Below are 922,746 nucleotides of genomic sequence, written 5' to 3'. Positions count from 1 at the left end.
GTTCGACGCACCAAAAATCATCACGCGCCAGAAAAACCTGAATATGTATGTGAGAACCGCTACAAAAACCAGTAGTACACCGAATAACACAAGCGTATTCGATGTTAAAGTCTCCGTCGTAATTCTGTCGATCACCCGGCCGATAACCTGCGGCGGCACGAGCTCCATCAGTGCGACAAGAACAAGCATGAACAATCCTATAATGTAACTCTTCTTTTCGAGCTTAAAAAACCACCCCAAATTTTTAAATACCCGCATCCGTACACTCCCCTTATTTCTACACCTCTATTTCACTTTGAATTTTACCATATATTTCGGAAATTGAAATAAATCTTAAGTCTGATAATAGAAGATGATGGCTGGGATTTGTATGATGCGGTTTCATATGTATCCAGGGTGATTGGGGTTTGTATGACGCGGTTTCATGTGTATCCCAGACTATTGGAGTTGATATGACAGAACTTCATATGTACCTCAGATGATTAGGGTTTGCATGACAGAACTTCATGTGTACCCCAGATGATTAGGGTTTGCATGACAGAACTTCATGTGAATCCCAGATGATTAGGGTTGATATGACAGAACTTCATGTGTACCCCAGACGATTAGGGTTTGCATGACAGAACTTCATATGTATCCCAGCTCTTTCGGGTTGGCATGAGAGGCTATCATGTGTATTCCAAACCATAAAACTATCGTAAACACAAAAAAACCGCAGAAAATTCTGCGGCTGTAACACATTTAATATGAAAGATTTGTACCTGGACCGACTGGTATACCAAGCAGCATCCAGATTACAAACATAATTATCCAGGTGATTAAGAAAATTACCGAATAAGGCAGCATCAATGAAATAACTGTCCCGATACCATTTTCTTTGCCGTATCGTTGTGCGAACGCCACGACCAGCGGGAAGAACGGCATAAGCGGTGAAATAATATTCGTCGATGAATCACCGATTCTGTATGCCACTTGCGTTACCTCAGGTGCAATACCGAGCTGCATGAACATTGGCACGAAAATCGGCGCCATAATTGCCCATTTAGCCGAATCCGCAGCAATCGCGAGGTTTATCAGTGTTGTAATCAGTATAAATACTACAAGCACCGGTATACTGCCAATATTTAAATTCTCCAGCAGACCCGCACCGTTAACAGCAATAATCGTTCCCAGATTCGAATAGTTAAACAAGGCAACGAACTGTGCTGCAAAGAATATCAGCACGATAAAGCCCGCCATTGTTTCTAAAGAGGAGTCCATCAATTTTACAGCATCTTTATCGTTTTTAATTGTTTTATTCACAGCACCGTAAACAAGACCCGGCACGAGGAAAATCAGCATCATTATAAATATGATACTCGAAATAAACGGTGAACCGACAATTCCTCCATCTTCACCCCGTAAAGGGGAACCGGGGAAAGCCACAAGGCATAATATCCCAATTATTGTAAGGACAGCTGCTATATTTGCCCAGTTCAGAGCACGTTTTTCCTGTTTGTTTAACTTTTTGTTTTCACTGATTTCTTCATTATCGAAATCGAATTTTTTAAGGCGCGGTTCAACAATCTTGTCGGTAATGAAAGTACCTAAAATTACGATAAGGAAAGTTGAGACAAACATGAAGAACCAGTTATCCGTTGCCTGCACGATGTAAGACGCATCGAGAATACCGGCCGCTTCAGTTGTAATACCGGAAAGGAGCGGATCATTCGTACCGATTAAAAGGTTAGCAGAATATCCTCCTGCGACACCGGCGAAAGCTGCTGCGAGACCCGCCAGCGGATGGCGGCGGAAACCGAGAAATATAATCGCACCGAGCGGCACGAGCACTACATAGCCGACACTGGCTGCAACGTTTGACATTACACCCATAAACACCACAATCGGTGTCACAAATTTACGCGGTGCTTTCGTCACAACATTTGTCATGAGCGCACTGATATAACCGCTTTTCTCCGCGACACCAACACCGATCATTGCGACCAGTACAGGACCAAGTGCAACGAAAGTCGTAAAGTTTTCAACAACACTTGTAAACATATAGCGTATGCCGTCGCCGGTGAGCAGACTGACTGCGTGAACTGTTAACTCTTCACGTTCTCCTGACTCAGGATTTATTCCGACATAGCTGACATTAACTCCAAGTAAATATAAAACATGAGAAATAATAATAACCAGCAAGGTAAAAATTAAAAATATCGTGACCGGATGCGGTAATTTATTACCACTCATTTCAATCCAGTCGAGAACTGAACGTTTCTCTTTCAAACTTTTATTCATAGTAAACTCCTCTAAATAATAATCGCTGTTTATTATACTACGTCATGTTACTTTTTACTAGTAAGTAATTTTATGTGTCCAGTTTATATTGAGACGGCGCGTCATTGTCAGTTTCACAGTGGCGCACTGGGCTCTCTACCGAGTCATTGTCAGTTCCACAGTGGCGCGCTGGGGCCTCTACTGTGCCATTGTCGCTTTCACAGTGGCGCGCTGGAACCTCTACCGTGCCATTGTCAATTCCACAGTGGCGCACTAACCCTTTCGCAGCCACAAAAACACCCGGACAGAATTTCTATTCCATCCGGGCGCTCTTATATTTTACTCTTCTGTGCTGAAGCTGGCATTTTCAAGTCTGATATTCCCTACAGGATCAAGACCGATATTGTTTACACTGCCGGTATTCACTCCGAGCAGGAAGCTCGTGTGGTTCAGATAAACTGCCGGTGAATCGTCAATCAGGAGCTGCTGTACTTCACTGTATGCTTCCTGACGTCCGTCTTCATCCGGATTTGTGCGTCCTTCATCCAGTAATGCATCGACTTCTTCATTCTTATAGAATGAACGGTTGCCCGGTGCACCAAAATTATTTGAGTGGAAGAGTGCGTACAATCCGTAATCTGCATCTGCTGTTACTGTAGTCCAACCGAGGATAAACATATCGTGTTCTCCGTTAGCTGTCTGATCGAGGAAAGCGCCCCACTCTGACTGCTGAACTTCCACAGTAATCCCGATTTCATTTAAGGCATTTTGAATATAAACTGCCGAGTCCACAATAGCAGGATCGTCATTTACCCATAATGTTGTAGTGAAACCGTCCGGCTGTGATGATTCACTTAAAAGTTCCTCTGCACGTTCAATATCAACTTCAATGCTTTCTAGGTTTTCATCGTAACCCCAGACATCCGGAGCTAACGGACTTTCAGCTGCGATACCGTAACCGTCATACACACCGCTGATAATTTCATCACGGTCAACTGCATGGGCAATTGCCTGACGAACTAAAGGATCATCAAATGGTTCTTTCTCCATATTAAATCCTAAGTAGTTCATACGTACTGATTCGCTTTCGATTAATTCAGTTGCATCACCGTTTTGAATACGCTCTGCACTAGCTGTATCAATTTCATTCGCGATATCAATACCTCCGGTATCGAGTTCAGCTAAACGCGCCTGTGTTTCCGGTATAACTCTAAAAATAACTTCGTCAAATTCGCGCTCTCCATTTTGGAAATCTTCAAATCTGCTTAAAGTCACTGAATCTCCCGGCGAACGGTCTGCCAGCTGCAGGTGGTTCGTACCATCTGTTTCAGCACCGGTAACAGTACCGATATGTTCACTGATTTCATCAGCTACAGTCTGGAACTCATCACCGCCAGCTTCACGCAGCTCGTAGTATTCTTCTAAACTGACATCACTGCCGGCCGCGTCCAAGGCAGCCTGATAGTCTTTATCGATTAAATCCTTACTCATAATTCCCCCTGCGTTATGTGACAAATGCGCAGGTAATGGAGCAAAGGCATATTCTGTATGTAAGTTCACCTCGTAGTCTCCAACGACTTCTACTTCTTCAATCATTTCGTAAAGGAATGCAACCTGGGAGGCAACAGCCGGGTCATTAACACGGTCAATTGTTGCTTTCACATCTTCAGCAGTAAACTCCTGCCCGCTGTGGAAAGTTGTTCCTTCACGCAATTTAAAATTCCAAACTGAATCTTCCGTCGCTTCCCATTCCGTCGCAAGTCCAGGAGTCAATTCGAGCGCTTCATCCTGAAAAATTAAAGACTCGTAAATGTTACGTCTGATCTGTGCACTAGCCGAGTCATTCGAACCGTGCGGGTCAACTGTAACCATATCTTCAGACATACCGATGTTAATCGTTCCGCCTGATGTTTCTTCTGTACTTCCTTCTCCCTCTGCAGCTTCATCTACATTTTCATCGCTTGAACATGCAGCTAAGACCAATGCTACAGTAAGTAAAAGGAGATACTTAAATCCTCTTTTTACCATTTTTGTTAACCCCCAAAATATTTTGATAATTTGAATTATATAGAAAATATATAATTTTGCAATATAATACTTAGAATTCGTATAAAAATTAAAAAATTAAGATATTACTGCATAAAAATACCTCTTAACTGACAAAAGCAGCCAAGAGGTATTACCATATTATTTAAATCTCACCGTATCCAAATGCACTCTTCCTGTCGGATCAATTTCAACTTCACTTAATGAACTTTCATTATATCCAACTGCAAACTGGACGTGGAACAGATATGATGATGGTGATTCTTCAACTAGAATTTCTTCGATATCAGTATAAATCTGCTGACGTGCTTCGTCATCAACTTCCGCGCGTCCTGCATCTAATAACTCATCGACTTCGGGGTTGTCATAGAACACACGGTTTCCTGCCGCACCCTGGTTTTTAGAGTGGAACAATGCATAGAGACCATAGTCTGCATCACCTGTTACCGTCGTCCATCCAAGGATAAACATTTCATGGTTGCCGTTCGCAAGTGTTTCTAAATACGCACCCCACTCGAACTGCTCAATCTCTACATTAATGTTAAGTTCAGCAAGTTCATTTTGAATATAGACAGCTGTATCGATAATCTGCTGGTCATCGTTAACCCAGATTGTTGTATCGAATCCGTCTGCCATATCAGTTTCTGCTAACAGTTCTTTTGCTTTTTCAATATTGTATTCCTGTCCTTCAAGGTCTTCAGAATATCCCCAGACACCCGGAGCCAACGGACCTTTGGCAGGAATACCCATGTCATCGTACACACCTGCTACAATTTCTTCGCGGTCAATGGCATATGAAATTGCCTGACGCACCTTGATGTCATCGAATGGTTCTTTATTTATGTTAAATCCTAAATATGACATACGAACTGAATCTTTAACTGTTAAAGCAGTATCCGCACCATTTTCAATACGTTCAATGCTGGAAGAGTCAACATCTGTTGCGATTTGTACACCGCCTGTTTCGAGCTCTGCCATACGTGCACCGCTTTCAGGAATTACTTTGAATGTTACATTTTCAAAGTAACGGTCTCCGCCCTGAAAGTCTTCAAATTTCTCCAGTTCTACTGTATCTCCCGCACTCCGTGAAACATATTTCAGATGGTTTGTTCCATTAGGCTCAGACCCGATTACCGTACCCACGTGTTCTGAAATTTGCTCCTTAACGGAATCGTATTCTTCCCCGCCTGAGTCACGTGCTTCATAATATTCTTCCAGTGTCATATCAACACCTGCTGCATCCAAAGCTGCCTGATAATCACTGTCAATCAGTTCCTTAGGCATAATGCCTGCTGTACTGTGAGCCAGGTGACTTGCCAGCGGCGCAAAAGGTATTGAAGTATGTATATTAATTTCATAATCATTTACAACTTCGATTTCTTCAATCATTTCAAACAAAAAAAGTACTGGTGAAGCTAACGCTTCGTCCCTAACTCTGTCAAAAGTTGCGACTACATCTTCTGCAGTAAAATCTTCACCGTTGTGGAAAGTTGTACCTTCACGGAGTTTAAAGTTCCATGTTGTTTCGTCAACTTGTTCATATTCTGTAGCGAGCCCCGGCTGTAACTCCATGTTTACATCCTGATCTAATAATCTCTCATAAATATTTGTTCTTACCTGACTTGAAGCAGAGTCATTTGAACCATGCAAGTCCAGCGACACTACATCCGCCATCGTCCCAATTGTTAAATCCCCTGTGTTTTCACTTTCAGCTGCGTCATCCCCAGCCGCTTCTTCTTCGACGTTTTCATCGCTCGAACAAGCCGCCATAACAGTTAAGAAAGCGATTACAAAAAATGCTAAAAAATTCTTGTGTTTCATTCTATTTACCCCCTTTGCGTGATAAATTTATTATATCCATGCCGATAACAAAATTGCAATATTTTTCTAAAAATTAAATAAATATAAAAAACACGCATTTTTACAATGCGTGTTTTCATAAGTCTTTACTTCTTTTTGTCTTTTTTAGCTTGTTCTGATGATTTATTCATCATACTCAGCATTTGATTAATTTTCTTCTGAGAAGGTTTCTGACCCATCTGCATCATCATAATTCTGAGCATGTCTTCATTAATAGGAGGGTTTTTCTCCAAGTAATCCATCATGTATTTTCTAGAGATCCAAAATCCTAATGCGAAACCACCAATGAGGGCTACGATTACGATCAATATCCATATCCAAGTCGCCAAAAATGCTCACCTCTTTTCCGTGTAAACCACTATTTAGTTTACCTTAACGGACATCTAAATTCAATGCTTATTTACTGCGGATAATATTTGCCAGGTTTTCTACGGTAAAGCCGTAGCGTTCAACGACTTCCCCGCCCGGTGCACTTGCTCCGAATGTATCAATTGTTAACAGTTTGCCTTTTATGCCGACAAATCTGTGCCAGCCGAGGCTCGCAGCCATTTCAACTGCTGTTCGGTTTTCAATATCAGTATTTAGCACTGATTCAATGTATTCTTCATCCTGGTTTAAGAATGCCTGGACGTTTGGAATTGAGGCAACTTTAATATTAACGCCTTCTGCTGCCAGTTTTTCTGCAGTTTCAACTGCGAGTGAGACTTCACTTCCTGTTGCAAAGACAATTGCATCGTCTCCGCCGTCATAAGCGAGGTAGCCGCCGCGGCGCACGCCTTCTTCGACTTTTTCTTTATCGATGTCCAAAACAGTGAGATCCTGACGTGTCAGTACTAGAGCTGTCGGTGTGTCTTCAGACTCCAGTGCAACTTTCCAGGCTGCGCGCGTTTCGTTGCCGTCTGCCGGACGGATAACATTCAGATTTGGAATGGCACGTAGACCCGCGAGCTGTTCAACCGGTTCATGTGTCGGCCCGTCTTCGCCGACTGCGATAGAGTCGTGAGTGAAGACGTATGTTACCGGCAATTTCATCAGTGCGCTTAAGCGTACTGCAGGCTTCAGATAGTCACTGAAAACAAAGAATGTTCCTGCATAAGGATAAACACCGCCGTGTGCAGCCATACCGTTAATTGCCGCTGCCATCGCAAATTCTCTTACACCGAACCATATATTGCGACCCGCATAATTGTCTTTCGAGTAGTCACTCGCTTCTTTTACATTTGTTTTGTTACTTCCTGCAAGGTCAGCTGCCCCGCCGAAGAAAGTCGGAATTGATTTTGATAATTCCTGAATCATATCTCCCGAGTTGCCGCGCGTTGCTTTTTTCGTTCCCGCTTCATAAACAGGAAGTTCTGAAGCATAGTTTTCAGGCAGTTCGCGTTTAACCGCAGCTGTGAAATCATTGTATTTTTCTTCATCCGCAGCTTTAAATGATTCAACTACTTTGTTCCACGCAGCTTCTTCAGCTTCCCCGCGTGCAGTTAAAGTTTCATTGAAGCGCGTGTAAACTGACTCGTCCACATCGAATGTTTTCAGGTGGTCAAGTCCGTATGCTTCATAAGCTCCCTGGCGTTCAGCATCGCCGAGCGGCGCGCCGTGAGCATCCGACTTGCCTGATTTGGTCGGTGCGCCAAAACCGATAACCGTTTTCACTTCGATCAGCGTCGGTTTATCGCTTTGTTTAGCGTCGGTGATTGCTTTATCGATTGCCTCTAAATCGTTGCCGTCTTCTACGCGCAGATAGTTCCAGTTATAAGCTTTAAAACGTCCCGCAACATCTTCTGAGAAGCTCTTGTCAAGATCGCCGTCGAGTGAAATATCATTTGAATCGTATAGTACAATCAGCTTGTTCAGCCCGAGGTGGCCTGCAAGTGATGCCGCTTCGTGCGAAATCCCTTCCATCAGGTCGCCGTCTGAAGCAAGCACATAAGTATAGTGGTCAACCACTTTATGGTCGTCTGTATTAAATACAGAATTCAGGTGTGTTTCCGCCATTGCCATACCGACACTCATAGCGAATCCCTGCCCAAGCGGACCTGTAGTAATTTCTACACCGTCCGTATGTTTAAACTCAGGGTGTCCTGGTGTTTTGGATTCGTACTGTCTGAATTCCTTTAAGTCATCCATTTCAAGAATGCCTGAAAGATGAAGCAGGCTGTAAATTAACATTGAGCCGTGGCCTGCGCTCAGCACGAAACGGTCTCTGTTAAACCAGTCGACATTTTTCGGGTTAAAATTTAAATGTTTTTGCCACAGTACATACGCCATCGGCGCAGCACCCATCGGCAGACCCGGGTGGCCTGAATTTGCTTTTTCAATTGCATCAATACTTAAAGAACGAATTGTATTGACCGCTAATAAGTCAGTCTTATCAAATGACATTTACTTTCGACTCCTTTAATTCTCTTCATTATTATTTTTATCTTTGTTGCGTAATGCCTTAACTTTGTCAGGGGTAACATCTTTACCTTCCGAATCAATCACTTTAGTGTTTTTAATCTGTTTCTTAAAAGAACTTCTAAAGTTGGATAAATATTCTTCTCTCAGACCGGTCAGCTCTTTAAGTTCCGCTTCAGATATTTTATCTTCACGCTTTAACTTTGCCAGCTGGTTGAGACGCTGTAATTTTTGATCGTCTAACATGAGCTCCACCCTTTCCAATATAATTTACCATAAAAAAGGTGCGGAAACCAAATGGTCCCGCACTTTAATAGATAATATATACACTAATTACTTAATTTCTGCTGGAAACGTCATAATTAACCCGTTCCGTCAGTGTCCCGCTGCTGATAAAACCGTTTGCCGGCCGTTTTTCTTCAGCTGTTTTATCTTCCGCCTCTTCAGGTTCATCAATTGACGAAGCCGATACTGTACCGTTCGCTTCTTGTTCGATTGTTTGATCATCTGCATTTTCTGAAAATGCAGTATTTTCATGAGAATGTACGTTCTCCGCATAATCAGGTTCAACCATATTAAAACTATATAAAAGCCCGAAGCTTAGCATTACCGCGAATAATCCTGTGAGCGTCTTGAAATCTTTCATTGTCATTAATATTCACTCCTAAGAACAAATGTTTGTAATAACAATATAACAGAACACCTGTTCGCAGTCAATATAAATACGAACAAATGTTTGTAAGTGATTACACTATATGATAAAATTTAATTAATATAAGGCTGGAGGTAAAATTATGAAAGATTTAACAGACAGACAAAAAGATATTTTTCAATATATAAAACGCAGCGTAAATGATAAAGGCTATCCGCCGAGTGTCCGCGAAATCGGCAATGCCGTCGGACTCCAGTCGAGTTCAACGGTTCACGGCCATCTGGCAAAACTTGAAACTAAAGGCTATATTAAACGCGACCCGACAAAACCCCGCGCCATCGAAATCGTTCAGGCATCCGATGACAATGCTTCACCGGTCATTCATGTGCCGGTGCTCGGTAAAGTTACAGCAGGTCTGCCTATTACAGCCGTAGAAAACGTCGAAGAGTACTTCCCTCTGCCCGAACACTTTACGGCAAATCATAACAGTGAAATTTTCCTCTTGAATGTCGCCGGCGACAGTATGATCGATGCCGGTATACACGACGGCGACCGGGTCATCGTGCGCAAACAGAACATCGCGTACAACGGTGAAATTATCGTCGCCATGACAGAAGACGACGAAGCAACTGTTAAACGCTTCTATAAAGAAAAAGGCTACTACCGCCTGCAGCCGGAAAACACTTCGATGGAACCAATCTACCTCGATAACGTTATCGTCCTCGGTAAAGTTGTCGGTCTGTTCAGAGAATTTGTTTAATATAATATTAATTTTGACCGTCCTGGACTTTGTTCGGGGCGTTTTTTTGTGCTGGGCGGGAGGCGCTTGCGTATGCATGAGAGTGTGTCATGTATATGTATCGTGATTTGCGTATGCATGAGAGTACGTCATGTATATGTATTTTGAATTTCGTATACATGAGAGTGTGTCATGACTATGTATCGTGGAATGCATATACATGAGCTGCCGTCATGACTATGTATCGTGATTTGCATATGCATGAGCTGTCGTCATGACTACGTATCGTGGAATGCGTATGCATGAGCTGCCGTCATGACTACGTATCGTGGAATGCGTATGCATGAGCTGCCGTCATGACTATGTATCGTGGAATGCGTATACATGACGGAGTAACTAACGACACCTTCACTTTTTTCATCACCAAAAATTAAATCGTCCCATTGTGATTCTCTCAACCCGTTAACAAACAAAAACACCCGGATTCATCGAATCCGGGTGCACGCCACACTCATTATTTCTGTATATAATTTTCCGTATAATACGGTATATTGTCACTGTTATACTCGATGCCGACACCGAGATGGTTAAAGTTATCATTCAGTACATTCACCCGGTGTGACGGAGAGTTCAGTAAACTGTGATGGGCGAATATCGGCGATGTGTGGCCGGTCGCAATATTTTCCCCTGCCAGTCTAAATTCAACCGAGCCGTTTATCAGTCTGTCTTTAAGTGTACGGCCATCGGGTGAGTCGTGATCAAAGTAATTATTTTCTGCCATATCACTGCTGTGCCCGTAGGCGACTTGATCTGCAGAAGAGTCCCGTTCCAGCAGAGAATAACCATACTCAGCACGTGTTGCATTCACTAAATTAAAATGCATTTCCTCGTTATCTTCCCTCGCAGGATGATTATAAAGATCGTTAATTTCAATTACTTCATCTTTATTTATAATCAGCATGCCGTTCGCTTTATAGTTTTCATGTATATCGTAAAAGAAATATGCATAATAGTTTCCGGCATCGAAGACATCATATTCTTCATGGTCAACTTTCAGCCGCTTCCACTGTTTACGGATATAATCGACCGGTTCGCCGTATACTTCGCGCAGCTTATCCCGGTTCATTCCTTCAATACTCATCTTTCCGAATGACACATCGCCCGAATTAGTGTAGCCGCCGGTCACAATGCCGTCGCGGACGAGCACCATGTGAAAGGCTCCCGGCTGATTCATAATAACAAAGTCGCCTTCGTATTCGGAATGGATGACCGAAGCATTGTCCGTTTCAAACGAGGAACCCAGCGAATAATCGATGTTCGTCTCCTGAGTTCCGTGAACCTGTTCAATTTTTGCCGTATCGTAATTCGGAATGACATTCTGTTCCAGCCAGTAATTAAAATAATCTTCGGTCAGACCTTCCTCGAAATCGTAGGATTGTATGGCCGGTAAGATAAAGAACAAGGCTGCATATAATATTAATAACGCTGCGATCCGCCGTGCCATATTACTCCTCCATTAAATGCTGACGTATAAATTATCAATCAATCTTGCTTTTTCAAATTGCACTGCAATAAATATAATAACATCCTGATCGATGTTTTCAAGCGGCTCCAGTCCGCGCGCTGTGTAAATCGCGAGGTCATCGACAGTGCCGCTTGTCTTTTGTTCGATATGCAGCCTGATAAACGACATCACTTTATCCGTATTTACAGTGCCGTTTTTAATTTGTTCGGCCGCGTTTAATAAGGCAGCATATACTTCCGATGCTTCCTTGTATTCATTTCCGCTTAAATTGACATTGCGAGAACTTTTCGCAAGGCCGCTTTCTTCGCGTTTTGTCGGCACCCCGATAATTTCAACCGGCACATTAAAATCCCGGACATAGCGTTCAATAACCATCAGCTGCTGGCGGTCTTTTTCACCGAACACCGCAATCTCCGGTCTGATAATATTAAACAGTTTGCTGACCACTGTGACTACACCTTCGAAGTGGCCCGGACGCTTTACCCCGTCCAGTATATCCGCCATCGTTTTAATGCCGAGCGTGAATTCCATACCCTCCGGATACATTTCATCATCTTCCGGATGGAAAACAAAATCCACACCGTGCTCCCGGCAGATGTTTAAATCACGCTCTAAGTCGCGCGGATAAGTATCATAATCTTCCTCCGGCCCGAATTGCAGCGGATTGACAAAAATACTGACTGCAACAAGGTCAGCGTGCTGCTTCGCTGCTTCGATCAGCGCTGCATGGCCTTCATGCAGATAACCCATAGTCGGTACAAGCGCAATTTTTTTACCGCTCTCTCTGCCTAAAAGTCTTCTGACTTCTTTAATGCTTCCGGTATGCTGCATTTATTCGTACACCCGTTTCTTATAAGTTGTTTCCTCTGTCGGGAACATTCTGCTCTTCACTTCGTTCCGGTAGTTTGTGAGCCCCTCAACGGCAACTGAATTTATATCCGCATACGGTTTAACAAATTTCGGCAGACGGTCGCTGCCGTACTGCAGAAGATCGTGATAAACGAGCACCTGGCCGTCGGTATGAATGCCCGCTCCTATGCCGATAGTCGGAATATTGACTGATTCCGTTACCTTTTTAGCAAGGTCCATCGGAATTGCTTCCAGCACCATCATCGATGCGCCGGCTGCTTCAAGTGCTTTCGCATCCTGAAGAAGCTGTTCAGCCTGTTCCGCGTCTCCCGCCTGCATTTTAAAGCCTGTAATACCGAAGTGCTGCGGTGTTAATCCTAAATGCCCGCAAACCGGCACACCCGCTTTCACCAGGCCTTCGATAACATCGAATGAATCGGCACCTTCCATTTTGATCATATTCGCATCGCTGCTCTGATACAATCTGATGCCGTTTTTAATACCTTCATTTACATCTGTATGATGAGAGCCGAAAGGCATATCAACGACGATAAAGGTATCCCCTGCACCGCGTCTTGCCGCCTTCGCGTGGTGAATCATATCGGCGAGTGTCACCTGTACCGGTGATTCGTAGCCCAGTACGACCATTCCAAGTGAATCTCCCACTAAAATGACGTCCACATCCGCCTGTTCTGCAAGTTTTGCAGAAGGATAATCATATGCTGTTACCATCACTATTCTGTCATTGTTTTTCATGCTGATTAAATCTGCTGTCGACTTCATAGTTTCCCTACTTTCTTAAAATTAGATATAATTATTTTACCACAAATACAAGAAAAAAACGGAGTGACATATATGAAAATAGGTATTATCGGTGCGGGTGCAGTCGGCAGTATTATCGCCCGCGAATTTTCTAAACTGCCCGCGGATAAAGTACAGCTTACATTAATGGCCCGGACACCGAGGGACGGCTTTACTATCCTCGAAGACGAGGTAAAAACATATCATGAAATACAGGTTCACGATGTAAATAAAATATCGGAACAATTTGATGTGGTCTTTATCGCGACAAAGACACCGGCACTTAAAATGCTGAAAGATACAGTTGATAATATTACCCACAAAAATTCGGAAATTATCTATGCACTGAACGGCATGGGCTACGATTCAGTCTTCGAAGGCGGGATTCCGTCCGTTGTTTACATCAGCGGCCAGCAGCATAACGATTACATCGAACACTTCGTGAATCAAAAGATTATACTGCCTGAAACAGACTATACTTATAGCGATGAACTGATCGCGATGATTAATGTTCGTCAACAGGTTAATTTCGAACTCTTGAAAAGTTCCGATTTTCACAAAATACGCTATGAGAAGCTGCTGATAAATGTCGGTATTAACTCGGTGACCGCACTCAGCAAAAATACCTCAAAAATATTCGAAGATGATAAAATGGTTCAGCTGACCCGCCAGCTGCTCGAAGAAGCGATAACCGTTGTAAACAAATACAATACTGACGGTGTGCAGATTGGTGATGACTTTACCGACGCTGCTATGGATATGTATTACAGCTATCCCCGTGATATGGGCACGAGTATGTATTATGACGTTATGGCTAACCGCACTACGGAATTTGAACACATCCAGCAGTTTATCTATAACATGAAAGAAGACGGTGACCTGCACACACCCGTGCTCGACATGGTCGTCACCCTCTTCGCCGGCTATGAAAAACAGTAAACTAAAAAGGAGAAATCACCATCCGGTGATTTCTCCTTTTCTTATTTCACTTTTTTCTTTGGCCTGAAGTAAAAGAGCCAAGCTAAGAATGCTAGAGCTAAAATAACAAGGATTGCGTAAACAATATTCGAATACACATCCATAACTCCTGCAATATCTTCCCAGTTCTCTCCGACTGAAGCACCGAGATTGACCAGCACCGTATTCCAGATGAGTGTCCCCGCTGCGGTCAGCAGTAAAAACTTCGGCATCTTCATTTTACTCATTCCCGCAGGAATCGAAATCAGACTTCTGATCAAGGGAATAAATCTGCAGAAAAATACAGTCCAGGGACCGTACTTATCAAACCAGGCATACGACTTGTCTACATCCGCTGTCGTCAGGCGCAGCCATTTGCCGTATTTTAAGATTATCCGCTTCATCCGTTCAAGCCCGAGGATACCGCCGATGTAATACAGCACGACCGCCCCGCCGACGGAGCCTGCCGTCGAAGCAGCAATCACACCGGTTACTGACATATTAGATGCTGCAGTCATAAAACCGCCAAATGTTAAAATAACTTCCGAAGGTATCGGTGGAAAAATATTTTCCACTGCAATCAGGATTATAATTGCGGCGTAGCCAAACTGATTAATAACTTCTTCTAAAAAATTCTGCATTCTTTTCTCTGTCCCCGAAATAATTTATTTTTATGTTCCGCAGTATGTTTTAAAGTTCGGGTCAGCATCATCTTCCCCCGGTGCATCGGTATATTTCCCGCCCAGTTTATCGTTAAACGGTTTCGATACAGCTTTCAGCAGCTGTTTTAATTCGCCGTAATGACCTTCTACTGCGAGGTCCAATGATTTTTGAACCAGATGATTCCGCGGAATAAAACTCGGATTCGCCGCATTCATCGCGATATCAATTTCTTCTTTTTTTGCACTCTGAGCTTTCTTTCTCGCCTGATACTGTTCAAACCAGTTAATAAAGTCACTATCGTTAAACATCGGCAGTTTATCGTAATTCGTCAGATAAAGGTCCCGGAAGGTGCGTGTGTAATCCGCTTCATATTTAAACATAAAGCCAAGCAGATCATCGACCAGCTGCACATCATACTGCTCTTCATAATCAAGGTCCAGTATTCCGAGCTTGTCGCCCATCAGTGAAATATACTTTCTATTATAATACTGAGGATACTTATCGAGCACTGTCTGGGCGGCCTGCACCGCTTCTTCTTCGGAGCTCTTAAACAGCGGACACAGCGCTTCTCCGAGCTTGCCTAAATCCCACTGCCCGATTGGCGGCTGATTTTTGTACCGGTAGCGTCCGCCGGTATCAATTGAACTGAAAAACTTATCCGGATTATACACATCCATAAAGGCACAGGGACCATAATCAAGCGTTTCGCCTGAAATTGAAATGTTATCCGTGTTCATCACCCCATGAATAAAACCGACAGCCTGCCACTGTGCAATCAGTTCTGCCTGCTTACGCACGACATGGTCGTAAAATAAGAGATATTTTTTATCTTCTTCAAGCGCGGACAGGTACGGATAATGACGTTCGATCGCAAAATCCGCAAGTGCCTTTAAGTCATCTTTTGACTGGCGCACGGCATATTCAAAAGTGCCGACTCTGATATGAGAACTCGCGATGCGGGTCAGAATGCCGCTCGGAGTTACTTTTTGCCGGGTCAGCATTTCCCCAGTATCAACAACAGCCAGTGCTCGAGTTGTTGCAATACCAATATTCGCCATATATTCGCTGATGATATACTCCCGCAGCATCGAATCAATCGGCGCCCGGCCGTCACCCTGACGCGAATACTTCGTTGCGCCGGACCCTTTTAAGACAACATCGTATTTTTCGCTATCTGTGTTATGCTCACCTAAGAGAACGTTCCGGCCATCGCCGAGCATGTTGAGTGTTCCGAACTGATGTCCCATGTAGGCTTGTGCAATCGGTTCTGCTGATTCCGGCAGACGGTTGCCGCTGAAAAACTCAGCATCGTCTTCAAGTGCATGCTCATCCAGTTCAAGCAGTCTTGCCAGGTGGTTATTAAAAAGAACAACTTTCGGCGCTTCAGATTCTTCCGGTTCATAAGGCGACCAGAAGGTACGCGGCAGCGATTTATAGTCGTGTGTAAAATTAAAGCCTTTATACATTTAAAATTCTCCTCTCAAAACAAACGATCAAACTTAATCTCTAGTACCTGAGTATACTATACGCAGGAAATCTTGCATAACGGAATACTCCGTTTGATACAACAGGAAATTTTTTGTTATGTTTTTATAAAAAAGGGTATAATCAGTAGCATACAGAAATAGGAGTTGGAATCATGGCAAATGGTAAAAGTCGCGCTTCCTGGAAATATGCCTTTGCATATACCGGTATCGTTGTCGGTGCCGGCTTTGCAACAGGACAGGAAGTGCTTCAGTTTTTCGCAAGTTATGGACTTATCAGTTTTATCGGAGTTATTTTAACGGGACTCGCAGTAATGTTTATTGGACGCCAGGCGGCAAAACTCGGATACTCGACACACGCTGAATCTCACGTTCTGCCGCTGAATACCTTGTTCGGGAAAAAACTCGGACTCGTCGTTGATATTATCCTCGCCTTCTTCTTATACGGTCTCGCTATCGTGATGATCGCAGGAAGCGGCGCAACTTTCAACGAAGGTTTTGGCATTCATCCGCAAGTCGGAGCAATCATTCTGATTATACTTGCTTTTATTACATTATTAATGGATTTTGATAAAATAGTATCCATAATCGGCGTCATTACCCCGGTGCTCGTCATTGCAATGTTTTTTATTGCAGGGTATAACATATTGAATCCGATGGTCCCGCTGTCGGAAGTAAATCAGTATAACGATGTATCACGAACACCGACTGGTTTCTGGTGGTTTGACGCTATTACTTATGCCGGCTTTACGCTGGCAACAGCTTTCAGCTTTTTATCAATAATGGGATCTGAATCCGCCCGCCAATCTATCGTCAGACGCGGTGCGGTTTACGGCGGACTCTTAATCACGCTGTTAATGCTTCTGATAAACTTCGGGGTGCTGTCAATCATACCGAATGCTTACGACGTGGCCCTACCTACGATGCAGATGGCAGTAAATGTGTCACCATGGCTCGGTACCGCCTACTCGGTAATTATTATATTATTAATTTATAATTCTATCGTCGGCTTTTTATTTCCTTTCCTCGCGCGTTTTACAAAACCCGGGACAGGCAAATACAAAATGCTGCTGGCCGCCTCGCTGATTATCGGCTACTTCGGCACTTACGTCGGTTTCGTCGAGCTCGTTAATATTATTTACCCGCTGTTTGGTTATGTCGGTATGACTATCGGAGTAATGCTGACTATTCGCTGGGTATTTTTAAAACTTAAGGCACGAAAGCTGGCTGAAAAATTGTCGGATAATGAAGATGAATAAGATGATTAATCCTGTGACTGCCTCCCGGCAGCTGCAGGATTTTTTTATATCTTTTTCGCTTATAATGTTTATCTTTTTTCTAATAGTTTATATAAGTTATGTAAACAACATACAGGAGATGAAATTATGTCACAAGGTAAAAACCGTGCTTCATGGCGAATGGGCTTTGCCTATGCCGGAATCATCGTCGGAGCCGGATTCTCAACAGGACAGGAAGTACTGCAGTTTTTTGCCAGTCACGGACTGGTCAGTATTTTAGGAATTATACTGGCGGCGCTGATTCTAATGTTCGTCGGCAGACAGGCGGCAAAACTCGGCTTCAGGCTGAACGCCGAATCACATGAAACGCCGCTCAGAGTACTTTTCGGTGCAAAGCTCGGTCTCGTTATAGACTATGTTTTAATATTTTTTCTATACGGTATCGCAGTTGTAATGATTGCGGGAAGCGGAGCAACTTTTAATCAGGCATTCGGAATACATCCGCAGCTCGGCGTGCTGATTCTTATACTATTAACATTCGGCACACTGCTGCTCGACTTCGATAAAATCGTCAATATCATAGGCGGAATTACACCGCTCTTAATTATCGCAGTAGTCATTATTACCGGTTACAACATACTAAATCCATACGTTCCCTACTCTGAGGTCAATAACTATGTGGAACCGTCACGTACCCCAAGTTCACTCTGGTGGTTCGATGCAATTACTTATGCGGGACTTGCGCTCGCGACAGCGTTCAGCTTTTTATCGATTATGGGATCTGAAGCTCAGAGACACGCTATTGCCCGCCGCGGTGCAATATACGGCGGACTGATTATTATGCTGTTAATGCTGCTCGTCAATGTCGGCGTGCTGTCAATAATGCCGACAGCAAACGAAGTGCCGCTGCCGGCCATGGAAATGGCGGACAATATGGCACCGTGGCTCGGGGCGGTCTATTCAATCATTATTATTCTGCTGATTTACAATTCAGTAGTCGGATTAATGTATCCATTCCTGACCCGCTTCACCACACCATACTCCGGGAAATATAAAATCATGATGATTGTCTCGCTCGTTGCCGCCTTCATCATAGCCAATGTCGGTTTCGTCGCACTCGTCAACATCGTCTACCCGATTCTCGGCTATATTGGCCTCGCAATCTCTCTCGCGCTGTTCATCCGCTGGATTATGAACAAAAACACGAAGAAAAAACTGCTTTAGATGATGTGAAAGAAGATAAACCCCCATCCGCCTTGTGTGGATGGGGTGTTTGTGTTGGGTGGGTGTGGTGGTTCGTGTTCTTGGTTGCCTATGTGAAAGCTACATGGGAATTCAAACGCTGTTGGTTGCCCATGTCAAAGTCACATGGGAATTCAAACGCTGCTGGTTGCCTATGTGAAATCTACATGGGAATTCAAACGCTGTTGGTTGCCCATGTCAAAACTACATGGGAATCCAAACGCTGTTGGTTGCCCATGTCAAAGTCACATGGGAATCCAAAGGCCGCTCGTTGCCCATGTGAAAACTATATGGGAATCCAAACGCTGTTAGTTGCCCATGTCAAAACTACATGGGAATCCAAAGGCCGCTCGTTGCCCATATCAAACTCACATGGGAATCCAACAATCAGCTCAGCCCTTCAAATGGTCTTTATATTTAAAGTACAGCTCCGCTTTCGACATGGCCTCTTCAAAATTTCGATACTTAAAAGTATATGTCGTTTTCTTTCCTTTTCTATCCACGTAACAATGCTTTAATAAAATTCTGTATACAACTTTAAATGTTAGACTGTGTCCAATAAAGTTCATAAAGGAAACTCTTGTCATTGGTTTTCCATAAAAAAGATACTTATAATCACTTAGCGCACGTAATAGAAGTGTTTCGTTAGTCATTTTACTTTGACATTCTGTACAAGTGAAATGAAAACGTGTTTTTAACAAGTTATAACTGCTACACTGTTCGCAATACACTCCCTTCCTCAGCCGCGTCTCATCAACATCACTTTTAAAATAAGGATTTTCTGCGATTTGTTCACTCAAAAGCCGGACTATGAATTGGGATTTATTACCGATTTTCCCGCCCCGGAACTGCCTGAAATATCTTCTTAAATCGGAACGCACAACAATTTTACTCCAAATAGAATTGTCGTCAGTATGAAGATAAAAATCATCACTCGGGAAAATCAGGTTACCGCTGACCCGAAAGCTGCTGTTAGCAGTATTCCTCAAGCCGATCAGTTTTCCGACGGCACGGTTTAGCTGAGCGACCGGATCTTCTGTTATCCTCCGGCCGGCACGGTACCAGTCACCGCCTTCCACCTTGTAATCTCCGTGTAGTTTTTTATCTCGTTTACAACGATTCCTTCATCATCAATGACGAGCGCATCATACTGGGTAACTGATTCTCCGATTTTAAGATAAAGGTCCCGGTAAACTAAGACATCGTCGTGGCCGACATCATTAAAAATCTCATCGTATAAACACTCTCCCTCAAAACCTTTCAACGCTGCAGCATGTCTTCTGTTTTCGTGTTTCGTTAATTCGGTCCTTTTTTCGAGCGCATCGTAAAATAATAAATCATGGGATTTAAGTCTCGGGTTCAAGAACATTTATCCGCCTCCAATATAAATTTGCTTATTTCAGTTATACAGCAAAATGCTCCACAAAAATCATAAAAGCCAAACAACTTACAAAAATTGCAAAACTGTATCAATACCATCACTGAAATATAATTACAGAAATTACCACTAAATTATATATTACTTATTACACATTTACGGTTATTTTAAAAGCCCAACTGTGTTAGTATGTTCACTTGTGTTACTAATTTAGGAGGAGATTTTTGTGCAAGCACAAAAAGATGCAATTAAATTTGCTTTTGCCTACACGGGAATTGTTGTAGGTGCGGGGTTCTCTACCGGTCAGGAAGTTTTACAGTTCTTTACCAGTTTTGGCCTCTGGAGTTTTGCAGGTGTAGCGGTTGCTGCAATCTGTGTATTATTTATGAGCAGGCAGACTGCCAAGCTTGGATACAGATACGATGTAGTTTCTCATGAAGTACCATTACATAAATTGTTTGGGAAAACTGCAGGTACATTGGTCGATTATATCTTTGCTTTTTTTATGTATGGGATTGCAATTATAATGATTGCGGGAAGCGGTTCAGCTTTTGAAGAAAGTTTCGGTCTCGAACCTTGGATTGGTTCCATCGTGCTGTTATTTTTAGTGTTCTTCACACTGCTTTTGGATTTCGACAAAATTGTTACTGTACTTGGTGCAGTGACACCGTTTTTAATTATTGCAGTATTAATCATTTCACTGGTTAATATTTTCAATCCGGAAGTCGTCCTCAGCGAGGTGAACCAGGCTGCAGATATCAGCCGTACACCGACAGGTCTCTGGTGGTTCGATGCAATCACCTACTCAGGCGTCGTTATCGGTGTCGCTTTCAGCTTTCTGTCCATTATGGGAGCTGATGCTGATAAACAATTTACCGCACGGCGAGGCGCAGTCTACGGCGGAATAATATTTCTTATTATGCTGTTTCTGCTCAATGCCGGAATGCTTGCAGTACTGGATGAGGCAAACCGCGTAGCACTGCCGACACTTGTTATGGCAAATGCCATTCATCCGGTCTTCGGGACTATATTCTCGATTATTATTATTTTACTGATTTACAACACTGTCGTCGGTCTGCTGTATGCATTTTTAGCGCGTTTTACAAAACCTTATTCCAAAAAATATAAAATCTGGCTGGTTACATCTCTTGTTATCGGCTACATTTTAACGTTTATCGGCTTTGTAGATCTCGTTAATTTCTTCTATCCGATTTTCGGCTATGCAGGTGTACTCATCGGTATCGGCCTTCTGGTCAGATGGATAATGAATAAAAATACGACCAAAAAATTATTATAAGACAGCACAAAAAAGCGGTGAAGACTCAGTCTTCACCGCTTTTTGCATACCTTATAATTTAATTCTTGTACCCGCTTTACCTTCAAGTGCAAGTACTGCTTCATCTAATGAACAGATGATGCCTTCTTTGCCTTCGTGTTTAGCGAATGCGATTGCCGCTTCGATTTTAGGAAGCATAGAACCTGCCGGGAATTGTCCGTCAGCAACGTGTTTTTCAGCTTCTTCAACAGTAATCTCTTCAAGCTTCTGCTCGTTTTCTTTACCGAAGTTAATATAAACGTTAGGAACGTCTGTCAGCATCATGAATACGTCAGCTTCAGTCTGTTCCGCAAGTTTTAAGCCTGAACGGTCTTTATCGATTACAGCTTCAACGCCGTGGATTTGACCTTTGTCGTCGCGGTAAATAGGAATACCGCCGCCGCCTGATGATACAACGAGTGATGTTTCAATCAGTGTTTTGATTTCTTCAACACCGTGGATGACTTTTGGTTCAGGAGAAGGTACAACACGTCTGAATCCGCGGCCTGCATCTTCAGCCATCTGATAGCCTTTTTCTTCAGTCATTTTTTTAGCTTCTTCTTCTGTGAAGAATACGCCGACAGGTTTAGTCGGATTGTCGAAAGCTTTGTCGTCTTTGTCGACTTCTACCATTGTAAGCAGTGTAACAACGTTTGTTTTGTCGTCGCCTTCAGCCAGTCTGTTTTTAAGGGCAGATTCCATCATGTAGCCGATCATCCCTTGAGATTCAGCATTGTTGACAAAAATCGGCATTGCTGGAATTTCTTCTTTCGCCGCTTCGTTTTGAGCGATGATGTTGCCGACCTGCGGACCGTTACCGTGTGTAACGACGATTTTGTGGCCTGCTTCTGAAATTTCAACCATGCGGTTTGCCGCATTAACTACGTTCTGGTACTGGTTTTCAAATGTTGCTTCCTGTTTAGGCTGTAAAATTGCGTTTCCTCCTAAAGCTAATACTACTTTTTTACCCATTCTTTCATCTCCTATTTAGTGTCATATAAATACCGTACAGCGTGTCGCGCCCTGAACTTGAGCCAAGCTCAAGCAGTTCATCGACACTTTCCTGTGACGGCTCATTGCCAATTGCTGTAATACGTGTACTGAATATTCCTTTTAACGCCAGTTTAATAAAGTTTTCGCTGACAATTGTCGTTACCGTCTGACTAATATACTGATCCAGTTCAAAGAGATGCCTCTCGGCGATAAACGGCTGGAGCTTATCGACATACAGAATACCTGTAATAATATCGTCGCCTGACGGCGTCAGCCCGATGCCCCGTCCCGCTAAATATGCAAGCGGAAAGTCCGCACTGTCATCAGCAAGATTATCGATAATCGACGAAAGCTTTTCGGGATTGAAATCGCCCTCGGCATAATCCGTGAAGTCATAGTTATCGACGACTTTTTTAATTGTACTGATATCAGCCTGTTCTGTCACTTCTTTATAAGCATACAGTTCGGCCTTATTTACCATCAGCATAAAATCATTATGATTCACGCCATTCTTCGTCAGTCTGACGGTGTCATTGATTTTAAGTGTCTCTTTGATGTGATGAATGGTGTATTGATCTATCGTAATTCCAAATGGAAAATAACCATTTTTATTTGTTCCGATAAAGATTAACTCATTCTTGTCATTAACAATATTAAAGCCATTATTAAAAATACTGTGCACATGCATTGCTTTGTTTGTTTTTAACAAGGAAAGTGCGATCTCTCCGATCGCACTTGACTCATATATCATTTATGCATTAAACCCGAGTTTTTCAGCATAAGCTGTAATTGCTTTTTCGAAACATTCGATTGGCGGGTTAACTGTACCTGCACCAATCTGACCAAATCCTGCAACTTTGTGTGCAATACCTGTGTTAATTACCGGAAGGATTCCAGATTCAACTACTTTACGTGCATCGATTCCTGTTGGTGCACCTTTAAAGTCCCAAGTCGGGATAATGAAGTTAGGGTTTTCCTGTTCTGTAATTTCAGCCATGTTATTGCTTGTTTCAAGTGCATCGTTGAAACCGCCTGAACCGACAAAGCGGGTAACAGCAGGTGCTGCGATCATCGCCATACCGCCGACACCGATTGTTTCAGTAATAGCAGAGTCACCGATATCCGTGTTTGCATCTTCAGCAGAGTAACCTGTGAAGTACAGACCTTGAGGTGTGTTTACAGGAGCTGTGAACCACTCGTCACCCATACCTGCGATACGGATACCGAAGTTTTCACCGTTACGGCACATTGCTGTAACAATTGTACCATGTTCAATTGTACGTGCAGCATCAGTCATTGCTTTACCTGTTGCCATTGCCACGTTTAAGAAGAACTGGTCAGTGTCAGCAAGGAACTGCATAACTTCTTCGCGTTTTTCTAATTCAACATCTTCAAGGCTTGTAATTGCAGGAGCAACTTCTTTAAGGAAAGCCAGTGAAGCTGCGATATTTCTCTGGTGGAATTCGTCACCCATAGCGATCGCTTTAGCAACTAAAACGTTGACGTTTAAACCTTCATCCATTGTTTTAAGCGCTTTTGATAATACCGGGCCAAGTACATCTTTCATCCAGTGAAGACGTGTAAGAACCTGGTCGCTGTAAGAACCGAAACGGAGAACCGCACCGATACCTTCGTTTAAAGTACAGTAAGCTTCGTTGCCGTGTTCTTTGTTAACAACAACTACAACAGGCATGTTCATTGAAGTAATACCACCCATTGGCCCTACTGCATTTACGTGGTGACAAGGGATGAAAGTGATTTTGCCGTTTTCCAGCAATTCACGTGCACCCTGCTCGTCGTCTGCCCATCCTTCAAAAAGAATAGCACCGACACATGAACCCTGCATAGGGTCAGTCATGTTTTCATATTTAATCGGAGGACCGGCATGTAATAATACATGCTCAGTCAGTTCCGGAATTACAGTGTGTGCAGGTACAACATCTGTTAAGAAAGGCGCTGAGCCAATCATTTTCTGTACGACTGCTTTGTTTGCTTCATCTATAGTTTGGTAAGCCATTATACATTCTCTCCTTCATAATTGTTTAAGAATTGAAGTACTTTCATAAGCTTCTCATCGCCGCCGGCAACTGGACGCCAGTTGAACTGAACAACTTCAGCTCCGCTGTTTTCTACTGCTTCAGTGAAGCTCTTCAGACCGATGTTGATTACGCTCGGTTTGTTAGAAATCAGACTCATCATTTTATCGTCTACAGACAGATCTTCAGTACCTTTGTCGAATGCTTTGATTTCAAGTTCAGGCTGAACCACTTTACCGCCGATTAATTCGATCGCTGTACGGACCATCTGATCGTTAGTGTCACAGATTACCGCACCTGCTTCTTCTAAAATCTGACGCTGTTTGTCATAGCCCTGTGCATCTTTGTCAGTACCGACTACAGTTGCAAGAACGACTAATGAACGCTCTTCTGAAGCTGCTTTGTCAGTAATGCGTTTAATTGTCGGAGCAAGTTCAGAAGCCATGTCGGCATGTGAACCGTAACCGATAACGTTGTCGAGCATAATAACTGCAGTATCTTCACTGTCAGCAGATGTTTCCAATTTTTCAATACGTTTTTCAGGGTCGATCATCGGGTGAGGCTTACCTTGTGTGTACATGTCATCACCGAGGTCGATAACTTCGTGTGATGCAGATTTATAAGTGAAACCTTCATCTTTAATTTCTTCTTCACCAAGTGAATGTTTGATCATCATCGCTGCTTCACTTGCAAGCGTACCGCCTGAGTAGTAAGCTTTGATGCCTTTTTGGTTTTCGTCGAAGTCCGCTTTAATGTTGTCGAGAGCTGAAGGTGTGAAGTTAACTTTCTCACCATTTGACAGCTGAACTGATGCAACTGCAGCTTCTTCAAGAGTGTAAGCGTGATAAATTTCTTCTTCCTGGTATTCAGGTTTGTTACCAAGGAATAAAGCAACGACTGGTTTGTCAATGCTGCGCAGTAAGCTTTCTACTTTTTCCTGTACTTCTTTAGCCGGCGGCTTAGAAATTACAGTAATGACCTTAACTTTAGGATCCTGGTTTAACGCTTTAATGCTGTCGAGCATAGTTACAGCGCCAACTTCTGTAGATAAGTCGCGTCCGCCTGTACCGATAGCGTTCGTTACACCTTTGCCCATACGGTCGATAATAGTAGTAACTTCCTGAATTCCTGTACCTGATGCACCTACGACACCGATGTCGCCTTCAGCAACTGTGTTTGTAAATGCCAACGGCACGCTGTGGATAATTCCTGTCCCGCAGTCAGGACCCATTACTAATAATCCTTTATCGTGTGCAAGTTCTTTCAGACGAACTTCGTCTTCTTTTGCCACGTTGTCACTGAACATGAATACGTGCAATCCGTTATGAAGTGCGTTTTCAGCTTCCATAGCAGCGTATGTGCCGGGAATTGAAATCATTGCAAGGTTCGGATTGTTTGCAAGTTCAAGCGCGCGTTTCCAGTTGTGAGCTTCACTGCTCTTAGCAGACTCGTCAGAACCGCCTCCGCCTGCAAGTTCAGTATCAACTGCTTCGTTCACTTCATCAACTTTTGATTCGTCTTCAGTATCGATTACGATAGCGATATCGTTGGCACTTGCTGTTTCAAGTTCCGGAGTACCGAGTCCTGCACCTTTAAAAATGTCTTTGTTAGCAGGCGTTCCCATCATAACTGATGCTTTGTTCACGCCGTCCATAGCGCTTAATTTCTGGCTTAAAAGCATTAATACGATAGAATCCTGATACGTATTTTCTTTAATAATTGTATATAACATCATGTACCTCCATTAATATTTATTCTGCAAATCTGTTTTTGCCGTGGTAGCGATCAAAATGAATATCGTCACTCACGAGGTAGTCATAAATTTCATCGACAATTTCTATGCCTTCTTCATCGTACTTATCCGCACGCATCTTGCCGCGTTCTCCCGGATAATTGACTTCTGTAAATCCTGGTGCCGGTGTCTGTTCTTTCAGTTCGTCAAGCATAGTCGACAGCTGACGCTTAAACTGATCAACATCCGTAAAGTAAGCCGGATTAATCACGATATGAAGCTGGCCAAGCTGTCTGCCTGCCGTTAAGTCTTTGTACATGCTCGATACATGCACTCCGTGCGGCAGACCTAAGAGACTGCCTGAAAGGATATCGACCATCATCATGAGGCCGTAGCCTTTCGGTCCTGCTACAGGAACGAGGGCGTGAACGTCTCTTGAGTTTGTCGTCGGTTCACCTTTATCGTTAACAGCCCAAGTATCCGGAATATCATTGCCTTTAGAACGGGCGTCGAGCACTTTACCCCAGGCCTGCACTGTCGTTGCCATGTCGAACGTAATAATACGCTCGTCATTGGTCGGTGCACTGAAGGCGATTGGATTCGTACCGAAGTACGGCTCTGTGCCGCCGAATGGCACAACCATCGGATCGGACTGGCAGACAGAAATTGCCACCATGTCCTCTTTTGCCGCCTGCTCAACGAAGTAGCCGAGAGCGCCGGAGTGGGAAATATTCGTCATGCCGACGACAGCTACACCATTATCCCGTGCGATTTCAATAGCGCGCTCCATACCCTGTTTTGCAACTTGATGGCCTGGGCCGTTGTCACCATCTAATATAGCTGTTGACGGGCCGGTCTTTTCAAATTTATATTCCGGGTCGTTGGTAATACCGCCTTTGGCAATACGTTCTGCATAATATTCGACGCGCACTGCACCGTGGGAATGAATGCCGCGGTGATCAGCAAATGTTAAAACATCACTAATATCAGCCGCCGCATCTTCTTTTAAGCCTGCTTTTTGAAGTTTATCTTTCATTAAGTTGAATAATTCTTCTTTTGATACGCGCATTTACAAAACCTCACCTTTTAATATGGTGTATCCGATTTTAAATACTCCATGATGTCTTCCGGAATCGGAATACCTGATTTTTCGTATTCAGCTTTCGTCGCTTCCATTAATTCACCCGGATAGTATACCTGGTCAAATCCTGTTGCCGGTTTGTTGCCGTGAAGTTCGTCAACCATCGTATCCATTTTTTCTTCCATCGCTTCTCTTGAACTGAAGAAGTCTGGATTGATTACGAGGTGGAACTGTCCTAAACGGCGGTACTCGCTCAAGTCTTTGTACATGCTTGTAACGTGTTTGCCGTGGTTTAATCCGAGCAGGCTTCCCGCTAGAATGTCAACGATCATCATCAGGCCGTAACCTTTAGGACCTGCTACAGGAAGCAGTGCATTTACTGCATACGGGTCAGTCGTCGGGTTGCCGTCTTTATCGACAGCCCACGTGTCAGGAATATCTTTGTTTTTACTGCGTGCATCGAGAATTTTACCCCAGGCTTGCACTGTCGTTGCCATGTCAAAAACGATTGGTGAATCATTTTTGCGCGGCGCAGCGAAAGCGATCGGGTTCGTACCGAAGTATGGTTCAGAACCGCCGAAAGGTACAACCATCGGGTCTGATTGGCACACTGATAAAGCTACCATACCCTGTTCAGCTGCCTTCTGCACGAAATAGCCGATAGCGCCCGAGTGACTCATTTCGCTGACGCCAACTGCACCGATACCGGATTCTTTAGCGAGGTTAATCGCTTCTTCCATCGCTTCATATGCAACGTAGTGGCCGACAGCGTTATCGCCGTGGTAGACACCAGTTGACGGTCCGGTTTTCTCAAACTTAAGTTCCGGATCGTTATTGAAGCCGCCTTTTGCACAGCGTTCAGAATAATACTGCATGCGCACTGAACCGTGGGAATGAATGCCGCGTTCATCGGCCCAGACGAGGACGTCTGCGGCACGATCAGCGTAAGCTTCCGGCATACCATTCAGCATCAGTTTTTCTTTAAATAACCGGCGAAGTTCAGATGAATTCGAAATTACCAGTTGTTCTGACATATCGTTGCCTCCTGAATAGTTTAATTAGATTTCAACGTCTCTGTTGGCATCTTTAGAGTAAATATATGAGAATGACTCATCGAGACCAACTGCATAAGTTGCCTGCAGCGCGTATGCACCCATAAAGATGTAGTCGCCTTTATCAACAGGCATCCAGTTGTTATCAAGATTGTACATTCCGCGTCCGCTTAACACATAAGCGCCGTGTTCCTGTACGTGAGTTTCGATATAACCGTGTGAAGCACCCGGTTTAAATGACAGAATGTGGAAGTTCATGTCGTAAGCAATATCTGCAGGAAGAAGGTCTTGTACAAGCACTTCGTCCATTCCTTCGTAAGCTTTAGCCTGAATGTCATTTACATTGCCTGTAACGATTTCAGGTTTGCCGACACCTTTAGCTTCCTGGTAACGTTTTTTGTAAAGGAAAAGACGGCTGTCTTCACCGTTATTATTGTTAACAAAAGTCAGTTCAAGGTGAGGTGGAACGTAAACATATCCGCCTTCTGATAATTCGTAAGTTTCACCGTCAACTGTTGCAGTAACGTTTCCGTATACTACATACATGAAAGTCTGTACGCCGTCTCCGCCGAAACCTTGAGTGTTTCCGCCCTGGTTTTTAACAGTAACTAAATAGTCGACGAAGCGTGCGCCCATGCGCGGTGAACCGAGGATTGACATGTCGCAGTCGTCAAATCCAGGTACGACGTTATTTACAAGTCCGTCCGGAGTAAGTACCGCGAACTCATCCTTTTTAACAATTGAACGTGTTTCAAGTAATCCTTCTCTGTATCCCTGCTGATGGTTTAAGTAACCCATTATTATATCTCCCTTTCTTAGTATCCGAATATTTTATAAAAATCTTTAACCGCTGATTAATACGCTAATTTGTAAAGAGTTTCTGCCAGTACTTCAATACCATTAACGAGGTCGTCAATATCAGTTTCTTCTTCCACGTTATGCGAGATGCCTCCGATTGAAGGAACAAAAAGCATTCCTGTCGGCATATAGCCTGCGAAGATCTGTGCATCATGACCGGCGCCTGAAGGCATTACTTTGTAAGAATCTCCAACTACTTTTTCAGCTGATTCTTCAATCATTTTGACGATTGACTCATCCATCAGTCCTGGAGACTGTTCCATCCACAGGTTGATATCTGCAGTCATGCCGTATTTATCAGCAACTTCATTAATTGTCGATTCTACAGTTTTCGCAAATGCATTCAGTTCTTCTTCATCGATATGACGCGTATCCACGGAGAATTCAACTTCACCAGGAACAACGTTTACGACACCAGGAACCGGTTTAACACTGCCGAAAGTCACAACGAGCGGGTCGCCGATTTCACGTGCTTTTTGAACTAAAGTCTGTGCGATTTCAGTGAATGCCACAACCGCATCTTTACGGTAGCCCATCGGAGTTGTACCTGCGTGGTTAGCTTCACCTTTTAAGTTAATTGTGTAGCGTTTTTGACCGACGATACCGGTAACTACACCAATTTGTTTTTCTTCTTTTTCTAAGATTTGGCCCTGCTCGATGTGAACTTCAATGAAAGCTTTAATATCATCGCGGACTTTATCGTCTGTTCTGAAATCAAATCCTGAGTCTCTCATTGCATCGACGAATTTAATACCTTCGTCATCTGTAATGTCTTTAACATCGTCGTTATTCTGCAGGTTGAAGAAGTTTTTAACACCCCAGAAAGTATAAGGGAAGCGTGACCCTTCTTCTTCAGCAATCGACAGCACTTCGAGCGTGCGTTTCGGCTGACCGTATTTTTCTTTCAGGTAAAGTGTAGCAATCAAAGCACTTAAAATACCGAATTGACCGTCAAGGTGGCCCCCTTCAACGACTGTATCAATGTGCGAACCGCTCATGATTGTTTCATCCGGGAATTCACTTCCGATTAAACGGCCTGAAACGTTACCGATTGCATCGCTGGAAACTTCCAAACCATTCTCTTTGAAGATATCCTGCAGTGCACCGACTGCCTGACGCCATTCTTCAGAATATAGTAAACGTGTGATTCCGCGCGGATCCAAGCCGCCGTAACTTGTAAACTGTTTGTCCAGTTTTAGAAAGGTTTCACGAATATCCATTATTTTATCCACTCCACTCATATTATTTCACTTATAATTATAGATTTAATTGCCTCCTCGGGCATTGACAGTTCCAACAATCATTATTTTTCAAATTATTCACTTTAGACAAATACACAAAAATTCATTAGTCTGTATAATAGTACAAGTAAATAAAGGAGGCTTAAACCTATGACAGCAGTAACTATAAAAGAAACTGACACTTACACTCTTTCTGGCAATCTGTATGAAAGCACCGCACAGAATGAATCGGACGTGCTCGGCACTTTGATTTATTTACACGGCGGCGGACTTGTATTCGGAGAAAGAACGGACCTCCCTTCAGAATATACAGCAGTACTCAGACAAAAATTCCATGTGCTGACTGCCGATTACAGATTAGCGCCGGAATCTGATATCGACGATATCTTTACCGACTTACATCACATATATCACTTCGCGGCATCTTTGAAACACGGTAATGTATATATTATGGGAAGATCGGCAGGCGGTTACTTAAGTTTAATCACGGCGCGGGACTTCGACATCGCCGGTGTGATAGACTTTTACGGCTATTTTAACTTTACCCACAGCGACTTTAATTACCTCCCGCACGACCAAAAACATTTATCAAATATGCTCACAGAAGAACTGGCAGCGAATAATATACGGGATTATGCGACTGTGAAAGAACCGCCTGATCCGAGATACCTGCTTTATTTATACTACCGGCATTTGGGAAATTGGGCCGAAACGCTCGGCATCGATACCGAATCCAATAAATACCGTCTGACCAATGATGATCTCGCAGCACTGCCTCCGGTCTTTATCGCACACGCAAAAGGCGATCCGGACGTCCCGGTGTTTTTCAGCAGAAAACTTGCGAAAACTGCGGCGATCAGTGAATTTGTTGAAGTCGATACGGTGACACACAATTTCGACCAGGAAGTATCTGAAGCCAATATTAAAATATACGAACGCGCAGTTCAGTTTATGGCTGAGCAGGTTTAAAGTGAAACACCGGCAGATTGAGTGCCGGTGTTTTTCTTTTGGGCGATGGGTGGTTGGTGTTGGTGTTCTATGGACGTTGTTGATTCCACAAAGTACTTGCAGATTGTTCTAAGGACGTTGTCGATTTAACAAAGTACTTGCAGGTTGCTCTATGAACGTTGTTGATTTCACAAAGTACTTGCAGGTTGTTCCATGGACGTTGTTGATTTGATAAAGTACACGCAAGTCGCTCTATGGACGTTGTCGATTTGACAAGATACACGCAGCAAGTTGTCTTTCTTTTCGCATTGGTTTACCATGTCAATCTCACATGGGGATCCAAAGCACGTTAAGTTACCTTGTCAATCTCACATGGGAATCCAAAACACTTTAAGTTACCTTGTCAATCTCACATGGGAATCCAAACCGCTTTAAGTTACCTTGTCAATTCCACATGGGAAGCCAACACACTTTAAATTCCCATGTTAATTCCACATGGGAATCCAAACCCCTTTAAGTTACCACGTCAATTCCACATGGGAATCCAACGCGCTTTAACTTACCACGTCAATTCCACATGGGCATCCAACGCGCTTTAACTTACCACGTCAATTCCACATGGGCATCCAACGCGCTTTAACTTACCACGTCAAACTTACACAGGCATCCACCCCACCATCAAACTCCGCCGCCCCACCAAAAAGCACCCCGCAATCAAAAATTGCGCGGTGCTTCCTTTAATTTATTTATAAAATTTACCGATTTTAACGTCGCTTACGCCATTCTCAAGTGAATAGATTTCTTCACCGCGTAAAATTGTACCGGCAACTTGTGCGCCGATTTCGCGTCCGATGTAAGGACTGATTTTATTGCGGTATTCTAATTCTTCTCTTTCAACTGTGTAAGGTGAATCGCCTTTTATCAGCACGAAGTCAGCATCGTATCCCACTTCGATACGGCCTTTTCCTTCAAGTTCAAAGCGTGCAGCCACGTTCGTGGCAATAATGTCAGAGAACTGAACGAGTGACATGCCGCGTTTTTGGACTGCTTCATCAAACAGCATATCCACGTTGTTCTGGATTCCTGAGATTCCGCCCCACGCTTTAAATGCATCGTCAGTGTCTTTCAGATCAGGTGTACATGGTGAGTGGTCACTTGTAACGAACATCACTTTGCCGTCAAATACGCGTTCCCACATTCCTTCTAAACGTGATTTTTCACGGATGGGCGGCGAGCATTTCACTACCGGTCCGATATCATCGAGTTCTTCTTTATAGAAGTATAAGTAGTGAGTACATGTTTCGCATGTAATATCTACACCGTCGTTTGCTGCTTCATTGATTAAATCAATACCTTCAGCACATGCTACGTGCACAATATGCACACGGCATCCTGTTTCACGTGCGAATAAAATGATTTTTTGAATCGGTTCGATTTCAGTAAATACAGGGCGTGAGTCCACATAAGCTGCTAGTGATTTTTCACCGCGTTCCTGGGCAAGCTGGCCGAGTTTATCTGTGATTGGTCCGTTTTCAGCGTGGATTGACAGGATTTTACCTGTTTTTGCAATTTGACGCATTCCTTCATATAAAGAGTAATCGTCGACGTTCATAAAGTCGCCTTCAATTGCGCGGTCGCCTGCTGTTGCAACGAACGCTTTATAAGCCACAACGCCGTTTTCATCAAGCTCCTGAATTCCGCCTTCAAGATTAAACGGCACTAAGCCGCCGTAGCTGTAAACATCTACAGATAATTTATCTTCGCCGGCTGCAAATTTCTTGTTAATCGACTCTTCGTCAACGGTTGCCGGAATTTGGTTTAAAGGCATTTCGATAAATGACGTCACTCCGCCTTTTGCTGATGCGCGTGTACCTGTATCGTACCCTTCCCAGTGATCGCGGATACTGCCGCCCGGTTCACTGATATGTACGTGAGCATCGATCATACCCGGTGATACGATTAAACCTTCTGCATCTGTAACGCGGGCTTCGCCTGCATCAATATCTGTACCGATAGCAGCAATCTTGCCGTCTTTCACACCGATATCCACATTCTTTTCTCCACCCGGTAAAATAACCAGTCCGTTTTTTATAACTAAATCAAAAGCCATTTATATTCCTCCTGACCATTTCTGTAAAAACGTAAAACGCAAAAGTATTACTCAGCTGTCTGTATACTTTACCCTTAGAAAAGCCTTCAAAACGCACAGCCGGTTAATTATATTTACGTTTTAATTATTATTAGTGTACTATTATATGAAGAAATAAATATAGTTAAAATATTACGTCTGAATATTAAATTTGTGCATTTTGTACAAATTATTATATACGGCATTTTAGGTGATGAACAATTGGTATCTATTAAAGAAATTTTATCCTTGGAACGTTTCAGCAATTTCAAATTAATAAATAAAAATGCGGACCTGTCCCGCGAAGTGACCAGTGTCGATATTACGGAAACACCGGATGTAAAAGATTATACATCCCAGAATACGCTCCTTTTAACGACAGCCATGAATTTTAAGGGCAACCAGCAGTCGCTTATTAACTTTATCAGTGAGCTCGACAGCGTACCCGTCGCGGCACTCGGCATTAAATTATCGCGTTTCCTTCACACGATTGACAAAGAAGTGATTGAACACGCCGACAAGCTCGGCTTCCCGCTGATAGAAATTCCGGAAAACTGGAAGCTCGGCCAGGCGACTCACAGCATTTCCACTTATATTTCAAAAGATGAAACAGAAAAATTATATTACGCGCTGGAAGTGCAGCAGCGCATGAATTCCATGCTGATTAAAGAATTCAGCGTCGAACGCATGCTGAATCAGCTGAGCCAGTTTTTACGCCTGCCCCTTGTGCTGATTAATCCATTTTATAAAGTGGAAGTAACGAGCAACGATTTTAAAAATGACCAGAAGCTTCTGAAGGAAAACCTGAGATATTTCAATAACGTGTATCTGCCTGATAAAGACAGCGTAAACGTCGATTTCAACAGCAGGATTGCAGTATTCGAAGTTCCGGCTTTCAGCTATTTCCCTTATTATTTAATCGTGTCGAACCTTGAAACTATCAGTTATCCTTTCAGCCATCTCGCCATAGAACAGGCGATTAACTCGCTGTCGTTCGCGATTTATAAAGATTCAAGAATACGCGCGACCGAGCAGGAAGATGTCAATCTGCTTTTCAGCTCGCTGATTAATACAACTGAAGGCTCCCCTATTAGTCTCGAGAGCAATCCGGAGTTTTTCGAACGCTATCATTTGAAGGATTCTTCGTATTATAAGGTGATTATTTGCGGGATTGATCCCGGCAGCGATATTGAGAATTCGGAGTATGTAAATGAACGCTATCAGCTGACCTTCGAATGGCTGCAGAGCGTCCTCGTAACCCTCGACCCGAACATCAGTATTTTCGGTTTTGGCGATTCAAATAAATTCGCTATTCTGCTGCAGGACAAGCATGAATATTACGAAGCTTACTGCCGTCATCTGCAGCAGGAGTACAAGAAGTTCTTTAAAGAGTCACTATCTTTTGGCATAGGCAATGAAGTTTCGGATTTCACTCAAATCCACTCGTCTTTCGTCGAAGCGCTGGAAACATTCGACCTCTGCAAAGATGAAGGAAAGCGCGAGTTTCTTGAAATTTATCGTCCGCGGAATTTTGAAGAACTTCTGCAGCTTCTGCCGCAGGATAAAGTCCGTCCGTTTGTGCTCAGCACTCTCGGCGAGCTTGCTTTTCCGTCGAATACAAAAGATAAGGAATTAAAGAAAACCCTGCAGATTTATATGGATAATCAGTGTGATATTACGAAAACATCCAATGAAATTTTCGTGCATAGAAATACTGTCAAATACCGCATTAATAAGTGCGAAGAAATGCTCAGGGTAAATGTAACTGATCCTGTGCATTCTCTCAATATCCGCCTTGCCTTATTCATTTCTAAGCACATCCAGAATAATTAATTAATTGTAGGGAATCAATAATTACAGCAGCACTCATTGTTCAATGTGAACAATGAGTGTTTGTGTTTTAAAGCGTATAATATGGGTAGTTAAAAATTATAGGAGGCGTACTTAATGAATGAATTAGAAAAGAACGGCTCCCAGTACTATAAAAAAATAATAGTTGCTTTAGTACTTGGTTGGGTCGCAATCTGGATTTACAGAACGATTTTAACGCCGATTTACCCTCAGATTCAGAGCTCTTTAGGCGATGTATCTAACGCAGAAATCGGTCTAATCGCTTCTGTATATTTCTTTGCTTATACAGGAATGCAAATTCCCGCGGGCGTATTGGTTGATAAATTTGGTCAGAAAGCAGTCTTAATTCCAGCATTTATCGGTTTTGCGATCGGTGCTGTTGTACTCGGTACAGCAGGTTCACTGCCACAAGTATACATCGGGTCTTTAATCTCGGGTATTGCTACAGGTAGTTACTACGGATCAGCATACAGCTTATCAGCTAAACACGTGCCAAAAGACAAGAAAACTTTTGCCAACGCAATCATTAATAGTGGTTCTGCAGTCGGTATGGTTATCGGTCTTATAGGTTCTTCAGTGCTGGTCGGCGGTTTAAACGTTGAATGGAACTGGATGCTTTACGGAACAGCCTTGATCATCTTAGGTGTTACATTCGTATTCTATGTGAATATTAAGAGTGATAAAAAATCACCTAAAGTTGAAAACGAAGAAAACGCTGACGCAACTTCAGCAGATATCGTTACAGATTCAGCGGATGATGTCTCATTATTCTCTGGTAAACACATTACAATATACTTTACGTATTTCGCAGTATGTTACGGTTACTACATGATTGTAACTTGGTTGCCATCATTCCTCGTAGCTGAAAAAGGATTCGCACAATCGGATGTAGGTTATGTATCAGCTTTAGTTGCTGTTGCAGGTATTCCGGGTGCACTGATTTTCGCACGTTTGATCGACAGAAGACAGCAGGACCGTTTGAAATATATTCTTATGCTCCTTCTCGTTGCAGCAGTTATGATCGGACTTACAGTTTACTCACCTTCACCATGGATTCTTTACATCGCACTTATCCTTTACGGACTAATGGGTAAACTTGCAATCGACCCTGTGTTAATCACTTACGTCTCAGATTCTGTTCCGGAACAAAAAACAGCCAAAGCTCTTGGCCTGTTCAACTTCTTCGGTATGGCATCATCAGTCGTGGCACCTTGGCTGACAGGTTATATCGGTGACGTAACCGGTTCCCAAGTACTTGCTTTCTATATCGGTTCAATCTTACTGATTGCCGCAGCAGTATTCTTCTTCTTTGTAATCTACCTTAGAAGCGGAAAAGAATCACACGCATAATGATATTTATAAAAGCAGCGAAGAAATCTATTACGGTAGATGGCTTCGCTGCTTTTTTGTCTTGAATTTTATATTAGCTCACTGACGAAAATGAGTCCCCAGCCTTTTTGCAGGGGACTCATTTATTTTATTTATTAAACTGTTAGAACGGGAATACATGCAGGTCGATACCGTAAACGACCGGCACCCACAGATAAACCACAACGATAATGATAACTGAAGCAATGACATTCAGCCAGAACCCTGTTTTAACCATTTCTGCGATACTTACCTTATTTGTTCCAAAGACAATCGCATTCGGCGGTGTTCCGACAGGCAACATGAAAGCACAGTTTGCAGCCATTGCTGCCGGAATCATTAAAGCAAGCGGATGAACATCAAGAGCAATCGCAAGTCCTGCAAGTACAGGTAAAATCATCGTTGCTGTTGCTGTATTTGATGTGAACTCTGTTAAGAACAGTATTAAAATTGCCACGATAGCAATCATCAGAATCAACGGCATGCCGCCTACACCTGCGAGCATTTCACCAATCCAGGCATCTACGCCTGTAGCCACGATTGCTCCTGCGAGAGCAAGCCCGCCTCCGAACAGAAGCAGTACGCCCCAAGGCAAGTCTTTTGCGACACCCCAGTCGAGAACACGCCCGTTTTGTTTCTTCGATGGAATCAAGAACAGAAGCACAGCAGCGAACATCGCAATGGATCCGTCACCGAGCATTTCTGTAAACGCGAACTGATCGAAGAAGAAGCCGCGCATAATCCATAAAGCTGCTGCCAGAATGAATATTACCAGCACCCATACTTCTTCTCTTGTCATTCTGCCAAGCTTGTCGAGCTCATCTGTAATAATCTTACGTCCGCCCGGCAGTTCTTTCATGCTGTGTTTAAAGGCGAAGTAATTCATATAAGCCCAAGCAATCGCGAGCATTACGATGACTACAGGTATACCGACGAGCATCCACTGGGCAAAGTTTAATTCAACATCAAAGATCTGTCTCATTTGCCCTGCCAGTATAATCAATGGCGGTGTTCCGATTAAAGTACCGAGTCCGCCGATTGTACCAGCATAACCGATGCCGAGAACGAGTGCTTTTTCAAATAATTTAACATCGCCCCCGAGTTCCGGTGTCGATAAAGAATGCGCTTCTTTAATAATTGCAAGACCGATTGGAATCATAATCATAACCGCTGCCGTGTTCGATACGAACATTGACAAGAGCGCAGTTGAAATCATGAACCCTAATAAAATTGTCGCTGTCGTTGTACCGATTGCTTTGATAATCGATAAAGCGATACGGGTATGTAAGTTCCATTTTTCCATAGCTACGGCGAGTAAGAAACCGCCTAAGAATAAGAATACTATGTCATCTCCGTAAAAACTTGCTGTTTCCTGATTGGACATTACTCCGCCCATCGGGAAGAGAAACAGAGGCAGCAGTGATGTGGCAGGAATCGGAATCGCCTCCGTCACCCACCATGTTGCTATCCACAGTGCTGCGGCGACAACGAAAATACCCGAGCTGTCCAGCGAATCGGATTTTAAAAACAGCAGAGCCAAAACAAAAAGCAGCGGCCCTAAAATCAAACCGATTAATTGAGCTTTACTATATGCTTTCCTGTGCTCTTCAGGCGAAGGCGCACCGGTAGCTGCATTCCTTAAATCTTTAGTACTAAAAAACTTGAGTAATGACTTTGTCCTTTTGGATTCACTCCAAAGGTTATCATAACTTTTTTGGACAACTCCTCTATCCTTGGAATCGCTCACAAAAATCCCCCCTAAAATAAACATGATATGAATTTATCATAAATATTCAGATAAATCTATATAAATTTAATGTTAACTGATAACTTTATCTTATTAATAGAATCATGTAAGCGCTTATAGTAAGAATTGAGCGAATAATTCATTTCCTTATATAAAAACTCCCCGAAGCTCATACGAGCTCCGGGGAGTACCTTACTAAATAATATTAATTTACTTTCTCTACATGCTCTACTCTTTTATAACCTGATTCATCCAGCAGGAATACCGCAATAATACCGACTACAAGTAGGGCGCCCGCAAGGTAGAAGCCCATATCTAAGTTTCCTGTAACGTCTGTAATGAAACCGGTAATGTACGGTGCTAAAATTGATGCCGACATTCCGATAAAGTTATAAATACCGAATGATGTTGCAAGACCGACACGCGGCGCGTTATTGGCAACAACGGCAATCAGTACAGGGTTTGTACTTAACTTACCAGCGATACCGTAAACGATGAGTGATACATAGAGTACCCACATCTGATCGAAGAGTACGATAGATATTGTCGATAAGAAAGCCAGCGGAACCATTACCAATAGTACTGGACGCTGTTTGCCTAATTTGTCTGACAGCCAGCCGAAGAACAGCATACCAGGAATTGATGCCCATGGTACTAATGATGACACGAAAGCAACGCTTGAGCCGCTGATGCCGCGTGCTGTTTCAAGGTAGTACGGCAGCCAGGTCAGAATTACGAAGAAACCGTAGATTGAACAGAATATAGTGATAAAAGCCAGTATAAGGTTTCTGTTTTTGAACAGTTCCGATACTTTCAGTTTCGCTGGCGCACCGCTTTCGCTCGTTGGCGCCTGATAACCCGGCGGGTGCTCCTTCACCATAATCCACATAATAATACCGATAACAATTACGATAACACCCATAATCCAGAACGGTGTGCGCCATGACATGTCCATTTCCTGAACGGTAATACTGGAAATCCAGTACCCGGCTGACATACCGATAGCCATACCACTGTTAATAATGGCACTGCCGAGTGTCAGGCGTTTTTGCGGAATCGCTTCAGATGATAATCCGTACTGCGGTCCGTAGAATACACCCTGGAAAGTACCAGTCAGGAACCACATCATCAGGAACATGTAGAATGTAACCATCTGTCCTGAAACAATTGCAAGAATACCAAAGCCGATAAAGGCAGGGATAATCATTTTTTTTCTTCCGAATTTATCTCCGAGGTAGCCTGAAGGAATCTGTGTTACAGTATATCCTAAGAAGAACAGACTGCTCAGAAGGCCGAGCTGGGTTGCGTTAATGGCAAATTCAGACTGAATATTGGTCATAATTGGATTTAAAATTGTACGCGTTGCATAAATCGCAATCCATCCGAGTGTGAAAACGGCGACAATTTTTATCCAGTAGCTGTTGGAAAGTTTTTTGTTTTCCATGGTTAATCTCCTTTTATAATAGTTTTATATTATGATCACTTTATATTTTACAGCACCGCTCCCAATATTACTTTATCTATAGTAGATAAAATTTTCATCGTTATTGTGCAAAACATCACAAAAAAACTGTTGTAAAAATAAGTTTTATAAAATATTTGTATAATTGCGTTAATAATTATATTATTAACAGTACAAAAAAATAAAAAGACGAAGGATGATGCGCATAATGGCAAGTTTACAAATAAACAAAAGACTAATCATGACACCTGGACCCGTTGCGGTGGATCCGAGAGTATCCCAGGCTATGAGCAATTCCATTCTTGGACAATTCGATCCGGAATTCACGGGCATAATGAATGAAACTATGGAACTAATCCGGAAATCCTTTAAAACTGAAAATAAATGGTCATTTCCAATAGACGGCACGAGCCGTGCCGGCATCGAGGCTGTAATTGCCAGTATTGTTGAACCGGGCGACAAAGTGCTGGTTCCGATAATCGGCCGTTTCGGCTACCTGGTTACTGAACTTGTTGAACGGGCCGGCGGTGTCGTTCACACAATCGAAGCGCCGATGGGAGAAGTAATCCCTGAGGATGATATTATTGAAAAAATGGATGAAGTAAAACCTAAAGTACTAGCAGTTATTCACGGAGAAACCTCCTCCGGCCGCCTGCAGCCGATTGAGAAAATTGGTCATGCAGCAAAAGAACGCGGCGTCTTTACTGTAGTTGATGCAGTAGCGACTTATATGGGACAGGATATCCCGGTTGATGAATGGGCTCTCGACGCTGTAATCGGCGGTGCACAGAAATGTCTGTCTGTGCCGTCGGGAATTACTCCGATTACCTTTAATGAACGTTTCAGCGATGAGATCAATAAGCGGAAACGCGTAGAGAAAGGTATCCGTACAGAGAGCGACGAATCGACATCTCATTTTATTACGAGCAATTACCTGGATTTAACTCAGCTGCAGGACTACTGGGGCGAACGCCGCTTAAACCACCATACAGAAGCCACAGTGAACGTTTACGGGCTGTATGAGGGACTGAAGCTTGCAACAGCTGAAGGTGTGGAAGCACGCGCCCGCCGTCACAGCTATCACCACAAAGCGATGAAAGAAGGAGTCAAAGCACTCGGTCTTGAGCTGTTCGGTGATGAAGAACATGAGATGCAGATGGTCGTCTGCGTTAAAATACCGGAAGGAATTAATGATGCGGAATTCCGTGCTGAGTTGCTATCACGCTTCGGTATTGAAATTGCCGGCACCTTCGGTGCGGCTGCAGGTAAAATCTGGCGCATCGGAAGTATGGGATACGTTGCTGAAAAACAGAATCTACTGAACTTCATTACTACATTCGGTGTGTTTTTACAGTCGAAAGGCGCAGACAATATTGACCCTGCCGCTGGACTAAAAGCGATGACAGACTTTTACGATAACAATTCACTATAATTTAAAAATCCGGCTATTAACAGCCGGATATTTTTATGAGGTTAATGAAAACAATATAAAAAGGGCCTGGAATTTAATGAATTCCAGGCCTGAATTTTACTTATTCTGTTTCTTCTTCGTCTTTTCTTTTTCTTCTTTTAAAGAGGAGCAATGAACCTAAAGCAAGGAAGAACGAACCAAATATCCTTGTTGTATTAGAATTTGCTTCACCTGTATCAGGCAGTTTTTCTGCTGTACTATCATCCTGAGCATTCATACCCGTACCGGTGATTTGCTGTTTCTCGCCTACGATTACAGAACTTCTGATAGAAGTAGCTCCATCAGCATCAACCGCAACGGCAGTAATGATATCACCTGCGTGGAGTTGTACTTTATCAGGAAGATAAACCATCCAATCCCCTTGATCATTTACAGTAGTTTGTAAATTCTCGCCGCTCGGCAGGGTCACGATAATCGTTTCACCAGGATCTCCATGACCGGTAACCGCATGATTATCAGTACCGACAGGATTAACTGCTGGAGAATCGATATGATTATCGTCCTGATTAATAATTGTACCTGCATCGGAATCATTGTCCTCTGACTCTGGATAGTAATTGCTGTCTTTTGGATCCGTACCCGCTGCTATCTCCTGTTCATCGGTGAAACCGTCATTATCGTCGTCTGGATCCGTCACATCCGGGTCCCCATCGCCGTCAGTGTCTCTTTGCACAGAGATTACTACAGTTTCAGTCGTAGTGTTGCCGGAGTTATCTGTTACAGTAATAACAATTTCGATATCGTGTATTTCTTCATTACGATCCCAATCAATTATTGGTGTACCGGTAATTTCGTTTGTGTCTGGATGGAAGACTATACCATCTGGTAACTCTGACACGTCAACTGTTACAGGCTCATCCGCTTCAATCACGATTGGAGTGATTGGAGTGCCTTCGACAATTGTCTGGTCCTCGATTGGTGTAATCAGTGGATTAGTCACGTCCGGCTGATTAGTTGGATCTTTCGGATCTGTCCCTGCCGCAATTTCTTCTTCATCAGTGAAACCATCATTATCATCGTCTGGATCCGTCACATCCGGATCACCGTCGCCGTCAATATCTCTTTGGACAGAGACCACTACAGTTTCAGTCGAAGTATTGCCAGATTCGTCTGTTACAGTAATGACAATTTCGATATCGCGTACTTCTTCATTACCTTCCCAATCAATTATTGGTGTACCGGTAATTTCATTTGTGTCCGGGTTGAAAACAAGACCTTCTGGTAAATCTGGCACATCGATTGTTACAGCCTCATCCACCTCAATCACGATTGATGCGATTGGGTTCCCTTCGACAATTGTCTGATTATCGATTGGAGTGATGACTGGTGCTGTGCCATCTGGATAATCAGACGGGTCTTTCGGATTCGTACCCGCTGTGATTTCTTCTTCATCTGTGAAGCCGTCGTTATCATCGTCTGGGTCAGTCACATCCGGGTTACCATCGCCATCTGTGTCTCTTTGGACAGAGATTATTACTGTTTCAGTCGATGTGTTACCAGAGTCATCTGTTGCAGTAACAGTAACTTCGAAGTCTCTAGTTTCTTCATCGCCTTCCCACTCAATTACTGGTGTACCGGTAATTGAGTTTGTATCTGGGTTAAACGTTACACCTTCAGGTAAACCTTCCACAGTAATTGTTGACGGTTCATCCACCTCAATCACGATAGGCGATATTGAATTCCCTTCGACAATTGTCTGGTCATCGATTGGAGTAATGCCTGGATTAGTCACATCCGGCTGATCAGTTGGATCTTTTGGATCTATCCCTGCTGCGATTTCTTCTTCATCAGGGAAGCCGTCGTTATCATCATCAGAGTCAATCACGTCTGGATCACCATCGCCATCAGTATCTCTTTGGACAGAGATTACTACAGTTTCAGTCGAGGTATTGCCGGATTCGTCTGTTACAGTAATGACAATTTCGATATCGCGTATTTCCTCATTACCATCCCAATCAACTACAGGTGTCCCTGTAATTTCGTTTGTATCTGGATTAAAGACTACACCATTTGGTAATTCTGACACATCGATTGTCACAGGCTCATCTACTTCAATCACAATTGGTGCGATAGGATTGCCTTCGACAACTGTCTGGTCATCGATTGGTGTAATACTAGGATTAACGTTATCTGGATAATCAGTTGGATCTTTCGGATCTGTACCCGCTGCGATTTCTTCTTCATCAGGGAAGCCGTCGTTATCATCATCAGAGTCAATCACGTCTGGGTCTCCGTCGCCGTCTGTGTCTCTTTGTACAGTGATAATTACTGTTTCAGTTGATGTGTTGTCAGATTCATCTGTTGCAGTAATCGTAACTTCGAAGTCTCTAATTTCTTCATCACCGTTCCATTCAACGACAGGCGTACCTGTAATTTCGTTTGTGTCTCGGTTAAATGTTATACCTTCAGGTAAACCATCCACAGTAATTGTTGAGGGTTCATCCACTTCAATCAAAATTGGTGTGATTGGATCTCTTTCAATAACTGACTGGTCATCGATTGGTGTAATACCAGGATTAACGGTATCTGGATAATCAGTTGGATCTTTCGGATCTGTGCCCGCTGCGATTTCTTCTTCATCAGTAAAGCCATCGTTATCGTCGTCTGGGTCCGTCACATCCGGATTACCGTCGCCGTCAGTATCTCTTTGGACGGTGATAATGACTGTTTCAGTTGATGAGTTACCTGATTCATCTGTCGCTTTAATGACAATTTCAAAATCTTTAGCTTCTTCATTTTCATCCCAATCAACTACAGGTGTCCCTGTAATTTCGTTTGTGTCTGGGTTAAAGACAAGACCTTCTGGTAATTCTGACACGTCGATTGTTACTGGCTCATCCACGTCAATCACGATTGGCACGATTGGATTGCCTTCGATAATTGTCTGGTCGTCAATTGGAGTGATGACTGGATTAGTCACATCTGGATAATCTGTCGGGTCTTTTGGATCCGTACCCGCTGTGATTTCCTCTTCATCTGTGAAGCCGTCATTATCGTCGTCTGAATCCGTCACATCTGGATCCCCGTCGCCGTCTGTATCTCTTTGGACAGAGATTACTACAGTTTCAGTCGACTCATTTCCTGATTCATCTGTCGCTTTAATGACAATTTCAAAGTCTTTAACTTCTTCATTGCCATCCCATTCAACGACAGGTGTACCTGTTATTTCATTAGTATCAGGATTGAAGACTACACCTTCAGGTAAATCTTCCACAGTAATTGTTGACAGTTCATCCACCTCAACTAAAATTGGCGTGATTGGATTACCTTCGATAATTGTCTGGTCGTCAATTGGAGTGATGACTGGATTAGTCACATCTGGATAATCTGTCGGGTCTTTTGGATCCGTACCCGCTGTGATTTCCTCTTCATCTGTGAAGCCGTCATTATCGTCGTCTGAATCCGTCACATCTGGATCCCCGTCGCCGTCTGTATCTCTTTGGACAGAGATTACTACAGTTTCAGTCGAGGTATTGCCGGATTCGTCTGTTACAGTAATGACAATTTCGATATCGCGTATTTCCTCATTACCATCCCAATCAACTACAGGTGTCCCTGTAATTTCGTTTGTATCTGGATTAAAGACTACACCATTTGGTAATTCTGACACATCGATTGTTACAGGTTCATCCACTTCAATAACGATTGGAGTGACCGGAGTGCCTTCGACAATTGTCTGATCATCAATTGGTGTAATGCCTGGATTAGTCACGTCCGGCTGATCAGTTGGATCTTTCGGATCTGTACCCGCTGCGATTTCCTCTTCATCAGTAAAGCCGTCGTTATCATCATCGGAGTCAATCACATCAGGTTCCCCGTCGCCATCAGTATCTCTTTGAACTGTTACTTTAATTTGCTGCTCTGCCCCATTTCCAGTACTATCTTCCGCTGTTATTACAACTGTAAATTCTGCACTTTCCTGTGCTGGCAGCCATTCTATAACATTCGGTTCAATTGTTCCTTCAATATTACCTGTTTCTGAATTATAAGTTAATCCGTCAGGTAAACCTGTAACAACAGGCACAATTGATTCATTTGAGTTATCTGTAACAGTTACAGGCTGTGGCGTAATTGCTTGTCCTTCTGTACCCTCTATATCGGCAGATTCTATTGCCGGACCAATATTATCCGGTAAAATTGTCACAGGCACATCCAAAGTATCTGTTGATCCGTCAGGGTATGTGACTGTTACTGAGACAGAATAATCTCCAGCAACTTGACCATCAGGCAGATTATCTAAGTCGTTCACGCTTACTGTATAGTTTTCGTCTTCATTATAGTTCGGTACTGTAACCTGGTTCAAAATCTCATTTTCAGTGACACTTTGTCCAAATTCTTTAACAATTTGATTTGATTCAGCTTCATATACATCAGTATCTTTAACAATGTCACCGGTTATTACTCCGGAGAGAGTAAATCTGGTGTTATTAGCCATGACTTGTTTTGATGTAAGCGTCCTGCCGTCCTCAGAAACTTGTGAAGGTACCGGGACATTGAATTCCAGCTAAAATCCAGTATTTTCCTCCATTTTATCGGCAGTGATTATTAACTGATTATCTACAATAGAAACATTATAGCCTTCAGGTAAAACTGATGTGGCATATCCCATTGATGCACCGAAGTCACCCATATGATACCTGCCGTTAGGGTTGTCGGAGGAAGTTCTTAAGGCCCATTTAATGTCAGATAAAGACCAATCTGCATCATTAACACCTTCAGGACCCAGATCCGGAGTGAATGTCGCTACAAAGCTTTTGATATCATTTTTTACAGCAATCGGTATTCTGTAAGATAATCTCGATCCTTCGGGATTTGTAAAGTGCTGAATCATAAAGTTTCCAGGTGTTGACACGAGATGGTTTCCTGAGTAATCCGTCTCCCTCGCAGCTAAAGTAGCTTCAGCATTGTAATTGATTTTATCAGCAGTTGATTTGTCACCATTTACCAGTTCCGGGATTGGATCATACGTAAATGTTACAGTATCAGTATTAAAATTATAACTTCTTACATAGTCATCCATTTTAGGCAATCTCGAAACATCAGCTGCTGCAGACAGATTTTCAGGGCCATTTAAGCTTGCTTCAAATGTATAATCAATCAAGTTCTTATCTGTACCAATTTGTTCAACTTTTACATTGGTAATCGCCTCACCTGCAGGAACGATAATTGTAGTACCACGTTCACCTTCTGTATTCACAGGTGTAAGGTGAACCGTCTGGGACGGCCCGTTAATAAATTCAACAGTAACATCCTGTGTAATGATATCCTCTTCTGTAGGATTATCCTCTGTAATATCCGGAATACCGTCATTGTCATAATCATAAAAATCTAAATAGGAAGTTGCAAAAGATCCTTCCAGCGGCCGAGTAGCTGCACCATTGTCAGTTCTGCTTGATAATACACGGCCAGAGTCTAAATAATCTTCTTCCATCCATGAATAGAAATCCAGTCTTGCATCATCTGTCTTTTCGTTAAGGTCAGCAGCGATCTTTTCAAGTGTTACTCCATCCTTCAGGCCATAAGACAAAGTAAAGCTTCTGGATTGTCCTAAAGTGCCAAAAAATACATTGCGATCTAGGTTCCCTCTAACTGCATCAAAATGTGCAATATTGTCTGCGTTGTTTATCAATGACAAGGAAGGTACTCTGCTTGTATCTACAAGTCCATTTTCATCAATGGATACATTAACAACCCTGTTTTCAGAGATTTTATTACCATCGTTATCAGAAACAAACAATTGAATATTATTTGTATCGATATAGGGTAATAATCCCTGAGGGATTTGTTCTTTGATGTAAACAACCCAGTCATAATTAGTCTGTAAAAAGTTTTCATCCGGTTTAAAAGTATGGACAGAACGAATTGCATTATCAGCTTCATTATAAGTCATAGTATTTCTGACTTTACCTGCAGTGAAGTTTGTCTTAATACTGTTTTCTGAATCTGTTTTCACAGTTGTTCTGATAAATGAATTATCTATACTTTCCTGGGCAACCTCTCCTGTATTTGTCGTCCAAGTGTGGAGAACATATACCGGATGATCATCATCAAATCCGAGCGACTGCATTGTCTGGCCGTCCCGTAAAGTGATTATGACAGGATGGTTAGTAACCGAACCAATTGATCCAGATTTGACAGAACTTGGTGAAACTGCAGTACTCCAGTTTGACTGCTCTGGATTTGCTGTCATCGTAACACCGCTTAAAGTGATACTTTCAATATTGTTATAGAAATCAGGCTGTGAAAAGGATAAATTCACTCTTCCTCCGTTTCTAAAGTCACCTGCTAACGCCAACCACTTAGTCAGCTGTAAGTCAATTTGATTTGAATCACTATGGACATTTGTGACCTGGTTTAAACCTGCATATCTTAATCCTGTATCTTCATCAACAACTGATGCGTCATATTTTAAATCTCTGAGCAGGTAGGCATATTTTGAATCAGCGGGGAATGTGTAGCCGCTGTCAGTTTCGATGCTTGTTGCCATGAGTGTCGTCATCGGAATATCATACAGTGCACTTAAAGTGCGCAGTTGTTTTTTATTGACATACATTGTTTCTTCAGAAGTTAAAATATCTTCTTCTTTAGCTTTTACCTCGTACATGTTATTTGATTCAGACGCGGTCTTCAGAAGTAAATAAGTTAATTCTTCAGCTGTAATCTCATCGAGCTGGACATTTAAATCTTTTAATAATTCTGATGGATTATCAATTTCAAATTCTTCTTCAAGTGTTTTAGACACACTATCTTCTAACTCTTTTAAATTACTGCTCTCATCAAAGCTCGCTGCAATCTTTGCTTCGAATTTAGCAGGCTCACTGACGATTTTTGAAACAGCTTTACTATTTGCAACACTTTGTTTTTCAGGTTCACCTTGCACTGCTGTTTCTGATTTCGAGTCTGTTACTTCCGCCTTCTCTTGGTTTACTTCTTTAGACTTCTCTTGAGCTGGCTCCTCTGCTTCAGCTTGAGGTACTTCTTCCGGTTCTTCTTCAACCGTTTCTTCTTCTTTCTTCTCTGCTTTGGAGTCTGTTTCTTCAGGCTTCTCCTGAATTATTTCTTCGCATTCTTCTTGAGTTGGTTCCTCTGCTTCAGCTTGTGGCGCTTCTTCGGGTACTTCTTCAACCGTTTCTTCGGCTGTTTTCTCCGCTTCAGTTTGTGCTGCTTCTTCCGCTTCACCCTGCGCTGCCTGCATATTTTCGTTTTGTGCTGATGCTGCTATAGAGTATACTGTTGCAGAGTCTGCTGCCATTTCGATTTGAATTTTATAAGAGGATTTAACATCGTTTGTTAAATTCACAAGCTGATCTATCGTTTGTTTTGCATTGATTTTATCATTTGCAAGTTCAGCCTCTTCGATTTCAATCGTGCTGTCGTCTTCGATTGGAGTTTCTTCTGCTGGTTCAACCGCTTCTTCTGTCATAGTTTCACTTGTCTCGGCAGGCGGTTCTTCATCAGGTTCAGTTTCTACCTCTGTTTCATCCAGTGTTTCTGCTGCTTCTTCGGAAACTGCTGCTTCCTCGTCCACAACTTCATCTTCAGCTGTTTCTACTTCTGCCGCTTCACTTAATTCACTGACACCAAAAAATAAAAAAGACCCAATCATAACTGCTGCCGCGCCGGCTTTTAATTTACGTATTGAGTACTTGTTCACTTTATTATTAAGGTATTGCTCATTACGGTTTTTCTTGTATTTCAATTTTTGTTCCCCCTATAGTTTTCCGTAAGTGATAAAGTTGAAAGGCTTTATACATTTACTGTAAAACTAGAATATCAATTTATAAAGCGCCGCTTCAATTCACTTTAGCGTCAATAAATGTTTATACTTGACAAAACGGGGTACATTTTATAATGCATTTGGAGGCAAGATTATGAGACGATTATTATCAAAAATTGAAAATAGAAAATTATATATGATTGAGCTGCTTTATCAAAAAAATGATTATATGCCCATTGAAGATCTGGCGGCCGAGCTCCAAACTTCGGTCCGAAATTTAAAAGAGGATATCGCTGAGATGGATAATTTGTCCGATATTCTTACCATTACGCTGCTGCAGGATAAAGTGAAAATGGAATTTCACCAGAATACCGGAGTTGAGTCTGTCACGCAGCATTTGATTAATCACAATTTCTCCTATAAATTACTGGAAGAAATGTTTTTTAATGAAACACTGCATTTGGAAGAACTTGCTGAATCTATGTATGTCAGTACGTCGACTATTTACCGGCAGTTCCGAAAGATCGAAGATGTTTTAAAAGAAAATTTTACTGTGGAATTGAAGACAAACCCGTGCAGAGTGTCGGGTAATGAAGAGGATATCCGTGCCTTTTACGTCACGTTTTTCTCTGAGAAATACAGTGTTTTTGACTGGCCTTTTGAAGATATCGTCAGCGAAAAACTGATGGATGATTTAGTCGAATCTCTTATTGATCTGATCGGAATCGACGTTGATTTCTCCTTCTTAAGGTATGTAAAATATGTTGGTATAATTGGACTCTTGCGCTATAAAAATAATTATTTCTTAAACGAAGATGTTGAAACCGGAAAGTATGAAATTATAGATGAAGCTGCACGGACATTTGATTTGACCGCGCTTGAAGATGCATTAGATATTAAAATTACCGAAGAAACATTATCTGAAACATTCGCAGTATTTTTACAGGCAAATGTGCCTTTTACCAATGAGGATTTTATCAAAAAAGCGAACCAAAGCCCGGTTATTACCCATTCATACTTCAGGTTGCTGGAGATGATAAATGCACTGTCTAAAAAATATGAATTGCCAATCCCCAACCGCGACGACATGATTATGGGTGTGCATAACACTTTATTTTTAGGCAGAAGCGAGCTGTATACGAACTTCATTTTAAATGATAAAAAGAGAAAATTCGTACAGGCTGCGAAAGAACTTTATCCTGATTTTTATAATGATATGTATCATTATATGACTGATTACATTGTCGATATTTATGAAAGAAACGATAAAATCTTGCTCAACCATATGATTTATACCTTCATGACACACTGGGATGATTTATTTGTTTCTCTGAAAGCCCAGCAGAAGAAAGCTTCTGTACTGCTTGTCAGCAGTAATGATATAAAACACGCCACGATGATGAGATCCGTCATCGATTTTGAGTTTTCCGAACAGCTTGAAATTACGATTGGAACCGACCTTAAAGTGATTAAGGAAGCGCTTAGCAATAATAATTACGACCTTATCATCAGCAATTTCCCGATTGAGGATAACTCTCACTCGCGAATTATTTGTGTAGAAAACATTCCAACCAGAGCTAACATGCTCACTATTATGGAGAATTTGATGTCAGTTTCTGATGAGTGAGGATGATGTCTGTCATTTTTTGTAGCCTTTCACCAGAAAAATGAAAAAAATGGATTGTTATTGTCTACAAAATAAAGCCGGATACACATGAGATTCTGTCATTGAAACCCTAAAGGATTCGGACACACATGAAATCCTGTCATCCAATCCCTGAAGAGTCCGGATACACATGAAATCCTGTCATGGAAACCCTAAAGGATCCAGATACACATGAGATTCTGTCATGCAAGCCCTATAGGGTCCGGATACACATGAGATTCTGTCATTGAAACCCTAAAGGATCCGGACACACATGAAATCCTGTCATGGAAACCCTAAAGGGCCCGAATACACATGAAATCCTGTCATGCAAACCCTGAAGAGTCCGGATACACATGAGATTCTGTCATGCAAACCCTAAAGATTCCGGATACACATGAGATCCTGTCATACAAATCCTAGAGGGACGGAGCCTGCATTAACACTCGAGAAACCGTCCTTCATCTACTTCAGCACAAAAAAAGGCCTGGAAATCTTAAAATCAAGATTCCCAGGCCTTTTTACTTTTTTATATACTCCGCACTTCTAAAGAAGTTACCAGACTTAAATTAACATAAACTTCTCCGCCGCTCCGATTCGGAAGTTTCACAAACTGATTATCTTCAAAAGTACCATCGATTAATCCAAGCAATTCATTTACCGCTTCTGTCTTGTTTACTTCCATCGTCGATCCGCCGATATAATGAATCGTAATAATTTGTTTCATTTCCTTCACCTCTTTGTAAACTATACCCGTATTTTATAACTTTAAAAATGTTAAAATTGAGCGTATTAAGGAGTGATATTATGTCACAGGGTGAACGTAATTTACAGGAAATGCACGGCACAGAACGCCGTGCGGATGCTTTTTACAACAATCAGATGATTGACTATTTAAATACGGAAATGCAGGAGTTTGTGAAAGCCCAGCAGTTTTTGTTCATGGCGACAAGCGATGCCGGCGGCAACTGTGATTCGACCTTTAAAGCTGGTGAACCGGGTTTCGTTTATATTATAGACGATAAACGTCTCATGTACCCCGAATACCGGGGCAACGGCGTCATGGCATCGCTTGGAAATATTACCGAGAATCCGCATATCGGCCTTTTGTTTATCGATTTCTTTGAAGACCTGATCGGCCTGCACGTTAACGGTGCAGCTGAAATTATTGAAAACGATGAACTACATACAATTATTCCGGATGAAGACGCCAGGACGGCTCTTTTTGAGCAGCACGAAAACCGGACAGAACGCTGGGTTGTGACGACAGTGCATGAAGCTTACATCCACTGTTCAAAACATATTCCTAAGCTCGTCGATACGAAAAATCTAACTGACTGGGGAACCGACGATACTAAGAAAAAAGGCGGCGACTATTTTAAAGTGAAACAAAGTAAAAAAGAGCGGGAATAATTACTATTGATTATGCAGTACATCTGCTGCAGTCTGTTTCATCTTCTCAACATAGGACTCACCAAGTTCGTTTTCAATAATTTCAAATGCCTCTTTAGACATAAACGGCCGGTATTCTGCATGGTGCGCATCACTTGCCACAAGTTGAATCAGGCCTTTTCGTATCAGTTCAAGTGAGTTCTCCTGCAGACCGCTGCCGAATTCTCCGCATACGGAAGCTGCAGTAACCTGGGCCAGCGCTCCCTCTTCAATTAAGCGCGCTAAAATTTGCTCATTTTTAACGAGCGGACGGCAGCGTTCGGGATGAGCAATAATTGGAGTAAGACCGAGCTCCCGAAGGGCTGTAAAAACTTCATCCACATCTTCGCGCAGTTCCGTAAAGGAAAACTCGATAAGAATATATTTGCTGCCGGCCAGTGTCAGTGCCTCTCCGGTTCGGAGCTCATCAATCAAATCATCATTGATTCGGATTTCCTGACCCGGGTGCACTTTGATGGGAAGCTGGTGTTTATCGATAATATTTTGTACTCCAGTAAGTTTTTCTCGTACAATATCTGCAGGTGTATTATACGCACCGCTGTGATGATGCGGCGTACAGATAATATCTGTAATGCCTTCGTCCACCGCCTGTTTGAGTAAATCCAGAGTTTCTTCTTCAGACTTCGGACCATCGTCTACGTTGATTAATAAGTGATTATGAATATCTATCATTAAATCTCTCCATTCACTGTAGTCATCTTTATTATACCGCGGATTAGTGTTTAGATAAAAATATCCGTTTTGATTTAAAAAATCTCTTACAAATCTATATCATTCTTTAACAGGATTTGATTTTCACTTAATTATTCAACACATCTCTGCAGATCCTTCTTTAGGCTTCTTCCTGCCTGAAACAGAAGGCGCAGACATTCATGAATCAATACCTCCAAAAGAAGAAGAGACTGTGATTGTTAAAAACTTCCCAAACAGCTTACTTAGTACTGATCTCGAAAGTAAATTAAGAGACAAAGGTGTCACAAAAATAATTGTCATCGGCATGACGACACATATGTGTATCGATGCGACAGCCAGAACTGCGGTAGATTTAAGATTTGAAACGACAGTAATTGAAGATGCGTGTGCTACACTTGACCTGTTTTATAAAGGACATGATGTGCCGGCAGAACAGGTTCACTACTCACTCATTGCAGCTTTAAATGGTATTTATGCAGAAAACACATCATCAGAAGATTTTTTGAAATAAGGTAATATATTTAAAGACAGTCCGAAAATACTCGGGATGGCTTTTTTGTACACGGATAAGCTGGAAATTTTCCCCTTCCATTTAACTTCTATTTACTGTTTAATAATTAAATAGATAAAAAAAGCCCCCTTTAAAGGGAGCTCTTGTTTTAAAGATGTTAATTATAAATCGCTGAAACTTGTAATTTTCAATTCAAGTGTCTCCGGGTCATATTCAATATTATAGCGTGTAGAGTAAGTCACGGGATCATCAATATCATCATGCATTCTGCGTGTTTCCGCATCAATTACAATCGAGTTGCCGTCTTTGCTGTAGTTGCTGAACGATACCCGCTGTATATCCATATTTCCAAATGAATCGCTGTCAAGGTTGCCTTCCAGAATATCCAGGATATCGGAACCTTCAGCAATATATGGTTCAACCTCACCGATATCATCAAACATGTACATAAACTCCAGAGCATTTAAGTAATCTCTGACCAGATTTTCAGCATTTGATTCCATATCTTCTTCAAACGATTCCCGGTTTTCTTCAATCTGTTCCTGTTCAGATACTTTATCCCGCTGGTCATACATTGCTTCTTCGTCAAATTTCACTTCAAGCGTATAGTAAGGAATAGATTCGTCATAATCGGAAAACAGTTCGTCACTATCTTCATTTATATTAAGCGTTACGCTGTCCATGTTAAAAGTTTCACCGCCGTATTCGACTGTTCCTTCTATTACGTATTCCTCATTATATTTAAATGGACCGATTTGCGGATATGAATCGAGTTCTTCATCTTCTGCGAACGGTTCGCCGTTCAAAGTCAATGAAATATCTTCGCTGCTGATATCCAAACCGTAGAAAGAAAGTGCAGGTACAATCAGTTCTACGTTATAAAGATCTGCATTCAAAATACCTTCTACTCTATCATAGGACTCTGCAAAATTTACTTGAACTGATGCGTTATATTCTTCTGATTCATTAATAATTCCGGCACCTTCAAAATTATATTTACCCGGAATCAGTTCGTTAAACTTACTGTCGCTAGTATCCCACGATACAGTTTCCCCATTAAATTCGTAGTTAAAAGTATCCAGCCCGCCGCTTTCTTCAACATATACATTGGATTTCGGGATACTAAACTGATAATCATCGAAGAATAAATATTTAGAGTCGTTTTGTTCAATCGACAGCAGCGTATGTAGCCCGTCATGAATGTCATTGCCGGACACACCGTCACTGAGATACGTCTTTTGTTCATTAACCATATCCTGATATTGAGACATGCCGATTTCACTGTCTACATAAGCAAAGTAAGCCAGTGCTTCTTCTTCTGATATATCGGTGTTGACTGCGTTTTGAAATGACTCTGTGTCTTCACTTGTTACAGCGTCACTGATATCATCGAGTGCAGCGTCCGGAGATGCCATATTTTCAAGTACTTTATAAATTATAAACAGAGCAATAATCACTGCTGCTGCAATGCTGATAATCGTAATTAACTTTTTCTTTTTCTTCGGATTCATAGGTTCGCGCGCAGCATCATCTGAAGCTGTCTGTGACGTAACATAAGCCGGCTGCTCTTTCTTATCAACGTCTTGTGCGGCTACAGGAGTACCGCAGTGAGTGCACACTTTAGCGTTATCGCGAATTTCATGTCCGCAATTCTTACAAAATTTCATTGGCTCCTCCTAATTTAAAACATAAATAAATCTTCCATATAATACAGAGATTGTGCAATTGCAATACGGACTAAAATATAATAAATAATTGCATTAATAATAAAATAAATAATTAGTGAGTAATAACTGTCAAACTTCACATTATGATTCTGTGCGTACTTCAAGAAGATATAAATCGGTGCTGTAATAAATAACAGTGATCCAACTACCCAGAAAAGCATACCGATTTCCACCAGTGTAATTGCTGAAAAGGCAATTGCCACTACAAACAGGCCGAGTACAATCGTTGTCGAAACAGAAAGGTCATGCAGAATCTGCTGCCAGCTCTTCGCATTTTTCAACAATAAAACATTCATGAGCATGGTGACCCCGTAATATATCGCAATTAATACTGCCAGCACGAAGAAAATTCTAAACAGTACAGAGAATGGCACTGACGTGTAAGGACCTGCCAGCGACCGCCCCATAATAAAGAAGAGCAGACTGACAATTACTGCTGCCATACCAACCGTCCCAGATGTAACAGATGGAGCGTAAATTTTGTCAGCTCCTATCATTCTTCCCGGTCTTAAAAAAGAATTTTTAATAAAAGATAAAACCGTTTTAAAATATGTATTGCTGTTAGGTACTGAAGTACCTGCTTGTGCCTGCTGATTTGTATCAGACACCATCTTAATATGACCGTTGTCAGGCTCGTTGTCTGTGATTTTTGAAACATCTGTTCCGCACTCTCCGCAGAAACGGTCACCTTCAAAAATCTGCATTTTACAATTTGGACATTGCATAAATTTTCCTCCTTTTCCTTATTTACATTAATTATAACAATCATTGCTTTTATAACAATAACTTATCAGAAAATTTATTCTTATAAACCAGATAAAAAGAACATACATTTAACTATTTTCGCCAATATTATACAGGTAGTTCTTTAAAGAATATATAAAGTTCATATATTGAGATTAATTTATATACATGAGATGGTATTATGTTTAGAAGTATTATAGCTTCAAATCACAAGAAATTTCATCTTGCCCCTGTCAGACAACAGAGTGAGTGCGGTAAATGATATTCCAACAAACAAAGATATTAATTTGATTAATCATCAAAATAAAAGAAATATGATTGAGCGATAATTAAAAAGCAGAGGTGTAAACGTTAATGAGTTTACACCTCTGCTTTTATTAATTTAGGATTATCCTGAGATTTTTCTATTCAGTCGACTTGCCGAACTTTCTGCGTTCCGCTTCAAGTTCCAGTTCGTCCACTTCGTCATCCAGATATGTTTCATCAGGAAGATTTTCTATCGGTTCATTGAACGACACAGGACCGTCCAGAATTTCTTCTTCCACTGCTACGTTCTCTATTCTGTCTTCGACATCTTCGGCTTGTTCTCCGCCGTAAGTATAAGCCCCGCAATTCGGACAAATAGCGGTTTCTTCGGCGAGTTTCGCACCGCAATTTTGACATGCATCCATAATGTAAACCTCTTTTCAGTTTATATTCTCTCAGACGAATACCCTTATCAAAGATATCTAGTCATTTCAGAGTAAGAAAAAAACTTCCCGGCATTACCGGGAAGTATCATTCAGTCTTCATCCGCACGGCCGAAATCACTGCGTTCTTTTTTCTGCTGTTTATTTAACTCGTCTTCAGGATAATTCTCTTCCGGCATATCTTCCATCTTATTATCTTTGCCGGGACCGTTTAAGAACTCCTCTTCAGGTGCTCTTTCCTGAATCAGACCGTTGGTATCTGTGAAATTCTCATCTTCGCGGATGAACTCTCCGCATGTTGGACAGACTCTTGTGCCTTCCAGTACTTCTTCACCGCAATTTTGACATGTCACCATCGGGATCACTCACTTTCAGTAAAGTATTTTCTAATAGATAAATACCCAATTAGATGTATATTAGTCATTTATTAATCAATCAAAATAAAAAAACCGTCCCTAATACAAATTAAGAACGGTGCAAATTTAAAATTACACCAGCTGATCTTTAAACATATCATCGTAAAATGACAGTGTGAATACCGAGTAGAATGATACCAGCGGTGACTGAATTAAATTGTTTTTCCATGCTGTTTCAAAGGCATTATCGATGTTGTAGTCTAATACCGTCGTATAGAAGACATCATCGTAAATCTTGCTGAGCACATGGTTGTTGCTTGCCTGCAGCTGATTGATGACAACTTTAAGTGTCTCGTTCATATCGCCTGTGTTCTGCTCCACAAGACGCAGCAGCGGTTCGAGTTCTTTCGTCAGCTGAATCAGCTGAGCGCGGATTTCCTGGTTCTTGTCTTCAAGTTCCTTAGGAAAATCTAAAGGATAAAAGTCCTGATCAGTTTTTTCCAGAGTAAATCTTTCAAGTACTTCAAATTCTGAAGGATACTGCACTTTCTTATCTTCGCTCAGGACGCCATGAGTACTTTGCATGAGCGATAACCTGATTAAATCGATTCTGACGAAAGCGCGGCAAAGTTTCACTACAGATAAGTGATTGAAACCTTCTTCTTTGAATTGAGCTAAAATATCATCCAGTTTTTTGGACTGTGCTTCAATCATCTCCGGCAGACGGGTCATTCTGTATGTAAAGTTTCTATAGTCTGTCTGATTCAATAATTCTTCTTTAGTTTCTTTATAGCTTTTCATGTAATCCCCTATTCTTTATGTCATTATTAACAGTTTAACATACAGGGGATTAAAATTTGATGCTCCTGCTGATTTTATTACTGATATCTTAAGCGGGATACTCTTCTGTATCTGCTCTTATTATAAAGCAGTTTGTCTTTAGTAAAGAATTTATAATTACGCAGCAGATATAATACTAACTTCACCGCTTCAGATGAATATTCGAGCAGTGTCGTTTGATGATTAACACCTATAAATTTTAAGTTCCTGTTCCCGTTAAACACCTTGTTAAAGATTATTCTGGTACGGAAAATATGGTACTGGCTCGTAACAATGATGACATGACTGTAATCTAACCTGGATAGTATCTGCTGAATTTCTACTGCGTTGTTGTAGGTGGTCGTTGAGAAGTATTCTGTGAGGATATGACGTTCGTCTATATAGTCGTAGCTGGAGTTTAAAAGATCTTTCGTACCGCGGAGTTCGTTGCCATCATTAAATGACGTAATCAATATATGGGCTTTGTCGCAATCAAATTTCTGGTAGAGATCTGCGACTGCTTTAAAGCGGCGGTAATCGCCGTCAAGGTAGACAATTAGTGTTTTATTTTCATAAGACATAACAGTACTCACCTCATCTGTATTCTTACCTGCAGTGTAACAGCCCAGTATGTAGATACAGTTTTACCGAAGTAAAATTAGTGTAAATAAAAACCGTGAGATATCCTCTCACGGCTTGCTGTTATTCTGCAGTTGTTAAATTAATAGAATCTTCATTGTACTGATTGAAACTCACCATAATACGGTCCGCTTCTTCTACAGTATCGAGTGTCATTGGCGGCTCTCCGCTGTATTGAATCGTTTCAATGAAATCTTCTCCGTTAAAATAAGATACGTAGCTTGAACGGTTAATTTCATAAGTATTAAATGGATCATAGTCAATATAATCAGTAGTCATCATTTCTTCATTTTCAACAGCTTCACCATTGTAGCCCATCCAGCTGCCTTCAGTGAGCGATCCCATATCCATCAGATTATCATCTGAACCGCCACTGCACGCTGATAAGAGCATAATTCCCACTAGTAAACTCATAAAAGACAATTTGGTTTTCATTGATGTTCCCCTTTTCTGTTTAAAGTAAGTAACAGTTAAATAATAGCATAATATTGCTGCCTGTCTAACTGTTAACCAAAGAGATTATATAAGCCGAAGCGGTAGCCCCATGTTTTTATAAACTCTCCAATCCAATGGGAAAAGGCATCTTCTCTGTCGAGTCCTTTTTTTCCTTCAAGATTTGAAGCGGAGATATAGTTAAAGATCTTGTCATTATCATTGAGCCGTTCGAATGCTAGTTTTGCCCGTTTAAGATGGTAATCACTTGTAACAATCATTGCGGACTCAAAATTATTATCGTCCATAATCTCTATAGTTCTCTCTGCATTTGAATACGTGCTGGTAGATTCAGTATCAACGATCACATCTTTCTCTTCAACACCGTAATGGCGAACGATAGATGTAAGCTCTTCGGCATTATATCTGTCGCCTGCTGGGGTAATCAGCACTTTAGAGGCATAGCCTGACTGATATAAATCAGCAGCCTTCTCTACACGGCCCTGATCCCCGCCGCCGAGAATTACAATCACATCGCTGTCTTCAGGTGAATCCGCTTCTCCAGGTATAAAGCTTTCTATTAAAATTGCTATAAATATAAGAGCAAGAATAACAAGTAAAGGAATTGCAATTTTAATATTCATGAGTGCCTCCGCATTTGATATTATTCAATTTCAACGAGCTGCATGCCGTTTCTATTACTTTTATTGAAGCTGAGTATTACACCATCAGCCTCTTCAACTATGCTAAGCATATCAGGAGTATTTTCATAGAGCTCTGTTTTAATAAACTCTTCACCATTGAAGTAAGATACATAAGTATCACGGCTGACTTCATAGTCTTTTTCTGGATTATACGGAATGAACTGCGACTGCATCATTGCCTTGTTGTTTTCTGAAATACCTTTATAATTAACCCAGCGGTCTTCTACGAGATTGACTTTGTTGATAAGGTTAGAGCTCGTTGCCTGGGTAGTAGAAACATTATCACAGGCAGATAGAAGTAACAGAAAAGAACAAAGACACAAGAAGAAAATGGTTTTGAAGTAATACATGAGAGCCCTCCACAAATTGATTCATTAAAATCATACTATTTTAAAGGTAATTGAAGCAATTAATATCAAATATAAGTGCCCAATAAAAAAATAAGCCAGGTCTTAGACCTGACTTAAATATCTTCAAAATCTACAATTGTTAAGGTTAGTGTTTCCGGATCATAATCTAAAGTATATACTGTTGAGAAACTAGTTGGTTCATTTAAGGCGCCATATTCTCTTTTTGAATTAGCAGTTAAAGTAATTACATTACCATCTTTACTATAATTGCTAGTACTTACAGAGTATATGTACATGCCATCGAATGTACCGCTTGCGATATTATTAGATAAGGAGTTGTATACGCCTGACCCTTCTTCAATGTAATCTTCTACTTCGTTTATATCTTCAAACAAATACATCGCTTCAAGAGAATATATATAATTTTCAACAAACATTTTAGCGTTGTCTTCTAAATTTTCTTCAAAATCCTCTCGTGCGCTTTCTTTCATTTCCTTGTTCATTTGTTCATCTGCAACTTCTCTAATTTCATCTTCATCGTGCTCTAATTCTAAAGATACGACAGGTTCCACTAAGCCATTTGAAGTATATTCTAATATAATATCTTCTTGTTCAGGATTAACAACCTGTGCCCCATCAGTCAATTGTTTTCCGCTCGCACTAACTATAGTTTCTATACTAACTTCTTCACCGATTTTAAATGGACCTATAGTTACTTCATACTGGCTGAAATCAGCCGAAGTATCTTCACCGTTTACTTTGATAGCAATGTCATCAAAATCAATATCTATGCTGGAATATGATATATTTTCAGTTAAATTAATCTTAAAGTATCCGGGATTGAAGCTAGCTAATGTATCATTAGTTAAGTCCACATTGATTACTCCATTATACTCGTCTTCTCCAATTTTAGAGACACCTTCAAAATTATAGATACCAGGAATTACATCAACAATCTTATCTGTTGTTCCATTCCATCTCCGCTCTTTGCCATTATAGTCATAAGTGAATTCATCGATATTAAAATCTTCATAACTGAAAACTGATACTTTCGGGATTTTAATATCATAATTTTTAAATAAGATATATTGCTTACCGTTTTCTTCAACAGTTAAAAGTGTATTCATACCGTCGTTCACTTCATCATATACCATGTTGTCTGTTTCCATGAGTGAAGAAAGATCTTCGCTCATAGTATCTTTTCCTTCCGATTCATTAATATATGCAAAGTACGCTTCAGCATCTGTTTCGCTAATCTCATTATCAATATTCTCAACTAAGAGAACGGCATTCTCTTCTTCAATTGCCTGGCTAATGTTCTCTATTTGTTTTTCAGGTGACAGCATTTGACTAATAACTACCAGTGCAATTATAACAATTAGTATTAAAATTGCTGCCACAATGATAATTGATTTATTCTTCTTAGACATTCCGTTATTCTTAACAGTTCTTTTACCTTCTAAATTATGCTCACAGTTAGGACAAACAGTGACACCTTCTCTAAGCTCGTAACCACAGTTGCTGCAATATTTCATTTACCTTCTCCTTTAAGTTCTTAAAAATTAAATGCAGTTGTAAAAATCTGATTAATCCAATAGTTGTAAATTAAGTGAGTCACAATACCGACGAGTATGATGTGTATCAATAAAACATAGAATGAATCTATTTTCTCTTCTGTTTTAACGTGCTTTTTGTATATATAATATGTTCCGACACTTAAAGAAAGAAGTGCGAAAATGTTAAATGTTAATGGAATATAAGATACGCTTAATATAGAAAAAACTGATGATATTATAAAAAACACTAATGAAATAACAGATAAGCTCACATAACTTTTAATCATAATACTTAAATCTACTGGTTTACTCGATGCAATATAAAATAATATAATCATCGCAATTAAATATGCAGCCAATATGCCTGCATAGATGAAAATGGCTCTTAAAAATATACTTAGACTAGTTCCAAAATTTTGGTAGAATCCTTCGTAGTATACAAAGGAAAGAAAGGCTAGGATTAAAAGTAATATTCCAATGGACGTTATGATGGTGTATGTATTAAACAGTTTTGGCGTCTCGATTACTTGAGACGGCGATTTTGCGAGTGTTTTTATGTATGTTGCAATATTTAGATCAGTTTTAGATTGTGAGTTCTCCACTTCAACTAAACATTGTCCACAATGACCGCAAAACTTGTCTCCTTCAAATATTTCTGCCTTACAATTTGGGCACTGCATAGAATCACCTGATTTCTTATTCAATACTATTATTATCAGGATTTTCCAATCATTTTACAATATGGGAAATATTTATTTTCAGTTTAAATACGACCTTTTTATACTTATATTTATTATTTACATATTTTTTAGTTTTCTAAGCGAGTATTTACGATGCAGTGCTCTACACTTTTATTTTGATCTATGTATTAATTTTAAAGTGATAATGATTTTCTAAGATAATATTAGATATACAAAATCACAGATGTAATATATTATTAGTATTTGATATAAATCAAATACTAATAATATATATAGAAGGGATTTCTTATGAATAATAATGATTTAAAATATTTATTAACTCATATTAACCTAGACAAAAAAAACATTTATAATAGCAAAATTAAAGCTGGAACAAATGGAACCTATATTGATTTTTTAAAAAATAATAATATAAACTATAAAATTAATGAGATAGACTCAAAAGTTAAGAGTATTACGATAATGACCTTGGATAATCAAATGATTGATATTATTGCAAACCCACTCTACCCCAATAACAATGAGTATGGAATTTCAATTATGAAAGATAAATTTAAAACAGAAGAACATTTAAAAGAATATAAAATGAATACAACAGATTCAAAAATCTATCAATATAACGATTATGAAACAGCAAAAAAAGATTTTTTTAAAAATAATCCTAATCGGAAAGCTGTTATTAAGCCACTAAATGGCAGTTTGAGCCGTGGTGTGTATGTTAATGTTTCTAAAGAAAGATTTGAGCAAAATTGGAGATTCAGTCTACAAGAAAGGAACAATAATTTAAAAGCCAAAGCGATAGTTCAGGAATATTTAGAAGGCTTCGAAGTACGGGCAACTATATTACAGGGAAGATTAGTATCAATAATAGCTAGAATTCCTGCATACGTTATAGGAGATGGAACGAGTACTATAAAGCGTTTAATTAAGCTCAAGAATATAGAAAGAAAAAGATGCAATTATTTAAGAAAACACTTAATCAACATAACAGATAAACATACTGAATTTTTACATTCCCAAGGCAAGACTTTAAAGTATATTCCAGATACAGGAGAGTCTGTTTTATTAAACTCTGTATCTAACGTTGTGAATGGAGGAGAAGTTATAAACATAACTAACTTAATCTCAGAAGAAATAAAAGAATTCGCTTTAAATGTGCTGGCGACCTTTCCAGGTATGTATTCTGGAGGTTTAGATATTATGATTAAGTCGTTTAATGACCCTAATCCACATATTCTTGAAGTAAATAATTTTCCGGTTATCACACTTACTAAATACCCAACTTATGGAGCTCCTTGTGAGCCTGAAAAAATAATGATAGAATCTTTAATTTCTCAGTATCAATTCACGAATAAAGTTTCATCTCCTTATAATATTGAGAACCAAGAATTATATATAAAGGATTTTATAAATTTTTCTAAACGTAAAGTAAGTATAAATAATAAACGTTTAAATTAGTAATACCATAATAGTAACTCCCCTAGTTTATACGACTCTATAATAAATACGGTTGATGACTCAAACGTCATTAATCGTATTTTTCTGTAAAAAGGTATAAAAATAGCGCAAATGTTCTTTATAATGAAGTCACCACAACCCATAGAAAAGGAACATTTACGCCTATGAAGCATTTTATACTATCTTTACTCCAAATAAAAGAAAATAATATTGATTTTACGAATACAACAGTAGAAGAAGTCAGTCACAAAGGCATGAAGTCTTTGTTTATTACAGCTAAACTCACGTATCATCCGACGCATTGTCCCGATTGCGGATGCATTAATGCCGGTTTCAGTATTGTTAAAAATGGAACGTGTGTGTCTAGAATCACTCTGCCACACATCTCTGGACTACCCGCGTTCTTAAAGCTGTCTAAGCAGCGCTACTTGTGTAAAGACTGCGGACACAGCTTTACAGCAGAAACATCCATCGTCGAAAAGCATTGTCATATCTCAACGCGGACCCATCAATGGATTGCCCATCAATGTGATCAGCGACTCACTGAAAAGTACATCTCAGAAATGGCCAGTGTATCCACGACGACGGTGCGTCGGGTGATTGAACACACAGCCCGTGCCATTCGTCAGCGTCCGACGCACGCATTACCTGAACATTTATGTTTTGATGAATTTAAAAGTGTAAAACCTGTGGATACCGCGATGAGCTTTATATTCTGTGATGCCGTGAGTCATCGGGTCATTGATATCGTTGAAGATCGTCAGCAATATGCCTTAACGCAGTATTTCTGACGCTATGATCGCGCTGTTCGATATCAGGTCAAAACCATTACAATTGATATGTACGCGCCTTACATCAATGTCATCAAAGTGTGTTTCCCGAATGCCAAAATTATCATTGATAAGTTCCATCTGGTGCAAGCGTTAAATCGTGAACTGAATCAAACTCGGATCCAAGTCATGAATCAACACCGTCATCAAGATCGCCCACTCTACAATAAGTTTAAACGATACTGGAAACTCCTATTAAAACAGCCGAACCATTTAACCCGGACTGAATATAAAAAATTCCGGCTGTTTTCAGAATGGAAATCAACATACGGTATTGTTCAGTACCTACTCAGTGGGGATGAGACATTAGATGCCAATTATCATTACGCTCATGCGCTGTCTGATGCATTAAGACAGGGCCATATGCACCGATTTAAAGAATTGATTGATACATCATCAACAGTTCCCTTGTCGTCTGGAATGAGAAGAGTACTCCGCACATTCAAAAAATATTATCCGCATATTGAACATACATTACACTATCCGAAACTGACCAATGGCCCATTAGAAGGCATTAATAACAGTATTAAGACATTAAAACGGGTGGCTTTTTGGCTATCGAAACTTTGCGCATTTTAGAGATCGTATATTATTGATGACACGACTGTATCAACCAAAACCAAAAGCGCCTAACTCGCTTATCGCAGGTTAGGCGCTCAGATTTAATTGTTCATCAACCCTACTTGATGTAGAGCCGTTTATACAAGGGGAGTTACTATTATGTCCGTTGAAGATTTATTTGTCTAATATAGTTATTTAAGTTAAATTCCAAAGTGTTATCATTGAGTTTTACCGCGTTAATTTTTGACTTATTATCATCAAATAAAGAAGTAATAAATGTAGATTCTAAATTATTTTTTCTAAATTCAATTTGATGAGTATTCAATAATACATTAAACTTCTCAGAGTAAAAACCTCTATTTTCATCTTCAATTGTATAGTATTTATTTAAAGTACGTTTTGTATGCTCCTGTAATCTGAGCAGTTTTCCATTTTTAGTTTTCAGTATAAACTCGTTTTCTCCCTCAGCTGATACTTCAATATCTGGGTGCAAATTATAGTTTTGACCCATAAACTGACGTTCATTTGAGCTATATCTATCTATTACTAGAAAACCATATTCTTCAAAGTATATAATATCTCTGAAAATTTTAATATTTTCAAATAAGTGATTTATACCTGCAAGATGAATATATTCATCGTTCTCATAAACAAAGTTAATTCTCATTTTTTCAATATCATAAACTACATCGGTTAAACTGTATTTCTCGTGCATCTTATAAATAGTAGAATGGCCTTGTGGAGAACTGATAAATGTTCTTTTAGGATTTCTTCTATCATAGGTATACTTTCCAGAATCAATCAATATATCTTCGCCTTCGTAGTAATAATTAATTGATAAGTCATCATGGTGCTTGTGTGATGTAAGTAAATAGCCTGACTTAAAAGAGAACCATGTCGATTTGCTCAAATCTTTAATATTCTTGGTATTTATAATTGCTAAACCTGCTTGATAATCTATAAAATTTTCGTAATTTTTTTCAAAACTAGCTATATTTAAACCGGTATCACCTATAAGGGGATATGACAAATCAGGTTTAACTATCTTACGATTATTAAGAAAACTTTTTTCAATAATTTTTCTACAGGTAGCATCGAATTCTAAGTCCATCATATCAATCAGTCTTATAAAACGACTTGAAAGATTTTGTGTTAACCTGTGATATTCTGGAGAGTTTTCTAAATTATAACTTTTACTTGAGAATAATTTATAAATTATTCTCTCCATACGAAGTGTTGCTTTTTCTTGAAACACTCTAGCTGTATCTTTATCAGTAATAAAATTACTTAAAAATAGTAGTGCTTCGTCACTCATCATACCGTGATTATTTTCAGAATAATGTTCTTTCATCGCTAAAAATTCACAATGTTTTTTTATAGTTTTTTCAAATATACTATTCTCTAATTTAAATTTTTCAGGTACATTAGTTTGGAAATAAACTATATTTTTCATCCTACTCGCCGCACTATGATCTTTCCAAGCAGAATTCTTAGTATCAAAAGATTGATTATCTTCGCTATTTAACCATTCTACAATAACTTCTTTTGCTTTTTCTATATACTTATCTTCATTTTTCACTAAATAGCTATTAGTTAAATACCTAACCATATGCAGACAATGTAAATAAACTTGATAAGTCGCTCTTGCATGGTTATGTTTATAATTCCAGTTAATATTATCATTAAATTTCACTGAATCAAATTTACCAAAAAATACAAATTCATTTTCTAATGCTTTCTCTGAGTTTTTACTATGTGATATTTGTTTATTAAAGCCATTATGTTGATTCAATTTATTTAATTTCTTTTCAGATAACGAAAACATCTAATCACCTATTTATTTATTTTATAAATCTATATTATAGCTCTTATCATTGCACGTGAAGCTTAACACTTTATTTTCAAAACTAATGTTCTTTATTTTAATGTTTTTTTCAGCAATATGAGTAACAAAGGTTGAAGATTTATTTATCTGTTCAAAAACCACCCTCTTATTTTTGCTGTAATCTGCGAATTTATACGAAACAAATCCATCTTTTATTTTACTAGTTATTTTTCTATTATTTATTTTTAATGTTTCTAAAATATATGAACTTTTATTTATTTTAATCTCATATTGTTCATCAGAAGATTTTATAATTTTTGCTTGAGGGTTGATATTAAAGTTCTGATTAATAATTTCTGTGTTATTTGCTACTACTCTATCAATAACTATAACTACAGGTTCATTAGTTATGATTAATGTTCTATTAATAACTACATTTTCATATAGTTTATTTATTCCAGTAATAATTCTGTAATTTGTTGTTGAATAGTATTTAGTAATTCTTAAGCTATTAGTATCTATAAATGGGTTACTTAATTTATAGTTTTTACCTTTGATAGATATAGTTGTATGTGCTTCAGGTGAAATTAAATATTCTCTAATAGGATCCTTAATATCGTATGAATATTTTCCTGGATCTATAAATAAATCATGTCCATTTAAATAATAAGTTAAGGAAAGATCATCTAAGTGTTTGTGCGTTTTACTTTGATAACCACATTTAAAAGTTAAATAAGTACTATCGATTAAATTACCTTTTGATTTTCTTTGCAATATTGCTAATCCTGCATCATAGTCAACTATATTAGAAAATCTTTTCACTATATTTTTTTCTTTTATTTGCCCAGTATCACCAAGCATTGGATATTCCATATTTGGTTTAATGACATACGCTTTAAAATCTTCAGCCATTTTATATAAATTTTTAAAATGAGAATCTAACTTCGTACCTGTTGTTTTTAATGTACTCATTATTTTCTTGTAAATAATAACCACCATTCGATGATATTCTGGTGAATTCTCTAGATGGATACCTCTTCTTGAAAAATCTCTATACATTGACAAGCGCACTCTGTATAATGCTTTATCTTTATACACTTTACTAAGTTCAATATCTTCAATATAATCAGCTGCTTTTAGTAAAGCATTATCCATCATTAAGCCATGATTATTCATTTTATAGTTTTTTTCATCGCTTAAAAACTTACAATGATCCATTATTATTGAGTCGAATATATTTTTTTTTAATTTATAAAAAGGCGCATGTTCCTGAAAATAAATTATATTGATTATTCTACTTGCAGCAGGGTGCTCTGCCCAAGCATAATTCTCATTATTTAACCTATTCTTTTTATTCCAATCCATTATTATATTTCTAGTTTTTTTCATTAAATACTTATCTTTATTATATCCTGCTAATTCAGTAAATACTTTTATGAAATTTAATGAATGTAGATAGGTTTGGTATGTATTCTGATTATTCGAATGTCTATAGTCCCAATCTATACCATTTTTAACATCAATAGGTTTAAAGCCACTTTTAATAATTAAAGAACCATTATTATAGCTATCTACTTGTCTGGTCAAAGTTTTTAATTTCTCTTCATTTACTCTCATTTATTAACCCTCATAATACATTAGTTTTAAGTTTTTATATTATTCAGTTCTTGCAAAAAGATATTTAATCTTAAAAGTTCTATCTAAATTATTTGGTACTTTAACTGCTAACTTATAATTATCGGCATCTGATGGTATGGTAACCACCCCTTGAAGATTACGATTTAATTTAGATACAGTTGTCTTAAACCATATAGTTTCAATTTTAACATCTGCATTAAAGAAAATTATACAATATCTGAAATTTATTGATTTCTCACTTTCTATGAACATATTAAAAGAAATTTTATGTCTGTTGTATATATCAGCTATTTCTTTTTTACTACCTTTAGTTATGTTTTCACTAAAGGTAGTTATATATCTATTTTTATTTATAATATTGTTAACTGAGACGGTATACTCACTGTTCTGAGATGATAAAGTCAATCCCTTATTTATACTGGTAATCTCTGGCATTAAATCATATGTTTCTGGAACAATATTTACTGTATTAATCATTGTTTTAGGGATTTTCAGATTTAAATCATCAGCTATAATAGCTTTCCCTTCTATATAGTTAATATATGAAAATAATGACAATGCTGCCCACATGAATTTCAAATGTTTATTTGTGATTCCTTTTTCAAAAGTGCTTTTAAGTTCTTCATAATCTATTACTTGATATATTACATGGTTTGAATCTGAGAGTAATATCTCTTTAAATTTATTACGAACTATCTCATTTTCTTTAAGTGTCAAGTTTCTCCAATTATAATTCGACATCTTAGTTTTTGGATACAGTGGAACTCTAGTTAACCAGTTAAAGTAATTCTCTGGTTTAATTGGTTGATCCTTTTCAAACCCCCATCTACTAGCAACCAATGGTAATTTTGAAATTTCTTCATTAAGTTTATTAGTTAGTGTGTACTGAATGAAGCCGTTATCCAAATGGCTCTTTTCTATTTTCATAATATTTTTTGAAAAATGATTATCGTAAAAAGGAGAATAAATATCGCTTGAATAAGATTTTGCTAATCTAGTTCCACTGGTCCACCGTCCATTTCTATAAAATAAAGCATGTTTATACTGTGCATTTTGAAAATCACTTGTCACTAAATTCTTTAAGAACTTTTTATATTCCTTAGAAACTCCATCTATTAATAAATTATCAAGAGGTAAAAACCTTTTAATCATCTCAGCTTCAGGATTAGAAGGATTTACATTATTTAAATTGCTGTATCCACCTTTCATTGTTAAAGCTCCGACTCCCGTAACCCCTATATTCCCTTTATAATTTGGTTGATAAGTGATATTTTCGTAACCATATATTTGTCCAGAAGTTGCTATCATAGCACTTAAAGCTTTTTTTTCTAAATTTATAGTTAAGCCTTTTGAATCTATAATTTTTGGTTCTGTAATTTTATGTTTAAGTCCCAATTTTTCTGAAATTACTGTCCCAAGTTGAACATCTGGATTATCAAGAAACCCTCTTGTAATTGTATTTACTTTATAACCAGCTTCCATCAGACCTAGTAAAGCAAGTCTGCTATCTTTACCACCAGTAATTCCAATATTTATTTTGCTATGGATTGGAATTACTTTAAAAGCATCTATGTAATCCTGTTTTAACATATTATTAAACTCACTATTTGGTTTAATCGAAGAAATTGCTTCTATAGAATTATCGATACTAAGTATTTTTGTACCTTTATTATTTATAATTAACTCACTATTAGGAGGTACAACTTTTACCCCTTTAAATAATGTATTTTCATCAGCAAAATAGCCGTTCATTAGAAATGACACACTATTTTTAATTTCAATTTCAGCTTTCATGGTTTCAGAATTTGAAAGAGCACTGACTATAAGAGGATCAGTGCCTACTATAATTTGATTTTTTGTTTCTCTATAAAAAATATTATCTATTCTAAAAATATGAGTAAAGAATCTCATTTCATTCTTTCTAAAATCAGCAAGAGCCAGTGCAAAAGCTCCCTTTAATTTACTTACATATTCTCGTAATTCTTCATTCTCAAGTTCGGATAATTCTGTGATTATCTTATTTGGATTATCCACAAATTGTCCAATAAGAGATATACATTTTGATTTTCCACTATTTTCAAACGAGAATTTCTGTTCATTATTATATAAATAGCATTTTAATTTTTCATGTTCTATGAAGTTAAAATTATGTTCCGTTTGTTTAAGTTTATTAATATATTTTTTTGTTTTATTAAAATCATGGTTAATATCTTTTTTTTGAAAAATATATAAAAAGCCTCTCATCACTAAAGTACCTCACAAATTTTTATTACTTATATTTTACCACAACTTTGTCACTTAATTAATTTATCTACAAATAGACCTGTTATATTATGTATGAAAATTAGAATTAAAAGATGACATAGTCAAAAAAAATATATATAGTAATAGAATATATGAGAAAAGGATGAAAAATATGAAGAAAGTTTTGTTTGATCCATTCGATGAATACAACATTAATGAGAAATCTAGACTTATTATAAGAGACAAAGTGAATAACATATATACGTTAAAAAAAGTAATTGAAAAAAAAGGAAAATATAATCTTGATATATCTAAATATTCACCTTATTGGAATTTTAGATATAAATATCAAGTCCGCGGTCTTGATAACAAAACTGGCGAAGAAAGATGGGTAGATCAAAGTAAGTATAAAGTGTTATATCCAGAACAAATTAATGAGAACGGAATGAAATACTTATTATTTGAAGAACCTAAAAGTGATAAACTACTAGTCATTTTCCAAGCCATAAATAAAAACCCTTCATACAATTATGTAGGTACTTTATCAGAATTTCCGGTAAATAAATTATTTATTAAAGATGATTATGGAAAAGATAAAGCTACTAAAAGTTCATACTATGTAGGTAACAATAAAAATACTTACATTTCTGAAATGACTCAAAAGTTGATAATAAAAGTTGCAAATGACTTATCAATAGATAAATCTAATACTATTTTCATAGGGTCTAGTAAAGGTGGATTCGGAGCATTATATCATGGCTTCCTTTTCGGTGCAGGTTACATAATTGCTGGAGGTCCTACTGTATTATTAGGACAGCAACTGAGCCGTTTCAAAGAAAGGAATTCTATACCTACAAGTATTTTTAAAAATATTATAGGTGAAATAACAAATGAGAACATTGATTGGGCAGACAATTTGATGAAGAACGCCATTCATAACTCTAAACAGCCTCATCCTATTATAAAAATTCATGTTGGTCTTTGGGATACATTCTATAAAAATCATGTAATTCCTTTTATGGAGATAGCTAATCAATCTGGTATCAATGATATCGAATTAAATATTAGACCCTATAGAAATCATGCAGAATTGGCATCTCATTTCCCACAATTTTTAATTTATAATCTAAATAATATTATAAATAAAGCAAAGTGATTTACCATTTATTTTTACCAAGTATATATTTGCTCATAGAATATGTCCTTAATATTTCGGCTGCACTTTGGCATGCTACACCTCTGTGTAGATTAACTTAGTCATCTAAAGTAAGGCTATAGTTTATGATGATCTACTTAAAACACTGCTATAACACTACAGAAAACGCTATTTACTTGATCACATAAATAGCGTTTATAATTATATTTTGGATTAACATATAATATTGACAATATTAAATAAGAATTCACCCTTTAAAATGAATTTAAAGAGTTTTGAAAATTCATATCTTAATATACTTTTTTATTTTCAACCCTGATTAATTTCTCACAACATCATATCAAAAATTTCAATAGTCCACTTTTGTTACTACTCTTTAAAGAAAACTAAATTCATTAAACAATCATAAAACATTCTTATATTTCTTTTCTATAAAACTCGATATACTGTCTCGTCTTTTAAACATGAGCGTTTAAAAAAGATCTCTTTTTAAAAGTAAATTCAAAGAATGAATTGCTTGTTCCTTATCCAAGGGTGTATGGCCTTTTTCTTTATCAAAATAATTCAAGAAAAATACTTTTTCAATTTCAAGTTCTTTTTCTTTCATGGATTTTACAAAAGGATTAACATGAAATTTTAAATCATGATGTGAAAATTGATTCTGGATATAATAAATCTTTGGAACATAGTTATAATATTGAAATGCAGTTACTAAATTAACTCTCTCTCTGAAATTTTCATATGCATTTTCCACGGTCCCGTAACTTAACTCTAGTAAAGGTATGGAATGACCTTCGTGATAACTTTTAACATCTGTTTGTGGATTATTTACTATTGAAAAACTATTTGTATGCATTGTTGACATTAATATCGACATAAACCCACCTGCTGAGGAACCGTAATAACAAACTTTATTACTTTTTATTTCCATTTTACAGGAGATTTTCTTAATAATTTCACTATATACTCTTAATACAAATTCATTAGTATTACCTTGTCCCCAACCCAAGTTGAGATTTGTACCATGAATAGTAGCATCATCTATATATATCAAGCTACCTTCTATATCTCTAGCCCATTTACTTCTCATGAATATAGGAGGAGACTTTTTTTCATAGTTTACTGCACCATTAGAAAGTACAACAAGATTATCATGTTGTTTCTTATAATATATAAGCAAATTATATTCAAAATTTTCTGTTCTATAAATTAGATGACTAGCGACACCGGTTTCAAAAGTCAGGCTATCAATATCATTTAAGTTTTCAATAATATATTCCATATAATCTCCTTAAATATTAATAATATATGTATTACTAGATATACTTACATTTAAAATGCAGTTTTCTTTATCTAGATTTAAGATAGGTGAATGTTTTTCACTGTGAATACTAAAAAGTTTAAAAACCCTTTGATTTTCTTCAATATCTTCAGTGTTTTTAAGTTGCGTTGTTTCTATTACTTCATTAAATACTACACTGTTTATTGCTTTATATGGTTTGGTGTTCTTATCACCAACTACTTTAGTAAAGCTGTCACCATCATGTTGTGTTAATACTAGAGACACGTTTCCACTAACTAGTTTATATGAGCTGTCATTCATTTTTATCGGTTCTACTTTGTGGTGTAAATTAAAGTTATGTAATACACTAATCTTTTCAAATGCAATTACTTCATCCAGAATAATGGTTACTTGTTCTGGTTTTATAAAAATAATTGTTCTAGATATATCTCCTTCACTATAACTACTATTTCTACCTTTTATTAAGATATATTTTTCATTCTCAAAATGATGCTCAGTGTAAACATGCTTATTTAATCTGTTTTCATCAGAAATTTCATAATTCTCGTTGTTAATAAAAACACCACTATGACCTTTATATGATTTTACATAATTTCGATAAGGATGTTTAGAATAACTATACTTCCCTGGATCCACTAAAAAGTCTTTTCCTTTATAAAATAAGTTAAAACTTAAATCATCAAAATGTTTATGAGTTATTGATGAATACCCACTTATAAAAGTAAGGAAATACTCGTTATCTTCTTTTTGAATTATTGATAATCCCGCTGCGTAATCGACAAAATTTCGATACTCTTTATTCACTTTCACTGAACCGTGCCCTGAATCACCTATTGAGGGTATAATTTTATTTGGTTTGGTAAATACATTCTTGAGCCTAGTAGCTTGATTAAGATACGACACAATTGTTCTACCATAGGTTTTGCCTGAACGTGAAAGGTATTTTTGTAGCTCAATATACATATTAGTTACCATATTATGATACTCAGGAGAGTTTTCTAAATGTAACCCTGTATAACTATAACTATGCCAAAATGTATCTATCGACCGATAATATCCTATATTAAAAATCTCAGTGTTATTTAAAATATTGCCGAGAATCATTAATGATCTGTCCATCATTAAACCGTGATTGTTTCTTCGATAATTTGTACTGTCTGCTAAAAACTTGCTATGATATTTTAAAATATTAATAAATAATTTTTCATCAACTTTAAGTTTGTTTTGTGCAAGATAAAGATAAAATATGATTACTTGTATTCTTTGGGCTGTAGGATGATCATACCAAACCATGTTACTCCCATCATTATTTGTACTGAATTCTATCCAGCTATCTATATATTCTTTTGCTTTATTTAAGTAATTGATATCTTCTGTAGTTTCAAACATGACTAATAACTCATTTACAAAACGAAGGGAGTGTATATAAAGTTGATAACTATCCCCATATTTATCACTTAGCGTGTCCCAGTCTTCTTGGCTCTCCATTTTGAATGATGAAAAATTAGGAAAAGGAATAATTATGCCTTCTAACGCTTTTTCTACAATTTCGTTAGTGAACCTTGTTTTTTTTGTAAGTCTTATTATATCTTCCTGTTTTATAGTTAAGGAATCGGAAGTATTCTTATTGTCTTTTAGGTATTTATTGAAAGAGTTTACCATGTACAACACTCCTTTATTGATATTTAATTTAGAACACTATATTTGTACATTTAATTTTATCATATTTTGAAATCTAGAACTCTTATAAGTGAACTTTGATATTCTGTATTGGCTTTGTTCTTTTTAACTAAAGATGAGTAATCTTGATACCATAATACATTTAGTCAAAGTTATAAAGCCTGGAAATAATATTTCCAGGCTTTATATTTAATTAATTAACTTTATATTAAATACTTCATTTAATATTCTATTAAATTCTTCGTCACTGTAATCATATGAAGTTATATACATATCTAAAATCTCTCTCAATACCGTTATAACGTATTTGTATTCATTTTCAGGCACCGAACTTAATCTCTTATAATACCAATTAACAAAGTAATATGGAAATCTTTGATTGACATATATGTCATATAAATCATGTTTTCTCAAAAACGGTACTCTTTCTTTCTCTAAAACTAAATATTTATCAAAAAATGATTTTTTGATTGTTGTAGTAACTGAACCATCAACTGCTGCATAATAAATATGAATTACATATGGTATTGCTTTAAATTTATTAGTATGCAAAATCAATTCTTGGAAAAACATTGTATCTTGTCCTGCAGCACCTTCAATCATCTTTAGATTATTATCCTGTAATATATTAGACTTAACAATTAATGCTTGGATACTATGTGCCCTTAGGTTAGCTTGAATTAAAAAACCTTTAGGGTTATGAACAATATTCTCACCTTCATTATTTGTAACAACATAATAATGATAGTTTAAAACGGATTTTTTAGAGTTATCTTCTTTTATTACATTTCCCAGAACCAAGTCTAAATTTTCATTAGCCAGAAGTTCATCAAGTAAATATTTATAACCATCCCCACTAGCTTCATTATCAGGATCAAGGAAAGTCAAATACTTGGTCCGTACCATCTCAATACCTTTATTACGTGGTCTAGATGCACTACCTGAACCTTTTGAAAATCTATGATAAATTATATCAGGATTTCTTCTCCTTATCCTTTCAATAATCTGTAAGGTTTTTTGATCTGTACTGCCATCATCTATCATAATTATTTCCATTTTATTGAAAATTGATGATTTCTTTAAACTTCTAAAGCATTTATCTTCGAGGTATCTTCCATTATTATGGATGGGTATAATAACAGATAATATTTTTTCTTTTTCTATACTCTTAATTTTTTCTGTTTCGTTTACGACCTCGGTAAGAGGTATTTCAAAAATATTTTTGACATTTGAGTAGTTTTGTGTATCAATAAGAGATAGATACCTATTAAATTGAATTGTCTTTTTAAAATTATATTTTTTATTATTAGTCATCTCTACTACATCTGCATTGGTATATGCAAAACCAGATAACATATTACGAAGATAGTTCTCCTCGTATATATATTGTTCACTGAAATATGTTACAAAGTCATAACCTTTGATAGTCTCATCGTTGATTTTATTTTGAAGAATAAAGTGTTTACATGGATAAAATTGTTGATTAAAAGATAATCTAGTTTTTTCATTTTCACCTATAACTAAAATCTTTGGTTCAGCTAATACTTTTTCATATTTTTCTTTTTCCAAAATTTTATAAATTCTATGGAAAGCTGTATGATTCAACATAACTTCGCTTATACTTTTTCCTATAATCTCTAATTTCTCTTTCTCGTTCGTCGCATCTAACGTTCTTAATACGTCTTCTTGATTGTGGACCATTGAAATGTAAGGAAACTCATTATTGACTCCCATACTATAATTACTTATAATCAAATTCCCCATTGCTTGTAACTCATAAATTCTATTTGCAAACATTGTACTAGAGTACTTTACAGAGTTTAAATTTATGCCCCAGGAAGTTGCTTTATGTAATTTCATTAAATTCTCATGATCTATTGTTCGTGATATATATGGCGCTAAATAATATGGAAATTGATAGTCATATAACTGCCTAGTATAATTCCTATCTATAATATTCAAATTTTTACTAGATTCATTTACGCCGTCAAATATTTGTTTAGTTTCCTGATTTCTTATTGGGTATTTTTTCATCCAACTACCAGCAAAAATTACTTGATTATGATTATAAAACTTAGTAAGATCTTTACCAATTGGATTATGATACTTCGGATTAATACTAAATTGTAGATAATCTACATTTTTATTACCTGTGTCTTTAATATATGTTTCAATCATTTCTTTAGCTGAAGTGTAAATATACTTACAATGTTCTGCAATTGATACAAATCGTTCATAGTTAACAGGGTCTTCTTTTGAATAGAAAACTGTTGGAACTCCAATATTATTATATTTATCAAGCAAATCATTTAATATTTTACGTTTACTGCCTTTAGGGTTTGCAAGATATTGCCAAGATTCGTCAATTCCACGCCAACTTGAAACTACAATAACTAAATCATAATCTTCATTAACTTCTATATTTTCATTATAAGATATATAGTCAACATCTGCACTATCTTTCAAAGCATAGTACATGAACTCATCACAAATAATTCCTATTTTTATATCGAAAGGCTTATATAATTTACTTCCGGAATCTGCTGTAGAAAAATCGTTAATAATCTTATAGATATTTTTTGAAGTGTCAAATACTTCATCAATTTTATAATACTCTTCAGTATCGGCTTTAATACTATTTACATGATACTCATTTATTAAATCTTTTTTATTAAACTCATTATGTTCTTGAATATCTCCGATATTAATATTTAAATCATTGGAACTAGCCCAAAATGTTTTATTTCCAAATCGAAATCCTATCCGACTCTCTCCACATATGTCGAAATATTCACTTGCTGTGAAAGTTTTATTATAATGGTTAAAAGTGGTCGGATACTGTAAGTTAGGTTGACCATATATTTGCGATATATCGTTTTTAAATGTAAACTTTACTGGTTTAATATTACCGTAATCTAAAGACTCTGCATTTATAACACCCACAAAATCCTGCTTATAAAATAAGGCATAATAAATATCATTATTAATTAATGTTATATATCGTTTTGTATAAAGTTTTGACATACTTAGTTCTTCTATAGCAATAAGTATATCTGGATTTTGTTTTTTAATTGTCAATTTTTGCGGAATGGTATTCAGTACTTTCAAACTATCATTTGCTCTAATCCAGCCTACTGATTCTTTACTTTCAATGGATTTTATTTTTAGGAACTTTATTTCTTCCTGATATTTAACTTCTTGTATCAAATATATCTTTTTTGCGTCAAGTTCATATAATTTTATATTAAAATTTTCATCAAAAACTAATGTTTCATCAGATTTCAATATAGAATATGTCTTTATAGACTGATTATCATCGAAATTCTTAATAATTATTACTCCCTCCTTACATAAAAGTTTATTACTTAATTACTTTCACTTTTAGTGTTGAAGCTTTTTGCCAACTTAGTGAATCATAATCTTGAGTATATTTAATTTCAACATTTAATTTTCCATCCAGATAAAAATATCTTCCACCATAGAAATCAAAAATATTAAAATTTTCACCATTGACTGTTACAATAATTCTTTTGGCATTATTTTCATTCTTATAAAACCCTTCAATATAAACTAGCCCTTCTTGATCACTTTTATATTCTAATTTATATAATATACCTTTTTTCACTTTTTGTTTCGCTGGGTATATTACTATCTCATCCTTCTTCAATTTTCCATCGAGATTCTGAGAAACAGAGAAATTTGAAAGTTTAACATTAACTAAAAACTTTTGATTGTTAGATGAAATACTATTTCCTTTTAATTCTAAGTTTTCTTGTTTTAAATCTAAATTAACCTCTCTTAAAGTATTTCCATTTGTAAAATTATAAAAGTTTAGAGATGGTTTAAATGTATTTATTATAAATAAGTTAGACTTAAATTCGTCTCGTTTACTTAAATTCATGACTACATTTAATATTTCTCTAACATTCAAGGGTTCATATATTAAAAAGTAATGACTATAATCATTATTTGAAACACGATAATTATCTATTAGATTTAATTCAAAGTTGAACTTTTTTTCATCTTCAGATTTAATGGCATATACTGTCTCTAATAATGAGTTTTCTAAATCATTATTTTTTTTTGAATATATTGCATTATAATTACTCAAATTATTACGTGATAGAAAATTAATGCCGTTATCTAAAGGATATTCGTCTTCACCTTCCTGAATTTCAAAATAATTCATTGTAAATTCTTTTGAGAAGATTTCTCCAAACTTTGTATTAAAACCTTTGCTATCAATTTTCTTCACCAATATATTCTTATGTACCAAAGTTGGTGACAGAATTGCAAATAATGCTTTATGATAATTGTCAGCTTGGAAGATTACATTTAAACTTTTATCCTCAAAGTACTTGTATTGATTCTTAAGTAATGTTATAAGTTCATTTTCTAACATTGTAGTTGATAATTCATCGTAGTCTTTAAACGTAAAAAATCTGGATACATTATAGGTTACCAAATCTAAGTTATAATTTGGATTTAGTATTACATACCCTTTTTTTTCTTCTAATTTATTACATACTACTCTATTCTCTTTCGAAAAATATACAGGGGTTATTGAAGATGCATCTGTATACAATTTAAGTTTCTCATTTTCGGAATATAATATTATAAAATGACCATTTAAATATGTGAGATCTTTTTCTATTTGATTATTCTCGAGTAAGTATTCTAAAGTGCCTCGTATAGACAGATTAGGCTTTTTAACATTAAAACAATACCCATAACAAATAATCATTCTTTTATTATTACTATAAGTATTCAAATAATCTTCATTATTATAGTTTAATATTGTTTCTTTATTTATTTGATAATTATACTTATATTCATTATCTTTTTCATCTGATATTTTGAAGTTATAAGACATTTTTTCACCTCGTAAGTTTATTTATAAATATATTCAATAATTTAAAATACAAGTGAAAATAAATTATTTCCACTTGTATTTTTCTAATCTATTTCTTTAATCGTAATTTTGCCTGCTTTTTGCCATGAAGTAGCATCATAATTTCTTTCATAGTACATCTTTATTATTAATTCTGAACTCATTTTAATAAATTTACCATTCAGAAATTCATCAATATTAAATACCTCATTATTTAATTCCACTTTTATTCGATGAGCATTCTTAGGATTATTAAAATAAGATTCTACTAGCACCATTCCAGGCCTTTCTTTCTTATATGTTACTTCGTAAACATCTTCTTTACTTATCGTCTGAGATGCCGGGTAAAATGTGACTCCGTTTTCAAGGATTTTACCATCAAGATTATCAGATACGCTTATTCCCTTTTCTTCGGCTTCGCTTAAGAATTCTTGATTAACTACAACTTTTTTAAGCTCTTCAGACATTTTCAAATTTTGTTTCTTCAGCCTGGTGTATTTTTGCATTAAAGTTTCACCACTTGAAAAATCATAAAAATCTATAGCCGGATGCAGTATCTTAACAACTCTTGTGAGCGGATCAAAATTAGATGCATCACTAAAACGGTAAATAATCTCCTGTATTGCCATCACATTAAATGGATCATAGATTAGCTGCGGCTTTAGTTCATTTCTGTAATTCAGTTTATTAAGCAGATTATACTCAATACCTGAACGTGCTTTTAAGAACTCGCTGTCCAAATTATATAAATTATTAAATTCATCCAGTTCATCTTCAGGTAATTCGTTATTCTTCATATAAAATTTGTAGTCCATTAAATGAGTATTAGCTAAATAGGTGGTTGAAGGTTGCTCATTTTCCGCTAAAAGCTCCATTTTATATTCACGTGCTATCCAGTTTCCAATCTTAAGCGTAGTATCATCATTCTCCCTTAAATTGAGTCTCTGATTTATCAACACTGGACGAAGAATAGATATTATCGCTTTGTTCATCTTATTTCTTCTGAAATTCAGTGTTAAATCTTTACCTAAGAAATATTTATACTGATTACTTACCAAATCAAGAATCGTTCTTTCTATCCGTTCATCAGACAGCTTATTAACAGCCATATCTATCCGTGAAAGAGTAAAGTTCTGAAGGTTCAGGATTGATACACCGTTTAAAGTTGGTAATTCACCTGTGTCATCAACTGTTACCAGTTCTTTTACTGCATCGAAATATACAGGTGTAATGCTCACAGCATCTGTAATTAACTTCCAGCTACCATCTAAATTAAACAGCAGTATAAAATGCCCGTTTAAATATTTAATATTCTCCAGAATATTACTCTGATTATTAAGGAGTGTATTTAATGTAGCCGTAATATCAGTTTCCGGATTTCTCACATCAAAACAGTAGCCGTAACTGATGATTGTACCGTCATTTTTACTAACACTGTTAAAGATATCTTCGTGATTATAGCTGATCACTAAATCGTCACTCAATTTATAGTTATAACTGTAATCATCATTTACTCCATGTGATATTTCAAAACTATTTAACATCACAAACCTCCGTTTTGATTATTATATATTGCTGATTTGAATACGTCCCGCCTGCTGCCAGGATGCTTTGTCAAAAACATTATTGTAATCTATTCTTATCATTAATTCCTGAAAAGGTTCAAGTGTCACATCATAGCCTTCGTATAAATCTACGATATCAATACTCTTAAAAGTTTTATTATCAAGTTTCATTATTTTAACATTGATATACTTTCTTCCGCTTTCTTTATTAAAAAGACTCTTTAGATGCAATTTTTTTGGTTCATGCGTATTATTCTTCGCTTTAAACACATATTGATTTTGCGGACCAACAATCTCTGAATCCGGCTTAATCGTTAATATATTATCTTCATTTCTTTCCAATTGCAGATTGTTCAATTCATAAACTTTCAAACCATTAATATATTTATTGTTCAACCCAATTTTATCATAATCGACATTAATTGTTTTTTCGTTTACTCCTATAAATAAAAGTGCAGGCCAATATTGCTTTATCAGCGTTTTATAAAGAACTTTATCTTTACGTTCCTGAATAGAAGGAGATTGCAGAAGATCAATTATTCTCCGGGTATTTACAAAAATGAAATCCAAAAGTTCCGGGTCTGTTTCCTGCGTCACATTGCTGTGCCAGTTCCCCATACGGCTTTCCAGGTGGAAGATTTCGAAGTAATGCCTGCCCTTACCCACACCTTCGTTATGAAGATTACGTTTATAGTAATTGTTAACTATTTTATTGTAATCCGGAAGTTTAACCGCTTCTTTTGAAACACCATGTATAAAATCAGACATCTCTTCATACGTTTCAGGGTTATGGTTTTTCTTTAAAGGGAAATCCGATTTCCCCATTCCGTATACTGTAGATTTAATATGCAAAGCCTTATTAAATTTTCTTTCGTTACGGAAATAGTCGATTAAAGAGAATGAATGTGCAGTCTGCAGATTTTGCAGTGCATTTTCTCTTTCCCCTCCCTGTAAATTATAATCCGCTAGATCCACCATCGTATGGTTCACATTTAAGTTCGTACCAATAGTTTTAGTGACATACATATCAATATCGTAAATTTCCTGTGCACGTTCACTTAAACGAGCCAGATTCGGATGCAGATATGTAATGTACTCTACTTTTTCGCTGAAAGAATTTGTCAATGCCATGGACACACGTGAGTCATATCCTCCAGTTAGTGTCAGGATAATTTCTTTGTTTAAATTTTTAAGCCACTTAATCATTTCATTAAAATATATTTCTAATTCTTTAATAACAAAATCTATACCCTTAGGCACAAGTTCATTATGCGGATAATATCTTTCAAATTCCCATGTGTTTAAATCTAGTTTTAAACTGGGATTGAACTTAAAGATTCCTTCATATCTTGTAAAATCGAACGAACCTTTTAGTTCTTCTCTTAACAGTTTAACTTCTATATTATTCTGTTTCAGCACTTCTTCAATCAAAATATCATGTGATGCAATCACTTTCTGATTTTCTGCATAGTTAATCGGCAGCAGAGCACTCGCATCAGTATAGACTGTTACGCTGCCTTCTTTATTAACGATAAGCACATAACGGCCGTTAATATAATCCAATTCTCTTTCAATATCTTCAGATAATGATAAGGATTTTAGAATTTCTGTGTCTGCTAAGTCACCATTACGAATATCCAGCATATAACCTAGTGCAATCAGCTGAGTGTTATGCTCTTCAAAGAGCGTAATATCCATGTCATTGCTGTAATGTAAATCATACTCGCCGATAGTACATTTCAAACTCTTTGTAATTTTGTCCCCCTGCAAGGATTGATGCAGTAATACATATGAATATGATGTTTCAATATTATTAACTAACATGCTGTTCCCCCTACAAAACGATGTTTCTCTTAGAAGATCTTATCTGAGCAACATTATTTTCTGTATTCTAAAATTCTTTCTTCAACAAGTGCATAATCATCGCCGATATATTCTCTGTAAAGATTGAATATTTCAAGCAATTTGTCTGCTGCTTCTGGCTGCTTAGACTGTTCTACTCTTTCCAGCCTCGGAAGATACCAGTTCATTAAGTAATATTCAAAACGATCTTCTAAATACTCGTTAATTAAATCATTTTCAGTTAAGAAGTTTATACGGTATTTTTCCAGTTTCAAGTATTTCTCAAAGAAAGACAAACCGATTGTATTCGTTACAGAATCAGCGACAGCTCCGTAATACATATGAATCACTTCATCAATGGCTTTTACTTTATTAGAATGAAGCAGCAATTCCTGATAGTAAATCGTATCCTGGCCAATAGCACCTTCCACCATTTTAATATTATTATCATCAATAATATTTTTACGTACAATCATCGCCTGGATACTCTGTGCTTTTAGGAACGAGCGTTTCAGGAAGCCTTTTGTATCATCAATCAGATTGCTCTTATAGTTGTAATGCTGAACAGTTTTATAATAGTTGAAAATGCTCTTTTCATTCTGGTCTTCTTTGACCATATTGCCGACTACCATATCGAGACTATCATCCGCTTCAATCTCTTCTAAAAGCCTGCTGAAGCCGTCTCCTGTCGCTTCATTATCCGGATCAAGGAAAGTGACCAATTCTGTTGAGGCAAGTTCTACACCCTTATTACGCGGCGTTGAGGCACTGCCTGATGCATTTTCAAATTCGTAATAAACAATGTCCGGATTCCGTCTGATTAATCGGTTTACTATATTGACTGTTTCTTCATCAGTTGAACCATCATTTATAAAAATAATTTCCATATCATCGTATACTGACTGTCGTTTTAAACTGCGCAGACATTTGTTCTCAAGGTATCTGCCGTTATTATGAATCGGTACAACAACACTCAGTTTATGCTGTCTGCTGCTCTTAGCCGGAAGGTCATCATGCAGAACAACTTCAGTATCATCAATATTCAAACCGGATAAGATTTTTTCTTTTACAGTGTCTATCCTAGCATCCGGTAAAATATTTAAATCAAACATTGTTAAAGCGATATCTGAGAAGTTATCGGTGTAGTTGTATTTCTCTTTAGTCATATCTTTTGTGACAAAATCAACGTCTGCATACTTAAATCCGCTGACCAGCTCTTCTATATAATTTTCTTCATAGTAATATTTTTCATTGTCGAAATAAGTCACAAAACGATACGGTGATAATCCGATATCGTCCAGTTCATCCTTATTAATGAAATCTATATTTTTGTAAGATTGAGCTTTAACCATCTGATCTGCTTGTTTATCTTCAGATTTCAGCACAACCAGTACCCTGGCCTTATCTACATTCAATTCATGTCCAAGTATCCCGTACATATATTGAATTCTATGATATGTCGTCTCATAATTCATCGTCTGGCGGATACCCGCAGAAGATATTTCTCTTATCGCTCTATCAGAAGTATGAGTTAAAAACTGTGGTACATCTGTTTTATAATTATAAATAAAGACATGAGGGAATTTACTGTTCACTCCGACTGAGAAGTTTGACAGCAGGATATTACCGAACGCCTGAAGCTCATACACTCTGTTTGCAAACATTGTATTTGAATATTTAACCGAGTTCACGTTAATCGCATTACGGTAGATTTTATGTGTTTTCATCAGTAAATCATGCGGTAAAGGATATGAAAGATACTTCATATATTTAGGCGGGAAATGATACCTTTTATTTTCCAGCTTTAAGTTGCGGTCAATAATCGTTAAATCTTTTCCTGACTTGATTACGCCGTCAAATGCCATTGCGGATTCCTGATTTCTTATTGGATATTTTACCATCCAGCTGCCGGCAAATATTACATCATCTTTATATTCTTTAAATTCAGGTGCATTTATACCGATTGGATTATGTTTATGCGGGTTGATTCCAAACTCCAGCTTATACACTCTGTCATGACCGACCGCTTCAACATAGCGGGGAATAATTTCTTCTGCTGAAGTAAAGACATAATCACATTTTTTCGCAATTTCTATAAACTGGTCATAGTTAACAGGATCCTCTTTTGAATAGAATAAAGCTGGTATATTTCTATCCTGCAGTTCTTGAATTAATTCATACAGATGGTGACGTTCTTCCGATTTGTCTTTAGAAACATTCTGCCAGCTGCCGTCAATGCCTTTCCAGGTTGTTGCAACGATAACAAAATCAAAATCTATATTAATATTGTCTTTGTCGTAGTTGATATAATGCAGGTTTACAACATCCTTATAGGCTTCATATAAAAATTCATCACAAATAATACCTACGTTTAAATCTATTTTCTTAAATACACGGGAACCGTTTGATTCTGTAACAAAGTCAGACAGTTCTTCTACTTTATCAACCAGTTCCGGTTTCCCTTGTTCGTTGAATAATTTATAGTATTCTTCCAGAGACAAATCATGGTATTGTGTCGACGTCGAGACATCTTTATTAAAAAGGTCTCCGTATGTATCAACATCATGAAATTTAGCCAGCTGGTATAGACCTAATAAGTAGTTATCTGAAATACTTACGTGAGGTAATACTGATTCGTTATTATTTACTGTCAATACAATCCACCTACTTTCTCATCTGCCAATATTTCGTCTGAAGTTTACCGAAGAATGATTGTTTAAGATTTTTATATCGGTTCTCAATATTTTTACGTTTTTCTTTTTCAGCTGCCAGTTCTTCCTGCAGCAATTCAATATCTTTATCAACAATTAAGTTGTTTACTTCTTCAGTATTCGAAGGTTCAATTTCAATAACCGTGTCTCTGAACTGGCTTTTCAGACGTTCAACCAGAGCTTTTGTCATTTTACGCTCTTCTGAAACGTTCTGAATCAAATCGTATACGACTGTTTCATCAAATGTGTATTGAGGTTCATATTCCGGAAGACTTTCCTTGTCATATTTCAGCTCGCTCATATCTGTCCAGTAATTCCCCATACCCGTTTTAACTTTAGCCAGATTTATATCTCTGAACATATGCACAATAGTAATCGGATATATTTTAGCTTCATCAACACGCACTTCAGATGTCAGGTTATTAAATTCATATAATTTAAAGTCATCGGTATAGCCTGTTACATTAATTTTTGCTCTTTCAGAGCGCACCAGCGTATCCGAAGAGAACCAGCCTTGAAGGCGATGTTTTTTAAACAGCGCCTCATATTCAATCCCGTCTTTAATCATAATAAATCTGGAATCAAGCATCTGGTCTTTTAACAGACTTAAGTTATTTTTAGCTACAACGAAGATTTGTTTATCCTGTTCCTGCATGAACTTATCAAGATCAAGTCTTACATGTTCACGCGGCTTTGAGTAAACAACAATAGATGTTTTTAATTCAGCCCAGCCAAGTTCATTACCCTCATACTCCAAATAGTAGTAATCTTTCTTATCCACTTTTCTGTGAGCCAGGACACGCATTATCTGTTTCTGATAATCTTTCAGCTCTCCAAGTTTTTTCATTGACTGTACTGACTGCAGTAAAGGTTTGTTCCCCTTTTCATAAATCCATACGTAATGACTGACATCAAATTCTTTAACATGTCTCAAAAATTTATCTAATTTATGTTCCATTTCTCTACCCCGCATTTATGTATTATTAAATTATAAAAAAAGAAAACTGCAGACAGGTCAGCTATTAACTTTGTCTACAGTTTTTATATTTATATTTATACTAGAATTTTTGAATATTACCGTAGTTGTAGTATTGCACTTCAGAGAAGTTATTCGGTACTACATTCTTCGTATCAAAGATCACTTTGTCTTTCATTGTTTCAAAATCGTTATCTGTTAAGATCTTGAATTCGCTGTGGTCGCTTAATACTAATACTAATGAAGAATCAGTCACTGCAGACTTCATGTCCTTCTCAACAAAGTCCATTTTCACGTGCGGATCGTAAGTATTTACTTCCAGTCCTTCTTCTTTACGAAGCAGTTCGTAAATATCAAACGCTGGTGATTCACGGATATCATCCACATCACCTTTATATGTTAAACCAAAGACAGTTACTTTGTTGCCGTTCAGTTTAGACAGCATTTTTTTAGTAATACTCACCACATATTCAGGCATAGACACGTTGATTGATCTTGATAACTGAATTAACGGAGATTCTTCCGGCGCTTCAGCAATAATGAAGTAAGGGTCTACAGCCAGGCAGTGTCCGCCGACACCAGGTCCCGGTGTGTGCAGGTTAACACGCGGATGCTTGTTAGCCATTTCAATTACTTCATGAACATTAATATCCAGACGGTTACAAATCATAGCAAGTTCGTTCGCTAATGCAATGTTCACGTCACGATAAGTATTCTCCATCAATTTAGACATTTCCGCTGTCTTAGCGTTTGTCTCAATCATTTCACCTTGTACAAATGTACCGTACACTTTCTTACCTGCCTCAACACACTGAGGGGTCATACCACCGACAATACGGTTGTTGTACACAAGTTCTTCCATAATCTGGCCAGGCAATACACGTTCCGGACAGTGGACTAAGAAAATGTCTTCCCCGATTTTAAAGCCCTGTTCTTCAAGGTAAGGCGCAACGTGGTCGTCCATCGTACGCGGTGCTATTGTTGATTCTACGATAACAGTATCACCTTTTTTAAGTAATGGAACAATCGATTTAACGCCGCTCATTACAATAGAGATATCTGCTGATTTGTGTTCATCATTATTGTTTGGTGTAGGAACCGCAATAATATATGCATCTGCTTCTTCTGCAGTTGTAGACGCTCTGAATTTGCCTGTTTCAAGTACTTCCTCCAGCGCTTCCTGCAATCCAGGTTCTTCGATGTGAATGGTTCCTCCATTCAGCATATCTACTGCTTCCTGTTTAATATCGACACCCAGTACATCAACTCCGTGTTTTGCAAACATAATTGATGTCGGCAATCCGATATAACCTAATCCTATTGTTGTTAGTTTCACTCTGAAAACACCCTACCTTTTCTTAAATAAATTAATCTGCTTTTCTTAGTATACCAAAACTTTTTACATTAAAAAGGTTAATTTTTTGTAAATAGTGATTTAATTCCTGTCTGTCGTTCTTTTTAGCACTTATAACGGTCACTGCACTGTCAGCCAGTTCTAAAAAAGCACCGTAATTTTCACACTCTTCAAAAGGCGGGCCAATAAGGAAAATATGGTCATAGTAGCTTTTCAGCGGACTTAATTTTGAGAGTACATTGTAGTCGTTAAACTTAGCCATCAATTCTTCTTCATCCATTTCTTCAACATGAATGATATCCAGTTTCTCAAAGGCTGAATGGTTGATTGCTTCACTTAAAAACATCGAATTTCTTAAAGTTGTAAACAAATTCGGTTTTGCTTTTGAATGAATATATTCTTCAACTGCCTGAGTGCTTCTGCTGTCTAGATTAACGACCAGCACCTTATCTTTTAATTCCGTCAGTATATAAGCAATATGCATCGCAGCATCAGTCACTGCCATTCTCTTATTTACAGAAGAGAATATTGTTTTGTTGTTAGGATTGTCGTGATTTTCATTTCTTATTGCCATAGCTGTATCATACAGCTTGTTAATCATATCTTCGTCAAAGTTATTGAATCTGTCTTCCGTTTCGCTCATAGTCTCACTCCTAGAAAGTACCAAGGGTTCTTTCACCAAGATAGTGCTCGATATCTTCTTCAGTACTTATATTTCTATTACTAAGCGCTGTCACAATACCGATGCCGGCACCGATTAACAGCGACAGTAAAATGATAATTATTTTTAAAGCGTCGTTTTGTGTCTCATAGACATTCGGAGCAGTGCTGTCAGTTGTTACAACACCTTCTTCAGCCAGTATATCCATAGCCTGGGCTTGAATGGAATTGTAATTAATTCCCGCTTCAGTCGTAATTGTCAGATGTAAAATGTCAGATCCCGACTGGCCGTCTGCAGCGGCTACAAGAATATTATCCGATGCCTTATTCACAGTTTCGTTAAACTGAATATTTAAATTTGCAATCGTATTTGGTTCGAGTCCGCTTTCTAAGGTATAATATTCTTCGTACGTTGTACTGGACGGTGGTATGAAGAAATTAACAGCTGTACCCACTACTCCGAGTGCCAATGTCCATATGATAATATTAAGTAAATTTTTCTTTAAAAAATACATACGCCGTCTCCTTCTCAGTGATTCATCTTATATTATACTATTAAGGCGGCGAAATAGAAAACATTCTACGAAAAATACCAAGGAGCATTTTTATGAAAATCGATATTATCGGCAGCCAGTTTGCCGGCCGTTTAACAGAATTCAGAAGTTTCCCATATGATGTAAATAATTTCGTGACGGGCCAAAGTTTCCTGTCACTCTTATCCAAGCCTTACCCGGTTGCAATGAAAGATCTCAACACATCGGACATCGTTGAAATCTCAACTGCGCACAGAGACTTAAACAAGGCGAATTTAAACAAGCTGCAGGAATCCCGGGCTGAAGTTTTAATGATTGATCTATTGAGCGAGATGAATACGCTTGTAAAATATAACGGGTCTTATTTCAACAGACAATCCTTCGAGTTGCTCGACGAGACAGTGGATTATGAAGAAGTCCGTAAAATTGAACAGTTCAAAGCGCTGAAACAGCATTTAAATAAAATTCTTGAACTGACATCCTTTTATAAACAGGTCATCTTAATAGACGTGCTTCCGAACAATGAACACGATGATTTTATTGCCGGCATCTATGAGCTCCTGTACAACAGCATTGACAATAAGCTTGTTCTGAGCGCTGATAATAAAGGCGTACCTGATGTGCTGGATGCTCCTATTGAAATATACGAAGGACTTGTCCAGCAGCTCAGAAAATTCAATTCTGACAACTACGAAAACCAGTTGCTCTTCGACGAAAAACTGGAAGATAACATTCTCTCTGTCTATATGAACTATATTGAACCGAGATACTATGTATACGAACTTTACAAAGACGGAAAACCATATAAGAAATCTCACCGTACAGATTCAAGATACTGTCAGTTTATACTGGATGAGCCGGGAAAATACCGTATTCGAGTGACTGCTGAAAGTGACAAAGCAAAACCGAGATTTTCTGAAACCTATGTCTATAAACCATTGACTGCCGGCAAAGAGAGTCCGGACGCTGAATATATAGAAATGCCTGACAGGAAAAACGAATGGATGCTGCAGGTTTTACTAAATAACATGAAAGTGAGAGGTCTTATCGGCAATCCTTATAAATATCCGGAAGGATATAATGGTATCGATGTATACCAGAGAGAAGAAATAAGGTCACCATATATACAAAAAGAGGATTTAACTGAAGTTTCCCTGGCCCTCCTTGAAAATATGTCTCCGGAGGATTTAAAAGATTTTGTTAATGAACACAAAACGCTTATCAACGAGGCTTCACCTGCCATGCAGAATTATATAAACTTTCTTCAACAGTAAAAAAGAGCTGCACTTTGTGCGGCTCTTTTTAGCTTGCTTTAATATCCAGCTTTTCATAAACTTTGACAAGTTTCTTAAGCAAAACTTTCCAGTCCCGGTTTTCAACAACCCACTCTCGGGCTGATTCTCCGATTGCTTCATTATTTAAGACGCTGATGACTGCTTCTTCAAATGCTTCCTGGTTATCCGCTTTAAAGTAAACCCCGTTGACCTGGTCAATCACCATTTCCTTCAGTGCATTGACGTCACTCACAATGACCCGCTTACCCATGGCCATAGCTTCATAAGTTTTAATCGGTGTCACGAGCTGGCAGACCAGTTTGTCCTGGCGCGGAAACGGCGCAATGTCAATGACAGAGTAGTAATCCTTCACCGTTTCAAAAGGCACCTTACCTGTAAAGATAATATCATCGCTTAAATTCTGCTCCAACACTTTCCTCTGAAGGGCGGCGCGGTGCTGTCCGTCACCGACTACAAGAAGCTTGAACCTCTCCGTAAATTCGTTACTGTTGTTCAGTGCTTCTACAGTATCAATAATTAATTCAAGTCCCTCGTAGTTCGTAATAGAACCTACAAAACCGAGTACTGTACTATCTTCAAGCTGGTAACGCTCAATAAGATCTTCGGATTTCTTCAAGGGTGATAATACTTCACTGTCTACTCCGTTAGGCAGCACAGTAATTTTTTCTGCAGCAATTCCTTTTAATATTAAATACTCTCTTAAACTTTCACTGATTACAATGACCTCGTCAGCATACTGGCAGCATAGTATTTCATAGTGTTCCTGCATATTAAAACGATCGGAATTAAAGAATTCAGGCACTTTCGACGTCTGGGTATGATGCCACAGACCGCGTACCTCATAAATCGTTTTAATATTCATCTGGTTGCCGAGACGGATAGCAGGCATGGCGTTTTGGAAGTTCGATGCCGCATGTATTGCTGCCGGCTTTTCTTCCATAACTATTTTATATAACTCATCTTTATAAACGTTGAAATACTTCCTTAAAGGCGTACGGTTTGTTAAATACTTATCCGAGCGGTCGATATAGTAAGTACGGTAATCCCCTTCATCAAGACCGGGTTTAGTGTAATTCTCATGTTCCGGCGACCATCCCAGTCTCGATGTAGCTACAGGCCGGTAGCCATAATCTTTCACTCTCGATACTATTTCATTCGTGCGGATAGTATAACCGTTAATTGCAGGCATGGCTTTATTCAGTACAAACAGCACTGTTTCACCGTCATCCTGATAAGGGCTGGCATCAGGCAGAGCTTTCGGCTGCCATTCGCTGTGAAACAGTTCATGCTCCTGCTCCGCCATCAGGAATTCTCCCGGGTACACTCTCGATGCAAACTGCTTTCTCATCTCCTGAAGTATTTTATATCTCTCGTCAATGTTCCCCATGACATGGTGAGAACGGATGAGTGAACGCAGGACGTCTGCATTATTCGGTTTAATCTCATAACCTTTACGGGCATGATAGAGCGAAGAACCGTACATTTTAAGATTGAACAGGTACATCGATAAGTTAATATGTATTTTTAGCTGCTTATCTAAGGTGCTGGAAATTATCAGTGCATCCAGCTTCTCTTTTTGACCTGCTGCAGCATAGTATCTCGCTAAAATGTAAGTATGGTTCTGCTTTCTGCCGGCACTCTTTTCAAGATAAGTAAAAATATAAAAAGGCAGTTCATAACGTTTGTTAACACGCTGCAGCTGGTTAATCACCGCGTTATATATTCTCGTTCTCTCACGGGCATTAAAGTTATGGTGAACGAATTTATCTGTTAAAGAACGAGTCTCTTCATCTATAAATAAAGTCGCGCTGTGAAAGACGTTCTGCAGCCGCTTATCGGAATTAAACATCTTTCTGCTGAGCGAATCATTAAAGTTTAAATGACGGTCAAGAACAAGTCTTCTGATGCTCATAATGTGCTGGGCATTTAAAGTAACTTCCGGCAGCAGTTTCATGATTTTATTCATCAGCATTTTAGTGCCTTTGTCGAAATGATAATAATTCAGGAGATTCTGCAGCCGGTCTGATTTCTTATCATTGGAACTTAAATTGAAGTCCAGCGTATCCACAGCAATCGGGTCTATGTATTTAAAAAGATTTTCATTGCTGTTGATGTGATCTACAAATAAGTCATTCAGCTCATCCAGATTTTTCTCTTTAGTAAAGTAGTTGTTAATCACGAGAACATAACCAAGATTCCGCATATTCTCATCTGTCTGGTCAATTTTCTCTTTAATTTCTGAAAAAGGCGCATTCGGGTCTATATCATCTAAGACAGTTGTCCGGTACTGAGACCATGAATATTTATAATATAAATCATCTTTCTCATGGTGATACAGCTCTTCAAGCTGCATCTTATTTTTGCCTGTCTGGCTGATCATCTTTTCAATTGTTTCATAATAGTTTTCTTTTATTAAATTCCTGACAAGCACTATCTGCTGCTCTTCTGTCAGTTCACCGAGAACATCGTATCCGGAATCAGTAATATTTACTACATCTTCATATCTTTTAAGATTGTAGTACAGCTTTGTTTTAAAAGGAATGAGCGCCTTATTCCGGTCGTTCGCCACCATTTCAAGAGACCCTTTGTAATTCTTTTCATGACGTAAAATCAGTGCTTTTAAATATGCTTCATAGTCATTCTGAAGTCGCATATGGTCTATTAAATCCATCAGCGTTAAATGCTCCGATTTACGGAGAAAATAACTGAGACCGGGCTCAGCTTTTCCGACTTTTTTAGTCAGGCTCAGCTTCAGAATATGTCTTGAGACGACAGGCATATTATATTTTAATGTTACGTATGAAATAATTCCTTGCAGGTATCTCATGGGCAATTCTCCTAATGTCTAATCTAAAATGAACTAATTCTCCATATTACATACATTCCTACTAATTTACCATACTATTTATAAACTGAATATCTGAAAAACGATACCGAACATCATAAACAGAAACAAGAGCGTACCGATAGCGACACTGTTCATATTTATTTTTTCTTTCGGCAGATCTAAATGCTGGCTCGCCTTCATCTGTTCGCCGACCATTTTATCTTTGTATTCTATCTGCTCATCTTTGGTCAGGTTTTTATACTGGTTAACAAACTCGGCATAGCTTTTAACCACATCTTTCATCTCACCGAACTGTTTCATTTCGCCGTACTGCACCCAGACTGCTTTATTACAGAACTGTCTGATTTGTCCGGTTGCATGGGAGACGAAGAAAATCGTCTTGCCCTGCTCCTGGAAGTCGCGCATGCGGTCGATACATTTATTGGCGAAAGTTTCATCTCCGACCGATAATGCTTCATCGACAATTAAAATATCGGGATCGGTATGAATCGCAATGGCAAAACCCAGTCTCGACTTCATACCACTCGAATAGTTTTTAATCGGCTGCTTAATGAATTCACCAAGTTCGCTGAATTTTAAAATATCATCGTAGCGGTCTGCAATCTGCTTTTCACTTAAGCCGTGCATGAGACACTTGATACGGATATTTTCTTCGCCCGTCAGTTCCTGATTCAGCCCCGCACTGATTGCAATTAAGGAAGTACGTCCGTTAATATGGATTTTGCCTTTGGACGGGACTGTCGCTTCAGCGATTAAATCTGACAGAGTGGTTTTACCAGAACCGTTTAACCCCAATATACCCACAGAATCCCCTGCATTAACTTCAAAATCGATATCTCTTAAGGCATAAAAGGGTTTTGCTTTATATAATTTACCGAAGGTCAGCAGTGATAATACTTTTGCAATCCGGTTTCTATTAATATCATATATTTTAGAGACGTTCTCTACTTTAACTTTATACATAATTATCCACCTTTATAGGTAATCCACCAGTCTGTCTTTATAGCGGTAATGCACCTGTACTCCTATAAAGAACAGGAAGAGCGTAATCGACCAAAAGAAGATGTGGTCGGAAACATCACCGTAAAAAGCCGGACCGTCAAATATCAGAGCATATCTGAAAGTCATTAAGAGATAAGCCAGCGGGTTAAACGCCATAATCGTTTCCATTAACGGCGGACGTCCCGCGGGTTCCCAAAAGATTGGTGTAATGAAGAAAAACATTCTCATGACGTTAGCCTGAATATTTTTAAAGTCTCTGATGAGTATATTAACTGACGACATGATTAAGCCGATGCTGTATGTAAAAATAATGGTCGCAAACATAAAGTAAAACCAGACCAGATAATGCAGCGGTTCCGAGTAGCCGTTCACGATACTGATGACGAGAACGATAACAGACATAATCATAAAAGTAATAACATTATTCGCCATCGACATAGATAACAGCACACTCGACGGAAACTTCATTTTAGTCACGAGTCCGATCTGGCTGCTGATTGCATTCGATGCTGCGTTTATACAGCCCGAGATAAAGCTGAAGGCAAAAATACCCGTTATCAGGTAAACCAGGAAGGGTACGTTCTGCACATCTCCCCGGTCTCCCCTTAGGCCGAGTCCGAAAATCACATAGAAGACTCCGACCTGAGCTGCCGGCATCAATATCGCCCACAGTATGCCAAGATAGTGGTTTGCATACTGCGCTTTAATATTATAGAGACTTAATTTCCAGATTAAATGAAGGTTCTCAAAGTTTTCTTTTAACAAAGCAAGGACGTTTTTCATTATGTAAGCTCCAATTTATAATTTCGAAATTAATTATACGCTTAAATTAAATAAGTGTCACTATACAATAGCGACACTTATTCTTTATAGCTCTATCATATTCTTCTCAGAGAGTTCAGTCAAAGACATTTCGAGCGCATATTTTACGTGTTCGATATGCAGCCCGCCCTGGGCATACACTGTGTATGGGGCTCTGATTGGTCCGTCTGCCGACAGTTCAAGAGACGCGCCCTGCACAAAGGTTCCTGCAGCCATAATAACAGGATTCTGATAGCCCGGGATTAAATCCGGTATCGGCATGAAGCGCGCATTTACCGGACTTGCTTTTTGAATCATCTGAGTGAATGTTATCATTTCTTCTTCATTATTAAACGATACACTCTGAATTAAGTCCGTACGCTCTTCTGTATATCTCGGTGAGGGTTTCATATTTAACTTTTCAAAAACATAGCTCATTAACAGCGCACCGTTAATAGATTCCATGACCGTATGCGGCGCCATAAAGAAGCCCTGGTACATATCAGTCAGTGCATTCAGGCTCGCGCCCATTTCCTTGCCAACGCCCGGCACTGTTAAACGGTAGCTTACGCGCTCGACAAGTTTTTCTTTGCCTGCAACGTAACCGCCCATCTTCGCAATACCGCCGCCCGGGTTTTTAATGAGCGAGCCTGCCATAATATCCGCACCCGCTTCCAGCGGTTCTCTCGTTTCGGCGAACTCACCGTAGCAGTTATCTACGAATACGATAATATTCGGGTGTTTTTCTTTTATCGTTTGTATAACAGCTTCTATTTCACCGACGTTCATCGATTTACGGTGTGAGTAGCCTCTAGAACGCTGAATGCCGATCATTTTTGTTTTTTCTGTAATTGATGACAGTATGCTTTTTGTATCGAACTGATCATCTTTTAAATCAACTGTATTAAATTCAACACCCATTTCTTTCAGGCTGCCGATATCATCTTCTGTCGTGCCGATTACTTTCTCAAGTGTATCGTATGGTGTTCCCGTAATATATAACAGCTCATCGCCGTGCTTCAAAAGGCTCAGCAGGACCAGGCTGATCGCATGCGTTCCTGATATAATCTGTGTTCTAACTAGAGCATCTTCCGCCTTAAACACATCTCTGTAGATTTCTTCCAGCTTATCCCGCCCGACATCGTCATAACCGTAGCCGGTCGTGCCGCTGAAGTCACTTTCTGTGACAGAGTGATTTGTAAAGGCCGCCATCACTTTTTTAAAGTTCTGGTAGGCAATATCCTTATTCTTTTTATAATACGGCTGCAATGCCTCTTCTGCTTGTTCTATGATGCTGCAAATCTTTTTTTCATTATTCACGTTCGTCATCCTTCTCTACTATACGTTCTGCAAAATTGCCCTCGGGTTCAAAACCGCTGACTTTAACTTTTTCTTCATAAAGCTTAAGTTCTTTAACGATTGTCTGTCTTTTTAATCTGTAAATCTTATCCTGTCTTGCCAGCGGAATTTCCGCATCATAGGCATCGAAATACTTCGTCATAAAGTTCTCGACATCCATTAATATATCCTGAGCCGGCATATTCATATTCACAAACTGATGCGGGTTTGCCGGCAGCAGTCTTTTCTCATCATTTAAATCTGTTTTATTAAACAGGATCAGCTGCGGAATATCTTTCATATTTAAGGAATCGATTAAATCCAGCACCGTATCGTACTGGCTCACAAGGTCTGGAACATTATTATCGATCACATGAATAATGAAATCACTGTCCGCCGCTTCTTCGAGCGTCGACTTAAAACTTTCTATTAAAGTCGTCGGCAGTTTTTGGATAAAACCGACCGTATCCGAAATAATGCACTGAAAACCTGACGGGAGAACCATTTCCCGGGTCAGCGGATCCAGGGTCGCGAACAGCTTGTCTTCCTGCAGCGTTTCCGCATTCGTCAGCTTATTGAACAGTGTCGACTTGCCCGCGTTCGTATAGCCGATCAGCGACACTTTCGTCACTTGATTCGAACGCCGCTTGTCGCGGTATCTTAAACGGTGTTCTTCAATGACAGCGAGCTGCCTTTTAATATCACGGATTCTTGTATTAATATGACGGCGGTCTGTTTCAAGCTTAGTTTCCCCCGGTCCTCTCGTACCAATTCCGGCACCGAGCCTCGACAGGTTGATGCCCTGGCCTTTTAAGCGCGGCACCAGATATTCAAGCTGGGCCAGTTCCACCTGCAGCTTGCCTGCTTTTGACTGAGCTCTTAAGCTGAAAATATCGAGAATGACCTGCGTCCTGTCGATCACACTCGTATCCAGTATATTTTCTATAGTGCGGTTCTGGCTCGCCAGAATCTCATCGTTAACGATAGCATAATCAATATCTTCATACTGCATTTTGACTTCTTCCAGAAAGCCGCTTCCCACATAACTCTTTCTGTCTATCGATGTGCGGTTCTGAATATGCGTGCCGATAATCTCTATGCCGATGGACTCACTCAGCTCTTTAAGCTCGCGCACTTCCGACTCCACGTCTTTATTTTGTACAGTGTTCGTCGCAAGGATTATTCCAGTATGTGTCATATTCATGACAAACACCTCCGATTTTTTCGTTTAATATTACAATATCATGTTTTAATCATATTAATAAGGCTATATTGTAGTATCAACTGTTGTATATAGAAAGTAAAGAAAGGAGGATCATAAGTGAAGGCAACTTTTTATGACCTCTCAGCGCAGGATGCAGACGGGAATCATATTGACATGAAGGATTTGGAAGGTAAAGTCGTTCTGATTGTCAATACAGCAAGTGAATGCGGTTTTAACAAACAGCTCGATGAGCTCGAAAAATTATACCGGAAATACCATGATATCGGTTTAGAGATTCTGGCATTTCCTTCAAATAACTTTATGAATCAGGAACCGTGCTCAGCAACAGAAGCACGCGACCTTTACGGCAGAGAACACGGTGTTTCTTATACTGTAATGGAGAAAACCGATGTTAAGGGAGAAAATATTCATCCGTTGTTTAAATACTTAACCGAAGAGAAATCCGGCTTAATCACCAATTCGATTAAGTGGAATTTCACTAAATTTCTGGTTACCAGAGAAGGCAAAGTAGTTAAACGCTATCCCCCTCAAAAACCGCCGCACGACATCGAAGATGACGTTGAAAAATATTTAGCTGGATAAAGCGGAAAACAGCCGGACTTTTGTCCGGCTGTTTTTTTACGCACGTATAAATGTACTGATTGCATGCTTATATATAATTTGAACTTTACCTTCTGAATCAAGTTCGACTACATACTTGTCGAAGCCGGTGATTTTCCCCTGCAGCTGGAAACCGTTCATTAAAAATACGGTAATTTCCTGCCCCGATTCTTTGTACTCCCCTAAAAACGAATCCTGCAAATTCATTTAATTCTCCCCTTTTGTTTGTAAGAATTGATATATATCTTTAATGATTATATCTGTATCTGTCTGCGCGATATCGTACCAGTGCACATCAAGCTGGTTGCGGAAAAAAGTCAGCTGCCGCTTCGCATACTGCCGTGAATGAGCCTGAATGCGCTCCCTTACTTCAGCGAGTGATGCTTCCCCTTTAAAATACGGCAAAAACTCCTTGTAGCCGATTGCCTGTCCCGCTGTCTCAGACAGCTTCTGTTTTTGCAATCCGCTCACTTCTTCCGTGAGACCGGTATTGAACATTGCCTCTACCCGTCTGTTAATACGGTCGTATATCACACTTCTGTCTGCTGTGAGACCTATTAAGAATGTATCATATTTCGGCTTTTGTGTATACGCTTTCTTTTCTTTACCACCAAGCTTTTCTTTCACCAGCCTGCGGATAATCCTCTTCCGGTTATTCGGATGAATGCCGCTTTTAGGCACCAGTTTTTCAAGCTCTGAAAACAGTTCTTCACTTGAAAAGTCCTCATATTCTTCAGTCAGCCGGTCAATATCTTCACGGCTTTCTTCATTAAACTGGTAGCCCTCAATCAGTGCTTTAATATAATGCCCGGTGCCGCCGACCAGCATTGGCAGTTTCCCGCGCCCTTCAATATCTGAAACAAGGCGCTCCACCTGACTTTGGAAGTCGGAAACAGAAAATGTTTCATTGGGGTTCAAAATATCAATCATATGATGCGGAACACCGTCCATTTCATCCTCGGTGATTTTACCGGTGCCGATATCCATGCCTCTGTATACCTGCATGGAGTCGCCGCTGATAATTTCAGCCTTAAATTTTTTAGCGACAGCTATGGATAAGGCGGTCTTTCCGATAGCTGTCGGTCCGACTAAGATAAGCAACTTACTTTTCGACATATGTTTCCACCCATTTGACAATATTAGAATAAACCGCGCCTCTGTTTTCTTCAAACAGCACTTCGTGCCGCCCGTTTGGCACGAGCTCCATTTTCACGTTATTAAAATGGCGCTGCAGCCGCCAATTTAGAAGTTCATAATCTCTGCCGAAATGCGAAAATGGATCATCCATGCCGCCGATTAATAAGTAAGGGATGTCCCTGTATTTTTTAAGACACTTTGAAGAATCAACGTAGCGGATGTTTTTCAGTATTTCAGCAAGTGCTCTTACGCTCATCTTCTGGCCGGCATGCGGGTCGGTGTTATAGGCATGGATGTTGTCGTCATCCGCCGACAGCCAGCGGTTTTTAACAGTACCCTTAAAGTTGCCGTCGTAGCCGAGAAACGATAATTTGTTAATCAGTCTCGATTTCGTGCCGGGGATTAACTTAGAGAGTCCCTGCATCAAGACGTGAGACAGCGTATCAGAAAAACGGACCTTGCTGCCGGTGCCGACAATGACACCCGCATCGTAAAGGTCTTCTTCGAGCAGTCTTCTGAGCAGAATGGAGCCCATCGAATGTCCGAGTCCAATATGAGGAAGGTCCTCGGGCATAGCCTTCTTGACGATCTTCGCATCTTCGAGCAGGTCTTCAAAAGAAGAGAAGTGGCCGAGATTGCTTAACTTCTCATCGCTGCCGTGCCCTCTGTGGTTATGAATAACACAGTGAATATCATTTAAGACGAGATACATCAGAAACTCCTTATAGCGTCCTTTATGATCGGCCATGCCGTGCAGGATTTGAATGCTCGCCTTCGGCTTTTTTGGCGCATAATGCGTCACTGAAATACTCCTGTCTTTATTTTTCATCGTACGGTTAATAATCTTCAATTTAAGCCCCCCTACTTCATAATCCGGTTAAACAGCCGTTCTATTTCATACGTTGTCATATGAATAATCACCGGCCGGCCGTGCGGGCAGGTGTACGGCGAAGCACATTTTCCGAGCTCCTCGAGCAGTGCTGCCATCTGGTTTTTATCGAGGTAATGATTCGCTTTAATCGACTGCTTGCAGCTCATCATAATGGACATTTCTTCCCGGTACTTATTCACATCGAAACGGTCCGTTTCTGTAATAAATTCAATTAAGTCATTGATATCCTCTTCCGGATTTTTTGCTTTAATCCAGGATGGATAACGGGATACCGTGTACTGTTTAACGCCGCTTTTTTCAATATCGAAACCGAGTGACTGCAGTTCGGTAAGCTTCTCATCGATAGTAATCACATCGTCAAAGCTGAATTCGAAAGTGTAAGGAATTAAGAGCGGAATGCCGTCGTCTTCCTTAATAATATTCGCGTAAATATATTCGTATTTAATGCGCTCCTGAGCAGCGTGCTGATCCATGAGATACATGCCTGTTTCGTTCTGCATAATAATATAAGTGCCGTGCAGCTGGCCGATAATTTCTAAATAAGGCAGTTTTTCTTTTTGCGGCAGCGGCTCCTTGTTAACGTAGGCAGGCGCATCTTTTGGTGCTGACTTTTTCGGTGCTGCCGGCGCCTCCTGGAAGGGATTCGTGTAAGCTGGTTTTTGCTGAGTATGCCCTTGTTCCGGCCGCTCTTTAAACGTTTCCGGTGCTTGACGGACGGGCGGTGTGTAGCTGTCAATATGCTCCCTGATCTGTTCATGGCGCGCTGTAAAATCAATAGCTGTCTGTTCAGGCTTTTCATTTTTCGGCATTTTATGTTCCACTTCCGGAATCAGTTCCGTTTCCATCAAGGCTTCTTTAACCGCTCTTTCGGTCAGTTTTAACAGTTCTGCTTCCTTCGACAGTTTCACTTCCACTTTCGACGGGTGAACGTTGACATCGATCAGCTTCGGATCCATAGTGACATTTAAAAAGGCGAGCGGATACTTATCTTTCGGCTGCAGCGTATGATAGGCGTTAATAATACTCTGAGACAGTTTAAAATGACGGACATGCCTGTGATTAATACTTAAATTAATATAATTGCGGTTGCTTCTTGTCACTTCGGGTCTCACGATATACCCTTCGATTTTATAGTCCGGACTTTCCGCTTGAACTTCGAGCGTGTTGCTCGAAACCTGGATGCCGTACAGAATGTTGATGACTTCTTTCAGATTGCCGTTGCCGGTCGTTTTAAAGCGGTCCTTTCCTTCAAAAACCAGCCGGAAGCTGACATTCGGATAATTTAAAGCCATCCGCTGCATAATATCGATAATTTTACCCGCTTCAGTGCGCAGATTTTTAATATATTTTAAGCGGGCTGGTGTATTGAAGAATAAGTCTTCAATTTCAATAATCGTCCCGCGGCGTTCGTGCCAGACGGTATCTTCATCATACTTCCCGCCGGCGTAAACAATTTTAAAAGGCGTTGAGTCCTCCCGCATGCTCTCCAAAGTCACTTTGGCGACTGCACCGATACTGGCGAGGGCTTCCCCCCGGAAGCCGAGCGAACGGATTTCAAACAGCTCGTAAGCCGTATCGATTTTACTCGTCGCATGTCTTTCAAATAACAGCATGCGGTCCTCATAATCGATGCCGCGGCCGTTGTCGACCACCTTAATCGACTCCATGCCGCTGTTTTTGATAAAGACTTCGATGACCGTAGAATGGGCGTCGAGCGAATTTTCAACAATTTCCTTGACGATGGAACTCGGACGCTCGACCACCTCGCCTGCGGCGATTTTATTTTGTATATGAGCGGGCAGTACGTGTATCTGTCCCATTTTCTATTCCTCCCCGCGTGCCTGATTGTATAGCTTGTGCAGTGTGTTCAGCGCCTCCATCGGCGTCATATTATTTAAATCAAGCGATGTTAATTCGGTTAAGAGATTTGCTTCGTCTTTAGATACTGTTTCACTGTCGTCGAGCGGCAGCTCCAGCTGGAAGATATCATTTTGTGCCTTCTGAGGCGTTTCCTGTTTTCTGTTTTCAAATGAAGTCAAATAGTCAGCTGCAAGTTCCGTCACCCGGTCCGGCAGTTCTGCCAATTTCGCCACGTGAATACCGTAGCTTTTTTCTACCGCTCCCGGTTTCACCTTGTGCAGGAAGACGAGTTTGCCGTCGTATTCCGTCGCTTTAACGTGGACGTTCCGGAGTCCCGGCAGCGTGTCTTCCAGATTCGTCAGTTCATGGTAGTGAGTCGAAAACAGCGTCTTCGCTCCAATTTCATCGTGTATATAAACGAGCATAGCCTGGGCGAGCGCCATGCCGTCATAAGTGCTCGTGCCGCGGCCGATTTCATCGAATATAAGCAGCGAGTCTTTCGTCGCGTGCTGGAGCGCGGTATTAGCTTCCATCATTTCAATCATAAAGGTCGATTTGCCGCTCGATAAGTCGTCGCTTGCCCCGATACGCGTATAAATCGCATCGAATATCGGCAGCTCAGCGCTTGCCGCAGGCACCCTCATACCAATCTGGGCCATAATAATAATGAGTGCCACCTGGCGCATATAGGTCGACTTACCGGACATATTCGGACCGGTAATCAGATAAATAAAACTGTCATCGCTCATCGTGAGATCGTTCGGCACATAAGTATTTTCATTCAGCATGCGCTCAACAATCGGATGCCGCGCGTCTTTTAAGCTGATGGATTTGTCTTCTGTAAATTCCGGTGTGGTCAGATGGAAATCGTTTGACACCAGGGCGAATGATATCAGCGTATCGAGTGTCGAGATTTGCTCAGCCGTCTGCTGCAGGCGGGTAATGTAAGCCATCATATCCGTTCTGAGTTCAGTGAACATATCGAATTCGAGCTTAATACTGTCGTCCTCTGCTGTTAAAATCTGACTTTCCATTTCCTTCAGTTCAGGCGTGATAAAACGCTCGGCATTGGTGAGCGTCTGCTTGCGGTTGTACTCAAATTTCTCCGCATCGAAGTTTACCGCCTGACCCTTGGAAATTTCGAGGTAGTAGCCGAATACTTTGTTAAAGCCGATTTTTAAGTTTTTAATGCCCGTTCGTTCTTTTTCCGTCTCGAGGTAATTGTTCAGCCAGGTGCGTGCATTGTTACTGATATCACGGAGTTTATCGAGTTCTTCATTGACACCGTCTTTAAAGATTTTTCCTTCGCGGACGGTTTTCGGCGGCGTGTCGGTAAGAACTACTAGGCGTTCATATGCATCTTCCAGGCTGTCGAAGTTTTGGAATGTTTTGTTGTCTGTCAGTTTTAGTGATTCAAGCACTGCTTTTAAGTCCGGCAGTCCATGTAGTGAATCGCGCAGCTGAACGAGATCTTTCACGTCGACGTTGTTAAAAGCAAGACGGCCGACCAGCCGTTCGATATCGTATACGTGATTTAAAATACCGGACAGCTGTTCGCGTTCGGTAAAGTTGTCGATTAGAGTCGTCACGATATTCTGGCGGTTGACTATCTCCTGTTTTGAGACGAGCGGCCGCTCGATCAGTTTTCTGAGCTGGCGTTTCCCCATCGGTGTTTCCGTCCGGTTTAAGTACCAGAACAGCGACCCTTTTACTTTTTTAGTCTGAATGTTTTCTAAGAGTTCCAGGTTCGAAATCGCCGCATAGTTCAGTTTCATAAATGTATTAATCCGGTGTTTTTCCACCGTTTTTAAATGTTTCAGTTCTTGCATATTCTGTTTACGGATGTAGTTCAGGAGCAGGTTAATCGCCTGATGTTCATCGACATCCGCTTCATAGTCGTAATCAGCCGGTTCATCCGCTTCAAATACTGTGTAGAGCGGCGGATCGTTATAAATCCGGTGGATCAGCTGCTCGCTTTCTTTGTTTGTGACGAGCTCCCTTGCACCGAGTGTTTCTATTTCGCTTTTCAGCTCCGTTTTGTCATCGGTGCTGAAAGCAAATATTTCACCTGTTGAAATATCGGCGTAGCTGACTTCTGTTTTATCATTTTTTTCACAGAGTGCCAGAATAAAGTTGCTTGCACCGTCGTCCATACCGAAGTCATCGATTAAGGTTCCCGGTGTAATCACCCGGACCACTTCTCTTTTGACCATGCCTTTAACCGCTCTCGGATCTTCCATCTGCTCGCAGATCGCCACTTTAAAGCCGTTTTCGATCAGCTTTGCGATATAGTTTCGCGCAGAATGGTACGGCACGCCGCACATCGGTATCGGATCCTTGCTTTTATCGCGTGAAGTTAATGTAATTTCGAGCACTTTTGCAGCCGTGACTGCATCGTCGTAAAACAGCTCGTAAAAGTCTCCCAGTCTGAATAAAAGCAAGCTGTCCGGATGATTATCTTTAATTGAAAAATACTGTTTCATCATCGGTGTTGGTTCCCGCATCTTAACACTTCCTAAATTAATCTTGTCGTATTATTATAACATGCACGAACGCTTATATCCGCAGTAAGACCCCGTGTTTTTCCAATTGTTTTAAGATGATGTAGGACGTAATGGCGCCGATTAGACTCGATACTAAGAAAGCTGCTGCGACCACTGTGAAAATTTGTGCATCGAGTTCAAGGATGATAATCAGCGGGTAAAGGCTGAGCGCACCGATGACGCCGGTGCCGATGATTTCGCCGAGGGCCGCAAGCGACAGCTTTTTAGAGTATTTGTAGAGCAGCCAGGCTAAGAGCGCGCCGATCATGCTGCCGGGATAAGCGAAGACGGTGCCCGTGCCGAATAGAATTCTGATCGTCGACGAGATAAAAGCCTGGACGATAACCCAGGGGCCGGTGAGTACCGCACCGAGTACGTTGATCAGGTGCTGCATGGGCGCCGCGCGGATAATGCCGATTGGAATAGTGACTAGCGTACTTAAAATAACGTTTAAAGCGACAAAAGCTGCGGTGAATGTCATGTTTTTAGTTAATTTGTTGATGGTGGTGCCTCCTATTTGAATTATTGGTGATGGAATGTGTGGCTTGATGCGTTGGCGTGACGGAAGCTCATGTATACGAAAGACACGATGCGTTGGCGTGACGGAAGCTCATGTATACGAAAGACACGATGCGTTGGCGTGACGGAAGCTCATGTATACGAAAGACGCGATGCGTTGGCGTGACGGAAGCTCATGTATACGAAAGACGCGATGCGTTGACATGACGGACGCTCATGTATACGAAAGGCGCGGTGCGTTGGCGTGACGGGCGCTCATGTATACGAAAGGCGCGATGCGTTGACATGACGGGCGCTCATGTATACGAAAGGCGCGATGCGTTGGCGTGACGGACGCTCATGTATACGAAAGACGCGGTGCGTTGGCGTGACGGGCGCTCATGTATACGCAAGACTCAATACCCCAACATACAAAAATGGCGCTGAAACACTCTATTATTCAGAGATTTCAACGCCATTCAATATGTAGATGATGCTTATTTAAACTGGTTCGGGTCGCGGTTTGGTCTGTTGCGGACTGCAGCGCCGGTTTCGCCCTGCATGAGGTCGCCGCCTGTTTGTTCGATAATTTCGCTTGTGACTGTTGAGCTGATTGCATGCGAGACCATCTGCAGCAGTTCATTAACGCCTGCCTGTGATTCTTTGAACTGGTCAACGAGCGGCATTTCGTCTAATTCTTCTTCGATTTTAGCCAGTTTTTCTTCCGTCATTTTGTAGGCGCGTTCTTTGCCGTAGTTTTGGAAGTTTACAGCTTGCTGCTGCAGGCTTTTCAGACTGGCCATCTTTTCGCGGATTTCCTGATTTTCATGAATCTTAGCTTCCGCTTTCTGGAAGAATTCAACCTGTTCTGTTTCCGCCATCATTTTACCGAGCTTTTTTGCTTCTTCTATTATTTCATCCTTAGTATACATTCGAAGTTCCACCTTTTAGTTGATATATACCATTCATTATATATGAAAGCCTTCATTTATTAAATGTAAATCTCCTGATTCGTTTGTCAAAGTACAAAAATGCACACTCCGGCCCTGGAGTGTGCATAACGAATCTATGCCACTTCCCTACGCTGGCATAATCCAGATCAGGTAGTAAGAGTGTTTCTCAGCCCGTAAGGGCACCTCCAGTGGTGTGCGGTATTTAATTGCTTCCATCATAACTGAACAAAAAGTGTTTGTAAACATAGATGAGCCGCACAGCTCGCCTGTTTACTGATTCACCATGTCATAGTACTTGCCTTCCAAAGCAAGCAGCTCTTCTTCCGTTCCCGCTTCAAGCAGTTCGCCCTGCTCTAAAACGAAGATCCGGTCGACGGCTTTTATCGTGTTGAGACGGTGGGCGATAATAATGCTCGTCCGCCCTTTCATCAGCCGCTCCAGCGATTCCTGGATTTTCAGTTCTGTAATCGTGTCGATGCTGGACGTTGCTTCATCGAGCAGCAGGATGGCAGGGTCTGTAATGAGCGCCCGCGCGATGGAGATCAGCTGCTTTTGGCCCTGCGAGATAAAGCCCTCATCTAAATCGAGCACCGTGTCGTAACCCTGCTCGAGCGTCATAATAAAGTCATGGGCATTGGCGACTTTCGCCGCTTCAATCACTTCATCGTCTGTCGCATTCATCCGGCCGTAGCGTATATTTTCACGGATGGTGGCTTCAAACAGGTACGGGTCCTGCAGCACGAAGGCCGTCTGTGAACGAATGTTAGTACGGGAGTAATCTTTAATATCCTCCCTGTCGACTAAGATACTGCCTAAATCCGTTTCGTAAAAGCGGGCTAACAGCTGCATAACCGTCGTCTTACCGGCACCTGTCGCACCGATTAAAGCAACGGATTCGCCGGAGGCGACTTCAAATGACAGATTTCTGATTGTCGGCACCTGCTGCTCCTTGCTGTAGGAGAAAGTCACGTCTTTAAACTCAATGTGTCCCTGCAGTGTTTTATCAGTAATTTTACCTTCGTCAGCTTCCGCCGGCGTATCGAGTATCTGGAAAACACGTTCTGCACCTGCAATCGCCGACAGCACCTGGTTCAGCTGGTTGGACAGGTCAGCGAGCGGACGGGTAAACTGGCGGGCGTATTCTGCAAAGACAACAATTGTTCCGACTGTGACAATACCGTTGGTCGTCAGCGCGAGAATCCCGCCAGCACCCGCGACAATGGTAAACGAAATGTTATTCAGCATATTCATGATTTTAGGAATAAAACCGGAATACAGATTCGCCCAGAAGGTCACTTCTCTTAAATTTTTAGCGCGCATTTCAAAGTTCCTGACCGCCCGTTCTTCCTGGGAGAATACTTTAACAATTTCCTGGCCGGAGACAATTTCTTCAATGTAGCCGTTCAGTTCGCCGGTGCGCCGCTGGCGCATTTTATACAGCGGGCCGGTGCGGTTCGTTATAAATCTGACACTGACAATTAAAATCGGGATAATCAGCGCTGTTAAAAAAGTCAGGAGCGGACTTAAGTACAGCATGACTGAAAAGGTGCCGAGCAGCGTAACGATACTCGTCGTAAACTGGATAAAGGACGAGTTCATCGTCTGTGACAGCGTTTCAATGTCGTTGGTCATCCGGCTCATTAATTCACCATGCTGGCGTTTATCGTAAAAAGTCACCGGCAGCTCCTGCATATGTTCAAACAGATGATGACGCAAATTGTAAATCGTCCGCTGCGACAAGCCGACCATCAGGTAAGCCTGGATAAAGGTCGTCGCCGACAAGAGAACGTACGAGGCTAAGAGTATCATCAGCACTCTGAAGAGCCCGTCGAATTCCCGCGGTATAAAGTAATAATCGACGATGCGGCCGACGAGAAACGGTCCGACGATGCTGAGCAGACTCGTTACAACAACGAGTGAAATGATAAAGTACAATCGTTTTCTCTCGCCGCGCATAAATTGCCAGATTCGCTTTAAGGTCTGGCCCATGTTGTCCGCCTTATTTTTGTTCGATCGTTTGTTCTTGCCGATATCCTCTTTTGTAATAAGCCGTTCATGCCCGAAGGGGCGTGCAAAAAAGTTAGTCATCGAGATGCCCCCCTTTTTTCTGCGATTCGTAAATTTCCCTGTACAGGGCTGAAGTTTTGAGCAGCTCTTCATGGCTGCCGAGGGCGGAAATTTCACCGTCATCTAGGAGCAGCACCCGGTCCGCCTGTTCGGCAGTGGATATTTTTTGCGTAATGACGATGCGGGTCACATTTTCGCCTGCGAGCGCATCCCACAAATTATTCTCCGTCCGCACGTCAAGCGCTGATGTCGAATCATCCAATATTAGAATCGACGGTTTTCTGACAAGGGCGCGAGCGATTGACAAACGCTGCTTCTGGCCGCCTGACAGCGTAACCCCCATCTGGCCGACCGGTGTTTCATAAGTCTCATCAAAATTCATAATATTATCGTGAATCTGCGCTTTTTCAGATGACATAAAGACATCATCTTCTTCAGCACGCAGATTCCCCCAGAGCAGATTATCGTAAATACTGCCGGTAAAGAGCACTGCGCGCTGCGGCACGTAGCCGATCGTCTGCCGGAGGTCAGCAGTATTCCAGTCGAGTACATTTTTACCATTGACGGTCACGACACCATCAGTCGGATCATACATATTCGGGATGAGGCTGATCAGAGAACTTTTACCTGAACCGGTCCCGCCCATAATGACAAAGTTTTCATTATCATGTATTTCAAATGAAACATTTTTCAGCACGTAACGGCTGGTGTGCGGATATTTAAAGGATACCTTGTCGAATTTAACGGTTCCTTCGCTGTCTGCCGCTTCGTAGGTGTTTTTATCCTCCACAACTACCGGAGCATGCAGGATTTCACTGATGCGATCACTGCTCGCCTTGGCACGTGAAGTTGCAATAATTAGAAAGGCAAACATTGAAAATCCGCCCTGCATGCGTAGTGCATAGTTAATAACCGCAACGATTTCCCCGACCGCAACCTCGTTTGTCTTGAGGAGGTCGGAAGCGACCCAGAGCACGAGGAGCAGGCTGCCGTTCATAATTAAAAGCAGCACCGGCAAAATAGATTCCATCAGCCGGAGAGCAAATATCGTGTCGTTTCGCAATTTCGCTGCGACTTTGGCAAATTTGCCGGTTTCGTATTCGCCTGTGTCGTTGGCTTTTATCAATCTGACCGCTTCTAAATTCTGCTGGATAAAACGATTAATTCTGTCGAGCCAATGCTGGACGCGGAGGAAGACCTGTGCCCCTTTTCTCGCTGTGAAAAACAGAAAGATAACAAGTATCGGCGTCAGCATTGATAAATACAGGCCGAGCGTCGGATTGACGAGGAAGGACATGACGAGCGAACCGATTACGAGCAGCGGCGCGCGGAGCAGGATGCGGAGACTCATAAAGAGCAGCATCTCCGTCTGCAGCACGTCCTGGGTCATTCTTGTAATCAGACTGGATGTTGAAAAACGCGATAAGGTGGCAAGCGTAAAATTCTGTACCCGCTTAAAGATTGCGAGCCGCAGATCGTAGCCGAACATATTTGTTAAATGGCTGGTAAAATATGTATTAAATATACCTGCAAACAGTGCGATCAGCGACACTGCGAACATAATCAGCAGGTAGAATATAACATTGTCGACGCTGTTAATCATAATTCCGTTGTCGATGACCTGCTGAATAAACAGCGGCTGGATCAGTTCGACGATGAGCTCAATAAACATGAAAAATAAAGCAATAACAATCATCCATTTGTACTTCATGGCATAACGGTAAACTGTAATCATTGTAAAACCATCCTTTGTTTCTGTGACGTAAGTGCCTGAGTGTGACAAATCTCTTTTGATTATATTCTTTCGAAATCCGAATTAATTATATTATGCCACAAAAGTGACATAATTTTCACTAAACTTGAACCGGATTTGAGATTTTTATTGCAGGAAGGAAAAAACGGGCGCATTTTTCGTTGGATGCGCCCGTCTCTTGTTCTTACTCTTCAATTTTAAAGTTTTTAATTGTTTTCTTGTCAGTATCGATAATTACACCGCTGATTACGCCCTTGCCCTCGTCCGGCACAACGTGGCGTTCAGGCAGATTCGTTATAAATCTGCGGATAACTTCATCTTTTCTGATGCCTAATATGCCTTCTTTAAAACCGGTCATGCCGACGTCAGTGATGTAAACTGTGCCGTTCGGGAGACGCGCGGCGTCATTCGTCTGAACATGCGTGTGCGTGCCGACTACCGCGTTGACCCGGCCATCCAGGTGGTAGCCCATGGCGATGGACTCGCTCGTCGTTTCACTGTGGAAATCCACGAAGGCCGCATCGTATGTGTTTTCTTCGAGAATTTTATCGATTACCGTGAATGGATTTTCAATCGGCTCGAGGAAACTCCGCGCCTGCAGGTTCACGATTAATAATTTCTTTCCGTTAATATTAACGACGCGGCTGCCGTCGCCCGGTGTGCCCTCCGGGAAATTCGCGGGGCGGACCATTTTAACACCCGAGTTTAATAGATCGTACACATCGCGCTTAGCGAAGGCATGGTTGCCAAGCGTGATAAAATCCGCGCCGCCGTTTAAAATTTCCTTATAAGTACTTTCCGTTATCCCTTTGCCGTGGGCCGCATTCTCTCCATTTACAATCGTAAAATGTGCGTTATGCTCTTTTTTCAGACCCGGCAAATAATTTTTTATCATGCGCCGGCCAATTTTTCCGACTACATCTCCAATGAATAAAATCCTCATCAAATCACCCTATCTATTGTGTTAATTATACATTATTTTGGAGGTGTTGGGTGTGGATTTTTCGCTCATGGCTACGTATTCTTCATTGCGTGGGCGTGACACGGTCTCATGTATACGTATCTCACGATGCGTAGGCGTGACACGGTCTCATGTCTACGTATTTCATGATGCGTAGGCATGACACGGTCTCATGTATACGTATCAACCGTTGCGTAGGCATGACATGATCTCATGTATACGTATCTCACGATGCGTAGGCGTGACACGGTCTCATGTATACGTATTTTACGATGCGTAGGCGTGACACGGTCTCATGTATACGTATTTCACGTTGCGTAGGCGTGACACGGTCTCATGTATACGGTTGTCCATTTGCATAGACATGAGAGGCTTTCATGCCTACGGAACATTCTACTCAACCGGAAAAACCTCTAAATTTACACATCTTTTCAATTATTAATGAACTTTATCTTTATATCGTTGCCTTTTTCTTATTTCACTAAGCGCTGTTACAGAATCATAAAATTTAAAAATGTGTGTAGAAGCTTTTCCCTTACTATCTTGATTACAATATTTCCTTAAAAATTTTGATACAGTCGTTGTATGCACCTGATAATCGATTAAGTGTAAAAGCGATTGCTTTGTAATCGGTTGATTTGAAAATAAATACTTATGATCACTGATCGCTCTGACTATATGTGTTTCGTAACTCTCAACTGATCCGCAGCTGTTACAAATGAATTGAAATTGCCCTTTATTTAAATCAAATTGTTTACAAGAACCGCAATACAGACCGCGTTTCAATTTAGTAATATCAGCATGTTCAACAAAATATGAATTCTTTGCCACTGTATCTCTTATGAGAAGTACAATTTTTTTCGCGTTTTCATTTAATCGTTCAGCCTTATATTCTCTAAAATAGTTCCTTAAATAATTTATCATTATCGTTTGATTCTCTATATTTTTATCTTCGGCAGAAAATCTGAAATCATCATTCATAAAAATAACTTTTCCATCCACCTGAAAACTAATTGGAGTATCATTACTCAGCTTGATTAATTTACTTTCTGCACGGCTAAGCTGAACATAGGGATTATTTTCCATATGACTGGCATTTTTATACCATTTATTTCCCTTGTATTCATAATCACCGGATAAGTTTTTAATTTCATTCACTGACACGCCATTATTAGTAACGATAATACTGTCGTACTGAGTCAGTACTTTTCCTATTTTAAGATAAACATCTCTCAATACATAAACATTCTCGTGACCAATTTCATTGAAAATTTTATCATACAGTTTTTCGCCCGCAAATCCTTTTTCCAGATTAAACATTTTAGTTTGTTCATCTTTGTTAAGTTTTTTACGAATTTCAAGTGCTTGATAATGCATAAGTTCTGCTGGCACCATTCTTTTATTTAGAAACATAATCCTTCCTCCTTAAAAAGTACCCTCTACTCTATATATAGGGAGAAACGACGGTTTCCTTTTAAAAAAGTTACTTGAATACAAAAATAGCAAAACTGGTTTACTTTTTACACTAACTCTTATACTTTTACCTTTTAATGTATGTTACATTTCTGTAACTTATATACATATTGTTACTATATTTTGTTATATTTGAGTTTTACAGTATCAGTTGATTGGTATGCTAGTAAATTAAATTTATAGATTAATTTATAGATTTTCAGCGCTTTTTTTGTTGGGTTATAGGAGCTCACGTATACGTATTTCTACTTGCGTCGGCATGACAGGGTCTCATGTATACGAAAGACTCGATGCGTTGGTGTGACGGGCGCTCATGTATACGAAAGACGTGGTGCGTCGGTGTGACGGGCGCTCATGTATACGAAAGACGTGGTGCGTCGGCATGACAGGGTCTCATGTATACGAAAGGCTCGATGCGTTGGCATGAGGGTAGCTCATGTATACGAAAGGCTCGATGCGTTGGCATGACAGGGTCTCATGTATACGAAAAACGCGATGCGTTGGCATGAAGGTAGCTCATGTATACGAAAGACGCGGTGCGTTGACATGAAGGAAGCTCATATATACGATTAACGATAATCCTCCCACAAAACCAGCAGAAAATAAAAAGACCAGAGACTTTCGTCTCTGATCTTTTTATTTTGCGTATTCTATGGCCCTCATCTCGCGGACAACTGTCACTTTTATGTGTCCTGGATATTGCAGTTCGTCTTCTACACGTTTTTTAATGTCTCTTGCAAGACGGTGTGCTTTTAAGTCGTCGATATCTTCAGGGCTTACCATGACGCGGATTTCGCGTCCGGCCTGAATTGCAAATGTTTTTTCTACGCCGTCGTAGCTTTCTGCAATTTCTTCGAGTCTCTCCAGCCGTTTAACGTAATTTTCTAAAGTTTCACGGCGCGCGCCTGGGCGCGCTGCGGAGAGTGCGTCTGCTGCTGCTACGAGAATTGAAATGACACTTGTCGGTTCTACATCACCGTGGTGTGACTGAATCGCATTGATTACCGTATCCTGTTCTTTGTAACGGGTTGCGAGTTCGACTCCGATTTCTACATGGGAGCCTTCAATTTCGTGGTCGATTGCTTTGCCGATGTCATGCAGCAGTCCTGCACGGCGGGCTAAAGCGACATTTTCGCCGAGTTCGCTCGCAAGTATTCCTGCGAGGTAACCGACTTCAATCGAGTGCTTAAGCACATTTTGTCCGTAGCTCATGCGGTATTTCATCTTGCCCAAGTGTTTTGCAAGTTCGGGGTGCAGATTGTGAATATCGAGTTCAAACGCTGCAGCTTCACCTGCGTCACGGATTTCAGTTTCCATGTTACGCCGGGCTTTATCCACCATTTCTTCAATGCGTCCAGGGTGGATGCGGCCGTCCTGCACGAGTGCTTCGAGTGCACTTTTGGCAATTTGGCGTCTGATTGGATCAAAACCGGACAGAATTACTGCTTCGGGTGTGTCGTCGATAATAAGATCGACACCTGTCAGCGTTTCAAGCGTTCTGATGTTTCGTCCTTCACGGCCGATAATGCGGCCTTTCATTTCATCGTTCGGTAATGTGACTACTGATACCGTAGACTCACTGGTGTATTCGGCTGCGTAACGCTGCGCTGTAAGTGCGAGCAGTTCACGCGCTTCTTTGTCTACTTCCCGATTTGCTTTTTCTTTCTTTTCTTTAACCATTACAGCCATATCATGTGACAGTTCGTGTTCTACCTGAGAGAACATTTCCTGACGTGCTTCGTCGCGCGTCAATCCGGAGATGCGGGATAATTCTGTTTCTTGCTGACTTATTTTTTCATTAATCTCATTATCCTTGGCATCAACCATTTGCTGTTTTTCTTCAATTTTAGCTTCTTTGTTTTCCAGCATGTCATCTTTCTTATCGAGTGATTCACTCTTCTTGTCAAGCGATGTTTCACGCTGCAATAATCTGTTTTCAAACGCTTTCAAGTCGTTGCGCTGAGTATTCATTTCGCTGTCAAAAGCTTCTTTCAGATTTTGGTTTTCTTCTTTCGCTTCGAGCAGCTTTTCTTTCTTCAGGTTTTCGGATTCCTTTTTAGCTTCGTTTATAATATGCTCAGCTGAAGTCCTTGCCTGACGCTGCTTGTTAGTCAATATATTATTGACAATAAAATATCCGATAACAACACCCAGAATAATACCGATTAGGATAAAGAGAATGTCTATTAAGTCCACAATAAACACCTCCCTAACTAAGGTTCTAAAGTGTGTTAAATATAATATGAGTTTTAATTAAAATATTATATAATTCAATTCTAAATATAATCATAAAGAAAATCAAGCACGAGTATTTATAATACCGGCGCTTGATTCAAAGAACTCAACGTTAATCAGAGTTTAAATATTATTTTAGTTCGTCCTCGTCAAATAAACCTGCATCTTCTTCAGATTCTTTGCCTGTTTCCTCTTCAGGAACATCTTCGCCGAAGCCGAGTGCAGAACGTAATTTGCGTTCGATTTCCGCAAACAGTTCCGGATTTTCTTTCAGTGTCTTCTTGGCATTTTCTTTACCCTGGCCAAGTCGTTCGCCGTTGTAAGAATACCAGGCACCGCTTTTTTCAACGATGTCCTCTTCAACGCTTAAGTCGATAACTTCACCTGTGTGTGAAATACCTTCACCGTACATAATATCCACTTCCGCCACTTTAAACGGCGGAGCGACTTTGTTTTTAACTACTTTAATTTTCGTGCGGTTACCGACGATGTCCTGGCCGATTTTTAAGCTTTCTGCACGGCGGACTTCAAGGCGGACCGAACTGTAGAATTTAAGCGCACGTCCGCCGGTTGTCGTTTCGGGGTTACCGAACATAACTCCGATTTTTTCGCGGACCTGGTTAATGAATATTGCTGTCGTGTTACTCTTCGAAATGGCACCGGACAGTTTTCTTAGAGCCTGTGACATTAGACGCGCCTGCAGACCCATATGAGAGTCTCCCATTTCGCCTTCGATTTCAGCTCTCGGTGTAAGTGCTGCAACGGAGTCGACGACGACCATGTCTACTGCACCGCTTCGTACGAATGCTTCTGTAATTTCAAGTCCCTGTTCACCGGTGTCCGGCTGTGAAATATATAAGTTATCAATATCTACACCAAGTTTTGTTGCGTACTCCGGATCAAGTGCGTGTTCTGCGTCGATAAAGGCAGCAATGCCGCCGTTTCTCTGTACTTCTGCAATGGCGTGCAGGGCTACAGTCGTTTTACCTGATGATTCCGGTCCGTACACTTCTATAATACGGCCCTGCGGATATCCGCCGACACCGAGTGCTCTATCTAATGTGACTGATCCCGAAGAAGTTGTTTTAACTTTGCGTCCCGCATCGTCTCCAAGCTTCATAACGGCACCTTTACCAAATGACTTTTCCATGTTTTTAATAACAGTATCTATCGCTTTATGTCTCTCGTCCATAATGTACCTCCAGTCGTAATCTCATTTATTATTATATCATGCACAAATTAAAAAAGCGAATATATGTTCGCTTCTGAAAACAGAAATTAAATAATTGCGGACAGTATTTCTATATCCGTAAACAATCATTATAAAACAAAGAAAACTGCAGTGAGATCACCGCAGTTTTTCTTATTTCTTATCCGCTTTAAAGACGTCGCGGCCTTTGTAGAAGTATTCTATTGCAGACAGTATCGTAAAGAATACCGCGATATACATAAACCAGTGACCCGGCGAGAACGGAACATATGCAGTGAAAATATCACCGAATAAGAGAAAGACGAGCGCCAGCATCTGGAAAACTGTTTTAATTTTCCCGAGCTGCCCTGCTGCAGAGACGAACCCCTGCTCTATCTGCAGAAGGCGGAGTCCCGTTACAGCGAATTCTCTCGCTATAATTACGACAGCAATCCAGCTCGAAATCGTATGCCATTCAACGAGCACAATCAAGCCTGTAGTCACGAGAAGTTTATCGGCTAATGGATCTAAGAACTTGCCCATGTTCGTAATCATATTCCACTTCCGCGCAAGATAGCCGTCTAAGAAATCGGTCAAGGCAGCCAGCACAAATATCACCGCTGCGATAAACTGTTCGATCAGAATGACTTCCCCGCCGAGAAAGGTCATTGTGCCGAAGCCGAAATCAAGGAGTGCAAAGATTAAAAAGACCGGAATTAAAACGACTCTGAAAACGGTCAGCCAGTTAGGTATGTTCATTATTGTCACTCCCTTGTGATGTTAAATTGATAATACACCGTCACCGTGTCACCGCGCTGCGAGTTATCGACACTGGTGCCGTTTAAAGAAATATCGAATGAAGTTGAATTGCCGAGCGCGAGATTGACAACTGCTGCTTCAGGATCAATGTCAAAAGTGCCGCCGTCCGACTCCTCGTACAGATAGTTATTGTCAAGGTCGTCCGTTAAGCTGACCCAGGAGGATTCATTACCCGACAGTTCGAGTGTCAATTCCTCAGGGGCTGTGACGTTATAAACCAGCGTATTGCCTTCGCGGTTCACAAAGTTCACTGACGTCTCCGGTTCTTCTGCCGCTTCCTCTTCTGCTTCTTCAGCCGGCTCTTCTGACTCTTCTTCCGCCGGACTTTCTTCAGGTGCTTCCTCTTCTTCTTCCTTGTCAGCGGTGAGGTCAGTCACTTCATTCTCTGTTTCATATATTCTTTTCGTCTCGAAAATATCACCTTGGGAGCCGATCTGCAGGAGCACCAGCCAGACGGCAAAGAGCACGAGAATCATCGTAATAAAACCAAACAGCACCTTTTTTAAGTACTGTAAATCCTGATTGGATTTCTGATTGCGCTTCTGATTATCAGTTCTAGTGTCCGGGATTTCATCCTGGAAACGCTCGAGCAGCTGTTCAGCATCCAGGTTCAGGAAATCCGCGTATTTCCGAATCAGAAAACGCGTATGTTTTGGTTCCGGCAAGAGCGTCAGGTCACCCGCTTCAATAATTTGAAGCACGCTCCGTTTAATACCGGAACCGCGCTCCATTTCTTTTAAGGTGATGCCTGATTTTTCACGTTTATTTTGTAAATATGTCCCAAGTTTCATAGTTTGTTAGCTCCAATTAGAAAAAGTCCATATTGTCACTTTCGAACCAGTGACGTTTCTTATGTTTTTCATAAGTGATTTCCTGATCTTCGTGTTCTCGGATTTCGATAATATAATCAAAGTCTTCCTGCTTTAATTTAAAGAATGGATCATCGATCAGCAGGTCCGGATGTTCCACTACTGTTGTACCGTCGTAGTTAAGTACCTGGTTCACGAGACGCTTATGATCCGTATTTGTCGATTTCGATGTTACCGCACCGTCTATAATGTAAACATTGCCTTTATCGAATTCCTGTTTGTGGAGACTCGTGCGCTCGGTCTGTTTTAACATGGTCGATGATAAAAACAGCCATTTGTCGCCGGCCGATACACTGCCGGCAACGACCGACTCTGTCTTCCCGACCCGCGGCATGCCGCGTACACCGATTAAAAAAGTTTCATCGATATCGAACAGAATAGCAAGGAAGTCTACAACGACACTGATTTCAGCACGTGTAAACCTGAAAATATTTTTGTTTTCCTCCGCCCGCTTTATAAATCTGCCGTGACGGAGCGTCAGCCGGTCCGTAATGGTCGGCGTCCGCATTTTGCCGACTTCAATTTCATCGACATGTCGACAGATCCATTTAAAACGTTCCAGCTTCCACAAATTATCGGTACGGAGCAGCAGGGCGCGCTGCGAGACTTCAACACCGTTAATCGTTTTAATGCTGAGACCGATATTTCCCATCAGACTCAAAATATCACCGAGGAGCCCCGGACGGTCATCGAGGTTTTTATATTCCAAATAAACTTCTTCGTCGCGTTCCGGATAAAAATTAGGTTTCTCAGTATTCACGTATACCATCCCCCGTTAATTTTCAAAACTTCTCCAGTAATGCTTCGCGCATTATCTGACAGCAAGTATTCCGCCGCCGAAGCGACCTCCCGTGGTTCGATTAAACGCCCTTGCGGAAGGTCTTCCAGCATCATTGCGATGTCTTCTTCAGACAGCTTTAAGGTCATTTTACCACGGACGACACCGGGTGCTACAGCATTAACTGTAATATTCGACGGCGCGAGTTCCTTGGCGAGCGATTTGACCAGTGTTTCCTGGGCCCCTTTAAAGGTGCTGTAGATGCTTTCCATGCTCGCACCGTAAGTGCCCCAGACACTTGAGATTACGATAATGCTCGCACGACGGCTTTGTCTCAGCTTCGGCAGCAGCACCTTGATAAAAGTAATCAGTGCCCTCACGCTGACGTTGTACTGGCCGTCGACCTGTTCTAAAGTCGTATCCTGTATTAATTCAAACAGCGCTTCACCCGGTGTAAAAATCAGTGTGTCGACTGTTTCCACACCGCTGAAGCAGCCTGCAAGTTCATTTTCTGAAAAAGGCTGTGACAAATCGAGATAGTGGTGCGTACTGTCAAATTCCGGTGTGTTTTTGTGTGAGAATGTAATAATTTTATCATTTTTTAAACACTCATGAATACATTTTCCGATATCACCCGTTGCACCGACTAAAACGACATTATTCATAAGCTTTCACAATCACTTCGACCATGTTTTTCGTGTCGATTGAACTGTTAAAGTAGTTTTTAATATCTTCCAGTGTAATACTGTCAATTACTTTCGGCACGTTATATAAATCATAGCCGTCGAAATAATATTTCGTAAACTGGTTGGCAATATACTCAGGGGAGTTTAGGCTCGTTAAGTAATCTCCCATGAGCTCGCGTTTCTGGCTCTGAAGACGTTTTTCAGAAAAGAAGTCAGTCGTTTTAACTTCGTCGATAATACGCACGATTTCCGCCGTAAACGTTTCATAATCATCCGTTTCAGCTGCCATCAGCGTATGCCTCACCATTTCTTCTTCCTGATAGGCGAAGTTAAATGAATCATCGACGATGCCTCGTTCAAGAAGATCTTCGTAATACGGCGACTGTTCACCGAAGACCATATCGAGTGCAAAGAGCATCGCTGCATCCCGGCGCTCCCGGACCGCATTGTCACTGTCATCCGGCAGTGTTTTAAAGCCGAGCATCACTTTAGGTGTCGATACCGCAAGCTCCATTACTTTCTCTTTAGTTTTAACCGCGTAAGGCTCTTTCGGTATAAAACGTTCGATATCCGACGGCTCGAAGTCCGGCCGTGAATTCTGATGCGCTTCTATATACGCGAAAGTTTCTTCTATATTAAAGTCGCCCGCTAAAATCATTACCATATTATCCGGCGCATAGAACGTCTTATGGCATAAGTACAGATGCTCCGTCGTAATTTCCGAAATCGACTCAAGCGTCCCCGCAATGTCGATAGCGACCGGTGAATTTTCGTACATAGCGTTCAGCGTTTCGTGGTAGAGGCGGTAGCCTGGATTATCCTGGTACATTTTAATTTCTTCATTGATAATGCCGATTTCCTTCTCTACTTTTTCAGGAGTAAAGTACGGTATTTCCACCATATCCATTAAAAGCTGGAGATTTTCAAAGAAGTTTTCCGTCGTGCTGAACAGGTAGCTCGTTCTGTCAATCGATGTAAAGGCGTTCGCACTCGCACCCATTTCAGAAAACTTGTTGAAGACGTCGCCCGCTTTTTTATCGAACATTTTATGCTCTAAAAAGTGCGCAATGCCGTCCGGCACATTGTGGACTTCGCCGTGAGCTTTAAAGTGATTGTCCACAGAACCGTACTTTGCCGTGTAGGTGGCAAATTTTTTATTGTAGCCTTTTTTATCGATGATAAATACCTCAAGGCCGTTATCCATCACCTGTTTATGAACGACTTCATCCAGGTGGTCATAGCGGACTGTTGTATATTTATTGGTCATTGTCTATACCGCCTTTCAGCGTAAATACTGTATCGAGTTTAATTTTTTCTGCGATTCCGATGACATCCTCTTTCGTAATCGCTTCAAGCTGTTCAGTCCAGCTCTTCACCAGTGCTGTTACAGACTGTTCTTTTAAGAGCGTGTTGTAGTTTAAGGAAATTAAACCGCGCGGCTTGTCCATCGATTCCTTTCGGCTGGACAGCATATTCCGTTTAATTTCTTCGACAAAGGATGCTTCAAAGTCACCGTCGGTGACACGCTTAAGTTCTCGCTTCACTGCATCTTCAAACACTTGAATATTGCCATTGTCCACACCCGCCAGCACAAACAAGTAGCCGTTTTTTACATCGACCTGTGAATGAATCGAATATGCCAGGCTCATTTTTTCGCGGATATTCGTAAAGAGAAGAGATGCCGCACTGCCGCCGAACAGCTGATTAAAGACATTCAGCGCCATGACATCTCCGGGCTCTGAATACTGCACACGGAAACCGAGGTTCACTTTCGCCTGCTCAATCCGCTCATGTGCTGTTTTATATTTCACTTCGGGAACACCCCGTACCGTATAGCCTTTATACGGATACATTTTCGTCTCCTCATGACTGTGCAGGCGTGATAGGTAATCAAATACCTTATCTTCTACCTTGCCCGCAACGAGGATAGACATATCATCCTCTGTCATCATGCTCCTGTGGGCGTCCTTCACATCGTCAAGAGTTAAACGCTCTAAATCGTCTAAATCACCGAACGATAAGTGTTTATAATCTTCTGTTTCAAACATCGTTTCGAGCAGCATTTCAAAGGCGCGCTGCGAATGATTATCGCGCATGCTCTTCAGGCGGTTCGTCATCAGGCGCTTTTCACGCTCAAAAAATGCTTCATCCGAGTCATCGTAATTAAACGGCGTATGCAATACGTCTTTTAAGAGTTCTGTAATATCATTCAGCATGTCGATATCTTCCATAATGAATTTATCATTGACGAATTCAATTGAGAATTTAACGATATGATCGCTGCCTTTTTTGACAACATTCGATGTTAAATGCGCACCGTAATGTTCTGCCAGATATTCAAGCAGCACTGCATTTGACGTAAATTTTTCTGTCTGTTTAATCATCATGCGGCTGAGCAGACTGCGTACAGTCACACTGCCGCCCGTGAGCGGCGTTCTGAAATAGACGCTCACGACGACTGTTTTAAATTTTTCTGTATATATTTTTACAATTGGCACATTATTAATGACTCTTTTGTCTACACCCTGCATTAAAAAAACTCCTAACTAATCTTCATGGTTTTCAATCAGGACACTGCGCGGCTTGGAGCCGCTCGCGGGTCCGATCACCCCGTTCGCTTCCAAATCATCGACGAGACGCGCTGCACGGTTGTAGCCGACTCTGAACTGGCGCTGCAGAAGACTTGCCGACGCGCGCTGTTCTTCGATTACAAACCATTTTGCATCCGGATAAAGTTCATCTTCCGATTCAACCGGCGCACTTACTGTCTCCTTCTGATTCATTATAACTGATTTCTCATAATTTGCTTTCATCTGATCTGTAATAAACTTCACGATATCCGTCACTTCATCATCATCGAGGAAAGCACCCTGGACGCGGATCGGCTTCGAACGGCCGGACGGCAGGAACAGCATGTCCCCGCGTCCGAGCAGTTTTTCTGCACCCATCGAATCAATAATTGTCCGTGAGTCCGTCTGAGAACTTACACTGAAGGCAATTCTCGACGGAATATTCGCTTTAATAATACCCGTAATAACATCGACAGACGGACGCTGGGTGGCGATAATTAAATGAATACCCGCTGCCCGCGCCATCTGTGCAATACGCGTAATCGACGCTTCCACATCCTTTGAAGCCACCATCATTAAGTCCGCGAGCTCATCGACGATAACGACGATGTAAGGCAGTTTCTGCACTTTCTCAGGATCCTCCGCCTGGCGTTCCAGATACTGGTTGTAAGCTTCGATATTTCTCGTATGCGATGCACTGAAGAGGTCGTATCTTCTTTCCATTTCACTTACGATGCGGTTTAAGGCATCACTTGCTTTCTGCGGATTCGTAACCACCGGCGCTAACAGATGCGGAATACCGTTATAGACGTTCAGCTCAACCATTTTCGGGTCGATCATCATCATTTTAACTTCGTGCGGTTTCGCATTTAAGAGAATGCTGACGATAATGCCGTTAATACATACCGACTTACCGCTTCCTGTTGATCCTGCGACGAGCAGGTGAGGCATCTTATTGAGTTCAGCCATTATCGGCGCACCGGAAATATCTTTACCGAGTGCGACTTCAAGCGGATTGTCCGATGACTTCCGTTTAATCACTTCGCGCAGCGTAACCATGCTGACAACTGAATTCGGCACTTCGATGCCGACTGCTGATTTGCCCGGTATCGGCGCTTCAATGCGGATATCTTTTGCAGCTAAACTGAGCGCAATATCGTTTTGAAGATTGATGATTTTAGATACTTTCACTCCGACGTCAGGCTGAATTTCAAACTGCGTTACAGCAGGACCGATGCGGATTTTAGACACTTTCGCATTGACATTAAAGTTCTTGAGCGTTTCTTCCAGAATACGCCCCTGCTGGATGACTTCCTTGTTGCTAACTTTCTCGCCCGGTTCTGCATCGTTGAGCAGGTCAATCGACGGCAGCTTGTACTCGATAAGCTGCTTGAGTTCTTTATCATCGAACTCTTCGAATTCACTGTCAGCTGCCTCGCCTTCAGGAATATCAACTGCACCATCATCATCCGGCGTGTCGTATTCAAGTTCTTTTTTCTCAGCAACTTCTTTTTCTATCTCAAGCGCGTGATCTTTTGCGGTCGTATCTTCAGGCGCCTCTATATCTTTATATTCTTCCATCAGAATTTCCGAATCGTAGACTTCCGGTTCAACATATTCGTCGGCTTCTTCTAAGAGTGAATCTGTTTCAGGCTCATCTTTCTTACTGAAGCGCGCCTTCCGTTTTTTGTCGGTACGCTTTTCAAGCGGGCTGTCTTCGGCCGGCGTTTCAATAATCGGTTCTGATTTTGCTTTTGGTTTTGATGCCGGTTTCTTTTTGACTTCTTTTTCTTTCTTCGGACGGTTCTGGAACCATTCAGCCAGTCTTTCAAACAGGCTGACGATTCCAGCGCCGATGGCAGTCAGTCCCCGGATAACAAAATTAAAGTCATTCCGGAGCGACTCCTCAATGCTCTTGTGACGGACGATAATAATACTCATATAAATGAAGATTAAGCCGATTAAGAGCGTCCCGAAGAAGCTGATGCTAGTCGCTGAAAAATTGAATAAGGTCTGGCCGATAATACCGCCGCCGGTAAAGTCAAAACCCGGCTCTCTCGTCATGACGAGCATATCGTTAAAACTGAAATAATTGTCTGTTCTCGGACGGTCCGATAAATACAAGATCGAGTGCAGCAGGAACAAGAGGCCAAACTGCATCATTAAATAGCCGAGCATGCGTTTTGTAAACGGGAATTTTAAATGTGTCGCCAAATAGAAACTCGCGAGCAATAACACGAGGTATGTAAAGTAGCGGCTTGTGCCAAAAAGAAAATTAAACACTGCATCGGTATATTCCCCGACGAGGCCCAGCTGGAATACTGTAATGATAAGTAAAATAATAATGATTAAAGCAAAACTCGCATAATACGTTTTCTTATCATTGTTTTTCTTTTTCGCAGTGCGCTTTCGTTTAGTCGCCATCTTTTACCACCTTCATTTTCACTTTTTAATTATAACAACGGAGATATAAGGTTATCCTAATATCTCCGCCGGTTTACACTCTATTATATTTCAGAAATGATTGGAATAATCATCGGACGACGCTTCGTTTCATCGTATAGGAATTTGCCAAGGTCATCTCTGATATTTTGTTTTAAGACACTCCATTCAATTTTGCCCGCACTGATATTGTCTTCGACAATACCTCTGACGTGCTCGGATGCTTCTTTTATCAGCGCTTCCGATTCTTTCACGTAGACGAATCCGCGGGATTGAATTTCAGGTCCTGCCGTAATTGATCTCGTCTCACGGTTAATAGTAACAACCGCGATAAAGATCCCGTCTTCAGAGAGCAGTCTGCGGTCCCGCAGCACAATGTTGCCGACATCGCCGACACCGCTGCCGTCAATCAGGACGTTGCCTGCTTCGACTTTTTCGGTACTGAACATCTTCTCGCCGTCATACTGAACAACGTCCCCTTTTTCAAGCAGGAAAATATTTTCTGCCTTCACACCTGTTTCAGATGCGAGACGCGCGTGCGCAATCTGGCTTTTAAATTCACCCTGAACAGGAATAAAGTATTCCGGTTTAAAGATATTCAGCATCATTTTAAGCTCTTCTGCAAGTCCGTGGCCTGAAGCGTGAATATTTTTCGACGGTGTGTTGATTACAGCACCGGCCTTAACGAGTTCGTTAAGCGTCGTGTACAGGACAACTTCCATGTTCGATGAAGGCGTCGTTAAAATATACACTTCGTCGCCTTCTTTAATATTTGTTACTTCGTGCTGGCCGCGCGACATTTTGCCGAGCGCTTCGATCGGTTCACCCTGTGAACCTGTAGCGATAATAACAACTTCATTGTCCGGGTAGTCTTTAATTTCATGACTCGGCAGAAGCAGACCGTCCGGAATATCGAAATATCCGAGCTTTCTCGCTACTTTAAATGATGATTCAAGCGTGCGTCCGAGGAACGACACTTTGCGGTTTACTTTCGCAGCATTGGTCAGCACCTGCTGGATGCGTACGAAGTTCGACGCGTAGCATGATACGATAATGCGGTTTTTAGACTTCTGGAAGGCGTCTAAAATGTGGTCTTCGATTAAATTCTCCGCCACGTTGTAGCCCGGTTTCTCAGCTTCTGTCGAATCGCTGATCAGCGCGAGCGTTTTATTCTTCTCGGCGAGTGAATACATCTTCGCCATATTGTAGTCGTAGTTGCCTTTTAAGCTCTGGTCGAATTTAAATTCTCCGGTGTAGACGACTGCACCGTAAGGTGTATTCATGCTGATGCCGTATGAATCCGGGATACTGTGGGATGTTTCGAAAAACTCCACGTTCGTATCGCCGAACTTCATAACAGATTCATTGTTGATTGCATAAAACTTAACTTTCTTTTTAACGTTCTTCTCTTTCAGACGTTCTTTAATTAAAGCAAGGGTTAAACGGGAGCCGTAAACAGGTACGTTTAATTCTTGAATAATGTAAGGAATTGCACCGATTGAGTCTTCATGTCCGTGTGTAACAAAAATCGCTTTCAGGCGATCTTTGTTCTCGAGAACGTATGAAATATCGGGTATGACAATGTCGATACCCAGCATTTCATCTTCCGGGAACATTAGACCTGCATCGAGAATAAACATATCGTCGTCAACTTCAACGACATACATGTTTTTTGCAATCTCGCCAACGCCGCCGAGAGGAACGATTTTCACATGTGCTTTTTTACTTTCTTTCTTCACATTGATGTCCTCCTTTGTTAATATCCGGCAGTTATTTTAGTCTTCTTTTTTCTCTTTGTCTGTTTCCAGTAATTCTTTGCGCGATGCGTTAACGCGTCCCTGGTTATCGATATTCGTTACTTTAACGAGGATTTTATCGCCTATTTTAACGACATCTTCAACCTTGTTGACACGTGTATTGTCGAGCTGGGAAATATGCACGAGTGCATCCTTGCCCGGGAAAAGCTGAACAAAGGCGCCGAATTTCTCGATGCGGCGCACTTCGCCGTTATAAATTTCGCCGACAACCGCTTCACGTGTAATATCTTCGATAATTTTACGCGCTTCTTTAATTGCTTCCTGGTCGCTCGAACCGATGTAGACAGTACCATCCTGTTCGATATCCAGTTTAACACCTGTCGCGTCGATAATTTCATTAATTTTCTTACCGCCCGGTCCAATAACGTCGCGGATTTTAGCAGGTTTAATATGCATAACTTCAACTTTCGGCGCGTGTGCTGATAGTTCAGTGCGCGGCGCGTTGATTGTTGCAAGCATATTATCTAAAATGTGCAGGCGGCCGATGCGTGCCTGCTCAAGCGCTTCCTGTAAAATCGCTTCATCTAAACCGTCGATTTTAATATCCATCTGAATCGCAGTAATTCCTTTCGGAGTTCCCGCAACTTTAAAGTCCATATCTCCAAGTGCATCTTCCATGCCCTGAATATCAGACAGAATTGTGTAATTTTCATCTTTCTTAACAAGACCCATAGCAATGCCCGCTACCGGTGCTTTAATCGGCACACCTGCATCCATTAAGGCTAATGTCGAACCGCAGATCGATGCCTGTGAAGAAGAACCGTTCGATTCAAGTACTTCAGACACGACGCGAATCGTGTACGGGAAGTCCGTTTCATTCGGGATAACCTGCAACAGCGCACGTTCCCCGAGTGCTCCGTGACCGATTTCGCGGCGGCCCGGTCCGCGGATTGGACCTGTTTCGCCGACAGAGAAATTCGGGAAGTTATAGTGGTGCATATAGCGTTTGTTGTCTTCTGTGCCGAGACCGTCGATAATCTGGTGCTCGCCGAGCCCGCCGAGTGTTGCAACAGACAGCGCCTGAGTCTGTCCGCGTGTAAATAAAGCTGAACCGTGCGTGCGCGGAAGCAGTCCCACCTGTGAATTTAAGGGGCGGATTTCTGCCGGTTCACGGCCGTCAGGACGGATTTTATCGTCTGTGATTAGACGGCGGACTTCAGCTTTAACAAGGTCGTCGAAAATAGTCGATGCATCTGCTGCGAGTGCGTCGTAATCTTCAGCGTCTTCGTCGAGACCGGCGATAATACCCTGCTTAACTGAAGAAATATTTTCTTCGCGTGTCTGCTTGTCGTTCTCCTGAATTTTAGCATACAGGTCCATGCTTTCAGCCTGAGCTGTAATCTGTGCGCGGAAGTCCTCGTCGATCTGCTCAATTTCACCTTCGCGTTTAACAGGTTTAATTTCAGCAAGTGCATCGTTCTGGAACTGGACAAGCTCCTTAATGTTTTCGTGACCGAAAAGAATCGCTTTTAACATAATATCTTCAGGAATTTCCTGTGCCGCTGCTTCCACCATGTTTACTGCGTCGTAAGTCCCCGCAACCTGGAGTTCAAGTTCCGATTTCTCCTGCTGCTCCACTGTCGGATTGATGATAAACTCCCCGTCGATTAAGCCGACAGTAACACCCGCAATCGGGCCGTCAAAAGGAATATCCGAGACGCTAAGCGCCATTGAAGATCCGAGCATTGCTGCCATTTGCGGAGATGCATCATTATCTACAGAAAGCACTATAGACATTACCTGTACGTCGTGACGGTAGCCGTCCGGGAACAGGGGACGAATCGGTCTGTCGATTAAACGGCTCGTAAGCGTCGCATCTTCACTCGGACGCCCTTCACGCTTGTTGAAGCCGCCGGGAATTTTCCCCGCTGCGTACATTTTCTCCTCGTAAGCTACTGTTAACGGGAAAAAACCGATATTTTTCGGTTCTTTCGATCCTGTCGCTGTAGAGAGCACTACTGTATCGCCGTAACGTACAAGTACAGAACCGCTCGCCTGCTTAGCCATCTCTCCGTACTCTATAATAAGCGGGCGGCCGCCCCACTCAGTTTCAAACACTTGTTTAGTCTGTTCATTCATAATTTGTTTTCTCTCCTTAGCTTTGGCACTTATAATTATCATATCATTTTTGCTGTGAAATATATATATAAAAAGGTGTCGGGTTTTAGAGCGCTGGCGGGGGTTGCGTGACTATGTGAGGTGCTCATTGTCACTATGGCGGCGCTGCGCGACTATGAAATCTGCTCATTGTCACCAGGACGGCGCTGCGCGACTATGAAATCTGCTCATTGTCACTTTGACGCCGCTGCGTGACTATGAATTCCGCTCATTGTCACTCGGACGGCGCTGCGTGACTATGAAATCCGCTCATTGTCACTAGGACGGCGCTACGTGACTATGAATTCCGCTCATTGTCACTATGACGGCACTACGTGACTATGAATTCCGCTCATTGTCACTAGGACGGCGCTGCGCGACTATGAAATCCCCTCATTGTCACCAAGACGGCACTGCGTGACTATGAATTCCGCTCATTATTGTCACTCAGCACTATAGTCTCGCTGCTCTTTTATCTTGTTGCCAGGCTTATCCTTATACCTCTGTACTTTCTTCGTTTCTTTCAAGGCTGCATTGACATCATAATATCTGAACTCATACGATGTCTGCCTTCCTTTTTTAATTACATCACAATGCCTCTGAAGTGAACGAAGTACTGTCCTACCATGCAGCTGATAATCTATTAGTCTCAGCAGCGACCGTTTCGTCATCGGCTGATTATAAAACAGGAACTTATGGTCGCTCATAGCGCGAAGCAGATGCGTTTCGTTACTTTCTATTGTACCGCACTCAGCGCAAGTTAACTGGAAACGCCCCTTTTCTAGATTAAAACTTCCGCATTCCCCGCAATAAATTCCCATTCGGATTTGACCGGCATCTAGGCTCCCGTTAAAATATGGATTTTCTGTTATATGTGCACGAATTAATGATACAAGTTTATCCGCCTTCTCGGTATTACAGCTCTCTTTAAACTCACGAAAGTATTTCTTCAGATCCATACGGATGACGACATTCTTCCAAATTGAGTTATCCTCTGAATACAGTCTGAAGTCATCATTTGGGAATATCACCTTACCCGTTATCTCAACAGTGACATTATAATTTCTGCAGATGCGGTATAATTTCCCGACTGCCCGGTCGACTTGTGAAAATGGATTATCGGGAATTACTTCATTATTCCTCGAAAATCTGCCGTTTTTATAATAGTATTCTCCCCGGTAATTTTTAATTTCATTGACAACAACAGCATCTCCCGCAATAACCAGACTGTCATACTGAGCTCCCGTTTTTCCTGCAGCAAGATAAACATCTCTAAAAATATAAAGATTGCTGTGTCCTATTTCATCAAAAATTTTATCGTATAAGCATTCGCCCTCATAACCGCTTCTATATATTTTAAGCTGACGGTCTTCGGCAGCATTCAAATGACGTCTCTTCTGCAAAGCTCTATAATGTAAAAGTTCCGCCGGTATTTTTCTGCTGTTTAAAAACATTTAACCTCTCCTTTTTAAGAATACTCCTCACTATAAATATAGATGAAATTTCGGAGTTTCCTACCAATATCCGAGGTAAATGCAAAAATTGAAAAACTGCGCATCATAATCAGCAAAAAACAAAAAAATCCGCTCCTCTACAGAGGGGCGGATCGAAAGTTTATAGATTAACGGCGTAGTCCAAGTTTAGCGATTAAGTCGCGGTATCTTACTACGTCTTTGTTGCGCAGGTAAGTCAGCAGGTGCTTGCGGCGTCCTACCATTTTAAGAAGACCGCGTCTTGAGTGGTGGTCTTTCTTGTGCGTGCGCAGGTGATCGTTTAATGTGTTGATTTCTTCTGTTAATACAGCGATTTGAACTTCTGGTGACCCAGTGTCAGTTTCGTGTACGCGGTATTCTTCGATTAATTCTGTTTTTCTTTCTTGTGAAATTGCCATTATAATTTCCTCCTAATAATTTATATACACCAATATCCGAGCATGCGTCGGAGTTTCAACAATGCCAAGATACGGTACTCGTAATATTATATACTTTTTTAAGCTTCATATCAAGTATTCATTTACAAGATAAAAACCGGTCCTCTTGAAAACGTCAGCCTACAGGTCTCGGAGCAGCTCGCGCGCAATCTTCGCATCGGAATCGATTGCCGCGATCAGCGGTTCGATGCCGTCGAATTTTTCTTCATCGCGGACGAAGTAATGCCAGTGAACCGTTACGTTTTCTCCGTAAATATCGCGGGCGAAGTCGAAGATGTAAACTTCCGTCGTAAGGCGCGCGTTGTCGTGGAAGGTCGGTTTAACTCCCACGCTCGCAACTCCTTTATAGAGCGTGTCGTCGTTTTCAATCGTCATCGTCACAGCATATGAACCTTTTGCCGGCATGAAATAGCGGTAGTTGGGTTCGATGTTTGCAGTCGGGAAGCCGATTGTCCGGCCGCGCTTCTCACCCTGGACTACAATGCCCTCGATATCGTAAGCGCGGCCTAAAGCTGCGTTGGCCTTATCGAGTTCGTGGTTATCTAGATATTCGCGGATGCGGGTCGTCGATACTTTACTGTCCAGCATTTCATGCTTGCCGACTTCTGTCGTATTGAACTCTTCATACAGTTTTAAGTCTGCGACTGTACCGCTGCCTTTTTTGCCGTATGTATAATCGAATCCTGCAATGACTTCTTTGATGTTGCTGCTGATAATGTATTCCTTGACGAAATAATCTTTATCGAGTCCTGCAAAAGCACTGGAAAAGTTAATCACAAATACATAGTCTATGTCGAGTTCTTCCAGTTTCTTCATTTTAATGTCAAACGGCGTCAGGTAGGTTGTACGCTGTTTTTTAGGGTCGAGCACGACAGAAGGATGCGGGTCGAAGGTCATGACCGCTTTCTTTAAACCGCGTTCTGCTGCGATTTCCTTCATCGTATTGATGACATCGAGATGTCCTAAATGGAGGCCGTCAAAAAAGCCCAGGGCTGCTGCTGACGGCTCTATGTTTGAAAGTGCTTCATCGTTTGGATAGTGCAATTTAATTATTTCCATAAGTCCCCCATAAGTTATTAAACATTTTAAATGGTTTTAACTGATCAGGTTTTTCGGGATGTGTTTTGTAAATTCCGAGCGGCATCTCACCGCGGGTAAATAAAATAGTATCGAGGTCAGTTAAACCCAGCATTGTTAATATATCACTTTTTACTACTTTTTGCCCGTGTGTGATTTGAAATAATAAATCTTCATCTTGAATGTCGTATCTCAATATATCATCCAGCATATCGATGATGGGAATCGGCTCTGCTTTTACCGTGCCGTCTCTTAAATCGCCGAGCGCAATGGCCTGGTCGATTGAAAATCCGCAGGAGCCTGTCCGGCGGAGATAGGACATATGTGCAGGATAGCCGAGCGCGCGGCCGATATCGACTGCGAGCGTGCGGATATAAGTGCCTTTTGAGCAGGTGACATCAATGTCAAAAGATATTGTCCCTTCCTCATAGCTGAGGTCTGAAGTGAGTTCCAGATTTTTAATCTGCACTATCCGCGAGGGGCGTTCCACTTCAATGCCTTCATGCGCGTACCAGTACAATTTCCGGCCGTTGACCCGAACGGAACTGTACAGCGGCACAGTCTGGCTGTAGTCGCCTTTAAACTGTTCTATGACAGCGAGGACATCTTTTTTATTTACGCTGCCTTCAGGAACTGTTTCAGTTTCAAGTGTCTTCCCTGTCGCATCTTCTGTATCTGTTGTGCGTCCGAGTGTGACAGTCGCGCTGTAGCGTTTGTCGCGTTCCTGGAGAATTTCAGTCAGCTTGGTCGCATCTCCGATAACGATCGGGAGCACCCCTGTCACCGACGGATCGAGCGTGCCTGTGTGGCCGACTTTTTTAGTCCCGAGCACGCGGCGCATTTTATAAATGACATCGTGCGAAGTCATGCCGGCGGGTTTATCGACTGGAATCACGCCGTGAATATTATTGTTTGCCATTATCTTCACCTGCTTATTTTATGTAGAAGAAGAAAAAGCCGCACCCGGCTCCCGGCGGGGAAAACGAGTGCGGCTTATCTTGTTATATTACTTATCATCGCGTTCTTTGATGTCGCTCAGGAGCGATTCAATCTTTTGTCCGTAATCGATGGAAGTGTCGTATTTAAACTTCACTTCCGGTGCTTTACGGAGACGGATGTTAGTCGCAACAGCTTTTCTGAAGAGGCCGTTGAACTTATCGAGCGTTTCCTGCACGAATTCTCTGTTGTTGTTCAGCGACGTATAATAAGCGGTCGCTGTTTCATTTTCTTTTGTGACCTCGACTTCGGTAATAGTTACCATGCCGATGTCCGGTTCTTTCTCTGTTACTGTTGTACGGATTTCTTCGCTAAGCACTTTTTTAATTTCTTCTGCTATGCGTTCATTTCTCGTTGACATAATTATTTCCTCTCAATCTCTACCATAATGAATGGCTCTATTTGGTCGCCCTCTTTGATATCGTTGAAGTTCTTAATTGTCAGTCCACATTCGTAACCTGTAGTGACTTCTTTTGCATCGTCTTTGAAACGTTTCAGCGTATCGAGTTCGCCTTCGAACACGACAATACCGTCGCGGATTACGCGCACACCGCTGTCACGTGTAATCTTGCCGTCTGTAACGTAAGCTCCCGCAATCGTGCCGACTTTCGATACTTTAAAGATTTCACGCACTTCGACATTACCGATAACTTTCTCTTCGTATTCAGGGTCAAGCATACCCTTCATAGCCGATTCGATTTCTTCGATAACTTTGTAAATAATGCGGTGGAGTCTCATATCGATCTGGTTTTGCTCAGCTGCGCGTTTCGCATTGACATCCGGACGGACGTTAAAGCCGATAATAATCGCGCTTGAAGCGTTTGCGAGCGTAACGTCTGATTCGTTAATTGCACCGACACCTGTATGGATGATGCGGACATTAACTCCTTCGACGTCGATCTTCATCAGTGAAGCAGCAAGGGCCTCAACCGAACCTTGTGCGTCACCTTTGATGATGATGTTGAGATCTTTCATCTCGCCTTCTTTCATCTGTTCGAACAAGTTATCGAGCGATACTTTCTGGTTAACTTCTCTGTCGCGCATAATCTTATCTTCGTGACGTGCTTCACCGATGGAACGCGCTTTTTTATCGTCTTCGAAGACTACGAAACGGTCGCCTGCTTCAGGCACATCGTTGATACCTGTAATTTCAACCGGTACCGACGGGCCTGCAGATTTAATGCGCTGGCCAGTGTCTGAAACCATGGCGCGGACTTTACCGAAAGTCGAGCCGACTACGATAGAGTCTCCGACGTTAAGCGTTCCGTGCTGGACGAGCAGGCTCGCTGCAGGTCCGCGTGATTTGTCGAGTTCTGCGTCGATTACCGTACCGATCGCAGCCATCTTGCTCGTCGTCTTAAGTTCAGCCATTTCACCGACTAAAGTAATCATTTCAAGCAGTTCATCGATACCCTCGCCTGTCAGTGCAGACAGCGGAACGAAAATTGTATCCCCGCCCCATGCTTCAGGATAAAGACCGTACTCACCGAGTTCAGTCATAACGCGGTCTGCGTTCGCTGTCGGTTTGTCAGTTTTGTTGACCGCGACGATAATCGGCACTTCTGCCGCTTTCGCGTGGTTAATCGCTTCGATTGTCTGAGGCATTACTCCGTCGTCTGCTGCAACGACAAGAATAGTAATGTCCGTCACCTGTGCTCCTCTTGCACGCATAGTTGTGAAAGCTGCGTGTCCGGGAGTATCTAAGAAAGTGATTTTTTTGCCGCCGTGTTCAATCTGGTAAGCGCCGACATGCTGAGTAATACCGCCCGCCTCACCTGCAGTCACTTTCGTGTTGCGGATCGAATCTAAGAGCGTAGTTTTACCGTGGTCAACGTGCCCCATAATTGTGACGACACTCGGACGTTCTTCATCGAGGTTTTCTTCTTCAAGGTCGAAGAAGTTCGTGAGATCCGTATCGTCTACAAATACCTCAAGCTCAGAAGTAAAACCGTAGTTTTCTGCTACGACTTCAACCGAATCCTGGTCGAGCGACTGGTTAATGTTCGTCACGATACCGAGCATAAATAAGTCTTTAACGATAACTGAAGAATCTACGCCGATTTTCTCAGCCAGTTCACCGACTGTAATTCCCTCTTCGTAAGTGAAATGCTTGTTTTCAGGTTCAGCCTTTTTCGGCTCCTCTTTTTTGGCTTCCTGGTTTTTAGGAGCTTTGTTTTTCGAATTTTTCTGGTTTTGCTTATTTTTTTGATTTTGCTTGTTATTATTTTTCTGCTGGTTCTGTTTGCTGTTTTGTTTAGCAGTAGGTTTACTACCGGTCGGTTTTTGAGCTGCACCTTTAGCATTCTTGTTAAACTCGGCATCGAGAACTTTCAGCACATCGTCTTCCAGTGAAGACATATGGCTTTTAACCTCGACATTTTTCGATTCCAGAAAATCGATAATTTCCTTGCTTGTTAAACCTTTTTCTTTGGCGTATTCATGAATTCTTATTTTACTCATTGAACCAATCCCTTCTATAGGAGCTCTTTTATCTTTCTGGCGAATCCCTTGTCGGTAATTGCCAGTACGACCCTGTTATATGTGCCGGTCGCCTGAGACAGCTCTTCGTTTGTGTACTTGTCAATGACAGTGACATCGTAGCTTGCACATTTGTCTTTAATTCTCTTTGCAGTACTTTTACCCGCATTTGCAGCCAGCAACACAACTTTTGTTCTGCCGCTTTTTATAGCTTCAAGGGTTTTCTCTTCACCGGTAACAGTTTTTCCTGCGCCGGTGGCGAGGCCGATATAATTTAAAATTTTATCGTTCATCGTTTTGGAATATCCTCTCTGTAAATAAGACGGATAATTTCATCGTAGACCGGGTCCAGTGTTTCGGTCGTTTTGCCGAGTACTTTTTCAAGCACTTTTTTACCGCGGGCATTATTGACCTGGTCGAGATCTTTCACGACGTAGCTGCCGCGGCCGTTTTTCTTGCCGGTTGCGTCTGCAGCAACTTCGCCTTCCTTGTTTACAACGACGCGGATTAAATCTGCTTTAGGATGCATTTCATTCGTCAGGATGCATTTGCGCATCGGAATTTTCCGTGCCATATTTTCACCTCTAGTCGTTACTGATGCCCTCATTCAGAGCATCTGATTCGCTTTTAATATCGATCTTCCAGCCAGTGAGTTTTGCAGCAAGACGTGCGTTTTGTCCTTTTTTACCAATTGCCAGAGACAGCTGATGGTCGGGAACGACTACGACTGTAGACTTGTTCTCTTCATCGACGTTTACACTGACAACCTGTGACGGGCTGAGTGCGTTTTTGACGAATACTTTCGGATCTTCATCCCAGAGGACGATATCGATTTTTTCACCGTTCAGCTCATCGACGATGGCTTCCACACGTGCCCCTCTTGCACCGACACATGAGCCGACAGCGTCGACATCTGTATTTTTAGCGTAGACGCTGATTTTAGAACGTTCGCCCGCTTCACGCGCCACACTCATTACTTCAACTGTGCCGTCAAAAATTTCCGGCACTTCTTCTTCAAATAAACGTTTCAAGAGATTCGGGTGCGTTCTCGAGACGAAAATCTGCGGTCCTTTAGTCGTCTGCTCAACCTTGTTGACATACACTTTAATGCGCTCGTTCGGAATATAAGATTCGTTCGGCATACGTTCCGATTCAGCAAGCACCGCGTCTGTTTTGCCGAGCTGGATATACACGAAACGGTGGTCGACACGGTCGATTAAACCTGTCAGCACTTCGTCTTCTTTGTTGATAAATTCATCGTATAAAATGCCGCGTTCAGCATCGCGGATACGCTGCATTACTGCTTGTTTTGCAGCCTGTGCACCGACGCGGTTAAAGTCCTGAGGTGTTACATCCTCATCAAACGGATCACCGATTTCATAGGCAGGATTATAGTTCTGCGCTGTTAAGAGATCGATTTCTGCAGTCGGATCCTCCACTTCTGCAACAACATCTTTACGCGAAATTACATGGTAGGCACCTGTCTCCATATTTAAATCGATTGAAACGTTTTTGTGGTCTGTATAGTTTTTCTTATATGCAGTAATCAGTGCTGCTTCAATTGCGTCAGTCAGCACTTCCATAGGAATATTTTTTTCTTTATGAATAAATTCAACTGCATTAATTAGTTCCTGATTCACTCAATTTTCCTCCATTCTAGAATAAGACGGCTTTTCTTATTGTTGCAATTTTGTCCCGTTCAATTGTAATTGTTTTTGTTCGTGTTTTTACTTTGTAATCAATCGTTACAGAGTTTTCATCGTAAGCGGTCAGTACACCTGTCCATTCTTTTTCACCGGCGATCTGCTGATACGTTTTAACGTAAATACCTTTGTTCAGCGTAAGCTCGAGATCTTCCTCATCTTTAATCGGACGTTCTGCTCCGGGAGATGACACATCTAAATAATACGCGCCCCCGATAATATCCCATTCGTCAAGCTGCGCACTGATTATTTCCGAGAACGCTGCACAATCATCGAGTGAAATACCGCCTTTTTTATCCAGGAAAATTCTAAGGAAAAAGTCAGGTCCTTCTTTAACGTAGTTAACTTCAACCAGTTTTAAATCGTTGTCTTTTGCAATTGGCTCGACATGAGTAAATACTTTCTGTTCGGTTGCATTCATGTCAAAGTCCCCCTTTCAAAACTAAGAGAAGAACGGGGCGAACCCGCTCTTCTCCTGCAGACTGAGTATTTTTAATCACTAATATTATACCATAAGCAATTACACCGTGCAAGAAGACTAGATGTCAAAGATTGACAGCTGGGCTTTGTCCGGCAGATGATCGAGACTCCCGAGTTCGGTCAGGTAATCGATCAGTTTCTGTGAGACGCCGGCTTTTTTATTTAAATCTTCTTTAGAGATAAAACCCTCGTCCTCGCGTGTTTCCACTATTCTTCTTGCAACTGAAGCACCGAGGCCCGGCACCGCTATAAACGGCGGAATCAGCGTATCGCCTTCAATAATAAAGTCGAAGGCGTCCGACTTGTCGACGCTGACAGGCTGCATTTTAAATCCGCGCTGCGCCATTTCATTGACCAGTTCCAGCACGACGAGTGTATCTTTTTCTTTTTTCGACAACTCCTGGAAGTTTTGGTTCAGTTCATTGACGCGGTGGCGGATAGTATCTTTATCTTTGACCATCGTCAGAAGATCAAAGTCCGTTGCCCGTACTGTAAAGTAGCTCGCATAGTAAAAGAGCGGGTGATGCACTTTAAAGTAGGCAATTCTGACCGAGTTCAGCACGTAGGCTGCGGCGTGAGCTTTAGGGAACATGTATTTAATTTTTTTGCACGATTCAATGTACCATTTCTCAACACCGTTATCTTTCATCGCCTGCTCGTGCTCTTCAGTCAGACCTTTCCCTTTACGAACTTTTTCCATAATGTTAAACGCAAGACTCGGTTCCAGCCCTTTGTACATCAGGGTTACCATAATGTCATCCCGGCAGCCGATAACGTTTGACAGGTCGCACGTCCCTTTCCGGATTAAATCCTGGGCGTTGCCGAGCCAGACATCCGTTCCGTGGGACAGTCCTGAAATCTGAACGAGTTCACTGAAGGTCGATGGTTTCGTATCTTCCAGCATCTGGCGGACAAAGCCCGTTCCGAATTCCGGAATGCCGAGCGTTCCCGTTTTACATAAAATCTGATCCGGTGTTACACCGAGAGATTCAGGGCCGCTGAACAATTTCATCGTTTCCTTGTCGTCGGTCGGCACTGTAGTCGGATCGATGCCGGATAAATCCTGCAGCATGCGGATCATCGTCGGGTCATCGTGTCCGAGTATATCGAGTTTTAATAAGTTGTTATCGATTGAGTGGAAGTCAAAGTGCGTCGTCTTCCATTCGGCTTCGACATCATCAGCCGGATACTGAATCGGAGTAAAGTCGTATATATCCATGTTGTCCGGCACAACGATAATACCGCCCGGGTGCTGGCCCGTCGTCCGTTTAACGCCGGAACAGCCGAGTACGAGGCGGTCGATCTCAGCCCCCCGCTTATGCAGTCCGTTATCGTTGAGATAACCTTTAACGTAACCGAAGGCCGTTTTTTCTGCGACCGTGCCGATAGTCCCTGCGCGGTAAACGTAGTCCACCCCAAACAAATCTTTCGTATAGTTATGCGCTTTAGGCTGATAGACACCGCTGAAGTTTAAGTCGATATCAGGCACCTTATCCCCTTTAAATCCGAGGAAGGTTTCAAAGGGAATATCCTGACCTTCTTTAATTAAATCAACATCGCACTTACTGCATTTTTTATCGGGCAAGTCATAACCGCTCGATACCGAACCGTCGGTAAAGAACTCCGACTCTTTACACTCGGGACAGACATAATGAGGCGGCAGCGGATTGACTTCGGTAATTTCAGTCATCGTTGCGACTAAACTCGACCCGACGGAACCCCGTGAACCTACCAGATAGCCGTCATCAAGCGAGCGCTTAACGAGCTTGTGCGAAATCAGGTAAATAACCGCAAAGCCGTTGCCGATAATACTCTCGAGCTCTTTTTCAAGGCGGTCCACTACAATTTGCGGCACCTCTTCGCCATACAGTGCTTTTGCGTTGTCGTAGCTCATCTGTCTGATTTCTTCTTCCGCACCGTCAATTTTCGGCGGATACAGATCTTTCTTAATCACTTCAACTTTGTCGATCATGTTCGCTATTTTCTGCGTATTCTCGACGACGATTTCAAAGGCAGTATCTTCATCGAGAAAATCAAACAGTTCGAGCATTTCTTCTGTAGAACGGAAATGCGCTTCCGGTAAATTACCGCGGGACAGTGGGTTACCCGGATTCGATTTCACTAAAATGTCCCGGGACAGTTTATCGGACTCTTCAAGGTAATGGACATTGCCGGTTGCAACGACCGGTTTACCCAGCTCCTTGCCGAGCTTAATAATATTTTCAATAATTTCTTCAAGGGTCGCCTCATCGCGTACCACTTCCCGGTCTAAAAGACGCTGGTAAAGGGGTTTTGGAAATACTTCGAGATAATCGTAAAAGTGCGCTTTATTTCTCGCTTCTTCATAGGATTTCTGCATCATGGCTGTAAAAACTTCACCGTTGTCGCAGGCGCTGCCGATTAAGAGTCCTTCGCGGTGTTCTTCCAGCACCTGGCGTTTAATTCGTGCAGACCGGTAAAAGTGATCGGTCAGCGACAGGCTGACAATTTTAAATAAGTTTTTTAAGCCCGTATTGTTCTGAACCAGTATAGAGACATGTGTCGGCATAGCCCGCTTATACGAATCGCTGTTTGACAGACTCGAATTTATATCTTTGTGGTTCGTAATCCCGTAATCAGCTTTCAGCTGCGCCATCATTTTAATGAAAATATAAGCGGTGGCTTCCGCATCGTAAATCGCTCTGTGATGCTGAGTTAAATCAACGTTGTACTGCTTCGCCAGAATATTCAGGCCGTGTTTTTTCATCTTGGTATTAATTGTGCGCGACAGCTCGAGCGTATCGATAACACCGTTCGTCGATTTGCCGAAACCTTCTTTTTCATATGCTTCATCGATAAAGCCCATGTCAAAGCTCGCATTGTGCGCAACGAATATAGCATCGCCGACCCACTCTTTAAAGTCTGTAATAACAGAACTGATGTCCGGTGCGCCGACCAGCATATCATCGGTAATCCCGGTTAGTTCTTTAATCAGTTCCGACAGCTTTTCTCCGGGGTTGCTGAAACGTTCAAATTTATCGATGACTTCGCCGTTTTTCACTTTAACTCCGGCAAGCTCGATGATTGAATCATACTTTGATGACAGTCCCGTCGTCTCCACGTCAAAGACCACAAATTCGTGATCTTCAAGAGAGTAATCCTGGGGCTTGTAAGCAATTGGGGCGCCGTCGTCGACCAGCATGCCCTCCATGCCGAAAATCATCTTAAAGTCATCGTCGCCGCTCGTTGCGTTAAAGGCATCCGGAAAGGCCTGTACGTTGTTGTGGTCCGTTACCGCAAGGGCTGAATGACCGTACTGTTTCGCACGTTTAATATATTCTGTAATACTCGTCATGCCGTCCATCTGGCTCATCGTTGAGTGCAGGTGAAGCTCCACGCGTTTTTTATCGGCATTATCACGCTTCGGTTTCTTATTAACCGCCGTTAAATTTCGGATATTTAAGACCATATCTTTCGTAAATTCATCGTATTCCACCCGGCCTTCGATAATGACCCAGTCGCCTTCTTCCAGCACTTCGAAAACTTCGTCATCATTTTTACCGTGACGGGAAAACATTTTTGCCATAATCGAATCCGTGTAGTCGGTTAATTTCAGCTGCAGGATTTTACGCCCGCTCCGGAGATCGCGTACTTCTTTTGAAAAAATATGCCCTTCAATTTTGACACTGTATTCTTCATCAAAAATATTTTCTAAAGGACGCACACCGTCAAAGGTTTGCGGTTTGCCGATTTGTTTTGGCACATTGCCTTTGCGCTCAGTCTCCTCCGCCTGTTTTTCCCTGTCGGAAATAAACTGGGTAATGAGTGCCTCCCGTTCATCGCTGATTCTATTTTCAAGCGCTTCTGACAGCGATGACTGCAGATCATCGTCAATCGTTACTTCAAGTCCGTTTAAATGAATGCCGAAATACTTATATGCATTCAGCAGGTTGCCGTTGATATGCCTGTTGAAATGCGACTGTTCAATTGAATTCTTAACCGCGATATAAAGCACACCGTTATCGAGTTTTTTAGCTGTTCTTTCCAGCTGGTGCTTTATATTGTCATTGATAGAAAGACTGTGTACTGCGAGCGGGAAATAGTCTGTTACGAGCTGTTCATCGAACTCTGCAGCCGACATGATCAGTTCCGTTTTTGCAATGTCTTTAAATGCTTTATTTATGTTAGCACTCATCATTTGGTACAGCGCGCTCGGTATAATGCGCGATGTTGTCAGATGAAACTGCCAGATCCGTGCATCATCATCGACAACGACACGCGACAGCTCAGCGTCTTCCAAATAATTATTCTGAGTGATATTTGCCTGTTCAAGTAAAATCTTTAATTTATCGTGGCTTTCCAATTAGAAAACACTCCCAGTTAAAAATTCCACATCCTGCGCCTGTCTTCCTAGAAAAACGCGTAAATCTAAGATTTACGCGTAGTCATTGTCTGCAAGATATGATGTTAAGTCTGTAATCCGCACTTCTGTAGATTCTTCGTCAAGACGGCCTTTCACTTCGACTATGCCGTCTTTCGCGCCGCGTCCGACGACGATTCTTACAGGCAGGCCAATCAGTTCCGAATCGGCAAATTTAACGCCTGCGCGCTCGTTGCGGTCATCGTACAGCACACGGTGGTTTTTCGATAAAATATCGTAAATTTCCGCAGCCGTGCCGGTAATCGTTTCATCCTTCGTATTCGCTGTAATAAGGTGAATATCAAAAGGTGTGACTGATTTCGGCCAGTAGATACCTTTGTCATCGTTATGGCTTTCGACGATTGCCGAAAGCACGCGTGAAATCCCGATACCGTAACAGCCCATTAAGACCGGTTTTGCACGGCCGTTCTGGTCGAGTACGTTGAAATCCATAGCTTCGGAATATTTAGTGCCGAGTTTAAATACCTGACCGACTTCAATACCGCGCATGAATTTAGCCGGACCTGAACCGTCAGCAACCGTTTCACCTTCGTTAATAAATCTGAAGTCACCCGTACCGGCTGCTTCGAAGTCGCGTTCATGGTTCACATTTAATAAGTGATAACCCGTTTCATTGGCCCCGACCGGATAATTTCTCATCGCTTCGACCTGGTAATCAAGATAGACGGGAATTGGTGAACCGACAGGACCGAGAGAACCCGGTGCTGCATTCAATTCTGCCGTAATTTCTTCATCCGCTGCCATATCGATCATTTCAGTATTAAAGTAAGCTTTCACTTTAACATCGTTCAGCTCCTGGTCCCCGCGGATAACAATCATTTTCAGACCGTCTTCCGTTTTAACAACCATCGTTTTAGTCGTTAAAGTTAAATCGGTATCGAGGAAATCGGCAAGTTCTTTTACAGTGCCGATATCAGGTGTCGCGATTTTTTCAGTTTCAAGCATTTCTTCAGTACTGCGCTCTTCTGGCGGTGTACATTCTGCTTTTTCAATATTTGCAGCATAGCTGCTTTCATCTGTGTAAACGATAGTATCTTCACCGATATCTGCAAGCGCCATAAATTCATGTGTGTGGCTGCCTCCGATAGAGCCGCCGTCCGCCTCGACTGCTCTGTAATTTAAGTCGAGACGCGTAAAGATGCGGCTGTAGGCATCGTACATGTCTCTGTACGTTTTATCCAGCGATTCTTCATCGATATGGAAAGAGTATGCATCTTTCATTATAAATTCACGTCCGCGGAGCAGGCCGAATCTCGGTCTTAATTCATCGCGGAATTTCGTTTGGATCTGGAATAAGGTAAGCGGCAGCTTTTTATAGCTTTTCAGTTCATCGCGGACGAGCGAAGTAATTACTTCTTCGTGTGTCGGCCCGAGAGCAAACTCCCTGTCATGACGGTCGCGGATTCTCATAAGCTCTTTGCCGTATGCGTCCCATCTGCCCGATTCTTCCCATAATTCGCGGGGGTGCAGCACCGGCAGGTGCACTTCGGCACCGCCGATATTCATCATTTCCTCACGCACAATATCCTGAATATTGTTCAGCACCAGCTGCGTGATCGGCAAATATGCATATATACCGCGTGCGAGCTGTTTAATCATACCTGACTTCAGCATCAGGCGGTGGCTTAAACTTTCGGCTTCTGTTGGTGTTTCCCTAAGTGTAGGGATAAACATTTGTGATTGCCTCATATTGTTTCACTCCTATAAGAAAAATGTTTTAATGTCGTTCCAGGTGACGAGCACCATAATGACTAAGACGAATAATACGCCGATTAACTGTATGTTCAATTCCACTTTGCGGTTCAGCGGACGTCTGAAAATTCCTTCGTAGAGCACGAATAAAATTCTTCCGCCGTCGAGTGCCGGAATCGGCAGTAAGTTCATTATACCTAAATTCACACTGAGCAGCGCAGTAAAGTTCATCAGCACTAAAATGCCCTGTGATGCGACTGTTTCTGTTACTTTATAAATGCCGACCGGGCCGTTCAGCATATCAAAACTGAAGGTGCCGGCAAAAATCGTGCCGATCATATTGACGACGAGTTCAAAGATGAGTGACATGCTGGACACAGTTTCTTCGATTCCCCACCATACAGGAGCAATCACGCCGTCTTCAAAGTCTCTGCCGACACCGATGATAAGACGTTCCTGTACAGTCCCGTCAGGTAATTCCGTCGATTCAACCGTCGGTTCGAGCGTTGCCGTTCGCGATTCTTCTCCGGATTCAATCATCAGTTCCTGAGGATTGCCTTCGCCTTCCTGAATCAGCTGGGTCATATGACTCCAGCTGTCGACTTCTGTACCGTCGATGGAACGGATGCGGTCGCCTTCTTCCAGATTAATTTCCGCTGCAGGCGTATCTTCCATGACCGTTCCGACAATCGGCTCATCAACCGGTTTCCCCTGGATGTAAAACAGGATAGTAAATAAAACAAAAGCGAGCAGGAAATTAAAAAGCGGTCCGGCAAACAGCGTTAAGAAACGCTGCCAGACACTCTTACTTTCAAATCTGCCGGACAAGGGTGCGATACGTTCGAGCTCCGAGTTTTCAACGAAGTAGCATTCATCGCTGAAATAATAAGTCGCTTCACTGTTGTCATTCAGTTTTAATCCGGTTACGTACATCCGTTCAGAGATGTCGCTGTCGACGACTTCAATCTCTTCGACATGCTGGAAATTGTGTTTATCATCTAGCAGGATGTGTGTAATTTCATCGTTCTGGTTTAATTTAATATTGATGCGCATACCGGCATTCAGCGGATTAACTTCCATATCTTTTGAAGCCATCCTTACGTAGCCGCCGATTGGCAACAGACGCACCGTGTACTGCGTATCATTGTATTTATATGAAAAGATTTTCGGTCCCATACCGATGGCAAACTCCGGACACATAATTCCTGCACGTTTTGCAAAGAACATATGGCCGAATTCATGCACGGTAACAAGCACACCGAAAACGACTATAAATGCTAAAATTCCTGTCACTTACTTCACCTCATATTTGATTTATAGCGCGCGTCAAGGCTCAGTATCGTTTCAAGGTCGGGATTTTGAATATTCTCGTGCTGCATCATACGGGCTTCAACGATTTCTTCAATTTCCAAAAACTTAATTCTGCCCTGTAAAAATTCTCCGACTGCGTATTCATTCGCAGCGTTCATTACCGTCGGCAGTGTACCGCCTGCTTCGAGCGCATCATAAGCGAATTTTAACATTTTAAAGCGGTCAAAATCCATTGGTTTGAAGTTAAGCTGTGATAATTCACTGAGAGACAACGGATTATCTTTACGAATTCTCTCCGGATGCGTAAAGGCGTACTGGATAGCCGTTCTCATATCGGAGTTGCCGAGCTGCGCCATAATACTGTTATCGATAAATTCCACCATCGAATGAATGATGCTTTCCTTATGCAGCAATGTTTTAATCTCTGAAATTTCGACGTCGAATAAATGTTTTGCTTCGATAACTTCAAAACCTTTATTCATCATGGTGGCAGAATCGATTGTAATCTTCTGTCCCATCGACCAGTTCGGGTGATTTAAGGCATCTTTTAAAGTGACGCTGCCGAGCTCATCGCGCGAAAGATCTCTGAAGGAACCGCCGCTTGCCGTAATAATCAAGCTGCTGATTTCCTTTTCATTTTCGCCTTTTAAACATTGAAACAGAGCCGAGTGCTCTGAATCGACAGGAATAATCTGCACGTTCTTTTCACGTGCACGTTCCATCACAAGATCGCCAGCTGCAACTAGGGTTTCTTTGTTTGCAAGAGCAATATCAGTTCCTGCATCGATAGCAGCAAGTGTCGGCCTTAAGCCCACACTTCCAAGTATTGCTGTTAAGAGCAGGTCGCTGTTAAATTCAGCAACTGCAAGAAGACCTTCTTCCCCGGAAGTAAATTCTATATGCGGATATTTACTTTGCAGTTCTTTAAGAGCGTCTCTGTCCTGCACCGATACTAAGGGCGGACGAAAGTCTGTTAAAATTTCATTCAGCTTAGCTAAATTGCGGCCGGCAGAAATTGCACCGAGTTTAAAATGTTCCGGATTTTTTTTAATGATGTCCAGTGCCTGGGTCCCGATAGAACCTGTAACACCGAGTATAGAAATGGTTTTTATCATAGTATTCACCTGTTATTATGAAATAATCGGTAAGATGTTCATCAGGGGCAGTACGAAGATGAAACTGTCAAAGCGGTCTAGTATACCGCCGTGTCCCGGTAAAAATGTGCCTGAGTCTTTGACGTCAAAGTGACGTTTCAAAGCGGATTCCACGAGGTCTCCCATCTGCCCGAAGATGCTGAGAACAATAGTAAACGGAATTAAGAGCCACAGCGAACCTTCCATCAGGCCTGTGAAGACGAAAACCACCGGTATAAGCACCGATACGAGGGTGCCGCCGAGCGACCCTTCTATCGTCTTGTTCGGACTGATCTGCGGCCACAATTTTCTTCTGCCGAATGCTTTTCCGAACAGATAAGCTCCCGTATCCGTCAGCCAGACGATGAGGAGTGCATATAAAATATAAATCAGGCCGGATTCCCGCGTCTCAAAAAAGTACATGAAGCCGATGCCGATATAAGCAACTGCAAGGACGCAGAAACCCATATCAACAAAGGTAAATCTGTTTTTTGACACTACTGTCGTCGACAGCATAATAAGTGCCAGCGCCACGATAATTTCCAGCTGGAAATCAGCGATTGCCGGTGAAAAGGATTCCTGCGGAATTAATACCATGCAGAGAGCAATTAAAGATAAAATACCCGGCAGTGAAACGATGTGAATCCGGTTCATCTTTAAAATTTCGTAAAGCCCCGTAATCGCCATGAGGTAGACTAAAATTAACAGCGGCCATGAGCCGATTATTACAATCGGCAAAAATAACAGCAGTGCAATGACTGCAGTTATCGTTCTAGTCTTCATCTATTACATCCTCCTCATTTAAGCCTCCAAAACGCCGGTCTCTCTTTTGATACTGAAGTATCAGATCATCCATTTCTTCAGTTGAGAATTCCGGCCACAGCGTATGTGAAAAGAACAGTTCGCTGTAGGAGGCCTGCCATAATAAGAAATTACTCAGCCGGTATTCGCCTGAAGTTCTAATAATCATTTCAGGGTCCGGCATATCTTTAGTCATTAAATAATCATCGAAAGTCTTACTGTCGAGAGCATCAGCATCAAGTGTGCCTGAGAGAACATCACTCATCATTTCTTTTACTGCCCCGATCAGTTCGTCGCGCCCGCCGTAGTTCAGAGCAAAGACGAGTGTGAGTCCGGTGTTGTCCGCTGTTTTATCAATTGCGGTCTGGACTGCTTTACGCGTGTGCTTCGGCAGTGCCTCGAAATCTCCAATTGTTTTCACAACCACATTTTTCTCAATCAGTTCCGGTAAAAACGTGCTGAGAAAATCGGTCGGAAGCTTTAGCAGATAGTTCACTTCGCTCTTTGGACGGGACCAGTTTTCTGTTGAAAACGCATAGAGCGTTAAATACTTAAGTTTTATATCTGCAGCATGTCTCACGATACGTTTTACATTCTGCATTCCTTCGTAATGACCTTTTATACGGGGCATACTGCGCAATTTCGCATATCTGCCGTTGCCATCCATAATAATCGCAATATGTTCCGGTAGTGGTCTCTCAGTCAGAGATTTATCTTTAGTCGCTTTAAACATGACGATCCTCCGTGCCAAATATGTATCTGTAATAAATTTTAATATACTTCTTCAATTATTTTATTTTAACATAGTTATATAATAAAAAAACAGGTAAGTCCCCTTACCTGTTTCTAAGATTAAACTTCGAGAATATCTTTTTCTTTAGCGTCGCACATTGCATCAACTTCTGCGATGTACTTATCTGTCAGTTTCTGAACGTCGTCCGTCATGTTTCTCAGTTCGTCTTCTGAAATATCTCCGGACTTTTCTGATGCTTTCAATTCGTCATTTGAATCACGGCGCACGTTGCGGATTGCGACTTTAGCAGTTTCGCCTTCTTTGCGTGCATCTTTAACGAATTCCTTCCGGCGTTCTTCAGTCAGCTGAGGAACGGTAATACGAATCAGGGTGCCGTCACTTGTCGGATTGACCCCGAGGTCCGCTTTTTGAATTGCTTTCAAAACATCGTCAACAGAGCTTTTATCATAAGGCTGAACAACCAGCATACGCGCTTCAGGCACGCTGATGCTTGCCAGCTGATTCAGCGGTGTCGGTGCACCGTAATAGTCAACATGAACACGGTCCAGCATACTTGAGTTTGCAGCTCCTGTACGGATTGAAGCGAGTTCACGGCTCAGGCTGTCGATTGATTTCTTCATTTTGTCTTCAGTTGTTTTCAAAACGGATTCACTCATATTAATATCTTCTCCTATTGCTTTGTAATAGTCGTACCGATAGTTTCTCCGGAAACGGCACGCTTAATATTACCTTCTTCTGTAATTGAAAATACCACAAGCGGGATGTCATTGTCCATACAGAACGATGATGCTGTAGCATCCATTACCTGCAGATTTTCCTGCAGCATTTCAATATAAGTCAGCTTTTCATACTTAACAGCTGACGAATCGTGTTTCGGATCTGCAGAATAAACACCGTCTACGTTATTTTTGCCCATCAGAATAACATCTGCTTCAATTTCCGCCGCGCGGAGTGCTGCTGTTGTATCTGTTGAGAAGTACGGGTTGCCGATACCTGCTGCAAAGATAACAATACGCCCTTTTTCAAGGTGGCGGATCGCACGTCTTCTTATATAAGGTTCAGCGACCTGTTTCATTTCAATTGATGTCAGCACTCTCGTTTCATGACCGAGCTGCTCTAAACTGTCCTGCAGTGCCAGTGAGTTCATAACTGTTGCAAGCATTCCCATGTAATCTGCAGTGCCGCGGTCCATTCCGAGGTCGCTGCCGATCTTGCCGCGCCAGATATTGCCGCCGCCGACGATAATCGCCATTTCAACGCCTAATTTTTGCGCTTCCGAAACTTGGGAAGCAATATTTTTAATGACAACGGGATTAATTCCGAAACCATCGTCGCCAGCAAGTGCTTCTCCGCTGAGCTTTAACACGATGCGTGTAAATTTAGAAGATTCAGCCATGTTTTTCAATCCTTTTCCTTCGAATTTATTACTTAGAAAAAAAGACACCGAAGTGTCTTTTTAAGCAATTTATTTTTTAACTTGTCCTAATACTTCGTCAGCAAAGTTTTCTTCGCGTTTTTCAATACCTTCACCAAGTTCGTAACGGACGAAAGTGCGGATTGATGCATTTTTAGACTCTAAGTACTGCTGTACTGTCTGATCAGAGTCTTTAACAAACGGCTGATCCACGATGCAGATTTCTTCTAAATACTTGCGGATTCTTCCTTCAACCATCTTGTCGACGATTTTTTCAGGTTTACCTTCATTTAATGCCTGCTGACGCAGAACATCGCGCTCGTGATCAAGTTCAGCCTGATCTACTTCGTCGCGTGAAACGTATTTAGGGTTTAATGCTGCAGCGTGCATAGCAACATCTTTCGCAACTGTTTCGTCAGTAGTACCTTCTACAACTGTTAATACGCCGATGCGTCCGCCCATGTGCATGTACTGGCCGAAAGCGTCATTGTCAGTTTTGGTTTCAACTGCAAAACGTCTGATGTTTAATTTCTCTCCGATAGTTGCAACTGCGTTGTTCATAATTGAAGTTACAGTTTCACCATCAAGTTCAGAGCTGTATAAAGCTTCTACATCTGCAGGTTTAGTTGCAAGGATGTGTGAAGCGATTCTTTTAACAAGTGTCTGGAATGCTTCGTTACGTGCAACGAAGTCTGTTTCAGAGTTGATTTCAACGATTACCGCTTCGTTTCCTTCAGAAGTGATGTAAACAGCACCTTCTGCAGCGATACGGTCAGCTTTTTTAGCTGCTTTTGCAATACCGTTTTCACGGAGGTAATCGACTGCTTTGTCGATGTCTCCATCAGTTTCGATAAGCGCTTTTTTACAGTCCATCATGCCTGCGCCTGTTTTTTCACGTAGTTCTTTAACTAATTTTGCTGAAATAGCCATTGTTCAGTCCTCCATATAATTGTTGTAAAAAAGGTGATAAGTATTACGCTTATCACCTGAATTCTCAATTAATTATTGCGCGTTTTCTTCTGTAGTTTCAGCTGAAGCATCTTCTTCTTTTAAGTCGATATTTTGTTCTGCTGCTACTTCTTCGTCTGAAATACCGCGCTGACCTTCTAAAACAGCATCCGCCATTTTGCTTGTCATCAGTCTGACTGCGCGGATAGCGTCGTCGTTAGCCGGGATTACGTAGTCGATTTCGTCAGGGTCACAGTTAGTGTCGACCATTGCTACGATAGGAATTCCTAATTTTTTAGCTTCTGCAATCGCGTTGCGCTCTTTACGAGGGTCAACGATGAAAATAGCGCTAGGCATTTTCTTCATGTCGCGGATACCGCCTAAGAATTTGTTTAAGCGTGCGTATTCTTTACGCAGTTCAACAACTTCTTTTTTAGGAAGAACGTCGAAAGTTCCGTCAGCTTCCATTTTTTCAATTTCAGAAATTCTCTTGATGCGTTTGTTAATCGTCTGGTAGTTAGTTAAGATACCGCCTAACCAGCGCTGGTTAACGTAAAGCTGTCCAGCACGTTCCGCTTCTTCTTTGATAGCGTCCTGAGCTTGTTTTTTAGTACCGACAAACAGAACCTGTCCGCCTTCTTCAGAGATTGACTTAACGAAGTCGTAAGCCTCTGCAACTTTTTTAACTGTTTTTTGCAGGTCGATAATGTAGATGCCGTTACGTTCCGTGAAGATGTATTTGCTCATCTTAGGGTTCCAGCGGCGTGTCTGGTGTCCGAAATGCACACCTGCTTCAAGCAATTGTTTCATAGTAATTACTGCCATGATTTGTTTCCTCCTAATTGGTTTATACCTCCAGCATCGTGCTGAATAACCACCTGTAAACAGGCACCGGTTAATCCCTTACTCTGCTGTGCGTATTTGGTCTTTTGACCGATTAATACTATATCATATATATTCCTTCTCTGCAAGTTTAGCTTTCTTTGCGGAGCTCCGGAAGGAAGTCTTCTTTTTTAACTTTGATAAACGTTCCTTTCATACCGAGTGAACGGGATTCGATTACGCCTGCACTTTCAAGTTTACGGAGTGCGTTAACGATAACCGAACGCGTAATGCCGACACGGTCTGCGACTTTAGAAGCAACGAGCAGTCCTTCATCTGCATCAAGCTCATCAAAAATGTGTTCGATTGCTTCGCGCTCTGAATACGACAGAGAACGGATTGCCATGGCAATGCTCGCTTTATCGCGTGCTTTCTGTTCAACTTCTTCATTTTTCTCGCGGAGGATTTCCATGCCGACCACTGTACCAGCATATTCTGCAAGAACGAGATCGTCTTCTGAGAATTTATTTTCTCTCCGTCCAAGAACCAGTGTGCCTAAACGGTTGCCTCCGCCGTAAATCGGCACGATGCATGTTTCTGAATCCTGGTAAGGATCTTCAGCCGGGAAGATTGTTAAGTCATCTTCAAAAGCGATGTTTTCGCGGGTTTCTGTAATACGCATAATCTGGTTAACGTAATAGTCCGGGAATTGTCTGTTATCCAGCATATCGACGATGCGTTCGTTTTCGATTGTCTGAACAACACCGATACCGAGCAGTTTACCTCTCTTTGATACGATAAAAGTATTACACTCCAGAATACGACTTAATTTATCCGCTACTTCTTCGAAGTCTACTTTAATGTTTGAACTTCCTTGAATTAAATTGTTAATCTCACGTGTTTTCTGTAATAAACTTGGCATGGTTATTTCACTCCTGTTAAATTATAAAATAAATTCGCTTAAATCTTTGTCTGTAGAAATATGGTCCAGTTTTGAATCGACATACTGCTTCGTAATTTCAACGTGCGCGCCCTGCATATTGCTCGCTTCGAACAAGAGTTCCTCAAGCAGCGTTTCTAAAATCGTATGCAGTCTCCGCGCACCGATATCGTCTGTCTCGGAGTTTACTTTGTAGGCAATTTCAGCAAGCGCCTGGACCGCTTCATCCGTAAATGATACGGATACGTCTTCTGTCTTAAGCAGCGCTTCGTACTGTTCGAGCAGGGAGTTCTTCGGTTCTTTTAAGATACGTTCGAAATCGTCCGCCGTTAATTTGTTCAGCTCGACGCGGAGCGGGAAACGCCCCTGCAGCTCAGGTATTAAATCACTTGGTTTCGCCACGTGGAAGGCGCCCGCCCCGATGAATAAAATATAGTCTGTTTTTATCGAACCGTATTTAGTCTGCACCGTTGACCCTTCGACAATCGGTAAAATATCGCGCTGCACGCCTTCTCTCGACACGTCTCCCGAGTTCTGGCTGCTCTTCGCTATCTTATCAATTTCGTCGATAAAAATAATACCTGTTGTTTCCGCGAGCTCTATCGCTTCGTCGTTTACATTATCGATATCAATCAGCTTTTCAGCCTCTTCATCGATTAAGTACTGACGGGCTTTTTTAACCGTCATCGTCCGCTTGTGTTTTTTCTTCGGCATTAAGTTCTGCAGCATGTCGCCCATGCCGTTGTTATCCATGCCCGGCATCATCATGCCGAGCTGGTTCGAACTTTCCGCAACTTCAATCGTTACTTTCTCGTCCTCGAGTTTGCCCGCGAGCAGCTGGCTTTTAATATCGCGGCGTTTCAGGCGGACAGAGTCATCGACTTCTTCAATTTCTTCTTCCTCGCCCTGCTGGTTCATAAACATTTCAAACGGATTTGAGCCCGTCTGTTTCTGTTTTTTACGTCCCGGAGCGAGCAGGCCTGTCAGACGTTCGTTAGCCAGGTTTTCCGCATCTTCAGCAACTTCTTTTTTCTTCGCTTCTTTGACCATGCGGACGGCGCTGTCAACGAGATCCCGGACCATCGACTCAACGTCGCGGCCGACATAGCCGACTTCCGTGTACTTCGTCGCTTCGACTTTCGTATACGGACTGCCTGTAATTTTCGCTATGCGTCTCGCAATCTCTGTTTTACCGACACCAGTCGGCCCGATCATCAGAATATTTTTCGGAATAACTTCCTCTTTTAATTCATCGTCGAGCAGCATTCTTCTGTAACGGTTGCGCATAGCAATCGCAACTTTCCGCTTCGCTTCATTCTGTCCAATAATACTTTCGTCGAGACGTGCTGTAATTTCTCTTGGAGAAAGATTAGTGTTTGGCATTTATCTCACGCTTCCTTAATCGATTGTTTCTACTATTATATTGTCGTTTGTAAATACGCAAATTTCGCTTGCCAGTTTAAGACTGTCATAAGCAATCGTTTCGGCACTTAAATCAGCACCGTATTTTTTCATGGCGCGTCCTGCTGCGAGGGCATAGTTGCCGCCGGAGCCGATTGCGAGAATGCCGTCATCCGGTTCGATGACTTCACCGGTGCCGGAAACGAGCAGCAAATCATTTTTATCCATTACAATCAGCATGGCTTCCAGCTGCCGGAGCATTTTATCACCCCGCCACTCCTTAGCCAGTTCAACTGCAGCACGCTGCAGATTGCCGTTGTACTCGTGCAGATTTGCTTCAAATTTCTCAAACAGTGTAAAAGCATCTGCCACACTGCCCGCAAAACCTGCTACAACCTGGTCGTTAAAGAGCCGGCGGACTTTTTTAGCTGTATGTTTCATCACAACCTGATTGCCGAGTGTTACCTGGCCGTCGCCTGCAATCGCCATTTTGTCATTATGTCTGATCGCGAATATCGTCGTCATTCATGTCACCTCTTCTTATTACTCGGGTGTGCATTTAAATAAGTCTTTTTAAGCTGTTCTGTCGTCACATGCGTATACCGCTGTGTCGTCGATAAAGACTCGTGGCCGAGCAAATCCTGCACCGCCCGTAAATCTGCTCCGTTGTTCAGTAAATGCGTTGCAAATGTATGCCTGAAAGTATGCGGGTGAATGTCTAAATGAAGTGCGCTCCGCTTGACCGTCATATCGATAATATGCCGGAGTCCGCGGACTGTGAGCGGTCCCCCTCTATGGTTTACCCACATTGCATCATTCTTAAGTATATCTTCGCTGTATATTTCCGCATAGTTTCGAAGCGCCGCCGCTGCGCGGTCATGAAACGGGACGACCCGCCATTTGCGTCCTTTGCCGAGTACCCGGACAATCTGCACAGTGAAATCAATATCCTGCAGCCGGAGGCCGATCATTTCGCCCGCCCGCATACCTGTCGCATAGAGCAGCTCCAGTATTGCGAGATCCCGTTCGTACATTTTATGATTCTCATCCAGGCTGCCAAACAGCGCTTCGATTTCGTTCGGATACATGAAATCCGGAAGTACAGCTTCCTTCTTCGGAAAAGGCAGTGCCGTAAACGGATTTATATCGACGCATTCCCTGTCAGCCAAATAATTATAGTAGCTTCGGAGCGTCGATATTTTCCTCGATACCGTTGATTTTTTTAAATTGCGTTCATACAGCATTGCCAGATAGTTTCTTGCATCCATATATTTAAACGATGGAACCGATAAACTTTCTCTCTTTAAAAAAGTTATGAACTCATGAATATCATGATCATAACTTTTTATAGAATGATCTGAAAAATTACGCTGATACTTGAGCATACGCAGGAAATCATTAACGTAAATTTCAACCACCTCATTCTTTGTCTGAATTTTATCATAATTTAAATTATTTATCCAAGCAATACAATAGTCACCTGTCCATAAATAAACAACATTAGCTATTTTAAACCATTTTTAAAGAAATTGCACTTAATTGTACAAATATTTATAATTCTGTCGAAATGGAAGACAATAAAGGCGCTTACATTAGCGCCAACAGCAAAAAACCGCCCACGCGGGCGGTTCACTCTTAGCTTGCGTCTTCTGTGTAATCGCAGTTCGTACATTTAACCTGCGCTTTTTTGCCTTTCTTCGTTTCGACCAGATAGTGTTCGCATTTCGGGCAGTCGCGTCCGATAGGACGGTCCCATGAGACGAAGTCACATTCAGGGTAGCGTTCGCAGCCGTAGAAGATTCTGTTTCTCTTCGATTTGCGTTCGACAACTTCCCCTTCTTTACAAGTCGGGCATTTAACGCCGATTTCCTTAACGATTGCTTTGGTGTTGCGGCAGTCAGGGAAATTCGAGCATGCCATGAATTTGCCGTAGCGACCCATTTTATAAACCATCGGAGATCCGCATTTCTCACAGTCTTCTCCGACCGGTTCATCTTTAATTTCAATTTTTTCCATCTCTTCTTCCGCGCGTTCCACCTGCGGACTGAATCCTTTGTAGAACTCATCGATCACTTCGCGCCATTCTTTATCGCCTTCAGCGACCGAGTCGAGACTTTCCTCCATATTGCGTGTAAACGCAATATCGATAATGTCCGGGAAATATTCCACGACCTGCTCGTTTACAATTTCACCGATTTCTGTCGGGATAAAACGCTTCTGGTCCATGCGGACATAGTTGCGTTTTTGAATCGTATCGATTGTCGGTGCGTATGTTGACGGACGTCCGATTCCCGATTCTTCAAGCGTTTTAACGAGACGCGCTTCGGTAAATCTCGGCGGCGGCTGCGTAAAGTGCTGGGCCGGCTCAATTTTTTCAGATGTCACTGTCTCGCCTTCGTTCATTTCGGGAAGTTTGCTGTTTAAATCATCTTCTTCGTCATCCGAACCTTCAATATAAATTTGCATAAACCCTTTAAATTTAATCGTCTGGCCCGTGCTTCTAAAGAGCACGCCGTTGTTACTTAAATCAATTTTAACAGTATCCAGTATTGCCGGTGCCATCTGGCTCGCTATAAAGCGATCCCAGATCAGTTTATACAGACGGTGCTGGTCGCGGCTTAAGTACTGTTTCATATTATCCGGTGTGCGGTTTGCCGATGTCGGGCGTACTGCTTCGTGTGCATCCTGGGCTGCCGCTTTGTTCGATGATTTCTGTGTTCCGGTAAATTCTTTGCCGTAGGCTGATTCAATTAAATCGTAAGCTTCATCTTTGGCAGTATTCGAAATACGCGTCGAGTCCGTTCTCATATAAGTAATCAGACCGACCGTACCTTCTTTTTTAATATCGATACCTTCATAGAGCTGCTGGGCAAGCATCATCGTTTTACGCGCTTTAAAATTCAGTTTGCGCGCCGCTTCCTGCTGGAGAGAAGATGTTGTAAACGGCTGTGCCGGATAGCGTTTCTTCTCTTTTTTCTCTACGGAATCGATGTGGAAGTCGTTGCCTTTCAGCTGATTTAATACTTTATCGACATCGTCTTTAGTTTTTAGTTTGGTCTTCTGCTTGTCTTTCTCAAGCTTATTGAATTTACCTGTAAATTTCGAACGCCCTGTTTTAAATGTTCCTTCGATAGACCAGTATTCTTCCGGAACGAATTTACGGATTTCATTTTCACGGTCGATAATCAGCTTCAGTGCCACTGACTGCACACGTCCCGCCGATAGTCCTTTTTTCACTTTCTTCCATAATACAGGCGAAATATTGTAACCTACCAGACGGTCGAGTATGCGACGGGCCTGCTGGGCATCTACCAGCTGCATATCGATTTCTGCTGGTGTTTTAAAACTTTCCTTCACCGCGTCCTTTGTAATTTCATTGAAAACTACGCGGTAATAATCATTGTCCGGTCCGAGCGCATGGCTTAAATGCCAGGCAATTGCTTCCCCTTCCCTATCGGGGTCACTTGCGAGAAATACTTTTTTCGCTTTTTTTGCTTCTTTTTTCAATTCTTTCAATAACGGGCCTTTACCCCGTATCGTAATATATTTAGGTTCGTAATTATTTTCTGTATCAATTCCAGTCTGACTGCGCGGAAGATCTCTCACGTGTCCCATGGAAGCAATTACTTTATATCGTTTACCGAGGTACTTTTCAATCGTCTTTGCTTTCGCAGGTGATTCTACGATAACTAAATTGTCTGCCACTCTGCTGCCTCCTAATTTACTTTTAATCTATACAAGTCCAAATGATACACAGTTAAATTTTACTTTGTCAATAAAAATCGATTTATTATAATATTCAGCGTTCCGGAATTCAGACGAAATCACTCTGTATATCCTCTGCTTCCGTGACGATAGTTGCACCTTCTTTCAGGCGCAAGTTGGTGCCTTTAGACAGCGCTGAAGTAATGCTTCCCGGCAGGCAGTAAGCGTTCCGGTTCTCATCGAGCGCCATTTCGAGCGTAATAAGACTGCCGCTTTTTTCTTCCGCTTCAGTCACCAGCACACCGCGGGCGCACCCGGCAATAATTCTGTTTCTGGCCACAAACTGCCATTTTTGAATTGGAGTATCCGGCGGATATTCGCTGATGGTCAGATGGTTTTTCTCCATTTCAGTGCGGATGCCCGCCGTCGTTTTCGGATAATGCGTATTATGACCGAAGGCGAGCACACCGATTGTCTTTATGTTATGTGAAAGTGCTGTCCGGTGGGCCGCTTCATCTGCCCCGTAGGCAAGTCCTGATATAATAGCAATGTTTTTTAAAGACGGCAAGAGGAGCTCGAGAGATTTTCTGGTATAGGCGGTCGCCTTTCTGCTCCCGACGACCCCGAGCATCTCTTCCTTTAAAAGAGCAGCATTCCCCCGGTAATATAATATGTAGGGAAAATCATAAATTTCTTTCAGCAATGCCGGATAAAGCCCGTGCTCATGCGTAAGATAGCCGATGTTATCCCTGTCGAGACGAGCTATAATTTTCTTTCTGTCGAGCGACCCTGCATAGTTAATTTTCTTTTTTAATTCAGGCGAAATCCAGCTCTTATTTAAGAGTGTCAAATATTCTTTAGCAGTGACCCCTGCAAAACTCAGCAATAGTAAATCCATAAACATCCCCCTGTTATTCCGATACTTATATTATAGATGTTTCTCAGGAATTTCAGATATCATTTTGCCGACAAAACCTTCCAGAAAAAGACAAAAAAAGACGATAATCCATGCGGATTACCGTCTGATTCACTCACTTAGCTGAGTTATATTTCATTTATTTTACAGTCAGGCATTTTTCGTAAAGCCCGTCTTCTTTTTTGATGCGCTCGATAAGCGTTTCACCAATTTCAGAAGGTGTTGCAGCTGTTTCAATTCCGCATTCGTTCATAATACGGATTTTTTCATCAGCTGTCCCTTTACCGCCTGAAATAATCGCACCGGCATGGCCCATGCGTTTCCCTGGAGGTGCAGTCTGTCCGCCGATGAAGCCGACAACAGGTTTAGTCATGTTATCGCGAACCCACTCTGCCGCTTCTTCTTCAGCAGTACCGCCGATTTCCCCAATCATTACTACAGCGTAAGTTTCAGGATCTTCGTTGAATTCTTTTAATACATCGATAAAGTTCGTTCCGTTAACAGGGTCTCCGCCGATACCGACAGCAGATGTCTGGCCGACACCTTCCTGTGTTAACTGGTGAACTGCTTCATAAGTTAACGTCCCTGAGCGTGATACAACACCGACGTGTCCTTTTTTGTGGATATAGCCGGGCATAATACCGATCTTAGTTTCATCGGCAGTAATAACACCCGGACAGTTCGGTCCGATAAGACGCGTGTTTTTATCTTCTAAATAACGTACAACTTTAACCATGTCGAGTACCGGGATGTGCTCGGTAATACAAATTACGAGGTCAAGCTCAGCATCTGCAGCTTCCATGATTGAGTCCGCTGCGAATGGAGCCGGCACGTAAACTACCGATACAGTTGCGCCAGTTTCTTTTTTAGCTTCTTCTACAGTGTTGAATACAGGAACGCCTTCAACATCTTGTCCGCCTTTACCAGGTGTCACACCAGCAACAATCTGAGTACCGTACTCAAGCATCTGCTTCGTGTGGAATAGTGCTGTTGAACCGGTAATACCCTGTACAATTACTTTAGTATTTTTATCTACAAATACAGCCACAATATATTCCTCCGTTATTATTTATTTTCGTTTACAGCAGCGATGATCTTCTGAGCACCTTCAGCCATTGTGCCTGCCGGTGTGATTGCAAGACCTGAATCTGCAAGAATTTGTTTACCTTCTTTAACGTTTGTACCTTCCAAACGCACTACAAGAGGTATTTCAAGACCGACATTATTGACAGCCTCAACGACACCTTCAGCGATAACGTCACACTTCATAATGCCGCCGAAAATGTTTACAAAGATTCCTTCTACTGCTTTATCGCTTAAAATAAGTTTGAACGCTTCAGTAACTTTCTCAGCAGTCGCGCCGCCCCCTACGTCGAGGAAGTTGGCAGGTTTTCCGCCGAAGTGGTTAATCGTATCCATCGTTGCCATAGCAAGTCCGGCACCGTTAACCATACAGCCGATGTTACCTTCTAAGGCGATGTATGCTAAATCGTGTTTTGAAGCTTCGATTTCTTTTTCATCTTCTTCATCGAAGTCGCGTAATTCAACGATATCTTTGTTTCTGTATAAAGCGTTCGCATCGAAGTTAACTTTCGCGTCAAGCGCAATAACTTCGCCGTCGCCTGTCGTAACAAGCGGGTTGATTTCCATAATTGCTGCATCTTTTTCGATAAACACATCGTATAAAGAAAGCATTAATTTAGCTGCTTTGTTTACTGATGCTGTTGGAATATTAATATTGAAAGCAAGTCTCTTAGCCTGGAAAGGCAGAAGACCTACTGCAGGGTCAATCACTTCTTTAAAAATCTTTTCAGGAGTTGCTTCTGCCACTTCTTCGATTTCAGTTCCGCCTTCTTCAGAACCCATTAATGTTACGCGGTTCGTCGCGCGGTCAATTACGAAACCTAAGTAGTATTCGCTGTCGATATCGCAGCCTTCTTCAATCAGAAGACGTTTGATTTCAGTCCCGTCCGGACCGTTCTGATGAGTAACTAAGACTTTGCCTAACAGTTCTTCGGCATATTCTTTAACCTCATCGACAGATTTTGCTATCTTAACGCCGCCTGCTTTACCACGGCCACCTGCGTGGATTTGAGCTTTGACAACGTAGACATCTGAATCAAGTGTTTTTGCAACTTCAACTGCTTCTTCTGGTGTAAGAGCAACGTCACCTTTAGGTACGTTTACACCCATTGAGCGAAAAATTTCTTTTCCTTGATACTCATGGATATTCATGATTTTCCTCCTAAGACTTTTTAATAAAGCTTACATACTCAATTATAGGAAACCCATCGTTGAATGTAAACGTGTAACTGGTAACTAATGAAACAAATTATTGTTATTTTAAGAAAGTTTGAAAAATAAATCACAAGTTGCAGAAAATATGATTCGAAACCGTAAGAATATACTTTTTTGCTATTAAAAGTTTGTGAATTTTCATACTTAAATTTGTCCGCTGGTCATACTTTTTACCGGTTCAAAAGTTTTTCTGTGGATAGGTGTTGCCCCGTATTTATGCAAAGCTTCAAGATGCGCTTTTGTGCCGTAGCCCTTATGCTTCAAAAAGCCGTAATCCGGATATTCATCCTCGTATTCTGCCATCATTAAGTCACGAGTTGTCTTTGCGATTATCGAAGCGGCTGCAATTGAATTGGAGACCGCATCACCTTTTATAAGCGAGGTCTGCGGAATATTATTGCCGAGCGTCATCGCATCGATCAGTAAATGATCAGGCGTCCGCGGAAGATTATCAATCGCGCGCTGCATGGCAATTTTCGTCGCCTCATAAATATTGTGCTTATCGATTTCCGCCGCTGTCGCAATGCCGATACCGTACTCAGCGTGCTCCATAATTTCTTCGCGCAGAGCAAGCCTCTTTGACTCAGGTACTTTTTTAGAGTCATCGAGGCCGATTATTTTATAATCATCCGGCAGAATCACAGCCGCAGCTACCACGTCGCCCGCAAGCGGTCCGCGCCCTGCTTCATCGACACCCGCGAGACTGGCAGCGGGATGCTCGTTTTCATGGCGCATCATCGTGTCGTAATGCTCCAGGAGCGCCCTTTCTTTTTGGAGGAGGCGCGCCCTTCTGTTAAGCGCGCTCTGTACACCTTTTCGTTCGTCTTCGTGAAAAGGCGAGGCAGTTAAATCTGCCAGGGTTTTTATCTTGTCAATTTCGAGTTTAATATCGCTTATCTTCATATAATCATTCCGCACTCTCTGCGAGGTCGAAGGTAAAACGCCCGATTTTAGCATCGCGTGTATCGTAGATAACTCTTTCTGTCACGCGCTCGTAGTCGATTTCATTGCCGCTCATTTTAAAGCCGCGCGACTGGCCGATTGCATCAAAAATTTCCACGATTTCGGTGTTTTCATCGATGTTAATATTGTAAAACTGTTTGAGCGCATCAAGGTGATGCTCCTGCATGAATTTAAGGGCAAAGATCGCAATGTCGTCGAGGTTCACGACGTTATCCTTAATTGCACCCGTCAGCGACAGTTTCTGTCCGATTGACTCGTCTTCGAATTTCGGCCAAAGCACACCCGGAGTGTCGAGCAGTTCCATCTTAGTTCCCGCCTTAATCCACTGCTGCGCTTTCGTCACGCCCGGCGTGTTGCCGGTTTTCGCCACTTTTCGTTTTGCTATATTATTAATAATCGTGGATTTGCCAACGTTCGGAATTCCGACAATCATTGCTCTGATCGCACGCGGATTAATGCCTTTACGCTCCATGCGTTCAAAGATTTCTTTCGTCGCTTCAACGACTGTGTTTTCAATTTTCTTCAACACGTTCGGCTCCTTACCGTTCAGCGCTATAGGATAAACTCCTTCAGCCTTCAGGCGGTTAATCCAGCGATCCGTTTCCTTGTTATTCGCCATATCTTTCTTATTCAGTACAACCACTCTCGGCTTATCACCGATGACGTGATCGAGCATCGGATTTTTGGAAGCATAGGGAATGCGCGCGTCCAGTATTTCTATAACGACGTCCACCTTCTTCAAACTCTCTTCAATCTGGCGGCGCGCCTTCGCCATATGCCCCGGGAACCAGTTAATTGACATCTTCGGTTGCCCCTTTCTGTATTGTTATTTTTAAAATTTGATTTTCTTGTGTTTTGTTTATTCCTCTTGTATTTTATCATGATTTTGGGCGGGATGTGAGGAGGATTGGGTTTTGTCAGACACTGTCAAAGCCACGGTGTCCGACAAATCCTGTTATCGGACACTATCAAAGCCACGGTGTCCGACAAATCCCGTTATCGGACACTGTCAAATCTACGGTGTCCGACAAATACTGTTATCGGACACTGTCAAAACTGCGGTGTCCGACAAATACTGTTATCGGACACTGTCAAAACTGCGGTGTCCGACAAATACTGTTATCGGACATTGTCAAATCTACGGTGTCCGACAAATCCTGTTATCGGACACTGTCAAAACCGCGGTGTCCGACAAATCCCGTTATCGGACATTGTCAAATCCACGGTGTCCGACAAATCCCGTTATCGGACATTGTCAAATCCACGGTGTCTGACAAATCCCGTTATCGGACACTGTCAAAACTGCGGTGTACGACAAATCCCGTTATCGGACACTGTCAAATCTACGGTGTCCGACAAATCCCGTTATCGGACACTGTCAAAGCCACGGTGTCCGACAAATCCCGTTATCGGACACTGTCAAAGCCACGGTGTCCGACAAATCCAATAAATATCTTATCAGTTAAGATAATCTTTATATTTACGGGTATTCTGCTCTTTTTTCATCGCTTCAGTAAAATCATAGTACTTAAATATATAATTACTTGATTTATATCTGCCTGCAGCATCACAGTACTTATTCAAAATTCTCTGGAGGGTGCGCACGTTAACAGCTCCCCCCGTAAACCCCATCATCCTCCGGCTGGTCATCTCCAAATCTCCAAATAAATATTTAAAATCGCTGATAGCTCTCACTAGATGAGTTTCGTTACTTTCCCGGGAGCCGCAGCTGAGGCATAGATGATGAAAACTTTGTTTTTCCAGCTTAAAGCTCCCGCACCCGCCGCAGTATAGTCCGTGCCTGACCATATCGAATTCGACGCGGAGTTTAAAATAAGGATTTGGCACGATGTGACGCTCAATCACATCTGCAAGTTCTGAAGCAGAAGCACCGCTGTATTCATTTTCAAAGCTTCGGAAATAACTACGCATGGCATAGCGCAGCACAAAGTGCTGAAAGAGAGCTTCCTCCCCTCCGGAAACCCTGAATTCTTCATGAGGAAAAACCAGTTTTCCGGACACTTCAAAATCAAAAGATACGGCTCGTTTCAACCTCACAAGCTTTCCAACAGCGCGCCTGAGCTGACTCAGCGCGTCGTCCGGGAGAGCGTAATCCCCTCTGTACCAGGTTGTCCCTTCCACCCGGTAATCGCCTGAAAAATTTTTAATTTCGTTAACGGTAATACCGGACTCACTAACGATTAAAGTGTCGTACTGGGTGACAGATCCTTCAATCTGTAAATATAAATCACGGAAAACATATAAATTACTGTGCCCCGCCTCGTCAAACAGTAAATCATAGGCGCGCTCGCCGGCAGCGCCGCGCCGAAGTCTCCATAAATGTTCCTCAGATTTTTTATCGAGTCCTCGCCGCCTTGACAAAGCCTGATAGTACAGCAGTTCTTCCGGATCCTTCCGTTCAGTCAAAAACATTTGCACCGCCTCCACAAAGTAAATTTGCTACTTCATTTATACAACGGCCCGGCAGCATAATACAACATTTATTAACTTTAGTTAACATTAAAATTAATCAAAAAAATACCCAGACCAAAACTGGTCCGGGTATGATAAAGTGCCTTATCGGATTTCTCTGATGCGGGCAGCTTTACCGCGCAGGTTGCGCAGGTAGTAAAGTTTAGCACGGCGTACGCGTCCACGGCGGACAACGTCGATTTTTTCGATTTTAGGCGTGTGTACAGGGAATGTACGTTCAACACCAACACCGTAAGAAATTTTACGTACAGTGAAAGTTTCTGAAATTCCGCCTCCACGGCGTTTAATTACAACACCTTCGAAAAGCTGGATTCTTTCGCGGTCTCCCTCTACGATACGAACGTGAACTTTAACTGTGTCTCCTGCTTTGAATTCAGGAAGATCAGTTTTTAACTGGTCTTTAACGATAGAATTTAATAATTCCTGTGACATGATATATCTTCTCCTTCTTCCAATTATCTTGCCCGAGTTGCTTTGGCAGCGGATGATTGTGATATTTACGTGTATTTACACTCGTATAATATTACCATACAAATTGTGGCCATTCAATAAATTTTAAAATAAAACTGAACTTTATCCGTCCAAGAGATCCGGACGGCGTTCTTTTGTGCGTTTCAGACTTTCTTCGTGCCGCCATTCTTCAATCAGCTTGTGATTTCCGGACAAGAGCACATCCGGCACTTTCATGCCGCGGTATTCTCTCGGGCGGGTGTAATGCGGATGTTCAAGCATACCCGTCGAGAATGAATCTTCCTGATGGCTTGCTTCATTGCTCAGCACATCCGGAATCAGACGGACAATTGCATCAGTCATTGTCATCGATGCGAGCTCGCCGCCTGTTAAAACATAATCACCGATGGATACTTCATCGGTAACGAGCGAACGGATCCGCTCATCATAACCTTCATAGTGGCCGTTGATAAAGACAATGTTGTCTTCTTCAGCCAGCTCTTCAGCGAGTTTCTGGTCAAACGGCCTGCCCTGCGGGCACATTAAAATAACGCGCTTGTTATCGCCGATATCCAGACTGTCCATAGCGTTGAAGACAGGTTCCGGTTTTAAAACCATGCCTGCTCCGCCGCCATATGGATAATCATCGACTTTGTTATGTTTATCGTTTGAAAAATCACGGAAGTTAACCATATGATAATCGACGATGCCTTTGTCTTTGGCGCGTTTTAAAATAGATGCTCCGAGGACACCTTCGTACATGTCCGGAAACAATGTTAAATAATATATATTCATTAATCCAACAATCCTTCGAGTGGTGTAATTTCAACAAGCCCGCGGTCGAGATCGACCGTTTTAACGACCTGTTCGATATACGGAATTAAATATTCGCGCTCGCCTTCTATAACCCAGACGTCGTTTGCGCCGGTGAACATCACTTCAGAAATTTTACCGAGCTCGGTATTATCATCGAGATTAATAACCGTCAGGCCGACGATGTCACGAACGTGATACTCGTTCTCTTCAAGCTTGAGATCTTCTTCGTTTTCTTCGATAAAAACATCTTTGCCTTTTAAGTCGAGAATGTCGTTCATGTTCGACACCCCTTCAAACTTCAGCAGATGGAAGTTCTTATGCGTGCGGTAGCTTGCAATCGTCAGTACTTTACCGCCGATTTCCACCGTTTTCCCCGCTTGAAAACGTTCATCCAGAAAGTCGGAGTCGCTCAATATTTTAACTTCGCCGCGCACACCGTGGAAATTTACCAGTTTACCAATTTTAATTCGCAAGATGAACACCTCTTATAAAGAATAAAAAGACACACTGTTAAAGTGTGTCTTAATGCAAATCAACAAACACTTTCTTTGACGCGTCTCTGTCAGCGTTTGAAACAACGATGCGGAGCGCTTTAATAAAACGGCCGCCGCGGCCGATTATTCGCCCGACATCTGATTCGTGCACGCTTATTTTATACGAAACTTTATGCGGCGTCTCGTCACGATTAATAACGAGTTCTTCCGGATAATCCAGCATCGGTTCAAGAATTGTTTGAAGTAATTTGTCCATCGGAATTATTTCCCGAATTTAGCATTGTGGAACTGTTCCATGATGCCTTTGTCACTGAAGATGTTACGTACAGTGTCGCTTGGTTTAGCACCATTCTGCAACCACTCTAACGCTTTTTCGCTGTCTAGGACAACGTTATCTTCAGATTTAGAAACCGGGTTATATGAACCGATTTGTTCGATGATTCTACCATCTCTCGGGCTGCGTGCATCTGCAACTACGATACGGTAGTAAGGATTTCTTTTAGAACCCATACGAGTTAATCTAATTTTTACTGCCATGTGTGAAAACTCCTCTCTCTACTTCTTTTCGACTTACTTATCATAACAAACAAAAATACACATGTAAAGAGTTTTTTCTTTACATGTGTATTTTACTTTTAAAATGGCAGACCCATGCCGCCGAACGGGTTTCGGCCTTTCTTTTTGCCGCTCGTCATCTGTTTCATCATTTTCTTCATGTCGTTAAACTGTTTTAAGAGACGGTTGATTTCCTGCAGTGAACGACCGGAACCTTTAGCAATACGCTTTTTGCGGCTGGCGTTCAGTTTTTCAGGATTCTCGCGCTCATCGAGCGTCATCGAACGGATAATCGCCTGGACATGATCGATTTCCTTGCCTGAGAACTGCATTTTATCGAGTCCTTTAATTTTGTTTGCACCCGGCATCATTTTTAAGAGATCGTCCAGCGGTCCTAAGGTTTTCACCTGGTCCATCTGGCTCAAAAAGTCATCGAGTGTAAAACTCGAGTCCTTCAGTTTTTTCTCAAGCGCCTTCTGCTCATCTTCATTAACGTTGTCCTGTGCTTTTTCAATAATGGACAATACATCGCCCATGCCGAGTATGCGGGAGGCCATGCGTTCCGGGTGGAAGGCTTCGAGCCCGTCCATCTTCTCGGACACCCCGACAAACTTAATCGGTTTCTCAGTAACGGAGCGGATAGACAGTGCTGCTCCGCCCCGCGTATCGCCGTCGAGCTTCGTCAGCGTCACGCCCGTAATATCGAGCAGCTCGTTAAAACTTTCTGCGACGTTTACCGCGTCCTGTCCCGTCATCGCATCGACGACGAGCATAATTTCATCCGGCTTCGACAGTTCTTTAACATTTTTCAGCTCATTCATCAGTGCTTCATCGATGTGCAGACGGCCTGCCGTATCGATAATCACCGTATCGAGATGTTCTTCTTTCGCGTGCTGCAGCGCTTTTTCTGTAATTTCCTCCGGCTTGACCTGATCGCCGAGAGCGAAGACAGGAATATCGATTTGTTTTCCGACCGTCTCCAGCTGATCAATCGCTGCCGGACGGTAAATATCCCCCGCTACTAAGAGCGGGCGCTTATTGTGTTTTTTACGCAGGTGCAAAGCAAGCTTCCCTGCTGTTGTCGTTTTACCCGCACCCTGCAGGCCGACCATCATAATAACTGTCGGCGGTTTCTGCGCGAGATTAATTTTCTGATTTTCTCCGCCCATGAGCGATGTTAACTCTTCCTGAACGATTTTAATGACCTGCTGGCCGGGTGTTAAGCTCTGCATAACAGCCGAGCCGAGCGCGCGTTCTTTAACATCGTTCACGAACTGCTTCACGACTTTAAAGTTAACGTCCGCTTCAAGCAGTGCGAGGCGCACTTCGCGCATCATTAATTTAACGTCGGACTCCGTTACTTTACCTTTCCCTTTAATGCGGTCCATCGTGGACTGCAGACGTTCTCCAAGACCTTCAAAAGCCATAGTGCCGTCCTCCTTAATCCAATTTCTCTAATCTTTCGATTATTTTTCTGACGTCCTCGCTGATATTATCGCCGAGCTTATTTTTCAGCTCCGCGTACAGTTCGAGACGTTTATTAAAATTTTTATACATACCGAGTGTGGCCTCGTATTGTTCCAGCATATCGCGTGAGCGCTTAAGGTTATCATAGACAGCCTGCCGTGTCACGTTCATCTCTTCTGCGATTTCACTGAACTGAAAATCTTCCAGATAATACAGTTCAATATATTTCTGCTGTTTGTCAGTTAACAGAGACTGATAAAAATCATACAGATAATTCATCCGCATCGTGCGTTCTAAATCATTCGTCATCTTTATCTTCCTCTAATTTTTCTTCGAGTGTTTCCGACTCCTGAATCATATCAGCAAATAAGCCGTATACATAGTTTTCCGCATCGAACGGCTGCAGATCATCGAGCTGCTCGCCGAGTCCGACAAATTTAACCGGGATGCCGAGTTCGTTTTTAATAGCCAGCACAATACCGCCTTTAGCAGTACCGTCCAGTTTGGATAAAATAATGCCTGATACATCAGTGACTTCTTTAAAGGCTTTCGCCTGGCTGAGTGCGTTCTGCCCGGTTGTTGCGTCGAGCACGAGCAGTACTTCATGAGGCGCTTCAGGCACGACCTTCTGAATGACCTTTTTAATTTTAGACAGTTCGTTCATCAGATTGCCTTTATTTTGCAGACGGCCTGCTGTGTCACAGAATAAAATATCCGCCCCGCGTTTTTTTGCTGCGCTGACTGCATCGAACATTACTGCAGCGGGATCCGAACCTTCCGCCTGTTTAATGACATCGACCCCGACGCGGTCGCCCCAGACCTGGAGCTGGTTAATTGCACCGGCGCGGAAAGTATCTCCCGCAGCGAGCATAACCTTTTTGCCTTCCTGCGTATACTTGTGTGCGAGCTTGCCGATTGATGTCGTTTTGCCGACACCATTAACACCGACCATTAAGACGACAGTCAGCCCGTCTTCATTAATATTCATTTCATCCGAAACATCGCCGTTCTGCTCGTAAATTTCAACCATTTTTTCAACGATGGTTTCCCTGAGTTCAGATGTTTCCGTAATATTTTTAAGCTGGGCTTCGCGGCGCAGCTCTTCGGTTAATTCCATTACTGTATTAAAGCCGACATCGGCTGAAATCAGCACTTCTTCCAGTGCTTCGAAGAAATCTTCATCTACCGTACGGTAGCGTGCCATCAGCGCGTTGATATCCTGCTGGAATTTGTCGCGGCTCTTTTTAAGACCGACTTCAAATTTATAGCTGAGCTGTTCCTGCTCCCATTCTTCAAACTCATCGAGCGAAATCAGGCCGTCATCGAGCTTATCCGTCTGTACTTCAAGCGATGCAGGTTCTTGTTCCTGTTTTTTCTTCTTGCGTTTAAAACGGTCAAAAATCCCCATTAAATTCCTTCCTTTCCTGCCGGTTCTGGTTCTTCATAATTTTTTAAATCCACGCTGATCAATTTCGTGACACCTTGTTCCTGCATAGTGACACCGAACAGCCGGTCCGCTTCTTCCATCGTACCCTTACGGTGAGTAATAACGATAAACTGCGTATCAGCTGACAGCTTTTTCAAATATTTTGCATATCTCGTGACATTCGCTTCGTCGAGTGCCGCTTCAACTTCATCGAGAATAATAAACGGACTCACTTTCACCCGGAGTACACTGAACAGAAGACTGATTGCGGTCAGTGCACGTTCGCCGCCTGACAGAAGCGACAGCGATGACAGTTTTTTACCCGGCGGTTCGGCAAATATTTCTATGCCGGAATCCAGATAATTCCCTTCTTCAAGAAGGCGCAGTTCCGCCCGGCCTCCGCCGAACATATCGGTAAATACTTCCTGGAAGTAATCGTTCACCTGATAGAATGTTTCTTTGAAACGCGCTGCTACTGCTTCATCCATTTCACTGATGACGTCGAGGAGGGTCTGGCGTGCTTCGATTAAGTCATCTTCCTGCTCTTTTAAGAACGTATAACGCTCATTAACAAGCCCGAACTCTTCAATGGCACCGATATTAACGGGGCCGAGTTCTTCAATACTCTTCTTGTTCAATGTAATTTTCTGACGTTTTGCTTCAATGTTTTCGAAACTCTCAAATTGCCCGAGAGCAAGTTCATAAGTCATTTTATAATTGTCGCTTAAGTATGTCATTTTATTTTCAATTTGTGTATCTAAACCTTCGCGGGCAGCGGAATCAGTTCTCAGCTGTTCCTGGCTGCTGTCGGCGGATTTTCGCAGTTCACTTTCAGCTGCGGTTTTCTTCTCGTGCTCTTCTTTAATTGCCGCGAGTTTGCCGGTAATCGTTCCGAACCTCGTGTTCAGTTCGTCGAGGGCAGCTGATAACTGCACTTTGCTGTCTTTCAGTTCAGCGATGTTCATCGTCGAAAGATCATCGTTGATCATCTCCGCTTCGCTTTTCGTGTTATCAATATTATGCTTTAAGTTATCGATGTTATCACGGAGACGTTCAAGTGCCGCCTCGGTAAAACGGATTTCGCCGTCTATTGATATTTTATCATTATTCAGCTGCTGCAGTTCACTTTGAAGCTGTGAAATTTGAGTTTCTTTCTCGCTCTTCGACCGGCTCATCATATCGATGCGCGTATTAATATCACCCATCTGCTGAGTATAAATTTCAATTTTCCCATCGTAGTCGCCCGTCCCGGTGTCCGGAGAGAGGCTAGCTACTTCACTCTTAAGTTCAGCCGCAGCAGCAGTTTTATTCGAGAGTTTAAAATCAAGCTGTGTGACTTCAGACTGGAGCGCGTCATGGTTTTCACCAAGTTTTGTGCCCGCTTCCTCGAGCTGCTTCAGTTCTACAGTCGCCCCGGCAATCTGATTTGCTGTCTTGTCGACTGCCTCTTTCAGCACTGCTGTCTGTGTTGTATACTCTTTAATTTTTTCTGTAATTCCTGCAATTTCCTTCTTCGTTTCCATAATGGAGCCTTTACGGTTTTTTGAACCGCCGCTCATTGCCCCGCCCGGCATAATCGTTTCACCGTCCATCGTAATGATGCGGACACGCTGGCCGGTTGCTCTTGCCATGGCAGAAGCATCGCTCAAATCCTTAACGACAACTGTCGTATTTAAGAGATGCAGGAGCACTTTCCGGTATTCGCGTTTAATATCTGCAACTTCCGATAAAACCTGGTAATCGATATTTGACGCTTCAAGAGATTTTTCAACATCGACTGAAAGATAACGTTCACGAATTGTATCCAACGGCAGGAAAGTCGCAAAACCAAAGTTTTTCTGCTTTAAAAAGGCAATTGCAGTACGCGCGTTATGTTCGACATCCATAACGATATTCTGACTGGCCTGGCCGAGTGCTGTATCGAGAGCCGTCATATATTCAGACGGTGCCGATATCAGTTCGCCGACGGCGCCGATAACACCGGGAATGCTGTCTTTGTTTTTGAGTACAGCCCGGACGCCGGGATAATATCCCTGATAGTTCTCCGACATATTTTTCAGCATATCGAGTTTCGACTGCTGGTTCTGAATAAAGTTTTCAGCCCGGCTGTAATCACTTTTAGCCTTGTCGTACTGCTCGTTCAGATCATTCAGTCTGAGACGGGTATCTTTATAATCCGTGCGCGTAGCGGTTAACTCACCCTCCGCTTCAGCCAGCATCTGTTTTTTCTCATCAAGAATACTCTTTAATTCCTCAGCTTCAGCATCGAGCGCTTCCAGACGTTCCTTTTTATACTGGATACTGTCAGCTATTTTTGACTGTTCATCGCGGCTCCGGCGTTTATCGTTTTCGAGGGTGGTTTTCTTAACCATCAGCTCGTAATATTCATCTTTCAGCTTTTCAATATCGCTGTCATCTGTCGACTCTACGACAGCGAGCTCGCGTTTTTTGTCTTTGACGGCTTTTATCAATTCAGCCTGCCTGGATGTTAACTCAGCCTGCTTCTTTTCTTCTTGTGACAGCTCTTTTGTTAAGCCATTTAAATCTTCTTCGTAATTTTTAAGACGGGTATTCAAATCCTGCTTCAGCGTTTCTTTGTTCGTTTCACGTTCGGCATAGAGTGCGATACGCCCTTCGATTTTTTCGAGTTCCCGCGTCGTCTGAAGAAGTTCCTGATTTAAGCTGCGCTCTTCCTGCTGCAGTCTTTCCCGCTCTTCTTCAAGGGAGTTAAGCTCGGTAAGCACTTCTTTCAGCGTAGTGCGGGCATGTTCTAAGCCTGACTCCTCTTTTTGAATCCTTGCGGTAATTTCATCGAGTTCTGTAAGAAGCAGTTTCGTATCGTAGACATTGACCTCGATATCGCTTTGTGTCATTTCTTCTTTCAGCGCAAGGTACTCTTCTGCGATGGCACTTTCTTTTTCCAGACGGTGTACCCGGGAACTGATTTCTTCGATAATATCGTGAACACGCGACAGGTTCTGCTTCGTGTCGTCGAGACGTTTTTCCGACTCGTGCTTGCGGTTTTTATACTTCATTACACCCGCAGCTTCCTCGATAATCTTCCGGCGCTCAAGCGGTTTCGCCTTTAAAATTTCATCGACCTGCCCCTGGCTGATAATATTATATGCATTCTTTCCGAGACCGGAGTCTAAAAACAGCTCTGTAATATCTTTCAGTTTAGCTTTTTCACTGTTGATAAAATACTCGCTGTCCCCGCTTCGGTACAGTTTTCTTGAAATAACCACTTCATTGCTTGAACCGAGTACATGGTCGTCATTGTTTAAAATCAGACTGACCGAGGCGCTGTTCATCGGCGTCCGGCTGTCCGTGCCGTCAAAAATAATATCTTCCATTTTCGAACCGCGCATCACGCGGGCCGACTGTTCACCGAGTACCCATCTGATTGCATCGGTGATATTGCTTTTGCCGCTCCCGTTCGGACCGACGACAGCAGTGACCCCGCTGTCAAACTTTATATTGACCTTATCTGCAAATGATTTAAAACCATGTGCATCGATTTGCCTTAAAAATACCATATGTCCCTACACCTCTTGGCCAAGTGCCCTAAGTGCACTTTTAGCTGCTTGTTGTTCTGATTCTTTTTTCGATAAACCGGCACCCGTGCCGTGCACTTCGCCGCCAATTGATACTTCTGTTTCAAAGCGGCGGTGATGGCTCGGGCCTGTCGAGCTCACGAGTTCATAAGTGACACTCAGTGAGAATGCCTGATGCGAATATTCCTGCAGCATCGTTTTATAGTCGATAATTGCATTGTAATCTTCAGACGAAATATGCGGAAAAACGAAGTCGCTTAAAAATTTCCATACCCCGCCTTGTCCCTGATCTAAATACAGGGCGCCAAGAAAGGCTTCAAAAGCATCACTGACGATTGAGGGCCGGCTTCTGCCGCCGGTTTTTTCCTCGCCGCGTCCGAGCAGAATTAAGTCCGGCATATCGAGTTTCGAGGCAAATACTACAAGTGAAGGTTCACACACGATATTCGCACGAAGTTTTGTCAGCCTGCCTTCAGGCAGCTCTTCGTATTTGTTAAAAATATGATCTGATACCATCAATTCTAGTACTGCATCGCCGAGAAATTCGAGCCGCTCATTGTTATATCTTTTATCAAGCCCGAGATCGTTAATATAGGAACTGTGCATGAAGGCCTGCTGATAAAGACCGGGTCTGTCCGCTTTAATATTAATTTTATCCGCGAATTTCTTAAACATTACATTAAATTTATCCAGTTTATCTTGTGCTGATGAGTCCGTTTTAACTTTGTCCAGCACGATTTCGAAATCCATATATCCACCTCTTTTATTTTACTATTTCCTGTATTTATTCACAAAGAAAAATCCACTTCATCATAAGTGGATTTTTCAAGTGTTTTATTGTTCTTTTTCTATTTTATCAATGAAATCCAGTGCGTCGCCTACTGTGTTGATTTTTTCAGCTTCCTCATCCGGAATTTCCATATCAAACTCATCTTCAAGTTCCATCACCAATTCAGCGATATCAAGTGAGTCTGCACCAAGGTCATCTTTAAAAGATGCTTCTCTTGTTACTTTTTCTTCATCGATGCCGAGTTTGTCAACGATGATGTCTTTAATTTTGTCAATATTAGCCATTGTTTCTTCACCTCCCTTAAATAATAGCACAGCTTTTAACCCATGTACATACCGCCGTTGACGTGTATAATCTGGCCTGTAATATACGATGCTTTATCACTTGCAAGGAAACTGACTGCGTTCGCAATATCCTTCGTTTCTCCGAAGTGCTTCAGCGGAATCTGCTGCAGCATGCCCTCTTTAATATCATCTCCGAGCACATCTGTCATGTCGCTCTTAATGAATCCCGGCGCGACACCATTGACAGTAATGTTTTTCGAGGCCAGTTCGCGTGCCACTGATTTTGTCATACCGTCGATTGCCGCTTTCGTCGCCACATAGTTCGTCTGCCCGGCATTGCCGAGCGAACCGACGATGCTTGAAATATTAATGATGCGTCCCGACTTCTGGCGGATCATCGGCCGCGATACGCTCTTAATAACGTTAAAGGCACCTTTAATATTCACGTCGACAACATCGTCAAACTCACTCTCTTTCATGCGCATTAACAGATTGTCGCGTGTAATTCCCGCGTTATTGACAACGATATCGATGGAACCGTACGTATCGGTAATATGTTTAATCATCGCTTTCACGTCATCGGCATTCTGCACGTGGCACTGATAGCTCTCAGCAGTGCCGCCGTTTGACTTAATCTCTTCGACGACCGCATCCGCTTTATCTTTTGAACCTGAATAGTTCACGATAACCGTATGCCCTTCCGCTCCGAGTGTCAGGGCAATTTCGCGGCCGATACCGCGCGAAGCGCCTGTGACCAATGCTGTTTTACTCATTTAAAAACACCTCTGCCTGTTCGAATGTATCGATATTTGAAGTAGCTATTTCTTTCGTAATTTTGCGTACCAGTCCCGACTGGACTTTCTTCGGCCCGACTTCAATTGCTTCAGTCACACCGAGTTCTGCTGCTGTTTCCACGCATTCCACAAAACGCACCGGGTGCGTAATCTGTTCAACGAACTGATGTTTAATCACGCCGGCTTCAGTTTCAGCCTTGGCGCTGACATTTTGGATGACCGGAATTTCTGCATCTTGAAAAGTAATCTGTTCAGTAAATTCTTTAAACTGAAGACGGGCAGGCTCCATTAAGTGAGAGTGGAAAGCACCCGATACTTTTAATGGAATAATCCGGCGTGCGCCACGTTCTTTCGCCAGTTCCTTAAAGCGGTCAACCGCTTCTTTATCTCCTGATACAACCACCTGATCCGGTGCGTTAATGTTGGCAGGCACAACTTTTGTCTTACCGTCTGACGCACTGATGCATGCTTCTTCAAGATCTTTAAAGCCCATGCCGATTACAGCCGCCATAGCGCCTGAGTCCGCCCGGCTCATTAATTCACCACGCGTTGTGACAAGTCTCACACCGTCTTTTAAAGTTACAACACCAGCATGAACAAGCGCCGGCAGTTCGCCGAGCGAGTGGCCGAGCAGATAGTCGCCTTTTAAGCCAGTCGCAGCAAGTACTGCCAGACTGTGGGCAAATAAGGCAGGCTGCGTGTATTTAGTATCATTTAATCTTGCGTCATCTTCAGAGAACATTATTTCTTTTAAGTCAAAATCAACATATGAAAAAATTTCGTCGAGTACAGCGCGGGCTTTATCGTTTTGTTCATATAAATCTTTTGCCATCCCGCCGTACTGGGCACCCTGCCCCGGAAAAATAATTAATCTACTCATCATTTTCACCTATTAATTCTTTTATTTTGTCAATCGTACCTGAGTCTGCCATGATTTTCGCCTGTTTTACCGCATTGACGATGGCAGTTGCATCTGAAGAACCGTGAGCCTTAATTACATTACCCTGCAGCCCCATGAGCGGCGCACCGCCGAATTGTCTGTAATCAAGCATGTTTTTAAGTTCCTGGAAATCATTTTTCAAAGCGAGAGCCGCAAGTTTATTTACCGGATTTTTCAGCATGATTTTCTTCACTTCGCCGAGCAGGCTTGAAGATGTGCCTTCAATTGTCTTTAAGACAACATTACCGGTAAAACCGTCGGTCACCGCAATATCTATATCACCTGATAAAATATCGCGCGTTTCAAAGAAGCCTGCAAAATTCAGTCCGCTGTTTTTTAAAAGCTGATAGGTTTCTTTTGTCAGTTCAGTCCCTTTAATCTCTTCACTGCCGTTGTTAATCAAACCGATTGAAGGATTTTTGCGGCCTTCAATATTTTCCATATACACGCTTGCCATTTGTGCAAACTGCAGCAGATGGTTCGGTTTGTTTTCCGAATTAGCACCCATATCCAGCATCAGCATGCCTTTGTCAGAAGTTGTCGGCAGCATCGTTGTAATCGCAGGGCGTTCAATCCCTTTAATACGCTTCACACCGAACAGACCCGCACTCATAATTGCACCTGTGTTGCCTGCTGACACAACCGCATCCGCTTCACCGTCGGCTACAGCTTTCACTGCTCTCACCAGGGAACTGTCTTTTTTTCTTCTGACAGATTTTACCGGGTCATCTTCCGATTCGATTTTTTCTGTCACTTCAATGAAAGTTATCCGCGGGTGGTTCCCGCTGTAGCTGCCCGGCATACCAAACGCCAGAATCTCTACATCATCAAAAGTATCTGCTGCCTGCAGAACACCTTCTTCTATCGCTTTTGGGGCATTGTCTCCGCCCATTAAATCTACAGCAATTCTAGCCATCGTCTATTCACCTTCATTTTTATAATACATCTCAAATTTTCCTGTAAAAATTACTTTGCCATCGACTTTTGATTCCACTTCGATGTGCGCTTTATTATTGTCCATAGTCGTTACTTTCGCTTTTGCGACAACTTTATCGTTTAATTTCGCCGGACGCTTAAAATCCACCGCCGCATGCTGTGTCAGCGCGAGCGGCTCATCGATTAAAGCAACGCAGAGCGAATTCGCCTGTGCGAACAGAAAATGACCCCGTGCAATTTGATTCTTTTCAAACACGTGACTTTCCTCAACGATAAAAAGCGACAGCGCGCTCTTATTCAGTTCAATATCGATAATTTCCCCGACTACTTCCTGAATTGACAGTGAGCGGATTTTATCAACACCCTCACGCGCCACATTTTTAATGCGTGCACGCAGCTCAGGAATGTTCAGTTCCAGTCGGTCCAGACGTATCGTTTGAATCGATACACCGAAAATATTCGCCAGCTGCTCATCCGTCAAAAACGGATCATCGGAAATATGAGACTCCAAACTCGATTGACGCTCCTGTTTTTTTAGCTTCACCATTCTGATTCCTCTTTTAGTAGTTGGTATTAATATCTATATATAACACTAGACTCAGTATATAAAACCTGGCTCATGATTTCAATTATTTTAAGAAAGTATTTTAAATTTGAGGAGCGTGTTCGGTGTTTGTCGGACACTGTGAATTTGACGGTGTCCGATAAAAGGATTTGTCAGACACTGTGAGTTTGACGGTGTCCGATAAAAGGATTTGTCAGACACTGTAAGTTTGACGGTGTCCGATAAAAGGATTTGTCAGACACTGTGAGTTTGACGGTGTCCGATAAAGAGATTTGTCAGACACTGTGAATTTGACGGTGTCCGATAAAGAGATTTGTCAGACACTGTGAATTTGACGGTGTCCGATAAAAGGATTTGTCAGACACTGTGAGTTCGACGTTGTCCGATAAAAGGATTTGTCAGACACTGTGCCTCCTTTTCATACAAAAAAGCATCCGAATCCATACGATAAAGGACTCAGATGCTGTTAAGTTTACATAACTTCCATCAAAAATCAAAACAATCAGCGCAATTCTCATCACTCAACCAATTCAGCCTTAACAATCAGCCGCTTCTCAAACAGCAGCGTTTCCGGGTTATACTCCTCACATGTAATGAGGGTGAGTTCTTGCGGATCACCTTCAGTCTGGTCGAGGACGCCGACTTCCGACGGTGCGACTTCGAACATCTCGGTTATTTTATAGACGCGGGTTTCATCGCGTGTGATGAAGTTTATCGTATCGCCGACTGAAGCACGGTCGATATAGTTGAAACGGATACCTGCACCTTCGACACGGTGGCCGGCAATCGGGATGTTCTGCATATCAAGGTGATCGCTTTCTTCCAGAAAGCTCACGCCGTTCCGCAATTTCTCTTCTGTTAGCGGCCCTTTGTAGACGGGTTCGAGAATATCTGCACTCTCAATTTCAAGCACCCCTGCCATATCATCACCGATATTAATACCTGCAGCTTCCTGTTCTGCACCGGTGACGAACGTTTCAAGCGGGTTCAGTTTTACATCATCGTCACCGTCCTGATACGCGGTAATCAGCCGGTCGTTGACCTGGTCTGTAAAATATTCACGGATATCCTGCCAGAAAAACAGCATAACAGCTGCGATAATCATTAAAATACCGACAGTTCTGATTAATATTCTCAAAAGTTTCCCTCCACTCGCCGCAATTTTTTATAAATTATTGTTTTCATACACCTGAACCGCTTCGTCTCTCGCCACTTCAAGAATTCTGTAGTCTTCTGTAATATCCGCAACTTTAAATTGCGGCAAACCGCTCTGGCGGACACCGAAGTAATCCCCAGGGCCCCGCATTTCAAGGTCGCGCTCGCTTAAGACAAAGCCGTCAGAAGTGCTCGTCATAATATCCATGCGCTGCTTGGCGTTTTCCGTTGCCGGGTCGCTGACTAAGATACAGTAGCTCTTCTTGCTGCTTCTGCCGACCCGGCCGCGCAGCTGGTGCAGCGTGGACAGACCGAATCGCTCGGCGTTAAAAATAACAATCGCTGTCGCGTTCGGCACGTTGATGCCGACTTCGATAACCGTCGTCGATACGAGCAGCGGTTTCTCCAGCGTTTCAAACGAGCGCATCGCTGCATTTTTCTCTTCAGCTTTCATTCTGCCGTGCACCAGCACCACATCATCCGGGCTGAAATACTCTTCAAAAATCTCATATATTTCATAGACGTTTTTTAAATCGAGCGTTTCCGACTCTTCGATTAAAGGTGCCACGATATAGGCGCTGTGCCCTTTATCGATTTCCGATTTCACGAAACTGAGCACGTAATCGATCTCCTTGAAGCGGCGCCATTCCGTTTCAATCGGAATGCGGCCTTTCGGCATTTCGCGTATAACTGACACGTCCATATCGCCGTAGGATGTAATCGATAAAGTTCTCGGAATCGGTGTCGCCGTCATATAAAGCACGTTTTTGCGGTAAGCCTTATTATTCAGCTTTTCGCGCTGGTTCACACCGAAGCGGTGCTGTTCATCGATAATGATAAACGACAGGCTGCTGAAGATTACATCGTCTTCAATCAGCGAATGCGTGCCGACGAGAAGATCGATTTCACCCGCTGCGAGCCGGGCGAGTATATCGCGTTTCTCGGCCGGCTTTGTCGTACCTGTTAATTTAGCAATCGTCAGTTCCTCGCCGTAAGTGTCTTTAAAACTCTCGTAATGCTGGTTCGCCAGCACTTCCGTCGGCACCATAACAGCACTTTGTTCACCGATGGTCTTAACCGCGTAAACGCAAATCCCTGCCACAATCGTTTTACCGCTACCCACATCTCCCTGCAGAAGGCGGTGCATTGAAATATTCTGCTTAAAATCGCGGCATATATCATTGACGCTTTTCTTCTGGTCACCTGTCAGTTCAAAAGGCAGCGTATCGATAAAAGTTTTAAGTTCATCAATCTTATAATCGACGACAAAACGGTCGCTCCTGACTCGTTCTTTCTGACGGCGTTCCATAATTTTAAGCTGGTAATGGTACAGCTCATAAAATTTTATCGTTCGTCTTGCAGCAGCAACCGTTTCATGACTGTCCGGAAAGTGGAGCGCATACAGCGCATCCCGTACCGGCATCAGTTTGTACTTAGCTCTGAGCGCTTCCGGCAGGTCGACGTTGAAGTTTGCCATATCAAAGGCGGAGCGGACGATTTTCTGGAATGTTTTCGACTGCATTACACCGCCGAGCGGATATTTTACCTGGTAGCCGCCGCCTGCTTCAAAGATTAATTTCGTTCCGTTAATTTCAAGCTTGTTACGGTTGAACTTGCCGTAGAGCCGGGCAAATTCACCGTTAATAATCTTACTTTTTAAATAAGGCTGGTTAAAAAATGTGATTTTTACATAAATGCCGTCGACATCCATAAAAAATGTCAGACGGCTTTTGCCCCTGCGGAAAAAGGCGACCTGCGGTTCTGTTTTTACAGTGCCTTCAATCGTAATATTCGCCCCGTCCGGTGCTTCATTTAAATTGACGACGCTGTGGTCTATGTAGCCCGCCGGCAGGTGAAAAAGCACATCATTCATGCCCGCAATACCAAGACCGAACAGTTTCTCTGCCACCTTGTCGCCGACGCCTTTTAATTCTTTAATACTTCTGTCCGGGCTCTGTACGACATGAATGCCGCTCATTATTTCGCACCGAAAAGTTCAGCTTTTAAGCGTTCTCCCGTCGGAGTCGCAGCCAGTCCGCCGCGCCCTGTTTCACGCAGTGCCGACGGCATGGTTAAGCCGATCTTGTACATCGCTTCGATAACTTCGTCTGGCGGAATGCGCGATTCAATTCCTGCGAGCGCCATATCCGCTGCTGTCAGCGCATTCGTTGCGCCTGCTGCATTCCGTTTAACACACGGCACTTCAACAAGGCCGGCAACAGGGTCGCACACTAAACCGAGCATATTTTTCATGGCGATCGCAAATGCGTGCGCGCTCATATCCGGCGTGCCGCCTGCGAGTTCAACGAGGGCGGCTGCTGCCATAGCGCTCGCACTGCCGACTTCCGCCTGGCAGCCGCCCGCAGCACCTGAAATACTTGCGTTATTTGCAACCACAAAGCCGAAAGCGCCCGAAGTAAACAGAAAACGGATTTTCTGTTCTTCTGTAATCGACGGATCTTTTTTAACCATGGCAAATAAAACACCCGGCACGACACCCGCTGATCCTGCTGTCGGTGTCGCACAGATTTTGCCCATCGCTGCGTTCACTTCATTGGTGCTGACTGCATTCGCAATCGCAAGCAGATTAAGTTCACCGCTTAAGCCCTTGCCGGAATCGATATATTTCTGCATCTTCACAGCGTCCATACCGGTCAGGCCGGTTGTTGAATGAACACCTTCAAGGCCTTCAGCTACAGCACCTTCCATCGTCGTTAAATTAGTTTTCATTAAATTATATATATCGAGGTAGCTGTGCCCTGTCGCTTCCATTTCCTGCCTGATCATAACTTCGGACAAGGAAATCTCTTCTGACAGCGCACGTTCCACAAGCTGATTTATACTGTTAAACATAAGTTAGCCTCCCGTCATTTCAATTACGCGGTCAACGCCTTTAACCGCTCTTATTTCTTCTAAAGCTTCGGGTGAAATTGTATCGTCAAGTTCGACAGTCATCAAAGCGACCTGCCCCTTTTCTTTTCGGGAGACGCTCATCTGGGAAATATTCAGCTGTTCATCGCCGAGTTTCGTCGTGACGCGTGCAATCGTCCCGAATTCATCTTTATGGAAGACCAGCAGCGCATGATAGTTGCCGGAAATATTAATATTATAGCCGTTAATACTCACGAGCTCTATCTTCCCGCCGCCGATCGACACTCCTTCGATAACGAGTTCTTCTTCGTCTTTATAAAGCTGCAGCACCGCTGTATTCGGGTGAGAGCGTTCTTCCTGCATTTCGATAAAATTATACGTTAAGTTGTTGTTTTCAGCTTCTTGTTTAGCATTGATAATTCTTTCGTCGTCGGTATCATAGCCGAGAATGCCCCCGAGCAGCGCAACATCTGTTGCATGGCCCTGGTAAGTATCCCGGAAGGAGCCGTACAGGTAGATATCCACCTTATCCGGCTGGCCGCCGAATAAGTTTCTTGCGAGCAGCCCGATGCGCGCGGCACCTGCTGTATGCGATGATGACGGCCCGACCATCACAGGTCCGATTATATCAAAAACGCTTTTAAACTTCATAGTTTCCCCTCCTAAAGTGCAAAAAGCCACATCGGAATAACCGATGCGGCTGATATTGTTATTCCACAGATATTAAATAGCTGTAGACTGGCTGTGCACCATTATGAATTTCAAATTCAACATCTTCATGCGTGCCTTCAATATCTTCAATTACTGCTTCCACTTCTTCTTCAGTACCGCCTTCGCCGATCAGTATCGTAATGATTTCTGTATCTTCATCAATCATCTTGCTGATAAGCGTGTTAAGCGTGTCTACTCTAGAATCGCTGGCAGTAATAATCTTACCTTCGGCAATACCCATATGCTGATCTTTCTTAATGTCCACACCATCTATTTTAGTGTCGCGGACCGAGTAAGTCACCTGTCCTGTCTGAACATGTTCGAGCGATTCGCTCATCGCTTTCTTGTTATCTTCAAGCGATGCTTCCGGATTAAAGCTGAGCATGCTCGCAAGGCCCTCCGGTATTGATGTGGAAGCAACTACGGCTGCCGGAATCTCAAGTACTTCCGCCGCCTGTTCAGCTGCCATGATTATATTTTTATTGTTCGGAAGAATAATGACCTGTTTGACATCTTCGCCTTTAATTACGTTAACTATATCCTCAGTTGCCGGATTCATCGTCTGGCCGCCGTTAATGACGTGCGTCACGCCGATGCTTTTGAACAGTTCGTTAATTCCTTCACCTGAAGAAACCGTAATAATCGCTGTGTCGTAAGCCTGCTTCTCAGCAGCATGATTAGTATCTCCGTGAACAGTTCTGAATTGTTCACGCATGTTTTCAACTTTCATCTTGATGAGCTCACCGTAAGTCGCAGCATAAGTGAATGCCTCGCCCGGTGTTTCCGTGTGGACGTGTACTTTAACGATTTCATCATCGTTTATAACGAGCAGCGAGTCGCCGAATCCGCTCATTTCATTACGGAATTCATCTTCCCTGAACTCGCGTTTTCCGTCTTCAAAACGCACCATGAATTCAGTACAGTAGCCGAATTCAATATCGTCGACGCTCATAAAGTCGTTAAAGTCGTTCTCGTGGTCATGCTCATCGATTGCAGGTGAATCGGTTTCGGCAGCATCTTCGGCAATTTCTTCGCCTGTCAGTGCACTTAAGAACCCTTCATATACATAAACGAGACCCTGGCCGCCTGAATCGACAACGCCGACTTCTTTCAGTACAGGGAGAAGATCCGGTGTGCGTTTAAGCGAAGCTTTTGCTTCTTCAAGCGTTGCGGTCATGACATCGATTACCGACGCATTGCTTTCATTAAATTCTTCCGCTTTTTTCCCTGCATCTTTTGCCACAGTTAAAATTGTACCTTCTACAGGTTTCATTACTGCTTTATAAGCAGTATTCACACCCTGTTTTAAGGCTTCGATAAATTCATCTGCTCTGATTTCATCTTTTGTTTCAATCGCTTTAGAGAATCCTCTAAATAATTGCGAGAGAATAACGCCCGAGTTTCCGCGTGCCCCCATCAGGAGCCCTTTGGAGAAATGTTTCCCCACGTTTCCGATATGCGTGTCATCAAGCGGTTCAACTTCAGCTGCGCCTGAAGACATCGAAAGATTCATATTTGTGCCCGTATCACCGTCAGGAACGGGGAAAACGTTTAATGAATCCACATAATCAGCATTTTTCTTCAGATTACGCGCCCCGCTCAAAATCATCCGGCGGAACATCAAGCCATCTATCTTATCCATTGTATTGTAAATCCTCCCCGACTATTCGTCTCCGCCGATAATGCGTACACTTTGTACGTGTATATTTACAGCTTCAATACTTAATCCTAATGTTTTTTCAAGTTTATATTTTACAGTTGTCTGTACGTTAGCTGCCACTTCTGAAATTTTCACGCCGTAGCCGACAATAATATACAGTTCAATCGCCAATCTGTCTTCGTTATGTTCGACAATTACACCGCGTGAATAATTTTCTTTACCGAGCAGTTCCGCAAATCCGTCACGGACCTGATTTTTAGAAGCCATACCGACTACGCCATATGATTCGACAACGGTACTGCCGGCAATATTTGCTATTACGTCTGTAGAAATTTCAATTTTACCTAAGTCATTTTCAATTTCCAGAGCCATTTATTTCGCCTCCCAATACATCATTTAATTATAAGCAAATTCCCTCGGGAAATACAAGTGTTATTATAGTGTTTTCCAGGTCTCAATATTTACTTTTCCGAATGTTTGTTATCGATAATATTATATCATACCGCATTTTCTATAAACACATATATGTGAACACTGCAAAAAATTACCCGTACCGAAGCTTCGTTGAAAACCTCGTTACGGGTAAAATTTTATCGTCTTTACTGCTATTCTTCTTCTGCTTCTTCAGGCTGCGCCTGAGGCAGATCAATCATGACACCCTCGCCGCCGATAGAAATCGGCTGGGCACCGCTCCATTTTTCAATCATCTGCTGCATCAGTACTTCTTCGCTCAGCGATTCCTGAACGATTCTGTTAGCCTCCGCTTCCCCTTCAGCTTCAATGCGCTTCCGTTCAGCTTCTTCTGTCGCAATCAGTTTATCCGTCTTCTTACGCTCAAGTTCCTGGGTTGCTTTAACGCGGTCATCTATCGCTTTTTGAGTTTCAGCATCAGGCTGGGGTGCGCTGAGCATAATATCCTCAATAATAATTCCGTCTTTTTCAAGATCTTCTTTAGCAATTTCAATCGTCTCGAGTTTAATATCTCCGATACGCTCACCGAACGCTTCGATTACCGTATATTCAGACACCGTCTGGCGGAGAGCATCGTTGATCCGCGTTTTAATATAGCCTTCTTCCAGATCTTCAATTGTAATATTGCCGAATTTCTTATACACTGCCGATGCTTTTTCGCTGTCGACGTGGTAATTCAGTGCCACCGGCATATTGATTGTCTTGCCGTCAATCGTTGCGACTGCAAGCGATTCGTAGTTTTTATTCTGAGTACGAACCGGATATTCAATCACGCGTTCTGTCGGATAAACGAGATGCCATCCCTGACCAAGTACTTCATCCTGCACTCCGCCGTTAATGCTGTATATAACCCCGACGTGCCCATTTTCAACTTTCGAAACCATTAAAATCAGTCCGACAATCAGACCGGCAAGGACTATTGCCCCTACTCCTATCGCTGCATACATTTTTTTCATTTTCTGTGCTCCATTTCCGTAATAAGATGTTCAAGTTCTTTAATTTCTTCTTCAATCATTTTTGCTTCCACTGTATGGCCGTACTTTTTCAGATGCGCATCATATGTAATATTTTTGCGTTTAATTTCATGCTTCAGCTTTTTTATCTCATCATATTCATCGTACTTATGTCCGAGCGTTCTGAGCTCATGCCGGAATATATAAGCCAGCGCAATAATTAAAATAGCGAGCATTATTCCTGCAAACAGCAGTAATTTAAACATGTACCGTTCCTCCTCCCGGCATTTTCACTTGAAAAATGAATTTATCTTCTGCATCTTAATTTCCCGCGTTGTTATCGTACCACGTACAACCTGTGCGTAAATGGTTTTTTGAAATTATTATTGAAAAATTTCTTGATATATAAAGCGGTGAAAGGATTTTGCTGCTCTTGCAAAATTCATTTTTAAACATTCAAAAACAATCGATTTTGTGCGAAATATATAGACAATAAACGCGAATTAATGTATCATATTGGAGTATGCATAAAGAAGAGATGAACATGATTATGTAAATTAAATTAAAGGAGTGGGATAAATGGTGAAAGAATGTTATGTAACAGGACGCAGATCAAGATCTGGTAACAACCGTTCTCACGCGCTTAACTCAAGCAAAAGAACTTTCGGTGCTAACTTGCAAAAAGTTAGAATCATGGTTGACGGCAGACCTAAAAAAGTTTGGGTTTCTGCTCGCGCGCTAAAATCAGGTAAAGTTGAACGTGTCTAATACTTCAATTTAAAAACTGGTATCACTTAAATAAGTGGTACCAGTTTTTTTATGGTTTTAAGGAAGGGTTGATATGATGGCAGCTCATATGTATCCGCGGATGCTGGGATTGGCATGAGCGGGTTTCATGTGTATCCGCGGACGCTGGGGTTTGTATGACAGAATTTCATGTGTATCCGCAGACGCTGGGATTGGTATGACAGAGTTTCATATGTATCCGCAGACGCTGGGGTTTGTATGACAGAGTTTCGTATGTATCCCAGCTCAACAGGGTTGATATCCCTCACCTCTCTCCTCTACACACAGCAAACCCCTCCTGAAATTAAAATTTCAGGAGGGGTTTATTTTAAAAGAAGGACAGCAGCCAGACGATAAACATGCCGATGAATATCGCGGGTATCATGTTGCCGACACGCATGTGCGTGACGTTAAGCATGTTCAGTCCGATAGCAAGGAGGATGACTCCGCCGGTCGCACTGACCTGGTCGACCATCGTGCCGAGTACGTCTGCCGGTATAAAGTTTGCAATCTGCCGGGCGCTGATAATTATCGCAGCGATGTAAAAGAAGGTCGGAATACTGGACAGGATAACACCTCGTCCGTAAGCCGTTGTCATCACGAGCGCGATAAAGAAATCCATCGTCGCTTTCGTGTACAGTACATCGTTGCTGCCCTGCAGCCCGGCATCGAGACCGCCGACAATCCCCATCGCCCCGACGATAAAGATCAGCATTCCGGAAATCAAACCTTGAGAAATGTTACCGCCGTGCTTATCGCCGAGCCGGACTTCCATTAAGTGGCCGAAACGGTTGAGCAGTTCTTCGAGTTTGACTACTTCCCCGATAACCACCCCGATGATGAGTGATATAAGCGTCGTCAAAATATCAGTGGCCCCGACGACCATCTGTATTCCCATCGTAATAATAAATAATCCCTGTATTTTCATAATTGCATCTTTGATATGTTCGGGAATAAAAGTAAATATCATTCCGAGCGCGCCGCCGATAATAATCGCCAGCGAGTTGGCGAGAGCACCTGCAAATATCATTCAATCACCTCTAGTCTGCTGATTTAATCATTAATATATCTTTATCCGTCTTAACGGTTACAGTGTTTTCTTTAAATTCATTGCTGACAGTTAAAGTTCTGCCGATACTTACGTATGTATCCTGAATATCATATTTGAAACCTTCGAGAGTAAGCAGCGTCTTATCGTACAGCGGAATAAGAGAAACGTATCTTTTATCATTATCAGCCTCAATTGTATGAACGCCCTGAGGCAGCAGCCGGATATCGTTCGTCTCATTAAGAAGACGAATATCGAGTTTCCGGAGATCCTCGTGCGCAAGCAGCTGAATGTTCATGAGCTCGTGGTCTTTTCTGCCGCCGAGCGCACCGTATACATCTATCGCTGTATAACCGAGTTCCGCCAGCGACAAGAGCGCAAGCTCACTGTCCGTAAAATTTTTAGCGCTCGGCACAATATCGAGTTCAAGACTCTCTTTAAATAAGCTTAAATCTTCGGCTGTGACACTGTCGAAGTCGCCGTATGCCCGATCTATTTTAATTCCCGCTTCAAAGAGCCCTTTCACACCGGCATCGACACCCGCCCAAGGCGCATCGTGTTCAGCGGTAAACGGAATATTGCGGAGCAGCACGTTAATGCGTTTCATAGCATCATTCCTTTAAGGCACTAATTGCGGCAGCTTTATCGTCTGCTTTAAATAAATAAGAACCGCTGACGAGTAAATTCGCACCGTGCGCCTTAACAATTTCGGCAGTTTCGCCGTTAATGCCGCCGTCGACTTCTATATCAAATTTATTAGTTAAAGTTTCACGGATGGATACGAGCTCATCCAGTTTTTCAACACACGAATCGATAAAGCCCTGGCCGCCGAAGCCCGGATTCACCGTCATAATTAAAACAAAATCAACGTCCGAAAGCAGATGGCGCACCGCTTCGACAGAAGTTTGAGGATTGAGTGCGATGCCTGCTTTCATGCCTTTACTTTGAATCAGCTGGACCGCACGGTGGGCATGCGGTGTCGCTTCAATATGAAATGACAGCATGTCGACACCCATATTTTTAAAGTCATCGACAAACTGTGTCGGATCGTATGTCATTAAATGAACATCAAGAGGAATCGATGCTTCTTTCGCAATCGCTTCGCATACAGGAATACCATAGGAAATGTTCGGTACAAACTGGCCGTCCATTATATCAAGATGAAAAATATCTGCCCCTGCCGCTTCCATTTCTTTAATATCCGCACCGAGTTTTAAAAAATCGCCTGCGAGTAATGACGGTAATACTTTAACCATGTCTAATACCTCTCTTTTCTGTTATCAATTTCATTATAAATTTTTACATAGCTGTCGTATCGCGACTGCGCGAGCTCGCCCGATTCAACAGCCGCTTTAACGCCGCATTTCGGCTCGTTAATATGCAGGCACTCTCTGAATTTGCAGTTGTACTGATTAAAATCGATAAAACAGAATTTGATATTGTATTTATCGATATTTAAAAAGTCTATCGTTGCAAAGCCGGGAGTATCCGCTATAAAACCGCCGTCGATACTGATCAGTTCAACGTGGCGCGTCGTATGTTTACCGCGGTTTAACGCATTTGAGATTTCGTCTGTTTTTAAATCCAGATGCGGCAGCAGCGTATTTAACAGCGTCGATTTTCCTGCGCCCGACTGGCCTGCGAGTACGCTCAGCTTCCCATCAAAAACATCCTTTAAATCTTCGTTAATATGGTCTTTATCGGTAAAATATACTTCGTACATCGGTGTATACACTCTTTTTATTTCTTCGATAAGCGTATCATTGTCGTTCAGATCATTTTTCGTCACGATCAGCACCGGATTTATATCATTCGCTTCGCTGTAGGCAATAAAACGATCAAGCAGGTAAAAACTGAAATCCGGAGATTTTAAGCTCGCCGTTAAAAGCAGCTGGTCAATATTTGCGACCGGCGGTCTGTTAAGCGAATTTTTACGAGGCAGAATCGCTGTAATATAGCCTTCGTCAACATTTTCTATCTGGAATTCAACATAGTCTCCGACAAGCGGGCTTTCCGCTGTTTTTCTGAAACGGCCGCGTGCACGTGTTTCGTACACCTTCTTATTCGATTCTACATAATAAAAGCCGCTCAGCGCTTTAATAATTTTTCCTGTCTGCATATAACACCTCAGAATTATTTAAATACTATTTTATTATAACAACAAATTAACTGTGATAATATTGAATTTGTATAATAGAACTGGGAGGATACAAAAATGGATATAAATATTTCACAAATCGATACCGTTCAGCGAGATGACAACAGCGTCATTATCGATGTCAGGGAAACTGATGAACTTGAATTATCAGGATTTTTACCTGGTGCAGTGCACTATCCGATGAGCACATTTGATGTCGATGAAACTTCGCTCGATAAAGATAAAAGCTACTACATTGTCTGTAAATCAGGCGGACGCTCAAAACGCGTACAGGATTATATGACATCCCGAGGCTACGACGCGCACAACGTCGAAGGTGGCATGAGCGAGTATACAGGACCGCGAAACTATATGCACTAATTAACAATAAACGCGCAGCTCATAGTTTTGAGCTGCGCGTTCTTTATATACTTTTTTATTTTCTGTCTACTACTTCGTGAACGTTCTTAATGATAAATCCGCTCTTAACGTATCCCGGGATACTGTTAAGGTCGACTGTCAGATCCTGTTCCGGCACATCGTAAGTTACTTTTTCAGCGAAGTATTTCATCGTTTCTTCCATAATGATTACTGTGATCCACTCACCGGCACAACGGTGATTAGTCCAGTAGTCTCCGCCGCCCTGAGGAATAAGGTCGAACGGCGAGCCGTCCCAGTCTTCAAATCTTTCCGGACGGAATTCATTCGGGTCATCCCATAATGTTTCATCATGCATGGTGCCGTAGACGTCCAATGCGAGACCATGGCCTGCAGGAATTGTTACACCCTGGAAGTCGATATCTACTTTAGCTTTACCAGGCAGGAATGGTACGAACGGGTAGTAGCGGCGGACTTCCTGTGAAAACTTATATGCATAGTCCGGTTCACTCTTAATTTTTTCACGCGTAATCGGATTTTCATGCATAGCAAGCAGACCGAAAGATACAAATCTGTTGATTGCAATTAATGGACGGAATGTGTTCATTAAGTCGATTGCACAATTTCGTGAGTCCATCGGGTTACCGAGGTAATCTTCCCAGTGCGCGAATTCGTAAAGCGCCGTGCCTTCCGGCGGGTGAATATTGCCTTTACGCGTTTCGATAATCTGCTCTTCAAGCCAGTCTTCTACGCGTCGGCGGGCGTTTTTAGATTCTTTATATCCTTTAAATACGCCTCCGAGCCCTTTAAATGAATCGATCATGATATCCATATCAGTTGCGATTCTTTCGATTTCTTCCGGAGGTGCCTGCACTCCAGCCCAGCGTGTACCGACTTTAGTCAGAAGAACGATAGATTCGCGGTAAATATTTACCTCGTCCATACTTTCCATACGCTGAGTGTTTGCACGCCATAAAGTACGCGTTAATTCACGCACGTAGTTCAAGTTTCCTTCAGTCATTAAACTCATAAATAATGCTTTTCTGTCGATATGCTTTTTACCATCGATCGTATGGATTGCACCTTTACCGAAAAGCGTATTAACAATACGTTTTGGCAGCATACCCTCGCGCTGCACGATATCGTTGTTATAGAACATTTCCGCGCCTTCTTTACCTGTAACGACAGCGAACGGCTTTCCGCCTAATGCTTTCGTTTCAAATACTGTAGTATTTAAGCGGTTTCGCTGGTTTGTCGTGTAAAGATATCCCTGTTTCATTACTTTCAAAGTATTATCCAGGCCTTTATCCCTCTTAAGTGATGCCATAATTTCATTCCTCCAATTCGAATGTACTTCACCATTATATATAAACAGTAAAGCCAATGCCAATAATTACTGGTTATTCACAGTTTCGCTTATAACCTCTTCTCCGTCAACCTCAACACGGTACTCTCCGGATTCTCCTTCAGTCAGGATAAGCGAAATCGTATGGTTGGTATCCTCGGTAATTTCAAGCGTTTCCGAGACTTCCTTAATATCGCTGTCCTTATCTCCGATAAAGATTTCCGCTTCGACGGGCTCCGCTTCAGAATCTTCTTTATCTTCGTCTTCGTCGCTGTCACTGCTGTTTTCTTCCGCTTCAGGATAAGGGATGTTCAGCGAAATCTGATAAGTCGTTTCATCGGGAGGCTCTTCTCCGAGCGAGACAATGACGTTAATCTGAGAGCCCGGAAGGAAATCTCCGTAACTCGGATCCTGCGAGACTATCGCCCCTTCCGGCACTTCGCTGCTGTACACTTCTGTCGTCACGTTAACGATAAAGCCCCGGCTTTCCAGCTCTTCTCTTGCAGCTTCCAGGGAAGTCCCGACGTAGTTCGTAATCGGCACCGGTTCGACACCATCCGATACTGTAAATCTGACCGGTGTGCCGTCAGGATAAAGTTCTTCGCCTTCAGGCACCGACTGGTCGAGAATTGTACCCGGCGGTTCATCGCTGTACTCGTTCTCCGCACCGACATTAGTAAAGCCCGCCGCTTCAAGTTCTTCTGCCGCGTCTTCATACATTTCGCCGACATAGTTTTCCATCGTATACGGTTCTTCTCCGAGGGAGACAAGCATATCAACCGTCCCGCCGCGTTCGACTTCTGTTCCGGATACCGGCGTCGTTTCAATGATCATGCCTTCTTCAAAATTATCATCGTACGTTTCTGAAATATTGCCGGCTTCAAGATCTTCTGACATCAGGTACTCCTCTGCCTCTTCAACTGTCATATTCTGCAGGTTTTCGAGGCTGACTGTCGGCGACTGTCTCGGCCACAGCAGGTAGATGACTGCTGCAGCTGCAGCGAGCAGAAATAACAGGATAAACAGAACCCACGGCCATTTACGGCGCTTTTTCGGCGGCTCCTTGTCAGCTTCCTGCTCTCCTTTAGACTCATGCACAGGCAGCGGGGCCGCCTGGTTTTTTTCTTCGGCCGCCGGTGTTTTCTCCACGGGCGCCGCTGTAATCATCGTTTTTTCCTGTTCTTCCTTCTTAACCGGAGTGTAAGGATCCGTAATATCTTGATAGTAGACGAGTGCCGACAGTACATCATCTGCATGCCTGTATCTGTTAACCGGTTCTTTTTCGGTACACTTCATAATGATATTTTTTAAGCCGACCGGAATATCCCGGTAGTCGGAAATATCCGGAAAAGGCTCCGAGATATGTTTTAAAGCTACTGATACGGCAGTTTCAGCTTCGTAAGGCAGACGCCCGGTCAAGAGTTCAAACAGCATAATACCAAATGAATATATATCGGTGCGTTCGTCTGTATTTTGTCCCTTTGCCTGTTCGGGAGAAATATACTGGACAGAACCGATGACCTGATTCGTTTCAGTCATGCGCGTTTCGCTCAGTGCTTTAGCAATACCGAAATCGGTAATTTTTACTCTGCCGTCTTTATCCAGCAAAATATTCTGAGGTTTGATATCCCGGTGAATAATTCCCCGGTCATGAGCATGTTCGATGCCGCGGAGCGTCATCATGGCAATGCTGATAACCTCGTCTATTTCAAGCGGGCTGTTTTTTAAAATATATTCTTTTAAGTTGGGTCCGTGAACAACTTCAGTGACGAGTATGTGATACTCATCTGTTTCATCCACATCGAGGACGCTGACAATGTTCGGATGAGACAACTGGATTGTACTTTCAACTTCCCGCTGGAAGCGGCGCACCGATTTTTCCTTATCCAGCGGATCTGCCTTAATCATCTTCACGACTACTTCACGGTTTAAAATAATATCTGTCGCCAGATAGACGGAACTCATGCCGCCGCCTAAGTATTTCGCAATCTTGTAACGTTCGGATACTACTTTACCGATCACTCTTCCCCACCTGCTTTCAGGTCGGCTAAAACAACACTGATATTATCCCGTGACTTATTATGTTCTGCAGTTTTTGTCAGCTGCTCCGCTTTTTGCTGAAGTGTCATTTTCCTGCTGTACATCATATGATGAATTTCGTCCGGTCGTACAGTATCCGTCAGACCATCCGTAGCCAGTACGACATAATCATACTGCCTGCCGCGGAGACGAAACACATCAGCCTGAATAATTTTTTCAGTACCCATCGCTTTCGTTATTAAATTCCGGCGCGGGTGTGTCAGCGCTTCTTCTTCGGTAATTTCCCCGCTCGACACAAGCACGTTTACAAAAGTATGATCTTCGGTGACCTGTTCAATTTTACGGTTATTCATTACATAAGCACGGGAATCACCGACATTTAATACGAGAATCGAGGACTCGATAACTGCTACGAGCACGAGCGTTGTACCCATGCCTCTGTATTCGGAATTTTCTTCCTGATAATCGTATAATTCATGATTCGTTCTCATGACAAGATCGCGCAGAAAGCGTTCTGCTTCATCTATATTAAACAGGTTATTATTTTCCCAGGCGGTCTTTATTTTATCGTAAACGAACTTGCTTGCCACTTCACCGTACTGGTGACCGCCCATGCCGTCAGCAATAAGGAGCAGCGGCTGGCGGGTGCGGTTATAAAAATGCCCTGTTAAGTCTTCATTGATATCTCTGTAATTACCGCAAATACTTTTCTCTGTTACTTTCAAGATTAAGCCTCCTATCCGTCACTTGCTGTCAGATTTTTTAAATCTTGCAATGAAAAAGCCGTCGGTTTGATGTTCATACGGAAGGATCTGTCTGTATGGTCCCGTAAAGTTAAAGGCCGGAATATTAAAATCATCGAATTCAATATCTTCATGACGCTTTTTAAATGTATATGCAACATTTTCATTTTCCAGCTGATGAATCGTGCAGGTCGAGTAAATTAAGACGCCGCCCGGTTTTAAATATTTTTTAACATTATCTAAAATTTCAAGCTGTAATTCAACTAATTCGTTAATGCTTTCTTCATTTCGTTCGTATTTAATTTCAGGTTTTCTTTTCACTACCCCGAGGCCCGAACACGGGGCATCGACGATAATCCGGTCAAACTGCTGTCCGTAATCATGGCGCGCTGCATCTGCAACAAAGGCATCGTAATTCGCATGCTTTAAGCGTGATGCTTCATTATCAATCAGTGTAATTTTATGTTCGTGTACATCACCGAGCGAGACAAAACCGTCTTCCATTGATTCAAGCGCATGCAGCCCCTTGCCGCCCGGCGCGCTGCAGGCATCGAGAATATTGTCATCGTCATCCGGTTCCAGTGCCAGATTGACAAACATCGATGAAACGTCCTGAATCGCAAAAAAACCGTCCTTATAACTGCGGCTGTGTGTAATATTCTGCCCGTTAAACTCAATCGCATCCGGATGCAGGCTTGATTCTCTGACATCGTATCCTTCTGTCTTCAGCATTTCTATTAAGTTATCTCTGCCGACGAGTTTTTTATTGACTCTGAGATACATCTGGGGCTTTTCATTAAGCGATGAAAGCATACGCTCTGTTTCTTCGAGGCTGTAATGTTTAAACCAGTGTTTAACCAGCCATTTCGGCATGCTGTATTTTAAAGACAGGCGCGCTGCATCATTTTGAATATCATCGATAACAGGTTTTTCGCCGCGCAAATAGCCGCGGAGGATTCCGTTAATCTGTTTTCCTGCCTGCAGTCCGCCGCGTTCTTTGGCAATTTCCACCGCTTCATTAATGACCGCAAAGTCCGGCACGCGGTCGAGATATTCCAGCTGATAAACAGACAAGAGCAGCAGATACCGCTGCCAGCGGCGCAGTTTCGTTTTAATAAATGGTCTGATGTAGTACTCCAAAGTCAATTTGTGCTGCAGTGTGCCGTAGAGAATTTCTGTCAGCAGCCCCTTATCTTCGGGCTTCAGTTCTTCAAATCTTAAGGCATCGTTCAGCACGATATTGCTGTATGCTTTGTTGTCGATGACTTCTTCATATAATTCAAGTGCCAGTGCTCTCACTGTCATATATCTTCACCCAGTTTCCTGCCGATTAAATCACTGTTATTGTTAATAAAATCAAGCGCCTTATTTTTCTTCTTGCCGGCGAGCTGAACTTCCGTAATATTCACGAGTTCATCGGCGGCTGCAACCAGAAAACCTGAGTCGCTTTTACCGGTAATCGTGCCCGGTTCTTTATCCGTCCGCTGATTCGTCAGCTCCGCTGAAAATAATTTGAGGCGTTGGTCACCGAGCATTGTATGTCCTACCGGCCACGGTGCGAGACCGCGGATATGATTAAAGACTTCGCGTGCTGGTTTATTAAAACTGATAACTTCATCGCTTTTTAAAATATTCGGGCTGAAGGTCGCATCAAGGTCATTTTGAGGTGTGCGCTCGTTCGTTTCATCGAGAATTGCAGGCAATGTATCCATGAGGAGCGAAGCGCCGACTCTGCTCAGTTTGTCGAACATAGTTCCCGTGTTGTCGGAGTCTTCGATTTTAATGCTCCTCGAGGCAATAATATCCCCCGCATCGAGTTTTTTCGCCATATACATAAGCGTCACACCTGTTTCATCGTCCCCGTTAATGACCGCACGGTGAATCGGTGCGCCGCCGCGGTGTTTCGGCAGCAGTGAGGCGTGGACGTTCAGCGCACCGAGCACCGGTATATTTAAAATATTTTCAGGGAGCAGCTGGCCGAAAGCTGCTGTAATAATCAGGTCGGGCTGAAGGTCTGAAACAATGCTGAACGCTTCTTCGCTCTTCATCGTTTCAGGCTGATACAGTTCGATGCCGAGCAATTTTGCCGCAAGTGCGACCGGCGGATCCGTCATTACTTTTTTTCGTCCGACGGGTCTTGCCGGCTGAGAAATTACCAGGTCGACGCCGTATTCTTTATGAAGTTCTTTTAGTATCGGTACAGAAAAATCCGGCGTACCCATAAAGATAATTTTAGTCATATTAAATCTCCTACATAATATATTGTGGATCGACATCAATTTTTAAAGACAATCCTGTCTTTTTATAAATTTGTGTATATTTTTCATCGAGCGCATCGAGAACTGCTTTAAGTTCCGGTTCGCGTTTATATTTCAACAGAATCTGGAATCTGTTTTTGTTTTTAATTCTTTCAATCGGACTCGGTGACGGGCCGATAATAATACAGCTTTCACTGACATTTTCAACCAGTGTTTTGTGAATATCCGTCGTCGCCTGAAGACAATCCTGAATACGTTCCGCTGAAATAGTAAACAGAATGTGGAAATAGTAAGGCGAATAACGTGCAAATTTACGAAATTGCATTTCTTTTTCATAAAAGCCGCGGTAGTCATTATCCATCGCAAGCGTAATCGCGTAGTGCTCCGGGTTATAAGTCTGGAATATCACTTCGCCCGGCAGCTCGTGCCGGCCGGTGCGTCCTGCCACCTGAGTCAGAAGCTGAAAGGTCCGTTCATTCGCCCGGAAGTCAGGGAGGTTTAACATGGTGTCTGCATTCAGCACGCCGACCAGGGTCACGTTCGGATAGTCGAGTCCTTTGGCAATCATCTGCGTGCCGAGAAGTATCGGCACTTTGTCCGCTTCAAAGCGGTTAAGCAGCTGCTCATGAGCGCCTTTACGCTGAGTCGTGTCAACATCCATCCTGATAATATCAACATTAAAGGTGTCTCGTAAAATTTCTTCAACTTTTTGAGTACCCGTTCCTCTGAAGGTGACATCATTGGAACCGCAGTCTGCACATTTACGCGTAACCTGCTCTTCATAGCTGCAGTAGTGGCAGAGCAGACTGCTGTTGTTTTTATGATATGTGAGTGAAATATCACAGTTCGGACAATTCGGCACATGGCCGCAATTCTGGCAGATCTGGAAGTTCGCAAACCCTCTCCGGTTTAACAGCAGCACGGTCTGCTCGCCTTTTTCTATCCTGTCCTGTATAGCCGCTTCAAGCTTCCTCGATAAAATTCCCGAGTTGCCGTCTTTGTGTTCGTCGCTCATATCGACAATCTCTGCTCTTGGCATAGGCTGCATACCCGGCCGGTGCGTCAGTTCAAAACGTTTATAGACGCCCTTTGAACTCCGTGCGTAGGATTCAAGTGAAGGGGTGGCAGAACCGAGGACGACGGGGCAATTATGAAATGCCGCACGCAGTTTCGCCACTTCCGCTGCATGGTACATCGGCCGTTCCGACTGTTTGTACGTCGTTTCATGTTCTTCATCGATAATAATGATGCCGATATTTTTAAAGGGTGCAAATACAGATGAACGTGCTCCGACTGAGACGCGGGCACGGCCGCTTTGAATTTTACGCCATTCATCGTATTTTTCACCGTGCGACAAAGCCGAGTGAAGCACGGCAACATCATCGCCGAAACGCGCTTTAAATCTGTTGACCATTTGCGGGGTCAGTGCGATTTCTGGCACCAGCATAATAGCATCCCGGTGGTTATCAAGCGCCGTCTGAATAAGCTGCAGATACACTTCTGTTTTTCCGCTGCCTGTAATGCCGTGCAAAAGGAAGGTCTCATTATTCTGATCGTTAAGCGCCGCATTAATACTGTTAAAGGCAGCTGCCTGTTCGCTGGTCAATTTCTTTTCATAATCAGCTTCAAATACCGCTGATTCATACGGATCGCGTTCAACAACCATATCGAGTTTTTCAACATAGCCTTTTTTCTCGAGTTCGCGGACGACTGCTTCTGAGTAGCCCTGCGCCTTCAGCTCTCTAAGCAGGACCGGCTCCTTGTAATCCTCAATGATCTGCAGTGCTTCGAACTGTTTCGGTGCGCGTTCAAGCGGTGCTTTATTTAAAAATAAGGAGCGCACTCCTTTTTGAACTTTTTTCTTTGTATGCTGTTTAATCTGAATATCTTCATAAATCTCGCCTGTTTCAATATAAGGCATGAGTTCTGCAAGATCCCTTGCCGGCAGACTCTTCGTTTCGAGTTCGCCGTTCACCGAATAGCTGTCATAAATAAATTTCGCCTCTCCTGAAGCTGTATCATCAAGCAGCAGCACTTTTTTTGATTTTGTTTTCAAAGCGACCGGCAGAATGGTTTCGATAACAGAAATATACGGTTCGATATAATAATTTGCCAGCTGTTTTGAAAGTTCGATCAGTTCATCCGTCAAAACAGGCTCGAGGTCCATGACCTTAACGATTTCTTTAACTTTGTCCGCCGGCACATCGCTGTCCTCGTGAATGCTCATCACGTAAGCCTGCACATGTCTCGGGCCGAACGGAACGAAGACACGGTGTCCCGGCTTAATAACATCCGTGAGGCGGTCCGGTATTTTATAGTCGAAGAGCCGGTTGACATCCTTCGAGTTCACTCCGACGATTACTGCTGCAAACATCAGTGCATCACCTTGTCAAGAACGGCATCTGTGATCTTTTCGGCAAGTGCGGTTTTGGGCATTTTAGCGAGCGGCACTCTGCTGCCGTCTTTAAAAATAATGGTCACTTCGTTATCATCGCTGTTCATGCCGATTGACGTATCCGACACATCATTCATAATAATCGCATCCGCATTCTTTGTTTTGAGCTTCGATTCTGCATAAGCTCCGACATTTTCCGTCTCCGCTGCAAAGCCGACAACATACATATCTTCACTGTTATGACCGGCATATTTTAAAATGTCCTGTGTTTCCGTCAATTCGATAACCGGCGCTTTGTCCGCTTGTTTTTTAATTTTCTGGCTGCTTTTATCTTTAACTGTAAAGTCCGAGACCGCTGCAGTAAAGATGCCGATATCTGCAGTCAAATGTGCTTTAACCGCTTCAAACATTTCTGCCGTCGATTCCACATCGATGCGTGTCACACCCGCTGGAGCCGGCAGGTTTGTCGGTCCGCTGACGAGGATTACTTCAGCGCCGCGGCGTTTAAAGCTGTCTGCTATACTGTAGCCCATTTTCCCGCTTGAAAAATTGGACAGGTAACGGATCGGGTCAAGACGCTCCCTCGTCGGCCCCGCTGTAACGAGCACACGTTTACCTTCCAGCTCGCGGCTTTCGTTCAGCATGTCATTAATTTTCTCCATAACATCCGGCACTGACGCAAGGCGTCCTTTTGCATTGTAGCCGCAGGCGAGAAAACCTGTTTCCGAGTCGATAAACTCCACACCCTGGCTTCGGAGCCTGTCGATGTTTTCCTGGACAGACGGCTGGTGCAGCATATGAACGTTCATGGCAGGCGCCATTAAGACGGGTTTCGTATTGGCTGCGAGAACATTTAACAACATATTATCGTAGATGCCGTTCGCAAATTTGCCGATGGTGTTGGCTGTGACCGGCACTACTGCGATAAGGTCTGCCCACTCCCCGATATTAATATGTGCAATATGACTTGGGTTTTCTTCTAAAAAAGTATTAGTATAAACGTGATTTCTGCTGATGGCCTGAAAAGCGAGCGGCGTCACGAACTCGAGCGTGTTATCTGTCAAAACAACGCGGACTTCATGGCCGGACTGAATGAGTTTGCTCGTTAAATCAATTGCTTTATAACTTGCAATGCCTCCTGTAACTCCGAGGACAATATTTGCCAAATTAATCACCTCTTTAAAAAAAGCTGACAATTTCTTGTCAGCATCATTATATCTCTTTTATTTTTGTACAGTAACTTTGCCGGCTGCAATCTCTTCAAGAGAATAACCGACATTTGTTTTTGATCTGTATGAATCAAGGAGTGCATCTTCCGGATGTTCCTGTAATTGTCTTGCACGTTTTGCCGCCATCGTAACTACCAGATACTTTGAATCGACATGCTTTTTAAGTTCATGACCAGCTGGGTATAACATTAATTATTTGCCTCCAGTAAAAGTTTTCTTAACTTGTTTTCTACGCGGGAACGCTCGAGATGACTCGCTTCAACGATGCACTGTATTTTCTGGCGCGCCGTATCGACATCATCATTGATTACAACATAGTCGTATAAGTTCATCAGGCTGAGTTCGCGTCTCGCTTCTTTAATACGGTGATCAATCACTTCTTGTGAATCCGTACCGCGGCCGATTAGACGCTCTTCCAGCTGTGCCAGTGTCGGCGGAGCCAGAAAGATAAATAAAGCATCCGGGAATTTTTCCCTGACCTGTTTCGCACCTTCGACTTCAATTTCGAGAAAGACATCGTGTCCATCTGCAATTGTATCTTTAACGTAATCTACCGGCGTGCCATAGTAATTTCCTACGTATTCAGCGTACTCGATGAATTTATCCTGTTCAATCAGCGTTTTAAATTCTTCGTGCGACTTGAAAAAGTAATCTATGCCATCACGTTCGCCTTCTCGTTTCTGTCTTGTTGTCATAGAAATTGAATATTTAAAATTCGTCTCTGGGTGATCGAAAACAGCTTTGCGAACAGTGCCTTTTCCGACTCCCGAAGGTCCAGAGAGAACGATGAGCAATCCTTTATCAGATACCATAGAATGTAACCTTTCTAATTTTGATTACTTCTTAATGTACCATAGATTGCACAAAATTTCATCATTAAAGCGGACATTAAATCCGCATTCATGATAAAATAATATGTAATCATTTTGAGGAGGATACGCCATGGCTTTTGACGGAAATTTTACACACGCCCTCACAGAAGAGCTGCAATTTTTAGTGCGCGGTAAAATAAATAAAATTCAGCAGATGGATAATTCATCTCTCCTGTTTAAAATGCGCGCAGAGGGAAAAAATCATCAGCTGCTCATAAGCAGCCATCCGATGTACGCCCGCTTTCATCTGACGGAGCAGAAATATGAATTCCCTTTTGATCCGCCGATGTTTTCCCGTATTTTAAGAAAACATATCGAAGGCGGTTTTATTACGGAAATTAAGCAGCTTGGCAACGACCGCCAGGTGCATATTCATATACGTGCCATTAACGATATCGGTGATGATATTGAACGGATACTGATACTCGAAATTATGGGGCGGCATTCAAATATTATTTTAACAGATGAAAACTATAAAATTATCGACGGCATTAAACATCTGACGCCGAATAACAACGTAAGGACGATTATGCCGGGCTTCACCTATGAAGGGCCGCCGACAGGCAGAAAATTAAATCCGAGAACTGAAGAGCTGAACGATCTGCCGAAGTTTATCGATTTTAATGCAGGCAAGCTGAAGCGGCAGATCTTAGCAAATATTGAAGGTTTCAGCCCGGTCTTTATCGATGAAGTGGAATCCCGCGTTAAATATTTCAAATCCGATAATATCGTCCCGGCAATTAAAGAGACACTGGTGAAGGCTCGTAATATTCAGCCGGTATATTACGATTTGAAGAAGCCGGTCTTTTACTTTACGCCGCTCGAACATCTGGGTGAGCCGGATAAGGTCTACGGCACTCTCAGTGAACTGCTCGATGAATATTATCACCGCCGATACCAGATCAGCGCCATCCGCCAGAAATCGTCGGATTATTTACAGGTCATTGAACGGGAACACGATAAGACCGTACGGAAAATTGCCAATCTTGAAGCGGATTTACAGGAAGCCGCCGAAAAAGATAAGTATCAGAAATACGGCGAACTGATTACTGCGTATATGCACAGCATAAAGAATTACCAGGAGTCGGCTGTCGTGATGGATTACTATACAAATGAAGAAATAAAAATTCCGCTCGATAAACAGCTCTCACCCGCTGAGAACGCCCAGCGCTACTACAATATGTACAACAAATTGAAAAACCGTGAAAAAGTTGCGGAAGAACAGCTGCGCCTTGCTCATATGGATGTGGAATACTTCAGCAACCTGCTGCATCAGATGGAAAATATTACGACAGAAGATGAAGTCGAAGAAGTGCGTCAGGAATTAATTGAAGAGAAAATTATTAAAGAGCGGAAACGCGGCAAGAAGAAAAAGAAAGTAAATAAAATTCAGCTGCACGAATTTGAAACATCGAACGGTCTGCCGGTTTTTGTCGGCAAGAACAACAAGCAGAATGATTATTTAACCAACCGGAAAGCACAGAACAATCATCTGTGGTTCCACACGAAAGACATCCCGGGATCCCACGTGGTCATTGCACACAATGCTTCCGATATATCCGAAGACGATATTTTAGAAGCGGCTATGCTCGCGGCTTTCCACTCGAAAGCCGGCCAGTCAGCAGGGGTGCCCGTCGACTATACCGAAATCAAACACGTTAAAAATATTCCGGGCACAAAACCCGGTTTCGTCACCTACAGCGAGCAGGCGACCGTACTGGTCGACCCCGATCCTGAAAAAGTTAAACAAATGAAGAAAGAATAATAAGTGGAAACCCGGCAAATCGCAATGATTTGCCGGGTTTCTCCATATCTTATAAGCCGTCGCGGAATGTACGCACTGCCTGAGCACCTGCTGTATCCAGCACCCCGCGTTCTTCTGCCACACCGAGCAGCGTGTCCAGATCGCACAGTACTGTACAGGCGCATCCGGCTTCTGCGAATTTCTGTGACGCACCTTCAATACCGTAGGAAAATATCGCAGCGACACCTAATACTTCGGCGCCGTCTGCCCGGAGTACTTCTACAGCGTTCAGACTGGAGCCTCCTGTTGAAATTAAATCTTCAATCACGATAACGCGTTTGCCTGCAACTGCAGCGCCCTCTATCTGGCGCGCCGTGCCGTGAGCTTTCTTGCTGCCGCGGACGTAGGCCGACGGTTTGCCGAGACGGTCGGCTATCAGCGTCGCATGCGGAATTCCGGCAGTTGCTGTGCCCGTGATAATATCAGTTTCGCCAAATTTACCCAGTTCTTCAATCAGCAGCTGAATTACCTTGCGGTGTGCTTCAACATCTCCGAGTATTTGTCTGTTATCGCAGTAAATTGGAGATTTTATCCCGCTCGCCCAGGTAAATGGTTCTGACGGCGACAGTTTTACCGCATCGATATCGAGCAGTGTATGCGCAACTGATGAATACATATTATTCTCCCTCCCATAATCGTTTAATTTCGCGATATGCCAAAAGAGGCTGGTCACTTTGTGTAATCGGACGGCCGACAACGATGTAATCGGAACCGAGCATTTTCGCTTTTTCCGGCGTGACTACACGGACCTGATCATCGCTGTTGTTTTCCGAAAATCTTATACCCGGTGTTACCGTTAAGAAATCTGGAGAAATTTCATTGTGAATCATCCGGCTCTCAAGCGGTGATGACACCACTCCGTCGAGTCCCGCTTTATAAGCAAGTTTTGCATAGTGAAGCACGCTGTCGGTTAAGGACAGATGAGTCTTTTGTTCCTGCTGCATCGTTTGTTCATCCTTACTCGTCAGCTGTGTTACCGCGATAATTTTACCCGCTGCATTTTCTTTTCTAAACGCCGCTGCCGCCCGCTGCATCATATCAAAACCGCCTGCTGCATGCACATTAACCATATCCACATTGAGTTTACCGAGCACCGACATCGTGCGTTCCACTGTCGTCGGGATATCATGTAATTTTAAGTCCAGAAAAACATCGTGGCCGTATGCTTTAATTACATCTATAATTGCCGGTCCGCTCTGCATATATAACTCCATGCCAATTTTAACGTACAGTTTTTCATCGAAGCCGGCTAAAAATGTTTTCGCCTCTTCGTATGTACTGAAATCTAAAGCAATAATCGGTTTCGCTGCCATCTTAAAACTCCTCCTAATGTGTTAAAGAAAAGCACGTCCTTTTATATCGTGAATGTGCACTAACTTTTCTTCTGTTACTTTTCTTTCAAGCCCCTCAATCAGTTCCTTGCAAATATAAGGGTTCGTAAAGTTCATCGTGCCGACTGCCACTGCATCTGCTCCAACGCTGATAAAGTCCAGTACATCATCGACAGATGCAATGCCGCCCATGCCGATAATCGGAATATCCGGCAAGGCCTGCCTGACCTGATACACCATATTCAAAGCAACAGGTTTAATTGCCGGTCCGCTGAGTCCCCCCGTCGTGTTCGAGAGAATCGGACGGCCGTAATTATCGAGCCGCATACCGACCAGCGTGTTAATCATTGTGAGGCCGTCTGCTTCTCCCGAGACACTTTTTGCCATCTTAACTATGTTCGTCACATTCGGTGACAGTTTGACGTACACCGGTTTCGCACTTGCTTCTTTAACTGCCGCTGTCAGGCGCTTGGCTGTTCCAGGATCAGTGCCGAACTGAATACCGCCCGCTTTAACATTCGGACATGAAATATTTAATTCGAGCGCGCTGACGTTCGGTGCTCTGGATATTTTTCTCGCCACTTCAACATAATCTTCAATTTTAGTTCCAGCGACATTGGCAATAACCGGCACATCAAACTGCTCAAGGAATTTAAGTTCATTAGCGATAATGTGATCAACTCCCGGATTCTCGAGTCCGATAGCATTCAGCATGCCGCTCGATGTTTCAGCAACCCGCGGTGTTTTGTTGCCCATTCTCGTTTCTTCAGTCGCAGCTTTAATCATAATTGCACCGAGTTCAGACAAATCATACAGCTGTGAAAATTCTCTGCCAAAACTGAAACATCCCGATGCCGGCATGACCGGATTTTTTAAATCCAGGCCGGGCAGGGAAATGTGTAATTTGTCTGTCACAGTACAACCGCTCCTTTTTCAAATACGGGACCATCCGTACAAATTTTAAGATGACCGCCTGCTTTAGTTTCGCAGACGCAGGCATAACACACTCCAAAACCGCAGCCCATGCGTTCTTCCAAGGAAATAAAACCGTCCATCGGCATGGTCTCATCTAAAACCTTCAGCATTACTTTCGGACCGCATGCGTAAAATTGATTGAAATCAGTGCCGAGTTTTTGAATAACATCTGTAACAAAGCCTGCTGAACCGTATGTGCCGTCAGCTGTCGCAATATATGTCTCACCGAGATTTTTAAACTCTGCTTCGTAAAAGACATCTTTTTTGCTGTTAAAGCCGAGCACATGTGTCGTTTTCACACCGCGTTCCTTCAGCTGTTTTGACAGCTCATACAGGGGCGGCACACCGATGCCCCCGCCGACAATTAGTACGTGGCTGCCGCCTGCCGCTGCAGTGATATCGTAACCGTTGCCGAGCGGCATCAGGAGATCCAGAGTTTCTCCTTCATTAATTTCCGCAAGCTTTCTTGTCCCCGCTCCCTCTGCTCTGAAGACAATCGTAATTTCATTATTGTCATAATCAATATTGGAAATCGAAATTGGACGGCGCAATACATGTTCAGTCGACTTCGATACTCTCACATGAACAAACTGTCCCGGACGGAGCGTATATTTATGAAGCTCCGTTTTCAATACCAGTTCAAAAATATTATCGGCAATTTCTGATTTTTTTATTGCGGTTGCAAGTTGCAGCATGTCAGCACCCCTGTTTACTTATTGTTGTACACAATTTTTCCGTCAGCAATTGTCATAACGATATCGCTTGTCAGCCTATCACCGTGAAACGGTGTATTCTTTGCTTTCGATAAAAACTCATTTTTGTCGAGTGTATATTCGCGGTTTAAGTCTATCAGCGTTAAATCAGCAGCCTTGCCTGTTTTTATAGTTCCGCTGTCGAGCTTAAATACTTCACTCGGCTTAACCGTCATCCAGTCGATAACCTGCTGCAGGGTGAATACGCCCGTTTTAACAAGCTTGGTATACACCAGCTGGAAGGCATTTTCAATGCCGACAATACCAAACGGTGCCGTTTCAATGCCCGTTGCCTTTTCATCTTCATGATGCGGAGCATGGTCTGTCGCGATAAAGTCGAGCGTCCCGTCAAGAAGCCCTTCAATGAGCGCTGCCCTGTCATCCGAGCCGCGGAGCGGCGGATTCATTTTAAAGTTCGGGTCTTTTTCTTTTATATCATTTTCATCCAGCACTAAGTGATGCGGTGTCACTTCTGCTGTTACTTTAATTCCCGCGCGTTTCGCGTCCCGGATTACTCTGACGCTTTCTTTCGTCGAGACGTGGCAGACATGGTAATGACAGTCCGCCGCTTCAGCGAGCAGCACGTCACGTGCGATCTGCGTCGATTCCGTAATCGCAGGAATTCCTTTAATACCAAGTTTTTCACTCGTCTTCCCTTCGTGAATTGCTCCGCCGTATATCAGCGTATTTTCTTCTGTGTGAGCAACGATTGCCATATCCAGCTTTGATGCTGCCTGCATGGCACGGTACATCATGTCCGCGCTCTGTACACCGACACCGTCGTCTGTAAAAGCGAAGGCGCCCTCAGCTTGTAAGCTCTTAAAGTCCACGAGCTCCTCGCCTTTCAATCCTGTCGTAATCGACACGTAGGGCAGCACTTTTATGACCGCATCTTCTTTAATTCTCCGCTTTAAATCGCGGAGTATTTCAGGTGTATCGATAATCGGATCCGTATTCGGCATTGGACAGATTGTTGTAAATCCGCCGCGGGCAGCAGCTTTTGTTCCTGACTCAATTGTTTCTTTATGTTCGAATCCAGGTTCTCTCAGGTGGACATGAACATCGACGAGGCCCGGAGTCAAAAGCAGGCCCGTACAATCGATAACTTCTCCCTCTGAAGTAAGATTCTCGCCGATTTCAGCAATTTTACCGTCTTGAATGTAAACGTCTGATATTTTTTCTTTATTATTGAGTAACAGCGTAGCGTTTTTCAAAAGCATGCTTGTTGCCCCCTTCTCCGTCAAGTACTGATTCTAAGATACTCATGCGCATAAATACGCCGTTTGTCATCTGTTCAAAAATAACACTTTTTTCGCCTTCAACAACTTCATCTGTAATTTCAACATTGCGGTTAATCGGTGCCGGATGCATAATCAGGGCGTGCCGCTTCATGTTATTCATGCGCGCTTTGTTCATGCCGTATAGTGCATTATATTCTTCTTTCGGCATTTCTGAGTATGATTCATGACGTTCGTGCTGAACGCGGAGCAGCATAATAACGTCGCAGATCTCCACCGCTTCGTCAATACTGATATGCGGTATGCCGAGCGTATTATCCTGCAGTTCACGTGGACCTGAAAAGTATACTTCAGCACCCATCTTCGTCAGTGCCTGTGCATTGCTCTTTGCCACACGTGAATGTTTAATATCTCCGACAATTGCTATTTTAAGTCCGCAAATCTGACCTAAATTTTCATAAATTGTCATCATATCGAGCAGGGATTGTGTCGGGTGCGACCCGCTGCCGTCGCCGCCGTTAATAATTGGAATATTAAGATCTTTGAGGTTTTCGTAATACTTATTATCCGGATGCCTGACGACAAGGGCATCTGCACCGATTGCCTGGAGTGTTTTGCATGTGTCGTAAAGCGACTCTCCTTTAGAGACCGAACTCGTCGATACATCGAAAGGCAGTCTTTCAATGTTAAGATTTTTCTCCGCCATCTCAAAGCTCAGTTTGGTCCGCGTCGAGTTTTCATAAAACAGGTTAACAACTGTTTTATCGTTCAGCTTCATTACCGGCCTGCCGTATTTAATATCGATTGCTCTCGTAATTAAAGCTTCGATTTCCTCAGGCGTAACATGTTCCATAGATAATAAGTTTTTCATTCAGTCCGTCTCCCTCTTTGGTAAAATTAGATTTAGAATAATTCCTGCTACTGCAGCGAGTGCCATTCCTTCAAGATTGAATGGAATATTGCCTATCGTGAAGTCTAAATGTGCTTTACCGATTCCGATGACTAAAATCACAGATGCGATAACCAGATTGCGTTTGTTATCAAAATCAACTTTTGCGTCGACCAGCATCCGGAGGCCGCTTGATGCGATAATACCAAACAGCAGAATCGACACACCGCCCATAACCGGTGACGGGATGCTCTGGACGACAGCCGTAAATTTACCGACAAAGCCGAGTATGACTGCAAGTACTGCCGCTCCGCCGATGACCCAGACACTGAAAATTCTCGTGATGGCAAGAACACCGATGTTTTCACCGTAAGTCGTTGTCGGCGGGCCGCCGATTGTGCTTGCGAACATCGTCGCTACACCGTCACCGATAATCGAGCGGTGAAGCCCCGGTTTTTTAAAGAAGTTGCGGCCGACAATTTTGTTAATAACCATCTGGTGGCCGATATGCTCGGAAATTGTCACGAAAACGATTGGCAGCATGACCATGAAGAGGCCAATGTTCATTGCCGGAATGTAATCCTGATATGGGATATACAAGTCCGGCAGGACAAACCAGCCCGTGCTCTTAATCAGCTCGAGATCTACAATGCCGAACATTAAAGCTGAGATGTACCCTCCGATAATTCCGATTAAGATAGGAATTAACCCGAGTACACCTTTTAAGAAGATTGAAGCAAGTATCGTTATCGCGAGTGTAATCAGTGCAACTGTAATGTAGGTCATGCTGTAGCCTTCCTGGTTGCCGGAATCTGTATACATAGCCATATCCACTGCTACCGGTGCGAGGCCGAGGCCGATAACCGTAATGACCGGCCCGACGACTATCGGCGGGAGGAGTGCGATAATCCATCCTGTGCCGGCAAGCCGGATGGCGAGACCGATTACAACGTACAGCACCCCGCTGAAGAACAGCGCTGTTAAAACTTCCCCAAGCGAGTTCGCACCGAGGGCGATCGTAATCGGAAGTATGAAAGCAAAGCTTGAACCGAGGTAAGCCGGAATCTGGCCCTTTGTAATCAGGATATACAGCAGGGTTCCGATACCGCTTGCAATCAAAGCTGCACTTACCGGCAGTCCTGTCAGAAAGGGCACCAGCACAGTCGCGCCGAACATTGCAAACAAGTGCTGTGAGCTTAAGAGCAGCCCTTGAAAAAATTTCGGTCTGTCATGTACATCGAGTTCAGGTTCCACACTGCGTTTAAAAATTTCATCTTCAAACTTTGCCATCTGCCAATCCCCTTTTTATTTAAAATATAGTAACGCTTGTTTCCCCATCAATCTCTTCTACTTTCACCGATACTTTTTCTGTTTTCGATGTCGGAATATTTTTCCCGATGTAATCTGGTCTGATTGGCAGTTCCCGGTGACCTCTGTCGACGAGTATTGCGAGTGATATAGTCGTCGGCCTCGCCGTGTTGAGTATTGCGTCGATGGCTGCTCTGATAGTCCGTCCTGTTTCCAGCACATCATCGACAATTACAACGCTCTTATTCGTAAAGTCACTATCGACGGCTACTGCATTATCCGCTTTGACATCTTCCGGGCGGTCATCTCTATAGCCGCTGATATCTATAGTCCCGGCCGGAAGTTTAACACCTTCTATTTCCTCTATTCGTTCCTGGATGCGGAGTGCGAGATGCTCTCCGCGCGTTTTGATGCCGAGCAGCACGATATTATCACTGCCTTTATGTTTTTCCAAAATTTCGTGTGACATACGTGTCACAGCCCGTTTAATTTGTGCACTGTCCATAATTGTTTTTGCTGTCATTGCTAATTCCTCCATTTTTTTGCATAAAAAAATACTCATGCCAGAAGACATGAGTATATAGTTATTCTATATTTTGCGCACAGCTTAGTATATAAGCCGCCCATTCCGGCCCGGCTTATTTTTTCATATGCACAATTCACGTCTTCTCAGCCTCACTGGACTAAAATTTAAAGACTTCGTATTTAATTGATTGAAATTATCATACCAACCGCTTTATTTTAAGTCAAGCAGTTATTTATTTTTCTGATAGACGCATTTCATCGAGTACATCGGTGAAATATTTTGGAAGTTCTTTTTTAAACTCCATCCGTTCCCCTGTTTTCGGGTGAGTAAACCCGAGTACACCTGCATGCAGCAGCTGCCCGCCGACATCCAGAGTTTTCCTCGGTCCATATTTCGGATCCCCAGCAAGCGGGTAGCCGATATATTTCATGTGAACTCTAATCTGGTGTGTCCGGCCTGTTTCGAGAATGCATTCGACCAGCGTAAAATTATCGAAACGCTCAAGCACGTTAAAGTGTGTAACCGCATCTTTACCTTCATCGACAACAGCCATATCCTGGCGTTCTTTCGGGTTGCGGCCGATAGGCGCCTCGATTGTGCCGAGGTTATGCGGAATGACACCATGCACAAGCGCCGTGTATTTTCTAGTTACTGATTTTTCAACAAGCTGTTCGACTAAATGGCGGTGCGCCACATCGTTTTTCGCGACCATCAAAAGGCCTGAAGTATCTTTATCGATACGGTGCACGATGCCCGGACGCAGCTCTCCGTTAATACCGGACAGGTTATCAAGCTGGTCCATCAGGCCGTTAACGAGTGTGCCTGACGCATGCCCAGCTGCGGGATGTACAACCATGCCGCGGTCCTTGTTGACAACAGCAACATCGTCATCTTCATAGACGATATCGAGATTTAAGTTTTCAGGCACAATATCCGCTTCAACATTTTCACGTTCAAGCAGTTCGATTCTGTCGTCCTTTTTTACTTTATAATTCGGTTTTACCGTTTTGCCGTTCACTGTAATATGCCCCGACTTTACGCGATTTTGTATGTCTGTACGGGATGTATTTTCGACAACGCCTGCAAGGACCGTATCCAGTCTTTCGCCTGCATGTTCTTCAGTTATAATTAAATTCATTTTTCTTCTTTACCTCTTCCCGTTATAAATACTTCGATTAACAATAGAATCACGCCGATTGTAAGGGCACTGTCCGCCACATTAAAAATAGGGAAATCATAAGTGATAAGCAGTACATCAAAAAAATCCACAACTTCCTGAAATAACAGACGGTCGATAAAGTTGCCAAGCGCGCCAGCCATCAAGAGTGTTATTCCAACTTGCATCAAGAGATTATTCTTCGCTTCCGTTTTGTAAAAGTAGAATAAAAATACAAGGACTACAAGGGTAATGATGTAGAAGAACGCCATGCGTCCTTCAAACATTCCCCAGGCAGCGCCGCTGTTGCGGTGGGATGTAATTTTAAAATACTCCCCGAGCACGGGAATGGATTCTCCGAGCTCCATCCGTGACGCCACCAGAAACTTGGTCAGCTGATCGATTGCCAGAATAATTATGCCGACGAGTGCCATTGGTAATATTCTGTATTGTTTCATCGCTTACTGTGCATCCACAACTTCGCGGCAGCGCGGGCAAATATCGTCTTCCCCGTTTACCAGCGCGTCAGCTGTCGAATAGTTCCAGCAGCGCTCGCAGCGTTCGCCGTCAGCGTGTTCAACTTTTACTGTAACAACATCGTATTCTGTACCGTCAGCAATTTCATCAGCCACTTCAACCTGCGACACGATAAAGAACTGCTCAAGATTGCCGCGGATATCATCCAGATTAAAGTCTGCAGGCTGTGTCAGTGTCACTTTTGCATCGAGTGATTTACCGATGACTTTTTCATTGCGGGCAGTTTCAAGCGCTTTGTAGACGTCATCGCGGACCATCATGAATTTCTGCCATTTCTGAATGAGTTCACCATCTGTTTCTTCTCTTTCAGGATAATGCTCAAGGTGAACACTTTCTTTATCAGTGTGCGGTGTATGCTCATAAATTTCTTCAGCAGTGTGAACTAAAACAGGCGCAAGAATCAGATTTAATTCTTTCAGAATTTTATAAAGTACTGTTTGCAGACTGCGTCTGATCGGTGCATCTTCTTTTTCGATATAAAGTATATCCTTGCCGTAATCGAGATAGAAGTTCGACAGGTCAACGTTGATAAAGTTCTGTACAGTCTGGTACATCGTTACATAATCGTAGCGTTCGTATGCATCCAGCATAAAGGTTTTCAGTTCGTTAAAACGGTTGTACATATATTTATCGACTTCATATAAGTCTTCGTATGCTACGTTATTTTCGGCCGGGTTAAAGTCGTTGACGTTACCGAGCAGGAATCTGAATGTGTTGCGGATTTTGCGGTACACTTCGGAAACTTGTTTTAAGATATCGTCAGATACACGAACATCCTCCTCGAAGTCAGATGACATTACCCAAAGACGGATAATATCAGCACCCATCTGCTGCATTACTTTCGTCGGCAGAATAACATTGCCGAGAGATTTCGACATCTTCTTGCCCTGGCCGTCCATTACAAATCCGTGTGACAGCAGCTCTTTATACGGCGAGTGGCCTTTTGTTGCGACACTTGTAATCAGTGATGAGTTGAACCATCCGCGGTACTGGTCGGAACCTTCAAAGTAAAGATCTGCAGGATAAGTCAGATAATCTCTGTAATCCAGCACTCCCCGGTGTGTTGAACCTGAGTCGAACCAGACGTCCATAATATCTGTCTCTTTTGTAAACTCTCCGTTAGGTGCACTTTCATGAGTGTAACCTTCCGGTAATAAGTCTTTCGCATCCCACTCAAACCAAATGTTTGAACCGTGTTTTTCAAACAGTGACGCTACATGTTCAAGTACATCAGCGTCGATAATTTCTTCGCCGTTTTCTCCGTAGAAGAATGGTAATGGCACACCCCATACGCGCTGGCGTGAAATAACCCAATCTCCGCGGTTTTTAATCATGTTGTACATGCGTTTACGGTTCCATTCCACCTGGAATTTTGTATCCATCAAGGCGTTTAGAATATCTTTGCGGACACCTTCAATTGAAGCAAACCACTGTGGTGTGGCACGGAAGATTACAGGTTTCTTCGTCCGCCAGTCATGCGGATACGAGTGAGTGTAGAATGACAGTTTTAATAATGCGCCCGCTTCTTTCAGATCTTCAGAGATCACTTTGTTTGCATCATCGTAAAACAGGCCGGCATATTTGCCTGCTTCTTCAGTGAAGACACCTTTATCATCGACAGGGCTTAGTACATCCAGACCATACTGCTGACCAACTTTAAAGTCATCGTCCCCGTGACCCGGAGCTGTATGAACAACACCGGTACCCGCTTCAGTTGTAACGTGGTCGCCTAAGACGACTAAACTTTCACGGTCGAATAACGGATGCTCAGCTGTAATATATTCAAGTTCCGAACCTTTAAATTCTTTCGTACGGGTAATTTTATCTTTGTCGAATTCCACTTCGTCAGCGAAGGTATCAAGCAGGTCTTCCGCCACGATAAATTCTTCGCCTTCATAGCTGAACTGAACGTAATTTAAATTTTTATGAACAGCGAGTGCCAGGTTCGACGGAATTGTCCACGGTGTTGTTGTCCAGATGACAAATTTAACACCTGAATCTACAACATCTTTGCCGTCTTTTACTTTAAATGACACGTAAATGGATGGGGACTTTTTATCCTGGTATTCCAGTTCCGCTTCAGCAAGTGAAGATTCACTCGTCGGAGACCAGTAAATCGGTTTTTTACCTTTGTAGATTAACCCTTTTGCGACCATGTCTTTTAAGACGCGCACCTGTGATGCCTCAAATTCAGGCTTGTAAGTTAAATAAGGATTATCCCATTCACCATCGATACCCATGCGTTTAAAGCCGTCGCGCTGAATGTCAATCTGCGAGTTGGCAAATTCGATACATTTATTTCTGAATTCTTCAATAGACATTGATTTGCGGTCGACACCTTTATTGGTCAGCGCCTGCTCAATAGGGAGACCGTGAGTATCCCAGCCGGGAACGTAAGGCGTGTAATAGCCCTGCATCTGCTTGTTGCGGTTAATAATATCTTTAATGATTTTATTCAGCGCGTGTCCCATGTGCAGATTGCCGTTGGCATACGGAGGTCCGTCGTGGAGTACATAAGGTGTGTTGCCTTTGTTTAATTCCAGTTTTTTCTTGTAAAGATCGATATCTTCCCAGTGCTGCTGCATTTTTGGTTCTTTGTTAACTAAGCCGCCGCGCATTTTAAATGCTGTTTTCGGCATTAACAGAGTGTCTTTATAGTCCATAATGATTCTCCTTTTTAATAATAAAAAGACCCTAAGCATGTTAAGGGGCGAATGACCGCGGTACCACCCTTCTTGACTGCTTAGAGTCCACTTCGTTTACTTATATTTTATAAATCATTAGTGATTTCAAATCGTCCATTCCCGCCGGGGCTCGCACCATCCCCCGGTCGCTGCATTCAAATGAAAGTTTGCATGTCTAATAATACATCTTAATTATGCTAAATATCTTACAATCCGTCAATGTAAATTTGCTATTTTTCGGATTCTCCGCCGTCAAACTCCAGCAATCTTTCCCAGTCTTCTGTCTCCAGAAGATCCAGCTGCGCCTGCACCAGCATTTTATAGCGCGCCCTGAAAATTTTTGCCTGGCGTTTTAAATCTTCATTATGCTGCAGCATATGATTTTCACGTTCTCTCGCCCGGCTCACAATCTGCTCGCCTTCTGTTTCAGCTTTCTGGATAATGCTGTCGCTGTAATTTTGTGCGCGCTGTTTAATATCATCGCCCGCTTTCGCAGCACTTAGAATAGCTTCCTGTATAGAAGACTCTACACTTTTGAAGCTGTTTAAGTTTTCTTCGCGTTCGTTAAGCATTTCTTCCAGCTGGGCAATACGCGCATCTTTTTTATCCAGTTCGTCTGCAACTTCTGTTAAATGCTGTCTGACTGCCTGTTCATCAAGTCCGCGGTAGACTGTCGAAAACTTTTTCTTAGTTATTTCTTCTCTTTTCAATCCGTTCACCTCAATTATCAGTTACTATCATGACTTCGAGCCGGTACTTTCCTTTTTTCGTTTGTGCGATCTGCTCCGTTACGGTAAAACGGCCAAATCCTCGAACTGAGATAATATCTCCAGTTTCTATTATAAACGAAGGTTCATCGACTATCGAATGATTCACTTTAACCTTTTCTTTTTCAACTCGTTCTTTAGACTTTGCTCTTCCCTCTTTTAAGACGAGCGAAACGATAGAATCGAGCCGGTATGAGGAACTGAGGACGGTGACAGGCTTCATGGTTACAGCAGCATCGATAAATTCACTGTGAGGTATTTCAGTTAATTTAAGCGGTGCATTTTTAATTTTTGTGAGTTCTGTTTTAAAGAGCTCTTTAAAAGGGCAAGCTACTGCGAATTGTATTTTTTCACCGTTCACTATATCGCCGATAACCGAACGATCGACTCCGATGCTCATAATCGCGCCCAGCAGATTGCGGTGGGACAAGGTCACAAATTTATCGGGATAGGATACTTCAAACACAGTAATTTCAAAATCGTCAGGAGAGTAGTCGAAGTATTCCGGCAGCAGTATGGCCCGTAAACGTTCGCGTTCAGCCTTGTTACCGCCCCCGTAGTAATGAACTGTAATATCCGGATACTGCCCGCTTAAACTTTCAATCATTTTTTGTTCCCGCGGATTTAAGAAATCGGTCAGCACAGCGTAAAAATTATTTGAAGCCTGCTCAAATTTACTATTCAACAATGTCAGCATCTCCCGTTCTTCGGGTCTGAAATGCTGGTAGACACCTTTCATAAAAATCACACCTTAATAAATAATGGAGATATTGGCTGAACCAATATCTCCGTTTATGCAGCCCATGTTATAAGGACTCTGAATATTTCGTGCATACCTCTGCCGAATAAATTTAATATAATAATTAAAATTATCGGTGATAAATCCAATACTCCGCCAAGCGGAGGAATCATACGTCTGAAAGGTTCCAGCAGCGGCTCGTAAACTCTTCCTAAAAAGTTTCCGAAAGATGACTCACGCAGTGCCGGGAACCATGAGGATAGTATATAAATAATTAATCCCCATGTAAAAATCGGCCAGACGAAGTTAAAAAACTGCCAGATATACAGTAATATTGTGACAAGTAATGAATTATCCAAACTAACTCTCCTTACATTTCATCGAAAAACTCTTCTTTATCGGAGATTTCACCTTCAACACCAAAACTGTTTGGCGTGCAGAGAAAAATATCCGCACCGACTTTTTGTATATCGCCTTCTAAAGCATAAACTGTTCCGCTTAAAAAGTCCACGATGCGCTTTTTTGGAACCGAATCAATTTTATTCAGATTGACAAGTGCTGCACGGTTGCTTTTCAGCTCATCGGCAATATCCTGTGTTTCTGCAAATACTCTCGGTTCAAATAAACATACTTTTGTATTCTGATCATTTACAGGCATTGTACGATTCTCCCTGCTTTGTGGTTGGTTAACTTTCTTTTGTTCCTGCTGTTTGTTCTGCACTTTTGTTTTTGCCGCGGGTTTTTGTCCCCCTTGTTTCGAACCAATCAGTTTCTTGCTGCTCTGTGCTGCTTTTTTAGGTGCCGCCTCTTTTTGACGGCTATTCGGTTGTTTACTCGTATTAAGATTTGTGACTTTCGCTGGTGTTTTCGCCTGTTCTGCCTTCTTATCATTCACAGGGACTTCTTCTTCAACGACAAATAAATCTTTTATAAACTTAGTAATAGCCATTTTTTTCACCTAGCTCCCCATAATTTTACTCCCGATTCGTATGTATGTTGCACCATTTCTAACTGCAATCGGATAATCATTGCTCATACCCATGCTGAGTTCTTTTACTTCAGGATAATTTTCTGCGATATTTTCACGCAGCTTCTTTAATCCTTTAAATGTGTTTTCAATAATTGAAATATCTTCAGTGTTCGGCGCCATAGTCATTAAACCGATGACTTTAACATATTTGTAAGCTTTAAGTTTCTCAATAAAACCTTCAACTTCTTCCGGTTTCAAACCATGTTTTGAAGTTTCATCAGAAATATTTACCTGTATAAAACAGTTTACAACATGCATGCCTGCCTGTTCAATTTTTTTCGCTACGCTTTCGCGTTCCAGCGAATGAAGATAATGAAGATCACCGATGACTTCTTTAACTTTTCTCGACTGCATTGTGCCGATAAAATGCACTTCAGCATCTGCCGGCAGCGCTGTGCGCTTTTCGATAAACCCTTCAATGCGGTTTTCACCGAAATGTCTGACACCAGCTTCATATGCTTTAAGTGTTTCTTCAACAGTATGATATTTAGTGACGGCGATAATGTTAACATCTTCGCCGACTTCGTTTTTTATCTGTTCGTAGTTTTCCTTAATCATTATTACGCCTCCCGATAAAAGCCAGTGCCCGGCCGGTTTGGCCTTCTTCCAGCCGGAAGGAGAAGAATTCATCCGCTTCAGTTCCGAGACCGGTCACGCTTATATTTTCTTCATCAATTCCGGCAGCTCTTGCCTGATGTCTATTTGCATCTTTTAAATTGAGCTGCCAGCCGGATTTAGTCTGTTCATAAGAACTTTCCGGCAATGGTTTCAACGCATCGATTACCTTATCGTCCACTTCGTAGTACTTCTGGTTAATACCGACACCGATAATTACCCTCAGGTCTTTTTTACTGCCTCTGTAGCAGTCAATCAGCTTCGCCGTAATTTTTTTTGCAGTGCCTCTCCAGCCTGCATGCGCAAGTCCCAAAAAGCTATCTGATACGCTGTAAACGTATACAGGAATACAGTCGGCATAATTCATTGTTAAAAGTACACCGGTGTCATAAGTATATAAACCGTCTACATCATAGAGACTGTCGCCGAGTTCCTCAGCATTTGTACCTCTGTCTCTTTTCGTCACTTCTTTAATATTGCCGCCGTGTTTTTGTATCGGCAGTACCCATGAACTTACAGGAAAATCGATTTCTTCAGCAAGTTTCTTCTGATGGCTATGGACATTTTTGACTTTGTCACCGATATAGAGCGCCATATTAAAGCTGTTTTTCGGATAAGAACTCTGTCCGCCGTGCCTCATCGTGTAGCCGAAAGTCAGCTCATCTGAATTATCTCCGACGAAATATTTATGCGTTTTAAAGCAATTATTATTCAAATTATCTCCCGCCTATAAAATAAAGGAGATATTGGGTCGCCAATATCTCCGATATATACAATGCACAAAATTTATCTTCTGCGTCTTTCTCTTCTCGAACTGTTTCCTTTAAGGAAAGTCGGAACATCAGGCTCTTCCTGTGGACGGGCATCAAATCTGTCCGGCTCACGGGAGAACCCTTCATCTTCGGCAATATCTCTTGAGTTATATGCCGGCGGCTGATTAAAATTGCTGCCTCCGCCGCGTGAATTATTCTGTTCAGGCTGCTCAGAAGGTCTGTCAGCAGAACGCTGAAGTGTTTTCTCATTGAATCCTGTAGCAATTACAGTAATTACAATTTCATCTTCAAGTTCAGGATTGATAACAGTACCGAAAATCATATTAACATCTTCGTCCGCTGCATCCTGAACGATGTCTGCTGCTTCCTGCGCTTCAAAGAGCGACAGCGATTCTCCGCCTGTAATATTCATCAGAACACCCTGTGCTCCAACGATTGACGTTTCCAAGAGCGGGCTTGAAATTGCTTTTTTAGCTGCTTCAACTGCGCGGTTTTCGCCAGCTGAAATCCCGATACCCATTAAGGCAGAACCCTGGTTCTGCATAATAGTCTTAACGTCTGCGAAGTCAAGGTTTACTTCACCGCTTACAGCGATAAGGTCAGAGATACCCTGAACACCTTGGCGCAGAACGTTATCAGCTTCTTTAAATGCTTCCATCATCGGTGTAGATTTATCTACGATATCTAATAAGCGATCATTTGGGATAATAATCAGAGTATCGACAGCTGCCTTCATCTGTTCAACACCAGCAGCAGCTTGTGTTTGTCTCTTTCTTCCTTCAAAACCGAACGGGCGCGTTACAACACCTACAGTGAGTGCTCCCATTTCTTTAGCGATTTTGGCAACGACCGGTGCTGCGCCAGTACCTGTTCCGCCGCCCATACCCGCTGTAACGAACACCATGTCCGCACCCTGGATAGCGTCTTCGATTTGTTCGCGTGATTCTTCGGCAGCTTTTTTACCGATATCGGGATTTGCCCCGGCACCTAAACCGCGTGTTAATTTTTCACCAATTTGGATTCTTGACTCGGCTTTTGATAAATTTAAAGCCTGCCCATCAGTGTTAATAGCAATGAATTCAACGTTGGACATGCCGTCCTCAATCATACGGTTAACAGCATTATTACCGCCGCCGCCAACACCGATAACTTTTAACGTCGCCATGTGATTGAAACCTTGTTCAAATTCTAACATTAATCTTTCCTCCCAAATGTACTTCTACTCAAATAAATTTTTAAATACTTTTTTAATTTTACTGCCTAAATCGCCTTGCTCTTTCGGTTCTTTATCGGAACGTTCAGAACGGTTATCGGCGTCATCATAAGTGTAATCTTCGTATTCTTCATCGGCAGCATCATCTTCAGCCTGTGATTCTTCACCGCCGTCTTCATCAGGATAGTTATAATCATCTTCGTATGAAACTTCATCATGATCCTCATCCCGATTGACCTGAAGCTCATTCTCTTCTTTACGTTTTGCAAACAGTCCCGTAAAGAAGTTTGCAGGCTGTGCTTCCTGTTCATCGTTCACTGTATTGTGTGAGTATGTTTCTGGATAGTCATCATAATTATCAATTGTAACATATTCCAGTAACTCATCAAACATTATTCCGCTTGATAACACGGAGATTGCACTTGTGAATTCAGGTTTTCTTGCACCCATCTGATTCGGTATATGAACTCTGACTTTTTCTGCAACCAGATCCTGCATCAATTCTTTAACACCGCGGATATTTGCTGTTCCGCCGGTCAGCACAAAGCCGCCCTGCACATTATTTACACCGTTTGCTGCAAGGTCTTCAAAAACGCCCATAAAGGCATCTTCAACCACAAGCTCAATAACATCTGCGAGGTCTTTTGAAGTTACTTCAGCAGGTTCTCTCGAGTCATTCTGCTGCAGCATCATTTTCTCATCATCGCTTGCGAGATCGAAAAATGCATGGCCGTACTGTTCTTTCGCCTGATCCGCTTCATCGTAAGTCGTATTAAATTCATCGACTAAATCTAGGGTAATATCGCGGCCAGCAAGCCCTATGCTGTTCGCATATTTTAAAGAACCGCGTTCATAGTAAGCGAACTGCGTTAAGTCGAGGCCAATATCGATAACAACGGCGCCGAGTTCAACTTCAGCGTCTGTCAGCACATGCTGATAATTTACCGCATCTGAATACACATCTAAAATAGTTAAGCCTGCCGCTTCAACACATTTAACAATATTAACAAGCAGTGTACGATTTGCAGATACGACACCTGCTTTAACTGCCAGACTTTCTTCTGCGATCATTTCTTTTGGATCATTTACTTCATGCAGACCGTCCACTATAAAAGATACCGGATAAACGCTGACTACTTCCTGCTGGGTTGCAGGAACATTCATACGCACATTTTCCAGCAGCTCTTCAATATGTTCACCGGTAATTTCTGTCGCTTCCCCGCCGAAACGGATAATATCTTCTGTAAAGTGAATATGAGTATCCGCGATTGGAATTTTCACAAATACTTCTTCAATATCTACACCTGAAGCAATTTTTGCTTTTTTAATTGTATCTGTAATTGCATTTTTAGCCTGATCAAAATCGTTGATCATCCCTTTAGAAACCCCATCAGTGAAGGTTTGACCGGTACCAATAACATTCACACCGTTGTGAAATTTTTCTCCGACCACTACTTTGACACTAGACGAGCCGATATCAAGGGCAACATAATAATGTTCCTTCACCTTATTGCCTCCTACACAGCCATTTTCATAATACTATTTCTAGTTTACATTATACTCAGATTAATGTGAACTATTTCAAAAAATTTGTTTAACTTTATCTCTCTTTATTCTTCGGCGGCATTGTCGATTTCGCCAAGTGCCGACCTTACACCGTCCAGAGCTTCATTGATATCTTCAATATAACCCACCTGGGATGGTTCATTATAAATATTGTCTTTAATTTCACGTGCATCTGCGCTGTCGTACGGAAGGTAGCTGGTGCCGACTTCCATATCAATTATCCCGCCGGTTTCGTCACCGATTTCCTGACGGATACCGATGTAATAATTCATTTTTTCGCTGAAAGTTTCATAATCAGCAACTATTTCCTGGCCGTCATTCATAAAGACGTGAATGCGGCGCATCGAATTATCTGTCGGGCGGAAATAGATTTCCGATATACTTTCCAGTATATCCACTTCAATTTCATTCAGCGCTGCAACAAGCGCATCGAATTCCTCGCCTTCAAAATTATAGATAATCGGTGCATTGCGGGGAGCCGACGGATAACCGCGCTGGATTCTACTGTTTTCAAGTACAGGAAAATAAAGATCTTCACTATTAATGTAAGCAATAGCTTTATATTCATTAACATTAACTGTAACATTATTCGGCCAGTCCCGCTCTACAGATACTTCCTCAATTACCGGGAGCAATTCAACATTGTCCTCAGCTTTGCCGGCAGAAATACTGAACATCTTATCCCCTGTACTAAAACCGATACGCTCTTCAAGTTCCGTTTCAGTAACCAGACTGTTTCCTTCAAAGTTAATTTCCTTGACGTCACTCGCACTGGAAAAGACATACCACAGCAGAACGCCGAGCAGCAGCACTAAAAAGATAACGATGCCGATATACAGATGAACCCGTTTAAATTTAAATTTCTCTCTAGGTTTTTTCGTCTTCTGGCCTTTACTCTTTTTCTTTTTGGTACTGCTGTCTGCTGATTTTTTACCGCCGCTTTTTTTATTTCCGGCAGATTTCACGTTTTGTTTTCTGTTCTTTCCGGGCGTTTTTTTATTTTTAACAGCGGTGCTTTTTTCTTCAAAATCCTTATAGTGTTCTATTTTTAAAGATAGTTCATCATCTTCAGTCTCTGCTTTTTTCGAAACTTTTTTACTGGCCGGCGGCTTTTCAAAATTGCTTTCAGTTTTCTCTTTCTCAGGTTTTTTTGCAGTATAGCCGACATAGTCAGTATCCTGACGCTTTTTTTTCAATTTTTCTTTAATGTTATTGATATTATTATCATCTTCTTTACTCATCGGCTATACCTCCTGTTCTCTTTAGCTGAGTTTTGCGAATCCTTCTTTAAAATGGTCTCCGCGCCGCTCGTAATCTTTATATTGATCCCAGCTCGCGCACGCTGGAGAAAATAACACTGTATCTCCCGGTTCTGCATAATACCGGGTAAGCTCTACGCCTGTGTACGGATTTTCAGTCAGCTCTGCAGGAATATTCAATTTCTCTGCAAGTGCTTCGAATTTCGGCGCTGTCTCTCCAAAAGTAACAATCCGCTTAACATGTCCTGCATACTGCATCAGTTCATCAAGCGACTGTCCCCGGTCGAGGCCGCCTGCAAGCCAGATAACCGGCGTATCAAAACTTTTCAGGGCAAATGATGTTGCCAGATTATTCGTCGCTTTTGAATCGTTGTAATATATCACATCATCGATTGCACCGAGACGTTCGAGTCTGTGGGAAATACCGCTGAATGTAGCAAGCGTCTTCTTAATTGCATCCTTATTTACACCGTGCGCGGCTGCGGCAAGGAGTGTCGCAAGTATGTTCTCGATGTTATGCTCACCTTTAAGTACGGCATCCTGAACTTGCATTACCACTTCACCATGTACGATTAAATTTCCATCTGCTGCATAGGCATCAGCTTCTGACTCCGTATCAAAGTACTGAACGCGGCATTTAATATCCCGGTTTTCCAGCAGATGCGCCTGTTTTTTATTAAAGATTAATAAATCATCAGCCGTCATATTTTTAAATATTTCCAGTTTGGCATGAACATATTCTTCAACTGTACCGTGATAATCCAAATGCGCTTCGTAAATATTTGTAATGACTGCAATATCCGGTCTAAATTCCTCAATGCCCATCAGCTGGAATGAAGATAATTCCATCAGCAAGGTGTCATCTCTTGTTGCTTCCATTGCAGCAGCTGAAGCAGGATAGCCGATATTACCGCATAAGATAGGGCTGCTGCCGCCATGTTCCAGCATTTCCCCGAGCAGATGCGTACATGTTGTTTTGCCGTTCGTGCCGGTCAGTGCATATATCGGCGCTTCACTCAGATGATGCGCAATCTCAACGTCTGTAACAATCGGTATTTTTCTTTCTGCTGCTTCTTTTAAAAAAGGAATGCTGTACGGAATCCCCGGGTTCTTAACGATTAAATCTGCATCGTTTAAAAGATTAACCGGATGGTGTCCGTCGACAATCTCAACACCCCATGCTTTGTATTTCTGTTCCGCTTCTTCATCTGAAAAAACTTCATTAGTCGTCAGTGTCACATTCGCACCTAAACTGACCAGTGCATTTACAGCACTTTTTCCGCTTCTTCCATATCCGAGTACGATGATATTTTTATTTTCGTAGCCGCTGAATGGTTTCATTCTACATCACTCCCAATAGTACACCGGCTATGCCTGCCAGCAGTCCAACCGACCAGAAGACAATAACAATTTTCCATTCATTCCATCCTGACAGTTCAAAATGATGATGAATCGGCGTCATTTTAAAGATTCTTCTGCCAGTCGTTTTATACGATGCAACCTGCATCATAACGCTTGCTGTTTCAATAACAAAGACGATTCCAATAATGAGCAGCAGGAGACTGCTGTTTAAGAGCAGTGACACTGTCGCAATAATACCGCCGAGTGCAAGTGATCCTGTATCGCCCATAAACAGTTTGGCAGGGTATTTATTAAATATTAAAAATCCAATCAGCGAACCGGTTAAAATAAACAGAAACAGTGCAACTTCCATTTCCCCTGTTAACAGGCTGATTACAAGAAATGAACCAAATGCGATAATTGACGTTCCTGTCGACAAGCCGTCAAGGCCGTCCGTTAAATTCACTGCGTTAGAAAATCCGACGAGCCAAAAAACAATCCAGACGACAAAAAATATGCCGAGCGGGATAAACAAATCGGTTCCCGGAATCTGAATGCCGGCATCGATATCCGGAATCCAGTTCCTCATTATAATAAAGATTATGACCGCAACTAAAATTTGTGCAAGAAACTTCTGTTTTGATGACAAGCCTGCGTTATCCTTTTTAACGACGATAATATAATCATCGATAAATCCGATTAATGCAAAACCTAGTGTGACAATAATCAGCACCAGCAGCTTATAAATATCATCGGCAAAAAACAGACCGATAATCGACAGTACAATCGTTACAGAAATAAAAGACAAACCGCCCATCGTCGGGGTTCCTGTTTTAATTAAATGGCTTTCAGGACCTTCCTGCCTGATAGTCTGCCCAAATTTCATGCGCTTCAGTAAAGGTATTAAAATTGGTACCAGTATTGCAGTCAGCACAAGTGCGGCTGCGAAAAATATATAGTTCATAGCTCCTCCTAGTCGTTCGGGTCATTTGACGATAAAGTGATTTCGACAGCAGTATCTTCTGTTACTGCCGTGCCCGCATTCTGTGACTGGCCATTTACGTAGCCTTCGCCTTCGACTGTTATATTAATACCTATAAAGTCAGCGAGCATCAGTGCTTCCCGTTTCGAAAGCCCTTTGAAGTCCGGCAGGGTCGGCTCGCCGTCTGTTTTCACAAACAGGGAATCGTAAGGCAGCAAAGTGTCATCCTGAGGGAAATGATCGGTAATCTCTGTACCGTTCCCGACTATTTTTACATCAATTGTATCATTTAATTCATCAGTTAAAGCATCTATTTCCTGTCCTCTGTAATCTCCGATTTCTATGACATCGTGATCGCCGGATACATCCGCTTCAGAAACTTCAAGATATTTCAGCGTACGTTCCATCAGGGGATTAAAGCCCCTGGCAACGCCGTTATCCCATGTTTCACTTTTGTTTTCACTGGCAAGTTTTATACCGTAATAGACAATCACTTCCGGATCGTCTTTTGGAGCATAGCCTAAAAACGAAGTGAAAAACTGATATTCTCCGTCCATGTAGCCGCCCGTCTCCGGATCATAGATCTGAGCAGTACCCGATTTTCCGGTAACTTCATATTCATCGGATTTATATTGCGGATTATGGTCCAGCGAACCGTCGATCAGCGTATTCATTTCTGCTACAGTTTTTTCTGCTGCCTCCGGAGATATAACCTGTCTGACAGTTTCTTCCTTGCCGTCGTAGACAACTTCGCCGGCATCATCGGTAATCTCATCAACGACGTAAGGTTTCTTCATCTCCCCTTCGTTCAATAGCGCAGTCATTCCCTGAATCAGCTGAATCGGCGTTACTGTAGACGTTTGCCCGAAAGAGGTGGTTTTCTGCTGAAGTTCATCACCCCAGGCAATCTGCCCGGTTGTTTCTGTTGGAAATTCAGAACCGGTCGACTGACCGAATCCGAATTTTTCATAGTAGTCGAGCATCTTGTCGGACCCGACTTTATCCTGCAGGATCATCATCAGAACGTTTGATGAATACTGCATTCCTTCGTTATAGGTAATGTCGCCCCAGCCTTCGGTTTCCCAGTCGTAAATTGTTGAATCCATTACATCCATCGATCCCGAAGTGTAAACTGCATCCGGATCGTAAACTCCTTCTTCGATAGCGGCCGCTAGTCCAAACACTTTAAATGTGGAGCCCGGTTCAAATGAATATTCATAAAGCATATTCAGCCAGCTGTTGCCGAAACCTTCCCGCGTTTCAGGATTGAAGGACGGGCGCTGGCCGCTCGCGAGAATCTCTCCTGTATTTGCATCTGCAACGACCGCAATTAATTCTTCCGGTTCAAAGTGGTCTTCCATATCGTTTAAAGTATCTTCCAGATAGAGTTGAATATTCGAATCGATAGTCAGCTTCACATCATGACCGTCTACCGGAGGTTTGACATTATCTGAATTCGGCACGATATAGCCCCATACGTCCTGAGAATAATCAACGCTGCCCGGCTCCCCTTTAAGGAGGTCGTTATAAATACGTTCAAAACCAAGCTGGCCGTCCAGGGCGCCGATGTCATCATTTAATTCTGCAAAGCCGATTAAATGAGAGGCAAACTGGCCATTCGGATAAAAGCGTCTCGTTTCTGGCACAAAAGAGATTCCTGTCGCTTCGGATTCCTCGAGGAATTTCTTATCATTATAGGAAATATTCCGGCCGGCCTGTCCTAGCTCCATCTGAAACTGGCCTTTTTTAATATTCTCTTCGATTTCTTTTTGTATGTCTTCTTTCTTCATGTCGACAACTTCAGCGAGCAGAGCAGCTGTTTCTTCCGGGTTGCTCACGTGATTCGGATAATTCTCATCGGTAATTATCGCAATCCGGTATGCCTCCATATCTGCTGCAAGTATATTGCCTTCACGGTCGACGATTTCACCGCGTTCCGGTTCATTTACCGCACTGACAGCATATTTATCCTGTCCTCTCGCGATTAAATCTTCGTCGTCTATCGTTTGAAATACCATCAATTTAATAAATTGACCGATAATCAAAAGAAAAAGCACTCCTATACCGAAATATATCAGGAGTGCGCCGATTGTTAGCTTGCTATTTTTAAGACTGATCTTCCGTCTAATCTTCCCCATACTTTTCTACAACCTTTACATTGCTATTATTCAGATCCAGGCCCAGTTCCTGAGCTTTTTCATATATGCGATCGTAAGAAGCAAGGTAAGTGACCTCAGTATTCAACTCACTGATTTCACCGTTTTTAACTGCGATTGTCTGTTCAATTGATGACTTCTCATTCTGGTAATTATAGGCTTCCATTTTTAAAGATAATACATATATGGAAACTGCAGCAATCAGAACAGCAAGTGTTATGTAAATAGCCATTTCCGTACGTTTAATCCCGACAATCTTTCCTTTTTTCCGGGTTTTCGGCTGACTGTCAGGTTTTCTGTATACTTTTTTTGCAGGATTTACCTCAGTATATCTTTCTACTACCATGTCAACACTTCCTATACTTGTTTCTCAGCAATTCGAAGTTTCGCACTGCGCGCACGCGGGTTGGCTTCAAGATCGTCACCTTCAGCGATAATCGGTTTACGGTTAACTCTTTTTAAGACAGGTTCATATCCCTCGGGAATAATAGGCATGTTCTTTGGCAGCTCCGGTCCTTTTTCGTACTCTACAAACATTTGTTTGCAGATTCTGTCTTCTAAAGAATGGAAGGTAATTACCGATACACGCCCGTCTTTGTTCAAAAGATCAATCGCCTGTTCCAGTGAACGTTCGAAGACACCGAGTTCATCGTTGACTGCAATGCGCAGCGCCTGGAAAATACGCTTTGCAGGATGCCCGCCTGTTCTTCTGAACTTCTGAGGTATTTGTGATTTAATAATTTCCGCGAGTTCCGTCGTCGTTTCAATTGGTTCTATTTCTCTTAAACGCTCGATTTCTCTGGCAATTTTTTTCGAGAACTTTTCTTCTCCGTACCTGAAAAAAATACTGACCAGAGCTTCGTATGGATATTCATTAACAATCTCATAAGCATCAAGCAGCTGTGTCTGATCCATTCTCATGTCAAGTCTCGCTGTTTTGGAGTGACTGAATCCCCGCTCTGTTACATCGAGCTGCGGACTTGAAACACCGAGGTCGTAAAGAATACCATCGACACCCGTCACACCCTGTTCGTTAAGTGCTTCTGTTATATTTTCAAAATTTGTATGAATTAAAGTTATATTGCTGCTGTTTTTAAATTTTTTCCGGGCATTATTTATCGCTGTCATATCCTGATCAAACGCGTATACATGTCCCGAGTCAAGCTGTGACAATAAATATGAAGTATGTCCGCCGCCGCCGAGTGTTGCATCGACGTATATGCCGTCCGGTTTAATATTTAAGCCGTCGACTGTTTCTTTTAGTAAAACTGAAGTGTGGTTGAACAATTTGTCACATCCTAAAGGTCAAAATCAATTAAATCTTCTGCTATATCTTCAAAGTTATCTTCAGATTCAGTGTAAAAATCTTCCCATGCTGCCGAATCCCAGATTTCGATTCTGCTCGAGACACCGATGACTGTACAATCTTTTGTCAGTCCGGCATATTCACGCAGATTTTGCGGAATATTGATACGTCCCTGCTTATCGATTTCCACGGCTGCTGCGCCCGAGAAAAATAATCTCGTAAATTTACGCGCATCTTTTTTCGTCAGCGGCAGCGTTTTGAGTTTTTCTTCAATGCGGCTCCATTCTTCCTCTGTATACGCAAATAAACAGCGGTCGAGCCCGCGGGTAATAACGAATTGTCCATCGAGTAATTCTCTGAATTTACTCGGCATAATAATACGGCCTTTCGTATCCAAATTATGTTTATATTCACCCATGAACATATTCTCACCCCGCATATATTTAATTTACCACATCTCCCCACTTTCCTCCACAAATTATAAAAAAGATTGCCGATTATTTTATCAAATAAAAAAAACGATTTCTTCAAATGAAGAAATCGCATGGTATACAGCATGATTAACTTTTTATAATCGTCAATTTATCTGTGTAGCTGAGTGGGGAATAATCCCAATTACAGGCCGGATACTGCCACGGATGATACAGTCTTTCCTGCAGCGCCCCATTCGGCATCAGTTTTTCGCTCAATTCATCCAGATTATTCAGCTCTGTTCTTAAACTGCGTTTGATATCAACTGAATAACGCTTCTTTAAATACTCGAGTTCATTCAGATGGCGCTTTTTGTTGCCGTCGATTATCCCGCTTGTAAAATATTCATCCGCGTATTCGTAAAGCGGTTTAAATGACTCTTCGAGAGAAGATTTAACACGTTCGATCTCGTCAAGCACCTGATCGTTGGTATGCGTTTTAATAAGCGTTTCTTTACGCGCCTGAATCTGGTCTGTGATGCTGCTGTCCAGTGTCAGTTCATACCTTTCGAGCAGCTTACTGATTCTGTCATCGACATGTATGAACTCCATCCGCTTCAGCACTATCGGCATATCAGTTTCCATCACACCGAATACTTTATGCAGCTCTCCCCAGTAAGCTACTTCAGCACCGCCGCCTAGGAATACCGCTGTATTAAACAGCATTTCCTGCATCAGGGGTCTCGTCACTACATTATTGGAAAACTCTATTGGGGATTGTTCTATACGTTTCAGTATTTCATCTTTGTTTAGTTTCTCATCTCCGAGCACATAGGCATTTTCTTCTTCAGTTTCAGTAATCAGCGTTCTTGCCGATGCTGCATTAGCAAACAGATGAACATTTGTCTCAGTCTGAATAACCGGTGCTTTATTTACAGTGCGTATAAATTCTTCCTGTCCTTCTTTAAATGCTGCATCGATTGCTTTATGCTGCTTAAACATATTTTGCATTATCGGCACTTCGAGTTCTCGTACGGCTTCAAGATGAGAATTGAAAATTACAAGACCATCGTTTTTAAATGTTTCGTGGACCAGGCTGTGGAACAGCTCCGTCCACGACGTACATCGTTCTATCGATGCTGTCACTTGTTTTTTTAATTCTGCTGCATAGCTGGAGTCACCAATGTATCGAAGGATTTTATCCAGCGCTTCAGCCATCGCTTTTTTATCGTAATTATAAAAACCAATGCTCATAGGCACAGTCAAATTCGGCTTGTAATTTACTTTAACTCGTCTGCGGTGGTATGTGTCATACAGATGTGTGTGGTTCACTTCCTCGTAATCGTGATCCTCACCCGCAACCCAAAAAACGGGAACTGCATCATAACCGTGCTTCTCTTTCAGTTCTTTTACTACGACTAAAATTGATACTATTTTATGAATGATATACGAAGGACTCATAAAAAGTCCCGCCTGCTGGCCGGCAATAACTACCTTATGCCCTTTTTTAAGCAGTTCAATATTGTGCTGCTGCGCCTTTGACAGCCCGTACTGCGACATATCGGTTTCGATAATGCTGCCGAGTTCTGCAGTATGGCTGTGCACCGGGCGCTGAAGCACTTCTTTGATACTTTCTTCATCATAGGACAGACCGCCGTAAAATTGCTTGTTGTCAGTTATATTATGTAGGTTTTCAGAAAAATCAATAGTCTCAAAATGCATAAATCGTTCTCCTCAATTAATCGTTATTCAAAGTATAAAAGTTATTTATCTATAAAACAATTGAACGGCTTCGCAATTATGAATATACTGTATTAAAAGGAGCGTTGCCAAATGTCAAAAGTAAAAAACTTAGCTATTAACTACAAAACAGCAGAGGAATTTAAAAAATTCCGCGAATACGGTTCTCAGGAACTTCACATGATTGATGAACTCGAAGCCAATGTAATCGATGCGAATATCGATTCACCTTTCTACGGTATTTACCAGGGCGATGATCTGGCTGCACGCATGTGCCTGTATCGCCGCGAAGATGCAGATCATCCGATCGACAACGAAACCGCTGATTATTTAGTTATCTGGAAACTTGAAGTGCTAGAAAGATATCAGGGCAGAGGGTTCGGCAGTGAGCTGATTGAATACGCTAAATCATTTAACCTGCCGATTAAAGCCATCAGCCGTTTCCAGAACTCCCGCGACTTTTTTGAAAAACACGGATTTGGCGCACACGAATACGATATTGAACGTGATCTGGCGGACGAATCACTGATGTGGTATCCAAAATAAGATTTAAGTTATGAGCCGGGACGGATTTTGTCCCGGCTTTTTATTTATCTTGTGTCAGAGGATTCCCGGAAGTTCTAAAACCCTTGAAATCCCGTATCAAGTATTTAAAAGTATACTTTACATGCACAAAAAAGCCTGAAGATCTTAGAAAATAAGATTTTCAGGCTTTTTCTTTAATAAGACGATTAGTTAGCTACGACTTCTTCGCCTTTGTAGCTTCCGCATTCTTTACATACACGGTGAGCTAATTTAGTTTCACCGCAGTTAGAGCATTCTACCATTCCTGGTAGTGATAGTCTCATGTGTGAACGACGTTTATTTTTGCGTGTTTTTGATGTTCTTCTTTTAGGTACTGCCATTATTTTTCCTCCTCATCGCTTAGCTTTAAAGCTTCTAGTTTTTGTAATCTCGGATCCACAGCCGGTTTCTGGCTGCTGGCTTCCGATTCATCCATTACTGTCCAACCACTTGCTCCTGATGACCCGGGTAGTTCGTCACTCTCTGTATAAACTGTCGGTAAGTTGACGATTAACAGCTCTCTGACTACCGGCTCCAAATCCAGCGTATGAATCAGCGGATGCAGGTTGTCATCATCTATTTCTTCGTCTTCTTCAAGTGTTTCATCAAACACTTCGACAGATTGTATTTCGAGAGGCAGACTAACAGTATCACCGCTTCGGCTGTCGATCATCTTAACAACCGCCGATATATGCAAGTCAACATCTACTCGATGATGTCCGAAAATCATATCACCGTAGACTCTGGTATCTTCTACAGCGAGTATATCCGCACGATCATACAATGTGTCTAACTGAACAGTTTCATTAAAAGTGAATTTCTCGCTGGCAGACTTTCTTAGTTGTGAAAGCGACCATTTCATATAATTCCACCTCTTATGAGCACAACAGATATTGTACAGTTATAAAGAAAAAGTGTCAAGTTTTTTTCTTAACAAATAACTTCAATCTGTCTAATATTTTGATACACTTAGTATAACATTTATCGGGGGTTTATGTATGAAAATTTTAGCATTAATTACGGAGTACAACCCATTTCATAACGGGCATATTTATCATATTGAGCAAGCAAAAGAACTCACGAAGCCTGATGTAACTGTTGCGATTATGTCAGGAAACTTTACCCAGCGCGGCGAAATCGCAATTACAGATAAGTTTACGCGGACTGAGGCCGCGCTTGAACATGTGGATCTCGTCGCTGAATTGCCGCTGTTAAACGCGGTGAGCTCTGCCGATGATTTTGCCCGGGGCGGCGTGCACATTGCTGAGAAACTTGGCGCGACCGACCTCGTCTTTGGCAGCGAGTCGGGCAGCATCGATTCATTAATCAGCGCTGCCCGTGAATCCAAACTGCTCGAAGATTCACCCGAGTTCCACAAACTGCTGAAACAGGGGTACAGCTACCCGCGCGCAGTAAGCGCGCTTGCTCATAATACCTTTCTTTCGTCACCGAACGATACGCTCGGCATCGCTTATATTAACGCACTTAACGATTTAAAGTCGTCTATAAGACCGGACACGATAAAACGAATCGGGAACAAATACAGCGACGCAGCCTTATCCAGCACCGAATTTTCCAGCGCAACGAGTCTTCGTGCCGCACTTTTCAGCGGCAATAATGAAAAGGCGGGAAATTTTATGCCTGAAAGTCTTATCGACAAAATGACAGAAGGTCATCTCGCTTCTAATGAAGACTTTTTCCTGACCTTAAAAACACTTATTTTAACCCGTTCACCGGAAGATCTTAAAAAGATATATATGATGACCGAGGGGCTCGAATACCGGCTGAAGGATAAAATAAAGAAAGCCGACAGCTATGCTGAATTTTTATCAGCCGTTAAAACAAAACGCTACACATGGACAAGACTCAGCAGGCTGATGATTTCCATCCTCTTGAATATTACTGATGAAGTGATGAAGCAGTACAAGCTGACCGATAGCGTCCGCATCCTCGGCATGACTAAAAATGGACAGCAGTATTTAAAATCACTCGGTCCTGCAGAAATTATTACGAACGTCAATAAAAAAAACCGCAGCCTAGTGTCACATGAAGTAACGGCTACGGAAGTGTATAACACATTTACCGGATGCCGGAAAAATGATTTCAATACACCGGTAATTATTGTTCCTTAAATTTTTCTTTTAAAGCATCTTCAATGAGCGGCGGGACGATATCTTCAATCTTGCCGCCGTATTTCGCAACTTCTTTAACGATCGATGATGAAATAAATGAATAGTTGTTGTTAGTCATTATATACATCGTTTCAATCTGACTGTCGAGCTTTCTGTTCATACTCGTCAGCTGCATTTCGTATTCGAAGTCGCTGACCGCACGTAAGCCCCTGATAATGGCATCCGCTTCGACCTGCTGGCAGAAGTCAATCAGCAGTCCGTCAAACTGCACTACTTCAACATTGTCCAGATGCTTCGTCACTCCTGAAATCAGCTCGATGCGTTCTTCAGGTGAGAATAATCCCTTTTTTGAAGAATTTCTTAAAACAGAAACGTATACCTTGTCAAAAATTTTACAGGCACGCTCTATAATATCCAGATGCCCGTAGGTAATCGGGTCAAAACTCCCCGGTACTACCGCTATTTTATTCTTAGTCAAAATGCTCCCCTACTTTCTCTCTTTGCTAAGCAGCCATATTTTAATCGAACCATAGTCATTTTCTTTTGTGATTTCAAATCCCGGATGGGCAAAAGTTTCATTTTTGCCCGCCTCCGCGACAATTCTGCCGTCTTCTTTCAAAAGCTTATATTCTAATATCAGCTCGAGACTTTTATCGATTAGTTTCTTATTATAAGGCGGATCTAGAAAGATTAAATCAAATGATTTGTCCCGTTTCGCCATCGCTTTTAAGGCTCTGCGGTAATCATTGCGGAAGATTTCCACCGGTTCATCAAGGTCACGCGTATTCTCTTTAATAATTTTAATAGCATCTCCTGCACCGTCGATAATCATCGCTTTGTCAGCTCCCCGGCTCAGCGCTTCGATTGCAAGCCCGCCTGTGCCGCCAAAAAGGTCCAGCACGCTCCCCTCTATATCTCCAAGCATACTGAAGACACTTTCGCGCACTTTGTCGCTTGTAGGCCGTGTATCATTTGATTTTAAAGTATGCAGTTTCTTTGCTTTATATTTCCCGCTGATAATTCTCATAAGTATTGCCCTTTCATTTGGCTCTCTGGTCATATATTATATTGATAGGAGCTGATTATATGCAAAAATTCATCACGATGGGTGAAGGTTACCACGAAATATTTGAATTGCAGGCACTGATTGACTATAATCACGAACGTGTTCAGCATGCAATATTTCTCAACAACGACAAAACACCTGCGACATTTCTCTTGGTTATGAAACCTGTTGAACAAAACCTGCAGGCGATATACACTATCTACAACGGCATCGTCTATAATGACGGCCAGGGTAAAAAGTATCAGCTGATAAAGTCATGGTGTGAGGAGAAAAACTTGAGCATCGTCGAGTTTTCAACAAAATCACCGGAAGAGTTTTATGAACGCGAACAGTTCTACCAGTATCTAACCGGAATTTTAAGATTAAATCATCTGATTCTGCCAATGACTTAATTAAATAAGACGGTAATCTTCTTTTTCTTTATCTTCAGTATGATATTCGCGTTTGATATTCGGATATTCACTCAAAACGATATCGGTAACAAACTTCAGTTTGCCGAGGTCTCTGAGCGTCTTATCCAAATCGGCTTCATCGATATACAAAAGGACATATTTCTTAGATTTATTCACATAAATTAAATGTCCGTGCCGTTTCAATTGTCGAATGAATTTATTTTGTTTAAAATAAACATATATACCAAGTCGGTTAACTAACATTGACTGACCACCTATCTAAATCTTTAGAATCATAATAACATATATCTTATATGTTTTTTAAATGAATATCTCATGGAGGTTTCCAACATGGCAAATTGTTTTAAAAGAATGGTAACAGCAGTCGGTGTTGCTACCGGTCTGACACTCGGCCTATGGGCAGGTACAAAGTTAATGAAAGAAACGAAAGTGCGCGATATCAAACCATACTTCAAACAGCGTTCACCGTACATTTTCGCACACCGCGGCGGTATGGGACTTGCACCTGAACACACACGCATCGCGTTTGACAAAGCATCGGAATTCGATGTGGAAGGATTCGAAATTGATATCCGTCTGACAAAAGATGAAGAAATTGTCGTTTTTCACGATGCCTATGTAGACAGAACATCAAACGGTGCAGGGAAAGTCAGCAATTTAACACTCGATGACTTAAAAGACCTTGATTTCGGTTATCACTTTACCGATGTCGAAGGCAATCACCCCTACCGCGGACACGACAAAGCAAAAATTGTTACTCTGCGCGAATTGATTGAAGAATATCCGGGCAAACTAATCAATATCGATATTAAAGATGACCCCGACACATATTCAGGCAGTCTTATTCCAAGCCTGCTCTACCGTTTAATTACCGAGCTCGGCGCTGAAGACCGCGTACTCGTAACAAGTTTCCACGATTCACAGATTAAGCAGTTTAATCTGTATGCAGAAGATACTGTTGCGCTCGGCGCGGGTGTCGATCAGGTCAGCCGTGCGTACTTCCTGCACCGCGCAGGATTCGGTCATATGTATGAACCGGCGGCGGACACCTTCCAGATTCCGACAGAATACAACGGTATTCGTTTAGATACAAGACGTTTTATCGAGTACTTAACGAGCCTGAACATTGCAGTAGGATACTGGAACATTAACAAGATGGATAAAATGGATGAACTCATCCAAAAAGGTGCGCATACTATCGTAACCGACTATCCGGACATCAGCTATCACCTGTTAAAAAACAGATACTAATGATGCAAAAGACCTGCAGAAATGCGGGTCTTTTTTTGTGGGCGGATGGAGGTGCTGGGGCTGGGGTTGGGATGACCGGAGATCATATGTATCCGGATGCTCTGGGGTTGGCGTGACAGAAGTTCATATGTATCTGGAATCCCTGGGGTTTGAATGACAGGAGATCATATGTATCCGGAGTCTGTGGGGTTGGCATGACTGGAATTCATATGTATCCGGAGTCCCTGGGGTTTGAATGACAGGAGATCATGTGTATCCGCAGTCTCTGGGGTTTGAATGACAGGAGATCATGTGTATCCGCAGTCCCTGGGATTGGCATGACAAAGTATCATATGTATCCGGATGCTCTGGGGTTTGCATGACAAAGTATCAAGTATATCCGCAGCAGCTGGGATTGGCATGAACGGAGCTCATGCTAACTCCAACCTCGCAATCCTACTCTCTCCAATAAAAAAACACAGTTCTCAAGAGGAACCGTGTTTTGAAGTTAAATTTATATTAGCCTGCGCAGCCGCAGCTTCCGCCTGTTGCACAGCCGCTGTTTGAACTGTTTGAGAAAAATGGATTACTGCTGACGATATTTGCATGGGGACTGACTGACTGCCCTATAATAAAGAGTATTTCATCCAGCAGCGACTGCAGCTGAAATTCCGCTCTCCGGTACTCCATTATAATCGGATGCATGTCCAAGGCTTTTTTATACTGGTTGATCTCTTTTCGTTTCGTGCTGAAATCAGGGTGATATTTACCAAAACGTTCAACGTCGATAAAGTTCTCTTTTAAACGCGCAAAGTGTTTAATCATGCCTCTGACTTCATCATCTGTATCCAAGAGTGCTTTATAATTACAGTAGTTTTTATATTCTTCTGTCTCAGTAACCATATCGTTTAGAGAGTCTAGTGAATCCAAAATTTCAAAATCCATAATTGCTGTCATATAATCACCTCTCCTTAACCATTTTATCATATAGACACATTTGTTACTATATGATAAATACCATTTGCAACCTGTATTGTAATAGATTAAAATTAGGGTAATGGATAAATGATAGGGGGCAAAATGATGGTTTTTGAAAACTCAGGTATTGAAAATGTAGTCATTCCACAAGGCTCACTGCAGGAAATTATGAACCACAATGGTTGTGTTCTTGGCGGCAGTTGGGATTACGAGCGTATGACTTTCGATTATAAATACGAAATTCCTGAAGGTATTTATTACTTACGTTTTCCTGGATATGCAGTAGACGGTGATGTCGGTGCAAATAATGCAACATTACAGTTAATGGATCCTTATATGGGGAAACATTACTACCCGACTGGTATCGAATACGGCAGCGATGAAGTATTCCCTGAACGCATCGTTGAACATGCGATCAGCAAAATCAGAACAATCAGTAAAGAACTGACTGCAGTTGCGGGCGTTTAATTTACAGCAGCTGCTACATAATAAAACCTCTTACAGTAATCTGTAAGAGGTTTTTATTAATCCTAATGGAATATTGCATCCCACAGACCGGTCGTTTCTCCGCCCGGATATAAAATATAAAGTATGATATAGACCATGATACCTGTCACTGCAGTGAAGAACCAGATTGTCGCTGCTGTCATACCGAATTTTCTGTGCTGGCGCAGTTTGTTTTTCTTGCCGGTGAACACTTGGATTCCTCCGAAAATCCCTCCCGTAGTAGCCAGAATAATATGGCTGACAAGAAAAATTACATAGTAAATTTCAAGCGATTCAGGTCCGCCAAATTGAGTGTTTCCAAGGAATACAGTTTTCGATATATAAATAACGAAAAATGTTAACGCCGACCATGCAGCGAGTGTCATGAATTTCTCATGCTTCAGCACGTGCCCTTTTTTAATATGATAAACTCCAATACCCATAAATATCGCGCTCAGTACGATAAATGATGTACTGAGTGTGGGCAGGATAAAATATATGTCCAAAATTTTTCCTCCTATGCTCTAAACCGGTTGTCCATTTCTTTTTGCGCCTGTGCTTTTGCCAGGGCACGTTCTGTAATCTGATTTGCATCTCTGCGTTCTTCATTGAACCATTTAAAGAATATGTGAGCGAGCATTACTCCGAAAAATACTTCCTGAAGTACTTTCATTATAATACCGCCTGTCTGCTGGTCATTCAAAGGCGTTGAATTTGTAAAGTATTCCGGTCCGGAAATCATCCCTGCTCCGGAAATACTGTCAAGAATACCTGAAGGTACGCATAACTCCATCGCACTTAACCACGCTTCACCTTCTGTAAAAGTAGCATAAATTGGTGTGCTTGAGAAAATAATCAGTGCACATGCCGGAGTAACAAAAGCTCCGATTCCGAAAATATAAAGCAGTTTAAACAATCCGCCCATATGCTCTTCTTCAGGTTCAACTTTGTTGAACATCGGGTAAAACGCCATTAAAGCTGTCAGGAACATTACTGCGAGTACTAATGTATGAAGAGTTGCACTCATTTTTAAGTTATCCATAACGACGGGTAAATGATAAATTGAAAATGCAGCGATAAGCAGCATCAGTGAGATTAAAGGTTTTTTCGCACCTAATCTCAGCACCGGACCGATTACCGGCAATGAAACGATATATTTCTGCAGATAAGCCGGCACGCTAAAATACATCAGCGGTGCAATTAAGAATAATACAAAAGCCATCTGCACCATGTGGAATGTAAATAATATATGACTTAATAAGTCGACTGGCGAGCCGTACATTGCATACAGTAAAATCATATTGACTGCAAAGAGTGCCCCTTCTCGACTCGTCAGCGGTCGTCCACCTTCAAATTCCTTATACCATCTCGTGGTAACAAGAAAGAAGACTGCCGTAACAAGAATAACGAAAGCCATAAAAAAGGGACTCCAGTTGGCCATAAAACCGAAAATTTTAATTGAAGTTATATTTCCCATACCTACCACCTTAAATTTAACCTTATTATCTCTAGTATAAATTTATTATTATCATAACTCAAGACGATAAAAACACACAAAGTGACAAACTATTGACCAAAAAAAAGATGACCTCAGAACGAGATCATCTCTTTTTGTATTAGATCGGCTGCCCGATCCATACGATATAAATGAATGTTACACAGAAAGCAATTGCGAAATACATTCCTACAATCATAAACAGTTTAGCAAAATCATGCCCTTTATCTTTCATGTGCATGAAGTAGTAGAACTGCAGTACAACTTGAATGAATGCGAACAGCATTACGCTTCCCATGATGAACGTTGGATCAAATTCCAGTGCAACCATACCGAATGCTATGAATGTTAAAAAAATCATAAATGAAAATCCTGTAAGCTGCAGGCGCATTTCTTTTGTACGCTGGCGTCGAAGATTTCTCAGCTGAGTTTCTGTCATTGGTTTCTCTTGTAAATCAGCCATTTATATCACTCCTAACAAGTAAACGATTGTGAAGATGAATACCCACACAACGTCGATGAAGTGCCAGTACAGCGCTGCTGTATTCACTTTAGCTGCTGTATATACTGATAAACCGCGCGTTGCGTTACGGATAATCAGACCTGTAATCCAGATCAGACCGATAATTACGTGGAAACCGTGAGTACCGATCAGAATATAGAATGCACTACCGAAGGCGCTGGATCTGAAAGTATGTCCAAGGTGAACATATTCATAGAACTCGTAAATTTCAAGTGCTAAGAATCCTGCACCAAGAAGTACTGTAATAGCTAGCCATAACTGCATTTTACTGAAGTTATTATTACGCATGTGATACACCGCGTATACACTCGTCAGGGACGATGTAAGTAATAACATCGTCATGACAAATGCAAGTTCAAGGTGGAACAAATCAGCTGCAAGCATATGATCCGAACTTGGCACGCTGTCTTTCAATGCCATGTAAGTTGCGAATAATGATGCGAATAATACTGTCTCTCCTGCTAAGAAAGTCCAGAAACCGACGAATTTATTTCTACCTTCGTGTGTTGCTGTCTCCGGGTGCTCAGGCCACTGTTCGTTAGGGACATTATATTTCATTTCAGCCATTACTTAGCACCCCTTTCCTCTTCTTCAAGATCTCTTAATATTTCTTCTTTCGTTACATAGTAGCCAAGGTCATCTTTAAATGAACGTGTAATCATTGAGATAAATGTAATTGCAAGTCCGATTACAAGTAACCAGAATGCCCATGGTTTTACTGGTAAATCTGCTACTGCATCGATTGCCCATTCTTTACCTGAAGCAAAGTACAGAGCACCGAATGAAGCGATGAACAGACCAAGTGACATTACAAACGGAATGATTGAGTTGTTCGGCATATGGAAATCTTCAACCGATTCCGCCGGAAGCATTTTTCCGTTACCTTCTTTTTTCTCAATCCAGAATGCATCAAGTCCGCGTACTAAAGGAATCTGTGCATAGTTGTAATACGGTACTGGAAGCGGTATTGACCACTCAAGTGTACGTCCGTCGCCCCAAGGGTCGCGGCCCACTTTTTGATTTTTAGCAACTGTCATGATGATGTTAATCACTAAAACAATAACCGCTGCTGCCATCAAGAGAGCACCGATGGTTGATATTAAGTTTGCTGCATTATAGCCCTGTCCGTCGAGGTAAGTGAATACCCGGCGCGGCATTCCCCATAGTCCTAAGAAGTGCTGGATCAGGAATGTCAGGTGGAAACCTACAAAGAACAGCCAGAATTCTACTTTACCAAGTTTATCACTCAGCATCGTGCCGAATATTACCGGCCAGTAGTAGTGAAGTCCTGCAAGTAAGGCGAACACTACCCCGCCGACGATTACATAGTGGAAGTGGGCTACGATAAAGTATGAGTCATGGTACTGGTAGTCAGCTGGAGCAACTGCCTGCATAATTCCTGTTACCCCACCCATAACGAATGAAGGAATAAATGCAAGTGCGTACATCATAGGTGTTGTAAACTCTATGCTTCCGCCCCAGATTGTAAAGATCCAGTTAAATATTTTAATACCTGTCGGTACTGCGATTGCCATTGTTGCCAAGGCGAAAATTGCGTTGGCTGTCGGCCCGAGACCAACTGTAAACATGTGGTGTGCCCATACCATGAATCCGAAGAAACCGATAAGCACTGTTGCGAATACCATTGCTGAATAACCAAATAAGCGTTTACGAGCAAATGTTGCGAATATTTCAGAGAATATCCCGAACGCCGGAAGGATTAGAATGTAAACTTCCGGGTGACCGAAGATCCAGAATAAGTGTTCCCAGATAATCGTGTTACCTCCAGCTTCTACAAGGAAGAAGTTGGAACCGAACATACGGTCAAAGATTAACAGGAAAAGACCTACTGTTAACGGCGGGAATGCAAAGACGATCAGAACACCTGCAACAAGTGCAGTCCATGTAAAGAGCGGCATTCTCATATATGTCATACCTGGTGCTCTCATCGTAATAATAGTTGTTACAAAGTTGATTCCTGTCATCAATGTTCCTGCTCCGGTAATTTGCAGACCCAATGCATAGAAATCAATACCGTGGCCAGGTGATGCAATTGACAGTGATGCGTAGCTTGTCCAGCCCGCATCCGGTGCTCCGCCCATGAACCATGATAAGTTAAGGAAGATACCACCCAGGATAAACAACCAGACACCCAGTGCGTTCATGAATGGGAAAGCCATGTCACGTGCACCAATTTGAAGTGGTACTATAACGTTCATAAACGCGAATAATAGCGGCATCGCTGCTAAGAATATCATTGTTGTACCGTGCATCGTAATAACTTCGTTAAACAGACCTGCTGAAAGGAAGTCGTTGTTCGGCACTGCCAGCTGAAGACGAATAAGCATTGCTTCTATACCGCCCATTGCGAAGAATAATCCCCCAGCAATCAAGTACAGAATACCAATTTTCTTATGGTCAACGGTTGTCATGTATTCCCAAATCGTTGCACCAAAACCACGTTTTTTTGCTGTTGCTTCGGACATTGCTAGTTACCCCCCTCTTCTGACTCTTCATCGGCAGCAGGTTCTCTTAATTGCGACACATCGCCGGAACCTTCTTCAACCTTAAGCTCCATTAAGTAAGATGCTACTGCTTCTATTTCTTCGTCAGTTAATTCGTAAGTGCCTGCCATTTTGTTATCCGGTTTAAATGACTCAGGATCTTTAATCCATGCTTCAAGATTTTCCTGGTCATGTTCTAAATAACCTGCGATTAACTCACGGTCACCGAAGTTCGTTAAGTTAGGACCCATAGCTCCCGGACTTGTCGGTGTAGCTGCGTGACAGCCCATACATGAGTTATTGAAAATCTCCTCACCGCGCTGTGCATCTTCAGACGAAGCCTGTACAGGTTCTTCGACTGCTTTCATATCTGCAAGCCACTGATCGTACTCTTCTTCAGGCAAGGCTTTTACTTTAAAGTCCATCAATGCGTGCGATGGTCCGCAAAGCTCAGCACATTTACCGTAGAATAAACGGTCTGCATCCTGGGCTTTATCGTCGTCAAAGACTAAATAGAAACTGTTGATACCATCGATGTTGGTATCCATTTTACCTCCGGCTGCCGGCACCCAGAATGAGTGTTTAACATCCGCACCCTGCAGGTTGAAGTAAACTTTTTGGTCAGTAGGAACTACGAGTTCCTGAGCTGTAACAACTTCTTCGTTTGGATATTCAAATTCCCACCAGTACTGGTATGCTCTGACGTTAATTACTGTTTCTTCGGCGTTTACATTGCCGTCAGCATCTGTCATAGCTTCAGTATCTGCCTGTTTAAATACAAAATATACTGTTGGAATTGCTAATACAATAAGCAGAAGAATTGGAATCGATGTCCAGATAACTTCAAGCGTGTGGTTACCTGCAACTTCTTTCGGTTCGAAATCCTCACCTTTTTTACTTCTGCGGCTCTTCGTTACTGCGATTGTGAACAAGACAACAACTACTGCGATAACAAGCAGCATAATGATGATTGATAAAATCATTAAATTGAACTGTTCGCGTCCGACTTCCCCTGCAGGTCTTAAGGTACTTAATTCATTCGTACCGCAACCGGCAAGGAAAAGAGTAAGAGCAGAAACTAATAATAATGCCTTACCTTTAAGAAAACTTAAATTCATTGTTAGACCCCTCTTTCATTCATTTACTTTTTAAATATTCACAAGTAAGCCGGCTACGATAATCATGACGAAAAATATCACGACGTAGTTGAGTGAAAAGACAAATATTCGCCCGGCATAGCGATTATAGTCCGTAATCCGTTTGAACTGATTAACACTTAAATAAAACCAGACCACATTAAGTGCGGCTGTCAATGCAACAAACCACGTACCAAGTTCAAACATCATAAGTGGTGTGAACAAAAGAAGTGACACCCAAAAAATAATCGAGTTTCTAGTGCGAACATTCCCTTTCACAGAAGGCAGCATTGGAATACCCGCCTCTTTGTATTCATCGCTCCGTCTTATAGCCAGTGCATAGAAGTGAGGCATTTGCCATAAGAACATTACGAGGAACATCGACCACGCTAATATATGTAGATTGGGTTCAAAAACTGCCCAGCCAATTAGCGGAGGCATTGCTCCGGGGATTGCCCCTATAATTGTGTTTGAGACAAGATGTCGTTTGGCAAAAATGGAATATACAACTGCGTAACCGAATGCTGCGGTTAACCCTAGAACTCCGACAGTCGTATTGATTAAAAACAGCATTGCGAGGCCAAATCCCAGCATCGTAAATCCGATTGCAAGAATTTCTTTGCCTGAAAATGTTCCATCAATACTCGGTCTTGCCTGTTTCGATTTCATCAGCCGGTCAATATCTCTGTCATAGAAATTGTTAAGGGCACAAACGCCTCCGATGACTAGTGTAGTACCTAGGAGCATCAACAGCATGACAGGAATCGCTTCGAAAAACGAAATGCTATAATACATAACAGCAAGAAAGCCCGCTGCAAACGCAGGTATTAAGTTCGCTTTAATTATGCCATCCTTGATGAGTGTTTTAACTGCTTTCAGTTTTTTACTGCGTGCCGTTTGATGTACCTCTTGCTGGTATACATCACTGTGCATCTATACGCCCCCTTTCATAAACAAACACATTTATCTTTAATAATAGATTATCCCGGTCACATTTTCTATACATATTTGAAATAAAAATGTTACTTTTTGCATTGTTCATGAATTATTCATCAATATGCCTCATTATGATACGGAATCTGTTTTATACTCAGATGAGTATGGTATGAATCTCTACACTAGTTAATTTTACCATAGTTTTATAAATTGTTAAGAGCTATTCAAAACTTTGCACATTGCAAAGAACGGTATTCTAATATATATTTATTATTTGTATAGCGAACAGAAACGCGATTATTAGAGGTGTTCTATTTGTACAGAAATTTAAAAATTGTAGCGATTATTACGACACTGATTATGGTCTTTGTCCAGATCGGCGGCGCACTTGTTACAAAAACCGGTTCCGAAGACGGCTGCGGAGAGACCTGGCCGCTTTGTCACGGGCAGCTCATTCCAAAAGACTGGCCGCTCGATACAATTATCGAGCTCGCACACCGCGGAGTTTCAGGTGTTGCTATTATCTTCCTATTAATACTGGGATACATGGCCTGGAAACAGATTGGACATGTCCGGGAAGCTAAATTCCTTATTTACCTGTCACTGAGCTTTATACTGATCCAGTCATTGATTGGTGCAGCAGCTGTAATCGGCATCTGGGAAGGCGACTTCGTCCTCGCAGCTCATTTTGGTATTTCATTAATTTGCTTCGCTGCAGTATTTCTTTTAACACTGCTTATTTTTGAAGTCTCACACGGACAGCATGAACGTAAAATTTATGTCAGTCCATTTTTAAGATATAACACGATACTGATAACAATTTACATATATATTGTTATTTACAGCGGAGCATTAGTCAGACACACTGACTCTTCGCTTGCATGTACTGAATGGCCGCACTGTATGCCGGGCGAAATAATGCCTGAGAACTTTTATCAGTCGGTCCAGATGGGACACAGATTTTTAGTCGGCATACTCGCAATATGGATGCTGCTTATACTCATCCATGTACTGCGTAAATACAGTGATTCTCCGCTTATTAAAAAATGCTGGATTACTGCATTTGTACTGCTGATTCTGCAGGTGATTACAGGCATGCTGTCTGTATTTACAATGGTAAATATTTTCATTGCACTATTCCACGCACTGTTTATTACTCTCTTGTTCGGAGTGCTCTGCTACTTCATTATGCTGTTATCGAGAAATAAAGATTAAAAATAATAAGCAGATTTAAATTCCGCCAGCCATTACGGCTGGTGGGATTTTTTTATTCTGTGACATATACACGCTGCATTTCGGGTATTCATATTATTAATACTTATATTTGATGAAAGGAGAGGCTGTGCATTGAAAGATATATTTGCATTACTTAAACAAGGCAGTATGGCCTCGCTTACTGCAGCTGTTGTAAATTTTATTCTGGCAGGTCTGAAAGGTCTTGCATTTCTATTCACGGCCAATGTTGCCATGTTCGCCGAGATGATGCACTCTTTCGGAGACGGCGTGAACCAGCTTTTTGTTTTTACCGGTTCAAGCCTTTCAAAAAAAGCACCGACTAAAAGGTTTCCATTCGGCTTTGGTAGACTGGTGAACCTCGTCTGTCTGTTTGCGATAATTATCGTAGCGATACTCTCTTACGAAACTGTAAAGGAAGGCATACATCATATAATCGAACCTCTCCCTGCACAGACCGAAACCACTCTGCTGCTAGTAAATATTGGCGTTCTCGCAATCTCAATGATGCTGGAAGGAAGTGTTCTTTATAAAGCCGGCAAAGAATTGCTGCAGCAGGCGGGTCAGCCGTTTGACGGTCTTAAACCGCTGACTTTAAGCTACAAGCATATCAACAGTGCAAAACCTGCAACTAAACTTGTATTTTTAGAAGATACTGTAGCAACTGCCGGAGCCTTCCTCGCAATTATCGCTATACTAATCGGACGGTTTACAGGACTTCTGCAGGCGGAAGGAATTGCATCGGTCTTAATCGGTCTCATGATGTTCTACATCGTCTACAGAGTATTTATGGAAAATGCAGCGGGTGTGCTCGGAGAAAGCGACCCTCATATGGAACAGCGCATTTCACAAATCGTTCTGAAAAACGATGAAGTTAAAGATATTCAAAAACTCATCGTGCTGAAAGAAGGAGATGCTCTGCACGTGGAAGTCATCGCTGAGATCGCTCCCGATCTGACCGTTGCCTACACGAATGAACTCCGCGATGACATTGAGGCGCTGATAATGAAGCAAAGTCATGTTACCGACGTGAATATGGAATTCGAAGTCGACGACGGCAAGAGATCCTGGCCGGTGACTCAAAATCAAATGGACAGGAAATCACAAAAGAAATAAGAATATAAATTAACAAACCCTCCGGACTTAAGACCGGAGGGTTTACTGTCAGTATTTATTTTTCAGTTCAATTTCTTTCTGTTTAACGTGTTTCGCTGCAATGGTGAGCAGTCCAACCGCAATCGATACACTGAGGAAGGATGATCCCCCGTAGCTTAGGAATGGCAGCGGCACTCCCGTCAGCGGAATAATTTTTGAGATTCCGCCGACATTTATAAATACCTGGACCGTAATATACATGGCCACCCCGATACATATAATCCTGTAAAACGTGTCGGTCGACCGGTGGGCGTACATCAATGCTTTGACGATAATAATCAAATACAATATTACGACAAGCAGTACACCCACGAGCCCGAGTTCTTCAGCGATAACTGCCATGATAAAGTCTGTATGCGGTTCAGGCAGATAACCGAGTTTAATTATACCATTGCCGATACCTGTACCAAACAGCCCGCCGTGTGAAATCGCAATAAGCGAGTTCGTCAGCTGGTAACCTGTTCCCATCGGATCATTAAACGGATGGAAAAATGTTTCAATACGGTGCATCTGATACGGCGACAGCACTGAGCCGTTAACCAGATAAAGTATCCCGGCGATGACACCGAGTGTCGCCGTGCCGAGTGCCATTGCCCAGCCTATGACTTTAAGCGGGATGCGGATATATAAAAACATACTGAGAATAATCGCAGCAGTAACCATCCAGGTACCGAAGTCATTAATCATAACCATACCGGAGATAACCAGTATGAATACAAGCGGAATAATACTTGTCAATTCGTCGCTGTCGATACGTTTTTCACGTTTCGAGTATATGTAAGCCAGATACAAAATTGCTGTGACTTTAAAAAATTCGGAAGATTGCAGGCCGAATCCGCCGATTCTGATCCAGTTACGCTGCCCGTTGATTTCCGTACCGAAAAACATTGTAATTAAAAGCAGCAGTACAATTCCCGCCAGCATAATGAGCTGGACACCCTTCATTTTAAAAAAGTTTCCGCTCATAAAATACGTCATAAAAAAGACGATGCTAAAACCAAGCAAAATAAACATCAGGTGTCTAATGTAATAGTATTCAGAGTTGCCCTCGTTCATCTGCGCGGGCACCATACTCGCACTGTAAACCATAACAAGTCCAATGAGTGACAGTGCAACATATGCGATTAGTATTAAAAAATCCACGTATTTGGAATACGACTTAACATAGTTGAAGAAATTTCTTATAAATTGCACGGCTGTTCCCTCATTTAAAAAAGTCTAAAGAAATATTCTTTAGACTTGATTCTTTTCTTTTTCCATATATGCTTCGTGTACTTTGGATACTTCAACTTCAAGGTGATCCAGAATATCACGGCCGTCTTGTGCATCAACTAAACCAAGTCTTACTGCAAAATTTATTTCTTTCGATAAGCCGAACATTTGTGTATCCAGCACTTCTTCAAACACAGGGCACTGGGGCATCGTTAAATTTTCCATTTGAACTTCGATTAGCTGGAGAATTCTGTCAGCGTCTTTATCCAATTGATTATAAGCAAGTTTGCTCAGTTGTTTTTCAGCAGACACGCGGTTCCCCCCTCATTTACTCTTCATAAAATTTTATCCTAACAATCGTAAAAAAGCAAGCAACATCCGAAGATGCAATAGTAAATGTTTACTACTCCATTGTATAATTTTATCGTAAACTTTGCTATAATTTCTAAGCAAAGGGAGCGATATTAATGATAATTCAACTTACTGGAAATGTACGGTACCAGATTACTCTTGATCCTTCGACCTGGATATTCGATGACCGTAAAATCAAATTAGAAGATTTACTGGCACAAAAGGAAGACGGAGAAGAGATTACATTCAATGACGAAACCGAATGGAACCGTCAAATTATTGAAGGAGAAACAAAGCCGCCCACGCTTAAATCTGAAAAGAAACATAAAAAAAGAGAACTGCTCGAAAGTTCTTTCGTTATCGGTTTAGCACCTTTTCTAGAATATGCAGAAGCTTATGAAGATGAAGATGCGAAGATTGTGTTTGTACATAACGACGGTGAAACAGAACTTCAATACAAAGACCGCGAAACATTCTATGCCCATTTTTCTAATAATGGCAAACGCCTGCACGAAGATGGTTTATTTGATTTGCTGGTTGTCGGCGACGACGGCGTTGAACAGGATCGTCTCGTTTATGTTACCAAAATAGAATTTAAATAAAAAAATCCGCGAACTTTAATGTAGTGAACCCAAAAAGTTGAACTTTTTGATTAAGCTATTTTATTAAAGGTATGTTTCCTGTAATTTACAGGAGACATGCCTTTTAATTTTGTTTTAATTCTATCATTATTATAGAAATCAATATATTGATGAATCGCAGATTCAAGCTCTGCATATGTTATGAACTGTTGTCCATAAAACATTTCCTGTTTAAGCAGCCCAAAGAAGTTCTCCATTGGAGAATTATCTAAGCAGTTTCCTTTTCGAGACATACTTTGAAATGTTTTATTTCTTTTAAGATGTCTCACCCATTTTTTATGCTGGTAGTGCCAACCCTGATCCGAATGGACGGTCATTCGATAGTCTAATTCTGGTCTTTGTTCAATCAATTCCTCTAAAGGTTTTACAGCGATATCGAGCGTCGGTGCCGGACTGATTCTGTAAGACAGTATTTCTCCACTGAAAACATCCATAAACGGTGACAAGTAAAGTTTTTCTCCTGATGCTGAAATATTGAATTGAGTCACGTCGGTCAACACTTTTTGATACGGGCGATCGGTTTTAAATCGGCGAGACAGTTTGTTTTTAGCAATTTTACCGACTGTTCCTTTATAGGATTTATATTGACGATTTCTATGTTTAAACTTTACGCAAAGCAATTGATACTGCCGCATCAAGCGTAGTACTTTCTTGTGATTTACAATGATACCTCTTTTTTTCAACGCCAAGCAGACCCGACGATAACCGTATCTGCGGTGACTTTCAGTCACAATATCCTTGATGGCTTGGACGAGCTCAGTATCTTTATTATTTTCTTCAGGTAAACGGTCATTCCAATACTTAAATACACTTTTAGCGATTTGCGCGGCCTCAAGTAACTCTTTAAGCATATAGAGACCTGTTTCCCTTAACTCTATTATCGCTCTGACTATTTCTTTGTTCGTTTGTCTCGAGCTAAGGATTGTAACTTTTTTTCTAGTGCAATGGCCACCTCAAGTTTACGATTTTCTACTCTTAAACGTTCCAGCTCTTCACGTTCGGTTTCATTCAAAGTCTCTGATTTATTTCGTTTCTGTTTAGATGGCTTCTTCTTCATCGATTTAGAGGGCCTGCCTTTCGGTTTAGTTTCTAGACCCAGAATACCATACTGATTATATTTGCTCTGCCACTGCGCAATGAGGGAAAGATTCGGTATATCAAAAATTTCAGCCGTTTCTCGATAGGATAACTGATGTTCTAAACGGTGTTGTAGTACTGTTAACTTAAACGATTTAGAATAAGCTGATCTCGTCATCCCAGCGGTCAACCCTTGAACACCATTATTTTTAAACTGATAGAGCCATGTCCTGATTAAACTGCGATTGATATTATATTTGGCTTCTAATATTCTGAAGCCATCGTCACCAGTTAAATACTCATTAATTACTTTCATTTTTAATTCTATTGAATATCTTTTAGACATAGAAAAGCACCCCTAAAGTTGAATTTGGAGTTCAACTTTAGGGGTGCACATCATAAGTTCGCGGATTTTCTATTTAACCGGCGGGCCTTTCGGCTGTGCAATGTTGCCTTCTTTTCTTTCCTTATGCAGTCTGTATCTGTAGCCTGCGAGTATGATTGCAATAACAATTAAACATTCAGCCACGGGATAAAACGCACCGAAAAAGGTCAGAAATATTACACCGAAAAACATCAGTATATAAATAACAACTGTTTGCCACAGCTTAACTTTGCGGGCAAATCCCAATTGATATACGATAGCACACAAGACAAAAATTGTAATGAATAAATACCACATACCGGTTTCAGGATTGGAATCCAGACCATATAGTCTCCCGAAAAAAGTGAGCCGTTCCGTCAGACCTGCACCACTTTCGGCGTTCAGGAGAATGAGAGGATTAAACAACTGCCTCACTCCACTTCGCTTTTATTACTTACTTTTTTTATACGCTTTTTCACGTGCATTTTTCTCTAAAATTTTCTTGCGCATGCGAACTGTTTCCGGAGTAATCTCCACAAGTTCGTCTTCGTTAATATACTCAAGTGCTTCTTCCAGAGTCAGTGATCTCGGTTTTTTCATTGTAGTTGTCTGCTCTTTAGTTGCTGAACGAATATTGTTGGCAGCTTTCACTTTAGTAATATTAACGGCAAGGTCATTTTCGCGTGAGTTCTCTCCGACAATCATACCTTCGTATACTTCAGTACCAGGTTCCATAAAGTTCGTTCCGCGTCCTTCAAGTGCAAGAATTGAGTACGTGCTCGCAGCACCTTTATCAATTGAAACAAGAACTCCGTTTCTTCTGCCTCCGATGCGTCCTTTAACCAGTGGGCGGTACTCTTCAAAAGTATGGTTAATAATACCGTAGCCGCGTGTCATCGACATGAATTCTGTACGGTAGCCGATAAGTCCGCGCGCAGGAATCAGGAATGTCAGACGGGTCTGTCCATTGCCTGTTGTGACCATGTCGAGCATCTCACCTTTACGTGTACCCATTGATTCGATAATACTGCCAGTATTTTCTTCGTGTACGTCAATTTGTACACGTTCGAACGGTTCACATTGAACACCGTCAATTTCACGGATGATAACTTCCGGTTTTGATACCTGAAGTTCAAATCCTTCGCGTCTTAAGTTTTCAATAAGGATCGATAAGTGAAGCTCACCGCGTCCTGAAACTCTCCAGGCATCCGGCTGGTCTGTCGGGTCTACACGCAGTGATACATCTGTTTCTAATTGAAGATTCAAACGCTCTTCAATTTTTCTTGCCGTAACGTGCTTGCCTTCGCGTCCCGCAAACGGCGAGTTGTTAACAGCAAACGTCATCTGCAATGTCGGTTCGTCAACATGAAGAACCGGCAGTGCTTCCTGAGCATCTGTAGGCGTAATCGTTTCACCGACGTTAATATCCTCCATACCGCTGATTGCGATAAGGTCTCCCGCTTTCGCACTTTCAATTTCCACCCGGTTAAGACCGAGGAAACCGAAAATTTTCGATACTCTGAAGTTTTTAATTGTTCCGTCGATTTTAATTAATGAAACTGTCTCACCAACGTTAATCGTTCCGCGGAAAACGCGTCCGATTCCGATACGTCCAACGTAATCGTTGTAATCCAGTAATGATACCTGGAATTGAAGCGGCTCGTCGCTGTTGTCTACCGGTGCAGGAACATAGTCTACGATAGTTTCGTAAATGGATTGCATGTTTTCCTCCTGCTCACCTGGTTCGCGGCTTGCTGTACCGTTCATTGCAGATGCATAGACAACAGGGAATTCAAGCTGTTCGTCGTTGGCATCAAGTTCGATAAAGAGTTCAAGCACATCGTCCACTACTTCTTCAGGGCGCGCACTCGGTTTATCAATTTTATTAACTACTACTACCGGTTTTAAGTTTTGCTCCAAAGCTTTTTTAAGAACAAAACGCGTCTGAGGCATCGTACCTTCATATGCATCGACAACGAGAATTACCCCGTCAACCATTTTCATAATACGTTCTACTTCTCCGCCGAAGTCAGCGTGGCCCGGTGTATCTAAAATATTTATACGCGTATCTTTGTAATCAATCGCTGTATTTTTCGCCAGTATTGTGATTCCGCGTTCACGTTCAATATCATTCGAGTCCATGGCACGTTCTTCAACGTGTTCATTTTCACGGAAAATACCAGACTGTTTTAAAAGCTGGTCTACTAATGTCGTTTTACCATGGTCTACGTGTGCAATAATTGCTATGTTTCTAATGTTTTCTCTCAGGTTCATCAAGAGGATTTTCCCTTCGTATATAGAATATCTTTATAACCGTAACAGTATACCACATTTTTTACCAATCTGAACATTCAAGGATATTATTTTTATGATATAATTCGAAATAAGACAAATGACTTTTAGGGGAATACTTATGGAAAAGAAAAAATCAAAGGCTGTATTTTTAATACTTGCTGTCTTGGCAGTTTCAATGATGATTGCATTTTCGATTTTCATTGCCGAAGAAATGATCATACTTGCAGTATTGTCGGTTATAGTGTTTATCGCCATTTTCGGCACTGGTTTCACATTGAAGAAAAAGTATCGTGAAAATGGCTGGCTCTAACTTCAGTTTTGCTTTAACTGCTTATTTATTATAACAGATTTCCTTATTTGTATTGGAATAATAGGGAAATCTGTTGTATTTTTTTAGCATTTTTTAAATTATCGTTTTTTGACGGCAAATTAAGACCGGTCAATAATGAATTTATCATTCATTAAAGGAGCTTTGCTGTGAGACAAAAAAATGAAAAGTTAAAAGTTTACGAGTTTCTGTATAACCGGTTGCCTTTTAGCGATGACGAAACTGAAGAATACGAAGCAATGCAGCGGATGGATCTTTTGGAAGAACATTTTGATTTATATTTGCGTCAAATCAATACAGTAAATATGGAGCTGTTCTGGCACTGCGAAATAACCGTAGGCACTGACCATGAACTGATTAATGTGCTGATTGCAACGGAATATTGCTATTACCTTTTCATTCTGCACAACTACGCCGGCGAACATTTTATTAATCCATTTAATATTTTAATCGACAGCAATTACGAAGCTGTCTACGATTTAAACCGGACTGCGAAAGTTTACGAAAAATTTAAGGAAACACTTGTTGATGAAGGTCATTTCCAGCGCCCGATTATTATTAAACACGTCGTAATGAACGAAACTTTCAAACTCGCTAAACGGCCGTCCGATCAATTTCTATCCCTTAAAAATCTGCCTTATTATTTAAAAGCGATTGAACACAGTGCTGTTATCAGAAAAAAGCAGCCGCGCCCGGAATTGAAAAGTTAAAAGCCCGTACGGCAGTTTCGAGCGCAGCTGCAAATGATTTCTCGTACGGATTCAAATGCACCGGCTGTCTGGAGTTCAGCCTTGAACTCCTCAGCAGCAAATTAATAATGTGTGAGTCCTGTCATGCTATCCATAATATCGAAAAGATGTTTACCGATTATTTTGATATGCTGAACCTTCTTAATATTTCACAGCCGTATACTAAAAAACAGATTAAGCAACATATCAATGTCCCGCTCAGCAATTACGCTTTGTTAAAATATGTCGGTAAAATTTTTACGAAAACATCAAAACATTCCCAACTGTACTATTACGAACCATGAATTTTCTCATGATATTCGTAAAGTCTTTTATCGCCGGTAAAATATTCAAGTATTTCTGAATGGATTTTGGGATTGCCGCTGATTACACTCGATGAGCTTAAGAGCGGCAGCTCTCTTCCATACAAATCGGACGTTTTAAACCCGAGCTCTCCGGTAATAATTACACCGGCTGTATAATCCCACGGATACAGCCTTAAAAACAGCAGGGCAGAAATCTGTCCTTTTGCAAGCATCGCAAATTCCAAAGCAGCAGACCCGTACGATCTTACACTGCGTGACTCAGCCATAATTTTAAAAAACGGACTGCGGGTTTCTTCGCCGAGTACTCTTTTCGGGTTAATGGCGATGAGAGATTGATTTAAAGGTATATTCTCTGCCGGCAGCAGCGCCTGTTCATTTAAATACGCACCATTTTTATATTTAGCGTGATACAAGTCCCGTTTCATACAATCGTAGATTAAACCGCAATATGGTTCCCCGTCGATAAACACCCCGATGGATATTGCAAAATTTTCTCCCTGGTGCACAAAATTTAAAGTCCCGTCAATGGGGTCGACAATCCAGATGACGCCTTTTGTATCTTGTATATTTTGTCCATGTCCCTCTTCACCGATAATAAGATGGTCCGGAAAACGTTCCAGAATTTTAGTATATAAAAACTGTTCTGTCTCTCTGTCGACATCTGTTACGAGATCATTTGGATTCGATTTACTGTCGATCTGAAATTCCTTGGTCATGCGCATTTCGATAAATTTACCAGCTTCAACGATTAATTCTTTGCCAAAGTTATATATGTCCATGAATCCACCTCAATCATTTGATTGCTAACCAACTTTATTTTATCATAAGAGAGACCTTTTGAAAGGAGCTCAACCTTAATGAAGTATACATTTACACAAACGGACTTTGATGTTTTCAATATTGACAGCCTGGAAAATAGAATGGCAGCCCTGATTGAAAATACACGGCCGAAACTCGAATATCTCGGAGAACACTTCAGTGCCTACTTAACTGAAATGACCGGAGACGAGACATACGCTCATGTAGCAAAACACGCACGGCGGACGACAAACCCTCCCGATGATACATGGGTGGCCTTCAGTACGAACCCCCGCGGCTACAAAATGATGCCCCACTTCCAGATTGGTTTATATAACAGCCATGCTTTTTGCATGTACGGTATTATATATGAATCAAAAGATAAAAAGCGGCTGGCAGAGAACTGGCTGAATAATATAGAGAAATTTGATAATCTGCCGGAAGACTATCAAATTTCACTCGACCATATGAAACCTGCGAAAACTCCGCTTAAGGAGCTATCTGATGATGAACTTGAAAAAGGTCTTATCAGACTGCGTGATGTTAAAAAAGGTGAATTTTTAGTCGGCAAGGTTTATAAGCCAGGCGATAAAGAACTCAGTTCTGATGAAGCTTTTATTAAAGACCTTGAACAGGTTATGGAAAACCTCGCTCAGTTCTATCATCAGGACTAGCCTCCTGATAAATTAACGCAAAACCCAGATGGGTTTTGCGTTTTTTTGTTTGGTTTTTAACGAGTCCTGATCACGGTGGCGCGCGAGCGTCTCTTTTGTGCCATCGTGGATTTTCGGTGGCGCGCAAACCCTTCTTTTGTGCCACCGTGAGTTTTCGGTGGCGCGCAAACCCCTCTTTTGCGCCGCCGTGAGTTTTCGGTGGCGCACAAACCCTTCTTTTGTGCCACCGTGGAACTGATATGCTTACTCATGCGTTCAAAAATATAAAGAACATCAAAATAACCCGTCCGTCAAATCCACAAAGGAAAATGACCGACGGGTTGTTAGTTTACAGCACAGTTATTTGTTCTCTCGTTATTGTTTTATGATTTTCCTGCAGGGCAAGTGCCTGTATTTCTCCCATTTTGCTGAGATCCAGGTTGCCTCCGCTAACGATAACCCCTGTGTGCTCGGAGTCAATTTTGTCATTAAATGCTAAGAGTGCTGCGAGTGCTGTAGCACCGGCACCTTCTACTAGTGATTTTGTACGTTCAAGCAGGTAGACCATTGCATAAGCAATCTGACTTTCCGATACGCAGTATATTTCATCAACATACTGACGGACGGCCTGCTGTGTTAATTCACCGGGCTGTTTGACTGCAATGCCTTCTGCAATTGTGCTGCAGCTATTAAGCACTACATGGTCGTCTTTTGTGTAATATGATTTAAACATCGATGGTGCGTTTGCCGCCTGCACACCGATTATTTTAATAGATGGTTTAATCATCTTCGCCGCTACTGCAATGCCGCTTATCAAACCGCCTCCGCCTATCGGTACAATTATCGTATCGAGCTCGGGTATCTCTTCCAGCATTTCTATACCAATTGAACCCTGGCCTGCCATAATATCGTAATCATCAAAAGGATGGACATACGTTGCACCTGTCAGCTTTTTATGTTCCAGAGAAGCTGTAAATGCTTCCTGAAAACTCGCTCCGACAAGTTTAACTGCTGCACCATATCCTTTTGTTGCTTCGACTTTCGCTGAAGGAGTACCTTCCGGCATAAAGATAGTCGCAGTAGCATTTAATTTTTTCGCAGCAAGGGCTACGCCCTGGGCATGGTTGCCTGCAGATGCAGTCACTACTCCTGCTTCAAGCTGTGCCGGAGTTAATTTCGACAGTTTATACGATGCACCCCGATATTTAAACGCTCCGGTTTTCTGATGATTTTCCAATTTCATATAAACATTTTTACCGGTTTTTTCATTTGTTGTCTGTGATGTTATCACTGGTGTTTTGTGCACATTTCCCCGCAAATATTCCATAGCATCTCTGACTAAATCACTGTTTAACGAATTCCCAAAGAACCACGCTCCTCAAAAGCTGTTATTTTTTCTTCATTTAATAAAGTTAATGCAATGTCATCCCAGCCGTTAATTAATTTTTCTTTATGATAGGCAGGGATTTCAAACTTCAATGTCTTGCCGCTGCTGTCTGTAATTTCTTGTTTTTCTAAATCAACCGAGATATTAAAATCTCCATTTCTTGCCTGCTCCTGCCATTCAGCTACTTGCGTTTCCGGCATTTTAATTAAAATAATGCCGTTTTTAAATGCATTTGAGTAGAATATATCCGCAAAGCCCGGAGCAATAATAACTTTATAACCATAGTCCAAAAGAGCCCACGGCGCGTGTTCCCGTGATGAGCCGCAGCCGAAGTTGTCACCGGCGACCAGCACTGAAGCACCATCGAATTTTGCATCGTCCATATCAAAATCTTCACGCTTCGTACCGTCGTCATTAAAACGCCAGTTATAAAAGACAAATTGCCCAAAACCAGTACGTTCGATCCGTTTCAGAAACTGTTTGGGGATAATCTGGTCCGTGTCAACGTTCGAGCGGTTCAGCGGATATACTTTCCCTTCATGCTTTGAAATTGCCTCCATAATTATCCTCCTATGCAGTTACTCTGCTCTGATATTTTCTGACATCGACAAAGCGGCCGTTAATTGCCGCTGCTGCTGCCATTTCAGGACTGACAAGATGCGTTCTTGCCCCGTTACCCTGACGGCCTTCAAAGTTGCGGTTTGATGTTGATGCACAACGTCCGCCAGGCGGTACTGTGTCTTCATTCATGCCAAGACAGGCACTGCATCCTGCGTTGCGCCATTCGAAACCTGCATCGATGAAAACTTTATCGATGCCAAGCGCTTCCGCTTCCTGCTTGACAAGGAATGAACCCGGTACAACGATAGCTTTAACGCCATCCTTAACACGGTTGCCTTCTATAATATCTGCAGCACGCTGCAAGTCCAGAACACGGGAGTTAGTGCATGAACCAATAAATACATGATCAATTTCAATATCTGTAATCGGCATGCCCTCTTCAAGACCCATGTATTCAAGTGCGCGTTTCGTCGAGTCTTCATCTTTCGATTCGGAAACTACCGGTGTCGCTGCACTGATTGGCACAACCATGCTTGGATTTGTTCCCCAGGATACTTGAGGTTCTATCTCCGAAGCATTAATTTCAAGCGTTGCATCGTATTCTGCACCTTCATCAGTACTCAGGCTCAGCCACTCTTCGGCAAGTTTCTTATATTCTTCTTCATCTCTCGGCACATAACGGCGCCCGCGAAGGAATTCAACTGTCGTTTCATCCGGTGAAATCAGACCGGCGCGCGCTCCGCCTTCAATTGACATATTGCATACGGTCATGCGGCCTTCCATCGTTAAGTCACGAATCGCCTGTCCAGTGTACTCAACGACATGTCCTGTCCCGAAATCAACACCGAATTTCGCTATAATAGCTAAAATTAAATCCTTGGCAGTCACTCCGACACTTAAGTTTCCGTTAACTTTGACGTTCATCGTTTTCGGTTTTGACTGCGTTAAAGTCTGAGTTGCAAATACGTGTTCCACTTCACTCGTACCGATACCAAAAGCAAGTGCTCCAAATGCGCCGTGAGTCGATGTATGAGAATCACCGCAGACAATTGTCTTGCCCGGCTGGGTCAAGCCCAGCTGCGGTCCGATGATGTGGACAATACCCTGATCAGGGTGATACATATCGGCAAGTTTAATACCAAATTCTTCACAGTTTTTCTTTAGCGCATCCATTTGTTTCTGAGCAATCGCATCCTGAGCATCTTCCCTGTTTTTCGTCGGAACGTTGTGATCCATCGTGGCAAACGTTAAATCCGGACGGCGGACTTTTCGATTATTTAAGCGTAATCCTTCAAAAGCTTGAGGCGAAGTCACTTCATGGATTAAGTGCTGATCGATATAGAGTAAATCCGGTTTGCCTTCTTCTTCATGAACGACATGCCGTTCCCAGATTTTTTCGATTATAGTTTTTTTCTGAGCCATGTTAATCTTCTCCTTTAACTTTTTTATAGATTACTAATAATTTTTTCCGTCATTTCCGTCGTGGATATCGTTTCAGCTCCATCAATTTTCAAATCTGGAGTTTTGAAGCCTTGTTTCAGCACTGTATTCACAGCTCTTTCTATCGCTGCTGATTCTTCGTGCAGACCGAACGAATACTTAAACATCATACCGACAGATAACATCATACCGATTGGATTGGCTTTATTTTCTCCCGCAATATCAGGTGCTGAACCGTGAATCGGTTCGAACAGTCCGAGTCCGTTTTCACTTAAACTCGCTGAAGGCAGAACACCAAGAGATCCTGTTATTACAGAGGCTTCATCACTTAAAATATCTCCAAATAAGTTCTCAGTTACGATGACATCAAAGTAAGATGGATTCGTAATCAGCTTCATCGCTGCAGCATCGACAAGTTCGTGCTCAACTGTAACTTCCGGATATTCTTTTCCGACTGTATTGACAATTTCACGCCACATCCGGCTGGATTCAAGCACGTTTGCTTTATCAACCGATGTTAAATGTTTTCTTCTTGTCATCGCTGTATCAAATGCAGTGCGAACGATACGTTCAATTTCATCATGCGTATAAGTCAATGAATCAATTACACTTTGTCCGCCGTCCCGGCGTTCACTTGGTTCCCCGAAATACAGTCCGCCCGTCAGTTCTCTGACAATCATCAAATCGCTGCCGTGAACAATTTCTTGTTTCAGCGGTGATGCTGCTTCGAGTGAATCAAATATTGTTACCGGACGCAGGTTTGCAAATAAGTTGAAATGTTTGCGGATTTTTAACAGTCCCTGCTCAGGACGTATACTGCTGTCAGCCCATTTTGGACCGCCGACAGCACCAAGCAGAATTGCGTCAGCCGCTTCACATGCTTCTATCGTTTCATCAGGCAGAGGATTATTATATTTATCAATCGCAATGCCCCCGATATCTTTAGCTTCTGTCGTAAACTCGTGCTGATATTTTTCTCCTGCAGCTTTCAGCAGTGCTTGTGCCGAATTCATTATTTCCGGACCGATACCATCGCCGGCCAAGGTGATTATATGTTTTTTCATTGCCGATTATCTCCTTTATGCATTTACACTTTCTGCAGGTGCTGCCGCCTGTTCACTCATCAAATAGCGGTTTACTGCATTGATATATGCATTTGCCGATGCTGCGAGTACGTCCTGAGCTGTGCCGCGTCCTGAAAACTGCTGATTATTAATCTTAATCTGCACACGGGATTCTGCCAGTGCGTCTTTCCCTCCGCCTACTGAGCTGAGCTGGTAGTCGAGTAAGTTAGTTTTTTCTCTGAGAATTTCCTGGATTGCCTTATACAGTGCTTCAACACTGCCGGAACCAGTAACTTCGTGCGATACATGTTCTCCGACCGGAGTGACAACATCGATATGTGCTTTCGTCTGTCCGTCCTGCTCATAATTCACTTCGAAATTATCCAACACGTAGCGTTCAATATTAGATGCGTCTGTCTTGATTTCCATAATAATCGAATAGATATCATCATCAGTCACTTCTTTTTTATGATCCGTCAGTTCCTTAAAGCTGCTAAATGCTGCAGACAATTCCTCTTCTGTCAGCTCGACCTTAAATGATTTCACTTTATCTTTAAATGCATGGCGTCCTGAATGTTTGCCGAGGAACAGCGTATTTGCTGTATCCGCGGAAACCCCGACCAGGGCCGGTGAAATAATTTCATAAGTTTCCGAGTTTTTCAGCATGCCGTCCTGATGAATTCCTGCTTCATGTGCATAAGCATTCCGTCCAATAATTGCTTTGTTCGGCTGAACTGTCATACCGGTCAGTTTGGCAACAATATCACTTGAACGTTTAATCTCCTGTAAATTTAAGTTTGTTGTATACGGATAAAAGTCTCCGCGGATGTGCAGTGCCACTGCAATTTCTTCGAGCGCTGCGTTGCCGGCGCGTTCACCGATACCGTTAATGGAACATTCTATTTGTGTCGCTCCATTTTCAATACCTGCTACCGAGTTTGCTACTGCCATACCAAGATCATTGTGACAATGCGTAGAGAGAATAGCTTTATCTATATTCGGAACATTCTCAGATACATATTTAAACATTTCACCGTATTCTTTCGGCGTCGTATAGCCAACTGTATCAGGCAGATTGATAATTGTTGCTCCAGCATCGATCACCGCTTCAATAATTTCAGCAAGGAAAGGCAGTTCTGTACGTGATGCATCTTCTGCTGACCACTCTACTTCATTAAACATGCTCTTCGAGTAGGTGACCATCTCTACAGATGTATCGATGACTTTCTGTTTATCCATCTTCAGTTTGAATTCTCTGTGAATCGGGCTCGTAGCAAGAAATATATGAATTCTTGGATTCGGTGTATTTTTTAAAGCTTCGTACGCACGATCAATATCGTGTTTTTTCGTTCTAGCCAGTGCAGTTACAGTTGAGTCTTTAATCGTATCTGCGATCAGCTTCACTGCCTGGAAGTCGCCTTCTGAAGAGGCGGGAAAGCCCGCTTCTATAACGTCAACACCGAGGCGTTCGAGCTGCTTTGCAATCTCCAGTTTTTCCTGCTTATTTAAATTGACTCCCGGTGACTGCTCACCGTCTCTCAGCGTGGTATCAAAAATTTTAATATCGGTTATATCAGTCATATTGACCTTCCTCTCTTCAGTATTATTTATCTAATCGGATTTTGAACAAACGGCATTAAGTCTCTCAGTTCCTGGCCGACCGCCGTAATCGGATGTTTATATTCGCTGTTATTAATTGCATTGTACTGCGGGCGTCCCGCCTGGTTTTCTAAGATCCATCCTTTGGCGAACTGGCCGTTTTGAATCTCTGTCAGCACTTCTCCCATACGTGCTTTCGTTTCTTCATTAATAACACGCGGTCCGCTGACAAAGTCTCCCCACTGAGCTGTATCGGAAATTGAGTAGCGCATATTTTCCATACCGCCTTCGTACATTAAGTCCACGATAAGTTTTAATTCGTGAAGACATTCAAAATATGCAACTTCCGGCTGGTAACCCGCGTCTGTTAAAGTTTCAAAGCCTGCTTTAACTAATGAAGTCAATCCGCCGCACAGTACCGCCTGTTCCCCGAATAAGTCTGTTTCTGTTTCTTCCTGGAACGAAGTCTCAAGTACTCCCGCACGTGCAGCTCCAATTCCCTGTGCATATGCTTTTGCAACATCCGATGCGTTGCCTGATACGTCCTGGAATACTCCGAATAAAGCAGGTACACCCGCTTCTTCCTGATAAGTACGGCGTACTAAGTGTCCCGGCCCTTTAGGAGCTACTAAAAATACGTCAACATTTTCCGGCGGTACAATCTGATTAAAGTGAACATTGAAGCCGTGCGCGAAAGCTAAGGCACTGTTCTCTTTTAAGTTATCTTTAATTTCTGCTTCGTATACTTTCGGCTGGCCTTCATCCGGCAAGAGGACCATCGTTACGTCAGCATCTTTAACTGCTTCTCCGACAGTTCTTACATCAAAGCCGTCTTCTTTTGCTTTATCGAATGATTTACCTTCGCGGAGACCGACGATTACGTTATAGCCTGAGTCTCTTAAGTTTTGTGCGTGTGCATGCCCCTGTGAACCGTAGCCGACAATCGCTACTGTTTTTCCTTGTAAACTTCCTGTGTTGATATCTTTATCGTAATAAACTTTAGCCATAATTTAATTTCTCCCTTTTTATATATAATATTTTTTTAAACGCTGAATGATTTTAGTTCCTGGATACCTTTTTGCTGTCCGCGCCGGAAGGCTGTAACACCCGTGCGGGATAAATCCTTCAGTCCGTATGGTGTCAGCAGTTCAATTAGCGCATCCACCTTATCCGGCTTGCCTGTTACTTCTATAATGAGTGAGTTTCTTGAAACATCGAGCACACGTGCTCTGAACGGTTCGATAATACTCTGGATTTCGCCTCTCGATGTATTGTTTGCTCCGACTTTTATAAGAGCAAGCTCTCTCGAGACGATTTTAGAATCGGTTATATCATCGACTTTCAATATATCGATTTGTTTGTGCAGCTGTTTAGTCAGCTGTTCCGAGCTTTTATCGTTCGCAATATCGACAACAATTGTCATTTTCGATATGCCCGGCGTTTCAGAAGCACCAACTGTAATGCTTTCGATATTAAAACCGCGTTTGGCAAGCATTCCGGTTACTCTGTTCAGCACCCCGCTTGAGTTTTGCACTGTCAATGTAATTACTCGCTGCATGGTCTCACCCCTATCATTTCGTGATTTCCTTTACCTGCCGGCACCATAGGATAAACCAGATCAAGTTTGACAACTCTTGCATCGATCAATACCGGTTCATCCGACTGAAGAGCCTCTTTAAGTTCTCCTGATACTTCCTCTTCCTGTGTATATCTGTATGACTTCACACCGAAGCTTTCACCGAGCTTTACAAAGTCGGGATTAGTATGCATCAGCGATTCTGAATAGCGTTCGTCGTAGAATTTCTCCTGCCACTGTCTTACCATGCCGAGTGCTTCATTATTGACGATTACTACTTTTACCGGCAGGTTGTATTGTTTCAGCGTGGCCAGCTCCTGCATTGTCATTTGGAAGCCGCCGTCACCGACAACAGCAACAACTGTTTTATCAGGGAAAGCCAGCTGAGCACCGATTGCCGCAGGAAGTCCAAAGCCCATAGTGCCGAGCCCGCCGGATGTGACGAAGTGATTCGGCTGGTTAAATTTGTAGAACTGAGCACTCCACATCTGATGCTGGCCGACGTCTGTCGTCACTATCGCTTTGCCGCCGGTCGCTTCATATACCTGTTCGATAAACCACTGCGGTGAAATCAATTCATCACTGTGTTCATACCAGAGCGGATTCTGTTCTTTGTCTGTCTGGGTTTTATGTCTCCAGCTGTCGATTGGTTTCATCTCGCACTGGCCTGCATTTAACAGTTCGAGCGCTTCTTTTGCATCGGCAACTACCGGTATTTGAGTTTCGACGTTTTTGCCAATCTCAGCCGGGTCGATGTCGATATGAGCTACTCTTGCACGCGGTGCAAAGTCAGCAATTTTGCCAGTCAGTCTGTCATCAAAACGGGCACCGATGTTAATCAGTAAGTCAGCATCGTGAATCGCCATATTCGCTGCATACGTTCCATGCATTCCAGCCATGCCGAGGAAATTTTCATCGTCTGCATTAAATGTTCCAAGACCAAGCAGAGTTGATACTACAGGCAGATTATACTTTTTAATAAAGGTCCGCAATTCTTCCGACGCTTTCGCAAACTGAACACCGGCCCCTGTTAAAACAACCGGACGTTCCGACTTTTGCAAAGCTTCAAGCAAACGGCTGATCTGCAGCGGATTCGGTTTTGTTGTCGGCTGATAGCCCGGCAGGCGGAGCGCATCATCTGACGCTTCTTCCACAACTGCTTCCGAGATATTTTTTGGAATATCCACTACAACTGGTCCCGGTCTTCCTGTAGATGCAATATGGAAAGCTTCTTTAACAATACGCTTTAAATCTTTAACATCTGTTACCTGATAGTTATGCTTTGTAATCGGAGTAGTTAAACCGATGATATCCGCTTCCTGGAAAGCGTCTGTTCCGATAACTTTCGTCGATACCTGACCCGTAAATGCAACTATCGGCAGTGAATCCATCATTGCGTCAGTTATACCTGTAATTAAATTCGTTGCACCCGGTCCGCTTGTTGCAATTACGACTCCCGGCTTGCTGCTTACTCTGGCATATCCTTCCGCTGCATGGATCAGGCCTTGTTCATGTCTACAAAGAATGTGTTTGAATGAACTCTCATGACGGTAGAGCGCATCGTAAATGGGAAGTACTGCACCGCCCGGATAACCGAAGACAGTATCAACTTCATGTTCCGCTAATGCTTCTACTAATAAGTCAGCACCTGTTTTTATATTCGCAATAACTTCCTGTGAGTGTTCAACTTCAACCTTCATAATTTTTCCTCCTTATAGCATAAACTTAAAATAAAAAAGCTCATTTCTCTCAAAGATCATTTTTCTAATGATCAATGGGGAGAAAAGAGCTTTCCACGGTACCACCCAAATTCGCGTACACCTTCAGGTGCACACCTCTGCAACTGGCATAACCAGTTAAAATGAATAACGAGTTTTAACCCGTCCCTGCCTACTTCTTTTCAGCCGGGCACTCAGGGATGAGATTCTTTACTGCTGCATTCTGAGTTCGCACCAATCACTCAGTCTCTGAAAATGTTATGCAGTAACGAAGTTCCCTTCAACGCTTTAAGTTTCAATATTTGAATTGTTTGATTATTTAATTTTCTTAATGAATGTATAATACCCCGTATATAAAGCAAAAGCAACAGCAAAAAGCTAATTATTTTAAATTATCTAACATTTCTGATAATGTAATCGTTTACAATGCCGACGTGTCCACTTTCCTGAAAATCAATATTTTTGTTTACTTATTACACGAATACATCTTAAATACAGATAACGCTAAAAATACAAAAATCCGCACGTCAGCTTTCCGAAGAAGTTTGACGTACGGATTTCACTTTATTTTATTTAATTATCAGTTTCTCCCCGGCAGGTCGTCCCGGTTAAAGAAGTCTGTAATCGCACCTTTTGATGAAGAAGATACGATATGCGCGTATTTTCCGAGCACACCTTTACTGTGGAGTGGCGGCAGCACTAAATCTTTGCGGCGTTCTGCCAGGACTTCATCTGAAACGTTAAACGACAATTCTTTTGTATCCTGATCAATCGTTACAATATCTCCTGTCTGAACTAAAGCAACATTTCCTCCGTCCTGTGCTTCCGGAGCAATATGCCCGACGACAAGACCGTGGGTGCCTCCGCTGAAACGGCCGTCCGTTAAGAGTGCGACATCTTCGCCGAGCCCTTTTCCGACGATTAAACTTGATAACGACAGCATTTCCGGCATACCCGGCCCGCCTTTAGGACCAACATAGCGCACGATGACAACATCACCTTTAACAATATCGTTTGTCATAACAGCTTCAATAGCTTCCTGCTCTGTATCGAACACTTTAGCTTCGCCGACGTGACGGCGGACTTTAACGCCGGACACTTTTGCTACAGCGCCTTCCGGTGCCAGGTTTCCTTTAAGAACGATTAAAGGTCCGTCGGCACGCTTCGGATTTTCAAGCGGTAAAATGACATCCTGTCCCGGTGTTAAGTGTTCAACTTCTGCCAGGTTTTCAGCAATCGTTTTTCCTGTTACAGTCAGGCAGTCTCCGTGAATATATCCTTTTTCATAAAGATATTTCATTACACCCTGCACTCCGCCGACATTAAACAGATCCTGGAATACATATTTACCGGAAGGCTTCAAATCAGCCAAATGCGGTACTTTTTCCTGGAAATCATTAAAGTCTTCAATCGTCAGCTCAACTTCAGCTGCATGAGCGATTGCCAGCAGGTGTAAAATCGCGTTAGTCGAACCGCCGAGTGCAAGTACGACAGTAATTGCATTTTCAAAAGCTTCTCTCGTTAAAATGTCTCTCGGATAAATTTCTTTTTCGAGCAGGTTGAGTACAGCTTTACCGGCTTCATAAACATCCTGTTCTTTTTCTTTTGTCACTGCAGGATTTGATGCAGAGCCTGGCAGGCTGAGCCCCATAGCTTCTATGGCAGCGGCCATCGTGTTTGCCGTATACATACCGCCGCAGGCACCCGGCCCCGGACAGCCTGCACATTCTACTCTCTTAAGTTCTGCGTCGTCGATATCTCCATTGTTCCACTTACCGACACCTTCGAATACAGAAACAAGGTCGATATCCTGGCCATTATGACGGCCCGGTGCAATCGTTCCGCCGTATACAAAAACTGCAGGAATATTAGTATTCGCTATAGCAATCGCACAGCCGGGCATATTTTTATCGCACCCGCCGATAGCTACGAAAGAATCGAAGTTCTGACCTTGAACCATCGTTTCTATGGAATCTGCAATAATGTCCCGTGACGGCAAGGAAAAACGCATGCCCGGTGTTCCCATTGCGATACCGTCTGCGACAGTAATCGTATTAAACTGAACAGGCACACCGCCCGCTTCTGACACCCCTTCTTTAGCAAACTGAGCAAGATCGTTTAAGTGAACATTACACGGTGTCGTCTCTGCCCAGTTACTCACGACGCCAATTTGAGGTTTTTTGAAACTTTCATCGGTAAAACCGACCGCTCTCAGCATTGCTCTGTTTGGTGCTTTTAATCCGATATCATCATATACATGTGAACGGATTCTGATATCTTTTTTCTCTGTCATAATTGTTCCCGCCTTTTTTAAACTTCTGATTGGTTTACCTCTTTAAGCTTTTCTCGAGCCATGCCTTCCTTTTTATCTGCCTGTTTCTTTTTGCCAATTCTGTTCAGCCAGTTTGCTGCAAGTGAACCGGAAATATTATGCCAGACACTGAACAGTGCTCCCGGTACAGCAGCAACTGGTGAAAAGTGAGTTGCAGCAAGCGTTGCGGCAAGACCTGAATTTTGCATGCCGACTTCAATCGACAGCGTTTTTGTGTCTCTGAGATCGAAACGCAGTACTTTCCCGAGCAGAAAACCAACTAAATAACCGAGCAGGTTATGGAGTATTACAACTGCAAAAATAAGCAGTCCGGATGTAATAATATTTTCAACATTATTTGATACTACTGCGGTAATTACACCGATAATTCCTAGCACTGAAATTAATGGAAGAATGCCGACAGCTTTATCAACTTTAGTTCCGAGCAGGTATTGAACCGCTACTCCAAGTGCTATTGGTATCAGCACTATTTGGATTATCGATATAAACATTGCCGAGAATGATACCGGCAGCCAGGCACTGGCAAGAAACAATGTCAGCGCCGGAGTTATAACTGGTGCAAGAAGTGTTGTTACCGATGTTGCAGTAACTGATAATGCCATGTTGCCTTTTGCAAGGAAAGTCATCACATTACTGGATGTTCCACCGGGCGAGCAGCCGACAAGAATAACGCCGATTGCAATTTCAGCAGGCAGCTGAAATAAATAAACGAGCCCTAATGCGATTAAAGGCATGATGGTATATTGTGCAACTACAAGAGTAATGACTTCTTTCGGAGCTGTAATTACTTGTTTGAAATCTTTGAACTTTAAAGTCAAACCCATGCCGAACATAATAATACCGAGCAGCAGATTTATGTATGGTGAAATCCATGTAAAACCCCCGGGTAAGGCAAAAGCTAGAGCTGCAAATAAAATGACCCAGACAGCAAAAGTGTTTCCTATAAAATTACTAAACCTGATTAATGCATTCACATATAAGACCCCCTATACTTAATTTTTAATAGTATAAGAGGTATCATAACAGAAATATACGGTTATTAGAATATGAATATTTGATTATTTATTAAATTCAGATAACTTAAGATATGGATAAATCTCTGTACCATTGACTTCATAGCATTGTTATCGTTTACAAAATCTATAATAATTTTGTGTAAATTTCTCCATATTAAAAATCCGAAAGAATCAATAACTCTTCCGGATTGAAATATTGTCTTATTTTCGATTTCTGCGATCAACGTTGTTTCTTCTTGTACGAGCAGGATCTTCCCGGTCAATTTCGTTTAGTTCTTCAGTATCTACTCCGCTTTGCCGATTATATTCGCGGTCAGTAACCGGCTGGTCGATATTTTTTGAATCGATATTATTGTCGACCATAGACGAGTCATCTTCATCGATACGGCTGAATTTACGCGTGCTCTCAATATCTTCCCCGCGCACCTTGCTTTCCTGATTATAACCGTACTCCGTGTCTCTGTTCTGGTGAATTTTAACATCTTCATCAGGCGGAGTCTGAACGCGGTGCTGATTTGCTCTATTTTCTTCTTCAGGAAGATATTCATTGCGGTTATTGTAACCGTTACGTTCTTCACGCGGGTATGCATCTCTAGGGTCCTCGTTTTTCACAACTAAATCTTTACGTGCAAACAGCAGAATTGCTGCGATGACGAAGAACAGCGATGAGATTAAAGTAAATACTAATGGAGCTGCAAGAATCGCAGCAAGCAGCAGTAAAATACCTGCTAAAATTCTACGGCGCATATTTAACAGACCAAGTATCGCAATGATTAATGGCAATGCAAGATAAAGTGCTACCATCCAAGAACTGCTCAGCGCAGAAATTGTCATATCGATAACAGCCTGCGGATCAACTCCCTGAGTATTCATACCCTGCACCTGAGATTCCATCTGGCTGGTAATCTGGTCAATTTGATTCGGGTCATTCATAGTAACTAATGAGAAAAACAAGATTCCTGCAGTAAATGCCAGCAGTATAAGCCAGCCCAGCCAGCCGAATGTTCTTTCAGCAATGCGGCTGACAGGTTTTACAGTTTGAGTGTATTCCTTTGCCATAATAAGCCTCCTAATTTGTCTTTAGTAGTTAATACCCACCGTCAGCATAACTTAATCAAGCGATACTTTAAATTGTTAATAAAACCTCTAGAGCATTAAATTTATTAACTGCAGAGACCTTCAAGTCATTTTACGGCTTAATGATATCGGACGGTTCTGCATCTTTAAGCTGTTTAATTAGAAGGTAAGGTACTTTGCCGCTGACTTTTTCATATTCTTTGAAAAGTTTTTTCTCCTCGGATTTTGACGGTACTATCTCCTTAAAGTCCTTATAAGCTTCTTCAAATTTACCAGCCAGCACGCCTTCTTCATAACCGATTTCAACTGCCTGATAAAAAGACATGACATAGAGCACTTCCTCGGTGCTCCAGTCATAATCAAGCGGATATGAGTATTCATTATTCATTAATTTCAGCCTCCAAAGCAAATAAAGGCCAGAGTGTTTTACCCTGACCTTTAAAGTTTATAAAATTACATTGAGTGAATCGGACGTCCTAAAGCAACTTCTGCCGCTTCCATCGGAATTTCACCTAACGTCGGATGCGCATGAATTGTCAATGCGATATCCTCAAGTGTCATACCTGTTTCAACTGCAAGTCCAAGTTCAGAAATAATATCTGAAGCACCGTTACCTGCGACCTGAGCACCGATGACCAGTCCATCTTCTTTACGTGCGACGACTTTAACGAAACCGTCTGTCTTGTTAAGTCCGAGTGCGCGGCCATTCGCCTGGAACGGGAATTTGCCGGTAACAACTTCGATATTTTTATCCTTGGCTTGTGATTCATTGTAGCCTACTGTAGCAAGTTCAGGCTCAGTGAAGCAGACTGCAGGCATAGCGATATAATCAACTTCTGATTTTTCGCCGGCGATTGCTTCTGCTGCAACTTTACCTTCGTAGCTTGCTTTGTGAGCTAATGGAAGACCGTCAACGATATCACCGATAGCATAGATATTAGAAATACTTGAGCGCGATTGTTTGTCAACCTCGATTAAACCGCGGTCAGACATTTTAATTCCTAATTCTTCAAGTCCGAGCTCATCAGTATTTGGTCTGCGGCCAACAGTAACCAGTACGTAGTCCGCTTCAATTTCATGAGTTTCGTCTTTTGCTTCGTAAGTTACTTTAACGCCATTTTCTGTCTCTTCGGCAGATTTAGCCATCGCTTTAGTAACAATCGTCGCATTTTTAGATTTAAGATTTTTCTTAACCAGCTGAGTCATCTGTTTTTCAAAACCGCCTAATATATCAGGTGTTCCTTCAAGAATCGTCACTTCAGTACCGAAGTTGGCATAAGCTGAACCAAGTTCAGTTCCGATATAGCCTCCGCCGATTACGATAAGTTTTTTTGGCGCTTCTTCAAGTGCCAAGGCACCTGTAGAATCTAAAATACGGCCGCCGAATTTAAATCCTGGAATTTCGATTGGGCGTGATCCTGTTGCGATGATTGCGTTTTTGAACTCATAAGTCTGAGACTGCTTATCATCCATCACTTTTAATTTGTTGCCCTCTGCAAAGTAAGCCTCGCCTTTAACGACATCGACTTTGTTACCTTTTAAGAGCATGTCAACACCGCCGACAAGTTTGTTTACTACGCTTTCTTTAAACTCCTGAACTTTAGAGAAGTCTAATTTAACACCTTCTGTAATAACACCCATATCTTCGGAATTTTGAGCTTCCTGGTAACGGTGCGCTGATGAAATCATTGCTTTTGACGGAATACATCCTACATTTAAACATACACCGCCGACATTTCCTTTTTCTACCAGAGTTACCTTCTGTCCAAGCTGCGCTGCACGGATTGCAGCGACATAACCGCCGGGACCTGCACCAATTACAATTGTATCTGTTTCAATAGGAAAATCTCCAACTACCATTTTACTACCCCTCCATTAATAATAAATCCGGATTATTAAGCAGACGCTTAATGTGATTTAAAGCATTTTGAGCTGTTGCGCCATCGATTTGTCTATGGTCGTAACTTAGTGATAGTGCGAGAACACGTGCCGCGACAATCTCTCCGTCTCTTACGACAGGCTGTTCTTCAATACGGCCAATTCCTAAAATAGCAACTTCAGGCTGATTGATAACCGGTGTAAACCACTTGCCGCCTGCAGATCCCAGATTGGAAATTGTTACAGAACCGCCTTTCATTTCATCAGATGAAAGCTTGCCGTCACGTGCTTTTGTAGCCAATTCGTTAATTTCATCAGAAATTTCGAACATTGAAAGTTTATCTGCATCTTTTACAACAGGCACTACTAAACCTTTTTCAGTATCTGCCGCAATACCTACATTATAATAATGTTTCTGAATGACTTCAAATGTTTCATTATCAATTGAAGTGTTTAATTCAGGGTATTTCTTAAGTGCTGATACAAGCGCTTTAACAACATAAGGAAGGAAGGTTAATTTAACACCCTGCTCAGCTGCGATTTCTTTGAACTTCTTACGGTGAGCCCACAAGGCATCAACTTCAACTTCATCGATGTGTGTAACGTGAGGTGATGTGTGCTTAGAGTTAACCATTGCTTTCGCAATCGCTTTTCTCATACCGCTCATCTTCTCGCGAGTTTCCAGTTCGCCTGTCTGCTGTTTAAGAGGAGCTTTTTGTGTTCCTTCACTTGAAGCAGAAGTTTCCTCTTTAGTTTCTTCAGCCTGTTCTGACTCAGCTGCTTCAGTACCGAAGTTTTCGATGTCTTCTTTTAGAATACGGCCGTTTTTACCAGTGCCTGTAACTTCTTTAATATCCACATCGTTTTCACGTGCAAATTTACGGACAGACGGCATCGCAATAACTATTTTATCGCTGTCTGATTTATCTTTATCCGGCTGTTTTTCTTCTTTGTTCGGAGATTCTTCAGCTTTGTCTGATGAACCTGAATCTTCACTGCCGTCGTCGATTGTTACAATTGTCGTTCCGACTGTAGTAACTTCGCCTTCTTCGACATGAATTTTAGACACAGTCCCATCTACAGGAGATGGAATTTCTACGACTGCTTTATCGTTTTGAATTTCAACCAATACATCATCTTCATTAATCTTATCGCCTTCGGCAATTAGCCATTTAGCAATTTCCCCTTCGTGAATTCCTTCACCGATGTCCGGGAGTTTAAATTCAAATGCCATAATTATTCCTCCTATTATTAGACTCTAGAAATCCAGCACTTCTTTTGCACGTTCAATGATATCATCTTTGTTCGGCAGCCAGACACTTTCAGCCTGCGTGAACGGATAAACCGTATCAGGTGCAGTCACGCGTTTAATCGGTGCTTCAAGATGAAGAATCGCACGCTCCGATAATTCAGAAACTACGTTTGCTGCAACACCAGCCTGACGCTGCGCTTCCTGGATAACTACTGCTCTGTTAGTTTTCTTAACAGAATCGATTAAAGTGTCGTAGTCTACAGGTGAAACAGTACGAAGGTCGATAACTTCTGCACTCACGTCTTCTTTGGCCAGTTCTTCAGCAGCTTTCATCGCTTCCTGTACCATAGCGCCGTAGGCGATTAAAGTAATGTCTGTACCTTCCTGTTTAATGCTTGCTTTGCCGATTTCCACTTCGTAGTCCTCTTCAGGTACATCTTCACGGAAAGAACGGTATAACTTCATGTGCTCAAGGAAAATAACAGGATCATTGGAACGGATCGCTGAAATTAACAGTCCTTTAGCATCTATCGGGTTTGACGGAATTACTACGCGTAAACCTGGAGTTTGAGCCATTAAGCCCTCCAGAGAGTCTGCGTGAAGTTCCGGTGTGTTAACACCGCCGCCGAATGGCGCGCGGATAACGATTGGTGTTTGCTTGCTCGCTCCGGAACGCACTCTGTGGCGAGCTATCTGTCCCGCAATTCCATCCATTGCTTCGAACAGGAAGCCGAAAAACTGAATTTCAATTACCGGACGGTAGTCTTCTAAAGTTAAGCCTAAACCTAATGACACCAGACCGCTCTCTGCAAGCGGCGTATCGAATACACGGTCTACGCCGAATTCTTCCTGCAAACCTTCTGTTGCACGGAAAACCCCGCCGTTGACACCGATGTCCTCACCGAAAACGAGAACATTCTCATCATTTTTTAGTTCTGTAGCCATAGCATTAGTAATAGCTTGAATCATCGTCATTTGTGCCATAATTATTTAGACTCCTTCCCTTTATAGTACTCATACTGTTCTTCTAAGTTAGACGGCTTCACATCGTACATGAGGTCCATCAGCTCAGTTACAGATTGTTTTTCTGTTGCATCTGCTTCTTTTATTGCCGCTTTTACATCTTCTTTAGCCTGTTCAATTACTTCATCTTCTTTTTCTTTAGACCATAATTTCTTACCTTCTAAATAAGTACGGAAACGTACAATCGGGTCTTTCTTCTCCCAGTCGCTGTCTTCGTCTGAAGTTCTGTAACGCGTCGGATCGTCTCCCGCCATCGTGTGCGGTCCAAAACGGTAGCACAGTGCTTCAATCAGCGTAGGGCCTTCTCCCGCAACTGCACGGTCGCGTGCTTCTTTTGTCGCCTGATAAACTGCGAGCGGGTCCATGCCGTCAACAAGAACACCCGGGATGCCTGCTGCTACAGCTTTTTGAGCCAGTGTTGCAGCTTTACTCTGCAATTCTCTCGGTGTTGAAATTGCGTAATTATTGTTTTGAATAACGAAGATTGCCGGTGCATTGTAAGCTCCTGCGAAGTTGATTCCTTCATAGAAATCCCCTTGTGAAGTTCCGCCGTCACCTGTATAGGTAATTGCTACATTTTCTTTGCCGCGTTTTTTAAGACCGAGTGCTACACCTGCGTTCTGCACATACTGCGCACCGATGATAATCTGCGGGCTGAGTGCATTAACACCTTCCGGGAACTGATTCCCTTTATAATGACCGCGTGAGAATAAGAACGCTTTAGTCAGCGGCAGGCCATGCCAGATTAACTGAGGTACGTCACGGTAGCCCGGGAGTACATAATCCCCTTCAGATAATGCGTAGTGACTTGCAATCTGCGATGCTTCCTGACCGGCTGTCGGAGCATAGAAACCTAGACGCCCCTGACGGTTTAATGCCGTAGAACGCTCATCTAAAACTCTAGTCCAAACCATTCTCGTCATTAACTCAACGAGTTCATCATCGGATAATTTCGGATCCATGTCTTTATTGACGATTTCGCCTTTTTCATTCAAAATCTGAAGCATTTCAAATTTTGCTTCTATTTCTGAAAGAACATCAACTGGATTCAATTTCTTATTTGCTGCCATGTATGTTCACAATCCCTTCTAGATTTGTTTGTAATTAATTTCATTTTATCACACTACTGTTCTAACAGTAAATAAAATAGAGGTGTAACAGATTAGTACAGAGTTGATATGTCAGCGTTTTCATTAATGATACAGTTAAATCTGTTCTAGTAACACCTTGGATTTTTAGTTATTTTCAAGAATTTGTTCTATTTCGCTTTTTAACTGATTTATTTTTTCTGTTTCAGAGGCAAAACGTTCGGATGCTTCGTTAATCGGTTCGCTGTATTCGGCGATTTTGTTTAAGTGTTCATCCACCTCATCCTGTGCAATATCTTCATTTCCTAAATATTCGAACAACGCATCTTCTGCCTGCAGGGCTTCTGTATATGTATCAGTCATCGTTTTATGTGCGTCAAACCGCTCATTCATTGCTGTTACAAGAGAATCTGCTTCTTTTTTATATTCTTCATTCGAAATATCTTCCGCTGCTTCACGTGCATCTTCAAATGCTTCATCTGAATCCGCAATCAGCCCGCGTTCTTCCTCCAGCAATTCAAGACGCTCTGCAGTATTAGTCTGAAGCTCTTCGCTGATGCTGTTAATCTCTTTAATATCAGCATTGTTCAATTCTTCCTGCATCGATGCCTTTGAACCTTCCAGTTCATTATACTGTTCGTTCAGTTCGCCCAGTCCTTTTTCTTCAGTCAGACTGCCGGTAAACGCATCGTAAAAATCATTCAGTTCGGATTCCGCATTGCTGCAGGCAGATAAAAACAAGGCTGCTCCGCCCAGTAATACAATAAATTTCTTCACTTCGATATGTACCCCCATGTTAATTTAGTTTTTTTATCAGTATTTACAATACCATTTTAACGCAAATATATTGTATAATAAACCGAGTGTTTGAAACGAAGGAGGTTTTATCATGCTGACTATGGAAAATATTGTGCGCGATGGTCATCCGATGCTGCGTAAAAAAGTAAGCGAAGTGGCAGAAATCGATGCACAGACAATAGCAGAATTAAAAAGTATGAGAGAGTATCTGATTAACTCACAGAATCCTGAAGTGAGTGAAAAATACTCCCTCCGGGCGGGTGTCGGACTTGCCGCACCTCAAATTGGTCTCGATAAGCGCATGCTTGCGATATATGTTGCAGATGAAGAAGGCAATCCGGAATACGACTACATGCTGATTAATCCTAAAGTAATCAGTCACTCGGTTAATGAAACTTATTTACCGGCCGGCGAAGGCTGCCTGAGTGTCGATGAAGAAATAGAAGGCATCGTGCAACGTAAAAAACGCATCCGCGTCAGTGCTGTAACAATCGATGGAGAGAAAATCGATATTAAGGCAAAAGGCTTTTTAGCAGTTGTCCTGCAGCACGAGCTCGATCATCTGGACGGCGTAATGTTTTACGACCATATTGATAAGAAGGCGCCTTTTGAGCCGACCGGCAATGCCGAACCGCTCGAATAGGACCAATATAAAAGACGGGGATTGTGTTAAACACAGTCCCCGTCTTTTTAAGTTTAAATAAATTCATCTTTTCTGATATTATATTGAATATTTTTTTCACGCAGTTTCTGAAGCAGCATATTCATTTCTTCTTCGTTAATAAAAACCGGATCTTCTCCGTGGGGCATGTACACATCAGTATCCGTCTGACTGCTGTAGTCAGCATATACATAGTTCATCACGACCTGATTCCCCCGGACATTGAACTCGATGCCGGTAAATATTTTATCACTTCGCATCTTCTCATTTTTAACTGTCGACATAATCCTTTCTATCTTCACAGTTTTCCCTCCCTTGTTACTATTATAAAGTCTTTGCAAGTACCGGGTCTATATTGTAAAATGAGAATAAGTATATAAGGGTGTGATAGTATGCTGAGAAGGTTACGTGAGAAACTTAAGAAAAAGTTGAAAAGCATCCTGGGCAGAAAAGGTTTATTGCGCAATGAATATATGAAGGGTAAATAGCGCCCTAAATAATGTGCTTAAAAAATTTAGGCACATATTTTTATTTTTAACATTTATTTTAATAATGATAAATAACTAACAAAGGAGTCATAAATTATGGCAGTATTTAAAGTATTTTTCCAAGAAGATATGGACACGCGTATCATTAGAGAAGACACACAGATTCGCTATGTCGAGGCAGAAACAGAAGAAGAGGTTCGCAACTATTTGAAAACGAACCAGAACAACATCGAATTTATCCAGGCACTTAGTCCCGCGCATCTGGAATACGAACAAAACAATAACGAAGATTTTAAAGTAGAGACTATCGCGTAATGACGCTTGAATCAAATGAAGTAGGTGTATTTGCTCTTGGGGGACTGGGAGAAATCGGGAAAAACACATACTGTATCGAATATAAAGATGAAATTATTATTATCGATGCAGGGGTCAAGTTTCCAACAGATGATGAACTTGGCGTTGATTATGTAATACCTGATTACACTTACTTAAAAGAAAACGAAGATAAAATCAGTGCACTGATTGTAACACACGGCCACGAAGATCACATCGGCGGTATTCCTTTCTTATTAAGACAAATTTCAGTACCTATCTACTCAGGTCCGCTTGCCTTGGGGTTAATTCGCAACAAACTTGAGGAACACCATCTTCTCAGCCAGACTGAATTAATTCCTATCGATGAGGACAGCGTTCTGAAATTTAAGCATATGGATATTGAGTTTTACTTAACGACTCACTCTATCCCGGAAGCCTACGGCGTAATCGTACGGACACCGGAAGGCAATATTGTTCATACAGGTGATTTCAAATTTGACTTCACTCCGGTCGGCGAACCGGCAAACCTTGCCAAAATGGCGAAACTTGGTGAAGAAGGTGTTCTTGCCCTTCTGTCAGACTCAACAAACGCCACTGTTCCAAACTTCACTATCAGTGAAAAAGCAGTCGGCCAGAACGTTGAAGATATATTCCGTAAATGTACAGGCCGTATTATATTCGCTACTTTTGCATCGAATATTTACCGCGTGCAGCAGGCAATTGAAGCTGCGGTGAAATTCGACCGCAAAATTTGTATTTTTGGCCGCAGCATGGAAAACAACATTAAAATCGGCCAGGAGCTCGGCTATATTACAGCTCCGCCTGAGACATTTATAGAACCTAAAATGATTAACAAAATAGAAAAACATAAAGTGATGATTTTATGTACAGGTTCACAGGGAGAGCCGATGGCAGCACTGTCGCGTATTGCCAACGGTACACACAGACAAATCAGCATCATTCCTGATGACACTGTAGTTTTCAGTTCATCGCCGATTCCGGGTAACACTTTGAGCGTTAACAAAACAATCAACGCGCTTTATAAAGCAGGCGCTGATGTTATCCACGGCAAACTGTCCAATATTCACACATCAGGACATGGTTCGCAGGAAGAACAGAAATTAATGCTCCGTCTGATGCAGCCTAAGTATTTTATGCCGATTCACGGTGAATACCGTATGCTCGACCTGCATAAGAAACTGGCAATTTCAACAGGTGTCAAAGAAGAGAATATTTTTGTTTTTGAAATCGGCGACGTTCTTGCCCTGACGAAAGACAGTGCGCGTTTCTCACACCGCGTCACTGCCGGCACAGTATTCGTTGACGGCAACGGTATCGGAGATATCGGCAATATCGTTCTCCGGGACCGTAAATCATTATCGGAAGAAGGCCTCGCAATCGTCGTGCTGACAATTGATTTTGAAACAGGCGAACTGTTAAGCGGTCCGGATATTATCTCCCGCGGTTTCGTTTATATGAGAGAATCATATGGTCTAATCCGCAGTGCAGAGAAGAAAATCCGCGATGAAGTCAAAACGCTGCTCGATTCAAAAGAAAATGTTGAGTGGTATAATGTTAAACAGCTGATTATTGAAGAATTAAGCGGTTTCCTTTATAACAAAACGAAGCGGCGTCCAATGATTCTTCCGATTATCATGAGAGTTAACGACGATAAATAAAATAATATGACTTAAGCATCGATGTCCCGATTAGTTGGGATTTCGGTGTTTTTTTATTTTCTGTAACTCCTCTACACCTCCTTTTTGTCTTTAATTTAATCTATAATGAGAGAAGAATGTATTATTAAGGAGGAATTTTAATGGCACACCATAAACTTTCAAAGGATAATCTTTTTTATGCAATGAGCAAAGAGAACGAGCCGAAGTTAACAGTTAAGCTAGGAGATACTGTCGATATTGAAACACATGACTGCTTTACAGGGCAAATCACTTCCGAGGAAGGTTCTTTCGGCGGACTTGACTGGGAAAGAATTAATCCTGCAACAGGACCGGTTTACGTAGATGGCGTTAAATCGGGAGATGTTTTAAAGATAACGATTAACAGTATTGATATTTCCGATACTGGAGTTATGGTGACCGGCCCCGGTATGGGTGTGATGGGAGATACTCTGAAAGAAACGCTCGTCCGTATTTACGATGTTGATACTAAAAATAATACAGTCAATTTTAACGGCTTGCCGCTTCCAGTTAATAAGATGATCGGTGTAATCGGTGTAGCTCCGCCTGATGAAGCGGTGAATAACGGCACGCCTGATACCCATGGCGGCAATATGGATTGCCTGAAAATAACAGAAGGCATCACTCTGTACCTGCCTGTCTATCATGACGGTGCGCTGTTTGGTCTCGGTGATGTACATGCTGCGATGGCTGACGGCGAAGTCAGTGTATCAGGACTTGAAGTCAGCGCGAGTGTTAATGTAACATTTGAAAAAGCAAAGAATTTACCAACTGAACATCCAGTAATTATTAATGATGAAGGTATTTATCTGAATGTTTCCGATGAAAGTCTCGATACCGCTGTTGATACTTCAGTTCATAAAATGGCTGAGCTGCTTCAGCCGAAAACTGATTTGAGCATGGAGGAATTTACGATGCTGATGAGTCTTGGCGGCCAAACACAAATTAATCAGGTCGTTGACCCTAAAAAAACAGCACGGTACTTCATGCCGCAATATATTCTCGATCATTACGGAATTGAATTTAATTAATATGTTTTGAGTGACACTGTCATTTTTACACTGTCACTCAGCACTAATTATTACTCTCCATAATAAAAACAGCGCCTCCCTTCTCCGGGAGGCGCTGTTGACGTTTCCTGTATTGTATCTATTTAAGCCGCTCCATAACTTTCTCGAAATGATTCAGCTCCTGATCACTGCCTATAAGAATCAGTATATCGCCTCCAAGGATGCTGATCTGAGAATCCGGACTCACGATAATGTCATTATCTCTGTTAATAGCAATAATACTGATACCGAATTTTTCTCGGATATTTAAATCGCTTATACGCTTGTTCTCCAGTTTTGCGTTCGCACTGTATTCAATAATCGAGTGGTTGGTCGATACTTCAAGGTACTCGACGACAGAGGAGGATACGAGTCTGTGAGCGATCCTACGCCCCATATCCCGTTCAGGATGGACGACTATATCTGCGCCGATTTTTTCAAGTACCCTGCCATGATAGGAATTCTGAGCTTTAGTTGTTACTTTTTTAACTCCGAGATCTTTTAAAATCAATGTCGATAAAATACTCGCCTGGATATTATCTCCGATAGCAACGATGACATTATCATAATTATCAATACCGATGCTTTTCAGCATTGCCTCGTCTGTTGAATCTCCGATAATACCTTCAGAGTAATAATCCTGATATTCATTGACTCGTGCTTCGTCCGTATCAATAACGAGGACATCCACATTCATTTCACTCAGTTCCATGACGATGCTTCCGCCAAATCTTCCCAGTCCGATGACTGCAATTTCTTTTTTCATAGTATCAACCTATCCTGTATATTACTAGTATTTTTTCTTCCCCTTCACATAATCCTTATCAAATAAGAACAGTCTTACCAGCAAGAATAATGATGGAATTAATAATAGTAAACCTAATACGAAGACGACTGTCAATGCAAATGCCATATTTTCGTTAACGACAGCATCATTAATGTTTATATACGGATAAAGAATGTACGGCAGCTTGCTGATTCCGTAGCCGTAAAAGGCAAATCCGTACTGAAGCATTATCATAATAAAAGCTGTACCGTAGTTGCGGCGCTGCCAGATTAAGAAGACCGCAATCAGCATTGCAAGAAGACTCAGCCCAAATAAATACCAGTAATTCTGAGCACTCATAAAGTGTTCATAGTTATGCTGTCTTAGTCCTAAAAACGTAAACTGGGTAATAACGAGCGTCGGCAAGGCCCAGATTAAAAACCAGGTTCTCGTTAATTCACTTGCTTTCTTATCTTCAGCTTTTGCAGCATAGAACGTTAGAAAACCGCTCGAAATATAAAGCACTGAAATAATTGCGAGAAAGACAACCGACCAGCCGTAAGTGCTGAAAATTAAATTTTCAAAGTTTAAATCGATGCCCTTGGCGGTTTCTTCTATATAACCGCCTTCTGAAATGACAAGTGCAATCGACAGCGCCGCCGGTATAAGAAGTCCTGTTACACCGTACAAGGCTGACCATGACAGCTTGCTTTCCCGGTTGTATGAGTTAAACGCGTAATACGAGCCGCGTATCGACAGCAGTATCAGAGCAATCGACCCCGGAATTAACAAGGTCGTACCTAAATAATATGCTGTATCCGGATAAAACCCGACAATTCCGACGAAGAAAAAGACGAAGAAGACGTTTGTTGTCTCCCATACCGGACTTAAATATCGTGAAATAATCGGACTGATGATATTATCATCACCTGTCAATTTTGAATAAAAGTTAAAAAATCCGGCACCGAAGTCAATCGATGCGATGATGACATAGAGATATAAAAAGGTCCAAAGTACAGTTACACCGATAATCTCATAATCTAGGCTCATGGCAATTGACCTCCTTCACCTTTCAATATAATGCCGGTTTCTCCATACCAGTTTAATTTATCTTCTTCAGCTGATTTGCCTTTAAACATTCTGAGCAGCACATATATACATGTCGCTCCGAGCACCATGTACAGGAGTGCAAAAGCTATCAGCGTAATACCTAAACCGTCTGCCTGTGTCACCGCTTCAGACACTCTCATATAGCCTCTGACAATCCATGGCTGCCGTCCCATTTCTGCTAAGAACCAGCCTGCTTCTATTGCCAGAAAACTGAGTGGACCGGCGAGGGCGTACATATAGAGCAGTGCCGGATGGTGCTCGTGTATTTTTGTCCACCGCTTAGTAAATTTAACGATAAAGTACACAGCAGCGATACCGAGTCCGTACATTCCGAAGAATACCATTAAGTCAAAGAAGTAATGGATAATCAGCGGCGGATGTTCATCTTCCGGTATATCATTCAACCCTGTCACTTCAGTATCGAATGAATTTCCTGCGAGGAAGCTGAGTACCCATGGAATACGCAGTTCATATTTAACCTCCTGCGTCTCCTCATCTAAAATACCAAACAGTACTAAATCTGCATTTTCTTCTGTTTCAAAGTGCCATTCAAAAGCTGCAAGTTTTTCAGGCTGGTGTTCATGCAGGAACTTCGCCGTTAAATCTCCTGCAAGCAGTGTCAGACCGGCCATAATTACTCCAATTGACATCATCACTTTTAAGCCTTTTTTGTGATATGTTTTATCTTCTTTATGTGATGATCTGAGCAGTTTCACTGCGCTGATTGTCGCCATAAGGAAAGCAATCGTCATATATGCCGTAACGACAACGTGGAATACTCTGACCCATGACGAAGGATTGAACATTGCGGCAATCGGATCGATATTTAAAAGTTCTCCGCCTTCAAAGTCAAATCCTGCCGGTGTATTCATAAATGAGTTCACCGTCGTAATAAAAACCGCCGACAAAGTCGAACCGATAACAATCGGTATATTTAACAGCCAGTGATACCAGGGATTTTTAAAACGATCCCATGTATATAAAAATATTCCGAGGAATATTGCTTCAAAGAAAAACGCAAAGGTCTCCATAAACAGCGGCAATGCTATAATTTGACCGCCGAGTCTCATAAAGTCCGGCCATATCAATGACAGCTGCAGTCCGATTATGGTTCCGGTTACCACACCTACTGCAACGGTGACCGTATAACCTTTTGCGATACGCCGTGCCATCGTTAAGTACTGCGCATCTTTCTTCCTCAGCCCTAAAAATTCAAGAACCATAAACACTATTGGAACACCGACCCCGATAGTGGCGAAAATTATATGAAAGCCTAAAGTCATACCGGTTAAAACGCGTCCAATTAATACCTCATCCATTTGTAATCACCCCATATTCATACCTATTATTATAACTGTTTTACCGCTTTCTATTAAATACTTAGGTTTAAAATTTAGTGACATATTTGTGAATTAATTAACATACTTTGATTTATAAAATTTAAACTGCGCGATTATGGGGTATTTTTACTCTGCTGTGGAAGTATAAGCCGATAATTACCATCACGAGTAGGCTCGTTATCGCAATACGCGATGCTGCGGTGCCGAAATCGCTCAATACCAGAGTGATTGTACCGTAAATAAACGGTCCGGCGATGGCGCTCATTTTCGCACTGAACGCAAATAAACCGAAGAACTGTCCTTCTTTGCCTTCCGGTGACAGCTCGATAATAATAGTTCTTGAAACTACCCAGACAGATCCCATCGCTATACCGAATAAACTGGCGGCAATCCAAAATGTCCACATCGGAAGCGGCAGTGCCGCAATAATAATAGCAGCAGCAAGAAGCAGTCCAATGATGCTGAATGTAGGTTTGGAGCCATATTTTTGATTGATAAACCCAAAGACCAGAGCTCCCGCAATACTGAATAAGGTTGCGACCATAAAAACGATTAAAAAAGCACTTGCTTCAAAGCCGACGACAGTTGTTGCATACGGCTGCATCATTGCGATTGCTGTTGCAAGAGCATCATTAATAAAAAAGTAAGCAATCATAAAAAAGAAAATCGAAGGATATTTTTTGGCCTCTTTAAAAGTATAATAAATATCTTTATATCCTTTTAAAAATGGCTGCTTCATTTTTATCTTCTGCACAGGGTCTTTATTAATGAAGAATAAGGGTAGTGCAAAAAGCAGAAATAAAATACCGCTCAGCCAGAAGGCATTATGAATACTGCTGTCTCCAACGATAATTAAAACGGAGAATATACCGAATAAAGTGCCTAAATATCCGAGAGCCACCCCGAATCCGGAAATCAGCGGCACTTCTTTTTTACTGCCGAGCGATGACAGCATGCCGTCGTAAAATACATTACCTGAACTGTAAGTAAATTTAGCAAATACAAACAGTAGTATCGTTAAAAACAAACCGTTCGGAATACCGAATACAGTGCCGGTATTCATACCGCCGAAAAGCCCCATGAGTACAGACGCTCCGACTGTCAGCAGTGTAAATATAATAATATATTTTTTACGTTTCCCTGATCTGTCCATCAATACTCCGAATAAAGGAGAAAATAAAATAAGAAACAGAGCGCTGGCAGCATTGGCATAGGCAATTACTGTTGATGATATTTGCTCAAGCCGCGCATCTGTTCCGATTATTTCGGTTATATACTGAGGGAAAAACAAGGTAACTATATTGGCAGAGAAAATCGTATTGGCAAAATCGAATAAGGCCCATGCAAGGATAGGCAGTGATAAAAATAAGACGGCCGGTCTGCGGCTTTGTCGCTGCATATATTAACTTCCCTTCACTTTTTGTAAAAAAAGACATGTAGAATCCTTCTACATGTCCAGTGTACTATACAATATTTAAGATTAAGTTAAGTTTAAATGTTCTTCAATTAAATACAGAACGTCTTCTGCACTGTCGCACGACAGTACACTTTCACTCAGCTGTTCCATATCAGTTTTTTTAATTTCAGAAATATATTCACGGATTCCGAGAATTTTTTTCGGGCTGACTGACAGTTCATCAATACCGAATCCTGTCAGGAGCGCGATAGATTTATGATCGCATGCCATTTCACCGCATATGCCCACCCATTTATTATTATTCCGGCCGCTGTCGATGACTTTTTTAATTAGTCCGAGCACGCTCGGATGATAAGTCTGATATAAATCACTCACTTGTTCATTCAAACGGTCTGCAGCCATCGTATACTGAATTAAATCATTTGATCCGATGCTGAAAAAGTCAACATGCTTCGCAAGCTGATCACTGATCATTGCAGCAGAAGGTGTTTCCACCATAATACCTGCTGCAATTTCATTCAGCTCTTTGCCGATTTCAGCTTCATATTTTTCTTTTTCTTCTATCAGCAGCGCTTTTGCTCTATTAAACTCGTCGATTGTAGTGACCATCGGAAACATTACTTTCAAATTCCCATGTTCGCTTGCACGTACGAGGGCGCGCAGCTGTGTTTTAAAAATTTCTTCATTTTTTAACAGAAAACGGATGGACCGTTCACCTAAGAATGGATTGCTTTCTTTAGGCAGATTTAAATAAGACAATTCTTTATCTCCGCCAATATCAAGTGTCCGAATAATTACCGGCTTATCATCCATATCCGAAAGTACAGCCTTATACGCTTCGAACTGCTCTTCTTCAGACGGCAGATTCATTCTGTTCATATAAAGAAATTCCGTACGGTAAAGACCGATGCCCTCTGCATCGTTGCTGCTGACATCGTTAAGATCTTCCGGTCCTTTAATATTCGCATACAAGCTGATATTAATACCATCGAGCGTTTTTGTTTCTTTACCGATAAAATCTTTTAATTTTTCTTCCCGTTCTTCCTGTGCTTTCAGCTTTTCACTGTATGCCGCCATTTCGACTTCTGTCGGCGAAAGTACAATATCTCCGGTGAAACCGTCGATAATAATATCATCTCCGTGAGTCACTTTGGATAAAATATCCGCTACACCCGAAATCGCCGGAATATTCAAGCTGCGGGCAATAATAGCCGAGTGGCTGGTCATTCCGCCTGTTGCTGTAATAATTCCTTTAATATACTTACTGTCTAATTGTGCTGAAGCAGATGGTGTTAATTCATCTGCAACGACTACTACAGGTTCGTCCACGTGCGTTAAATCTGTCAGCTGCACACCTTGTATATTTGCTACTAAACGCATACAAATATCTCTAACATCCAGTGCCCGTGCTTTCATATACTCCGAATCGAGTGATTCGAATTTCGTAATATACACTTCACCGGCCAGCTGAATCGCTTTTTCAGCATTGTTAAAGTTATTGATGCTGTTAATAATCTGCTCATTAAAACCCGGGTCATCCAGCATCATAATATGCGCATCGAAAATTGCGGCGCTGTCCTCATCGAGGTGTTCACCGACATTTTCCCGAAGTTTGCGCAGCTGGATATGAGCTTCCTGAATACTTTCCTTGTATGCTGATATTTCTTCTTCAATCTGACCAGCATCGATTTCTCTGCCCGAGGCTTCGATATCTGCTCTTTTTGAAATAAATATGCTTCCAAAGCCGATTCCTTCACTCAATTTTAAACCTGTAATAATTTCTGGCATTATTCAGTCAGTCCTTCGCTAGATAAAGTTTCGGAAATTGCTTCAATTGCTTCTTCCTCGTCTTTGCCGTCCGCGTAAATGGTTACTTCTGCGCCTTTGCCTACTCCTAATGACATTACACCCATAATTGATTTTAAGTTAACTTTTTTACTGTTATACTCGAGTTCGATATCCGACTCGAATTTTGTTGCTGTCTGCACCAGGATTGTTGCCGGGCGTGCATGAATACCCGTTTCGTCTATAATTAGAAATGACTTTGTTTCCATTATGTTTTCTCCTTTAAGTGTGGATTTCTCAATGATTACACTTATTTTACACCACTTTTAGGATTCATGCACAGAACTGTCTATATTTTTAGATTTTAAATACTCTACGCATTTATCAATGTGGTCATAGCCAAGTTTCTTCATCAGAAAATAACTGATTAGCGCTGTCGATCCTTGGGTTACCAGGGGAACTACTCCAAAGCTCCCTTCTGCTTTTTTGTTTTTCTTGCCTATCTTATTCACTGCGTAACCGATAGTTTTCCGTGCGACAAATTCTCCGCCGGCACTGGAAATCATTACGGCAGCTCTCGTTTTCATATCGTCGGTATATTTTGATACTTCATCATGCGTGATACCGAATATCTCTTCAATGTCGTCTGTAATCTCATTCATTAATTTCATATCTGTTCCGATATCGAGAAGCGGTATCGGCAGAGCCGCCGCTAAAGCAGATTTCCCTGCTTTTGATTTAACCAGCTCATGGGCTTCTTTCTCCCGCTCTTCAATTTGTGTATTTGTTAGTGGTCCGGTCATAGTTAAATACTCCTTTATTTATAAAGTTATACTATATGCTATACCCGTTTTTTAATTTTTTGAACTTAAAATGATGCTCTGACTGATAAAAACTTGTGGATAATGCTTGCAGCCATAGCACTTGTCTGATCGTTAATATCGAGCGGCGGCGATACTTCCGACACATCAAAACTTTTAAGGTTTGGAAGAGTTGCGAATCTGCTTATCAGTCTATGAATTTCCAAAGGAGTATAACCGTTCGGACTCGGCGCACTCACGCCCGGAGCTGCCGCCTGCTGGATTGAATCCATACATAAGGTCATCAGCACAGCGTCGTATTTTTTCAGCTGTTCTGCTACTTTATCACTGGCGTCGGTTTCCCTTACTTCATCAATTGTATAATACTCGACGCCGAATTTATCAGCTGTATCGTACAAGGTTTTTGTATTGCCCTGCGGCTGCAGACCGAGACAGTAGTAATCCGCTTCATGATCTTCAGATAAAATCTGATGGAACATTGTCCCCGATGACGGCCTTTCGTCACGGAGATCCAGATGAGCATCAAAGTTTAAGATTGCAATCTTACCCCTGAACGCTTGTCTTGCACCTAAATAATGTCCATAAAATGTTTCATGTCCTCCCCCGATAATAATCGGAAAACTGTCATTTTTATAAATCTCATACACAGCATCACCGAGACTCTGCTGTGACTGCTCCAAATTTTCTGTACCGATAATTGTCCCGAAATCGTATAAATCATTCATGAATGCATAGGAGCTCATTTTTTCACGGACTTTAAACGGTCCTTCTGCTGCACCGACCGTGCCTTTATTGCGGTTTACACCTTCATCTGAACTGAAGCCTGCAAGGACCGGTACGCCGGATTCTCCATTATAGTCTTTAATAAGCTGATGGATTCTTTCCGGAACAGCTGCGTCATCTGTCCGGCCGTTATAGTTATATTTTTCTATCCGGTTCATTTTTATCTTCCCCTTTAAATTCCTTAAATATGCTGATGAGTAAAAGCGGTGTCAGAAGCAATACAAGTAATACATTGAACGGTAAAATAAACAGTGACAGCTCAACATCTTTAAAAAGTGTGATGTAAAGACTGACGGTAACATTCAGCCAAAGGATGAAAATGACAATCATCTGTCTGTGATAATATTTTTTTCTTAACAGATTCATAATCGTAAATACTAAATATAAAATTGCGAGCACCAGGGTAATAAATAAATTAACCCATTCGTAAATTGTCTGCATTTGGTTCAGTCTGAAATAGCCTTCAACGAATACGCCGTTGCGGTTATTAAATTCTAAAAAGACGAATATCAGCACTATAATCCCAAAGAGTATTTCTAAATAGTTGACTTTAAACCAGGAAGGCAGATCCGTTTCAAAGAATTCTTTCAGCTTATCCAGAATCTTGTTGCGGAAATCATACAGCTTCTGTGAAAAGCCTAAATATTTGTCAGGAGCAAAGTTTTTTTTGCTGCTTTTCTTTTTATTCAAACGCGACAATTTTTCAGGTTGCCCATCCCCCGGCTTTTTCAGCAGGTTGTTCGCTTTCAGCAGGAAAACTCCAACCCACAGTGCCATGAACGATGATATCCAGACAAGTGCAAAAAACAAGTTAATCGACAGCACATCTGTCGGCGATATTGTTGACTCTATATTTGAATAAACTGCATTCTGTGTAAAGAAATATGCAATTCCGTAAAACAGCAGAATAATCATATAATGTTCTTTGCGGTGGTCGGGATTTAAATATTCATTAAATACACTGAACAGTAAATGTATAATAAAAGCAACTAGAAACAGCAGCGCAAACAAACCGTAAACCTGCGTCATTAATATGGTTGTCACGACGAACAGCACCAGCGATAAACCGATAAAGAAAAAGGTCAGCGGCACGTCGTATTTTGTCGTTGTGTTAATCCATGAGCCAACTTTAAACATAAACAAACCAAATAAAATAATCAGTATGCCAGCAATAATCGGAAATCCTCCAATCATCATGGACAGCATATTCGATACCTCGACGAAAAAGGCATTAATTAAATCAAAAATTGTTTCGATTGTATCTTCTTCGACAGGTACTTCTTCATTTTTAATCTGACCGGTGTTAAACAAAATAAAAAGACCTAATACTATAAAAAATACACCGAGTATAAAACTTATAATGACTTCACTGCGATTTCTGAACTTACTTATCATCTTGTCACCTCAATCGTATTTATTATATAAAATCCAAGTATAAAAATCATTCTCCAGCATAGTGATGTTTAAATTTAATTTTTCCGGTTATATAGCTTATAACAGATAATAATTATAATATTGATATCAGCTAAAAAATTTCGAACAATATACTTAGATTTTTACGCACATAATCACGCATGATAAGGAATAATTATATCATTTAATTGTTCTATACTCATGCAAAAGAGGTCAGCTTCCAGCCGACCTCTTTTTTTATTTTGATATTAGTGCGCGGTGACCGATATCAGTCCTGTAAAAAATTTCTTTTTTATCAAATTGTATCTTTTCGACACTCGCGTAAGCAGCTTTCAGAGCTTCTTCAATTGTGCTGCCGGTTCCGGTAACGAGCATAACCCGTCCGCCGGAAGAAATGTAGTCGCCCTCTTCAGTCTGGGCCAAGCCGCTGATAAAACTCCGGTCCATTATTTCATCGGTGAATGCAATTCCGATTCCCCGTTTGTATTCATAAGGGTAACCTTCTGTTGCGAGCATTACTCCGACTGTATAACCGTCTTTCCAATTGATTGTGAAAGGTTTTTTTTGCTGCACTTTTTCCAGAATGCATGCAAAATCACTGTCTATCATAGAAAGCAGCACCTGCGCTTCCGGATCGCCGAATCTCGCATTGTATTCAAGTACTTTAACACCGTCATCAGTAAGCATAGCACCGAGATACAGTACTCCAAAATAGCTGAGACCTTCTTTCACCATTGCTGCCGCTGTAGGTTTTATTATTTTTTCGATTGCTTCCTGCCTGACCGTTTCGCTGATGTGGGTAACAGGCGCATAAGCGCCCATACCGCCGGTATTAGGTCCTTCGCCTTTGCCAAAGGCGCTCTTATGATCCTGAGCAATGATTTCAAATGTGTGTGTATAATCCTCATTAACCATAACCATTAAAGAGAATTCCTCACCTTGTAAATATTCTTCAATCAGCAGCGGTTCCATCACATCATCTTCATCTGAGAGTACCGCAAGTTCCGCCAGCGCTTTTAAGCCGTCTTCCTGGTTCTCTATAATAACAACGCCTTTGCCTTCTGACAAACCGTCTTTTTTTATAACATAGGGCGGTACTGCCGCTTCTATATATTTTTCTGCTTCATTATAACTTTTAAATACTTTGAAATCCGCGGTAGGAATATTATATTTTTTAAGCAGATTTTTTGTAAAAGATTTACTTGTTTCCATACGGGCTTCTTTTTTACGCGGTCCGAAAACAGTCAGTCCGTATTCATCAATTAAAAAATCTGCCAGCCCGAGTGATAGTGGCCCGGCATCCCCTATGACGACCCAATCCACTTGTTTTTCAATACAAATTCCCGCAATCGCATCAAAGTCATCTTCATTGACGCGGTACATTACTTCACATATTTCCCGCATACCTGCATTTCCCGGTATTGCGTAAATATTATTAACACTTTTTGAATTTGCCAACATCTTGACAATGGCATGCTCTCTGCCGCCTTTGCCAATCACTGCAACGTTCATAATTATTCCCCTTTCATAATGTCACACTTATGTAATATGAACTTAACATTAGTATAACTTAAATAGGTAAACACTACTAATTTCTTGGGACGGATATCATATTATATCTATAGCTTTTTCTTATGATTTTCGAGATAATGAAATAGACAAACTTTTAGGGAGGAATTTTTAATGACTGCAGAATTATTAAACGGCCGGGAAATCGCTAAAGATTACCGTGCTGGATTACAAAGCGAAGTTGAAAAATTAAAATCACAGGGGATTGTACCAAACCTTACAGTAGTAATTGTAGGCAACGACGGCGCTTCTTTAAGCTATGTACGTTCTAAAAACAAAGCTGCTGAAAAAATCGGAATGGAATCTTCTATCGTGCGTCTCGATGAAGATACTTCAGAAGAAGATGTACTCGCTGAAGTTGAAAGACTGAATAACGATGATAAAGTAAACGGTATTCTTGTACAGGTTCCGCTGCCTGCTCAGGTAGACGAAAATAAAGTGCTGGAAGCAATTGCTCCGCATAAAGATGTCGACGGTTTCAGTCCGATTAATATCGGCCGCCTTTATACCGGCCAGCGCACTTTCGTACCTTGTACACCGCTTGGTATTATGGAGCTGTTAAAGCACACAGGTTCGCTTGAAGGTAAAACTGTAGCTGTTGTCGGACGTTCTCATATTGTAGGACAGCCGGTCGCTAAATTATTAACTAACGAAAATGCGACAGTAACACTGATGCACTCACGCACTAAAGATATGGTTTCCAATCTTAAAAACTACGATGTTGTCGTAAGTGCAGTTGGTAAACCGGGGCTGATCAAAGGTTCCGACTTAAAAGAAGGCGCAATCGTAATCGACGTAGGTAATACGGTAGTCGATGAGAAACTAGTCGGAGATGTTGATTTCGACAGTGCTAAAGAAGTAGCAAGCTACATTACTCCTGTACCTGGCGGAGTCGGTCCATTAACAATCACAATGGTATTGAATAACACGCTGCTGGCTGCTAAATGGCACAACGAAAAATAATATTTATAAGCAAATCCGTATATTTTACCCCTGGGAGTAAAATATACGGATTTTCTAATTTACCAAACTTTCTTCCCTGCAGCTCTCACGATTTTATCCTCTTAAAATAATGTAAACGAGATAAACTAAATATAAAGCAGCAAGCACTCCGCCTCCAAGGCGTGACAGCCTGCCTTTCCATAAAGCCAGAATCAGCAGAATAACAGATATGGCAATGAGTATCCATGCGTCTGCAAACAGCGAATCACTGACACTTAATGGACTGATTACCGCGGATATGCCGAGTACAAATAATATATTAAAAATATTACTGCCTATGAGATTGCCAAGGGCCATCCCAGCCTCGCCTTTTCTGGCAGCAGAAATAGATGTCGTCAGCTCCGGCAGCGATGTACCGATTGCCACTATCGTCAGTCCGACAAGTGCCTGGCTCATACCGAGAGAAAGTGCAATCGTTGACGCACTGTCAACGACCAGGTTACCGCCGAATATAATACCTGCGAGCCCGATTACAAAAAGGGCGATATTTTTAAACCAGCTTGAATCATTTCCCGATTTTTTTGCTTCATCATCTAAAGTTGCTTCTTTAGTCCGGCGGGCTTTTACAAATATATAATATAAAAATAAAACAATACCCACTAAAAGCAGCACACCGTCAAATCGTCCGATTTCGCTGGATTCAGCGGACAGCAAAAAGCGGTCTGACATAAAAATAATCAGCAGCACCGCTGCAGCCAGTGAAAATGGAATTTCACGTGTTTGTGTTTCCCGTTCGATAATCATTGGAGAAATCAGCGCTGTCACTCCGAGCATCAGAGAGATGTTGATGATATTGCTTCCCAGAACATTCCCGATGACCATATCACCGTTGTCTTCCAGGGCCGCAATAATACTGACGACTGCTTCCGGAGCACTCGTGCCGAGAGAAACAATTGTCAGACCCACAATGAGCGGGGACACATGTAATTTCCCCGCTATTGCCGACGCACCGTCAACAAAATATCCCGCCCCTTTAATCAGTAATACGAAGCCTGCTATTAATAATATGTAAGTCAAATCTCTTCTCTCCCTATCCGAACTATTCTTGGTCGTTCTGTCTGCAATATGCTAAAATTAAAAAAAGTACTGTAAATTCAGAGGTGTAATAAATGAATGTAAATACGCTAGTAAAATTTATGATTGGTGCACTGCCGATTGCTCCGGTTATCAGTGATTTTATAGATACAAATGTCGAAGAAACTGAGAACAATACAGATCAGGCTTACGAAAACTATGATGGCCCCACAATGGAAGATGAGATTCTCGCCCATTCCGGCAGTATACCTGCAATAAAAGGTGTCGGCAATATTAACGTTCAAACTGGCGATACTTTTGACCCTCTGAGCGGTGTATACGCAGTTGACAGCGAGGACGGAAATATTACCAGCAGTATAAACGTGACAAACAACTCCGTAAATACTGAAAGTCCCGGTACATATAGTGTAACTTACCGCGTAGAAAATTCACGCGGCGGCTATTATGAGCATGTCCGCCAGGTTACAGTTTCCGCTTCTGAGAGTGACTCTGTACCGCAGATTCCTCCGACTGAAGAACAGCTTGGTAAATCCTCTTCAGACAAGAGCTCAGATTCTTCTTCCGGTATTGGAAATTCTGTATCTTTCAGCGGCACTGAAGACTTAACTATAAACACCGGCGAATCATTTAATCCAAAAGACGGTGTTCGGGTTCTCGACGTCGATGGCACAGATATCAGCAATCAGCTGTATATTTCAGGAGAAGTTGATAATGAAACTCCCGGTGAATATACTATAGCTTATGCTGTATTCGACAGTTTCGGCGATCCTTCTGCAGTCGCACGTACGGTCACAGTAGAATAATAATTAAATAACAGGCTGCAGCGGAATTCCGCTGCAGCCTTTACTTTTAACCTAATTGTCTTTTAATTTCAGCGTTAAACTGATCTAAATCATCAGGTGTCCGGCTCGTAGCAAGATTGCCGCAAACCGCAAGCGGGCTGTCTTCCCAATTCGCTCCCGCATTAATCAAATCATTTTTAACATTTTTAACACTTGTAATTTTTCTGTCTTTTAATAAATCAGTATCTACCAGAAGCTGAGGCCCATGGCAAATTGCAAATACCGGTTTGTCTTCTTCCAGGAAATGTTTGGCGAACTTGCCAAATCGGTCTTCCTTGTCACCCCGTAAACCATCAGGTGAAAATCCGCCTGGAATTAACAGCGCATCATAATCAGACGGCGTTGCTTCTCCGATAGACTTATCCGCTTCAAATTTTCCGCCTTTTTTACCTTCTACAGTTGAACCGTCCGGAGAAATGAGCACCGTTTCATGCCCTGCTTCCTCAATAACTTCTTTAGGGCTAGTATATTCGATATCTTCGACTAAATCCGTCATGATAACAGCTACTTTTTTGGCCATAAATTAATTCCTCCTGTAAATATGATTCTACTCATTAATCTTCCCGCTTCACTGCATCTTAAACATAAAAAAAACACTGATAATCAGTGTTTTTTAATTATTTAACTGTGATCAGCTTTTCATTTTTAAGCACGAGTTCCGCATTAACTTCTTTAGCTTCATTTAAGTAGCGGTTGCTGTTTGCAATATGAATATCCATCAGGGCCTGATGAGACTCTTCGCCGCTGCCGAGCATCGATTTAAATTCGATGACAGCGAGTGACCGGTTCGATATCGCAAGGAGCAGATCGTCCTTTATCTCCTGAACACGGAGGCGCTCATTTTCAGGCAAATTATCAGGAATTGAAAGATTCTGGACTTCTTCCTGAAGACCCACATAGCTTTCATTTAAATTCGTAATTTCATCAGCTGCATATTCCACTTCCAGCTCATCAAACTGATACGCATTATAAAGCGGAATAAAGTTATCATCCCATATATTAAATATGTCGTCATGAGTTTCGTTAATTTGCCGGAGAAGTAATTCAAACTCTGCGCTGTCTGACTGTTTAGAATCATTTATATTGTTTTTCAGTAAATTTTCAGTATCGTATCTGCTGTTATCAGCTGTACTGTTCGATGAATTATTTGCAGTATCTCCCGATGCCGTTATAACCAAGTTACTTGCAGTGAAATGTGTTTTAGCAACTGGCGATAAATCTTCCGCTTTAGAAAATTTATCGTTTTGATTACATCCGAATAGAAATAATACAAATATTGATAATAATATTTGTCTCAAGTTAGGACCTCACATACAATGACTTTTCATTTCGTTCATTAAGTATTGTAACACAGTTGTAATCTCGTTGAAATATAATATTCCATTTCCTCAAGTCAGCTAATACCAGACAAAGTAAATAATAAAACATGCGATAAACATCGTTATCAGAGCAAGCGGTGCACCGACCTTTATATAATCACTAAATTTGTAACCGCCGGGTCCGTAAACAATTAAGTTAGTCTGATAGCCGATCGGCGTCATAAAACTTGCTGATGCGGCAATTGCTACAGTAATTATCAAACCCATATATTCAATATTCATCGCATCTGCAACTTCAAGTGCTATCGGAAACATCAGTACTGCTGCTGCGCTGTTTGTAATGACTTCAGTAAAACAATTCGTGACGAGATAAACAATGAAAAGCACACCGAGTATCCCGAACGGCGTTGCAAGTGCTGTCAGCCCGCCTGCTATATATTGTGCTAATCCCGATTCCGTCATTGCAGCACCGACGGCAAAGGCGCTCGAAATCAGCAGGATAACATCAAATTGTACAAATTTCTTCACTTCATTCGGTGAAATAAATTTAAAACCAATCAGGAGCACAACAAGAATCATCATAGCTTCAAGCATTGTGAACCAGCCCAAGGTCACTACAAGAATCATAGAAACCAGAGCGATTAAGCTGACCCAGCCTTTTCTCATATCCTGATTGAGATTTTCAGGCGGAGCAACATCATTTACCACGTAAAAATCTCCGGAATATTTGTGCATATTAATAAAATTATTATCCGCAAGGAGGAGCAGTGTATCCCCTGTTTTTAAAACGATATCCCCCACCCTGCTTTTAATACGCTGATTATTTCGGTGAATCGCAATAACACCGGCGTCGTAGCGCGTTTTAAAGTTCGCCTCTTTAAGCGTTTTATTTAACAGCGATGAGTTATGCGAGACAACTGTTTCAATCAGATGACTGTCTTTATTAACGACATCATCAAGCGTAAGTTCTGTACCTGTTTTAATAGTGACACCTTTAAATTTTTGGATTTTCCCTATAGTATTCAGAGAACCGGAAAAAATGATATGGTCGCCGGCAAGCACTTTAGTCTCGCCTGTGACAGGATAGACTCTGCTGTTATTTCTTATAATTTCAATCACATAGATTCCATCCAGAACATCCCGGCCGAGCTTGGTAACAGTCTCTCCTTCGTGTTCAAATTTATCTTCTATTATGGCTTCTGCAAGAAATTCTTTTGTTTCCTGGCTAATCTGCTCCTTAGCTCCAAGATGTTCCGGCAGCAGTTTATAGCCTAATGTCAGCAAGTAAATTAAGCCCGCTGCGGTAATCGGCACACCTACTGCAGCTAAAGTAAAGAATGAGAAACCCTCGAGCCCCGCACCAACCAGCAGTCCGTGTACAACCAGAGTCGTCGACGTCCCTATCATGGTAATCGTTCCGCCTAAAATCGTCATATAAGATAAAGGAATCAGGAATTTAGATGGACTGTAGCCGTTATCGACAGCCCAATCTCTAATTATCGGTGTTAAGGCAACGACTATCGGAGTATTATTAAGAAAACCCGAAGAGAGACCGACCGGCAGCATTACTTTAATCATACTCTTTTTCACATTGGCAGCTTTGCCGAGCAGCCTGTAAACGACAAGTTCTATTATGCCGTGTTTTTGAATTGCACCGGCCACGATAAACAAGAGCAGTACAGTCAGCATCCCTTCGTTTGAAAAGCCGCTTAAAGCCTGCTCGCTGCTAATCACGCCGGTAATCAGAAAAATAACCAGAACTAAAAATATTAAGAAATCCGCACGGATTACTTCAAATGATAAGCCTATTAACATTAATACAATGACAAGTCCGACAAATATCATTTCTCCGGTCATTTGATCTCCCCCGCTTCATGATGTGTTGAAACTTAAAAATATCTTACCATAAAAGAGAGGCCGGACATAAATACTTTAGCGTATGCCGTCCCTGTTTGATCTCGGCTTGGACTTTGAGAATCCAAGCCACTTCATAATTGTTTTAATTACCGGGACGTGCAGCAGCATGAACTCCAGTACTTTTAAATCCCGTCTCATTCTGTGAGGTTCTTTAATTAAGCGGTAAAGCCATTCCAGCTGCAGCTTAATCCATATAGCCGGAGCCCGTTTGAGCTGTCCGCTCAGCACATCGAAACTGCCGCCGACACCGATAAATATACCTTTATCGAATTTCTCCAAATAATGGTGTATCCAGCCTTCCTGCCGCTTCGCGCCAAGCGCAACAAAGATAATATCAGGTTTCGTTCCAGCAATGTAATCAGCAATATCGTCATCATATCTATTAAAATAGCCATTCTTCCTGCCCGCTATAATCAGGCCGGGATAATCTTTTTTAACAATTTCAGCCACTTTAATATTCACTTCTTCACTGGCACCTAAAAAGAATACGCGTTTTTTATTAATATCTGCATATTTCAGCAGATCGTACATCAGGTCAACACCAGTTACCCGTTCTTTTAGCGGATTGCCGATTAATTTCGATGCATTGACTACACCGATTCCGTCAGCAAGCACGTAGTCAGCACTTTTAACTATCGTTTTAAAGTCCGGATCATCCCGGGTTGCAATAACAACTTCCGGGTTTGCAGTGACGATAAAACATTTTTTCTGCTGTTCAATAGACGGATAGACGATATGTTTTAAAAATGAGTATCTGGATATATTGATAAAATCGATATCCATCAATTTAACAGTATTATATTTTACTGTCACAGTGACCCTTCCTTTCTTATGTCATCTTAATAATTTCTTTACTTTGGAATGTTACACTACAAGTATTAAAGTTTAATTAAAATTGGAGTGAATTTTATGGTTATTGTGTTTGCCCACCGCGGTGCTGAGTCCATCGCCCCGGAAAACACGGAAGCCGCATTTAGAACAGCAGTCGAACACGGTGCACGTGCAATCGAACTGGATGTTCAGCTGACGAAAGACGAAGTGCCGGTCGTCGTGCATGACTATAAGCTGAAGCGCTATAATAAGGATGCGAAACTCGCTGTTAACCAGTATACTTTTGACGAGCTTCAGGCTATAGATGTCGGTAAATATTTTAATGCTGAATTCGCCGGTGCCAAAATTCCGTCTTTACAAAAAATCCTTCAGTCTATGCCTGAAGATATTCTCCTTAATATTGAAGTTAAAAATTCTCCTGTCCCCCATGCCGGGATAGAAAAACAGGTCGCAGACCTTGCGAATCAATATTATAATCTCGAAAATATTATCGTTTCATCATTTGACCATACAGCTCTTCTGCGGATTGCCGAATGCAATCCGGATATTAAGCTTGGTTTTTTGATGCATTACCCGATGATTAATGCCGGAAAATATGTAAACATGACCGGTCTTAATGCTGTCAGTGTGCATCCTAATAAAAAAATTACCGATGCCGCTTTTATTGAAGAATGCCACAAGTACAATTTAAAAGTGTACCCGTATACTGTAAAAACCCAAAAAGAAGCCGACAGACTGATAGAAATCGGCGCCGATGGATTTTTTACATCGCTGGAAACGTTATATGAAATAAATTAAGAGGTGCAGAGCACCTCTTAAACATCTTCATTATCATTAAGTTCTTCAGTATCCCTCACAACATTGTTGCTGTGTATCCATACCGGTTTATTTTCTCCTTCAATAACGCCTCTATACCAGATATTGTTGCCAACCAGAATGGTTTCGTCTGCATTAAAGGACAGGCCGCCATGATTTTCCAGTGATTCATGAATATACTGACGTTTTCCGCCCCACGGTTCACTTGATGCATAACCGCGCCCTTTTAAATAAAATGTTTTTTTGTCATTGTCCACCAATGTATGCACATGCGAAGATGTTTCAATTCCTCTGATCCAGCCTATAACACCTTCTTCACCACTTGGTTTTGTACTCAGCAGGTAATAGTTCTCAAACTGGTATGTCGCTTCTCTTTTAACGTAATATACTTTGTTCTTCAAATGCTGGGCATCTGTTTTACCTTCTTCTTCATTCGGAGAGCTGTATATATATGTCGTATATGCTTTTAAATGCGCCAGTCTGCTGACCGGACGGAGTGAATAAGTGTGAGATGTCTCGAGTTCTTCATCATCATCCAGGACCATCAAATCCCCAAGCTTTTTATATTTGTTTTCAGCCGGGTCTTTCGACATTATCTTCGCCCTGTATGAGTCTCTTTCATCCTTCTGCATATTCTGCCATTTCAAAAGAAATGCTTCGTACAGCGGCAGTACATCTTTCACTTCGCCAAACGCTTTAACACGGCCGAATTCAAGCCACAGAATTTTATCGCAGAAGGTTTTCATCTGCCCGATGGAGTGGCTGACGAAAATCATCGTCTTCCCCTGGTCTTTAAATTCGAGCATTTTCTTCAGGCTTTTGTCTGCAAAAGCTCTGTCGCCGACCGACAGTGCTTCATCAATAATTAAAATATCTGGGTCGACTTTAACGCTGATAGCAAAGCCGAGCCTTGACTTCATCCCGCTCGAGTAGGACTTCACCGGCTGATCGATAAAGTTTTCAAGTTCTGCAAATTCAATGATTTCGGGCTCTAGTTCTTTGATTTCATCTTTGGAAAAACCGAGCATTAAACATTTTAGTTCAATATTATCGCGGCCTGTTAAATCATCATTCAGGCCTGCTGCGACTGCGATAAGCGCAGGCTGTCCGTTAACCTGGACTTCGCCGCTCGTTTCAGGAACGATGCCTGCAATAATATTCGACAGCGTTGATTTACCTGAGCCGTTAATACCGATAAATCCGACTACATCGCCTTTATCCGCTTCAAAGTTTACACCGTTCAGCGCAAAAAAATCATCTCCGTGCCCTTTCGGACTGATCAGATCAAGCATGCGCTCTTTTTGATTTTCGTACAGTTTATATTTTTTCACGACATTTTTAGTAATAATAGCTTTTGTCATTTTCAAACCCCATTATAAGTAATCGATAAAATTACGTCTGAATTTAATGTGCAGCACCGAGCCGATAAACAGCATCACGAGCATGAGGCCCCAGAAATATAAAGAATATTTCCATTCGGTAACGAGAAACCATTCTGTACCGAAAAATGCAGCGCGGTATCCTTCAATTAAATATACCAGCGGATTTAATTGCATAATTACTACGAGCTTCGGGAAGTCCGAGAGCATCGACAGCGGCCACAGCACACCCGATAAATACAGCAGCATGCGGAGCAGTGAATTAAGTACCAGATGCACATCGCGGATCAGTGTTGACAGCGTCGATGTAATCAGCGCAAATGAATATACCAGCACGTAGGTTGCAAAAATAAAATAAGGAATTTGTATAAAGTACACGCTGACGTAATAACCCGCAAACTGAAACACAATAAAAGCAATGGTAAGCATGATTAAATGCGTATAAAACTTGGAAAATATCGGAATATTAGGTATTACACTTAAAGGAAAATTCATTTTTGACAACATCTTAAGCCGCGTATATATCGATTTGGATGCTTCTATACTGGCCTGATAAAAGAAAGTCCAAACGACAAATCCTATAAACAGCCAGAAGAAGAAAGGCACTTCCATGCCGTCTATTTCAATCGGCGCTCGTGAGCGCAGCGTGCCAAATACAAACCAGTAGATAAGAATACTGATGAGCGGTGTCAGAACTTCCCAGACTATTCCGAGATAGTTATTCTGATTCTTACTTTTTATATCGTATATCGACAAACGCCTTACCAAATAAAAATGGGCTATCTGTTCCTGTAAAACTTTCCACATGGATTTCATAAGTTACTCACAACCTCAAATTTTCATCAATGATGAATTATACAATTTTACTTCCTAAATAACAAATAACTTCATCGGCCACCCGTTGTGATGCTTTGCCATCTTCAAGTGCACCGAATCTGCTGCGGAATTCTTCAGTATTATATATTTCGTTAAAGTTTTCAGTTTCCATCTTTTTAATTGCCTGCAGAAGTTCATCTGTCGTAGTGACAAGCGGACCGGGCGCTTTTCTTTCAAAGTCAAAATAAAATCCCCGGAGCTTGTCGCGGTAATTCTCAATATCATAAACATAAAAAATCATCGGACGTTCCAGGTTCGCATAATCGAAAAATACCGATGAGTAATCTGTAATCAGCATATCCGAAACAACATACAAATCTCTGATTTCTTCGTAATTTGAATAATCATAAATAAAGTCTTCATATCCACTTATATCGAGGTTCTCGCTTACCAGATAATGCAGTCTTAATATAATAATGTATTCATCAGACAAACTTTCATACATCTGTTTCATATCGAATTCAAGGTTGAATTTATATCTTCCTTTCGCGTGGTATGAATCATCGCGCCAAGTCGGAGCATACAAAATTATTTTTTTATCTTCCGGCAGATTCAAATCTTTTTTCAGATTATTAATGGCTTCCTCATCGCTGTTCGTAAAAAGAAAATCATTTCTCGGGTAACCTGTTTCCAGCATTTCCCCGTCAAATTGAAATGCTCTTTTAAATATTTCACTCGAATACTCATTCGGCGAAATTAGAAAATCCCATTTTGCCGATTCCCGGGTAAAGTTTTTTTTATAATTCTCAGTATCAGTACCGGGCATATGTACTTCATCCATATCTACAGCAAGCTTTTTCAAAGGTGTCCCGTGCCAGGTCTGTAAATACGTCGTGCCTTTCGGCTTTGGAATCCAGAGAGGCATTCTGCTGTTTGAAATCCACAATGCTGCCTTATTCATATAAATCATCCAGCTGAACGAGAATCTTTTAATATAAGGCACATCATGGCGTTCAAACACTTCAGTGTACCGCTTGTCCACACTCCATAAAAACCTGTATTCTGGATAATGAATCGACATGTATTCATATAATGCCCGGGGATTGTCACTGAATTGTTTTCCGAGAAAGCTTTCGAAAATAATCAGCGAATGATCTTTGTTAAAAGATTTTCCGCATAACCAGAATAATATTTTATATAATTTTAAGGCCAGTCTTTTAATTTGTTTCATATCCACCACACCTGCAAAGTTTTCTTAATTATCTTATGCTATAATTCATAATACTACAAAACACTATAATAATGCTTTAACGGAGGCAAATTAACATGAAAAAAGTAATCACTTACGGTACATTCGATCTGTTGCATACGGGTCATATAAATATATTGAGACGCGCCAAGGCGCTCGGAGATTATTTAATCGTTGCAGTATCAACCGATGAATTCAATATGCTCAAACATAAAGAGGCTTATCATTCATTCGAAGAAAGAAAACAAATACTGGAAGCTATCAGATATGTCGATGAAGTTATCGGTGAAGATACATGGGACCAGAAGAGCCGTGACGTACAAAAATATAATATCGATACTTTTGTTATGGGCAGCGACTGGGAAGGCGAATTTGATTTTCTGAAAGAATATTGCGAAGTTGTCTATCTGCCGAGAACAAGCGGCATATCAACTACAAAAATTAAAGATGAGCTGAAAAACAATAATGGCTAAAGAAGCGGTCATCCAATTTTTTCTGCTTCTATTCGGGATTGTTTTTAAATTATTTAATCTGCTGCCTCTCCGAGATAAAACGGTGATGCTTGCGTCCTTCGGTGACAATATCGAATATGTCATCGGGGAAGTTAAAAATCAGACCTCATCGGAAATTTTTATCTTAAAGGAATCCCGCTGCAAAAAAAAATTTGAGGCTGTCAGCCAAAAAAACATTACAGATTTTACTCCCGGGAGTCTCTTTTCTTTTATCCGGGGAATATATCATCTGGCAACAGCCCGGTATGTTTTTGTCGATAACTATCACGTCGTGCTCGCTGCTTGTAATTTCCGCCCGTCAGTAAAATGCACGCAAGTCTGGCATGCTAACGGAGCTGTAAAGTATTTCGGATTCAGAGACAAAACAATTAAAAACCGGCCGGACAGCGCGCACAAACGTTTTAAAAAAGTATACAGCCGCTTTCACCATATAACGGTAAGTTCTGATGAAATGGCGTATATTTTCAAAGAAGCGTTCGGTGCTGATGACAGCCGGATACTCAAAACCGGTGTGCCGAGAACCGATTTCTTTTACAATATGGATAAAATTGAGGCCGAAGCCGAAAAAATCCGCAGTGCCCTGCCTATACTTAAAGACAAAAAAGCGCTGCTCTATGCTCCTACATTCCGTGATAATCAGTTTGATACAGATAAAATCCAACTGGATATCGATCTGATGAGAAAAAAGCTTGACGGAGAATATCATCTTTTGTTAAAACTTCATCCGGCAGTAAAGCTTTCAGGTTTTAATAATAGCGAATTCGTAACGGATGTTTCCGGAAAATACGAGATAAATTCACTGCTCGCAGCTGCGGATGTGCTCATTACAGATTATTCCTCGATACCTTTTGAATTTTCAATTTTAAACAAGCCGATGATATTTTTTCCATACGACTTAAAGGAATATGAAGAATCCCGCGGTATCTGGTTCAACTATGAAACCTATATGCCGGGACCGGTTGCTTATCAAACTGCAGATATTATTACAGCCCTCGAGGAAAACGATTTTGACTTAGAGAAAATCGCAAGTTTTAACAAGCAGTGGAACAAATACTCCAGTGGCCAGGCGAGCGAAAAATTGATAGAATATATATACAGTATGTAAAAGCAGCCGTCCGGACTTCCGGACGGCTGCTTTTAATAATTTATTCTTTCTTTTATTTTTTCTTTTACGCTGTTATATATCCGTTCTGAATTATGATGATCCTGATATTTAAATATACCTGAAATATCAGGCTGTTCCGATTTAAAGTTGAGCTTAATCTGACTTTCAATCAAATCGATTAAATCATCTTCAGTCCGTGCAATATCTCCGATGAATGTTTGGAATAACGGCCGGAGTTTTCCCTGTCTGAAAAACTTTCTGACATCAAAATGATAGTAGATGACCGGCTTATTCATCAGGGTAAAGTCAAAGCTGACACTGGAATAATCCGTAATTAACAGCGAGTGGTCAATCAGGAGCTCCTGTACTGTTCTCGTGCCGAGCTGGATAAATTTAATATTGCTGCTCGGATTCAATATTTCATCGTTAAAATACATCTGCGCTCTGTAATGCGGGTAAAAGTTCAGCTGCACATCATTATCTTCCAGTATTTTAATCAGACGCTCGTTATGAATCAGTCCGTTATAATTATGGAAGTACTGGCTCGTGAGAAACGCTTCATCTGTATTTATCCAGTCCCGCCATGTCGGCATAAGCAGGATGTCTTTAGTTTTATTACCCCGGGGAAGCGAGTCGAAGCGTGCGAGTCCGGTGACCGCAACGTCTTCCTCGTCATAACCGAGCTTTCTCATGACAACATCATATTTTTCAGGATCACTGCTGACGATAAATAAGTCGAAAGGCAGATCATAATACTTTTTATGATACTCTACTCTTTTACGGCCGAGTACACCATGCTGCAGAAATACTCTTACTGTATCCTCATAGTTGAAAAAGCCTCTCGCAGGTTTGTAAGGCAGCAAATTTTCAAGGTCGTGCGTGCCGAGCAGAACACCTGCTTTAAGTGCAACTTCAAAATGTTTATCTGAACCGAAAGGCAGTACATGCGGATCCGATTTTATCTTTTCATAATCGAGAGCACTGCTTTCAATTGCATAATAAGCATTGACATCGGTATTTTCTTTTAAATACTTATAGAAAGCGTAGCCGTTGTCCTGGGCAGTATCGTAACGTTCTCCGACCAGCCATGTATTATAATCTTTCTCCGCAGCATTATCAGGAATTGCTATTTCAGTCGGGATAGTAAACGTTTCTATTTTCAGATTATCAAACGGAGTCGTCGTGATTAAATGATAATGGACATTCCCTTCACCGCTTTTTTCCGAATGGCTGCCGTAATAATTATCTTTTTTATAGTCGGAAAATTTATATTTTATTTTTTCTTTCCGTACTGTTTCCCCTTCTTCGCTGATCATTGCAATAAACACGTCTATTATAGTTTTATCTTTGCTCTTAATTGATTTTAAATCCAGCTTGGTTAAATCAATGTTAAAATCTTCGTCAATCGGTAAATGGACAGCCTCTTTACTGTAGCGGTCTTCAAAAATCATATAAGTACTGCAGCCAGAAAAATTTTCGCGCCCTTTTATAAAGCCTTCGAGATTAAAACCTTCAATTAGGGTCACCTGTCTCCGAATGCGGGGCCGGGTTACTTTAAAACCGAGCGCGGTGTCTTTTCTTTTATAGAACCACATCTTAATATTTTCGTGCTGGTAGTTAATAGCGAGACGTTCGCCGAAACCTAATTCTTTCAGGTAACTCACATTTGGCTGAAGTGTAAGCGGTTCGTCACCAATAGTAATCAGTTTAAACTTCTTACGTGAAAAACTGTCGACCAGGGTACCCAATGGAATTTCCACTTCAAACTCGCCCGGAAGGCTGTTTTTTACCTCGAACACTGTTTCTTCCTCTGAAACAGTATCTGATACAACAAAATTTTTAATTTCGATATTTTCACTGTAGGCCATTCTCATCATTACATTGTCTTCGATGACTTCTGCTTTGACAGCGGTCATCTCAATTTCATGATTTTCAATATAGGCATATAATTCACGACTTTCGTTTAAAAACTTCAGATTATGCTCCTGAGTGATTAAATTCATTTCATTGATGCTCAGTTTCACCGGTGTCATTTCGAAACCTTTAACAACATAAACTGCCGCTCTGCCCATCGTTATATTCTTGAAATCATTAGTCTTTAGTACTGTACCAGTCCTTGTACTATCAAGCGCGATGATTTTATTAGGATATAACAATGCCAAACCGTATCCGTTTAAATTAAAAATATCATAGAAAGAAAATTTTAAACATTCATATGAAGTTTGGATTTCATCAGCACACATATATGTTTCATTGAATGTATATTCTGAAAATAAACGTTCCAGTTGCAGTACTCCATTTGCTGAAATATTATAATAATTTCCATCTTTTACGAAAGAAGTTTTTTCCTGTATATTTTCTTGTTGTTCGATAATCATATGCTTTTCTTCAACTGTGATATTAATTGAAGAATTACTTTCTAGTTGTGATAATATGTCAGGTGTTAACTTGATAGATAGAATATTTTTTTCCAAAGCAAAATCAAGGACTTCAGTATGTTCACTGCTTATTAAGATTACGTTTATTTTTTCTTTTAAGTTGATATGATAAAACCTTTTCAAAATTAAATTTATAGAGAAGTAAGTTTCATATTCTGTCACATCACGTAAATATACTTTACGAGTTAAAATTCTCATACTACGAGGGATCATTTTAATTAGTTTATTCCTTATTTCATTCATTTTTAATACCCCTAAGAATTATAAATATGTTTCTTTTATAATATACTAATTTTAAATCAAAATCGATTGTTATAATATAAAAAGAGCTTAAGCAATTCGAGCATTACTTAAACTCTTCTTTAATTAGAAAATTTTCCAATTTCTCTATATTATTTTCCCATAAAAAATGGGAGTCAAGTAAGTTTCTCGAGTTATTCCGCATATTACTCTCTAGCATTTTATCCTCTTTAATTCTTTTAATTGCCTCTGTGAGATCTTCAGCCGTAGCTTTCTCTTTAGCGTAGCCTACATCATATGAGTTAATTAAATCACTTGTATAGCCCCCGAGATTTGTGACAACGGGAACTCCTGAAGCAATACCATCAATCACTTTGCCTGGCAGGACATTTAAAAAGATTTCGCTGTCTTTTAATATAGACAGCTGAATATTAGAATTTCTTATTTCAATTAAACATTCTTCTCTGGTTTTTTCTTCTTCGAAAGTTACATACTTAAAGTCCTTATATTCAATATACGATTGGAATAAGTGAGCATTCATTCCATAGCCTATTATTTTAAAATTAATTTTATTTTCTTCAAGTTTATGAGCCATTTCCTGCAGTTTTTCATAACTTTGAGCAAAGCCTATATTCCCTGTGTAAATCACTCTGAAATCATCAGGTGCTTGTTCAAATTCCACTTCGCTTTCAGTAAAAGCATTAGGTAAAAACAAGACGGATTTATTTTTTGTCATTTTCTTTATATAATTTCTAAATCCCTCGTTGTTAATGACGATTTTATCCGACTGCTTGTACAGCATCTTTTCCATGAATTTCAGCACAGGATAAAATAAATTTATGTTCATCTTTTCTACATCTCGTACACTATCCGGCCAAAGATCACGCACTTCTAAAATTCTTTTAACATCTTTGTCTCTCTTTTGAAAGAAAGCGGCCCAGGGGATAAAAATATTAGGTGTTGTGACGTAAATTGTATCGTACAGGTGCTGGTATTTCTTAACATATACCCGTACTTTATAGGCAAGTTCAAAATAATACATTAAACGGAAAGCCATAGATTTACTCTGCTTGTCCGTTCTCATTTTGAGTCGCATTATATCTTTTGAATGATTTATTTGTTCATTGCTCCAGTATTTGTCCTCATCATACATCTTTGCATTAGGATACGACGGAGGTGTGGTTAGTACCTCGACATCGTGACTTTTGGATAATTGAATATACAAATTCTTTAATCTATTTGCCCCGGAACCTATTTCCGGATAAAAATTTTGTGTGATCAGTAATATTTTCATAAGTCACCTTAACTTACTTTCTTATATAGTACAATTTAAAATACTTATTAATTATATCAAAGTTGCCATGGCAATGAAAATTAAAATTCTGTATATAATTCTTTCAATACTTTTTTTTCATTTTCCCAATTATACTTATATTTTGCTGACTCAGTATTCTTCCTTAAACTTAGTCTCAGCTGGTCATCATTAAGCAGCTTGTTTAACACACTTGTCAATTCTTCAGTATTACCTTCTTCGACCGTTAAGCCGACGTTTTCATTCTCAATAACCTGTTTTATTTCCGGCAGTTTTGAGCCTATTACCGGTACATGTGCCATAATATATTCGAACAGCTTATTAGATGACGCCGAATAATGATTGAAATTGGTGTTTTCTAAAAATTGAATGCCTATGTCTGCGGCTTTTGTATACTTCCTTAAATCCCTATAAGGAACACGCTCTATAAAAATAACTTTATTTTCGAGTCCGAGTTCCTCATGGTAAGCAAGTAAGTTTTGTCTTTCTTTACCATCGCCAATCATAAACAGAACTGCATTTTCTACATTTGAAAAAGCCTCCAGCAATTTAAACAGCCCTCTGCCTTCCTGCATACCACCCTGATACAGTACAATTTTTGTATTCCTAGAAATATTATATGTTTCTCTCAAAGGAAAAGCGGTAACTTCTTCAATATTATACAGTTCAGAGTAGTTATGAATAGGCGTCGGACGTTTGCTATATAAATCATTATGGTAATCTGCCCGTGTATCATTCTCTACAATCACTTTATCAACAAATTTAAGCAGAAACTTTTCTAATCTGTATATTTTTTCAAAGCTGTAATGGGTTCGGCTTGTCTGTACTTCATGAGAGTCATATATTAATTTCTTTCTTTTCAAACGAATTTTTGCGCTCACTATTCCCTGAATTAAGGTATTTAAGTCATGCGCATGGTACACATCTGTATTATATTTCCGGCCAAGCATTATCATTTTAAACATTAACAGCATATTTGGTATATGCTTGGTAATAACAGACGATTTAATCTTGTCTGTTATCTTTTCAGGAAATTCTAATTTTAAAGGCCTGTTAACAAATATACCTTCCCTGATTTTCTCACTGGAAGGAAGATGCATTTCAGAGAGTTCTTTCTTAGCAATTATCGTTACTGTATAATCCAAATCAGCTAATGCAGAAGCCTCTCTCAGTACCCTGGCATCATTCACAAAATTATTCCACACGAACATCGTTACCTTTTTCATTTGCAACCCTCTGTATTTTAATATATTGTTTTAAATTATGTCTTATTAACATTATAATAGAAGTTAATGCATTTTAAAATCTAAACTAGAAATGGGTCTATGACATTGATGAAGAAAATAATATGGACAATCGTTATTGTCCTGGTGCTGATTTTAATTGGTGCCGGAATTTATATCTACAGTCTTTATAACACTTTTGATGAAGGAGTCAGCAGCTCCTACGAACCGACTGACAAAGAAAGATCGGACTTAAGAAAAGAAGATGCTACAGTGGAAGATAGCTTTACAGTTTTAATTCTCGGTACTGATGAGAACGAATCACGTGCCGAAAAAGAAAATTTAGACGGCGATGATTTCCGCACCGACAGCATGATACTTGCAACCTTTGATAAGAACAATGATGATGTAAAATTGGTTAATATCCCAAGAGACACAATAGCCTACCTTAAAACTGAAGAATACTTTGATAAGATTAATCACGCTCATATGTACGGTGGTCCTTCAGCCTCCATGGATGCTGTCGAGAGACTATTAAATGTTCCTGTAGATTATTATGTTCGTATTAATATGGCAGGCGTAGTGGATATTGTAGATTCTGTAGGCGGAGTCGAATTCGATGTGCCTTTTGATATGAATGAGCCGAATCAGGATGACAACGGCCGAATCGAACTCTCTGAAGGCGTTCAGGAGCTGAGCGGTGCAGAAGCGCTTGCTGTCGTCAGAAGCAGACGGGTCGATTCAGATTTAGGACGCGGGAACAGACAGATGGAACTCGTGGAAGCTGTACTCAACAAAGTTAAATCATCCGGCGGTTTAAGTAAAATTGATGATTTAATTAAAGTTGTTGCGGATAATACTAGACATAACTTTACAACTAAAGATATCCGTCAGCTTGCTTCATATTACGCTTTTAACGATATCTCTTTCGATTCCACCCAGCTGCGCGGTACAGATTACTGGCAGCAAGGAAACGGAGCTTACTTCTACAGAGCAGATGATGAGCATTTATTTGTTCTTTCAAATACGATACGCTCTATACTGGAAATGGAACCTTCTGAACCGTTCGATTTACTGCAGCTGAGATTAGGCGATTATCTTGTACCTTATGAATATATGGATGATTATATGCTCACTGAACACCAGCCTGAAGTAATTCCCTACTTCGCCGAAGAAGGTTATGAAAGTTCTTACGGTGACGGCTTTGAAACTGAGGAATTTGATTACGAAGAATCTGATGTCGAAGGCGAAGACGATTTAGAAGATACAACAGAAGGTGACTTCAATCAGGGTAATCAGGCTCCTCAGGATGAAGGCACTGAAGAACCGGCACAAGGAGAAAATTATAATAATGAAGGTTATTATGATGACGGCACAAACAATCAGAATGATAGCTACTATGATGATGGTACAGAAACAGAAGATGAATACTACGAGGGCAGCAATAGCAATTCACTGAATAATGGTTATTATTATTAATTAAGTGGAGGTGGCTGTTTTGAGAAAATCATATGACAAAGTGACAAATATCCATGAAATGATGGATAATCTGGAAGAACTGATTAAAAATAATAATCAGCCAAAAATTGAAAATGAATACTTTTATATGAATCACGAACACAAAGAATTATATTTATCCCTGAGAAGTTATTTTTCGGAATCACAGAACAACCCTTCTGTTGATGCAGCCTGTTATATCACTGCGATTCCTGAAATATATGAAGTTGTAAATATTTTTGATTATATTTCCCCGCTGGACTGGATTCAAAAAGACGGCAGGTTATCAGATGAATTTAAAAAGCTAAAGCCGCATATCCAGTACATTGCACTGGCAGCAGCAGAAGCGAGCAATATTAAATTTAACACCCGTCCCGCCCTATCACTCGGTATGGATTACTGGAATATTGAACAGCTTAAAGTATTTTGGCAGTATACGATTATACGAAGAAAAAATGCGATGTAGGTGATGAAATGGAACTTAAAATAACTGATGATCCAAAGTATTACAACCAATGTCTGGAAATTAGAAAAGAAGTTTTTGTTGAAGAACAAAACGTGCCGCTGGAATTAGAAGTCGATGAGTATGAAAAAGAATCTGTGAATATTCTTCTTACTCTTGATGACCGCCCAATCGGTACAGTCAGATACCGTGATATGGGTGACGGTCTAATCAAAGTAGAACGCATGGCTGTAAGAAAAATAGCAAGAGGTCTGCATCTCGGTCAGACACTCATGAACTTCGTTCACATTCATGCAGAAGAAAATGGCTATACACGAGCCAAACTCGGCGCGCAGGTACATGCACTTAACTTTTATGAAAAGCTCGGTTACCATGTTTCATCTGATGAATTTGATGATGCAGGTATTCCTCATAAATATATGGAGAAAGAATTATAAAAAAATTGAGTCCTGATATCAGGACTCAATTTTTTTACTGTTATTAATTAATTCAAAGAGAGTTTTTTCTATTTCTTCAATATGCCCCAATTCACTGCCGAATACGTTATTGTTATTATCTTTAACAATTTCACTTAGCACACTGCCTTCTTCATACAGTGACCATATATCTGTACCAGAAGATATATAATCACTGTACTTTGATGCTAAATAAGGATTCTTTTTCATATACTCTTTTGTATTCGCATCACTTAAAATTAAACAGTCAAATTCTTTTGAAGCATTAAGAAATTCAAAATATTTTAGGTATGTACTAACTTGGACGATTTCAGAAACACCCTGAGTAATAACCTGACTTCTTACTTTCGAAGTATCGTTTGTAAATATATAAAGTTTGGCATTAATTTTATTCTCTTTTATTTTTTTGGCAATATTTATAATATCTGATGCGCTTCTTGTTTCATAAAAATTCCCAAAATAACCAATGTTATATTCTTTCTGATCCAGTGATACGTAGTGTTTATCGATATCATAATAATATTTATCCAATGAAGGATGCTGAGAAATAATTGATTTTTTATAAACCATATTTTTAAATTCATTATTAAAACGTTCCAGCATGACTTCCTGCTGATTAATATTAGTGAAGATAATCTTATCTGCAAAAATAAAAGGAAGTACTTCACACATGTTAAATAAATTAGCATTAATGTATTCTTCGAAATTTTTAGGCACTTTTTTCTTCAGTTTTTTAACTTCTTTAACCGTAAAATAACCTGCTTTACGTTCCTGATTTTTAATATCATACAAGATAGGATCCGAAAACTCTGCAACCCACATTAGATTGCTATTATCCTGTTTAAATTCAAATGCTGCCATATGTGATCCCGGCCAAAGCGCACGACTGTAAATTTTATCGTACTTATAAAGTTCCACACGTTTTTTTACCTTATCCACAAATGACTGAATATAGTTAGCATTTGAAAAAGATGAAGCAGTATTAATCATGTATTTAGTATCAATATATGGGTTAGCAATGACTTCAAGAGATGGATCCATCCCTCTGACATCCGTCATATCGTTAAAAACAACATCCACTGGCTGCTTCCCTTGATTAATACGTTTTGCCATCACTACGCCACTTGTATCGACAAAAGGAGGGAAACAATAGCTGATATATAAAGTTTTTGCCAAATCTTTATTGACCTGCTGATAGGGATAAAACTCATCCTGTTTGAATTTAATTAAGTCTGTCACTCTGCCGTAATCATCCATATTTAAATCCAAATATTTGTTTATAAACAATGCCTGTGAACGCATTCTGTCTATAATTAAATTCCTTACATCAAGATCATCTTCATATTTCAGTAAATCCTGCAAGGCGTCAATAACGTTAATTCTGTCCATCACATTAAATTGAAATGATATTTTAGCACGAGACAGGGTTCCCTGGCCTTTATATCTGTAGTAAACAGCTGCTTGCTGATTTATTTTGATAATCGGTTTATATTCTGTTATAAGCGCTGCATAGAGTACCACGTCTTCTCCATTATTAAGTTCTTCATTAAACTGTGTGTTCAGTAAAAAACTAGTAGGTACTATTTTGGCACCGTTTAAGGATAGATTCTTTCCTACATCAAAATAGCTGTTCGGATATTGAGTAAGTCTGAGCAGTTCTTTATTAATCACATTATTTCCATGATCATCCCTGGTTTCTACAATTTCATGCAGCTGGTTTAATAATATAGTATAAGGCTCTGCTTCTGACAGTGAATTTGATAAATAATCAGCAGATAATGTATCATCTACATCCAGAAAAGTTATATAAGAATATTGTGCATTGTTAATCCCCATATTGCGGGCAATCCCAACACCCTGATTCGAATATAAAGTCCTATGATTAAAAGTTATTTGCATCTTCTCAACCAAAGACTCGCTCTTGTTATATTCACCATTAAAAACAAATATCACTTCAAAATATTTATTGTCGAGAGTCTGCTTTTTTAAAGAATCAATAAGGCTTTCGATAAATTTTTCTCCCCGATGAACAGGTATAATTACACTTATTCCATACTCTAAATTACTGACAGGAAAAAAGTTGGTTTCCTCTTGAACTTTTTCATCCGAAAGTATTGAGTTTTTAATTGTATTTATTTCTTTTAATCGCTCTCTAATTTTTAAATTAGACATACTCATACACTACTTTCTGACAAACTTTTTCATCTTCAAACCTACTTTAATAGGAAGAAAACTTTGATATTTTTTTATCTGCCTGTTTAATCTGTCGTTCTCATTTTTCAAAACTGATATTTGCCTGTCTATATTTTTAAGTTCATTTAAGGCTCTTTCTTCTTTCTCCAAAGATTCCAAAGCTATTTCTTTTAATTCTTCATAAGTTAATTTATTCATTTTATAAGCACCTTATAGATATTGTATTGCCTGCAAATATCCCATCACAACTATAATAACTGAAAAAATCATTAAAAGCATACTATTCCATATTCCAAATTTCGTTTCATTTTTATCCGGCAGATATGTTGTAGTTCTCTGTCCCTCAATCATAGCTTTTTTATAACGTTTTTGAATGTGTTTCTCTTTTATATTATAACCTCTTACAAAACGTGCATACAGCCCTACTACCGGGATACAGTCTCCATATTCCCGCAGTTCGCCAAAGTGAATCCAAGCCGCTTTATTGCACATCTGCTGAATTTGGGGAATAGAATGACTGACAAAGAATATAGTTTTACCTTGTTCTCTGAATTCCTTCATCTTCGCGATACATTTACTCGCAAATGTATCATCCCCGACAGATAAGGCTTCGTCCACTATCAGTACATCAGGGTCTGTGTGAACAGCGATAGCAAAACCAAGCCTCGACATCATACCGCTTGAATAAGATTTAATCGGCTGATTAAGAAATTCTTCAAGTTCACTGAAAGCCACAATATCATCATAACGTTCCTCAATTTCTTTTTCGCTTAATCCGTGCATCAGACATTTCATATGAATGTTTTCTTCACCGGTCAATTCCATATTCAAACCTGCTGAAATAGCAATCAGTGATGGCTTGCCATCTACATATATTTCTCCTGAAGATGGTACAGTTACTCCGCCGAGCAGATTCGAAAGAGTGGACTTGCCCGAACCGTTTAATCCTACAATACCAACAGAATCCCCTGGTTCCACTTCAAAAGAAACATTTTTTAGAGCATGGTAGTATTCCTGTTCTTTATTCATAAAAGGAAATAATATTTTCCATAACTTTTTTTTATTACTGGTTGTATTAAAAACTTTTGAAACATTATCAACTTTAACTTTATAAGTCATTTTCCCACTTCCAAGTCAGTGTTAATTTAAACATTTAATATTAGCCGCATTGTATACCGGTTTATCAATATGCTCTGAAATTTCCTTCATGGTTTCACCATATTTATAATAATCACGCTGCTGGACAGTATATATATTATCTTCTTCAGTTAAATCCAATACACTGCCTTTTTCTGTAAACGCCCAGATTTTACTTGTACTTCCCCTGTAGTCGCTCAATTTAGAAGGTACGTATGGATTATATGGTTTAATACCAACAGTCTCAGCGTCAAATATAAGTAATATATCCATTAAATTAGTCAAGTTCAAAAACTCAAAATAAGGCGCGTACTGGTTCATTTCAATATACTCTTTAAAATCACTCTGTTTATAAAATCTCAGCGTTTTTTTATTAAGATTAGTGAACACATGTATTTTAAAGTTATTTATATTTGCCTCATACAGCTGTTTGGCTACTAATTCAATCTGTCTGAATCCCCGTGTATCATAAAAATTCCCGAAGTAAGCAATATTTATTTCTTCTTGGTTAATTTTGTAGAATGTTTTTACGATATTGTACATATCTTCTGGTAAGGTCGGGTGCTGGCTGATAACTGCTTTACCAGTTACTAAAGTCTTAATTCTATCATCGAATCTTTCCAGCATGTAGTTCATCTGATAGTGATTTGTGAATATGAGTTCATCTGCATACAAAAATGGGATTACTTCACACACGTTAAATGAATTGTCGTTAATCAAATGACTGTACTCTTCTCCTGTATACTCTTTAAGCATCTCAATATACTCATCATCTTCTATTGGTGCATACCTTATATTCGAAGAAACATCTGTATACAGAGGATCTGAAAACTCCGCTACCCATTTAATATCCGGGTTTTCTTTTTTAATTTCAAATGCTGCAAAATGAGAATGCGGAAACATTACACGTGAATAAATTTCATCGTATTTATCTTCATAAAGTTTGTACTTATGAAAAACACCCTGCATATACTCTTCAATACTCGCCCAGCTGCTGAAAGCTTGCGGGCCGGTCAGTACGATTTGAGAATCAAGCAGATGTGACATAATATTAAGCAGTTTATTATCTTTTTTTCTAATACGGCTCATGTCATTCGAAATAACATCAACAATATCTCCTGTTTCAAATATTCGCTTTGCCATCACGTTGCCGCTTGTGTCATTGAACGGCGGGAAACAATATGCTAAAACCAGTTTACGTGCATCGCCTTTGTTCAAAGCAGAATAATAGATATTTTCAATACCAATAGATTTCATTTCTTCAATAAGTTTTTCTTTGCTGATATTCCCTTTATCGATATAATTTTTAAGATTCGCTGTAAATATTTTATTAAAATACTGCAGCACTTCTGATACTTTTTCGTCATAACGTTTCGAAATTTTATTATCGATATACTTAACACATTTTATTGCTTCATTACAACTTTCCGGTATACCTCGTTCCAGTTCACCATGCACACATATTGCGTCTGTTTTCTCAATTTCTCCATTTAAATTAATAATTGCCATTAAATTTGACATCCAGATATTAAAACGAAATGAAAAATTATCTGTAAAACTGTGATGAAAAATTAAATGCGAAGGAATAATACAGTTGGTTTCTCTGATTAATTTTTCAATTGTCGGAGAATCAAAATTATACTTGTCTATATGATTATCTGATAAAAAGTTTTTATAAATTTTTGCATCTAAAGAATCGTTTCCATCTATGTCGGTAAGATAAATTTTGTCTTCACTAAAATCCAGTTCGTCATGATGGAACTTAACCGTTAAGTTCTCATCAATGATGATGACATGTGAATATTTTATATAAACTTTTGCGTCTTCAACAGTACCGTACACCACAGTAGTATTATCATCAGAAGTCTTCTTCAGCTCATCGTATGCGTATAAGTTATCCGTTACAAGTACAAAATTCATATTATTCAAGCTTTTTTCAGCCGGACTGTGTTCTGCTTTTGCAGCATGTTCTGAAATATACTTTATAACAGTCAGGCCCGCCGGATGTAACTCTGATAATGAAGATATTACACTGTTTATATACTGAGAGTTTGCATCTGCTGTATTGATTCTATTAACTACCTTCATTAATATCCTCTTTTCTTATTCCAGTATGCAACTTGCATTTTACCAAGTTTTGAACTGCGCAGCTGTTCCAGCCTGTTTAGAGACTGTTTATACTTTTCCATTAAATCTAAATATCTTGTTTCAAGATCATCATCGTCAGCTCTTCCGCCTGTAAACTGCAGCTGCTGATTTTCTCTTTGGAGATTGCTGATTACCTCATTCTTTTTGTCGTGCTCTCTCAGTAGACTTTCAACGATTTCCAGCTCATAGGTCTTATTTTTTTGCTTAACATTAATATTCAGCATTCTGTACTTTTCTATCAAATCAATATTCCGGTCACCTGTCGTCAGATGATAAAGATTATTTTTAAAATCTATATTCTGAATATTGTCAGCAGTTTTAAGAAGGCTCTCATTAATCTGCATATCATTGAGAATAAAAGTAGCTTCTTCGCCGTTCTCGGGAAAGTCATTGATTATTTCCCATACACTCGCAACATCGACTTTTGTTAAATCGATTTGTTTAGCCATATCATAACTGCCGAGACGCGCAAATGCGTTCTGGATTCCTTCGTTCTTTTGAATAACAAGTGTGACTGACCGGCCATTATTTTTTTCATCCAGTTCCATAAAAAATTTATTCATCATTAAGCACCCGTTTAAAATTTACAGTTGTTTTTTCGAATACTCTCGAGTTATCTTTCAGACTTTCTTTTGCATATGCTGTAATTGAATATCTTCCGTCAGGAATTTCAAATGAAAATGTATTCGATTTTTGATACCCGGTCTTAACAGTATCCATTTTTCCCTTGCGATCGATAAGATCAATTGCATATTCCATTTTTTCTCCAGTAGCATCAATGATTACATCAAGCGTATTTGTTTTCGTTATATAAACTTCATTTAATTTCAATTTTGGGGACGCGTTGTTTACCAATTCACTGGTTTCTCGCATTATAGCTTCGATATGATCTTCCAAATCATGATACGCTTTTTCCCAATCAACCCCAGCCATTAGTAATCACCTCAATTTCCTTACTTATAACAATATCGAGACCGGCTTGTTGTTTTATACTTTCAGCTGCGTTCTCGCTCATTTTTTTAAATTTGCGTGCATGCTTATATAAAAATTCTATATGTTCTACCATTTCATTTACATTATCTCTTGATGCAAGCATTCCTGTTTCTTTATGGGTTATAAATTCCGGAATCCCGCCAATATTGTTTGTAACCGGCACTAGGCCACTGCTCATAGCCTCACCAAGCGAAACACCCTGAGAATCATGACGGGAAGGACCCAGATAAATGCCATGATTTTTATGAATTTCAGGAATGTCATTTTGTTTAACAAATCCTTTATGTAAATTCACATTGTCAAATTGTTTCAGAGGATTGGTAAGAACATTAAATAATTTCCCGTCACCGTATATATTAAATTCAAGCTTGTGGAAATATTTTTTCCTACTTAATTGTTTGATGACATCAACAGTTATATCATTTGCATAGTTTTTAGCCGTGAATGGTCGTATAGTACAAATTTTTAATCTGTCATCGGCAGATTTTTTATGATATTGAAACAGTTCATCATCGATAATATTATGAATGATGTGATAATTATCCGGAACCACACCGACATAAGGATCTACGTACAATTCTTTGAATCTGCGCGAAACGTAAATAAATTTAATATTTAAGTCCTTGCGTGTCATAATATCCTGCAGAAATTCTTTTTGCGGCTGAAAAACTGTATCCTTTCTTTCCAGGGCATTATCGAGCTGACTGATATTTTCCAAAAAATTATAGTACCTTCTGTGCCACGCCTCAGCTTCAAAACCGTGGAGCCAAACAACTATGTTGGGCCGCTCCTGTTCCCCTAGCTGATTGATACCGTAAAACATTTTTTTGTTGATAAAGTGAAACAGCACTGTAGAGTAATCATTTTCCTTAAGAAACGATGCAATCTGATACTCATCCATGTATTTAATGTGTACACCATCGTAATATTTATCTTTCAATACTTTTGTTGTAATAACAACAATATCAACCTCAAGGCCTTTTTGCTGATAAGCTTTTACTCTTCTGTGCAAAAAACTGTTCGCATAAAGGTTTTCCAGTGTTGGATATGCATTACATATCATTAAATACTTATGCATTGTTTTACCACCCTTATAGATAATCAATTAATTTGTAACGGAATTTAATATGCAGATAACTCCCGATAAGCAGAAAGACAATTGTAATTGCCCAGAAATATATGTGCTGCTCCATTGTTCCATAAAATAAACCATCACCGTATATCAGTGCATTACGGAAGTTCTGTACCAGATAAGCGAAAGGATTCAAATCGGATATCATCTGAAGTAATCCGCCGCGTTCTCCAGGCTGCCAAAATATTGGCGTCATGAAAAAGCCCATGCGTATAACATTCTGCAGGACATTTCTAAAATCCCGTACGAGTATGATAAGTGTACTCATTATTAAATTTATCGCAAAAATTAATGCAAACGCAGCAATAATAAAATAAATAAGCATTAAAAAATACAACGGATTTACAAATCCGTTAAATAATGAAATAAGCATTATAATCATTGTCATAAATGACAGGTTTATTAAACTGTTGGTAAATGAAATTGACAGCAGTACACTGGATGGAAACCTCATTTTCGTCACCAGACCCAGCTGTGCATAAATAGCGTTCGACCCGATATTAATAGCCTGCGAAATAAACAGCCACGGGAATAGTCCTGAAATAAGATAAACAATAAATGGAATCTCAGAATCTGGTGCTGTTGCACCTCTCAGACCCAAACCAAAAATTAAATAATAAATTGCCGCCTGCATCAGAGGCTGCAGAATGTTCCAGAATAGGCCCAGATAATGATTGGAGTATTCACTTTTAACATTGTAGATTGACAGCTTCCATATTAAATGAAAGTTTTGAAATTGCTCTTTAAATAGAGTTATAACGTGATTCATGATATTCCCTCTTATATGTTCACTTTTTAAATATAAATTTGTATCTCATTTATTATAATAGTAATTCATACTGGTGTCATTTAAAAACCAATAATAAAAGAAAAGAGCAGACTCGTGTCTGCTCTTTGATTAACATATTACTTTAAGCCTAAAAATAAAATTCTAGTAGGTTTTGTCAAACTGAATAAGTAACCGATAATGACTGGTATGATTACACCAAGAACTGTAAATTCAAACGGAGTTACGTTGTACTCAAGTACCGTTCTGAAAAATATATTTACCGGCAAATGGAGATACATTATTACTATTGAATACTTTCCTATAACCTTTAACATTTCTTTAATTGGAAACTTAGCAATAAGATTGCTGATATATATTACTGGCATAAAAAACAGTAAAGGAATAATCATATCCAAAATAAAATGGTTGTAAGAACTCATTTTTAAATTCAGATAAAAATCCATATAACCATTTATGTTTACCAGTATAGCCAGCGAAGCAAGCACTGCTGAAACTGCAGCCACAGTGAATGAATCGTGATACTTTCTAATTATCTCCCTGCTGTAATGCCCCAGTGAATAATAAAATACTGCAATCATTACTACATTGGCATTCCAGGGCCAGTCAAATGAAATAATTATCTCACTATGCCCGGCAACAAATAATGCTGCAACCACTAGAATCTGAATCCATTTATAAAAATTGCTGATTATACCAAGCAGAAGCTGTGTGAGCAGAAGCACAGTTATAAACCAGAAGACACCATATGGTCCCTGCAGTCTGCTTCCTCCGTACAAAAGATTGTACAGGTGATCCGGCAGCATTTCTAAATGCTGTATATTAAATAGTGCAAAAATAGCAATACCATATATAAAATAAGGCAGTATCATCCTAAAAGATTTATTCCCAGCCCATCCTGCGAAGTTTTTAAATAGTACAGGTTTAAATAAAATACCTGATAAAAAGAAAAACAGCGGCATTCTGAACCAGCCTAAATATATATCTAAAAATGCGTGACCGGCGTGACCAAGAACTACCAGTATAATACTGATTGCTTTGGCAATGTCCAGCCACTCTATTCTTTTTTTCTCCACGATATCACCATCTGATACTTTATAAGTTTAATGCCTCTGCAACATCTCTCTGCAGCAGCGGTTTAAAAGTTTTACTGAATGTTTCTGTCATGTGATCATGATCAAAGTAACCAATAACATTTCCTACAACCGGATCACAGTACTCCTCACCGCAGAAGTAGTCACTGTAATCAGCATAGAAAACGTTATCCGGTTTATTTTCCAAGCGTTCCCATGCTGAGGGAGTGTTATAAACATCAGCTTTTACAATTTTACACTCTGTGCCGTTCTCACCATGCTGAGCTATACACTCAGGTACTGAACCTTTAAAATAAGGTGTATCTCTCAGTGCCAGAACATCTATATTTACTTCATCCAGCTTGTTAAATTGTTCAATAAATCCTGCCGGTACATCATACAGACTTGAATAAGCAATGTCTGCCAGAGTAATAACTAAATCGACATCTTCATTTACAATTTCATCGATAACATTCCGGTTCCACTCAATACATTGCTCAGTGTAGTTTTCCGTATCAGTTGTAAACCGGCAGCCTGCCTTCGTTATATTAATCAGACGCATGTTTTCTTCTTCTGCAATATCCTGCATAGGAGAAATCCAATGTGTAGACTTAGAACCACCTACTACAGCCACAGTGTAATCATAACTTTTTGTTTTCCCGTAATCGCAAACCTCAACAGCCGATGACTGGGGGCTGACCTGACACTCGTACGCTTCTGTTTTATCTTCCAATATAGTCGCCAGCGATGGAACAGGTTCTTTTTTCTCAAAATTTTCAGAGTCGTATGACGCTGCATTTACCATTACACCAGGATAGTCTTCATTATTTACACTGAGTGAAGAAGCCTGGCTGATCGTATAGTAATACCAGCTGCCGAGACCGATAATGAGGATTGAAGCTAAACCGATTATTGGTCTGAATCCTCTAATACTGAAATTATTTTTATTTATATAATTAATAATTGGTTTCTCAACTGTATTAGTAGTGATATAACTTAGTAATATCGAAATTACTATAATGATAATACCATGCAGCAGTGACACTGAAGATGTATCGAATATTTCATAGTAAAATATAAGTATCGGCCAGTGCCATAAATAGATTCCATAACTTAAACTGCCTAAAAACTTCAGCGGACGAGTGCTCAGAAGTTTTTCAACTCCGAACCTGCTGGGATTTTGACCGGCAAGCAGTATCAGCACAGCAGCACTTATAGGAATCAGCGCTATCAGTCCAGGGAATGTCCCCTGAACATCCAGTAATATTCCTGTAAGCAGTAGAACTGCGAGGCCAATCCACCCCAGTATAAAACTCACATACCTGTGAATGTTCAAATTAAAAATATAAATCATTAGTAATCCACCGACAGCAAATTCAAATACCCTTGCTCCCGTGTCAAAATATGCCCATGGCTGATTCATAGATGTTATATAAATGGAATAAATTAATGATATTGTGAATAAAATTAATAACACAGCTGTGAATACTTTCTTCAAACTGATGTTTAATTTTTTACTAATTAAAATTGCCAGTGATACAATCACAAACCAGATAACATAAAATTGTCCCTGGATGGACATCGCCCAAAAATGCTGCACCGGGCTCTGAGGGTTATTCTGATCGAGATAATCTGTTCCGGTTATTGCCAGCTGCCAGTTTTCAAAATACAAAAGTGATGCAGCTATCTCTTTAATTGTCGCCGTAAACCTTATATCCGGCAAAATAAAAAAACTGCCTATCGTAATGAATATCATTACTGTTAAAGCGCTCGGCAGTAATCTTCTAAGTAAACCCAGTATGAATTTACCAAACTTTATGTAACCGTTGCGTGCATATCCTGACAGTAACGATGTCGTGATTAAAAATCCTGAGACTACAAAAAATACATCTACTCCGCCGGAAACCCGCATCATCCAAATATGATAGACAGCTACGAGAAGCGCTGCTATTGCTCTCAGTCCCTCTATCTCTGGACGGTATTGCCTTTTTATTTCCATATGCTAATTTACCTCTTTCAAATATCATAAAAATTAAATCAGTACATAATTTTAGCATATTTAATATTGCTTGTCCCTAAGACTGTACTATCCGCGCAAGCTGCTCTACCTCTACAAACCCGATGGAGTTTTTCTCATTCAGCTGTACATATGACGGCAGTTTTCCTTCAGCTTCCAGAGGTTTTTTGCTCACCTGGAATTTACCGATAATGACCATTACTCTGTGGACAAGTGTTGACAGTTCATCTACGATATCCTGGTTAAGTTTTGATACTTCCAGATGAATGATCGGATTTTTACGTTCTTTAGACGGAAACATTATTGTCCGGATCCATTTCAGTTCACTAGTTGTCAGTTCTTTTTTGGTTTTTAATTCCAGTATCAGGAAAGGAAATCTGTCCTCATCTTTAAAAGCATTGTCATACTGCAGTTTAAAGTGATACAGTTCAAAGCCGTGTTCTTCATACCTGATTAAATACTGATGTTTTTCCTGCTGCACAAAAAACACAGTGCCGTATTCTACATTAGAGCCCTGCTCAAGTTCCTTGAATTTATCGACGACATTTACAAGCTGCGAGTAATCGAGCAGCACCTGTCCTGCCTTATGTCCGTCTTCAGACTTTTTCTGTGTGACTGTAATCTCCACTTTATCTGATGACAGCACCGCTTTCTCCTTGCCGTGAAACAGGGTGGATGTTTTTAACCGGTGAAATTCCCCGTATGTATACCCATTGGTTTTTATAGCAGGTAAATATGAATTGAATATCAGATCTTCCTGCACCAGCTTTCCAAGCAGCAGATCGACCGTTGATTCAGCTGGCACATCTATTTTAGTAATTGAAATACCGCTCTCATAATCTCTCACTTTAACTTTTAATTTCAAGTTGCTCTCTCCTTCTCCAACTGAACAAATGATTTTAATATATCCACTCGCAAGGCGACCAGTTCAGCATCTTCATACATTGATTGTACTTTAACATCACGCAGTTGAGAACTGTTTGACGGAATTTTTTCCGTGATAAATTTCATAAAAGTAATTGCATAATCTTCTTTAACATTCGTCGCCTGATATGGAACGTAAAAATCTGTCACATTATTATTGTAAAATCCTTCGAGCTGAAACTGGCTTTTATGAGAGTTTTCGAGCCAGGATTCATCATACTGGGACCAGAATCTGTCTGCATGCTTATCAATAATAGTATCTTCTTTGGCATAGGAAATATCCGTACTGTCACAGGCCTCGTCAAAGTCATCTATCGGCAGGGAGTAGATATGCCCGAATTCATGAATCAGGTTGCGGTACTGAGTCGCTTTATGGAGATTGTCCCGCACATCTATGGCAAACACAGTTCCGTCTCTCGTTATTGATACATAGGCGGCTGTATTACCCTCACCATCTGAGAATAAACGGTATTCATTAATGTCCTCTAAATAACGATGGGGAAATACAGCTTGAAAAGTATTCCATATTGACATAAATGTTTCTTCATCACCTAAAGGGAGCGAATTTTCAACTTCTTTATCGGCGATTTTGAAATCTTTTATTTGGTAATCAATATAGGTTGTCCGTGTCCGGTTTTCAAAAAATATATGCGGTTCATCCTGCAGATCGACATACTCTTTCAGTTCTGAAAGATAACGGTCACCGAGCTCTGTACATGTTTCGACAGTGTCACAGTCATCATGCTCTACTTCAAGTGACCAGTCGACTTCCGCTTCAAACGACACTCTGTCACTGCTGATAAACTCCAGCAGCTTGAACCCTCCTGTAAAAAGCAGCACCAATACAGCAGCTATCAGCAGCAGCTGGATTACTGTTCTGCCCGACCGCTGTGCAGCTGTTTCAGGTATATCCCGGTTTTTTGCAGGGGTACTGCTGATGATTCCCCGGCTAACGAGTGTTTCTTTTATTTCATTAATATGAGCGTGGTAATTCGGAAGACCGGTATTTTCCAGCATAACGATATTTTTATCATCTACAGATCGGGGGAGGTATTCTCCGCATGTAAACACCAGTATCTGAAGACCGTTTCTTCGCGCATAGTTCAGTATATATCTAAAATCCCGTTCTCCGATATCGGTCGTCAAAATCATCGTATCGATGGACTTTAAATATTTTGCTTTCTGATTAAACGTATCGTAAATATTTGAATTCACTGTAAATCCTTCGTCACCGGTCATACCGTACGGTGCCGATACAGACTGCGCACTTCTGTGGCTGACCCCGGCATTTCTGAGTGAATCTTTTAAGGTTGCTGTCAGCTCTGTTTCCTCCGAACTGAAATTCGTGTGAAGATACACATCCTCGTATGTATGCCGTGCTGCGAGAGCGGATATTAAATGGCCTCCGGTAAGATGAGATTCTTTATTTTTATAAATACCGCCGGCTATAAGAATCGCCAATTTATCCCTCCCTGTCTTTAAAATACTTCCTCACTGCATTCTGATGTTTAACCGTTCTGTCCAGTATAAATAAAGTTTTCTCATACTGTTTCTTTGAAAAACTGTAATCATAATCGGTTTCCACTTCCCGGCCGTCTATAAATGTAATGACCAGTTTATTGTTCACCTTTTTAAAATCTATCAATTGGCGCAAATTCACAAAAAACGGATTCTTGTATTTGCAGCTGTGCAGCGGAAAAAGTACAAACTGATATTTCTCATCGATAATAATCGGCTGAAGCCTGTGTATATTATGTATCAGTTTAACATTTTGCCGCTTCACCTTAATACTGCTTGAATAAAAGTAAACCAGCGTATCATCAATCCATTTTTCAGCAGTCTTCTCACAGTATATTACACCATCAGTATGAACAGCACGGCATAAGTACTCAGGATGCACTACCGGCTCTATATAAAGCACCTGCGGAGTCAGCTCAGGGACAGTCAGCATATTCTCACCCCATCATCAATTTGATTAAACATACTTATTATAACCTTAAGTTAACTTATTTAATATAAATATAACTATTGTTAACAAAAAATATATCATAAGTTGTGTTAAGTGCACTTTTTTTGTTATTACTGTGTTTTATCGCCCGTTTAATTTTCCTTATATTAAGTACATCCGGAAAATCTTATGAATCGATTCATTTAAGGACAACTTAAATGGCAGCAGACAAAAAAATTATTTCTTATGAACCGATGATTCACAGCATTATACAGCAGCTGAATATTTTATATGATAAAGACGAATATATGCAGGTTGGCCGCATCGCTGTTTTTGAAGCTGTTAATAAATTCGACAGCAGCAAAACATCATGCAGCGAATCACAATTTGTTTATACACTCATCAGGCAGCGTCTGATTGATGAAATAAGGAAAGTTTCGCGCTATCAGGAACGGCAGTCACCGGCAGAAGATAATATTATCGAAATACAGGCGGCAGATGATTCTTATAAGCTCGAAAATACAGCTCAAAAAGTATTAAATGAACGGGAATACCGATGGTTTACGCTTACTTTATCAGGCTATTCTTTAAAGGAAACTGCTGAACTTCTTAAGGTCAGTGTCTCCACTGCCAAAAACATCAGGAAAAGTGCGCGGGATAAACTGCAGAAAAGCTTTCTGCTATGAGTACTAACGCTTGTAATTTCCTGTGTTTATAGTATAATGTCAGTCATTATCGCTATTGTAGTGGAGGAATTTACATGGATGCAAAGAAGAAGGAAAAAGAAGAATTAGATGTTAAAGTAGGCAACATTGTTGAATTCGACGATCTGATTGGTAAAGTGGAAAAAATTAATGATAACTCTGTTATCGTTGATATTACTATTAATGATCACTTTGACGAACATGAAATGTTTGAAAAAACTGTAGTTAATCATAAAAGGTACAAAATTATTGATGACTCTACAGATTAATATTTAAAACAGGCAAATGGTTTTGGCCATTTGCTTTTTTTATACCTTTTATTGACAACAGCAGTGCATTAAATATATATTTACATTAACATTGAAAAATCTTCCAAAGTGGGTTATTAACTATGAAAAAAATTCTATGGACCATCTTTATTATTTTAGGTGTCGTGCTCCTCGCTGCAGTCATCTATATTCTTTATCTTTTTAATGCTTTTAACAGCGGGATATCAGATTCCTACGAAGAAATTGATCGGGACCGTTCAGAACTTCGTGTCGATGATGTTGATGCATCAAATGACAACTTCACAGTTCTTATTCTCGGTATAGATGCCGATGCTGAAAGAACTCAGGATGGTCAGATTAACGCAGACCACTTCCGTTCGGATACTATGATTTTAGCAACATTCGACCGTGAAAATGACGACGTTAAAATGGTCAGCATTCCGCGTGATACGCTTGCCTATATCGATTCGATGAATTATTTCGATAAGATTAACCACGCCCACGCATTTAACGGACCTTCCGGGGCAATGGATGCAGTTGAATCATTACTGAACGTGCCGGTCGACCATTTCGTCCGCGTTGATATGAACGCAGTTGTAGAAATAGTCGATGCAATCGGCGGTGTTGAATTCGATGTACCTTATGAAATGAACGGACTCCAGCCGGGTCTTCAGCAACTGAGCGGTGAAGAAGCACTTGCAGTAATCCGCAACAGAAGCATCGATTCTGATTTAGGACGCGGTGTCCGTCAGATGGATCTGATCGAAGCTGTATTTAAACAGGCTCAGTCCTTCAGTACATTATCCCAAGTTGATGACTTGATTAAAATCTTCACAAGCAATACAAGTCATAACTTTGAGACAAGTAATATCCGCTCGCTCGCATCATATTACTTATTTAACGATGTAGCATTTGAAAATTCACAGCTGCAGGGTACAGGATTTACAAGCGAATCCAATGGTGTTTACTATGCATGGCCGGACGAGGAACATCTTTTCGCACTGTCCAACACGATTCGCGATATTCTTGGACTCGACCCTTCAACAGCCAATGATTTAATCAGCATCAGACTTGGAGAACAAATCCAGCCGGTAACAGAAGTCAGCACGGATTTACTTGAGAACTATACACTCGACAATCCGCCTGCTTACACTGAAAACGGTGCACAAAATCAGTACGGTGACGGATTTGGAGTAGAATAAATTGAAAGCCATCTGCGGCTGCAGATGGCTTTTTATATTGCTGGCTGAATTTGAAGGGATGGGGGATGGGGGATGGGTGATAGGAGATTGGGATGGGTGATAGGAGATTGGGATAGATATGAGGCCTGCTCATGCCTATGCAAGTTTCATTGCGTATACATGAGACCCGCTCATGCCTATGCAAGTTTCGATACGTATACATGACACCCGCTCATGCCTATGCAAGTTTCGATACGTATACATGAGACCCGCTCATGCCTATGCAAGTTTCGATGCGTATACATGACACCCACTCACGCCTACACAAGTCTCGATGCATATACATGACACCCCATCACGCCAAACCCGCCAGCTTCATGCACCCCCCCCCAACAAAAAAGGAGCCACAGACAACTGTCTGATATGCTCCTCTTTTATCCAGAAAATTATAAATACCTGTAAACAAGGTCCAAATATTCAATATCTTCCGCAACTTTGGAAAATTCTTTGTCTCTGATTGCCATACTATGTCCCAGATATTCAAAAGTGTTAACTCTTGTTTTAAATCTGATGTCAAGCTCCATTATTCGTCCATTATGGATATGGTGATACAGCGGCACCTTTTCGCCGTGCACGCGTGTTGTATTGAAAACGGGTGTCTGTTTATCATAATTTCCTTCATAGGATGAACCGGTAATTACGATGCCTACGCCTTCCAGACTGTTTTTCAAATTTTCTATACAGACCGAATCGTCGGTGAAATCCGATACAAAAACGATAACATAATCCGGCTCCTCCTGACTGTGCAGATAACGCAGCCATTTTTTAAAGGATGCTTCTAAGTTCACCGATGAAATCTGTTCAGTTTTATCTTCTGCCGGACCGCCGTATCCGCCGATGACTGCGAGCTTCATTCTGTTCATATTAAATATTCTGTACGGCTGGCCGTAAAATGGCTCGGCTGTAAATTTTTGAACGATGTTTGTGCTGATCCATGGGAAATACGATGTCCTCATCGCCTTGCCTGTAGCCCCAATATTTTTCAGATCACTCACATTGAGTGTCGCAAATTTATAATGCAGATGATTCATACTCATAATATACGGATTTTGAGGCCCTCGTGTATTTACAGCATTGCCAATGGCACCCCCGAGGTCGCAAAATATCGGCCGTTCATATTCTTTCATGCTCATACTGTTGACCGCACTGGAAATTTTACCGAAGGTCACGCCTTCTTTTTTACCCAGACACCCGTTCATATGCTGTGTAATATACAGCTTGACATTAAAAAATTCAGATACCATTTCTTTCACTCCCTGCTGATTCTAGCCTACCATCAGGCGTTCTTCAGAGTATTTATAAGTCAGTTCCCGCTGTCTGCCGGCGATTGACAAGAGGAACGATACAAATCCAATTCTGCCGATAAACATAAAAATCATTATTACTGCTTTACTTAATCCTGATAACTGCTCGGTTATCCCTGTAGATGTTCCAGTTGTACCGAAGGCAGAAGTTACTTCAAAGATAATCTGGGTCAGCGTAAATTGATGGCCATCCGCAATTAAGACGGTAAGAATTCCTGCGAAAACAAGAGCAACTGCAAGTGTAAAAACAGCAAAAGCCCGTTCAATATCTTTCTTCGCTATCCTTCTCTGGAATATATTGATATGCTGCCGTCCTCTTGAAAACGATATGAGGAAGAGTATCAATATAGCAAAGGTTGTCGTCCGTATTCCTCCGCCCGCACTGGATGGCGATGCTCCTATAAACATGAGCACGCTCATAATCAGCTGCGTAGTCTCAGTAAGCTGTTCCACAGCAACAGTTGTTATTCCCCCGCTTCTTGTACTTGCTGATAAAAACATGCTTGTCATTACAGACGACAGAATATTTTTATCTTCAAAATATTTTGCAGCTTCAAGCAGATAAATTAAAATTGTCCCGGCAAGAAGCAGTACCCCGTAGGTAGATGCTGTCACTTTCGTAAATAATGAAAAACGAAAGCCCGGAGAATGTTTACTGAAGAAATGCTTCAACTCTATTAAAACCGGATAGCCGATTGCCCCAAGTATAATCTGGCACATTACTGGTATTTCAATGAATAAATTTCCTTCCAGATGTGTTAAAGAATTACTGTACAAATCAAGTCCGCCATTTGTTGTTGCTGAGACCGATAAAAAGGTCCCGTGTAAAAATGCGTAAGCCAAATCGCCCGACTGCATATAGAAATATGATATATAAATAAGGGCGCCGGCAACTTCAACCGCGATAAGCAGCGTTATAATATCAAGCACGAGTTTTACTGCACCGGACATTTTATATTGTGCATTGTCTGTAATAATCTGCCTGCGTTCTTTAACACCGATACGCCGCCCGAGCAAAATCCACAGCAATGTTCCGACCGCCATAATCCCGATGCCTCCGAGATTCATTAAAAACATCAGCAGTATATATCCTGGTATATTAAATGTTTCCACTATTGTAACTGTACTTAAACCGGTAACGGATATCGAAGATGCTGCAACGAACAAAGTATCGATAAATGAAATTCCGTCAGTCCGGTAAAAAACCGGAAGACTGAGCAGTAAAGTTGCTGCTGCCAAGGCCAAAAAATAATACAGCAGTATGGCTCTTTGCGGACTTAAGTTCGTAAACCGCCGGCGTAATTTTTTCAAAAAGACTATCCCCAATCCGTAAATCACATAATAAAATAATATAGACACATTATACAATAAAATAACCATTTCTGATTAAAAAAACGGAATCCCTGTATCAGGATTCCGTTAAAATTTATTTTACTATTCCAGTACTACCGTTGCCGACTGCTGTTCGCCGTCGCGGTAAAAGTCAATTGTCATTTCTTCACCTGATGATTTTGCATAATAGAGATGCTGTCGCAATTCAACCATATTGTTAATCGGCTCTCCATCCAGGTGAGTAATCACATCAAGTTCCTGAAGCCCCGCCTCTGCAGCAGGAGAATTTTCCTGCACGCCGCTGATGATTACGCCGCCTTTAACACCTTCAGGAAGCTGCAGCTGATCGTAAACAGAAGATGAGGCCACATTTAAAAGATCCTGCAGTGTAATACCAAGGAATGGTCTTGTAACTTCTCCGTTTTCCTCCAGCTGGGAAGCAACTTGTTCCACTTCATCTACCGGAATTGCAAAACCAATTCCTTCGACTGAAGCAATGCCGACCTTCATCGAGTTAATACCGATTAAACGTCCATTAGCATCGATTAGAGCTCCGCCGGAGTTGCCCGGGTTGATTGCTGCATCTGTCTGAATAACGCTCGCTTCCCAGTCGTTTGAGCCGTCTCCGTCCAAGTCAACGGGAACGGAGCGGTCGAGGCCTGAAATAATACCCTGCGACACTGAACCTGAGAATATTTCACCGAGCGGCGAGCCGATTGCGATGGCCGGTTCACCAACCAGTAAATCGCTGCTGTCGCCGAATTCAATCGTAGTCTCCACAACGTCAGATGGAATACTGAGCACTGCGAGATCTGTCCATATATCCGAACCGACGAGTTCTGCATCTACCGAATCGCCGCTTTCCAGATTTATTTTAATTTCTTCAGCACCGTCGACCACATGATGGTTCGTTATAACGTACGCAGTGTCGCCTTCAGTTTTATAAATTACACCTGAACCGCTGCCTGCTTCTTCAGCTTCTTCAGAAGTAGAATTAATACCCGGTATAATTGACTGGATACGCTGCATGTTAATAACCGACACAACTGCCGGCTTCGCTTTTTGTACTGCAGCTGTCGTATCTGTAATTACCTTATCAGTGTTTTCTTCTTCAAGCTGCTGCTTCACTTCCGATAAGTCCTGATTCGAATCTACTTCAGAAGCGGTTTCTTCACCGGCTGATTCTTCTGTTTCTCCGTTATCATCTGTACCGGTAAATAAAAGGTAGGCCCCGAGGACGAGAAGCGCACCGATAATTCCTGCAAGAAGCGGCAGTAAAAATGATTTAAAACCGCCTCCGCCAGAATTTCGAGGTGGCTCTTCTGTACTCCGGAAGTTTGAAGTGCTTTCCTCTTCTTCAGGTGGAGAATTTATCTCGCTGCCGGTATTATGATCCGTACCGAATTCTCTTTCTTCTTCACGTGATCTAGTAAATTCAAATTGATTTTCAGCGTCTTCTGCTGACTGATTCTTATCCGTGAAGTTTCGTGCTGTCCGTCTGTATTTTTCTCTGTCAATCGGACGTTTTCTTTCATCGCTCATAATAATCACTCCCTGTTATTACTTTACAAGTAATTATAAGGCCTTTTGAAATTTCTTGCCAATTATAACCGTCAGGATTTCGCTGCTGTTTTGCCGCTGTCTTTTTTACTGCCGCCAAACCAGCCGAGAAGTACGATGATAATCATCACGGCCCAGAAGATAATTTTCCAAGTCGTTGAGTGCGGGAATTCTGCCGGAATAATACCAATTGCTTCATGAGCCAATGTCAGCACTGTCAGTTTAACCCCGACCCAGCCGACGATAACAAACGCCGCTACTTCCAGTGACGGGCGTTTTGCCAGCAGCTCAACAAAGTAATTTGCAAAGAATCTCATAATGATAACCCCGACAAGTCCGCCGACAAGCATTACAGTATACTGTCCTGCGTTAACTCCAAAAAAGTCTCCGCCGACTGCAGGCAAGGCAAGTGCAATTGCTGCAGCAGCTAAAATAGAGTCTACCGCAAAGGCTATGTCCGCGAGCTCCACTTTAAAAACAGTCATCCAGAATCCGGATTGTTTTTTGTCCTTCTGTTCCTCGATTAAATCATCAGCAGTTTTGTCCTTATGCTTTTTGATAGCGATTAAGTGTGATATTGATACGTAGAATAAATACAAGGCACCTAATGCCTGAACCCACCACCACTGCACGAGCCAGACGAGTAATAATATCGCAATAACCCGGAAGACAAATGCACCGAGCAGTCCGTAAAATAATGCTTTCTTTCTTCGTACAGGATCTAAATGACGCACCATGACTGCCAGTACAACAGCGTTGTCCGCCGCAAGTAAACCTTCCAGCCCAATTAACACAATGAGGACCCATGCATATTCCAATAATACAGCTGTATCCATCTTTATTTCCTCCTTTTCATATTAAACACAAAAAGAGACCAAAACAGCCAGTCCGCGCATATTTTTGCACAGCACTGTCTGTTAAGGTCTCACGATACAATAATATATATTGCTCGGTGCACCGGGATTTCTCCGTAATGACGATGCACCGATAGTTTCCTATTCGTTACTCCCCTTAAAATACAGGTTCATTATATATGTTTTTTAATTCTTATTAAATATATGATAGTCAATGTAAAAAGTAAAGTGAAATTTACTTTACAGCAGACTGTATAATTTGATTTCCGGATATTTATCCGAGAACCAGCGCATCGCAAATTCATTCTCAAACAGGAAAACCTGCTGATCAAAACGGTCGTATACTAAATTCGCCCGCGGCGAGTTCATTGAATCTTTAATATCTTCTTCATTTTCTACCCAGCGCGCGATTTTTCTGCCGACGGGTTCCATAACGATATCCGTATTGTATTCATTTTTCATACGGTGTTCGAACACTTCAAACTGAAGCTGGCCGACCGCGCCTAAAATTGGCTGGTTCGTATGCATCGATTTGTAATACTGAATTGCACCTTCCTGCACGAGCTGTTCGATACCTTTGTAGAAATGCTTCTGTTTCATTACATTTTTAGCAGAAACTTTCATAAACATTTCTGGTGTAAACTGCGGCAGGTCGATGAAATCACGCTGTTTTCCACTGTAAAGAGTATCGCCGATCTGATAATTTCCTGTATCGTATAAGCCGATAATATCGCCGGCATACGCTTCGTTAATAGTTTCTTTGTCGTCAGCCATAAACATCGTCGCCCGTGTAATCTTCGATTTCTTTTTAGTGCGGGCAAGTACCGCATCCATACCCCGGGTAAATTTCCCCGAAACGATTCTCATAAATGCCAGACGGTCGCGGTGCTTAGGATCCATATTGGCCTGGATTTTGAAGATAAACCCGGAAAATTCTTCATCTGTCGGGCTGACTTCTGTACCGTCTGTCGTCTCGCGTCCGGTCGGCTCTGGAGCAAAGTCAACGTATGTGTCGAGAAATTCTTCAATACCAAAAGTTGATAAAGCTGAACCGAAGAATACCGGTGTCAGGTCACCCTTCGAAATTTTTTCTTTATCGAACTCGTCTCCCGCTTCTTCCACGAGCATAAATTCATCTATCGCATCTCTATAGGCAGCATCTTCTGTTATTTTATGCGGTTCAGTCAGCTGGTAATCATCGTCGAGCGTTAATGTTTCTTCTTCTCTGAACGGATTAATCGTGCGCTCTCGGCGGTTAATTATTCCGAAAAAGCTCTGCCCCATGCCGATTGGCCATGTCATCGGGTAGGTTTCAATCTCAAGCGTCGATTCAATTTCTTCAAGCAGTTCAAACGGTTCTTTACCGACCCGGTCCAATTTATTAATAAAGGTAAAAATCGGAATACCGCGCATTTTACAAACTTTGAACAGTTTCAGCGTCTGAGGCTCGATTCCCTTGGCAGCATCGATTACCATGACCGCGGAATCCACCGCCATTAAAGTGCGGTAAGTGTCTTCTGAGAAATCTTCGTGTCCGGGCGTATCCAGAATGTTTATCTTGTAGCCGTCAAAATCAAATTGCATTACTGAACTTGTTACACTGATTCCGCGTTCCTGCTCTACTTTCATCCAGTCACTCGTTGCAAATTTGCCGGTTTTCTTACCTTTAACAGTTCCCGCTTCGCGGATTGCACCGCCGAATAACAGCAGTTTTTCTGTCAGAGTTGTTTTTCCGGCATCCGGATGGGAAATAATCGCAAACGTCTTGCGTTTCTGTATTTCATCTTTTATATCCATTATTTTCTCCTAGCTCAGTTCTTATTACTGATAATATTGCTTCACTGGCCTCTTCACTTTCATCTTCATCGAGCACTGTGAAAAGATGTATAATCAGTTCTTCAGCCATCTCTTCTTCTGTGAGGTCCGAGCTCACCTGCATACTGAAGCTGAGTTCCGGTATGCTGATAATATATGTTTCTTTATACTCTCCGATATAAGTTTCACAGGCCGTCCCGTTAAATTTTACTGTCGCTGTCAACATATTCTTCACTCCGGTATTTTCGGTAAGCGGCATCCAGCGCAATTAAATCATCTCTGTGCGGTACTTTTACATAGTTTTCCATAATTTGATACGGTTCGCGCCCTTTACACGCGAGGATAATTGTATCCCCCGGTTCAGCCTTGTTCACTGCGTGAATAATTCCTTCTTCCCGGTCTGTATACGATACATAATTATCGTGGGCTGCACCTTCTTCAAGCAGTTTTACAAGCATGTTCGGATCGTCGTTCGCAGGATTGTCAGGCGTAAAGACTGCATAATCAGCCAGCGTCGCTATTTCGCCCATTTCAGCTCCTTTTGAAGAATCACGCTCTCCCGTCATGCCAATTAAGCAGATTAATCTGCCTTTAACGAAGGGTTTTACAGTGTTAATTACTTTTCTTAGGGCATCAGGCGTGTGGGCAAAGTCTATTATAATGTTAATCGGCAAGGTCGGATCGAGAACTTCCAATCTGCCGTCTACAGCTTTCATCTCAGGGACTGCAGATAAAATATGTTCAATATCGTAGCCCTGCAGCCATTCGCTGATAACTGCACACATTAAGTTCTGAATATTGTATTCCCCGACAAAAGGAGAGTTTACTTCAAAACTGCCCTCCGGCGTATTCAAGGTAAAATTAAAACCTTCAAGACTGCCTTTTATATCAGATGGATAAAAATCAGCCGTGCTGTCCATACCGTAAGATATTGTTTCAAACGGTGTCATATCTTTGTACACAAGAGACCATTCATCATCATTATTCAACACGACGTATTTATGTTTTTTAACATCCTGGCCAAGCTGGGAAAACAGCAGACCTTTAATATGCCCGTATTCCTCCATACTGTTATGAAAATCAAGATGATCCTGCGTTAAGTTGGTAAAAATGGCAATATCAAAGTCGATACCGAAAGTCCGCCCGAGTTTCAGCCCGTGAGATGATACTTCCATTGTAAATACTTCAGTATCATTTTCATGCGCTTCTTTAATACGTTTGTGCAAGCGTGTCGTTTCCGGCGTAGTATTGGCTGATACCATATGCACATCGTTAATCATAAAACCATTCGTTCCGAGATACGCACTTTTTTCGCCGAGTGCCATACTCAGATTGTGAATCATCGTTGAAACTGTCGTTTTTCCGTTCGTTCCAGTCACGCCGATCATGGTCTGGGATTCATGAGGAAAATCATAAATATATTCGGCAAAAAGAGCCGCAGTTTTCGATGGATCTTTTACTACCATAAGACCGACATCAGAAGGCAAGTCTACATAGCGGTCAGCTATAATAAAGCGGCATCCGCGTTTAATGACGTCTTCTACAAAGTTAAGGCCGTCGGTCTGTTGTCCTTTTATTGCTGCGAACACAGCTTCCTCGTGCGTTTCCCGGGAATCCGCTGTAATATCCCTGACAGTTTCCGGGAAATTTCCGTACGTGGTTTTTATCTTCAAAAGAGATAGAAGCATCGTTGATTTCATCTCAGTTACCACCTTTCAACTTAAGTAATTATACATGAAAATACCCTTCTAAAGATAGAGATATGTTGCTTTTCATTAAAAATGAGCGGACATGGCAATTTTGCCGTGTCCGCTCGTTTTAAAAATTATTTTATTTCCGTTCTTTTTTTTCTGCTTTCTCTTGCGCTTTTTGTTCTTTTTCCGCTTTAGCTCTTTCCTTCCGTTCTCTCCGTTTAATCAGAATAATACTCAGTTCGTATAAAAGAATCATCGGAATAAGTGTAACCATGTGCGTAAACACATCCGGCGGTGCAATAAGCGCTGTGATGACAAGTAAAATAAAATATGCGTACTTCCGCATCGTCGTCATCACTTCAACAGTCAGCAGTTCGATATGATGCAGGAATAATGCGACGACCGGGAGCTGAAAGACCAGCCCAAACGGAATCGTCGTTATTAACAGAAACGACATGTATTCATCTGCAGTGACCAGCACATTAAAATTCTGCTCTCCCATTTCAATCAGGAAGAAGTAGCTGAGCGGGTGCACAACAAAATATCCAAATGCCAGACCTGTTATAAAAAGCAGCAGCATGACCGGCAGCGACCCTTTCAGGAACTGTGTTTCTTTATCCACAAGTCCCGGTCTCATAAACTGCCACAGGAACCAGCATATAAACGGGATGGAAAACCCGATACTGATCGCGCCTGATGTTCTTAAATAGAAACGGATAACTTCAAACGGTCCGAGAACAACGATTTCCGCCCCTTTTGAAACGACCGGAAACCACCATCCGACAGTGGAGAAAATAATCAGGAACCATACTGTTATTACAACCGCAGACTTAATCAGGACAGATCTTAAATCCTCCAGGTGATCAGTCAGCGGGGCATATGGATCTTCTTTAGTTACTTTCTTCCGTTTAGCTACCGTTTCCGGTTCATTATTTACATGTTTGTTATCAGGATTCCGACTTCCATTTTGCTTCGGCTCCATTTTACATCACCTTATTCTTCTTCTAGGCGTCCGCCATCTTCAGCATATTTAATAATACCATCTGCACAGCGGTATGCAAGCGCTCCGACAGTCGCCGTCGGGTTATAACCGCTGTTGTGCTGGAAGTTTCCTGCACCGACGACGAACAAGTTATCGCGGTCCCAGTGCTGCAGGTAATTATTGACTACACTTGTTTCAGGATCAGAGCCCATCGTCGTACCGCCTGTATTATGTGTTGACTGGTAAGGAACGATATTATAATCAGTCAGCTCCGCCGCCAGGTCAACCTGGCTTGCGCCCATTTCTTCTAAAATTTCACCTGAACGTTCAGCAAGGTATTTCTGTCTCGCTCTGTCCTGATCAGTAAAATTATATGTGAGACAGACAAGGGGCACACCATAAACATCTGTATATTCTTCATCCATACTTAAGTAGTTTTCTCTGTGCGGACTTGTTGCCCCCTGCCCCGATACAGAAAGTACGCGGGTGTAGTTCGTAATTGACTCTTCTTTAAACTCTTCCCCCCATGAAGGTGTACCGCTCGGTACAGGGTTCGACAGAATCGGTCTTGCCCCGGTTTGAGTAATAGATATATTACCGCCGTGCAGGAAGTCAAGATCTTCGTGATCAAAGTTATCACCGTTGTAATCATCGAGTGCCATCCCAAGTGCTCCGGCTCCCATAAAGGTGTTAAACTGATCATCAAAGAATCCTGTTGCACCGCCGAAAATCTGGTAGCAGTAATTGCGGCCTAAAGTGCCTTTGCCTGTTTTCGGATCGTACTGTTCTCCGATATCTGAAACAGCCAGCAGCTTGTAGTTATTAAAGACGTAGCTTGTCAGCGCCACGACATCAGCAGGCTGAATGAATTCTTCACCTGTTATCGTATCAACAAATTTAACACCTGATACTTTAGAATCATCATCTTCATCAGTAATTACTTCCACCACATTAGCCTCTGTGCGCAGAGTAAAGTTATCACTTTTCTGAGCCGTTTTAATTACAGTAACTTCAGGCGTTGCTTTAGCGTCGTACTCACAGGCGAAACGTTCACAAAATGCACAGTACTGACATGCATTGATTTGTTCGCCGTCAGGATTTTCATATTGCTGGCTCAGGTTTGCGGATGGCATCATATGAGGATGAAGCTCCATATTCGTCGCAGCTTCTTCAAACATGCGGAGCATGCGTGATTTTAACATAGGCGGTGTCGGGTACGATTCTGAACGCTTTCCGCCAAGCGGATTCTCTTCACCGGAAATTCCGGCTGTTTTTTCAAACGTATTGAAATAAGGCTCCAGTTCATCGTAAGTAATACCCCAGTCTTCAAACTGATAGCCGTCATCCTCCTGCAGTTTCTTTTTACCGTAACGTTCTTCCGTCATCGATTTAATCTCGAAATCATACGGCAGGAATCTCCAAGTCTGGCCATTCCAGTGTGTACCGGCTCCACCTAAGTTTTCACCTAGAAGGAAAGACCCCTGCTGACGCATCGGCAGCGCTTTTTCATCTTTATTATTTCTGAAGGTTAATGTTTCTTTAGAAGTGTCCTGCATTAACTCGTAACGCACTGCGTACTTCAACTCATCATGCACATGTTGATAATCTTCGGTACCGCGTTTTCTGCCGCGCTCAAGACCCATAACGGTTAAGCCCGCTTTAGTTGCTTCGGCTGCGATAATACCGCCGGTCCAGCCTACTCCTACTGTTACTACATCTACTTTATCTAATGTTGTTGCCATAATTTTCCCCCTAAAATAAACTCAAAATTTATTGCCTGATTTCTGGTAATTGAATAATCAAATACAGACTCCAAAAAACTTCACTGGAGTCTGTATTTGATAGACAGCTAGATTAATGAGTCATACCAAATACCGGTTCAGGCTCTAATTCATGGAACTCGTCATCTTCAATGTATTGAATGTATGACATCTGGTGACCTGGGAATTTTTTCATTTTCCAGCCGGCCATATCGCGGTTGCCGCGGTAAACCGGGTCTGCATATGCACCTTCGAGTGTCGCTGAACGTAGCATTGTAAAGAAGTAGCTTGATGTTGCAGTGTGCGCTGGCACACCTAAGTCAACTTCTCCAGCTTCAAAATCAGTCAGAATATCATCCATCTGTCCGTCTTCTAAATCTGCAAAGTTGGCATCGTGGCGATCATTCGCTTCTTCGTTCAATTTTTTAATGCCGAGCATGAAATAATCCCGGCGATTTAAATTAGACTGATAACCTTGTGTCGGCAGCGGTTCGGCAAACGGTCCCTGCATATATTCTTTAGAGTTAAAGCCGTATTGGCCTGTAAGCTGACCATCAAGATAAAACGCACAGCCGAGTTCAATCGCTCCCGGTCCTGATTCTGTTTCCGGGAAAATGCGTTCCATCGCTGCAGATACTGTATTAAAATCAGTATCGTTTGCAAAGAATACACGGGAATTGTCTGTTAATCCTCCGGTTTTGTTATCTGTTTCAGTTCCTTCTGAAGCTGTGTCTTCAGTTGTTGAAGTTTCTTCAGATGAGGATCCATCCAGATTGAAGCCGACAAGCCCACCGAGTAAAGAACCTCCAATGATTCCGCCTGTTGCTACACCTGTAGTCTTTAAGAAGTCGCGTCTTGAAAACTGTTTTTCTTCTGGTGTTTTCGCCATTTTTAATTCCCCCTAATTAAATCTTATTTATCATACATTATAAACATATTATTTATAATAGAAATGATTAACTTACTTTTTACATCTTTTTTTAATCCACTCTGCTCAGTGGATACTCTATTATACTCCGATTTAACAATCTTAATTTTTATTAATATATTAATAAAAATAATGCAGCAGACCATTCCAAGAGTGGTACAATATGATTAAAGCTCTGGCTGCTCTCATATTTCATTATTCAGCATGTGAAATGCGTTTGCGGCTTCATCTGCAGTCTGAGTATTTACACTGCAGGATTTTTAACAGGTGTGCCGTCAGACTTATTGACCACCCTTGTAAAGTATAATATGATTAATTATATATTAAATTTGACAATTTTAACATAGGTGGTGGAAATTTTATGTCATTCTTTAACTTGCTTACCTGGAATAACAGTCATATGGATTTGCGTTACGTCGAAGATGATCTGCATGGCAAGGTAAATATTACCAATGTGTATAATGATGACCGTTACGTAAACATGGAGAAAGTTAATCAGAAATATGATGCAGAATTGCAAAACGCACAGCGCAGCATCAATTCCAACAGAATCATTATGCTGGTTCTTTTTACTCTTGCAGTATTCCTTCCTGCTGTGCTTTTAAGTGTAGTTCAAAGTAATCTCCTCTTAATCGGCGGTATTATCGTTTACGCTATTATTGCTTACTTCTTAATGGAAGCAGTGAACCAGGTTCAGATTAACAGAGTCCTTTATGATATAACCAACGACAAAGAAATCCATACGCAGCCTTAATCAGGTGCGCATGGATTTTTTTATTCTTTTCCTTTTGATGTATTCAGCCTGCTGAGTTTTCCATATAGCTTTGTTTCTTTAAATACCGTCCCCGGAATCTTTTTCCCGCACGCGATAAATACTGTTTTCCCCTGCTGCCTGCATCTAAGCCACCAGTATCCGTCATTATCATAGAGCTTATTAAAACTAAATTTCGAGTTTTTACCTGTAAAACCAATTCTCGAACCGGCCAGAGATGGAAAATCCCGGATATTAATTATTTGATCTGCAGTAAAATCCCCGCTCCACAGCCAAGCTGCATTATACCTGCGTTTATCGACATTTAGAGCAAGCGGATTAATACCCGTACAAACAAAATTCCGTTCCCTGCTTATATAGCCGTATTTTTGAAATTGAATATGGAGATGGCTGCCCATCTGGACATTCTGATAATTTGTATTGCTCTGATAGCCGATAATATCCCCCTGCTTTACGTGCTGGCCGGGGCTAATAGAAAGCGGCCGTGCAAGATGACCGTAGATTACCTGAATACCAAGATTCTTATTCGCAAGCACTACAGTACCGCCAAAGTTTCCAAAACCTGCTGTTCCAGGAGCAGCAATACCGTCAAAAACTGCCGGAACCGGTGCTCTGTCATATTTCACAAGATCATATGCTCTGTGGTAGCCTCCGCAGTAATTATCATAGTTATAGCCGTTCACCGTATAATTTCTCAATCCCCATATTCCGCTTTTGTACTTCGCCGGATCTGATGTAACCTTAAAACCATGATTAATTAAATACTCAATTGGATTCATCTTTCTCCCCCTTTTACCTTCTGACCTTTATATCGGCTGAAGACAGTAAAAAGGGCAATTTATTCTGCCGGCAGAAAGAAACCCGGGCAGCCAAAAGGACCATCCGGGTGTGTTTACTAAAAATTTAATTTGTTTTTGATATGTCTGTCAGCATGGTATCTTTCAGATTTGTACGGTACCTCCAGATATTCTGGATAATCGTTTTAATTACTGCATAGGTTGGTATAGCTACCAGAATACCGATAAAACCGGCGATATTTCCTGCAGCAAGCACGATAGTAATTACAGTCAAGGGATGCAGTGCAAGAGACTGCCCCATTACATTTGGAGTAATGAGGTTACTTTCAATCTGCTGGGCAATCAGTGTAATAACCGATACCCAGATAAACATAATCGGATCTTGAATCAGTGCAAGCAGTCCAGCAGGAATAAATGCTACCCACGGACCGACGAAAGGCACTATATTCATAAACAAAGCAAAGATTGCAAGCAGCAATGCATAATCCAGGCCGATAATTGTATAGCCGATGTATAAGATAATACACAGTATGAATGATACCAGCATCTGTCCCTGAATAAATGAACGCAGAGTGCGGTCGATATCGTATAATAATTCGATTAAAAACTGTTTAAAAGTTCCGCTGAACGGTGAAGTCATCGCTGGAATGAACTTATGGTGATCTTTCAGCATAAAGAAGAAAAAGAACGGTCCGAGCACCAGGGTTAAAAGGACACTCACTGTGCTTGTCACTATCGTAATTGCATTAGAAACAAAGCCGCTTAGCATATTCGTTCCCATATCGAGTGCATCCTCAGTTACCGACTGCAGATCGATATCAAATGGCAGACGTTCCCGCTGGCTCAGCAGATAATTTGCAATGTTCTGCACTTCACTTTGCAGTATAGGCAGTCTGGAGACTAAATTCTGTACCTGTTCTGTTACCATCGGTGCTACTGTCAGCGTAATAACCGCAATAACTATTAAGATAATTATAAAAATTGCAAGAATACTTACGAGTCTGTGCGCCTTGCGTTTTTCTAAAAAGCGCTGAATCGGTTCGGTTATGTAGTATAGCAGCCCGCCTATTAATACCGGGAAAAATATTGTCATTATTATCGTAATAAACGGATCAAAGATAATCTGAACCTGCATGACGAGCAGAATAATGACGAAAGTAATAATAAGTGCTATACCGCTTTGAAACCAAAGTTTATTAGTCATAAAGTGGCACCTCTGAAGTCTTTTAGTTTGTTCATATTGTATCATTCCTGCTTATAATTTCATACTATATAACAGGCAGATTCGGAAATACATGTTATCCCTAAGGACAAATTGGTAATATACAATATAAGGAGGCGTTACTTTGGATAAAACACCAGGAAAAGTACATACCACATCCCTCAGCTCGGAGGTTTGCGGTGAAACATTCGAAATACAATATTACCTGCCTAAATCGTATTCCGATCTTTATAAGTACAACGTTATTATAACTTTCGATTCGCAGGATTTCTTTAAATACGGGCAAATTGAACGATTAATTGAAAAGATGGAAGCAGATGGTGAGCTGGAACGGACAATCATTGTCGGTATTCCCTATCCTTCAGTTGAATGGCGCAATCATTACTTCAGTCCGAACGGAGAGCATCATGAAAAGTTTGTTACTTTTGTTGGCCGCGAACTCAACAGTTTTATAGACAAGCAGTTTAAAACTTTAAAAATGGCAAACAGCCGCCTGCTTATGGGCGAAAGTCTTGCCGGCAGTTTCGCTCTGTCGGTTGCATTGACCTATCCGAACACTTTCAGCCAGGCGCTTGCTTTCAGCCCTTTCATCGACGAGCAGTTTATTAAGCGCTTTAAAAACAGCATGAGTCTGATTAATTTAAATATTTACCATACAATCGGCCTCGAAGAAGAAGATTTTACAACTATTATGGGCGCGCAGGCAGATTTTCTGACACCTAACCGCAAGTTGAATGAGATACTTGAAAACGAACCGCTTGAATACACATACCGCGAACTGGAAGGCGGACATATTTGGAAAACATGGAAACCGGAACTTAAAAATGTTCTTAGCCATTTTTTCGGATAGAAAACGTATACATTTTTTTTCGTAAAATGATATACTTGAAACAAATCGTTTAGGGAGGCATTTTAAAATGAAATTTGGAATAGCATTATTTCCATCTAAAAAACTTCAGGATACTGTGAACCAATATCGTAAGCGTTATGATGCTAGATATTCATATATCGCACCGCATATTACAGTAAAAGAAGCTTTTGAAGCGGATGAGAATGAAAAACCTCAGATTGCAGAATTTATCAAAAACGTAGCATCACAACATCAGCCTACAGAAATTGAAATTAAAAAGGTTTCAAGTTTTGCTCCAAAGAAACAAGTTGTTTATTTTAAAGTTGAGCCCAATGAAACATTAAGTTCAATTCACGAAGCGTTTAACAAAGGCGACTTTTACGGTGAAGCTTCACATCCGTTTGTACCGCATTTCACCCTCGCCCAGGAGGAAACAGCTCAGAAATTTGAAGATACACTCAGTCATTTGCAAATGATTGGAATCGAGCATTCAGAAACTCTGGATAAAATCAGTTTGTGCGTGCAGCTGGAAAACGGTATCTGGCATGTTACAGAAACCTTTAAATTAGGACAATAAAAAAACTCCCGAAAGGGAGTTTTTTTATGCCATAATATGATAACCGCTGTCCACGTGAAGAACTTCTCCTGTAATACCGCTTGACAGGTCGCTCAAAAGGAAGGCAACTGTGTTTCCTACTTCAAGCTGGTCAACGTTGCGTTTTAACGGCGCACGATCTGCAATTTCTTTAAGAATTGATTTGAATTCGCCGACAGCTGATGAACTCAGCGTACGGATTGGTCCTGCGGATACTGCGTTCACGCGGATGCCCTGTTCTCCAAGATCATATGCCAGGTAGCGTACACTTGCGTCAAGCGCTGCTTTTGCTACACCCATAACGTTGTAGTTAGGCATTGCGCGTTCGCCGCCAAGGTAAGTCATCGTGACGATGCTGCCGTTCTCATTCATGATTTCTTTAGCATATTTTGAAACAATCGTTAAGGAGTAAGCACTGATATCGAGTGCCATTTTGAACCCGTCACGTGAAGTTTCGCTGAAACCGCCTGTCAGTTCGTTTTTATCTGCAAATGCGATTGCGTGAAGAACACCGTCGATGCCGTTTGTTTTTTCGCCGATTTCTTTAAATGCTTTAGATACATCTTCGTCACTTGTTACGTCGCATTCAACGATAATATCGTGCTCGCCTTCAAGTTCAACAAGCAGCTTGTCCAGTTCCTTGCGGAAACGTTCGCCTAGAATAGTAAATACGAGTTTCGCACCCATTTTATCCAGAGCACGTGCTGCACCCCAGGCGATACTTCTTTTATTAGCTACACCCATAATTACATATGTTTTACCTGATAAATCCATTCAGAAATCCTCCTAATTCATCCCTAGTATTAGTACCTACTACTAATCTACATTTTATTAAGCCCCATTGCAAGAAATATCATAATAAGCTCGACATAAATACATTTGCGAGCGCAAAATAAATCAGCAGGCTGATGATATCATTTGCTGTAGTAATAAACGGACCGCTGGCAATAGCGGGGTCGATGCCAGCTTTATTCATTAATAAAGGTATAACAGTGCCGATAATAGTTGCAACTGACATCGATGCAAGCAAGCTGCCGCTGACAATAATACCGAGCACCGGCTCCCGGTACATCACTATAATAATAAGAAATATAACAATTCCGCAGACGAGACCCGTAATAAATCCGGAACCGAGTTCACGTCCTGCAAGCTTTATCTTGCTGGACTCTTTGATTTCGCCTGTCGATATACCGCGGATAGCCACAGCAAGCGATTGGGTTCCTGTGTTCCCTGCCATCCCGCTGATTACCGGAATAAATGCGCTGAGAAGCACAACCCGTGCCAGAGTATCTTCAAAAAATGACAGCATCCATGCCGTAATCATTCCCATAAAAGTCAATCCTATAAGCCATGGCAAACGTTTCTTTGCTGTTTCCACCGCCGTATCGGAAGTACTTTCGTTATCGCTCATACCGGCAAGTCTTGAATAGTCTTCCCCGGCCTCTTCATGAATAACATCCATAATATCGTCGGCTGTAATAATACCGACTAAATGATCCTGAAAATCGACAACAGGCACTGCAAGAAAATCGTAATCGCGGACAATTTGGGCGACTTCCTCCTGATCATCCGATACCCTTACCGACACGACTCGCTCGGTCATGACATCTCCGATGTATTCATCGTCATCTGCAACGATCAGTTCTCTCAGCGAAATAATGCCTGCAAGATGATTATCCGGATCGGTAACGAAGAGGTAGTAAATCATTTCCGATTCCGGCGCCACTTCTTTTAAATAGCGCATAGCTTCACGCACTGTCATAAGACTGTTAATGCTGACAACTTCCGTCGTCATGATACCGCCGGCAGTATCTTCCTCGTAGTTCATAAGACTGCGGATTTCCACTGCATCTTCTTTATCCATCAGCGGTAAATAAGTTGTCATTTTTTCGCGTGAGATTTCATTTAAAATATCCACTGCGTTATCGTACTGCATCGCCCCGATAATATGGGCTGCATAACGTGCATCTATTTTATCCAGCAGTTCTTCATATTCATCCGCTTCAAGTTCAAGCAAATCGAAGAAGTCTGATACTTCTTCCGGGCTTAAAAACTTGTACAGAGTATTTTTCTCTTCATCGGTGAGCGCCTGGTAAATTTCACCCTGTTCATAATTGTGCAGGTCCATAAATATTTCTCTGAAACCATCCAGGTTCTCTTCATTTAAATACTTAATAAGGCTCTGTTTTACTTCTTCAAAATCTATTTCTCTGTTGTCTCTTGACATATCCATACCCACTCTCAACAAAAACTTTTATGAAATGAACGAATCGTGCACTCTTTGCCAGAACGGGAATGGCCTGAATCGTGCAAAGCGGATCTTCTCTTCAGCTACGGAAAACTGAATAGACTTTACACCTTTGTGCACCAGGTTCACATGATCAATCGTCATCTGATATTCTTCACTGTTAACCGGTCTGACGTTGACAAAATGATGCTTCGGCAAGACAAGCGGCGAACCGACCGTCCGGAAGACACGGTTATTTATCGATGCAATTTCAGTCATCTGCACTGCTTCGATGGACGGGTGTATAATAGCACCGCCGAGCGCCTTATTATATGCTGTGGAACCCGAAGGCGTTGAAATACACAAACCATCCCCTCTGAATCTTTCAAAGTGGCGGTTTCTGATATCCACATCCATAACCAGTGTCGATCCGTTGGTCATACGGAGCGTCGCTTCATTTAAGGCGAGGTACTTCGTTTCCATGCCGACTTTATCATAATGAATCATCACTTCGACAAGCGGATACTCAACGATTTCAAAGTCATCATTTTTCAATGCCATAATCAGGCGTTCAACTTCATCTTGTCCCCAGTCGGCGTAAAAACCGAGATGTCCTGTATGCACTCCGACAAATGATACTTCACCGACGATATGCTGATAGCGGTGAAACGCCTGAAGCAGCGTACCGTCGCCTCCAACAGAAACGACAATTTCCGGCGACTTTTCATCCAGCACCATATCCATCTCAAGCATATAGTTCATCATTTTGTCAGTTAGCGCGTTCGATTTTGTATCCCCTTTTGAAACTATAGCAAATCTCATATCATCACCTGATTTCATTTATATATTACGTTTTTTGGAAAAGTATTTCTGCGCTTCCTGAACTTCTTCTCTTATCTCCGACATTTCTTTGTCGAGCAGATAAGCCGCTTCAGCTGCATTCTGCAGACGGTCTTTAATTTCCGGCGGATATTCTCCCGAATATTTATAATTCAGAGTATGTTCAATTGTCGCCCAAAAATTCATGGCGAGCGTACGGATTTGAATTTCAGCGAGAATATTAATTCTGCCGTTCACGCTCTCGACCGGATACTCGATAATAATATGATACGAGCGGTAGCCGCTTTCCTTTGTATTCTCGATATAATCGCGTTCTTCAATTACCTTCATATCTCCCCGTGATCTGATATGATCTGTAATTACATTAATATCATCAACGAACTGGCACATAATCCGGATACCCGCTATATCATACATCTGCGCACGCAGATTATCATAAGGGATATTTCTCGTACTCGCCTTTTCTATTATACTCTGGACCGGCTTCACTCTTGATGTTACAAACTCCACCGGTGAGGACTGGCTCGTAATCTGATAATCTTTGCGGATACCTTTCAGCTTAATTTTAAGCTCTTCCACCGCCTGTCTGTACGGTGCTAAAAATATACTCCACTCTTCCAATTAAATTCATCCTCCAGACTCCACTGTAAAGGCCATTATTTTTTACTTCTGACGTAATTTATTCTACCATAACCCGTGAATTCTTATATATATAATCTGTTTGCTTTACAGGTTTTAAAAATTTAAGGATAATAACTGTGAGGAGTGAGGATGATGTTCGAAAAAGAAATCGAGTTTAAAAACCTGCTGACGGAAAGTGAATACGGTAAAATCAGGAACGATCATTTCTCCGGCGGACAGCCGCTGCATTTAACAAACTACTACATAGATAATAATGAACTGCAGCTGATTAACAATCTATTAATGCTGAGAATACGGGTCGAAGGCGGCAAGCAGCTCATGACGGTAAAAATCCCGGATGAACGCCATGTCGTTTACGAGTATTCCGGTGTTACGGATATCGATCTCACCGAAGGTGCTGCCATCGATGAAAGCAGCATCCCGGAAAACATACGCGGACAGCTTAAACAACGCAATATCCGGATGGACAGTCTGGCCATTCAGGGAACCTTAGTGACCGAACGGTTCGAAAAACCTTTAAACCTCGGTCTGCTCGTGCTCGACAGGAGCACCTACCTCGGGACGACTGACTTTGAACTTGAATTTGAAGCGCCTGACGTCAGTACCGGACAGGCAGAATTTACGCAAATTCTTAATAATTATGGTATTGTACGACGAGACGAAATTGTTAAAAGCGCACGTTTTTATAATGCACTTAAACACAAGAAGGGGGTAAACTGATGCCTTTAGCATATAATGAAATCGGCGAGGAAAAGCTTTATAAAATGATAGATATTTTTTATGAATATGTAAAAAATGACGACCGTATTAACCATCTTTTCCCCGACGATTTAACAGAAACTGCCTATAAGCAGAAACTCTTTCAAACACAATTTCTCGGCGGACCGAATTTGTACAACGAAAAGTACGGACATCCGATGCTCCGGGCAAGGCATATCCCTTTTAAAGTGACACCCGCTGCAAGCGAAGCCTGGCTTGAGAATATGAACCGGGCGATTCTTGACGTCGGTATAGATGAAGAATTGCGTGAGTATTTGATGGCACGTTATACCCTTACTGCAAAGCATATGGTAAACAGTGAGGATTAACAGCCGTCAACAAAAATATAGAGGTGAAATACGTGAGCAAAAATAATAGTGAAGACTTGCTGTTATTGGAGCAGTCAGATCATACAGTCGAAATTTTTTATTTCTTTGATCCATTTTCAAATGACTGTATAGCTATGGAGCCCGTAATAAATAAATTGCTGATTGAATACCGCGGACATATTACTATTAAAAAAATATTGGCGCCGTCGCTGTCTGTGCTGACTAAATGTCAGGCGCAGTCTACATCCAGTGTCGATAATATAGCACTCGCCTACAAAGCGGCGGAAATCCAGGGACAGTCCAAAGCTCGAGCTTTTATCAGATATATTTTTAACAGGATTAATCCGCTGAATACAATCTGCACGAAAGAAATGATTGATGACAGCGCAAGACTTGCCGGCATCGATTTAAATTCATTCCACGAAGATTTGAACTCTCCGACACTCGATGCGATGCTGAAATACGATTTGTCAGTGTTCAGGGAGATGGATATCGAAAGCCTGCCCGCCATGGTTTTCTTCTCAGGTGATGTAAAATCGGAAGGGGTTAAAGTTGAAGGTTTTTATCCATATCATATATACACTTATATTATTAACGAGCTGATCGGTATCGAAGTGGAGAAAAGACAGCTTCCAAGTATCATTGACTATATCAGAGCCCATGAACTCGTCAGTTTTGATGAATTAAAAACTATCTTTGAGTGGCGTGCCGGTTTATTATTAAACGAACTGAAAAAACTGCGGCTTCAGCGCTTAATTGATGAAGTCAATTTAAACAATCAGTCTTTCTATCAGCTTAAACAGCCGGCAGTTCCGCTGCAGGCAAAACATTAATAACGAAAAATACCAGGTCCGAAACAAAAGATATAAAAGGTTATAATATTAGATGATTTCACTTTAAAAGCCGTACGTTAGACTTCTAGGGGAATAGCATCTGCGTGAGACTACAGACTCACGCGATGCCCCAGAAAAGCTAACGTACGGCTTATTTATGCTGTAAACATTTATGTCCGAGCCCAGTGTTTTTTAATATGTATTAAAAAAGCCAATAAAAAAAGTAGCACATCTTCTATAATGTGCTACTCAAACAAAGGGGATGGGAGAAATTTTTCACTGTTAACAAAGGGGTATGTTTCAGTGATAAAATTTTCATGAGTTAAATATAGCACGGTAACAAGCTCTAAGCAACACTTTGAACAGTTTTTCACATTATTGTCATAATGTAAACGAATTCACAAACTTAATTCTCTAAATCAGTAAGCAATTCTTCAAATTTTGTTAATTGTGCTTCAAAAACTTCCAGTGCATTTTCAACCGGTTTGCTCGTCGTCATGTCGACTCCAGCATTTTTTAATATTTCAATCGGGTAGTTCGATGATCCTTTTTTAAGGAATTCCTCGATATAGCGCTGTGCAGTCTCTTCCCCTTCTTCCAGCACCTGTTTTGACAGACTTGCTGCAGCTGCGTAGCCTGTTGCATATTGATAAACGTAATAGTTCATATAGAAGTGAGGAATTCTTGCCCACTCCACGCTGATTGCTTCGTCGTAGTCGACTGCATCACCGAAATATTTTTTATTCAGATCTCCGTAAACTTCGCTGAGCTTGCCTGCTGTCAGCGGCTCTCCCGCTTCTTTAAGCACATGAATTGCATGCTCAAACTCCGCAAACATCGTCTGACGGAACACGGTGCCTCTGAAACCTTCCAGCTGTTCGTTCAATAAGTACAGCTGCTGTTTTTTATCATCGAGCGTATTAAACATGTAATCAGCAAGCAGCGCTTCGTTAAAAGTACTTGCGACTTCTGCAACAAAGATAGAATAGCCGCTCGTATTTGCCGGCTGGTTTTTGCGCGAATAATAACTGTGCACAGAATGTCCGAATTCATGCGCCAGCGTGAACAGGTTATTGACATTATCCTGCCAGTTCATAAGGATAAACGGATTTGTCCCGTAAGTGCCTGATGAGTATGCACCTGTACGTTTTCCTTTGTTCTCATATACGTCTACCCAGCGGTTCTCTAAGCCTTCTTTAACGATGCTGACATATTCTTCACCTAAAGGCTGGAGAGCATTTACAAGCCATTCTTTGGCATTTTCATAAGTCATATCAAAGTCTGTATCTTCAACGAGCGGTACGTACATATCATACATTTTCAATTCATCGACTTTTAAAAACTTCTTGCGCAGTTCTGTATAACGGTGTAAAAGATGAAGATTATCGTTCACTGTGTTTACCAGGTTGTCATACACAGATTCAGGAATATGGTTATTTGACAGCGCCTGATGACGGCTTGATTTATACCCTCTGACATCCGCACTGAAAGCATGAGTATTTACAACTCCGGCAAGTGTCTGGCTGAGTGTGTTTTTAAATTGATTATATTCACCGTACAGGTTGTTATAAGCAGACTCGCGCAGCGTCCTGTCGGAAGATTTAAGCAGTTCAACATAGTTCCCCTGAGTAAGTTCATGCTCTTTTCCTTCCTTGTCAACAGCAGGTTTAAAAGTAATATCTGCATTATTAAACATACCGTACACTTGAGATGGTGTATGCATCACTTCACCGGCACGGGCAAGGAGCTGTTCTTCTTTATCGCTTAAAATATACGGTCGCTGCTTATTTAATTTCTCAAGATCAAATTTAAATTCCGCGAGCCGTTCATGATTCGCATATTCTTTTAAAGTTTCTTCAGGAATTTCCATAATTGCCGGCACGAGGAAACTCCAGGCTGTCGAGTATTTAACTGCAAGTGATCTTGCCCGGCTTTCGAGTGCGCTGTAAGTATCATTTGACGTATCCTGGTCGTGTTTTAAATGAGCATAGACAAATAATTGCCCGAGTTCTGTATCGAGTGATCTTTCGAGCTCCAGAGCATCTGCGAGTTTTTCTGCAGAATCGAAACCATCTTTGAATTGATCGTTATCAGCGATTTTGCTCTCGAGTGCTTTATACGCTTTTTCAAAATCTTCGTCACTTTTAAAGATCGTCGTTAAATCCCACGTATTTTCAAGCTGCTGTTCTTCTCTAGTAATTAAATTCCCCATGAATAAAAACCTCCGTTTATTAGTAACACAATTTTCTCAATAATTTATTCTTTATTCAAGCAATATCTTTCGAAATCCGAAAAACTTTTAAATAGAAAGCAAGCAGCTTCTTAATGATTGTGTTTTTATCAGGAATATCAGAGAGTGTTCTCAATTTAATAAAGTTAGAAAACTTTTCGCGGTCAAAAGTACTGTTCGTTAAATGGTAATAAATATATAACTTCCACTCAATTGGCGAATTTAAAATATATCTTTCATCAAAACCGGTAAAATAAAGAAAATCAGGCAGCGTGCCTGCAGTCAGACCCAGCTGATACATATAAGTCAGTGTCGGATTCAAGACTGATTTCCCGGATTTCTCACGCCGGATTAAACGCTTCACCGCTGCTTCTGACAGCCTGTATGTTTCTGCCCAGCTTTCCTTAGTTTGAAATGTTAATAAATCATCCAGGACCACCTGTTCTTTTTTAAATGTGAAACGGTTTAAGCCGGCAGTATGCCCGATGTGCCAGGCAGTAATAATAAGTTTTTCGGTATCCACTGTATAGATAGTATCTTCGGACATGGCGGACAGCTGAAAATGACTTAAGGAGACGAGCACACCTTCCTGTTTTATTTCTTTTTCGTCCAGCAGCCAGATTACTCTGATACCGAGCTTACGATAGCCTGAGGTGCGCGATAAAATTAATTCCGGACTGATTCTTGACAGCTGAATTTCAAGAGCCAGGCTGTGTTCAATTAAAATATCCGGAATCTGTTCAATACTTTCAAGATAATATTCCATCGCTGTATCGTAACGCTTCTTCAATTTAAGGTATAAATCGTGTTTCAGCTTTAAATGGAGCAGCGATTCCCTTTTGTATAAATATCTGCTGCATTGTAAAATATGATGGTGAGAAAAGTGCGGAACCTTTACGCTGCCTGCTTTTAAAATAACAGGTGTGTCACAGACCGGACAGAAATACAGTTCATTTTTTACTGCATTTAAAGCCATAACCTGCAAGCCGTTTTCATCATTTGCCATAAACATAAAAAAACCTCCTTTTCCTATATATAGGGAAAAAGGAGGTTTTATTTTTTTTTCGTACAAGTTAATTAATTTTCTTGAAAATATCTTCTAACCTGCGCCCGAACGTTGTTACTCATTATAATTTTTCCATATTCATCCAGTAAGGCACTGGCAATCGAAGTCGGCTCACTGTATTCCAGCAGCTTTGATTCAATACCTTCCATACTGTCAAAATGTGTTCTGTAGTCAAAGAAGACCTGGTAGTAGTATTTACCATCCAGTACATACAGTAAATCTTCATACAGCGTTTCATCCACTTCAACTTCATGAGTATATTTTATAAGATTTTCAAAATCACTAAAGTGAACCATCAGGGGTTCATTAATGACTGGAACATCAAATTTATTATTGTTGTCAGTTTTCCGTTCGTCGATGGCTTTATCGATAAATGATTCGATTTCCCGGTTTTCAATATTCATGGCATAAGGCTCCATGCCATACGGATCATGTTCATTCTGGGACTTAGACACAACGACTTCGATACCTTTGTCGAACGCATGCACTTGAATCCATAATGGGCCATCCATAGCAAAATCATCTGTTTGCTCGTTGTTTACTTCATCCATAATCGTCCAGAAAAATTCTTCGCCGCGCTGACGGTTCATCCATAAATCTTCTTTGTTAAAACCGCGGCTTTCAATATCGCTGTATGTTAAGAAGAATTTAATGGTTGAGTCGTTCACTCTTTCAATTCTCATCCTGCTCACTCCCTTACCATCATTTCTGCCTATTATACTAAGGATTATAATATAATACCAAATTTTAGATTTGTCTGCTTATTATATGTTAAAACGCCCGCAGATAGCAAATCATCTGCAGGCGTATTGAACTTCATACATATATCAAGTTAATCATCGTACAAATATTTCTTATAATTCTGCCAGGCGTTTAGCTTCGATTAGATGCAAGGTTCTAATACTGCGTGGTAAAAAGCGTCTGATTTCATCTTCGTTGTAGCCCACTTGTAAACGTTTGTCATCCATAATAATTGGACGTCTCAATAAACCGGGGTTTTCCATAATTAAAGTATACAGCTCATTCATAGGAAGGCTTTCGATATCAACATTTAATTTTTGGAAAGTTTTAGAGCGAGTCGAGATAATTTCTTCTGTCCCGTACTCTGTCATTCTTAAAATAGATTTAACTTCGTCTAAAGTTAATGGTTCAGAAAATACATTGCGTTCCGTATAAGGAATATCGTTTTCCTGCAACCATGCTTTTGCCTTACGACATGACGTACAACTTGGAGAAGTAAATAGTACTACCATGTAACTCACACTCCAATTTTTTTATTTCTAACAAGAATCCATACCCGTTTAAAGTTATCTTTAAACATCTCACCAGTATGTAACCCTGACTCCTGTTGACAATTCTTATTATAGGTACTAAACATTAAAATAAAATGAGAATATTGTAATAATCTTAAAAATTATTAATTAAGCTGCTGTTAAAAAGCAATACTTACTGCCTGATTCTATTATAACATCAAACTTGGTCAAAGTATAGATGTTTTCCACATTAATACTGCCTCCTCCAGTTTTTTCATATAAATGAATGCTAATTTGCCCACTTGATTGCACATCTGCAAAAAGAGTATTAATATTAAGAGACTAACTAAAACTATGTAGGTGACATTAATGAAAACATTATTCTCAGGCGTTCAGCCAAGCGGTATTCCGACTATAGGGAACTATATTGGCGCTTATAAACAATTCGTTGAATTACAGGACGAATACGATTCATACTTCTGCATCGTGGACCAGCATGCTATCACTGTGCCCCAGGACCGGCTAAAGCTCCGTGAAAACTCACGCGCGCTCGCAGCAATTTATCTTGCAAGCGGCTTAAATCCCGATAAGATTTCTCTCTTTATACAAAGTGAAGTCTCAGCTCATGCCAAAGCAGCATGGATGCTGCAGTGTACTTCATATATCGGAGAGCTTGAACGTATGACACAGTTTAAAGATAAAGCACGAAAGCAAAATCAGCGGGACGGCATCTCTGTTGGACTCCTGACTTATCCTGCTTTAATGGCCGGCGATATTTTACTTTATAACGCTGACGTAGTACCAGTCGGTGACGATCAGACTCAGCACATTGAATTTACCCGCAATATTGCCGAGCGTTTTAACACTAAATATAATGACATCTTCACACTGCCTGAAATTAAACTGCCGGCAGTCGGCGGACGTATTATGAGCCTGAACGAGCCTGTTAAGAAAATGAGTAAGAGTGATGATAATCAAAAATCATTTATAACCTTACTGGACGATCCGAATCAGGCGGCGAAGAAAATCCGTTCTGCCGTTACCGATTCTGATACCGAAATTAAATTCGATAAGGAAAACAAACCTGGTATTTCGAACTTGCTCACTATTTACAGTTCATTAACCGATAAAACAATCGGACAGCTGACTGAAGAATATAAAGACTCCAGCTACGGAGACTTTAAGAAGGACCTCGGGGAAGTCGTGAAAGAATTCCTTATCGATTTCCAGGAAAAATACAACTATTACCTCAACAGTGAAGAACTGGATGAGATTCTTGATGCCGGCCGCGATAAAGCAGCGCGGAAAGCAGATAAGATGGTAGAAAAAATGGAACGCGCAATGGGCTTAGGCAGAAAGCGCAGAAAATAATCAGTAATCCGGACAGAATTTTTGATTCTGCCCGGATTTTTTGTGTTTTTGGGTAAATGAAAAGGGGATCGAGATCTCATTGCGGAGCAAACACACTTTCTCGGGAATGACAGGAGCTCATTGCGGGGCAAACGGAAAAATTCCGTACAAACACAAAAAAAGCACGTTCCACCCAAGGCAGAACGTGCTTCAATATATAATTTTATTCTTCGTATTTTTTAAATACCAGAGACGCATTGTGCCCGCCGAAACCTAAACTGTTAGATACAGCATATTTAAGGTCAGCTTTTTCAACACCGTTCGGCACGTAGTTAAGATCGCACTCCGGCGCCTGGTTTATTAAATTAATAGTCGGGTGAACTTTGCCTTCACGCAGACTGTAAGCAGTAATGATCGCTTCCATACCGCCTGCTCCGCCGAGCATGTGGCCCGTCATCGATTTAGTCGAGTTGACGAACAAGTTATCCGCATGTTCTTTAAAGACAGAACGGATTGCTAGCGTTTCAAATTCATCGTTGTAAGGTGTACTCGTACCATGCGCGTTGATGTACTGCACTTCTTCAGGTCTAATGCCTGCATCTTTCAACGCTTCAGCCATTGCACGTGCGCCGCCTTCTCCATTTGGCGCCGGTGCTGTAATGTGATGTGCATCTCCCGTAGAGCCGTAGCCTACAATTTCAGCATATATTTGTGCACCGCGTGCTTTTGCATGCTCGAGTTCTTCGATAACAACAATCCCGGCACCTTCAGCTATTACGAAACCGTCCCGGTCTTTTGAGAAGGGACGCGACGCATATTCAGGATCGTTCGAGTTCGATAATGCTCTGTTCGCCTGGAATCCTGCAACACCCATGTTTGTAATTGGCGCTTCAGTACCGCCCGTAATCATTACATCTGCCTGGCCGCGTTCAATAATTTTAAACGCGTCACCGATAGAGTTTGTACCGGTTGCACATGCTGTGACCGTCGCACCGTTCGGGCCTTTTGCCCCTTCACGGATTGACACCTGGCCGCTCGCCATATCCGGGATCATCATCGGAACGAAGAAAGGACTGACACGTCTCGGTCCTTTAGTCGTCAGCGCGATAAAACCATCTTCCAGTGACTGAATGCCGCCGATTCCGGAACCGATCCATACTCCGACACGTTCAGCATTGCTGTCGTTAATTTCAAGCCCTGAATCCTTTACCGCTTCGTCTGCCGCAATAACAGCAAATTGTGTAAATTTATCCATTCTGCGCGCTTCTTTTCTATCGATAAAATCTTCTATATTTAAGTTTTTTACTTCTCCGCCGATATGAACATTAAATTGTTCGGTATCGATATTAGTAATTTCTGCAATTCCATTCTTACCCGCCAATGCGTTCTGCCATGTTTCCTTTGCTGTATTACCAATTGGTGTTACTGCCCCTGCACCGGTAATTACAACTCGCCTTCTAGTCATTAAGAGTCCTCCTTTTTAGTACCCCAAGTTAAACAAACTGCGCCCCATGTTAAACCGCCGCCAAATCCGACGAGAACAATATTGTCTCCCGGTTTGATGCGGTTTCTTTTCACTTCATAATCTATGCTGAGCGGAATCGATGCTGCTGAAGTGTTCCCGTATTTATTGACAGTCACACTCATTTTATCATAAGGCAGCCCCATACGTTCTCTTGCCGCATTCATAATTCTAATATTAGCCTGATGAGGAATCAGCATATCAATATCTTCTTTTGCAAGTCCTGCTTTTTCAGTGACTGCAACGCTCGACTCTCCCATTTGACGGACTGCAAATTTAAATACTTCCCGGCCGTTCATACGGATATATCCTTTTTCTTTATCTCCATATAAATACTTGCCGCCTGATCCTTTGCTCCCGAGTTCGAAAGATTTAATGCCGAAACCTTCTTCAACTTCACCAACGACTACAGCACCTGCACCGTCTCCGAATAATACCGCGGTCGAGCGGTCTTCAAAGTCAGTTATTTTTGTCAGCTTATCAACGCCGACCACTAAAATATTTTTGTAGTTGCCGGATTTAACGAACATTTCAGCTGTTGAGAGTCCATATATAAAACCTGAACATGCAGCGAGCTGATCCATCGATGCAACATTATTGAGTCCCAGACGGTCCTGAATCATAGTTGCAACTGTCGGGAATTTATAATCTCCGGTAGAAGTGGCAACGATTACAAAATCGATATCTTCTTTTGCCACGCCCGAGTTCTCTATCGCCTCTTCAGCTGCATAAAAAGCCATTTCACTTGTTTCCATATCTTCCGCGAAACGCCGTTCTTCTATACCTGTCATTTCTCTAATCCATTCATCAGAAGTATCGAGAATTTTTTCAAAGTCAAAATTCGTAAATACTTTTTCTGGTGCATATGAACCAATGCCGAGAATTCCTACATTTGTCATGCTTCTCACACCTTATAGTCTCATTATATTACTAGGTACTAATTTATCATAATTCAGTCCGTCTTTCAATTAAAAACAAACTGATAAATAAGAAGAAACCTGAGACAATTTGTCCCAGGTTTCCTCTTATTCATTAATGGTTATTCTGCGTCTTCAACACCAACGCGGTACCATAACAGGTCTTCGTTCCACTCGTAATCTTCAGAGTAGTTGATTACTCTTTCGTTTACAGGTGTAACAAATGCACGGTAAAGTGTCGGAATTACAGGAATATCTTCAGCCATCAGTTCTGCCCACTGGTTGTATACATCTTTTCTGTATTCAGTGTCAAGAGCTTCTGCTGAGTTACCATCTTCCAGCAATGCAGTACTTTCATCTGATTCATAGCGAGTGTAGTTAAATGGAGCATCCGGACCGTAAAGACCTGAAGGGTCTACGTCAGAACCTACACTCCAGGCACCCTGATAAATATCGATTTCCGGATCATCGTTTTCAACCATGTCGTAGAATGAGTTAAACTCGATTAAACGGCCGTTAGTTAATTCAACATTTAAACCGACATCTCTCCAAGACTGGATGTAGTAGTTTGCTAATGGTTCCGCAGTATCTCCACCTGACATTGAAGCAAAGTTAATCGTTAACGGTTCTCCTTCAGGTGTTTCTCTCATGCCATCTCCATCAGTATCTTCGTATCCAGCTTCGTCAAGAATGCGGTTTGCTTCTTCAGGATCGTAGGCAGGAACTTCTACTTCTTCATGCCAGTTAGCATGGTAAGGAGTAATTAGTGAAGTTGCTTTCCAGCGAAGTCCGTTGTAGAAACGTTCGCCGATTGCGTCATTGTCAATTGCATGCCACATTGCACGGCGTAATTCAACGTCGCCCATTTTCATTTCTTCGGGTTTATAATCTACACGATTTTCATCAGCATTCCATGAGCCGAGTTTAAATCCGATGTAAGTATAAGCACCTTCAATATTTGCCAGCCATTCAACACCTTCAATGTCTGCAACATCCGGATACTGGTCTGTCGGGAAACTGATAGCATAATCTATCTCTCCTGACTCAACTGCACTTGCAACTGACGATGGTGCAATGACACGTACCGTTACTTCTGCAGCTCCTGGTTCACCGCGCCAATAATCTTCAAACTTAGACATAGAAATCGACTCACCTGAAACCATTGAGTCCACTTTGTATGGTCCAATACCAATTGGGTTTTCACGAGTTTCAGGTGCTGCTGCCATATCAGCTACTTCTATACCGTCATAATGATGTTCAGGGAAAGCATATGGCCAGAAACCACCGGCTGTTAATGACGGCGCAAGTTCACTGTATGTAAATACAGCAGTTTGATCATCCACTACTTCAATACCTGAAATAGAATCAGCATCGCCGCTTCTATATTCTTCGTACCCTTCGATTAGCGTAAAGCCGTCTGTTGAACCGCGTACCCCGTCGTAATCAGGATGTCCGATAACTTCATATGAAGCAACATAGTCCTGAATCGTTAACGGCTCCCCATCGTGCCAATTCACGTCATCACGCACTGTAAACGTTACAGTGTTATTTTCTTCATCGAGTTCGTAAGTCATCGCACCCTCATTTGTATACTGGAAATCAGCATCCATTGACAGTAATGATTCATCGAATAACTCAAGCATTTCTGCATCTGGTGCACCATTGTAGAATGCCCAGTTCAGAGTGCCCTCAAAAGGCGTATCTGATGAATATCCTACTTTAATAGTTCCTTCCCCTGAAGGCTCCCCTGTATTAGATACTGTTTTTGGAAAATCTTCATAGTTGTATACTTCTCCTGAAGCAGTATCCCCTTCTTCTGCAGAATCATCTGATGATTCTTCATCTCCTGATTCTTCCGTTGAAGCGTCATCCGTAGATGTATCTTCTTCTGAAGAATCTCCCCCGCATGCTGCCAGCGCTAAAACAAGAGCCAGCGTCATAAGGAAGCAAAACCTCGACCAAGAAATTTTAGTCATTTTATTTCCTCCTTTGTTTTTACTGCTTGATATATATACAAAGTTCAGATCTCCGAACTTTAGTATCTGAATTGAAATTCTTCCATAAAATGTTTGTAAAGTTTTCTTAATATTCATAATAGCATAGTTATGCAGCATTACAATAATTTTTTTGAAAATTAAGTCTTCTGTTTATGCATTGCGCTGACGGGCGTCTCCTGCACGTCTGAATGCTTCTCCGATGTTTCTGACACACAGCATTAAGATTAAAATCAGGATTGCAGCAGGTGCCCAAATCCACCATCTGTTCTGCAGAGTCTGCGTTTGAATTGCATAAGCCATGAGTGTCCCGAGTGAAGGTGTGCTCTCCGGGAAACCAAAGCCGATAAATGACAAGCCTGATTCAATTCCGATATTTGCAGCCAGTGACAGCGTTGCGTTAACGATAATCAGACCGACCATGTTTGGCATCAGCTGGGTAAATATAATTTTAATATTAGAACTTCCAAGAGTCCGGGAAGCATTAATATAATCGAGCTCTTTCTCCTGCATCGCAATTGAACGAATCAGCCGCGCTGTACCTGTCCACAAGAAGGCAGCCATAATTAATGAGAATGTCCAGATATCATACGATGGAACGATTGTTACGAATACAACAACGATCATCAGGAATGGCAGAACCATGAAAAAGTCAACAACACGCATCATCGCGTTATCGATATGTCCGCCAAAGTAGCCCGATACAACACCGTAAACTATACCGAAGCCGACACTTATAGCAGTGACCAGGAAACCGATAGCAAGTGAATTCCTCGTTCCAATAATCAGCTGGCCGAAGATATCGCGGCCGCCGTAGTCCGTTCCCAATCTGAATTCATCATTAGGTGGCTGGTTGATTGCGAATAAATCCACTTTAACAATCGCCGCCTGGTTCAGGAACATCGTTAAGCCGAATACATATGATGTAATAACGACTAGAATTATAAGAGAGAACAGCGCGAGTTTATCGCTGATTAATTCTTCAAATATAATTTTCCAGCCGGGCTTAGAGCGCGGCAGATTTTTCATATCCAGCGCGCCATGGCCCACTGCCCCATGCGGTAAATCCGCTTTAACGCTCATATCCATTTCTTTTCGCTCACTGCTGTCTTTATCATCCAGTGAGAATGCATCCCCTTTTTCAGGCGGGGTGTATTCTTTGTTTGCCGGTTCTTCACTGTACTTATAAGTTTCTGTTTCATTTTCTTTCAGTCTGTTTTTGTCTTCTCTTTTATTAGCCAAATTCACCCCTCCTTACTTAATGCGGATACGCGGATCCACTATACTTAAAATAATATCTGACAGCAGCGTTCCTATAATCGCAAGCATTCCGTACATTAGAATAAGTACGTTCGCCACTGAAAAGTCGCGGATTGAAATTGATTCAAGGAATAAGCGGCCCATGCCTGGATAGCCGTAAATCGTTTCGATAAACAGCGACCCGCCTAATAATGCCGTAATTTCATAACCGAAGAAAGCAGCAATCGGTAAAATTGAGTTTCTAAAAATATGTTTCGTATAAACTTTTCCTTCTGTTACACCTTTAGCACGTGCTAAAGTTATGAAGTCTTTCTGTTTTGTTTCGATAATACCGCTCCTTAAATACTGAACGGTGCCGACCAGCCCGATTAAAGCTATAGCAAAACTCGGCAATATAAGATGCTGGATTTTACTCAGCACATACTCGAAGGTGCCCGGCTGTATGCCCGCTCCAACCGAACCGCCTGTAGGAAACCAGCCAAGTGTATAGCCGAACAGCAGCAGCATTACTAAACCAAAAATAAATGTCGGTGTTGCGAAACCTAAGTATGTGTATCCTGTAATCAGACTGTCGAGCGGCGAGTCGTTCCATCGTCCTGAAATAAGGCCTAATGGAATACCGATTAAGTAAATTAATACTGCTGAGAATAATGACAGCCATATGGTATTCAGCATTCTGTCACCGATAACGTCAAGTACCGGCTGCTGTTTAAAGAACGAGTGCCCGAAATCTCCCTGCAGCATCGCAGCTATCCAGTCTCTGTACTGAATATACCAGGGATTGTTTAGTCCCATCTGTTCACGCAGACGTTCGATTTGTTCAATCGGCACTGTAGGGTCAATCAGACCGCTTAAGGCATCCCCCGGCATTAAAGAACCCAGGAAGAATACCAGAATACTTAGTAAAATAATTTGCGGAAACGATATAATTAACCGTCTAATAGTAAATTTTAACATTCAGCCTTTCACCCCTTTGCCGGCAGTGCAGCTTTGTGCGTTGCTGAAATATTAATCAGCGGCAATGCTCTGCCATCCTCATCTAAATATTCGTGAAAATGCTGGTCGTATTCTTCTTTTACCGACTGGCGAATATGCAGATTTTCATCGATTTTATCAACGTTCGTATCCGGAATCGCAGCGATCAGACGTTTCGTATAAAGGTGCTGAGGATTGCTGAAAATATCCTCTGCGGTGCCTTCCTCGACGAGGCGTCCCTGATACATAATACCGATATGCTGACACATGTGCCGGACAACCCCTAAGTCGTGCGCGATAAACAGCATTGTCAAGTCCAGCTCTTCTTGAATATCCTGCATAAAGTTTAATACCTGCGCCTGGACCGACACGTCGAGTGCAGATACAGGCTCATCGGCAATAATCAATTTCGGGTTCAGTGCGATTGCCCGTGCTACACCGATTCTCTGCCGCTGTCCGCCTGAAAATTCGTGCGGATATTTATAAAGCGAGCCCGGCGGCAGCCCTACTTTTTGGAGCAGATCCAAAACTTCTGCAATCAGTTCATCTTTAGTACGTTTGTGATAATTTCTAATCGGCTCACTCACGATATCAAATACACGCTTACGTACATTTAAAGAAGAGTACGGATCCTGGAAAATCATCTGGATTTCTTTGCTGTTTTCCACTGACTTCCCGCTTCCGCTGATTGCTTTGCCATCGAAAAGAATCTCCCCTTCCGTTATATGATTCAAGCCGATGACTGCTTTGCCTGTTGTTGTTTTCCCTGATCCCGACTCTCCAACGAGACCGTATGTAGTGCCCTGCGGAATATTGAGTGAGACTCCGTCAACAGCTTTAACGTGGTCTTTAACTGTATTGAAAAAACCGCCTTTTATCGGGTAGTACACTTTTAAATTATTTATTTCGAGCAGGTTATTCATTCCTTCACCTCTTCTGCGCCATTTTCCATTTGCTCCTGTTCTACTTGAAGTCCGATATCAGGGTCCGATTTTAAATAGAAGTCTTTATAGCACGTGCAGCGTACATAATGCTCCGGGCTGATTTCCCTAAGTTCTGGATTATGTTCATGGGCTTCAGCCGGAATCCACGGAATCCGTGGCGCAAAACGGCATGAGTCTCTATCCATTTTATTCAGTGCAGGCACGACCCCTTCAATAACATGAAGTCTGCTTCCCATCTGCTCTTCATGCGGCAGTGAGTTTAGCAGAGAACGCGTATACGGATGTTTAGGATATTTAAATAATTCTTTAACCGGTGCGATTTCCACAATCTGGCCGGCATACATTACAGCTACCCGATCTGCCATTTCCGCCACAACACCGAGATCATGCGTAATCAGCAGTACTCCCGAGTTAAGATCTTCCTGCAGTTCTCTGATTAAGTCGAGAATCTGCGCCTGAATTGTTACATCCAGCGCCGTCGTCGGTTCATCTGCAATCAAGAGCCGCGGTCTGTTCGCAATTGCAATTGCGATTACAACACGCTGGCGCATTCCTCCTGAAAGTTCATGAGGGAATGCTTCCCCGACACGTTCCGGATTTGGAATGCCTACTCTCGACAATAACTCTATTGCATAGCTTTCTCTTTCACTTTTAGCTTTCGTCTTATGTATTTTTAAAGTCTCCATAATCTGAAGCTTTATTTTCATTAACGGGTTCAGTGCAGTCATGGGATCCTGGAAGATCATGGCCATCTCTCCGCCGCGTATAGTGTTCATCTTTTTCTCATTAATTTTAAGAAGGTCTTTACCTTCAAAATCCACCTGGCCTTCAATACGTGCATTCCTGTGAAGCTTCATTAATGAAAATGCCGTTGCACTTTTCCCCGATCCGGACTCCCCGACAAGTGCCACTACTTCATTCGGCTGAATATCCAGTGACACACCGTCCACAGCGGGGTAATATGTCCCGTCTATTTTAAAGGATGTCGTCAAATTTTTAACGCTCAGAAGCTCTTCTCCCACTTAAATCACCTTAACTTTCCCTTTGTTAAAAATAAGTCTCAATTTTTCAAATTATGTAAATTCTCGTGTTTGTTTTTCTATTGTATAAAGACACTGTCAAAAAGGCAATAATAATTATCTAAAAATTATAAAATTTCTGCATGTAATTTATTAATATACATCTATGCATAATCGTTTGCACCTTTATTCTATGAGACCGCTTTCAATAATGCAAGCGTTTTCAGCAATTATTTTTTCCCTACTATACTTTATGAATTTTTTCATGTAAAATGAATGTATAAAATACGTTAAATCGGAGGCTTCTCACTGATGAGATATCTCGTTACATTTTTATGGGCATTCATGCTCACTCAGATGGTCAACTTTATACTTAACAGTCTTGCAGGCGGCGGCCCGTTAAACTTCTGGATTGGTGTTGTTTTAGCGGTACTTATTACATTGACAATCTTTGTCCTTGACGGATTGAATAAAATGTCAGCTGATCCTAATGCCGGCGACGAACACTAAACTGGATTTCATATGAAATCCGGTTTTTTTATTTGTATTTTTTAACTTTACTGTAAAACGGGTATAATTATTTTATAATCACTTTTACCTTTTTTGGGGGTATTTTAATATGAAAAAATTTATCATGTCGATCGACCAGGGCACAACGAGTACGAGAGCTGTACTTATCGACCGGGAAGGAAATATTGCCGCTTCAAATCAGCGGGAGTTCACACAGCACTTTCCGCGTTCCGGCTGGGTGGAGCATAATGCAAACGAAATATGGAGTTCTGTCTTGTCTGTAGTTGCCGGAGTCATGATAGAAAATAACATCACACCGGCTGATATCGATTCAATCGGTATTACAAATCAGAGGGAAACCGCAGTAGTCTGGGATAAAAATACCGGTCTTCCAATTTATAATGCTATCGTCTGGCAATCCAGACAGACCGCCGATATTTGTTTTGATTTGAAAGAACAGGGATATGAAGCGCTTTTCCGGGAAAAGACAGGACTTGTAATTGACCCTTATTTTTCAGGCACTAAAATTAAATGGATTCTCGACAACGTTGAGGGTGCCATGGAAAAAGCAGAAAACGGCGACCTTTTATTCGGTACGGTAGACAGCTGGATTATATGGAAATTCACTGAAGGTGCTGAACACGTTACAGATTATACAAACGCGAGTCGGACACTTCTATATAATATATACGAGCTAAAATGGGATGAAGAACTTTTATCTATCTTAAATATTCCGAAGAAGATGCTGCCGGAAGTAAAATCTTCAAGCGAAATATACGGCTACACGACAAAGTCCCACTTCTTCGGTTACAACATTCCCATTGCAGGTATCGCGGGCGATCAGCAGGCAGCCTTATTCGGCCAGACGTGCTTTAATGAAGGCGATGCGAAAAATACTTACGGAACCGGCTGTTTTCTGCTTCTGAATACAGGTGAAGAACCGACATCCAGCAACAATGGCTTGTTAACGACGATTGCTGTCGGCATCAACGGCAAGGTGAATTATGCACTGGAAGGATCTATTTTTGTTGCGGGCAGCGCGATTCAGTGGCTGCGTGACAACCTCGAATTTTTCAGCGACTCAAAAGTAAGCGAACAATATGCTAGGCAAGTAGATTCGTCTGAAGGTGTATACGTCGTGCCCGCCTTTACCGGACTCGGTGCGCCATACTGGGACTCGGAAGCGCGGGGTACCATGTTCGGTCTGAGCCGGGGGACAACTAAAGCGCATATCAGCCGGGCAACACTTGAAGCTGTCGCCTATCAGACAAAAGATGTTCTCGATGCGATGCAGCTCGATGCCGGTATAGAAATCGACAGGCTGCGAGTGGACGGCGGCGCTTCAGCTAATAACTTCCTTATGCAGTTTCAGTCTGATATGCTGCAGACCAAGGTTGAGCGTCCCGCAATTTTGGAATCGACTGCGCTCGGAGCTGGTTATCTCGCAGGCCTTGCCACAGGTTTCTTTCTGTCACAAGAAGCTCTGCAGGAACTCAGTAAAACCGATTCAACATTCAATCCGCTGATGGATAACAATAAACGGGATACACTCTACCGCGGCTGGCAAAGTGCAGTCCGCGCGACTCAGATGTTTAAGACAGATGAATAATCCGAATTTAAAAACAGGAGGAGAATTATGTTAAACGCACTTACACGTAAACATCAGCTTGATCACATGTCGAAATTTGAATACGATTTACTTATAATCGGCGGCGGAATTACGGGAGCCGGAATTGCACTCGATGCATCGATGCGCGGACTGAATGTCGCCCTGGTAGAGATGCAGGATTTCTCAGAAGGTACGAGCAGCAGAAGCACGAAATTAATTCACGGCGGACTCCGGTATTTAAAACAAATGCAGGTTAATGTTGTCAGGGAAACTGGCCGTGAACGAGCCATTGTTTATGAAAACGGTCCGCATGTCACAACACCCGAATGGATGCTGCTGCCTTTTCATAAAGGCGGTACATTCGGCGAGTTTACAACGAGCCTCGGACTGAAAGTCTACGATTCTCTTGCCCAGGTCGATAAAAACGAACGCCGCAACATGCTCACAAAACAAGAAGTTATCGAACGGGTTCCTAATATTAAAAGTGACGGACTCCGCGGCGGCGGTCACTACGTGGAATATAAAACTGATGACGCGAGACTCACTGTTGAAGTAATGAAGAAAGCCGCTTCCTACGGTGCAGATGCAGTCAACTACGTGAAAGCAGACGGATTTTTATATGATAACGGTACGGTTACAGGAATTAAAGCCAAAGATGTTCTGAGAAACGACACTTATGAAATTAAAAGTAAAGCAGTCGTTAATGCAACCGGCCCCTGGGTCGATGAAGTCCGCGCGAATGACCAGGCGGGCCGGCAGACTAAAAAGCATTTAGTTCACACTAAAGGTGTTCACATCGTCTTTAAACAAGAGGATTTCCCGTTAACCCAGGCTGTTTATTTTGATACAAAAGATGACGGCCGTATGATTTTTGCTATTCCGCGGGCCGGCAAAACCTACGTCGGTACAACAGATACATTTTACGGTGAAAATAAAGCCAGGCCGAAAGCTGAGACTGAAGATAAAGCTTATTTGGTCGACGCGATTAATTTTATGTTTCCAACCTTAAATATAGATATATCGATGATCGAATCCTCGTGGGCCGGTATTCGTCCGCTTATCCAATCCGGCAGTAAAAATGCTTCGGATATCTCACGCAAAGATGAAATCTGGCACAGTACAAGCGGGCTCATTACAATCGCAGGCGGCAAACTTACCGGCTACCGCCATATGGCTGAGGAAATCGTGGATGAGGTTGCAGAGTATTTGAAAAAACATCATAAAATGAACGTTAAAAAAGTTTCAACTAAAAATGAACCAGTTTCCGGAGGCGATGTCGGCGGCAGTGTCGGCTATCAGAACTACGTTGACAACATAAGCCGTAAAGCGCCGAGTTACGGTCTTACACTCGATGAAGGTCATATGCTCGCCATGAAATACGGCAGCAATGTCGAAGCAGTTTATCAATATGCAGGCATTACAAACGATAATCACGAAAAATACAGTCTGCCGAAACCCTTATATGCGGAAGTAATTTACGGTATACTTCATGAAATGGTAATCAAGCCGGCTGACTTTTTCGTACGCCGTTCAGGCAAACTTTATTTTGAAATCGAGGATGTCGTAAAATACCGCAGCGGTGTTGAACAGCTCCTGCAGGATACCTTAAGCTATGATGACGAAACCCGCAATCAATTCTCCCGGGAACTCGATGAAGCGATTGAAGATACCAGAAAATAATAGATTATACTGCCTTTAGGCCGGCCGGGTGCGAATCTGCACCCGGTTTTTTTCTTTTGGGGAAGGGTTGGCGATAGTTCGGGTTGGGGGGTTGAGGTCCTTATGAAACCCGATTATGCCGATCCCAGCGCCGGCGGATACACATGATACCCGTTCATGCCAACCCCAGTGCCCGCGGATACGCATGACAACCAATCATACAAACCCCAGTGCCCGCGGATACGCATGACAACCAATCATACAAACCCCAGCGCCCGCGGATACACATGACACCCGATCATACAAACCCCAGTGCCGGCGGATACATATGACAACCAATCATACAAACTCCAGTGCCGGCGGATACTTATGAAACCAGTTCGCGCCAATCCTCTCCTTACAAATCACCAAAATAATTATGAATGAATAATTTTATCTTTATATCTCTGCGTACTTCTTATCACGGATAACTGTTGATTAAAATTACTGTATTTCAAAGTATAATATGTAGAATTCCCTTTTTTAACACTGCAGCAATGTTTTTTCAAAGCACAAAATACAGTATTTTTATTAATTTTATAATCAATCAATTGCAGCAATGACAATCTCGTCATTGGATGACTAGGAAACAAGTATTTATAATCAAACATCGCTCGCACTAAATGGGTTTCATAGCTTTCTATGCTCCCGCAATCAGAGCATTTAAACTGAAATTTACCTTTAAGTAAATTAAAACTTGAGCAATGTCCGCAATATATCCCGTGTTTAAGTTCAGAAATATTAATAAAGTCAGCAGTGTCGGGCTTTGAGGTAATGGAATTCTTTATCAGCTGGACAATGTTTTTGGCATTATTTCCTATCGTCTCGTTTCGAAAACTCCTGAGGTAATTTTTCAGCTGAGTCCTCATCACTGCCTGATTATGCATTTTTTCATTGTCAGATGTAAAATTAAAATCATCATTCGGAAAAATAACTTTACTATCTGTATAAAAATCCAGAGAACTTTTATTTCCTAGACTCACTATTTTATTTTTCGCCCGGTTAAGCTGGATAAAAGGATCACTTTCCATCTGTCTGTTATTTTTATGCCAGCTGTTATTATCATACCTGTAATCTCCGGTGAGGTTTTTCACTTCGTTAACCACAATTCTGCTATCCATAACTATAATACTGTCGTACTGTGTTACCGAATTATTTATATGCAGGTAAAGATCTCTATGAATATATAAATTGTTATGCCCTATAAAATCAAATATTTCATCGTATAAACATTCTCCTTCAAATCCTTTTTCCAAATTAGACAACTGATATTTTTCATTGTTCGTCAGTTCTTTACGTTTGGAAAGTGCAATGTAATAAAGTAACTCGATTGGTTTTTCACGACTATTTAAAAACATTATTATTCCTCCTATAAAAAAAGTCCTCTTACCCTATATATAGGCGAGAACCCTGTTTTTCTTTTAAAAAAGTTACTTAAACACAAAAATAGCAAAACTGGTTTACTTTTTACACAAACAAGGTTATTTTTGTAATTAAATGTATGTACATATTTTGTATAAACTATATATTTAGTCGTTAGAACGAGGTATATTTAAATTTTGAGGTCATATAAATAGGTTTAGATTATTTTTTTAAATTTGGATTGATATGAAATTTGGTCATGCCAATCCAAAAGGTTCCGGATACATATGAAACCCAATCATACAAACCCCAGCACCGGCGGATACACATGACAACCGTTCATACAAACCCCAGTGCCGACGGATACACATGACAACCGTTCATACAAACCCCAGCGCCCGCGGATACACATGACAGCCATTCATACCAATCCCAGCGTCCGCGGATACACATGACACCCAATCATGCCAATCCCAGCGCCCGCGGATACTTATGAAACCAATTCATGCCAATCCCAGCGCCCGCGGATACATATGATACCCAATCATGCCGACCCGCCCTAGCAATCAGCGCCATCCACCCCCAAAAACAACAAAAAACCTCCTGAAATCAAAGTTTCAGGAGGTTTTCATCTTACTTACTCAATATCGAATACTAATTCATCGTTTATATAGTCTGCTTTAATATGCAGTCCTTCTGTCATATCGGCTGCAATGAGTTTTCTTGCGAGCGGTGTTTCGATATGTTTTTGAATAAACCGTTTCAGCGGACGTGCGCCAAACTGCGGTTCATAGGCGCTTTTAGCTACCCAATTTTTAACGCTTTCAGTTACTTCTAGAGACATGTGCTGTGCAGCAAGCCGTCTGTTTAAGTCTGCAATTAGACGGTCGACAATTGCGCCCATATTTTTCTGAGTTAGTGGACTGAACATAACAATGTCATCCATCCGGTTTATAATTTCAGGTTTAAAGTACTGATGCACTTCACTCATGACGATATCTTTCGTTTCATCGCTCAGTTCACCGTCGACAACTACTGTATCGAGCAGGTGCTGTGACCCGATATTCGATGTCATGATAATGATTGTGTTTTTAAAGTTGACGCTGCGGCCTTTGGAGTCAGTCAGACGGCCTTCATCAAGGAGCTGAAGCAGAATATTAAATACATCGGAGTGCGCTTTTTCCACTTCGTCCAGCAGAATAACTGAATACGGCTGGCGGCGGATTGCTTCTGTTAATTGACCGCCTTCTTCGTGGCCGACATATCCCGGCGGTGCCCCGATCAGTCTTGAAACCGAATGTTTCTCCATATACTCACTCATATCAATACGGATCATATGTTTTTCCGAGTCGAACATCGTTGCAGCGAGTGCTTTCGCAAGTTCCGTTTTCCCGACACCTGTCGGTCCTAAGAACAGGAAACTCCCGATTGGTCTGTCCGGATCTTTAATACCCGCACGAGCTCTGATAACAGCATCGGCAACGAGATCAACCGCTTCGTCCTGGCCGACCACACGCTCGTGAAGTATATCCGATAATTTAAGCAGCTTATCTTTTTCTGTTTCGACGAGTTTCGTTACCGGGATACCTGTCCACTGGCTGACGATAAATCCGATTTCCTCTTCGGTTACGACTTCTCTGATAATACGATCTTCATCGACTGAATTTTCCATTTCTGTTTCGTATTCAGCGAGTTCTTTTTCAAGCTGCGGCAGTTTGCCGTGGCGGAGTTCCGCTGCACGTTCCAGCTCATAGTTATTCTCCGCTTCTTCCAGTTCCTGACGTACTTTATCGACTTCGGCACGTTTGTCATTCACTCTGCCGATTTGTTCTTTTTCTTTCTCTACTTTGTTCTGCAGTGTTGCCTGTTCTTCTTTAATATCGCTGAGTTCTGTCTGCAGTTCTGCCAGACGATTGGCTGATACTGTATCTTTCTCGCCTTTTAAAGCTTGCTCTTCAATTTCAAGCTGCATCACGCGGCGATTAATCTGATCCAGTTCAGTCGGATTAGAGCCCATTTCTGTACGGATTGTCGCACTGGCCTGGTCCATGAGATCGATTGCTTTATCCGGTAAAAAACGGTCGGTAATATAACGGTCTGATAATTCTGCCGCCGCAACAAGCGCACGGTCGGTAATTCTTACACCGTGGTGCACTTCATAACGTTCTTTCAGTCCGCGGAGAATTGAAATCGTATCTTCGACGTCCGGTTCAGGCACCTGAACTTTCTGGAAACGTCTTTCAAGTGCAGAATCTTTTTCAATATACTCCCGGTATTCATTAATCGTTGTCGCACCGATACAGTGCAGCTCGCCTCTTGCGAGCATCGGTTTCAGCATATTTCCGGCATCCATCGCCCCGTCCGTTTTACCGGCACCGACGAGCATGTGTATTTCATCGATAAAGAGAATAATCCTGCCGTCGGATTCTTTAACTTCTTTTAATACTGCTTTTAACCTTTCTTCAAATTCACCGCGGTATTTCGCCCCCGCTACAAGTGATGTTAAATCGAGTTCAAATACTGTTTTGTCGAGAAGGCTTTCGGGCACATCTTTACGCACTATGCGCTGAGCAAGTCCTTCGACGATTGCTGTTTTACCAACACCCGGCTCCCCGATTAAAACCGGATTATTCTTGCGTTTACGGCTCAGTATCCGAATCGTATCGCGGATTTCCTCATCCCGGCCGATTACCGGGTCTACATTGCCGTTTCTCACCTCTTCGACAAGGTCGCGCCCGTATTTTTCAAGTACTTCATATTGGTTTTCCGGATTTTGTGTTGTCACATGATTTCCCCCTCTGATTTTCTTAATGATTTCTGTAATAATGTCCGCTTTATTTCCAACTGCTTCTTTTAATATATTATCTTCTTCAAGAGCTGCTAAAAGCAGGTGCTCCTGGGAGATAAACGAATCTTCCATGGCAGTCATCTGTTTTTCCGCACTGCTGTACAGCCGAGAAAAACCGCTAGACATATAGACACCGTATTCAACGCTGTCTCCGGTTACTGCATTATAAGTTTTTAATTTCCTGTCGTATTCTTTAATAATATCTGCTGTATTAATGTTTGCACGTTCCAGTATATCTGCACTCATGCTTTCATCTGCTGTCAGCATAGCTTTTAATACTGCTTCCAGTTCAATGGACTGCAGCTTAAGCTCAACTGAATACTGCTGTGCACGTTCGATAACGTTTTGTACTTTTAAAGTCATTTTATTAATATCCAATTTACTTCACCTCAGCTAAGTAAAATTAAGGTCATAAATGTTTGACCTTTTTTGACCATAACTTAATTATACTCTTTTTCTTCTTTAAATCAAGTAATTAATAGCAATATTGTCGAATTTATCATATATTTATTGATGGATATTTAAGGAGGAATTTTAAAGTTGGATATTATCACTACTATTAAATATGTATTTCTTGGTCTTCTCCAGGGGCTTACTGAACCGATTCCTGTGTCATCAAGCGGACACTTGGTCATTGCACGTGAACTGTTCGGCATTGAAGCTTCGGGCCTGTCGTTTGAAATATTTTTAAATACAGCTTCGCTGATTGCAATACTCGTTGTTTACCGAAAAGATATTATCAGTATTCTTCAAAATTTATGGAGATTTGTTTTTAAGGGTGCAAGAGATAACGACGCAGTGACCGATTTTAAATATACAATTTGTCTTATTATTGCTACGATTCCGGTCGGCGTTGCGGGTCTGTTATTAAAAGATGTAATCGGCGACAATATTTCTGTTGGTTTCGTCGGCGTTATGCTGTTATTTACCGGTCTTGCGCTCTGGTTTATTAAAAATAAACGCGGAGAAAAACGCGACGGTGACATCACTGTTAAAGACTCAATTATCGTGGGTCTCTCACAATGTATTGCTTTGACACCCGGGATCAGCCGCAGCGGAGCGACCCTTGTCGGTTCTATTGCAGTCGGCTTAAGTCAGAAGAATGCACTGCGTTTTGTATTCCTTTTATATATTCCAGTTTCTCTCGGTACAGCTTTGCTTTCTGTCGGTGACATAGTAAACGATCCGAATATGAATACTTTATGGCTTGCCTATCTGCTCGCCTTTATCGTAACGGTTATCGCAACATACTTTGCAGTTAAGTGGCTGCAGAATGTTATGGAAAACGGCAATTTGATTTATTTTGCTTATTATTGTTTTGTACTCGGCGCATTTTCAATCCTGTATCAGTTAATATGGGCATAAAAAAGACCGCGAAGAATATCTTCGCGGTCTTTCCTTTTGTAAATAGATTTAGCTGACGCCAAGTGCGATTTTTGCATAGCGTGTCATTTTGTCCTTATCCCATGGCGGGTTCCAGACGATTGCTATCTGCACATCTTTGACTTCAGGCAGTTCGAGCAGCGAGTGTTCTACCTGTCCCATAATTTGCGGTCCCATCGGGCAGCCCATTGAAGTTAAAGTCATTTCCACACCTGCGTTACCTTCGTCATCAAGGTTTACACCATAAACTAAACCAAGGTTCACTATATCTATACCAAGTTCGGGGTCAATAACATTCTCTAACGCACCGTACATGCTTTCTTCCATTGCTTTATCCAAACTTATCACTCCTTACTGTAGTGTATGTACCATAACTATAACAAAAATTATACATTCAATAAATATAAATGCTATTATTAAGAAGAAACATTTTAATTAAACACATACAAAAGGGAGATTTATATGGACAAGCATTTAATCTGTTTAGATTTAGACGGCACTTTGCTGACGGATGAAAAGACAATTACTCCGTTCACAAAAGAAGTGCTTACAACACTTAAGCAACAAGGGCACGAACTGATGATCTCTACCGGGCGTCCCTACCGGGCAAGTGTTCCATACTATAAAGAATTAAAAATGACGACTCCTGTCGTTAACTTTAACGGTGCATTTGTTCACCATCCGACCGATTTCAATTTCAAGATAAAACATGAAACTCTCGATCTTGATGTTACTAAAGAAATTGCAAAAAAAGTACCGGAACTCAATATAAAAAATATTGTTGCCGAAGTTAAGGATAATATATATATACACTATCACGACAGCGTACTGTTTGATGCTTTTAAAATGGGCGATCCTAAAATCAGCGTCGGCAATTTATACGAAACTGTAAATGAAGATGTCACAAGTATTCTCGTACAGGCTGAAGAATCTGAAATGCCTCACATACGGCAAACGCTTGATGAACTGTTTGCGGAAGTTATCGAACAGCGCCGCTGGGGTGCACCTTATCCGGTCCTTGAAATCATTAAAAAAGGTATCAATAAAGCTGTCGGTGTCGACTACGCCAGAGAGTTTTTAAATATTCCGGCGAACCGCACTATCGCTTTCGGTGATGAGGATAACGATACTGAAATGCTTCAGTATGTTGAGCACGGTGTTGCTATGAAGAATGCCATCGACGACATCAAAGGAATTGCAAACTACGTTACTGAAACAAACAACAACAATGACGGCATTGGTCATTTCCTGAATGACTTTTTTGACCTGCGCCTGAAATCTTAAGGGGGAAATAGTTATGAAACTTATAATCGACAGCTGTTCAGATCTGTCTCTCAGTAAAGCACAGGAACTTGATGCTGATGTTTTACCTTTAACGATACAGATTGAAGATAAAAGCTACCTCGATCAGCTTGAAATTACGAGTGAGGAAGTGATTCAGGCTATCAAAGACGGCAAGCGTCCGATGACCAGCCAGCCGAATCCGGATGCATTTGAAAAACTTTTCAAAAAATATACTGACCAGGGTGAAAGTGTTATTTACATCGGGTTTTCAAGCAATCTGTCAGGAACATTCCAAAGTGCTGTAATCGGCCGTGATCTAGTGCTTGAAGAAACACCTGACGCCGATATTACAGTTATCGACACGCAGTCTGCGAGCTACGGTGCAGGACTGATTGTCGAGCGGACAGCCGAATATATTGCCGAGGGAGATGACAAGGAAACGATTATCTCGAAAGTGAAGTCGGACCTTGAATATATCAGACATCTGTTTACAGTTAACGATTTGAACTATTTAGCTGAAGGCGGCCGTTTATCTAAAGGCTCAGCCTTTCTCGGCGGACTGTTAAACATTAAACCGCTGCTTCATATTGAAGAAGGGAAGCTGGTCCCTCTCGAAAAACACAGAGGTATTAAAAAAGTATTCAAACGCATGGTCGAACTTGCAAATGAAGAAGGTGCTTCCGGCCATGGACATATCGTTCATGCTGATGCAGAGAAATCTGCAAATGATTTAAAAAAGCAACTGCTTGAAAAGACCGGTCTTCAAACAATTGATATTTCCAGTATTGGACCGACAATCAGTTCACATACAGGCGACGGCACCATCGCCCTTTTCTATTTTAAAGACGGTAAATAATATGACTAGAGTTATAGTAGTTGGAGGTGTAGCAGGCGGTGCCACTGCTGCATCTCAACTCCGCCGTTTAAATCCCGATATAGAAATCGTTATTTACGAACGCTACCGGGACATCAGTTACGGTTCCTGCGGCATGCCGTATTATATCGGCGGCGATGTTGAAAAATGGGACAGCCTTACGAATATGACACCTGAGAAATTTAGAGATAGAAATATTTTTGTGAAGACGGAACACGAAATCACTGCTGTAAATTCTAAAGAAAATACAGTTACTGTATACGATAAAAACAGCGATACAGAGTTTACCGATTCGTATGATTACCTAATTTTATCTCCTGGAGGCTCACCGAAAAAACTACCTGCAGTAAAAGATGCAGCACAGACATTTTCACTGCATAAACTGGCAGATCTGGATTATATCGTGAAGTTTATAAAAGAGAATAATATTAAAGAAGCTGTCCTTGTCGGTTCAGGATATATTGGACTCGAAGTTACCGAGAACTTAACGAAGCGGGGCATTAAGGTCACAATGCTTCAGCACGATGAACAGATTTATAAAAATATCGAAGCGGATATGAACGGAGTACTTTATGAAGCCATGACCGAACAAGGCGTCACGCTGAAACTGAATACGGAAATTGACTATGTTGATGGCGGTAAAGCAGTATTATCAAAAGGTGAAACAATCGATGCACCGCTCATTATTACAGGTGTCGGCATCACACCGAACACAAAGTTTTTAAACAGCTCGAACATTACTTTAAAAGACGGTCTTATTCCTATTAATAAAAACGGACAGACGAATATCGATAATATATATGCGCTCGGCGATGCTGTGATGACTCACTTCCAGCATGTACCTGAGATGAATATCCAGTCCGCCCTGGCCTGGCCTGCTCACAGACTGGCCCATATTATTGCAAACCAGCTTGCCGGAGACCGTTCAATTACACACGAAGGCCTGCTCGGCACAAACATTGTGAAGTTTTTCGATTACAATATTGCGACTTTCGGTTTATCGGAAAAAGATGTCGCTGAAATTCCTCACTTTACAGTCGATCAGAAACAGAAAAATAAATCCGGCTATATGAAGGATGCCTCACCGATTCATATACGAGTCTACGTCTCTAAAGGCAGCGGACTTATACTAAGAGCTGCAGTCGTCGGGACAGAGGGTGTTGATAAACGTATCGATGTCTTATCGGCCCATACCCGTCTCGGCGGCACGGTATACGACTTAATTAATATCGAAATCGGATATTCACCGCCTTTCTCCAGTCCGAAAGATGTAATTAATATGATCGGTTATAAAGCGATTGAAAAAGCTGAAGACTTATAAATATTAAAAGCCGCATTCCGTTGAAGGAGTGCGGCTTTATTGTTATTTATTTTTCTCTGTCTTTCATTCTTTTTGCTTTATTTTTTCTGCTGCGGCTCGCTGCCACCCAGACAAAGACTGCAAATATACCAAAGATTAAAACTGCTGCGTATAAGTATCCATTGTTAAAGCCTGCTTCTTCAATTATCGAATACAGTTCTGTTTCTTCTCTGTCGAGCACAGTGATATATTCTCCATCATGCGGGCGAATCATATCTCCAATGAGCATACCGCTCAGTACTTTCCCTTCTTCTTCAGCTGTCTGCTCCATCGTATTACTTTTTGTTTCAGCTGTATTATTTACATTCAGTATGTAGTCCACATCAGCTGTATAATATTTAACCAGATACTGCCCGTCTTCGTTTAATATCGTCTCAGTTTCTGATTCCGGAGCCAGCATAATTTCGTGATTCCTGTAAACTACAGCGATATTCTCAAGATACTCAATAACTTCCTTATCGCTTCTGAAATCCATTTGCGGATGCACTTCCGGATAGCTGCTGCCGTTAAAGGCAACTTCTGTGCCGTATGTCATCGCACTCGGTCCGCGGTAGGCGTATAAATAGTTCGCCAGCTGTTGTATTCTCGTACCCGGAAACATATTTTGTTCTGCAGCACTGTGCGTGAATCTTTCTGAGAACCAGTGGTCTGCCATAATCAGCTGTTCATCTTCCGGAAATTCGGGAATTTCCTGATCAATGCCGCCGTATGTCTGTGCGAGATCAGCTCTGAATCCTTCTCTCGCTATAGTGTCAAACCCTTCAGCGGTTATTTCTTCAGTCGATAAAATCCCGTAAGTATCAATATTTTCAGGTAAAAATTCTTCAGCATTCAATCCATCCTGATTCACAAACATGCTGATACCGTCAACATCGTAAGTATCTGTAAATTCCTGAACCATTGCACGGTATGTTTCCTGGTTGCCGGCATCATTCAGGTCGATAATCTCCCGCCCAATATCTTCATAATATTCTTCCTGGATAGTATTAAATGCGGGAGTTTCCAGTGCTGTATAATCGTCTGTTGCAACAGCCGGCATATCGACAATGACTTTTAATTCAAGTTCATGAGCTTCGGCAAGCAGGTTTTCAAAATCTTCCGGACTGCCGTAGGCTTCAGAAATAGAGGCGTAATCTGTAACATCGTAGCCGAGATAATCATCTTCGGCACGTTCTGCCACCGGCGACAGCATAATTGTATTAAAGCCCATATCCTTAATATACTCGAGATACGGAACGATGCCGTCAAAATCCCCGCCGAACGGATAATAAGGATCTCCGTCTTCTGTTACGCCAACGTCATTTGACGTATTATTATTTAAAAAGCGGTCGACAGTAATCATATAAATTCTGTCATATGTATTCTCTTCGGCTGATACTGTATGACTGCTCATAAACAGCACTGCCAAAATCATGCTCACAAGCGCTAGTATTCTCTTCATAATTTTATCCTACCTTTTATTCGTATAGTAATCAGTATACTAAATTTCAGTTCTTTAAGACTCCGTTTCACTAATTGTTCATAAATTTTATTTTAACACAGAACATATAAAATACCGGCCCGTTAAAATTTAACAGGCCGGCATTAAGATTATTCATTTGTTTTAGAAGCTCAGCATACCTAGAGGCAGCATTGCACCCATAATAACTGTCGCAATAATAAGTACAAGACAAACAATTAAAAGCCCGGTCGCTTTTCTGGAGTTTTTCTTCAGTCTTACAATTGCCATTTCCATAAATCCAACTGAAAGAATACCAAGCAGCGCTTTAATACCATACTGCATGTGCGAACCTGCATTGCTGATGCCTTCCATATTACCGACGTAAACCATAATCCCGCTGAATAATACAAGCAGATAGAACACTCTCAGCACCATGTGCAGAATAAATGCCGGTTTGTTTTCAGCAGTATTATTCTTTTTGTACATAGCGTAAACAGCTATAAATAATATAAATGAAACAATAATAGCTGTCAGGTGTAAATGTAACATCGTCTGATTCCCCCTCTACATTAATGTTTCCTGTAGTAGTATATCATGGAATGTTTACTCAATGTGTGTCGTTAATGTTCCAATTCCATCAATTGAAACACGTACTGTATCTCCTGCTTTTAAGAAGCCTGTCGGATCCATGCCCGCCCCGACTCCTGCAGGGGTACCTGATGCAATAACATCTCCCGGCTGCAGTGTCACATATTTCGACAATTCTGCAACGAGTTCATCAATCTTTCTTACCATTAATGAAGTGCTGCCGTCCTGACGGATTTCATCGTTCACTTTAGTAACGATTGTCGTGTCCTGCGGGTTTGGAATTTCATCTTTAGTAACGATATAAGGTCCCATTGGAGTCGCCAGACTTTTCGATAAGAATGCCTGTTTGTGTGATTTCTGCAATTCCCTCGCTGAAATATCATTGACAATCGTGTAGCCGTAAATATAATCATAAGCCATCGAGCTGTCTATGTTTTTTGCTTCTTTCCCGATAACGATACCGAGTTCCCCTTCATAATCCAGCTCTTCTGTTACATCGCTGTAAGAAGATATTGTATCCTCATCACCGACGAGACTTGAGTTTGCTTTTGTGAATACATACAATTCAACTTCGCTCTTCATCTCTTCAGTGTGCGCTTTAAAGTTGCGGCCAAAACCGATTGTGTTATTCGGCGGTTTAACCGGCGCCATAATATTAATATCTTCAAACGGTGCCTTGTACTTATTTGCATTATCAGATGCTTCTGCACTTTCAACAAGCTTTCTGACAAGTTCCTGAAAATCCAATGTGTGGTACTCAGTAATACCTTCGAGCAATGTTCTCGGATAATCTTTAACATCACTGAAATCCTGGAATAAGAGCGGAATAATCCATGCACTGTCTTCACGTTTTACTTTGACACCATAATAATTCTTGTCTTCATATTCAAAAGTTAAAAATTTCATTGGACAATCTCCTTTGTTTTCTTTCATACAGTATAACAAATATTATTTAATTATTCCCGCTTCATTTTCTTATTTGTCTGAAAAGTCTGTTCTAGCGCCTGAATATTATAGGCAGCCATCAGATTTGCAAAGATAATAAGTAAGATATAGATTGCTGAAACGATGAAAAGCAGCATTTGGATTGAAATCTGTCCGTACATCGCCATACCAAAACCATAAAATACGAACATCATCAGAATATTGAATAATATATAGGAAGTTAATCCGTATTTACCCAGATTGTAAAACAGCTTAAACACCGGTTTTGGAACAGCGTCAGCAATATAGACAAGTATCATAAAATAACCGATTGCTGTAACAGGTCCGCCGAAGCCTTCACCAAGGGTTTCTCCTGTAATTGTACCGAGAGAAAGCACCTGCAGAAGCTTTACAGCGATACCGCCGGCGAGGAGCACCATAATGATGCCGCCGCTTATATACGGACTGTCTTTAATGAAGCCCGTAAAATTTAATTCTTTTAAGGCAATGCCGAGAAGCACTGACGGCAGAATTACAAAAACTGCGTTAAATATTCCGTCTGTGCCGATTCCTGTCAGTATATCAATATTCATATTGACCATTGCCAGATAATCCGTGCTCCTGTAGGTACTGATAAATTCATTCACCTGCTGAATACCTGAATACATGTGCTGAATATTGGAGTTCAGTCCTGTAATAATTTCAAGCACAACATTAAACATTAAATGCAGCGCAAATAGTATAAGCGATGCGGCAAGTGTTATAATCCAGTGGCGTCCCACAAATATTAAACCGATAAATGCCATTAGGATTACAAAAGGCAGCTGGTCAAAACCAAAGATCAGGACAGCATTCAGACTCAGGAGTACAAACGCAATGACAAGTACCTTAACCAGATGTTTTTTTCCTGTATAGCCGTACTGGCTGAGAAGATAGCCGATTATAATACTGATAAGCGGTATAACAGAACCGCCAGTAATAATATCGACGATATTAAAAACGTTCAGATCCCCGCCGAAGAAATATTCGAACGGATTGATTTCATTAAGCGGCATCATAAAATACTGCCCGCTGTGTATAAATAGTAAGAACAGCGACACTCCGCCGATAAAATATATGTTTCTATTTGAATTATTCAACTGGAATCGCCCCATAATCAAAAAAGTAAAGCACGGCTGTTACCGGCTTGTTAAGTGATGCCATTGCTGATTTCTTGTAAATATCCATCTGCGTACTGTATCTTTCACGAAGATCTTCATTTGTTAAATTCGTTCCTTTAACACGGTCTGTCTTGTAATCGATAATAATGTAATGATCTTCATATTCTAAAAGACAATCTATAATACCTTGAACAATCTGTTCGGGATGCTCCGCATAGCCGATTGCTTCCTGGCTCATTATAAAAGGCAGCTCCGTATAAATCCCCTCTTGTTCATTCAAAAGATCATTCATCATCTTATCATTGAAGAACCGCGCTGCATTTTCCTTCATCTTTTTAATATGCATCGTACTGAGAAGTTCATAATTTTCACTGTAGTTATCGATGAGCGTATCAATATAGGCGGTTTTTGCACTGTCCTTCATGACGCTGAGCGTCTGCCACTGGTGTATAATATGCATCATCATTTCGTGCATAATCGTCCCGAAAACCGGCGCTTCCAGCGAATTCTGAAGAAAATTCGGCTCGCGCAGATTTACTTCGCTTGTATGGCTGATAAACTCCGCGCCATCCGGAATCGTTTCATTTCTGCGTTTAATGGAAGTGACCGATTCCTTAGTTGTTACTTCGGTATCATCAGTATCGGGATAAGTATAAAATAACCGTTCCCGTACTTCCGGGATAATATCTGCTTTAAGCGCATCGATATCTTCGAGATCTGCGTATTCCGTCCGCTCATTTTCTTCCCCGGCCCGAAATTCTGTTTCCTTAACTTCAATATATGGAACCTGTGCCTGCATAACGACAGGCGCTAAAAAGTCCATGGCCGATTTCAGCTCCGCGCGTCTTTCAAAAGAAGGTTTTTCCATACTGCTGAAGTCATACTTATATTCCGCTTCACCTTTAAACATCAGCGGCAGATACAATTTCTCCTCCGCTCTTGTCAGCGCAACGTAAATCAGCCTTAATTCCTCACTCAGCTGCTCGATATTCAGGAAATCATTAGCAGCGAAGCCGTGAATACTGTCGTAATGGTAGTTCAGTTCATCATTAAAATTGTTAAAAACAATTCCAAGTTTCGGATGAACATAAACACGTGTCACTTTAGTGAGCGTATAGTTCTGTTTCAAATCGGCATAAATAACATGTTTAAACTCGAGCCCCTTCGAGCTGTGAATGGTCATCACACGTACCGCATCATCTGTATTCTCAAGTGAACCTTCTTCACCAAAATCCTTACCTTCGGAAATTAAGAAATCAATGTAGCTGATAAACTGATATAAGCTTGTATTATTCATCGATTGAAATTCCAGTGCTCTGTCAATCAGTCCATTCAGGTTAGCCCGTCTTGCTGAACCGCCGGCCAGACCGCTGAAAAATTCAAGTATATTCAGCTCAAAAAATATTTCCGAAATGAGTTCCGGCACACTTAAATATTTGGCATGAAGTTTAAGTTCACTAAACGTACTGATGAATTCTTCAGTTTTCCTTAATATATTTTCGTCACCGCTGTATTCAGTCAGAGCCTCGTATAAATATTTTTCTTCGGAAGAAATGCGGATTTGAGCAATTTCCTCCTCGCTGAAACCGAACATCGGCAGCCGCATCACACCTGCCAGATGATCATCCTGCAGCGGGTTGTCTATAAGTGATAAGATGCTCCGCATCGTTAAAATTTCAAACGTTTCAAAATATCCTTTATTAACGTCGATGCTGACAGGAATATCCGCCTTCTGGAATTCATGGCGCATGACGTCAGGCGCTAAGCGGTTTCTGTTTAAAATGACGATATCCTGATAAGCCGCGCCCCTTTTATACAGATCCTGCACGAGTTTAACAATCTGTTTAATTTCAAGCTCATCCGCTTCCCCGGATTTTAAACTCTTATCGTATATAACCGGCAGCACCTCAACAGGCGATTCGGGTTCTGCTGCCTCGATACCTTTAATCAGTTTTTCTTCATCCGTGTAATCAATTTCTCCGAGATCTTTATCCATAATATTTTCAAATATTAGATTTGTGGCATCGAGGATTTCTGCGCGTGAACGGAAGTTTCTGTTCAGCTGAATGAGTGTACCGCTGCCATCTTTATTAAAACGTTCGCTTTTGTCGATAAATAAATCCGGGGCAGCCTGTCTGAAACGGTAAATAGACTGTTTAACGTCACCGACCATAAACAGATTGCCATTCTCTTCTCCTCCGGACTTTAAGAGCTGGATAATCGCTTCCTGCACCCGGTTAATATCCTGGTATTCATCAATCATAATTTCTTTGAACTGCTCTTTGTAGCGGTTCGCAATTTCTCTGTCATCCGCAGTTAAAATATCAAGCGCATAATGTTCATAGTCGTTGAAATCCATCTCCCCTGCCGACTGCTTATCTTTCTTGTACTCGCTAATTACGTCCATGGCAATGCTGATCAGCTGATTATTCATGCCGTTCAGCGGACTGAGTTCCGCTCTCACATCTAAAAGCGTGTACTGCTTCAGCTTGCCGAGTTCCTGATACAAAGCGTTTGCAGGCTTATTATAGCGTTCATTTAAATCATTGCCGAAAGCTGCAGCACCTTTAATAAATGCATTTGTGCCTGTGACAAGTTTTGCCGGCGGAAGTTTAAAGTACCCTTCACGGCTGAAAGACTCGAGTGCCTGCAGCACATACTTGTGCATCACAGCCAGTTTTTCGTAGGCATCATCAACCGCTTTCTCTTTTAAGTCCTCATCGCGTTCGGCATTATCATACTCCGCTTTAAGCGTATAAAGATCCTCATCCAATTTCTTTAATTTACGGCCGATAACTGCTCTATAGCTGTCCAGAATCTCCGTCAGTTTATCCTCTGATATATACTGGTCAAACATGCTTCTTAGAAAAAGATCGGGCTCCTTCGTGGCGACTGCAACATGATAAAGGTCTGAGACAAGTTTATGAAGAGCAGCGTTATCCTTATTGCTCGTCACAAACTGATCAAGCTTTAAAAAGTCCTCATCAGCATTAACGTAAAATTGCTCCAGCACATTCGTAATTACTCTCTGCAGACGGATTTCCGACTCGACCTGGCCGAGTGTACGCATATCAGGCGGCAGTCCGATTGCATTATAATGCGTCTGGATTAAGTACAGACAGAAACTGTGCAAGGTCGATATATGCGCATCGTTCAGTTTAATAATCTCTTCGTTTAAGCGCGGATCAGGCGTTTCATTATAAGTCTCGCGGAGCGCCCGTTCGATTTTATCCTTCATATCTTTTGCGCTCTTATTAGTAAACGTTGAAACGAACACTTCATCTATAGAATAATTACCTTCGATAATATTCTGTTTAATCCGTTCAACGAGCACTGCTGTTTTCCCCGATCCCGCAGCTGCGGATACTAAGACATCCGAGCCTTTCGTCTCGATCGCTTTAGTTTGAGCTTCGGTAAATTTAACCATCGTGAACCTCGCTTTCAAATGCTTCGATATCCTCGTCCGTAATACGGTTCGTCCGGTAATCTTCCGCATTGATTAATTTATCTATATGGCAGGCCGCTTTAAAATCACAAAACTGGCACGGCAGGCCGCCGTTTGTATCGATCGGGTTCGCAAGCGTGTGCCCATCGTAGATTTCATCTGTCGCAGTTTTAAACTTCTCCATCACGTAAAGAGAATAATGTTTGAACATTTCTTCCGACAGCACCCGTTTTTTAGAATGACTGTTAAAAGTACCGTCTTTTTTCTCCTGCAACGGGAAGTATTCATTAATATTTTCAGTCTCTTCAATTAAATTTTCAAGCCCTTTGTTGCCGTCAATATTCGATACAGTGCTGTCTGCAACGAACAGACCTTTCGGTTTCAAAGCACTCTGGCGTTCTTTGTGTGCTTCATCTGCATCTTCTGCTTTAACTTTCGGTTCGTTAACATGGTAAAAGAGCATCGAGTTCGGGAAAATCTCACCGCCGAGCAGCTCTTCTGCTCGCTCCATCAGCACGTACATATACGTAATAATCTGCAGTTCGACGCCGTTCAGCACATCCGCCTTTCTTAAATCCCGGGCGCTCGATTTATAATCGATAATATTGACATACACTCTGCCGTCTTTTTTATACGTATCCACCCGGTCTATTTTACCGCGCAGAATAATTTTCTTACCATTTGGACTGGTGAGAATCAGCTCGCCCAGTTCATCTGATTTTTTGCCGAATACCGCTTCGATCAGCGTCATTTTATAATTGCCGAGCTTTTCAATATCTTTCATAAAGAGCAGGGTGGTCGTAATCGCCTGCACTGCTTTTTCCTTCAGCGATAAATAGTATTCCGAGCGTTCAAATATGCCGTAACTGATCGTTCTGAGTACCGTATCCACCGCATTTTTTACCGTACTTTTAATAATGTCATCATCGTGCTGCAGCGTCATCCCGAGATCCGCCGCAACTTTTTCCAGTGCATTATGGTAAAGGTTACCGATTTCAAGCGGTCTTACCGTATGATTCTGTCTGACATTGAGCTTCAGGCCGTAATTTGAGAAATGCTGGAAATTACAATTGAAATATGACTGAAAGCGCGACACACTGGCTTTCATTTCTGAGCCGTACAGCGCTTCTGCGGTCGCGCTGTTAATTTTTCGCGCTTTATTATCATAAGTCAGGTTTCTGGTCAGACGGTTAATTACCGCCTGTCTGTCTCCCGATTTAAGCAGCTGATAGACAGAGATAAAGTGTCTGTACTGCGGCACACTGCTTAAATCATGAAGATATTCTTTGCCCGTTGACATCAGCTGGCGGAGCTTAAAATGTTCCAGCGCTTCCATGCTGCGCAAGCTTGAAATCAGCCGGATTGAGTTTTCCACGTCGTAATGCGCCGTTTTCCGGTAAGTAAAGTTCAAGACCCGTTCATCCTCAGCCGGCAGAAATTCTGCAACAAACGGGCTGATTTTAGTCGCTTCTTTGTTTTGCAGGGTCGATGACCAGCTGATAAACAGTCCTTCTGTCGGACGTGTGACACCGAGATAAAAGACAAAGCGTTCATCCTGTGCAAGTGTTCTTGCACTTGGTGACAGCGTAATGCCTCTCGTTCCGAGAACGAGTTTTTCTTCATCTGTCACTATCGTCGTGCTGCGGGATTCCTGGGGCATTACATTATAGTTCATGCCTATTATAAAAATATATTTTTTATTTTCCACTTTAGCAAGGTCGAGCAAACCGACAATTACCTGGTCTATCGTTGCAGGTCTCGTATTAAATGTGGCAGTTTTCAAGCCGTCTATAAACGTTTCATAAAACAGGGAGAACTCGGTTTCCTTATCTTTGAAAACTGTATAACTGTCGTCCAGCAGACGGATGAATAAATTATAAGACTGCTCAGTTTCGTTTCTCAGACGGACGTCGGTTTCTTCGAGCTCATGTATTTCATCTTCCAGTTTAGCTAATATACCGTTATCCACGATAAAGCTGTAAATTGACGTAATATAATCTTTTACCTTTGTCCCCTCATCCAGAGACTTGAAAAATTCCCTGAGCCGGCTGATTTGTTTATTTTTATAATCGATCATTTCGCTCAGAGATTCAGAATTATCAATCCGGTCAATCATGCCTTCTGCATCCAGACGGTATTCAATCTGAAAGCGTTCATCGTCGAACAGTTCAGTACCCGTCAGACCGCGCTCGATAATAATATTTTCGAGATGGGCAAGCAGTTTATCGTCGTCTCCGCTGTTTAAATAGCCGGTTTTCAGGACATTCAGGAATGACGAACTCTGAAAACGGCTTTTATAACATTCAAGCAGGGCAATAATAAGCTGGATAAAAGGGTTGCAGTGCATATAATGATCGGCATCCATATGATAGGAAATGTCAAATCTCTTAAATGTTGTTTTTATATATTCCTCATAAGCCGAATCCCGGTAAAGAATACCGATATCGGAATATTTAGCGTCTCTTTCCCGGACCAGCGTTTCAATATTTCTTGCGGTTTCAATGACTTCCTCCTGCACAGAAGGTGCCTCAGTAATAGTAATACCATCGAAGTTTGTCATTTTTTTACCGGTTGTAATATATTTCTCAAGCTGGGTCAGGCCGGTGCGTTTTGCTCTCAGAAATTCGTCATCGAAATGCCGGAATTCTACATAATGCTCACCGAACAGTTCCTGCAGCCGCGTTACCACCGCTTCAGTTTTTCTGAACAGGAGAACATCCCTTACCGCCTGCTCACTGTCATCTGATTTACGGTGCGTTAAAAGCAGGTTAATCTGAGCCACTTTTTTTTCAAGCGCATAGATTAAAGCAAATTCGCTTTCAGTAAAGTTATGAAAGCCGTCGATATATATCGTCGCCTTATTTAAGGTGCGTATATTGTCTGTCCGGCTGATATCATCGATAAAATTCTGAATCATATTTAAATCTTCTATATTATATTCCGCAATCTGTTCACTCCATCTGGAATATATTTTATTTAAATCTTCATATTTTTCCGTCGTTCTGCCTCTCTCAAACTGCAGGTTATTTAAATCTTCAGGATTAACGTTGTAAGCTCTGAATTCTGTAATCTGCTCCAGTACTTTTTCTGAAAATTTTATATAGCCGCCGGATGTCTGATAGTAATTTAAAAATTCTTTCATATCGTTCATCAGCTTATGCATGAACATAACATGGCCCGCCTCGGACAGAGATTCTTTTTCGGGCTGTCCGAGTTCGTTGTAAACATGCCACATCAGACGCGTAAAACTGAAGACGCTTGTCCGCATACTGCCGGTAACTAGACCATCTTCCGGCTGGGTAATCAGCTGCTCATAGCTCAGCGTGTTCTGCGTCGGCGTAACGATATATATATTCGAACCGAGCGGTGAATCTTTCGTCAGTTCTTTTATTTCATTAAACATACTGCTTGTTTTACCGGTACCGCTCGTACCGGTCCATATGGTAATCCCCATACATTATGCCTCCCCGCTTGAATAAAGGAGATATTAGATTCTCTAATATCTCCTTTTGATAATATTTATAATTAAAAATCAATAGCAATCTCATTCAGAGGCCAGAATCTCAGCTGTACTTCACCGATAATTGCATCCTCTGTAATTAAACCGAAGTCTCTTGAATCACGGCTTATCGGACGGTTATCCCCGAGTACAAGATAATGCCCTTCAGGAATGGTGTCTCCTTCAACGCCGAGATCACTGAGAGTAAAGTTATCCATATACGACTCACCCTGATGCACCACGTAATCTTCCTGCAGCGGTTCGCCGTTTAAATAAACTGTTCTGTCAATCATCTCAACAGTGTCGCCGGGTACGCCCATAACACGTTTAACATAAGCCGAATCTTCCCCTGAGTTGAAGACGATAACATCGTCCTGTTCGATATCTGTTAGATCATATATAAATTTGTTAACGACGACTCTGTCGCCGTCTTCCAGCGTCGGATCCATACTGAGCCCGTCGACTGAAAATGAAACGAAGAGAAATATTCTGATTACAGCAATTACAGCGATTGCGATTATTATAGCAACTGCCCATTCGCGGATTTCTTTTGCCAATTACGACACCTCTTATTTTTTCATTTTTCTTTCCAGGTACTTCTGATACCATTTGGACAGAAGATAAAGTACTGCTAAAAATACCAATGAGAGTATAAGTTTTACCGGTGAGTCAAAAAACGAAGTTATGTCATAACCGACGAGTGTCATCGATAATATCATAATAAATTTCGACGCTAATAATATATATAAGTATACATGTCTTCTGATATTAGATAAAGCTGTGATAACGTTCACGACCGATGATGGTGTAAACGGCAGCGACAGCAGAATAAATAAAAATGTAAATCCCCGCTCATCGATGAATTTAAGCATGCGGTTAAGTTTTTCATGTTTTTCTATATATTTCTGAGCCGGCTTTCTGAACAAGCTGCGGACTGACAGAAACACTAAGTAACTGCCGGCAACACTCGCAGTATAACTGACAAGAAAACCGATAATAACACCGTAGGAGTTAATATTTAAAATAACGATGACTACCAGCGGCAAAAACGGCAGAAAAGACTCGATAAATACGAGCAGAAAACCGATGATAAAACCCAGGTCTTCAAATTTTTGAAATAACGTTTCTATTCCCTGTTCAGTCGTTAAAAGATCAATTAATTCATTCAAGTGTTTTCCCTCACTGTAAAAATACTAAAAGACTATATTCGTAATATAGTCTTTTAGTATAGAATATCAAATTATTTTCACTTATTATAACACGATTAATGACGATTTATCGTTATTTAGCATGACCCGCATGTTTTTTCGGAATCAGATTTTTAATTTTTTCTTCTTCGCAGCGGTGAAACATTTCCACAATTTCTGATCCGACGATCACTCCGTCGCAATGTTCACCGAGCGCTTCGGCAGCCTCTGCAGAAGTAATGCCGAAACCTGCACAGACAGGCACCCCGGCTTTACTTTTAATGCGTTTCAGATTTTCAAACACTTCTCCGCTGTAGCCGGCTCTTTTGCCGGTCACTCCGTTAACTGTTACCGCATATATAAAACCTTCAGCTTTGTCTAGAATATGTTCGAGCCTCTCGTCTGACGTCGTTAAGGTCGCGAGACGGATAATTGCAATGTCGGCAGCGTCAAGTTCATTTTTGAGCTCCGGCTCTTCCTCGAGAGGAACATCTGGCACGATTACTCCGCTGACACCGGATGCTTCTGCATCTTTTGTGAACTCCCGGAGGCCATAATGAAATACTGGATTATAATAAGTCATCAGCACATACGGCACCTTGATATCATCTTTAATTTCGCGAAGCTTTTTGAGAATCTGACGGAGGCTGACGTTTTCTTCCAAAGCACGGATGCCCGCCTTTTGAATAACAGGACCGTCTGCTGCCGGATCACTGAAAGGAATGCCGATTTCAATCAGATCCACCCCTGCGTCTACCAGCGTTTTAATCTTGTACGGAAGTGTATCGAGGCCGCCGTCTCCTGCCATAATATATGCAATAAACGCTTTATCATCCGTTTCCTTCAGCTTCGCAAACATTTCTTCTATACGCTTTTTAGTCATTTTTTCCCGCCTCCAGTTCTGCTTTAACCATTTCAACATCCTTATCGCCTCTGCCTGACAGTGATACGACAATAATCTCATCTTCAGGAAGCTCAGGCGCAATTTTCATTACATAGGCAAGCGCATGAGAACTTTCAAGCGCCGGAATGATACCTTCGGTTCTCGATAATTCCTGGAACGCTTTCAGCGCTTCTTTATCAGAAGCGTATTCATAACTCGCACGTTTCGTATCGAACAGGAAACTGTGCTCCGGCCCAATGCCGGGATAATCAAGTCCCGCAGAAATTGAGTGCGTCCCCTGCAGCTGGCCGTTGTCATCCTGCAGCATATGCATTTTTGCACCGTGGGCAATACCTACAGAACCACGGTTGATTGCAGCTGCGACTTTATCGCTGTCAATACCGTTGCCTGCTGCCTCGACGCCGATTAATTCAACATCTTTATCTTCAATAAAATTATAAAACATTCCCATCGCATTGCTGCCGCCGCCGATACAAGCAACGACTTTATCCGGCAGACGCCCTTCTTTGTCTAATATTTGAGCTTTTGCTTCTTTTGAAATAATACTCTGGAAGTCACGCACTATTTGAGGAAAGGGATGCGGACCGAGCACCGAGCCGATAACATAATGCGTATCTTCCATATGCTGCACCCAGTATCTCATCGCTTCGTTCACCGCATCCTTAAGCGTCGCTGTTCCCTGGTCGACTGTAATCACTTCTGCACCGAGCAGTTCCATTCTGAATACATTCAGTTCCTGGCGTGCAGCATCTTTTGCACCCATGAATACTTTACACTCCAGCCCGAGCAGGGCTGCGATTGTTGCGGTTGCAACACCGTGCTGGCCTGCGCCTGTTTCTGCGATGACCTTCGTTTTACCCATATATTTAGTCAGGAGTCCCTGGCCGATTGCATTGTTAATTTTATGTGCACCGGTGTGGTTTAAATCTTCGCGTTTTAAATATATTTTCGCACCGCCAAGTTTTTCGGTCAGCCGTTCTGCATAATAAAGCGGATTCTCCCGGCCGACGTATTCTTTCATCAGGTAATCAAATTCACGCTTAAATTCGGGATCTTCCTGTGCATTTTTATATGCTTCTTTTAATTCTTCTAAAGTAGCAATTAACGATTCTGCCACGTAAGTGCCGCCGAACTCGCCAAACTTGCCGTCTGTGCCGGGATATTTATATGTTTCTATCATTATATTTCACCTCTGATAATTTTTATAAAATCTGCAATTTTTTTTGAATCTTTGACACCGTCTGTTTCAACTCCGCTGGAGACGTCGATTAAAGCAGGTGCTACCGCAGCTGCAGCCTTGCCGACGTTGCCGGGATTTAAACCGCCTGCGAGAGCGAGTCTTGATTTATCAATCTCACTAAGCGGCAGTTCGGACCAGTTAAAGGCAACACCGCTGCCGCCGTAGTACTTTTCTCTAGGGCTGTCGATCAGTATATATTCCGCAGGGAAATCGAAGCGTTCTTTGTATGATAATTTTGAGTTTGAAGGAAAGGCTTTGATAGCACGGCTTTGATACTGTCCGACAAAATCTTTATCCTCATCTCCGTGAAATTGTATATAATCGAGTCCCGCATCGTTTAAAGCCGCCTCAACTTCCGCTTTTGAAGGATTAACGAAAACACCGACCGTTTTAATACCTGTTCCTTCCAGACTGTCTGTAATTTCTTTAACTGTATCAAGACTGATCCGGCGTTTGCTCGGTGCCAGCACCATGCCGATAAAGTCCGGTCTTTCCTTAGCAACAAGTTGGGCTTCTTCGACTGTTTTGATACCGCAGATTTTAACTTTCATATACTTTACCCGCTTTCAGTTCCCTAATTTTTTCTTCGATGCTCGCTGCACGCATTAATGATTCCCCCACCAGCATGCCCGATGCGCCTGCAAGCTTCATGCGCTCTGCATCTTCTCCAGTATGAATGCCGCTTTCGGCGATGAAATGAATATCATTTGTACCGTATTTCCGGAGCAGATTCTCTGTATTGCCAATATCGACAGTAAACGTTTTTAAGTCTCTGTTGTTGATACCGATAATTTCAGGTGAAATTTTGAGTGCACGTTTCAATTCCTCTTCGTCGTGCACTTCAACGATAACGTTTAAATCAAGTGAACTCGCGTAATTGTAAAGTTCAGACAGAGCATCATCATCGAGGATGGTCACGATTAACAGAATAATATCCGCACCGTGGTTATAAGCCCGGCTAATCTGCCTTTTATCGATAATAAAATCCTTGTTCAGCACCGGGACATCGACTGTTTGGGCAATGGTTTCCAAGTCATCAAAGCTTCCTTTAAAAAACCGGTTTTCTGTCAAAACACTGACGGCATCTGCACCGCCTCTGACGTATGATTCCGCCTGTGTGAGAGGGTCCATGACCGCATTGATATCGCCTTGTGAAGGAGAGGCGCGTTTTACTTCACTGATTAGAGCGATGCCGTTATCCCGGTTAAAGCCCGCCGTAAAGTCCCTCGGTTTTTCTCTTGTAATCAAATCGACTTCATCCGGATATCTGAGCAGCTCTTCTTTTTTTACTTTCACAATGTCATCAAGTATCGTCATTTGCCTGCCTCCTCATTGTTTTTAATTACTTCCTGAAGCTTAGCGTATGCTCTGCCGGATTCCACTGCTTCTCTTGCTGCCTGAATACCCTTGCTGACAGATTTTGCTTTGTCAGCCACAAAGAGTCCGATACCTGCGTTTAACAGTACCGTTTCCAGCTGTGCGCGGGTCGCTGTGCCCTGCAGCACTGCCTCCAGAATTTCCTTATTCTCCCGGCCGTCCCCGCCTGCAATATCGCTTTTGTCGCACAGTGTTAAGCCGTAGTCCGTCGGATCAATCACAACTTCTTCTATTTCCCCGCCTCGTAAAAATACGAGGTGATTATCACCGAGCAAAGTCGCTTCATCCATATGCCCCGCACCGTTCAATACAACGGCATTTTCACGTCCGAGACGCTTCAGCACCTGTGTGATCGTAAGCAGTTTTTCACGATCGTATATGCCTAAAAACTGATAATCAAGATTCAGCGGGCTGATGCACGGTCCGATAAAATTAAATACTGTCGGACGTTTCAGTGTCTGTCTGACTCTCATAATTTGTCCCATCTTCGGATGTACATGCGGTGCGCTTAAAAATGTAATATTTGATTCGTTAAGTTCGTGTGCCACTCTTTTAGCATCAAAGTTTAAATTCACACCAAGCGACTGCAGTACATCTGAACTTCCAGTCTTGCTTGTCACACTCTTGTTGCCGTGTTTCGCAATTGTTACACCGCAGCTTGCGAGGACAAAAGCAGAGGTCGTCGATATATTGAAACTCTGCGAGTGGTCTCCGCCCGTGCCGCAGTTATCCATGATTTTATCGTTTACGTTTGGAATATCTTTCGCATAAGACTTCAGCACTTCGGCAATCGCTGTAATTTCATCCACTGTTTCACCTTTATCACTTAGAGCGACGATAAAATCCCGCAGCTCGTCATCTGTTACTCCACCATCTAGAACTTCAGTAAAAAATTCGTACATTTCTTTATATGTTAAATCTTTTCCATTTTCCACTTTCGCTATCGCTGCTTCAGTTACCGTCGTAATATTTAATGTCATAATATATTCCTCCTTAAAATTAAAAATCCTCCATGACATATTGTCATGGAGGACGATGTTAACCGCGGTACCACCTCTGTTGAAGCTTTCGCTTCACTCTAATGTATAACGGCATTACCCGGGCAGAATTTAAAACTGGAACCCAATTCACTGCAGAACACGCTGCCGGTTCCCACCAAATCCGGCTCTCTGTGAAACGTAAAACTGCTGCTACTATATCCATCTGCTGATATTAAATTAACATAAAAAAATTCCCGTACTTAATATAAAAATATTAAGGACGGGAATCCGCGGTGCCACCTGTATTGACCGGTTAAAACCGGTCCGCTCATGAAAAATTATATTTAATTAATTGTTTATAAAGAAGTCCATTCACATATATGAAATACCGGTTCACAGCGCCACCGGCTCTCTTTGAAATCAATATATGGTACTACTCTTCTTTCGAATTGATTTTAATACTAACAAGATAAAAATATAAATGCAAGCGGTAAATTCAATTTGTCTGAAAATTAAGTCTTAATAAATACGCGGAAAGCTTTATATCACAACGTTTACCGGGTGTAACAAATCTTTTAAATTCTTTTGTATTTGGGACTGAGTTAAAACAGGTCTGCAATGAAAACAGCTCATTGGTGAGGTAAGCTTCTATCTCCAATAAAAAAGACAAAACCTATAAAAAGGTTTTGTCTTTAAAATAATTTTTTTACGCCCATCCGCGGTAGCGTGAAGCTTCTGCGGTGCGTTTAAGACCTACGATAAATGCTGCGAGTCTCATATCGATTTGGCGGTTGTCGTGCAGGTCATAGATTTCGTTAAATGCAGCAACGAGTTTTTCTTCCATTTTCTCGTTTACTTCATCTTCACTCCAGTAATAACCCTGGTTGTTTTGTACCCATTCGAAATAAGATACTGTTACTCCGCCTGCTGATGCAAGTACGTCCGGTACAATCAGAACGTCTCTTTCAGTCAGGATGCGTGTCGCTTCAGTAGTAGTCGGTCCGTTAGCTGCTTCACACAGAATCTGCGCTTTAATATTCGGAGCATTTTCCTCAGTAATCTGATTTTCAATTGCTGCCGGAATAATAACGTCGCAGTCTAATGAGAATAATTCATCGTTTGATAACACATTGTCAAACAGATTTGTCACCATGCCAAAACTGTCGCGGCGTTCTAATAGATAGTCAATATCCAGACCTTCGGGATCGTGAAGTGCACCGTTAGCATCTGAAATACCTACGATTTTCGCACCTTTGTCGAAAAGGAATTTAGACAGGAAACTTCCTGCGTTACCGAATCCCTGAATGACAATACGAATATCTTCTATCTTCATATCGCGTTTCTTAAGTGCTTCTTCAAGACAGATTACAACACCGAGTGCTGTCGCTCTGTCGCGGCCTTCCGAACCGCCGAGCACCAATGGTTTACCGGTAATAAAACCAGGTGAGTTGAACTGGTCAATTGCGCTGTATTCATCCATCATCCACGCCATAATCTGCGAGTTTGTGAATACGTCAGGTGCAGGAATATCTTTAGTCGGTCCAACGATTTGAGATATCGCACGAACGTAGCCGCGTGATAATCTTTCAACTTCATCCATGCTCATTTCACGCGGGTCACAGATAATCCCGCCTTTCCCTCCGCCGTAAGGCAGATTAACAATACCTGCTTTTAGTGTCATCCACATAGATAATGCTACAACTTCATCTTCTGAAACGCTCGGGTGGAAACGCACTCCGCCCTTGGTAGGACCCACTGCATCGTTATGCTGTGCACGGAAGCCTGTAAATACTTTAACTGACCCGTCATCCATTTTTACTGGAATACGCACTTTTAATGAACGCAATGGCTCTTTAATCAACTGATACATATCATCATTATAACCAAGCTTATCCAGCGCCTCTTTGATGATTCGCTGGGTAGATTCAACTAAACTAATTTCTTCTGACATTTTATCCGCCTCTTTTTGTAACTGTTTTCAATTAATATTGTATCATAAAGAAATTTTTTAGAAAGTATCTTTGTTAAAAACTTTTTTAACTCTATCAAGGGCCCAGTCGAGCTCATCTTTAGTTACGATAAGCGGCGGTGCAAACCTTACTACGGTGCCGTGAGTTTCTTTGCAGAGGACGCCTTCATCTTTCAGCTGCTCGCAGAATCCGCGCGCACCTTTATTCAGTTCGAGGCCGATAAACAGCCCTTTGCCGCGTATATCTACAATAGCTTCGTGTTCTATTTTTTTCAATTCACTAAGCAGATACTCTCCAAGCTCCAGGGAACGTTCTGAAAGTTTTTCATCTATAATAACGTCGAGTGCTGCTTCCGATACTCGAGCGGCCATCGGATTACCGCCAAAAGTTGATCCGTGTGATCCTTCACTCAGCACTCCGAGCACTTCGTCGTCACCAAGCACAACAGACACGGGGAATACTCCGCCGCCGAGTGCTTTTCCTAAAATATACATATCCGGAACAACTTCATCCCAGTCTGTCGCAAACATTTTTCCAGACCTGCCGAGTCCTGCCTGAATTTCATCAGAGATAAACAGTACATTATTGCGGTCACAAATTTCCCTGACTTCTTTCAGGTAGCCTGCCGGCGGAATATTGACACCCGCTTCCCCCTGAATCGGTTCTAAAATCACGGCTGCTGTATTATCATTAATCGCATCTTCCAGCGCTTCCGCATCACCGTAATTAACAATTTGGAATCCGTCCCCAAGCGGTCCAAACCCTCTCCGGTATTCCGGCTCTGATGACATCGACATAGGAATCATCGTTCTGCCGTGGAAGTTATTTTTCATCGCGATAACTTCAGCCTGATTATCAGGTACTCCTTTAACTTCATATGCCCAGCGTCTGGCAGCTTTAATTGCCGACTCGACAGCTTCAGCCCCTGTATTCATCGGCAGAACCCGGGCTTTCCCTGATATTTCACTGAGCTTTTCGAACCAGTCTCCAAGGCAATCGACATGGAATGATCTCGACGTCAGTGTTACTTTATCCGCCTGATCTTTCAGCGCCTGAATAATTTTCGGATGACGGTGTCCTTGGTTTACAGCAGAATATGCGCTCAGCATATCCATATACTTATTGCCTTCCGGATCTTTCACCCACACGCCTTCCGCTTCTGAAATTACAATCGGCAGCGGTTTGTATATATTCGTATCATACCGTTCTGTCTGTTTGATGATTTCTTCACTTTTCATTTCATTCTCCCCCTTTTTATGTTTTAAAAAACTATTTAAATATACATTATTAAATATGTATTCATATCCATCATGCCCGTAATCAACTTTATTTTCAAGAATTTTATTAGAGTGCTTTACAAAGGGATTTATCATATTTGAAAACGTATACAAATAAGCGGTGTTTTATACTTTCGAGACTACATTTTCATTGGAATCTATGAATTCTATATGAATATAAATTCATCCAAGAAAAAACAAAAAACCTGTGAAATTCACAGGTTCTGCTACTGGTATTAATCTTTCATACGTTCTTTTGCCTCTTCTATCCAGACAGGCATTCTTTCTGCCAGAGTCTGGAAACCGTATTTTTCAGTATCTTTGATCTTCTCTAATACAGAACGCTTATCTCTTTTCTTCTCTTCGTTCTTGAAGTATTCATTTTCTTTCAATGATAAGCTGATTTTACCGTTTTCATCAATGCTGACAATTTTAGCCTTTACTATTTGGCCTTTGGATAAATATTGATTCACATCGTGAACGTAATCGTTCATCACTTCGGAAATATGGATCAGACCATCACGATTATCAGGAGTTTTGACAAAAGCACCGTACGACTGAATACCAGTAATTTTAACCTTGACGAACTGGCCGATCCGGTATTTTTTTGCCATGTTATCCCTACTTATTTACTTCTTTGTTAAATCCAACACCATTTTAACATAAATGAATGAAGTAGCCAAAAAAATCACACAGCAAAACACACATGCCGGGCTGGCATATGTGCGCGTATTTTTCATATAAGTTATGTAAATCTGCAGGACTCTAAGGTCGCACACAGAAATAATAGATTGTTTATATTAATTGAATCACTATTTCCGTGTGGAGTCATCCTTATGCTCATGTTCGAGTCTTTCGAGAACTTTTTCTTCGAAATCTCTCATCTTCTCTTCTTCGTTGCGCGAATATTTTTTAATAAGTTTATACACGATAAACGCAAGTAATATAAAAAGAAGTAACATGATAAGCGCTGGAATATATTCCGTTTTATCTTCCGGGAAATAAAGGAATGGCATCATCTTTAAATCACTCACCTTTACACAGATAAGTATATCAGAGTGTTTTATGATTTAAATAATATAATAATGACTAATTTGTGATACTTTTTAAGAAAAAAGTGCACAGTCTTCATTATTGCCAGACTGTGCACTTTCATTTATATATTATTCTGTTACTTCAATTGTTTCGATAATTACATCTTCAACAGGCTTATCCTGTCTTCCCGTCTTAACATCGGCAATCTTTTCAATAATATCCATGCCCTCGATAACCTGGCCGAATACAGTGTGTCTCTGATCGAGCCAAGGCGTACCGCCGTGTTTTTTATAACTTTCAATAATTTCAGCCGGGTAGCCCGCGCCTTCAAGCTGCGATACCATATCTGATGGTACATCTTTCAGCTGAACGATAAAGAACTGTGAACCATTAGTATTCGGTCCTGCGTTTGCCATAGACAAGGCGCCGTAAAGGTTGAATGCATCTGTTGAAAATTCATCTTCAAAAGCCTGGCCCCAGATACTTTCTCCGCCCATGCCTGTGCCTGTCGGATCTCCGCCCTGAATCATGAAATCCTTAATGACTCTGTGGAAAATTAAACCATCATAATATTTATTTTTCGCATGTGTAACAAAGTTTTCTACAGTTTTAGGTGCGACATTATTTAAAAGCTTAACTGTTACGTCACCCATATTGGTCTTGATTACCGCTTTTGTTTCGCCTTCTAAAAGCTCAGTTGTTAATTGTGAATATGCCATAAATTTGGCCTCCTGAAAAATTTTATTAATTTCATATAAGCACCAGTAATATTGAAATTAAAACTTAAACATTTTAATTCTCATACCACTTGCTACCATATATACAGTATACGAGAATAGTCGAAAATTTCAAACCCTAAGCGTTTATTTACAATTAATATTAATGTATAATGGTTAAATATAATAACGTTAGAGGAGGATACACTTTGACATTGATACATTTAGCAATATTTTTACCTGTTATTGCTGCGGTCGCTATCGCAATAATATACAGGTATGTTAAAGATGTACATCTCGGTTGGTTTGTTTTGCCTATTCCGACTGTGATAGTCGCATACTTATTTAGCTTGATACCCTCTATTGCCAATAATCAAGTTTTCCATCATACATTAAATTTAATGCCCCGTATCGGGTTGAATTTTGACGTTTACATAGATGGTCTCGGCTTACTATTTGCAATACTGATTTCTGGTATTGGCGCACTGGTAGTTTTATATTCTATCAGTTACCTATCCAAAGAAGAAGAACTTGGCAATTTTTATGTCTATCTGCTTATTTTTATGACTGCTATGCTCGGCGTAGTTTTAAGCGATAATATTCTAATGCTGTATTTCTTCTGGGAACTGACATCAATTTCCAGTTTCCTCTTAATCGCTTTCTGGTTTACTAAAGAGAAATCGATATACGGTGCACAAAAATCAATGCTGATTACTTTCTTTGGCGGATTTATGATGCTCGGCGGATTTATCATTTTGTACATTATTACAGACACCTTCAGCATCAGAGAAATAATCGCCAATGTTGATTTAATTATGGCAAGTCCGCTCACTCCAATCGCGGTAGTCTTAGTGCTGCTCGGAGCATTTACGAAGTCTGCACAGTTTCCCTTTTACATCTGGCTGCCGGATGCTATGGAAGCTCCTACACCGGTCAGTGCGTATCTGCACTCCGCTACAATGGTTAAAGCAGGACTTTACCTCGTTGCCAGGTTCACACCAGTTTTCGCTTTCAGCGAATTATGGGTATGGCTGATTCTGGTTGTCGGTCTGGTTACACTGCTCTGGGCTTCATTTAACGCGGTGAAGCAGGATGATTTAAAAGGTATACTTGCATTCTCCACCGTATCCCAGCTCGGTATGATTATGAGTCTTCTCGGTGTCGGCGCTCTTGCAGTTGCTACAGGCGCGGATGAACAGATTTTCACAGTTGCAGTAGTTGCGGCAGTGTTTCATATTATTAACCACGCAACATTTAAAGGCGCCTTGTTCATGGTTGCAGGTATTCTTGACCACGAAACAGGAACGCGCAGCATGCGTAAACTCGGCGGTCTCATGACGCTCATGCCGATTACGTTTACTATGACCCTTATTACAGCCTTATCGATGGCAGGTATTCCTCCATTTAACGGTTTCCTGTCGAAAGAGTTATTTTTAGAAGCAATGTTTGAAATAAGCAATGCAAATTTCAGTGCTTTAGCTGACTGGAGTGTACTGTTCCCGATTCTTGCAATCGCCGGCAGTATATTTACATTCATCTATTCAATTAAATTAATTCATGGCATCTTCTTTGGTGAACGTACTCACGAGACACCAAAAGAACCGCATGAAGCACCGAAACTGTTGCTTGCATCACCGATAATTTTATCAGCACTCGTTGTTATTTTCGGTCTGTTCCCAAATATTCTGTCAGGTACCATTATCGATCCTGCAGCAATGAGTATATTGGGTACAGAAACGGCTTTAAATACTGAAATTTCACACTGGCATGGCTGGAATAATCCTGCCCTCTGGGCCACAGTTGCTATAGTCGTTATCGGTACAGCACTTTATATATTCAGAAACAGCTGGATGTTTATCTACGAGTACCATAAAGAACAATTTACCCTGAATCATTTATACGACCAGGGTCTCATCTACAGCCAGCTTGGTTCTGCTAAAGCAGAAGAAAACGTAATGACTGGCTTCCTGAGAGATTACATGGTTTATATTTTCGGATTCTTTGTTATTTTCGGCATAGTTACAACTTTCTACACAGGACTGCCGATTACATTCGGTGATTTCGCTGATGTTGGTATTCAGGATATGGCTCTTGTACTGATTATCCTCGTCTCGCTTGCAATAATAATGATGACCCGCTCACGCATGGTTTCCATAATTATGCTCGGAGCTATTGGATTTTCAGTAGCCTTGTTTTTTGCATTCTTCAGGGCACCGGACCTTGCTTTGACTCAGCTTGCTATAGAAACAGTAACAACTACTTTATTCCTTGTATGTTTCTATCATCTGCCGAAGAAATCAAAACACGAAGAAAGTATCAAATTTAAATTTACGAACTTCATAGTATCTGTCGGTGTCGGCGCAATCGTTATACTTTTCGGACTCGCGGCATATTCAAACAGGCTGTTCGATTCCATCAGTCAGTATCATATCGATCATGTCTACGATCTCGCAGCCGGGGGAAATATGGTTAACGTTATACTCGTTGACTTCCGTGGCTATGATACGCTGTTTGAAACACTTGTATTCGGTATCGCAGGTATCGGTATTTACGCACTGATGAAAGCTAAAGTATCAAGAAAGGATGATGAAAATGAAGAGCACGCTTAAAAGAGCCGGTTACAGTAAAGTACAGCGCCAGATGAATGATGTGTTTATCCAGTTCACTTCTAAAGTGATTTTTCTCATCATCCTGCTGTTCTCGGTAAACTTATTTTTGGCAGGGCACTACACACCAGGCGGCGGGTTTGTCGGCGGTCTGCTTGCTGCCTCCGCCATTATACTTCTGCTTATGGCTTATGATTATGAAACAGTTAAGAAAATGATTCCGGTGAACTTTCATTTAATGATAAGTCTCGGACTGGCACTGGCAATTGTAGTGCCGACCTTGCTGTTTTTCTTCGGTGTACCCTTCTTCACCCACCAGCACACCTATGTTACTATGCCGGTATTTGGTGAAGTTGCCCTGCACACAGCCGTAATTTTTGATGTTGGTGTCTTCCTTACTGTTGCGGGCACATCGCTCCTGATTGTCACATTGGTTGGGGGGACAGAGAAATAATGGAACTCGTCACTATTATTTTATCGGGCATCTTAATCGCCAGTGCGACTTATTTAATTCTCTCAAAGAGTGTTCTCAGAATTATCATCGGTGTATCTATTTTGTCACATGGTGTACATTTGATGATTCTGACAATGGGACAGCTAAAACGCGGCAACGTACCGGTTCTGGATGATACCGTAAGTTCTTATTCAGACCCTCTGCCCCAGGCCTTGATTCTGACAGCGATTGTTATTTCATTCGCGTTGACTGCTTACAGCCTTGTACTGCTGCTCAGAAATTATAAAGAACTCGGCACAGATAACACTGAAGATATGAAAGGAGTTCCACATGACGACTAACATATTACCCATGCTCCCTATCATTCTTCCGTTTATAGCCGGCGTCATCATGCTGTTTATCGGAAAGCGTCCGATACCTCACCGTATGGTGTCGGCTGTCACCGGACTCATGATGGTTGGTATTGCAGCATTTAATATCTATTATGTATACAAGAACGGAGCGATGGTAACATTCATCAGTAACTGGTCGGCACCATTCGGCATCAGTGTCGTTTATGATATGGTTGCCGCGCTGCTCGTCTTTACAACATCGCTCGTAATGTTTTTCGTTGTTATCTACTCATTCCAGTCCATCGGATATGAGAGAGAAAGATATTACTATTATCCTATGGTCATGTTTATGATTACCGGGATAAACGGTGCTTTTACAACAGGAGACATTTTTAATATGTTCGTATTTTTCGAAGTATTCCTTCTTGCCTCCTATGTTTTAATTACTCTCGGAAGCCGGAAAATCCAGCTTCAGGAAGGTTTTAAATATCTCGTTGTAAACATCGTGTCATCAAACTTCTTTCTTGTAGGACTTGCCTACCTGTATTCAGTTACAGGTTCGTTAAATATGGCTGATATTCATATTAAACTATCCAATTACGATGGCAGCCTCGCTATTATGACACTTGTTGCAGTTGTCTTTATATTCGTTTTTGCTACAAAAGCCGGACTGTTCCCGCTTTATTTCTGGATGCCGGGTTCTTACAGTGCTCCGCCGATGCCGGTCATTGCACTGTTTGGCGCTCTGCTGACTAAAGTAGGAGTTTACGCGATTGCAAGAACATTTTCACTGTTCTTTACCAGCGATACAGCTTATACCCATCAGGTGCTGCTGCTGCTTGCGCTCCTCACTATTGTCGCCGGCTGTATAGGAGCACTAGCATATACTGATATGAAAAAAGTTATTATTTATAACATTATGATTGCAATCGGAGTCATTATCGTCGGTTTCTCAATGATGGATTACGCCGGAACTATCGGCGGCATGTATTATTTAATCCACGATATGATCATTAAAGCAGCGCTGTTCCTGCTCATCGGTTTTATAATTTACCGTACAGGGAAGAACGATGCTGCAGATCTCGGCGGACTTATAAAACAGCATCCTGTCGTCGGCTGGACATTCTTTATCGCCGGCCTGTCCCTGGCAGGGGTACCGCCGTTTCCTGGATTCTTCGGTAAACTGTATATCGTAGAATCTGCTTTTAACAACGGCCATACTTTCTCAGCAATAATCGTGCTGCTGTCGAGTTTGATTGTTTTATACAGTATTATGAAAGTATTCATTAAAGTATTCTGGGGAGAACCGTCAGAGCCGATTGAACTGAAAGATATTAAATCGGATAAATTGCTGTTCTCAGCTATTGGTCTCGTTATCGTTTCAACTGTCTTTGGGCTTTCAGCTGACTTTTTATTCCCGGCCTTTGAAATGGCGGCTGAAGCATTCTACAATCCGTCATCGTATTCTAACTATTTGATGGGGGTGGAATAATTGTCATTTCAACTCTTAATTAATATTGTTCTGGCATTTTTATGGGTGTTTATGAATGCCGAGTTCACTATAGGAACATTTGTTACTGGTTATATTATCGGTCTGGTTGCTGTTTACATTCTCCGCAACTTCCTGCCGGGTCGTTTTTACTTAAAACGACTGTACTGGATGATTCGTCTCTTCTTTATTTTTATTATCGAATTGATAAAAGCAAATCTTGAAGTGGTACGTATTGTAGTGTCTCCTAAAATTGATATTCATCCGGGGTTCTATGCTTACCCGAATGACTTGGAAGAAGAATGGGAAGTTGCACTGCTGTCAACCTTAATTACACTGACACCTGGTACAGTAGTTGTAGCGATTTCAGAAGATTACTCAATTATTTACATTCACGGTCTGGATATGGAAGATGCAGATGCGGAAATTGAAAACATTAAAACTTCTTTTGAAAATGTTATCAAAGAGGTGGCTAAACCATGACAAACTTTATCAATATAGTTGTAATCATTAGTATTATTATCTTCGCATTTGCAATGCTCGGCATGATATACAGAGTTATAAAGGGGCCGACCCTGCATGACAGAATAATTACACTCGATGCATTTGGTGTCACGCTGATGGGAATGATCGGTCTCGTATCTATGGCGCTTGATACATCATACCTGCTGGTAGTTATTATGCTCATCGGTATGATTGGATTTATCGCAACAATCGGCTTCGCCAAATTCCTCGAGAAAGGTGTGATTATTGAAAATGACAGAGATAATAATAGTTAGTCTTATCGCACTTTTCTTACTCGCCGGCGCCTTCTTCACACTTGTTGCTGCAATTGGTGTTATCCGTCTGCCGGATACATACACTAGACTGCATGCAGCATCGAAGAGCTCGACACTTGGAGTCGGTATGACTTTAATCGGAGTATTTATATACTTTGCATACTATCAAGCAGAAGTTGATACACAACTGCTGCTGGCAGTTCTTTTCATTTTCATTTCAGCACCTGTCGGTGCACACCTTATCGCGAGAAGTGCCTTCCACTCCGATGTTGAACCGTATCAGCTGACAATTCTTAATGAATTGAAACGTGATGAAACGGGATCTGAAGTAGAAACGGAAGAAACAGCAAGATTAAAAATCGAACGCAGTAAAAACAAAGAATTAGACGACTAATATATTTATGACCGGGACGGAAATTTTACTGCCCCGGTCTTTTTTTGTTTTATTTATACTGTGCGGCGTGTTAACGCCGGATACATCTGAGATCCGATCATGCCAACCCGGACGCCGCCGGATACTCATGAAACCCGATCATGCCAACCCCAGCGCCGGCGGGTACATATGAGACCAGATCATGCCAACCCCAGCGCCGGCGGACACATATGAGATCCAATCATGCCAACCCCAGCGCCGCTGGATACACATGAAACCCCATCATGCCAACCCCGCACACTAAATGCCACACAAAAAAAGGAACCCGAAACCGGATCCCTCTTCATCTCTATTTATTCTATCTCTTTTTTCTTATCGCGACAGTGCATCTGCTGAGTGCGATCAGTTCATCCTGTTCATCCGTCACTTCAATTTCCCATACCTGTGATGTTGAACCGCCGTGCTTAAGCAGCGCTGTAGCTGTCAGTATACCTTCACGCTTTGCTTTCAAATGGTTTGCATTGATCTCCATGCCAAAAGCAATTTCATCTTCGGCAATCATTTTAAAGGCGCCTAAGCTTGCGGCTGTCTCCGCCAGAACAACATTCACTCCGCCGTGCACGTAGCCGAATGGCTGCAGTACTTTTTCTGTAATCGGCATTTCGACTGCGCATTTTCCTATTTCATCGACCGTCAAAGATATACCGAGTGTTTTAAGGAGCCCCTTATTCATACAGTGTACCTGATTCTATTAAATCGATAATAGTACGGATCATTACTCCCGTAGAGCCTTTTTTAGCAAACGGAGTGGCAGCTGATGTATTGCTCGTTCCTGCAATATCAAAATGAACCCATGGTGTATCTTCTGTAAACTGATTAATAAATGCAGCCGCAAAAGATGCGCCGCCCGGTTTAAAGTCCGCATTTATTAAGTCGGCAATATCCGATTTTTTAACTCTGTCATCTTCAAGTTCCGATATCGGCAGATGCCAGATATCTTCTCCTGTCACTTTGCTGCTGATTAAAAGGTTGTTGATAAACTTCCTGCCCTGATTTGTAAATACGCCGGTGCGGTCTTCGCCAATTGCTTGTATAACCGCGCCTGTCAGCGTCGCAAAGTCCATCATAACTTTCGGCTCATAAGTCGTGGAAGCATAATATACTGCATCTGCCAGCACAAGTCTGCCTTCGGCATCTGTATTTGATACTTCAACAGTTTTACCTGACAGTGACTGATATACATCATCGGGACGCATGCCATTGCCGTCCACCATATTTTCAGCAAGCGCCAGCACTGCAACAACATGAACAGGCAATTCCAGTTTCGACACTGCATCCATCATACCTGCGACGTTCGCTGCTCCGCTCATATCGTATTTCATAGACCGCATGCCTGTGCGTGTTTTAAGAGAATAACCGCCGGAGTCATACGTAATCCCTTTGCCTATTAATGCAATCGGTGCATCATTGGCTGCATCTGGATGTTTATATTCTATCGTCACGAGACGCGGTTTTCTGACAGATGCTTTACCAACTGCTGCCAGGAGTCCGAATCCTTCCTGCACCAGCGTATCAAAATCTTTTACTTCACCTTTGATGTACGGACGATCTTTGAAATTGATTGCGAGCTGATCGGCAAAGCTTTCCGGATACAAATGATTCGGCGGCATTGTTGCATAATCTCTTGCAAGGGCTATACTGCTGCCGAGTGCTGCTCCGTGGTTAAAACTTTCTTTTACGTCTGCTTTTGTAACTAAAGTAACATCTAATTCATCGTAAAACTGCGTGTTCCCCGATGTATCGTAACCTGTCAGTCCGTGATTGCTCACAGCGGACATAATTCCCACTGCATCTGCTGTTTCTTCTGCTTCAAATGCAAAAGTATCTAAAATAAACTGACCTTTATTTTCTTTCTCGAGAGCCATATACTGGAATAACTTACCGACAGCCTTTTGTATTTTCAAGGCAGTTAATTCCCCGCTGTCACCTAATCCGACAGCAATTACTTTACGGTAGCGGCGCTGGATTGTAACACCTGTCGTCGTAACTTTACCGTATTCTTGGGACAATACACCGGCTGCAATAATTTCTTCTGTTAAACCATTTAATAATGTATCCAGTTCATCAAAATTCTTTAAATCTTTTATATTCTCAGGTAAACCGATAACAAGTGCCGAATCATCTGCAATGTATTTTTCTTCAAATTTGATATTCAAAATTCGTTCCCCCCTAAAACATTTGATAACCTGCTTTTCTTAAGTAGCGTATTGTCATACCCGCTAAAATAATTCCGATAAATCCGCTGCCTAAAATAACAATATCATAAATTGAAATTCCAACGATGTTCTCCCATAAAATACCGAATGATTCACCAGGACTTGCTATGTAATCAAATAATGAAACTCTTCCGATAATCCATAAAACAATCACCGGATAAACGAACGCCATAATCCATGTCATTTTTAAAATCATGTTCAAAATAAAACTGATTCCATAAAATAAAACAAAATACAGCAGCACAGAAATAAACAGCTGAACAATATTCATTGCCATAATTGTTTCCTCCAAAAAAATAAAAGCATGGGCATTATATATACCCATGCATAATGCTGAATTTTAAAATTACAGGAATTTACCTTTTGTTACACCTAATACTGCGCCACCGATTTTCAGAACTGCACGCGTATCGATGACTTTCTTCATAAATGCTGCTGGCTTACCTTTAATTTCACGGCCGAGAACTACACCGATTCCATCTTTTGTGCCAAGTGAACATACAGTTCCCTTGTCGTCATAGGAAAACGGCTCCATTTTCTCGCCATTTAGCTTAAGCTTGATGTTTTTAGCAGTGTGTTCCCCTAACTGCATTGCAATTTGAGCAGTTGTCGGATATGGACGTGCGTTTTCTCCTGTTCCGTTCATCACAGCTGCCACGTCACCGATAGCAAAGATGTTCGGATAGCCATCAACCGTTAAATCATCTTTAACGACAATGCGTCCGCGTTTAACGCCTTCAAATGATTCTTCCATCAGACGTGAACCGCGTACACCCGCTGTCCATACTACGCTTGAAGCCTCAAGCTGTTTTTCTTCATCGTTCACTTTAACAACAAATCCGTTTTCATTAGCAGCAACAATAGCTGTTCCAAGCATGAATTCTACACCGCGTGATTCAAGGAAGTTAACTGCATGTTGAGTTAACTCTTCAGAGAACATAGGCAGCATTGTCGGCATTGCTTCTACACAAGTGATTTTAACTTGATTATAGTCGATACCGTGCACTTTGCAGAGCTCAGGAAGTGTTTCAACAAGTTCACCGAGGAATTCCACCCCTGTAAAACCTGCTCCGCCGACAAGAATTGATAAATCTTTTGGATCTTTAGAGGTTTTGTAATTGATAAAGTTCTGTTCGATTTCTTCACGTGTTCTTACGGCAGTTTCCGGGCTGACGATTGTCGTTGCAAATTCGTCCATCCCTTTAATGCCGAATGACTCACTTTCAAAACCTAATGCCACTACAAGCGTATCGAAGCTGAATTCGCCCTGAGTTGTTTCAACAACTTGTGCGTCGCGGTCAATTTTAGTTACTTCAGCCGGGATAAAACGGACTCTCATGTTATCCACAACTTTGGCAATCGGATAGACGCCTTCTTCCCAGTTCATTGAACCTGCTGCTGTTTCATGCAGCCATGTAGCTTCATAATGGTATTCATTTTTGTTGATTAAAGTAATGTCCGCTTCCTGTACTCCGATAATTTTCTGCAGTTTACTAACTGCGGATAAGCCTGCATAACCGGCACCAAGTACCAGGACCTTTTTTCTTTCATAGCTCATAATTTATTTCCCTTCCTGCGAATGTAATTTATATATAATTATAGACTGTTATTTCAGTTTCTATACCAAGTATTATATTAGCACTATATGGTAATATTTCAAGCGTTTTCACTAATTTTAACAGTCTCCCGGCGCACCCGCATTTTCCTTGGTTCTAAATGATGAACCGCAGCCGCAGGACAGACTTGCATTCGGATTTTCAATCGTAAAACCGCCGCCGATTAACGACTGTTTAAAATCAATTACAGTACCGTCAACGACAGGGAGGTCGAACTTATCAACGAGCATTTTAACACCGTGGAATTCAAAAACTTCATCCCGTTCCGCTGCTTCATGCTCGGCTGCCATACCGTATGTTAATCCTGTACAGCCTCCGCCCTGAACTTTAAAACGCAGGAAGCCTTCTGCCATGTCATTCGCTTCCAGCATATCTTTTACTTCGTACGCTGCACTTTCTGTCAGTGTTACTGATGACATAAAAATCACTCCTGTTCTTAATACTTTGTTACAAAATTCTCAATATCATAATTATACTACACGAAAAACGTTAGCACCAACGATGAGTTCACTCATCTAATGCCTGATTATTTTTGTCGATTCGTTTATAAGTTTTCTCAAGCAGCTGCTCGCTGTTTTTAGCAGCCACGATTTCCCCGTCTACGAGAACAAAATAACTTTTGCTGCACAAACCGCAATTATTTGTGCATTCATAATCGACGACATCGATTGCCGGATTTTTATCCAGCTGAGCATACACATCGTGAGTCCCTTTTTGCATATTAGCGTTGCAAAACTCTACAATTGTATACATTGGTCATTCTCCTCACTCTGAAAAATAAAAAAACTAGAGACGGCCCGTCTCTAGTTGCGATTTAAAATACCTGCTCGATTTCAACAAATCCCGGTACTTCTTCAAGAAGTGCACGTTCGATACCGGCTTTAAGAGTAATCGTTGAACTTGGGCATGTTCCGCATGCTCCGAGAAGTCTGAGCTTCACAATACCGTCTTCAACATCTACGAGTTCAACGTCTCCGCCATCACGCAGAAGGAACGGACGTAATTTATTTAATACTTCCTCAACTTGTTCGTACATTGTATCCTGACTGACTGCCATAATTAGTTCACTCCAATCAATTTATGAGCATTACTTCGTATACAGTACATTATAATAGAAAGACACTTAAAAATCCATCATTTGAAAGTCCTATTCTTATGCGAGAACAAGCCCTCTTCCTGTTAAAGCTTTTGCAAACATAACAGTCAGCACTGCAAGAATAATGTCCTTAATTAAAAACGGCACAACAGCAGCCATCAGTATTTGAGTTAAGGACATCGGAGTTCCAATTACAGCACTCATAATAAACGAGAAGTACAATACGCCGCATATAAATATCGCACTCATGCCGAGCAGCGTAAAAGCAATCATTCTTTTAATTTCTTCACTTCCGCCCATGGCAGTAATTACAACGCCCGGTATGAATCCGAGCACGAATCCGAAGGACGGAGAGACGAGAGAACCAAGCCCGCCCGAGCCTGCAAACACCGGGATGCCGATCAGGCCGATTCCGATATAAGCCATAATGGAAATCAAACCCAATTTTTTTCCGAGCAGCATACCGGCCAGCAGCACCATCGGCACCTGCAGTGTAAATGGCACCGGTCCAAGCGGTATTCTAATCTGTGCACCAATTGCAATCAGCGCGGTAAATAAAGCAGCAAAAACAAGGTGTTTAGTTTTCATATCTTTTCTCCTGTTATTTGGTTTAGTTATATAATAACAGGAAAGAACCTTCATGTTAACCATAAAAATATAAAGGTTAACATGAAGGTTCATAAGTTTACAGCTTCCAGTCGTTAAGCGTATTAATCGTATACGCGGGCGTCACTCTTTTACTCATCACTTCTTCTTTTGAATGAACTCCTGTGCCAACGTGAATTGTATCGATACCGCCGTTAATCCCAGTCATAATATCAGTATCGTAATTATCGCCGATCATCGCCACTTCCTCTTTAAGCATGCCGAGACGCGCTAAAGCCCCGCTCAAAATATAGCTGTTCGGTTTCCCGGTGATAACCGGATTTACTCCCGTTACTTCGCTGACCAGTTTAACGAAGGATCCGTTCCCCGGAGAGAAACCGTAAGATGTTTTAATTTTTATATCGGGATTTGTTGCGAGAAACTGCGCTCCGTTTTGAATCAGCCGGCAGGCGGTAAGAATTTTATCGAAGGTAATAGATGTGTCGAGCCCCATTACAACAGCATCCGGTGCATAATCATTAAAAACAGCAGTTCCATCATGCGTCAGTGTATTTTTAAAACTTTCCGTGCCGATTATATATACAGACGGTATGTCAAAGGCCTCCTCCAGATAAACTTTCATAGCGTCAGCTGAAGTATATATATGGTTTTTTGCCGTCGTAAACCCCATACCCTCAAATTTTTTCAGAATTTCAGACGGCTGTCTTGTCGCGTTATTCGTCAGAAATAAATAGGGTATACCTGCCTTATTTAAACGATCGATAAAGTTCACGGCTCCCTCAATAACTTTATCACCATTAAACATTGTACCATCGAGATCTATTAAGTACCCTTTATACATCTGTATCACTGCTGAAAGCTGTGACTGCTTGCGGGTCGTTTTTATAAAAGTGCTCAATACTCGCCTTAAAGTTTTTATAGGCGCTGATATTCTCTTTGAAATCTGCGCGCATTGCGGCATGATCTACCGACTGGTAATTTCTCGTCAGCTCTTTTCTCCACTTCAGTGTATTCTTAAACTTCTCAGCATCTTCAGGTCCTATAACTTTTTCCTGAGCCAGAATATCAAGCACATCCTGATAGTTCCCAGGATCTCTTAATATAAATGCATCGATAATCATATTGCCGACGTCAACTGTCGCTTCGATCAGCATATGACATGCTCTCTCAAGTGCCAATTTGTTATCAGTATCAATCGTTTCTGCCAGACCTTCAATGTAGTCGAGACGTTTGTTTAAAAGCTTTTTATCCACAAAATACATTTCTACACCTCATCATAATTATTCTCTCTTATCATATCATACAAAAAAGAAGCCGGGTTTTACGACCCGGCCTCTTCCTTAATTTCTTCACCAGACTCTTCAGCCTGTTCTTTTAGTTCCTGTTTTGAAACTTTTCTTAATATAAAATAAGCACAGCCGAAGTTGCAGTATTCATTCAAGTACTCTTCGATGGCATTGACACGTTTGTCCGGTTCCACTTTACGTTTTGAATTTTTATAAAAACCGGCAAGTCTTAATTTTTCATAACCGACATCACCGACAATATAATCGTACTTATTCAATAGCTCGCTGTATTTTTCGATAAAAACTTCTTCATCAAATGCATCGCGGTAATTCTCCACGAGTTCAAAGTTCATATGATCAATAGTAATCATAGACGCACACCCTTTAATCAAACTGATACATTTATGATATCACAGTTTTTACCATTATGCGTTTTGTTTAGCTACCGGGCGGTAGATAAATTTAGCAATAATATAAACTGCAAGCAGTCCAATTATAACGCTCAGCAAACCAAAGTATACGTTAGCTGTATATCCGAGCACAACAAAGCCGAGCAGTCCGATTAAAGCTGAAGTTAAAGCATACGGCAACTGCGTCATAACGTGGACAATGTGATCGCTGCCGGAACCGGTAGAAGACAGAATTGTCGAATCGGAAATCGGTGAACAGTGGTCTCCAAATACACCGCCTGCAAGTACAGCTGCGATTGACGGGAGGAGTAATTCCGTTGCACCAAGTGCAATAATAATTTCTCCAGCAACAGGAATCAGTATGCCGTAAGAACCCCAACTTGTACCTGTAGCAAGTGCCATAAAGCAAGCAACAATAAATACTACTGCCGGCAGCAGCGCTACTGGAAGGCTTGAGTTTTCCACCATTGAACCAAGAACGCCGCCGGTGCCGAGTTCACTGATTAACCCGCCGATCATCCAGGCAAAAGTCAGTATAAGCATGGCCGGAAACATCGCTAAAAATCCTGTTTTAATACCGAGCCAGACATGTCTCTTGCTGAATTCATTATCATTTCTCGTATGTCTGAAGTAATAGAACAGTGCCAGCACGAGACCGATAATGCCTCCTGTAAGCAGTGAATGTGTCACGAGGGTACTTTCCAGCACAGGCATCAGACTCCAGGTCCCTGCTTCCATCGCACCGGTCACATACATCGCTCCGATTACTCCGACAGCAAGTCCTGCAATCGGAATAATTAAGGCGCTGGCACCTGCACCATCATGCACAGGCAGGTCTTCATCCTGTTCTGCAAATTCAGGCACTTTATCACGTAATATTCCTTCGTTAATCGCCAGGTTCTCCTGTTTCCTCATCGGACCGATATCCAGTTTAAAAGAAATAACGATAAACATCATAACAAGTGCCGAGATAACATAAAAGTTCATTGGAATCATATACATAAAACTCTGAAAGGGTGATATATGTGTCATTCCAGCGCCGATTAATACCGGTGCTGTCATTCCCATAATACCTGCACCCCAGCTCGATACCGGTGACATAACGGCTACCGGTGATGCTGTCGTATCGACGAAATAAGCAAGTTTTGCCCGCGAAATATTATATTTATCAGTAATCGGCTTAGCAACCTGTCCGACAATTAAAGCACTGAAGTAATCATCGATAAACACTATAATTCCAAGCACTGCAGTCATAAAACCTGCACCGCGGCGCGTTTTAACTTTTGTCAGCGCCCAATTCGTAAACGCTCGCGCGCCACCTGACATATTCATAAATGCTGTCATAATTCCGAGCAGTGTTAAAAATATTAATATGTAGGCATTCCATGTGTTCAGTCCGCCGTCTTCAATAAATATGCCGAGAAACGAATCGAACAGCAATTTAAAAAATTCTCCAAAGTGCCCATTCGCAATAACGAAGGCTGATGTAATAATTCCCGCACCGAGACTGATGCCTACTCTTCTCGTTATTACTACGAGTATGAGTGTAATTAATGGCGGGATCAGCGGCATATATTCCCAATTTAAAAATGACTCCATTTTTCTTCCTCCTAAATTTTTTCAATAAAAAAAATCATAAATACGCTGACAGTGCACGCATTTATGATTTATCTATTAAATGTAGCGCATCATGTAACTGACAGTGTCCAGCCTGTTAAACTGAACCCCAGAACAAATACCTGCCGGTATCATCCTTCGGCTCTTGTCCCTTTTAAGTATCCTTAAACGCATGCCTGCTGAAATACTTTACTGTTGAAAAGAGCAACCTCTACTTTATTTATTTGATTACTTAACATTATAGCATATCCCGGCTTTAAAAGACTATAAACATTCTATATAATTTTTTACGAGATCGCGCAGCAGGTCCGGCATAATATACTCTTTTTTCGAATATCTGAACTGCGGGAAAATCCTGCCGAAAGTGTACATATCAAGCGTTCCAAGCTTATATTTTTTCTTCTCATCGATGAGTTCGTTATCGATATAATACTCGCGTTCCGATTGGATATACTGGATATTATGCGTTACAAAACAGCCGAAAATGTCTCCTCTGAAGCCGAGACCGCGCACGATTTCATCTTTATACTCCTGACGGTTCGCCTGGGTAAATATTTCTTTCATCTCGCGTCCAGTCAACTCTATTTGTACAGCATTAATGGCGTGCGGCAGCACTTTATGCAAGTCATATTCAGTCAGTGCTCCCCCTTCAAACGGACTCGCAATAAGTCCCGTATGAATGAGCCCTGCATCACTGGCCGTAAAATTTTTAAGTATATACGCAAGGAGCGAGCTGAAGCGTCCAGCCGAATAAAGTCGCCGGTCTATCGGCAGTGCCGCTTCTTTAATGACTTTATTTTTTAATTTGGCTTTGCCTATATCATAATAATCGTTTTCGACCTGGGATAAGATATCTGATTCAATCAGCGCAGCTTTTTTCGCGGTAAGCCTGCCATTTTCAAAAGTGAGAGTGACTTCCCCGATATATTCACCGTATCTGCCGGCTGCTGCAAGCAGCACACCATTAACGCGCTCTCCTTTTTCAAAATGGTGATGCGTATGGGATGATAAAATTAAATCAATTTCAGGAAATCTATTAGCCAGAGTCTCGTCGTCATACATACCGAGATGGCTCATCATAACAATAACGTCCACCTTTGGTTCGAGTTCCCTTAAATATTTTTCTATCCAGTCAAAAGCATCTGCCACTTCCCAATCCAGTGCCAGATAAAATGGAGTAAACTCAACTGTTGCTGCAATGAATCCGATTTTTATCCCGCCGGTTTCCTTTATAGTATACGGTTTAAAATAAGGCTGTTTACTTCCTACTTCACGCAGATTGGCACAGATGACATCGAACTCTGCATCATCGTATAAATGCTTCAGCTGCTCTTTGGTCAGCGTGATTCCTTCATTATTCCCGAGTGTCGCTACGTCGCACGTTGCATTATTCAACAATTCGATATTGCCCTTTCCGAGCGTCGCTTCTGTATAAGGATGTGAACGGTCAACATGGTCGCCGATATCGACATAAAACATATTATTTCTGTACTGTCGTCTTTTATTTTTTATGAAGCTCGTAAACTTCATATAATTATGTAATGCACTGTGTATATCATTAGTATGATAAATTTTCACTTCCATACGAGCACTCCTTAAAGAATTGTTTGTAAAATCAAGTATGCACCGAGTATAAACAGGACGGTCCGGAGCAGTACTACTAAACCGTCCGAATTGAACCGCTGATTAATTTTAACTCCGGCAGTCGCTCCGATGATAGCAGCAGGCACGAGCATCAGTATATACGTATAAACGACGTTATTCTGGAGCACGTGGCCGAAGGCCGATGATACACCTGAGAAAAATACCATCATCATGCTCGTGCCGATGGCAATTGTCGGCGGCATTCTGAAAACCATCAGCATGAGCGGGGTCATCAGAACCCCGCCTCCTATACCGAACAGACCCGTTATAAATCCGACGAAAAAAGTTATCGTAATTGCAAGATAAGGCGGAAATCCGTAATGGTAAATGTTACCCATATTATCACGGTGCGGTTTTAAGTACTTAGGATTCTGGAATACTTTCATCGGTTTAATTTTCTTTCTGACAACGAGAAGTATACTGATAAAAATTAGAAATATACCGAAATACAGATTAAAGCTGTCCACTGTAAATAAACTGCTGGCATAAGATCCCGCGAGCGCCCCCGGCATCAGTCCAATCAGAAATAAAATGCCGTTCTCTCTGTCCACCTGCTTATTGCGCGCATATGAAATCATCGCACTCATGCCCGTGAATATCAGCAGCATACTCGATGTCCCGACAGCAGTCTGGGGTGTTATTGCCGGCAGCAGGCCGAGCTCAAGACCAAAAAACATCAGGGCCGGAACAACAATAACACCCCCGCCGATACCGACGAGCGAGCCCAGTATTGAAGAAAGCAGACCTATCAGTATAAGAACGATAAATTCCATGACTCCAGCCCCTTAGAATAATTTCAGCTGCTTCGGTGCAAGCCCGCTGTACTCTATACCCAGCATGCTGATCAGCTGTTTTGCGTTGCCGGCCGCATGCCCTCCTGAGTTATTATTAAAAACGATATAAATATCCTTTGTTTTATGCTGCAGTATATTAACCTGTTTTTGTAACCACTCCAGTTCCTGTCTGTTATAATCATATAAATAACGGACCTCCCGCCACTCTTCCGAAGTGCGGTTCTGCTGCGTCCAGCCGTGAACATTGCGGCCGTGCAGACGGATAAAGGCAGTATCATCTGTGATGCGGTTAACAAAAGGAACTGAACCGATTCCTGCCTGCGGCTCATCGCATATACTGTGAATTACTTCGCTGTCGTGCAGAAATTCCAGTGTATCTTCCTTATATTCATCACTGAACCATGTCTGGTTGCGGAACTCCACTGCGACTTTAAAAGGTTTCAGCAGGTCCGCCGCAAATTTTACATAACGGATATTTTTGCTGCTGCAGTCAAACCATGGCGGAAACTGAAGCAGAACAAATGCGAGTTTGTTTCTGTGAAACATAGGCATCAGCATTTCCCTGTACGCGGCAAAGACATCTTTAATAGAATCATAGTGATCTCTGTAATCGCTGTGCCCCGTCATAAATTGGTGGGCTTTTACTGCGAATTTGAAGGTTTCCGGTGTCTGGTCGCACCATTTTTCTATCGTTGACTGCCGCTGTACTGCGTAGTATGTTGAATCAAGCTCAACGATTGGAAAATGTGAAGCATATGTAATTAACTTATCTTTTTTATTTGAAAGTTCGGTGTACAGCGAATCGTGGTCGCCCCACCCTGTCAGTCCTATATAAATCATTAAATCACCTTACTTCATTTTAGCACATTTACATTGGAGGATATTAGTCATGGAGATTATTCAGTTTGAAAATGTCAGCCATCAGGAAATACTCCGTAATATATCGGGTTTTTTCAGAGAAAATAAAATTACGACTTTTATCGGCCCGAGCGGTGCAGGCAAGACTACCTGTCTGAAACATATTAACGGTTTACTCTCTCCTGATTCCGGCAGTGTATTCTACCGCGGTGAAGATATTAAAAATATAGATATTACCGGTCTCAGAAAAAGAGCCGGCATGGCATTTCAAAGCGCACCGATGTTCGCAGGCACCGTATACGATAATTTAAATCTGCCGCTTCAAATATTTAATGACAAGCTGAGTCAGGAACGTGCGGCAAATCTTCTCAGCATGGTAGAACTTAGTGAAGATTTTTTATACCGTAAAATAAACACCTTATCCGGAGGAGAGAAAAGCCGTATTTCATTAGCCCGGACCTTTGTCTCCCGTCCGGAAGTACTGCTGCTTGATGAAATTACATCAAACCTTGATTACACACTCGTCAGAGAGATTGAACGGCTCGTAATGAAGCTGCAGCAGGAACACGGACTGACTGTTATTTGGGTAACACATGACCTTGCCCAGGCTGAACGCGTCAGTGATGATATCTGGTTCTTAAACAGGGGCGAACTGCTGCTCCAGGGGCCGATAGAAAGTTTATATAAGACAAATAATACTTTTATACAGCAATTTTTAAAGGGGGAACGGTGATGGGTTTTCAGGAACTTCTCCTGTCCGGCGTCTTTGTTATCATCCCTCTCGCTATTGCAGTCGTACTGAAACTGGGGCTTACGAAAGATATCGTCATAGCTTCAGTACGTTCAATTGTTCAGCTGCTCATTGTCGGTCTGATACTCACCTTCGTCTTTGACAGTGACAGCAGTATTTATATGATATTAATGATTCTCGTGATGATTGGTGCCGCCAGTCAGAATGTAATTAAAAAAGGCACGCTTATTCCCGGCATAAAATGGATTATTATTTTAACGCTGACAGCTGTCGAAGCTGTTTCAATGAGCATTATGCTGCTGTTCGGTATTCTCGATTTTGAACCCGAACAGATTATTCCAATCAGCGGCATGATTATCGGTAACTGCATGGTGCTGTCGTTATTGTTCGTCAGTAAGTTTACCGATGAACTTGAGAACAGTGAAGAAATGATAGAGCTTATTTTATCCTTCGGCGGCCAGCCGAAAGACGCGGTTTCCCGCAGTTTAAAATCAGCGATTCAAACGAGTATGATACCGACGATAGAATCACAGAAAACAATCGGGCTCGTACAGCTGCCGGGTATGATGAGCGGACTGATTATTGGGGGCGCTCCGCCGATGGAAGCCGTCATATATCAACTGCTCATATTATTTTTAATACTTACTAACGCAACTGCAGCTTCTGTAATGGTCGGGTTTTTATCTTATCCGAAATTGTTTAACAGCCGGATGCAGTATTTGGGTTTGAAAAATGAATAAAAGGCGGGACTGCTATGAGAAATTCTCTGCATGTTAAAGGTTTAATTTTTGTTATTATCGGCGCCTCGCTGTGGGGAATCGGAGGCACGGCATCCGATTATATATTTACCACGACACCGGTCGATGTCAACTGGTACGTCACAGCAAGACTGACAGTCAGCGGTCTTATCTTATTATCTATATACACTTTATTTTTCCGCCGGAAACATCGGACTGTATGGAATAAACACACGGTGCTGATGTTTGCCGTTTATTCTATCTTCGGCATGACGATGGTTCAGTATACATTTATGGCGGCAATCGGCTTCGGCAACGCTGCGGTTGCAACTGTTCTGCAGTGCACCGGTCCAATTTATATCATTCTGTACGCGGTAATGAAAAAATACAGGCCGTGGACAAAAACCGAAGCACTTATAATTATCTCGATACTGGCGGGTGTTATTTTAATTGCCACAAACGGCAATTTGACGAACCTCGCTGTATCACCAGCTGCACTACTTTTCGGACTTGCATCAGGGATCGCTCTAGCTTATTATACCCTTCATGCACCGGTGCTGCTGCAGGTGATTCATCCCCTGCAGCTCGTCGGCGGCTCGATGCTCGCTGGCGGTATTATTATGAACTTCATTCATCCGATATGGGTATTTGATTTCTCATTTGACTGGTCGGCAATGCAGATCATTATACTGGTTCTGTCCATACTGCTCGGGACAACACTCGCCTTCTATTTGTATATCACGAGTATGAAATACATCAGTTCAACGGAAGCGGGAATATTAGGACTCCTTGAGCCTGTATCCGCAGTACTGACATCCGTAGTGCTGTTAAATGTCGGGCTTGGCGTATATCAGACAGCGGGTATTATTCTTATTCTTGGAGTAGGCGTGTTTATCAGTACGAGAAAAAAGGAAACACAGGAAACTTCGTAATTATACGGTTTTTCTGCACATAAAAACTCCTCGAAAAGATTTTATTTTCGAGGAGTTTTAATCTTATTTTACAGTTAACGTTTCTTTTAAATCTTTTTCTACAGCATCCCACAATTCTGGTGATGTCTTGAACTTTTCTTTCATTTCTGTGATTGCAGATTTAAATGCTGCATCGTATTCTTCCGTGCCTTTTTCCGGCATATCTTTCATAATATCCTTTTGAATAACTGTCGTCATCGGTGCACGCGGGCCCCATACTGCTGCTTCTTTTTCTTCTTTGTTAATCGCAATGACTTTTGGAATTACTTTATTGCCATTAGTTAAGTAACCGTTCATCAGTTCTTCATTATCGTCACGCAGTGCCACTTTCACATCAATGTCAGCTTCTTCTGCGAGCTTAAACAGAATGGGAAGGTTAAGCATGCAGTGACCGCACCATGGTTCAGCGATAACGAGCAGTTTCATCTCACTATTCTTGAAGTTCTCAAATTCATTATCTTTCGTTATTTCATGTTCGTTATAAATTTTATCGAACCCGTCTTTTAAATCTGTGAGCTTTTCACGATACTCATCCGGTGTTAAAGCATTGTCATAAAATACCTGTAAATTATCCATTTATCTCCCTGCCTTTATAAGTTGTTATTCTTATTATAAGACTTGAAAGTTAAATGATACAAATATTAATGCACGCGCTTATATTTCTGGACATCTTCTTCTTTTAAATTGAGGAAGAGATTGACGCCGAAGAGAATAATTGCGGCGAGGAACATCGGTCCGCCGATAAATGTAAAAATATGTGCAACGCCGGGATTAACCTGTACGAAAAATGTACTGAAGAGAAATAAAGGAACGCCGATATGATACAGCCAAAATGTCGCTGTTCCGAGACCGTTTTCTGCCAAATGAGGGTAGATTGATAACACTGTACCGATGCCGAGTGTTGACAGCCATCCGACTACGTTAACATGCGCGTGTCCCGCAGCCCAGTTAAGCTGAATCGTATACGACATAAACAGTCCCACTGAAATACCAATCACAAGATAAAGCACCGACAATTTAATCCACGTATGACCCATTTAATACGCCTCCCATTTTTTGTATATAATTACAGGTTAGCACTAAATATAAATGTGTCAATTTAATGTCAAAATAATCAGTCTTAAGTATTATAAAAAAGATGGACAGCAGACGCTGCCCATTCATGTTTTACTGTAAGTTAATCAGCGTTGCAATCACCAGTGCAATTGCCGCTATGATTAACCATATAATAATTAATTTCCAGACGAATTTAACCCATTTTATATAGGGAATACCTGCGACAGCAAGAACGCCCATCAGTGAAGCCGAGGTCGGTATAATACTGTTAGTTATAGCATCTCCATATTGATAGGCGAGTACAGCCACCTGTCTTGAAATTCCCTGGAGATCGGAAATAGGTACCATAATCGGCATCGTCGTCATCGCCTGACCGGAACCCGACGGAATAAAGAAGTTAATAATTACCTGGACCCCGAGCATACCGATTGCCGTCAGTGCAGTCGGTACATTATCAAGCACCGCACTCAGACTGTAAATAATTGTATCAATAATCAATCCCGATTCCAGCACGACAAGTATCGCTCTTGCAAAGCCGACAATAATCGCTCCGTAAACAACAATTTTCATACCGTCAATAAATGCATCAAATACAGTATTCAATTTCAGACCGCCGACAAAACCGATAATGATGCCGACGATAAAGAAATTCGCTGCCAGTTCCGTTAAGAACCATCCATGAACAAAAATACCGTAAACGTTTATCGCGATCGTCAGGGCAAATAAAACTATAATGACGATGTGCCGTTTTCTAAGTTCGGTCAAGACAAGCGCATCTTCCGTGAAATTGAGCTGGCCTGTTTGGCTTTCTTCATAAACCAGACTGCTTTTTGGATCTTTCTTAACTTTTTTAGCATAAGACATAACAAATAAAATGCCTATCAGCAACACTACAAAATAAACTGCCAGTCTGAAACCCCATCCTGAGAATATCGGCAGTTCTGCAATTCCGTGAGCAATACCGACTGTGAAGGGGTTAAACATCCCGCCGATAAAGCCCGCAGCCGCACCGAGTGTTACCATGGCTGTTCCGACCAGAGCATCGTAGCCGAGCGCAACTGACAGCATAATACCGATCGGCACGAAGATAATTGCCTCTTCCGACATTCCTGTAGTAAAACCAAGTATAGAAAAAACCGTCATAATTACCGGAATTACTAGCAGTTCATTTTTTTGAACATTGTTCATCACTTTTTGAATAATTGCTTCCAGTGCGCCGGTTTTACGAATTACTCCGAATGCACCTCCGATAAGGAATATGTAGAAAATAATATCTGCTGCTTCATTTAACCCTGTCGGAATAGCCATAATCAGATCCATAAACGATACAGGATTTTGTTCAACAGAATGGAAACTGCCTCCGATTACTTCAACTCTGTCCTCCACTTCCACGCGGTCGTACTCACCGGCTGGAATTATGTAGCTGAGTGCTGCTCCTAAAATAACGATGAACAGGAGTATCGCATATGTATGCGGAAACTTCTGACTAATGTCTTTTGAACTTTTCCCTTTTGTCTTTGTATCTTCTCCCATGTAATCACCCCTGAAATTATACTTTATCAATTACCCTGTAAAATGAGATATACACCTTTTATTTGAATTTTTTTAATAATACATTAAATAGCAGTAAAACACAAAAAACCGCCGCAAATTAATGCGGCGGTTTAAATATAGATATTTTATTAACCGATTGAACCTTCCATCTCGAAGGAAATTAAGCGGTTCATTTCTACTGCATATTCCATTGGCAGTTCTTTTGTAAACGGTTCGATGAAGCCCATTACGATCATTTCTGTCGCTTCCTCTTCACCAAGTCCGCGGCTCATCAGATAGAATAACTGCTCTTCTGACACTTTCGAAACTTTCGCTTCGTGCTCAAGAGAGATGTTATCATTTAAAATTTCGTTGTACGGAATAGTATCCGAAGTGGATTCATTATCCATAATCAGCGTATCACACTCGATGTTTGAACGTGCACCGTGTGCTTTACGCCCGAAGTGAACCTGACCGCGGTAAGAAACTTTACCGCCGCCTTTAGCGATTGATTTGGAAACAATTGTAGAAGATGTGTTTGGCGCAAGATGAATCATTTTCGCACCAGCATCCTGTAATTGTCCTTTACCTGCTAAAGCGATAGATAATGTCATACCGCGTGAACCTTCACCTTTAAGGAAGATAGACGGGTATTTCATTGTAATCTTAGAACCGATGTTGCCGTCAACCCATTCCATAGTTCCGTTTTCATCAACGAAAGTACGTTTTGTAACCAGGTTGTATACGTTGTTTGCCCAGTTCTGGATTGTCGTGTAACGGCAGTATGCATCGCGTTTAACAATGATTTCAACTACTGCAGAGTGCAGTGAGTTTGTCGTATAAGTCGGTGCTGTACAACCTTCTACATAATGAACACTTGAGCCTTCATCACAGATGATTAAAGTACGCTCAAACTGACCCATGTTTTCAGAGTTGATACGGAAGTATGCCTGCAATGGTGTATCAAGCTTAACTCCCGGCGGGCAGTAGATAAATGATCCGCCCGACCATACAGCCGAGTTTAATGCTGAGAATTTATTATCAGAAAACGGAACAACTGTACCGAAATATTCTTTGAATAATTCTTCGTTCTCTTTTAACGCAGAGTCAGTATCTTTAAAGATAACACCTTTATCTTCAAGATCTTTCTCCATGTTGTGATAAACAACTTCAGATTCATACTGAGCAGAAACCCCTGCTAAGTACTTCTGTTCAGCTTCAGGAATACCTAATTTGTCAAACGTACGTTTAATTTCTTCAGGTACTTCATCCCATGAACGTTCAGTCTGTTCAGACGGTTTTACGTAATACGTAATTTCATCGAAATCAAGTTCCGATAAATCTCCGCCCCATAAAGGCATTGGTCTGTCATAGAAGTGCTGCAGAGACTTAAGACGGTAGTCCAGCATCCACTGCGGCTCTTCTTTCATTTTAGATATTTCACGGACGATTTCTTCAGTTAATCCTCTGTCAGAACGGAAAATAGAAACGTCCTTATCGTGGAAACCATATTTGTAATCGCCAATATCCGGTGCTTGCTTAACCATATATGATCGCTCCTCAATACTAATTTTTATCGGATTCTTTAAATCCTTTTTCCAGTGCTTTCCAAGTGAGTGTTGCACATTTAATGCGTGCAGGGAATTGACTTACTCCCTGCAGCGCTTCAATATCGCCCATATCGTCAGTAATATGGTAGTCCTCACCAAGCATCATATTCGAAAACTCAGCAGCCATTTCTAACGCTTTGTCTGCAGGCTGATTCATGATAGCTTCTGTCATCATAGATGCGCTGGACATGGAAATTGAGCAGCCTTCCCCTTGGAACTTAACATCTTTAATGATGCCCTCTTCAACGTTCAATGTGAGCTGAATCTCATCACCGCAAGTCGGGTTATTCATTTCAACTGTCATCGAACCATCTTCAATTACACCCTTATTCCGGGGATTTTTGTAGTGGTCCATAATAACTGAGCGATACAGCTGATTCAGGTTGTTAAAATTCATACGAGAAAAACTCCTTCGTTTTTTCCAGACTTTCAATAAATTGGTCGATTTCTTCAATCGTGTTGTATATATAAAAACTTGCTCTTGCTGTCGACGATGCCTTGCACCATTTCATCAGCGGCTGAGCGCAGTGATGACCGGCGCGAACAGCAATTCCTTCTGAGTCCAGCGCAGTTGCGAGGTCGTGAGGGTGTACGCCTTTAAGATTGAAAGTAATGAGTCCTGCACGGTTGTCCTTGCCGGGACCATATATTTCAATTCCTTCGATTGCAGACATTTTGTCATAAGCATAGCGAACAAGCTCTTTCTCATGCTGATAAATATTATCGAGGCCGAGTTCGGTAATATAATCGATTGCTGCATTCAAACCGACAGCTTCGGCAATCATCGGCGTTCCCGCTTCAAACTTCACAGGAAGATCCGTCCATGTCGATTCGGTTTTATAAACATAATCGATCATATCTCCACCGTATTCAATCGGCTCCATTTTATCAAGCAACTCAGCTTTGCCGTATAAAATACCGATACCTGTCGGTCCGAGCATTTTGTGTCCGCTGAATGCGTAGAAGTCGACGTCCAAGTCCTGCACGTCAACTGCCATATGAGGTACAGCCTGTGCACCATCAACAGAAATATACGCATTGTGAGCATGGGCTATTTCAGCAATCGACTTAATATCATTAATCGTGCCGAGCACATTTGATACATGTGTAATCGCAACGATTTTTGTTTTGTCGCTCATCGCTTTTTTCACGCTGTCAAGCGCTATCGTTCCGTCTTCTTCCAGGGGAATAAAGACAAGTTTCGCACCTTTTCGCTTGGCAAGCTGCTGCCAGGGTACGATGTTAGCGTGGTGTTCCATTTCGTTAACGACGATTTCATCGCCTTCTTCAATAACCAAATCGCCGAAGCTGCGGGCAACCAAATTAATTGCCGCCGTAGTTCCGCGCGTATAAACGATTTCTTCAAAGCGTTTTGCATTGATAAAACTGCGTACTTTCATACGTGCTTTTTCATACGCATCTGTCGCCTTCGTTCCGAGTGTATGCACACCGCGGTGAACGTTTGAGTTATACTCTCTGTAATAATCGTTCATAGCCTCGATTACTTTTAATGGTGTCTGACTCGTTGCTGATGTATCTAGATATATGAGGTCTTTTCCGTTTACCTGTTCACCAAGTATCGGGAAATCCTGACGGATTTTTTGTATATCCATTCGTCAGAGCCCTCCCTTCCTTAAGATAGTACCTTAAGCTCGATAATCTCTTTGAGTTGTTTTCTGACAGATTCGATAGGCAATGCTTTAACTACCGGATCTAAGAAACCATGAATTACAAGGCGTTCTGCTTCTTTCTTCGCGATACCGCGGCTCATCAGGTAGAAGAGCTGCAGATCATCAACACGGCCGACTGAAGCTGCGTGTCCTGCTGTAACGTCATCTTCGTCAATAAGAAGAATCGGGTTAGCATCACCGCGCGCTTTTTCACTCAGCATGAGAATACGTGATTCCTGCTGTGCGTCAGCTCTTGTAGCACCGTGCTTAATATAGCCGATACCATTAAAGATACTAGTAGCGCTGTCTTTCATAACACCGTGCTTAAGAATGTGAGCGTTTGAATCTTTACCGTAGTGAATAATCTGCGTAGTGAAGTTCGCTTTCGTTTCACCGCGGCCTACAGTTACGATCTTAAGATCTGATTCAGAACGGGCTCCGTTCAGATAAGTTGTGTTGTCGTAAATGATATTTGAATCGTTCATCAGCCCTAAAGCCCAGTCGATATTTGCATCATCTGCTGCAACACCGCGTCTGTTCACATAACCAGTCATTTCTTTCGGCAGGAAATCTACAGAGCCGTAAGTGATTTTAGAGTTATTTAACGCGATAACTTCTGAGACGATATTAATTTTTTCAGTTGACGATTCAAGGTTGGTAAAGTAGTTCTCAACGTAAGTTACTTCAGAACCTTCATCTGCGACAATCAGCACGTGGTTGAATAATGAAGCATCTTTGTCGTCGTGGAGTACTACCATCTGAATCGGGTCTTCAATGTGGACGTCTTTAGGCACATAAATGAAAATACCGCCGTTTAATAATGCAGCGTGATATGCCGTCAGTTTGTTCTCATCAATTTTAACGCCTTCAGTCATAAAGTACTTCTCAAGAAGTTCAGGATGATTGTTTGCTGCGTCGATAATGTTTTCAGCAATAACACCTTTTGCTTTCAGCTTTTCATCTAAACGAAGGTAAGCTGGTGTGTTGTTGTGCTGTACATATATATTTTTACTGTTATCCAGGTCAATTAATCCTTTAACAGCTTCCGGCAGTTCGTCAAGAGAGTTGTAAGTACTGCTCTCAACAACTGGTGAAGTTACGTTAAAGAAATCCCATTTGTCTACCTTAGTCTTGTCAGGTTTAATCATGTCAAGACTATCAAATTGTTCTACTGCTTTTTTTCTTTTACCGAGCAGGAACTCAGATTCGCCTCTGTTATTTGCAGCGGCAATAATCTCTTCCTTGTTCAGTTCGAATGCATTTAATTCAGTAGCCATAGTGATCCTCCCGTCTTATTTGTCTTCAGTGACAGTTTCGTCGTCAATGCCAAGTTCTTCTTTAATCCAGTCATAACCTTCAGACTCAAGGCGTTCAGCAAGTTCTTTTCCGCCTGATTTAACTACTTTACCTCTCATCATTACGTGAACAACGTCAGGTGTAATGTAGTTAAGTAAACGCTGGTAGTGAGTGATGATTAAAGAACCGAATTCCTGGCCGCGAAGCTTGTTGATACCTTCAGATACAACTCTGAGAGCATCAATGTCAAGACCGGAGTCAATCTCATCTAAAATACCGAATTTAGGCTCGAGCATCATTAACTGAAGAATTTCGTTACGTTTCTTCTCTCCGCCTGAGAATCCTTCGTTAAGGTAACGTGTAGCCATATCCGGATCCATTTCAAGATATTCCATGTTTTTATCTAATTTCTTAATGAACTGCATTAAGTTAATCTCGTCGCCTTCTTCACGCTGTGCATTAATTGCAGAACGAAGGAAGTCAGAGTTAGTTACACCAGAGATCTCTGATGGATACTGCATACCGAGGAATAAACCAGCTTGAGCACGCTCGTCTACTTCCATTTCAAGAATGTTTTCACCGTCAAGAAGAACTTCACCTCCTGTAACGTCATAACTCGGGTGACCCATGATAGCTTGTGCAAGTGTAGACTTACCAGTACCATTTGGTCCCATTACAGCGTGGATTTCACCCTGCTTAAGTGTTAAATCAACACCCTTTAATATTTCTTTACCGTCTATTTCAACGTGTAGATTCTTAATTTCTAAAACAGATGCCATGTCTAATCCTCCAATTGAAATTTAAGATTTTCTAATACTTCTATAGTTTATAATAATTCTAATCTATAGTCAAAGTACCAGACTCCTTGCAACACCTATATATTATACCCCAAAAAGCGCGCAGTTTAAAGGGTTCAGCTTCTTAATATGCGTCTTGTCACCAAAAAAATAAAAACACTTCTAAATGACTATTCTATCATTTAGAAGTATTTTATCTACTTTTGTCTATTTGAAAATGTCGATTGTAAACGGCGGTTTATAGACTTCTCCATTAACAGATTTAACGATTCCGATAATCGCAAATACGTAAAATGCAATCGTTACTACGGGACCGAGTACAAGTCCAATCAGAATGATTGATGTCAGCCATGCAGCAAACATGTAAATCGTATACGATAAACCGAAATTTGCAACGTGACGGAGTGCATCAGACGTAAGCGGATCATCATCTTTTTTCAGAGCCCAGATTATAAGCGGTCCAACTACTGCTGTAAAAAGTGATACGATATAGGAAACTAAAACCAGTGTACTGTCAAAACCGGTTCTCGGTGAATTATCAAAGTCATTCATATTAGTTCCTCCCGTCTATCTTCAAGTTAAAATACACTTTAATTTTACCATTACTCTATTATCTGTGCAATTTATCAGACAAAAAACCAGACAGCTTCTGCTGTCTGGCAAAGGGGTTTTACTTTATAAAATCAATCGTAAACGGCGCTTTGTAAATCTCACCGTCCGATGATTTAACAATCCCGATAATAATAAATATATAAAATGCCACGGTAATAATCGGTGTCAGTATATAACCGATGAGTATTATCGCCGTTAAGCCCGCAATAATTAAATAAATTGTATAGGAAATACCGAAGTTCACTAAATTTCGCAAGGCAACTTCCGTTGCAGGATCATCATCTTTTTTAATTACCCAGACAATTAACGGACCGATAACGGCGGTAAAAAACATTAACACATAGGTGATAATAACCAGTGTTTTGTCAAAACCGTTATGGACTATATTACTGTAGGACCGTTCATTATTTTCCATTAAAACTCTCCTCCTCCGGTTAATTTTATTTATACCCTGTACTATGACTGCAGAAACATCTTTTCGTTCACATAATTTATCTATTCCCGCATTTCGCGAATAAGTCTGTACTGATATAATATACTGTATTGATTATAACACTTGTGAGGGAATTTTTTTGAATACACATAATACTTCAACACGCAGTCCGTCAAAATTTATAAATTTGCTGATCGATATAAAATACTTATTAAAAGGCAAGGTCCTCGCTGCCAATGTACTGCCCGTATTTACAGCTTACTGGCTCGCTCTGTACTTTAACGGCGAAAACTTTACGGACCGCTGGCTGCTTTTTATTTTAACCATGGCCGGCAGCACCCTCGTTATTTCCGGTGCACTGATGTTCAATAACTGGTTTGAATACGATCTCGATAAAAAAATGGACCGTACTCAGCAGCGGCCGACCGTTACCGGCTCATTTTCTTTAAAAGGTGTACTGATTGCCGCGATTGCAGCGACAGTAATCGGACTGGCTCTCATGCTGATGACAACAATCGAAGCAGCAGTCTATTCATTTTTAGGCTGGTTCTTCTACGTCGTCCTGTATACATTCTGGTCAAAACGCCGATACACAATTAATACGATAATAGGCAGCATCTCCGGTGCATTTACACCGCTGATCGGCTGGGCTGTAATTGCTCCCGCCGCTCATGTTGTCCCGATTGCCTTATTCTACATATTAATTATATGGCAAATTCCGCATACGCTGGCTATCGCTGTTAAACGCCTTGCTGACTATACAAGAGCCGGCGTGCCGATGCTTCCGGTCGTTATCGGAGTCGATGCGACAATCAGACAAAACCTGTATTACGTTATCGCCCTCGTGCCTGTGCCGTTTATCCTGCTTGGAACGTTCGGCTGGATATTCTTTACCGTCTCGCTGATTCTGACTTTAGGATGGCTTTTCCTGTCTGTGAAAGGATTGCAGACTGATAATAAAGAGCGCTGGGCCAATATTAATTTAAAATATTCACTGATATATCTAATCATCTTATTTATGCTGATGATTGTGCTGACGATATAAAACAAGCCTGAAATGAATGATTGAGACTGGTCATTTCAGGCTTGTTTTTTAAGTCATTTTGGATAGACAGTTCTTTTCGTCAAAATCAAAAAAGCACTCACAGAGGAGTGCTTTTAAAGCATCGTTACTATTCAGCTGGAATAATAGTGCCGTCGTATTCTTCTTCAATGAACTGAACCATTTCTTCCGACTGCAGCACTTCGATTAATCTTTGCAGTTCCGGACGTTCTTCATCGCCTGTTCTTACGGCAATAAGGTTAGCGTAAGGTGAATCCCCTTCTTCTACAGCGATTGAATCTTCCACCGGGCTTAAGCCCCCGTCAATCGCGAAGTTAGCGTTGATAATTACTGCCGGCGCCTCGTTATTTTCATACATACTTACCAGCAGCTCAGGTGCTGTATTGTTATCGAACTCAAAATTGTGAGGATTTTCTGTTATATCATCAAATGTCGCATCCTGGATTTCGATGCCTTCTTCGATTTCAACCAGACCTGCATTTACGAAGAATGACAGGAAACGTCCTTCTTCAGCAGGGTTATTCGACACTAAAATTGTCGACCCGTCAGGAATATCTTCCAGTGAATCATAATCGTTTGAATATACTGCCATTGGCTCGATATGTACGTTGCCGATGCTTGTTAAATCATAACCGTGCGATTCAGTTTCACCATCTAAGTAAGGTGTGTGCTGGAAGAAATTAGCGTCCACTTCTTCATCAGCAAGCAATCTGTTAGGCGTAGTGTAATCGTTAACGATTTCCACGTTAACTGTGATATCTTCTTCAGCTAAAATATCAGCTGCTCTTTCTAAAATTTCAGCGTGCGGTGCAGGTGATGCCGCAACTGAGATTTCAGCCGGCTCTCCTTCATTACTTTCTTCTGAGTCCGAACCGTTACCGCATGCTACTAAAACTAATACGAGTGCAAACAGAGTGACAATATCAAAAATCTTCTTCATGTAATAGCCTCTTTTCATTATAGTTTTTATTGTTAGATCAGCGTTTATCGACTGCTTTTGACAGAGTATCTCCAATAATCTGGATGATAAAAACGATGATCAGAATTACTACAGTTGCAACGAGTGTGACATCCGGCTGGTTTCTTGTGAAGCCGACCATATAGGCGAGGTTACCAAGACCTCCCGCACCGATTACTCCGGCTATTGCAGTAGAGCCGACAAGCATAATTGATGTCACCGTGATACCGGAAATCAGAGCAGGCAGCGATTCCGGAATTAGCACTTTCCAAATGATAGTCCACGTGTTCGCTCCCGTCGATTCAGCCGCTTCAATAACACCCTTGTCGATTTCCTTCAGACCGATTTCAACGAGACGGGCAAAGAAGGGCGCTGCGCCGATAATCAGTGCAGGAAGTGCACCATTTGAACCCATTACCGTTCCCATAATTGCTTTTGTGAACGGCATAATTAAAATAATTAAAATGATGAACGGTATTGCTCTGAACAGGTTAACAATAAATGATGTTGCGCCATAAACCGGTTTTGACACACCGTTATGACTTTTATTTGATAAGAATAAAATAATACCGAGTATCAGCCCGATCAGGAAGGCCAGTGCAGTTGCTATCACGGTCATATAAATTGTTTCGTAAGTCGCTTCTAAAACTGCATCCCATTTCACGTTTTCGAAGGCGAACATTTCTTTAAATGCTGTCAGAAATTCATTCATTTACTTTCAACCTCCAGCGTGACATCGTGTTTTTTAAACTCTGCAGTAATTTGTTCAAGTGTTTCCTGATTAATATCGAGGGCGATATAAAGATGCCCGTATGACTCCTGATTCGTCTGCTTAATATTTCCTGACAGGATATTTACATCAAGACCGTAATTCCGGATAACTTGTGAGACAATCGGCGATTTTGTACGGGTGCCGACAAATGTCAGCTTGACGATAGTTGAAGTCGGGAAGGCTTCTTTTATTTCCTCCATCGCTACTGCGTGGTCGTCATCCGAAATATCATCCTTAACGAAACGTTTCGTTACATTTGACTGAGGATTCTGGAACAGTTCGATAACCGGCCCGACTTCCACTACTTTACCGTTTTCCATGACAGCTGCACGGTCGCATATTTTTCTGATAACATGCATTTCGTGCGTAATCAGCACGATGGTCAAGTTCATCTTTTTCGTAATATCGACGAGCAGGTCAAGCACCTCATCTGTCGTTTCAGGATCCAGAGCACTGGTCGCTTCATCGCACAGCAGAACCTGCGGTTCATTCGACAGCGCTCTCGCAATGCCGACGCGCTGTTTCTGGCCGCCGGACAGCTCACTCGGATAGTTGTTTTCGCGGCCTTCCAGACCAACCAGCCTTATCAGTTCCGAAACACGCAGCTGCCGTTCTTTTTTAGGTACACCTGCGATTTCCAGCGGAAAGCTGATATTTTCAGCGACTGTTCGTGACCAGAGCAGGTTAAAATGCTGAAATATCATCGATACTTTTTGACGTTTTTGCCGCAGTTCTTTCATCGTCATGCCGCTGATTTCATCACCGGTTACTGTAACAGTCCCTTCCGTCGGCTGCTCCAGTCCATTCAAGAGACGAATCAGCGTGGATTTGCCGGCGCCCGAGTAGCCGATAACTCCAAAAATTTCACCTTTCTTCACATTCAGACCGACATTATCTACTGCCGTTATATTTTGATTTTTAGTTTTAAATATTTTAGTCACATTACTAATATCTATCATTATATATAAATCCCTTCCCTTTCCAGGAGAACAATTAAAAAAACCTACTCCAAAAATGAGTAGGCTTTTAAACGTTCATTACGCCTCTCATCTGAGGATATTAATCCAGTGATTTGGCACCTTGTCACGATGACGGTTGCCGTGGCTTCTAAGGGCACATCCCTCCACCACTCTTGATAAGAGTTAATATTTGATTGAAATTCATATTATCAGACTATTCTTTATTAGTCAATCAGAAATTCTTCCAGAACTTCGTTTAAATAAGTAACAGATTGAAATGCGTAGACTTCCCTGACAAGTTTGCCGTTTTTAAACAGCAGCAGTGCTGGCGCAGAACGAATCTGATATTTATCTATCAGTGTTTTATAAAAATTTAAGTTGATGCGTTCATAGCTGATTTCTCTTGCAGAAGCAGCGACGCTGAGCATCGTTTCTGAGATATCGCATGTTTTGCACATCGTTGCATAGCCGAAAATAATATAATACTCTCTATCCTGTATATTCTTTAATATATTTTCCGTTGAAATTGTTTCCTTCACGATAAAACTTACCTTTCATTATTAGGCTCGTATCTACATAAAAACCGTGTCTGAGCAAGAGGTTTGCAAGGTAGTCATGCGGACAGCGTCCGACTTCCCCGAATTTGGGATCTATATAAATATGAGTACTTTCACTAAGATGTTTTTTAAACCATTTACGAATTTTTCTTCCTTCCTTATCCGCATCGGATAAAATGAATATTTGAGAATCGCCAAGCTGATCAATAATCTCATCCAGTTTTGAAATACCCATCGTACCGAAGGTGCAAATTATCTGTACAGGTTCCACCAGCACTTCTTCCAATCTGCGCTTATCCGTTTTTCCCTCAACAATGAGTACTTTATCAGAAAGATTCATCCGTATCACCCTTAGTTAAATTTTTAATATAAATTCACTTTAAGCAATAAATATAGGTTTTAAAAAAACTCCGGACAAAAGTCCAGAGCTAAGTTATTATTTCTCGATTACTGCCTGGTAACCAGCAGCATCAAGAAGGTTATCTAATTCGCTTTCATCTGAAAGTTCAACTTTCAGCATCCAAGCACCTTCGTATGGATTTTCGTTAACAAGTTCCGGACTGTCCTCAAGCTCTTCGTTAACAGCAACTATAGAACCGGAAACCGGTGCATATAATTCAGAAACAGTTTTCACTGATTCCACGCTGCCGAAAGAATCACCTGTAGAGATGTCGTCGCCTTCTTCTGGAAGTTCGACAAATACGATATCTCCAAGTTCAGACTGTGCAAAGTCAGTAATACCGATTGTTACAGTATTTCCTTCAACTTTAATCCACTCATGATCTTCGCTGTACTTTAAATCTTGTGGTAATGACACGCTAAAACCTCCCTTTTAACTTATCATACTTATTGTTGCACAATTGCCATACTTTAGGCAAGTGAATTAATTCAATAATGCATTTTTATAAGTTTCTTCTTTAAAACCTAATAACACATCATCATCAAGTACAACCATCGGCCGCTTAATCAGCATGCCGTCACTTGCGAGCAGTTCCAGTTTCTCTTCTTCACTCAAATCATGAAGACGTTCTTTTAATCCGAGCTCTTTAAATTTAGTGCCCCGCTTGTTAAAAAAGTCATCAATTGAATGCGACGATTTGTCGAGGATACCTTTCAGCGTATCTTTAGCCGGTACATGCTTAACCATGTCAATTTCAGTAAACTCCAGATTATTATCTGCTAAAAACTTTTTGCCCTTGCGGCAAGTCGTGCATTTAGGGTATTCGTAAAATGTAATCATAGTTATCCTCCCGAATAAGAAATTATTCTTACACTTATAATACCCCAGATAAAGTAAATTAGACATATGCAAAAACGAAAAAAGTCCGAAACCTCAGGGGAAGGTTTCGGACAAAGGGGCTGGGGAGAAGAGTTAAGTTTTCATATCTTCTGGTTCCCATTTTATCAGCTGGTTATTATTCTTTCGTTAACCTGCTGTAAAGATTGCTTAATATTTTTATCTGGTAAATATTTCACGCAATTGTGTTACATGAATCTGTCCCGGAGCCGCATCCCTTGATACAAAGCCGTAGGTTAGTGCCGAAGCCGCTTCTCCCTCTGCCGTACGCGTGTCTTTTCCGAGTTCTCCCATAGAGATTCCAATTATTCTGTCTCCGTACTTTTGTTTAGCACTTTTCACAACTTCAGTGACTTTGTCCACATCCTTCTTTTCATGAGGGAAGTAAGCAACTTTGTACAAATCTCCGCCGAGCGTGTGCATTTTATTAATAATCGATAAAATCTCCCCGCTAGGCGGTGTACGCTTAAAATCGTGATGACTCATCAGGCATTTCACATTATTGGCACGCGCAGTTTTGCAGACAGATGCTGTAATTTTATCGCCGGATTGAACTTCGATATCGATATAGTCAATATCCATTGTCTGACAGACAGCGTTTAAGAGCGCTTCGTACTCAACTGTTGTTTTTGAACCGCTGCCGCCCTCTTTCGCCGTGCGGTATGTATAAATAATTTCTTTGTTCAGCGGTTTAAAATAATCTATAATATATCTGACTTTTTTGCCGTGATCCTCCCGGTTCAACGCATCGAAAACATCTCCGCGTATCTCCACGATATCAAAAGCGTCTATATTCTCTTTCGCTTTTTGAATTTCTTCTTTAATTTCGTCATCATTATGACCTGATAAAGTGACGACAATCTTCGTTGTATTCATAAGTTTTCCCCTTTGTGCGTTCTGAATGCGATTGATAGCTATTTCAATCTAATGGTATCATAAAACCATTATAGTATCCCGGGGGTTAAAGTAAATGAAAAAAATTAAACTGCTGACTTTGCTGGCATTCACAGCCATGCTGTTTGCGGCATGCAATGATAATACTGATAAAGAAAATACCGGCACAGCTGAATCTTCAGAGGCTGCATCTCTGGAAGAGGATAAAGATCTTTTTGACAGCGAAGAGGAAAATGAAATTGAAATCGATGAAGTTGATGAAGATGCAGTCGAATCAGCAAAATCAGAGAGCGATAATTATCAGCTGGGCGAGCCCGTTGAAATCGACGGCATTACAGTAACAATTAATGATGCCTTTATGACAGACGAGCGCAACGATACGAATATTATCGATGTCAGCGGCGTGCTCGTTCTCGACATTACATATGAAAACGGCACAGACCAGACATTCCCGGCAGGGCGAGATATTACACTTGAAGCGGACGGTGAACTCGCACACAGCTACGAACTCGACAGCATCTTCCCTGCCGACCTTGCTCCAGGTGAAAGTATAACCGGCCAAATGTCCTACGGCTTAGTATCCGCACCTGAAAATATGGTTGCTGTATTTGAACCCTTGATGAATTCAGAAGGTAAGACTGCGGTTTTTGATATAGTTGTTGAATAATTTTAGGTTTTGCTGGGTGGTGGTGGTTGGGGTGGCGTGTGCCACCGTGGATTCTCCGTGGCGCGGGATTGGGTGGCGCGTGCCACCGTGGATTCTCCGTGGCGCGGGAATGAGCGGCGTGTGCCGCCGTGGATTCTCGATGGCGCGGGAGCGGACGGCGTGTGCCACCGTGGATAAATTCATCTCTCTTTGACTGACTAAACTCACTACCAGGTCAATGAACAACATAAGATTCCTAAAATCACTATAAAAACTCCAGCATCATCTTTACACCAATAAAAAAGAGCCCGCACGGGGCTCTGGTTTTTATCTTCTATAAATTATTACACTACTTCTACTGATAAATCCACGTCGATGTTGCCGCGTGTTGCTTTAGAGTAAGGGCAGAAATCGTGTGCCTGCTCTAAATATTTTTCAGCGTCTTCCTGAGACATGTTTTTAACTTTAGCTTTAATATCTACACCAAGTTTAACGCCTTCGCCATCTTCTTCAAGGCGTACTGTTAAAGTAACTTCCGGCTCTGCATCACGAACGCCGCCTTTTTTAATCATTAAATCAAAGGCACCGTTAAAGCAGGAAGCATATCCCGCAGCGAATAACTGTTCAGGGTTAACACCCTCGCCATCCTGATCCGGCGGAATTACCGGTGAATCAATCGCTTTGTCTTCTGTTGCCACGTGACCTTTGCGGCCGCCTGTGTTTACTGCACTGACTTCATATTTAACTGCCATTATAACTGCCTCCTAATATTTTAATAACAATTCAATCTTACTAATGTGAACTTATATCCAAGCATAACATTTATTCACAAAAATGAAGCCGCAATAAATACAGCCTCATCTCCGTTCTTATTTATTTTTTAAATTTTTCCGATACTTTGTCTGACGCTTTGTCGATAGAGTCATGAGCTTTGTCCGATGCTTTATCTACATACTCTTTCGCTTTACCGGCATTCTTCTCGTTCTTGCCTTCTTTTTCTTTATCTTTGTCTCCGGTAGCGTTGCCGATTGTTTCTTTTGCATTACCTTTTAATTGTTCTAATTTGCTGTCTTTTTCTGCCATTTAAAAACACTCCTTAATTAATTAAATAGTATTTTTGTACAGTTAATGTATTCCCGCTCAAGTAAATGCTAAACATTTATACAAAAAAATACCCAATCCTTTTTCCAGGAGTGGGTATTCAATATGGAGACGGCGGGAGTTGAACCCGCGTCCAGAGACCTCGCAGCATTTCTTTCTACGTGTGTAGTTCATTATTAAGTTTCACATGGATGATGGCAATGAACGAACCTCATTCCATGCTAGTCCGATTAATCTCTTCCTTTTAGTCTTCCGACCGCAGACTAAAGGGCGTATCCTATTATAGTTGAATCATCGTCACGGGCCATAGGCAAGCTCATGGGATGATGCAGAGCGCTCTTAGGCAGCTACTGCGAAATTGTTTTGTTTGCCAGTTATTATAAACTGAGTATCGTTGATGACGAAGCCGAAACCTCCGACACGCTTAAAATGCCCGAATAGCCCCTGTCGAATCCGGAACGTCCCCGGATTATATAATATAACGGCTGATTTGCCGAGCACTTATTATTATAACACGATAAAAACCCGTTGACAAATTAACGGAACTGCTCCTTCATTGCACGGTCAATTTCGCGTTTCATCTGTTTCTTCTTCAGGTCCTGGCGTTTATCGTATTTCTTCTTACCTGTCGCGATGCCTAAAAGCACTTTGCACATGCCGTTTTTAATATACAGTTTGAGCGGGATAATCGCGTTCCCCGGCTCCTGCATATGCCCTCTAAGTTTATTAATTTCTTTACGGTGCAGGAGCAGCTTGCGCGTACGAAGAGGCTCGTGGTTAAAACGGTTCCCCTCTTCATACGGCGCAATGTGCATATTATAGACATACATTTCATTCTTATAGACCCGCGCATACGAGTCTTTTAAGTTCGCCGACCCGCGGCGTATTGACTTAATTTCAGTGCCCCTAAGCACAAGCCCCGCTTCAATCGTGTCATCGATAGAATAATCGTGACCCGCTTTGCGGTTTTGTGCCAGCGGCCTCGTTTTCTGGTTGCTTTTACTCATAAGCCTCTACTTCTTTCCTTTGCCTTTTTTCGCCACTGATTTATAGAAAGGTTTTTTCTTGCCACCTTTTGAGAAGCTTCCTTTCTTTTCACGTGAGCGTGTCTTTTCTTTTTTATTTTCTGGCTTGCCTTTAATTTCCACCGGCGTCTTTCTTCTTTCCGGACGTTTTTTATTAGGCATACCGACTACTTTAAAGTCGATTAAGCGCTCTTCGAGATTAACGCCGAGCACTTCGATTTCAATCTTGTCGCCGATACGGAACATAGTGCCCGTGCGTTCGCCGAGCATAGCCATAGCGCGTTCGTTAAAGTTGTAATGGTCATCAGTCATATTGCTGACGTGCACCAGGCCTTCAATCGTGTTCGGCAGTTCAACAAACATACCGAAATTCATAACACCTGATACTACACCTTCGAATGTTTCGCCGACATGTTTCATCATGAATTCCGCTTTCTTCAGATCATCCGTGTCGCGCTCTGCATCCTGGGCGCGCCGCTCTCTTTCGGAAGTATGCTTCGCAATCTCAGGCAGCTCGCTCTTGTTGCGGCGGATAGTCTTCGCATCGGTCTTTCCTTTAAAGAGATACTCGCGTATCAAACGGTGAACGATTAAGTCAGGGTAACGGCGGATCGGTGACGTAAAGTGAGTGTAGAACTCCGTCGCCAGTCCAAAGTGGCCGAGCGATTCAGGTGAATATTTCGCCTGCTGCATCGAGCGCAACATCAGCGTGGAAATCACCATTTCTTCCGGACGGTCTTTGACTTCTTCAATAATTTCCTGCAAAGCATGCGGGTGAATCTGATTACCTTTACCTTTAACAACGACACCAAAACCTGTCAGGAAGTCGAAGAATTTACTCAGCTTCTCTTCTTTCGGTTCTTCGTGAATACGGTACATAAACGGCACGTCCATCCAGTGGAAGTGCTCTGCGACTGCTTCGTTTGCCGCCAGCATGAATTCCTCAATCATTTTTTCGCCCGTTCCACGGTTTCTAAGAACGATATCTTCCGGTGTGCCGTCTTCACCGACAACAACAGCCGCTTCGGCGAAATCAAAATCAATTGCCCCGCGTTTTTCGCGTTTCGCACGCAATCTTGCAGCAAGTTCCTCAGCATCGAGAAGAGGCTGATAAACTTCTTTGAACTCATTAATGACGCTCTCATCTTTATCTTCCAGCATTAAGTTTACGTTGCCGTAAGTCATACGGTAGTCCGAGTTAATAACACTTTCGAAAATTTCGTGGTCCACGGCTTTACCGCCTGGTGTAAATTCCATGCGGCAGCTCAGTGTCAGCCGGTCGACATTTGGATTCAGCGAACAGATACCGTTCGATAAACGGTGCGGTATCATCGGAATCACACGGTCAACAAGATAAACACTCGTCCCTCTGTGATATGCTTCTTTATCGATTGCAGAGTTCTCTGTTACATAGTGGCTGACGTCGGCAATGCTGACCGTCAGTTCAAAGTTGCCGCTATCCAGTTTTTTCACGCTGACAGCATCGTCCAGATCTTTTGCATCGGCGCCGTCAATCGTAATTGTGAACTCGTCGCGAAGATCGACTCTCTCCTTCGTGTCATCCTGCTCGATTTCATCAGGCACTGCTTCCGCCTGCTCAAGCACTTCATCAGGGAACTCGATGTCGATGCCATGCTGGTAAATAATTGACAGAATATCGACACCAGGATCATTTTTATGACCTAAAATCTGGATTACATGACCTTCTGGATTGCCCTGGTCAGGATTATCCGGGAATTTAGTTATTTCAACGAGCACTTTGTGGCCGTCAATAGCCCCTAAGTTGTTATCCCTCGGAATAAAGATATCCGTTTTGAATGTTTTCGAGTCAGGTACAACGAAGCCGTAATTAACATTTGCACTGTACTCCCCGACTAATTTTGTTACACCGCGCTCGATAATACTAATTACGTGACCTTCTGTCTTGTCGCCCCGCGTACTGGTCTCGACTTCTACCAGCACAGTGTCACCGTCAAGCGCACCGTTTACAGCGTTCGGCGGAATAAAAATATCTTCGATATCTTCTTCTTCCGGACGCAGAAATCCAAAACCGCGTTTGTGCATCGATAATGTACCTTTTACTCTGTTGGAGTCAGGTACCTTCATATATTTGTCTTTTTTCGTGCGGTATAATTTACCGGATTCTTCAAGAGAGACTAAAGTTTTCACCATATCTTTGAATTCATCCGAGTCATCCGCTCCAAAAGATTCTTTAAAATCATCTATTGTCATCGGTTTGTAGTCATCTTTACTTACAATGGCTAATATTTCTTCTTTAAAGTCTCTCATTGTAATCCTCCATATCTGTTATTAATACTGCAGTTCGTGCTGTTCAATAAAATTGTATATATCTTCAAATAATTCTTCCTTGCTCTCATCTATAGTCAGTACGTGGCCGCCTTTATCGTACCATTTAATTTCTTTTTCATCAGTCCCGGCACCATTGTAAATCACCTTGGCGCTGTCCGGATCAATCACCTTGTCATGAGTTGCCTGAGCGACAAAAAGCGGGACATTAACATCTTCTAAATTCCCTTTTACCAGATTTATAAACGTGCTGATATCATCAAAAGTTCCAGTCATCTCCAGATTTTTTGTTTCTTTTTCTATCTGCTCCGGCGTTTTATTTTCAAACATCTTCAAATATTTTTCTGCATACGCGATAAACTGCCCGTACAGTGTTTCCGGGTCCTTCATGTACATTGGGCTGCAAATTGTCCCGACACCTGTCACATCGCGTTCAGCTGCAAGGCGCAGCGCGATTACCCCGCCAATCGATACACCGGCGACAAAAATATTGCTGCAGCCTTCACTCCGCAAAAAATCGTAAGCTTCGACTGCCTGCTTATACCAGACAAAGGGAGAAGACTGCGTAATTTTCTCCGGATGCTCCGCATGGCCTTCGTAGTTTATCGAGTAGGAAGTGAGACCTTTTTTCTGCAGATAGCGGCCGAGCTGTCTTACATCGGATGTGTTCCCCGTAAAACCATGCAGCAGCAGAACCGCCCTGTCTCCGCTCGCTTCTTTAAAGTAAAATTTTTCAGGTAATTTAATATTCATGAGGTCACCTCAAAATAGTGTTACTTTTATTGTACGCTAAATGTCCGGGATACTAAAGAATCATCGTTCCAAACATAAAAAAAGAGCCAAAATCCGGGATTAATCGGATTCGGCTCACCTTTTAACGTATTAACCTAAGTATGTCAGTAACAGCATAATCATAAAGAACAGAATTGCTAAAATTACAGTTGCTCTATGTAAAATTAAGTCCATACCGCGCGCTTTCTGCTTGCCGAACATCTGCTCGGCACCGCCGCCGATTGCTCCCGACAGACCGGCACTTTTTCCGGATTGTAGTAACACTACAGCGATAAGCGATATACACACGATGATTAACAGAACGATGAGTAGTGTCTGCATGAAGATACCCCTCCGATTTATATTAACAGTATAAATAGTACCAAAAATTTACTGTATGTGCAATGTAAACGAAGGTTTTGTAATGTAGTTGTTACATTGGAGACAGCGTTCTATTTGTTGAAATCTGTAAATGTTCTGCTGCATTTTTTAAATTTTTGCTGTTTGGAGATAATTTACTTTATCTTTATGTTATAGATATGCGTACAATCCCTTTAAAACTTAAACAATTGCAGATTCTGTCACGTCGAACGTTACTCGGTTCAACCGAAGAAAAAGAAAAGGAGAAGTTGACCCGCGGCTGGCACGGCGAGCTCGGATTCGATAAACTGCTCGATACTGCCGTGCGGGGCAAGGAAATTTATCACTTGAAAGATTATCGTTTTAAAATTGATTCCGGTACCGAAACATTAAAAGTAGCCAGCGGCATGAGTGAAGTGCAGATCGATAACGTGCTGATTGCTGGCGACCATGTTTATACTTTCGAGGTTAAAAATTTTGGTTTCGATTTGATATACGATTCAAAAATCTGGTTCTTCGAAAGCGGGCGCGAATATAAGGACTTGAGTATGCAGGTGAACCGCCAGCGCACTTCGCTTGAGCATCTGATTCGTAATGGCGGTTTTAATTACGATATTACTTCACACCTCGTGTTTGTGAACCCTTCACAGACAATCTATAACATGCCTAATTTGGAAAATCTGCTTGTGCCCAGTAATACGCCCCGGCGGCTCGCTAAAATTTGTCAGTCCAATCGTTATGACCATGGCAATATTGCTGACTACCTCAACAGCCGCCGGCTCCTGAAATCAATGTACGATCTCCTGGCGAATGTTGAATTTGGCGAGCTCCGCACCGGCGTGTTTTGTTATCAGTGCGATTCGGTTGCGGAGCTCGTGCGTGTTAATTCATACAAGTACTGTTGTCATTCATGCACTAAAGAGTTTACTACTTTCGAAATAGTATCGATACTAATTGATGAATTAAAAACTATCAATGAAGCGTGGGAAATATCTCCTGCAAGAATTTCTGCTTTTAGCGGAGGTGCTGTCAGCAGTTCCACAGTTCGCAGATATAAACGCGACCGTCGACTCTTATTTTGATAAATACTCAACATACAAAAATTGCGTTTCTGTGATAAATTCCTCTTTTTATTAATCCTCTATACACTTTCGTTAGTGGATGTGCAAGGTCAACGTTTTTTGGCAACCCTTGCTCATCCACGCTCCAATTATGTGCAAGGTCAACGTTTTTTGGCAACCCTTGCTCATCCACGCTCCAATTATGTGCAAGGTCAACGTTTTTTGGCACACCTTGCTCATCCACGCTCCATTTATGTGCAAGGTCAGAGTTTTTTGGCACACCTTGCTCATCCACGCACCATTTATGAGCAAGGTCAGCATTTTTTGGCGCACCTTGCTCATCCACGCTCCAATTATGTGCAAGGTCAGCGTTTTTTGGCGCACCTTGCTCATCCACGCTCCAATTATGTGCAAGGTCAGTGTTTTTTGGCGCACTTTGCTCATCCACGCTCCAATTATGTGCAAGGTCAGCGTTTTTTGGCACACCTTGCTCATCCACATCGTCAATTAACCCCTCTCAAAATAACAAAAACCCCTCTCGAGAGGGGTTTTCATCAAATTATTTATTCAAATTATAAAATGATGCGAGGCCTTTGTAAGTGCCTGTCTCATATAATTCATCTTCAATGCGAAGGAGCTGATTGTATTTAGCAACGCGGTCCGTGCGTGACGGTGCGCCAGTTTTAATCTGTCCGGCATTTGTCGCAACAGCAATATCGGCAATTGTCGTGTCTTCTGTTTCACCTGAACGGTGTGAGATGACTGCTGTGTAGCCTGCGCGCTGGGCAACTTCGATCGCTTCGAAAGTTTCTGTCAGCGTACCAATCTGATTTACTTTAACTAAGATTGAGTTTGCAACGCCTTGTTCAATCCCCTGGACTAATTTTTCAGTGTTCGTTACAAACAGGTCATCACCGACAAGCTGGACTTTATCGCCGATTTTGTCTGTAAGAAGTTTCGTGCCTGACCAGTCATTTTCATCCAGACCGTCTTCTATTGAGATGATTGGATACTTCTCAACCATGTCGCCGTACCAGTTAACAAGTTCTTCCGACGAATAAGTTTTACCTTCGCCTTTCAGCTCGTAGTTGCCCGTATCTTTATTGAAGAATTCGCTTGAAGCCGCGTCCATCGCAAGGACGATATCTGAACCGAGTTCATAGCCGGCAGCTGCTACCGCTTCGCCGATTACTTCCAGTGCTTCTTCGTTTGATTTCAGGTTTGGAGCAAATCCGCCTTCGTCACCGACTGCAGTGCTGTAGCCTTTTGCTGATAAAACTTTCGCAAGCTGGTGGAAAATTTCTGTCCCCACGCGGAGCGCCTCTTTAAAAGTAGGTGCGCCTACAGGCATAATCATAAATTCCTGAATGTCGATACTGTTGTCTGCATGCTCACCGCCGTTAATAATATTCATCATCGGCACTGGCAGCTGCACCGCATTAAATCCGCCTAAGTATTTATATAAAGGCTGGCCGAGAAGATCCGCCGCTGCTTTCGCTACGGCAATCGATACACCTAAAATAGCATTAGCGCCTAATTTTTCTTTGTTTTTTGTCCCGTCTAACTGAATAAGCATTTTATCGATTGAGACCTGCTCTAGCACAGTGAATTCTCCATCGATTAATTCGGGTGCAATTACAGCATTAACATTTTCTACTGCCTGTTCTACACCTTTGCCTAAGAAGCGTGATGAATCACCATCACGAAGTTCTACCGCTTCGTGTTCTCCTGTAGAAGCGCCTGAAGGAACCAGTGCCCGGCCGAAAGCGCCGCTTTCTGTCAGCACTTCAACTTCAATCGTCGGGTTTCCTCGAGAGTCTAAAACTTCACGTGCATATACATCTGTAATTAATGGCATGTCATCCTACTCCTTTATTAGTTAAGTTCGAATTTATTATAACGTATTTTTAATTAAAAGGCTCTTACCTGTCATATCTTCAGGCTGATTAAGATTCATTAAATCAAGCATAGTCGGTGCTAAGTCTGATAAACGCCCGCCTTCACGCAGCAGGACCGATTTGTCTGTTACAATCACCGGCACCGGATTGACCGTATGCGCCGTCATCGGTTCTCCTGCAGGTGTCACGACCTCATCGGCGTTCCCGTGGTCTGCAGTAATTACCGCGGTCCCGTCCAAGCTAATAATTTTATCGACTACTTTACCGAGACATTCGTCGACCGCTTCCAGCGCTTTGACCGTCGGTTCAAGCATGCCGCTGTGACCGACCATGTCCGGGTTCGCAAAGTTTAAAATCACCATATCCAGCGGTTCGTCGAGAGCGCGGAGCAGCTGATCCGTCACTTCATAAGCACTCATTTCCGGCTGCAGGTCATATGTCGCCACCTTCGGTGAATTGACTAAAATACGCGATTCACCTTTGAATTCCTCGTGGCGTCCGCCGTTCATAAAGTATGTCACATGCGGATATTTTTCTGTTTCCGCAATGCGCAGCTGGGTTTTCCCTGCGGCCGCTGCAACCTCACCAAGCGTATTAACCAGGTCCACTTTATCGAAAACAACATCTGCCTGTACCGCTTCGCTGTATTTTGTAAATGTAACGAACTTCAGATTATCAATTGTTCCGCCGCGGTCAAAGCCCTTAAATTCCGGCGCAGTGAATGCTTCCGACAACTGGGCTGCGCGGTCCGGTCTGAAGTTAATAAATATAACGGCATCGTCTTCACCGATAGTGTGCGCTTTATTAACGACAAACGGTTCGACGAATTCATCAAACACCTCGGCAGAATAACTTTCCTCTACTCCGAGAGACGCAGTCGGGAAAACCTTGCCTTTCCCGTGCACGAGTGCATCATACGCTAGCTGTTCCCGTTCCCAGCGCTGGTCGCGGTCCATCGCATAGTAGCGCCCGCTGATTGTTGAAAACTGGCCGATGCCGATTTCTTTGAACTGCCGCTCTGTTTCTTCTATGTAAGTCAAGGCCGAAGCTTTACTCACGTCGCGCCCGTCTAAAAATCCGTGGACGAATACATCGGTAAGGCCGTTGATTTTTGCCATTTTCAGCACTTCAAACAAGTGTCCGTAATGCGAGTGCACGCCGCCATCGCTTAAAAGTCCCATAATATGCAGTTTGCTGTTATGACTTTTGGCATGTTTCAGTGCACTTAAAAGCACTTCATTTTCATGAAAATCGCCATCTTTAATCGCTTTATTAATACGTGTTAAGCTCTGATACACAACGCGCCCTGCACCGATATTTAAATGCCCGACTTCGGAGTTTCCCATCTGTCCTTCGGGTAAGCCCACATCGAGACCGCATGCGCTTAAACTTGCGTGCGGGAACTCATCTTTATATCTGTTAAAATTCGGCATATCTGCATGTGCAATCGCGTTGCCGAAAGTCTCATCGCGTTCTGCAAAACCGTCAAGAATAATTAAAGCAGCAGGTTTAGTCATTGGGCTGCTCCAGCAATCAGCGCTATATAATCTTCAGCCTTCAGTGAAGCACCGCCGACTAAGGCGCCGTCCACATCACTTTTTGACATCAGCTCTTCGATTGTTGCAGGTTTAACAGAACCGCCGTACAAAATACGCACGCGGTCTGCTGTGTTCTCATCATAAAGTTTTTCAACTTCGCTTCTGATTGAACGGCACATCGCATCAGCATCGTCGCTCGTTGCACTTTTTCCAGTGCCGATCGCCCAAATCGGTTCATAAGCGATAACGAGCCCGCCTGCTGATTCAGGTGAAATCCCTTCAAGCGCTGCTGTCACCTGTCCTGCAACTTTTGCTGTATACTCTCCGCTCTCGCGCTCTTCTTCAGTCTCACCGACACAGATAATCGGTGTCATACCCGCTTCAAGTACAGCACGCGACTTTTTGTTTACGTCGCTGTCAGTTTCTCCGAACAGCTCGCGGCGTTCGGAATGTCCTGTAATAACGTAGTGCACCCCAAGTTCACGAAGCATAGGCGCGGAGATTTCCCCTGTAAAAGCACCGCTTTTTTCATAGTACACATTTTGTGCACCGATTTTAATATCCGTCTCTTTAAATTTCCCGGCGAGTACCGGCAGGTCGATAAAGGGCGCACAAATCGCCGCTTCAACACCTTCTTTAAGATTGTTTTTTAACAGTTCATCGGCAAAAGCTCCTGCTTCCTGAACTGTCATATTCATTTTCCAATTACCCGCAATTAATGGTGTCCGCATATGACTTACTCCTCCTCAGCATTATCAATTGCCTTCAGTCCCGGCAATTCCTTACCTTCTAAATACTCTAACGATGCGCCGCCGCCGGTTGAAATATGGCTGAATTTATCAGCAAATCCAAGAACCTGCGCAGCACTGGCCGAATCGCCGCCGCCGATAATAGTAACCGCATCTTCAAGATTCGCAATCGCCTGGCAGACACCGACTGTCCCCGCTGCAAAATTGGACATTTCAAAAACGCCCATCGGTCCATTCCAGACAACTGTTTTCGCATCTTTGAGTGTTTTCTCGTATAATTTAACCGTTTCCCCGCCGATATCAAGAGCCATCATATCCTTCGGAATTTCTTCGACCGGTACAGTGCGGTGTTCCGCTTCATTTGAAAATTCTGAAGCTGCAACAACATCGACAGGCAGCACTAATTTCCCGTCCGCTTTTTTCAGCAGCTCTTCAGCAATTTTAATATTATCTTCTTCAATTAATGATTTTCCGATTGAATGTCCCTGTGCTTTCAGGAATGTATTTGCCATCCCGCCGCCGATAAGAATTTTATCAGCCTTATTCAGCAGGTTATCAATTACGTTAATTTTGTCGGATACCTTCGCTCCGCCGAGGATGGCCACGAACGGTGATTTCGGCTGATCGACTGCACCGCCGAGAAATTCGATTTCCTTCTGCATTAGAAATCCGGATACAGTGGGCAGATGCTCGCTGATTCCGACGTTTGACGCATGCTCGCGGTGAGCTGTGCCAAATGCATCATTGACGAAGATATCGCCGAGCGATGCCCAATACTTGCCGAGCACCGGATCGTTTTTACTTTCTTTTGAGCCGTGCTGATCTTCATAGCGTGTATTTTGAACGAGGAGAATCTCTCCATTCTTCATTCCGGCAATACCTTCTTCCAAATCCTTGCCGCGTGTTTTATCGCTGAACAGCACTTCTTTACCTATCAGGTCGCTTAAGTAGTCAGCAACCGGAGCAAGAGAATATTCACGTTTGTCCTCTTTAGTTTTAATTCGTCCAAGGTGCGAAAATAAAATTACTTTTCCGCCCTTAGCCAAAACGTAAGAAATTGTTTTTACAGCAGCTTTAATACGGGTATCATCCGTAATCTGTCCATTTTTCATCGGTACATTAAAATCTGCCCGTATTAATACCTTTTTGCCTTTTAATTCAACATCTTCCAGAGTCTTCTTCATGGATGCGCCTCCAAATTTATATTCATTTTAATTATACATATGTCGCTCGCTTATTAAAACATTAAAAATATTTTAAGAGCAGCTGCATTAAAAAAGCGGCAGACATTTTAAGTCCGCCGCTTCCCGGTTATCATTATTTATAATTATCTTTTACGTAATCATATATAGTTACAAAATCTAAAACGCCTTCTTGAATCACTTTGCCTCCGTCGCTTAAAACGGGTATGCGCACCATGTATTCTTCCTGCAGTTTGTCATCGCTATCGATATTCACTTCGGTCAGTTTCACTACGTTATCTCTCAGTTCAGACAATGCCAGTCTGAGCTGCAGTTTTCCTTCATTACACAAATGACAATTATCTCGTGTGTAATAAGTAAGATTAAGCATTGGTTAAGCCTCTTTCTTCCGCATATTTTTAATTTCACGTTTCAGCGTCTGGATTAATGAATCTATCATCTCGGTTGAAATTATCCCCATAGCAATTGCCAGCGACACGAGAGCTACTTGAAAACCGTAGGCAAGCGCCATATCGTAATTCTGCAGCACTACGCTGCGCATGGCATTGTAAGCTACACCGCCGGGCACGAGGGGAATAATTCCGCATGTAATAAATATAATTACCGGCGCCCTTAATTTACGGGAACTCGCAATCGACAGGGCAGTCAGCATAATCGCTCCTAAAAAAGATGCGATGGCCGGCTGTATTTCATACTGGGTTGCGGTAAAGTATACGAGCCAGCCGAAAGCTCCACTTAAACCGCCGGCGAATATCGTCCTGCTTGGAGCATTGAAAAGTATTCCGAATCCTGCAGAGGCAAAGAAACTAAGTATAAATTGAACTGCATATAACATTGTTCCCCTCCTAGACTGCCATGAAGACGAGGCCGACTCCGGCACCGATCGCAATCGCTGTAAGCGATGCCTCCGCGCCTTTCATCGTGCCTGCCATCAAGTGTCCGCGTATCATTTCCCGTATCGCATTGGTAATGAGCACTCCAGGAACGAGCGGCATGACTGCGGCGATAATAATCGTCTCGAGTTCTGTTCCCGGACCGTAGTCTACATACAGTACAGAAATCACAGCGATAAAAAACGCTGCGAAAAATTCGTTGAAAAATTTAATTTTAGTATAGCGCTGAATACTTTCTGTAATCAATACACCCGCCATGCCGCCAGCAGCTGCGACCGGTATATCGCCCGCCACGCCGCCAAACAGAAGCAGGAACATAATAGCGACCATTCCGCCGGTGAAAACAATCAGCCAGAAAGGAAACATTTTCGTTTCATGGATATTTTCTATACTGTCAATCGCATCTCTTATGGGCAATCCTTTAGTAATACGCCTAGATAAGTCATTAATATTTACGACTTTTTGTAAATTGTTTGCGCGCTCATCGATTCTGATTGTCTGGGACAAAGCGTAATCATTCATCGACAAAATAATTACTGTTGTTGTGACAAAGACCTGAACATTACCGATACCGTAGTTGCCTGCCATGCGGATCATCGTATCTTCGATACGATACGTCTCCGCACCGCTTTCCAGCAGGATTTTCCCGCTGTTTAAACAGACATAGAAGACTTTGCGGACAAAGTCTTCATCTAAACTGTCATCAGGTTTGTCGACTGTTTCAAGTTCTTCGACCGACAACTGTCCCACCTCTTTTTTAGCACCCCCGAGAAGAATTGAACTCCCATCTTAAGAACCGGAATCTTACGTGTTATCCATTACACCACGGGGGTAGAATAATAAAAATTAAGCACATTTCATTATAGCAAGGAAACCGTCAGGAATAAAGACTAATTATTGACGAATTGCATAATTAAATAATATGATAAAGTGGTTATCAGATGAAGCTCTTTCTTTTGACCTTATTTGACTAATGTGTTATAAATATAATATAAAATAAATTAGTTCACCAAAACAGGAGGCAATATTATGAATTTAATACCTACGGTTATTGAACAGACAAATCGTGGCGAACGTGCTTACGATATTTATTCAAGACTTTTAAAAGATAGAATCATTATGATCGGAAGTGCAATCGATGATAACGTTGCAAACTCGGTAGTCAGCCAGCTGTTATTCCTGCAGGCACAAGACTCGGAAAAAGATATTTACCTTTATATTAACTCACCGGGCGGCAGCGTTACTGCCGGCATGGCAATCTACGACACAATCCAGCACATTAAGCCGGATGTACAGACAATCAGTCTCGGACTTGCAGCATCGATGGGCTCATTCCTGTTAACAGCAGGTGCTAAAGGAAAACGCCACGCGCTTCCGAACGCAGAAATTATGATTCACCAGCCGCTCGGCGGAGCTCAGGGCCAGGCTACTGAAATTGAGATTGCTGCGAAACACATTTTAAAAACTCGCGAGAAATTAAACAAGATCTTAGCAGAGCGCACTGGACAGCCGCTTGAAAAAATCGAAAAAGATACTGACCGCGATAATTTCATGACAGCAGAACAAGCTAAAGAATACGGTTTAATCGACCACGTCATGGAACCTGAAAAATAAAATAGTCTATTACAGGGAGTTTAAGTCACATACGTGACTTAAACTCCCTTTTCAATTAAAATGAAAGAAACACATGTATTGGGAGGTCGAAGCATTTGAACATTCTCATCACAGGCGGCACTGGTTTTATCGGTACAAAACTGACACAGGCATTCCGGAAAGACCGCCATCACGTTTACATTTTAACGCGCAGGGAACAAACGAGCGAACACCCTTATATACATTATATTAAATACGATGACAGTAATTTTAACAATTTGGATTGGACTGACGAGCTTCCCGATAGTTTTGATTTGATCTATAATCTTGCAGGGGCTTCTCTGAATGAAAAATGGACGGAAGACTATAAAGACTTAATCTTATCGAGCAGGCTGAACATGACCGGTATGCTTTTCCTCTGGCTTCAAAAGTCGGGTATTAAGCCACTTGCCTTTATAAATGCGAGTGCTGTCGGCTACTATCCTACAAGTGAAATTGTGGAGTACGATGAATTTGATCAGCTGTCGTCGACGAACTTTTTATCGGATGTCGTCAATCAGTGGGAAGCAGCCGCAGCGAATATCGAATCCCTCGGGATTCGTGTTGTGTTTTCCCGCTTCGGCCTGGTGCTTGATAAAGACAACGGTGCCCTTCCTGCCATGGAAAAGCTGTATAAAGCAAATATCGGCGGTGATATCGGAAGCGGCAAACAATGGTATTCCTGGGTTCATATCGATGATGTCGTTAATGCGCTCCTCTTTATCGGTGTCAATCAGAACATCAGAGGTCCGGTTAATATAACCGCCCCTGTGCAGGTCAGACAGCGCGAGTTTTCTAAAGTATTAAGTGCCGTGCTCGGCAAAGCGAACTTTTTTAAAACGCCGGCTTATTTAATTGATAAAGTCCTTGGCGAACGTGCCCTTCTTGTAACGGAAGGCCAGAAAGTTCATCCCCGTGTACTGATGAACAATGACTTTAAATATTTATATCCAACTCTCGAACAGGCGATGGAGAATATATACAGCGGATAAAAAGATCATATATTGTAAATGCCGGCTTCACAGCCGCTTTCAAAGACAAAAGAGGCATCCGAATACTTTCGGATGCCTCTTTTTGCTTAAAATACCAGTTCTTCTCCGCTCCGCAGTTTATCTGCAATTTCGTCGAGCTTTCTGAGCCGGTGATTGATGCCTGATTTCGAAATCGTACCGGTAGATACGGCTTCGCCGATTTCTTTTAATGTCATGTCCTGATGTTCGACGCGAATGCGCGCCACTTCTCTTAAGCGCTCCGGCAGTTCATCGATGCCGATTTCCGCATCGATAAATTTAATATTTTCCACCTGGCGCATTGCTGCGTTTATCGTTTTGTTTAAGTTCGCAGTTTCGCAGTTTACGAGCCGGTTAACCGAGTTCCTCATGTCTCTGACGATACGTATATCCTCAAATTTTAACAGCGCCTGGTAGCCTCCGATTAAACTCAGAAACTCCGCAATTTTTTCAGCTTCTTTCAAATAAATAATATAGCCGCGTTTCCGGTCGATATATTTAGCATTTAATTCATAGCGGTTCATAAGCTTCGTCACTGCTTCTGCATGTTCTTCATACAGCGAAGCAATCTCAAGATGATAGGCTGATGTTTCCGGATTATTTACCGAACCGCCGGCAAGGAAAGCACCTCTTAAATAACTGCGTCTGCAGCATTCTTTTTCTGTAATTTCATCCGTAATCGTATTTGTCAGCACACCGCCTGAAAAAATCTTCAAATCCTCCAGTACCTCTTTAGATTCTTTTTTAATGCGGCAGATGTAAACGTTGTTCTTTTTAAGCTTCATCTTTTTTCTGACAAGCAGATCAATTTCTATCTTATATACATTTTTAATTAACGAAAAGATACGGCGCGCAATCGCAGCATTTTCAGTCTGAACATTGATAACCCATTGTCCGTCAAAATAACTGACTGCGCCGTTCATTTTAATCAGCGCGGACAGTTCGCTCTTCATGCAGCACTCATCCACTTCGATTCTCGTTAATTCATTTTTCATTTCGGAAGCAAATGACATGCTACCACTTTCCTTTCAAAATCTTCCCTAATACTTCAATGTATCTGATTCATCAATTACAATGTCGTATATAATTTCAGCGAGCTTTTCATTATTATGGCGGACAACCCGCTCTTCATCAACGATAATCAAGTCATCATCTGTAATGATTTTTACACCGTGCTCTTCCAGTTTATCCCGCTCGCTTTTAATAATCTGGACCCCTCTGTTTTTATACGTTTCCGCCATTTCTTCATAGACGTCCCGTTCATTTAAAATAACGTAGTCAATCTCCCGCGATTTCAAATGTTTTTCAATTGCCGAGAGATGATCAAATGCGGACATGCCCATCGTTTCACCCGGCTGCTCGAGCAGATTTGAAACATATACTTTAATGCCGTCCGATGCTGAAACAGCTTCTCTTATCCCTTTTGGCAGCAGGTTCGGAATAATGCTCGTATACAGCGAGCCCGGACCGAGCACGATAATATCCGCTTCCAGTATTGCTTCAACAGCAGCTGGTGTCGCATCGATATTCGTCGGTATTAAATACATTTCTTTAATCTCTTTTTTCACTTTCGGAATATAGCTCTCACCGATAATAATTGAATCATCAGCCATTCTTGCAGCGAGTTTCGGACTGACATTCGTCGATGGAATCACGGTTCCTTTAACGTTCAGTATTTTCGACAGCTCGCTGACGGCAGTTGCGAAATCGCCGCTGATATCATACATGGCAGCGAGCATTAAATTGCCGAGGGAATGACCTGATATTTCATCTTTTTTAAAACGGTAAGTGAACAGATGCTCGAGTTTCGTTTCGACTTCGCTTAAAGCTGACATAACGTTTCGGATATCTCCAGGCGCAGGCATATCGATCTGATCGCGGATAATTCCGGTTGACCCACCATCATCTGCCACCGATACGATAGCAGAAATATCCACAGGATATTTTTTTAAGCCGCGCGATAAAACAGCGAGACCTGTACCTCCGCCGATTATGGCGATTTTAATCTTGTTCATGGACTTTGCCTTCAATCATCGCATCGCGGTGGGTCGTGTTAATCGAAAATGCGAACTTCTCCAGCAGATCTTTTGCAAGGCGCTCGGACAGAGCAACAGAACGATGCTGTCCGCCTGTACACCCGATAGCAATCGTCAGCTGGGATTTACCTTCTTTTATATATTGAGGAATTAAATATTTAATCATATCATACAGTTTTTCGTAAAACGTATCGGTATCCTGCCATTTCATTACATAATCATAAACTTCTTTGTCGAGTCCGGTTAACGGGCGGTACTCGGGAATATAGAATGGATTCGGCAGAAAACGGACATCGAACATCAAGTCCGCATCGATGGGAATGCCGTGCTTAAATCCGAAGCTCAGCACGTTAACGGCAAAAAACTGCTCGCGGCCTCCGCTGTATAAAGTGAAAATACGGTCTCTCAGCTCTTTCGGAGAAAGTTCCGTCGTATCTATAATGACGGATGCCCGTCCTTTTAAATCATCCAGCAGTTCACGTTCTTTCTTAATTGCTTCAAGCAGCGACATGCCTTCGTTTAACGGGTGGGAACGGCGTGTCTCCTTATAGCGGCTGACGAGTCTTTCATTATCCGTGTCGAGAAAGACGATGCGCAGCATAATACTTTCATTATTAAGAACCGTTTCCAGTTTTTGGATTAAATCATCAAAAAATTCTTTCCCTCGCAGATCGATGCCGAGTGCGACTTTGTTCATCTTGCCGTCGGTGGACTCCATTAATTCTACGACTTTTGGAATAAGGATCGGGGGCAGATTGTCGATGCAGAAATAACCTGTGTCTTCAATCGCTTCCAGTGCCACAGATTTTCCTGAACCGCTCATCCCTGTAATTATGATTAAATTTTTCATAAAGCACACCCTCAAATTTACTTAATTTCACTCTTGCCGTTCATTTATATTATAACGGATAACGTTACGAAAAAACCCCCTTCCGGGGGAATTTCTTCTATTAATTACTCACTGTCTTCCAGTTTTTCAAGGTAGCCCTGGGCATTTTGTGCTGCAAGACTGCCGTCGCCTGTCGCTGTAACAATCTGACGCAATGATTTCTCTCTGACATCGCCTGCTGCAAAGATGCCTGGAATTTCTGTTTCCATTTCTTCGTTTGTGACGATGTAGCCTTCTTCATTTAAAATGCCTAAATCTTTAAACGGTGCTGTCAGCGGCAGCATTCCGATATAGATAAATACACCGTCTGCGTTGAAGTCATACGTTTCACCTGTGTTTTTATTTTTCAGCGTTACTGATTCCACACGGCTGTCGCCATTAATTGACTGCAGTTCTGTATCCCAGATAAAGTCGATTTTTTCATTTTTAAAGGCGCGGTCCTGTAAAATCTTCTGAGCACGCAGCTCATCGCGGCGGTGAACAATTGTCACTTTACTCGCATATTTCGTCAGGAATACCCCTTCCTCAACAGCCGAGTCTCCTCCGCCGATAACGACAAGTTCGCGCTCTTTAAAGAAGGCGCCGTCACATACTGCACAGTAGCTGACACCGCGTCCGCGAAGCAGATCTTCGCCCGGTACGCCTATAGTTTTATACTCTGCGCCTGTTGCAACAATAACGCTTTTTGTGTGAATGTCTTCAGACGAAGTTTTCAGTATTTTAATGTCTCCGTCGAGCTCAACACTTTTAATATCGCCGTACTTGTATTCTGCACCGAACTTCTGCGAGTGTTCGAACATCTTAGAAGACAATTCCGGTCCTGTAATCATGCTGAAGCCGGGGAAGTTTTCAACTTCTTCCGTGTTCGCCATCTGTCCGCCAGGCACACCGCGTTCAAGCATGACTGTTTTCAGTTCTGCACGCGATGCATAGACTGCCGCCGTCATGCCGGCAGGTCCCGCGCCGATTATTACTACATCATAAATCGTTTTCTCTTCCATAATCGTTCTCCTTTAAGAAATTGCTACATACAATTATATAGGCTTTTGACCCGTAAATCATTATATCTGCTTTATTCTGTCTATCGCTTTATTCAGCCTGTAAACTGTCGTATTAAACATTTCAGCCAGCCCTTTTTTAGTCAGCTTCCGGCCAGCCGGGTACAAATACAGCGCTGCTGCCGTATGACTTTCAATGTCGTCAAATTCCTTATGCTTTTCATACAGATCGTGAAAAACATTAATCCACATCAGGAGTGTTTCTTCATCTCTGAAAGACTGATCGTAAAGTAATTCGAGCCCAATATGCATCCGCCCGAGGCGGACCAGCTTCAGCCCCTGGAATAAAAAGGTCACATAGAGCTTTTCATAATCATCAAGTTCCTCAATATGATCCCATATCGATAAACCGATTATCGCTTCCCGGGGTTCGACTTTACTGATTAAATACAAGGCGAGCAAACGTTTGTGCTGATCTTCGTCGTGCAGATACATGCTTTCCAGTTCGAGTATTTCTTCAGCCGCTTCTTCTTTTTTCCATGGACTGAACTGCTCATCAACTGGATGGAAGTTCTGCATGCGCGTCCAGTACATTTCAGATTCTTCATGTTTGCCGAGATGATAACTCGAAAAACTCAGCGCATGGAGCAGCTGGAAATTAATTATTTTCTGCTTCTTGTAAAGCGGGAACAATAGTTTATATGAGTGCTCATATTTCTGCAGGAAATTCAGCACGAGCCCGACTTTAAAACGCGCATCATCATCGAGCGGTTCGACGACCTCCAGTTTTTTTAAATAGGCGTCGTATTTATCAAGCCGCTCCGTATGATAGTGCAGCAGGGTCATATGGCTGAGTGCATGCATATCTGTCTGATCATCTTCCAGCAGCTGCTCAAGCAGCGTCTCAGCTTCTTCAAACTTATTTAAAAACAAATAGGCCATCGCTTTTAAGTTTCTGAATTCGCGCTCTCCTTGAATTTCCACAGGCAGCGAATCAAGATAAGTAAGCGACTCGCCTACTTTGGCATTCATAAATAAATGCTGGAAAATCTGCTGGCCGATAAACCGCTCAGCCTCTTTTTCAAGTTCTTCCTCATCGTCGATTTCAACATCGAACATTTCTTCAAGCGTATCACCGTAACCTGTTTCCGGCCGGTAAGTCGAATATTGCACGCCGTATAAAAATGCTTTATTCGCGTCGTGCTTAATAATATTAATCTGACTTAATATATAAAAATACTCCGTATCGAAATCGTCTTTCACGAACGCTTCGATAATTAAATGTTCAGCCTCGTTGCCGAACCCGTTCTCAGCCATGACATAAACATATTCCGATAAATAATCTATATTATCCGGGTTTTTATCGTGTGCTTTTTTTAACAGCCGGAGTGCTTCTTTTTTATTATTCTGCTGTCTTTTCTTAATACCCTGCCTGTAGTAATGCTCTCCGTTTTGATCGAGAGAGATTACTTTTTTGTCCGTCATTCTGATCTCTCCCTTATTATCATCGGATTGCCGTAGACGAGTGCATTATCGGGAATATCTTTTGAGACCACCGTGCCCGCGCCGACTTTTACACCGCTGCCGATTTTAACACCCGGCAATACTGTTGCATTCGCACCGATCATCGTATTTTCACCGATTTCGACTTTGCCGATTCTGTATTCATCCGTTAAATATTCGTGTGTCAGTATCGTCGCATTATAGCCGATTATTGAATTCTGTCCGATTGTAATTAACTCCGGAAACATTAAATCAGGCATTGCTTTATATGCAAATGACACGTGTCTGCCGAGCTCCATCTTCAGGCCGCTCTGGTACAGCTTATGTTTCAGTTTAGTCGACGGCATAAAGCGTCCCGCTTCTATAACGATAAAGTTTTTAGCCACTTTAACTAAGGAAACGGTGCGGTACAAATGCCACAGCGGATTAATTTTAAAGCCCGTATGCCGGGTTAATTTCCTCATGCTACTTCTTCCTTTTTTTCTTCTTATTGACTGCAGTTGATTTCTTTATATGTCTTGGTTTATCTTTAGCTGCATAATTGCCGTAGACGCTGCCGTATTTCGGCAAATCGTATTTTTGCTGCCGGTAAATCATTATCACCAATGCACCGATAATCGTTATTACCGAAATCACCTGGGCTGTTCTCAGCATATCGCCAATCATTAAACTGTCGGTACGCATGCCTTCGATAAAGAACCTGCCGACTGAATAGTATATCAAATAAATGAGTACTGTGTGGCCGAGCGGTAATTTTGGACGTATTAATAATAATATAATTACACCGATAATACTCCATACTGATTCATATAAAAATGTTGGATGATAATAAGTGCCATCGATATTCATATGATTAATTATAAATTCCGGGATCATTAAATTCTCAAGGAATTCTCTTGTAACAGGTCCGCCGTGAGCTTCCTGATTAATAAAGTTGCCCCAGCGGCCGATGGCCTGACCAAGCAGTATACTCGGAGCCGCAATATCCGCTACCTGGAAAAAGCTGTAGCCTTTTACCCTCGTATAAATCAGGCCGGCAAGGAAGCCGCCGATCAGACCGCCGTGAATAGCCATGCCGCCTTCCCATACTTTTATAATATCCAATGGGTTAAAGAAGTAATAATCCAGATTAAAGAAGACATAGTAAAGACGCGCACCGATGAGTGAAAAGATAATGATATACATCATTAAATCCATAAATAAATCTTCGGGCAAACCTTTTTTTATCGTTTCCCTGTTTGCCAGATAATATCCAAGTATCATTCCGGTTAATATAATAATACCGTACCAGTGAATGGACAGCGGTCCGAGAGATATTGCCACCGGATCGATGGCAGAGTTCAAAATCATCATAAGCTGCCTCCGTTATTTTTGATTTTTTCGTTCAGACGGTCGTTAAATTCCACTGCTGCATTATGCCCCATCTGATTCAGACGGTGGTTCATAGCAGCGACTTCGATAATGCCTGCAAGACTTCGCCCCGGACGGATCGGAATGACCTTTTTTGTCACTTCGGAATTTAAAATGCTGATCTTTTTATCTTCGAGTCCGAGACGGTCATATGTATTATTATCCGTCCAGTTTTCAAGGTGTACATTCAGCATAATACGTTTTTCGGTGAGAATGCACCCGGCTCCGAACAGAGTCATCACATTGATAATGCCGAGTCCGCGTATTTCAAGCAGATGCTGAATCAGTTCAGGTGCGGAACCCATCAGCACATTTTTTGTCACTTCTTTAATTTCAACGTTATCATCCGCCACCAGCCGGTGGCCATTTTTAACGAGTTCAAGCGCCGTCTCACTTTTACCGATTCCACTTTCTCCCGTAATCAGAACACCTATGCCGTAGACGTCGACCAGGACACCGTGCATATTCGTTTCCGGCGCCAGCTCTTTCTCAAGATACGTTGTAATCCGGCTCGTAAAGTTTGTCGTATTATCTTCCGTAATCAAGAGCACTGTGTTTGTCTGGTTGCACGCTTCGATTAATTCAAGCGGCGGCTGCTGGCTGCGGGTGACGATAATACACGGTGTTTCTTTTCTACACAGCCGCTTCGCACGGTCTTCACGTTCTGACTCTGAAAGCACACGTTCAAAAAATGAGATTTCCGTCATGCCGAGTATCTGTACTCTGTCAGACGAGTAATGGGAAAAATATCCTGCAATTTCCAATCCGGGCCGCGACAAGTCAAAACTTAAAATTTCGTTATCAAGCCCCTTATTGCCGCCCCATATTTTTAAGTTGTATTCTTCGACTAAATCTTTTACCAGCAGCATCGCTGCACCTCCATCCGGCCTGCTTCTTTTCTATCATTTACCGTTACCTGTATTATAGCAAAAAACGGGCTGGCATTTGCCAGCCCTTTACTTGTTATTATTTTTTAACTGCGGTGCAGGGTTACACTGCCGACTTTCGTGCCCACTTCCAGAAACATTCCAGCTTCGTCTGTATTATTCACCAGCATCAGCTCTTTAAAGCCGATGTCCTGCTGTTTCATATAACGTGCATCGAGTTCAGGCGGATAATTAATCTGTCCGAGTACTGTAGATAGACGGCCCTCAAGCTCCCTGCCGCTGGGTACACTGATATTAATGCTGCCCATATTTGAATTAATAGTGGCTTCTTCAGTTTCTTTCTTAAGCGCGATATTAACCGAACCGTTTGAGGAAATATCGATAGTTTTCGCATCCAGATTGTCCGTTAAAATAGTACCGAGCATAGAGACGATCTCGATGCCTTTGTACTGTCCTTCGGATACTTTAATATTTCCTCTCGACGTGCGGAGGAAAGCATTTTTAGCTTGCACCTGTGCAAGTTCAATATCACCATTCAGGAGATCGACAGTTAAATCAGTGAATGATTTATCAGCGATTTTAACATTCCCGTTTGATGTCGATAAAATAATACGTTTCAGTGTTTCTTCAGTTACTTCAATCACGACGTTGACACGCGCAGACTTAACATCTGACACGATAACAAGTTCATCATTTTTGACTTCGCATATTATATCTTGGAAGTAATTTTTTTTCGTATCGAGTTTCCGGTAAAACGGTGTCACTTCGAATTTCACAACATTTGTACGCTCAGCTGGAACCAGCTCTACATTGCCGTTGGCAATATCAACTGAAATACTGTTAAACGGCGTTTCAACTGTTTCGATAAGCCGGTTTTTAGGACCTTGTGAAAACACAGAATCAAAAGATGAACCGACCGAATCAAATGCTTTCTCCAAACCGTCAAACAGCTGTTTTGTCTGGCGCCCGCTGCCGAGCTTACTTTTAACATTCGTATACGTATCGTTTACCTTGTCTTTGTTAACGTACTTATTAAACTCATCGACAAACTGGCCGACATAGTCGCCGAACAGGCCGCCTGATTCCGTATTGCGGGATGATTCACGATCCGCCTGCTGATCCGTTTCTTTATTTTCCGGTGCTGACTTCGCGTTTAAAGCCGACATCAGTTCGATTGCTTCTTCCGAAGTTATCTTGCCTTCTTCAAGCATTTTTAAAATGCGTTCTTTACTTTCCACTGATATTACCTCCTAATGGTTTCTGTTTAACCACTTCTTAAGATGATGTCCCGTGTGGCTGTTTTCATTGGCAATTACATCTTCTACTGTACCACTGACGACGATGTTTCCGCCACCCTCGCCGCCTTCCGGCCCGAGATCAATTATATGATCTGCAACCTTGATGACATCGAGATTATGTTCGATAATGACCACGGTATCCCCCTGGTCAACGAGACGCTGAATGACGCCGATTAAGTTTTTAATATCTTCCGAATGCAGGCCGGTTGTCGGTTCATCAAGTATATAAAGCGTTTTGCCGTTAGAACGTCTGTGCAGCTCGCTCGCAAGTTTAACACGCTGCGCTTCCCCGCCTGACAAGGTTGTTGCCGGCTGGCCGAGACGCACATAACCGAGTCCCACATCGACGAGTGTTTTGATTTTACGTTTAATTTTAGGCAGATTTTCAAAGAAATAGTATCCTTCTTCTACTGTCATTTTTAACACATCTGCTATGCTTTTGTCTTTATATTTTACTTCCAGAGTCTCTCTATTGTAACGTTTTCCGTGACATACCTCACACGGCACAAAAACATCCGGAAGAAAATGCATTTCTATACGCAGTATGCCGTCGCCTCTGCACGCCTCACAGCGGCCGCCTTTAACGTTGAAGCTGAAGCGCCCTTTCTGGTAGCCCCGGACTTTCGCTTCATTAGTCTGAGCAAAGACATCTCTTATATCATCAAAAACACCTGTATACGTTGCAGGGTTACTGCGCGGTGTCCGGCCGATCGGCGACTGATCGATATCGATAATTTTATCGATATGCTCAATACCTTCGACTTTGTCATGCTCACCCGGTACTTCTTTCGTTTTATACAGCTGATGATGAAGACTCTTATACAGAATTTCATTAATCAGTGTACTCTTGCCCGAACCTGAAACACCTGTAACGAGATTCAGCACACCAAGAGGAATATTAACATCGATATTTTTCAGATTGTTTTCACGTGCGCCTTTAATCTTGAACACTTTTTTCTTATCCGGTTTACGGTAGTTTTCCGGCAGGGCAATTTCTCTCTTACCGCTTAAATACTGTCCCGTTAAGGAATTATCGTCCGCCATTACTTCCTTCGGCGTACCGTAAGACACCACTTCTCCGCCGTGTTCTCCTGCGCCCGGTCCGATATCGATTAAGTAATCACTCGCAAGCATTGTATCTTCATCGTGTTCAACAACTATCAGAGTGTTGCCGAGTTCTCTCATATCTTTCAGCGTATTGATTAAACGCTCATTGTCGCGCTGGTGCAGTCCGATTGACGGCTCATCCAGAATATAGAGCACACCGCTGAGGCGCGAACCGATTTGTGTTGCCAGACGGATCCGCTGCGCTTCTCCCCCGGACAGCGTACCGCTTTTTCTGTTTAATGTTAAATAATCGAGACCGACGTTTCTTAAAAATGACAGTCTGCTGTCTATTTCTTTTAAAATCGGCTCAGCAATCTCTTCGTTCTGAGCGGATAAAGAGATATGATCGAAAAAGTCGATGCTATCCTTAACTGAACGCTCAACAACCTGTCCGATATGCGCACCATCCACTTTAACCGCAAGTGCTTCATCGTTTAGACGGTAGCCGTCGCAGCGTTTGCATTCGATTTCCCTCATATACTGGCTCATAACATTTCTCGTATATTCAGAAGGACTTTCGTTATAGCGTCTTTCGATATTTTTCAGGACACCTTCAAATGCCATTTTCCGTTCGCGGACTACTCCATTATCCTGAGCAAATTTAAATTTAATTTCATCGCTGCCGCCGTTAAGAATAATATCTTTTTCTTTTTTACTTAAATCTTTAAACGGCACAGTCATGTCGATGCCGTAATACTCGCCTGCCTGAGTTAACAGCTGCGTGTAATATGTTGAACTGATCGGCTGCCATGTAGTAATTGCACCATCATTAAGTGAAAGATTAACATCCGGCACAACGAGTGATTCATCGACAGACATCTTCATGCCAAGGCCGTCACACTCTACACAAGCGCCGTACGGTGCATTAAAAGAAAACAGCCGCGGTTCAAGTTCAGAAATCGTAAAGCCGCATTCCGGACATGAAAAGTTTTCCGAGAAGTGCAGATCTTCCCCATCTATAACGTTAATCGTTACATTGCCGCCGGACTTCTGAAGGGCAACCTGCAGCGAGTCAGATAAACGGGATTCAATTCCTTCCCTGACTGCGAGCCGGTCTATAACAACGTCGATATCGTGTTTTTTATTTTTACTCAGTTCCGGCACTTCTTCAATGTCATACATTTCACCATCGACAATGACACGTGCATAGCCTTCTTTGCTTAAATCAGTAATTAATTTTTTATGCTGGCCTTTTTTGCCGCGCATTACCGGTGCGAACACCTGAATACGGGTCCGTTCTGGCAGCTGCATAATAATATCTGTCATTTCTTCAATAGTCTGGGATGAAATTTCGATGCCGTGAATTGGACAGTACGGCGTTCCTGCACGTGCATACAAAAGGCGCAGATAGTCGTATATTTCCGTAATCGTTGATACTGTCGACCGCGGGTTGTTGCTCGTCGTCTTCTGGTCGATCGATATTGCCGGCGACAGTCCTTCAATCGTATCGACATCCGGTTTCGACATCTGTCCTAAAAACTGACGCGCGTATGAACTGAGCGACTCGACATAACGCCGCTGGCCTTCGGCATATACAGTATCGAAAGCAAGCGACGATTTACCCGAACCGGATAAGCCCGTCATCACGACGAGCTGGTCTCTTGGAATATCTAAATCTATTCCTTTTAAGTTATTCTCTCTCGCACCTCTAATGCTGATGAATGGATTTTTCATGTAACTCACCCTTCTGCCTGAATCTCAAATATTGCATCTCTTAATTCAGAAGCTGTTTCAAAGTCTAAGTCTTTTGCAGCTTCCTTCATTTCTTTTTCCAGTTTCTCAAGCAATTTTTCGCGTTCTGATTTTGTCAGTTTCTTCGTAGCAGATTTTTTCTTCGTCTTATCATCTTCTTTAATATCTATATGAGCACTGATGACGTCGCGGATTTCTTTATTAATCGTCGTCGGTGTAATGTTGTGTTTTTCATTAAACTCAATTTGTGTTTCGCGGCGTCTCGCCGTTTCATCGAGTGCATACTGCATCGAATCCGTAATTTTATCTGCGTACATAATAACGTGCCCGTTGCTGTTTCTCGCCGCACGTCCGATTGTCTGAATCAGCGAGCGTTCGGAACGGAGGAAACCTTCCTTATCTGCATCGAGAATCGTAACGAGCGATACTTCCGGAATATCCAGACCTTCACGGAGCAGGTTAATCCCGACCAGCACATCATAAGTACCGATACGGAGTTCACGGAGTATCTCAATACGCTCCAGCGTTTTAATTTCAGAATGCAGATATTGTACTTTAATACCCGCTTCTTTTAAATATGTCGTTAAGTCTTCTGACATTTTCTTCGTCAGCGTAGTAATCAGCACGCGTTCATTTTTCTCTATTCTCCCGTGAATTTCTTCCATCAAGTCATCGATCTGATGTTCGGATGGTCTGACATCAATCGTCGGATCAAGCAGACCTGTCGGACGGATAATCTGTTCGACCATCTTTTTCGTATGTTCGATTTCATAAGGTCCCGGTGTAGCCGAGACATAAAGCAGCTGTTCTGCTTTCTCCTCGAACTCTGAAAACATCAGCGGTCTGTTGTCGAGCGCGCTCGGCAATCTGAAACCGTGGTCAACAAGCACCTGTTTACGTGCTTTGTCTCCGTTATACATTCCCCTGATTTGCGGTACTGTAACATGGGATTCATCAATCATAATAAGAAAATCTTTAAAGTAATCGATAAGGGTATACGGTGTTGATCCGAGTTCCCGGAGCGTTAAATGAACTGAATAGTTCTCGATGCCGGAACAAAAGCCCATCTCACGCATCATTTCGAGATCGTAATTAGTCCGCTGCTCTAAACGCTGCGCTTCGAGCAGCTTATCTTCGGCGCGGAATTTTTTCAACTGTTCTTCCAGCTCTTTTTCTATGCGTTCAATCGCGACTTTCATTTTTTCATCGCGCGTAACGAAGTGGGATGCCGGGAAAATAGCAAAGTGCTCGCGTTCTGCATAGACTTCGCCTGTTAAATAGTCTATTTCACGGATTCTGTCAATCTCATCACCAAAAAACTCAACTCGTATACACTGTTCATCACGTGATGCCGGAAATACTTCTACTATATCTCCGCGCACTCTGAACGTTCCGCGTTTAAAGTCGATATCGTTGCGGGCATACTGAATGTCTACAAGTTTACGTAAAAACTGGTTGCGGTCGAGTTCCATTCCCGTCCGGATGCTGACAACGAGATCGCGGTATTCTTCAGGATTACCGAGCCCGTAAATACAGCTGACTGAAGAAATAACAATAACGTCATCTCCTTCAAAGAGGGAACTTGTTGCGGAGTGGCGCAGTTTATCGATTTCGTCGTTGATCGATGCATCTTTTTCGATAAACGTATCCGTGCTCGGCACGTATGCTTCAGGCTGGAAATAGTCATAGTAACTGACGAAATATTCCACTCTGTTATTCGGGAAAAATTCTTTAAATTCACTGTATAATTGTCCTGCCAGTGTTTTGTTATGTGCAATAATCAAAGTCGGCTTGCCGATTCTCTGAATGACCTGGCTCATCGTATATGTTTTACCGGTACCTGTCGCACCAAGCAGTGTCTGGTGTCTTTGTCCGGAATTGATTTGCTCTACTAATTCTTCAATTGCTTGAGGCTGGTCACCAGCCGGCTCAAATTTAGAAACTAACTCAAAATCTGCCATTGTTTCGCCTCCACTTATTAATCTATACTATTTTAACAAAAATAGAGCAGAAATAACAAACATTTGTTCGGTCATTTCTACTCTTCATCTTCTCTATTAAAATTATCCAGCTCAAAAATCTCTACTATTATATACCCTACAAAAATCGATGCAGAATCTATGTAAATTACCCACTCGCTGGGGTAAAAACCTCTGTAAATCGATGTACCAAATAAAATAAAAGTCAGCATCACTGCAACATATTTATTACGCGTAAGACGCGTAAACACTACAACAGTCGTTGCCGGGACGACCATTGCCATCATGTACCAGTACAAATCCATCATACTACTCCCGGTTCAGAATGGCATTCGTTATTTCAAACAGCTCATCTTTCGGAATAAAACGTTCCGACAGCATTTCTGTTAAAATATTTTCCAGAAAATCCTGGACGCATAGTAAATGATCAAAACGTTTAATCGTCGCTAGCGACTCTTCATAGATTTCGAAAAATAGAGGTTCGGGATTGCGCTTTTGAATTTCACCAAAAGATTCGTAAAGCAGATCAATTTTATCTGCAACAGAAAGAATCTGGCCTTCCAGCGTACTGTCCTTGCCCTCTTTCAGCCGGTCTTTGTATATCTGCTGATATTCCGGCGGAAATTCGGTTTCTATAAACTTCTCAGTCATCGTTTCTTCAACTTCCAGAAAGAGTGTGTTCAGCTCAAGTGATGCATACTTGACAGGCGTTTTAATATCTCCTGTAAAAATTTCCGGATAATCGTGATTCAGTGCCTTCTCATATAAAGAACGCCAATCAACCTCATTGCCCTTATGCTCTTCAACCGTTCCGAGATATTGGGCAATCTTTGTCACTTTAAATGAATGCGCAGCAACGTTGTGCTCCTGGTATTTAAACTTGCCGGGACATCTGACAAGCTTCTCCAAATCGTTTAAACTTTTAAAATATTGATGTATTCCCATTTATTGACGCTCCTTTACATAGTTAATGTAATTCGTAATCAATTCCGGTCCTATTTCTCCAATATACGCACGTACTACTTCACCGTTCGAATCGATAAAGAATGTAGTCGGCATTAGGCTGATTTTAAATTCTTTTGTCATATCCGCCTCATCAGCCAGTTCGAAGACAGGGTACTGAACATCGTAAGTTTTCAAAAATTCATCGCGGTTTTTAACACTGTCATCGATATTGATACCGACGACTTGAACATCGCTGTCTGCCGTATCTTGTGCATACTCATTTAGCTCAGGTGTTTCCCTTTTACACGGTTCGCACCAGGAAGCGAAAAAGTTTACAACAGTCACTTCATTATCCTGAATAATATCTCTGAGCGGCTCCTCAGTATTGATTACAGCCTCTGACTCCGTGCCGAGCAAATTCAAACCGACCGCATGATGATTGTCGCGCCCTTCAGAATCCTGCAGCGTCTGCAGGCTCCTTTCTCTCATCTGATCGTCGGATACATTAATCACAGCACCAATACTAATACCGATGAGCAGAAAGAACGCGATAAAAACAACCGCAATAATAATTTTTTTCCCCGTCATCCAATCCACTTTCCCTCTCATATCATTTTAATCATTTTAACATACAGTACTGATAAAGTACCGTCTGGAGAGGTTAAGAAAATGTGAAGAATGAAGATGTACTGTACCCTATATTTTGTGATTATCAGCCTGCCTGTCCTTCTGCCACTGCTTCCTCATTGCAGTTACTTTATCATCCAGCTTTTTAATCTGCTTGAATGTGAGCAAGTTAAGAATCCAGAGAATAATCAGAGAAGTCAGTGCAACAGATGTACTGTTGTCCTGTGAAATAATTTTCATTGAAGATAGATGCTCCCTTCTTAATAGTTCAATCTTGCTATTTCTTATAATTATTGAGTTTGTCGGACACTGTCAATTTCACGGTGTCCGATATTTTGATTTGTCGGACACTGTCGGTTTCACGGTGTCTGATATTTTGATTTGTCGGACACTGTCAGTTTCACGGTGTCTGATATTTCGATTTGTCGGACACTATCAGTTTCACGGTGTCCGATATTTTGATTTGTCGGACACTGTCGGTTTCACGGTGTCTGATATTTTGCTTTCCCTTCTATATAGTATTAAATAACCTATTTTTAAAAATTTATTCAAGTATAAAAATAGCGGGAAGCAAATCTATTTAAAATAGATCTGTTTCCCGCTGACTTTATTAATGTATATTAGTTAATGAAGTTATGGCTTGAAACTTGAGAAGCACTGATAGTTCTCGTATTTTTATCGCCAAGTCCGCCGCCGAACTGCATTTCTGATACTAAAATTGACCCGTCACCATTTACACGTTCAACAATTGCAACATGTCCTTGGCCGTATGAACCATTAGTATAAGCTGGAGCTTGCATAATAGCACCTACTGAAGGCGAGTTGCTTACAGAGTAACCTGCTGCTTGTGCATTAGACGCCCAATTCGTAGCATCTCCCCAACCGTTTCCAACTGATAAGCCCATGGAAGAACGTTTTTCAAATACGTACCATGCACATGAACCCCACTCGTAGTAGTTCTCGCCGTTGCTTGCGCTTGAAGCTGGAGTTGCTGCTGCAGGTTGTTCCTGAGCTTCAGCTTCTTCCGCTGCTGCCTGTTCTGCAGCTCGTTCAGCCGCTTCTTCTTCAGCTGCTTGTACTTCCGCGATTCTTTGAGCTTCAGCCTCTTCAGCTTCTTTTGCCGCCTGAGCTTCTGCTGCTGCTTGTGCTTCAGCCTCTTCAGCTTCTTTTGCTGCTTGAGCCTCAGCTGCTGCTTGTGCTTCAGCCTCTTCAGCTTCTTCAGCTTCTTTTGCTGCTTGAGCCTCAGCTGCTGCTTGTGCTTCAGCCTCTTCAGCTTCTTTTGCTGCTTGAGCCTCAGCTGCTGCTTGTGCTTCAGCCTCTTCAGCTTCTTTTGCCGCTTGAGCCTCAGCTGCTGCTTGTGCTTCTGCCTCTTCAGCTTCTTTTGCTGCTTGAGCCTCAGCTGCTGCTTGTGCTTCAGCTTCTTCTGCTGCCTGAGCTTCTTCTGCCGCTTGTGCTTCTGCCTCTTCTGCCGCTTGTGCTTCTGCATCTTCAGCTTCTTTTGCCGCTTGAGCGTCAGCTGCCGCTTGTGCTTCTTCTACCTCTTCAGCTTCTTTTGCTGCTTGAGCCTCAGCTGCCGCTTGTGCTTCAGCCTCTTCTGCTGCCTGAGCTTCTTCTGCCGCTTGTGCTTCTGCCTCTTCAGCTTCTTTTGCTGCTTGTGCTTCAGCCTCTTCGGCTGCTAATTCTTCCTCAGTTGGTTCTTCTACCTCAACTGCAGGTGCAGCTTCTTGAACTTCTTCTACTGCAGGCTCTTCTTCGACCTCAACTGCAGGCTCTTCTTCGACCTCAACTGCAGGTGCAGCTTCTTGAACTTCTTCTACAGCTGACTCTTCTTCTACCTCAACTGCCGGTTCAACTTCCTGAACTTCTTCTACAGCTGGTTCCTCTTCTACCTCAACTGCAGGTGCAGCTTCTTGAACTTCTTCTACAGCTGGTTCTTCTTCTACCTCAACTGCAGGTGCAGCTTCCTGAACTTCTTCTACAGCTGGTTCTTCTTCTACCTCAACTGCCGGTTCAACTTCTTGAACTTCTTCTACAGCAGGTGCTTCTTCAACTTCTGCTGCTGGTTCAGCAGCTGCTGATCCGTCAATTGAAAGTTCCTGACCAACAAAAATAAGATCTGAAGATAAGCTGTTCCATTTCATGATTTCATTGTAATCTAATGAGAATTCCGCTCCAATTTGCCAAAGCGTATCTCCTGGTTTAACTATGTATGTTGATTCATTACTAGCAGGAGCAGGTGCTTTTTCAGCTTCCTCTGGATTAACTGTCAGTACATCTCCCGGGAAAATAATATCACTTGAAAGTTCGTTATCAGCTTTTAAGTCTGCAACTGATGTACCAACTTCATTAGCTATTCCCCATAAAGTATCTCCACTGGATATAGTGTACTCGTCTGCTGAAACCGCTGTTGCCGCTACACCTGTGATTGCTGTCAAAGTTGCTACAGATACTACTGTTTTTTTCATAAAGTGAATTTCCTCCTACTAGATAATTAGTTTAAGTTTTATATAAGTTTTTTGTCTGATGTTTCCGCTCACATCTATCTATTACGACACGATTTAAACTATAGCATAAGAAAAATCGAAATTGTGCTTTGTAATATACTTGTAATATAAAAGAAATTTCTTAGAAATCTGAAGGTCTGAATTTTACAATACCAATATTTTTTCTATCTGCTTTTAAACGATGAACCTTGAAATCATCAATAGTAACTTAATTTACCCGATTATTAATGTACTGTAATATATACTTTCACATCCTTCGAAAATAAAAAAACACGGACATATCTATCATGTCCGTGTGCCAATCTTAAATTATTGCTGTTCCGACAGCCATGCCGCCAGCGCATCCAGTTCTTTTGAATCTTCGACGAGGCCGCCCGGCATGACATCTGTACCTTCAACAATCACAGTACGGATTTCATCTTCACTCAGTCTCGCACCGACTTCCTGAAGGTTCGGCCCGGATGCTCCTTCCAGATCCGCTCCGTGACAGCTGAAGCACGATGCGCTGCGGTAAATTGCTTTGCCGTCATCCACAGCTGCCTGTTCGTCGCCTGTTTCTTCACTTCCGCCGCATGCGCCGAGTAAAAGAACAATACTAAAGCCTGCAGTCAGCAGTATTCTTTTCATTTATTACAGACCTCCAATTATTTTACATACTCCAGCGCAGATAAGCGTGAATAAATGGCGAAAGGTCGCCGTCCATTACTTTATCGGTATTACCGACTTCGTAATTTGTTCTGTGATCTTTAACCATGGAGTACGGGTGAAAAACATAACTTCTGATTTGGCTTCCCCAGCCGATTTCTTTCTGTTCGCCTTTAATATTATCAATTTCCGCACGCTGCTCTTCCAGCTTCCGCTGATACAGTTTTGCTTTCAGCATCTGCATTGCCTGCTCGCGGTTTTTAATTTGCGAACGTTCATTTTGACAGGTTACCACCACACCAGTCGGCAGGTGCGTAATACGTACAGCCGAGTCTGTCGTATTAACGTGCTGTCCGCCGGCACCGCTTGAGCGGTAGGTATCAATTTTAATTTCATCAGTATTAATTTCTATATTAATATCCGTATTTTTAAACTGCGGTGTGACTTCGCACGACACAAACGACGTGTGGCGGCGTCCCGATGAATCGAACGGCGATATTCTTACCAGACGGTGCACACCTTTTTCGGCTTTCAGCAATCCGTATGCATTAGGCCCTTTAATCGATAAAGACACGCTCTTCACACCCGCTTCGTCTCCGCCCTGGTAATCCAAAGTTTCGACTTTAAAGCCTTCGGATTCACTGTAGCGCTGATACATTCTTAAAAGCATTTCAGCCCAGTCCTGAGATTCGGTGCCGCCGGCACCCGGATGCAGCTCGAGCAGCGCATCCAGAGAATCGTGTTCACCGCTTAAAAGCAGGTTTAATTCATATTCTTCAATGGCTGCTGATGTCTCTTTAACTGATTCTTCAAGCAGTTCCACCAGTTCTTCATCGTATTCTTCGCGCAGCAGTTCATGGGATGTTTCAATATCGTCCAGGGAGCTGCTGAGAGAATTAAAGCCGTCGACAATTTTTTTCAGATAGTTATTGTCTGCGATAACTTCTGCTGCCTTATCGCTGTCGTTCCAAAAATCCGGATCCAGCATAAGCTCTTCATTTTCCTGTATTTGAGTCTCTTTTTCTTCTAAGTCAAAGAGACCCCCTAAAGTCATTTAATTTCTCTCTTTTTTCCTGTAAAAAGTTTTTTACTTCACTTAATTCCATATTGTATCCCCTAACTTATTGTCCGTGACAGTTTTTGTATTTTTTGCCCGAGCCGCATGGACACGGGTCATTTCTGCCGACTTTAACCTGGCGTTTGACCGGCTGCTTTTTCGCTTTCGGTTTTCCGTCGCCTGTATGCATTTGTTTTTTGTCAACGACCTGCTCGCGCTTCATTTCCTCATCCGTACGGACAGTTGTTTTCAGCACATATTTCGCAGTGTCATCTTCAATATTAACAAGCATGTTTTCAAACATCTGAATACCTTCGTTCTGATATTCCCGGAGCGGGTTTATCTGACCGTATGAACGGAGGTGAATTCCTGTTCTCAGCTGATCCATGCTGTCGATGTGTTCTACCCATTTCTGGTCCATCGTGCGGAGCATCATCATGCGTTCAAATAACCGCATTTTCTCTGTACCGAGCGTTTCTTCTTTCTCGTCAAGATGAGTTTTCACTCTGTCCATAACAAGGCTGAAGATTTCATCCGGACCTTTGCCGCGGATATCATCAATGCTGATTGCATCTTCAGGAAGATACATCTCCGTGAGCGTTTTAACGTATTGTTCATAATCGATATCTTCTTCATTGTCGAGGTCGTAAAACTCTGCAGTACGCTGCACAGACCGTTCAATCATATCGTTTAACAGTCCGGAAACATCATCATGGTCGATAATTTCATCGCGTTCGCCGTAAATAATTTCACGCTGTTTACGGAGTACCTCATCGTATTCAAGCAGTCGCTTACGCGCATCGAAGTTATTGCCTTCCACCCGTTTTTGTGAAGATTCCACACCGCGGGAAATCATTTTGCTCGTCAGTTCCTCTTCGCTCATGCCCATGCGCTCCATCATGCTTTGAATTCTCTCGGAACCGAAGCGGCGCATTAAATCATCTTCAAGCGACAGGTAGAATGTACTTTCCCCAACATCACCCTGACGTCCGGAACGCCCGCGGAGCTGGTCATCGATGCGTCGTGATTCGTGACGCTCCGTCCCGATTACCGCCAGGCCTCCAAGTTCTTTTACGCCGTCGCCAAGTTTAATATCCGTCCCGCGCCCAGCCATGTTTGTCGCAATCGTTACTGCGCCTTTTTTACCGGCTTCTTTAATAATTTCCGCTTCACGTCCGTGGTTTTTCGCATTCAGAACGTTATGACGAATACCGTGTTTTTTCAGCAGATTTGAAATCAGTTCACTCGTTTCAACAGCAACAGTACCGATTAGAATCGGCTGTCCTTTGCGGTGACGTTCGATAACATCATCCACGACCGCACGCAGTTTAATTTCTTCAGCCGCGTAAATTTTATCCGTGTTGTCGATTCTAGCCACCGGCTGGTTCGTCGGGATTTGTGTCACGCGCATATTATAAATGTTCATGAACTCTTCTTCTTCGGTCTTCGCCGTCCCTGTCATACCTGACAGTTTGTGGAACAGCCGGAAGAAGTTCTGGAAGGTAATCGATGCCATCGTGCGCGATTCATTTTGAATATCCACACCCTCTTTTGCTTCGATTGCCTGGTGCAGACCATCAGAGAAACGGCGGCCTTTCATCGTGCGTCCCGTAAACTGATCGACGATCAGAATACCTTCATCTTCAACGACATAGTCTACATCGCGTTCCATTGAATAGTTCGCTTTTAGCGCCTGATTGATATGATGCAGCAGACTGACATGCTGAACATCATACAGATTATCGATCTTAAACCATTTCTCCGCCTTTTCCATGCCGGATTCGTTCAGCTGTATATTTCTCGTTTTAATATCGTAAGTGTAGTCTTCTTCCTCTTTCAGCATTCTCGTAAACTGATGAGCTTGTAAATAATACGTTTCCCGTTCTTTTGCTTTACCTGAAATAATTAAAGGCGTCCGCGCTTCATCAATTAAGATTGAGTCAACCTCATCAATGACGGTAAAATTTAAACCGCGGAGTACACGGTCCTGCTTATAAGTCACCATGTTATCCCGTAAATAATCGAAGCCGAGCTCGTTATTTGTTGTATACGTAATATCTGCCGCAAATGCTTCGCGCTTTTCAGTGCTGTTTTTAGCATTCAGGTTTAAGCCGACTGTCAGTCCAAGGTAGTTATACAGCACTTCAAGTTCAGCCATTTGTATTTCAGATAAATACTCGTTGACCGTAATAACATGCACGCCGCGTCCTGTCAGCGCATTTAAATACACCGGCATCGTCGCTGTTAAGGTTTTACCTTCCCCGGTTTTCATCTCTGCAATATCGCCTTTATGAAGCGCGATACCGCCCATCACCTGAACTTCGAACGGTTCCATGCCGAGCGTACGCTTGGCCGCTTCTCTTACTATCGCAAATGCTTCCGGCAGTATGTCGTCCAGTATTTTTTCTTCCTGTTTTCTATCACCCTCAGCGGCCTTCAGCTTTTCCTGAAATTCCGCTGTTTTATTTTTAATATCATCATCGCTTAATTTTTCTGTTTCCGGTGCCAGTTCAAGCACCTTTTGTGCCTGTTTACGCAACGTTTTTAACTCTCTTTTGTTGCCGTCGAACAATTTATCCAAAACACCCATGGATTTTCTCTCCCTCATGAAAAATTACCTGTTTATACATCATTACATTTTACCACCATTATAGAGGAAAATAAAATATGTAACATCAAAAAACCCCGAAGGCGGGTAAACCGCCGTCAGGGTTTTAAGCAATTTGACATTAATTTGTTTCGATTAAGCCGTATTTGCCGTCTTTACGACGGTAAACAATACTGGTACCATCAGTTTCTCTATCATTAAAGACAAAGAAATCGTGACCGAGCATATTCATCTGCAGAACTGCTTCTTCAGAATCCATCGGTTTTAAAGTGAATTCTTTAGAACGGAAAATTGCAATCTCGTCACTATTCTCATTGTCTTCTTGTGCGCCGTTTTCGAACGCTGATGCATTGAAGAAATCGGCCTCAGGGTTTTTCTCTCTGAATTTGCGGTTGATCTTAGTTTTATGCTTGCGGATTTGTCTTTCCAGCTTGTCAATTACTAAATCGACAGCAGCATAAAGATCATCGTGTCCTTCCTCAGCACGCAGCGTTAAATCTTTCATAGGAATCGTAATTTCAACCTTGCCCCGTTTGTTATTACGTACCTTGATGTTTACGTGTGCATGAGTGTTTGGTACATCGTTGAAGTAACGTTCAAGCTTACCGACTTTTTCCTCGATGTGATCGCGGATTGCGTCTGTTACTTCAATGTTTTCGCCTCTGATTTCAACTCTAATCATGATGAGCCCTCCTTATAAGTACCTTGTTTCTTATCTTCATTATATCAAATGTGCTGAGTTTTTGAAAACGTAAACACATCAATATTCTGAAAATTTAAATCTTTGATGACATCAGCCGCCTGATGCACTGTAATGCCAGTCGTATAAATGTCATCGGCTATAAGTACACTCTTACCCGATAAGTTCATATCTTTAACATTTTCCAGTAAATAAAATGGATTTGTGCTGCTCAGCCGTTCATGTTTTGAAAGTTCCGACTGTCTTTTCACCTTGCCTGTGCCGAGCATATTCGTATAAGTCACACCAGCTGCTCTCATAACAGCTGACGTCTGGTTATAAGTCCGCTCTTTCAGCCGGGCACTCGACACAGGTATCGGCACGACATAATCGTAACATTTAAAATTAAATGAAATAAGCAGAGCCAGCACTTCACTGAGTGCATAATCTTTCACAAATTTATAACGGTGCATCAGCATTTTAATCTCTTCATTATAATCTGTCGCCGTATATATTTTATTCACAGCGGGATAAAGATCTATGAGAACGTGACAGTCCGCGCAGATATCCGCTTTTTTTCTTACAAGCTGATGGCATCGGCCGCACCTTTCTCCCGGGTATTTAAAATTCAGGGCAGCACGGCATGTTAAACATAAGGGTTCATTTTTTGTAAACAGCGTAATCAGTGTCATTTCTTCTGTAATAACGTCATGGCAGTATAGACATCTCAAAGTGCCGTCCTCCCTTTGTTAAATTGACTGATGGCGGCAAGAGTGCCTCGGATACCCGAAGTATTAAAATCCGTTATAAGAGAAATATTTCCTGTCGGATCTTTTGGTTTACGTCCGACGCGCCCGCATATCTGGATTAAACTTGCACTGTCGAACCGGTGCGCGTCGACCACGATTACATCCAGATATAAAAACGTTACTCCGCGTTCTAAAATAGTAGTCGTCAAGAGTATGTCAAGTTCCCCGTCGCGCATCAGCTGCACTTTTTCATACCGTCCAGCATCTCTGCTGTAGACCGATTCTAAACGGCTGTATTTCTTTTTCAGAAGCTCAGCAGCTGTTTTCATCATAGTAATATCCGGAAAAAAGACCAGTACTTTTCTGTCTTCTTTAATAATATTATCGAGCAGTTCTGTAAGCTTCGGCGGGATCCGCTTCTTCTTTATATACTTACTGGAGTTCTGCCAGATAACTTTCGGCACAGCTAAATCGTAACCGTGATAGCGGCGTGCGATTGTAACAACATTGTCTTTTCCAACAAGCAATTTCATTTCCGCTGTCGGCGTTGCTGTCATCAGAATAATCGATGCATCTTCCGCTGCCGCCCGTTTGACTGTTTCCATTAAAAGCGGTTCTTCCGGCAGCGGAAAGGCGTCGACTTCGTCGATAATAATCACATCGTAATGATCGATGCAGTTAAACAGCTGGTGCACGGTACAGACGGTAAACATATGAGAGAATACTGATTTGACGCCGCTGTACATTAAATCAATGCGCACTCCTTTAAAGGCATCGGCGAGTCTTAAATAAACTTCCTTAACAACATCGATTCTCGGCGATACGAAAGCCACATTCAAACCGCTGTTCCGTGCATATTTTATCCCTTCAAATGTTATTTCAGTTTTCCCTGCGCCGGTCACTGCGTACAAAAGAAGATTGTGATTATTTTTAATTGCATCAAGCAGTCTCGTACTCGCCGCCTGCTGTATATCATTCAGTTCAAAATCGAGAGCGTAGTCAATATTATCCCGCTGCCTGACAGTCTCATATCCGTACAGCGGATTAAGAGAGTCCGACCGTCCGAGTGCTATACAGTGAAGACAGTAAGTAATATCTGTCTCATCATATGAAGAGTAATACGTATAAAACAAATCTTTATCCCGGTTGCCGCAGCGGAAACATCTGTTATCTTTTACTCCAGCTTTGAACATAAGGTTCGGAGCGCCGTGTTTTAAAATCATAATATTCCCCCAAGAAAAAAACCGCAGCCTGAATAAGCTGCGGTTTAAAATATATTATTATAAGCCTGTAACATCTACTTTATACGTGGTGAAGCCGATGCCGAGCGCACCTTCCCCTAAATGCGTGCCGACCACCGGACCAAATTCCTGCATGACAAATTTAACTTGCGGAAACTTCTCTTCCAGTTCCTGTTTGTAGCGCATACCGAGTTCCTCTGCATTGGCATGAATTAAACACGCTGTCAGCTCTTTGCCTTCGTGCTTGTCAAATTCAGCCTGCAGCATTTCTTCAATTTTCAGCATCGCTTTTTTCTGTGTTCTTATTTTCTCGATAGCGACAATTTTACCGTTCTGAAATTCAAGGATCGGTTTAATCTTTAATAGTCCGCCGATAAAGGCCTGGGCATTCGATAAGCGGCCGCCCTTCTGCAGATTTGTCAGTGTATCGACTAGGAAGAAGGCATTCATGCTGTGTTTCTCTTTCATGTCATTAACATCAGCCAGCACTTCTTGAAGCGGCTTTGAAGCAAGATTCTGCGCCGCATAGAGAGCTAAAAAACCTAGCGGTGCAGCTGCAATTTCAGAGTCAACGACGTGTACGTTAATACCGTCGACACTTGCAGCTGCTGCCCGTGCACTCTGGCATGTGCCGCTGATTTCAGCAGACAGATGGAAGCTGATAACGTCGGTGTAGCCGTCCCGGTACAGCGACTCCAAAAGTAAAATATAATCCCCGATTGACGGCTGGCTCGTTGTCGGCAGTTCTTCCAGTGCAGCCATTTCGGCATAATACCATTTATTATCTATTTCGTTTTCTTTAAAAGTCTTATCCCCTACCACTACATTTAAGGGAATTGTAAATATATTATGTTCGGCTAAAATTTCCTCTGATAAATAACTTGTCGAATCTACGACCACCGCAACTTTCATATGCGTCTCCTCCAATTCATCTCGTAACTATTCTACTACATATCGGACATATGATAAACTGTTATGGAGGTGTTTTTATGGAACAAAAATACATGAATTACAAAAGTGCGGAAACTGAAATCGTTATTAAAAAGTCCCGGTTTTTATCGTTTATAAAACGGACTGAATCTGAAGAAGAAGCGAAAGCTTTTATAGCGGAAATAAAGAAAGAACATAAAACAGCTACACATAACTGCAGTGCTTACATCATCGGTAAAAGCGCCCTGATTCAAAAAGCGGATGATGACGGTGAGCCTCAGGGTACAGCCGGGGTGCCGATTCTCGAAGTGCTGAAAAAAGAAGAGCTTTACAATGCGGCTGTGGTCGTCACCCGCTACTTCGGCGGAATTAAGCTCGGTGCCGGCGGTTTAATACGCGCGTATTCAAAAGGCGCATCGAGCGCGGTCAAGGAAGCAGGAAAAGTTGTGGAAGTTCCGGTTGTGCCGCTCACTGTGACCCTTGATTATACTTTTACGAGCAAGTTCGAACATTATCTCGAAACGGCGGAAGCAGCAATCGTTTCGCAGAACTACACGGATAAGGTGAGCTATGTGCTGCACGTCAAAGAAAAAGGTGTCGACGCAATCGTCAACACCTTAAAAGAAATTACCAGCAACAGTTTCGATTATGAAGAAGGCGACATTATCATCGCTGAAGAAACAGTCTGATTATGGAATTTTATTAAATACTTTCTGGAAAAAGTTCAGTACCGGACGGCGATTTGAGCCAATCAGATTGGTCGCCTCAACTACTATATTCATCGTAAACAAGAGCAGAATGCCGATAATTACCGCGCCCGGCACAGTTGCGAGGTACATGATTACCCCGCCGATAGCGAACAAGAGCGCAATAAAGTAAATCAGCACGACGGTCTCCCTGTGAGAGAAACCGAGCTGCTGCACTCTGTGGTGCAGGTGATTTTTATCTGCCCGCATAACAGACACACCTTCTCTGTACCGCCGGACTGCCGCAAAGAAAATATCCATAAACGGCACCCCGAGTATAATAATCGGGAAGAACAGCGAAATAAATGTAATATTTTTAAAGCCGATAATCGACAGCACACCGATAATGTAGCCGAGCATCATCGCCCCGTTATCACCGAGAAAAGTTTTTGCCGGATGAAAGTTGTACGGCAGAAATCCGAGACAGGCACCGAGCAGAATAACACAAAGCATCATGACGAAGATGTTCTGCTGGAAAATAGTTATTACAGCGATACTTGCCAGCGCAATAATAACAACGCCTGTTGCCAGACCGTCGAGCCCGTCGATCAGATTAATCGCGTTTATAATTGCGGCAAGCCAAATAACAGTGACCAGTATTGAAAAGACACCGAAGTTAATTTCAAAGCCGAAAGGCGTAATCGTATCGATAACAATACCATATGAAATCGGTACTGCGATGGCGACGAGCTGGCCGAGGAATTTAATGAACGGCTTCAAATCATACTTGTCATCAATTACCCCGATCAGGCAGATTACTACTGCACCGATAATAATCGGTTTATATTCAGTTTCGACAGGCTGAGCAAACAGCGTTACGATTGTAAAGCTCAGCAGAATCGCCACACCGCCGAGATAAGGCATCGGCACTTTATGCACTTTGCGGTAGTTCGGATAATCTACAAACCCGAAACGCTTCGCAATGTATATAAAAAGCGGCACTATTAATAAAGATATCGCGAACGATATACATAAAATAAATAAAGTATACATATTCTCACCCGTATTTTTAATCCAATTAAATATACCATATTCGGTATAAAAAGTTCCCTTTTTAAAGAATCTGATGATAATTTTCCTAAATGAATAAATCATTGTATAATGAGGGTATAAATTCATCCGGTCAGGAGGCGTGCTATGTTCATCGATTTTTTATTAAATATCGCTTTAATTATAAGCGGTATATACCTCTTTTACCGTATTCAGTTTTTCGAAGAAAAAAAGATTGTGGAAACAGGTTTGTTTCAGTCGCTTTTAATGACAACATTATCAATTTTGTCGCTGCTCGTGCCGATCAGCACTTCAGAGGGTGAATTTGCGCTGTTTTTTATCCCGCTGTTAATTCTCGCAGCGTATAATACATTTTACTACGGCCTGATGTCGGCTGCTGTCGTATATTTTTTCTATCATTTCATTTTTGACCACAGCATTTCAGCTTATATCGTGTTTATTGTGCTCTATATGCTGTTTTTGATGATCGTGCCTTTTATCCGTAAAATAACGCACGCGAATTTAGTTGTGACAAACATTATCTTCACATCTTTATATATCATTATTCTAAATCAATTCTTCTACAATATATCATTAATGACAGGTATAATACTACTCGTTGTAACATCGCTGATTATATTTGTTGCGCATATGATGTATGAAGATATTAACGCGATATACAGATTGAACAAACGCATCGATGATGATGAGTTTATCGACCATCTGACACAGCTCGGAAATGTGAAATCGCTCGATAAATTAGTCGACGAACACTTTGAAAATGACGATACGCTGAGCCTGCTCCTGATTGATATCGACAGTTTTAAATCGTATAACGACAAGCACAGTTATGATTCCGGCGATAAGATTATCAGCCAGATGGCGTCGCTGTTAAAAAATTACGTGCCGACAGGCGGTCATCTGTTTAGAAACAGCGGCGAGGAGTTCGCTATGGTCATTCCCAATCTGTCCTTCGATAAAACAGTCCGTCTCGGCGAAGCGATTCGCAACAGTGTTGAATATTCCAAGTTCCACGTAAATGAAATCGACACGGTTAACGCGACAGTTTCAATCGGCGTCGGCTATAAAGATACTGCCGGAGCGACCAAGCGCGATCTGTTAAAAGAAGCAGAAGGCGCCTTGTTCGAAGCGAAAAAACTGGGACAAAACAGAGTAATGTTTGCCCCAATCGGATAATAAAAAAACGAGCTCCGGCTCGTTTTTTTAATCTTCCACACTCGACAGAGTGCTCAATGTTATTTTGCTGTGCGAATCATGCCACTTTACTTTTCCTCCGGAGAAATAAAATGCCTGCGGTGATTCGTGTTTTATTTCGTAAGTTTCAGAGATATAGTCAGATAAATCCCGGTGGTCCTGAACGATTAAATAATAGCCGTCCATGTCTCTTTCATAATGGAATTTTTGAAATTCTTCAAAAGCCGACGCAGATATCGGGCAAGTATTGCTGTGTTTTAAAAAATAAAATTCATTTTTATTTTTAATTAGATTTTGAAATGCATCTATATTGGTTATTTTAGTTAACATTTCATCACACCTTTCATTAACTTTATATAATTTATCACTTATTTTAAAATATAGCAAATCGGTTTCTCGACATATGATATAATGCAACTGTACTGGAGGGTTACTTATGACTAAAAAATTAAAGCGCTGGACTTTCCTGGATTCGCTGAACGCGATTCTGTTTATCGTTGTTGTACTGTTCTTTTTAGACTTTGAAAACAACAATTTAATGTCCTGGATACTGCTTGCAGTATTTCTGTTCTGGCTTGTTACTGTAGTGCTCCGAAATGTAATGATTTCAAAAATCGAAAAAGATCCGCAGCATCCTTTACATAATCTGCAGACTGGTAAAGAGACAGGCGAAAACGTAAAAAAATGAGACTCCTAGCGGGCCTCATTTTTTTTATTTTCAAGTTCTTCCTGGAATTGGCTGTCGAGCGTCGCTGCTGTTTCTACGAGCGGCAGCACATTTTGCAATGACACTTCCTGCAGGTTTTCAACCGAAACCATAACATTTTTGCGTTCTTCAAAATACGTCCGGTAGTTATAATACATTTCGAGTGAAATCGTGCGGGCCCGGGTTGCCTTGCCGGTAGAGATATTCAGCGCATTCAGCGCTTCGATGTGATCGTCCAGCATAGGCAGCAGAATATCGTTTGCATACTGCTCTTTTTCTTCCGCGCTCTTTTCATTATGGAAAGCTGTGGAGTGCTTATCCAGTTCTTCGCTGTTCTCATTCAGCACTTCAATCAGCTTGTTCATCTCTTCAATTTCTTCGGCACTGTCTGCTGATTCGATAATATTATCGCGTTCTTCCTGATGCGTAATAAAAGACTGGCTGAGAGAGACCAGCTGTGAATTGGAATCAATCGATAAAGCATACGAATTTAAAAATGAAGACATCTGAGATGTAAAATCCTGCTTCACGCTGATGCTCTCCCTCAAAATGCCATGCAGTTCTTCGAGCTCGCTGTTTGGCACTTCGACACTGTCAAGCTCTTCGGTGAGGCTGTCTGCAAGCGGCACGAGTATTTCATCGACTTCAGTTTTTAAATTCTGCAGATATTCTATATCCACTTCTTCATCGCCATAGTACATTGCCTGAAGTTTATCTAAGTTCATATTATTAATGGTCTCATTAAATTCATTATTCAGTCCTGTAAGCTTGTCTGTACTTTCTTCATAAGTATGTAAATCAGCTTCCAGATTATTCCCGCATGCCGAAAGCATTACTGCAAGCAGCAGGATCAGCGGATAGAAGGTCAGCGATTTGCCATTCATATAAGAACCTCGCTTTATGAAAAATTTTCTTTCTTTTAATACGCTACATTATAACATATATTATGTTAGTTTAAATTTATCCTTATTTAAACTATAATATATATTAATTATGCTTTGAGAGGAAAATTAATGTGAATAACACGCAGCTTGACCAGGAGCTTAAAAAACTATTAACGTCATCGGTAATTAAAATTGATGAACCATTATATAAATATACTTATACTGAAACAGGCGGAGCCGCGGATGTGTATGTTGAAGCGGGAACTGTTGAAGATACAGCCGCTGTTATCGCTTTCGCCAATAAGAATAATATCCCCGTAACCTATCTCGGCAACGGTTCGAATATTATTATTCGCGACGGCGGCATACGCGGCATCGTCGTCAGCCTTTTAAAACTGAACGATATTCGAGTGGAAGGCCGCACGCTCGTCGCTGAAAGCGGCGCAGCGATTATCGATGCATCGAGACTTGCACTGCAGCATGAACTCTCGGGGCTTGAATTCGCCTGCGGCATTCCAGGATCAGTCGGCGGCGCTGTTTATATGAATGCGGGCGCTTACGGCGGCGAGGTGAAAGACTGTCTGACTCAGGTGACTGCCATTAATGAAAGCGGCGATTTCGTAAAGCTGACACTCGAGGAACTTGAACTCGGCTACCGGACTAGCCGCGTTCAGACAGAACATCTCGTTGTCGTTTCAGCAGAGTTCGAACTCTCTGAAGAAAAAAATTACGATGAAATTAAAGCCGTTATGGACGATCTGACGGAAAAACGCGAATCAAAACAGCCGCTTGAATATCCATCATGCGGCAGCGTGTTTCAACGCCCGCCCGGCAATTTTGCAGGCAAGCTGATTCAGGATGCGGGCTTGCAGGGCTACCGCATCGGCGGCGTCGAAGTATCAAAAAAACACGCCGGATTTATGGTTAACGTCGACGGCGGTACAGCGGGAGACTACGAAGCATTAATCGAACATGTACAAAACACAATCCAGGATCAATTCGGTGTTGTGCTTCACCGCGAAGTACGCATTATCGGAGATAATCTGGAAAAATAAATTATCGGTATGCTGAAGGCCGGCGAATATTGAATTCGCCGGCCTTTTTGTTGGGATTTTATCATTTTTTGACACTGCCGAGTCACTGTCACTTCCACAATGACGCGGCAGAGACGTTACTGTGCCATTGTCACTTCCACAATGACCCGGCAGAACTTACAATGACACTTATAGCCAGATAAACACACACGCCGCTCCTTCTCCTTAATAAAAAAGCCGAAAACCCGCGGGTTTTCGGCTTCATATCATATTAAATTATTATTCTGCTGTTGCTCCGTCTACTGCTTCATTAATCTCTTGAACTTGAGCTAATGCTGTTAAGTAACCGCCTGCGTTTAAGTACCAGTTTTGAGGGTTTAATTCGTAAACGTTGTCGTTTTCAATTGCCTCAACGCCTGAAGTTACTTCATTCACTAGTACGTCTGTTGATGTTGCTTCGCCTTCAGATACTGCTGCACCGCGGTCCATTAATAAAATCAGAGCCGGGTTTGTTTCAGCAATAAACTCATAGCTGATTTCATTACCATGACTGTCTGTTGTTTCTTCCGACTCTTCCTGTTCACCAGCTGAAGTGAATCCGAAGTCATTGTAAAGGAAGTCATAACGTCCGCCGACACCGTGGAATGATAAGTTACCGCCGTTAGTTTGAACGAAAAGCATCGGCAAGTCTGCTGCTGCAACTTTTTCGTTAACTTCAGCAAGCTGTGCATCCAGGTCATCTACAAGTTCTTGTGCTTTATCTTCTACGTCGTACATTTCACCGATAAACATCGTCATTTCTTTAACGTCTTCGAAGTAGTTTGAGTTGTCTGCTGCAACGTGAATAATTTCCGCGTTTGGTGCCGCTTTTTCAAGTTCGCCTACTACGTTAGAGTTTGACTGGCGTCCGTGAATCATAATGATTTCCGGGTCAAGAGCAGCTAATGCTTCATAGTCCGGCTCTTTCAGTCCGCCAAGGTTTACGTATTCTTCGTCTGATTCATATACATCTGAAATAGTGTTTCCAAGTGAAGCATTGTTTTCACCTTTTGGAAGTCCCATAATGTTTTCTTCAAGGTCAAGTGCTGCGAACGTTGAAGCAACCCCAAGGTCAAAAATGACAACTTTGTCAGAGTTCTTTGGAAGTTCTACAGTTTCGTCAATTTGCGTTCCTTGTCCTTCTTCACCGCGTTCGCCGGTTCCGATTTCGAATTGGTTTTCATAAGCAATTGTGTCAGCAGATTCTTCTTCTGAAGACTCGTCCTCAGCAGTCTCTTCTCCCGCTGATTCTTCTGTTGATGTTTCCTCTGATGCATTGTCTTCTGTTGTTGATTCTTCTTCTGAACCGCCGCTGCACGCCGCAAGTACCAGGATTACTGCCATAGTAAGCATTAAGTATAATTTCTTAAATTTCATATCTCTCTATTCTCCTCTTAATATGTTTTTTAGCCCCCACTAAAAAAATACTGCGCTACTTACTGAACACATTCGAATGCCGGAACCTCACCTCCTTTAATGCCGGCAGTTTAAGCGTTGCCGATTAAGTAGTTTGCTGCGAGTTCTGTTGAATCTCCTTCGATAACACCATCGAAGTAGAAACAAATTCTGTGTCCGCAAATTGATTCTATATTTATTTCCATTTCATAGATGCCTTCAAGAACTTCTTTCGTAATTACTTCGTTCGCTGTACCGCTGACTGCGATTTTACCGTCTTTCAAGGCAACGATATTATCCGAGTAGCATGAGGCAAAGTTAATATCGTGAATAACGATTATTATCGTTTTGTTTTTGTCGCGGCACAATCTGCGTAAAATCTGCATAATCTGTACCGAATGTTTCATATCCAGATTATTCAGAGGTTCATCTAGGAAGATATATTCCGTATCCTGTGCAATAGTCATTGCGATATACGCACGCTGGCGCTGACCGCCTGACAGTTCATCTATATAGCGTTCTTCAAATTCCTTCAGTCCCATATAGCTGATTGCTTCATCGATGATTTCTTCATCCTGATCAGTCAGTCTGCCTTTTGAATACGGGAAACGCCCGAAAGAAATTAATTCTCTCACTGTAATTTTCAGTTCGAGATGATTCGCCTGTTTTAAAATCGTGATTTTCTTTGCGAGTTCACCATGCGGCTGGGTAAAAATATTATCGCCTTCAAGCAAAACTTCTCCGCTATTTTTATCGAGTAAACGTGTGATCATTGAAATGACTGTACTTTTACCGGCGCCGTTTGGTCCGATAAGTGAAGTAATCTTACCTTTCTCTATATCAATTGAGACGTCATCTACGACAGTTTTACTGCCGTATTTCTTAGTGATTCCCTTGACACTAATCATGTACGATTCCTCCTAAGCATTAAGTAAATGAAATAAATTCCACCTACTAAATTAATAATAACACTTAATTCAATGTTATTCCCGAATACGAACTGAACGACCATCTGACCGATAACCAGCGTAATAATGCTGACCAGTGCTGTGCCGACTATCAGATAGGAATGCCTGAATGTTTTTAAAAGCTCGTGCGCCAGGTTGACAACGAGCAGCCCGAGAAACATTATCGGTCCGACGAGCGCTGTCGATACCGACACAAGTATCGCTACAATAATTAAAAGAGCCGATACTTTACGGTCGTAATTAATCCCGAGGTTTAAAGCATGGTCACGGCCTAGGGACAGGACGTCCAGCGCATGAAAGTCTTTAAAGACGAAGATCAGCATAACGATAACGATAATTCCAGTAATTCCGAGCAGTGATTCATCGATTGCGTTAAATGAACCGAACAGGGTTCCCTGCAGGATTGAGAAATCTTCCGGACTGATTAAAATCTGCATGAAAGTCGATAAATTCCCGAAGAAGGTACCGAGTATAATACCGATTAAGAGCAGCAGGAAGATGTTATTTTTCGTTACTTTAAACAGAAATTTAAAAACGAATAGTGTAAACAGTACGAGTATGCCCATACTTAAAAAGTAGTTGTACTGAGAGTTTAACAAGAGCGGCGAGCTCACGCCCGCTAAAAATACAATAGCTGTCTGAATGAAGGTATAAACCGAATCCAGCCCCATAATTGACGGTGTTAAAATTCTGTTTTTAACAATCGTCTGGAAAATCACTGTTGAAACGGCGATTGCCACCGCTACAATAATAATAGCAAGTATCCGCTTCAGCCTCGACGGCAGCTGATAAAAATAAATATCCGGATTCAATCCGTAAAACGTATAAAATGCGAGCAGGCCGACTGATAACAAGGCCAGCAGCAGAATTACTTTAGTGTTCTTATGCATGCTTAACCCTCCTGAAGATGAGGATTAAGAATATTGCACTGCCGATTGTCGCAATCATCAGACCGACTGAAATTTCATACGGCGCAATAATAACACGGCCGAGAATATCGCAGATCATGACGAAGATTGCACCGGTCACTGCTGTAATAGTGAGCGTGCCCTTCAGATGATCTCCCCGGAATATCGACACGATATTCGGAACGATCAATCCGAGGAACGGAAGCATACCGACTGAAACAACAACAATCGCCGTCATTGCAGCAGTTAAAAACAGCCCGATGTTAACGATAAGCTTATAGTTCATTCCGAGGTTCGTCGAAAAATCTTCTCCCATACCTGCCACTGTAAACTGGGCAGCGTACAGAAAGACGACGATAAAGAGCGGAATACTGATGTAGAGTATTTCATATTTTCCTGATATCAGCGTAGAGAAACTGCCGTGCATCCAGCCGGAAATAGCCTGAAGCATGTCCGCCCGGAGCGCAAGAAATGTAGAGACACTCGCGACAACACCGCCGAGCATCATCCCGATAAGCGGAACAAATATAACGTCTTTAAATTTAATGCGGGTAATGATGCTCATGAACAGCATCGTTCCAAGCAGTGCCAGTGCAACCGCAAAAAACAATCTGCCCATCATGCTGATCGCCGGGAAAAATATTAACCCGAGTAAAATACCAAGCTGTGCCCATTCTGTCGTTCCTGCTGTCGTTGGAGATACAAACTTATTGCGTGTCAGCTGCTGCATCACGAGCCCGCATACTGCGAGTGATGCACCCGCAATGATGATTGACACGGTCCGCGGCATGCGGCTATGTATAAGTATAGACATCTGGTTATCAGATAAACTGAAGATGTCCGATATATGAATTTGGCTGACTCCGACAAACATAGAGATTATTGATAAAACGATCAGTAGGAAAATTAAAATATCTATTCTAAACAACTTTTGTATCATGGCTTCCCACCTTAATTGAAAATGATTATCATTGATAACCATACATGCATTATACACCGGCCTATTTTACAATTCAAACTCTTTCTGCATAAGAATTGCTTATTATAAAAATAAGCCGCCCGGGAGGCGGCTTAACTCTTTAAAATTTAACTGATAATAATAGTTTCCCCGGTTGGTATATCTTTATCGTGATCTAAAATTGCTTTAATTTTTTTAATTGCTTTGTGATTCGCACGTTCTTCTTCTGTTGTTTTATATGTCGGGCGGTAGCTGAGTGCATAGACGTCAACATCCTCGCGGCGCAGCTCTACCGATGTAGAATGCGTCAGCGCTTCAATCGCCCCTGTGACCGTGTAATATAAGTTGCGTTCGAAAACTTCTTCAAATGCCGGCTCTATCACGTTAATAATTTTAGCGTCATTTTCCACTTTTAATAAGGGACGAAGGGTCCGGATTCCAAGGTACGTTCCCCACACATGTTCGTACATCACATCGCTGAATTCATTAAAACTGACGTTGTACACCGTTTTATCATCGGTAAAAATTGAGTGTACTAAAATAATACCGTTCAGCGATTCGTAGTTTTCTTCAATTTCATCTACGATATCCAGCCAGTCAATTTCCTTGGACTGTTCCAGCAGTACAATTTTGTGCTGGCCCGGTGTATCCTCAAGCGAAGCGTACACTTCTTCCAATTCACTATACTCTAATCCCGCCAGTATAATATTCGCATTATGCTGAGCCAATTCCAGCGCAGTTTCTCTGCCGAGCGAAGTCGCTGCACCTGACACGATATAAGTTTTACTTGTTAAATCCATAATATCCTCCTAGAATTGCCCGTAGTATTATTACTATAATAATACACTATTACTCAACAGTCACGGATTCTTCAGGCATCGTGTGGAGCTGGTAAGCATCGACGTGTGCGATAACACTGTATTCGCCCGGTTCGTCAAACGTATACTCAAGCACGTACTCACCGTTCTCACTGTGATCCACTTCAATCATTTCCAGAGATTCTTCACCCGATAAAATTTCAAACATCACCTGGTCAGCATCTGTCACATCTTCTTCATTTGAAGTAACGTGAGCAGTAAATTCAGCGGCTTCTCCTGATTGAATGCTTTCCGGAGTCTGCAAATCAACTTCAAGTGATCTGATCTCGTCGCTTGAAGGGTTGTCATGGTCCATGTCGCCATGATCGTGTTCTTCTTCTCCCGAGCAGGCTGCAAGCGTTAATCCTGCAAGCAGCATAACTGATAAAACACCTGATTTAATTTTCATATATGTATCCCCATTTCTATAATTCTCTCACATCTTATCATACATTACTTGATGATAACTTTAAATTCCATATCATGACATTTTTATGACCAGGCTGGGGTGGGCTGTGTAAATTCTTTCTCGCTTTTTTGGCGCTGGGATACACATGAGAGACTTTCATGCCAACGCATCGAGTCTTGTGTATACATGAACGCCCGTCAGGCCAACGTATCGAGCCTTGCGTATACATGAATCCCCGTCAGGCCAACGCATCGAGCCTTGCGTATACATGAGCGCCTGTCATGCCAACCCAGTTGAGACTCTCCAAACAAACAGCCGGCTGTGGATAAAACAAAAAACGCTCCCCTTGTAAGTTAAGAGGAGCGTCTTAATCTATTAATCGTTAAAGATAAAGTCTTCATCACGGAGCGGTTCTACATTCAAAGCGAGAACGTAGCCGTCGCCTTTAACACTGAAGAAGTCGTGGTTTTTCGTCGTCGTATCGAGAGCGTTCTCGATAATCGGGTTGAATCCTTTTTCTTCAAAGTAAGGATCGAAGCCTAAGTTCGCAAGCGATTTGTTCGCATTGTACTGAAGATAATTCAATACATCGTCAGTCAGACCGAGTTTGTCATACAGACTCTTAGTATAAATTACTTCGTTCTCATAAAGTTCATCGAGTAATTTGTACATTTCTTTGTCCGCACGTTCCTGCTCTTCAGCAGTAAGCTCGCCTTTCATTTCCTGAGCGTCAAGTCCTGTGAAGACACCGTGAATCGATTCGTCGAGCAGAATCTTACGGATAATTTCACCGCTCGTCGTCATACGGCCGTTCCCCGCTAAGTATAGCGGGTAGTAGAATCCTGAATAGAACAGGAACGACTCAAGGAAGACCGATGATACACGCGCCATGTACCTGTCGTAGGCTGACGGGTTTTTATCGAGTAATTTATAGTAGTTTGTAACAATTTTGTCCGCTTTATATTTTAACTGTTCATTATTCATTACCCAGTTATCGAGCAGGTCGTCTGTCTCTTTAGTCGGCAGCAGCGTCGTAAAGATATGAGAATATGATTTCGCGTGAACCTGCTCCATCATACCCATAAATGAATATACTGCTTTTTTGCGCAGATCCGGAGTATGCAGCATAATCAACGGCATGCCGTCATCTGCCTGGTGTGTATCCAGTCCTGTTAAACCTGCCAGCACCTTTTTAAAAGTATCTTTTTCATCTTCGGACAAGCCTGCCCATGATGCTAAATCTTTCGACACTTTAAACTCTGTCTCGACCCACATCTGTGAGATATTTTGGCGCCAGAAGACATTCGTCATGTCATCTTCTTTATTCCAGTTAACTGCAATCATTGTTTAGTCTCCTTTATACTGCACAGCTCGTACATTCTTCGACACTGAGTAATTTATTTCTCGTGTAATACAGTGATTTCAATCCTTTGTGATGTGCATAGATATAATATTTCGCAAGCTCTCTCGTAGAGATATCCGAGTTTACGTAAAGAATCGTGCTGATTCCCTGGTCAATATGCTGCTGAATTGTTGCAATCATATCGATTAGTTTCATCTGGTCTGTATTGAACGCACTCTTGTAGTACCACATTGTCTCTTTAGACAGGAATGGCATCGGGTAGAATGTTTCAGAGTTGCCGTAAGTTCTGCGTTCGATCATATCGACAATCGGCATTACCGAACTCGTTGCATTTTGCACGTAAGAGATACTTTGTGTCGGTGCAATAGCAAGACGGTAAGCATGATAAAGACCGTTTTCTTCAACTTTCTGCCCAAGCTCCGCCCAGTCTTCTTTAGTCGGAATATGGATGTGTTCGAATAATTCTGCAACCTTATCCGACTCAGGTGTAATATCTTCTTTAATATAACGCTCGAAGTATTTTCCTGTCGCGTAGTCTGAACGTTCGAAGTCTTTAAATGTGACGCCGCGTTCTTTTGCGATTTCCATAGATTTTTCAATCGAGTGGAAGTTCAGCATCATAAAGAAGATGTTTGCAAAGTCTCTTGCTTCAGATGATTCGTACGCAATTTTATTTTTAGCGAGATAGCCGTGAAGGTTCATTGCACCAAGACCTACAGAGTGCAGTTCATCGTTTGCTTTCTTAACGCCCGGTGCGTTTGCGATCGATGTATCGTCACTTACCAGTGTCAGTGCCTCGATACCTTCATGCACAGTTTCTTTCACCTTGCCGGAATCCATTACGTTCGCAATGTTCATGGAACCAAGGTTACATGAAATATCGCGTTTGATAACGTCTTCTGTGCCGTAGTCGTTAATTTCAGATGTTTCCTGCAGCTGGAAGATTTCAGTACATAAGTTACTGATTTTAATCTGTCCGATATCGCCGAGAGGATGCACTTTGTTCGCATTGTCTTTGAACATTAAGTACGGGTAGCCCGACTGCAGCTGCGTTTGAGCAATCGTGTTTAACATGTCACGCGCATCATACTCGCGTTTTTTAACGTTGTCATTCGCAACAAGCTGGTCGTACATTTCGTCCATGTCCATATCGTCAAGAGCCATACCATATTCGCGTTCCACAGTGTGCGGAGCGAACAGGCTGAACGGTTTGTTGTCGCGTGCCAGTTCAAAGAACTTCGACGGTACAACAAGCCCTGTTGAAATTGTCGACAGACGGATGTCTTCATCCGCGTTTACTTTCTTAGTGTCGAGGAACTCAGGAAGGTCATAGTGGAAGATGTTTAAGTAAACAGCTCCCGCACCCGGACGCTGACCGAGCTGGTCTGCGTAGCTGAATCCGCCTTCCAGTGATTTCGCTACAGGCAGAACTCCTTTAGCTACACCTTCGATACCTTTAATTGCTTCGCCGCGTGCGCGCAGTTTTGATAAGTTAATCGCAACACCGCCGCCGATTTTACTTAATTGTTTGGCAGTTGAGTCGATATAGTTAATCGAGTTCAGTGAATCATCAACTTCGAGCAGGAAACATGATACCATTTCACCGCGACGTGCACGGCCTGCGTTTAAGAAGGTCGGAGTTGCCGGCTGATAACGCTGTTCCATCATCGATGTGATAAAACGCTTGGCAGTTTCAATATTGCCTTTTGCAAGGTACAGACTGACAATCACAACGTGCTGTCTGTAATCTTCCAGGTACTGTTTTTTATCGTTCGTTTTTAAAGTGTAATCTTTAAAGAACTTGCTCGCTGCCATGTAGCTTTTGAATTTGAACTCAATAGCATCTGCATGATCGATAATATCCTGAAGAGCCGTTTCGCTGTACTCTTTGAATAAATCGTAATAGAAATCGTTGTCCACGAGGTAATGCAGCCTTTCTAATTCCGAGTCAAAATGGATAGTCTTCGCTTCGACTTCCTCCATGAATACCTCAAGTGCCTCAAGGTCTTTCTCCAGTTTGTAAAACCCTGTTTCGTCGCGCTGCGTGACTTCGTTATTCAGTTCAACGTGGTTGTAAGTTTTTTCATCTAATACTTTCATGCAATTCCCCTGCCCTTTCTAATTCAACTATAAATTGTGCGCGCTCCTCCGGTGTGCCGTGAAGTTCAAACTTCATCAGGAGCGGTACGCTGTAATCGCTGCTTATATACTCGCCCGCCCTGGCAAAGTTCTGACCCCAGTTCCGGTTGCCGCTAGATGCGACTGCGACTAGATTATAAGAGTTTACTTTTAAAAATTCCTTAACAGTATCAGGCACAGCTCCGAAACCGTATGTCGGTGTAACTAAAATATAAGACTGATCGATTTTATCTCTGACATTGGCGGCTGTTATTTGATATAATTCATAGGTGTCCGGAATGTCCATACTATTTAAGAAACGACGGATATTACCTGTCATTGAATAATAAGCAATAATCACTTTGTCATCTCCTTTCGAGCATAACACAAACAGAACGTATGTTCTATGCGATGTTTGTTTCCATTACTCGCTTTTTACTTGCTTTCTATGCTGATACCACTACATATTGTGGTCGAAACATTTTACAGACACAATATATGTGCTTGAACATGTTCTATAATCTCATATTAAACTGCCATTAGCAATGTAAAAAACTGCCTTCTCTAAAAATTTCACGCTAAATAAATGGAGATAAAACGCCGGAAGTCACGGTGGATAAGTGATGGCAAGAATGAATTTTTTTCATAAAAAATATAACGAAATTTTTATCCTTTTTATTTGTTGAAATTCCTGAAATTATCGTACAAAACAAGTTGGAGTGTTGTTAATGAATAATGTTGTAAAAGGTATCATCGCACTGATTATTTCTTCTCTCGGATTTAGTCTGATGTCCCTTTTTGTAAAATATTCCGGAGATCTGCCTACAGTGCAAAAAACTTTCTTCAGAAATTTCATCTCGATGCTGATCGCGCTCGCGCTCGTTCTCTACTACAGAGAGAGCCTGTTCGGAAAACGGGAAAACCAGGGCTGGCTGCTGCTGCGTTCCGCGCTCGGCCTGGTCGGTGTGCTGTTAAATTTCTTCACTATCGACCGGATGGTTCTGAGCGATGCAGATATCTTAAATAAACTCAGTCCGTTCTTCACTATAATACTTTGCGCCATATTTTTAAAAGAATACATACGGAGATTCCAGCTGATTTCAATCATCATCGCGCTGGTCGGGGCAATCTTTATTATTAAACCGTCATTCTCGAGCGATACAATGTTTGCGCTCATCGGGGTGCTCGGCGCAATATTCGCAGCCGGAGCTTATACGGTGCTCCGGATTTTAGGCAGCCGGGAAAAGTTCTATACAGTAGTATTTTACTTTTCATTCTTCTCGACTGTCGCTCTCCTGCCGTTCTTTATCTACCAGTTTGAACCGATGACGATGAACCAGTTCTGGATGCTTATTCTGTCAGGAGTTTTCGCAGCTGTCGGCCAGTTTGGCCTGACGATTGCATACAGCTTCGCACCGGCGAAAGAGATATCTATCTTCTTCTATTCAACGATACTGTTTACTGCACTGTTCAGTATTATCGTCTTTAATGAAGTACCGGATATGCTGTCAATTCTCGGCTATATTATTATTTTCGCGGCAAGCTACTATATGTATATGAAAAACCGTCCCAAAAAACTAAAGGTCACCGGCAAGAAAAACAGAGCATCTTGATTGGAATAATTAGTGAAGTCCCCGGTTCAATATGAGCCGGGGGCTTTTTGTGCGGGCGTCGTCGTTAGGGCCAACGACGACGTTCAAAACGGTCTGGATGTCGTCGCTCAAATGAACCACGACGTTCAACGCCGTCTATACGTCTTCGCCGGAAAAACGACGACGTTCAAAGCGGTCTGGATGTTGTCGTTCAAATGAACCACGACGTTCAACGTCATCTATACGTCTTCGCCAGAAAAACCACGACGTTCAAGTTCTATTAAACTGAATACAGCCGGCAATTCACCGGTCCATCCTCAAATAAAAATGCCGGGACCTAATGTCCCGGCTTAGAAAGCCCCTTCATCTATATGCTTTTCTTGCCGCCGTGCTGCTGGATTTCTTCCAAAAAGTACGGGCAGTAGTGTTTCAACTTGTAGTTGCCGACACCCTGAATATGCATCATATCCTGTTTAGTCTGCGGCATTTTTTTCGCGAATTCTTTCAGTATCTGATCGGTAAATATCGCATCTTCATCCAGCTTATACTTATCTGCGAGCCCTTTACGGGTATCGAGCAGTTTATCGTATAAAATTTCGTTTGGCGATGAGTCCGTCGAAACGTCGACTCTTTCGTTGTAATGTTTCCGGTACGGCACTGTGTACAGTTTCACTTTACGGTCGAGAATATCAAAGCTCTTTTCAACGAGATACATTTTATGGCCGGCATAATGTACATAACCGCGCATGATAAGCTCCCCGACAAGATGGTTTACCTCGCTCGTGCGGTATGAGTCCAGTACACCGAAGCTTTCTTGCGAATCGAGACCCCGCGCCATGATATTATCTGCACTTTCGCCGCGGAGAACCTGAATCACGAGTTCTTTCGACAGCTGGCCGTCGGCATCCCGAATCAGCTCCAGTATAAGACGGGCTTCTGTCGTCATCGGTTCGGTGCGTTCATCCGACAGACAGCTCGAACACTGGCCGCACGCTTCAACGTATTCGTTGCGGTTAAAGTATTTAACGATAAAACTGCTCAGGCATTTACTCGTTTTATTATACTGCAGCATGAGGTCCAGTTTTTCACGCATATGATCTTTATACTGGTCAGAAGCAGTCGCCCGGTCGATAAAGAACTGCTGCAAATTCACATCGCGCTGCGTCGACAGCAGTATACAGTCACTCGGGAGCCCGTCGCGTCCTGCACGTCCGATTTCCTGGTAGTAGCTCTCAAGGTCGCCCGGTAAGTTAAAGTGAATAATGTAGCGGATATCCGGCTTATCAATCCCCATACCAAAAGCGTTCGTCGCGATAACAATTTTCACTTCATCGGACACGAATTTCTGCTGGTTGTCATTTCTTTCTTTTTTGCCGAGTCCGCCGTGGTAAATTACATTTTCAATTTTATTATCACTCAAATAAGTCGACAGCTTTTCGACTTCAGCCCGTGTTGATACGTAAATAATACCCGATTTCCCGGGTCTTTCCTGTATATAAGATAAAATAAACTGTTCGCGCTGATAAGTGCCGTTTACCGACAGTTTTAAGTTCTCACGTTTTACACTTGTCTTAAAGACCGCATTGTTTTTAATATTGAGCAGTTCCTGAATGTTTTCTTCAACTTCTTCAGTTGCTGTCGCTGTTACCGCAATAATCTGCACGTCAGGCAGCAGTAACTTTAGCTCAGGGATAATACTCTGATAGCTTGGTCTGAAGTCATGTCCCCATTTTGAGATACAGTGAGCCTCATCAAAGGCAACAAACGGTATTTCTGCATGGCGGACAGCTGTTTTAAACGCTTCATTATTAAAACGCTCCGGCGCGACATATAAAAACTGCAGTTCTCCGCGCACGAGGCGGCCCATGACATCATTTAAATCCCGCTTTGACATCGTGGAGTTAATACATTCGGCGCTGATGCCGCGGCGTTTCAGCGAATCCACCTGATCCTGCATTAAAGAGATCAGCGGTGAAATAACAAGCGTCGTGCCTTCGAACATCAGACCCGGAATCTGATAGCACAACGATTTCCCCGACCCTGTCGGTAAAATGCCGAGCGCATTGCGTCCTGCTAAAATGTTTTCGATAATTTCCTGCTGGCCGTATCTGAATTTTTCATACCCAAAATATTTTTTTAAGATGGCTTCCATAAAATATCATTCCTACATTTATGTATGTCGTTCTTATATAATTTATCTGCTATATTATACATTATTTTGCTTAAAGTTTGTTGCATTTTGCGTTAATAATTCTAGTAAAAAAATCTCCTGCTGCATTCCACCGGAAAGTGACTGCATTAACAGGAGATTTTAAATAAATATTTTTTTACATTTTCTCTTTGACGAGTTCTTTGGAGATTTTATAATCGATAGCTTTAAAGAGACTGTTCACCCATAAGTAATGTCCATAAGCTTCCGCGTGCGCGTCGCTTGCATCGATTGCTTTAAATTTAATTTTAGAACCGCGGCGTTTTTGCCCGAGTTTGTGCATATGATAGCTTGGAATCGTTCCGATATGCGTTAATTCGGTCTCTGCGCTAAAATCATTCAGCGCAATCGTCGGCAGATTGTTTTCCAGATACACTCCGCCGAGCACTCCCGGATTGACACAGTCAGTGCCCGCAAAGTCAATTTCCTGGCCTTCGACCGACAGCTGAATACGGTTTTCTTCTTTGGTTACCGTGTATTCGCGTTCTTCGAGTTTCTCGTATACTTCATCCGGCACATCCGGACGCTTGACGATATGATAAGTATCGGATAAATAAACTTCGACAAGAGAATAGACGCCGATACCCCAGCTGACTTTCCGCTTGTTGCTCATCATATGGAAAATCTCATCATGCAGTGCTGTATAGTTGCGGCGCATAATGATTTCGTCTCCCGATTTCAGCACATTTGATTTCTCAACAGCAATACCGCCGGCAATCGCAAGATACAGTCTATTGCCGCGTGTCGATTCCTGAAATGATAAAACGTCACCGCGGTCCACGTGGTAAATACGGTTCGGCTGAATGTCATCTTCGCTGACTCTGCCGTTAAAATCCCCGCCTGAATAAGCGATAATCGTCGGTTCGGTAAACTGAATGACCGCAGGCTGCCCCGACATTTCAAGCGTCGGTTCATGGACGTCATTGCCGACCAGCTTATTTGCCAGCATCGGCGACAAACTATCAACCGCTCCGTTGTATTCATTATTTTTCTGGTCGTTATCAGTATGTTTGTCAACGGTCTGCAGAATCGTTAACAGGCCGCCTTCCTGTATAATTAAGCTCATCTTATTTACCTCCGCTTACACTGTCAAGCACAGGTTCTACTATGGAAATGATATAGGATGCCGGTTCAATTGTATTTTCATTTTCCATTACTACAACCGGATCATAGTAAAAACTGACTGTGTTTTTTGTAAATGTCACTTCCCCGATGTAGGGGTTGTCGATGCGCAGTCCATTCTTGTCGTACTGCGCTTTAATATTTTTAATTACTGATGCATCTTCCTGATAGGTAATTATTTTATCTCCGTTTGCAAAAATCATGAGTCCACTCCTCTTATCGGTAAAAGAATTCCAGTTCGCCGGCAACGTATTCCGTAAAGCTGCCCATAGCGATGCCAAAAACAATGATTGCCAGAATGACACCGGCGAAACCGATTGTGATTCCGACGATCTTAACGTCATTTCTAAATAGGTACGTGACGATAAAGTGCGTCAGTACAACGATTGCAACAATAAGTAATATTAAAATTAATGTAAACATAAGCCACCTCATTCCGCGAGTGTGATTGCCACCCATTCCCGCGCACTGTTTATCATGAATAAGTCAATTTTCCCTGAATCGTACTTATGACAGAGAGTATTCATCGGTATGTTCTGTTCCGTAATTACACCTTCATCAATTAAAGACTGTCTCATCACACCCGGAAGGATGCCCGCGGAGACCGGAGGCGTGTAATACTCTCCAGCTTCTTTAACCACTATACTGCCGATATTAAACTCAGTAATATCTAAGTTATCATTATAATATAAAATGACTTCAGAATCATTTGTTTTCCCGCTGTACTGATGTCTGACCGTCGTTTTATGCGCGATAAAATCCGGCGCGCCCTGAATCGGCGCTGCAGCGAACACTGCTGTCAGCGGCTCGCTGTCAGGGGCGAGAGGCTCGTGGCTGATTTTTAACTGCCCTGCCGCAGAAAGTACTGCCCGGAGTTTAAATGTTCCTCGATCCAGTTTATTTTCTTCTATATAAGCTGCGGTTGCTGCCTTAAAATCAGGCTGTTCAAAATTAAAATGCCTGACACTGCTCTTAAGACGGGCAGCGTGATAATCCAGCCGCTTAACAGTTCCATCTTCAAGCCGCATCGTTTCGATGAGCTCGTACTGTCCCTGCTTCAGAAATGATGTTTTATGCAGTATTTCCTCGAATTCAGAAGAAGCCTTTGAATCGTAGGTAATGCCGCCGCCCGCACCGTATATATAACGGTCTCCGGTAATCGTCAGCGTGCGGATTGGCACGTTGAAGACGCATGAGTTATCCGGATACAGAAGGCCGAGCGCGCCGCAGTAAAAACCGCGCGGTGTCTTCTCTAAGCTCTCAATCAGGCGCATCGTCATCTGTTTCGGCGCGCCGGTGATCGATCCGCAAGGGAACAGCGCATCAAAGGTATCATTTAACGTGATGTCACCCCTGACATCAGCTTCCACCGTTGAAATCATCTGGTAGACTGTCTGATACCTTTCAATCGTAAATAATTCTGCCGCTCTGACCGAATCAGGCTTCGCGATTTTAGATATATCGTTTCTTAAGAGATCCACAATCATAACGTTCTCCGCCTGATCTTTTTTGGAATGTCTTAAAAATTCATAGCTTTTTTTATCTTCTGCCGGATCTTCAAACCTCGGTGCGGTACCTTTCATAGGCTTCGTTAAAATTTTGCGGCCGGCATCCATTTTAAAAAACAGTTCCGGCGACAGGCTGACGATTTTTTTATCATTATAATCGAGATACATCGCATAGTCGCCGTTGTTTTGACTGCTTAATTTTAAAAACAGCTGGTGGCTGTCGCCGGTAAAATCTCCGTACAGACGTGTCGTATAGTTCACCTGATACGTATGACCGTCGAGGATGTAATTCCTGACTTCTTCTATATTATTTTCAATTTCCTCCCGCGTTTCACTGAGACGGGGTGCGCTCATCTGATAACTTTCAGGTTTCCTGCCGTTTAAAAATTCAGCGTACGACACTGTTTTATCGTAAATGCCGATAAAGTACTCGTCTTTTTCATAAGTGACGGCGATGACCGCGTAGTAACCGTCTTTCTGGTACTGCTCCGCTTTATTTAAAGCAGTTTCAAACGGGGTGCTGTTCGTTATGACTGTCACTGGATTTATAAAATACAGGTTTTCAACCGTGCCGTTTTTCTTAAATTTTGTATGTGCTCTCATGACTTTCCTCCACTGCAATTCGTATAAAGTTATTGAGCTGCGCTCTGCCGTGTTCTGACAAGACCGCTTCTGGATGGTACTGGACGCCGAAAATCGGATAGCGTTTGTGCTGAATGGCCATATTAATACCATCTTCAGTGCGGCCGGTAATGTTAAAATCGCTAAGTTCCCCCGAACATGCTAACGAATGATAGCGGCAGCCGGCAAGAGGTGACGGGAGGTCTTTGTACAATCCTTCTTTGTTGTGATATACATCGGAAACATGGCCGTGGACCGGCCGTTCACCGCGTGACACTTCCCCGCCGAACATATGCCACAGCATCTGATGACCGAGACAAATGCCTAAGACAGGCAGCTCTCTGTAATATTTTTCGATAAATTGAAGAACTTCCGGACGGTCTTCAGGATGTGACGGTCCCGGAGAAATAATCAGCCCGATAATATTGAAGTCATCTATTAATTTATCGTTCAGCTGGTCAGGTGTAACTACTTTAATACCCGCCTTGTATGGATTGTTCTCAATGTAATGAACGAGATTATATGTAAATGAATCGTAATTGTCTATCATTAATAAATTCACTGGTCTTCTCCCTGCATGTAATTTATTTAATAATATCATATACAATTCAATTTCAATAACACAATAGGTACAGAGGAGGATGAAAACCGGACGCCTATCATGTAGACTTGAGAGTAAAGAAATAAATATCGTGATTTAGTCAGAAGGGTGATCTATGTCTAAGGGGAAGTCCAGAATCTGGACGAAAGATTTTATTATTATTGTTATAGCGAACTTTTTTATTTTTACATCATTTCAAATGACACTCCCGACACTGCCGCTGTACGTTCAGGAAATCGGTTCAAATGAAACCTGGGTCGGCATCATCGTCGGAATCTTCACTTTCTCAGCACTCTTAATCCGTCCGTTCGGCGGCAAGCTTTTGGATACGACAGGCCGGGCGCCTGTATTTTTAATCGGGCTCGCTATACTCGTCCTGTCGTTGTACTCACTTGCAATCAGTACAACTATATTAATTCTTGTCATCGTGCGGATTGTTCAGGGTGTCGGCTGGGGACTGTCGAATACCGCATCCGGCACTATCGCATCTGACCTGGTGCCGAAAGACCGCCGGGGTGAAGGTCTCGGATTTTTCGGACTGAGCGGTAATCTCGCGCTCGCTATCGGTCCCGCGCTCGGGCTGTTCTTAGTGGACCACATCGAGTTTTCAACACTGTTCATTATTTGCGGCTCGCTCACGCTGATTGCTTTAGTCCTCGCCTTAAATGTGCGCTACGTGAAGCCGGAACCGCTGACGGATTCCGAAATCCAGGAAGATGCCGATACTGCTGAGCGTTTTAATTTCATTGAGAAAAGAGCACTTCCTGCATCCGCACTTTTATTTTTCATTACTTTTACATTCGGGGGCATCGCAACCTTTCTCCCTGCCTATACTTTCCAGCAGGGCTTTCAGTCCCATTATATTCAAATCTATTTCGTACTCTATGCCCTGGCACTCGTTACGACGCGCTTCTTTGCAGGGCGCATCTACGACCGTCGCGGCTTGCCAATCGTCTTTATACCGGGAATCATTTTAATCATTTCAGGACTCACACTGCTCGCCATCCTGAACAGTCCTGTGTATCTGTTTGCCGGCGCGATTCTTTACGGGCTCGGTTTCGGGACAGTTCAGCCAGCTCTGCAGGCCTCTGCCATAAATTCCACACCGATTCGAAAACGCGGTATGGCGAATGCCACTTACTTTTCCGCCTTTGATTTAGGTGTCGGACTCGGTGCTATTACATTCGGGCTCGTTGCGCAATATGCAGACTACAGTTCGATATACTGGATCAGTGCGGGAAGCGGCGTACTGTCCCTGTTACTGTTCTTTATCTTAAAAAGCACCCGGAGAATTATATAAAAATTGGGTCCGGAATGTTTACGTCCTCCTGAAACAGGCAATGTATTCTAGTAGAACATCGCATTTATAAATTTTAGGAGGTAATAAGAATGGGTTGGTTATGGACAATAATAGTAGGCGGAATATTAGGCTGGTTAGCAGGTCTGATTGTAAGTAAAGATATCCCATTTGGTATTATCGGTAATATTTTAGCGGGTATCATCGGTGCTTCAATCGGTAACGCACTCGGCTTAGACATTGGACCTACCATTGGCGGCATGAGCGTAATCGGTACACTCGTCGGAGCAATTATTTTAATTCTTGTTGTATCATTCATATTTGGAATGTTTAAAGGCAACAAAAGAGCATAAGTAAATAATTTAAACTGAAGCGGAATCCTAAGCAGGGATTCCGTTTTTTGTTGCGGTTTTGTCGAGGGTCGGGCTTTTTCATTTCATTATGAGCAAGGTTGCCCGCAAAAACATGAGCTTGCTCATTTTACTCACCATTATGAGCAAGGTCGCCACTAAAAACATGAGCCTGCTCATTCTTCATCCTATTATGAGCAAGGTCGCTCGCTAAAACATGAGCTTGCTCATTTTGACCGCCATTATGAGCAAGGTTGCCCGCAAAAACACGAGCCTGCTCATTTTCCACTCCATTATGAGCAAGATCGCCATCAAAAGCATGAGCTTGCTCATTTCCTCAACCCTGCATCACCTCCGCACCCTCAAACCGTCTACTTCTCCCCATTTTTGCTATAATTGAAATGTATCTTATCATTCATTATCAGTAAGGAGTTTTACACATGAAGAAGTTTATCAACGCAACGATTTATGGTGATCCGGATTCAACTGAAATTCTAGTTGAAGATAAGCAGTTTAAAGCGGTCGGCAGCAATCTCGGAGATGCTGATGAAGTTATCGATCTCGAGGGTAAGCTTGTGCTCCCGCCTTATGTTGACCCCCATCTTCACCTGGATTATATTTTCTCAGGTCTCGGAGAAGGTAACGCCAACGTGTCCGGCACTTTATTTGAAGGAATTCAGCGCTGGAGCGATAACAAAAAGGATTTAACTGAAGATAAAGTACGCGAGAGTGCCTTGAAAGGCATTCAAAAAGAAGTGAGCCACGGTGTACAGTATATTCGTACACATGTCGATGTGACGGATCCAAACTTAACCGGCATGAAAGCTCTGCTTAAATTGCGTGAAGAGTTAAAAGATATCGTGACGCTGCAATTAGTCGCTTTCCCGCAGGAAGGCTTCTTCAGATATAAAGGCGCAGCGGACTTGGTCAGAAAAGCACTTGAAATGGGTGCCGATGTTGTCGGCGGCATTCCTCATTTTGAAATTTCATACGAGCACGGTGTAGAGTCTTTAAAACAGATTGTGGATCTTGCGCTCGAGTTCGATGTCATGATTGATATTCACTGTGACGAAAATGATGATCCGAACAGCCGCTTCTTAGAAGTGCTGAACGCCCTCGTGATGGAAAAAGATTACGGCAAGAAAACAACAGCGAGCCACACGACGAGTTTCGGTGCGGCTGAAGCAAGTTACGCAAACAAGATGATGGGCTTATTTAAAGAGTCCAAAATTAACTTTATTTCCTGCCCGACAGAGAACGCACACCTGCAGGGGCGCGGAGATGTTTATCCGAAACGGCGCGGTTTAACCCGCGTTAAAGAACTGCTTGAGAACGGCAATAACGTTGCTTTTGCCCAGGACTCTATTGCGGATTACTGGTATCCGCTCGGCAACGGCAATATGATGAACATTCTCGATAACGGCATTCATCTGGCACATTACACGCATATCGATGAGATCAAGCAGGCCCTCAACCTTATTACGACGAATGGCGCGAAGGTGATGAACATAGGAGATTACGGCATCAAGGCAGGCAATTCAGCGAACTTTATTGTGCTGGACGCAGCCGATGCTTACGAAGCAGTACGCGAGCGTGCAGAAGTCCTCGCTTCGGTTAAAAACGGCGACTACTTATTCAAACGGGAAGTCCGCAAAAATGAAATCGAAGTCGATTTTCTAAGCAAATAAAATAAACGCTGTATGGAGTCAAGCTCCATACAGCGTTTTTTACTTTATGCTCCCCAAACTTCGTCGGAGATTTCTTTTACCAGCTGAAGTTTTGCCCACTGCTCTTCTTCAGTCAGATTATTACCTTCTTCAGTTGAAGCAAATCCGCATTGCGGGCTGAGACATAATCTGTCCTTATCGATGTACTTCGCCGCTTCTTCGATGCGCGCCTTAATATCTTCTTTATCTTCAAGTTCAGGCACTTTCGATGAAATCAGCCCAAGTACAACTTGTTTGTCGCCGCTCACTTTGCTAAGCGATTCAAAGCCGCCGGCACGTTCTGTATCAAACTCGAGATAATAGCCTGCAACATTTTCTTTGCCGAAGAGCTCATCTGACACTTTGTCGTATGCACCTGATGATGCCCAGGTTGAACGGTAGTTGCCGCGGCAGACGTGTGTTGTAATTGTCAGTCCTTCAGGCTTTCCTTCAATCGCGCTGTTATTCAGTTCAACGTATTGTTCGCTAAGTGATTCAATCGTCAGATCGTCGGTTCTGTCTTTCCAGAAATTCTCATCGACAATCATGCCCCATGTGCAGTCATCCAGCTGCAGATTCGTACAGCCCGCTTCGTGCAGCTCTTTAATGAAGGTGCGGTAAGCCGCTGCAATATCCTGAAGCAGCTCTCCTTCATCCGGATAAATTTCTTCTGTCGCCGCTTTAATTTCCGGACGTGTCAGCTCTCTTAAAAACTGTGCAGGTGCCGGAATCGTCTGGCGTGCAATAACGTCTCCATCTGCAAACTGATTAACAAATTTAAAATGTTCGATAAACGGATGATTCTCTCCGCTGATTTTTCCTGTCAGGCGTGCTGTTTCAGCTCTCGTTTCGACAGCAACAAAGTTATAGCCATTCTCAACATCAGATTTTTCAACGCCGTTAAGTCCCCAGAAGAAATCGAGATGCCACCACGAACGGCGGAATTCTCCATCTGTAATTGCCTGTAAGCCGATATCTTTCTGTTTTTGAACTAATTCTTTAATCGCTTCGTTTTCAACTGAAGTCAGTTCATCCTGTGAAATGCTGCCATTTTTAAAATCCTCGCGTGCTGCTTTTAATTTAGCGGGACGTAAAAAACTCCCGACGTTATCAAATTTAAAAGGTGCTGTTTTTACTGCTACTGGTGACATAGCTGACCACTCCTTCATTTCTTTAATATAATTGTATAGTAGCACGGGTTCGCTGCAATAGCATTAACGTTTAAATTCATGGTCGGCTATAACTTTTAACTATATCCTTACACATATATACGTTTAAACTCTTCAACGACAATTTTTTCGTCCTCGTTAAATTCGAGACCCATTTCAGGATACAGCCAGCCAAAGAAATCAAGGTGTGCCTGTCTCCAATACGATAAAGACCGATCGCCTTCGCCTTCTTTATAAGCGATTTCTTCGCCAGCATCTTTAAAAACGATTGTATACATTTTCGTACATTCGATAATACATTTCGGAGTATCATCTGCACCAAGTACGATACTTAATTCTCCAGCTTTAGGGAGACTCTCATTCTCTAACTCGTACTCTTTTAAGCTGCTGCATGTTAAAGTTTTCTTTCCTGAAATGACGAGTTCTGCAAGTTCATCCGGATCGGCTCCGAACTGCCATGCTGTGTAACTCTTCTCTTTGTATTTCGGATATTCATTAATAAATTCTTTCCAGTATTGTTGTGTTGGCATTTTCATCCTCCATTGTCAGTAAATGTCTTTTCTATGCCCTACATCAATCGTAAGCACAACAAGCTCATCATCATTAATTGAAACAATCACACGATATTTGCCTATTCTATACCTCCAGTAATCTCTAAGGTTTCCTTTAAGCGCCTTACCAAACTGTCTTGGTTCAGGAGAATTTTCTATATTTTTTTCTAGCCACTTAATAATTATTTTTCTATCGTTGGCATCAAGTTTTTTCAGCGTTTTTAAAACTTTTTTATTGAATAATAATTTATACTTCATCTAATAACCAAATTCTTTTTTAACGTCTTCAAGACTGATTACTTCCTCGTTATCTTCAGACCATTCTTTATATGCTTTATCCGCTGAATTCACATCATATATGTCTTCCAGTTCTTCAATAGTGTAATTTTTAACAACTTCAGTAATACTTTTACCAAGAAAGTTTGCCATGTACCTTAAGAATTCATTTTCCTCTTCAGTTACTCTAATAGTAATAGTTGGCATTGAGTTACCTCCTCTTAAATATATTTCTAAAATTATTGTATTACATTTGTAAGACGACAGCAATTATTATCCTATCTGCATTTCATACATTCTGCTGTAAGTTTGACCTAACTCTATTAATTCCTGATGATTGCCCTGCTCTTTAATTTCACCGTTTTCTAAGAGTATAATTTGGTCTGCATGCTGTATTGTCGACAGCCTGTGCGCAATGATAAAGGTCGTACGGTCTTTTGATACAACACTCATTGCATACTGGATCAGCTGCTCTGTTTCCGAATCGATATTACTCGTCGCCTCATCCAGCACGAGCACTTTTGGATTAAAGGCGAGTGCCCGGGCAAATGAGATCAGCTGTCTTTCACCTAAAGAAAGCGTCGCGCCCCGCTCTGTGAGCTCGGAATGAACACCGTCAGGAAGACGCGTCATAAGCGCCCCCGCCCCGACATCTTCAAGGGCTTTAATTACTTCCTCTTCCGATATATTTTCATTGTTCAGCCTTACGTTATAGAGCAGTGTTCCGCTGTATATAAACGGATCCTGCAGCACGATCGACATAAACTGTCTTAAACTTTGTTTATCGATTTGCTTCGTATCGGACTCATCGAAGTAAATCGCACCTTCACTCGGGTCGTAAAACCGCATTAAAAGATTAATAATCGAACTTTTACCCGAGCCGGTATGACCGACCAGAGCCACCGTTTCACCTTCGGCCGCATCGATATTAATATTTTTTAAGACATCTCTTTTGCCGTCATATGAAAAATTCACGTTGCGAAATGAAATCTTGCCGTTGAACTCCTGCAGCAGCTGACCTTCTTTCTTTTCAGGCTCACTCTCCAGCATTTCAAAGACTTTATTTGCCGCTACACGCGCCTGCTCAAAAATACTCAACTGACCGATAATATTAAACAGCGGATTAAAGAAGCGGGTAATGTAGTCGACAAGCAGGTACATCAGACCGACCGTCAGCGCCCCGGTGTCTCCGAGAAAAGTGCTTGCAAAAATATATACGAGTATGGCGAAAACCAGCGAACGGATAGAGTTTGCCAGATTTTCTCCAGACAGGCTTTCCAGTTTGACGAGTCCGCTCGCACTGTCGTAATACTCATCGTTAATTTTTTCGAACTCGCTTCTGACCTGTTCTTCACGGTTAAAAACTTGAATAATCGGCATGCCGTTAATCGATTCATTTATCATCGCGTTCATATCGCTGTTTCTTTCCCGTTTAATATGATTATTCTCATTGGAATATTTCTTATAGAGCACACTCCAGATAATAATGACCGGAATGAACAGAAGCATGACAACACCTGTCCAGAAGTGGACATAAAAGACAATCGCCGTAATACTGAAGATAGTTAAAATGCTCACCATAAACATCGGAATGACCGAAGCAAACAGCTGCAGTATCGATTCTGTATCATTTGTAATTCTCGCAACAACTTTACCTGCCGGCAGATTATCAAAATACCGTATCGGCAGCTGCTGAACGTGTTTAAACACATCGAGCCGCATTTTTTGAACAGCTCTTGTTCCGGCAGAAATTAAGACAATCTGAGCATAGTAGCTCGCAACCGCATGCATCATTTTTATCGTTAAAAATAAGGCAACTAAATATAAAATCGGGCGTATTAAAATGTTCCCTTCACCGAGTTTAATATGGTTATCGATAATTGCCGCTGCAATCAGCGGGCCGGCGAGTTCAAAGCCGACCATGCAAATCATTAAAAGTATGCCGCCTGTGAACATTCCTTTGTACTGCTTAATATAAGGCAGCAGCTTTAGCATTTCCTTCATTCCGGCTCACCTCCTTTAAGAAAATAATCATTCTGTTTTGAATACCAGCCGCTCACCTGAGACAGCTCTCTGTGGGTACCTGATTCAACAATTCTGCCGTCTTCCAGTACGATAATTTTATCGGCATGATGCACTGCTGATAAACGGTGCGTAATAATAATTGTCGTTTTGTCTTCACGGGTGTTTTTAATATGGCCGATAATTCTCTGTTCAGTTCGTGCATCGACAGCACTTAAGGCATCATCAAGTATGAGAATATCCGGTTTTCTGATCAGGCTCCTCGCAATTGAGATGCGCTGCTTCTGGCCGCCGCTTAACGACACCCCTTTTTCCCCGACGAGCGTATCGAGACCTTCCGGCATGCGCTTCAGATCTTCATCAAAAGCACTCAAACGGATCGCTTCCATCATTTCCTCTTCGGTTGCATCCGGTTTACCGAACATAATGTTCTCTCTGACAGTGCGCGAAAACAGAATGTTTTCCTGAGAAACATAGCCGAGCTTGTCTCGCAATTTTTTGCGGTCGAGCTGTGAAATATTCACACCGTCGATAATTAAATCTCCGGTGCCTTCCGGATATATTTTTAACAGCTGCTTGATAAAGGTCGACTTGCCGCTGCCGGTCTTGCCGACTACGCCGAGTGTCTCGCCTTTGTTCAGCTCGAGTGTAATGTTCTCAAGGCTGTTGCGGGTTCCTGTCGGATATTTAAAAGTTACTTCGTTAAAGTTGAAGTTTGTATCATGCACTGTATCCCTGCCGCTGTCTTCCAAATCATCAGTTTCGTCGAGTACATTTTGAATACGGTCGTAAGATGCATTGCCGCGCTCCATAATATTAAATAGCATACCGAGAGCAAACATCGGCCAAATCAGCATGTTTAAGTAAACGTTAAATGTAATGAGTTCGCCGACAGTAATCACACCGTTATTGACGAGCACTGCACCGTAGCTGAACGATATCGCAATACTTGTTGATACGACGATAATCGTCAGCGGCTGAAAGAAGGCGTCGAGTTTTTCCACTTTCATAAATCTCTTCAAGTAGTTCTCAGTCAAGTTATGGAATCTTTTGTTTTCAGCATCTTCCTGCACATAACTGCGGGTCAGCCTGACCCCTTCAACCACTTCCAGGACCGCGTCATTCATAACGCCGAAAGCTTCCTGGGAAGATTTATGACGCTTGTTGATCATCTTACCGAGACGGGACTCAATAATTGCAAGCAGAGGCAGCGGCAGCAGCGCAAAAAATGTCAGCTGCCAGCTGATCGTAATGCCCATAACCAAGACAATTGTCAGTAAAAAGGTCGTTGAGTCGAGCAGTGTAATAATCCCGAATCCTGTTGCCATGTTCACTGTTCGAAGATCGTTCGTTGCTTTTGCCATTAAATCACCGGTTTTGCTTTTTTCATAAAAACTCGGCGACAGCAGCAGAAATTTACGCATCAGACGGCTGCGTAAGATAGATTCGATTTTAATTGCCCCTTCAAAGAGCAGGTAGCCCCACCAGTAACTGACAATATAAGCTCCAACAATTACCGCTGCAAAAATCAGAAGAATATTGCGCGTCATTCCCTTGGTCAGTTCACCGTTATTGATTAAATCGATAGTCCGGCCGATCAGCTGCGGCGGAATGATATCGAGGACGTTCGCAATTAGTAAAAATAAGACAATCAATGCATAACGTTTTTTGTTCGAGAGAATATACCAGCTGATTTTCCTGATGTAATTAAGCATAATTCATTTTACCCCCAAATTTCCCTTTGAATTATTTCGCTGTGATGGTGTTTATCCTCTCAGAAAAAGCGCAAAAAAAGCGCGCACTATTAATGTGCACGCTTAAAAATTGCATAAAAATAGAGAGGACATGCCTCTCCATTTTCAAATATATCTTATTTTAGAATAATTTATAATTGTGAAAGTAGAGAGGTATGGATATTTGTTTGTGAAATTGCAGTTTTTTGAGTTTGCTGTAATAATTTCATAACGCCTTACCTCCTGTTCATATTTTTGTCACAAAACAAGCATAAATTATCTTTTTACAATTTGCAAGCAGAATTTTCGAATAATTTAAGAATTATAAAGTAAAGGCAATCTTGCCCATCATGCCGGCATTTTCAAGATGATTAAATGCCTCTTTATAATCTTCGAGTTTAAATGTCTTATCCATTACCGGTTTAATGTTGTGTTTTTCGATAAAACCAAGCATCTCCTGAAGTTCTTCTGCACTCGCCATCGTTGAGCCGAGCAAATTGAACTGGCCGTAGAAAAACTTGCGGAGATCAAAGTCGACAGTGTCTCCTGCAGACGCACCGAAAGCGACTAAAGTTCCGCCCCGCTTCAGCTGGTCCAGGGACTGATTAAAAGTTGCCGCACCGACACTTTCAATAACGAGATCGACCTTCTCACCGCCGAGCTGCTCACCCCAGTCCGCTTCAGAATCAAGCGCTTTATCAGCACCGAGTTTCAGCGCTTCTTGACGTTTTTCTTCTGAACGCGAAGTAACATAGACTGTGGCCCCGGCAGCCTTAGCAAACTGCAGAAGATAAGTTCCTGCCCCGCCTGTTGCACCGGGAATCAGGACCGTTTGCCGAGCTTCAAGCTGCCCTCTCGTAAACATCGCGCGGTAGGCGGTCATCGCAGATAAAGCGAGCACCCCGGCTTCTTCCCAGTTTAAATGTTCAGGCTTCGCTACAGCATTTTCTCGAGGTATGGTGATGTACTCTGCGAAAGTGCCGTTGAACGGAAAACCGGTAATTTCAAAACCTTCCGGCGGCACCGCGCTATTTTCTCTCCAGCCGAGCGAAGGATTGATGATGACTTCGTCACCCGGCTTAACGTTGGTCACATTCGCGCCGACAGAATCGACAATCCCTGCACCGTCAGAACCGAGCACAAGCGGTGGGTCATTTTCATCGTGCCTGTTCGGGATAAATAAGTCTCTGTGATTCAAACCTGCTGTTTTTAATTTAACGATGACCTCATCGTCACCCATTTTATCCTGTTCCACTTCACCGAATTTAATACCTTCAAGACTCTGTACACCTTCATGATATACAGCTTTCATAAAAATAACCTCCTCGTAAAATTTACTTTGTCGGTTTAACAGTTACGCCGCCAGCTTCACTTGACAGTGTCCAGTTCGCGGACAGAATATTCTCTAAATCTTTCTGCTGGTTTTCATCGAGTTCAAGTCCTGAAATGACAAATTCATCGACCTGGTAATCTTCATCAGCAAATTTGCCGAACTTCATTTTAATTAAGTTTTTAAGACCATTGAAAGTAAGGAACTTCACTTTGTAGCCGTCGTTTACAATAGCCTCAAAGTCAGCATTTTTGCTCAGCTTCACTAAAGCATCAAAATCCATATTCTCTTTAACTGCCTTGAATTCCTCAAGATCATTTGCTTTAATATTTTCAATAATTTTATCGTTGCTTATGCCATTTCCTCTCAAAGTTTCAATCGCATAAGCTTCCATTAACGTAATCGATTCCATCTGTGTGCCTCCTAAAATAATGTTACCGCTATTGTATCATTTAGAGGGTTTTATGAAACGGTAAATAGCTTGGGATAAGTATTCGTTTGCGAACGTATGCGAGTGCTTCATCGGGACGATAATGGGTATGCATCCATTAAAGGGAAATTTTTAATCTTGTAAAAGAAGGAGAAAGATAAAATGGATAGTCATTACACAAACATTAATGGTATTAAACTGCATTACGTCACAGGCGGCATTGAAAATGGTCCTGTCTGCCTGCTGCTGCATGGTTTCCCCGAAAGCTGGATTACGTGGCGAAATGTAATCCCCCATCTTGAAGAACATTATAAAATTGTTGCCGTAGATCTCAGGGGTTACGGAGATTCAGACAAACCTGAAGGCATTAAAAATTATACAAATAAACTTATGGCGAGTGATATCGCAGGAATATTAGCTGAGTTGAAGCTTACCAGTGCTTATGTCGTCGGTCATGACCGCGGTGCAAGAGTTGCACGAAGAATGGTCTATGATTATCCGGAATTAATTAATCGTCTTGCTCTGATCGAAATTATGCCGATGGAATATGTGTATTCTTTATCTGCTGAAGAAGCTGCGAAAAAATATTGGCATTGGGTATTTCAAGTTGTGCCCGACCTTCCGGAAACTCTAATTTCAGGCAAGGAAGAAGAGTATTTAAAATTCCTGCTCAGCCGCGGTGATGGTTTATTCGAACGCTTAAATTCAGATGGCTCGTGGGAGGAGTATCTCTCACACTGGAAAAAGCCGAGAGCAGTGAAAGCAGCGTTAAGTGATTACAGAGCATCGTATAAATTTGATCTGCCGGACTATCAGGAAATGGTTGAATCAGAAGATAAATTAAACATCGACACGCTGCTGCTTTGGGCAGAAAACGGAAATTTATCGGGGTTGCATGTTGAAGAAATATGGAAGCAGTCGATTAATAATGTGACAGGATATGAACTTAAGAACTGCGGCCACTATCTGCTCGAAGAAATTGGCGAAGAAGTTGCAAAATACATTCTCGAGTTTGATAAATAGCAAAACGGACTTGTTAATATTCACACCAAAATGACTTCTGGGAGGGTTTCAGATGATATTTAAAAGCTACATAGATTTCTGGAAACGCACTTTTGATTTCAGCGGAAGATCGACCCGTTCTGACTTCTGGGTACCTTTTCTGATTCATATTTTTATCTTTCTTTTTGTTTTTTACTTTAGTGCAGTTATACAAATTCCGCTTGCAAGATATGTGTTACTGCTGACCATGGTGCCTTCTTTTACGGTCACAGCAAGGCGACTGCATGATACAAACCGGACAATGCTGTTCGCGGTTCTGTTTCCAATCAGTGCGGTTGCTGCACCTTACGGTTTAGTTGCCGGTTTTATCGGAATTTTTGCCTGGCACGGTACTGACGGCGATACAACTGTTGGCATCGTATTAGTCATCAGTATTTTATGTTTCGTTTTTGGAACGATTATTTTCATTTACTGTTTAATTCTGTTCGTCCTGCCCGGTGATAAAGAACCAAATAAATACGGTTCGGACGGCATGTTTAACATCTAATTAAAATAAATAAACTCACAAAGATATCGGTCTAATCCCTATTTGTCGCGGATTTTCATGTGCGAATCCAGCACATAATTCTTTAGTTTTCTGAAAATTGTGATAAGATTAATCTAAAAGACACTACTATTTTAAGAAGGGAGAAGAAAACAATGCCGAAAGTTTCGTCGTCGAGATTATTGTTCTTTACAATGCTAATCTTTGTATTGGCGTTGGCAGCATGCGGCAATGATGATAGTACTTCAGAAGAAGCAACGACGGATGAATCAGAGACTGCAACAGAAGAATCAGCTGACGACCCGGAAACCGCAACGGAAGAATCAACCGATGAATCGGAAACTTCAACGGAAGAAAGTGCTGAAACTGAACCAAAAGTAACTGAGTTTGAACCAGCATTTCCAGAACAAACCAGAGCGCCTAAAGTAGAGACTGAAGCGGAATTGAATGTGGAAGTTGTTGCTGAGGGTCTTGATGTGTCCTGGGGTATGGAAGAGTTTGATACGAACCGCTTGCTTGTTACGCAAAGGGACTCCGCAGAACTTCTTATTTTAAACCTTGAAGATGGTTCTGTTTCAGATCCAATCGAAGGCACACCGGAAGTAAATAACGAAGATCAGGGTGGTTTACTTGATGTAACCGTCGCACCTGATTTCGACGAATCAAGGCTAGTGTTTATGACGTTTTCCGAAGATAAGGACGATGGTACTTTAACTGCTGTCGGTAAGGGTATGTTATCAGAAGATGAGACCTCACTTGAAGATTTTGAAGTTATCTTCGAGGCAGAACCAGCCTATGACGGCACCTTACACTATGGCGGACGTATTATTTTTGATGAAGATGGCAACTTGTTCTTAACAACTGGTGAGCGCTCAGACGATCCAATTCGTGAACGTGCACAGGACTTAGATGCTTATTTAGGTAAAGTCATTCACATTACGCAGGACGGAGAACCAGTAGATTCGAATCCATTTATCGAAGATGAAGACGCACTGGATGGTATATACAGCTACGGTCACCGGAATATTCAAGGTGTGGATTTCAACCCAGAAACAGGAGATTTGTGGATTGTTGAATTCGGTCCACAGGCCGGGGATGAATTGAATATTATTGAACCGGGTTCTAACTATGGATGGCCGACTGTGTCTTACGGTATCGAGTACAGCGGTGAATTAATCAATGACGGTATTTCAGAACACGAAGCGCAGGGCTTTGTTGAACCAGTATATTACTGGGATCCAACGAGTGCACCAAGCGGTATGTCATTCTATGATAACGACGCCATTCCTGAATGGGAGAACAACTTGTTTATCGGCGGTCTGGCACCGAACTATATTGTACGTGTCGTCATTGAAGATGACATGGTTGTTGGAGAAGAACGTCTGTTAACTGATGAAGGACAACGTTTCCGCGATATTCTTGTAACTGAGGATGGCGCGCTGGTTGCAGCTACTGATGGCGGTATGATTTATAAGGTTACCGCAGCAGGTGAATAATTAAGTATTCAAAAACACCGGAGCAAATCCCCATTTGCTCCGGTTTCTTTATTGCTTAGTATTTAAAATCCTCTGCAGTAACCTCTTCCCCTGCAGCCAGCATTATTGCGAGTTTCAACCTCGCTTTTTTACTGTCGTAAGAACCGCCGTTCACTGCACCGTCTTTTTCAAATTGTGAAATACCGCCTGAAAAGTCATAAGCCACCTTTACATCGCCTTCATTGGAGGCGGAAGTAATAACAACCTTAATTCCCGCATCGACCGCTCTTTTTACCCCGGCAGCAACGAGGTCATTTGCATGGCCTCTACCCATTGTTTCAATAACAAGACCTTTGACTTTATGGTCAATTGCACAATCGATAAATTTCGCATCTGTACCTAAAGCACATTTAATAATATCGACTTCAGGTAATTCTCCTTGAACTTTATATGTCCTGTCGTGTGCCGGATACTGATAAATTTTTACATCATGGCCATCCACCGTGCCGAGGTATCCTGTGCCTCCGCCGCCAAAACCGTCAACGTTCATCGCGTTCACTTTTTTTACAAATCTCGGCATAAATACTTTTGAATTAAATAGGACGCTGACACCGATTTTTGCCGCTCCTTCATCTGCTGCCAGTGTAATAGCATCCTGCAGATTGGCATAAGCATCGGTACCAATCAGTTCCGGTCCGCGCTGTGACCCTGTGACGACGACTGCTTTTCCTGCTGGTATAACCTGACTTAGGAAATAAGACGTTTCTTCAAGCGTGTCAGTGCCGTGCGTAAGTACGATGCCATCCACATCGTCGTCATTGACCGCTTCCAGCACCGCGTTTTTTATCGTTATCAGGTTGTCAAAAGTAATGGCACTGCTTGAGACTTTAATAATCTCCTCTACGCTGATGCGGATATCGTCGTGCAAATCCAATTTCCCCGCCAGTTCCTCTCCTGTTATCAAGCCGGTTTGCTGGAGTCCTGTAACAGGATCCCGTTTGCTGGCAATCGTTCCCCCTGTTGTCAGCAGTTTAATATGTGGCATAATCATTCCCCTTTTTATGTAAACTTAAAATCATTTACAGTATAACAATGACCATACAGTCTCTCTAATAAAAGTATTTCATCAAGTCTTTTTTCAAAAAATAAGGCATCTCCAAATCTATTGAAGACGCCTGTTACTTAAATTTAATTAGCTTTCTCTGCTTTCAAATCTTTCGCAATACCGATTCCCGTATATCCTAAAATAATGGCAAAGATAAATCCAACGTAGCATAGTACAGCCCATGGTGCGTAACTCAAGGTCGGGATTCCAAGCGTTCCTGCCATAAATACTCCTGCAGATGACCAGGGGATTAAAGGAACGATAACTGTTCCTGAATCTTCCAATGTTCTTGACAGATTTTTCGCAGCAAGATTTTTCATTTTATAAGTATCTTTGAACATTTCTCCTGGAACGATGATGGAAAGATACGAATTGCCTGTTACTAACGCCATCGTTAAACACGATAATACTGTTGTCAAAATTAAATCTCCCGTACGTTTAACGAATTTAAGCAGATATTCTATAATGACTTCCAGAGCACCTGATTTTGTCATAATTCCTGCAAATGCAAAGGCTGAGAAGGCGATTAAAATCACACTTGTCATTGACTGCATCCCGCCTTGATGTACTAAATCCAGCACTTCCGGTATAACAGAAGATGCTTCGAATCCGTTTTTGTTAACCATGCTGACATCAAAGCCGGTCACTGTTGAAGCAAACACATCTTTTAAAGTAAACCCTTGTATAATCATTCCTAAAACTGCTGCAAGTATTGAGGAAAAGATAATAACAGGCAGCGTAGGATATTTCCTCAATGCTCCGAATAATATAAGAGCAGGCGGCAATAATAACAGTATATTCCAGCTGAACATAGTATTTAAAGTTGTCAGCATAGTAGTCATCGTTTCTGGCGCTGTAACTTCTTTGTCAGCAATACTTAATCCTGCGATTAAATAAATAACCATCGATACAATAGCTGCCGGAACCGTCGTCCACATCATATGTTTAATGTGTTCATACAATTCACTTCCAGCAGCAATCGGCGCAAGATTTGTTGTGTCGGATAAAGGAGATAATTTATCTCCAAAATATGCACCTGCAACTATCGCGCCGGCAGTAGCCGGAAGATTGGCTTCGAGGCCTGTCGCAATTCCCATCAAAGCGACACCAACTGTTCCGACTGACCCCCATGATGTTCCCGTGACTATAGATATAATGGCAGAAACGACAAAGGCAATTAAAACTATGAATGTTGGATTAATCAGTTCTAGCCCATAGTATATTAACATTGGAATAGTGCCGGATATCATCCAGGTACCAATTAAGATCCCGATGGATATGAGGATTAGAATGGCGGGCATGGCCAGGCTCACTTTTTCCTGTATTCCTTTCATCATATCTTCCCATGAAAATCCAAGACGAAGAGCAATAAATCCTGCATATACGGAAGAAAGTATAAGCAGCGGTTCAGGGTTTAATCCGAATACTCCAAAACCGATTGCCAGTAGCAGCAGCATTACAGCAATAGGTGAAAATGCTTCAAATAAATTTGGTTTTCTTTTCATATATGTGCGCTCCCCCTTATTCAAAAGTCCCTTTTACGAGTAAATTTCCGTTCTCAATCATATGCTTTCCTTTCGCAAATACATGTTCAATTTCAAAGGTATCTTTCGACAGCACTAATAAGTCAGCGTCACTTCCTACTTGAATCACGCCTTTGCCTTCGAGTTTCAGGGCTTCTGCAGTATTAGCTGTCACTAATCTTAGAGATTCTTCCAAAGATAATTCTCCCGCTTTAATCGTTTCAATAACCTGATTAAATAGGGTGCGCGTACTGGCAACTCCGAAGCCAATCAGTTTTCCTTCTTCATTAAATTTAGGCAGACTGCCGTTGCCATCCGAAGATATAGTCAGCTTACTTAAATCCCCCTGATTTTTTTTATAATAGGAAATCCATTCGTAAGTCGTATCATCAGCGGTAATATCAACAAAGGATCCCCTTGCTGCCAGTTTGATAGCATCATCAAATAATTCCCTGCTTCTAGTTATATGAGTCACATGGAGATTCGATGCTGGCAGTTCGTATTCATCCAGCAGCTGGTGAAGTATTGATAAATAACCTTTGCCGGGCCCTGTATGGAAGTGGGTAATTCCCGCCTTGCCGCTTAACATACCGCCCACTCTGGTTTGACCGACAATTTTTGCAAGTTCATGCACACTTGGCTGGCCGGATCTCGAATCAGATATTGCAATTTCAGCAGTGCCGATTACTTTGTCGATTAAAATTGCGTCATCTTTTACATTGTCAGTAAAAGTCGGTGTCGGCACATCATAATTACCGGTATAAATATATGTAGAAATCCCTTCGATTTCTAAACCCCGGGCTTTAGCAAGAAGAGAAGTTAAATGCCGCGTAGTCCCGTCTGTTCCGATCAGCCCGGCCGCTGAAGTAATACCCGACTGAATTAAATCACTGATTTGAATTTCCGGTGTGCGGGTCGCAAATCCGCCCTCACCTCCGCCTCCAAGGAAATGTACATGAGGATCGATAAAACCCGGTGTGACAAGAGCACCTTCGGCGTCTATGATTTCATAATCAATCCCGAGGCTGGATACTGCTTCTTCATCGACATCTCCAATTTTTGAAATTTTACCGTTAATCACTAAGACTGACTGCTTGCCGATAAAGTCCGGAGCATAAAGCTCTGCATTTTTAATTAAAGTAATCACAAAACCATCCTTTTTAGTATGAATAATTAGAAAATTTTAAAAACATAGTCCTATACTAAATCTGTAATTGTATATAGTCAACAAAATGTAAAAAGTTCCTGTTTGGTGAAAACCAACAGGAACTTCTTTGATCACTTTTCTTTTATTATTCATCCGTAATGCTCTTCTGCAAGCTTATCCAGTTTCACTTTTTCAAGCAGTGTCAGCGGAACTAAAAATGTCACAGTCACAACACCCGGATTTCTTCCGATATCAATTGACCCGGTAATCGTTGCCCGGTTCATTACTTCTGTAATTTCTATTCCTAAAAATCTGGCTGCTCTGTCCAGTCCGTTCATCGTCGCTTCGTTCAGCGCAGCACCGGTTCCGACAAATGACAGCGGATATGATGTTTCCAGTTTCTCAATATTCCATTCAGCAGCAAGCTGTTTGGCTTTTTTAATTTCTGCTTCTGTAAATGGTTTTGCAACAGGCGGCAGGTCTTCCTCTATCGGCAGGAGTATCGGACCATCGATGTTTAAATCTTTAATGACTTTTACATTCAAATCCACAATCCCGGCAACGTCTGTCGTATGGCCTGCAATCTCACCATTCCCCTGCATGGCGTGCATATCACCAAGATACACGCCGCCGCCCGGAATCTTAACCGGGCACAGAATGATTGCCCCTTCCCTGACTCTGTTTATATCCATATGACCATCAGTTCTGTCTTCAAGTTCCTCAGCCGTTTTTGCATACTCGTGCGGGGCGTCTATTAAAAACTGCCCAAAGTCACCGGCATTATGAGAATCCGGAAATGCACTTTTAGGCACTGTGCCGAGCTGGCCGAGAAACGGAATAACTCTAGCCACTGCTCCCACGATATCGTGCGGGGCGAATGTCACAACCGGATTCTGAATTGAGTTTTCCGGCGTATTCATATATTCTTTAGCATCTTTTGCGATACGTTCGGCCGCTTCTTTATCCAGCGTAATACCGAGGGATTTATCATCATTAAAAGCCATCGTATAAGCGTTCGTAAATGTAAACGGAGTGACATCTTCACCGCATTCCGCGCACCTGATTGCACCCTGTCCGATACCTTTAACGACAGTTTTAGGGTTCTTCGCACCGCAATTCGGACAGATGCCTGCAACGAATGGATCCCCGTTAAACCGGCCTTCCATCGGCATATCGTGCCCTGATGCTGTCGCAGCTGATGTCACTCTGATTGAGTTAATCTTAATTGCAATCGCATCGCCCGCTTCTGCACCTTCAACGTATACAGGTTTCGTCACTTCATGACCGCCCTTCAGCTCGGGAGTAATCATCGGGCCCCAGCAGCCCGGTGCGGTGTTTGCGACAATATTACCATTATTCTTTACGCGGAATGACATTTCTTCGTTTGGATCCAAAGTACCGTTAGTGAACTGATCGACGTAAACAGTTTGTTTAAAATCTTGATTCTTCATGTCATCATCTCCTTATTATTTATTATACTGATTTACAGTTAATTATCTAATTATTCTGTTTTTAATATACGGTCTTCACTAAACAAAAAAGGACTTTGGCGAATTGCCAAAGTCCGGCCTCTTACATTTTTAATAAGAAGCACTTAGTTTTAACTGTTTATGCATCCGTGACAGCATCAGAGTAAATATTAAAGCGATGACCGCAATAACAAAGATAATCGTCATGACTGTCGATACTCCGTATATATCTGCGATTTTACCTAAAACCGGTGCAAAGACTCCGCCGGCACTGACCGATAAACCGAGAGTGACACCTGATGCCAGACCGACTCTGTTCGGCAGATACTGCTGCCCCAGCACAACGAGTGAACTGTACGGCATAAAAATTAGAAATCCTGCTGCGATTATCATCAGTGCCGAGAGTGCGAACGATTCTGTAACAGAGAGGATGAATAAGACCGGTACAACTGCTATAAAGCTGTAGCGGATTACTTTTAAGTAACCTAAACTGTCTGCGATTCTGCCTCCAAAGAGTGTACCCGCTGATGTCGAGATCAGGAAGATACTTAAGAGTATATTCCCCGATTCATTGGACTGGAGAATAATCGTAATCCAGAACAGCGGAATAAAAGTGTTCAAACTTATAAAGACAATGGACCGCATAATCAGCACAACGCTTAAGAGCGAGAATGGTTTCCACTGGTCTTTCGGAAGTTCCTGAGCTGTTGCTGCAGAAGAAACGGGTGCTTTTTGCCCCGCCGGTTCACTGGTGACTTTCCAAATAATCAAACTCATAATCAGCGACGGGATAATTAAAATTATCAAACCCTGCAAGTCCCACAGCATGAGCGTGACAGTAGCGACAATTGGTCCGAGGGCAAAGCCCAGAGTACCGCCTAAAGAAAATATACTCATATCCGATGCTTTGTTTTTCCCTGCATTCAAAGTCACGGTCTTTGCGGCTTCCGGGTGAAACAGTGCTGTTCCAAGCCCGCTGACCATAATGGCAGCAAAAATTGCCCAGTAGCTATCTAAAAAGCCAATAACCGCGAGCCCTGAGCTGCCGAGGATTAATCCTAAAGGCACCATCCATTTTTTAGATATAATATCTGAATATATACCGATAAAAGGCTGAGAGACTGATGAGACGATATTTGCTGCAAATATGAGGGCTGCTGCCGCTGTATATGTAAAGTCATAAGCAAAAATTAAAAAAGGCAGCAGGGCCGGCAGAATGCCTGAGTTCATATCACAAAATAAGTGACCTGCTGCCATAGAGTATGTTTTTCTATTGGCTGATTTAAACACTGTATCCCCTTCGTTTCTTCTTTATTTTTGGTATTTCTCCAGATGCCTGAGCGTTTTTTCATACTCCTGTTTTTGACATACAGACAGATTACCTTCTTCCAGCCTGTCTTTAGCTGCTTGTATATTTCTCTCGAGCTTTTCCTGATTGAGACTATCTATATACTCTTTTTCTTTTCTCCCGGCCAGTCTGGAAATTATTCCGCCTAAAACATTTATATTTTTCTGCTTCATAAAACCACCCCGCTTATATTATATCAGTCCGATATCTCCCTTATCGATGTTTGCAGTCAGCACATCGATAAAATTCTGAGCTGCTTTAGACAGACGATGATCCTTCAGCCAGATTAAACCAATATCACCTGATAGCTGTTCAGAATCTGCAATTTTGTGAATATGCACCGGATATTCCTTGTAAAGATGAAGGAGAGATTCCGGCACAATCGAAACACCAAAATCAGTGGAAACAAGCTCCATCATCAGCTTTAAATCAGAAAACTCCGCAATAATTTCCGGCTGTATTTTAGCTTTGGAGAATGCTTCATGGATTGAATAATACACACCCAGTCCTTCGATACTAGGCAGGACGAGCGGATAGCGGCTCACTTCCTCGAGTGTCGCATCTCCTGTAAACAGTTTTTTCTCTTTGGAAGTGATAACGTAAAACGGTTCGCTGTGCAGATGCTGCAGTGTAAATTCATCTATTTCAAGCGGCAGACGGACGATTGCCATTTCTATTTCCCGCTGCTTCAAAAGATAGCAGAGCAGAGACGATTCATTCTGCTGTATTTTATATTTTATTTTTGGATACATGCTTCTGTACTGATGAAATACCTCATTTAAATTGCCTAAGGAAAAAGTATTAATACCGACTGCAAGCCTGCCGTCTATTCCTCCTCCAACATCCGCAACTTCATTTTTAGCCTCTTCCATCATCTGTGTAATTTGAAGTGCGTATTTATATAAAGTTTTACCCGCTTCAGTCAGCTCTAAAAATTTGCCGCTCCGTTCAAACAGTTGTTCACCGAGCGATGCTTCCATATTTTTCAGCTGCTGGCTGAGCGGCGGCTGCGACATATAAAGCTTCTTCGCTGCTGCTGATATCTGTTTCTCTTCTGCGATAACGATAAAATACCGTAATTGCCGAATGTCCATAAATTCACCTCAAGTATATGAAAAAAGTTATTTTAAGTAATTTAATTAATATTTTATGTATATCATGTCTAATGGTATCATAAGTATTACTATATGAATAATATGAAATTCGGGAGGATAAGAATTGGGTAAAATTTATAATAAAAATACTTTTCTGCTGCTTTTTGTCATTGCTGCCATTTCACTAAACCTCCGTCTCGGCATTACATCAGTCGGTCCTCTAATGGATACGATTCGCACTTCCTTGTCACTGTCCAATGCACAAGCCAGTCTTCTTACTACTGTTCCCGTTCTTTGTATGGGAATTTTTGCGTCACTAGCCACTGTACTGAATAAAAAATACGGTTCTAAATTTACTTTGATACTTATGCTGGCAGTGCTCGGTGTTGCTACTGCGGTCCGCGGATTTCTGCCGGGCTTCTCAACACTCTTAATTACTGCCTTTTTAATCGGTCTTGCTGTTGCAGTACTCGGGCCGACAATGTCTGCCGTTATTAAGAAATATTTCCCGGGGCACGCGGCGATTGCAATCGGTATTTCAACCTTCTTTATGAGTATGGGATCTGCGGCCAGTGCAGCTCTTACAGGCATTTTCTTTGAAGTTTCAGACTCCTACATGTTTGCCCTCGCGATTTGGGCAGTGTTTGGTTTATTCGGAGTACTGGTTGTTGCCTTTGTCTTAAAAACAGGTGCCAACAGCAAACTGCCTAAACAAAATGTTGCTGAAGTGAAATACAACTTTCCTTCTCCTTGGAAACAGTTTACACCGTATCTGTTTATGCTGTTTTACGCACTGCAGGCGGCTCTCTATTTCTCAACGATTACATGGCTTGTTCCGATGTCAGTGGAAAACGGTATGACGATGATTCAGGGCGGTATGCTCTTAAGTGCAGTGATGTCTGTACAGGTTATCTTCAACCTGCTGCTGCCGATAATGATGGAGAAATATCCGGCACGCAGAAACTGGATTTACTTCATTCTCGTATCAGGAACTATCGCAACCCTCTTGTTCTGGACCGGAGACCACACCTTGATGTGGATCGGCGCCTTTATGATGGGTATTCCGCTTGGCGGATTGTACTCTGCAGCACTGATGCTGCCGCTCGATGAAACTGTAACAGCAGACGGAGCTAACTCATGGACGGCTATGATGCAGACCGGGGGCTGTATTCTCGGCGGCCTGTTCCCGTTTGTAATCGGCTTTATATACGATGGAACACAGAACCATAATTATACGATGTCAATACTGCTGGCAATCTATGCCTCTGCCTTTATCCTGATTACAATCATCGGCAATAAAAAAGAGAAAAATTATGATGACTATATAGTAAAACCTTCTGACAATTAAGTCAGAAGGTTTTTTTAGTTACTGCATTTTTACTTTTCTTACGGGCATCCAAATTTCACTGTAGGCGTAATCTTCTCTTTCAGCATCCATAATTGTAAATGAAAAACCTGGTGCTTCAACTAATTCATAATTTGATGAGGGCAGCCATTCTGAATACGTGCGGGCCGTCGTCTGCTGCATTGTTTCCGGGAATGGACCTTCATTGGGAAATACTGCCCAAGTGTGTCCATCTACACTAACCGTATCGAGCACTGGACTGATATTCTCTTTAGTCGTCAGCACACCAATCATGTGCGTTAAACTCCCCTCGTCTTTCAAAAATTTCTCATCTGCATCATACGATGCATTAATAATCTGCTCAGGCTCAAGGTTCTGCAGTCTGTGCATTTCTTCTCTCTCTTCTGCAGTAATACTTTTAGCAAGTTCCATAATCTCATTGTTAACCCCTTCAAACTGCATCGGTACTCTTCTGCTCACTCCGGCAATCGTAAATGCAGGCATTTCTTTTATACGTACTTCCATATTTTCTCCTCCTCTGACATCGATATAAAATGAAAGTTTAGGGTAGGTTAGGTGAATCTTTGTCTTCTTAATTTCAGACGGCAAATAGCCGCTCCATGTTTTGAAAGCTCTGGTGAAGCCGTCCACTGATTGATAGCCGTATTTAAAAGCAGTATCTGTAACACTGCAGCCATTCACCAAATCCTGATTTGCCACAGCTAATTTCCTGTTTTTAATATATTCACTGAGCGGTATGCCGCTGATATACTGAAACACTTTTCTGAAGTGATAGTCAGATTCCCCTGTATATGCTGCGACATCTTCTAATTTAATATCATTGGCAAGGTTATCTTCAATAAAATTAATAACATCATTTAAAGTTTTAATCATCATTTCCACCGTCCTTTCAAATTACATACTACAGAGTTGCCAAAAAATTCTCTCGATATTTTCATAGTGAATTATATCGGTCAGCATTATATGATTATTAATTTTTATATAAGTGTGTTTATATTTATTGTAAGGGTATTGAGTTATTACTTAAACTTACAGCAGAGGGTGATTAAATGAGCGAAAATATAATGGTAATTACAGGACCAACATCAGGCATCGGGAGAGCGACTGCCTTGGAATTAGCTGATCAATTCGACCGAATCGTTCTTCTTGTCCGTAATTTAAATAAAGGAGAAGTATTAAAACAGGAAATAGAAACAAAATCACCTGTTCAGATAGATGTAATTCACTGCGATTTGAGTGAGCTGTCATCAATAGAAGCTGCAGCAAATAAAATGAAAGAAAAGTACGATTCAATAGATTGTTTAATTTTAAATGCGGGCGTAGTTTCTTTAACGAAGCAGGAAACGAAAGATGGTTTTGAAATGATGATGGGGACAAATTATATCGGTCATTTTTATTTGACACACCTGCTGCTGCCGCTTGTCCTTGACAGCGAAACAAAACAGATTGTTGTCGTTTCATCGAATGGATATAAATTCGCACCGCTAAAGGCACCCTACTTTAAACGAAGAAAATTTAACCCCGTGACGAACTACGGCCAGTCGAAACTGGGCACTTTGTATCTGATGCAGACCCTGTACGACTCGTATCATGAAGAGGGGTTAAAAACGACAGCTGTACACCCAGGAGCAGTGTCGACTAACTTAGGGAAAACACCGAAAAATGAACGATTCGGCAACCTGGTCTATAAAGTACTGACACCGTTTTTCCTTACTGCGGAAGAAGGTAGTTTTTCGACAGTAATGGCTGTGAAATTCCCTGAAAAATACAATGGTAAATATATGCATAATGGTAAAATTCTTAAAGTACAAAAACACGGGAATGATATAGATGCAAGAACATCTCTTATGACAGCGACATTAGATGTGCTGAACCTGACTCACCTTTAAAATACAGGAGAAGGTACAGATCAAGACACCTGTACCTTCTCCATGCTGTTAAATGTTTTTACTTATCTTCCTTCTTGCTTTTTGGTTTCATATAAATTGCCGATAGCAGGTCACTCCCAAAGCCGCTAAGAATTGAATAACCTATAATCTACATCATACTTTCACGTGCCGGCACTATATCCATAAGAAAGTAGATAAATAAACAGTAGACAATAAATAATTTCATTATCTCTGGTGTCTTATATAGTGTTTCAAGAATTTTTTTTCATATACGTTCTTCTCACTCCCTAACAAACCTATATCATTTCTTTAATTTTAAATTGATGACGTAATTCGACAGTCCGTAAACCCTCTAATTTTTATATCAAATTTAAAATAAATAAAAAACGACACAAAAATCTTCTGTTTAAGAAATCTGTATCATTTTTTAGCCTTATTTATTCTTTAATTAAATATCCATCTGAACACTTGCATAATTAAACGTGGTATATAGAATATTATCTCGAATAGTCCGAATGCTGTATCAGCCTTACTCATAGGCTCTGCAATCTGTCTTTTATTCTTAGATCGTAACTTGGCGGGATCAATGTATTCAGGATCTTTTGATTGATTCATATCCTATCCTCGCTCCTTAACATATTCATTTCGTTTTCTTTAATTTTAAGTTGTCTGACTTTCTCTTCATCTGCCATGTCAGAGACTAAAACATCAAAACTGGTATCGTAAATTTCTTTCGCTTTCAACTTCACTTCATTAGAGTTCGTATCTGCCGTAATTTCATATTGTATATTCTGTATCTGGTTGAATAAATTATTTGCTCTGACTTGTGCGCTTAACTCAGATTCGTTCACTTTAGCTTCAATCAATGCTTGTCTGACTGCATACTTGATAACAAAATAAAATACGAAAGCTGCAAATAATATTACGATAAATGTACCCACTATGAACTACTCCTTAGATGAATTATTTTCTATTACGAATTTATATGAATTGAAGAAAAAGGAGATGATTATAAATACAACAAATATTATGGTGACTGCTATACCGCTAACCTTTAAAAAATCTGATGGATAAGGAGAGCTTTCAGTATATATATTCAGTCTGTTGCTCACTATAAAAAATAGCAATGATAGGACAAAAACTATATTCAGAATTTGACTTATCACTGTTTCTTTAACTAGTACTAAGTCACCGTCTTTGACTTCAATCCGGTCGGTGCGATCCAGCGGTTGATAGTAAGTCAGAGTACCAGATTCTTCGGGTATATCCATAATTCTTGTATGAAAACCGCCGACAGAACCGATTATTTCAGAGTTGAATTTTATACTGATAGGTAGCAGCCAGCCGAGAAACCAGGTTCTCCTCTTAACAGTAATTTCCATTCCTCAATCTCCTTTCAGCATTTGAGACAAACGTATCATGTCTCTGCAATGAATTCCGTTCTCAAAAATATCTTCATCATAGTTTCTTACAAAAAAGTCTTTATCAATATCTGATATTCTAAAGCCGCATTTTTGATATAAGGCAAGCTGGCCAATGCTTGAATTACCGGTGCCTACTTCAATCTTTTTGTAACCCATGTCTGCAGATTTTTGGATCGCATCTTTAACAAGGGCTTTGCCTATTCTACTACCCTGGTACTGTTCATCAACTGCGATATTTATGAGTTCGATAGTGTCATCACTCGTTTCAAGCAGCACGTACACACCGGCTGTGTGATTTTCAATTTCTGCTGTATAACATTGTCCTCTATCCAAATATTCTTTCACAAGTTGCTCGGATGGGTCAGCTGTCAGCAGTAATTCCATCGGCGGCTGTTGATTTCCCTTCAGTAAATTCGTTTCCATGCTTTATCCCCTTTAAAGCATTATTTCGTAATATCCGCTTCGGATGCTTTCTTTGCTTTAACCGCTCTGTAAGTAACCGTGAAGAGTATTGCCAGTAAGTTCAAACTGAACATCGCAATGTAGTATGTGCTTGAATTGCCTTCCAGAATGTAAGTGCCGTAACGTAACGTGTTGAGCGTGAGCAGTACATATAAAATAATAACCGTCCCATTATTCATAACCCTTATCCCCTTCGTTATTACACTCTTCTCTATTTATGTATTTATACTTATCTTATCACATTTTATATATGGTAAACTCCTAATATCACACGTGTCAGGGGGATATACTTATGAAGATAATATTGATATTTGGCCCGCAGGCTGTCGGCAAGATGACTATAGGCGAAAAGGTCGGTACAGCGTTTAATCTGCCGCTCTTGCATAATCATGTGACACTCGATGCGATTTGGCCGTATATTGGCTGGAATAAGGATACGTTCAGATTGTCAGACCAAATCCGGATGGGAATTTTTGAACATATTGCCGAAGATGACTCGCATCCAGGGATAATCTTTACCTTTGTCTGGCCCTTTGATATGCAGGAGGATTGGGATTATATAAACACACTTAAGAAAATCTTTAATAAGGAATCTCACGATATTTATTTTGTGGAACTCGCAGCTGATCTTGAAGAGCGGATCAGAAGAAATACGACCGAGTATAGATTGGAGAAGAAACCTTCTAAAAGAAATGTTGAGTTTTCCCATGCTGAGTTGACGAAGTCGGCTGAAAAGCACAGACTGAATTCATATGATAATGAAATTCAGGAAGATAAATATCTCAAGCTGGATGTGACTCACTTAACCGTTGAAGAGTCGAGTCAGAAGATAATTGAGTGGGTAAATGAAAATTAAGCTAAGCTAGGAGTTTTAAAATGGAAGATAAAGTGATGAAATTATTAAGTTTTATCATAGGTATTTTCTTCTTTATGTTTTACATATTTATTATTGATATAGTAATCACCTCGCATAAAGGGAGCTTTTTAGAATTTCCCTATATTCTACTGAGTATTTACTTTTTCATCTCAATTTTCACCTTCCCTTTGGTGAGCATAGAAGCGAGTGAAAAAACACATAATAAGAATTTTTTAATTAGAAATTATGCCTTAATCGGAGTTGTTACCGATGTAATTCCCTTCTTAGGACCATATATTACTGTAACACCGGCCATCATTGATGCCCTGTTCCAGAATCCATTAACGGTGGTGTATGTAGCAATTATTATGCTTTACGCGCAGCAAATTGACGGTAACTTAATTACGCCTAATGTTATGGGTAATGCACTCAGCGTGCACCCGCTGACAGTTATTACTTTAATATTGGCTGCAGGTAACATCTCAGGCATATATCCCTTAGCCCACCATCTGAAGGCACCTGTGAACCAAGAATGAATAACAGCTTAAATGACAATCACCCACGCTCGATATCAAGCGTGGGTGATTGTCATTTCTCCTTCTCTCCTGAGAACTGGCAGAGCGGTGTCATTAAAAAATACAAGCGCTTTTTTTAAAGTGTCCTTGACACGGGTTTCACTTTAGTGCTCATGATACTTCTTTTATTTTTTAATGAGAGAAACTACCTCCAATAATTTAATATCAGGGAACAAAAGTTTTTATACTCTATTCTGGTTTAAATATAACCTTGATGTTGTTATCCTTCTTCTCATCAAATACTTTGTAAGCTTCGTCTGCCTCTTCAAGCGGGAAAGTATGTGTAATAATTTCTGTAGGATCAAATACTTCATCTTTAATCATCTCGTAAAGTTTAGGCATTAAATGAATAACAGGGGCTTGTCCACTTGTTATTTTAATATCACGGTTAAATATTAAATCTAGAGGGAAATTATCAGCAGGTGATCCATAGATACCAGTAAGCTGTATTGTCCCAAACTTTCTTACTGATTCAGTAGCGGTAAGTATAGGACTTATTGTTCCACGTTGTTGAGAATTCTCAGATAGCTCCCGTTCTGGACTCGATTGCTGTCCATCCATTCCTACACAATCAATAACAACATCTGCGCCGCCTCGAGTTTTTTCTTTAAGAAGTTTACCTATTTCTTGTTCTTCATCAAAGTTATACACTTCAGCACCATTGTACTTTTTGGCGTGATTGAGACGATGCTGTACATTGTCAATCGCAATCACTCTCTCTGCACCTTTTTGTTTCGCAAACTTCTGCGCCATTAAACCGATAGGGCCACAACCTAATACAATGACTGTATCTCCCGGTTTAACGCCTGAGTGTTCTACACTCCAGTAAGCAGTAGGTACAACGTCTGATAAGAATAAAACTTGCTCGTCTTTTAGATTGTTATCAGGAACCTTAAATGAGGAAAAGTCAGCATGAGGTACTCTTAAGTATTCTGCCTGTCCTCCCCAGTGATTACCATGAAGGTTACCAAAACCGAACAGGCCACCATTATCTAACTTCCAGTTCGCTGGTGTTTCATTAGAATTGTCACACTGAGATTCCATGTCGTTATTGCAGTAGAAACAGTCCCCACACCCAATATTAAAAGGTATTACCACACGATCCCCTTTCTTTAGTTTTTTTACATCTTTTCCTACCTCTTCAACAATACCCATCGGTTCATGTCCAATGACAAAACCAGGTTCCATGAATAAGTCACCTTGATGATATAAATGTAAATCTGAACCACAAATCCCAGATGCTGTTATCTTTATAATTGCATCAGTTGATTCAATAATCTTAGCGTCTTCAACTTCTTCCATCTTCATCTTCTGATGTCCTTGATAAGTGACTGCTTTCATGTAATAACACTCCATTCTAAATATTATTTAGATACATACTAAAAATATACCTCTTTCCACGTCTTATAAACATAAGTCTATTATAGAATCAATCATCTTAGTATGAGAATACATACTCATGCTCTTCATAAGAATATCTTCATTTGTTTTAATAAGGACTATTTTATATAAAATTAAAGAGGATACTATTATAAAATGGAGCCTATAAATTAGACACTGATCAAAAAGACTTTATTTAATATGAGGCCAAACGAACTTACTTTAAGTTTCTAATCCCCATAATAATTCCCCCGGAATTTATATTAGCTTCTACAATATCTCATACTTTTTCTCAACTTCTTCAAACATCCTCATCATTTCTTCTGCTTCTATAATATGATTTGCAATTTCCGAGTGTTTAAAACTTTTTCCATATACGAAAACTGTGTTGATATCCAGTATATTTTCGAACTGTTCAATAGGATTTCCATTAAGAAGCAGATAACTGTCATCTTCTCCGGTAATTGCTTTCGCTTCTACTGTTGCTTTTTTCAGTATGTCAAAAGCATCTAAGTTAAAAGATTTAAATTCATTCAGTTCTTCTATCATGCTTAAGCCAGGATATACCCATGTGCCGGCAGGTGCATCAGTACCGATATATACTTCCCCGCCAATTTCTAAGTACTTTGCAGTAATAGCTTTAACTTGTTCATACTCCCACTTCTGCCTTCTTCTAAAATCGTCATTAAGCTGAGCATCAATCGCATTAAATTGATCATTTACAGTAAATACTTTGTCTTCATCCAGCAGTTTCATTTGTTTCGACTTTTCAAGCTCTGACGGATTAAAAGGCCGCCCTTCTGCCAGATGTCTGTACAGTGATAAAGTCGGTACAATTTTTACATCTTTTTCTTTTAAGTGAGTCAACACTGCTGTTAATCTCTGCTCATCCACTTCAATTTGGCTGATACGCTCAAATTCTTCCGTGGGAATTTGAGTATTATAACCAGGGTAAAGACTGTGAACAATACTCGATGCATGTTCAAGCCACTTTACTCCGTAAGCTGCGGCTTTCAGGGAATCAATAGATTTTGTATGTAGCAGGTCAGCAGCAACTTCCAAATTCAATTCACTGCTCTTTTTAACGATTGCCTCTAAAACATTTTCCTGAATATTACCGTATACTTTGATGAATTTAGCGCCTTGTTTATGCAGTTCTTCAACACCAGCTAGCGCGGTATCGATATTATTCGTAGAAATATTTCCATACGATGAAGGTCCCCATAACCCCGGTTCACCGTCTATAAAACGATAAGTCGCATATACTTTAGGAGATACACCATCAATCATATTGAGCAGTTCATAATTGCCGCCTGTGTTTCTCACTGTTGTAACCCCGCTGTATAAATAATGCTTTGCACTGGCCGGTGTAATATGCGTATGCATATCTGCCAGGCCCGGCATCAGAAATTTACCTCTGCCATTAATTTCAATCTTATCTTCTGAATGAATACTGATATCTTTCATTTCAATTATTTTGTCTTCAAGATTAATCCAATTTACATTTTTGATTTCTATCAAGCCGACTCACTCCCCTAAGTTTCGCTCAAGTTGCTTTAAACTATACCTATTCTATCAACTCCAGCCTGTTACCAAATAGGTCTGACGTGAAGAACCTATTAGCATTTTCCAACTCATTATCTTCAATCACATCTATCCCCTTTTTTGAAGCTGAGATTTTAAATTACGAAACTGTGCTTTCTAAAAACTTCTTAAATTTATCTTCCTCTTCAATATCCGGCATATGATTACTGTATTCAAAAGTTGCTAATGTTGCATTAGGCATTAAATCTGCTGCTTCTTTACTGAAAACATATGGACATTGTGCATCATGACGGCTGCAGTATATGTATGCACGCACGTCACTTTGTTTAAGTTCATTCCTGACATCATATTCTTTTAATTCTTCTGTAAAGTAGTCTATTTTAAACATTAACGTTCTGCCGCTGTTTTTTCTTTTCAGCATATCGTAATATGCATCTTTCCTGTAGAGTGACATCATTATCCATTCTTTAGCCAACTCATTTCTTTCTACACTTGTCGCTTCCGGCGAACGCATTTCTGTAAATATATCTTTCATACGCTGGTTATTCGGATTTTTTGTGCAGTATATACTATCTGGATGATTCATATATTCACCTGAAGCACATAAGCCGCCTGCTATTATTTTAGTTAATGACTTCGGATACATAAGAGCATATTTCAAAGCTAAAAACCCGCCGGTGGAATGACCAGCAAAGGCCCATTTCTCTATATCAAGCGCTTTTCTTACCGCTTCCAGATCATGAATCGCATCATCCATACTGTAGGTATAGTCTTCAGTTTGGTCATCAGATTGCCCCGCACCCCGCAAGTTAATCACATATACTTTATAATGCTCACTTAACTGCTGAGACATAATATCTCCGTTTGAATTATATTCGCTGTACAAATGAGTATATGCTAACGGCTCCCCTTGACCGTAAGTAAACACTTCGAAAATGCCTCTCGCTGATTCCACTAATTTAGTTTCAAACATAATCAATTTCCCCTTTTACAGTTGTAATAATAGTATGAGAATCAATAAAATGAGCTCTATTCCTATAAGCCCCTTAAGGAAGGAACTCGCAGGTGATCTTTTAACATTGTTATTGTGTGGATTGAATAATGACGAATTACCTACAAATAAAAGAACTATCGTGAAAAATATTATCGGTAATAAAATTTGTATATAATCTAAATCAATTGCTGTAAACAATATACCTCCTCCTCTTTTATTTGAAATTCTCTGTTAAATTAAACTTATAAATCAGTTCACCTTCGGGGTCATATTCACCTGTAAAGTTAAATCCCAGATTTTCATACAACTTACGAGCAACATCATTATTTTCAACGAAACTCAGATAAACTGTATTCACATTATATTTTTCTGTAATAATCTTGATTAACTCTTTCATAGCAAGCTTTCCGAAACCTTTCCCCTGATATTTCTCATCTATAATAATTCTGTCTATCCACGTATCAGAGTTTTTACCGAAAGCACCGTACATGGCAAAACCGACTATTTTATCATAATCATAAATGGCAACAGGACACCATTGTTTATAGATTGCCGCTTCTTCCAGACACTCATCCACCATTTCGATGAAAGACCTCTGATGCTCTTTTACACTGATTCTTCTCACTTCATTTATATTACTCGCATCTATTTCTTTAATTTGAATACAGGCCACAATTACACCTCTTTCGCCACAGAGTATGTTTTCTTACCGGGCAATTCCAGACAATTGAGCTGCCCACCATAGGTAGCTGCTCCATCAATACCGATAATATTATTTTCTCCAAAATAAATATCATGATTCTTTTCCTGCCGGATGACTGACGTTGGTGTATGACCAAAAATCACAGTCTTATCCCCTGAGTATTTTTCATAAAATAATTCTCTAATCCATACGAAAGTATGCGGATCAGTTTTCTGAACAGGTGTATCCGGCCTGACGCCCGCATGGACAAAAATATAATCCTTTGTTTCATAGTAATAATCCATCTCTCTTATAAGAGAGATATGTTTCTCAAATTCAGCTCCAGCTGACAGAGTTACACTCTCTATAGATGAATCATAACTTTGCAACGTGGCAAGCGCACCGTTCTTTTCCCAGCGTTCCAGGGCTTCAGGTACTCCGTCCATAGCATTCAGCATCATCTCGTCATGATTACCTCTCAAGACAATGGCACCATTTCTCTTTAATTCACTCACTCTATTTAATACCCCTTTAGAGTTTGGGCCTCTGTCAACGTAATCTCCTAAGAGGATTAACTGATCCTCGTCTTCATCGTAGTTCACCTTTTCCAGCAAACTGTCAAAAAGTTTTAACTCTCCATGAATATCACTAATAGCCAGTATTCTTTTCATGAGCAGTCCCCCAAATAAAATTTTCTATAATCCCGATGTATTTAAGTTCTTTTATCGATTATTTCTTTAACAAATGCTTCTTTATAATTTGTGTATTCCCTTATCCCCTCAGAGTTACTTCTTAGAAACGTCTCTTTAATATTTAAATACCGATGACGTGCATATTCATTATTATTTAAATAATCCCTGAAAAATATAAGATTCTTCCACAATGGCTTCTGATACTCAACCAGGTGGATATAGTGAGTTTTTACCTGATAGGAATCATCTTCAAATTTTGCGAAGACAATCTCTCCAGGCCGTTCTACTTTCAGTCTTAAAAATCCTGCTTTCCTAAAAGACTGCAGCAGCGGCTTATCAACTGCCTCCAGATTATCCACTCCAACCAGCAGATCGATAATCGGTTTGGCCTGCATATCTTTTATTGCCGTACTTCCAATATGTTCAATACGATTTTCTTCAAGTCCCGTGCTCTCCATCAAATCTTTTTTAACCCTTTCAAACTCCGACTTCCAATCGCTGTTGTAATCAACAATTCTTACTTCATTACGTCCCAGCCCTAACTTCATCAAATGCATTCCCTTCGATTAATTTTGATAAGTTTTCCACTCTCTTATTAACCAGTATATAAATCTAAGGGCATTCTTTATAGTCTTAAAATTCAAAAAATACTTTGCTATAATGGATGTAAGGAAAATCGGTGATACGTTTTAAACGTACTCGGGAAAAGGAGTAGATTTTTTGAGAAGCATTACAGAACTATTTGACGACTGGGCAGGGACTTATGATGAAGAAATTGATGACATCGGCGGTCCTTTAACCGGTTATCGCCACAGCATTAAAAAAGCATATAAGAATTACCCTGAAGCAGCTGAGAATGTTTTAGATATTGGCATCGGTACAGGAAATTTCATTGCTGAATATATTAAAGACGCCAAAAATGTTTACGGGGTTGATATCTCGCCGAAAATGCTTGAAGAGACTAAAAAGAAGTTTCCTTCAATCAAAGTGGAAACAGGAGATTTTAATAATATTCCACTTGAAAGTGATTATTTTGACTTAATCACATCGAGCTTCAGCTTCCATGAAGTGCCTTTATCGAAAAGAGAAGATGCTTTCAAAGAAGTCAGCAGATTATTAAAACAAGGCGGCACCTTGAATTTGTTAGATATTGGATTTAATAATAAAAGCGATATGGAGGAAGCGAAAGAAAAATACAGAGAAGAATGGGATGACTCAGAACAATACCCTTTCGAGTATGAACTCCGCCAGTACGCTGAAGATGCAGGATTAACAGTTGATAAAATAGATTATCCATCTGGATTGCATATCAACTTAATTGCTAGTAAGGGCTAGGGATTTGATGAACCTAAACAGATTGACACTGTTTAGGTTTTTGTCTTGATGGGAAGAATTATTGCGAAGCTGTTTTCTTTAAAAACTACAGTCGAATTTATAAATTTTTATTATTTTAAAAAGGAAGATTTTGAATATGAATATAGTTTTCAGATTCTTTTTAGTGGGATTAGCTGGTTTTATAAGTTCCATTATAGTAACTAATATCAATATCTTTAGCAGCTTTGAAAATTCAAATTTGTATGATGCTACCCTAGTAGGAATCTTAACGATGATATCTGCATACTTTATTCTCAAAGGTATGTATGATGAAAAATGATAATTATATAAAAAGTCCTCCAATCTTAAATAACAGGTTGGAGGATTCTTTATTCAAGGATGAGTTTGTAAACAATAATCATTGTTCTACTCCCCCACTAATACATTTTAAAATAAGAAAAATATTTAGTTGTATTAAGTATTACTGTTCAGTCTGTTGTGCTTTAGTATGATTAAGAAATATTAGTTGTGCTTTATTACCCCTTGGATCAATCATTTTTTTATGAGAGCAGATGATTACTATTAAACTAAAACTTTTAAGAATCCTACTTATACTCGGAATAATACTTGTAGTTTCTTTAAGTATTTTAAACCGTGGAGATATGGCTATTCTCTCTATTTTTTGGGTTTTCATTCTGATGAGTGTCGGTGTACTAATGGAAAAAGAGCGTAAGAAACAGCAAAAGTCTGATCTGGGAAGTAAAAGGGGATAATTAAGTTGATTAACAATGAATACGAAAAGTTACTAGCCGAAATAGAAAAATTAAAATTCCATAATACAAATTTGCTGACGCTCATTGGTACATTACATGATGAACAGATGCAGCAGCCTACTATTCATGAGACTATAGTAATGTTAGATTTGTCTAAAAACGACTTAAGAGAATTTACCGAGCTTGTTCAGAATTATAATGGCAATAATTATAAGCTGGAACAGGATGCTTTAAACATCAATCCAGTGTTCAGAAAAAATAACATCATATCTATTTTAAAAGCTTTTATAACCTCAGAAATGCTGGTTGATAAAAGTAAAGAAATACTTAAATCGTATAGTTAATTAGTAAGGAGTATTTTTCATGAGTTTCAGTAACATCTTCTTCAAAGTTTTATCATTTATAATCGGCTTGGTTGTTTTTGGATTTTACATTTATGTCATAAACCATTTTACAAATGGAGATGTACTTGAGTTTCCGTATCTTATACTGACAATTTATTTTTCTTTTTGCGTAATCCTGTTTCCTTTTATAGCACTCACGGAAAATAAAGTAATGGAGAAAATGAGGTATTTACCCAGCAAAACTATGTATATAGTAATGTTTGTGATTGCTCCGGTTATCTTTTTCAAAACTCGTAAAAATACGGATTCAACTGAATCTTAAAAAGATAAATATAAAAAGAAGTAAGATTGGTCACTATGTTGAATATGGAGAAAATAAGAAAGATATTGGCAGTTACATTTTTAGTGTGGCTTGTTGCAGCTGTTGTGATAGTAGTTTCATTTGATTTATATGATAGTCTATTTCCATTTATAATTTTCACTATAATGTTCCAATCTGGTATTATCGCACTATATATGAACGAAAAGTTTTTAAAATAAAACTCTAAAGGAGTTTTCAAAATGAAAAAATTACTGCTTTCTGTATCTGTTTTAAATCTAATCTATGTATTCATATCGATGGTTTCAGATGAGCTGAACAATATTTTTCTGGTTCCATTTGGATTTCCTTTATTAACCACTGCGGTTTTGTTTATTTTAAGTGTCGTTTCTTTCATATTTGATGAAAATGGTACAGATAGAAGAACATTAAGTATCCTAAGTACAATTATTAACTTACTCCCGATATTATTTGTTGCTTCAATGTTTATATTTTTATAAAAACAAATAAGAAGTACGGACACCAGATTGATACTGGTGACCGTACCTTTTTTATAATTCTGTTATTAAATATCCTCTGCGTACTCTTCTTTATCGTGATTCAATGCAACAAATCCTGCATTAAGGTAAGTTGCATAGGCTGTCCAAACTACATACGGTACCAATAACAAGCCTGCGAATTTATTCGTCTTGTAAAACGCAACAGTTGTCAGTAAGACACTCGCAAATAAGGCATAGCTTTCAATTAATGCTGTTCCTCTCAATTTAAATCGGAAGTACAGGATGCTCCATAAGTAATTCAGACCGAGCTGCGAGTTATACAAATAAGCATTTTTAGAAGAGTCTTTTCGTGATGACTTAGTGATCGTACGGGCAATTCCCATCGTTGTATAAAGAATTGGCCATACAATACCAAATGCTTCTTTCGGCGGTGAAAACGCAGGCTGTTTAAAGTCCTGATAATCCTTTTTTGCATTTTTTGTCGACAACAAACCTACAATACTGCCGCCTATAACCGGTAAAGCAATATCAGTAATACGTTCCAGCTTGTTCATTAAAAATCCTCCTTTAACCATTAGTCATATATACCCTTAATTAGAAATATGACACGGTTAAGAAATTTTCTTAGAGGAAAAAATTTGAGCAAAATAAATTTGTATAATCTAGCCCACATTACCGTCATTTATAAATTAAATAACATTCTGAAACATTTAACAGGATTAAAGATGCTTGCACATGGAAGTAATGAGATAATAAAGTCAGATGAAAAATAATTACCAGTCTTTAAAATTATTGAACGAGGAGGATTTAAGTGGAGATTCGTGATTTAACTAATCAGCAGGTCGATATAATTATCGAAGAACTTAAAAATATGCTGTCTCACTTTGATATAAACACGTTGAATACCCCGTTCGGGAAAATAAAGTCGAGAAATATGCTTGTAAGTGATATAAACAATATTAACTTTAAACTCAGCATACATCGTGGAAACAGAGAGCCTGAACGTTTTTCCTTAGATTTGAGATTTAACGATACTCATGATTGTTTAGTACGTTTAGACGTTAAGGGAGGTGCGCATACAAACCCAGATGGTACTGTAGCACCTAATAGTCATTTACATATATATAATAATATTTATAATCCAAAAGACAGCTTTGCACATCCAATAGATTTAAAATACTTTCCTAATATTAGTAATCTTTATTATGCCGCTGATTCTTTTTTAGATTATACTAATGTAAAGCGCATCTAAAGAGGAGGGATTTTGATGTTATCAGCTAAGGAATTGAAAAGTGAATATATTAATTGGTACAAACAACATCTCAAATTTGAATCTTTAAACGATAATTTAATTAGAATCGACAGTCCATTTAAAGACAATACACTAGGGGATATCGTTTTATACGCCGAAAAAAATCCAAATGATTCCAACATCACTTTGACAGACGACGGATATACTATGTACCACTTAGAACTTGCCGGAGTAGACATTAAACGGTCCAAAAAGAGACAGTTCATTTTTAAGAAGAATTTAGAATCTTATGGTGTGAATTTCAACGAAAAAACTGAAGAGTTATATATCAAATCTCCAGTTGAAAAATTCAGCGAAAGTAAACATAGATTGTTACAGTGTTTATTATTTGTCAACGATATGTATATTTTATCTAAATCAAACGTAAAAAATATATTTACTGAAGATGTCAGTGAAATATTTGATGAACATGGCATCATTTACACTCAGGATATAATAATAAATGGTCATTCGGGAATGAGTCATAAATTTGAATTTTTAGTACCGGGTAAAAAGAACTCAAAAGAAAAATTTGTGAAAACTGTCTCTACTCCTAATAATCCTTTAAATGCAAAAGCATTTGTTACTGATGTGAACCAGGCAAAAGCAGTAAAAAGAGAGAAACCGAATGAATTCTTCATTATTTTAGATGACAGAAAAAAAACTGTTAATACGGAAGTAAATAATTTATTGGTTGAATCAGATATAATACCGATCAACTTCACAGAACTACCGCAAAAAATCGAACTAATAAAAAATTGACCACCCGTATGAGTACACGTACGACAGGTGGTCAATTTTTTTATATTATTGAATAATGCTTCAAGTTATTTAAATCAAATATTACTACTTAGTATTTCGTCCTAACACTAATAACATTCTAACTGTTTTAAGAATATGACCGTCAAAATCATCATCGTATTCCTTAACTGCTTTAAATCCTTTTGCTTCATAGAATGTTTTTCCAATTCTGTTCTCTTTTTCAACATCAAGGTGAATTTCTTTGACATTATCTAGCTTTTCAATGCCTGCGTTTAACAGAGCAGATCCAATCCCCTCTCCCTGATATTCAGGATACAGATATATCGCACTCAACTCTACCTGTCCCTGTTCATTAACTTGTGTAAAGTTAGCAAATCCTGTAATCGTGTTATCCGCTTCAGCTACCAGTATTAATGAATGCTTCAAACGTCTTTCCATCATCTCATCACTGTATGCACCATTTAAAAAATTCTCCTGTATCTCAACCGGAATAATTCCTTCATAAGTCGCATTCCAGCTTATCTTCGCAACATCCTGCACTTGTTTTATATCTTCTTTTAACATTTCACGTATTTTGTAATTCATGACTAGAACCCCTTTTCATTCCTTCTGCTCCAAAAAAAGATATGCACATTTTATTTTGACAAATAATCAAATGCCGATAAAGTGTGGATTTTTGCTAAATCTATTAATTCTTCTACTTCAATATACTCATCAGGTCCTCCAAGGTTATATGCGTTCAGACCGCAGTTAACAGCAGGAACATCTTTAGAAATCCTGTAATGTCTCGCATCTGAAGCACCAACGCGTACTGTATTCACAGGTTCCTCACCGGTTATATACTTAACATTCTCAGCAGTATAAGCAAATATCTCATGGTTAATATCTGACCAGTTAGGTTCGTACTGTCGGAAAATATGATAAGACAGTCCTTCTATAGAATCCACTATCTCTTTAATTTTTCGATTTACTTCTTCGACTTCTACTCCAACCGGAAGTCTAATATCACCTTGTGCAGAGGCTTTTTCGGGTATCAAATTTGGAGATACACCGCCTTCGATTAAACCGAAGTTTACTGTAACTTGCTGTAAGACCTCAGTTTCCCCTTCTCCGGAATATCTCTCAGATTCTTCACTTGATGCTTCTATAGCATTTGTGGCTTCCTCTGGAGCATGCGCTTTTAATGATTTCAGTTCTTTGTTTAACCGATCAATGCCTTCTACTAATCGATCAATTGCATTTTCTCCTTTATGAACATGAGCACCATGAGAGGCTTTTCCAGTTGCCTCAAGTTCAATCCACATCAAACCTTTCTCTCCAAAGCGTAAAACTTTCGCAGTACCTACATCTCCGCTGATCATAGCATCTCCTGCAGCATGCGGAACGGTGTCTAAGAGATATTTTGTCCCTTTAACACCCATGGTTTCTTCATCACCGGCCAGTGTAAGTACAAGTTCTCCAGACCAGCTGTCCCTCATTTCACCCATTATCATAAAAGTGAGAAGGTAGCTGGCAATCCCGCCTTTCATGTCGGAGACACCTCTCCCATAAATACGTCCGTTTTTCTCATGTCCTGAAAATGGACTCTCTGTCCAAAGCGATTCATCTCCCACAGGATATGTATCGATATGTCCGTTAAAAATCAGACGTTTTCCAGGAGAATTCCCCTTAACTCTGGCAACGAGATTAGTAATCGGCTCTTCCATTGTGTGAAATGAAACCTCAACGTCATCGATTTTCTCAAGAAATCCTGCAATCTCCGCAGCTATTTCACGTGTATCTGATTTCGGAGATTCACTTGGAATCTGTACCAGACGCGAACATAAATCTACTAACAAATTTTTATTTTTACTTACTTTCTCGATTAAGTTCTGCTTGATATCTTTATTTATAATATTATTCGACATGATAAATGCCTCGTTTCTATTTTATATCGTTTTGTCTAAGTCAGTCGATTTATTACCCGATATATATATTGAGCCAACCGGCGGAATAACCATTAGAATCAATAAAGATAAAGCCGGCGCCAATCCAAGAAAAGCCGAGCCAATCGTCAATATAATGACCGGTACCAGTATTAATATAAGAGCCAGCATTGCATATACACTGCGTTTGTTTTTAAAACTATATGCAAATAAAATAATTCCGCCAACTACAAGCAGCAGATATAAAACGTTAATGAAAATCAGAAGTATCATCCTTTTATTTGTTGTGATTATATTTTAATTTTATTAATTAAACACATTTATTATGTCCCTCGTGATTACAAATACCAGCGAACCGACTCCGCCTAAAACAAACGACAACAGCGTCAGTTTTAAGAATGACATAGATTTAAATTTGCCCTCTATTTGGTTCATTATATTTTCCTTCATCAAATTCACCTGTATCTTTTTAAAATTAATTAATTGTTTTTAATCGAACATAATCGTCTATATACATATATAAAGCCTACTATACTGAGGTGTTAATATCCGTACAAAAAGTTTTAGTCCAAAAACGATTGGTAGAATTGCTTTCTTTATTTATCTGATTATTTTATTAGCCATGTTTGAAAGTGCTGATATTTCAATATTACTCACCTTAATTATGTCTTTCATCTTTGCGCTCTTTTTATCATGGATTCATTTTATAATAATTTCCGAACCGAAGAGTTATGACAAAGATGAATGAAGTTTTTAAGTCAATGGACATGTTATCATTCTATGCTGATTCCACTCTCTATTATATTATTTTCATCGAATATTTTGACCGGCGGCGCTACTATATGATCTCCCGCTTCATAAATCAAAGGTATATCGTTTACTAATTTGAATTTTATATACGAGATTGGATTCTCTTCAAGCATTGTTGTTTCAATTCCTGTAAATGAATCTACTTCATCATAGACAAAATGATTTCCTTGCAGCGTATTACAATGAGTACATATATTTGAAAAATATGATTTTTTAATTGTTCTCGAAAATCTTATTTCACATTTAGTACTTTCACTTAAGTATTTTCTAACTTCCTCCGTAACATCATTACTACTTATAGGTATAATTACTGTATCAAAACCAGTATATTCCTCAATATCATCGGTTTCCCCTGTAATATCAATAATGTCTTTGCTTCTTACAGCAAAACCGTACACTGGAGTTTCATTCTTACATTTCCAGCATTCTCTATCCATAACTGCTATATAAACGTTATTCGTCGCTACCAACTCGCCTTCAATCCACTTAGAAAAACGATAATAATATTTTTTATTCGTTGCATACCATTTTTTCTTTTCAGGGTCCCATCGAGCATACTTGCTCTTCGCTTCATCTTTCTCTAAAAAAGGTACATTTAGGTATAACATCTTTTAACTACGCCTCCAATTTATCAATTTGTTTCTACCGTCTTTTTGTTTCTCTTTCTATTTCTGTCGTTCATCGTCCCCACTATATATTCATATACTATTGTTCCTAATATCATTCACAGGTATTGCCTGGTATTTATATATTTTCATAGTACATAACGTTAAAATCCCAATAGCTAATAACATAAACAATATATTCAACGGCCAGTAATATTTCATATTCATGAGCTTTTTTTCCCTTAGTACGCCGCTATATGTCCATCTGCTCTATTTTCCGTGCCGCCGTACAATATGCCTGTTTCCGGATCTCTCCAGATAATCTGCCCTCTGCCAAATGAGCCCGAGTCCAGTTTCATTTCTATATTATGTCCTCGTTTAACCAGGTCTTCTGCGATTTGATGCGGGAAGTTCTTTTCCACCCATACTGTCTTATCTTTGGTCCACTGCCAACGCGGTGCATCCAGTGCTGTCTGTGGGTTATGGTTAAAGTCAATTGTATTCATCGCCACCTGCACATGTCCCTGGGGCTGCATGAATCCGCCCATGACGCCGAACGGTCCAAGGGCGTCTTTTCCTTTAGTAATAAAACCCGGGATAATCGTATGATACGAACGTTTATCAGGTCCCAATGCATTAGGTGATTCCGGATCCAGATTAAAATCGCAGCCTCTGTTCTGCAGTCCGATTCCGGTACCAGGTACAACGAGTCCTGAACCGAATCCCATATAGTTGCTTTGTATAAACGACACCATATTCCCCTCTTCATCTGCCGTAGACAAATATACCGTGCCGCTCGCTTTCGGTTCACCCGCTTCAGGCTGTCCTGCTTGATCGGTGATTAATTTCAGACGCTCTTTAGCATACGCTTCATCCAGCATATCTTCAGCTGTAACATCTTTCATATACGCCTGATCGGCAATGTATTTCTCCCCGTCTGCGAATGCCAGCTTCATGGCTTCAATCTGCTTATGATATGTATCTGCCGATTCCTTATCTTCAATATCCATATGTTTCAATATATTTAAGGCTGATAAAGCGATAATCCCCTGCGTGTTCGGCGGGATTTCCCAGACATCATATCCCCTGTAATTAACTGATATTGGATCCACCCATTCAGGTTTGTATGCTGCTAAATCTTCTTTTGTTATGTAACCATCATACGCTCTAGAAAATTCATCGATTTTCCGGGCAATATTTCCGGTATAAAAAGACCCGCATTCAGTTTCAGCAAGTTCTCTTAATGTATCCACCATGTCCTGTGACTTCCAGATTTCACCGACTCTTGGTGCCCGGCCGTTTGGTGTGAATGTTTCAAACCAGTGGTCGAATTCTTTACCTTCAAAAGCTTCTTTAAATCTCACAGCCGCTCTCTCCCAGAACTTCGCTAAGACCGGTGAAATCGGATAACCCTCTTCTGCATACTGAATCGCCGGCTGCATTAAATCTTTAAAAGGCAGTTTGCCGAAACGTCTGGAAAGCTCCGTCCATGCACCAGGCTGGCCAGGCACAGTAACAGGCGTGAAGCCGTATTTTGGAATCTCATTGTAGCCAGCAGCGCGGACTTTATCGATTGAAATGGACTCGGGTGATTTTCCGCTGCCATTCAAACCGTAGAGCGTATCCTTCACCCAGACGAGCGCAAAAGCATCGCCGCCGATACCGTTAGTCGTCGGTTCAACGACCGTGAGTGCTGCAGCAGTCGCAATCGCAGCATCGATGGCATTGCCGCCGTTCTGCATAATCGTAAGCCCGGCCTGAGCAGCTAAAGGCTGCGACGTGGCAACCATCCCCTTTTTAGCAACGACAGGATTGCGCTGTGAATGATAAGGATTGTAGAGCGTGTCGAAATTTTTCATTAAAATATCCCCTTTGTTTGTAGTGAACCCAAAAAGTTCAACTTTTTGGGTTCACTACAAATACAGGGGATTCTTTTGTACAAGTCGCAACGGACGGCGGGTTTTTAAATGAACCGGTCTCAATGGAAGAAATCACACTCACGCCTTCAGAGCGGGCCGAAATAATCATTGATTTTTCTAAAGTCGATGGTAATGAAAATATAGCGTTAATGAATGAAGATGGTGCCACGCTCTTACCTTTTGAAATCACAGATCAAACAGGTAAGAACATGGATATACCTGATGAAATGAATGACTTTTCAGTTACGGAAGAAGAAAAGAACCTGCCAGTGACAAAAGAAATTGAACTTTTCGGCATGATGGATCAGGTAACGATAAACGGAAAAAAATTTGATCCTGAAAGAATTGATTTTACGCAGGAACAAGGTGTTACAGAAGTATGGGAAATCTATAATAAACCTGACATGATGGGCGGCATGATTCATCCGTTCCACATCCATGGTGCTCAGTTTAAGATCCTTTCCAGGAATGGAGAAGCACCACCTGAGAACGAAAGAGGCTGGAAAGATAGTTTTTCCGTTGCCCCGGATGAGACTGTAAAAATTGCCATTCAGTTTAAAAATAAAGGCATATATATGTTCCACTGTCACATACTTGAACATGAGGACAATGGGATGATGGGACAGGTTAAAGTAGAGTAAGCTCCAAAGCTTCAATCTAATAACAAAAAAGGAACTATTTCTTGATTTTTTCTAGACGAATTACAATATTGAGTAAGTTGGAGAAGGACAATCATCATTAAAATTATGTGCAGTTTCTATGGAGTTTTACCATATCGGTTTATATGCGAAATGGATGGGAATTCAATTAATGTAAGTGCATTCAATTCTATAGGAGGGATTTATAATGGCTCATGAACAACATCAACAACTGATTCAGACGTTACATGAATGTATGGAAGCCTGTAACCACTGTTACGATGCCTGTCTGAGGGAAGAAGACGTAAAAATGATGGCGGAGTGTATCCGATTGGATCGTGAATGTGCAGATATCTGTGCATTTTTAGAACAGGCTCTGACAAGAAATTCACCATTTTCTTCTGATCTGGCGGCAGTATGTGCCAAGGTCTGCGAAGCATGCGGCAACGAGTGTCAAAAACATGACCACGATCACTGCCAGAAATGTGCAGATGCGTGCTTCAAATGTGCAGAGGCTTGTAAAGAAATCGCCTAAGCACAACACTTAGAAAGAAGTGGTATGTCGGAACTTATTCTGGACATACCACTTCTTTTATTTCCGGTTAAGATTGTACCCAGCATTTTAACGAAAATATACATTAAGGTGTATTTGCATTATTAATTAAGAGCGCCCTTGATTTTGACAATACTTATAAGAGACGCCTTAGTTTAGACAAGGTTATAAAAAACAGTTGAGTTCGCTTAGAACCATCGTTGCAAGGAGGAGTAAACCGAATTCCCTTCAAAACAGTCATTAATGTATCTGTTAATTCATATAATAAAAAGAGCTTATCCATGCAGATTATCCATTTGAGATAGATAATCCAGTAAAGATAAGCTCTTTAATATCATCTGTTTTTATTCAACAGGTGACAATTCACTTTCTGTCACCCATTTATGATTTTCTACTTTTTCTCCAGTTGTTGTTGTGAAGTCAAGCATATATACAGTAGTGTCTTCAGCAGATTCTATCACAGCGGTTGCACCATCCATGCCTTTCATGTGATCCGCATCCAAGGTCACTTCAGTGCCGGGCTCCAGTGGTGCTTCTCCTGGACCTTCCAATTCTTCATGGATGACCCATTTATGATTCTCCACTGGGTCTCCACCAGTTGTAGGGTAATAAGTGACACTATAAGCAACAGTATCAAATGCGCCTGCAATTGTTGCTTCAGCGCCATACATACCTGGCATATGATCGGCTTTGATAATGGCTTGGCTACCCACTTCATAAGTTGGATCTTCTGCTTCCTCCAGACCGTCAGGGACTACACCAGTGCTGGACATCTGTTCAGCAAAAATGGATTGAATCGTTTCTTTCACTTCTAAAATACTGGTGCGTATATCATTAATTTCTGCTTCAGTCTCTTCAATGGATGCATCCTGGTTTTCCATTTTTTTGGTCACAGCATCCAAATGGTTGTCAGCGGCGTTTAAGCGATTCAGCAGAGATTCCAGCTTGTCCAGATACTCTTTATAGAGCTGTACTTCATCAACTGTTATAGGAGGGCCTTCGATAGATCCTTCGATTGCCTCCAGCTCAGATTGGATAGAGTCCGTTTTCTTCTCAACCTTATCCAGTCTCTTTTCAACCTTTGCTTCCCCCTGTGCTTGTCCATTGGCTTGGGGAGCTGCGTTGATGGAATCTGCCGAAACTTGTCCTGCTGAGAAACTGATTCCAGTAACGGTTGCGAGTGTGACGACTATTTTTGTAAATCTGTTATTCATTTTACATTCCTCCCTGGTATTTTTTCTAAGAGATATTTACCTTAAATGATACAAGCAATCCAATGCCTTCTAATCATTTTAAATTTCTATTGATTCACCTTCCTGAAAAAGCATCACCCCCTTTTGTAACTGTGATACTCTTCCCTTTTAGAAGAACACGCATGGCTCGAGATTAAAAATGCTTTAATGCGCATGCCCTTCTTCCCCATCATTACGGTGTTTAAGAAATACATACTCCCCTATGAAGATGATGATAATGAAAATGATGGAGACGACAACAATCAGCCAGTCATTCATCAGTTTGACCCACATAAAAGCTGCCAGTACAATTCCATCAAGTATGAATGCGGTCATGACAATGACTGGATTTGCATCCACCTTATCCCTCAGATGTTTAAATACACCCCAATGCACAATCATATCCATCACAAGATACAATATGGCCCCGACTGAGGCGATACGACTGAGGTCGAAAATGACGGCCAGTACCATCGCAAGTACAATTGTGTATACCAGCGTATGCTTTTGAATCCGTCCTGGCATGCCAAAGTGCTTATGTGGAATCAGCTTCATATCTGTCAGCATGGCAAGCATGCGTGACACCGCAAAGACACTGGCAATAATACCGGATACTGTTGCGATGATCGCAATGCCGACGGTAAACCATACAGCGTAGTTTCCAAATGCTGGCCTTGCGGCTTCTGCAAGCGAGTAGTCTCTGGCTGCAATGATTTCGTTTAACGGCAGATTGCTGGATACCGCCCATGCAACCAACAGATACACAAAAAGACTGATGGAAATGGATGCGACAATCGCCCGGCCGATATTCTTATGGGGTTTAACGATTTCAGAGCCACTGTTAGTGATCGTCGTAAACCCTTTGAACGATAGGATGGTGAGTGCCACAGCTGCAATCATGCTGGTAATAGTTGCGTCTTCCGTACTTCCACTGCCCTCTGCGGGTGTAATGGAAAAACCGGCGACCCATAACCCGCCCATCGCAAAGACGACAAGTCCAATTATTTTAAGCAGGGACACAATCGAAGTAAACGTCTGAATGAAACTGTTGCCAGAAATATTAACCAGGAATGCAAAGAGCAAAAGACCAACAGCGAGCACAGGCACCAAGTAGCTGGTTGCATCCATATTGAAAATCTGCAACGTATAGGTACCGAAAGTACGGGCCACGAGACTCTGGTTGATGACCATGGATACGGCCATCAGCATCGCTGCAGAAGCAGTGACGGTACCCTGACCATACGCTTTTGCCAAAAACATGCCGATACCCCCTGCTGAAGGATATTCATTGCTCATCTTGACATAGGAATACGCACTGAATCCAGTTACAATCCCTCCGACGACAAACATGATCGGGAACCACATGCCGGCAAGTGCGGCAACCTGACCCAGCAATGCAAATATTCCGGCACTGATCATAACCCCTGTCCCAAGACCGATCGCACCAGTCAGAGATAAGCTGTCTTTTTTATATTCGCTCATTAGAATCACCTCAGAAATAATAGTCTCTAAAACATATGCCTATGGTTTGTGCAGTTAGTGTGCAGTTTTTAAAATATTTCAAATTAATTTTAGCAATGTGCTCAAAATCTACATTTTTAAGCAATCGATAATATGAGAAAGCTACTTTCTAATCCACTTGTAGCCCACGCCCCACACCGTGTGAAAGTAATCATCGATAGGAAAGCCGACTTCCCGAATTTTTTCCCGCATATTTCTAACATGGGAATCCACAGTACGTCCTTCCGTTTCAGAATGCATGCCCCACACTAAATCAATCAATTGATTTCTAGAAAATACCCTTCCTGGATTTTTCATGAGTAATCCAATGATTGCAAATTCTTTTGGTGTTAATTTTACAAGCTGTTTTTTATAGGATAGTTCAAATTGATCTTCGTCCCATAACAGTCTTTCGACTTCAATCCGGTTGACAGGTCTTGTTCTTCTTAGTAATGCATCCATTCTTGCAACCAATTCTTCTTCATTAAAAGGTTTTGTTATATAGTCATCTGCACCCAGCTTGAGTCCTTTTACAATATCTTCTTTCTGCTCACGTGCAGTCACCATGATAATAGGTACATCTGAGTATTGCCGTATTTCTCTGCATACTTCCCATCCATTCATTTCAGGCATCATGATATCCAGTAGAATAAGATCAAACTTCTCTTCTTTAACAAACTTAAGCCCTGCTTTTGCACCTACTGCTTTTCGACAAAAATAAGGGTAAGGTTTCAAGTATAATGTCAACAGTTCGAGCATTCTCTCTTCATCATCGATTAACAGCACTTTATTCATTTACATTCTCCTTCTTTAAAGATATGACGAAAACAGTCCCCTTGCCGAGTGTACTTTCTACTCCAATCTCGCCACCATGCAACTCCACAATTTCTTTAGCGATTGTCAGCCCGAGACCAGACCCTCCGCTTACCCGGGATCTAGACTTTTCAGAACGATACAGTCGATCGAATATAAAGGGTATATCTTCTTCTGGGATTCCTTCTCCTGTATCTGAAATAGTTGTTAAAATTTCATTTTTATTTTGAATAACTTCCATTGTGATATGACCTTTCTCGGGAGTATACTTTATTGCATTATCTAATATATTCAATATAACTTGTTGAATTCTTTCGGGATCTGCCATAACAACCAAGTTGTCCGGACAATGAAAGAAAAGCTCTATCTTTTTTTCATTGAGCGCTGGACGGATTCGTGCTAAAACCGTCTCAATCAAAGCGCTAAATACTACCCTCTCTTTTGTGATGGCAAATTCATTATGATCGATTTTAGCTAATTCAAACAGATTTTTTATCAGGTCTGCTAAATGCTCTGTTTCTTCCTGAATGATTTTAATGTATCTATTCCTGTCCGTCGTGGATATTTCTTTTCTGCTAATAATATCCGTATACCCTTTCATATAGGTTAAAGGTGTTCGTAGCTCATGCGATATACTCCCTAAAAATTCATTTCTCTCGTTTTTTAAACGTTCCAGATCTTGCGACAGCAAAGTAATCGAAGTCGCCAAATCTCCAAGCTCATCTTTTCGATGTGTATACAATTCCACGTTATGATTGCCTCTACCTAATTGTTCTGTCGCTTTTTTCATCCTCAATACCGGTTGGGTAATAACTCTGGAAAGAATAAACACCGTTATAACAGTCAGAAGTAAAGTCAATAGACCCACAAGCCAAAACTTATGGCTGAGATGATCAATAATCCGTTCGATGCTATCACTTTCAGCAAACATAAAAACATGCCCGCTATGAGTTTCGTTAAAAGTTAGGGGGCTGTCTGTAGAGACATATTTTTCTTCTGACCAATTTGATTTCAGGATAACTCCTTCTTGTGGTATTTCACCATAATCAGTATGTTCAATAACAGTTATCATTTCTGGTTCAACCGGATCAGAATTGGTGATTATCTCTCCATTCTCATCTGTTATCACCACAATAAAATCTGATTCTGACTCCATAATCGCAACATGTTCCAATGTCGTGGTTGTATAGTTTTCTTCCAATACGTCTCTGTGTGTATTCCCCCGGGCCAATAAATCCCCCATCACTTCCTCCACACGATCAGCGACCAGATTTGTATATAGGATATAGAATAATATGATTTCAATAATAAGAATCACCAGAAAAAACAAAAGTCCGATTTTTAAAGCTAATTTATTGAACATAAAAGCCTCCTCAGTTTTCTGCAACAGCATAAATCGTAATAGATCATCTTATCATTTTGTTCATTAGTCATATTATATAGAAAAGTAGTATTTTTATTATGAATAATTCAGCTTATTTTACTTTGCCCACAACTAAAATTTTCTTCCACTGTTCTTATGAGCCGTCATTAGACACATAACTATTTCTGCTTATAGTCTAGATTGCTAACTCATCTTCGTTCTGTGGATTGATTGCAACATACAAAATACCATCATCTTTCATCTCCACTATCTTTCGATAAAAATAATCTAGCAGAGGTAGCAGCTGCAACGAAGTTTTAGTCTGAAAAATGTATGACTAAGTATAACACCTGACCGTCAAAACTTTTTAAATTTAAAGGGTAACTCGAAGTTACATGAGTGATTTTACCGCATCCCGCTAAAAATATAGATGATAATATTATAGTATTAATTATTAATTTTCTTGGTATCATGATTCGCTACTCTCTTTATACATTTTATTATTTAAATATCGATTTTTCGTGCAGATTTGAAGGAAGCGCTGAGATATCATCCACGGTTAATAAACCTTTAAATTGAAATCCAATATGTCGAGTCGGTAATATTATTCTTGATTAAATACATTTATTTTTCATTGAATCTGCACGTAAACTGCAAATATTATGGGTAGAGTTTTCAGTAGAACTAATAAAATGGAGGGCATATACATGGTAAAAAATAAAATATTATTAGGGTTTCTTTCGATATTCACTGTATCTTTACTGGCTGCGTGTGGTAACGGGGAGACTCAGCCTAATGAAAATGAAGAAAGTCAAAGCACTGAAACAGAGTCTAGCTCCGAAGAAGAGATGGACATGGAATCAGATTCCGGCGGTCATATGGAACATTCAGCCGATGAGATGTCCAGTTCGGGTGAAGTGCCTGAAGATTTGAAAGAAGCAGAAAATCCAACTTATGAAGTCGGAAGTCGGACAATTATTGAAGCAGAGCACATGCAAGGTATGGATGGTGCTGAAGCAACAATTTCCGGTGCTTTTGACACGACTGTCTATACTGTCTCATACACACCTACGAATGGTGGAGATCCTGTCGAAGATCATAAATGGGTCATCCATGAAGAATTGGAAGAGCCTGGAGAGGCACCCCTTGAACCAGGTGATGAAACTGTAATGAACGCCTCACACATGGAGGGCATGGAAGGTGCAACAGCCACGATTGACTCAGCTGAAGAAACGACTGTCTATATGGTAGATTTTGTTACAACAGATACTGAAGAAGAAGTGCAGAATCATAAGTGGGTTACAGAAAGTGAACTGGCACCTGTGGAATAAATTAGTGAATAGTAATATAGGATAAAAGCATGGATTCCTGATTACAAAGAAAAAATCCGGCAAATCTTGAATTAAGATTTGCCGGATTTTTTATCTTGGTCTCTTTCTACAATTATTATATAGAATCAATATGACATAAAAAGATGATACTCTAAATTCTTAAAATCTTTTGTCATTAACTAGCTGCAGCATGAACACGCAGAACCATCTTCTTTATCAATATCCTCTTTAATCTCGTAGCCGGTATTTTGAATAGCACCTTTGATGTCTGCCAAATTAATTGTACTGTCATTAAATGTTACATCTACTTTACCTTCAGGAATTTGAGCTTTGACTGATTCAACGCCATTTAATTGACTGACACTTCCCTCAACTTTATTAACGCAAGCCCCACATGACATTCCTTCTACATTAAGTGTTACTTTTGACATATAAATTTCTCCTTAAAATTTTATTATATTATTTTATACGAAAGTTTTAATATACCCATGGTAGGTATTTTACCCTTTTTCATTTTTTATTTAACAAATCAATTATCTGTCTTAATTTATTAATTTTGTCTACTGCTGATTAACAGTTACATTGACCTGGAACACAATTACATGGCACTACGTCAACTGCATCCTCTTTTTTCATCTCTAACACTTTTTCCAACTCTTCTATATCTATATAGCTTAATGTTGATTTTGAAATTAAATCTGCAATAATTTTTCCAATGTCTTTATTACATATATTATCGAAAGTTTGTTCAAGTGTACTTTTGAGAAAGTCACTTTCTTTTAAATTAGTTGAATAAATGTATTTGTTGCCGTCCTTTTCTGTGTTTAATACGCCTTTATCAACAAGTCTCCCAATAAGTGTTTTGGTCGTGGCCGGTTTCCAATTCTTTTTATTTTCTATAATATCTCTAATATCTTTACTCGTAGTTTTGTTTTGTGCCCAAACGACCCGCATCACTTCCCATTCGGAATCTGTGATATTTGAATCAATTGCTTTGGTCATATTTTCACCTCTAATTTTTTCAAGTATTTTTAAGATGTCTTTCATATTTCATACAGTAAAGAATTAAAATACCGACTATCCTTAAGTAAGGATTTGTCGGCATTTATTTTATTCTACTTCAAATCTATGAAGTAACTGCGCATTGATTGCAACGATGATTGTACTGAGACTCATCAAAATCGCACCTACAGCCGGACTGAGTATTATCCCCCAAGGCGCCAGTACTCCTGCTGCCAATGGGAGAGCAATCACGTTATATCCGGTTGCCCAAATCAGATTCTGTACCAGTTTATTATATGTTTTTTTAGATAGGCTGAATATTGCAAGAATATCTTTCGGATTACTGTCAACGAGAACGATGTCTGCACTATCCATCGCGATATCTGTGCCTGCACCCACTGCGATACCAACATCTGCTTTAGTCAATGCCGGTGCGTCATTGATTCCGTCACCTGTCATTGCAACAACCAAACCACGTTCTTGGATTTCTGTCACTTTATCTGCTTTCTCATTGGGCATTACTTCAGCATAGACTTCATCAATCCCAATTTGTTCTGCGACATAATTTGCGACTTTTTGGTTATCTCCGGTCAACATTATAGCTTTAATATTTCTCTTATGCAGCTGTTCTATTGTCTGCTTAGAACTTTCCTTAATCTTATCTGCCAGTGCAATGGCACCTGCTAATTCTTCGTTTACCAAAAGAAAAACTACCGTCTTACCTTGTTCTGACCATTTATTAAAGTTCTTATCGTCAAAATCTATTTTTTGTTTACGTACATATCCCGGACTCACTACTTTGACTTGTTTATCATCAATCGTCCCTTCAATTCCTACACCAGTAATTGAATTGAAATTTGACATTTCAAGCAATTCAAGTTCTTTTAACTTGGCTTCATTGAGTATACCTCTCGCAATAGGGTGTTCCGAGTCATTTTCTATTGTTGCTGCATAACTTAAAAGGATATTTTCGTCAATATTATTGAAAGTCTGTATATCTGTAACACCAAATTTACCCTCAGTCAAAGTACCCGTCTTATCGAAGATCACAGCGTTAATTTTACGAGCCTTTTCAAACTGTGGACGTTTTCGAATTAACAAACCGTGCTTTGCAGCAAGTGATGTAGATACTGAAATAACCAACGGTGCTGCCAGACCTAAAGCATGAGGACAAGCAATAACCAAAACTGTTACCAATCTCATGATAGCAGTATCTATAGTTGCTCCAATACTTATCCAAACGATAAATGTGATAATACCGGCAGCTAAAGCGATATAGAATAACCATTTAGCTGCTTTATTAGTTACATCCTGAGTTTTCGATTTAGTACGTTGTGATTCTCTAACCATATCTATAACTTGTGTCAGATAAGATTCATTCATCAGTTTCTCTACTTCAATAGTGAGAGAACCTTCTCTGTTTATTGAACCTCCAATGACCTCGTCATCAACGGATTTTCCAACTGGAACAGATTCACCCGTTAACATTGATTCATCAACTTGCGACTTTCCTTTAACGATTTTACCATCCAGCGGCATTTTTTCTCCGGGTTTTACTAATAGTAAATCACCCGCTTTAATATCATCAATCTGAACTTCTTCTGTTTCACCATTTTCAGTGATACGGTTTGCCGTATCAGGCATTAATGATGCGAGGGATTCCAGAGCCTTGGAAGCATTGTTAATAGCTCGCATTTCAATCCAATGTCCCAGAAGCATGATTAATACAAGAGTTGCCAGCTCCCAGAAAATTTCTTCCCCATTGAATCCAAAAACAACTGCCATACTATAGAAGTAAGCGACAGAAATCGCCATTGCTATTAATGTCATCATGCCTGGTTCTTTGTTTTTCAATTCATCGTAAGCGCCCTTAATGAATGGCCAACCCCCGTAGAAATAAACGAACGTGGCCAACGCTGCCACAATATAACTATCTCCAGTAAATTGCCAATCCACACCTATGAAATTTTGAATCATCGGAGATAGAAGTACAATTGGAATTGTGAATATCAGGATAATGAAGAATTTATTACGAAAATCTGTCACCATATGCGCATGATGATCGTGTCCGCTATGATTATGGGATTCGTGGCTCTCCTCATGGTTATGATGATTTTCTTCATGCTCAGCATGATTATGATTACCTTCTTTATTCATTTTTTCCCCTCCTACATTATAATAAGACTACAACTGTAATCGATTTATTAACTTAAGTTTACGTCTGTAATCGTTATTTGTCAAGCTGTTAATTTACTAAGTTTATTATAAAAAATATATGTGCAGAAACTATCCACTACATGTATTTAAAAACTAAGTAAAAATATATTAACTGCTACTCTGAGATTTAACATTGAATTAAAAATGCAGATTCCACGACACTAAATAGCATTGGGTAATCTGCATTTAATAATATTATTTAAGCTGTAAATCTGTCAGACAGGTGCTGTCATTCTCAAAAGTTGAAAAATTAGATTCAACTTTTTTTCCATCATAATTAATTTCTAAAGAGTAATTTTTATCTCTTGGCAGCCAAAAATCCAAGAAACCATTCTCAAGGGTAGTCAACTTCTCATCAACGTGAACTTCTCCATCTTCATCTGTAATTTTTACATCCATCTCTTCATTCATCAGCTCTCCCTGACAACCTGTTAAGCTATGAAATTCACAAGGATGTGTATATGAGATGTATGGTGCAATAGATACAAAAAATTCATCGTCTGGCAAAGTATAGACATTCTCATCTCCACTATCTTTAACAATAAGTGTTTTATCATTTATAGATGCTGATTCTACAATATTACTAGCGCTTAATTCCGAAACCATTTCTTTAATATTTGATTCGTTCGATGCTGAGTCATCACTACAACCTGTTAAAATAAAGATTACGCCCATCAAAACTGGCATTAAATATTTTTTCATCCAGATTCCTCCTTGATATTTAATTTTAACAATAATTTTTAAAAAAATTTTATAATAATATATCATTTCTATGAAAGTTATATAAACAAGTCATTTAATGTATTCATAATTAGAAGCCTTGAAAATCTCCAAAGTACGGCTGCAGCCAAATGATAATCTGAGTCAATCCATCAAAATACAGAAGTACACCCATTAATATCATGATGACCCCACCAACTTTCATAATCGTATTCGAGTATTTCAGCATCCAGCGTGTACGAGATACGAAAAAGCTCAATATAAAGAATGGAATTGCAAAGCCCAGACAGTAAATAACCATTAACATTAAAGCATCGTTTGGTGCACTGGCACTCATTGCGAAAATAGCTCCGATAATCGGTCCATTGCACGGCGTCCATCCGGCACCAAAAGCCATACCTATTAAAGTTGAACCTAAAAATCCTGACGGTCTGTTTTTAAATTTTAATTTCCTCTCTTTCATCAAGAAATTAAAATTAAGCACGCCGGTAATGATAAGCCCGAAGAAAATAATCAAGATTGAACCCAGTTGTCTGATCAGATTCGCATGTTCAATCAATATTCCGCCTAAAAAGGACGTGCCAAACCCCAGGGCTATATAGAATAAGCTGAATCCCACAAGAAAGAAAAGTGTGTGGAATATTGCGCGTGCATTGAATTTTTGATTTTCTACTTCATTATAACTCATTCCTGTTATGTAAGAGATAAAAGCAGGAAATACTGGAAGTACACAAGGTGAGACAAAACTTAAGAATCCAGCTCCAAATGCAAGTAAGAAAGTCATTTCACTACCCAAAATAACACTCCATTCATATTGAGATTTTACGATAATTCGAACGAACTCCTAATATATTTTCTCAGAATTTTTTATATTCTGTTAATAATAAACTATATCTAATCCAATTATGCATATGAATGAAGTCCTGCAACAATTAAGTTTATTGCAATTAAGTTAAACAGTATCAGTATAAACCCGATTACTGCCAACCATGCAGATTTCTCTCCTTCATATCCTCTGTTCAATCTTAGATGCAGGAAAATAGTATAAAACATAAATGTGATAAATGCCCAGGTTTCCTTCGGGTCCCAACCCCAAAACCTGCTCCATGCAATTTGTGCCCAAATCGCTGCGAAAAATATACCACCAAGTGCAAACAACGGAAAACCTATAATTACTGAACGATAACCTATCTCATCCATTAAGTTTAAATCTGCTTTATTTGCAAGTGGTTTGATAATTGCTGACAATCTCCTTCTGAGTATCAGACGAAGGATCCCGTAGATTATCACTCCCAGCATGACAGACCATATTACCGTGTTCAATGATTGAGATTGAATGACTGGCGGTAAATTAATTCCTGAATGGAAATGGTCCGCAGGTTCATATTCATTATTACCTAAGTGTTCCACTGCAATTGCACCTTCAAAATTAATCAAACTTGGCAAATGATAGTCTGCAACTATCGTCTGTCCTCGCTGATCTGTATACATGAATTCATCACTGTAATCAACTGCACCTTTCATGATGAGTGTCGTCGCGATGTAGACCAAAACAATCACCAAACCTGCCATAATCACTTCAAGCATACGCGCCCGCCATGATTTTTCATCATGAGGAATTGCTTTCAGCAGGTAAATCAGTCCTGCCACTGCACTCATGGATAAAATACCGTAAGAAATCGTCACTGTAATGACGTGGATTGCCAACCAGTTACTCTGTAGCGCCGGAATCAGGGGATTAACATCTGTCGAAAACATGCTGCCATAGGCAATGAGAATTAACGCTAACGGAATGACGAATAATCCTAAAATTTTTGTTTTGTAGTAATGATATGTAATTAAGTAACCTAAAATTAACATTATTGAAAAAGTTGCAATGAACTCATACATATTCGAGACAGGTGCATGTCCGGTTGCTGTCCACCTTAATAAGAAATAAGTAATTTCCATAATAAAAGCCACTATAATCATTATAATAGAAATAAATTCTGCGGTTTTCTTATTAGACTTAACACTTAACGCAAGTGGTATAAGAGAAATCAATAAAGTAAAAAAGGCAGCAGTAATCAGCCAGTTACTAATCGATAATAGTGTGGATTCCATATTAATTCCTCCTCATCTCTGTTTATATTTCATTATTATTTTAGCTATCTCTATCTAAAATCTCATCGTATCCGGATTCTCTCAATACAGGATTTATATCTTTCTTTAGTCCAAAATAATTTTTGTTTGTATGCGCACTGATACTGAATCCATCATCAGTATTAACCCATATTCGTCTATGATTAATGTATGAACCAATAAATAGTCCCACTAAAAATATCACAAATCCTGTTGCTATCAATGGCATTGTCAGGTCTTTTTTTAGGGTCAAAACAGTAGCCCAGTGATTTTCATTTTCAACAAATTTTACATTATACTTGTTATTCTCTGTGATATCGGTTGAGTTCATAATTTGAATTAAACTGAGTTCACTAGATTCACTATCGAAAATTTCAAATACAAAAGCAGGGTTTGTAGCTACAGGTGTTTCGGAGATAAGTGCTCCATTCTCATCTATTTCAAGAAAATCTGGAGCATACGCTCTAATATTGACATTCACACCATCTACAACTTCATAATTTTGATGCGGATTATCCAATTCTATTGTGAAAGGTTCCCCAACAGGTTTATCATCATTGTCTTCAAGCTGAAATGTCATGGACTTCATCTGAGAATTATCATAACTTGCCTGATAAATTTCAAATAGATCAAAGCGGTATGGATGATTCACCTGTACACTGTAATCCTCTACCTTCTGTAAATCAGGTGCAGAACCCACTACATCCATATTTTCATTCTCATAAAAGCTAAAATCCGTCTGATAGTTGCTGACGACAGTCTCATTTATATTCTTTAGTGTATTATCATAGACCGTCCCGGATTCTTCATCGTATATATCTATGGTAAATTTATTGTTCTTCACATAATATTTACCATTTGTTTCAGGTACTTGAACCGTTTCACCTTCAGTAATGTAGATCAATTCATCTACATACATACCAGGAAAAAATCTCAACATACTACCAAATAATAGAAGAATTAAACCAAAATGATTTATGTAAGGGCCCCATCTGGATAGTTTTCCTTTTTCAAATAGATAGTGATTGTCGTCTTCTTTTACTTTATAACCTTTTTTCTTTAAGCCCTCGACGACATCTGCAGTATTACGGGAACTTCCCTGATGTAAATTCAAGCGTTGTCTCTTATAAAAAGACGGGTGTTTTTTAGCCCGCTGATTTTTTAAAGACTTGAACAACGGTATACCCCTGTCGATACTTGCTGCGATGAGCGAAAGTGCAAGCAAACCAATTAGTATGATGAACCACCAGGAAGAATATAAATTATGAAATCCCAGTTCAATATAAATTTTTCCTAAAGTACCGTAATTCTCTGTATAGTATTGTTGTGGATTGGCCCCCACTGGTATAAAATACTCCTGAGGAAAAATCGTTCCTATAGACGAAGCAATAGTGATGATTGCTATGATCGTTACTCCGACTTTTATTGAAGTAAAGAAAATCCAAATTTTATCAAAAATACTTTTAGAACGGGTTTTCGAACGAATTGCACTGCCATCATAGCGCATCAAATCTTTTATTTTATTTTTATCGTAATCATTATTTATCATTTTCCCGCACGACTGGCATAATTGTGTCCCCGGGGGATTGACATAATTGCAGGATTCACATGTTATCTTTCTAGATTCCATTAAAGCTCACCCTATTCAGAAGTAGATTGTTCCACAAAGCTGTAAATATCGTCTACAGTTAACTGATATTCTTTCTTATCCACGACAATACCGTTTTTATTGATTGCTATTGTCGTCGGCAGTGGTCCGACTTGATAAGCTTTAGTCACATCTCTGTTTCGATCCAATGCGATTGGAAAATCAAGTTTTTCATCTAAGCTGGATAAGAACTGATTAATCTGCTGCTCATCCTCCGAAACATTTATTGCAATGATTTCATAATCATCATGTCCCTCATTATAAATTCGGTTCATATCAGGCATTTCTTCACGACACGGTTTACACCAAGTCCCCCAGAAATTCAAAATAACACCTTTTTCTGAATTGATATCCGATAATTGTATTGAATCACCATTTAACGTCTCCAATTGAAAATCAATTGATTCATCGCCTACTTGTAAGGCTTTTGTATCAGAAGTTAAGTTGAACCATAAGGTCACACCTAACAAAATAATGACACTCAGTATAATACTGATTCTTAGAATCTTCCTTGTTTTTTTCTTCATACTCTTACACCTCCAGTAGCAATTACTTTCATCTTGCACCTCATACATAGTTAATTTTGAAAGATAATTTTCAAACAAACTTACTATTCTATTAGAATAAGAAATCATTCGTACACTAGTCTTATTACCAATTTTAGCTATTAAAAAATTCCCCTCTAATTATTTAGCTTAAATCAAATTTTTAAAGAAACTGTGCATTTTATTAGTATTTAATGTGACATTTCAAATTATGAATAAATTTAAATTCAACACTAAAATAAGCCAGATAAATTTGCTTATGAAAATCGGATGTTTTGAGTAGATCCTAAATAGACAACACTAGAGTGTCTCTTTCACCGATGAATTGCATATATTTTAAATACTATTTTGCACATACTACTTTAGAACCCAGCTTGTCTTCTTACGAAGACAAGCTGGGTTCTTTAATTATAATGCAAATTATCATCTGAATTAGTGCAGAATAATTACGAAAGTGACAGAAGGGGTAACCGGATGTGAATCGGTGATTAAAGTTTAGCAGACCTTTGTCTTAAATCTGGGTGTGACTTTTGACTTTATTTTGCACTTATTTAAGTGATATTTTGCACTAAAATTAAGCCGATATCTCACATTAAAAGAGAGATATCGGCTTATAAAATTTTCTATTAAAATAGGAATGAGAACAGAGCGTTGAATGTGCCATTTTCAAATAGGATATAAATTCCTAATGCTATAAAGACGATTGGAACGATCCAACGTTCATATTTTTCGATTTTATCTGAAACAAAATTCAAGGAAGCCAATCGATAGCTGATTAGACATAGAACACCAACCATGATCATGAAAACAATGACGGCAATAATGATTTCCATCATATTTAAAGTCGTAAAGTACGGTATATAGATAGCGAAATCATCCGCACTGGAAGCCAGTACAATGAAAGTGACCGTTATGAATAATTGATTGAATCTGCCTGAAGAGAAAAGGGAGAGAATGTTGCCTTCATCTTCGTCTTCTTCACCTTGAATCCATATTTTTATACCCAGGTAAAGCGGCAGCAGTCCAAGCAGTCCGATTATCCATTGTTGGGGAACTAGATTAGCAACGCCCAATGACACCAGAAGACTCGCGAGTATAATAATGACTGTCCCAATATATTGTCCAATCCAGATATGTTTTATTTGATTACTCTTTTTGATTTGCGAAAACAGAAGAATCAATATGACGAGATAGTCGATTCCTGTCGCTACATAGATGGCAGCAGCTGTAAATGCCGTTATAATCATTTTTCCAACTCCAATATTTCGACATCAGTACTTTTATTTATCTGGGAAGAACCCAAGCTTAATTCATCTTCCTTCACACGCATAAGCCTCAAACCATTCAAGGCCACCACTAAAGTGGCACCCATGTCCGAGAGAATCGCAATCCATAGTGTCAGCCATCCTGGGATGACCAACAATAGAGCAATCAGTTTGATTCCAATGGCAAAAGCGATATTCGCTTTGATGATGTTCAATGTTTTACGGCTAAGTTTGATGGTAAAGGGCAGTTTCCTCAGGTCATCGCCCATTAAAGCGACATCCGCTGTTTCAAGAGCGGTATCTGTACCGGCGCCACCCATAGCGATACCAACGGTGGAAGCTGCCAGCGCCGGGGCGTCATTGACCCCATCGCCGACCATGCCTACATGACGATAATCAGTTTTTAGTTGCTTGATTACGTCTAGTTTATCCTGCGGGAGTAATTCAGATTGAATATCTGTGACACCGACATGTGAACCAATCGCACGGGCAGTACTATGATTATCCCCCGTAAGCATGACTGTTTTTTCGATGCCTGCCTGATGCAGCTTCTGGATTACCGCTTTACTTGATTCGCGGACTTCATCCGCGACTGCAATGATTGCCTGAACTGTATTTTTCGTTCCTGCAACCATAACGGTCTTACCTTGTTCTTGAAGTGTTTTGACATCACTTTTAATTGAATCATTGAAATTAGCTGCCTCTATCTCTTCAAATAATGCCGGGCTGCCAACGTAATACATTTCATTATTGATTTTGCCCCGTATCCCTTTGCCTGTAATGGAAGAAAAGTCTTCGACAAAAATATCAGAATAAGGAAGGTTATAACTGTCTGCCTTCTTTATAATCGCGGATGCCAATGGATGCTGGGAACGATCTTCCAATGCTGTGATGACTGCCAGCATTTCCTTTTCATCAATTGCATTGTCGATTAAACGATAATCAGTTACAACCGGGACGCCTTTTGTGAGTGTGCCGGTCTTATCAAATGCAATGGCCTTTAATCCACCCATTTCTTCGAGGTAGACCCCGCCTTTTACAAGGACTCCCTTCTTGGCAGCATTTCCGATTGCCGAAACAATCGCTATCGGCGTGGAAATTACCAATGCACATGGACAACCTACAACGAGAACCGCTAACCCTTGATACACCCAAGTGGACCAGCTCGCACCGAAAAATAACGGGGGTACAATCGCAACCAGCACTGCGACACCCATAATGGCAGGCGTATAATATTTTGCAAATTTATCAACGAATGCCTGGGCAGGAGCACGCTCACCTTGTGCTTCTTCCACCAGATGAATGATTTTGGCAATGGTCGTATCTTCAACCAATTTAGTGATTTTAACTTCCAGTAAGCCTTCTTCGTTCAGTGTCCCTGCAAATACTTCATCATCGATCGATTTTTCAACCGGCACTGATTCACCTGTGATTGCTGCCTGGTTGATTGCAGAGTAGCCATTGACAATTACGCCGTCCATAGCAATTTTCTGTCCAGGCTTAACAATCATGATATCGCCCACAGCAATATCATTGACGTGCACTGTCATTTCCTGTCCGTTGCGTCTGACAAGTGCCTCTTTAGGAGCAATATCCATCAATGAACTGATGGATTGCCTTGCTCGATCCATCGAGAAACGCTCCAACGCTTCGCTGATGGCAAACAAGATGACAACAATGGCGACCTCGGCCCATTCTCCGATGATGACACCGCCAATCACTGCGACTGTCATCAGGGTTCGCATATCAAATTCAAACCGGACTAAATTCTGGAGACCCGTTTTCAGCATTGAAGCCCCTCCGACAATCATGGAAGTGATGAACAGCAGTGGTGTAAGAATATTGTCATCACCATTCACCAACATTGAAATGAAGCCAAAAGCGATAAACAGTAGCGAATAGAGCAGAGTGCTGTGCTTTTTATAAAATGGAATGGTTACTTCCTTTTCTTTTTTGTCTTGTCCACTTTCTTCCCGGGATTTCTCAGGCACCACTTTGAGGTTTTCAAACGCCCCTGCTTCTTCCAGTTCCTCAACCGTTGCAGAACCATATACAGAAATTTTTGATGCGCCAAAATTCACCTTCGCATCTTGAACTTCAGGTAGTTTCTTCACATTATTCTCAAATTTCCCTGCACAGTTCGCACAGGAAAACCCCTGAACACGGTAAACTTTTTTTTCTTTATTTACTTCTGGTTGCGTTTGACGCATAGACTTTTCAGGCACCACTTTGAGGTTTTCAAATGCCCCTGCTTCTTCCAGTTCCTCAACCGTTGCAGAACCATATACAGAAATTTTTGATGCGCCAAAATTCACCTTCGCATCTTGAACTTCAGGTAGTTTCTTCACATTGCGCTCAAATTTCCCTGCACAGTTCGCACAGGAAAACCCCTGAACACGGTAAACTTTTTTTTCTTCTTCAGTCAGCTCTGCAATCCCTTCAGACATTGGTTATCACTTCTTTCCTATGTATTAATGCAATCGTCATGATTTCTTTAATATGCTGATCTTCCAGTGAATAGAACGCGAGTTTCCCTTCTTTCCTGAATGTAACGATGCCTTCTTTGTAGAGCGTGCGTAAATGATGAGATGCATTTGCTACAGTCACACCGAGTATATTTGCGATATCACAGACGCATAATTCCTCTTCCTTGCATAAGGAATAGGTGATTTTTGCCCTATTCACATCGGCAATAGCCTTAAGCATCTGTGATATACCGGCAATATCTACAGTTTGTAAATTCTCTTGCATCCGGTTAACCTTTTCTTCGTCATAACAAAAAACTTCACATGTTTCTTTCTTATTCATACATACACCTCATCATTCAAATATTTGTTTGAATATAGCATAACATCTTGTTTTTCTTTATTCAAGCAGACGTTTGAATAATAATGAATTTGTATAAGTTTTTCTCGACATAGAAAGAATTTTCTGAAATAAAGCTGAAAGAAATTACGATATCGTAAGTGAACTTTATTGTGATAAATAATTTATTCGTTCTTAAAAGCACACTTTCACGAAGGCTTAGAAAACAACTAAAAACAATCAAAAATAAAGTTCATAAATATCTCAAAACACTTTACGAACGTTCGTTGTTTTAACTACACTTTTACGAACGCTTTTGAGGTATAATTTGAGAAAAGAAACGATTTACCAGGTGAATTATGGAGTATCGTAAATTTGGTTACATTCGTGTCAGCATCACAGATCAAAGTGAAGGGCGTCAATTGGAATCCATGAAAAAAATGGGCGTCATAGAACGTGATATCTATCTAGACAAGCAAAGTGGAAAGAATTTTGAACGAGCGAATTATCAGCTGCTTAAACGAGTTATTCGTAAAGGTGATATTTTATATATCCATTCGCTTGATCGGTTTGGTCGGAATACAGAAGAAATTCTTCAAGAATGGAATGATCTTACGAAAAATATTGAGGCTGACATTATGTATTGGATATGCCGCTACTCGATACGACGCAGTATAAAGATAGTATGGGAACATTTATTGCAGATTTAGTTTTGCAGATTCTCTCCTGGATGGCTGAAGAGGAACGAGAACGCATCCGGAAACGGCAGCGCGAAGGAATTGACTTGGCCTTACGTAATGGTATTTAGTTTGGTAGGCCGCCCGTTTCTATTTCAGGGATACCGCCAACATTTCGGAAATTTTGTACGTTAAGGGAATTTCAACCTAAAAAAGTCGAATTCCTGTACGCTAAGGAACCGACTTTTTTAGATTGGCTTTCTCAATTATAGCCACCGGATAGTTTGAGTGTATTTTCTTCACATAGTTAAGCTACTATAAATAAGAGCTTACCCTGCACAACAAGATAATTTTGATACATCTTTATCAAATGTAAGTGCAGCTAATTTTAATCCTTCTGCCATTGTTAAATATGGTGCAAGGATTTCTTTTAAATCATCTACGGTTAAACCAAACTTAACGGCTAAAGTCGCTGCATAAATCACTTCACCTGCATTTTCAGATACAACATGAACCCCTAACATTTTCAATGTTTTCGAATCAGCAATAAGCTTAAAAACACCTGTTGTTTCATGATTTACTATCGCTCTTGGAACAGCATCTAAAGGCAATACGGAGGTTTTGACCTCATAGCCTTTTTCTTTTGCTTGTTCTTCTGTTAAGCCTACTGTTGCTACCCCTGGATTTGTAAATGTCACGCCGGGAACCACTGATAAATCTAGTTTTTTATTTAATCCACCGATTGCATTATCGGCAACAATTCCACCTTCATATGCTGCTAGATAGACAAATTGAGGCCCTAATGTAACATCTCCTGCCGCATAAATCTTTTCATTACTTGTTCTAGCATAATCATTTATCAGTATTTCTTTTCGTTTTCCGACTTTAACCCCAGCTGCATTTAAATTCAACGTATCCGTATTTGGTTTTCTTCCTGTTGCAACAAGCAGCTGCTCTGATTCAATCACTTTTTTCTTGCCATCTACTGTAACATGAACCTTCTTTATCTCTCCAGATTGTTCTACACGCTCAAAAGTTGCCCCTTTTACAAGGTTTATTCCTTGTTCAATTAAAGCTTTTTCTACTACTTCAGAAATCTCTGGGTCATACTCTTTTAACAGTCGCTCACTTCTTTGCATAAGCGTTACTTCTGAACCTAAGTTATGAAACAATTGGCCAAGCTCCATTCCGATATATCCTGAACCGATCACCGTTAATCGTTTAGGTACCTTTTTTATTTCAAGGAGCGTTGTACTTGTTAAATACTCCACTTCTTCAAGTCCTGAAATCGGCGGGAGAGAAGGAGATGCACCCGTTGCAATTAAAAAGCGTTTTGCGGAAAGTTTCTCCCCATTGACTTCAACCGTCTGTTCATCAGTAAATTTTGCTTCACCTACAATTAAGTCAATTCCATATTCATCAATTAGATCCACATATTTTTGATTGCGAAGCTCACTCACTAATTCATCTTTTTGCTTGATTAAGGGTGCTAATTCCACTTCTCCAGCAGATGTTTGTAATCCCGTAAATGGATTTACTTTTGCTAAATGATTAATTTCTCCAGCCCTAAGAAGTGTTTTTGATGGAACACAGCCAATGTTTACACATGTTCCGCCAACGGTTCCACGCTCAATCATGGCTACTTTTGCCCCGTATTCAATCGCTTTGATCGCAGCTGAAAAAGCCGAACCACCGGAACCAATGATAAGTAAGTCATAATCGCCTTCATTACCTAACACCACATTTTCTTGTGATGATATTTCTTCTATTTCTCCAGGTTGATATTTCGCCTCATCAATAGCCTTTTTTGCACTTTCAATCCCAATATCATCGGGTAATTCAAATAATACTTCACCGTGACGAAAACTAGCTTCTACATTCTTGGCACCAATATTTTCAAGTGCAACTGCTACATGTTCTTCACAACCCATACAAGTCATGCCACTAACTTTCATACTGATTTTCTTAGTCATTTTTTAACACTCCTTTTAATTATCGAAATATGCCACCCGGACCAATCCCCCAATAATAAGAAATATAAATTCCTGAAATTAAAATAACAATGGAGGAAATAAATTGGATCATTGCCATATTTTTAGAAAGTAATTGTTGGACATATCTTTTTGAAATCAAAGAAACAATGGTTATGGAAGTAACGACAACACCCATACCGATTGAGTACACAATAAATTTAAGTATAACCATCAATAACGAATTATCTTGCATAGATTCAGTGAGTACAAATAAAAAGGCTGGCAACGTACAACTTAATGATGTGATTCCATAAGCAATACCATAGAAATAAACTGATCGTTTACCCTGTTTAATATTAACTCTTAAAGGTAGAGAAACTTTTTTTCCAAGCAACATCCCTAGTCCCAAAAGAAAGATAAGTACGCCCATTAGAAATGACCAAATTGGAAAAACATTGATTAAAGCTCTACCTAATAACGATAATAGAAAACCGGCTATCACAAAAATAGTTAGAAATCCCAACGTCATAGACAATCCTAACCATAGCCCCTTTGAGATTGTCCTTATTAAGGAACGCCTTGTTTCAACCTCTCCTTCACCAATTAAATAACTAATATATGAAGGCAACATAACAATCCCGCAAGGATTAAACGCAGCAACTATTCCTGCTGAAAAAATAAATATAAAGGGAAACGTCATGAACTACTCACTCCAATACGTGTTAGTTCCTTTTGTAAATCATCGAAGGAAGGGTTAACCGCGTGATATATAACTTCTTGATTGCTATCTATTAAAAAAACTTCTTCCAATTGTTTTACTTTATACTTTTTAGTGAGTTCATATTCTTTATCGATTAAATGTGTCCATTCTCCACCATATTGACGTTGGAAATCCTTTAAATCTTGTTCTGTATCTTGTAGGGGATCCATATCAACAGTTATAAGTTGAACATTGTTCCCATATTTATTATGAATCTGTTTAAATACCTTTTCCCCTGCTACACAAGTCGGACACCAAGATGCCATGAAATAAATGAGTGTTGGCTTCTCGGAACTTATTGGTTGTGTTTTTTCATTGTTTATCGTGTTGGTTCCATTGGATATTCCACATGCTGAGAGGCTTACAATAATGAGAGCTGATAATAAAATCTTTTAAAGAACAATATTGATTTCAAATCACTCCCCCCCTTTTTCTTCTGTTTCACTGAATTTAGAATGGCAACAATCCGACTGACATGTATTACGACTACCTCTTCTTTTTACCAACATAATCAGTCCGACAATTAACAAAACAGCACCAAATATCCAAACTTGTTTTCCTATTAAGAAAGCACCCATAGAACTCAATCCAATTGCAATTAAAATGATTGGTAAAGCGCAACATAGAACCAACAATGCTGGTATTCCTAAAAACAATAATTTATCATTATCCTTTACATTTTTTCGCTTTTGTACAGTCAATTTACATCACCTGCTAAAAAGTTGATTTTAACCCTCAAACATTTTCTCAATAATAGGGCAAGAATATAAATATTCTTCATTCGGACAACATTCTTTTAAATCATTCAACATATTCTCAACACGCATTAAATCTCTAATTTGTTGTTGTACTTCATCAACTTTTTGAGAAACGAACTCATACATATCCGAACACCGCACATCATCCTTATCTACAACACCAAGCAACTTGTGGATTTCACTTAAAGAAAAACCAAGCTCTTGCATCCGTTTAATAAACCATACACGCTTAACATCATCATCTGAATATATCCGATAACCAGCTTTCGTTCGGGAAGGTTCTTGTAATAAATTTTTTTGTTCGTAATATCTAATCGTCTCTTTATTTACCCCACATTTTTCTGCAAATGCAGTAATACGATAACTCACATAGTTCACCTCTAAATAATAATAAACCGCGTACCATAGTACGCGGTCAAGTATAATACATTTTTCTTCTTCAAGTGTCTTGCTTGTACTTTAAGGGAGCCTATCAACTCCACTTGGTTATTATTGTGATCTACTCAAACATTATAGTCAAATGACCATTTGATTGTATTTGTTATTCCTTTAAATAGTGACATAAATGAACCCGTCGGGAAAATAAGCTTTGTAAATCTGCATTTTCCTGATAGGATTACAGCTAACGAGGCCGGTTCCTTTCAATGAAGAGGGAAATTTTTTATAATAACTATTGACCCTGTACCATGATACAGGGTGCATAATATAAATGAGGAGGGAATGAAATGAAAGGTTTGACTAGAGTCTAAATAGACAAAAAAACTACGGTAGATCCTGATTGTGACTTTGTACTGATTTTAAGATTAAGCTTGCACAATATAATACAAATATATATCACATTTAATAATAAATATACTTGATACGAGAATGATTATAAGAGCTTCAAGTGAGTAATATCTTGTCTAAGTATTTTAACTGCTCTTAAAATCGTCCTATTAAAATAGATAAATCATATATATCGTGTAAAATTGAAGATTTTAAAAATATCTCGAATATGCCCAATATTCGAGATATTTCTATGTCATTAACTATCTAGTAAGTACAAATGAAAATACCATAAATTTTATTGTTAGATAAAGCTGAAAGAAGAACAATTAAATTAAAAAAGTGTGCAGTTTCTGTGGAGTTTATCAATATCGGTTTATATGAAAAATAAATGGGAATTTAATCTGTGTAAGGGATTTAAAATTCATAGGAGGAATTTATAAATGGCTCATGAACAACATCAACAACTGATTCAAACATTACACGAATGTCTTGAAGCATGTAACCATTGCTATGATGCCTGTTTGAAAGAAGAAGATGTAAAAATGATGACAGAATGTATCCGTCTCGACCGTGAATGTGCAGATATTTGTGCATTTTTAGAACAATCTCTAACAAGAAATTCACCATTTTCTTCTGATTTGGCAGCAGTATGTGCCAAGGTATGTGAAGCATGCGGAAATGAATGTAAAAAACATGAACATGACCATTGTCAAAAATGTGCAGAGGCATGTTTCAAGTGTGCAGAAGCTTGTAAAGAAATTGCTTAAACAAGAATCAATTATAAAAGAAGTGACACACTTTAAATTTATCAGTGTGCCACTTCTTTAATTTTATTTATATATAAGAAGATACGACAAATATTAAAAGAACCAGTCAGCATTGATTCATCGATTTGCGATTTCCCTTTAACAATCTTTCCATCCAACGGGATCTTTTCTCCCGGTTTCACCAGGAGCAGATCCCCTGCCTGGATATGATCAACCTGCACTTCTTCCGTCTCACCATTCTCAGTAATACGGTTTGCTGTATTCGGCATTAGGGATGCAAGTGACTCCAGGGCTTTGGATGCATTATTGATGGATCGCATTTCAATCCAATGGCCCATAAGCATAATCAGTACCAGGGTTGCCAGTTCCCAGAAAAAAGCTACTCTCCATTAAACCCGAATACGACAGCCATACTGTAGAAGAATGCAATGGAGATGGCCATGGCAATCAGTGTCATCATCCCAGGCTCTCTATTTTTCAATTCATCGAAAGCACCTTTAAGGAAAGGCCAGCCAACATAGAAATAAACGAATGTGGACAGGGCGACTAGAATATAGATATCCCCTGTAAAGCTCCAATCGACTCCCATGAAATCCTGGATCATCGGAGACAGGAGCAGGATGGGAATGGTGAATATTAGAACAACAAAAAACTTATTCCGGAAGTCCGTCACCATATATCCGTGATGGTCATGTGCACCGTCCCCATGGTTATCGTGATCATGTTCCTCATGAGACCCATTATGACTTTTGTGGTCATGATGGATATTCTCTTCCTGACTATGATGATTGCGATTTTCCTCCTGGTCAGAATGTGGCTCTTTTTTGTGATGATCCATTCTATCATTCCCTAGTGTTATATCTTACCCCTGCGGGGTATGATAGACAACTAAATGATTCCAAATATTGAATATAAAAAATCTCCAAACACCTTGAAAGTGTTCAGAGATTCAAACAGTAATACTACTTCAGTTGCAAGTCTGTCAAACAAGTACTATCCCCTTCAAAAGTGGAAAAAGTATACTCAGTATATTTATTTTGATAACTAATTTCTATGGTATATTGTTTATCTCTGGGTAACCAGAAATCCATAAAACCATTTTCAAGCGTTGTCACTGTTTCGTCAAAATGGGCCTTACCTTGTTCATCTGTAATCCTTACATCCATCTCTTCATCTACCATCTCACTCTGACATCCAGTCAGACTATGGAATTCACATGGATGCGTATATGTAAGATAAGGCGCTACCGATATAAAAAACTCATCTTCGGGAAGATTATAGATATCTTCCTCTACCCCGTCCTGAACAACAAGGGTTTCATCATTTATTGTTGCCGATTCTACGATATTACTGTCACTCAGCTGTGATACGAATTCTTTAATATTTGTTTCATTTGATGCTGAATCATTGCCACACCCGGCTAGAATCATTGTTAAACACAGTAAAGCTGGCATTAAATATCTTTTCATTTAGATACCTCCCATTGTTTAATTATATCAAACGTATTCAAGTACGTTTTTTGAAATTATAACAATTATATGTATGGAAAAATAAAAGTGCAGAGCTTTGCAACGTAAACATGCAGGGTCCTGCACTGATTTAATTGGTGCAGATAATAAAAAAAACTTGCCAGTCACCCCAAGTCCCTCTACCGTTATTGGTGTCGAATCAATAACACAGTGGAGGTTGGAAGGATGCTAGCAATGTCCGATATTAATTGTATCAAATACTTAAGAAACACTAAAAGACTATCCATATCAGAAATACAGAAAACGCTGGGCATCAACTGGCGTACAGCTAAGAAATATGCGGATGAGGATCAATTACCTGAACCAAAACGCAACAGAAAAACTGGAATGATGTATGAAAAAAAATGAGGAGAGATTATCGTATTGCGGGTGTTACTTGACCAGTTCCATATAATTCCTCCTGCTCGATAATATTTTCTATTATTGTTTTTCGTAAAAAAGCTGAGATACCCTAAGTAGGATCTCAGCTTTATATTACTTCCCTATAAACAAGAAAACATTACTAATATTTATGCTTTATTAACGCTCTCTTCTTTTAAATCTTTTGCAATACCTATTCCTGTATATCCTAATATAATTGCAAATATAAATCCAACGTAACAAAGTACCGCCCATGGAGCGTAACTCAGAGTTGGTATTCCCAATGTACCTGCCATGAATACACCAGCTGACGACCACGGAACTAGAGGTACAATTACAGTCCCGGAATCTTCAAGTGTACGTGATAAGTTTTTTGCTGCGAGACCTTTTAATTTATATGTGTCTTTGTACATCTCCCCGGGCACGATAATAGACAAATAAGAGTTACCAGTCACCAATGCCATCGTTAAACAAGATAAGACTGTTGTTAAAATTAAATCTCCTGTATTTTTAACAAACTTCAGTAGGTACTCAATAATCACTTCTAAAGCTCCCGATTTTGTCATTATACCGGCAAATGCAAAAGCAGAAAATGCTATAAGGATGACACTAGTCATTGATTGCATACCACCTTGATGGACTAAATCTAATACCTCTGGTATAACCATGGCAGCATCAAATCCACTTTTATTAACCATGCTTACATCAAAACCGGTAACCGCAGAAGCGAAGGCATCCTTTAAAGTAAACCCTTGTATAAAGATTCCTAAAATAGCAGCTATTATTGAAGAGAAAATAATAACCGGTAATGTTGGGTATTTTTTAATCGCTCCCAATAAAATAATTATCGGAGGAAATAATAAAAGTAAATTCCAATCAAACATAGTACTTAGTGTTGTCAACATTGTAGTCATCGTTTCAGGTGTTGCAACTTCATTATTCGAAACACTTAAACCCGCAATCAGATATATAATCATTGATACAATAGCTGCCGGTACAGTAGTCCACAACATATGTTTAATATGTTCATAGAGTTCACTTCCGGCAGCTATAGGCGCCAGGTTTGTAGTATCAGATAATGGAGATAATTTATCACCAAAATATGCACCGGCAACTATAGCACCAGCGGTGGCTGGGAGGTTAGCTTCCAGTCCGGTAGCAATACCCATTAATGCTACTCCGACAGTCCCAACGGATCCCCACGAAGTACCTGTAACGATTGAAATAATTGCTGATACTACAAAAGCAATAAGAACAATAAATGTTGGATTAATCAATTCTAAACCATAATATATTAACATTGGAATAGTACCGGATATCACCCAGGTCCCAATTAAAATACCTATTGATATTAAAATTAATATTGCCGGCATTGCTAGACTTACTTTCTCCTGAATCCCTTCCATCATGTCAGACCATGAAAACCCAAGACGAAGTGCAATAAAGCCAGCATAAACTGATGATAATATAAGTAACGGTTCAGGGTTTAACCCGAAGACCCCAAAACCAATTGCTAATAATAACAGCATTACTACAATTGGTGAAAATGCTTCAAATAAATTAGGTTTTCTTGTCATAATATTTAGTCTCCTTTGTTTTCCCCTGTGTTATTCAAACGTTCCTTTAACTATTATCTCTCCTTCTTCAATCATATGTGTACCTTTGGCAAATACATGACGGATATCAAAAGTATCTTTGGATAATAGTAATAAATCGGCATCTTTACCTGAAGCAATTGATCCTTTATTTTCCAGCTTTAGCGCAGTTGCAGTGTTAACTGTAACAAGTTTCAATACTTCTTCAAACGTCAATTTTTCATCCTTAATCGTCTCGATAACCTGTTCAAATAATGTCCGGGTACTCGCAACTCCAAGACCCATCAATTCACCTCTCGCATTAAATCGAGGTAAGCTACCATTACCATCTGAGGATAATGTAAGCTTGTTTAAATCACCTTTGTGTTCTTTGTAATATGCAACCCACTTATACGTTGAGTCATCTGCTGTAATATCTACAAAAGAACCGCGTGATGCCAATTTGATTGCATCATTAAAAAGTTCTTTACTTCTTGTTATGTGAGTCACATGCAGATTTGATGCCGGCAATTCATATTCATCTAACAACTGATGCAAAATAGATAAATAAGCTTTCCCAGGTCCTGTATGAAAATGAGTAATTCCTGCTTTTCCGCTCAGCATCCCCCCAACTCTTGTTTGTCCTACAATTTTTGCAAGTTCATGGACACTTGGCTGTCCTGATCGAGAATCGGATATCGCAATTTCTGCTGTTCCAATAACTTTATCTATTAAAATGGCATCATCTTTTACATTACCTGTTATGGTCGGTGTAGGAACATCGTAATTTCCTGTATAAATATATGTAGATACGCCTTCAATCTCCAGCCCTCGCGCTTTAGCTAGTAAAGACGTAAGATGTCGTGTCGTTCCATCTGTGCCAATCAGTCCTGCTACAGTAGTAATCCCTGATTTTAATAAGTCACTTAATTGTATTTCCGGTGTACGGGTTGCAAACCCGCCTTCACCACCACCTCCCAGTAAGTGAACATGAGGATCTATAAATCCTGGTGTAACTATTGTTCCTACAGCATCAATCACATTAAATTCCACACCAAATTGTTCCAAAACACCCTCATTAAACTCGCCAACTTTTGCTATTTTATTATTTAATAATAAAATAGACTGCTCTCCTAAATACTTCGGTGAATATACCTCAGCATTTTTGATTAATGTAATCATTAAAACATCCTCTCATAAATTATTAGAAAATTGCAAATATGCTTTTATATTACCGTAACATTTAGATATAGTCAATTACATAATAAAAACTCCCCTTAAGTTGGACCTAAATCTAACTTAAGAGGAACATATCATGTTGGGACGTCCCATGTAGCATAAGAACTTAAATGTTTGTTCAAAGATTCTAAAGCAGTTCTTCTACGAACTTTAAGCTGTTCTCTTACATTTTCAAGATGCTGATCATATAATTCACTGGATAACCACTCCGTTGCAAAGCTCTGCATTTTTATTTTCCATACACACTAATTACTATTAATAACCATCTTAACTTCAAAAAAATATTCTTTTTAATGCATGAAAAAGATCGTGCTGAAAATCAGCACGATCCTTTACTAGTTAACTGCAACACGAGCACCCGGATCCTTCTTCTTCAATAGGCTCCTCTTTAACCTCGTATCCTATATTTTTAATAGCACCTTTAATCTCTCCTAAATCAATCGTACTTTCATTAAAAACTACATTTACTTTGCCTTCAGAAAGTTGGACTTTGACTGATTCAAGGCTATTTAATTTACCACATTTCCTTCTAGGGGTAGGATAATTACCAACTATACTGAAAAAATTTATTGATTTTCTTCATTTAATTTTTTAACATACTCACTATTTCATTTTTATTATTCTCAAAACCAATAAAATATTTGACCAGCTTTTTTTGCCGAATAATCTTTTTTATAAAAATCAAACATTGCAACAATTCGATTGCCAGGTATCTCCTTTAAATCTTCCTCTAAGCTAAGATTTTTGCTTACATCTTGATCAGCATAGTGGATTCTATTAGAATTTAAATATTTTTTCGCATCCTCGCAGTCTGGACATGTGAGTCTAGTGTATAATTCGAGCTCAAATTTATCTTCCACTTTAATTTCTTCTTCCTATTAAACAGCAGACAGTTTAAATCGTTTCAAGCGTAAAGCATTTGATAATACTGAAACAGAGCTTAAGGCCATTGCAGCTCCAGCAACCATTGGGTTTAACAATAGTCCACCAAGGTGATAGAAAATACCCATGGCAAACGGAATACCCAATACGTTATATCCAAATGCCCAAAATAAGTTTTGTTTGATATTTCGGATAGTAGACTTACTTACAAACTAGTTATTTATAATTATCCTGTAAATTTAGTCTACGCTAAACTATCTGATTAATTAAATTCATTCAAAGACACCCCTGCATAAAACCAATTTGTAGAATAAGGAAGTATTAAGAAACTCCTCTTCTCAAAAACGTATGTTTTTGAGACGTTTATAAACTTATAGCTTTTACGCTTAAATACTAGGATTTATAGTCTCTAAAGATTGCTCAAAATCTAAGTGTCATATCCCTACATTTATGATATATAGTAACAACTTTAACTGTATATTATAAGCAGATCCTAAATAGACAACACTAGAGTGTCTCCTTCACCGATGAATTGCATATATTTTAAATACTATTTTGCACATACTACTTTAGAACCCAGCTTGTCTTCTTACGAAGACAAGCTGGGTTCTTTAATTATAATGCAAATTATCGTCTGAATTAGTGCAGAATAATTACGAAAGTGACAATTGCCTTTTTAGTGTATGATATACTCCCCTTAAAGTAGTTTAGTGTTTTAAGTACTTACTTTAGGGAAGCATATCAGATGAGGAAGTCCGTGGGTTTTTATTGTTAGAACAAAATTAATAGGAGGCATATAAATGACTATCGATTACGAAAATAGAAAAGATAAACTGTTCAACCAGCTGGGGGATGAAACAATCGACCTGGTATTGATCACCGATCCATCAAACATTTATTACATGACTGGTTTTTATGCACACCCACATGAACGATACATGTCCCTGATTATCGACAGAGAAAATAAAGAAACGTTCTTATTCCTGCCGGCGCTCGACAGAGAAATTGCTGCAGCCACAGCAAAAGTAGACAATATAATTCCGATTTCAGATGAGGAAGATCCATTTTCAATTATCAAGAACAATATTAAAAACGTTGTTGGAACTATAGGTATTGAAATGAACGTCGTCACTGTTTCTCATCAGAATGGGCTATTGGCCTCCTTCCCAAGTGTGGATTTCATCAATATTCAACCACACATTAATAAACTTCGAACGATTAAAAGCCGTGAAGAAATTAATGGATTAAAAGAAGCTGTTAATATTATTGAGAAGGTCTTGGATGAAGGGCTTAAAACGATAAAAGAAGGAATGACAGAAGCAGAGCTGGTTGCAGAATTTGAATACCTGATGAAAAAATTCGGTGCCGCAGGACCCTCGTTTTCGACCATGGTACTTGCCGGTGAAAAAGCAGCGCTGCCTCACGGTTCGCCGGGTGATAAAAAACTGCAGAACGGCGATTTCCTGCTTATTGATTTTGGCGTCATCACCAGGGACAGATATTGTTCTGATATTACGAGAACATTCATTATCGGAGAAGCTACTGATAAGCAAAAAGAAATTTACGATATAGTCAAAGCTTCTACCCAAGCAGGCGTGGATGCAGTAAAAGCAGGTGTTCCTTTAAAGGAATTTGATATCGCCGCAAGAAATGTCATTGAAAAAAGCGGCTATGGGGATTACTTCAATAACCGTGTCGGACATGGTCTCGGTATAGAAGTACATGAAGCCCCTTCTATCCATCATCTGAATGAAGATCCAGCTGAAAAGGGGATGCTGTTTACGATTGAGCCCGGAATTTATATACCGGGATATGGCGGAGTCAGGATTGAAGAAGAAGTCTATATCGATGAGAACGGAGAAGCCGAGGTACTGACAAATTATCCGAGAGATTTAAAAATTATAGAAATTTGACGTACTAAAATTAATACGCTCCTTTCAAGACTTACTTAAAAGTGAAATCTTGGAAGGAGCGTATATTCTTTAATTTTTATCCTTTAATTTTATGCTTACATAAGATACAGTTCCGGATACTATTAGAGATTGGACAGCCCTAATAACAAATATAATCACATACTCAGTTATATAACCCGTAAGATATCTAATAAATTTGAAAGTGTAGCATACCAATTCCATCCTTTAACATCTTCTCATTTTTGGTTTCTAATGAAAAAGAAATCTACAATAATTGCTGGATATATTACTGACATTACTAGTAAAAATTCAGTAAAGTAATTGAGTGCTCTTCCTACTGTTAGAATAACACCCAGAAGCGAACCAGTAAGAGTTAAAGTTTCTCTTACTCTATTTTAAACATATTCGAAGCCGTGAACCCAATTGAATAGATAGCTACTATTTGATTAATCCATAAAGCTATCCATAAGATGAAGAATCTCCAAGATGGAATTCCTAAGTCTTTCATAACAGCGACTATATTCGTTCTTCCCATACTTACAGACATTAATGCGCCCGTTGCAAAGAATAATAGACTTATAATAACAATGCTAAGGGAATTAATGCTTGGTCTTTTATTTTAGGTTTTGAATACCTGGTGTAATCAGATGCAATTCGCTATTGAGTGACATTTTCACCAATCACAAGGCTGATTGGACCAAAAAAGTTATAGAGGGTTTCGACTATATTTCCCAGTCACTGTTGGAAAATCAATTAAGAGCGGTTGAAGAGAATATGATTTATCTTTCCCAAAAACAAGATCATTATTTGACGACCTATCAGTGATGTCACTGGCGCTGTGATTCTCTTAAAAGTCGGTGGCTTTAACCGTTCTGAGCGTCCTAAGCAACTGGTCGCCCCTGTACACCAATCGAGTGATTTCACCAGCTCACGAATCCGAATATCGAAACCAAGCTCCCCGTATCTCAGACTGGGCATTTTCCAAGTCGCCTTTGTGCCGAGTAATAGAAATCCTACTTGTCGGAGCATTACAAAAAATTCAGAACAAGAGGCAAAACTCATGTCACAGCTGTCGGTGCATTCACTCGCAAGCTCACACATATCATCTTTGCGATAACGAGAGTTCAAAACCACATGTCCCATCTGCCATTGGATGAATAATATCAGCATGCTCACTTTTCCTTGATAAAAAATTAAAAGTGTCAGGCTTATTTGTCATGCTCAATTTTTTACTTCAATTTTTTTTCAATATCTACTCAATAAATCTTGCCGTTTTATAGCCGGTCTTATATTTAAGCCAGTATCATGAGAATTGCGTAAAGGTTGTGCAACTTTTGATAATTATAGCTCTTTTTAGAAAGCTTCTTCAGACTCTCCATCAATCGTTCATTTTACGCTGTATCATTGGTGCAATTAGTAGAATAATGACTCCGAAGATAAGAGATATGACGCCGATTGTTCCAAAATAGATGACTTCTGTTTCTGGTCTGAACAAACGAACAATTTGAGCATTAATCCCTTGTCCGGCTGCATTCGCTAGGAACCAGAGACTCATTGTTTGTGATGCAAATGCAGCTGGTGCAAGTTTTGTTGTTGCTGATAACCCAATTGGTGAGATGAATAACTCCCCTAAAGAGACGAGCAGGAAACTAAAGACGAGCCATAATGGACTTGCCAGCATTTCTGTTCCCCCAATTAAACCTGGAAGCATCATCACTAAGAATGAGAATCCAGCTAAGAATAATCCGATGGAGAACTTTCTCATAGTGGATGGTTGATTATTTCTTAATTTAAGCCACATCCATGCAAATATTGGAGCAAAGATAACAATAAATAGAGCACCTAATGATTGGAACCAAGATGATTGCAAATTAAACCCGGAAAATTGTAAATTCGTACGCTGGTCCGCAAATTGCGCTAAGATAATTGAACCTTGTTCCAAAATCCCGAAAAAGACAACAGCCGCTATAAACAAAGGAATATAAGCAATCAAATTAGATTTTTCTTTTTTATTTGTTTTTGGACTACGATACATGACCGTAAAGTAGATGATCGGGATGATAATTGCCAATGTACTTACCAGAATAGTAAATCCGCCAATTGTTAATGATCCTGTAGTAATCACAATGCCGCCAATGATCAAGATTGCAGTAATGCTGATACCCAGAATCCTATAGCTTCTTTTTTTCTCTTTTGGTGTTAAAGGATTCGGTGCAGTATCCCCGATGCTTCCCATAAATTTGCGCTTTGTGAGGACGTAAGTGACTAAGCCAATTAACATACCAACCGCAGCTACACTGAAGCCAAGGTGAAAATTATATTGCTGGCCAAGTGTGCCGACAATTAATGGAGCTGATAATGCTCCCAAGTTAATTCCTGTATAGAAAATATTAAATCCGGAATCTCTGAGATAATCCTCTTTTGAATATAAATCCCCTACCACAGCGGAGACAGTAGGCTTTAATAACCCTGTACCTGTAACAATCAATGCAAGGGAGACAAATAATGTTGTCAATCCATACACTGGAATTGCTAAGACAGTATGACCAAGCATGATCAGTGTCCCACCATAAAAGATTGTTTTACTTGGACCCAGAATCCTATCTGCAATCCAACCGCCTAAAATACCAGACATGTAAATAAGGGAGCCGTAAATTGCCATGATTGATGTGGCAGTTGCTATATCAAGACCAAGACCACCATCAGAAATCTCATAGTACATATAGAATAATAGAATTGCTCGCATCCCATAATAAGAAAATCTTTCCCAGAATTCAGTAAAGAATAAGGTGAAAAGCCCTCTTGGATGCCCGACAAATTTCTTGTTTGCAGTTTTATTCATTTTGAGTCCTCCTCGTATATTTAAAGATAGTTAGTTTTTAATAACGATAATTGTTATATAGTTCTTTATGTATAAGGATTATGAATCTGATAGAGGTCGCCGTATCCCTCCTGGAAGTCAGATCGTCGCTGCAAAGACTGACCTTTATAGAATAATTTACATGAGCTGAATGATACTCTATTATCGAATATAGAATGAAGTTGAATATCCATAAAGGTTAGAGGAGCGCTCCATCTGATTAATTTCTTTAGGCGGTGTTAATATGTTTTATCTAGATATCGATACTGGTAAACGCCTTCACAAAGTGGGTCTCGTTTAGGTTTCAGGTGACCCGGTTGGTAAAACTTTGGGGTTTACAAACATAAAATTAGGGAGTGAGCAACTTCTGAAATTTATTAAACGACACCAGTTAACACCATATGATGTCGCTGTTAGCATGGAAGCCACTGACCATTATTGGTTGTCGGTATTCTCATTTCTAAAGCATCACAGGATATAATTCTTAAGTTAACAATCTCCACTTGTCTTTAGGTTTCTATTAATAATCATGCTGACATCAAAACTTGTTCCATCCATGTCGACTTAAATCAACTTTTTATGTTTATATTGTTCACCGAGGTTTTAACCTCTCATTGTTCTACCTATAGGACCAGATAAGTGTGTTTGTAGTGGTTTATCTTTAGCATTTCCTAGCAGTCATTACTCCACAATTAGATTGAATTATATATAGATCTCTCTCCCCTATTACTTAACTACGTTTCAAATTGTCCTAAATATTCTTTGTTCCCCCTCCTGTTTTCTGTATACTTTATTTTTTATATACAGTTACTACGTACTAAGAAAATAATATGCCAATTAAGCAATTCCTTATTTAACTCCTATGTAAAAGTATTACGATTTTAATTTTGTAAGAATTTCAATAATATATTATATAATATATTACGTTTTATATATAATTTAAAAGGAACAGCCGAATGTGGTTGCTCCTTTTTTTACTATAAACTTAATCTAATTTTTCCATATTTATTATAACTACTCACTTAACCTTATATTATAGTAGTGAATCGTTGTCGGTGTAATTACCACTCTATTTAATTGTTGGTTAGATAGAGTGGAATAATAATTAGATGACTGTCAATAAAAAAGTAAAAACTCCCAATCTACTGGCTTAGATTGGGAGTTTTCTAATGTATATTCTTAATAATCCTGGTCGCAGTATAAACGAGTTTGTACTATATTATATAGAGTTTTTACTTTCATTAATGACTTTATAAATTGTGGATCTAGATACTCCGACCATCTTAGTAATTTCTTCACCTGAATAGTTTCTACTATTATATAGTGATTTTATCATCTCTTTCTTCTGATCAGATATTGCAGGCCGCCCTCCTATTCTACCTCTTGCTCGTGCTGAATCAAGCCCCTTCTTAGTACGTTCACTTAATAAATTGGCTTCTAATTCTGCAAAAGCACTCATCATAGTAAAAAACATTTTACCCATCGCATCTTTCGTACTGATATCCATATCTATAATTTGCAGATTAATGTTTTCATTATCTAGATAGAGAGATAACTCAATTAGCTGCTTGGTCGTTCTACCTAAGCGGTCTAGTTTTGTAATAACTAACGTATCACCATCTCTCATATAATCTAAACAATTATCCAACTCTGTACGTTTGTATTTCCTTCCGCTTACTTTCTCGGAAAATATGCGTTCACAACCATATGCTTTCAGTACATCAATCTGACTGTCTAAATTCTGTTCCTTTGTACTTACCCTTGCATATCCAATTTTCGCCATAAAAATGCCATCTCCCATTATTCATATATGTAACTTAACAGACAACCACTCATACTTTTTTATTTAAAAGGCTATAAATGATTTCAAAAATGTCTATAAACTCTAATTCTTTAATAATAAATAAACATAGATATTAATACAAGTATAAAAACAATTAAATCAATAAAAATAGCCCTTTTAACGTAAGTACTGTTTTGTGTGTAAAACGGTCGTTATTTAAACTTCTTTTAAATAATTAGTGCTTTCCTTTGACTGAAACCTTCCTGTTCTGCAATGTCTTTAAATTACATTCGTTAATTCTATTATATAAACTTTACATATTAAACAGAGTTGAAGAATAATGAATATGGTCTTTTTTAATATGCCGAAAATTCTTGTGGGTCGATGAGCTATCTTCTTCTTCCTGATAGACATTAGTGACCACAAAAAAGCAACAGATTATTAATCTGCTGCTCCGTTTTACATCTATTATTGTTCATTCATTCTTTTTGCTTTTTTTTTGCTGCGTCTCGCTGCGACCCATACAAACACTGCAAAGATACCAAAGACTAAGATGGCCGAGTATAAGTATCCATTGTTAAATCCGGTTTCGTCAATCACTGAGTACAGTTCTGTTTCCTCTCTGTCCAGCACGACGATATACGAGTTGTCATATGGACGAATCATATCCCCAATCAGCATACCGCTGTATACTTTTCCTTCTTCTTTAGCGGACTGGTCGAACGTCACACTTTGTGTTTCTGTTGTGTTGTTAACGTTCAATATATAATCAACATCGTCCGTATAGTATCTGACTATATATTGGCCGTCTTCGTTCAGCAATGTTTCAGTTTCTGTTTCCGGTTCCTGCATTATCGCATGGTTTCTGTATACCACTGCGATATTCTCAAGGTACTCGACGACTTCTTTGTCACTTCTGAAGTTCATTTGAGGATGGATTTCTGGATAACTGTTACCGTTAAACGCAACTTCAGTACCGTATGTCATCGCACTTGGCCCCCGATAAGCGTACAGGTAATTCGCAAGCTGCTGTATTCTCGTGCCCGGGAACATGTTCTGTTCTGCGGCATGGTACGTGACTCGTTCAGAGAACCAGTGGTCTGCCATAATCAACTGCTCATCTTTAGGGAATTCAGGGATTTCTTTATCCAATCCGCCATAAGTATCCGCAAGATTCGCTCTGAAATTTTCTGATGCTACCGTATCGAAGCCTTCTGCAGATAATTCTGAAGTTGATAAAATTCCGTAAGTCTTAATATCTTCAGGTAAAAATTCAGAAGCATCCAGACCGTTCTGATTTATAAACATGCTGATACCGTCAATATTGTACGTATCGATAAAATTTTGAACCATTGCACGATATGTTTTCTGGTTGTCCGGATTTTGTAGATTAATAATTTCTCTGTCGATATCCTCATAGTAATCCGACTGGATATCGTTAAATACCGGTTCTTCAAGGGCAGTATAGTCGTCAGTCGCTACTGCAGGCATATCCACAACGACTTTTAAATCCAGTTCATGTGCTTCATCAATAAGTGCTTGAAAGTCTTCGGGACTCCCGTAAGCTTCTGACAGTGCACCGTAATCCGTCACGTCATAACCAAGATAATCATCTTCTGCGCGTTCCATTACCGGTGACAGCATCACCGTGTTAAAGCCCATATCTTTAATATATTCAAGATACGGTGAAACACCGTTGAAATCTCCGCCGTAAGGATTATAAGGGTCTCTGTCTGCAGTCACTCCGACGTCGTTGCTGCTGTTATTATTTAAAAAACGGTCAACAGTAATCATATAAATTCTGTCATATGTATTTTCCTCAGCTGATACAGTATTACTGCTGATAAGCGATACTGCTAATATCATGCTGATAAATGCTAATATTCTCTTCATCATTTTACCCTGCCCTTTATTTCATATAATAATAAGTATACTAAACTTCAATTCAATAATTTCCTGTTTCACTAATTGTTCATAAATTTTATTTTAACAGCTCAATTGTTGAATAATTAATATTAGATTTCAAAAAAGCTCCCCCTAAAGCAAACTACTTTAGGGGGAGCTTTTCAGTTCTCTATTAAATCCTAATACGACAGCCATACTGTAAAAGAACGCAACGGATATGGCTACACCGAGCAAAGGTCATCATGCCAGGTGCTCTGTTTATCAATTCATCGTTAATTACACTTTAAAATTAATGATATTGCAACACGTTAATTATTTTATAGATACAACAGTATGACACTATTATCAAATTTATTTTTTAATTTATTAATACTCGCACTGAGATCGATTGCAACGTTTTTATTTATTTCTTATCTTAATGATATTCAAACTTTCTTATTCTTGACTCGTACCTGCACCTTCACCAACCGTTATAGATTTTTTTGGCATTGTATGCATATCTCGGGCTGTTGTGTGGGCATAAATTTCATAAACACCGTCGGATTCAAAAGACACTTCTGCAGTGTAAGAGCCATCCCCATTGTTAGTGGATTCAACCATTGTTGTATCATCATCGTTTCCTTCTAACCAATATTCAAATTTGACTTCATCCGCATCTTCTATTTTTTCATCTCTATCGGTAACAATAGCTTTTAATTCCACTACTTCATCAACTTCAGCCTTTTCTGGGAGTTGAAATTCAACTTCGAGCATTGTAAGTTCATCTGTTTCCTGATTGCTTTCGTTCTCAGTTCCATTGTCACAGGCAGCTAAAAGTCCTATCATTAAAATTAACACTAAAGGTAAAATTTTCTTCATTTCTATAATTCCTTTCATTAAAAACATTGTGATCTTTTGATTCAGTATATTTAAAGGTATAAACGCATAAAGCTTGTTAGCAAGATTTAGCACATTAATTATCCTTACCCTCTGCAAATTAGTCCTCTGAATAGTTTAATACTGTACCAACTGCAACACCGATCAGTAAAGTTCCAATAGCTACTACCCTTATAATTAACACACATTTTTTGATCATATTTTCACTTTCTCAGTAGTATTATTAAAATTATATTTTTGATCTCGTCTACATTGAGCTGTAGAATATCATATATTTTCTATCTCATAACTAGAAGCCCTGGAAATCTCCAAAGTACGGTTGAAGCCAGATGATAATCTGAGTCAATCCATCAAAGTAAAGAAGAATACCCATCAATATCATGATGACTCCACCAACTTTCATGATCGTATTCGAGTATTTCAGCATCCAGCGTGTACGAGATACGAAAAAGCTCAATATAAAGAATGGAATTGCAAAGCCTAGACAGTAGACTATCATTAAAATTAGAGCACTGTTGGGTGTCGTTGCACTCATTGCAAAAATCGCACCGATAATCGGACCATTACACGGTGTCCATCCAGCACCAAATGCTGTACCTATCAAAATTGATCCCACAAATCCTGAAGGTTTGTTTTTGAAATGTACTTTCCTGTCTTTCATAAGAAAATCAAAATTTAGCACGCCAGTAATGACAAGTCCGAAGAAAATAATAAGTATGGAACCCAGTTGTCTGATTAGAGTCGCATGTTCAACCAAAAACCCACCTAAAAATGCTGTACCAAAACCTAATGCTATATAAAACAAGCTGAAGCCCAAAAGAAAGAATAGCGTGTGTAATATCGATCTTACATTAAATTTTTTATTTTCGACTTCGTTATAACTCATTCCTGTTATGTAAGAAATGAAAGCAGGAAAGACAGGAAGCACACAGGGAGAGATAAAACTCAGTACCCCGGCTCCAAATGCCAGTAAAAATGTTATTTCACCGTTCATAAAAAATACCTCGATTCATATTAAATACATAAATTATATCTAAATAATTCATGACATATTTTTAGGAGATTTTATTTTCAATTCTCTTGATACACTGTGCACGTCTTGTTATGGAAATGTACAGATGTCCTAAAAAATTCTCAATTTACGCATATGAATGAAGTCCTGCAACAATTAAGTTAATCGCAATTAAGTTAAAAAGTATCAGTATGAAACCTATCACTGCCAGCCATGCAGATTTTTCTCCTTCATATCCTCTATTCAATCTTAAATGTAAGAAAACAGTATAGAACATAAATGTTATAAAAGCCCAAGTTTCTTTAGGATCCCAACCCCAGAATCTACTCCAAGCTAGTTGTGCCCAAATTCCTGCAAAAAGTATACCACCGAGAGCAAATAATGGGAAACCGATTATTACTGAACGATATCCAACTTCATCCATTAAATTTAAGTCTGCTTTATTTGCAAGAGGCTTAACAAATGCCATCAATCGTTTTCTAAGTATCAGACGAAGTAATCCGTAAACGATGAGTCCTAGAATGATTGACCAAATTACCGTATTTAATGACTGCGAATTGATTACTGGTGGTAAATTAATTCCTGAATGGAAATGATCGACCTGCTCATACTGATTATCTCCAAGATATTCCACCGGTATTGCATCTGCATAGTTAACTAGGCTTGGAAGATAATATTCCGCAATAGTAGTTTCCCCGCGCTGATTATTATACATAAATTCATCACTGTAACCGACTGCGCCTTTCATGACAAGTGTCGTTCCAATATAAACCAGTACAATTACAAGACCGAACATAATCATTTCAAGCATGCGTGCTCTCCATGATTTCTCCTTTTCTGGAATGGCTTTAAGTAAATAAATCAAACCTGCAACAGCACTCATAGATAAAATACCGTATGAGATTGTAACAGTGATTACGTGTATCGCCAGCCAGTTACTCTGCAATGACGGAATTAATGGATTGACATCCGTTGAAAATAAACTGCCGTATGCAATTAACAATAGTGAAACAGGTATCGCAAATAATCCCAAAACTTTCGTTTTATAATAATGATATGTGATTAAATAACCTAAAATTATCATTATTGAAAAAGTTGCAATGAATTCATACATATTGGATACAGGTGCATGTCCTGTCGCCAGCCATCTTAATATGAAATAGCCGATTTGCATAATAAAAGCTATTATAATCATTATAATGGCAATATTTTCTGATTTTTTCTTCCTAGACTTAACGCTTAGAGCAAGTGGTATAAGTGATACTAATAAAATAAAGAATGCTGTGGTAATTAAACCATTACTTATTGATAACATTATTGATTCCATAATTATTTCTCCTCACCAGTGTTTACGTCTTCATTCTTTTCTAAGTCATCTCTATCAAGGATGGAAGAATATCCATTTTCTTCTAAAATGGGGTCGATATCTTTTTTCAATCCAAAATAGTTTTTATTTGTATGCGCACTGATACTAAATCCATCTTCCGTATTAATCCATATACGCCTGTGGTTAATGTAAGACCCAATAAAGAGACCGATTAAAAAGATTACAAAACCAGTTGCTATAAACGGCATAGTTAAATCCTTTTTCAGTGTCAGAACGGTAGCCCAATGGTTTTCATTTTCAACGAACTTCACATTATACTCATTATCTTCAGTGATATTAGTGGAATTCATAATTTGAATTAAACTCAATTCATTGGATTCGCCATTAGAAACTTCAAAAACAAATGCAGGGTTAGTTGCAATCGGAGTTTGTGATATTAAAGTACCATTTTCATCAATTTCTAAAAAGTCCGGTGCATAGGCACGCATACTTATTTCTATACCATCACCGATATCATAAGTTTTTTTTGGATTTTCCAATTCTATTGTAAATGGTTTGCCAACAACTTCATCGTTACTGTTTTCTAGCTGAAAAGTCATGGATTTCATCTGAGAATTATCATAGCTTGCTTGATATATTTCGTACTGATCAAAACGATATGGATGATTTACCCGTACACTATAATCATCAATTTTCTGTAAATCAGGTGTAGCACCGATTACATCCATGTTTTGATTTTCGTAAAAAGTAAAATCTGTCTGATAATTACTGACTACTGTTTCATTAGTACTTTGAAGTGCATCAGCAAGTACCGACCCATCTTCTTCATCATAAATATCAACTATAAATTGGTTGTTTTTAATATAATATTGCCCTTCCTCTACAGGTAATTGTACAGTCTCGCCCTCAAGAATATGTATCAGTTCATCAACGTACATTCCCGGGAAGAATCTTAACATACTGCCGAATAACAAAATAATCAGTCCAGTATGGTTTATGTATGGTCCCCATCTTGAAAGTTTTCCTTTTTCCAACAGGTAATGATTTTGATCTTTTTTTACTTTATAACCTTTACTTTTTAAACCGTCTATAACATTTTTACTATTTTCTGTGTTTTCTTGATGTAAATTTAAACGCTGCCTTCTATAAAATGAAGAATGCTTTTTTGCACGTTGATTTTTTAAAGATTTAAACAATGGTATCCCTCTATCAATACTTGCTGCAATGAGAGATAAAGCAAGCATACCCATTAGTAAAATAAACCACCATGAAGAATATAAATTATGGAAACCAAGTTCAATGAATATTCTTCCTATAGTACCGTAATTTTCTGTATAGTACTGCTGCGGATCGGCACCTACTGGAATAAAGTATTCCTGTGGGAGTATAGTTCCTATAGATGATGCGATTGTGATTATTAATATAATCGATACTCCAACTTTTATTGAAGTAAAGAAAATCCAAATTTTATCAAAAATACTCTTGGAACGAGTTTTTGAACGGATTGCACTACCGTCATAACGCATAAGATCTTTTATTTTCTTTTTATCATAATCTTTATTAATCATTTTTCCACATGATTGACATAACTGAGTTCCTGAGGGATTAACATGATGACATGACTCACATTTTATCTTATTTAATTCCATTAAACTTCATCCTATTCCGAGATTGATTGTTCTATAAAGTTATTAATATCATCTGCAGATAGCTGATATTCTTGTTTTCCAACGACTATGCCGTTTTTGTTGATTGCAATAGTCGTCGGTAACGGACCAACTTGATAAGCTTTAGTTACATGTCTGTTACGATCTAATGCAATTGGAAAACTCATGTCTTCGTCCAAACTAGAGAAAAACTGATTGATTTGCTGTTCATCTTCAGATACATTTACTGCAATAATTTCATAATCATCATGGCCTTCGTTATAGATTTGATTCATTTCTGGCATTTCTTCACGGCAAGGTGCACACCATGTCCCCCAAAAGTTGAGAATTACACCTTTATCTGCATTAACTTCTGATAATTGTATTGTCTCACCGTTCAGTGTTTCAAGTTGAAAATCAATTGCATCATCCCCCACTTGAATTACTTTTGTTTCAGAAGTTAAGTTAAACCAAAGTGTGACAGCTAGTAATATGACAACACTTGATATAATACTTATTCTGAGTATTTTTCTTGTTTGTTTTTTCATATAGCTCATCCTCCGTAATGCATTTCCTTGGTCGAGTATATCATCCAAATAGAAGGACATATTGCCAACATTATGTCAATTAGTGCAATTATCATTTTTCATATAAATTTTATGAGTAAGTTTCGAGAGATGAGTAATAGAAGTTCTTCTTGTAAATCATTGAATGATACAATCAAGGTAAAATAAATTAGGAGGTATTTTTATGAAAGAAAGAAAAAAATCCAAAATTACTGTAATTGTTCTTCTCATTATGATAGTAATCTGTGCAGCTATCCTCATTTTTTTTATTATTCTAGCCTCAAATAATCTTGAAGAAAATCAGAGGAACACTACGGAATCACAACCTTTGATTGAAGAACAGATAAGTTCAAATGATATTCTCCTTTCAGTAACTACAGCTGAATTTAGTGATTTTATATGTCTAACGTGGAAAAATGGAGAGATATTAGCATATAAAATTACTTAATAATTATACTTGCACTGATACAGAAAAATGAGACAAAGAGGAGTGTGTCCCTTAAGGAAAATACTCCTCTTATATTGTAATAAAAGAGGAGTATTATACCTATTGAACTCCTAACATGATTGCCATATACACAGAAATAGACATCAATAAAGAGAATGATGTAGTAAAGAATACAGATTCTTTATATGTTGCGGTATAGACAGTTAATATTAAAAACAAGAAACCCATACCGAACAGTAAATAGTTTTCAACTCCAAGTGATAGAGTCATATTAAATCCACTATTCTGTACTGCATTTTGCATCTCATTTACAATATCTCCGTTATATAAAGCACTGAACAGTGGTGAAGCTCCCTCTGCCCTTACTAGATTATAAACTTGGTGTGGCGGCCAAGACTGGCCCATAAAAGCTGTCAATCCAAATACAATTAAAGCATAAAAACTTTCCATTCTCGCCCATATCAGAGGATTAAATGACTTTTCATGATATCTTTTTCTGAACATGATGCCATTAATCAAAGCAAATAACACAAGTGAAATAATAAATATGTGTTTCAGTAACAGAGTTTGTCCATAATTGGTAATCAGGCTGTTCTGGTATTCTTGAGTAATGGAGGCAGAAGGATCATCATAAGAGTCAATATCAATTTCCATAGTAAAATATCCTGTGACGATTGCTATGAACAGGCATGCAACAGCAACTGGTGTAAACCATTTTAGGAACTGTTTCCAGTTTCTTTTATCTTTTGAAAACCAACTAACTATGAAGAGTATACCTATCCATATTGTTACTGAAAGGAAATGCAGGGTCTGGAAGAGGAAGCCACTCCATTCAGTAATAGTCGATGCATGTGCAGACCTCGTATAGCCGAGCAGCATCAAAAAAACTAAAAATAACGCCCATATTTTCAAATGCATTTTTGTAGATAAATCTTTTGATTTCAATACAAATAGCAAAATAACAGTGATGATACTAATGAACACCCAAGCTTTGCCGATTTCAAAAGTCAATATAATATTTGTAAGAATCAACCAGAGATCCATATCATAAGCTAATATAATTGCAGTTTGTAAAACGGGGGCAAAAGCAGCTATAGGTATCAAAATTGATGATAAATATATTAGTTTTTTTGGTATGTATATAGCAGTTTTCTTATTTTCAGGAATCATAGATAGAATTAAAAAACCGATGAGAATTGAGAAACAAATGTAAAGCACGAATTCTGTTATGGAAGTCAAAATCATTCCCATCACTTCCTATTCTTTTTTTTTCTAATCCACATCCCACCAGCTAGTATTAAACCGATAGAAGCAAGAATTATAACTATTATCATGCCTAATGAAGACGTCTCATTCCCACTGGTATCTTGCTGATTTGCTGTAATGTTCGCATCGGGATTCTGCTTGTTGCTTTCAACTTCACTTACCTCATTATCGTTCTCTTTCACTTGATTACTAGAACTCAAAATAGAAAAGGAGTATTGTCCATCAATCGGGTGACCGTCTGCCCCTATTATATTCCAATTCACATCGTATACACCCGGTCTAAGTGATTCATCAAATGAAGCACTCATAACATTATTGTTTAAATCAACAGATGATGGTTGAATCTCTTGGCCATCTTCACTTCTGAGAGAAAGTGTACTTCCATTTTCAATCTTTGTACTGTAAGAAAGCTCCATAATTTTTATACCTTGTTCAAGTTGATCACCGTCTGCTGGGTCAGATTTCTCCAGAACAGAATGGCCATAAGCCGACCCAGGTAAAACAATGAAGAACATGGCGGTCATCACCAAAATAAAGCACGATTTTTTTAACATACACATCACCTTTTCCATTTGACTTTTTTTCATTTACGGAGTCATCGTACCAACAAATCAAGACTAAGAACATATCTTATATTCAATTGTACCTAAATCTCCATAGTTTTTTAGAATGAGAAAGATATTAAAATCAATACTTGAATGAGAAAGTGATAAAGTGTATATTATATTCAAATACATATTTTAATGAGAGGTTGAATAATATGAGTAGTAAAGATACTTGTGAAACTTTTTGCTATGACGAAGAAAAGGTCAATCGAATACAAAATGATTTACAAAACGTTGATATTTCTGGTGTTGCTCAGCTGCTAAAAGCCATCGCAGACGAGAACAGAGCTAAAATTACGTATGTTTTATGCAAAGAAGATGAATTATGTGTCTGTGATATCGCCAACATCATAGACGCTTCAATCGCAAATACTTCTCATCATCTCCGAACGCTTAATAAGCAAGGCATCCTCAAGTTTAGAAAAGAAGGTAAGCTTGCTTTCTATTCACTGGACGATAATCATATTAGACAAATATTAATGATTGCACTGGCTCATAAAGAAGAAGTGAAGGTGATGGCCAATGTCTAAACAACAATCAGCATTAATAGGTGAAGAGAAAAGTACATATCGAGTTCAGGGTTTTTCGTGTGCGAATTGCGCAGGAAAGTTTGAAAAAAACGTCAAAAACCTGCCGAATGTGCAGGACGCAAAGGTGAATTTTGGTGCTTCTAAAATTTCAGTCTTTGGTGAGGCGAGTGTCCAAGAACTCGAGAAAGCGGGTGCTTTTGAAAACCTTAAAGTGCTACCGGAGAAATCAAAACGACGAGCACCAGAAATCACTCAAGATAAAAACGTGTATCATGTGAATGGTTTCTCATGTGCCAACTGCGCGGGTAAGTTTGAAAAAAACGTCAAAAATCTGCCGAACGTACAGGATGCAAAGGTAAATTTTGGGGCATCTAAAATTTCAGTCTTTGGTGAGGCGAGTGTCGAAGAACTCGAGAAAGCGGGTGCTTTTGAAAATTTAGAAGTAGTCCCTGAAAAACCTTTTAAATCTTCTGCTGTAGAAAATACGAAAAAAGAAGAGAGAATTCCATTTTATAAGAAACATAGTACCCTACTTTACTCAGCACTGTTTATGGCACTTGGTTTTCTGTCCATGGCTGTCAACGGGAATGAGAATATAGTTACAGCATTACTTTTTATTACCTCGATGATTGTCGGGGGCGCAACAATGATGAAAACTGGACTTCAGAATCTCGTCCGGCTTGATTTTGATATGAGAACATTGATGACAATTGCCGTCATTGGTGGCGTGTTAATAGGAGAATGGGCAGAAGTTTCAATCGTTGTCATCCTCTTTGCACTGAGTGAATCATTAGAACGTTTCTCTATGGAACGGGCAAGAAAGTCCATTACTTCATTGATGGATATTGCGCCAAATGAAGCGTTGATTAAACGTAATAATCAAGAAATGACGGTGCATGTCGATAACATTGCCGTCGGTGATATTATGATTGTCAAACCCGGTCAGAAAATTGCGATGGATGGTGTGATTGTCGATGGTTCTTCATCTATTAATCAAGCAGCAATTACTGGCGAATCTTTACCTGTAGAAAAATATAAAGATGATGAAGTATTTGCAGGGACAATGAACGAAGAAGGGTTTCTTGAAGTAGAAATTACTAAACTCGTTGAAGATACGACGATTTCTAAAATCATTCACCTAGTTGAAGAAGCACAAGGTGAACGGGCACCTGCACAAGCGTTCGTAGATAAATTTGCGAAGTATTACACACCTGCAATAGTCGCCTTAGCCGCACTTGTTGTTGTTGTTCCCCCGTTATTCTTTGGAGCAAGTTGGGATACTTGGATCTACCAAGGTCTAGCAGTACTTGTCGTCGGTTGTCCTTGTGCACTTGTGATTTCCACACCAATATCTATCGTATCCGCGATTGGTAATGCAGCTAAGAAAGGTGTGCTCATCAAAGGCGGTATACATTTAGAAGAAATTGGCGCATTAAAAGCAATTGCATTTGATAAGACAGGCACATTAACTAAAGGTGTACCGGTTGTGACTGATTTTGAGATAATTAATGACCAAACGGATAAACACAACATGCTGTCTATTATTACTGCACTAGAATACCGTTCACAGCACCCACTCGCTTCTGCAATTATGAAAAAAGCAAAAGATGAAAATGTTTCTTATGCTAATGTGCCTGTAGAAGATTTTTCCTCTATTATGGGACAGGGCATTACCGGAAAAATAGACGGAATATCATATTACATTGGAAACTCAAGACTGTTTACAGAGTTATCCAGAAATAATTTTACTAAAAGAATTGAAAGTACAGTGAAAACTCTTCAACAACAGGGAAAAACTGTCATGTTGGCAGGAACGAAGAATGGTATTCAAGCCATCATAGCAGTGGCAGATGAAGTCCGTGAAACCAGTCAAGATGCCATTCGCAAACTACATCAAGCAGGTATTGAAAAGACGATTATGCTGACGGGTGATAACGAGAGTACTGCGAATGCGATTGGTGAACAAGTCGGTGTCACTGATGTAAGGTCAGAACTGATGCCTCAAGATAAACTTGACGTCATCAAACAACTAAAATCCAAGTTTAATCGAGTGGCAATGGTCGGAGACGGTGTCAATGACGCACCTGCTTTGGCAGCTTCCACAGTCGGCATCGCTATGGGTGGAGCCGGCACGGATGCAGCACTTGAAACAGCCGATGTTGCGCTGATGGGAGACGATCTGAATAAACTGCCTTTCACAATTAAACTGAGCCGTAAAACGTTGAATATTATTAAAGCGAACATTGCTTTTGCAATAGGTATCAAAATCATTGCGCTCCTTCTAGTAATACCGGGTTGGCTGACTCTTTGGATTGCGATCCTTTCAGATATGGGTGCAACCGTGCTCGTCGCATTAAATAGTATGAGACTGATGAGAGTTAAAGAAGATGAATAAATTCTTTAACAGACATTTTTTCTTTGATGCAATAAAGAGCAATTACTACTAAACAGATTCGAGAAAGGACATTCTCTTAACTGAAAAGTCCTTTCTCATGAATACTGGAGGAAGAAAATGATAACAACAATATTTACAGCAGCTGCAGTCTATATAGCGACAGGCATTGATTATCTTGTGATTTTAATCATTTTATTTTCACAAATAAAAAAAGGTCAATCAAAACATATATGGATTGGCCAGTATTTAGGAACAGCAATTATTATCGCAGTGAGCCTTTTAGTGGCCCTCGGCGTTTCATGGTTAGTCCCTGAGCAGTGGGTGTTGGGTCTGCTTGGACTGATTCCCCTTTATCTGGGCATTAGGATTTGGGTCAAAGGAGGAGAAGAGGGAGAAGAAAGTGATATTTTATCTCTATTTTCTTCTGATCGATTTAATCAGCTATATTTAACAGTCGCCTTTATCGTGCTTGCTTCCAGCGCAGATGACTTTTCGATCTATATCCCTTACTTCACTGCATTAGATGCGATGGGTATTCTGATTGCTATTATTGTCTTTTTAATTATGGTCGGGGTTTTATGCTATGTCAGTTATCGCCTGGCATCTATAGATTTTGTATCAGAAAAAATTGAAAAATATGAACGTTGGATTGTACCCATTGTCTTTATAGGGTTAGGCATTTATATCATGTATGAAAATGGCACATTCAATGCATTATTATCGAATTTTTAAATACCTATTAAATAGCGCTTTTAAAGAGTAGAGAAAAAGACCTAAAGTACAAAATATAATCAAAAGCGACACATTAGAGTTGGAAGCTGCCCGAAATGAGAGATTGAACGCTAAAAGATAGATGACGACGCCAGAGATGAACTATTCCTATAATCAGCAAAAAGTGACCCTAAATATAACTATTATTGAAAAGACGAATAAACACCGGAATCAGATTATGATTCCGGTGTTTATTGTTTTCTTTATGTTTAATGTGCATGGCCGTGATGTTGTCCTGTCTCTGATTCGAATTCTATATCGCAGATGACTTCATCACCATGCTCGTGATCCTTACATTCTATCTGTATCGTGACGTGGCCAATATTATTCTGCTCAAGTTCATCTTCAATCTTGTGAAGCAGCATTTGAGATTCGTGCACTGTCATCCTGCCATCCACTACAACATGGGCGGACAAAGCATTCATACCGCTTGTAATGGTCCATGCATGGAGGTCGTGGATGCCTTTAACCTCATCAAATCTTTTAATGGTGGATATGACATCTTTAAGGTCTACATTCACCGGGGCCCCTTCCATCAAGACATGGAGCGAGTCTTTTGTCACACGCCAGCCGCTGATCAGAATGAGCATCGCGACAATCACACTCGCAAGCGGATCGGCGATGCCCCAGTCAAAGAATATCATCAGTAATGCCGCAATGATGGCACCGACTGAACCAAGCAGGTCGCCAATCACATGCAGGAATGCCGCCCTAATATTCAGATTATCTTGTGTATTACCACTGCGATGCAACATGAATGCAACAATAATATTTACGATTAACCCGACAATCGCAATGCCGAGCATGCCAAATGATGCCACTTCGGGCGGATTTTGAAATCTTCCGATGGCTTCATAAAATATGAAACCTGAAATCAATATCAAAGTCACACCATTAAAAACTGCTGCCAGTATTTCAAAACGTTTGTATCCGTACGTCTTACTGTAATTTGCCACTCTTTCACCGAGCGTCAGTGCAACAACAGCCACTCCGAGTGATATGGAATCACTTAACATATGCCCCGCATCAGCGAGCAGTGCCAGACTGTTGGTTAAAAATCCACCGAAAGCTTCAACAATCATAAAGAATGTAATAATAATAAACGCTATAACCAATGTTTTTTTATTCGTATCATGTGCATGATTGTCACTCATCTCTTTAACCTCCCGAAATCATTTTTAGTCGTGTCTCGTGTGGCTGATCATCTGATCTAACATTAACATCACGTGTTTATCATCGTGTGAATAATATATTGTCGTGCCTTCTCTTCTGGATTTGACCAGCCTTAAATTTTTCAATGTCTTCAGCTGATGGGATACTGTTGACTGCTTGATATCAAGTGTTTCAGATATATCTCCGACCGAATGTTCATCATTAAATAAGTAAGCTAGAATTCTGATTCTTGTCGGGTCACCGAGTGCTTTGAATGTCTGTGACACCGAATCAATTATTTTACCATCCAGCTCTTTATAATCCATAAGCTCACCTCCTATGGTACTTTCGTCTATATATCTATATATTAACATATATCAATATATAGACACATGCATTATGACTGGATAAATAAATTTTGCCAACCACATTAGAACATAATAGAAATTTGCCAAATCATATCAAGTTTAAACGATATGATTTTGGCAGTTTGCGTTACTTGGTAGGTATTTAATAACATCGTCAATATTTAGTAATAATTCTTTGATTTTATCATTACGCAATTGGTAATAGATATACTTTCCTTCTTGGCGACCACTAATTAAACCGCATCCTTTTAAACATGCAATATGTTGTGAAACGCTAGATTGGCTTGTATCAACAGCAGTTAATATTTGACTGACACTTCTCTCTTTTTCAATAAGATAATATAAAATTTCTATACGTGTTTTATGAGAAAATCCGTGTAGAAATTCTACTTTTTTATCAATAGTGGCCATTTTCATTTACGTTCCTTTCTTTTTACATTAGAAGATATTAATATGTTGTGATATATTCATATTAGATTTAATTAATATGAAAATCAAATCTAGATTTTTTATTTTTATAAGAGGTGCATAATGGTTAAGAAAATTGTTTTTATTGCAACAGCATTTATTGGATTGATTATACTATTGGTTATAATGAATTATTCAGGACATCCTTATGAGGATGAACAAGTCTTTGACAACACTCCAGAGATTGAAGGGCAACCTACGACTGGTGAAACGGATGCACCATTAACAATTGTAGAATTTGGAGACTTTATGTGTCCCGCTTGTTATGCATGGGGAGAAGAGATTTATCCTCAAATTCAAAAAGATTTTATTGATAAAGGTGAAGCACAATTCACTTATATCAATACACCTTTTCATGGCATGCCATCTGAAACAGGTGCATTGGCTGCAGAATCTGTATTTTCCAAAGCTCCAGAAGATTACTGGGACTTCCACCATGGATTATTTGATGAACAAGATAGTGAAAATCATCATTCTAATTGGCTAACAGATGAAGTGATTTCTGACATGGTAGAGACGCATACTTCACTGAATGCGGATGATGTACTGAGTGACATTAAAGATGAAGCACATCGAGCGGAAATTGATTATGATGAACAAATGATTTCAGAATATGGAGTTGGACTTACACCGACAATATTTATCAATAATGTTAAGATTCAAGATCCTTTCGATTATGATGAAATCAAAGAAACAATCGATAATGAGTTGGATAATTAATTATGGAGAATAAAAACACATTATTATTTTATGCTGCGTGGATTGTTTCAATTGTTGCAACATTAGGTAGTTTATACTTTAGTGAAATCAGAGGTTTTATCCCTTGTGAAATGTGTTGGTATCAAAGAATACTAATGTATCCATTAATTTTGTTCTTAGGTATTTCGGTCTTCCGTGGTGATTTTTATTTAAAATGGTACATACTTCCAATATCTATTTTGGGAATAGTGACAGCATCAATACATTATATGGAGCAAAAAATTCCAGGTTTTGGTGGTATTAAACCTTGTTTAGATGGTGTGCCATGCAATATTGAATACATCAACTATTTTGGATTTGTGACAATACCATTTATGTCATTGATTGCTTTCATACTGATTACATTATTTTTACTTTTCAGTAGAAAAGAGAGATTAAATTAATTGCTAACACTATATAAAATTCCTAATAAGGTATTACTTTTTCGGATAAATAGTATTTTTCAGGAATAACGTTAAAGGTTTAATTTCTCAATATTTAAATGAGAAATTAGGCCTTTTTAAATTCACTTATAATAAATAAATTTAAAATAATCAAAGGAAATTTAATGTCCTCTTAGAGTAGACCCTAAATAGATTTTAGTAGGATGTCCATTTTATTTACTATCACTTTCGTCTTTATTTCGCGCTTTTTACATGTGAATGAGGAAGCTCCAATACCCTATTTTTTGAAAAGGATATTGGAGCTTTTTTGTACTTATAGCACCTCTCGGTTAGTGATGATATATGGGCTGCCAACTTTAATTTTAAAGACAAACAGAATAGCAATTTGAACGTATTTTTCTTTCTAGAAAATTGACCTACTCTTGTGATGCTTCTAAACTTCTTTAAAATAAGGATTCTGAATGTAACTTAATTAGACTAATATTACATTCAATTCCTGCAATCTTGCTTATTAACTTGTTCTATATCGATACTTTGTCTAATCCAAAATATTCCATTAGAGAGAGCATACCTCCCTCTCTATCCCATCTATGATATTCTTCAAAAACTGCCTTAATGTCATGTTCATAACGGTCTTCTACAAGATACTTTATGTAAAGAAAACTTCTCCAGTAATCAAACATGATGCTAGACAAACTGGCTGTATATGAGTTGTTTCCAAAATCATCAAGAGACCGTCCGCAATATACTTCAGTAAATACGTCTACTAATTCTTTTTCGATTGCTGATATTGTCTCAAACTCATTTTTAGTTAAAAGGAGCTTTCTCGGTAAGTACTCACACATGCCCTCCTCAAACCATATATCATCTTCGAATTCATCTAAAAACAAATCTGAGTGATGGGTCAATTCGTGGCCTAATATTGTAAGTATGTGATTCTCAGAAAGTTGTTCGTAAAATCGTTGGATAAGAGGAAGATCTTTCCCATCCATTTGTTGGATAAATAGCTTTCTCCAAGCTTTTACATCTGGTGTTATGTAAATCGTGTCTTTATTCGTAAATGCAGGAATCGGCAGATCAGAAAAAATAGATGTTGCTATTTCTGCTAATGTCCAAATCACACCTTCTGGTTTATCCACTAAGTCATATTCTTCTTCTAAGACTGTTTGGTAGTCATTTAATCGTTCACTAAAAAACTGAATAATATCCTGGTACTTTTTATATTCCTCTATGTCTTCAAAAGCATAAATGTGTTTCGACACTTTATGGCTGACACTGCCCATGACCATCTCTTGCAGGCTATTTAATCTTCTGTTACCAAGTACAACCAACTGGAATTGTCCTTTATTAGCAAAGCCGACAACTATTTCATTGGGTGTATCTTGTTCGTAATACACTTTGTAAGGGATATTTTTTTCAATTATTAATATTTTTCATTGTATACAAGCAATTTTCCAATTATTAATTAGTAGATAAATATTTCTTTAACCCATACTTCCATTGTTTATTAGAAATATATCTAAATATAATTATATATACTAAAAGGAATATAGATAAATATATATATAAGGCACTAGAATTTATAGCAATAACACTAGAATTTGTGATTACAAACATTGGCATAACAAATGTAAGAGCGAAAGAAATATATTTCGGGTATATGCTTGCGGGTCGACTTGCTATATCTAATAGATATTCAGGAATTCCTAAAATCATTCCTGGCTTTTCAATCCAAAAACATAAATTTACAATTACTTGGTTTATATAGTAATATAATATAGTTCCAAAAAAGATCAATATAATAGCTCCATAAAAATCAATAAATGTATACTCAATATTTAAAATTGAAAATATTATAATACTTATAGGCAGGATAAAATTTATTAGAGAAGGAATATCTAATGATCTAAAGTTTATTAAAAAATTAGAGTCTATTGGTCTAATCAAATCATAATCTAGTTCTCCTTCTATTATCTTATCTGCTAGTTCTTCATGAGAATTAATAAAAAACAGTTGATAGCTATATTGTATAAAGTTATAAACTCCCAATATATACATTACTTCATAAAAGTTGAACCCACCTAATTCTTCAGTGAACTGAAAGAATACAATAGTAGATAACACATCGATAAATGTAAATAGAAAACCAAATGCAACTACGAGAAAAGTCGTCATTCTGTAATGAGTAAGTGTTTTAAAACTAATCTTTAATAAATATAGATAAACATGTAATTTTCTTCTCATAAACCTATCCCCTCGTATTTCTTCATACCTTTATTCCATAAAAACTTCTCTAATAATATGAAAAATACTAACCAAGCTACGGTAACTATAATATATATTACAAATTTAGATAAAGAAACTTCACCCATAATAATCTGAATATTAACGAAACCAAAAAGTGCAAAGGGGGTGTATTGTAATACAGAAAATAAAGCAGTAGGTAAAATATCCAAAGGAAAGAATCCTCCACCAAATAGTAAAAACAAAGAATTAAAAAGTGGTTTAAGTGGCCAAACGTGCACTAACCAAAATGTCATATCCCCAAATGCTTTACAAAAATAAAAAAATAAGATTAGTGATAACGGGAAATATAATAGTGAATACCATGAAAAATTCAAATCATCTATAACATTCAAAGCAATTAGTAATGAAATAACTAAAATAAATATTAATAGTTCTATAATTTTTTGAGATATAAATATTGAAAATAAGTCTAATATATAACTTAACGGTCTTATTAGAAAGTGAGATAGTTGGCCATCTTTAATATGCTTTGCCTGTCTGAATATGAAGCTTATATTCATGACTATACCTATAAATGTTACAAGAAATATGTACGTAATCATATCATTTTTCGTATAACCCTGGATATTTTGAGTGTTTCCAGTATATATAGCTTCCCATATAAAGATAACTAATATTAATTGAAATAATTGAACTATGAAATTACTTATGAATTGGAATCTATAAACAGTGAGTATATTTATATATACACCTATTATCTTTAATATTTTAATCATAATCTTCATCTTCTTTGAATATATTATATATAAGTTCTTCTAAAGGAACTTTAGAAATTTCTATATTACTATACTCTATTTCATGTAAATCTAAGTAACTCATTAATAATCTCACCTTATTAATAGGTATGTGAAATTCCACTCTGTTTTCATTACTTACTTTATATTCCAAATTCGATTTATTTAAACTATTTAAATCAAAATTTTCTATTGTAATTTTAACTTTGAAGAGATCAGTTAAGTTTCCTGCTAACTTGTCTTTGGGCCCATCAAACTTAATTTCTCCTTCTTTAATTATTACTAATCTATTGCATGTCTCATCTATATCCGACATATTGTGACTAGTAATAATTATGGTTGTCTTTCTGTTTTTATTTAATTTCACTAAAAATTCTCTAATATTTTTTTGACTGATTAAATCTAGTCCTATTGTTGGTTCATCCAATATTAATATTGGTGGATAATGAATAATAGAAGCAATAATTTCAAATTTCATCCTTTGACCTAAAGATAGTTTTCTCACTGGTGTATGTAGTAAATCTTTTACTTTCATCATTAAAGTAAGTTCTTCTAATCGGGAAATAAAATCTGGATAAGGTATTTCATAAATTATTCTTAATAAATTTATGCTATCCATCGCCGATAAATCCCAAATTAATTGGCTTTTTTGTCCTATTACTACTCCTATGTTCTTTAAAAAATGATTGTCTTTCTCATAGGGTGTAAAACCATTCACATTTATTTTTCCTTCAGTAGGTGTTAATAGACCAACCATACATTTTATAAGTGTAGTTTTCCCTGCACCATTCATTCCTAAAAGCCCTACTGTTTCTCCTTCTTTAATATTAAGATTTATATTTTTAAGAGCTTCATTATAGTAATACTTTCTATTCATTAAATCTTTGACGGTATTAATAAATCCACTTCTTCTATCATATGTTTTATACTTAAAATCTAAATCATTGATTTGTAACATCGTTAATATCCCACCACATCTCTATATTTCCATCATATAACTCAGCAAGCATTTCCAAAACTTTTTCATGAATATATTTATAGTTATTTTGATTAGTGTAACCACTGTAAATAGATCTTGAAATAATAATAAATTTTGGTTCAACATTATTGTTTTCTAAATATTTTTCTAAAAATTCTATTAAAATATCTATAGAATCTCTATCTCTAAAACCATTTGTGTCCTCACCATCTATGTTATTAAATACTAGATAATATTTATTGTTTTTTATATGTGCTTTTATTTGACTACCAAAATTTAAACGAACTTTATGATACTTATTATTCATAAAATTATTATATTCTTTTTCTGTTATTTCGATAGTAGCGCTTTCTCCCTCATCATTATCAAAAGCAAAAAAGTCTAAGTCTATAGATAGAATAATGTTAGCCATATGTTCTAATTTAGTAAATAAATTTCTTAAAATAAATATATTATTTGTTTTATTCATAATTTCAAATTGTGGTTTTAATATTATATTTGATTTATTATATTCTTTTACTATTGATATACTTTTATCAGAAATACCATGGTTATTATTAATCCATAACACGTTGTTAATAGCTTTTAGATGTACTAATGGAACAATGAAATCTGATACTCTCAAATCATTATATGTTATACGTTTATCATCAGTTAATGTATTATTATTAAATTTATCTCTATTTACAATTGCTCTACCTAAGTCGTGATGTTCATCAACATTAATCAAATTGTATTTTATATTTTCTTTTCTATACTCTTCTCTGATAATAAAAAAAGCTTCGTGATGCTCATTAATAAGATAAATTTTCATATTATTAATTCAACCTTTCATAACCTCGAGATCTTGGTAGAACTGGTTGTCCATATAATACTAAATGGAAAGTTTCAAACATTGGAATTTTAACATGTAAACAACAGTATTCGTCATTTTCTTCTAAAATATGATAAAAAATATGATATCCTTTCTGATTTAATATATTAGAAAGGATACGCACTAAATCTTCTACATCATAATGAGTTATTAATTTTGTATCATGATAATCTACATAATTTATATTAGCATTAGAAAAATCTAATAGAAAAATTTTATTTAGTTTTGGATAATTTTTATATAGCATTAAAGTATCTTCATTCTCTTTTTTTATAACATCACTTTTCATACTTACTTCTATAAGTTGAATACATTCATAAATAGACCTCTCAATTGCATACTTTTTAAATAGTGAGGATCCTGCACCATACATTGGAAATATATTATTTTCTTTTGTTGCAACAGTCATAAATGTAGGAACATTAAACTCATTACTTAACATTATTATTTTTATATCTTCATACCCATAGTCTCTGATAATTTTTAATAAATTAATTAAATCATTATCAAGATTGCTATTGTTAAGGACATCTATTTCACAAAAATTATTTAAAAAATAATCTATCAGAAACATAGAAATTGAATCTCGTTCTATTAACTCTCCCAAGGAATGAAGAAGTGCTTCATCAAAAGTACTACCTATTGAAGTCCCATTATTAGTACTGTATTTGTTTATAGGGGCACGTGATTTAATAAAGTCAGGATTTACTAATAATTCAGGAACTAATAATTTACTGTCATCGTTAAAATTTAAATACTCTCTACACAAAAAATCTTCATTATCTGATAACTTTAGGAGACTAATGTCATCCTTATTATATTCTTCGTAACTTTGGATTATATAATCTTTACTTATAGTTTTTAAGTTTTCATTATTATTCTTAAGAGAATAATGTTCTACACTTTCAAATAACGAAGATATTATTGCTTGTTCTTCAAAACCTTTTCCTATTCCTCTATCAACTTCCGTTCCATCCTTTAGTAATTTTGCTATATATGTATTACTTGATAACTTATCTAAATCAAATTCTAATCCTAATTTTTCTACAGCTGAAATTATATTTTTTTTTGCATACTTTAATTCTAATTCTCTTTCTAACATTTTATCTCTCCTTTCACTAATACATTCACTAATACATTTTGAGAAATGTATTAGTGAATGATAAGTTACTACTTCTTTACTGGTAGAGGTTATTCATTTTTGATAACTCTTCATAATTAAAGAGTTTCATTTTTGCTAAAAATAGTTCAAAGTCAATCTCGTCAACTTTTGGAAATGTAGGTCCTGCAATTTCTGATCTTCTTCTACCCATTTTAATCACCTCTCCTTTCAACCTCTATATTAGGATATAAACCCTTTTATGTAAACCCTTACATTTTAAATATTCAGATATTTATTTTTAATTAATATTAAGTTGTGTTTGTTATAGGTAGATCCTAAATAGACAACACTAGAGTGTCTCTTTCACCGATGAATTGCATATATTTTAAATACTATTTTGCACATACTACTTTAGAACCCAGCTTGTCTTCTTACTAAGACAAGCTGGGTTCTTTAATTATAATGCAAATTATCGTCTGAATTAGTGCAGAATAATTACGAAAGTGACAGAAGGGGTAACCGGATGTGAATCGGTGATTAAAGTTTAGCAGACCTTTGTCTTAAATCTGGGTGTGACTTTTGACTATATTTTGCACTTATTTAAGTGATATTTTGCACTAAAATTAAGCCGATATCTCACATTAAAAGAGAGATATCGGCTTATAAAATTTTCTATTAAAATAGGAATGAGAACAGAGCGTTGAATGTGCCATTTTCAAATAGGATATAAATTCCTAATCCTATAAAGACGATTGGAACGATCCAACGTTCATATTTTTCGATTTTATCTGAAACAAAATTCAAGGAAGCCAATCGATAGCTGATTAGACATAGAACACCAACCATGATCATGAAAACAATGACGGCAATAATGATTTCCATCATATTTAAAGTCGTAAAGTACGGTATATAGATAGCGAAATCATCCGCACTGGAAGCCAGTACAATGAAAGTGACCGTTATGAATAATTGATTGAATCTGCCTGAAGAGAAAAGGGAGAGAATGTTGCCTTCATCTTCGTCTTCTTCACCTTGAATCCATATTTTTATACCCAGGTAAAGCGGCAGCAGTCCAAGCAAACCAATTACCCATTGCTGGGGAACTAGATTGGCAACGCCCAATGACACCAGAAGACTGGCGAGTATAATAATGACTGTCCCGATATACTGTCCAATCCAGATATGTTTGATCTGGTTCCTTTTCTTTATTTGAGAAAACAAAAGAATCAATATGACAAGATAGTCGATTCCTGTCGCAATATAAACTGCAGCAGCTGTAAATACCGTTACAATCACTTTTCCAACTCCAATATTTGGACATCAGTACTTTTATTTTTCTGGGAAGAATCCGAGATAAATTCATCTTCCTTCACACGCATAAGCCTCATACCATTGAGCGCAACTACCAATGTCGCTCCCATATCCGAAAGAATCGCAATCCAGAGTGTCAACCAACCCGGGATGACCAACAATAGAGCAATCAGTTTGATGCCAATGGCAAAAGCAATATTCGCTTTGATGATGTTCAATGTTTTACGGCTGAGTTTGATGGTAAAGGGCAGTTTCCTCAGGTCATCGCCCATTAAAGCGACATCTGCTGTTTCAAGAGCGGTATCTGTACCGGCGCCACCCATAGCGATACCAACGGTGGAAGCTGCCAGCGCCGGGGCGTCATTGACCCCATCGCCGACCATTCCCACATGACGATAATCAGTTTTTAGTTGCTTGATTACATCCAGTTTATCCTGTGGGAGTAATTCAGATTGAATATCTGTGACACCGACATGTGAACCAATCGCACGGGCAGTACTATGATTATCCCCCGTAAGCATGACTGTTTTTTCTATGCCTGCCTGATGCAGCTTCTGGATTACTGCTTTACTCGATTCGCGGACTTCATCAGCGACTGCAATGATTGCCTGAACTGCATTTTTCGTTCCTGCAACCATGACGGTCTTACCTTGTTCCTGAAGTGTTTTGACATCATTTTTAATTGCATCACTGAAATTAGCTGCTTGTATCTCTTCAAATAATGCCGGGCTGCCCACATAATACATCTCATCATTGATTTTACCCTGTATCCCTTTGCCAGTAATGGAAGAAAAGTCTTCGACAGAGATGTCAGTATAAGTAAGGTTATAACTGTCTGCTTTCTTTATAATGGCGGATGCCAATGGATGCTGGGAACGATCTTCCAATGCCGTGATGACTGCCAGCATTTCCTTTTCATCAATTGCATTGTCGACTAAATGATAATCGGTTACAACCGGAACGCCTTTTGTAAGTGTGCCGGTCTTATCAAATGCAATGGCTTTTAAGCCACCCATTTCTTCGAGATAGACACCGCCTTTTATAAGGATGCCTTTCTTGGCAGCATTTCCGATTGCGGAAACAATCGCTATCGGCGTGGAAATCACCAATGCGCATGGACAACCTACAACGAGGACCGCCAAGCCCTGGTATACCCAAGTGGACCAACTAGCACCGAAAAATAATGGGGGTACAATCGCAACCAGCACTGCGACACCCATAATAATTGGTGTATAATATTTTGCGAATTTATCAATGAATGCCTGTGCGGGGGCTCGCTCACCCTGCGCTTCTTCCACGAGATGAATAATTTTAGCAATGGTCGTATCTTCAACCAATTTAGTAATTTTGACTTCCAGTAGACCTTCTTCGTTTAGTGTCCCTGCAAACACCTCATCATCTAAGGATTTTTCAACTGGCACCGATTCACCTGTTATTGCTGCCTGGTTGATTGCAGAGTGACCATTGACAATTACACCGTCCATGGCAATTTTCTGTCCCGGCTTAACAACCATAATATCGCCCACTGCAATATCATTAACGTGAACTGTCACTTCCTGCCCGTTGCGTTTGACAAGTGCCTCTTTAGGGGCAATGTTCATCAATGAACTGATAGATTTTCTTGCCCGGTCCATCGAGAAACGCTCCAGCGCTTCGCTGATGGCAAACAGGATGACAACAATCGCGACCTCGGCCCATTCTCCGATGATGACCCCGCCAATTACTGCGACGGTCATCAGGGTTCGCATATCAAATTCAAACCGGACTAAATTCTGGAGACCCGTTTTCAGCATTGAAGCCCCTCCGACAACCATGGAAGTGATGAATAACAGCGGCGTAAGAATATTATCATCACCATTCACCAGCATTGAAATGAAGCCAAACGCCATAAACAGTAGCGAATAGAGCAGAGTGCTGTGCTTTTTATAAAATGGAATGGTTACTTCCTTTTCTTTTTTGTCTTGTCCACTTTCTTCTCCGGATTTCTCAGGTACCACTTTGAGGTTTTCAAATGCCCCTGCTTCTTCCAGTTCCTCAACCGTTGCAGAACCATATACAGAAATTTTTGATGCGCCAAAATTCACCTTCGCATCTTGAACTTCAGGTAGTTTCTTCACATTTTTTTCAAATGTACCAGCACAATTTGCACAGGAAAACCCCTGAACACGGTAAACATTTTTTTCTTTATTCACTTCTGGTTGCATTTGACGCCTAGACTTTTCAGGCACCACCTTGAGGTTTTCAAATGCCCCTGCTTCTTCCAGTTCCTCAACCGTTGCCGAACCGTATACAGAAATTTTCGATGCGCCAAAATTCACCTTCGCATCTTGAACTTCAGGTAGTTTCTTCACATTGCGCTCAAATTTCCCTGCACAGTTCGCACAGGAAAATCCCTGAACACGGTAAACACTTTTTTCTTCTTCAGTCAGCTCTACGATACCTTCAGACATGGGCCATCACTTCTTTCCTATGTATTAATGCAATCGTCATGATTTCCCTAATATGCTGATCTTCCAGAGAATAGAACGCAAGTTTGCCTTCTTTCCTGAATGTGACGATGCCTTCTTTGTAGAGAGTGCGTAAATGATGAGAAGCATTTGCTACAGTCACACCGAGTATATTTGCGATGTCACAGACACATAATTCCTCTTCCCGGCATAAGGAATAGGTGATTTTGGCCCTATTCACATCAGCGATGGCCTTAAGCATCTGTGATATACCGGCAATATCGACAGTTTGTAAATTCTCTTGCATCCGGTTAACCTTTTCTTCGTCATAACAAAAAACTTCACATGTTTCTTTTTTATTCATACATACACCTCATCATTCAAATATTTGTTTGAATATAGTGTATCATCTTATTTTTCTTTATTCAAGCAGATGTTTGAATAATAAAGGGCCCTACCAACAAAACACGGAAAACATACGCTAAGGAAAATAATGCAATGAAAGATGATTTTCCAATCTCGAACAATTGACTGAATAATTACCCTGTCGTGATATGGATTGCTAAAATTATTGCGAACAGTATCCAAGTAAGCATACCGAACGCAGCTAAAAATAATTATTCCTTCAGGTATGTTATGTAGAAATAAGGTGGTCAACATGAAATTTCCCATACTTGTTCCAATTGTTGATCCAATCGCGATGCCAACAGGGAAATTATGAATTGCTATACTGGTAGTTAAAAGTACTCCCGATCGAACGAAAATATCTTTTTGATGACTATTAGTGATAATTGTAATTTTATCTATTAATAGATGAATGGATTGGAATAATACTAAGCCTATTGCTATTCCACCGATTTAAATTACCCACCCGCCTAATTCAATACTTTCTGGAATCATTTCAAAAAATAATAAACCAATTATAAGGCCTGCACATAATGAATAAATGAAGCCATGACCACTTTGAAAACCTTTCATTATCCAAGCGAGTCCACCGCCACACCAATTCAAAATGCAGAAGCGAATGCCGGATCATCCATACTGCACTCATCCCACTACTCTCCTTAAAAATGCTTTGTTTATTTTACGCTAAAAAATCAAAACAAAATATATGAATTCATATTAAATATTATTTGACTCTTTATTCAGATGATAATATCATATATATGAACATATATTAATATATGTAGATAAATAGTGATTATTATATAAGATTTGGACTTGAAACCTAAAGTGAGGGAAAAATAATGGAAGCAAAAAAAGAATTTGAGGAAGTAAATAATAAGGACTTAGATGATGAAACATTATTTGTCGTATCGCAAACATTTAAAGCGTTAGGTGATCCTACGAGAATCCGGATTCTCCATTCGCTCTTTTATAAGGAGTATTCGGTAAACGGTATTGCTGAAACGCTACATCTTAGACAATCAACAGTTTCCCATCAATTGCGGTTCTTGAAAAATTTACGGTTAGTAAAATTCCGAAGGGAAGGCACAACGTTGTTTTACTCCCATAATGATGAACATACTATGAATATGCTAAAACAGGCGATCGATCACGCCTATCATAACTAGTATTCCGTAAACCAGTAATGAGTGTTAATAGTAATTTACGTCATTAATATTGTTATATGATTATATAACAATATAGATTATAAGCGTATGAAAAGAGGGTTTTGCAATGGATATGGAAAACAAAAAACAGAATGGAAAGCGTTGTATGATATCTCGAAAGAAAGTGAGATGGGTGTAGCAGAGAGGGTTAGTGAATACGGTTGATAAATTCATAGGATGTATTATTGGAACAAAAAGTTTGGATGTGGTCAATTAACGTCCTGGTTTAGTTAAGCTTACTGCGAATATATTGGAACCCGATATATCATATTTATTTAGAAAGGTGATAGAAATGAAAAATATTCAAGAGCAACAAGCACACGAAAGTCATAGCCACGATCATACCCACGGAAAAATGCCAATTATTTCATATTTTATTGGCTTAGTGTTGGCTATAATTGGGCTTTTTTTAAGCGATGAAAATTTATTAATACAAAACATCTTATTTTCATTTGCCACAATCACAGCCGGCTACCATGTAATTCTTCTCGAAGGAATTGGAGAGACAGTTGAAAATACTAAATTAAAGGGGAAATTCACTCCTAATTCTCATATTCTAATGGGATTAGCTGCAATCGGGGCTTCTCTGATAGGGAGTTTTTGGGAAGGAACCCTTTTGATACTTATTTTTTCCGGCGCTCATTTTCTTGAAGATTACGCTGAAGGAAGAAGTAAAAGAGAAATTACTAAGCTACTCGAAATGAACCCAACGACAGCTAAATTAATTCTACCTGATGGAAACACAAAAATTGTTGATGTCAGTGAATTAAAAGTTGGAGATCAACTCCAAGTGCTGAACGGTGATCAAGTTCCAATTGATGGAATTATTTTATCGGGTACTACCTCAATTGATGAATCTTCTATTAATGGAGAAAGTATAGCGAAAGAGAAGTCTAAGGGTGACGAAGTTTTTGGAAGTACGATTAATGGAACAGGTACTTTTACTATGGAAGTCACTAAGGAAAACAAGGATACTGTATTCTCTAAAATTTTACAATTAGTTAGTCAAAACCAAGATAATCAAACAAAAGCTGCCAGTATCATTCAAAAATTCGAGCCTAAATATGTTAATATCGTTTTAATCGCAATACCATTAGTAATGTTACTTGCTCCTTTTTTATTTGATTGGACATGGTCGCAAAGTGTTTACAGGGGATTAGTGCTTTTAGTCGCAGCTTCACCGTGTGCTTTGGCAGCAGCTACTGTATCTGTAACATTATCTACAACATCTAACCTAGCTAAAAAAGGCGTGCTTTCAAAAGGAAGTACTTACCTATCACAATTAGCGGATATAGATGCAATTGCCTTCGATAAAACAGGAACCCTTACGAACGGAGAACCTAAAGTAACAAATTACTATTTCACTCATTCTGTGAACGAAGAAAATATTATTGATATTATAGTCGCCCTTGAAAAGGAATCCAATCACCCACTCGCTAATGCTATTTTAGAAAAATTTGAAGTTAAAAATAAAATAGGCATCGAAGTTACTAATCAAATTGGAAAAGGTCTGACAGGAGATTATAATGGAAAAAATTATCGTATTGGTAAGCCTACTTCTTTTGAAAGTGTTTCTGAAGAGTATACCCAGTTCAATCATGATTGGGCATCAGAAGGAAAGACGGTTGTATACGTAGCAGAAAATGAAGAAGTTATTGGGCTTATAGCTCTAATGGATATTCCGAATGAGCATGCTAAAGAAACAATTAATTACTTTAAAAAACTTGGTATCCACACGACTTTAATTACTGGTGATTCGGAAATGACGGGAAAAGCTGTAGGCGAACAATTGGGAATAGACGAAGTTATCGCTAATGTAATGCCTGAAGATAAATCCAGAATTATAGAAGAACAAAAAGAAAAATTTGGAGTTACTGCCATGGTCGGAGATGGTGTGAACGATGCACCGGCCCTTGTTAATGCTGATGTTGGTATAGCTATGGGGGGCGGTACTGATGTGGCAGTAGAAGTATCTGATTTGGTTTTAATGCAGAACAATTTATCTAAATTAGTACAGTCTCATAAAATTTCCTCAAATATGGGTCGTGTTATTAGGCAAAATATTATTTTTTCAATGGCAGTTGTTGCCTTTTTAGTTGTCGTTAGTTTGTTAGGATTAACTGATATTACAATCAGTGTAATTGTTCATGAAGGAAGTACTTTAGTTGTTATACTAAATGGACTTCGATTATTAAGATCTAAATAATGAACGAATCGATTGACATGAATGAACTTTGAAGTGTGGATTCTACAATGTTCCCATAACATTGGACACTAAAAAACAGAGCAATCTAATAAAGATGTTATGAGTAAAAACAATGCCTTGCATACCGTTTTTATCATACGGGCGGTCAAATAAGCAATTAAAGAGCATGGGAAGCATAAAATCATAAACAGTGACTTAAGGCAGCCAGTTTACATTCAAAAGTTACATTGACTGTATTAAAAGTTTCGAAACGATTAATATCCGTATGGGGGCAAGCGTCGAGCCAAAGATAATGCCAGGACAGAGCGTCTTTTTCCGTTCTTTTAAGTGGGAAAGGTTTTACCTTCTCTATGCCAAGACAGTCCCAGAGCTAAAAGGGCCAGTTGCTCTTTTTGGGCGTTTGTGAACGGTAATCGCAGGAAGGGGATTTTCCCAACCGCACCTGGTTTTCCATCACAATAAAGTTGGCGGCATTTGTTCTGATATTCTTGGGAATACTTACACTATGAATGGCCGTATTAAGTGATACAGGAGCTGCTATTATTGTAATACTGAATGCTCTCCGCCTTTTGAGGGTAAAAGAATAAAAGTAAGGATAACTAGGTAAAGCTGTTCAATCAAAAATTGAACAGCTTATTTTTCATCAAAATCAAAAACGTTTATTATAATACCTACACTTGTTCCGTTAAACGTACCGATTTTTAACCTTATTGTATCAGTAATATCTTGAAACGAAGTAAGCGACTAAAATTTCTCTTTTATCATACGGTTATAAAAATACACTTTTAAGAACGGTTTGAAAATTTTTGAAATAGATCAAAATAATCTTCTGGTTAAAAAACTTGTAGATATGACTTCTCTCTTAAATTTTTGTTTGATTAGATTAGACCCTCAATAGACATTATATATGTATTGATATGATTAGCTTCACGCTGTATGATTAGGGTGTAAATTAAGTGTTAGAAAAAAGGATTGATTTAATGAAAGTTGCATATGCTCGTGTTTCTACACTGGATCAGAATCTCAATAGGCAGATTGAAGTGTTTAAAAAATTTTGTTCAGAAAAAATATTTACTGAGAAGTTACTAGGAAAAAATATATCTGAAAGGATTGTGTTTCGAGAAGCTATACAACTTGCTAGAGAAGGCGATCAAGTCATCGTTGAAGTAGTTGATTAGGAAGAAACTGTGACGAGATTATACAGTCCTTTAATTTTCTAAAGTAAAAATTATAATTATTTATTATCAGTTTAACAATTATAGCTGAAGCGATTGTACCCATTTACTTAAAAATCCATCAAAACTGCGCCTCTTTGTGAGGTAAAGTTATATTTACATACACAATAACAACATACCCGCAGAGTGTAAAGAAGTCTTTGCACTCTGCGGGTATCTTTTATAAATATTGTACTTACTCATAATTAGTTATTTTCAACATGCCATTAGTATCGAGTACAGTATAGGTAACTTGGCTAGTTTCCTGCCCATTCGATGTTGCATGTGAATATGTTCTGTTTACAGTAATCTGATATTCTCTCTCTGAAATCTGCTGTACAGAAACTGTTGTTCCCGGATAGATTTGATGGTCTGCGAAGTTGCCGGATGCTTTATTAGCCTGAATTTTATCCAGTGCATTTCCTTCCAGAATAGAAAGCACATCGTCATTTTCGTCATTGTAATAATCAGCCAAATTATCTAAATACGTTTTGAAAATAAAATTCCTTAACGTGTCATAAGTGAAATAATCATCTTCTTCTGTCAGTTCAACAGGGAATCCTTCTGTATAATAGTCCTCAAAATAACGTTCTCCATTATCGGATGAAGCCTGCTCTTTTGGATCTTCATCAAAAATCTCCCGTTTGATTAGACCAATACGTTCTCCATCAGGCGAATTATAAGTACTTGCTCCAGTAATGTAATACCTTCCGTCGTCTCCTTCACCTTCGTAAACGTAATACGGAAGCCCATTCATAGACTGACTGCCATCATTATAATCATCTGGTTTTCCTAAAGCGTTTATAAGTTCATTTGATTCAATGTGAGCAAAGTACCAGACATACTCCACATAGTTCTCATCCGGATTGATGCTGCTGTCTGAACCATCATCACCAAGACCGTAGGGCGCACGTTCACTATACACAACACCTAAGTTGCCGTGAAATGCAGGTGATGCACCGCCTGTATAAAATGTAAATTCATAAGGACCGTATAGCTCTTCCACTTCTGTTTGCGTCATTCCTTCAGTGATAAAGTCCTGTTCAAAAGTGCCTTCCTCATTTCCAGCACTCGTTCCAAGCAGCTGCGCCTGAACTTCCGGTGAGTTTAGATCAAACATCAAGTCCGAGGATGAACCTGACTGGTCCGCTTGATCTGCAGCTGTTTGTTTCCCTGTCTTGTCTTCTTCTGTGTCATCGGCAGGTTCTGATTCTTCTTCTGATTGTCCTGCTTCACTTTCTTCCTGATTCTCTATATTTGCCGTGTCAACATCGTCTTTCTCGCTGTTCTCAATATTTTTTTCTTCACTATTTTCTTCACTGCTTTCTTCGCTCGCTGTTTCATTATTTTCAGTGTCATTTGAACAGGCTGTCATTATAAGCAGCAGTATAAGAAACGGCATGAACCAAATTTTTTTCATAAAAGTATCCTCCTTTTACAGCATCTTATTCTTATTATGTCATTACTTAAAAAATTTTACATAGTCGTTGTTTGAGTAAAAAAATAATACCCCGAAAGGTATTATTTTTATTGAGCCAGCTCAATTACCGCTTCAAGCATCAAATTCGCACCGTCTTCAATATCTTCATAAGACGTATACTCATCCGGACTGTGACTGATGCCGTTTTTACTCGGCACAAATATCATCGCAACATCTGTCACATCCGCCAGCATCATTGTGTCGTGTACTGCTCCGCTATGCAGCTTTAAGTAATCCATCTCCCGATTTTCTGCTTTGGATACCAGCGTATCTATTACAGTTTTAGATAATCTCGCCGGTGCTGATGTTCCTATTAAATCTATTTCATATTCCAGCTGCTGTCTTTCTGCGGTTTCTTTTACTTTATCTTTTAAATAATTCGAAACCTGATCAATTCCGCTCTGCTCGATATCACGGATATCCACATTAAAAGTCACTGTCTTATTAATCACGTTGGAACCAGATGGATTGCATTCCAACTTGCCCACTGTCGCAACAGTTGTATTATTAACTTGAGTCCGCGCATATTCCTCCAAGGCAATAATCACCTTGGATGCTCCAACTAAAGGGTCTTTCCGGCCAGGCATCGGCGTGGTTCCTGCATGATTCGAAACCCCGTTTAACGTTACTTGGAAAGTGTTCATTCCCGCAATCGCATGGACGATACCCACAGATTTACTCTCTTCTTCCAGCACACCGCCCTGTTCTATATGCAGTTCCATCATCGCTTTTACCTCATCTTTTTGAAGCAGGTCTTCTCCGATTGAATCCGCATCAAAACCGGACCCTTTCATCACTTCGTAAGCCGGCTGTTTCTCACTATTATATAAAGTCATTAAATCTTCTTTAGTCAGCTTACCCGTCATCACTTTACTGCCGACAGTTGTGCTGCCGAAGTTCGATCCTTCTTCTTCTGAAAATATAACCAGTTCAACAGGATGCGTGATATCTGTCTTATTTTCTTTGATTGTCCGGATGACTTCCAAGGCTGCGATAGTGCCGGCAAGACCATCAAACTCCCCGCCGTTCATTACAGTATCAATATGAGAACCGATCATTACTGACGGCAAGTCGTTCTCTTTCGGATTATATTTCGCTCTGATGTTGCCCGCACCATCTGTTTTAACTTCTAAATTTAAGTTTTTAAATTCTCTTGATAAATACTCTCTCGTCTTTCTGTCTTCTTCGGAATAAGAAAATCTCGTGCTTCCATTGCCCGGTGTCGCTGTATTACTGTTGATTGCTTCCATATCTTTAATTAAACGTTTTTTATTGATTGAAATACTATTCTCAGTCATGTTCTACCCCTTTTTAAAACATTTTCAGCTGAACGCTGTACCGAAAGCTCTACCTTTAATAAATGACCCCTGGCCTTTTTCTCCGATGTATTTACCATCTTTAACGACCAGTGTGCCTCTTAAGAAGACTGCATCACACTCACCGACCTGATCGAATCCTTCATAGGCTGTATAATCCAGACCGTTCAGGCTGTCTTCAAGTGTAACTTTCTTCTTCACATTCGGATTATAAATGACGATATCTGCATCATAACCCGGTGCAAGGTGTCCTTTTCTGTGATCAAGTCCATTGTTTTTAGCCGGCATCGTCGAATAGTAATCTACTAATTGAGATTTAGTAATTCTTCCCGCTTCGACACCGTAAGTCCAAAGCATCGGCAGACGGTTTTCAAGGCCCGGCGTGCCGTTCGGAATTTTTCTGAAGTCATCGAGCCCCATTTTTTTCTGGTCAAAAGTAAAGCCGCAGTGGTCTGAACTTACTGCATTAATCGAACCGTCTTTTAACGATTTCCATAAGTATTCCTGGTCAGCCTTATCCCTTAAAGCAGGTGAACATACGTATTTCGAACCTTCGAAGTTTTCTTTGGCGAGATAATCTTTATCGAACAGTAAATACTGGGTACACGTTTCACCGTAGACCGGCAGTCCTTCCTCTTTCGCTTTCTTAATGGCATTGACCGCTCCTTCAGTCGTGACATGAACGATATAAATCGGCGCCTCTGCAAAGCGTGCCAGATTAATGGCGCGTTCAGTCGCTTCCGTTTCCACAATCGGCGGACGTGTCAGTGCGTGATAATACGGATCCGTATCACCATTCGCAATCGCTTTTTTCTGCATGAGCTCAATCAGGTCCGCATTCTCCGCATGGACCATGACAGTCACACCCGCGTCTTTCGCTTCCAGAAGTGCATTCGTTACCGCTTCATCATCAGAATGGAAGAACTGACCCTTATACGCCATGAATAATTTTACTGTCGGATAACCTGCTTCAGGCAGATTTTTAATATCTTTAAACGTTTCCGGTGTCGGGTCGGTAATGACCGGGTGGAAACTGTAATCCACCATAGAAATACCCTCGACCCATTCTTTACGATACTCCTCTACCGTTTCAACGAGACCTTTGCCCGCTTCCTGATTGACGAACTCAATTACTGTCGTTGTACCGCCAAGCGCCGCTGCATTTGTCGTTTCAAAACCTTTCGTTCTTTCCCCCATAAATTCAAAAGAAAAATGCGCATGCTGGTCCACGCCGCCCGGCAGAATTACCATGCCTTCGGCATCGATTGTTTTGTCCGCTTCCACTCTTAAATTTCTGCCGACCGCTTCTATTTTAGTCCCTTCGATTAAAATATCGCCTTTATATTCATTTTCCGTCGTTACGATCAGACCGTTTTTAATTAATGTTTTCATTGTTATTACCCCTTTTTAATTTCCTCTTCATTCTTATCTTCAATCAGCCAGCGGCGGTTTTCTTTGGCATCGAGCGCCTTCTGTTCCCGCAGCTCACGCTCTTTTTTAATCTTCTCAAGCTCCAGAGCCATCACTTTATTCTCAAGCAGATAATTATCCTGTTTAATCTGTTCAAGCTTGCGCTGTTCAATCAGCTTTTTAATCTCAAGCTTCTCGTCACTCTGATTGTACCCTCGCCGCATGGCGTATAATGGAATACTTGCGATAAAGCCGAACGTCACTAATGACGTGAAAAATATGAATTCAAAAACTCCCATATCATCCCTCCGATTTTTCTTAACTCCAGTTTATCACAGCGTCTCGTGCTTATAAAAAAATAGACAAAGCCCTATTCAGCCTTGTCTTTCTTTTCATCTTCAGTTTCTTCAATCAGCCATCTCGAATTTTCTTTATTCTCAAGCGCTTTTTGCTTTCTTGCATTTTCTTTTTTAATTTTGTCGAGCTCAATCCGCATCGATTCATTCTCCAGCAGGTAATTTTCCTGCTTAATTTCTTCAAGTCTTCTCTGTTCTTTCATTTTCTTTAATTCCATCTTGTCATCGCTCTGATTATATCCCCTGTAAATTGCGTACAGTGGTACAGTGAATGTTAGAATTACTGCTGCCAGTCCAACAATATCCATCGGTCCATCACCCCTTATATTTGATTTTACCATATTATTGGCGGGCGGTTAGAGTTGGTTTTGAAGTCGGATGAGCGGGTTTCATCGGACTGTATGTAAAGGTTTCGGTCACATGAGCGGATTTCATCGGACCCAAACTAGTCCGCCAGCCAAATTTCCTCCGCAAAACAAAAAAATCGGGACAAAATGCCCCGATTTCTCAACATATATTATTTTTCGGCTTCCTGCTCGGCAGCTTCTTCTGATGATTCTTCGTCAGCAGAAACTACATTATAATCTCTTAAGAATGCCACCTGTTTAATTGAGTGGTTTTCGACTTCCAGCACCTGCCAGCGGTCTTCGGCGGTATCGATATAGCCGCCTTCCTCGATATCGGTGTTGATGCTCTGCATCCAGCCGCCGATTGTATCGATGTCTTCGCTTTCTTCAAATGCTATCTTAAAGTCATCTTCAAGATCGTCAAGCAGTACCCGCCCGTTGATATGGTAAAGATTATCGTCGACTTTAATAACGTCCAGTTCTTCATCTTCATCGAATTCGTCACGGATTTCTCCGACGATTTCTTCAAGTATATCTTCCATCGTAATCATTCCGGCTGTACCGCCGTATTCATCGATGATTAAGGCAATATGAACGCTTTCTCTCTGCATTTTAACAAGTGCATCGCTGATCCGCGATGATTCTGTAATCACCGGAAGGTCATGTATATAATCGCCTGCGGCAACATGTTCATCCGATACGTGATTTGTTAAATATTCTCTGACATTAATGAAACCGATAATGTTATCTTTGTCACCGTTGCTTTCTGTGACAGGATATCTTGTATAGTTGTACTCTTTAATCGTTTCGACCACCTGATCAACTGTTACCGGTTCCTCAAGTGTAATCATTTGTGTCCGCGGCACCATAACGTCTTTTGCCGTACGTTCATCAAATGAAAATATATTCTGCATATATGAAAGTTCCGTCTGGTTAATTTCACCGCTCTGGTAACTTTCAGTCATAATCACTTTAAGTTCTTCTTCCGAGTGCGCCTGTTCTGTCGGCATTTCTTTAATACCCACTAAGCGTACAAGTCCTCTTGCTGCACCGTTCATCGTCCAGATAAATGGTTTTAAGACAACACCAAAGAAGTATAACGGTCCGCTTAATCCCATTGCCATTTTTTCGGCATACTGAATCGCCACTGTCTTAGGTGCAAGTTCACCGACAACAACGTGAATAAATGTAACAATAATAAATGCTGCTGCAACTGTCGTTACCGTCTGCATGGCGTCCGGTACTCCGACTAAATCAAACAGCGGGTGTAAAATCACTTCAAACGTCGATTCCCCGATCCAACCTAAACCTAGTGCTGTCACTGTAATTCCCAGCTGACAGGCAGATAAGTAATAGTCCAGATTGTTAATCATTTTTTCTACGCGTTCTGCTCTTTTGTCTCCCATTTCAACAAGCGAATGTATTCTTGACATACGTGCTTTAACAAATGCAAATTCAGATCCTACGAACAACATTGTCAGTACGATTAATATGGTAAATAATAATAAATTAGTTATAGTGGATATATCCAATCAGTTCCCCTCCTGCGGGGTTCACCTCCGATAATTTGTGACCGCTCGGGTCGTTTGTTCATGAATAAATCTGCTATTTGTTAACACAGTATTTTTTGAAGTTCTTTTCAGATACACCTTCCCAACAGCCGTCACCTCCACTAATTTTGTTAAATTAAGAACATTATATCATATAAAAATCCGTTTTCATAAGGATATCTCCGATGTTAAAACATCTTTACAAAGTATCTCTGTATCGTCTGTATGCTTCCCTGATCGGACCGTCTTGTCCAAGTACTTCTTTGACGCTGCCGCTTTCTGTTATCGTTCCGCCTTCCAGATAGTGCACATAGTCAAATTGCTCCAGATGGCTGAGGTCGTGCGTCGCTGTAAGCACCGTATCTTTCTGGAATATTTCCTGCCATATTTTATCTCTGAGGCGCGTATTTAAACTTGCTGTCGGCTCATCCATTATCCAGGCATCTTTATCTTCGATATACATGCGGATCAGATGCATCCGTTTTTTCTCACCAAGCGATAAATACTCAGCCGACGTAATATAATCATCCGGCTTAAAGTAATCCAGCTCGAATTTTTCAAGCAGTTCCTCAAGCTGGTCTTCATCTGCTTTAAAATGATTGAACATCGTCAGGTTTTCTTTGACCGTGGCGTTGTAAAAATCCAGATGCTGCGGCATAATCCCCGCATCCGACTGCTTAATCAGCTGGTTGAGCAGGGTTGTTTTGCCGGAACCGCTGCTGCCGATCAGCGCGTGTTTCTCACCCGGTTTAATTTCTATATTTATATTGCTCAGCACATCGCGTTTGGTTTCCGGATAGCGGAAGGACATATTGGACAAGGACAGCTTCTGATTTTTATTCTCCGTCATCATTTCTCCCGGATCACTTACCGCTTCAACGCGTGCTTTGACCGCTTTATATTTACTTGCCGGTTTAATGACCGGAATGGCCAGTTCAAAGAAACTCATCAAGAGTAAGATAATCATCGGGATTAATAAAGGATAATCGCCGCTGAACAGAATAATGACAAGAAGAAGCACGCCAAGCTGGATAAACAGACTGATGATATCGATTGCCGCATCTAAGGCTGCTTCCCTGTTTTCATTTTTCGTAATCTTTTTATAGGTAGTTTTAATATTACTGCTGATTTTTTTATCTTCTTTCACGACAAACAGATTCGTAAAGTCATGAATGTAATGATACAGCTCTGTAAACAGCCTATCTTCCACCTTGTTTCTCTCATCGTACAGCCTGCCTGAAATACCGCTTATAATGAGCGGCATAGCGAGCAGCAGAATCAGCACCGATACGAGCAGAATCACAAGCAGTTTCGGATCAACCAGCAGCGACAGCACCGTTAATATAAGCGAGATAAACACCGCAACGATATAAGGATAAATAATGCGGATATAATAATCTTCAATATCGTCAAAGTAACTTGTCAGCTTTTGAATATAACGGACACTGTGCGTATCCTCCTTACTGTTTACGGACTGTTTGAAGTAGGAAGCTCTTAATCTGCCGATCATTTTAAATGTGGCATCGTGGCTTAAAAGACGCTCGAGATATTTCGCAGCACCTTTTGTCAGACCGAACATTTTAATGGCTGCGATAATTAAAATAATAAGGAAGAACGGCGGTTCAAAGAAGCTTAAACTGATCATGTAGCCGCTCAGTCCAAATATCGCAACACCTACAAGCCCGCCGATAATGCCGAGGACGATACTGTAGAAGATATGCATCTTTTCACCTTTTAAATACATCATACCCGTTCACCTCTTTTCAAGCGGCCTTCACTTAGCACATAATGGCTGTCTGCAATTCCGAGCAATTGCCGGCGGTGAATGACTGCAATAATTGCTGATGTTTCTTTTAACTCAGCGAGATACTTCATCACGAGCTGCTCTGTTTCAGCATCGAGAAACTCAGTCGGTTCATCCATAATAATAATGTCAGGCTGCTCGATTAATACTCTTGCCATTTTCAAACGGACAATTTCCCCGCCGGATAATGGAATATTATGATTAACAATCGGTGTATGAATGCCTGCTTCCAGATTATCGATACTCGATGACAGATTTAACTGCGTGAGAATGTCATGCACTTTCTCTTCTGAATGACTGTCTCCCGACACATAGTCATAGATAGTCGTATCAGAAAAATACACCTGGTCTGAAACATAGCCGATATCAGTGGTCAGCACATCGAGGGTGCCTGAATCCGGTTCATGGAGTCCGAGGATGGTTCTTAAGAGCGTTGTTTTACCAGCTCCCGACTCCCCTGTAATCGCGGTCAGTCCTCTTTTACCGAACTTAAAATCGGCCTGATCCAGCAGCAGCTTTTCGTCATGGCTGATTGTCAGTTTGTCAGCTTCTGCTGCGTAACTGTCTGTTTTACCTCTGTAAGCTGTATTCATTTCAGGTTTGTTAATAATTGCTTTCGCTTTTTCAAAGCTGCCGAGTGCGAGCTTCCCGTTATGAAATTCCGTCCCGAGCACTTTCAGCGCGTTGTAGAATTCCGGTGCTAAAAGCAGCACGAAAAATGCGGTATAGAATGAAATATTTTCAAAAATAATTATTCGAAGCGCAATTTCCAAGGCGACAAGACCGATACCGAGTATCGTTATAAACTCGAGCATCATCGTCGACTGGAAGGCGTATTTTAAAATGTGCATGGTTTCCTTGACAAAACCTTTGTTATCTTCTTCCAGTCTTTTTATCACTGTATTTCTGGACTGCGTATTTTTTACAGTATCCTTGCCGCGGATCAGATTTAAAAACAAGGTGCCGATATTGTCAAAACGCGTCGCCTGCTTTACCGATTCTTCCTGCGTCTGCAGGCCAACGAGCACATAATACAGCGGGATAAAAGGTGCAGTAAACAGCAGTATCGCTGCTGCATAGATATCGATAAAAAATAAGACTGCTATAATGCCCGTAACTTTAATCATCGTTTTAATAATTGTCGGTGTAAACGATGTTTCATACGGCCGGTAGGACTCCAGGTGCACAAGCAGAGCGTTGATCATACCTTCTGACTCCCGCTGCGTTTTAACATCGATGCGGTCGATCAGCTGATCTGCTTTTCTTTCGATTGATTTATTCGCAGACATCTGCGTATACAGATTATAAAATTTATCTGTTATTATAAACAGCACAAAAAACGCACTCATATAAATGAGCGGCGAGAGTATGCTTAAATCCTTAGCCATCACGATGCTTTCCAGTATACGGGATAACTGATGGCCGAAAGCTATATAAAATGCAAGGCTGATTGCTGCAATTAAACTGTACAATACAGCTCGTTTTAAACTTAAATTCAGTTTCAAAGTCTCACCTTCAGACACAAAAAACGTGAAGAGGCCCCTTCACGTTTTCTGTAAATTTATCCGCCGATATAGCTCATGTTGATTTTTTTCCGCTCCCGGCGTTTTTCTTCTGTAATTTCTGTTCTGATTTCCGAATAACGGTCATCGCGTTTGTCCCAGACACCCATTAATACTTCTGTCAGTTCTTCGTCACTGATGCCATCCCGCATCAGTGTCTTAATATCGAAACCGTCGACTGCAAACAGACAGCCGTAAAATTTTCCGTCGGATGACAGTCTTGCTCTCGTACAAGTCGAACAGAAGCTTTCCGATACACTCGTAATAAATCCTAAGTACGAATCTTCGGCATCGTTATGCTTGTACACTTTCGCCACTTCACCGTAATAGGCCGGATCGAGCGGGGCAAGATCAAATTCCGTCTGCAAGGTTTCAAGAATTTCTTTCTTGCTGACCACCTTATCGAAGTTCCAGCCGTTATCGTTGCCGACATCCATAAATTCAATAAAGCGCAAGGTCACAGGCAGCTTTTTAAAATAGCGTGCCATCGGCAGTATTTCCTGCTCGTTCAAGCCTTTTTGCACAACCATATTGATTTTAATCTGGAAACCGAGGCCGATTGCATATTCAATCTGTTCCAGAATGCGCGACGTGCCGATACCCCGGTCGTTAATTTTACCGAACAGTTCATCGTCCATCGCATCGAGGCTGATATTGATGCGTCTCAGCCCTGCATCATACAATTTCTGGCCGTGTTTCTTCAAAAGCAGTCCGTTCGTTGTGAGTCCGATATCTTCAATACCTTCAATCACGTTTAATCGTTCGATTAATTCATGAAGGTCTTTTCTCATCATCGGCTCCCCGCCCGTCAGACGCAACTTCTTCACACCGAGACTGGCGTAAATTCTTGCGAGCCTTTCAATTTCGTCAAAGGAAAGCAATTGTTCACGCTTTAAGAATTCAAAATCATCTCCAAAAATTTCTTTCGGCATGCAGTATCGGCATCTGAAGTTACATTTATCAGTGACCGAAATTCTGAGGTCCCGGATCGGACGGCCAAATTTATCTGTAACTACCTGAGCCATGTAATTCCTCCTTATTTAATATCAGTCTTCCGATTGATATTAACCAGCGTCGTACTATTGAGATTATAAGACCCGATGTTTAAATATTGGACATCGAGATTCTCGAAAAACGCTTTTAAACTTAACCGTTTCGTCTCAAGCTGCGCTTTTAACAATTCAGCCAGAGTGTCATGCTGATAAACTCCGATGAGCGGGTGCTCTCTGTCGTTATCAGTCGTAATTACCGTATCGCCTGTCTTCTCTGCTTCTTCAGCAAGAATATCGAGCCAGGCTGAATCGACGTACGGCGTATCACAGGAAATCACCATTAGTGTCTGTCCCGGATACTCTTTGGCCGAAGCGTACAATCCGCCGAGCGGCCCGTGGTCGATATACTCCGGATCATCGGTAATTACTTTATAATTTTTAAAGCTTGTCTTCAGTTTATCATTTGTGTTGATGACAATCTCGTCTATTGCTTGAACATTTTCTAACGATTGTGCGACATGTTCATACATCGGACGGCCATTTAACATATACAAGGCCTTATCCTCGCCGAAGCGGCTCGATTTGCCGCCCGCTAAAATTACCCCGATCATTTAACCGCCGCTTACCGGCGGAATTAACGCCACAGTATCTTCTGATGTAACGACTTCGTCATCTTTAACAAATGCTTCGTTTTTAGCTACCTGAAATACTTCGCCGTCAAGTTCAGGGTAGTCGATAAAAATATGATTCTTTAATTCACCGACAGTAATTGAGTCGCCGACAAACAAGTCAATTGTGTCGCTGCCGATTTTTTCTTTTATACTTGCAAATACTTTAATTTCCATTAGTTTTCCTCCACACTCGGATGATATTTGCGGGAATCGCCAATCCATTTTTCGCCGTCTTCCCAAATTTCTTTTTTCCAGATCGGGACAATCTCTTTTAACCGTTCTACTGCATACTCGTTCGCCCGGTAGCTGTCTGTACGGTGCGGCGAACTCGTTACAATCACCACTGCTATATCGGAAATTTCAAGCTTGCCGATACGGTGGCCGATGGCTGTAATCACACCCGGCCAGCGTTCCGATATTTCATCGCCGATTTGAGCGAGCATTTTTTCCGCCATCGGAATATAAGCTTCATATTCCAAGTGAACGGTGCGCGTGCCTTTCGTCCATTCGCGGACATGTCCCGTAAAGGTGCATACTGCCCCCTGATGTTCATTTACAGTCATTTTATGATATTTGTTTATATCCAGTTCTTTATCTGTTACTTCAAACATTTTCATTGCCGATACTGCTCCATTCTTTAAACCAGTTCACTGCATTATCCTTATCGTAACGCATATCAAAACGGTTTAACACATTCGTCAGGCCGATTTCATTAATATCCGTTTCACCTTCTGTAAACGAATAGGTCAGAATAATTTTTGAATAGTTTTCTTTTTTATAGCCTTCAACGAGTACGAAATCCACGCCTTCAGTTTGAAATCTCTGCAGCTGTACAGTCAGCGGCTTGTCGGGACGTTCCGTCATAATGGAATGTCCCGGCATATTGAAGGCAGTATAATCTGCGCCCGCTTCAAAAAATCTGCCGGTGTCCGTATCGTTCGGGATGTCTTCGGTAATATGATGCCGTTTAATCACTGCAACAGTATAGCCGTGCTGTTTTAATAAATTTACCAGGTCGAGAATGAGCGTTGTTTTACCTGTATTTTTATAGCCTGCTATCTGTAAAGTTTTCATCTACTCCACCCCAAAATTGTCTGCGCCTGTCGTGACATCAGTCATCATCACTTTGACTGCATCGCCTTTAACAAAGCCGCGCGTACCGCCTGGCAGAACGATAACGCCGTTGCTTCGTGCAATAGATGTCACCGCATTTGATTTGTTAAAACCGGACGGGCGTGCATATATTTTCCCTTCTTTAAAAAACAGTTCCGCACGGATAAAGCGCGAGAACGGGTTAGCCTTCGAGTGGTCCTCATCAAGCACCGCATCAATAAGCGGAGCAAACGGCAGTGCTGCACTCTGCATTAAGTTCAGCGCAGGACGGGCAAACAGTTCAAAACCTGAATAGCATGCTGACGGGTTGCCGCTGAGTCCGAAGAGCAGTTTATCGTTTAAAATACTGACTGTTGTAACACTGCCCGGTCGCATAGCTACTTTATTAAATAGGACTTCAGCACCGAGTTCGTCGTAGATCTTCGGCAGCAGGTCGTAATCCCCAACCGATACGCCGCCTGTTGTAATAATCACGTCGACTTCATCGAGCATCGCTTTAATCCGCGTATACAATGTGTCGAAATCATCTGTTTCTAATTTGTAATGCTTGCCTTCGATGCCCATGCGTTTCAGCTGGCTCATTACCATCGGTGTATTCGAGTTGCGGATTTTCCCGCGTTCGAGTTCATCTTCAACTTCTAAAAGTTCTGTTCCTGTAGACAGCACGCCGACCGCCGGCTGCTTGAACACTTCAACTTCGCTGTAGCCGAAAGTAGCAAGTGTCGCGACCGTACCCGGGTTAATCACCGTGCCTTTTTCTACAATAATGTCACCGACTTTACACTCTTCACCTTTTTGTGCGATATTTTCACCTGGTGTAAACTCACGCCGGATTGTAAAACCGTCTTCAGTTTCTTTCGTCTGTTCGAACATAACGACCGTATCCGCCGACTCTGGAATTTCAGCTCCCGTCATAATGCGGAAAGCTTCATTTTCCTTTAAGACGTAATCGCTCGAGCTGCCTGCCGGCACTTCTTCAACTACTTTAAATGCCACCCTGTTATCACCTGAAGCACCTTGAGACGATTGTGAATGAATTGCGAAACCGTCCATGGCAGATTTCGTAAATAAAGGAACATCCGACGTCGCTGTTAAATCTTTCGCGAGCACTCTGCCGTAACTCTCTTTATAGCTGACAGTTTCTGTGCCGAGTTCCGTGACTCTTTCCATCAGTTTGGCCACTGCATCGTTAACATGAACCGGTGTTCTGTTTAAAGTCATTTCTATCATCCTCGCTGTATTTAAGTTATTTATCGTTTCGTATGAATGTTTGATATAATTTGATTACTTATACTTATTGTACTAAATGGGAGGTTGCAAATGTCTAATTTTACGCATTTTAATGAAGAAGGCCGCGCCAAAATGGTCGATATATCAGATAAATCAGTCACGAAACGCAGTGCAACTGCACAGAGTCTGCTTGAAGTGCCCGAGAATATTTATAAAGGTATCACCGAAGGAACTGTAAAAAAAGGAGATGTTCTCGGTGTCGCTCAGGTAGGGGGTATTATGGCAGCGAAAAACACACATCAGATTATTCCGATGTGCCATCCGCTGTCACTGTCCGGTGTTGACGTCTCATTCCGCTGGGAAACTGATGAAACCTATGTGCTCGTTATCGAAGCGACAGTAAAAACGACCGGCAAAACCGGTGTTGAAATGGAAGCACTGACAGCAGCAAGCGCTGTAGCGCTCACCGTTTACGATATGTGCAAGGCGCTCGATAAAGGTATGATTATTAAAGAAACAAAGCTTCTTGAAAAATCCGGCGGCAAATCCGGCGACTACAAGGCTTAAATATGATTGAATCCGTCTGACCTTGAGCAGGCGGATTTTTTAGTTGGGTGTTGGCTCATGTATACGAATGAGTTGATGCATAGGCATGACAGGGCTTCATGTATACGAATGATCCGATGCATAGGCATGACAGATCCTCATGTATACGAAAGATTCGATGCATAGGCATGACAGGGCCTCATGTATACGAAAGACCTGTTGCATAGGCATGACAGGTCTTCATGTATACGAAAGACCCGTTGCATAGGCATGACAGATCCTCATGTATACGAAAGATCCGATGCATAGGCATGACAGGGCTTCATGTATACGAATGATCCGATGCATAGGCATGACAGATCCTCATGTATACGAAAGATCCGATGCATAGGCATGACAGATCCTCATGTATACGAAAGATCCGTTGCATAGGCATGACAGACCCTCATGTATACGAAAGATCCATTGCATAGGCATGACAGACCCTCATGTATACGAAAGACCCGTTGCATAGGCATGACAAGCTCTCATGTATACGAAAGATCCGTTGCATAGGCATGACAGACCCTCATGTATACGAAAGATCCGTTACATAGGCATGACAGACGCTCATGTATACACAACGTCACATACACTCTAATTCTCTTTATTCAGCTCAAATACCAGGTGGTTCAATTCCGGCATCACGAGTTTTTCCATGCCGAGCTTTACTGCACCGCTTGAACCCGGCAGTGAGATAATCAGCTGGTGACCGTAAGTTCCTGCCGCTGCACGGGATAATAGACTGCGTGAACCGATGTCTTCCGTGTAGCTCAGCATGCGGAACAGCTCGCCGAATCCTTCGATTTCCTTATCGAACAGCGGCGTCACCGCTTCAATCGTCACATCGCGTCTTGCGATTCCCGTGCCGCCCGTCGTAATCACAACATCCACGCCCGCTGCAAGGTGCTGCTTCACCGCATTTTGAATCGTATCAATTTCGTCTTTAACGATTTCATAATGTTCTTCAGGCACAAAGGCATTCACCGTCCTGATATAATCAATGACGAGTTTACCGCCTTTGTCCGTCGTTTTATCGCGCGTATCACTAACTGTAATTACCGCCACTTTAATATCTCTGTCAATTCTATCCACAATACTCAAAAACATCCGCTCCTAGCCGAATAATTGGTTGATGATGGTCCGTGCTTTATTTAAATTCACGACGTTATGCATCAGCATTCTGCCGTTAGAGAAACTCACGATGCGTGTCTCTCCGTAGTTAAACTCGATAAAATACGGCGTTCTTTTATAGACGATATCCGCCTGTTCGAGTGTTTCTGTTACCACGCTCTCAGTCAGCCGGCCGTCGATTACCTGAATCATATCCCGACCGCAGAATTTCATAGCGCTCGTTTCTTCCCTGTTCAGTTCCGGGAATTCTTTCGTCTGGCAGGTCGGACATGCGCTTTCCGTCATGCTGCTGATATCGAACTTCATATAATCCATATCCCATACATTGCCGATATGCATATGATAAGGGCCTGTAAACTGTTCCGTCAGAATTTTAAGTGCTGCAGTCACCTGATGGCTGACAGCCATATGGACTGCCGGCGAGATAATGCCTGCAGTGTCGCACGTCAAGGTCGTCGCCGGCAGCACCGGCGTCAGGCATCTGAAGCACGGAGTTTTCTCCGGAACAAAGACTGCACTGGAATATGAACCTTCAATACAGGCCGCATAGATCCATGGAAGCTTATATTTAAAAGCCGCATCGTTAATCAGCATCCGCGTATCGAAATTATCCGTCCCGTCAAGGATCAGGTCTGCCTCTTGTGCGACCGACTCAATCAAGCCTGCGTCACAGTGCGCCACATGCACTTCAATTTCGACAGCGCTGTTGATTTTAGACAGTTTATCGTAAGCAGCTGCGGCTTTCGGTTTCTTCTCTCTTGCATCTTCTTCGTTATATAAAGTCTGGCGCTGCAGATTCGTCAGTTCGACGTAATCCCGGTCGATTAAAATCAGTTTGCCGACCCCCGCTCTCACGAGCATTTCCGACGACAAAGAACCGAGTGCGCCGAGTCCGACAATCACTGCTGTTTTCTCTCCGAGAAGCTTTTGGCCCCGCTCGCCGATATTAGAATAGAGCAGCTGTCTTGAATATCTGTTATCCATTATTTTCACTCATTAATATAGAAATTTATGTAACGCTTTCATCCCTGATTTTATCACAGACACGGGGCTAAATCATTTTATTGATTTACAAACAATGGTCTTTAGAAACTTATTGTTAAGATGGTGTAAAGTTCGTCTGTAAATTGTATGAATTGTGCTAAAATATAGTTGTTATAACTTAATGAAATTTACGGAGGGTCTTATAGATGAAGAAGCTGCTAGTCGTTGATGATGAACCATCAATTTTAACCTTACTGAAATTCAACCTGGAGCAGAGCGGTTTTGAAGTGCTCACAGCTGAAAACGGCAATGATGCGCTGGAAATTGCTGTGAATGAAGATCTGACGCTGATCGTTCTCGACCTGATGTTGCCGGGCATGGACGGCATGGATGTCTGCAAAACGCTCCGCCAGGAAAAAATTAATACGCCTATTTTAATGCTGACAGCAAAAGATGATGAGTTCGATAAAATTCTCGGTCTTGAACTCGGCGCCGATGACTATATGACCAAGCCGTTCAGTCCGAGAGAGGTCGTCGCGCGGGTTAAAGCCATTTTACGCCGGACCAACCTCGTTCAGGCTGAGGCGAAAGATGAAGTGATTAAAATCGGCGAGCTTGAAATTCATCCCGACAAATACATGGTGATGTTTAAAGGTGAACAGCTGGTGCTGACACCGAAAGAATTCGAATTGCTTCTTTATCTTGCCAACCACCGCGGCAAGGTTTTGAGCCGCGACCAGCTCTTAAACGGTGTCTGGGATTTCCATTACGATGGAGATACGCGCATTGTGGATGTTCATATCAGCCATCTGCGTGAAAAAATCGAAGCGGATACGAAGCAGCCTGTGTATATACGAACGATCCGCGGCTTCGGCTACAAGATGGAAGGACAGGATTAAATGCAGCGTCTGTGGCTGAAAATCACAGGATCTTATTTAATATTATCGATTACATTTATACTGGTGCTGTGGTTTTTTATCAGTTCGATTATTCAAAATACATATACGGATATGACGAAAGAACATCTGATAGAAAATGCCCAGCTGGTGTCGGAAGTGATTACGCTCGGCGGTCTGGATGAAGACCGGGAGACACTCGATGAATGGACGAGTCATTTTGATGAAGAAATTACGCTCCGCTATACGATTATCGCTAAAGACGGTACGGTAATAGCGGATACCGAAAGTGATATTGAAACGATGGACAACCATATTAACCGGCCGGAAATCGATGCGGTACTCGTGAGAAATCAGGAAATCGGTGAATCTGTCAGGCTGAGCGATACGCAGGATATGTCGATGATGTACGTGGCAATTCCCTTCGAGGCCAACGGTGAGATTATCGGTGCTGTCAGAACTTCTGTTTCTACAGAATCGATTGATGATGCCATCAGTGCCATCTGGACAACGCTGAGTGCAATTCTGTTTATTATTCTGCTCGTGTCCGTTATTTCAGCAGCGCTCTTGAGCTACAATATTACGAAACCGATCAACAGAGTGATTAACGTAACAAAGCGGCTGCAGAATAAAGATTACAGTGCGCGTATCAACTCGGATTATTCCGGCGAAATCGGTAATTTAAATACATCTGTCAACGCGCTCGCTGCAAGCCTGCAGGCGCACGTCAATGAAATAGAGGAAAGTGAAAAGCAGTTAAACAGTATTCTGTCGAATCTGGTCAGTGGTGTGGTGCTGATAGACGATAAAGGTGAAGTTGCGCTGACAAACCAGGCAACGGAGCGTTTTTTATCGAAACATACTTCAAAAATTTACCAGAGAGAATACAACTACGTATTCGGACCGCTCGGTATCGATCATTTAATTGAGACAGTAATTGAAGATAATGTCAGCCGGCATGATGAAGCGCATCTTTACTTCCCGGAAGAACGAATTCTGGATGTACATATCGCGCCGTATTACAGCCAGGGCTGGCAGCAGCGCGGCGCAATTATCGTGCTGCATGATATTACCAACATCAGACGCCTTGAGAAAATGCGCAGTGAATTCGTTGCGAATGTGTCGCACGAATTGAAAACACCGATTACTTCGGTAAAAGGATTTGCCGAAACGCTGCTCAGCGGTGATGTGCCGGATGAAGCGACGGCTAAACAGTTCCTGCAGATTATATACGACGACAGCGAACGGTTAAACCGTCTGATTACCGATTTGCTTGAGTTGTCGAAAATTGAAAAGCAGGCGATGCCGCTCGAAATTACCAATGTGGATATAAAGACGGTGATTAAAAATTCCACGCGGACTATTTCAAAATTTGCACACGACAAAAATATTACGCTGCATCTGCCGGAAGACAGTTCCCCGGTGTACGTGGAAGCCGATAAAGACCGGCTCGGACAGATTGTACTGAACCTGGTTGCAAATGCGGTCAACTACACATCTGATAACGGACATATTTATATTGATGTTGAAGAACGGTCGTCGAAAGTTGTCCTGAACGTGCGCGATACCGGGATGGGCATACCGGAAGAAAGCCTCGATCGGCTGTTCGAACGCTTCTATCGCGTCGACAAAGCCCGAAGCCGTCATTCAGGCGGCACGGGACTCGGTCTCGCCATTGTCAAACACCTGGTCGAATCCCACGAAGGTGAAATCTATGTGAAAAGCACAGAAGGAGTCGGCTCGACTTTTACTGTTGAACTCCCAAAAACACAAGAATAGATAGTATAGTTTGATTAAGATTAAGCCGGGCGCATGAGATGTGTCCGGTTTTTTTGTTGGGGCGCTCAAATAAAACAGCTGCCGGGTCATTGTGGGAACTACAGTGACGGGATAAGTCTGTTATTCTGTCATTGTTAAAGCCACAATGGCGCACTGAAGGCGTTACTGTGCCATTGTCAGTTTCACAATGGCGCGCTGGAGGTGCTACTGGGCCAGTGTCAGTTTCACAGTGGCGCGCCAGCCTTGTAATATCCTCATAAAACCCAAAAACCCGCTCACATGAACGGGTTTTCATCAAAAAATATATTACCTGAACGGCGTAAACAGCAGATTGTTTTCCAGATGCAGGAGGGTCATAATATTCTTCTCATTTTCTTCCAGTTTCTTCAGTACGAAGACGTTTAACGGCTCGTTGCTGTCGACTGGTGTGTAGCCGTTTGTCAGCGAACGGATTTGCTTGAACCAGTTGACGATATTTCGATGTTCATCGAGTAATCTTGTAATGTGCGGCTTCAGCGCTTCAAAAGCGACTGAACTTTTTTGTTCATAATACGTCAGTAGCAGCGGGTACACATCGGATTCTTCCGTTTCAATATGCACTGTCATTTCCCGGTAAATATTATAGAAGAGTTCGGCCACTTTATCGTATTCAACATCTTCTTTTTTATATTTTTTGGCGAGTTTTTCGACGTAGTCATTTAGAACCGGCAGTTCATCCAGCAGGTCGTCGTAATATTTACGTTCGATATACTTAATAATGCTCGTTTGATCCATAAAGGATACATCGATTCCCTCAATCCGCTGTTTCGCGAATTCGTTGACTTCATATAAAATGTTTTCCAGATTAAAATTCCCTGCTTCATGAGCTTTCTTTAAAGTCTGGTCGCCGTGATTAACAAAATCAATATCGATTTCGCGGAAGACACCTGCCGCTGCCGGCACCTTAAATAGAATATCTTTTAATTTCATCGTTTCACTTATATTTGACATGTTGAATCCTCCTCGTCTATTCTTTATATTCATACCATTAATTGAAATTATTTAAACCTTGGTACCCGTTTAATTCTTTCTTGCCGGGGGTATTGTATAATTAATCTAAACAGCTATTTATATGGAGGTCAGTCCCAGTGAATAAAAATTTAAAAATGTTAGCTACAATTATACCATTGATTGCGGTTCCCTTATTTAATGAACGTAAAAAGATAGCGAAACATCCCGATATGCAAAAGCTCGGGGCAGTATCGAATTCAGTTTACACGCGCGTTAGAGACAGCAGTAAAGATGCTGCCTCAAGTGCTTACGAAACGACGAAAAATACCGCCCAGACTATCGGTACGAAAGTAAGCGATACGCTTGAAGAACGCAGCTATAATAAGGAAGTTAAAAATTATCAGAAGAGCCTCGAGCAGGAAGAATCGCTTGAAAAGCGTTTTGAGAAAGACAAGGCAGCTCATAAAGAAAAGCGCAAGGCGGACAGCAGCGATAAAAACCGTTCTTCTTTTGTGCCGAAAATCTTCCAGTCACACAGTGAAAAATCTGCCGATGATATTAAAGACGGCATGACAGTGTCCGATGAACTGATGTCACAGAACTCGCCGACACCGGATATTAACACTGACAAACTGACAGAGCCGGATAATGAAGAACCGGTTTACGGTGAAAAATATATGTTTGAAGACAGTGAAGAAGATGACAAAGTTCAGAATGAACTGGTACCATATACAGGTAACGCAATTCAAATTAATGAAAGCAGTGAGAAAATGACAAACATCCAGGAAATTAATGAAGAAAAAGTTCTCAACGACACAGAATTCACAAGAAACTCAAACGATCAGCAGGATGAGAATTTACCGCTTCGCCAGCAGCATAAAAACATTTTAGACCCGCGCAGTGCGGCACGTGAAAAGTACGCTGCAGAAAAGAAAAAAGAAAAAGAGAACCTGCGAAACAGCAACAGTCTCTTCAATAAGCACCGCCGCATGAACTTTGAACATGCGAACAAGAGAAAACGCGTTATCGGCGACGGCAATCCTTATATTAAAGATCAAACAATTAAAAATTATGAAGAGCTAATGTTTAATAAATAAGTTTAACATCATAGGAGCATACTTTATGAACGTTAAAAAAATTACTGTATTCTGCGGTGCAAAAACCGGGAAAAACAAAAATTATGAAAAAGCTGCCTATAAATTAGGCGAAGATGCTGCCCGTAAAAACTTAACCGTCGTTTACGGAGGCGGCGCAACCGGTCTGATGGGCGCAGTCGCAGACGGTGCGCTCGCTGAAAACGGCAAAGTCACCGGGGTGATTCCGCAGTTTCTTGTGGACCGCGAAGTCGCTCACCCCGGCGTCAGTGATATGCGCATCGTACAGTCTATGCACCAGCGCAAACTTGAGCTGGAAGCAGAAGGCGATGCAATTATTATGATGCCCGGTGGTGCCGGCACCCTTGAAGAATTCTTTGAAGTTTTTACTTGGGGACAGCTCGGTCTGCATGAAAAACCGATTGGCATATTGAACGTTGACGGTTATTTTGATGCGCTGAAAACCGTAATCCACAAATCGATTGAAGAAGGTTTTCTAGAAGAGCGTTATCTTGATATGCTGTTCATCCATGATAACCTTAACGATATTCTTGAGGGCTTTGAATCATATGTCCCTGTAGCAGTGAGAACTTACGAAGATTTAAAATAAGCAGTAAAAAAAGAGCACGGATTCAAGTTTACAGTTTGAATCTGCGCTCTTTTTGTGTGGATTTTTTAAACAGCACGTGCCGTTTCAAAGAATGCCCGTCCATAATACCCGGATGATCAAAAGTCTGCACCGGTTCCATGCCGATTTTTTCCATAATATTAATCGAAGGAATATTCCGCACTGCTGTATAAGCGTAAACTTCCTTAATATCCGTCTGGCGTTCGACGAATTTTAATACTCCGCGGGCGGCTTCTGTCGCAAAGCCCTGGTTCCAGTGTTTCTTTTGAAGCCGCCAGCCTATTTCTATACAGGGCAGGAAATCAAAATCGAGAGTGTCATCTGCTTCCAGTACGTGAATTCCCGTAAAGCCGATAAATTCATTCGTATCTTTCCGTTCAACAGCAAACAGACCGAAGCCTCTGTCGATAATGCACTTTTGAGCGGTGCGTGCATATGCAACAGATTCCTCAGGTGTTACCAGCGTTGGAAAATAACGCCTGACATCCGGATCCTGATTCATTCTAATAAAGGTCTTTAAATCACTTTCCTGCCAGTCGCGTAAAATCAGACGTTTTGTCTTAATATATTTCATTTTACTTCAGGCCTATCTATTAAAGTTCTGCTTCATTTTGAATCGGCACATCGCGGCGGATGTAACTGATTAAACGCACGGTAAATTCACTGTTTTCAAAGTCGTAGTCTTCAAGATTTTTCTTCTTGTTATCCGTTGTCACGACTGCATCGATGAAGTCGACCGTATGCTTTTCTTTAAACGTAATAGTAAAAGTTTCAAAGCCCTCTTCCGGTGCCGGTTTTTTCACGACAACACGGTTAATCGAACCTTGAACATCTTCCAGTTCGCCGCCGGTAGCCGCTTCAATTTCTTTTGCCAGCTCTTCGAGCTTCATTTTTTTACCTTCAATTAAATAAAACTTCTCTTCATGCATGATAAAACTCCTTTACTCTTCGTTTTCTTCTTCATCTTCCTCTTCATCAGGCTGCTGGTTTTCTTCGAATTCCTGCTCGAGTGCCTCCAGTTCTGATTCTTTCGCATCCACATTCTGCTGAAGCGCTTCATTATCACCCTGCAGGGAATTAATTTCCTCTTCCAGCTCAGCAATTTCATTGTTGACGTTTTCCAGATCTTTTTCCGCCTGGGTAGATTCGCTGCTGCAGGCCGCAAGTCCCAGTACAAATATTAGCATTATCAGTTTTTTCATCATATCCACCTATAGTTAATCTTACCCAATATTATACCATTCATATGTATATTTTTAAATTTATAGAAAAAACCCGGCAAAAATGCCGGGTCCTTCAATCTTTACTATTCTTCAATTGTTACCTGATCCACATGATAAATACCCTGTGCATCAACCCAGAAGTTCTGAACGTTAGCATTTAAGCCTGTTAAGTAGTTCTGGTGGTGAATGTAGGCCATCGGCGCTACATCTACGAGATAATCTTGAAGTTCTGAATAAATTTCAAGTCTCGCTTCTTCATCAGTTTCCTGACGTCCTGCTTCAAGCAATTCGTCTACTTTATCGTCTGATAAGAATGAACGGTTACCCGGGTCACCATGCATTGATGAGTGGAATAACGGATAAGTACCGTAGTCCGCATCACCAGTTACAGTTGACCAGCCGAGGATAAACATATCGTGGTTCCCTGCAGCTGTTTCTTCCAAGTACGCGCCCCACTCAAGCTGTTCAACAGTTAAGTTGATGCCGATTTCCTGCAGTGATTCCTGCAGATAAATTGCAGTATTTACACGTTCCGGGCTGTCGTTAGTCCAGATTGACAGATCAAGTCCATCTTCGTAACCTGCTTCTGCCATCAATTCTTTAGCACGTTCGATATCGTAAGAAATACCTTCAACATTTTCATCGTAGCCGAAGACACCCGGAGCTAACGGCCCTTGTGCTGGAATACCTACACCGTCGTATACTCCGCTGATAATTTCTTCGCGGTCAATAGCATAAGAAATTGCCTGACGTACTCTTTCATCGTCTAAGGGTTCTTTTTCAGTGTTAAATCCGATATAAGAAAGTGACATTGATTCTGTTTCGTCAAGTTCAGTCTCTGCTCCATTAGCAATACGGTCAGCGTTGCTCGATTCAACAGCACCTGCAACATGGGAAGTGCCCGATTCGATTTCAGCAATACGTGACGCCGTTTCCGGAACTACTTTAAATGTTACTGTGTCGAGTGTTGCAGCTTCACCGTAGTAATCGTCATTGCGCTCAAGGACAACCTGCTCACCCGGTGTGCGTTCCTGTAATTTAAAGGCGCCTGTTCCTACAGGATTTGCAGTGACGTATTCGCCAAGATCAGAAGAAATTGCATCCTGAACTTCTTCAGCATCACCGCTGTCGCGTAATTCATAATATTCTTCTGCAGTCATATCTTCACCTGCAGCATCAAGTGCTTCCTGGTAATCAGTATCGATTACATCTTTACTGATCATACCGCCGCCATCATGTGCAAGATGCGCAAGCAATGGTGCAAACGGATATTCAGTTGTAATTTCAACTGTGTATTCATCTACTGCTTCAACATCGCTAACCATTTCGTATAAGAACATACGTGGTGATGCCATAGCCGGATCAAGTACGCGTTCTAAGTTGGCAACAACAGCTTCCGCGTTGAAAGGTGTGCCATCGTGGAAGGTTACATCGTCACGGAGAGTAAAGCTCCATGTTGTGTCATCTACCTGTTCCCACTCAGTCGCAAGACCAGGTTCAACTTCCATATCTGCATTCAGGACAGTCAGTCCATCGTATAAGTTGTAACGCACGTTTGATGATGGTACGTCGTTATTGCCGTGCGGGTCCATTGAAACAATGTCACTCATTTCAGAGATAACAAGGTCCTGGCTGCCGGCCGGTGTACCTTCTGATGCGCCGTCTTCAGCTTCAGGCTCAACGTCGCTGTCGCTTGTACAAGCTGCCAGTACTAATGTAAACATCAGTACAATACTTAAAGTAAGCAGTTGTTTAAGGCTCTTCATTATGTATTTCCCCCTAATTAATTTTAAATTTTAAGATTATTTCGAATCCTAAAATTTCACTCTTACAATATTACCGCAAAACAATTTTTCTTACAAGGTTGAATTTTGAAAAAATTATCATTGCAATCAGTAATAATTATTCCTTAAAATTTCAACCATCCTCACTATAGCATGCTCTTTATTCAAAATAAAGCGCTTTCAATAATTTTTATGAGTGTGTGTATATTAAACACAGTTAAAAAAAGACAGCCATGACATTTCACTTTGTCATGACTGTATAATGAAATTTTATCTTTATTCACTATCAATATAAGTTTCGCTGAAATCCAGCATGTTGAAACCGTTGGCTTTAAATTCATGGACGTTGTCGTTATATGCATTTAAATATTCTCCGTGACGGATAAAAATGGAAGGTGCTTCTTCAATAATTATTTCCTGGGCATCGATATACATTGTTTCGCGTGTATCTTCATCAGTTTCCTGGCGTGCATCGTCCAGCAGTGAATCGAGTTCAGAGTTGCTGTAGAATGAACGGTTCCCGTTATTCCCGTGGTTTTCCGTATGATATAGTGACGTAATCGTTTCATCCGGGTCTCCCGTCGTGTTGCCCCAGCCGAGGATAAACATATCGTGTTCCGCATTGCCTGTCGCATCGAGATAAGCACCCCACTCGACTTGTTCAACATTCAGCGTAACACCGATTTCATTCAGTGATTCCTGCAGCCACAAAGCGGCATCCAGACGCTCGGGGTTATCATCATTTACCATCAGATTAATCGTTAAATCTTCTGCGCCTGCTTCAGCGAGCAGCTGTTCAGCGCGCTCCATATCGTATTCAAGACCTTGAAGTTCTTCGGAATAACCGAGCAGGGCCGGTGCAAGCGGACCGTTCGCCGGTATACCGGAACCATTATAGACTCCATCGAGCACCGCTTCGCTGTCAAAAGCATGCGAAATTGCCTGACGGATTTTCGGATCATCAAATGGTTCCTTGCTTGTATTGAAACCGATATAGTCAACGTTAACAGCATCGCTCCGCATTAAGGTCATGCCGTCCGTCTCCTCAATACGGTCGGTATTGCTTGTCAATGTGGATAGAATCGCATCCGACGACCCTGATTCAAGTTCCGCAATGCGAGTCCCCGGTTCTGTTACAACTTTAAACGTTATACTTTCCAGCAGTGCCGGCGTATTCCAATAATCGTCGTTGCGTGAAACTGCCGTTGCCTCACCCGGGCTTCTCGATTCAAACTTAAAGTAATTTGTGCCGACAGGTCCGGTTTCTACCATTTCCCCGACAAACTGGCTGATGTCTTCAACTGCATCATCATAATCATCTCCGCCCGCAGTTCTCAGTTCATAATACTCCTCCAGTGATAAATCACTGTCCGCCTGTTCCAGTGCATTTTCATAATCCGCGTCAATCAGTTCTTTACTGATCATTTTACCGGCACCATGAGATAAATTATTTAACAGCGGTGCATATGGATATTCTGTCACGAGTTCAATATTGTAATCATCGATAATATTAACTTCGCTGACCATATCAAGGAGTGAAGAACGGGCAGAAGCTCTTGCCGGGTCCTGAATACGTTCTATGTTCGCTTTCACTGCATCAGCATTAAAATCGCTGCCGTCGTGAAACTTCACACCTTCCCGCAATTTAAAACTCCACGTCGTATCATCAATCTGCTCGTACTCTTCTGCGAGAGCCGGCACGATATTTAAATCCTCATCGTGAGTAACAAGCGGCTCGTAGATTGTATCCCGTATCTGCTCGGACGGATCGTCGTTACTGCCATGCGGATCGAGCGACACAATATCCGATGGAATCGCAATCGTCATATCGCCGCCTTGTTCTTCAGCGCCAGTATCAGAGCTGCCCGTTTCTTCATCAACATTGCTGTCATCTGTACATGCTGTGAGAATGAACAGGAAAAATACTGTCAGTGAGATAAAACTAAACCTCTTCATGAAAAACGCCCCCTGCTTCTAATATTCACTTTTATATCACCTATACCCCGAATACGTGCTAATAGTTTTATATTCCGTAAAAACTTTCAATTTTTTACAATAGAGTGCTGAATCAAAAAACTGCCCGAAAATCTTATTATTAAGATCTCCGGGCAGTTTAACTTGCCAGTTTTTCACTTATTGAATTGAAGTGCCTCTGAAGTTGAAGATGTTGTACGCATCACCTTCGAATCCTTCAACGTGATTGCCGTGTGCGTTTAAGTTTTCCCCGTGACGGATAAAGATTGCCGGTGCTTCATCTACTAAGATTTGCTGAGCTTCCATATACAGTTCTTCGCGCTCGCTTTCTTCAGTTGACTGGCGGGCTTCATCTAAAATACTGTCCAATTCAGGGTTGTTGTAGAATGAACGGTTACCAGTGTCACCGATGTTATCACTGTGGAACAGCGGTGAAATTCCGTTATCCGGGTCACCTGTTGAGTTGCTCCAGCCAAGGATGAACATATCGTGTTCTCCTGCGCCTGTCGCTGCAAGGTACGCGCCCCACTCAACTTGTTCAACGTTCACTGTAATACCAAGGTTGCTCAATGATTCCTGCAGCCACAGGGCTACGTCTACACGTTCAGGGTTATCATCGTTAACCATTAAGTTAATTGTTAAATCTTCAACACCTGCTTCATCCAGCAGTTCCTCGGCACGGTCCATATCATATTCCAAACCTTCAAGGTCTTCAGAATAACCGAGTACTCCCGGTGCAAGCGGTGCTTCTGCCGGTGTACCTGATCCATTATACACTCCATCAAGTACAGCCTGGCTGTCAAATGCATGCGTGATTGCCTGACGTACTCTCGGGTCGTCAAACGGTTCTTTTTCAGTATTGAATCCGATGTAGTCAATCGATACTGAATCGTTGCGGAGAAGTGTTACATCTTCGTTATTTTCCACGCGGTCAATATTGCTGGATAGTGTCGCTAAAATTGCATCTGATGAACCTGACTCAAGTTCAGCAATACGTGAACCCGGTTCAGATACTACTTTAAATGTCACCCCGTCAAGCAGTGCTGTGTCTCCCCAGTAATCATCGTTGCGTACTACAGCAGTTTGTTCTCCAGGGCTTCTCGAATCAAACTTGAAGTAGTTTGTTCCAACAGGTTCAGATTCAACAAGCTGGCCGACAAAAGAGCTGATTTCATTTGCTACTGCTTCATGCTCTTCTCCGCCTTCAGCGCGCAGGTCGTAATACTCTTCAAGAGATAAATCGCTGCCTGCTTCATCGAGTGCCTGCTGATAATCTGCATCGATCAAATCTTTACTGATCATTTTACCTGCACCATGAGTTAAGTTGTTCGCAAGCGGCGCAAAAGGATACTCAGTCACAAGTTCTACAGTGTAATCGTCGATAACGTTAACTTCGCTCACCATCTCGAGCAGGAATGAACGCGGTGAAGCTTTCGCCGGGTCTTTTACACGTTCAATATTCGCTTTAACTACATCTGCATTAAATTCACTGCCGTCATGAAAAGTGACCCCTTCGCGAAGCTTAAATTGCCACGTTGTATCGTCAACCTGTTCATACTCTTCAGCTAAGACAGGAACTATTTCAAAATTTTCATCCTGTGTTAAGAGCGGCTCATAAATTGTATCGCGGATTTGTTCCGACGGTACATCATTACTGCCGTGCGGATCCATCGATACTGCATCACTTGGTATTGCCAAGGTCAGAGTACCGCCTTCTGCAGCTGCGGTCTCTTCCCCTTCAGTTGCTTCCTCTTCCACATTACTGTCATCAGTACATGCTGCGAGAATAAGTATTAATACGCCGAGCAATGCCATAAAACTAAACTTTTTCATTTGATTCCCCCCATTTCAAGAAGCTGCAAGCACTTCTTATAATATTCAGAATTTTACACTAGAAGTTAAAATTATACAACTGTTATTTCAGAAAAATCTAATTATTGAATGCGCTTACTTCAAGAGAGATTTTTACCGTTTCATTTAACAGCACAGAAGCCGTTTAGAGAACGGCTCTGTTTTAGACCATTTTTAGTTAAGTCCAAAGTTCATCCTATTTCAGAAACTCATTTTTTCAATCTATGCTGCTGCGGGTTCTTGTCTTTTCCATTTCAAATAGTTCAATACAAAAATTATAATGGCGACACTCAAGCCAATGATATCTGTATATCCTTCCGGAACAACAAGCAGAACAGCCGAGCCAATAAGCACCACTCTGATCAAAGGATTAATATGTGTCTTGAAGTAGCCCTCAAGACCGGCAGACAATGCGATGAGGCCGATGGTTGTACTGGCCAGTACTATAGCAACATCCATAATATTTGCAAGAGGATATTCTCTCGCATTGGTCATCAATCCTTCGACATCAACCAGCAGCATAGCCGGTTCGTAAATAAAGATAAATGGAATCAGGAAACCTGCCAGTGACAGTTTCAGCGCCTGGAAACCGGTTCTCATCGGATCTCCATCTGCAATACCCGCACCGGCGAAAGCCGCTAAGGCTACCGGCGGTGTGACGTTTGCAAATATACCGAAGTAGAATACGAACATATGCGCTAAGAGAATCGGTATACCAAATTCTGCAAGTGCAGGCGCTGCCATCGTTGCTGTAATAATATAAGCAGGTATAGAAGGCAGACCCATACCGAGTACCATCGATGCAATCATCGTAAAGAACAGCGTCAGGAGCAGTGACCCTGCACCGAGTCCTGCAATTGCAGATGTCATAATTGCACCAAAGCTCGTTAATGATACGACGCCGATAATAATACCGACAACCGCACAGGCAATCATTACTGATAATGCCTGCTGAGCCCCGAGTGCGAGGCCGTCGAAAATATCTCTGAATGACATGCGCGTTGATTTACGCAGAGTAGCAATGACAATAGTCAGGAAAATTGTAAATATCGCTGCCCGCGGTATCGGCATATTCATAAACAGCATGACAATTAAACCGACCAGCGGGATAAGCAGGTGTCCGCGTTCCTTCATTACTTCTTTAACTCGCGGCAGATCTGCTTTTGGTATTCCTTTTAGCCCGCGTTTTCCTGCTCTATAATGTACCTGCATAATGACTGCAAAATAGTATAACAATGCAGGAAGCAGAGCAGCAAGAGCAATCGTGCCGTAATTAATACCGGTCGTTTCAGCCATAATAAAGGCACTCGCACCCATAATCGGCGGCAGTATCTGTCCGCCGACCGAGGCACTGGCTTCAACTGCTCCTGCAAAATTTCTATGATAGCCGATTTTTTTCATCAAAGGAATTGTAAATGCACCTGTACTTACGACGTTTGCTACTGCAGCACCGTTAATACTGCCCATAAAACCGCTTGAAACTACGGCAACTTTAGCAGGTCCCCCTCGCTGAGCACCTGCTAAAGCCATAGCCAAATCATTAAAGAACTGCCCCATGCCGGACTTCTGCAAAAATGCCCCGAATAATATAAACAGGAAGATGAAGTTTACAGATGCTCCGATGGCTGTAGAATACAGCCCTTCAGTTTTTAAATACAGCTGTCCGAATATATCACCCGGATCAAATGGCCGGGTCATCATCATATTCGGCAGAAAATCCATGTGGCTAAAGAATGGATAAGCTAAGAAAATCATGGCCAGTATCGGCAGAATCCATCCCGTTACCCGCCGGGCCGCTTCAAGTATGAGCACCACAGTGACAATTGCCATGATAATATCTGCCGTATTCGGAATACCGCCCCGTTCAGTAACAATCGCCTGATATTCAATCAGTATGTAGCCGGCTGTAAATAAGCTCAGCCCCGCCAGCACCCAGTCTAAAATTGGAAGTTTATCTCGGTCCTGTTTTTTAAACATCGGGTACAGCATATAGACTAAGGCCAGACCAACTGCAACGTGTATCGAACGCTGCTGCAGGGCGGGCATCGGATTAAAAACCATATATAAATGAAACAGCGAATACAGTACCGCAACAATAGTTACGATCCAAAATGTACTTTTGCTGCTGAATTTACGTGTCCGCGCATCTTTATCATATTTCTCCTGAACCGCCTGAGTGTCCGGGGCAACTGCCGGTTCTGTATGCTTGTTCATATTAACCTCCCAATAGTTGTTTTAATAAAGTGATATTTTCAACTTTAATTTCCACCGCAGTATACGGCTCGTACAATTCGTACAGTAAAATCTCTTCATTATTTTGAACAATTTTAGTTTCCACCTTGTCAGAAACATTCAGGTAAATATCCGTATAGCGGTCGTTTAGTGTGTACTTAACAAAACCGTCTTTTGTAATTTCAGCAGGCTCGTTCGAATCGCTCGGCACTCCTGCTCCGAATGTTTTAAAGTGAGACTCAGTTAAAATGAAATCTTCCTCTTCAACCTCGTAAACTTCAAACCATTCTTCTTTTTCAATCGAATGAATCCAGTGAATTTCAAAACTTTCATCGGAAAGATAAAGGTCTCTTTCTTCTTCCGCGTCAATTACAATCTTTTTTTGAGGTATTAAAAAGATGAAAAGGAGCACAACGAGCATGCTCCCTATTATCATCCATTTAATTTTACTGCTCATCGTAATATTTTTGAGCACCTGGGTGGATATCTATTACTGCACTTTCTTCTGCTGTTTCAACATTAATATCATTGGCAGCCTGATGGGCATTGCCGAGACGATCAAGGTTATCAAACATATACTTCGTTAAGTTATAAACATCATTCTCGCTCATATCAGAACGGACAACGAGCGCATTCATAATTGCGACAGTCGGTACAGCTTCTTCATTGCCGTACGTATCTGCAGGAATTTCCATTGCTTCAAAATAATCAGCATCTTCGCTCAGTACATCTACCGCTTCCTGTTCGATTGGAACAATTTTAAGATCGACAGAGTTCTGCAGTTCCATGACCGATGCGTTAGGAAGCCCGCTCGTTAAGAAGGCTGCATCCAGCTGCCCGCCGCGCATTGCTTCAGACGCTTCTGCATACCCCAAATAATCTACTTCGATATCATCGTAAGACATGCCGTGCGCTTCTAGCACTGCACGTGTTGCAATTTCCACACCGGAGTTCTGATCACCCACTGCGACGCGTTTTCCTGCAAGGTCTTCAACACTCTCAATGCCCGCACCATCAGTTGAGATCAGCTGAACGAAGTTCGGGTAGAGTGCCGCAACCTGCTGAACGTTCTCAACCGGTTCTGTAAATGTTTCTTCACCGTTAACCGCTTGTGTTAAAGCGTCACTCATAACAAATGACATTTCAACTTTTTCTTCCGCCATTAAATTCAAGTTTTCAGCAGAAGCACCGGTAGTCTGGGTTCTTGAGTTGACACCAAATTCACTGCTGTAACCTTCTGCAAGAGTTGTGGCAATAATATTATAAGGTCCTGAAGAGCCGCCTGTAGCAATCGTGACGATATTTGTCTCAAGCGAAGCAGCATCGCCGGAGCTCTCTTCACCCTCTGCTGCTTCTTCGGTATCTGCTGCAGTTCCATCTTCTTCCGAGTCATCGCTGCAGGCTGAAAGTACTAAAGTTGCACCAAGTAACATTGCTAAATATTTATTAAACTTCATAATTTGCCTCCTCTTTATGTAATTAATTAAAAGTATAACAGAATTATCCTTTTATGAAAACGCTATCTTTTTTAATTTTCAAATAATTTAATTCGGTGGTCCTTCTCCACTATTTAAAAAGCCACAAAAAAGAAGCAGAATCACTGTTCTGCTTCCTGAAGATTTTAATTATCATATTCCAAAAGGATATCCTTAATCTGCCTTCTTGCTTCAATACCTTCTTTAATCGGATAGAGCGGAAAGACATGATTCTGCATAGCATATTCGTAGTACTCGTAATCTGCCCGGGCTTTATCGAGCAGTTCAGCGTATTTTCTTGCATCTGGCAAAATAATTTCACGCGTTCCTGTAAACAAGTATAATTTTGGCAGACCAGCTAAATCACCAAACATCGGCGATACTTTGTAATGGTCTGGTGCAGCATCACCCGACCAGATTTTCCCGATAACTTTTAAATTATCTGTTTTCAACATCGGTTCCACCGCTTCAAATTTTTCAATTTCAGGATTGCTCAGCGTAATATCGAGCCAGGGTGAAATGACGATTTGCGCCTTCGGCAGCGGCAGCGATGCTTTTTTTATCCATTGTACAAGCCCGAGTGTCAGTCCTCCGCCTGCAGAGTCTCCCATAATGATTATATTTTCACTTTCCTGAACGAGCTGTTTATACAAGTCCTGCACTGCTTCGTATGCTTCGATATAAGTATGTTCCGGTGCCTTCGGGTAAATCGGTACGATAAATTCCATGCCTGTTTCTCTGACGAGTTTGCTTAAAAAACGCCAGTGGAATACGGACGGCTGATGAATATAACCGCCGCCGTGCAAATACAGTACCCGCTGTCTGCTCTTCGGGGTCTTTGGTGACATGCTGAACACTTTCATGCCCGACACTTCACAGCTTTCAATATGAGAGGTAACGATACTTTTTGGAATTTCATACTCTCGACGGTTTTCTTCAGCATTACGTTCGAGCATTTCCTCATTCACGTCTTCTAAATCAAAGTTCGCAACTCTGATTAAATCTTCAGCCAGTTCGCTGCCGATACTTCTCTTATGTACAAACAGCGCCCGGTATATATACATAATGACACCGAAAACTGCTGTCAAAACTGCCGCACCTCTAAATAATATTTTCATTTTACCCGTCCCTTTATCTTCTATTATATTAAAAATGGAATCTTCTGCCGAGCTGTGTCATGAATGACTGGTTGGCAATCAGCAGCATTGCAATAAATGTTGCTGCACCGAACGATGCTGCGGATACGCTTGGCCACAGCACGTCTGCCACCCCCGTAAAGTAAAGTATAAGCGGCAGAAAACCGAGCGCAATCATCAGAAGCAGAAAGCTGATGTAGCCCGTCCATTTCAGACGGACCTTTATAATGATAATTGAAATCAGCATGATGCCTGCAATAATCACAAACGGCACGACGTAATTGACCGACCACTGCATTGATCCCGACATGCCGTCGATTACGAGCAGCAGTATTGTCAGACTAACGACCTGGGTGGTTATCTTACCGCCGAGATGCGAGGCTGACAGTATCGTATGGTTCAGTGATACAAGCAGATAAAAGATTGCGACCGCCACATAGAATACCCACAGGAAATGCGGCATAACTATTAAGTTCACTATAAAGCAGATCAGCGTTGCAAGTATACCGCCGATAATTGCGAGTCTCGATATGCGTGCGCGCATTTTATATTCCTGCTGATCGTAGACGGGGTACGCCCTCGTTTCTTCAGTATTTCTATCTTCAGACAGCAGCTTATGGCACAGCGGACATGTATTTTCCGCCGTGACGATTTCGCATTCCGTGCATCTGTTCATTGCTACTCACCCCATCCGTTTGAAGATACTGTCACATCAAGTCCTGTCAGTCTTGTAATTTCTTTAAAAAACGTTTTTATAATTTTATTTTCCTCTATTGAACGTGAAAATGTAATCGTTAATTTATCGTTTACTGTTGCCGTGCCGCAGTTAATCGGACTTTTATTTGTCGGATAAAGTACGACATCCATCGAATCGGCATAGGGCCGCATCGATTCCGGCAGCTGAATATTGCCGAGATTCGACAGAGTCAATGTCTTTGCCCTCTCGCCGAACTGGTTAAATGCAAAACGCATCACCGGATATTTAATGAATACGGGAACGATTCTTAGCCATAAATGACTTTGAAAGGCCACGAACCGGTTAATACTTTCCTGCAGAAAATTCTTATCAGTTTTAGCAATCAGCTGCTGTGTTACCTGTTCGATAATTTCTTCAAGCGGTACATCATCGCTCATCCTCACACCAATATTCGAAACCGAAAAAAAGTTTCGGATAGATACCGAAGGGAAATGCCGCCGCAGACTGACCGGCATCGCTACTGTTATTAGTGAAGATTTAGATTTTTCCCGGTGTTTTTCCATATGAATGACTTTTATCAGCAAACTTGTTAAAAAACCTGTCAGCGAGGTACCCTCGGCTTTTGCAAATGTATTGAGCGCTTTGGCATCGACTATCCCCTGAATAACGTTAATTCCCGGCGGGTTTAATGTCGTACCTTTCAGCTGGTATGCTTTCTTATCGCTTGATGCCGGATTTTTAACCGCACGCGATGTTGCATATTTTTCGAAGCTGTCTTCCACTTCTTCTCGTTTTGGTGCATCGTGCGGCAGCATAATATATGTGCCGTCCGCTTCAACCGGTTCACCTTTCAGCAGTAAATACTCATACGCTAATGTTTTTAAAAATTCGGCTGCACCGCCGCCATCTGTCAGTGAATGGAATACTTCGACTGAGATGCGTTTTTTAAAGTACAGCACACGGATTAAAAATGCATTATTCTCTTTTCTATCTATCGGTGCACACGGATAATCCGTTTCTTCTTTAACGAGCAGCACCTGATCATTCTGTTCAAGGAAATCCCAGAACAGTCCTTTACGGACTCTGACCGTCAAGGTAGGGAACCTCAGCACAACAATATCCAGTGCTTCCTGCAGAATTTTTGGATCAACCATTTCGTGAAGCGTCATCGATACACGAAAGACTGCAGAGTTCGAAGCGTTCGATACTGCATGAAATATCTTCCCTGTATTATCTATTTTATACCATTGATCCATGTTACAACCTCCGAAGAAAATATTGAGCATTTTTTCTTTACTTACTATATATTGTAGAGCCAAAAGAAAGAAAGAGCTATTTTTTTCTTTTACTCTGATAAATGTAAATTCAAAAGAAAAACAGAAGCAAAGTCTACTATAGTAATAGCAGTTCTGCTTCTGTCCAGTGATTGTTACTCAGTTTGTTCTTCCAAGGTGACCGTTCTGAAATCGGGTTTCGCCAGGTGTCCTGTGTCGAGATTTCCAACTTCTGCACGTGCTGCATGAGCACTTGCCGCCTGTCTGATAAAAATAGACGGCTGTTCTTCAACGAGTATCTGGTCAACTTGTTTATAAATTTCCGCCCGCTTATCTGAATCTGATTCCTGGCGTCCCTCTTCCAGCAGTTTATCGACTTCTTCGTTGTCAAAGAAGGCACGGTTGCCGCCCGCTCCTTTCATTGAAGAGTGGAACAGCGGCCACAGCCCCTGGTCCGGATCGCCTACTGCATTCGGCCAGCCGAGGATAAATAAATCATGTTCGCCGTTCGATATAGCTTCGAGGTAAGTACCCCACTCAAGCTGTTCAACTTCAAGATTAATACCGATTTCTTTCAGCTCTTCCTGCAGCAGGACCGCGATATCAATACGTTCAGGTACATCGTTCGTCATAATTTTTAAGTTCAGACCGTCTTCATAGCCTGCTTCTTTCATTAACTCTTTTGCACGTTCCGGGTTATGTTCAAGATCTTCCAGATCCTCGTCGTAGCCGAGCACCTCTTCCTGCAGCGCGCCTTTCATCGTGCGCCCCTGACCGTAGTAGACACCTTCCATAATCGCTTCTTTATCTACCATATGGGCAATCGCCTGGCGTACCTTTTTGTCGGCCAGCGCACCTTTTTCTGTATTCATTCCGACATATTCATTAGAAATATTATATACACCGTCTTCGGTGACTATTTCCGGATTATTTACAAGGCGGTCCCACTGGGAATTTTCAATGCCGTATATAAAGTGGGACTGGCCGGTTTCAAGTTCTGCAATACGTGCTGTCGCTTCGGTCACCACTTTAAAGGTCAGCGTATCGATTTTTGCAGGTTCACGCCAGTAGTCATCAAAGCGTTCAACAACTACTGATTCCCCGGGAGTTCTAGACTGGAACTTCATGTATCCTGTACCAACCGGGTTTTGTTCAATCACTGCACCCGTATCACTGCCGATTGCATTCGCAGCTTTATCGAATTCTTCGCCGCCTTCAGCTCGGAGTCCGTAATATTCATCTGCCGTCATATCGAGCCCTGCATTGTCAATTGCGTTCTGATAATCTTCATCGATAACTGCTTTAGAAACGATACCGCCGGCATCGTGCGCCAGATAATTTGGCAGCGCCGCAAATGGATATTCCGTTACCACTTCGACCGTATAGTCATCTAGCACATTAATTTCTTCAATCATTTCAAAAATATTCGCCCGTGATGACGCAACAGCCGGGTCAACAATACGTTCGATACTCGCTTTAAAAGCTTCCGCATTAAAGTCTGTGCCGTCATGGAACTTCACATCATCTCTCAACTTAAATTTCCAGGTTGTATCATTCACCTGTTCAAAATCCGCGGCCAGTGTCATTTCCGGTTCCATATTCTCGTCTATATCAAATAATCCTTCATATAATACATCTCTCCGCTGATCCGACGGCAGATCATTTTGCCCGGCCGGGTCAAGTGATGAAGTATCACTTGCATAAGATGCGATAAAATCTCCCCCTGAAGTATTCGTTTCGCCGTCTTCATCTGCAACTTCCACATTTGCATCACTCGTACAAGCTGCAAGTCCAAGTGCCATTGCAACGATAGTTAAACGTTTGAAATACTTCATATTATACATCCCCCTGGATTAAGGTCATTTTTTTATGATAAAACCCTACTGCTCATTAATAGTGACATTTCTGAAATCCGGTTTATTAAAGTGGCTGATATAGAGCCCTTCTACTTCGGTACGTGCAGCATTCGCACTCTGCGCCTGCCTGATAAAGACTGCCGGCTGTTCTTCTACGAGTATTTCATCAATTTCCTGATAGATTGCTTCGCGCTTGTTATCATCCAGCTCTCTTCGGCCTTGTTCAAGCAGCTCATCAACTTCTTCGTTGTCAAAGAAAGTACGGTTGCCGCCTGCTCCCTGCATCGATGAATGGAACAGCGGCCAGATGCCCTGATTCGGGTCGCCGACAGGATTTGGCCAGCCGAGAAGGAATAAGTCGTGCTCCCCGTTTGATACTGCTTCCAGGTAAGCACCCCATTCAAGCTGTTCAATATTTAAATTAATTCCGACTTCTTTCAGTTCTTCCTGCAGGTAAATCGCAAGGTCGACACGCTCCGGTGAGTCATTTGTCATAATCGTTAAGTCAAAGCCGTCACCGTAGCCTGCTTTTTCAAGCAACTCTTTCGCACGTTCCGGATCGTACTGGAGATCTTCAAGATTTTCGTTATATCCGAGAATTTCCTCTTGAAGAGCGCCTTTCATGGTGCGGCCGATACCGTAGTATATTCCGTCCATAATCGTTTCTTTGTCGACCATATGGCCGATTGCCTGCCTTACCCGTTTATCTTCAAGCGGCCCTTCTTGTGTGTTCATGCCGACGTATTCGTTAGACAGGTTGTACACCGGATGTGTTTCCATTTCCGGATGGTTCTCTATACGGTCCCACTGAGCATTATCAAATCCCTGAATAAAATGAGACTGGCCGGTTTCAAGTTCAGCGATTCTTGAGGCATCTTCTGCAACCACTTTAAATGTAATCGTATCGAGTTTCGCCGGTGTATCCCAATAGTCATCGAAGCGTTCAACGACTACATTTTCACCAGGTGAACGGGACTGAAATTTCATATAGCCTGTACCGACAGGTTTCTGTTCAACGACTGCACCGGTATGACTGCCCGCTTCTTCTGCTGCTTCTTCATAAGCTTCGCCGCCGTTTTCACGAAGCTCGTAAAACTCATCCAGTGTCATATCAAGTCCTGCTTCATCAATCGCATTCTGATAATCTTCATCGATAACTGTCGTAGAGACCATGCCGCCCGCATCGTGTGCCAGATAATTCGGCAGTGCCGCAAACGGATACTCCGTAATGATTTCAACTGTATAATCATCGATAACGTTGACTTCTTCTATCATTTCGAAAATATTCGCGCGGGATGATGCGACTGCAGGATCGACAATTCTTTCGATATTCGCTTTTACTGCTTCAGCGGTAAATTCAGTGCCGTCGTGAAACTTAACGCCTTCCCGCAGATGGAACTCCCAAGTCGTCTCATCTGTCTGTTCGTAAGTCTCAGCAAGACGCGGTTCCGGTTCAAGTTCGTCATTTAAGTAAAGCAGTCCTTCGTAAATCACATTTCTCCGCTGGTCTGAAGGCAGATCGTTCTGCCCTGCCGGGTCAAGCGAAGAAACATCCGTGGCGTAAGATGCAACAAGATCTCCGCCTGCCGCCGGTTCTTCTGTATTTCCTTCTTCATCTGAAACTTCGACATCCGAGTCGCTCGTACAGGCAGCGAGCACGAATATAAGTGCAGCCAGTAATAAATATGTATAATATTTCTTTGCCAATTTACAGCCTCCGTTATTGTGATATAATCAATTCATAGTAAATATATATGCATTGTAATCCAGATTATAGCACTCGGAATTAGAAAGTTGCAATATCTATTTTAAAATTACAGAATGCTGCAACCCTTGGGGCGCTTAAGGAAACGTTTTCAATTATCTATACTTTTGTGAATATTGGCAGTAAAAAGTATAGACTTAAGGGATTCATTCTTGGTATAGTCTATACAACGATATATTATGAATAAATATGTCTGTTACATTTAGATTTATCTTAATATTTAGTTTTTAGAGGGGGTTTAAGTTGTATGTCAAATATACAACCAAGTCAGGTTCCAGTAAGAAAACCTGCCAATCGTAGACTCGACAATTTCAAAGACTTCTATAAGAAGCTTCGAAAAAACAAAGCAGCGCTTGTCGGTCTTTACGTATTGGTATTTTTATTTTTCGTTTCAATCTTTGGCGCACTGGACGCTAACTATAATATATTGGGCGTGAATTCAAACGCTACAAACCTTACTGATAAACTGCTGGGTCCTTCAGCGCAGTACTGGTTTGGAACAGATCACCTGGGCCGCGATATCTTTTATCGTATTCTTCACGGAATGTACATAACACTGGGTGTAGGTTTCGCAGCAACCTTTATGGCTGCCCTAGTCGGAGTGCCGATTGGTCTCCTTGCAGGTTATTACGGCGGATGGCTTGATACTGTCATCATGCGTTTAATGGATGTCCTGCTTGCATTCCCGGGCATCCTGCTTGCACTTGCTATTGTCAGTGTTCTCGGCGGAAGTACGATTAACGTTACCGTCGCTATTGCAATCGGAGCACTGCCGCAGTTCGCACGTATTGTCCGCGGGTCTACGCTGACAACGCGGAAACTCGAGTATATCGACGCAATCAGAGCACTCGGTGCAAAAGACGGAAAAATTATATTCCAGCACATTCTGCCGAATATAATGTCGCCGATTATCGTTAACACAACTCTATTTATCGCAACTGCGATTTTATCAGCAGCGGGTCTGTCTTTCCTAGGGTTAGGTGTACAGCCGCCGACTCCTGAGTGGGGGGCTATGCTTAACGACGGACGTAACTACATGTACCAGGCAGCCCACATTACATTCTTCCCTGGTATGATGATCGTTATCGTAGTACTCGCATTTAACTTATTCGGAGATGGTCTTCGCGATGCTCTGGATCCGAAAGCCAAGAAATAGGAGGAGGATATCATGACAAAATTTATAATTCGCAGATTGCTGCAGCTTATTCCCGTGCTCCTCGGAGTTACGGTACTCGTATTCAGTCTGATGCACCTCACTCCGGGTAACCCTGCTGTGATTATGGCCGGAGAAAGTGCACCGGAAGCTACTGTTAAAGCGATTGAGGCAAGGCTCGGGCTAAACGACCCGCTTTACGAGCAGTATTTCAGATTTTTAGGGAACGCGGCACAGCTGGACTTCGGTTCTTCTATCCGTGACAACATTCCCGTTTTCAACCATATCAGCGCACGTTTTGCAATTACACTTGAACTATCTGTAATGGCTATGATCTTCAGTGTTTTCTGGGGTCTGTTAGCCGGGATTATTTCAGCAGTAAGAAGATATACATTTGAAGATGTTGCAATGATGGTCGTTGCACTGTTCGGTCTGTCAATGCCGAACTTCTGGCTTGGACTGATGTTAATTCAATGGTTTGCGATTGAATTTCAAATCTTTAAACCTACAGGCTGGGGCAGTCTTGAACAGAACGTTCTGCCGGTTATTACGCTCGGTACGGCCGGTGCTGCCATAATTGCACGTATGACACGAAGCAGCATGCTCGATGTCATTGATCAGGATTACATTCGTACCGCACGTGCCAAAGGTGTTAAAGAAGGTACAGTTATTTTACGCCACGCGCTTAAAAACGCGATGATTCCGGTAATTACTGTTATCGGTATCCAGTTCGGTTCATTTCTGGCCGGTTCTGTACTTACGGAAAGTGTTTTCGCAATCAATGGACTCGGAAGGTTAATCATCGATTCAATCCTTCAGCGCGACTTCCCTGTCGTTCAGGGTGCAATACTCGTTATCGCGGTAGTGTTCGTTATCGTTAACCTGGTCGTTGATATTACGTACAGACTGCTGAACAAACGGGTGGACTTAAACTAAGAAGGAGTGAAAATCATGTCAGAAGAAATGATTCTCGATATAGAAGATCTCCGCACTTCCTTCTTCGTTGATTCCAACGAAGTAAAGGCTGTCGACGGAGTGACATTCCAGGTTCCTAAAGGTAAAACTTTAGGTATCGTTGGAGAGAGCGGGTCAGGTAAAAGTATTTCTGCCCTCTCGGTTTTAAGATTAATAGAAAGCCCCGGTGAAATTATCGGAGGCAGCATTAAATATAAAGGCGAGGATTTAACAAAAGTTAAAAATTCACGCATGCGTCAAATCCGCGGTAATGAAATCTCAATGATTTTCCAGGAGCCGATGACGTCGCTTAACCCGACATTCACTATCGGCCAGCAGCTTCGTGAATCTTATAAAATTCATGAAGGTCTCGGTAAAAAAGAAGGTACAAAACGCGCAATTGAAATGCTTGAACTCGTCGGCATTCCTTCACCGGAAAAACGCGTTGACCAGTACCCTTTCGAACTCTCAGGCGGTATGAGACAGCGCGTTATGATTGCGATGGCACTAGCCTGCAAGCCTGAACTGCTTATCGCAGACGAGCCGACTACTGCCCTCGATGTAACAATTCAGGCGCAAATTCTCGAACTGATTAAAGAACTTCAGGAAGAGATCGGCATGAGTGTTGTTATGATTACACACGACCTCGGTGTTGTTGCAGAGACATGCGATTATGTCGCTGTAATGTATGCCGGAAAGGTTGTTGAATTTGCTGATGTTTATACATTATTTGAAAATCCGAAACACCCTTACACTGTCGGACTCTTAAACTCACTGCCGCGCCACGATAAAGCGCAGGATGAGCTGATTCCGATTAAAGGTAATGTACCTGCACCAAACGAAATGCCGTCCGGCTGCCGTTTTGCACCCCGCTGCCCTTTCGCATCGGATATTTGCAATACGCTGCCTGAACTCGAAGATCAGGGAGACGGCAACGAAGTCAGATGCTGGATTTATACTGATCAGTGGGACGGAGATAAGGAGGTACAGGTAAATGCCAAGTAAACAACCATTATTAAATGTTGAAAATCTGGAGCAGCACTTCCCGATTAAAGGGGGCTTCCTTGGACGTACAGTCAACCATGTTAAAGCTGTCGACGGCATTACTTTTTCAATCGATAAAGGTGAAACGATAGCAGTTGTTGGTGAGTCAGGCTGTGGTAAATCAACTACAGGCCGTGCCATTCTTCGTCTCGATGAACCTACTGGCGGTAAAGTTGAGTTCGAAGGCCAGGACGTTCTTGCCATGTCTAAAGATGAGATGCGCAAAATGAGAAAAGATATGCAGATTATTTTCCAGGATCCGTACGCGTCATTAAACCCGCGTAAAACTGTCAGACAGACATTATGGGAAGCCATGGATATTCAAAAAGTCGTTCCCCGCAAAGAGCGCAACGACCGTATTATTGAATTGATGGAAACTGTAGGACTGCAGCGCCACCAGATCGACCGCTACCCTCATGAATTTTCAGGCGGGCAGCGCCAGCGTATCGGGATTGCACGTGCGCTCTCAGTTAATCCTAAATTAATCATTTGTGATGAGGCCGTATCTGCGCTGGACGTATCAATCCAGGCTCAGGTGCTTAACCTGTTAAAAAGACTGCAGCGCGATCTGGGATTAACTTATCTCTTTATCTCACATGACCTTGGTGTTGTCCGTCATATTGCCGACCGCATCATCGTAATGTATTTAGGGAAAATCGTTGAGGTCGGAGATACAGATTCTATCTTTGAAAACCCTCAACACCCGTACACGAAAGCATTGCTGTCAGCAATACCTGTCCCGGACCCGCGTAAAAAATCAGAACGCATTTTCCTGCGCGGCGATGTGCCGTCACCAATTGATCCGCCGACAGGCTGCCGCTTCCATACGAGATGCCCGTTTGCCACAGATCACTGCCGTACGGAAGTGCCGGAGCTTGAGCAGAAAGATGCTGAATATTCAGGCTTCCACAAAGTTGCATGTCACTATGCATTAGACATCCAAAGAGGAAAACACGAACCGCAGTACGAAATGTACAACGTCCGTGAAATACTCGATGATGAAGGCGAAGACGCAGCAACAGATAAAGGCGAAGAATATACAAAAACTGAAAAATAATGATAATGTCCCCCGCAATTGCGGGGGCTTTTTTTGGTTGGGTAGGTGTTGAGAGTTAGGGTTTGGATATTTGGATGGTGTCGTTCACTTTGACGACGACGTTTAACCGGGGGCGGATGGTGTCGTTTACTTTGACGACGACGTTTAACGGAGTTTGGATGGTGTCGTTTACTTTGACGACGACGTTTAACGAGGGGTGGATGGTGTCGTTTGTTTCGACGACGACGTTTAACGAGGGGTGGACGTTGTCGTTTACTTTGACGACGACGTTTAGCTGGGGTTGGACGTTGTCGTTTGCTTTGACGACGACGTTTAACGGAGTTTGGATGGTGTCGTTTACTTCGACGACGACGTTTAACGGAGTTTGGATGGTGTCGTTTGTTTCGACGACGACGTTTAACGGGGGTTGGATGGCGTCGTTTACTTTGACGACGACGTTTAACGGAGTTTGAACGTTGTCGGTCATCATAATTATTAAAAAAGTAACCTTTGTTAAAATCTATGAATTTTTCTGGTCTGATATCACTCGAATACCGTCATCAAATTCATGAAGGGGTCCGACAACAACCGGATCCCGTCATCAAATTCATGAAGGGGTCCGACAACAACTGAATCCCGTCATCAAATTCATGAAGGGCCCCGACAGCACCCAGATCCCGTCATCAAAAAATCCGCACCTCAAAACCGAGATGCGGATTTTTATCATATATCGTATAGAGTCTAATATAAAAATACATCTAACAGGAAGAATATAACTAGGAAGATGTATATTATCACGTCGAAGATTGCACTTGAGATAAAGGCTAAAAACGAGCCTACTGATGCTTTCAACGCCTTGCTCATATCTTTTATCTGTATGAATTCCACAAAGAATACGAAGACAAAAGGTACGAACAACACACCGAACGGTGGGTAAACAAACATTCCGACAATAGCACCGATAATTGCTGCCCATTCGCCTTTTTTACTGCCTCCGAATTTTTTCACGAAGTAACTGTTTGCTGCCACGTCACTGATAAGTGCTACGAGTGTCAGCGCTCCGGCGATTACCCAGAACATCCATGACAGTTCGTCGCCGATGAAAAAGTTGTATACTAAAAATCCTATCCAGAACATGAGTACTGAAGGCAGCACTGGATATATGATTCCGGCAAATCCGAGTACAAATGATGCGATGACAATGAGCCATAAAATAATGTCCATCAAATTTCTCCTTTTCTGACTTCTTTCTTAGTAAAGAAGAACAGGATAAATGCTATAAATAAAAATGTACCGCTGATGTAAAATGAATTTTCCACACCGAGCACGTCATTCGCAATACCGCCGAGCAGGTTGCCGAGCAGCTGCCCGACTATCATAGCGTTAGCGAATAAGGTTGATGCGTAGCCGGGAAACTGCGGCAGCAGGTCCTGGAAATAACTGATTCCGAGACCGAGTAATATTGCTAAAAATAAAGCGAGCGGCAATTGTCCGATTAACATCATGGTGTAGCTTTCAAAGATTCCAATCGATAAAAAGTACATGCTGCCGATAAAACCGGCAATGATTAAAAGTGTTTTTGATGATACGCGTGAAGCGACATATCCCATAAATATCATAAGCGGCACTTCAAGCCCCGCACATAAACTTGCGAGTATACCGACTGCACTATCCGCTTCCCCTAGATACCCCGTTACAAACAGCGGCATATTCAAGAGGTACATCCATTGTCCCACGTGAAGAAAGACAAAAGCAATAAACGGTATAAATAAAGTCAGACTGGTTAACAGATTCGGACTTTTTGGTTCCTCGTAGCCGGTAATTTCAATCGTATTTTCTACCGCCGGCGGGTTGGAATTTTTAATTAGAAAGCTCGACATAAAGACGACAGCGAACATAATGACTGTCCCGAAAAACAAGCCTGTAAAATCGTAGCGGGCAAGCAGGATGGAACCGACGAGCGGTCCGAACAGGAAACCGAAGCTGAACATCGAACGCAAAATCGTGTTTGCCATCACCGCGATACTTGAACGGTACTGGTTAATCGATTCGCGGGCGGATGCATACAGCTGGGGCATCGCAGGAGCACCCAATGAAAAGAATATAATATAAGAAATAATCAGTATCCAGGTATTTGGAATAATTAAGAAGCTTAAAAATGCCATAATCTGCATCAAGAGAGCCGCAATGATTAAATACTTGCGGTCAAATTTGAGCCTGTCGCTGTAACGGCCGATAATCGTGTTGACAAAAAAACTGCCGACAGCTGCCGAAGCCATGAATATACCGTAACCGGTAGAAGACATTCCATGTGTTTCCGTCATAAAAATAACGAGGAAGGGGGCTGTAATCGCAACCGCCATCCCAAGCATGGTCATATTCGTTAAAAATAATTTATAGTTCTGTATTTGAAATAAGTCTTTGATCATCTTCGTCCCCCGGCTTTAGTGTCCGCTGTTATGCGAATCTCTTTTGATTAAGTCGATAAAAGACTCTACCTGCGGCAGCATGAGTACACTCTTGTCGTAAGAAATATAAGTGTCGCGGGTTAGCGGTTTGCCGTCTACCAGAACTTCTTCGATATGATAATTATCGAGATCCAGTCCGTCTAATACCAGTTCAGGCAGCACTGTAATGCCGACTTTTTTACGCAGTAATTCGCGGCAGGTCGTAATCTGATCGACGAAAATTTGAGGTTCATATTTAATATTGAAACGTTCTTCAAAATAATTTTTAATATGCGTAATATAGTCGGGATCTGCCTGGAATTCTATTACGGCGAGATCTTCAAGCTCGACATCTTTCGGAGTGACCAGGTAGTGTTTATCGCTGTAGAGCAGTTCATTTTCCTTATTTAAAATACGGGCACCGCGTACAATTGATAAGTGATAGTCGCCCTGGTTCGCAATAATTTCTTTGGTCGAACCTACGTCAATTTTAACGTTTACATTCGGGAAATCACTTAAATACTTTGCCAGAATATCCGGCAGAATCGTATAGCCGATTAAAGACGATACACCGATTGAAATTTTCCCTTCGACCGCGCCTTCGTTCGCCTGAATATAATCTTTAACGAGACGTTCTTCATCGACGACTTTTTTAGCATGTGCAATGATTCTTTCTCCAACGCCGGTTGTATAGAGCGCTTTTTTAGTTCTGATAAAAATCTGCACACCCCATTCGTCTTCGATGGACTTCAGACGCTGACTGACTGCCGGCTGTGATATGTAGAGCTTTTCAGCAGCTTTACGCAAGGTTTTAGCTTCGCTTAATGTTGCAAGTAAACGATAATCATCAACTTTCACGACATTACCTCCAGTGAATAAGCCATCCCCATTTCCTCGGATGGCTACATTAATTTTTTAAGTTCTTTTAAACACGATGCCGCAAGTTTTTTAAACTGGCTGAAATCCCTGTCAATTTCCGCCATCAGCTCGCGCGCAGTCCGATAGGCAAAATCTCTTTCTTTTGTACTGATAACTCCCTTTTTGAAAGCGCGTTTGATGTCCTCTTCATCTACGAGTTCATAACGGCCGTCCGGCAGCACCAGAACGTCGAGATATAAATCCTGCCGCCGTGCTTTGCCGAGCTCCAAAGTATGAGAATAATTAATATCAAAATAATATTGTATTTCCTGCCATTTTTCATCGTACATGACAGTAATGCTGTAATTGCGTTTTTCAGGCAGGAGCTGCATCCATTTAAAATTGTTAGCCACAACTAACGTATCTTCTCCGACCACGCGAACACTGAGCGGTTCACGAACTTTATGCATATGAATGATACCTGCCAATATTTTCTCACCCTGGCAGGTAATGATTGTTTCATCATATTTTGAGCGCACCAGCCGACGCCATTTTTTCTTATCCAGATACTTAGTTTTCATGGCATTCATCTCCTACTGGTAATTATACAAAAAAAAGAAAACAAAAGTATAGAGATAGGCATCAATTTTACCTATCTCTATAACTTTTGCTTATATTTTATTGGATAGCCAGGATGCTGAAGTCTACTTCAGCCGGATAATCTTCTTCTGATTCTGTATAATCCGGATAGCTGTATATGAGCAGTTTGCTGCCTTCAGGCGCCAGTTCACCATCGTTGACCTGGCTGATAATATCTGTTTTTTGCTCTTCAGATAAGTTTTCAAGCTCATGTTTGTCTGCCAGTTCCCGTATGTTCAGTTCCTTGTAATCATTAAAGAATGTTTTAAGTTCATCAGCTGGTATGTCCGCGATGAACATTTCACTCGACTGATTAAGGTATAATATTTCTTCCATCAGAAGATCAGATTCTGCAATCCGTTTTAGAACTGCTTCATTATAAATTGAGCTCATGCCCGACTCGTAATTGTTTTCATAATTAGCACTTGCTTCAATACGGCCCGTTTCATTTGTGATATAAGAATTATAGTCCATTAATTGAGCGCTGTGATTCTTATAATCTTCTATTAATGACCGGTCTGCTCTCAGAGTATTGTTAAACAGCCACAGCTCGGTCATTTCCGGATGATGTTTAATGTTTTCAAGGAAGTCCGCATTAATATTATATCTGTCCGAATTCAGCTGCTTAGTAATCTGCACTGCTTCAGAATCATTCTGAAGTGTTTGGAAGGTACGATTCATCACACTGCTGTCTTCCATCTTGTACTGGAATTCTAGCCGGGCAGTTTCATCCCCGGTATATATATTCGGGAAAGATTTATCTTCAATCGCAGCTTCATGTGCTTTGATTGCAGATTCAATCACTTTCTCGTCATCATTAAATAAAAATCCTTCTTCGAAATATTCATCGAGAGAGTCGCTCGTGTAGTACATATAATCGTCAGCAATATAAACACTTGCTACTTCTTCTTCGGACGGCACATCATTTACATATTTTGTCCAGCCGATTAAAAATACAAGCCAAAAAATAATAATAACAAGCACCGTAAATACTATCGACTTCCAGCTGAACTGTATTTTCACACTGTTCTGGAAGAACATTTCCACAATTAAGTAGGCAACAATTGCACCTACCGCAAATCCAAAAATAGATACTGCTGGAGAAACTGGTATTAACAGCGATACCGAAGCCCCTACTGCCAGCATACCGGCAATCGTCGTCACTGCTGTCAAAATTTCTTTCAGCCAGATAAAGTTAAAGCTCGCTGTCACTTTCTCGTTGCGACGGTATTTATACAGCACAAAAGACAATACAATCAGCAGAATGGCTGCTGCAGCCCATAAAAGGCTGAGCGGCGTATTAATTCCGTCATAAAGCTGGGTGACTGCAATATAAGGAAACGTTGCGTTCAGCACTAATTCCGAATGTTCTATGAATGATGATGAAATTCCATCATACAATACATTCGCCGCCGCAAACGTCAATCCCCATACGGCGAGCGGAAGGAATAAGGCCAGAATAATCACCTGCATGTGCAGGAAGATACCGTTAACTAAAAATCCTGTAAATATTGCTATCGCAAAAACAACAAAATGAACAAAAAGAGCATAGATTAACCATTTACCGATATCCGTTACTGCAATTTCCGGAATGAATATCATCCGCTCAATAAGCAGTATGACCGCACTGATAACCAGCGGGACAACGATTGCTGTTATGCCCGTTAATAAGACATGTACCAAAAGAGCTGTCCGTTTAACCGGCAGACTGTGCATGAAATCAGATGAACTTTCATCGTTTAAATAGTTCAGTAAAAACATTGCTAAAAACGCTGTGAAAATCATACCGATAATCAGCTGCCCGGAAGCTATTTGAAATAAGAAGTTTTCCGGAATCTGATAGTCCGGATAAAAATCTCTGTCAAACGTCACAATCCATATCGACAGAGGCAGAGCAATAATATTCAAGGCCATAAAGACAATCGTCAGCCAGAATATCGTACCCGTGAAATGGGACAGTAATGTTTTATTCAACAATGATGTTTGAGATTTCATAACCGAGTTCCCCCATTTCATAAGTAAATATTTCTTCCAGCGTCAGCGGCAGGATATCGTACATCAGCGGATTATATTTCGTCACTTTTTCTTCCAGATTAGATATATCTCCTTTTACTATACACGTAATAATACGTCCTTTAACTTTATGGTGAACGACATTCAGATCAGTGAAAAACTTATCTTCAGGCAGTTCTTTAAAGGCAATCTGCAGTTTGCAGTGCGTACCTCTGATATCCGTCAGTTCTTTGTGGAAGAGTATTTTTCCGTCATGCATAATCGATACCGAGTCGCACAGGTCTTCCATTTCTCTTAAGTTATGACTTGAAGCAACGACAGTCATCCCGTGGTTAGCAATGTCCTGCATCAGAATATTTTTAACCTGTTTCCGCATAATCGGATCGAGGCCGTCAAACGGTTCATCCAGCAGCATCACTTTCGGTCTCGCTGAGAACGCAAGGATAAAGGCGGCCTGCCGCTTCATTCCTTTCGACAGCTGATTCAGCTGTTTATCAGGTGCAATACCGAAGTGACTCGAAAGTTGTAAAAAGCGTTCATCCGACCAGTTCTTATACATTGCCTTATAAAACTTCGCCATCTTCTTTAAGCTCGCGCCTTTAAAAAAGAAGGGGATATCGTGCATGAAGATTACATCGCTTTTAATATCCGGGTTCTCATAAATACTTTGGCCATCGTAGCTCACCGTGCCGCTGTCCGCTTTATAAATGCCCGACAGCACCTTCATCAATGTTGTTTTTCCTGCTCCATTCGATCCTAAAAGCCCATGAATCGTACCTTCTGTAATTGATAAATCTATATTCTCAACTGCAGTATTTTTACCAAAACTCTTCTTTGCACCGTTTACCAAAAGCTTCATTCCTGTCCCTCCTTTTCGCGTTCTGCTTTATCTATCATTGCTTTTAAAGATACTCCCGGCACATCGAGAAACACCAGCTCCTTAATCAGGCGTTCCACTTCTGCCGTTAATGTTTTAATATGCTCTCTGTTCATTGTTTCCGTCATATCATTCACAAAACTCCCTTTTCCGGGACGGGAAATCACGTACCCTTCCCTTTCCAATTCTCTGTAAGCTTTCTGGATCGTGTTGGGATTAATCGTAAGTTCCTGGGCCAGACTGCGTACTGACGGCAGTTTTTCTTCCGGCAGCAGCACTCCTTGAATAATCAGACGTTTTACGTTTTCTGTAATCTGTTCATATATAGGCATGCGGCTTTTTACATCGATATCAAACACGTATCCACCTCCTGTCGGTCTGCTGTACTAACTGTATTAATTAATATAGTACAGTTAAAACAGAACATCGTCAATTAATTTATTATCATTTTGATAACTTAAATTTATACCAAATAAAGAGAATATATACGTTAAAACACTTGATTTATGAATTTAATTTGTATATTATAAACAGCAACCAATAATTATAAATATACATTATAACGAATAATAATTAGATAATGAGTCTAAAAGGAGTGTTTTCATGCATTTTCAAGGAAAAAGTTTTTTAACAATCAGTGATTTCAATAAGAAAGAAGTCGAATATCTGATTGATTTTGCTATTCATTTAAAACAACTAAAGAAAAATAATATACCTCACCAGTATTTAAAAGGACAGAATATCGCACTGCTGTTTGAAAAGTCTTCAACACGTACACGCGCTGCTTTTACAGTCGCAGCAAATGACCTTGGAGCATCTCCTGAGTTTTTAGGTTCCGGTGATATCCAGCTCGGTAAAAAAGAATCTGTAGCAGATACCGCTAAAATTTTAGGCAGCATGTTCGACGGTCTGGAATACAGAGGACAGAGTCAGGCAGTTGTTGAAGAACTTGCTGAACACTCTGGTGTGCCTGTCTGGAACGGTCTGACAGACGCCTCACATCCTACACAGATGATTGGCGACTTCATGACGATTAAAGAAGAGTTCGGCACATTTGATGGCCTTAAGCTTGTCTACTCGGGAGACGGACGTAACAATGTTGCGAACTCACTGCTTGTAACGGCAGCCATTCTCGGCATTGATGTCACAATCGCAGCTCCGGGATCACTATCCCCGGAAGATGCTTACGTGACGCTGGCACAAGAATACGCCAAAAAATCCGGCTCAGCTGTTGAAATTACATCGGACATTAAAGCAGCTGTTAAAGATGCAAATGTGCTTTATACAGACGTCTGGGTATCCATGGGTGAAGAAGAACACTTTGAAGAACGAGTGAACACACTCCTTCCATATCAAGTTAATAAGACGCTTCTTTCAGAAGTCAGCGAGAACTTTATCTTCATGCACTGCCTTCCGGCCTTTCACGATACAAATACCGAGTACGGAAAAAATGTTGCTGAAGAGTTCGGTATTGAAGAAATGGAAGTTACATCTGAAGTATTCGAAGCAGATTACGCGAAACAGTTTGAACAGGGTGAAAACCGCATGCATTCTATTAAAGCGATTATGGCAGCAACGAACGGCAGCTTATTTATACCGGATTTAAATTGATAAAAATTCAGGAGGTCATATTATGATCAAAGTCAGTATTATCGGTGCAACAGGTTACACAGGCAGCGAGCTTTTACGTTATTTAATTCCCCACTCGGAAGTTGAACTCATGTATTTAACATCGCGCAGCCATGCTGGTACAAAGGCTGACAGTTACTACCCCTTCTTAAAAGGAAGTATCGACAAGCAGTTTTCAGAACTCAATCAGGAAGCAGTATTCGGTGAGAGCGATGTCGTCTTTATCTGTCTGCCCCACGGTCATTCGATGGAACTTTCAGCAGCAGCTTCAGAATATGATGTAAAAATTATCGACCTCGGCGCTGATTTCCGTCTGAAAAATATCGATGTCTATGAACAGACTTATAACGTTGAACAGGCTGCGCCAAATTTACTGAAAGATTTTGTCTACGGCCTGCCTGAAAAATACAGAAATGATATTAAAAACGCGAAATACATTGCCAATCCCGGGTGCTTCGTGACAAGTGCCTTACTTGGTCTCCTTCCTGCAGTAAGCGATGCCCTGATTGATGAACAGTCTGTTATTATCGACAGTAAAACGGGTGTCAGCGGGGCGGGGCGCAGCGCTTCGGTTGATAAGCTGCTGACGGAACTGATGGGCAACTTTAAAGCATACAACCCACTCGCCCACCGCCATATTCCGGAAATTGAGCAGGAACTGAACAGCTCATCAAAAAATGCTGTACAGGTGCAGTTTACGCCTCACTTACTCCCGGCAGAGCGCGGTATCTTCTCAACAATTTACGCAACAGTTAAAGACGACATTACTGAAGCTGACGTTATTGACAGCTATAAGTCAGCATATGAAAATGAACCGTTCGTTCACGTACTAGAGTCAGGAGAACTGCCTCAGATGAAACACGTTGCCGGGACAAACAGCTGTCAGCTGTCGGTACAGCTGGACGAACGCACAGGCAGGCTTCTTGTTTTATCAGTTATCGATAACTTAGGCAAAGGCGCAGCAGGACAAGCGGTACAAAATATGAACATCATGTTTGGATTGCCTGAAAAATCAGGACTGACTACCATTGCCATGATGCCTTAGAGAGGGTTTTTGATATGCAGATTACAGAGAAAAAAGGATTGGTGCAAAAAGGACTTTGTGCGGTTGAAGGCGTCGAAACAAACGGTATACATACCGGTTTTAAAGCTCAGGATAAGGATCTTGCGCTCATCTATTTTCCGGATGGTGCAACCGTAACAGGAGTGTTTACGAGAAATAAAGTGAAAGCACACTCCGTACTTTACGATATGAAAATGCTTAAAAACTTTACAGATTTTAAAGCTATTTTGGTTAACAGCGGCAATGCTAATGCGTGCAATGGACTGAATGGCGAAGAGGATATTCAGTCAATGACTTCAGCTCTGGCAAAAAAACTGAATATCGAATCGCATGAAGTTCTCGTCAGCTCGACAGGTGTCATCGGTGAGCCGATGAATTTAAAACCATTCTATACTGGTCTCGATTCGCTGATTGGCGGACTTGGCACGGACACTTCCACCTCAGCTGCCGAGGCAATTATGACGACGGATACTGTGCCGAAAGAACTGTCATTAGAAGCTGAAATCGACGGTCACACTGTGCATTTCGGCGCCATGATTAAAGGTGCAGGTATGATTCATCCGAATATGGGCACCATGCTCGGCTACATTGTTACCGATGCCGGACTGCCGCAAGCTGACTTAAACACCGCTTTGAAATCTGCAGCTGACGACAGCTTTAACGTCATGACAGTCGACGGCGACACGAGTACAAATGATACTGTGCTGCTCGCTTCTACTAACAAAATTATGCTCGATGAAAGTCATGCGGCCGAATTTACTTCGGTGCTGACTGCGCTGTGCCAAAAGTTATCGCAGATGATTGCACGCGACGCTGAAGGTGCGACGAAGTTCGTTACCGTAAATGTTATTAATGCATATAGCAAAAGTGATGCTGTCAGTGTGGCAAAAACAGTCGCCACATCGAGCCTCGTTAAAACAGCTGTTTACGGTCAGGACGCCAACTGGGGCCGGGTTATTATGGCCATCGGCAACAGTGAAACTGATTATTTAGATCCGACTACAATAACGATTAAATTCACTTCAGGCAATGATGAAGTTCTCGTCTGTCATGAGGGTCTCGCAGTACCTTTCGATGAAGCCCGCGCTTATGAAATTTTAAGCGCTGCAGATATTGGGATTTTTATCGATTTAAATGCAGGTGAATCTTCAGCTCAAGTATGGACGTGTGATATGTCACTCGATTATGTAAAAATAAATGCGGACTACAGAAGTTAGGATGATAATCATGAATGATACAGAGAGAATAGATACGCTCATCGAAGCCCTGCCCTACATTAATATTTTCCAGGATAATATTATCGTGCTGAAATACGGCGGCAATGCCATGGTCAATGACAGCTTAAAAGAGTCGGTCATGCAGGATGTGCTGCTCATGAAATCGGTCGGTATCAAGCCTGTCATCGTTCACGGCGGCGGACCGTTCATCAATAATATGCTGACCGATTTAAATATCGAAACCGAGTTTAAAAAGGGACTCCGCGTGACAGATGATGCGGTGATGAATGTTGCTGAAATGGTGTTATCCGGCCAGGTGAATAAGGATATTGTAAAACATTACAATAAAATCGGCGGCAAGGCTGTCGGTATTTCAGGCAAGGACGGCAATCTGATTAAAGTGAAGAAGAAGTACATTGAAGAGCATAATAATAAGGGGGAAATCAGACAGGTAGATATCGGCCTTGTCGGGGAGATTGAAACGATTGATCCTGCTCTCGTGACCTTGCTGATTGACAATGACTTCGTCCCTGTCATTTCACCAGTGGCTGCGGATATGAACGGCGACACTTATAACGTGAATGCGGACTATGTCGCAGGAGAAATTGCCGGTGCAATCGGCGCTGATAAATTTATTCTTTTAACAGATACTAAAGGGGTATGCAAAGATAAAGACGACGAATCGACGCTGCTCGCAGAACTCACACTGGCAGAGGTGGAAAAGCATATAGAATCGGGTGTGATCTCAGAAGGTATGATTCCGAAAGTAGAATGCTGTTCACACGCGCTTAGAAAAGGCGTCAGGCAGGCGCATATTGTCGACGGCCGTCTTAAGCATTCATTGCTTTTAGAGCTATTCTTTGATGCAGGAATCGGCACGATGATTATACCTCATGAAGGAGGAAGAGTTTTATGAAGACAGAAGATTTAATTGAGCTTGGCAATTCGGCACTATTCAATACTTATAACCGCGGCGATAAAATATTTGTTTCAGGTAAAGGCACATATATTAAAAATAACGACGGCGAAGAGTTTCTTGATTTCGTTTCAGGCATTGCGACTAATATTTTGGGACATGCCAATGAGAAAATTGTTGAAGCAGTCACCAAGCAGGCTTCAGAGCTGATGCATATTTCCAATGTATACTGGAATAAACCGTCGATTGAACTTGCTGATAAGCTTGTAAATTATAAAGGAGCCGGCAGTTTATCGAAAGTATTCTTTACAAACTCAGGCGCTGAGGCGAACGAGGGCGCTCTGAAATTGGCACGGAAGTACGGCAGGGAAGTGAATGGTCCGGAGTGTACAACAGTGATTTCTTTAGTGGATTCATTTCACGGCCGCACGATGGCAACCTTGTCCGCCACGGGTCAGACGGATATGCACAAAGACTTTCAGCCCCTCCTGTCCGGTTCAAAATATGTTGAATTAAATGACAGTGAAAGTTTGAAGGCTGCTGTTGATAATAATACGTGTGCGATTATTTTTGAGACGATACAGGGTGAAGGCGGTATTAACGCTTTAAGCAAGTCATTCATCAATACGCTGAATGAGCTTCAGAAGAACGGTGTGCTGCTGATTATCGATGAAGTTCAGACCGGTATGGGACGCACGGGGACACTTTTTTCGTTCGAGCAGTTCGGACTGGAACCCGATGTCGTGACACTCGCCAAAGGACTCGGCGGCGGCTTTCCGCTTGGTGCATTTCTTGCGACCGATAAAGTTGCGGCACACTTTAAGCCGGGTGATCACGGGACGACGCTCGGCGGAAATCCCCTTGCGACCGCAGTCGGCAATGCAATATTTGATGAAATTATTGAAGCGGATTTGCTCGATAATGCTGCAGCGCGTTCAGCCGAGCTCACTGCAGGTCTCGAGAAAATATCCGCTGAAACCGGCAGTATTGCTGAAGTGAAAGGACTCGGACTCCTGATTGGTGTACAATTTGATGAAGCTGTGCCGGCAGCTGACGTTTTATCAGCATGCTATGATGAAAAAATGCTGGTAGTAACAGCGAAAAATAATGTTGTGCGCCTGCTTCCCCCGCTCAATGTAAGCGCTGAAGAAATCGATGAAGCGCTGGAGAAATTTGGTGCAGCGGTTAAAAAAGTTGCAGGATAATATGAAAAAGCCATCAAATCCGTTAAGGATTCGATGGCTTTTATCGTTTGTCAGACACTGTCGGTTTCACGGCGTCCGATAAAAAGATTTGTCAGACACTGTCGGTTTCACGGTGTCCGATAAAAGGATTTGTCAGACACTGTCGGTTTCACGGTGTCCGATAAAAGGATTTGTCAGACACTGTCAGTTCTACGGCGTCCGATAAATACCCAAATGCACTTTATTTACCAAGCCTGGCCGCTGCCGCCGTCAATATTCACCGCGGTCCCGCTCACGTATGATGCTAAATCAGAACAAAGGAAGGTAATCACGTTCGCGGCTTCCGATGTATCTCCAATACGGCCGAGCGGGATGTTGTCCGCCTTAGAAGCGGAGAATTCTTCCCATGATAATTCCGGAGACTGCTTCTGCCAGCGTTTTTCGATCTGGTCGCTCCGAATCAGACCGATGCATACTGCGTTTACACGAACGCCGTACTGTCCGAGGTCTTTGCTCATCGCTTTAGTGATCGCGAGTCCTGCACTCCGCGATACTGTTGTCGGCAGTGAGTTCGGCTGCGGCGTTTTCCCCATGACTGCTGTTAAGTTTAATATTGCCCCGCCCTGTTTTTTCAAATGCGGCAGTGCGGCTTTTGCCATTTTTACTGCTGCCATCACTTTCAGATCAATATCCTCTTCCCAGTCTGCAAGTTCAACATCTTCAAAGTTTTTGGCAAACGAACTGCCTGCATTATTCACAAGCACGTCCAGCCGTCCGTATTTCTCAATGACTGCTTCAACAATTTTCTCACCTGCGCCGCTTTCAGTTATATCCTGCGCAATATAGTCAACGTCAGCAAATTCACGAAGTTCCTCAGCCGCTTCTTTTAAAGCTTCTTCACCGCGTGCAACCAGCATCACTTTAGCCCCGAGCTTTACCATCTGTTCTGCCGTTTCACGTCCGATACCTTTACTCGAGCCCGTAATGACCGCTGCTTTTCCCTGATAACCGAAATCCATTAACTCTGACACAGTATCACTCCTTCATAAGTTTACTCACCTAAGTTTACATTATGAAACACGTTCGATACATCTTCCAGGTCTTCTAAAGCATCAATCAGTTTTTCAAACTGTTCGAGATCTTCTTCTCCTAAAGTCACTTCGTTCTGCGCAATCATCGCATGTTCCGCCACTTCGAAGTCTTCGACTCCAAGCTTATCAAGCGCTTCTTTAATGTTATTATACGCCTGCGGTTCACCGTAGACGACGGTCATCCCGTTTTCTTCCGCAACATCTTTCACATCGACTTCTGCTTCCATTAAATGCATAAGCACAGTCTCATCGTCAAATCCGCTAAAAACAAAGACAGAAACGCTGTCGAACATATAGCTGACTGCCCCGCTGACCCCCATATTCCCGCCGTTTTTACCGAAAGCTGCACGGACATCGGATACTGTGCGGTTCACATTATTAGTCAGTGCATCGGCAATAATCATCGAACCGCCGGGTCCGAAACCTTCATAGCGGAGTTCGTCGAATGTTTCATCATCGCCGCCTTTCGCTTTTTCAATCGCTTTGTCTATAATATGTTTCGGCACAGAATAAGTTTTAGCACGTTCCAGTACTACTTTCAGCGCCTGGTTGGTTTCCGGATCCGGATCTCCTTTTTTTGCTGCTACATATATTTCTCTTCCAAACTTCGCATATATCCGGCTTGTATTCTGATCTTTCTGCGCTTTCTTCTCTTTAATATTATTCCATTTTCTTCCCATCAGTCATCTTCCTTAACTCAGTATAATTTCTTTTATATTTTACCACTTTATTTATTCCTGCGCGGACGCTGTTCAGGCACGTCTTTATTAATAATCATTTCGACCTGATAAATTCTGCTGACAAGCGATTGGATTGGAGCCTGTGTCATTTTAAACAGCGGCCACGGCAATGATGGTTCAAAGTCGTGCAGCGCCATAATGAACTCTTCTCTCTCTGGCAGCTTTCTGAATTCAAAGCGCTGTTCTTTATTTGTCGAGCGTTTCTTCAGGCTCCCGCCTGTAATTTCAAACAGCACAATATCCTCTTCAGAACGGGCCTCATTAAATTTTAAGACAAGCACCGGTTTCGGCTTATCGAGCACATTTATATACACCGTATTATTTTCGATGCGGGTATTAACGAAATCGTAAATGATTTCATCGAGCCAGGCGAAGTAATACCATGCCACATTCTCTACTGTCCATCCCGGAGGCAGCGGAGCTCGCTGCACGCTCCGTACATTGTTATAATCCTTCGTTTTATAAGTCAGGTTTTTGCCGTAGCGGCGGATAGGCGTTTCTGTTTTCTGAACCCTGGTACCGTAAGCACCTAATATCGATAAAATACTGCCGTCTGACAGTTCATCGGCGATATATATTATCTGTTCCACGTTATTAGTGCTTGCCGCCCGTGCGATATTATCCGCAATCAGCAAATATAAATCGTAAAATTTCCCCTGCGTCAGCCTGTTGAGCCGCATAATCGGGTCTTCGTAAAAAATTACCACATCAATATTCCTGAGCGCTTCTTCAACTTCAGGTAAAATAAATAAATCTTTTTTAATAAATGTAATATTTTCGTAATCCGGCGCCTGTTTCGGACTTGAAAAAGCGAACAGGTTAGCCGCTTCGTTGAGCTCTAAATACAGATGCTCGCCGATTCTGCCATGTACACCCATAAGCAGTACATTTTTCTTTGTCATAACAATCCTCCTATTGACGGCTTATTTCCAGTCTGTAACGAATAAACATTAAAATTACAAGCATGACAAGCGTTAGCAGACCGATACCGAGAAACGGCAGATTAAACACCGTTGCAAAATAGCCTGCAAGCACAGAGCCCGCTACAGAGCCGAGTGAAAAATAAGAGTAAAAGATTCCGTTTGCCTTGCCCCGCTCATTCATTTCAGAATGTTCCGCGATAATCTTATTCATCGACGGGAAGATAAAACCGAATCCGAATCCGTAAATCACCATGACTAAAAAGACAAAACCTGACGACGGAGCGAAGTGCAGCAGTATCATGCTGGCACTTAAAATCAGGATGCCGGCGGCAACGAGACTTTCACTTTTATAGCGCGAATATATTTTATTAATCGGTGTCGCAAAAACAATAATTGCTGTCACACCAAACACGCTCAGCATCATGCCTGTCATCGATGCTTCAAGGCCGAGAATGCCGGTTTTTATCGGCAGTCCGAAAGCCAGTGTCCCCTGGGCAATCATCAAGGTAAATGATGAAATGTATGCCACATTTAAGGACGGCCGGAGCAGCAGTTCTTTAAAAGGTGTTGCCGCATGACGCGTTCTGCTTTCGTCTGTCGAACTTTCCTTAATACCAAAGAAGGTTAAAAGCGTTCCAAATACGTATACCCCGGATAAGATGAAGTACACCATTTCGTAGCTGACAGCACTTGAAATAATACCGCCTGCAGCCGGTCCGACTATTGCCGCTGTTCCGATGGCAACACCGGTCAAGGCCATCGATTTGCCAATGGCCGACTTCCGGGAAATATCAGCGATTAAACTGAAGGACGCCGGAGTGAGCAGACCGCTCGAAAAACCGTGTATGGCTCTGACACCAAGCAGTATTGCGATCGACGGCGTCATCGTATAAATCAGCACGAAAAATACTTGCATAATCATGCCGAATAACAGCGTATTTCTGCGTCCGAACTTATCTGAGAGAAAGCCGCCGGCGATGTTTCCTGCCATATTGAACAGCGAATACATCGCAACGACAATACCTGCTGTAAATTCTGAAGCACCGAGCTCTAAAGCGAACGGCGTAATAATCGGCAGCTGGATAAATAAATCCAAAAAGCAGATGACGATAACCAAATATAAAATAACTTTTGACTTCACATTATTCCCTCTATCTAAAATTCACATTTTCTATCCTTTCAATTATAACGAAAAAAAGACAGCAAGGCACGCATGCCCGGCTGTCTTTCTTTTCTTCGTATAAAATTTAAGCTTTTTTGTTCAATTTTTGTTCATACGCATCGATGATTGCCGCAACAGCACCGTCACCTGTAACGTTAGTTGCTGTACCAAAGCTGTCCTGGGCAACGTATAAGGCAATCATAAAGGCAACTGCCGCTTCATTAAATCCAAGATTAGACATCAGCACACCGCTCGCTGCCATAATCGCACCACCCGGCACACCCGGAGCTGCAATCATTACAACACCTAAGAGGAGTATTACACCAAGCATTTCCCACAGCCCCGGCATATCATAGGCCGGGAGAATCGTCATTACCGCAATGGAGCAGCTGACGATTGTAATCGTACTGCCGGACAGATGAATAGTCGCACAAAGTGGCACTACGAAGTCCGCTATACGCCCGCGAACACCATTTTCTTTAGTTCTGGCCAGTGTTACCGGAATTGTTGCAGCACTCGACATGGTACCGAGTGCTGTAAAATACGCCGGAAGCATATTTTTCAGCATCTTAAACGGATTCTGCTTTAATAATGAACCCGCAATTGTATACTGAAGCATCAGCCATACCCAATGCAGAATAACTGCTACAAGCAGTACGACACCAAACACGAGCAGCGTGTCAAATACAGTTCCTGTCGCTGCCATGCCTGCGAATACTCCCGCAATGTAGAATGGTAAAATTCTGATAATCACTTTTTCAATAATAAATTCTGTGATATCTTTCCCCTGATCAAAGAACTTAATCATTAAGTCCAGTTTTAGAATGTTCATAACGATACCGACGGCAAAAGCCAGTACAAGCGCCGGTAAAATATCCATGACAGGCGGAATATCAAATTCTAAGAACGGAGCAATTTCAGCACCCTCTTCCGGCACTGAACTATCCCCTGTAATACGCGGCATGATAAAACTTGCTACGGCAAAAGCCAAAAGACCCGCGCCGAGCGTTGATATGTATGCTACTCCTAAAGTCGCGCCGACGACCTTACCCGACCCTGTACCGATTTTTGAAATCCCCGATGCAATAAAAAACAGAATAATAAATGGAATTGTAAAGAAGATAAACGCTCCAAGCACTGATTGCATCGTTACGAATAACCTGACAACAGCTTCCATAATAGAACCTGCAGTGCCTCCGTCACCTACGAGGTAGTATATTCCTCCCACCAGAATACCGGCAACGATACCCGCAATTAATTTTGCTAATAATTTCACACTAAATCCCCCTTGATTTTTTCATCTCAACTAACATAGCTTTTTACACTCCGGATTGCAATCGTTTTCTAAAAAATTTTTTCGTAGGCCGCATACCAGTTATCCAGATTATCATCGAGATTCAGATGCCCCTTGTAATCGAAGCCGAGCTTTTGAAACAGCTGCTGCATCGGTTTATTTTCCTGCGAAGTATCGGTATGTATGCCGAGATATTCTTTTTCCCGTCCGATTTCCACAATGCCTTTTAATATTTTTTGTGCAAGTCCCTGCCCCTGATACTGCGGATCAACAGCGAGCCTGTGAAGGGCAAGACAGTCCATGCGTGCAAGCTCCCAAGGAATATCGTCATAAGCAAACGCATGATTGTCATCGGCAACGATGCATCCCTTAAGAACTGCTTCCTCTTCAAAAACGTAGAGTGTGCCGTTTTTTATATCTTTTTTGAAGGTCACATCAGTCGGGTAGTATTCATCCCACTGATAATTCCCCGCTGCGTGCATTCTCGGTATTACTTTTCTGATAATTCCCATTATGTAAGGTACATCATCGCTTTCTGCTAAACGTAAAGCCATTCGTTTTCCTCCATTTAATATTAATTTTCTTAAAATACCGTCAATAAGCTATGCATATAATTATACATTGTTGTATACTATTTTAAAGACTAAAAATGTAAGGGGTTTTATAATGTTCAAGTTTGATAAAAACACTGTTCCGTATCATATTTCGAATATGATATTTTACTTAGTCACATTAGCTGTTGTCGGACTGATTTATTATTTCGCATTTTTACCGCCGCTTCTGGAAGTTACGACATCTGAATTTTTCGCATCATTCGGTTTTGGCGAGTTTATCGGATCGCTGTTTTTCCTGATTTTAATTATCGTTCCGTTTCTGCTTATCGCTGGCGCTGTGTACCATTTAATTAAACTGATTAAACCGGGAAGAAACGTGCCGGCAGAAAATTGATTTCCATGGGGATGGAAAAAAACTCCGCAGTCAGAAGGCTGCGGAGTTTTTCTATAAAGTTATTCAGGCTGCAGCGTTTTGTTTAAAGCAATAGTATAATGGCGCGGTTCACGGGCGCCGCTGATTGCAAATTTCTCATCGAATATGTAATACGGCAGCGTGCGGACTTTGTTTACTTTCGCCATATTAAAGTCGCCGATAACATTTTCCAAAAATAAGCTCGGGTCATTAATCACTTCGAGTGCGGGTACCTCAGGTATACCGTTCGTTTTGGCAATTTCTAAGAGCACATCTTTATCGCTGACGTTCTTACCTTCTGTAAAGTATGCTCGGTGCAGCGATTCAAGCACCGCTTCTCCGAGTCCGAATTCATACGCCAGTTTTAATAATCTGTGCGCATCTCTCGTATTCGCCGGGATAACTTTATCCATATTGAATTCGATACCGGCAATTTTGCCCTGTTCGACGATAAGATTCACCATTTCTTTAACTTCATCCAGCGGTTTCTCATGCTTTTCCGCAAGGACTTCATACATATTTTTCTCAGGTACTTTCGGCGCCTGGTTATCCAGTTCATAGCTCGCGTACTCTATATTAATTTTTGCATCTGTTTTGTATTCAGCCAGTGCTTTTTCAAAGTTTTTCTTGCCGATATAGCAAAACGGACATGCGATATCAGTATAAATTTTAACGTCCATCAGACCACTCCTTATCTTTATTAAATTTTAACACACTTACAGGCAGAATTAGAAAACTGTCACTATGTTGTGTATTTTTTCGTACTAAATAGTGTCAAAATCTGATACAATAATGTCTGTAAAACTATCAGGATTTATCCTGCAAATAAATTTGATAGGTGGAAAATATAATGAAATATCGAGTTTTACTTTACTATTACTACACGGATGTAGAAGATCCGGAAACATTTGCGGCAGAACATTTAAGATTCTGTAAGGACCTCGGGCTGAAAGGCCGTATTCTCGTTGCCGAAGAAGGTATCAACGGAACGGTTTCAGGCGATTACGAACAGACTGAACGCTATATGGAATATATGAAAGCACACCCTTTATTTAAAGATATTGTCTTTAAAATTGATGAAGCCGATGAACATGCATTTAAGAAAATGTTCGTGCGTCCGCGTCCTGAGCTTGTTAACCTGAGCCTTGATACTGACATCGACCCGCGTGAACAGACAGGTGAATACTTATCGCCTCAAGAATTCTACGAACAGATGCAGCGCGATGATACCGTAGTTCTCGACGTTCGCAACATTTATGAATACGACGTCGGCCACTTCCGCGGCGCAATCAAGCCGGAAGTTGAAACATTCAGAGATACACCGCAATGGGTGCGCGACAACAAGCATCTGTTTGAAGGCAAGAAGATTCTCACGTACTGCACAGGCGGAATCCGCTGTGAGAAATTCTCAGGATGGCTGAAAAATGAAGGCTTTGATAATGTAGCACAGCTGCACGGCGGCGTTGCAACATATTCAAAAGACCCTGTCGCTCAAGGCCAGCTGTGGGATGGACAGATGTACGTCTTTGATGAAAGACTGACAGTACCGATTAATCAGGTTGAACACGTAGTCGTCGGCCGCGATCACTTTGACGGTGAACCCTGCGAACGTTATATTAACTGTGCGAACCCTGTCTGCAACGCTCAAATTTTAGCATCTGAAGAAAACCAGGACTATCACCTAGGCGGATGTTCCATCGAATGTGCAGAACACCCGCGCAACAGATATATCGTTGAACACAACATGACAAGCGACTTCGTTAAAGAACGCATAGAAGAATTAAAACAAACAGATTTTGCTAAAACAGAACCTGTCTTGAGCCATAAAGGTTAATATATATTTATCCAGCCAGCCGCGGAAATCCGCGACTGGCTTTTTTGTTGTTTTTGACAAGTCCGGCCGCTTGCCGGTCAATGAGCTTACTTCTTCTGCCGTGTAGACAGCTTACTCGGTCAATGAACCACCCTCTTCTACCGGATAAACACTTTAGTCAGTCAATGAACCACCCTCTTCTGCCGGATAAACACTTTAGTCAGTCAATGAACTATCCTCCCTCCTTAATTCCTAGTAAAAAACTAAGTTTTATTTGATAAATACTATTTAAATTATTGAATTATTCTAAATACGTGATATCATTAATTTCAATTCATATTTATTTACTAGGAAAAGGTATTACATATCTGGGATTTATTTATTGGAAGGAGAATTTCATGGAGTTTAATATTTTAAATCAAAGCCCTGTTCTTAACGGCCATTCTATCGTGCAGTCTCTCGGCCATACGACAGCGCTTGCGAAACTGGCTGACCGCCTCGGCTACAAACGTTATTTCGTATCGGAACATCACAATATGGAAAACGTCATCGGTACATCACCTGAAGTTTTAGTAACACATCTTCTTAATCATACGAAAAATATAAATATCGGCGCGGGCGGGGTTATGCTTTCCCATCACAATCCTTTTCACGTAGCCGAGCAGTTTCAGCTGATCAGCCATCTCGCTCCCGGGCGCGTCAATCTCGGTGTCGGCAAAGCTCCCGGCGGAACGCCGCTCGCAACTGCTGCCCTGCAGCACGAGCTCCGTTCCGACCTTGACTCCTTTAATGACAGATTCCTGAGTTTGAAATCTTTCGTTGACGGCACCCATGATAATCACAAAGTACTTAAAATATCTCTCGACACTGAATCTTCGAAACCTGATTTATTTTTGCTCGGCGGCAGTTTATCGTCTGCACAGTTTGCTGCTGACAATAAAGTTAATTATATCTTTGCTCATTTTATTAAAAATGATGAGAGCTTGCTGAAAGAAGTTTCTTCTGCCTACAAAAAGCTGTATCCTGATGGGAAATTCATTGCGGCCTTATCGGTGCTCTTAACTGAAACTGAGAAAGAGAAGGAAGCCGCGAGAGAGGAAAATGCTGTCTACTCTCTTAAATTCAAAGATGGCAGAACACTGCGTGTTACTACAGAAAAACAGGTCAATGATTATATTAAAAATACTGATGAAAAAATTGAAGTGGAGAAGAGGCAGCTGGATATGATACTCGGCACAAAAGACGAGATTTTATCGAAATTAAATGAACTCAGCAACAGCTGTCCAATCGATGAGTTCATGTTCCATCTGCCGACAGCAGATGCCGCCCTCCGCAACCTTACGATTGAAGCACTTGCACCAATTCATACCATACACAAAGAAAAGGCTGGGATATTATGAGTAAGAAAGTACAATTCGGAGTTATGCTGCACGGCCCCGGCGGGCACATGAATGCATGGAGAAGCGAAGATGTTCCGAGTGATGCGAGCGTTAATTTCGAGCATTACAAAAATATTACCTTAAAGGCTGAAGATGCGGGTTTTTCTTTTATCTTTGTAGCTGACGGCCTGTATATAAACGATAAATCAATTCCGCACTTTTTAAGCCGTTTCGAACCGTTAACACTGCTCGGTGCCCTTGCTCCGATTACCTCTCATATCGGTCTGGTTGCCACGGTATCGACGTCCTACAGCGAACCGTTTACGATTGCACGCCAGCTCGCATCAGTTGATATAATGAGCGGCGGACGTGCCGGCTGGAATGTCGTTACATCTCCGCTTGAAGGCAGCGCGAAAAACTTCAGCAAAGATAAACACCCGGAGCACAGTCTCCGCTACGATATCGCAGATGAGCACCTGGCTGTCGTTCAAGGCTTGTGGGATTCCTTTGAAGATGATGCTTTTGTGCGCGACAAGAAGAGCGGGCAGTATTTTGACAAAGAAAAAATGCATCAGCTGAATTACGAAGGTGAATTCTTTAAGATCCAGGGGCCGCTCAATATCGAACGCTCTCCTCAAGGCCAGCCGATAATTTTCCAGGCAGGAGCTTCTAAAAAAGGTTCCGCATTCGCAGCACGAAATGCCGATGCTGTCTTCACCAATGCGAGCACTCTGGAAAAAGCGCAACAGACTTATGAAGATTTGCGCCAGCAGGCAGCGAGTAACGGCCGTAATCCTGATGAGATCAAAGTATTTCCGACTCTGCAGCCGATTGTCGGCAAAAATCATGAAGAAGTCCGCGAACGTTACGAATACATTAAAAATCTGGTAACAATAGATGAAGCTCTAGCCTATCTCGGCCGTTATTTCGATCATCACGATTTCAGCCAGTACGATGTTGATGCACCCTTCCCCGAACTTGGAGATATCGGTAAAAACAGTTTCCAGTCCACAACCGATGAAATTAAAAAACGCGCAAAAGAAAACAAACTGACCCTTCGCCAGGTCGCGATGGAAGAAACAACGCGGGAAAGTCCATTTATGGGCACTTATGAAGAGGTGGCTGACCAGATTATTGAATGGGTTGATAACAAAGGCGCTGACGGATTCGTTCTGACTCCGCATGTCCTCGGGGACTTTTTCCATGACTTTATCGATCAGGTCCTTCCAATTTTAACTGCTAAAGGCTATTACGATACTTCTTACAGCGGCAAAACTTTACGGGATGAACTCGGTCTGCCGTTTAAAGAAAACAGATATTCAAAATAATTTATATATAAGCATCTGCTTCCATTTGGAACAGACGCTTTTTGCTTTTTGACTGCGGTTTACAGATGCTCAAATCTTCCGAGAACGGGATGTAAACGCTTTAATATTCTTTCAAGTCTAAATTGTCAGAAATTTTATTGACGAAGGCTGCCAGTCTTGCTACACTTAGCATTAAATTTTTATAAATACAGTTGCAGGAGGACTGCCATGCTTACTTTTTTTACAGCTTTATTTTTATTAATTGCAGGATATATGATTTACGGGAAAATTGTTGAAAAGATATTTGTAATCAATGATAAAAATCCCACTCCGGCATATGAAACTAACGACGGTGTCGACTACATGCCGATGCATCCGATTAAAGGCTGGCTGATTCAGTTGTTAAATATCGCAGGGCTCGGTCCTGTATTCGGTGCGGTCGCAGGTGCCGTTTACGGACCGCCTGCCTTAATCTGGATAGTTGTCGGCTGTATTTTTGCCGGTGCTGTTCACGATTATTTTGCCGGCATGCTCAGTCTGAGACATAACGGTTCGCAGTTTCCCGCGCTGGTAGAAAGATACTTAGGAAAAGGTGTTAAGGCTTTTATCTACATTGTGTCACTAGCCTTAATGATTCTTGTGACTGCAGCGTTTACTGCAGGGCCTGCAGAACTGATTTCCTTAAAAACCAATGGTGCCATTCCATTCTTTGCTGCTTTAGTTATTATTTTTGCATACTTTGTTATGGCTGCTGTATTGCCGATTAATAAAATCATCGGCCGTATTTATCCATTTTTCGGTGCTGTGCTGATTATTATGGCAGTTTCAGTAATGATTGGTCTAATGTTTTCAAGCACCCCAATTCCAAACCTGACTTTTGAAAACCAGCACCCTGCAGGACTGCCCGTCTGGCCATTAATCATGGTAACAATCTCATGCGGCGCAATCAGCGGTTTTCATTCAACTCAAAGTCCGATTATTGCACGTACAGTTAAGAAAGAATCAGATGGCAGAAAAGTATTTTTCGGTGCCATGATTGCTGAAGGTGTTATTGCCTTAATCTGGGCGACTGCCGGTATGACTTTCTTCCACGGCACAGGCGGACTGGCTGATGCACTTGCTGCAGGCGGACCTGCCGGTGTAATTGATACAATCTCTATTGAGATGCTCGGTTCTGCCGGTGCGATTCTTGCATTTTTAGGTGCGATTATCTTACCGATTACAACAGGAGATACTGCACTTCGTTCATCGCGCATGATGCTGACTGAAGCTGTAGCAGGTCTAAGAAAGAGCCGTAAAGCACCAAAAATGATATGGATGACAATTTGTGTTGGTATTTCGGCCTTCCTGTTATCAACAATTGATTACACCTTCCTGTGGAGATATCTCGGTTTTACAAACCAGACAGTCGCCGCGACAATGTTGTGGGTTGCCGCTGTTTATCTCTTAAAAGAAGGAAAGTTACATTACATTGCAGGTATCCCGGCTTTATTTATGACCGGTGTTGTCGGAACTTACTTCCTTTATGCACCGGAGACTTTAAATCTTGATTACGGAATCTCTGTTATCGGCGGGCTGATTCCTGTAGCCGTAACAGGTTACCTGTATGTCAGAGCAATTATGAGACAGCGTACTGCAGCAGTTAAAGACGCTGCATATGAACAATAATCTTTCTCATCTGCTGCATAAAAATAGCGGGACCAGAATTCTTTAAGATTCTGGTCCCGCTCTTATATTTATTATAAATTAGTTAATGAAGTTGTGGCTTGCTGCTTGAGAAGCACTTAGTGTTCTCGTACTTAAACTTCCAAGACCGCCGTTAAACTGCATTTCAGAAACAACGATTGATCCGTCAGAGTTGACGCTTTCAACGATTGCAACGTGACCAAGTCCGTATGCACCATTAGTATAAGCTGGTGCTTGCATAATTGCACCTACAGAAGGTGAATTGCTTACTGAGTAACCTGCAGCTTGAGCGTTACTTGCCCAGTTTTTAGCGTCGCCCCACATATTGCTCACGCCAAGACCGCGCTCTGAGCGCTGTTCAAATACGTACCATGCACATGAACCCCAGTCATAGTAGTTCGCGCCGTTGCTTGCACTTGTTACAGGCGCTGATGCTGCTGGAGTTGCTGCCTGCGGCTGTTCAACTTCCTCTACTGCTGGCGCTGAAACTTCTTCAGCCGGTGCTGAAACTTCTGCTGTTTGCACTTCTTCTGCTGCTGGAGCTGGTGCTGATTCTGCCGCTTCAACTTCCTCTACTGCTGGTGCTGAAACTTCTTCAGCCGGTGCTGCAGTTTCCCGAGCAGGCGCTTCTTCTACTGTAACTGCTGCAGGTGCTGCTGATTCAGCCACTGAAATAGTTTTGCCTGCAATAATTAAATCTGAAGATAAGTTGTTCCAAGCTTTAAGGTTGTCGACTGTTACATCAAACTGATTAGCAATTGCGAATAAAGTATCGCCAGCTTCAATTGTATATGTAGTAGCAGTTTCTTCAGCTTCAACTTCAACTTCTTCTGCAGGTGCGGCACTTGGTGCTTCAGCGTCTACTTTAAGAACGTCTCCAGGGAAAATAAGGTCTGAAGTTAAGTTGTTTAATGACTTAATTTCGTTAACCGACTGCGCTGTGCCTGCCGAGATGCTCCAAAGCGTGTCGCCTGATTCTACTGTAATTTCTGATGCTGATATATTAGCTGCAGCTACTGCTGATAAAGCTGTAAGCGATGCTGCAGAGATAATTGTTTTTTTCATGTTTAAATCCTCCATAGTTTGGGAATAATGTTATTGAACTCTGTCCCGAGTCATTCCACGAGTATTACTATAGCATATGGCTCAAGGGATTTGTCGTTTGTAATTGACTTGTAATCTAATCGATAAATTTTTGAGATTAGAGTTATATAAAGTAAGCGGCTTCAAATTTATTAATTTTATGTAAAGCACCCGTAAACCTTGATATATAAGGCTTACGGGTGCTTTATCATAGATATTAAATTCAAAGTTATCAAACTTTAGTAATATAACTGTAATGTTTTAAAAGAATATTAAATCCAGTAAAACCAGTGTCACACCGGCCACAAACCAGCCGATTGTCGTCGGAATTGACCAGACCATAATCTGTTCTTTTACTTTGGTTATACCGAGCATTCTGTTGACTACCCAGAACAGGCTGTCGTTAAAGTATGAGAAGCACATTGCCCCGAAGGCTGCCGCCTGAGCTGCGAGCACAGGATCAAGCCCCATGTTAGATACGATTGGTGCAGCGATTGAAGCTGCTGTAATCATTGCTACAGTACCGCTTCCCTGCACCAGACGGACGAAGGTTGCGATAAAGAAGGGAATCAGTATTGCCGGCACGCTCCATGTTGCAACGTATTCTGCAATAACTTCACCTGTTCCGCTGACACGCAGCACTTCTCCGAGCGCACCCCCTGCACCGGTCACAAGCAGTATAATACCTGATGTTTTAATTCCTGTTTCCAATTCATCCAAAGTGGCATCCTTGGAATATCCTTTGGTCAGGAATAAAAGAGAATAAATCAGACCGAGAGCCACAGCGACAATCGGATTTCCGAAAAATGTAATATATGATAGTACTGTTTCAGAAATATTAATTATCCCGCCGTCCTGCAAAGCATTAATTCCTGTATTACTGAAAATTAAAATGAGCGGAATAGCAATTGGCAGAGCAGATAAGATAAAGGAAGGCAGCTCTTTTTCACGTACTGATACTGCATCTTCAAATTCTGCGAATGCTTCTTTAGCAGAAGGACGATAATAACCTTCGCCTTCCGCTTCCGGCAGCTGGTAAATTTTCCGTCCGATCCACTGTGCATATAAAACACCTGAGATAACAACAGGCACAGAAACAATTAGACCGATTATAACCATTTTACCAACGTCAGCACCGAATATACCTGCTACACCTAGAGGCCCCGGTGTCGGCGGCACTGCATGATGTGTCGCGGCAAGGCCGACTGCCAGTGCCACGCCAAGGGTAATAACAGATTTACCTGTTTGACGTGACAAGGCTTTAACCAGCGGATGCAGAATTACGAAGGCTGAATCTACAAAGATGGGAATTGCAACGATGTAACCGCTGACCGCAATTGCCCATTCTTCTTTTTTCCGCCCAATAAACTTAATCATCGTATACGCCAGTTTTTCTGCAGCACCTGAAATTTCCATAATTTTACCCATCATAATTCCAAGCCCGATAATAATACCGATTGAAGCGAGAGTTGAACCGAAACCGGAAGAAATTGTTCCGATAGTATCTTCAGGTGACATTCCCCCGATAATACCGGTCATTACTGCCGCGATAAGTAAAGCAAGGAAGACATGTATGCGAGTCTTAAGCACTAAAAAGATAAGCAGTGCGATTCCGATAAGCAGACCGACTATCATTTGTGTCGATGAAACATCTGTCATATAAATTTCCCTCCATCAAAAAGCGTTTTCATTTTATGTAAATTAAAGGGGCGGATGAACCGCCCTGTAATTATTTTCTAAAAGTTAATGCATATTCTCCTGCGAGTTTAATACATTCTTCCATGCTTTCACTTGATGCAATATTTTGTCCCGCAATATCGAAGGCTGTGCCGTGGTCCACTGAGCTTCTCAGGAAAGGCAGGCCGTTTGTAATCGAAATTGTCTTGTGGAAATCTGTCATTTTCGCTGCGATATGCCCCTGATCGTGGTAAAGGGAAATGACTGCGTCGTAACGTCCGTTAAGTGCCTGGAAGAATACAGAGTCGGCAGGAACTGGTCCCGCGACTTCGTAGCCGTCTGCCTGTGCACGTTTGATTCCCGGAGTAATTTCATCGATTTCTTCGTTGCCGAACAGTCCGCCTTCACCGCTGTGAGGATTTAATCCCGCAACTGCAAGTTTCGGTGCTTCAACACCTAATTTAATTAGTGCGTCATATGAACGTTTAATATAATCATGCACCCGCTCAGCTGTCATCTGATCAATCGCATCTTTTACGGACAGGTGGCGTGTCAGGAAGAATATACGCAGGCTCTTCACCTGGAACATCGTTAATGGATCGTGTGAATTCGTCAGCTCTTCAAGCATTTCAGTGTGTCCTATAAACGGCACTTCAGCCGCTTTCAGCGATTCCTTGTTAATCGGTGTTGTTGCCAAGGCATCAACTTTTCCGTCCATAGCGAGTTTAATTGCATATTCGATGTATTCAAAGGCAGCTTTACCGCACTGTTTTTGAACTTCTCCGAACTGGAAAGTTTCTGTATCGACGTTATTTAAATCGATCAGATTGATTGCCTTGCCTGAAAAATCTGCTTCTTCAACTTCTTTAATTACGTTTACCGGTAAATCAGTACCTGTAATTTCCAGCGCCTTGTCGATAATTTCTTTATCTCCGACAACGATTGAGTTTGCCGCTTCAAGCACCTCGCTATTTAAAAATGATTTCACTGTAATTTCCGGTCCTATCCCTGCCGGATCTCCCATTGGTACTGCGATAATTGCTTTTGTCATAAATGATTCCTCCTATTTTGATTTTAAATACTGCACTGCTTCATAGAGTGTATGTCTGCTGCCGATCATGCCGCCTTTAGTCACAAGAGGCAGTCCTTCATATTTTCCGCCGAGCAGGTGACCGTAGGCAATCAGCGGGCCGACTTCATCAATCAATTTAATTCCGCTCGCAAGCGTAATGCTCGCAAGTGAGGCTGTTACATCACCTCCGCTGACGTAGCATCCTTTAATTTCGTGGTCCGCTTCGTCGAGCAGCCGTTTCGTAATTGTCGCCAGGCCGTCGGTTATCCGTTTAGCCACACGATCCGGTGTGACACCATGTGAAGCTGCAATTTTTTTAATATCGATAATAACAAGGTTTTCTTCGTTGGTGGTAATAACAACGACTTCGTTTTCCTCCATGCGCTCCTTGGCAAGCTGTACGCTTTTCTCAACTTCGTCATGCCAGTTTTCATCGAAGGTCGCGAGTTTGTTAATATCGGGAATAACCGGTCTTAACTTCAGTCTGTCGATTAAATACACGAGCTGTCTTTCCGACACTTTCGTTGCACTGCCGACTGTAACGATAATTTTGCGGTCGTCCCCGACCTGATCCGCCCGGTATTTAGCATAGAGCGAGGTAAATGGTCCCGGATCAATCGGTACGATTTTTTTATCTGTATAACCGCAAAGGGTCTCTGCAATAAACTCAATATCATTATTCGTCACCGCATCGAGAACGATAATCTTATTACCGTCATCGACCAGTTTTTTAAAGCTGCGGATAAATATGTCCCGGTCATCCGTCATATCATTAATGGTAAGAACTCCGACTTTATGACTGGTCTGAGAAGAAATAATTTCCGGTACATATGATGTTGTAATCGGAGTGATCGGATCATTTGCTGCATCCGTTTTATGGAGCGGCAGATTATCGACCAGAAGATAACCGCCGACTGTCACCCTTCCAGAATCCGGAAACGACGGTACAACTACGCCGATTGAATCCGGCCCGACTGTATCAAGAATCATATCTATCTCAATACCGACGTTGCCGCGGAGCGTAGAGTCAATGCGTTTGCACAGTATGTCTGCACCCCAGTCCCTCAGTTTACGAAGAGAACCGCCGACTCTGTAATCGAGCACTTTTTTTGAAGCATAGCGGCTGTCTGTATCTACTATAATTGCATCGGTTTCATCATCCTGAATCAAATCGTTGTAGTGAAAATATGTTGCCGGATGAAAACCATTTTTGCTGAGCCGGACACCGGTGGCATTTGCGCCGGTTAAATCGTCCGCAATAATTCCTACTTTCACGATTCACCCTCCTTATATTACAGTTGTCTGTTCAGCAATCCGGCTTAGCTCGTTTTGCCCGATATGATTATCTGTAATAATTCCTGTAAAATCCTTTAAGTCGCAAATTTTTGAAAATGCCGTATGGCTGAGCTTACTGGAATCCACGACTAGATAAGCCGTCTGTCCGCATTTCATCATTAATCGTTTAACTTTCGCCTTTTCAATCGTCGGTGCGAAAATACCTTCATCCACCATCATGGCCTGGGTGCCGACAAAGGAAACATTCACTTTAATGTTGTTCAGCATATCAATCGTCTGGGCCCCGTACATTGAACCGACATTTTGCTGTACAGTGCCGCCCAGTATAATTACTTCATGCTGGCTGTCGATTAACTCAGCTGCCGCTTTAATATCATTCGTAACGATACGCACTGTATAATCTGTATTTTTTAACAGCTTGCAAATTTCAAGAGTCGTTGTACCGGCATCGAGCAGTATTGTTTCATCTGGTTTAATAAACTGCATCGCCTTTTTCGCGATCAGCCGTTTCTCTTCTATATTCACAAGCTGCTTCTTTACGAAAGGCACTTCATTCAGGAAGGAATCCTTCAGCAGAATCGAAGTGGACGTTCTGATAATCTGTTCATTTGATTCAAGTTCCTTTAAATCACGACGTACAGTCATCTCGGAAACATTAAGCTCGGCTGCGAGCAGCTCTATCGTTACATTGCTGTCCTCAGCTACCCGGCTGACAATATACTGCTGTCTTTTACTCTTCATATCCATCACCTTGAGATTCATTATATTGTTTGCTTTTCACATTGTAAAGAAAATAGTGTGATAATTTAACATTATTTATTTTATTTTGTTACTTTTTAACATTAAAAATAGCTGGCACAACAAAAAAGTAAAATCCGTTTCTCCGGATTTTACTTTTCGCTTCATAATATTCTATTTCTTGATAAGCACTCCGTGTTCTTTCAGCCGTGCAGCAGTACTTTTCATGCGCTCGGTATCACCTGATTCTTTCGCTTCGTGATATTCACTCAGCAAGCCGGTCACTTCATTCTGCTCACCTTGAACCTTGCCGCTTTGAGCTTTATCATCGTCATATATCATCTCCACCCGGAACGTTACAAACAGCATTATAATCCCGAATATTACTGCAAGTCCGATGCTCGATACTCCAGCCATATTTTCAAGTGTATTATTGCTGATTACTTTTTCTGATAAAAACTGTGCGATTTCCGGAATAATAAATCCGACTGCCATTCCCATGAGTACTTTCACCGGATCAAAGTGATATTTCTTTCTGTCCGGCCGCCTGTTATCTTCTTCTGATTTTAGAAACATATTAAAGCTCCTCATATATCTTCCTCTTTAGCATTATACTAAACAACCTGCCGGATTACGCCAAAAAGATGCCATTATTTCTAAAAAAATAATGGCATCTTTCTCATTCTATCTATTCATTTTTATACTGCATGTACACAACCTGGGTAACTAAGAAATCTTCAACACCGTGTTTGCCGTCGGTGCCGCCGAGTCCTGATTGTCTCATGCCTGCATGATAACCTTGGACCGCTTCAAAGTTTTCCCTGTTCACATATGTTTCACCGAACTTCATCTCGTTGATGACTTTCATCGTTTCGTTCATATCATCAGTGTAAAGTGATGATGACAAGCCGTAAATTGTGTCGTTTGCCATATCGATTGCTTCATCGATGGTTTCAAAAGTCGCTATCGGCAAGACAGGACCGAATATTTCATCGCGCATAATTTTAGAATCATGCGTTACATTCGTTAAAATGGTTGGTTCATAGAAGAAACCTTTCTCCATATCCGCTTTCTTTCCGCCGGTAACTGCTTTCGCGCCGTCAGCAACTGCCTCGTCTACCATTTCAGCCACTGTATTCAAACGGTCTTCATTAATGAGCGGTCCGACTTCAACATCTTTATCTTCACGGGGATTGCCGAGTTTTTTCTCTTTAAAAGCTGCGGCAAGTTTATCCGTTAACTCTTCTGCGACACTGGAGTGTACATAAACACGCTCTGCGTTTGTACAAGCCTGGCCGTTATTAGCGAGTCTCGAAGTCACGAGAGCATTCACCGCAAGGTCAATATCTGCATGCTGTGACACGATAGCCGGCGCTTTGCCGCCGAGCTCCAGGTTCACTTTTGTAATATTCTGGGCTGCTGCTTCCATCACTTTAGTTCCTGCAGTAATACTGCCGGTCATCGTAATCATATCCACATTTTTATGTTTTGCGAGCGCGTTGCCGATTTCGGAACCCGCACCGGTTACCACGTTATAGACGCCTGCCGGGATTTCTTTCATCTCATCGACAATTTTTGTGAATTCCATCGCTGTGTTTGGTGTATGTTGACTCGGCTTAAGCACAATCGTATTACCTGTAACGAGGGCAGTCGCCACTTTTCTCGCCAGTATAAAGACAGGGAAGTTCCAGGGGTTAATCCCTGCCACAACACCGATTGGTTTTTTGTAAATTAAAATATTCTCATTGGCTCGGTCGCTCGGTACAACATCACCTTCAATACGTCTCGCCCATTCCGACATATAGTGGAAATAATCAATCGCAAGATCGACTTCCCCGCCAGCAAGATCGTAATCTTTCCCCTGTTCCTCCTGGAGCAAATCGATAAAGGTCTCGCGTCTGTCTGCGATGGCATCCCCGAGTTTACGGACGATTTTCCCGCGTTCTATATTCGGCGTGAGCTCCCATGCTTTCTGAGCTTTTGCTGCAGCCTGCACCGCCTTGTCCACATCTGCATTTGTCGCTTTCGGAGTTCGTGAAATTACCGCTTCAGTCGCCGGATTAATCACGTCAATCCAGTCTTTTCCTGTCGAATCCGTATAGGTCCCGTCAATGTATAACTGATGCTGAATCAAAAAATCTCCTCCTAAATTATGTTACTCATTATCTTCCCTTTATATTTCCGGTAAAACTTTCAAAGCAGCTAACTACTCTTTCTCGGCAACAACAGTGAATCGTTCATTTACATGTTCCGCATTTTCAGCTTCATCCATGACCGCGATTGCAAAGTCAGCGTAGCTGATGTAGCTCTCTTCCGACTTGTTCACAAGCAGCACGTCTGCACCTGTTTCATATGCTCCCGTCCGTTTTCCTTCGGCATCAAATTCTGCTGACGGACTGATAAAGGTCCATTTTAGGTTTGTTGTCTGCTCTAGTTCTTCCAGATTTTCACTCTGTCCGCCCGCAGTCGGTTTAAAGATATCCGGGAAGTTCGGTGTATCGATAACTTTCATCGTTCTGCTGTCATCGACATACAAACTGCCGGCACCGCCGACAACAATCAGACGGATGCCAGTGCCGGAAAGCGCATTAATCAGCACCCGGCCCGCTTCAACGTGTGCATCTTTCTCACCAAGCGGAGCACCGAAGGCGTTTACGACGACATCCAGTCCTTTAAAATCTTCTGTCCATGTATCATGTACATCTTTCTCTATTACTTTCACATTATCATTATTTAACTTCGAAGCATTTCTGACAATCGCAGTGACCTCATGTCCTCTTCTGACCGCTTCATCTAATATTAAACTGCCGGCCTTACCCGTTGCGCCTACGATTCCTATTTTCATTAAAAACCCTCCGGTTATGTTATGATTTTAAATACTATCTATGTATACCCTGCACTTACTTTTTGAAACTATACTTTTTACTGATTAGGAGAGCAGCTATATGAAGAAAAAGAAAATCCAAAAAACAAATGCCATGCGCGTACTTGAGAATAACAAAATCAGCTACGAAGTGCATGAATATCCCTGGAATGAAGATCATACAGATGAGGAGAACGCGGGGGTGCCGTTCGACAAAATTTATAAAACCCTTGTTGCTGTCGGCAATAATACAGGAGTGCTTGTCGGCTGTATTCCTTCTTCAACCGAGCTCGATTTAAAGAAATTTGCCAAAGCGAGCGGCAACAAAAAAGTCGATATGCTTCATATGAAAGATCTTGAGAGAACGACAGGCTATATCCGCGGCGGCTGTTCGCCTGTCGGCATGAAAAAACTGTTTCCGACTTATATCGGAGCACAAGCAGAAATGATGGAGACAGTTGTCGTCTCTGCTGGAAAGCGCGGCATGCAGATGGAACTTGCTCCTGATGATTTACTGCAAGTCACCGCAGGTAATTTTGCTGATATTACAGAATAAAATTGAGCTCTGACCAAAAAGAAGGTCAGAGCTCTTTGTTATCTAAGAAAATTTTAATGAACGAGTATGCTCTCTTCCTGCAGCCTTATACCACTGCCAGCATAAGATAATTATCAGTGCGAGGTCAACGATGTCGCCGCCGTAGTACATCAGCATAGCACCCGCTTCGCCATCCTCCCGCGCTATACCCTCTGGAGGTGAAGCGTATATCATTTTGGATAGTATTTTATGAAAACCGAGGGCCAAGACCAGGACAACAGCACGGTATAAAAATGTGTAACGGTGAGTCACAATATCGATATAAATTATCGACATCGTAAAAAGATAGCCCGCAAGAAAGACATGCAGATGAATAAGTGCAAATAAGAATACAGATGTATGCATAATTTCAAATAATCCTGTTTTATAAATAAGAAATAAGCCGCCGATATTCAGTACGGAAGCGACAATTGGATTGCTGATAAATTGCACATACTTCAAATTCAGAATTTTACTCAGTTTTCTTGCATGGGCTACTTTCAAAGTTCTCATCAAGAGAGTCATCGGTTTACCATGCAGTATCAGAAGCGGTCCAAGCATGCCGAGCAGCAAATGCCCTAGCATATGGACAGTGAAATCCATATGGGACAAACGCGCCAGCGGACCTGTCAGCGCAGCAGCTGAAAGAATTACACCTGCTGCAAACAGGATATACCTGCTCCATTTCCACTTTTGATGTTTTTTTCCGGAGGCGTACATGGCTGCAAGGTAAAGTACTAAGGCAGCCAGCGCGAGCGCGGCGACGATAATTTCAAGAATTAAAAAATGCGTCATATTCATGTGATGCATCCTTAATTACCTGCGCTTTCGCGTTTTGACTTGTAAATTATTACAATCCCTGTAATTAAGAAAATTGCACCTGCGATATTCCAGGCTAAATCATAAGGCAGTATATTAACGTCATAGCGCACCTGGTGAATTCGGAGCAGCTTGTGGTTTATAATACCGTCGAACAGCTGGAAAATACCGAGTCCGGTAAATATTCCTCCTATCCACCGCCGTTTGTGCATTTCTTTTTTCCGGCGTGAATCTGCAAACATAAAGAAACCGATTACGAGGGCAAATAAGGCGAATGAATTGAGCAGTCCGTCAGACAAAATACCGATAAATGTCGTCGAATGATCGTAAAAGTGATGCCACTGAAGAAGCTGGTGAAAAATAATTTCATCGACGAGCGCCATTAAGCCGATTCCTAAAAAAATACCTGACCATATGTTTTTACTCCGATGCGAATCAATGTTTTGATGAGCCATAGACATTCCTCTTTCGCATAAATATTTATATATAAAATACCCTGGCACTGTATGTATTAACCCGTATAAACAAAAAAACCTTAAATCCTGAGCGGATTTAAGGTTTTTCATTTATATTAAGCTTTTACAACGACAATTTCCCCGTCTTTGATATGCGCTTTAACACTATTTAATTCATCTTCTTCCAGAATTAAATCTGTCAGCTGATCTTCGATTTTATCCTGAATGACACGGCGTAGCGGTCTTGCACCGAAACGCTTGTCGTAACCCAGGCTGACGAGTTTTTTCTTGGCGTCATCTGTAATTGAAATCTCAATTTCGTTTTCCTCTAATGCTTCCTGCAAGTCATTAAGCATTAAATCAACAATTTCCATTAAGTTATCCTCTGACAGTTCGTTAAAGTTAATAATCGCGTCGAATCTGTTCAGAAATTCAGGTTTGAAATAATTGCTTAAGTTTTCAAGCGTGCTGACCGATTCGTGCTGATCCGCATTAAAGCCGACGCTTACATTATTATCACCTGTACCAGCGTTACTTGTCATAATGATCACTGTCTCTTTAAAGCTGACTGTTCTGCCATGTGAGTCTGTCAGCTGGCCATCTTCCATAATCTGCAGGAACATGTTCTGTACATCAGGGTGCGCTTTTTCAATCTCATCTAAAAGAATAATTGAATAAGGGTTATGACGCACTTTCTCTGTCAGCTGTCCTGCTTCTTCGTGACCGACATAGCCTGGAGGTGAACCGATAATTTTAGAAATAGAATGTTTCTCCATGTACTCACTCATATCGAGTCTGATCATGGATTCTCTTGTACCGAATAACTCTTCAGCAAGTGCTTTCGTTAATTCAGTTTTACCAACACCCGTTGGTCCGACGAATAAGAATGAACCAATTGGACGGTATTTCGATTTAAGTCCTGCACGGCTTCTTCTGACAGCTTTCGCTACCTTATCCACCGCTTCGTCCTGACCGATAACTTTAGCACTCAAATTCGTACCGAGGTCTCTCATCTGCGCCTGTTCTTCAGACTGCAGTTTCGTCACAGGAATACCTGTTTTTTCTTCGACTATAAGCTGAATGTCAGATACATCAACATCCATAACCTGCTGATCATCAGCTGCTGCTTCCAGCTGTTTTTCAAGCTGAAGTTCTTGATATTTCAAGCGTGCTGCAGTTTCATAATCTTCCTGCTCTGCCGCAGCGTCTTTTTCTTCAGCAATTTTTTCAAGTTTCTGTTTGATTGAATCTGTATCATTTTCTGCATTTGCGAGATTCAACCGTGCACCGACTTCATCCATTAAGTCGATTGCTTTATCTGGTAAGAAACGATCTTGAATATATCTGTGCGATAAATTCACAAACGCTTCAACTACTTCGTCGGAATAGCTGACTTCGTGGAACTTCTCATAGCGGTCTTTAATTCCTTTAAGGATTAAAACCGATTCCTCTAAAGTCGGTTCTTTAACGATAATCGGCTGTAGGCGGCGTTCGAGCGCTGCATCTTTTTCAATCTGACGGTACTCTTTCAGCGTTGTTGCACCGATAATTTGCAGTTCACCGCGTGCAAGTGCCGGTTTAAGAATGTTACCTGCGTCCATCTGTGAACTTTCCGCAGAACCCGCACCGACAATCTGGTGAATTTCATCGATAAAGAGAATGACTTCCTGACGCTCTTTCAGTTCAGCAATGAGCTGTTTCATACGCTCTTCGAACTGACCGCGCATTGAAGTATTCGCAACAAGCGATGCTACGTCCAGCACGTAAATTTCCTTGTCCATTAATTTCGCCGGCACATTGCCTTCTACTATTTTCAGTGCCAATCCTTCAGCAATTGCTGTTTTACCGACACCCGGCTCACCGATTAATACCGGGTTGTTTTTATTACGTCTGTTCAGCGTTTCAACGACACGTTTTACTTCTTTGTCGCGTCCAATAACAGGATCGATATTACCTGCTCTTGCTTCGTCTGAAATATTATTGCCGAGCTGGTCTAAAAGCCCGTCGCGCTGATTATTTTCACGTTCTTTTGTTTGTGTACTTGTTCCTTTGTTTCCTTGTCCATTAAAATATTTATTGTTCATATTATTATTTTCGAAAGGTGATCCTTTAAAAAAGTCATTTGAATTCATCATTTGACCTTGGATATCCTGGAAACAGCTGTCACATAAATGAACCTGCATTTTTTGATTGTTAAAATTCATTGCAAGGTTTACATTCGCTTCGTTAATTCCGCAATTTTGACATTTCATATGTGTTTCCTCCTATTGATATATTCGTATTCACAGTCTTTTGACTTTGACTATATTTGACTATAAATACAGTATAAAGGCCTTAAAAGATATTTTCAAATATGGTGCTCACTCTTTATTTTTATTAAATTCTTTGTTTGACTATCTTTGACCTTATATATTTATTATACACTGACCTTCTTTGACTTTCAAGTGTTTTTTAGTAGAAATTTTTCTATTGCTGCTATCTTCTCATTTCTCTCAATCTTTCATCGATAATCATTTCGATGTGTTGCCTTTCCATATTCAAGACTTGATAAAGCTCCATGCAGCCAATTACTTTCTCGTTTTCGCCTTTCTTATGTGCAAGGTCTCTCAAAATATCACCACCTTGCTCGTTTCACTGCTCATTATGAGCAAGGCCAGCCAAAATTACACCACCTTGCTCGTTTCAACACCCATTATGAGCAAGGTCTCCCAAAATTACACCACCTTGCTCGTTTCAACACCCATTATGAGCAAGGTCTCCCAAAATTACACCACCTTGCTCGTTTCAACGCTCATTATGAGCAAGGTCAACCAAAATTACACCACCTTGCTCACCACCAGCCATCTGCTTCAACCTCATCAACAAAAAAACAGATATCCTTATCAAGGATATCTGCCCAAACTAACTTCACTATATTCTTTTATCCTTTTTCAATCGGAGTCAGTTTTGCTTCAATCTCAGCTCTGTCCGCTTCCATGAATGGCGGCAGATCTAATTTTTCTCCCGCTTCAATGCCGGGTGTTGTACCCACGAGCCCGGGTCCATCTGTTGCAAGTTCAAACATAATGCCGTTGGATTCCCGGAAGTATAAGCTTTTGAAGAAGTGTCTGTCAACGACTCCTGTTGAACTGAAGCCTCTCTTAACAACCTGTTCATGCCAGTACTGCAATGTTTCTTCATCTTCTACATTAATCGCGAGGTGATGCACGCTCCCGCGCCCCGGCCGTTCGCGGTCGCCGTCTTTATATTTAACAAGGATTTCACTGTGTCCGTCACTATTCGCCGGCCGGTACAGTCGTTCATGGTCATCTCCCGATACTTTCACGTAATCGAACAGTTCCGTCAGTGTTCTTTCCATTTTTTCAATTCGCCGGACACTCATTTCAACAGTCCCCATGCTCATAATCTGATATTCTTCCGGCACAGCGGAGCCGTTCCAGCTGTCGAATCTGCTGACTGCATCATCCTCTGCTGCCTGCAGTGCCAGCCGCAGTCCATCACCGTCTTCAAAAAGCAGAGATTTTCTTCCGCCGTAATTTGCCGACTTACTATACTCTACACCGTGTTCATCAAATCTTTTCTGCCAGTACGATAAACTGCTCTCGCCCCTGACGAACAGCCCTATCCGCGTAATTGCGTTTGTGCCTCGTCTGGTATGAGCTGCCATCGGCATTTCAAAAAAGGTGAGTTCACTCCCCGGTGTACCGTTTTGATCGCCGTAAAATAAATGATACATTGACGGATCGTCCTGGTTAACGGTTACTTTAACTCTGCGCATGCCGAGAACCTGAGTATAAAATTTGTTATTTTCCTGAGCATTTTTCGTCAGCATAGAAATATGGTGATGTCCTAAAATTGTCTTCATAATATTAACCTCCGTATAGTTATATTAAAAAATAAATCTTAAAACAGATTAATCATCACAACACCTGCAAGCAGAACAAGCAGGCCGACAAGCTGAACCGGGACAATTGTATTTTTCCCCGATCTGAACATACCAAATTGCTGGACGAGAATACTGCCTGTAATCTGACCAAACAGCACCAGCACAATGGTCGGACCCGTACCTATTTCACCGACGAGAAATATATTAATTAATACGTAAAATCCGCCGAATATTCCACCGAGCCAGACCCAGAGCGGTGCTTTTTCTGTAATAGGATATTTTACTGGAATTAATGTTTTTTCTCTTATTAAAACAATGATAATTAAAGTCGCCGCTCCGATAAAGAAAGAAATAAAGGCTGCCGTAAATGGTGAATTTACAGCGCTGCCGAGTTCGCCGTTAATTGCTGCCTGAATTGACAACAGTGCACCCCCGGTAAAGCCCGCCGCACGCCACGGCCATTTATTGATTTCATCATTCACCGGTTCAAGTTTATAGCGGCGCTGTTTCATAATATCCTGCAGGACCACCGCAAGAAAGACCCCGGCAAAAATCAGTACAACGCCGAGGAATCTCGTCAGACCGAAAGGCTGAATCATCGAGTTAAACCAGCCGAAATTATCGATGACCATGCCGGTAATAATCATCCCGATAATCGGCATAATCGCAGTTTCCACACTTCCTATTTTAGGAAAGATAAATATGTTCGTCGTCAGCGCGATAACACCGCACACCCCGCCGAGCCATATCCATAGCGGCTCGCCAGTAAAGGCGGACAGCGGCGGCGTGAGCGGCAGACCGTTCACCAGTACGATAATACTTAAAAATACGGTACCGATGACAAATGAAATCATCGATGCAGTAAATGGAGATCTCACATAAGTCCGGAGACCCGAATTGATGGCTGACTGCATGGACATTCCGGTTCCAATCGCAGCGCCGAGCAGTGCAGTCAACATCTTGCTCACTTCCTCTGTATATTTGAATATAATCGTATCATTTATCAACGCAAAAATCCCTTTTGATTTTTTCAAAAGGGATGACTGTTATTCTGCCGACTTCATTCCGGCTTCAAAGTCATCGAGCAAAGCTCGGACTTCATCGGTTGTATTCGTGCTCATCAGCTGGTGTCTTAACTCACCTGCGCCTCTAATGTCGCGCACGTATATTTTAAAGAATCTGCGCAGCGGTTTAAACAAACGTGATTCTTCTTTAGAATACTTGTCGAACAGGTCGAGATGCAGTCTTAACAGACTGAGGAGCTCTTCGCTTGTATGTTCTCTCGGCTCTTTTTCAAAAGCATACGGATTATGGAAAATCCCGCGTCCGATCATAACACCGTCAATACCGTATTTCTCTGCCAATTCGAGCCCTGTTTTTCTGTCCGGAATATCTCCGTTAATCGTGAGCAGTGTATCGGGTGCAATTTCATCGCGCAGCTGTTTAATTTCTCCGATTAAGTCCCAATGCGCATCGACCTTGCTCATTTCCCGTCTCGTACGGAGATGGATAGACAGGTTCGCAATATCCTGTTTAAATACGTGTGTCAGCCAATCTCTCCACTCATCGATTTCAGTATAGCCGAGTCGCGTCTTAACGCTGACCGGCAGACCGCCTGCTTTTGCCGCCTGAATAATCTCCGCCGCTGTTTCAGGACGCTGGATGAGACCTGCCCCCTTACCTTTCGCCGCAACGTTTGGAACGGGACAGCCCATATTTAAATCAATGCCTTTAAAGCCCATCTCTGCCATTCCTATGCTCATTTCCCGGAAATGGTCTGGCTTATCTCCCCATATATGGGCGACGATCGGCTGCTCGTCTTCAGTAAAAGTCAGGCGTCCCCGTACGCTGTGTACACCTTCCGGATGACAAAAGCTTTCTGTATTTGTAAATTCAGTGAAAAATACGTCGGGACGTCCTGCTTCGCTGACAACGTGACGGAAAACGACATCTGTGACATCTTCCATCGGAGCCAAAACAAAAAATGGACGCGGTAATTCACGCCAAAAATTTTCTTTCATATATATTTAAACCTTCTTATCTATAGTATCTCGAATTTTTATCCATGATGATATTACCACAAAAAGTCATTTTACACAAAAGTGTGATCGTCATGAAAAAACCTGCAGAACCTAATCCTCTGCAGGTGCATATAATTTTTTTCTCATTTTATTTATCGCTGTAATCCAGTCTTCCCGTTTAAACACACTGAACTTGAATATATCGTTATTGTGAGTAATTATTTTAATCACATTCGGAATCAAGCCCATGCTGCGTTTCGTTTTAATTTCTTTAATATCTTTTAAATCAATAATCGTTTCAACCGATTCAATATACGGTCCAACTGAGCCTTCGTGAAACAATGCTGTTTTCGTTAAATATAAAGGTCCTTCGACACCTCTCATCGGACGTCTCATGTGAGCATGGCCCGCACGTACAATGTCTCCTTTATTCAACCTCATAATGCCTCACCCCAACTTTATATATTTTTAAAAGTATTATACTCCGCCTAATGCTATCATAATTGTAAAAATTAGCAATCCTGCGATAACAATGATTAGAAATCCCATAAACCATTTACTCATAATTCCCGCTCCTTTACAGAACACTGTATATACATTATACACGTAAAAAAATCACTTCATTTCGAAAATGAAGTGATTTCATAAATTATTCATTAATTATTGTCTTTTTTAACTGGTGCCGGCACCAAATCTTCGATCGGTTTTGCACGGTAAACGAAGAAGGACATCACTACTGCGATTAATGCAATAATGAAGATAAGGAAGTAAACAAATTCTACTCCCGAAACCATCGCTGCTGTCATTGCCGCTTCTGATTCAGGATTTGCTGCACCTTCCAGATAGCTTTGCTGACGCGAGTTAAGCAGGCCGATAAACACCGACACGCCGATTGCTCCGGCCAAGGGCTGCAAGGTCGATACTACAGCAGTACCGTGCGGATATAAATGTTTCGGCAGCTGGTTTAAACCGTTCGTCTCAGCAGGCATCATCGTTGCAGATACACTCAGCATAATCAGCATAAAGCCTGCAATAATAACCCACTGCGGCGTGTCCGCTGTCAGGTTGCTGAACATAAACATCGTCACAGCAAGGACAATCGTTGCCGGAATCATCATGACTTTCGGGCCGACTTTATCGAATAAAGCTCCCATAAACGGGCTCATTGCACCATTCAGCAGACTCCCCGGCAAGAGCAGAAGTCCTGCCGCTGCTGCAGTCAGACCCATCGGTCCCTGCATAAATACAGGCAGAATTAATTCCGACGCGAACATCATCATAATAATAATGACAAATAACACCACTGCGTGGGCAAACATTGGAAACTTAAAGACCCGGAGATCCATCAGCGGCTCATCGAGCTTAAACTGGCGGAGGACAAAGAGCAGGATACCAATGAGTCCGATAATAATCGGAATAAAGACAGACGGTGTCATAAAGCCATCTGCACTTTCTCCTGCATGGCTGAAGCCGTATATCGTTGCCCCGAGACCGATTGTTGAATACACGAGTGAAATCCAGTCTATTTTCGGCTTTGTTATTTCGGTAATATTTACAAGGTATTTCAAAGCAAAGAGAATTGAAAAAACCGTAAACGGCATAACGAAGATAAATAAAAATCTCCAGCCGAAGTATTCCACAATAACACCCGACAGCGTCGGACCGATTGCGGGAGCAAACATAATAACGAGACCGACAATTCCCATAATCTTACCTCTTTTATGAGGCGGGTAAATCAGTAAAAATACATTAAACATAATCGGCATAATCAAGCCGGTTCCGATCGCCTGAATCATCCGGCCAAGGAGCAGCACAGAAAAAGTCGGCGCGAACGCAGCGACAACGGTACCGATTAAAAATGTGACCATCGTACCGATAAACAGCTGCCTCGTCGTAAACCAGCCCATTAACAGCGGGGATACGGGAATGACGATAGCCATGACAAGCATGAAACCGGTCGCTACCCATTGAACTGTGGAAAGCGTAATATCGAACTCCGCCATCAGTGTGGTTAACGCAATATTGAGCAGTGTTTCATTTAAAATGGCGAAGAAGGCTCCGATAATTAACGCGACCATAATCGGCAGGGTTTTTGCGTTCGGATCCTCCGATAAAAATTCGTACTTTATATTATTATTCTCTGTCATTTTGCACCTCTTATAATTTCTTCATATTGAAAAGTGAGAGTTTCCAATACACATCAAAATGATGACCTAGTATAATATAAAGTATATGGTAACCATATAGTCAAGAGGTGAGCATTATGAAATCAGAAATTTATTTTACTACAGGTGATTTCGCTAAACTTTGTGAAGTCACTAAACAGACTCTTTTCCATTATGATAATATCGGACTGCTCTGCCCTCATCACAAAGATGAAAAAGGCTACCGGTATTACTCGTATACACAATTCGATACGATGTATGTAATAGAATCCCTAAAAGAAATGGAGATGCCGCTCAGCGAGATAAAAGAATTTATCAGTATTACAACACCTGATACGATGATTGAAATGTTCACAGAACAATCGAGGCAGATTTCTGAAAAGATAAATAACCTTGCCAGTATTCAGAACACGATAGAAAAGAAAATACTGCTTACCAAAGAAGCGAAGAACACCGATTTCAGTAAAATTGTGCTGAGTGAGGCTGAGGAAGAGTATGTATATTTAAGTGCCCCTCTCAATAATGATGATGATGATGATGAAAACAGAGCTGCAATCTCTGACTTCTATCAAGTATGCATGCGGGAGCTTCATGAAAAATATTCCATCGGTGCTCTGATTAAAATCGAAGACCCGGCAGCTTCGGAAGTCGGTAGCTTCGAATACTTATTTGCAAAAACAGATTATACAGACGCACTGCCGCTGGCAAAAAAAGAACAGGGCTTACAGGTTACCGGCTATCACATAGGGAAATACGAAGCGTTCTCAGATACGTATGAGAAGATGTTCTCTTTTATAAAAGAACATCGCCTTAAGGCTGCTGATCACTTTTATGCTGAACCTATACTCGACCGCATTTCGGTAAATGACAGCGATAAGTACGTGACAAAGATTACAATGCCGGTTAGCCGGGGTTAGATTGTGAGTCTCATTACGAAGCAAACGGCTTTACTCGGGAATGACAGAACTTCATTGCGGAGTAAACGGCTTTACTCGGGAATGACGGAGTCTCATTGCGGAGCAAACCAACTTTCTCGGGAATGACAGAGCTTCATTGCGGAGCAAACCAACTTTCTCGGGAATGACAGAGCTTCATTGCGGAGCAAACCAACTTTCTCGGGAATGACAGAGCTTCATTGCGGAGCAAACCAACTTTCTCGGGAATGACAGAGCTTCATTGCGGAGCAAACCAACTTTCTCGGGAATGACAGAGCTTCATTGCGGAGCAAACCAACTTTCTCGGGAATGACAGAGCTTCATTGCGGAGCAAACCAACTTTCTCGGGAATGACAGAGTCTCATTGCGGAGCAAACGGTATTTTTTTGCTATTAAGTTGGTTTTATGTCATTTATTACGTTATCGTCAGATAAATAAAAAGTGTCTGCCCATATAAGGACAGCCCCTTTCACTAAAATTTATACTAGTTTTTTATCATCTAAATTCATCGATTTCTTCTTCGCTTTAATATCTTTCAGCAGTTCCTTGTCATCAACAACCGGATTATCTGTATCCCACTGCTCTTTTTCAGGAAGCTCAAATAAAAATTCTTCAGCATAAGGCGCAGTCTCACCTTTTAAAAATTTAGTAATCTGTTCCTTAATTTTTTCACGTCCTGTTTCAGCTGTCAGTCTGTCCTCGACGATATCATGCATCACATTCATTGAAATCGTGTTGGCACCTTCATTATCGCAGTGGACCATTACCTCGCCTTTTGTTCTGTCGACAAACATGCTGCCTTCAAGCTTCGCCAGTTCACCAACTTTTTCAGCAGGTACATGGTAATTGATTGTCTGCTCCAGCATATCTGTATGCGGCTCCGGAAAATCATGCGGATAGCCATCTTTATATACTACCGTCCTTTTCCACGGCCCGTTATAATACCAGGTAATTTGTGTCGGAGTAATAGTGTTCGGCACACCGTAAAATTTCATCATCGTTTCCGCAACTTCCTTCGAAAGAAGCGGCCACTCTTTAATGATTTCTCTGACATTAGATTGGTCAGCCTGAGCTGTTGTTCCTCTCGTTCCCGTCATATCAGTCTTATGAAGTTTCTCGTTCGTTGCCTCAGCGATTGCTCCCACCTTAATCCGGTCTTCCTTTGGAATTTGTCCCGAAATCGGCTGCTTATTATCGTGCTGCATTATTAAAAACATCCTTTCTAATATAACTTCTCTTTATATATATCTTCCCCCAAAATTTTCAGGCAAACATTCCGAGAAAATTACGTCCATCACGATGAATACCTATCTTAACCGGGTATAGAAAAGGAATAAAATGACATGGAGTGTTTCGATGACTATCTTTTTAAAGTTAATCATAATAGGTTTTATATCCGGAATGATACTTGCCGCTTCAGGAAAAATTATCCGTCTTACTACCGGAAACAAAGCGGAAATTCTTTTATACAATATGGATTATATGCCGGTGCTTAAAAAATGGAGTGATAAGTGGATTACAGGAATAATCTTTCACTATATGACCTGTATAGTAAGTGCTGTTGTATTATTTTATATGCTCGTACCGTTTGGATGGGAAAATAATATCTGGCCGTACGTACTCGTTTATACAGCGGGCAGCGGCGTACTTTATTTTCTCAGCTTATTCACAGATAAACCGCCCGCTTCCGACAGTTTTTCTTCCTGGTTTTACTGGACATTCAGCCATGCAATTTTCGGTTTTGCCGTCGGCTCTTTAATTAAATGGTGGATCTAATAAAAAAAGACTGATGGATTTAATTTCCATCAGTCTTTCATCTTTTTAAATATGAATTGTTACATCTGCACTTTCTTTAAGGTCTGCAACTAAAGCCTGTGCTGCTTCTCCTTCTTTCTGCTGTACAACCTGATCTTTCAGCTGAGGTTCCATTTCTTCAAATGATGGCGGCTCTTCTTCAGTTTCCATCTGTTCCAACTGTGCTACCTGCGCATCGTAAACTTCCTGCATTTCTTCTTCAGACGGTTCGATATCGCCCGCTTCTTCAGCGATAAGTTTATCAACTTTTACCTGCATCTCAACTTGTGACATCACTTCATCTTCAGGCATATCCTGCTCTTCAAATGCTGCGAACAAATCGTCCTGTGATTCCATGCCGTTTTGTTCAACTAAGCTGTCGAGCACACCGTTTTTATCTTCTTCTGTCACTTCCAGATCACGGTTATCCGCTTCCTGCAGTAATAATTCCTGAGATACAAGACCGTCAGCTACCTGTTTTTTCAAATCGTCCTGGTTCACTTCTTCACCAGACATCTGAGACATCATAGCCATCTGCTGGAATTGCATATTATACGCTTCTTCAAATTCCGCTTTTTCAATTTCAGTATCATTTACTTCGGCAACAACATCAGGTACGTCTTCTAAATCCGGTTCAGGCATTTCCGGCTGTTCTGCTGTTCCTTCTTCGCCTTCCGCTGCTGCACCTGATTCAGGAGCTGCTTCTTCTGTGCTCTCAGTATCTTCGGTTGCTGCTTCTTCATCACCATTGCATGCTCCGAGCAGCAGCAATGAACCTATTATTGTTAAACTTGATAACCATTTTTTCATTGTGTAATTCTCCTTTAATTTCTTACTTGTCCGTCATTTTAACGCAGATTGATGAGAGAGGCATTCAAAAAGCGGGTCAGAAGAAAAAATTTTTCAAGATTTATGATTAATTCGTGACATTGTGAATCAACTCACTATAAATAAAACCCTGCACCTGATACATCAAGTATCTGGTACAGGGGCTTAAAATATTACTTATCCTTCTTTAGTCCAGCGTAAAACAGGTTTACGTGAAGCTCTTGTTTCGTCTAAACGTTTAACCGGTGTTTTGTGCGGTGCTTCGTGGATAATATCCGGATTGTTTTCCGCTTCATCAGCGATTTGAAGCATTGTATCGATAAAGTGATCCAGAGTTTCTTTAGACTCTGTTTCAGTCGGCTCAATCATCATTGCTTCTCCGACAATTAACGGGAAGTAAACAGTCGGCGGGTGAATGTCAAAGTCCATCAGACGCTTCGCGATGTCTGCAGTTCTGACTCCAAGTTCCTTCTGTTTGTTACCTGAGATAACGAATTCGTGTTTACAGTGCTGTGTGAACGGAAGTTCGTATTTCTCCTGTAAGCTGCGCATAATGTAGTTCGCATTAAGTACCGCATACTCACTTGCTTTCTTAAGTCCTTCAGCACCAAGTGTGCGGATGTACGTGTAAGAACGGACGTTTATTCCAAAGTTACCGTAGAAGTTCTTAACCATACCGATTGAATCTGGACGGTCATAGTCTAAATCGTAGACACCGTTTTCTTCTACTACAACCGGTTTTGGAAGGTAAGGCGCAAGTTCGTCTGTTACACCGATTGGGCCTGAACCTGGTCCGCCGCCGCCGTGAGGGCCCGTGAATGTTTTGTGCAGGTTAAGGTGAACTGCATCAAAGCCCATGTCTCCCGGACGTGCGTATCCCATAATAGCGTTAAGGTTTGCACCATCATAGTACATTTTACCGCCTGCTTCATGGATAATCTCTGACATTTCAAGAATTTCAGTTTCAAATAAACCTAAAGTGTTCGGGTTTGTCAGCATTAATGCTGCAGTGTTTTCGTTAACTACCTTTTTAAGGTCTTCAACGTCAACTAAACCTTTATCGTTTGATTTAACTTCGACAATTTTAAAGCCTGCAACTGCTGCAGATGCAGGGTTCGTACCATGCGCCGAGTCAGGAACGATTACTTCGTTGCGGTGTGACTCTCCGTTTGCTGCGTGGAAAGCTTTAAACACCATTAATGCAGTCCATTCACCCTGTGAACCGGCTGCCGGCTGCAAAGTGATTTCATCCATTCCTGTAATTTCTTCAAGGTGAACCTGAAGATCGTACATTAATTCTAAAGCACCCTGGATAGTTCTTGTATCCTGATACGGGTGAATGTGGCTGAAGCCCGGTAATCTTACAACATCTTCGTTAATTACAGGGTTGTATTTCATCGTACAAGATCCTAAAGGATAAAATCCTGTATGGATACCGAAGTTGCGGTTCGATAATCCAGTATAGTGACGCATTAATTCCAGCTCATCAACTTCCGGAAGATTTGCATCTACTTTACGAACGTAAGCATCATCAATTTCTTCTTCTAAATTAACTTCCGGTACATCAAGTGCAGGAAGGTTATATCCTACTCTGCCTTCTTTACTGCGTTCAAAAATTAATGGAAAGTTTTCATTAGCCATTGTTGATATCCCCCAATTCTTTAACAAATGCATCGATTTCTTCTTTAGAACGGATTTCTGTCGTTGCAATTAGCATGTGGTTTTCGAACTCAGGGTAAATAATACCGAGGTCAAATCCGCCGACAATTCCTTTTTCAAATAACTTTTCGTTAACCTCTTTAACAGGTTTTGAAAGCTTAACTGCGAATTCGTTGAAGAATGATCCGCTGAATGCAGATGATAAACCAGCTTCTTCAAGCTGCTGTCTTGTGTATCTTGCTTTTTGCATATTCAGTTTAGACATTTCTTTAACACCATTCTTACCAAGTGCGCTCATTGCAGCTGAACTTGCTACTGCGTTTAGGGCCTGATTAGATGTGATGTTTGATGTCGCTTTTTCACGTCTGATGTGCTGCTCTCTCGTCTGAAGTGCAAGCACAAATCCGCGCTGGCCGTCCTGGTCGACAGTTTCACCAACGAAACGTCCCGGTACTTTACGCATTAACTTTTCAGTTGTTGCGAAGTAGCCGCAGTGCGGTCCACCAAGCTGTGCAGGAATACCGAATACCTGAGTATCACCGACAACGATATCGGCACCGAACTCTGCAGGCGGCGTTAAGTATCCTAGTGCTAACGGATTGCTCGAAACAATCATCATTGCTTTAGGCTGTTCTTTAATTAATTTATTTATTTCTTCAAGCGGTTCGATCTGACCTAAGAAGTTAGGGTACTGAACGATTACTGAAGCTGTATTTTCATCGATTTCTTTTTCAAGCTGCTCTAAATCTGTTTTCCCTTCAGATAAACCGATTTCAACAATCTCAAGGCCTTTACCTTTTGATGCAGTTTTAACTAATTGACGGTACTCAGGGTGTAATGCTTTTGAAACCAGGATTTTGTTTTTCTTAGTCTGAACGTTACTTAAGTACATTGCTTCTACAACAGCAGTTCCGCCGTCATATAATGAAGAGTTCACGATGGGCATGCCAGTAATTTCAGAAACCATCGTCTGGAACTCAAACATAGCCTGCAGTTCACCCTGTGTCATTTCCGGCTGGTAAGGTGTGTAAGAAGTATAAAATTCTTGTCTTGAAATAACATGGTCAACTACTGACGGGATAAAGTGATCGTAAACCCCGGCACCTAAAAATGAACTGTAATCTTGCAGGTTGGCGTTTTTAGCAGCCATTGCAGTCATTTCTTTTTTAAGCTCGTACTCACTAGTTGGCTCTTTCAGATTTAATTTTCTGTCCAGTCTCACTTTTTCAGGAATATCTGAAAAAAGCTCGTCTGTGGATTTTGCACCGATCTTTTCTAACATCTGTGTTTTATCAGCTTCAGTAGCTGGTAAATAACGAAAATCCATTACAATTTCCTCCCTGTTCTTCACATTTATAATATAATAATTTAATTATTATTATCTTATTTCCACGCTCTATACTACCATAACGAACTGATAAATAATTCTCACGGCAGCAGAGCTTATATGGAAACCGCCTAATTTATACAGCGCTTTCAGAAATGGTTAAGAATGTTTTCTTATTTTCTGATTATTTTTCCATACACTGTTTATTATAGAGTTTATTTGGGTATATTGCCAGTCTGATATTATGCAAATCAGAATTTTCAACAGTTAAGTTATAAACTGAATACAGATTGATAAGAAATATTGATGTTAATATATAGACAGAAGGTATGAGAGGAGTTTTTACATGAGAATTTTAATCTTAGGAATGACAGGGAGAGTCGGCAGTGAAATTGCCACGCTTGCCCTTGAAGATAAGCATCAGGTGACAGCACTGGTCCGGACACCTGAAAAAATAACAAGTAACGATGATAATTTATCGGTTGTAAAAGGTGACGTAACAATCAAAGAAGACGTGGAACGCGCCATGAAAGATGCCGATGCAGTAATCAGCGCTTTAAATACAGACGGCGGAGAAACTCTGACTGAGAGCATGCCGCTCATTATTGAAGCGATGAAAGCTGAAGGTATTAAACGCATCGTCACGATAGGTACTGCAGGAATATTGAACAGCAGAGTTGAAGATGACGCGCTGCGCTATCAATCCAGCGAGTCAAAACGAAAACTGACACGCGCAGCTGAAGAACATCATAAAACCTATGAGCTGCTGGAAACTTCCGAGTTGAACTGGACAGTCGTCTGCCCGACCTATTTACCGGACGGTGAAGCGGCTGGCGAATATCGTGAAGAACGTAATTACCTTCCAGAAGACGGGAAGAAGATTACGGTTGGAGATACTGCTGAGTTTGCATACAAGCAGCTTGAGAGTGATGAATATGTGCAGTCGCGGGTTGGGATTGCGTACTAGTTAAAGAAAGGGAGCATCTGATTATTGAAAATCAGATGCTCCCTTTCTATTTCTAAATTTTTCTATTCCACTGTAACCGACTTCGCAAGGTTACGCGGTTTATCTACATCATTTCCTCTGTGCAGTGCTGCATAGTATGAAATCAGCTGGTAGACGACAACGGATACTAGCGGTGTCAGCATGTCATCCACTCTCGGGATAACATACGCATCGCCTTCCTGCTCCAGTCCTTCCATTGCTACGACACATACGTTCGCGCCCCGGGCTTTCACTTCCTGTGCGTTACTTCTAATATTCAAGTCCACTTTTTCTTGTGTAGAGAGTGCAAAGACCGGTGTGCCTTCTTCTATTAAGGCAATCGTTCCGTGCTTCAGCTCTCCGCCGGCAAAGCCTTCTGCCTGGATATACGAGATTTCTTTCAGTTTCAGTGCACCTTCTAAACCGACATAATAATCCATCGCCCTGCCGATAAAGAACGCGTTTCTCGAAGTTTCAAGATAGCTTTTCACGATTTCTTCTATCTTGTCAGCGTCTTCTATCACCGATGTGATAGCCGTTGTAACTTTAGCGAGCTCAGACATCAAGTTCATATCCGATACTTTGTTCAGCTCTCTTGCCGTCACTGCTGCCGTAATCGCAAGCACTGCAATCTGTGCTACATAGGCTTTTGTCGATGCCACTGCAATCTCCGGTCCGGCATGCAGGATTAATGTTTCATCCGCTTCCCGCGACAACGTTGATCCCGGCACATTTGTAATCGTTAAGGATTTGTAGCCTTTTTCTTTAATATCAACAAGCACTGCCCGGCTGTCCGCTGTTTCTCCGGATTGTGAAATGAAGATAAATAACGGATTTTCTGATAAGAGCGGCGTGTTATAAACAAATTCTGATGCCACATGCACTTCTGTCGGTACGCCTGCCCATTTTTCAAAGTATTCTTTACCAATCAGTCCGGCGTGATAACTCGTACCGGCAGCAATAATATATAAACGGTCAGCTTCATTCAGCTGTTTAATTATATTTTTATCGATTTTTAAATCACCGTTATCATCCTGGTATTCTTTAATAATTTTACGCATAACCTGCGGCTGTTCATTAATTTCCTTAATCATATAATGCGGGTAAGTGCCAAGTTCCGTATCGCTTGCATCGATTTCCGCAATATAAGACTCACGCTCGATTTCCGTTCCTTCCATATCTCTGATAATCATCTGATTTTCCATCAGCTGGATGACTTCACCGTCCATCAGCTCTACGAATTCATTTGTTAATTCAAGCATGGCCATAGCGTCTGATGTAATAACGTTGAAGCCGTCACCTTTTCCTAAAAGCAGCGGTGATTTATTTTTTGCTGCATAAATAGTATGGTCATCTTCATTATCCAAAAGACCGATTGCATATGAGCCGTGCAGCAGTGACAGTGTCTTTTGAAATGCTTCAAGTGTCGATGAGCCTTCTTGTGCAAATTTCGCAACGAGCTGCACGATAATTTCCGTATCAGTATCCGACACAAGTTTTGTATCGTTTAAGTACTCTTCTTTTAACTGTTTGTAGTTCTCAATCACACCATTATGCACCAGTGTGAATCTTTTATCCGAACTCTGATGAGGGTGTGAATTCGTTACACTCGGTTCCCCGTGCGTTGCCCAGCGTGTATGGCCGATACCGGTTGTCCCGCTGAAATCTTCATCCACTCTTTTACGCAGATCGGCAATTCTTCCTTTTTCTTTAAACACTTTAGTTTCTGTTTCATTCTTTACTGCAATACCAGCTGAATCGTAGCCCCGGTATTCCAGCTTTTCAAGTCCTTTTAACAATATTTCCTTCGTATCTGATGATCCAATATATCCAACAATTCCGCACATAAGATAAACTCCTTCTGTAATGTTTTAGGTTTTGTGGAATATCTGCTCTGTCAGACCGGTTGCCCGGAAGTTTTAACAGATAAACTTACGAATACTTCAGTATCCGGGACAGTATCCGCCGAATGTTCGATCACTGCCCTCCTCGTCAACAGTACTGTGTACTGCTCAGGCGCTATTCCGATTTCTTTACAAGCTGTCCTCCTTTATAGTCAGAATAAAATTGTAATTTATTTTTTTCCTTATTACAAGATTTTTTTACCTTTTAATGGTAAAAAATATATTCAAGAGAAGATTTTTGTTTCTATTTTCGTTTTGAATGACAGTGTGACTTTCTTGATGTCAGTCAAAGCTGTTTATCGGACACTGTCAATTTCACGGTGTCCGACAAATACGGTTATCAGACACTGTCAATTTCACGGTGTCCGACAAATACGGTTATCGGACACCATCAGCAACCAGCAGCCCCATAATCCTCGCTTATAACAAAAAAACAGGAACGATTTATCATTCATTCCCGCTTCAATCACTTATTCAATTATTTCCTTCACTCTGCCGACTGTGCCGTCTTCGAGCTTCACTTTAATACCGTGATGGTGATTTGCAGAGTTCGTTAGTATTCTTGCTACAACGCCCTCGGTCAATTCACCGCTTCTCTGGTGATGTTTCTGCACAACTTTCACTGTGCTGCCGACTTTAATGTCTGCTCTTTTTGTTCCGTCCATAATGATTCTCCTCTTTTATATTCATTTAAATCAATAATAACATGTTCACCTTAATTTTATCTCACCGCCCTCGGCTTACGGACTTAACATTAACTAATATTTGTTCAGAAAAAGTTATATTTATGTCAAAAAAAGTGTTATAATATACAGGTCAGAGGAGGTCACATCATGAAAGGTAAAACTCATATCATCGGTGGTGTCGCATCCAGTCTGGCAGTCGCTCATTTTACATACGCCGATCCGGTTTTATTAATTGGCGCCGGTATTGCGGGGTCTTTAATTCCCGATATTTGCCACGGCGGCAGCAAGATTGGCAAGACGTTTCCGTTGCTCTCGAAGTTAATTAACTTCGTTTTCGGTCATCGTTCTTTTACACACAGCCTGCTGTTTATCGTACTGATTGCTTTTCTTGTCGATTACTTCTTTCCGAATGACGCGTTAAAGCTCGGTTTGATTACGGGCATGATCAGTCATTACCTATTGGATATGGCAACTAAAAGCGGCATTCAGCTGTTTTTCCCGATAAACTTCAAGGTCAGATTCCCCATTACTACCCGCACGGGCAGTTTTGCTGAAAATATTATTTTCAGCCTGCTGTGTCTCGTTTCATTATATTTTGGTTTTCAGGTTTTAGGTGTATACATATTTAATTTTATTAATGATTTTAATATGGGAGAGTTTTTAGCTGCACCAGCATATTAAAATCATACATAAAAAGCGAAGCCGGAGACTCGGCTTCGCTTTTACTATATTTATTTCAGCATTCCGTGCGGGTCAATCACAAACTTTTTAGCAACACCGCTGTCGAAGTCTTTATATCCTCCCGGCGCCTCATCCAGACTGATAACAGTTGCATTGACTGCTTTTGCTATTTGCGCCTGTCCTGAAAGTACAGCTCTCATTAAATCTCTGTTATACTTCATCGCAGGTGTCTGTCCAGTTGCAAAGCTGTGTGCTTTTGCCCAGCCGAGCCCAAATCTTACTTTCAGCGACCCTGTCTGCGCATCTTTGTCTGAAGCACCTGGATCCTCTGTTACATAGAGGCCGGGAATACCGAGCCCGCCGCCTGCCTGAGTAACATCCATAATCGTGTTCAGCACCTGTGCCGGTTTTTCTTCAGCTCCTTCACCGTGACCGGATGCTTCAAAGCCTACCGCATCGACAGAGCAATCCACTTCCGGCACACCAAGAAGCTGCTCAATCTGTTCGCCGAGCCTGTCATGTTTAGTGAGATTGACAGTGTCGCAGCCAAAACTCTCTGCCTGTTTCAGTCTGTCATCTTTCATGTCACCAACGATTACTCTCGAAGCTCCGAGCAATTGAGCAGAATGAGCTGCCGCCAGTCCTACCGGACCTGCACCTGCGATATATACTGTAGAGCCTGTTCTTACTCCCGCCGTGTACGCACCGTGATATCCTGTAGGAAAAATATCCGACAGCATTGTCAAATCGAGTATTTTCTCCATAGCTTGTTCTTTATCAGGAAATACAAGTAACTGGAAATCTGCATAAGGCACCATAACATTCTCAGACTGGCCGCCTACCCAGCCGCCCATATCCACATAACCGTAAGCTGCCCCCGGTCTTTCAGGGTTAACATTTGTACAAATATGTGTCTTCTGCTCCCGGCACATTACGCAGCGTCCGCAGGCAATATTAAATGGTACAGAAGCGATGTCTCCTTTTTTTACAAACTCAACATCTCTGCCGACTTCAATAACTTCACCTGTAATTTCATGTCCGAGTACCAGACCCTCCGGTGCTGTTGTTCTACCTCTGACCATATGCTGGTCACTGCCGCAGATGTTCGTTGTAATGACTTTCAATATGACACCGTGCTCGCATTTACGTCCCACGTTCGACTTAGGTACTCCCGGTCCGTCTCTTAAGACCAGATCCGGATATTTAATATCCTGCACTTCTACGCTGCCGTTTCCCGTGTACACTACGCCGCGATTTCCCTGCATAATACCCCTCCTATTGTTTTAAGCTGTCTCTTACAAATCCTCTGCTTCAAACACTTTAACACCGGCTTCCGCAACTTTTACGTCGTTCTCTACACTGCTGCCGCTGACTCCGATTGCCCCTGCTACTTTTCCGTCTTTCTCCAGAGGGAAACCGCCTCCGAAAACAACGATTCGTCCCTGATTGGTCGTGTTCAATCCGTAAAGTTCCGCCTTCGGAACTGTTGCTTCTGCCAGATCTGAAGTCGGCATTTTCAGAGCAACAGAAGTCCATGCTTTGTTCTCGGCAATATCAACACTCGCCAGCCACGCATCATCCATTCGGTGGCTTGCCACCAGGTTTCCCCCTTCGTCCAGTACTGTAATCACCATCTGCACACCAATATTCGAAGCTTCTTCTTCCGCAGCTGCAATGAGTTTTTTCGCTGTTGCCAAGTTAATTCCGGCCATTAAAATTTCTCCTCCCATGAAAAATTTAAATGATATTAGCAGCCTCATCCCGGGCTCGGTTATATGCTTTTACTAATTTAAATAATTTTATCAGCTTCGTTAACCCAATATTATCCCGGACTGAATTTTCAGTCAATAAAAGTGATACGCTATAATTGATATAAAAAAACATCATTCCTTTTTGGGAATGATGTTTGAGTTTATATTTATTTGTCGAGTCCCATTTCAGCTGCTACAACTTCCGCAATTTCCTGGCTGTAGCTGGCTGCAAGTTCTTCCGTTTCAGCTTCCACCATCACACGGACAAGCGGTTCAGTTCCCGAAGCTCGAACGAGAATACGTCCGTTGCCGGCCATACGCTCTTCTACATCAGCCATTACTTTCTTGACTGCTTCATTGTTCGTAACGTTATGCTTGTCGTTTACACGCACGTTTACTAGCTCCTGAGGGAACGTCTCTACCATTGTTGCAAGCTCACTCATTTTCTTACCTGATTCTTTAACAATTGCCGCTAAATGAATACCTGTTAACAATCCGTCACCTGTCGTGTTATAATCCATCATCACGATATGGCCTGACTGTTCACCGCCTAATGAATAGCCGCCTTCACGCATTTCAGCTACAACATATCTGTCGCCGACCTTGGTTTTATCGGATTTCATGCCGTGTTCTTCAAGCGCTTTATAGAATCCTAGGTTACTCATCACCGTTGAAACAACTGTGTCGTCTTTCAGTTCACCTTTTTCTTTTAATGACCGGGCAAGGATAAACATAATCTTATCGCCGTCGACGATCTCTCCTTTTTCATCCACTGCAATAATGCGGTCCCCGTCGCCGTCGAAGGCAAGGCCGAAATCGCACTTTTCTTCTTTAACGAGCTCCTGGAGTTTTTCAGGATGTGTTGAACCTACGCCTGCATTTATGTTAGTGCCATCCGGACTGCTTCCGACTGTCGCTGTATCTGCTTCCAAATCGCCGAATAAGTACGGCCCTAAGTGATACGTCGAACCATGTGCACCGTCAAGACCAATTTTCAGTCCTTCAAAGTCAGTATCGATTGTTGATTTCAAGTAGCTTAAGTATTTTTGTCCGCCTTCAAAGTAATCTGAAATTGTGCCGACTGAAACACCTGTCGGTCTTGGCAGATTATCTTCTTTGCTGTCTAAGAGCGCTTCAATTTCAGCTTCCTGTTCATCAGTCAGCTTGAAACCGTCCGGGCCGAAGAATTTAATACCGTTATCTTCAACCGGATTATGCGACGCAGAGATCATTACTCCTGCATTTGCTTCCATATCCTTAGTCAGGTAAGCAACTCCCGGCGTTGAAATGACGCCTAAACGCATGACTTCGGCACCGATTGATAATAGTCCTGCGATGAGCGCAGATTCCAGCATTTCTCCTGAAATACGCGTATCTTTCCCAACTAACACGCGTGGATGCTCTTCGCCTTTTTCAAGTAGAGCGTAACCGCCAAAACGGCCTAATTTAAATGCCAGTTCCGGTGTTAATCCTTCGTTTGCAATACCTCTAACTCCATCTGTCCCAAAATACTTTCCCATAATAATCTCCTTTTTAAGCAGCAATTATTCGTCTTTTTCTATCGTGACATCCGCTTCGAGTACAGCAGGTTCACTTTTTGTTACATTTTCAGGTAAATCAAGCCGGACATCTTTTGTGCCCGATGACGACATTCCTTCAACATCCACTTCCGCATTGACAGATGTTATCGAATTTAATGTTTCACTGTCACCATATATTTCAATTGTATCATGATTTAATTCCACTTCCGACAATGTTCTGCCATCTGCTGTCTCACCGGCCGTTTCAAGATGGACAGGTACTTCCTTGCTGAGTTCTTCAACGTCAATCTCGATTCTTACTGTCGATGGTTCTATACTTACATCCAGTTTATTATACTGGGCGTCGAAGGCACTGACTTCAGCTTCTTCAACACGCTCGTTTGTAATACTTGAAGTATCCGACATCATAGCGCGCACGTATTGTATCCGGTTCATCGTACTCTCGCCGCCGCTGACGGTTACTGTTGACGGCTCAACGTTCACCGTGTCGAGCTGATAGCTCGAACCGATGCGGCCTTCGCTTACTTCTGCCTGAACTTCAAAAGTCTGGGAGACAAGATTTTGTATAGTCACATTAGCTGTCTCCGGCTGAACGGTGCTTGACACATTTTCAGGCAGGCCGTTCACTGTAAAGAATACTTCGTGTTCACCAGGTTCACGGTTTCTTAAATCTAAAATCACTTCAAAGTTACGCGTAGCCTGCAGGCGTTTAACGTTTGAATTCGCTCCGCCGAGCTCTACTGTTACTTCCTGCGGTACACCTGAAACGTAATACGACTCTTCGTCGTAAAGCACTTCGACAGGAATACCTTCAACAAATTGAGTATCGTCTTCAGTCGTGCTGTCATCGCTGAACAAGTTCATATCTTCAAATACATTATTTGCATTCACATACATAAACAGTGCAAGAAGTAATGCAACGATGCTCAGTCCCAATTTATTTTCGAGCAAACAGACCGCCTCCTTCTTTAGCACCGGCAGTAACAAGCCAATGTTTCTGAAGAAGTTCTTCCAGCTTCTCCAGAGTAATTTCTTTTGACATCTTGCCGCCGTATGTAACTGATACGTTACCTGTTTCTTCCGACACAATTATTGTAAATGCATCGGTCACTTCAGAAATTCCGACAGCCGCTCTGTGGCGGGTACCGAGATCCTTTGCAATCTTATTGCTTTCCGACAGCGGCAAGTAGCTTCCGGCTGTCGCGATTTTATCGCCCTGGATGATCATTGCCCCATCATGCAGAGGGGTGTTCGGAATAAAAATATTAATAAGCAGCTGAGAAGAAATTTCTGCATTTAACGGTACACCCGTCTCAATGTAATCCTTCAGCCCTGTTTCTTTTTCGAGCACAATCAACGCACCGATACGGCGTTTAGCCATGTAGCGTACTGCGGTCACCATATCCTGCCGCATTTTCTCATGCTCGCTGACATCGCTGCCGGCACTGCTTCTGAACAGGCTGCCCCGGCCAAGCTGTTCAAGCGCCCGTCTCAACTCGGGCTGGAAGATAACAATAACGGCCAGGAAACCCCATTGAAGCACCATATCGAACAGCTGTGTTGTCGTTGTTAAATCTAAAAAATTACTTAATGCCCGTCCAATAATTATGAAAAATATCCCTTTGATTAATTGTACAGCTTTTGTCCCTTTGATGACCGTCAGGATTAAATAAAAAACGTACCATATAATCACAATGTCAATAATGCTGGTTATAACAAATGATGTAGAGATATTATCAAAAAAGTTGGCTGTTTCCATAATGATTTTCCTTTCTATTATGTTATAAGCCACCTAATCTCCCGGTAAGTTCTTCGTACAGACTACCTATTTGCGGTATGCTGGAAAACTCCTTATCAGGCTCTGGTATTGCTTTTAATAATTGATCAGCTTCTTTTACTCTGTCGAGCTGCCACAGGCTGTATGCCCGCATAATGTCGATATCCGTTTCCCCGCTATCCGCAAGTTCCAGGACATCTTTATACCTTTCCAGCTTTAAGAGAAGCAGCATTTCAAACTTCTTCAGCTCTTCTTTTTTATAAGTAATGCTCAGCCTGGAAGATATCTCATGAATATCTTCAATCAGTCTGTGTGCAGTGTAATATTGTTTAAATATAATATAACATTTTACAAGTGCAAATCGTAATTTAATATCGGAAATATTCAATTCATCGAATTTAGTTAACAGATAAACTGTCTCTTCAAGTATATCTATCGCTTCGTCTATCGCTTCGTCTTCCATAAGCAGTTCTGCTTTTAACAGCACAGCGTTAACGTAATGCTGATTGACAGCGACTGTCGACAATTTCTCGAGCGCTTTATCAGTATGCAGTTTCGTACGTTTTAAATTCCCTTTAAATTTAAAATACCGTGCATAAATTAAATGAATTCTTCCACTGTCCGGCAGCGGCACATCTTCAATTAGTTCGTATTCCTTGTCGATAAAATATTTTACAACGTCGTAATCTTCATTGTCTACCTTTAATTCATAGTGGCCGATTTCCCGCAGTATTTCAAAATTATTATATTTAAAATGCGAGACTTCTGCCATAAAATCATTTACAGTACAATTCAGGCGCTTGCTCAACTTTACTAAAACGTTGGTGGATGGCTGGACGGTCCCTTTTTCTATCAAACTTAAATAAGTTCGGGAGATGATCCCGTCAGCCAGTTCTTCCTGGGTTAAATTATTATTATTTCTTATTTCTTTAATTCTTTGACCTATCATACTCATCCCCCTAAGTACTTAACATTTTAATAATACCAAATTCACAATTGTGTAACAAATATTCTCTTTTATTTAAAACCTGTTTAATTGACTCTATTTACATTTTACATGATAATAATGGAAAAAGTATATGGAGGACACTGATGGAAAAACTGCTTGTTATTAATGAGCTTGACCAGCTTAAAGCAATTAGCGATCCTTTCAGGCTGCAGCTGCTGTCCATGATGGCTGAAGAACCAAAAACCGGACAGATGCTTGCCGATGAACTTAATCTGCCGAGAGCAAAAATCCATTATCATTTAAACCAGATGCTGACCCATAATATTATAGCCCTTGCGCATACTGTTGAGAAAAACAGTATTACCCAGAAGTTCTACCGGCCGGCTGCAGAAACAATTGTGCCTTCTATCAATATTTTTAATTTAAACGCGAAAAACTCTGTTTCGTCCTCTGAATCCTATAATTTTAAACTTACTAATGACGAGTTTATAAAATTAACCCGCAAACTAGATGAACTGTCAGTGAAAGAAAGGGAAAAAAAAGAAACAGCTACTGCTGATGAGTACGCTGTTTACATGATGAAAATAATGAAAGAAGCCTGAAGAGGCTTCTTTTTTTATAACTGGCTCTGACCAAATATGTACTCCGCAATTTTTACTGCTTTCTCTGCTGTATCATTACCGTTATCAAGGAGCGGATTGACTTCAACTAAATCTGCTGAAACAAGCAGTTCAGTTTTGCTCAGTATATTTAATCCGAGCAGCATTTCCGATAAAAATATCCCTCCTGCAACTTTCGTTCCGGTTCCTTGAATCTCCAGCGGATCGAGACTGTCCACATCGAGCGACAGATGTATTCCGTCGCAGTCCTGCAGATACTTAAGAGACTTCGTTATGACAACGTCGAGCCCGAGTCTTTCAACATCACTCATCGTATAGCATTTAATACCGTGCTCTTTAATATAAGTCTTCTCGCCGGAGTCAAGATCACGCACCCCGATCAAAACAATATTCTCATGTTTCAGCTTCGCACCCTCATGATGAATATTAACGAGCTCTTCACTGCCTTCTCCGAGCAGCACACCGAGAGGCATGCCGTGTATATTTCCGCTCGGCGATGTTTCACTGTTATTGATATCTCCGTGAGCATCTATCCACAGTACCCCGAGATTATTATATTTGTTTGCCATACCGCTTATTGAACCGATTGACAGGCTGTGATCACCGCCGACAATAAATGGAAAATGATTACGGTTTAATGACGCTTCAACAGTGCTTGCCAGCCGTTCGCTGAAATCTTTAACCTGTTCAAAATTGATTAGTCCTTCATCATTTTTAATATCGTGTGTCCCGTATTCAGGACGATAGCTGCCGTATACATTTCCTAGATCAGCTACATCGTGACCAAGCTCGGATAAATGTTTCTTCAAACCGCAAAAGCGCACCGCATCCGGACCCAAAGATACCCCTAACTTTGGCTGTCCAAATGCTGTAGGCGCGCCGATGATGTCTATTTTAACCACTGACATCCCTCCCAAAACTATTCCTTTGTCTATTTACAATATACTAAAGAAAGCGCTTTTATACAAGGCTTTATAAATATAAATAAAAACTAAATTTATGTATAAAAAAAGAACACTTACCATTTGTAAGTGTTCTGCGATGAGCCATGCAGGATTCGAACCTGCGACCCTCTGATTAAAAGTCAGATGCTCTACCAACTGAGCTAATGGCTCCAATTATAAACTGGGCTGGAAGGATTCGAACCTTCGCGTCACGAGACCAAAACCCGTTGCCTTACCGCTTGGCTACAGCCCAAAATCTATGGTGGAAGGGGGCAGATTCGAACTGCCGAACCCGAAGGAGCGGATTTACAGTCCGCCGCGTTTAGCCACTTCGCTACCCTTCCGGACAAAAAATGGAGAATGACGGGCTCGAACCGCCGACCCTCTGCTTGTAAGGCAGATGCTCTCCCAGCTGAGCTAATTCTCCATATTGAACTATATAATTAAAATGGTGACCCGTACGGGACTCGAACCCGTGTTACCGCCGTGAAAGGGCGGTGTCTTAACCGCTTGACCAACGGGCCAAAACATAAAAATGGCTCCACAGGTAGGACTCGAACCTACGACCGATCGGTTAACAGCCGATAGCTCTACCACTGAGCTACTGTGGAATAATCATTAAAATATTAGCCTGGCAGCGTCCTACTCTTGCGGGACGTCAGTCCAACTACCATCGGCGCTGGAGAGCTTAACTGCTGTGTTCGACATGGGAACAGGTGTGGCCTCTCCGCCATCGCCGCCAGACTATTGAATGTCTGTACATTCAAAACCGGATAGAAGTATCGAGAAGAGTGAACGCACTCTTTAAATTTCTGGTCTTACTATTTGAATAAGTCATCGATGGATTAGTATTTGTCCGCTGAATGTGTTGCCACACTTACACGCCAAACCTATCAACCTCATAGTCTCTGAGGCATCTATTGGGGAAATCTCATCTTGAGGGGGGCTTCATGCTTAGATGCTTTCAGCATTTATCCCGTCCATACGTAGCTACCCAGCAATGCCGTTGGCACGACAACTGGTACACCAGTGGTATGTCCATCCCGGTCCTCTCGTACTAAGGACAGCGCCTCTCAAATTTCCTACGCCCACGACGGATAGGGACCGAACTGTCTCACGACGTTCTGAACCCAGCTCGCGTACCGCTTTAATGGGCGAACAGCCCAACCCTTGGGACCGACTACAGCCCCAGGATGCGATGAGCCGACATCGAGGTGCCAAACCTCCCCGTCGATGTGAACTCTTGGGGGAGATAAGCCTGTTATCCCCGGGGTAGCTTTTATCCGTTGAGCGATGGCCCTTCCATGCGGAACCACCGGATCACTAAGTCCGTCTTTCGACCCTGCTCGACTTGTAGGTCTCGCAGTCAAGCACCCTTATGCCTTTACACTCTGTGAATGATTTCCAACCATTCTGAGGGTACCTTTGAGCGCCTCCGTTACTCTTTAGGAGGCGACCGCCCCAGTCAAACTGTCCATCTGACACTGTCTCCCAGCCGGATCACGGCTGCGGGTTAGAATCTCAACCACACCAGGGTGGTATCCCACCAGTGCCTCCACATAGACTGACGTCCATGCTTCTTAGGCTCCCACCTATCCTGTACAGGTGGAGTCAAGATTCAATATCAAATTACAGTAAAGCTCCACGGGGTCTTTCCGTCCTGTCGCGGGTAACCTGCATCTTCACAGGTACTATGATTTCACCGAGCCTCTCGTTGAGACAGTGCCCAAATCGTTACGCCTTTCGTGCGGGTCAGAACTTACCTGACAAGGAATTTCGCTACCTTAGGACCGTTATAGTTACGGCCGCCGTTTACTGGGGCTTCAATTCGTACCTTCGCTTGCGCTAAGCACTCCTCTTAACCTTCCAGCACCGGGCAGGCGTCAGCCCCTATACGTCACCTTTCGGTTTGGCAGAGACCTGTGTTTTTGGTAAACAGTCGCTTGGGCCTATTCACTGCGGCTTATATTTCTATAAGCACCCCTTCTCCCGAAGTTACGGGGTCATTTTGCCGAGTTCCTTAACGAGAGTTCGCTCGCTCACCTTAGAATTCTCTTCCCAACTACCTGTGTCGGTTTACGGTACGGGCAGTCTGATTACTTGCTAGAAGCTTTTCTTGGCAGTGTGAGTCCGTATGCTTCGCCTACTATTTTCGGCTCCCCGTCAACACTCAGCCGTCACGCATGCCGGATTTGCCTGGCATGCAGCCTTGTGCCTTGGACGCGCTCTTCCTTCCGCGCGCTCATCTTTTCCTACTGCGTCACTCCATCACTCAAATGCAATCTAACTGGTACAGGAATTTCTACCTGTTGTCCATCGCCTACGCTTTTCGCCTCGGCTTAGGTCCCGACTTACCCAGAGCGGACGAGCCTACCTCTGGAAACCTTAGTCGTTCGGTGGACGGGATTCTCACCCGTCTTTCGCTACTCACACCGGCATTCTCACTTCTAAGCGCTCCACATGTCCTCCCGGTCATGCTTCGCCGCACTTAGAACGCTCTCCTACCATTAAAATAAATTTTAATCCACAGTTTCGGTAATATGTTTAGCCCCGGTACATTTTCGGCGCAGCGTCACTTGACTAGTGAGCTATTACGCACTCTTTAAATGATGGCTGCTTCTAAGCCAACATCCTAGTTGTCTGTGCAACGCCACATCCTTTTCCACTTAACATATATTTGGGGACCTTAACTGGTGGTCTGGGCTGTTTCCCTCTCGACAATGGACCTTATCACCCACTGTCTGACTCCCATACATCACATCTGTGGCATTCGGAGTTTGTCTGAACTCGGTAACCCGGGATGGGCCCCTCATCCAAACAGTGCTCTACCTCCACGATGCTAATATGAGGCTATACCTAAATATATTTCGGAGAGAACGAGCTATCTCCAGGTTCGATTGGAATTTCACCCCTACCCACAACTCATCCGGTCACTTTTCAACGTAAGTCGGTTCGGCCCTCCATTCAGTGTTACCTGAACTTCAGCCTGGTCATGGGTAGATCACCTGGTTTCGCGTCTACAAACATATACTCATTCGCCCTGTTCAGACTCGCTTTCGCTGCGGCTCCACATCTACTGCTTAACCTTGCATATATTCGTAACTCGCCGGTTCATTCTACAAAAGGCACGCCATCACCCTTTAACGGGCTCTGACTACTTGTAAGCGCACGGTTTCAGGTTCTATTTCACTCCCCTCCCGGGGTGCTTTTCACCTTTCCCTCACGGTACTGGTTCACTATCGGTTACCAAGGAGTATTTAGCCTTGGGAGATGGTCCTCCCGGATTCCGGCGGAATTCCTCGTGTTCCGCCGTACTCAGGATACATTCTAAATCTATCAACCTTTTAACTACGGGACTCTTACCCCCTGCGGTTGGCCTTCCCAGACCATTCGTCTAAGTCTTTAGATCCGTTGTGAATGTCCTACAACCCCAGCCGAAGCTGGTTTGGGCTCTTCCCCGTTCGCTCGCCGCTACTTAGGGAATCGATTTTTCTTTCTCTTCCTCTGGATACTAAGATGTTTCAGTTCTCCAGGTGTCCTCCAACAGCGCTATGTATTCACGCTGTGGTAATACCTCGCGGTATTGGGTTTCCCCATTCGGAAATCTCCGGTTCATCGCTTACTTACAGCTCCCCGAAGCATATCGGTGTTTGTTCCGTCCTTCATCGGCTCTTGGTACCTAGGCATCCGCCGTGCGCCCTTCACTACTTAATCGTAATGAAATTTGTGTGAGTGTATCTTTTAGATACGTTTGCGTTCTCGCTTTCATTTCGTTTGCTCGATTTGAAATCGTTTTACTCTTCTCTTTACTTCTATACGGTTTTCAATGTACATGACTGAATATCTCATAAAGAAACATTCAAAACTGAATACAATATGTCAACGGCTCCGATATTCATCTCAAAAGAGATGTCCGTAATATCCTTAGAAAGGAGGTGATCCAGCCGCACCTTCCGATACGGCTACCTTGTTACGACTTCACCCCAATTATCAATCCCACCTTTGACGGCTGCCTCCATAAAGGTTGGCCCACCGGCTTCAGGTGTTATCGACTTTCGTGGTGTGACGGGCGGTGTGTACAAGACCCGGGAACGTATTCACCGTAGCATGCTGATCTACGATTACTAGCGATTCCAGCTTCATGGAGTCGAGTTGCAGACTCCAATCCGAACTGAGAACAGTTTTATGGGATTCGCTTGGCCTCGCGGCGTCGCTGCCCTTTGTAACCTGTCCATTGTAGCACGTGTGTAGCCCAAATCATAAGGGGCATGATGATTTGACGTCGTCCCCACCTTCCTCCGGTTTGTCACCGGCAGTCAGTCTAGAGTGCCCAACTTAATGATGGCAACTAAACTTAAGGGTTGCGCTCGTTGCGGGACTTAACCCAACATCTCACGACACGAGCTGACGACAACCATGCACCACCTGTCACTCTGCCCCGAAGGGAAACCCTATCTCTAGGGCTGTCAGAGGATGTCAAGATTTGGTAAGGTTCTTCGCGTTGCTTCGAATTAAACCACATGCTCCACCGCTTGTGCGGGTCCCCGTCAATTCCTTTGAGTTTCAGCCTTGCGGCCGTACTCCCCAGGCGGAGTGCTTAATGCGTTAGCTGCAGCACTGAGGGGCGGAAACCCCCCAACACTTAGCACTCATCGTTTACGGCGTGGACTACCAGGGTATCTAATCCTGTTTGATCCCCACGCTTTCGCACCTCAGCGTCAGTTACAGACCAGAGAGCCGCCTTCGCCACTGGTGTTCCTCCATATCTCTGCGCATTTCACCGCTACACATGGAATTCCACTCTCCTCTTCTGTACTCAAGTAAAACAGTTTCCAATGACCCTCCCCGGTTGAGCCGGGGGCTTTCACATCAGACTTATTTTACCGCCTACGCGCGCTTTACGCCCAATAATTCCGGATAACGCTTGCCACCTACGTATTACCGCGGCTGCTGGCACGTAGTTAGCCGTGGCTTTCTGGTTAAGTACCGTCATCTCAAGGCCAGTTACTACCTCAAGTGTTCTTCCTTAACAACAGAGTTTTACGAGCCGAAACCCTTCATCACTCACGCGGCGTTGCTCCGTCAGACTTGCGTCCATTGCGGAAGATTCCCTACTGCTGCCTCCCGTAGGAGTCTGGGCCGTGTCTCAGTCCCAGTGTGGCCGATCACCCTCTCAGGTCGGCTATGCATCGTCGCCTTGGTGAGCCACTATCTCACCAACTAGCTAATGCACCGCAGGCCCATCCATGAGCGGCAGATAAATCCGCCTTTTAACTTAACTGCTTATGCAGAAAAGTCGTATCCGGTATTAGCTACCGTTTCCGGTAGTTATCCCAATCTCAAGGGTAGGTTGCCTACGTGTTACTCACCCGTCCGCCGCTCGATCATGAGGAGCAAGCTCCTCAATCTCGCGCTCGACTTGCATGTATTAGGCACGCCGCCAGCGTTCATCCTGAGCCAGGATCAAACTCTCCATGATTGGAGAACTTAAACTTAAGCTCTGTTGATACTGCTGACAGTATCTCGTTTGCGTTTCAATTGGTCGCCTCAATGTGTGCTCCTAGTTAATAGAAGACTTCTTTATTCGGAATTAAACGTTGACATATTGTCATTCAGTTTTCAATGTTCTTTGTGTTTTTTCAGGCAATCTCTGTGATTGCTTAAGTTATCTTAACATGTCTGTTTTTCAGATGCAACAACTTTTATTAAGTTTTTGTTAAGAATATAAAGTTTTGATTACGTCGCGTTTGAAGCGACCTTTATATCTTAGCACATTCAAGTTTCGAATGCAATAACTAATTTTAAGTGTTTGTTAAGTTTCTTTCGCGCCTTTCGACGACTTTCATATCATAACACGTCTGTTTTTCAGATGCAACAACTTTTTAACTTTTTATTAATCTTGTTAATTTTTGTTGCGTCGTGTTTTGACGACTTTTATATCTTACCAAGATACGGAGGAAAGGTCAACGCTTTTTATATATTAATTTTATATATTATAAAGAAAGACCGCAAAATCAGTATTCTGCGGTCTTTTTTCTTCTTATATAATTTTCTTCATAATATTTCTAACTCATTATTTCTTCTTATCCTGTTTCACAGCTTGCCGCGTTTTGTTTTTATAACCCATTTTCTCACGTGCTTTAATTTGGCTTTCTTCTTTCGTACGTTTTTCTTCCGCTTCTTTTTTGAGTTCTCTGCGTTTTTGCTCATTAATATCACTTCTCGTGATACGGCCTCTCTCTTCTTTTTCTTTTTGAGAGTCTTCTATATACTTCGGCAATCTGATCAGTTGATATGCGTTAGTCAGAATGACCGTAAATACTGAACGGTAAATCCAGTTAGTCTCTTCTACTGATATAAAAGGAAGTAATGTGAGTGAAGTCATAAAAATCATAAAGAACGCTGAAGCTATAAATACATTCGCCTTTGTGATTTTATTTTTATAATATGCAAAGCCTACTCCGGCTACTACGATTATAATAGGAATCCATACAAAGGACCATGTAGAACCGTGATCTATCCCAACCTGTCTGAAACGGAGATAGAACAAATCGAAAACTGCGTACATTATTAGAAGAATCTGTACATACGGCCAGGCTTTTCTGAATATTCCCATGCCAAGCGGATGGATGAATAAATATATATAGAAAACAACCTGACTGACTGTTGCTATTAACAGTCCGTAGCCGACCAGAAATATAAAGCCGGCAAAAAAGTCACCGAACTGGCCCTGGAACAAATATTTCGTAACAGTTTCGTATTCAGTTACCAGACTGATGGCGGTAGTTATAACCGCACCAATCATTAATGTAACAAAATAAAACTTAACTAAATACTTCGATGTCATTCAGCAGTGCCTCCGATCACTTTCTTCGCCATGTCTGTATAGACAGCACTGATTTCATCATCTTCATATACTGACGGTGCAAAATCTTCTTCATTCCATTTCGGCTGACCCAGCGGAAGCTGTCCTAATAACGGAGTATTTAATTCATCTGCGAGCTTCTGGCCGCCGCCTTTACCAAAGATATACTCTTTGTTTCCTGTTTCTTTACTTTCAAAGTAACTCATATTTTCCACCACGCCGATAATCTCGTGATCTGTATGCTGTGCCATTGCACCAGCTCTTGCTGCAACAAAAGCAGCAGTCGGGTGCGGTGTTGTAACGATGATTTCTTTACTGTGCGGCAGCATCTGGTGAATATCCAATGCCACATCACCGGTACCCGGCGGCAGGTCAAGCAGCAGATAATCCAGATCTCCCCACTTCACTTCTTCAAAGAAACTTGTCAGCATCTGGCCGAGCATCGGCCCTCTCCATATAACAGGCGTATTTTCTTCAACAAAGAAAGCCATGGAAATGACTTCGACACCAAATCTCTTTACTGGGATAATCGTTTCGCCGTCAAGTTCCGGACGTTCTGTAATACCCATCATATCCGGTACACTGAAACCGTATATATCGGCATCAATTAAACCGACTTTTTTGCCTTCTTTTGCAAGCGAAACTGCCAAGTTCACAGCAACTGTCGATTTACCAACGCCGCCTTTACCTGAAGCGACAGAAATAAATTCCGTCTTTCCGAGTGTAAAACCGCGTTCCATTGCACTGCTGCGTGTGGAACGGAATTTTTCAATTATTTCATCCGGCAGCTCTTCAAAACGCAGTCCGACACTGTCTGCACCCTCTTCTTTAAGCAGGCTGACGATTTTCATCTGCAGTTCCAATTGTTCCTGCCCGCCCTCGCGGCCAATTGCTATTTTAACACTGACGTGTTTTTTCTCTTCTTTAATACTAACTTGTAAAATCCCTTCGGTCTCACTGATCGGGACATTTAAAATCGGGTCGTTCAAATTTCCTACTAGTTCTCTTACCTGACTTTCAGTAATCATGTATATGCTCCTTCATTCGACTTAATTCCATTACCGTTAATAATAACACAACATCAGAGACGCTAATATAAACGAAAAGTGAATTTCCGGTTACATTTCAAAAACTGGCTCTCCGTCTATAACAGTTTTCAGCACTTTTGTTTCCTTGACTTCATCCGGTGTGACCGTCATGACATCTCTGTCCAGCACGATAAAGTCCGCAAAATATCCTTCAGCTATTCTGCCTTGTATATTTTCTCTGTAGACAATTCTGGCCGCTTCAGTAGTATACATTTTAAACGCTTCAAAACGGGAGACAATTTGTTCCGGATTATATACAGTACCGTTATCCTCCCGGGTCATCAGCGCATGAATGCCGAGAAAAGGATTAACTTTTTCAATCGGTGCATCGGATGATCCGCCGAGTATAATACCTTTATCCAGCAGTGTTTTAAAAGGATATAAATATTCTGCACGTGCACTGCCTATATATTCCTCTACCCACGGCATATCTGAAGTCAGGAAGGTCGGCTGAATATCGCAAACAACAGGCAATTTGGCGATACGCTCAATTAAATCTGGCCGCAGCAGACTGATATGAATCAGACGGTCATGCTTCCCTTTTGGCACAGGATACTTCTCTACAGCATCGAGCACCATTTCAATCGCCCGATCGCCAATCATATGAACAGCGATCGCATCATTATTAGCCCGGGCAGTCTGAACCAGCTGCTCCAGTTTTTCCACCGTGTGAATCTGCAGTCCTTTGTCTTGTGTACCGTTATACGGTTCGCTGACAAGTGCAGTCTTCGCTCCAAAAGCACCATCTGCAAAAATCTTCATCGCATCGCGTTCCACAAAGTTTTCTTTATATGTTTTATCAGCCTTAACGACATCTTCGTATACCTGCTCATGAGTCAGAAGATTCACCCTGAATTTTAATGCGTCTTTACCCAGCGTGTTTAAATAAGCATCCAGCGGCACATTAAAATCACCGTAGTAAGCAAGATCTTCCGTATGAACATTCGCAATACCGAGAGACTGCAAATATTTAACACCGCGGGCAATGTCTTCCCCTAACGATTCGGCGGTATCTTCCACAGTTGCCGCACGCATTTCTTCAAACGCCTTGTCGTATACCCAGCCTGTCAGTTCGCCATCCTTATCTCGTTCAAAATATCCGCCTTCCGGGTCCTCGGTATCTTTAGTGATGTTCAATGCTTCGAAAGCTGCAGAGTTCACTACTCCCGCGTGCGCACAAATACGCGTAATTAAAGTCGGTTTATCGGTCAGGTCATCCAGCTCTTCTGCTGTAATTTTATACTGGTTGTCGAAATTGTTTTCATCATAGCCGAGGATATTGTTCCAGCTGCGGTTTGTCTTAAACGCTTTAACCTGTTCTTTCATCTCATCGATGTCCGTTACATCGTCGAGTGCCAGCAGCTCCAGTTTCTTGCCGATCATAACCAGATGCTGGTGCACATCGGTCAGGGCGGGCATCATTGTTTTACCTTTTAAATCGATAAATTCAGATGCAGATGATTTTAATTCTTCATAGCTCCCGATTCTCTCAATCAGACCATTATGTATTAATACAGCCTCCACTGTATCCATAGGTGCATTCATCGTATAAATTGTTCCGTTATAATATAATGTCGACATCTATTCCATACCTCTCATCTATAAAAAAATACTTTCATATATTATTATATATGAAAGTATTTCCAGATTCATTTATCGTTCACTTAATTTTTTACTCCGGTCCCTCGCACTGCCGAGAGTCTTCGAAATCATTTCCTGAAGTTTGAATTCACTGAGCGTATCTAAGCCCGCTTCAGTCGTACCTGCTTTAGATGTAATATCCGTCCGCAGCTGTTCAAATGATTCAGGACGTTCCGATAAAGTTTTCCCTGTACCAATAACCAGGTTTCTCGTCAGTTTTTCCGCATCTTCTTTTGAAAATCCGAGTTCCTCGAGACTTTTCGCATACTGTTCGTAAATGTAGTACAGAAATGCTGGCCCTGAGCCGGTCGCCGCTGTAATGTTATCCATGCCTTCTTCACCAATGACAACATTTTTACCGAAACTCGCCATTAATTCAATCAGTTCGTCCTTATTGTCGAAGTCATCCGAAAATGCAATGCCGTTAACCGAATACTGCACCATTGCATTTGTATTCGGCATAATTCTCGCTACCGCATTTTCCATACCAGCTTCTTCCTGAATTGTCGCGATGTGAATACCCGCCATCACCGAAATCAGTTTTGTTTTCTTTTCCAAATACGGACGGATCCGTTCAGCTACATCTGTAAAGTTCTGGGGTTTGCTGGCGAGCACGATATAATCGGCATCTTTGCACAGTTCCGCATCATCGTAGGACACATTCACACCTAGCGATTCTTTAAATTCCATCGCTGCCACCCGGTTTGACTTACTCGTAATATAAATGTCTTCTGCTTTGACTGTTCCTTTTTCAATCATTCCTGTAAATATCGCACTGGCCATATTGCCTGCGCCAAAAAATACTATTTTCATCCCTACCACTCCGCTCAGTTTTTCATTCGTAAGCTGTCTATAATATCATATTATCCACAAAGGTTGCATCAGATATAAAAAACAATCGCTGTATAGTGGCATATCGCTGCGATTATGATAAAGAAGTGCCAAATCATGTGAAAATATTTACGTGTTTTCTGCGCATAAAACCATGCCCCTGCAGTGTAAGCGAGTCCGCCGAGTATAATAAGGCCGATAAAGACCCACGACGTTTCACTTATAATAGAAGGAATAAATGCAACTGCGGACCAGCCCATAATTAAATAAATTGCCAGACTGACTTTTTCGTTCACAACAGGTGCCAGCACCTTATAGAGAATACCGAGTATTGTTGCAACCCACTGCACGATAAGTATTACAAGGCCGAAGGTGCCGCCGACAACAGAAATTGCTATCGGTGTATACGTTCCGGCAATCGCCACGTAAATAAAACTGTGGTCGAGAAGACGCATAACATATTTATGATTTGTATTGTGCTCCATCGAATGGTACAGAGTGGAGGTCAAAAACATCAGCAGCATACTGATGACGAATATTGAACCCCCGGCTGCATGAGACATACCACCCTCCAGATACATATAGACAGCGGTAAACGGCAGCAGAAAAATAAATATTATCGCAGCTACCCCGTGACTGACCGCGTTGCCCACTTCTTCTCCGAACGTTAAGGGAACAACATTTTTCAAAGTTCTTTCTATCCTTGTAGATACTTCTTCTTTATTATATTTGCTGCTTTCAGAATTTGACTCTTCAGCCATTAGATCAGTCCTTCTTCAGTTAAATCTTTAAAGGCAGTTTCTATACTGTCATTTCCTGCTTTATTTTTAAGCGGTGAAAATTCACCTTTTCTGTCGACCTGAAGCGTATTGTGTTTATCAGCATATTTAAATGCATCGAAGTAAAACTTCTCAAACTTCAGCACCTCTTCTTTTACAACTGTTAAATGATGGTCGAGGTGTTCCAGTTTTTTCAGCGCCAGATGGTAAGGCATTTCACCGTCAGCTGCTTTATTTAAAAAGTTCATGCTGTACATATGAATACCGATATTTGCGTTCGTGAATTTGTCTTCACTGCCGGCAGGAAGTTCCGTATATTCCACCACCCCTTTACTGCCGTTCATTACGGCCAGACGTCCGACTGACTCACCAGATTTCGGCGTAATCGATTTCGATGTAATATCATTATTTTCAGTAACGTGGAGACCGACCAGCGCAGGATCCAGCACTTTAACGACAACGTTGTCGACATTGTTCATAAATACGTATTTTACGCCCGCCTGCTCCATCTCCTTGAGCATCCCGCTGTTCTTTAATGAGCTGAAAATCCCTCCGTTGCCGTTCGGTGTCAGCATAATGTCCTTATATTCGGTAAGAAGCAGTTCGCCCTCTTTGGTCAGCGGTGGAAAATGCTCCTGTTTAAAGAAGTGAATGTTTTCTTCCGGCACTTCAAAATAATTATGCTCTTTAAAGAAGTCCATCGTTTCTTCATGGTTGATATCGCTCGTCATAATATACCAGTGAACTTTCAGCTCACCCTGTGCATTTTTAAACTCGAGAATCTGTCTTGCCTGAAGCTCGAACAGCGACACACCTTCAAATGAAAATGTTCCTTTCGGACCTGGGTGTTCAAGTCTTGTTCCCTGACCTCCGGCCATCAGCACTACTGCAACTTCGCCGCTCTCGACAGCAGTGTTCGCCGCTTCAGACACAGCATCTAAATCGAGTGCGGATTTCAGCACATAAGGCACCTCTTCTACTGAAGATAAATCCACTTCTGTTTTGTTGACATATGTTTCGTTATAAACACGTTCGATAGTATCAATGTCGAGCGCGTTAAATTGTTCTTTCACTTTGTCCTGATAGCTGTCTTCCAGCAGATTGTATTGAGGAATCCATTTTTCAATCATATTTTTTCTCCTAACTTATGCAGTAATAATACGTTTGATTAGTTTAGTCTGTTTCTGCTCACTGCCTAAATGATAGCTCGCGATAACTTTCTGAGCGACGCTGTTCACGTCTTCAGTGTTCGCTGCAATTTTAGCGATAACATCGCCTTTTTGGATATAGTCTCCAACTTTCTTCTCGAGTACAATACCGACAGCGAGGTCGATTTCGTCTTCTTTTGTCTGGCGTCCTGCACCGAGGATTGATGCTGCAACCCCGATATTTTCCGCATCGATGACTTCAACGTATCCTTCTTCTTCGCTGACAACATCAAAGTGATATTCTGCCTGCGGCAGATTTTCAGGATGATCAACAAGCGTGCCGTCGCCGCCCTGATTGTTAACGAAAACTTTAAACTTTTCTAGAGCACTGCCGTCCTTAATAACTTTTTCCAGCATAGCGCGTGCTTCATCGAGATCTTTTGCCTTGCCGCCGACAACTGCCATCTGTGCTCCAAGTGTTAATGATAATTCAGTTAAGTCAGCAGGTCCTTCACCTTTAAGCGTATCGATTGCTTCTTTCACTTCGTTTGCGTTACCGACAGCATAGCCGAGCGGTTCTTCCATGCTTGAAATAATTGCCATCGTGCGGCGGCCGACATTATTACCAATACGCACCATTGTCTCAGCCAGTGCTACAGCATCTTCTTCTGTTTTCATAAATGCGCCGTCTCCGACTTTAACGTCTAAGACAATTGCATCTGCACCTGCAGCAATTTTTTTGCTCATTATAGAACTTGCAATTAACGGAATCGAGTTTACCGTTCCCGTAACATCGCGCAATGCGTAAATTAATTTGTCGGCAGGTGTCAGGTTTCCGGACTGTCCGATAACCGCAACTTTGTCCTTATTGACAAGATTCACAAAGTCATCCTGTGTCAATTCCACATGGAAACCTTTTAAAGCTTCAAGTTTGTCAATTGTTCCGCCGGTATGACCGAGGCCGCGCCCGCTCATTTTTGCAACGGGAACATCTAGTGCTGCTACTAAAGGTGCGAGCACTAATGTAGTTGTATCACCGACACCGCCTGTAGAGTGTTTATCCACTTTAATGCCGTCAATTGCAGACAAATCAATCTGATCACCGGAATTCACCATAGCCATCGTAAGGTCAGCTGCTTCTTCAGGGGTCATATCGTTGAAGAAAACCGCCATTAATAAAGCTGAAGCCTGATAGTCGGGAATTTCCCCATTTGTATATCCGTTAATGAAGAATTCAATCTCCTCTTTAGTCAATTCTTTGTTATCGCGTTTATTGGCGATAATATCTACCATTCTCATCGTAAAGTGCTCCTTCTATTTAGACGTTGCCGTCCATTCCTTTTTATTCTTATAGCGTTTCGTATGCGCATAAATATTCTCAGCCGCATAATCTTCATTAGTATACACTGTTATATCAAAATATGTCCCATTTTCACTGTGTTTTTCGTCAGTATAAATATCCTTTAAATGCACAAACAAATTTTTCATTGCCGTATGATCGAGGCTCGGATATTCACGTAAAATTTTCTTTTGCAGCCGGCCGTTCTGTTCCAGCACTTCCTGCACAACAATAACAAACGATTCCGATTCCTTAATTACATCATCAAAAATATTAGTCTGTCCGCGTTCAGCCATTGTAAATCCTCCTCTCTGTTAACAGGCATATCCATTTCATCTTTTTAATATCTTCATTATACTTAAAATATGTCACAATTCATAACATGAACTTTAAAAGTGGAGGTACAGATATGCAGAATTTACACGGGAAAACTGCTTTAATTACCGGAGGTTCCAGAGGTATCGGTTTAAAAACTGCCCAGGCACTGGCTGACAACGGAGTAAACGTTGCAATAGCCGGCCGCAACAGCGACACTTTAAAAGATGCTCTTTTAACCCTGGAAAAAAAAGATGTAAAAGCTATTGCCGTAAGCGGTGACGTTTCAGTTAAAGCGGATGTTAAAAGCATCGTCGAAGAAGTATTAAACGACTTTGGCCATATCGATATTCTGATTAATAACGCAGGAATTATGGGTAACGGCAGCTTCTTTGATGATAATGAAGATATGTTCCGGAAAATGATCGACGTTAATGTTTTCGGTATGTATTATATGATGAAAGAAGTGCTGCCTGGTATGCAGGAGCAGAATTCCGGCGACGTGGTAAATATCGCTTCTGTTTCAGGTCTTCGTTCGTCAGCAGGCAGCGCACTGTATTCCGCGACGAAGCATGCCGTTATCGGATTAACTGAAGGCGTGATGCGGGAAGTCCGTAAAAATAATATACGCGTTCAGTATTTAACACCATCAGCGGTCTTAACTGATTTAATCGGCACACCGTCACTCGAGCCCGAAACGATGACCCATCCCGAAGATATCGCTGATATTATCGTCAACCAGCTGAAGATTCATCCACGCACATTTGTTAAAAACAGCGAGATGTGGGCTACGAATCCAAAGCCTAGAAATCTGTAATTAAATATAATTATCGTCTGGAACTGATATTTCCAGACGTTTTTTATGCGGCTGGTAAAAAATAACGCTTGTTTATTTTTAGAAAATGATTTGCCAGTCTATTAATTTTTCTTCATAATTAAAATTGAAGTTTCAGAATGGAGGGTAATAATGAGCCCAACTAAAGAAGATTATCTAAAGGTGCTGTTCGAACTTGGAGCGTGGAAAATCCAGGTGCCGAATAAAGAAATTGCCGAGCGTTTAAATATTTCCCCCCCGACTGTGACTGAAATGATGAACAGTTTAGTTAAAGCAGGATGGGTAGAATATACACCATATAAAGGAAGTATGCTGTCTGATGCAGGAGCAGAATATGCAAAAAAACTGATACGGAAACATCGCCTGTGGGAAGTTTTCCTTGTTGACAATCTGGGATTTAATATCGATGAAGTGCATAATGAAGCAGAAGTGCTCGAACACTCGACAAGTGATATTTTAGCCGATCAGCTTGAAAAGTATTTAGGCTATCCGGAACACTGCCCTCACGGCGGCGCTATTCCTTTAGAACTGATGGATACCCAGGAAAAAGTATCAACTCGTTTATCCGATATTAAAAACGATGATATCGTCAGCATTTCAAGAATATTAAATGAAGATAAGCTCGTGCAGCACTTTAAGCGTGCTAATCTGAATATCAACGATGACATTCAAATTACTGACCGTGACAAAAAACTTGATCTTTTTTACATTACCAATCACACTTCCGGTGAAGACACTGCGCTGAGCCGGACAATTGCCCAGTACTTATTCGTCGTTGATAAAACCGAATAAACGAAAAGACCGCTTCCTGCAGGAAGCGGTCTTTTCGTTTGTCATATTATATTATTTAACGTCTTCGCCTAAATAAGATTTAAGCATCCAGTTATTTTTCTCAATCTCCTGAGCCATTGCGATGAACATATCTGCTGTACGGTCGTCGCCGGCACCTTCTGCCACTTTCACACCCTGGTTTAATTCTGCTGAGAGTACTTCAAAGTCTTCTGTCAGCTGTTTAACCATCTGTTTTGCATCAAGTCCGTATTCGCCTTCTTCAATACTTGACTCTTCAAGTGCTTCAGTCAGTTTTGCGACTGGTTCGCCGCCGATTGTTAAAATTCTTTCCGCAAGATCATCTACATATACTCCTGTTGCATCATACAGCTCTTCAAATTTAGCATGTAGTGAAAAGAAGTTAGGTCCTTTAACATACCAGTGGAAATTATGAAGTTTAGTCCATAATACCGTGTTGTTTGCCAGCTGTTTATTAAGTACCTCGATTACTTGTGTTTTCTCTTTAACTTGTACCATTAAAAATCACCTTTCTCTTATATAGATTTGATTTTCGCCTAAACTCACTATTTAGAATCATTATTATCTGTAAATATATTATACCACGTCTGAAACAGATTTCAACTCTTATTTATAACTATTATAAATAAGGTTCTCTCTGATTCCGACTATTGTTTAGCAATACCCCTGCATACTTTTTATAAACATAAAAAAGCCGGATTATAATAATCCGGTCATCTTCAGCCCGTCATAGAGCCCATTTTCATCAACGTGTCCAGTGACGTATCTGCTGACTGCTTTTGCTTCCTGAACACCGTTGCCCATCGCAACACTATTCTCAATTAGCTCAAGCATCTCTACATCATTGGGTCCATCGCCAAATGCATACGTATCCTTAATATCAATATTCATTTTATCCAGCAGCGTCTTTATTCCTTCAGCTTTTGATCCGCCTGCTGGAATAACATCCATACAGAATTCATGCCATCTTAAAAAATATACGTCGTCATAAGAAGCTGTATACTCTCTTTCCTCCTCCTCTGTACAGAACAGAAGAGACTGATAAATAGCATTATCTTCAAAATACGCTTTGTCTTCCGAAACTTCAAAGTCGAGTTTCAGTGAACCAATCCCCGCTTTTACATGTTCATGTTCTTTTGTGCTGACCCTTAAATCTTTCTCATCGCAAAATGCGACCGGGTGGTTATTGCTGTGCGCTTGTGCACTTAATTTTTCCAGTGTGCTGCTTTCGATTGGATTATCATATATCACCTGACCTTCGAAAACAATATATTGTCCGTTGTAGCTGATATATGTTTCAATGCCGAGTTCCTCTCTCAGCTTCTTATACATGAATGGGCCACGGCCGGTTGCGATCGCCACAATATGCCCATCTTCTTTCAACTGGCGGACAGCTTTCTTCGCTTCAGCAGGCACTACTTTATCAGAGTTGTATAACGTTCCATCGATATCAAAAAATATTAACTTGCGATTTGACATAAGGCACCTCTTCTATAATTTGTTACAGTATATAAATATTCGTTAAAATAATTAAACCGATAATCAGCAGCAGCCAGATTACTGTCATGACTAGATTAGATTTATCGTGAAATGCAGTGTACAGTTTGAAATCCGTTACTATATTCAAAATGAGCTGCAGTATAACTACACTAACCAAGAGCCAGACTCCAAGTGTTATGTTTCCTGTGAAAAATATCGCTGCTCCAATAATAAATACCACTGTCATAAGGACTAAAAACACACGTTCAATATAAACGAGTTTCAGCCGCATTATTTTACCTATTGCTTTTTCGTCGCTGAAGTATCTCCGTTCATCAAAGGAAAAATGCAGTCTGTCATCGTTGAAAAAAGTCGTCATTGCAAATTTAAGCAGCAGCCCTGCCACGAGGACAAATAATAATATGTACATACAGTAAGTCCTTCCTGCTAGTTATTCACTGCACGTTTAGCCAGTTCATCCGCCATCTCATTAAAACGGACACCGGTATGTGCAGCGACTTTGTAAAAATGTATGTTGATTTGTTTTCCAAAGCTGTTCATTTCTTCAGCATAATTACGCGTGACAGCATTTTTTGCCTGCCATTCCCCAGTGTACCATTTTTCAAGACCAGCGTAATCGTAGTGCACATGGATAGTCTTATAACCATGCTGTATTGCCCATTTGACGGCATACAGAATACCTGCAATTTCAGCCGACACATTCCACAGATTATTATCCGGATCAACAGGCGTGCTTTCTGCAGCAGTATGGATTACTTCATCATTAATGATAAACACCGCACCGAAGCCTGCCTTGTTAACACGCTTATCATAGCTGCCGTCCACGTAGCTGACGAGCTCGCCGTCAGGTATTTTTTTATTTTCATCTTTAAGATTATTCATAAAACGCTCCGCCTCAGCTTTTGTTTTAAAAGATTTAAATTCGGCTCCGCTGAAGCCTTTTGCTGCTTTTTCGCAGTCTGCCCATGTATTGTAAATACCGGGACGATGGCCTTTTCTTACCGCATAAAATTTTGCCATATATATCCTCCTGTAAGTTTCAACTATAAAAATCACTCATGATTGTACCATGAGCAGCCCTCTGTTTTATAGTAAACTGTCAACACCTAAAGATACTGGTCTTAAACATCAGCACATATCTGCTGTCAGTGTATTTTCTCAATAAACTGTCTTTTTATATGAAAACACTTTCTTAAGCGCTGCTCTGGACATTGAATTTAATGTGTATTAATATCTCCTATGTGCTTTTAATAGAAAGCTTGAAAGGGAGGCGCGTATGTTTAAAAATCCTTCAAGAAATACAATTATTACAGTGTTTATGATCGGAGCTTTCGCGGTCGGCATGACGGAATATGTCGTTACGGGACTGCTCACTCAGTTTGCCGCTGATTTAGATGTTGCTGTCTCGACGACAGGACTGCTGCTGAGCGTATACGCGCTGAGTGTCGCTCTGTTCGGACCCGTCATCCGGCTCTTAACTTTAAAATTTTCCCCAAAATTATTATTACTTATATTAATATCTATTTTTATTATCAGTAATATCATTGCAGCGACTGCACCGAATTTTGAAGTGCTGCTGCTGTCACGCCTGTTATCTGCCTCGATGCATGCTCCGTTTTTCGGCGTCATGATGAGTCTTGCGATGGCAATTTCACCGCCTCACAAAAAAACGGGAGCTATTGCTCTTGTCAATGGCGGCCTTGTGATTGCAGTAATGCTCGGTGTACCTTTTGGCTCTTACATCGGTTCAGTCCTCGACTGGCGTGTGGTTTTCTGGATGATTGTCGCTCTTGGCGTTATTAATCTGCTCGGTTTGATTCTTGTCACTCCGAACTTTAAAATTGCAGACGTCCCAAAAATTACTGCAGAACTGTCAGCTTTAAAAGATAAAAATGTCATCATGCTTATTATAACAATCGTCTTCGGTTATTCCGGAGTTTTTACAGCATACACCTTTTTAGAACCGATGCTGCGTGAAATCGCCAATATGGGAGATCTTGGCGTTACCTTCAGTATGCTAATGTTCGGTACTTTCGCCGTCATCGGGAATTTCTCTTCCGGCAGAGTTCAGCCGGGTAAACTGACGGGAGCCGTAACGCTGGTTATTTTATTTGTAGCCATCGTGCTGCTCGGGTTTACATTTATGCTGAAGGTACCTTATCTCGCTTACCTTGCTGCCGGCCTGTTCGGTTTAGGCACTTTCGGTATTTCACCGATGCTTAATGCTAAGATTATTTTTGCTGCGATAACGGCACCGGCTCTTGCAGGCACGCTCGCCGCTTCAGTATTCAACTTGGCAAATGCCATCGGTGCTTCGCTGGGTTCTGTGCTCCTGTCTAACAATTTCAGTTACACTGAAATCACATTTATTGCAGGCGGCATGCTGATATTCGGCGCCTTATGCATGGTTGCCACACACTTTATAGAAGATAAAGACCGCTTCACAGCCTGATGTTAAAAAGCAAAATTATAACCTCCGGGAATCTGAAATCAGATTCCCGGAGGTTTTCTGCTTACCGCTCTGTTAACAATTGATCTGCGAGCAGACGGTAGCTGTTTATTTTATCTTCTATATTATGAGTAATCGTCACAATCATAAATTCTTCGACTTGATAGGCTTCACTGAGCCTTGTCAGTTCAGCACCGGCTTCTTCCGGTGTTCCAAAGATTAGATTTGATAATATAGTTTCTGCTTCCAGTCTTTCATCTTCTGTCAGTTCAACAGCAGCTGCATCTTCCGGGCTTGAAATCCCTTTAAAAGCTCGTCCCGTGGATTTCAGCGCCTGATTGACAGCATAACTCCAGGCGAGTTTACGAGCTGTTTCGCCATTTTCATGACAGAACACATTAACTGTAACAATAATTTTACCCGGTGAAGAACTTTCACGATATGTATCCAGCACCTCCAGGGGATTGCTCGTACTCATAAATTCCCCAAAACAGTAATTCATATTGCTGTCCCGTGCAGAAATTGCACTTTTACCGCTCGTGCCAAGCATCCATAATTGAGGCGGGGTATCCGGTACTGGCATTGCCCGGAGGCTTTTATCATTATTCTTTATAAATCCCTGAAGCTCTGCCAGAAGTTCCGGCATTTTAAACACCTGCTGCAAATAGTTATCGCTCAGCGCTTCGGATGCTTTGTTATCTCCGCCTGGTGCACGACCGATACCGATATCGATACGGTCTCCGTAAAGAGCGGCCAGAGTATTGAAAGTTTCCGCCACTTTAAACGGTTTGTAGTACGGCAGTAAAGTTGCGCCGCTTCCGAGACGAATATTTTTGGTCACCATCCCGATAGCGCCGAGTGTCACTTCAGGCGCACTTGATGATAAACCGCTCATACCGTGGTGTTCTGCCAGCCAAAACCTCGTAAACCCAAGTTCATCGCCCGCTACGGCCAGCTTCACACTATTTCTTAGCGCTTCGCCTGCGGACATATTTACAGAAACAGGTGCCTGGTCAAGAATACTCAGTTTCATAATTTATTTTTCTTCTTTCAGTGTAATGCGGTACTCTCCCACCTGGTCTTCTTCATACAGGTTATCGAGTGATGTTGAATAGTTGATAATTCTCGCCTGGAACTCCTCATTATTATTCCCCGGGAGTCTTACAAGGAACTCTTCTTTGTACAGGTGCTCTGATAAATTGTGGTAATCTTCACTTGCCACATCAAATTCAATATACACTGTACCTTCTTCTTCATCTCTTTTTAACTCTTTTACATCCAGAGTTATATCGTCTAAAACTATAATGTCATTCGCCACTATTATTCATCCCTTTCGATTCACTAATGAGAATATTAACATCTGCAATATTCTATTGCTAATAAAATGATTACCCTTTTTAAAATTTTCTAAGCCTTGTCAAATGGACATTCCAGCGTATATTTTAATAATTTATATGTGTTCATTTTCACATATAATTAGACATTGGCTGCTTTATTACGTACATTAAAGAAATACAAATTGATTGGAGACAGACTATATGTTCAGTGATATCAAACAATTAATGAAAAATCCTTTTTTAATTATTTCCCTGCTCGCAATCTCAACAATCCCGGCACTCTATACAGCAATCTTTCTCGGCTCCATGTGGGATCCCTACAATCAGATGGATGAAATCCAAATCAGTGTCGTCAATGAAGACGAAGGCGCCGAGATGAATGATGAATCACTTAATGTCGGTGAGAGAATTGAAAATGAACTCGCTGAAAATAGCGAATTTGACTGGCAGTTCACCGATGCAGAAACGGCACAGAAACATTTAGAAAATGGAACATCGTATGCAATTATACATATTGCAGATAATGTATCCGAACAGGCAACAACGCTCCTGGATGAAGAACCGGAATTGATTTCAATCGATGTGACTACAAACCCGGGTTTTAATTTCGTCGGCAGCATGATGGGCACCCAGGGCGGATCAGGTGTTGCAGATGCTATTGCCAAAACTGTCGGTGAGACTTATACTTCAACGTTAATGGATGCTTTATCAGAAGCAGCAGAATCGACAAATGATATCGAAACTGCCCTTTCTGATTTACAGGAAGGTGCGTCCGAGCTCCGTGAAAGCAATGAACAGCTGCAGACAGGACTTGATCAGGCAGCGCCGGCGCTTGGAGCCTCGGGCAGCCAGCTGACAGAGGGGAATACTGAAATCACCGCCGGTCTCGAGTCACTTGAAGAAAATCTCGGCTCACTTGAACAGGAAGTAGCAGAAGGCTCAGCCCCTCTCGAGGATTATTCATTTACTGAACACAATGCTGAATCAATCATCAGCCCGGTGGAAGTAAACGAAAGTGAAATTACTGATATGAATAACTACGGCCAAAGCTTTGCTCCATTTATTATTGCTGTAAGCTTATTTGTCGGGGCAGTCGCTTTCAGTGTAATTTTCCCGATCAACCGGAGCACTGAAAATTACTCGAACTCACTTTCTATGTCCGTCAGTAAGCTGATTATTATCTCAATCCAGGCAGTGATCTCTTCTGCTGTAGTTGCATCAGTCATAGAATTTATGTTCGATTTCCCTTTAAATGAACCGCTTAAATTTTACGGCGTGATTATACTCTGGGCATTTGCCTCACTGCTCTTTGTATCGTTGCTTGTATCGCTGTTCGGCAATATCGGTAAATTTATAACGATCGTTCTTTTAATCATTCAGCTCTCTGCGAGTGCCGGAACCTTTCCGATAGAAACAGCCGGCAGCATCTATCAATCCATTCATCCGGTACTGCCGATGAGTTATGTTATCGCAGCTATGCGTGAGTCGATTTTCAGTTTTGAAGGCAGTTTATCATACGGTGATGCAGTCATTTATACTGTTTCAATTACTGCCGGAAGCATTATCATACTTCAGCTGATAAACTTCCTGAAGTTCAAATTTGCTTCATTCGAGAACCTGATCAGAAAGCTGAGCAGAATTCAGTACTGATTATATGAACCGTCTGAAGTTGTAATCGAAGGCTTATCTTCATCAAAAAGGCACTGTCCCCGTCGGGGGACAGTGCCTTTTCTCTATTTAAACTTCATCTTCTGTAAGATCTTCCACCGGATAATCCAATTCTCTCAGCCGGTTTACAAATTGTTCATGGTTCAGATAAATATGATTCAGCTCTTTCAGTATTTCCTCTCCGCTGTAGAAACGAATGACTGTCTGAATATCACGTTCAATTGTAATATTGGTAATATCTTTTTTCGGCAGTACTGTTTGTCCCCGGCGGAATTTAATAATCATTCCAGATGGTGCAATATGCAGTTCGTAATATTTATCACCTTTATCGGCTTTAAATATAAAGCCGGCTATAATTCCGATTAGAATAACGAGTGCTACAATATAAGCACGGTTAAAAGCACTTTCTTCAATATTTCTGAACGTCATATATGACATATCAAAAATAATAAATAGTAAATAAGCACTCATTGCGACGAGCCCGAACAGTTTTACATTAAATCCTTTCGGATCATAATTTTTCGGTACATCTTTTCTCTCTAAATATATTACACCGTCGTTTGCCATCACAGCACCTCATCCTGCTCATTTATTCCACTATTTTAACATACCTCAAATGATGGAGAGAAAACACGTTTCAATTTTATTCTGTCACTTTGTCCAGCACTCCGAGGTTTCTTTTCATCAGTGAAATATAATCTTCCTGATTTTCGATATCCGCTTCTGTCCTGACCTCCATATTATGAATATATTCCGCTTCAGCACCTATCTCCTCCTGAATCACTTCAGAAATTCTGCCCGGACTGTTTTGTTCAAATAATACATATTTCAAATCATTGTCTTCCGCGGTCTTTAATAGTTCCGACAGCTGCTGCTGGGAAGGTTCATCGCTCATTGAATATCCTGAAACAGGTATTTGTTTTACACCGTAACGTTGCCAGTAGCCGAAAGCAGCGTGAGGCACAATAATTTTAGCATTCTTTTTAGATGATAAAACTTCGCTGAATTCCTCATCCAGCGCGGTCAGTTCTTTCACAAGCTTCTCATAATTTTCCTGGTAGAGCGTCTCTTCATCTTCATTCAATTTAATCAGTTCATCTTTTAGTATTTCAGCCGTTTCTATCATTTTTAACGGATCAATCCATATGTGAGGGTCGAATGAATCGTGGTTATCGATTTTTATATCTGCGATATCTTCCGCGATTAATTTTCCGTTCTCATAAATTGAAGCTCGTACAGAAAAACTTTTTGCTCCGGCTGTATACTTAAATTCTTCCCCGCTGCTCACCACTTCAAATTCATCTTTGCCTTCAGCTGCTGCCCATTCTATTTTATCGCCATTACCGGAAGCGCTAAGTTCCACCGTATCGCCCGTATGATAATGTTCTTTCATACCCTCGATAAAGTCATCATCCGCTTCGTGTTCACGGCCAGCAAATTCTTCAGGTGCGCCGCTGAACAATTCATGATAATCGCCGATTTTAATCAAAGCTGTTTCCTCGCTGCCGAGGGCATCAGCTATATTTTCAGAGAATGCTTCCATGCCCTCGCCAACATACACAACACCGTCGCCGTCTGCGTATTTCAGCATTTCCTGAGATGTCGGTTCATAGCTGTGACCATCAGCACCCGGCGGCAGAATAGATTCTGTTTCTACAGTATCACCGCCGATTTCAGAAATGATATATTCCAGGGGATATACTGTAGTGTAAATTTTTAATTTATCGCTATCTTCGGTATCACTGCTGCATGCTGTTAATATTATCACCGCAGCAAATAAAAGCATCCAGTTTAATCTTCGCATTCTATCCCTCTTTCTAATGTTTCAGCATATCTTTTTTAATACTGTCCGCCGTTGAATCAGCCGGATAATACGTTGGCCAATTTACAACTTCATCCAGCAGCGCCTCTCTGTCATCACCCCAGTATAAATGGAAATGGCTTGATTTCTCAGGTGCAATAATATGATCGCTGAACTGAATGAAGTCGGGCGCTTCTCCATCACCATCTGTTTTATTAAAGATAAAGCGAACGCCTCTGTTGCCAGCTTCATATTCCAATATTTCATATCCGTCATATTCATATTTTCCTGTATACTCTTCATCACTTTCATAAAAAGTAAATTCACCGCTGTCCGTTATGTTAATCTCGTTCACATTTGTCATATAGCCTTCACGGTAATATTCCTTATATTCTTCTGCTGTCATATCACCGTCTTCAGATTTATGCTCGAACACGTCGTCAAGCTCGCCTGACTCAAGGTACGGGTATATCGATTGCCACTCGCCCGACCAGTCGGATATATCCCGGTCTTCTATTTGGTTGTCTTCAAAATGTCCGTTGTATATATCGCCCGTATGGTCATCAATTTTAATATTTACCGGGTCGCTTTCAGCTACAGGCTCGTGTTCATCGTCATATAAGACTGTTTTTATGTACTGTTCATCCGCCGCTTCCAGAGACAAAGCATCTTCGTATTCTCCTTCAATCAGTTCCCAGTTTTCCTGATCCTCACTTGTATACCAGTGCCAGTGGCCATCTGTTTCGATATCGGCAGCTGCCGTCAGCTCAACGGTATCACCGGTATGATAATGATCTGAAAGCCCCTCTATAACTGCTGGTGCTGTTTCTGTATTTCCCGTCTCTTCTGTATGCTGGTGCGATTCGTGAGTATCTTCTTCCGATTGCTTTACCTCTTCATTCTGGCATGCAGCGAATAATCCTGCCGCAGCAAGCACGCTTAAACCCTTCAGCAATTTCTTTTTCATTTTGTCCTCCTATTTAAATCGTAATAATTCCTATTCGTAATAGTTACGTTTTATATAATAGCATTGTCATCTTAAGAATGTAAACTGTTTTTAAAAAATTTATTTATTTAGTAAAGCTACATCCAATCTTTATATTTAAAATATCCCAGCATGCACACACTGATTATAATCATTATGCCCAAGGTTACAAAGTATGCCGGCGGCCACGACAGTTCGGGCATATTTTCAAAATTCATGCCGTATATACCGGTGATCAGTGTCAGCGGCAGGAAAACTGCTGAAATAATTGTGAGCACGTTAATAATTTTATTCATGCGGAAAGTATTATAAGAGATATAATTATCTTTCATTTCATCAATCATTTCTTCTGAGAATTGAATAATCAGCTGCTGTCTGTCGATTTTAGAATTAATTTTACTTAAGATCGGCTCGCTCTGGCTGCTGTTAAAAATATCTTCCTGTTCTTTAAATTTTTCCACGAGTTCTTCCATTGGTACGATGACGCGCTTCACCCGGAAGATTCTTTTTCTTAAATCGAACATTTTTGCTGTGATATCTTCACCTTTTTTCTCATTGCCGTGCTTTTCTTCAAACAGCATTACATCATCTTCTATTTCATGGACGATATCGAAATACTGATCGACCGTTGCATGCAGTATATGGAGTGCTATATCAATTTCCAAATCTTCATGTTTATGTTTAATAATTTCGGCAATATCGATAAAATCGTCCAGCACTCCGTCATGATAGGTAATAATTACATCTTTCATTACACAAATATTAATTGCATGAGCTTCCAGCGTATCCCGGTCAATGACGTGGCAGATTAACAGCTGGTAGTCATCAAAGTTATAATACTGCGGCCGGTATCTTTTCGTAGTTTCATCTTCTAACCTATCTTCGTTAAAATTAAAATCTGCAAGCAGCTGCTCCTTATCATTAAAACTGTTGTAATCATACCAGGTAAAAGTTGTATCGTAAGGAACTGTATCCCGGCCATCCGCTGTTTCTATCTGGTTGTTTTTAGATATGTACTGAATTTCAAGACTCATCGGAATCTCCTCCCTGATTTCTAATACCCGAATGTTAAAGATTAAAGCAAAAGAGCAGGGAGATTAAAAAATCTCCCTGCTCTTTTCATCTTATTTCATATCTTTTTCAAAAATCGTATCTTTCTTGAACTTGGAACCTTTGAACATCGTTTTCGAAATGATTGGATATGCAACACCTGCAACGATAAATCCGATCAGCCATGCAAGGTCAACGAACATGAAGGCTGCCGCCGCCCCGATACCGAGTGCCAGTATTGCCGCATAGTTGACTCCGTCAAAGTTTCCGCCTTTTTTATACAATTCTTTAATATCGATACGCTGTTTTCTCATAATGTAGAATTCAACGATAAGAATCGCAATTAACGGTCCCAGGAAAGCTGAGTATACCTGAACGAAAGTATCCAGACCTTTTGCATTGTCATCCTGTACTAACAGCCAAGGGAATGAACCCATTGCAAGCAGTCCTGTAATTACTACTGCAACCTTGTAGTTCAGTTTAGTAAACAGCTGAATCACATAAGTTGGTGTAACAATATTTGCTACCATGTTTACTGCTATTGCACCAAACACGATAAATACAGAGATGAATAACTGCATATAAACATTATCAAATAATGCTGGCAGTCCAAGCGCCGGGTTTGTATAGCCTGTCGCACTTGCAAGCATCGCACCGACAACAATTACTGAACCGTAGGCAACGATGATCGGCAGGAAGTAAAGGAATCCTCTTTTTCCGTCCGTATAACCTGTTTTCAGCTCGCGTGAATAGTCTGCCGCACTTAGGAAAATAGCTGCATAGTTACCAAGGAAGACCATGATGTATGCGAAGAACTCAATCCCCCACGTACCTTCAGCATTAATCCATGAAGTTGAAATTGCTGCACTGTGGTCTTTAACCAGTATGATAAATACAGTCACAACGATACCCATCAGAACGATGGATGCCACTGATTCAACTGCTTTAATACTCTTGAACCCTTTCATTGAAAGCACTATCTGTATAACTAATAGAATAATAAAACCAATAAATACATTGTCGAATGCGCCGCCTGACAGTATTCTGAATACTTCATTTAGCGCCGTACCGCCGATCCAGCTCTGGATACCGTACCAGATAACAGCCGGCACCGCCCGGAGCAGTGAAGAAAGCAATGTTCCTTTCTCACCAAATGAAGCTTTTAAGTGAGCTACGTAAGGAATACCGTATTTGTAACCCGCTCTGTCGTTTAATGCAAAGAGGACAGAAACGATTCCGATTGCAATTAATGCTGCTGCAATAGTCTGCCAAATATTCAATATTGCCATACCTGCAACTACAACACTCGCACCGAGTGTCATATTACCCATGTTGACACCGTCTCCAACCCACAGTGACATGTATCCCGCTGCCCCTAAAGTTCTGTCTTCAGGACCATTCGGTTTAAGAGAATCCGTCTGAGCTGCCGCATCCAGGCCCTCCGGCGGAAGATTGTTATGTTCTTCTGACATATTTACACCTCTGTTATATTCTAAATTTGATTTATTTACATACAGTGTTTAACACCATCATTTATTATATATGTCTAAAAGCCCGATGTCTTTATCCAGTATAGATAATTTTTTGCGTTTTTATCTATTTAATTATCTATATTTTACAGGTTACTCCTTTCTCATTATTTCCAGGATCTTCAGTCCGACCTGGACTGAGAGCATTTCATTCGCATCATCGTAGTCCATCTGGGTGATTTCCTTAATCTTATCAAGGCGGTAGGAAACTGTTTTATAGTGTACGTAAAGTCTGTCTGCAGAACGCGAAACATTTTGCTGGCACTGCAAGTACATTTCCAGCGTCTCAATTAATTGTTCCCTGTTTGTCTTGTTATAATCAAGCAGTCTTCCGAGACTGGCCGGAATAAATTCCTTCAATCTGTTGTTATCGTGTTTGAACTGGTAGAGCAGACGGTAAATGCCAAGCTCTTCAAAACTTAAAATAGGATTGTGCTGGTAAGACATTTCATTTACATCAAGCACTTCCTGCGCTTCTTTGTGACTTTTCGGCAGATCATGCACTGTATCCGCAATGGAGCCGATACCAGTATAAACTTTCGCCTCTCTGACCGTGCTTTCAAATTTGTTAATGACATAGCCGAGCGTTCTTTTAATAGTATCCATCTCTTTTTTCTTATTACTCTGTCCGGAATGCACCGGCCAGATTACAATGACCTGATTAAACCGTTCGCGCACGATAGCATTTTTTAAATAGTAGTCTATATTATTATTTAAAATATTATAATACCGTTCTCTGATTTCGCTCGTTACTTTTTTACTTTTGAATTTCAGTGTAAATACTACAACTGCAGAACGGCTGTTTAAATCAAATTTAATATTATCGGCACGTTCGGCAATATCATCTTCATCTCTGATGTCGCCCGATAACAAATCATCGATAATCTCATTCTTATATTTCTTCTCAACTTCAGAAATCGCAATTTTTTTAGCGAGATTTAAAGACAGCGCTGTCGCCGCATTTTCAATAGCCATAAAATCAAAATCGCTGAAGCCTGAATGAATTGCACTGATCACAAGCATGACTTTTGTCTGGTTGACCGATGTGACCGGTATCATAATCTGCTCGCATTCACGGTCCTGCAGTTTCGGATAAATTACAAAGCGGCGGTAGATTGGGAAAATAGTGTTCTTTGTATTTTTCTCCTCTTGAAACTTATGCGATTCGTAAAACAATTCCACTTCCTTGTCCGTAGTCGCAATGACTTTAAACAGCTCGTTGTAAATTGTGACGGGATTTCCAATCAGTGACTCGAGCGTCTCAATAATCACTTCATCGCTGACATTCTGAATCGACAATTCGGTGAAACGGTGGTGAATTTCTCTGAAGTATTCCAGTTTTTCAACATCCTGATTAAAAATTTTTCGTGTAACTTTATAAATAATATCGATAAACGGAATTGCAGTCGGCAGCGATATAATCGGGATATTCCTCTCCCTGCAGACCTCCCTTACCGGTTTTGGGATACTGTCAAACTCTTTCGGTATCTTAACGACTAGAGCGCTGATTTTTTTATCGGCAAGCTCGTGCATCCAATCCTTCATTTCTTCTTCGTTTAAATCTTTTACCGGGAAGAAACTTGTCAGAATCGACTCACCCCCGTTAAGCCATAACGAAATGTCAGGTGAATCGATTACCGTTATACCTTTTATGTTTTTTGCGAGACTCTGTTTGGTGCCAATATATTCAGCCTCCCGAAATTCGTCGAGAGTCAGTAATTCTTTAACTGTATAATGCATGGTCAAACCTCTTTTTAAATAATTTTATCCTAAGTCGATAAACATTCTAATATCTTCCACCATATACTATAACAGCTTTTGCCCACTTTATACCCAATAATAAGCTCATAGAAAACACATAATTTCTTATCGAAGTTGGATATACTTTTTTACACTAATAGATTTTGTTTAATGCTAGTCAATTCCCTTAAAAATGCTATGATTAAATTATTATAATTAGGAGGGTGTTTTATGAGCAGAAAAGCATTTAACACAAAAACAGTCAGCAGCTCGGGGCCGTATTCGCACGTTACCGACGCTGGAGATTTTCTTTATTTTTCAGGACAGACAGCAAAAAACAGACTGGATGTTACTGAAGATTTAACAGGAGATATTGCTAAACAGACTGAAATTGCCTTCCATAACCTCTTTGACGTTATGGAAGATGCGGGAGTTACAGAAGATCAGGTTGTTAAAGTGAATGTTTACTTAACGACGATGAAAAACTTCGAAGCGATGAATGAAGTATATAAAGAGAAGTTCAGCGCTCCATATCCGTCACGCACGTGTGTCGCAGTACTTGAGTTACCGCTTGGCGCAGAAGTTGAAATTGAAATGATTGTCAAAAAATAAGATAAATAAAGCAGAATCCTGAGTTTCCGGGATTCTGCTTTTTTGTTGAGAATAGGAGTGTGCGGGAGTTAGGATACATATGAGATTTTGTCATACCAACCCTAGGAGTCTGGGATACATATGAGATTCCGTCATACCAATCCTGAGAGTCTGGGATACATATGAGATTCTGTCATGCCAACCCTGGCAGTCTGGGATACATATGAAACTCTATCACATCAACCCCAAGAGTCTCGGATACATATGAGATTGTGTCACATCAACCCCAGCAATTTTTCAGCCATTTCCTTCTCAATCCTCAGCAATATTAGTCTAGAAGCTATTATGATAAAATCAGAGTGAGGAGGCGTGACTATGAAAGTACTGATTTTTGACGGAGACTGCAGTTTCTGCAATTTCTTCGTACGCTTTACGGTGCGCATTAATAAAAATCCTGAACTTCGCATTACCGATTTCAATACTGATTGGGCTAAAGAAAATCATAAGCCGGATGACGATATAGACAGCGTTATTTATATCGCAGAAGACAAAACTTATATATATTCTGATGCTGCACTTCACATGCTCGCGGATGCTAACAGGCTTTTTAAGCCCGTAATTCTTCTAAAACTTATTCCTAAATTTATACGGGATACATCATATAAAGTCATTGCAAAATATCGTAAAAAAATTCCCGTTAAGAATGTCTGCGAACGTCCTTCAAAAAAATTTATCGATATGTATTTAAGTTAATAGGAAAAGTGCCGGCAATGATGACATTACCGGCATTCTTTTTATCTTCTCGTGCCATCGTCAGTTCTCGGTGGCGCACAATTTATCTTCTCGTGCCACCGTCAGTTCTCGGTGGCGCGCAATTCATCTTCTCGTGCCACCGTCAGTTCTCGGTGGCGCGCAATCGCCCGCTTCAATATCACTCTCAAATATTTAAAACATATTCAGCGCCGTGTAAATAACGAGCGGCAGAGTGATTGCGCTGAGCAGCGTGCTCATCATCACAATTTCCGCAGCGTATTCGGGATCACTGCTGTACTGCTGGGCAATAACAGAACTGTTTACAGATGCAGGCATTGCTGTCGTAATCAGTATCGCCTGTGCAACGACACCTTCGACGTTAAAGAGAAGCAGCATCAGCAGTGCCATGGCAGGAATGACTAACAGTTTCACGGCCGTTGCGATAAAGGCAGTAAACCGGAGATGGCGGAATCTGATGCCGGCAATCTGTGTTCCGAGTATGAACAGCACCATACCGATCATCGCGTCTCTTATGTAATCCAGTGATGATATTACCGGCGTCGGCAAACCGATATTGAAGTAGTTAAATATCAGACCTAAAAACAGCCCGTAAAATATTGGCATTTTAAAATAGCCGAGCAGCGCTTTAAATTTCCCTACATTTTCCGCACTCAGGACGAAAATACCGTATGAGTATGCAATAATATTTTGGAATACTACCATCATGACCTGCACACTCATCGCAAATGGATCACTTTTAAATACCAGGTCGTTAACCGGTACGCCGTAATTACCAGCGTTATAAAATAAACTGGAGTTCGTAAATAATACAGTGTGCTGCCCTTTCACTCCAAACACAGCTGCGATAATCCTCGACACGGCATAAGACAGCAGTGCAAAGATAAACAAAAAAATCATTATGTATAACAGCAGACTGAAGTCTATATCCGAACTGTAGAGGTTCATAAATATGAATCCCGGAATAATATAGTTCACCATCAGTTTGCCGAGTGTCGGCCGATCGAGTTGCAATCTCAACTGTGCAACGTAACCGATAAAAACAATAATAGCTATCGGCAGCATTACATTCGTTAAAATAAACAGAAATTCAGTCATTGATGTGTTCTCCCCTTATTTTGATGCAAGCACCTCTTGAAAAGCTTTTAAAAATGAATTTTTGTCTTCCTGCGATAAAGCCTTAGGACCTTTGGTCCGCCCACCGCCTCTTCTGATTACACTGCTCATATGGCGTGTTTCAAGCAGATAATCCATATTCATCTTATTATACTCGAACCCTGTATGATGCAGTACTGTACAGCCCTTCGGCAGAAGCAGCGAGGCTAAGCCGTAGTCCTGTGTTACGATGACATCTCCCGCTTCAGCCAGCTGGACAATTTTATAATCTGCAGCATCGGGACCGGCATCGACATAAATTGTCCGGACATGCGAGTCGAGTTCTTTTGAACTGAAATGAGACAGACTCGATACAAGTACGACTTCTATATTTTCATCTTTAGTTTCTTTAATCACTATATCCTTTACCGGACATGCATCTGCATCAATAATAACTTTCATAAAACATCACTGCCTTTTCATTTAACCTCAATTATAGCAAATATTTTTTATTATTTTCTCTGGAAATCTGTCTTTCTGATTTACTCCTTCTTTACTTTGATAATTTACGATAAAAAATATTCTCAATTTATCTGTTTTGGACAATGTTTTTTTATATAAACCCCCTTATTATAAAGTAGATATTAAAATAAATTAAATATGAAATGGTGTGACATAAAGTATGACTAAGTATTTCAAAAATGTCGATAACTGGCTGGGCGGCCTTCAATGGTTAATGTATATATTTATCAACACAGTTGTTGTGCCGATTACCATGGGCGCAGCTTTTAATTTATCGCAGGCGGAAATTGTGAGTACAATGCAGTTTTCATTTATACTTGGCGGAATTGCATGTCTGTTACAGGTATTTATCGGCCATAGAAGGCCGATTATGGACGGTCCATCCGGACTGTGGTGGGGCGTACTTCTCGCCTTATCTTCACTTGCAGCAGCGCAGGGAATGCCTATTGCAGAAGTGGGCGGCAGTATCGCAACCGGCTTAATTATTACAGGGATTCTTACAGTAATTATCGGTTTAACAGGTTTAGGATATTATTTAGAAAAATTATTTAATCCAAGTGTTATGGGAGTATTCATGCTCTTGTTCGGCGTCTCCCTTTGCATCAGCTTCTTCAAAGGCATGGTCGGTCTGCCATTTGGCGGCGGAGAGGGTCCGACAGAAATTCAAATTGGACCCGCGATTTTATCATTTGTTATTGTCAGCTTAGTTCTTATTTTAACGATTCGCGGTTCCAATAAATTATCACAGTACGCTATGCTGATTGGGATTATTGTCGGCTGGCCAGCTTATCTCTTATTGTTCGGCTCGGATGCACAGCTTACAGGCGGAACAGCAAATTCCCTTGAAATATTCTGGTTCCCGCTCGGTTCGCCAGCATGGAATATTGGAATTATTTTAACCGTTGTTATTACAGGTATGCTTAACTTATCTAAACAGTACGGCTCTATTAAAGGAACAGATCCTCTTTATCCGGATTCACCTTCAACGAGCAAAGATTACAGAAATTCATTTACTATTACCGGTGTTATGACGATTCTTCCAGGATTTCTCGGATTGGTGCCTTATTCTCCATTTGTATCATCAATCGGTTTTATTCAGCAGACTAAAATTTACGAACGTATGCCGTTTATCTTCGGTGCGGCAATGTTCTTTATTATGGGTGTGATTCCTCAATTCGGTTCATTCTTTACGATGATTCCATTAAGCGTCGGTTGTGCAGTATTATTCGTTTCATATGTTCAACTCTTCGGCTCTGCATGGGACTGGTTCAAACTTGTGGAATTCAACAGCCTGAATATTTACCGTGCAGCTATCCCGATGTTTCTCGGGCTTGTACTTATGGCAGTACCCGCTTCAGCATTCGCAAGTCTCCCAGGCTATGTTCAGCCGTTATTATCAAGCGGTCTCTTAATGGGTACGATAATTTCCATCGCAATGGAAAATTTAATGAATTGGGATAAGGTTGGTGCAACTATCTCAAACAATATTGGTAAAAATATTGAAAAAGAAGAACCTGTCAATAAATTATAAGTAAAGCAAAAGCTCTGTCCCAACGGTCAGAGCTTTTCTTTATGTTCGTATTATGATGTATATCTGCTGTTATGGTAAGGTAGATTCATATAATGAAGAAGTGAGGGGTTTGAATATGGACGTAAAATATCCTATCGGTAAATTGCAAGTTCCTGAGACTGTGACTCTTAACGATGTTCAAAAATGGCTGGAAGATATCAGTACTTATACTGAACGTCTCCGCAATGAAGTTGCTTCCCTGACGGATGAGGAGTTAGATAAAACATACCGTGAAGGCAGCTGGACTGTGCGTCAGCTCGTTCATCACATTGCTGATTCACAGCTGAATATGTATCAGCGCCTGAAGCTTGCTTTAACGGACGATAACCCAAAAGTTCCGGAGTTCATTCAAGATGACTGGGCAGAGCTGCCTGATAGTAAACTTCCTGTAGATAGTTCTCTTAAAATACTGGAAGGCATTAATGAACATGTAATGGCGCTTGGAAACAGTTTGACAGAAAAACAGTTAACACGTGTATTCACACATCAGGTTAATGGTGAAATTTCCGTCGGAACTAAAATTGCTAAGCTGTCATGGCATGAAGAGCATCATTTAGCTCATATTAAAATCGCCTTATCAAAATAAATACACACAGCAAGAGCTCCTTTGAAAAAACTTCAAAGGAGCTCTTTTCAGTCGAGTTCAATGATATTCAGTTCAAACAAATAATCGTCGTGGAAACTGATATTAATATAATTTGCACCACTCACTTCAGGCAGATATGCAGGCACCGCTGTAATTTCTACAGTTTCTATAAATCTCCTGCCGTTATAAAAACTGATATAAGCAGGTGATGTAATAACATAATCTTCAGAAGGTGTATATTTCAATGCGCCTGTTACATAATAATCAGCATCTTCAACGAAGTTACCTTTGTCATCGATTCGTTCACCGGTAAATACATCATCCCCTGACAGAAAATCCTGCCCAAACATAATTGTACCCTGCATTCCTTCTTCCACCGGTTTACCGCGTCCGACCAGATCATCAGGAGTAGTATTGACTTCATTACCCGCTGAAGCGTCTTCCCTTCCTTCATTTATCAGCTGAACCGTGTCCTTTTCCGAATCATTGAAACTGACAATAATACGGTCCGCTTCAGGCACCTGTTCTATAATATGCGGTCCATCATGCCCGTAGTTATTTGTTTTAATAAATTCACTGCCGTAAAAATAGGATACGTAAGCAGCAGCCGTTACCGTATAATCCTGCTCCGGGATATATTCCATCGGCTCAGTGCGGGTCATATAAGATCTGGCATCATCTTCACCGCTGTAATTTATCCAGTAACCGCTGAGGAGTTCAGTGTCTTCCATTACATCAACCGGTTCTGCAGCTTCCTCAGCTTCTTCTGTTTCAGATATATTTTCCGTATTCACACTGGCATTCTCATCAGATTCTTCTTCAGATTCAGCATCTTCTTCATCTGCTGTCTCCGTAGTTTCCGTCTCTTCAGTCACAGATTCTTCTGTATCTGCCTCAGAAGTTTCAGGTTCGTCAATCGGCGGTTCGTCCGTATTACTGCACCCTGTCAGAATAAACGCACCTGCCAGCATAAGTATTAACCATCTCATAGCCTCTCCTCCTGCTTGTCCATTCCTCTTAAATTAACTGCGGCTGTATGTAACATTATTAACCTATACCCATATTTTCTAAAAAATAATAAAAGGCTGCCTGAATTTTTCATCAGACAACCTTTTACAATAGAATTTTTACGGATTATTTGACCACAGTCCTGCATTTTTCAGTACAACACGCGGATTTAATTTAAGCTGGGCAACAATCAGTTCAGCAAGATCTTCTGCCTGCATGACTTTTTCAGGATTGCCGTCTGTTAAGTTCAGTTCAACCGCCATATCTGTCGCGACTGTACTTGGCGTTAATGTCGTTACACGGATATTATGCTTACGCACTTCCATCATCAGTGATTCACTCAGGCCAATCACTGCAGCCTTCGATGCAGAATAGGCACTCGTCACCGGACCGCCTTTTTGACCTGCTGTAGAAGATATGTTGATAATATCTCCTGTATTGCGTTCAATCATCTCAGGCAGTACCGCGCGTGTTGTGTAATACACGCCGTTAACATTAACATTGAGAATGTTCGTCCACTCTTCAGGCGTCAGTTCCATGAAGCTGCCAAACTTGGAAATACCGGCGTTATTGAGAAGAATGTCAATTGCACCGAGCTCACCGCGTATTGATTCTACCGCTGAAGTGATTGATTCCATATCTGAAACATCAGCTGCAGCGATTGCTGTTTTAACATCATAGCTTTTAAGCTCTTCCTGAACTTTTTTAAGATTTTCAATCGACCGGCCGACCAGTCCGATATTTACACCCTCTGCTGCCAGAGCAAGAGCCGTTGCACGGCCAATACCGCGGCCTGCTCCTGTAATCAATGCTGTTTTACCGCTTATATTTTGCATATTGAAATCTCCTTTAACTCTTTTATTTCACATATAATTTTATCACGTTCTTCATCTTTAAGATAACTTATGACTTAAAACAATAAGATAAATCATGCAGATGATTAATCTCATAATCAGCTTGAATCTGAGAATCATTTTCCAACCTGTAAGGATTGTACCAGACCGAATCAATGCCGGCATTATGAGCACCGGCAATATCAGAAACAAGACTGTCTCCGACCATCAGTATCTCATTTGGATAAAGATCGGCTCTTTTCATACTTTTTGTAAAGAAACTGATATCCGGTTTTGCATGACCAAGATCATCAGATACAAACAAGTCAGTAAAGTACCGCTTCAGTCCTGATAATTTCAGTCTGTTTTCCTGCATCGTTAATACACCGTTCGAAGCTGCATAAATTTTACAGTCTGCTGATATTTTCCGAAGCATTTCTTCAATACCTGGTTCCATAATGTGCTGCTCCCCGAGTAAATTGCCAAAATGTGCCTTGGCGAGATCGCTGTCAAAATCCATATTCAGCGATTCAGACAGTTCTTTGAATCTTATATTCATTACATCTGCAACGGACAGCACTTCCTCTTTCTGCTGTTTCCATAAACGCTCATCAATTTCTGCGAACGACTCAAAAACACCTTTGTTATATTCGATATTGAGCGTTGAAAAAGTTCCCTTCAGCGCACTCTCACTGCATTTTTTAAAGTTAAATACTGTATCATCGATATCCAAAAAAACCGCTTTATACATATCATCTCTCCCGTAATATTTTTAGTCCTCAACTTACCATCCACAATATCAATAATGATTAACGTGCTCAATACTTTCATTTTTCTCCCGAAGTATTATATTCTTAAGGTAGATTCTAATTAAATGAGGTGCAGTGATGAATATAATTGTTACAAGCCTGTTCGTTGATGATCAGAAGAAAGCATTAAACTTCTACACCAGTATTCTCGGTTTCATTAAGAAACATGACGTACCTGCAGGTAATTTCAGATGGCTTACAGTCGTCTCAAAAGACGATGAGAATGGGACAGAACTCGTCCTGGAACCCAATGACAATATCGCAGCACAAGACTATCAGAACAGCCTGATGCAGCAGGGTATTCCCGCAACGATGTTCGGAACAGATGACATTGATGAAGAATTCAAGCGCTTAAAATCACATGGCGTTGAGTTTACGATGGAACCGAAGGCTGCAGGTGAGATAAAACTCGCAGTATTTAACGATACGTGCGGCAATTTAATTCAGCTGATTGAGCAGTAAAATAGACACTTCCAAAAATTGGAGGTGTCTATTTTTATTTTGGCTCCGTCAATTCATATACTTCATGGAACTTCGAACTTGGCGGATCTATATAGAAATAATAATTTCCTTCAGAATTATTGACGTTAACTACAAACGGCAGTTTCATAGTGACTGACTCCCCTGGATTAATATCTGCGGTCAATTCTTCTTCAATCGCATATTCTTCCATGTAGTTAAAGCCTTCCTGATCTTTTTCCATCAAGGAAATATTTGAATTCTCTTCGAATTTAAATGCTTCTTCCCCATTATTAGTCACAGTGACATCTACAAGAGCCAAATAAAATCCTGTATCTTCTTCAAAACCTATAAGATACTCTTCCATCGACTTTCCTTTAAACTCTCTTGTCAATGTAAAATCATTCACTGTTAATGTGTAAGGCTGATTAATCATAATTGATTCTTCCAGTTCAACTGTATCACCTAGATGGCGATATTCAACATCATCTGAAGTTTCTTCATCAGCTGTGTCACCCTGTTCAAGCTCCTCTTCTGATACGTTGTCTTCCTCATTCTCTGAAGTCGCCTCGCTCGTTTCAGCATTCTCTTCTGTCTCTTGTTCCTTTTTCACTTCATCATTACCGCATGCCGCTATAATAAGAAGTAGAACAATACTAGTAAAGTATAAATATTTCTTCATCAAAATCTCTCCCCTTAGCTTAAAATATATAGTAACTGGTTAATTGTAACATTAGTTCCTTTGCATTTTCAGCTGAAATTTAAAAGTTCCCAAGCAGTGATTATTCGATGGAATGAGACATTTTACTTTGATTATAAAATAAGAAAACACTTCCCATTCCTGGGAAGTGTTTCGAATATATAGATATATTAACGTTTTGAGAACTGTGGAGAACGACGGGCTTTCTTAAGTCCGTATTTGTAACGTTCTTTCATACGTGGGTCACGTGTTAAGAGTCCAGCTCTTTTCAGCGCGCCGCGGTGTTCTGGATCTGCTTCAAGTAAAGCTCTTGCAATACCGTGACGGATTGCCTGTGCCTGACCTGTGAAGCCACCACCGTGAACATTTACCAATACATCGTAGTGACCTTCTGTTTCTGTAACTGCGAATGGCTGGCTTAAATCTAAAATTAAGCTTTCAAATGGGAGATAATCTCTCATGTCGCGTCCGTTAACTGTTACTTTACCTTCACCTGGTACTAAACGTACACGTGCAACTGAGTGCTTACGACGTCCAGTTCCTTGATATTCTACTTTAGCCAAATGTTTTCCCTCCTAGTCCTTAACCACGTAACTCGTAGTTTTCAGGTTGTTGTGCTGCGTGTGGGTGTTCCGCTCCACCGTATACAAATAATTTCTTGCCTTGTTTACGTCCTAATGGATTCTTAGGTAACATTCCTTTGATAGAAGTTTCTAATAATCTCATTGGGTTTTTGTCTCTTAATTCACCAGCTGATACTGATTTGATTCCACCAACATGACCTGAATGTCTGTAGTAGATTTTTTGTGATTCTTTTTTACCTGTTAACACAATCTCACTTGCATTGATTACGATAACGTAGTCACCTGAATCAACGTGAGGTGTGAAAGTTGGTTTATGTTTCCCGCGTAAAATTGTTGCTACTTCTGTAGATAAGCGGCCTAAAGTTTTACCTGCTGCATCTACAACAAACCATTTACGTTCGATGTTTTGCTCATTAGCCATAAACGTTTGACGCATAGTAATTTCCTCCTAAATCTGTTCTCTATTGTCGTTTTAAATTTGTCGTTTTTGTCTTTTTATATTCATAATCCTAATAAGTTTCCGGGGCCTATTAATCATGGATGGATATAAAAATGTACCGTTAATTATTATATAATTTAACCTTCATAAAGTCAATGTTTTCAAGATAATTTCTACAGCTTTTCATACCAAACTTTTTCCAGATAAAGACCTTCTGCCGGTGCGGTTTTAGGAATCACCGTTCTGTCTTTTTTGGCAATCATGTTTAAAGTATCAGGTTTTCTGATACCTCTGCCGCATTCGAGAACATAAGCTGTGATTACCCGCACCATATTATAAAGGAAACCGGTGCCGGTAATCAGAAATTCAAACCCGTCTGCTGTTTCGATAACTTTAAAGTCTTTAATAGTCCGAACTTTATTTTTAATTTCCGCCTTGGCACTGGAAAATGTCGTGAAGTCATGCGTGCCGATAAACGGCTGCATCGCCTCTTCCATCAGCAGAGCATCCAGTTCATACGGGTAATGTGTCTTTAAACCATCGTAAAAAGGGTTCTTAGTGCCTGTGTAGACTTTATAACGGTAAGTCTTCCCCGTCGCATCAAAGCGTGAATGAAAGTCATCAGCAGCGATTTTAACATCATTAATCAATATGTCATCCGGCATCGCTCTGTTTAAAATGAATTTCCATTTTTCAGGCGGCAGATCTATCGGTGTGTCAAAGTGGAAATACTGTTCCAAAGCATGCACACCCGCATCCGTTCTTGATGATGCATGAATCCGGACAAACTCCTTGTGCATCCGTTTCAGCTGTTTTTCCACAGTGCCCTGCACCGTGCGGTAGTCATGTTGATACTGGAATCCACTGAAGTTTCGTCCGTTATATGAAATATTAACTGCCACTCTCATTAGTTTCACTGCCTTACAAATATTAATAATGTACCGAATAAAACAAGCACGATCAGTGCCAGTGTATCCCGTGTTCTCCAGGACAGAAGACGATAGTGTGTCCTGCCTTCTTCGCCCTGATAACCTCTGACTTCCATCGCTATCGCCATTTCTTCCGCTCGTTTAAATGCAGACATAAAAAGAGGTATAAAAATTGGAACGAGTGCATTGATACGCTGTTTTAAATTTCCTGTCATAAAAGTCGATCCGCGCGCACTCTGTGCTTTTATTATTTTTTCTGTCTCATCCATCAGCGTCGGAATGAATCTTAATGAAATCGACATCATCATCGCAATCTCATGCACAGGAACTTTTAAGGCTTTCAGCGGCCTGCACAGCTTTTCAATAGCATCTGTCAGCTCAATCGGACTCGTTGTCAGCGTCATCAGCGTGGTAATGACTACGAGAAGTATCAGCCGGATTGTAATGTAGATACCGGTGATCAGCCCTTCGGACTCGATTGTAAAGAATCCGCCGTCAACCAGCACCGTCCCGCCCTTGGTTAAGAAGATATGCATCAGGAAGGTAAATATCAGCAGAATAAAAATCAATTTTAAACCGTTAAACAGAAATCTGATTGATAAACCTGCAAGTTTTGTCACCGACAAAACGAACAGTATCAGCAGACTATAGCCGACCCAATGATTTGCAAAGAAAACGATAATCATAAACAGAATAACCGAAATAATTTTAGCTCTCGGATCCAGTCTATGGACTATACTGTCTCCCGGAATATATCTGCCGAGCAGCATCGAACTAAGCATTGTTACGCCTCCAGTCCTCATACAGCCGAATAAATTCAGCTGTATTTTTCGGAGTGCCATTCAATGCTATGCCCTTCTCTTTTAAATCCCGGGCCAGCTGAATAACATGAGGTACTTCCAAATCGTACCGTTCCATAAAGTTCTGGTCTGTCAGTATATCAGCTGTTCTGCCTTCGCCTGCAAGCTCTCCCTGTGACATCACCTTTACTTCATCAGTAAATTCGAGCACATCATTCATATCATGTGTAATTAAAATTACTGTAATACCTATTTTTTTATACACATCATAAAACAGCTGCATCGTTTCATCATGGCTTAAAGGATCGAGTCCCGCCGTCGGTTCATCCAGTATTAAGATATTCGGTTCCATCGCAAGTATTCCAGCGATTGCAACTTTCCGCATCTGGCCGCCGGAAAGTTCGAACGGGCTTTTCTCAAGCAGCGATTCATGAACATTGAGAAGTTTAAGGTAATAGCAAGCTTTCTCTCTTGCAGCTTCTTCCGCTATTCCCATATTCATCGGACCAAACATAACATCTTTCAGCACCGTGCTTTCAAACAGCTGATGTTCAGGGAACTGGAATACCATGCCGACCTTCATCTTCGCCTGATGGATAAGCTTCTGCTTAGATTTTTTCGAAAGTATAATGCCGTCTGTTTCCACTGTGCCGGAGCTCGGCAGAATCAAGCCGTTCATCGTTTGAATCAGCGTTGATTTACCGCTCCCTGTATGGCCGATCAACCCGTAGAACTTCCCATTTTCAAAAGTCGTATTTATATTCTTTAATGCATGATATTCAAACGGGGACTTGCGGTGATAAATTACATTTACATCTGTAAATCGAATCGTCATGATAACCGCACCACCAGTTCATCATGAATGACGAATGAACCGTCCAGAAGTGCATTTGAAATTTCCACCGTATACGGTACTTTTAAGCTGCTTCTTTCCAGCATTTCCTTATCCCGGTAAATTTCTTCAACCGTGCCTTCTCCGACAATGCTGCCGTCGTTCATAACGATGACTTTGTCGCTGTGGTCAATTTCCGTTAAATCATGAGTAATATAAAGAATCGTTGTATCCAGCTGTTCGTGCAGGTTCCATAAAATGGACAGCACTTCGTTCCTGCCTGCCGGGTCCAGCATCGAAGTCGCTTCGTCCAAAATGAGGACCTCCGGCTGGAGTGCGAGTGCACCTGCGATAGCAACTCTCTGTTTTTGGCCTCCCGACAGACGGTGGGGTTCATGAGAACGAAATTCAAGCATATTAACGAGACCGAGAGCATGTTCTGTGCGGGCAATCATTTCCTCTCTTTCAAGTCCCAGATTTTCCAGTCCGAAGGCAACGTCATCTTCTACTGTCGCACCGACAAACTGGTTATCCGGATTTTGAAAGACAATTGCAAACTTGCGTCTCAGTCTCTGTTTATTTTTCTCGGTTAAAAGTTCATTGCCGACGTATATTTCACCTTCATAGTCTTCGATAATACCCATGATGATTTTTACCAGCGTACTTTTACCTGAACCATTATGGCCGATAATGGACGTCCATTCGCCTGCATTAAAAGAGATGGAAATATGATCCAGAGCATATGCTTCTTCAGACCGGTATTTAAATGCAATATCTTTTAGTGAAATCATATTTCCACCCCTTTAAGAAATTATGTAAAAAAAGCGCGTACCCTGCAATAAGAGTCGCGCACTGATTATATACTGCAGGATACGTTGAGCTAGACGAATGAGCCCTTCCGGGCTCACCATCATAACACTCACTCTGCTTTTAAAAGTTTACGCTTCTTCAGTTGTAACTGGAGCGCCTTCTACGAATTCGATAATTACAAGTTCAGCTCCGTCACCGCGACGAGCACCAAGTTTCTTAATGCTTGTGTAACCGCCTTGACGGTCTGCGAAACGTGGAGCGATGTCTTCAAATAATTTTTGAAGTGCATAACTTGTTGAACCATCTTCATTGATGATTTCTACGTTACGTACAGTTTGACCGGCACGTCTTTTCGATGCTAAGTCACCGCGTTTACCAAGTGTAACTAAACGGTCTGCAAGTTTACGTAATTCTTTAGCACGGTCTTCAGTAGTAGTGATGCGCTCACTTACTATTAGTGAAGTTGCTAAGTCGCGTAGCATTGCTTTTCTTTGGTCAGATGTACGTCCAAGTTTTCTGTAACCCATTATTTCTCCTCCTTTATGACTAGTCTTCTTTACGTAGACCTAAATCAAGGTCTTCAAGTTTAAATTTAACTTCTTCCAGTGACTTACGTCCCAGATTACGCACTTTCATCATATCAGCTTCTGTTTTATCAGTAAGTTCCTGAACAGAGTTAATACCAGCGCGTTTCAGACAGTTATAAGAACGTACTGATAAGTCAAGTTCTTCAATAGACATTTCAAGTACTTTCTCTTTCTGATCTTCTTCTTTTTCGATCATGATTTCAGCGTTTTGCGCTTCATCTGTAAGACCTACAAAGATGTTTAAATGTTCAGTGAGAATTTTAGCACCCAATGATACTGCTTCCTGAGGAGAGATTGAACCATCAGTCCAAACATCCAGAGTCAGCTTATCGAAGTTTGTACTTTGTCCTACACGTGTATTTTCAACAGTATAATTCGCACGTTCTATCGGTGTATAGATAGAGTCGATTGGAATTACACCAATTGGCATATCAGCTTTATTATTACCGTCTGCAAGAGTATATCCCCGACCGCGATTTGCTGTCATGCGTAATTTTAAGCTTCCGCCTTTAGATACTGTTGCAATCTTAAGGTCTCTGTTTAAAATTTCCACATCGCTGTCGTGAGTAATATCAGCTGCAGTAACTACACCTTCACCGCTAAAATCAATTTCCAAAGTTTTTTCTTCTTCGGAATATATTTTTAAAGCAAGGCTCTTCATGTTGGTAATAATTGTAGTCACGTCTTCAACAACGTTGTCAATTGTCGAAAACTCATGAAGTACATTTTCTATTTCAATCGTCTTAACTGCCGCACCTGGTAATGATGATAACAGAATGCGACGCAAGGAGTTCCCAAGTGTTGTCCCATAACCTCTCTCTAAAGGTTCTACAACAAACTTACCAAACTTAGAATCTTCCGATACCTCTACTGTCTCAATTCTAGGTTTCTCGATTTCGATCATGTGTAACATATCCTCCCTTTAAACGCCGAAAATATTAGAAAATAATATTGTTCCCAACTACTTAAGCGATTTATTATTTTTTATACACGACGGCGTTTAGGCGGACGGCAGCCATTGTGTGGAACTGGAGTTACATCTTTGATAGCTGTAATTTCAAGTCCAGCTGATTGAAGTGCACGGATAGCTGCTTCACGTCCGGCACCAGGACCTTTAACTGTAACTTCTACAGTTTTAAGACCATGTTCCATCGCTGCTTTAGAAGCAGTTTCAGAAGCCATTTGTGCAGCGAAAGGAGTAGATTTCTTAGAACCTTTAAACCCTAATGCACCAGCAGATGACCATGAAAGAGCATTACCGAACTCGTCAGTAATTGTTACGATAGTGTTGTTAAAAGTTGAACGGATGTGTGCCACACCTGCTTCGACATTCTTTTTCACTCTACGTTTACGTGATTGTTGTTTGCGAGCCATTATTTATCCTCCTTTACTTTAGTAACTATTTATTTCTTCTTGTTCGCTACTGTTTTAATTGGACCTTTACGAGTTCTTGCGTTGTTCTTAGTTTTTTGACCGTTAACCGGTAAACCGCGACGGTGACGCATTCCCTTGTAAGAACCGATTTCCATTAGACGTTTAACGTTTAAGTTTGTTTCACGGCGTAAGTCACCTTCGACTTTATACGCATCTACTACTTCACGAATTTTGTTTAATTCATCTTCAGTAAGATCTTTAACTCTAGTATTTTCATCAACTGATGCTTTATCTAAAATTTCGCTAGCGCGCGCTGGTCCAATACCGAAAACATATGTTAAAGAAATTACAACACGTTTGTCACGTGGTACGTCAACTCCTGCAATACGAGCCATATCTTTGCACCTCCAAATTAAATATTAACCTTGTTTTTGCTTGTGTTTAGGGTTTTCACAAATTACCATTACTTTTCCTTTTCTGCGGATAACTTTACATTTTTCACAGATAGGTTTTACTGATGGTCTTACTTTCATGTTTTTTACCTCCTTAGAATATGGAGTCTCTTATTTAAAACGATAAGTGATTCTGCCACGTGTTAAGTCATAAGGTGACATCTCAACTGTTACTTTATCACCAGGAAGTATGCGTATATAGTTCATACGAATTTTACCTGATACATGAGCTAATATCTCATGACCATTTTCTAATTCTACTTTGAACATTGCATTTGGTAAAGTATCAAGCACTGTACCTTCCAGTTCAATTACATCTTGTTTACTCACTTCTTTTCCTCCTTATACAGCATTTCAATTCCTTTATAGAAATTTGCTCTAGGTGACGACTCACTTCGTCTAATAACGACTCTCTCGTATACATATAGACATAGCAACATTCACCTAAATTGCTGCAAGGTGAACATTTCTATAAGCCATTAAGAATTTCATCGACTTCTTCGAAAACTTCTTCTATATCTTTTGAGCCATCTACTGTAGCTAGAACTCCAAGACTTTTATAGAAATCTAAAAGTGGTGCTGTCTGTTTGATGTTGACTTCCAGACGGTTTTGCACTGTTTCCGGATTATCATCTTCGCGCTGGTATAATTTACCGCCGTCTAAGTCACAGATACCCTCTGTCTTAGGCGGATTAAACACGAGGTGGTAAGTCGCACCGCAAGTTTCGCAGATGCGCCGGCCAGTCAGTCTGTTCATCAGTTCTTCTTCAGGCACTTCAACATATATAGTTTTATCGATTTGAGTGCCGAGCTCTGACATGATGCTGTTCAATGCTTCAGCCTGTTCAACGGTTCTAGGGAAACCGTCAAGCAGGAAACCATCTTTTGCATCACTTTGAGAGAGACGCTCTTTTACGATACCAACTGTTACTTCGTCAGGAACAAGTTCTCCCTGATCCATAAACGCCTTGGCCTGTCTTCCGAGATCTGTCTCGTTTTTAATTGCAAGACGGAACATATCTCCTGTGGAAATATGGGGAATCGAGTATTTTTTGATTATTTTCGCAGCTTGAGTACCTTTACCTGCACCAGGCAAACCCATAATAATAATATTCATTATTTTGTTTCCTCCTACTTATCTACGCTTTCTAAATCCGCGGTATTCTCTCTGGTTAGCCTGAGCTTCCAATTGTTTCATCGTTTCAAGGGCGACCCCGATAACGATCAGCAAGCTCGTTCCCCCAATTTGAATTGCCTGCGGCAAGTCCATAAACTTCGTAATTAAGAGTGGTAAAATTGCAATTCCTGCAAGGAACAGAGAACCTACAAATACTAATCTGTATAAAACAGAAGTAATATAGTCCTGTGTATTTTTACCTGGGCGGATACCGGGAATGTAGCTGCCCTGTTTTTTCAGGTTGTCAGCCATTTTCTCAGGATTCACCTGTACAAATGAATAGAAGTAAGCAAATGCGATAATCAGGACAACATAGACAATCATGCCTATCCAGTCAGACGGATCGGCAAAACGGGCTACCGTTTGTGCCCAGTCCGCATCCGGGAAGAATAATGTCAGTGTTTGAGGCATCATCAGAAATGCCATTGCAAAAATTACCGGGATAACCCCTGCCGGGTTAACTTTCAGCGGTAAAAATGTCGATTGCGGCGCCAGCTGTGATCCAGGTGTTCTCTGTCCTTTTGCATATTGCACTGGAATCTTACGAATCGCCTGTAAGATAAACACTGCAAACGCAGTCAGAAGAATAAGGAATATTACAATGCCGGCAATTTGGAGCACTGCCATTGTAGTATCCGCATTACCTGTGAATCTTGACTGATAAAGCTGAATCAATGCACCTGGAAGTGCACCGAGGATACCAGCAAAGATAATGATTGAAATACCATTACCGACACCATGTGCAGTGATCTGCTCACCAAGCCACATAAGAAATGCTGTACCCGTAGTTAAAATTAAAGCAATAAGCAGATAAGATCCGACATTATTGTCATCGATAAGGTTGCCGCCAAACATCTGGTTAAATGCAAATGACATACCGATAGCTTGGATAAATGCTAAAACGATCGTGAAATACCTAGTGAATTGAGCAAGTTTACGTCTTCCGACTTCACCTTGTCTTGCCCATTCAGCAAACTTTGGAACTACATCCATTTGAAGCAGCTGCGTCACAATTGAAGCCGTGATGTACGGCATTATTCCCATCGCAAGGATAGAGAAGTTCATGAGTGCTCCGCCACCAAATGTGTTCATTAAATCTAAAACTCCGCTCCCGGAAGCACCAGTGTCAAATACGCTGGGGTCTACACCGGGAACCGGAATATATGTGCCGATTTTAAAGATAACTAGCATTGCCAAAGTAAACAGTATCTTGTTACGTATTTCTTTAATTTTAAAGAAATTCGATATCGTTCCGATCATTAGATCACCTCATGAGTTCCGCCCTGTTGCTCAATCGCTTCTACAGCTGAACTAGAAAATTTGTGCGCTTTAATCGTCAACTTCTTCTCTAAGTTACCGTTGCCTAAAATCTTAATTCCAGATTTTTCGTTTTTAACAATCCCTGATTCTATTAAAAGTTCAGGCGTTACTTCTGTACCATTGTCAAAACGGTTTAACGCACTAACATTTACAACTGCGTAATCTTTACGGTTGATGTTTGTGAATCCGCGTTTTGGAATACTACGAAAAAGTGGTAATTGACCACCTTCGAAAGTAAGACCAATTTTACCGCCAGAACGTGACTTCTGTCCGTCATGACCGCGACCGGATGTTTTACCGTTACCTGATGACATACCGCGTCCAACTCTGTTACGTTTGTTACGCGCGCCTTCAACTGGTTTAAGTTCGTGTAATTTCATCTTCGCACCTCCTACATTATTTTATCATTAATTCTCTTCGACTGTAACTAAATGACTGACTTTTGCAAGCTGTCCTCTTAACTGAGGAGTATCTTCTTGCTCAACAGTCTGGTGCATTTTTCTAAGGCCTAATGCTCTAACTGTTTCTCTTTGTGTTTCTGGTTTCCCAATAACACTTTTAGTGAGGGTAACTTTCACTTTTGCCATTGCCTATTCCCTCCTTAGTTTAGAATCTCTTCTACAGTTTTATCTCTGAGTTTTGCAACTTCGTTAACATCTTTAAGTTCAGTTAAACCTAACATTGTAGCGCGAACTACGTTAATTGGTGTGTTAGCGCCAAGTGATTTACTTAAGATATCTGTGACACCAGCTAACTCAAGTACGGCACGGACAGGTCCGCCCGCGATAACCCCTGTACCAGGAGCAGCAGGTTTCATTAATACGTTACCTGATGAGAATCGTCCAATTACTTCATGAGGTACAGTACCATTAACGATCGGTACTTCGATTAGATTTTTCTTAGCAGCTTCGATTGCTTTTTTAATAGCTTCCGGAACTTCCTGTGCTTTCCCAGTACCGAAACCTACACGTCCTTTTCTGTCTCCAACTACTACTAAAGCTGAGAAACGGAAACGGCGACCACCTTTAACTACTTTAGCGATACGGTTGATTGTTACAACGCGTTCTTCAAATTCTTGTACTTCTCTTTCTCTTCTTTGAGCCATGAAATATGTCCCTCCTTTATATTAGAAATCAAGTCCGTTTTCACGAGCTGCGTCTGCTAATGCTTTAACGCGTCCATGATATAAATATCCACCACGGTCAAATACTACTTTCTCGATGCCTTTATCTTTTGCACGGTTAGCAATAAGAGTTCCGACTTCTTTAGCAGCTTCTACGTTAGAGCCTGATTCGCCTTTGAATTCAGTGTCTTTAGTAGACGCGCTTGCAAGTGTAATTTGCGCAGTGTCATCAATTAATTGAGCATAGATATGCTTGTTTGAACGGTAAACATTTAAACGTGGTCTTTCAGACGTACCTGAAAGTAAGTTACGCACGCGACCATGTCTCTTTTGACGTACTTTATTCTTGTCAATTTTCGCGATCATTGATGTTCACTCCTCACTTATTTATTATTTACCAGTTTTACCTTCTTTTTGGCGAACGTTTTCACCTTTATAGCGAATACCTTTACCTTTGTATGGCTCTGGCGGACGTACTTGGCGGATTTTAGAAGCTAATGCTCCAACTTCCTCTTTATTAATACCTTCAATTTTAATGTTAGTATTACCGTCAACTGTGATTGAAAGATCTCCAGCTGATTCGAATTCTACCGGGTGTGATAAACCAACGCTGAGCGTTAATTTATTACCTTGCATTTGAGCACGGTAACCAACCCCGATAAGTTCTAATTCTTTAACGAAACCTTTTGATACACCCTCAACCATGTTATTGATAAGTGCACGAGTTGTTCCGTGAACTGTACGGTGTTCTTTAGATTCACTTGGGCGAACTACTTCTAAAGTAGTGTCTTCAAGATTATATGCCATTTCTTCATTAAATGTGTTTACCAGTTCACCTTTAGGGCCTTTTACTGTAATAGTATTGTCCTTAATGTCAACTGTAACATCATTTGGAATGTCAATAAGACGTTTACCTACACGACTCATTACTTTGCACCTCCTGTTTTATTAATTACCAAACGTATGCGAGAACTTCCCCGCCGAGATTTCTTTTACGTGCTTCTTTATCAGTAAGCACACCTTCTGATGTTGAGATAAGAGCAATTCCAAGACCGTTAAGTACTCTCGGTAACTCTTCTCTTTTAGCATAAACACGAAGTCCAGGTTTAGAAATACGTTTCAAACCAGTGATAACGCGTTCGTTTTCGTTGCTGTATTTCATGAATACACGGATGATGCCTTGCTTATCGTCCTCGATGTATTCTACATTTTTTACAAAACCTTCTGTTTTCAAAATTCCAGCGATTTCTTTTTTCATGTTTGAAGCAGGAATCTCTAAAGTTTCATGTCTAACAATGTTCGCATTTCTAATGCGTGTTAGCATATCTGCAATTGGATCTGACACTGTCATTTAAGTTGCCTCCTTTCGATTAATGAATCTTACCAGCTTGCTTTTCTTACACCAGGAATTTGCCCTTTGTAAGCAAGTTCACGGAAACAGATACGGCAAAGCTTGAATTTACGTAGTACTGAGTGTGGTCTTCCACATCTTTCACAGCGAGTATATTCTCTAACTTTGAATTTTTGTTCTTTTTGCTGTTTAGCAATCATTGATTTTTTAGCCACTATATTGCCTCCTTATTACTTACTTTTGGAACGGCATACCGAATTGTGTAAGCAGTTCACGAGCTTCTTCGTCCGTGTTTGCTGTCGTTACAATAACGATATCCATACCGCGCACTTTTGATACTTTATCGTAATCAATTTCCGGGAAGATTAATTGTTCTTTAACACCTAATGTGTAGTTACCGCGGCCATCGAATGCTTTCTTCGAAATACCTCTGAAGTCTCTTACACGTGGTAATGAAACTGAGATAAGTTTGTCCAGGAATTCATACATTCTTTCTCCGCGAAGTGTAACTTTCGCACCGATAGGCATACCTTCACGTAAACGGAATGTAGCGACTGATTTTTTAGCTTTAGTAACAATTGGTTTTTGACCTGTAATAGCACTTAATTCCTCAACTGCTGTGTCGAGTACTTTTGCGTTTTGTACAGCGTCACCGATACCCATGTTTACTACGATTTTATCAATCTTTGGTGCCTGCATTACTGAAGAATAATTAAATTTATTTACGAGTTCTTGTTTAATTGTTTCATTGTATTTATCTTTTAAGCGAGCCATTAATGGGACCTCCTTCCGTTTAAATCTTATTTGATCTCTTTACCTGATTTAACAGCGATTTTCACTTTTTTACCATCTTTGATTTCATGACGGACACGAGTGCGTTCACCTGATTCAGGATCTACATGCATGACGTTGGAAACATGAATCGGAGCTTCTACCTCTAGAATCCCGCCTTCCGGGTTCATTTGAGATGGCTTCTGATGTTTCTTAATTACGTTGACATTTTCGATAACGACACGATTATCTGCAGGAATTGCTTTTAGTACAGTTCCTTTTTTACCTTTGTCCTTACCGCTTATTACAACGACCTGGTCACCTGTTTTTACGTGCATAGTTGTCGCACCTCCTTCGGTTTTGGTTATAGTACTTCTGGTGCTAATGAGATAATCTTCATGAAGTTTCCTTCGCGAAGTTCACGAGCAACTGGTCCGAAAATACGCGTACCTCTTGGACCTTTATCATCAGTATCACGGATGATTACGCATGCGTTCTCATCGAATTTAATATATGAACCATCTTCACGACGGACACCTGTTTTTGTTCTGACGATGACGGCTTTAACAACCTCACCTTTTTTGACAACCCCACCTGGTGTTGCATTCTTAACACTTGCAACGATTACATCACCGATGTTCGCAGTTTTACGGCCTGTTCCGCCTAAAACTTTAATAGTTAGCACTTCACGTGCACCTGAGTTGTCAGCTACCTTCAAACGGCTCTCTGACTGAATCATGCGTGATTCCCTCCTTCTGTTTCAAATATTTTATATAATTACAGATTCTTTAACGATCTCAACTAGACGGAATCGTTTAGTCGCAGATAATGGACGTGTTTCTTCAATTCTTACAATGTCGCCCATTTTCGCAGTGTTATTTTCATCATGTGTTTTATATTTCTTAGAATATTTAACACGTTTTCCGATGATCGGGTGCTTAGTGTAAGTTTCAACAAGTACCGTTACAGTCTTATCCATCTTGTCGGATACGACGCGGCCCTGGTAAACCTTGCGTTCGTTTTTTCTTTCCACGATTTGAACCTCCTCTAATTATTGATTCGCTTGTGCTTCTTCAATCTCTCTCTGGCGAACCGTCGTTTTCATTCTAGCGATAGTCTTTCTAACTTCTTTGATACGAGCAGTGTTTTCTAGCTGACCTGTAGCTAGCTGAAAGCGCAGATTGAAAAGTTCTTCTTTCAATTCTTTAACATTAGATTCAATTTCGGAATTCGTTAAATCACGGATTTCTTTAGCTTTCATTCGTATCACCACCTAATTCTTCACGTTTTACTACTTTCGTTTTTAATGGAAGTTTATGACTTGCAAGACGAAGAGCTTCTTTCGCTACTTCTTCTTCAACACCCGCAACTTCAAACATAACGCGGCCTGGTTTAACAACTGCAATCCAGCCTTCAATTGCACCTTTACCAGAACCCATACGTACTTCTAATGGTTTCTTTGTATATGGCGTGTGCGGGAAGATGTTGATCCATACTTTACCGCCACGTTTCATGTAACGTGTCATTGCAATACGTGCTGCTTCGATTTGTCTTGCAGTAATCCAAGACGTTGTTGTAGCCTGCAGTCCGTATTCGCCAAAGCTTACTTGATTTCCGCCTTTTGAACGTCCTTTAGTGTCTGGACGGTGCTGACGACGGTATTTAACTCTTTTTGGTAATAACATTCCAAATTTCCTCCTTACTATTTATTATTCTTTGTAGGAAGAACTTCTCCACGGTAGATCCATACCTTGACACCTAACTTACCGTAAGTAGTGTCTGCTTCTTCGTGAGCATAATCGATGTCTGCACGAAGTGTATGAAGTGGAACTGTTCCTTCATTGTAACCTTCAGCACGAGCGATGTCGGCACCGCCTAAACGTCCTGATACTTGTGTTCTGATACCTTTAGCGCCTGATTTAATAGCTCTTTGAAGCGCTTGTTTTTGTGCTCTACGGAAAGATACACGGTTTTCTAGCTGACGCGCAATATTTTCTGCTACAAGTTTAGCATCCATATCCACTTTCTTAATTTCAATAACGTTGATATGAACCTTCTTGCCAGTTAAGTTAGTCAGTGCAGTACGGAGTTTGTTAATTTCACTACCGCCTTTACCAATTACCATACCTGGTTTACCTGTGTGCAGTGCAATGTTTACACGGTTTGCTGCACGTTCGATTTCCACTTTGGAAATTGATGCATCTTTAAGATTAGTCTCGATATATTCACGAACTTTTAAGTCTTCGTGTAACAGGCTTGCAAAGTTTTTGTCTGCATACCATTTTGCTTCCCAGTCACGAATGACACCTACACGAAACCCAATTGGATTTATCTTTTGGCCCAAGTTAATTCCCTCCTTATATAATTAAGCGTTCTCTGTCTCTTGGTTTTCTTCAGTTTCAACTTCTGTTTCATTTGCATATTCTTCAACAACTACTGTGATATGGCTCGTACGCTTGTTGATTTTAGTAGCACGGCCCTGAGCACGTGGACGGAATCTTTTCAGCGTTGGACCTTCGTCTGCATAAATTTCTGAAATGTACAGGTTGTCGATATCCATATCGTAGTTGTGTTCTGCGTTAGCAACAGCAGATTTAACTAATTTCTCCACTACCGGTGAAGATCTCTTGTTTGTAAGTTTTAGAATTGAAATCGCTTCTCCAACTTCTTTACCTCTGACAAGGTCAAGAATAAGGCGTACTTTACGCGGAGCGATTCTCACAGTTTTAGCAACAGCTTTCGATTGCATGAGTCTTTCCTCCTTTATCGCATATGGTTAGTTATTTATCTTTTTGTTTTCTGATCGTTTCCGTGACCTCTGAAAGTTCTAGTAGGTGCAAATTCACCCAGTTTGTGGCCAACCATATCTTCTGTGATGTACACAGGTACATGTTTGCGTCCGTCGTATACAGCGATTGTGTGTCCGATGAAATTCGGGAAAACCGTTGAACGGCGTGACCATGTTTTAATTACACTTTTTTTACTACCTTCGTTCTGAGCCTCTACTTTTTTCATGAGGTGATCATCGACGAAAGGTCCTTTTTTAAGACTACGTGCCATGTAGGCGCCTCCTTCCAATAATGCGTGCGGATTTTATCCGCACACTTACATTACTTATTTCTTACGTCCTCTTACTATGAACTTAGTCGAACGGTTTTTGCCTCTGCGAGTTTTCTTACCGAGAGTTGGTTTGCCCCAAGGTGAAACTGGAGATGGCATACCGATTGGCGCTTTACCTTCACCACCACCGTGAGGGTGATCGTTAGGGTTCATTACCGAACCGCGTACTGTAGGGCGTTTACCTTTCCATCTAGAGCGTCCGGCTTTACCAATGTTGATAAGTTCGTGCTGCTCGTTACCAACTTGTCCGATTGTCGCTCTGCATGTAAGGAGAACCATACGTACTTCGCCGGAAGCTAATCTTACCAGCGCGTATTTACCTTCTTTACCTAACAGCTGTGCACCTGTACCTGCTGAACGAGACATCTGTCCGCCGGCACCCGGTTTTAATTCGATATTGTGGATTGTAGTACCAACCGGGATATCAGCTAATGCTAATGCGTTCCCTGTTTTGATATCTGCTTCAGGTCCACTCATGATTACTGCTCCAACTGTCATGCCTTTAGGTGCTAAGATATATCTCTTTTCACCATCTGCATATGATACTAACGCGATGTTAGCTGAACGGTTTGGATCGTATTCAATAGTTTTTACTGTTGCAGGAACCCCGTCTTTATTACGTTTAAAATCAATGACTCTGTATTGACGTTTGTGTCCACCTGCTTGGTGACGTACAGTGATTTTACCCTGGTTATTACGTCCCGCTCTTTTCGGCAGCGGCTGTAATAATGAACGTTCCGGAGTTGTTGAAGTAATTTCAGCAAAGTCCGAACCAGTCATATTACGACGACCATTCGTGGTAGGCTTATATTTCTTAATTGCCATCCTCGTTATACCTCCTTATTGGTATCTATTATTAATTAGAAGATTTCGATTGAACCTTCTTTAAGTTTTACAATCGCTTTTCTTCTTCTGTTTGTGTAGCCTTCGTAACGGCCCATGCGTTTTTTCTTAGGCTTAACATTCATAATGTTTACTTTGTCTACTTTAACGTCGAAAATTTCTTCAATTGCGTGTTTAACTTGAGTTTTGTTCGCTCTCACATCTACATCAAATGTGTATTTGTCTTCTGACATTAAGTCAGCAGAACGCTCAGTGATTACTGGGCGCTTGATAATGTCGCGTGCATCCATTATACAAGTACCTCCTCTGCTTTTTTGATTGCTCCCTCAGTGAAGATCACATGGTTAGCAGAAAGGATATCTAGTACGTTAAGACCAGCTGGAGTCAACACGGTAACACCTGGGATGTTACGCGCTGATTTTTCAACGATTTCGTCTTTATTTTCAAGTACAAGAAGTACTTTCTTAGCCGCACCAAGGTTTTCAAGAACTGTTAAGAATTCTTTAGTTTTTGGCGCTTCCATTTCAAGGTGGTCAATCACTTGTAGTGCTTCTTCATTCACTTTCGCTGAAAGTGCTGAACGAAGTGCAAGTTTCCTCATTTTCTTCGGCATGCTGAAGCTGTATGATCTTGGAGTCGGTCCGAATACAACGCCGCCTCCGCGGAACTGCGGTGCACGGATTGTACCTTGACGTGCGTTACCTGTTCCTTTTTGTTTAAACGGCTTTCTTCCGCCGCCGCGTACAGCTGAGCGGTTTTTTACTGCATGTGTCCCTTGTCTAAGAGATGCACGCTGTAAGTGAACTGCTTCAAACAGTACATGCTGGTTCGGTTCGATTCCGAATACATCCTGGTTTAGTTCGATAGAACTTACTTTAGTTCCTTCTTTTGATAAAACATCGATTGCCATGTGTTTATCCTCCCTTCCTTATTACTTGTTACCTTTTTTAATTGATGATGAAATTTTTACAAAACCTTTTTTAGGTCCTGGTACGTTGCCTTTAATAAGAACAACATTTTTGTCTGCGTCAACACGTACGATTTCTAAGTTTTGCATAGTAATCGTTTTACCACCCATTTGTCCAGGTAATTTTTTACCTTTGAACACTCTTGACGGGCTCGCTGCCATAGCCATGGCACCTGACCCTCTGTGGTAACGTGAACCGTGACTCATTGGTCCGCGGCTGAAATTGTGTCGTTTGATAGAACCCTGGAAACCTTTACCTTTTGAAGTTCCTGTTACGTCTACAAAATCGCCTGCAGCAAATGTATCTACAGTGACTTCTTGACCTACGTCAAATTCCTCTGTGTTTACGTTCTTGAATTCGCGTATGAAGCGCTTAGGAGCAGCACCAGATGCTTTAGCATGGCCTGCCTCTGCTTTGTTGGCATATTTATTACTTCTGCCTTTTGCGTTATAATCGCGTTTGTCATCAAATCCGATTTGAATCGCGTTATATCCGTCTGTTTCTTCAGTTTTCTTTTGAACTACTACGTTTCCTGCAGCTTCAACTACTGTTACAGGGATTAGCTCTCCGTTTTCACCGAAAACTTGAGTCATCCCAATTTTTCTACCTAAGATTCCTTTGGTCATCGAAAGTCGCACCTCCTATAATTTATAACTTGATTTCGATGTCTACGCCTGATGGTAAGTTTAAGCCCATTAGAGCATCAACTGTTTTAGGTGTAGGGTTTAAAATGTCGATAAGACGTTTGTGCGTACGCTGTTCAAACTGTTCACGTGAATCTTTGTATTTGTGCACCGCACGAATAACTGTGTAAATAGTTTTCTCAGTCGGTAACGGAATCGGTCCTGATACATCTGCACCTGAACGTTTTGCCGTTTCAACGATTTTCTCTGCTGATTGATCCAGCACTCTGTGGTCGTACGCTTTTAAACGAATACGAATTTTTTGCTTTGCCATTATTTATACCTCCTTATGGTCGTCATCCTATTAATGGTAGACTATCTCCGCGAAAATTTTCTCGCACATCAGCCATGGCAATGCGGCCGGGTGTGTCAGTAACCTCTCGCTTCATCGATGTGTGATGTGCATTGGATCAGCACTTCACGTATACAGGACACATTGGTGTCCGCTTAAGTCCAACGTTAGATATGATACAGCAAAAGAGTGAGGAAATCAATAGATATCTAAAGATTTCTTCACTCTTTTTAAAGTTTTTTTATTTTCCTATTATATATGCATCAGTTCTGATATTAATTAATGAATATGAAGTATAAAATAAATACTATAAATAAACCGTACATGATTGGATTAATTTCTTTTCTTTTTCCTGCCATAATCATCGTGATCGGATAGAAGATAAATCCGACAGCGATACCGGTCGCAATACTGTAAGTGAGCGGCATCATAAATACAGTCAGGAATGCAGGGACTGCGACTTCAAATCTGCCCCAGCTTATCTTAGATAAATTCGATGCCATTAAAATTCCTACTATTATAAGTGCAGGCGCTGTCACTTCAGAAGTAAATGTCACAATCAGCGGTGAAAAGAATATTGCTGATAAGAATAACAGTCCGGTGACCACCGAAGCAAATCCGCTCCGTGCGCCAGCTGCTACTCCGGCAGTAGACTCTACATATGAAGTAGTTGTAGATGTTCCGAAAATCGCTCCTGTAATCGTGGCAAATGCATCTGCGAGAAGCGCTTTACCAGCCCGCGGGAGTTTGTTGTCTTTAATAAGGTTGGCTTGTGACGCTACTCCTACGAGTGTTCCTGCAGTATCAAAGAAATCCACAAACAGGAATGTCAGCACTACAATTAGAAACTGCACATTAAATATTGTATCAAAGTCCATCAGACCTTCAAACGCCGCACCAAATGTCGGTGCAACACTTGGCACAGAGCCAACAATTGCAGACGGCAGCGGAACAATCCCTGTCATAATACCGAGAAGTGCAGTAGCAATCATACCGATAAAAATTGCAGCTGGCACTTTTTTAGTCATTAGAATAACGGTAATAACGAGTCCTGCAAAAGTCAGCAGCACACCGCCGCTTTGAACATCGCCGAGGCTGATTAATGTCGCATCATCTCCTGCGATAATACCTGAGGACTGAAGTCCAACGAATGTAATAAAGAATCCGATACCGGCACTGACCGCCATTTTCATTTCCATCGGAATGGCATTAATTATGTATTCGCGAAGTCCGGTCAATGTCAGCAGTACGAATATTACTCCGGAGAAGAGAACGCCGGTCAAAGCAGTCTGCCATGGAATACCCATCGTCAGCACAACTGTAAAAGCGAAGAACGCGTTCAGCCCCATGCCCGGTGCTAAAGCGATGGGATACTTCGCAATAACGCCCATAAAAAGACAGCCGACAAAAGCGGCAAGACACGTTGCCACGAAGACGGCATTAATATCCATCTTCATTTCATCGGGTACACCCTCTATACCCTGCAGTGACAAAATTGAAGGGTTTACTGCAAGAATGTAAGCCATCGACAGAAACGTCGTCAGTCCCCCGATAATTTCCTTTTTAAAATTAGTGTCCAGTTCATCGAATCCAAAAAACTTTTTCATAACAAACTCCAATCATATAATGATTATTTAAATTGTATAATCTTCGGATCATCGTAACCGATAAAACGAATCAGCAGTTCCCTTGTATAAGGGAAAAACATTTCGATAATTCTGCCGTAAAAAAGCACAATCAGCACCGTACCAATAAATACCGGTCCGCCAAGTATAAGGCCAAGTACAGCAACTGTAAGCTCCATTAAAAACCGCGCTCTCGCCATTCTTAAATTAAACTTCATGACCAGCACCATCATTAGCGAATCTCTCGGTCCCGCTCCTAAATTCGGTGTCATGTAAAAAGCCGAACCAAAGGCTGCAATAAATACACCCGCTGTAAAAAATAGTGCCTGTGCCGGCCAGGCTTCCGCATCCGGCAGTATCCAGACAAAAAAATCGATGAATGCACCTATCGTTACCAGATTGACGTAAACTCCTCCTTTAGGAAGAGCTTTTAAAATCAGCGAAGTTGCAATAACTATTCCAATGCCGACGATAACCGACCAGCTTCCGAATGTCAGTCCGAGTGATTGCCACAGGCCAAAATGCAGTACATCCCAGGGAGACAGCCCCATAACGAAACCTTTGACCTGCATCGCTACACCGACCGATAATATGATTAAACCCGCAAAGTAAAACAGGCAACGCTTAATAAAGCTGTGCGACAAATTATCACTCCTATGTATAATAAGCATAAATTTTACCAGTTGGATTAAATCTCAAATACAAGTATATTATACACCTTTTTTTATATTAATCCATGCTAAAACCGTACATTTACATTTTTTTTAACGTTAACGTTTGTCTAAAATTTATTGCTTTCTCATCACAATTAGAACTCCACTTTTATGATATGATATTAATTAAGTTTAGGTGGTGGTAAAAATGGATTTGGAAAGCAAATTGCAGGAGTTAAAGTATGAATATGTTCACCTTCAGGGTGATTTGGAAAAAATTGAGTCCACTGGTCATCCAACTGCGAAAATGACTGACCGTCTTCACGACCTCGAACAGCAAATTAAAGAAGTTCGCCAGGCGCTAAAAAATAAGTAATTTCAGGACGTGTATATAATGAAACGAATGATTACCCTGATTATGATCATTCAATTTTTAATCTATTTCGGATTCAGTATGATTATCCCGGTCATTCCCGAACTTGTGAATCAGCTCGGTGTCAATACGATACATATGGGGCTGCTGCTTGCAGTTTATTCACTCGCAAGTTTTCTTTCGGCACCGTTCTTCGGGCGGCTGTCGGATAAAGTCGGCAGACGTCCGCTTCTGCTCGGAGGGCTCGCTGCTTTTGCACTCAGCTTTTTAATTTTCGGTTTATTTATCGATAATTTAACTGTACTGTATATAAGCAGAATTATTGGCGGTGCCGCTTCAGGCGCACTTTATACAGCCACAACGAGCATGGTTGCAGATATTACAACTCGTGAAGAGCGTACAAAATACATGGGCCTTGTCGGTATGTGCATTGGTCTCGGTTTTATTTTCGGCCCGGGAGTCGGGGGAATTCTCGCCGGCATCTCTTTAAGTTTCGCCTACTACATGACGACAATCGTGATTACCGGCGCCTTGATTTTCAGCTTCTTAAAAGTATCCGAAACATATCGTCAGTCGACACAGCAGGCACCGAAGAAAATTACCCTCGCTGCTGATTACTTCACGCAGCCGATTGGCATACTGATGATCGGCACTTTTTTCGTAATGTTTTTCATGAGCGGAATGGAAAGTACTTTCCAGCTGCTCGGTCAGGACCGCATTGATATTACACCGACAGAAATGGGTGTACTGTTTTTCATCGGTGGAATATTCAATGCACTGACTCAAGGAGTGTATATAAGAAAGCTGAAGGACGGCCAGGAGAAAAAAGCAATGGTTGCCGGACAAATTATGGCAGTTATTGCCTTCATCATGCTGCCGTTTATGACCGGACTTGTCTACGCAGGAATTTGTATTGTACTGCTTATGACAGGCAACGCACTCGCAAAAACATTAATGACATCACAGATTACGAAAGAAGCATCCGCCCATGATATGGGACGCGTTACAGCAACGACATATTCTCTCGACAGTCTCGGAAGAATATGCGGACCGCTTATATTTAACGCACTGTTCTTAGTATCTGCCGGCTTGCCGTTTTATTTCGGTGCACTGATGACTGTGCTGTCTACACATTTTATTTTTCAATATTATAGAAAACGAGGGAGAGCCGCATGACCTTACTAACGCTCCTCATGCTTTTAATTTATATCGTTATCAGTGCTGCTACCATTTTAAATATGCGGTCGCGCATTCTTGACGCTGCACGTTATATTTCCGGCGCTGCATTTTTACTGATGACAATTACATTCAGTCTGTCACTGACCAGTCCGGATATTTTTATCGTACTGGCACTTTCTTTATGTATTGTCCTGTCAGTTGAAATTACAGCTTTTAAAGAATCAAAAGGCGACCGCGAAAATTTATTTTTAGTTCATGCCTTTACGCTGACGATGGCGCTTGTACTTATAATAATACTGCTCACGCTGTAAGGAGATGTGTACATGAGACGTGTTATCCTAATCCTGCTGATGTTAATACAGATACTGTTCTTTATAAATTATTCGATTAACGACGGCATTATTTTCTACAATATTTATATCTGGTTCACTCTCGCAGCGCTGGCTATTATTACAGGCATCCGGGCTTTCCGCTCAGAGCCTCATCTGAATGAAAGCCGGAATATGCACTCCTACTTTTCACTCGCGCTGATTATTATCTCGTGTGCGTCCGTGCTGTTTATATTGTATATTGCTATAATGCAGCCTTATTATTTATAAGCGAAAGATCCATCCGGAGTGCCGGATGGATCTTTTTTACTATTATCTTCTTTTAAGTAGTCTGTTCAGCTTCATTTTACTTTTCTGGAACAGCGGAAACATCACTTCCGCCATGGTATACAGAGGACGGTTTGTTACATAATCAAATTCACCAATTTTATCTGATACTTCTGTGCCCCATACTTTTTTAAATTGCCAGAGCCCAAAATGTTCATCCTCTCTATCGGGCTCAACCGATACACCGCCGAAGTCATATGTCACTGCCCCGTGTTCTCTTGCATACTGCATCATATGCCATTGCATGTGATGATTCGGCAGAAACTCCCTGAAATCGTTTGAAGATGCTCCGTAGAGGTAATAAGATTTATGACCGGCCTGGGCATAGAGCGCTCCTGACAGAAGAACCCCGTCCGGATGTGTACGCTGAATTTCATTCATGCCTTCAAGCTGCGCCTGAACTTTTGCCATACGCTTATTTAAGTTTTCAAGCTGATTTTGCTTCTTCTGTTCATCTTTAATTTTTTCCGCTTTCCTGATATCTTTTTCCACCTTGGCAATATCGTTTTCAAGAGCCTGCAAAGCTTCTTCCGGCATCAGTTTTACCATAAACAGTTCCATGTGGCCTTCTGGATTTAAGTTATCATACAGCGATTCAAAATAAGTAATGTCTCTCGTTAAGAAACCATCGCGTTCGCCGGTCTCTTTCATCAGCTTAACAAAGTCAGGCAATTCTTCTCTCGCTGCCTTATACACCGTCGTTCCCGCGCGAAGAGAATTGCGGACTTTCGTGCGGTTGTTGCGCTCGAAACTCTGCAGCAGCAGTTTATCATCAACGCTGATATCCGTTACCATCGTCGTCCGGGGCTGGATAACATCTTTGCTCATTCCGTCTGTAAGACCGTGGTGTTTAAAACCGAGGGATTTCAGGTATTCTATTGTATCTTCATTGCCTTCAGCGGGAATGTCCGGATCTATTTTAATCGTATAGGACTTTTCATCCGCTGCAATTTTCTTGGCCGCTTCGAGCAGTGCACGGACAACTTCTTTGTCCTTGTAATCACAGACGAAACCGCGGGAGGCATAACACATAGTAAAAAATGTTTTCGGCACTTTTTTAAACAGGAGCAGCGCCGCTCCTTCAACTTTGCCGTTCCGTCCGACAGCTATGCGCCTTGAGTACCAGCCTGTTAATTCCTTTGACCCTGCCCATGATGTCAGCTGCAGCAAATCTCCTGACGGATGGGACATAACAAATTCATCGTGCATTTCATCTGTAATATTCAGTAGTTCAACCATAGTTTCTCACCAATCATTTCTCGATTATTTCTGATATAATAAAACCCCAAAGGGAGCGTGCAAAAATGAAACAGATTATTTTAATTTTATTTGCAGCATTTAACATTTACAGCTTAATTAATATTTCAACTTCTTACCAGCATGATGAGCTCATTGCTCTGCTCAGCACAAGGATAATCTTCATGGCAATCTCTATTATACTGTCTGTATTATTCCTCATTGCCGGTGCATCCAAAAGTACTAAAATTATAGCAGTCCTAACGATTCTGACCGGTCTGCTGCATTTTGCTGCCATCCTGCTTATTTACATTTAATTTCTACAATATTGTAGCATATTTTAGTATACAGTTCTTTTGAAATCATCTGGTTTAGGAGTAGATAAATATGAGAGACCTCGGTATATATTTTGGTACATTTGCACCTTGTCATGTCGGACATTTTGAACAAATCGTCAGAGCAAAAAGAGAAAACAGGCATGCCGCTGTAATTATTAGCGGTTACGAAGGTGACCGCGGAGACCGGATCGGCATGAATCTGGCACACCGCACCCGGGCGATGCGTCAGCTGCTCCGGCACGACAGTAACGTCTCGATTCTTGAACTCAATGAAACGGACATTCCCCGTTACCCTGCCGGCTGGCAGCCGTGGCTTGAAATGCTCGAAAACCTGATTAATCAAACTAAAGACGCGCTGGATTTCGATATTGCAAGTGCCACATTTTATATGGGCGAGAAGGAATATATAGAACCGCTTGAAAGTTACTTTAATGAAAAGTGGCCGGAGATTGATATTCATATGACTATGGTGGACAGAAAAATTCTTGGTATCAGCGGGACTGAAATTAGGGAAACACCTATATTAAACTGGGACTACGTTACCCGTCCTTTCCGCCGCTTCTTTGTACAGAACGTCCTTGTTACCGGCGCTCCAAACAGCGGTAAATCAATGCTCATTGAAGATTTGGCCCGGAGATATTCTACGAGCTGTTCCATCGAATATGCTGAAGAATATTTTGAAGACCATCAGCTGAAATCACCCGATCTTGATGCTAAAGATTTTCATGCCATCGGCATCGGTCAGTTCGAACTGAACCGCCGCCATATCCATTCCAATGCAACACGCAAAATATTTTTCGCCGATACCGATGTCCTGTACTCAAAAGTACATAATATGCTCGCTGCTCACGACGAGCAGGATTACGTCAATCAGATTTTTGAACATTATATTCATCTGCAGACATGGAGTCTGATTCTGATTATGCCGCCGCCAGAAGACTCATCAGATTACGACCGTAAATTTTACAGTCTGCTTCTCGAACAGCTGGAACATTATAATTTAATGAATCATGCGGTCATTTTAAATGATACATATCTTGAGAATTACAACCGTGCTCATGCGCTGATCGATGAAATTTTAGAAAAAGGAAAAGATAACTGAATTTAATGATTTTTCTGTTATAATGTAATTTACTATTCGTTTATACAGGAGGAATCGCTATGCAAGAAGAACTGCTGCTAACACCGGGACCAACTCCGGTGGCCCGACGCACGTATCAAGCAATGTCCCAGGGTATTTTCGGTCACAGAACAAGCCGCTTCAAAGAAATGTCAGCCGGCATTCAGGAAAAACTGAAACCTTTATTTGGTACAGATAATCCCGTTGCTATATTGACTTCATCAGGCACCAGCGCACTTGAAGCTGCTATGGTTAACCTTGTTGATGACGGCGATACAGTTGTTTTAATTGTCAGCGGCGTATTCGGCGGCAAGTTTGCCGATATTGCCGGACGCTATAACTTTAATGTTCATATCTATGATGTGAAATGGGGAGAAGCGGCTGATCCAAAAGCTTTTAAAGAATATCTTAACGGACTCGATAATGTTACTGCAGTATTTACTCAGGCATGCGAGACTTCCACGTCGGTTCTGCATCCGCTGTCTGAACTGGCTGATGTCGTTCACAATTATAATGAAGAAACGCTGTTTATCGTAGATGCGGTCAGTGCCCTCGGCGGCGCAGATATGAATATGCAGCGAGATAAAATCGACTGCATCGTGTCGGGCAGCCAAAAAGCGCTGATGCTTCCTCCGGGACTTGCATTTGTTGCGCTGAACGACAGAGCTGTAAAAAAAGTAAATAACTCTCGTCATGGCCGCTACTATCTGGATTTAAAAATGTATTTTAAGTCTCTCGAAGTTGATTACACACCGCAGACACCTGCAGTCACTCTGTACCAGGGGCTCGAGGATGTTCTCGATATGATACACGAAGAAACAATTGAAGAAGTATTTGTACGCCATAAAAAAATGCAGAAAATGCTCCGCCGCGGCATTGAAGCGCTGGAGCTGGAACTTTTCGTCAAAGAAGAAGCGGCTTCGCCGACAGTAACAGCCGTCACCTCGACACCTGAAGAGATTTCGCATATTAAAGACACGCTTGAAAAGGATTATCATATTTCGGTAGCAGGCGGTCAGAAAGACCTCGCCGGAAAAATTATCCGTATCGGCCACATGGGCTTTATGTTCCCGAAAGATATGCTCGCTATATTAAGTGCCCTTGAAGATATTCTAAGCAGACTGCGCAGCAAAAACTACTACGGCAAAGCATTAACTGCCGCCCAGGAGAGTTTATATGACCAAGCATAACGTAATCGTACTGGACCCTGTCAGCCAGGATGGGATACAGGCACTTATTGATAATGATAACTTCAGAGTTACACGTCAGGAAGGCTTATCGGAAGCGCAGATTATCGATATCATCCATGATTTTGATGCAGCAATAGTCCGAAGCCAGACTAAAATTACAGAACGCATTATCCAGCATGCGAAGAAACTTAAGATGATTGCACGTGCAGGCGTAGGCGTTGATAACATCGATATTGATGCAGCCACCAAACATGGTGTAATCGTCGTCAACGCTCCTGAAGGCAATACTATTTCAGCCACTGAACATACGCTCGCTATGATGCTGTCGATGGCACGCGATATTCCTGAAGCATATAAAGAGCTGACAGATGGTACATGGAACCGTGGCGCTCATAAAGGAGTGGAGCTTTACGGCAAAACTCTCGGTATTATCGGCGCAGGAAAAATCGGCTTCGGCGTTGCGAGACGTGCCAAAAGTTTCGGTATGAAAATTGCAGCATTTGATCCGTACCTATCTGATGAAAAAGCCCGTGACAACGAAATCCTTAAAATGGAAGTTGATGAACTGGCAGCTGCAGCAGATTTTATCACTGTACATACACCGCTGACACCTCAGACCAAAGGTATTGTCGGTGCAGACTTCTTCAGCAAATGTAAGAAGAGTGGTGTCTACCTTATTAATGTGGCACGCGGAGGGATTATCGATGAGGATGATTTACTTGAAGCACTTGATGCAGGCATTGTAAAAGGTGCCGCACTCGATGTATTTGTTACCGAGCCGCCGGAAAACACTGCACTCCTGACACATCGCCGCACTGTGGTAACACCGCATCTCGGAGCTTCTACAGCTGAAGCTCAGGAAAAAGTTGCCGTCAGCGTATCGAAGGAAATTATCGAGTACTTTGAAGATAATAAAATCACTCACGCCGTGAATGCACCGCGAGTCAGCAGTTCTGTCACAGAAGAATTGAAACCTTATATGTCTATCGTGAAACATTTGGGACAGTTCGGCATTCAGCTCCTCGACAATCCGCCGCAGGAGATTAAAATCAAATATCATGGAGATATCGCGGTAGATGATACGAGTATTCTGACACGTACTTTCGTGACTAACATGCTAAAACCCCATTTCGGCGACGAAGTGAATATTATTAACGCTCTGTACTACTTAAATGAGCGGGATGTAACTTACAAGGTTGAGAAGAAAGCAAAAGCGGACGGCTACACAAACTATCTGGAAGTTGAACTTATCAACGATAACGAACACGTTACTCTCGGCGCCTCGACTATCCCAGGCTACGGAGAACGTCTCGTAAAAATTAACGAATATCCTATCGACTTTAAACCGGAAGAAAATATACTCATTATAGAGCACACGGACCGCCCCGGTATTATCGGAGAACTTGGGGCACTACTTGGCGAAGATTCAGTGAATATCGCTTCTATGCAGCTGGCCCGGCTGTCTAAAGAGGGCGACGCCATGGTTCTGTTTATATTGGATAACCAGGTCCTGGAAGCAACTTATGAAAAAATAAAAGAAATACCAAACATCCATAAAGTCCACACGATTAAGCTCGGATAAAAAAGAGACTGGAATAAAAGTTTTGAAACAATAAGAGAAATGGCTTGGAAATCTTAAGTTTAAGATTTCCAAGCCTATTTTTATAGAATAAAATATATTAAAAACCGATCGCCGGACAAGTCTACTATCATGAGAGTAAATGCCCGGTCCTTAGGTTTGCGTGACAGGGTTTCATGTGTATCCGAGCTTCTTGGGGGTGGCATGACGGGGTTTCATGTGTACCCCAGCTACTCAGGGTTGGTATGAAGGAAGCTCATATGTACTCCAGCTCTCCAGGGTTGGCATGACAGAAGCTCATGTGTACCCCAGCTACTCAGGGTTGGTATGACAGAAGCTCATGTGTATCCCAGCTCCTTCGGGTTGGCATGAAGGAATCTCATATGTATCCCAGCTCCTTGGGGTTGGCATGACAGAAGCTCATGTGTATCCCAGCTCTCCAGGGTTGGCATGAAGGAAGCTCATATGTATCCCAGCTCCTCAGGGCTGGCATGACAGAAGCTCATATGTATCCCAGCTCCTCAGGGTTGGCATGAAGGAAGCTCATGTGTATCCCAGCTCTCCAGGGTTGGCATGAAGGAAGCTCATGTGTACCCCAGCTCCTCAGGGCTGGCATGAAGGAAGCTCATGTGTACCCCAGCCCAGCTTCTTTTTATTTAATCAGTCGTTCCACAGCATCGGGAACATCCAGCACATCTTTCAGCATCTGCTGTTCCGGTACATTCAACTCTTCAAAGGTACCGATAATATCACGTCCTGTAAGTCCTGTCAGCGTTGCAATAAATACAGCTCCGATTTTATCGGCGCAGTAAAAGTCCGCTACGGAGTCACCTACGATAAAAATTTGTTCATCGCTCTTGTTTTTTCCATCAACAGCTGCTTCAAACAGTGCATCGTTCTGCACATACAGACTCCATAAGTAGCTGAAAGGGTGCGGCTTTGTCAGCGCATGACCGGCAGTACTTCTATCTTCCGCTTCCATCACTTCACTTGCAGTTGAAATACGGCGTTCATCGAATACTGCCAGCAGGCCGCCTTCTTCAAACGGCAGAAGCGTTTCCTGTCTTGGCCTTCCTGTGGCAACACCCACTGTGTAACCTTTTGCTTTCAGTCCATCGAGCATTTCTTTAATCAAGGACGGTTCAACAATCCACTCTTCATCGTAAATAAATCCCGGTTTCTGCAGTTCTTCAGCAGGTTTGCCGGTGTCCGCTTCAACAAGCTCACTGCCTAAATACCATTCCTGATATTTAAAGTGTCCCTGCTCCCATATCGGACCGTACATACTGAAGTCTTTCGGATCTTTCAAATTCTGAAGTGTTCCGGCATAGTTCATTAAAGCACTGTAAATTTCATCTTTAGTGAAATTTTCCCGGGAAATAAATTCAAGCACTGCTTCCGGATTTACAGATACTTCTCCGAGCATATCTCCGACTTCATTTAAATTCGTCACGTTGACATCAGCCAGATTTAAGTTTTCCTGTTTCAATATATCTATGTACATAATTGCAAAGGTAATAAACAGCATATCCCAGTTTGAATTCAGTCCTGCTTCCTTAAAGCGTTTCAGCACCTGATCATCAGCAAAAATCGTTCTCCGGATATCTTTAATTTCGCCCTCTGTATAATCCGTTACGAATTTTCGGCCATCTAAATTTAAATAACGCGGACTGTACAGCAATTCCTCAACTGTCAGTGCAGAAACATCAAAACATCTTTCTTCACTTAAAAATACACCGTCAACATCAAACAGAATCGTTGTCATGATAACACTCCAGTAATTTTTTATGTATTTTCAGTTTCTCACACCGCCTTACTATTGTCGACTATTTATACAAATTTTCTGGCAACTTGAACTTTTAAGTCATAAATGATTTTTATGTTTTAAATTTCACCTTTTTGTAATATGATAAACAGTAGATTATAAATTTATCGCATAGTTCAATAAGGAAAAGTAAAGTTTGTAAATTAAATATTATATGGAGGACTCTTTATGTCTCTTAGTCCAATGGAAGTTATCTTCATGTTCCTCGGTGGACTCGGTATCTTCTTGTACGGTATCAAACAGATGGGCGACGGCCTGCAGGCAGCTGCCGGCGATCGTTTGCGGGATATTTTAAACCGTATGACATCGAACCCTGTCAGAGGAGTGCTTGCAGGTATCATTGTTACCGTCTTAATTCAAAGCAGCTCTGGCGCTACTGCCATTACTATCGGTTTAGTGAGTGCAGGGTTCCTGACGCTCAGACAAGCCATCGGCGTTATTTTAGGTGCCAATATCGGTACGACAGTTACGGCATTTATTATCGGACTCGATATTGGTGCATATTCTCTGCCGATTCTCGCTGTAGGTTCATTTATGCTGTTTTTCTTTAAAGGCAATCAGATTATTAACATAGGGAGAATCCTCTTCGGATTCGGGGCCCTTTTTTACGGTCTTGAGTTAATGGGCGACGGCGTTGGACCGCTTGCCGATCTCGCATATTTCCAGGATCTGATGCTGACCATGAGTGATAATTCACTTCTCGGTCTCGCTGTAGGTATTATCTTGACTGTCATTGTCCAAAGTTCGAGTGCCACAATTGCCATACTTCAGAATTTCTATGCTAATGATATGGTTGATTTGCAGGCTGCTTTGCCAATCCTGCTCGGAGACAACATCGGTACGACAATCACTGCTGTATTAGCAGCTCTCGCCGGCTCAATTGCCGCTAAACGTGCTGCTCTGGTCCACGTTACATTTAATATCATCGGTGCAGTAATCTTTATGATACTGATGCCGCTGTTCATAATATATGTTGGATATCTCGAAGACTTCCTGAGCCTGAACAAACCGATGACTATCGCTTTCGCACATGGCTCATACAATATAATTAATACATTAATTCATCTGCCGTTTGTCGGCGCTCTCGCCTGGCTGGTTGTTAAAATAATTCCGGGACGTGATTTTTCTGAAGACTTCACACCTCAGCATTTAGATCCGCTGTTATTAAAACAGTCCCCGAGCATTGCTATACAGGGAGCACAAAGCGAGGTTAAGAATCTTGGACAGCTGGTCCTCAGCACTTTGCAGGATGCACGCCAGTACAGTGACAAACAGGATGATAAGCTCTTCAAACAGATTGAAGATAAAGTTAACGTTGCAGCAACACTGCAGGATGCAACACGCAGCTACCTGCTCGATGCATCGAAATACGAAGTTTCACAGGAAGATACTGAACGTGTCAGTACCTTGCTGGAAGTATCTCGTATACTGCTTAAAGTAAGTTCACAAGCTAAAAACCTGGCGGATCAGTATCATACTAAGTATGAAAATAATATCGAACTGTCAGACGATGCTAAAGAAGGTCTGGAAGACCTATACAGACATGTTTACGAATCATTCACAATGGCTCTTGAGACGCTTGATGTTTACAATCCTCAAGCACTGGAGCAAGTTATCAGATTGAGCCAGAAATCTCACAGAATCGAAAACAAACTTCGTAAAGAACATATCAAACGTCTTTCGAGAGGTGAATGTTCAACGGATGGCGGTTCTCTCTATGTTGAGCTAATCAGTAATTTAGAACGTATCGGCTATAACGCAAGAAACATTACAGAAACAAACTTAAATAACGTTACGGAAGAGCTGCACGATGACTTTACTGTATACGATTGATAAAAAAGGAACCGGGATTAATTTCCCGATTCCTTTTTTTATTTTAATATTTATCCATGTAAGATTTAAGTTCCCATTCCGAAACGGCTGAACGATAATCTTCCCACTCGAGCATTTTGTGTTCGTAAAATGCTTTATAAATATGACTGCCGAGCGCTTCTTTTGCAAGATTGCTGTCACGAAGCGCTTTTAAGGCATTGTAAAGCGTCGAAGGCAAATCTTCTACGCCGTTTTCAAGGCGTTCTTCTCTGGTCAGTTCATAAAGGTTTAAGTCTATGGATTCTTGAAGCTCCAGCTTATTTTTAATGCCATCCAGTCCCGCCTTTAAAATGACTGCGAGTGCCAGATACGGATTCGCTGATGGATCGACAGAACGGACTTCTACACGTGTTGATAATCCGCGTGAAGAAGGGATTCTCATCAATGGCGAGCGGTTCTTTTTACTCCATGCGATGTAGCTTGGCGCCTCGTAACCCGGCACCAGGCGTTTATAAGAGTTCACAAGCGGATTCGTTACCGCAGTAAAGCCTCTTACGTGCTTCAGTACACCTGCCATAAAGTATTTCATATCTTCGCTTAAGCCATCTTCTGCAGACTCATCAAAGAATGCATTCTCTTTTCCTTTAAAAAGCGACACGTTAAAATGCATGCCATTGCCGTTAATTCCAAACAGCGGTTTCGGCATAAATGTTGCATGCAGATTATGCTTTCTTGCGACCGTTTTTACAACGAGTTTAAATGTCTGGATATTATCACATGCTGTGACAGCATCCGCATATTTAAAATCAATTTCGTGCTGTCCTTCAGCTACTTCATGGTGGGACGCTTCGATATCAAAGCCCATATCCTCCAGTTCAATAACGATATCCCGGCGGCAGTTCTCTCCCGAGTCCGTAGGTGCTAAATCGAAATAGCCGCCCTGATCATTTAAGACAGTCGTCGGTTTGCCCTGCTCATCCAGTTTAAAAAGAAAGAACTCCGGTTCAGGTCCGAGATTGAATGATGTATAACCGAGCGCTTCCATTTCTTTTAAAACAGTTTTTAAATTAGTCCGAGGATCGCCTTCAAATGGTGTCCCGTCTATTTTGTAAACGTCACATATCAGCCGTGCTACTTTGTCACCCCGCGATGTTGTCCAGGGAAATACCGTCCATGTGTTTAAATCCGGAACCAGATACATATCTGATTCTTCGATGCGCGTAAACCCTTCGATTGAGGATCCGTCAAACATCATTTGTCCGTCAAGAGCTTTATCGAGCTGGCTGAAAGGCACTTCCACATTTTTAATCGTTCCGAGAATATCTGAGAACTGCAGCCGGATAAACCTTACATTCTCTTCTTGTGCAATACTGATAATTTTTTCTCTGGTTAAACTTTCCATACCCCACGCCCTTATCTGATTTTGATGTTATTCATGCTGAAAACTCATGAGAAAATATTACCATACCCATTTTTCATGCGCAATCAGCAATTAATTATATTAAAAAAGATGCAAACCCGATATTGAGTTTACATCTTCTCTCTGTTTTAAAAGACACTGATTATATTCATAATAAAGACGAATAAAATTATTGCGGGAAGAATAAATCTGAGCAGGAAGATCCAGGCTTTAAAAACAGTGTATGAACTACTCTCTTTTGTAACGTTCAGCTGTTCCATAGCAACTCTTCTGTCTAAAATATAACCGATAAAAATTGATGAGAACAAAGCCCCTGCCGGCAGGAGTATATTCGATACAAGGAAGTCCACGTTGTCAAATATCGTTCCCGCAAAGAATTGAACGTCATTCAGCACCCCTTCTGACAACGCAGACGGAATACCGATAGCAAAAACGATAACAGCGTAAATGTAAGTTACTTTTTTACGTTTCGACTGATCGCCTTTAACCGTATTGGCAACGTTAATTTCAATCATAGAGAACGAAGATGTTAATGTCGCAAATAAGAATGCGAGCAGGAACATCAGATAGAAAATAATACCGAACGGTATCGCATTAAATATTTCAGGCAGGACGATAAATACCAGACCCGGCCCTTCGACACTCTGCATGCCGAACGAAGCAATCGCCGGAAAAATCGCAAGTCCCACCATTACAGAAACTGCGATATTCATGAGTACTATATAAGAGGCCGACTTAGGCAGATTCTGATCAGCTTTTAAGTACGATGCATAAGTTATCATCTGTGTAATCCCCACACTGAGCGCAAAGAACGACTGTCCGAGCGCAAACATTATTCCATTGGCACTGAGTTCACTGAAGTCCGGGAGCAGGAAGTATTTAACTCCTTCAAATGCATTTGGCAGCGAGAGCGAGCGGATAATAATGAACAAGAACAAGATGAACAGCATCGGCATCATAATTTTAGATGCGCGTTCAAGTCCTTTTTGTATCCCCTGGGCCACGACAAACGCAGTGATAAAAATAAAAATACCCTGAGCAGCAATTACATATACCGGATTGGTAATAACATCCCCAAGCAGCACTGTATAATCATTGACAGTATACAAATTCAAAAGATCCATCAAAGCAATGAGCAGATAAATTAAGATCCAGCCGCCGATAACACTGTAGAACGACAGCAGCAGCATCGTTCCAAAGTGTCCGATCCAGCCGAAAATTCTTAAACTTTTTTTACCGCTTAAGTATTCGAAACCATCAATCGGATTTCTTCCTGAGGCACGGCCGATAACAAACTCACTGATTAAGAGCGGCAGGCCAATAAGTATAGTAAATAGCAGGAAAACGAACAGAAACGCACCGCCACCGTGTTCAGCAGTCATATAAGGGAAACGCCAGACGGCGCCGAGACCTATTGCAGAGCCTGCTGCCGCCAATATAAAACCTAATTTTGAGTTCCAATTATTTTCGGACAAAATATTACCTCTTTTCCATCATCAATGTTCGTATTTTACCACACTAAAGAGAGTTTTTATATACAAAAAAACCGGGAGAGGCTGATGTGCACCCCTAAAGTTGAACTCCAAATTCAACTTTAGGGGTGCTTTGTTATGTCTAAAAGATATTCAATAGAATTAAAGATAAAAATAGTTAATGAGTATTTGACGGGTGACGATGGCTTTAACTTATTAGAGGGTAAATATAATATAGAGCGTAGCTTAATCAGAACGTGGGTCGAGCAGTTTAAAGATAAAGGTGTTCAGGGACTGACGGCTGGGATGACGAAATCTATCTACTCTAAATCGTTTAAGTTAACAGTACTACAACACCGCTTAGACCATCAGTTATCCTACCGAGAAACGGCTAAAATCTTTAATATCCCGAATTTCTCTCTCATTGCACAGTGGCAGAGTAAATATAATCAATATGGTATTCTAGGTTTAGAAAACAAACCGAAAGGCAGGCCCTCTAAATCGATGAAGAAGCAGCCATCTAAACAGAAACGAAATAAATCAGAGACTTTGAATGAAACCGAACGTGAAGAACTGGAACGTTTAAGAGTAGAAAACCGTAAACTTGAGGTGGCCATTGCGCTAGAAAAAAAGTTACAATCCTTAGCTCGAGACAAACGAACAAAGAAATAGTCAGAGCGATGATAGAGTTAAGGGAAACAGGTCTCTATATGCTTAAAGAGTTACTTGAGGCCGCGCAAATCGCTAAAAGTGTATTTAAGTATTGGAATGACCGTTTACCTGAAGAAAATAATAAAGATACTGAGCTCGTCCAAGCCATCAAGGATATTGTGACTGAAAGTCACCGCAGATACGGTTATCGTCGGGTCTGCTTGGCGTTGAAAAAAAGAGGTATCATTGTAAATCACAAGAAAGTACTACGCTTGATGCGGCAGTATCAATTGCTTTGCGTAAAGTTTAAACATAGAAATCGTCAATATAAATCCTATAAAGGAACAGTCGGTAAAATTGCTAAAAACAAACTGTCTCGCCGATTTAAAACCGATCGCCCGTATCAAAAAGTGTTGACCGACGTGACTCAATTCAATATTTCAGCATCAGGAGAAAAACTTTACTTGTCACCGTTTATGGATGTTTTCAGTGGAGAAATACTGTCTTATAGAATCAGTCCGGCACCGACGCTCGATATCGCTGTAAAACCTTTAGAGGAATTGATTGAACAAAGACCAGAATTAGACTATCGAATGACCGTCCATTCGGACCAGGGTTGGCACTACCAGCATAAAAAATGGGTGAGACATCTTAAAAGAAATAAAACATTTCAAAGTATGTCTCGAAAAGGAAACTGCTTAGATAATTCTCCAATGGAGAACTTCTTTGGGCTGCTTAAACAGGAAATGTTTTATGGACAACAGTTCATAACATATACAGAGCTTGAATCTGCGATTCATCAATATATTGATTTCTATAATAATGATAGAATTAAAACAAAATTAAAAGGCATGTCTCCTGTAAATTACAGGAAACATACCTTTAATAAAATCGCTTAATCAAAAAGTTCAACTTTTTGGGTTCACTACAGGCGTTTCTCCCGGTTTTTCGGTATTTTCTATAACTTTAGTTAGGATTATCTTCTAATTCAGGTATAGATTTCTCTAAATACTGACGGTCCTTATTCGCATTAAAGTGATCGGCTTTTTCCATCTTAACGTCAGTCACATAGTCAGGCATTTCTACGAAACTTTCATAAATACCTTTCTCCACCAGGAAGTTTCCTTCCGGGAACTGAACACCGATGTTTCCGTCTTTAATTGCTGCATACTTAACGAATCCCTGGAAGACTCCGTTCTTATTGTATAGAACGACTGCTTCCCCGTCTTCGAGACCTTCTCGTCGTGCATCGTTTTCACTGACGAGTACATCGTAGCGCCCCATGTGGTTAAAGGCATCCTGATCTCCATAAATCATCGCGTTAAACTGCTTGCCGCGTCTCATCAGAAGTTTGAATTCTCCAGCTTTCTTATTGTTGTCAGGAATATCCATCGTAATCAGGTTCGCTCTTCCATCCGGTGTCGGACATACCCCGCCTTCACACAGCCATGCTCCGCCGTACTGATAAACGTCACCAGCTTTCTTCAGGTGCTGAACACCGTCATACTGAGGATTCGCTTTGGCAATCTCGTCGCGGATTTCCTGTCCTGACTGGAAATCGATTAAGTGAGACTCTTCAGGCTTAACACGTTTCGCAAGGTCGACGTAAATCTTCCATTCACTGCGTGCTTCGGCAATGCGGTTGCGGTTCCCTTCAATCTCAGGAGAGAAGTAAATCATACGTTCTGTCGATGTTGACAATCCTCCGCCATCCTGCTCATAACGTGTTTTCGCAGGCAGCACTACAACTGTTTCTTTTGCATCGAGCAGGGTTGATGTATTTAAAATAATATCCTGGTGAACACGGATGTCGAGATTTTGCAAAGCTTCTCTTACAAAGTCCGGATCCGGCATCGTTTCCAGGAAGTTACCGCCCGACATATAGTAAAGCTTAAGCTTTCTTTCATTGTCGTCCGGCAGCATTGCGTTCTCAATCGTTACACCAACAGTATCTCCAGGCCACTGAGGAAGTTTGAAATTCCACAGTTCTTCGATGCGCGGACGGTTTTCATCGTTATAATCCCCGCCCGGCAGTGAAAACGGATCTGCTCCCATTTCACCTGAGCCCTGCACTGATGAGTGTCCGCGTAATGGCATAAGACCTTTGTTTTTACCGCCCAGCCAGCCCCGTAATAAAGCTAGGTTCGATACTTGTGAAATATTATCTGTCGCGTGTTTGTGCATTGTTAAACCAAGTGCCCAGACCATAACGCCTGTTTTCGCTTTAGCAAGACTGTTTGATAATTCGATAATTTGTTCTTTATCGATACCTGAAGACTGGACAATCTCATCCCAGCTCTGCGACTGAACGTTTTCTTTAAGATCGTCATAGTTGTTAACGTGTTCATTAACAAACTCGTGATTAATGGCCGAACCTTCATTTTGTTCTTCAAGATCGAACCAGTGTTTCATTACACCGTGCATGAGCGCGATATCCCCGCCGATGTTTACTTCATAGAATTCATCTGCTATTTCAGTACCGAACAGTGCTGATTCAACAACTGAAGGCACCCAGTAATTCTCCATAGCAGGCTCCCTGTAAGGATTTATAACGATAATTTTCGTACCGCGTTTTTTAGCTTCCATCATATATTTGGTAGAAACCGGTGATGCATTTGACGCGACACTGCCCCAGAACACCAGTACATCAGTTCCAAGCCAGTCCTGATAGTTACAAGTCGAAGCTCCGACACCTACAGAGCGTTTCATTGCTGATTTACTCGGCGAGTGACAGATACGCGAGGCATTATCAATATGATTGGTTTTCAGATAACGCGCAGTTTTCGCTGCAACATAATAAGATTCATTCGTAATACCGCGGCTGGTTAAGTAAAATGCATACTGTTTCGGATCGAGAACTTTCATTTTATCCGCAATAGTATTCATCGCTTCATCCCATGATACTCTAATAAATTTGCGGTCGCCTTTACGGCGGATCATCGGATATGGAATACGTCCAAGCTCGCGGAGCTCGGTGCTGTCCATCTTGCGCAGCTCATCTATATCCTGATGCAGTATCTCAGGTTTAATCGGAGGTGCTGTATTCAGACGCAGAACATTAAAACGCGTCGTACACATATGCGGACCGTTTAAAGTCTGGTCCTGCAGACCTGATACCCCCAGTGCACAGCCGTCGCAGACACCTTTTAATATAATATTTTTCGCGTAGTTTAAATTATCTCTGTTTTTCCAGACGATTTTAGCTGTATCTCTCATATGATGCGGTTTTACTTTAGTTAAACCGAATGGCACAGGACTTACCCATAATTTCGGATCCCATTTTTTAGTTTTATTGATCGGACCCGGATGCAGAGTTTTACCCATGTAGACACTCCCTCTATATTATAATAATTCCATTGTACACTATTTCGCGGAAGCGCTCACAGAATCAAGCTTATTTTTTTCTTTAAGCCTTTTAATATCCTGTCTGATAAATATAGAAATTACCAGCGCAATAACAAACAGACCCGCAAAAATGTACAAGGACCATGCATAACTTTGTGTAGCTTCATAAATCTTAGCAACGATAAATGGCCCGGCGAGTCCCGCTGCAGCCCACGCTGTTAAAATATAGCCGTGAATTGCACCCAGCTGCTTGGTTCCGAAAATATCCCCGATATAGGCAGGAATAGCAGAAAATCCGCCGCCGTAGCATGAAATCATGATGAACAGCAGTATTTGGAAAAGCCATTCATTGGTCGTAAACGGCAGAACTGCAAAGATGCCAATCTGCAGCACGAAAAACAGCGTATAAAGATTCGTTCTGCCTATGTAATCCGATATAGATGCCCAGACCAGGCGTCCGGCACCATTAAAGACACCCATGACTCCAACCATGAAAGCTGCTGCACCTGCAGTTAATCCCGCAATTTCAACACCCATCGGACTTGCAACTGCCAGGATAGCAATACCGCACGTCACGTTGATAAACAGCATCAGCCATAAGAAATAGAAGCGTTTTGTTTTTATCGCTTCGTTCGCCGTCAGCTGAGCAAGATCTTTAGAAACTGCCCCTTCGCTTTCATCGATAACAACGCCTTTTGGATGGTAGCCTTCAGGCGGTCTTTCAAGATATAAACTTGATACAAACATCACTGTGAAATAAATGGCGCCTAAAATAAAGAACGTATTCGGAATTCCGACCGATTCTATCAGCATGCGCATAACCGGACTCGCGATCATTGCAGCAAAACCGAACCCCATAATCGCGAGACCCGTCGCCATTCCTCTGCGGTCAGGAAACCATTTAACCAGCGTTGAAACCGGAGTGATATAACCAATCCCGAGTCCTATACCCCCAAGGACCCCGTACCCTACATATAAAAGCCACAGCATTTCAAGCTGTATCCCGAAACCTGCTGTAATCATACCTGCTGCAAAAAAGACTGTGGAAACCAGTCCCGACTTTCTCGGGCCTTTCGCTTCTACAAAGTGTCCCATAAATGCTGCCGACAACCCTAAAAATAAAATAGCGATACTAAATGTAATTGAGACCTGACTCAGCGACCATCCGATTGATTCCTGAAGCGGTGTTGTAAATACACTCCATGCGTAGACTGACCCGATTGAAATATGGATGCCCACCCCGGCAAGTGCAATCAGCCAGCGATTTTTCTTTGTTTGCATGTAAATCCCCCTATTGTTTTGACGGAATTCCTTAAATTGTAATTTCGTCTTAAATGTGATTATATAAAGAAAAAGAACGCTTTACAATAAGATTCAGAGTGGGAGAGTTATATGTTATGGAAATCGTTACGAAAAATACAATACGGCGGTATACAGACGGGAATTTTATCGAAACTGAAGATATAATAGCTGAAGAATTTCCGCTGACTATATATTTAAACGATGTAGAATTCGCTACTTTAGTCTGTTCGCCTGATGACCTTGAAGAACTCGTCATCGGCTTTTTAGCTTCAGAAGGCGCACTGCGTTCATTTAAGGAAATTGAATCCATGAACATCGATGAACGCGGCGGTTTTTGTCACGTGAAAGTGTCGCGCGAACTTCCTAAAGACTACGGCACGTTTTCAAAACGCGTACTCGGCTCATGCTGCGGCAAAAGCCGTCAGTTCTATTTTCAGGCAGACGTTGATACTGCTAAATTTTCACTGTCGGAGACGAAGCTGACACCCGAGCAATGCATCAGCCTCATGAAAGAAATGCAGGAGAAAAGCACTATATTTAAAGACACCGGCGGCATTCACAATGCGAGCATCGCTTCCCCTGACGGCACTATTGTCCATAAAGGTGATATCGGCCGGCATAACGCGCTTGATAAACTGTACGGTCACTGTCTGCAGAACAATATTTCCGTCAAAGATAAAGTTATCGTATTCAGCGGGCGTATCTCATCAGAAGTACTGACGAAAGCTTCAAAAATCGGCGTCGGCATCGTACTCAGTAAATCTGCTCCGACCGATCTCGCAATTAAACTCGCACATGATTTAAATATTACAGCCGCCGGCTTTATCCGCGGCAGTTCATTTAATATATACAGTCATCCGTGGCGCATTATTGGTGCGGACGAGCTGGATACTGAGTAAACTTTGACATAAGCAAGCTCAGTCTCTTAATTCAACTTTCAAAAAATAGCGCTTGTCTCTGTAAAAAGACAAGCGCTATTATTTATTCTTCATTATAATTTTCTTTTTCCAAGTCATCGTATTCGAGCTCTAAAGCAGAGTAATAACTGTTCATTATACTTGCAATTTTTTCTGCCCATTCTATGTCTGTCGCATACAGATGCGTACCGGGGTTTTCCGGATTCCAGCGCATGCGGTACAATGTATTTTGACCGTTATCCAAGTAATTTGTACGGATAAATTCCGCTCCTCCGATTATTGCTGCTTCCGGTGTCGACCAGCCGGCTTCGCGGGCGTAACTCGAACCTTCCGCTACCGCTGCGCGGTCAAATGCTCCGATACCAAAAAAATTATAATAAGTAGTTCCGTCGACCTCGATGCCGGAAGCGAGCTCCGACCCGCCATGTCCTGTTTCGAGCAGTGCATGACTGATCAGATACAGCGCATTTACATTATATTTTTGCTCAGCTTCTGCAAATGCGGCTCCTGTTCCTTCCAAAATCCCTTTGCCTTCAAGTAGTTCATTCAGTTCATCTTCCCCGACACCCGCCGCATAATTTAAGGGGAGGAATTGAAAATCATTGCTGCCGCTTATCGTCATCGCTTCCTTTATGTCATCCTCTTCTGCATACTCTGCCGCGCTGCCGGTAAGTTTCACATCTCCGGTATCATTATTTACCTGCATGCTGACAGCTTCATCAAATGTGTACGTAGAAATCTCCTCCGTTTTAAAAAATGATGTTTCCGAAACGAAGAATGCCAGCATAAATAGTGCCATTACGATAATCAGCAGTATAAATGGAATATTTTCTTTTATCTTGTCCATAGACATCCTCCGAAAAAATAAATGAGACTGACAATGTCAGTCTCATATTTTATGTTTAATATATTAACGCTGTTTTTCCGCTAGTCAAATAAAACTGCCTCTAATTGTTTCAACTTTTCCTGGCTCTCTTCATCCAGTGATTCTACAGTAATCCGCTGTTCAAGCAGATCTGCAGCTTCTTCAATAGAAATGCCAATCGCTTCACTGATTTGATATGCAGTTAAATTGCCTTTTAAAATGTTTAAATCTGTCTCCATACAATCACCTGTTCAAAAGTAATATATTATCGAGAGCTTGCACAATTCATCCTCCGCAGACAAATTCATTAAATGATTAATATGAAGCTCCAGACAAATTCGCTGCTAATTAGTGAATTTTTTTACTTAGTAGATTAATTAAACTACATTATTTAAAAATTATCAAGCTGGCAGTAATATTTTTATCATTTTATAATATTTTACAGTCTTATAATATCATACCTGCGATAAAACCGGTAATGACAACAGGAATATTTAAAAAGACAAAAGTCGGTACACATGTATCCCATATATGGTCATGCTGACCGTCGATATTCAATCCTGCAGTAGGTCCGAGCGTTGAATCTGATGCAGGTGACCCCGCATCCCCAAGGACACCAGCAGTACCGACAATCGCAATAATCGCAGCGATCGATAAGCCGAGTTCTGCACCCATAGGGACAAAAATCGCTCCAATAATCGGCAATGTCGCGAAAGATGAACCAATACCCATCGTTACGACTAAACCGACAACCATCATACCCATAACGATAAAGGCCTTGTTATTACCGAGAGAATCTGAAATACTGCTGACGAGCGGCAGGACATCTTCTGTTTCTGTAATCACACCTGCAAAGCCGTTTGCCGCCAGCATTACCATACCGATATACGCCATAATTTTTATGCCGTTTACAAGCTCACGGTCAAGTTCAGCCCACTTAAACTGCATTGACAGAAAGAAGACCATAATACCACCGAGGGCACCGAAGATCATCGAATCCGTAAAGAACTGCACAATGAATGTGACAAGAATTGCAATCACAGCAGTAATAATTGTTTTTGCACTAACTGTTAGCCGCTCTGAGGACAAGTCACTTTCTTTATTAAGATACTTCCGCGGTTTGCTGAAATAGAAAAATGCGAGTATCAGACCAATCACAAAACCGAGAGCGGGAATAATCATATTTGGAGCGACATCGCTGAATTCTATTGTTACCCCGGCATTCGCAAAACTTGTTACAATCGTATTCTGAAATATTTGTCCGTAACCAAAAGGCAGTACCGCATAAGTAAATGTCAGCCCAAAAGTCATGACTACTGCCAGCAGTCTGCGATCCAGCTGAAGCTCATTAAACAGACTGATCAGCGGCGGAATAAGTATAGGAATAAATGCAATATGCACCGGCACTAAATTTTGACTGATCATAGAAATAACAAGCAAGGTTGCGATTATAGAAACTTTCGCTATTACGCGTGCTTTCGTCGTTTTGCTTGCATTCAGCAGACTTAAAATTTTATTGACCATAACGTCGGTTATACCGCTGTATGCTATCAGGGCGGCAAATCCTCCAAGCAGTGCATAGCTGAGTGCAATTTCTGCTCCGTTAACAATTCCTCCGGTAAAGACACCGATGACTTCATTGACGCCCATACCCGATATCAGCCCGCCGGCCAGCGCACCGATAAACAGAGCCAGTATAACGTTAAGTCTGCACAAACTTAAAATGACCATAACGAGAATAGCTATTAAAACTGAATTCATTATTGTTCCTCCAAAATTTATCTGTCTTCAGATTGTGATTTTTTTGATAATTTAGACATTGACTGTCGTTCATTTTCACTGTTACATTATATAGTACTTATCATTTGCTATTTAAGGACGTGAACGCATGCCAATTAAAATCATCGAAGGACTTCCTGTGAGAACGAAACTCCAACAGGAACAAGTATATACCATAGAAGCTTCCCGCGCGATAACCCAAGACATCCGTCCATTAAAAATTCTTATTTTAAATCTTATGCCTCTTAAGGAAAAAACAGAGTTACAGCTGCTGAGGCTGCTTGGCAACTCACCGCTTCAAATTGATGTTGAATTTTTACATATGTCTACCCATAAAAGTAAAAATACTCCGACCAGCCATCTCCAGAAGTTTTATAAGACACATCAGGAAGTGAAAGATGAATATTTCGACGGGATGATTGTTACTGGCGCCCCGGTAGAAAAATTTAATTTTGAACAGGTAGGGTACATCGACGAACTGAAAGAAATTACTGACTGGGCACAGACACATGTCTTCTCCCGATTTTATATTTGCTGGGGAGCACAATTCGCTCTGAATCACTATTACAATATCGAAAAACTTATGTTATCAGAAAAGCTGTTCGGTGTGTTCGGATATCAAAATATAAAACCGGAACATCCATATGTGCGCGGTTTTGATGATATTTACCAGGTTCCTCAGTCGAGACATACAAGAATTGATTACGAAGCATTAAACGGTATTCCGGATCTCGACATCCTGACTGCGCATCCTGACTTCGGCCCGGATATCATTACATCTAAAAATCAGCGGGATCTCTTCATTTTTGGCCACCTCGAATACGACAGAAAAACGTTGAAAGACGAATATGACCGGGATGCAAAAAGCGGGCTCAATACAGCTGTCCCTCTCAATTATTATCCCGATGATAAACCGTCGGAAAACCCAAAATTTCAATGGCGGAGTCACGGGCATCTGCTGTTTAACAACTGGCTGAATGAAACGTATCAGAATACATTGTACGATTTGGAACAGCTTCATAATCTCAAATAAAAAAAGGCGCCCGCGGGCGCCTTTTAACATGTCTTTGTATGCTGCTTAAGACATTCTTTCTGCCTTCTTCTTGAGAGCTCCATGAGGTGTTTACTAAACTCCGAGATGTAGCTGTCCAGCGTCCGGTCAGTCAAATAGGAAATATTTTTATTGATAACCTTTTTTTCGCGCTGCGCATCCATTACCGGTATGTTATTCGCAAGTTTGTACTCCGCAATTTCCGTAGACACCTTCATTCTCTTCTCGACAAGCTGAACGAGCTCACGGTCTATCTGATCTATTTCTTTACGCAACTCTTCATGTCTCCCCATGGTTAGCCTCCTCATATTATTTTGTTTGAACGATCTTGTTCACTGTTTTCCCTTCAATTTCAAGCAGTACGTTTATCGTGTCCATTAATTCTTTGAATTCTGCAGGTGTCAGACACTGCTGGCCGTCACTCCACGCATTCTCAGGATCTTCGTGAACTTCTATCTGCAGGCCGTTTGCACCGGCCATAACTGCTGCTTTAGCCATTGAAGGTATCAGGTATCTGACGCCCGCTGCGTGTGACGGGTCAACGATAATCGGCAGGTGCGATTCTTTCTGCGCTACAGGCACCGCTTGAATATCAAGTGTATTTCTTGTTGCTGTTTCGAAAGTGCGGATACCGCGCTCCACAAGCACAACGTTATTGTTGCCGCCGGCCATAATGTACTCTGCTGACATTAACCATTCCTGAATCGTTGCAGACATTCCGCGTTTCAAGTAAATCGGTTTGTTAGTCTGGCCAAGCGCCTTCAGTAAATCGAAGTTCTGCATGTTGCGTGCACCGATTTGAATGACATCGACCATGTCAACGAATGTATCTAAATGATCTGTGCCCATTAACTCTGAAACGATAGGCAGACCGGTTTCTTTTTTCGCTTCATTTAAAATTTTAAGACCTTCTACACCAAGACCTTGGAAACTGTAAGGTGAAGTACGCGGTTTGAATGCCCCGCCGCGCAGCGAGTTTGCACCTGCATCTTTTAATTTAATTGCTAATTCCACTGTGCTGTCTAAATCTTCAACTGAACAGGGCCCTGCACAGACCATGAAGTTTTCCGCTCCGACTTTTACACCGTTGCCAATATCGATAACACTGTCATCTTCCTGGAAACTTCTGTTCGCTTTCTTGTATGGCTTTTGAATTCTGTACACCCCGTCCACGATACTGTATTTTTTGAAATCATTTTCGGAGACTTTAGATGTATCGCCGATCAGACCGATTATTGTACGTCTTTCACCATCAGAACGGTGAACTTTGAAACCTGCTTCTTCGATGTTTGAAACCAGTGTCTTAATATTACTTTCCGTTGCGTCGCGTTTTACATGAATAATCATAATTAAAAGCCTCCTAAAATTTTTAAAAATAAAACTGCCACTTAACTAAAAATTAAGTGGCAGTAAGTATAGAAAAATATGTAGAAGTCCCGACTTCCAGCCACTTATTTAAAGTAAATGGCTAGACATTACAAAATCTTCAGCCATCATTGATACAAACAGTTTGTTTTACGTTTGTACAAATGATGTGTACAAACGGTATCAAAAATAGCTAAAGTAAAGTCGGTTATTCAGTTGTGAAGTTGTATGGGTTAACATAAATAACCGCTCCTTGTAATGTATTTGATTGCCATTATAGGCTGTCTTTAATCAGTTTGTCAATCTATTTATGAGAATTAATTAAATGTTTACATAATTTAGTTAATTAATGTATATTCATTCTTGTAGTATAATGATAAAAATACGGAGGCATAAAATATATGAATATCGCAATTATCGGCTTGGGAAATATCGGAGGTTCCTTTGCTCTTGCTATTAAAGCAAACATACCTGACGCTGACATATATGCAATTGATATCGATGCTGCAGTTATCGAAAAAGCAAAAAAACAGCATCTTATTAAAGACGGTTCTCAGGATTTTAAAGACATCATTCCGCAGGCAGATCTTATTATTTTCGCAGTTTACCCTAAACTGCTTGTTCAATTGGTAAAAGATTACGCACCTTACTTAAAAGAAGGGTGCATCATTACCGATGTTACAGGCGTGAAAACTTCGATTATCGGTGAAGTTGAACCTCTCCTGCCGGACCATGCCGATTTCGTTTTCGGTCATCCGATGGCCGGCAGAGAAAACCGGGGCCTTGAGTTCAGCAGCAGAGAAGTTTTTATCGGTGCAAACTATTTAATCACACCGACCCCGAGGAATAAAGAGAAAAACATCGATTTTCTGAAAAATTTTGTCAAAAAATTAGAATTCGGCAATATTTCAGTAATCACACCGGACTTCCACGATGAAGTTATCGGCTTTACCAGCCAGCTGGCTCACGTCATTGCCATTTCATTAATCAACAGCGATGACGCCGCTCGCAACACTAAAAAATATACAGGTGACAGCTACCGGGATTTAACACGCATCACAAACATTAATGAAAAATTGTGGCCTGAGTTATTTATGATGAATAAACAACACCTTCTTCAGCATATTGATAATTTCCAGACACAGTTCGACAAACTTTACGCAGCAATTCAAAGTGATGATGTTGAAACGATGGAGAAAATGATGCTTGAAAGTACGAAGCGTTATAAAGATTTACATGATATAGAAGATTAAGTATGAAGAAAACACCGAATTCCTGAAGAATCCGGTGTTTTTTCAATAGACGGCAGCTTATGCCGATTCTGCGAGGCTGGGATACATATGAGAACCGATCATGCAAACCCTGCGGAGCTGGGATACATATGAGACCCAATCATGCAAACCCTGTGGAGCTGGGATACATATGAGACCAGATCATACAAACCCCACGAAGCTGGGATACATATGAGAACCGATCATACAAACCCCACGAAGCTGGGATACATATGAGAACCGATCATGCCAATCCCACGAAGCTGGGATACATATGAGAACCGATCATGCAAACCCTGCGGAGCTGGGATACATATGAGAACCGATCATACAAACCTCACGAAGCTGGGATACACATGAGAACCGATCATACAAACCCCACGGAGCTGGGAGACACATGAGAACCGATCATACCAATCCCACGGAGCTGGGAGACACATGAGAACCGATCATACCAATCCCAGCAAAACCGGATACACATGAGAACCGATCATACAAACCCCACGAAGCTCGGATACACATGAGACCCGACCATACCAATCCCAGCCAGCCAAGAACAAAATCAAACACAAAAAAGGCCGCATATCGCATGCGGTCCTTTTTTCAAAATATTAATATACTTTATCACCGTTGAAAATTGAGTTTTTAACAACTACATAATCTACTGTACGGATTGCATCTAATTCCTTGCCGCCGGCATATGAAATAGATGACTGCAGATCCTGCTGCATTTCAGTCAGTGTAGCTGCTAATGGCCCTTTGTATTCTACATACATTTTTTTGCCTTCTACGTTTTTGTGTTCACCTTTTTGGAATTCAGAAGCCGAACCGAAGTACTCTTTATACTTCTTGCCGTTTTCTTCATAAACAGTACCAGGAGATTCTTCGTGTCCTGCAAATAGTGAACCGATCATAACCATAGATGCCCCGAATCTTACAGATTTAGCAATATCTCCGTGCGTACGGATTCCGCCGTCTGCGATAATCGGCTTAGAAGCTGCTTTTGCACATAATCGAAGTGCAGCAAGCTGCCATCCGCCTGTACCGAAGCCTGTTTTAATTTTAGTAATACAAACTTTACCAGGACCGATGCCGACTTTAGTTGCATCTGCTCCTGCATGCTCCAATTCTCTGACTGCCTCAGGTGTCCCGACATTACCTGCAATTAAAAATGTTTCAGGAATATGTTTTTTAATATGCTTAATCATATCGATTACTCTGTCGGAATGACCGTGAGCAATATCGATAGTAATATAATCAGGAATTAACCCCTGTTCTTTTAAGCTGATAACAAAATCGTATTCTTCCGGTTTGATGCCGACACTTATAGATGAAATCAGATTTTCATCTCTCATTTTATTAATAAAATCAATACGTGTTTCAGGGTTGAAACGATGCATGATATAAAAGTATCCATTTTTCGCCAAATATTCAGCAATATTCTCGTCGATAATAGTCTGCATATTTGCAGGTACTACCGGCAGCTTGAATGTGTGTTTCCCAAATTCAATTGAAGTATCACATTCTGAACGACTGTCCACAATACATTTGTTCGGAATTAACTGTATATCCTCATAATCAAAAACGCTTTCCATGATAAAACGCTCCTCTAATCCGTATATTATTTAACTGATGTTGCAATCTCGTTCGCCAATAGGGATTATAGTAGTTTTATATTCACATGTCAATCAATCTGAAAAAAATAAAAAAAGAATCGAAATAAATTTCGATTCTATCCTTTAAACATGCTTGCTAATTTACCGAAGAATCCTTTTTTAGGCTCCTCGATTTGCTGTTTTGCTGTTTTGTTGCTGTTATCCAGTTCTTCTGAAGCAGCCGATACATTCTCCTCAGCACTTTCTTCCTCGGCGCTCAGGTCAATTGTTCCTGTATTTTGTTCTGCCGGTGTTTCAGCAGTTTCGGTTTCTTCTGTATCAAGTTCTTCGGTTTCTGCTTCGGCGGATTCTTCTTCGATATTTTCTTCTCCAGCATTCGGAGATTCTTCTTCAGCTGGTACTTCTGCAACAATCTCTTCTTCAGTTGTTTCCGGTGTCACGGTTTCTTCCATGCCCGCTTCATCCGATGTTTCATCAGCTTTGGTTTCTTCAGCCTGTACAGTTTCATCAGCTTTGGTTTCTTCAGCCTGTACAGTTTCATCAGCTTCTTCTTCAGTCTGCGGCGATTCTTCGCTTTCGTATGCCTCTTCCGCTAAAAATGTTTCCACCTTTTCGTCCGGATTGTATTCAAGAGCATTACGATCGTACTCTTCCAATCTGTGTACAAGTGTACTTATATTTGATTTAAGTTCTTTGTTTTCATTTTGGATTTCATCCAGCTTTTCAAGCACTAAAGCAAGCAATCTTGATACGTCGTTATCCGACATTTTCGATACCTGAGTCTCACTTTTCGTTTCTTCAAAGTCGTCCATATTTTCTATAATTTCATCTGCCGCAGAGTCCAGTGTATTTCCTGGGGACTTGGCAATTTTAATCATTTCCTGTAAGACACTCACATCTTTTTTTGAAAATAATCTTCTGTTATGTTCATCTTTAGCAACTTCATAATTTCTGTCTTCAAGTAATCTAACGTATTTTCTAACGTTCTGATCAGACAGTTCAACCATGTCCGTTACTTGAGCTGTTGTATAGTATATAACGTTCTGTGACTGACTCACTCGTATCACTCCTGTAATTTAATTAACCTAATTATAACGCTTATCGTTACTTTTATCTACCATTTTTTAGCGCAGTGTATTGTCGTTACCCGAATAGAGTTTTCGCAATATTCTACTAAATTATTGACTTATACCGGCTTAATTTATATATTTATAATATCTTTCTAAAAAATACATAAAAGAAGAGGACGATAAATATTGGATACTAAATTATCACAAATCTCATTAAAGCCGGATCACACCGGTGCAACTACAAACCCTATATATTTATCAACTGCATTCGAACATGAAGGTGTGGGTAAATCGACAGGATATGATTACACACGCACCAAAAATCCGACCCGCACACATTTTGAAGAAGCATTCGCAGACCTGGAAGGCGGGACTCATTCATTCGCAACGTCAAGCGGGATGGCTGCTGTCCAGCTGTGCTGCAATTTGTTTAACAGCGGAGATGAGGTGCTCGTAAGTTTTGATTTATATGGCGGTACATATCGTATTTTTGATTTTTACGAACAGAAGTATAATGTGAAATTTCATTATGCAGACTTTAACAACCATGCTGAAGTGACTTCTCTTATCAACAGCAATACAAGAGCTTTTTTTATAGAGCCTATTACCAACCCTTCGATGGGAAAAACTGATTTAGCTCCCCTGTACAAACTCGCGCAGGAAAACGACATAATTACTATCATTGACAATACATTTTTAACGCCGTATTTATCGCGTCCGCTTATTGACGGTGCAGATATCATCCTTCATTCGGCGACTAAATATATCGGCGGCCATAACGATGTGCTGGCCGGTGTTGTTACTGTTAAAGATGAAGTACTTGCTGAGTCGCTCAGCCTGTATCACAACATGATTGGGGCAACCTTGTCTCCTTTCGACGGCTTTTTACTGCTCCGCGGATTAAAAACTTTGCACGTGCGCATGGACCGTGCTATTGAGAATGCCAGGAAAACAGCAGCTCATTTTGAAAATCATGAAGCAGTCGAAGAAGTTCTCTACGCCGGCACAACAGGGATGCTGAGCCTGCGTTTTAAAGAAACTCACAGCGTAAACACATTCTTAGAAAATATTGAAGTCTGTACTTTCGCCGAGAGCCTCGGTGGCACTGAAACATTCATCACCTTCCCTTTTACGCAGACTCATGCGGAAATGCCGGATGAAGAACGCATTAAACGCGGCATCGACGATTCATTAATCAGGCTTTCAATAGGTATCGAAAATTCTGATGATATCATTCAGGATATTGAACAGGCGCTAAATAAATCTGTAAAATAAAAAAAGGCATCGCCTCCTCGGGGGAGACGATGCCTTCTGTATTATTTAGCTCAATAATGCTCCTGCTTCGTGACTTTTCAGTCCTAAAGTATCGGTAGTGCGTTCATTCATTTCTTTGAACAAATCAGGATTATCTGACAGAGAAACTCCGTATGTTGGAATCATTTCTTTAATCTTGTCCTGCCATAATCCGAAATCTTCCGGAAATGCCCGACTCAAGAGTTCAAGCATAGCATCCACACACACAGAAGCACCCGGAGATGCTCCGAGAAGCGCGGCGATAGATCCGTCTTCCGATACAATTGTCTCTGTACCGAACATTAATGTACCTTTTCCTTTATCCGTATCCTTAATCATTTGAACACGTTGTCCCGCTGTAATCGTCTTCCAGTCTTCTGAACGTGCTCCCGGAATAAATTCTCTCAGCTCATCCATACGCTGTTCTTCTTTTAAGAGAACCTGCTGTACTAAATATTTAGTCAAACCGAGCTCTTTCGCACCCGCTGACAGCATAGTCAGTACATTATTCGGTTTCACGGAGCCGAATAAATCCAGATACGATCCCGTTTTCAGGAATTTCGGAGAGAAGCCCGCAAACGGCCCGAACAGCAGTGATCTTTTACCGTCGATATAACGTGTATCGAGGTGCGGTACAGACATTGGCGGTGCACCGACTTTAGCTTTGCCGTAAACTTTAGCTTCGTGCTGGTTCACAACTTCTTCGTCATCGCAAACGAGGAAGAGACCGCTCACCGGGAAACCTCCGATATTTTTAGACTCGGGGATGTTTGTTTTCTGCAGAAGCGGCAGACTGCCGCCTCCTGCACCGATAAAGACAAAATCAGCGGTATGATATTCCATTTTACTGTTGTTCAAGTTCTTAACTTTGACCTGCCACTTGTCTTTTTGAGTGCGGCGGATGTCCTGAACAGCATGCTTGAAATTCATTTCCACACCCTGTTCTTCAAGTCTCTTAAATAACTTTTTAGTCAGACTGCCAAAGTTAATATCCGTTCCTGAATCAATGCGTGTTACACCAATCTCTTCATCAGGCTTGCGTCCTTCCATCATCAGCGGCAGCCATTCTTTAAGAACATTGTAATCATCGCTGTATTCCATACCTTCAAACAGAGGACTTTCAGTCAGTTTTTCCACACGTTTTTTAAGGAATTCAACATTCTTTTCGCCTTCCACAAAACTCATATGCGGTACTGTACGGATAAAATCTTCCGGAGAATCTAAATATCCTTTTTCAATTAAATACGCCCAGAGCTGTTTTGAAATCTGGAACTGCTCGTTAATTTTAATCGCTTTTGAAATTTCTATCGAGCCGTCTGAAAGCTCTGGTGTATAGTTCAATTCGCACAGCGCCGAGTGCCCTGTACCGGCGTTATTCCATGCGTTCGAGCTCTCGATTGCAACATCATCAAGTTTTTCAAAAACTTTAATGTTCCAGTCAGGTTTTAATTCTTTTAATAGTGTTCCAAGCGTGGCACTCATAATCCCGCCACCAATCAGAACCACATCCGTTTTGCTAATAGAAGTAGTCATACTTAAATTGATGCCCCTTATCCATGTTTAATATATTAATATTCAGTAACAGTATACTCCTTTTTCTTGGATCCTGAAAGCCATATCATGAAATGTGTCATACTATTTATTAAAAGTGTTATACTAATTAAACTCAAAAAAGATGCACTGTCCCAGTACATCCTCAGTAAGTCTATTTTCCGCTTTTATCATTCACGTAGGCAGCAAATTCATCTGCGCTTCCAGACACTATGTCAACCATCGCAATCTTACCCATACCTTCTGGGAATTCGATAAACAGCACATCATCCTCAATAAATGCACGCACGATATCCGTGTAGGCAAATACTCTGGTATATGGCTCGCCATTCATATCGACATTCATAAACAGCCGTTCATTCGTCGTCATATATGCACCCGGGAAATGTGCCTGGTCTCTGACTTTATATAATAAAGTTCCTTCAAGTGATGGTCCGAATTTCTCTGTCGGATAAAGATCCGCTTCGGTTAAGTTAATTAAACTCACAGTTTATCCTCCTAAATATCATTTAATATTTTCCAATTTTTGTCCTGCGCAACTGATCTCAGGTCGCTGTCCGGTGCAACTGCTACTGGTTTACCCACAAGCTCCAGCATTTTAAGATCCGTTATACTATCACTGTAGGCCTGACTGTTCAGCCAGTCCACTTCTTTGTTTTGGAAGTGTTCCTTTATAATATCAATTTTGCGTTCAGCAAACATGCGTTCAAACCGCGTTTTATAATCCAGCTTATCACCATTGTAATGAATTTTTGAGCCGACGATATAATCAAAACCCACACCTTTAAATAATGCTTCCAATAAAGGTATAAAAGCGCCTGAAATCAGTACTACATAGTAGTTGTCCTGTTTCAGCTGCTGAATTTTTTCAAGCAGCGAAGTCCTGAGCTCGTTACTCATCGAAGCGGCAACATCCGAAAAAAATTCATCAATTTCACGTTTGGAATAACCTTTAAATGAAAGTATATAAGATTCCAATGCTCTGTGCTGCATTTTAATTTTCGGCACCATTTTCATTTTATAGCCAAAATAAGTCGGCGCAAAATAGCGAACAAAATGCTTATAGTTCTTTTTAAATTTCGGGTGATTTTTTAAATGTGCACGAAGCGTTTCAAAGGTTTCATGCGGATATAAAGTCCCGTCAAAATCAAATAATGCCACTTTCATATCGGTCTATTCCTTTCTCTGGATAATTAATCTACTCTAAATATTTTACCATAAATAGATTAGGGTATATACTAATATGCAATGACTAATAGGAGGTTGTTTCATGGATTTAACAGTATATTTAGCAGGCGAGATTCACAGCAGCTGGAGAGACAAAATTCAGGCTCTGGCCAAAGAGAAAGATTTACCGTTAACTTTTGTATCACCTCAGACGGATCACGATTTATCGGATGACATCGGGGAAAATATTTTAGGTGAGCAGCCGAATAAATATTACCGCGATGATGCAGCATCCAGTATTAATAATCTGCGCACCCAGGTTTTAATGAACAAAGCTGACGTAGTTATTGCCTTGTTTGGAGAGGAATACAAGCAATGGAATACAGCAATGGATGCGACGACAGCAATTAACTCAGGCAAACCGTTGATTTTAGTGCGTCCTGAGAAATTAATTCATCCATTAAAAGAAATTTCAAATAAAGCAAATGTCGTTACAAATTCTGTTGAACAGGCAATTGAAGTTTTAGAGTATATTTACAAGTAAAATATCATTCACTCAACCCGCCCGGTATCAGGTATGCCGGGCGGATTTGTATTTGAATTCACAGACTATTCCCCGATTCGCATTGTAATAACAAGCCATGATGGTTATAATCGGCTTAGGTGTAATTCTATTCTTTTAATTTAAAAAGATGGAATTTTCATATGTTTGTGTAATTGATTTTAAATTCTGCAAACAGCTCGAATTTATTTCGCAAAGGGGAGAGGATTTATTATGATTCTTAACACAGTAACAGGATCCGCTTTTACATTTACAGCGGGTTGGGAACAATATTTGATGATGGCAGTGTATTTTATCATTCTGATTGCAATCGGAATATACGCTTATAAAAAGTCCACATCAAACCTTAACGAGTATATGCTCGGCGGGCGTAATATCGGTCCATGGGTTACCGCCTTGTCTGCCGGCGCTTCCGACATGTCAGGCTGGATGCTGATGGGGCTTCCAGGCAGTATGTACAGCGTCGGACTTTCAAGTATTTGGATTGCCGTCGGTTTAACAATCGGTGCCTACGTAAACTACATAGTGGTCGCTCCGAGACTCCGTGTATACTCGGAAGTTTCCAACGATTCAATTACGCTTCCGGACTTTTTTGAAAATCGTTTTAAAGACCACAAGCACATGCTGAGAATTATAGCTGGCCTCGTAATCGTTATATTCTTCGCTGTTTATACAGCGAGCGGCATGGTATCAGGCGGTAAATTGTTCGAGAGTGCATTTAACCTGCCGTATCATTGGGGCCTATTCCTTACAGCAGGAGTCGTTGTAATCTATACATTCTTTGGCGGTTACCTTGCTGTAAGTCTGACCGACTTCTTCCAAGGGACGATAATGTTTATTGCTATCGTTATGATTCCGATTGCCACATGGATGACTCTCACAGGACAAGGCATTGAGCCGTTTGTAAGAATAGAAGAGCTCGGCGCGATAGCGGACATCAACTATCTGTCCTTAATCAGCGGGGTTTCTATTATTACTATTATCGGTAACCTGGCATGGGGCTTCGGTTATTTCGGACAGCCGCATATCATCGTCCGCTTTATGTCGATAAGATCTCATAAGATTGTTCCTCAGGCACGTCGTATTGGTATTATCTGGATGGCAATTTCACTAATCGGAGCCTGCTTAACAGGGTTACTTGGTATCGCATTTACGGATGCTACCCGGCACGAAGTAGCAGATGCCGAAACGATTCTGGTTCTAATGAGTCAGGTATTATTCCATCCATTAGTCGGCGGATTCTTCCTGGCAGCAATTTTAGCAGCTATTATGAGTACTATTTCATCTCAGCTGTTAGTCACTTCAAGTTCGCTTGTTCAGGATTTCTATAAAATGATTCGTCTGAAAATGATCGGCGGGACAGAAACCAAATCCGAAGAAGAACAAGACAAACTTTTTGTTTTAGTCGGAAGAATATCTGTCATTATTGTTGCGCTTGTTGCAATTGTTATAGCATGGGATGACGAGTCAGTAATTCTTGATATTGTCGCCAATGCATGGGCCGGTTTCGGTGCTGCATTTGGTCCGCTGGTAGTTATGGCTCTGCACTGGAAAGGCATGACACGTTCTGGTGCTATCGCGTCAATCATCGGTGGGGCCGCAACTGTTATTATATGGATTGCAGCCGGTACATTCGGTACAGGTTTGTATGAAATCGTTCCTGGTGTAATCGTCGCTACCTTGTTAGGTATCATCGTAAGTAAGATGACTCAGAGTGAACTTCAACCGGAAATGAAACAGGAATTTGAAGAAACTGAAAGAATTTTAAAAGAAGATAAGTAAACTTATACTGAACTTAAAAACACGCGGCCGTATTTTTGATATGCTCCCCCTAAAGTAGACACTTAAAAAAGTAAACTACTTTAGGGGGAGTTTTCTCTTGAAATCAAATATAAGGTATTCAACCAATAAATTAATTGAATACATCGAGTTATATTTAAACGGCACTTCGTTTCACTCACTACGTGAAGATTATGAGTTAGATTTAAACGCATCGACTTTTCGATTCTATATAGATAAATACCTGCAGCATGGGACGACTGGATTACTGAGGCGACAGGGGAATCACAATTATTCCGAAGTGTTCAAACATCAAGTGATTCAAGAGTATCTTCATAGTAATAAAAGTTATAGAAGTCTGGCAGCCAAGTACAAAATTCCCAGTGATTCTACAATCAGGCAATGGGTATTACGATATACTGAAGGCAAAGAGAATCGAACGTATTCTCCAAAACCGGAGGTCTATCAAATGAAAAGCAGAAAAACAACATACGAAGAACGTATTGAAATTGTGGAACACGTCATCAATCATCCATTATCTTATAAGGATGCCGCAGAAAAATTTAAGGTCAGCTACAATAACGTCTATTCATGGACGCAAAAATATAAGAAATTTGGACCGAAAGCACTCGAAGACAATCGTGGTAAGAAGAAACCATCAGAAGCTCAAACCAGCGAAGAACAACTGAGAACTGAGATTGAAGCGCTCAGAGTCCGTAATCAGTGGTTAGAAATGGAAAATGAAACTTTAAAAAAGCAAGAAGAGATGGAAAGAGAGTTGATCAAACAAGAATTCGCCAAACAGCGTCGTACCAAACGATCGAAGCGTTAAAACATAAATATCCGATTGTCCATCTTTGCCAAGTGCTAGAGATTTCTCGAGCGAGCTATTATAAATGGCTCATTCGAAAACCTGCACAGTATGAAAGCAGAGATCAAACATTGATGGCAATGATGTCAGACACATATACTGCGTTAGATGGCATTTATGGTTATCGTCGAATGACGATATACCTGAATTATTACAGACAGGCCAAGGTCAATCACAAACATGTATATCGACTGATGAAAGTGATGAATTTGAAATCAGTGATTCGTCGAAAAAAACGCAGATACAAGATAGTCAAACCAGACTATATCGCTGCGAATATACTCAACCGTGAATTTCATGCTGCCAAACCCATGCAGAAACTGGTAACTGATATTACTGAATTCAGTACGACCGATGGTCGTAAAGTCTATTTAAGTGCCGTGCTGGATCTCTGCACGAATAAAATCATTGCGCATCACATGGACACGCGCAGCGAACAATCTCTGGTGACTCAGACATTCAAACAAATAGAGTCGCAGATGATCGGAGGTCAAACCATCATTCACACAGACCGTGGTTCTCAATATACCTCTCACGCGTTTCATCATTTTATTAATCGCACCCAGTCCATTCATAGTATGTCGCGTCCGGGAAAGTGCATTGATAACGGTCCAATAGAGAATGTTTGGGGCATTATTAAATCTGAGAAGTATTATTTAAATTCATATGACACCGTTGAAGTACTTAAACAGGATATCAATGCGTATATTAAGTTCTATAATACTCAGCGCGTCACTTTGAAAATGGGCTTGAAAATCCCAGCATAAAAAACGCACACGACAATTGTCGTGTGCGACCAAAATACTATTTTGTTTTTTTACCTGTCTACTTGACAGGGGGCAGTTCATTTTACGGCCGCGTGTTTTACTTTCTTTTTTATTAAGCTGCCGCCGGTTCTCTCTTTTTCTTCTTATACAGCTGATAGAGAACAAGCAGAATGAACAGACCGAAACCTATTGAATCGGTTATAAGATCGCTCTGGATAAACAAGAGAGCCGTTATAACAGCAATGATTCTTTCCGCAATATTATATTTCACAAACATAAAGTTTTGTATAAAGGACGCAAACATCGCCATACCGACTGCCGCTGTCATAATTGCCCAGATCATTTCCATTGCACTTGCATCTGTAATCAGCAGAATTGTAGGGTTTATGGCGAACATAAACGGCAGAAGAAGCGCAGCCGAGTCATATTTAAAACCTTGCACTCCAGTTCTGATCGGTCCTGCTTTCGCTATACCAGCTGTCGCATACGCCGGCAGATTGATCGGAGGCGTATCGTCAGCAAGAACACCATAGTACAATACAAACAAGTGTGCCACAATGACCGGCAATCCAAGGTTTGTCAGCACAGGAGCTATAACAGCCGCAAGCACTACGTACGTCGCCGTGGTCGGCAGCCCCATACCAAGCAAGAGACATGCAAATACCGTCAGAATAAGCGCAATATACAGCTGAGTATTATCAGTAATCATAAAGTTCGGCAGCATACTTTCAATCGTGTCTGAAAAATTGATGACTATTCTTGTGAATTTAGTTGATAAGCCGCTCGTTGTGATTACGCCGATCAGAATACCTGCTGTCGCACAAGCAACAACAATACTTAAGGCGTTTCTGGATGCTTTATCGAAACCTTCCAGCAGCTGTTTAAAGCCGTACTTTTGCGGCGTCACATCCCGCTTGGTCATCTTCTGGAATATCGCAAAAAGCAGAGCGACAATAATACCGCCGAGCACCATGGTAAATATCGGACTGCGCCAGCGGATAGTTTCAGCATTAAACAGACCTAAACCGATCGCATTATCGAATATTGACAGACCCTGATTCACAAATACAATTAAATACTGCATAGAGAACGTTAAAGCCAGTAATATTGCGGCAAATATAATCGTCCGTCCCATACTTTCTTTAAAACGATATGCAAAAAAAGCAATAATAATCATGGCGATAATCGAGTAAAATGCCGAAGCATTAACTGATGCTCTTTCAACTACCAGGAAGTAAAGCAATATTAAAATAGGTACAATCAGATAACCCTGACTGAGCAGCAGCTTTCTTGCCGATGTCATTTCAGACCTGTCGATACCGGATATATTATGTTTGTTGGCTTCGAAATGAACCATGAACAATATTCCGACATAGGCAAGCAGCGCTGGTATCAACGCACTTTTAATAATTTCAAAGTAAGGAATACCTGTAAATTCAACCATTATAAATGCAGCAGCCCCCATTACAGGAGGAAGAAACTGCCCGCTCGATGATGCAGCAACCTCAACGCCTCCGGCAACATGCGGCGGAAATCCTACTTTCTTCATTAAAGGAATTGTAAATGTTCCCGTAGTCACCGCATTCGCAGTCGAACTGCCTGAAATACTTCCCATCATTCCGCTTGCTACCACGCTTGCTTTGGCGGGCCCGCCTTTGTATTTACCAAATCCGCGTATGGCAAGATCAATGAACATCTTTCCAGCTCCAGTGGACTCGAGTATTGCTCCAAATAGTATAAAAATAAATACAAACTGGGCGGAAGCGTATATTGGCGTGCCGAAGATACCATTACTTCTGTATGTAATTTCGTATACGAATCTTGAGAAATCACCTCTGTTGTGGTAAAACTGTCCAGGTAAAAATTCTCCGGCAAAGAAATAACCGATTCCTATCAGCGCAATAATTACAAGCGGCAAACCAACAACCCGCCTGGTCGCTTCGATAACAATAACGATAAATAGCGCACCCATAATCAAATCTAAATCTGTTGGACGTGCTGACATTATTTCTGGTGCATCCTGTCTTTGTATTAAATATATCCCTAACAGAAGCGATATTGCTGCTAGAATAAAATCATATATCGGAATTGTTTTTTGAGATGTTCCTTTTTTGATCGGAAAAATTAAAAACACCAGTACTATTGCCAGCGTAAGGTGAATAATCAAAAATGTTTTTGAGCCGATGCCTGGCAAGCCGAATCCTGCTACATAAAGATGGAATACCGCCAGCAGAATAGAAATCGAACTAACCAGTATCGTCAGCTTCTTTCCAAGATCCCTGTCGCTGCCTTCCAATTCCTGAATTAATTTCTGTTGTTCTTTAGCATCCATTAGTTAATCACCTCTAAAATAACCTTTCATTAATTTCACTTCTAAATTTTTCCCTTTATAAGGTGCCTCAGAAATGAGGATATCTTTGTCCCCTATTACAATATGGTGAGGAAACACTGAAGAAGGTCTGATTCGCAACGTACCTCCATGTACTTTACGATTTATATTTTTGATGATGAACTTCCCATCATCTATTTCGACATCTTCACCCTCATAAGGCATGCCTGCTCCAAACGATTCTGTATGACTTTCCATCGTATAAATTCCATCACTCCGTACTTCAAAAACTTCACTTACCGGCGAACGTTCGACAGAATGTATATAATTCACTGTAAAGTGTTCTCCATATTCAATATTCTGTACAAATAGCTTTTCTTCAGTGCTCATATCTTCAATAATAATTTTTAACGGCTGATTCAGCTGAAATATTATCGCTATCTCCAGGAGGATAAAAAGACTTGTAAGGGATAAAAAGGCATTGCGTATATGCAATGCCTTTTTACAGTTATCTTTACTCATTTAATCACTGCTCATCATAATAGCGCTGAACACCCGGATGCAGATCGATTGACATACCTTCTTCTGCAGTATCAAGTGACAGCTCTTCCCCGCGGACATGAGCATTCGCCATTTGGTCCAGGTTATCAAAAATTGCTTTAGTCATTTCGTACATCTGGTCTTCCGGAATATCATTGGAAGCAATCAGCATCGCCTGCACTGCAACTGTAGATGCTGTGCTGTCAAAGTTATCATATGCATCTGCAGGGATGTCTTGTTTTGTATAATAAGTGTATTCTTCCATCAGACTATCCATTGCATCTTCATCAAAACTCACAATTCTCACATCTGCACTTGCACTTAGTTCCTGAATAGCACCGGTCGGTGTTCCTGCAGTAACAAAAGCAGCATCAACGTTCCCATCTTGCAAGTTAGTAGAAGCATCCGCAAAGTCTAAGTATTGAGCATCAATGTCGTCAACTGTCATGCCATGCGCTTCGATAATCTGATTAGCATTTGCTTCCGTTCCAGATCCCATGTCACCGATAGCAACACGTTTTCCTTCAAGATCAGCCACTGATTCAATACCTGAATCCGCTAAAGTAACCAGCTGAACTGTTTCAGGATAAATAGTGAATACACCGCTGTAGTTATCGAGAACTTCACTGAACATATTACTTCCCTCAGCACCGTAAAATGCGATGTCATTCTGCACGAGAGCGAGCTGGGCTTCTCCGTTATTTAACTGTTCCGCATTAGAAACAGATGCTCCAGAAGATACACCTGTAGCACTCACATTATCGAGAGAAGAATCAATAATATCAGCCATCGCAACTCCTAAGGGGAAGTAGACTCCGGCTTCGCCGCCTGTAAGCAGAGTAACATTTTCGATCCAGTCCTCTCCGCCCGCAGCATCCCCTGACTCTCCGCTGCTCTCCTGTTCGTCACCTGAGTCATCCCCGCATGCTGCTAAAACCAGCAAAACTGCAGACAACATCATTAAAAACCATTGGTTCTTTTTCATTAAATTAGTCCCCTTTCAATTTTTTTACTTTCTTACCAGCAATCTTAACATAAAAACGCTTTCAATAATTAGAAAATTCTTATTTACTTTTATACCTTTTCCCTGATTCATTTTCCTGATTCCCACAATCTTGTTAAAGTGCTACTATTATCATTAATGAGGTGCACAAATATGATATATAAATATTTCAACAGAACATTTATTTTTGGTATTTTATTTACTTTTATCGTCGCTGTTTTAAGCATTACGCTCTCGAAGTTACCGATTATTTCAAGTATCGGCGCACTGGCAGTAGCACTTGTTATCGGCGTAATTTACAGACAGACTCTCGGCTATCCTGAAGCTTTACGTCCCGGGATTACATTTTCAGCCAAAAAACTTCTGCGTTTTGCTATCGTACTGTACGGTTTTAAACTTAACCTGCAATTAATTATCAGCGATGGCTGGATTATGATTCTTCTAGGCATCGGTGTCATCGTGTTCAGTTTTGTCCTTATGCATATATTGAATAAGTATTTTAAAACTAATTCATCAATTATGTTTCTGCTGGCAGCAGGAACTGGAATTTGCGGGGCTGCGGCGATATCTGCAGTCAGTTCAATCATCAAGGCGAAAGAAGAAGACACTGCTATCAGTATCGGTTTGATTTCTGTTGTGGGAACAGCCTTTGCCCTCAGCTATACATTTATCGGCCCATTATTCGATATGAATGATATTACATATGGTGTATGGAGCGGTCTCAGTCTCCATGAAATTGCTCAGGTTGTACTGGCAGGGGGCAGTGCCAATGACGAGGGTATGGCAATGGCCTTACTTTCTAAATTAAGCAGAGTATTTCTGCTTATTCCTGTAAGTTTTCTGCTGATGTATTTCGTTTCCAGAAAACAGCATAAGAAAACTGGCGGAAAAGTTGATATTCCTTACTTTCTTTTCTTTTTCGTCCTGATAGCAATATTAAATACATTTATCACAATACCTGAAGGGTTGAGCGCAGTAATTGATCAGCTGACCACTCTGTTAATGGTTATGGCCATGGTCGGTCTCGGTCTCAGTGTTTCACTGCAATCCATCCGGGAAAAAGCATTAAAACCGCTTTACGCTTTAGTTATTACATCGATTTTATTATCGGTAATTACATTTTATATTGCATCTATTATTTAAATAAAAAATAACCGCTCTCTTAAAGAGAGCGGCTAATATCCATTTCTTTTACAGCAAACCAATCCACTGCCAGTACGTTGCAGACAGAAGAATGATAAGCAGATAGCCCCCAACTGTAAGGAAGATACCGGATTTCAATAGGTCGTTTACTGTAAACGTTCCTGTTCCGTAAGCAAGCATATTCTGCGGTGCGCTTACCGGCAGCAGGAATCCGAAACAAATAACAAATTGCTGAACCAGTACAAACCCGAGTGATGCGTCACCCATATTAAGCGTGGTAGTTAACGCGATAAATACCGGAATTAAGGCTGATGCAAGTGAAGTTGCGCTCGCAAATCCGAGGTGAATAATAATGTTAAATACAGAAACAAGTGCAATGACTGCCACGAGCGGGAATGCATCGAGCCCCATCGCACCGAATGTTACATCGGATAACCATTGGGCTGCACCTGTTCGGAGCAGAACAGTACCAAGCGATATCCCGATCGCAAATACGATAATTGTTCCCCAGTTAATTGTGCCCTCCACTTCTTTCCAAGTAAATACACCGACTTTAGGAGACAGCATAAGTGCAAGGGCAATTAACGTAACTGAAGATGAATCAAACGGATGTAATATACCTTCTGTAGCCCAAAAGATGAGCAGCAGTGTGGCGATTATAATTAAGCGCCATTCTACTGCTTTAATCGGGCCAAGTTCCGCAAGCTCTTTATCAATGAGCTCCCGGCCGCCGCTGATTTCATCAGTTTCAGCTTTAAAGAAGCGCGTCATTACGAAGTACAGAAGTATACTCATTATAATTGAAAACGGTGCTGCATAGATAAACCAATCAATCCATGAAACATCCTGCCCCATCGCTTCATTAATAAATCCGACGGCTACAAGGTTTTGCGCCGCGGCAGTTTTGATGCCGACATTCCAAATTGATACTGCCTGTACAGCTGTAACGATTAACAAGGTGGCAAGCTTACTGTCTTTCGACATACCGAATGCTGCAACCATCCCTATTAAAATAGGTATGACCGCGCCTGCCCGTGCAGTTGCTGACGGAACGAAAAAGGCGAGTAAGATCGATACCAGTATCGTACCTAAAACAATCGCATTAGTTTTGTTACCTACAATTCTCAGTACGTAGAGCGCGAGACGCTTATGCAGATTGGTAATCTGCATGGCACTCGCAAGGAAAAGGGCTGCTGCGACAAGTGCCAGAGCCGAACTGGAAAAACCTGAAAAGGCCAATGATAATGCGTTGCTCGTGCCGAATTGTTCTGTACCATCCGGCACATCAAGTGCTGCACCAATATCATTTGCCGGCACCGGTGAAAGTCCAAGTAAAATGATAAGCAGGCCGACAATCATTACCGCAGATACTGGATATTTAACAGCCTCAGTTACCCACATGATTACCGCGAATGCCAGAACTGACAATGCTCTAAGTCCTACAACTCCGAGAGCTTCGGGTGCAGGTAAAAAGTTAATAATTACTAAAACTAAAAAAGCAACGATGATCCAGACTGGCTTATAACCCTTCTTTTCTTTTTCCATCTTGTCTGCCATTAGACAGTCACTCCTTTAATATCTCTATGGATTCACTGCCAATATAACATTATTTACATCTCATTACCCTTTATCGTTTAATATGTCACAATACTTTCAAAGTCTTGAATTTTTTTATTTTTCCTGCACATAAATTTTTGCATTAAGTGAATATGAAATATATTATTGTAATAATACTATTCATTTTACCGTATAAAGCGGCTGGGATACTTATGAGATTCTGTCATGCCAATCCTGAAGCTTCCGGATACATATGAGATCCGATCATACCTACCCTACAGACCGCGGATACACATGAGACCTGATCATCCCAACCCCGGAAACCTAGCTATTACTCTAGCAGCAAGCAACTGATCCGGTAACCTGTCATTAATCTAATTCATTCTATAAAAAATGGCTTGGAAGTCTTAAAATCAAGATTTCCAAGCCATTTCTTTTATTGTCTTAAAGCTTTTGTTCCAGCCTTCTTATAATGAATCCTTAAGCACTTCACTGTTATAAATTTTAGTATTTCTGAATACATAAGAACCTGCTACTGCAATAAGGAATGAGATCACTGCACATATTGCTGCATATGTTAAAACCTGTACTGCAGGATTATAACCGAACATTACCAGCAATCCGGGCACCGGTGCTGCTGTACCGGGAGCATCATTTACCATTCCCGACATCGCAATAACCATCCCCGATAAACCGCCGCCTATAAAGTTAGTGACGTACATAGGTATAGGATTCGCAGTAATCAGATCTGCCTTCGAAAGCGGCTCGATTGCTACTGAAATAATCGATTTTAAATCTCCTATTTTAAGTTTATAGAAGAGCCACGCGTTTGCTGGCGAAGAAGCGAAAGCGGATAAGGCAGCTACTGCCATCGGCACCCCTGTCAGTCCGAGCAGGGCAGTTAATGCCATGGAGCTCAGCGGCGAAATCCCGACTACTGTAACAATACCCCCGAGCATCAACCCCATAAGCAGCGGACTTGTATCCGTAGCAGTCTGAATAATTGTTCCAATCTCCAGCAGTGAGTTGTCCACAAGCGGTGTAATAAATAATCCCAGCAGACGAATGACCGGCAAAGCGATTAAAATTACAATGATAAAGTCGAGTCCTTTAGGAATAACCCGCTGCAGCCAAAGTACACCAAATGATACGATATATGCTGCAAACAGCCCCGGAATCAGTCCCATGTCACCAAATCCTGCGGCCAGGATTGCAGAGTTTACCGGGTTAACTTTCATAGCCAGACAGACAAGCATAACTACTATCGTGCCATCCAGACCTCCTGCCACTGTTCCAGCAGTCTGGAAAAATTCGAGATCAAAAAGATCTCCAATAACAAATGTATTTAAAGCTTCAACCAAATATGTAGCGATTGCAGCACCTGCAAAAGCACCCATCACTTTTGAACCGTAAGGTGCAAAGTGAGTAAATAAAGTGAAAAATACTAAAATAACCAGAAGAAGACCAATGCCTATCAGCTCGTCAATTGTCAAAACCCCCAAATATTTATCTATAATGGTATATTTTATGAAAAGCCTTTCATGAAATTACAATGAGATTAAGTTACCATACGAAAAATTTTTAGTCAATTTTAATTATTGCAATTTTATGTTTATCCTTATGTTAAAATGGTCATATAATTAATAATTGTCTATTTTAAAAAAAATTCAGGAGGCAGAATATGCTGAAATATCTCGTTAATTTATATGTAGGTTCTAAAGTATTTGAAGGTGGTCTCGATAAGATTAAAGCTGAAGGAAATCTCGGCGAAGATTTTGAATCGGAATTCAATGTCAACAAAGACCAGATGAAAATCGCCGGCTATTTTGAAGCTGTCGGTTCAATTTTTCTTTTCCTGTCGTTCCTCGGGAAAACTTTTACACGTATCGGAACGTTCCTCATTAACGCAGTTCTCGGCGTCGCTATCTTAAAACATCTGAAAGCGGGTCACGGTTATGAGGGAAGTAAAAAAGCACTCGGACTGTTCGGTCTGAACACGCTGAGTTTCCTTTCAACATTCCGTAAATAAACAATCAGCCTGAAGATTTTTCTTCAGGTTTTTAATATGCCTTTTTGTTTGAAAAACTGCTCTACCGGATAAATACAACTATACAGATACACACAAAATTAGGAGGATTCCACTTTGATTAAATATACTCAGCAATTTATAAATGGTGAATGGACAGACAGCGCAAACAATAAAACCATAGAGGTTATTAACCCGGCTACTGAAGAGGTATTTGCAACTGTTGCCGCCGGCAACTCAGAAGATGTCGACAAAGCAGTCGCTGCCGCACACAGCGTTTATCTGAAATTCCGCAATACTCCTGTAAAGGAACGCAGAGAAATGCTCGAACGTATTGCAGATGAATATGAGAAACGGAAAGATGACTTGATTGAAACTATTACAAACGAACTAGGTTCGCCGCTCTCAGTTTCTGAGAATTCCCACTATAATGCTGGGTTAAATCATTTCAGAACTGCTGCAGAAACACTCGATACATTTGAGTTTGAAGAACAGCGGGACGATGCACTCATTGTGAAGGAAAGTATCGGGGTGGCTGGTTTAATTACACCGTGGAACTTCCCGACCAATCAAACCGCCTTAAAATTATCAGCGGCCTTCGCAGCTGGTTCTCCGGTAGTTTTAAAACCAAGTGAAGAGACGCCGGTTACCGCATGTATTTTAGCAGAGATTTTCCAGGCAGCCGGCGTGCCTAAAGGTGTTTTCAATCTCGTAAACGGCGATGGCGAAAACGTTGGCACACCGCTCAGTGAACATCCCGATGTCCGGATGATGTCATTTACCGGTTCTGGACGGGCAGGCAAAAGTATTATGGAAAAAGCAGCAGCTGACTTTAAAAAAGTAGCTCTGGAGCTCGGCGGTAAATCTCCTTTAATCGTACTGGATGATGCAGATTTGGATGATGCTGCAGCTTCTGCGGTAAACAGAGTAGTGAGAAACACCGGTCAGGTATGTACAGCCGGCACCCGGACACTCGTACCGGCAGAACTCAAAGATAAGTTTTTAAAGAAACTGAAAGAGAAAATCAGCACTGTAAATGTCGGTGATCCAAGAGCAGAAGGCATAGAAGTCGGTCCGCTTATCAGCAAAAAACAGTTCGACAGAGTGCAGAGTTATATTCAAAAAGGACAGGAAGAAGGCGCAACACTGTATCACGGCGGTACAGGGAAACCAGAAGGTCTCGATACAGGCTACTTCGTTAAACCGACAATATTTACCGATGTTGATAACAGTATGACTATTGCTCAGGAAGAGATTTTCGGCCCTGTAATGAGTGTCATTACTTATAACGATTTAGACGAAGCAATCCGCATTGCCAATGACACTGTTTACGGACTTGCAGGTTATGTTGTCGGCAAGAACAAAGAAAAACTTCAGTATGTTGCACGTTCCATCGAAGCGGGCACAATCAGTATTAATGATTGCGGAGGCCCGAGCAATTTACCATTCGGCGGCTATAAGCAGTCAGGTATAGGACGTGAATGGGGCGATTACGGCATAGAAGAATTTTTAGAAGTAAAATCTATTAAAGGTTATTTTTCATAAAATAAAAAAACGTCCATAAGGGCGTTTTTTTATTTGAAATGCCATATTCTCCGTTTCAGCAAATACAAAAACAGCATGAACAAAATCAGACATAACGTTAAAAATCCAATGTTCATCATTGAAACTCCAAGCCAGCCGCCCTGCATCCAGAATACCCCCGCAAGCGTCCCCCCTACACTAGAACCAGTATAATAGAAAAACAGGTAGAGTGATGATGCCTGGGCTTTATTGCTGTGTGCAATATTCCCGACCCAGCCGCTCGTGAGCGAATGCGCGATAAAGAACCCGAACGTAAACAATATCAGTCCGGCAATAATCATCCATACAGATGGCAGGAGCACTGTAACAAGCCCTGTAATCGCAACAATAATCCCCGCATAAAGCATAACTACTTTACCAAACCTGTAAACAAGATTTCCTGAAAACATCGAACTTAAAACACCCACGAGAAAAATCAGATAAATCCAGCTGACCACGGTCTGGCTGATATTATAATCTTCTATCAGCACGAATGAAACATAATTATAAAGAGAAACATTTGTTCCGAGAAGCAGAAAACCCATTATAAATAAAATAAGCAGCAGCGGGTTTTTCATGTGGCTGGTCAGTGATTTAAGAAGTTCTTTAACATTGAAATCTCTCTTCACGAAATGCTTGGAAGGAGACAATGCATACCAGAAAATAAATGCTGCAAACAGACCGACTGCACCGACGCCAATCAGACCATACTGCCATCCCCATAATCCTGCTGTTACACCTGAAAAAACACGGCCAAATACTGCACCGAGAGCATTTCCGCTTATGTATAATCCCATCGCACCCGGAAGGCTCCGCGGATGAATTTCTTCTCCAAGATAAGCCATCGCAATAGACGGCAGACCGGCAAGCGCCACCCCCTGCACTGCCCGCATAACAATTAATGAGCTGAATGTCGGACTGAAGGCAGTAAGTATACATAGGACCGAAGCAGCCAGCATTGATGCTATCATAATATTTTTCCGTCCTACTGCTTCTGAAATAGAACCGAAAATCAGCATGCTGACTGCGAGAGTAAATGTTGTTACGGAAAGCGATAAACTTGCAGCTGTCGGAGTGACACCATAGTAAGCAGTTAAGTCAGGCAGAATCGGCTGCACTACATAGAGTATCGCAAATGTATTAAAGCCTGCGGCGAAAAAAGCGAGTGCTGTCTGTTTATAACTTTTAGTTCCCCGTTCTATAAAATCCATTTCCATCCCCCGTTAAACTTTTAATTACGATTTGTAAACAGTCTGATCGAGCCAGTCTTGAATTTCTTCAAGCGTACTGTTATCGAGCGGCTCCGGATATGTCATCATGACGAGCGGGACAGTATCGTAGCCTTCATTAATTACAGGCTGAATATAACTGTAAGAGGATAAATTAAAACCATTTCTCTCATAAAATTTTACGCGGCGTCTCTGTATTTCATCTTCAGGCGGTTCCACTTCGAGGACAACAGGTTTACTGCTCATACCGGTATATGCCTGAAGCGTTTTTGAACCGAGACCTCGTGAACGATGTTTTTCATTCACTGCGAGATGTTCTAAGAAGCGGTATTTTGGACTGGCCCATTCTGCAAAGAACGCCAGTATTTCGCCATTTTCACGCAATACATAAACGTTATAATCCGGCTTATCCAGCAGCATCTGCTGTCTTTTAAAATTTCTTATTTCCGACGGCGGAAATGAATCCGTCATCAATGTATATAATTGTTCAAACTCATCTTTCTCTAGTCGTTCCAGCATAATCACACATTCCTTCATTTTAATATTATTATTACTATAGAACAGTTTGGAATATAAAAAAAGCGGTACACGTTTGTGTACCGCTCGAATAACCCCGTATTTTTAATTGCTGCTGTGCGCACTGGCACTGATTTTTTTCAGCATCTCTCTGAAGGCACTCAGCTCTTCGTCACTTAAGGCAGTAAACAAACCTGCAAGAAGTTCGCTGTGTGCAGGGAAAATCCGTGCAATCAGGCTTTCTCCTTCTTCAGTCAATGCCGCTTTCATACTGCGTCTGTCATTCTCATCACGTTTCCGGATTATATAGCCTTTTTGCTGCAGCTTATCCAGTATATAAGTCGTACTTGAATTTGCAATCAATATCCGTTCCTGAATGCGGTTAATCGGCTGGGGACCTTTATTATATAAAAGTTCCAGGACTGCAAACTCGCTGATATTCAGTCCGTACTGCTGTGCATCATTCTTTACCAACTTCTCCAAAATATCATTTGTTCTTTTAATACCGACAAATGCTTTTAAACTTTCTTCCATTCTCGTCATGATATTACTCCTCAGGGGCTTCAAATCCATCAAATTATATAACTTATCAACATCTCTGTCAACGAATGTACTAGTCTTCAAAATAATCATCGTCGAATTCGATATATCTGCTATCGTACATAGCTGCGTATTCAGCTGCCTCATAGACCAGCTGCTCCATCTCTTCATAATCATCATCTATTTCGAGCCATATAACTTTATCAACGATACCTGTGACAGCATTGACTGTAATCAAGGCGCCTTCATCATCATCATTAACCAGCTGCAGAATATAGTACTCTCGGGTGTCTCCTTCACCGCTCCACGTCGAGTAAACATTTATACCGCCGACTTCTGCTGCTGCAATCTCTACAGCTTCTTCAACTGTCAGCTCTGTGTCTTCCTCCGGCTGTTCAGTTTCTTTTTTATCTTCTGTTTGTTCTTCTCTCTGCACCTGCTCTTTTTCTTTATCTTCCTGAACAGTTTTTTCAGTTTCCGGATGTTCAGCCACTGTTTGAATATCCTGTACACTCGAATCTTCACGATCCACAGTAATACTGTGCGTCGCCGATTTACCTTTCAAGTTAATCACAAAATAACGGTCGTCGTCTGACAGCGATACCGTTTCAACAGATCCGCCGTAACGTTCTGTAACAACAGCGCGTGCTTCATCTTCGGAGATAAAATCCTGCTGATTTAAGGTTACCCACAGGACACCTATAACAATACCCGCCATGAGTCCTGAGAACGCAATTACAAATTTACTCCGCTTCGTCATTGTCAGCCTCCTTTTTCATCGTTAATGTGAATGTTGATCCTTCTGTAAAAATACTCTCAGCCGATATCTCAATATCATTATTCTCTGCCAGCTGTTTTGCTATTGATAAACCGAGGCCCGAACCCCCTGTTTTTCTAGTACGGGCTTTATCCACCCGGTAAAAACGGGTAAAAATTTCGTTTAAATCTTCTTTCGGTATTCCGATACCGTAATCTGTCACAGCAATAATAATCGATTTATCCGTTTCATCGATATTGACATCTATATCGTCACTGCTGTACTTATACGCATTATCCAAAAATATGCGCAGCAGCTGTTCGAATGCCGGCGGATTAACATAAACATAAGGATTCTTACCGCCGGAGTCGATATTAATATTGCGTTTAAACACTTTTTCAAGACGTGACGCAACGCTCTCAATCAGCTTCACTGCAGGAACATACTCCTTATCTTGATTTGTATCGCTATGCGTTACTTTTGTAAAACTCAAGAATTGTTCCGTTAAATATTTCATGCGTGCCGTTTCTTCCGAAATTGCGGTGATTCCTTCATCCAGCAAATCTTCACGGGTTTTACCGAAACGTTCCAGCATACTTGCATATGAACTGATTACTGTCAGTGGTGTTTTTAATTCATGTGATGCATTCATGATAAAAGCCTGCTGATTATCATCATGCGCTTTTAAAGTCATCATCATATCGTTATATGAATCGGTCAGCATTTTCAATTCCAGAGTATCAGATTTATTGACCGGTATAGTTTTATAACGCCGTACGTTTTCTGTATCATTCATTCTTTTTACGAGCTTTTTAATCGGGTTCGTAATCAGATTGGTAATGAACTGATTTAAAACGAAGACAAGCAGCAGCAGAACGGCAGTTGAAATGATTAAAATCCACTTTAAAATATTATAAGTATCATATAAAAAATATACATTCTCATATATTTGCAAGCTGTGCACTTCACCGTTTTCCCAAATGACCGGCATAGATATCATGACAAAATTCTCACCCTTAAACGACACTGTATCCGTATACTGCGACGTACTGTACGAACGGCCGAGATCGAGATAGCTTTCTTCTGTAGCAATTCTGACGATAGGCTTTTCCTGTGCATTCAGCATCGTAATATAGCCGTCTGAGAGCGAGAAATACTGCAGGACAGTTTCGCCGCTGATACCATTCTCTTTTGCCTGCTGGATTTCAGTAATTATATTATTGCCGCGATTTTCGAGCTGTCCCATTTCCGCTTCCAGCGAATAATGTTTATAGGCGAAGTAAATTAATAAGTTAGTCAGCACTACAACAATAGCAATCATTACCGTCGTATATAACTGTATTTTCGTCCCAAGTTTCATAAACTAATCCTTAATAATATAACCAATGCCGCGCACACTGGAAATGATTGATGGTTTGTCTGTATCCAGCTTCTTACGAATATACCGCACGTAAACATCCACCGTATTCGTATCGCCAAAGTAATCATATCCCCATACTGCATCGATGATTTGATCGCGGGACAGCGCGTGGTTTTTATTATTTATAAGATAAAGCAGCACATCGTACTCCTTCTGTGTTAAATAGACTGCTGCGCCGTTACTGTACACTTCTCTTGCTAGAGGACGGATTTCAAGATGGCGGTATTTAATACTTTCTGTCTTCACTTCGCCTGCCGCTGCCGATTTCAGATGCACACGGATTCGTGCAAGCAATTCCTCCACCTCAAATGGTTTTGTCATATAATCATTAGCTCCTGAATCAAGCCCGCTGACTTTATCCATCACAGCGTCCCTTGCAGTGAGCATTATTATTTTAATATCAGAATTTTTCTGTCTGATTCTTCTCAGCACTTCCAGCCCGTTCAGTTCCGGTATCATGACATCGAGCAGCATCAGTGAAAAGCCGCCTGTTTCATACTTTTCCAGCGCTTCTTTTCCTGTATATGCTATATCTGTTATATAACCTTCAAATTCCAATTCAAGCTGAATAACACGTGCAATTTTCTCATCATCTTCCACTATCAATATCTTTTCCATGATATCGCCTCACAATGTTTGTTGGTGCTTGTAATTATATCATGTAAGCGTGCTGCATCTGTATTTATGAATGATAAAATAACGCCCCGGAGGGCGTTATAAATTAGTCATCAATCTCTGTAACATCACCTGTTTTTGCATTAATCTTCACTTCGTAATCATCAATTTCAAACTCATATTTAAAGTCGTCCGCATCGTATTCCCATTGTTCAATTTCACCATCCGCAGCTTCCAGGGCGGCCTCTCTTGCCTGTTTCAATGAAATGATTTTTTCTGTTTGTGCTGCTTCCAGACGTTTGAATCCGCGCTCGTTATTATCATTGTCATGCTCTTCTTCAAGGACTGACAAATCATCTGCTTTCAGCTTCACTTCGTATTCTTCATTTTTGTTTTCAAGTTTTACTTCGTAATAATACACACCATCATCTTCATCGTAGCTGACTTCTTCTAAAATACCGTCAAATCTTTTTTGGGCTGCTTCGATGGCTTCAAATGATTTGTCGTCTTTAAATGCATCTGAAAGTTTTACACTGCTATTCGAGCCGGCTGATTGTTTACTGTTTTTCTCTTCTGTCTTCATTTCATTGCCGTTATCTTCTTCATCACGGTCCAGATCCTGTTCAATAATGCTCAGATCTTCTGCATTCAGTTTCACTTCAAAATCTTCATGACCGTTTTCAATTTCTATGTCATAGTAATAGACGCCCTCATCTTCATCGTATTCAACATCTGTAACTGTCCCCTCGAATTCTTTAAGTGCTTTGTCCACCGCTTCCTGGGCTGTTGTACTTAATTCTGTTTCAGCGTTGTCTCTGACTGTGACTGAGCCGTTACTTTCTTCAGTTTCCCATTCCATATCATCGGCACTTGCCGTTGTATTTGCACCGCATGCTCCTAAAACTAAGACTGATGCCAGTACGCCGCCAGCTAAAAGATTCTTATTCAATTTCATGTCAATCATCCTCCAAAATTTTTCCGCTGTATTTGTGCGGTATGTTTCATTTGTTACTTACAGTATATCCGCCCTCGGCTAAGGGAAAGTTAAACAATAATTAAAGGATGATTAAAAAGAAAGAATCTTTATTTTAACTGCTGCAGGAGGTCAAGCGCTTCGTCCTGCTCAAGCTTCTTCAGCGTTCGGAGGGCTCTTCTTACAATGAAAGGAGATGTTTCACTAATATTTTCTTTAAGAAAAGCTATCACTTCTTCAGGATAGTATTTAGATATATCATTTAGATGATTCGCCACCGATTTTTCAACGTATCTCGACGGATCATTCAGAAATGGCTGCAGCAGTCTGAAGTTTTCCTGTATATCATCTCTTAAAAAAGGAAGTTTTTTTGCCCACGGCAGACGGGGTCTTGTACCTTCTGTCACTAGCCTTCTTAAATGAGCGTTATCACTTTTTCCCCAAACCTTGAATACTGCTTCAACTTTATCGTAATCTTTTCTTATAAAAGGACGGATGGCAAATTCCGCTGTATCGCGTTTCGTAATTTCCTCTATCGCTTTCATTGACTGGTCAAAATAATCGAGCCCGTATGTTTCAACAAACTTTGACAATGCCCTGTAGTAATACATTTCTTCAAACGGAAAGTAAAATTTATCATTTTCGAGACCGAGTACTTCTATAATAATCTCTGTTGCTTCGATATAATCATCCGGGAGATAATACTTAAGCTGTTTTGAGAATACTTCAATTCTTTCAGACATGCGTCCGCCTTCAATTTCCATTACTGTTTCTTTAATAAAACTGTCACTGTCAAAATCCGGATAGACGCGGCCGATATCCTCGGCATAATGTTTCGCAAGATCTTCATCAAAATAATCTTTCATCAGTTTTCGTCCGTTCATCGCTTCCACCTCTTTATAAGTATTAAAAAAAGTCCCTATTTTCATAGGAACTCCGGTAATTCATTTTAGTTTAAATACGGCAGAATGCCGAGACCCTTACTGCCGATACCGCCGTGCACACCAAGTGCAGGTGTTAAATAGCCGACCCGGCAGCTGATGCCCGGATACATATTTTCAAATCTTTTTTTAATCTGCTGAGCTTCTTCTGCAATGTCTCCGTGAGCAATCGCAATTTTAATCTTGCCGTTGAACTTGTCCATTGCTTCTTCAATAATTGATTCCCACAATTTAATAACACGGCTGTTCGTCCGCACTTTGTCAAATGGTTTCACTTTGCCGTCTTCAGCAAAATATACAATCGGTTTAATTTTAAAGAGACTGCCTATAAAGGCGCTTCCCGCTCCAAGTCTGCCGCCTCTGACAAGGTAATTCAAATCATCCACAACTAGATATATCTGGCTGACTTTAACCAGGTTTTCAATTTTTCCGACAGCCTCTTCCACGGCGGTTCCTTTCTCAATCTGTTCGATTGTCTGTTCGAGAAGATGTTCTATGATATAAGATGTACCGTTGGAATCTATGAGATGATAATCTATTTTACCTTCTTCTTTATATTCATTTAAAACCATCTGAGCGCTCTGATACGTTCCGCTGATGCCTTTGCCGATATGAATAGCGATGATTGTATCGTAGCCTTTTGAAATTATTTGATCAACAACTTCATAATATTCACCGACCTGCGGCTGTGATGATTTTGGAATTTCCTTTTCTGTCGCCAGACGCTGATAAAATGATTTAAGCGCCGCTTCGTCCGTTGTATCTTTAAAAATCGTTCCGTCTTTGAATGTTACAGATAAATGTACCTGAAATACATCTGAACGGCCTGCCAGTTCATCTGATAAACTCGCAGTACTGTCAACGATATATGCAATTTTCATGTCCTGCCTCCTACTGTTTGCCGTTTTCCGTCTATATTTATAAGTATAATAAAAACGAAACTATAAGTATATTAAAATCATTTGGCCTTCTGACTGAAGAAAAACTGCATAGACAATTAACTGAAATTTATGTAAACTCTTTATATCCTGTTTATAATTACACTTAATTATATCAGGGATAAAAATGTAACATATTATGGGAGGGTTTTCATTGACAGACAAAACAGAGAGAAAAGGATTTTTCCAAAAATTCTTAGACGTCGTTGAACGCGTCGGCAATAAGCTGCCAGATCCATTTGCACTATTTCTCGGCCTGGCATTTTTAATTATTGTAATATCATGGGTATTCAGCCTGTTTGACGCCTCGGTAATACATCCGGGGAACGGAGAAGAGTTACCGATTAACAGTTTAATTTCCGGAGAAGGGCTGCAGTTTATACTGACTTCGATGCTCGACAACTTTACAGGATTTGCACCGCTCGGTCTTGTATTGTCGATGATGCTCGGTATCGGACTAGCTGAGAAAGTTGGCCTGCTCGATTATGCTATCCGTAAAACAATTTTAAAATCACCGCCGTTTTTAGTTACATATACAGTGGTGTTCGTCGGTATTATGGGGAACCTCGCATCAGATGCTGCTGCGGTTATTATTCCTCCGCTCGGGGCGCTGGTTTTCTATAAACTCGGCAGACATCCACTTGCAGGGCTTGCTGCAGGTTTCGCCGGTGCGGGCGCTGGTTTTACCGCAAACTTATTCATTGCAGGGACAGATGTACTTTTATCCGGCATTTCGACAGAAGCAGCTCGTTTAATTGATGACACAATCGTAATTACACCGGTTGATAACTGGTACTTTAATATCATTTCCGTATTTATGCTCACAATTATCGGGGGTCTCTTGACATCGCGTTTTGTCGAGCCGCGTCTCGGAGAATATAAGGGCGAAGGTATTGAGGAAGAAGATTCAGAGGAACTGCCAAACGCTCAAAAGGGTTTGATAGCTGCAATAGTAACAGGTGTTGTTTACTGGACTGTTATTATCGCAGTTATTCTCCTTCCGAATAGTCCGCTGACCAATGAAGAAGGCGGTATTATACCGTCACCATTCATCGACGGTATTGTACCGATTATACTCATCTTCTTTATTTTAATCGGAATTGCGTTCGGTATCCCTACCGGCAAGATTAAATCGACAAAAGACGCAACATATTATATGACCGAATCAATTAAAGATATGGCAGGTTATATTGTTCTCGTATTTGCAATTGCTCAATTTATCGCTTACTTTAACTGGAGCAACCTTGGTACTTGGCTTGCAGTGAATGGGGCTGAGTTCCTTGAAAGCGTAGAATTTACAGGAATCGGATTAATTATCGGCTACGTTATTTTTACCGCACTTCTGAACTTCCTGATTACATCAGGTTCTGCTAAATGGGCAATTGAAGCACCTATATTTGTTCCAATGTTCATGCAGCTTGGTTACGATCCAGCCTTTACACAGGCTGCTTACCGTATTGCTGATTCATCTATAAATATTATTACACCGCTGTTCCCTTATATGGTTATTATTTTGGCGTTTATGAAGCGTTATGATAAAAATGCAAGTATCGGAACTTATATGTCACTTATGCTGCCGTATTCATTAGTATTCCTGCTTGCATGGATTATCCTGCTCGGAGTGTTCTACTTCACAGGCTTACCGCTTGGACCGGGTGTTTCTACGTTCTTGGAAGACAGAGTACAATAATTAACCAGGAGATGATTCACAGTGTCATTACACACAAAGCTTATAAATTGGCGGAGGGACTTCCATCGGCATCCCGAGCTCGGCTTTCTTGAAATGCGTACATCTACAATCGTCGCAGATACTTTAGAGAGACTCGGATACGATTTAAAAATCGGACGGGAGGTAATGCATCCTGACTTTACAATGGGCAAACCCGATCAGGAAGAAACATCCAGACATTATGTATGGGCAAAAGAAAACGGTGCTGTTTCAAAGTACCTGGATCAGGTAGCAGAAGGCTATACAGGTATTGTCGCAACACTGGATACAGGAGTTCCAGGTCCGGAGATTGCTTTTCGTGTCGATATGGATGCTCTTCCAATTTACGAATCGGAAGACATCAGCCATTTTCCTCTTCAGGAAGATTTCCGTTCAATAAATAATGAAATGCATGCATGCGGCCACGATGTCCACACTTCCATCGGGCTCGGGCTCGCAACACTTTTAATGGACAATAAAGATGATTTAAAAGGCAGGATAAAACTTATCTTCCAGCCGGCTGAAGAAGGAACGCGCGGCGCACGCTCAATGGTTGAAGCGGGGGTTGTCGATAATACTGATTACTTTATCGCTTCGCATATAGGTACCGGGGTTCCGTTCAATCATTTCTTAGGATCAAATAACGGTTTTCTTGCCACTACTAAAATTGATGTATCCTTTAAAGGCGTGTCCTCTCATGCAGGCGGACAGCCTGAAGAAGGCAAAAATGCCATGCTGGCTGCTGCCAATGCCGTTATTAACTTAAACGCTATCCCCCGTCACTCGGGAGGTGCTACACGTATTAATGTTGGTGAACTGCATGCCGGAAGCGGACGCAATGTCATTGCAGACAGTGCCAGTCTTAAAATTGAGACGAGGGGCACAACAAGCGAATTAAATGAATATATGAAACAGTATGCACGGTCTGTAATCCAGGGCGCTGCTCAAATGTTTCAGGTAGATTATCATATAGAGACTGTCGGGGAAGGTAGAAGTGCTGCCGGTTCGACAGAACTCGCACAAGTTCTGGTGGATGCAGCAGATAGTGTGAAACTGGTCACAAAACTTGAAGAAAACAAACCGAGCGGCAGTGAAGACGCAACGTTTTTCATTAATCGCGTACAGGAACGCGGCGGACAGGCTTCTTACTGCATATTTGGAACAGATCTTGCAGCGGGACATCATAATGAGATGTTTGATGTGAACGAAGACAGCATGCTGAGCGCGGTTCAAACCTTATTTGAAACAGCAAAATTATTAAGTGAAAAACAGTAAGACATTACAGAGACAAAATCTTTACGGATTTGTCTCTTTTTGTTTATTAAAGTTTCAATTGGTTATGTATAAAGTATCGCGATAAGTAATTCTTATTGTACTTTTAGCGATTCTTCGTTTTTATTTCTATATGCAGTTGAACTGCGGGGTGTAGATTGTTATTATTTAGACGTTGTGTAAAAAATCATCATAAGGAGTGAAGTAATGACAAATCATTCGTCATCGTCTGAGAAGTCAAAAAAAATATCATATGTTTTCGTGTTTGCAGCAATTATTGTAGGATTGCTTGTAGTTATAGGGGCCATATTCCCCGATGAATTTGGTGAAATTTCAGGTTCCATTTCAGGATGGGTTACTACCTACTTCGGCTGGTATTATATGATACTCGTCACAGTAATCGTATTCTTCTCTGTATTTCTCGTTTTCAGCCCTATTGGAAAACTTAAATTAGGACAGCCTGATGATACTCCGGAGTTCAATACCCTTTCCTGGATTACTATGCTGTTCAGTGCCGGTATGGGAATCGGTCTGGTATTCTATGGTGCCGGAGAGCCGATGGCTCACTTTATGTCACCGCCAACCGCAGATCCCGGAACAACAGAAGCGTTGGCTGAATCTATGCGCTCAACCTTCCTGCACTACGGTATTCACGCATGGGCTATATACGGCATTGTTGCCTTAGCTCTTGCATACTCGAGCTTCAGAAAAGGAGAAGTTGGATTACTTTCAAAAACGCTGCGTCCTTTATTCGGCGATCTCGTAGACGGCTGGCTCGGGGTTGTTGTTGATGTTCTCGCTGTTTTTGCAACTGTTATCGGTGTTGCGGTATCTCTCGGTATCGGTGCAATGCAGATTAACGGTGGATTAAATTACTTATTCGATGTACCTGTAAGTCTTTTGACACAGGGTATCATTATATCCGTGGTCACAGTTCTGTTCTTAATCAGTGCCTGGAGCGGACTCAGTAAAGGAATTCAATACTTAAGTAATCTGAATATGATTCTTGCAGGTCTGCTGTTTGTCATTATTCTTGTTGTCGGACCGACAATGCTTATCTTAAATGTAATGACGACAGGCACAGGCGGCTATTTAAGCTCATTCTTATACAATAGCTTTGACGTTGCGCCACTAAATGCACAAAAAACTGAGTGGCTGAGTTCATGGACAATTTACTACTGGGGCTGGTGGATGAGCTGGAGTCCATTTGTCGGTATCTTCATCGCCCGCGTTTCTAAAGGACGTACAATCAGAGAATTCATCATAGCGGTTCTCCTCGTACCGACTGTTATTGGTATTATCTGGTTCAGTGTATTCGGTATTACAGGTATTTCAACAGGTCTTGCAAATAATGAAATATTCAATATGGCGACTGAAGTACAATTATTTGCTATATTTAATGAATTACCGATGGGAACAATCTTATCGATGCTTGCTATTTTATTAGTATCATCATTTTTTATCACATCGGCAGACTCTGCCACATTCGTTCTCGGCATGCAAACATCACACGGTGATTTGACGCCTTCAGGAAAAACTAAGCTTACATGGGGCATCGCTCTTTCCGCCATAGCTTTTACATTATTAGCTGCCGGCGGAGAAACAGGATTAAACGCCTTGCAATCTGCAGCAATTATCGCGGCGCTGCCTTTCAGCTTTGTCGTTATTGCGATGATGGTTGCCTTTTATAAAGACGCGAACAATGAACGTAAGTATTTAGGGTTATCCATTACTCCAAATAAAGAACGCATGAAAAATTATAAGGAAAGCTCTCTTGAAGAATATCAAGAGGAACTTGAAGCTTATGCTGACGAAGATAAGCCTAGAGGTGTATAGATATAAAATAAAAAAGCGTTCCGGTGATTTAAATCACCGGAACGCTTTTGTTTTATTGAAGTTTTCCCTGAGCTGCAATATCTATTTCTTTAACAATTTCATCATTATTGATGAGATAAGCTTTATGATATAAATTCGAAACTGGACATATATGGTTCGGAATAATACGGACTTTATCGCCGATATTTACTTTGTCACTGAATTCTCTATTGTAAATAATTGCATGTTCATCAAATACACCGTGAACATAAGCTCCGTCATATTCTTTAATCTTACCGAACCCTTCTGTCGCGGTCAGTCCTTTGCTGCGCGACTGCGCTGTCAGTCCCTTAGCCCCGACATCTGTAATAACACGTTCATGTGTCGGCTTACTGATCACAGTAGTCAAAACGCTCGCTGCTGAATAATCATATGAATTAATCGCATTAGATTGTGATCCATCCATTAAAATATACGTTCCCGGTCTGATTTCAGTCACCCCTTCCGGTATGTCAAAACCAAACATAAACGGAGGAGTTGAACCGATGCTGACTGTTTCAATATCAAAATCCATATCTCTCGCGATATTTGCAAAATGCAGTGTACGGGTTGTTGCTGTCATAAATAAGTCATAACAGTCATCTTTGTCGACAGCCTTATATGTATGACCATCATGAGAGAATATTCCTTTCAATTCCACGTTTTTAGATGCACGTATACTGTTTAACAATAATTTATAGTCAATTTCCTCAATGATACCGGAACGCTCCTCGCCGACTTCGATTTCAATCAGTACCTGGGCTTTTTTATCAGCACCTTCAAATACTTCGTCAATTTCTTCGATATGGTGAACGCTGTCCACACCGAAAGAAATATTTATCTGTTCAGCCAGTTTTTTAATTCTTTCCAGCTTTTGTTTTCCAACAATCTGATTGGCGATAAAAATATCCTTGAGTCCATATACAGCCATGATTTCCGCTTCCCCTACTTTAGCAACTGTGATGCCTGTTGCACCGTGCTCTCTTTGCTTCATTGCTAAATACGGCATTTTATGCGTTTTCGTGTGCGGGCGCAGCTGAACATTTTGCTTTTTCGCATAATCACCCATGTACTCCAGGTTTTTATTAAGCACAGTTTCATCAATTAACAATGCAGGTGTATCTATGTCTTTATAATTCATCATTACATCCCCTTAGTTCATTATTTTATCGCTGCGACGGCTTCAATCTCAATCAAACATCCATAATGCAGTTCTCTCGTCGGAACAACTGCACGTGCAGGCTTGTGGTCTCCAAAATAATTGCTGTATTCTTCGTTAATAATATCCCAGTTATCAACGTCAGATGTGTATAGCCTGACCATTACGATATCTTTTTTAGTCAAATCTGCTTCTTTCAATACCATTTCCATGTTCTCAAGCGCTCTTTTAGTTTCAGCAGCAATACCGCCCTCGACTATTTCCCCGGTGTCAAGGTCCAATGATAACTGCCCTGAAATGTATAAAGTATCGTTATGTATCATTCCCGGTACGTAGTGCCCTTTACTGTTTCGTGAGTATTTTGTATGAATTGCCCTCATTAAATCCTCTCCTTATAATTGTTCATAAATCTATAATAACAAAAAGTATTCTGAAAATTGAATTCCAGAATACTTTTATAACTAATTGCACAAAATTTGATCATGATGATCATGGTGCTTACATTCCACCTGAACCGTTACATGTTCGATGCTTTCATGTTTCATCTGTTCCTCAATACGCTGAATAATCTTTTGTGTTTCATGAACATTCAGCATACCATTAACTACAATGTGAACACTCAACGCATTCATTCCGCTTGTAATGCTCCAAACGTGAATGTGATGTGCGTCTTCAACCCCGTCTACATTATTAATTTTTTCGATAATACGATTGAAGTCTACAGTCTCCGGCACACCTTCCATAAGAACATTCAAAGATTGACGGAGTATTCTAAAGCCGCTGATTGAAATTAATACCGCGACGATAACACTCGCCAGCGGGTCCATAATTCCCCAGCCGAAAAACATAATTGATAAAGCAGCAACAATCGCCGCAACTGACCCGAGCAAATCTCCTAAAACATGCAGCAGAGCACCTTTCATATTTAAGTTATCGTGTGTATCTCCAGACATTAATATTTTTGCAACAACGATATTTACCAAAAGTCCAAGAACCGCAATAATCAGCATACCCGTGGTTGCCACTTCAGGCGGATTTATAAAACGGCCGGCCGCTTCTATAATGATAAACACCGCAATAACAATCAGTGTCACACCATTAAAAACAGCTGCCAGTATTTCAAATCTTCTATAGCCGTAGGTCCTTGCTGAATCAGCAGCTTTCTCACCCATTTTAAATGCAGCAAGAGCCACTGCCAGCGATATAGCATCGCTCAGCATATGACCAGCATCAGACAGCAGGGCAAGACTATTTGTCAGCACTCCCCCGATGACCTCAACAATCATAAATGATGCAATTAATATTAAACTTATTGTCAGTGCTTTTTTATTCGCTCCATGTGTATGATCGTGGTGATGATTATGATTATGCTCCGTCAAAATTCCCACCTCAATTTATCTATTTTTTACTATTATTTTCCTATTTTCGAGTGTAATATATATCTTAGCATATGCAAAAATGTAAGAAGGTGCAATTTTATGAAGAAAAAATATCAACTCTATTTATTATATAGCAGTATTTTCCTGATTTTCCTAGGAATAAGTCTTGTCATCCCGGTTCTCCCGTCAATCATGAATGAATTGAATATCAGCGGTGCAGGTGTCGGTTATCTAACCGCCGCTTTTGCTTTTACGCAATTAATTTTCTCTCCATTTACAGGTCGTGCCGCAGATAAGTTCGGACGTAAAATTATTATCGTTCTCGGGCTGTTTATCTTTGCATTTTCCGAGCTCTTATTCGGTCTCGGACAATCGATTGAAGTACTATTTGTTTCGCGGATGCTCGGCGGTTTGGCCGGTGCATGTATTATGCCTGCTGTAACAGCCTTTATCGTCGATCTGACAACTGATAAAAACAGAGCCCGGTCGCTAGGTTTTATGACCGCAGCAATTAATTTCGGATTTATTATCGGACCCGGTGTCGGCGGTGTTCTGGCAGAAGTTGGTACACGTCTGCCGTTTTTCGTCGCAGCAGCACTTGGTTTATTGGCAGCATTCGGAGCCATATTCATGCTCTCTGAACCTAAAAAAATAACAGAAGTTGCAGCTGATAAAACTGAAGTTACAACAAGTAACTTCAAACGTCTATTTACACCGATATTTTTTATTGCCTTCCTCGTTATTTTTATATCATCATTTGGACTCGCAGCTTTTGAATCTTTCTTCAGTCTGTATTTCGACCGTAAACTCGGATTTACACCGACTGATATTGCAATCGCAATTACAGGCGGCGCCATGATTGGCGCTTTTGCACAAATCTTTTTATTCGAGCGTCTCACACGCAGCTACGGCGAGTTGAACATTATAAGAGTATCGATTATATATACCGCAGTGCTTGTCTTTGCAATTACATTTTTAGAATCATACTGGTCGGTTATGGCCGTCGCCTTTATCATCTTTATAGGTTTTGATTTGATACGTCCGTCCGTGACAACCTTCCTGTCCCATATCGCCGGAAATAACCAGGGATTTGCAGGGGGGATGAACTCGTTTTTCACATCGCTTGCAAACGTTGTTGGTCCTGTTATAGCCGGTATCTTATTCGATATGAATTTGGATTTTCCGTACTACTTCAGTGCAGCCGTTCTCGTCATCGGATTCTTTATCACAGTATTTTTCTGGCGTGATCCGCGTAACGCATAATGTCATTCAAAAGTCTGAATTACGCGTTACATCGACGTTACAGCATGCCAAACACTTTTATTTTCATCCCTCCTTGTGCAATAATGTTTAATGGAATGAAAATATAAAAACATTTTTCGTATATTACTGGAGGGTTATATTCATGAAAGACGAAATTGTAGATGTAACCATAATCGGTGGCGGGCCTACCGGCTTATTTTCTACTTTTTATGCGGGCATGAGACAGATGTCTGTCAGACTGATAGATAGTCTGCCTGAACTAGGCGGTCAATTAACGGAATTATATCCGGATAAATATATTTATGACGTCGGCGGCTTCCCTAAAATCCTTGCTAAAGATTTAGTTTCCAATCTCGTGACACAGGCGCAGTATGCAGAACCTGACCTTCACCTTGGAGAAACAGTTCAGTCATACGAGCGCAAAGATGATCACTTTGTTTTGAAAACTGATCAAGGTGAATACCTTACAAGAACTATCTTAATTACAGCAGGAGTCGGTGCTTTCCAGCCGCGTAAAATCGGCCTCGATAACGAAGCTGATTTCGAAGGAACTTCACTGCAGTATGCCGTTAGAGATCTTGAGAAATTCAGAGACCAGGATGTTGTCGTACTCGGAGGGGGAGACTCTGCTCTCGACTGGGCACTGATGCTGCAGGAACTTGCTAAGTCAGTAACACTGGTACACCGTCGCAACCGCTTTACGGCACATGAAACGAGTGTGCAGCAGGTCATGGATTCACCTGTAGAAGTTAAGACATCATTGAATGTCACTGAAATTAAAGGTGAAAATGGACAGATTGATGAGCTGGTACTGACTGCAAAAGACGGTACTGAAGAAGTCATTAAAGCAGACCAGCTGATTGTTAACTTCGGTAATATTTCGTCACTCGGGCCATTAAAAGAATGGGGTCTTGAGCTTGAGAAAAACTCCATAAAAGTTAATGCTCATATGGAAACAAACATACCCGGCATCTTTGCTGCAGGTGATATAACGACATTTGAAGGTAAAGTTAAACTGATTGCGACGGGCTTCGGTGAAGCACCGGTAGCAATTTCATACGCTAAATCTTTTTATGATCCAAAATCACGCTTACAACCTAAACATAGTACAAGCGTCTTTAAACAAGACTAAAAAATTCCGTATGCAGAGTTAATGCATACGGAATTTTTTTGTGTTTGCTTCTGGTGTTTCATGTGAAACCTGAACTCTTTATCCTGTCACAAGCCTTAAACCAATTACTGCAATGATGATAAACGACAGGTACATAACACGTTTATAACTCGCAGATTCTTTATAAAAGATAATTCCGATTAATGCACTTCCTACTGTTCCGATTCCAGTCCATACAGCATAAGCAACACCTAAAGGAATAGTTTCCATAGCAAATCCAAGCAGGCCAAGACTGATCGGAAATCCGATGAGCAGCATCAGCCAACCTTTTAGTTTTTTACCCTGGCCGATTAAAGACATACCTGTTACGCCCGCTACTTCCATGAATCCTGCTAATATTAATATCAACCAGCTCATTTAACATCCTCCTCATAATCTGTCACTGTTTTCAGACCGATAACTCCAAATACAAGCAGTGCCACAAATATAATAATGCCAATGTTGAATGCTCCGCCGAAAACGATAATATCTACTAGCACTGTCCCGACCGCCCCAATACCGACAAAGACCGCGTATACTGTGCTTGCCGGCATTTTCGTCGACACGTATACGAGCAGTCCAAAGCTGACAACGACAGCAATAACCGTCAATCCCCATTCAAACCACGTATCAGCATATTTCAAGCCTGTTGCCCAGCCGATTTCAAACATAGCTGCAATAATGACTAATAACCACATAATTTTTCTCCTTTTTATTTCTTAAATTTAAGAATTAAGAATAAAAAAGCCCGGAAGAATAACTTTCGTTACTCTCCCAGGCTTTTATCCTTCCGTGTACTGGAATTAATTCCAGCGTTTCCTCTCGGTCCAGACTTAAATAATTTAACGGAACCCTAGAAAACTTCTTATTCAGTTACTTACATCATAAATTATTATTTTCTAAGAGTCAACTTCAGTCTCAGTATTGATAACTCCGTAATGCACTTTACTCGTCTTTCTGATTTGCTGGATGAAACCGAATTGTTCAAATCGTCTGCTTCTGAAGTGATCTTTCAAAACAACTGTTTTGGCTGCCACACGTTTTGCCTCATTTATCGCAGTTTCTGACAATGTTTTGGACTGTGTCACTGCGGAGATTGCTCTTAAGCTCTCGGAATTACTGATTTCTTCTTCGAACATCGGATCAAAATAAACAATATCAAAACTGTTATCTGCCAAGGTTTTTAAATATGTCTCGTGGTCTTCATGCAGCACTTCAACATTTTTCATTGCATCGCTGATAACTCCAATATTCGCATCATATGACGACAGTCCTTCTTTAGTCAGCAGGTAAAGTATTAAACTGTCTTCCAGTGCCGTTACTCTGCCAGAGTTTCCGACTGTTAAACTCGCGATAACACTATCTGCTCCGAGTCCCATCGTGCAGTCTAAAAATGACATACCAGCTGTAAGTTCTGCCGCTTCGACCAGGGCGTCGTGTTCATTTTTCAATAATCTTTTAGCACGGACCATGGAAAAGTTCGGATGGTACTTGACCGACTCGTTTCCAGTGAGTGGTGTAATACTGATTCCATCTCTTCCAACGACTAATACATCGTCATTGTAACGCTCCCGAAGTTCTTTAACAGAGCGCTTTTTACGCATTACAAAGTTCAGCTTGTAACGTATAGCGATATCCTTAGCTTTTTGTAATGAATGTTCATTATAACGGCCGCCTGTTGTTACTATCATCATCTTTCTCCGTTCTGTATAATATGTTTATCAGTATAGTTTACCATGGTATTATTAACTAAATAAGATAAACGGAGGATGCTGAATGACATTAAAGAATAAGCTTACTCAATCAGAACAGGAAGAACTGCTGAACACTCTCGAATCCCGTTTTAATACTCATATGGAACGCCACGAAAATATCTCATTTCAGAATATCGCTGATAAACTGAATGATACACAGCTCACTGCACTTTACAATATGGAAGTCACAGAAGGTGAACCTGACGTTATCGATTTTGACGGCACGCTTTATTTTGCAGACTGTTCAAAAGAAAGCCCGAAAGGACGGCGCAGCGTTTGTTATGATAGAGCTGCCCTTGAAGCGAGAAAGAAATATAAGCCTGATAACTCGGCTGTGGATTTAGCAAAAGAAATTGGCATCGATTTACTCACTGAAGAAGATTACAGACTCCTGCAGCAGTTCGGCGACTTTGACCTGAAGTCTTCAAGCTGGGTTAAGACTCCTGATGAGATTAGAAATCTCGGAGGAGCTTTATTCTGTGATAAACGTTACAACACCGTCTTCCTTTACCATAATGGAGCCGATTCTTATTACGGAGCACGCGGTTTTAGAGGAAAGTTAAAAATCTAAGAAAAAAGACGGCAGCCGCCGTCTTTTATTTGTTTTCGATATATTCTTTTATCACCACTGCCTGATTGTGCTCTTCGTCTTTAGCTGCGTATAACAGTGTGACATTGTGGCCGTCTGAGTCCTTTTTAATTTGATCTACCAGATCTTTTTGTTCTTTTAATTCTTTTTTATATTTCTTTTTAAATTCTTCCCACTTATCAGGATCGTGATCAAACCACTTTCTTAAATCCGACGAAGGTGCGATTTCTTTATACCACTCATCATGTTCCAAATCTTCTTTTTTAATGCCGCGCGGCCAAACACCGTCTACCAGAATCCGCTTGCCGTCCTGTTGTGAAACGTCATCGTAGACACGTTTTAATTTCAGCATAGTATCATCTCCGAATAATATATTATATTATTCTTTACCCTTCTTTTTTTGTTTCATTCATCGCTGCTTCTCTCGTCTTGTTTAAAATCATAAAGTCCAGCTCTTCTTTCGACATCGATTTTAATGTTTTATATTTTAACAGGAGGAAGACCGCACCGAGTATAATCCAGCAAAGTAAAGCATAGTAAGATGGTGCTGTTAAGGCTGCCGGCGAACCCGGGAATAATAGCAGTATCAGGAATACTAGTGAAATGATTACACCGAGTACACCAAATATTACATAAACAATATTTTTATGTTCAGCTCTTGCAAAGAATTTAACAGTCACTGCACTCGTCGCCAGAAACGCTACTGATACACCCACTGACGACATATCAACAATCCAACTTAAAGCAGTTCTCCCGAGCCAGGGAGCAATCAAACACACTGCCAGCACGAATAAGACTGCATAATGCGGTGTTTTATTTTTCTTATGCACTCTGGCAAAAACTGCCGGTACAAAGTTTGCACGCCCCATCGCGAAAATCAGTCTGGAAGATGACATATAAAACCCGTTAAGCCCCGTAAAAATACCGAATGATATTGAAAATGCGAGAAATACCATTCCAACAGTGCCCATAGACGACTGTATAACAGAACCTGTTACCCAGACCGCCCCGTCCATTGAGTTCTGGTCAGGATAGATCCATGATGTTACTAAAATCATTGCAACATAGGTTAAAATAGACGCGACAATCCCAAATACAATTAATTTAAATGTTTTGTCAGCACTGAATTTAAATTCTTCAGCTGCCTGAGGAATATTATCAAATCCTACATACATCCAGGGCGCTATTGCCACGATTAAGATAATCGAAGTCCATACTCCCGCTTCATTATTAAAGAGCGGCTGTGCATTTTGAAATGAAAATTCTCCGGTGAAAAATGACGCGAACATTAACCCTGCTACAACAAAGGCCATGAACAAACAGAATATAAACTGCAGATTCCCGGAAAGACCAGAACCTTTCATACTGATAAACGCGAATACTATGAGTACTGCTGACGACAGGATGACTTCCATAATGTAAACATCCCATCCTGCGATGGTGTATAAGTAACCAATCTCGAGAAAATCCGGGAGTACAAATTTAAACAGCAGACTAAACGCACTCGCATTCAGAGCAACTACACATATATAACCCAATACTAAAAACCATGAGGCGATAAAGGCGCTGAATTTACCGAATCCCGCGTATGTAAATGCGAACTCTCCGCCGGAGACGGGAAACTTGGCTGTTAATGCACCGTAGCCTACCGCAATAATCAGCATCAGTATACCGCCGATAGTAATTCCGAGTGAAGCCCCGAGTGTACCTGATGAAATCAGCCAGTCTCCCGGTAAAATAAATGCACCCCAGCCGATTGACGACCCGTAAGCTATTGCCCATATGAAACGTTTCGACATCGTATTATCTAATTCTGTTCTCGTCTGATTATCAGCAGACATATTTCCAACTCCAATTTTTTTATTAATTCTTGTGACTAAGTATCGCATAGTAAAAGATCTATCGCTAGTGCTTTTCCAGTACGAGCGGATGTTCTGTAATTATTGTATCCCCTTTATACAGCGTGACGGGAATCCCCGATTCTCTGTCTATCTCGTTATCCGGGTTGGATAAACTCATCGAATTCATCCCCGCTGCATTGAAATAAATATTATCTTCAAAGTTCTCTCGTCTGACAGGCAATTCTTTTGTTAAAAGGGTGTAACCGCCTGCTTCAAGATGTGTTCCAACTGTATGGATGCCTGCAGGAAGCACAGTGTCATATCCTTCGGCGAACGGCATGAGAGTAATCTCACCCTGTCTGGTGATGTAATCGACACGGTAACCTTCCTGCAGTTCCAGCACGGCTTCTGTACTGTAATAATTTAAGGCTGTTTCCAATACTCTGTCCCCCTGGTCATCATACACAACGATTGCAGAGGCTGAATCTGTTGCCGCCTTGTAACGGCCCGGTTCTATATCTTTGCCGGTCATGTATGAACCAGGAGACAATGTTTTTTCCACCCCGCCTTCTGTGATGCCTTCAAAGACAGTATTGCTATTCAAAAAAGCATAACGGGATTCCAAACCATCCTTTATTAAAAGATTTTCATCTTCAAATAATTCAGCAGCTTCCTCATCAGTCTGCACCTTTTCACCATTATACGACTCACTCATAAGACCGTTAAAACTACACCCCATCAAAAACAGTACAAAGAAAAATAAAACGCTAAACCGTTTCATATTTTCTCTCCCCTTTATAAATACGCAAATAATGTTCATGCGTACCTAACGCTCCCAGTGATACTTCTGCTGAACTGTGTTTTTTCAAAGTGCTCATCATTTTGAATACTTCTTCTTCTGGTAGATCGTCAGCGGGGATACATATACGATCTCCGTCCAGATACAGCGTGCCTTCTCTAAGCGGACTGAGAAACTTTAATTTATCTTCTGAAATATAACCTTTAACGTACTCTCTGTGTGATTCACTGCGGACATATGTGTAATAAATTCTCTGTTCATTTAAAAAATAAATCTGGTCCGCGTAATCATCAAGATTTTCCAGCAGATGAGATGCGACAATAATAATTTTTCCATCTTCTTTTATTTCCTGAAGCACCGAACTGACCAGCTCTACATTCACCGGGTCCAGCCCGTTCATGATTTCGTCCATAAACATAATCTTAGTATCTGCGGCAATCATCATCGCAAAACAGAGCCTCTGCCTCATCCCGAGAGAATAAGTTTTTACTTTATTTTTGACATAGCCTTCCATATTCAGCCGTTCTATTACCTCTTCTATATTGCTGCTGTCTGGATCCCATATATCTCTGTACATCTCAATATGTTCAACACCAGAAAAATCTTCATAGAGTTCAGCCTGATCCGGGAAGAATGTAATTTTACTGTGCAGCGCTTTAACATCTTTTGTCGTATTTTTATACACAATATCATCGATCAAAATTTCTCCCGTATTAATCGGAATGAAACGTATAATTGCATTAAATAAAGTTGTTTTCCCCGTGCCGTTCGGCGCAACCAGACCGATAATTGTATTATCCGGAATATTAAAATTAACATTCTTCAGCACCGTCTTAGTTCCGTAATTTATCGTTAAATTCTTGACTTCCAATGACATTAGTTCTTCCTCCTTTCAAGCTTTCCTGTACGGGTCGGTATCAATTTAAAAACAAAGTGAAACACGACTTCAACGATTATATATAATACCGCAATACTGATAAGCAGTTTCGTAATTGTTACATTATTTAATGACTCCCATGACCCTTCCAGCACCGGTATTATCTGCAGGTACAATAGAGGATTCCAGACCGCAGCAGATCCCGTCAGAGCAATGACATAAGGCAGATAAAACACGGCAACTGCGATGGTAATTGTCAGGTAAATATTCCTGAATACAAAGGACAGCCCGGTTGAAAACTTAACGATGATGTAACTCAGGGCCATCGTCATAAAGACTGTGATTAAAACATACTGCATTATACTGATATATACGGTTTCTTCACCTGCATACAGCGGCACTGGATATTTCAGTGTTCCACTGTCTGTATAAAATGTACTGAGTAAATATGAGACGAAGATGCCGCTCAAGGTAATAATCCATATCAATCCCCAGCTGATAAATGTCCTTTGCCTCCATTGATAGGCAAAGGAATAAGGTATTCCCTGGGAAATACTCCAGTTAAATTCCTGATCCCGGCTGAAGCGGTCAGCCCCGAATACCGCTGCAATAATAAATATAAATACGCCTGCAACAATGTTAATCAGATTAAACAAAACAAGTGACGGTGATAACGGATTCCAATCAATATCAACATTATTCTCTTTCAAATATGTTAAAAATTTTAAATCATTCTCAATTTCTTCCCGGCTTGGCATAAAGGAGAGCAGCAGTTCCTGCGATTCAAAGTCATCCGCTTCATAAAAGAACAAACGGTTTTCCGCAAGCTCAAGGCCCTGATCGACGTAATCGCTGACCACACTCTCGAGTCCGGAAACTGTATTGCCTTCCTGTTCGCTTAAAATATACCGCTGCATACCAACTATGCTTTGCTGGCGGGCAAGTTTATCATAGATTTCTTGTCCCCGAGCCGATTCAAAGTGGTCTTCCGGAATCGCATTGAAAATCTGCTGTGTATCTTCGTATTCGCTCCGCAATTCTTCCAAAGGAAGTGCAAGATCGCGGTCCTGGTAAAATGCCGAATAACTTGCCAGAAAAAGAAACAGCGCTACTAAAAGTATTCTTACTTTCCAGTCTCTTATAATTTTAAGGAAATCCCATTTGAACAGTTTCATTCAGTCCACCTGCCTGACAAATTTCTGACGTGTCATCCAGCCCGCAAGAAGCCCTAATATTATTTCGATAATAATAATTGTTATAAGCAGCACCATGATACCCGTCTCGAAGGTGAAATTATTTGATAAGGTTAAAAAGTTCTGACGGCCGCTTAAAATATTTCCAAACTCAAAATAGTTCTGCGGGAATAAATGAGCTCCAAGGCCGAGAAAACGATCTTCACCGCCGCCGCTGTATAAACGGTTAAATGCGATAATTGCAAAGCCTGCAATCATCACGATAACGTCATGTCTGAATATCAGGGAAAGTACAGCATTTAAACGTATGAAAAGATACAAAAGCACTGCTGTTAATATCAGCGACTCCAAAATCAAGTCAATGACAGGCGCGGTAAAGAAATTCTCTTCGGCTGCTCTGTATCCTTCAGTGTAAGCGTAATGGGTAGTTAACAGAGACATATCACCAAAACCGTAGAGCAGTGATATAAGCAGGAAGAAGAACATCAGGAAAAAAGCGATACCAGTTGCGATAAAGATAAATACCGACACAGACTGATAAAATATGTACTTTCTCCATCCGAGCGGCTGGCCAGCTTTTAAAGTATGGTGCTTCCGGTCATCAACCAGTACTTCACTCGCTACAAAAATAGTTATAAATAATAAAATTAAAGGACCGTAATTTAAGAAGAAGGAATACAACTGCTGTATTCCTGTTTTACCGTTAAATTCATGTGTTGTCGGGTGGTCTATCTCAGACAGCGCAAACAAATTATTATTAATTACCGCCCTTTCAAAATCCATATCTAAAAACTGGCCGTCGTGTTTCCGCTCCAAATAATCATTCAGTGCATCGACCGTAAACATAGGAACATAGTCGGTACTTTTCAACTCGAAAAGACGTGAAATATCACCTTTTTGCAACGCATCATAAAACATAAAATTATTCTCGTAATCATATTTAGCGAGACTATATGTATCGACTCCTGTAAAGCTGTTTACAGCAATATCACCCTCAGCAAGTCTGCTTTCTTTCATGCCGTATGCTGATTCAGTTTCAAGGGCCAGCTCATCTGCATCAATTGTCAACGGGTTATTCACCGTCGGCAAATATAAAAATGAGTATAATATTATGCCGATAAATGCCAGCAGAAATAACAGTCTGTTCTTTTTATTACGATATAATTTTTTAAACGTTTCTAAAAATACAGTTCTAAACATCATCCATCCCCATTTGTCTTTATTATGACGTATTTATAACTATTATAGAAAACGCTTCCATAATTTACAAACTATTTTAAAAATTTTCTATTGTATCTTAACTGTTATTATATTAATCTTAATTTACTTATTTCATCAGTCAGGAGCTTTACTATGTTTCTCGCTTTTTTGCACGGATTCGTTTTATCGGCAGGATTAATTCTTCCTCCCGGCGCTCAAAATGTGTTTTTAATTAACCAGGGAGCCAACCATAAAAAATTTATTCATACTCTGCCGGCCATAATTACTGCAGGACTCAGTGATACACTATTGATTATACTCTCTGTAGCCGGTGTCTCCTTAATTATCCTGTCCATTCCGACACTGCAGCTCGCTATGTATATTATCGGATTTTGTTTTCTCACTTATATGGCAATAACGTTATGGTTTGTAAAACCCGAGACTGCTCACGCACCCGCCAAGCTCAACCCTTTTAAACAAATTGGTTTTGCTTTATCAGTATCATTGCTCAATCCTCATGCAATACTGGATACAGTTGGCATTATCGGAACAAATTCCACAGCTTATACAGGCAGCGATTTACTGGTATTCACCTTATCCTGCATCGCAGTTTCATGGATTGCTTTTGTGATTCTCGTATTCTTCGGCAGAATTCTCGGCAGTATAGATAATAATGGTAAAATTATTGTCTATATTAATAAAATATCTGCAGCCGTAATATTTATAATTGCTTGTATTCTTCTTATTAATATTATTAAAATGATTTCAGGAATCTGATCTTTTAAGTTATCCGGCCTCTGGTCAGGGTAAATATAAATATCAATTCTATAAGGAGAGAGGAAGAAAATGAAAACTATTATGAGATATATACTCGCAGCTGTTTTCGGTGTTGCAGGTGTCGCGCACTTCACAAGGACAGAAGGTTTTACCAATATCGTTCCGCATTATTTGCCGTTTAAAAACTTTATCGTTAAAGCAAGCGGAGTGGCAGAACTGATTATCAGTTTCCTCTTGTTAATTAAACGGCCGGGCAATTTTTTAAAGAATGTCATCAACAGCTTCCTGATGCTTGTTCTTCCGGCTAATGTTTACATGGCCCGAAAAGCATTGCCGCTTGGCAATATTGAAGTTCCTAAGCCGCTGCTCTGGGCAAGAGTCCCGCTTCAGTTCGTTCTCGTAAAAATGGTAAATAAATTATAAAATAAAAAAGGATAGCGACTGAACTATAACCTATAAAATAGACAATTTAATAAAAGCGTTACGCTGTGAGTAGATGACCCCGGTATTGTGCCGGGGTCATCTTATTTAGTCCCCATTGATAGCGCTCATTATTATACTTATTAATATATTCATTTGTTTGATGTTTGAGTTCGTCTAAGGATTCACAAGATTTATAATCGACCCAATCTTTGAAAGTCCCGAAGAATGATTCCATTGAAGCATTGTCCCAGCAGTTCCCCCGACGCGACATGGATTGTACCAATCCCATTTGTTTCACTTTAGACTGGAACTCCGGATGGGTATAGTGGAAGCCTTGGTCGGAATGAATGAGTGCTTCTGGATGAAACTCATCCACGGTATTGGAGAGTTGTTTTAAAGTCCGGTACACGATGTTCATTTTCAATGATGTGGTGACCACATGCGCCACAATCTCTCGAGTCGCACCATCTTTCACGCAGGATAAATATGCTTTCTGACCTTTACCGTAATACAAGTAAGTGATATCAGTTAACAGGACCTTACCTGGCTCTCCTTGGTCAAACTCACGTTTCAACAAGTTTTTACACGTTTTATGTTCCTGCGTTGCTTTCATCATTAATTTATAAGGATTCACTCTACGAATGCGTGCCACTAGATTATATTTTTTCATCAGTCGTCTAATCTTTTTGTGATTCATAATAATATGATAATCATTGTCTAAGATTATTTTAATTTGTAAGGCACCGACTTTACCTTTCTCAGCATTATAGATTTTCTTAATGAGAACAATGTCTGCTTCGTCATTGATTTGTCTAACGGATCTGTTTGCTTCATTATTTTTCCAAGCATAATAGCCACTTCTCGACACCTCTCCCAGCATACACAGGTAAGTAATCATATTTTTGAGTTGATGGTTCCGGCAAACCATCTCTATTAATTCATAAGTCTCACGTGGTTTTAACTGCGACGGTTTTGTTTCGCCTGCCTTTCTTTCATCTCGAGCTTTTTTAGAAAATCATTTTCAGCTTCCAAATATTTAATCCGTGCTTCAGCTTTCTTTAATTTCTCATCACTGTTCAGTGCTTTATTCGTCGGACGACCTGAAGCGCCTTTTCCACGCTGGTCACGTTCCAAACCGCTTTGTCCGTATTGCGCATATGTTTGACGCCATCGTGACAAGCATCGGCTTGGTTGTTCTTTACCCACGACAGACAAATCAAATCCATGATCGAGGAAGATTTGTGTGGGACTAAAGCCTTGTTCATGTGCGTCTACCGCGCGTATTTTAAATTCTGGATGATACGTAATAGATCGATCAGATACCCTCAATACATTTGGGTTTTGTTCCAGTTCTTTAATTTCAAAAGACGTAAAATGTCTAGCCATGATAGCCCTCCGTACAGATAGTTTATTTAAGTATAAACAAGATAATCTTTAGGGCATAGAAAAACCCGAATAAGAGACGCTTTTTATAAGCTGTCTATTATTCGGGTTACAGTTCAGACCCTGAGTCGTTATCCTTTTTTACTGCGCAGTTTCTTCCTTATCTTTTTTAGAAATATTCATTATAATGACACCGAGTATAATGACGCATAAACCGATAATATTTACTGCAGACAGCTGTTCATTAAATAAAAATACTCCGATAATTCCTGCTCCCGCTGTACCGATTCCTGCCCACACGCTGTAAGCGATACTTAACGGAATGGTTTTAAGCGCGCCGATTAAAAATGTAAATGATAATCCGAAACAGATAAACATAATAACCGTCGGCACGATGTTCGTAAAGCCGTCCGATAAATTCAGCATTGTTGTCCCCGTGACTTCGAACACTATTGCACCCATTAAAAATAATATTGCTCTCATTTCCGCGTCCTCCTATACTCTCATCAAAATCAGACCGATAATCAAAATAATAATTCCGATGACCGTCGTGGCTTTGATTTCTTCTTTAAATATGGCAAAACCAATGATTGCAGTCAGCATCGTGCCGACACCGCTCCATGCTGCGTAAGCAAAACTCAGCGGTAAGGTTAATAACGCCAGCGACAGCAGATAAAATGCCAGAACATAGCCTGCCGCAACACCGATAATCGCTTTTTTAGAATTGTTCACAGCTGTTATTTTCATCATGCTGGAACCGAATACTTCTGATATAATCGCACCGGCTAAATAGACAAAGCCCAATTTATTCACCTCTTTAAATTTAAAAACACATTCTAAAATTCAGAATGTGTTTTCATTTTAATCTTGTTTTTCTAATATACCATCTGTCATTTTATAAACTGCATCACAATACTCAGTTAGACGTTCATCATGAGTAACGATAATACATGTTTTCATACGCTGCTCTGTTTCTTCTTTTAGAATCTGCATTACTTTCAGTGCATTTTCCGTATCTAAAGAAGCTGTAGGTTCATCTGCCAATATAATGCTCGGATTAGTATATAATGATTTCGCAATAGCTACACGCTGTTTCTGACCGCCTGATATTTCACTCGGCAGCTGGTCCTTCACTTTTTTTAAAGACAGCTTTTCAAACAATTCATCCAGTTCACTGTCAGCCATCACATCTTTTTTTGATTTTTTTAAGAGCTGAAACTGCTGTTTAACTGAAAGGAAAGGTACCAAATTACTCGCCTGCAAAATAAATCCGATTTCATTCAATCTCAAGTGCGCGAGTTCCTTACTATTCATTCCTGAAATACTTTGGCCGTTAATTTTAACATCACCTTCGGTCGGCGTTTGAAGTGCACCTGCAATGGTTAAGAAAGTACTTTTCCCTGAACCTGAAGGTCCGATAATTGCGATACATTCCCCTTTATTAAAAGTAATCGATGTGTTTTTGACCGCTTCTATCGTCTGGTCGCCATCTTTGAATGATTTTATAACATTTTCAAATTTAAGCATTATTTTCTCCTCCTATCCAATCGCTTTTAACGGATCGACTTTCCGCACGCTGATGACTGAAAATAAACTTCCAAGCATCGCAACTGCAATAAGGACAACCATATAAATAATCATCGTTAAATAATTAAACTCAACCGGTACTGCTGGAGGCAGGAACAGTCCTGTAAGGAATGTTAATCCCAAACCGATTACAGTTCCTATTACTGCAATAATAAATGTTTGTGCCAGTACCGTTCTTGCAAGATAACCGTTTGAAAAGCCCTGTGCCTTTAACACACCAAACAGACTCGTTTTCTGGAGTGTCAGCACATATAAGAAGATGCCGATTACTGCTGCAGATATTACAAACAGGAAGATAATCATAAAGTTCAGCGTTAAGCTTTGAGCTGTATAACCTGGAAGACTTTCTATAAATTCTTCAATTTCCAGCACTTCAAGTTCATCATTAACTTCACTATCCTGCCAATCAGCATCACGGATAACCAAAGCATTAATGATATCTTCACTCAGCATCGGATTCAGTTTTTCGATTGTTTTATTATCCGTAAATAATACTGATGATGCACTGTATTTAGCACTTTCAGTAAAGCCGGTGAGCGTCAGTACTTCATCACTGTTTGACAATGTCAGTTCGTCCCCGACTTCAAAACCTGTTTCTTTTAATGAATAGTCTGCCACGACTTCATTTTCTTTTTCAGCTTGCTCACCTTCTGTGAGTTCCGGAAGGAGGAATGAATCTTCTTCTATTCCGAAAACAAAAGCATTCTCTTCAATATCGCCGTTTGATGCAATAACTGAATGCTGTTTCAATGTTGCCTGTTCCTCAAAAAGGTTTTCGACATCATCTTCCGCTATCATAGACTGCTGAATTGTCTGGTTTGCTTCATCATTTAAAATGATTGCATCTGCTTCCCATTGATCCACAGCTTCTCTATTCATATCCATTAAACCGCTTGCCAGTCCAGATAATAAAAACAGCAGGTAGCTGATCATCACAAGGACTCCGATAATTAAACTGAACTTCAGCTTATTTCTTATCATTTCATTCCATGCTAAAAACATAGTATTACTCCTTCTCGTTCATCGGCTTCGTAAAAATTTATATCTTATCTATTATAAAATTGCTGCTAAATTCATTGGTGCTGTAAAATCAACAATATTATGTTTTTTATATTTTTGACTAGTTTATTTATTATATTGACAAGTAAAGTTGTCAATATAACAAATATATGTTACATTATAAATAAGAAAAATATAGATAACTAAAACAAAGCGAAGGTGAAGCTATGAAAACAAGATTGCGTGAACTGCGCGCGAGGGACAGTTTAAACCAGACCCAGCTCGCAAAACTCGCCAAAGTATCCCGGCAGACCATCAGCTTGATTGAGCGCGAAGAATATATCCCGTCCCTTTTAATTGCTAAACGAATGGCTAATATATTTAACGAACCAATCGAGAATATTTTTATCTTCGATGAGGAGGAGTTATAAATGAAAACCATCTTAAAAATGCTGCTGTACGCTGTGATCGGCTTTGCAGCGGGTTATTTGACACTCGAACTGCTTTACGGACGAAACATAGGCGGTACGCTTGACGATGTGTACTTCTGGCTGAGTATCGTGATGATTATAATAATAATCGGCCTGCTTTTATACGCATTTATACGACGCAGAAATTTAATCAGCTTAACAAAAGATAAAAACCGAAATATGACTGACGATGAATTCGACGCATACAGCTATAACTCATTCAATGTTATTACTGTAATGACTTCTGTATCATTGATACTTTCATTCATGTCACTTGCCATCCAAACCATGGCCGCAGAAAATCCTTGGCTTATCGTACTGACGGTGATATTGGTGTTTATTTCTCTGTATATGAGTATTCGGGCCTCAGCCCTTATCAACATCGTTTATCCGGATAGAAATTTACCGGAACCCGGCGAAAAGAAATACAATCAAAAACTGCTGGCTGCTACAGACGAAGGTGAATTATTTGTGATGGCGAAAGCACTGTACACTTCAGGCGCTCTCACGTCTGCTCTGTTGTTTTTCGCAATGATTCTGATGATTTTTTATTCAATTATCACAGAAGAATCACAAATTTTCAGTATTATACTCCTCGGTCTCATCATGATTATCAATCAGCTGAAATATTCATATGAAATCAGAGAGAAGTAAATGGAGATTATTATAAAAATTATTAAGGATGAATAATTTATGAGATGCGGTACGAAGCGCTTTGAGGTTACTGTAAAGAAAGATAACAGGATCGCAACACAGGAAATCTGCGCACGTGATCAAATCGATGCAAGAAAAATTTGCCGGCGTATGTTCGATAGTGACGAAGTCATTATTTCAGTACGAAAAAAGAAATAAATGATAAATGACCGCTGAAAATTTTATTTCGATAAATTTTCAGCGGTCTTCTTATTTTTATGAGCACATAGAATTGAAGGAAAGCAAAAAACCGGAAAGAATATCATCTTCCCGATTTATCCACTCTATTTATTTACCATTTTTGAATTTCATCGCGTATGCTGTATTCTTGTTTTTTCCCGTGTCTTTCTTCGAGTTTATTCTCAACATCCTGCAGCGATATACCCTCATTATTAAGCATAACAAGCAAATGATAAAGTAAGTCACTCGTCTCGTCGGTAAGCTCATGCTTATCTTTATTTTTCGCCGCGATAATCACTTCGGTCATTTCTTCGCCGCATTTTTTCAAAATTTTATCTGTGCCTTTATCGATTAAGTACTTAGTATAAGAACCTTCCTCAGGGTTATGCATCTTTTCCTGTACGGTACGTTCCAAGGTTTGAAGACTGAAGTAGTCGTCGCCAAAACAGCTTTTTGTTCCTGTGTGACAGGTTGGACCCTGCGGCTTCACTTCAAGCAGAAGTGCATCCTGATCGCAGTCCAGCTTCATCGAGATAACTTCCTGTGTGTTGCCGCTCGTTTCTCCTTTTTTCCATAAGCGTTCTTTCGAACGCGAGTAAAACCATGCTACTTGATCTGCCTTCGTCTTCTCAAATGCTTCTTCGTTCATAAAACCATTCATCAGTACTTGTTTTGTTGCCGTATCCTGCAGTATTACTGATAATAAACCGTTATTTTTACTGAAATCCGGTTCCATTACAAACGCACCTCAATTCCATTGTCAGCGAGTTCCTGTTTTAATTCACCGATCTTAACTTCTTCTCTGTGAAATATAGATGCTGCAAGCCCGGCTGATACTTCTGTTTTCTTGAATAGTTCCGTAAAATGACCAATGCTTCCGGCACCGCCGCTTGCAATAACCGGAATACTGACAGTCTTTGCTGCCTGCTCAAGGAATTCGATATCAAATCCATTCTTCACGCCGTCGTGGTCCATACTTGTAATCAGCAGTGACCCGGCACTAAGAGCTTCACATTCCTCAATCCAGTCCGATGCTTTTTTATCGGCTCTTTTTGTTCCGCCGTGCGTGTATACATAATAGTCTTCCAAGTCATTGCTGTATTTTACATCCACAGCAAGTACAATACGTTCGTTGCCGAATTCTTCAACTGCTTCACGGATAAACTCAGGATTTTTCAGTGCGGCGGAGTTGATGCTGACTTTGTCTGCTCCTGCTTCGAGCAACTGTTCAATATCTTTTACTGTTTTAATGCCGCCGCCTATTGTCAGGGGAATCGACAGTTCTTTTGCTGTTTCCCGAATTGCATCCAGCATCAGTCCGTGCCCTTCCTGCGTTTTAGATATATCGAGAAAGACGAGTTCATCTGCGCCTTCTTCGTTATATCTTTTTGCCAGCTCTGAGGGTTTCCCAATATGCTGCAAATCTACAAAATTAACGCCTTTGACTACAGCACCGTCTTTAACATCGAGACATGGTATTATTTTTTTCACTGTCATTTAATTCCCTCCCAAAACTCTTCGGTGTGACTGGATTTTCCGACAATTGCCTCTGTTATCCCCAGACTTTCCAGCTTATCGAAATCCGCTTTATTTCTAATGCCGCCGCTTGCGACTACTTTATGACGGGTCATATTATTGATCCTCGCTGTATTTTCAAAGTTCGGACCGAGTCCCATACCGTCTTTATTTATATCTGTATAAATAACCCCTGCAAGATCCAGCGTTTCTATCTCTTCTAAATAGTCATCAGTTTTAATGCCGCTGTTTTCTGTCCAGCCATTAATGTAAATATCATCTTCTTTTGCATCCACACCCACGAATATTTTCCCGGGAAATTTTTTAACCGCTTCAGTCAGCCATGGCACATCAACAATTGCACGGGTACCGAGAATAAAATATTCAACACCCATGTCATGATACTGCTCAATCGTTTCAAGCGAACGCAGTCCCCCGCCTATTTCGAGCGGCAGTGAAGATAGTTCTGCAAGCTTCCTAACAAGATTCGATTCCAGTGCTTCCTGTTTTAAAGCACCCATCAGATCAACAACATGAATTCTCGTTACCGATTCAAAGCCCGCATAAAACTCCAATGCTTCTTCAGGTGTTCTTTTCATCTGTGATTTTTTCGCGTAATCTCCTTGTGATAAACGGACATTCTGACCGTCAATTAAATCTATCGCAGGAATAATATTCATGTTAAAACTCCCTTTTCCCGTACTGTTTTATCTGTCTGCCAGTAATTACTCAATTACGCCTTTCGAGGACGGAATACCGCTTTTTGACGGCTGCAGTGCAAGCTTCAAACTGCGTGCAAAGCCTTTAAATATTGCCTCTATTTCGTGATGCGAATTTCCTGATTTTAGTAAATCAATATGGAGCGTCATTCTTGAATTCATAGCGACAGCGCTAAAGAACTCTTCTGTGAGTTCCGTATCGAAATCCCCTACCTTATCTCTCGATATAACCGCATTAAAGCTGAGATGTGGTCTTCCAGATAAATCCAGCACTACACGTGCAAGTGATTCATCCATCGGCAGATACATCGATCCGTATCTCTGATAGCTTTCTTTTTCAGCGTACAGCTCTCTCAAAAGCTGTCCGAGGACGATACCGATATCCTCAACAGTATGATGCCCGTCGATATGTAAATCCCCCTCGGCCTTAATATTGACATACAGCTCCGAGTGAAAACTGAACAGTGTCAGCATATGGTCAAAAAAACCGAGACCCGTTTCTATTTCAGATTCTTTAAAATTTCGTTCGTCATCTATTTCGATGCTTATTTTGGTTTCTTTGGTTTCCCTGTCTTTACTGTACTTAGTCATGAGACTCACCCCACTTCGTAATAAGTTCTTTCAGTTTTGGATACTCTTTTTCATGAACAATTGAAAATCGGGCTGCATTTTTAAGATTCGCATCATCATACACTCTGCCCCTGTACCCATTTTGATAAAGATATTCATATAAATCCCGGGCTTTATCACCGTATATAAACACAAAGTTCGTATGTGTAGGTTTAATTTTAATATGACGGCGGACTGTTTCAAATGCATCAGCAAGTGATTTCTGCAGGTCTTTCTGGTATTCGAACCATTCGTTCAGCCGCTTCTGATCGCTGAGCAGTGCGCTTCCGAGATTAAGTGTCAGGCCATTTAAAGGATACGGGTGATTAATTCGCGTAATCGCTTCATAAGTTTTTCCTGTCGCAATCGCGATACCGATTCTGAGTCCTGCAAGACCATATACTTTACTCATTGTCCGCACAATTATAATATGGTCCCCTTCGGGAATTGGGCGCTCCAGAGCAAATTCCCCATATGCTTCATCAATGACCAGATATCCTCCAACAGACTTCATTGCATCAGCGAGTTCTTTTATAAAATGACTTGGCAGCAGTACACCTGTCGGATTATGCGGATTTGAAATAAAAAATACAGATGGCTTTTTAGCCTTAATTTCATTTACTGCAAGTTCATAATCAAATGAGTAATCTTCACGCGCCGGTACAGAATAATAACGGTATCCGACCTGGTTTGAGTAGGTCTGATACATTACAAAATCCGGACTGAGCGACATTACACCATTCTTTCCCAGCGTCATAATAATTTTTTGCAGCCATTCATCCGAGCCGTTCGCCACTTCAATGTTCTCTGCCGAAAATCCGTTTTGTTTTGCGTATAATTCTTTAAAACGTCCGAGTTCTTCTTCCGGGTACAATTCAATATCGGTGCTATTTACCGCCTCAAGAATCTGTTCCTTTGAGAGAGGCGACTTTGGTGAGGTATTTCTGTCCATACTGATCATTTTACCGCTCCGTTCTAATATTTAATGATTCATAATGGGCATCGAGCCCTTCTTTTTTTGCGATTGTTTTCGCAGCTCCTGCGATATTACTGTATGTTCCCTCTTTTAGATTTATCACTGCATGACTTGTCAGAAAATCATTTACATTCAAACCGTGACTGAAACGGCCTGTCTGATTTGTCGGTAATACATGTGAGGGTCCCGCTGCATAGTCGCCGATTGCTTCCGGTGAGTATTTACCGATAAAAACCGCACCTGCATAGCGTATTGCACGGGCAATATCTTCTTCATCCCGGTGCTGAATTGATACGTGTTCCGGAGCGATAAAGTTAATAATTTCTATAAGCTTTTTCCTGCTGTCAATAATCTGATAGTGATTATTTTCGAGCGATTTTTGGATGACATCTGCTCGTGTCTGCGAGTCAATCAGGCGATCGACTTCAAGTTGGATACCGTCAATCACATCCTGTGATTCTGTTATGAGGAAGGTCCTTGCATTTACATCGTGCTCAGCCTGGGCGAAAATATCATACGCGACTGCTGTATAATCTGCAGAATTATCGACGTACAGAAGGATTTCACTCGGTCCCGCGATCATGTCGATACCGACATCTCCAAATACCTGTTTTTTTGCCAGTGCAACATACTTATTACCGGGGCCGACAATCTTATCTACTTTCGCAATAGTTTCTGTTCCGTAAGCCAGCGCCGCGACAGCCTGAGCGCCTCCCACCGTATACACTTCTGTAACGCCTGCAATGTAAAGTGAAGCGAAAGTAATATTTTCATCGTCGAAAGTCGGCGTTACAGCAACGATATTCTCCACCCCTGCCACTGCTGCAGGAACTGCTGACATAAGTACACTTGAAGGATATAACGCTGTACCTCCCGGAATGTAAATGCCAATCCGTTCCAGGGGATGGTAGACATAGGAAAACTCTCCATCCTCGAAATCCTTATATTTTATCGACTGCTGGTAATCAGCAATGCGTTTTTTAATAAGACCCAGCGCATTCTTTTCTTCTTCACTTAAATTATCAAAACTGTTTTTCAGTTTTTCCTCGGGCACTTTAAAATCATCTAGCTCCCGCCCGTCAAACTGTGCTGTATATTTCTTTAAGGCTTCATCTTTGTTCTGCTTCACATCTTCAATTATAGACAGAACATTATCTATGTTTTCTTTATCTGTGCTGTCCTCACTTGTAAATATCTGTTTAAAGGTTTCCGCGTTCATCCAATCACTCCAATTTCACTTAAAAATTCATAGATGCTGTCTTCCTTCGTATAGAACGTCTGCTTATTCGCAATCAGACGCGCCTGTACATCGAGAATTCTTTCATACTCAAGCAGACCATTATCACGTAAAGTATTCCCTGTCTGTACAATATCCACAATACCGTCTGCCAGTCCGAGTATCGGCGCGAGTTCTACTGAACCATTAAGGTGAATCAGCGACACCGGCTGCTGCTGTCCGTTGAAATAGTTACGGGCAATATTAGTATATTTAGAAGCTACAGTATTAAAATGTTCTACATCCGGCGGACCCGCCAGCGCAAAATGACATTTTCCGAAAGGCAGTTCAGATACATTTAAATAGCTGAACACCTCTTCTTCAATAATGTCACTGCCGACAATACCGATATCTGCAACCCCGCGTTCGACATAGACAGGCACATCCGGTCCTTTTGCAAAAATGAAGCGGATATTATCCACAATCGTATAGAGCGCGCGTGATTCATCTTTCAGTACCTTGCTGTATTTATAAAGTTCATATTTCTCTAAATAAGAAACAAAATCATCAAACAAACGTCCTTTGGATAATGCTACTGTAATCATAAAAGACCTCCGTCTGTGAGATTTAACGCAATGCCGAATGCATTGCTGTTATATTGCCCGCCGCTTAATATCGGTGAGTTAGAATTTAAAAATGCCTGAAAATACAAACCGTTATAGTAATTTTGAGGCGAACGGAATGATAAATCCAAAATGAATTTTCTATCTTCTGATGAAATCTTTGCTTTTAAATGAGTAATTGCCTGCATAACTTCCTTATCGCCGAAAATCTCACTCACCATCTTAAACTGATCACTTACCTTGGCACTCATAATCTTATACAAATCATGATCTTTACCGAGCTGCTGACGCAGCTCCGAAATGTTCTTTGTATAAATGAGCTGGCGCACTGAATCAGGAAGCTTATATTTTTCAATAAATAAATCAATCAGCTGATCATTATTTATAACGAGTGTTTTGATTTGTGTTTCTGCACATTCTTCAACAAAATTCATATGCATTAACAGCGCTTCGATAATATCCTTTTCCGCTGCCTTATAAATTTCTACACCCGCCTGATAGAATGATTCATTCTCTCTGACAACAGGCCCAAAATAACCGAAACGCTTGTCATCTGAATAAAAGTTGCTGTTGAAATTCAGCAGCGTCCTTGTCCAGTCACTGCGAATGGCGTACATTGCATTATTTCTTTCAAAAACTACACTTGTCGGATGATGATATTTATCATCGATTGAAAAAGGTTCTATCATATTCATATCAACCAGGGTGTACCCTGAATCATCAAGCTGCTCCAGATATTTTTGTCCAAGAGCGAGCCGTTGCAAAATGAATTTGTTGTTTGTCATAATTACTCTCCTTTAACACTTTAGCGAGATAAAGAATTACCAATAAATAAAATAGTAACAAAGATATTTAATATACACAACCATTTTCTTTACCGCTTTAGTATGTTAAAGTATTGTTATCTTATTTATACGGAGCTGAGGCTATGCAAATAGATAAATTAAAAGGTCAGGAACTCGACGATCTGTTCGACGGAATTCTGTCACTTGAGACGAAAGAAGAATGCTATAAGTTTTTCGATGATATTTGCACATCCAATGAACTTGTGGCATTAAAGCAGAGATTTCAGGTCGCAAAGCTTATCGATGAAGGCAAAACGTATTCTAAAGTTCAGGAAGAAACAGGAGCATCGAGCGCCACTGTATCACGGGTGAAACGCTGCCTTGATTACGGCAGTGACGGCTATCGCACTGTTTTGAATAAAATAAAGTAACGATAGGCGTTACGGAAAAAGGGGAGTACATAATGTTATGCACTCCCTTTCTTAATTTTCCAGATATTCTTTTGTCACATTTATAAACTTTTCAATATCCGACGTAAAATACCTGTTTTTCATATATGACAGATATAAATCAGGACCTTTTAAATCATAATCTAAAGAAACACTCGTTACATCATCGTCTGTATAGTTACTCGCATAAAGTTCTGGCATAACTGCTATTCCAAGTCCTTTTTTTACTAAACGGACTGCGGTGCCTATAGTATCCACCCTAATGACATTTCTGAATTTCAGATTATTTTTATGAAGAAATTCATTTAACTCATATGATCCTTCGCTGAAAATTAAAGTGTGATTCTGATAATTCTGGAGGCTGACATTGTTCATCTCCGATAGAGAAAGGTCTCTGTGAACGAGGAGTGAATGAATATTCGGGCCTAAATATATTGATTCCATATCTTCGTCTAAGTAACTTAAGGTTGTTAAGCCAAAATGAAGCTGATGCATACGCAGCTGATCTATGATATGCGAAGTCGTTCCTTCAGTTAATTTAATGTCGAAGTTATTATTGCTCTCGAGAAATATATCAAATAATTCCGGTATTACAGCTCTGAAAAGTTCTGTAATACCCATTTTCAATTGTCCGCTGCCTCTTTTACCAATATATTCAACTTCATCTTCCATATTTTCGAAAATTGATAGCACCAGTTTTACATGTTTATAAAACTCCGCTCCGGCATCTGTAAGCTTAAAAGTGCCATCATTACGTTCTAATAGTTTAAAACCGATTTCATTTTCTAACTTGCTTAAAGACATACTGAGTGACGGCTGGGAAACATATAATGAATTCGCTGCTCTACTGACCTTTCCGTGTTTAACTATTTCATGAAAATAACGCAACTGTTTAATATCCACTACAAATTCTCCTCATTTAATATAAATATTATTTATAGTTCTATAAAAATTATATATTTTTAAAATATAATTGTATCATTTACACTAAAGTTATCCTATTAAGCGCTTACATAACGGATAATCAGTTTTTCAAATACTAAGGGGTGGTTGAAAATTTCATCAACTAACAAAAAAGCTAACTTATATATTGTCGGTATTGTTCTGGCTGTTTTAACGTTTTGGATGTTTGCTCAATCTATGATTAACATTCTTCCCGCTATGACGGCAGACATGGACGTTTCGCTTGGTACATTAAATATCTCCACAAGCTTGACTTCCTTATTTTCCGGTTTGTTCATCGTAGTGGCAGGAGGTCTTTCCGACCGTTCAGGTCGTAAAAAAATGACTTTTTTCGGGCTGGGTTTAAGTATTTTAGGAAGTTTTTTAGTAATTATTGCACAGGGGCCTTCACTTCTTATCATAGGCAGGGCAATACAAGGGATTTCCGCTGCATTTATCATGCCCGCTACCATTGCCCTTATTAAAACAGCCTTTAATGAAACTGACAGACAGCGTGCATTAAGCTACTGGTCCTTCGGCTCATGGGGAGGAGGCGGCGTAGCTACGCTAGCAGGCGGTCTTGTTGCGACATACATGGACTGGAGATGGATTTTTATATTCTCGATAATTGTTGCCCTTATCTCGATGTGGATTCTCCGCGATATCGAAGAAAGTAAAGTGAACGATTACAAGAAACAACCTTTTGATTATATTGGGTTCGCAATTTTTATCTTCTTACTTCTCGGTGTCAATATTGTAATTACGCAGGGGCAGGAGTTCGGCTGGTTCAGTCCAATTATTATCGGTTTGATGATTGTTACTTTAATATTAGCAGTTATATTTTTCATGTATGAGAAACAACGTAAATTCCAATTTATCGATTTCAATTTATTTAAATCACGTCCTTACACCGGAGCTGTAACTTCCAATTTTCTGCAAAACGGCATCGCAGCCACTATAGTAGTAGCAAACACATATGTTCAAATAGCAAGAGGATTTTCGGCATTTGAAACTGGACTTTTGACTATTGGAAATATAGTCGCTTTACTGATAATGATACGTGTCGGTGAGCGTATGCTTCAAAAAATCGGCGCAAGAAAACCTATGCTTTGGGCAATTTTTATTGCCGCTATAGGTATGAGCTTAGCCGCAATGACATTTCTACCTGACATACTTTATGTCATCGTAGTTTTCATCGGCTTCCTAATCGCTGGAATAGGTATTGGAATGTATGCAACACCATCCCTTGATACTTCAGTCGTTCATATTAGTAACGATAAAGTAGGAGTCGCTTCAGGCATCTACAAAATGGCCAGCTCGCTCGGTTACTCGTTTGGCCTGGCTATATCAACAGCTGTATATGGAACTGTGGAAGCCGTAACTTCAAATATTCATCTCGCCGCTTCTGGCGGCATGTTCACAGCATTGGCTTTCGGAGCTGTGTCAATTTGGATTGTAGCTAAAACAATGAGTCCGGAAGAAGGCCTTAAAACTAAACCTATACTCGCAACGAGTAAAATAAACTAATGGTTAAATATTGGAGGAAATTATTATGGTTAATCCTGATGAAAAACAATTTTTAAATCTGCCTTTTACAGGCATCACGACTTTTGGTAAATATCCGGTATGTGCAGACTTAGATGAACTCGACGCAGATGTAGCAGTCATAGGTGTCCCGAATGATATGGGGACTCAATGGAGATCTGGTGCAAGAATGGGACCTCGAGCCGTCCGGGAAGGCTCTACTTTATACAGCTTTGGTTTAGATGGTGCATATGATATTGAAAATGATATTACTTATTTGGGCCCGAGATGGAATGTAGTGGATTGCGGGGATGTCGACATTATACATGGTGATATTATGCAATCACACGACAATACTGAAGAAGCAATTCGTAAAATTGTGGATAAAGGCGCAATGCCTGTTGTAATTGGTGGAGATCATTCTATTACTGCGCCTGTCGGCAAAGGATTAGAAAAATTAGGCCCTTTCCATGTAATTCAAATAGATGCACATCTCGACTGGGCTGATCATCGTTCAGGTATGCGTTACGGACACGGTAACTGTATTAGACGATTATCAGAACTGGAACATGTTAAAGATATATTCCAGTTTGGTATCAGGGGTATCAGCAGCAGTCTGAAAGAAGATGTCGATGCAGCCAGAGAATATGGAGCGACGATTTTATCACCAAATAAAATGCGCGAAAAAGGCATTGAAGGTCTTTTGGAGTTATTGCCTAAAGGAGAAAAATACTATATTACAATTGATATAGATGGTATCGACCCATCAGTTGCTCCAGGAACAGGAACACCTTCTCCAGGCGGTTTGTACTATGACGAAGTAAATGAGTTGTTAAAAGCTATTTCAAATCATGGAGAAGTTATTGCATTTGATTTGGTTGAAGTTGCACCTCAATATGATTTAACCGGTATGACTGGTCAAACTGCTGCTAGAATCATGCTTGATTTACTGAGTTATGTTACTAAGAAAAAAGAACAGAATGATTAATAGAATGATTTCTGCATAGGAACAAAGAACTTTAAGAAGATAAAACATTTCATAAAACACAGTTAAAATCCGTGCATTAGACTCTTTTGGGAAACTAATGCATGGATTATTTGTGTTGAATATATTTATATTCATCCCTTTTTTCACTCAGCCGCTTTTTATTTGAATTTTCTCCCGCTGATGATATATAGTGATTCAATCATTGGAAACACCGCAAAATACGCAGAGAACATATAAAAATCTGCCGGACTATGAGGGGTATCATAATGGCTGAAAAGAAAAGATTTACTGAAATTGATGCATTGAGAGGTATCGCGGCCATTGTCGTCGTGCTTTACCACTACATTGTTTTTTATGATGAAAAGTTTGGACATATAAAAGAAAATTATATAGATATACTGTCGTTCGGACATTACGGCGTTCAATTATTTTTTATCATCAGCGGATTCGTTATTTACATGTCGGTTCTGAAAGTAAAATCGACACCTGACTTCTTAACGAAAAGAGCAATCCGGCTGTATCCTACTTACATTTTTGCGATTATCGTCACCTTCATCGTAGTTGGAATATCTTCTGTCGATACCCTTAAAGCGGGGGTTGCTGATATGTTTATTAACATGACAATGTTTCAGGACTTCTTCGGTGTTAAGAATGTCGATGGCGTGTACTGGTCACTGCGCGTGGAATTGACATTCTATCTGTTAATGGCACTGCTCCTGATTTTCAATCTGCAACGAAGAGTGATGCTGTTTACCGGTGTCTGGCTCGCCGCTTCTGCACTGATACAAATTACAAATGGTCTTGCAGGCACTGAGACAACAGCACTGATTGAGAAGTTTTCAATGTCCAATTACTGTCAGATGTTCATTATCGGAATTATGTTTTATTATATATGGCAGCACGGCAGCCATTTAAAATATCATTTGATGATTGCTCTGTCCCTTATTTACGATTTTTCATTTGAAGGTTTCACAAATGGCCTCTTTACTGTATTTTTCATCGCAGTCTTTTACCTGGTACTGAACAATAAAATGCAGTGGCTGAAGTCAGATACGCTTGTTTATCTCGGCGCCTTATCTTTTCCGCTGTATTTAATTCATCAGAATATCGGTTATGTCATTATTCAAAAACTCGAATCTCTAGGCTATGTACACGAAGTCTTTCTCGTCGTACCGCTTGGTATCAGTCTTGTGCTTGCACATCTTATACGCCATTACGTTGAGAAACCAAGTCATAACGTGCTGTTTAAACTATATAAAGAAAGACAGACCGCAATGCTGAATGTCTCAAGATAAAAAGACGCCCTGTTTTCGGGGCGTCTTTTTATAGACTTAAAAGTACTTCTTAATTTAGTCATCCTGTTCGCTATTAAGAATTTCTAAGCTTTCCGCATCAATTGTGTATTCATATTTCTGATTTTCGTAAATAAGATCGATGTCGTATTCAGCTACTCCGTCATCCATACTTAAAGACCATTCTCTAACTTCACCACCGCCGAGATCGGCAATTGCTTCATCGATAGCATCATATGCTTCGTTTAATGAACCGTAATCGACAACGTCATTCTGATCATCGTTATCATCATCGTCTTCCTGTTCAGTTCTGACATCAACGATTTCTTCTGTGTCATGATCGACTACGACTTCAGATTCTTCGCTGCCGTTATTTAAATCTACTTTATAAACCCATCCATTCCCCTCATTCTCGAAAGAAATCTCATGGAGATCACCTTCAGCTTCTCCTTCAGCAAGAGAAATAGCATCGTCTGCAGTTAAGCTGATGTCTTCCAGCGCTATTGTTTCAGAGCCGGCTTCAGAACTAGAACTGCTGTCACTGTTATCATTTGATGTGCCTTCTGTTTCAGTACTTTCAGCTTCTTCAGATGTATTACTGTTAGGATCGCTCGATCCTGACGGGTCTGCAGAAGTTTCTTCGTCCGACTCATCACCGCTGTCCTTGTTACCGTCTTCAGTATTTTCTTCCGTCGCAGCGTCTTTGTCCGTGCCGCCGTAGTCTGTGCTTGTTTCCTGATCCTCATCAGTTGTTTCCTCGTCAGTTATCGGACCGCCTTCAGTTTCCGTTGTATCTTCATTAGCAGATTCTTCCTCGTTGCCGCATGCTGCTAAAACCAGACTCGAAGCCAGCAGCAAGCCAAATATTTTAATTTTCACTGTAAGCTCTCCCTTCGACTTGTTATTCATATAATATCCTGTTATTTTTACAAGCAAACATTTTTCATAAGAGATAAATCATTTATCATTTATACAGTTATGGATATAATGGAGATATTATGAGATTTTACAATAGGAGTGTTAATCAGTGAGTGTATCGGACAACAATAATACAGATTATAAAGCACGTTACTTTCAGCTCCTCGCTGAAAAGTTTAATTCAGAAGAAAAAGTTGCGACAGAAATTATAAATTTGGAATCTATTCTGGAATTGCCTAAAGGAACTGAGCATTTTGTGAGTGATCTGCACGGGGAATTCCAGTCCTTCCAGCACGTGCTCAGAAACGGTTCCGGCAACGTCAAAGTAAAAATTGACGATATGTTTAAAGGCCGTCTGACCGAATCTGAACTCAGCGAACTGGCTGCTCTCGTTTATTATCCTGAAGAAAAATTAAAGCGGATTACAAATCAGTTTACAGATAAAAATGAACTGGCTGACTGGTATAAAGCTAAGATTGAACAGCTGATAGAACTTGTCGCTCATTCTTCTTCAAAATATACTCGTTCCAAATTGCGTAAAGCACTGCCCCAGCAGTTTGCTTACATAATTGAGGAGCTGCTGTACAAGAAAGATGAGCACGATAATAAAAAAAGATATTACGATCGTATTTTAAGCGAAATTATCGCACTCGGTCAGGCAAACAAATTAATTACCGGTCTTTCTTTTACCATTCAGAGGCTGGTTGTTGACCATCTGCACGTTGTCGGTGATATATATGACCGCGGTCCCGAGCCCGATAAAATTATGGATACTTTAATTGACTATCACTCTGTCGATATTCAATGGGGAAATCACGATGTCCTCTGGCTCGGGGCTTATGCCGGTTCCAAAGTATGTCTCGCAAATATTATACGTATCTGTGCCCGTTACAATAATCTCGATATTATTGAAGATGCGTATGGTATTAATCTCCGTCCGCTCTTTACACTCGCTGAAAAATATTATGATGATAATTCTGCCTTCCGCCCGAAAAAAACATCTGACAAAATTTTATCAGCACACGAACAGCTCCAGATGACAAAAGTTCAGCAGGCTATATCGATTATCCAGTTTAAGCTGGAAGCACCGATTATTAAAAGGCGCCCGAACTTCGACATGAATGACCGGCTGGTACTGGAAAATGTTAATTACGACACGATGGAATATATAGTGGACGGTAAAGTTTACCCGCTTGAAAATACGTGCTTCCAAACGGTTGATCCTAATAATCCCGCGGCACTTACCGATGAAGAAATGGATGTTATGAATACGCTCCTTATATCAGTGCAGCAATCAGAAAAACTGAAAAGGCATATGAATTTCATGATGAAAAAAGGTAATCTTTACTTGCGTTATAACGGTAACCTGCTGATTCACGGATGTATTCCGGTGACGGAAGACTGTGAAATGGAAGGGATGGAAATCGATGGTCAAGTATATTACGGCCGGGAACTCCTCGATCAGTTCGAAAAATATTTACGCCGGGCATTTGCAGATCTCGATGAAACCGAGGATCTTGCCACGGATTTAATCTGGTACTTATGGACCGGGAAAAAATCATCACTGTTCGGAAAACGTGCCATGACAACTTTTGAGAGATACTTTATCAGTGACAAAGCAACTCATAAAGAAGAAAAAAACCCATACTATTATTTACGGGAACAGCCCGAAATGGCAGAAACTTTCTTAAAAGAGTTCAATTTAGATCCTGAAGAAGGCCATATTATAAACGGGCATACACCTGTTAAAGAAAAAGAAGGTGAAAACCCCATTAAAGCCGACGGCAAGCTGATTGTTATCGACGGCGGTTTTTCCAAAGCTTACCAGTCGACAACAGGTATTGCCGGCTACACGCTGCTGTTTAATTCATACGGCATGCAGCTGGTGGCTCATCAGGAATTTAACTCCAAAGACAAAGTGCTGGAAAACGAATCTGATGTACTCGCGGTCAGAAGAATCGTCGATGAAGAACTCAAACGTAAAAAAGTCAGAGATACAGAAATCGGTAAACGTTTAAAATATGAAATTTCCATGCTGAAAGACTTGATGAAACACCGTTATATTAATTAAAGATAAGCACTAAAAAACAACGTCCGCAAACTGCTGTGGACGTTGTTTTGCCGTTATAATTTATTGTGCTGTAAATCCTCCGTCGACAGTTAAAGTATTTGCTGTCATAAACGAAGAGTCATCCGAAGCCAGGAATAAGGCTGCTTTAGCCATCTCTTCAGATGTACCGAGACGACCGATTGGAGTAATATTCGATAAAGACTGCTTCATTTCTGCCGGAATAATCGGTGTATCAATGAAGCCTGGGCATAATGCGTTTACCCTGATATTTTCTTTAGCATACTCGATACCGAGCGAGCGTGTCAGGTTAATGACACCGCCTTTCGCTGCGTTATAAGCAGCATTACCCGCTGCACCAATCCAGCCATACATGGAAGCTGTGTTAATAATATTTCCGCTTCCCTGCTCCCGGAAGTAATCGATTGCGAGTTTTGAGAATAAGAATACTGCATCGAGGTCGACATTTACAGTCTTGCGGTATTCTGTATAAGAAACTTCATGTGTCGGTTTAGTTGCCCCGATTCCCGCATTATTGAACAGAATATCGATACGTCCGAATTTCTCTGCTGTTTTATCAAATACTCTTTTAGCGTCTTCTTCACTCGTTACATCTGCCTGCACGAAAATAGTCTCACCGCCGAGTTCTTCTGCAACTTTTTTCCCTTTTTCTTCATCTAGATCTACAAGTACTAATTTGGCTCCTTCTTCTTTAAATAAATCTGCTGATGCTTTGCCGATTCCTGAAATACCACCTGTGATAACGACGACTTTGTTCTGCAGCTTTGCCATTGTATTACCTCCAAAATGATTTTCTTTCTTAAATTCATTATATCATTAGAATCTTCAGATAATATGGAGCAACTGCTAAAACATTATGTGATTTTGTTCACAAATGGCAAAAATATAATTTATATGTCTGTAAACAGGGTAAAAAGGGTAATAGCTGATAATGTTGCGCTTTACTTAAATGATTACAGAAAGGAGAATTCTATGCCTTCTTTAACTGTTGGTTTGATTCCAGCTCCCCGGATGCCGCGGGTACTGATTGATAAAATTCTTGAAGATCTGCCGAAGCTTGCCGAAGAGTTCATAGACAGTGATTATGACTGGAAATTTGAATGTGAAGAAAGTATTCTGACGAGTTCTTCTGAATATATTAATGAAACGATTCACAGAATGGTTAATATAAAAGAGCGGAATAAATGGGATTATGTAATCGGCATTACCGATTTACCGAGCTTATCCAACCATAAAGTTGTTGTATCGGAGTTTGATTCCCACAAGTCAGTCTCCCTGCTCTCTCTTCCTTCCCTCGGGTTTTTAATTTTAAAAAGAAAATTAAAACGGATGCTCATACATCATCTCGAATATCTTTATCAATATAATGTAGACAGTGCAGCATTCGACAGCAGCAAGCTCAGTACGCCTACGGTGATGAATATCTCTCCTGAAACACCTGTAGAAGAAAACGAGAGTACCAACCGCTACATTATTAATTCATATGTTATCGGCTGGTTGAAAATTATTTTAGGTATGACCTATATGAATGAGCCCTGGTCGATTGTCACTAATTTTAAAACGCTGGTATCGCTGGCTTTTGCGACCGGTACATACATTTCCATATTCTCCACCCCTTGGCAGCTCAGTATAGATTACCATGCCTGGCGTCTGATAACGTTAGCACTGTTCTCTGTAATAGGGATGGTCTTTTGGTTAATTTATGCTCATAAATTATGGGAAGGGCAATCGTCAAAAACATCAGTTCATTACCGGTGGCTCTACAATCTTACAACCTTTATGACACTTTTGTTTGTTACTGTCATTAACTACTTTATTCTTTACCTGCTTCTTACGGTATCGATTACTATGTTTGTGCCGCCGGCAATCTTTAATGACTGGACACAGGCTGATACGGATTTCACTGTAATGAATTATGTAAATCTGATATGGTTTACAACTTCTCTCGGTATATTGGCAGGCGCCCTGGGTTCTACTGCCGAAAGCGAGGAGAAAATTCGCAGTGTGACTTATTCTTACCGTCAACAATACCGCTATAATCAATTACAGGAAGATGATGAAGAAGACGATGAATCTAATTAAAAAGTCAGGAGGAATATTATGGCTCGTTTGGGTATAATCGCTGCGCCGGGTACGGCAAGAAATATCGCCAGTAAAATTAAAGATGAGCTGGCCGATAATTTAAAAGAACGGCTGTCTGAAAATGAAGATTGGGAAATAGATATCATTGTTGATCCCCTGACCGGTGAAACTGAATTCTCAAAAAAGATATACGCAAGAACAGAAGAATATTTACAAGAAAACGAGTGGGATTATTTAATCAGTATTACGGATCTGCCTTTATTTTATAATGATAAGCCAGTAGTCATTGATATAGATACTTCCGATGGCATTGCTATGATGTCTATTCCTGCTTTTGGGTGGCGGCCGCTTAAAAAGAGAGTTCAGACCGCGATTATTAATACTGTCAGCATTATAAAGAAAATTATTGATAACGGTGATGACATTGAAGCGGAAATTCAGGAGGAAATTCACTCTTTAAATAATATGTTCACCTTCTCAAAACTGCAGTATGCAAAAGATTTCTTTGAGGAATCCGAAACAAAACATCTTTTATTTCATATGAATACCAAAACCGGAGGAACTTTCAGACTGGTCACCGGAATGACTTTCGCCAATAATCCTTATAACATGATGCAAAGTTTAAGCGGAGTTACAGCTATAGCATTTGCTACCGGCGCGTTTGGTATTATTTTCTCGACGATGTGGAATCTGAGCTACCTGTTTCCAACATGGCGTTTAGCAGCGATTTCGGTGCTCTCCATTTTTGGAATGCTGCTCTGGATTATTGTATCTCATGATTTGTGGGAGAACTTTAAGGAAGGACAAAGCCGCCGCATGACTTCGCTGTATAACAGCACGACCTTGCTCACCTTATTTATCTCACTGCTGTTTTATTACTTGTTACTCTATCTTCTATTCTTGACAGCCGGAGCGACATTGCTTCCGCCGGACTTTATCGCAACAACTATAGAAGTTGAAAATATAGGAGTCAGATTCTATCTCGAACTGGCCTGGTTTGCGGCATCACTGACGACAGTTGCCGGCGCTATCGGGGCCGGTTTCCAGGATAAAGAGACTATTCAGGAAAGTACTTACGGTTATCGTCAGCGTCTCCGTTATCAGGAAAGCCGGGAAGAAGATTCTGAAGAATAGAGGTAGTTTATAAATACAGCAAGAGGGAAGAATAGAAAATGTACAGATAAACTAAAAAAAGGATGATGATTTTGACTAAGGATATTCCAATGTATAAACTTCACGATGGTTACCAAATACCTTCAATTGGATTCGGCACTTCGGGTATCACTGGTAAAAAAGGAGCTGAAAGCGTTGAAAATGCTCTTCATAATGGTTACCGCTTGATTGATACGGCCATCCGTTATGAAAACGAAGGTGCTGTCGGCGCAGGTATACGCCGCAGTTCATTGCCGAGAGAAGAAATTTACGTTACTTCAAAACTGCGCGGCGGATTGTATGATTACAGTACAGCACTTGCTTCTATAGAAGAATCATTGTTCCGCACAGGATTAGATTATTTCGATTTGTTTCTTCTGCACTGGCCAAACCCGAGACAGGACAAATATGTTGAGGCCTGGAGCGCGCTAATTCAAGCTCAAAAAAACGGCTATGTTCGTTCAATTGGTGTATCCAATTTTGAACCGGAACATATCGACCGTCTCAAAAAAGAAACAGGCGTCACACCTGTAATTAATCAGATTGAGCTGCACCCTTACTTTTCACAGGAAAGAGTCAGAAAATATAATTCAGACAACGAGATAGTTACTCAGGCCTGGAGCCCTCTCTCACGTGCGAGAACTGTTTTGCAGGATGAGACTTTAAATACATTAGCCAAGGAGAAAAATAAGGACGCGGGTCAAATAGTGCTGCGCTGGCATTATCAGCATGGCGTCATACCTATTCCAAAAGCTTCCGGCACTGAACACCAGCTGTCCAACCTGGATATTTTCGACTTCGAGCTGTCAGATGCCGAAATGAAGAAAATCGATTCTCTTACTAGAGAAGACGGAAGAATTGATAAACAAGATCCGAATGAACACGAGGAGTTTTAAAGAAAGCATTGAGACTGGGACAAAAATCCTGAAGTAAAAAGAGAAAAGGCTTGGAAATCTTGAAGTTAAGATTTCCAAGCCTCTTTTTATAGAAAGAAGTATATTAAAGATGGGTTGCTGGACAATTTTTCTCAAACTCATGGTCCTTAAAGTAACGCTATGCTTTTTGGGTTGGCATGACGGAGTTTCATGTGTATCCGGGAGCTCCGGGGTTGGTATGATTGAGTTTCATGTGTATCCGGGAACTCCAGGGCTGGCATGACGGAGTTTCATGTGTATCCGGGAGCTCCAGGGTTGGCATGATTGAGTCTCATGTGTACCCGGGAACTCCAGGGCTGGCATGACAGAGTCTCATGTGTATCCGAGAGCTCCAGGGTTGGCATGACAGAGTCTCATGTGTATCCGGGACCCACAGGGTTGGTATGACTGAATCTCATGTGTATCCGGGAACTCCAGGGCTGGCATGACAGAGTCTCATGTGTATCCGAGAGCTCCAGGGTTGGCATGACAGAGTCTCATGTGTATCCCCACATCTCCATGCTTTATTTTCGCTCTATAATATTATTTTCTTTTAAATATTCTTCCGCCACATCGTAAGGGCTTTCGTCTTCCACAGAGACACGGTAGTTCATATCCTGCATTTCTTCATCCGTAATCTTGCCTGCGAGTTTATTTAACGGTTCGACAATCTCCGGATATTCTTCAAGAAACTCCTGCTTAAACATCGGCGCGCCCTGGTAAGGCGGGAATACCGCTTCTGTATCTTCGAGTATCACCATATCGTATTCTCTCAGCTCGGCATCTGTTGCATAAGCATCCATCAGGTTGATATCTCCGCTTTCAATTGCCTGATAACGAAGCTGAGGTTCCATCGTTACCACATCAGTGAAGTTCAGATTATACGCTTCTTGAAGCGCAGGATAACCATCTTCTGTTCTGTCATTAAATTCCATCGTAAAGCCTGGTTTCACAATGTCTTCAATTTCTCTCAGGTCTCCAATTGTTTCAAGACCGTGTTCTTCTGCAAAGTCTCTTTTCACAGCAAGTGTATATGTGTTATTAAATGCCATCGGTTCGAGCATCGTCATCTCAAATTGTTCATCCAGTGCAGCGTTAGCCTGCTCATATACTTTATCTGCCTCATTTGAATCCGGCGGGATATTCACAAGCTCTCCGAGCACTGTACCGGTAAATTCAAGATATCCATCGATATCATCAGATTCCAAAGCATTGAAAAGGAAGGATGTTTTACCCAGTCCATCTTCCACATTAACATTATAATCTGTTTCTTCTTCAATCAGTATTTTATACATATTTGTAATTATCGACGGTTCTGCTCCCAGCTTCCCTGCAATTGTCATACTGTCGCCGCGGTTTGTTAACAGCGGTGCAAGTGCTACAAGCAGTATAACGATAAAAATTGTGCCTACCAGAGTCACTGCTTTTTTATACGACAGATTTTGAATAACTCTTAAAATAACATCGAAAAGTATCGCAAGCAAGGCTGCCGGTATCGCTCCGATTAATATAAGGTGCGTGTTATTACGATCAATCCCAAGCAGTATTAAATCTCCGAGTCCGCCTGCTCCAATTAGTGCAGCGAGCGTTGCGGTACCAATAATCAGCACCATTGCTGTACGTACACCCGCCATAATAACCGGCATCGCTATCGGCATTTCCACTTTTAAAAGCCGTCTCATCGGTTTCATTCCAATACCGCTGGCCGCTTCCACCAGTGAGTCATCCACCTCGGCGATGCCTGTATAAGTATTTCTCAGTATAGGAAGTAACGCATAAATAACGAGCGCTATAATTGCAGGCACAACACCGATACCAAACAGCGGTATCATCAATCCAAGCAGGGCAAGGGACGGTATTGTCTGGAGTACTGCCGCAATATTAATAACTACTTCTGCTGTACGCTTCGTCTTCGTTAAAATAACGCCTAGCGGTATACCGATAACAGCTGCAATCAGCAGTGCTATAAACGATATCTGAATATGTTCTATCAGTGTCGATAAAAGTTCACCTTTACGTGAATTGAGAGTTTCTAAAAATGTATTCATGCACTGTCACCGCGCTTATCTGATAAATGTTTAAAGACATCCCGCCTGCTTAACAGCTTATTCCCTTTTGCGGTTTTCACTGCAACAGTCTCATGCTCAGCAAATACTTTAAATGCATCTTCGATCTTAGTACTTTCTTCTACAAGCGGATAAACAGCTTCCTCAGCTTCAGCAGAATCTGCTCTGATAAATTCACCGATCGTCTCATTTTCTTCTTTCTGATAACCTATAAACTCCTGAACAAAGTCGTTTTTAGGAGCTGTTAAAAATTCTTCCGGCGTCCCAATCTGTTCGATTCGCCCTTCATTAAACAGGCAAATCCGGTCGCCAAGTTTCATTGCTTCTTTAATATCATGCGTGACAAACACTATTGTTTTTTTAATTTCCTGCTGCAGCGCTGTTAGATCATCTTGAAGGCTTTCTCTCGTAATCGGATCGAGGGCGCTGAACGGCTCATCCATCAGAATAACGGGCGGGTCTGCTGCCAGTGCACGGATTACACCGACACGCTGCTGCTGGCCGCCGGAGAGTTCAGCTGGTTTACGATCTTTGTATGTATCAGGATCGAGCCCCACCATCGTCATTAACTCAGCTGTTCTTTGATCGATATCTGCTTCTTTCCATTTTTTCATCTGGGGAACCTGAGCAATATTCTCTTTAATTGTCATATGCGGGAATAAAGCGATCTGCTGCAGCACATAGCCGATATCCCAGCGCATTTCATGCACTTCATAATCGCTTACCGGTTTATCTTTAAAGTAAATATAGCCTTCAGTCAGCGGAATCAGTCTGTTAATCATTTTAAGAGTAGTTGTCTTTCCGCTTCCCGAGGGACCGATTAAAACGAAGAACTCTCCTTCTTTCACGTAAAAACTTGCATCTTCCACCGCAGTTTTGCTGCCGTAGCGTTTTGTTACATTTTTAAATTCAATCATGTATTATCCGCTCCTCATAAATTTTAAGTCATTCATTATATGTATTAGAATAGGGAATAATAATATATACCCTAATTAGAACAAACATAAAAAGGGAATACTATAAATTATAAGATATTTTTTGGAGGCGATAATTATGTCCATGCAGTCAATAGTCGAAAATCAGCGCAAATATTATTATAAAAATCATACAAAATCGGTCAGTTTCCGTATCCGCCAGTTAAAAAAATTGAAGCTTGCTGTCGAGACTAATGAAAAGATGATTCTTGAAGCTTTAAATAAAGATCTCGGAAAATCAGAAGCCGAGGCTTTTATGACAGAAATCGGTATCGTTTATAAAGAATTTGATTACGTCATTAAACATCTAAGAAGCTGGAACTCTCCTGAAAAAGTGTCAGGTTCAATGATGAGTTTCCCAGCTAAAAATTATGTATACCGCGACCCCTACGGTGTTGTTCTTATTTTGTCGCCGTGGAATTATCCATTTAATTTAACGATGATGCCGCTGATTGGCGCTATTGCAGGCGGGAACTGCGCGCTTGTGAAACCTTCTGAAACCAGTCCGCATACAGCTGCAATTATAGAAAAAATATTGAATTATACTTTCAGCGAAAAGTATGTGTACTGCGCTCCTGCTGACACACCGCATGATGAAGTCAACAAACAGCAGTATGATTATATATTCTTTACAGGCAGCACCAGTGTCGGCAAAGAGATTATGGGTATTGCCAGCGAAACGCTGACACCAGTCACATTGGAGCTCGGCGGCAAAAGTCCCGTTGTAGTTGATGAAACTGCAAATATAGATGTTGCAGTTAAGCGTATCGCCTGGGGTAAATTTGTCAATGCGGGACAAACCTGCGTCGCTCCCGATCACGTGATTATTCACAGTTCTAAAAAACAGGAGTTTATCGACCGGATGCTCAATGAAATTGAAGAACGTTACAGTGACGCTGTGCACCGGGAAGACTATCCTAAAATTATTAATGAAAAACACTTTAAACGTTTATCAGGGCTGCTCGAAAATGAAATGGTTCTCGGCGGCAGTAAAAATTCAGAAACGCAAAAAATTGCGCCCGCCCTCATGCCGAACAGCACCTTTGAATCGGAGGTCATGAAAGAGGAAATATTCGGTCCGATTCTGCCGGTAATCACTTACGATAACCTTGAGGATCTGATTGCTTACCAGCAGACGCTGCCTAAACCGCTCGCCTTTTACATTTTCTCAGAAAACGATCGCAATGTTGAAACTCTCTTGTCACGCTTGTCCTTCGGCGGCGGCTGCGTAAATGATACTCTGATGCATCTGTCACATCACGATATGCCGTTTGGAGGCGTCGGTGCGAGCGGAATGGGTCATTATCACGGCAAGTATTCATTCGATACTTTTACCCATGAAAAGAGCGTCGTAAAAAACAGTACAATCATTGATATTCCTGTACGCTATGCCCCATTTACCCAGGCAAAAAACAAGCTTTTCAGAAAGTTTTTAAGTTAGACTGTTGCTAATAAAACATTTAAGGAGTGTATACAGATGAGTATTTTAGTTATTGGTGCAAACGGCGGCGTAGGGACCCACCTCGCGTCACAGCTTAAACAAAATTCAGTGGATTTCACAGCCGGTATCCGTAAAGAAGAACAGATTGCTGATTTTGAAAATAAAGATATGAAAACGCTGCTGATTGATGTCGAGAACGATTCTATAGAAGAAATGGCCGATAAGATGCAAGGCTTTGAACAGGTTGTTTTCTCAGTAGGTTCAGGCGGCAGCACAGGTGCCGATAAAACGATTATCGTCGATCTCGACGGCGCTGTAAAAGCAGTCGATGCCAGTAAACAGGCAGGAGTTGAACACTTTGTTATGGTCTCGACATGGGATTCAAGAAGAGAAGCTTTCGATACGCCTGATGCACAGAAAATTAAACCTTACACGATTGCGAAACACCATGCAGACGTCTATTTAAGGAATTCCGGTCTTACCCACACGATTGTTCATCCCGGTATGCTGACTGACGAAGGCGGTTCCGGCAAGGTCGATATCGATTTATACTTCGGCGATATTAAAAACGTTGCACGTGAAAATGTGGCGGGGGTAATTTACGAAGTCGTTACTAAAGAAAAAAACCGCGGCAAAGAGCTGCAGGTGCTGGACGGCGGCACTGATATAGCAGATGCTGTTAAGAACTTTAAGAATAAATAAGGTAAATTAAAAAGGCAAAAATCCGAATGGATTTTTGCCTTTTTGTTAGTTTTAAAACGTTTGGAAGCTGCGGAATACTTTGATTTTAACTCCGCTTCAACTTTTAATTGTTTACGACCAGCTGGTTATTTGAGCAACTACCAGAGCTCCTAAAGATATAAACATAAAGATTAAGAATAGCGGGAAAAAGAATTTAATCCACTTGTGCCACTCTACTCCTGCTATAGCGAGGGCTGCCATAAAGTATCCGCTGGTCGGATAAAGAATATGAGCAAAACCATCTCCAAGCTGAAATGCAAGAACAGCTGTCTGCCGCGTTACATCAACAAGATCGGCGAGCGGCGCCATAATCGGCATGGTAACCAGTGCCTGCCCCGATCCTGAAGGGATAACGAAGTTGATAATTAACTGGACGAAGTACATTCCTGCCGCTGCAAGCACAGGCGGTAATTCTCCTACTGCACTGCCGAGCCCATTTACTATAGTGTCCATTACCTGACCGTCTTCCAGAATGACAGCAATTGAACGCGCCAATCCGACAATTATGGCACCCATCAGCACTTCTCTGAAACCTTTCGTAAATGCTTCACTAATACGCGTCAAGTTCAGTCCTGAAACTAGACCAACTACAACACCCATAATAATGAACAGTCCTGACATCTCTATCATAAACCAGTCTTGGGTAGTTACACCCCAAATCAGTACGGCAAAAAACAGCAGTACAGCGAATGCTCCTGCAATCTGACGGCCCGTCGCTTTCAGCGGTTCATGTTCACCTATTGATGAATACATTTCACGTTTTTCAGCATCTTCTTTATATACTAAACTTGATTCCGGATTTCTCTTTACTTTTTTTGCATATCTCATTATAAACAATGCTGTAATGAACAGAACAATAATAAATAAAATCAACCGGAATCCGAGACCTGAAAATGTAGGTATCTCTGCAATCGTCTGTGCAAGACCTGTATTTATCGGGTTCAGCACTCCTACAGTATAGCCGATTACAGTACCGCAAAGTGCTATGGCCGCGGCTGTCATCGAATCGTACCCGAGAGCAATAACCAGAGGTATAATAACTGGAATATATACAAGAGACAATTCGGCTGTACCGATTAAAGTCGCAACTGCGGCAAATACGGTAACAAGCACCGGTATAATAAATATACTTTTCTTTGAAAACTTACGTGCCATTTTATCGACTGCAATTTCTATAATGCCGCTCTCACGCAGTACCATAAACATTCCGCCAATAATCAGCGTAAAGAATACTACTTCCCCTGCATCAACTAATCCCCTTGGAATCGCTGTCAGGAATTCGACTGCACCAGTTGGTGTGGATTCAACATATGTAAACGACTCCGGATCAACCGCAGCACGCCCGTTTTCCAATTCCACACGGTCAAATTCACCTGCTGGTATTAGATATGTAGCTGCTGCTGCAACGATACCAAATACAAACAGGATGACATATATATGCGGCATTTTAAAGCCATTTTTCTTTTTCTGCTTATCATCACTCATGAGTAAACCCCTTTTTATTTTTCATTGTAACTCATATAAATGCCTCCTAAAAGTATGAATATCGATAAAAAAAGACGGGTCTATGACCCATCTTTACTAAGATTCGATAATTTTACCGTCTTTCATTTCCACAATACGCTCTGCATATTTCAACATATCATTATCATGGGTTACCATCAGCACGGTAATATTCAATTCACGTGCCAGTCTTTCTATTAACTCCATTACTTCCACTGAGCGTTTTGAGTCGAGACTTGCTGTCGGCTCGTCGGCAAATAATATTTCCGGCTCATGAATAATTGCCCGGGCAATTGCCACACGCTGTTTTTCTCCGCCTGACATGTTTTCCGGATAACTGTCTCTATGTTCCCACATGTCAACGGTAGTAAGCGCATCTTCAATACGCGCTTCTCTCGATTTTTTGGACCATTTGGTTTCTGCAGTATCAAGCATCAGCTCGAGCTGTTCTTTCACAGTTAAAAATGGTACCAGATGTGCATGCTGGAAAACAAAGCCGAAATATTTCGCCCTCACTTCACGAACCTCTTCGGCATTCATTTCCGACATATTTTTCCCGCTGAATTTAATTGAACCGCCGCTTAAATCCTGGAGCCCGGCAGCTATCGTCAGCAGCGTGCTTTTTCCTGAACCCGACGCGCCCACCAGCGCCGTCAGTTCACCTTTATTTAACTCCAGATCAATTCCCTTTAATATCTGCTCTTTTGTACTTCCATGCTTAAATTCTTTTTTTATATCTTCTAATTGAAATAAACTCATCTTAAGCACCTCCTTGGTTAATTGCCTGCATCGGTTCTACTTTTTTAATCTGGATGCCCGACAGCGTCGCCCCGATAAAGCCGATAATAATAAATGCAAGTGATGAGAGCATTACCATATTAAGCGTTAAGTGGAATGGCATGCCGCTTGGTGCCAGTACATTAAACAGCTGACTGATACCGACAGCTAACAGCAATGAAATAATGGTGATAATAAACATCTGCGCCCACATCATTTTAAACAGTGCAGAAGTCTTAACCCCAATCGCTTTTAAAATGCCAAATGTGCCTAATTTCTGCACGTTGATCATGTAGAAGAATATCGCAAACAGCATACCGCTGATAACGTACAGGAATACTATAATCATATTAAGCGACAGCTGCTCTGCACTGTAGCTTGGAATTGTGTTTAAGAAGTCTCCATTGCCGAATGCTGACAGTTCATCAATCGGCTGATCCGTTTCAGTTGTAAACGCCAGCTGGAATGTATCTGTATTATACATTTCAAAGAAATCTTCATTGTTAATAAAACCGACGGAAGAGTGGCTGAACTTTTCTTCTTCGGCAAATCCTGTAATTGTCAGCTCTTTATCCAGGAGACCGCTTGAAATTGTATCGCCAATTTTAAATCCTTCTTCTTCAAAAGCCTGGTCCAGCACAATCTCACCAGGTTCTGTTTCAGGGAAATACTCATTATCCGAAGCACTCACAAAGGCTAGACTGTGTTTCTGGTCGCCGGTATCATTGAATTCACCCATTTGAATTGAAAATAAGGTTACATCCGGATCTGCAGCTTCCAAATTACTAATCTGCTCATCCGACAATGCAGAGAAACTGTGATTTTCTTCTGCACTTTCTTCCATATAAAATGTACCTTCCGGCATATTTTTAATCAATGCCGCATTGTCCTGGGACAAACCGTTCGCAAGTCCTGAAATACTTAATGTTAACAGACTAATCAGAAATATAATCGAACCGAGAATTGTATACCGAAGTTTATATTTCTTCATTTCTTTCCATGCCATCTTCATTAAAAAAATCCTCCTCGTTTTCATCTATGAGTCATACTATATACCTGCAATATGAACTCATTGTGAACGAGGAGGAAAAAATTATTCTGTTGTATTTACAGGCAGCCGGACTGTAAAGGTCGTGCCGCTTCCGCTGCTTCTTACATTGATTGTACCGTTATGCAGTTCAAGTATTTTCTTAACGATGGACAAACCGAGACCGGTGCCGCCGACACTGCTCGTCCGTGCGGTATCCACCCGGTAAAATCTGTCAAAAATTTTATCGATACTTGTATTATCTATACCTTTTCCTGTATCGCTGATTGTTATAACTGTATGAGCTTGATATCTGGTCATTTCTATATCGATGCTGCCTGCATCTCCGTTATATTTAACAGCATTCGACAGCAAATTGTCCCATACGGTATTCATCAGCGCTTTGTCCGCCTTGATTTCAGTATCCTGAAGTTTGTGAGAAAGCATCAGGCCTTTTTCATTAATCTTCCATTCGTAAACTTTAATCAGCCGCTCGAGCTGTTCTTTCAAATTATAAGTTTCCTTCCGCAGCATGTAATCTTCATGATCGATGGATGACAGAATCAGCAGCTGCTCTGTCATCGTCGACAGCCTGTCTATTTCAAAATCCACTGTTTCTGTATATTCACTCCGTTCAGCTGCTGTGAGCGGTTTATTTAACAGCTTATTGTAGCCTTTAATACTCGACAGCGGCGACTGGATATCATGGGATATATTTGAGATAAAGTCCTTCTGAATTTTATCATTGTATGCAATCTGTTTTGACATCCTGGCGAAGTTCGCTGACAGTTCACCAAGCTCATCTTTCCGGTTTGTATCGAGATCGTGAATCGAGTAATCCCCGGAAGCCAACAGCTTGGTTGCTTCACTCAATTTAGTCACGGGCTTAATTAGGAAATGCGCACTGATAAATACAAGTATGATACTTAACAGCACAGTCAGCATAAATAAAATACCGAATAAAAGATGCATCTCATTAAACAACAGATTAATATCCGGACGCATAAATAAAGCATAAACGGTGCCGTCATGCTGAACCGGCACACCGATAGTATTGCTCAGTTCGTTAGCAAAAAAACCGGTCACAAATATTTCCGCTTCAAAATTTGCCATCCCGTGATATATTTCACCGGCAAGCACATCGCTGACCACATCCGGAGACAGATTGTGCTCATTGAACTCCGCTCCAAAAAACTGAGTGTTGCCGCTGTTGTCTGCCAGATACATCTGATAACCGGCATCAGCAATTGTTTTCAAGTATTCCTCGATGTTCATTTCCGGCTGAGTTTCGATAAATGTACCTACCTCAGAAGCAATTGCTGTATTTTTTTCATCGTTGCTTGCTTTTAAATTATATTGATAATAAGCGTTCGACACGACAAAGGCGATAAAGAAACTGAGTATCATAATACCGAGCGTCATAACGACAAATTTTACGTATAATGATTTCATAAAACAGGCTCCAGAAAATAACCGACGCCCCGTACAGTTTTAATTTTAAAATCAGATGTTAATTTTGAAAACCGGGTTCTCAGTCTCTTAATATGGACATCGACAGTACGTTCATCCCCTTCGTAAAACACTCCCCATATTTGCTCAATCAGCTGTTCTCTTGAAAAAACCTGTCCGGGGTGACCTGCCAATAGCTGCAGAAGTTCGAATTCTTTTAACGGCAGCATGTAGGTCTTATCTTCAATTTCGACGGTATACTTATCAGGATAAATACTGACATTTCCGATACGTATTGAATCAGTCTCTCCTTCCGCTTTATAACGGCGCAGCAGCGCCTCTATTCTGAAAATCAGCTCTTTCGGTTCAAACGGTTTGACAAGATAATCATCTGTTCCTGCTTTAAACCCTTCTGCTTTATCATCAATGTGGCTTTTTGCCGTCAATATAAGCACCGGAATATCGTACTCATCGCGTATCGCTTTGGTCAATTCAAGCCCGTCCATATAAGGCATCATGACATCGACCACCGCCAGGGAGCACGGCGTTTCTTTTAAACGCCTGAGAGCTTGTCTTCCATCGTTCGCCGACGCAACACGGTATCCTGCTTCAGTTAAATTCAATGTTACAAACTTTACTATGTTAGGGTCGTCATCGACGACCAGTATTCTCTCCATAATGGTTCCCCCCTCCGGCAGTTGTTATCCGTAGTATATCATCAAATGACACTTCTTTTTAACATCGCGGTATGTACAAAACGATAAATATTCTCCATAATTAACAGTTGAATCAATGACAGGAGGATTTAAACTTGAAAAAACAAATACAGCCTTTGATTTGGCGCTGGCATTTGTTTGCCGGCTTAATCTTGGCGCCTTTTCTTCTTATTATTGCCATTACAGGAGCAATATATCTATTCAGAGTAGACATCGAAGAATACATATATAAAGATTATTATAATATCGAGGCTGAAAGCGAACATCTTCCGCCAAGCGATCTTGCTTTCACGGCTTTAAATACCGTCGGCAGCGGAGACATTACCCGCTACCGTCCAGGCGAAGATGATACTCGTTCTGCGGAAGTCGGTATAACGGACGGAGACGGTGAATCATTAACGGTCTTCATTAATCCATACAACCGCGAAGTCCTGGGTATTATCAACGACAGCAACCGGCCGATGGAAATCCTCGCCGCTCTGCACAGTGAACTGATGGCCGGAACTTTCGGCGACCGGATAGTCGAACTGGTGGCATGCTGGACAATTATTATGCTGATTTCAGGCTTGTTTCTGTGGTTTCCTAAAGCAAAAGAAAAAATTAAAGGTGTTTTCACCATCCGCTTTAATAAAGCCGGGCGTATCAGGCGCCGCGACCTGCATGCCGTCCCTGCCTTTTGGATCTCAGGAGGATTATTATTCTTCCTCTTATCGGGCATGCTGTGGACAGGCTTCTGGGGTACAGGCGTGCAGCAGCTGACAACTGCTTCCGGCGCTGGCTATCCGCCGTCAATCTGGGTAGGTCCGGCTCCAGAATCCGAGACTGTCGCAGAAGATATTGCGGATGTCTCATGGGCTGCAGAACAGATGCCGGTCGCAGATTCTGACCCTTCGTCAGGCTTCAGACAGGTTTCCATAGACGAAGTTATTAAGACGGCTGATGCAGCAGATACTCATCCGAGCTACGACATATTTTACCCTGCTTCTCCGGAAGGTGTCTTTACCTTATCCGTTTTCCCTCCGAAAGCACAGGATGAGGCAACGATACATATCGATCAGTATACAGGTGATGTTATCGCTGACTACCGCTATGATAATTACGGTCCGCTCGGCAAGGCAATGGCGCTTGCAATTACGATTCATAAAGGTTTGGAGTTCGGTCTCTTGAACCAAATTATTGGAGTGATTATCTGTCTTGGATTAATCGGCATCGTCATTACGGGTGTATACATGTGGTGGAAACGGAAACCGAAAGGTAAAAGCGGTGCACCAAAAGCTAAAAGTATATTTGAATTTAAAGGTATGCTCTCTGTACTAATCATACTCGGCCTTATATTCCCGCTCGTCGGTCTGTCGCTGATTATTTTATTCCTGCTGGACAGGCTTATTATTAGAAACAATGAAAAACTCCGCCGCTGGCTGAATTATTAAGGAGGAACAGCATGTATAAATATTTAATTTTAATAATTTCTCTTCTGTTCCTTTCCGGCTGCAATATTGTAGATGACGATACACACGATAAATATAATAAGACACCGAAGGCAAATATCGTTATTGATACAGAGAAAATTACATCTGTCGGGCCTGCCGAACAGCTGACAATTCATGTCCTGGAAGACGGCAGCCCAGTTGATAATGCCGATATTACCCTGTCTATGTGGGCAGCGAAAGAAGCTGAAGTATGGCACGAGGAATACGAAGTATCATCTCTTTCAAACGGAGAATATACAGCGGAAATAAATATTCCGCGGGATGGTTTGTATTTGATTAAAGCACACGTTTCAAGTGATAATATCGATGCTGTGCCGACTAAATACTTTACTGTCGGTGAACTGGATATGTTCGAAGAAGTATTTCTGCAGGAATTCAGTAATGACGACAGTATTGAAATAAACAGCCATCATTAAAAAAATGGCGCCCCGTGTATATTAAACGGGGTGCCATTTTTCTTTAATTTATACAGCCAGACTTAAACGCGGGATAAAGATTTCGTAGTGAATACGATCTTTATCAACGCCTGCCTTGCCTAATTCTTTAACGATGGACTGAATGAATGTCACACCGCCGCAAACGTAAATTTCCTGATCATCTTTAATGAACTTCTGCAGCTCCTCACTCATCAGATAACCTTCTTTATCTCTTAAGTGAGTGTGCAGCTGTGCATTTTCGGCAGCTGCGATATTTTGAAGCTCAACTTCAAATGCAACGTTATTTGCATTATCTGAAACCTGGATGAACTGTGCATCTGCATCAGTACCGGCTGTTTCACGGTACATCGGGAATAACGGCGTTACACCGATGCCTGAACCGATAAATAGCTGCGGCTTATTTGTGTTTTCAAGGCCGAACACACCAACTGGCGCTGATAAATTGATTGTATCGCCCGTATTAACCTGCTCGTGCAGATACGTCGATACTTCTCCGCGGTTGCCATCCAGATCTTCTTTCCTTACTGCAAACGTCAGCTTGCCATCCTGCACATCGACGATTGAGTAATGGCGTTTTGCTCTGTACGGCAGATTTGGAACTTGGACGTCGACCGTAATATACTGTCCCGGCGAGTACGGTATATCTTTAATATCATCCGATTTAACTGTAAAAGCTTTAATAATCCCTGTCTCTTCTCTCACACCGATTACTTCAAACGGCTTAAAGCTCTGCCATGCCATGCCTGCATAAATATCTTTCTCTATACCGATAAACGCATCAGCAATTTCACCATAAGCCTTGCCCCATGTTTCTATAATCGGATCATCTGCCGCAAGTCCGGTTACTTCCTGAATTGCAGCGAGGAGGTTTTCTCCTACGATCGGATAATGTTCAGGAAGCACTTCGAGACCGCAGTGTTTATGCGCAATCGGCATTACTACAGGTACTATCGGCGTTAAATCTTCAATGTGCTGCGCTGCTGCCAGAACTGCTGTTGCAAGAGCTGTAGACTGCAAACCCTGCTTATGGTTCGGCTGATTAAACATATCTCGTAATTCCGGATGTCTATCAAACATTCTATTATAAAATTTAGAAGTAATTTCAACACCTTTTTCCTGTAAAATTGGAATTGTGCTGTGAATAATCTCAACTTCTTCTTTGTTAACCATATAAACACTCCTAATTGTTGTATTTATTTCATTATCTAATACATTTCTTCTTATCTCAATAAAATCCAATCAGCTTGTTAAAATATTCACATGTTTGTGAAAATTTTTCGACATTCTTCCATATATATGGAAAAAAGATACGAATCGGAGTAAGATTCGCATCTTTAAAAGTTAAGAAATAATTGCTTCTTCCGCTTTCCGGATTCGTCCTTTCTGCACTTCCGCACCGTGCTGTTCCTGCACAAACAGAAGCGCACAAAATGCAAGCAGACATGGAACTGCGAAGCCTAGAAATGAAAGCTGCGCCGGCATATTGGTCATCAGCACCCAGCCGATCAGGAGCGGTCCTGTAATTGATCCGATACGCCCCATACCCACCGCAGCACTTAAACCTGCACCGCGTACATCCGGCGGATAATACATCGTTATATACGGATTAATCAAGTTTTGTGAGCCAGCCGTACATGCTCCTGCTGCCGCAATGAGAATATAAAGCAAAAATGCATTGCTCGTTAGGCTGAGCAGGATAAACGCCACTGCCCCTGTCCCGAGAAGCGTTAAGAGTACATTGCGGTGACCGATTTTATCAACCATATAGCCGCCGGCAAGTGAACCGGTCATCTGACCGATTGCCAGTGTAATAGTAAATATCATAGCTGAGGATACTCCATATCCGGATTCCTGCATAATATTCGGCAGCCACGTACCGAGTCCGGCAATCATCATCAGGCAGCAGATAACAGCAATCCAAAACATAATTGTCGACAGTGTCTTACGTTCATTAAATATCTTTTTAAACGGTACTCCTTTTTCTGCAGTGTCAGTATCTGTAATTTCGTAGTGATCCCGAGCACTGTAATTTTCGGTGCCGGTAGCTTTATTTAAAATGTCTGCAATTTTGTCTTTATTCCCCCGCGCAACATGAAATGTTATTGATTCGGGGAATTGTTTCAGGAAAAGCGGCGTAATTATTACTGTAAAAATACTAATCCAGAAAAATAATCTCCAGCTTAAGTACTCCAGAAAGTAAATGCCGAGCAGCGATGCCCCAATTGTTCCAATTGAATAACCGCAATACATTAACGCAACAATCATTGCCCGGTTTTTACGGGGAGAGTATTCAGCCATCAGTGAAATAACTGCCGGCATAAGACCGCCCATTCCAATCGAAGCAATAAAGCGGAAGATGACGAATACTGTTGCATTAGGTGCAAAGCCTGCTAAAAAGTTAAATAAACCAATCATAACTAGACATATTGCCAATATTCTTTTGCGGCCGATAACATCGGTCAACGCGCCTAAGACAAAAGTCCCCGCCATCATACCCATCATGGCATAACTGCCAACCGCCCCTGCTGCTGCAGGAGTAATATCAAAATCGTTCATCATCTGCGGCAAACCGAGTCCATACACAGCTATATCGAAACCGTCAGAAGCAATTGCGATAAAACACCATATAAAAACGAGCAGATGGAACTTATTGAACTTACTGCCTGCAATAACCGTCTCCGGGTTAATTGTTGCCATTCGCATTCTCCTTTCTATTGCCAGACTTCAGCTGCGATGTCTACGACGTATTTTAATTTCTCCCATTGCTCTTCTTCTGTCAGCACGTTGCCTTCTTCTGTCGAAGCGAAGCCGCATTGCGGACTGAGCGCCAACTGATCCAGCGGCACAAACTGCGCTGCTTCATTAATACGCGCTTTAATATCTTCAGCATTTTCAAGTTCACCGCTCTTCGATGTAACAAGACCCAGTACGATGACTAAATCTTTACGGCTGACATGACGAAGCGGCTCAAATCCGCCTGCACGGTCACTGTCATATTCTAAGAAGAAACCGTCGATGTTTAAACGCCCGAATAATATTTCTGCTACCGGCTCGTAGCCCCCTGAAGAAATCCAGGTTGAGCGGAAATTTCCGCGGCATATATGCATCGTAATTTTAAAATCATCCGGTCGCCCGTCTACTGCTTTATTTAACACTTCCAGATATTTCTCTTTTAAGTACTCCGGATTTTGTCCTTTATCAATTAACTTTTGTCTTTCTTCATCTGAACAGAAGTATCCCCACGAAGTGTCATCGAGCTGCAAATAACGGCAGCCGGCATCGTAAAAGCCCTGCAGCACTTTTTTATATGCCGCTGCAAGATCTTCAAAAAATTCCTCTTCGTCAGGGTAAACATTCTTGTCGATTTCTCCCCTGAAGTGCAGCATACTCGGACTTGGAATAGCATATTTTGCTGTTGCATCACCGGCCTGCTCTTGTAAATACTTAAAGAAATCAATTTCTCGATGTCCGTCGAAATCCACTTTCCCTGTTACTTTAATTGCCCGGGATTTTGTCTGGCGTTCTTTAAAAGCAATTCCGCCGCCTGTGTCCGAACCTTCGACCCCCTGCAGTCCTTCGAGAAAGTCAAAATGCCACCAGGCACGGCGGTATTCGCCGTCAGTCACTGCTTTTAATCCCGCTTCTTTCTGTTTTTTAACAGCATGTGCAATCGCTTTGTCTTCTGCTTCTCTTAATTCTTCCAAAGTTATCTCTTTACTTTCAAATTGTCTCCGGGCATCTTTCAACTCTGCCGGTCTTAACAAACTTCCTACATGATCTGCTCTGTATATTTCTTTAGTCATATGTATGTAACACTCCATCTCTTTTAATGTTGTTTAAATACTATCATGTCTGTAAGATATAGACTAACTCATTAATTTCATTACCCGCTATGAATTTAAGCTATAACCTAAGGAGAATCTTTATGACACTTCAACAGTTAAAATATTTAATTACCGTCGTCAACAGCGGCTCAATTAATGAAGCTGCAAAAAAACTGTATATTTCCCAGCCCACTTTATCTAAAGCAATTAAAGAACTTGAACGCGAAATGGGGATTACGATTTTAAAGCGGACATCAACAGGTATTGTATTGAGTCCGGACGGCGCGGAATTTCTCAGCTATGCCCGCCAGATTACAGAACAGGTAGAACTGCTCGAGAATAAGTATCTTGATATGCCTTATCAGGAGCAGCTGCTCTCTGTTTCAACTCAGCACTATTCTTTTTCCGTCGATGCAATGGTCAGAATGATTGAGCATCACGGCGGTGATAAATATCAGTTTTCACTGCGCGAAACACGCACTTACGAGATTATTGATGATGTTAAAAATTTAAAAAGTGAAATCGGCGTCCTGTATATGAATACTTTCAACGAAAAAATACTGACTCAGCTGCTGAAAGAAAATCGTTTAACCTTTGAACTGCTTTTTACAGCGAAACCGCACGTATTTATCAGTAAGACAAATCCGCTTGCCAAAAAAGAGAAAGTGACACTGAAAGATCTCGAGCCGTATCCGCGGCTGTCTTTTGACCAGGGAGAACACAGTTCATTTTATTTCTCTGAAGAAATACTGAGCACACTGCACAGCCCGAAGAATATTCTGGTCAGTGACAGGGCAACAATTTTTAACTGTATGATTGGTTTAAACGGCTATACGATTTCAAGCGGAATTTTAAGCGAAGAATTAAACGGCACCGACATCATTCCGGTTCCTCTCGATGTCGATGATGAAATTAAAGTCGGCTGGATAACAAATAATAAAACTCAGCTCACGAGAGTCGCGAAACTTTATCTGGAGGAACTGGTTAAAACAATTGAAAGCTACAATCTGCTATAAAAAAGTGTAAATAATTTTCCGGAGGGTATAGTAACATTATAGAAAGTTACGGAGGTGTCCTTAGATGGAGATTAAGCACGGAACAAACAAGTTTTATTTTGGGGAAGATGCTCAAAATCCTGATGGCGAACTGACTTATCTTCCAGATGACAAAAATAAACTTGTTATAGACAGCGTGGTAGTCAAAGAAGAGCTGCGCGGTGAAGGATACGGAGATGTACTGCTCGATGCCGCTGCTGATTATGCGCGAGAGAATGATAAAAGATTAATCGGACGATGTCCTTTTGCAGCTAAACGTTTTGAAGAGTTCAATGATAAATATAAAGATGTAATTTTTAAAGAAGCATAAAGAAACCCCTTTAAGATTTTGAAATATAAAATCTTAAAGGGATTTTTATTCCTCAGAGAGAGGTTCCGGATGCACATAGAGAGACATGATTCCTTTATCATGCATGTGTTCTTCGACCCTGTCGCATATACGATGTGCTTCAGTAACCGATATTTCCGGGTCAACAATAATCGTCACATCCAGGAATATGCTGCTGCCGTGATATCGTCCTTTTATAGATTTAACATCGAGCACCCCATCCACTTCAAGCACATCTTCTTTATGTTCTATTAAATCCGCATCGTTATAACCATCACTTAAAGCAAAAACCGCACTTTTTAATATTTTAAAACCGGTATATATAATCAGAAGCCCTAGTACAGATGCAATTATTACGTCCGCAATCGGCAGGCCATGCTGTGTTAAAACCAAGCCGGCAGCAGTACCGAGGCTAATTAAACTGTCCGACAGATTATCCATAGCTGCAGATTTCAAAGAACTGCTGTTCGTTTTTGCTGCCAGTTGAGAGTTGATATAGTATACAGCAAGCATAATCAGACCGCCCACAACGCTTATATAAATTACTACCGGGTTCGGTTTTGTTACAGAGGGTGAAAATATGGCAGGAACGTTTTCCACCAGCACCTGTACACCGACAAATATAATAATGAAAGAGACAACGAGCGAAGCAATATTTTCAGATTTTAAATGTCCGTACGGATGATTGTCATCCGGCGGTCTGATAGAAATTTTCAGACCAATTAGAACTGCTACCGATGCAAAAATGTCCGTCATATTGTTCAGAGCATCTGCCCGAACTGCTGCAGAATCGTAAAACACTCCGAAATATAATTTCAAACCAGATAAAATAATATACGTGACAATACTTAAATAAGCACCTCTCTGGGCAAGTTTCAATTTATTTATATTACCCATAATGACAGCCCCTAAAAGTTAATGGAGATTAATTATGCACTGCTTTCATTATATTTTCAACCATTTTTCAACCATTCCTTTAAGTTTCTGTGAAGTGAAATATTTTTTTAGCTGACCCTAAATATTTCCAATCTTTTTTCATGATTAGCCCTAAAATAAAAATGACACACCTGATTAAGGCATGTCATTTTTATTTTGCTGCTTTCCAAATATATAACTGATAAAAAGACCTGACAGAAATAAAATCACAGATAAGAACCAGCTTGTTCCGCTTGCCGGCAGTCCAGGATAAATAGCGAACACTGAACCAAAAAGCAAACCTATAATCGCTGCATAAGTCAGATAAGTATAATTTTTAAGGAAATGAGAGATTATCTTGCTTGCAAGAAGCACTCCTGTAACTATACCAAGACCAATTGATATCAGAATCGGCAAAACAGTAAAATTAAGCGAGGTAAACTCATTTATCGCGTATATTACTATCGGGTATACTCCCATAATAAGCATCACAAGCGATCCGGATATGCCAGGCAGCAACATCATCGAAGCCGCAAGCGCACCTGTAATAAAGTACTTCAGGAGATCACCAGCTGCCATTCCCGCATTGCTTGCCGGCAGTGCATCTTCATTGAACATAGACATTATAAAGAGTATAGCAATACCAGCAAAAATTAATATAAAATGTATGATCCGAAATTCTGCTTTTACATTTGAAATTCTTATCATCATCGGTATCACACCAAGCACCATCCCCATGAAAAACCATTGAGTCGGTATTGTATGATTCTGCAGGAAATAATTAAGCAACGAGGACATCGTTAAAATTGCGATAGCCATACCGATTACAAGAGGCAGTAAAAATGCCAGTGCCTGTTTATAATACTTTGAAACAATTCGGCTGATAGCACCGAGAAACTGATCGTATATTCCTAATAGCAACGCCATAGTACCGCTGCTGACTCCCGGTACAAGTTCAACTATTCCCATTAAAAAGCCTTTCGGCAAATTTCTCCACTTAAACATATATTCAATTCCATTTCATCAAATTTACTTTTTATATTTTATCATATTTTATAAGCTGTCTATAATCATATATATACCAAGTAACAAGAGAACCATCCGCAAGATGAATACAACAGTATTCGAGTCGAGGCTTCTATTCAGCTTAACACCCAATTTCGCTCCAAAATATGCAGCAGGAATCAGTATCACTGCATAAAGAAAATGAATATTCCCCTGTAACAAATGACCTGTCGCAGAGGATATACTGCCGAATAGGACCAGAAACATACTTGTTCCAACTGCAATAGATGGCGGCATCAAAAATAAAATAATCATTATAGGTGTCATTAATGCTCCCCCGCCGACTCCGAATAGTCCAGCTGTAAAGCCTGCGAGCAAACTCCCAGTAACTCCTATGTATGGCGGAAAACCGTAATAATGAACTTTACCTGTTCCGTCAGTATGAGGTTTGATATATTTTTCATTCTGAAATATTTTAAGCGGTTTTATTTTATCGCGTATAAGCAATATAAAACTGATTAAAATTATAAACAGGCCGAAATACAGCTTCAGACTGTCCACTGTAAACAGGCTGCTCGTATAGGAGCCAAGCATTGCACCGGGAATGATACCGAACAAAAGGTATTTCCCGTTACTCCAGTCGACCTGTTTGCTTTTATTATATGAAATAACAGATGATAAGCCGATAAACACAAGGACCAGACTGGATGTTCCAACAGCAACCTGAGGGGTAATCCCATCCAGCACACTAAGCTCGGTTCCTAAAAATATAAGAATAGGAACGATGACTATACCGCCCCCGAGTCCGATTAATGATCCCACAATTGCTGCAATCATACCGGTTACCGCAAGCAGTATGAATTCCATAGTCATCATTCCTCTTTTAATTATTGTCTATTTTCGGGCATTCGCGATAAACATGGAAGCATCTTTTTTCATGAAGATTTTTTCTCCATGGTAAAAGGTTTTAATATCAATGTTTTTAAAACCTGCGTCAGCTAAAGCAAATCTCATCTCATCATGTGTAAATCCATTATGAACTTTCTCATGATAAACTGAATCATTTTTATCAAAATCAGCAATAATCAGCTGTCCGGATTCATTTAAAATATCATATAATTTTTTAATCAATTCTCTGAACTCAGGCACGTGGAGCATTACGAGCGATACAATAATTACATCAGCTTCTTCGCTGCCGAGCTCTTCTGTCTGTTTAGTTTCAGCATTTCCAATTTTGTGCGCTTCGATTTTTTCATCAACAACTTTTAACATTTCCCCGGAAATATCACTGAAAATCAGCTTTTTAAAGTCATCCTTGAACTGCAGTCCAATCAGTCCCGTACCGCATCCATAATCCAGTAATATATTATTGGCATCATGTGGGAAATACTTTTTCATTTCCGCTGCGATGGTATTTGCTAAGGCAATTCTTTCTTCCTTATCGTATTTCCCTGCCATTCTATCGAACACATTCTCTGACATATAATCTCCTACCTTTTACTTAATATCTGTTTCATTGTACTATTTACGCTGCCGAGATACACGTCTCCAAACTTCACTAGGTGAACGAGAAGCAGATACAGTTTATAAAACTCTATACGCATTGCCGCGCCTGCATCAAGTGGATATACATCATTATATGCTTCGTAAAACTCCTGACCAAAGCCTCCAAAGACAGTCGTAGCTCCTAGATCAAATTCCCGATCTCCGTATAATGGAGAAGGGTCAAATAAAGCAGGACGCCCGTCATCTAAAAACATGTAATTCCCGGACCATAAATCTCCGTGAAGCAGCGACGGCTCACTGCTGTGATTATTTAATTCTTCACTAATTACTTCCAGCACGGTATTAAAGGTTTTATTCTCCTGTTTGCTCCACAAGTTCCTTTTTAAAATCTCTTCGTGCAGCTGCGAAAGACGCTGATCCATAAATAAGTCGCTCCAGGAATTAAACCAGCCGTTTTCAAATCTTATATCGCTGCCTTCATATGGCAAATGATAGCCGAACTTCCCCTCTTCCTGATGAGTCAGATGAAGTTTTGCTACCATCTCTCCCAAATCCTTTTGACTGCCTGATACTCCCTCTTCCAAATAGCTGAGCAGCAGATACGCATCGCCTGAAATTTGGCCGGACTCTTCGACCCTCGGTGCTGTAATACCTGCTTTTTCAAAGTCCTGCAGCCCCGCAATTTCAGCAGCATAAAAATCTTCATCGCGCCCCCGCTGCACCAGGAGAAAATACTTTTTATCATCCGCTTCTATTTTGTACGCTTCATTTACATCTCCGCCGCTGACCGATGTTATACTTTTAATATTTTTTATCGGCAGCTCTGCCGTCCATTGTTCATCCATAAAACAACTCCCTTTCTTTAAACTTTCTACTTTTTTATATTTCCTTTAAAATATATGTAAAACGTCCTCACTTGCTCTTTGGGACAAAAGACTGATCTAACAATGCTTATAGCGCTAAGCATTATTTTATAACACTATGCGTTATACGTAAGAAAGGAGACTTTTCATGAAGAGATTTGCACTTATTTCTTTGCTTATAATTGCCGCTGTCTGCGGATTGGTCTATGCAGATACAAGAACTGAGAACGGTTTAATAGAAGAGTTGGGCATAATATTGACACCTGACCCTATGAAAAATAATACATATGACCAGGGAGAATGTACGTATTACGTGTTTAACAAAGTGAAAGATGACGGCATGATGATAGAACGTTCATGGGGCGATGCAGAACACTGGGCAGACCGCGCTGAAAGAGAGGATTACACTGTAAATGAAACACCAGCAAAAGGTGCCTTAATGCAGACTGAAAGAGGAGAGATCGGGCATGTCGCCTATATAGAATCTGTCAATAATGACGGTTCATTCGAAATTTCAGAAATGAACCTCCGTAAACCGTATGAGATAACTGAACGCACTATTCTTGCAGAAGAGATTGCTGATTATAACTATATCCATCCTAAAGTAAATAAACATGCGAATCCGGAGTAATAATGCCATAGTTTATTTGTATAAAATTGTGGAGTTCTGAAGATATTTCACTTTGTATTTATTTGCCATCTTTCTAATAAACGAAAACAAGTCGTCAGGCCTATTTAGATTGTGTATGTACTCTTCTTTCAAACGCATATATTCGCGCCTTTCTTTCTCGCTGCACACTTTTTTAAAATATCCCCACATATGCTGAAACGTATTGATGACTGCTCCAGGGTCAGGTGTTTTTTCTAGTGCCTGGCCGATTAAAGTTTCTAACCGTTCCATTTCTATATCCTGCTTTAATTCTTTTCTGATTAAATTGTAATGTCCTTGAGAATGCATCATCACTCTGTATTTTTCTTTTGCCCACAAATTCTCCATCAGTGCACGCCGCTTCATAAAATTACTCCTTTTTTGCTGATAGTTAATATTATCTTTTACCCCTTTTCAAATCGTTATACAGATTATATTGACAATCTTATAATATTAGCATAAACTTTCAGAGTGATAACGATTCTCAATTGCAATGGGGGTCTCCTATATGAGAGGTGACTGTGTTGAACGCACTTGAAATAAATAATATAGCGGTTGGCTATCACAACCGTTCAGTAATAGATAACTTAAGCGTTACTATTCCAAAAAATAAAATAACAACTATTATAGGTCCGAACGGCTGCGGAAAGTCTACATTGATAAAAACAGTGTCCCGTATATTAAAAGCTGAAGAAGGCACTATTTTGCTTGATGGCAAAGCAATTAATACTCTCGACACGAGAGAAATCGCCAAGCAGATGGCTATTCTGCCGCAGACTGCCGAATCGCCAGACGGTTTGACCGTTTTCGAACTGGTTTCCTACGGCCGCTTTCCATACAGAAAAGCTCTCGGGTCTCTCAGCAAAGAAGATTATAAGTATATTGACTGGGCGATCGAAGTCACGAGTCTTAAAGATTTCGCCGATCGTCAAATCAGCGATATGTCAGGCGGCCAGCGTCAGCGTGTCTGGATTGCGATGTCCCTGGCACAGGGTACAGAAACACTTGTACTCGATGAACCGACGACATATCTCGATCTCGCTCACCAGCTCGATATTCTCTTGCTGCTGCAAAAGCTAAATATCGAAGAACATCGGACAATTATTATGGTGCTTCACGATTTAAATCTCGCTTCAAGATTTTCTGACTATATGATTGCAATGAAGGACGGCAAACTGATTACAAAAGGTATTCCTGCTGAAGTGATGACTCACGATAATTTAAGAACATTGTTTAATATCGAAGCCGATATTCAGCAGTGCCCTTACAGCAATCATCCGATTTTCACCTCTTATCATTTAAGCAGCCAGGAAAAAAATTATGAGTAAGTTCAATTCGAATTTAACAGATAAAGAACAAGTAAAAGCAGTTAAAAATACTGCAAAACCTGTACGCGGAACGATAATCATCTCCGGCGGGCTGGTTTTTCTGCTCTGTGCATTTGCAGTGTCTATTTCGCTTGGAGCAGCCGATATAAACTTATCGACAATATGGAGCGCTCTTTTCAGCTTCGATGAATCCGTCACACAGCATCAGATAATATGGGAACTCAGATTTCCGAGAATTATCGGTGCAGCGATTGTCGGAGCTGCTTTCAGTGTGGCGGGAGCATTAATGCAGGGGATGACTCGGAATCCGCTCGCAGATTCCGGTCTGCTCGGACTGAATGCCGGCGCAGTTATGATGCTCGCAATCAGTCTCAGTTTTTTCCCCGGCCTGCCTTATGTCTATGTTGTACTTCTCTCATTTTTCGGAGCGGCGCTTGGTGCGGGTATCGTTTACGGTGTCGGTTCCATGAGCAGAAACGGTTTAACACCGCTGCGTCTGGTGCTGGCAGGAGCTGCTGTTACAGCCCTGCTGACAGCACTGAGTGAAGGTATTGCTCTTTACTTTAATGTCGGACAGGATATGGCATTCTGGTATGCCGGAGGTGTTTCAGGAACGCGCTGGAGTCATCTTTTTGTCATAACGCCTATCGTTATTATTATGTTATTTGCAGCGATGCGCATTTCAAAATCTATTACAATACTAAGTCTCGGGGAAGAGGTTGCAGTCAGTCTCGGAGAACGTACAGTCAGAACAAAATTCATCAGTGCGGGCATTATAGTCGTACTTGCCGGACTCGCAGTTTCAGTCGTCGGCGCTGTCAGTTTCGTCGGTTTAATCGTACCGCATCTGACCCGTAAACTTGTCGGTTATGACTACCGCTGGATAATACCGGTCAGTGCAGTTGTCGGTGCGATTCTTGTCGTTCTTGCTGATTTACTCGCACGGACTTTGAATGCTCCCTTTGAAATACCCATCGGTGCTCTTATTTCATTAATCGGTGTACCTTTCTTCTTATACCTTGCACGTAAAGGAGGTAAAGCGATATGAACCACTACAAGCCCAAAGGACTTATTAAAAAACAGCGGCGTGCTGGAATCATCGCATGTATATTTATTATCCTGCTGATCATTTTATTTCTTATCAGTTTAAATACAGGTGTTATACGCATCGATCCCGGCACTGTAGTGAAAACAATTTTCGGCAGCGGTACTCCGCGGGACGAGCTTTTACTGTTTGAATTCCGTCTGCCGAGAATTACTATCGCCGTGCTTATTGGCATGGGTCTTGCAGTATCTGGCGCCGTACTGCAGGGAATCGTTAAAAATCCGCTAGCTGATCCGGGAATTATCGGGATTAATGCTGGTGCAGGCCTTGCAGTAATGCTTTTTGTATCTTATTTTTCAACAGAGCTAGGCAACTCTGTTTTCATTATGCCGGTGCTGGCGTTTGCTGGTGCTGGGGCCGCCGCTGTTATTATCTATGCTTTCTCTTACAAGAAAGATGAAGGCGTATCTCCTATACGTTTAATACTCGTCGGAGTTGCTGTAGCTGCGGGAATTAGTGCTCTTATGATTGTTCTGACACTGAAACTTGATCCGAGAACATACGACTTTGTTGCTACATGGCTTGCCGGCAGCATCTGGGGGTCAAATTGGAATTTCGTGCTGGCACTCTTGCCATGGCTTCTTATTCTTATCCCGTTCGTTTACATGAAATCCCGGGTGTTAGACGTGTTAAATCTCGGAGACCATACTGCTGTCAGTTTAGGCATGGACCTTGAGAAGGAACGCAGAATTCTGCTTGCTGCAGCGGTAGGACTTGCTGCAGCAAGTGTCTCGGTCAGTGGCGGCATCGGCTTCGTCGGTTTAATCGCCCCGCATATGACTAGAAGACTGGTCGGCAATAAGCATAAGTATGTCATTCCAATCTGCGCGCTTGTCGGAGCTGTGCTCGTATTAACAGCGGATACAATCGGCCGCGTTATACTTCAGCCCGCTGAAATACCGACCGGTGTGGTCGTTGCTATTATCGGTGCGCCATATTTTCTGTATCTTTTAGCAAAATTAAATGATTAACCATCAGCATTCCTAATCCGGCTGTAAACAGCCGGATTATATAATAAACAGTCATTGAGAATCTATCTCAATTAGCTGAAAAAGGAGAAGAATTATGAAGAAATATTTTAGTTTTATCGTGTTGCTGTTAATGTCTTTTGCTCTTGGTGCATGCAGTTCAGAAGAAGCTTCAGATGATACCTCTTCCGCTGGAGGAACTGTTACATATGAGTCTGAGTTCGGTCCTGTAGAAGTTCCTGAAAATCCGGAACGCATTGTTGCTTTATCATATGCTCCAAACTTACATGCTCTCGATATTGAAATGGCCGGTGTCGACCAGTGGTCGAAAGCAAATCCGTTATTTGAAGAAGATCTGACAGATGCTGCACAGGTCACAGAAGCTGAACCTGAAAGTATCTTAGCTGAAGATCCCGATTTAATTATTGCAGGTGCTAATATGGAAAATCTGGACGAGCTTGAGAAAATTGCGCCCACTGTCACTTATACATGGGGTAAATTAAATTACCTGGAACAGCAGATTGAGATTGGGAAACTTGTCGGCAAAGAAGATGAGGCACGTGAATGGGCTCAGGACTTCGAAACACGTGCCAAAGCAATTGGCGACCAGATTAAAGAAAAACACGGAGAAGATATGACTGTTACTGTAATTGAAACAGACGGCAAAGGGTTTTATCTGTTTGGGGAAGCTTGGGGCAGAGGCACGGAGATTTTATATCAGGCCATGGATTTAAAGATGCCTGAAAACGTAAATGAAGCTGTATCTGCAGATGGATATTATGAAATATCTCAGGAAGTACTGGCTGAGTATGCAGGTGATTACATCGTCTTAAGCCGCGGCGAGGAAACAGATATGTCGTTTACTGAAAGTGAAGTATGGCAGTCGATTCCAGCTGTACAAAATGACAACGTTATTGAAATCGATACTGCAGCATCCAGCTACAGCGATCCAACAACATTGGAATATCTGCTTGAAATATACAGCAAAGGTTTAATGGAATAAAAAAATAATACGGTCCAGATTCCCTCACCTAAAGGTTCCGGACCGTATTTTCTAGTTTTAAACTTAATCTATTTTCTTCACAAATTCAGATTTCAGATTCATCTGACCGATACCCGGTATTTTACAATCAATGTCATGACCATCTTCCGGATCAACAAGTCTGATACCTTTAACTTTCGTTCCCTGCTTGATTACATTGGACGAACCTTTAATTTTTAAATCCTTAATTACCGTCACGATATCTCCGTCATTCAAGACGTTGCCATTGGCATCGTTTACGAGTGCCACCAGCGCTTCTTCTTCCGCTGATTCAGGCGTCCACTCATGCGCGCACATTGGACAAATTAAGAGCGGCCCATCCTCGTATGTATATTCCGAATTGCAGCTCGGACAATTTGGTAATGATGTTGTCATTATAATCCCCCATATCACTGTATTAATTTAAAGATACCACATTTTTTTATAAATAAAAGCCGGGGTTCAAATGAACTCCGACTTTCTTAATAATTATGCTTCTTTTACCTTCAGTACCTCATAGCCCAAATTCTCAATAACATTTTTCAGTTCTGCTGATGTTACTTTCTCCGGATCATATTCCGCTTTCGCTTTGCTCGCATTAAACAACAGTTTAGCGGATTCAACACCATCTGTTTTCGTCAGTGCACCTTCTATTTTCTTAATACATGTCGGACAGCTCAATGTTTCAAGTTGCATCGTTACTTTATTCATAATATATTCCTCCCGTTTTTTTGTTTTCCTTTTATCTTCTACCCTCATTATATTAGTAACCTGCCTATTTAAAATTGACCTGCATCAATTTTTACGGTTTAAATTTTATTAACCTCATCGCGTTGAGTATAACGATCAGCACACTCGCTTCATGGGCAAACATTCCTATAGCCAGGTTAACACCACCCATCAGCACTCCAACGAGGAGTAATGCTACTGTAACGAGTGCGATAATGATGTTTTGTTTCATGTTGTGCATCGTTCCTTTAGATAACGACAGTGCGTGTGCATACTGCGAAAGTTTATCCGCCATCAGCACTACGTCCGCTGTTTCCATCGAAATATCCGTACCACCTTTCCCCATAGCTAGTCCAACGTCTGCTGTTGCTATAGCCGGTGCATCATTAATTCCGTCTCCTGCCATAGAAATCATTCTGCCTTCTCCTTTAAGACTTTTCACATGCGTTACTTTATCCTCCGGCAACAGCTCAGCGTGTACTTCGTCAATACCGAGTTCAGCTGCGACTGCTGCTGCTGTATGACGGTTATCACCTGTCAGCATAACGACATGTTTAATCCCGTTGTTACGCATTGTTGCCAGAGCTTCTTTTGCATCGTCTCTGATTTTATCAGCAATAGATATTACTGCTGTTAGTTTCGAATCTACTGCTGCAAACACCGCAGTATTCCCTTTCTTTTCACGTTCAAGTGCGTAAGTTTCAATATCAGTCGGTATATCGATGCCGTTTTCTCTTAACAATTTTCTGTTCCCTGCAACGATTGAATGATCACTTATAGTACCTTCAATCCCCTGGCCTTTAACACCGGATGCTTGCTCCATTATATAAGCTGAAAGATCCGACGTTTTTTCTGCATACTCGACTATTGCTCTCCCAAGATGATGTTCAGATGCCGTTTCAAGTTTTCCTATCAAACCTGTAAGTTCTATTTCATCTCCAGCAAACACTTTAAAATCTGTTACTTCCGGACGTCCTTTCGTCAATGTACCTGTTTTATCAAAAACCAGTGTATCGACTTTAGACAGTTTTTCAATAACTTCTCCACCTTTAATAAGTGAGCCGTTTTTCGCGCCGTTTCCTATACCAGCAACGTTTGAGACCGGTGCACCGATAACAAGCGCTCCCGGACATGCAATCACAAGGAAGGTAATTGCAAGGTGAAAATCTTTCGTAATGAACCAGACGATTATCGAAAGTATTAAAACTCCGGGAGTATAGTACTGAGCGAATCTGTCGAGAACCCGTTCTGCATTTGATTTACTATCCTGTGCTTCTTCAACAAGTTCTATAATTTTTGAAAACGTCGTATCGTCTCCTACTTTTTCCGCTGTTATTTCCAAGTACCCAGAGTCCAGAATCGTGCCGCTTAAAACCTGGTCACCAGTAATTTTCGATACTGGAATTGATTCACCACTCACAGCTGCTTCATTAACTTCTGCTTCGCCTCTCATCACTTTGCCATCTACCGGAATCATTCCGCCCGGAAGTATTGCTATTTTGTCACCGATTTCTACATCATATACATCTATTAATTTCCGGCTGCCATCAGTAAGTATTAAATTAGCTTCCTGCGGTGCCATCTCAGTCAATTCTTTAATTGAAGAACGGGTTCTTTCAAGAGTTCTCGCTTCTAAGTAACTACCAAACAGAAATAAAAATGTAACGATTGAAGACTCGACATATTCTCCAATAAATAACGCTCCAATAACGGCGATAATTACCAGTAATTCAATACTGAACAGCTTCATCCGTGCTGCCTGATAAGCCTTAATACTGATCGGCAGCACAGCGATAACCGTTGCGCCGATTAAGGCAGTATTTCCTGCATCAGTATTGCCTGAAAATCTTAATATAAGACCCGCTGCGATTAAAATAAATGCAATAAGAGTAATCTTGTTTTCCTGTTTAAATATAAACCTGATCATTGTAAATCTCCTTCCCTCTTTTATAATATTTTCCGACGTCTATTCATTTATAATGTTACAGGCTTTAGTACTAATAGAAATTGACCGGGGTCAAGAATACAAAAAAGTTCCCGTTTCCGGGAACTTTCTACTTAATTTATCTATTTTAAAATATCGTAGGATTTATTATTAATTTTCTTAATGACACTTTCATTTTCCAGCTTCTTAAACGTTCTAGTCAGTGTCTCAGGCTGCATACTTAAATATGAAGCGAGATTTTTTTTAGTCATCGTCAAGACCAGTTTATCGTTCTTTGTATGTGTACGAATATACTCGATTAATTTTTCTCTACTGTTTAATAGGGAAATATTTGTAGTCAGAGATTCTGAATCATTCAATCTTTCTGCAAAACTCTCAATGATTTTAATACTGATATTCGGATATTTCTGCATCAGTCCGTATATATCCTCACGGTTAATACGGCATACTTCTGCATCTTCCAGCACCTCTGCATAGGATTTACTCTCTTCATCAGCACTAAAAAGGGAAAGCTCGCCTGTGAAGTCACTGTGAGTCAGCACTCTGATTAACTGCTCCTCCCCGTTGTCATTTAAACGGTAAATCCGCACTTTACCTTTATGTATGACAAATAGTGAAGACGATCGGTCACCGGCCATAAAAAGATACTCGCCTTTTTTCATACTCTGATGATTAATTCTCTGAAACACTTCTTCCAGTTCATCCAATTCCAGATGGCTGAAAATCGGAACTCTGCTGACGCACCGTTCATGCCCCTTTAATTCCATGTTACTTCTCCCTCCAAAGTGATTAATCTGATTGCTTCGATTATATCACGGGAAAATTAATAATATATAAAAGCAAAATCCATGTTAAAATTGATGCTGATTACGAGATGATAGGGGATACTTATGGCAAAACTCTACTACCGCTACGGCACAATGCAAAGTAACAAAAGCAACCAGATTATTACGACACACCATCAATACACGACCCAGGGGAAACGCTGCTTGGCATATACAACACCTATTGATTCAAGAAGCGGACATAAAAAAATTAAATCCAGAGTCGGTCTTGAACTTGACGCTGAATATATAACAGATGATATTTTCGACAAAGTAAAACAGGAACATGATAAACAAGAAGTACATGTTGTTCTCGTCGATGAAGCCCAGTTTTTATCGAAGAAAGATATTCATAACTTGAGCGACATTCCGGATCACCTGGGTATTCCTGTTATTGCCTTTGGTTTAAAAACAGATTTTAGAAATGAACTATTCGAAGGCAGCCGTATATTACTTGAACTTGCTGATGCTATCGACGAACTGAAAACAGTTTGCCAGTACTGCAATAAAAAAGCGACTCTTAATATGAGGCTCCATAACGGAAATCCAATTAACGTTGGAGAATCTATTCAGATTGGCGACGAAGAATATGTTCCTGTTTGCCGAAAGTGCTATAAAGAACGTCTTGAACTGATCTAGTAAAATTATATAATGTTTCCCGTGAAACTAAAGCACTTCTACTAGAAATCAAACAAGGAGTAACGCTATGCGTTACTCCTTGTTTGATGTTAATAACGCTGATATAACGTGCTACCTTTCTGTTAATGTTACCTCTGGCACATATCTCAAGTTCACAATATCTCCATCTTCAAAGGACATCGTAAACTCAGTCATGCCATCATATTTTGCATTCCCCAGTGTATGTCGCGATTTATTATAATCAGGATGTGATGACACCTCAAGCGATCCTGTTTCTTCAGTTTCAGGCACACTCACATCATATACACCTGCAGGGAAATCTTCACCGGCTACCCACTGGCCAGGAAAAATTGTTTCCACAGATACTGTTTCATACGGAGTGAATGTTGCTTGCTCAAAATTAGCTATCTCAACTGAATATCCTTCGTCAAGAAATCCAACGATTTTAGTCGTCTGACCTTCAGGACTATCCGACTCTCCTGCTAACGTTTCATTGAAGCCTCCGCGATTTTCTTCGTTCTTAACATATATATTGCCGTATCCTGAGTCTGCTGTAATGACATAGCGGCCAGGCTCGATATCTTTACCGACTTCATGCATGCCTTCATCGAGTGTAACTGCCTCACCTTGATTCATTAAGTGACTGTAGTCCAAAGTTTCAATATCTTCAGTGTCACCAGCAGTATCATTATCTGCTTCGTTATTGCTTTCGGTATCGGTATTGTTCTCAGTTTCCTCCTCAGGATCAGTGCTTTTTTCACTTGTGTTCGTGCTGTCTGCACCCAGCCAGCTGTTAATTTCATCAGCAAGCTCATCAAAAGGGTTAGTGTTACTGCACGCACTTAATATAATAGAACTAATAAATAATACAGATAGTAATTTAAGTTTTCTCATTCATTTACACTCCATTCACAAATTCGTAACATTTTCTTAATTATAAAATTTAAGCGAACGAATAGCAAACTGATATATTTAGTAACTAATTACTTATTCTTTGCTATACTGTTGGAAAATACTTTGGAGGCGATCTTATGATTAAACCTAGTAAATTACAGCCTGGTGATACAGTTGCACTCGTATCTTTATCGAGCGGACTCGCAGGTGAAGAAGATATAAGATGGAGAACTGAACAGGGGATCGAGCGGCTGGAGAGTATTTTCGGCTTAACAGTAAAAGTAATGCCTCATGCCTTGAAGGGTCTTGATTACGTTTATAACCATCCTGAGAAAAGAGCAGAGGATTTAAATGAAGCTCTAAGAGATCACTCTGTTAAGGCAATTATCTGTGCAATCGGCGGTAATGAAACAGTGCGTATCTTGCCGTTTGTAGACACCGATGCACTGCAAAATAATCCGAAAATATTCACAGGTTATTCCGATACAACAGCGAACCATTTATTCTTTTATAAGCACGGTATATCGACGAGTTACGGTCCTGCTCTATTAACCGATTTCGCTGAAAATATCGCCATGGATGAGTATACTGTGAACTCAATTGAGAAAACATGGTTTTCAGCTGAACCGATTGGTGAAATTAAGACTTCTCCGCATATTAGAAAAATCGGACTCAGCTGGGATTCCGAAAACAAAAGTACCGAACGTCCAAAAGACAATAATCCTGGCTATGAAAGTATCGGCGCTTCTGGTAAAGGCCGCGGTCATTTAATCGGCGGTTGTCTGGAAGTCTTTAATAATTTACGCGGCACAAAATATTTCCCTGAATTAAGTGATTTTAAAGATGCGATATTATTCTTTGAAACCTCTGAATGTTATCTTGATCCAGAAATATTTGAAGATTATTTACGTGCTATGTCTGTTATCGGTATATTTGAGCATATTAACGGCATAGTTATCGGACGTCCTCAGGATGGCCGCTATTACACTGAATATAAAGAATCATGGCGACGTATACTCACCGAAGCTGGACGAAGTGACCTGCCGGTGCTGTATAACGGCAGCTTCGGTCATAATGAACCGAAATCCATTATTCCATACGGTCTCGAGGCTGAAATAGATACGGAGAATCTCACCTTTAAAATATTGGAAAGTGCAGTAAAAGATTAAAAATCCGAAGAGGAACCTCTTCGGATTTTTCACATTAAATGAGATAAGAATGCTGTTGCGATTCCAAAATAAATTAATAAAGAAAGTATATCATTAATTGTTGTGATTAAAGGTCCTGATGCTACAGCAGGGTCGACATTTAAACGGTTCAGCACAAGCGGTATAATCGTACCTGCCAGTGTTCCGATAATCAAAGTGCATAGCAGCGATGTGCCAATAACTAAACCTAAAATTGCACTGCCCTGCCAAAGGTAGGCAATAACAAAAATGAGTGTTCCGCAAGTCAGACCGATAATTATACCGACCCTTAATTCTCTATACAAAAGCTTCAGCACCTGTTTTGTATTTACGCGCTCTTTCGTCAGCCCCCTGATAACGACAGCAAGTGACTGGGTCCCTGTATTACCGGTCATTCCCGCAACCATCGGCATGAAAAAGGCCAGCGCGACAACTTGTTCAAGCGTTTCTTCAAAACTTGCAATAATGCTTCCTGATACTATCCCGATAAAAAGCAGCAGTACTAGCCACGTCAGCCTTCTTTTCGCTGCAGTAAAAGGTTTCGTGTTAAAGTCAATCGCCTTTCCTGAGGCAGAAAATTTCTCAATATCTTCCTCAGCTTCCTGATAGACAACATCCAAAATATCATCTACTGTAACAATACCAAGCAATCTTTCCTCTTCATCAACGACCGGGATTGTTACAAAATTATAACGCTGAATTATTCTTGCTACTTCTTCCTGATCCATCATTGCATCTACTGTAACGATGCGCGTTTTCATAATATCTTCTATTTTTTGCGGTAAATCAGCGAGCAGCAGGTCTCTGTAAGACACCACTCCGACGAGTTTTTTATCATTATCGATAACATACAGGTAGTTGAGATATTCTGCCAGTTCCGCAAAATGTTTCAGCTTGTCCACCGCTTCACGCACGCTATAGGATTTGTTAATCCAAACCATCTGGTTATTCATTATCCGGCCGGCTGTTTCCGGAGGATATTCCATCAATGTTTCTATATCTTGAGAAAACTCTTCATCTGTATCTGACAGAAGTTCCGTTGCTTTCTTTTCACCGAGATTGCTGAGCATTTCAATTAAATCATCATTATTCATCTGAGTGATGACCAGCGTTCCGGTATGCGGACTGATCATATCGATTACCTTGCGCTGATTATCACCATCCAGTTCTGATAATATATCTGCCAGCTGATGAATCGATATAAATTCTAGAAATAATTTTTGTTCCCCTGAAGACAGCTCCAAAAATATCCGGGTCAAATCATATTTTTGTAAATCTTTAATATTTTCCTGAAATGCATGTTCATCTTTCTGCTCCAGTGTATATGTTACGCTATGGACAATCTGATGTAAGTTTTGAACCATCTATTCCCGCCTCCTCAGCTACAGCAGTATATTTTTATTTTCCAGCCGCTGTGAAATTGCCTGCACAATAAATGCATCATCCAGAAGACCGACAGGCAGCAGATAGTCTGGCAGCAGGTCTGTCGTTACGATAAAATAAAGCAGGGCTGCCCCAATTAATATTTGATCTCTAGGGTGACCGTTCCCCTGTAGAAAATGACAGTACATTGCCTTCAGCTGATCTATATATTTGCCGATGCCCGATGTTTTTTCCATCTTAGCTTTAAATTCTTTACGTATTTTTTCTTTACCCGATATTGTTTGACTCCGTTTTTTAAAAACTTCGATTTCCTGATTGACGCGTTCGTAAGTAATTTCTTCATCCGTTCCACCCAGTTCATGAACGACTTTTTGTACTGCTTTCCACGTCTGTTTAAGTTCATCACTTTCAGAATCCGTAAATCCTGCCATCTTTAATAACTGTTCCAGCTCTGTTCCGAAACTCTCTGAAAGTTTTTTTAAATGATTTAAATTTGCTGTCCTTTTGCCATTTATAATTTTAGACAGCGTTGCATGATCGATGTCCGTAAGTTTACTCAGTTCTCTTAACGAGAGACTGCGGCTTTTAACCTCATTTTTTAAAAAATTCTGCAGCTCTTTTTGATTATCCATAATATCACCACTCTTCTCTATATAAGCATAGTGAATGTTATTAGAATGATGACAAATTGTCAACAACATGTTAGATTAGATAAATCTATCGTAAACAAGAAAGAAGATTAGAAATGAAAAAAACTTTTAATATTACAGCATTTATTTTTTTAATAATATTTTTAATCATTGCAGCCGGAGTTATGACGGGCAGCAGGTGGGTAGAAAAGATTGACTTATCGTTAATCAGTCTTCTTCAGGCTAACGTTACAGAAACCGGAGCTTCTGTCATATCGATTTTGACTAATATTGGCGGAGTAGAAGAAATTATTATCTTTACTCTTGCCGCTGTTATCATCTTGTTCATCAGAAAAATGTACGTTGCAGGATTTTGGTTCGGACTGACAGTGTTTGTGAGTCCGGGAGTTCTCGTCAGCATCATAAAATTAATCGTTGACCGCGACCGCCCGGATTTTTTAAGGCTCGCTTTTGAATCGTCTCAAAGCTTCCCAAGCGGCCATTCGACCGCATCTACTGTATTTTATGGTCTGATAGCTGTCAGTCTTATATTGTTAATCCATACGTTATGGAAAAGAGTTCTGATTGGTATTCTGGCGTTTGTCCTCATCTCGTTTGTGATGGCTTCAAGAATATATCTTGGAGTCCATTTTCCAACAGACGTTCTGGCCGGCTTCTCTTTCGGTACTGCCAGTGTGCTTTTCTCACTCGTTTTATACCAGTCTGTCAGAACAAAATTTCAAGCATGGCTGTCCAGTAAAAATATACAAGATAAAAGCCCCTCCCTCTTCCAATAAAAAAAGCATTGCCGATTACGGCAATGCTTTTTTTACTGTCTTATTCAGGGAATGTTACATTTTCAATTCTGACGATTCCCACGGGATCAAGTTCAACATCTTCTACAAGTGTATTGTTAACCCCTATACCGAGCTCACCGTAATACAGCGGTGTAATCGGCAGATCTTCCATTAGTATTTCCTGTGCTGTCGCATATGCTGCAATACGTTCTTCATCACCGGAAGTCTGCTGCCCTTCTTCAAGGTAACTGTCGAGTTCCGGATTAGAGTAGTTCCAGCGGTTGCCCGACCCTACAGAGTCCGTGTGGAACATCGGATACAGGCCGTAGTTTGGATCACCGGTAACTGTAATCCACTGAAGCATGAACATATCATGATCACCCTGGTCCGCCATTTCTAAAAAGGCTCCGTGTTCATATTGTTCAATTTCAACATTGATACCAAGTTCACTTAATGACTCCTGAATAATCAGAGCAATATCTCTGTTCTGTTCGGAATCAGAAGTCCAAATCACAGTATCAAAACCGTCAGGCACACTGGATTCAGCCATATAGTCTTTAGCTAATTCAAGATCAAACGGTACTTCTTCCATATCAGCATTGTGTGCAAATACTGAGGGTGAAATATGGTTCTTCGCATGAAGCCCGCGGTCATTTAATACACCGCTGATAATCTGCTCTCTGTCAATCGCATGAGAAATTGCTTTTCTGACATTTTCATCATCAAACGGCTCTTTCTCGTAGTTGAATGCAACATAGGTCATGGATAAGCCATCCTGGTCGATAATATCTGTATCTTCATGATCCCGAACGCGGTCCATCGCTTCTGTATCGACGTTATCAGTAACGCCGATACCGCCGGTTTCAAGCTCGGCAAGACGTGCTGAGTTCTCAGGAATAACACGGTATGTCACAGTATTGAACTCACGTTCTCCGCCGTGGAAATCTTCAAATTTCTCAAGTACGATTTCATTACCCGGTATACGTTCCTGCAACTTCAAATGTCCTGTACCGTCAGGTTTCTCGGAAATTATCGCACCGACATGAGAACCGATTTCTTCAGACACCGCTTCGAACTCATCTCCGCCTTCTTCACGCAGTTCGTAATATTCTTCGAGCGTAACATCAGAGCCTGCTTCATCTAAAGCATTCTGATAATCTTCATCGATGACCTCCTTGCTTAAGATTCCCGCTGTATTATGCGCCAGATGACTCGGCAGCGGTGTAAATGGATAATCCGTCGTAAAGACAATTTCATGATCATTTACAATTTCAATATCGTTAATCATTTCAAACATAAAAGCAACGGATGAACCGACCGAAGGATCCATTACACGGTCGAGGGTTGCTTCAACATCTTCTGCAGTAAAATCTGAGCCGTTATGGAAGGTAACATCTTCTTTCAGCTGAAGAGTCCATTGATCATCATCCTGTTCAAAAGATGTTGCAAGTCCTTCCCCAAATTCCATGTCGACATTCTGTTCTACCAGCGTGTCAAAAATCTGAGTACGCAGCTGAGCTGACGGAATATCATTCGATACGTGAGGATCCAGTGAAACTGCCTCATTAATCATTCCGATGACTAAATCCCCGCCACCTGCTGCTGTTTCTGAATCCCCTTCAGCAGCTTCGTCCACGTCACTGTCATCTGTACAGGCTGCCAAAACTAAAATCATCGTGAAAATCATCAAAGACCAGAGCTTTTTCTGCATAAATCACTTCATCCCCTTTATCTGTATACGCTTACAAATGAGTATACCTTTCAGAAGTCGTAATTTCAAACCATAATTTAAAAATTCTGTAAATTTATCTTATGATCCAGCTGCTGCTTTTATAAAAGCTCTGAATATTTTCTTCGAAGATTCATCTTTTAAATAGCTGCCTTCCGGATGCCACTGCACGCCAAGTACAAACTTATGTTCTTTGCTTTCAACGGCTTCTATAATACCATCTTCCGCCATAGCAGAAACTGTCAGACTATCCGCGGCCCATTTATTCGCCTGGTGATGAAAACTGTTTGTTCTGATTTCTGTTTCCCCAAGTATTGCATGCAATTTTGTACCTTCTGCAACAGATATATTATGCGATAAATAATCTTTCGCTGCATCCTGATTATGTTTTATCGTACTGTCTCCGTGCTGAGAATATATATCCTGATATATTGTGCCGCCCTGCTGCACATTTAGTATTTGCGCACCGCGGCATATACCAAGAATAGGCTTTCCTGCTTCAAGCGCATATTCTATCAGCTTCATTTCGTATAAGTCCCGCCCCGGTTCTATAGCACCCATTTTCTGATGTGGACTTTCGCCGAAAAACGCCGGTTCAATATCATCTCCTCCTGAAAGCAGCAGCCCATCAATACTTTCAATCTGTCTTTTGATTAATGCTTCATTTTCTACTTTAGCGAGTATTGTCGGGGCTCCGCCTTCACCTGCTATCGCTGTGCTGTATGTCTCCGGCAGTCTGAGACCATCACTGCTGATAAAAGTCGTGACCCCAATTATTGGTGATGTCATATGTTCTTTCCCCCTGTATTAATATTTACCTTAGATACTATCAGAACATATTAAATTTTCTACCCTTAAAAAAAGAAGCAGCCCTTAAACTCTGGCTGCTTCTACAAATTTGTTTATTATATTTTTTGAGGCATCATCGGTATGATAACGATCCTCCGGGTGCCACTGAAGACCGATTAAAAATCCTGGCTCCTTACTCTCTATGGCTTCGACAATACCGTCATTAGTTCTTGCAGCCACTTTGAAATTATCTGCGACTTTATTAACAGCCTGGTGATGATTACTGATTGTAAAAATCTCAGCCTCTCCGACTATTTCACGCATTTTTGTTCCTTCCTGAATATTTACTTTGTGTGTAAAATGCTCCTGCTTATCATGTCTCTGGTGTTTAATTAAGTCGGCATCAATCTGTTTGTAAATATCCTGATAAACAGTACCGCCGCCATGAACGTTCAGCATATGCGAACCCCGGCATATACCTAGAATCGGGATGCCGCGCTCCAAAGCATAATCAATCAGTTTCAGCTCATATTTATCCCGTTCAGGCTCGACGTTAGCAAGACTCTGATGAGGATCTTCTCCGTAAAGTGCAGGATCAACATCGTCACCCCCTGTTAAAAGTAAGGCATCGATGTTCATAACCTGTTCCCTGATTAATTCTTCATTTTCAATTTCAGGGAGCAGCATAGGGATGCCCCCTTCTTCACTGATTACATCTATAAAATTCTTCGGTACTTCTTGATTATTCTTACCAATAAAAGTTGTGATTCCTATTACTGGATGCTTCATATCTATTGCTCCTTCGTGATTGAACTTTAACATACTCTATATATAGCCACTTTTAATGCTTTTCAATCATTTGGAATTTTAAAGAGATGAAATCTCTAACATTATTTCCTTATATATAAACAGAGCGCACACCTTTAAGGGTATGCGCTCTGAATATTTTAAGTTTACTGATTCAGCCACTCTTTTCCTGCAATAAGAGCTTCCTGAGGCAATGTATGTCCGTTCACCCATACAGTCGTTACATCGGCGTTACGATCTTCAAATAATTTGATTACTCTCTCGCTCTCAGACTCTGGTACGATAGGATCTCCTTTACCTAATGACAGAAATACTTTAACATCGCTGAAGTCGTGTTGCCTCTCAAGGTCTGTTGGATATAACGGTGCAAACAACATTGCTTTTTTAAATTTACCTTCCTGCTGCAGCATCAGCTGGATTGCAATGTTCGAACCGTTTGAAAATCCGACAAAGATGACATCTTCTAATTTAAAATCGTATTCTTGTGCTTTTTTCGCAATAAATTCATACAGTTCTTTGCCTCGGAATTCCAGATCCTCCCAATCATAATTACCTTCTCCGAGACGTCTAAAGTAACGGTTCATGCCGTTTTCTTTTACATTCCCGCGTATACTGAGAATGTTATATTCGGGGTTTAAAGCGCTCGCGAGCGGCAGTAAATCCGTCTCAGTACCGCCTGTTCCGTGGAGTAATACGAAGACCGGGGCTCCCTTTCTATTCTCGTTATAAATATATTCCATATATATCGCTCCTAAAAGTTATTTTGGTCTGTCGATTGTAAACATTCTTCCGATTTCCGCATAGTCATTGCCGGCCAGTCTGCTGACTGCACCGAGTTCCGCAACGTCTATATAGCCTTTCTCCTCATCATAAACTGATTCATCCAGATGAAAATGTTCAATTTTTAAAAATAAAACATCCGCTGTCGGTTCATCGCCGTCATAAATTATCTTTGTATCGTAAAGACTCGTTTCGAATCTCGCTTTCGCTTCTTTCAAGCCTGGCGGCCGAACCGATACAGATTTAACCGGTGTAAAGTCCGCATAATTTAATTCGCTGTCTTCAGGTGCGAGGCTTGCAGCTGTAATGTTAGCAAGCTCCACATTAGATATATCGACAACATGAACCACCGCTTCTTTTCCAGCTGTAATATTTCTCGCTGTGTCTTTCTGCTTGCCGTTCGTTCTTTGCACGGCAATCGACAGTATAGCCGGCTTATAAGTGACGATATTGAAATAGCTGAAGGGAGCAATATTAACTACACCCTCTTCAGATTCCGTCGATACTAAAGCTATAGGTCTCGGCACTACAGTTCCTATGAGTATTTTATTTTTCTCTTTAGTTGTTAAATCATCTTTTGAAAAACTGAACATATTATATCGCCCCTTAAAGGTTTAACTTCGGCATTGTTCTTTCATACTCTTCTCTTTTGTGTTCGTATTGAGGCGGCAGCTGCAGTGAAGATCCAAGTTTCGACTTGTCTTCATCTACATCGAATCCCGGTTCGTCAGTCGCGAATTCAAAAACAACATCGCCTCGTTCACTTGTATAAATAGATTTAAAGTAGTTTCTGTCTCTGACTTCAGTAACACCGAAACTTTTGCCTTGCAGCAATGTTTGCCATTCTTCCAGAACTTTCAGATTCGGCACAGACCACGCAATATGGTGTACTGTACCAATTCCGAATCTGCCTCTCGGTTTTGGCGGCAATTCAGTAATGATGTGATGCTGCTCCTCGCCGGCTGTTTCGAAGTGGTAGTTTCTGTCATTTATATTCAGCTCATTTAAGCCCATCGTACGTACGAGCAGTTCTTTCGTACCGTCCGGGTTACCCGACAGTAATACAGCACCATGAAAACCGGTAATATTTTTCTTGTCAGCCTCTTTCTCGCCTTCAACTAAAGCAAGTTCCAAGCCGTGGACATCATCGAACTGAAGAGTATCCTGTCCGAACAGCTGAGTGATTTCAGTTGTTATGTTTTGCTCTTTCAAATGATTATTCCATTCAGTCATGCTGCCTTTAGGAATTCTGAAAGCAATTCTGCCGACCTGGCCGCTGCCTTTTACTCCCGGTCTGTCGACCACCCAGTTAAAGAAAGTAATAATCGTCCCCGGACTGCCGTTATAATCTCCAAAATATAAATGATAAACTCCTGGATCATCAAAGTTAACTGTCTGCTTAACGAGTCTTAAACCGAGTACATCTCTGTAAAATTTTATATTTTCATTCGGATCCCCGACAATTGCGGTAATATGATGAATTCTTTTAATTGCTTCCATTTACGGTTTCCCCTTTATTATTTATTTCTTCTCGTATCAAACGGTCTGATTGCAGCTTCAATTTGTGCACGTTTAGGTTCAAGGAATGGAGGCAAGGCCAGACTTTCGCCTAATGTTTCATAAGGCTCGTCGCCCATGAATCCCGGCCCGTCTGTAGACAGTTCAATCAAAATGTGACCGATACGGGCATATAATGCTTCAAAGTAAAAACGGTCTACAAGTCCTGAGTTGCCAAGTCCCATCTTGCGGTATTTTTCTTCCCATGCTGCAAGTGCCGTATGATCTTCCACTCTGAATGATACATGGTGAACTTCACCGTAGCCCTGACGTCCTTCAGCACCTTCATCTCTACGAAGGATTACCTGTCCGCCGTTGCCGCCTTCTCCGACGTTTAACAGCGTTACGTTGTCTTCTTCAATAATAGGTTTCATGCCGTATACATCCTGAAGTATTTTTTTAAAATCATCGTAATAGCTTACGGTAATTTCAATCGGTCCAAGACCGTAGACTGCTTTATCTTCAGGTACAGGACCATTTTTCCATGGTTTACCTGGTGCCACCCCTTCGTTGTTCTCATCAGAGAATAGCTGATATCTCTGGCCGTCAGCTTCTTCAAATGGCAGTACTTTTTTTCCGAACAGCTCTTGAATACCATCATGTTTAACATTATTTTCTTCAAAACGATTTAAATAATATTCTAAAGCTGCATCGTCTGGCACTCTGAGACCGGTTCTTGAAATTGAGTTTGTGCCTCTCGACCCTTTAGGATTATTTGGGAAGTCAAAGAATGTCATATCAGTACCAGGTGAACCTTCGTCATCCGCAAAAAACGTATGATAAGTCTGAATATCATCCTGGTTCACTGTTTTCTTAACTAAACGCATACCGACAACTTCCGTCATAAATTTATAATTCCTCATCGCATTGTCTGTCATTGCTGTTACATGGTGTATTCCTTTTAAATTTTCATTAGTCATAATATCTTCCTCCGGTTTTTATTTGAGTAAACTTTCAGCGTGCAGACCGATTCGTTTTAATAAATTAATCGCATCTTCAACTTCATGGTCATCCCACTCATCAAATATCGTATTGATGAGAGCCTCCTGTTCTACGACTCTTGTATCCATATACTGTTTACCATCATCTGTAATGCATGCAAACATTACTCTTCTGTCTTCGGGACAGGGATTTCTGTATAAAAAACCTTTCTTTTCAAGCTTATCTATAACGTAGGTAATACTGCCGCCGCCCATCAGTATTTTTTTGCCGATGGACTGGATAGGCTGATCTCCTTTGTGATACAACAATTCCATCACTGCATATTCATTAAGGTTAATTTCTTTCTTTAAAAAATCCTGTTTAATAAGTTTTTGTACGGATTGCGAGGACTTTATAAAAACAGTAAATGCTTTTATACGTGCTTCTTTTTCATTCATGTCTGCACCTCCTTCAATTAGTTCAGTTTTAAGTATATTAAATTTAATCTATATATAGTATAATACTTAGATTTCGAAATATCAAGCTTTATATATTACCTCTGATATACTGTATGTTATCTGAATATTTATTGTATTCGAATAATAGTTATGCTAATGTTATGAAAAAATTAATTTTCTATATAAAGAGGGTTTGAAATGATTGCACTGAGAGAATTAACGACGATAAAAGATCTTGAACAGCTTGAAAAAATAGAACGGAATGTCTGGGATATGCCGCCGCTGCCAATACATCAAACGCTGACAGCAGTTAAAAACGGCGGCATAATTATCGGTGCCTTTGACAAGAAGGAAATTATAGGTTTCAGTTACGGTTTTGCCGGTTTTAAAGACAGTCAAACATATCTTTGCTCCCATATGCTCGGGATAGAAGAAGAATATCGTTCCAAAAAAATAGGGGAACAGCTGAAAAGACAGCAGCAGGAAATAGCGATTAGAAAAGGCTATTCAGAAATACACTGGACATACGATCCGCTGGAAACACGTAATGCATATTTGAATTTAACTAAGCTGAAGGGTATATGCTCTGTTTACATGGAGAATGCTTACGGAGAGATGAAAGACGGTTTGAACAAAGGACTGCCATCCGACCGTTTCGAAGTTCACTGGCATATATCAAGCGGCCATGTTAGAGAAGCTGAAACTGTAAATTACAAAAATGCAGTGCCGCTCAACGAAGTAAATATTAACAATGGTCTTCCTTCCTGCACTGTGTTTCACGAGGAACAATTGACCGAGGATATTTACGGCTTTGAAGTCCCTAAGGATTTCCAGCATATAAAATCTGAAAATCAGGAAATTGCAATGGAATGGAGAATGCTGACCCGAAAGATATTTCAGAATCTTTTTAGAGCAGGATATGCTGCAGTGCATTTAATTCCCGGAAAATATACTGCAACCTACATATTTGTAAAAGAGAATACATTAAATCTTGGAGGACATAAATAATGAAAATTGAACATATCGTTATCAGACATTTGGAAATGGATATGAAAGCACCATTCACAACCAGTTTTGGAACATTTGACAAAAAAGAGTTTTTACTTCTTGAAGCAATTGATGCGAATGGAACAATCGGCTGGGGTGAATCGGTAGCATTCAATGTACCTTTCTACAGTGAAGAAACAGTAAAGACGAACTGGCATATGCTGGAGGACTTTTTAATCCCGCTTATTTTACATAAAGAAATCAGCCATCCAAGTGAAGTTAATGAGATTTTCTCAGCTATCCGCAAAAATAATATGGCTAAGTCTGCTCTGGAAGGTGCAATTTGGGATATTTACTCCCAGCAGACAAACCAGTCATTAGCTCATGCTCTTGGCGGCACAAGAAAAAATATCGATGTCGGTATCAGTATCGGCATCCAAAATTCTATTGAAGAACTTGTGGATATTGTAAATGGTTTTGTTAAGGAAGGCTATAAACGCATCAAAGTTAAAATTAAACCGGACTGGGACGTAGAAGTGATGCGCACGCTGCGTAAAACATTTCCTGATGTTGCAATTATGGCTGATGCTAATTCTGCTTACAGGCTGGCAGATACTGAGTTATTAAAACAACTGGACGACTTTGATTTAATGATGATTGAACAGCCTCTCGCTTCAGATGACATTATCGACCATGCTCAGTTGCAACAGGAACTGGCAACACCGATCTGTCTCGATGAAAGTATTCACTCCCTTGAAGATGCAAGAAAAGCTGTAGAGCTCGGCAGTACTAAAATTATCAATATTAAAATCGGACGTGTCGGCGGTTTAACTGAAGCTGTTAAAATTCACGATTACTGCAAGGAAAATAATATTCCTGTCTGGTGCGGAGGCATGCTTGAATCCGGTGTTGGAAGAGCACATAACGTTGCACTGACCACTCTTGAAAACTTCACTTTACCGGGTGATACAGCCAGTTCCAGCCGCTACTTTGAAAAAGATATTATCGAACCTGAAGTCATCGCAGAAAATGGTTCTATCGAGGTCCCGGAAACTGCAGGCATCGGTTATACAGTTAATCGCGATACTGTTGAATCCTACACCGTTGCAAAAAAAGAATATAAATAAAACAAAGGAACGATTACTATGAAAAAAAGTTTCCAGATAGGAAGTGCCTTTGTCGGTCTTATCGTCGGTGCAGGTTTTGCTTCCGGGCAGGAAGTCATGCAGTACTTTACCAGTTTTGGGATATGGGGAACAGCCGGAGGAATTGTTACAACGTTGCTGTTTATTTTTCTCGGCTACACATTCGCCAAGCTTGGCACGAACTTAAGAGCCAATTCCCACAAGACAGTACTGTACTACATAGGCGGTAAATTCATCGGCCCTGTCCTTGATATCGTTATTACATTTTTCCTGTTTGGTGTCGCGGTAGTGATGTTTGCCGGTGCAGGATCAACATTTAACCAGATGTTCGGCATTACTGCTGTAGCTGGAAGCATTATTATGACAGCTGCTGTTATCCTGACATTGCTTCTTAATACCAATAAGATAATCGGCATCATCGCTACTATTACACCTTATTTAATCGCTGTTATTTTTGTGATTTTGATTTATTCTATTTTTTCAATGGATTTATCAATTGCTGAAGCTGATGAGTTGGCAAAACAGCAACCGTCAGCAGCATCAAACTGGCTGTTAGGGGCATTTCTATATGTGTCTTATAACTTAGCCGCGGGAGCAGCACTCCTTATTATTATGACGGGAAATGAAAAAGACAAAAAAGCTGCCGGCATGGGCGGAGTGCTCGGCGGACTGATGCTCGGTATACTGATTATCCTGATTCATATCGGTATGTTTGCACGCATTGATGTCGTAGCAGGAAAAGATATGCCTACTCTGGAACTCGCCAATCAGATACATCCTGTGATCGGTCTGCTTACAGCCGTTGCACTGCTCGGTATGATTTATAATACCGCTGTTGGAATGCTGTACTCATTTACCGTGCGTTTTATAGCACCTGAAAGTAAATCTTATCGTCCTGCCGTCATTGTTATCGGCATACTCGGTTTTATTGCAAGTCTTATCGGCTTCACAACACTTGTCGGCAGCGTTTACGTAGTAATGGGTTACCTTGGGTTTGTTCTGATTATCCTCGCTGTTGCTGCATGGCTCCGGAAGCCGCAAAACAATTAATCCTTAAGGGAGGACTTTTCACACATGATAAATGAATTAGTGAAAGTTTATAATACTGCGTTAAATTACGACGGGGTTGATGGCAAAAGACTGGCTGAGAGACTCGATGCAATCTCAAAAATTGGTGTACTTCCAACAGGCGGCGTCAGCCGTCAGGGGTTCTCACCGGAAGAAAAAGAGGCTAAGGAATTAGTTGCAGGCTGGATGAAAGATGCCGGACTTACTGTGGAAACTGATGCTGCGGGCAATGTTTTCGGCAGATTTAAGGGAAAAGATAATTCTCAATCCATTGCTTCCGGATCGCATATAGATACAGTGCCTGCAGGCGGGAACTTCGACGGTGTTCTCGGTGTGCTGGCTGCACTGGAAGTTGCAGAGGCCTGGAAAGCATCAGGCTGCATTCCCGAAAAATCATATGAAGTTGTGATATTTTCCGATGAAGAAGGCGCCAGATTTTCAAGCGGTGTATTCGGCAGCCGGTCCTATATGGGCTTGGTTGATGATGAGTTAATAGCATCTCTCAGAGACAGTGAAGGTTTAAATCTCGAAGCGGTTCTCGAACAATATGGATCTTCTTTATCAGACTACAAAAATATTCAGCAGCGGGACTGGACTTTTTTTGCTGAAGCGCATATCGAACAGGGTAAACTGCTCGAGAAAAACAAGCTTCCTGTCGGGATAGTTAACGGTATAGCAGGACAGGCATGGCTCGAGGTAGAATTTAAAGGACTCGCCGGGCATGCAGGGAATACTCCAATGAACGACAGACAGGACGCACTAGTTGCTGCAGGCCGCTTCGTCAGTGAACTGGAAGAAATTCCGAAACTGGTAAGCGATACCGCAGTCGCAACAGTAGGTAAAATGGCCGTTTTTCCTAACGGTGCCAACGTTATTCCTGAATCGGTTAAGATGATTGTTGATATACGCGATATCCATGAAGATACTCGTGATACACTGCTGAAACTCGTTACAGAACGTGCAAACAGTATTGCTGAAGAACGGAATATCGGTGTTACAGTGAGCGGTACATCCCGTGTCAAACCTGTACCTGTTGACGAAGTATATAAACAGGAGCTTCACGATATTTTAAATGAATTAAGTATAGAATCGATGGAATTGCCGAGTGGGGCCGGCCACGATTCTATGAATATCGGCCTTACATTGCCCGTCGCAATGATTTTTGCCCGCAGTAAAGATGGTATCAGTCATAATCCTAAAGAGTGGACCAGTCTAAATGACTGCGTGACGACCGTTCATGTATTAAAAAAATTCTTAGAAAAACAAATGAATAAATAAATTAAAAAATTACTGCCGCTTTGATTTAAGCGGCAGTAATTTTTATTTCCCTGTATTTTTGAACTGTAAAATTCGTTCGCCAATTTCATCTCTGACTCTTTGAAACTCCTGCCATTCTTTACCTGCCGGGTCATCAAATCCCCAATGAGCTTTAGTCACATGAGCTGGGAGCACGGGACAGTTCTGATCCGCATCGCTGCACAATGTAACAACGAGGTCAGATGCATTGAGAATATCTTTTTGAATTAAATCTGATGTATTGTTGCTGATGTCAATGTTGATTTCAGCCAATGACTCAATTGCTTTCGGATTCACCCCATGCGCTTCTATTCCGCCAGAATACACATTCCATTCTTCTCCGAGAATCTCCTTACCAAGTCCTTCAGCCATCTGACTGCGGCAAGCGTTGCCTGTACATACAAAGTATATTGTCTTTTTAGCCATAGTTATCCCTCATTTAAAATATTAATAACGTAAAGTATAATCCGAGCAGTGTCATAATCAGCACAGGAGGCGTTATCAGTATGCCGATTTTAAAATACGTTCCCCAAGATATTTTCATATCTTTTTTAGCTAGAACATGCAGCCACAGCAGCGTTGCAAGTGAACCGATAGGCGTTATTTTTGGTCCTAAATCAGAACCAATTATGTTCGCATAGATCAAACCTTCTTTAATAACATCCTGAGTTCCGGTTTCGCTGATTGCTATCGCATTAATCATCACTGTCGGCATGTTATTCATGACCGACGACAGAATTGCCGCGATTGCACCCATGCCCATAACAGTGGCTAAGAGTCCGTATTCAGTCATTGCAACAATAGAATCTGCAAGCAGATCCGTCAGGCCTGCATTTCTCAAACCGAAAACAACGACGTACATACCGATTGAAAAGACAACGATATTCCACGGTGCACCTTTGATCACACGTGATACACTGACCGCTTCTGATTTACGTGCCAGTACCAGAAAGACAAGAGCAATAGCTCCCGCGATAAACGACACAGGCACCGCGATAAATTCACTCAGAAGGTAGCCAACTAAGAGCATGATCAGTACTATCCAAGATATTTTAAACATTTTTTTATCTTTAATAGCTTCATGCGGCAGTTTCAAACTACTGGCATCGAAAGTATCCGGAATCGATTTTCTGAAGAAGAGCCATAACACCAGAATACTTGAGACAAGTGAAAAGATATTAGGAATAATCATATGCAGAAAATATTCTATAAATCCGATATTAAAGTAGTCAGCCGACACGATATTCACCAGATTGCTGACAATCAGCGGAAGCGATGTCGTGTCCGCTATAAAACCGCTGGCAATAACAAATGGGAAAATCACTTTTTCCTTAAAGTTTAAATTCCGGACCATCGCCAGTACAATCGGTGTCAGAATTAATGCTGCACCGTCATTTGCAAAGAATGCTGCAACGACAGAACCGAGCAGCGCTATGTAGATAAACATTTTAAGACTGCTGCCGTTTGAGGCTTTAACCATGTGTCGTGCCGACCATTCAAAGAATCCTATTTCATCCAGTATTAATGAAATCAGTATTACAGCGACAAACGTCAATGTCGCATTCCAGACGATCCCTGTCACTTCTATAATATCTCCGAATGATACAACACCCGTTATTACGGCAAGTGCCGCGCCGACCATTGCCGTAATACCGATATCGAGCCCTCTCGGCTGCCAAATTACAAATATTAAAGTAATAATAAATATACTTACCGCCAGTATCGTCATTAGCAAATACCTTTTTCCATAGTTTGACATGCACAATATTCGCTAGATGAGTTAATAATTTGAAGCTGGTTTTCTATTTTACTCATCGTTCCGTGATTGAGCTCATACATTACTTTATTACCATCTTTTCTTTTCGTAACAAAATCACTGTTTACCAGAACTTTCATATGGTGACTCAAAGTAGGCTGGGAAAACT

Annotated in this window: 899 protein-coding genes, 7 tRNA genes, 3 rRNA genes, 1 other RNA gene, 6 pseudogenes, 4 riboswitches and 1 other annotated feature (2 of these 921 only partly in view); of the genes and pseudogenes, 207 read left to right on the top strand and 709 right to left on the bottom strand. The window is 41.2% G+C overall.

The window, feature by feature from the left end; genetic code table 11:
- The 8 genes from MHH58_RS05375 to MHH58_RS05340 all read right to left on the bottom strand — a co-directional run.
- Positions 1-258: the 5' end (the start) of an ABC transporter ATP-binding protein gene (locus MHH58_RS05375; protein WP_341345258.1), read on the bottom strand. The gene continues 1,527 nt to the left of window position 1, outside the view; 258 of the gene's 1,785 nt are visible here — the first part of the coding sequence; it begins with the start codon at positions 256-258; the stop codon falls past the left edge of the window.
- A gap of 483 nt (positions 259-741) precedes the next feature.
- Positions 742-2,280 (bottom strand): AbgT family transporter, encoded by a 1,539-nt coding sequence (locus tag MHH58_RS05370; protein ID WP_341345257.1) that lies wholly within the window; start codon positions 2,278-2,280, stop codon positions 742-744.
- A 318-nt stretch (positions 2,281-2,598) separates the two neighbouring features.
- Positions 2,599-4,287 carry a glutathione ABC transporter substrate-binding protein gene (locus MHH58_RS05365; protein ID WP_341345256.1) on the bottom strand — a complete coding sequence of 563 codons (1,689 nt, stop codon included), beginning with the start codon at positions 4,285-4,287 and terminating at the stop codon, positions 2,599-2,601.
- Positions 4,288-4,446: 159 nt separating this feature from the next.
- Positions 4,447-6,126 (bottom strand): glutathione ABC transporter substrate-binding protein, encoded by a 1,680-nt coding sequence (locus tag MHH58_RS05360; RefSeq protein WP_341345255.1) that lies wholly within the window; start codon positions 6,124-6,126, stop codon positions 4,447-4,449.
- Positions 6,127-6,251: 125 nt separating this feature from the next.
- Positions 6,252-6,494, bottom strand: coding sequence for a YneF family protein (locus tag MHH58_RS05355; RefSeq protein WP_092599180.1), 243 nt, complete (start codon positions 6,492-6,494; stop codon positions 6,252-6,254).
- A 67-nt stretch (positions 6,495-6,561) separates the two neighbouring features.
- The gene (tkt, locus tag MHH58_RS05350) at positions 6,562-8,547 is read right to left on the bottom strand and encodes a transketolase (protein WP_341345254.1); all 1,986 of its coding nucleotides are present in this window, start codon (positions 8,545-8,547) and stop codon (positions 6,562-6,564) included.
- A gap of 15 nt (positions 8,548-8,562) precedes the next feature.
- A complete protein-coding gene (locus MHH58_RS05345) occupies positions 8,563-8,808 on the bottom strand; it encodes a DUF896 domain-containing protein (protein WP_341345253.1) in 246 nt (81 codons plus the stop codon).
- 91 nt (positions 8,809-8,899) lie between these two features.
- Positions 8,900-9,214: a hypothetical protein gene (locus tag MHH58_RS05340; protein WP_341345252.1), complete on the bottom strand. Its 315-nt coding sequence runs from the start codon at positions 9,212-9,214 to the stop codon at positions 8,900-8,902.
- Between the two features lie 142 nt (positions 9,215-9,356).
- Between MHH58_RS05340 and lexA the strand changes: the two genes are divergently transcribed.
- The gene (lexA, locus tag MHH58_RS05335) at positions 9,357-9,974 is read left to right on the top strand and encodes a transcriptional repressor LexA (protein ID WP_341345251.1); all 618 of its coding nucleotides are present in this window, start codon (positions 9,357-9,359) and stop codon (positions 9,972-9,974) included.
- A 493-nt stretch (positions 9,975-10,467) separates the two neighbouring features.
- Here the strand turns inward: lexA and MHH58_RS05330 are convergent, their stop codons facing one another.
- From MHH58_RS05330 to panB, 3 genes are read right to left on the bottom strand one after another with little or no spacing between them, the layout of a single operon-like run.
- Positions 10,468-11,457: a CAP domain-containing protein gene (locus MHH58_RS05330; protein ID WP_341345250.1), complete on the bottom strand. Its 990-nt coding sequence runs from the start codon at positions 11,455-11,457 to the stop codon at positions 10,468-10,470.
- A 12-nt stretch (positions 11,458-11,469) separates the two neighbouring features.
- A complete protein-coding gene (panC, locus tag MHH58_RS05325; RefSeq protein ID WP_341345249.1) occupies positions 11,470-12,309 on the bottom strand; it encodes a pantoate--beta-alanine ligase in 840 nt (279 codons plus the stop codon).
- A complete protein-coding gene (gene panB / locus MHH58_RS05320) occupies positions 12,310-13,110 on the bottom strand; it encodes a 3-methyl-2-oxobutanoate hydroxymethyltransferase (protein ID WP_341345248.1) in 801 nt (266 codons plus the stop codon).
- Between the two features lie 72 nt (positions 13,111-13,182).
- On the opposite strand from panB, the gene MHH58_RS05315 reads away from it, so the two are divergent.
- Positions 13,183-14,067 (top strand): ketopantoate reductase C-terminal domain-containing protein, encoded by an 885-nt coding sequence (locus MHH58_RS05315; protein ID WP_341345247.1) that lies wholly within the window; start codon positions 13,183-13,185, stop codon positions 14,065-14,067.
- 41 nt (positions 14,068-14,108) lie between these two features.
- On the opposite strand, the gene MHH58_RS05310 is transcribed toward MHH58_RS05315, so the two are convergent.
- Both MHH58_RS05310 and MHH58_RS05305 read right to left on the bottom strand, forming a co-directional pair.
- Positions 14,109-14,726 carry a DedA family protein gene (locus MHH58_RS05310; RefSeq protein WP_341345246.1) on the bottom strand — a complete coding sequence of 206 codons (618 nt, stop codon included), beginning with the start codon at positions 14,724-14,726 and terminating at the stop codon, positions 14,109-14,111.
- A 30-nt stretch (positions 14,727-14,756) separates the two neighbouring features.
- Positions 14,757-16,214 (bottom strand): protein adenylyltransferase SelO, encoded by a 1,458-nt coding sequence (locus tag MHH58_RS05305; RefSeq protein WP_341345245.1) that lies wholly within the window; start codon positions 16,212-16,214, stop codon positions 14,757-14,759.
- Between the two features lie 173 nt (positions 16,215-16,387).
- Between MHH58_RS05305 and MHH58_RS05300 the strand changes: the two genes are divergently transcribed.
- Both MHH58_RS05300 and MHH58_RS05295 read left to right on the top strand, forming a co-directional pair.
- Positions 16,388-17,491, top strand: a complete 1,104-nt coding sequence (locus tag MHH58_RS05300) for a YkvI family membrane protein (RefSeq protein WP_135096470.1) — start codon at positions 16,388-16,390, stop codon at positions 17,489-17,491.
- Positions 17,492-17,617: 126 nt separating this feature from the next.
- The gene (locus MHH58_RS05295) at positions 17,618-18,694 is read left to right on the top strand and encodes a YkvI family membrane protein (protein ID WP_341345244.1); all 1,077 of its coding nucleotides are present in this window, start codon (positions 17,618-17,620) and stop codon (positions 18,692-18,694) included.
- Between the two features lie 410 nt (positions 18,695-19,104).
- Here the strand turns inward: MHH58_RS05295 and MHH58_RS05290 are convergent, their stop codons facing one another.
- Both MHH58_RS05290 and MHH58_RS05285 read right to left on the bottom strand, forming a co-directional pair.
- A complete protein-coding gene (locus tag MHH58_RS05290; protein WP_341345243.1) occupies positions 19,105-19,791 on the bottom strand; it encodes a hypothetical protein in 687 nt (228 codons plus the stop codon).
- Positions 19,752-20,081, bottom strand: coding sequence for a nuclease-related domain-containing protein (locus tag MHH58_RS05285; protein ID WP_341345242.1), 330 nt, complete (start codon positions 20,079-20,081; stop codon positions 19,752-19,754). The genes MHH58_RS05290 and MHH58_RS05285 overlap by 40 nt, the downstream gene beginning before the upstream one ends.
- A gap of 235 nt (positions 20,082-20,316) precedes the next feature.
- Here MHH58_RS05285 and MHH58_RS05280 point away from each other — a divergent pair, with 235 nt between their 5' ends.
- Positions 20,317-21,387 (top strand): YkvI family membrane protein, encoded by a 1,071-nt coding sequence (locus tag MHH58_RS05280; RefSeq protein ID WP_341345241.1) that lies wholly within the window; start codon positions 20,317-20,319, stop codon positions 21,385-21,387.
- Between the two features lie 51 nt (positions 21,388-21,438).
- Here the strand turns inward: MHH58_RS05280 and arcC are convergent, their stop codons facing one another.
- From arcC to allC, 8 genes are read right to left on the bottom strand one after another with little or no spacing between them, the layout of a single operon-like run.
- Positions 21,439-22,377 carry a carbamate kinase gene (gene arcC, locus MHH58_RS05275; RefSeq protein WP_341345240.1) on the bottom strand — a complete coding sequence of 313 codons (939 nt, stop codon included), beginning with the start codon at positions 22,375-22,377 and terminating at the stop codon, positions 21,439-21,441.
- A gap of 4 nt (positions 22,378-22,381) precedes the next feature.
- The gene (locus tag MHH58_RS05270) at positions 22,382-23,107 is read right to left on the bottom strand and encodes a DUF2877 domain-containing protein (protein WP_341345239.1); all 726 of its coding nucleotides are present in this window, start codon (positions 23,105-23,107) and stop codon (positions 22,382-22,384) included.
- 42 nt (positions 23,108-23,149) lie between these two features.
- Positions 23,150-24,415, bottom strand: a complete 1,266-nt coding sequence (locus tag MHH58_RS05265) for a DUF1116 domain-containing protein (RefSeq protein ID WP_135096463.1) — start codon at positions 24,413-24,415, stop codon at positions 23,150-23,152.
- Positions 24,415-26,166 carry an acyl-CoA synthetase FdrA gene (fdrA, locus tag MHH58_RS05260; RefSeq protein ID WP_341346090.1) on the bottom strand — a complete coding sequence of 584 codons (1,752 nt, stop codon included), beginning with the start codon at positions 26,164-26,166 and terminating at the stop codon, positions 24,415-24,417. Before fdrA ends, MHH58_RS05265 begins: the two co-directional genes overlap by 1 nt.
- A gap of 19 nt (positions 26,167-26,185) precedes the next feature.
- Entirely contained in the window at positions 26,186-27,235 is a 1,050-nt protein-coding gene (gene allD, locus MHH58_RS05255; RefSeq protein WP_135096459.1) for an ureidoglycolate dehydrogenase, read from the bottom strand.
- Positions 27,236-27,252: 17 nt separating this feature from the next.
- Positions 27,253-28,281 (bottom strand): ureidoglycolate dehydrogenase, encoded by a 1,029-nt coding sequence (gene allD / locus MHH58_RS05250; RefSeq protein ID WP_341345238.1) that lies wholly within the window; start codon positions 28,279-28,281, stop codon positions 27,253-27,255.
- Between the two features lie 24 nt (positions 28,282-28,305).
- Positions 28,306-29,097, bottom strand: coding sequence for a (S)-ureidoglycine aminohydrolase (gene allE / locus MHH58_RS05245; RefSeq protein WP_135096455.1), 792 nt, complete (start codon positions 29,095-29,097; stop codon positions 28,306-28,308).
- A gap of 56 nt (positions 29,098-29,153) precedes the next feature.
- Positions 29,154-30,377, bottom strand: a complete 1,224-nt coding sequence (gene allC / locus MHH58_RS05240; protein ID WP_135096453.1) for an allantoate deiminase — start codon at positions 30,375-30,377, stop codon at positions 29,154-29,156.
- Positions 30,378-30,548: 171 nt separating this feature from the next.
- Between allC and MHH58_RS05235 the strand changes: the two genes are divergently transcribed.
- Positions 30,549-31,367 (top strand): alpha/beta hydrolase, encoded by an 819-nt coding sequence (locus MHH58_RS05235; RefSeq protein WP_341345237.1) that lies wholly within the window; start codon positions 30,549-30,551, stop codon positions 31,365-31,367.
- 721 nt (positions 31,368-32,088) lie between these two features.
- Here MHH58_RS05235 and allB read toward each other — a convergent pair.
- Positions 32,089-33,456 carry an allantoinase AllB gene (allB, locus tag MHH58_RS05230; protein ID WP_341345236.1) on the bottom strand — a complete coding sequence of 456 codons (1,368 nt, stop codon included), beginning with the start codon at positions 33,454-33,456 and terminating at the stop codon, positions 32,089-32,091.
- 240 nt (positions 33,457-33,696) lie between these two features.
- Between allB and MHH58_RS05225 the strand changes: the two genes are divergently transcribed.
- Together MHH58_RS05225 and MHH58_RS05220 are read left to right on the top strand one after the other, a co-directional pair.
- Positions 33,697-35,307: a PucR family transcriptional regulator gene (locus MHH58_RS05225; RefSeq protein ID WP_341345235.1), complete on the top strand. Its 1,611-nt coding sequence runs from the start codon at positions 33,697-33,699 to the stop codon at positions 35,305-35,307.
- Positions 35,308-35,421: 114 nt separating this feature from the next.
- Complete coding sequence (locus tag MHH58_RS05220; RefSeq protein WP_341345234.1) at positions 35,422-36,675, top strand: MFS transporter; 1,254 nt, start codon at positions 35,422-35,424, stop codon at positions 36,673-36,675.
- 142 nt (positions 36,676-36,817) lie between these two features.
- On the opposite strand, the gene MHH58_RS05215 is transcribed toward MHH58_RS05220, so the two are convergent.
- Positions 36,818-38,440, bottom strand: a complete 1,623-nt coding sequence (locus tag MHH58_RS05215; protein ID WP_341345233.1) for an SLC13 family permease — start codon at positions 38,438-38,440, stop codon at positions 36,818-36,820.
- A 205-nt stretch (positions 38,441-38,645) separates the two neighbouring features.
- Complete coding sequence (locus tag MHH58_RS05210) at positions 38,646-39,884, bottom strand: MFS transporter (RefSeq protein WP_341345232.1); 1,239 nt, start codon at positions 39,882-39,884, stop codon at positions 38,646-38,648.
- A 226-nt stretch (positions 39,885-40,110) separates the two neighbouring features.
- Here MHH58_RS05210 and MHH58_RS05205 point away from each other — a divergent pair, with 226 nt between their 5' ends.
- Positions 40,111-41,334: a pyridoxal-phosphate-dependent aminotransferase family protein gene (locus tag MHH58_RS05205; RefSeq protein ID WP_341345231.1), complete on the top strand. Its 1,224-nt coding sequence runs from the start codon at positions 40,111-40,113 to the stop codon at positions 41,332-41,334.
- 100 nt (positions 41,335-41,434) lie between these two features.
- On the opposite strand, the gene MHH58_RS05200 is transcribed toward MHH58_RS05205, so the two are convergent.
- Positions 41,435-45,808 carry a putative Ig domain-containing protein gene (locus MHH58_RS05200; RefSeq protein ID WP_341345230.1) on the bottom strand — a complete coding sequence of 1,458 codons (4,374 nt, stop codon included), beginning with the start codon at positions 45,806-45,808 and terminating at the stop codon, positions 41,435-41,437.
- 69 nt (positions 45,809-45,877) lie between these two features.
- Positions 45,878-49,072, bottom strand: a complete 3,195-nt coding sequence (locus tag MHH58_RS05195) for a YSIRK-type signal peptide-containing protein (protein WP_341345229.1) — start codon at positions 49,070-49,072, stop codon at positions 45,878-45,880.
- A 172-nt stretch (positions 49,073-49,244) separates the two neighbouring features.
- Between MHH58_RS05195 and MHH58_RS05190 the strand changes: the two genes are divergently transcribed.
- Entirely contained in the window at positions 49,245-50,717 is a 1,473-nt protein-coding gene (locus MHH58_RS05190) for a M protein trans-acting positive regulator PRD domain-containing protein (RefSeq protein ID WP_341345228.1), read from the top strand.
- 547 nt (positions 50,718-51,264) lie between these two features.
- Here the strand turns inward: MHH58_RS05190 and MHH58_RS05185 are convergent.
- Entirely contained in the window at positions 51,265-51,462 is a 198-nt protein-coding gene (locus MHH58_RS05185; protein ID WP_115884581.1) for a hypothetical protein, read from the bottom strand.
- Positions 51,463-51,542: 80 nt separating this feature from the next.
- Between MHH58_RS05185 and MHH58_RS05180 the strand changes: the two genes are divergently transcribed.
- A complete protein-coding gene (locus MHH58_RS05180) occupies positions 51,543-52,148 on the top strand; it encodes a pyridoxamine 5'-phosphate oxidase family protein (RefSeq protein WP_341345227.1) in 606 nt (201 codons plus the stop codon).
- Positions 52,149-52,151: 3 nt separating this feature from the next.
- On the opposite strand, the gene MHH58_RS05175 is transcribed toward MHH58_RS05180, so the two are convergent.
- Positions 52,152-52,859 carry a tyrosine-protein phosphatase gene (locus MHH58_RS05175; RefSeq protein WP_341345226.1) on the bottom strand — a complete coding sequence of 236 codons (708 nt, stop codon included), beginning with the start codon at positions 52,857-52,859 and terminating at the stop codon, positions 52,152-52,154.
- 130 nt (positions 52,860-52,989) lie between these two features.
- Here MHH58_RS05175 and MHH58_RS05170 point away from each other — a divergent pair, with 130 nt between their 5' ends.
- Entirely contained in the window at positions 52,990-53,391 is a 402-nt protein-coding gene (locus tag MHH58_RS05170; protein ID WP_341346089.1) for an isochorismatase family protein, read from the top strand.
- A 161-nt stretch (positions 53,392-53,552) separates the two neighbouring features.
- Here MHH58_RS05170 and MHH58_RS05165 read toward each other — a convergent pair whose 3' ends face one another.
- The 11 genes from MHH58_RS05165 to MHH58_RS05115 all read right to left on the bottom strand — a co-directional run bounded on the left by MHH58_RS05165 (position 53,553) and on the right by MHH58_RS05115 (position 61,766).
- Positions 53,553-55,058, bottom strand: coding sequence for a TcaA second domain-containing protein (locus MHH58_RS05165; RefSeq protein WP_341345225.1), 1,506 nt, complete (start codon positions 55,056-55,058; stop codon positions 53,553-53,555).
- A 14-nt stretch (positions 55,059-55,072) separates the two neighbouring features.
- Entirely contained in the window at positions 55,073-55,843 is a 771-nt protein-coding gene (locus MHH58_RS05160) for a zinc ribbon domain-containing protein (RefSeq protein WP_341345224.1), read from the bottom strand.
- A gap of 423 nt (positions 55,844-56,266) precedes the next feature.
- Positions 56,267-56,533: a zinc ribbon domain-containing protein gene (locus MHH58_RS05155; protein ID WP_341345223.1), complete on the bottom strand. Its 267-nt coding sequence runs from the start codon at positions 56,531-56,533 to the stop codon at positions 56,267-56,269.
- A 110-nt stretch (positions 56,534-56,643) separates the two neighbouring features.
- Complete coding sequence (locus tag MHH58_RS05150; protein WP_135096398.1) at positions 56,644-56,907, bottom strand: zinc-ribbon domain-containing protein; 264 nt, start codon at positions 56,905-56,907, stop codon at positions 56,644-56,646.
- Positions 56,908-57,039: 132 nt separating this feature from the next.
- Positions 57,040-57,708: a hypothetical protein gene (locus MHH58_RS05145; RefSeq protein WP_341345222.1), complete on the bottom strand. Its 669-nt coding sequence runs from the start codon at positions 57,706-57,708 to the stop codon at positions 57,040-57,042.
- A 77-nt stretch (positions 57,709-57,785) separates the two neighbouring features.
- Positions 57,786-58,307, bottom strand: coding sequence for a YdcF family protein (locus MHH58_RS05140; RefSeq protein WP_341345221.1), 522 nt, complete (start codon positions 58,305-58,307; stop codon positions 57,786-57,788).
- 121 nt (positions 58,308-58,428) lie between these two features.
- The gene (locus tag MHH58_RS05135) at positions 58,429-58,779 is read right to left on the bottom strand and encodes a hypothetical protein (RefSeq protein ID WP_341345220.1); all 351 of its coding nucleotides are present in this window, start codon (positions 58,777-58,779) and stop codon (positions 58,429-58,431) included.
- A 92-nt stretch (positions 58,780-58,871) separates the two neighbouring features.
- Complete coding sequence (locus MHH58_RS05130) at positions 58,872-59,441, bottom strand: YdcF family protein (RefSeq protein ID WP_341345219.1); 570 nt, start codon at positions 59,439-59,441, stop codon at positions 58,872-58,874.
- A gap of 20 nt (positions 59,442-59,461) precedes the next feature.
- Positions 59,462-59,851: a hypothetical protein gene (locus tag MHH58_RS05125; protein WP_341345218.1), complete on the bottom strand. Its 390-nt coding sequence runs from the start codon at positions 59,849-59,851 to the stop codon at positions 59,462-59,464.
- A gap of 113 nt (positions 59,852-59,964) precedes the next feature.
- Positions 59,965-61,386 (bottom strand): TcaA second domain-containing protein, encoded by a 1,422-nt coding sequence (locus MHH58_RS05120; protein WP_341345217.1) that lies wholly within the window; start codon positions 61,384-61,386, stop codon positions 59,965-59,967.
- A gap of 20 nt (positions 61,387-61,406) precedes the next feature.
- Positions 61,407-61,766 (bottom strand): hypothetical protein, encoded by a 360-nt coding sequence (locus tag MHH58_RS05115; protein ID WP_341345216.1) that lies wholly within the window; start codon positions 61,764-61,766, stop codon positions 61,407-61,409.
- Between the two features lie 630 nt (positions 61,767-62,396).
- Here MHH58_RS05115 and MHH58_RS05110 point away from each other — a divergent pair.
- Positions 62,397-63,566 (top strand): hypothetical protein, encoded by a 1,170-nt coding sequence (locus MHH58_RS05110; protein ID WP_341345215.1) that lies wholly within the window; start codon positions 62,397-62,399, stop codon positions 63,564-63,566.
- A gap of 164 nt (positions 63,567-63,730) precedes the next feature.
- Positions 63,731-65,048, top strand: a pseudogene (locus tag MHH58_RS05105) (ISL3 family transposase).
- Between the two features lie 66 nt (positions 65,049-65,114).
- Here the strand turns inward: MHH58_RS05105 and MHH58_RS05100 are convergent.
- From MHH58_RS05100 to MHH58_RS05090, 3 genes are read right to left on the bottom strand one after another with little or no spacing between them, the layout of a single operon-like run.
- On the bottom strand, positions 65,115-66,749 hold the full coding sequence (locus tag MHH58_RS05100; protein ID WP_341345214.1) for a heparinase II/III family protein: 1,635 nt from the start codon (positions 66,747-66,749) through the stop codon (positions 65,115-65,117).
- Between the two features lie 54 nt (positions 66,750-66,803).
- A complete protein-coding gene (locus MHH58_RS05095; protein WP_341345213.1) occupies positions 66,804-68,399 on the bottom strand; it encodes a heparinase II/III domain-containing protein in 1,596 nt (531 codons plus the stop codon).
- 39 nt (positions 68,400-68,438) lie between these two features.
- A complete protein-coding gene (locus MHH58_RS05090) occupies positions 68,439-70,667 on the bottom strand; it encodes a hypothetical protein (RefSeq protein ID WP_341345212.1) in 2,229 nt (742 codons plus the stop codon).
- A gap of 169 nt (positions 70,668-70,836) precedes the next feature.
- Here MHH58_RS05090 and MHH58_RS05085 point away from each other — a divergent pair, with 169 nt between their 5' ends.
- Entirely contained in the window at positions 70,837-71,820 is a 984-nt protein-coding gene (locus MHH58_RS05085; protein ID WP_341345211.1) for a hypothetical protein, read from the top strand.
- 472 nt (positions 71,821-72,292) lie between these two features.
- Here MHH58_RS05085 and MHH58_RS05080 read toward each other — a convergent pair whose 3' ends face one another.
- The 11 genes from MHH58_RS05080 to MHH58_RS05030 all read right to left on the bottom strand — a co-directional run bounded on the left by MHH58_RS05080 (position 72,293) and on the right by MHH58_RS05030 (position 89,317).
- Entirely contained in the window at positions 72,293-73,102 is an 810-nt protein-coding gene (locus MHH58_RS05080; RefSeq protein ID WP_341345210.1) for a prolyl oligopeptidase family serine peptidase, read from the bottom strand.
- A gap of 9 nt (positions 73,103-73,111) precedes the next feature.
- The gene (locus MHH58_RS05075) at positions 73,112-74,785 is read right to left on the bottom strand and encodes a heparinase II/III domain-containing protein (protein ID WP_341345209.1); all 1,674 of its coding nucleotides are present in this window, start codon (positions 74,783-74,785) and stop codon (positions 73,112-73,114) included.
- A gap of 207 nt (positions 74,786-74,992) precedes the next feature.
- On the bottom strand, positions 74,993-78,088 hold the full coding sequence (locus MHH58_RS05070; RefSeq protein ID WP_341345208.1) for a glycosyltransferase: 3,096 nt from the start codon (positions 78,086-78,088) through the stop codon (positions 74,993-74,995).
- Positions 78,089-78,164: 76 nt separating this feature from the next.
- On the bottom strand, positions 78,165-79,676 hold the full coding sequence (locus MHH58_RS05065; protein ID WP_341345207.1) for a hypothetical protein: 1,512 nt from the start codon (positions 79,674-79,676) through the stop codon (positions 78,165-78,167).
- An 83-nt stretch (positions 79,677-79,759) separates the two neighbouring features.
- The gene (locus MHH58_RS05060) at positions 79,760-81,238 is read right to left on the bottom strand and encodes a hypothetical protein (RefSeq protein WP_341345206.1); all 1,479 of its coding nucleotides are present in this window, start codon (positions 81,236-81,238) and stop codon (positions 79,760-79,762) included.
- Positions 81,239-81,259: 21 nt separating this feature from the next.
- Entirely contained in the window at positions 81,260-83,083 is a 1,824-nt protein-coding gene (locus MHH58_RS05055; RefSeq protein ID WP_341345205.1) for a hypothetical protein, read from the bottom strand.
- 53 nt (positions 83,084-83,136) lie between these two features.
- Positions 83,137-85,755, bottom strand: coding sequence for a glycosyltransferase (locus MHH58_RS05050; protein WP_341345204.1), 2,619 nt, complete (start codon positions 85,753-85,755; stop codon positions 83,137-83,139).
- A 10-nt stretch (positions 85,756-85,765) separates the two neighbouring features.
- Entirely contained in the window at positions 85,766-86,770 is a 1,005-nt protein-coding gene (locus MHH58_RS05045) for an SH3-like domain-containing protein (protein WP_341345203.1), read from the bottom strand.
- A gap of 100 nt (positions 86,771-86,870) precedes the next feature.
- Positions 86,871-88,124 carry a nucleotide sugar dehydrogenase gene (locus MHH58_RS05040; protein WP_341345202.1) on the bottom strand — a complete coding sequence of 418 codons (1,254 nt, stop codon included), beginning with the start codon at positions 88,122-88,124 and terminating at the stop codon, positions 86,871-86,873.
- Between the two features lie 31 nt (positions 88,125-88,155).
- Positions 88,156-88,785, bottom strand: a complete 630-nt coding sequence (locus MHH58_RS05035) for a ParA family protein (protein WP_341345201.1) — start codon at positions 88,783-88,785, stop codon at positions 88,156-88,158.
- A 10-nt stretch (positions 88,786-88,795) separates the two neighbouring features.
- Complete coding sequence (locus MHH58_RS05030) at positions 88,796-89,317, bottom strand: hypothetical protein (protein WP_341345200.1); 522 nt, start codon at positions 89,315-89,317, stop codon at positions 88,796-88,798.
- Between the two features lie 92 nt (positions 89,318-89,409).
- Here MHH58_RS05030 and MHH58_RS05025 point away from each other — a divergent pair, with 92 nt between their 5' ends.
- On the top strand, positions 89,410-90,609 hold the full coding sequence (locus MHH58_RS05025) for a hypothetical protein (RefSeq protein ID WP_341345199.1): 1,200 nt from the start codon (positions 89,410-89,412) through the stop codon (positions 90,607-90,609).
- A gap of 28 nt (positions 90,610-90,637) precedes the next feature.
- On the opposite strand, the gene MHH58_RS05020 is transcribed toward MHH58_RS05025, so the two are convergent.
- The 5 genes from MHH58_RS05020 to hflX all read right to left on the bottom strand — a co-directional run bounded on the left by MHH58_RS05020 (position 90,638) and on the right by hflX (position 97,823).
- Complete coding sequence (locus MHH58_RS05020) at positions 90,638-93,457, bottom strand: glycosyltransferase family 4 protein (protein WP_341345198.1); 2,820 nt, start codon at positions 93,455-93,457, stop codon at positions 90,638-90,640.
- A gap of 78 nt (positions 93,458-93,535) precedes the next feature.
- Positions 93,536-94,444, bottom strand: a complete 909-nt coding sequence (locus MHH58_RS05015) for an ABC transporter ATP-binding protein (RefSeq protein ID WP_135095586.1) — start codon at positions 94,442-94,444, stop codon at positions 93,536-93,538.
- A 9-nt stretch (positions 94,445-94,453) separates the two neighbouring features.
- Entirely contained in the window at positions 94,454-95,263 is an 810-nt protein-coding gene (locus MHH58_RS05010; protein WP_341345197.1) for an ABC transporter permease, read from the bottom strand.
- A gap of 84 nt (positions 95,264-95,347) precedes the next feature.
- Entirely contained in the window at positions 95,348-96,610 is a 1,263-nt protein-coding gene (locus tag MHH58_RS05005; protein ID WP_341345196.1) for a methionine gamma-lyase family protein, read from the bottom strand.
- Complete coding sequence (hflX, locus tag MHH58_RS05000; RefSeq protein WP_341345195.1) at positions 96,594-97,823, bottom strand: GTPase HflX; 1,230 nt, start codon at positions 97,821-97,823, stop codon at positions 96,594-96,596. The genes MHH58_RS05005 and hflX overlap by 17 nt, the downstream gene beginning before the upstream one ends.
- 117 nt (positions 97,824-97,940) lie before the next feature.
- Here hflX and MHH58_RS04995 point away from each other — a divergent pair, with 117 nt between their 5' ends.
- Positions 97,941-98,426 (top strand): glutathione peroxidase, encoded by a 486-nt coding sequence (locus tag MHH58_RS04995; RefSeq protein WP_341345194.1) that lies wholly within the window; start codon positions 97,941-97,943, stop codon positions 98,424-98,426.
- A gap of 36 nt (positions 98,427-98,462) precedes the next feature.
- On the opposite strand, the gene hfq is transcribed toward MHH58_RS04995, so the two are convergent.
- From hfq to MHH58_RS04615, 76 genes are all read right to left on the bottom strand, one after another.
- Positions 98,463-98,651, bottom strand: a complete 189-nt coding sequence (gene hfq, locus MHH58_RS04990; protein ID WP_341345193.1) for an RNA chaperone Hfq — start codon at positions 98,649-98,651, stop codon at positions 98,463-98,465.
- Positions 98,652-99,560 carry a tRNA (adenosine(37)-N6)-dimethylallyltransferase MiaA gene (gene miaA / locus MHH58_RS04985; RefSeq protein WP_341345192.1) on the bottom strand — a complete coding sequence of 303 codons (909 nt, stop codon included), beginning with the start codon at positions 99,558-99,560 and terminating at the stop codon, positions 98,652-98,654.
- Positions 99,547-100,431, bottom strand: coding sequence for an alpha/beta hydrolase (locus tag MHH58_RS04980; protein ID WP_341345191.1), 885 nt, complete (start codon positions 100,429-100,431; stop codon positions 99,547-99,549). Before MHH58_RS04980 ends, miaA begins: the two co-directional genes overlap by 14 nt.
- A gap of 11 nt (positions 100,432-100,442) precedes the next feature.
- Positions 100,443-102,293 (bottom strand): DNA mismatch repair endonuclease MutL, encoded by a 1,851-nt coding sequence (gene mutL / locus MHH58_RS04975; RefSeq protein ID WP_341345190.1) that lies wholly within the window; start codon positions 102,291-102,293, stop codon positions 100,443-100,445.
- 3 nt (positions 102,294-102,296) lie between these two features.
- Positions 102,297-104,837, bottom strand: a complete 2,541-nt coding sequence (gene mutS / locus MHH58_RS04970; protein WP_341345189.1) for a DNA mismatch repair protein MutS — start codon at positions 104,835-104,837, stop codon at positions 102,297-102,299.
- 52 nt (positions 104,838-104,889) lie between these two features.
- Positions 104,890-105,357 (bottom strand): energy coupling factor transporter S component ThiW, encoded by a 468-nt coding sequence (gene thiW, locus MHH58_RS04965; protein ID WP_341345188.1) that lies wholly within the window; start codon positions 105,355-105,357, stop codon positions 104,890-104,892.
- A 514-nt stretch (positions 105,358-105,871) separates the two neighbouring features.
- Positions 105,872-106,306 (bottom strand): RicAFT regulatory complex protein RicA family protein, encoded by a 435-nt coding sequence (locus tag MHH58_RS04960; protein WP_135095605.1) that lies wholly within the window; start codon positions 106,304-106,306, stop codon positions 105,872-105,874.
- A gap of 127 nt (positions 106,307-106,433) precedes the next feature.
- A riboswitch (TPP riboswitch) is annotated at positions 106,434-106,524 on the bottom strand.
- 73 nt (positions 106,525-106,597) lie between these two features.
- The gene (locus MHH58_RS04955; protein ID WP_341345187.1) at positions 106,598-108,415 is read right to left on the bottom strand and encodes an ABC transporter ATP-binding protein; all 1,818 of its coding nucleotides are present in this window, start codon (positions 108,413-108,415) and stop codon (positions 106,598-106,600) included.
- Positions 108,408-110,129, bottom strand: a complete 1,722-nt coding sequence (locus MHH58_RS04950) for an ABC transporter ATP-binding protein (protein ID WP_341345186.1) — start codon at positions 110,127-110,129, stop codon at positions 108,408-108,410. The genes MHH58_RS04955 and MHH58_RS04950 overlap by 8 nt, the downstream gene beginning before the upstream one ends.
- A gap of 202 nt (positions 110,130-110,331) precedes the next feature.
- On the bottom strand, positions 110,332-111,090 hold the full coding sequence (locus tag MHH58_RS04945; protein ID WP_341345185.1) for a TIGR00282 family metallophosphoesterase: 759 nt from the start codon (positions 111,088-111,090) through the stop codon (positions 110,332-110,334).
- Between the two features lie 456 nt (positions 111,091-111,546).
- On the bottom strand, positions 111,547-112,521 hold the full coding sequence (locus MHH58_RS04940) for a nuclease-related domain-containing protein (protein WP_341345184.1): 975 nt from the start codon (positions 112,519-112,521) through the stop codon (positions 111,547-111,549).
- A gap of 696 nt (positions 112,522-113,217) precedes the next feature.
- A complete protein-coding gene (gene rny / locus MHH58_RS04935; protein ID WP_341345183.1) occupies positions 113,218-114,777 on the bottom strand; it encodes a ribonuclease Y in 1,560 nt (519 codons plus the stop codon).
- 169 nt (positions 114,778-114,946) lie between these two features.
- A complete protein-coding gene (gene recA, locus MHH58_RS04930; protein WP_115885813.1) occupies positions 114,947-116,008 on the bottom strand; it encodes a recombinase RecA in 1,062 nt (353 codons plus the stop codon).
- Between the two features lie 171 nt (positions 116,009-116,179).
- The gene (gene pgsA / locus MHH58_RS04925; protein ID WP_135095616.1) at positions 116,180-116,764 is read right to left on the bottom strand and encodes a CDP-diacylglycerol--glycerol-3-phosphate 3-phosphatidyltransferase; all 585 of its coding nucleotides are present in this window, start codon (positions 116,762-116,764) and stop codon (positions 116,180-116,182) included.
- Between the two features lie 5 nt (positions 116,765-116,769).
- Entirely contained in the window at positions 116,770-117,615 is an 846-nt protein-coding gene (locus tag MHH58_RS04920) for a helix-turn-helix domain-containing protein (RefSeq protein WP_135095618.1), read from the bottom strand.
- Between the two features lie 16 nt (positions 117,616-117,631).
- Positions 117,632-118,453, bottom strand: coding sequence for a DUF3388 domain-containing protein (locus MHH58_RS04915; RefSeq protein WP_341345182.1), 822 nt, complete (start codon positions 118,451-118,453; stop codon positions 117,632-117,634).
- The gene (locus tag MHH58_RS04910) at positions 118,450-119,136 is read right to left on the bottom strand and encodes an SDR family oxidoreductase (RefSeq protein ID WP_341345181.1); all 687 of its coding nucleotides are present in this window, start codon (positions 119,134-119,136) and stop codon (positions 118,450-118,452) included. Before MHH58_RS04910 ends, MHH58_RS04915 begins: the two co-directional genes overlap by 4 nt.
- Positions 119,129-120,424, bottom strand: a complete 1,296-nt coding sequence (gene yfmH / locus MHH58_RS04905; protein WP_341345180.1) for an EF-P 5-aminopentanol modification-associated protein YfmH — start codon at positions 120,422-120,424, stop codon at positions 119,129-119,131. The genes MHH58_RS04910 and yfmH overlap by 8 nt, the downstream gene beginning before the upstream one ends.
- Positions 120,414-121,688 carry an EF-P 5-aminopentanol modification-associated protein YfmF gene (gene yfmF / locus MHH58_RS04900; protein ID WP_341345179.1) on the bottom strand — a complete coding sequence of 425 codons (1,275 nt, stop codon included), beginning with the start codon at positions 121,686-121,688 and terminating at the stop codon, positions 120,414-120,416. Before yfmF ends, yfmH begins: the two co-directional genes overlap by 11 nt.
- A gap of 15 nt (positions 121,689-121,703) precedes the next feature.
- The gene (locus tag MHH58_RS04895) at positions 121,704-124,151 is read right to left on the bottom strand and encodes an FtsK/SpoIIIE family DNA translocase (protein WP_341345178.1); all 2,448 of its coding nucleotides are present in this window, start codon (positions 124,149-124,151) and stop codon (positions 121,704-121,706) included.
- Positions 124,152-124,234: 83 nt separating this feature from the next.
- Positions 124,235-125,914 carry a ribonuclease J gene (locus MHH58_RS04890; RefSeq protein WP_135095629.1) on the bottom strand — a complete coding sequence of 560 codons (1,680 nt, stop codon included), beginning with the start codon at positions 125,912-125,914 and terminating at the stop codon, positions 124,235-124,237.
- Positions 125,915-125,944: 30 nt separating this feature from the next.
- Positions 125,945-128,065, bottom strand: a complete 2,121-nt coding sequence (gene pnp / locus MHH58_RS04885) for a polyribonucleotide nucleotidyltransferase (RefSeq protein ID WP_341345177.1) — start codon at positions 128,063-128,065, stop codon at positions 125,945-125,947.
- A gap of 461 nt (positions 128,066-128,526) precedes the next feature.
- Positions 128,527-129,537, bottom strand: a complete 1,011-nt coding sequence (locus MHH58_RS04880) for a nuclease-related domain-containing protein (protein WP_341345176.1) — start codon at positions 129,535-129,537, stop codon at positions 128,527-128,529.
- Positions 129,538-129,704: 167 nt separating this feature from the next.
- A complete protein-coding gene (gene rpsO / locus MHH58_RS04875; protein ID WP_115885802.1) occupies positions 129,705-129,974 on the bottom strand; it encodes a 30S ribosomal protein S15 in 270 nt (89 codons plus the stop codon).
- A 159-nt stretch (positions 129,975-130,133) separates the two neighbouring features.
- Positions 130,134-131,072 (bottom strand): riboflavin biosynthesis protein RibF, encoded by a 939-nt coding sequence (gene ribF / locus MHH58_RS04870; protein WP_135095635.1) that lies wholly within the window; start codon positions 131,070-131,072, stop codon positions 130,134-130,136.
- The gene (gene truB / locus MHH58_RS04865) at positions 131,059-132,009 is read right to left on the bottom strand and encodes a tRNA pseudouridine(55) synthase TruB (protein WP_341345175.1); all 951 of its coding nucleotides are present in this window, start codon (positions 132,007-132,009) and stop codon (positions 131,059-131,061) included. The genes ribF and truB overlap by 14 nt, the downstream gene beginning before the upstream one ends.
- A gap of 87 nt (positions 132,010-132,096) precedes the next feature.
- A complete protein-coding gene (rbfA, locus tag MHH58_RS04860) occupies positions 132,097-132,447 on the bottom strand; it encodes a 30S ribosome-binding factor RbfA (protein ID WP_135095639.1) in 351 nt (116 codons plus the stop codon).
- Between the two features lie 2 nt (positions 132,448-132,449).
- Positions 132,450-134,546, bottom strand: coding sequence for a translation initiation factor IF-2 (gene infB, locus MHH58_RS04855; RefSeq protein WP_341345174.1), 2,097 nt, complete (start codon positions 134,544-134,546; stop codon positions 132,450-132,452).
- Positions 134,547-134,560: 14 nt separating this feature from the next.
- The gene (locus MHH58_RS04850; RefSeq protein WP_341345173.1) at positions 134,561-134,857 is read right to left on the bottom strand and encodes a L7Ae/L30e/S12e/Gadd45 family ribosomal protein; all 297 of its coding nucleotides are present in this window, start codon (positions 134,855-134,857) and stop codon (positions 134,561-134,563) included.
- Complete coding sequence (rnpM, locus tag MHH58_RS04845; RefSeq protein ID WP_341345172.1) at positions 134,854-135,138, bottom strand: RNase P modulator RnpM; 285 nt, start codon at positions 135,136-135,138, stop codon at positions 134,854-134,856. The genes MHH58_RS04850 and rnpM overlap by 4 nt, the downstream gene beginning before the upstream one ends.
- Positions 135,139-135,148: 10 nt before the next feature.
- Positions 135,149-136,204, bottom strand: a complete 1,056-nt coding sequence (nusA, locus tag MHH58_RS04840) for a transcription termination factor NusA (protein ID WP_115885795.1) — start codon at positions 136,202-136,204, stop codon at positions 135,149-135,151.
- Between the two features lie 16 nt (positions 136,205-136,220).
- Positions 136,221-136,688 (bottom strand): ribosome maturation factor RimP, encoded by a 468-nt coding sequence (gene rimP / locus MHH58_RS04835; protein WP_115885794.1) that lies wholly within the window; start codon positions 136,686-136,688, stop codon positions 136,221-136,223.
- Between the two features lie 117 nt (positions 136,689-136,805).
- Positions 136,806-141,089, bottom strand: a complete 4,284-nt coding sequence (locus MHH58_RS04830) for a PolC-type DNA polymerase III (RefSeq protein ID WP_135095643.1) — start codon at positions 141,087-141,089, stop codon at positions 136,806-136,808.
- 72 nt (positions 141,090-141,161) lie between these two features.
- The gene (locus MHH58_RS04825) at positions 141,162-142,856 is read right to left on the bottom strand and encodes a proline--tRNA ligase (RefSeq protein WP_341345171.1); all 1,695 of its coding nucleotides are present in this window, start codon (positions 142,854-142,856) and stop codon (positions 141,162-141,164) included.
- Positions 142,857-142,868: 12 nt separating this feature from the next.
- Positions 142,869-144,152 (bottom strand): RIP metalloprotease RseP, encoded by a 1,284-nt coding sequence (rseP, locus tag MHH58_RS04820; protein WP_135095647.1) that lies wholly within the window; start codon positions 144,150-144,152, stop codon positions 142,869-142,871.
- 5 nt (positions 144,153-144,157) lie between these two features.
- Positions 144,158-145,282, bottom strand: a complete 1,125-nt coding sequence (gene dxr / locus MHH58_RS04815; RefSeq protein ID WP_341346088.1) for a 1-deoxy-D-xylulose-5-phosphate reductoisomerase — start codon at positions 145,280-145,282, stop codon at positions 144,158-144,160.
- An 18-nt stretch (positions 145,283-145,300) separates the two neighbouring features.
- On the bottom strand, positions 145,301-146,086 hold the full coding sequence (locus MHH58_RS04810; RefSeq protein WP_115885790.1) for a phosphatidate cytidylyltransferase: 786 nt from the start codon (positions 146,084-146,086) through the stop codon (positions 145,301-145,303).
- Positions 146,076-146,837 (bottom strand): isoprenyl transferase, encoded by a 762-nt coding sequence (locus MHH58_RS04805; RefSeq protein ID WP_341345170.1) that lies wholly within the window; start codon positions 146,835-146,837, stop codon positions 146,076-146,078. Before MHH58_RS04805 ends, MHH58_RS04810 begins: the two co-directional genes overlap by 11 nt.
- Before the next feature lie 119 nt (positions 146,838-146,956).
- Positions 146,957-147,514, bottom strand: coding sequence for a ribosome recycling factor (gene frr, locus MHH58_RS04800; protein ID WP_115885788.1), 558 nt, complete (start codon positions 147,512-147,514; stop codon positions 146,957-146,959).
- A 14-nt stretch (positions 147,515-147,528) separates the two neighbouring features.
- On the bottom strand, positions 147,529-148,254 hold the full coding sequence (pyrH, locus tag MHH58_RS04795) for a UMP kinase (RefSeq protein WP_135096323.1): 726 nt from the start codon (positions 148,252-148,254) through the stop codon (positions 147,529-147,531).
- Between the two features lie 69 nt (positions 148,255-148,323).
- Positions 148,324-149,202, bottom strand: a complete 879-nt coding sequence (gene tsf, locus MHH58_RS04790; protein WP_115885786.1) for a translation elongation factor Ts — start codon at positions 149,200-149,202, stop codon at positions 148,324-148,326.
- 72 nt (positions 149,203-149,274) lie between these two features.
- Positions 149,275-150,045: a 30S ribosomal protein S2 gene (gene rpsB / locus MHH58_RS04785; RefSeq protein ID WP_115885785.1), complete on the bottom strand. Its 771-nt coding sequence runs from the start codon at positions 150,043-150,045 to the stop codon at positions 149,275-149,277.
- 148 nt (positions 150,046-150,193) lie between these two features.
- Positions 150,194-150,964, bottom strand: a complete 771-nt coding sequence (gene codY / locus MHH58_RS04780) for a GTP-sensing pleiotropic transcriptional regulator CodY (protein WP_115885784.1) — start codon at positions 150,962-150,964, stop codon at positions 150,194-150,196.
- A gap of 21 nt (positions 150,965-150,985) precedes the next feature.
- Positions 150,986-152,365, bottom strand: coding sequence for an ATP-dependent protease ATPase subunit HslU (gene hslU / locus MHH58_RS04775; protein ID WP_135095651.1), 1,380 nt, complete (start codon positions 152,363-152,365; stop codon positions 150,986-150,988).
- A 15-nt stretch (positions 152,366-152,380) separates the two neighbouring features.
- The gene (gene hslV / locus MHH58_RS04770; RefSeq protein WP_341345169.1) at positions 152,381-152,908 is read right to left on the bottom strand and encodes an HslVU peptidase proteolytic subunit; all 528 of its coding nucleotides are present in this window, start codon (positions 152,906-152,908) and stop codon (positions 152,381-152,383) included.
- A 5-nt stretch (positions 152,909-152,913) separates the two neighbouring features.
- Complete coding sequence (gene xerA / locus MHH58_RS04765; RefSeq protein WP_318272228.1) at positions 152,914-153,792, bottom strand: site-specific tyrosine recombinase/integron integrase; 879 nt, start codon at positions 153,790-153,792, stop codon at positions 152,914-152,916.
- A gap of 226 nt (positions 153,793-154,018) precedes the next feature.
- Positions 154,019-156,088 carry a type I DNA topoisomerase gene (topA, locus tag MHH58_RS04760; RefSeq protein ID WP_135095655.1) on the bottom strand — a complete coding sequence of 690 codons (2,070 nt, stop codon included), beginning with the start codon at positions 156,086-156,088 and terminating at the stop codon, positions 154,019-154,021.
- Between the two features lie 109 nt (positions 156,089-156,197).
- Positions 156,198-156,986 (bottom strand): DNA-processing protein DprA, encoded by a 789-nt coding sequence (dprA, locus tag MHH58_RS04755; protein ID WP_135095657.1) that lies wholly within the window; start codon positions 156,984-156,986, stop codon positions 156,198-156,200.
- A gap of 157 nt (positions 156,987-157,143) precedes the next feature.
- A complete protein-coding gene (gene sucD, locus MHH58_RS04750) occupies positions 157,144-158,052 on the bottom strand; it encodes a succinate--CoA ligase subunit alpha (protein ID WP_115885778.1) in 909 nt (302 codons plus the stop codon).
- 17 nt (positions 158,053-158,069) lie between these two features.
- The gene (gene sucC / locus MHH58_RS04745) at positions 158,070-159,239 is read right to left on the bottom strand and encodes an ADP-forming succinate--CoA ligase subunit beta (RefSeq protein ID WP_115885777.1); all 1,170 of its coding nucleotides are present in this window, start codon (positions 159,237-159,239) and stop codon (positions 158,070-158,072) included.
- A 207-nt stretch (positions 159,240-159,446) separates the two neighbouring features.
- Positions 159,447-160,205, bottom strand: coding sequence for a ribonuclease HII (locus MHH58_RS04740; protein WP_135095659.1), 759 nt, complete (start codon positions 160,203-160,205; stop codon positions 159,447-159,449).
- A 4-nt stretch (positions 160,206-160,209) separates the two neighbouring features.
- The gene (ylqF, locus tag MHH58_RS04735) at positions 160,210-161,067 is read right to left on the bottom strand and encodes a ribosome biogenesis GTPase YlqF (RefSeq protein ID WP_135095661.1); all 858 of its coding nucleotides are present in this window, start codon (positions 161,065-161,067) and stop codon (positions 160,210-160,212) included.
- 656 nt (positions 161,068-161,723) lie between these two features.
- On the bottom strand, positions 161,724-162,698 hold the full coding sequence (locus tag MHH58_RS04730) for a nuclease-related domain-containing protein (RefSeq protein ID WP_341345168.1): 975 nt from the start codon (positions 162,696-162,698) through the stop codon (positions 161,724-161,726).
- A gap of 144 nt (positions 162,699-162,842) precedes the next feature.
- A complete protein-coding gene (gene rplS / locus MHH58_RS04725) occupies positions 162,843-163,190 on the bottom strand; it encodes a 50S ribosomal protein L19 (protein ID WP_341345167.1) in 348 nt (115 codons plus the stop codon).
- A gap of 141 nt (positions 163,191-163,331) precedes the next feature.
- Entirely contained in the window at positions 163,332-164,003 is a 672-nt protein-coding gene (gene trmD, locus MHH58_RS04720; protein WP_115885772.1) for a tRNA (guanosine(37)-N1)-methyltransferase TrmD, read from the bottom strand.
- The gene (gene rimM, locus MHH58_RS04715; RefSeq protein ID WP_341345166.1) at positions 164,003-164,497 is read right to left on the bottom strand and encodes a ribosome maturation factor RimM; all 495 of its coding nucleotides are present in this window, start codon (positions 164,495-164,497) and stop codon (positions 164,003-164,005) included. The genes trmD and rimM overlap by 1 nt, the downstream gene beginning before the upstream one ends.
- 49 nt (positions 164,498-164,546) lie before the next feature.
- The gene (locus MHH58_RS04710) at positions 164,547-164,774 is read right to left on the bottom strand and encodes a KH domain-containing protein (RefSeq protein WP_115885770.1); all 228 of its coding nucleotides are present in this window, start codon (positions 164,772-164,774) and stop codon (positions 164,547-164,549) included.
- A 5-nt stretch (positions 164,775-164,779) separates the two neighbouring features.
- Complete coding sequence (rpsP, locus tag MHH58_RS04705; RefSeq protein ID WP_115885769.1) at positions 164,780-165,055, bottom strand: 30S ribosomal protein S16; 276 nt, start codon at positions 165,053-165,055, stop codon at positions 164,780-164,782.
- Between the two features lie 98 nt (positions 165,056-165,153).
- Positions 165,154-166,500, bottom strand: coding sequence for a signal recognition particle protein (gene ffh, locus MHH58_RS04700; protein ID WP_341345165.1), 1,347 nt, complete (start codon positions 166,498-166,500; stop codon positions 165,154-165,156).
- Between the two features lie 13 nt (positions 166,501-166,513).
- Positions 166,514-166,849 (bottom strand): putative DNA-binding protein, encoded by a 336-nt coding sequence (locus MHH58_RS04695; RefSeq protein WP_135095675.1) that lies wholly within the window; start codon positions 166,847-166,849, stop codon positions 166,514-166,516.
- Positions 166,839-167,948, bottom strand: a complete 1,110-nt coding sequence (gene ftsY / locus MHH58_RS04690) for a signal recognition particle-docking protein FtsY (protein ID WP_341345164.1) — start codon at positions 167,946-167,948, stop codon at positions 166,839-166,841. Before ftsY ends, MHH58_RS04695 begins: the two co-directional genes overlap by 11 nt.
- The gene (gene smc, locus MHH58_RS04685; RefSeq protein ID WP_341345163.1) at positions 167,948-171,502 is read right to left on the bottom strand and encodes a chromosome segregation protein SMC; all 3,555 of its coding nucleotides are present in this window, start codon (positions 171,500-171,502) and stop codon (positions 167,948-167,950) included. The genes ftsY and smc overlap by 1 nt, the downstream gene beginning before the upstream one ends.
- A 6-nt stretch (positions 171,503-171,508) precedes the next feature.
- The gene (rnc, locus tag MHH58_RS04680) at positions 171,509-172,270 is read right to left on the bottom strand and encodes a ribonuclease III (RefSeq protein WP_318272183.1); all 762 of its coding nucleotides are present in this window, start codon (positions 172,268-172,270) and stop codon (positions 171,509-171,511) included.
- An 84-nt stretch (positions 172,271-172,354) separates the two neighbouring features.
- Positions 172,355-172,594 (bottom strand): acyl carrier protein, encoded by a 240-nt coding sequence (locus MHH58_RS04675; protein ID WP_026867576.1) that lies wholly within the window; start codon positions 172,592-172,594, stop codon positions 172,355-172,357.
- A gap of 35 nt (positions 172,595-172,629) precedes the next feature.
- On the bottom strand, positions 172,630-173,367 hold the full coding sequence (gene fabG / locus MHH58_RS04670) for a 3-oxoacyl-[acyl-carrier-protein] reductase (RefSeq protein WP_115885764.1): 738 nt from the start codon (positions 173,365-173,367) through the stop codon (positions 172,630-172,632).
- The gene (gene fabD / locus MHH58_RS04665; RefSeq protein WP_341345162.1) at positions 173,360-174,271 is read right to left on the bottom strand and encodes an ACP S-malonyltransferase; all 912 of its coding nucleotides are present in this window, start codon (positions 174,269-174,271) and stop codon (positions 173,360-173,362) included. Before fabD ends, fabG begins: the two co-directional genes overlap by 8 nt.
- Positions 174,261-175,244: a phosphate acyltransferase PlsX gene (gene plsX, locus MHH58_RS04660; RefSeq protein ID WP_341345161.1), complete on the bottom strand. Its 984-nt coding sequence runs from the start codon at positions 175,242-175,244 to the stop codon at positions 174,261-174,263. Before plsX ends, fabD begins: the two co-directional genes overlap by 11 nt.
- A gap of 3 nt (positions 175,245-175,247) precedes the next feature.
- Entirely contained in the window at positions 175,248-175,811 is a 564-nt protein-coding gene (gene fapR, locus MHH58_RS04655; RefSeq protein WP_115885761.1) for a transcription factor FapR, read from the bottom strand.
- A gap of 535 nt (positions 175,812-176,346) precedes the next feature.
- Complete coding sequence (locus MHH58_RS04650; RefSeq protein ID WP_341345160.1) at positions 176,347-176,967, bottom strand: sortase; 621 nt, start codon at positions 176,965-176,967, stop codon at positions 176,347-176,349.
- Positions 176,968-176,994: 27 nt separating this feature from the next.
- Positions 176,995-178,962: an ATP-dependent DNA helicase RecG gene (gene recG, locus MHH58_RS04645; protein ID WP_341345159.1), complete on the bottom strand. Its 1,968-nt coding sequence runs from the start codon at positions 178,960-178,962 to the stop codon at positions 176,995-176,997.
- A complete protein-coding gene (gene sdaAA, locus MHH58_RS04640) occupies positions 178,962-179,837 on the bottom strand; it encodes an L-serine ammonia-lyase, iron-sulfur-dependent, subunit alpha (protein WP_135095689.1) in 876 nt (291 codons plus the stop codon). Before sdaAA ends, recG begins: the two co-directional genes overlap by 1 nt.
- A gap of 3 nt (positions 179,838-179,840) precedes the next feature.
- A complete protein-coding gene (sdaAB, locus tag MHH58_RS04635) occupies positions 179,841-180,506 on the bottom strand; it encodes an L-serine ammonia-lyase, iron-sulfur-dependent subunit beta (protein WP_135095691.1) in 666 nt (221 codons plus the stop codon).
- 58 nt (positions 180,507-180,564) lie between these two features.
- Entirely contained in the window at positions 180,565-182,208 is a 1,644-nt protein-coding gene (locus MHH58_RS04630; RefSeq protein ID WP_341345158.1) for a DAK2 domain-containing protein, read from the bottom strand.
- 21 nt (positions 182,209-182,229) lie between these two features.
- Positions 182,230-182,598, bottom strand: coding sequence for an Asp23/Gls24 family envelope stress response protein (locus MHH58_RS04625; RefSeq protein ID WP_341345157.1), 369 nt, complete (start codon positions 182,596-182,598; stop codon positions 182,230-182,232).
- A gap of 233 nt (positions 182,599-182,831) precedes the next feature.
- Positions 182,832-183,653 (bottom strand): prohibitin family protein, encoded by an 822-nt coding sequence (locus tag MHH58_RS04620; RefSeq protein ID WP_135095695.1) that lies wholly within the window; start codon positions 183,651-183,653, stop codon positions 182,832-182,834.
- The gene (locus MHH58_RS04615) at positions 183,650-183,916 is read right to left on the bottom strand and encodes a hypothetical protein (RefSeq protein WP_135095697.1); all 267 of its coding nucleotides are present in this window, start codon (positions 183,914-183,916) and stop codon (positions 183,650-183,652) included. The genes MHH58_RS04620 and MHH58_RS04615 overlap by 4 nt, the downstream gene beginning before the upstream one ends.
- Positions 183,917-184,229: 313 nt before the next feature.
- On the opposite strand from MHH58_RS04615, the gene rpmB reads away from it, so the two are divergent.
- The gene (gene rpmB / locus MHH58_RS04610; protein WP_115885752.1) at positions 184,230-184,418 is read left to right on the top strand and encodes a 50S ribosomal protein L28; all 189 of its coding nucleotides are present in this window, start codon (positions 184,230-184,232) and stop codon (positions 184,416-184,418) included.
- 346 nt (positions 184,419-184,764) lie between these two features.
- Here the strand turns inward: rpmB and MHH58_RS04605 are convergent, their stop codons facing one another.
- Genes MHH58_RS04605 through rsgA form a run of 4 tightly spaced genes read right to left on the bottom strand, consistent with a single transcriptional unit; the run spans position 184,765 to position 187,603 of the window.
- Entirely contained in the window at positions 184,765-185,466 is a 702-nt protein-coding gene (locus MHH58_RS04605; protein WP_135095699.1) for a DUF554 domain-containing protein, read from the bottom strand.
- A 10-nt stretch (positions 185,467-185,476) separates the two neighbouring features.
- Positions 185,477-186,091, bottom strand: coding sequence for a thiamine diphosphokinase (locus MHH58_RS04600; RefSeq protein ID WP_341345156.1), 615 nt, complete (start codon positions 186,089-186,091; stop codon positions 185,477-185,479).
- Between the two features lie 4 nt (positions 186,092-186,095).
- On the bottom strand, positions 186,096-186,740 hold the full coding sequence (gene rpe, locus MHH58_RS04595; RefSeq protein WP_135095703.1) for a ribulose-phosphate 3-epimerase: 645 nt from the start codon (positions 186,738-186,740) through the stop codon (positions 186,096-186,098).
- Positions 186,741-186,742: 2 nt separating this feature from the next.
- Entirely contained in the window at positions 186,743-187,603 is an 861-nt protein-coding gene (gene rsgA, locus MHH58_RS04590) for a ribosome small subunit-dependent GTPase A (protein ID WP_341345155.1), read from the bottom strand.
- Between the two features lie 96 nt (positions 187,604-187,699).
- On the opposite strand from rsgA, the gene MHH58_RS04585 reads away from it, so the two are divergent.
- Positions 187,700-188,002, top strand: a complete 303-nt coding sequence (locus MHH58_RS04585) for a rhodanese-like domain-containing protein (RefSeq protein ID WP_135095707.1) — start codon at positions 187,700-187,702, stop codon at positions 188,000-188,002.
- 55 nt (positions 188,003-188,057) lie between these two features.
- Here the strand turns inward: MHH58_RS04585 and MHH58_RS04580 are convergent, their stop codons facing one another.
- From MHH58_RS04580 to gmk, 9 genes are all read right to left on the bottom strand, one after another.
- A complete protein-coding gene (locus tag MHH58_RS04580) occupies positions 188,058-189,326 on the bottom strand; it encodes a cytochrome P450 (protein ID WP_341345154.1) in 1,269 nt (422 codons plus the stop codon).
- A 66-nt stretch (positions 189,327-189,392) separates the two neighbouring features.
- Positions 189,393-191,366, bottom strand: coding sequence for a Stk1 family PASTA domain-containing Ser/Thr kinase (gene pknB, locus MHH58_RS04575; RefSeq protein ID WP_341345153.1), 1,974 nt, complete (start codon positions 191,364-191,366; stop codon positions 189,393-189,395).
- Positions 191,363-192,109, bottom strand: coding sequence for a Stp1/IreP family PP2C-type Ser/Thr phosphatase (locus tag MHH58_RS04570; RefSeq protein WP_135095709.1), 747 nt, complete (start codon positions 192,107-192,109; stop codon positions 191,363-191,365). Before MHH58_RS04570 ends, pknB begins: the two co-directional genes overlap by 4 nt.
- A gap of 18 nt (positions 192,110-192,127) precedes the next feature.
- Complete coding sequence (rsmB, locus tag MHH58_RS04565; RefSeq protein ID WP_341345152.1) at positions 192,128-193,432, bottom strand: 16S rRNA (cytosine(967)-C(5))-methyltransferase RsmB; 1,305 nt, start codon at positions 193,430-193,432, stop codon at positions 192,128-192,130.
- Positions 193,429-194,367, bottom strand: coding sequence for a methionyl-tRNA formyltransferase (fmt, locus tag MHH58_RS04560; protein ID WP_341345151.1), 939 nt, complete (start codon positions 194,365-194,367; stop codon positions 193,429-193,431). The genes rsmB and fmt overlap by 4 nt, the downstream gene beginning before the upstream one ends.
- A gap of 10 nt (positions 194,368-194,377) precedes the next feature.
- On the bottom strand, positions 194,378-196,759 hold the full coding sequence (gene priA / locus MHH58_RS04555) for a primosomal protein N' (protein WP_135095714.1): 2,382 nt from the start codon (positions 196,757-196,759) through the stop codon (positions 194,378-194,380).
- Positions 196,759-197,946, bottom strand: coding sequence for a bifunctional phosphopantothenoylcysteine decarboxylase/phosphopantothenate--cysteine ligase CoaBC (gene coaBC, locus MHH58_RS04550; RefSeq protein WP_341345150.1), 1,188 nt, complete (start codon positions 197,944-197,946; stop codon positions 196,759-196,761). Before coaBC ends, priA begins: the two co-directional genes overlap by 1 nt.
- A 57-nt stretch (positions 197,947-198,003) precedes the next feature.
- Complete coding sequence (gene rpoZ / locus MHH58_RS04545; protein ID WP_135095718.1) at positions 198,004-198,198, bottom strand: DNA-directed RNA polymerase subunit omega; 195 nt, start codon at positions 198,196-198,198, stop codon at positions 198,004-198,006.
- Positions 198,198-198,821 (bottom strand): guanylate kinase, encoded by a 624-nt coding sequence (gmk, locus tag MHH58_RS04540; RefSeq protein WP_115885740.1) that lies wholly within the window; start codon positions 198,819-198,821, stop codon positions 198,198-198,200. The genes rpoZ and gmk overlap by 1 nt, the downstream gene beginning before the upstream one ends.
- Before the next feature lie 130 nt (positions 198,822-198,951).
- Here gmk and MHH58_RS04535 point away from each other — a divergent pair, with 130 nt between their 5' ends.
- Complete coding sequence (locus MHH58_RS04535; protein ID WP_341345149.1) at positions 198,952-200,646, top strand: Rqc2 family fibronectin-binding protein; 1,695 nt, start codon at positions 198,952-198,954, stop codon at positions 200,644-200,646.
- A gap of 49 nt (positions 200,647-200,695) precedes the next feature.
- On the opposite strand, the gene pyrE is transcribed toward MHH58_RS04535, so the two are convergent.
- From pyrE to bshC, 27 genes and pseudogenes are all read right to left on the bottom strand, one after another.
- Positions 200,696-201,301 (bottom strand): orotate phosphoribosyltransferase, encoded by a 606-nt coding sequence (pyrE, locus tag MHH58_RS04530; RefSeq protein ID WP_341345148.1) that lies wholly within the window; start codon positions 201,299-201,301, stop codon positions 200,696-200,698.
- Position 201,302: 1 nt separating this feature from the next.
- On the bottom strand, positions 201,303-201,998 hold the full coding sequence (gene pyrF, locus MHH58_RS04525) for an orotidine-5'-phosphate decarboxylase (RefSeq protein ID WP_341345147.1): 696 nt from the start codon (positions 201,996-201,998) through the stop codon (positions 201,303-201,305).
- 21 nt (positions 201,999-202,019) lie between these two features.
- Positions 202,020-202,931 (bottom strand): dihydroorotate dehydrogenase, encoded by a 912-nt coding sequence (locus MHH58_RS04520; protein WP_135095726.1) that lies wholly within the window; start codon positions 202,929-202,931, stop codon positions 202,020-202,022.
- Positions 202,928-203,686, bottom strand: coding sequence for a dihydroorotate dehydrogenase electron transfer subunit (locus MHH58_RS04515; protein ID WP_341345146.1), 759 nt, complete (start codon positions 203,684-203,686; stop codon positions 202,928-202,930). The genes MHH58_RS04520 and MHH58_RS04515 overlap by 4 nt, the downstream gene beginning before the upstream one ends.
- A 14-nt stretch (positions 203,687-203,700) precedes the next feature.
- Positions 203,701-204,963 carry a dihydroorotase gene (locus tag MHH58_RS04510; RefSeq protein WP_341345145.1) on the bottom strand — a complete coding sequence of 421 codons (1,263 nt, stop codon included), beginning with the start codon at positions 204,961-204,963 and terminating at the stop codon, positions 203,701-203,703.
- Positions 204,929-205,852, bottom strand: a complete 924-nt coding sequence (locus MHH58_RS04505; RefSeq protein WP_135095732.1) for an aspartate carbamoyltransferase catalytic subunit — start codon at positions 205,850-205,852, stop codon at positions 204,929-204,931. Before MHH58_RS04505 ends, MHH58_RS04510 begins: the two co-directional genes overlap by 35 nt.
- A complete protein-coding gene (locus MHH58_RS04500) occupies positions 205,853-207,160 on the bottom strand; it encodes a solute carrier family 23 protein (protein WP_341345144.1) in 1,308 nt (435 codons plus the stop codon).
- A 19-nt stretch (positions 207,161-207,179) separates the two neighbouring features.
- Positions 207,180-207,701 (bottom strand): bifunctional pyr operon transcriptional regulator/uracil phosphoribosyltransferase PyrR, encoded by a 522-nt coding sequence (pyrR, locus tag MHH58_RS04495; RefSeq protein WP_341345143.1) that lies wholly within the window; start codon positions 207,699-207,701, stop codon positions 207,180-207,182.
- Positions 207,702-207,936: 235 nt separating this feature from the next.
- Positions 207,937-208,842 carry an RluA family pseudouridine synthase gene (locus tag MHH58_RS04490; RefSeq protein ID WP_341345142.1) on the bottom strand — a complete coding sequence of 302 codons (906 nt, stop codon included), beginning with the start codon at positions 208,840-208,842 and terminating at the stop codon, positions 207,937-207,939.
- Positions 208,839-209,318 (bottom strand): signal peptidase II, encoded by a 480-nt coding sequence (gene lspA / locus MHH58_RS04485; protein WP_115885730.1) that lies wholly within the window; start codon positions 209,316-209,318, stop codon positions 208,839-208,841. The genes MHH58_RS04490 and lspA overlap by 4 nt, the downstream gene beginning before the upstream one ends.
- Before the next feature lie 3 nt (positions 209,319-209,321).
- The gene (gene ileS, locus MHH58_RS04480; protein WP_341345141.1) at positions 209,322-212,060 is read right to left on the bottom strand and encodes an isoleucine--tRNA ligase; all 2,739 of its coding nucleotides are present in this window, start codon (positions 212,058-212,060) and stop codon (positions 209,322-209,324) included.
- A gap of 251 nt (positions 212,061-212,311) precedes the next feature.
- A complete protein-coding gene (locus MHH58_RS04475; protein WP_115885728.1) occupies positions 212,312-212,791 on the bottom strand; it encodes a DivIVA domain-containing protein in 480 nt (159 codons plus the stop codon).
- A gap of 10 nt (positions 212,792-212,801) precedes the next feature.
- On the bottom strand, positions 212,802-213,587 hold the full coding sequence (locus MHH58_RS04470) for a YlmH family RNA-binding protein (RefSeq protein WP_341345140.1): 786 nt from the start codon (positions 213,585-213,587) through the stop codon (positions 212,802-212,804).
- Between the two features lie 53 nt (positions 213,588-213,640).
- Complete coding sequence (locus MHH58_RS04465; RefSeq protein ID WP_115885726.1) at positions 213,641-213,946, bottom strand: YggT family protein; 306 nt, start codon at positions 213,944-213,946, stop codon at positions 213,641-213,643.
- An 11-nt stretch (positions 213,947-213,957) separates the two neighbouring features.
- Entirely contained in the window at positions 213,958-214,536 is a 579-nt protein-coding gene (gene sepF, locus MHH58_RS04460) for a cell division protein SepF (RefSeq protein WP_341345139.1), read from the bottom strand.
- Positions 214,537-214,545: 9 nt separating this feature from the next.
- Positions 214,546-215,175: a YggS family pyridoxal phosphate-dependent enzyme gene (locus tag MHH58_RS04455; protein ID WP_341345138.1), complete on the bottom strand. Its 630-nt coding sequence runs from the start codon at positions 215,173-215,175 to the stop codon at positions 214,546-214,548.
- Positions 215,168-215,947 (bottom strand): polyphenol oxidase family protein, encoded by a 780-nt coding sequence (locus MHH58_RS04450; RefSeq protein WP_228063365.1) that lies wholly within the window; start codon positions 215,945-215,947, stop codon positions 215,168-215,170. Before MHH58_RS04450 ends, MHH58_RS04455 begins: the two co-directional genes overlap by 8 nt.
- A 305-nt stretch (positions 215,948-216,252) precedes the next feature.
- A pseudogene (ftsZ, locus tag MHH58_RS04445) lies at positions 216,253-217,200 on the bottom strand (cell division protein FtsZ); the annotation flags it as partial.
- A gap of 24 nt (positions 217,201-217,224) precedes the next feature.
- On the bottom strand, positions 217,225-218,724 hold the full coding sequence (ftsA, locus tag MHH58_RS04440) for a cell division protein FtsA (RefSeq protein WP_135095750.1): 1,500 nt from the start codon (positions 218,722-218,724) through the stop codon (positions 217,225-217,227).
- Between the two features lie 104 nt (positions 218,725-218,828).
- Positions 218,829-220,025: a cell division protein FtsQ/DivIB gene (locus tag MHH58_RS04435; protein WP_341345137.1), complete on the bottom strand. Its 1,197-nt coding sequence runs from the start codon at positions 220,023-220,025 to the stop codon at positions 218,829-218,831.
- A 21-nt stretch (positions 220,026-220,046) separates the two neighbouring features.
- The gene (gene murD / locus MHH58_RS04430; protein ID WP_341345136.1) at positions 220,047-221,384 is read right to left on the bottom strand and encodes a UDP-N-acetylmuramoyl-L-alanine--D-glutamate ligase; all 1,338 of its coding nucleotides are present in this window, start codon (positions 221,382-221,384) and stop codon (positions 220,047-220,049) included.
- Between the two features lies 1 nt (position 221,385).
- Entirely contained in the window at positions 221,386-222,348 is a 963-nt protein-coding gene (mraY, locus tag MHH58_RS04425; protein ID WP_135095756.1) for a phospho-N-acetylmuramoyl-pentapeptide-transferase, read from the bottom strand.
- An 8-nt stretch (positions 222,349-222,356) separates the two neighbouring features.
- The gene (locus MHH58_RS04420; protein WP_135095758.1) at positions 222,357-224,504 is read right to left on the bottom strand and encodes a penicillin-binding transpeptidase domain-containing protein; all 2,148 of its coding nucleotides are present in this window, start codon (positions 224,502-224,504) and stop codon (positions 222,357-222,359) included.
- Positions 224,491-224,868: a cell division protein FtsL gene (gene ftsL, locus MHH58_RS04415; RefSeq protein WP_115885718.1), complete on the bottom strand. Its 378-nt coding sequence runs from the start codon at positions 224,866-224,868 to the stop codon at positions 224,491-224,493. Before ftsL ends, MHH58_RS04420 begins: the two co-directional genes overlap by 14 nt.
- 11 nt (positions 224,869-224,879) lie before the next feature.
- Positions 224,880-225,809: a 16S rRNA (cytosine(1402)-N(4))-methyltransferase RsmH gene (gene rsmH, locus MHH58_RS04410; protein ID WP_341345135.1), complete on the bottom strand. Its 930-nt coding sequence runs from the start codon at positions 225,807-225,809 to the stop codon at positions 224,880-224,882.
- A gap of 11 nt (positions 225,810-225,820) precedes the next feature.
- Positions 225,821-226,252 (bottom strand): division/cell wall cluster transcriptional repressor MraZ, encoded by a 432-nt coding sequence (gene mraZ / locus MHH58_RS04405; protein ID WP_115885817.1) that lies wholly within the window; start codon positions 226,250-226,252, stop codon positions 225,821-225,823.
- Positions 226,253-226,388: 136 nt separating this feature from the next.
- Positions 226,389-227,960 carry a bacillithiol biosynthesis cysteine-adding enzyme BshC gene (bshC, locus tag MHH58_RS04400; RefSeq protein ID WP_341345134.1) on the bottom strand — a complete coding sequence of 524 codons (1,572 nt, stop codon included), beginning with the start codon at positions 227,958-227,960 and terminating at the stop codon, positions 226,389-226,391.
- Between the two features lie 111 nt (positions 227,961-228,071).
- On the opposite strand from bshC, the gene MHH58_RS04395 reads away from it, so the two are divergent.
- Positions 228,072-228,524, top strand: a complete 453-nt coding sequence (locus tag MHH58_RS04395; RefSeq protein ID WP_115885715.1) for an N-acetyltransferase — start codon at positions 228,072-228,074, stop codon at positions 228,522-228,524.
- 185 nt (positions 228,525-228,709) lie between these two features.
- Here MHH58_RS04395 and rpmF read toward each other — a convergent pair whose 3' ends face one another.
- Entirely contained in the window at positions 228,710-228,883 is a 174-nt protein-coding gene (gene rpmF / locus MHH58_RS04390) for a 50S ribosomal protein L32 (protein ID WP_035807975.1), read from the bottom strand.
- Complete coding sequence (locus MHH58_RS04385) at positions 228,883-229,404, bottom strand: YceD family protein (protein WP_135095768.1); 522 nt, start codon at positions 229,402-229,404, stop codon at positions 228,883-228,885. Before MHH58_RS04385 ends, rpmF begins: the two co-directional genes overlap by 1 nt.
- Positions 229,405-229,540: 136 nt before the next feature.
- Here MHH58_RS04385 and MHH58_RS04380 point away from each other — a divergent pair, with 136 nt between their 5' ends.
- The gene (locus MHH58_RS04380; RefSeq protein WP_341345133.1) at positions 229,541-230,674 is read left to right on the top strand and encodes a nucleotidyltransferase; all 1,134 of its coding nucleotides are present in this window, start codon (positions 229,541-229,543) and stop codon (positions 230,672-230,674) included.
- On the opposite strand, the gene coaD is transcribed toward MHH58_RS04380, so the two are convergent.
- On the bottom strand, positions 230,661-231,152 hold the full coding sequence (gene coaD, locus MHH58_RS04375; protein WP_135095773.1) for a pantetheine-phosphate adenylyltransferase: 492 nt from the start codon (positions 231,150-231,152) through the stop codon (positions 230,661-230,663). The genes MHH58_RS04380 and coaD overlap by 14 nt on opposite strands.
- A 9-nt stretch (positions 231,153-231,161) precedes the next feature.
- Positions 231,162-231,734, bottom strand: coding sequence for a 16S rRNA (guanine(966)-N(2))-methyltransferase RsmD (gene rsmD, locus MHH58_RS04370; protein ID WP_341345132.1), 573 nt, complete (start codon positions 231,732-231,734; stop codon positions 231,162-231,164).
- Positions 231,735-231,760: 26 nt separating this feature from the next.
- On the opposite strand from rsmD, the gene MHH58_RS04365 reads away from it, so the two are divergent.
- Positions 231,761-232,132: a DUF7147 family protein gene (locus tag MHH58_RS04365; RefSeq protein WP_341345131.1), complete on the top strand. Its 372-nt coding sequence runs from the start codon at positions 231,761-231,763 to the stop codon at positions 232,130-232,132.
- On the opposite strand, the gene MHH58_RS04360 is transcribed toward MHH58_RS04365, so the two are convergent.
- Complete coding sequence (locus MHH58_RS04360) at positions 232,133-232,396, bottom strand: YlbG family protein (RefSeq protein WP_135095777.1); 264 nt, start codon at positions 232,394-232,396, stop codon at positions 232,133-232,135.
- A gap of 87 nt (positions 232,397-232,483) precedes the next feature.
- Between MHH58_RS04360 and MHH58_RS04355 the strand changes: the two genes are divergently transcribed.
- On the top strand, positions 232,484-233,404 hold the full coding sequence (locus tag MHH58_RS04355) for a glycerophosphodiester phosphodiesterase (RefSeq protein WP_341345130.1): 921 nt from the start codon (positions 232,484-232,486) through the stop codon (positions 233,402-233,404).
- A gap of 498 nt (positions 233,405-233,902) precedes the next feature.
- Here the strand turns inward: MHH58_RS04355 and MHH58_RS04350 are convergent, their stop codons facing one another.
- Positions 233,903-234,340, bottom strand: coding sequence for a YlbF family regulator (locus MHH58_RS04350; protein WP_341345129.1), 438 nt, complete (start codon positions 234,338-234,340; stop codon positions 233,903-233,905).
- 126 nt (positions 234,341-234,466) lie between these two features.
- Between MHH58_RS04350 and MHH58_RS04345 the strand changes: the two genes are divergently transcribed.
- Positions 234,467-234,829, top strand: coding sequence for a YugN family protein (locus tag MHH58_RS04345; RefSeq protein WP_135095783.1), 363 nt, complete (start codon positions 234,467-234,469; stop codon positions 234,827-234,829).
- A 62-nt stretch (positions 234,830-234,891) separates the two neighbouring features.
- Here MHH58_RS04345 and MHH58_RS04340 read toward each other — a convergent pair whose 3' ends face one another.
- The 7 genes from MHH58_RS04340 to cyoE (MHH58_RS04310) form a co-directional block, all read right to left on the bottom strand.
- Complete coding sequence (locus MHH58_RS04340) at positions 234,892-235,347, bottom strand: DUF420 domain-containing protein (protein WP_369890088.1); 456 nt, start codon at positions 235,345-235,347, stop codon at positions 234,892-234,894.
- Between the two features lie 17 nt (positions 235,348-235,364).
- Positions 235,365-236,324 (bottom strand): cytochrome c oxidase assembly factor CtaG, encoded by a 960-nt coding sequence (gene ctaG, locus MHH58_RS04335; protein WP_341345128.1) that lies wholly within the window; start codon positions 236,322-236,324, stop codon positions 235,365-235,367.
- A 139-nt stretch (positions 236,325-236,463) separates the two neighbouring features.
- A complete protein-coding gene (locus MHH58_RS04330; RefSeq protein WP_135095788.1) occupies positions 236,464-236,805 on the bottom strand; it encodes a cytochrome C oxidase subunit IV family protein in 342 nt (113 codons plus the stop codon).
- Positions 236,806-237,432, bottom strand: a complete 627-nt coding sequence (locus MHH58_RS04325; protein ID WP_135095790.1) for a cytochrome (ubi)quinol oxidase subunit III — start codon at positions 237,430-237,432, stop codon at positions 236,806-236,808. It lies immediately after the preceding gene.
- Entirely contained in the window at positions 237,432-239,351 is a 1,920-nt protein-coding gene (locus tag MHH58_RS04320) for a cytochrome c oxidase subunit I (protein ID WP_341345127.1), read from the bottom strand. Before MHH58_RS04320 ends, MHH58_RS04325 begins: the two co-directional genes overlap by 1 nt.
- A gap of 2 nt (positions 239,352-239,353) precedes the next feature.
- Positions 239,354-240,487 (bottom strand): cytochrome c oxidase subunit II, encoded by a 1,134-nt coding sequence (gene coxB, locus MHH58_RS04315; RefSeq protein WP_341345126.1) that lies wholly within the window; start codon positions 240,485-240,487, stop codon positions 239,354-239,356.
- 30 nt (positions 240,488-240,517) lie between these two features.
- Complete coding sequence (gene cyoE / locus MHH58_RS04310) at positions 240,518-241,438, bottom strand: heme o synthase (RefSeq protein WP_341345125.1); 921 nt, start codon at positions 241,436-241,438, stop codon at positions 240,518-240,520.
- 318 nt (positions 241,439-241,756) lie between these two features.
- Between cyoE (MHH58_RS04310) and MHH58_RS04305 the strand changes: the two genes are divergently transcribed.
- Both MHH58_RS04305 and MHH58_RS04300 read left to right on the top strand, forming a co-directional pair.
- Complete coding sequence (locus MHH58_RS04305) at positions 241,757-242,656, top strand: COX15/CtaA family protein (protein ID WP_341345124.1); 900 nt, start codon at positions 241,757-241,759, stop codon at positions 242,654-242,656.
- A 132-nt stretch (positions 242,657-242,788) separates the two neighbouring features.
- The gene (locus MHH58_RS04300) at positions 242,789-243,790 is read left to right on the top strand and encodes a cation diffusion facilitator family transporter (protein ID WP_341345123.1); all 1,002 of its coding nucleotides are present in this window, start codon (positions 242,789-242,791) and stop codon (positions 243,788-243,790) included.
- Positions 243,791-243,838: 48 nt separating this feature from the next.
- On the opposite strand, the gene MHH58_RS04295 is transcribed toward MHH58_RS04300, so the two are convergent.
- Both MHH58_RS04295 and MHH58_RS04290 read right to left on the bottom strand, forming a co-directional pair.
- Positions 243,839-245,023, bottom strand: a complete 1,185-nt coding sequence (locus MHH58_RS04295; RefSeq protein WP_135095800.1) for an FtsW/RodA/SpoVE family cell cycle protein — start codon at positions 245,021-245,023, stop codon at positions 243,839-243,841.
- A gap of 39 nt (positions 245,024-245,062) precedes the next feature.
- Positions 245,063-245,353, bottom strand: coding sequence for a YlaN family protein (locus MHH58_RS04290; RefSeq protein WP_115885696.1), 291 nt, complete (start codon positions 245,351-245,353; stop codon positions 245,063-245,065).
- Between the two features lie 155 nt (positions 245,354-245,508).
- Between MHH58_RS04290 and MHH58_RS04285 the strand changes: the two genes are divergently transcribed.
- Positions 245,509-245,994: a hypothetical protein gene (locus tag MHH58_RS04285; protein WP_341345122.1), complete on the top strand. Its 486-nt coding sequence runs from the start codon at positions 245,509-245,511 to the stop codon at positions 245,992-245,994.
- Positions 245,995-246,044: 50 nt separating this feature from the next.
- On the opposite strand, the gene MHH58_RS04280 is transcribed toward MHH58_RS04285, so the two are convergent.
- From MHH58_RS04280 to typA, 4 genes are all read right to left on the bottom strand, one after another.
- Entirely contained in the window at positions 246,045-246,911 is an 867-nt protein-coding gene (locus MHH58_RS04280) for an IS3 family transposase (RefSeq protein ID WP_341346087.1), read from the bottom strand.
- An 11-nt stretch (positions 246,912-246,922) separates the two neighbouring features.
- Positions 246,923-247,456, bottom strand: coding sequence for a transposase (locus tag MHH58_RS04275; protein WP_341344697.1), 534 nt, complete (start codon positions 247,454-247,456; stop codon positions 246,923-246,925).
- Positions 247,457-247,525: 69 nt separating this feature from the next.
- A complete protein-coding gene (locus tag MHH58_RS04270; protein ID WP_228063366.1) occupies positions 247,526-247,900 on the bottom strand; it encodes a YlaH-like family protein in 375 nt (124 codons plus the stop codon).
- A 24-nt stretch (positions 247,901-247,924) separates the two neighbouring features.
- Positions 247,925-249,751: a translational GTPase TypA gene (gene typA, locus MHH58_RS04265; RefSeq protein WP_135095804.1), complete on the bottom strand. Its 1,827-nt coding sequence runs from the start codon at positions 249,749-249,751 to the stop codon at positions 247,925-247,927.
- A gap of 136 nt (positions 249,752-249,887) precedes the next feature.
- Between typA and MHH58_RS04260 the strand changes: the two genes are divergently transcribed.
- The gene (locus MHH58_RS04260) at positions 249,888-250,079 is read left to right on the top strand and encodes a DUF5325 family protein (protein ID WP_115885693.1); all 192 of its coding nucleotides are present in this window, start codon (positions 249,888-249,890) and stop codon (positions 250,077-250,079) included.
- A 167-nt stretch (positions 250,080-250,246) separates the two neighbouring features.
- Complete coding sequence (locus tag MHH58_RS04255) at positions 250,247-250,807, top strand: hypothetical protein (RefSeq protein WP_115885692.1); 561 nt, start codon at positions 250,247-250,249, stop codon at positions 250,805-250,807.
- Between the two features lie 310 nt (positions 250,808-251,117).
- Here the strand turns inward: MHH58_RS04255 and MHH58_RS04250 are convergent, their stop codons facing one another.
- Positions 251,118-251,930, bottom strand: a complete 813-nt coding sequence (locus tag MHH58_RS04250; protein ID WP_135095808.1) for an inositol monophosphatase family protein — start codon at positions 251,928-251,930, stop codon at positions 251,118-251,120.
- Positions 251,931-252,008: 78 nt separating this feature from the next.
- On the opposite strand from MHH58_RS04250, the gene MHH58_RS04245 reads away from it, so the two are divergent.
- Positions 252,009-252,623, top strand: a complete 615-nt coding sequence (locus MHH58_RS04245) for a YktB family protein (RefSeq protein ID WP_341345121.1) — start codon at positions 252,009-252,011, stop codon at positions 252,621-252,623.
- 328 nt (positions 252,624-252,951) lie between these two features.
- Here MHH58_RS04245 and MHH58_RS04240 read toward each other — a convergent pair whose 3' ends face one another.
- From MHH58_RS04240 to MHH58_RS04160, 17 genes are all read right to left on the bottom strand, one after another.
- Complete coding sequence (locus tag MHH58_RS04240) at positions 252,952-253,929, bottom strand: threonine/serine dehydratase (RefSeq protein WP_341345120.1); 978 nt, start codon at positions 253,927-253,929, stop codon at positions 252,952-252,954.
- Positions 253,930-253,952: 23 nt separating this feature from the next.
- Positions 253,953-254,549 carry a 3-isopropylmalate dehydratase small subunit gene (leuD, locus tag MHH58_RS04235; protein WP_135095814.1) on the bottom strand — a complete coding sequence of 199 codons (597 nt, stop codon included), beginning with the start codon at positions 254,547-254,549 and terminating at the stop codon, positions 253,953-253,955.
- A gap of 10 nt (positions 254,550-254,559) precedes the next feature.
- Complete coding sequence (gene leuC / locus MHH58_RS04230) at positions 254,560-255,972, bottom strand: 3-isopropylmalate dehydratase large subunit (RefSeq protein WP_135095816.1); 1,413 nt, start codon at positions 255,970-255,972, stop codon at positions 254,560-254,562.
- Between the two features lie 23 nt (positions 255,973-255,995).
- Positions 255,996-257,054: a 3-isopropylmalate dehydrogenase gene (leuB, locus tag MHH58_RS04225; protein ID WP_135095818.1), complete on the bottom strand. Its 1,059-nt coding sequence runs from the start codon at positions 257,052-257,054 to the stop codon at positions 255,996-255,998.
- Between the two features lie 15 nt (positions 257,055-257,069).
- Positions 257,070-258,626, bottom strand: coding sequence for a 2-isopropylmalate synthase (locus tag MHH58_RS04220; RefSeq protein WP_135096337.1), 1,557 nt, complete (start codon positions 258,624-258,626; stop codon positions 257,070-257,072).
- 35 nt (positions 258,627-258,661) lie between these two features.
- Complete coding sequence (ilvC, locus tag MHH58_RS04215; RefSeq protein ID WP_135095820.1) at positions 258,662-259,660, bottom strand: ketol-acid reductoisomerase; 999 nt, start codon at positions 259,658-259,660, stop codon at positions 258,662-258,664.
- Positions 259,661-259,695: 35 nt separating this feature from the next.
- Positions 259,696-260,211, bottom strand: a complete 516-nt coding sequence (gene ilvN / locus MHH58_RS04210) for an acetolactate synthase small subunit (protein ID WP_135095822.1) — start codon at positions 260,209-260,211, stop codon at positions 259,696-259,698.
- The gene (gene ilvB, locus MHH58_RS04205) at positions 260,199-261,929 is read right to left on the bottom strand and encodes a biosynthetic-type acetolactate synthase large subunit (protein ID WP_135095824.1); all 1,731 of its coding nucleotides are present in this window, start codon (positions 261,927-261,929) and stop codon (positions 260,199-260,201) included. Before ilvB ends, ilvN begins: the two co-directional genes overlap by 13 nt.
- 72 nt (positions 261,930-262,001) lie before the next feature.
- Positions 262,002-262,240, bottom strand: a binding site (T-box leader).
- Positions 262,241-262,527: 287 nt separating this feature from the next.
- Entirely contained in the window at positions 262,528-264,240 is a 1,713-nt protein-coding gene (gene ilvD, locus MHH58_RS04200; protein ID WP_135095826.1) for a dihydroxy-acid dehydratase, read from the bottom strand.
- 17 nt (positions 264,241-264,257) lie between these two features.
- A complete protein-coding gene (locus MHH58_RS04195; RefSeq protein ID WP_135095828.1) occupies positions 264,258-265,253 on the bottom strand; it encodes a bile acid:sodium symporter family protein in 996 nt (331 codons plus the stop codon).
- Positions 265,254-265,496: 243 nt separating this feature from the next.
- The gene (locus MHH58_RS04190) at positions 265,497-266,354 is read right to left on the bottom strand and encodes a DUF4064 domain-containing protein (RefSeq protein ID WP_135095830.1); all 858 of its coding nucleotides are present in this window, start codon (positions 266,352-266,354) and stop codon (positions 265,497-265,499) included.
- Between the two features lie 130 nt (positions 266,355-266,484).
- Positions 266,485-266,760: a UPF0223 family protein gene (locus MHH58_RS04185; protein ID WP_135095832.1), complete on the bottom strand. Its 276-nt coding sequence runs from the start codon at positions 266,758-266,760 to the stop codon at positions 266,485-266,487.
- Between the two features lie 65 nt (positions 266,761-266,825).
- Positions 266,826-268,232, bottom strand: coding sequence for a dihydrolipoyl dehydrogenase (gene lpdA, locus MHH58_RS04180; protein WP_135095834.1), 1,407 nt, complete (start codon positions 268,230-268,232; stop codon positions 266,826-266,828).
- A 4-nt stretch (positions 268,233-268,236) separates the two neighbouring features.
- Positions 268,237-269,484, bottom strand: a complete 1,248-nt coding sequence (locus MHH58_RS04175) for a dihydrolipoamide acetyltransferase family protein (protein WP_341345119.1) — start codon at positions 269,482-269,484, stop codon at positions 268,237-268,239.
- A gap of 24 nt (positions 269,485-269,508) precedes the next feature.
- A complete protein-coding gene (locus tag MHH58_RS04170) occupies positions 269,509-270,486 on the bottom strand; it encodes an alpha-ketoacid dehydrogenase subunit beta (protein ID WP_115886098.1) in 978 nt (325 codons plus the stop codon).
- Between the two features lie 2 nt (positions 270,487-270,488).
- Entirely contained in the window at positions 270,489-271,595 is a 1,107-nt protein-coding gene (gene pdhA, locus MHH58_RS04165) for a pyruvate dehydrogenase (acetyl-transferring) E1 component subunit alpha (protein ID WP_115886097.1), read from the bottom strand.
- A gap of 165 nt (positions 271,596-271,760) precedes the next feature.
- Positions 271,761-272,390 (bottom strand): YkyA family protein, encoded by a 630-nt coding sequence (locus MHH58_RS04160; protein WP_167753325.1) that lies wholly within the window; start codon positions 272,388-272,390, stop codon positions 271,761-271,763.
- 112 nt (positions 272,391-272,502) lie between these two features.
- On the opposite strand from MHH58_RS04160, the gene def reads away from it, so the two are divergent.
- Positions 272,503-273,054 carry a peptide deformylase gene (gene def, locus MHH58_RS04155; protein WP_115886095.1) on the top strand — a complete coding sequence of 184 codons (552 nt, stop codon included), beginning with the start codon at positions 272,503-272,505 and terminating at the stop codon, positions 273,052-273,054.
- Positions 273,055-273,107: 53 nt separating this feature from the next.
- Here def and MHH58_RS04150 read toward each other — a convergent pair whose 3' ends face one another.
- A complete protein-coding gene (locus tag MHH58_RS04150; RefSeq protein WP_135095844.1) occupies positions 273,108-273,374 on the bottom strand; it encodes a hypothetical protein in 267 nt (88 codons plus the stop codon).
- A 282-nt stretch (positions 273,375-273,656) separates the two neighbouring features.
- Between MHH58_RS04150 and MHH58_RS04145 the strand changes: the two genes are divergently transcribed.
- The 3 genes from MHH58_RS04145 (at position 273,657) to MHH58_RS04135 (ending at position 276,603) form a co-directional block, all read left to right on the top strand.
- On the top strand, positions 273,657-273,875 hold the full coding sequence (locus MHH58_RS04145; protein ID WP_135095846.1) for a DNA-dependent RNA polymerase subunit epsilon: 219 nt from the start codon (positions 273,657-273,659) through the stop codon (positions 273,873-273,875).
- Positions 273,875-275,554, top strand: a complete 1,680-nt coding sequence (rnjA, locus tag MHH58_RS04140; protein WP_135095848.1) for a ribonuclease J1 — start codon at positions 273,875-273,877, stop codon at positions 275,552-275,554. Before MHH58_RS04145 ends, rnjA begins: the two co-directional genes overlap by 1 nt.
- A gap of 140 nt (positions 275,555-275,694) precedes the next feature.
- On the top strand, positions 275,695-276,603 hold the full coding sequence (locus MHH58_RS04135) for an acetamidase/formamidase family protein (RefSeq protein WP_135095850.1): 909 nt from the start codon (positions 275,695-275,697) through the stop codon (positions 276,601-276,603).
- A 118-nt stretch (positions 276,604-276,721) separates the two neighbouring features.
- Here the strand turns inward: MHH58_RS04135 and MHH58_RS04130 are convergent, their stop codons facing one another.
- The 10 genes from MHH58_RS04130 to purD form a co-directional block, all read right to left on the bottom strand.
- The gene (locus tag MHH58_RS04130) at positions 276,722-277,387 is read right to left on the bottom strand and encodes a potassium channel family protein (protein WP_341345118.1); all 666 of its coding nucleotides are present in this window, start codon (positions 277,385-277,387) and stop codon (positions 276,722-276,724) included.
- A 24-nt stretch (positions 277,388-277,411) separates the two neighbouring features.
- On the bottom strand, positions 277,412-278,437 hold the full coding sequence (locus tag MHH58_RS04125; RefSeq protein ID WP_341345117.1) for a cytochrome d ubiquinol oxidase subunit II: 1,026 nt from the start codon (positions 278,435-278,437) through the stop codon (positions 277,412-277,414).
- Positions 278,434-279,816: a cytochrome ubiquinol oxidase subunit I gene (locus tag MHH58_RS04120; protein ID WP_341345116.1), complete on the bottom strand. Its 1,383-nt coding sequence runs from the start codon at positions 279,814-279,816 to the stop codon at positions 278,434-278,436. Before MHH58_RS04120 ends, MHH58_RS04125 begins: the two co-directional genes overlap by 4 nt.
- 121 nt (positions 279,817-279,937) lie before the next feature.
- Positions 279,938-281,236 carry an MFS transporter gene (locus MHH58_RS04115; protein WP_135095858.1) on the bottom strand — a complete coding sequence of 433 codons (1,299 nt, stop codon included), beginning with the start codon at positions 281,234-281,236 and terminating at the stop codon, positions 279,938-279,940.
- An 81-nt stretch (positions 281,237-281,317) separates the two neighbouring features.
- The gene (gene ptsP / locus MHH58_RS04110; RefSeq protein WP_341345115.1) at positions 281,318-283,042 is read right to left on the bottom strand and encodes a phosphoenolpyruvate--protein phosphotransferase; all 1,725 of its coding nucleotides are present in this window, start codon (positions 283,040-283,042) and stop codon (positions 281,318-281,320) included.
- Entirely contained in the window at positions 283,042-283,308 is a 267-nt protein-coding gene (locus MHH58_RS04105) for a phosphocarrier protein HPr (RefSeq protein WP_115886087.1), read from the bottom strand. The genes ptsP and MHH58_RS04105 overlap by 1 nt, the downstream gene beginning before the upstream one ends.
- Positions 283,309-283,365: 57 nt before the next feature.
- Positions 283,366-283,842, bottom strand: coding sequence for a hypothetical protein (locus tag MHH58_RS04100; protein ID WP_341345114.1), 477 nt, complete (start codon positions 283,840-283,842; stop codon positions 283,366-283,368).
- Positions 283,843-283,907: 65 nt separating this feature from the next.
- Positions 283,908-284,801, bottom strand: a complete 894-nt coding sequence (locus MHH58_RS04095; protein ID WP_341345113.1) for a formimidoylglutamase — start codon at positions 284,799-284,801, stop codon at positions 283,908-283,910.
- Complete coding sequence (gene auxA, locus MHH58_RS04090) at positions 284,779-286,038, bottom strand: lipoteichoic acid stability factor AuxA (RefSeq protein ID WP_341345112.1); 1,260 nt, start codon at positions 286,036-286,038, stop codon at positions 284,779-284,781. Before auxA ends, MHH58_RS04095 begins: the two co-directional genes overlap by 23 nt.
- 255 nt (positions 286,039-286,293) lie before the next feature.
- The gene (gene purD, locus MHH58_RS04085; RefSeq protein WP_341345111.1) at positions 286,294-287,568 is read right to left on the bottom strand and encodes a phosphoribosylamine--glycine ligase; all 1,275 of its coding nucleotides are present in this window, start codon (positions 287,566-287,568) and stop codon (positions 286,294-286,296) included.
- A gap of 171 nt (positions 287,569-287,739) precedes the next feature.
- Between purD and MHH58_RS04080 the strand changes: the two genes are divergently transcribed.
- The gene (locus MHH58_RS04080) at positions 287,740-288,588 is read left to right on the top strand and encodes a bifunctional 5,10-methylenetetrahydrofolate dehydrogenase/5,10-methenyltetrahydrofolate cyclohydrolase (RefSeq protein ID WP_341345110.1); all 849 of its coding nucleotides are present in this window, start codon (positions 287,740-287,742) and stop codon (positions 288,586-288,588) included.
- 93 nt (positions 288,589-288,681) lie between these two features.
- Here MHH58_RS04080 and MHH58_RS04075 read toward each other — a convergent pair whose 3' ends face one another.
- Positions 288,682-289,644, bottom strand: a complete 963-nt coding sequence (locus MHH58_RS04075; RefSeq protein WP_135095870.1) for a calcium/sodium antiporter — start codon at positions 289,642-289,644, stop codon at positions 288,682-288,684.
- A 92-nt stretch (positions 289,645-289,736) separates the two neighbouring features.
- Here MHH58_RS04075 and MHH58_RS04070 point away from each other — a divergent pair, with 92 nt between their 5' ends.
- The gene (locus tag MHH58_RS04070; RefSeq protein ID WP_341345109.1) at positions 289,737-290,465 is read left to right on the top strand and encodes an immunoglobulin-like domain-containing protein; all 729 of its coding nucleotides are present in this window, start codon (positions 289,737-289,739) and stop codon (positions 290,463-290,465) included.
- Between the two features lie 46 nt (positions 290,466-290,511).
- Here MHH58_RS04070 and MHH58_RS04065 read toward each other — a convergent pair whose 3' ends face one another.
- The 4 genes from MHH58_RS04065 to MHH58_RS04050 form a co-directional block, all read right to left on the bottom strand.
- Positions 290,512-291,024, bottom strand: coding sequence for a type 1 glutamine amidotransferase domain-containing protein (locus tag MHH58_RS04065; protein ID WP_341345108.1), 513 nt, complete (start codon positions 291,022-291,024; stop codon positions 290,512-290,514).
- Between the two features lie 97 nt (positions 291,025-291,121).
- Entirely contained in the window at positions 291,122-291,802 is a 681-nt protein-coding gene (locus MHH58_RS04060; RefSeq protein WP_341345107.1) for a hypothetical protein, read from the bottom strand.
- A gap of 99 nt (positions 291,803-291,901) precedes the next feature.
- On the bottom strand, positions 291,902-293,680 hold the full coding sequence (locus MHH58_RS04055; protein WP_135095878.1) for an SLC13 family permease: 1,779 nt from the start codon (positions 293,678-293,680) through the stop codon (positions 291,902-291,904).
- Positions 293,681-293,755: 75 nt separating this feature from the next.
- Positions 293,756-294,553: a WecB/TagA/CpsF family glycosyltransferase gene (locus MHH58_RS04050; protein WP_341345106.1), complete on the bottom strand. Its 798-nt coding sequence runs from the start codon at positions 294,551-294,553 to the stop codon at positions 293,756-293,758.
- Between the two features lie 96 nt (positions 294,554-294,649).
- Here MHH58_RS04050 and MHH58_RS04045 point away from each other — a divergent pair, with 96 nt between their 5' ends.
- Complete coding sequence (locus MHH58_RS04045; RefSeq protein WP_341345105.1) at positions 294,650-295,369, top strand: glycerophosphodiester phosphodiesterase; 720 nt, start codon at positions 294,650-294,652, stop codon at positions 295,367-295,369.
- A 17-nt stretch (positions 295,370-295,386) separates the two neighbouring features.
- On the opposite strand, the gene tagH is transcribed toward MHH58_RS04045, so the two are convergent.
- From tagH to MHH58_RS04030, 3 genes are read right to left on the bottom strand one after another with little or no spacing between them, the layout of a single operon-like run.
- Positions 295,387-296,748 (bottom strand): teichoic acids export ABC transporter ATP-binding subunit TagH, encoded by a 1,362-nt coding sequence (tagH, locus tag MHH58_RS04040; protein ID WP_341345104.1) that lies wholly within the window; start codon positions 296,746-296,748, stop codon positions 295,387-295,389.
- A gap of 12 nt (positions 296,749-296,760) precedes the next feature.
- Positions 296,761-297,582 carry an ABC transporter permease gene (locus tag MHH58_RS04035; protein ID WP_341345103.1) on the bottom strand — a complete coding sequence of 274 codons (822 nt, stop codon included), beginning with the start codon at positions 297,580-297,582 and terminating at the stop codon, positions 296,761-296,763.
- Between the two features lie 37 nt (positions 297,583-297,619).
- Positions 297,620-298,813: a CDP-glycerol glycerophosphotransferase family protein gene (locus MHH58_RS04030; RefSeq protein ID WP_341345102.1), complete on the bottom strand. Its 1,194-nt coding sequence runs from the start codon at positions 298,811-298,813 to the stop codon at positions 297,620-297,622.
- A gap of 95 nt (positions 298,814-298,908) precedes the next feature.
- On the opposite strand from MHH58_RS04030, the gene tagD reads away from it, so the two are divergent.
- Positions 298,909-299,304, top strand: a complete 396-nt coding sequence (tagD, locus tag MHH58_RS04025; RefSeq protein WP_341345101.1) for a glycerol-3-phosphate cytidylyltransferase — start codon at positions 298,909-298,911, stop codon at positions 299,302-299,304.
- Entirely contained in the window at positions 299,297-300,448 is a 1,152-nt protein-coding gene (locus tag MHH58_RS04020; RefSeq protein WP_341345100.1) for a CDP-glycerol glycerophosphotransferase family protein, read from the top strand. Before tagD ends, MHH58_RS04020 begins: the two co-directional genes overlap by 8 nt.
- Positions 300,449-300,480: 32 nt before the next feature.
- Here MHH58_RS04020 and MHH58_RS04015 read toward each other — a convergent pair whose 3' ends face one another.
- The 3 genes from MHH58_RS04015 to MHH58_RS04005 form a co-directional block, all read right to left on the bottom strand.
- Positions 300,481-303,084 (bottom strand): CDP-glycerol glycerophosphotransferase family protein, encoded by a 2,604-nt coding sequence (locus MHH58_RS04015; RefSeq protein ID WP_341345099.1) that lies wholly within the window; start codon positions 303,082-303,084, stop codon positions 300,481-300,483.
- Between the two features lie 148 nt (positions 303,085-303,232).
- Positions 303,233-304,183, bottom strand: coding sequence for a glycosyltransferase family 4 protein (locus tag MHH58_RS04010; protein ID WP_341345098.1), 951 nt, complete (start codon positions 304,181-304,183; stop codon positions 303,233-303,235).
- A gap of 317 nt (positions 304,184-304,500) precedes the next feature.
- Positions 304,501-305,664 (bottom strand): glycosyltransferase, encoded by a 1,164-nt coding sequence (locus MHH58_RS04005; RefSeq protein WP_341345097.1) that lies wholly within the window; start codon positions 305,662-305,664, stop codon positions 304,501-304,503.
- 108 nt (positions 305,665-305,772) lie between these two features.
- Between MHH58_RS04005 and MHH58_RS04000 the strand changes: the two genes are divergently transcribed.
- Genes MHH58_RS04000 through MHH58_RS03990 form a run of 3 tightly spaced genes read left to right on the top strand, consistent with a single transcriptional unit; the run spans position 305,773 to position 308,058 of the window.
- Positions 305,773-307,140 (top strand): LCP family protein, encoded by a 1,368-nt coding sequence (locus MHH58_RS04000; RefSeq protein WP_341345096.1) that lies wholly within the window; start codon positions 305,773-305,775, stop codon positions 307,138-307,140.
- A 10-nt stretch (positions 307,141-307,150) separates the two neighbouring features.
- On the top strand, positions 307,151-307,624 hold the full coding sequence (locus MHH58_RS03995; RefSeq protein WP_341346086.1) for a DUF2538 family protein: 474 nt from the start codon (positions 307,151-307,153) through the stop codon (positions 307,622-307,624).
- Positions 307,625-307,632: 8 nt separating this feature from the next.
- On the top strand, positions 307,633-308,058 hold the full coding sequence (locus tag MHH58_RS03990; protein WP_341345095.1) for a GNAT family N-acetyltransferase: 426 nt from the start codon (positions 307,633-307,635) through the stop codon (positions 308,056-308,058).
- 18 nt (positions 308,059-308,076) lie between these two features.
- On the opposite strand, the gene MHH58_RS03985 is transcribed toward MHH58_RS03990, so the two are convergent.
- The 13 genes from MHH58_RS03985 to MHH58_RS03925 all read right to left on the bottom strand — a co-directional run bounded on the left by MHH58_RS03985 (position 308,077) and on the right by MHH58_RS03925 (position 322,431).
- Positions 308,077-310,248: a glycosyltransferase gene (locus MHH58_RS03985; protein ID WP_341345094.1), complete on the bottom strand. Its 2,172-nt coding sequence runs from the start codon at positions 310,246-310,248 to the stop codon at positions 308,077-308,079.
- Between the two features lie 9 nt (positions 310,249-310,257).
- Positions 310,258-310,467: a hypothetical protein gene (locus tag MHH58_RS03980; protein ID WP_035807796.1), complete on the bottom strand. Its 210-nt coding sequence runs from the start codon at positions 310,465-310,467 to the stop codon at positions 310,258-310,260.
- A 12-nt stretch (positions 310,468-310,479) separates the two neighbouring features.
- Complete coding sequence (locus MHH58_RS03975; RefSeq protein ID WP_341345093.1) at positions 310,480-311,388, bottom strand: ABC transporter ATP-binding protein; 909 nt, start codon at positions 311,386-311,388, stop codon at positions 310,480-310,482.
- Positions 311,389-311,409: 21 nt separating this feature from the next.
- Positions 311,410-313,494, bottom strand: coding sequence for a hypothetical protein (locus tag MHH58_RS03970; protein ID WP_341345092.1), 2,085 nt, complete (start codon positions 313,492-313,494; stop codon positions 311,410-311,412).
- Complete coding sequence (locus MHH58_RS03965) at positions 313,494-314,120, bottom strand: hypothetical protein (RefSeq protein WP_341345091.1); 627 nt, start codon at positions 314,118-314,120, stop codon at positions 313,494-313,496. Before MHH58_RS03965 ends, MHH58_RS03970 begins: the two co-directional genes overlap by 1 nt.
- Positions 314,110-314,487 (bottom strand): hypothetical protein, encoded by a 378-nt coding sequence (locus tag MHH58_RS03960; RefSeq protein ID WP_341345090.1) that lies wholly within the window; start codon positions 314,485-314,487, stop codon positions 314,110-314,112. The genes MHH58_RS03965 and MHH58_RS03960 overlap by 11 nt, the downstream gene beginning before the upstream one ends.
- A complete protein-coding gene (locus tag MHH58_RS03955; protein WP_341345089.1) occupies positions 314,474-315,625 on the bottom strand; it encodes a glycosyltransferase family 4 protein in 1,152 nt (383 codons plus the stop codon). Before MHH58_RS03955 ends, MHH58_RS03960 begins: the two co-directional genes overlap by 14 nt.
- A 13-nt stretch (positions 315,626-315,638) precedes the next feature.
- Positions 315,639-316,448, bottom strand: a complete 810-nt coding sequence (locus MHH58_RS03950) for an ABC transporter permease (RefSeq protein WP_341345088.1) — start codon at positions 316,446-316,448, stop codon at positions 315,639-315,641.
- Between the two features lie 137 nt (positions 316,449-316,585).
- A complete protein-coding gene (locus MHH58_RS03945) occupies positions 316,586-317,542 on the bottom strand; it encodes an acyltransferase family protein (RefSeq protein WP_341345087.1) in 957 nt (318 codons plus the stop codon).
- Between the two features lie 19 nt (positions 317,543-317,561).
- The gene (locus MHH58_RS03940; protein ID WP_341345086.1) at positions 317,562-319,538 is read right to left on the bottom strand and encodes an acyltransferase family protein; all 1,977 of its coding nucleotides are present in this window, start codon (positions 319,536-319,538) and stop codon (positions 317,562-317,564) included.
- A gap of 76 nt (positions 319,539-319,614) precedes the next feature.
- Positions 319,615-320,421 (bottom strand): hypothetical protein, encoded by an 807-nt coding sequence (locus MHH58_RS03935; protein ID WP_341345085.1) that lies wholly within the window; start codon positions 320,419-320,421, stop codon positions 319,615-319,617.
- Positions 320,418-321,941, bottom strand: a complete 1,524-nt coding sequence (locus tag MHH58_RS03930; RefSeq protein WP_341345084.1) for a hypothetical protein — start codon at positions 321,939-321,941, stop codon at positions 320,418-320,420. Before MHH58_RS03930 ends, MHH58_RS03935 begins: the two co-directional genes overlap by 4 nt.
- Before the next feature lies 1 nt (position 321,942).
- Positions 321,943-322,431: a competence protein ComK gene (locus MHH58_RS03925; protein ID WP_135095918.1), complete on the bottom strand. Its 489-nt coding sequence runs from the start codon at positions 322,429-322,431 to the stop codon at positions 321,943-321,945.
- A gap of 215 nt (positions 322,432-322,646) precedes the next feature.
- On the opposite strand from MHH58_RS03925, the gene MHH58_RS03920 reads away from it, so the two are divergent.
- The 3 genes from MHH58_RS03920 to MHH58_RS03910 all read left to right on the top strand — a co-directional run bounded on the left by MHH58_RS03920 (position 322,647) and on the right by MHH58_RS03910 (position 324,603).
- Entirely contained in the window at positions 322,647-323,114 is a 468-nt protein-coding gene (locus tag MHH58_RS03920; RefSeq protein WP_135095920.1) for a sigma-70 family RNA polymerase sigma factor, read from the top strand.
- Between the two features lie 74 nt (positions 323,115-323,188).
- Entirely contained in the window at positions 323,189-323,401 is a 213-nt protein-coding gene (locus MHH58_RS03915; protein WP_135095922.1) for a DUF2187 family protein, read from the top strand.
- Between the two features lie 122 nt (positions 323,402-323,523).
- Complete coding sequence (locus tag MHH58_RS03910; RefSeq protein WP_341345083.1) at positions 323,524-324,603, top strand: LCP family protein; 1,080 nt, start codon at positions 323,524-323,526, stop codon at positions 324,601-324,603.
- Positions 324,604-325,028: 425 nt separating this feature from the next.
- Here MHH58_RS03910 and MHH58_RS03905 read toward each other — a convergent pair whose 3' ends face one another.
- From MHH58_RS03905 to MHH58_RS03860, 10 genes are all read right to left on the bottom strand, one after another.
- Complete coding sequence (locus MHH58_RS03905) at positions 325,029-325,886, bottom strand: hypothetical protein (RefSeq protein ID WP_341345082.1); 858 nt, start codon at positions 325,884-325,886, stop codon at positions 325,029-325,031.
- A gap of 21 nt (positions 325,887-325,907) precedes the next feature.
- Positions 325,908-327,257 (bottom strand): TrkH family potassium uptake protein, encoded by a 1,350-nt coding sequence (locus MHH58_RS03900; RefSeq protein WP_228063369.1) that lies wholly within the window; start codon positions 327,255-327,257, stop codon positions 325,908-325,910.
- Positions 327,258-327,380: 123 nt separating this feature from the next.
- Positions 327,381-328,820, bottom strand: a complete 1,440-nt coding sequence (locus MHH58_RS03895; RefSeq protein ID WP_341345081.1) for a S1C family serine protease — start codon at positions 328,818-328,820, stop codon at positions 327,381-327,383.
- A gap of 71 nt (positions 328,821-328,891) precedes the next feature.
- Entirely contained in the window at positions 328,892-329,674 is a 783-nt protein-coding gene (locus tag MHH58_RS03890) for a TerC family protein (RefSeq protein ID WP_135095931.1), read from the bottom strand.
- A 258-nt stretch (positions 329,675-329,932) separates the two neighbouring features.
- Positions 329,933-331,489: a peptide chain release factor 3 gene (locus tag MHH58_RS03885; RefSeq protein WP_135095933.1), complete on the bottom strand. Its 1,557-nt coding sequence runs from the start codon at positions 331,487-331,489 to the stop codon at positions 329,933-329,935.
- Positions 331,473-331,733 (bottom strand): YueH family protein, encoded by a 261-nt coding sequence (locus MHH58_RS03880; RefSeq protein ID WP_167753328.1) that lies wholly within the window; start codon positions 331,731-331,733, stop codon positions 331,473-331,475. Before MHH58_RS03880 ends, MHH58_RS03885 begins: the two co-directional genes overlap by 17 nt.
- Positions 331,708-333,207: a UDP-N-acetylmuramoyl-L-alanyl-D-glutamate--2,6-diaminopimelate ligase gene (locus MHH58_RS03875; RefSeq protein WP_341345080.1), complete on the bottom strand. Its 1,500-nt coding sequence runs from the start codon at positions 333,205-333,207 to the stop codon at positions 331,708-331,710. The genes MHH58_RS03880 and MHH58_RS03875 overlap by 26 nt, the downstream gene beginning before the upstream one ends.
- Before the next feature lie 130 nt (positions 333,208-333,337).
- Positions 333,338-334,183 carry a twin-arginine translocase subunit TatC gene (tatC, locus tag MHH58_RS03870; RefSeq protein WP_135095939.1) on the bottom strand — a complete coding sequence of 282 codons (846 nt, stop codon included), beginning with the start codon at positions 334,181-334,183 and terminating at the stop codon, positions 333,338-333,340.
- A gap of 11 nt (positions 334,184-334,194) precedes the next feature.
- Positions 334,195-335,925, bottom strand: a complete 1,731-nt coding sequence (locus tag MHH58_RS03865; protein WP_135095941.1) for a GMC family oxidoreductase — start codon at positions 335,923-335,925, stop codon at positions 334,195-334,197.
- A gap of 112 nt (positions 335,926-336,037) precedes the next feature.
- Complete coding sequence (locus tag MHH58_RS03860; RefSeq protein ID WP_135095943.1) at positions 336,038-336,832, bottom strand: gluconate 2-dehydrogenase subunit 3 family protein; 795 nt, start codon at positions 336,830-336,832, stop codon at positions 336,038-336,040.
- A gap of 400 nt (positions 336,833-337,232) precedes the next feature.
- Here MHH58_RS03860 and MHH58_RS03855 point away from each other — a divergent pair, with 400 nt between their 5' ends.
- Complete coding sequence (locus tag MHH58_RS03855) at positions 337,233-337,625, top strand: hypothetical protein (protein ID WP_135095945.1); 393 nt, start codon at positions 337,233-337,235, stop codon at positions 337,623-337,625.
- 20 nt (positions 337,626-337,645) lie between these two features.
- On the opposite strand, the gene MHH58_RS03850 is transcribed toward MHH58_RS03855, so the two are convergent.
- Positions 337,646-338,422 (bottom strand): M23 family metallopeptidase, encoded by a 777-nt coding sequence (locus MHH58_RS03850; protein ID WP_135095947.1) that lies wholly within the window; start codon positions 338,420-338,422, stop codon positions 337,646-337,648.
- Between the two features lie 124 nt (positions 338,423-338,546).
- Positions 338,547-339,644 carry an AI-2E family transporter gene (locus MHH58_RS03845; RefSeq protein ID WP_135095949.1) on the bottom strand — a complete coding sequence of 366 codons (1,098 nt, stop codon included), beginning with the start codon at positions 339,642-339,644 and terminating at the stop codon, positions 338,547-338,549.
- 142 nt (positions 339,645-339,786) lie between these two features.
- On the opposite strand from MHH58_RS03845, the gene MHH58_RS03840 reads away from it, so the two are divergent.
- On the top strand, positions 339,787-340,512 hold the full coding sequence (locus tag MHH58_RS03840; RefSeq protein WP_341345079.1) for an alpha/beta hydrolase: 726 nt from the start codon (positions 339,787-339,789) through the stop codon (positions 340,510-340,512).
- 67 nt (positions 340,513-340,579) lie between these two features.
- The gene (locus MHH58_RS03835; RefSeq protein WP_135095952.1) at positions 340,580-341,089 is read left to right on the top strand and encodes a 2'-5' RNA ligase family protein; all 510 of its coding nucleotides are present in this window, start codon (positions 340,580-340,582) and stop codon (positions 341,087-341,089) included.
- 24 nt (positions 341,090-341,113) lie between these two features.
- On the opposite strand, the gene fabI is transcribed toward MHH58_RS03835, so the two are convergent.
- The 4 genes from fabI to MHH58_RS03815 form a co-directional block, all read right to left on the bottom strand.
- On the bottom strand, positions 341,114-341,881 hold the full coding sequence (gene fabI / locus MHH58_RS03830) for an enoyl-ACP reductase FabI (protein ID WP_135095954.1): 768 nt from the start codon (positions 341,879-341,881) through the stop codon (positions 341,114-341,116).
- A 79-nt stretch (positions 341,882-341,960) separates the two neighbouring features.
- Positions 341,961-343,340: a magnesium transporter gene (mgtE, locus tag MHH58_RS03825; RefSeq protein WP_135095956.1), complete on the bottom strand. Its 1,380-nt coding sequence runs from the start codon at positions 343,338-343,340 to the stop codon at positions 341,961-341,963.
- Positions 343,341-343,361: 21 nt separating this feature from the next.
- Positions 343,362-344,156 (bottom strand): NAD kinase, encoded by a 795-nt coding sequence (locus MHH58_RS03820; RefSeq protein WP_135095958.1) that lies wholly within the window; start codon positions 344,154-344,156, stop codon positions 343,362-343,364.
- A gap of 18 nt (positions 344,157-344,174) precedes the next feature.
- Positions 344,175-344,795, bottom strand: coding sequence for a GTP pyrophosphokinase (locus MHH58_RS03815; protein WP_115883877.1), 621 nt, complete (start codon positions 344,793-344,795; stop codon positions 344,175-344,177).
- A gap of 150 nt (positions 344,796-344,945) precedes the next feature.
- On the opposite strand from MHH58_RS03815, the gene MHH58_RS03810 reads away from it, so the two are divergent.
- The 3 genes from MHH58_RS03810 to MHH58_RS03800 are packed head-to-tail and all read left to right on the top strand — an operon-like array spanning position 344,946 to position 346,737.
- Positions 344,946-345,536, top strand: coding sequence for a CYTH domain-containing protein (locus MHH58_RS03810; RefSeq protein ID WP_135095960.1), 591 nt, complete (start codon positions 344,946-344,948; stop codon positions 345,534-345,536).
- Positions 345,536-345,904 carry a globin domain-containing protein gene (locus MHH58_RS03805; RefSeq protein ID WP_135095962.1) on the top strand — a complete coding sequence of 123 codons (369 nt, stop codon included), beginning with the start codon at positions 345,536-345,538 and terminating at the stop codon, positions 345,902-345,904. Before MHH58_RS03810 ends, MHH58_RS03805 begins: the two co-directional genes overlap by 1 nt.
- A gap of 17 nt (positions 345,905-345,921) precedes the next feature.
- A complete protein-coding gene (locus tag MHH58_RS03800) occupies positions 345,922-346,737 on the top strand; it encodes a DsbA family protein (RefSeq protein WP_167753342.1) in 816 nt (271 codons plus the stop codon).
- Positions 346,738-347,143: 406 nt separating this feature from the next.
- On the opposite strand, the gene pepF is transcribed toward MHH58_RS03800, so the two are convergent.
- The 4 genes from pepF to spxA form a co-directional block, all read right to left on the bottom strand.
- Positions 347,144-348,949, bottom strand: coding sequence for an oligoendopeptidase F (pepF, locus tag MHH58_RS03795; protein WP_135095966.1), 1,806 nt, complete (start codon positions 348,947-348,949; stop codon positions 347,144-347,146).
- Between the two features lie 55 nt (positions 348,950-349,004).
- Positions 349,005-349,979, bottom strand: coding sequence for a competence protein CoiA (locus tag MHH58_RS03790; protein ID WP_135095968.1), 975 nt, complete (start codon positions 349,977-349,979; stop codon positions 349,005-349,007).
- A 65-nt stretch (positions 349,980-350,044) separates the two neighbouring features.
- Positions 350,045-350,716 carry an adaptor protein MecA gene (gene mecA / locus MHH58_RS03785; RefSeq protein ID WP_115883883.1) on the bottom strand — a complete coding sequence of 224 codons (672 nt, stop codon included), beginning with the start codon at positions 350,714-350,716 and terminating at the stop codon, positions 350,045-350,047.
- A 171-nt stretch (positions 350,717-350,887) separates the two neighbouring features.
- The gene (gene spxA / locus MHH58_RS03780; RefSeq protein ID WP_115883884.1) at positions 350,888-351,286 is read right to left on the bottom strand and encodes a transcriptional regulator SpxA; all 399 of its coding nucleotides are present in this window, start codon (positions 351,284-351,286) and stop codon (positions 350,888-350,890) included.
- Between the two features lie 369 nt (positions 351,287-351,655).
- Between spxA and trpS the strand changes: the two genes are divergently transcribed.
- Positions 351,656-352,657 (top strand): tryptophan--tRNA ligase, encoded by a 1,002-nt coding sequence (trpS, locus tag MHH58_RS03775; RefSeq protein WP_341345078.1) that lies wholly within the window; start codon positions 351,656-351,658, stop codon positions 352,655-352,657.
- 202 nt (positions 352,658-352,859) lie between these two features.
- Here trpS and fabF read toward each other — a convergent pair whose 3' ends face one another.
- The 7 genes from fabF to MHH58_RS03740 form a co-directional block, all read right to left on the bottom strand.
- Positions 352,860-354,101 (bottom strand): beta-ketoacyl-ACP synthase II, encoded by a 1,242-nt coding sequence (gene fabF, locus MHH58_RS03770; RefSeq protein WP_341345077.1) that lies wholly within the window; start codon positions 354,099-354,101, stop codon positions 352,860-352,862.
- Positions 354,101-355,057 (bottom strand): beta-ketoacyl-ACP synthase III, encoded by a 957-nt coding sequence (locus tag MHH58_RS03765; RefSeq protein WP_135095973.1) that lies wholly within the window; start codon positions 355,055-355,057, stop codon positions 354,101-354,103. Before MHH58_RS03765 ends, fabF begins: the two co-directional genes overlap by 1 nt.
- 140 nt (positions 355,058-355,197) lie before the next feature.
- Positions 355,198-357,051: an oligopeptide ABC transporter substrate-binding protein gene (locus tag MHH58_RS03760; protein ID WP_135095974.1), complete on the bottom strand. Its 1,854-nt coding sequence runs from the start codon at positions 357,049-357,051 to the stop codon at positions 355,198-355,200.
- 171 nt (positions 357,052-357,222) lie between these two features.
- Entirely contained in the window at positions 357,223-358,098 is an 876-nt protein-coding gene (locus MHH58_RS03755; protein ID WP_228063385.1) for an ABC transporter permease, read from the bottom strand.
- Positions 358,099-358,323: 225 nt separating this feature from the next.
- Complete coding sequence (locus tag MHH58_RS03750) at positions 358,324-359,286, bottom strand: ABC transporter permease (RefSeq protein ID WP_135095976.1); 963 nt, start codon at positions 359,284-359,286, stop codon at positions 358,324-358,326.
- Positions 359,287-359,294: 8 nt separating this feature from the next.
- A complete protein-coding gene (locus MHH58_RS03745) occupies positions 359,295-360,227 on the bottom strand; it encodes an ATP-binding cassette domain-containing protein (protein ID WP_135095978.1) in 933 nt (310 codons plus the stop codon).
- Complete coding sequence (locus MHH58_RS03740; protein ID WP_135095980.1) at positions 360,224-361,270, bottom strand: ABC transporter ATP-binding protein; 1,047 nt, start codon at positions 361,268-361,270, stop codon at positions 360,224-360,226. The genes MHH58_RS03745 and MHH58_RS03740 overlap by 4 nt, the downstream gene beginning before the upstream one ends.
- 309 nt (positions 361,271-361,579) lie before the next feature.
- Between MHH58_RS03740 and MHH58_RS03735 the strand changes: the two genes are divergently transcribed.
- From MHH58_RS03735 to MHH58_RS03725, 3 genes are all read left to right on the top strand, one after another.
- The gene (locus tag MHH58_RS03735; protein WP_135095982.1) at positions 361,580-361,777 is read left to right on the top strand and encodes a YjzD family protein; all 198 of its coding nucleotides are present in this window, start codon (positions 361,580-361,582) and stop codon (positions 361,775-361,777) included.
- A gap of 109 nt (positions 361,778-361,886) precedes the next feature.
- Positions 361,887-363,386, top strand: coding sequence for a glycerol kinase GlpK (gene glpK / locus MHH58_RS03730; protein WP_341345076.1), 1,500 nt, complete (start codon positions 361,887-361,889; stop codon positions 363,384-363,386).
- A 24-nt stretch (positions 363,387-363,410) separates the two neighbouring features.
- Positions 363,411-365,066: a glycerol-3-phosphate dehydrogenase/oxidase gene (locus tag MHH58_RS03725; RefSeq protein WP_135095986.1), complete on the top strand. Its 1,656-nt coding sequence runs from the start codon at positions 363,411-363,413 to the stop codon at positions 365,064-365,066.
- 395 nt (positions 365,067-365,461) lie between these two features.
- Here MHH58_RS03725 and MHH58_RS03720 read toward each other — a convergent pair whose 3' ends face one another.
- Entirely contained in the window at positions 365,462-366,442 is a 981-nt protein-coding gene (locus MHH58_RS03720) for a nuclease-related domain-containing protein (RefSeq protein WP_341345075.1), read from the bottom strand.
- 641 nt (positions 366,443-367,083) lie between these two features.
- Positions 367,084-369,672, bottom strand: coding sequence for an ATP-dependent chaperone ClpB (gene clpB / locus MHH58_RS03715; RefSeq protein WP_341345074.1), 2,589 nt, complete (start codon positions 369,670-369,672; stop codon positions 367,084-367,086).
- 162 nt (positions 369,673-369,834) lie between these two features.
- On the opposite strand from clpB, the gene MHH58_RS03710 reads away from it, so the two are divergent.
- Complete coding sequence (locus MHH58_RS03710) at positions 369,835-370,659, top strand: undecaprenyl-diphosphate phosphatase (RefSeq protein WP_341345073.1); 825 nt, start codon at positions 369,835-369,837, stop codon at positions 370,657-370,659.
- A gap of 48 nt (positions 370,660-370,707) precedes the next feature.
- Here MHH58_RS03710 and MHH58_RS03705 read toward each other — a convergent pair whose 3' ends face one another.
- On the bottom strand, positions 370,708-371,004 hold the full coding sequence (locus MHH58_RS03705) for a metal-sulfur cluster assembly factor (RefSeq protein WP_213810032.1): 297 nt from the start codon (positions 371,002-371,004) through the stop codon (positions 370,708-370,710).
- 135 nt (positions 371,005-371,139) lie between these two features.
- On the opposite strand from MHH58_RS03705, the gene MHH58_RS03700 reads away from it, so the two are divergent.
- The 3 genes from MHH58_RS03700 to MHH58_RS03690 are packed head-to-tail and all read left to right on the top strand — an operon-like array spanning position 371,140 to position 374,156.
- Positions 371,140-371,961, top strand: a complete 822-nt coding sequence (locus MHH58_RS03700; protein ID WP_115885939.1) for a Cof-type HAD-IIB family hydrolase — start codon at positions 371,140-371,142, stop codon at positions 371,959-371,961.
- 13 nt (positions 371,962-371,974) lie between these two features.
- Entirely contained in the window at positions 371,975-372,817 is an 843-nt protein-coding gene (locus MHH58_RS03695; protein WP_341345072.1) for a DegV family protein, read from the top strand.
- Between the two features lies 1 nt (position 372,818).
- A complete protein-coding gene (locus MHH58_RS03690) occupies positions 372,819-374,156 on the top strand; it encodes a CoA-disulfide reductase (RefSeq protein ID WP_341345071.1) in 1,338 nt (445 codons plus the stop codon).
- 46 nt (positions 374,157-374,202) lie between these two features.
- On the opposite strand, the gene MHH58_RS03685 is transcribed toward MHH58_RS03690, so the two are convergent.
- The 18 genes from MHH58_RS03685 to MHH58_RS03600 all read right to left on the bottom strand — a co-directional run bounded on the left by MHH58_RS03685 (position 374,203) and on the right by MHH58_RS03600 (position 395,941).
- Positions 374,203-375,636 carry an alpha-amylase family glycosyl hydrolase gene (locus MHH58_RS03685; RefSeq protein WP_341345070.1) on the bottom strand — a complete coding sequence of 478 codons (1,434 nt, stop codon included), beginning with the start codon at positions 375,634-375,636 and terminating at the stop codon, positions 374,203-374,205.
- Between the two features lie 162 nt (positions 375,637-375,798).
- The gene (locus MHH58_RS03680; protein WP_115885943.1) at positions 375,799-376,185 is read right to left on the bottom strand and encodes a DUF1516 family protein; all 387 of its coding nucleotides are present in this window, start codon (positions 376,183-376,185) and stop codon (positions 375,799-375,801) included.
- Between the two features lie 54 nt (positions 376,186-376,239).
- Entirely contained in the window at positions 376,240-377,130 is an 891-nt protein-coding gene (locus MHH58_RS03675; protein WP_135096000.1) for a fumarylacetoacetate hydrolase family protein, read from the bottom strand.
- A gap of 50 nt (positions 377,131-377,180) precedes the next feature.
- The gene (locus MHH58_RS03670; protein ID WP_341345069.1) at positions 377,181-378,287 is read right to left on the bottom strand and encodes a DUF418 domain-containing protein; all 1,107 of its coding nucleotides are present in this window, start codon (positions 378,285-378,287) and stop codon (positions 377,181-377,183) included.
- A complete protein-coding gene (gene addA, locus MHH58_RS03665) occupies positions 378,280-381,735 on the bottom strand; it encodes a helicase-exonuclease AddAB subunit AddA (RefSeq protein WP_341345068.1) in 3,456 nt (1,151 codons plus the stop codon). The genes MHH58_RS03670 and addA overlap by 8 nt, the downstream gene beginning before the upstream one ends.
- Complete coding sequence (locus tag MHH58_RS03660) at positions 381,728-385,207, bottom strand: PD-(D/E)XK nuclease family protein (RefSeq protein WP_341345067.1); 3,480 nt, start codon at positions 385,205-385,207, stop codon at positions 381,728-381,730. Before MHH58_RS03660 ends, addA begins: the two co-directional genes overlap by 8 nt.
- A 71-nt stretch (positions 385,208-385,278) precedes the next feature.
- Positions 385,279-385,809: a signal peptidase I gene (gene lepB / locus MHH58_RS03655; protein ID WP_115885948.1), complete on the bottom strand. Its 531-nt coding sequence runs from the start codon at positions 385,807-385,809 to the stop codon at positions 385,279-385,281.
- A 12-nt stretch (positions 385,810-385,821) separates the two neighbouring features.
- On the bottom strand, positions 385,822-386,421 hold the full coding sequence (locus MHH58_RS03650; protein ID WP_341345066.1) for a TVP38/TMEM64 family protein: 600 nt from the start codon (positions 386,419-386,421) through the stop codon (positions 385,822-385,824).
- A 112-nt stretch (positions 386,422-386,533) separates the two neighbouring features.
- Entirely contained in the window at positions 386,534-387,322 is a 789-nt protein-coding gene (gene trpA, locus MHH58_RS03645) for a tryptophan synthase subunit alpha (RefSeq protein WP_341345065.1), read from the bottom strand.
- Positions 387,315-388,523 carry a tryptophan synthase subunit beta gene (gene trpB / locus MHH58_RS03640; protein ID WP_135096014.1) on the bottom strand — a complete coding sequence of 403 codons (1,209 nt, stop codon included), beginning with the start codon at positions 388,521-388,523 and terminating at the stop codon, positions 387,315-387,317. Before trpB ends, trpA begins: the two co-directional genes overlap by 8 nt.
- The gene (locus tag MHH58_RS03635; RefSeq protein WP_135096016.1) at positions 388,523-389,134 is read right to left on the bottom strand and encodes a phosphoribosylanthranilate isomerase; all 612 of its coding nucleotides are present in this window, start codon (positions 389,132-389,134) and stop codon (positions 388,523-388,525) included. The genes trpB and MHH58_RS03635 overlap by 1 nt, the downstream gene beginning before the upstream one ends.
- Positions 389,124-389,900: an indole-3-glycerol phosphate synthase TrpC gene (gene trpC, locus MHH58_RS03630; RefSeq protein WP_341345064.1), complete on the bottom strand. Its 777-nt coding sequence runs from the start codon at positions 389,898-389,900 to the stop codon at positions 389,124-389,126. The genes MHH58_RS03635 and trpC overlap by 11 nt, the downstream gene beginning before the upstream one ends.
- The gene (gene trpD, locus MHH58_RS03625) at positions 389,897-390,940 is read right to left on the bottom strand and encodes an anthranilate phosphoribosyltransferase (RefSeq protein ID WP_167753332.1); all 1,044 of its coding nucleotides are present in this window, start codon (positions 390,938-390,940) and stop codon (positions 389,897-389,899) included. Before trpD ends, trpC begins: the two co-directional genes overlap by 4 nt.
- Before the next feature lie 706 nt (positions 390,941-391,646).
- Entirely contained in the window at positions 391,647-392,891 is a 1,245-nt protein-coding gene (locus MHH58_RS03620) for a Glu/Leu/Phe/Val family dehydrogenase (RefSeq protein WP_135096022.1), read from the bottom strand.
- A gap of 57 nt (positions 392,892-392,948) precedes the next feature.
- Complete coding sequence (locus MHH58_RS03615) at positions 392,949-394,148, bottom strand: ornithine--oxo-acid transaminase (protein WP_341345063.1); 1,200 nt, start codon at positions 394,146-394,148, stop codon at positions 392,949-392,951.
- Positions 394,149-394,423: 275 nt separating this feature from the next.
- On the bottom strand, positions 394,424-394,801 hold the full coding sequence (ygs, locus tag MHH58_RS03610) for a S1 domain-containing post-transcriptional regulator Ygs (protein ID WP_115885957.1): 378 nt from the start codon (positions 394,799-394,801) through the stop codon (positions 394,424-394,426).
- A gap of 198 nt (positions 394,802-394,999) precedes the next feature.
- Positions 395,000-395,149, bottom strand: coding sequence for a hypothetical protein (locus MHH58_RS03605; protein ID WP_341345062.1), 150 nt, complete (start codon positions 395,147-395,149; stop codon positions 395,000-395,002).
- A gap of 201 nt (positions 395,150-395,350) precedes the next feature.
- Positions 395,351-395,941 (bottom strand): peptidylprolyl isomerase, encoded by a 591-nt coding sequence (locus tag MHH58_RS03600; RefSeq protein WP_115885959.1) that lies wholly within the window; start codon positions 395,939-395,941, stop codon positions 395,351-395,353.
- Positions 395,942-396,147: 206 nt separating this feature from the next.
- Here MHH58_RS03600 and MHH58_RS03595 point away from each other — a divergent pair, with 206 nt between their 5' ends.
- Genes MHH58_RS03595 through mnhG form a run of 7 tightly spaced genes read left to right on the top strand, consistent with a single transcriptional unit; the run spans position 396,148 to position 401,992 of the window.
- Entirely contained in the window at positions 396,148-398,547 is a 2,400-nt protein-coding gene (locus MHH58_RS03595) for a Na+/H+ antiporter subunit A (protein WP_135096026.1), read from the top strand.
- On the top strand, positions 398,531-398,998 hold the full coding sequence (locus MHH58_RS03590) for a Na(+)/H(+) antiporter subunit B (RefSeq protein ID WP_135096028.1): 468 nt from the start codon (positions 398,531-398,533) through the stop codon (positions 398,996-398,998). Before MHH58_RS03595 ends, MHH58_RS03590 begins: the two co-directional genes overlap by 17 nt.
- Positions 398,998-399,339 (top strand): Na(+)/H(+) antiporter subunit C, encoded by a 342-nt coding sequence (locus MHH58_RS03585; RefSeq protein WP_135096030.1) that lies wholly within the window; start codon positions 398,998-399,000, stop codon positions 399,337-399,339. The genes MHH58_RS03590 and MHH58_RS03585 overlap by 1 nt, the downstream gene beginning before the upstream one ends.
- Complete coding sequence (locus MHH58_RS03580; protein WP_135096032.1) at positions 399,329-400,822, top strand: Na+/H+ antiporter subunit D; 1,494 nt, start codon at positions 399,329-399,331, stop codon at positions 400,820-400,822. Before MHH58_RS03585 ends, MHH58_RS03580 begins: the two co-directional genes overlap by 11 nt.
- Positions 400,823-401,302 (top strand): Na+/H+ antiporter subunit E, encoded by a 480-nt coding sequence (locus MHH58_RS03575; RefSeq protein ID WP_135096034.1) that lies wholly within the window; start codon positions 400,823-400,825, stop codon positions 401,300-401,302.
- A complete protein-coding gene (locus MHH58_RS03570; protein WP_341345061.1) occupies positions 401,299-401,598 on the top strand; it encodes a Na(+)/H(+) antiporter subunit F1 in 300 nt (99 codons plus the stop codon). Before MHH58_RS03575 ends, MHH58_RS03570 begins: the two co-directional genes overlap by 4 nt.
- On the top strand, positions 401,576-401,992 hold the full coding sequence (gene mnhG, locus MHH58_RS03565) for a monovalent cation/H(+) antiporter subunit G (RefSeq protein ID WP_135096038.1): 417 nt from the start codon (positions 401,576-401,578) through the stop codon (positions 401,990-401,992). The genes MHH58_RS03570 and mnhG overlap by 23 nt, the downstream gene beginning before the upstream one ends.
- Positions 401,993-402,329: 337 nt before the next feature.
- Here the strand turns inward: mnhG and MHH58_RS03560 are convergent, their stop codons facing one another.
- The 15 genes from MHH58_RS03560 to MHH58_RS03490 all read right to left on the bottom strand — a co-directional run bounded on the left by MHH58_RS03560 (position 402,330) and on the right by MHH58_RS03490 (position 414,156).
- Entirely contained in the window at positions 402,330-402,704 is a 375-nt protein-coding gene (locus MHH58_RS03560) for a PaaI family thioesterase (protein WP_135096040.1), read from the bottom strand.
- The gene (locus MHH58_RS03555; RefSeq protein ID WP_341345060.1) at positions 402,697-404,187 is read right to left on the bottom strand and encodes a leucyl aminopeptidase family protein; all 1,491 of its coding nucleotides are present in this window, start codon (positions 404,185-404,187) and stop codon (positions 402,697-402,699) included. The genes MHH58_RS03560 and MHH58_RS03555 overlap by 8 nt, the downstream gene beginning before the upstream one ends.
- 13 nt (positions 404,188-404,200) lie before the next feature.
- Positions 404,201-404,518 carry a YuiB family protein gene (locus tag MHH58_RS03550; protein WP_135096349.1) on the bottom strand — a complete coding sequence of 106 codons (318 nt, stop codon included), beginning with the start codon at positions 404,516-404,518 and terminating at the stop codon, positions 404,201-404,203.
- Between the two features lie 75 nt (positions 404,519-404,593).
- Positions 404,594-405,805: an NAD(P)/FAD-dependent oxidoreductase gene (locus MHH58_RS03545; RefSeq protein ID WP_341345059.1), complete on the bottom strand. Its 1,212-nt coding sequence runs from the start codon at positions 405,803-405,805 to the stop codon at positions 404,594-404,596.
- Positions 405,806-405,922: 117 nt separating this feature from the next.
- Complete coding sequence (locus MHH58_RS03540; RefSeq protein WP_135096046.1) at positions 405,923-406,282, bottom strand: HesB/IscA family protein; 360 nt, start codon at positions 406,280-406,282, stop codon at positions 405,923-405,925.
- Between the two features lie 88 nt (positions 406,283-406,370).
- Positions 406,371-406,616, bottom strand: coding sequence for a DUF1450 domain-containing protein (locus MHH58_RS03535; protein ID WP_341345058.1), 246 nt, complete (start codon positions 406,614-406,616; stop codon positions 406,371-406,373).
- 61 nt (positions 406,617-406,677) lie between these two features.
- Positions 406,678-406,920, bottom strand: coding sequence for a NifU family protein (locus MHH58_RS03530; RefSeq protein WP_135096050.1), 243 nt, complete (start codon positions 406,918-406,920; stop codon positions 406,678-406,680).
- 96 nt (positions 406,921-407,016) lie between these two features.
- Positions 407,017-407,547 (bottom strand): biotin transporter BioY, encoded by a 531-nt coding sequence (locus MHH58_RS03525; protein WP_135096052.1) that lies wholly within the window; start codon positions 407,545-407,547, stop codon positions 407,017-407,019.
- A 97-nt stretch (positions 407,548-407,644) separates the two neighbouring features.
- Positions 407,645-408,406, bottom strand: a complete 762-nt coding sequence (locus tag MHH58_RS03520) for a TIGR01457 family HAD-type hydrolase (protein WP_135096054.1) — start codon at positions 408,404-408,406, stop codon at positions 407,645-407,647.
- A complete protein-coding gene (locus MHH58_RS03515; protein WP_135096056.1) occupies positions 408,399-408,827 on the bottom strand; it encodes a DUF86 domain-containing protein in 429 nt (142 codons plus the stop codon). Before MHH58_RS03515 ends, MHH58_RS03520 begins: the two co-directional genes overlap by 8 nt.
- Positions 408,828-408,886: 59 nt before the next feature.
- Positions 408,887-409,222, bottom strand: coding sequence for a YutD family protein (locus MHH58_RS03510; protein ID WP_135096058.1), 336 nt, complete (start codon positions 409,220-409,222; stop codon positions 408,887-408,889).
- A gap of 54 nt (positions 409,223-409,276) precedes the next feature.
- Positions 409,277-410,860, bottom strand: a complete 1,584-nt coding sequence (locus MHH58_RS03505; RefSeq protein WP_341345057.1) for a Na+/H+ antiporter NhaC family protein — start codon at positions 410,858-410,860, stop codon at positions 409,277-409,279.
- A 74-nt stretch (positions 410,861-410,934) separates the two neighbouring features.
- Positions 410,935-411,100: riboswitch (Lysine riboswitch) on the bottom strand.
- Positions 411,101-411,142: 42 nt separating this feature from the next.
- Positions 411,143-412,462: a bifunctional metallophosphatase/5'-nucleotidase gene (locus tag MHH58_RS03500; RefSeq protein WP_341345056.1), complete on the bottom strand. Its 1,320-nt coding sequence runs from the start codon at positions 412,460-412,462 to the stop codon at positions 411,143-411,145.
- 11 nt (positions 412,463-412,473) lie between these two features.
- On the bottom strand, positions 412,474-413,295 hold the full coding sequence (locus tag MHH58_RS03495; RefSeq protein WP_135096064.1) for a sulfite exporter TauE/SafE family protein: 822 nt from the start codon (positions 413,293-413,295) through the stop codon (positions 412,474-412,476).
- A 12-nt stretch (positions 413,296-413,307) separates the two neighbouring features.
- Entirely contained in the window at positions 413,308-414,156 is an 849-nt protein-coding gene (locus MHH58_RS03490) for a DUF72 domain-containing protein (RefSeq protein WP_135096066.1), read from the bottom strand.
- 49 nt (positions 414,157-414,205) lie between these two features.
- On the opposite strand from MHH58_RS03490, the gene MHH58_RS03485 reads away from it, so the two are divergent.
- Genes MHH58_RS03485 through MHH58_RS03475 form a run of 3 tightly spaced genes read left to right on the top strand, consistent with a single transcriptional unit; the run spans position 414,206 to position 416,594 of the window.
- Complete coding sequence (locus MHH58_RS03485; RefSeq protein WP_341345055.1) at positions 414,206-414,907, top strand: ABC transporter ATP-binding protein; 702 nt, start codon at positions 414,206-414,208, stop codon at positions 414,905-414,907.
- Complete coding sequence (locus MHH58_RS03480; protein WP_341345054.1) at positions 414,907-415,665, top strand: ABC transporter permease; 759 nt, start codon at positions 414,907-414,909, stop codon at positions 415,663-415,665. Before MHH58_RS03485 ends, MHH58_RS03480 begins: the two co-directional genes overlap by 1 nt.
- Before the next feature lie 14 nt (positions 415,666-415,679).
- On the top strand, positions 415,680-416,594 hold the full coding sequence (locus MHH58_RS03475) for a DMT family transporter (protein WP_341345053.1): 915 nt from the start codon (positions 415,680-415,682) through the stop codon (positions 416,592-416,594).
- A 63-nt stretch (positions 416,595-416,657) separates the two neighbouring features.
- Here the strand turns inward: MHH58_RS03475 and MHH58_RS03470 are convergent, their stop codons facing one another.
- From MHH58_RS03470 to MHH58_RS03425, 10 genes are all read right to left on the bottom strand, one after another.
- A complete protein-coding gene (locus tag MHH58_RS03470) occupies positions 416,658-417,209 on the bottom strand; it encodes a thioredoxin family protein (RefSeq protein WP_341345052.1) in 552 nt (183 codons plus the stop codon).
- A 65-nt stretch (positions 417,210-417,274) separates the two neighbouring features.
- The gene (locus tag MHH58_RS03465; RefSeq protein WP_341345051.1) at positions 417,275-417,670 is read right to left on the bottom strand and encodes a hypothetical protein; all 396 of its coding nucleotides are present in this window, start codon (positions 417,668-417,670) and stop codon (positions 417,275-417,277) included.
- 130 nt (positions 417,671-417,800) lie between these two features.
- Positions 417,801-419,222, bottom strand: coding sequence for a YfcC family protein (locus MHH58_RS03460; RefSeq protein ID WP_135096078.1), 1,422 nt, complete (start codon positions 419,220-419,222; stop codon positions 417,801-417,803).
- Between the two features lie 149 nt (positions 419,223-419,371).
- The gene (sufB, locus tag MHH58_RS03455) at positions 419,372-420,769 is read right to left on the bottom strand and encodes a Fe-S cluster assembly protein SufB (RefSeq protein WP_135096080.1); all 1,398 of its coding nucleotides are present in this window, start codon (positions 420,767-420,769) and stop codon (positions 419,372-419,374) included.
- A 19-nt stretch (positions 420,770-420,788) separates the two neighbouring features.
- Positions 420,789-421,229 carry a Fe-S cluster assembly sulfur transfer protein SufU gene (gene sufU, locus MHH58_RS03450; protein WP_115885987.1) on the bottom strand — a complete coding sequence of 147 codons (441 nt, stop codon included), beginning with the start codon at positions 421,227-421,229 and terminating at the stop codon, positions 420,789-420,791.
- The gene (locus MHH58_RS03445; RefSeq protein WP_341345050.1) at positions 421,219-422,445 is read right to left on the bottom strand and encodes an aminotransferase class V-fold PLP-dependent enzyme; all 1,227 of its coding nucleotides are present in this window, start codon (positions 422,443-422,445) and stop codon (positions 421,219-421,221) included. The genes sufU and MHH58_RS03445 overlap by 11 nt, the downstream gene beginning before the upstream one ends.
- A 20-nt stretch (positions 422,446-422,465) precedes the next feature.
- Complete coding sequence (sufD, locus tag MHH58_RS03440; RefSeq protein WP_341345049.1) at positions 422,466-423,779, bottom strand: Fe-S cluster assembly protein SufD; 1,314 nt, start codon at positions 423,777-423,779, stop codon at positions 422,466-422,468.
- A 15-nt stretch (positions 423,780-423,794) separates the two neighbouring features.
- On the bottom strand, positions 423,795-424,577 hold the full coding sequence (gene sufC, locus MHH58_RS03435) for a Fe-S cluster assembly ATPase SufC (protein WP_341345048.1): 783 nt from the start codon (positions 424,575-424,577) through the stop codon (positions 423,795-423,797).
- A gap of 225 nt (positions 424,578-424,802) precedes the next feature.
- A complete protein-coding gene (locus MHH58_RS03430; RefSeq protein WP_341345047.1) occupies positions 424,803-425,147 on the bottom strand; it encodes a DUF4870 domain-containing protein in 345 nt (114 codons plus the stop codon).
- Positions 425,148-425,265: 118 nt separating this feature from the next.
- Positions 425,266-425,622 (bottom strand): DUF4870 domain-containing protein, encoded by a 357-nt coding sequence (locus MHH58_RS03425; protein ID WP_341345046.1) that lies wholly within the window; start codon positions 425,620-425,622, stop codon positions 425,266-425,268.
- Between the two features lie 157 nt (positions 425,623-425,779).
- On the opposite strand from MHH58_RS03425, the gene cyoE (MHH58_RS03420) reads away from it, so the two are divergent.
- Positions 425,780-426,685, top strand: a complete 906-nt coding sequence (cyoE, locus tag MHH58_RS03420) for a heme o synthase (RefSeq protein WP_341345045.1) — start codon at positions 425,780-425,782, stop codon at positions 426,683-426,685.
- Positions 426,686-426,812: 127 nt separating this feature from the next.
- On the opposite strand, the gene MHH58_RS03415 is transcribed toward cyoE (MHH58_RS03420), so the two are convergent.
- From MHH58_RS03415 to aroD, 8 genes are all read right to left on the bottom strand, one after another.
- Positions 426,813-427,643, bottom strand: coding sequence for a MetQ/NlpA family ABC transporter substrate-binding protein (locus tag MHH58_RS03415; RefSeq protein ID WP_341345044.1), 831 nt, complete (start codon positions 427,641-427,643; stop codon positions 426,813-426,815).
- A gap of 37 nt (positions 427,644-427,680) precedes the next feature.
- Positions 427,681-428,373 carry a methionine ABC transporter permease gene (locus MHH58_RS03410; protein ID WP_341345043.1) on the bottom strand — a complete coding sequence of 231 codons (693 nt, stop codon included), beginning with the start codon at positions 428,371-428,373 and terminating at the stop codon, positions 427,681-427,683.
- Positions 428,370-429,392 (bottom strand): methionine ABC transporter ATP-binding protein, encoded by a 1,023-nt coding sequence (locus MHH58_RS03405; RefSeq protein ID WP_135096098.1) that lies wholly within the window; start codon positions 429,390-429,392, stop codon positions 428,370-428,372. The genes MHH58_RS03410 and MHH58_RS03405 overlap by 4 nt, the downstream gene beginning before the upstream one ends.
- Before the next feature lie 84 nt (positions 429,393-429,476).
- A riboswitch (SAM riboswitch) is annotated at positions 429,477-429,575 on the bottom strand.
- Between the two features lie 41 nt (positions 429,576-429,616).
- Entirely contained in the window at positions 429,617-429,931 is a 315-nt protein-coding gene (locus tag MHH58_RS03400) for a thioredoxin domain-containing protein (RefSeq protein WP_167753333.1), read from the bottom strand.
- Positions 429,882-430,289 carry a toprim domain-containing protein gene (locus MHH58_RS03395; RefSeq protein ID WP_135096102.1) on the bottom strand — a complete coding sequence of 136 codons (408 nt, stop codon included), beginning with the start codon at positions 430,287-430,289 and terminating at the stop codon, positions 429,882-429,884. The genes MHH58_RS03400 and MHH58_RS03395 overlap by 50 nt, the downstream gene beginning before the upstream one ends.
- Before the next feature lie 96 nt (positions 430,290-430,385).
- Positions 430,386-430,766 (bottom strand): glycine cleavage system protein GcvH, encoded by a 381-nt coding sequence (gene gcvH, locus MHH58_RS03390; RefSeq protein ID WP_115885999.1) that lies wholly within the window; start codon positions 430,764-430,766, stop codon positions 430,386-430,388.
- 66 nt (positions 430,767-430,832) lie between these two features.
- A complete protein-coding gene (locus MHH58_RS03385; RefSeq protein ID WP_135096106.1) occupies positions 430,833-431,189 on the bottom strand; it encodes a Spx/MgsR family RNA polymerase-binding regulatory protein in 357 nt (118 codons plus the stop codon).
- 216 nt (positions 431,190-431,405) lie between these two features.
- Complete coding sequence (aroD, locus tag MHH58_RS03380; RefSeq protein ID WP_341345042.1) at positions 431,406-432,122, bottom strand: type I 3-dehydroquinate dehydratase; 717 nt, start codon at positions 432,120-432,122, stop codon at positions 431,406-431,408.
- A 94-nt stretch (positions 432,123-432,216) separates the two neighbouring features.
- On the opposite strand from aroD, the gene MHH58_RS03375 reads away from it, so the two are divergent.
- A complete protein-coding gene (locus MHH58_RS03375; RefSeq protein ID WP_341345041.1) occupies positions 432,217-432,807 on the top strand; it encodes a hypothetical protein in 591 nt (196 codons plus the stop codon).
- Positions 432,808-433,130: 323 nt separating this feature from the next.
- Here MHH58_RS03375 and MHH58_RS03370 read toward each other — a convergent pair whose 3' ends face one another.
- The 7 genes from MHH58_RS03370 to secG form a co-directional block, all read right to left on the bottom strand.
- Entirely contained in the window at positions 433,131-433,538 is a 408-nt protein-coding gene (locus MHH58_RS03370; protein ID WP_341345040.1) for an organic hydroperoxide resistance protein, read from the bottom strand.
- Positions 433,539-433,659: 121 nt separating this feature from the next.
- Positions 433,660-433,869: a CsbD family protein gene (locus MHH58_RS03365; protein WP_115886004.1), complete on the bottom strand. Its 210-nt coding sequence runs from the start codon at positions 433,867-433,869 to the stop codon at positions 433,660-433,662.
- A 121-nt stretch (positions 433,870-433,990) separates the two neighbouring features.
- Positions 433,991-434,353, bottom strand: a transfer-messenger RNA (tmRNA) gene (gene ssrA, locus MHH58_RS03360).
- Between the two features lie 70 nt (positions 434,354-434,423).
- Positions 434,424-434,894, bottom strand: coding sequence for an SsrA-binding protein SmpB (gene smpB, locus MHH58_RS03355; protein WP_115886005.1), 471 nt, complete (start codon positions 434,892-434,894; stop codon positions 434,424-434,426).
- Positions 434,895-434,900: 6 nt separating this feature from the next.
- Positions 434,901-437,201, bottom strand: a complete 2,301-nt coding sequence (rnr, locus tag MHH58_RS03350; RefSeq protein WP_341345039.1) for a ribonuclease R — start codon at positions 437,199-437,201, stop codon at positions 434,901-434,903.
- 21 nt (positions 437,202-437,222) lie between these two features.
- Positions 437,223-437,972 (bottom strand): alpha/beta hydrolase, encoded by a 750-nt coding sequence (locus MHH58_RS03345; protein ID WP_341345038.1) that lies wholly within the window; start codon positions 437,970-437,972, stop codon positions 437,223-437,225.
- 129 nt (positions 437,973-438,101) lie between these two features.
- The gene (secG, locus tag MHH58_RS03340) at positions 438,102-438,332 is read right to left on the bottom strand and encodes a preprotein translocase subunit SecG (RefSeq protein WP_115886008.1); all 231 of its coding nucleotides are present in this window, start codon (positions 438,330-438,332) and stop codon (positions 438,102-438,104) included.
- A gap of 197 nt (positions 438,333-438,529) precedes the next feature.
- Between secG and MHH58_RS03335 the strand changes: the two genes are divergently transcribed.
- Positions 438,530-439,432, top strand: coding sequence for a nuclease-related domain-containing protein (locus MHH58_RS03335; protein ID WP_341345037.1), 903 nt, complete (start codon positions 438,530-438,532; stop codon positions 439,430-439,432).
- 7 nt (positions 439,433-439,439) lie between these two features.
- Here the strand turns inward: MHH58_RS03335 and MHH58_RS03330 are convergent, their stop codons facing one another.
- The 9 genes from MHH58_RS03330 to MHH58_RS03290 form a co-directional block, all read right to left on the bottom strand.
- Positions 439,440-439,895 carry a hypothetical protein gene (locus tag MHH58_RS03330; RefSeq protein ID WP_341345036.1) on the bottom strand — a complete coding sequence of 152 codons (456 nt, stop codon included), beginning with the start codon at positions 439,893-439,895 and terminating at the stop codon, positions 439,440-439,442.
- Positions 439,896-439,970: 75 nt separating this feature from the next.
- Positions 439,971-441,269 carry a phosphopyruvate hydratase gene (eno, locus tag MHH58_RS03325; RefSeq protein ID WP_341345035.1) on the bottom strand — a complete coding sequence of 433 codons (1,299 nt, stop codon included), beginning with the start codon at positions 441,267-441,269 and terminating at the stop codon, positions 439,971-439,973.
- Positions 441,270-441,305: 36 nt separating this feature from the next.
- Complete coding sequence (gene gpmI / locus MHH58_RS03320; RefSeq protein ID WP_341345034.1) at positions 441,306-442,826, bottom strand: 2,3-bisphosphoglycerate-independent phosphoglycerate mutase; 1,521 nt, start codon at positions 442,824-442,826, stop codon at positions 441,306-441,308.
- Positions 442,823-443,578, bottom strand: coding sequence for a triose-phosphate isomerase (gene tpiA / locus MHH58_RS03315; RefSeq protein ID WP_341345033.1), 756 nt, complete (start codon positions 443,576-443,578; stop codon positions 442,823-442,825). The genes gpmI and tpiA overlap by 4 nt, the downstream gene beginning before the upstream one ends.
- 5 nt (positions 443,579-443,583) lie before the next feature.
- Complete coding sequence (locus tag MHH58_RS03310) at positions 443,584-444,780, bottom strand: phosphoglycerate kinase (RefSeq protein WP_341345032.1); 1,197 nt, start codon at positions 444,778-444,780, stop codon at positions 443,584-443,586.
- A 133-nt stretch (positions 444,781-444,913) separates the two neighbouring features.
- On the bottom strand, positions 444,914-445,168 hold the full coding sequence (locus tag MHH58_RS03305; protein ID WP_341345031.1) for a glutaredoxin family protein: 255 nt from the start codon (positions 445,166-445,168) through the stop codon (positions 444,914-444,916).
- Between the two features lie 3 nt (positions 445,169-445,171).
- Positions 445,172-445,633 carry a threonine/serine exporter family protein gene (locus tag MHH58_RS03300; RefSeq protein WP_341345030.1) on the bottom strand — a complete coding sequence of 154 codons (462 nt, stop codon included), beginning with the start codon at positions 445,631-445,633 and terminating at the stop codon, positions 445,172-445,174.
- A 10-nt stretch (positions 445,634-445,643) separates the two neighbouring features.
- Complete coding sequence (locus tag MHH58_RS03295; protein ID WP_318272216.1) at positions 445,644-446,441, bottom strand: threonine/serine exporter family protein; 798 nt, start codon at positions 446,439-446,441, stop codon at positions 445,644-445,646.
- A gap of 11 nt (positions 446,442-446,452) precedes the next feature.
- Positions 446,453-446,524: transfer RNA gene (locus MHH58_RS03290), tRNA-Arg, on the bottom strand.
- A gap of 196 nt (positions 446,525-446,720) precedes the next feature.
- Between MHH58_RS03290 and clpP the strand changes: the two genes are divergently transcribed.
- Together clpP and MHH58_RS03280 are read left to right on the top strand one after the other, a co-directional pair.
- A complete protein-coding gene (clpP, locus tag MHH58_RS03285) occupies positions 446,721-447,305 on the top strand; it encodes an ATP-dependent Clp endopeptidase proteolytic subunit ClpP (RefSeq protein WP_115886018.1) in 585 nt (194 codons plus the stop codon).
- A gap of 95 nt (positions 447,306-447,400) precedes the next feature.
- Complete coding sequence (locus tag MHH58_RS03280; RefSeq protein ID WP_341345029.1) at positions 447,401-448,315, top strand: TIGR01777 family oxidoreductase; 915 nt, start codon at positions 447,401-447,403, stop codon at positions 448,313-448,315.
- Between the two features lie 86 nt (positions 448,316-448,401).
- On the opposite strand, the gene whiA is transcribed toward MHH58_RS03280, so the two are convergent.
- The 23 genes from whiA to MHH58_RS03165 all read right to left on the bottom strand — a co-directional run bounded on the left by whiA (position 448,402) and on the right by MHH58_RS03165 (position 474,099).
- Positions 448,402-449,346 (bottom strand): DNA-binding protein WhiA, encoded by a 945-nt coding sequence (gene whiA / locus MHH58_RS03275; RefSeq protein WP_341345028.1) that lies wholly within the window; start codon positions 449,344-449,346, stop codon positions 448,402-448,404.
- A 27-nt stretch (positions 449,347-449,373) separates the two neighbouring features.
- Entirely contained in the window at positions 449,374-450,348 is a 975-nt protein-coding gene (locus tag MHH58_RS03270) for a gluconeogenesis factor YvcK family protein (protein ID WP_115886021.1), read from the bottom strand.
- Positions 450,335-451,219 carry an RNase adapter RapZ gene (gene rapZ / locus MHH58_RS03265; RefSeq protein WP_341345027.1) on the bottom strand — a complete coding sequence of 295 codons (885 nt, stop codon included), beginning with the start codon at positions 451,217-451,219 and terminating at the stop codon, positions 450,335-450,337. Before rapZ ends, MHH58_RS03270 begins: the two co-directional genes overlap by 14 nt.
- 104 nt (positions 451,220-451,323) lie before the next feature.
- Positions 451,324-452,259: a thioredoxin-disulfide reductase gene (trxB, locus tag MHH58_RS03260; protein WP_115886023.1), complete on the bottom strand. Its 936-nt coding sequence runs from the start codon at positions 452,257-452,259 to the stop codon at positions 451,324-451,326.
- Positions 452,260-452,319: 60 nt separating this feature from the next.
- On the bottom strand, positions 452,320-453,741 hold the full coding sequence (locus MHH58_RS03255; protein WP_341345026.1) for a tetratricopeptide repeat protein: 1,422 nt from the start codon (positions 453,739-453,741) through the stop codon (positions 452,320-452,322).
- Complete coding sequence (locus MHH58_RS03250; protein WP_135096141.1) at positions 453,738-454,223, bottom strand: acyltransferase; 486 nt, start codon at positions 454,221-454,223, stop codon at positions 453,738-453,740. Before MHH58_RS03250 ends, MHH58_RS03255 begins: the two co-directional genes overlap by 4 nt.
- Before the next feature lies 1 nt (position 454,224).
- Positions 454,225-455,112: a prolipoprotein diacylglyceryl transferase gene (gene lgt, locus MHH58_RS03245; protein ID WP_228063370.1), complete on the bottom strand. Its 888-nt coding sequence runs from the start codon at positions 455,110-455,112 to the stop codon at positions 454,225-454,227.
- Positions 455,109-456,038 carry an HPr(Ser) kinase/phosphatase gene (gene hprK / locus MHH58_RS03240; protein WP_135096143.1) on the bottom strand — a complete coding sequence of 310 codons (930 nt, stop codon included), beginning with the start codon at positions 456,036-456,038 and terminating at the stop codon, positions 455,109-455,111. The genes lgt and hprK overlap by 4 nt, the downstream gene beginning before the upstream one ends.
- 104 nt (positions 456,039-456,142) lie before the next feature.
- Positions 456,143-457,294 carry a DUF4097 family beta strand repeat-containing protein gene (locus MHH58_RS03235; protein ID WP_135096145.1) on the bottom strand — a complete coding sequence of 384 codons (1,152 nt, stop codon included), beginning with the start codon at positions 457,292-457,294 and terminating at the stop codon, positions 456,143-456,145.
- 12 nt (positions 457,295-457,306) lie between these two features.
- Positions 457,307-460,135, bottom strand: a complete 2,829-nt coding sequence (gene uvrA, locus MHH58_RS03230; protein ID WP_341345025.1) for an excinuclease ABC subunit UvrA — start codon at positions 460,133-460,135, stop codon at positions 457,307-457,309.
- Between the two features lie 5 nt (positions 460,136-460,140).
- Positions 460,141-462,114, bottom strand: coding sequence for an excinuclease ABC subunit UvrB (uvrB, locus tag MHH58_RS03225; RefSeq protein ID WP_341345024.1), 1,974 nt, complete (start codon positions 462,112-462,114; stop codon positions 460,141-460,143).
- Positions 462,115-462,191: 77 nt separating this feature from the next.
- Positions 462,192-462,440 (bottom strand): CsbA family protein, encoded by a 249-nt coding sequence (locus MHH58_RS03220; RefSeq protein WP_341345023.1) that lies wholly within the window; start codon positions 462,438-462,440, stop codon positions 462,192-462,194.
- Position 462,441: 1 nt separating this feature from the next.
- Entirely contained in the window at positions 462,442-463,077 is a 636-nt protein-coding gene (locus tag MHH58_RS03215; RefSeq protein ID WP_135096152.1) for a YfbR-like 5'-deoxynucleotidase, read from the bottom strand.
- On the bottom strand, positions 463,078-463,665 hold the full coding sequence (locus MHH58_RS03210) for a TlpA disulfide reductase family protein (protein WP_135096154.1): 588 nt from the start codon (positions 463,663-463,665) through the stop codon (positions 463,078-463,080).
- Between the two features lie 108 nt (positions 463,666-463,773).
- Entirely contained in the window at positions 463,774-463,944 is a 171-nt protein-coding gene (locus MHH58_RS03205; protein WP_341345022.1) for a hypothetical protein, read from the bottom strand.
- Between the two features lie 380 nt (positions 463,945-464,324).
- A complete protein-coding gene (locus MHH58_RS03200) occupies positions 464,325-466,169 on the bottom strand; it encodes a CHAP domain-containing protein (RefSeq protein ID WP_341345021.1) in 1,845 nt (614 codons plus the stop codon).
- 348 nt (positions 466,170-466,517) lie between these two features.
- Positions 466,518-466,835, bottom strand: coding sequence for a c-type cytochrome (locus MHH58_RS03195; protein WP_341345020.1), 318 nt, complete (start codon positions 466,833-466,835; stop codon positions 466,518-466,520).
- 22 nt (positions 466,836-466,857) lie between these two features.
- A protein-coding gene (gene prfB, locus MHH58_RS03190; RefSeq protein ID WP_194194241.1) for a peptide chain release factor 2 occupies positions 466,858-467,959 on the bottom strand; the annotation gives its coding sequence in 2 pieces (ribosomal slippage) (positions 466,858-467,895 and positions 467,897-467,959; 1,101 coding nt in all).
- A gap of 15 nt (positions 467,960-467,974) precedes the next feature.
- Complete coding sequence (secA, locus tag MHH58_RS03185) at positions 467,975-470,500, bottom strand: preprotein translocase subunit SecA (RefSeq protein ID WP_341345019.1); 2,526 nt, start codon at positions 470,498-470,500, stop codon at positions 467,975-467,977.
- A 139-nt stretch (positions 470,501-470,639) separates the two neighbouring features.
- The gene (gene hpf, locus MHH58_RS03180) at positions 470,640-471,200 is read right to left on the bottom strand and encodes a ribosome hibernation-promoting factor, HPF/YfiA family (protein WP_135096162.1); all 561 of its coding nucleotides are present in this window, start codon (positions 471,198-471,200) and stop codon (positions 470,640-470,642) included.
- Between the two features lie 44 nt (positions 471,201-471,244).
- Positions 471,245-471,928 (bottom strand): ComF family protein, encoded by a 684-nt coding sequence (locus tag MHH58_RS03175; RefSeq protein ID WP_341345018.1) that lies wholly within the window; start codon positions 471,926-471,928, stop codon positions 471,245-471,247.
- Positions 471,925-473,169 (bottom strand): DEAD/DEAH box helicase family protein, encoded by a 1,245-nt coding sequence (locus MHH58_RS03170; RefSeq protein WP_341345017.1) that lies wholly within the window; start codon positions 473,167-473,169, stop codon positions 471,925-471,927. The genes MHH58_RS03175 and MHH58_RS03170 overlap by 4 nt, the downstream gene beginning before the upstream one ends.
- Positions 473,170-473,226: 57 nt before the next feature.
- Positions 473,227-474,099, bottom strand: a complete 873-nt coding sequence (locus MHH58_RS03165) for a DegV family protein (RefSeq protein WP_135096168.1) — start codon at positions 474,097-474,099, stop codon at positions 473,227-473,229.
- Positions 474,100-474,176: 77 nt separating this feature from the next.
- Between MHH58_RS03165 and MHH58_RS03160 the strand changes: the two genes are divergently transcribed.
- Positions 474,177-474,806, top strand: coding sequence for a YigZ family protein (locus MHH58_RS03160; RefSeq protein ID WP_135096170.1), 630 nt, complete (start codon positions 474,177-474,179; stop codon positions 474,804-474,806).
- Here MHH58_RS03160 and MHH58_RS03155 read toward each other — a convergent pair whose 3' ends face one another.
- The gene (locus MHH58_RS03155; RefSeq protein WP_135096172.1) at positions 474,807-475,856 is read right to left on the bottom strand and encodes a glycosyltransferase family 4 protein; all 1,050 of its coding nucleotides are present in this window, start codon (positions 475,854-475,856) and stop codon (positions 474,807-474,809) included. It abuts the gene before it with no gap.
- Between the two features lie 144 nt (positions 475,857-476,000).
- On the opposite strand from MHH58_RS03155, the gene MHH58_RS03150 reads away from it, so the two are divergent.
- Positions 476,001-477,050, top strand: a complete 1,050-nt coding sequence (locus tag MHH58_RS03150; RefSeq protein ID WP_135096174.1) for a GGDEF domain-containing protein — start codon at positions 476,001-476,003, stop codon at positions 477,048-477,050.
- Positions 477,051-477,077: 27 nt separating this feature from the next.
- Here MHH58_RS03150 and ytxJ read toward each other — a convergent pair whose 3' ends face one another.
- Entirely contained in the window at positions 477,078-477,398 is a 321-nt protein-coding gene (gene ytxJ / locus MHH58_RS03145; protein ID WP_115883816.1) for a bacillithiol system redox-active protein YtxJ, read from the bottom strand.
- 106 nt (positions 477,399-477,504) lie between these two features.
- Between ytxJ and MHH58_RS03140 the strand changes: the two genes are divergently transcribed.
- Entirely contained in the window at positions 477,505-477,756 is a 252-nt protein-coding gene (locus tag MHH58_RS03140; RefSeq protein WP_135096176.1) for a hypothetical protein, read from the top strand.
- Between the two features lie 5 nt (positions 477,757-477,761).
- On the opposite strand, the gene MHH58_RS03135 is transcribed toward MHH58_RS03140, so the two are convergent.
- Positions 477,762-478,658: an EMYY motif lipoprotein gene (locus tag MHH58_RS03135; protein ID WP_135096178.1), complete on the bottom strand. Its 897-nt coding sequence runs from the start codon at positions 478,656-478,658 to the stop codon at positions 477,762-477,764.
- Positions 478,659-478,789: 131 nt separating this feature from the next.
- On the opposite strand from MHH58_RS03135, the gene murB reads away from it, so the two are divergent.
- Positions 478,790-479,713, top strand: a complete 924-nt coding sequence (murB, locus tag MHH58_RS03130; RefSeq protein ID WP_135096180.1) for a UDP-N-acetylmuramate dehydrogenase — start codon at positions 478,790-478,792, stop codon at positions 479,711-479,713.
- Positions 479,714-479,971: 258 nt separating this feature from the next.
- Here the strand turns inward: murB and MHH58_RS03125 are convergent, their stop codons facing one another.
- The 9 genes from MHH58_RS03125 to nrdI form a co-directional block, all read right to left on the bottom strand.
- Complete coding sequence (locus MHH58_RS03125; RefSeq protein WP_341345016.1) at positions 479,972-481,108, bottom strand: siderophore ABC transporter substrate-binding protein; 1,137 nt, start codon at positions 481,106-481,108, stop codon at positions 479,972-479,974.
- 110 nt (positions 481,109-481,218) lie between these two features.
- Positions 481,219-482,034 (bottom strand): iron ABC transporter ATP-binding protein, encoded by an 816-nt coding sequence (locus MHH58_RS03120; protein WP_115883811.1) that lies wholly within the window; start codon positions 482,032-482,034, stop codon positions 481,219-481,221.
- Positions 482,031-482,984 carry an iron chelate uptake ABC transporter family permease subunit gene (locus MHH58_RS03115; protein WP_135096186.1) on the bottom strand — a complete coding sequence of 318 codons (954 nt, stop codon included), beginning with the start codon at positions 482,982-482,984 and terminating at the stop codon, positions 482,031-482,033. The genes MHH58_RS03120 and MHH58_RS03115 overlap by 4 nt, the downstream gene beginning before the upstream one ends.
- Positions 482,977-483,942 (bottom strand): ABC transporter permease, encoded by a 966-nt coding sequence (locus MHH58_RS03110; protein WP_341345015.1) that lies wholly within the window; start codon positions 483,940-483,942, stop codon positions 482,977-482,979. Before MHH58_RS03110 ends, MHH58_RS03115 begins: the two co-directional genes overlap by 8 nt.
- Positions 483,943-484,088: 146 nt before the next feature.
- The gene (locus MHH58_RS03105) at positions 484,089-484,760 is read right to left on the bottom strand and encodes an SDR family NAD(P)-dependent oxidoreductase (protein ID WP_135096190.1); all 672 of its coding nucleotides are present in this window, start codon (positions 484,758-484,760) and stop codon (positions 484,089-484,091) included.
- Between the two features lie 49 nt (positions 484,761-484,809).
- Entirely contained in the window at positions 484,810-485,226 is a 417-nt protein-coding gene (locus tag MHH58_RS03100; protein ID WP_228063371.1) for a FixH family protein, read from the bottom strand.
- A 375-nt stretch (positions 485,227-485,601) separates the two neighbouring features.
- Positions 485,602-486,570, bottom strand: coding sequence for a class 1b ribonucleoside-diphosphate reductase subunit beta (gene nrdF, locus MHH58_RS03095; RefSeq protein WP_115883807.1), 969 nt, complete (start codon positions 486,568-486,570; stop codon positions 485,602-485,604).
- A 13-nt stretch (positions 486,571-486,583) separates the two neighbouring features.
- Positions 486,584-488,689, bottom strand: coding sequence for a class 1b ribonucleoside-diphosphate reductase subunit alpha (gene nrdE, locus MHH58_RS03090; RefSeq protein WP_135096192.1), 2,106 nt, complete (start codon positions 488,687-488,689; stop codon positions 486,584-486,586).
- Positions 488,673-489,068, bottom strand: coding sequence for a class Ib ribonucleoside-diphosphate reductase assembly flavoprotein NrdI (gene nrdI / locus MHH58_RS03085; RefSeq protein ID WP_135096194.1), 396 nt, complete (start codon positions 489,066-489,068; stop codon positions 488,673-488,675). The genes nrdE and nrdI overlap by 17 nt, the downstream gene beginning before the upstream one ends.
- Before the next feature lie 367 nt (positions 489,069-489,435).
- Between nrdI and MHH58_RS03080 the strand changes: the two genes are divergently transcribed.
- Entirely contained in the window at positions 489,436-490,320 is an 885-nt protein-coding gene (locus MHH58_RS03080; protein ID WP_135096196.1) for a DMT family transporter, read from the top strand.
- Positions 490,321-490,666: 346 nt separating this feature from the next.
- On the opposite strand, the gene recQ is transcribed toward MHH58_RS03080, so the two are convergent.
- The 6 genes from recQ to MHH58_RS03050 all read right to left on the bottom strand — a co-directional run bounded on the left by recQ (position 490,667) and on the right by MHH58_RS03050 (position 496,321).
- Positions 490,667-492,451, bottom strand: a complete 1,785-nt coding sequence (recQ, locus tag MHH58_RS03075) for a DNA helicase RecQ (protein ID WP_341345014.1) — start codon at positions 492,449-492,451, stop codon at positions 490,667-490,669.
- 175 nt (positions 492,452-492,626) lie between these two features.
- Entirely contained in the window at positions 492,627-493,574 is a 948-nt protein-coding gene (locus MHH58_RS03070; protein WP_135096200.1) for a hypothetical protein, read from the bottom strand.
- Between the two features lies 1 nt (position 493,575).
- The gene (locus MHH58_RS03065) at positions 493,576-493,833 is read right to left on the bottom strand and encodes a hypothetical protein (RefSeq protein WP_341345013.1); all 258 of its coding nucleotides are present in this window, start codon (positions 493,831-493,833) and stop codon (positions 493,576-493,578) included.
- Positions 493,834-493,846: 13 nt separating this feature from the next.
- The gene (locus tag MHH58_RS03060) at positions 493,847-494,053 is read right to left on the bottom strand and encodes a hypothetical protein (protein ID WP_115883800.1); all 207 of its coding nucleotides are present in this window, start codon (positions 494,051-494,053) and stop codon (positions 493,847-493,849) included.
- Positions 494,054-494,061: 8 nt separating this feature from the next.
- Positions 494,062-495,741, bottom strand: a complete 1,680-nt coding sequence (gene pabB / locus MHH58_RS03055) for an aminodeoxychorismate synthase component I (protein ID WP_341345012.1) — start codon at positions 495,739-495,741, stop codon at positions 494,062-494,064.
- On the bottom strand, positions 495,719-496,321 hold the full coding sequence (locus MHH58_RS03050; protein ID WP_209307404.1) for an anthranilate synthase component II: 603 nt from the start codon (positions 496,319-496,321) through the stop codon (positions 495,719-495,721). The genes pabB and MHH58_RS03050 overlap by 23 nt, the downstream gene beginning before the upstream one ends.
- Positions 496,322-496,475: 154 nt before the next feature.
- Here MHH58_RS03050 and MHH58_RS03045 point away from each other — a divergent pair, with 154 nt between their 5' ends.
- Positions 496,476-497,660, top strand: coding sequence for an MFS transporter (locus tag MHH58_RS03045; protein ID WP_135096210.1), 1,185 nt, complete (start codon positions 496,476-496,478; stop codon positions 497,658-497,660).
- A gap of 89 nt (positions 497,661-497,749) precedes the next feature.
- The gene (locus MHH58_RS03040; RefSeq protein ID WP_135096212.1) at positions 497,750-498,010 is read left to right on the top strand and encodes a GlsB/YeaQ/YmgE family stress response membrane protein; all 261 of its coding nucleotides are present in this window, start codon (positions 497,750-497,752) and stop codon (positions 498,008-498,010) included.
- 127 nt (positions 498,011-498,137) lie between these two features.
- On the opposite strand, the gene MHH58_RS03035 is transcribed toward MHH58_RS03040, so the two are convergent.
- The gene (locus tag MHH58_RS03035) at positions 498,138-498,296 is read right to left on the bottom strand and encodes a hypothetical protein (RefSeq protein WP_341345011.1); all 159 of its coding nucleotides are present in this window, start codon (positions 498,294-498,296) and stop codon (positions 498,138-498,140) included.
- A 151-nt stretch (positions 498,297-498,447) separates the two neighbouring features.
- On the opposite strand from MHH58_RS03035, the gene MHH58_RS03030 reads away from it, so the two are divergent.
- Positions 498,448-499,695, top strand: coding sequence for an amidohydrolase family protein (locus MHH58_RS03030; protein ID WP_341345010.1), 1,248 nt, complete (start codon positions 498,448-498,450; stop codon positions 499,693-499,695).
- Positions 499,696-499,739: 44 nt separating this feature from the next.
- On the opposite strand, the gene MHH58_RS03025 is transcribed toward MHH58_RS03030, so the two are convergent.
- From MHH58_RS03025 to MHH58_RS02990, 8 genes are all read right to left on the bottom strand, one after another.
- On the bottom strand, positions 499,740-500,882 hold the full coding sequence (locus tag MHH58_RS03025) for a 5-methyltetrahydropteroyltriglutamate--homocysteine S-methyltransferase (protein WP_341345009.1): 1,143 nt from the start codon (positions 500,880-500,882) through the stop codon (positions 499,740-499,742).
- An 89-nt stretch (positions 500,883-500,971) separates the two neighbouring features.
- The gene (locus MHH58_RS03020; protein ID WP_341345008.1) at positions 500,972-501,412 is read right to left on the bottom strand and encodes an ASCH domain-containing protein; all 441 of its coding nucleotides are present in this window, start codon (positions 501,410-501,412) and stop codon (positions 500,972-500,974) included.
- 15 nt (positions 501,413-501,427) lie between these two features.
- Complete coding sequence (locus tag MHH58_RS03015; protein WP_341345007.1) at positions 501,428-501,691, bottom strand: type II toxin-antitoxin system RelE family toxin; 264 nt, start codon at positions 501,689-501,691, stop codon at positions 501,428-501,430.
- Entirely contained in the window at positions 501,692-501,916 is a 225-nt protein-coding gene (relB, locus tag MHH58_RS03010) for a type II toxin-antitoxin system RelB family antitoxin (protein WP_135096224.1), read from the bottom strand.
- Positions 501,917-501,982: 66 nt separating this feature from the next.
- On the bottom strand, positions 501,983-503,713 hold the full coding sequence (locus MHH58_RS03005; RefSeq protein ID WP_341345006.1) for an ABC transporter ATP-binding protein: 1,731 nt from the start codon (positions 503,711-503,713) through the stop codon (positions 501,983-501,985).
- Positions 503,710-505,446: an ABC transporter ATP-binding protein gene (locus MHH58_RS03000; RefSeq protein WP_341345005.1), complete on the bottom strand. Its 1,737-nt coding sequence runs from the start codon at positions 505,444-505,446 to the stop codon at positions 503,710-503,712. The genes MHH58_RS03005 and MHH58_RS03000 overlap by 4 nt, the downstream gene beginning before the upstream one ends.
- 340 nt (positions 505,447-505,786) lie before the next feature.
- Positions 505,787-506,776, bottom strand: a complete 990-nt coding sequence (locus MHH58_RS02995) for a zinc-binding dehydrogenase (RefSeq protein WP_341345004.1) — start codon at positions 506,774-506,776, stop codon at positions 505,787-505,789.
- A 22-nt stretch (positions 506,777-506,798) separates the two neighbouring features.
- The gene (locus MHH58_RS02990; protein ID WP_341345003.1) at positions 506,799-507,206 is read right to left on the bottom strand and encodes a hypothetical protein; all 408 of its coding nucleotides are present in this window, start codon (positions 507,204-507,206) and stop codon (positions 506,799-506,801) included.
- Between the two features lie 180 nt (positions 507,207-507,386).
- Between MHH58_RS02990 and MHH58_RS02985 the strand changes: the two genes are divergently transcribed.
- The 3 genes from MHH58_RS02985 (at position 507,387) to MHH58_RS02975 (ending at position 510,266) form a co-directional block, all read left to right on the top strand.
- A complete protein-coding gene (locus MHH58_RS02985; protein ID WP_341345002.1) occupies positions 507,387-508,247 on the top strand; it encodes an alpha/beta fold hydrolase in 861 nt (286 codons plus the stop codon).
- 52 nt (positions 508,248-508,299) lie between these two features.
- The gene (locus MHH58_RS02980; RefSeq protein WP_341345001.1) at positions 508,300-508,773 is read left to right on the top strand and encodes a DUF805 domain-containing protein; all 474 of its coding nucleotides are present in this window, start codon (positions 508,300-508,302) and stop codon (positions 508,771-508,773) included.
- A 152-nt stretch (positions 508,774-508,925) separates the two neighbouring features.
- The gene (locus tag MHH58_RS02975; RefSeq protein ID WP_341345000.1) at positions 508,926-510,266 is read left to right on the top strand and encodes a PQQ-dependent sugar dehydrogenase; all 1,341 of its coding nucleotides are present in this window, start codon (positions 508,926-508,928) and stop codon (positions 510,264-510,266) included.
- Positions 510,267-510,321: 55 nt separating this feature from the next.
- Here MHH58_RS02975 and MHH58_RS02970 read toward each other — a convergent pair whose 3' ends face one another.
- The 7 genes from MHH58_RS02970 to MHH58_RS02940 all read right to left on the bottom strand — a co-directional run bounded on the left by MHH58_RS02970 (position 510,322) and on the right by MHH58_RS02940 (position 517,931).
- Positions 510,322-511,290 (bottom strand): asparaginase, encoded by a 969-nt coding sequence (locus tag MHH58_RS02970; RefSeq protein ID WP_341344999.1) that lies wholly within the window; start codon positions 511,288-511,290, stop codon positions 510,322-510,324.
- 143 nt (positions 511,291-511,433) lie between these two features.
- Entirely contained in the window at positions 511,434-512,855 is a 1,422-nt protein-coding gene (nhaC, locus tag MHH58_RS02965; protein ID WP_341344998.1) for a Na+/H+ antiporter NhaC, read from the bottom strand.
- Between the two features lie 16 nt (positions 512,856-512,871).
- Positions 512,872-514,020, bottom strand: a complete 1,149-nt coding sequence (gene iadA / locus MHH58_RS02960; protein WP_341344997.1) for a beta-aspartyl-peptidase — start codon at positions 514,018-514,020, stop codon at positions 512,872-512,874.
- Between the two features lie 149 nt (positions 514,021-514,169).
- Complete coding sequence (locus MHH58_RS02955; protein ID WP_341344996.1) at positions 514,170-515,471, bottom strand: acetamidase/formamidase family protein; 1,302 nt, start codon at positions 515,469-515,471, stop codon at positions 514,170-514,172.
- A gap of 129 nt (positions 515,472-515,600) precedes the next feature.
- The gene (locus MHH58_RS02950) at positions 515,601-516,779 is read right to left on the bottom strand and encodes an MFS transporter (RefSeq protein WP_341344995.1); all 1,179 of its coding nucleotides are present in this window, start codon (positions 516,777-516,779) and stop codon (positions 515,601-515,603) included.
- A gap of 21 nt (positions 516,780-516,800) precedes the next feature.
- On the bottom strand, positions 516,801-517,010 hold the full coding sequence (locus MHH58_RS02945) for a hypothetical protein (RefSeq protein ID WP_341344994.1): 210 nt from the start codon (positions 517,008-517,010) through the stop codon (positions 516,801-516,803).
- An 18-nt stretch (positions 517,011-517,028) separates the two neighbouring features.
- Complete coding sequence (locus tag MHH58_RS02940) at positions 517,029-517,931, bottom strand: LysR family transcriptional regulator (protein WP_341344993.1); 903 nt, start codon at positions 517,929-517,931, stop codon at positions 517,029-517,031.
- Positions 517,932-518,055: 124 nt separating this feature from the next.
- Here MHH58_RS02940 and MHH58_RS02935 point away from each other — a divergent pair, with 124 nt between their 5' ends.
- The gene (locus MHH58_RS02935; protein ID WP_341344992.1) at positions 518,056-519,279 is read left to right on the top strand and encodes an MFS transporter; all 1,224 of its coding nucleotides are present in this window, start codon (positions 518,056-518,058) and stop codon (positions 519,277-519,279) included.
- A gap of 18 nt (positions 519,280-519,297) precedes the next feature.
- Here the strand turns inward: MHH58_RS02935 and MHH58_RS02930 are convergent, their stop codons facing one another.
- Positions 519,298-520,170: an AraC family transcriptional regulator gene (locus MHH58_RS02930; RefSeq protein WP_341346085.1), complete on the bottom strand. Its 873-nt coding sequence runs from the start codon at positions 520,168-520,170 to the stop codon at positions 519,298-519,300.
- A 176-nt stretch (positions 520,171-520,346) separates the two neighbouring features.
- Here MHH58_RS02930 and MHH58_RS02925 point away from each other — a divergent pair, with 176 nt between their 5' ends.
- Entirely contained in the window at positions 520,347-521,186 is an 840-nt protein-coding gene (locus MHH58_RS02925) for an SDR family NAD(P)-dependent oxidoreductase (protein WP_341344991.1), read from the top strand.
- A gap of 611 nt (positions 521,187-521,797) precedes the next feature.
- On the opposite strand, the gene MHH58_RS02920 is transcribed toward MHH58_RS02925, so the two are convergent.
- Genes MHH58_RS02920 through MHH58_RS02905 form a run of 4 tightly spaced genes read right to left on the bottom strand, consistent with a single transcriptional unit; the run spans position 521,798 to position 523,251 of the window.
- On the bottom strand, positions 521,798-522,127 hold the full coding sequence (locus MHH58_RS02920) for a hypothetical protein (protein ID WP_341344990.1): 330 nt from the start codon (positions 522,125-522,127) through the stop codon (positions 521,798-521,800).
- Between the two features lie 6 nt (positions 522,128-522,133).
- Positions 522,134-522,568 carry a hypothetical protein gene (locus tag MHH58_RS02915; RefSeq protein ID WP_341344989.1) on the bottom strand — a complete coding sequence of 145 codons (435 nt, stop codon included), beginning with the start codon at positions 522,566-522,568 and terminating at the stop codon, positions 522,134-522,136.
- Between the two features lie 3 nt (positions 522,569-522,571).
- Positions 522,572-523,033, bottom strand: coding sequence for a GNAT family N-acetyltransferase (locus MHH58_RS02910; protein WP_341344988.1), 462 nt, complete (start codon positions 523,031-523,033; stop codon positions 522,572-522,574).
- Between the two features lie 20 nt (positions 523,034-523,053).
- Positions 523,054-523,251, bottom strand: a complete 198-nt coding sequence (locus tag MHH58_RS02905; RefSeq protein WP_341344987.1) for a hypothetical protein — start codon at positions 523,249-523,251, stop codon at positions 523,054-523,056.
- 113 nt (positions 523,252-523,364) lie between these two features.
- Between MHH58_RS02905 and MHH58_RS02900 the strand changes: the two genes are divergently transcribed.
- Both MHH58_RS02900 and MHH58_RS02895 read left to right on the top strand, forming a co-directional pair.
- Positions 523,365-523,928: a shikimate kinase gene (locus tag MHH58_RS02900; protein WP_341344986.1), complete on the top strand. Its 564-nt coding sequence runs from the start codon at positions 523,365-523,367 to the stop codon at positions 523,926-523,928.
- A gap of 248 nt (positions 523,929-524,176) precedes the next feature.
- Positions 524,177-524,422: pseudogene (locus MHH58_RS02895) on the top strand (AI-2E family transporter); the annotation flags it as partial.
- Between the two features lie 270 nt (positions 524,423-524,692).
- On the opposite strand, the gene MHH58_RS02890 reads toward MHH58_RS02895, so the two are convergent.
- The 6 genes from MHH58_RS02890 to MHH58_RS02865 all read right to left on the bottom strand — a co-directional run bounded on the left by MHH58_RS02890 (position 524,693) and on the right by MHH58_RS02865 (position 530,344).
- Positions 524,693-525,844, bottom strand: coding sequence for an alcohol dehydrogenase catalytic domain-containing protein (locus MHH58_RS02890; RefSeq protein ID WP_341344985.1), 1,152 nt, complete (start codon positions 525,842-525,844; stop codon positions 524,693-524,695).
- Between the two features lie 309 nt (positions 525,845-526,153).
- A complete protein-coding gene (locus MHH58_RS02885; RefSeq protein WP_341344984.1) occupies positions 526,154-527,404 on the bottom strand; it encodes an amidohydrolase family protein in 1,251 nt (416 codons plus the stop codon).
- Between the two features lie 163 nt (positions 527,405-527,567).
- Positions 527,568-528,401 (bottom strand): alpha/beta fold hydrolase, encoded by an 834-nt coding sequence (locus tag MHH58_RS02880; RefSeq protein ID WP_341344983.1) that lies wholly within the window; start codon positions 528,399-528,401, stop codon positions 527,568-527,570.
- A gap of 235 nt (positions 528,402-528,636) precedes the next feature.
- Positions 528,637-529,095 carry a GNAT family N-acetyltransferase gene (locus tag MHH58_RS02875; RefSeq protein ID WP_341344982.1) on the bottom strand — a complete coding sequence of 153 codons (459 nt, stop codon included), beginning with the start codon at positions 529,093-529,095 and terminating at the stop codon, positions 528,637-528,639.
- A gap of 2 nt (positions 529,096-529,097) precedes the next feature.
- Positions 529,098-529,775, bottom strand: coding sequence for a metallophosphoesterase family protein (locus MHH58_RS02870; RefSeq protein ID WP_341344981.1), 678 nt, complete (start codon positions 529,773-529,775; stop codon positions 529,098-529,100).
- A 41-nt stretch (positions 529,776-529,816) separates the two neighbouring features.
- Positions 529,817-530,344 carry a GrpB family protein gene (locus tag MHH58_RS02865; protein WP_341344980.1) on the bottom strand — a complete coding sequence of 176 codons (528 nt, stop codon included), beginning with the start codon at positions 530,342-530,344 and terminating at the stop codon, positions 529,817-529,819.
- Positions 530,345-530,516: 172 nt separating this feature from the next.
- On the opposite strand from MHH58_RS02865, the gene MHH58_RS02860 reads away from it, so the two are divergent.
- From MHH58_RS02860 to MHH58_RS02845, 4 genes are all read left to right on the top strand, one after another.
- Complete coding sequence (locus MHH58_RS02860) at positions 530,517-531,131, top strand: class I SAM-dependent methyltransferase (RefSeq protein ID WP_341344979.1); 615 nt, start codon at positions 530,517-530,519, stop codon at positions 531,129-531,131.
- A 551-nt stretch (positions 531,132-531,682) separates the two neighbouring features.
- The gene (locus tag MHH58_RS02855) at positions 531,683-531,883 is read left to right on the top strand and encodes a hypothetical protein (protein ID WP_341344978.1); all 201 of its coding nucleotides are present in this window, start codon (positions 531,683-531,685) and stop codon (positions 531,881-531,883) included.
- Positions 531,884-531,888: 5 nt separating this feature from the next.
- Positions 531,889-532,227 carry a hypothetical protein gene (locus MHH58_RS02850; protein ID WP_341344977.1) on the top strand — a complete coding sequence of 113 codons (339 nt, stop codon included), beginning with the start codon at positions 531,889-531,891 and terminating at the stop codon, positions 532,225-532,227.
- A 561-nt stretch (positions 532,228-532,788) separates the two neighbouring features.
- The gene (locus MHH58_RS02845; RefSeq protein ID WP_341344976.1) at positions 532,789-533,046 is read left to right on the top strand and encodes a hypothetical protein; all 258 of its coding nucleotides are present in this window, start codon (positions 532,789-532,791) and stop codon (positions 533,044-533,046) included.
- A gap of 65 nt (positions 533,047-533,111) precedes the next feature.
- Here the strand turns inward: MHH58_RS02845 and MHH58_RS02840 are convergent, their stop codons facing one another.
- Positions 533,112-533,600, bottom strand: a complete 489-nt coding sequence (locus tag MHH58_RS02840; RefSeq protein ID WP_135096291.1) for a TspO/MBR family protein — start codon at positions 533,598-533,600, stop codon at positions 533,112-533,114.
- 257 nt (positions 533,601-533,857) lie between these two features.
- Here MHH58_RS02840 and MHH58_RS02835 point away from each other — a divergent pair, with 257 nt between their 5' ends.
- Together MHH58_RS02835 and MHH58_RS02830 are read left to right on the top strand one after the other, a co-directional pair.
- Complete coding sequence (locus tag MHH58_RS02835) at positions 533,858-534,298, top strand: DUF6978 family protein (RefSeq protein ID WP_341344975.1); 441 nt, start codon at positions 533,858-533,860, stop codon at positions 534,296-534,298.
- A 15-nt stretch (positions 534,299-534,313) separates the two neighbouring features.
- Positions 534,314-535,099: a DUF1828 domain-containing protein gene (locus tag MHH58_RS02830; protein WP_341344974.1), complete on the top strand. Its 786-nt coding sequence runs from the start codon at positions 534,314-534,316 to the stop codon at positions 535,097-535,099.
- A gap of 84 nt (positions 535,100-535,183) precedes the next feature.
- Here the strand turns inward: MHH58_RS02830 and MHH58_RS02825 are convergent, their stop codons facing one another.
- The 6 genes from MHH58_RS02825 to MHH58_RS02800 all read right to left on the bottom strand — a co-directional run bounded on the left by MHH58_RS02825 (position 535,184) and on the right by MHH58_RS02800 (position 540,298).
- Positions 535,184-535,684 carry a GNAT family N-acetyltransferase gene (locus MHH58_RS02825; RefSeq protein ID WP_115883748.1) on the bottom strand — a complete coding sequence of 167 codons (501 nt, stop codon included), beginning with the start codon at positions 535,682-535,684 and terminating at the stop codon, positions 535,184-535,186.
- Positions 535,685-535,734: 50 nt separating this feature from the next.
- Positions 535,735-537,006, bottom strand: a complete 1,272-nt coding sequence (locus tag MHH58_RS02820; protein WP_341344973.1) for a M20/M25/M40 family metallo-hydrolase — start codon at positions 537,004-537,006, stop codon at positions 535,735-535,737.
- Between the two features lie 21 nt (positions 537,007-537,027).
- Positions 537,028-537,297: a hypothetical protein gene (locus tag MHH58_RS02815; protein ID WP_341344972.1), complete on the bottom strand. Its 270-nt coding sequence runs from the start codon at positions 537,295-537,297 to the stop codon at positions 537,028-537,030.
- Between the two features lie 33 nt (positions 537,298-537,330).
- Entirely contained in the window at positions 537,331-537,459 is a 129-nt protein-coding gene (locus MHH58_RS02810; protein WP_341344971.1) for a hypothetical protein, read from the bottom strand.
- A 338-nt stretch (positions 537,460-537,797) separates the two neighbouring features.
- Positions 537,798-538,442 (bottom strand): DUF5710 domain-containing protein, encoded by a 645-nt coding sequence (locus MHH58_RS02805; RefSeq protein ID WP_341344970.1) that lies wholly within the window; start codon positions 538,440-538,442, stop codon positions 537,798-537,800.
- Positions 538,443-538,681: 239 nt separating this feature from the next.
- Positions 538,682-540,298: a gamma-glutamyltransferase family protein gene (locus MHH58_RS02800; protein ID WP_341344969.1), complete on the bottom strand. Its 1,617-nt coding sequence runs from the start codon at positions 540,296-540,298 to the stop codon at positions 538,682-538,684.
- Positions 540,299-540,420: 122 nt separating this feature from the next.
- Here MHH58_RS02800 and MHH58_RS02795 point away from each other — a divergent pair, with 122 nt between their 5' ends.
- A complete protein-coding gene (locus tag MHH58_RS02795; RefSeq protein ID WP_341344968.1) occupies positions 540,421-540,999 on the top strand; it encodes a multicopper oxidase family protein in 579 nt (192 codons plus the stop codon).
- Between the two features lie 205 nt (positions 541,000-541,204).
- Positions 541,205-541,531 carry a four-helix bundle copper-binding protein gene (locus tag MHH58_RS02790; RefSeq protein ID WP_020006663.1) on the top strand — a complete coding sequence of 109 codons (327 nt, stop codon included), beginning with the start codon at positions 541,205-541,207 and terminating at the stop codon, positions 541,529-541,531.
- A gap of 362 nt (positions 541,532-541,893) precedes the next feature.
- Here the strand turns inward: MHH58_RS02790 and MHH58_RS12435 are convergent, their stop codons facing one another.
- The 4 genes from MHH58_RS12435 to MHH58_RS02770 form a co-directional block, all read right to left on the bottom strand.
- Complete coding sequence (locus tag MHH58_RS12435) at positions 541,894-542,430, bottom strand: YdhK family protein (protein WP_020006662.1); 537 nt, start codon at positions 542,428-542,430, stop codon at positions 541,894-541,896.
- Between the two features lie 516 nt (positions 542,431-542,946).
- Positions 542,947-544,263 (bottom strand): APC family permease, encoded by a 1,317-nt coding sequence (locus tag MHH58_RS02780; protein ID WP_046791366.1) that lies wholly within the window; start codon positions 544,261-544,263, stop codon positions 542,947-542,949.
- 141 nt (positions 544,264-544,404) lie between these two features.
- A complete protein-coding gene (locus MHH58_RS02775) occupies positions 544,405-545,076 on the bottom strand; it encodes a response regulator transcription factor (protein ID WP_052256072.1) in 672 nt (223 codons plus the stop codon).
- Positions 545,069-546,457, bottom strand: a complete 1,389-nt coding sequence (locus MHH58_RS02770) for a sensor histidine kinase (protein ID WP_341344966.1) — start codon at positions 546,455-546,457, stop codon at positions 545,069-545,071. The genes MHH58_RS02775 and MHH58_RS02770 overlap by 8 nt, the downstream gene beginning before the upstream one ends.
- A gap of 707 nt (positions 546,458-547,164) precedes the next feature.
- Here MHH58_RS02770 and MHH58_RS02765 point away from each other — a divergent pair.
- Positions 547,165-547,788, top strand: a complete 624-nt coding sequence (locus MHH58_RS02765; protein ID WP_341344965.1) for a YdhK family protein — start codon at positions 547,165-547,167, stop codon at positions 547,786-547,788.
- Positions 547,789-547,967: 179 nt separating this feature from the next.
- Here the strand turns inward: MHH58_RS02765 and MHH58_RS02760 are convergent, their stop codons facing one another.
- From MHH58_RS02760 to MHH58_RS02710, 11 genes are all read right to left on the bottom strand, one after another.
- Complete coding sequence (locus MHH58_RS02760; RefSeq protein WP_051239034.1) at positions 547,968-548,219, bottom strand: copper ion binding protein; 252 nt, start codon at positions 548,217-548,219, stop codon at positions 547,968-547,970.
- Between the two features lie 139 nt (positions 548,220-548,358).
- Positions 548,359-548,790, bottom strand: a complete 432-nt coding sequence (locus MHH58_RS02755; RefSeq protein ID WP_166626279.1) for a CopY/TcrY family copper transport repressor — start codon at positions 548,788-548,790, stop codon at positions 548,359-548,361.
- Positions 548,791-548,898: 108 nt separating this feature from the next.
- On the bottom strand, positions 548,899-550,947 hold the full coding sequence (locus MHH58_RS02750) for a copper-translocating P-type ATPase (protein ID WP_341344964.1): 2,049 nt from the start codon (positions 550,945-550,947) through the stop codon (positions 548,899-548,901).
- Positions 550,948-551,202: 255 nt separating this feature from the next.
- Complete coding sequence (locus MHH58_RS02745; RefSeq protein WP_026859513.1) at positions 551,203-551,709, bottom strand: CueP family metal-binding protein; 507 nt, start codon at positions 551,707-551,709, stop codon at positions 551,203-551,205.
- 109 nt (positions 551,710-551,818) lie between these two features.
- Positions 551,819-552,523, bottom strand: a complete 705-nt coding sequence (locus MHH58_RS02740) for a cytochrome c biogenesis protein CcdA (RefSeq protein ID WP_052256062.1) — start codon at positions 552,521-552,523, stop codon at positions 551,819-551,821.
- Positions 552,524-552,630: 107 nt separating this feature from the next.
- Entirely contained in the window at positions 552,631-553,830 is a 1,200-nt protein-coding gene (gene ccsB, locus MHH58_RS02735) for a c-type cytochrome biogenesis protein CcsB (RefSeq protein WP_341344963.1), read from the bottom strand.
- Between the two features lie 40 nt (positions 553,831-553,870).
- Positions 553,871-555,478, bottom strand: coding sequence for a cytochrome c biogenesis protein ResB (resB, locus tag MHH58_RS02730; RefSeq protein ID WP_281512606.1), 1,608 nt, complete (start codon positions 555,476-555,478; stop codon positions 553,871-553,873).
- A gap of 11 nt (positions 555,479-555,489) precedes the next feature.
- Positions 555,490-556,023: a thiol-disulfide oxidoreductase ResA gene (gene resA / locus MHH58_RS02725; protein WP_341344962.1), complete on the bottom strand. Its 534-nt coding sequence runs from the start codon at positions 556,021-556,023 to the stop codon at positions 555,490-555,492.
- Positions 556,024-556,667: 644 nt separating this feature from the next.
- The gene (locus MHH58_RS02720; protein WP_341344961.1) at positions 556,668-557,288 is read right to left on the bottom strand and encodes a CadD family cadmium resistance transporter; all 621 of its coding nucleotides are present in this window, start codon (positions 557,286-557,288) and stop codon (positions 556,668-556,670) included.
- Positions 557,285-559,753, bottom strand: coding sequence for a heavy metal translocating P-type ATPase (locus MHH58_RS02715; protein ID WP_341344960.1), 2,469 nt, complete (start codon positions 559,751-559,753; stop codon positions 557,285-557,287). Before MHH58_RS02715 ends, MHH58_RS02720 begins: the two co-directional genes overlap by 4 nt.
- On the bottom strand, positions 559,746-560,114 hold the full coding sequence (locus tag MHH58_RS02710; protein ID WP_052256044.1) for an ArsR/SmtB family transcription factor: 369 nt from the start codon (positions 560,112-560,114) through the stop codon (positions 559,746-559,748). The genes MHH58_RS02715 and MHH58_RS02710 overlap by 8 nt, the downstream gene beginning before the upstream one ends.
- A 356-nt stretch (positions 560,115-560,470) precedes the next feature.
- Here MHH58_RS02710 and MHH58_RS02705 point away from each other — a divergent pair.
- Positions 560,471-560,916 (top strand): annotated as a pseudogene (locus tag MHH58_RS02705) (recombinase family protein); the annotation flags it as partial.
- A 201-nt stretch (positions 560,917-561,117) separates the two neighbouring features.
- Here the strand turns inward: MHH58_RS02705 and merA are convergent.
- From merA to merR, 5 genes are all read right to left on the bottom strand, one after another.
- Positions 561,118-562,761 (bottom strand): mercury(II) reductase, encoded by a 1,644-nt coding sequence (gene merA / locus MHH58_RS02700; protein ID WP_115338860.1) that lies wholly within the window; start codon positions 562,759-562,761, stop codon positions 561,118-561,120.
- A gap of 19 nt (positions 562,762-562,780) precedes the next feature.
- Entirely contained in the window at positions 562,781-563,461 is a 681-nt protein-coding gene (locus MHH58_RS02695) for a cytochrome c biogenesis CcdA family protein (RefSeq protein ID WP_021459891.1), read from the bottom strand.
- Positions 563,458-563,820 (bottom strand): TlpA family protein disulfide reductase, encoded by a 363-nt coding sequence (locus tag MHH58_RS02690; RefSeq protein WP_348635048.1) that lies wholly within the window; start codon positions 563,818-563,820, stop codon positions 563,458-563,460. The genes MHH58_RS02695 and MHH58_RS02690 overlap by 4 nt, the downstream gene beginning before the upstream one ends.
- A gap of 117 nt (positions 563,821-563,937) precedes the next feature.
- Complete coding sequence (locus MHH58_RS02685; protein ID WP_341344959.1) at positions 563,938-564,222, bottom strand: hypothetical protein; 285 nt, start codon at positions 564,220-564,222, stop codon at positions 563,938-563,940.
- A gap of 27 nt (positions 564,223-564,249) precedes the next feature.
- Entirely contained in the window at positions 564,250-564,648 is a 399-nt protein-coding gene (gene merR, locus MHH58_RS02680; protein ID WP_026867184.1) for an Hg(II)-responsive transcriptional regulator, read from the bottom strand.
- Between the two features lie 839 nt (positions 564,649-565,487).
- On the opposite strand from merR, the gene MHH58_RS02675 reads away from it, so the two are divergent.
- Positions 565,488-565,814, top strand: coding sequence for a four-helix bundle copper-binding protein (locus tag MHH58_RS02675; protein WP_341344958.1), 327 nt, complete (start codon positions 565,488-565,490; stop codon positions 565,812-565,814).
- A gap of 41 nt (positions 565,815-565,855) precedes the next feature.
- Here the strand turns inward: MHH58_RS02675 and MHH58_RS02670 are convergent, their stop codons facing one another.
- The 3 genes from MHH58_RS02670 to MHH58_RS02660 form a co-directional block, all read right to left on the bottom strand.
- Entirely contained in the window at positions 565,856-566,152 is a 297-nt protein-coding gene (locus MHH58_RS02670) for a P-type ATPase (RefSeq protein ID WP_341344957.1), read from the bottom strand.
- A gap of 41 nt (positions 566,153-566,193) precedes the next feature.
- Entirely contained in the window at positions 566,194-566,652 is a 459-nt protein-coding gene (locus MHH58_RS02665) for a hypothetical protein (RefSeq protein WP_341344956.1), read from the bottom strand.
- A 124-nt stretch (positions 566,653-566,776) separates the two neighbouring features.
- The gene (locus tag MHH58_RS02660) at positions 566,777-567,283 is read right to left on the bottom strand and encodes a CueP family metal-binding protein (protein ID WP_341344955.1); all 507 of its coding nucleotides are present in this window, start codon (positions 567,281-567,283) and stop codon (positions 566,777-566,779) included.
- 225 nt (positions 567,284-567,508) lie between these two features.
- Between MHH58_RS02660 and MHH58_RS02655 the strand changes: the two genes are divergently transcribed.
- The gene (locus MHH58_RS02655; RefSeq protein WP_341344954.1) at positions 567,509-567,691 is read left to right on the top strand and encodes a hypothetical protein; all 183 of its coding nucleotides are present in this window, start codon (positions 567,509-567,511) and stop codon (positions 567,689-567,691) included.
- A gap of 161 nt (positions 567,692-567,852) precedes the next feature.
- Here MHH58_RS02655 and nhaC (MHH58_RS02650) read toward each other — a convergent pair whose 3' ends face one another.
- From nhaC (MHH58_RS02650) to MHH58_RS02630, 5 genes and pseudogenes are all read right to left on the bottom strand, one after another.
- Positions 567,853-569,280, bottom strand: coding sequence for a Na+/H+ antiporter NhaC (gene nhaC / locus MHH58_RS02650; RefSeq protein ID WP_341344953.1), 1,428 nt, complete (start codon positions 569,278-569,280; stop codon positions 567,853-567,855).
- 30 nt (positions 569,281-569,310) lie between these two features.
- Positions 569,311-570,459, bottom strand: coding sequence for a beta-aspartyl-peptidase (gene iadA / locus MHH58_RS02645; protein WP_341344952.1), 1,149 nt, complete (start codon positions 570,457-570,459; stop codon positions 569,311-569,313).
- A 396-nt stretch (positions 570,460-570,855) separates the two neighbouring features.
- A complete protein-coding gene (locus MHH58_RS02640) occupies positions 570,856-571,071 on the bottom strand; it encodes a cation transporter (RefSeq protein ID WP_341346084.1) in 216 nt (71 codons plus the stop codon).
- Positions 571,072-571,139: 68 nt separating this feature from the next.
- Complete coding sequence (locus MHH58_RS02635) at positions 571,140-571,376, bottom strand: glutaredoxin family protein (protein ID WP_445922971.1); 237 nt, start codon at positions 571,374-571,376, stop codon at positions 571,140-571,142.
- Positions 571,377-571,394: 18 nt separating this feature from the next.
- Positions 571,395-571,607, bottom strand: a pseudogene (locus tag MHH58_RS02630) (hypothetical protein); the annotation flags it as partial.
- Between the two features lie 591 nt (positions 571,608-572,198).
- Here MHH58_RS02630 and MHH58_RS02625 point away from each other — a divergent pair.
- Entirely contained in the window at positions 572,199-573,311 is a 1,113-nt protein-coding gene (locus tag MHH58_RS02625; protein ID WP_341344951.1) for a M24 family metallopeptidase, read from the top strand.
- A gap of 817 nt (positions 573,312-574,128) precedes the next feature.
- Entirely contained in the window at positions 574,129-574,428 is a 300-nt protein-coding gene (locus MHH58_RS12430; protein ID WP_445922975.1) for a hypothetical protein, read from the top strand.
- Positions 574,429-574,689: 261 nt separating this feature from the next.
- Here MHH58_RS12430 and MHH58_RS02620 read toward each other — a convergent pair whose 3' ends face one another.
- The 8 genes from MHH58_RS02620 to MHH58_RS02585 all read right to left on the bottom strand — a co-directional run bounded on the left by MHH58_RS02620 (position 574,690) and on the right by MHH58_RS02585 (position 585,268).
- Positions 574,690-576,153 (bottom strand): peptide MFS transporter, encoded by a 1,464-nt coding sequence (locus tag MHH58_RS02620; RefSeq protein ID WP_341344950.1) that lies wholly within the window; start codon positions 576,151-576,153, stop codon positions 574,690-574,692.
- A 1,237-nt stretch (positions 576,154-577,390) separates the two neighbouring features.
- Positions 577,391-577,954: a recombinase family protein gene (locus tag MHH58_RS02615; protein ID WP_341344949.1), complete on the bottom strand. Its 564-nt coding sequence runs from the start codon at positions 577,952-577,954 to the stop codon at positions 577,391-577,393.
- A 468-nt stretch (positions 577,955-578,422) separates the two neighbouring features.
- The gene (locus MHH58_RS02610) at positions 578,423-579,850 is read right to left on the bottom strand and encodes an alpha-amylase family glycosyl hydrolase (protein ID WP_341344948.1); all 1,428 of its coding nucleotides are present in this window, start codon (positions 579,848-579,850) and stop codon (positions 578,423-578,425) included.
- Positions 579,851-580,294: 444 nt separating this feature from the next.
- Positions 580,295-580,735 (bottom strand): FixH family protein, encoded by a 441-nt coding sequence (locus tag MHH58_RS02605; protein WP_341344947.1) that lies wholly within the window; start codon positions 580,733-580,735, stop codon positions 580,295-580,297.
- A 289-nt stretch (positions 580,736-581,024) separates the two neighbouring features.
- Positions 581,025-581,729 carry a cytochrome c biogenesis CcdA family protein gene (locus MHH58_RS02600; RefSeq protein WP_247352902.1) on the bottom strand — a complete coding sequence of 235 codons (705 nt, stop codon included), beginning with the start codon at positions 581,727-581,729 and terminating at the stop codon, positions 581,025-581,027.
- A 145-nt stretch (positions 581,730-581,874) separates the two neighbouring features.
- Positions 581,875-583,062, bottom strand: coding sequence for a c-type cytochrome biogenesis protein CcsB (ccsB, locus tag MHH58_RS02595; RefSeq protein ID WP_247352921.1), 1,188 nt, complete (start codon positions 583,060-583,062; stop codon positions 581,875-581,877).
- A gap of 14 nt (positions 583,063-583,076) precedes the next feature.
- On the bottom strand, positions 583,077-584,723 hold the full coding sequence (resB, locus tag MHH58_RS02590; protein ID WP_341344946.1) for a cytochrome c biogenesis protein ResB: 1,647 nt from the start codon (positions 584,721-584,723) through the stop codon (positions 583,077-583,079).
- Between the two features lie 11 nt (positions 584,724-584,734).
- Complete coding sequence (locus MHH58_RS02585) at positions 584,735-585,268, bottom strand: redoxin domain-containing protein (protein ID WP_247352898.1); 534 nt, start codon at positions 585,266-585,268, stop codon at positions 584,735-584,737.
- A 202-nt stretch (positions 585,269-585,470) separates the two neighbouring features.
- Here MHH58_RS02585 and MHH58_RS02580 point away from each other — a divergent pair, with 202 nt between their 5' ends.
- Positions 585,471-585,734: a hypothetical protein gene (locus MHH58_RS02580; RefSeq protein ID WP_247352894.1), complete on the top strand. Its 264-nt coding sequence runs from the start codon at positions 585,471-585,473 to the stop codon at positions 585,732-585,734.
- A gap of 99 nt (positions 585,735-585,833) precedes the next feature.
- Here the strand turns inward: MHH58_RS02580 and MHH58_RS02575 are convergent, their stop codons facing one another.
- Together MHH58_RS02575 and MHH58_RS02570 are read right to left on the bottom strand one after the other, a co-directional pair.
- Complete coding sequence (locus MHH58_RS02575) at positions 585,834-586,985, bottom strand: copper resistance D family protein (RefSeq protein ID WP_341346083.1); 1,152 nt, start codon at positions 586,983-586,985, stop codon at positions 585,834-585,836.
- Positions 586,985-587,587 (bottom strand): copper resistance CopC family protein, encoded by a 603-nt coding sequence (locus MHH58_RS02570; protein ID WP_247352889.1) that lies wholly within the window; start codon positions 587,585-587,587, stop codon positions 586,985-586,987. Before MHH58_RS02570 ends, MHH58_RS02575 begins: the two co-directional genes overlap by 1 nt.
- Before the next feature lie 173 nt (positions 587,588-587,760).
- Here MHH58_RS02570 and MHH58_RS02565 point away from each other — a divergent pair, with 173 nt between their 5' ends.
- The 3 genes from MHH58_RS02565 to MHH58_RS02555 all read left to right on the top strand — a co-directional run bounded on the left by MHH58_RS02565 (position 587,761) and on the right by MHH58_RS02555 (position 591,262).
- The gene (locus MHH58_RS02565) at positions 587,761-588,135 is read left to right on the top strand and encodes an ArsR/SmtB family transcription factor (RefSeq protein ID WP_247352887.1); all 375 of its coding nucleotides are present in this window, start codon (positions 587,761-587,763) and stop codon (positions 588,133-588,135) included.
- A complete protein-coding gene (locus MHH58_RS02560) occupies positions 588,128-590,530 on the top strand; it encodes a heavy metal translocating P-type ATPase (RefSeq protein ID WP_341344945.1) in 2,403 nt (800 codons plus the stop codon). The genes MHH58_RS02565 and MHH58_RS02560 overlap by 8 nt, the downstream gene beginning before the upstream one ends.
- 117 nt (positions 590,531-590,647) lie before the next feature.
- A complete protein-coding gene (locus MHH58_RS02555) occupies positions 590,648-591,262 on the top strand; it encodes a CadD family cadmium resistance transporter (protein ID WP_247352883.1) in 615 nt (204 codons plus the stop codon).
- Positions 591,263-591,510: 248 nt separating this feature from the next.
- Here MHH58_RS02555 and MHH58_RS02550 read toward each other — a convergent pair whose 3' ends face one another.
- The 3 genes from MHH58_RS02550 to MHH58_RS02540 form a co-directional block, all read right to left on the bottom strand.
- Positions 591,511-592,455, bottom strand: a complete 945-nt coding sequence (locus tag MHH58_RS02550) for a cation diffusion facilitator family transporter (protein ID WP_247352881.1) — start codon at positions 592,453-592,455, stop codon at positions 591,511-591,513.
- A 24-nt stretch (positions 592,456-592,479) separates the two neighbouring features.
- Positions 592,480-592,779 (bottom strand): ArsR/SmtB family transcription factor, encoded by a 300-nt coding sequence (locus tag MHH58_RS02545; protein ID WP_247352878.1) that lies wholly within the window; start codon positions 592,777-592,779, stop codon positions 592,480-592,482.
- A gap of 141 nt (positions 592,780-592,920) precedes the next feature.
- Complete coding sequence (locus MHH58_RS02540) at positions 592,921-593,232, bottom strand: ArsR/SmtB family transcription factor (protein WP_341344944.1); 312 nt, start codon at positions 593,230-593,232, stop codon at positions 592,921-592,923.
- 120 nt (positions 593,233-593,352) lie between these two features.
- On the opposite strand from MHH58_RS02540, the gene MHH58_RS02535 reads away from it, so the two are divergent.
- Positions 593,353-594,009 carry a DsbA family protein gene (locus tag MHH58_RS02535; protein ID WP_341344943.1) on the top strand — a complete coding sequence of 219 codons (657 nt, stop codon included), beginning with the start codon at positions 593,353-593,355 and terminating at the stop codon, positions 594,007-594,009.
- A gap of 2 nt (positions 594,010-594,011) precedes the next feature.
- The gene (locus MHH58_RS02530) at positions 594,012-594,431 is read left to right on the top strand and encodes a disulfide oxidoreductase (protein ID WP_247352872.1); all 420 of its coding nucleotides are present in this window, start codon (positions 594,012-594,014) and stop codon (positions 594,429-594,431) included.
- A 521-nt stretch (positions 594,432-594,952) separates the two neighbouring features.
- Here the strand turns inward: MHH58_RS02530 and MHH58_RS12425 are convergent.
- The 10 genes from MHH58_RS12425 to MHH58_RS02480 all read right to left on the bottom strand — a co-directional run bounded on the left by MHH58_RS12425 (position 594,953) and on the right by MHH58_RS02480 (position 604,549).
- Positions 594,953-595,828: a universal stress protein gene (locus tag MHH58_RS12425; RefSeq protein WP_445922970.1), complete on the bottom strand. Its 876-nt coding sequence runs from the start codon at positions 595,826-595,828 to the stop codon at positions 594,953-594,955.
- A gap of 64 nt (positions 595,829-595,892) precedes the next feature.
- Positions 595,893-596,675 (bottom strand): ABC transporter permease, encoded by a 783-nt coding sequence (locus MHH58_RS02520; RefSeq protein WP_341344942.1) that lies wholly within the window; start codon positions 596,673-596,675, stop codon positions 595,893-595,895.
- Entirely contained in the window at positions 596,672-597,454 is a 783-nt protein-coding gene (locus tag MHH58_RS02515) for an ABC transporter permease (protein WP_341344941.1), read from the bottom strand. Before MHH58_RS02515 ends, MHH58_RS02520 begins: the two co-directional genes overlap by 4 nt.
- A complete protein-coding gene (locus MHH58_RS02510) occupies positions 597,447-598,430 on the bottom strand; it encodes an ABC transporter ATP-binding protein (protein ID WP_341344940.1) in 984 nt (327 codons plus the stop codon). Before MHH58_RS02510 ends, MHH58_RS02515 begins: the two co-directional genes overlap by 8 nt.
- Entirely contained in the window at positions 598,414-599,265 is an 852-nt protein-coding gene (locus MHH58_RS02505; RefSeq protein WP_341344939.1) for a UPF0489 family protein, read from the bottom strand. Before MHH58_RS02505 ends, MHH58_RS02510 begins: the two co-directional genes overlap by 17 nt.
- A 4-nt stretch (positions 599,266-599,269) precedes the next feature.
- Positions 599,270-600,427: a YcaO-like family protein gene (locus MHH58_RS02500; protein ID WP_341344938.1), complete on the bottom strand. Its 1,158-nt coding sequence runs from the start codon at positions 600,425-600,427 to the stop codon at positions 599,270-599,272.
- A gap of 76 nt (positions 600,428-600,503) precedes the next feature.
- Positions 600,504-600,638, bottom strand: coding sequence for a hypothetical protein (locus MHH58_RS02495; protein ID WP_341344937.1), 135 nt, complete (start codon positions 600,636-600,638; stop codon positions 600,504-600,506).
- Between the two features lie 464 nt (positions 600,639-601,102).
- On the bottom strand, positions 601,103-601,723 hold the full coding sequence (locus MHH58_RS02490) for a CadD family cadmium resistance transporter (RefSeq protein WP_341344936.1): 621 nt from the start codon (positions 601,721-601,723) through the stop codon (positions 601,103-601,105).
- Positions 601,720-604,188 (bottom strand): heavy metal translocating P-type ATPase, encoded by a 2,469-nt coding sequence (locus MHH58_RS02485; protein ID WP_341344935.1) that lies wholly within the window; start codon positions 604,186-604,188, stop codon positions 601,720-601,722. Before MHH58_RS02485 ends, MHH58_RS02490 begins: the two co-directional genes overlap by 4 nt.
- Positions 604,181-604,549 carry an ArsR/SmtB family transcription factor gene (locus MHH58_RS02480; RefSeq protein ID WP_247352459.1) on the bottom strand — a complete coding sequence of 123 codons (369 nt, stop codon included), beginning with the start codon at positions 604,547-604,549 and terminating at the stop codon, positions 604,181-604,183. The genes MHH58_RS02485 and MHH58_RS02480 overlap by 8 nt, the downstream gene beginning before the upstream one ends.
- Before the next feature lie 883 nt (positions 604,550-605,432).
- Here MHH58_RS02480 and MHH58_RS02475 point away from each other — a divergent pair.
- The 3 genes from MHH58_RS02475 (at position 605,433) to MHH58_RS02465 (ending at position 609,182) form a co-directional block, all read left to right on the top strand.
- Complete coding sequence (locus MHH58_RS02475; protein WP_341344934.1) at positions 605,433-605,759, top strand: ArsR/SmtB family transcription factor; 327 nt, start codon at positions 605,433-605,435, stop codon at positions 605,757-605,759.
- A gap of 331 nt (positions 605,760-606,090) precedes the next feature.
- Complete coding sequence (locus MHH58_RS02470) at positions 606,091-608,004, top strand: heavy metal translocating P-type ATPase (protein ID WP_026858752.1); 1,914 nt, start codon at positions 606,091-606,093, stop codon at positions 608,002-608,004.
- A gap of 956 nt (positions 608,005-608,960) precedes the next feature.
- Positions 608,961-609,182 (top strand): recombinase family protein, encoded by a 222-nt coding sequence (locus MHH58_RS02465; protein ID WP_341344933.1) that lies wholly within the window; start codon positions 608,961-608,963, stop codon positions 609,180-609,182.
- A 232-nt stretch (positions 609,183-609,414) separates the two neighbouring features.
- Here the strand turns inward: MHH58_RS02465 and MHH58_RS02460 are convergent, their stop codons facing one another.
- The 14 genes from MHH58_RS02460 to MHH58_RS02395 form a co-directional block, all read right to left on the bottom strand.
- Positions 609,415-610,638: a hypothetical protein gene (locus MHH58_RS02460; protein ID WP_341344932.1), complete on the bottom strand. Its 1,224-nt coding sequence runs from the start codon at positions 610,636-610,638 to the stop codon at positions 609,415-609,417.
- 107 nt (positions 610,639-610,745) lie between these two features.
- Complete coding sequence (locus MHH58_RS02455) at positions 610,746-611,996, bottom strand: Zn-dependent hydrolase (protein WP_341344931.1); 1,251 nt, start codon at positions 611,994-611,996, stop codon at positions 610,746-610,748.
- 24 nt (positions 611,997-612,020) lie between these two features.
- Entirely contained in the window at positions 612,021-613,406 is a 1,386-nt protein-coding gene (gene hydA, locus MHH58_RS02450; protein WP_341344930.1) for a dihydropyrimidinase, read from the bottom strand.
- A gap of 5 nt (positions 613,407-613,411) precedes the next feature.
- Positions 613,412-613,723 carry a hypothetical protein gene (locus MHH58_RS02445; protein ID WP_135098333.1) on the bottom strand — a complete coding sequence of 104 codons (312 nt, stop codon included), beginning with the start codon at positions 613,721-613,723 and terminating at the stop codon, positions 613,412-613,414.
- A 71-nt stretch (positions 613,724-613,794) separates the two neighbouring features.
- Positions 613,795-614,088, bottom strand: a complete 294-nt coding sequence (locus MHH58_RS02440; RefSeq protein WP_341344929.1) for a hypothetical protein — start codon at positions 614,086-614,088, stop codon at positions 613,795-613,797.
- Between the two features lie 209 nt (positions 614,089-614,297).
- Positions 614,298-615,659, bottom strand: coding sequence for a hemolysin family protein (locus MHH58_RS02435; protein ID WP_341344928.1), 1,362 nt, complete (start codon positions 615,657-615,659; stop codon positions 614,298-614,300).
- Positions 615,660-615,876: 217 nt separating this feature from the next.
- Positions 615,877-617,424, bottom strand: coding sequence for an ATP-binding cassette domain-containing protein (locus MHH58_RS02430; protein ID WP_341344927.1), 1,548 nt, complete (start codon positions 617,422-617,424; stop codon positions 615,877-615,879).
- Positions 617,421-618,986, bottom strand: coding sequence for an ATP-binding cassette domain-containing protein (locus MHH58_RS02425; RefSeq protein WP_341344926.1), 1,566 nt, complete (start codon positions 618,984-618,986; stop codon positions 617,421-617,423). The genes MHH58_RS02430 and MHH58_RS02425 overlap by 4 nt, the downstream gene beginning before the upstream one ends.
- 56 nt (positions 618,987-619,042) lie before the next feature.
- A complete protein-coding gene (moaA, locus tag MHH58_RS02420; RefSeq protein ID WP_135098342.1) occupies positions 619,043-620,068 on the bottom strand; it encodes a GTP 3',8-cyclase MoaA in 1,026 nt (341 codons plus the stop codon).
- A gap of 11 nt (positions 620,069-620,079) precedes the next feature.
- Positions 620,080-620,646, bottom strand: a complete 567-nt coding sequence (mobA, locus tag MHH58_RS02415; RefSeq protein ID WP_341344925.1) for a molybdenum cofactor guanylyltransferase — start codon at positions 620,644-620,646, stop codon at positions 620,080-620,082.
- On the bottom strand, positions 620,647-620,880 hold the full coding sequence (locus MHH58_RS02410) for a MoaD/ThiS family protein (RefSeq protein ID WP_115885852.1): 234 nt from the start codon (positions 620,878-620,880) through the stop codon (positions 620,647-620,649). It lies immediately after the preceding gene.
- On the bottom strand, positions 620,880-621,323 hold the full coding sequence (locus MHH58_RS02405) for a molybdenum cofactor biosynthesis protein MoaE (protein WP_115885853.1): 444 nt from the start codon (positions 621,321-621,323) through the stop codon (positions 620,880-620,882). Before MHH58_RS02405 ends, MHH58_RS02410 begins: the two co-directional genes overlap by 1 nt.
- The gene (gene mobB / locus MHH58_RS02400) at positions 621,310-621,780 is read right to left on the bottom strand and encodes a molybdopterin-guanine dinucleotide biosynthesis protein B (RefSeq protein ID WP_135098346.1); all 471 of its coding nucleotides are present in this window, start codon (positions 621,778-621,780) and stop codon (positions 621,310-621,312) included. Before mobB ends, MHH58_RS02405 begins: the two co-directional genes overlap by 14 nt.
- Complete coding sequence (locus tag MHH58_RS02395; protein ID WP_341344924.1) at positions 621,781-623,040, bottom strand: molybdopterin molybdotransferase MoeA; 1,260 nt, start codon at positions 623,038-623,040, stop codon at positions 621,781-621,783. It lies immediately after the preceding gene.
- Between the two features lie 99 nt (positions 623,041-623,139).
- Here MHH58_RS02395 and moaC point away from each other — a divergent pair, with 99 nt between their 5' ends.
- On the top strand, positions 623,140-623,616 hold the full coding sequence (gene moaC / locus MHH58_RS02390) for a cyclic pyranopterin monophosphate synthase MoaC (RefSeq protein WP_341344923.1): 477 nt from the start codon (positions 623,140-623,142) through the stop codon (positions 623,614-623,616).
- 615 nt (positions 623,617-624,231) lie between these two features.
- On the opposite strand, the gene MHH58_RS02385 is transcribed toward moaC, so the two are convergent.
- Positions 624,232-624,744: a MogA/MoaB family molybdenum cofactor biosynthesis protein gene (locus tag MHH58_RS02385; protein WP_135098352.1), complete on the bottom strand. Its 513-nt coding sequence runs from the start codon at positions 624,742-624,744 to the stop codon at positions 624,232-624,234.
- Positions 624,745-624,750: 6 nt separating this feature from the next.
- A complete protein-coding gene (locus MHH58_RS02380) occupies positions 624,751-625,752 on the bottom strand; it encodes a ThiF family adenylyltransferase (protein ID WP_341344922.1) in 1,002 nt (333 codons plus the stop codon).
- A 206-nt stretch (positions 625,753-625,958) separates the two neighbouring features.
- Here MHH58_RS02380 and MHH58_RS02375 point away from each other — a divergent pair, with 206 nt between their 5' ends.
- Positions 625,959-626,651, top strand: a complete 693-nt coding sequence (locus tag MHH58_RS02375) for a response regulator transcription factor (protein WP_135098356.1) — start codon at positions 625,959-625,961, stop codon at positions 626,649-626,651.
- Positions 626,652-628,427, top strand: coding sequence for a two-component system histidine kinase PnpS (gene pnpS / locus MHH58_RS02370; protein WP_341344921.1), 1,776 nt, complete (start codon positions 626,652-626,654; stop codon positions 628,425-628,427).
- 306 nt (positions 628,428-628,733) lie between these two features.
- Here pnpS and MHH58_RS02365 read toward each other — a convergent pair whose 3' ends face one another.
- On the bottom strand, positions 628,734-629,417 hold the full coding sequence (locus MHH58_RS02365; protein WP_341344920.1) for a hemerythrin domain-containing protein: 684 nt from the start codon (positions 629,415-629,417) through the stop codon (positions 628,734-628,736).
- Between the two features lie 137 nt (positions 629,418-629,554).
- Here MHH58_RS02365 and MHH58_RS02360 point away from each other — a divergent pair, with 137 nt between their 5' ends.
- On the top strand, positions 629,555-630,514 hold the full coding sequence (locus MHH58_RS02360) for a hypothetical protein (RefSeq protein WP_341344919.1): 960 nt from the start codon (positions 629,555-629,557) through the stop codon (positions 630,512-630,514).
- A gap of 25 nt (positions 630,515-630,539) precedes the next feature.
- On the top strand, positions 630,540-631,121 hold the full coding sequence (locus MHH58_RS02355) for an LOG family protein (RefSeq protein ID WP_135098364.1): 582 nt from the start codon (positions 630,540-630,542) through the stop codon (positions 631,119-631,121).
- Between the two features lie 28 nt (positions 631,122-631,149).
- Here the strand turns inward: MHH58_RS02355 and MHH58_RS02350 are convergent, their stop codons facing one another.
- From MHH58_RS02350 to MHH58_RS02285, 14 genes are all read right to left on the bottom strand, one after another.
- Positions 631,150-631,713 (bottom strand): GNAT family N-acetyltransferase, encoded by a 564-nt coding sequence (locus MHH58_RS02350; RefSeq protein ID WP_115885864.1) that lies wholly within the window; start codon positions 631,711-631,713, stop codon positions 631,150-631,152.
- A 19-nt stretch (positions 631,714-631,732) separates the two neighbouring features.
- Positions 631,733-632,068 (bottom strand): hypothetical protein, encoded by a 336-nt coding sequence (locus tag MHH58_RS02345; RefSeq protein WP_135098366.1) that lies wholly within the window; start codon positions 632,066-632,068, stop codon positions 631,733-631,735.
- Between the two features lie 12 nt (positions 632,069-632,080).
- Positions 632,081-632,344 (bottom strand): hypothetical protein, encoded by a 264-nt coding sequence (locus MHH58_RS02340; RefSeq protein ID WP_341344918.1) that lies wholly within the window; start codon positions 632,342-632,344, stop codon positions 632,081-632,083.
- A 101-nt stretch (positions 632,345-632,445) separates the two neighbouring features.
- Positions 632,446-634,128: a glutathione ABC transporter substrate-binding protein gene (locus MHH58_RS02335; RefSeq protein WP_341344917.1), complete on the bottom strand. Its 1,683-nt coding sequence runs from the start codon at positions 634,126-634,128 to the stop codon at positions 632,446-632,448.
- A gap of 294 nt (positions 634,129-634,422) precedes the next feature.
- On the bottom strand, positions 634,423-636,102 hold the full coding sequence (locus MHH58_RS02330; RefSeq protein WP_341344916.1) for a glutathione ABC transporter substrate-binding protein: 1,680 nt from the start codon (positions 636,100-636,102) through the stop codon (positions 634,423-634,425).
- Positions 636,103-636,279: 177 nt separating this feature from the next.
- Complete coding sequence (locus MHH58_RS02325) at positions 636,280-637,953, bottom strand: glutathione ABC transporter substrate-binding protein (protein WP_341344915.1); 1,674 nt, start codon at positions 637,951-637,953, stop codon at positions 636,280-636,282.
- A gap of 240 nt (positions 637,954-638,193) precedes the next feature.
- Positions 638,194-640,185: a TRAP transporter permease gene (locus MHH58_RS02320; protein ID WP_341344914.1), complete on the bottom strand. Its 1,992-nt coding sequence runs from the start codon at positions 640,183-640,185 to the stop codon at positions 638,194-638,196.
- Between the two features lies 1 nt (position 640,186).
- The gene (locus MHH58_RS02315) at positions 640,187-640,639 is read right to left on the bottom strand and encodes a DUF1850 domain-containing protein (protein ID WP_341344913.1); all 453 of its coding nucleotides are present in this window, start codon (positions 640,637-640,639) and stop codon (positions 640,187-640,189) included.
- A gap of 10 nt (positions 640,640-640,649) precedes the next feature.
- On the bottom strand, positions 640,650-641,660 hold the full coding sequence (locus MHH58_RS02310) for a TAXI family TRAP transporter solute-binding subunit (RefSeq protein WP_341344912.1): 1,011 nt from the start codon (positions 641,658-641,660) through the stop codon (positions 640,650-640,652).
- Positions 641,661-641,824: 164 nt separating this feature from the next.
- A complete protein-coding gene (locus tag MHH58_RS02305; RefSeq protein WP_341344911.1) occupies positions 641,825-642,796 on the bottom strand; it encodes an alpha/beta hydrolase in 972 nt (323 codons plus the stop codon).
- A 28-nt stretch (positions 642,797-642,824) separates the two neighbouring features.
- Positions 642,825-643,490, bottom strand: a complete 666-nt coding sequence (locus MHH58_RS02300; protein WP_341344910.1) for a DUF6320 domain-containing protein — start codon at positions 643,488-643,490, stop codon at positions 642,825-642,827.
- Positions 643,491-643,492: 2 nt separating this feature from the next.
- Entirely contained in the window at positions 643,493-644,767 is a 1,275-nt protein-coding gene (locus MHH58_RS02295) for an alcohol acetyltransferase (protein WP_135098378.1), read from the bottom strand.
- A 173-nt stretch (positions 644,768-644,940) separates the two neighbouring features.
- Positions 644,941-646,620 carry an ABC transporter substrate-binding protein gene (locus MHH58_RS02290; RefSeq protein WP_341344909.1) on the bottom strand — a complete coding sequence of 560 codons (1,680 nt, stop codon included), beginning with the start codon at positions 646,618-646,620 and terminating at the stop codon, positions 644,941-644,943.
- A 45-nt stretch (positions 646,621-646,665) separates the two neighbouring features.
- Entirely contained in the window at positions 646,666-648,348 is a 1,683-nt protein-coding gene (locus MHH58_RS02285) for a glutathione ABC transporter substrate-binding protein (RefSeq protein ID WP_341344908.1), read from the bottom strand.
- Between the two features lie 305 nt (positions 648,349-648,653).
- Between MHH58_RS02285 and MHH58_RS02280 the strand changes: the two genes are divergently transcribed.
- From MHH58_RS02280 to MHH58_RS02260, 5 genes are all read left to right on the top strand, one after another.
- Complete coding sequence (locus MHH58_RS02280) at positions 648,654-649,562, top strand: ABC transporter permease (protein ID WP_115885874.1); 909 nt, start codon at positions 648,654-648,656, stop codon at positions 649,560-649,562.
- A 12-nt stretch (positions 649,563-649,574) separates the two neighbouring features.
- A complete protein-coding gene (locus tag MHH58_RS02275; protein ID WP_135098385.1) occupies positions 649,575-650,495 on the top strand; it encodes an ABC transporter permease in 921 nt (306 codons plus the stop codon).
- A 15-nt stretch (positions 650,496-650,510) separates the two neighbouring features.
- Positions 650,511-651,518, top strand: coding sequence for an ABC transporter ATP-binding protein (locus MHH58_RS02270; RefSeq protein ID WP_135098387.1), 1,008 nt, complete (start codon positions 650,511-650,513; stop codon positions 651,516-651,518).
- Complete coding sequence (locus MHH58_RS02265) at positions 651,508-652,614, top strand: ABC transporter ATP-binding protein (RefSeq protein ID WP_341344907.1); 1,107 nt, start codon at positions 651,508-651,510, stop codon at positions 652,612-652,614. The genes MHH58_RS02270 and MHH58_RS02265 overlap by 11 nt, the downstream gene beginning before the upstream one ends.
- Before the next feature lie 62 nt (positions 652,615-652,676).
- Positions 652,677-653,066 carry a hypothetical protein gene (locus tag MHH58_RS02260; protein WP_341344906.1) on the top strand — a complete coding sequence of 130 codons (390 nt, stop codon included), beginning with the start codon at positions 652,677-652,679 and terminating at the stop codon, positions 653,064-653,066.
- 268 nt (positions 653,067-653,334) lie between these two features.
- Here MHH58_RS02260 and MHH58_RS02255 read toward each other — a convergent pair whose 3' ends face one another.
- From MHH58_RS02255 to MHH58_RS02225, 7 genes are all read right to left on the bottom strand, one after another.
- On the bottom strand, positions 653,335-653,817 hold the full coding sequence (locus tag MHH58_RS02255) for a DUF456 domain-containing protein (RefSeq protein ID WP_115885879.1): 483 nt from the start codon (positions 653,815-653,817) through the stop codon (positions 653,335-653,337).
- Entirely contained in the window at positions 653,817-655,022 is a 1,206-nt protein-coding gene (locus tag MHH58_RS02250) for an MFS transporter (RefSeq protein ID WP_341344905.1), read from the bottom strand. The genes MHH58_RS02255 and MHH58_RS02250 overlap by 1 nt, the downstream gene beginning before the upstream one ends.
- Before the next feature lie 15 nt (positions 655,023-655,037).
- Complete coding sequence (locus MHH58_RS02245) at positions 655,038-655,898, bottom strand: LysR family transcriptional regulator (protein WP_135098397.1); 861 nt, start codon at positions 655,896-655,898, stop codon at positions 655,038-655,040.
- Positions 655,899-655,942: 44 nt separating this feature from the next.
- On the bottom strand, positions 655,943-656,479 hold the full coding sequence (locus tag MHH58_RS02240; RefSeq protein ID WP_135098399.1) for a DUF402 domain-containing protein: 537 nt from the start codon (positions 656,477-656,479) through the stop codon (positions 655,943-655,945).
- A gap of 97 nt (positions 656,480-656,576) precedes the next feature.
- On the bottom strand, positions 656,577-658,532 hold the full coding sequence (locus tag MHH58_RS02235) for an ABC transporter permease (RefSeq protein ID WP_341344904.1): 1,956 nt from the start codon (positions 658,530-658,532) through the stop codon (positions 656,577-656,579).
- Positions 658,504-659,409 (bottom strand): ABC transporter ATP-binding protein, encoded by a 906-nt coding sequence (locus MHH58_RS02230; RefSeq protein WP_341344903.1) that lies wholly within the window; start codon positions 659,407-659,409, stop codon positions 658,504-658,506. The genes MHH58_RS02235 and MHH58_RS02230 overlap by 29 nt, the downstream gene beginning before the upstream one ends.
- Positions 659,406-659,786 carry a GntR family transcriptional regulator gene (locus tag MHH58_RS02225; protein ID WP_115885885.1) on the bottom strand — a complete coding sequence of 127 codons (381 nt, stop codon included), beginning with the start codon at positions 659,784-659,786 and terminating at the stop codon, positions 659,406-659,408. Before MHH58_RS02225 ends, MHH58_RS02230 begins: the two co-directional genes overlap by 4 nt.
- A gap of 244 nt (positions 659,787-660,030) precedes the next feature.
- On the opposite strand from MHH58_RS02225, the gene argF reads away from it, so the two are divergent.
- Genes argF through MHH58_RS02200 form a run of 5 tightly spaced genes read left to right on the top strand, consistent with a single transcriptional unit; the run spans position 660,031 to position 665,457 of the window.
- A complete protein-coding gene (argF, locus tag MHH58_RS02220) occupies positions 660,031-661,038 on the top strand; it encodes an ornithine carbamoyltransferase (RefSeq protein ID WP_135098406.1) in 1,008 nt (335 codons plus the stop codon).
- 22 nt (positions 661,039-661,060) lie between these two features.
- Positions 661,061-662,101 carry an N-acetyl-gamma-glutamyl-phosphate reductase gene (gene argC / locus MHH58_RS02215; RefSeq protein ID WP_135098408.1) on the top strand — a complete coding sequence of 347 codons (1,041 nt, stop codon included), beginning with the start codon at positions 661,061-661,063 and terminating at the stop codon, positions 662,099-662,101.
- Between the two features lie 14 nt (positions 662,102-662,115).
- The gene (argJ, locus tag MHH58_RS02210; protein WP_341344902.1) at positions 662,116-663,336 is read left to right on the top strand and encodes a bifunctional glutamate N-acetyltransferase/amino-acid acetyltransferase ArgJ; all 1,221 of its coding nucleotides are present in this window, start codon (positions 662,116-662,118) and stop codon (positions 663,334-663,336) included.
- Between the two features lie 10 nt (positions 663,337-663,346).
- On the top strand, positions 663,347-664,252 hold the full coding sequence (gene argB / locus MHH58_RS02205) for an acetylglutamate kinase (protein ID WP_209307408.1): 906 nt from the start codon (positions 663,347-663,349) through the stop codon (positions 664,250-664,252).
- Entirely contained in the window at positions 664,249-665,457 is a 1,209-nt protein-coding gene (locus MHH58_RS02200; RefSeq protein WP_341344901.1) for an aspartate aminotransferase family protein, read from the top strand. The genes argB and MHH58_RS02200 overlap by 4 nt, the downstream gene beginning before the upstream one ends.
- A gap of 224 nt (positions 665,458-665,681) precedes the next feature.
- Here MHH58_RS02200 and MHH58_RS02195 read toward each other — a convergent pair whose 3' ends face one another.
- The 6 genes from MHH58_RS02195 to MHH58_RS02170 all read right to left on the bottom strand — a co-directional run bounded on the left by MHH58_RS02195 (position 665,682) and on the right by MHH58_RS02170 (position 671,200).
- Positions 665,682-666,455, bottom strand: a complete 774-nt coding sequence (locus tag MHH58_RS02195; protein WP_341346082.1) for an SDR family NAD(P)-dependent oxidoreductase — start codon at positions 666,453-666,455, stop codon at positions 665,682-665,684.
- Between the two features lie 32 nt (positions 666,456-666,487).
- The gene (locus MHH58_RS02190) at positions 666,488-667,207 is read right to left on the bottom strand and encodes a YebC/PmpR family DNA-binding transcriptional regulator (RefSeq protein WP_341344900.1); all 720 of its coding nucleotides are present in this window, start codon (positions 667,205-667,207) and stop codon (positions 666,488-666,490) included.
- Positions 667,208-667,254: 47 nt separating this feature from the next.
- The gene (locus MHH58_RS02185; protein WP_341344899.1) at positions 667,255-668,169 is read right to left on the bottom strand and encodes a hypothetical protein; all 915 of its coding nucleotides are present in this window, start codon (positions 668,167-668,169) and stop codon (positions 667,255-667,257) included.
- Positions 668,170-668,179: 10 nt separating this feature from the next.
- Entirely contained in the window at positions 668,180-669,331 is a 1,152-nt protein-coding gene (locus tag MHH58_RS02180) for an MFS transporter (protein ID WP_341344898.1), read from the bottom strand.
- A gap of 106 nt (positions 669,332-669,437) precedes the next feature.
- Positions 669,438-670,628 carry a dicarboxylate/amino acid:cation symporter gene (locus MHH58_RS02175; protein ID WP_135098420.1) on the bottom strand — a complete coding sequence of 397 codons (1,191 nt, stop codon included), beginning with the start codon at positions 670,626-670,628 and terminating at the stop codon, positions 669,438-669,440.
- Between the two features lie 68 nt (positions 670,629-670,696).
- Positions 670,697-671,200 (bottom strand): GNAT family N-acetyltransferase, encoded by a 504-nt coding sequence (locus MHH58_RS02170; RefSeq protein WP_341344897.1) that lies wholly within the window; start codon positions 671,198-671,200, stop codon positions 670,697-670,699.
- Positions 671,201-671,312: 112 nt separating this feature from the next.
- On the opposite strand from MHH58_RS02170, the gene MHH58_RS02165 reads away from it, so the two are divergent.
- A complete protein-coding gene (locus tag MHH58_RS02165; protein WP_341344896.1) occupies positions 671,313-671,594 on the top strand; it encodes a hypothetical protein in 282 nt (93 codons plus the stop codon).
- A gap of 59 nt (positions 671,595-671,653) precedes the next feature.
- Here MHH58_RS02165 and MHH58_RS02160 read toward each other — a convergent pair whose 3' ends face one another.
- On the bottom strand, positions 671,654-672,292 hold the full coding sequence (locus tag MHH58_RS02160) for a DsbA family oxidoreductase (protein WP_341344895.1): 639 nt from the start codon (positions 672,290-672,292) through the stop codon (positions 671,654-671,656).
- A 170-nt stretch (positions 672,293-672,462) separates the two neighbouring features.
- Between MHH58_RS02160 and trhO the strand changes: the two genes are divergently transcribed.
- The 4 genes from trhO (at position 672,463) to MHH58_RS02140 (ending at position 677,779) form a co-directional block, all read left to right on the top strand.
- Positions 672,463-673,446, top strand: a complete 984-nt coding sequence (trhO, locus tag MHH58_RS02155) for an oxygen-dependent tRNA uridine(34) hydroxylase TrhO (protein ID WP_341344894.1) — start codon at positions 672,463-672,465, stop codon at positions 673,444-673,446.
- A gap of 377 nt (positions 673,447-673,823) precedes the next feature.
- Entirely contained in the window at positions 673,824-674,825 is a 1,002-nt protein-coding gene (locus MHH58_RS02150) for an MsnO8 family LLM class oxidoreductase (protein WP_341344893.1), read from the top strand.
- Complete coding sequence (locus tag MHH58_RS02145; protein ID WP_341344892.1) at positions 674,822-676,132, top strand: LLM class flavin-dependent oxidoreductase; 1,311 nt, start codon at positions 674,822-674,824, stop codon at positions 676,130-676,132. The genes MHH58_RS02150 and MHH58_RS02145 overlap by 4 nt, the downstream gene beginning before the upstream one ends.
- 207 nt (positions 676,133-676,339) lie before the next feature.
- Positions 676,340-677,779, top strand: a complete 1,440-nt coding sequence (locus MHH58_RS02140; protein ID WP_341344891.1) for a carbon starvation CstA family protein — start codon at positions 676,340-676,342, stop codon at positions 677,777-677,779.
- A 78-nt stretch (positions 677,780-677,857) separates the two neighbouring features.
- Here the strand turns inward: MHH58_RS02140 and MHH58_RS02135 are convergent, their stop codons facing one another.
- The 8 genes from MHH58_RS02135 to MHH58_RS02100 form a co-directional block, all read right to left on the bottom strand.
- A complete protein-coding gene (locus MHH58_RS02135) occupies positions 677,858-678,862 on the bottom strand; it encodes a LysM peptidoglycan-binding domain-containing protein (protein WP_341344890.1) in 1,005 nt (334 codons plus the stop codon).
- Positions 678,863-679,141: 279 nt separating this feature from the next.
- Positions 679,142-680,539 carry a GntP family permease gene (locus tag MHH58_RS02130; protein WP_341344889.1) on the bottom strand — a complete coding sequence of 466 codons (1,398 nt, stop codon included), beginning with the start codon at positions 680,537-680,539 and terminating at the stop codon, positions 679,142-679,144.
- Positions 680,540-680,609: 70 nt separating this feature from the next.
- On the bottom strand, positions 680,610-681,608 hold the full coding sequence (gene pdxA, locus MHH58_RS02125) for a 4-hydroxythreonine-4-phosphate dehydrogenase PdxA (RefSeq protein ID WP_341344888.1): 999 nt from the start codon (positions 681,606-681,608) through the stop codon (positions 680,610-680,612).
- A 12-nt stretch (positions 681,609-681,620) separates the two neighbouring features.
- Positions 681,621-682,904: a four-carbon acid sugar kinase family protein gene (locus MHH58_RS02120; protein WP_341344887.1), complete on the bottom strand. Its 1,284-nt coding sequence runs from the start codon at positions 682,902-682,904 to the stop codon at positions 681,621-681,623.
- A 12-nt stretch (positions 682,905-682,916) separates the two neighbouring features.
- Positions 682,917-683,666, bottom strand: a complete 750-nt coding sequence (locus tag MHH58_RS02115) for a DeoR/GlpR family DNA-binding transcription regulator (RefSeq protein WP_341344886.1) — start codon at positions 683,664-683,666, stop codon at positions 682,917-682,919.
- Between the two features lie 171 nt (positions 683,667-683,837).
- Positions 683,838-684,254, bottom strand: a complete 417-nt coding sequence (locus tag MHH58_RS02110) for a hypothetical protein (protein ID WP_341344885.1) — start codon at positions 684,252-684,254, stop codon at positions 683,838-683,840.
- Positions 684,255-684,351: 97 nt separating this feature from the next.
- Positions 684,352-685,797, bottom strand: coding sequence for an aldehyde dehydrogenase (gene aldA, locus MHH58_RS02105; protein ID WP_341344884.1), 1,446 nt, complete (start codon positions 685,795-685,797; stop codon positions 684,352-684,354).
- 72 nt (positions 685,798-685,869) lie between these two features.
- Positions 685,870-686,508 carry an NAD(P)-dependent oxidoreductase gene (locus MHH58_RS02100; protein WP_341344883.1) on the bottom strand — a complete coding sequence of 213 codons (639 nt, stop codon included), beginning with the start codon at positions 686,506-686,508 and terminating at the stop codon, positions 685,870-685,872.
- A 100-nt stretch (positions 686,509-686,608) separates the two neighbouring features.
- On the opposite strand from MHH58_RS02100, the gene ybaK reads away from it, so the two are divergent.
- Complete coding sequence (ybaK, locus tag MHH58_RS02095) at positions 686,609-687,082, top strand: Cys-tRNA(Pro) deacylase (RefSeq protein WP_135098449.1); 474 nt, start codon at positions 686,609-686,611, stop codon at positions 687,080-687,082.
- Positions 687,083-687,124: 42 nt separating this feature from the next.
- Here ybaK and MHH58_RS02090 read toward each other — a convergent pair whose 3' ends face one another.
- From MHH58_RS02090 to MHH58_RS02055, 8 genes are all read right to left on the bottom strand, one after another.
- Positions 687,125-687,895, bottom strand: coding sequence for a cytochrome c oxidase assembly protein (locus MHH58_RS02090; protein ID WP_341344882.1), 771 nt, complete (start codon positions 687,893-687,895; stop codon positions 687,125-687,127).
- Positions 687,896-687,912: 17 nt separating this feature from the next.
- Positions 687,913-688,374 carry a DUF2243 domain-containing protein gene (locus tag MHH58_RS02085; protein WP_135098453.1) on the bottom strand — a complete coding sequence of 154 codons (462 nt, stop codon included), beginning with the start codon at positions 688,372-688,374 and terminating at the stop codon, positions 687,913-687,915.
- A 116-nt stretch (positions 688,375-688,490) separates the two neighbouring features.
- The gene (locus MHH58_RS02080; RefSeq protein ID WP_341344881.1) at positions 688,491-690,626 is read right to left on the bottom strand and encodes an ATP-dependent Clp protease ATP-binding subunit; all 2,136 of its coding nucleotides are present in this window, start codon (positions 690,624-690,626) and stop codon (positions 688,491-688,493) included.
- A gap of 668 nt (positions 690,627-691,294) precedes the next feature.
- Positions 691,295-692,239, bottom strand: a complete 945-nt coding sequence (locus MHH58_RS02075; protein ID WP_341344880.1) for a VOC family protein — start codon at positions 692,237-692,239, stop codon at positions 691,295-691,297.
- Positions 692,240-692,277: 38 nt separating this feature from the next.
- A complete protein-coding gene (locus tag MHH58_RS02070) occupies positions 692,278-693,294 on the bottom strand; it encodes a DMT family transporter (protein ID WP_341344879.1) in 1,017 nt (338 codons plus the stop codon).
- 12 nt (positions 693,295-693,306) lie between these two features.
- Positions 693,307-694,281, bottom strand: coding sequence for a tRNA dihydrouridine synthase (locus MHH58_RS02065; protein ID WP_341344878.1), 975 nt, complete (start codon positions 694,279-694,281; stop codon positions 693,307-693,309).
- Positions 694,282-694,392: 111 nt separating this feature from the next.
- Positions 694,393-694,722, bottom strand: coding sequence for a GRAM domain-containing protein (locus MHH58_RS02060; protein WP_341344877.1), 330 nt, complete (start codon positions 694,720-694,722; stop codon positions 694,393-694,395).
- Positions 694,723-694,937: 215 nt separating this feature from the next.
- Positions 694,938-696,428 carry an MDR family MFS transporter gene (locus MHH58_RS02055; RefSeq protein WP_341344876.1) on the bottom strand — a complete coding sequence of 497 codons (1,491 nt, stop codon included), beginning with the start codon at positions 696,426-696,428 and terminating at the stop codon, positions 694,938-694,940.
- A gap of 116 nt (positions 696,429-696,544) precedes the next feature.
- Between MHH58_RS02055 and MHH58_RS02050 the strand changes: the two genes are divergently transcribed.
- Positions 696,545-697,363, top strand: coding sequence for a MerR family transcriptional regulator (locus MHH58_RS02050; RefSeq protein WP_341344875.1), 819 nt, complete (start codon positions 696,545-696,547; stop codon positions 697,361-697,363).
- Positions 697,364-697,860: 497 nt separating this feature from the next.
- On the opposite strand, the gene MHH58_RS02045 is transcribed toward MHH58_RS02050, so the two are convergent.
- On the bottom strand, positions 697,861-698,586 hold the full coding sequence (locus tag MHH58_RS02045) for a hypothetical protein (protein WP_341344874.1): 726 nt from the start codon (positions 698,584-698,586) through the stop codon (positions 697,861-697,863).
- 151 nt (positions 698,587-698,737) lie between these two features.
- Between MHH58_RS02045 and MHH58_RS02040 the strand changes: the two genes are divergently transcribed.
- The gene (locus MHH58_RS02040) at positions 698,738-699,157 is read left to right on the top strand and encodes a hypothetical protein (protein WP_341344873.1); all 420 of its coding nucleotides are present in this window, start codon (positions 698,738-698,740) and stop codon (positions 699,155-699,157) included.
- 45 nt (positions 699,158-699,202) lie between these two features.
- On the opposite strand, the gene MHH58_RS02035 is transcribed toward MHH58_RS02040, so the two are convergent.
- The 3 genes from MHH58_RS02035 to gcvPA form a co-directional block, all read right to left on the bottom strand.
- The gene (locus MHH58_RS02035) at positions 699,203-699,985 is read right to left on the bottom strand and encodes a SurA N-terminal domain-containing protein (protein WP_341344872.1); all 783 of its coding nucleotides are present in this window, start codon (positions 699,983-699,985) and stop codon (positions 699,203-699,205) included.
- Positions 699,986-700,180: 195 nt separating this feature from the next.
- Positions 700,181-701,644 carry an aminomethyl-transferring glycine dehydrogenase subunit GcvPB gene (gene gcvPB / locus MHH58_RS02030; RefSeq protein WP_135098476.1) on the bottom strand — a complete coding sequence of 488 codons (1,464 nt, stop codon included), beginning with the start codon at positions 701,642-701,644 and terminating at the stop codon, positions 700,181-700,183.
- Positions 701,637-702,989 (bottom strand): aminomethyl-transferring glycine dehydrogenase subunit GcvPA, encoded by a 1,353-nt coding sequence (gcvPA, locus tag MHH58_RS02025; RefSeq protein ID WP_135098478.1) that lies wholly within the window; start codon positions 702,987-702,989, stop codon positions 701,637-701,639. Before gcvPA ends, gcvPB begins: the two co-directional genes overlap by 8 nt.
- 346 nt (positions 702,990-703,335) lie before the next feature.
- Between gcvPA and MHH58_RS02020 the strand changes: the two genes are divergently transcribed.
- A complete protein-coding gene (locus tag MHH58_RS02020) occupies positions 703,336-703,956 on the top strand; it encodes an NAD(P)-dependent oxidoreductase (protein ID WP_341344871.1) in 621 nt (206 codons plus the stop codon).
- Between the two features lie 62 nt (positions 703,957-704,018).
- Here the strand turns inward: MHH58_RS02020 and glmS are convergent, their stop codons facing one another.
- Positions 704,019-705,821, bottom strand: a complete 1,803-nt coding sequence (gene glmS, locus MHH58_RS02015; RefSeq protein ID WP_341344870.1) for a glutamine--fructose-6-phosphate transaminase (isomerizing) — start codon at positions 705,819-705,821, stop codon at positions 704,019-704,021.
- Positions 705,822-706,348: 527 nt separating this feature from the next.
- Positions 706,349-706,543: a YwbE family protein gene (locus MHH58_RS02010; RefSeq protein ID WP_115885925.1), complete on the bottom strand. Its 195-nt coding sequence runs from the start codon at positions 706,541-706,543 to the stop codon at positions 706,349-706,351.
- A 168-nt stretch (positions 706,544-706,711) separates the two neighbouring features.
- On the opposite strand from MHH58_RS02010, the gene MHH58_RS02005 reads away from it, so the two are divergent.
- Positions 706,712-707,245 (top strand): metal-dependent hydrolase, encoded by a 534-nt coding sequence (locus tag MHH58_RS02005; protein WP_341344869.1) that lies wholly within the window; start codon positions 706,712-706,714, stop codon positions 707,243-707,245.
- 50 nt (positions 707,246-707,295) lie between these two features.
- On the opposite strand, the gene fdhA is transcribed toward MHH58_RS02005, so the two are convergent.
- The 6 genes from fdhA to MHH58_RS01975 form a co-directional block, all read right to left on the bottom strand.
- Positions 707,296-708,510 carry a formaldehyde dehydrogenase, glutathione-independent gene (gene fdhA, locus MHH58_RS02000; RefSeq protein ID WP_341344868.1) on the bottom strand — a complete coding sequence of 405 codons (1,215 nt, stop codon included), beginning with the start codon at positions 708,508-708,510 and terminating at the stop codon, positions 707,296-707,298.
- A gap of 30 nt (positions 708,511-708,540) precedes the next feature.
- Positions 708,541-708,957: a GlcG/HbpS family heme-binding protein gene (locus MHH58_RS01995; protein ID WP_341344867.1), complete on the bottom strand. Its 417-nt coding sequence runs from the start codon at positions 708,955-708,957 to the stop codon at positions 708,541-708,543.
- A 206-nt stretch (positions 708,958-709,163) separates the two neighbouring features.
- The gene (gene glmM / locus MHH58_RS01990) at positions 709,164-710,516 is read right to left on the bottom strand and encodes a phosphoglucosamine mutase (RefSeq protein WP_341344866.1); all 1,353 of its coding nucleotides are present in this window, start codon (positions 710,514-710,516) and stop codon (positions 709,164-709,166) included.
- Between the two features lie 24 nt (positions 710,517-710,540).
- A complete protein-coding gene (locus MHH58_RS01985; RefSeq protein ID WP_135098492.1) occupies positions 710,541-711,488 on the bottom strand; it encodes a CdaR family protein in 948 nt (315 codons plus the stop codon).
- Positions 711,475-712,296 carry a diadenylate cyclase CdaA gene (gene cdaA, locus MHH58_RS01980; protein ID WP_135098494.1) on the bottom strand — a complete coding sequence of 274 codons (822 nt, stop codon included), beginning with the start codon at positions 712,294-712,296 and terminating at the stop codon, positions 711,475-711,477. Before cdaA ends, MHH58_RS01985 begins: the two co-directional genes overlap by 14 nt.
- A gap of 22 nt (positions 712,297-712,318) precedes the next feature.
- On the bottom strand, positions 712,319-713,263 hold the full coding sequence (locus MHH58_RS01975; protein WP_341344865.1) for a helix-turn-helix transcriptional regulator: 945 nt from the start codon (positions 713,261-713,263) through the stop codon (positions 712,319-712,321).
- Between the two features lie 143 nt (positions 713,264-713,406).
- Between MHH58_RS01975 and MHH58_RS01970 the strand changes: the two genes are divergently transcribed.
- On the top strand, positions 713,407-713,865 hold the full coding sequence (locus MHH58_RS01970; RefSeq protein ID WP_341344864.1) for an ArsR/SmtB family transcription factor: 459 nt from the start codon (positions 713,407-713,409) through the stop codon (positions 713,863-713,865).
- 14 nt (positions 713,866-713,879) lie between these two features.
- Here MHH58_RS01970 and rocF read toward each other — a convergent pair whose 3' ends face one another.
- The 18 genes from rocF to MHH58_RS01880 all read right to left on the bottom strand — a co-directional run bounded on the left by rocF (position 713,880) and on the right by MHH58_RS01880 (position 728,814).
- A complete protein-coding gene (rocF, locus tag MHH58_RS01965; RefSeq protein ID WP_341344863.1) occupies positions 713,880-714,791 on the bottom strand; it encodes an arginase in 912 nt (303 codons plus the stop codon).
- A gap of 134 nt (positions 714,792-714,925) precedes the next feature.
- Positions 714,926-714,998 (bottom strand) — tRNA-Lys (locus MHH58_RS01960).
- Between the two features lie 10 nt (positions 714,999-715,008).
- Positions 715,009-715,080 (bottom strand) — tRNA-Gln (locus MHH58_RS01955).
- A gap of 7 nt (positions 715,081-715,087) precedes the next feature.
- A tRNA-Tyr gene (locus MHH58_RS01950) sits at positions 715,088-715,171 on the bottom strand.
- 10 nt (positions 715,172-715,181) lie between these two features.
- Positions 715,182-715,254, bottom strand: a tRNA-Val gene (locus MHH58_RS01945).
- Between the two features lie 22 nt (positions 715,255-715,276).
- Positions 715,277-715,351 (bottom strand) — tRNA-Glu (locus MHH58_RS01940).
- A gap of 12 nt (positions 715,352-715,363) precedes the next feature.
- Positions 715,364-715,438: transfer RNA gene (locus MHH58_RS01935), tRNA-Asn, on the bottom strand.
- An 18-nt stretch (positions 715,439-715,456) separates the two neighbouring features.
- Positions 715,457-715,571 (bottom strand): 5S ribosomal RNA (gene rrf / locus MHH58_RS01930).
- An 81-nt stretch (positions 715,572-715,652) separates the two neighbouring features.
- Positions 715,653-718,541, bottom strand: a 23S ribosomal RNA gene (locus tag MHH58_RS01925).
- A 214-nt stretch (positions 718,542-718,755) separates the two neighbouring features.
- A 16S ribosomal RNA gene (locus tag MHH58_RS01920) occupies positions 718,756-720,306 on the bottom strand.
- Together the 16S, 23S and 5S rRNA genes with 6 tRNA genes alongside form the textbook arrangement of a ribosomal RNA operon.
- 594 nt (positions 720,307-720,900) lie before the next feature.
- The gene (locus tag MHH58_RS01915) at positions 720,901-721,674 is read right to left on the bottom strand and encodes a KinB-signaling pathway activation protein (RefSeq protein ID WP_135097965.1); all 774 of its coding nucleotides are present in this window, start codon (positions 721,672-721,674) and stop codon (positions 720,901-720,903) included.
- The gene (locus MHH58_RS01910; RefSeq protein ID WP_341344862.1) at positions 721,671-722,720 is read right to left on the bottom strand and encodes an Mrp/NBP35 family ATP-binding protein; all 1,050 of its coding nucleotides are present in this window, start codon (positions 722,718-722,720) and stop codon (positions 721,671-721,673) included. The genes MHH58_RS01915 and MHH58_RS01910 overlap by 4 nt, the downstream gene beginning before the upstream one ends.
- Before the next feature lie 90 nt (positions 722,721-722,810).
- Positions 722,811-724,361, bottom strand: a complete 1,551-nt coding sequence (locus MHH58_RS01905) for an amidohydrolase (RefSeq protein WP_341344861.1) — start codon at positions 724,359-724,361, stop codon at positions 722,811-722,813.
- A gap of 72 nt (positions 724,362-724,433) precedes the next feature.
- Positions 724,434-725,234 carry a pyrroline-5-carboxylate reductase gene (proC, locus tag MHH58_RS01900; RefSeq protein ID WP_341344860.1) on the bottom strand — a complete coding sequence of 267 codons (801 nt, stop codon included), beginning with the start codon at positions 725,232-725,234 and terminating at the stop codon, positions 724,434-724,436.
- 68 nt (positions 725,235-725,302) lie between these two features.
- On the bottom strand, positions 725,303-726,013 hold the full coding sequence (gene trhA / locus MHH58_RS01895; RefSeq protein WP_135097955.1) for a PAQR family membrane homeostasis protein TrhA: 711 nt from the start codon (positions 726,011-726,013) through the stop codon (positions 725,303-725,305).
- Complete coding sequence (locus MHH58_RS01890) at positions 726,013-727,161, bottom strand: UTP--glucose-1-phosphate uridylyltransferase (protein WP_135097953.1); 1,149 nt, start codon at positions 727,159-727,161, stop codon at positions 726,013-726,015. Before MHH58_RS01890 ends, trhA begins: the two co-directional genes overlap by 1 nt.
- A gap of 15 nt (positions 727,162-727,176) precedes the next feature.
- Positions 727,177-728,478, bottom strand: coding sequence for a pyrimidine-nucleoside phosphorylase (locus tag MHH58_RS01885; protein ID WP_135097951.1), 1,302 nt, complete (start codon positions 728,476-728,478; stop codon positions 727,177-727,179).
- 15 nt (positions 728,479-728,493) lie between these two features.
- Positions 728,494-728,814: a hypothetical protein gene (locus MHH58_RS01880; RefSeq protein WP_115884801.1), complete on the bottom strand. Its 321-nt coding sequence runs from the start codon at positions 728,812-728,814 to the stop codon at positions 728,494-728,496.
- A 113-nt stretch (positions 728,815-728,927) separates the two neighbouring features.
- On the opposite strand from MHH58_RS01880, the gene MHH58_RS01875 reads away from it, so the two are divergent.
- Both MHH58_RS01875 and MHH58_RS01870 read left to right on the top strand, forming a co-directional pair.
- Entirely contained in the window at positions 728,928-729,650 is a 723-nt protein-coding gene (locus tag MHH58_RS01875; protein ID WP_135097949.1) for an SDR family NAD(P)-dependent oxidoreductase, read from the top strand.
- A 150-nt stretch (positions 729,651-729,800) separates the two neighbouring features.
- A complete protein-coding gene (locus MHH58_RS01870) occupies positions 729,801-730,460 on the top strand; it encodes a metal-dependent transcriptional regulator (RefSeq protein WP_135097947.1) in 660 nt (219 codons plus the stop codon).
- A gap of 51 nt (positions 730,461-730,511) precedes the next feature.
- Here MHH58_RS01870 and MHH58_RS01865 read toward each other — a convergent pair whose 3' ends face one another.
- The 4 genes from MHH58_RS01865 to MHH58_RS01850 form a co-directional block, all read right to left on the bottom strand.
- A complete protein-coding gene (locus MHH58_RS01865; RefSeq protein WP_115884804.1) occupies positions 730,512-730,976 on the bottom strand; it encodes a Dps family protein in 465 nt (154 codons plus the stop codon).
- Between the two features lie 201 nt (positions 730,977-731,177).
- Complete coding sequence (locus MHH58_RS01860) at positions 731,178-731,957, bottom strand: Cof-type HAD-IIB family hydrolase (protein ID WP_341344859.1); 780 nt, start codon at positions 731,955-731,957, stop codon at positions 731,178-731,180.
- 22 nt (positions 731,958-731,979) lie between these two features.
- Positions 731,980-732,387 carry a hypothetical protein gene (locus MHH58_RS01855; protein WP_135097943.1) on the bottom strand — a complete coding sequence of 136 codons (408 nt, stop codon included), beginning with the start codon at positions 732,385-732,387 and terminating at the stop codon, positions 731,980-731,982.
- 17 nt (positions 732,388-732,404) lie between these two features.
- On the bottom strand, positions 732,405-732,998 hold the full coding sequence (locus tag MHH58_RS01850; RefSeq protein ID WP_135097941.1) for a ribonuclease H1 domain-containing protein: 594 nt from the start codon (positions 732,996-732,998) through the stop codon (positions 732,405-732,407).
- Positions 732,999-733,254: 256 nt separating this feature from the next.
- On the opposite strand from MHH58_RS01850, the gene MHH58_RS01845 reads away from it, so the two are divergent.
- Entirely contained in the window at positions 733,255-734,430 is a 1,176-nt protein-coding gene (locus MHH58_RS01845; RefSeq protein WP_135097939.1) for an MFS transporter, read from the top strand.
- Between the two features lie 61 nt (positions 734,431-734,491).
- Here the strand turns inward: MHH58_RS01845 and MHH58_RS01840 are convergent, their stop codons facing one another.
- Both MHH58_RS01840 and MHH58_RS01835 read right to left on the bottom strand, forming a co-directional pair.
- Entirely contained in the window at positions 734,492-735,460 is a 969-nt protein-coding gene (locus MHH58_RS01840; RefSeq protein ID WP_135097937.1) for an LLM class flavin-dependent oxidoreductase, read from the bottom strand.
- 3 nt (positions 735,461-735,463) lie between these two features.
- Complete coding sequence (locus tag MHH58_RS01835) at positions 735,464-735,745, bottom strand: DUF3219 family protein (RefSeq protein WP_318272303.1); 282 nt, start codon at positions 735,743-735,745, stop codon at positions 735,464-735,466.
- Positions 735,746-735,965: 220 nt separating this feature from the next.
- Between MHH58_RS01835 and MHH58_RS01830 the strand changes: the two genes are divergently transcribed.
- The gene (locus tag MHH58_RS01830) at positions 735,966-737,414 is read left to right on the top strand and encodes a YhgE/Pip domain-containing protein (RefSeq protein WP_341344858.1); all 1,449 of its coding nucleotides are present in this window, start codon (positions 735,966-735,968) and stop codon (positions 737,412-737,414) included.
- Between the two features lie 87 nt (positions 737,415-737,501).
- Here MHH58_RS01830 and MHH58_RS01825 read toward each other — a convergent pair whose 3' ends face one another.
- From MHH58_RS01825 to MHH58_RS01800, 6 genes are all read right to left on the bottom strand, one after another.
- Positions 737,502-738,002 carry a hypothetical protein gene (locus tag MHH58_RS01825; protein ID WP_341344857.1) on the bottom strand — a complete coding sequence of 167 codons (501 nt, stop codon included), beginning with the start codon at positions 738,000-738,002 and terminating at the stop codon, positions 737,502-737,504.
- A gap of 73 nt (positions 738,003-738,075) precedes the next feature.
- Positions 738,076-739,236, bottom strand: coding sequence for a metal ABC transporter solute-binding protein, Zn/Mn family (locus MHH58_RS01820; RefSeq protein ID WP_135097931.1), 1,161 nt, complete (start codon positions 739,234-739,236; stop codon positions 738,076-738,078).
- A 13-nt stretch (positions 739,237-739,249) separates the two neighbouring features.
- On the bottom strand, positions 739,250-740,200 hold the full coding sequence (locus tag MHH58_RS01815; protein WP_135097929.1) for a ZinT family metal-binding protein: 951 nt from the start codon (positions 740,198-740,200) through the stop codon (positions 739,250-739,252).
- A 116-nt stretch (positions 740,201-740,316) separates the two neighbouring features.
- Positions 740,317-741,252: a CorA family divalent cation transporter gene (locus MHH58_RS01810; RefSeq protein WP_341344856.1), complete on the bottom strand. Its 936-nt coding sequence runs from the start codon at positions 741,250-741,252 to the stop codon at positions 740,317-740,319.
- A 90-nt stretch (positions 741,253-741,342) separates the two neighbouring features.
- Positions 741,343-742,740, bottom strand: a complete 1,398-nt coding sequence (locus MHH58_RS01805; RefSeq protein WP_341344855.1) for an NCS1 family transporter — start codon at positions 742,738-742,740, stop codon at positions 741,343-741,345.
- A gap of 150 nt (positions 742,741-742,890) precedes the next feature.
- Positions 742,891-744,537 carry a PucR family transcriptional regulator gene (locus MHH58_RS01800; RefSeq protein WP_341344854.1) on the bottom strand — a complete coding sequence of 549 codons (1,647 nt, stop codon included), beginning with the start codon at positions 744,535-744,537 and terminating at the stop codon, positions 742,891-742,893.
- Positions 744,538-744,768: 231 nt separating this feature from the next.
- On the opposite strand from MHH58_RS01800, the gene MHH58_RS01795 reads away from it, so the two are divergent.
- Both MHH58_RS01795 and MHH58_RS01790 read left to right on the top strand, forming a co-directional pair.
- On the top strand, positions 744,769-745,149 hold the full coding sequence (locus MHH58_RS01795) for a RidA family protein (protein ID WP_115884816.1): 381 nt from the start codon (positions 744,769-744,771) through the stop codon (positions 745,147-745,149).
- Positions 745,150-745,503: 354 nt separating this feature from the next.
- A complete protein-coding gene (locus tag MHH58_RS01790; protein WP_135097919.1) occupies positions 745,504-745,881 on the top strand; it encodes a thiol-disulfide oxidoreductase DCC family protein in 378 nt (125 codons plus the stop codon).
- Positions 745,882-746,073: 192 nt separating this feature from the next.
- Here the strand turns inward: MHH58_RS01790 and MHH58_RS01785 are convergent, their stop codons facing one another.
- Together MHH58_RS01785 and MHH58_RS01780 are read right to left on the bottom strand one after the other, a co-directional pair.
- Positions 746,074-746,997, bottom strand: a complete 924-nt coding sequence (locus tag MHH58_RS01785) for an AEC family transporter (RefSeq protein WP_341344853.1) — start codon at positions 746,995-746,997, stop codon at positions 746,074-746,076.
- Positions 746,998-747,012: 15 nt separating this feature from the next.
- Positions 747,013-747,456 carry a YaiI/YqxD family protein gene (locus MHH58_RS01780; RefSeq protein ID WP_341344852.1) on the bottom strand — a complete coding sequence of 148 codons (444 nt, stop codon included), beginning with the start codon at positions 747,454-747,456 and terminating at the stop codon, positions 747,013-747,015.
- Between the two features lie 220 nt (positions 747,457-747,676).
- Here MHH58_RS01780 and MHH58_RS01775 point away from each other — a divergent pair, with 220 nt between their 5' ends.
- Both MHH58_RS01775 and MHH58_RS01770 read left to right on the top strand, forming a co-directional pair.
- On the top strand, positions 747,677-749,047 hold the full coding sequence (locus MHH58_RS01775; RefSeq protein ID WP_115884820.1) for a uracil/xanthine transporter: 1,371 nt from the start codon (positions 747,677-747,679) through the stop codon (positions 749,045-749,047).
- A 115-nt stretch (positions 749,048-749,162) separates the two neighbouring features.
- Positions 749,163-749,672 (top strand): YfiT family bacillithiol transferase, encoded by a 510-nt coding sequence (locus MHH58_RS01770; RefSeq protein ID WP_341344851.1) that lies wholly within the window; start codon positions 749,163-749,165, stop codon positions 749,670-749,672.
- A gap of 47 nt (positions 749,673-749,719) precedes the next feature.
- On the opposite strand, the gene MHH58_RS01765 is transcribed toward MHH58_RS01770, so the two are convergent.
- From MHH58_RS01765 to MHH58_RS01755, 3 genes are all read right to left on the bottom strand, one after another.
- A complete protein-coding gene (locus MHH58_RS01765; RefSeq protein WP_341344850.1) occupies positions 749,720-750,661 on the bottom strand; it encodes a hypothetical protein in 942 nt (313 codons plus the stop codon).
- 138 nt (positions 750,662-750,799) lie between these two features.
- Positions 750,800-751,516 (bottom strand): 3-ketoacyl-ACP reductase, encoded by a 717-nt coding sequence (locus MHH58_RS01760; protein ID WP_341344849.1) that lies wholly within the window; start codon positions 751,514-751,516, stop codon positions 750,800-750,802.
- 67 nt (positions 751,517-751,583) lie between these two features.
- Positions 751,584-752,264, bottom strand: a complete 681-nt coding sequence (locus MHH58_RS01755) for a YjjG family noncanonical pyrimidine nucleotidase (RefSeq protein WP_135097909.1) — start codon at positions 752,262-752,264, stop codon at positions 751,584-751,586.
- Between the two features lie 136 nt (positions 752,265-752,400).
- Here MHH58_RS01755 and MHH58_RS01750 point away from each other — a divergent pair, with 136 nt between their 5' ends.
- Positions 752,401-752,784, top strand: a complete 384-nt coding sequence (locus MHH58_RS01750) for a VOC family protein (RefSeq protein ID WP_135097907.1) — start codon at positions 752,401-752,403, stop codon at positions 752,782-752,784.
- 34 nt (positions 752,785-752,818) lie between these two features.
- Here MHH58_RS01750 and MHH58_RS01745 read toward each other — a convergent pair whose 3' ends face one another.
- From MHH58_RS01745 to MHH58_RS01560, 38 genes are all read right to left on the bottom strand, one after another.
- Complete coding sequence (locus MHH58_RS01745) at positions 752,819-753,463, bottom strand: DUF4352 domain-containing protein (RefSeq protein ID WP_341344848.1); 645 nt, start codon at positions 753,461-753,463, stop codon at positions 752,819-752,821.
- Positions 753,464-753,651: 188 nt separating this feature from the next.
- The gene (gene rpsI, locus MHH58_RS01740; protein WP_341344847.1) at positions 753,652-754,044 is read right to left on the bottom strand and encodes a 30S ribosomal protein S9; all 393 of its coding nucleotides are present in this window, start codon (positions 754,042-754,044) and stop codon (positions 753,652-753,654) included.
- Positions 754,045-754,063: 19 nt separating this feature from the next.
- Positions 754,064-754,501 (bottom strand): 50S ribosomal protein L13, encoded by a 438-nt coding sequence (rplM, locus tag MHH58_RS01735; protein WP_115884826.1) that lies wholly within the window; start codon positions 754,499-754,501, stop codon positions 754,064-754,066.
- Between the two features lie 176 nt (positions 754,502-754,677).
- The gene (gene truA / locus MHH58_RS01730) at positions 754,678-755,412 is read right to left on the bottom strand and encodes a tRNA pseudouridine(38-40) synthase TruA (protein ID WP_135097901.1); all 735 of its coding nucleotides are present in this window, start codon (positions 755,410-755,412) and stop codon (positions 754,678-754,680) included.
- Positions 755,413-755,417: 5 nt separating this feature from the next.
- A complete protein-coding gene (locus tag MHH58_RS01725) occupies positions 755,418-756,215 on the bottom strand; it encodes an energy-coupling factor transporter transmembrane component T family protein (RefSeq protein ID WP_135097899.1) in 798 nt (265 codons plus the stop codon).
- Positions 756,208-757,068, bottom strand: coding sequence for an energy-coupling factor transporter ATPase (locus tag MHH58_RS01720; RefSeq protein ID WP_135097897.1), 861 nt, complete (start codon positions 757,066-757,068; stop codon positions 756,208-756,210). The genes MHH58_RS01725 and MHH58_RS01720 overlap by 8 nt, the downstream gene beginning before the upstream one ends.
- Positions 757,065-757,856 carry an energy-coupling factor transporter ATPase gene (locus tag MHH58_RS01715; protein WP_341344846.1) on the bottom strand — a complete coding sequence of 264 codons (792 nt, stop codon included), beginning with the start codon at positions 757,854-757,856 and terminating at the stop codon, positions 757,065-757,067. Before MHH58_RS01715 ends, MHH58_RS01720 begins: the two co-directional genes overlap by 4 nt.
- Positions 757,857-758,003: 147 nt before the next feature.
- Positions 758,004-758,402: a 50S ribosomal protein L17 gene (gene rplQ / locus MHH58_RS01710; protein WP_115884831.1), complete on the bottom strand. Its 399-nt coding sequence runs from the start codon at positions 758,400-758,402 to the stop codon at positions 758,004-758,006.
- Between the two features lie 19 nt (positions 758,403-758,421).
- On the bottom strand, positions 758,422-759,366 hold the full coding sequence (locus tag MHH58_RS01705; protein ID WP_341344845.1) for a DNA-directed RNA polymerase subunit alpha: 945 nt from the start codon (positions 759,364-759,366) through the stop codon (positions 758,422-758,424).
- 80 nt (positions 759,367-759,446) lie between these two features.
- The gene (gene rpsK, locus MHH58_RS01700; protein ID WP_035809663.1) at positions 759,447-759,836 is read right to left on the bottom strand and encodes a 30S ribosomal protein S11; all 390 of its coding nucleotides are present in this window, start codon (positions 759,834-759,836) and stop codon (positions 759,447-759,449) included.
- 29 nt (positions 759,837-759,865) lie between these two features.
- A complete protein-coding gene (gene rpsM / locus MHH58_RS01695) occupies positions 759,866-760,231 on the bottom strand; it encodes a 30S ribosomal protein S13 (protein ID WP_341344844.1) in 366 nt (121 codons plus the stop codon).
- Positions 760,232-760,255: 24 nt separating this feature from the next.
- On the bottom strand, positions 760,256-760,369 hold the full coding sequence (gene rpmJ, locus MHH58_RS01690; protein ID WP_003156543.1) for a 50S ribosomal protein L36: 114 nt from the start codon (positions 760,367-760,369) through the stop codon (positions 760,256-760,258).
- A 30-nt stretch (positions 760,370-760,399) separates the two neighbouring features.
- Positions 760,400-760,618: a translation initiation factor IF-1 gene (gene infA, locus MHH58_RS01685; RefSeq protein ID WP_017547668.1), complete on the bottom strand. Its 219-nt coding sequence runs from the start codon at positions 760,616-760,618 to the stop codon at positions 760,400-760,402.
- Positions 760,619-760,757: 139 nt separating this feature from the next.
- Positions 760,758-761,405: an adenylate kinase gene (locus MHH58_RS01680; protein WP_115884834.1), complete on the bottom strand. Its 648-nt coding sequence runs from the start codon at positions 761,403-761,405 to the stop codon at positions 760,758-760,760.
- 18 nt (positions 761,406-761,423) lie between these two features.
- Positions 761,424-762,725, bottom strand: a complete 1,302-nt coding sequence (secY, locus tag MHH58_RS01675; RefSeq protein ID WP_135097889.1) for a preprotein translocase subunit SecY — start codon at positions 762,723-762,725, stop codon at positions 761,424-761,426.
- A complete protein-coding gene (gene rplO / locus MHH58_RS01670; RefSeq protein WP_135097887.1) occupies positions 762,725-763,165 on the bottom strand; it encodes a 50S ribosomal protein L15 in 441 nt (146 codons plus the stop codon). Before rplO ends, secY begins: the two co-directional genes overlap by 1 nt.
- A 27-nt stretch (positions 763,166-763,192) precedes the next feature.
- A complete protein-coding gene (gene rpmD, locus MHH58_RS01665) occupies positions 763,193-763,372 on the bottom strand; it encodes a 50S ribosomal protein L30 (RefSeq protein WP_135097885.1) in 180 nt (59 codons plus the stop codon).
- 14 nt (positions 763,373-763,386) lie between these two features.
- A complete protein-coding gene (rpsE, locus tag MHH58_RS01660; protein ID WP_135097883.1) occupies positions 763,387-763,890 on the bottom strand; it encodes a 30S ribosomal protein S5 in 504 nt (167 codons plus the stop codon).
- 21 nt (positions 763,891-763,911) lie between these two features.
- A complete protein-coding gene (gene rplR / locus MHH58_RS01655; RefSeq protein ID WP_115884839.1) occupies positions 763,912-764,274 on the bottom strand; it encodes a 50S ribosomal protein L18 in 363 nt (120 codons plus the stop codon).
- Between the two features lie 24 nt (positions 764,275-764,298).
- Positions 764,299-764,835, bottom strand: coding sequence for a 50S ribosomal protein L6 (rplF, locus tag MHH58_RS01650; RefSeq protein WP_135097881.1), 537 nt, complete (start codon positions 764,833-764,835; stop codon positions 764,299-764,301).
- 25 nt (positions 764,836-764,860) lie between these two features.
- On the bottom strand, positions 764,861-765,259 hold the full coding sequence (rpsH, locus tag MHH58_RS01645) for a 30S ribosomal protein S8 (protein ID WP_092595632.1): 399 nt from the start codon (positions 765,257-765,259) through the stop codon (positions 764,861-764,863).
- 29 nt (positions 765,260-765,288) lie between these two features.
- The gene (locus tag MHH58_RS01640) at positions 765,289-765,474 is read right to left on the bottom strand and encodes a type Z 30S ribosomal protein S14 (protein ID WP_026859096.1); all 186 of its coding nucleotides are present in this window, start codon (positions 765,472-765,474) and stop codon (positions 765,289-765,291) included.
- A 19-nt stretch (positions 765,475-765,493) separates the two neighbouring features.
- Complete coding sequence (gene rplE / locus MHH58_RS01635) at positions 765,494-766,033, bottom strand: 50S ribosomal protein L5 (RefSeq protein WP_135097879.1); 540 nt, start codon at positions 766,031-766,033, stop codon at positions 765,494-765,496.
- 26 nt (positions 766,034-766,059) lie between these two features.
- Complete coding sequence (rplX, locus tag MHH58_RS01630) at positions 766,060-766,368, bottom strand: 50S ribosomal protein L24 (protein WP_115884842.1); 309 nt, start codon at positions 766,366-766,368, stop codon at positions 766,060-766,062.
- A gap of 26 nt (positions 766,369-766,394) precedes the next feature.
- On the bottom strand, positions 766,395-766,769 hold the full coding sequence (rplN, locus tag MHH58_RS01625) for a 50S ribosomal protein L14 (RefSeq protein WP_115884843.1): 375 nt from the start codon (positions 766,767-766,769) through the stop codon (positions 766,395-766,397).
- Positions 766,770-766,799: 30 nt separating this feature from the next.
- Positions 766,800-767,063: a 30S ribosomal protein S17 gene (gene rpsQ / locus MHH58_RS01620; protein ID WP_115884844.1), complete on the bottom strand. Its 264-nt coding sequence runs from the start codon at positions 767,061-767,063 to the stop codon at positions 766,800-766,802.
- Positions 767,064-767,081: 18 nt separating this feature from the next.
- Entirely contained in the window at positions 767,082-767,291 is a 210-nt protein-coding gene (gene rpmC / locus MHH58_RS01615) for a 50S ribosomal protein L29 (protein WP_026859101.1), read from the bottom strand.
- Complete coding sequence (gene rplP / locus MHH58_RS01610) at positions 767,281-767,715, bottom strand: 50S ribosomal protein L16 (RefSeq protein WP_115884845.1); 435 nt, start codon at positions 767,713-767,715, stop codon at positions 767,281-767,283. Before rplP ends, rpmC begins: the two co-directional genes overlap by 11 nt.
- Before the next feature lie 17 nt (positions 767,716-767,732).
- Positions 767,733-768,374, bottom strand: a complete 642-nt coding sequence (gene rpsC, locus MHH58_RS01605; protein ID WP_135097877.1) for a 30S ribosomal protein S3 — start codon at positions 768,372-768,374, stop codon at positions 767,733-767,735.
- A 21-nt stretch (positions 768,375-768,395) separates the two neighbouring features.
- Entirely contained in the window at positions 768,396-768,779 is a 384-nt protein-coding gene (rplV, locus tag MHH58_RS01600; RefSeq protein WP_115884847.1) for a 50S ribosomal protein L22, read from the bottom strand.
- 35 nt (positions 768,780-768,814) lie between these two features.
- Complete coding sequence (gene rpsS, locus MHH58_RS01595; RefSeq protein ID WP_092595648.1) at positions 768,815-769,090, bottom strand: 30S ribosomal protein S19; 276 nt, start codon at positions 769,088-769,090, stop codon at positions 768,815-768,817.
- Between the two features lie 54 nt (positions 769,091-769,144).
- Positions 769,145-769,975: a 50S ribosomal protein L2 gene (rplB, locus tag MHH58_RS01590; RefSeq protein ID WP_135097875.1), complete on the bottom strand. Its 831-nt coding sequence runs from the start codon at positions 769,973-769,975 to the stop codon at positions 769,145-769,147.
- Positions 769,976-770,010: 35 nt separating this feature from the next.
- Entirely contained in the window at positions 770,011-770,283 is a 273-nt protein-coding gene (rplW, locus tag MHH58_RS01585; protein WP_115884849.1) for a 50S ribosomal protein L23, read from the bottom strand.
- Positions 770,283-770,903: a 50S ribosomal protein L4 gene (gene rplD / locus MHH58_RS01580; RefSeq protein ID WP_115884850.1), complete on the bottom strand. Its 621-nt coding sequence runs from the start codon at positions 770,901-770,903 to the stop codon at positions 770,283-770,285. The genes rplW and rplD overlap by 1 nt, the downstream gene beginning before the upstream one ends.
- Before the next feature lie 21 nt (positions 770,904-770,924).
- Positions 770,925-771,587, bottom strand: coding sequence for a 50S ribosomal protein L3 (rplC, locus tag MHH58_RS01575; RefSeq protein WP_115884851.1), 663 nt, complete (start codon positions 771,585-771,587; stop codon positions 770,925-770,927).
- 22 nt (positions 771,588-771,609) lie between these two features.
- Positions 771,610-771,918 carry a 30S ribosomal protein S10 gene (rpsJ, locus tag MHH58_RS01570; protein ID WP_026859110.1) on the bottom strand — a complete coding sequence of 103 codons (309 nt, stop codon included), beginning with the start codon at positions 771,916-771,918 and terminating at the stop codon, positions 771,610-771,612.
- 293 nt (positions 771,919-772,211) lie between these two features.
- Positions 772,212-773,543: an NCS2 family permease gene (locus MHH58_RS01565; protein WP_135097873.1), complete on the bottom strand. Its 1,332-nt coding sequence runs from the start codon at positions 773,541-773,543 to the stop codon at positions 772,212-772,214.
- A 23-nt stretch (positions 773,544-773,566) separates the two neighbouring features.
- Complete coding sequence (locus tag MHH58_RS01560) at positions 773,567-774,205, bottom strand: YczE/YyaS/YitT family protein (protein WP_228063447.1); 639 nt, start codon at positions 774,203-774,205, stop codon at positions 773,567-773,569.
- Positions 774,206-774,422: 217 nt separating this feature from the next.
- Between MHH58_RS01560 and MHH58_RS01555 the strand changes: the two genes are divergently transcribed.
- The 4 genes from MHH58_RS01555 to MHH58_RS01540 are packed head-to-tail and all read left to right on the top strand — an operon-like array spanning position 774,423 to position 776,365.
- Entirely contained in the window at positions 774,423-774,590 is a 168-nt protein-coding gene (locus MHH58_RS01555) for an SE1832 family protein (RefSeq protein ID WP_162842284.1), read from the top strand.
- Between the two features lie 18 nt (positions 774,591-774,608).
- On the top strand, positions 774,609-775,763 hold the full coding sequence (locus MHH58_RS01550) for an MFS transporter (RefSeq protein WP_341344843.1): 1,155 nt from the start codon (positions 774,609-774,611) through the stop codon (positions 775,761-775,763).
- A complete protein-coding gene (gene mspA / locus MHH58_RS01545) occupies positions 775,760-776,077 on the top strand; it encodes a membrane stabilizing protein MspA (protein WP_341344842.1) in 318 nt (105 codons plus the stop codon). The genes MHH58_RS01550 and mspA overlap by 4 nt, the downstream gene beginning before the upstream one ends.
- A gap of 12 nt (positions 776,078-776,089) precedes the next feature.
- On the top strand, positions 776,090-776,365 hold the full coding sequence (locus MHH58_RS01540) for a hypothetical protein (RefSeq protein ID WP_115884856.1): 276 nt from the start codon (positions 776,090-776,092) through the stop codon (positions 776,363-776,365).
- Between the two features lie 42 nt (positions 776,366-776,407).
- Here MHH58_RS01540 and MHH58_RS01535 read toward each other — a convergent pair whose 3' ends face one another.
- The gene (locus MHH58_RS01535; protein ID WP_341344841.1) at positions 776,408-777,661 is read right to left on the bottom strand and encodes a lipid II:glycine glycyltransferase FemX; all 1,254 of its coding nucleotides are present in this window, start codon (positions 777,659-777,661) and stop codon (positions 776,408-776,410) included.
- A 65-nt stretch (positions 777,662-777,726) separates the two neighbouring features.
- Here MHH58_RS01535 and MHH58_RS01530 point away from each other — a divergent pair, with 65 nt between their 5' ends.
- From MHH58_RS01530 to serA, 4 genes are all read left to right on the top strand, one after another.
- A complete protein-coding gene (locus tag MHH58_RS01530; RefSeq protein WP_135097865.1) occupies positions 777,727-777,975 on the top strand; it encodes a hypothetical protein in 249 nt (82 codons plus the stop codon).
- A gap of 70 nt (positions 777,976-778,045) precedes the next feature.
- Entirely contained in the window at positions 778,046-779,098 is a 1,053-nt protein-coding gene (locus tag MHH58_RS01525) for an AAA family ATPase (protein WP_341344840.1), read from the top strand.
- Between the two features lie 59 nt (positions 779,099-779,157).
- A complete protein-coding gene (locus MHH58_RS01520) occupies positions 779,158-780,306 on the top strand; it encodes a pyridoxal-phosphate-dependent aminotransferase family protein (RefSeq protein ID WP_341344839.1) in 1,149 nt (382 codons plus the stop codon).
- Positions 780,293-781,888: a phosphoglycerate dehydrogenase gene (gene serA, locus MHH58_RS01515; RefSeq protein WP_341344838.1), complete on the top strand. Its 1,596-nt coding sequence runs from the start codon at positions 780,293-780,295 to the stop codon at positions 781,886-781,888. Before MHH58_RS01520 ends, serA begins: the two co-directional genes overlap by 14 nt.
- 649 nt (positions 781,889-782,537) lie before the next feature.
- Here the strand turns inward: serA and MHH58_RS01510 are convergent.
- The gene (locus tag MHH58_RS01510; protein WP_341344837.1) at positions 782,538-783,650 is read right to left on the bottom strand and encodes an HAD hydrolase-like protein; all 1,113 of its coding nucleotides are present in this window, start codon (positions 783,648-783,650) and stop codon (positions 782,538-782,540) included.
- A 228-nt stretch (positions 783,651-783,878) separates the two neighbouring features.
- On the opposite strand from MHH58_RS01510, the gene MHH58_RS01505 reads away from it, so the two are divergent.
- Complete coding sequence (locus MHH58_RS01505; protein ID WP_135097857.1) at positions 783,879-785,543, top strand: Na/Pi cotransporter family protein; 1,665 nt, start codon at positions 783,879-783,881, stop codon at positions 785,541-785,543.
- Positions 785,544-785,586: 43 nt separating this feature from the next.
- On the opposite strand, the gene MHH58_RS01500 is transcribed toward MHH58_RS01505, so the two are convergent.
- Together MHH58_RS01500 and MHH58_RS01495 are read right to left on the bottom strand one after the other, a co-directional pair.
- Positions 785,587-786,924, bottom strand: a complete 1,338-nt coding sequence (locus MHH58_RS01500) for a glutamine synthetase family protein (RefSeq protein ID WP_341344836.1) — start codon at positions 786,922-786,924, stop codon at positions 785,587-785,589.
- A gap of 146 nt (positions 786,925-787,070) precedes the next feature.
- Entirely contained in the window at positions 787,071-788,417 is a 1,347-nt protein-coding gene (locus MHH58_RS01495) for a sodium-dependent transporter (RefSeq protein ID WP_445922969.1), read from the bottom strand.
- A 135-nt stretch (positions 788,418-788,552) separates the two neighbouring features.
- On the opposite strand from MHH58_RS01495, the gene MHH58_RS01490 reads away from it, so the two are divergent.
- Positions 788,553-789,086: a transposase gene (locus MHH58_RS01490; RefSeq protein ID WP_341344835.1), complete on the top strand. Its 534-nt coding sequence runs from the start codon at positions 788,553-788,555 to the stop codon at positions 789,084-789,086.
- Between the two features lie 8 nt (positions 789,087-789,094).
- Positions 789,095-789,964 (top strand): IS3 family transposase, encoded by an 870-nt coding sequence (locus MHH58_RS01485; protein WP_341344834.1) that lies wholly within the window; start codon positions 789,095-789,097, stop codon positions 789,962-789,964.
- Positions 789,965-790,031: 67 nt separating this feature from the next.
- Here the strand turns inward: MHH58_RS01485 and MHH58_RS01480 are convergent, their stop codons facing one another.
- On the bottom strand, positions 790,032-792,389 hold the full coding sequence (locus tag MHH58_RS01480; protein ID WP_341344833.1) for an FdhF/YdeP family oxidoreductase: 2,358 nt from the start codon (positions 792,387-792,389) through the stop codon (positions 790,032-790,034).
- Positions 792,390-792,428: 39 nt separating this feature from the next.
- On the bottom strand, positions 792,429-793,691 hold the full coding sequence (locus MHH58_RS01475) for an L-lactate MFS transporter (protein ID WP_341344832.1): 1,263 nt from the start codon (positions 793,689-793,691) through the stop codon (positions 792,429-792,431).
- 116 nt (positions 793,692-793,807) lie between these two features.
- Between MHH58_RS01475 and fdhD the strand changes: the two genes are divergently transcribed.
- Entirely contained in the window at positions 793,808-794,611 is an 804-nt protein-coding gene (gene fdhD, locus MHH58_RS01470; protein WP_135097846.1) for a formate dehydrogenase accessory sulfurtransferase FdhD, read from the top strand.
- A gap of 82 nt (positions 794,612-794,693) precedes the next feature.
- Here the strand turns inward: fdhD and MHH58_RS01465 are convergent, their stop codons facing one another.
- The 3 genes from MHH58_RS01465 to MHH58_RS01455 form a co-directional block, all read right to left on the bottom strand.
- Positions 794,694-795,476, bottom strand: a complete 783-nt coding sequence (locus MHH58_RS01465; protein ID WP_341344831.1) for an N-acetylglucosaminidase — start codon at positions 795,474-795,476, stop codon at positions 794,694-794,696.
- A gap of 80 nt (positions 795,477-795,556) precedes the next feature.
- Positions 795,557-795,733 (bottom strand): hypothetical protein, encoded by a 177-nt coding sequence (locus MHH58_RS01460; protein WP_167753382.1) that lies wholly within the window; start codon positions 795,731-795,733, stop codon positions 795,557-795,559.
- A gap of 208 nt (positions 795,734-795,941) precedes the next feature.
- Positions 795,942-797,258, bottom strand: coding sequence for a Na+/H+ antiporter family protein (locus tag MHH58_RS01455; RefSeq protein WP_341346080.1), 1,317 nt, complete (start codon positions 797,256-797,258; stop codon positions 795,942-795,944).
- 124 nt (positions 797,259-797,382) lie between these two features.
- On the opposite strand from MHH58_RS01455, the gene MHH58_RS01450 reads away from it, so the two are divergent.
- On the top strand, positions 797,383-798,306 hold the full coding sequence (locus MHH58_RS01450) for a homoserine O-succinyltransferase (RefSeq protein ID WP_135097840.1): 924 nt from the start codon (positions 797,383-797,385) through the stop codon (positions 798,304-798,306).
- A gap of 23 nt (positions 798,307-798,329) precedes the next feature.
- Here the strand turns inward: MHH58_RS01450 and MHH58_RS01445 are convergent, their stop codons facing one another.
- Together MHH58_RS01445 and aroF are read right to left on the bottom strand one after the other, a co-directional pair.
- The gene (locus MHH58_RS01445; protein WP_341344830.1) at positions 798,330-798,617 is read right to left on the bottom strand and encodes a chorismate mutase; all 288 of its coding nucleotides are present in this window, start codon (positions 798,615-798,617) and stop codon (positions 798,330-798,332) included.
- Positions 798,618-798,633: 16 nt separating this feature from the next.
- A complete protein-coding gene (aroF, locus tag MHH58_RS01440) occupies positions 798,634-799,671 on the bottom strand; it encodes a 3-deoxy-7-phosphoheptulonate synthase (RefSeq protein WP_135097836.1) in 1,038 nt (345 codons plus the stop codon).
- A gap of 419 nt (positions 799,672-800,090) precedes the next feature.
- Between aroF and MHH58_RS01435 the strand changes: the two genes are divergently transcribed.
- Positions 800,091-800,942 (top strand): prephenate dehydrogenase, encoded by an 852-nt coding sequence (locus MHH58_RS01435; protein ID WP_341344829.1) that lies wholly within the window; start codon positions 800,091-800,093, stop codon positions 800,940-800,942.
- Positions 800,943-801,571: 629 nt separating this feature from the next.
- On the opposite strand, the gene guaC is transcribed toward MHH58_RS01435, so the two are convergent.
- Both guaC and MHH58_RS01425 read right to left on the bottom strand, forming a co-directional pair.
- On the bottom strand, positions 801,572-802,555 hold the full coding sequence (gene guaC, locus MHH58_RS01430; protein ID WP_341344828.1) for a GMP reductase: 984 nt from the start codon (positions 802,553-802,555) through the stop codon (positions 801,572-801,574).
- A gap of 137 nt (positions 802,556-802,692) precedes the next feature.
- Complete coding sequence (locus MHH58_RS01425) at positions 802,693-803,634, bottom strand: hypothetical protein (RefSeq protein WP_341344827.1); 942 nt, start codon at positions 803,632-803,634, stop codon at positions 802,693-802,695.
- A 195-nt stretch (positions 803,635-803,829) separates the two neighbouring features.
- Here MHH58_RS01425 and MHH58_RS01420 point away from each other — a divergent pair, with 195 nt between their 5' ends.
- The gene (locus tag MHH58_RS01420; RefSeq protein ID WP_341346079.1) at positions 803,830-804,921 is read left to right on the top strand and encodes a PLP-dependent transferase; all 1,092 of its coding nucleotides are present in this window, start codon (positions 803,830-803,832) and stop codon (positions 804,919-804,921) included.
- A 45-nt stretch (positions 804,922-804,966) separates the two neighbouring features.
- Here MHH58_RS01420 and mqo read toward each other — a convergent pair whose 3' ends face one another.
- The 3 genes from mqo to MHH58_RS01405 form a co-directional block, all read right to left on the bottom strand.
- Entirely contained in the window at positions 804,967-806,472 is a 1,506-nt protein-coding gene (gene mqo / locus MHH58_RS01415; RefSeq protein WP_341344826.1) for a malate dehydrogenase (quinone), read from the bottom strand.
- A gap of 172 nt (positions 806,473-806,644) precedes the next feature.
- Entirely contained in the window at positions 806,645-806,977 is a 333-nt protein-coding gene (locus MHH58_RS01410; protein ID WP_341344825.1) for a hypothetical protein, read from the bottom strand.
- An 11-nt stretch (positions 806,978-806,988) separates the two neighbouring features.
- The gene (locus MHH58_RS01405) at positions 806,989-807,657 is read right to left on the bottom strand and encodes an HAD family hydrolase (protein ID WP_341344824.1); all 669 of its coding nucleotides are present in this window, start codon (positions 807,655-807,657) and stop codon (positions 806,989-806,991) included.
- Positions 807,658-807,760: 103 nt separating this feature from the next.
- Between MHH58_RS01405 and MHH58_RS01400 the strand changes: the two genes are divergently transcribed.
- The 5 genes and pseudogenes from MHH58_RS01400 to MHH58_RS01385 all read left to right on the top strand — a co-directional run bounded on the left by MHH58_RS01400 (position 807,761) and on the right by MHH58_RS01385 (position 811,636).
- Entirely contained in the window at positions 807,761-808,201 is a 441-nt protein-coding gene (locus MHH58_RS01400) for a YtoQ family protein (protein WP_115884881.1), read from the top strand.
- Between the two features lie 234 nt (positions 808,202-808,435).
- Entirely contained in the window at positions 808,436-810,001 is a 1,566-nt protein-coding gene (gene putP / locus MHH58_RS01395) for a sodium/proline symporter PutP (protein WP_369891142.1), read from the top strand.
- Positions 810,002-810,299: 298 nt separating this feature from the next.
- Positions 810,300-810,419: pseudogene (locus MHH58_RS12420) on the top strand (helix-turn-helix domain-containing protein); the annotation flags it as partial.
- 48 nt (positions 810,420-810,467) lie between these two features.
- A complete protein-coding gene (locus MHH58_RS01390) occupies positions 810,468-810,830 on the top strand; it encodes a helix-turn-helix domain-containing protein (protein ID WP_341344823.1) in 363 nt (120 codons plus the stop codon).
- The gene (locus MHH58_RS01385; RefSeq protein WP_341346078.1) at positions 810,791-811,636 is read left to right on the top strand and encodes an IS3 family transposase; all 846 of its coding nucleotides are present in this window, start codon (positions 810,791-810,793) and stop codon (positions 811,634-811,636) included. Before MHH58_RS01390 ends, MHH58_RS01385 begins: the two co-directional genes overlap by 40 nt.
- A 112-nt stretch (positions 811,637-811,748) precedes the next feature.
- Here the strand turns inward: MHH58_RS01385 and MHH58_RS01380 are convergent, their stop codons facing one another.
- Genes MHH58_RS01380 through MHH58_RS01370 form a run of 3 tightly spaced genes read right to left on the bottom strand, consistent with a single transcriptional unit; the run spans position 811,749 to position 815,490 of the window.
- Positions 811,749-813,968: a TRAP transporter permease gene (locus MHH58_RS01380; RefSeq protein ID WP_135097817.1), complete on the bottom strand. Its 2,220-nt coding sequence runs from the start codon at positions 813,966-813,968 to the stop codon at positions 811,749-811,751.
- A gap of 3 nt (positions 813,969-813,971) precedes the next feature.
- Positions 813,972-814,487, bottom strand: a complete 516-nt coding sequence (locus tag MHH58_RS01375; RefSeq protein WP_341344822.1) for a DUF1850 domain-containing protein — start codon at positions 814,485-814,487, stop codon at positions 813,972-813,974.
- 4 nt (positions 814,488-814,491) lie between these two features.
- A complete protein-coding gene (locus tag MHH58_RS01370; protein WP_135097814.1) occupies positions 814,492-815,490 on the bottom strand; it encodes a TAXI family TRAP transporter solute-binding subunit in 999 nt (332 codons plus the stop codon).
- A 171-nt stretch (positions 815,491-815,661) separates the two neighbouring features.
- Between MHH58_RS01370 and MHH58_RS01365 the strand changes: the two genes are divergently transcribed.
- A complete protein-coding gene (locus MHH58_RS01365; protein ID WP_341344821.1) occupies positions 815,662-816,651 on the top strand; it encodes a YeiH family protein in 990 nt (329 codons plus the stop codon).
- A 48-nt stretch (positions 816,652-816,699) separates the two neighbouring features.
- On the opposite strand, the gene MHH58_RS01360 is transcribed toward MHH58_RS01365, so the two are convergent.
- On the bottom strand, positions 816,700-818,208 hold the full coding sequence (locus MHH58_RS01360) for an SLC13 family permease (protein ID WP_341344820.1): 1,509 nt from the start codon (positions 818,206-818,208) through the stop codon (positions 816,700-816,702).
- 467 nt (positions 818,209-818,675) lie between these two features.
- Positions 818,676-819,695, bottom strand: coding sequence for a PTS sugar transporter subunit IIC (locus MHH58_RS01355; RefSeq protein WP_135097986.1), 1,020 nt, complete (start codon positions 819,693-819,695; stop codon positions 818,676-818,678).
- 194 nt (positions 819,696-819,889) lie between these two features.
- On the opposite strand from MHH58_RS01355, the gene MHH58_RS01350 reads away from it, so the two are divergent.
- Together MHH58_RS01350 and MHH58_RS01345 are read left to right on the top strand one after the other, a co-directional pair.
- Entirely contained in the window at positions 819,890-820,237 is a 348-nt protein-coding gene (locus MHH58_RS01350) for a hypothetical protein (protein WP_135097808.1), read from the top strand.
- 114 nt (positions 820,238-820,351) lie between these two features.
- Entirely contained in the window at positions 820,352-821,779 is a 1,428-nt protein-coding gene (locus MHH58_RS01345; RefSeq protein ID WP_341344819.1) for an aldehyde dehydrogenase family protein, read from the top strand.
- Positions 821,780-821,808: 29 nt separating this feature from the next.
- On the opposite strand, the gene MHH58_RS01340 is transcribed toward MHH58_RS01345, so the two are convergent.
- From MHH58_RS01340 to MHH58_RS01300, 9 genes are all read right to left on the bottom strand, one after another.
- A complete protein-coding gene (locus MHH58_RS01340; RefSeq protein WP_341344818.1) occupies positions 821,809-823,008 on the bottom strand; it encodes an MFS transporter in 1,200 nt (399 codons plus the stop codon).
- 24 nt (positions 823,009-823,032) lie between these two features.
- Positions 823,033-823,545 carry a GNAT family N-acetyltransferase gene (locus MHH58_RS01335; protein WP_341344817.1) on the bottom strand — a complete coding sequence of 171 codons (513 nt, stop codon included), beginning with the start codon at positions 823,543-823,545 and terminating at the stop codon, positions 823,033-823,035.
- Between the two features lie 102 nt (positions 823,546-823,647).
- A complete protein-coding gene (locus tag MHH58_RS01330; protein WP_115884892.1) occupies positions 823,648-824,085 on the bottom strand; it encodes a MarR family winged helix-turn-helix transcriptional regulator in 438 nt (145 codons plus the stop codon).
- 70 nt (positions 824,086-824,155) lie between these two features.
- Positions 824,156-824,842, bottom strand: a complete 687-nt coding sequence (locus MHH58_RS01325) for a PepSY domain-containing protein (protein WP_341344816.1) — start codon at positions 824,840-824,842, stop codon at positions 824,156-824,158.
- The gene (locus MHH58_RS01320) at positions 824,826-826,199 is read right to left on the bottom strand and encodes a sensor histidine kinase (protein WP_341344815.1); all 1,374 of its coding nucleotides are present in this window, start codon (positions 826,197-826,199) and stop codon (positions 824,826-824,828) included. Before MHH58_RS01320 ends, MHH58_RS01325 begins: the two co-directional genes overlap by 17 nt.
- A gap of 3 nt (positions 826,200-826,202) precedes the next feature.
- The gene (locus MHH58_RS01315; RefSeq protein WP_135097796.1) at positions 826,203-826,877 is read right to left on the bottom strand and encodes a response regulator transcription factor; all 675 of its coding nucleotides are present in this window, start codon (positions 826,875-826,877) and stop codon (positions 826,203-826,205) included.
- Between the two features lie 103 nt (positions 826,878-826,980).
- On the bottom strand, positions 826,981-827,829 hold the full coding sequence (locus MHH58_RS01310) for a PepSY domain-containing protein (RefSeq protein WP_341344814.1): 849 nt from the start codon (positions 827,827-827,829) through the stop codon (positions 826,981-826,983).
- Between the two features lie 128 nt (positions 827,830-827,957).
- Positions 827,958-828,776 carry a DNA alkylation repair protein gene (locus MHH58_RS01305; protein ID WP_341344813.1) on the bottom strand — a complete coding sequence of 273 codons (819 nt, stop codon included), beginning with the start codon at positions 828,774-828,776 and terminating at the stop codon, positions 827,958-827,960.
- A 20-nt stretch (positions 828,777-828,796) separates the two neighbouring features.
- Entirely contained in the window at positions 828,797-829,669 is an 873-nt protein-coding gene (locus MHH58_RS01300; protein WP_341344812.1) for a DegV family protein, read from the bottom strand.
- A gap of 211 nt (positions 829,670-829,880) precedes the next feature.
- Between MHH58_RS01300 and MHH58_RS01295 the strand changes: the two genes are divergently transcribed.
- The 3 genes from MHH58_RS01295 (at position 829,881) to MHH58_RS01285 (ending at position 834,542) form a co-directional block, all read left to right on the top strand.
- Positions 829,881-831,416, top strand: coding sequence for an AbgT family transporter (locus tag MHH58_RS01295; protein ID WP_341344811.1), 1,536 nt, complete (start codon positions 829,881-829,883; stop codon positions 831,414-831,416).
- A gap of 21 nt (positions 831,417-831,437) precedes the next feature.
- Entirely contained in the window at positions 831,438-832,709 is a 1,272-nt protein-coding gene (locus tag MHH58_RS01290) for an amidohydrolase (protein WP_341344810.1), read from the top strand.
- Between the two features lie 204 nt (positions 832,710-832,913).
- Positions 832,914-834,542 carry a BCCT family transporter gene (locus MHH58_RS01285; protein WP_135097784.1) on the top strand — a complete coding sequence of 543 codons (1,629 nt, stop codon included), beginning with the start codon at positions 832,914-832,916 and terminating at the stop codon, positions 834,540-834,542.
- Between the two features lie 52 nt (positions 834,543-834,594).
- Here the strand turns inward: MHH58_RS01285 and MHH58_RS01280 are convergent, their stop codons facing one another.
- The 3 genes from MHH58_RS01280 to MHH58_RS01270 all read right to left on the bottom strand — a co-directional run bounded on the left by MHH58_RS01280 (position 834,595) and on the right by MHH58_RS01270 (position 837,098).
- Positions 834,595-835,701, bottom strand: a complete 1,107-nt coding sequence (locus tag MHH58_RS01280) for an alanine racemase (protein ID WP_135097782.1) — start codon at positions 835,699-835,701, stop codon at positions 834,595-834,597.
- Between the two features lie 20 nt (positions 835,702-835,721).
- Entirely contained in the window at positions 835,722-836,099 is a 378-nt protein-coding gene (locus MHH58_RS01275; protein WP_135097779.1) for a RidA family protein, read from the bottom strand.
- Between the two features lie 81 nt (positions 836,100-836,180).
- Entirely contained in the window at positions 836,181-837,098 is a 918-nt protein-coding gene (locus MHH58_RS01270; protein WP_341344809.1) for a cation diffusion facilitator family transporter, read from the bottom strand.
- On the opposite strand from MHH58_RS01270, the gene MHH58_RS01265 reads away from it, so the two are divergent.
- The gene (locus tag MHH58_RS01265; RefSeq protein ID WP_318272293.1) at positions 837,057-838,361 is read left to right on the top strand and encodes an MFS transporter; all 1,305 of its coding nucleotides are present in this window, start codon (positions 837,057-837,059) and stop codon (positions 838,359-838,361) included. The genes MHH58_RS01270 and MHH58_RS01265 overlap by 42 nt on opposite strands.
- A gap of 142 nt (positions 838,362-838,503) precedes the next feature.
- Positions 838,504-839,493, top strand: a complete 990-nt coding sequence (locus tag MHH58_RS01260) for an NAD(P)/FAD-dependent oxidoreductase (protein WP_341344808.1) — start codon at positions 838,504-838,506, stop codon at positions 839,491-839,493.
- Positions 839,494-839,571: 78 nt separating this feature from the next.
- Here the strand turns inward: MHH58_RS01260 and MHH58_RS01255 are convergent, their stop codons facing one another.
- From MHH58_RS01255 to MHH58_RS01245, 3 genes are all read right to left on the bottom strand, one after another.
- Positions 839,572-839,889 (bottom strand): DMT family transporter, encoded by a 318-nt coding sequence (locus MHH58_RS01255; RefSeq protein ID WP_115884900.1) that lies wholly within the window; start codon positions 839,887-839,889, stop codon positions 839,572-839,574.
- Positions 839,886-840,209, bottom strand: a complete 324-nt coding sequence (locus MHH58_RS01250) for a DMT family transporter (protein WP_135097770.1) — start codon at positions 840,207-840,209, stop codon at positions 839,886-839,888. Before MHH58_RS01250 ends, MHH58_RS01255 begins: the two co-directional genes overlap by 4 nt.
- 71 nt (positions 840,210-840,280) lie before the next feature.
- A riboswitch (guanidine-I (ykkC/yxkD leader) is annotated at positions 840,281-840,379 on the bottom strand.
- 31 nt (positions 840,380-840,410) lie between these two features.
- Entirely contained in the window at positions 840,411-841,205 is a 795-nt protein-coding gene (locus MHH58_RS01245) for a class I SAM-dependent methyltransferase (protein WP_341344807.1), read from the bottom strand.
- 82 nt (positions 841,206-841,287) lie between these two features.
- Between MHH58_RS01245 and MHH58_RS01240 the strand changes: the two genes are divergently transcribed.
- The gene (locus MHH58_RS01240) at positions 841,288-841,836 is read left to right on the top strand and encodes a DUF4256 domain-containing protein (protein WP_341344806.1); all 549 of its coding nucleotides are present in this window, start codon (positions 841,288-841,290) and stop codon (positions 841,834-841,836) included.
- A 25-nt stretch (positions 841,837-841,861) separates the two neighbouring features.
- Here the strand turns inward: MHH58_RS01240 and MHH58_RS01235 are convergent, their stop codons facing one another.
- The 6 genes from MHH58_RS01235 to MHH58_RS01210 all read right to left on the bottom strand — a co-directional run bounded on the left by MHH58_RS01235 (position 841,862) and on the right by MHH58_RS01210 (position 847,767).
- Entirely contained in the window at positions 841,862-842,206 is a 345-nt protein-coding gene (locus MHH58_RS01235; protein ID WP_341344805.1) for a DUF488 domain-containing protein, read from the bottom strand.
- Between the two features lie 34 nt (positions 842,207-842,240).
- Entirely contained in the window at positions 842,241-843,695 is a 1,455-nt protein-coding gene (locus tag MHH58_RS01230) for an APC family permease (RefSeq protein ID WP_341344804.1), read from the bottom strand.
- Positions 843,696-843,759: 64 nt separating this feature from the next.
- Positions 843,760-844,476, bottom strand: a complete 717-nt coding sequence (locus MHH58_RS01225; protein ID WP_341344803.1) for a hypothetical protein — start codon at positions 844,474-844,476, stop codon at positions 843,760-843,762.
- On the bottom strand, positions 844,463-845,371 hold the full coding sequence (locus MHH58_RS01220) for an ABC transporter ATP-binding protein (RefSeq protein ID WP_341344802.1): 909 nt from the start codon (positions 845,369-845,371) through the stop codon (positions 844,463-844,465). The genes MHH58_RS01225 and MHH58_RS01220 overlap by 14 nt, the downstream gene beginning before the upstream one ends.
- Positions 845,371-846,546, bottom strand: coding sequence for a hypothetical protein (locus MHH58_RS01215; protein WP_341344801.1), 1,176 nt, complete (start codon positions 846,544-846,546; stop codon positions 845,371-845,373). The genes MHH58_RS01220 and MHH58_RS01215 overlap by 1 nt, the downstream gene beginning before the upstream one ends.
- Positions 846,547-847,767, bottom strand: a complete 1,221-nt coding sequence (locus tag MHH58_RS01210; RefSeq protein ID WP_341344800.1) for a hypothetical protein — start codon at positions 847,765-847,767, stop codon at positions 846,547-846,549.
- 150 nt (positions 847,768-847,917) lie between these two features.
- Between MHH58_RS01210 and MHH58_RS01205 the strand changes: the two genes are divergently transcribed.
- Both MHH58_RS01205 and MHH58_RS01200 read left to right on the top strand, forming a co-directional pair.
- Positions 847,918-848,541 carry a LysE/ArgO family amino acid transporter gene (locus MHH58_RS01205; RefSeq protein ID WP_135097752.1) on the top strand — a complete coding sequence of 208 codons (624 nt, stop codon included), beginning with the start codon at positions 847,918-847,920 and terminating at the stop codon, positions 848,539-848,541.
- Between the two features lie 69 nt (positions 848,542-848,610).
- Positions 848,611-848,964, top strand: a complete 354-nt coding sequence (locus MHH58_RS01200; protein WP_135097749.1) for a DoxX family protein — start codon at positions 848,611-848,613, stop codon at positions 848,962-848,964.
- A gap of 58 nt (positions 848,965-849,022) precedes the next feature.
- Here the strand turns inward: MHH58_RS01200 and MHH58_RS01195 are convergent.
- The 5 genes from MHH58_RS01195 to MHH58_RS01175 all read right to left on the bottom strand — a co-directional run bounded on the left by MHH58_RS01195 (position 849,023) and on the right by MHH58_RS01175 (position 852,936).
- Positions 849,023-850,350, bottom strand: a protein-coding gene (locus tag MHH58_RS01195) for an IS3 family transposase (RefSeq protein WP_341344799.1) whose coding sequence is annotated in 2 segments (ribosomal slippage) — positions 849,023-849,975 and positions 849,975-850,350 — 1,329 coding nt in all. Because the reading frame shifts where the segments join, the coding sequence is not laid out codon by codon here.
- Between the two features lie 138 nt (positions 850,351-850,488).
- On the bottom strand, positions 850,489-850,830 hold the full coding sequence (locus MHH58_RS01190; protein ID WP_115884912.1) for a DMT family transporter: 342 nt from the start codon (positions 850,828-850,830) through the stop codon (positions 850,489-850,491).
- 12 nt (positions 850,831-850,842) lie between these two features.
- The gene (locus MHH58_RS01185) at positions 850,843-851,160 is read right to left on the bottom strand and encodes an SMR family transporter (RefSeq protein WP_318272291.1); all 318 of its coding nucleotides are present in this window, start codon (positions 851,158-851,160) and stop codon (positions 850,843-850,845) included.
- Between the two features lie 48 nt (positions 851,161-851,208).
- Positions 851,209-851,874: an ABC transporter ATP-binding protein gene (locus MHH58_RS01180; RefSeq protein ID WP_135097741.1), complete on the bottom strand. Its 666-nt coding sequence runs from the start codon at positions 851,872-851,874 to the stop codon at positions 851,209-851,211.
- 12 nt (positions 851,875-851,886) lie between these two features.
- Positions 851,887-852,936: an ABC transporter permease gene (locus MHH58_RS01175; protein ID WP_341344798.1), complete on the bottom strand. Its 1,050-nt coding sequence runs from the start codon at positions 852,934-852,936 to the stop codon at positions 851,887-851,889.
- Positions 852,937-853,160: 224 nt separating this feature from the next.
- On the opposite strand from MHH58_RS01175, the gene MHH58_RS01170 reads away from it, so the two are divergent.
- Positions 853,161-853,364: a helix-turn-helix transcriptional regulator gene (locus MHH58_RS01170; RefSeq protein ID WP_135097738.1), complete on the top strand. Its 204-nt coding sequence runs from the start codon at positions 853,161-853,163 to the stop codon at positions 853,362-853,364.
- Positions 853,365-854,057, top strand: coding sequence for a DUF3169 family protein (locus tag MHH58_RS01165; RefSeq protein WP_341344797.1), 693 nt, complete (start codon positions 853,365-853,367; stop codon positions 854,055-854,057).
- A 331-nt stretch (positions 854,058-854,388) separates the two neighbouring features.
- On the opposite strand, the gene hisIE is transcribed toward MHH58_RS01165, so the two are convergent.
- The 8 genes from hisIE to MHH58_RS01125 are packed head-to-tail and all read right to left on the bottom strand — an operon-like array spanning position 854,389 to position 860,719.
- Positions 854,389-855,012: a bifunctional phosphoribosyl-AMP cyclohydrolase/phosphoribosyl-ATP diphosphatase HisIE gene (gene hisIE, locus MHH58_RS01160; protein WP_341344796.1), complete on the bottom strand. Its 624-nt coding sequence runs from the start codon at positions 855,010-855,012 to the stop codon at positions 854,389-854,391.
- The gene (gene hisF / locus MHH58_RS01155) at positions 855,012-855,773 is read right to left on the bottom strand and encodes an imidazole glycerol phosphate synthase subunit HisF (protein ID WP_341344795.1); all 762 of its coding nucleotides are present in this window, start codon (positions 855,771-855,773) and stop codon (positions 855,012-855,014) included. The genes hisIE and hisF overlap by 1 nt, the downstream gene beginning before the upstream one ends.
- Positions 855,770-856,471: a HisA/HisF-related TIM barrel protein gene (locus MHH58_RS01150; protein ID WP_341344794.1), complete on the bottom strand. Its 702-nt coding sequence runs from the start codon at positions 856,469-856,471 to the stop codon at positions 855,770-855,772. Before MHH58_RS01150 ends, hisF begins: the two co-directional genes overlap by 4 nt.
- Before the next feature lie 45 nt (positions 856,472-856,516).
- On the bottom strand, positions 856,517-857,101 hold the full coding sequence (hisB, locus tag MHH58_RS01145; protein ID WP_341344793.1) for an imidazoleglycerol-phosphate dehydratase HisB: 585 nt from the start codon (positions 857,099-857,101) through the stop codon (positions 856,517-856,519).
- Positions 857,094-858,071 (bottom strand): pyridoxal phosphate-dependent aminotransferase, encoded by a 978-nt coding sequence (locus tag MHH58_RS01140; RefSeq protein ID WP_341344792.1) that lies wholly within the window; start codon positions 858,069-858,071, stop codon positions 857,094-857,096. The genes hisB and MHH58_RS01140 overlap by 8 nt, the downstream gene beginning before the upstream one ends.
- A 10-nt stretch (positions 858,072-858,081) precedes the next feature.
- Positions 858,082-859,314, bottom strand: a complete 1,233-nt coding sequence (gene hisD / locus MHH58_RS01135; protein WP_341344791.1) for a histidinol dehydrogenase — start codon at positions 859,312-859,314, stop codon at positions 858,082-858,084.
- Complete coding sequence (hisG, locus tag MHH58_RS01130) at positions 859,311-859,916, bottom strand: ATP phosphoribosyltransferase (RefSeq protein ID WP_135097717.1); 606 nt, start codon at positions 859,914-859,916, stop codon at positions 859,311-859,313. The genes hisD and hisG overlap by 4 nt, the downstream gene beginning before the upstream one ends.
- Positions 859,913-860,719 (bottom strand): ATP phosphoribosyltransferase regulatory subunit, encoded by an 807-nt coding sequence (locus MHH58_RS01125; protein WP_341344790.1) that lies wholly within the window; start codon positions 860,717-860,719, stop codon positions 859,913-859,915. The genes hisG and MHH58_RS01125 overlap by 4 nt, the downstream gene beginning before the upstream one ends.
- 143 nt (positions 860,720-860,862) lie before the next feature.
- Between MHH58_RS01125 and MHH58_RS01120 the strand changes: the two genes are divergently transcribed.
- The gene (locus MHH58_RS01120) at positions 860,863-861,150 is read left to right on the top strand and encodes a YerC/YecD family TrpR-related protein (RefSeq protein ID WP_115884926.1); all 288 of its coding nucleotides are present in this window, start codon (positions 860,863-860,865) and stop codon (positions 861,148-861,150) included.
- Between the two features lie 51 nt (positions 861,151-861,201).
- On the opposite strand, the gene MHH58_RS01115 is transcribed toward MHH58_RS01120, so the two are convergent.
- Positions 861,202-862,071, bottom strand: coding sequence for a LysR family transcriptional regulator (locus MHH58_RS01115; protein ID WP_341344789.1), 870 nt, complete (start codon positions 862,069-862,071; stop codon positions 861,202-861,204).
- 147 nt (positions 862,072-862,218) lie between these two features.
- Here MHH58_RS01115 and MHH58_RS01110 point away from each other — a divergent pair, with 147 nt between their 5' ends.
- The 3 genes from MHH58_RS01110 to MHH58_RS01100 all read left to right on the top strand — a co-directional run bounded on the left by MHH58_RS01110 (position 862,219) and on the right by MHH58_RS01100 (position 865,917).
- Complete coding sequence (locus MHH58_RS01110) at positions 862,219-863,637, top strand: MFS transporter (RefSeq protein WP_445922968.1); 1,419 nt, start codon at positions 862,219-862,221, stop codon at positions 863,635-863,637.
- A 25-nt stretch (positions 863,638-863,662) separates the two neighbouring features.
- Positions 863,663-864,622, top strand: a complete 960-nt coding sequence (gene speB, locus MHH58_RS01105; protein ID WP_135097707.1) for an agmatinase — start codon at positions 863,663-863,665, stop codon at positions 864,620-864,622.
- A 266-nt stretch (positions 864,623-864,888) separates the two neighbouring features.
- On the top strand, positions 864,889-865,917 hold the full coding sequence (locus MHH58_RS01100; RefSeq protein WP_341344788.1) for an acyltransferase family protein: 1,029 nt from the start codon (positions 864,889-864,891) through the stop codon (positions 865,915-865,917).
- A gap of 54 nt (positions 865,918-865,971) precedes the next feature.
- Here the strand turns inward: MHH58_RS01100 and MHH58_RS01095 are convergent, their stop codons facing one another.
- Complete coding sequence (locus tag MHH58_RS01095; RefSeq protein WP_341344787.1) at positions 865,972-866,793, bottom strand: PepSY domain-containing protein; 822 nt, start codon at positions 866,791-866,793, stop codon at positions 865,972-865,974.
- Positions 866,794-866,941: 148 nt separating this feature from the next.
- On the opposite strand from MHH58_RS01095, the gene MHH58_RS01090 reads away from it, so the two are divergent.
- On the top strand, positions 866,942-868,903 hold the full coding sequence (locus MHH58_RS01090) for a fructose-1,6-bisphosphatase (RefSeq protein WP_341344786.1): 1,962 nt from the start codon (positions 866,942-866,944) through the stop codon (positions 868,901-868,903).
- Positions 868,904-868,963: 60 nt separating this feature from the next.
- On the opposite strand, the gene MHH58_RS01085 is transcribed toward MHH58_RS01090, so the two are convergent.
- Entirely contained in the window at positions 868,964-869,692 is a 729-nt protein-coding gene (locus tag MHH58_RS01085) for an SDR family NAD(P)-dependent oxidoreductase (RefSeq protein ID WP_341344785.1), read from the bottom strand.
- 123 nt (positions 869,693-869,815) lie between these two features.
- On the opposite strand from MHH58_RS01085, the gene MHH58_RS01080 reads away from it, so the two are divergent.
- The 3 genes from MHH58_RS01080 (at position 869,816) to MHH58_RS01070 (ending at position 873,051) form a co-directional block, all read left to right on the top strand.
- A complete protein-coding gene (locus MHH58_RS01080; protein ID WP_341344784.1) occupies positions 869,816-871,003 on the top strand; it encodes a hypothetical protein in 1,188 nt (395 codons plus the stop codon).
- A gap of 18 nt (positions 871,004-871,021) precedes the next feature.
- Entirely contained in the window at positions 871,022-872,137 is a 1,116-nt protein-coding gene (locus MHH58_RS01075) for a 5,10-methylene-tetrahydrofolate dehydrogenase (protein ID WP_341344783.1), read from the top strand.
- Positions 872,138-872,205: 68 nt separating this feature from the next.
- A complete protein-coding gene (locus MHH58_RS01070) occupies positions 872,206-873,051 on the top strand; it encodes an aldo/keto reductase (RefSeq protein ID WP_341346076.1) in 846 nt (281 codons plus the stop codon).
- A 542-nt stretch (positions 873,052-873,593) separates the two neighbouring features.
- On the opposite strand, the gene MHH58_RS01065 is transcribed toward MHH58_RS01070, so the two are convergent.
- Positions 873,594-875,117, bottom strand: coding sequence for an ABC transporter permease/substrate-binding protein (locus MHH58_RS01065; RefSeq protein WP_341344782.1), 1,524 nt, complete (start codon positions 875,115-875,117; stop codon positions 873,594-873,596).
- Positions 875,114-876,052, bottom strand: a complete 939-nt coding sequence (locus MHH58_RS01060; RefSeq protein WP_341344781.1) for an ABC transporter ATP-binding protein — start codon at positions 876,050-876,052, stop codon at positions 875,114-875,116. The genes MHH58_RS01065 and MHH58_RS01060 overlap by 4 nt, the downstream gene beginning before the upstream one ends.
- A gap of 136 nt (positions 876,053-876,188) precedes the next feature.
- On the opposite strand from MHH58_RS01060, the gene MHH58_RS01055 reads away from it, so the two are divergent.
- Both MHH58_RS01055 and MHH58_RS01050 read left to right on the top strand, forming a co-directional pair.
- A complete protein-coding gene (locus MHH58_RS01055; protein WP_341344780.1) occupies positions 876,189-877,550 on the top strand; it encodes an aldehyde dehydrogenase in 1,362 nt (453 codons plus the stop codon).
- A 36-nt stretch (positions 877,551-877,586) separates the two neighbouring features.
- Complete coding sequence (locus tag MHH58_RS01050) at positions 877,587-878,252, top strand: NAD(P)-binding oxidoreductase (protein WP_341344779.1); 666 nt, start codon at positions 877,587-877,589, stop codon at positions 878,250-878,252.
- Positions 878,253-878,363: 111 nt separating this feature from the next.
- Here MHH58_RS01050 and MHH58_RS01045 read toward each other — a convergent pair whose 3' ends face one another.
- The 5 genes from MHH58_RS01045 to MHH58_RS01025 form a co-directional block, all read right to left on the bottom strand.
- On the bottom strand, positions 878,364-879,776 hold the full coding sequence (locus MHH58_RS01045) for a YfcC family protein (RefSeq protein ID WP_135097677.1): 1,413 nt from the start codon (positions 879,774-879,776) through the stop codon (positions 878,364-878,366).
- A 96-nt stretch (positions 879,777-879,872) separates the two neighbouring features.
- Positions 879,873-880,553 carry an ABC transporter ATP-binding protein gene (locus tag MHH58_RS01040; RefSeq protein WP_341344778.1) on the bottom strand — a complete coding sequence of 227 codons (681 nt, stop codon included), beginning with the start codon at positions 880,551-880,553 and terminating at the stop codon, positions 879,873-879,875.
- Between the two features lies 1 nt (position 880,554).
- On the bottom strand, positions 880,555-881,583 hold the full coding sequence (locus tag MHH58_RS01035; RefSeq protein ID WP_341344777.1) for an ABC transporter permease: 1,029 nt from the start codon (positions 881,581-881,583) through the stop codon (positions 880,555-880,557).
- A gap of 81 nt (positions 881,584-881,664) precedes the next feature.
- Positions 881,665-883,050, bottom strand: a complete 1,386-nt coding sequence (locus MHH58_RS01030) for a sensor histidine kinase (protein ID WP_341344776.1) — start codon at positions 883,048-883,050, stop codon at positions 881,665-881,667.
- Entirely contained in the window at positions 883,047-883,724 is a 678-nt protein-coding gene (locus MHH58_RS01025; protein WP_341344775.1) for a response regulator transcription factor, read from the bottom strand. Before MHH58_RS01025 ends, MHH58_RS01030 begins: the two co-directional genes overlap by 4 nt.
- Before the next feature lie 134 nt (positions 883,725-883,858).
- Here MHH58_RS01025 and MHH58_RS01020 point away from each other — a divergent pair, with 134 nt between their 5' ends.
- Both MHH58_RS01020 and MHH58_RS01015 read left to right on the top strand, forming a co-directional pair.
- The gene (locus MHH58_RS01020) at positions 883,859-885,193 is read left to right on the top strand and encodes a PepSY-associated TM helix domain-containing protein (protein WP_341344774.1); all 1,335 of its coding nucleotides are present in this window, start codon (positions 883,859-883,861) and stop codon (positions 885,191-885,193) included.
- A gap of 11 nt (positions 885,194-885,204) precedes the next feature.
- Entirely contained in the window at positions 885,205-885,669 is a 465-nt protein-coding gene (locus tag MHH58_RS01015; protein ID WP_341344773.1) for a FixH family protein, read from the top strand.
- A 48-nt stretch (positions 885,670-885,717) separates the two neighbouring features.
- Here MHH58_RS01015 and MHH58_RS01010 read toward each other — a convergent pair whose 3' ends face one another.
- The 3 genes from MHH58_RS01010 to MHH58_RS01000 all read right to left on the bottom strand — a co-directional run bounded on the left by MHH58_RS01010 (position 885,718) and on the right by MHH58_RS01000 (position 889,493).
- Positions 885,718-886,860, bottom strand: coding sequence for a globin domain-containing protein (locus MHH58_RS01010; protein WP_341344772.1), 1,143 nt, complete (start codon positions 886,858-886,860; stop codon positions 885,718-885,720).
- Between the two features lie 171 nt (positions 886,861-887,031).
- Complete coding sequence (locus MHH58_RS01005; protein WP_341344771.1) at positions 887,032-888,387, bottom strand: MFS transporter; 1,356 nt, start codon at positions 888,385-888,387, stop codon at positions 887,032-887,034.
- Positions 888,388-888,401: 14 nt separating this feature from the next.
- Positions 888,402-889,493 (bottom strand): 5-methyltetrahydropteroyltriglutamate--homocysteine S-methyltransferase, encoded by a 1,092-nt coding sequence (locus MHH58_RS01000; protein WP_341344770.1) that lies wholly within the window; start codon positions 889,491-889,493, stop codon positions 888,402-888,404.
- Between the two features lie 122 nt (positions 889,494-889,615).
- On the opposite strand from MHH58_RS01000, the gene MHH58_RS00995 reads away from it, so the two are divergent.
- Both MHH58_RS00995 and MHH58_RS00990 read left to right on the top strand, forming a co-directional pair.
- Positions 889,616-890,530, top strand: a complete 915-nt coding sequence (locus MHH58_RS00995; RefSeq protein ID WP_341344769.1) for a LysR family transcriptional regulator — start codon at positions 889,616-889,618, stop codon at positions 890,528-890,530.
- A gap of 64 nt (positions 890,531-890,594) precedes the next feature.
- Positions 890,595-890,879 (top strand): GNAT family N-acetyltransferase, encoded by a 285-nt coding sequence (locus MHH58_RS00990; RefSeq protein WP_341344768.1) that lies wholly within the window; start codon positions 890,595-890,597, stop codon positions 890,877-890,879.
- 45 nt (positions 890,880-890,924) lie between these two features.
- Here MHH58_RS00990 and MHH58_RS00985 read toward each other — a convergent pair whose 3' ends face one another.
- The 5 genes from MHH58_RS00985 to MHH58_RS00965 form a co-directional block, all read right to left on the bottom strand.
- Positions 890,925-891,794 (bottom strand): cation diffusion facilitator family transporter, encoded by an 870-nt coding sequence (locus MHH58_RS00985; protein ID WP_341344767.1) that lies wholly within the window; start codon positions 891,792-891,794, stop codon positions 890,925-890,927.
- Between the two features lie 174 nt (positions 891,795-891,968).
- Entirely contained in the window at positions 891,969-892,817 is an 849-nt protein-coding gene (locus MHH58_RS00980; RefSeq protein ID WP_341344766.1) for a DUF368 domain-containing protein, read from the bottom strand.
- A 48-nt stretch (positions 892,818-892,865) separates the two neighbouring features.
- Positions 892,866-893,693, bottom strand: coding sequence for a sulfite exporter TauE/SafE family protein (locus MHH58_RS00975; protein ID WP_341344765.1), 828 nt, complete (start codon positions 893,691-893,693; stop codon positions 892,866-892,868).
- Between the two features lie 18 nt (positions 893,694-893,711).
- On the bottom strand, positions 893,712-894,299 hold the full coding sequence (locus MHH58_RS00970) for a class I SAM-dependent DNA methyltransferase (protein WP_341344764.1): 588 nt from the start codon (positions 894,297-894,299) through the stop codon (positions 893,712-893,714).
- Positions 894,300-894,307: 8 nt separating this feature from the next.
- Entirely contained in the window at positions 894,308-895,168 is an 861-nt protein-coding gene (locus MHH58_RS00965) for a fructosamine kinase family protein (RefSeq protein ID WP_341344763.1), read from the bottom strand.
- Positions 895,169-895,334: 166 nt separating this feature from the next.
- Between MHH58_RS00965 and MHH58_RS00960 the strand changes: the two genes are divergently transcribed.
- Positions 895,335-895,817 (top strand): CHAP domain-containing protein, encoded by a 483-nt coding sequence (locus MHH58_RS00960; protein ID WP_341344762.1) that lies wholly within the window; start codon positions 895,335-895,337, stop codon positions 895,815-895,817.
- Positions 895,818-895,829: 12 nt separating this feature from the next.
- Here the strand turns inward: MHH58_RS00960 and MHH58_RS00955 are convergent, their stop codons facing one another.
- The gene (locus MHH58_RS00955; protein ID WP_341344761.1) at positions 895,830-896,201 is read right to left on the bottom strand and encodes a YbgA family protein; all 372 of its coding nucleotides are present in this window, start codon (positions 896,199-896,201) and stop codon (positions 895,830-895,832) included.
- Positions 896,202-896,359: 158 nt separating this feature from the next.
- Here MHH58_RS00955 and MHH58_RS00950 point away from each other — a divergent pair, with 158 nt between their 5' ends.
- The 4 genes from MHH58_RS00950 to MHH58_RS00935 all read left to right on the top strand — a co-directional run bounded on the left by MHH58_RS00950 (position 896,360) and on the right by MHH58_RS00935 (position 900,239).
- Complete coding sequence (locus MHH58_RS00950; protein ID WP_341344760.1) at positions 896,360-897,163, top strand: ABC transporter ATP-binding protein; 804 nt, start codon at positions 896,360-896,362, stop codon at positions 897,161-897,163.
- Positions 897,156-898,211, top strand: a complete 1,056-nt coding sequence (locus MHH58_RS00945) for a FecCD family ABC transporter permease (protein ID WP_341344759.1) — start codon at positions 897,156-897,158, stop codon at positions 898,209-898,211. Before MHH58_RS00950 ends, MHH58_RS00945 begins: the two co-directional genes overlap by 8 nt.
- The gene (locus tag MHH58_RS00940) at positions 898,208-899,239 is read left to right on the top strand and encodes a FecCD family ABC transporter permease (protein ID WP_341344758.1); all 1,032 of its coding nucleotides are present in this window, start codon (positions 898,208-898,210) and stop codon (positions 899,237-899,239) included. Before MHH58_RS00945 ends, MHH58_RS00940 begins: the two co-directional genes overlap by 4 nt.
- Before the next feature lie 94 nt (positions 899,240-899,333).
- Positions 899,334-900,239, top strand: a complete 906-nt coding sequence (locus MHH58_RS00935) for an iron-hydroxamate ABC transporter substrate-binding protein (protein ID WP_135097620.1) — start codon at positions 899,334-899,336, stop codon at positions 900,237-900,239.
- A gap of 63 nt (positions 900,240-900,302) precedes the next feature.
- Here MHH58_RS00935 and MHH58_RS00930 read toward each other — a convergent pair whose 3' ends face one another.
- From MHH58_RS00930 to MHH58_RS00915, 4 genes are all read right to left on the bottom strand, one after another.
- On the bottom strand, positions 900,303-900,653 hold the full coding sequence (locus MHH58_RS00930) for a zinc ribbon domain-containing protein YjdM (RefSeq protein ID WP_135097617.1): 351 nt from the start codon (positions 900,651-900,653) through the stop codon (positions 900,303-900,305).
- 93 nt (positions 900,654-900,746) lie between these two features.
- Positions 900,747-900,968 (bottom strand): heavy-metal-associated domain-containing protein, encoded by a 222-nt coding sequence (locus tag MHH58_RS00925; RefSeq protein WP_115884963.1) that lies wholly within the window; start codon positions 900,966-900,968, stop codon positions 900,747-900,749.
- Positions 900,969-901,059: 91 nt separating this feature from the next.
- Positions 901,060-902,913 carry a heavy metal translocating P-type ATPase gene (locus tag MHH58_RS00920; RefSeq protein ID WP_341344757.1) on the bottom strand — a complete coding sequence of 618 codons (1,854 nt, stop codon included), beginning with the start codon at positions 902,911-902,913 and terminating at the stop codon, positions 901,060-901,062.
- Positions 902,914-903,053: 140 nt separating this feature from the next.
- The gene (locus MHH58_RS00915) at positions 903,054-903,698 is read right to left on the bottom strand and encodes a Crp/Fnr family transcriptional regulator (protein ID WP_115884965.1); all 645 of its coding nucleotides are present in this window, start codon (positions 903,696-903,698) and stop codon (positions 903,054-903,056) included.
- A 123-nt stretch (positions 903,699-903,821) separates the two neighbouring features.
- Between MHH58_RS00915 and MHH58_RS00910 the strand changes: the two genes are divergently transcribed.
- Positions 903,822-904,394, top strand: a complete 573-nt coding sequence (locus MHH58_RS00910) for a thymidine kinase (protein WP_092595880.1) — start codon at positions 903,822-903,824, stop codon at positions 904,392-904,394.
- 111 nt (positions 904,395-904,505) lie between these two features.
- Here MHH58_RS00910 and MHH58_RS00905 read toward each other — a convergent pair whose 3' ends face one another.
- Positions 904,506-905,288 (bottom strand): hypothetical protein, encoded by a 783-nt coding sequence (locus MHH58_RS00905; protein ID WP_135097612.1) that lies wholly within the window; start codon positions 905,286-905,288, stop codon positions 904,506-904,508.
- Between the two features lie 137 nt (positions 905,289-905,425).
- Here MHH58_RS00905 and MHH58_RS00900 point away from each other — a divergent pair, with 137 nt between their 5' ends.
- On the top strand, positions 905,426-906,457 hold the full coding sequence (locus MHH58_RS00900; protein ID WP_341344756.1) for a S66 family peptidase: 1,032 nt from the start codon (positions 905,426-905,428) through the stop codon (positions 906,455-906,457).
- A gap of 29 nt (positions 906,458-906,486) precedes the next feature.
- Here the strand turns inward: MHH58_RS00900 and mgtE (MHH58_RS00895) are convergent, their stop codons facing one another.
- Together mgtE (MHH58_RS00895) and MHH58_RS00890 are read right to left on the bottom strand one after the other, a co-directional pair.
- On the bottom strand, positions 906,487-907,839 hold the full coding sequence (mgtE, locus tag MHH58_RS00895) for a magnesium transporter (RefSeq protein WP_341344755.1): 1,353 nt from the start codon (positions 907,837-907,839) through the stop codon (positions 906,487-906,489).
- Positions 907,840-907,857: 18 nt separating this feature from the next.
- The gene (locus MHH58_RS00890; RefSeq protein ID WP_341344754.1) at positions 907,858-908,490 is read right to left on the bottom strand and encodes a helix-turn-helix domain-containing protein; all 633 of its coding nucleotides are present in this window, start codon (positions 908,488-908,490) and stop codon (positions 907,858-907,860) included.
- Positions 908,491-908,603: 113 nt separating this feature from the next.
- Here MHH58_RS00890 and MHH58_RS00885 point away from each other — a divergent pair, with 113 nt between their 5' ends.
- Positions 908,604-909,284, top strand: a complete 681-nt coding sequence (locus MHH58_RS00885; protein WP_341344753.1) for a phosphatase PAP2 family protein — start codon at positions 908,604-908,606, stop codon at positions 909,282-909,284.
- Positions 909,285-909,324: 40 nt separating this feature from the next.
- Here the strand turns inward: MHH58_RS00885 and MHH58_RS00880 are convergent, their stop codons facing one another.
- The 8 genes from MHH58_RS00880 to MHH58_RS00845 all read right to left on the bottom strand — a co-directional run bounded on the left by MHH58_RS00880 (position 909,325) and on the right by MHH58_RS00845 (position 916,325).
- Entirely contained in the window at positions 909,325-910,995 is a 1,671-nt protein-coding gene (locus MHH58_RS00880; RefSeq protein WP_341344752.1) for an ABC transporter substrate-binding protein, read from the bottom strand.
- A 99-nt stretch (positions 910,996-911,094) separates the two neighbouring features.
- Positions 911,095-911,802: a gamma-glutamyl-gamma-aminobutyrate hydrolase family protein gene (locus MHH58_RS00875; RefSeq protein WP_341344751.1), complete on the bottom strand. Its 708-nt coding sequence runs from the start codon at positions 911,800-911,802 to the stop codon at positions 911,095-911,097.
- Positions 911,803-911,886: 84 nt separating this feature from the next.
- On the bottom strand, positions 911,887-912,591 hold the full coding sequence (locus tag MHH58_RS00870) for a gamma-glutamyl-gamma-aminobutyrate hydrolase family protein (RefSeq protein WP_341344750.1): 705 nt from the start codon (positions 912,589-912,591) through the stop codon (positions 911,887-911,889).
- Between the two features lie 164 nt (positions 912,592-912,755).
- Positions 912,756-913,349: an alpha/beta hydrolase gene (locus tag MHH58_RS00865; RefSeq protein ID WP_341344749.1), complete on the bottom strand. Its 594-nt coding sequence runs from the start codon at positions 913,347-913,349 to the stop codon at positions 912,756-912,758.
- An 18-nt stretch (positions 913,350-913,367) separates the two neighbouring features.
- Positions 913,368-913,982 carry a flavin reductase family protein gene (locus tag MHH58_RS00860; RefSeq protein WP_341344748.1) on the bottom strand — a complete coding sequence of 205 codons (615 nt, stop codon included), beginning with the start codon at positions 913,980-913,982 and terminating at the stop codon, positions 913,368-913,370.
- A 13-nt stretch (positions 913,983-913,995) separates the two neighbouring features.
- Entirely contained in the window at positions 913,996-914,889 is an 894-nt protein-coding gene (locus MHH58_RS00855; protein ID WP_341344747.1) for a VOC family protein, read from the bottom strand.
- Positions 914,890-914,906: 17 nt separating this feature from the next.
- The gene (locus MHH58_RS00850; RefSeq protein ID WP_341344746.1) at positions 914,907-915,866 is read right to left on the bottom strand and encodes a ring-cleaving dioxygenase; all 960 of its coding nucleotides are present in this window, start codon (positions 915,864-915,866) and stop codon (positions 914,907-914,909) included.
- An 18-nt stretch (positions 915,867-915,884) separates the two neighbouring features.
- Positions 915,885-916,325: a MarR family winged helix-turn-helix transcriptional regulator gene (locus tag MHH58_RS00845; protein WP_341344745.1), complete on the bottom strand. Its 441-nt coding sequence runs from the start codon at positions 916,323-916,325 to the stop codon at positions 915,885-915,887.
- 198 nt (positions 916,326-916,523) lie between these two features.
- Here MHH58_RS00845 and MHH58_RS00840 point away from each other — a divergent pair, with 198 nt between their 5' ends.
- Genes MHH58_RS00840 through MHH58_RS00825 form a run of 4 tightly spaced genes read left to right on the top strand, consistent with a single transcriptional unit; the run spans position 916,524 to position 920,803 of the window.
- Positions 916,524-917,333 (top strand): GNAT family N-acetyltransferase, encoded by an 810-nt coding sequence (locus MHH58_RS00840; RefSeq protein ID WP_341344744.1) that lies wholly within the window; start codon positions 916,524-916,526, stop codon positions 917,331-917,333.
- A complete protein-coding gene (gene menC, locus MHH58_RS00835; RefSeq protein ID WP_341344743.1) occupies positions 917,333-918,439 on the top strand; it encodes an o-succinylbenzoate synthase in 1,107 nt (368 codons plus the stop codon). Before MHH58_RS00840 ends, menC begins: the two co-directional genes overlap by 1 nt.
- An 18-nt stretch (positions 918,440-918,457) precedes the next feature.
- The gene (locus MHH58_RS00830; RefSeq protein WP_341344742.1) at positions 918,458-919,507 is read left to right on the top strand and encodes a YkvI family membrane protein; all 1,050 of its coding nucleotides are present in this window, start codon (positions 918,458-918,460) and stop codon (positions 919,505-919,507) included.
- Positions 919,508-919,531: 24 nt separating this feature from the next.
- Complete coding sequence (locus tag MHH58_RS00825) at positions 919,532-920,803, top strand: M20 family metallo-hydrolase (protein ID WP_341344741.1); 1,272 nt, start codon at positions 919,532-919,534, stop codon at positions 920,801-920,803.
- A 42-nt stretch (positions 920,804-920,845) separates the two neighbouring features.
- On the opposite strand, the gene arsC is transcribed toward MHH58_RS00825, so the two are convergent.
- The 3 genes in view from arsC to MHH58_RS00810 are tightly spaced (at most 13 nt apart) and all read right to left on the bottom strand, a layout consistent with a single transcriptional unit that may run on beyond the window.
- Entirely contained in the window at positions 920,846-921,247 is a 402-nt protein-coding gene (gene arsC / locus MHH58_RS00820) for an arsenate reductase (thioredoxin) (RefSeq protein ID WP_341344740.1), read from the bottom strand.
- Positions 921,248-921,260: 13 nt separating this feature from the next.
- On the bottom strand, positions 921,261-922,550 hold the full coding sequence (locus MHH58_RS00815) for an arsenic transporter (protein ID WP_341344739.1): 1,290 nt from the start codon (positions 922,548-922,550) through the stop codon (positions 921,261-921,263).
- Positions 922,550-922,746: the 3' portion of an ArsR/SmtB family transcription factor gene (locus MHH58_RS00810; RefSeq protein ID WP_341344738.1), read on the bottom strand. Its footprint extends 118 nt past the window's final position; 197 of the gene's 315 nt are visible here — the last part of the coding sequence; its start codon lies beyond the right edge, outside the window; its stop codon occupies positions 922,550-922,552. The genes MHH58_RS00815 and MHH58_RS00810 overlap by 1 nt, the downstream gene beginning before the upstream one ends.

The sequence above is a fragment of the Jeotgalicoccus sp. FSL K6-3177 genome (genome assembly GCF_038050175.1).
GTDB classification, from domain to species: domain Bacteria; phylum Bacillota; class Bacilli; order Staphylococcales; family Salinicoccaceae; genus Jeotgalicoccus; species Jeotgalicoccus nanhaiensis.
The sequence above is the reverse complement of the archived record's forward strand: the minus strand, read 5'-3'. Positions and strand labels throughout refer to the sequence as shown.

Coding starts and splice junctions, on each gene's coding strand:
- ribF (WP_135095635.1), bottom strand. CDS start 131,072: ATGGAAATAATTAAATTGCACTATCCAAACGATGAAGCACTTTCAAAC.
- rnpM (WP_341345172.1), bottom strand. CDS start 135,138: ATGGCACGGAAAATTCCGATGCGCAAATGCATCCTGACGAATGAAATG.
- MHH58_RS04125 (WP_341345117.1), bottom strand. CDS start 278,437: ATGAGCCTAGATTATGAGATTATCGGTGTAACTGTACTTTGGACCTTT.
- secA (WP_341345019.1), bottom strand. CDS start 470,500: ATGGGTGTTTTGGATAAATTGTTCGACGGCAACAAAAGAGAGTTAAAA.
- panC (WP_341345249.1), bottom strand. CDS start 12,309: ATGCAGCATACCGGAAGCATTAAAGAAGTCAGAAGACTTTTAGGCAGA.
- MHH58_RS03500 (WP_341345056.1), bottom strand. CDS start 412,462: ATGGAAGTGAAAATTTATCATACTAATGATATACACAGTGCATTACAT.
- ccsB (WP_247352921.1), bottom strand. CDS start 583,062: ATGTTATCAATAAGTAATGGTTTAATTACCACAGCATTCTTTATTTTA.
- MHH58_RS02580 (WP_247352894.1), top strand. CDS start 585,471: ATGAAAGAAAGAAAAAAATCCAAAATTACTGTAATTGTTCTTCTCATT.
- MHH58_RS05345 (WP_341345253.1), bottom strand. CDS start 8,808: ATGTTAGACGATCAAAAATTACAGCGTCTCAACCAGCTGGCAAAGTTA.
- MHH58_RS05020 (WP_341345198.1), bottom strand. CDS start 93,457: ATGAGATACCTGCAAGGAATTATTTCATACGTAACATTAAAATATAAT.
- hflX (WP_341345195.1), bottom strand. CDS start 97,823: ATGAATATGACACATACTGGAATAATCCTTGCGACGAACACTGTACAA.
- MHH58_RS01750 (WP_135097907.1), top strand. CDS start 752,401: ATGAATATAATTGTTACAAGCCTGTTCGTTGATGATCAGAAGAAAGCA.
- MHH58_RS01045 (WP_135097677.1), bottom strand. CDS start 879,776: ATGAGTGATGATAAGCAGAAAAAGAAAAATGGCTTTAAAATGCCGCAT.
- sepF (WP_341345139.1), bottom strand. CDS start 214,536: ATGGCTATTACTAAGTTTATAAAAGATTTATTTGTCGTTGAAGAAGAA.
- MHH58_RS01230 (WP_341344804.1), bottom strand. CDS start 843,695: ATGTCTGCTGATAATCAGACGAGAACAGAATTAGATAATACGATGTCG.
- MHH58_RS03135 (WP_135096178.1), bottom strand. CDS start 478,658: ATGAATGGCAAATCGCTGACCTTCTATCCGCTGATCCTGCTGCTTGCA.
- MHH58_RS03140 (WP_135096176.1), top strand. CDS start 477,505: ATGACTAAAAAATTAAAGCGCTGGACTTTCCTGGATTCGCTGAACGCG.
- MHH58_RS03790 (WP_135095968.1), bottom strand. CDS start 349,979: ATGTTTATGGCAAATGATGAAAACGGCTTGCAGGTTATGGCTTTAAAT.
- MHH58_RS01995 (WP_341344867.1), bottom strand. CDS start 708,957: ATGGCCGGAATTAACTTGGCAACAGCGAAAAAACTCATTGCAGCTGCG.
- tkt (WP_341345254.1), bottom strand. CDS start 8,547: ATGTCATTTGATAAGACTGACTTATTAGCGGTCAATACAATTCGTTCT.
- MHH58_RS04080 (WP_341345110.1), top strand. CDS start 287,740: ATGACTGCAGAATTATTAAACGGCCGGGAAATCGCTAAAGATTACCGT.
- MHH58_RS03765 (WP_135095973.1), bottom strand. CDS start 355,057: ATGACAAATGTAGGAATTCTCGGCATTGGTTCATATGCACCAGAAAAA.
- ytxJ (WP_115883816.1), bottom strand. CDS start 477,398: ATGTTAACTAAAATAACCAATATAGATGCATTTCAAAATCTAATTAAA.
- MHH58_RS02505 (WP_341344939.1), bottom strand. CDS start 599,265: ATGAAAATTTATCTTATTAATGAGCATCACGAAGCTTTTTTTATTATC.
- MHH58_RS04535 (WP_341345149.1), top strand. CDS start 198,952: ATGGCTTTTGACGGAAATTTTACACACGCCCTCACAGAAGAGCTGCAA.
- MHH58_RS01260 (WP_341344808.1), top strand. CDS start 838,504: ATGAAAGACGAAATTGTAGATGTAACCATAATCGGTGGCGGGCCTACC.
- MHH58_RS01540 (WP_115884856.1), top strand. CDS start 776,090: ATGAGACGTGTTATCCTAATCCTGCTGATGTTAATACAGATACTGTTC.
- mraY (WP_135095756.1), bottom strand. CDS start 222,348: ATGAACTATATATTTTTCGCAGCCGCACTTGTGCTGACTGCAATACTG.
- MHH58_RS02810 (WP_341344971.1), bottom strand. CDS start 537,459: ATGAACCAAATAGAGGGCAAATTTAAATCTATGTCATTCTTAAAACTG.
- MHH58_RS04510 (WP_341345145.1), bottom strand. CDS start 204,963: ATGCTTTTGAAAAACGCTACGCTGTTACTCAATAATAAAGAAAAAATA.
- MHH58_RS02110 (WP_341344885.1), bottom strand. CDS start 684,254: ATGAGGAGCTTTAATATGTTTCTAAAATCAGAAGAAGATAACAGGCGG.
- tatC (WP_135095939.1), bottom strand. CDS start 334,183: ATGGAGCCGAAGCAAAATGGAAGTCGGAATCCTGATAACAAACATGTA.
- allC (WP_135096453.1), bottom strand. CDS start 30,377: ATGGATATTCGTGAAACCTTTCTAAAACTGGACAAACAGTTTACAAGT.
- MHH58_RS01885 (WP_135097951.1), bottom strand. CDS start 728,478: ATGAGAATGGTAGATATTATCGCCAATAAACGCGATAACAAAGAATTG.
- MHH58_RS00930 (WP_135097617.1), bottom strand. CDS start 900,653: ATGACAACATCATTACCAAATTGTCCGAGCTGCAATTCGGAATATACA.
- MHH58_RS04620 (WP_135095695.1), bottom strand. CDS start 183,653: ATGAAAAAAATGTATGCAGCGATAGGAGTAGGGGCAATAGTCCTTGCC.
- MHH58_RS02845 (WP_341344976.1), top strand. CDS start 532,789: ATGAAAAAATTACTGCTTTCTGTATCTGTTTTAAATCTAATCTATGTA.
- MHH58_RS01840 (WP_135097937.1), bottom strand. CDS start 735,460: ATGAAACTGAGTATTCTTGACCAGGCACCTGTTTCTGTAAATATGTCC.
- MHH58_RS04955 (WP_341345187.1), bottom strand. CDS start 108,415: ATGACTAACTTTTTTGCACGCCCCTTCGGGCATGAACGGCTTATTACA.
- MHH58_RS02865 (WP_341344980.1), bottom strand. CDS start 530,344: ATGAAGTTAGGGCTGGGACGTAATGAAGTAAGAATTGTTGATTACAAC.
- def (WP_115886095.1), top strand. CDS start 272,503: ATGCTGACTATGGAAAATATTGTGCGCGATGGTCATCCGATGCTGCGT.
- rnr (WP_341345039.1), bottom strand. CDS start 437,201: ATGAGAGACTTTAAAGAAGAAATATTAGCCATTGTAAGTAAAGATGAC.
- MHH58_RS02695 (WP_021459891.1), bottom strand. CDS start 563,461: ATGACGTTTCCCTTTATATTTATTTTTTCAGCAGGAATAGTTGCTGCG.
- trpC (WP_341345064.1), bottom strand. CDS start 389,900: ATGACGATACTTGATGACATTGTGAAAGTAAAAAAAGAAGAGCTGCTC.
- MHH58_RS02500 (WP_341344938.1), bottom strand. CDS start 600,427: ATGTTAGAAAGAGAATTAGAATTAAAGTATGCAAAAAAAAATATAATT.
- MHH58_RS00915 (WP_115884965.1), bottom strand. CDS start 903,698: ATGGAATTAAAGGGGCATGAACGGTGCGTCAGCAGAGTTCCGATTTTC.
- MHH58_RS03760 (WP_135095974.1), bottom strand. CDS start 357,051: ATGACTAAAATTTCTTGGTCGAGGTTTTGCTTCCTTATGACGCTGGCT.
- fabI (WP_135095954.1), bottom strand. CDS start 341,881: ATGGATTTATCAGGTAAAACATATGTAATTATGGGTGTAGCTAATAAA.
- rsmD (WP_341345132.1), bottom strand. CDS start 231,734: ATGACCAGAGAGCCAAATGAAAGGGCAATACTTATGAGAATTATCAGC.
- MHH58_RS03155 (WP_135096172.1), bottom strand. CDS start 475,856: ATGTATACTTTATTTATTTTATGTATATCGTTCGCGATATCTTTATTA.
- infB (WP_341345174.1), bottom strand. CDS start 134,546: ATGAGTAAAATAAGAATTCATGAATACGCCAAAGAAAAAGGTTTAACA.
- allB (WP_341345236.1), bottom strand. CDS start 33,456: ATGGCTTTTGATTTAGTTATAAAAAACGGACTGGTTATTTTACCGGGT.
- MHH58_RS01500 (WP_341344836.1), bottom strand. CDS start 786,924: ATGGAAAGTTTAACCAGAGAAAAAATTATCAGTATTGCACAAGAAGAG.
- MHH58_RS01755 (WP_135097909.1), bottom strand. CDS start 752,264: ATGTATAAAGCGGTTTTTTTGGATATCGATGATACAGTATTTAACTTT.
- MHH58_RS02625 (WP_341344951.1), top strand. CDS start 572,199: ATGACTATCGATTACGAAAATAGAAAAGATAAACTGTTCAACCAGCTG.
- MHH58_RS04580 (WP_341345154.1), bottom strand. CDS start 189,326: ATGGCATCACTTAAGAGGGATAAAGGCCTGGATAATACTTTGAAAGTA.
- MHH58_RS04045 (WP_341345105.1), top strand. CDS start 294,650: ATGGTTATTGTGTTTGCCCACCGCGGTGCTGAGTCCATCGCCCCGGAA.
- codY (WP_115885784.1), bottom strand. CDS start 150,964: ATGCCAAGTTTATTACAGAAAACACGTGAGATTAACAATTTAATTCAA.
- ffh (WP_341345165.1), bottom strand. CDS start 166,500: ATGGCTTTTGAAGGTCTTGGAGAACGTCTGCAGTCCACGATGGACCGC.
- smpB (WP_115886005.1), bottom strand. CDS start 434,894: ATGAGTAAAAGCAACCAGAAAACGAGGCCGCTGGCACAAAACCGCAAA.
- MHH58_RS02665 (WP_341344956.1), bottom strand. CDS start 566,652: ATGGATCATCACAAAAAAGAGCCACATTCTGACCAGGAGGAAAATCGC.
- MHH58_RS02915 (WP_341344989.1), bottom strand. CDS start 522,568: ATGGAAATTACTGTTAAGAGGAGAACCTGGTTTCTCGGCTGGCTGCTA.
- uvrB (WP_341345024.1), bottom strand. CDS start 462,114: ATGGCAGATTTTGAGTTAGTTTCTAAATTTGAGCCGGCTGGTGACCAG.
- MHH58_RS01460 (WP_167753382.1), bottom strand. CDS start 795,733: ATGGAGACAGATTTAAACATTTTAAAAGGCAATTTAACTGCATATCAA.
- MHH58_RS01405 (WP_341344824.1), bottom strand. CDS start 807,657: ATGAAAGTGGCATTATTTGATTTTGACGGGACTTTATATCCGCATGAA.
- rpmJ (WP_003156543.1), bottom strand. CDS start 760,369: ATGAAAGTAAGACCATCAGTAAAACCTATCTGTGAAAAATGTAAAGTT.
- MHH58_RS03910 (WP_341345083.1), top strand. CDS start 323,524: ATGAAAAAAATTCTATGGACCATCTTTATTATTTTAGGTGTCGTGCTC.
- MHH58_RS04275 (WP_341344697.1), bottom strand. CDS start 247,456: ATGTCTAAAAGATATTCAATAGAATTAAAAATGAAAGTAATTAATGAG.
- MHH58_RS02975 (WP_341345000.1), top strand. CDS start 508,926: ATGCCGAAAGTTTCGTCGTCGAGATTATTGTTCTTTACAATGCTAATC.
- MHH58_RS02495 (WP_341344937.1), bottom strand. CDS start 600,638: ATGGGTAGAAGAAGATCAGAAATTGCAGGACCTACATTTCCAAAAGTT.
- MHH58_RS02380 (WP_341344922.1), bottom strand. CDS start 625,752: ATGGATAACAGATATTCAAGACAGCTGCTCTATTCTAATATCGGCGAG.
- MHH58_RS03510 (WP_135096058.1), bottom strand. CDS start 409,222: ATGATTACTATTGATCATATGAACTTTGAACTCGTGGAGAATTACCGC.
- MHH58_RS02330 (WP_341344916.1), bottom strand. CDS start 636,102: ATGAAGAGGTTTAGTTTTATCTCACTGACAGTATTTTTCCTGTTCATT.
- MHH58_RS02805 (WP_341344970.1), bottom strand. CDS start 538,442: ATGTTATACCTAAATGTACCTTTTTTAGAGAAAGATGAAGCGAAGAGC.
- MHH58_RS02040 (WP_341344873.1), top strand. CDS start 698,738: ATGACTATCTTTTTAAAGTTAATCATAATAGGTTTTATATCCGGAATG.
- MHH58_RS04000 (WP_341345096.1), top strand. CDS start 305,773: ATGAAGAAAATAATATGGACAATCGTTATTGTCCTGGTGCTGATTTTA.
- MHH58_RS05185 (WP_115884581.1), bottom strand. CDS start 51,462: ATGAAACAAATTATTACGATTCATTATATCGGCGGATCGACGATGGAA.
- MHH58_RS05305 (WP_341345245.1), bottom strand. CDS start 16,214: ATGTATAAAGGCTTTAATTTTACACACGACTATAAATCGCTGCCGCGT.
- yfmH (WP_341345180.1), bottom strand. CDS start 120,424: ATGACCAATAAATATACAACAGTCCGCTATGACCACCTGGATGAAGTC.
- MHH58_RS05190 (WP_341345228.1), top strand. CDS start 49,245: ATGAGACGATTATTATCAAAAATTGAAAATAGAAAATTATATATGATT.
- MHH58_RS02455 (WP_341344931.1), bottom strand. CDS start 611,996: ATGACTGAGAATAGTATTTCAATCAATAAAAAACGTTTAATTAAAGAT.
- rplS (WP_341345167.1), bottom strand. CDS start 163,190: ATGTCACAGGAATTATTAAATTCTATCGTTAAAGACCAGTTAAAAACT.
- frr (WP_115885788.1), bottom strand. CDS start 147,514: ATGAGTGAATCCGTTTTGAAAACAACTGAAGACAAAATGAAGAAATCA.
- MHH58_RS03635 (WP_135096016.1), bottom strand. CDS start 389,134: ATGAAAGTTAAAATCTGCGGTATCAAAACAGTCGAAGAAGCCCAACTT.
- MHH58_RS02675 (WP_341344958.1), top strand. CDS start 565,488: ATGGCTCATGAACAACATCAACAACTGATTCAAACATTACACGAATGT.
- MHH58_RS03975 (WP_341345093.1), bottom strand. CDS start 311,388: ATGACTTATAAAGTTAAAGTTGATAATGTTTCAAAAGTTTTTAATACA.
- MHH58_RS01300 (WP_341344812.1), bottom strand. CDS start 829,669: ATGAAAATTGCATATATCGTTGACAGTACTGCGAGTTTATCAGATGAA.
- MHH58_RS02930 (WP_341346085.1), bottom strand. CDS start 520,170: ATGATTAAAACTTTAAATGATGTTATTAATTTTATTGAAGATAACCTT.
- MHH58_RS01100 (WP_341344788.1), top strand. CDS start 864,889: ATGGCTGAAAAGAAAAGATTTACTGAAATTGATGCATTGAGAGGTATC.
- MHH58_RS04850 (WP_341345173.1), bottom strand. CDS start 134,857: ATGAACGATAAAATTTTAAATTATATCGGCCTCGCCACCGGCGCAGGA.
- MHH58_RS03460 (WP_135096078.1), bottom strand. CDS start 419,222: ATGGGAGAAGATACAAAGACAAAAGGGAAAAGTTCAAAAGACATTAGT.
- MHH58_RS03335 (WP_341345037.1), top strand. CDS start 438,530: ATGCGTACAATCCCTTTAAAACTTAAACAATTGCAGATTCTGTCACGT.
- MHH58_RS02520 (WP_341344942.1), bottom strand. CDS start 596,675: ATGAGAAGAAAATTACATGTTTATCTATATTTATTAAAGATTAGTTTT.
- ftsL (WP_115885718.1), bottom strand. CDS start 224,868: ATGGTAGTAGAAAGATATACTGAGGTAAATCCTGCAAAAAAAGTATAC.
- MHH58_RS05055 (WP_341345205.1), bottom strand. CDS start 83,083: ATGTTAGTTAATAATATTGAAACATCATATTCATATGTATTACTGCAT.
- bshC (WP_341345134.1), bottom strand. CDS start 227,960: ATGCATTTTGAGACTATTGATTTTTCTGAAAACCTACATAATATAACT.
- MHH58_RS04455 (WP_341345138.1), bottom strand. CDS start 215,175: ATGATTAAGGAAAACTACGAACAGATAAAAAACGAAGTCGGCGAAGAT.
- MHH58_RS02045 (WP_341344874.1), bottom strand. CDS start 698,586: ATGCAGCACGATAATAAGCAGCCGATTTCGGGACAAATTCCAAAGGAA.
- uvrA (WP_341345025.1), bottom strand. CDS start 460,135: ATGAAAAATCCATTCATCAGCATTAGAGGTGCGAGAGAGAATAACTTA.
- ftsY (WP_341345164.1), bottom strand. CDS start 167,948: ATGGGGATTTTTGACCGTTTTAAACGCAAGAAGAAAAAACAGGAACAA.
- fapR (WP_115885761.1), bottom strand. CDS start 175,811: ATGGTGAAGCTAAAAAAACAGGAGCGTCAATCGAGTTTGGAGTCTCAT.
- MHH58_RS03475 (WP_341345053.1), top strand. CDS start 415,680: ATGAGAAATTCTCTGCATGTTAAAGGTTTAATTTTTGTTATTATCGGC.
- MHH58_RS01305 (WP_341344813.1), bottom strand. CDS start 828,776: ATGAAAATAGGGACTTTTTTTAATACTTATAAAGAGGTGGAAGCGATG.
- MHH58_RS04395 (WP_115885715.1), top strand. CDS start 228,072: ATGTCAAAAGTAAAAAACTTAGCTATTAACTACAAAACAGCAGAGGAA.
- MHH58_RS03750 (WP_135095976.1), bottom strand. CDS start 359,286: ATGTTAAAATTTACTATTAGACGGTTAATTATATCGTTTCCGCAAATT.
- MHH58_RS02765 (WP_341344965.1), top strand. CDS start 547,165: ATGGTAAAAAATAAAATATTATTAGGGTTTCTTTCGATATTCACTGTA.
- MHH58_RS04945 (WP_341345185.1), bottom strand. CDS start 111,090: ATGAGGATTTTATTCATTGGAGATGTAGTCGGAAAAATTGGCCGGCGC.
- MHH58_RS01810 (WP_341344856.1), bottom strand. CDS start 741,252: ATGAGTCTTGAAATTCAGTACATATCTAAAAACAACCAGATAGAAACA.
- MHH58_RS00830 (WP_341344742.1), top strand. CDS start 918,458: ATGAAAAAAAGTTTCCAGATAGGAAGTGCCTTTGTCGGTCTTATCGTC.
- MHH58_RS00890 (WP_341344754.1), bottom strand. CDS start 908,490: ATGGATAATCAAAAAGAGCTGCAGAATTTTTTAAAAAATGAGGTTAAA.
- MHH58_RS03445 (WP_341345050.1), bottom strand. CDS start 422,445: ATGGATATACAAAAAATCCGTCAGGATTTCCCGATACTTGGTGAACAG.
- MHH58_RS05125 (WP_341345218.1), bottom strand. CDS start 59,851: ATGTATTACTTCAAAACCATTTTCTTCTTGTGTCTTTGTTCTTTTCTG.
- glmM (WP_341344866.1), bottom strand. CDS start 710,516: ATGGGAAAGTATTTTGGGACAGATGGAGTTAGAGGTATTGCAAACGAA.
- MHH58_RS04065 (WP_341345108.1), bottom strand. CDS start 291,024: ATGGCCAAAAAAGTAGCTGTTATCATGACGGATTTAGTCGAAGATATC.
- MHH58_RS01435 (WP_341344829.1), top strand. CDS start 800,091: ATGAATATCGCAATTATCGGCTTGGGAAATATCGGAGGTTCCTTTGCT.
- MHH58_RS03580 (WP_135096032.1), top strand. CDS start 399,329: ATGACGACTAACATATTACCCATGCTCCCTATCATTCTTCCGTTTATA.
- gmk (WP_115885740.1), bottom strand. CDS start 198,821: ATGGTATCTGATAAAGGATTGCTCATCGTTCTCTCTGGACCTTCGGGA.
- MHH58_RS02720 (WP_341344961.1), bottom strand. CDS start 557,288: ATGATTATAACGGCATTTACAGCTGCTGCCATCTATGTAGCGACAGGA.
- MHH58_RS02170 (WP_341344897.1), bottom strand. CDS start 671,200: ATGGCTTTACGTTTAGCAGAAAGCGATGATGTACCTTACATAATGGGA.
- fabG (WP_115885764.1), bottom strand. CDS start 173,367: ATGAGTAAAACAGCATTGGTCACAGGCGCTTCGCGCGGTATCGGCCGC.
- MHH58_RS05180 (WP_341345227.1), top strand. CDS start 51,543: ATGTCACAGGGTGAACGTAATTTACAGGAAATGCACGGCACAGAACGC.
- MHH58_RS00855 (WP_341344747.1), bottom strand. CDS start 914,889: ATGGAAGCAATTAAAAGAATTCATCATATTACCGCAATTGTCGGGGAT.
- MHH58_RS04115 (WP_135095858.1), bottom strand. CDS start 281,236: ATGCAGCGACAAAGCCGCAGACCGGCCGTCTTATTTTTATCACTGCCT.
- MHH58_RS00960 (WP_341344762.1), top strand. CDS start 895,335: ATGAAGAGATTTGCACTTATTTCTTTGCTTATAATTGCCGCTGTCTGC.
- MHH58_RS02410 (WP_115885852.1), bottom strand. CDS start 620,880: ATGGAAATTAAAGTATTTGCAAGTATAAAAGAAAAAATCGGCAGCGAC.
- MHH58_RS05140 (WP_341345221.1), bottom strand. CDS start 58,307: ATGTCTTATGAAAATAAAACACTAATTGTCTACCTTGACGGCGATTAC.
- rplE (WP_135097879.1), bottom strand. CDS start 766,033: ATGGCTCGCTTAAAAGATAAATACAATGAAACAATTAAACAAGAACTC.
- fdhD (WP_135097846.1), top strand. CDS start 793,808: ATGGAAATCGTTACGAAAAATACAATACGGCGGTATACAGACGGGAAT.
- MHH58_RS02795 (WP_341344968.1), top strand. CDS start 540,421: ATGGAAGAAATCACACTCACGCCTTCAGAGCGGGCCGAAATAATCATT.
- MHH58_RS02240 (WP_135098399.1), bottom strand. CDS start 656,479: ATGAAAACTAAGTATCTGGATAAGAAAAAATGGCGTCGGCTGGTGCGC.
- MHH58_RS01190 (WP_115884912.1), bottom strand. CDS start 850,830: ATGAGAGCAATATTATTTTTAATGGGTGCAATAGTGTTCGAAGTCACG.
- MHH58_RS02100 (WP_341344883.1), bottom strand. CDS start 686,508: ATGAAAATAGGAATCGTAGGCGCAACGGGTAAGGCCGGCAGTTTAATA.
- MHH58_RS05285 (WP_341345242.1), bottom strand. CDS start 20,081: ATGTTCTTGAACCCGAGACTTAAATCCCATGATTTATTATTTTACGAT.
- MHH58_RS01085 (WP_341344785.1), bottom strand. CDS start 869,692: ATGGCAAAGCTGCAGAACAAAGTCGTCGTTATCACAGGTGGTATTTCA.
- MHH58_RS01795 (WP_115884816.1), top strand. CDS start 744,769: ATGAGCAGAAAAGCATTTAACACAAAAACAGTCAGCAGCTCGGGGCCG.
- MHH58_RS01150 (WP_341344794.1), bottom strand. CDS start 856,471: ATGAATATTATTCCTGCGATAGATTTAATTGACGGTCAGAATGTCCGT.
- MHH58_RS01320 (WP_341344815.1), bottom strand. CDS start 826,199: ATGAAACTTGGGACGAAAATACAGTTATATACGACGGTAATGATTGCT.
- MHH58_RS03250 (WP_135096141.1), bottom strand. CDS start 454,223: ATGAGGAAATTAACCCGGCATACGGGCTTTAAAATTAATCCGCTGTGG.
- MHH58_RS02250 (WP_341344905.1), bottom strand. CDS start 655,022: ATGATCAAAGACTTATTTCAAATACAGAACTATAAATTATTTTTAACG.
- hpf (WP_135096162.1), bottom strand. CDS start 471,200: ATGATTAGAGTTGAAATCAGAGGCGAAAACATTGAAGTAACAGACGCA.
- MHH58_RS05295 (WP_341345244.1), top strand. CDS start 17,618: ATGTCACAAGGTAAAAACCGTGCTTCATGGCGAATGGGCTTTGCCTAT.
- MHH58_RS01265 (WP_318272293.1), top strand. CDS start 837,057: ATGTGTATGATCGTGGTGATGATTATGATTATGCTCCGTCAAAATTCC.
- ileS (WP_341345141.1), bottom strand. CDS start 212,060: ATGGACTATAAAGACACTCTGTTAATGCCGAAAACAGCATTTAAAATG.
- MHH58_RS01465 (WP_341344831.1), bottom strand. CDS start 795,476: ATGGACAAGATAAAAGAAAATATTCCATTTATACTGCTGATTATCGTA.
- MHH58_RS02075 (WP_341344880.1), bottom strand. CDS start 692,239: ATGAAGACAATTTTAGGACATCACCATATTTCTATGCTGACGAAAAAT.
- MHH58_RS04020 (WP_341345100.1), top strand. CDS start 299,297: ATGGCTAAAGAAGCGGTCATCCAATTTTTTCTGCTTCTATTCGGGATT.
- MHH58_RS04810 (WP_115885790.1), bottom strand. CDS start 146,086: ATGAAGACTAGAACGATAACTGCAGTCATTGCACTGCTGTTATTTTTG.
- MHH58_RS03365 (WP_115886004.1), bottom strand. CDS start 433,869: ATGGCAGAAAAAGACAGCAAATTAGAACAATTAAAAGGTAATGCAAAA.
- ybaK (WP_135098449.1), top strand. CDS start 686,609: ATGAAGAAAAAGAAAATCCAAAAAACAAATGCCATGCGCGTACTTGAG.
- MHH58_RS02485 (WP_341344935.1), bottom strand. CDS start 604,188: ATGTCTGAAGGTATCGTAGAGCTGACTGAAGAAGAAAAAAGTGTTTAC.
- rpoZ (WP_135095718.1), bottom strand. CDS start 198,198: ATGTTATACCCAGCTGGTCATGAACTTAAAAAGCATGTCGATTCAAAG.
- rplX (WP_115884842.1), bottom strand. CDS start 766,368: ATGCACGTAAAAACAGGTGACCAGGTCGTTGTAATAAGCGGTAAGGAC.
- MHH58_RS01360 (WP_341344820.1), bottom strand. CDS start 818,208: ATGGCAGACAAGATGGAAAAAGAAAAGAAGGGTTATAAGCCAGTCTGG.
- MHH58_RS01910 (WP_341344862.1), bottom strand. CDS start 722,720: ATGATTACTGAAAGTCAGGTAAGAGAACTAGTAGGAAATTTGAACGAC.
- MHH58_RS05010 (WP_341345197.1), bottom strand. CDS start 95,263: ATGAAAAACGTCCTTGCTTTGTTAAAAGAAAACTTTGAGAACCTTCAT.
- MHH58_RS03880 (WP_167753328.1), bottom strand. CDS start 331,733: ATGTTGACAGCGACAGTAAAATTTAACGGGACGGCCTGTGAAACTTAT.
- MHH58_RS02855 (WP_341344978.1), top strand. CDS start 531,683: ATGATTACTATTAAACTAAAACTTTTAAGAATCCTACTTATACTCGGA.
- MHH58_RS01120 (WP_115884926.1), top strand. CDS start 860,863: ATGCAAATAGATAAATTAAAAGGTCAGGAACTCGACGATCTGTTCGAC.
- MHH58_RS01820 (WP_135097931.1), bottom strand. CDS start 739,236: ATGCGAAGATTAAACTGGATGCTTTTATTTGCTGCGGTGATAATATTA.
- MHH58_RS02715 (WP_341344960.1), bottom strand. CDS start 559,753: ATGTCTGAAGGGATTGCAGAGCTGACTGAAGAAGAAAAAAAAGTTTAC.
- MHH58_RS03485 (WP_341345055.1), top strand. CDS start 414,206: ATGGAGATTATTCAGTTTGAAAATGTCAGCCATCAGGAAATACTCCGT.
- eno (WP_341345035.1), bottom strand. CDS start 441,269: ATGCCATTAATTACAGATGTATATGCACGTGAAGTTTTAGACTCTCGA.
- mecA (WP_115883883.1), bottom strand. CDS start 350,716: ATGAGAATTGAAAGAGTGAACGACTCAACCATTAAATTCTTCTTAACA.
- MHH58_RS03855 (WP_135095945.1), top strand. CDS start 337,233: ATGTCATTCTTTAACTTGCTTACCTGGAATAACAGTCATATGGATTTG.
- MHH58_RS02065 (WP_341344878.1), bottom strand. CDS start 694,281: ATGAAAGAAAATTTTTGGCGTGAATTACCGCGTCCATTTTTTGTTTTG.
- MHH58_RS05045 (WP_341345203.1), bottom strand. CDS start 86,770: ATGGAACATAAATTAGATAAATTTTTGAGACATGTTAAAGAATTTGAT.
- MHH58_RS01125 (WP_341344790.1), bottom strand. CDS start 860,719: ATGACAAACAACAAATTCATTTTGCAACGGCTCGCTCTTGGACAAAAA.
- MHH58_RS02325 (WP_341344915.1), bottom strand. CDS start 637,953: ATGAAAAAGTTTAGTTTTATGGCATTGCTCGGCGTATTAATACTTATT.
- MHH58_RS02055 (WP_341344876.1), bottom strand. CDS start 696,428: ATGACAGAGAATAATAATATAAAGTACGAATTTTTATCGGAGGATCCG.
- MHH58_RS02815 (WP_341344972.1), bottom strand. CDS start 537,297: ATGATACTTCTGATTTTCATTAACGTTTTATATCTGCTGCTTGTAGTT.
- MHH58_RS03200 (WP_341345021.1), bottom strand. CDS start 466,169: ATGAAAAAAACAGTAGTATCTGTAGCAACTTTGACAGCAATCACAGGT.
- rpsE (WP_135097883.1), bottom strand. CDS start 763,890: ATGGCTCAAAGAAGAGAAAGAGAAGTACAAGAATTTGAAGAACGCGTT.
- MHH58_RS03000 (WP_341345005.1), bottom strand. CDS start 505,446: ATGCTTAATTACATCAGGAAAATCAGCTGGTATATTCTCTCGAACAAA.
- MHH58_RS02395 (WP_341344924.1), bottom strand. CDS start 623,040: ATGACTTTAAACAGAACACCGGTTCATGTTAACGATGCAGTGGCCAAA.
- MHH58_RS02545 (WP_247352878.1), bottom strand. CDS start 592,779: ATGGATTATAAAGAGCTGGATGGTAAAATAATTGATTCGGTGTCACAG.
- MHH58_RS05095 (WP_341345213.1), bottom strand. CDS start 68,399: ATGAGAGTAAATGAAGAGAAATTAAAAACTTTGACCAGACAAGTAGAT.
- MHH58_RS03605 (WP_341345062.1), bottom strand. CDS start 395,149: ATGTTACTTCTTTTTATATTACTTGCGTTTATCGTGTATAAACTTATT.
- MHH58_RS01890 (WP_135097953.1), bottom strand. CDS start 727,161: ATGATTGAAAAATGGATTCCTCAATACAATCTGCTGGAAGACAGCTAT.
- lpdA (WP_135095834.1), bottom strand. CDS start 268,232: ATGGTAGTTGGAGATTTTCCTATTGAAACAGATACAATTGTAATTGGT.
- MHH58_RS02200 (WP_341344901.1), top strand. CDS start 664,249: ATGAAGACAGAAGATTTAATTGAGCTTGGCAATTCGGCACTATTCAAT.
- MHH58_RS04920 (WP_135095618.1), bottom strand. CDS start 117,615: ATGAAACTTGGGACATATTTACAAAATAAACGTGAAAAATCAGGCATC.
- MHH58_RS01970 (WP_341344864.1), top strand. CDS start 713,407: ATGGAAAAACTGCTTGTTATTAATGAGCTTGACCAGCTTAAAGCAATT.
- MHH58_RS02955 (WP_341344996.1), bottom strand. CDS start 515,471: ATGAAGAATCAAGATTTTAAACAAACTGTTTACGTCGATCAGTTCACT.
- gpmI (WP_341345034.1), bottom strand. CDS start 442,826: ATGACTAAACCTGCTGCTTTAATTATTCTTGACGGTTTTGCAGAACGC.
- MHH58_RS05175 (WP_341345226.1), bottom strand. CDS start 52,859: ATGATAGATATTCATAATCACTTATTAATCAACGTAGACGATGGTCCG.
- MHH58_RS05025 (WP_341345199.1), top strand. CDS start 89,410: ATGAAAATCGATATTATCGGCAGCCAGTTTGCCGGCCGTTTAACAGAA.
- MHH58_RS03585 (WP_135096030.1), top strand. CDS start 398,998: ATGGAACTCGTCACTATTATTTTATCGGGCATCTTAATCGCCAGTGCG.
- MHH58_RS02600 (WP_247352902.1), bottom strand. CDS start 581,729: ATGAACGGTGAAATAACATTTTTACTGGCATTTGGAGCCGGGGTACTG.
- MHH58_RS02775 (WP_052256072.1), bottom strand. CDS start 545,076: ATGAATAAAGTGCTGTTAATCGATGATGAAGAGAGAATGCTCGAACTG.
- MHH58_RS03755 (WP_228063385.1), bottom strand. CDS start 358,098: ATGAAAAATCTGCCGCGCTCTAAGCCCGGCTGGAAAATTATATTTGAA.
- MHH58_RS04130 (WP_341345118.1), bottom strand. CDS start 277,387: ATGAAAAAAGAAATTGCAGTCATCGGACTGGGAAGATTTGGCGGAAGC.
- MHH58_RS03070 (WP_135096200.1), bottom strand. CDS start 493,574: ATGAGCTTAATTATACAGGAAGGCGGCCTGTTAACGATTCTGCAGACC.
- lexA (WP_341345251.1), top strand. CDS start 9,357: ATGAAAGATTTAACAGACAGACAAAAAGATATTTTTCAATATATAAAA.
- MHH58_RS05145 (WP_341345222.1), bottom strand. CDS start 57,708: ATGAAAAGCTATAAAGAAACTAAAGAAGAATTATTGAATCAGACAGAC.
- MHH58_RS03845 (WP_135095949.1), bottom strand. CDS start 339,644: ATGACTAATAAACTTTGGTTTCAAAGCGGTATAGCACTTATTATTACT.
- MHH58_RS01775 (WP_115884820.1), top strand. CDS start 747,677: ATGACTAAGTATTTCAAAAATGTCGATAACTGGCTGGGCGGCCTTCAA.
- rbfA (WP_135095639.1), bottom strand. CDS start 132,447: ATGTCAACGAGAAATGAACGCATAGCAGAAGAAATTAAAAAAGTGCTT.
- serA (WP_341344838.1), top strand. CDS start 780,293: ATGACCAAGCATAACGTAATCGTACTGGACCCTGTCAGCCAGGATGGG.
- MHH58_RS01535 (WP_341344841.1), bottom strand. CDS start 777,661: ATGGTTGAACTACTGAATATTACAGATGAAATGCACGATGAATTTGTT.
- MHH58_RS03660 (WP_341345067.1), bottom strand. CDS start 385,207: ATGGGGATTACCATATGGACCGGTACGAGCGGTACCGGTAAAACAAGC.
- MHH58_RS01490 (WP_341344835.1), top strand. CDS start 788,553: ATGTCTAAAAGATATTCAATAGAATTAAAGATAAAAATAGTTAATGAG.
- MHH58_RS03700 (WP_115885939.1), top strand. CDS start 371,140: ATGGACAAGCATTTAATCTGTTTAGATTTAGACGGCACTTTGCTGACG.
- MHH58_RS03545 (WP_341345059.1), bottom strand. CDS start 405,805: ATGAGCTATGAAAGAAAAAAGGTCCTGGTACTTGGTGCCGGTTATGCA.
- hfq (WP_341345193.1), bottom strand. CDS start 98,651: ATGAATTTGCAGGATTCGTTTTTAGGGGAGTACAAAGAATCGGGGCAG.
- MHH58_RS01505 (WP_135097857.1), top strand. CDS start 783,879: ATGTCTCTTAGTCCAATGGAAGTTATCTTCATGTTCCTCGGTGGACTC.
- MHH58_RS01450 (WP_135097840.1), top strand. CDS start 797,383: ATGCCAATTAAAATCATCGAAGGACTTCCTGTGAGAACGAAACTCCAA.
- MHH58_RS03125 (WP_341345016.1), bottom strand. CDS start 481,108: ATGAAATTTAAGAAATTATACTTAATGCTTACTATGGCAGTAATCCTG.
- spxA (WP_115883884.1), bottom strand. CDS start 351,286: ATGGTAGTACTATTTACTTCTCCAAGTTGTACGTCATGTCGTAAGGCA.
- MHH58_RS02085 (WP_135098453.1), bottom strand. CDS start 688,374: ATGGCTCATCAAAACATTGATTCGCATCGGAGTAAAAACATATGGTCA.
- MHH58_RS03515 (WP_135096056.1), bottom strand. CDS start 408,827: ATGTATTTTGTGGATAAAAAGCTTTTAAACAAACGTCTCGACTACATT.
- leuC (WP_135095816.1), bottom strand. CDS start 255,972: ATGGCTCAGAAAAAAACTATAATCGAAAAAATCTGGGAACGGCATGTC.
- MHH58_RS04100 (WP_341345114.1), bottom strand. CDS start 283,842: ATGACCGGACCACTAACAAATACACAAATTGAAGAGCGGGAGAAAGAA.
- MHH58_RS04185 (WP_135095832.1), bottom strand. CDS start 266,760: ATGAATAATGAATACTCATATCCGCTTGATTATGACTGGAGCACCGAG.
- MHH58_RS04605 (WP_135095699.1), bottom strand. CDS start 185,466: ATGATATTTGCAGGTGCTCTCGCCAACTCGCTGGCGATTATTATCGGC.
- glpK (WP_341345076.1), top strand. CDS start 361,887: ATGAAAAAATTTATCATGTCGATCGACCAGGGCACAACGAGTACGAGA.
- ilvD (WP_135095826.1), bottom strand. CDS start 264,240: ATGACAGAGAAAAAAGATATCAGAATCCGTTCACATGTATATGATGAT.
- rpsB (WP_115885785.1), bottom strand. CDS start 150,045: ATGGCAGTAATTACTATGAAACAATTGCTTGAAGCAGGTGTGCATTTC.
- MHH58_RS02760 (WP_051239034.1), bottom strand. CDS start 548,219: ATGTCAAAAGTAACACTTAATGTAGAAGGAATGTCATGTGGGGCTTGC.
- MHH58_RS01060 (WP_341344781.1), bottom strand. CDS start 876,052: ATGATTGAATTTAAAAATGTAACAAAACGCTACGGCAGCAAAACTGCG.
- MHH58_RS03255 (WP_341345026.1), bottom strand. CDS start 453,741: ATGACGGACAAAAAAGTAATCTCTCTCGATCAAAACGGAGAGCATTAC.
- rplW (WP_115884849.1), bottom strand. CDS start 770,283: ATGGATGCACGCGACATTATCAAGCGCCCAGTAATCACTGAGCGTTCT.
- MHH58_RS01720 (WP_135097897.1), bottom strand. CDS start 757,068: ATGACGATTCGATTTACAGATGTAAATGTAATTTATCACCGCAAGTCC.
- MHH58_RS03430 (WP_341345047.1), bottom strand. CDS start 425,147: ATGAATGACTTTGATAATTCACCGAGAACCGGTTTTGACAGTACACTG.
- MHH58_RS00865 (WP_341344749.1), bottom strand. CDS start 913,349: ATGGAATATATTTATAACGAGAATAGAAAGGGAGCCCCGGTCTTCGTA.
- ilvB (WP_135095824.1), bottom strand. CDS start 261,929: ATGAAGGTTGAAGTTGAACACTCACAGGAAGTTATTGCGAATATAAAA.
- MHH58_RS03105 (WP_135096190.1), bottom strand. CDS start 484,760: ATGGATTTAACAAGTAAAACTTATATCGTGTCAGGTGCAGCGACTTCG.
- MHH58_RS03495 (WP_135096064.1), bottom strand. CDS start 413,295: ATGGAATTTATCGTTCTTATACTGATAGGTCTGCTTTCTTCAATACTG.
- MHH58_RS02750 (WP_341344964.1), bottom strand. CDS start 550,947: ATGAATAAAGAAGGTAATCATAATCATGCTGAGCATGAAGAAAATCAT.
- MHH58_RS02780 (WP_046791366.1), bottom strand. CDS start 544,263: ATGAGCGAATATAAAAAAGACAGCTTATCTCTGACTGGTGCGATCGGT.
- MHH58_RS05160 (WP_341345224.1), bottom strand. CDS start 55,843: ATGCAATGTCCAAATTGTAAAATGCAGATTTTTGAAGGTGACCGTTTC.
- rplO (WP_135097887.1), bottom strand. CDS start 763,165: ATGAAATTACACGAACTTAAACCAGTTGAAGGCGCGCGTAACAAACGT.
- rplQ (WP_115884831.1), bottom strand. CDS start 758,402: ATGGGTTACAGAAAACTTGGACGTACATCTGACCAAAGAAAAGCAATG.
- MHH58_RS02080 (WP_341344881.1), bottom strand. CDS start 690,626: ATGAAATGTCAAAATTGCGGAATTAACGAAGCGAATGTAAACCTTGCA.
- MHH58_RS03890 (WP_135095931.1), bottom strand. CDS start 329,674: ATGGATACAGCTGTATTATTGGAATATGCATGGGTCCTCATTGTGTTA.
- MHH58_RS02670 (WP_341344957.1), bottom strand. CDS start 566,152: ATGGGCCATTGGATTGAAATGCGATCCATCAATAATGCATCCAAAGCC.
- MHH58_RS03690 (WP_341345071.1), top strand. CDS start 372,819: ATGACTAGAGTTATAGTAGTTGGAGGTGTAGCAGGCGGTGCCACTGCT.
- MHH58_RS01530 (WP_135097865.1), top strand. CDS start 777,727: ATGAAACAGATTATTTTAATTTTATTTGCAGCATTTAACATTTACAGC.
- hslV (WP_341345169.1), bottom strand. CDS start 152,908: ATGACGACGATATTCGCGATCAGACATAATGACAAAATGGCGATTGCA.
- MHH58_RS04135 (WP_135095850.1), top strand. CDS start 275,695: ATGGCACACCATAAACTTTCAAAGGATAATCTTTTTTATGCAATGAGC.
- MHH58_RS02460 (WP_341344932.1), bottom strand. CDS start 610,638: ATGAAAAAAATTTGGTTCATGCCGTTTCTTATACTGCTGCTTATAATG.
- MHH58_RS04355 (WP_341345130.1), top strand. CDS start 232,484: ATGGCAAATTGTTTTAAAAGAATGGTAACAGCAGTCGGTGTTGCTACC.
- rnjA (WP_135095848.1), top strand. CDS start 273,875: ATGACGCTTGAATCAAATGAAGTAGGTGTATTTGCTCTTGGGGGACTG.
- MHH58_RS02540 (WP_341344944.1), bottom strand. CDS start 593,232: ATGGCCACTATTGATAAAAAAGTAGAATTTCTACACGGATTTTCTCAT.
- MHH58_RS03560 (WP_135096040.1), bottom strand. CDS start 402,704: ATGAATAAGGGGCTCCTTAAAACACTCGGTATATCTTTGACGGTCGAT.
- panB (WP_341345248.1), bottom strand. CDS start 13,110: ATGAAGTCGACAGCAGATTTAATCAGCATGAAAAACAATGACAGAATA.
- MHH58_RS02365 (WP_341344920.1), bottom strand. CDS start 629,417: ATGTCAAATATAAGTGAAACGATGAAATTAAAAGATATTCTATTTAAG.
- tsf (WP_115885786.1), bottom strand. CDS start 149,202: ATGGCTATTTCAGCAAAATTAGTTAAAGAACTACGTGAAAAAACAGGC.
- MHH58_RS12435 (WP_020006662.1), bottom strand. CDS start 542,430: ATGGAAAACCAGGATGCATCCATTGAAGAGACTGAAGCAGAAATTAAT.
- trhO (WP_341344894.1), top strand. CDS start 672,463: ATGAAATATCGAGTTTTACTTTACTATTACTACACGGATGTAGAAGAT.
- MHH58_RS03215 (WP_135096152.1), bottom strand. CDS start 463,077: ATGGGAATACATCAATATTTTAAAAGTTTAAACGATTTGGAGAAGCTT.
- MHH58_RS00965 (WP_341344763.1), bottom strand. CDS start 895,168: ATGGATGAACAATGGACGGCAGAGCTGCCGATAAAAAATATTAAAAGT.
- MHH58_RS02605 (WP_341344947.1), bottom strand. CDS start 580,735: ATGAAAGGAATTATAGAAATGAAGAAAATTTTACCTTTAGTGTTAATT.
- MHH58_RS02375 (WP_135098356.1), top strand. CDS start 625,959: ATGAAGAAGCTGCTAGTCGTTGATGATGAACCATCAATTTTAACCTTA.
- sufU (WP_115885987.1), bottom strand. CDS start 421,229: ATGAATTTTAACAACCTGAATCAGCTGTATCGCTCAGTTATTATGGAC.
- arsC (WP_341344740.1), bottom strand. CDS start 921,247: ATGGCTAAAAAGACAATATACTTTGTATGTACAGGCAACGCTTGCCGC.
- MHH58_RS01850 (WP_135097941.1), bottom strand. CDS start 732,998: ATGGCAAAATTTTATGCGGTAAGAAAAGGCCATCGTCCCGGTATTTAC.
- sufD (WP_341345049.1), bottom strand. CDS start 423,779: ATGGCTACTGAATTAAATGCATTCGAACTGAACAAGGAAGAGATTATT.
- MHH58_RS01075 (WP_341344783.1), top strand. CDS start 871,022: ATGGCTCGTTTGGGTATAATCGCTGCGCCGGGTACGGCAAGAAATATC.
- MHH58_RS03550 (WP_135096349.1), bottom strand. CDS start 404,518: ATGAATATTGTTCAGCTGTTTATTTCTGTGCTGCTGTATTTTGTTTTA.
- MHH58_RS00945 (WP_341344759.1), top strand. CDS start 897,156: ATGAGTAAGTTCAATTCGAATTTAACAGATAAAGAACAAGTAAAAGCA.
- MHH58_RS05300 (WP_135096470.1), top strand. CDS start 16,388: ATGGCAAATGGTAAAAGTCGCGCTTCCTGGAAATATGCCTTTGCATAT.
- MHH58_RS03385 (WP_135096106.1), bottom strand. CDS start 431,189: ATGATTACATTTTACGAATACCCTAAATGCACGACTTGCCGCAAGGGC.
- nhaC (WP_341344998.1), bottom strand. CDS start 512,855: ATGAAAAGAAAACCAAATTTATTTGAAGCATTTTCACCTATTGCTGTA.
- lspA (WP_115885730.1), bottom strand. CDS start 209,318: ATGAAACAATACAGAATATTACCAATGGCACTCGTCGGCATAATTATT.
- mspA (WP_341344842.1), top strand. CDS start 775,760: ATGACCTTACTAACGCTCCTCATGCTTTTAATTTATATCGTTATCAGT.
- MHH58_RS00880 (WP_341344752.1), bottom strand. CDS start 910,995: ATGCAGAAAAAGCTCTGGTCTTTGATGATTTTCACGATGATTTTAGTT.
- MHH58_RS00955 (WP_341344761.1), bottom strand. CDS start 896,201: ATGAAGCGGCGTGCACTGATGGAGAATTTGTGGGCAAAAGAAAAATAC.
- MHH58_RS03150 (WP_135096174.1), top strand. CDS start 476,001: ATGTTCATCGATTTTTTATTAAATATCGCTTTAATTATAAGCGGTATA.
- MHH58_RS04960 (WP_135095605.1), bottom strand. CDS start 106,306: ATGTATACTAAGGATGAAATAATAGAAGAAGCAAAAAAGCTCGGTAAA.
- MHH58_RS02550 (WP_247352881.1), bottom strand. CDS start 592,455: ATGAGTGACAATCATGCACATGATACGAATAAAAAAACATTGGTTATA.
- MHH58_RS02150 (WP_341344893.1), top strand. CDS start 673,824: ATGGAGTTTAATATTTTAAATCAAAGCCCTGTTCTTAACGGCCATTCT.
- MHH58_RS01205 (WP_135097752.1), top strand. CDS start 847,918: ATGTTTCTCGCTTTTTTGCACGGATTCGTTTTATCGGCAGGATTAATT.
- MHH58_RS04420 (WP_135095758.1), bottom strand. CDS start 224,504: ATGGGGAAGATTAGACGGAAGATCAGTCTTAAAAATAGCAAGCTAACA.
- MHH58_RS01255 (WP_115884900.1), bottom strand. CDS start 839,889: ATGAGCTGGTTGATATTAATATTAGCAGGATTCATGGAAGTAGCGGGC.
- rpmD (WP_135097885.1), bottom strand. CDS start 763,372: ATGGCAAAAGTGAAAGTTACCCTCACTAAAAGTGTTATTGGGAAACCA.
- MHH58_RS02140 (WP_341344891.1), top strand. CDS start 676,340: ATGCTTACTTTTTTTACAGCTTTATTTTTATTAATTGCAGGATATATG.
- MHH58_RS02565 (WP_247352887.1), top strand. CDS start 587,761: ATGAGTAGTAAAGATACTTGTGAAACTTTTTGCTATGACGAAGAAAAG.
- MHH58_RS04600 (WP_341345156.1), bottom strand. CDS start 186,091: ATGAAACGCATTAACGTGCTGCTCCGCAATATTCCGTTTACCGCTGAA.
- MHH58_RS05155 (WP_341345223.1), bottom strand. CDS start 56,533: ATGGATGCATGTCAAAATTGCGGTGCGAAACTCGCCGAAGAAACCGCT.
- guaC (WP_341344828.1), bottom strand. CDS start 802,555: ATGGAAAGCGTTTTTGATTATGAGGATATACAGTTAATTCCGAACAAA.
- proC (WP_341344860.1), bottom strand. CDS start 725,234: ATGAAAATAGTATTTTTTGGCGCAGGCAATATGGCCAGTGCGATATTT.
- MHH58_RS01210 (WP_341344800.1), bottom strand. CDS start 847,767: ATGATGTTTAGAACTGTATTTTTAGAAACGTTTAAAAAATTATATCGT.
- fmt (WP_341345151.1), bottom strand. CDS start 194,367: ATGACTAAAATTATCTTTATGGGTACGCCGGATTTTTCTGTACCGATA.
- MHH58_RS03540 (WP_135096046.1), bottom strand. CDS start 406,282: ATGTCATCAGTAACACTGACAGAAAGTGCAGCGTACGAAGTAAAAGAT.
- MHH58_RS01375 (WP_341344822.1), bottom strand. CDS start 814,487: ATGAGTAAAGATAACTGTAAAAAGGCATTGCATATACGCAATGCCTTT.
- MHH58_RS02050 (WP_341344875.1), top strand. CDS start 696,545: ATGAAATCAGAAATTTATTTTACTACAGGTGATTTCGCTAAACTTTGT.
- MHH58_RS04240 (WP_341345120.1), bottom strand. CDS start 253,929: ATGGAATATTTGCGGGGAAATGTGCACAAAACACCAGTGATAACATCA.
- MHH58_RS01815 (WP_135097929.1), bottom strand. CDS start 740,200: ATGAAAAAGAAATTGCTGAAGGGTTTAAGCGTGCTTGCTGCGGCAGGA.
- MHH58_RS03370 (WP_341345040.1), bottom strand. CDS start 433,538: ATGGCAGTTAAATATGAAGTCAGTGCAGTAAACACAGGCGGCCGCAAA.
- MHH58_RS02995 (WP_341345004.1), bottom strand. CDS start 506,776: ATGAAAGCTGTATATCATGAAGGTGTACAGAGTCTTGAAGGTATTAAA.
- fdhA (WP_341344868.1), bottom strand. CDS start 708,510: ATGCAGGGAAATCGCGGCGTAGTGTACACGGGAAACGGCAGCGTAGAA.
- mqo (WP_341344826.1), bottom strand. CDS start 806,472: ATGACTACTTCTATTAGCAAAACGGATGTGGTTCTGATTGGTGGCGGG.
- MHH58_RS04940 (WP_341345184.1), bottom strand. CDS start 112,521: ATGTTTCTAAATAAAAGAATGGTGCCAGCAGAACTTATGCATTATCAA.
- MHH58_RS03345 (WP_341345038.1), bottom strand. CDS start 437,972: ATGAATATTAAATTACCTGAAAAATTTTACTTTAAAGAAGCGAGCGGA.
- trpD (WP_167753332.1), bottom strand. CDS start 390,940: ATGACATTAAATATTACGACGGTAACTGAAGCAGCGATAGCGAAAGTG.
- MHH58_RS03735 (WP_135095982.1), top strand. CDS start 361,580: ATGAGATATCTCGTTACATTTTTATGGGCATTCATGCTCACTCAGATG.
- rnc (WP_318272183.1), bottom strand. CDS start 172,270: ATGGATTTCGAAATCGTGCTGGACAAAGTTAAAACGGACTCATCAGCA.
- argC (WP_135098408.1), top strand. CDS start 661,061: ATGATCAAAGTCAGTATTATCGGTGCAACAGGTTACACAGGCAGCGAG.
- auxA (WP_341345112.1), bottom strand. CDS start 286,038: ATGATAAGTAAGTTCAGAAATCGCAGTGAAGTCATTATAAGTTTTATA.
- MHH58_RS02555 (WP_247352883.1), top strand. CDS start 590,648: ATGATAACAACAATATTTACAGCAGCTGCAGTCTATATAGCGACAGGC.
- MHH58_RS00845 (WP_341344745.1), bottom strand. CDS start 916,325: ATGAATGAAAAAGAAGCACGTATAAAAGCATTTACTGTTTTTATAAAG.
- MHH58_RS04245 (WP_341345121.1), top strand. CDS start 252,009: ATGAAGTATACATTTACACAAACGGACTTTGATGTTTTCAATATTGAC.
- MHH58_RS05310 (WP_341345246.1), bottom strand. CDS start 14,726: ATGCAGAATTTTTTAGAAGAAGTTATTAATCAGTTTGGCTACGCCGCA.
- rimP (WP_115885794.1), bottom strand. CDS start 136,688: ATGAATGCAACCGAACAGAAAGTATTTACTCATGTCGAGCCAATTGCA.
- rpmC (WP_026859101.1), bottom strand. CDS start 767,291: ATGAAAGCTAAAGAAATCCGTGATTTAACGAATTCCGAAATTGAATCT.
- merA (WP_115338860.1), bottom strand. CDS start 562,761: ATGACTAAGAAAATCAGTATGAAAGTTAGTGGCATGACTTGTATGGGT.
- MHH58_RS02445 (WP_135098333.1), bottom strand. CDS start 613,723: ATGGGAGTTTTTGAATTCATATTTTTCACGTCATTAGTGACGTTCGGC.
- MHH58_RS02355 (WP_135098364.1), top strand. CDS start 630,540: ATGAACGTTAAAAAAATTACTGTATTCTGCGGTGCAAAAACCGGGAAA.
- resB (WP_281512606.1), bottom strand. CDS start 555,478: ATGGAATCTAGAAAGATAACATGTGAATCCTGCAATTATGTCAATCCC.
- MHH58_RS01715 (WP_341344846.1), bottom strand. CDS start 757,856: ATGATTTCACTAAAAGATATTGCATTTAAATACCGGTCTGAAGAAGCA.
- trpB (WP_135096014.1), bottom strand. CDS start 388,523: ATGATAGAAACATATAAATATCCCGGCACAGACGGCAAGTTTGGCGAG.
- MHH58_RS02880 (WP_341344983.1), bottom strand. CDS start 528,401: ATGTTTGAAACTAAATTAGTGGAATCAGCGAGAGGCATTTTCGAAGTG.
- MHH58_RS02755 (WP_166626279.1), bottom strand. CDS start 548,790: ATGACCAAAGCAATTGATTCAAATATCACAGATTCCGAATGGGAAGTG.
- MHH58_RS04470 (WP_341345140.1), bottom strand. CDS start 213,587: ATGAAAGGTGTCTACCAGCATTTCAGACCCGAAGAACGGGAGATGCTG.
- MHH58_RS01905 (WP_341344861.1), bottom strand. CDS start 724,361: ATGTCGACATTATATTATAACGGAACAATTTATACGATGAATGCACCT.
- MHH58_RS02475 (WP_341344934.1), top strand. CDS start 605,433: ATGGAAGCAAAAAAAGAATTTGAGGAAGTAAATAATAAGGACTTAGAT.
- MHH58_RS00840 (WP_341344744.1), top strand. CDS start 916,524: ATGATTGCACTGAGAGAATTAACGACGATAAAAGATCTTGAACAGCTT.
- dprA (WP_135095657.1), bottom strand. CDS start 156,986: ATGGATTTACTATTGCTGAGTTTTGCAGGGGTCACTGCTAAAGAATAT.
- allE (WP_135096455.1), bottom strand. CDS start 29,097: ATGGGTTACTTAAACCATCAGCAGGGATACAGAGAAGGATTACTTGAA.
- MHH58_RS01055 (WP_341344780.1), top strand. CDS start 876,189: ATGTCCATGCAGTCAATAGTCGAAAATCAGCGCAAATATTATTATAAA.
- MHH58_RS02530 (WP_247352872.1), top strand. CDS start 594,012: ATGGAGAATAAAAACACATTATTATTTTATGCTGCGTGGATTGTTTCA.
- MHH58_RS02290 (WP_341344909.1), bottom strand. CDS start 646,620: ATGAAGTATTTCAAACGTTTAACTATCGTTGCAATGGCACTTGGACTT.
- MHH58_RS02115 (WP_341344886.1), bottom strand. CDS start 683,666: ATGAAGAGTAAAAGACAGCAGTATATTGTCAGCCGGGTAGCTGAGGAC.
- MHH58_RS01225 (WP_341344803.1), bottom strand. CDS start 844,476: ATGAAACGGTTTAGCGTTTTATTTTTCTTTGTACTGTTTTTGATGGGG.
- MHH58_RS02235 (WP_341344904.1), bottom strand. CDS start 658,532: ATGAAATCTCAAACATCATTGTTGAATAAAACATTACTGTCCCATTTC.
- MHH58_RS01510 (WP_341344837.1), bottom strand. CDS start 783,650: ATGACAACGATTCTGTTTGATGTTGACGGTGTATTTTTAAGTGAAGAA.
- MHH58_RS00975 (WP_341344765.1), bottom strand. CDS start 893,693: ATGATGACTATGGAATTCATACTGCTTGCGGTAACCGGTATGATTGCA.
- MHH58_RS03925 (WP_135095918.1), bottom strand. CDS start 322,431: ATGCTGACTGTCCCTGAGCTGACTCCGCAGGTGCTTTATATAGAGCCG.
- iadA (WP_341344952.1), bottom strand. CDS start 570,459: ATGATTACATTAATCAAAAATGCTGAGGTATATTCACCGAAGTATTTA.
- MHH58_RS02825 (WP_115883748.1), bottom strand. CDS start 535,684: ATGAATTACAAAATACGTGAAATGTTAAAAGAAGATATAAAACAAGTG.
- MHH58_RS04035 (WP_341345103.1), bottom strand. CDS start 297,582: ATGAAATCCATGTGGAAAGTTTTACAGGAACAGATAGCCCATTTTTAT.
- ilvN (WP_135095822.1), bottom strand. CDS start 260,211: ATGCAGCGAGTAATTACATTGACAGTGCAAAACTCAAGCGGGGTGCTG.
- smc (WP_341345163.1), bottom strand. CDS start 171,502: ATGGTATTTTTAAGGCAAATCGATGCACATGGTTTTAAATCATTTGCA.
- MHH58_RS01760 (WP_341344849.1), bottom strand. CDS start 751,516: ATGCAAAATATAAGCGGTAAAACAGCATTGATTACAGGAGCAGGCCGC.
- MHH58_RS03535 (WP_341345058.1), bottom strand. CDS start 406,616: ATGTATACAATTGTAGAGTTTTGCAACGCTAATATGCAAAAAGGGACT.
- MHH58_RS01785 (WP_341344853.1), bottom strand. CDS start 746,997: ATGACTGAATTTCTGTTTATTTTAACGAATGTAATGCTGCCGATAGCT.
- MHH58_RS00995 (WP_341344769.1), top strand. CDS start 889,616: ATGACACTTCAACAGTTAAAATATTTAATTACCGTCGTCAACAGCGGC.
- MHH58_RS02890 (WP_341344985.1), bottom strand. CDS start 525,844: ATGAAAGCAGTCACTTATCAAGGACATCAGAAGATGAAGATGGAAGAA.
- MHH58_RS04730 (WP_341345168.1), bottom strand. CDS start 162,698: ATGTTTTTGACTGAACGGAAGGATCCGGAAGAACTGCTGTACTATCAG.
- MHH58_RS00825 (WP_341344741.1), top strand. CDS start 919,532: ATGATAAATGAATTAGTGAAAGTTTATAATACTGCGTTAAATTACGAC.
- MHH58_RS04740 (WP_135095659.1), bottom strand. CDS start 160,205: ATGAAGATAAGCGATATTAAACTCGAAATTGACAAGATAAAAACCCTG.
- MHH58_RS04285 (WP_341345122.1), top strand. CDS start 245,509: ATGATAATTCAACTTACTGGAAATGTACGGTACCAGATTACTCTTGAT.
- MHH58_RS03375 (WP_341345041.1), top strand. CDS start 432,217: ATGAAAAAAATTAAACTGCTGACTTTGCTGGCATTCACAGCCATGCTG.
- MHH58_RS02280 (WP_115885874.1), top strand. CDS start 648,654: ATGTCAAATATACAACCAAGTCAGGTTCCAGTAAGAAAACCTGCCAAT.
- MHH58_RS03980 (WP_035807796.1), bottom strand. CDS start 310,467: ATGAATAAATTAACTTATGAAGAATTAAAAGAAATAGCTTTGGAATCT.
- MHH58_RS01475 (WP_341344832.1), bottom strand. CDS start 793,691: ATGCAAACAAAGAAAAATCGCTGGCTGATTGCACTTGCCGGGGTGGGC.
- MHH58_RS04260 (WP_115885693.1), top strand. CDS start 249,888: ATGGAAAAGAAAAAATCAAAGGCTGTATTTTTAATACTTGCTGTCTTG.
- MHH58_RS04320 (WP_341345127.1), bottom strand. CDS start 239,351: ATGTCCGAAGCAACAGCAAAAAAACGTGGTTTTGGTGCAACGATTTGG.
- MHH58_RS01015 (WP_341344773.1), top strand. CDS start 885,205: ATGTATAAATATTTAATTTTAATAATTTCTCTTCTGTTCCTTTCCGGC.
- MHH58_RS05265 (WP_135096463.1), bottom strand. CDS start 24,415: ATGGCTTACCAAACTATAGATGAAGCAAACAAAGCAGTCGTACAGAAA.
- MHH58_RS00875 (WP_341344751.1), bottom strand. CDS start 911,802: ATGACATCACCAATAATTGGGGTCACGACTTTTATCAGCAGTGATGGT.
- MHH58_RS04950 (WP_341345186.1), bottom strand. CDS start 110,129: ATGATTACAGTTTACCGTTATGCCATGAAGTACAAATGGATGATTGTT.
- ccsB (WP_341344963.1), bottom strand. CDS start 553,830: ATGGAATCCACACTATTATCGATTAGTAACTGGCTGATTACTGCTGCC.
- MHH58_RS03570 (WP_341345061.1), top strand. CDS start 401,299: ATGACAAACTTTATCAATATAGTTGTAATCATTAGTATTATTATCTTC.
- MHH58_RS02840 (WP_135096291.1), bottom strand. CDS start 533,600: ATGAACAAGCTGGAACGTATTACTGATATTGCTTTACCGGTTATAGGC.
- aroF (WP_135097836.1), bottom strand. CDS start 799,671: ATGATTATTCATGTAAAACGCGACGCAACGGAAAGTAATATTAAGACA.
- hisIE (WP_341344796.1), bottom strand. CDS start 855,012: ATGGAACCGGATTTCAGTAAAAATAACGGTTTATTATCAGTAATACTG.
- MHH58_RS02270 (WP_135098387.1), top strand. CDS start 650,511: ATGTCAGAAGAAATGATTCTCGATATAGAAGATCTCCGCACTTCCTTC.
- yfmF (WP_341345179.1), bottom strand. CDS start 121,688: ATGCAGGGTGTAGACAAAAGAGTCATTAATAATGTGCCAATTGTAAAA.
- MHH58_RS03270 (WP_115886021.1), bottom strand. CDS start 450,348: ATGAACAAGATTAAAATCGCCATAATCGGCGGAGGTACAGGTCTCGCT.
- MHH58_RS02655 (WP_341344954.1), top strand. CDS start 567,509: ATGCTAGCAATGTCCGATATTAATTGTATCAAATACTTAAGAAACACT.
- MHH58_RS04710 (WP_115885770.1), bottom strand. CDS start 164,774: ATGGACAAATTACTTCAAACAATTCTTGAACCGATGCTGGATTATCCG.
- MHH58_RS01565 (WP_135097873.1), bottom strand. CDS start 773,543: ATGAAAAAGTTTTTTGGATTCGATGAACTGGACACTAATTTTAAAAAG.
- MHH58_RS01770 (WP_341344851.1), top strand. CDS start 749,163: ATGGACGTAAAATATCCTATCGGTAAATTGCAAGTTCCTGAGACTGTG.
- MHH58_RS02970 (WP_341344999.1), bottom strand. CDS start 511,290: ATGCCACATATTAAACTGCTGACAACAGGGGGAACGATTGCCAGCAAA.
- rplR (WP_115884839.1), bottom strand. CDS start 764,274: ATGATCGCGAAAATTGACAAGAATAAAGTACGTCAAAAGAGACATGGT.
- ylqF (WP_135095661.1), bottom strand. CDS start 161,067: ATGTCAATTAACTGGTTCCCGGGGCATATGGCGAAGGCGCGCCGCCAG.
- MHH58_RS05130 (WP_341345219.1), bottom strand. CDS start 59,441: ATGAATATTAAAATTGCAATTCCTTTACTTGTTATTCTTGCTCTTATA.
- MHH58_RS03965 (WP_341345091.1), bottom strand. CDS start 314,120: ATGATGAATAAATTTTTTATGGAACTGGATGAAAAAAATAATGGCCGG.
- ctaG (WP_341345128.1), bottom strand. CDS start 236,324: ATGGGAAATATAACTTCAATTAAAATTTTCGGTTTTATGGCCAACTGG.
- rpsH (WP_092595632.1), bottom strand. CDS start 765,259: ATGACAGTGTCAGATCCAATTGCAGATATGCTAACACGCATTAGAAAT.
- glmS (WP_341344870.1), bottom strand. CDS start 705,821: ATGTGCGGAATTGTTGGATATATTGGATCATCAGATACGAAGGAAATA.
- MHH58_RS02560 (WP_341344945.1), top strand. CDS start 588,128: ATGTCTAAACAACAATCAGCATTAATAGGTGAAGAGAAAAGTACATAT.
- mutS (WP_341345189.1), bottom strand. CDS start 104,837: ATGCGGGAACCAACACCGATGATGAAACAGTATTTTTCAATTAAAGAT.
- MHH58_RS03470 (WP_341345052.1), bottom strand. CDS start 417,209: ATGGATAATTTACAGGTATTTTATGACAATGCTTTAACACCGGATGAG.
- MHH58_RS03310 (WP_341345032.1), bottom strand. CDS start 444,780: ATGAAGAAGACTCTGGAAGATGTTGAATTAAAAGGCAAAAAGGTATTA.
- MHH58_RS02470 (WP_026858752.1), top strand. CDS start 606,091: ATGAAAAATATTCAAGAGCAACAAGCACACGAAAGTCATAGCCACGAT.
- MHH58_RS03955 (WP_341345089.1), bottom strand. CDS start 315,625: ATGCATAAGTATTTAATGATATGTAATGCATATCCAACACTGGAAAAC.
- MHH58_RS02870 (WP_341344981.1), bottom strand. CDS start 529,775: ATGAAAAGAATACTGGCTATTAGTGATATTCATGGAGAGTTAAAACTT.
- MHH58_RS04325 (WP_135095790.1), bottom strand. CDS start 237,432: ATGGCTGAAATGAAATATAATGTCCCTAACGAACAGTGGCCTGAGCAC.
- tpiA (WP_341345033.1), bottom strand. CDS start 443,578: ATGCGGACACCATTAATTGCGGGTAATTGGAAAATGAATATGACAGTT.
- MHH58_RS00860 (WP_341344748.1), bottom strand. CDS start 913,982: ATGTTCAGTTTTTCAAAAGATGATTTAACAACTAAAGAGAAAAATAAA.
- hydA (WP_341344930.1), bottom strand. CDS start 613,406: ATGAAAACATTAATTAAAAACGGTCTGATCGTAACGACGGAAAATGAA.
- MHH58_RS03410 (WP_341345043.1), bottom strand. CDS start 428,373: ATGAATGAATTTCTGACAGCATTTAAAGAAATGTTCGCCTTCGAAAAC.
- MHH58_RS02610 (WP_341344948.1), bottom strand. CDS start 579,850: ATGATGAAGAGAATATTAGCATTTATCAGCATGATATTAGCAGTATCG.
- MHH58_RS01875 (WP_135097949.1), top strand. CDS start 728,928: ATGCAGAATTTACACGGGAAAACTGCTTTAATTACCGGAGGTTCCAGA.
- MHH58_RS04825 (WP_341345171.1), bottom strand. CDS start 142,856: ATGAGGCAATCACAAATGTTTATCCCTACACTTAGGGAAACACCAACA.
- MHH58_RS05030 (WP_341345200.1), bottom strand. CDS start 89,317: ATGTATTTTTTAAAGAAAAATTTACTTAATATTATCATATGGACATTG.
- ygs (WP_115885957.1), bottom strand. CDS start 394,801: ATGGCAAAAAAATACCGGATCGGCCAGTTCGTCAAGGTTAAAATTACT.
- addA (WP_341345068.1), bottom strand. CDS start 381,735: ATGGTTAAATTTACCGAAGCTCAAACTAAAGCGATCGAGACGAAAGGC.
- MHH58_RS03100 (WP_228063371.1), bottom strand. CDS start 485,226: ATGAAAATTAAATCAGGTGTTTTATCAGTTATGCTGCTTGCAGGATTA.
- MHH58_RS01975 (WP_341344865.1), bottom strand. CDS start 713,263: ATGATAGGTCAAAGAATTAAAGAAATAAGAAATAATAATAATTTAACC.
- rocF (WP_341344863.1), bottom strand. CDS start 714,791: ATGTCAGTGGTTAAAATAGACATCATCGGCGCGCCTACAGCATTTGGA.
- MHH58_RS04585 (WP_135095707.1), top strand. CDS start 187,700: ATGGATATAAATATTTCACAAATCGATACCGTTCAGCGAGATGACAAC.
- MHH58_RS05200 (WP_341345230.1), bottom strand. CDS start 45,808: ATGGCTAATAACACCAGATTTACTCTCTCCGGAGTAATAACCGGTGAC.
- MHH58_RS04360 (WP_135095777.1), bottom strand. CDS start 232,396: ATGTTAGTTAACCGACTTGGTATATATGTTTATTTTAAACAAAATAAA.
- MHH58_RS04070 (WP_341345109.1), top strand. CDS start 289,737: ATGAATGTAAATACGCTAGTAAAATTTATGATTGGTGCACTGCCGATT.
- MHH58_RS01915 (WP_135097965.1), bottom strand. CDS start 721,674: ATGACATCGAAGTATTTAGTTAAGTTTTATTTTGTTACATTAATGATT.
- MHH58_RS01555 (WP_162842284.1), top strand. CDS start 774,423: ATGGATTTGGAAAGCAAATTGCAGGAGTTAAAGTATGAATATGTTCAC.
- leuB (WP_135095818.1), bottom strand. CDS start 257,054: ATGAAAAAACATATAATCACCTTGGCCGGCGATGGTATCGGTCCGGAA.
- sufB (WP_135096080.1), bottom strand. CDS start 420,769: ATGGTTAAGCAAGCACCGGATATTGGCGATTACAAATATGGTTTCCAC.
- MHH58_RS01005 (WP_341344771.1), bottom strand. CDS start 888,387: ATGGCAACAATTAACCCGGAGACGGTTATTGCAGGCAGTAAGTTCAAT.
- secY (WP_135097889.1), bottom strand. CDS start 762,725: ATGATCGGAACGATATCGAATTTCTTTAAAATTAAAGAAATACGTAAC.
- sucC (WP_115885777.1), bottom strand. CDS start 159,239: ATGAATATCCATGAGTATCAAGGAAAAGAAATTTTTCGCTCAATGGGT.
- MHH58_RS01245 (WP_341344807.1), bottom strand. CDS start 841,205: ATGATGATAGTAACAACAGGCGGCCGTTATAATGAACATTCATTACAA.
- pabB (WP_341345012.1), bottom strand. CDS start 495,741: ATGAGAGCACATACAAAATTTAAGAAAAACGGCACGGTTGAAAACCTG.
- lgt (WP_228063370.1), bottom strand. CDS start 455,112: ATGATGATTTTGAACTCTGCCATCGATCCGGTGGCAATATCTCTCGGA.
- MHH58_RS03895 (WP_341345081.1), bottom strand. CDS start 328,820: ATGAGCGATGAAAGAAAACGTCCGATTGACAGAGAAAAATACAGACGG.
- plsX (WP_341345161.1), bottom strand. CDS start 175,244: ATGGCTAGAATTGCTGTAGATTTAATGGGCGGAGACAATGCCCCAAAA.
- MHH58_RS03505 (WP_341345057.1), bottom strand. CDS start 410,860: ATGGAGTCATTTTTAAATTGGGAATATATGCCGCTGATCCCGCCATTA.
- MHH58_RS01240 (WP_341344806.1), top strand. CDS start 841,288: ATGACATTAAAGAATAAGCTTACTCAATCAGAACAGGAAGAACTGCTG.
- MHH58_RS00985 (WP_341344767.1), bottom strand. CDS start 891,794: ATGGGTAATATAAATAAATTGAAACTTGCCCAGAGAGGTGCTTATTTA.
- rsgA (WP_341345155.1), bottom strand. CDS start 187,603: ATGCAGACAGGAAAAATTATTAAAGCGCTGAGCGGCTTTTATTATGTA.
- MHH58_RS02985 (WP_341345002.1), top strand. CDS start 507,387: ATGGATAGTCATTACACAAACATTAATGGTATTAAACTGCATTACGTC.
- gcvPA (WP_135098478.1), bottom strand. CDS start 702,989: ATGGATTTTCGTTATTTACCAGCTACTGAAGCTGATAAAACACAGATG.
- MHH58_RS02820 (WP_341344973.1), bottom strand. CDS start 537,006: ATGTCGAATAATATTATAAATAAAGATATCAAGCAGAACTTAATCGAG.
- MHH58_RS02130 (WP_341344889.1), bottom strand. CDS start 680,539: ATGACAGATGTTTCATCGACACAAATGATAGTCGGTCTGCTTATCGGA.
- MHH58_RS01235 (WP_341344805.1), bottom strand. CDS start 842,206: ATGCTGAAATTAAAACGTGTCTACGATGACGTTTCACAACAGGACGGC.
- MHH58_RS03885 (WP_135095933.1), bottom strand. CDS start 331,489: ATGGATATAAAAGATGAAATACAGAAACGCAAGACGTTTGCGATTATT.
- priA (WP_135095714.1), bottom strand. CDS start 196,759: ATGTTTGCAGCAGTAATCGTCGGAGTGAACTCGAAGGATGTCAACCGG.
- MHH58_RS03115 (WP_135096186.1), bottom strand. CDS start 482,984: ATGCATAAGAACACTAAAGTAATTCTGCTGCTGGCCTTGTTATCAGTC.
- MHH58_RS05365 (WP_341345256.1), bottom strand. CDS start 4,287: ATGGTAAAAAGAGGATTTAAGTATCTCCTTTTACTTACTGTAGCATTG.
- MHH58_RS01390 (WP_341344823.1), top strand. CDS start 810,468: ATGAAAAGCAGAAAAACAACATACGAAGAACGTATTGAAATTGTGGAA.
- mgtE (WP_135095956.1), bottom strand. CDS start 343,340: ATGGATATGTCAAGAGACAACAGAGAAATAGATTTTGAAGAAGTAAAA.
- MHH58_RS04190 (WP_135095830.1), bottom strand. CDS start 266,354: ATGGCAAAGGAATACACTCAAACTGTAAAACCTGTCAGCCGCATTGCT.
- MHH58_RS00970 (WP_341344764.1), bottom strand. CDS start 894,299: ATGTCAGAGAATGTGTTCGATAGAATGGCAGGGAAATACGATAAGGAA.
- arcC (WP_341345240.1), bottom strand. CDS start 22,377: ATGGGTAAAAAAGTAGTATTAGCTTTAGGAGGAAACGCAATTTTACAG.
- nhaC (WP_341344953.1), bottom strand. CDS start 569,280: ATGACAAGAAAACCTAATTTATTTGAAGCATTTTCACCAATTGTAGTA.
- nrdF (WP_115883807.1), bottom strand. CDS start 486,570: ATGATTGCAGTTAACTGGAATAAAGAAGATGACATGACGAATGTCTTC.
- MHH58_RS03675 (WP_135096000.1), bottom strand. CDS start 377,130: ATGAAATTTTTAACTTTTGAATATGAAGACAAGAATTATTATGGTGTC.
- clpP (WP_115886018.1), top strand. CDS start 446,721: ATGAATTTAATACCTACGGTTATTGAACAGACAAATCGTGGCGAACGT.
- MHH58_RS02300 (WP_341344910.1), bottom strand. CDS start 643,490: ATGAACAGATGCACGGAATGCGAAATCGTCACGGCGGAAAATACATGT.
- MHH58_RS03080 (WP_135096196.1), top strand. CDS start 489,436: ATGAATAATGTTGTAAAAGGTATCATCGCACTGATTATTTCTTCTCTC.
- MHH58_RS02295 (WP_135098378.1), bottom strand. CDS start 644,767: ATGGATCAATGGTATAAAATAGATAATACAGGGAAGATATTTCATGCA.
- MHH58_RS05060 (WP_341345206.1), bottom strand. CDS start 81,238: ATGTTAAATAGTTTTGAAATATCACATGGAGTAAATGATGATTACAGT.
- MHH58_RS02035 (WP_341344872.1), bottom strand. CDS start 699,985: ATGAAAAAATGGTTATCAAGTTTAACAATAATAGGTTCATTGCTGCTG.
- MHH58_RS03915 (WP_135095922.1), top strand. CDS start 323,189: ATGGATGCAAAGAAGAAGGAAAAAGAAGAATTAGATGTTAAAGTAGGC.
- MHH58_RS01780 (WP_341344852.1), bottom strand. CDS start 747,456: ATGAAAGTTATTATTGATGCAGATGCATGTCCGGTAAAGGATATAGTG.
- MHH58_RS02255 (WP_115885879.1), bottom strand. CDS start 653,817: ATGGACATTATTTTATGGCTCATTGTCATCGCATCATTTGTACTCGGA.
- MHH58_RS01275 (WP_135097779.1), bottom strand. CDS start 836,099: ATGAGGGCAATTCATACAAAATACTCACGAAACAGTAAAGGGCACTAC.
- MHH58_RS03205 (WP_341345022.1), bottom strand. CDS start 463,944: ATGAAAATTATTTCACAGGACAACAGTACATCTGTTGCACTGACTTCT.
- MHH58_RS04015 (WP_341345099.1), bottom strand. CDS start 303,084: ATGAGAATTTTAACTCGTAAAGTATATTTACGTGATGTGACAGAATAT.
- rplC (WP_115884851.1), bottom strand. CDS start 771,587: ATGACCAAAGGAATCTTAGGTAGAAAAATTGGGATGACTCAAGTTTTC.
- MHH58_RS03015 (WP_341345007.1), bottom strand. CDS start 501,691: ATGAAGTATAAATTATTATTCAATAAAAAAGTTTTAAAAACGCTGAAA.
- MHH58_RS03120 (WP_115883811.1), bottom strand. CDS start 482,034: ATGATTAGTGTCAAGGGAATCACTAAGAAATACGGCAGTAAAACTGTC.
- MHH58_RS01485 (WP_341344834.1), top strand. CDS start 789,095: ATGATAGAGTTAAGGGAAACAGGTCTCTATATGCTTAAAGAGTTACTT.
- MHH58_RS01035 (WP_341344777.1), bottom strand. CDS start 881,583: ATGAAGATGGCATGGAAAGAAATGAAGAAATATAAACTTCGGTATACA.
- MHH58_RS03680 (WP_115885943.1), bottom strand. CDS start 376,185: ATGTTACATTTACACCTGACAGCTATTATTGTTTCATTTATATTATTT.
- MHH58_RS01280 (WP_135097782.1), bottom strand. CDS start 835,701: ATGAATTATAAAGACATAGATACACCTGCATTGTTAATTGATGAAACT.
- gcvPB (WP_135098476.1), bottom strand. CDS start 701,644: ATGGCTAATGAAAACTTTCCATTAATTTTTGAACGCAGTAAAGAAGGC.
- MHH58_RS02790 (WP_020006663.1), top strand. CDS start 541,205: ATGGCTCATGAACAACATCAACAACTGATTCAGACGTTACATGAATGT.
- MHH58_RS05085 (WP_341345211.1), top strand. CDS start 70,837: ATGAAGAAAGTTTTGTTTGATCCATTCGATGAATACAACATTAATGAG.
- sufC (WP_341345048.1), bottom strand. CDS start 424,577: ATGGCATCTGTTTTAGAAATTAAGAATCTACACGTTGAAATAGACGGT.
- MHH58_RS02060 (WP_341344877.1), bottom strand. CDS start 694,722: ATGAGGTTGAATAAAGGAGACATTGTACGTGCGGGCCATGCTCACATG.
- tagH (WP_341345104.1), bottom strand. CDS start 296,748: ATGACAAAAGCTATTATTACTAAAAATGTCGTGAAAAAATATAAACTG.
- MHH58_RS01315 (WP_135097796.1), bottom strand. CDS start 826,877: ATGGAAAAGATATTGATAGTGGAAGATGATGAGAAAATTGCACGTGTT.
- MHH58_RS00870 (WP_341344750.1), bottom strand. CDS start 912,591: ATGAAGCATCCAGTAATAGGAATCACAACTTTTATTGGTAAGAATAAT.
- MHH58_RS03590 (WP_135096028.1), top strand. CDS start 398,531: ATGAAGAGCACGCTTAAAAGAGCCGGTTACAGTAAAGTACAGCGCCAG.
- mobA (WP_341344925.1), bottom strand. CDS start 620,646: ATGATCGGGGTAATTTTAGCGGGCGGCAAATCGAGCCGCTTCGGCGAG.
- MHH58_RS03060 (WP_115883800.1), bottom strand. CDS start 494,053: ATGTTTACATTAATTTTAATATTACTTATTGTTGCAATCGTTGTACTG.
- MHH58_RS02145 (WP_341344892.1), top strand. CDS start 674,822: ATGAGTAAGAAAGTACAATTCGGAGTTATGCTGCACGGCCCCGGCGGG.
- MHH58_RS04170 (WP_115886098.1), bottom strand. CDS start 270,486: ATGGCACAAATGACGATGATTCAAGCTATTACTAATGCTATGGCTACA.
- MHH58_RS03685 (WP_341345070.1), bottom strand. CDS start 375,636: ATGAAGAGAATACTAGCGCTTGTGAGCATGATTTTGGCAGTGCTGTTT.
- mobB (WP_135098346.1), bottom strand. CDS start 621,780: ATGAAAACTTTACAGATAGCAGGCTATAAAAATACAGGTAAAACAACG.
- rpsJ (WP_026859110.1), bottom strand. CDS start 771,918: ATGGCAAAGCAAAAAATTCGTATTCGTTTAAAAGCGTACGACCACAGA.
- moaC (WP_341344923.1), top strand. CDS start 623,140: ATGTCTAATTTTACGCATTTTAATGAAGAAGGCCGCGCCAAAATGGTC.
- speB (WP_135097707.1), top strand. CDS start 863,663: ATGGTTAATCCTGATGAAAAACAATTTTTAAATCTGCCTTTTACAGGC.
- MHH58_RS04910 (WP_341345181.1), bottom strand. CDS start 119,136: ATGAATAATGTCGTTTTAGTCGGTGCAACGGGTGATATCGGAAAATGT.
- MHH58_RS04120 (WP_341345116.1), bottom strand. CDS start 279,816: ATGGATGAGGTATTAATTGGACGCGTTTTAACCGGTATGACTTTAGGC.
- MHH58_RS03465 (WP_341345051.1), bottom strand. CDS start 417,670: ATGGGTCATACGTGGATTAAATTGTCGGTGCTTTATCTTGTGATTGGT.
- mgtE (WP_341344755.1), bottom strand. CDS start 907,839: ATGGTTCAAAACTTACATCAGATTGTCCATAGCGTAACATATACACTG.
- MHH58_RS05120 (WP_341345217.1), bottom strand. CDS start 61,386: ATGAAATATTGCAGCAACTGTGGTTACGAGCTTAGAGAAGGTGTCACT.
- MHH58_RS02615 (WP_341344949.1), bottom strand. CDS start 577,954: ATGGCGAAAATTGGATATGCAAGGGTAAGTACAAAGGAACAGAATTTA.
- tagD (WP_341345101.1), top strand. CDS start 298,909: ATGAAAAAAGTAATCACTTACGGTACATTCGATCTGTTGCATACGGGT.
- MHH58_RS02980 (WP_341345001.1), top strand. CDS start 508,300: ATGATATTTAAAAGCTACATAGATTTCTGGAAACGCACTTTTGATTTC.
- MHH58_RS02335 (WP_341344917.1), bottom strand. CDS start 634,128: ATGAAGAGCCTTAAACAACTGCTTACTTTAAGTATTGTACTGATGTTT.
- MHH58_RS04365 (WP_341345131.1), top strand. CDS start 231,761: ATGCAAAAATTCATCACGATGGGTGAAGGTTACCACGAAATATTTGAA.
- MHH58_RS04250 (WP_135095808.1), bottom strand. CDS start 251,930: ATGGACATATATAACTTTGGCAAAGAATTAATCGTTGAAGCTGGTAAA.
- MHH58_RS03985 (WP_341345094.1), bottom strand. CDS start 310,248: ATGTCTAATTTAAAAATTAGAGAGCGATTAAAAGAAATAAATACAATT.
- MHH58_RS02480 (WP_247352459.1), bottom strand. CDS start 604,549: ATGAATAAAAAAGAAACATGTGAAGTTTTTTGTTATGACGAAGAAAAG.
- pyrR (WP_341345143.1), bottom strand. CDS start 207,701: ATGACAGCAAAAACAATTATGGACAGTGCACAAATTAAACGGGCTGTG.
- pgsA (WP_135095616.1), bottom strand. CDS start 116,764: ATGAACATACCTAACTGGCTGACCGTTTTCAGAGTCGTTTTAATTCCG.
- MHH58_RS04435 (WP_341345137.1), bottom strand. CDS start 220,025: ATGAGTAAAGAAGATGATAATAATATCAATAACATTAAAGAAAAATTG.
- trmD (WP_115885772.1), bottom strand. CDS start 164,003: ATGAATATATATTATTTAACATTGTTTCCGGACATGTACGAAGGTGTC.
- MHH58_RS01030 (WP_341344776.1), bottom strand. CDS start 883,050: ATGAAATCATTATACGTAAAATTTGTCGTTATGACGCTCGGTATTATG.
- MHH58_RS02905 (WP_341344987.1), bottom strand. CDS start 523,251: ATGAATAATGGGACGGTTATTATTTTATATGTACTGCTCACGCTCAAC.
- MHH58_RS01800 (WP_341344854.1), bottom strand. CDS start 744,537: ATGCATTATACAGTTAAAGAATTACTGACTCTCGACGAATTTCGGGAG.
- MHH58_RS02005 (WP_341344869.1), top strand. CDS start 706,712: ATGAAAGGTAAAACTCATATCATCGGTGGTGTCGCATCCAGTCTGGCA.
- allD (WP_135096459.1), bottom strand. CDS start 27,235: ATGCGCGTATCAAAAGAAGAATTATTCAACTTAATGAAAGATAAACTT.
- sdaAA (WP_135095689.1), bottom strand. CDS start 179,837: ATGTTTAACAGTATAAATCAGCTTGTGGAACGTGCGCTGTCAGAAGAG.
- MHH58_RS01865 (WP_115884804.1), bottom strand. CDS start 730,976: ATGGTACAAGTTAAAGAGAAAACACAAGTAATCGAGGTACTTAATAAA.
- MHH58_RS05370 (WP_341345257.1), bottom strand. CDS start 2,280: ATGAATAAAAGTTTGAAAGAGAAACGTTCAGTTCTCGACTGGATTGAA.
- MHH58_RS02910 (WP_341344988.1), bottom strand. CDS start 523,033: ATGGAAACGAATTTACTGAAGGGAAATCAACAGCCGCCGATGGAATTA.
- ilvC (WP_135095820.1), bottom strand. CDS start 259,660: ATGGCTAAAGTTTATTACGATAAAGATATCAACACAGGAAGTTTACAA.
- trhA (WP_135097955.1), bottom strand. CDS start 726,013: ATGGCTGAAGAGTCAAATTCTGAAAGCAGCAAATATAATAAAGAAGAA.
- MHH58_RS03820 (WP_135095958.1), bottom strand. CDS start 344,156: ATGAGATTTGCTATAGTTTCAAAAGGGGATACAAAATCGAACGCGCTA.
- MHH58_RS03160 (WP_135096170.1), top strand. CDS start 474,177: ATGGAACAAAAATACATGAATTACAAAAGTGCGGAAACTGAAATCGTT.
- MHH58_RS01200 (WP_135097749.1), top strand. CDS start 848,611: ATGAAAACTATTATGAGATATATACTCGCAGCTGTTTTCGGTGTTGCA.
- nrdE (WP_135096192.1), bottom strand. CDS start 488,689: ATGAAAGTATTAGATGAAAAAACTTACAACCACGTTGAACTGAATAAC.
- MHH58_RS02160 (WP_341344895.1), bottom strand. CDS start 672,292: ATGGACGTTAAAATTTATACTGATATCGCATGTCCGTTTTGCTATATC.
- pdxA (WP_341344888.1), bottom strand. CDS start 681,608: ATGACAAAAGCAATTATCGCAGTACCAATGGGAGATCCGGCAGGGATA.
- MHH58_RS05165 (WP_341345225.1), bottom strand. CDS start 55,058: ATGAAATTTTGTAAGAATTGCGGACATGAAATTCGCGATAACGCTAAA.
- MHH58_RS01830 (WP_341344858.1), top strand. CDS start 735,966: ATGTTCAGTGATATCAAACAATTAATGAAAAATCCTTTTTTAATTATT.
- MHH58_RS02195 (WP_341346082.1), bottom strand. CDS start 666,455: ATGGATTTCGGTTATCAGGGAAAAGCAGCGGTCATTACGGGCTCGAGT.
- rpsO (WP_115885802.1), bottom strand. CDS start 129,974: ATGGCAATTTCACAAGAAAGAAAAACAGAATTAATCGAAGAATACCGC.
- MHH58_RS01365 (WP_341344821.1), top strand. CDS start 815,662: ATGATATATAAATATTTCAACAGAACATTTATTTTTGGTATTTTATTT.
- mnhG (WP_135096038.1), top strand. CDS start 401,576: ATGACAGAGATAATAATAGTTAGTCTTATCGCACTTTTCTTACTCGCC.
- rplD (WP_115884850.1), bottom strand. CDS start 770,903: ATGGCAATCGATGTTTTATCAAAAGAAGGAACTAAAGTAAGTTCTATC.
- ptsP (WP_341345115.1), bottom strand. CDS start 283,042: ATGCCAGAAATTATTACAGGTTTAAAATTGAGTGAAGGAATCGGCTTT.
- MHH58_RS02440 (WP_341344929.1), bottom strand. CDS start 614,088: ATGGATATTGTTGGACTGGCAGCAGTAATTCTAACATTCACTGTACCA.
- MHH58_RS03395 (WP_135096102.1), bottom strand. CDS start 430,289: ATGAATCTTTCTGATAAAGTACTCATTGTTGAGGGAAAAACGGATAAG.
- MHH58_RS01845 (WP_135097939.1), top strand. CDS start 733,255: ATGTTTAAAAATCCTTCAAGAAATACAATTATTACAGTGTTTATGATC.
- MHH58_RS02660 (WP_341344955.1), bottom strand. CDS start 567,283: ATGAAAAGATATTTAATGCCAGCTTTACTGTGTTTAACAATGATTCTA.
- MHH58_RS04490 (WP_341345142.1), bottom strand. CDS start 208,842: ATGAATTTAATTATAACTGAAGAACATGCAGGCGAAAGACTGGATACG.
- MHH58_RS01080 (WP_341344784.1), top strand. CDS start 869,816: ATGTCTGTAAACAGGGTAAAAAGGGTAATAGCTGATAATGTTGCGCTT.
- MHH58_RS03695 (WP_341345072.1), top strand. CDS start 371,975: ATGAAACTTATAATCGACAGCTGTTCAGATCTGTCTCTCAGTAAAGCA.
- MHH58_RS03110 (WP_341345015.1), bottom strand. CDS start 483,942: ATGATACAAAAGTTGTTTAGAATAGATATTTTAATTTTCCTACTGATC.
- leuD (WP_135095814.1), bottom strand. CDS start 254,549: ATGGAGGCAATTTCAAAGCATGAAGGGAAAGTATATCCGCTGAACCGC.
- MHH58_RS03805 (WP_135095962.1), top strand. CDS start 345,536: ATGCCTTTAGCATATAATGAAATCGGCGAGGAAAAGCTTTATAAAATG.
- MHH58_RS03220 (WP_341345023.1), bottom strand. CDS start 462,440: ATGATGGATTTGTACTGGTACATGATGGCAATGGTCGTCCCGGCAACG.
- rsmB (WP_341345152.1), bottom strand. CDS start 193,432: ATGACAGTGAGAGCACTGGCACTTGAATTATATGAAGAAGTCATCGAC.
- resB (WP_341344946.1), bottom strand. CDS start 584,723: ATGGAATTAAATAAGATAAAATGTGAGTCATGTCATCATGTTAATCCC.
- MHH58_RS02620 (WP_341344950.1), bottom strand. CDS start 576,153: ATGAATAAAACTGCAAACAAGAAATTTGTCGGGCATCCAAGAGGGCTT.
- cyoE (WP_341345125.1), bottom strand. CDS start 241,438: ATGCACAGTGATGTATACCAGCAAGAGGTACATCAAACGGCACGCAGT.
- MHH58_RS05220 (WP_341345234.1), top strand. CDS start 35,422: ATGAATGAATTAGAAAAGAACGGCTCCCAGTACTATAAAAAAATAATA.
- MHH58_RS02585 (WP_247352898.1), bottom strand. CDS start 585,268: ATGAAAAAACAAACAAGAAAAATACTCAGAATAAGTATTATATCAAGT.
- MHH58_RS02385 (WP_135098352.1), bottom strand. CDS start 624,744: ATGTTTTTGAGTATTGTGGATAGAATTGACAGAGATATTAAAGTGGCG.
- recQ (WP_341345014.1), bottom strand. CDS start 492,451: ATGGAAGCCATCTTAAAAAAATATTTTGGGTATGAAAAATTCAGATAC.
- MHH58_RS03865 (WP_135095941.1), bottom strand. CDS start 335,925: ATGGCAACAACATTAGATAAAGTAGATGTAGTAACAGTAGGAGTAGGC.
- thiW (WP_341345188.1), bottom strand. CDS start 105,357: ATGACATTCACCGCAGCTTTTGTCGCTTTAAACGTTATTTTAAGTACG.
- MHH58_RS03425 (WP_341345046.1), bottom strand. CDS start 425,622: ATGGAAAATAATGAACGGTCCTACAGTAATATAGTCCATAACGGTTTT.
- MHH58_RS02350 (WP_115885864.1), bottom strand. CDS start 631,713: ATGAAATATATTAAGACAAAACGTCTGATTTTACGCGACTGGCAGGAA.
- MHH58_RS01550 (WP_341344843.1), top strand. CDS start 774,609: ATGAAACGAATGATTACCCTGATTATGATCATTCAATTTTTAATCTAT.
- MHH58_RS01680 (WP_115884834.1), bottom strand. CDS start 761,405: ATGAATATTATTATTATGGGTTTGCCTGGTGCAGGTAAAGGTACTCAA.
- MHH58_RS02900 (WP_341344986.1), top strand. CDS start 523,365: ATGAAGATAATATTGATATTTGGCCCGCAGGCTGTCGGCAAGATGACT.
- MHH58_RS02310 (WP_341344912.1), bottom strand. CDS start 641,660: ATGAAGTTTAATAAATATTTAGCAATGTTACTTGGTGCAACTTTAGTA.
- MHH58_RS03810 (WP_135095960.1), top strand. CDS start 344,946: ATGATGTTCGAAAAAGAAATCGAGTTTAAAAACCTGCTGACGGAAAGT.
- rapZ (WP_341345027.1), bottom strand. CDS start 451,219: ATGAAAAATTTAATCATAATTACAGGGATGAGCGGTTCAGGAAAATCT.
- MHH58_RS00990 (WP_341344768.1), top strand. CDS start 890,595: ATGGAGATTAAGCACGGAACAAACAAGTTTTATTTTGGGGAAGATGCT.
- rpmF (WP_035807975.1), bottom strand. CDS start 228,883: ATGGCAGTACCTAAAAGAAGAACATCAAAAACACGCAAAAATAAACGT.
- MHH58_RS04505 (WP_135095732.1), bottom strand. CDS start 205,852: ATGAAAAACTTATTATCTATGGAACATGTTACGCCTGAGGAAATCGAA.
- MHH58_RS04350 (WP_341345129.1), bottom strand. CDS start 234,340: ATGACAGCAATTATGGATTTTGAAATTTTGGATTCACTAGACTCTCTA.
- MHH58_RS01350 (WP_135097808.1), top strand. CDS start 819,890: ATGCTGAAATATCTCGTTAATTTATATGTAGGTTCTAAAGTATTTGAA.
- MHH58_RS04145 (WP_135095846.1), top strand. CDS start 273,657: ATGGCAGTATTTAAAGTATTTTTCCAAGAAGATATGGACACGCGTATC.
- pnp (WP_341345177.1), bottom strand. CDS start 128,065: ATGAATGAACAGACTAAACAAGTGTTTGAAACTGAGTGGGGCGGCCGC.
- MHH58_RS04695 (WP_135095675.1), bottom strand. CDS start 166,849: ATGACGAATGATTTAGAACGCACGATGCGGATGAATTATCTGTATGAT.
- MHH58_RS01180 (WP_135097741.1), bottom strand. CDS start 851,874: ATGCTTAAATTTGAAAATGTTATAAAATCATTCAAAGATGGCGACCAG.
- MHH58_RS03415 (WP_341345044.1), bottom strand. CDS start 427,643: ATGAAGAAGATTTTTGATATTGTCACTCTGTTTGCACTCGTATTAGTT.
- MHH58_RS03835 (WP_135095952.1), top strand. CDS start 340,580: ATGAAATTTGGAATAGCATTATTTCCATCTAAAAAACTTCAGGATACT.
- pdhA (WP_115886097.1), bottom strand. CDS start 271,595: ATGGCAGCAAATAAGAAATTGAATCCAGTTGATGTTCTTTCAGAAATA.
- MHH58_RS05065 (WP_341345207.1), bottom strand. CDS start 79,676: ATGTCTTATAACTTCAAAATATCAGATGAAAAAGATAATGAATATAAG.
- rplP (WP_115884845.1), bottom strand. CDS start 767,715: ATGTTATTACCAAAAAGAGTTAAATACCGTCGTCAGCACCGTCCAGAC.
- fdrA (WP_341346090.1), bottom strand. CDS start 26,166: ATGTTATATACAATTATTAAAGAAAATACGTATCAGGATTCTATCGTA.
- MHH58_RS04880 (WP_341345176.1), bottom strand. CDS start 129,537: ATGTTTTTAAACAGCAGAAAAATACCGGCGGAACTTTTACATTATAGA.
- menC (WP_341344743.1), top strand. CDS start 917,333: ATGAAAATTGAACATATCGTTATCAGACATTTGGAAATGGATATGAAA.
- MHH58_RS02570 (WP_247352889.1), bottom strand. CDS start 587,587: ATGAAAAAAAGTCAAATGGAAAAGGTGATGTGTATGTTAAAAAAATCG.
- MHH58_RS03615 (WP_341345063.1), bottom strand. CDS start 394,148: ATGAAAAGTGAAGAAATCATCAAACAGACAGAACGGTATGATACGAAT.
- MHH58_RS04895 (WP_341345178.1), bottom strand. CDS start 124,151: ATGGCGACTAAACGAAAGCGCACTGCGAAAAAGAAAAACAATGATAAG.
- MHH58_RS05360 (WP_341345255.1), bottom strand. CDS start 6,126: ATGAAACACAAGAATTTTTTAGCATTTTTTGTAATCGCTTTCTTAACT.
- MHH58_RS00920 (WP_341344757.1), bottom strand. CDS start 902,913: ATGATCAGGTTTATATTTAAACAGGAAAACAAGATTACTCTTATTGCA.
- MHH58_RS01790 (WP_135097919.1), top strand. CDS start 745,504: ATGAAAGTACTGATTTTTGACGGAGACTGCAGTTTCTGCAATTTCTTC.
- truA (WP_135097901.1), bottom strand. CDS start 755,412: ATGAGAGTGGCAGTTAATATTTCATATAACGGACGAAACTTCAGTGGA.
- hisF (WP_341344795.1), bottom strand. CDS start 855,773: ATGACAGTGAAAAAAATAATACCATGTCTCGATGTTAAAGACGGTGCT.
- aroD (WP_341345042.1), bottom strand. CDS start 432,122: ATGAATACAACGAAGATTGTCGTCACTTTATCAGGTCATAATGATGAC.
- MHH58_RS03850 (WP_135095947.1), bottom strand. CDS start 338,422: ATGAATCCAATTGAGTATTTAATTAATCATGGTTTTAAGGTTACATCA.
- allD (WP_341345238.1), bottom strand. CDS start 28,281: ATGTCAGAACAACTGGTAATTTCGAATTCATCTGAACTTCGCCGGTTA.
- MHH58_RS00925 (WP_115884963.1), bottom strand. CDS start 900,968: ATGAATAAAGTAACGATGCAACTTGAAACATTGAGCTGTCCGACATGT.
- MHH58_RS04005 (WP_341345097.1), bottom strand. CDS start 305,664: ATGAAAAAGGTAACGATGTTCGTGTGGAATAATTTTGTGAATGATGCC.
- secG (WP_115886008.1), bottom strand. CDS start 438,332: ATGCAGACACTACTCATCGTTCTGTTAATCATCGTGTGTATATCGCTT.
- pepF (WP_135095966.1), bottom strand. CDS start 348,949: ATGGGGAATTTAATTACTAGAGAAGAACAGCAGCTTGAAAATACGTGG.
- MHH58_RS02090 (WP_341344882.1), bottom strand. CDS start 687,895: ATGACGCATTTTTTAATTCTTGAAATTATCGTCGCCGCGCTCGCGCTG.
- MHH58_RS01050 (WP_341344779.1), top strand. CDS start 877,587: ATGAGTATTTTAGTTATTGGTGCAAACGGCGGCGTAGGGACCCACCTC.
- pyrF (WP_341345147.1), bottom strand. CDS start 201,998: ATGGCAGCGAAACCGATTATTGCTTTAGATTTCAGTACATACGAAGAG.
- sdaAB (WP_135095691.1), bottom strand. CDS start 180,506: ATGAAGTTTAAAAGCGTTTTTGATATAATCGGACCTGTGATGGTCGGG.
- MHH58_RS03620 (WP_135096022.1), bottom strand. CDS start 392,891: ATGTCAGAAGAAATTAGTTTAGTTGAATCTACCCAGCGAATCATCAAA.
- rpe (WP_135095703.1), bottom strand. CDS start 186,740: ATGGTTAAAGTATTACCGTCATTACTCGCAGGCGATTTTTTAAAACTC.
- MHH58_RS01040 (WP_341344778.1), bottom strand. CDS start 880,553: ATGAGTTTATTTCAATTAGAAGATATAAAAAAAGAATTTAAGCATGGA.
- MHH58_RS04615 (WP_135095697.1), bottom strand. CDS start 183,916: ATGTTTAAATTACTGCTGTTTGCAGGAATAATGCTCGCTATTTTAATT.
- cdaA (WP_135098494.1), bottom strand. CDS start 712,296: ATGGAAACAGCCAACTTTTTTGATAATATCTCTACATCATTTGTTATA.
- MHH58_RS03705 (WP_213810032.1), bottom strand. CDS start 371,004: ATGGAAGAAAGCATGTACGGTGCGTTAGAGAATGTTATTGACCCCGAA.
- MHH58_RS05080 (WP_341345210.1), bottom strand. CDS start 73,102: ATGGAATATATTATTGAAAACTTAAATGATATTGATAGCCTGACTTTT.
- MHH58_RS01065 (WP_341344782.1), bottom strand. CDS start 875,117: ATGAATACATTTTTAGAAACTCTCAATTCACGTAAAGGTGAACTTTTA.
- MHH58_RS05315 (WP_341345247.1), top strand. CDS start 13,183: ATGAAAATAGGTATTATCGGTGCGGGTGCAGTCGGCAGTATTATCGCC.
- MHH58_RS04380 (WP_341345133.1), top strand. CDS start 229,541: ATGAAAATTTTAGCATTAATTACGGAGTACAACCCATTTCATAACGGG.
- hprK (WP_135096143.1), bottom strand. CDS start 456,038: ATGCTGCTGGTAAAAGATTTAGTCGAAGAATACAACTTAAAAATATGG.
- MHH58_RS03490 (WP_135096066.1), bottom strand. CDS start 414,156: ATGATTTATATAGGACTGACAGGGTGGGGCGACCACGATTCGCTGTAC.
- MHH58_RS01250 (WP_135097770.1), bottom strand. CDS start 840,209: ATGTGGTTATTAGTCATTATTGCAGCTATGTTTGAAATCGGCTGGGCA.
- MHH58_RS03720 (WP_341345075.1), bottom strand. CDS start 366,442: ATGTTTTTAAATAGTCGTGAAAAACCAATCGAGTTACTTTATTACATT.
- recA (WP_115885813.1), bottom strand. CDS start 116,008: ATGGACGAGAGACATAAAGCGATAGATACTGTTATTAAAAACATGGAA.
- MHH58_RS01705 (WP_341344845.1), bottom strand. CDS start 759,366: ATGATCGAAATCGAGAAACCTAGAATTGAGACAGTAGAGGTATCGGAA.
- MHH58_RS02185 (WP_341344899.1), bottom strand. CDS start 668,169: ATGACAAAGAAAAATGTACTGCTTATGGGTGTACATGGCAGAATCGGC.
- MHH58_RS02190 (WP_341344900.1), bottom strand. CDS start 667,207: ATGGGAAGAAAATGGAATAATATTAAAGAGAAGAAAGCGCAGAAAGAT.
- MHH58_RS04805 (WP_341345170.1), bottom strand. CDS start 146,837: ATGTTTAAAGCGACTAAAGATAAATCTCTGACTGAGAGACCACTACCG.
- MHH58_RS01025 (WP_341344775.1), bottom strand. CDS start 883,724: ATGGAGAGAATACTGGTCGTCGATGACGACCCTAACATAGTAAAGTTT.
- MHH58_RS01445 (WP_341344830.1), bottom strand. CDS start 798,617: ATGGGGAGACATGAAGAGTTGCGTAAAGAAATAGATCAGATAGACCGT.
- MHH58_RS00905 (WP_135097612.1), bottom strand. CDS start 905,288: ATGAGAAAACTTAAATTACTATCTGTATTATTTATTAGTTCTATTATA.
- MHH58_RS03405 (WP_135096098.1), bottom strand. CDS start 429,392: ATGATAGATATTAGTAATGTGACTAAAATATTTAAAACTAAAAATCAA.
- hisG (WP_135097717.1), bottom strand. CDS start 859,916: ATGATTACAGTAGCATTATCCAAAGGACGTTTGTTTGATGATTTTGTT.
- MHH58_RS03195 (WP_341345020.1), bottom strand. CDS start 466,835: ATGAAAAGAATACTGCTGACTGCAGGCTTTAGTATTGTTCTTTTACTC.
- miaA (WP_341345192.1), bottom strand. CDS start 99,560: ATGTCGAAAAGTAAGTTGCTTATCTTAGTCGGACCGACAGCTATCGGA.
- mutL (WP_341345190.1), bottom strand. CDS start 102,293: ATGGGACAGATACACGTACTGCCCGCTCATATACAAAATAAAATCGCC.
- MHH58_RS02925 (WP_341344991.1), top strand. CDS start 520,347: ATGAGCGAAAATATAATGGTAATTACAGGACCAACATCAGGCATCGGG.
- argJ (WP_341344902.1), top strand. CDS start 662,116: ATGCAGATTACAGAGAAAAAAGGATTGGTGCAAAAAGGACTTTGTGCG.
- MHH58_RS04030 (WP_341345102.1), bottom strand. CDS start 298,813: ATGAAACAAATTAAAAGACTGGCCTTAAAATTATATAAAATATTATTC.
- rplN (WP_115884843.1), bottom strand. CDS start 766,769: ATGATTCAGTCAGAGAGCCGTTTGAAGGTAGCTGACAACTCAGGTGCA.
- MHH58_RS01525 (WP_341344840.1), top strand. CDS start 778,046: ATGAGAGACCTCGGTATATATTTTGGTACATTTGCACCTTGTCATGTC.
- MHH58_RS02990 (WP_341345003.1), bottom strand. CDS start 507,206: ATGGAATCGATTACGTTAATGGAAGCTTATGCGATTGAAACTTTGAGA.
- MHH58_RS05330 (WP_341345250.1), bottom strand. CDS start 11,457: ATGGCACGGCGGATCGCAGCGTTATTAATATTATATGCAGCCTTGTTC.
- MHH58_RS01175 (WP_341344798.1), bottom strand. CDS start 852,936: ATGTTTTTAGCATGGAATGAAATGATAAGAAATAAGCTGAAGTTCAGT.
- MHH58_RS01480 (WP_341344833.1), bottom strand. CDS start 792,389: ATGGGTAAAACTCTGCATCCGGGTCCGATCAATAAAACTAAAAAATGG.
- MHH58_RS01335 (WP_341344817.1), bottom strand. CDS start 823,545: ATGCTGGAACGACTAGAGAAAGATGAGTTTGAACAATTATATACATTG.
- MHH58_RS01330 (WP_115884892.1), bottom strand. CDS start 824,085: ATGACGAGAATGGAAGAAAGTTTAAAAGCATTTGTCGGTATTAAAAGA.
- MHH58_RS02275 (WP_135098385.1), top strand. CDS start 649,575: ATGACAAAATTTATAATTCGCAGATTGCTGCAGCTTATTCCCGTGCTC.
- MHH58_RS03860 (WP_135095943.1), bottom strand. CDS start 336,832: ATGGCGAAAACACCAGAAGAAAAACAGTTTTCAAGACGCGACTTCTTA.
- hslU (WP_135095651.1), bottom strand. CDS start 152,365: ATGCCAAACACTAATCTTTCTCCAAGAGAAATTACAGCACGTCTCGAC.
- MHH58_RS05340 (WP_341345252.1), bottom strand. CDS start 9,214: ATGACAATGAAAGATTTCAAGACGCTCACAGGATTATTCGCGGTAATG.
- argF (WP_135098406.1), top strand. CDS start 660,031: ATGCATTTTCAAGGAAAAAGTTTTTTAACAATCAGTGATTTCAATAAG.
- MHH58_RS00885 (WP_341344753.1), top strand. CDS start 908,604: ATGAAAAAAACTTTTAATATTACAGCATTTATTTTTTTAATAATATTT.
- MHH58_RS01170 (WP_135097738.1), top strand. CDS start 853,161: ATGAAAACAAGATTGCGTGAACTGCGCGCGAGGGACAGTTTAAACCAG.
- MHH58_RS01745 (WP_341344848.1), bottom strand. CDS start 753,463: ATGAAGAAATATTTATACTTTACTAGTATTGTTCTACTTCTTATTATA.
- rpsS (WP_092595648.1), bottom strand. CDS start 769,090: ATGGCACGTAGTCTTAAAAAAGGACCTTTCGTCGATGATCACCTCATG.
- MHH58_RS01520 (WP_341344839.1), top strand. CDS start 779,158: ATGCAAGAAGAACTGCTGCTAACACCGGGACCAACTCCGGTGGCCCGA.
- MHH58_RS01880 (WP_115884801.1), bottom strand. CDS start 728,814: ATGGCTGAACGCGGACAGACTAATATTTTTGATGATGTAATTAAGGAA.
- MHH58_RS01765 (WP_341344850.1), bottom strand. CDS start 750,661: ATGAGATGGTTAATACTTATGCTGGCAGGTGCGTTTATTCTGACAGGG.
- MHH58_RS02265 (WP_341344907.1), top strand. CDS start 651,508: ATGCCAAGTAAACAACCATTATTAAATGTTGAAAATCTGGAGCAGCAC.
- MHH58_RS00980 (WP_341344766.1), bottom strand. CDS start 892,817: ATGTTTAAGTGGAGAAATTTGCCGAAAGGCTTTTTAATGGGAATAGTT.
- rpmB (WP_115885752.1), top strand. CDS start 184,230: ATGGTGAAAGAATGTTATGTAACAGGACGCAGATCAAGATCTGGTAAC.
- MHH58_RS02305 (WP_341344911.1), bottom strand. CDS start 642,796: ATGAAAATATTATTTAGAGGTGCGGCAGTTTTGACAGCAGTTTTCGGT.
- purD (WP_341345111.1), bottom strand. CDS start 287,568: ATGAACGTTGCAGTGATTGGCAAAGGCGGCAGAGAGCATGCCATTGTC.
- MHH58_RS03305 (WP_341345031.1), bottom strand. CDS start 445,168: ATGCTTAATCTTACTTATTACACACGAGATAATTGTCATTTGTGTAAT.
- MHH58_RS03040 (WP_135096212.1), top strand. CDS start 497,750: ATGGGTTGGTTATGGACAATAATAGTAGGCGGAATATTAGGCTGGTTA.
- hisB (WP_341344793.1), bottom strand. CDS start 857,101: ATGACTAAGTACAGTAAAGACAGGGAAACCAAAGAAACCAAAATAAGC.
- MHH58_RS03005 (WP_341345006.1), bottom strand. CDS start 503,713: ATGAAGGAAATGCTAAAGCTGCTGCCTTATATTAAGCAGTACAAAGGA.
- MHH58_RS03045 (WP_135096210.1), top strand. CDS start 496,476: ATGTCTAAGGGGAAGTCCAGAATCTGGACGAAAGATTTTATTATTATT.
- MHH58_RS03970 (WP_341345092.1), bottom strand. CDS start 313,494: ATGAAGGTAGTTAATAGAATCAATACAGCAGATGCAAACTCTCAGTAT.
- MHH58_RS01725 (WP_135097899.1), bottom strand. CDS start 756,215: ATGCTTAGTTCGATGCTGCTCGGCAGATATATTCCGGGAGACAGTATA.
- pyrH (WP_135096323.1), bottom strand. CDS start 148,254: ATGGCTGAATCTTCTAAATTTACACGCATCGTGTTAAAGCTCAGCGGA.
- MHH58_RS05005 (WP_341345196.1), bottom strand. CDS start 96,610: ATGACGAACGTGAATAATGAAAAAAAGATTTGCAGCATCATAGAACAA.
- MHH58_RS01010 (WP_341344772.1), bottom strand. CDS start 886,860: ATGGTTAACAAAGAAGAAGTTGAGATTATTCACAGCACAATTCCAATT.
- rplV (WP_115884847.1), bottom strand. CDS start 768,779: ATGCAATCGAAAGCTGTTGCTAAAACTGTGAGAATCGCTCCGCGTAAA.
- MHH58_RS04630 (WP_341345158.1), bottom strand. CDS start 182,208: ATGGATAAGATAGATGGCTTGATGTTCCGCCGGATGATTTTGAGCGGG.
- MHH58_RS04385 (WP_135095768.1), bottom strand. CDS start 229,404: ATGAAATGGTCGCTTTCACAACTAAGAAAGTCTGCCAGCGAGAAATTC.
- MHH58_RS03530 (WP_135096050.1), bottom strand. CDS start 406,920: ATGGCAGTCAGTCAGGATACAATGTACGAACAAGTTGAGGAAGTATTA.
- MHH58_RS03875 (WP_341345080.1), bottom strand. CDS start 333,207: ATGAAATCAACGATGCTTCTATCTCTTTTGAAGATAAAAACCACGTAC.
- MHH58_RS05135 (WP_341345220.1), bottom strand. CDS start 58,779: ATGAGTTTACTAGTGGGAATTATGCTCTTATCAGCGTGCAGTGGCGGT.
- MHH58_RS02510 (WP_341344940.1), bottom strand. CDS start 598,430: ATGTTACAAATCAATGATTTAGATTTTAAGTATAAAACATATGATAGA.
- MHH58_RS02535 (WP_341344943.1), top strand. CDS start 593,353: ATGGTTAAGAAAATTGTTTTTATTGCAACAGCATTTATTGGATTGATT.
- fabF (WP_341345077.1), bottom strand. CDS start 354,101: ATGACTAGAAGGCGAGTTGTAATTACCGGTGCAGGGGCAGTAACACCA.
- rpsM (WP_341344844.1), bottom strand. CDS start 760,231: ATGGCTCGTATTGCAGGAGTTGACGTACCACGTGACAAACGTGTTGTA.
- pnpS (WP_341344921.1), top strand. CDS start 626,652: ATGCAGCGTCTGTGGCTGAAAATCACAGGATCTTATTTAATATTATCG.
- mraZ (WP_115885817.1), bottom strand. CDS start 226,252: ATGTTCATGGGTGAATATAAACATAATTTGGATACGAAAGGCCGTATT.
- MHH58_RS01855 (WP_135097943.1), bottom strand. CDS start 732,387: ATGTACATATTATTATTTGTCCTCGTGGCAGGGCTGCTGCTTAAATTT.
- MHH58_RS04625 (WP_341345157.1), bottom strand. CDS start 182,598: ATGGCTCTGGAAATTGAAAATGACTTAGGTAAAATTGAAATTTCTACA.
- MHH58_RS03940 (WP_341345086.1), bottom strand. CDS start 319,538: ATGGAAATAAAAAGGCAATACCGTCCAGAGATAGAGGGACTGAGAGCA.
- resA (WP_341344962.1), bottom strand. CDS start 556,023: ATGAAGAAAAAAACAAGGAAGATTCTAAGAATCAGTATTATACTGAGT.
- MHH58_RS05205 (WP_341345231.1), top strand. CDS start 40,111: ATGGCAAGTTTACAAATAAACAAAAGACTAATCATGACACCTGGACCC.
- MHH58_RS02320 (WP_341344914.1), bottom strand. CDS start 640,185: ATGAACAAGCATACAGAACCGGCAGTTGCCCCGGACACTCAGGCGGTT.
- MHH58_RS00850 (WP_341344746.1), bottom strand. CDS start 915,866: ATGACTAATGAAAATTTAAAAGGAATACACCATGTAACAGCAATGACA.
- pyrE (WP_341345148.1), bottom strand. CDS start 201,301: ATGTATTCATCAGTTGCGCATACACTGCTCGATATCGATGCGGTAAAA.
- MHH58_RS01000 (WP_341344770.1), bottom strand. CDS start 889,493: ATGACTAAAGAAATATACAGAGCAGATCATGTAGGAAGTTTGTTAAGA.
- MHH58_RS02020 (WP_341344871.1), top strand. CDS start 703,336: ATGAGAATTTTAATCTTAGGAATGACAGGGAGAGTCGGCAGTGAAATT.
- MHH58_RS01870 (WP_135097947.1), top strand. CDS start 729,801: ATGAGCCCAACTAAAGAAGATTATCTAAAGGTGCTGTTCGAACTTGGA.
- murD (WP_341345136.1), bottom strand. CDS start 221,384: ATGAAACCATTCAGCGGCTACGAAAATAAAAATATCATCGTACTCGGA.
- MHH58_RS02405 (WP_115885853.1), bottom strand. CDS start 621,323: ATGAAAATGTTTGAAGTAACAGATAAAGAACTGGATATAAACAAATAT.
- MHH58_RS02315 (WP_341344913.1), bottom strand. CDS start 640,639: ATGATAATAGGGAGCATGCTCGTTGTGCTCCTTTTCATCTTTTTAATA.
- MHH58_RS02430 (WP_341344927.1), bottom strand. CDS start 617,424: ATGATGTATTTAAAAGGTGAAAAGATGCATATCTTCTACAGTATCGTC.
- MHH58_RS02940 (WP_341344993.1), bottom strand. CDS start 517,931: ATGGACATTCGGCAATTACGGTATTTTATCGTTATCGCAGAAGAGAAA.
- MHH58_RS03600 (WP_115885959.1), bottom strand. CDS start 395,941: ATGGCATATTCACAATTAACAACTGAGCTTTTAGAAGGCGAAACAAAA.
- truB (WP_341345175.1), bottom strand. CDS start 132,009: ATGGCAAACAATAATATTCACGGCGTGATTCCAGTCGATAAACCCGCC.
- MHH58_RS01805 (WP_341344855.1), bottom strand. CDS start 742,740: ATGTCAGAAGAACATAACAATCTTCCGCCGGAGGGCCTGGATGCGGCA.
- MHH58_RS01285 (WP_135097784.1), top strand. CDS start 832,914: ATGACAAATCATTCGTCATCGTCTGAGAAGTCAAAAAAAATATCATAT.
- moaA (WP_135098342.1), bottom strand. CDS start 620,068: ATGGCTCAGGTAGTTACAGATAAATTTGGCCGTCCGATCCGGGACCTC.
- MHH58_RS01140 (WP_341344792.1), bottom strand. CDS start 858,071: ATGGACAGAAATACCTCACCAAAGTCGCCTCTCTCAAAGGAACAGATT.
- rpsP (WP_115885769.1), bottom strand. CDS start 165,055: ATGGCAGTAAAAATTAGATTAACTCGTATGGGTTCTAAAAGAAATCCT.
- coxB (WP_341345126.1), bottom strand. CDS start 240,487: ATGAATTTAAGTTTTCTTAAAGGTAAGGCATTATTATTAGTTTCTGCT.
- trpA (WP_341345065.1), bottom strand. CDS start 387,322: ATGACTAAAAAGCGTATAGAAGAAATGTTTGCGAAGCTGAAGGAAACG.
- MHH58_RS02345 (WP_135098366.1), bottom strand. CDS start 632,068: ATGCATGAAGAGAAGTTTTATTTAATTGAAGGTAAAAAAATGAAGCTC.
- rplM (WP_115884826.1), bottom strand. CDS start 754,501: ATGCGTCAAACGTTTATGGCTAATGAGCAAAACATCGAACGTAAATGG.
- MHH58_RS04500 (WP_341345144.1), bottom strand. CDS start 207,160: ATGGCAAAGTTTGAAGATGAAATTTTTAAACGCAGTGTGGAACCTGAA.
- fabD (WP_341345162.1), bottom strand. CDS start 174,271: ATGATGAGTAGATTAATTATTTTTCCGGGGCAGGGTGCCCAGTACGGC.
- MHH58_RS01370 (WP_135097814.1), bottom strand. CDS start 815,490: ATGAAAAAGAACCAATGGTTTTTAATGATGTTGTCTGCAGTTTTGCTG.
- MHH58_RS03165 (WP_135096168.1), bottom strand. CDS start 474,099: ATGAAAGTTGCGGTGGTCGTAGATTCGACAAGTTATTTATCAGAGGAA.
- MHH58_RS01860 (WP_341344859.1), bottom strand. CDS start 731,957: ATGTCAAATCGCAAGTTAATATTTTTTGATATCGATGGAACGTTATAC.
- MHH58_RS03170 (WP_341345017.1), bottom strand. CDS start 473,169: ATGATTTTAAAACACGGCGCTCCGAACCTTATGTTCAAAGCTGGAGTA.
- MHH58_RS00900 (WP_341344756.1), top strand. CDS start 905,426: ATGATTAAACCTAGTAAATTACAGCCTGGTGATACAGTTGCACTCGTA.
- MHH58_RS02135 (WP_341344890.1), bottom strand. CDS start 678,862: ATGAAAAAAACAATTATCTCTGCAGCATCGCTTACAGCTTTATCAGCA.
- trpS (WP_341345078.1), top strand. CDS start 351,656: ATGAAAACATTATTCTCAGGCGTTCAGCCAAGCGGTATTCCGACTATA.
- rpsK (WP_035809663.1), bottom strand. CDS start 759,836: ATGGCTCGCAAACAACAATCACGTAAACGTAGAGTGAAAAAGAATGTC.
- MHH58_RS04175 (WP_341345119.1), bottom strand. CDS start 269,484: ATGGCATTTGAATTTAAACTCCCGGACATCGGTGAAGGAATTCACGAA.
- MHH58_RS04515 (WP_341345146.1), bottom strand. CDS start 203,686: ATGCTGCAACTTGCAACCGCAATAAAAAAATCAGAAATTGCCGATAAT.
- MHH58_RS03920 (WP_135095920.1), top strand. CDS start 322,647: ATGGCAGCAGACAAAAAAATTATTTCTTATGAACCGATGATTCACAGC.
- MHH58_RS02340 (WP_341344918.1), bottom strand. CDS start 632,344: ATGATGAAAAAACTGATAATGCTAATATTTGTACTGGGACTTGCGGCC.
- MHH58_RS02710 (WP_052256044.1), bottom strand. CDS start 560,114: ATGAATAAGAAAGAAACATGTGAAGTTTTTTGTTATGACGAAGAAAAG.
- MHH58_RS05035 (WP_341345201.1), bottom strand. CDS start 88,785: ATGAGCGAAACGGAAGACAGATTCAATAACTTTGACGAAGATATGATT.
- MHH58_RS04675 (WP_026867576.1), bottom strand. CDS start 172,594: ATGGCTAATATTGACAAAATTAAAGACATCATCGTTGACAAACTCGGC.
- MHH58_RS00910 (WP_092595880.1), top strand. CDS start 903,822: ATGGCAAAACTCTACTACCGCTACGGCACAATGCAAAGTAACAAAAGC.
- MHH58_RS03960 (WP_341345090.1), bottom strand. CDS start 314,487: ATGGCTGGGGTTGATTGGGAAAAAGCGTATCATGATTTGGAAGATCAT.
- hisD (WP_341344791.1), bottom strand. CDS start 859,314: ATGAACGCGGAAACCTTTAAACAGATATTTACAAGTGAGGACAGCACA.
- MHH58_RS04330 (WP_135095788.1), bottom strand. CDS start 236,805: ATGGCTGATTTACAAGAGAAACCAATGACAGAAACTCAGCTGAGAAAT.
- MHH58_RS01165 (WP_341344797.1), top strand. CDS start 853,365: ATGAAAACCATCTTAAAAATGCTGCTGTACGCTGTGATCGGCTTTGCA.
- rplB (WP_135097875.1), bottom strand. CDS start 769,975: ATGGCAATTAAGAAATATAAGCCTACCACGAATGGTCGTCGTAATATG.
- MHH58_RS03065 (WP_341345013.1), bottom strand. CDS start 493,833: ATGATTTTTGCAAACGGAGATAAAATAATTACCTATCAGGAAGATGCA.
- MHH58_RS02770 (WP_341344966.1), bottom strand. CDS start 546,457: ATGTTCAATAAATTAGCTTTAAAAATCGGACTTTTGTTTTTTCTGGTG.
- MHH58_RS04055 (WP_135095878.1), bottom strand. CDS start 293,680: ATGACCGGAGAAATGATATTTGTCGGACTTGTCATTGTATTAATGTTA.
- MHH58_RS04345 (WP_135095783.1), top strand. CDS start 234,467: ATGGTTTTTGAAAACTCAGGTATTGAAAATGTAGTCATTCCACAAGGC.
- MHH58_RS03520 (WP_135096054.1), bottom strand. CDS start 408,406: ATGTATAAAGGGTACTTAATAGATCTCGATGGTACAATGTTTAATGGT.
- MHH58_RS03210 (WP_135096154.1), bottom strand. CDS start 463,665: ATGACGGGGAAAAAAATTATTATTGCGGTTGTTTTTATCGCGTTCTTT.
- MHH58_RS03025 (WP_341345009.1), bottom strand. CDS start 500,882: ATGAAGGAGTGGTCAGCTATGTCACCAGTAGCAGTAAAAACAGCACCT.
- MHH58_RS05075 (WP_341345209.1), bottom strand. CDS start 74,785: ATGGTAAACTCTTTCAATAAATACCTAAAAGACAATAAGAATACTTCC.
- MHH58_RS02830 (WP_341344974.1), top strand. CDS start 534,314: ATGTTATCAGCTAAGGAATTGAAAAGTGAATATATTAATTGGTACAAA.
- recG (WP_341345159.1), bottom strand. CDS start 178,962: ATGAGCGGCATTCATGTCGTACAGAGCCCGGACAGAAGTATTAAAGAA.
- MHH58_RS02165 (WP_341344896.1), top strand. CDS start 671,313: ATGTTCAAGTTTGATAAAAACACTGTTCCGTATCATATTTCGAATATG.
- MHH58_RS03300 (WP_341345030.1), bottom strand. CDS start 445,633: ATGTTATATGCAGTTCAATTTATACTTAGTTTCTTTGCCTCTGCAGGA.
- MHH58_RS01380 (WP_135097817.1), bottom strand. CDS start 813,968: ATGGATGCTAAAGAACAACAGAAATTAATTCAGGAATTGGAAGGCAGC.
- trxB (WP_115886023.1), bottom strand. CDS start 452,259: ATGGAAGAGAAAACGATTTATGATGTAGTAATAATCGGCGCGGGACCT.
- MHH58_RS03020 (WP_341345008.1), bottom strand. CDS start 501,412: ATGCCAACACAACAATACTGGAAAGAATTTATTAATGAATATCCGAAA.
- MHH58_RS00940 (WP_341344758.1), top strand. CDS start 898,208: ATGAACCACTACAAGCCCAAAGGACTTATTAAAAAACAGCGGCGTGCT.
- MHH58_RS02010 (WP_115885925.1), bottom strand. CDS start 706,543: ATGGACGGAACAAAAAGAGCAGACATTAAAGTCGGCAGCACAGTGAAA.
- MHH58_RS02230 (WP_341344903.1), bottom strand. CDS start 659,409: ATGAAGCTTTTGGTAAACGGTGCAAAGAAGAGTTTTGGTAAAAATACT.
- MHH58_RS04105 (WP_115886087.1), bottom strand. CDS start 283,308: ATGGAAACAAAGTCATTTCTAATTATAGACGAAACGGGTATTCATGCA.
- MHH58_RS03745 (WP_135095978.1), bottom strand. CDS start 360,227: ATGAATAACCTGCTCGAAATAAATAATTTAAAAGTGTACTACCCGATA.
- MHH58_RS01400 (WP_115884881.1), top strand. CDS start 807,761: ATGGATTTAACAGTATATTTAGCAGGCGAGATTCACAGCAGCTGGAGA.
- relB (WP_135096224.1), bottom strand. CDS start 501,916: ATGCCAACTATTACTATTAGAGTAACTGAAGAGGAAAATGAATTCTTA.
- MHH58_RS02515 (WP_341344941.1), bottom strand. CDS start 597,454: ATGATTAAAATATTAAAGATAATAGGTGTATATATAAATATACTCACT.
- MHH58_RS05150 (WP_135096398.1), bottom strand. CDS start 56,907: ATGGTGACATGTCAAAATTGCGGTGAAGAAGTACTGGAAGGCACAAGA.
- MHH58_RS01215 (WP_341344801.1), bottom strand. CDS start 846,546: ATGAAACTGTTCAAATGGGATTTCCTTAAAATTATAAGAGACTGGAAA.
- MHH58_RS04010 (WP_341345098.1), bottom strand. CDS start 304,183: ATGGCTTTCCGTTTAATGTATTATTTTGAACTTGCCTATAAAGTACGG.
- MHH58_RS01310 (WP_341344814.1), bottom strand. CDS start 827,829: ATGAAATTGAATAAGAATCTTTTAGCTGGCGGCGTACTGGCATCAGTC.
- MHH58_RS03905 (WP_341345082.1), bottom strand. CDS start 325,886: ATGGTATCTGAATTTTTTAATGTCAAGCTGTATATTACACAGCATATG.
- MHH58_RS00935 (WP_135097620.1), top strand. CDS start 899,334: ATGAAGAAATATTTTAGTTTTATCGTGTTGCTGTTAATGTCTTTTGCT.
- MHH58_RS03030 (WP_341345010.1), top strand. CDS start 498,448: ATGAAGAAGTTTATCAACGCAACGATTTATGGTGATCCGGATTCAACT.
- whiA (WP_341345028.1), bottom strand. CDS start 449,346: ATGTCATTTGCTTCCGAAATGAAAAATGAATTAACGAGAATCGAAGTG.
- MHH58_RS03990 (WP_341345095.1), top strand. CDS start 307,633: ATGGAACTTAAAATAACTGATGATCCAAAGTATTACAACCAATGTCTG.
- MHH58_RS02945 (WP_341344994.1), bottom strand. CDS start 517,010: ATGAAGCAGAAAAATATAAATGTTTTAGGCGGAATAATTTCCAGACTG.
- MHH58_RS02575 (WP_341346083.1), bottom strand. CDS start 586,985: ATGGGAATGATTTTGACTTCCATAACAGAATTCGTGCTTTACATTTGT.
- MHH58_RS03525 (WP_135096052.1), bottom strand. CDS start 407,547: ATGAAAACTAAACACCTTGTTTTTGCTGCTTTATTTACCGCGCTGATT.
- MHH58_RS05210 (WP_341345232.1), bottom strand. CDS start 39,884: ATGGAAAACAAAAAACTTTCCAACAGCTACTGGATAAAAATTGTCGCC.
- MHH58_RS01340 (WP_341344818.1), bottom strand. CDS start 823,008: ATGGATTTTATAGAACGGGGAACTAAAAGTTATAAACAGACAGCACTC.
- MHH58_RS02800 (WP_341344969.1), bottom strand. CDS start 540,298: ATGAAAAATTTCGACACGCTCTACAATCCTTATCATTCACAGCGCAAT.
- MHH58_RS05110 (WP_341345215.1), top strand. CDS start 62,397: ATGAATAATAATGATTTAAAATATTTATTAACTCATATTAACCTAGAC.
- MHH58_RS01325 (WP_341344816.1), bottom strand. CDS start 824,842: ATGACGAAGCGGAGTAAATTTGTAATTGCGTTCTCAGGACTCATGGCG.
- MHH58_RS04095 (WP_341345113.1), bottom strand. CDS start 284,801: ATGAACCGGATAGAAAAATATAACTATAACGGCCGGACAGATGACGCA.
- argB (WP_209307408.1), top strand. CDS start 663,347: ATGAATGATACAGAGAGAATAGATACGCTCATCGAAGCCCTGCCCTAC.
- MHH58_RS05235 (WP_341345237.1), top strand. CDS start 30,549: ATGACAGCAGTAACTATAAAAGAAACTGACACTTACACTCTTTCTGGC.
- MHH58_RS03480 (WP_341345054.1), top strand. CDS start 414,907: ATGGGTTTTCAGGAACTTCTCCTGTCCGGCGTCTTTGTTATCATCCCT.
- MHH58_RS03950 (WP_341345088.1), bottom strand. CDS start 316,448: ATGAATCACGTTATAACTCTATTTAAAGAGCAATTTCAAAACTTTCAT.
- MHH58_RS01220 (WP_341344802.1), bottom strand. CDS start 845,371: ATGTCATTGGAAGTCAAGAATTTAACGATAAATTACGGAACTAAGACG.
- MHH58_RS02745 (WP_026859513.1), bottom strand. CDS start 551,709: ATGAAAAAATATTTAATGCCAGTTTTGATGGGCGTAATCTTTATTTTA.
- rplF (WP_135097881.1), bottom strand. CDS start 764,835: ATGAGTCGTGTAGGTAAACGTCTTATTGACATTCCAAATGATGTTACA.
- MHH58_RS00815 (WP_341344739.1), bottom strand. CDS start 922,550: ATGACGATACTGGCGGTAAGTATATTTATTATTACTTTAATATTTGTA.